Source organism: Clostridium sp. KNHs205, from assembly GCF_000702945.1.
Classification (GTDB): domain Bacteria; phylum Bacillota; class Clostridia; order Lachnospirales; family Lachnospiraceae; genus Anaerocolumna.
Map to the genome: position 1 here is coordinate 2707645 of NZ_JNLE01000003.1, position 922746 is coordinate 3630390.

Here is a 922746-nt window from a genome sequence, read left to right on the forward strand (position 1 = left end):
TCAGCAATATGGTATTACTGTAATGATCGGCCAGTATTTCATAGGGGATTTTACAGGGTTTGGTTTGGGAGCATTGATAAAAGATTTCTCGTGTACTGGTATTCATATACATACGGAAATGATTATACATAATACCTTCTTTTGTGTTATATTTGAGAATTTTTATTAAGCCTGTAATATGTTCAAGACAGAAATCGTAGATTCTATCAAACAGTCCGAATAAATTCTCTTCAGGGTTATGGCATTCATGGTCTTTTATAAAAATCTTTTCTACGAGACAATACCAGCAGTAACCCAATAAATCATACTTATCCTCGAAATAGTTATAGAAGGTTGCTCTTGGGTAACTGCTTTTTTCGCATAATTCATTGACTGTAATTTCTTCAAAAGCTTTGTTACTAAGTAACCCTAACAGAGTTGCCGAAAATGCAGCCAGGGTTCGCTGGGAGCCACGGGTTAATCTTTTATTTATGTCGATTTTCATAATTTATACCCTTACATATCGCAGGCCTGCCTGCGATACTGCCACAAATAAAAAAGATTGAAAGAATCTCCACGTGGCATCCTTTCGATTTATTATTTTCTTTCACTTTTACTCCTTGCAGATATTCAAATTTGTCTAAGTTTAGACAGTATGTGAAATATGAAACTTGATATAACTTAATTCACAATATATCATAATAAATGAATATAAACAAGTGTCTAAATTTATGCGCTTGTCCTATTTCGAGGAGAGGAGAATAACTATGATATTTTACTTTTCAGCAACGGGTAATTGTAAATACGTAGCCCAGAAGCTGGCAGAGGCAACAAATGACAGAATTATCTCTATTACAGAATGTTCAAAAGAAAATAAGTATCGCTTTGAATTGCAGAGCCGGGAGAAAATAGGGTTTGTTACTCCGGTTTATTTCTGGGGGCTTCCTACAGTGGTACTGGATTTCCTGGAGAGGTTAGAGCTGCAGCAGACAGACAAACATTATGTGTATCATATTGTAACCTTTGGCACTCTTAATGGAAAAGCACAGATCATGATGAAGGAAGCCTTAATGAAAAAAGGAATTACCTTAAACGGTAAATTTATGGTTCAGATGGTTGATACCTGGACACCGGTCTTTGATTTGTCGGACAGTGAAAAAAACCGTAAGGACACTCAGGCAGCAGATATTATGATTGCTGAAGCAATTCAAAAAATAAAGGGAGAAATTACAGGAGATTTCAATAAGAAAAAGGGACCGCCCATTGGAGGGGTTTTTTATAAACTGTATGGAACAGCCAGAAGGACTAAGAAATTCAAAGTGGAGGATTCCTGCATAGGATGTGGTCTGTGCGCTAAGAACTGTCCGGTAGATGCAATAGAGCTGCAGGGTAAGAAACCGGTGTGGGTGAAGGAACGCTGTGCACTCTGCCTGGCATGCCTGCACCGATGTCCGAAATTTGCAATCCAGTATGGTAAGAATACAAAGAAACATGGGCAATTCGTAAATCCTTATGTTAAGCTCTAATATGAGAAACAGTAATACCGGGTTATCAATTTTTCTTATGATTAAATAATAAGTGTACGTATTTTGAAAGGCTTTTGGAAGCTTTCTCTGATAATAAAATATGAGCAGTTATTCCGGCAGTTACCGGTATAATTATGGTAACACCAAGACCACTACATAATATGGAGATGATCTCAGCACAAAAGACCTTTGAATTCATAATGGTGCCAAAGGAATAATCCAGATCTTTCATCCATAAGATCAAAGCCATAAAGCCGCCCACAAATGCGAAATATAAGGTATTAGTCGTAGTTCCAAGAATGTCTCTTGAGATGTTTAGCCCGGATAGAAATAGATTCCTTCGGGTGATAGTAGGATTATGAAGAAATATTTCGTTCATGGATGATGAGATGGAGATGGCAGTGTCATTAATTGCACCAATTAACCCCATAATTATGGTACTGACAGCAATCTTATTAAAATCAATACCTATGGTAAGTGTGTACAGACTGATTTCCTCGAATTCTTCTTCGCTGAAACCTTGTATTCTGGTTATACTGCCCATAATATAAATTAACAGGAACATTCCTGCCAGTGTAAGGAGAACCGAGAGGAAAGCAGCAACGGTCTTACGACTTATTCCATTAATATAAAAAAGAGTAAAAGAGCTTACCAAGATACAGGCTAATATAGTTACAAGGATTGCATTGAGATTATGAGCAATCAGTAGGATGCTAATAAAAAGGATTGAAAAATTTATAATTAGTGATAGAAAAGACCTGCTGCCTTTTTCTTTTCCGATTAATTTCATTAAGATAAAAAGAATAGCAGCTAAAATAATAATAACATTCATAATACTTAATCAAGCTGTTAGGATGGCTGGTAAGAAGTGTCTAATACACTTTATTTACCCTAACCCTGGCAGTGGTTCCTTTCTCGTTTTATGTTAATGCTAAAACAATGCGATAAGCTGGGGGCTGTCTTTTTTAAGCTTAGCAGTCCGATTGTTTTTATAATGAAGCTTTTATGAACCTTTGTCGTATAAACAAAGATAGGTATAAAGATATGGGTATAGTAAGAACGATTCCGATGCCTCCTGTCAGTGCCCGTATCAGTTCTAGGGAAAGATTAATACTAAAGGTATAACCGACTTGATAACTGTTTCTTAGGTAAACAAGCAGTATTGGTATTGTGCCGCTTACATAGGCAAAAAATAATACATTTGCCATAGTTCCCATAATATCTTTTCCGATTTCCATTCCGGACTCTTTGAGGGCTTTTGTGGATATGTCAGGACTTTTCTCACAAAGTTCGTGGATGGAGGAAGAAATTGTAATGGCAACATCCATAACTGCCCCCAGGCAGCCTACCAGTATCTCGGCCATAAATATTTCATGGGGAGGCCTTGTAAGAAACTGCATCTCTTCATATCTTACTCCCTTTTCATTTGTCAGCTTCATTACGGTATATGCTATGAGTAGGGTAATGAAGGTTCCGAGCAAGGTGGATAGAATAGCTGTAAATGTCTTTCTGTTATAACCACTGACAAGCAGCAGGGACAAAACAGTAAAAATAATCACTACGACACTGCAGATAAACAGCAGATTGATACCTTTCCTATACAAATCCATGACAAAAGAGAAGAGAACGATATTAAATAATAAAGTCAGTAAAGAGTACAGACCTTTTCTTTTGCCGACTGCTATGATAAATACGATAAATAATACGGCCATTAATACGAGATAATAATCTCGTTTCAGGCCTTTAATAGTCCCTGTCAATTGTGCTTTGTCTTTGTTATCCAGAGAGATAAAGAGTTTATCTCCAACTTTATATTTATTGTCAGCAGCACCGGAATAGGTATATTGGTTTTTTAGCTTCACTTCTTTGCCGATAAAATCGCCGTTTACGATTTTGCCAGTTAAGAGTTGGATATACGTAATATCTTTATTTCCGTAATAATCGGTTGTCTTTTCTTCTTCCAGTAATTGAACTTTTGTTACTTTAACAAGAGTCTCTTTGTAATAAGCATAATTATTATTAACAAACAGGATGGAAAAGAGGCAGAATAATCCTAGGAGTAGATAAAGTATGAGTTGTTTTTTATATTTAACCTGTTTCATAAGCGCACCGTTATATGTATTACCCTAAATTAATAATGTGTAAATTTCTTCAAACATAGTATCACATTATACTGGGAATGTAAATGTTATAAAACCTTAACCCAAGTGTAATAATTATGGTTAGAATAAAGACTGTCATTATTGAGCTTTAAATTTGTTTAGAGTGTAAAAAAAGACAGCCGAAGCTGTCTCAGTAAATCATTATAGACCAGGTTTTTAGAGGTATTCATAGGTTCACCTCAAGATTCACACCGCGGTATTTTTCTCGTAATTTGCCCGGTGATATGCCCACATACTTATGAAAAACTTTATTGTAGTAATTAGCACTTGTATAACCTACCAGATGAGATATTTCTTCTAAATTATAGTCTGTGGTTACCAGCAGTTTGATCGAATGTTCTATTCTGAGTTTCGTAAGATAGTTCCAGGGAGTAATGCCTATAGCTTTCATAAAGGTATGATTGAAATGATACTTAGACATCTGTATGTTATCTGCAATATCATCGAGACAGATATCCCTGTGAAAATTATTTAGCATAAACCGGATGGAGGCATCTATTTGGTTATTGCTGGTCAAATCCTTCGCAGCAGGGTGGTTTAAAGTTCTATTTAATTTCATGATAAATTCATACCCAATGGAGGAAGTGTCATAGCCATCTTTGATTTCATTGTTAACAGCCTTCCAATAGGTTTCAAAAAGAAATTTTATCACTTCGTCGTCTTTATGAAAGGGAATTACACAACCATGTGTCTCCTGCAACTTCGTCCATTCCATAAGCGGAAGTGAGCCGTATAAGGTTATAAAGACAAACTCCCACTGTTTGGAAGTTTCGGGCAGATAATATTGATGGTCACTGGGTATGGCAGCGATGAAAGCTGTGCCTTCCTGCAAATTGTGTGTTTGTCCATCCACCTGAATAATACCGTTTCCCGACAGGGTGTATTGAAAGATGCAATTACCTGCTTCGTCAGGTCTTTTCCTGCCATCAAAGAAATAAGAAGGAGAGGACTGTATCTGCCAGCCGAAAGAGTGAAGCTGTACAGGTGGTGTTTGTGGCCCTATTAAATAACGATACCCAAAAGACTTGTGCATGAAATCTTTATCTATATTCAACAATATATTACCCTCCTGACACATTATATTACCGTTGTTTTAGTGTAAATGCGATGATAATATATATTATATAGCATAAAAACAAGGTATTCCAGATGTTTAATTCCAAAGGTTATATAAATTATTTGGCGCAATATATGGAGTTATATAGAAATTGAGTTACATGTATTTAAAACTTTAGGTAGTAAATTTCCATATAGATACAAACTCAAAAATGTTAAAAAGGAAGACTATATTGCAAAGGAAGACTATATTGCAAAGGAAGACTATATTGCAAAGGAAGACTATATTGCAAAAGAAGACTATATTGCAAAGAAGACTATATTGCAAAGAGGACTATATTGCAAAGGGGACTATATTGCAAAGGGGACTATATTGCAAAGGAGGCTATATTGCAAAGGGGACTATATTGCAAAAGAGACTTTATTAAAAAGGAGACTGTATTATGTACAACGTTAACTTAGAAATATTAGAAAACGAATATTGGTGGGGTGGAATCGTGCAGGATGGTATATTCATGCCTGTGAAAGACACGGAATTCAGCAGAGATTTATCTATGGAGCAGAAAGCAAACCAAAGCACTCCTCTGCTTATATCCTCAAAAGGACGCTATGTTTGGAGTGAGGAGCCTTATACTTACAGTTTTGATAAGAAGAAGCTTGTTGTATCAGGAAAAGAAAGAGCAATAGAGGTCAGTGAAGGACATGAAAACCTTAGAGGAGCTTTTCTTCATGCTTCTAAAAATTACTTTCCCGCAGATGGAACATATCCGGCTCCGCTGATGTTTACCGCACCTCAATACAATACCTGGATTGAGATGATGTATGAACCAACCCAGCAGAAAGTATTAGACTATGCCAAATCCGTATTAGATAATGGGATGCCATCGGGTGTATTGATTATTGATGACAACTGGCAGGAGGATTATGGAGTTTGGAACTTTCACCCCGGTCGTTTTCCGGACCCTAAGGTTATGATTGACAGCCTGCATAAGATGGGGTTTCAGGTTATGCTGTGGGTATGCAATCTTGTAAGTGCAGACAGCCTTACCTCAAGATACCTTGAAAAACAAGGCTATTTGGTGAAAAATACAGAAGGTTTGCCTGCAATTGCCCGTTGGTGGAACGGATACAGTGCAATGATAGACTTTACCAATGAGCAGGCAGTTGGCTGGTTCAATGATAAACTGAAGCAGCTGATGGAAGACTATGGAGTAGACGGCTATAAGTTCGATGCCGGTGATCTGGATCAGTTTCAGGAGAATTTCGTATGTTATAAACCCATTAATGGTTTGGAATATTCCCAGATTTGGGCACAGGTAGGCTGTAACTATTCTCTTAATGAATACCGTGCCTGCTGGAAGATGGGAGGAAAAGGCCTGGCTCAGAGACTTAGCGATAAGAATCACAGCTGGAAGCCGGAGGGAGGCCTTGGAAGCCTTATTCCCAATGGGTTAATACAGGGTATTCTCGGTTATGCCTTTACCTGTCCTGATATGATTGGCGGAGGAGAATATATGAATTTTCTCGAAAACAGCCAAAATCTGGACAGAGAGCTTATTGTCCGTAACGCCCAATGTGCCGCATTGTTTCCTATGATGCAGTTCTCTGTTGCACCCTGGAGAGTGCTGGATGAAATGCACCTTACTATATGTGTGGAGATGGCTAAGCTTCATGAGAGATTTGGTGAAAGAATCCTTAAGCTGGCAGAAGCAGCAGCAGTTACCGGAGAGCCTATTATCAGACACCTGGAATATGTATTTCCTGGCAATGGTTATGAGACAATCAATGATCAGTTTATGTTAGGGGATAATATCCTGGTAGCGCCAGTTCTGGAAAAAGGAGCCACCACAAAAAGAGTCATCTTCCCCGAAGGAAAATGGATAGGCGATGACCAGAGCGAAGTATATGGCCCTTGTGTTCAAATAGTTGAAGCGCCATTGGAAAGATTGCCCTGGTATGAGAAGCAGTAGGCTTACACTATCCTTTTAGTTAGTATCTCACCAATAAGTACATACTTGTATTCATGGACACATAAGGTTATCATATAGGAAATAATCTTTCTAGGAGGCTGTACGATGAAAAAGGAAATACAGGTATTAGACTACGCAAATGATATTATGAAGGCAGTGCAAAGTGGTGTGTTACTGACAACAAAAGCAGAGGAGAAAGTAAATTCCATGACTATATCCTGGGGTACCCTGGGAATTGAATGGGGAAAATTAATATTTACTGTATTTGTCAGAGAAAACAGATTTACCAAACAACAACTGGATAAGAATCCTGAATTTACGATTAATGTTCCTTTTGGTGATTTCGATAAAAAGATTCTGGGTGTATGCGGCACAAAGTCAGGTCATACAGTTGATAAAGCGAAAGAACTTAATTTGACACTGGAGGAACCGGCTGTTATTTCTGTTCCTGCCATCAAGGAACTTCCTTTGACATTAGAGTGCAAGATTGTATACAGACAGAAACAGGAGGCGAAGGAAATAACGGAAGAAAATAATAAAAGATTTTATCCTCAGGATGTTGACAGTACCTTCCACGGTGCTAATAGAGATTATCATACGGCATATTACGGTGAGATTGTGAGCGCTTATATTATTGAGTAATCTATTTGTCATATGTTATAATTATAATAATAGAGGGTGTTGTATTAGTAAGTTCAATTAAACAGGAGATTACGGATATTATAATACAGGGATTTTAACTTGGATATCCGGCATATCTTCCAGAGATTGAAGAACTAATATAACACTTTCTTTTTGTGCTGAGACAAAATAGTTCAACCTGAATTAAGTACAATCAAATAGTATAAAATATTTTGCTTGATTATATTCTGATTTGGTTTATACTTACTATAAGAAATATTAATGAGAAGCATTTTCAAATACAAGCTAACTAAGGTTCGTTAGCTGTCGAGCTTTCAGAAAGGAAATAACATATGGTTAAATACAAGGTTAAGATTACAGATATCATAGAGGAAGCGCACGGAACCAAAACTTTTATACTTGATAAACCAGAAGACTTTACATGGTTGGAAGGTGCCCATACACATATTGGTATGCTGGGATTTGATGAAGGAGAGACACCGAACAAAGCCTGGGTCCGCCATATGTCAATTATAACCTTGCCGGAAGATAACAAAATAGGCTTTACGACCAGAGTATATCCCCCATTCTCAGAGTTTAAAGACAAATTATCGGGACTGCAGGCAGGGGATGAAGTGGTTCTCTTTAAGATCGGTTCAAGAATGTATCTAAGAAGAGAGGAAAAAACAGTAGTATTAGTCTCAATGGGAGTTGGAATTGCAACCATGAGACCCTTGATAAAAAGTTTTATTAAGGACCAGACAGGTATCAGGGAACTGATCAGCCTTAATATTGATTCCTCCGGAGATTTTATATATAAAGCTGAACTGGATCAGCTGCATAACCCAAAGCTGAAAAAATACTTTGCAGAAAACAGAAATGAATTTTATGAAATTCTGAATGTGATTTCGGAGAATAAAGATGCTTACTATTATCTGGTTGGTAGCGATAATTTTCTAAGAGATATTATTAAATATCTCAAGAATAAAAATATCCCTGAGAAAAGTATACTTCTTGATAAAAAGGAGGAGTTGTTAGCTGATTATTTCAGTTAAAAGTCCAGGGAGTATAAATAAGATAATAAAAGAAATAATAGACAAAAGATAAAAACAGGAGGGTACGTAATGGAAGCTTTTGCGGAGTTTATATCAAAAATTGATAATCCGGAGCAAAAAGCCCGGGTAGTAGAAATTCTTCAATGGGTAAGTGGGAAATATCCAACCCTGGAAACCAAAGTTGCATGGAATCAGCCCATGTTCACTGACCATGGAACATTTATTATAGGCTTTAGTGTGGCTAAAAAGCACATGGCAGTTGCTCCTGAGGAGCCTGCAATAACCAAGTTTACAGCTGAAATTGAGAAGGCTGGTTATAGCTATACCAACGGACTTATACGAATAACCTGGGATAATGAAGTGGATTATGGATTGCTTGAGAAAATAATAGAATTTAATATACAGGATAAAGCTGATTGTACCACATTTTGGAGAAAATGAAATACTAGAATATTTACAAAAGAGATTCTGAAAATAAAATGGAGAGGCGGTTGCATCATAGCCTGTGTTTTAGGAAGAAGCCCTTTGCCATTCCCGCACGCCGGTTGAAAGACATACTACCGATTTTGTAAGCAGTAATCGTAAAAATATACGATACTGAACAAAATTGTGGCACATGTCTTTTAAGCAGTGTACAGGAAGGTCACAGAGCTTCTTCCTGTTTTTGTGCTATTATGCAACAGCCATTCTTCCTATAGCTTACGAGAGGAAGCTAAATATTAAGGTAAGTTCATGATGGTCGTAGATGCTTATTATGTGAAAGAAAATGAAGAGATAAATTAATTACTTTTTGCTATAATTAGTAAAATAACTTATTACTGCACATTAGTGTAGTGAATATAGAAAAATTATATATAAGGAAATGAATACTATAGATAATTGAAGGAAGGAGAGTATGGCCGTAGTTACCAAGGATATTGCTGTACAGAAAAAATATGTTTGCTATAAAAGAAGCCACAGGATGTCCCTTTGACAGGAATTATCTGAAGAAGGAAGAACGTGAATTTGATATCTGCGCCTATGGTGCAGGTACAGATATGCCCCCTGTAACCAACACCATTGCCATAAATGCAGCAATAAGGGAGGCCTCCATAGAAGGAGGGACTGTAATTGTTCCCAAAGGGGATTACAGAGTCTATACCATCGTTCTTATGAGCGGTGTGAATATCTATTTAAGTGAAGGAAGTATTTTACATGCTGCCAAGACAGAAATAAAGAATTCCTATGAACTACAGGAAGGGGAAGGCGGCAATTATGGTGAGCCGGAAATTAATCTTTATGCAGGACTGCAGGATCATGGACATTCCTATTTTCGGAATAGCCTTATTTATGGCAGTGATCTTCAGGATGTCATGATTTATGGACCAGGGCTAATTGATGGCAGCTTTCTAAATGACAAGGGGGAACTTGAGCATGTGCTGATGGGAGGAGATCCACCGGAACCGGGGAAGCGTACAGAGGCCGGACACCGCGGTGAATGGTTCGGGAATAAGGCAATTGCCCTTTGCCGGTGCAAGAATGTGGTGCTTCGTGATTTCTCTCTTCTGGCAGGTGGACATTTTGCCATAATAGCAACCTGTGTAACCAACCTCTTGATTGAACAGGTTTTAGTAGATACCAACCGAGATGCCCTGGATGTGGATTGCTGCCAGAATGTAACCATTCGGAATTCTGCCTTCAACTCCCTGACAGATGATGCCATTGTATTAAAGGCTTCCTATGGTGGAGGTATTTTCCTGCGTCTGGAAAATGTCTTAGTTGAGGATTGTACGGTCAGCGGTTATGATATGGGTTCCGTTTATGACAGAACCTTTACTAAAGATAAGCTGGTAGCTACGGATCGATGCGGCCCCACAGCAAGAGTCAAGCTAGGAACGGAATCTACCTGCGGCTATGATTGTGTAACGGTACGGCGGGTACAGTTTAAACGCTCCCGGGGTTTTGCGCTGGAAGCAGTGGACGGGTCTGATCTGAGCAATATTCTTTTTGAGGATTCCACCATGGAAGATGTAAGCAGTTCACCGATTTTTATCAGGGCAGGTGACAGGGGGCGTTATCCGGTTACGGGTAACTCGTCAGAGGAAGAGCTTATCACAGCAGCAGATTCCAAGCCAAATGTACGACTGAATAACACCAGCTGGATTCTTCCGGCGAAGGACAATTACTCCGTATATCCGGCAAGAAGATATCTGCCTGCATATAATAGAACCCATAGTGTCACCGCAGATGGCTGTTCCTTCTTTGAAATCGTAGACCAGGGTGAACCCTGCCTGTTAAATACAGCAAATTATCATGAAGAAGAGGGAAGATTCTTTGCCCTTAAGTATGATCTGGATACCTTGCAATACATATCTGACTATGACCGTGAATTAGCGTCAGGTGAACTGCCCCTTTATGCCAATGCCTGCGGAAGCAGGGGAATCGCATCGGTGCATGATATTGTTATCCGAGGTATCTCAGTGAAAAATGCTGATCCAAGATATCCCATTGAACTGATGGGAGTGGTAGGCAGCAGACTTCGTAACATTGCTCTTGAGAATATTACAGTTGAATACAGGGGAGGCTTCACTCTTCGTGAGGCTGTGGAACAACGTCAGGTAAATACCAATTGGGAATATTCATACAACAAAGGAAAGAGAAGCATTCAATCTCTGCCGTGGCTAATAAATACTTTTTTCTTAAAAAACGAAGGACTGCTGCCAAGAGCAGAATGGGATCCGGAAGAGAAATCCTGGAAGGAGGCGCCTTTTAATGTGCCGGAACTGCCGGAGGTTTATCCGGAGCCCAGCAATTGGGGGATTCTGCCTGCTTATGGCCTTTATGCCCGCCATGTTGAGAATCTGCATATGTCTAAGCTTACTCTGCATTATCTCGTGGAAGACAGCAGATATCCTATCGTACTGGATGATGTTGTCGGGGGTTCCGCCTTTAATATTCGTGGGGACCATAGGGAGGATAAAGAAGAAGTCGTATGTGTTACAAACAATTATAAACGTCCTGCAGGGCTTGAATATGTGCCGGATTATCCCTATCACATAACCACTGTTGAGGAAGTGGAAATCGACAGCACTCTGTCTGTTAAGCAGGTTCAGGTTACTGCTCCGGCGCCGGGTACGCCAAAAGACAGTCTGTACAACTATGAAACAGCGGCAAGCACAGAGAATGGCTATAACTATGATTCTAAAACTGCCAACTATCCATTGCCCCAAACCGTATACCGTCCGTTTTTTCTGCCGGTACCGGAACAAACTATTCAAGTAGGGCAGGAGCTTGTGTTTGAGGTCATAGCCAGACAGCCGGCTTACGAGGTCTCTCTTTTGGAGACCGACGGAAAGATATACAATGAATCCCGTGCTGTGAAAGACTATAGTGTCAAAGGTATCTCAACACCCATGACCTTGCAGGTAAGTAATTTACCGGAAGGGGCAGCTTTTGATTCAGCCTCCTTTGTGCCGGGTAAGCCATGTGTTTTTAGATGGACACCAACAGAAGCAGCATTGAAAAAAGAGCCGTATTATCTGACCTTTACAGCGGATGATGGGATTATACCTGTAAAAATGGAGGTTTTGATAACGATAGTAGTCTAGAAAAAGCGGAGCTGATTGAAGCAAACGATATCAGAAGAATTGTGAAATCTGATTTTGTAAAAGATGTTATGGTAAAAGAGCGTAAGGTTGGTGCAGAAAGATATACTTTCGTTATGAATTTTTCCACTGAACCCAGAGAAATTGAGAATCTGACATTGGATAAATATGATTTTGCAGTAAAGAAGTTTGAATTGGATGAAAGATAGAAACTGAAGTCTGTAAATAATAGTTGAAGGATGATTACGCATTTATGCGATAATCATCCTTTTTATTTGGATAGAATTTTCTGCTGGCCTTTTTGCTTAAGGATAATTCATGGTTTAACTTATATCAGCTTATAAGTAAAAGCATAACGGAGAAAGAAATAGTGAATTATTCGTAAGTAAAATTACACAAAAATACTGGACCCTGGCAAGGGGAAAATGCTGAAAATAAATTGCGTATTCAAAAATTTACTGACATTAAGAGAAATTTTGTGTTAAAATAGATTAATGTAAAACAATTAATGATTTATGATTTCCCTAGGAACAGGAGGTATTAATGTTTGAAATAGGAGACATGAAATCAGAAGTAAATAAAGGAAAAGTCACAGTGCGATTAAAGGCTTTATCTCAACCATAGAACTATTATTTAAACAGGAGAAAGGGGAGGTATAAATGTTTCAGAGCGATCAATATATTGTCTACGGGCTGACCGGAATATGCAAAGTTAAGAGCGTGGGATATCTTAAGGGAGATGGTTTTGACAGAGATAAGGTATATTATACCCTGGAGCCTTTACATTCTAAGGGCAGTGCTATCTATACACCAGTGGAAAATAATAAGGTGAGGATGCGGGAGGTAATTTCAAAGGAAGAAGCCATGAATTTTATACATGATATTCCCGAGTTGGATACTATTGATATATACGATGACAAGAGAAGTGAGCCAATATACAGAGAAGCCTTAAAGTTGAATAATTTTTTTGAATTATTGCAGATATTAAAAGCTCTTAAACTGAGAGAAATTGAAAAAAATACAGGCAATAGAAAGATGTCTGCACTAGATAAGAAATATTTAGACCTTATCAGGAATACTCTGACGGATGAGATATCGCTGGCTCTTGAGATGCCCCGTGAGAAGGCGGAAGTTGAAATAATGGAGAAGTTGGGAGCTGGAGCCTTGGATTGCTGATAGAATCATAATTAAAGGTACAGACTGGTGAGTCTTTCTGCTTACCGGAGAGCAAATCCGGCAGATTGACGCCAGGGTAATCATTGTATTTCTATTTGTAAATTAACCCCTGTACCTTGTCGGTGTAATACCCATCTGCTGCTTAAAGATGCGGCTGAAATAATTGCTGTTATTAAAGCCGCATCTTAGAGCTATCTCACTAATGGAAAGGCTGCTGTCCTTTAATTGGAGGCATGCATTGCGTATTCTTAAGGAAATAATGTAATTCATTGGTGTTGTATGATATGTATCCCGGAAAACCCTTATAAAGTGCCGCTCTGAATAATGTGAGAGACCAGCCAGCATCTGGATGGAGATATCTTCGTTATAATGATTTTCGATGTAGGATATGGCTTTGGCAATATTGATAATATCCATTTTATGAAAGTCGTCCTTAAAGTCGTAGGATCTGGACAGTATTACAACCAGTGTCATAAAGCTGGATTGGAGAAAGGTGCGCCAGCCTTCTTGCTTATTCTGATATTCTGAATTCATCATATCAACCATTTTACATACTCTGTCAAAATCCTTTTGCATCAGCTTAAGTCTGCTGGAGAATTTATACTCTTTTGAAACATAGGGTTCCAATAGGAACAGAGCATGAAAACCTGCCGATCGGGTAATATCATAATTACCGGGAAACAAACTGTCCAGACGAAACATAATATTACAGATACGGAAATTGTCAGTATCCTGATAACCATGGGCAGTATTATTTCCAATAACAAAAACATCTCCTTTACTGATATGGAATTTCTCTTCGTCTACAATATGTGAAGCACTCCCGTTCAGTACGATCACCAGTTCAAAGAAATCCTCATGTGTATGAATGAACAGATCCTCGTCATGATATCCGTATTGTATGAAAAATGGAAAACTCTCATCATCAGTAAAATAACCTAATTTCATGTATGGCATAAAACCTCCGGGCGTTGGCTGAAATGTGCTATTAAATGGGAAATTATTACTGTGTAGTATGTCCTTTGATAAATATTACTGTTATAGTATAGTAAAAAAATAATTGCATTACAAGATATTTATAAGGAGAAAATATATGCCGGTTTAAGTTTTTCACCGCTGATCAAATACGGGAACACTTAAAGTTTAAGCCTATTTAATACTGAGAAGTAAAAGGTTGGGAGATATATAAATTCCACTTATAAGTGAAGGAAAATATATGTGGGTAAAAAATTCCTGAAAACGAAATTCAGACCTTTTATTAAAAGTGCAACCTAATACATGTTTGTAAAGGGAATGTCACTTATGTGCTAATTCATGGCGTAATAATGATAGAATTGCAGAGTTGTCTATGCTAGGATGAAGAGGAAGAATAAAATTATGACTTACTAGGAGGCATTTATGGCAAATCCCTTTCTTCCCCTGTGGGAGTATATCCCCGACGGTGAACCCAGAGTATTCGGAGACCGTGTATATGTATATGGTTCTCACGATAATGCAGGCTCTGACCACTTTTGTGATTATAAACTGAAGGTATGGTCTGCACCGCTAAATGACTTAAACAAATGGGAGTGTCACGGTGACAGCTTTCATACACGCAAAGACAGAGACCACGAGTCAGATACCCACTGGACAGAGAATGATCTCTTTGCACCGGATGTAGTTGAAAAGGACGGTAAATATTATCTCTATGCATATATAATCGGAGCAGTTGGCTGTGTGGCAGTCAGTGACAGGCCGGAAGGTCCCTTTAAACTGCTATCCAGATATCAGTACAGGATACCGGAAGGAAAAGGCGAAGATTGTTTTGGCAGCGGCTGGTTCATAGATCCGGGCGTTTTAGTGGATGATGACGGAAAGGTATACATATACTGCGGTTATGAGCGTTCTTTTATTGCAGAAATCAACCCGGAGAACATGTATGAAATTATTGATGGAACCTATCAGGATGATATTATCCCGGTAGAAGAGCCCTTTACCTTCTTTGAAGCCTGTTCACCCAGAAAAGTGGGGGATACCTATTACCTAATTTATTCTCCCAGAAAAGGCAACAGACTTGTATATGCCACTTCCAAATCTCCAAAGGGACCCTTTGAATATCGAGGGATTATAGTGGATAACGGGCAGGACTATCCTGCGGGGAATAATCATGGTTCTATCTGTTGCATCAATGGACAATGGTATATTTTTTATCATCGCATGACAAACAATACCATTATGTCAAGACGGGCCTGTGTTGAAAAGATAAACATACTGCCAGACGGCAGCATACCTCAGGTGGAGATGACCTCTTTGGGATTTGAGGAAGCTTTATCACCATATAAAATAACACTGGCAGAAACCGCTTGTGTTTTAAAAGGCGGAGCCTTTATTACTGAAAAGAATATATTTGAAAGACCTGTAACTGCCATTACCAGCGGTTGTATTATCGGCTATAAATATTTTGATTTTGGGGAAGATTACTCCAGTCTTACAATGGACTTAGTCGTAAAAGTCAGTGGGACAGGCTGCAAATCAAAAATCAGGATATTACTCGATGATTATGAGAATGGTGAAGAAATCGGAGTATGTGATATCGGCGCTGACAGCGGCAGCTATCAGACAGCGGTGAAGGTGGTTACAGGCAGGCATGGGGTTTTTTTCCAGGTGCAGGATTGCGTTACAGGCTGGACAGCGGATATGTTTAAAGGAAGGCATTTATTTGAGTTGGAATCTTTTGTATTTATAAAATAACAGCAATCAGAAGTAACTAACATGAAAGTAAAACTTAGCCAATGAATATATATCATTACATTTTATTGGAAAAGAAGAAAAAATAGGAGGTGGTAAAGAGATACAAAAGAAATATTAAGTACTCAAACTTCGCACATGGATTTTAGCTATGCACCTTGAAAATTCAATACCTGGCAGTAATTAAGTTGTCAATGTTCAGCTCGTTTTACGCTGCTAGTAAGCGTTCCTTTAGTACCGATGGAATCGCACTCATGAATGCATCCGTGAGTTCACAGATTTTTTCGTCTGATAGCTCACAATCATTTACAAGCAGTGCTCTGAACATTTGAAGCATCACTTGAAAGGCCTGAATCCATGTGATATCAGACAATTCGTCAGAAAAGTATAAGAATAACTCACCTAGAGAACGTTCATCCTTTGTTTCCCGATTCTCAACGGATAACATCATATATCTGGTGAAAACAACCGCTACATGGGCAGTCATTGCGTCATAAGAAAGTGAATGACATTCTTTGCTGAGTCTAAGATAACTTTTACAAATTTTAAAGAATACTTCGATATCCCATCGTTTTCCGTAAATGCGGATGATTTCATCCTCATCAATCGTTATGTCGGTGGAGATTATGCAGAGATATTCCTTACGATTGTTTTTATTCCGGACATAAATTACTTTAGCAGGTACGGTTTCTCCGTCTTTGATAACATCTACCATAACAGACAATAGGAATCGCGATTTACCACGACGCTTCTTATTCTGATTATAGATTTTCGGCAAGGATATATCTGTACCATTATAGCGGAAGAACATTTTTGGTGTCCTCTTAACCATAGCCACAACATCATAACCGATTTCCTTCACGGCATGTATTGTGCTAGGGGATGTAAACCAACTATCAAACAGGACATATTTTGCTGGAATGGATGCTATTTTGGCAGATTCCAACAGCTTCAACATGGCTTTCGTACCCTTGGTCATAGAAAGTTTACGACGTTTATATCCCGCTGTTCTTTTATCCAGTATTGCTGCTTCATTGATACGTTTTTTCTGTTTCTCGGAAGTCAGAAGAATGCTGTTAATTGGCAGAAATGTGCTTCCATCTGACCACCCGAGTGTCAGCATACGAAATCCGTAACGGTACGCATGTTTCGCATGGTCATATACTTTAGCAAGAAGTTCTACCTTCTTTGAACGGCTTCGCTCAAACATCGAGTCATCAATAATCAGGACATTTACCCTGTTCTCATCATTCAGAGGAAGAATGGCATCCCTGATGATTCTGGAACAAAGCACCGATGTGAAGCGAATCCAGTTGATATGAATCATCTTCATAAAACGATAGACAGTATCCTTGGCAAAGGTCGGAGTATTTCGTCCTGTCAACATGTTCATATACATGCTTCTATTTGAAAAAATCAAAAGAAATAGATACTGATAAATCTCGGTTACAGGAAATCCTTTCGTTTTATATGCGTTAGCAGCCTTGAGAGCCGATGAAAGATGAAATCTTGTAAAAAACTTTCTGATTGATGCAGAAATCTGGTTATCATTCTGGTTGTTTTGTGTTATACTTTTTGTCATAGCATGAACCTCCGATTGTTTGATTTTGTGTGGTAACTTAATTATAACAAAACCAGCGGTTTCATGCTATTTTTATGCCAGTTATTATTGAATTTTCAAGGTGCATAGGCACTTATTCAAGTGCGAAGTTTGAGTTAAGTACTTAAAATACCAGGGGAGTACTTATATTGGGTTCTTTTTGCTCCAATTAACACAGTTTAATATCCACATATCTTAGCTCATGCATCTTACAAACAGAATTACATATCTGTATGCAGAATAAATAGGTGTTCGTTAGAACCAGGGGCATTCCAGACTCAATATAAGGCATAAAGTATCTTAATTTAAGAATTTCTTTGTAAAACGGATAATGATTTATTAATAAGGAGGTATTTATATGGTTAAACGTAAGTCTATCAGAAGCTATATACTGGCATTGGGGTTGCTGGTTGCTATGCTTGCTTCAGCTTTTTATTCCATGATGCCTGTTATGGCGGAACAGACCACCAATTTTGATCAGTTAAACCAGCAGCAGCTTGTAGCTGCCATGGGCACGGGCTGGAATCTGGGGAACACCATGGAGGCCTTTAGTGACTATGGGCCTAATGAAGAAATGTGGGGAAATCCGAAAGTTACCAGTCAACTTTTTACAGCAGTAAAGAATGCCGGGTTTAACACCGTCCGGATACCGGTTACTTTATTAAAAGCAATCGGGCCTGCACCTGATTATACCATTGATTCGGCTTGGTTAGCCAGAGTTAAGGAAGTGGTTGATTATGCCTATAGCCAGGGGCTTTATGTAATTCTTGACGGTGTACACGGTGACGGATACCATACCATAAATGGTGCATGGCTTTTAGTAACAGAAAGTGACCAGACAGCAGTCAGAGACAAGTATAAGAAAATCTGGCAGCAATATGCGAATACATTTAAAGACTACGATGAACATTTAATCTTTGAATCCATGAATGAAGTGTTTGACGGTAATTATTATGATCCTGACCCGGTATTATATCAGAATCTCAATGCTTATAATCAGATATTTGTCGATACTATAAGACAATCCGGCGGAAATAATGCTTCACGCTGGTTATTGGTTCCTGGCTGGAATACCAATATCGACCATATGACACAGGATTTTGGATTTGTAATTCCAACTGATAGTTACCGCTCAGCTGCCATACCCTCTAATGAGAAGAGAATTATGATCTCAGCTCATTATTATTCACCCTATGAATTCACCCTTGATAACAGCAGTTCCATTACCCAATGGGGTTCCATAGCCACCGATCCCTCTAAAAAATCCAACTGGGGACAGGAAGATTATATGGATTCACAGCTGTCACAAATGTATCAGACCTTTGTAAGAAACGGTTATCCGGTTGTAATAGGTGAATACTGTGCAACGGATAAAACCGATAAAGATGCAAGTAATAACACCTATCGTGCTTATTTCAATAAAATATTGAATACTGTCTGCAAGAAATATGGAGCCGTACCGGTGTACTGGGATATCGGAGCTTATGGTCCCGGCGGCTCCGGAATCATTGACAGAAGGACTTATGCGATAGTACAGCCGGCAATACTTGAAGGAATTATGAGCGGAATAAATTCAACAGTTACTCCTACTCCCACCCCGACGCCAACTCCTACTCCGGGAGGCAGCGGACCTAAAATTTCAGTACTGTACAAATGCGGGGATACCAGCGCTTCCTCAAGAGGGATTCGTTTTAGTTTACAGGTTAGGAATGACGATAACACAGCGGTTTCTCTTTCTGATGTAAAGGTCCGTTACTGGTATACAAGAGATGATGGGAAATGGCAGTCCTTTAACTGCTATTATGCCGTAGTCGGTTCCGGTAATGTATATGGAAATATGGTTAGAATACCCCTTTCTTCAGCTTACAGTACAGCCGATTTTTATTCGGAAGTGGGCTTTACAAGCAGTGCGGGAGTCCTGAATCCCGGAGCCGGCAGCGGTGAGCTGCAGATTACCTTAACGAAATATGACAATTCCAAATATAATCAAGCCAATGATTACTCTTTTGATTCCGGTAAAGTAGATTATGGGCAGAATCTGAAAATAACTGCCTATGTAAAGGGGGTTCTGGTATATGGCACCGAACCGGGTGGCACCACTCCGGTAACACCTACCCCTTCCGTAACGGTAACACCAACAGTAACCCCCACAGTGACTGTGACACCTACAGTGACTGTGACACCTACAGTGACGGTAACCCCGACTCCCACAGTAACCCCCACACCTACTATAACTCCAATACCTGGCGGAAACATTAAGCTACAATTCTTTAATGGCAACACAACAGCTTCCACCAATACTTTGTATCCAAACTTTAAAATTGTTAATACCGGTACAACAAGTATTAACCTTTCTGATGTGAAGTTAAGATATTACTTTACAAAAGATGGTGCCAATGCTGCCAGTTATGCTTGCGACTGGGCATCGGCAGGCAGCGGGAAGATCACCGGTACTTTTGCAAGTTTATCGAAGACAAATGCTGACGCTTATCTGGAAATAAGCTTTAATAGTTCAGCCGGAACCCTTGCAGCAGGAGCAGAGACTGAGATAAAGGGAAGAGTATGGAAGTCAGACTGGTCAAATTTTACACAGTCAAATGATTATTCCTTTAATGCCACAGCAACAAATTATATGGATTGGAATAATGTTACCGGCTATATTGCCGGTACACTGAAATGGGGAACAGAACCTTAAGTTCGTATCTGAAATAATTATACTATTAGAAAGAACCTGCAACAGGTAATTACTGTTGCAGGTTCTTTCTCCTTTAAAGCGAACAGAACAAAAGGTATATCAATAGATGTCCTTTGATTTCATCAGGTAAGGTTTAAATTCATCAGTGGTAAGATTTTCTTGTTAAAATTCATGAGTCTGATATAATAATAAGTCATAGATGCATTTAATTATAATGTTATAATAGAATCCATTATATTGGTACAATATATTTTATAAAACCTTTAGTAACTTTTATTAATAATTGCAAGTAATGCATTAATCGTAATAAACTTTAAAGAGTTGAGTATCATAAGGCCGGTGTTTCACAAGGGGATTGCGAACCATTTAATGGCTAAGCCCAGCAAATAGTAAACCCTGTAAGTAGCTAAGCCTAGCAAATAGTAAACCCAGTAAACAGCTAAGTCCAGTACACAGCTAAACCCAGTAAACAGCTAAGCCCAGTAAACAGCTAAACCCAGTAAACAGCTAAGCCCAGCAAATAGTTAAGCCCGGTAAATAGCTAAGCCCAGTAATAGCTAAACTCAATAAATGGCTAAACCCGGTAAATAGCTAAATCTGATAACCAACTAAGAGCAAAAAATAAGCCAAGCCCTACTAACTACGAAAAGGAAATCCGAGAATGAAAAAGAAATTTATATTTACAATAGTTTTAATAATAGTTTTGTTTGCTGCAATTATCTATTGCATCCGTCCGGTTGAGAAATTTAATGATACTTCCACAGAGCAAGTCTCCCTGAAAGAAATCATGAAAGAGAAAATGCTGGATTCCATTACAGGGATGTTAAACAATTCCTCTAAAGAGTTTCAGTTTGAATTATCGGAAAAAGATATGAACAATATTATTTATATGAATATGGATAAGTTAAAAAGCAAGAAAATAGACAGTGTTCATTGCACCATACATAATGGTGAAGTTTACTTTTATGCAGATACAAAGTTATTTTCTTTATTTCCTGCACAGTTAATCTTAAAGACTGATCTCACAGTAACTGATAATGCTCTGCAGGTAAAAATAAACAAAGCATATATCGGAAGAATACCGGTAATAAAAAGTTTAATAACAGATAATCTGAAAAATAAAATTGATAAAGTGAATATTGATGAAGAAACCTCAGTTATTTCAATACCTATAACTATGCCGGAAGCAGTCACAATAGAAGATTTTCAGACTACAGACAGGATTAATTTTAAGGTAGCAATCTCAATAAAATCCTTAAGTGATGTAATTGAAATAGTTGAATATTTTGGTGGTAAATTAATGAAATAAAAAAATAATAGTACGTTTAATGAAATAGAATAATTATATTTTTATTAACCAGTGTAACGGAAAACTTACTTTCCCTACACTGGTTTTTTGTTGTCTGTGCAGGTTCATCTGACCCGTCGTATAAGGATTTTGTCAGGAAATATCACTATTCTGCGGTCTTGTCCCTGCTGTATGTCCTTTGAAAATATTCCATGCTATAATAAGCCCACAAACAAAGGAAAAGAGAGGAGCTGAGCTTATATATAAAGCAGTGATATTTGATTTGGATGGTGTTATTGTATCGACAGATGAGTATCATTATCTGGCGTGGAAAACCATTGCTGAGAATGAAGAAATCTACTTTGACAGGAAGATCAATGAAGGGCTTCGGGGTGTTAGTCGTATGGAAAGCCTGGAAATTATGTTGAGAAAAGCAGACCGGGAATATACAGCACAGGAAAAAGAGGTACTGGCCTATGAGAAAAATGAAATCTATAAAAAGCTGCTTGAACAGGTGACACCGGAGGATATCTTACCCGGTGTAAGAGATATCCTGACACTTCTGAAACAGAAGCAGATAAAGACCGCAATAGGTTCTTCCAGTAAAAATGCTGTATTTATTCTTAACAGAATCGGACTGAGGGAATCCTTTGATGCAATAGCTGACGGAAATGATATTAAAAAAAGTAAACCAGACCCCGAGGTATTTCTTACAGCTGCCAGAAAGCTGGGGGTAATACCTCATGAATGCCTGGTGGTGGAAGATGCCTGGGCAGGGATTGATGGGGCTGTCGCAGCAGGAATGGGAGCTCTTGGAGTAGGGTATGCTGCATTTTACCATAAGGCGCAGTTTAAAGGCAAAGCTTTAACCGATGTTAACCTGGAGGAAATCATTAAATAACAGAAAGGGAGAGAAGAATGATCAATCTAAAAGAAAAGCCTTATTATCTTAAGGACGAGGAGATTAACTGGGTACAGGCCACTCTTAAGAGCATGAGCGAGGAGGAAAAGCTCGGACAGTTATTCTGTCTTATTACCTATTCAGATCAGCAGGATTTAAGGCAGCTGGCCAATAAGTATAAACCGGGAGGATTAATGTGCAGACCTATGCCTGCCGAACAAGTGGTCAATGCAGTGAAAATTCTTCAGGAGAATTCCAGGATTCCAATGCTGATATCAGCAAATCTGGAAAAGGGGGGTACCGGTATTGCAGAGGAAGGAACCTTTATGGGGTCTCAGATGCAGGTGGCTGCTACAGATGAGGATGAGATGGCTTACAAACTTGGAACTGTTTGCGGGACAGAAGGGTCTGCAGTAGGAGCTAATTGGGCTTTTGCTCCTATTATAGATATTGATTATAATTTCAGAAATCCCATTACCAATACACGTACTCTGGGTTCTGATCCGGACAGAGTCAGAAGAATGGGGGTACAGTACGTGAAAGGAGTGCAGGAACAGGGGGTAGCAGCCTCCATCAAGCATTTTCCCGGTGATGGAATGGATGAAAGGGACCAGCATTTAGTAGCGTCCATTAACTCCATGTCTTGTGAAGAATGGGATAATACCTATGGAGCAGCCTATAAAGCTTGTATAGAAGCAGGAGCTTTAACTGTAATGGCAGGGCATATCCTGCAGCCTTCCTATACCAGAAAATATAATCCTGAAATAAAAGACAGTGATATACTGCCTGCCTCTTTGTCCCAGGAGCTGATTACAAAGCTTTTGAAGGAACAACTGGGTTTTCAGGGGCTGGTTGTTACCGATGCCTCCACCATGGCAGGAATGACGATTCCTATGAGCCGGGAGAAGGCAGTGCCTCAGGCTATCGCTGCCGGCTGTGATATGTTCCTCTTTACCAAGAATCTGGAGGAAGATTATGAATATATGCGTAAAGGAATTGAAACGGGTATTATTACAAAGGAACGTCTGGAGGATGCACTGACCAGAATTCTCGGAGTAAAAGCAGCTTTGAAACTGCCTGGGAAACAGGCGCAGGGAGAATTATCTCCTGACTATGAAACTGCCCTAAGAAATATCGGAACGAAACAGCATAAAGCCTGGGCCAGAGAATGTGCTGATAAAGCAATTACTATTGTAAAAGAAGAAATGGGTGTATTACCGGTTACACCTTCCAGATATAAAAAAGTATTGTTTTATGATATTGAAAGCCAGCAGGGAGTGGCCTATTCCGTAAGAGCCGGAGTGGCAGAAAAGTTTAAAGAACTCCTTGAAAAGGAAGGCTTTGATATTGATGTATTTAAACCCGCATCAGGCTTTGAAGGGTTGTTTAACAGGTATGAAGATATACCGAATAAATACGACCTGATTATATATCTTGCCAATATGGCAACAAAGAGCAATCAGACGACGGTCAGAATTGAGTGGGCGCAGCCTATGGGTGCAAATGTACCGGTATATATGGAAGTTGTCCCTACCATCTTTATTTCGGTAGAAAATCCCTACCATCTTATTGATGTACCAAGGGTAAAGACATACATAAATACCTACAGCTCAAGTGATGAGGTTCTGGAGGCACTGGTAGAAAAGCTATCCGGAAGATCTGAATTTAAAGGAAAAAGTCCGGTGGATGTTTTCTGCGGTATGTGGGATACCAGGCTGTGAGAGGAAACATGGTCTGCAAAGCCTGCAAAAATCTTTTTATTTCTGACAGGGTATTTTATAAAAAAGTACTATTATAGGCTTGATTACAGCCTTCGTTATACAATTGCTGGCACCACTCATTATAAATATGTATAATATCAGTCCGGAAACGAGAGAAATAGCTTATGAGCTGATGAATGCACTTTCTTTTACGGTCATCTTTCAGACTGTCAGTACGGTTATGACAAAGGGAGTGCTTCGTGGAGGCGGAGATACGAAATTTCTGATGATAGCGGATATCTTATTTCTATGGGTGGCATCTGTGCCTCTGGGAATTCTATGTGCTTATGTATTTGAGATGTCCCCATTTGTTATATATATCACTCTAAGAATCGATCATATATTAAAGACCATATGGTGTATACAACGGTTGAACAGCAAGAAATGGATAAAGTCGATTGAGAAAAAATCGGTGAACATTTCACTGGAAATCGAAGGGTAAGAAAGTGAAGAGTTAAGAAAGGTTGAGTGATACTGCCGATTATGAGAGGTAACCGTCCAAGCTTCGTAAGGATTATTCCAATCACAATCGGCATTTTTTTATGCCAGAGATAATGGGGAGAAAACATAGGGTTATTTTTTTCTATATTCCTGAGGTGTTTTTCCTGTAACGCACTTAAACTGCCTGGAGAAATAAGAAATATTGGGGAAACCGCTTGTCAGGGCAATATCCCGTATACTTTTTTGGCTTAACAGCAGTAACTCCTTGGCTCTTTTAATCCGTTCGTTTAATATAAAGGCAGTCAGAGATTCACCTGTTCGTTCACTGAATACATGGGAGAGATAATCAGGGCTTAAGTATACCAAAGAGGCAAGTTTCTTCCTGTTTAAATCTTCGTCTAAATGTTCCCGGATGTACTTCCTGATCAGCTCGATAGAAGAATCGGACTGACTTATAGCTGACAGGCAGGCATCAAATACATCGATTACATGACATACCCATATTTTCATGGTTTCAACAGAATTACAGGCTTGTTCAAAGCTCTGCTCCGAGGTACTGTCATCGAAGAGCCGGTGGGCTGATTCTCCGTTCTTTTCTAAAATTGTATAGATAATCTGCATAAAATCATGGTTAAACCGTACCAGATCGCTTCTTTTCGCCATGGAAGACTGTTTCAGCTCGGATAAAAACTGCAGAGCCTGTTCTTTAACCTCATTTTTTTTATGCTGCATTAACAAACTGGACCACTCGTTCAGACTGGTAAGGTTTTTGTTGCATTTTTCGGCAGCAGGCAAAGTTGTATCAATCAGCTTACATTCCTCACTGATATTATTATAAGCTGCATCGTATAACTTTCTGAAATTCCTTCCGGCGTATAACAGAGAAGTATCAGTACTGATGTATAATTGAAAGATACCCGGCAGGGAATGCTTAAGAGTCTTGATAATCCGTCTGTATATATCCAGATAGAAGGAACGTTCCACTGAATCATTTTTTGTTAAGCACAGAACATACTGTTTTTCATTGATTCTTGCCAGCACCGGCTGTAGATGCCAGGGCTCCAGTAATTCATTGATGATATTTTTTATTGCAAATTCATAGAGGTTGGTTTCCCAGGTATCTTTTTCCCTTTTTATACCGGTATGCAATAAAGCCAGGTAAAATCTGCCGGATAATAATTTCTGCGGTAAATGGTACTGACTCACTTCATTTGCAATTTGCCTGGCATCACCGGGGATAATTTCCATGCATAGGGCATTCCAGAATTGTTCTTCTAATTTTCTCTTATTATTATCCCAGAACTTTGACTTTTGCTTATATAGCTCTTCATTCTCCTGCTGCCGTACTTTATTAATGGCTGCCAGAACACATTCCGTCAGCTGGTCGCTGTCCACAGGTTTCAGCAGGTAGTCAGTGCTTTGCAGCTTCAGGGCATTACTGGCATAGTTAAAATTAGCAAAGGAAGTTAAAAAAATAGTAACGGTATTATAATTCTCCCCACGTACCCACTTTAATAAATCCAGGCCGCTGCCCTTAGGCATCTCGATATCACTTATCATAATATCTATCTTCTGATTTAAGTAGAAATCCTGTGCCTGCTGCATATTGTAAGCACAGAAAATATCCGTGATTCCAAAGGAGAACCAGTCAATAGAAGCACGCAGTCCCTCAATACAGTAATATTCATCGTCCACTAACAATAGATTCAAGGTATGTCCTCCTTTGAGATAATTGGTATAAAAGGTATTTCAATATCAATCTGTGCCCCTGCCCCAGGACGGTTTGAGAAGCGAAAGGCAATGACCTCGGAACCAAATACCAGTGCGGTGCGCTGGAGTACATTGCTGATACCGATGTGCTGAGTCTGAGTATCCTTTATATATTGATTGATATCCTGAAGCCGTTTCAGTATTTTTTCATGAAAACCGGAGCCGGTATCCCAGATGGTAATCTTTATATATTTATCCGAATCCTTTAGGATGACCTCCGAACTGATATGAATGGCTATGACCTTACCAAGGACAGCTTCATATTTTATGGTGTTTTCGATAAAGCTCTGAAGCAGCAGGGGAATTACGGTTGCCTTATGGGTCCCGGGATTAATATCTGTATAGAAATCAATACTGCCCGGATACCTGATCTTTGATAATTCAATATAATTTTCTACATGCATCAGTTCCTGCTTCAGAGATACCGTCTGGCCGGAGGACAGGGTGTAGCGCAAATACTGGCTTAAATATTTCAGCATGGGCTTTAACAGATCCGAGCGATTTAGTTCCGCCAGCTGATAAGCCATATTCAGGCAGTTAATTAAAAAGTGAGGTGTAATCTGCAGGGACAAATACTGGGTGTAGATCTGCTGTCTGGATAATTTTTCTTCATAAACACCGATTTTCAGGGTTTTGATTTCCTGCACCATTTCATTAAAAGCGCTGTTCACCTCTTCAAATTCCGTACAGGCTGCATTTACCGGCATAGTTGCATTAAGATCGCCGTTTTTTAAAGAAGAGATGGCTTTATTCAGCTCCGTAAGGGGGCGGATGACCAAACGGCTGATTATAATTGCTGCCAGTATCAGGAGCCCGAGCATAATAAAAAATATCTTGATCAGGAAGGGGATATATTTATTAATATCCACAAAAAACTGATTTTCCGGGATAAGGGATACTAAATAAAGGTCACCGAAATCCATTTCACAGGATACGATTAATTGCTCTGAATCCATAATGGTTATTGAATGATAACTGCTGTAATCTGTTATGGAGTACACCGGTAATTGTTCTATGGGAGGATTATTGCTGGTTACCACACCCTTATCTGTAACAAGAAACACTTCCTGTGTAAGTTCCTTGCCGACCAGGGGATTCAGGGCTTGTCCGGTACTGATCCAACAGCCAATATAGCTGTTATGTACCTTGATGACACGAAATAAATAATACTTGCCCTTAATTTCCAACGGAAACCACTTGTCCTTTTTATCATTTGTAAGTAATTGCTCTTCCTCTATTAAACGGGTTAATTCACTTTTTATGTTTTTGGAAATATTAGAGGTGGAATTAGCCTGGGTTTCTGCAAAGAAAGTACTACTGGTCAGCGAATACAGAAAGAAACCATCCATATCATAAATAGTAACCGCGGACCGGAAACTTTTCTGTACATGGTAAACAGAGGAAAACCATTGTTCCGAGGACAGATCATGTTTATCTATAATTCGTATATCACCGTCTTCATAAGCAAAATTCTTCAGATAATTAACGGTGGTATCGAAGCTCTCTGTTAATCGGTTCTGATAAATAGTAAGGGTCTCTTTCATGGTTTCATAGATTTTATTCTTGATTTCCTTGTAAGCTATAAGATTATTTACTGCCACAAGTATGATGAGAAGTGAAAAAATCAAGATAATAAATGCTGACAGCCGGAAACGTAAAGAGCGAAAGCGGATCGGTTCCAAGTTGTGCCCCCTTTGCAAGAATTTATTATTGACATTGTTAATAATGATGATATCATATTGAAATACATTATACAATAACTAACAACATAACCAAAGAAAATTAATATTATACAGCATAATTGTGCAAATGAACAGGATATAACTTTTGAGCTTATAGCATCATTGTGCAAATACGTAACAGCATAATTCTTTCATCATCGGTCGGCCTTACGCTATAATGACACTGTCAAAGCGTACTAGTACGGCTTTTGAAACAAAGAGAAGGAGAGGGTTTATTATGAGAAAAGGACTGGCATTATTATTAGCACTTCTTATGGTTTTCAGTTTGTCTGCCTGCGGTAAAGGCGGAAACGATTCAGGAAATGCAAAAACCGGCAGCGGGACAGGAACTTCCGCAGAAAACCAGGAGGACACTGATTCAGGTGAAAAGGCTTCAGGGGAAATTACACATCTGGTCATGAGTTTTATGACCTGGACGGGAGCTCCTAATGACACGGACAAAATTCAGGAAGCAATCAATGAGATTACCAGAGAACGTTACGGAATTGAAGTTGAACTGCAGATATCAGACAGCAGTTCCTACAAACAGAATATGACACTGGCGCTATCCGGCGGAGAGCAGATAGATATTATCAGTACCATTTTAAGCAATTATAATTCCATGGTACAACAAGGTTATCTGTTAGATCTAGAAGAAAATGACCTGATTAAAAATTATGGTGCCGGAATTGCTGAGACCGTTGGCGCAGAGTATGTAGATGCCTGTCGTGTGAATGGCAAATTATACGGTGTACCCAATAACCGTGACATGGCACAGGGACGAGGCTGTGCAGCCATTGCCAACAAATACCTGGAGGGGATTGGCTATACCGTTGATAACAGCAAAGAAATTATCCAGATTACCCAGGCAGAACTGGATGATATCTATGCAAGACTCCATGAAAAATATCCGGATACAGAGGTATACAGACCTACCACTCTCTCCATGAGCCAGTTCTCCAATGTGGATTTACTCGGCGGTAATGCATTTGGTGTCCTGCTTGATTATGGCAAGGAGCTTAAAGTGGAGAATCTTTTTACCAGCGATTTCTATAAAGAGTACTGCAGCCGTATCTACGATTATAACCAGAAGGGTTATATCAGCAAGGACTCTGTTACCGATACTACCGCTGTTACAGAGCTTGTTAAAGCAGGTACCTTAATCGGGTACACCACCGCAGGAAAACCTGGAATCAAGCAGCAGGAGACCAATATGTGCGGTCAGCCAATGACGATCTTCCAGACCCTGGATGATTATATAAGCTCCTCTGCCGTTGCTTCCTTCCCTTGGGCAATCTCCATTAATACAATTAATGCCGAGGCTTCCATGCGGTTATTAAATGCCTTCTATACCGATGCAGACCTTGCCAATCTTCTTAGCTGGGGTATTGAAGGGGTACATTACAAAGTACAGGACAATGGTCTGATCACCTTTGCAGATGGCGTGGACGCGACGAATTCCGGCTGGAATCACTCCATTGGCTGGGAGCTGCCCAACCAGTTTATCACCTATGTATGGGAAGGCAATGATCCGGCTTTATGGACCAATATTGATAATTTTAACAAAAATGCGAAAAAATCAGCTGCCAGCGGTTTTACCTTTGATGCGACCAATGTTGCTACGGAACTTACCAGTGTGCAGAATGTTTATGATGAATTCCAGAAGAGTATCGAGTATGGCTTTGTGGAACCCACAGCAGGCATTGAGGAAATGAATACCAAGATGCAAAAGGCGGGGCTGGAAAGAATGATTGCTGAAAAGCAGACACAGCTGGATGCCTGGGCTGCAGCAAATAAATAAGAAACCGACCGCTGTTTGGTACGGCTTTGAGACTGAAGGAGATGATGGCTTAATGGAGGCTGGAAGAAAGATACGTTCTGACCGGAAAGAGAATTTTCCGAAGAAATGGGCTAAACTGAAACGCTTTATCCCTATATATATCATGATGCTGCCGGGGCTGATATACCTGTTTATCAATAATTACATGCCCCTTCCCGGTTTGGTTATTGCATTTAAACAGTATAATGCCAGACTTGGTATTTATGGTAGCAAGTGGATTGGTTTTAAGAATTTTGAGTATTTATTTAAAACCAGTGATGCCTGGGTTATTACCCGTAATACGATTTTATACAATGTTGCTTTTATTATCATAAATACGGTTATGGCCATTTTAGTTGCCGTTATATTAAGTGAACTGAACGGAAGAAGGAAAAAAGTTTACCAAAGCGTTATCCTTCTGCCCAATCTTATATCAACGGTTATTATAGGGTATCTTGTATTCTCCTTCTTCAGTGTCGAAAACGGATTCTTTAACAATTCAATTCTGCCTGTTTTTGGACATGAACCCATTGACTGGTATAGTAAACCGAAATACTGGCCTTTTATTATCATCTTTGTAAGTGCCTGGAAAAGTGTTGGATATAACTGTATCGTTTATCTGGCGACTATATTAGGGTTTGACAGGGCTTATTACGAGTCAGCCCTGGTAGACGGTGCTACCAGAGGAAAGCAGTTCCGATATATCACCCTGCCCCTGTTAAAACCCACTATTATCATGCTGACCCTTATGGCTGTAGGGCGAATCTTCTATTCTGATTTCGGATTGTTTTACCAGGTGCCTTTAAATCAAGGTGCGCTGTATTCAGTTACGAATACAATTGATACCTATGTGTACCGCGGTTTATTACAGCTTGGAAATATATCGATGTCTGCAGCAGCCGGATTATATCAATCAATTGTCGGTTTTATATTAGTCTTAGGTGCTAATACACTGGTGCGCAGGGTTGATAAAGACAGTGCCTTGATATAGGGAGGGAATGGAAGATGAAGACAAAAGAAGCAAAAATTTATGATATGATCGGGCATGTGATCATGACAATCCTGACCCTGTTAGCCATAATACCGATTATACTGATGGTGGTATCTTCTGTGACCGATAATGCCGCACTTTTACAGAACGGTTATTCCTTTTTTCCGGAAAAGTGGAGCCTTTATGCTTATGAGTGGATTTTTAAGTCTAACAGTAATATCGTTATGCGGGCTTATGGAATATCCTTTCTGCTGACAGGACTTGGAGTAACCATAAGTTTGATGATAACCACTTTATTAGCCTATGGCCTTTCCAAAAGGGGATTGCCTTTTCGAGGGCTGCTTACCTTTCTGGTGTTTTTCACCATGCTGTTTAATGGAGGACTGGTTTCAACCTACATAAATTATACCAATGTGTTTCACGTAAAAGATACTTTTGCAGGCTTACTGGTCCCGGGACTTTTAATGAATGCCTTTAATATCCTGCTTATGAAAAGTTATTTTGTAACCAGTATACCCGATGAAATCCTGGAGGCGGCTTATATTGACGGTGCAGGGGAGTTCAAGACCATGTATGCAGTAGCTCTTCCCATGGCAAAGCCTATTATTGCAACAATAGGAATGTTCGTAGGTATTGCATACTGGAATGACTGGAATAACGGATATATCTATCTGGTAAAGAACACGGATTTATACAGTATACAGAACCTTTTAAACAGGCTGATGCAAAACATACAGGCACTGTCCCAGAATGCGGCGAATCTATCAAATGCAAACCAGGGCCTGGCTCAAATCCCTACGGCGACCGTCCGTATGGCACTGGCAACTTTGGGTATTCTGCCAGTGGTAGTAATCTACCCTTTTATTCAGAAAAACTTCGTAAAAGGAATAACCCTTGGAGGGGTAAAAGGATAGGTTACAACAACGCAGGAAGGAGGATATATGAAATACAACACCAGCAGATAAGCACACAGTGGCAACATTTAAACGACTGGTTCAGGCGGAAGCTCCTGAGGTACACTTCTCCTGCTATCAATCTGTTACGGACAATACAGGAAAGTACTATAATCCAGACAATACCCCCTATGAATATAATGGACATTTTAGCTGGATTCCGGCACTGAATAACGAATGCGTAATGGAAACAGATAGCAGCGTGACTCTGTTTGAATGGCTGGCCAAACAAAAAATGAAAGGTTGTTAAGCTCCAAGAAATTGTCAGTTAGATGTATCAGGTTATTTATAAAAACTCTGTTTTATAAAATATAGTAATAGATTATAAAAAAGGAATTGTTATGGCGGATACCCATCCCAAAGTTAGTAGTATGGCTCTAACCTTTGGCGAGTATTTTCATGGCAGTTCCTTTCTTGTTATAATGATATATGTTCAGTGTTTTTAGGTATTTTAAATAGCAGCGGGAGACTTTCTGAAAGAACAGCATATCAGTTGAAAATTAAACAGAATATGGTAGAATGAAAGACAAGCCAGCATCCAAATCAGCGTATAAAATAGAGCAAAAGCGAACAGGATATGTTATTACTATAAATTAGCAGATGGAAGTTGTTCAAAGCCTGCAATGCAATTTAGAAAAGGCAGATAGAAGTGATGCTGAATCGGACAGAAGAAACAGACGGAGGTATCTATGGAAGAATACGGAACACAGGAAAAATCATATATGAAAGTCATAAATTACATAAAAAAACAAATACGCAGTGGTGAATTGAGTATAGGAGGAAAGCTGCCGGCGGAAAGAGAACTGTCAGAGATACTGGGTATCAGCCGTAACTCTGTAAGAGAGGCCATCCGGACGCTGGATAATATGGGATTAATATCAAGCCAGCAGGGAGCAGGTAATTTTCTGACAGGTAACTTTGAGAACAATCTGGTTGAATCCCTGTCCATGATGTTTCTGTTGAATCAGATAGATTACAGACAGGTCAGTGAACTTAGAAGAGCCTTGGAAATGGAAGCACTGATGCTGGCAATTGACAATATTACAGATGAAGAAATCCAGACCCTGGTAAAGATCATAGCTCAGCTGGAGACAGATACAGAAGCTAACAATGTGGTATTGGATAAGAAAATGCATTATAACATAGCACTGGCCTCCAAGAATACGCTGATTATCAATATTCTTCAGGCTCTTTCAGAGGTCCTGGATAAATTCATAGTAGACTTAAGAAGAGAAATCTTAAGCCAGGAGGACAGCAGAAAAATTCTGATGGAAGCCCACAATGGAATGATAGAAAGTTTAATTACCAGGGATAAAAATCTGGCTTATGAATCTATTAACAAACATTTTGGTATAATTGACGAAAAACTGAAAGAAAATGACCTAAAAATGATATAAAAGTACCTTGTGAGGTAAAAATAAACAAAGTACTTGTTAAAAAAATGACGTTTGTTGACATATAGGATATGCGCATTTATAATTAAATTACAAAGTGGTACTACCAATTCGACAGGGTTGGCAGCAAATAGGTGTAGTAAAACAAAACTGTTTTGCAACACCATTTTTTTTCAGTGCAAATTGGTAGTACCAATTGGAAAAATTTATTTCAGGAGTATAAAGGAATCTGGAGAAATTCCTGTTGGCTCCTCAAATACCACAGAATGGAGAAGGTATGGAGATGATTTTCGAATTTGTTATGGCATTGTTACCGATTATCTGGCTAATCATTGCTCTGACAGCTTTAAAAATCCCGGGGTTTAAAGCATGTACCATCGCTTTGGCAATTGCATATGTACTTGCCGTTTTTGTATGGAAGATGCCTTTTATTGACAGCCTGGGTGCAGTTGCGGAAGGGGCCGCACTTGCTTTATGGCCAATTATTATTGTTATAATTGCTGCTATATTTACTTACAACGTCTGCGTTGCTACCGGCAAAATGGAAATAATCAAAAAAATGCTGGCAAACGTCACGAAGGACAAAAGAGTATTAGTACTTATAATTGCCTGGGGCTTTGGTGGTTTTATGGAAGGTATGGCAGGCTTTGGCACGGCTGTTGCCATTCCCGCAAGTATGCTGGTTGGTCTTGGCTTTCCTTCGGTATTCGCAGCAATCGTCTGTCTGATTGCAAATGCCACACCGACAGCTTTTGGTTCCATCGGTATTCCCACAACCACCCTGGCGAAAATCACCGGTATTAATGTAATCGATCTGTCTACCAATACGGTAATTTTATTAGCCTTGCTTATTATCCTAACACCTTTTGTATTGGTATTCCTCACTGGAAAATCAAAGAATTCTTTAAAGGGAATTACTCTTATTACTTTAATTTCCGGTTTTTCCTTCTTGCTTCCGGAGTATTTGGTAGCAAGATATCTGGGAGCGGAGCTGCCGGTAGTAATCGGAGCGGTCTGCTCTATGGCTGCCACGGTTTTAGCCGCAAGGTTATTTGGTAAAGGCAAGGTGGAGGAAAAGTATATTCTGGAGGGCAGACAGGAAGTGAAGGTAACTGTGAAAGAAGCTCTGGTTGCCTGGAGTCCCTTCATCCTGATTTTTATATTCCTCTTAATTACTTCTAAAATGGCAGGACCCTTTAACGAACTGCTGGCATCTGTTAAAACTACGGTAAGCATCTATCAGGGTAAAGGAAGCTCACCATATACCTTTTCCTGGCTTGCAACGCCTGGTTTGTGGATTCTTTTATCCGCCTTTATCGGAGGAAAGATTCAGGGACTGGGGATAAAGGAAATGTTTGTAATTCTTAAGAAGACGATCCTTCAGATGATGAAGACTGTCATAACCATTATTGCCATTATGGCAACAGCAAAACTTATGGGATACAGCGGTATGATTGCTTCCATCTCACTTGTATTTGTGACCTATACCGGTTCTTTTTATCCCTTTTTCGCACCCTTCCTTGGTGCAATCGGAACCTTTGTGACCGGAAGCGGAACCTCTGCCAGTGTATTATTTGGCGGCTTGCAGGCGGAAACCTCTGCAGCACTTGGACTTAATCAGGCATGGATTACAGCCTCTAATACAGCCGGTGCGGTTATGGCTAAGATGATTTCACCTCAGAGCATAGCAGTTGCGGTAGCAGCTGTAAGTCTGGAGGGTAAGGAAAATATGCTGTTAAAGGGAACCATTAAATATTTTGTACTTTTTGTAATCATAGTTGGGGTTATTACTTTTGTCGGTGCAAGATTGCTGGCATAGCTTATAGTGTATGAAAGCTGGCAGTTAGACTGGGTATGAGATTTGTGAGAACTAAATGTAATTATATTTTGTTTATGATTTATGCTGCAGGTTATGACTTTAACGATCACTGCCCTGCAGTAAGCCTGAAAAGGGAAGGAAAGGAGTTTCAGATGAATATTTTAGTATGCATTAAACAGGTACCAGACAGCAATAAGGTGGAAGTGGATCCGGTTACCGGTGTATTAAAGCGAAACGGGGTGGAATCCAAGATGAACCCTTATGATTTATATGCGTTAGAGACTGCACTGCGTATCAGAGAGAAAACCGGTGGAAGTATTACAGCTATTACAATGGGACCGGGGCAGGCAGCTGGAATCATAAGAGAAGCTTTTGCCATGGGAGTAGATAAGGGAGTGCTGATATCTGACCGTAAGTTTGGCGGAGCAGATGTACTGGCAACCAGCTATACCCTTTCACAGGGTATCAGACAGAGCGGAGAATTTGACCTGATTCTCTGCGGAAAACAGACCACTGACGGAGATACGGCTCAGGTAGGACCAGAAGTAGCAGAATGGCTGAGTATTCCAAGCCTGTCCAATGTATCCAGGATAGTTGAGCAAAAAGAGAGCTCCTTAGTTGTGGAAATGGATATGACTCATGATATAGAAATAGCAGAAATTCAATATCCCTGTCTGTTGGCGGTGGATAAAGACATATTTATTCCAAGGCTTCCCTCCTATGTGAAGAAACAGGAAACGAAGGACAGAGAAATCAAAGTGATTTCCCTTGCAGACCTGGAGGATAAAGATGAGAAAAATTACGGCTTAAACGGCTCCCCTACACAAGTTCAAAGAATCTTTCCGCCCCAGGTCAATAACCATAGAGAGGTGTGGAATGGAGAGGGGAAAGAATTGGCGGAGCAGTTATTTCATAAATTAAAAGAATTAAAATTTGCCTGAGGAGGAAGATGGGTATGGCTAAGTTAATCGTAAACCAGGAAAAGGTAGGAAATAGACAGGAACTAATCAGTATCTGTCCCTTTGGCGCTATTGAAGAGAAAGATAATTTGATTCAGATAAATGCTGCCTGTAAAATGTGTAAGCTCTGTGTGAAAAAAGGACCTGCAGGTGCAATTGAATATGTGGAGGAAGCCGTTGAGGCCATAGACAAGGAGCAGTGGAGCGGTATTGCAGTATATGTAGATCATATTGACGGGGTAATTCACCCGGTAACCTATGAATTAATCGGAAAAGCAAAGGAACTGGCAACCAAGATCAATCACCCGGTATATGCAGTAATGATGGGACATCATATACAGGCCCAATGTGAAGAACTGCTGCATTATGAAGTGGATAAGGTATTTGTGTATGATAAGGAAGAGCTGAATCGCTTTAAGATGGAGCCATATACCAATGCCTTTGAGGATTTCGTTGAGCATATTAAACCTACGGCTGTCTTAATGGGAGCAACTCCGGTTGGCAGACAGCTGGCACCAAGACTGGCAGCCAGATTAAAGACCGGATTAACTGCTGACTGTACAATCCTGGATATAAATGAAAATACGGATCTGGTACAGATAAGGCCTGCATTTGGCGGAAATATCATGGCTCAGATATTAACTCCCAATCACAGGCCTCAGATGGCTACTGTGCGCTATAAGGTTATGGATGCACCGGAGAGAAAAGCTGAGGTGTCCGGTGAAATCATTAACTGCGTCATTGATGCAAAGGAACTGGGCAGTAAGGTCTCGGTATTAGATATCATTGCAAAAGAGAAAGAACAGTTTATAGAAGCCTCCGATGTACTGGTAGTTGCCGGCAGAGGTGTCAAAAAAGAAGAGGATCTTGAACTGCTAAGAGAACTTGCTGATTTACTGGGCGGTCAGCTTGCCTGCACTCGTCCGGTGATGGAAGCAGGATGGCTGGCAGCCAAATGTCAGGTGGGCTTAAGCGGCCGTACGGTAAGACCGAAGCTGATCATAACCTGCGGCGTATCCGGCTCTGTCCAGTTTACTGCAGGTATGAATAACGCTGAGCAGATAATTGCCATTAACAAAGATGAAAATGCACCAATTTTCAAGACTGCTCATTATTGCCTGGTTGGGGATCTGTATGAAATCCTGCCGGATATCATCAGCCGGATCAAAGCCGGTAAACCTATTAGTGCCTGAGTGTGTTTATAGCTATCGCACCACAGGTAATTCTAATAATGAGCTATAGATAGCGAAATTCTAGTCAGAGATGAGATTAATGGATGAATGGGTTACTTTACTAACTGCTAAAAAAGATATAATGAAATTTTTCTTGGAAGCTTCAACAATTAAAATTCAACATAAATTTAAGGATTTAGAGTTAAATGCAAGGAAGTTAGAGTGAAAGCAACCTTATACCAAAATTTGTACCTGTGGCTTAAGATATACAGGCTGTGAGAAAGGCAGGGTTATTAAAATGAATTATAAAAAGCTGGAATTGGATGATATTAATTATATACGAAGTATTATAAAAGAGGATGAGAGAATTCTTTGCGGTGAAGATATCAATGAAGAATACAGTCATGATGAGTTAAGCGATACGGTCAGTTATCCGGATGTGGTGGTAAAGGTTAAATCCACCGGGGAAGTTTCTTCCATTATGAAATATGCCTATGAGAATACAATCCCTGTTACCCCCAGAGGTTCAGGCACAGGTCTGGTAGGAGCTTCCGTTGCCATCGAACATGGCATTATGCTGGATACCAGCCTTATGAACCGATTTCTGGAACTGGATGAGGATAATCTTACCATTACGGTAGAGCCGGGAGTATTGCTTATGGAACTGGCTGCTTATGTACAGGAGAGAGATTTATTTTACCCGCCGGATCCAGGCGAGAAATCCGCTACTATCGGTGGAAATATCAGTACCAATGCCGGTGGTATGAGAGCGGTTAAATACGGTGTGACCAGAGATTATGTAAGAGGACTGGAGGTTGTGCTGCCCGATGGCAAGGTGGTGGAATTTGGCGGTAAGGTAGTAAAGAACAGTACCGGCTATGCCATGAAGGATTTGATGGTGGGTTCGGAAGGAACTCTGGGCATCATTACCAAAGCAACCTTAAAAATTCTTCCTTTGCCGAAGAAAGCAATCAGCCTGCTGATACCCTTTCCGTCTCTTGAAAAGGCAATTGGTACCGTACCTCTGATCATTAAATCCAAAGCCATCCCCACTGCGATTGAATTCATGCAGAGGGAAGTAATAATCGATGCAGAGAAGTACCTGGGCAAAAAGTTTCCTGATAACAGTGCAGATGCCTATCTGCTGCTTAAATTTGATGGTAACTCTACGGAAGAAATCGAAAAAGACTATGAGAATGTAGCAAAAATCTGTCTGGAGCAGGGAGCCATTGATATCTTGATCTCCGATACCACGGAAAGAGAAGATTCCATCTGGAAAGCCAGAGGAGCATTTCTGGAAGCCATCAAAGGTTCCACCTCCTTTATGGATGAAGTGGATGTGGTAGTTCCGAGAAGCTCCGTGAATGAAATGGTGGAGTATATCCACGGCTTATATAAAGAAGTTAATATCCGTATCAAAAGCTTTGGCCATGCGGGAGATGGAAATCTCCATGCCTATATCTTAAAGGATGAACTAAGTGAAGAAGAATGGGAGGAGAAGATGAAGGCTGCCATGGATAAGATCTATGGTAAAGCCAGAGAGCTGAGTGGTCAGGTATCCGGAGAACACGGTATAGGTTATGCGAAGAAGTCCTATCTTATGGAAGCCATGGATCCGGCTACCGTTGAAATCATGAGAGGTATCAAGAAGGCTTTTGATCCAAAGAATATCTTAAATCCTCATAAGGTATGTCAGATATAGAATATATGAGGATATATTGCATTAAGAGGTGCTGCGGGAATGTGAATGCAAAGCATTAAGAAGCCTTTTAGATTTCCTGGAATGCACCAACTGAAAGACACATCACCGATTTTGTGTGCTTATAACGAACAATGATAGCACACAAAATGGGTGATGTGTCTTTCAGTTGGTGTGTGAAGGAAAGCAAGAGGCTTTCTATCATATAATTGCTAAAATGCAATTCCTTTTTTGCAGGGCTGTCTTTATTAACCTATAGGATCCAAGCAGGGCAGCTGTTGCTTTTTCTTCAAGCAAAACTAAGAATCGGTTACTGGCTTTATTATGTATACTTTCAAATAATAATCAGTCACTTAGCGAGAGCGGTTCAGCTTGCCCTCTATGGCTTTCAGCGAGTTCTTTACAAAACTTATATCTTCGTCATTTCCAGAGCCGCTGATTTTTCGGATAACAGGTATGTTGTATTCCTTGTTAATTTTATCAGCAGCTTTACAATAAAAGGGACCGAACTTTTTACTGCCATTAACAACAACGCCTTTTACAAATTCTTTGTATTGTTCTAAAAACTGTGAGGTAGTATCTGTGATTTTACCCAAACCAATATTTCGGGTTACCAGAATACAGGGTTCATTAACACTGATTTCTACGGACTGTGTTGGATAACCGAGACTTTCTGCAAATTTCTTACCTAATCCGGTATAGCTATCATAAACGATTAACATAGAATCTCCTTGATATATGTTTTACTTAATATTTCATAGAAGTTAGATATGACTAACTCTACATGGAGTATTATATATAAAAAGCAGAAGAAAAACAACCTGGATAACATCAATTTATTTATCATTATACAATCCCAATAATATTATCCGTTAATCAAATATACTTTTTTCTTGACAAATATATCACTCTGATATAGCATGGATATATCAGAGTGATATATGGAGGTTGAAGTATGGCAAATATTTTATTCGTAAATGCTAATTTATATGGACACATTAACCCAACTCTTCCCTTGGTAAGGGAATTGGTTAAACGGGGTAATAAAGTGGATTATTTTTGTTCCAAGCAATTTGAGGAAAAGGTAATAGCAGAAGGCGCAGTATTTCTGAATTATTCAGCGGAACTGGATGATTTTCTGGCAGCCTATCGCCCGACGGACAGGCATCCTTTCTTTATGCTAATGGAATATATTCTTCTCTATGCTGAGGTAATGCTGCCTGGAGTGTTAGAACTGATTAAAAGTAAAGAGTATGATATGGTAGTCTGTGATTCATTATTTGGAGCACCATATTTTTTAAATCAATTAATTCAGAAACCCGTAGTAAGCTCGCATTCAAGTTTTGCCATGAGCCATGCACCTGTTCCGGCTTCTATGCTGGAGCCGGGCACACATCCGCAGTTGGATCATTGTTACGAGATTCTTCTAAATATTTCTTTACAGGTGCGATTGTCAAAAATGAAACAGCCGAAGATTTTGATGACATACCTCAAAGGGATTCCAGGCCGTTGATTTATATCTCCCTTGGCAGTGTTAATACAGATTTTATCGATTTTTATAAAATGTGTTTGGAAGCATTTAAGACCTTAGATGTTTTTGTTATGATGTCAATCGGGAAGAAATGCAAGATAGAGCAGTTGGGGGATATCCCTTCGAATTTCTATATTGGAAATTTCTTACCCCAATTAGCAATCCTAAAGCAAGCAGATGTTTTTATAACACATGCCGGGTTTAACAGTGTTAATGAGGCGCTAAGTTACGGCGTACCAATGTATGCTTTCCCTATGGTTAACGATCAGCATATGGTTGCAAAGAGAATAAAAGACCTGAAACTTGGAATAGTCGGTCAATTTAAAGAGATATCACCGCAAGCCTTAAGAGATGGGACAGAAGAACTGTTAAGAGAGAAAGAGTTCAAGGAAAATTGTATCAGTATATCAAAACAGCTGAAGGGAACGGAAGGTCTTACGTCAGTGGCAGAAAAGCTTGAAGAAATCTGTCTTTAAAGAAAAACTTTGGAACCTTTATCTTAAACTTTGGACATATTCGGGACAAATAAATATGTTAGGCTATTCAATATTAAATAAACAGGTGGCACATAATGAATAAGTCGCTAGTAATAAGCTCCTTTAATAAAAACGGATATTAAAAAGTTTTTGATGAAATAGTATTAATAACCAATAATATTTCTTACTTGAAAGTACATTATAAGACAGGTAAACTATAGTAAGATAAATTCTAAACGACTACAGAACTTTAAGCTTTAATACCTTCTCTCATAGGCACAAACTATGAAAAGCTAGAACTAAGATTCTGTAATTAAGGCGTGTCTGAAAATTATTGCACAGTTCCGGAACACATTTAGCAGCATTCTGAGGTGTAATTTGAAAGCACCACCACGTTTCCACCAGAATCTGATTTGGACGTATCCTGTAAATCAGCTGACTAAAGTGGAACGTCCGGCCCGGCACAAGTAGTTTTCAGACACAGTGTGCCAGAAAGCGGGGATGAAATGTTTTCTATATTGGTTGTGGAAGATGATGAAACCTTAAATAAAATGATCTGCGGTAAATTAAAGCAGGAGCATTTCAAAGCCTTTTCAGCCTTTGACGGAGAAGAAGCCTTACAGGTTATGGACAAGGAGTATATTGATCTGATTATCTGCGATATTATGATGCCGAAAATGGATGGATATGAGCTGACCAAAGTACTAAGAGATACTTCCTATAAGCTCCCCATTCTTATGATAACAGCCAAAGACCAGATAGAAGATCTGGAAAAAGGCTTTAAAGCAGGGACAGATGATTATATGATTAAGCCCATTCGTATGAAAGAAATGATACTGCGTGTAGATGCCCTGCTCAGGCGTGCACAGATTACCAATGACAGGAAAATGACGGTAGGGAATGCAGTTCTTGATTACGATGCATTAACAGTTAAGATTGGGGAGGATTATTATGAGATGCCGCCCAAAGAATTCTTTCTGCTTTTCAAGCTCTTAAGCAACCCGAATAAAATTTTTACCAGACTTGAGCTGATGGATGAAATCTGGGGAATGGATGCCGAAGCGGATGAACGGGCAGTAGATTCCCATATTAAGAAACTCAGACGTAAATTTGAAGGTTATCCGGATTTTGAAATTATAACAGTCAGAGGGCTGGGATATAAGGCTAAGTTCTAATCTGGAATTCGTATTTATTACGTCTTAATTTGAACAGGCAGCTGGAGTTACACAGATACACCAGGGTCTATGAACAAGCAGCTGGCATTACACAAGTACACCAGGGTCTATGAACAGGCAGCTGGCATTACACAAGTACACCAGGGTCTATGAACAGGCAGCTGGCATTACACAAGTACACCAGGGTCTATGAACAGGCAGCTGGCGTTACACAAGTACACCAAGGTTTATAAACGAGTACTCTTAAAAAGTTTTTCACAACTTAACATCAATATTTAATATTTGCTGTACCAGAAGCCGGTAATATCAAATCGATAAATTGATACTCATGAAAGAGGGAAAATAAAAGAAATGGAAAGAAAAGAGAAGAAAAGAAGAGTAAGGGTATCACTCCGGCTTTATTTTTCCATGGTATCCATTACAACTTTATGTTCTGCATGTATCGTCTCCTTGGTTTTGGTCCTGGGAGGAATGAAACTGTTCTTCCGCGGGGACATCACACTGCCGGTGGTGATAATTGTTGCACTTCTTGTCTGCGGACTGACGATACTCCTTGGCGGTACCATGCTGTGGTTTGGCTCCATCCATTTAACAAAACCCCTTGAAGAAATTAGCCGGGCAGTTAAGAAAGTTGCAGAAGGTGACTTCACGGCTCATATTGACAGAAATGAAAGCAATCGTGGGGAATATGAATATGCCAATGAAATTGATGAACTTGCTGTGAATTTCAATACCATGGCTGCAGAATTAAACGGAATGGATTATATGCGTAAAGATTTTATGAGTAATGTATCCCATGAAGTAAAGACACCTGTGGCTGCCATTACCGGGCTGTCAGAAATACTTCTGGAGGGAGGATTAACAACGGAAGAACAGAAAGAGTATCTTCAACTTATCAATAAAGAGTCACTCAGATTATCCCGCCTGTGTGAGAATATGCTTCGTATGTCCAGGCTGGATCATCAGCAGATAGTTGTAAAGACAGACAGTATTCGGGTTGATGAACAAATACGAAAAAGTATTATCATGTTATCCGAAAAATGGCCTGATAAAGCTAGAAACTATGAAATAGACTGCGATAATCTGGTAATACAGAGTAATGCGGATTTATTAATGCAGGTTTGGGCAAATCTCCTTGATAATGCCATCAAATATACCCCTGAAGACAGCAGCATTTATATAACAGGAAGAATCCATAACAACAATTATCTGCTGGTAGCCATACGGGATGAAGGTGATGGCATCAGTGTTGAAAAACAGGCTAAGATATTCGAGAAGTTCTATCAGTGTGAAGAATCCCACAAGAAACTGGGTAATGGTCTTGGACTTTCCATTGTAAAGAGAATCCTGGAGCTCCTTGGCGGAACAATTAATTGCTCCAGCGAAGAAGGCAAGGGAACCGTGATGGAAGTAAAAGTCCCTTTAAAATAGAAAGGTATAGCGAAATAAACAGATCATCTAATCTTTTGTATGATATTAGATGATCTGTTTTAGCTTTTAGATAAGCGAACGACTCAATATATAATTTTATGATAAGGAATTCCTCCTGAATTCGCTGGGAGTTATAGACAAAGCCTCCTTAAATACCTTACAGAAATACATAGAGGAGTGAAAGCCGCAGGCAGTACTTATTTTGGATACCGACTGCTTGGTACCGGCAAGCATATTGCAGGCATTCTGTATCCTGATCTTATTCAGGTATTGTATGAGAGTAATTCCGGTTGCTTTTTTAAAGGCGTGGCACAAATGGAATTTCGATATAAAAAATGCATCGGATATTTCATCAATGGTTGTTATGCTGCTGTAATTTCGGTTGATATAAGACAGGATAGGCGATAAATTTGTAATAGCAGACGGAAAAGGCTCTGAACGCGGTGAATCTTCATTGTCATTCAGGATGCTTAAGATATCTGCCAGATAAATAAATATCCGGTTATCCGGTTCATGAACAGATTCCTTCTCCAGTAAAAGCATTAATTTTTTTATCCTTGGAAATATTTCTTTATTCAGAGAAATCAATTCTATCTCAAAACAATGCAGCAAGGTCTTGATTGCATTTTCCGTAAAATATAACTGTAAAAAACGTTCTGAGAAATAAATGCAGGTTCTGGCACAACCCTGCCTCTTCATGCTTTTGTGGAAGGTATTGGGTTTATATAAGACCACGTCATACTTGGCTACATCAAGAAGGATATCATGTACTAAAAGATTCTGATAGCCCTGTTCCAGAATATATAATTCGTATCCGTTGTGATAGTGGTAACCGGTCATTTCCTGATCTGATTCATGAACCACAAAATCAATGGAAAACAGCGGATGAATATTGGTGAGATCTGCTTTCATATCGTAACCTCCGTAACAGCAATATTGTATAATAAATTAATAGAAATAACAATATAATAAAAGATTATTGTTACAGAAATCAGCTATAATTGGGTTTGTATTGAATAACGAATATTTGAATTTTAATCTAAAGAATTAGAGTAATGTAATAATAGTAAAGGAACTAGAGAGTCAAAAGTTCTTGTTGACTTTTCTATTTCATACTATTTCAGGAAAATTGCAAAAAAACAGAAGAACGAATGCGCCTATGGAAAGGTATTAGAAGTCCTTTTTTCTGGATATTTTGTGCTATCTTATCAAACAGATTGTTTGAGCGAAGCGAGTTGTCTGTTTGATAAGATGTCCAGCATGAAATATTCAGAAAATTAGGAATTCTTATACCTTGGAATGAAGCATGAGTGCTTCTGCTTTTTTGCAATTTTCCGTCCGTATGATGAGAAAAGAGAACTTTTGACTCTCCAGTAAAGGAAGTAAAAGCTGCGTAGAGTTGGAGTTAAATGTAAAGGTAATATTCTTTCACTTTTAACACCCCCCTGCTTTAGCACGGGTACAAAAGCACGAAGAGAGGAGCAAATATGAAAACAGAAAAGACACTGGAGCTATTTCATAAAAAAAATACTGTACATATCTATGTATCTAAGAAAGAAAATAGCGGAGTTTTGCTGGCTGCCGATAATTTTATCAGAGACCTTCAGCTTGTATTCGGCTGTGAGGCTGTAATAACAGGCCAGATAAATAACAGCCAGATTATTATCGGTACAGTCGGAGTTTGTAAGGAGCTGTCTGAACATATAAGTGAGAAAAAACTGTCCGTAGATAACATAAAGGCAACAGATGGCACCTATCGACAGGAGGCCTATCTCCAGGAAGTTAGAGAGGATACTTTCTATATTATCGGAGCTGACAGGCGTGGTACCATCTTCGGTATCTATGATATATGTGAGCAGATCGGCGTGTCTCCCTGGTACTATTGGGCGGATATTCCGGTGAAAAGAAAAGACTCCTTTCACCTTCCTGCGGAATATATAAAAGCGGACTGGCCTTCAGTAAAGTACAGAGGAATCTTTATCAATGACGAGGAAGAGTTAAATGACTGGTCAAAGCTTCATACACCTGACGGGACAATTGGTCCTGTTACTTATGGCAGGCTGTTTGAACTGCTGCTTCGTTTGAAGGCAAATTATATCTGGCCTGCCATGCATGTAAATTACTTTAATGAGAATAAAGAGAATGGAGCGCTGGCAGAACGTATGGGTGTCGTAGTGGGAACCTCACACTGCGATATGCTCCTTCGCAGCAATCAGAATGAGTGGCAGCCCTGGATTACAAAAAAGGGTTATACAGATGCTGTATATGATTATTCCATTGAAGGCAGGAACCGGGAAATCCTTAAAGAATATTGGAGGGAAAGTGTTGAACAGAACAAGGATTATGAAGTAAGCTTTACCATGGGAATGAGAGGAATCCATGACTCCGGATTCCATACCAAAGCAATAGATGAAGATCAGAACTTAACACCGGAAGAGAAAAAAGCTGCCAAAGTCGCTCTCTTAGGCCGGGTTATAAAAGACCAGAGACAGATCTTAAAAGAGGTACTGGGGGAAGAGAAAGGAGAAAAAGCTTTACAGACCTTTGTACCCTATAAGGAGGTTTTAGACCTTTACAATCAGGGACTAGAGGTACCAGAGGATTTAACCCTCATTTGGGCAAATGATAATTTCGGTCATATGAGACGTTATCCAAACGAAGCAGAGAAGCAGAGAAAAGGCGGCAACGGGTTGTATTTTCACAGCTCCTATTGGGCAGCTCCCGGTACGGCTATGAGTTATCTCTTTATTAATTCCATTCCGCTGGCTCAGACCGGAAATGAACTTAGAAAAGCCTACGAGACCGGAATAAGAAACATATGGGTACTCAATGTAGGCGGCTTAAAACCTGTGGAACAGGATATGGAGTTCTTTTTAAGATATGGCTGGGAAGCCGGCAAGGATAGTAAGATATTAAGAGATGCTGGTAAATTTACAGAGGAATGGATCAATCGAAACTTCTCAGGTAATCATGGCGCAGAAGCAGCAAAGCTATACACTACCTTTGCCCAGGTAACCAATGTAAGAAAAATAGAACATATGAAATCCGGGATATTTTCACAAACCGGTTACGGAGATGAAGCAGGCCGCAGATTACAGGAACTGGAGGATATCTTCAGACGGGGAAATGCAATTCTTAACAGCCTGCCGGAAGAAGAGAAAGCGGGATTCTTCCAGTTATTCTTAATGAAGATTCATGCCTCCTACTATACCAATCATGAGTATTATTATGGAGACAGAAGTGCCCTCTCTTACGATAGGGGAAATATGCAGGCAGCAGACAGATATACGGCACTTTCCGCCAGGATGACAGAGCTTAAGCGCCAGATGCTGTATTTCTATGATAAGAAGATGAGTGAGGGGAAATGGGAAGGAATACTTACCCCTGAGAGCTTCCCGCCTCCGGCTGTCGCAATGTATCCTGCAAGAAAACCTGCGCTTAAGATAGAAGGCAGCAGTCTGCGGGTGGATCTGTGGAATGATGAGGAAGCTTTGAGCTTCTCGCCCCATGGACAGAACCAGAAATGGATTGAACTTGGGAATCAGGGCGAGGGTAAAATCCCTTATGTTATCAGAGCAGAAGAAAACATGAATTGGATAAGCTTATCAGAAACAGAGGGAATCCTTCAAATCGAGAAAAGAATACTGATAGCCGTAACAGAACCTGACAAATATGCTGGCATGCAAGGCAGAATCATCGTTGAAGACCTAAGAAATGGTAAGGAAATACCCATAACAGTGCAGATAGAGGATAAACTTCAGCTGCCAGAGAACTTCACCGGTTATATTGAGGCTGATGGTTATTTGTCCATCCCGGCAGAGGGCTATCAGAAAAGTGTAAAAGATAAGAGTAAGGACACGAATAGTCCTGAAAGCAGCTGGGTAGCAGTTCCGGGAATGGGTAGATATGAAGGTGCTGCTATGATGGCATGGACGAAAGCTTCTGAAGCTTCCGATGTAACGGCTTACGCAGTGAAACAGTCAGAAAAGAACCCCTCACAGGAAGACAAACCCTCATTGAAAGGCAATTATTCACAGGAAGACAATTGCTCATTGAAAGGCAATCCCCCGCAGGAAAACAATCCCTCACTGAAAGATAATCCCCGACTGGAATACAATATCTATTTAAAAACCAGTGGTGCTCATGTTCTGGAAATATATCGCTTCCTAACTCTTGATTCCTTGGGGCAGATTCGTTTTTGTGTTGGTTTGGATGATGAAGAGCCAATCCTGGTAGAGACAGAAACTCGTGATGAATGGACAGGAATTTGGCAGGAAAGTGTTTTTAATAACGGAGAGAAACTCTATGTAAATCTTCCATATCTGACAGCCGGAGCACATACCTTAAAGCTTTATATGCTAGATAATTTTGTTACGGTTTCAAAGCTTGTGCTCTATACCGGAAACAGAAAAAGTACCAACCTTGGACCGAAAATCAGCGGTGTTTCCGGAACTTTCTCAGCAGAGAGCGGCATGGAAGCACCAAGGGTTGACTGGAATCAACTGGACGAAATCAGCAGGGAGTTTTACCATACCGCAGCAGAGGAAGTTCCGCCTTTAAATGTGCTCTATGCAACAAGAGACTTCTTTGAGAACTATGTTGATCAGATATTCATTAAATATCTGGATCGTCCCCAGACTGTCTTAGGGGCAAAACGATATGAACAGCTTGGAAAAGATTGCGGCAGGAAAGATATGATAGCTGCATTTGGAACCGGACGCTTCCTTGAGGAGAAAGGCATTATAGCAATTGAGGCAGAATATGCCCTGGAGAATTCCGAAAATGCTTATCTTACCGCCGGTAAAGAGGACAAACAGCTGTTATGGAGTCATTTGCAGGCAGAAACCAATGGCAGAACCGGTCTTGCAATGCAGGTAGCAGCTCCTGGTCTGTTTTGGGAAGAAGCTGAGACTGCGCCGGGAATGCATTTCAAGATTCAGATCAATACCCCGGGTGTTTACCAAATCTGGTTGTTGCTGAGACATTATAACGATAAGTCAGATTCCTGCTATTTCTCACTGGATGGTAAGGTACAACCGGTATCGGAACAGTATTCGAAAGGAAAACTGCACACCTACAATACCTCACAGGTATATTACTGGTGCAGTATATCCCATTTGGATTTCAGTGAGGGAGAGCATATATTCGGAATTCTGGCAAGAAAGTCGGAGCTAAGGATAGATAGGATTTATATTAGTTCAGGTCAGGAACTTCCGCCTTTGGATGCTGATTGGATAGATTCGAAAAGAGGATAAAGCATTTCTTCCACTTCCGGATCTTACTGCGGAAAGATTTGAAAGGTGCTACGGTATTAATATGCACCCACTTCCAGACCGGCCAGTTAGAGGGGGTTGAGGCTGCCCACCTCCTGCCTCCGGGATTAAATAATTCTTCCTTGCTAAAACCATCAATCCATAGGGTAAGTTCATCCACCGTTGAAGCAAATAATGCTATTAGCTGGGACAGGGATTGGTCCTGATACTGGTCATAAAAGCTTTGGTACAATCCTCCCAGCTGATTCCATTTATATCCGGCGGAAGGGGTTATAACCTCTTTGCCGTCCAGCTCGTCCCGGTCCCAATTGAGGAGCAAATTCATCCAACCAAGCTGATAGGCAATTAACTCCTGAGGTGTCCGGTCGACTTCTTCTAATCGTATAGACCTGTCTGCTTCGGAAATTCCGTCAAACTCTGCTATAAACAATGAGGCTGTTCTCTTAATTTCAGAGATTAAAGCAGCTTTATCCGCGTACTCCTGCATATTTATATCCCTCCAACTTAATTTTGTTCTTTAGGCCATTATCATATATGGTCTATATTATAACATATTAAAGTTGACATCAGCAGGTCATGTTTAAAATTAATCCGATCAGGTCAGTACCATTTATACAGAAGCTTAAGCTGTTGTATATTTTCCATATACTGTTTACGAAGGATTGAATCAATTACCTGCAGGAGATTGCAAATGCCTTAAAAGTTTAGTGTATGAATGGATGAAATCGCAAGCTTTATTAATTCAAGCTTTGTTTTGAAACTTAAGCTGGGAAAGTTGAGTTATTAATTTTCAAATGCTAATAAAAGCAGAAAAGGTTAGTAAATAATATAATTAGTCATTTAAAATAAACCCAGAAAGCTATACAATGGAAGAAATACAGCCTTTTTTAGGTTCATTGGCAGTTACAGCGTATACCAGATAAAGCAGCTATTGATGGACAGGCAGTACTAAACTGATATGAGAAGGGAAGGGTAAGCAGATGGTATTTCAGCCAAAAACATTAGATTTTACGCTAAGCCCCTTTACAGGGCTTACGAGAGAAAGCTGGATAGAAGCCGGGGAGTATCTTTTAACCGGAATATTTAAGAATTTAAAATCAATTCATGATCCTATTGTTATGCCAAGAAAAGAGACAGAAGTTACTTATCCGCATAAGAATGCATCAGAGGCTCAATTAAAGGTGGAACGAAAAGCAGAGATATTTGAAGGTCTGGCAAGATCTTTTTTCCTGGCAGCGCCTTTAATTCACGATAATCCGGAGCTTACAATCTGTAATTATAAAATAAGGGATTATTATAAGGAACAGGTATTGCGTGCCTGTACCAAAGGAGACAGCAATTCTGTAGGAAGTTATGAGGAACAGCTGGAATTGGCAGAGAGCAAGGATCCGTTCCGAACTTTTCAGCAGACAGTAGAGACCTGTGCTTTGGTCGTGTGCCTGTGGAGCAGTAAAGCAGAAATCTGGGATACCTATACAAAGGAAGAGAAGGATATCATTGCAGGATTTTTGACCAGTTATGCTCATGCCAGTACAGTTCCCCAGAACTGGCGCCTTTTTAACATGCTGGATATGGCTTTTCTATATAGCGAAGGCTACCCCATAGATGAAGATATTATGAGAGATCATGGGCAGGCAATTTTAAACTTTTATGCCGGTGACGGCTGGTATCGTGACGGGCATTCCTTTGATTATTATTCCTGCTGGGCATTTAATGTTTATACACCCATCTGGAATCTCTGGTATGGTTATGAAAAAGAGCCGTACCTGGCTAAAAAGTTCGAAGAGAACTCCAATAAACTGATGGAAACCTATGGGGATTTCTTTGACCGTGACGGCTTTACCAATATGTGGGGAAGAAGCAATATTTATCGAAATGCTGCTACCAGTGCTTTTGACGGAAATATGTTGCTGAAAGGCTCCACAGCGGATCCCGGACGGGCAAGACGTATTGCATCCGGTTCCCTGCTGCAGTTTTTAACCAGGGAGGATTTTCTGTTCGAAGGAATTCCTACACTGGGCTTCTACGGACAGTTCACGCCTTTAGTACAGGGATATTCCTGCGCTGAATCACCCTTCTGGCTGGGGAAAGCTTTCCTTTGCCTCCATCTGCCTGCCGGCCATCCCTTTTGGACCGCGAAAGAAAATAACGGAACCTGGGATAAGCTAAAGGAGAGGGAAATCAAAGAGACGGTATTAAATGGCCCGGCATTATACTTTACAAATCATGAAGCCAACGGTGAGACCATTCTCAGAACCGGAAAGGTAGTAAGAAACTGCGGAGACGAACATGGCATGTGGAATTATTCCAAGCTGTGTTTTAATACGAAATATCCATGGGAATCAGCACCTTCTAAAGCTGTAGAGGCACAACAGTATGTACTGGAGGATATAACAACCGGTGTTTATCAAAAAGCAAATGTTACCTTCTGGCATGGAGAAAAAGAAGGAATTCTTTACCGCAGACAGTATTTTAATTATGAAATATCCAAAGAATGTACCTGGATTCAGGCGGTAAATCTTGCGGACTTTCCCGTTGCTCACGGAATTGTGAGAGCAGATAAGTTAAAGCTTCATCGAAGACCTGTTTCCATGACTTTGGGAGCCTACGGTTTTCCGGATAACGGAACCGAAATTATACAGTTAGAAAAGGGAAATGCAAAAGCGATTATCTTAAAAGGTCATGATTTTACCGGCAGAGAGAAACAGCTTGCCATGACCCTTTATGACGGTTGGGACGAAATTGGACTCCTGCACAGCGAAGGAACCAATCCGGATTCTGAGAAATCCATTGTGGTATATGGAAAGCTTACCAGCAGGAAACAGTATGGTTATGAACCTTATATTATGATTTCTCAGGTAATTACCAAAGAAAGCCTGGAGGATTTTACCGATGACGAATTATTCCCAATTGCTTCAGTTGAATATACAGACAAAGAAAAATGCGGTGGATATGGACCGGTCACGCTGCTTATGAAGGACGGAAGTCATAAAGTGATTGAATTTGAGGGAATAGAAGGGAATCTGCAGCTGTAGCTGCAGATTGCAGATGTCATAGTAAATCTCTCATAAATTATCATTTGTCATAGTAATTCGTCTGGTAAATGAATATTACTGTATAGAGATATCCTATGATTTTAACGAATCAAAAGGTTACCCAACAGGATTACCCAACGAGATACAGGGAGGTTAAAGGGAAATTTCAACCAAACCTGGATTAAAAATAATAATCCGTTTATTTCACGGGAGATATTAACACAATAGTAAAATTATAATGGCATAAAATGATTATTTTAATTTATAACCTTCATAAAACCGTTTATATGACGGGGTTATGAAGGTTTTTTTATGCTTAAGAACAGGTTAGAAAATGATAATTGTAATACTGCAGTAATTGAACATACAATATGCTTGAATAAATATATAAAAGGTTATACCTGATTGAGCAGATTTACTTATATGAAATTACACATTCTCAGATAATTATTTTGCGGCTATTAATTCTGCACAGTTTAATGAGAATATGAGAGCTCTTATGAGGTGAAAGTGTATAAGAAATTTGATTCACAAGTTTTACTGTTCACTATATGCCTGTTAATAAACTGTTTTTGACAGGATATTTAATTGGTTATTTGATTTAATAGAAGAAGTTAAATGTAATTATTTGTTAAATGAAAATAGAAGTCAGAAAGATAAGGTGAGAAAAGAATGATAACATCTAACGGTGATTTATATATGGGAAAGGAAAAGCTGCTGTATCAGAATTCCCTGGAGAAGGCAGAGGATATCAGAAATTTTATTCTGGAAGGCCAAGCTGACACCAGCTTTGAGAAGGGTAGTATGTGTCTTAAAAATTCTTTGGACAATAATCTAGGGCAGAAAGCAAATTATGTACTCTGGTGCCCGGAAACCTTTCCGGAAAATATCAGGATTACCTGGGAATTCAGACCCCTCACAGAAATTGGCTTGTGTATCCTGTTTTTTGCAGCAAAAGGAAGGAACGGAGAGGATCTCTTTGACCCTGTCCTTGCCAGACGAACCGGTGAGTATCCACAGTACCACAGCGGAGATATCAATGCTTTTCATATATCCTATTACCGGAGAAAGGAACCGGAGGAAAGAGCCTTTCATACCTGTAATCTACGCAAAAGCTATGGCTTTCATCTGACAGCCCAGGGAGCAGACCCACTGCCGGTGCCTGGGGATGCAGTGGATTTCTATCGATTAACTGTAATTAAGTTTCAGAATAATATTCAGTTTAAAATTAATGAGCTTTGTATTTTTACTTTCAGGGATGATGGTTTCACTTATGGTCCTCTCTTAGGCAAAGGAAAAATAGGTTTCCGTCAGCTTGCTCCGCTAGTGGCTGAATACAGAAACTTAAAGGTTTATGAATTACTGACTTAGGCGGATTGTTGCTCTTTTGCTCAGCTAAAAATGTATAGTGAAGAAAAGGATCAGAATTATGAATGTCAAAAAAATATTAGATTCTCTTACCTATGAAAAACAGATGTTTGTTAAGCTGCTGGTACTGGTGACTATACCGTTGATTATATTGGGGATTGTTTCCTGCAATATTTATATCCGGTCAGAAACGGCGAAAAGACGCCTGACCCTGACCTCTTACAGTGATGAGATCTCCCGAGAATACGAAAATATACTTTCTTCCCTGAAAGAGTATTACATAGATGCGGCAAATGGAGACACCTTCCGGTGGCTGGCAGGACAGAAGGAAATACCATATTCCCAGTTCAGCAATCTGAAGCAGGCACAACGAATCCTGGAAGGCAATTATTTTATGGAGAAATACATCAGTAATTATGAGTATATTAATGTTCTTTCAGGCTGGGTGTTAAATGACTATGGACTGTTTCCTTATGAAGAGGCATGGAATCGGCAGGAAGTGGATGAATTCCTCATGGAACAGGAAGAAGCCCAGTTATCCGTTTACTGGCTGAACAGAGAGGAGGCCAGTCCTCCTTTGGCAGGTAATTACCGGCCAAGTGCTGCTGTTGATCTTTCAGGGCTGTTTCTGGTAGTGAAGAAGGAAAATGGAATTAATGGCATCGCCTGGACAGCGTTGATTCAAGTAAATGAGATAGTACTCAGAGAATTGGCAGAAGGGTACAAAAAAATGGGATATGATGTTACCATACTTGCCAATGATAAGGTACTATTGGATACCAATACAGAGATGACAGCAAATTATCTGAAACAGGGAATTGAGGAGTCGGGAATTTATCGTCTAGCCGGCGGTGATAAGTATAAAATCACTGTGAGAAAGGAGAGCACCAGAGGTTTGACCTTTGTAGTGGGATATGATACCTCAAGAGTGAAGAAGGATGCTACCGTATTCGTGCTGGCTTCTTTTGCCGTACTGGCAGCCTTTTTACTTCTCCTTACGAGTATCCGTCTGGCAGCAATTGCTTTCTCCAAACCCCTTTTGCTGCTGCAGAAATTTGTGGATGATCAGAATTCACAGATGAAAGAGCTTTTGATGCTAAGCCTTTTAAAAGGTGAAATGAGTGAAGAAAAAACAGAGACGGCCTTTAAGAAATTTGACATAACCCCTTTTACAGCTTACAGAATGCTTGCCCTTACCTGTAAAAGAGAAGAGAGCAGGCTCAGTGAGAAATACAATGAGCTGCTGAACGGACTTACCGAAGAACTGCATAATCAGATATTTATCCTGCCTGTATATTATGAGGAGAAACTTATATTTCTTACCGGAGCAGAAAAGGACACGGAGATGGACGGAAAAACAGCTGCTTTCTATAAAGAAATCAAGGATTATATAACGGTACATTTTGGACTGGTTACAGCCTCTGGGATCAGCAGGACTTTCCATAAGTTGCAGCATATCCAGAGGGCTTATGGAGAATGTGTGAAAGCTCTGTATAATAAAGCCAATACGGAAGATGTGGAGAACTCTTCCCTGGTGCTCTTTGAGGATTATCTGGTTAGCAATTCAGTGGGAAATGTTTACGATATAATTATGGAAAATGAGCTGATACAGGCTATCAGCAGTTGCAATGAGGAAGAAGCAGGGCGTCTTCTGGAACTGACCATAGAACGTATGGAAATGAAGAGTGTTGTTGGTATTGAGCGCAATTTTTATCTGACCAGACTGCTGACGGCCCTGTTAAATATACCGGTTTCAGCAGGTGTTACATTATCGGATATCTTTGACAGTGAGCAGTATAATATCTTGAACCGTATAACGCAGATATATGGAAAGAAAGAAGCGGTAAGGGCAATCTGTCAGGAAATCATTCATCCTATTGTCTGCAAAATGAAAGAGAAACGGCAGGAGGGAGAAGAATCAGAAATCTTAAAGCAGGTAATGAAACTTATGAAAGACAGCAAAGGCAGTATAAATCTAAACGAATGTGCCGATCAGTTATGTTACCATCCAAATTATCTGAGTAAAGCCTTAAAACGGGAAAAAGGAATCACCTTTACTGATATGGTAAACGATGAAAAGCTGAAACAGGCTAAATACATGCTGCTGACGACGGAATTTTCCGTTGCGGAGATATCAGAGAAGCTACAATATAATAATGCACAAAATTTTATCAGGTTTTTTAAAAATCATGTAGGATTTACTCCGGCTGCATTTCGTAAAGAGCATCGTTAGTCTTGGAAGAAGATGATAATCAGAAAGGAAAAACCTCTGTAATCCGCTTGATTTCAGGTGATTACAGAGGTTTTTTATATAGAAAACAGGTTAGAAAATGATTATTTACAATAGCTTACAGCTCGATATACAATGTGCATGCAAAGAGGGGAGCAAAAGACTGGAAAACAGGCAGAATCAACAAAAGGTTCTGTGACAGAGGATTACCGGATTAAACCCTCAAATATCATAAAGGAGAATCGGAAACAGAATGGAAAAGATTCAAAGCAAAGCAAAAGCACGAACCGGTACCCTAAGACATGCGCTGGTTTCTCATAAGTGGCTTTATCTGATGATTATACCAGGTGTACTCTATATGCTCATTTTTAATTATCTGCCGATGGGAGGTCTGGTAATGGCCTTTCAGGATTTCAGCCCTTACAACGGAGACACCATGCTTGGAGCCTTCACTCACAGTCCTTTTGTGGGAATGGATATCTTCCGAAAGTTTTTTACGGGACCTGACTTTTTCAGGCTTTTGAAAAACACCTTATCCATATCCCTTGCAAGCCTGGTTTTTTATTTCCCGGCACCAATAATACTGGCACTTTTATTTAATGAGATCCGAAGCGTACTCTTTAAGCGTGTTTCCCAGACTATGGTATACATACCCCATTTCATATCTATGGTTATTGTGGCAGCTCTCACAGCCCAATTGTTCAGTACAACGGACGGCCTGGTTTATCATGTATTTGAACTTATCTTTGGAAGAAAGAATGCACCGGATATTATGTCAGACCCCAACCTGTTTGTTACCATGCTGATTGGACAGAGCATGTGGAAGGAAACCGGTTACGGCACTATTATCTTTCTGGCAGCCCTGTCCGGTGTGGATGTCCAGCTCTATGAAGCGGCAGAGGTAGACGGTGCCGGCAGGTGGAGAAGAATGTGGCATATTACACTTCCGGCTATCCGTTCAACCATTGTAATCATGCTGATCTTAAGAGTAGGTGCAATACTGAATACCGGTTATGAGCAGATCTTCCTCATGCAGAACTCTATGAATCGAATAGTTTCCGATGTATTTGATACCTATATCTATACAAAAGGTGTAGTAAACGGAGATTACTCACTGGCAACGGCAGCAGGTATGTTTAAATCCGTTGTCAGCATGATAATGGTTATGGGTGCTAACCGGCTGGCGAAAGTCTTCGGTGAGTCCGGATTTTATTAGAAGGAGTAACTAAGAATGGCTAAAAATAAGATAAAATCGACAAAAATAAGAAGAAGTCCGGGTGACCAGTTCGTACAAGTGCTGATCTACCTTTTTGTAGGGGGCTTTGCTCTGGTTACCTTGCTGCCCTTTGTCTATGTGGTAGCCGGTTCCTTCGCTACGGAACGGGAATTAACGGAACGGGCATTTTTCCTGATTCCCCAAACCATATCCTTTAATGCCTACCAGTATATTCTAAAGACCGGAGATACTTTCAGAGGACTTAGGAATTCCATCCTGGTTGCAGGAATAGGTACCCTGATAAATATGGCAGTTTCCTCTACCCTGGCTTATCCCTTATCAAGGCAGTATTTCAAGGGCAGGACCTTCTTTACCAATATGGTCATAATAACCATGTTATTTGGTGGAGGAATGGTACCCTCATATATGCTGGTGTCCAATATCCTGCATTTAAAAAACACCTTCTGGGCATTATGGCTTCCGGCAGCGGTGAACCCTTTTAATATGATTATTATTAAGAATTATTTCCAGGGGATACCCGTAGAACTTGAGGAGGCCTCCAGAATAGATGGCTGCAACGACGGGCAGATATTTATTAAAATTATTCTGCCCTTATCCAAGCCGGTACTGGCAAGCGTATCCCTGTTTTATGCAGTAACCCATTGGAATTCCTACTTCAATGCCATGATGTATATTTCAGACAGAAATAAAGAAGTAATACAGATTGTATTGCGCAGAATCATTTTCCTGACTTCTGCAGTGGCAACGGAAAGCGGACTGGATTGGGGGGCCTTTGGCATGCCGCCGGAGAAAGCCGTTAAGATGGCAACCACAGTGGTTGCAACTGTACCTATGTTGTTGGTTTATCCCTTTATACAGAAATATTTTACCCAGGGAGTTATGGTGGGCTCTGTTAAGGGTTAAATATAAATTTTTATGAAAAAAGGAGAAGTGTGTATGACTGGAAGGTCAAAGAAATGGAAAAGAGTTCTGGCAGCAGCCTTGGCAGGAGTTATGGTTTTATCACTGGCAGCATGCGGGGGAAAGAACAGCAGTACTACAGGAGCAAATACCGGTTCAGGAGAGAAAGGGGAAGAGACGGGGAAGGCAACAATTACCTTTATGTTACCTTCTTTTTATGGAACAGATTTAAAAAACGAGAATTCCGACCAGGTTATTGCTAAGTATGAGGAATACACAGGGACTCATGTAGATTGGCAGTGGGAATCCAATGATACTTATGGTGATAAGATTGGTCTTACCCTGATGGATAAGAATAATATGCCCATGGTGCTGACAGCCAGCGGTAATCTTACAGCAAATGTGGTGGATGCTGCCAAGAAAGGAGCTTTCTGGGATCTTGCGCCTTACCTGGAGGATTCGGCAAGCTATCCCAATCTGTCTCAGGCTAATAAAAATGTACTAAAGGCACTGACAGTAGACGGTAAGATAATCGGTATCTACCGTGCCAGAGAAATCGGCCGTTACGGCTTCTCATACCGTACAGACTGGGCAGAAGCCGTTGGCATAACCGACGCTCCGAAAACCCTTGAAGAGGTTTACAATATGCTGTATAAATTTACCTATGAAGATCCTGATGGTAACGGGAAAGATGACACCTACGGGATGGAGATGACCAAATATACGGGACCCATTGACATTATCCAGACCTGGTTCGGCGCAGGCAACGAATGGGTGGAAAAGGACGGGAAGCTGGTACCGGTCCATCAGACAGCCGAATACAAGGAAGCTTTAAAGTGGCTAAAGAAGATTTATGATGAAGGACTGGTGCGCAAAGACTGGGCAACTGTTGACTCCGGAACCTGGAGTGAGGGCTGTAAGAAAGGTGAAGCCGGTGTATTCATTGATGTTATGGACAGCGGAAAGAGAATATGGGAATATTTCAAGGAAAACGATGTAAAATCTGTTACCAACCCTTCAGAAACCGCTACCATGACCCTTGTTGGACCAATCAATAACAAGACCCTTGCTACCAGTGGTTTTAACGGTTATTTCCTTATAACCAAATCCGGTGCGAAAACAGAAGAAGATGTTAAGAACTGCCTGCATTTCCTGGATAAGATGAATGACAATGAAATGCTTATCTTAGCGGATTATGGTCTGGAGGGTATTACTTATGATCTGGATGCAGACGGAAATGTAGTACAAAGAGGCAAACTGGAACCTCAATATACTCCTTCAGCAGGTTTAAACCAGTGTCTGTCCTATATACCTAACGCCTCCAGCACTTCACCTGCCCTGGTTAAAACAGAACCCATCCTGGCTCAGGAAGCAGCTTACGCTGCCAACAAACAGGTAGCTGTCTTTAATCCTGCCCTTGGTTATCTGGCAAACTCTGAAGTTAATGCAGAAGTCGGTTCGGATATCGAACAGATTATTGAAGATGCAAGAACTCAGTATATCTGCGGTCAGATTGATGAAGCAGGGCTTGATGCCGCAGCGAAACAATGGCTGGATCGTGGCGGTGACAGATTGGTTACTGAAATCAACGAACTGTATCGGAAGGATGCAACAAAATAATAAGCTGAAAGGGCTTCACAGGTGTAAACCGAAGGGAGCCTTTTCTTTCATGTGATATTCTAATTATAGGCTTAGCAGCATGAATAAATCTTTAACTATAGTCCGGCAGCAGTTTCATTGTTTATCAGAGGATTAGAATGATAGAAGTCTGGAGATGTTCTCCTCATACAGGGGAAACAGAGAAAGGTGTAGAATTAATTCATGTTTTTCATTACAATCAGAGTAACGGTACTAAGTTATGTGAAAGAAAATATATTATGGAAGGGTATTTTTATGATCTTGCATCAATTGGGAAACAGAGCAAAATCCGGTTATACCACATGGGGCTGTATGTGGGAAAAGGGAGAATGTACCGGAGAAACAGAATATTATATAAAATGTAAAGCAGGAGAAGAGCTTCCCATGCAGTCACGGATTACAGCTTACTGGCCGGACGGCTCCGTGAAATGGACAGCCCACACGGCAGAAGCTGCTCTTCTGGAACAAGAGATAGAGGTAATCCCAAAAGACCGGAGGCATTTACAAGATTCAGACCAAAGCGAAAAGCTTGTGGTTGAAAGGGGTAAAGAAAGTATAAAGCTTGTGGTAGAAAAGGATAAAGAAAGAATAAAACTTTTAGCAGGTAGTCTGGAGATAGATATCCCTCAGGATGGAACAAGCTTATTTCACCGTATCACATACAAAGGAAAAGTACTTCTTACAGATGCCAGATCTGTCCTGCTTCTTGAGGAGCCGGCTGTATGGGAAGGAAAAAACATAAAGCTTGAGAAAGAATATAGTCCGAAGATTACGGAAATTGCTGTTGAAGAGGAAGGAGAACTCAGAGTTATAATTAAATATACCGGGCACCATGAGCTTGCCGGGGAGAAAAAAATTCCCTTTATTATTCGTATGCTGGTCGGGCTTAACAGCAGTCAGCTTGACTTTGTACATACTTTTTTATATGACGGTGACGAAGACAAGGATTTCCTGAAAGGTCTTGGTATCCGCTTTTCCGCACCTGTAACAGGAAAAATATATAACCGTCATGTGAAATTCATGGGAGATCACGGTATATTTCATGAAAGTCTGGCACAATTACTTTCCTGGAGACCAAGAGTGCCTCAGGAGGTCTATGCAGCACAAGCAAGAGGAGAAGTGCTGGAGCCACAGGGCGAAGAAAAGGAAATTATTGAAAAAGTAATAAAAGATATGCCTTTTTGGAGTGAGTATGATATTTGTCAGGACAGCGCAAGTCATTATTCAATCCGGAAGAAGATCAAAGATAAGAACTGCTGTTATCTGGATTGCCTTCAGGGTAATCGTACAGAAGGAGGGGCAGCTTTCGGTTCTGAGCAGGGTTCTCTGTTGTTCTCCCTTCGTGATTTCTGGGAGAAGTATCCCTCCGGTTATACCTTTCATAATCTGGATGGAGACCTGGCAGAGGCAACCGTGTGGCTGTGGTCTCCGAAAGCTGCTGCCATGGATTTTCGCCATTATGCCAATAGAGGATATAATCAGGTGTATTATGAGGGGTATGACTATAAAGGTGCAACTCCCTACGGAATTGCCTGCACCAGTGAACTTTCACTACGGCTTTCCGGGAAAATAATACCTTCAGATGAGGAAATCAGGGAATTCACAGAAGGGGTGAAATATCCGGTACGGTATGTTGGAATACCGGAGTATTATCATAAATTAAAGGCTTTTGGTTACTGGTCATTGCCTGAGCACAGAAATGAAACGGAAAACTGGCTGGAGATGCAGTTAAACCGTGCTGTTGACTTCTACCTGGCGGAGGTGGAGCAGAGAAATTGGTACGGGATGTTCAACTATGGTGATTTCATGCATAGCTATGACAAAGAGCGCCATCAGTGGAGGTATGATATGGGAGGGTATGCCTGGGACAATACGGAGCTGGTACCGACCCTTTGGCTGTGGTATGCTTTTATGAGAACGGGCAGAGAAGATGTGTTTCATCTGGCAGAAAAGCTGCTAAGGCATACCTCCGAGGTTGATGTGTATCACATGGGCAAATACAAAGGTCTTGGTTCCAGGCATAACGTGAGACACTGGGGGTGCCCCTGTAAGGAAGCCCGTATTGCAATGGCAGCTCATCACAGGTTCTACTACTATCTAACAGGGGACAGAAGGCTGGAGGATATCTTTTGGGAGCTTAAGGATAATGAATTGAGTTTTCTGGAAAAAGACCCTCTTGGGGATTTCTATGAGAAAGAGAAAATGGTCTATCCCAGTCATGCCAGAAGCGGTCCGGACTGGTCATCTCTCTGTGCAAACTGGATGACCCAGTGGGAAAGGTTTCAGGATACGAAATACAGGGATAAGATCACTGTTGGGATTGAGGACATCAAAAAAGCTCCGCTGAAGCTGATTTCCGGTCCGGATTTTGAATTTGATCCCTTAACGGTTCATTTGAGATATATCGGAGAACGAGCAGCAGGAGGAACCCATCTTCAGATCTGTATGGGTGCCCCTCAGGTATGGATGGAGCTGTCAGACCTTCTGGAAGATGAGGAATGGAAGCAGATGATGGCAGATTACGGAAGATTTTATTATCTTCCAAGGGAAGAACAGCTGAAGGAATCAGAAGGGATCATAGGGGAGAGGGAATTCAGTCTGCCCTTTATGGCAGCAGCAATGGGAGCTTACGGAGCCTGGTATTTCAAAGACGAAATTCTGGCAGAGCGCACCTGGCGTCATCTACTACATTCGTTGATAAGTGAGGGGAATCATGATGGTTTTCAGACTGAAATTGCAGCCGGTAAAGGGAATAGAAAAAAGTTGGTGGAAATACCCTGGGTTTCAACTAATTTTGTTGCCCAATGGTGCTTGAATGTTATTGTGGTACTGGAGTTTATCAGGGAGAATCTTCCTGAGGACTTGGCTGCTGTTGATATATTGGTTGAGGAAATGGTGGTTGAAGGGTTTAGAAAGGCTTAGTTCTTTGGGGGTGGACGGCGAATTGCGCCAAACAGATAGAACTCATGCTTCGATTTCAAGGTATAAGAAGTCCTAATTCTCTGAATATTTTGTGCTTGTCATATGATAGAACAGATAACTCGCTGCGCTCAAACAATCTGTTCTATCATATAGCACAAAATTTTCAGAGAAAAGGACTTCTCTAATACCTTTCCATAGGCGCATTCGTTCTATCTGTTTGGTGCAATTCGCCTGAAATCCTATGTGAGAATTAGTTTTTTTGATGTTCGTGGTCAGATAAAATATAAGATGAATTAGTTACAGGAAAGAGAGTGTGGCAAAATGGTTTGGGAACAATCACTGCATGGTATATGGAATTTCTGTTTTGGAGAGGAGAGCGAAACAGAGAAGGCTTATATTACGGGGGAATTTGAGAATAAGATTAATATTCCAGGTATCCTGCAGGCGCAGGGCTACGGTAAAGAAATTACGAAAACCACTCCGTGGGTTTCTGGTCTTCATGACAAGCTCTGGTTTCAACGGGAGGAGTATAAGACAGAGGGAGCTGAAATAAATGTTCCTTTCTTAAGTCAGCCTCCCAGGCATTATCTCGGAAAAGCCTGGTATGAGAAAAGCTTTCAGGTACCGGAAGACCTTGAGGATTGTGTTTTTTATTTTGTTATGGAATGCGTAAAGTGGAAAACGAAGCTTTGGCTGGATTCAAAATATATAGGAACAGAAATGTCTCTGTGTACTCCTCATATTTATTGTCTTGGCAATTTAAAGGGAGGAGTTCATTGCATCAGATTGTGTGTCGACAATGGGTTTCAAGCTCCTTACAGGCCCGACGGTCATATGGTATCGGATGCTTTAGGTGCCTCCTGGAACGGTTTAACCGGAAGGGTTTCCATTTATGCAGTTCCAGGTGTACATATGGAAAATATAAAGGTGTCTGCAGAGCCTGCTTCCGGAAAGGTAGTGGCAGCAGTTACCCTTAAGAATCTTACCGGCAGGGAACAGAAGGGCCTGCTTCAAATAAGAGAAAAACAGGTGGATTTCACAATTAAGGATCAGTTTAAGACGGTTATAATTGAATTGTCCTATCAGAAGGAAATGGATGTGTGGGATGAGTTTACTCCGAATTTGCATCAGTTAAAAGTGATTCTTTCCTGTCTTGAAAGACAGGAAACGAAGGAGATAACTTTTGGATTTCGCAAGATTGAGGTAAAGGACGGACTTTTTCTTGTTAACAACCGGCCTGCTTTTTTCAGAGGCACCCATTCCGGCGGAGATTTTCCCTTAACCGGTTACCCGCCTTCAGAGGTTTCATATTGGCGAAAGCTAATGGAAACCTGTAAGAACTGGGGACTTAATTTTATACGGTTTCACTCCTTTTGCCCGCCGGAGGCTGCTTTTGTTGCTGCTGATGAAGTAGGGCTGTATCTTCAGATAGAATGTGGGATGTGGAATAAGTTCCAGGATAACTGTAAGATGAATGATATCTTGTGGGAAGAAACCAGGCGAATACTGGATACCTTCGGTAACCATCCCTCCTTTGTAATGCTTTCACCCAGTAACGAACCCGGGGGAGACTGGTATAAACCACTGACAGCCTGGGTGAGCAAATGCAGGGCAAAAGATAAAAGACGCCTTTATACCACCCAGTCCGGCTGGCCTTATCCCGTGGAACCGGCTGCCATAAATGGTACGGATTATGTGTATTTCCACCGCTCCGGATATGGTCTGCAGCCCGGCGGTACAATCCGTAACAGTCAGGGTTGGCACGGCAAGGACTATGGTCTGTCTCTGGAGGGCATAAAGTATCCTGTAATATCACATGAATTAGGACAATGGTGTTCCTATCCGGACTTTACTGTTATGGATAAGTTTACGGGATATCTTAAACCTGGCAATTACAGAGCACTGAAGGAAAATGCTGAAAGGAACGGGGTTCTGAATCAGAATAAAGAATTTGCTTACCTATCCGGTAAGCTTAAAGTACAGTTATACAAAGAAGAAATTGAAGCAACTTTTCGAACACCCCATATCTATGGATTTGAGCTTCTGGATCTCCACGATTACCTGGGACAGGGAACTGCCTGTGTAGGACTTTTAGATCCTTTCTGGGAGGAAAAAGGCTTTGTAACACCGGAGGAATTTAAGAGCTTCTGCCGGGAAACCGTTCTTCTTATACGTCTGTCCAAAAGGGTATACACCACAGGGGACGTACTGGAGTGTCCTGTGGAAATCTGTCATTTTGGCCGAGAGGAGATTAGTAAGGCAGGCATTTATTGGAGTATAACTAATCGGAAAAAAGAAACGGTGTTAAGGGGAGAATTTCCTTCAATAGATCTGCCAGTTAAGAAAAACATAGAAGTGGGTACACTGAAAGTCGATCTTAAGGCGCTTTCAGCACCGGAAGTCTATGAAATTCAAGTTGGTATCGTGGAAACGGATCTGAATAATAGTTGGAATTTCTGGCTTTATGAGGAATTAGAGGATTCTTTTGAAGATATTTCTGAATTAAAGGTATTGTATACTCATTCTTTGGAGCAGGCTATTGAGGCGCTCAGTTTAGGACAGAGAGTTATCTTTTCTCCTTTACCGGATCATTATGGACTGGATTCCCCCAGCCTTTCCATAAGACCATCTTTCTGGAATTCTCAGATGGGGCCGACTTACAGCAGGGGGATGGGGCTGGTAATCAGAGAGAATCATCCTGCACTTGCTTGTTTTCCAACACGGTCTTACCAGGAATGGCAGTGGGAGGAGATTCTCAATGGTGCATACGGACTAAATCTGAAAGAGTTTCCTGCTGAACTGATACCGATTGTCCAGCCTATTGATGATTATAACCGTAATTATCGGCAGGGCATGATACTGGAGTGCAGGGTGTCAGAGGGCTCCCTTCTGATAGTAACTGCTGATCTGGATACAGATATAGAGCACCGGCCTGCAGCTTTATTATTAAAAAAATCCCTCTTAAACTATGCCTCATCAAGTGATTTTGTGCCACAGACTGTGGTCAGCAAAGAGGTGCTTTCAAACGCCCTCTTCCCAAGAAGGATTATGCTTGACTGCCAGGTTAAGGCAAAATTGCTAACGGAGGATAAGGTGGAAAGCAAATCAGAAGGCATGGAATTGTCCATACCAAGTAACAACTCTGATTATTCCTTTCTTTTGGATGGAGATCCCAATACCTTTTGTACCGGTGAGCAGTTTAAATATCCCTTTACGCTGGAATTGGAATCAGAGCGGGACATGGAGGTAAAAGGACTTCTATACATGCCAAGACAGAATGAAAGAGAACATAAAGGTGATATTAAGGGATGTTTGGTTCAGGCATATGATAATGGGAGATGGAAGACTGTTTTTGAAGGAGAGCTTTCATCATCTTATGGGCCGAAGGAAATTATTTTCAGAGAGAAAATAACCTTACGTAAGATTCGGTTTACAGCACTCTATGGGTTTTCTGCCAAAAAACTGTCTTACTATAAGGAAACACCGGAAGGCTGGCGGTCCTTTACAGAAGACTATAAAGATACAACTGCTGCAATTGCTGAACTTTTATTTATTCCCGCCGGGGATATGATTAGTTATACCAGAAATACAAGGAAAGAAAATACTGGCGGAGATAAATATCCAAAGAAAACTGTTATTGAGAAAAGTGCCACTAAAGAGATAGAATATTAGAGAAGCAGAATTTAGACATGGCACTGAAAAAGTATGCTGTAAAACATATAAATTATTATAGATATCTATAAATCACTAATTTACAGCTGGACTTATAAGGTATAAAATCCATGAAACACCTGGCTGGCAATTTAGCCTTCAATGTGTTCATGGATTTTATATTATAATTATTACATAGGCAAATCTTATTAATTTATATTTTATTAGCAAATATAGGCCAACGCGTAAAACTAATCTATTTGAATATTACCCTCCAGGTAAATAGCCGCATATCCTGAGATTTTTACTCTGTCATCATAATTTTTGCAGAATAATTTCCCGCCTCTTTTGGATAATTGACAAGCTGTTAAATCAGTTTTTCCAAGTCTGGCTGACCAAAAGGGAATCAAGGTTGAATGTGACGAACCTGTTACGGGATCTTCCGGAATTCCTGCATTTGGAGCAAAAAAACGTGAAACAAAGTCAATATCTTCACCTTTTGCTGTCACAACTACAGCAAAACAATCAGGGATTGCTTTTATTAATTCGAAATCGGGTTTTAAATTTCTCACTGCTTCTTCGGTTTCAACAAGCAATAACAAATCTCTTGAAAGGTGAGCTTCCAATACTTTTGTACCAATAGCTTCTTCCATTAAAGATGAAACCTCAACTTGTTTTGGTTTTCGGGAGGGGAAATCCATTTCGTACAGATCACCTTTTTTTATAACCGTTAATAAACCGCTTACCGTATTGAAATAGAACTTTTCACAAGCTTGATCAACATAATTTGCTAATACATATGCACTTGCCAAAGTTGCATGTCCACATAAGTCAATTTCAACTTCCGGAGAAAACCAACGCAAATCATAACTTTCCTCCTTTTTAACAATAAATGCTGTTTCAGCTAAGTTATTTTCCATTGCAATATTTTGCATTATGGAGTCATCGAGCCATTTATCGAGCAAACAGACACCAGCCTGATTTCCCCGAAATAATTCTTCTGTAAATGCATCAACTATAAAGTATCTCATTTCACATCTCTCCTTTTTTACTCGGTAATCATACTACTGCAAACAATCCATAGTATCCGGCAGTAATTTTTATGGGTATTGCGCCCCTTAGAACAGGGGTGATAAAACTCTTAAAATAGAATTAAATAAGCTTGCAAAGAAACCTTCCTTGCAATCCGAGAGCTGAACTTCCCTGCTTTTTTCGATGGTATCCAGAGCATCTTTTTTCAGGTCCGATATACAACTGTTTCGGTACAGAAAGGTTCCGCATTCAAAATGCAGATACAGACTGCGATAATCCATATTGATGGTACCGACAACAGCCATTTCATCGTCACAGACATAACTTTTCGCATGCAGAAAGCCTGGTGTATATTCGTAGATACGAACACCGGCTTTGATCAGAGGCTCATAATATGAACGGGTTAACCGGTATACTAATTTTTTATCAGGAATTCCAGGAGTAACGATTCTGACATCGATACCTCGTTTGGCTGCCATCGTTAATGCATATTTCATCTCATCGTCTATGATAAGATAGGGAGTGAAGATATAAACATAGTTCCTGGCTTGTGATAAGAGTTCAATATATACATTTTCACTGGTGGTTTCGCCATCAAAGGGACTATCGGAAAAGGGTTGTACATAACCGGTGCCAGCCTCAGTGCCGGATACTATCTCAGATAAAGAAGCAGTAATACTATAGTCCTCATAGGAATCTTTGGTTTTATGAAATGCATTCCACATCTCAAGAAACATAAGGGAAAAACCTTGAACAGCATCACCCTGTAATTTTAGGCCTGTATCCTTCCAGTGTCCAAGCCTGTTCTTTTTATTGATATATTCATCGGCGATATTAATTCCGCCATTGAAGGCGGTAATCCCGTCTATTACCAGAATCTTTCTATGGTCTCTATTGTTCATGACCAGGGAGAGAATCGGCCGGAATCTGTTAAAGGCAATGCATTTTATACCTCGCTGCTGCATCAGCTTTACGAAGTTGGCGGGCAATAGAAACAGTGAGCCGAAATCATCGTAGATTAATCTTACATCAACACCCTGAGCTGCTTTTTCTGTAAGAATATCAAGAATTCCTTCCCACATTAATCCGTTTTCTATAATAAAATATTCCAGAAAGATATACTTTTCAGCTTTTTTCAGTTCTGTCAGCATATCCTGGTACATCAATTCACCTAAAGGATAGTAGACAACAGAAGTGTTAGAATACAAGATATTTCTGTTTTTTTCCTGCAGATATCTGCAGGTACTCATAACCCGGCTGTTATCCCGTCCTATTCTGTCAAGGAGTAAAGGTTCTGGTTTTATTATATCATCAACTCTGGACTGTTCTTTTAAAAGCAGTGATTGCATGTATTTAGAGGTGCCTTTATTACCGAAGAATAAGTAGAACAACCCGCCAAATAAAGGCAGGGACATAATAAGTACAATCCAGCCGATTTTGTAAGCTGCATTTTCCTCCTTTCGAATGATAAAGAGAATAATCAGAATGCTCAACAGTGTAAAACCCGTGCTTATCCAGGCGGAATTATTGGTTAGCCTGATAAGAAACAATACAAACCAGGTTAGCTGTATCAGCAAGAGCAGGGTAGTAATCAGTATCCTGTTACTGAATAATTTTAAAGGTTTCATAATAGAGTCCTCATACAATAATAAAAAATTTTTATAACCTTATAGGTTTCAGGTGTTAATTGGTATTATATTTATTGTATATAGTATTGTATATAGTAAAGGCTGGAATAGCAATACCAAAAAAGAGCAAGCTTGCGATATACATGGGAATTCGATATAATATAGGTAAGATATAGGTGGAAAAGCCTTAATTTTTTATATATCTTCCCATGCCATAAATGGATAATATAATCTATATAGAGTAAGCTAAAGAGAAGGAGTGTGATGATATGACTGCGAATGAAATACTTGCTATACTTCGTGAAACCGGTAATGATAAACGGAAGCAAATGTATATTAAAAATGGTGCCGGTGAGAATACTTATGGTGTTCTGCTGGGAGAACTTCGTAAATTAGCCAAGCAGACAGGAAAGAATCATGAACTGGCGGTTGAACTTTGGCACACCGGCAACACAGAAGCCAGGTGGCTTGCATGTATGATTTTTGATGCTCAGAAACTGAGCCTTTTAGAAGTGCGGGAAATGACAGAGGAGCTGACGTATCCTGATCTGATAGATAAATTTATCGGAGAAGTTATCTGTTATCATAAAGAGTCAGAGGTCCTTGAAAAAGAATGGACAATTTCCCCTAAGGACAACCTTGGAAGGGCTGGCTGGAATCTGGTTGTACACAGAGTATCGGAAGGTAATCTGGCTGATGAGGAACTTAACAAGCTGCTTGCAACAGTGGAGGCAGAACTTCAAACGGCATCTGTCGGAAAACAGTGGGCTATGAATCATGCCCTGTGCGAAATAGGTATATGTTACCCTGGTTATACAGAACAATGTATGTTAATGGGAGAAAGATTAGGGGTATATCGGGATTTGAAAGTACCAAAGGGCTGTACCTCTGCATATGCACCTAACTGGATAACTGCGGTTGTAAATAAAAAAAGAAAATAAAGCATTAGAAGGAGGGAAAACCAATAAGAGACTATAAGAAGAACATTAAATTTATACTTTTAACCTTGTTCAGCATCTTAATACTGACAGCCTGCACCTCTGATAGTCCCAATGAACCTTCCTCTGAGCTGTCAGAGAAAACAAAGACGGAAGATAAAGCGGACAACCCGGAGAAACCACCGGTAACCATGACGCCTGAAGCCGAACCCACGGAAGCTGTCGCTGCTGTTACAGTACCTACAGAAGCTTTAGCAACACAAGCACCCACGGAAGCCATAATAGTTACGGAGGGGACGACTATCCTTGAAAGATTTAATGTACCTGATGGATATAAGAGAGTGGAACAGGAGGAGGGTTCTTTTGGTTTCTATCTTCAGAATCTACCCTTGAAACCTGATGGTACGAAAGTGAAATATTATGACGGAAGAGAAAAACTCAAAGAGGTTTATTTAGCTGTGGCAGATTTTACCTTAGGTGACCGGGACTTACAGCAATGCGCCGATGGGGTTATACGCTTAAGGGCGGAATACCTTTACGAAAAAGAGGAATTCGATAAAATTCATTTTAATTTTGTAAGTGGTTTTAATGCTGAATTCTCAAAATGGGCTGAAGGAAAGGGGATATCCGTAAAGGATAATAATGTATCCTGGTATTCCAACAGTAAAAATAACCGTTCCTATGAGAGCTGGGTACGTTCGGCAACCTGCTTAATTGAATATTCCATGTTATCCTCCCATGCAATTTACTTGACCTAAAGATAAATTATTTTATATTTCTTCTTGACTTAAACTTAAGTTTAACAATTATAATGAACAGTGTCAAATATAATATGCCGCTGTAAACGGCAGATTGAGAGGTTATTATGGAATACAGGAATTTGGGTAAATGGGGTCTAAAGGTTAGTGAAATCTCAATAGGAAGCTGGATGACAGATTTAAAAGGCAGTAATGCTTCCGAGATAGCAAGAGATACCATAAGACTTGCCTTTGAGAAAGGGGTTAATTTCTTCGATTGTGCGGATGCATACAGCGGAGGAGAGGCAGAACGTTTCTTAGGCCAGGTATTAAAGGAATATCCCAGAAGTTCTTATGTGGTATCCAGTAAGGTATATTTTGGGGTGGGACCAGGACCAAATGACAGAGGTCTTTCCAGAAAACATATTTTTGAACAGATCGATAAGAGCCTTAAAAATATGCAGGTAGACTATCTGGATATGTATTTCTGCCACAGGTTTGATACGACCACTCCAATGGAAGAAACACTCCAGGCGCTAAGTGATCTGGTTGTACAGGGCAAAGTCCTTTATTACGGTGTGAGTGAAGAATGGGGTGCTGCACGAATCAATAAAGCTCTTGGTATCATTAAAGAATTAGGGTTAAGACCCCTTAATGTAATACAGCCACAATATAATATGGTAGACAGATATATTGAAGATGAGATAATGGAAGTCTGTGAGGACAATGGTATAGGAATCGTTCCTTTCTCACCCTTATCACAAGGTCTTCTTACCGGCAAATATAAGAAAAACCAGCCACTGCCGGAAGGTTCCAGAGCAACCCATCAGGCAGATAAACAGATAAACAACCTGTTGACAGAGGAAAATCTAGATAAGGTGGAGAAATTGTCCGCCCTTGCAGAGGAGCTAGGGACTAATATGTCCGTGCTTGCATTAGCCTGGATTCTAAGGAAGCAGATAATTAGCAGTGTAATTACCGGAGCAACCAAACCGGAACAGCTCATAAATAATATAGCTGCCAGCGGCTTTAAGATTCCGGCAGCTGCCATGGAGGAGATTGAAAAAATTCTGGATTATAAACCTTTTGTACGAAGAGTCGGATAGTTTTGCCAATCAAAAAAAGAAGGATTTTCCTTCTTTTTTTATATCCTTATTTCTGATAGGAATTCTATAAAATTTACATAAAAGAGCTGAGTAAATATTGTAATAGCAAAAAATAAATGATAAAATATAACCTCGAAAGTATATAAAAATACATAGGATTGCTCTGAGGATATTGACGTGAAGAAATTACATCACCGAAAGCTGTTTTTATTTCTGGCTATACTCATACTGTTATTAACCACCGGTTTTGCACTTTCTGACAGACCGGAGAAAGAGATGCCGCAAGGAAAGGCAGGACTTCTTGATTTAGAAAACTGGGACTTTCAGAAGGAAGGAAATGTGAAGCTTGATGGTTATTGGGAGTTTTATTCTAATATTCTGCTGACACCAAAAGACCTGGAAAGAGAAGCACCTCTGTCCTTTAGTTACCTCCAGGTTCCTGGCCGATGGACAAAGGGCAAAGAAAATGACAAGCAGAAAGACGACGGTATAGGCACATACCGTCTGAAAATTAAAGTCAATAAGGCTATTGATATCTTGGGTCTGAGAATCAAAAATATCAGGGTATCCTATAAAATATTTGTTAATGGAGAAGAAATTGCTGCCAGCGGAAATCCGGCCGCCGATACAGAGAGCGGTTATGTTCCATATAATGTGCCTATGACGGTAATCTTTCCCTTAAAGGGAGAGGCAGACAGTAGCAAAACTATAGATTTGATAATACAGGCTGCCAATATAAACTACTATAACGGCGGTTTAATTCAAAGTATCTATCTTGGGTCCGAAAAAGATATCACCTGGGATTACATTAAGGAGATTATTCTGGATGTTATCGTCGTATCCTTTCTAATTTTAACCTGCACCTATTACCTGGTAATTTATTTCAGAAGAAGAGAAGATAAGAAGTTTTTATACATGTCAGCCTTTTGCATTAGTCTGGCATTTTTGATTTCCACGGGAAATGCCAAGATTTTCTATATGCTTGTGGATCAGATTCCTTATTTATTGGTTATTAAGTTTCGCACTGCTACGGTAGCTGTCAGTATTATGCTGGTTTGCTTATTTATAAGAGAAATGAGTAAAGAGCTGATAGCAGCTGTGCCTATGAAAATAATACTGATAATAATGTTCCTCTCTATGGCTGCAACTGTTGCCATCCCTGACAGGTATATGGTAATTACGGAAAAAGCAGTTACCACCATATATCTGTTAACGTACTTACTGGTAGCACTGAGGCTGGTTTATTGCATTTTCTTTAACCGGCATAAAGGTACTGGAAAGAGAGTAGTTGTCTTTTTGCTTTTCCTGGATCTTCAGTTTATTAATGAGTATATCTCTACCATACTTTATTATTACTCTGTAGCAAAGAGCTTTCTGGTTTCCAACCTGACCTTTGTACTTTTGCTGCTTGGTCTCTGCTATATGTTTGTCGATGAATATCTGAGAGCTTATAATAATATAAAAGAGATGAATGAAAATCTGGTTGCCGCGGATAAGATTAAAGAAGAATTCTTGGCATATGCATCAAATGAGTTTAAATCACCCTTGCAGGCAATTTCAAATATTACAAAAGAATTATTAAATGAGCCGAAGGAATTATCCTCAGAAAGCCAAAAAGAGAATTTACTCTACATACTAAGTATTTCAGCTAAAATGTCAGATACGGTAAATGATATCATAGACTACCAGAATCTTAAAAATCATAAGCTGAGATTAGTAAAAAAAGATTTCGATATTTATGGTATGGTAAATGCAGTTTTGGAAACCGTAGGTTATATGAACACAGGACAAGGGGTTACCTTACTGAATTCCATAGAGGAAAAACGATATTTTATTTCAGCAGATGAAAACCGCTTGGAACAGATACTCTATAATCTGATAGTTTATTCTATTAAAATTTCAATAAACGGTGATATCAGGCTCAGCGGGGAAGAAATAAGGGATGAAATCTATATCCGTATTTCTTATACCGGAAAAGAGTCAGAGGATTCTATTCAGACCGAGCTTTTAAAAGCCTACAAAATGGAGTCTGGAAAAGAAGCAAAAGGCAGTCTGCCAAAAGATATGGGGATATATGTTTCACGGCTTCTTGCAGTAAATATGGGTGGTGATGTATACTTTGAATCAGGAGAGAAAGAGACTTCGGCGTTTGTTCTGGCATTGCCTAAAGCAAATCTGATCACGAAAACCTTGCGGCACCAAAACCTTGCTGCCTTCCGGAAGCGAAACAATACTAACAGCACAGTTCATCTGGAGATACCTAAAGCAGAAGTAGAATTCGTAAAAGAAAACAAGCCTAAAATTCTTCTGGTGGATGATGATACTGTCAGTCTTAAGCTCCTATTCGATATTTGCAAAGAAGAATTTGAACCACTTACTGCTTGTAATGGTACACAAGCCCTGGAACTGATAGAGAGGGACAGGAGCATAAAAATTGCCCTGGTAGATACGGTAATGCCAGGGATTTCAGGCTATGAAGTTTGCAGACAGATAAGAACCAGGTACTCCATATTTGAACTTCCGGTATTGCTCTTAAGCCTGCGGAATGCAACAGAGGATATTGAAACCGGTCTGGAAGCGGGAGCAAATGACTTTCTTATTAAACCTTTTCATGCGAAAGAATTAATAAACAGAGTAAAGACTCTGAGAAAAATGCAGGAAGCTTTACAAGATGCTGTTAAAATAGAAACAGTATTTTTACAGTCTCAGATAAAACAGCATTTTTTATATAATTCATTAAACAGTATTGTTTCCTTATGTTACAGTGAACCGGAACGTGCCGCTAATCTCCTGAGTGAACTGAGTCATTACCTGCGCAGTATCTTAGAGATAGATCCCCACCATTCTATTATTGAATTACATAAGGAAATCACTTTGGTTAACTCATACATTGAACTTGAGAAAGCACGTTTTGGTAAAAGGCTGCAGGTGCAGCTGGATTATGATGAAGGGATACTAGGGTTTCAAATACCGGCTTTTTTGATTCAGCCGGTAGTGGAAAATGCCATCCGCCATGGAGTCATGGCGAGGACAACGGGAGGAACGGTAGCAGTATCCATAAGAAAACAGCAAGGGGCAATCTTAATAACCATTAAGGATGATGGTGTTGGTATAAGCGAAGATGTATTGGAGCTGTTAATGAAAGATACATTAGATGGAAGTATCGGTTTGAAAAATGTCAACAAGCGGCTGGATAATGAATACGGAGAAAAACTGAAGATACAGAGTGAAAAGGATGTGGGCACCTGTGTAACCATGATGCTTCCATTATAAGTTGTAAATTATGCGGATAAGTGGCATGTTAATTAATAAAAGCCTGACAAGAGAAAAGGAAGTCGTGTTTATGGTGGCAATAGTCGTTGATGATGAAGAGCTTGCAGCAGAGCATATCAGCAGAATATTAAGAAAAGCAGGTTTCGCGGTTTACAGCTTTACTAACCCCTATCTGGTATTGGAACAGGATATTATCAGAACAGCAGATATATTCTATCTGGATATTGAAATGCCGGAAATAAGCGGTCTTAAGCTGGCAGAAAAAATAAAACGGGTTAATGCAGAGTGTGAGGTGGTATTCAGCACCGGGCATAATCAATATGCAATTGAAGCCTTTGACGTTGAAGCCCTGGACTATATTTTAAAGCCGGTTACGCCAAGGCAGGTTGAACGATCCATTCAGCGTATTATAAAGCGTAAAGGGAAACAGGTATCTGAATACAATGTCAGAGAAATGAAAAGGAATCCCCTGAATATATGTCTATTTGGCAAAATATCCATAACATCAATTGATGGAAGTAAAAACCTGAAATTTTCCTCTGTAAAAGGAGCGGAGATCTTTTGTTTCATGCTACTGCAAAGGGATACGGCAGAAATTTCCAAATGGAAATTAATTGATGAATTATGGCCGGATAAGGATATTAGTAAAGGGGATATAAATCTACGAAGTACCATTAGTAAATTAAATAAGAATTTTAGAGAAAAAGAAATTGATATTTCCATAAAATCAACAAGAAATGGCTATCAGCTTATGTTATCAGAGGATATCGAAGTGGATGCCTTTATGTTAGAAAGCATTGCTGATAAGAACTTCATAATAACAGAAAATAATCTTCTTTCATTTGAAAGTACCCTCCTAAAATACAACGATATGCTGTTTGAGGATTTTGACAGTGAATGGTGCAATCTATACAGAACACTTTATAACAGATATTTCAAGATTGCCTTACAAAAATTAACCAATTATTATAAACTGGTGAAACAGGATCCGATACGTATTTTAAGTATAATGGAACGGCTTATTGTTTTTGAACCCTACGATGAAGAGGTCAGAGAGCTGTGCTTAAGGTTATATGCTTTTATTTATGGGAAGTACGAGGCAAAGAAATATTATGAAGAATACTGTGAGCTTCTATTTACTGATTTAGGAATGAAACCGGGTGAAAAACTCAGGAATTCTTATAATATACTGATACAGGATATATAGAGAAAGAACATGGGATTAAAAGTAACAGCGGCAGCTGCTTTTAAATCCCATGTTTTTTTACAATTTATTATAGGAACCTGTACTGACCTTATGCGACATAATAACTTACATTGCAACAATTTTGCAACAAGCTATCTGCTAAAATTTTCAATAGAGCTGGTTTTTAACCACCAGATAAAAAATGAAAAACTAAAGGAGGAACCATGAAGATTATATTGAAAAAAACTATGTCAATTTTTCTGTCTTTGACCTTAATACTTGGACTTGCAAATGTTAATACCTTGGTTGCCCAAGCAGATACTTTTGAGGGAGGAATAACAACTTTTGATAATATTACGAATCAATGGGATTATTACCTGACTGACCAAAATGGAAAATCGGCAAAGAATGGATTAAGTGCTTTAAATGTAAATGGCTATGATTTTACCGTTACTTCTAACAGCAATGAGGCGGATACATATCTCTCCGTTTCGAAATTACAGGTAGGAAGCGGGGTTGCTTATTATCTGTCAGCATTTATACGGAATAACCCTGTTATACCCGGTATGCCTGGTATGGAATCTAATAAATATCTGGAAAAATTATCAGCCTCCTGGAACAATAAAAGCAGTTTTGATCTCGATTCTATTGAAGTAGCAGCCGGTAATAAAGATTCTTCGTTTTTTGAATTGACACTGACAGGATGTAAAGGCGGTAATCCTGTGCCAGGTGCCGTACTAAAGAAAGAGGTACAATCCAGGGCGTATTTAAATGGTAATAATGTCGTATTTGATGTATCAGATAATAGTGCTTTCGATGGTATAGATTCTTTTCAGATAACTGCTGAGCAGTCTGCAAAAATGAATTTTGGAGTTGCTATAAAAAGCATTACAGCCTATAAACATCAGGAAAGTACTTCTGATGATGAGTTGTCTGTTGCCAAGTCAGTAATAGAAGCTTATCAGGGTACAAGTGGTAATCTAACCGCAGAGGTGGATGAGGAAAGCGGAATAATAACAGTAACCGGTGATGTGAAAGGTGCTGATAAGATTCTAACGCTGAATATTCCAAAAGACGTAAAAATAATCTGGAAAGCAGCCGTAGAAAGTTCACCTGATTATACAGGTGATTTAATAAACCTTGAGGGCGAAGGAAAATTTGAAGTAGCTCAGGGCGGAAAATTAACGATGAACGGCGGAGGAAATGTAATAAACTCCGGAGAAAGTATAGCAGAAGTACGCATTAATGGCGGTAACATATATACAGCGGCTGGATATGCTATAAAAGCCATTGGTGAAAATACATATGTAACAATTAATTCCGGTTCTGTAAGCTGCTATGACGGAACTGCTATAACAACAACTGGTGCAAATTCAGTTGTAACTATTTATAACGGAGTTGTGAATGTTGAGAAAGGAACAGCAATCTCTACGAAACGCAATGTTATTATGTATGACGGATTAGTAAATGCAACCACAGGAACAGCAATATCTACAGTTAGTGGTGTTTATGCCTATAACGGAACAATCAGCAGCAGAGTAGGAGATACTATTATTGCTGAAAGGGATTTATATATTCAGGGAAAAGCAAAGGTTATAGCTGCGTCAGGTTCTGCAGTTAATGTAAAAGGCAGCAGTTCAAAAATCAATTTAAGCGGCGGACTGTTATTCTCCTACTATAATCCTGCTTTAGATATAAGTGCATATAAAACACCTGATAATCCCGAAGGTCTGTTAAATACCAATGGTGTAATAATAGAATGGGATCAGAGCGCAGGAACACGTACCTATGCGGCGGGTACATCTGATGATATCCGTTTTATGCCGGATAACGCAACAGCAAACTGGGATATTGTAGATGGTATATCAGGTATCACAGCAGTGTATAAGGGGAATTTATACTTTATACCCGTAGGTGATGTAACGGTTGTAACTGAACCGGATAATTCTGTTTCGGTTAATTCCGTAACAATAAAAAATCCTCCGGTTAAAACCTCATATGGCGTTGGTGATATACTTGATCTTACCGGCCTTGTGGTTACATTAAATAAAAGTGACGGTTTAAGTGAGGATATACCCTTTGATGAGTTTTCAGCCAGGGGAATCACAACAAATCCGGTGAATGGATATACGCTGACGAAAGAAACCTCAGTGGTTGTGATCACTTATACCAAAGATAATAAATCAGCATATCAAAATCTCACAATTAGTAATCCTGGCATACCGACAACAACACCTGAACCAACAGCAACGCCTGAACCAACAGCAACGCCGGAACCGACAGCAACGCCTGAACCAACAGCAACACCGGAACCAACAGCAACACCGGAACCAACAGCAACGCCGGAACCAACAGCAACCCCGGAACCGACAGTAACCCCGGAACCGACAACAACACCAGCACCGACTGCAACACCAGAAAACCCAGCCACAGGTACAGAGCAGATTATAGTTGATGTGAAAAAAGGCGATACCGAGGCAGCAGCAACTCAAATTACAATTGACAGAACAACAAATGCAAACGGAGAGAAGTCTGATAAGGTAAACTATCAGAAGGAGAAAGCTGCTGAGACAGTACAGAAACTCAAAGCGGAGGGTAAGGATACCGCAAGAATAGTTATTCCGGATGAGAAGGATGAGGTATCTGAAACCACTGTCAATATACCTGTAGCTGCAGTAAAAACATTAGCGGAGGGTAAGATTAATCTGCAGATTGACACGGAAGAAGCAAAGATCAGTCTTTCTAAAGACAGTATTGCAGATATTAATAACAAATTATCGGAGGATTTGTATTTCCATCTGGTTCCGGTAAAGAAGGAAGAGGAAAAGAAGGCTGTTATAAGTCAGGCAAAGCAGGAAGCTGCATTAGTTAGCAGGAATGCAAACAGCACGGTATCTATTATTGGAAATCCTGTTACTATAGAAACTAACATGCCCTCTGCCAGTACAGACATCATCCTGCCCTTAACCGGTGTAGAAATTCCTGTCAAAACTGCAGAAAGACAGGCCTTGTTAAAGCAGCTGGCAGTATATATCGTGCATTCTGACGGTGATAAGGAACTGGTACAGGGAGAACTTGTTGAATATAAAGAAGGGGTTTACGGAATACGCTTCCGAATTAACAAATTTAGTACCTTTTCTGTAGTTAAAACAGATGCTTTTATAAAATCATCAGAAAAAGATATTATAAGCTTAACAACTCCTTCAAAGGCAGTAATCAACGAAAATACAATTACAGCAACAGTTTCAAATGAAGTAAGCAGCCTTAAGGTAAAAGCTGCTGTAAGCGACAAAGCAGAATGGAAACTGTATCTGGATAAAGACTTAAAGAAAGAAGCTGCTGACAGCAAATTAAAGCTCACTACCGGTGTAAACACAAGTTATATTAAGGTAACTGCTGAAGATAAAACTACAAAAATCTATAAATTAGAAATTGTAAGAAATAAATCTGCCAAAGCCGATATAACTCAGCTTAAAGTACCGGAGAAGGCTAAGATAAAAGGGCAGACCATCACTGCTTCGGTAGCATACCAAAAGTCTACTCTGACGGTAAAAGCTGCCGTAAGCAGCAAAGCTGCCTTAAAGTTCTACAGCGATAAGAGCTTAAAGAAAGAAATCTCAAAGAATAAGATTAAGCTGCAAGTAGGCGTAAATACAGTATATCTTAAAGTAACAGCTGAGGACGGAAAAACCGTCAAAGTATATACCCTTAAGATAACCCGTAAAGGACAGGATTATAACAGCCATATAAGACTGGGCGTAATCGGAAGCGAAACATATGCAAAGAAAGTTGCTGAGATATTTGAGCAGGATTATGACAGTGCTAATGCAGAGGTTAGGAAAGCAGGGAAATATTATCTTGTAACCATGGATTTTAAGAACAATGCAGAAGCAAAAAGAGCCTGCGAGGATATGATTCGCCGTCAGTATATAATCAACTATTATTTTGATTAAGAGCAACAGTAAGAGGTTATTGAGTATTGTGTAGCCTTAATGAAATTATGATTAGAGGACAAAACTTGGACTGTACCCCATACATTAGACGAAAAATCTAATGTATGGGGGCAGTTCAAGCTTTGTCCTTATTTTATTTTTTGTTGGAGAATTTGGTGTGAACTATTCGAAAAAGAGGTAATTAAGACAATGCTGTATCTTAATAATTTTTGTGTATAGTGTACAATTTTCACAAAAATTATGCTGCAGTTCCGTGGGCTGATTCAACAAAATTAACAAATTGAGTGAAAATTTACTTGCCAATAATATAGTATACTGTTACACTGTTCTCAGTAAGTTCGGCCGGACTTCTCATAAAGTTGAATACTGTTTCTTGCATTTCGGATTTAAGACAGTGGAGCAGGTAAATAATAAAGTATTAAGAAAACTTAACCCATAATTAGCCGAAATCGTAAATTTTTGAATAGAAGGAGATTAGTATGGAATATGAATATATTGAGATAGTTGGTGCGCGGGCAAATAATTTAAAAAATATAAGTCTGAAGATACCGAAGAAGAAAATAACGATCTTTACCGGGGTATCAGGTTCGGGCAAATCTTCAATCGTATTTGAAACTATTGCCCAGGAAGCGGGCAGACAATTAAATGAGACCTTCAGTAAATTCGTACAAGGCTTTTTGCCTAAATATGGACATCCGGAGGTTGATGCAATTGAAAATCTCTCCCTTGCAATTATTGTAGATCAAAAGAGGATTGGCGGGAACTCACGATCAACGTTGGGTACCATAACAGATATAAATCCCCTGTTAAGACTGTTATTTTCAAGAATCGGTAAGCCGCATATCGGTCCTTCCTCTTATTTTTCCTTTAATGACCCTAACGGAATGTGCAAGACCTGTGAAGGTATTGGAAGGATAGTCACACTGGATATGGATAAAGCTTTGGACAAAGAAAAGTCCTTAAATGAAGGTGCTATTTTGCTGCCGGGATATAAACCAGGCTCCTGGCAATGGAAGGGTTATGCAGCAACAGGATTTTTTGACTGTGATAAGAAAATAAAGGATTACACAGAAAAAGAATATGATAAACTCGTTTATTGCAAACCGATTAAGCTCAATTCCACTGTTATGGAGGGGATAAATACCACTTATGCAGGCCTTGCCGAGAAATTCATTATGCAGTATGTCAAAACCGAATATGAGAAATCCGAGGCTTCTCAGAAGAAAATATCAGGTTTCACCATGGAACAGCAGTGTCCTGATTGCGGAGGAAAACGTTACAACGAAAATGTTCTGTCTGCGAAGATTCAGGGATATTCTATTGCAGAGCTGACAGCTCTTCAGGTAGATGAGCTTCTTAAGGTGATTCAACAGATAAAAGAGGAAAGTGTTAAGCCGATTATTGTTAATTTAACGGAGCGTTTAAATGATCTGATACAAATCGGTCTTGATTATGTAAGTCTGGACAGGGAGACTTCCACCCTTTCCGGAGGTGAATCACAAAGAGTTAAAATGGTTAAACACCTGACAAGCAGCCTGACAGATGTAATGTATATTTTTGATGAACCAAGTATCGGACTGCACCCAAGAGATGTGCACAGATTGAACGAACTGCTGGTAAAGTTAAGGGATAAAGGAAATACCGTGATTGTTGTAGAGCATGATCCCGATGTAATAAAAGTTGCCGACTATATTGTTGATGTGGGACCAAAAGCCGGTACGAAAGGCGGAAATATAACCTTTGAAGGCAGCTATGAGAACCTGTTGAAATCAGACACCCTTACCGGAGAATATATAGGAAGAAGCCTGCCAATTAAGAGTAGTCCAAGGCTCAGCAAAGAATTTCTGGAAACGAAAAAGAGCAGCTTGCACAATCTGAAGAATGTAAGTTTGAAAATACCAAAAGGAATATTCACCGTTGTAACCGGGGTTGCAGGCTCTGGTAAGTCCACTCTTGTAAATGGGGTCTTTGCCAAAGAATATAAAGATGCTGTTATAATCGATCAATCCGCTGTCAGTGCGAATCTGCGCTCCAATCCGGCTACTTTTACAGGTATCATGGATCATATCAGAAAATTATTTGCTGATGAAAACAAAGTAAGTGCCGGATTATTCAGTTATAATTCTGAAGGTGCCTGTGAAGCTTGTAAAGGGAGAGGTTTTATTGAAACCGATCTTTCCTTTATGGATTCTGTTGAGACTACTTGTGAGGAATGCGGCGGAAAACGGTTTAAACAGGAGGTACTTGAATATAAGTACAATGGTAAGTCCATTGTTGGAGTACTTGATATGACCATTGCAGACGCTGTGGAATTCTTCAGCCAAAAGGAAATCCGGAACAAGTTAAAGTATATTGTAGAGGTAGGCTTACATTACATGACCCTGGGTCAGCCGTTGGATACTCTTTCCGGCGGTGAATGCCAGCGTCTTAAACTTGCAAAGGAATTAAGCCAGAAGGGTAATATCTATATTATGGACGAGCCGACAACGGGTCTGCATATGTCTGATATAACCAGTATTCTTAATATCATCAATCGTCTTGTAGAGAAAGGGAACACGGTCATTGTTATTGAACATAACCTGGATGTCATTAGAAATGCTGACTGGATTATTGATGTAGGAGTTGAAGGCGGAAGTAAAGGCGGACAGATTCTTTTTGAAGGGACAGCAAAGGATTTAAAAGGCTGCAAAGAGTCAATAACAGCTAAATACCTGTAACTGACAGTCTAATTTAATCTTGTAAGAAAAAAAGAGAGGGCCAAGCTTAGAGAAATAAGCGTATCGTTCACAATGATCGATACGCTTATTTATACTCCCTGTCGCAATGGACAGGGAGTGATAAATAAGAAAACACCTGACGCAACAAAGCAGATAACCAACAGACAAAAATGTATAGAATTTGTGGGAAGGCCCTTGACTCTAGCATGATGTTATAGTTTACAATAGTTAAATACAGTTAGCTTTTTCTCAAGGAGGTGAGAATATGCTCAAAATCGGAGATTTTTCTGCATTATCAAAGATTAGTATTTTTATGCTTCGGAACTACAATGAAATTGGATTGCTTATTCCAGCACATATTGACGAAGCTACAGGCTACCGCTATTACAGTGAAGAACAGCTTCCTATCGCTAATCGTATACAAGCTCTAAAAAGCATGGGGCTTGGGTTGTCCATTATTAAGGACATCTTATCAGAGTATAATAATGAAGATAGCCTGAAACGATACCTGACCCTACAAGCGGCTCAAAAGCAGGAAGAGATTGAAACAATGCAAAAGCAATTGCTGTTGCTTCAAACCACCATAAAGGGTCTTGACAACAGTTCCTCTATTTCCAGATTTAACATTGCTATTAAGGAACTTCCCAAAAGAAATGTGATAAGCTACCGCAGTACAATTGCCGCTTATAATCAGGAGGGTATTTTATGGAGGAAATTATCAAAGGAAATTAGGGAGCATAATATTCAGTTTGCTAATCCAAGTTACAACATTGCAATCTTCCATAATGAAGGATTTGTTGAGCACGGAATTGATGTGGAAGTTCAGAGAGCCGTTGTGGGCAAATATAAAAGTACGGATATAGTAAAATTCAAAAGTGTCCCCGCTATCACCGCCGCAACATTGACATATAAGGGTGGTTATATTCAACTTAGCGAAGCAAATCAAGCAATTGCAAAATGGATTTCCGAAAACGGTTACGAGTTTGATGGTTCGATATTCAATATTTATCATGTTTCCCCTGAGACCGAACCCAATCCAGAAAATCTAATTACAGAAGTATGCTTTCCTATCAGAAACAAGTAATTTAATCCCTTTTATCGCTGCTGAAAAGGCAGCGATTTTTTGTTGAAAAAATCTACTTGTACCTATTGACTCTAGCACTGTATGATACTGTACGCTTAGATCAAAGCGAAAAGGAGGTATAGATTTGGAAGCAATTTCAGTTAGCAACCTATCAAAAGAATATGTAAGCGGTAAAAAGGCGCTTGACAATGTAAGCATTTCAGTTTCAGCAGGAGAAATATTTTCATTGTTGGGGCCAAACGGAGCGGGTAAATCAACATTAATTAATATCCTGACTACGTTCCTAAAACCCACAAGTGGGCAGGTATCAGTTCTAGGTCATGATGTTCAAACAGAACAAAATGCTGTTCGTGCCGATATTGCCTGCGTTGCTCAAAAGGTATCCATTGACGATCATTTGTCCCTGCGGGAAAATATGCTATTTCAGAGCCGACTTTACAAATTGGACAGAATGACCGCTACCAAACGTATGGAGACTCTCATTGCTGCATTTGCCCTGAAAGAATACGAGAAGTACAAGGTGACAGCATACTCCGGAGGAGTAAAAAGGCGTCTGGATATTGCCATGAGTATGATGTCATATCCCAAAATTCTATTTTTGGACGAGCCAACTGTTGGAATGGATATTGAATCACGAAAGGCCATGTGGGAAGTCGTTAAAACAATTAAATCTGAGTTTGGTACGACCGTTTTTTTGACAACGCACTATTTGGAAGAAGCTGACATGCTTAGCGATTCAGTATGTATAATAAATAACGGACGTGAACTGGTACAGGATACACCGGAAGGCTTGCGTGAACATACCCACAGAAATATGATTCGTATTGACTTGGATAATCCATCAAAGCTGCCGGAGTTAGAAGCGGTGATTTTAACTTTGCCGTTTATTAGGGGGATAAGACACGAGCAAAATACAATTTATGCATGTACTCACGATGCAAAAAAGGATTTTCACGATCTGAATCAATTCTTGTCAGACAAACAAATTCCTTACTCATCAATTGGAGTTGTAACGCCCAGTCTTGATGACATTTTCCTGTCACTTATACAACAAAATGAGGAGGGCGTTCGTTATGCAAACTTATAACCTTTTTTGGAGAAGCGTGAAGTGGCGATTTCAAAATCCGGTAACAATTATTATGACATTAGTGCAGCCGCTTATATGGCTTCTGCTCTTCAGCACTATATTTAGTGGCAGTAAGTCCGAAGAAAATTACACAGCATTTATCTTGCCCGGTATCTTAGTTATGGGAGTTCTGTCTAGCTCCGGTGTAAGTGGAATTGCCAACTATTCATTAAAAACAGGGGGAAGCTTTTACCGAATTATGATTTCCCCGGTGAAAAGAAGCTCGATTATACTGGCTCATATTTTAGATGCTGCTGTCCTGTCATTTATCCAAATCACAATTTTAATGGGTATCGCTTTTCTCATGTCTGTACGAATTGCATTGGGGATAAGTGGAGTGCTGCTTATGGCTATAGTATTGTTCCTGACGGTAGCATTTGTGGCGGCAGTGTCTTATAGCATCAGCCTTACGCTGCCAGATGAAAATTCCTTTATAGCCTTTATAAACACTTTCACTTTACCATTGTTCTTTGTCAGTTCAGCATTAATGCCTTTTGAACAGCTTCATGGTGGGTTCCGAATTGCAGCAATTATTAATCCATTTACACATGTTATAAATAGCCTTAGAATGTTAGCACAAGAGGCAATAATTGATTGGCATCAGTTGTTTTCTACAGGAGGACTTCTCCTTGTCTTAGGTGCAATCAGCTTTGTTATAGCTGTCAATTCTTTAAGCAAAGAAAGTCATTGATTATTCACTGCCAATGTTCTAGCTGAACGATTTGGTGGGTAACTAAATGCGCGCTTTTAATGGCCTTCCAGTGGCAGTAATGCGATTGGAGGGCCATTTAGCACCAATAGGGAGGGGTCGCCATGTAAAAACAACGTTAAAAAGAAAATTTATTAAATCATGAAGAAAAGTAATTGTTTAAATTCAACAAAAAACCTCCTTTTTATTGGCAAAAAATAGTATTGACATACAAAAAAATGCATAGTAAAATTTGCTTAACCAGTTAAGCAAAAACAAAAATTAATAAAAGGCGTCTTTCCACAAAGGCGCCCTTTCTTTTAATCGGTTGCTTAAACGGTTAATCATATTGGAGGTAAATTTTATGGGCAAAAGCAAAACAAGAATTGTCTTCTTACTAACCCTTCTTTCCAGTATTTTCTTAATGACTGCCTGCAGCAGCCAGGAGTCTGCAGGAGATACCAAAGAAACAGGCAGTCCGGAAAGCAATGTACAGGAGACAGAGTACACGGTTACTTTTTATGACATGGATGGAACTACTGAACTTTCAACAGAGAAAGTAAAGGCAGGTGAACCGGTTAAAGAGTATACCCCGGAGAAGTCTGGATATGTATTTATGGGATGGTATGCAACTCCATCTTTATCCCACAAATTTGACTTTATTGTACCGATTGCTGAGGATACAAAGATTTTTGCCGGCTTTTTAGAGGAAAAGGAGGATACCAGAAACTTTGCTATTGTGGGAAGCGGTAAAAGCCCTTTACTTGCGGCATCAAGCTGGGGAAAGGTCATAAAGGAAGAACATCTGCTTACCAGGGAAACAGATAAAAATGTTTATACCATAAACCTGGATATATACGAAGGAGATGAATTCCAGCTGGCAATGGATACCTCCGGTGAAAGCGGCTGGTATAACCAGAGAGGAGCAGGTTATCTAACTACAACAGCACAGGACGGTGTAGAATATTTATCTGGTTCAGGAGGGAATTATCAATCAGATGATGCTAAGAAAATGAATATTAAGTGCCTTATAGCCGGTAATTATACAATTACATTAACCACTTATCCCGGAGCCGATTACTATGATACGGCAGACAGTAATTATACGGAGGAAGGCAAGGAAAAATTCAATTATAATCCTTATGACACCATCACCTGGGTGTTTAACGGAGAAACAAAAGAACCTGTTGCGGATATCGTCACTACATATTATATCAAAAGCTCTGTTGCTACCGGTTGGAACGATATCTATGAGGATCAGTATAAATTTATGGAAACAGACGGAGGTTTGGCATTAACCATCGAATTGGCAGATAAAGAAGAATTCTTATTTACCTCCAGGGTCAAGGCCGGAGATACAGAAAGTGTAGGGAATGAGTACGTAAGATTCAGTAATATCAAAGACAGTAATTCATTGGAATATGTAGAAGGCAGCGCCAGTGATAATATTATAGCAAAAGCTGCCGGAATCTATACCTTTACGTATGATAAAGAAACAACAGAGCTAACCGTAGCTTATGAAGCAAAATAGGAATGCATAAACAACAGGCTGCCGAGTATTTCGGGGGCAGCCTGTCAGACATCCATATTAAATAAATTGCATATGTTCCGCAGTAGGAACCCGGTTAATTGCTAATTCGATACAGCTATATACTTTCATCATTTTTGTACGGAGATCAGTTGAGATATAGAGTGTGTTCTCTTTTCCCTCCAGCAGATAATTCAGAGCTTTCTGGCTGTAGACATAATTCTTTCCGGAAACCTCCGAAAAATCTTTTAAATCCTGTACAAAACTTACATCATTGAAGGTATCTCTTATCAAAGATTTCAAAAGTTCATTGTTGGGTGTCAAACATACATAGGTATAATCTGATATTCCAAAATGCTTCTCTGCATTTTCCCTGAGATTATTGTAATCGGTGCAGACCTGGAAAAACCAGGGGATATCAATGAGACAGTCAACAGCAATAACAGGAATAAAGTTTTTATCACCTATGCTGTGAAAAAAATCATATGTAGCATCAAAGCACAGGATAGCATCTACATAATTCAGCTTGCTAATATCCTTATTATCCTGAAGAATCAAATGATAGCCATATACAGTCAATACTTCAGATAAAACCTCAGTCAGCAACAACTGTTCTGAACGTTTCAACAGAGAAGTCTCAGACATCATATAAAGTGCTATGCAGTTGGTCTTACTTGTAGAAAGAGATTTCGCTGAGGAATTGGGTTTGTAATCCATTAAATTAATAATCTGGAGAACCTTTTTCCAGGTTTCCTCACTGATCCGCTGATCTGTCCTGTTGTTGAGCACATAGGAAACGGTAGCCACAGAGACACCGGCCTGTCTGGCTATGTCTTTAATTGTAATTTTTTTATCCATGACTTAGTTATATACTCTATTGGCAATTTTGTCAATATAAACTGCTGCCAGCAGACGAACCGAAAGAAATGACCTTCAAAATAACAGGAAGAATAAAATTAAAGGACTAAATACTATGAATAAACAAGCAATTTTACATATACCGCAATCAAAATACTGCTACCCCATAAATCAGAATTCCGTTGTACTGCGTTTGCGGATGGATAAGAACGATGCCCCAGACAGGGTGGAGGTGGTATACGGCTGTAAATATACCTTTTATCTGGAGCAGAAAACAGCTGAGATGGAAGCAAAGTACCGGGATGATTTATATATATATTATGAAATTCAGCTTACTCTGGAGGATGTGAGACTGACTTATGTGTTCCGTATCTGGAATGAGCAGAAATCTTGCTATTTTTCAGAGGACGGAATCACGAAAGAGTACAATTTTAAATTATGCTATTACAACTCTTTCCAGATGCCCTACATTAACAAAAGAGATATTCATGAAGTTGTTGACTGGATGAGAGGAGCAGTGTTTTATGAAATCTTTATTGACCGTTTTTACCAGGGAAAGAAAGAAAAAGATACTGCATATATCAATCTGGGCTGGGGAGAGATACCAAATCCCAAGAGCTTTACCGGGGGCGATATTCCTGGAATTACGAAGAAGCTGGACTATATAAAAGGACTTGGAGTAAATGGAATCTATCTGACACCGGTATTTTGTTCAATTTCCAACCACAAATATGATATATCCGATTACACACGTATAGATGAGCAGTTTGGAACAAACGAGGATTTTGCAGAACTGGTGAAAGAGGCACATAAAAGAGACATGAAAATTGTTCTGGACGCTGTATTCAATCACTGCAGCATGTTACTGCCGCAATTTCAGGATGTAATTTCAAAAGGAATTGAATCGGCGTATTTCGACTGGTTTATGATTGACGGTGACCGGGTGGATACAGAGAACCTCAATTATGAGGTATTCGGCTTCAGCAGCTATATGCCAAAGTTTAATACCAGCAACAAAGAGGTACAGGAATTTTTACTGGACATAGCGGCTTTCTGGGTAAAGGAATATGATATCGACGGCTGGAGGCTGGATGTATCCGACGAGGTATCCCATGATTTCTGGCGGAAATTCAGAACAAGAATCAAGGAGCTTAAACCGGATTGTGTGCTGATCGGCGAAAACTGGCATGATGCCTATGCCTATCTGCAGGGAGACCAGTATGACAGCATAATGAATTATGCCTTTACAAAAGCCTGCCTGGATTATTATGCCTTTGATGCCTTTGATGCAAAAGGTTTTGCGCAAAAACTCAACCATCTGTTAATGCGAAACAACGGACAGGTCAATGCCATGATGTTCAACTTACTGGATTCACATGATACGGACCGTTTCTATACCAGTATAAATAAGAATAAGGACAAAATGCTTTCTGCCCTTGCCGTTATGAATATGTATATAGGTGTCCCCTGTATTTATTATGGAACAGAAATCTGCCTGGAGGGTGGTTATGATCCGGATAACCGCAGATGCTTCGACTGGGAGGAAGCCCACTGGGATATTTCCTATATGGAAATCCTTAAGAAACTGTTTGCCTTAAAACAAAAGCCTGTCCTGCAACGTGGAGACATACATATCACCTATGACGACCGGTTATGTTACATAAGCAGAACCTATGAAAACAGCGAAATCCTCCTGATAGTTAATCAATCAGGTGAAGCTGTAGAGCTTAACAGGAAAGAAAGTGTACTGGCAGCCAATAAATTATCAGCTGGCTGCTTGCACAACGATGGCTTTGCTATTTATGAAATCTAGAGAGGAGAGGGTATTTCTATGAAAAGAATTCTATGTCTTTTGCTTTCCGCACTTTTAATTATAGGTCAGTTAACTGCCTGCAGCTTAAAGAAGGAGGAGGCAGAAACCGGTAAGACATCGTCAGATTCCTCTGTAAGTGCATTAACCTCTATTTACAGCGGGGAACTGGAGAGAAATGTTACATTGCGTGTACTTGAAAATGATACGGCAATCGAGCAGGGGTATTTTAATGAATTGATAACAGCTTTTAATGAAAAGTATAAGGAATACGGTATTGTTGCCGTTGATGCCAACATGGATCAGCGCAGCAATCTGGCCGATGACGGTCCTTATGGATATGGGCCGGACGTATTATACCAGGCAAATGATTCCCTTATGAAATATGTAGAGGGAAAGCATATCTATCCGATACCAGCAGAGAACCTGGACTGCTTTTCCCAGGTACCGGAAAATGCCTGGGCAGCCTATAAATCTGAAGTGGACGGCAATTCCTATTATATGGGGGTTCCTGTAAATGTCCAGTCCTCCATGCTGTTCTACCGAAAGGATATGCTTCCTTCGGACTGGGAAACAAGCTGGGATGATAACAACAACAAAGTACCGGATATGGTAGAGAATTGGAATGATCTGTATCAATATTCGAAAGCCATTGTAGCTTCGGGAGAGGGAAAATACGGCTATATGAGATCCCTGTTTGATGTATATTTCTCCTCCGGTTTCCTTTTCTCCTACGGAGGTTATATCTTTGGGGACAATAACACTAACCCTGAAGAATTGGGCTTGTCTGCCGGAAAGTCGGAAGTCGGTGCGGATGTATTGCAAAAGCTTGCTGCGGTGATGAATGAAGAGTGTATAGATGATTCTATCACTGTAAACGCATACAGTAAGCTTGCCGACGGCTCCTATTTCGCTACCATGACAACGCCGGATGTATATACCTTATTTATCAAGGAACTGGCATTGGAGTATGAAAAGCAGGGAATGGACCGGGAAGCAGCTCAGACACTGGCAGAGGAGAACCTGATGGTTACCGGGGTGCCAATGCTGCCGGCAAGCGGAGATTTAACGGAACAGAATCCGGAACTGATACCCTTTAAGGCTATGGGCGGAATCAATGGATATGCCATCAGTGCATACACCAAAGCGCCTAACGCCAGCCTGGCCTTTGTGGATTTTGCCACAAGCTATGAAATGATTACAAAGAGAAATGAGCTGCTGGGAGTCATACCTGCCCGTGCTGATGCAGCCAAGGAGGCAGGAGGGGCTGCAGAGGTTGTATTTAACAGCCTGAACGAAGGAAATATTGTTATTATGCCCTCCATCACAGAGATGGTTCAGGTATGGGCTCCGGCAGAGACCTTCTTTACTGATCTGGCAAAAGATGCCTTTCGTACCGCAGATAAGAAATATACCTCCTATGATACCTTAAAAAGCGCTTTAAAGGCCGTAGATCAGCAAATACATGATGCAATTTACACCCTTTCAGAATAGAGGAATTGAAATGAAAAAGTTGACTTTTCTTAGATATGCAGACAGAAATGTAAAAGCCAGTATATGTCTGATGGGACTTGGCCAGCTGATGTACGGACAAATCGGAAAAGGGATGGCTTACCTTGTGGTATTTGCCTGCGGAATCCTTTATTTCCTTAAGAGAGGAGCCTCGGACCTGGCAGGATTCTTTACCTTGGGGACGAAGGAAGCGGATGCCTGGTTTGGAATTGAAGGTGATAACTCTGTTATTATGCTGCTTATGGGGATTCTGTCCCTGGCAGCGATCCTACTTTTAATCGGCTGTTATTTCTCCAATATCAGAGATGCTTATGAAACCCAGTTACTGGTGCAAAAGGGAGGAAAACCCCTGTCCTTTCAGGGAGACTTAAAAAAACTGCTGGACAGAAAATTCTATAAGACAGCCCTGTTTCTGCCGATTATTGGTGTATTTATCTTCAATATACTGCCAATTATCTTTATGATAGCCGTTGCTTTTACCAATTATGGGGGGAGCATTGTACCGCCAAAGCTGGTAAATTGGGTGGGATTTGACAATTTCGTACAGATAGTGACCCTGAAGAAATTTGCACCGACCTTTGGAAGGATACTCAGCTGGAATCTGCTTTGGGCGGTATCCTCCACTTTACTGAATTATTTCGCGGGGCTTGGCCTGGCATTACTGCTGAATAAGAAATGCGTAAAAGGAAAAATAATTTGGAGGGCCTTTCCGGTGATGGCTTATGCGGTTCCCGGGTTTATTATACTCCTGGGTTTCCGGTTTATGTTCTCTTATGGCGGACCCATCAATCAGATTATAACGGACATGGGCTACAAGGCTGTTGGATTTCTCGATATCGATGCAAAATGGATGGCAAGGCTCATCGGTCTTCTGATAAATGCCTGGCTTAGCATACCCTCTATTATGCTTCTGACTACGGGAATACTCGCAAACATTGACGGAAACCAGATGGAGGCAGCAAAGATAGACGGTGCCAAAAGGTGGAAGCAATTTACCAAAATTATTTTGCCCTTTGTCTTGTTTTCCACCACACCTGTATTGATTTCACAGTTTATCGGTAATTTTAATAATTTCGGTGTCTTTTTCTTCTTAAGAGGAGGATTATATCTGGATGGATATTTCCTGGCCAGTGATACGGATCTGCTGATAAACTGGCTGTACAATTTATCCATCAGCAACAACTATTATAACATAGGTGCAACCATCAGTCTGATTATATTCCTTATTACCTCAGCGCTGTCGCTGCTTGTATATGTAAAATCACCGTCTTACAAAGAGGAGGATGCTTTCCGATGATAAAATTAAAATTTCTGCGCTGGGCAGACACCTTTGTCACTTATCTGATACTGATTATTGTTGGACTGGTGTTTTTATTTCCCTGTTTGTGGCTGATTCTGGCATCCTTTAGTAAATCCGGCTCCATTTATTCCTATGAAGGTTTTTTTCCAAGGGAATACAGTCTTGACACGTTTAAGACCTTATTTACGGATACTGCCATGTATAATTATCCCCAGTGGTTTATGAATACTTTGGTTATAGCGGTTTTTAGCAGTATCATAGGTACCTTTCTTGTAATACTGACAGCCTATACCATGTCCCGGTTCCAGTTTCGGAGCAGGAAAACAATAATGAAGACCACCCTGATACTTGGGATGTTTCCTTCCTTTATGAGTATGATTGCTGTGTACATAATAATGACCCAGTTCGGGCTGATCAATAAAATCTGGGGAGTAATACTGATTTACAGTTCCTGTGCCCCAATGGGGTATTTGACCCAGAAAGGTTTTTTTGATACCATGCCCTGTTCCATAGATGAAGCAGCGAAAATAGACGGAGCAACAAATCTGCAGATATTTCTTAAAATAAATCTGCCTTTGTCAAAACCTATGATCGTCTATACTGCACTTACCAGCTTTACCTTTCCCTGGAGTGATTTTATCCTGCCAAAGCTGTTATTGAAGGAAAAAGATCTCTATACCGTAGCGGTAGGACTTATGAGCCTTGGGGAAACAGAATTCTCGAGATTTGCTGCAGGGTCTGTATTTATAGCCGTACCAATAGTTATTCTTTATTTTATACTGATTCGGTATATGATCAGCGGAATGACTTCCGGTGCGGTGAAAGGGTAAGTCCTCAGCTTATGCTTTGTAAAGGATAACTTCCATGTTTTATGGTTTTTAACTTTATAGAAATATGTGCTTTAAGAGTCGGTAGGAAGAGTAGGTAAATACCTGCTTGTACCATAAATGACTAAAATAACGAGCATACAAAGTATTTTATATACCCCTCGTATAAGATACAGAACCGGTTATCCGTTACCAGGTGCTGCTTATTTTAAGACCGGGCTGTTAAGGATAACTAAAAATTTACACATTCAAAAGAGAAAGGAGGTTCTGTTTTAAGTTGTAGGAGTGACACAGCATTCAGGATATTTACCATTGATCTTCCTAGGTAACCAAAGATTAATTAATTTCAGAGAGGAGTAAAATTATGAAACGAGAGTTATATAATTCTAAGAGAAGATTTACACGGAAAGCGGCGGCTCTTATGGCTGCATTGCTATTTGCCGTTGCTGCCGTATTATATGGTACCTTTAATTACTCAATTGTTTCCTCGGCAACTTCCGCACAGGATACGGATGTTACCAATAAGGCAAGTTTCTCTACCGATGTAATCTATCAGATTGTTACGGACCGTTTTTATGACGGGGACGCTTCCAATAACCCCACCGGTGCTGTTTTTGATACCGGGGATTTAACCAAGTATCATGGAGGAGACTGGCAAGGTATTATTGATAAGATTGAAGATGGTTATCTGACCGGACTTGGTGTAACAGCCCTCTGGATATCCTCTCCGGTGCAGAATATCACAGTCATCGATGGCTCAAATGATAATGCTTCCTATCACGGATACTGGGGTAAGGATTATTTTAAGACCAATGCTGCCTTTGGCTCCTTAAGTGATTTCACAGAACTGGTATCAGTGGCTCATGCAAATGGAATTAAGATTGTCATTGATTTTGTGCCAAATCATACCTCCACTGGTGTATATAGCGAAGACGGTGCTTTATACCGGAATGGCAGTTTGATAAGTACATATTCTAATGATACACAGGGAATATTTAACCATGAAAAGGAATGGTCCGATTTCAGCACTATTGAAAACGGTATCTATCACAGCATTTATGGACTTTCTGACCTAAACCAGCAGAATAGTACGGTTGACTCTTATATGAAGGATGCTATAAATCTATGGCTCGATCTTGGGATTGACGGTATCCGTGTAGATGCAGTAAAGCATATGTCCTTTGGCTGGCAGAAGAACTGGCTCAGCAGTATCTATTCCAAGTCAGGTATATTTACCTTTGGTGAATGGTATTACGGTGGAACGACAAATGATAAGGACTTTTCTAATTTTGCAAATAATTCAGGTATGAGCCTGCTGGATTTCAGATTTGCCAACGCACTGCGTAATGCCTTGGGCAGTAAGACCGGTTCTATGCTTGACATCAGCAAGGTGGTTACAGATACCAGTACGGATTATAAAGAGGTCAATGATCAGGTGACTTTTATGGACAGCCATGACATGAGCCGCTTTATGACCTTATCGGGCAGTAATGCAAGAGCAGTGGAGAATGCTTATGTCCTGCTTCTGACTTCTCGTGGTGTACCAAATATTTATTATGGAACGGAACAGTACCTGACCGGTGCGGAAGATCCATATAACCGCGGAGATATGACTTCCTTCAGTACCTCTTCCACGGCTTATCAGGTTATCAGCAGAATTGCGCCCTTGCGTAAATCCAATCCGGCGATTGCATATGGCGCGACACAGGAGCGTTGGACTAATAGCGATGTATTTATTTATGAGAGGCAATTCGGAAACAGTGTAGTACTGACCGCAGTTAATCGCTCCAGTACCACCGGTTATGATATAACAGGTTTATATACCAATCTTCCAGTTGGTACATATGGTGATGTTATGCAGGGATTGTTGGGAGGCAATAGTATAACCGTTGCAGGTAACAAGTCCGTAGGAGCCTTTAACCTGGCACCAGGTGAATCCGCAGTATGGCAGTATACGGCAGCGAGTGAATCCACACCGATTATAGGCAATGTGGATCCCAATATGGGAAAAGCAGGTAATGTTATAACGATTACCGGGGAAGGATTTGGAGCTGTGGAGGGTTCCGTTAAGTTTGGCACCGCTGCGGCAGTTGTGAATTCCTGGTCGGATACGCATATTAAAGTAACTGTTCCTAATGTAACTGCTGGAAATTACAATATTTTAGTAACTACTTCCACAGGACTTGCAACTATCCCCTATGATGGTTTTGAGGTGTTGACCGGAGATCAGGTTTCTGTAAGGTTTAAGGTTAATAATGTGACTACTTCCTGGGGCACGGGAGTATATCTTGTGGGAAGCTGCTATGAACTTGGTAACTGGGATCCGGCCAAGGCTGTCGGTCCCATCTACAATGCAACCACAACCATAGGAGTATATCCTACCTGGTTCATGGATGTAAATGTTCCTGCCGGAAAAACCATAGAGTATAAGTTTATTAAGAAGGATAGCAGCGGAAATGTAACCTGGGAAAGCGGAAGCAATCATTCTGTTACGACACCTGCTTCCGGTACCGCCACGGTAACGGTTAACTGGCAATAAGTTATGTGATAAACTGCTATTCATTCCGGCTATTATATAGTATACTTTAGGCAAAGCTGTGATTTAACAGTAGGAGTGAAGATAAAAGAGAAGCCTGAGATACGGATTAAATACCAATAGTGCAGAGGATATAAGGTTATTGCTTATATTCCTGAAAAAATGGAGATAAGCAGGAATGAAGGAGTTTATATTAGAAGTATGTGCAGATTCTGTGGAATCTGTGCTGGCAGGTGAGCAAGGCGGGGCCACAAGAGTTGAATTATGCGGAAATCTAATAATTGGAGGAACAACACCAAGCCCCAAATTATTTGAAGAGATTCGAAGGCGCAGTGCCATACCGATTCATGTACTGATACGGCCCAGGTTTGGAGATTTCTGCTATACTGAATACGAATATTCCATAATGAAAGAAGAGGTCAGGATGTTTCGGGAGTTGGGAGCCGAAGGAATAGTAATCGGTGTACTAAAGGCTGAGGGAACTTTGAATATGGAAGCAATGTATGGACTGTTGTCTGAGGCAGAAGGGATGTCTGCTACACTGCACCGGGCATTTGATATGTGTGCAGATCCCTTGAAAGAGCTGGAACAGGCTATTAGCCTGGAAATGGATACCCTTCTTACCTCAGGACAGAAAAATCTATGTATACAAGGAGCAGCTCTTTTAAAAGAATTGAAGGTAAAGAGTCTGGAAAGAATCTGTATTCAGGCAGGAGGAGGCGTCAATGCCGGTGTAATTCCCTCCCTTTACCGGGTATCCGGTGTAAAGGCCTATCATATGTCCGGTAAGGCTCTATTGGACAGTGCCATGAGTTACCGGAAAGCAGAAGTGAATATGGGGCTTCCTTCTTTCAGTGAATATACGGTTTATCGTACCAGTGAGGAAGAAATCAGAAAAGCCAGACAGGTACTTGAGAACTTACAGGAGGATACACAGACGTAATATTCACAGAAGTAAGATATGATTCCGCCCATCTGTGGACAAAAAGTAAAGTGTGGGAATAAGATAAAAGCTGAAGCAGAATGAACTGGCCCCCATATGTTAGACCTAAAATTCTAACATATGGGAGGCCAGTTTTTTGTTTTAATTCTGTATTACCAGGTTTCAGAGGGAGTGTTTTCGAAATCTCCGGTAGAACGCCGGAAGATAACCTTGGAGGTTATATAAATGATCTCATGGGGGACGTCTGGGTATTTAATCCGGTATAAAATCTGCAGAGCCAGTCGAAAGCCAATATTCTGATTAAATACCTGTACCGTGGTCAGATTTTCTGCCAGAGGATTTTCTGTATTTGCATCAAAACCGGAGAGAGCAATGTCTTCTGGTATGCGGATTCCACGCTTTAGAAGCAGCTGCATCAGTATACATGCCACATAGTCATTGGCACAGATGAAAGCCTCCGGCAAATGAGGAAGGCTATCGAGAAAGGCTCCGATCTCTTCTTTGTAGGTATCGATACCTATTGCACCTGTAAGGCTTAGTTTCGGGTTAAAGGAAAGACCATGGCGAAGTAAGGTATTCTGAAAACCCTCGAAGCGTTCATAATTTGAGTGGGCATAGTTGATATCACCAATAAAAGCAAAAGATTTACGTCCCTTTTGTATCAGATGCTCCGTTATGGCAGAAATTCCAGTACGGTTTTCAGTTAATATCAGGTCTCCATTCAACTCCGCGGGGGGAACCAAAGTGGAGGTATCCAGAAATACCTTGGGAACAGGGGTGGCTGCAAGTAATCGAAGCAACTGAGTATCATACACATTCATAATAATAATTCCGTGGGTGCTGCCATTTGTGAGAGATGCAGGAAGTGTATAATTACTGTTGACAGTGGAAGGCAGATAGGTATAGACCAGGTTGACACCTTGCTGGGAAAGTTCCTTGGCGATTTGGTGTATAATAGTCATCCAAAAGATGGAGGTCTCCGGACGGCATACGGCAACAGCAATATTTGCTGCAGGTTCCTCTAAAGAGACCGAAACGGCAGGAGAAGCCTCCATAACAGGAGAAGTATCAAAGTTTACCGGAAAAATATAGTTCAGCTCCTGTGCTTTGTTAATAATTCTGTTTCTAAGCTCAGCAGAGACGCCTTCCTGTCCGCTAAATACTTTCCATACCGTAGTACGGGAAACACCAAGGGAATTTGCAATTTTTTGCAGGGTTATCTTTTTCATCGTTTTTTCCCGAGAATACCGCAGGATGCCTGCGGTACTGCCACAAATATAGATTAAAAAAATGTATTGTGGCGTCCTTTCTATTATCTTAATCTTTTTATCGCTGCACCAATGCTGCACTCTGAGCTTCCGATAAGAAAGGAAGCATTGTTGCTGTTATTATACCAGTAATTTTGATACTTTTCAAATGCCATCATGAACAAATTGAACATTTTTATTTAACGTATTTCAGTTTTTCCGTTGGAGTAAATTATGATTGTTTTATCAGGGAGAGAGGAGGGGCAGGAAATCTCAAAGGTATGCGAGGTGATTTCTATTTGGTAAGGAAAGGCTTTTACACAACGGTTAATATGATTGGGAGAATAGCTTCCAAGAATTGAAGTAAGCTCCTTCAGTTCCGAAGTATAACAGCCATTTAAATCCAGAAAAATATTCTGGGCATAATAGAGCTTCCTTAATTCCCATTTTCGGTATTCGTCTTCCGGAATGTTACAGACGGTTTCATCTTCCTCTGTTTCTGTAAAAAAAACATAAGCCCATAATTCGGGGTAATGTATGTTGATAACTCCTGTGGGGGCTAAGACCCAGTTATCCTCCGGCAGGAATTTTCCGGTTGCGGGATCCGTACACTTTTGGTAGCTGCCCTCTATGACATCGGTTTTCCATTGCACACGGGAAAAGTTAAGGCGGTAGTATTCACCGTTTTGCGGAGCCCGTTTATGAGGCAGGCATTCATTGATAGATGCGAAAGGGATAACAATTTCCGCAGACCAGCTTTTATTAGCGGCAGACGGATCATTTAAGCGGCCGTCAAGGTATACGGCGGTTCGTAAACCCTGGATATCATAACCGTTGAGAGCATTGCCATTATCTCTGTAAGCAGCAGGGAGAAAGAGATCCCATACGGTATTCAAGGCGTTCATCTCAAATTCATAATACTGCTGGGTGTCGGAATCCGGATCGATAAAGATCTCAAAATCATTGTCCTGAAAGATTACAGCATCTCTCTCTTTTACAGTGCCCCATATCTCATTTCCTTCAAGCCTGGCACCTATGTACAGGTTCTTGTCATCCCACAGCATTTTGACCTGGGTCCGGAATCTTGGAGCAGGCTTATGTTCTCCTTCAACATCGGTAAAAGGAGCAGTAAAGGGAGCAGTATCCCAAAAAGGTTTATCAAGTCTTCCGTCCAGGGTAAAAGGTTCTGCAGCTCTGCGGCAATGGTAAATTGGAGGATTAAAACCCACTGCCGGTATTGGAATTCTTACAGGTTTCATAAATACCTCTTTTCTGATTTTTGATTATCATCAAATATAAACGGCTTATTTGTGATTGCCGGATATCATCCGATTATAACATTCAGTGAACATATTTACAATAAATATTTAACAAAATGAACAAAAATAACAGAGAAACCTCATTGACTATTACCGTACAAAATTTTCGAACCTATAGAAGGTTTAAATTAAAATTCTTAAAATACAGTGGATAAGCATGTTGTGGGCTTCTTTTCTATATGGAGTCAACTGCTAGGCTTTTTTGTCAGGTAGGTAAAAAAAACTTACAAAAGTAAAAAAATTAAGCAAAATTTTGTAGAATGTTAAGAAGTTAGAACATTTTTACAAAACATATTGACATAAAAGTGAACAGATGTTAAAATCAAACCAACAAAATAACTACGAAACACCAAAATAGGAAAGTTAAATTATATAAAATCCACAAATAAAATATTAGGAATGAAATAATGTTAAAAATGTTCAATTGCAACACTATAAGCATTTTGAGAGTGGAAGAAAATTTAAATGAAAGGATGCCACAATAGCCATTCTTTCGCTCTTTCTTGTTTTATCAATAGAATGCAGGTTAGTTTTGCATTTATTGTGTGGCTAAATAAAGAAAATGATTTCAAAAAGAGAAAAGAAGAAGGGTCATACTCTCAGGATATTTAAAAGAGATCTCTCGCTCTGGATGTTCTGTCTTCCGGGTATTGTATTGACCTTTATCTTCAGCTACATTCCTATGTACGGAATACAGCTTGCATTCCGGAGGTATAACGGAAGAGAAGGAATATGGGGCAGTCCCTGGGTGGGGCTGTATTATTTTAAGAGATTCTTTGAATCCCCGTATTTTGATTCAACCATTAGAAATACTCTGGTGTTGAGTCTCTACGGACTCCTCCTATCCTTTCCCATTCCGATTATCCTGGCACTGATGCTGAATTCCTTTCGGCATAAAAAGTACCGAAAAGTAATTCAGACAGTTACCTATGCACCGAACTTTATTTCAACAGTTGTTATGTGCGGTATGATCATATTATTTCTTTCGCCTTCCGTGGGGGTGATCAACCACATAATGGAGTTTCTGGGGCTTGATACATTTAATTTTATGGCGAAGAAAGAATATTGGAGACACATATATGTCTGGACAGGAGTATGGCAGAGTACAGGCTGGAGTTCGGTCATCTATTTTGCAGCCTTGTCAGGTATAAGTCCGGAGCTCCATGAAGCCGGCCGTTGTGATGGAGCTACCAAACTTCAGCTGATACGTTACATAGATTTACCCTCCATACTGCCTACTGCGACCATCCTGTTGATCATGAGCTGCGGAAGCATTCTTTCTGTGGGCTTTGAAAAAGCCTATCTGCTTCAGAACAATCTGAATCTGACAGTATCAGAGATTATATCTACCTATGTCTATAAGGTGGGTCTGATTAACAATGACATATCTTATTCAACAGCCATCGGCCTGTTTAATACGTTGATTAACCTGGTCATGCTCATAATCGTTAACAAAGCAGCTGATAAGCTCTCAGGCAACAGTTTGTGGTAGGAGGAAGAAGAAGAATGGATAAGAGGAAAAAGAAATCGAAACGCTGCAGAGAGGATGTAATATTTGACGCTGTAACATTTCTTGTTCTGTCGTTAATTTTAATTATTGTAGCTTATCCCCTGTACTGGGTGGTAATTTCATCCATCAGCAGCCCCAGTGCCGTATCAAGCGGTGAGGTTCTATGGAAGCCCATGGGATTCACCTTAAAGGGCTATAAAGAGGTCTTTCGTAACAGCTCCGTAATGAGAGGTTTCGTGAATTCAGTTTTTTATACAGTCTGCGGAGTTTTGGTCAACCTGGCTGTTACCCTTCCGACAGCTTATGCACTATCCAGAAATGCCTTCGGCGGAAAAAAAACCATAACCATATTTTATATGATAACCATGTTCTTTGGCGGCGGTCTGATTCCTACATATTTAGTAGTAAAGAACCTGCACTTGCTTAATACCATGTGGGCGCTTATCCTTCCGGGATGTCTTAGCGTCTATAATATGATCGTAGCCAGAACCTTTTTTAAGTCGAATATCTCAGAAGAATTGTATGAAGCGGCTGAGATAGATGGATGTTCCCAGGGTAAATTTTTCTTTCGGATTGCGCTTCCGCTGTCAAAAGCCATTATAGCCATTTTGGTACTCTATTATGGCGTAGGGCATTGGAATTCTTACTTCTCGGCTTTGGTTTATATCTCTGACAAAGATTATTATCCGTTGCAGCTGGTGCTTAGGAATATCCTCATTACAAATGAGACAGCACTGTCCCAGACAGCAACCACCCAGGCTGCCAGAGATGCCCTTCGTGAGAAGCAGCAGATAATTGATGTTATGAAATACTCTCTTATTATAATCAGCAGTATTCCGGTGCTGGTAATGTACCCCTTTATTCAGAAGCATTTTGTTAAGGGTGTGATGATTGGTTCGGTAAAGGGCTAAGTGTATCTGAAAACTGTCTGGGGCAGTTAACTGGAGGAACAAGGGGTTTAAGCATACCCTGAGATGGAAAGCTTATTTGCCGGTGCTTCATAATGCTCCGGTGCAAATAAAAAAATAAAAGAGGAGGTATTATTATGAAAAGGAAAGCAATAGCACTCTTATTGGCTCTGGCAATGTGCACAACAGTTTTTTGGGGTTGCGGCAAAGGAAGCAATGGAGAAGGCAACAGTAAGACAGCAGGGGCAGGTGCTTCTGCGGATATTACGGATGAGAATGGTAAGATCAACGGGCTCATGAACAAAGAGGGACTTCCGCTGGTCGAGGAAGGTACCTACGGTTTCTCGATTTTCGTGGATGACTCCAGTGAATCAGGAGAATTCTACATGATAGATGAGTTCAAGAAACAGACCAATGTAGATGTTACACTAAAGCTTTTTCCATACGAAACTGCCACAGAGAGACTTAACCTGGATCTGAATTCCGGTGATTACGCTGATGTTATCGGCGGCTGGACTTTAAATGACAGTATGATCCTGACTTATGGAGTAAAGCAGGGGATCTTCATTCCGCTGGAGGATTATTTTGAGAAATATTGCCCTAACATCTCAGCTATCCTGGACTTACCGGGTGTAAGAGAGAAGATGACAGCACCGGATGGACACATATATACCATTCCTTATGTAACCGGCGATACGACGGTAAGCTATTCCCCTTATATCAACAGCAGATGGCTGAAAAATGTAGGCATGGAAATGCCGTCCTCTACAGAGGAATTTGCAGAAGTACTGCGGGCCTTTAAAGAAAAAGATGCCAATGGAAATGGAGACGCTGACGATGAGATTCCTTTTTCTGCAGATCCTAATAATAAACATATAGAAGCCATGACCGGCTGGTTTGGATTGCCCATGGATAAATATGGTGTTGCCATTCAGGAGGATAAGGTTGTTTACGGCGGTGTCAGCAAGCAATACAGAGAATTCCTAAGCTGGTTCAACGGTCTTTATAAAGAAGGACTGATAGATATGGAACTCTTTACACAGGACTCTTCCACCTGGGAAGGAAAAGGGAATAAAGATCTTTACGGTGTATCCATTGCTTATGGCAGCAATGAATTTTCAGGTATTGTGCAGACTACCGAAAAAAGCGAATTTGATGTGCTTCCAGTACTTAATACCGACAAAGGAGGCATCTGGTTAAAAGATACCAACGGCTTTAGCGTATTCAGAACCCAGGCAGTAATTACCGATAAAGCACAAAATCCAGAAATTATCTGTAGGTGGTTTGATAATGCTTTTGCTCTGGAAAATGGGATTGGCTGCAGCAGAGGTCCTGTAGGTGTTGTCACAATGAAGGAAGGTAACGGTTATCGGGCAATTGATACTTCAACACTTCCGGAGGATCAGCAGGAAAAGGTCAGCTGGAGCAACTTATGGCCCCAGGCTCTGCCCAAATATCTTCCTGCAGGCTTTAAGTTCGTCGAAGACAGTCCTCTTTATGATGAGAAAAAGGCTATGGAAAATACCTATGAGCCTAATCTGACAAAAGAGGTCATTCCCTCCAACTGGATAGCTCTTGACGATATTGACAGATATTCTGATATCAGTACTGCCCTTACAGATTACTTCAATCAGCAGCAGGCTCTGTTCGTTACCGGAGAGTTGGATGTAAATGATGACGCCCAATGGAAAGCCTATACAGACGGTCTTAATGCCCTTGGGTTGGAGGATTGGGTCAAAATGCGGGGGATTGAAGGAATAGCAGAATAACAAACAACAGAGGTTGAGTTGAGGATACCGGTGAAAAGCATATTACTGTATCGTCGGTAATATGCTTTTCTTTCCATCCGGCAGGGGGTACCGGCTGGTAATTCCTAAGGAGATTTACAGGAATATCCTAAGGATATGTTTCTATAACAGGATGGATAATTTGCTTAAAGGTGGAAGGGATCAGGTGACACAGATGGAAAATAAATCAGAGGAAAAGCTGGTGACGGACAGCCAGAGGTTAAAGTCAGGAGAGCCAGAGAATCAGGAGAAGGAAAAAGCAGCTGTGGAGGAAAGAATAGAACAGGGTGTCCACAATTACAGTGCTGCAGAAGAATATGTCTGGCCAGAGGATGATAAGGTCCGGCAGAAGCTGGAGTGGTTTCAGGATCAGAAACTGGCGCTGATGATGCATTGGGGACCCTATTCCCAGCTTGGAATCGTTGAATCCTGGGCACTTTCCGATGCGGATGCGGAATGGTCCAGAACAGGAATTGATTGGGAAGTAAGCGGTGAAGAATTCAAGAAGCAGTATTTCGATCTGAACAAAACCTTTCATCCAATCCGGTTCGAACCGGAAAAATGGGCAGATATTGCGGCAGAGGCGGGGATGCGCTATCTGATATTTACCACAAAACACCATGATGGTTTCTGTATGTGGGATACCCGTTATTCGGATTATAAGATAACGGGAACAGACTGCCCATATCATAACCATAAATATGCAGATATATGCGGGCATTTGTTTGAAGCCTTTCGTAAGAAAGGAATCGGTATAGCAGCTTATTTTTCCAAAGCGGATTGGCATATAGAGAGTTACTGGGCAAAAAATTATCCGCGGGGTGAGTATATGTGGAGGGGACCCTCCTATGACCCCTTAAAGCAGCCTGAGGAGTGGGAGAGATTTGCTGAATTTACGCGGAATCAGGTGAAGGAACTGGCAACCCGGTATGGGAAATTGGATATCATGTGGTTTGATGCCGGCTGGGTGTGCAAGGAAAACGGCCAGGATATCCGCCTTGGTGAGACGATAGAGGAGATCAGGACCTGGCAGCCTGGAATGCTGTGTGCCGACAGAACGGTTGGCGGTGCTTACGAAAATTACATTACTCCGGAGCAGTGTGTACCGGAAGAACCGCTTACCGTGCCTTGGGAGAGCTGTATTACCCTGGGAACCTCTTTTTCATTTGCCTATGAAGATGTCTATAAATCACCAAGGGAAGTAATCCATCTGCTGACGGACATTGTTGCAAAGGGAGGTAATCTGGCAATCAATGTGGGGCCGCAGCCGGACGGGCGGCTTCCTAAGGGTGCGATTGCTTCTTTAAAAGGCATAGGAGCATGGCTTAAGCTCTTTGGGGAAGCCATTTACGGCACCAGAATCTGTGCGCCATACAAGGTGGATAATATTGCTTTTACCAGAAAAGGTGAGGTGGTATATGCCCTGGAGCTGTTTGCGGAAGGCGACGAAGTTCCGGATAGGGTGTTTCTTCCCTTTGGTGGAAGGGTTAAGCGGGTGACAAGGGTTGGTACTGGTGAGAACATACTTTTTGAAAATATAACAGGAGGTCTTCAGGTAATGGTACCCTGGGCGAAGGGAAAAGAGGCTCCTGTTGCCAGAGTGTATAAACTGGAGCCTGAAGCAGCTTTCGGAAGCTGATGGAAAATAAGCTTGCATAGGTTTAGTTTAAACATCCAGTGCTTTAAACATGAATGATATACGTCATGAAAATAAGATTGCATAGTTTAGTTACAAACAGCGCAGTTTGAAGTAATAAATGCAACAGCAGGCCATTGACAAATAAATCGTATGATAGGAAGGTGGGAGAAAGAATGTTTACGGTACAGCTGCAGAAGTACGCTTCAGATAAATATGAAGAACGAAAAAAATATTACGGCTGTCTTTTAGCTGATATCGAGGAAGGGTTAAAGGGCTGCCAGGAAGAGGAAGCCGTGCTGATGCGTTTTCTTTACGGTACTATGCCCTTACGTGATGCCGGAGAATATGAATTTCACATATTTTTAAGCTTTGTACAGCATGCTCTTTGGCTTCGGAGGGAGAGGGAATGGTGCCGCAAGCTGCCGGAAGAGATTTTTATCCACTATGTGCTTTATTATCGCATTAATTCCGAAAGCATCAGCGATTGCAGAAATTTCTTCTATAAGCAGCTAAAAGATAGAATTGAGGGTTTGGACCTGAAGGCTGCCATACTTGAAATCAATTACTGGTGTGCGGAAAATGCTGCTTATGAGGCCACGGATGAAAGAACAGTCTCGCCTATGACCATGTTCCGGTGTAAAAGGGGGCGCTGCGGAGAAGAATCTACCTTTGCAGTTACAGCTTACCGAAGTATGGGGATTCCTGCCAGGCAGATCTATACGCCAAGGTGGGCCCACTGTGATGATAACCATGCCTGGGTGGAGGTTTATGTGGAGGGAAGCTGGTATTTCCTGGGAGCCTGTGAACCGGAGGAAGCTTTGAACAGGGGCTGGTTTACCCAAGCTGCCAACCGCGCTATATTGATTCACAGCCGCAGGTTTTCTGATTTCCCGGCTGCTTCTATGGAAGAAACGCTGGGACAGGAAGGTGTGCTGACCTATTGCAGCCATACTTCTTATTATACCAGGACAGAGGAAGTGGCAGTGCTTGTGAAGGATGCCCGTGGAAATCCGGTGGAAGGGGCTCAGGTTATCCTGGAGATTCTTAACATGGCGGAGTATTTTCCGTCAGCAGTTCTTATAACAGACAGGAATGGAGAAGTGCGAATAAAAGCCGGACTTGGAGATATCAGAGTCAGAGCGGTTAAAGGGGAGACCTTCGGGGAGAGAAAGCTTACCGTAGGCAAGGGGGTAAAAGAAGAACTTTTATTACATACCCGGAACGATAACATCTTCAGCGATAGATGGGAACAGGATGAATACCTCTCACCGGCTGAACATCCGCTGCACTCTGCCTATGAAAGCAAAGAGCAAAAAGAGAAAAATGCAGAACGCTTGAAAGCTGCCAGAGAAATCAGGGAAAAAAGCCTTGCTGCTTGCTATGATGAAGAGATTGAGAAGCTATACCAAGAGGATCGTGAAGCCATCCGCAGAGCGGGAGCAAATGCAGAAGAAATAAAAGCTTTTCTGACCAGAGATGAGAATCCCCTCAGAAAACAACTGCTGCTAAGTCTGTCGGAAAAGGACTTTAAGGATCTGAAGGCCGAAATCCTGGAAGATCATCTGGAGCCATATAGTGAATCATATGGATTCTCCAGGGATATCTATTGCAGATATGTACTGTGTCCAAGGATTTTCAGAGAGGAGCTGACACCTTATAAGAGCTTTATCCGCAACTATTTCAGTAAGGAGGAGAAGGAAGGTTTTGCAGGAGAGCCTGACCTTATCTGGAAATATATCAAAGCGGTCATAGGGTATATTCCGGAAGAAGAGTATGACACCCTCTGTGCTACTCCTGTCGGCAGTCTGCGGCTGGGGTTAGGAAGCCCTTTGGCAAAAAGCATCCTGTTTGCAGCTATTTGCAGGAGTCTTCATATTCCTGCCAGGTTAAATCCGGTAACCCATGCACCGGAATATTTAAGAGACGGAGTGTTTGTTTCACCGGAGGCAGATACATTATTAAATACCGCAACCCTGGTACTGAAAAAGAAAAAAGACAGCAGATGGAGCTATTATCAGAATTGGACCATCGGTAAGCTGAAAGGAGTGCAGTTTGAGACATTGGTCTACGAGGGTAAGGTCTTTTGGGAGAAGGAACTTAAGCTGGAATTGGAGGAGGGAATATATAGGATCATAGCTACCAGGCGTATGCCGGAAGGTCATCAGAAAGTCTATGAGAGAGTTTTCCGGCTGGTGGGGAGAGAACGTAAAGTCATTGAAATGGCAGAGTGGGACACAGATAGGTTAATACCTGAGAAAAGTGTGAAGCTGGAGAATTTTCTGTTTTACAATAGCAGGGGAAAGGAAAGCAATCTGTTAAAACTGGTTAAGCAGAAACCTGTTATTCTTGCTTTTTTGGGAACAGGTGAAGAACCCACCGAGCATGTATTGAATGAATTGCTGGATATTGCTGATACCTGGAACAGCAGCGGAGGCAGAATGCTTGTGGTACTGCGGGAACAGCTTGAAATGGAGAATATTACCCTGGGGAAAGTCCTTGCGAAATTATCAGGTATCGAAATATATTTTGACAATTCAGGCAGCTGCAGCAGAGCGGCGGCGAAGCTTCGGCTTAATGAAGATAAACTGCCGGTTCTTATCCTGGCGGACAGCAGAGGAAACAGTGTGTATGCCTGTGGGGGCTATCATGTAGGCAGTGTGGAATTTATGCTGAAACTACTGGAGGAGCAAAAACTGTAAGGAGTACAAAGTGTGAAAGAAAATAATAAATTGAAAGGATGCCACGTGAAGATTCTTTCACCCTTTTATTTGTGGCAGCATCGCAGGCAGGCCTGCGATATGCAATGGGTATAAATAATGAGTAGAGTAACAGGGAGTTCCCTGCCAGACATTCCCTGGCAGGATAAACCGGAGGGGTACAGTAAACCGGTCTGGCGATATAATAGCAATCCTATTATAAAAAGAGATGCAATACCAACTTCCAACAGCATCTTTAACAGTGCAGTAATTCCTTTTAAGGATGGATTTGCAGGAGTATTCCGTTGTGACAGTATTGCGGTTAGTATGGATATCTTTCCGGGCTTTAGTGAAGATGGTATCCATTGGAAGATTGAGGAAGAGCCTATTGTTTTTCAGGGGGAGGACATGGAAATCCTGAAAAGGGAATACCGTTACGACCCCAGAGTGTGCTATCTGGAAGACAGATATTATATAACCTGGTGCAACGGCTATCATGGGCCTACTATTGGTATCGGGTATACTTTTGATTTTAAGACCTTTTACCAGCTGGAAAATGCTTTTCTGCCCTATAACCGGAATGGCGTACTGTTTCCCAGAAAAATAAACGGCAGATATGCCATGCTAAGCAGACCAAGTGATACAGGGCATACGCCATTTGGAGATATCTTCTATAGTCAGAGCAGGGATTTGGAATATTGGGGACACCACAGGCATGTTATGTCTCCTGTAAAAGGCGACGAATCTGCCTGGCAGGGAACCAAGATCGGCCCCGGCCCCATCCCTATTGAGACGGAGGAGGGCTGGCTGCTGCTCTATCATGGAGTCATACATACCTGCAATGGTTTTGTGTACCGAGTGGGCACTGCCATTTTAGATCTTGATGAACCCTGGAAAGTAAAATACCGTTCCAGATATTATGTCTTAGGACCGGAGGAATATTATGAGCGTGTAGGGGATGTTCCCAATGTGGTATTCCCCTGTGCGGCTCTTACTGATAAGGCTACAGGGCGGATTGCTCTATATTATGGCTGTGCGGATACGGTAACCGGTCTGGCCTTTACTACGGTGGAAGAGCTGATAGGGTTTACCAAAGCTCATGCCTTAACTTAATAAAAGAAAACGGAGGAAAAGAACACGGATAATGGGGAAATTAATCGGATATGTCAGCACCGGTGATCTAGGTGAGGTGACTGCAGAGGATAGTAAGAGTCTGGATGTGATCAATATAGCTTTCGGGCATATAAACCAGGGGTTAGCGGAATGGAACCATCCTGAATGCAAAGCAGTATTGTCACGGATAAAATCCCTGAATCCGGATATAAAGCTTATATTATCCCTGGGAGGCTGGGGTGCTGCCGGATTCTCAGAGGCTGCCATGACCAGGGAGAACAGAACACGTTTTGCTGCTTCTGCAGTAGAGCTCATAAGAGAATATGATATGGATGGTATAGATATAGACTGGGAATACCCATGTTACCGCGTGGCTGGTATTGATGGAAGCGAATTAGACAGAGAGAATTTTACCTTATTACTGGAAGCCTTCAGAATAGCACTTGACAGGGCTGCTGAAAAGGATTACCTGTTGACCATTGCAGCAGGTGGAGGTGAATATTTTACAGCCTGTACCGATATGAAGAACGCACAGCAGTATCTGGATTACGTACAGCTGATGACCTATGACTTAAAGGGAGGTTTTCAGAATTTTACAGGTCATCATACCAGCCTGTATTCCAATAAAAGGGATTTGTTTCCCGCCAGTACGGACCGTGGGGTGGAATGCTTTATAAAGGCAGGAGTACCAAAGGAAAAGCTGGTAATCGGTGCAGCCTTCTACTCCAGACTATGGAAGGGTGTTCCGGATATTGAGCATGGTCTGCATCAGATGGCAGCAACCACCGGAGGATACGGACCTGCCTACCACAGTCTCCTTCAGAATTTTATTAACAGGAATGGATATGTCCGTTATTGGGATGAGGAAGCAAAAGCCCCTTATCTGTTCAATGGAGATACCTTTATAAGCTATGATGACAGAGAGTCACTGAAAAGAAAAGCAGAGTATGCCAAGGAGAAAGGTCTCCTTGGGCTGATGTATTGGGAATACGGCTGTGACAATACCCATACCTTAACCGGATGGTTAAGGGAACAGATTGAGAGAACGCCCTGGATCAACGGGAATTCCTAAGCTTATTTTAACAGAAAATGCCATGACAGATGGAGGCATAGTCCAATAAGTAATGTCAGAAAGAAATTAATCCCGAAGCCAGACGCAATGGTGTCTGGTTAATATATTACATTAAGTAATGTCAGAAAGAAGTCCCGATGGCCTTCCTTCACACAATGGTTCTGGTAGGCCGTTGTGTGGAGGAAGGTCATTGTTTTTTTTGTGAAAAAGGTCATATTTTTAGAGAAAAATACTTTAATAATTACACTTTTTATTAAAAGAATTTTGTCATATAATAAATTGTATTAATACTTGTATAAATACTAAAACATACTTCTGGCAGTTAATATGAATTATTGATAATTACAAAGCGTACCATAATTTTAGGCACTGCTACATCTGCAGGCAGGAGCGGCATTTAGTGGGAGCTGATGCTGCCTTTAGTGAAGGATTACAGGTTATGGGAAAAGGAATGGTTATGGGAAAGGTTTGGTTATTATATGGTTAAGAAACATAAGCTTTTGGGCATTCTCTTATGTTTGGTGCTGGCTGTTACTATGACAGGGGGCTGTGCTTCTAATACTCGTAACCCAGAGATTTTGGGGAATGCAGACTCTGCTGGTAATAAAAACTCTGGAAAAGAAGGAAAAGCGAAATACAAAGAATTTATTACCGTGGATGTTTTCGATTCCCAATCCAATTATCAGGGAATACAGTCAGGCTGGTTTGCCAAAATTATAAAAGATAAATTTAATATGGAACTTAACATAATTGCACCAAATGTGGCAGGTGGAGGTGAAACCCTGCTTCAGACCCGCAGTGCAGCCGGGAATCTGGGAGATCTTATCCTTACTTCTGCAGCCGGCGGAAAGCTTCAGGATCTCGTTACGGCGGGACTGATAATTGATATGACGGAGTTTATGGAAGGAAAGAAGAATCTGTCCAAATACCAGGCAGCGATTGAGTATACCAATAAAACACTTGCAAAAGAGGAGGGTATTTGGGCAATCCCGTCGGAAATATCAGAAAGACCTGCAGATACGAATCTGGGAGGTACGGTTTTAAACTTTGGAACCTATATCAGATGGGATCTGTATAAACAGCTGGGTTATCCGAAAATGAAAACGCTGGAGGATCTGCTGCCGGTGATGAAAGAGATGCAGGACATTGCAGGTGTCAGTGATTCCGGTAAAAAAATCTATGCATTCTCCCTGTTTAAGGATTGGGACAGTGAATACCTGGGAGCTGCCAATCAGATACCTTACATGTATGGTTATGCACCGATTGGTTATGCCTATGCAAAAGCAGATGATTCCGAGGAACCTCAAAGTGCTTTGGCAGAGGATTCTCTGTATATCAGGGGGCTTAAATTCTTTTTTCAGGCAAATCAGATGGGACTGCTGGATCCGGAATCAACTACTCAGAATTTTGATGCATTATCAAAGAAATATAAGGATGGTGCTGTATTGTGGTCACCCTGGCCCTGGCAGTCCTCCGGATACAATACAGCAGACCACACCTCCTCCGGTAAGGCTTTTAATACGGCTGCCGTTGAGGATTTCCAGCTGTACGACTGGGGTTGCTATACCAAAGGAAATCCCTATAATTCCATTATGATCGGCAGCAAGGCGAAAGACCCGGAACGGTTAATGGATTTTATCGACTGGCTGTATTCACCGGAAGGACTGACAGTAGCTTATTCGGGCAGTTTATCCGGTATCAAGGGACTTATGTGGGATGTAGAAGACGGAAAACCGGTTCTTACAGACTTTGGCTATAAATGCCTGACCAATGGTGATAAGACCCTGATGCCGGAGGAATATGGAGGGGGAACCTATCTTGACGGTATTGAAAGACTGAATTTTAAAGCCGTATCAGATGGTGAGATTAATCCTGAAACCGGTTATCCTTACAACTATCTGATGTGGGATGACTATTTATCCTTAACCCTTACGGATATGGAAAGGGACTGGCAGACTCATATGAAGGCTAAGAATGCTGCCGAATATTTCTATAAAAATAATCAGGCGGTAATATCTGTTGGAAGCGGTTATGCCGTGTCGGCAGAAGATCCGGATATCACTACTATCCGGGCCCAGATACGTTCAACTATTGTAGAATATTCCTGGAAGTCAGTCTTTGCGAAAGATGAAGGGGAATTTACCCGGCTGATACAGGAAATGACGGACATTGCCATGGGATTGGGGTATGAAAAGGTCTTAAATATTGATCTGCAGAATGCAGAACAGCAGAAGCAGGCAAGAGCAGCTATTGATAAATAAAGGTATGCTTGAATTTATGGGGGTGTTTTATGTATTCAGTTCTGATAGCAGATGATGAAGCAATCATCAGGCGTGGATTAAAGAAAGTAGTCAACTGGGAACAGCTTGGCTACAATATTATTGGAGAAGCTTCCGATGGAGAAGAAGCGCTGTCCTGCTTGCTGAGCCAGAATCCGGACGTTGTAATGATGGATATAAGGATGCCGCTTATGGACGGGCTGGAGGTTATTCAAAAGGCCAGAGCGGGCAATTATAAAGGAAAGATAATTATCTTAAGCGGGTTTTCTGATTTCGCATACGCCCAGGAAGCTATACGTTATGATGTTAAATTTTATCTGAACAAGCCACTTAATGAGCTGGAGCTGGAAGCAGCCTTGAATTCCATATCTCATGAACTGCAGGAAGAAGCGAGGGAGAAGAGGACCGTAAGCCATTACCGTGAAAAAGCAAAGATTTCCATCTTAAGGGATATTATTAACGGTGAGGCGGATATTTCCAGGATTAATTTAGCGGATTTGCATATGACAGATAATATCTTTCAGGTGCTGATCTATGAGAAGTACAGTCACAACATAGCGGATATTTCCTATAATTTCTCTGAGATATTAAGAGTCACCAATCAGGACAGTAATTCACTTGAAAGTGTGACGATTAAGGAGAATCAGGTTATTATTCTGAAAGGAGAATTTGCCATCGGTCAATTCAAACGGTTTATTGAGAAATTTGAATATGATCTCAAACCGCAGAAAGGTTCACCTTTAGATACCTTGTTTATTTCTTATGGAAGAACTGTCTCGGAAGTCACGGATATACGCACCTCCTATCTGGATGCCTTATTCTTAATGCAGAGGCGTTTTTTCTGTGCTCAGGACCAGCATACCATAGGATATCTTGATACAGAGGAGCATAAGAGTGCAAAACTTCCTTTCGACCACGAAATGATAAACAGTTTTTACAATCTGCTGGTAAATTATATACAGACCCACAACCGGAATCTGTTGGTGGAAACACTGCATGAGCTGGAAAAGAAGCTGAATAGGTGTGAAATAAATATACCTGATATCAAACTGTCTTTATCGGACCTTTTTCTGCAGATTAAGGATAAAATCAATAATCTGTATGCAGGCAGTAAGATTCCTTTTCCTACCAATACTCAGATTATCAACTTTATAACCACCAGGAATTATCTTTATGAAATCCTTGCTTTTTTTACCGAAGAGTTTGAAATTATCATGAATACAGTGGGGGTTTCCGGCAATGACAGTGTGATTGACAGTGTAATCTATTATATTGAGCACAACTACAAGGAAAATATCAAGCTGGAAAGTATAGCCTGTCTCTTCGGGTATAACAGCTGTTATCTGGGGAAACTGTTTCATGAAAAAACCGGTAAAAGCTTTAATTATTATGTAGATTATGTCCGGGTGCAGAATTCCATAAAACTGTTAAAGCAGAATAACATGAAGGTTTATGACATTGCGGAGAAGGTCGGGTACCGTAATGTGGACTATTTTTATACAAAATTTAGGAAGTATACAAATCTCACTCCCACTGAATACCGTAAGCAGATGCAGCAGGGATGAGGACAGGGAGAAGGGCTTTGCAAACAAAATCGAAAATCAAAATAAAGACACAAATGTATATTATATTTATTCCTTTTCTTGTGATACCGGTTGCTTTCATCGGATTATTTCTGACTCTTTATTTTGCCAAAGCACTATACCAGCAGACCTATTCTCAACTGGAATCCGATAATCTCAGGGTTAAATCCATTTTGCTGGACTGTACCCTGAATATCTTTAATATGTCCGAAGATTTTATAAATGATAAAGTACTGCTCTCGATGCTCACGGAAAAAGCCCCGGAGGAAACGGAATTCAGCAGCCGGATCAATGCATACGACCGTTTTGATACCTATATGAAAAACAATACAGCCCTGGCGGCCATTACCGTATATACGACCAATACCTCATTGCCAGAGAGCATATACATTAAACATGCCACTCCTGCAGTGAAGGAGGAATGGTTTTCCAAAGTCTCCATACCCTCCAGCAGTGCCTGGGTCAATTACACTCCGGAGAACAAGGAAAAGAGCTTGCTGCAGCTTACCTTTATTCGTTCCTTTCCTATTGTGGATTCAGCTGAACCTACCAATGACGGAGCTATCCTGGTGGTTACGATCAGTACGAATTATTTAAAGAACCGTATACAGAACAATAAACTTTTTACAGCCGTATCACTGAACAAAGACGAAATCTTCTTCAGTACGACAAGATCCGTGCAGGGAGAAAAACAGCAGGTTCCCATAGATTTTGAGGAAAAATATTTTACCAGTAAAGGGTCTTTGAAATATCAGGGAAATAAGGTACTGGGATATATATCTTCATTGCCTGCCTATCGGTCTAAGGACATCTATTATATTACCACCCTGGATCTGGAGGCGTATAATAGTATCTTTAAGATTGTGGTCATGTGTGTGGTCATAACACTTGTATCCATTGTCATACCACTGGTAGGAATCCTGTTTTATACAAAGAAATTCAGTTACAGGGTAATCGCTCTGCGAAAGGCCATGAGCAGTGCCAGCATAGGGGAATATGATATTATTGATACCTTGCGGGGAGACGATGAACTGACGGAAACCTTTTTTGATCTGAAATATATGATCCAGGAGATAAAGAAGAAGGAATCCCAGGTTTATGAAGCTCTTATCAAGCAGAAGGAATTGATCAACCAGCAGCAGAAGATGGAGTTTAAGCTGCTTGCCAGCCAGATTAATCCTCATTTTATTTATAATACACTGGAAACCATCCGCATGCTGGCAATTGAGAACGACGATCATAATGTGTCCACTGCTATCAAGCTATTGGGGCAAGCGATCCATTATGTATTGGAAAATACAGAAACCTTCTCAACTACCCTGGAAAAAGAGCTGAATTATATTGATGTCTATCTTCAGATTCAGAAATTGAGATTTGAGGACAGAATCAGCTACTGTATAACGGTTCAGGAGGATATCAGGAGCAGGGAATATCAGATCCTGCCGTTGTTGTTACAGCCTATCGTAGAAAATGCAGTGACCCATGGGCTTAAAAACGTTAAGAAAAATGGGTGGATCAGGGTGGAGGTGACCTCGGATAATAAGTCTGCCCTGTTTATTACAATTGAAGATAATGGCATTGGTATGGATACCAGAGAACTGAACAGGCTGGATACGAAAATAAAGGAAAAATCAGATAATACAAGAATTGGAATCGGGCTGAACAATATAAATCAGAGGATTAGATTATTCTATGGAGAAGAGTATTACATGAAACTTGAAAGTACACCTGAAAACGGAACAAAAGTAAGGCTGATGCTGCCTCTGATACCTGTGTAATCAGTGTGTTCCTGCATAAGAATTTCAACTGCCAAAAGGAATTAAAACAGCAATTTGACTCCACTTCCACAACGGATAATGTTGTTCCGGTGTTAAACACAATAGGTCAGGAAATCTTAGGATTTGAGTGCTATAAACGAACTAGGTTCGAATAAGCACACAAATCCTTTCTTTTAGATTGATTAGCTATGAGCCACAATCCTGTGGGGGACATAGGGTTCTTCCATATAAGCGGTTTCTTCCGGTGAAAGTCTGACTTCCAGGGACGGTACCGCTGCTTCCAGATGTGAAATCTTTGTGGCACCGATTATGGGAATTGTAACCGGCTGTTTTTGGATCAGCCAAGCCAGGGCTATCTGGGTACGGGGAACTCCGTGCTTTTCTGCGACTTCTGCCAGTCTTTCCACCACCAGTCTGTCGGCGTCAATGGTAGAATCATACTTATCTCTTTGCACCCGGTCGGTTTCATAGCGTTTAGTGGTCTCTGACCAGTCTCTGGTCAGTCTTCCGGAAGCCAGGGGGCTATAAGGCGTCAGAGCTATTTTTTCCTCTTTGCATAAGGGTATCATTTCTCTTTCTTCTTCCCTGTAAATAAGGTTTAAATGATTCTGCATGGATACAAAACGTGTCCAGCCGTTTTTCTCTGCTGTATAAAGGGCTTTCTGAAATTGCCAGGCATACATGGAGGAGGCGCCGATATATCTTGCCTTACCTGCCTTTACTATGTCATGCAGTGCCGACATGGTTTCTTCAATAGGAGTATTATAATCCCATCTATGGATGATGTAGAGGTCTACATAATCCGTCCCAAGGCGTTTCAGACTCTTATCGATCTCACTCATAATAGCTTTTCTGGAAAGACCGGCTCCGTTGGGACCTTCCTGCATCTTATTGTATACTTTTGTTGCAATAACGATCTCATCACGGTTTGCATAATCCTTTAAGGCTCGTCCGAGGATTTCTTCGCTTCTGCCTAAAGAATATACATTCGCGGTATCAAAGAAATTAATACCTAAATCCAGGGCTTTTTTAATGACAGGACGGCTTTCCTCGTCTGTTAATGCCCATTTATGGACCCAGCCTTCCGGATCTCCAAAACTCATGCAGCCAAGACAAAGACGTGATACCTCTAAACCGGTATTTCCAAGTTTTACATATTCCATATGCTTATCCTCACTTTCCTGTTAGTATGGTATAAGTCTACAATATAGAGTTCACTGCATGTCAAGTGTTTTTTTGCAAAATGGTAATAATTTTCAAATAACATTATTGTTTAACGTGTTTTCCTATGCAATTTAACCCTGAGACCTGCAGTAATCCTACATAAATCTGTTTAAATTCTATACAAAAATCCATGTAGATATCCGTATCATTATTAAAATAGTAGTATTTATATTGGTTAAAATTCTACGGTTATGTTAAATATCTATGATTGTTAGTGAATTGTTGAAGAGATATAATAAAACTTAGTAAGAGTGATAAAAACTATGCAATATAACGAAAGGGTACTGGTGTTTATGTCGAATTCAAAAAGGGAACAAGTAAATTTAACAATAAAAAAGAAGAGCAAATGGGGAGTGTTTAGAGATAATTTTGAGCTGTCAATGATGTTGGTGCCCGGCATTATCTTCTTTCTGGTTTTCAGTTATATACCAATGCTTGGCGTAATTATTGCATTTAAGGACTATCGAAACAACTTGGGTATCTTCGGCAGTGAATGGGTAGGACTTCGCAATTTCAAATTCTTCTTTACTTCACAGGATGCATTTAGGATAGCAAGAAATACCGTGGGTTACGGTCTGGTATTCATAATACTTGGTATTGTCTGCTCAGTAGCTATTGCCATACTGCTCTATGAGGTAAAGAACAGACTGTTCCTGAAGTTTTACCAGACTACTATGATATTACCCCATTTCCTGTCCTGGGTCATTGTAGGTTATATTACTTATATCTTACTGGAACCCAATATGGGTATACTGAACCAGATTATCAAGTTCTTTGGCATGGAAGGTATCAACTGGTATCTGGAACCGAAATACTGGGTGGCCATATTACCGGTGGTTCATGTATGGAAAAGCGTGGGACTCAGCTGTATTATGTATTATGCCGCATTAATGGGAATTGATGAACAGCTTTTTGAAGCAGCTTCCATTGACGGAGCAAGCAAATGGAAACAGATTTGTTATATTACCCTTCCATCTCTGGTTCCTCTTATGACAGTGCTTACAATCTTAAATGTTGGCGGCATTATCAAAGGTGATTTTGGTCTCTTTTATAATATACCCCGTAATGTGGGATTATTATATCCTACCACCGATATTATTGATACTTATATTTACCGCGGGTTACAGACCGGTGATGATATCGGAATTACAACAGCAGTAGGCTTGTTCCAATCCTTTGTGGGTTTTGTAATGGTAGTAGCTACCAACAAAATAGTCAAGAAGATATCACCTGAAAATTCATTGTTCTAGAGGAGGCAAACGTGAAAAGCAAGAGAGCGAATTTACCGGTAAATATATTTTTTATTATATTTTCACTGGGTTTTATAATACCGTTTATATTAATCATTTCATCATCCATAACGGATGAACAGACACTTATAACCGAAGGGTATAAATTGATTCCCCATAAGTTTTCGCTGGAAGCTTATAAGTATGTAATGAAAAGCCCGGGACAGTTGTTAAATTCCTACAAGGTAACAATTTTTTATTCCCTGGTTGCCACAGCTTTAAGTATGGTTGTTATGACCTTAATGGCTTATCCGTTATCCAGAGCCAGTTATAAGTACAAGAAGCCTGTAACATTCTTTATTATTTTTACAATGTTGTTTTCTGGAGGATTGATTCCTACTTATATATTAATGACTAAATATCTGCATCTGCAGGATAATATCTGGGTATACATCTTACCAAACCTTGCAAATGCATTTCACATTATCGTAATCAGGTCTTTCTTCCAGGGACTGCCGCCTTCACTAGTTGAGTCTGCCAAGATTGACGGTGCAAGAGAACTGCAGGTGTTTTATAAAATTGTACTGCCTTTGTCAAAACCGGTTATTGCCACAGTTTCATTGTTGAATCTACTGGCCAGGTGGAATGACTGGAATACTGCTTTGATTTATATCAGAAGCAAGGAGTTATTTTCCTTACAGTATCTGCTGCAGCAGATATTAAGAGAAGTACAGTTTATCAAAGACATGGCAGAGAGTTCACCGGTAGCAGGAATCAGTATCAATCTGACGCAGCTTCCTTCTGAGACCATAAGATTTGCATTGTGTATTGTTGCAGCTGGACCAATGCTTATCATCTTCCCGTTCTTTCAGAAGTATTTTGCAAAAGGTTTAACAGTAGGTGCGGTAAAAGAGTAGAGGTTTACATATTAAAAGGAGGGTATTTTATGTTAAAAAGAATGAGAGTTTTGGTTGTAATCTGTCTTATGTTTTCCATTATCCTGACAGGTTGCAAGGGCAGCAGCAATACGCCGGATAATAACAACGGAACAAAAGAAACAAATGCAGAGCAGAATGAACCCACAGGCACAAAAGAGCCAGAAAAAGAAGCAGAGCCGGTAACCCTAAAATGGGTATTCTTAAGTCCTGGCGAGCAGAAAGATGCCCAGGAGGTTTGGAATAAATTCAACGAAGAACTTCAGAAATATCTGCCCGGTACTACCGTTAAGTTTGAGGGTATCACCTCAGCAGATTATGCTGAGAAATGGAAATTGATCAGTGCCTCCCAGGAGAATGTTGATATCGTATGGCATGGCTGGATGGTTCCTTATGTAACGGAAGTAAGAAAAGGTTCCTATATGGAGCTTGACAAACTGATTGAAGAGTATGCACCTGACCTGCTAAAGGAAATTCCTGAGAACATCCTGGATAAATCAAGAGTGGATGGAAAGCTATACAGCATACCAAACATGCAGCAGATGGTTTCTTATGTATCCACTTTACAGTTTCCTATAAAAATTTATGAGAAATACAAAGATCAGATCAACGTGGAACAATTAGCAGAATTATTTGGTTCCCATCAGAAGATGGACCAGGAACTATGGGATGAACTTGAGAAATATATCGTGATGATTAAAGACGGCGGTGATTTACAAAAAGGTGTCTTCGGCTTTGCAGATCACGTGGAAAAAGGCTATGAGTGGATCTTAAACCCTTATAAAATTGATATTTACAGCGATGATTACACACCTGTTAATCTTTACAGAACACCTGAATATGAGACTTTTGTGAAGGAATATTCCGATTGGTACCAGAAAGGTTATATCAGAAAGGATATCTTAACAGCTGATAATGTATCCCAGGAAATTTATGAAGTACGCGGCGGCGGTAACTACCTGGTAGGCCAGGGGTATTATCCTACAGAATCTGAAATTGCAACAAGTGAAGCCGCAGGTTCTACCGCTTATGTAAAGATTCCCTTTGATAATTCACACTATATCCCTTATGCAGCTGCAGCTACCAACATGGCTATTTCCTCTAATTCCAAGAATCCGGAAAGAGCTATGCAGTTAATCGAGTTAATGAACACAGAAAAAGGGAAAGACCTCTATAATTTAATGGTATATGGTATCGAAGGAAAGCACTACAACAAGATTAACGACAAAGAAATCCAGCCCATCGGTTATACCTCACAGCCTACCGCTGACAGCCCTTACGGTCAGTATAACTGGGCTATCGGTAACATCTTTAACGGTTATGAGATCTACATGGAGAACAAACCTCTTACCTTACAGAGCGATTTCATCAGTCAGGTAAATGCTGATGCAGCTCCATCAAAGCTGAAAGGCTTTACACTGGATACCGATCCAATTAAAACAGAACTTGCACAGGTAAATGCAGTAATTGGTGAATATAAGACTACCTTAAACTCCGGTGCAGCACCAGATGCAGATGCTTTATACAAAGATTTTGTTAATAAGCTGATTAAAGCTGGAGATGATGTGGTTACAAAAGAGATTCAGCGTCAGATTGATGAATGGAGAGCCTCTAAAGAAAATCAATAGAAAATCTGACAGTTTCAATATTCAACTGCAAATATATTAAAATAGCAACCTTCTTCCGTGTATAGATATTCTAAGACATGGAAGAAGGATTGTTAATGAGGAGAGTGGTTACTCTGTCCGGTAAGACAGTATAGATATAATTCACAAGACCGGAGCAGAAGTGGAGGGTATCATGAAAAAAATGCATTTTGATATAACCGTTGCAGGGGGAGGAATTGCAGGAATTTGTGCGGCAGTTACTGCAGCCAGGCAAGGACAAAAGGTATTGCTGGTCAATGACCGTCCGGTTCTTGGCGGAAATGCCTCCAGTGAAATTGGGATCACCATATCAGGAGCCAGCCATCATGGCTTAAATCCTGCCATCTATGCGAAAGAAGGAGGTTTGGCAGAAGAAATCAGACTTCGGATGTCAAAATACGCAATGGGTGGAGGTTATGATAAATACGCCTTACTGGATGCTGTATTATTTGACTTGTGCTATGAAAATACGAATCTTTCTTTACTGCTGAATACTTCTGTGTATTCCTGTGAAGTAAAGAATAAGAAAATAACCAGTTTATTAGCAAGACATCATATCAGCAATGAAGTATATGATATCGAAAGCAATATCTACATTGATGCTACGGGAAACGGAACCCTTGCTTATGAAGCCGGCTGCAGCTTCCGTATGGGCAGAGAAGGCAAAGAGCAGCATGGTGAATTCTGGGCACCGGACAATGCAGACAGATATACAATGGGAAATACCTTTTATTTTGAGACCTATGATTGCGGGCATGAAGTTACCTATGTACCACCCGGCTTTGCTCATAAGGTTGATGCTATGGATTTTATCAAAGACATACATAATCCAAAGAAATACCGCAGTATCACTGTAAAGGGTGCTCACTGGTCCTTTGAATACGGCGGACAGGTAGATGTGATTTACCAGAGCGAAGAGATTGATCTGGAGCTTCGCAAGCTGATTTTTGGAATCTGGGATTATATCAAGAACAGCGGTAAGTATCCGGAAGCGAAAAATTACGTCTTAAAAAGAATTTATACAAAATCAGGTGCCAGAGAATCCAGAAGGTTTCTGGGGGACTATATTTTAACAGAAAATGATATTGAAAATAAGATCGGCTTCGAAGATGCAGTTTGCATCGGCGGCTGGCCTATGGATATCCATGCGCCTTTGGGAATCTATGATTCGTTACCTGCTACGAATTTCGTACCGGTAACCGGCATCTATAATATTCCTATGAGATCACTCTATACAAAAGATATTGACAATCTGATGTTAGCCGGCAGAGATATCAGTGCAACTCATATTGCTCTTGGCTCCACCAGAGTAATGGCTACTTGCGGGGTTATGGGGCAGGCAGTTGCCACTGCTGCAAAATTATGTATAGAGAAAGAACTCTCCCCCAGAGAAGTAACGGCTGATTATGGGCGGGAGCTGCAAAAGATACTGGCCGGTGAGGATCAGACCATTATCGGTGTTCCAAATATAAGCCCTGTTATGGCGAATTTTGCTGTAACCGCAACCAGTGAAAAAAGCTATGAAAATGTAAATGGTGTTGATTATATGCTACTTGACAGGGATTACGCCATAGCGTGGATGCTGGAGACGGAACAGCTTATAAGCGTGAGCATTAAAATCAGGAACAGTTCAAAGGAAGCAAAGATCTTAACATATAAAATATTGACAGGTGTTCATAAAGAAACCTTTATACCGGAGGAAGTTGTAAAAGAAGAGAGAATTATTATACCCGAAAATCATGAAGGCTGGCTGGAAATACCCATTAATTCAAACAGGGGGAAGGATGGCAAGCTCTATCTCAGTTTTATAAAGAACGAGGCTCTTTCTTTGGGGATAGCAGAGGACGGACCAATAGGTGCCATTACTCTACGAATGTACTCCCAGGATAACACCGAAGAATGCAATCATGACAGTGTCCCTTTGAAAGCAGCTACCGGTTATTGCTTTCTGGATCACCGTTATGAAAAGAACAGAAATATATTATTTAAGGATATGGTCCCGGAGCAAAGGCTTTTTGCACCTGCTATGGCTGTATCGCCTTATACACGGCCTTATGGTGTTCCGAATCTGTGGATTGGAGAAGGAGACTTTCCGCATACCCTTACACTGACAGCAAAAGAGCCTGTGAATGCAGATAAACTTGTGCTGACCTTTGACAGCTATCTCGAAAATGACAATACGGATAAGCTGCCGGGCTGTCTGGTAAGAGATTACGAATTAAAGATTTATTGCAGGAATGGAGTAATAACTAAGAATATAAAGGATAACTGGAAGAGGTATGCAGTTCATGAAATCAATGCTGCAGGCATTGAGAAAATTGAAATTAAGCTTAACAGCAGCTGGGGAGCTGAAGCAGGTATCTACGGGGTGGATTTAATATAGAAGTCGTCAATCGGCGTAGGAACCGCTACGCTTCATTCCTCCGCCTTGCCTCAGCGCAAATATCAGGCGCTGATATTAAGCGAAATTTTCGCAAGGCAGTACTAGCTGCAGTAATCAGAATATGAGGTGAAATGAATATGAAATACAGGCAAGTGCATCTGGACTTTCACACCAGTGAAAAGATAGAAGGAATCGGAGAAAAGTTCAGCAAAGCTCAGTTTCAGAAAGCCTTGCAAAAAGGCTGTGTCAACTCTATAACACTGTTTTCGAAATGCCATCACGGCTGGGCATATCACCCTTCAAAGGCCAACGAAATGCATCCAAATCTTCACTTTGACCTTTTGAGAGAACAAATAGAAGCGGCACATGAGTTAGGGGTAAAGACACCAGTATACCTGTCCGCTGGCTTTGATGAAAAAATTGCCCGCAGGCATCCTGAGTGGATAGTCAGAATGAAAGACGATTCCATGTTGTGGACCAAAAGCTTTCTGGAGCCGGGTTATCATAAATTATGCATCAATACGCCATATCTGGATTATTTGCTGGAACAGATAAAAGAGGTATGTGAGAATTACGAAGCCGATGGCATCTTCTTAGATATTATAGGAGTCCAGCCCTGCTACTGCAAGCATTGCAGAGAGACTATGGAACAGGAGGGGATGGACCCCTTTAAGGAAGAAGCTGTTATGGCTTTGGCAGAAAGAGTCTATGCCAATTATGCAAAAAGGGTAAGAGAGACCATTGACAGTGTGAAACCGGGGCTGCCGGTGTTTCACAACGGAGGACATATAAGACGGGGCAGAAGGGATCTGGCTTATAAGAACAGTCATCTGGAACTGGAAAGCCTGCCTACCGGCGGCTGGGGATATGATCATTTTCCGCTGTCCGCAGCTTATGCCAGGATTCTCGGTATGGAGTATCTGGGCATGACAGGGAAATTCCATCAGTCCTGGGGAGAGTTCGGGGGCTTTAAGCATCCCAATGCCCTCCGTTATGAAGCTTCTCTGTCTGTTGCTAACGGGGCAGGAGTCTCTATCGGGGACCAGCTGCATCCGTCGGGAGAGATGGATATGGCAACTTATTCTTTAATCGGTAAAGCCTATGAGGAATTAAGCCTTAAGGAGCCTTGGCTTTCGGAGGCAGAAAATATTGCGGATATTGGAGTGCTGTCTGCTGAGGCGGTTTTAGAAAAAAGCAGCGGTTTAAATGAGAAAATTACCTTAGCAGAAGCCGCTAAACTGGCAGATATCGGAGCTGCCAGAATTCTTCTGGAGGGACATTATCTGTTCAATGTTATTGATGAAGAAGAGGATTTCAGCAGATATTCTTTAATAGTATTACCAGATATCATTTTACTGGATAAGGAACTGAAGAATAAGCTGGAGCAATATGTAGAACAGGGTGGTAAACTTCTGTCCACCGGCAGCTCAGGATTAGATAGTGACAAGACCGGTTTTCAATTGGACTTTGGTATTCGTTATCTGGGTGAAAATAAATTCCGCCCGGACTATTTCCGCCCTGTATTCACAATATCGGATCTTGATAATGCAGCCTTTGTTATGTATTCCCAGGGGTATGCTATTGAAAATGTTTCGGGAGAAGAACTTGGCAGCAGGGAGAATCCCTATTTTAACAGAACAGCCGCTGGGTTTTGTTCTCACCTTCATTCTCCAAGCAGGAATGAAAAGGCCGGACCCGGAATGGTAAGCGGAAAGGATGGCATCTATATTTCCTGGGAGGTATTCAGGGATTATGCGACTACAGGAAGTCTTATTTTAAAACGGATGGTTCAATACGCTCTTGACCAGCTGCTCAAAGACAAGGCAACTGTCAGAACTTCTCTCCCTGCACAAGGAATCGTTACCCTGGCAAAGCAAGAGAATCGTTATATAGTTCATCTGCTGTATGGAGTTCCGGTTAAACGCGGAAAGAACACAGAGGTAATAGAAGATATACAGCCTCTTTATGAGCTTGAGGTACAGTTAAACAGCAGGGAAAAGATTAAGAGGATATATCTTGCTCCCGGAGAGTTTGAGCTGGATTATACACAGGAGAAGGGAAACGTAGGATTTAAGGTACCAAAGCTTGAGCTGCATCAGATGATTGTGGCTGAGTATTAAGATAACTGGTCTAAATTGCTTAAGAATACCTGTAAGGAAGGACTTATAAATGAATTACACCGTCTTTGTGAATAATGAAAATATAGAAATCAAAACAACACATATATTTCCCACACCCTATAACGAAGTACAGGTTAGCGAATATACACAATTTACAATGAAGGAACCTGTAGATTTACGGATTCAATCTGAAACGCCTCTCCAAAGCGTTATCATAAGGCCCCTTAGCCTGGGCTTGGATTATAGTTTCAACGAGCATGAGATTTTTCTTCATCTGGAAGAACCTAAAAAGTTCTCTGTTGAGATAAACGGAAGCTTTCATAACAACCTCATTGTCTTTGCGGAAGCCATAAAGTATGAAGACTTTAACAAATATGCGGATAATGTTATTTATTACGAGCCGGGAATCCATACAGTGGATGTCTTGAAATTTGAAAAGGACAATACCATTATTTATCTGGAGGAAGGAGCCTTCCTAAACGGCAAGATGGAATTTAACCAGTGCAGCCACCTTACAATCTGCGGTTACGGTACTATCAGTATGGAAAAATATCCACTTGAAATGAGAAATGTCTATCAGCGCTGCATCGATGTCCTCCATTGCAAAGCAGTAAGCATCAGGGATATCACCATCACCGACAGCAATGACTGGAGTCTTAGGATTTTTGGCTGTGATAATGTAACCATTGATAATGTTAAGATTTTTGGCTGCCGTGGTAATTCTGACGGAATAGATATCTGTGGTTCCAGAAATGTATTGGTGCAGAATATTTTTACCAGGGTATGGGATGACTCCTTTGTAGTAAAGGCTTTTAATACAGGTGATGTGGATAATGTAACGTTTAAGGACTCTGTTCTCTGGAATGACTTTGCAAGACCTCTGGAGGTAGGCGTAGAACTCCGGGCTGAAAAAATTCATAACGTCCGTTTTGAGAACATTGATATTATTCATTCTCCTACGGGATATCCCTTAATGGGAATTCATCATGGAGACAGAGCGGAGGTTTCTGATATCTGCTTTGAAAACATTAGAATAGAGAATGCACCGGGGGCACAGCTTTTCGATATCCGTATCAGGGATTCGGTTTGGAACAGAGACAAGGAAAAGGGAAGTATCAAAGATATTACATTTAAAGATATTTACTACATAGGAAATCCCGGCATCGACTGGCTCCTATCCAAGTCCAGATTGCAGGGCTTTAACGAGGAGACCCGTATCAGCAATATCACCTTTGATAATATCAATATTCTTGGAAAAGTTGCCACCAATGAAAAGGAATGCGGGCTGTTAACTATGGAGTACGTGGATAATGTAATTTTTAAATACCCGGAAGACACTCCTAAAATACAGGCCATTGATTCTAAACTTACGATTACGGAAAATTTTCACTTAACAGGTAAGGGCTGTTATCAGGGAAAATTAAAGGTAGAGCTTAAGAATACAGGAGAGAAACCACAAAAAAACAGCTTCTGGCTGCAGATATCTCCTGCCCATACCGGAGAATATAACAGAGAACCTCAGGCCTTTGTATTGGAGGCCGGAGAGAATATAAGCTATGAGTATCAGGTAGAACTTCCGCCGGGTAAATATGTTCTTGCAGTACAGGCAGAAGATGTGGATGTAAGCTTTGACTGGCAGTTCCTTAATCTTGACTGGATGCTTTCTGAAACAGAGAAAGTGGAGGAAACCCCTGAGCTTGAGTTTATAAATTATTACAATATCAGAACCAGGGGGCTGAAGGCTTCTACCTTTAAGGGGAAACTGTTACTGCAATCAGATATCTTAAAAGATAGTGACAACAGTCTTGTAATATATACAGCTCTCCCGGTTCCCAAAAGGGAAGAAGAGGTATTATTCTCCGTAGAAGAAACGGATTTTGGAGTGGTTCCCGCAGTACTGAACGGCAAGCAGGGATTAGAGCTTGCGCCCCAGCTGCGTTGTCCCCTTGAAATTACGCTGGTATTTAAAAATGAACCAAAGGTAAAGGAAATAAAAAGAATCCAGATACCAGGAGGGGGAGATGGCTTTGCATCCATTTCTTTTGAAGAGCTTGGGCTGGAAGCAGGTACAAACAACTTCTGGCTGGAAATCGAAGCACAGACCACCCAGGTAGAGAAGTATAGATATCCCTATACCTTATTTCATTCCGTAACACCTCTTACAAGTGCCCATATGTTTGCGAATGTTGTAGTAAAATATTAATAATTAATGATATTGATGAGGATTCAGCAGCTAAAAGTTAAGTCACTATATTACTTAAGTAAAAAATAAAAGAATTAGAAAGTACGTACGGTTATAAGAGCTGGAGCACACAGAAAGGAGTTTTATATGAAAACAATATTATTCCAGGGAGATTCCATTACAGATGCAAATAGAGACAGAGAAGGAAAAGATAAGAACAGGATTCTGGGAGACGGTTATGTTAATTTCCTGGGAGCCAGCTTAATGTGCGACTATCCGGGAATTCAGATTAAGAATACTGCCATTGCAGGTAACAGAATCTCTGATCTTTACGGCAGATGGATAGAGGATACTCTAAACATTGATTTTGATATGATAAGCATCTTATGCGGAGTAAATGATATCGGATATTCCTTAAGACTGAATATGGGAGCAGATGCAGAGAAATTTGAATTTGTCTTCGACAGGATGCTGCAGGAAGTAAAACAGGCAAAGCCACAGGCAAAGATTGTTCTTTGTGAACCTTTCCTATTAAAACTCGATATAAATGAAGCAGGGAATGCAGCAGATATCGTTGAAAACTGGGAGATATGGAATAAGCATATGCTGGAGAGAAGAGCAATCGTAAAAGCTTTGTCAGAGAAATACAAGACTATCTTTGTGCCCTTTGGCAGTATGTTCGAGGAAGCACTTAAGAAAGCACCGGCGATACACTGGTCACCGGACGGAATCCATCTAACCATGGCCGGTAATGAATTAATGGCCAGAGAATGGTTAAGATGTGTTGAAGGAGAATTGAATGTATCAATTTCATAATGAGAAAAAAGAGATAACTTTTGATAAATACAACACTCCAACACCTTGGATGAACTATTTATCCAACGGGACCTTTCATACTATGATATCTCAGGCAGGTGGCGGTGTAGCCTTTTACAAATCCCCTCAGATATTTCGGATCAACCACTACCGTTTCTTTCATCTGCCTACGGACAGAAGCGGTTTCTACACTTATATAAATGACGGTCAGGAGATCTGGTGCCCCACCAGTGAACCCTGTAAAAATAAGCCCGACTGGTGGCAGTCCACACATGGTATGGGGTATACCAGATTCCAGGCAAGAAAGAATCATCTGGAGGTAACCGCTACTTATCTGGTTGGAAAATATGAAAATGCACTGATCTGGAATCTGAGATTAAAATCTGCTGAAGATAAGAAAATAACAATATATCCCTATGTGGAATTAGGCATGATGGAATTTATGAGAGAACTGCAATGGCAATGCTACAATAAGCACCAGCTATCAGTTTATAACCGGGAAGATATCCTGATATACCATTATGGTGTTGAGGAACAGCCAAAACCGGATGAAACGCCATTGGTATACTTTGCCAGTGATGCTTCTGTCAGCGGCTTTGATTGTGACAGGGATGAATTCATCGGCAGCTACAGAAGTGAGGAAAATCCCTGCTGTGTAGAAAAGAATGCATGTTCCGGTTCCACCTTATATGGCGGAGATCCCTGTTTTGCCTTACAGCTGGAGGTGGAGCTAAAGGCAGGGGAAGAGAAAGAGATAAATATTTTCCTTGGTACAGCCATGACAGAAGAAGAGGTTATAAAATCTGTACAAAGATGCAGAGAGAAGGGGTTTGTAAAAAAATCCATTGAAGCTCTTTCTGAGGACTGGGAAGCCTTCTTTGAGAAATTTAAATGTGAAATTCCTGATAAAGAGGCAGAAACCATGATTAATATATGGAATCCTTATCAGATGGAGAGAAATTTTCAGTTTTCAAGAAATATCAGTTATTATGCAACGGGAACCTTCAGAGGAGTCGGTGTCAGAGATACGGCACAGGATATTCTGGCAATGATCCCTTTTGATCTTAACCGGGCGAAGGAAAAGCTGAATTCTCTCTTCACCCAGCAGTACAAAGATGGGCACTGCAATCATTATTTCTATCCCAATGAAGGCTGGGAGCCGATTAAGCGGATTCACTCCGATAATCATCTATGGCTGGTTATGGACGTGTACCATATCGTTATGGAGGAAGGAAAGCTTGACTACCTGTTAACGGAAGTTCCTTTTTATGACGGCGGGGCAGCTACAGTCTGGGATCATATCAAAAAGTCCATTGATTTTACCAGACAGAATCTTGGAGAACGGGGTTTTCCGCTTATGCTTTCCTCTGACTGGAACGATATGCTCTATAAAGTATGCAGGCAAGGAAAAGGCGAAAGCATCTGGACCAGCATGCAGTTTGGAACGGTGCTGCAGATGATGGCTCAGCTGTCACAGCTTATGGAGGAAGACGGCAAAGCATATCTGAAAATATACGAAGAACAGAAGCAACTTATAAATTCCACTGCCTGGGATGGTGAGTGGTTCAGACGCTGTATTACCGATGAGGGAACTTTTATAGGTTCAGAAGCGGAAGCCCAGGCTAAAATCTGGCTGAATACCCAAAGCTGGGCAGTAATCAGCGGAATGGGCGACCCCCAAAAACAGCTTCAGGCTATGGACAGTGTAAAAAAACATCTGGATACAGACTACGGAATCAAGAAGATACATCCTTCAATGAAGGATTATCCTACAAAAGAAGACCCCCTTACCCACTACAACAAAGGCTGCGGAGAGAATGGAAGTATTTTTTGCCATGCCAATACCTGGGCTATTATAGCTGAGTGTATGTTAGGAAGAAGTGAACGGGCATATAAATACTATCAGCAGCTCCTGCCTATGGTGGTACAGGATAAGGCCGGTGAATACCGTTATAAAGCAGAACCCTATGTCTATGCCTCTAATATCTTCGGGCCGGAAAGTGATAAATTCGGACTGGCAAATGTTTCCTGGCTAACCGGTACGGCAGCCTGGATGTACCTGGCAGCGACACAGTATATTCTGGGAATCAAAGCAAAGTGGGAAGGTCTTGAGATAGCCCCCTGTATTCCGGAGGAATGGACGGAAGTCAGGATAGACAGGGAGTTCAGAGGCTGTAAATACCACATTACCATTAAGAATAAAGGTAAGAAAGTCTTTTTAGAGCATGTAGAAGGACGTAAGGAATTCTCAGTAGAGCTATAAGCAAAGTTTTAGTGGGTATATCCAAAGTTATTCTACATGTATTTGCAGTAACAGTTCAGCCTTGTATATAAAGTTAATATACAGATGGTTTTTGATTTTGTTTTTGTATTTTAGTGGAATTTGAACAGGAGCCAGCAACTAAGAAAATGAGTGAACGGTATCAAAAACCATCAAATATTTCCATAAACCTGAATGTAAATTAAGCTGAACTGTAACTTTGCAATACACAGCAAAATTCATAAGGTTTACTTGTATTTTTCATTGTGCTATAGTTAACTATATAAGTTGGATTTTGATTTATAATCACATAATAATCTGTTAAATATCAGCAAATTCAACGAGGAGATGAAGTATGTATCAGGTAATCACAGTAGATGACGAACTCGTAATCCGTAGTGGAATAACGAATTTCATCAATTCCGAAATTGAAGACTTTGAGGTATTGCATAGCTTCAGTGATGGAGCAGAAGCTATCGAATTTATAAAAACAAATGATATAGATCTAATTATTTCTGATATCAAGATGAACCGTGTATCAGGAATAGAGCTTGCAAAATACATTTATGAAAATAAACCTTATATTAAAGTAATTTTGCTCAGTGGCTACAGAGAATTCGAGTATGCCAGATCTGCCATACAGTACGGAGTGAAGAATTATATCCTAAAGCCCACTAACTTTGCAGAATTTAAAGAAGTATTATCCCAGACGAAGCTGGAAATGGATCAGGACAGAGCCAAAAAAGACCAGGTGCAGTTTATGGATAAACTCAAGTTATTCTATTCCAATATATTATCTGGTAAGAGAAAGGAAGCGATGGACACCTTACTTTCTGTGTTTGAGGATGTTAAGGAAAATACACCGGCTAATATCGGACAGTATGTCTATGATTTGTATGAGATAATTATAGATAAGCTTAACCTCTACCTAAAGCTTCAGCTCAGTGCAGATAAATTTAATTTAAAGCAATTACTGTCCCAGCATAGTGTTCAGGAGCTAAAAGCTACTGCCTTTGATATACTGGAGCGGATTTCAGGAATGTTATTAAATGAAGAAGAAGCCTCCAATGAATTTCTTCTTCAGGATATCAAGGAATATATGAATGAGCATCTCCATGAGGATATTTCCCTGCAGGATGTTGCTGATAGGATGTTCTTTAGCACCGTATATTTCAGCCGTTTCTTTAAAAAGCAGACAGGTGAGACCTTCAGTAATTACCTGCTTCGCATTCGAATGGAGCAGGCAGTTAAGCTTCTGGAGAAAAATCTTAAGGTTACAGAGATCAGTGAAGCCTGCGGATACCATGATCCCAGTTATTTTACCAGGATCTTCAAGGAATACTATAAATACACTCCCAAAGATTATGCAAGAAGGTTCATGAGCTGTAAATAGGAGATCAGGGGGACATAAATTGAAGAAAAAGAACAACACGTGGTCCTATATAAAAAGCTATAAATTCAACAGCATGTTTATCCGTACATTCCTGCTGGTTTTTGTTATGTTCTCCATTCCTTTTTTTCTGCTCAATGATTTATATTACAGAAATGTAGAGCGTATCGCGAAAGACGAGATTATTATGGAAAATAACTCATTGCTCTATGGCGTAAGGGATATTTCAGATACCTTATTAAGCGACTGCGATATGCTCTGCACTTATATTTCCTACAATGACAATGTACAGATGTTTATGGTGAATGATTGGTTTACAGATCTTAACAGCAAATCCATGAAGGAATTTACCCAGTTGGTTAAAGCGATTCCATTGATCTATAAGTACATAGACTCTATCTATGTCTACTCAGAGTATAATAATTCCGTATATATTGGTGAAAGAAAGAGCCCATTAAAAGAGCTTAAGGACATTTCCTGGCTTGAGGAATACAACAAGCTGGAGGATGTTTCCGGACGAACGATATCAAGGCTTAAGAATAATAACTACCCCAAAATAATTTCCATTATTAAACCGATTATCATAGATCATGAGAAAAAGGGTGCGGTTATATTAAACATTAACAGTGAAAAACTCCATAATATCATTACTACAGAAAAATATCAGAATCAAAGTAAAATCTATCTCTACAATGACAGCGGTAATATCATAATGTCCAGCGAGGAAGAGCAGTTTGGTAACGAGATCAAGGATATCTCTTACTTAAAGGACATCGTAGAGAGCGGCAGTGAGACTTCCATAATAAAAAATATTGAGGGAATGGATTCCATTATTTCCATAACACCCTCTGCCAAGTTTGGTTTTACCTATATAAGCATTACCTCTATGTTTCATTACCAAAATAAATTAAATCAGTTAAAGTCACAAATAGTGCTGCTTATTATTTTATTAGTTGTTCTAAGCATAGTATTTGCTTATTTTGCTGCAATCAGAAGCTACAAGCCCGTAGCTGAAATTATTACGGTTTTGGAAGAACCTCAGAAGTTTAATGATTACAGTGATCCTGCGAAAGCCAGACTGAATGAACTCAGATATATCATAAGTACCATACTAAAGCAGATTCAGGCAAATGAGATTATGAAGGATGAACTGGAAAGCAAGTTAAAACTGTTGGATCAGTCACAGTTTGCAATGCTGCAGTCCCAGATTAATCCTCATTTTCTCTATAATACGCTGGAAACCATCAATTGGATGGCTTTTGACTTAACAAAAGGAGATAATAATGTATCAAGAGCTGTCAACAGCCTTGCCCAGCTCTTTCGGAATAATGTGTATCTGGGAGATTACATTATTCCCATAAGGCAGGAAATTGATAATACACAGAATTATCTGAATATCCTGGAACTAAGATATGGAGACGTCTTTAAAGTAGAGTGGGAAATCGATGAAAGAATAAAAGAGTATTCCATTATCAAAATCTGCCTTCAGCCAATTATTGAAAATGCTGTATACCATGGTTTAAAACCCAGAGGCAGAGAAGGTTTATTAAAAATCCGAGGTGAAATATCCGTTAATGAAACGATTCATTTTCATGTATGTGATAATGGAATTGGAATGAATCCCTTCCGTTTGGCTGATATTAACCGGAAATTAAACGACAGAGAAAACCAGATGGAGGACCATATCGGTATTTATAATGTGAATCAGAGAATTAAGATTGTTTTCGGTATGGATTATGGAATTAACATAGAATCGGAAGAAAACCATGGAACAGAGGTAGTGATTAAAATTCCAATGGTTAAATTGCATTGATAGGAGTTCTTTACCTGTCACAGTTTTAAAATTAGAAAGGTGGTTGAGGCCAATGAAAATACTTGGGTGGGAGAACAGTGAGGTTACTCTGAATTTAAGAAGGCAGATTGATGACCTCGTACTGGAAGCAATGGATGGAAGTATCCCTCAGCTGCTCTTTTCCGGATATATGGCCTTTGTTGAAAAGGGGAGCAGAAGAGAGTCGGAATCAGCTTATTTCGAGAGAAGAAAGCAATTAGCAGCTTTCTGCCTTTATCTTCAGTATCATCAGAGCACGGAAAGTAATTATAAAAGGGCTTTAACTTATTTTGAAGAACTTCTATGGGCGGTTATCAATGAATTTACCTGGTGCGTGATGGCGCACCTACCCCAGGATAAGAATAAGTTTTTGGAAAAACCGGAAACACAGATTGATCTGTTTGCCGCAGAAACCGGAGAGACACTGGCTGAAATTCTAAAGCTTCATAGCAATATTCTGCCGCCTTTTCTTGTAAATACAATTAGGCAGCGGATTACAGAGCGGATATTTGAGCCCTTTCTTGGAAGAAGCTGGTGGTGGGAAACAGTTCAAAGCAATTGGTGTTCCGTCTGCTGCGGTTCTGTTGGTATGGCTGCCTTGCTGCTGACAGAAGGTGAATTACAGAACAAGCTGCTGCATAAGGTTGACAGGGGGCTTGAGAATTACATAAATAGCTTTGGGCCGGATGGCGCCTGTGAGGAAGGCATCGGATATTGGGTTTATGGTTTTGGGTATTATATCTATTATATAGCTCTTCGCAAGGAAATAGATCCAAAATATCGTCAACAGGAAGAGAAAATTAATAAAATAAAGAAAATATCGGAGTTTCCGAGGCTTGTTCAGATGAGCGAGAAGTCCTTTATCCCTTTTTCCGATGTGGCAGCAAAAAGCTTTCTGCCTACAGGATTACTATCCTGTCTGAGACAGGAATATGGCGTGGAAACACCTGCCTGCTCACATATAACACCATTTGATTTTGATAACGGTTACCGGTTTGCCCATATCAGCCGAAATCTCTGGTGGACGGATAAGGAGATATTTACTACAAGGCTTTTGGAGGAAGCAACTTATTTGCCTGACAGGCAGTGGCTGCTGCAAAGAAGCAAAGGTATTTTTTTGGGCGTTAAAGGTGGAAATAACAGAGAGCAGCATAATCATAACGATGTAGGAAGTTTTGTACTGGCCATAAATGGTGAGCAGTACCTTGCTGATTTTGGAGCGGGCTGCTATACGGCGGATTACTTCGGGGAGAAACGCTATGAATTTATTCAGACCAGATCTCGCTACCATAATCTGCCTGTAGTAAATGGATGGGAGCAATCAGCAGGTATGGGAGAATGCAGGGTTGAGCAGGTATCTGCAAGTACTGCTTTTTCTGAAATTAGCATGGAACTTGGAACCTTGTATGGACTTCCTGAGGTAAAGAGTTTTAAACGCAGACTTACCTCGGATCTGACAAAGCATTGTATAGTATTACAGGATACCGTAAGTGCCGCCGAAGAGATTGTGATAGAAGAAGGTTTTGTGAGTTTCCTGGAGCCGAAATTACTAAGAGAAGGAGAGATTATCTTAGAGGGCAGAGAATCTGTCGTAACATTGACCTATGAAAATACCTTATTGGATTACAGCCTTGAAAAACTGTCCTTTGAGAATCATTTTGGTGAGCTGATTACAGCTTACCGTATCGGTTTGAAGCAAAAGGTGAAGAAAAGAGAGACTGATATAAGTCTGTTGTTTCGTTTTTAAGGAGAGTTTCTGGTATCACAATTGAGAGTATAGTTAGGGTATATAAAAGATTTTTTAGTTCTTGCTCTGGATTTAAAGTATTATATTCAAGCTTTTTTATCCTTGTATCCCCTAGAACAAAAACGAAAACTTAGCTTATATGGATATAAACAGTAAGAAGGATACCAGGCTTAATAATATCAGCATGGATATCCTTCTTACTATATTTTATATTGAAACAGCTGTTGCAGGAACTGTCTTCATTGCTCGCATGGCATTTAGTACAGCTATGAGTGTCACGCCAACATCACCGAAAACGGCTTCCCACATGGTGGCGATACCAAAGGTAGCCAGAACAAGAAATAACAGCTTTACACCCATGGCAAACAGGATGTTCTGCCATACGATTACTCGTGTTTTCCTTGCAACCTTGATAGCAGAAACTATTTTTGAAGGTTCATCTGTCATTAGAACAACATCTGCTGCTTCGATGGCAGCATCTGAACCCAAAGCTCCCATGGCAATTCCAATATCGGCTCTTGCCAGTACAGGTGCATCATTAATACCATCACCAACGAAGACCAGTTTCCCTTTTGTTTTTCTCTGCTTATCTAATTTCTCCAGCTGTTCGACTTTCTCATGAGGCAGGAGTTCAGAGTATACAGTGTCAAGACCGATTTCTTTTGCTATGGTTTCTCCGGCAATCTTATTGTCACCGGTTAACATGGCAGTATGATTAACTCCTAAGTCTTTTAATTGTTTTATGGTTTTTTTACTGTCAGATTTGATTTCATCGGAAATAACTATGTAACCTGCATAAGTACCATCCACTGCCAGATAAACAATGCTGCCCGGTTCTTCAACCGGCTTCCAGTCAATCTGCTGAGTATCCATTAATTTCCCGTTACCGGCAAGCACTGTTCTTCCGTCAATCTTAACGCGGATTCCGTGTCCGGGTATTTCTTCCTGTTCTGTAAGCCGCTGCTCCTCAAGGGGCTGGTTATACGCCTTTCTTATGGATATAGCGATCGGGTGGTTGGAGAAGCTTTCTGCATGAGCTCCAAAGGCGAGCAGGTCAGACTCTGTCCAACCGTTAATACCTACACATTTGGTCACTTTAAAGGTCCCTTTTGTTAACGTCCCGGTCTTATCAAATACGATAGTATCTATGTTACTCAGGGCTTCAAGATAGTTACTGCCCTTTATTAAGATACCGTTTTTCGATGCACCACCGATACCGCCAAAGAAACTTAAGGGTATGGAAATAACAAGGGCACAAGGACAGGATACTACCAGGAAGGCAAGAGCCCTGTAAAGCCAATCTTTAAATTCGGCATTTGGAAGAATAAGCGGTGGAATAATGGCAAGAGCCAAAGCTGCAAAGGTAACGGCAGGGGTATAATACCTTGCAAACTTTGTGATAAAATTCTCAGTAGGTGCTTTCTTGCTGCTGGCATTCTGTACCAGGTCAAGGATTTTTGAAATGGTGGATTCTCCGAATTCTTTCGATACTTCAATGGTTAATACTCCATTTTTATTAATGGAACCGGATAATACCTCGTCACCGGCTTCTACATCCCTGGGAAGGGATTCGCCTGTAAGTGCGGAGGTATCCAAAGCAGAAGAACCTTCTGTAATCCGTCCATCCAGAGGAATCTTCTCTCCCGGCCTGACTATAATCATATCACCGATACCAACCTCCTCCGGTGAGACCTTTCGGATTTCATCACCAACTTTTAAATTGGCGTAATCAGGGCGGATATCCATAAGTGCAGAAATGGATTTGCGGGAGCGGTTGACTGCAAGACGCTGAAAAGCTTCGCCGACCTGATAGAATAACATAACAGCAACACCCTCCGGATAGTTACCAATAGCAAATGCCCCTATGGTAGCTACGCTCATTAAAAAGTTTTCATCGAAAACCTGGCCTTTTAATATATTCTTTCCTGCTCTAAGAACTACTTCACCACCGATTAAAAGATAACTTAAGAGAAAAATGGTCATCTCAGCAGGTGCTGGTAAGTCCGTTAATAAACCAACAGCAAAAAGCAGCCCACCTGTAAACATACTTAAGCGGTAAGCCCATTTTTTAATTGATTGGGTACCCTTCTCCGCTGGTTTCTTGTCCGTGTAGGAAATCTGGATAACAGGTTCAATTTCCACGGCAATCTGTGATGCCTGACGAATAATAGCCGGAAGCTTCTTTCTGTCTGTGGCTTCTATCGTCAGCCGCTGGGATACAAAGTCAAGAGCTGCTGTTTTTACACCTTCTATTTTGCTTACCTGAGTCTCAATCTTTCGTGCACAGTCAGCACAACATAATCCCAGTAAATATAAAGTCTTAATGCCTGGTTGGGAGACTTCTTTCTCAACCATTACAATTGCAGAATCATGACTTTTAATAATTGTATCTGTCTGTGCCAACAGGCTTTTTGATTGAGATTCATCTGTAATTTCCATGGTTAGTCTCTTTGATACAAAATCAAGTGCAGCCTCCGTCACACCATCCAGTTTTTTTACTTCCCTTTCGATTTTCGCTGCACAGTTACTGCAGCAGAGTCCTTCCAGGACGAATTCCTTCCTTATTGCTCCTTCCATGTTTCTATCGTTCCTTCCTTTGATATTATTTAGTAAATATTATTTTTCATATTTTAATTTAAATGGTTGTTTGATTTTGTAAGTAATTCCAGGTTGTTTGGTTGAATGATTGAACCAGTGTTCAACTATATAAGTATAATTCATTATTATTTAAGTGTAAATAATAAATTGATAATATGGTGAAATATAGTTTGGCAAAAAGGACAAGGATGCTGTTAATAAAAGGTGATGGGGGTTATTCACTTACATGTATCATGGCTTGATCAAAGATTGTTTTAACATGATCATCTGCCAGGGAATAATAAACGACCTTTCCTTCTTTACGGTAATTTACCAGTTTAACCTGTTTGAGTAATCTTAGCTGATGGGAGATAGAGGATTTTGTCATGCCTAACAGTACTGCAATATCGCAGACGCACATTTCCGCACGGAATAAAGCACAAAGAATCTTTACACGTGTTAAATCTCCGAATATTTTAAACAAATCAGCCAGCTCCATTAAGTTATTTTCCTCAGGCATATGCTCTCTAACATCATTTACCACAGATTCATGTATTATATTACAGTCGCATCTATCAATATCTGTTGTATATCTGCTCATGGAATGACCTCCTTGTAAAAGTAGTTGAAATAATATTAAAGTATTATTATATTAATTTACCAGAATTATGTCAATGTAAACCTAACTTGAGTTTCCGTAGTTTTATTCACAGAGCCTTTGTTTCACAGCCATTGTAATAAACAACTTAAAAAATTTGCTAAAAATATAAGGAATCTCCTTCTTTTTTGATGTAAAATTAAATCACCACAAAATAACCTACTAAACAAAAAAGAGGAGAATTCCATATGGCTAATTTTATATCAAATACCTACACTTTGAAACGAGAAATTTTATCTTTTTCAAACAAAATATCCCGTAAACTTTCTAAACCGGATAGAAAGTGGACAAGTAGTTTTTAACTGGCTTCTCAAATGGCTGAGCATCTCCGCCATATCAATGAGTATTCTAGGGGAATCCGTTGGAACCTATATCCTTACTTATATCATTTTGGTGAAGTTATCTCATTGCGGCAGGGGGTTGGTATCATTAGCTGGTCTCGCCTTGTTTTTATTTCATACGAAGAACGCTCGGACGGAAGATTAACTTTGGAATAAGAATACATAATCTCTTTTTGGACATTAAATTGTCCATTGATTTCAATAAGCATTAAACGAACTGATTTATGTTCAATAAATGAATATTTCGTTTCTTACGTCACATTATAAATGAAAAACTGGAGGTATTTATCATGGAAAAAATTAATGTTAAAGAAAAACTGAACCTTTTTAATGAATATTGGAATCCCAAGATTATAGGTGAACTCAACGAATCTTACGTAAAATTAGTGAAACTGAAAGGTGATTTTATATGGCATTCTCACGAAAACGAGGATGAAATGTTCTATGTACTAAAAGGCTTACTGACCATTAAGTTTAGAGATAATGATGTCCACCTGAACGAAGGTGAATTTATCGTAATTCCCAGAGGAATCGAACACATGCCTGTTGCTGAGGAAGAAGTTCACGTAATGCTCATTGAATCAAAAACCACATTAAATACAGGTAATGTTGTAAATGAAAGAACCGTAGAAGACTTAAAGAAAATCTAAACGGCATTATGCTTGGTACTGGCATTATAGAACGAATCTCATTCGAATTAGCATCATTGATACTAGTATCATGGATCAGTATTATGGCACAGTATCCAAAACGCTAGTATCATGGGCCTAGTACCATGACACGGTATCTTGCAATAAGACCGACCGGTTTTCATATTGCTTTACAAAAAGGGTCCCGTATAAAAAAGGATTCTCCATAATCATACATCTCTTTCTGTAAGTGACCGACCCAATGAGTTTGGTGCTTACCATTTACTGGTGTGAATCTGGCTCATTTAAAAGAACCATATGAATATGATCCTCCCACTTACCGTTTATATTTAAATATTTGCGAGAAAGTCCTTCGTTATAAAATCCTGCTTTTTCAGCAACTCTTAACGATCGTATGTTTTTCGGCATAATATTTGCCTCAATCCGGTGAAGTCCGAAATCCTGAAACATAATTTCAGTTCCCTTTTTAAGAGCTTCTGTCATATATCCCTGGTTTATTTCCTGTCCATCTAGCTTATAGCCAAGAAAGCAGGACAAGAATGCCCCTCTCATAATATTCGTAAAGCCAAGGCAGCCAATAATTTTTTCTTCGTTTCCTTTTTTAAATATCCAAAGTCTGAAGGAATCATTGTTTTCCATATCATTGCATAGCAGCTTTTTCTGATATTTGCTGGTATAGAATTCCTCTTCCCTCACCGGCTCCCATTCTGCTAAAAAGGATCGATTTCTGATACAATAATCTGCTACCATCTCTGCAAACGAGTCATTGGACGGCTTTAATAAGAGATGTTCGGTTTCGTAAACTGCTTTCATTTGATTCCTCCATTTATTCAAATTTATTAAAGAATCGAAAGAAAAATATTATATAATCTTTCCTCATGCATGTCAACAAAATAAATACTTGAGTTTCCGTAGTTTTATCCACAGAGCCTTTGTTTCACAGCCATTGTAATAAACAACTTAATAAATTTGCTAAAAATATAAGGAATCTCCTTCTTTTTTGATGTAAAATTAAATCACCACAAAATAACCTACTAAACAAAAAAGAGGAGAAATCCATATGGCTAATTTTACATCAAATACCTTTACTTTGAAACGAGAAATTTTATCTTTTTCAAACAATATATCCCGTAAACTTTCTAAACCGGATAGAAGTTTACTGCGGACATGACTAGTTTACGGAAACTCAAGAAACCTAAGATAGTCAGTTTAAAGCAAAATAAAATATCTTGCAGTTTTTTGTTTATAGTTATTGTAATCCGATCCAAAAGCGGTAATTAGAAATTTCTCTTCTTCAAGAATCTGTAAATGCAGAATTATTATACAGCACAGGAAGAAGATTAGTTGAAATATATTAAAGAATAATAAGGTGAAGCCTAAATAAAATAAATCAAATCCAAGAAAAGCAGGATTGCGGCTGAATCTGTAAATGCCGTGTGTAATCAGGGTAGTTTTTGCCAAGGGGTCTACACCAGCCCGCCAATTATTTTGCATTGTGACCATAGCTGTTATGAAAATGAATATACCAGCAAAACCAATTGCTGCACCAATACAACGAATCATTGCAGATGGAATAAGAAGAGGGAGATAGTCATAGGCAGCAATACTTATTATCTGAATCAATGCCATTGAGTAAGTAGTTATTTTTAAAAGAATTTCGATATTTCTGGTACGTCTGGGTTTGGAACCACGTCCCAATCTATCGGTTTTAATCCCCTGACGTCTTTGTAGTATCATTTTAATAAAATAACTGGAGTAGAACATAAGAAAAATTATCATACCTAAGAGTTTGAATAGATTCATATGCTGGTATCCTTTCTTGATACAGAATTTCATAATAATAGACATTATAATAGTTGTTTATATGTTCAACTAATATTATAAAAGAAATTATTTAGGTAGTCAATCAGAATTTTCAATAGGCTTTTCTGCTGTATTCTTCTGGAGTACATCCATACAATTTTTTAAATTGTCTTGTGAAATGTCTTACATTAGCAAAGCCGCACAAATCAGCAACTTGCTGAACCAGAAGAACCTCATTGGATAGCAGGACGGTTGCTTTTTCCCTACGGGCTTTTAAAAGGTCGGTTTTAGGTGGGTTTATTATAAGCGGAAAAAATGTCAAGAAGATAGCATTATTATGTAATTATTTCTTTGGGATTTATTGAATTATAATTTAGTAATTATTTTGCGAGATTCATAAGTTTTTTCGAATCAATACGTGCTAAGAGTTTGATTTGAAAGAAAGGTTCAAATATTTCGTCTATAAGTTGTTTGTTAAGGAATATTAATTAACGGAAAAAATATCAAGAAAATCGGAAGATTATATCTATTAATCTCCGACGTTCATGATATGATGAAGAAATACAATACAAAGTATCCGATAGACCCATTTACTGGCAGGCTTATACGGAACTACAAAAACTACAGCTATAATTAATATCTAAATTGGGAGTAAACAATATGCAGGCATATTTATTTGTACATTTCAAGGAAAAGAGAACACCGGACGGAGAGCAGGTATACTTCGGAGTCAGTAAGGACGGCTTTCACTGGGAGGAAGTGAATGATGGCAATCCGGTTTTATGGAGTTACTACGGAGACAAGGGCGTAAGGGATTTTACCATTATCAGAACCAAAACAGGTAAATTCGTTATTATGGCCACTGACTTAAGCTTATCCTACGGAATGCTGAACCAGTATAATAATTCCTGGGCAGAAATCGGCAGAAACGGAAGCAAAAGTCTGGTACTTTGGGAGTCAGAAGATCTCATACACTGGTCAGAGCAGAGAATGATTAAACTTGGTGATGAAGATTTCGGATGCATTTGGGCACCGGATATTATATATGATAAGAAGAATGATGATTATATCGTACACTGGTCATCTCCTCACAGCTCTAATAATTACGGTGAAAAGGGAATCTATTATTCCCGGACAAAGGACTTTGTTGATTTCACAAAAGCACAATTGCTGTATCAGAAAGAAGACAGCGGTGTCATTGATTCTGCCATGTATGAAGAAGATGATAAGTATTATCTGTTCTTAAAGAGCGAGCGGAATCCGGAAAAGATTATCCTGATGGTATCTGAAAATGTAACCGGTCCTTTTGAAAGAATCGAAGAGTTTGATAAGAGTATGGAAGCAGTTGAAGAAGGTTTGTATGAAGCACCTACAGCAGTAAAGCTGGGGGACGGAAGATGGAGTCTGTTCCTTGATTTTTATGGTTGTTCCGCGGAAGAACAGGGATATGTTCCCTTCCTTGCGGATAAATTATCAACAGGCAAATTTGTTCGTTCAGATCAATCTTTTCAGTTCCCTTATGGATATAAACATGGAACTATTCTGACGATTACTACAGATGAATATGAGAGATTAAAGGCCTTTAAAAAGAAACCTTCAGAATATTAAATTACAAGAGAAAGTGTTAAGAGGTTGTAAGTTGTTCGTAGTTGTATTAACAGGTAATTAAATACCTTTAAGCGTAAACACTCAACTGACCACCAAAAGTTAGACTTAAAAATATTTTAAGTAGAAAGATAATATGCCTATGTTAATCTTAATGTCAATAATTTTCATAGTAATTGGTACTACAATGGTTATAAAACCAATAATCATTTATAATATAACTGAAAGATGGAAAACAATAAGAAATGCAGAACCATCGAAACACTATATATATTCAACACGGTTTGGTGGAATAATTTTTATTCTTATTGCTATAATGTCATTTGTCGTATATTTCATAGAGTAATTATAGACAAATCTTATAAACAGATGACAATCATTAACACAAACAGGATGCAGCTATCCCGGGAAATACGAGATATTCTGCATCCTGTCTTAAAATGTATTAAATGTCATAAGTAACATAATATTACGCAATCAAAACAAGCTCGCCATAAGATATTCTGATGGCTTATGATAGATAATCCATGGACAAAACCTGTCCATTACGAAGATCCTGACGTGCAGTTTGTATTAATACATCCAGCTTCTCCAGCTCGCCTAACAGGGATTTTTCTTCCTTGCTGGTATAGATAACTTTGCTGATACCGCCGTTTTTTATGATAATTCTTTTATCTGCCATAAGTGCCAGTAAGGGATCATGGGTAGCCATTAACACAATCTTATCGGAGGAAACCAATAACTGCAGAGCCTTCTTCCTGTCAATTCCCGCATTTTCAATTTCGTCTATAAGAACGATGGGAGAAGAACTTAAAATTGCAGTATCTGCAATCATCAAAGCTCTGGATTGTCCGCCGCTTAAGCTGGTTACGGGAGTATTTAAATCGAACTTTTCACCGGCCAGGTTGTTGGCAGCCTGAATAATACGCTCTATAACCTCCTGGGGTTCTTCTACCATTCGGCTTATGGCATGCATATTCAGAAATTCCTGTACCGTAAGGTCCATTACAAAGTTCATATTCTGGGAGAGCTGTGCCACCAACCTGTTATTGGAGGAAAAACGCCATTTATTATCCGGAACTTTACCGTTGATAAGAATACTGCGTCCGGTAGGAGTGTCATTCTGTGCAGCCCATTCAATATCAGCCAGCAGGCGGCTCTTACCGGAGCCCGTAGGACCAACGATTGAGATAATCTGTGAGGTTTCTACTGTAAGCTCAGAAAAGCCTTCTGTTACGCCGGATTTATCATGTCCAGGAAGAATAGTCAGGGAATGTACCTGGTTATCTTTTGAAAGTCCTAAAAAGGCGCTCATTTGTTCAATAAAGACAGGAAGATCTTCTATAAGCTTAAGCTTATCAATTGCTCCATCCTCCAACTCTTCATCAGTAAAATGGTCTAAATATTCTTTAAAGGTTTTGTCACCATAATCCGTAATATCCAGTTTATTCTGCTCGAAATAAGATAGGGCAAAGGGATATTCCGACAACAGTTTATTCAAACTTAGTTCTAACATTTTCTTCTCCATTCCTGCGCATATTTTCTGCATATCCGTTGTTTCGTACCGGGATGACGCAGCTGTAAGAGTTATAAGGTTGAAAGCGTATTCCTTACAATCAGTTATTTTTCAAGATCTATCTTCTTGATATTACCCATCTGGTAGGCTTCGCCGATTCTTGTTTCTCCCAGGCAGTAAGAGCAGAGCGCAGCGGGCATGGGAAAACGCAGCTGCATACCCTGTACGGTCTGTATATTCTGGGTTTCATCATAGAGAAGGCTTCCAAGTTCATAGGCACCCTGTCCGGTCAACCCGTTAACATGCATGGTTACGGCTCGGGGATTTACAGAGCTGACACAGGAAGCAAATACCTCCCTTTCAGCCTGGGATACAATATCTCCCTTGGTGATAACTACATAATCGGCGGCTTTTAACATAGGGCCGATTTTCTTAGGAGTATTTATACCGGAAAGGTTATCGATAACGCAGACTCCTTTGATTTCCTTTAGGTAAGGAGAGCATCGGTTGCATAAGCCGGCGGATTCCGTAATAAGCAGATCAAGCTCCTCTTTATTCCCCCAGTTAACCACCTCTTCAATATTGGAGGCAAAGAAGTGATCGGGGCAAAGAGCACCGGACAGGCCTTTTTTTACAGGAATACCTGCTTTTTCATAAGCTATATCATCATCTGTGTATAAACAGTCAAATTTAATAACTCCTACCTTTATGTTTCGATTCTGAAAAGAGGCTATGGTTTTCAAGATAACTGAGGTTTTACCGGAGGAGGGAGGTCCGGAAAATATAATCAGATTCATAAGGACTCCTTTCCTGAGGCATCGTAAAACAGCTTTTCTGTATAGGTAATCAATTCACCGATGTCATTGTTGTGGATAAAGTCCCAGCCAACCCACATAAACTTCTGATCGGGTGATAAATGATTGTCTACCAAAGGATTGGTGGAAGGGAATTTACCATTTGAAGATAATATTTCACCGATTTCTTTTGAGTAAAGAAAGTCTACAAAAGGCTTCAGCTTATCTTTATTTTTTGCTTTGGAAAGCAGGAAGATAGGGCTTATGATTGCGCCGTCCTTCGGCCAAACAGGGCGAAGAGGGCCTTTCTTATCCACCATGCTGGCGAAGAAATAGGGGGTTACTGTGACAGCAGGGACAGGGTTGCCGCCTTTTGGTATATGTGCTTTTACCATCTGGGCCGGGTGCATGTTCTGTAAGAGAGCCTTGCCCATCTTCTTAACACCATCTTCTCCGTAATGACGGTAGATATGGAGCAGAAAGGCATTGAACATATCCAGATCCCTCATGGGTAAGCTGATGCTGTTCTCAAATTCCGGCTTCATTAAGTCCTCCCAGCTTTCCGGCATCTTGCGGTCACCCAATACATTTGTATTTACCATAAAGATAGCAGATACAACACCAATAATGGCGTATTGACCTTTCGGGTCTCTTAAGGAAATATCTTCATTATCAAAATCAGGATTCATTTGGCTTACACCGGAAATGTCTTCAAATACACCGGCTTCTCTGTATTGACCCATGAGCTTCTTATCAAAGAATAAATCAAAACCGGCAGACAGGTAAAGGTCGGAAAGTCCGTCTGAATCGCCATTTGCTGAAACTATACGTTCTTTCACGTCGTCCAGTCCAAGATTGGCAGACTTCAGATTATAATCCACCTGATAATCCAGTGTATCCTTTACTGAATCAAACCAGCCGGTGAATTTTTCTAAGAGCGGCAGGCGGATGGGGCAGGGGAGTACACCTTCAATACGGATATCACCGCCAGTTTCTTTTTTTGCAGCATACAGACCGGTTGAAAGGTCCGGATTGCTTCCTTCAATAGCTTCTTCAAGCTTCTGTATAAATACTTCCTGGTTCACTTTGCGCAATGACAGTGCCATCTCCAGTGTAACAGTTTTACCCATAGTGCTTCGCATAACAGGATTGTTCAGATGCTCAAAACCGCTGGCAACAAATATACTAATGGTATCGGGATATTTTTCGGTTATATCATAAATGGTATCGGTAATGTTAAAGTAGCGTGACATATCTAGTTTCCTTTCTTAACTCATAAGTTGTGAAAAGTCCTGTTCAAGTAATAAGTACATTATAACATAATTTTATTGTTATGTTTGTTGTAAAAACAACAAATGTATATAGAATATTGATACAATTTATCATGAATGCGCTTTTTTATAGAGAAAATTACCTGATTTTATCGAATTAAGCATCTGCTCTATCGTAGTAAACGTCTGATTTTATTGTAGTAAGCATCTGATTCTATGTTGTAAGCTCTGATTTTATTGTAGTAAGTATTTGATACTATCGGTATTGACTGCTTAACGATTGTTAAGTATAATATTACTTAACAGTTGTTAAGTGGGAGGTAAAAAGTGTCTGAAGAAAAGAATGGAAAGATAAATAACAAAGAAAATATTGAAATGACAGCACTTGAATTGTTTTCAAAACATGGCTTTCAGGCAGTTTCTGTAAGAGATATCTGTAAGCCATTAGGATTACGGGAAAGTGCTATTTATTATCACTTTACAAATAAGCAGGGGATATTGGATTCTCTGTTATTAAGAGTTGATAAGCTTATACAGCAGATGAAAACCGAATTTGGAGCTGCGTTTTCAGAAGCTGTTGAAGTAAGCGATGAAGCAATGTGTGCTGTGGCAATGGGAATGCTGCAGGGTTATTTACTTGATCCGGTGGTCTATAAGATGATAGCAATGCTGACAATTGAGCGGATTTCCGCTCAAAATGCTCAGGATACCTATCAAAAGCTTGTATTTGATTTACCCCTAAAACAAATGGAAATGGTATTTTCTCAAATGATTGACAAAGGATTTATTGCCCGAAATGCTCCCGAGGTGTTGGCACAGGAATACTATGGGGTTATATATTTAGCTTTTCAAAAAAATTGTATCGGACCGGAACTGACAGAGGAAAAGATAGCTCTCGCGAAGCAGGAAATTAATAAGAATATGAAAGATCTCTATAACAAAATGAAGTAAAGGTTATGATGGATTCTTTCAATTTTTCTATTTGTAGAGGTTTGACAGTTATGCCTGAAAATATATAAAGGAAAGCATCAAAAAATGAGGGCATCTCAGTAAGACGGGCGTGTCTTAAGCTTCTTTTACATATTTGTACAGCCAAGCGGCGAAATGGAGGAACAAATGAAAGTCTATAAAAGCAATAAAGCAAAAGCGAATATCTTTAGATCCTATGACCAGTTAATGGATATGTGGGAGATTGCCTATGAAGATATCTGGATTGAAAATCACTATGGCAGGACGCACATTATTACCTGTGGCAATCAATCAGGAGAACCGCTTGTATTATTTCACGGAGTAGGTGATGATTCTGCCTTGATGTGGATTTACAATGCAAAGGTACTTGGGCAGCATTACAGACTCTATGCAATTGATACAATCGGAGGTCCTGGAAAAAGTGTACCAGGTAAAGCCTATAATAAAAGCTTTGATGACGTTGATTGGATTGATTCTATTCTTAACGGACTAGGACTTGATAAGGTACATATGGCAGGAACCTCCCATGGCGGTTATCTGGTTATGTATTACCTGTTAAAGAGACCGGAGCGGGTCATGAAAGCAATTGGCATGGCATCAGCCATCTCAGATGATAATAGAAATCCTATGTATACAATGATGAAGATATTTCTGCCGGAAGCCCTGCTACCAACGAAAAGAAATGTTTTGAAACTGATTAAGAAATTATCAGGCGAACATCATCAGGTCTTTACGGAAAACCCTGTAATTATGGAGCATTACGGAAGTCTATTAAAAGGCTTTAACAATATGGCAATGGGATATCATAAAGTCATGCCCTTTACAGAGAAGGAGATAGATATAATAAGTAAAAACATTTATTTATTGTTAGGAAGCAGAGACCCCTTTGAAAAACTTGGAGGGGAAGCAGCAGTGAAGAGAAGAAGACTGAATGCCATGTTTTTTGAAGAAGCAGGCCATGGTATTAATCATGAGGAAGCTTCTGAAGTCAATCGGATGATAATAAGGATTCTCAAAGGGGAAATAGAAGATATACGCAACTATAATACATAGACTTAGTATTCATATTGTTATAATAGTATAAATTGATGTTATCAGAGGGTTTGTTTTAACATTTTTAGTAAATAAATCAGACAAATTTCTCCATAATCATAAAAAGTACTGACTAAGTGCCAAAAACCATGGATTTTTGCTGAAAAAACAAGTATAATATAGTCCTTGTTACCCAGCCTGAAGGGATGTAAAATACCGCACAAAGAGTTGACAGTAAGGGGTAGACAGCAGACAGAAGGGAAAGACACGGATGATATTATCGAAACAGGACAAACAACGATTAGCAAAATTAGAACAGGACTATGATAATAGCCTTTATATAATAGAGGAACTGAGCAATAACTATGATAAGAGCAAGGCACAATTAGAAAAAAAAGAACAGGAAGCCAGACAACTCCAGCAGAAAATATCCTTCTACCAGGGTGAAATTGCAAAATATAATGAGATTACTGACCAGGTAGAAGAGTATGTTAAAGAAAGAGAAAGCCAGATTACACGTTTAAACAGTGACGTGGCAGATCATAAAGCGAAAATTTCATCTCTGTATGTTGAGAAGGATAGCCTGTCAAATATCATAAAAGAGCAGCAGACAAATTTCACGGAACTGGAAGAGCAAAAAAAATTATGTGAAGAAGAGCTTGGTATCCAAAAAGCAAAAGCAGAAGCCAGGGACAGCCAGATAAAAGAGTATGCAGAGTTACTGGAAGAAGCGGAAGTGAAATTTGCTGAAAAAGAAAGTCTCATAGCAAGCCTTACGGAGCAGTCAAAGGTATTAGAAACAGAACTTGAGGCAAAGAATACCAGCCTTACCAATAACCTTACCCAGCTGAAAGAATTAGAGGAAGCTGCAAACAAGCAAAAGGATGAGCTGCTTCAATTAACAACCAAGCATGCTACGTTGAAAAAAGAATCTGAAGAAGCAAAGAAAAACCTTGAGCAGATGTCTTTACAGTTAAAGAATAAAACAAAAGACTTGGAGGAACGGGCAAAAGAGCTTCTTACCACGAAAAATCAACTAAAGAATAATGAAATACAACAAAACAAATTAACTGAGCAAATTAATAAATTTGAAACTGAATTAAGTCAGGTTAGAGCTGCTTGCATAAAATCTGAGGAAGAATTAAGGTTAAAGACTGAAAAAATTGAGGCATTAGAAGCAGAAAAAGCTGTACTTGAAAAAGAACACAGTGATGTCATTGCAAGTTTAGCCCAAGAACAGACCTACAATCAGGAATTAATCAATTCCCTTCAGGAATTGAAAGCTGAATTGGAACAGTCAAAGCTGGGACTGAAAAATGCAGTGACTGATATTCAATCAAAAAACAATGAAATTGAAACCTTGTCTGATTTGTTGAAGGCAGCTGATGCTGAGAAAGAAAAGCTTAATACACAGCTTGAGAGTATAAATAATAAAGCAGAAGAATTAACAGCTAAGATTACTGAACTGGAAGAACTTATAGAAATATCAGGAGAAGAATCAAAGAATGTTATCCTGGAGCTGAACAAAGCCAAAGAAGAGAATAAAAGATTACAGGCTGAAAAGGAAGAACTGAAAGAGCAGGCAAGCCTGAATATAAAAGAGTTAAGTCAACAGTTTGAAATTCAGAAATCTGAACAGCAATCCAAATTTGATGAAGAAATTACTCGTGTTATCGACGAATTAAGTAAAGAAAATGAAGCTACGAAAGCATTTGCTGCAAAGGAATTAAATGAATGTAAGGAACAAGCAGAACAGGATATAAACAATATCATAAATCGAACTACCCAGGAACTGGAGGCTTATAAGCAGCAGGCAGAGCAAGAAAAAAACAGCATTAAAATCCTTGCCGAGGAAGAAATGGAAGCTGTTAAAACCCTGTCATCACAAGAGTTAGAGCAATACAAGAAGCAAATGGGTCAGGAAATAGAAGAGATTAGAGAATTAGCGGTTCTTGAACAGGAAGAATTAATAGAAAATGCAAGAAATGAAAAGAAGCATCTGGAAGAGCAGCTGGGAGAAGCTATCTATGAAAATGAACAATTACATAATCAAATTAATACTGTAACAGAAGAAAAAAACCACATCTCGGACAAACTTAAGCTTAACGAGGCTGAAAACCAGGAATTGTATATTGATATCCAGGGATTACAGGTTAAAAACCAACAATTACATAGTGAGAAACAGGAATTACAAGCTGAAAATCAAGAATTATATAGTGAAAAACAGGAATTACAAGCTGAAAATCAAGAATTATATAATGAAAAACAGGAATTAGAGGATAAAAACCAAGAATTATGTATCGAGAACCAGGAATTAGAGGTTAAAAACCAAGAATTATGCATTGATATACAGGAATTTCAGGTTAAACACCAAGAGCTATATAGTGAGAACCAGGAATTACAGTCTAAAAACCAAAAATTACATAGTGAAAATCAAGGATTAGTAGCAGAGCACAATTCATTACAGAATCAGAATATAGAATTACAAACTAAAAACCAAGAATTGCAAGCTGAAAACCAAGAATTGCAAGCTGAAAACCAAGAATTACAAGCTCAGAAAGAAGAGCTTAGAATTCAGACAGGTCAAGAAATTAAGAGTCTGAATGAACTGTTCGAAAAAGAAAAAACAGAACTGCAAGTAAGATATGAAGATAAGATATCACAGATTAAAATTCAATTACAAAAAGAAAACGAAGAGAAAGCAATACTTGCAGACCAGGCTTTTGAAGATTACAAGCTGCTTGCAGAGCAGCAAATGGAGGATTATAGGCATTTAGCTGAAATTAGTGAATCAGAGCTAGAGAATCTAAAACAGCAGACAAAGCAAGAAATAATAAGCATAAAAGCACAGTCTGAGAAAGAATTAGAAGAATACAAGGAGCTGGCTTATCTTGAAACCGAGCAGATAAAAGAGGAAGTCCGGAAAGAGAAGAATCTTCTGGAAGAGCAGCTGGAGCAGAGAAAACAGCAGGTATACCGTTTAGAGCAAAAATTGCATAAGCTTCATCAGGAAGATGTCAATAAAGCAGATGAAATCAATGAAAAGCTTTCTCAGTTAAGTCAGTTGTCAAGAGCTAACGAGATGTTAACAGAAGAAATCAAGCAGTCTGCGGATTCTATAGAATTGCTGAAATTAAAGCTTAAAGATACTGAAACAGAGAAAGAAATGTTATTGAGCAGTATGAAACAACAAGAAGAGAATATCAAATCAGTTACTCAAACCCTGGAAATACAAAAGGATGCTAGTTTTGAGCAATATAAGGCTTTAGCAAAGCAAAATGAAAAGATAGATGAACAGGTGAAAGCAATACAGCAGCTGGTTGACAAAAACAAGGAATTACAGCAAAGCTATAACTCCTTAAATGCCAACTTTATGGAATTGAAGCATAAAAAGGATAATAATGCAGAAACTGTGCGGTTAACAGAATTAATAGAAGAAAAGAATAAACATATTGATAACCTGGAAACCCAAATATTAGAACTGATGATTGAGATTGAAAAAAGCTAGAAGTGCAGATACCCACAGCAGTAATATGGAGCAAAATGTAAAATAATATCATATTGTGAAAAATTGTGTATACGGTTTTATTTTTATTTGATATAATTACAATTGTATAATATTTAACAAAGCGTGGGAGGAAGTTATATGTTTGAGAAGTTATCAAAAGTTGGAGCTTTCCTATTTCTTATAGGAATAATCTCATTGGGATTATCATTTATAGGGCTGCAGTTTAAATTCTTATTTTTTCTGGGAGAATACAGACGAACAGTTGAAATTGCCAGTATTGTTATCGGTGTGATTCTTTTATTAGTAGCCAAAGCATTTGGTAGTAACAATAATAATGAAAATGAATAATTAAAGAGTATAATTATAGTTATACATAGAAAGTCTTTGCACTCTGCTTTCGGGCAATCTGCAAAGACTTTTTATTTATTGTCGATTCAATAATACATAGGCAATTCAACGATAAAGGAGGTGCCGATATCGTTGCTTTTTACTGTTATACTGCCTTCATGCAGTTCGACGATTCGTTTGGCTATTGTTAAGCCGATACCGTTTCCTTTCGTTGCATGGGAAGTATCCCCCTGATAGAATTTATCAAATATACGATCGGCAGCCCCCTGACTAATGCCAATTCCCTGATCGGTGAAAGTAATTGTTATCTTTTCGGGTTTTTGACTAATATTAATTGTAATCGTTGAATTTTCTGGAGAAAACTTAATGGCATTATCGAGAAGATTAGTCCATAACTGATTCAGCAGCTCCTCATTTCCGCAGACATTAATCTCATCGTAATCAAAAAGAATCTCAATATTTTTCTCTGCCCACTTATTCTCAAGTATGGCAATTATCCGTCTTATCTGCTCGCTGCCGTTATAACAGGTTTTGTCCTTTAATATCATCTGATTTTCAACCTTGGAGAGATTAAGCACATTGGTCGCAAGCTCAGCAAGACGTTCCGATTCATAAATAATAATATCCAGATATTCGTCCCGTTCTTCTTTGGTCAGATCTTCATATTTAAGGATTTTGGCAAAACCTCTTACTGATACAATAGGGGTTTTGAATTCATGTGAGAAATTATTTACAAAGTCCGACCGAAGCATCTCTATACTACCCAGCTCTTCAGCCATATGATTAAAGCTGCTGTTTAAATTCTGTAATTCCTCCGGACCTCTTAAATTAATCCGCACATCAAAATCACCTTCTGCTAATCTGTCAGAGGCAGAAATAATTTCTCGCAGAGGAGACAGCGGAAAACGGCTGAATACCATGGCAACAATTGTTCCTACTATAATACTAAAGATTGCAAACATAAAAAACGGTGTAATGGTAGGATTGGGTTTAACAATTCCAAGCTGACTCAAAACAAATATTCCAACCAGCATGAGAAGCATGGTAAATAACAAAAGGATAAAGATGATTACAGCAAAGAGCATAGCCATCTGAAATTTCTTTAATCTGTTATGAAGTCTACTCACACTTTTTCACCGCCTTATAGCCGATTCCACGAATAGCGACAATCTCAAATTCCGGATAAGTTTCAAAACGCTTACGAAGCCGGTTGATATGAACATTTACTGTAGTATCAACTGTCTCAGACTCCATACCCCATATCTCATCCATTAACTGGATACGGGTAAAGATTTTATCAGGATAGGCTAAGAGCTTATAGAGCAGATAGAATTCTTTCTGAGGCAGGGTCTGCTTGTCCCCTTCCCGTTCTACTGTAAGAGCGTCATAATCAAGAGTTACCTTCCCGATATGCAGCTTGTGCTCATTTACGATCCTGGCGCGGCGTAAAAGTGCCTTGATACGTAAGAGCATCTCTTCTTCATTCACGGGTTTTACCATGTAATCATCTGTACCCGAAATGAACCCCTTGCATTTATCCTCCGGCAGCTGTTTCGCCGTTACCATAAGGATAGGGGTATTATTGTGACAGCTGCGCAGCTGTTCCGTAAATTCATAGCCATCCATTTTCGGCATCATAATATCTAAAATAACCAGATCTATATGCTGGGTATCCATTATATCCAAGGCATCCTCTCCATTTTCTGCCAGAAAAACTTCATAACCGGCATGTTTTAAGACTGCTTTCATAAGCCTGGCGGTATTCTTATCATCTTCTGTAACCAAAATATGAAACATGAAATCGGCACCTCCCTTTCTACTATATAAGTTGATATCCAAGCATAACCCTCCGGTTATATCTCTGAATTAATATTATACCATAAACGTTAACTCAAAATAAACTTAAGTCCATTTTAACCCGCGATATGGACTGTTTTTATCTGCCAATATCAGAAGTACAGCTTTAGCCTGACCTTTCAAAATAATTTCTTATTTTTCTCTTTCGTTAATTTTCAGTTTTTCTTTCCCGTATATAATCAGCTTCGTTGAAAGGCCTACTAAAAAAATTAATGCTTAAAGGAGAAAATGCCTATGCTTCAAATCAAAAATATATGCAAGAAATATGTTACCGGCGGTCTGACCCAGCAGGCGCTGAATAATGTTACCTTTAATCTTCGTGACAGTGAATTTGTTGCTATCTTAGGACAGAGCGGTTCCGGAAAGACAACACTATTAAATATTATCGGCGGTCTTGACCGATATGATTCGGGTGATATCGTAATTAACAGTGTTTCTACCAAAAAATATTCCAACAGAGACTGGGATTCCTATCGTAATCATACCATTGGCTTTGTATTCCAGAGCTATAACCTGATTCCTCATCAGTCCATTCTGGCAAATGTAGAATTGGCCCTTACCATTTCCGGTATCTCAAAAAGCGAACGAAGAAAGCGTGCAAAAGAAGCTCTTGAAAAGATGGGGCTTGGCAGTCATCTTCACAAACGACCCAATCAGATGTCAGGAGGACAGATGCAGCGTGTTGCTATTGCAAGGGCTTTGGTAAATGACCCGGATATTCTTCTTGCCGATGAACCCACCGGTGCGCTGGATTCTGAAACCAGTGTTCAGGTAATGGAGCTTTTAAAGGGAGTTGCCAAAGACCGTCTGGTAGTGATGGTTACTCATAACCCGGAACTGGCAGAAGAGTATGCCAGCCGTATTATTAAGCTTCACGATGGAAGAATTGTATCCGACACCAATCCCTATGAGGTTGATGAGACGAGACTGGAATCCCCTAAACATAAGAATATGGGAAAGGCCTCCATGTCAATTACAACAGCCTTATCCTTAAGCTTTAACAACCTGAAAACGAAGAAGGGGCGTACCCTTTTAACCTCCTTTGCAGGCTCCATCGGCATCATCGGTATTGCACTGATATTATCCTTATCTAATGGAATCAATGCCTATATCGATGACATACAAAAGGACACCATGTCCTCTTATCCCATTGCCATTGAAGCACAGTCTCTGGACTTGAGCAGCTTACTTGCTGCCGGAAGGCAGTCCGGAATTTCCGACGATGCAGAGCATGAACTGGACGGTGTATATTCCAATTCCTCCGATATGGAACTCGCCAAAAGTGCAACTACCAGTATCAAGGAGAATAACCTCACAGAATTCAAAAAATATCTGGATGAACAAGACAGCGAAATCCATCAGTATGTAGGGGAGAACGGTATAATTTATTCCTATGATGTAAAGTTCGATGCATTTGCCTATGATCCGGAAGGAGAACTTATTAATACGGATGGCAGTGAATTTACCAGCGGGAATTCCTCCCCCATGGCGGGCGGTATGGCCATGGGCGGCTTTTCCTTAGGAGGTATGCCCATGGGGAATCTGACCTCTTCCAGTAAGTTCGAGGAACTTCTGCCGGGAACACAAGGCAACCTCATCAGCCCAGCGGTAACCGATAATTACGAGGTACTCTATGGTAACTGGCCGAAAGCCTATAACGAAGTAGTTCTGATACTGGATGAAAACAATGAGGTATCTACCTCCGTGCTATATGAACTTGGTATACTGCCCTCTGCAGAGTATAAGGAAATTCTTGAAAAGATAGGTAATGGGGAAGAAATCTCCTTTGAAAATCACAAGTGGAACTATGAAGAAATCAGTAATCAGACCTTTTATATACTCCCAGAAAGTGATTATTATGTAGAGCGGGAAAATGGAATATTTGACTATACTGCAGAAGATAAGGATACACTGGAAACCTTATTAAAGGACAGCATCGAACTTAAGGTTTCAGGAGTGGTAAAACCGGAGGAGGATGCATCCTATACAGCAATTTCAGGAAGCATCGGTTACACAAAAGCGCTGACAGATGCCCTTATTGAACGAACAAATAACAGCCCGGTAGTAAAAGCCCAGGAAGCAGCACCGGAAACCAATGTAACTAATGGTATGTCCTTTACACCTAAAAAAGATGAAGTAAAAATAGAAGAGACGATTAAATATCTCTCAGGACTTAACCTCTCAGATAAAGCAGCCGTTGCAGCTTCGATACTCACCTCTTCACCCGCAAATACCCAGAATAACAGCGGAGAAACACAGAATGCAGGTGAGATACCTTCCCAGGGTCAAGCAGGCTCTGCCGGTGCAGGTATGTCTTCAGAAATGAGTGAGGAGAATCTTGCAGCAATGTTAGATGCTTATTTACTGGAGCCGGATAATGAAACTTTGCTAAAGCTCTATGATACCTATATCCAGGCTGGAAGTTATGATGACAATATGAGTTCTTTTGGAGTAGTAAGCCTGGATGCACCAGCCTCCATCAGTATTTACGCGGACAGCTTCGAAGACAAGGACGGAATCTCTGCCTCAATTGAAGACTATAACAAAACAGCAGGAAAAGAAAATCAAATAACTTATACGGATTTTGTAGGACTGCTCATGTCCTCCATTACCACTATTATTAATGTAATTTCCTATGTACTTATTGCCTTCGTTGCAGTATCACTGATCGTTTCTTCCATTATGATCGGAATCATAACCTTTATTTCCGTACTGGAACGAACCAAAGAAATTGGAGTCCTTCGTGCTATTGGTGCTTCCAAGAGGAATATAACCCAGGTATTCAATGCAGAGACCTTTATTGTAGGTTCCATATCCGGTCTGTTAGGCGTCGGTTTAACCTGTCTGCTACTCATACCTATAAATTCAGTGATTCATGCAGTATTAGACACTAATGCTGTTAATGCGGCACTACCGGTAACCAGCGGATTAATTCTCATAGTTTTAAGTATGGCATTGACCTTAATCGCAGGACTTATACCAGCAAAGAAAGCAGCAGGCAAAGATCCGGTAATAGCGCTGCGCAGTGAGTAAGGCAGAAAGGAAAGGTTATGATAAAAATATTAAAGTATTTTAAAAAGACAGAATGGCTTCAAGTCGCCCTCTGCCTGGTATTTGTAATAGGTCAGGTCTGGCTTGACTTAAAACTGCCCGACTATATGTCTGAAATCACCATGCTGGTACAGACAGAGGGAAGTGCCATGTCGGATATCTGGAGTGCCGGAGGGTATATGCTGCTCTGTGCCCTGGGTAGTTTAGTCGCTTCCATCATAATCGGTTATTTTGCCGCTCGTCTTGCAGCAACTCTCTCCTATAGGCTGAGAATGGGACTGTACAACAAGGTTGAAGCCTTCTCCATGGAGGAAATCGGACGGTTTTCCACATCAAGTTTGATTACCCGCTCCACAAATGATATCACCCAGGTACAGACTCTTATAGCAATGGGGCTCCAGGTAATGATAAAAGCTCCAATCCTGGCAGTATGGGCAATCGTAAAGATATCGGGTAAAAGCTGGCAATGGTCACTTTCAACGGGGGGAGCTGTTTTTGCATTAGTTATATTAGTAACTGTACTGGTTGTATTTGCACTTCCAAAATTCAAGATTGTTCAGCAGTTAACGGATAATCTTAATCGTGTGACCAGAGAAAACCTTACAGGTGTCAGGGTTGTTCGTGCCTATAATGCAGAAGATTATCAGGAAACGAAATTTAATAAAGCCAATGATGAAATGACGAAGACCAATCTGTTTACGAACCGCATTATGGCAATTATGATGCCTGGAATGTCTCTTATCATGAATGGACTTACTCTGGCAATTTACTGGATTGGAGCATATTTAATTAACGGTGCCGATATACCGGACAGATTGTCCTTGTTTTCCGATATGGTAGTGTATTCGTCTTATGCCATGCAGGTTGTTATGGCGTTTATGATGCTTGTAATGATATTTATCATGCTGCCACGTTCAGCAGTTTCTGCCAAGCGTATCAACGAAGTTCTGGATACACAGCCAAAAATCACAGACGGAGATATGGACAGTAAACCCTGGGGAATGGGAGAAGTTGAATTTAAGAATGTAAGCTTTCAATATCCGGGAGCTGCGGAATATGTGCTTAAAGATGTCTCGTTTAAAGCGAAGTCCGGAGAGACAGTTGCTTTTATCGGCTCTACCGGAAGCGGAAAGAGTACACTGATTAATCTTATACCTCGGTTTTACGATGCCACAGAAGGGCAGGTACTCATTGATGGAGTCGATATTAAGAAATACAAACAGAAAGACCTTCATAATAAGATTGGTTATGTACCACAGAGAGCAGTTATCTTCTCAGGAGATATTGCTGGGAATGTAGCATTTGGTAATAACGGAAGGAAAAAAGCCAATAACGAAGATATTGAAAATGCAGCGACAGTAGCCCAAGCAAAGGATTTTATAGAAAATCTTCCGGAAAGATACCAGGCACCCCTATCCCAGGGAGGTTCAAACCTCTCCGGCGGACAAAAGCAGCGTCTGGCTATTGCTAGAGCAATCTGCAGGCAGCCGGAAATCTTTATATTCGATGATTCCTTTTCCGCTTTGGATTATAAGACAGATAAGGTACTGCGTACACAGTTGGCTGCCCAGACCCTTGGTGCTACCACGTTTATTGTAGCACAACGTATCGGTACTATTCGGAACGCAGACCGTATAGTAGTGCTGGAGGAAGGAAATGTTGTGGGAATCGGCAAACATGAAGAGCTGCTTAAGACCTGTAAGGTTTACCGTGAGATTGCCTATTCACAATTATCAAAGGAGGAACTTGGAGATGAGTAAAGGACCAAACTTCCGTAATCCACCGGGAAGCGGAATCGTCATTGAAGGTGAAAAACATGAATTCTCAGCTGCCTGGGGTAAATTAATAAACTATTGTAAGCCTTATTTTCCTGCAATAATCCTTGCACTAACCTGCGCAGTGGGCGGAACTGTTTTTACTCTGGTAGGCCCGGATATGCTTAGTGAAATGACCGATGCTATCACACAGGGAATAATGGGAAGCATTGATATGAAACTGGTTGGTAACATTGCTTTATGGCTGTCAGCTTTTTATGGTGCCAGCGTGGTACTTTCCTATTTACAGGGTTTTGTAATGGCAACAGTTACACAAAAAGTATCCAAAAGCATGCGTACCGATATTTCAGTTAAGATAAATAAGCTGCCGCTTAAATATTTTGATAAGACCAGTTATGGTGATATCCTCTCACGCGTTACAAATGATGTGGATACCATTGGACAGACCCTGAATCAAAGTATCGGAAACCTTGTATCTGCAGTAACGCTGCTTGTAGGTTCTGTTATTATGATGTTTGTCACCAACTGGATTATGGCATTGGTTGCAATTGGCTCCTCATTGCTTGGATTTGTAATTATGATATTAATAATTTCACGTTCACAAAAATATTTTACCCAGCAGCAGGAACTTTTAGGTGACATTAACGGACATGTGGAAGAAGTCTATGCCGGACATAATGTAGTAAAGGCTTATAATGCTGAAGAAGAATTAAGCAGTGAATTTACACAGATCAACAAGGAGCTGTTCTCCTGTAACTGGAAGTCACAGTTTATGTCAGGACTTATGATGCCCCTTATGAGCTTTATCGGAAATCTGGGTTATGTGGCAGTCTGTGTTGCAGGAGCAGCCCTTGCTATGAATGGCTCCATTACCTTTGGTGTTATTGTTGCTTTTATGGTTTATGTCCGTCTCTTTACACAGCCTCTTAGCCAGATTGCTCAGGCAGCCACAAGCTTACAGTCTACCGGAGCCGCAAGTTATCGTGTATTTGAGTTCTTAGGTGAAGCGGAATTAGAAGACGAAAGCGGAAAACATGCAGTTATGAAAACTGCAAAAGGAGATATTGAATTTAAGAATGTTAAGTTTGGATATTCTGAGAATAAGATAATCGTAAAGGATTTCTCCGCAAAGGTAAAAGCCGGGCAAAAGGTAGCAATCGTTGGACCCACCGGTGCAGGAAAGACTACCATGGTAAATCTTCTGATGAGGTTTTATGAACTTAACAGCGGTGAAATCTTAATAGATAATATACCATTAAGATCCCTGACAAGAGAAAATGTCCATCAATTATTCTGTATGGTATTACAGGATACCTGGCTCTTTGAAGGTACAATTCGTGAAAATATAGTTTATAATAAAGAAGGGGTGTTGGATGAGGAAGTAGTGGCAGCCTGCAAAGCAGCAGGGGTTCATCACTTTATCAAAACACTTCCTGAAGGATATAACACGATTCTAAATGAGGAAGCCAGCCTTTCAGCAGGGCAGAAGCAGCTGATTACCATTGCAAGAGCCATGATCGAAAATGCACCTATGCTGATTCTTGATGAAGCTACAAGTTCCGTTGATACACGTACGGAAGTCCTGATACAGGAAGCTATGGATAAGCTTATGGAGGGAAGAACGTCTATCGTTATTGCTCATAGGTTGTCTACAATTAAAAATGCAGACCTGATACTGGTTATGAAGGAGGGAGATATTATTGAAAGCGGAAATCATGAACAGTTATTAAAAGAAAAAGGCTTCTATGCAGAACTTTACAACAGCCAGTTTGATGAGGCTTCTTAAGAAAACAGGTTATAAATAATGAAAACCTGCCATTAGCAGTATAAAATAGTTCAAAAAGAGACAATTGATATAAAAAATATTAATCAGCTCAGAGCAAACCCATAAATACAGAGGACAGATCTTCTGTTTTATGGGTTTTTTCGTTTTCATCAATTATTCTTTATGAAAAGTAATATTTTGTCTATCTAATTTGAAGAATTATAAAGCACTCTTTTTATTTTTTGACGAATGGCAAGCTATGAAAACGATTATTAAACATAAATTTTGCCTGTATTTAAATAAGATATATACTTGAATTTAATACGAATGTATTATATAATACGTATGTATTAAATAAGAAAGGAATATTCTATGCCAAAATTAATAGATAGCAAACTGCAGAAAGCGCGGATCGCAAAAGCTGCCTGGAGAGTAATTCAAAGTGAAGGGATTGAGAATGCCTCAGTACGCAAGATTGCAAATGAAGCAGGAATTTCACCAGGGACCTTACAGCATAATTTTAAAACCCAGAGCCAGTTGTTAAAATTTGCCATGGAGCAGGTGGTTGAGCATATAAACCAACGTGTGACGGAGTTTAATCAGATAATGCCTGAATTAAATATACAGAATGCAAAGTTATTGTTGTTGAATCTGGTACCAATGAATGGAGAACAGGAGTTGGAAGCAGAGGTCTGGCTGGCACTGACCTTAAAATCCCTTCATGAACCTGAGCTGATGAAAATCAAAACAGAGACATATCAAGCCATGCAGCAGCTCTTGGTGGCTTTGCTTGGACAATTATATGCTGCTGGTTTTTTGAAGGAGAGTATACAGCTTGAAAAGGAGGCTGTGAAGCTTCAATTATTACTTGATGCCTTAGCCCTCCATAGGATGCTTAGCCCAGAGAACATGACACCTGAGGTAATGAAGGATTTGATTAGTCAGCATATGGATGAGTTATCAGTTAAAAAGGAGAACATAAAGTGATGAAAGAAAAGCATAGGATAAAAGACAAACCTTCAAGGGCTTTTATATGGATAAGAAGAGGTATTTTTCTGTTACTTGTATTGACTGTGTTTATTGTAGCAGGCTTTGTTTATGAAGGGATAGCTTCATGGACTAATAAGAAAAATTATCCGATGCCAGGTGAGCTGGTAGATGCAGGTGGCTATCGCCTGCATATCCAAACTGTAGGAAATCAGCCTGTAACCATTGTTCTGGAAGCCGGCAGCGGTGAAACAAGTTTATCCTGGGGAGACATTCCTAAAGAATTGTCTGAGGATTTTACGGTTGTCAGTTATGATCGTGGCGGATATGGCTGGAGTGAAAAGGCAAACAGTGAAAGAAGCGGTGAGAATATTGTAAAGGAGCTGCATAATGCACTACAGGAGGCAGGGCTTCCTGGCCCCTATGTGCTGGTCGGTCATTCTTTGGGTGGAATGTACACCCGTCTGTTTGCCAATACCTATTCAGATGAAGTAATTGGGCTAGTGCTGGTGGATGCAAGACCGGAGGATGATGAGAAGCGTACCGCATCTATTTATGCAAAAGAGAAGTTTCAGAGCAAACCTTCTGCTGATGTTTTAGCCCTGTTGAAAAGCTCCGGTGTACTTCGTCTGTTTCAGGATGTGCTTTTGGAGGGGATGATTGAGAAGGAGGAACGGGGCAGGTTCATTAATGTTACGGCATCACCGGATTATTTCCATGCAGTTGAAGAGGAAGGAAAATATTCAACAGCGTTGGAAGATATCCTGCGTGGACAAGATTTGGGCGATTTGCCAGTACGGGTCATTGCGAGAGGGCTTGCACCGGACTATGCAGCAGCTGGGATAACGGATAAAGCAGCAGCTCAAATAGAACAGATCTGGCGCGAGGGACAGGAAGCGATGCTGTTGCTGTCCAGTAATTCCAAGTTGGTCATTGCTGAACAAAGCGGACATATGGTCATGAAGGATCAACCCGAGCTTGTTAAGGAGGTAATCAGGGAATTGATAGATGACATTAAAAGTAAATAATTTCTTCATTAAATATCTCTTATGGAGCAGGTAAAGGTATTATCAGAAATTTTTAGAGGAAAAACGGAGTTCTCCTTGAAGCATATCGAGATCGTGAAGGATATCATGTTTATAAAGAAACAGGTAAAGCCAGTATTTATAGAAAAACAGGGTCAGGAAAAAGTCAGGAGTAAAAGCAAAGGAAATCGCATTGGATATCATTGAAAAGAACTATATTTATTAATTTATATCGTGGCTGCATACTTGTATTTTGAAAAATATGAATATATAATTAAGGATAGCGATTAACGGATTATTTTTAACAAAGCGGGTTAAAGATTATTAAAATCGTACATAAAGATTCGGGAAAGTTGAAATAAGACTTTGATTATATATTCTAAAGAAATTTCTACATGTTTATAAATAAAATTAAAATACAAGGAGTAATTAATTATGCCATTGATTGACATGTCTTTAGAAGAGTTAAAGAAGTATAACGGAAGCAGTCCCTGCCCTTCTGATATCGATGAATATTGGGAAAGAGCTCTAGCAGAAATGAAAGCAACTGATTCCAAAGTAGAATTGATACCGGCTGAATTTCAGGTTCCTTTTGCTGAGTGTTTTGATCTGTTTTTTACAGGAGTAAAGGGAGCGAGAGTACATGCTAAATATTTGCGTCCCAAGCACATTGAAGAAAAACATCCTGCCATCCTGCAATTTCATGGTTACTCTGGGAATAGCGGAGATTGGAATGACAAACTTAATTATGTGGCTTTGGGGTATTCTGTTGCTGCCTTGGATTGCAGAGGGCAAGGCGGTAAATCCGAGGATGTGGGAGGGGTAAAAGGTAATACTTTTAACGGACATATTATCAGAGGTTTGGACCAGTCGGCAGATGATTTACTGTTTCGCCAAATCTTTTTGGATACAGCGCAGCTGGCCCGAATTGTGATGGACATGCCGGAGGTTGACGAAACACGGGTAGGCGCAATGGGAGGTTCTCAAGGCGGAGCCCTGACTCTTGCCTGTGCTGCACTGGAACCGGGCGTTAAAAAGCTTGCACCTGTCTATCCCTTTCTTTGTGATTACAAAAGAGTCTGGGATATGGACTTGGCAAAGGAGGCTTATGCAGAGCTTAAGAATTATTTCAGGCAATTTGATCCCAGACACGAAAGGGAAGAGGAGATCTTTAGGAAACTGGGATATATTGATCTGCAGAATCTTGTTAAAAGGATTCAGGGCGAAGTATTTATGAATGTCGGACTAATGGATTCTGTCTGCCCGCCTTCAACCCAGTTTGCAGCATATAATAAAATTAATGCCAAGAAGAAAATGGATATTTATCCGGACTTCGGACATGAGAATATACCGCAAATGATGGATAGAGTGTATACCTTTATGATGAGTCTGTAATCTTTCCTCCATGCACCAGCTGAAAGGCATCTTACCAATTTTGCGAGCTATTACCGTAAAAATTGTTCGTTTTTAGCCACAAACAGGCAATATGTCTTTCAGGCAGTGCATTACAGATACAGGAAAGGAAGGCGGTTTCTTACTGCTCTACATTGATTCTGTCATTGCCTCTTCTGGGAACATTATCGAATATATGGTATTGTAATCTCTTTAGCGGCTGGCAGGGTTGTATGCCTTCCAATTGAATTTAGTATATTGTATTTCTTTTCAACTATCTGGTTACAAATCTTTGATTTTCATACGGTCAAGTTCGTCTTGCTGTTGATTCCTTTTCTTACGCTTTTGAGTATTTGAGTAAATTAAATATATAACGAAGAATACAACTCCAACAATTATTAAGAAAGTAAACAGAAGCAGCAAGAGTACAAAAATAGGCATCAGGTATCCTCCTTCTGGGCTTTTTTATATTCAGTAATCAAAATCTTTGCAGTATCGAAATCAATTTTTTCATTAAGAGCCAATCTCTTGATTAGTGAAATAAAAGGGTCATTTGCAGTATCCTCACTTATTGTTATTTTCTGAATAAGTCTGTCTAATCGCAATCGAACAGTCGGATAAGTTACACCATATAACTTTGCTACTTCTTTGAGAGAACCGGATGTCATAAGAAAATTTTTCATAAAGGCAGCATCCTCATCATCAAGCCTGTATCGTCCTTATTAGATTTACCATCTCAATTGCACTGGCTGCACAGTCAAAGCCTTTGTTGCCTGCTTTGGTACCGGCCCTTTCGATAGCCTGTTCAATAGTTTCTGTTGTCAGCACGCCAAACATTACCGGAATACCACTAGTCAGGGATACCTGGGCAATTCCTTTGGAAACTTCACTGCACACATAGTCATAGTGTGAAGTGCTTCCGCGAATAACCGCACCAAGGCATATCACCGCATCATATTTGCCTGAGGCAGCCATTTTGGAGGTGATAAGGGGAATTTCAAAAGCCCCGGGAACCCATGCTATTTCAATATCCGTTTCCTCAACTTCATGACGCTTTAAGCAGTCCAGAGCACCACTTAATAGTTTGGCAGTAATAAATTCATTAAACCGTGCGGCTACAATTCCAATTTTAATCTGTTTGGGTACAAGATTTCCTTCAAATACTTTCATATTCTATTCTCCTTCATTATCATAATGCAAAATGTGACCCATTTTTTCCTGTTTGGTTTTTAAGTAAAAAGAATCGTATGGATTAGCAGACATTTGTATTGGAACTCTCTCGATTATATCCATGCCAAAGCCGGAGAGTCCGTATACCTTTTCTGGATTATTTGTCAATAGGCGAAGGGTTCTTACACCCAGATTTCGTAAAATCTGTGCACCAATATAATACTCCCTCAAATCACCGTCAAAACCCAGAGCGAGGTTGGCTTCCAGGGTATCAAGTCCCTGGTCTTGCAAGGCATATGCCCGCAGTTTATTTACAAGGCCAATACCTCTGCCCTCCTGGCGCATGTAGAGCAGGATACCTCTGCCTTCCTGTTCAATCTGTGAAAGGGCAGCAGCCAGCTGTTGACCGCAGTCACACCGCATGGAACCAAAGGCATCCCCGGTAAGACACTCAGAATGAACACGGCAAAGAAGATTTTCTCCTGTACCAATATCGCCCTTTACAAGAGCAACATGGTGTTCACCGTTTAACTTATTCACATAACAATATGCTTTAAAATTACCGTATTTGGTGGGCATTTCACTAATAGAGGTCTGTGCAACCAGTTCGTCATGCTTCTTTCGGTATTCCTGTAAGGCAGCTATGGTTATGAATTTCATATCCCATTTCTCTGCAAGGGTTATCAGGTCAGGGGTGCGCATCATAGTACCGTCCTCCTGCATGATCTCACAGCACAAACCGCATTCTTTTAATCCTGCCAGGCGCATCAGATCCACTGTTGCTTCTGTGTGACCGCCTCGTTCCAATACACCGTTGCGCTTAGCGAGTAAAGGAAACATATGTCCGGGTCTGCGGAAATCTTCAGGCTTTGCATTTTCCTCTATACACTTCATAGCAGTGAGGGAACGTTCCACTGCGGAAATTCCCGTAAGGGTGTTAACATAATCCACTGATACAGTAAAGGCAGTACTATGATTGTCGTTATTATCTTCAACCATCTGCGGGAATTCTAATTTCTTGCACAATTCTTCACTCATGGGCATGCAGATAAGCCCTTTTCCGTAGGTAGCCATAAAATTAATATTTTCTGGTGTAGCAAATTCGGCGGAACAGATAAAGTCTCCTTCATTTTCCCGGTCTTCCTTGTCGGTAACAAGAATTATTTTACCTTTGCGAAGAGCTTTAAGAGCTTCTTCAATCGTGTTATACTGAAACATATTTACCTCCATTTCATATTGCTGATATACAATGATAAGCCATAAAATAAGCTACCTTTTAAAAGCCATATTTGCTTAAAAAATCCCTTGTGATACTACTTTGATTATCCTGGGGAGGAGAGTTTAACAATAGCTTTTCAAGGTATTTTCCAACGAGGTCGTTTTCCAGATTCACAGTATCACCGATCCTTTTGTGAGAAAGAATGGTAGAGCTTGCCGTGTGAGGTATGACAGACAGTTGAAATTCCGCTGGGTTAACCGTCACTACCGTTAAGCTGATGCCATCCACTGCGATAGAGCCCTTTTCAACGATGTACCGTAAAAGTTGAGGTTGGGTAGAAATAGTATACCAAAGAGCATTTTTGTCTTTTCTTATTGCTTTAATGATTCCCATACCATCAATATGCCCGGAGACCATATGCCCTCCAAAACGTCCCTTTGCAGGCATTGCCCGTTCCAGGTTTACCATAGCTCCTGGCTTCAAACTTCCAAGAGTAGAACAATGGATAGTTTCAGGCATCACATCTGCCTTAAAAGTATTTTTATCGATGGCCGAAGCTGTAAGACATACACCGTTTACGGAAATACTGTCTCCGATGTGAAGGTCTTCAAAGATTATTTTACCCTCTATAAAGAGAATAAAAGACTCAGAACTTTGCCGCAGTTCCTTAAGCATACCAATTTCTTCAATGATTCCGGTAAACATATTGAACCTCACTTTCAATGAGAATATCCTCTTCAAGGAAGGTAATAGAAGGGTTCGTTAAAGAATAAGCCTCTGAGGGGCTAGCCATACCGATTCCTGAAACGGGTGATTTTCCCTTCGTACCTCCTAAGAGTTTCGGAGCAATATAAGTCTGTACCTTGTTGACGATGTTACTCTGTAAGGCTGACCAGTTAAGGAGGCCGCCGCCTTCCAGCAAAATACTGTCAATCTCTCTCTCGCCTAGTTGTTCCATAAGTTCGTTTAGATCCAAATGTCCTTGTTTTCTGGAAACTGTAAGGAGGTTGCAGCCAGCATCGGTATAAGCTTTCTGTTTTTCCATATCTGAACAGGAGGTAGCAAAGAGGGTAGGGACTTCTTTTGCAGTTTTTACAATTTGTGACTGAAGGGGTGTTCTTAAATTGGTATCACAGATGATTCTTATAGGATTTCTGCCCTTGGCTAAGCGGCAGGTAAGCAAAGGGTCATCTGCTATAACCGTACCCACACCTGCCATAACAGCCTGGTAACGGTGGCGGTCCTCGTGTACCCTAAGACGTGCAGCTTCCCCTGTAATCCACTTGGATTTTCCCGTATAGGCGGCGGTTTTGCCATCCATGGTCATTGCATATTTCATTACCACATATGGTGTTTTTGTGCGTATGTAATGAAAGAAAACTTCATTAAGCCGATCACACTCAGTTTGTAAAATACCCTCCAGACACTCGACACCCTGGCTGCGAAGCAGTTCAATTCCTTTCCCAGAAACCAAGGGATTGGGATCTTTGCTGCCAATCACCACTTTTTTGATACCACTTTGTAAGATGGCATCCGTACAGGGAGGTGTCTTACCATAATGGCAGCAAGGCTCCAGGGTTACATACAGCGTAGAGCCAACCGGTGACTGGGTACAGCTTGCAAGTGCATTTCGTTCTCCATGGAGACCACCGTATATTTCGTGATAGCCCTGTCCGATAATCTGCCCCTCCTTAACGATAACAGCACCGACCATGGGGTTTGGATTTACGAAACCTTTGCCTTTTTCTGCAAGCTGTAATGCATAAAGCATATATTCTCTGTCATCCATAGAATACCTCCAAATAAGAAAATGCCTTGAACACAAAATTCAAGGCATTTTTCAGCAGGCTTCTTTCCTGACCTTGCCATTATTACAATAAAAAAGCTCTGAAATGAGAATTCATTTCAGAGCGGCAATGTCAACTTAGCACAATATACTGTGCAGATACTGCTACATCTTCTTTCATCCAGACTTTACTGTCGGCTTCGGAATTACACCGAATCATGCCTTGCGGCTCGTGGGCTTTACCACCGGTAGGGAATTACACCCTGCCCTGAAGATTATATTCAATTGCATTTATATTAATACGAAAATAAATAATTGTCAATAGGCTGCTTTAAGGAAGTTCCTATTTCACGCTAAATAAATTAGAATTTTTTGTTACATAATTCCCCTTCTTATCTGTGAATCTTACATAGACTCTGCCATTAAATCCCTTCTTGATTGTAACCGAATTCCCATTAATCCATTTTCCTTTTTGCCCGTTATCCTCTAGCATGTACTGAATGGATGCTATACCGCTGGCTCCAAAATCAGCAGTAAAATTAAGGAGCACGGGGGACTTTACGGTAGTATTTTCACTCTTAGAACCCCAATTTACAAATTTGATGTCTTTTGCTTTGGAGGTGATCATTGTATTAATGGGCTGCTTTGAAACATAACTGAAACCGGTGGTTTTCTTGGTTGTTACATTACCGGCACCATCAGTAAATCTTACATATACACTTCCTATGAAATCCTTCTTGATTGTTACAGCATTTCCATTTGTCCAGGATTGTTCCGGGTCAAATTCCTTTCCCCTTGGGACCAGCATATATTCTGTCTTACCATAGTCACTGATACCGAAATCTGCATTAAATTCCAGTGTTACGGGACCGGAAGCTTTTTTAGAATAAGTATCCTGCGCATATGTATCCAAAAGATTGATTCCTGTAACATTAGATACTACGTTACAGTTCTCAGGAGGTGTTGCATCCAGGGTAAATCCCTGAGTTTTACGAATCATTGTATTACCAAGCTTATTCACAAATTTTACATAGATACAACCCATAAAATCTTCATCTAGAATCAGCTCATTATTATTTAATTGAGCCCATTCTACATTGTCCACATTATTAAAAAGATCAGCTGGTGCTAAAGCATACTCAATCTTTTCTAAAGAGCTTACTCCATAATCTGCATTGAATACGATTGGTAACGTTCCACCTAACAGTAACTCATAATCTTCATCATCATATTCATTTTGCATTGTGAGGCTGTTCCCTGGAATTTCAGCACTTGGATTAGATAAGTTCTTTGTCTCTGAGGTGTTACTTCTGATACTTTTTCCGGTTAATATATCGATGGTATCCCCTGCATAGGAATATGGTGTTTTATCTACTGTTATCTCTTTTCCGTCACTTACCATAGTAATGGTGCCTGAGACATCCGTGCGGTAGATATCGGTATTCTCTAATTTCTTTAAAGTGGTAATCCTTGGAAATCTTGCTGGTGCATTTTCATCACAGGATATTACGGAAATAGAAGGATCTACTGCATTTAAGAATTCCTGAGTGGTTGAAGTCAACGCACTGTGATGTGCCACCTTTAATACATCTGATTTTAAATCATATCCTTTATCAAGCATTTCTTTTTCTGATACACTTTCTGCATCGCCGGTAAACAGGAAGGAGTTCTCACCATTTACCACCTTAACGACAATGGAATTGTCATTGTAGCTTGCGTAATCACTTCCATTGGGAGCCATAAAGGTTACAGTAGCTGACCCAAGCATAAAAGATTTTCCCATAACAGGTGTAATCGTCTTAAGATTCTTGTTCCTTACAGCATTAATAAAATTATTGTAAGAAGGGTCTGGGTAAGAGGTATTTGTCATAATTAAATTACCTACCTCAAAATTCCTGATTACATCAATCAGTCCGCCAATATGGTCTTCATGTTGATGGGTAGCTAATATATAGTCAATCTTTTTAATATTCTTGGATTTAAGAAAATTAGTTACTGTAGATCCCGCCATTATAGGGCCACCATCAATTAACATGTACTTTCCGTTGCTTTCAAGTAATGCTCCGTCACCCTGTCCGACATTGATAAAAGATACTGTAAGATTATCATTTTCCATAGCACTTACTGTTATGTTTTTAAGCATAGAAAACATAAGTATAAGGCATAGGAAAAGGTAACTGAATAGCTTAAAGGAGTTTAACTTTTGTTTGTACTTCTGTCTTTTTTGTATCATACTTCTACCTTTCTCTGACTGTATTAACCTGTATCCTTTTAAAGCACAAAAATGTGTACCTCTTTATGCCTTAAAATATAATAATAATAGATATACTATTGAATGTAAAGTGCAGAAGGATACATTGTCGAAACTTAGAGGTGATTGCCTCCCACAAAGTGGAACCTTCAACCCGGCACAAGCAGTTTTCAGACACGCCCATGGAATTTATGGATTACATAGAAGCATCTTTGATTTATTTATTAATTTCAAAGGTTGTTTGTTTTTTGTCAAGTTCAATAACACGCATTTTAATGAGGGCAGTATCATATAAATAGTCTTACATCTTACCTTTTCTATACTGTATAGATAAAATATTAATATTTTTTATAAAAAACAGTCATAAATAAGAAATCCGCCGAATAAATATAAAGTTAAATAATACCAAAGCTTGTCTTATGAATTACAACAGAGATTTTTGTGTCATATTTGAGGGGTCTTAAAGACAGCTGCCAGGTAGTAGAAAGGGGGGGCACAAGGTCAGCAGCAGCTATTTTTAAAGATAAAGATGAGTAAAAGGAGGTAGTAATAATGATTAAGGGAAAAGCAAGAAAGGTCGTTACCATGTTATTATTTTTTATCATGACCTTTAATTCGGTAACAGCTCTTGCAGAAAGTAAATATTCTCTTCCGGTAGCTTCCTTAAAGAAGGAACTGCATACCCAGTCTATGGATAAGATAGAGTCTGGATTCATTGACTCTGCATCGGATGAGGAACTTGTAGAAGCAATCATATACCTGAGCAGTCAGGTAGACAGTATGGGGGTAGCAAAGGACGCTGAGGGAAAACTGTCATCAGCCTTAACACCGTATAATACAAAACTTGAAGTAAGAAAAGAAGTAATCGGTGCTTTAAAGGATAATGCAGAGGATACACAGCAGAAATTGTTAAAATACATAACCCAGGAAGAAAAGAAGAAGACTGTCGCAGAGTATAAGCCTTATTACATTGTAAATGCAGTTTATGTAAAGGCTACCAAAAAAGTAATTGAAAACATTTCGTATATGAGTGAAGTTGAGAAAATATACGAAAATAAAATCGTTAAATTAGATGAGCCGCAGGTAACAGCTGGCGAAATTCAGGCCAATGCTGACGGCGTAGAATGGAATATCGAGCGAATCAGGGCAGATGAAGTTTGGGGTCTTGGAGTAGATGGAACCGGCGTTGTTGTTGGAACCATTGACACAGGAGCTACCTGGACTCATCCTGCCCTGAAATTAAAATGGAGAGGATATAATCCCAGTGATCCCGCAAACCCAACTTCAGCAGGAAACTGGTATGACCCGGTTAATGGAAGCACTTTGCCGGTAGATGAAGCCAGCATACCCCATGGTACCCATGTACTTGGTACAATCCTTGGACAGGAACCCGATGGAAGCAATAAGATTGGTGCGGCACCCGGTGCCACCTGGATTACTGCTAAGGCTTTTACCCCGGATGGCGGATATGATGATGATATCCTCTCAGCAGCAGAGTGGATGCTGGCTCCGGGAGGAGACCCTGCAGCAGCTCCGGATATCATCAATAATTCCTGGGGCGGAGCCTCCGGTTTAGATGAGTGGTTCAGACCTATGGTAACTGCCTGGAGGGCAGCTGGAATCCTTCCGGTATTTTCTTCCGGTAATGAGAGAAATGCAGCAGCACCGCCGTCTTCTGTCAGTGCACCTGCTAATTACCCGGAGAGTTTTGCAGTTGGAGCTTTGGATATCAATAACGTAAGAGGAGATTTCTCAAGAAGAGGCCCTGGTCCATATAACAATGTAAAACCGGACGTAATCGCTCCCGGTGTTAATATACGTTCCTCTGTACCGGGCGGTTACGAAGGCGGCTGGGATGGAACCAGTATGTCAGCTCCGGCAGTATCTGGAACAGCAGCTTTAATCCTTTCAGCAAATAGCTCTCTTTCCATTGAAGACGTGGAAGAATTGTTAAAGGATACGGCAATTCCCATAGAAGATGCCAATGACGCCGGAGATCCCAATTATGGCTACGGCTATGGTTTAATTGATGCCTTTGAAGCCGTATCAAGAATCGCAGGCGGTACAGGTACTATTGAAGGAAAAGTAACAGTTGAAGGAGAAGACCTTGAAAATCCTGTAATCCTTCACAACCAGGTAATCACAGAGACCTATTCCGGTGCCGGTATCCAGATACAGGCTGATATTTCAGATGATGTATCTGTTATCGACACAGAACTTCTGGTAAAACAAAGCGGAAAATCCTACTGGATTACCCTGCCCCTTACCAGGACCTCAGGAAATTATAAATCCGGAGTATATACCGGTACTATCCCGGATGACCTGGTAGCACAGCCGGGGTTTGTCTATAAGCTAAAGGCCAGGGATTATGACGGAAATACAGTGGCAACAGGTGAATATTCAGTTGAGGTCAAATTCGGTGCAGTTCCTGACAGCTACAGTACGGATTTTGAAAATTATCCTTCCGGCTGGCTCTTTGAAGGTGACTGGCAATGGGGCGAACCGGCAGCAGGAGTTGGACCGACAGCTTTAAGCGGTACGAAACTCATAGGAACGAACCTAAAAGGCAATTATTCCAACAGCGGAGACAGTGTATTAGTGTCCGTACCCCTGGATCTTAGGGATACTACCCTTAAATTTGCTCAGTTTGAAGTAAATCAATGGTATGATATTGAAAATAATTATGATAAGGGTTTTGTATATGTATCCGCTGACCTTGGGGAGACCTGGAATCAGGTAGGACCTGTTATAACAGGCACAAAGACCAGCTGGAGCAAGCTGACCATAAACTTAAGCGAATATATAGGTTCTTCTGTTCCCGTATACATTGCTTTCCGTCTGGTTTCAGATACAAGTGTTTCAAAGGTCGGCTGGTATCTGGAGGATGCAAAGTTTGTCGCTACGGACAGCACCGCGCCTTCAGTACCTGCAAATTTAACCGGCAGTGTAATCCTTAATACCGCCGCCATAAACTGGTCTGCCGTGTCAGATACTGATACAGCTGGTTACCGTGTCTACCGTTCGGATTCCCTTGACGGAGCATATGCACTATTGGCAGAAACTGCTGCAAATTCCTATGGAGACAACAGCATCGAGGCTCACAGAACCTATTATTACAAAGTTTCTGCTTTTGACTTTGCTGGGAATGAAAGTGGGTTGTCACTGCCCTTGACCCTTGAAGTAGAATCGCTGGGCGACTATGTTTATTATGAGGACTTCGAAAACAATAACGGAGGTTTCTTAACCGGCGGTACCAATAATTCCTGGGAATGGGGTGTACCGGCTTCTGGTCCGGGAACCGGATTTTATGGTGCCAAGGTTTGGGCTACCGGACTTGCAGCCAATTATTTAAACAGCAGTAATTCCTGGATAGAAACTCCTGAAATCCAGTTGCCTGAGGATAAGATCAGCACCTTAAAGATTGGCCAGTGGTATGAATTTGAGAACAAATACGACAAGGGATATATCCAGATTTCTAAAAAAGAAGGTGACAATTGGTCGGCTTGGACGGATTTGGCTCCGGGAGGTTATTATACCGGCGATGGAAAAGCCTGGACGAATACCGAGCTTCTGCTGGGTTCCTCCTATACAGGAAAAACCGTAAAGATAAGATTCCTGCTGACTTCGGACTCCTCTCTTAATAAAGCCGGCTGGTATATTGATTACATTTTGGTAAATGCAGCAAATGCAGCAGCCTCCAGTATAAAATTACCGGAATACAAGGAGCCGGATAACAGCTTAAGTCTTCTGAAGAAAGAAATAGAAGTAAAACCTATCAAATTAAATCTGAAAGAGAAGAACACAACGGTTACCAAGAAATATGAAACGGTAAGTGACGCTTCAGTTCAGTCCATAGCTTCTGTAACCGCAGGCCTGCCTGCCGATGCGGTAGTAACCATACTGGAAACTGGAAGAAGCGCTAAAACCAATCCCGCTGATGGCAGATATACCCTAAAGCATGCGGTAAACGAAGGAGAAGACACCTGGACTTTACGAGCAGAAGCCTACGGATATTACCCGGCAGAAGCACAGGTACATTTAACAGAGGACCAAACCGTTAAGAAGAATTTTGTGCTTACCGAAAAGCCGAAAGGAATCATAAAGGGTAAGGTTACGGACAGATATTCAGGAGAACCGGCAGCAAATGCAGTTATAAGGGTAAAAGAGGATTCAAAGCTTCCAGTTGTAACAGCAGATGCAAATGGTGAATTTATTATTCCCGATATTTACGAAGGTACTTATACCTTAAAGGTAATCGCAGATGGTTTTGAACCCGGAGAGGTCAGCGCTGTGGTAACCGGTAATGAAATCGCAGAAGTTACAATACCTCTTAAACGCTTTGTTGGTTATGAGGAAGAAATCGTTTATGACGACGGAACAGGTGAAAATGCACTGGTGCTGAATGCAACAGGTAACGGATTGGCTGTCAGAGTGACACCTGCACAGTATGGTAAAGTTAAAGGTGCCAATATCTTTTTCTGGGGGACTGATTGGCCGTCGCCGGGAGGCAATCAGATCGGAATTACCATTTATGATACAGATACCAGTGGTAATCCGGTGAAATTAAATACTTCACCCAAGGTAGTAAATGTTGTAAGAGGAGAGTGGAATTACATTGATTTATCAGAATTTGGCTTCTCCACCAACAGAGATTTCTTTATAGCAACTTCACAGACTGCTGTTGGAACTGCTTCACCTGGTACCGGTATTGACGAAGACAGCCCTTATGCTGACCGTTCTTATCTGTATTCCGGTGATACCTTTACACCTATTGCAGAAGAGGACGTAGACGGTGGTTTAATGATTCGTGCAAGAATGGAATACTCCGTGGATACACCGGTTATCACCAACTTAGAGGATGTCAGCTATACCAACCAGGATTCCATTCTGGTAGAAGGAACGGTGACAGCTGATGGTAAAGTCAATCTTTATGTGAATGGCAGTAAGACAGAACAGGTAACATCGGTAAACAAATCCTTCCAAAAGGTAATTCCGCTGACCGAAGAAGAAAGTATCATTACAGCAACTTCTGAGTTAAACGGAAAAGAAACGGAACCCTCAGCAGCTAAGAAGGTAATCAAGGATAAGCTGGCACCGGAGCTCCTTGTTACTGCACCGGCAGATGGATTGGTAACAAATGAGAGAGTAGTAGATATAACCGGAACGGTCTATGACCAGCATTTCAGCAAACTTGAGATTAACAATGAGATTGCTGTGGTACAGGATGGAGCTTTCCATGTCGAAAAGATTGTATATGCAGGAGAGAATATATTCACCTTAAAGGCATACGATCAGGTGGGAAATGTCACCGAGAAACAGCTTAAGGTTGTTGTGAAGAAAGATGTACCGGTTATATCCGGACTGGAGCCTGCAAGTGATGTAAACCTTACACCCGGACAGACGCTGACCGTTAGCTTTCACAGCGAGCCAGGGGGCAGCGGGGCTTTCAGAGTTGTGCTTCCTACCAGCCTTGCAACACAGTCCGGCAGCCAGGTTGCCATGCAGGAAGTCAGCGAAGGCTTTTATGTAGGAACCTGGACTGCTCCTCAGGCAAATATTAGCGGACTTATAGTTGAAGCTGAATTTGTGGATAGTGCAGGAAATAAGGTCACAGCTACAGCAGCCGGAAAAGTTAACATTGTTAAAGAACAGGGTATAATTGACCTTACACCTTCTTCCAATGTAACCCTAAAGAGCGGTGAAGTATTGACGGTAAGCTTTAAGAGTCTGGCAGGAGGAACAGCTTCTTTTAGAATAATTGCTCAGGATCAGAGTGCCCTCAAACCTATGACCTTTACCATGAGAGAGGTTTCTTCCGGCTACTATACAGGTACCTGGATAGCACCTAACTATACCAAAGCAACAGGATTACTGGTGGAGGTTACCTATACGGATATTTATGGAAAAACTTTAACTGCAACTGCTGCAGGTACCATCAATCTGGTACTGCCAAACAGCGGAGGATTGTTAATGCCGGAAGTACCTGTTATACCTGAGTCTCCTGAGAATCCCATCTATCCGGTTCCTGTTGGACCAGGTGATGAATATTAATAAGATGGATACAATGTAAGAATTTATTTAACAGGGTGTATTGGGGCAAAGGTTACAATTGACATTTACTCAATACACCCTGTTTAAACGAACCAGAATTATTGCTGAACTGAACATTATCTTGATGTAATCTCATTTTGACAGTTAGAAATATAGAGCAGTAAACCTGATTGAATAAGGGGATTATCTGCTCCTTTAAACTTACTTTTAGACAAAACACAGCTCAGCTATTTGGGGTAATGGGAATTAGAATACGAAAGGTTGTACCGGTTACTGGATTCTTTTCTGCTATAATGTGACCCTGGTGGGCTTTCACGATGTTTTTAACGATACTAAGACCCAGACCTTTCTTTTTATAGACAGAGCTGTTATTCAGAAAACCTTCCACGCCATTAAATCTTTCGATTGTCTCAGGTGTTAAACCGGCACCGTTATCAGAAATCTCAATTACAGCATGAATCTCCGCAGATATAAAAACTTTTATTTCAATACTTGTACCTTCTGCATTATGATGGATAGAATTCATAAGCAGATTTTGAATGGCACGTTGTAATAGCTTTGAATCTGCATAGATGGGTAAAGAATCTACAGCTGTATGAAGAGCAAAATGATACCTGGCTCCGGTGGGACCATTCATAACCTCAGCAACCAGTCCCTGGAGAAAAGGAATCAGATCGAAATTTTCCAAGCTTATTGGCAGTTCTGCCTGCTGGCCTTCCAGGTTGTATACAAGGTTCATATCGTCTGCTAATTGTTCAAGATATTTCCCCTTGTTATAGATTTCATCTAAGAAATTATCAGTTTCTTCCTTATCCCAGCTATAGCCTTCAGCTTTAAGCAGTGAGGAATATCCGATTATATAAGATAAGGGTGTCTTTAAGTCATGGGATATACCATTAACCCAGTTCTTTTTAGAGATCTCCAGTTGTCTCCGTTCTTCCTTCACAGACTCTAATACTTCTGCCAGATGAGAAAGGTCTTCCAGCACTTCTTTATAGAGAAAATATCTTTTCTTCAATTTCCCCCGTTTATAGATAACCTTATTTAATATTGCGGCATCATAATTACCTTTTGATAGCTGTCTTACGAAGGATAGGATAAAAAGCAGCGGTTTTACAAAGTACCGGCTTAATATTAGACCTCCGCTGACAAAAGCAAATACAAAAGTAAATAGGTAAAGCAAGGATTCCTTCTTCTCGGTAAATGTCAATAAGAACAATGCCTGACTACCGGTATCCGGTTTTGTAAACAACGGTATTATATGTTCAAAGACAAAGGCCGTCAAGCCCCCCATGTATAAGAGGAATAGGAACAAGCCTCCGGTAAAAAACAGGATAAAACGTAGTCTCAGTTTCATTTTATAAACATGCCTCTTTCAATCAAAAATTTCTGTCATAGAAGTAATTTCGTCTCTAATGACTCTTATTTTACACAGCACCAATATAATATTTATGTTTTGGCAGGTGGAATGAATTTATAACCAATTCCCCTTAGAGTAATTAATAATTCTGGGTTCTTTGCATCGTCCCCAAGCTTTTTACGAAGCTTTGAGATATGCATAGTAACAGTCTTCTCATCACCCAACCCCATACTGTCCCAAACAGCTTCATAGATTTGAGAAGCCGTAAACACATGATTTGGATTTTTGCAGAAAAAACGAAGTAATTCAAATTCTTTCGCAGTACATTCCACTTCTTCTGAATCCACCATAAGCGTTGCGGTAGCAGTATTTAATTTAATAGGACCATAATCATATATTGTGTTGTCAGAAAGCTTAAGGTTTTCTTTTTCGGTCTCTTGATAATGCTTCTGTCTTCGAAGGATAGCCTTGATACGGGCAATTACTTCTAAAGGATTAAAAGGTTTGGTTATATAATCATCGCCGCCAAGGGTTAAGCCCGTAAGCTTATCAAAATCGCCGGCGCAGGCTGTTAAAAAGATAATTGGTGTAAAGGTTAATTTACGTATTTCTGTACAAAGGTCAAAACCCGATAAATCAGGAAGCATGACATCCAGAAGTATCAGATCATAGGTATTATGATTTATATATTCCATAGCCTGAGTAGCCGTAAGGGCACAGGTTATATTATTATAACGTTCTTTTTGCAGTGTTATCTTTAATAGATTTAAAAGTCCCGCTTCATCATCTACGATCAGAAGCTTTTCTTCATTATACATATGGTCCTCCGATAATGGTAAGCTTTCCTAAGCTCTTACAATCAATAGTATCATACTAATGTAGAGCCAACAAGAAAATTGTAGATTTTATATTCTGTTGGTGATGCGTTTACTTCTATTTGGTTTTAAGGAATTATACTTATAATTATAAACTAATACAAATAGAAAGGATACCACGATTGCAATTAATAGCCCCCTTATTAATTGATGGTAAAAGAAAATGAGAACTAAAAATAAAAACAGAATAAAAATTAATAGAATTAAAGGAAAAGTAAATATAATCATTCTGGCAACCCTGATACTTGTTAGTATCGGAGGTTTGTCTGCTATAATCTTTGGAATTAGTCAAAGTAAGAAACCTTCCTCGGTCCTGGAATTTATTCAGAATAATCCTGAAAAGGTATCCCTTTCAATTCTTAACAATGATAATTCATTGATACAATACCAGGCGGACCGTAAAATGCCCTTAGCAAGTGTTGCAAAAATAATTATTGCAATTGAATATGCCAGACAGGCAGCTGATAAGAAGATCGATCCTGACAGCCGTATTTCTCTTGAGGAGATCAACCGTTATTACATTCCAAAGCTTGACGGAGATGCCCAGCCACAATGGGAAGAATATTTAGAACAGAATAAAAAAACAGAAGCAGGGACAGTAGCTTTAAGAGAAGTGGCAAAAGGAATGATAGACTTTAGCAGCAATGCAAATATGGAATACCTGATAGAACTATTGGGATTGGATCAGATTAATAAGAGTCTGACAGAGCTGCAGTTAACAACCCACGAAGCCATATACCCCTTTTATGCCGGTCTTTTGATACCGGGCAGTTTAATGGAGGAGTACAATGGATTATCGCAGGCAGACAGAGTAGAAAAAGTTAAGGTACTTTTAAGCAACATGCCACAGGAGGAATTTGCAGAACTGGCAGTCCTTGAACACAACAGGCTTAAAGCTGATAAGGATGGAAGCTATCAGAAATCCAGGCATCTTGAGGAATGGTATGATCTGGAATTTGACAAAATGAATTCTGACAGGATGGTTGCAGCAACTTCAAGAGAATACGGTGAGCTGTTAGGGAAAATTAATAGTGACAGCTACTTTTCTGATGAAATGAACATCTGCTTAAGGGAAGTAATGGAAGGACCTATGGAAAGTGAAGGAAACCAGGAACTTTTTAAGCATCTGGGATTTAAAGGCGGTTCAACGAACTATATCTTAAATACAGCCATGTACGCCAGGGATAAGGAAGAACAGACGGTGGAAATTGCATTCTTTACAAATAATCTTACAGAGAAAGAATTCAAAAGGTTATCACAAAATATGAATGATTTCTTGTATCAGATACTTACAGATGAAGCCTTTCGTTTAAAAGTAAGAGATACCTTAGAGTAAGAGATACCTTAGAGTAACAGACAGGAGCAGTTATGAAAAACAGACTTAAAAACTTTGGGTATTTGAATTTGATAGTTTTACTTATTCTTTCCATTATGTGGATAGCAGTATTTTTTGTAAAAGGCTTACCGGGAGCAGTTTCCTGGGGTGTGCTTAAATTGATAATTCCCTTTGCAGGGCTTCCTGCAATTCTTATTAATATATTATTAATAGTAATAAATCTCATCAGAAACCAAAGCATCAGCCGTAGAATAGCAGGTTTGTTAGTCAGCGGAATCGCTATATTTCCAATCCTGCTGACTATGAATGTCCTTCAATTTGCTTATCCAGCAGATATAAATAAAGTAACACCTGCAGTAACCGTAGCCTGGCCTTTTAAGGAAGAGGCTGTAATAGGATTCGGCGGTAACCGCGAAGAGGATAATTTACCCCATGCCGTCTGGGCTTCGGAGCGCTGGGCATATGATATTGTAATGAAACCCTATACCACTGGCAGTAAAGATCCAGACAGTTACGGAATTTGGGATAAGGAAGTGTATTCTCCTGTTTCAGGAGTAGTAGTGGAAGCCTATGATGAGGAAGAGGATATACTGGCAAATACAGAAGAGTTCATATCCTCAGAAGGCAATCATGTCTATATCAGGATAAACACAACTGGTACATACCTCCTTCTGAACCATCTGAAAAAAAACAGTTTGGTAGTAAAGACAGGGGATGAGGTAAAGACAGGTGATTACATTGGCCGTGTGGGAAACAGCGGCTCTACCTCAGAACCTCATCTGCATATTCACCACCAGCGGCAGAATCCAACCAAGATGCTGTTACCGGTTTTTGCAGAAGGGCTGCCTCTATATTTTAAAGGAATAAAAGAGCCAATGTCGATTAAAGGAAGTGTAATTAAGCCTTAATATATATTAACCCCATTCAATATTCGTATTCAGTTCATTATAGCGGTCCACTAAAAAAGATAATCGAAGAAGGAATAAAGTATTAATATCTGTAAGGTCAATCCCGCAGATTTCCGTGATGCGGTCTAAGCGGTACACCAGGGAATTACGATGTATAAACAGGCTTTCAGAGGTCAGCTTGATGTTACAGCCCTTTTCAATATAGACACACAAAGTTTTATACAGCTGTGAATTATTGGCATGGTCATATTGTCTCAGAGCTGCCAGGGAGGGATGACAGAAGCTCCCCAGCTTATCAGGAGATTTTGTTTCTGACAGCAGATGAAAAAACTGATAATCCTGATAAAAACAAACAGGTTCCTCGCTTTTTAACTTCTGTCCAAGCTCCAGAGCAACGAAAGCCTGATCAAAATGGCTAACAAAATTCTCGATATTTGTAAAGGGATAGCTTACTCCGATACGAACATATTCTTTCTTTGCAAGGTCTCTTAATAATTCAGGCAGTTTATTGAACAGGTCAGACTCCTCCACTAAAGGAATGACTGCAGCTATGCCATTTTTATGATAGGTTACATGAGTGTCGGCAATTCTGTGTTTTAGTGCTTTAGAGGTATAATTCTTAAGATACTGCTGTCCTAAATATCTGGCAGGGCGAAGATACAGAGCCAGCATTCTGCCAGGAAACTTAAGGCCTGAAAGACGGGTGGCAATGTCCTTGGCAGGAGCTCCTATCAGCATGCTGTATAGTAATTCATGATAACGGCTGTTGCCTTCAAATAAATCAGGTGTATAGTAAGCTATGGTATAGCTGACAGCATGGCTTATGGTACTAAGCATCTCAAAATGAGAGGGAAGAAAGGGATTGTCTCCTTCGATCATTAACAGAAATCCAATCTGGGTTTTATTATGAAAGACTTTGCAGCAGATTTTACGGTTGGAGGATTGACTGCATACGACTTCAAAGGCAGAAGTTGTCATGGAAGCGTTTTTAATTGCTGTTAAATCCTTAACAGCATTAATGAATTCATAACTACAATAACCCTGGACAGTATTTTCTATCCATAAGGGATCAAGGACCGGTATGGAGACAGATTTGGCAATAATCTTAAAGTTCATATCACAGAATACCAGAAAGTTGCCAAGCCTTACAGAGGCTGCATCAATTACTGCTTCAATACTGCGGGAGCTGTCTGCCAGGGCAGTAAGTTCCTCGAAAATTCCCTTGCTGCGGGTAGTTTCAATCAGATTCTTAACCGTATTAAACAGGGAGAAGAGCTCCTCCTCCGCCACCATAGCAGCATTACAGCCAGTGGTAAGGGGAAGGGGAGCAAGGCCTGTACTGGCAAAAATACAATGGGCGGGAGACACCGGCTTGTTAATTTGTTTATCATAACCAAAATATAAGGTGTTCTTCCGGGTATTGAGATCTTTGCCGTCTATCAATGCAATATCCTGTAACTCCGTATCTTCACCTTCACTTACTATATCTATGCTGTATTCCTCGGATATTCTTTCGATTAGCTTTTTAAAAGTCATAATAACCCCCAATTGTTTCTATAAATATTATCTCCTGATTATTTTAGTGCATGGTAACCAAATTGTCAAAGTTTTATCATTCATCATACACGTTGTGAATTTAACTGTAATCCTGTATTCTTATGTTATCAACAATGTTATAAATTTAACAAAATCGTTGGAGGTACAGAATGTATAACAGATTATTTGAAGCGGGAAACATTGGCAAGGTAACCCTTAAAAACCGCTTAGTCATGTCTCCCATGGGCTGCGGCCTGGCTAACCTGGATGGAACGCCCTCAGAGGATATGATAGCGTTTTATGAGGCGAGAGCAATTGGAGGAGCGGGATTGATTATTCCTGAGATTACCCGTATAAATGATATAAACGGAGCTGGTCTTATGAGACAGTTATCCGTTACCAAAGACAGACATATAGAACCGCTTTCAAGGCTGGCAGAAGCAGTACATAAGCATGGCAGCAAAATATTTATTCAGCTCCATCATCCGGGACGTGAAACCGTATCCGCCCTCCTTGGGGGACAGCCGGTAGTGGCACCTTCAGCCATACCCTGTAAACTATTAAATCAGGAAACCCGCGCATTGACCACAGAAGAGGTAAAGCAGTTGGTGAAGCAGTTTGCAGCCGGTGCCGGAAGAGTGCAAAAGGCCGGCTGTGACGGTGTGGAATTACATGCTGCCCATGGATACCTGCTGCATCAGTTCCTATCACCCTACACCAATAAAAGAGAGGATGAATACGGCGGAAGCTTCGAGAACCGTTTGAGGATTATCATTGAAATCATCGAAGGAATCCGTAAAGAGTGCGGACCTGATTTTCCCGTTGGTGTACGTCTAAGTATTGAAGAATTCCTTGATAAGACTGGGGTAACGGAAGAGTATATTCATGTGCAGGATGGCGTTAAGATTGCCATGGCACTGGAACAGGCAGGAATTGATTTTATTGATCCAAGCTGTGGACTGTATGAAACCGGAATGACCTGCATAGAGCCAATTTCCTTCCCTCAGGGTTGGAGACGTGATTTCCTTAAGGCTGTAAAAAGCCATGTGAAAATTCCGGTAATTGGTGTTTCTGTTATCAGGGAACCTGCTGCAGCTGAGAAGTTTTTAGAAGACGGTGTGGTTGATTTTGTCTCTATGGGCCGTTCCTGGAATGCAGATGAAGAATGGGGTAAAAAAGTTCAGGAGGGAAGAGAAAAGGAGCTGCGTAAATGTATTTCCTGTCTGCGCTGCTTCGAAAGCTTAAACGAATATAATGCTGCAGGCTTACCACCTGAATGTGCCTTAAATCCCAGATATGCAAGAGAGAGAAAGTACGGAAACCTGGTTCGTGACACCAAAGGCCACCGGGTTGTAGTAGTCGGTGCAGGCCCTGCCGGTATGACAGCAGCACAGACACTTGCACTAAGAGGAATGAAAGTAACTTTAATGGATCGCCAGGCAGAGCTTGGAGGAACCGTTAATCTGGCGAAAAAACCTCCACTTAAGGAGCGTATGCAGTGGATTGCTGACTATTACGGCAATGAATTTGAGAAGCTTGGAGTGGAAGTCTTACTGAATACGGAAGCAGATGCAGAAAGCATTATGGCCTGTAAACCGGATGCGGTTCTGCTGGCTTCCGGTTCCACTTCCATCATTCCTGGCAAAATACCAGGCATCAATGGTAAAAACGTGTATACCGTAGAAGACATCCTATCCGGGAAGGAAGTCCTTAAAGGCAGGAAAGTTGTAGTAATCGGTGCAGGACTCACCGGCCTTGAAACCGCAGAATACCTCTGTGAAACAGAAAATCAGGTGACGATTATTGATATGCTTAATACGCCTGCACCAAATGCCAACCATACCAACGTTGCCGATGTGTGCGGACGTCTGGCAAAAGCAGGGGCACAGTACCTGTTAGGACATTCCTTAAAAGAAATTAAGGAAGACAGTGTTATTCTGGAAAAGCTGGATAACAAAGAAGAAGTAAAAGCTGCTGCAGAAGCAGTCGTTCTCTCTCTTGGCTTCCGTCCCGACAGAACACTGGTATCTGAACTGGAATCCGGAGGAACTACGGTGAAGCTTATAGGAAGTGCTATAAAAGACGGCAGTATCGCACCGGCAACCCGTACAGCTTATGATACAGCCGCAAGCTTGTTTACCTCAGAAGAGAAGTTACCCAGTTTTAAGGTATCAAAGGAAGAACTTCCAAACTTCGGTAAGGTTTCTCTGATGGACAATCAGGAGGGAATCTATATCAGTTACCTGACAGACCCTGCAGCCATAGAGAGAATTCTTCCCCCGCCGTTAAAACCTTTCTCTATGCCGGTGGTTACCTTATCAGTCTGCCATGTAAATAATCCGACCTTTGCAGATGATTACTATGAGGCAATACTGGGTGTTTATGCAACCTACGGAAAAACCTTGGGCCTGTATACCATGGGTCTTGTACTGGGAGGCCCCGGAGCAGAGATGGCTGTTCAGTGCGGCAGGGATAACGGAAGTATTCCCAAGAAGCTGGGCGGAGAATTTGTAATCAGGCGAAACGGTGACACCGTAACAGCAGGAGTTACCAGAAGAGGAACACAGCTGGTTGATATAAAGATGAATATAGGCGAGTATAACAGTCCTATGACCGCAGCTTTATACCAATTCCCGGCAGCAGGCAAGCAGACCTTTGGAGGCGGCTTCTATTTCCACTTTGACAGACAGCCTGATGAAAATGGTGCAGCTCACTTTATGAACGGTGCTCTGCTCATGAATCAATGCGAATATAATTATAAATCCTGGGAACCCGGTACTGTAGCAATGAATTTAAAATCCAGTATTGATGATCCTTGGGCAGAACTTCCCATTAATACCATAATTGGCGGGGCTTATTCCAAGAACAGCCTGTTGGTACATAAGCTGAATCTGGTAGAGAAATTAGAGGCAGAGGAAGTAATTCCCTACCTGCTGACCGGACGTTATGACCGTACAGCGTTTATGGAAACCGGACGAATTTAGTTACTGGTGATATGGATAATTGAAAGTATAGAAGCAAAAATCGAAAAGTCAGCAGCATAAGTAGATGCTTCAATAATATAAATGAAAGGAATTAAAAACATGGAGAATTTATTTGATTTAACGGGAAAAGTAGCAGTAGTAACAGGAGCAAGTTCCGGACTGGGAGCAGATGCAGCACTTGCTTATGCCAAAGCCGGTGCAGATGTAGCCCTATTGGCAAGACGTTACGATAAGCTTCAGGAATTAAAAGCAGTAATCGAGAGTACAGGACGAAAAGCCCTTGCAGTAGCTTGCGACGTTACCAAAGAAGAGAGTGTGAAAGAAGCTATGGAAACAGTGTTCAATACCTTTGGACACGTGGACATCTTATTAAACAATGCCGGTATTGCAGTACGGGGCGGTGTTGACAGCATGACAGAAGAGGAATGGGATACAGCTTTTGATACCAATGTAAAAAGCATATTCTTAACCAGTAAATACGTAATACCAAAAATGAAAGAAAAAGGCTACGGAAAAGTGGTAAACATAGCTTCCGTAAATGCAGTGGTAGCTGATAAAAATGATATGTTTATCAGACATTCCTACAACTCCTCTAAATCTGCCGTACTTGGTATGACGAAAGGAATGGCAGCTTCCTATGCAAGATATGGCATAACAGTAAATGCTGTTGGACCTGCACTTTTTGAATCCGAAATGACTGCCGGAACACTGTTTAAATCAGAGCAATTTCTGGCTGCCTATAATGCAGCAAATCCTGCAGGCCGTCCAGGCAGAAAAGGTGAATTAAACGGAACGATATTGTATCTTTCCAGTGATGCTTCCAGCTATGTACAGGGACAGTTTATCATTGTAGACGGCGGCGGTTCAATTGTTTAGGAGTATCAATCTGAGATTTTATGTTGAGCTAATAAGCCGAAAATCAGGGTTCGTTTAAATATAGTTTACACAAAATGAATTACAGAGCTCTGTGTTCATTCAGATAATTGAATTAAAATACACAAAACACATTCAATCATAGTTGCACATTGATTGAATGTGTTTTTTATGCTGTCTTGTTTCATTATATTGCTGCATATTTCTTAAATTTACAGAATTAAGATATCAGTTACCCACACGAATCCTTTTTTTAAACAATAAACTATAGGCCTGGTAAATTACACCAGAAAATATTGTAACCTTTTTGTAACACATTTTTAGTTTATATACTGTATAGTGTAGATATTCCGGAAGTGTTAAAAAGAATAATCAGGAATATCAAATTGAAAGTTTGATATTCACGAAAGGAGATAATATGCGTAAAAGATATCCTGCGATTCTTTTAAGCATCGCATTAATAGGAAGCCTGGCATCGGGCTGCGGTAAGACAAATGACGTAACCAGTCTTTTAGAGACACCGACAGTTTATGGTGAAGAACAAAATAGAGTAGAAACTGTTATAAAGGAGTATCTTCCGGTGGAGGCTCAGTATGTAACCGCAAGAGATGACCTGCAAAAGCAAAGTATTTTTACAGAAGATATTAATCAGGACGGAACGGCTGAAATATTTGTATTGTACCGGGACTTAAAGGACAATCAGCAGATAAGGCTGCTGATGTTACAGGAAACAGAGGGAAATTATCAGAAGAGTTTTGATGAGGGACTATCCATTAATTCACTTCTTACCTTTCGAATTTCAGATCTTACCGGAAGCGGAAATAAGGAAATTCTTATAGGAGGAACAAATTCAGAAAATGATACATTAAATCAGTTGTTTATCTATGAATATGACGGCAGTAAGCTTAAGAAGAAAATTGACCGAAACTATGAGGGGATGGATATTTGGGATTATAATAGAGATAAAAGCCCTGAGGTTCTGTTACTTGACGGTGAAGCCGGAAAGGAACAGCGGGCAGAGTTGTTAAAGTATCAGAAGGGACAATTAGAAGTCATCTCAACGTTTACCCTAAATCCAGACGTTTCCTTTGAAAATATCGTTCCCGGTAATTTATCTGGAGGAGAAAGAGCTTTATTTGCTGACGGAGGAATAGGTGCTCATTCCATGCTTACACAGATTATTACATATGAAGACGGAAAACTTGTCAAAATCGGGGATGACCAGGACAAAACATTATTTAAAGCATACCCTGCCTATAGCCGGGATATCAATCAGGACGGTGTTATAGAAGTGGCCGGAATGTATATTCCAAAAGGTTATGAAGATGCAGCATTTGCAGAAATACCTTTTATCTACACCTATGTGGATTATGATATGGATGGAACCACAAAGCTGATTGAGGAACGGTACGAGGACCATGGACAGCAATTTTTTATTAAGATTCCGAAAGAATGGAACGAAAAAGTTACTGTAAAAAAATCAGAGAATGGGGTTTCCTTGCTTAGCACAGAAGATGACAGCCTGTTATTTGAGGTCAGCTGGACTGCAAAAGCTGCGGAATTTGATGGAGTCAAACTTGCAGAAACAGAAAATACCATCTTTTATACAAAAGAGAAAGTCAACCTGCCCATTCCAAAGGATGCTTTTCAATTATTTACAGAAGAATTAGATTGATTAATAAAAGTACAATTTACACTCAAGCTAGCGGCAGAGGCGCATCTGCTAACTGATACTTGCAGGAATGGGTGTTAAAGTGAGGTAGCATGAAAACAATACTTATTGTCGAAGATGAACTGTCCATCCGAAGTTTTATCAGGCTTAACCTAAGGAAGAAAGGGTATGAACTCTTTGAAGCAAGTTCGGGTGAAGAGGCTCTTGTTTTATTTAAGAGCAATAAAATAGATATTCTTCTATTGGACTTAATGCTTCCTGGAATGGACGGGTACCAGGTGTGCGATAAGATACGAAGCACCAGTCAATCTGTGGGTATTATTATACTTACTGCCAGAACCCAGGATGAAGATAAGGTAAAAGGTTTGATTCAGGGGGCCGATGATTATCTGACGAAACCCTTCAGCATGGCGGAATTAGAGGCAAGAATCATATCATTGCTGCGTCGGTTGGATTATAAAGAAAATCCAATGAAAGAGGAGTATATTACTTCCGGTCCTTTCCTTCTGGATACAGCTAACAGAAAGCTTTCCAGAGAGGGGAAGGAGATTAAAGTAACTCCAACAGAATTCTCACTACTTTATTTTCTGGTAAGCCATAAGAATAAGGTGTTTGATCGTGATGAAATATTGAATGAAATATGGGGTATTGATTATATCGGTGACGGTAAAGTAGTTGATGTTAACGTAAGACGTCTTCGACGTAAAATAGAAAAGGATCCCTCTAACCCTGGATACTTGTGTACAGAATGGGGTTTGGGCTATCTATGGAGGGAACAGGGAAATGAAGCGTAAAATCAGTCTTTATTTCATGCTCATCATCTTACTTACACTTGGGCTTGTTATACTGGGTTTCTGGATGGGTATCAGGTATTATTTTTACAATGGAATAGTAAATACCTTTCAAAATAAAGTTCAGACTGTTGAATATCTTTGGCCTGATCAAAGTAATATAATTGGTGGTTCCTTCTTAAAGGATAGTGATAATATCCTAAAAAGCTATCAGGTAAGAGGTACTAAGCTGGAGCTGTTATCAAAAAGCGGAAAGCTTCTCCAGTCCTCTGACGGTTTCTACAGTGAAATTACCTATCAGATAAATCCAAAAGTTATTCATGCTGAAATCATATATAAAATAGAGCAGCAAAGCAACCATGAAAAAATAATGACGGTTTATGCGCCTCTCCTATACGGGGGGCAGGTTGTATATATCCTACGTTATTCAACATCCCTAAGCAAAACAGAAGATATAATCAATCATCTAATGCTGTATGCCCTTAGTATAAGTGCAGTCATTGCAGGAATTGTATTTCTTGTAAGTCTGCAGCTTGGCTCCTCTTTTGTCAGACCCTTAAATGATATTATAAGCCTGACGAACAGAATGGCAGAAGGAAAATACAAGGATAAAATAGATAAAATATACCCCAATGAGCCAGGTGATATCGTAAGAATATTAAATTACATGGGAGATGAGATTCAAAAAACAGATCAGCTGAAAAATGAATTTATCTCATCAATCTCTCATGAACTGAGAACTCCTTTAACCGGAATCAAAGGCTGGGTGGAGACTATGAAGGAGCCGGACAGCTTAACTAAGGAGGAACTTGTCTTCGGGATGGAAATAATCAGTGAGGAAACGGAACGTTTGATTGGACTTGTTGAGAATCTGTTGGATTTTTCCAGATATCAGTCGGAACGATTTCAACTGATAAAAGAGGAAGTGAGCTTAGATAAACTAATAGACGACGCTGCATTTCAATTAAGAAAGAAAGCGGAGAGCAGGAATATTGACTTAAAGGTTACAACATGCCCGGTCAGTATTCTAGCCGACGGTGACAAACTAAAGCAGGTAGTATTGAATGTATTGGACAATGCAATTAAATTCTCGCATCAAAATAGTTCCATTCGAATTGAACAATCTGTAGAAGAAGAGCTGGTAGCAATAAAAATAAGTGATACCGGGATTGGCATCAAGGCAGAGTATATTGCTGATATTACAGAATCTTTCTACAAGGTAAATCCTAAAATTTTGGGAGAGGGCCTAGGGCTTGCCATATCAAAGAAAATCGTAATGTTACATGGAGGTACACTTCAGATAGAAAGCAAATACGAAATAGGAACATCAGTAAATATTACTTTACCAAGAATTAATGATGAAAAGCAACTACAATAAAACACTAAATCAACGATATGTAATATTAGTAAAAGAGCAGCTGTATTTGAAGCAGCATTCATATCTGTTAACAGAGGATTATGAAGTTGCATAAAGGCTGTAACAATTATAAAATAAGAACCCCGGACCTTCTAAGAAGATCCGGGGTTCTTATTGGTATAACGAAATGAAACTTAAGCTATTTCTACATTAACAGCCTGTAAACCACGAGGTCCGTTAGTAATTTCAAAAGTTACATTCTGGTTTTCTTCTAAAGTCTTAAAACCATTAGAAACGATTCCGCTGAAATGTACGAATACATCTTCACCGTTCTCACTGTTTGTGATAAATCCAAAACCTTTTTGTGCGTTAAACCATTTTACTGTACCTTTGTTCATGAAAGATACCTCCTAATAATATTAAATTGTGAATATTTTGGGTGAAAATAAAAAATCACATATTTGTGCAAACCATTAAATGTTTAATGACTTACAAAAATATGTGAATCAAATTTGCATCTAAAATAACATAGATATAATATCATGAATATTATCAGGTGTCAATACTTTATCTTAAAAAAATTATTGTAAATTTCTTGATATAGAAATTATAATAATTTATCAGCGTTTAGACGAATAAAGTTCTTACCTGCTGATAACTGTCAGACAGTACTGCCTTGCTATATGTTTACTTACTGCATCATGCAATTACACCGATACTGGGCGTTGGTGTAATTGCATGATGTTGCTTTGTTGCAGCAGGTATAAAAACATATTTACTGCTGACACCTAAAGCCGTTACACCTCAATCCTTCGTCTTCCTATTGTGTAAATCTCAGGTACAGTGATGAAGCAAGAAAATTATGCAAAGCAGTACTGGTAACAGTTAAAGGAAAATCTGTTAGAAAAGCCTGTAGTAATCTATAAGCCATTATCTCTTATTCTTCAATTCCAAGTTTAGCTTGTTCAATTTTTTTAATATCCAGTTTTCGCATTTTTAAGAAAGCTTTGGTTATCTGGTCAGCCTCTTCTTTTGTACTGTTTCTCAATATTTCATTCATGATAGTGGGAACGATCTGCCAGGAAACTCCGTATTTATCCTTTACCCAGCCGCAGGCTTCAGCTTCAGGAACCTGGGATAGTTTCTCCCAGTAATAATCGATTTCTTCCTGCGTATCACAGCTGATCATAAAGGAAAAGGCTTCATTAAAGTTTTCCACACCGCCGGAACCATGATCCATCAGAATAAATTGAAGGCCGGGTAAGTTTAATTCACCGTAGTTGATTTGAGGTCTTGGGTCCTCCATCTCACCTTTACCATAACGGTTTATATAACCAGCAGAAGAACCGGGGAAGATGGTAAGATATTCGTTAAGTGCTGTTTCAGCTTTACCGCATACATCCGAAGCGAACAGCAGACAGGGACGAAGCCGCTGATGCTCTGTAATATCTTCTACCAGGAATAGCTGCCAGTTAACGCCGTATTTATCTTCCAGCCATACATAGTGTTTACTGAAAGGATATTCTCCTAAAGGCATAAGTTCAGAGGCACCCTCCGATAAATGGGAATAGAGCCTGTCCACTTCTGCAGCCGTTTCACAGGCTACTATCAGGGAAATAGAAGGATTAAGTGAAAAGTAAGGACCTGCACTGATAGCAGAGAAGGTAACATCAGCCAGTTTAAAATCCACAGTTTCCACATCCCCGGAAGGTGTATCATGAAGTTCTCCGATATGAATAATCTCAGAATTTTCAAACAAACTTACATACCATTTTGCTGCTGTAACAGCATCCTTGTCAAACCATAAATGCGGAACGATTTTTTGCATATAAATGTCTCCTTTTTTAAGAATTCTGAGGTTTTATAACAAATTTATTTTTTATAAGATAAATGTTAACGTTTATCTTACTGATAAAAAGAATCTGCATACAACCGTTTTTAATATCTGAAAGCAACGTAGATCTATTTATATATTAACACAGCCTTATTTAAAAATATAGACAAATGGATTTAACTTTATACTATTGATTAGCTGATAATATTCAGTTAATAAATATCTATTGACTTTGACGCGACGTTAAAGCTTATGATTTTTCATGTAGACCAATGAAAGCTTTAATAGAAGCTTATTGAGTATACGCACATTATATCATGGGAGGAATACATAGTATGACAGAGAATATTACCTTTGAACCAATGGGAAGCCAGGATATTGAAGCATTAACAAAAATTGCAAAACGAGCTTTTGATGAAGACAGCAGGATGCATACAAACAAAGCAGAAGGTGGCCCGGAAGGGTATGATGATGGCAGTTTCTTAAGAAAATGGGGGTTGCACCCTGATTCTACAGCCTTTAAAATCTTTAAAGATAAAGAGCTGATAGGAGGAATCATACTATGGATTAATGAAAATAAGCATAATTACCTTGGAACAATTTTTCTGGATCCAACGGAAGAAAATAAAGGGATCGGAACAAGGGTATGGAAGCTGGTGGAAGAAAGATATCCGGATACATTGAGCTGGAGCACGGATACTCCTATTTTCAGCAAGAGGAATCATAATTTCTATATCAATAAATGCGGTTTTCATTGTGTAAAAATCGAGAAACCTATGGATTTAGAAGAAGGCTCCTATTGCTTAAAGAAAGAAATGAAGTTGTAAGATAAGACAATAGTAATGATAACCAGGTTGCCGCGCAAACCACCTTTATAAGAGTTGCCGTAAGCATTTATTTAAGGTACAATAGTATCGTAATGAAAAAACTATTGACAATAAATGAATGATCGTTTATTATAAAACCATGTTGAGGTGATATCATGAGAAAAAAAGACGATGAGAAAGAGAGAAGCATAAAAGATGCAGTTATTAAACTGATCCTTCAAGAAGGCTTTCATGGTGCTTCCATCTCAAAAATCGCGAAATTGGCGGGGGTTTCGCCGGCAACAGTTTATATATATTTTGATAATAAAGAAAATATGCTGCAGGACATTTATACGGAATACTCGGAAGAAATCTTTGATTATCTCCTAGACAGAGTAGACATCAAAATGACCGGACAGCAGTTGCTGGAAGTGCTTATCAGAAGTTACTATAATTATATTTTGGAGAATAGAGAGATTTACAGCTTTGTGGAGCAGTTCTCCAACTGTCCCTCCCTGGCCAATGGCTGTTCCGGGAGAAAGAAAATCTGCAACATTCACAGTCTTATGAAGGAAATGAAGCAGAAGCAGGTTATAAAAAATTACAGTGATGATAATTTGCTTGCGATAATTTTCTATCCTGTCAAAGCAATAGCAGCGGATAATCATAAAAGTGAAGCTGAAAGAGCAGATTTGCTAAAGGAGATGATACTAATCATACAGGAAGCTATATTGATACAATAAATTCCAGCGAGATAATTTTGTTGATTTGACAAAGAGATCTCGCAATTATTTAACAGTATAAATAAATGAATATTCATTTATACCAAGGGAAAGGATGATAGTATGTCAGATAATTATAATAATAGCCAGGGAGTTGTCTTTCCTGTTTCCAATTCAGTCTTATTACCGGGAGTTGTAACAAAGGTTAATATAAAAACACCCGATGAGCTGCAATTAAGATATCTGAATAATGAAGATATCACAAAAATAATCCTGCCGCTAAAGCAGAATTTTGGACAAAAAGGATTAAAAGAAGAGGATTTTTATCGAACCGGATTAACCTTTCAGGTGAATGAACTGGAGAAAACAGAAAGAGGTCTTTTGCTCACTGTTAAGATAGAAGACAGGGTGGAGATCAAGGAACTGCATTTTCTGAATGGCCTGATTCATGGAGAGTACGAACTCAGTCCTGAAATTACAGATCTGGATGATAAGAGCAAAGAGGAAATGCTTGATTATCTGAAGAAGGTAATCCGGGAAATCAGCGCTAAGTTCCAGGGTGGTGAACAATACAGCCGAATTGTGGATGAGTTTAAGGACTTAAATACCCTTATGGTATATCTTAGCCAATATATGTCTATCTCAAATGATGAGAAGTATGAATTACTGGAAATAGAATCATTAAAGGCCAGAAGCTTAAGGTATATGGACCACCTGTTAAAACAGAAGGAAGCCATTGAACTTCAGCTTCAGATCTCTGAGAAGTTCTCAGAGAAGGCCAATAAATATTACCGGGAGTCCGTGCTCAGAGAACAGCTTAAAGTGATCCAGGATGAGCTAAATGAAGGGAAAGACAGAGGCAGCCAGAAAGATAAGGATTTCCTTGCAAGAATCAAAGAGGCAGCCATGCCGGCGGACATTGAAAATACAGCCTTAGAAGAATTGGACAAGTTAGAAGCCCAAGGACCTAACAGTTCAGAATATAACGTAATCCGTAACTATCTGGAGCTTCTGATCTCACTCCCCTGGAGAAAGGCGGAGGCAAAGCCCATTAACCTTGAGAGAGCCAGACAGATACTGGACGAGCAGCATTACGGGCTTAATAAGGTAAAAGACAGAATTATCCAGCACTTGGCAGTTATGAAGCTGAAAAATGATAAACGTGGCTCCATACTACTCCTTGTAGGACCACCCGGAACGGGTAAGACAAGTCTCGGTAAGAGTATTGCAGAAGCACTTGACAGAAAGTATATCCGCTTAAGTCTGGGCGGTATCAGAGATGAAGCTGAAATCAGAGGCCACCGCAGAACTTATGTTGGTGCAATGCCCGGAAGAATCATTCAAAGCATAAGAAAAGAAGGCTCTAACAATCCGGTCATGGTTCTTGATGAAGTAGATAAGCTGGTGGCCGGCGGTTATAGCGGAGATCCTGCCAGTGCCTTGCTGGAGGTTCTTGACCCTGAACAGAACAATACATTTACCGACCATTATATGGACCTTCCATATGATTTGTCCGATGTATTCTTTATAGCAACCGCCAATACCCTGGAAAGCATTCCGGGTCCTTTGCTGGACAGAATGGAAGTAATTCAAGTATCCAGCTACACCATGGAGGAGAAGTTCCATATTGCTAAGAATTATTTACTTCCCGCTGTATTAGAGGAACATGGTTTGACGGAAGAGCATCTGGTAATGGAAGATGAAGTTCTTCAGAAGATTATTAATGATTATACACTGGAAGCCGGTGTCAGAGGTCTGAAGAAGCAGCTGGCAGCACTTGCAAGGATAACTTCTGAGAAAATCGTATCCAACAAAGTGGAAATCCCGTATCAGATAAAAGCAGCTGCATTGGAGGAGTTACTTGGAAGACAGGTATCAAGGCATGACAGAGCACAGCAGGACAATCCTCCGGGAGTTGTAACCGGACTTGCCTGGACACCAGTAGGCGGTGAGATTCTCTTTATCGAAGCCACGGACATGCCGGGAGGCGGAGCTGTGATGTTAACCGGAAAACTTGGTGATGTTATGAAAGAATCTGCACGAATTTCCTTAAGTTTATTAAAATCCAGGCTGCCCCTTAATTCCGTTAACTTTAAAGAAAGGGATCTGCATATTCATGTTCCCTCCGGAGCAGTGCCAAAAGACGGACCATCAGCAGGTATAGCCTTGTTTACCGCATTAGCTTCCCTGGTTACCGGTAAAAAAGTAGATTCAAAGATTGCCATGACCGGTGAGATCACCTTAAGAGGAGCAGTACTTCCCATTGGCGGACTGAAGGAAAAATTGCTTGGCGCTCAGAGAGCCGGTATCAATAAAGTTCTCATTCCAAAAGATAATGTGATTGATTTAAAGGATGTTCCAGAGGAAGTAAAGCAGCAGCTCACAGTAATTCCGGTAGAGACCATTGAAGATGTATTAAGAGAAACCTTGGAAATCTCACTGCCCAGGATTGAACATGTCTTCAGTCAGCAGGTTATGGGCGGATTAGCGATAGAAGTTTAATTAATTGCTTTCAAACATTTCACACTCTTTTTTGCAGAACCGCAAAAAGCTTGAAGGTATGTGGAGATAGTGAAATCAATAAAAACATGTGCAAAGGCACAAGATAGGAGTTAATATGAAATTACAGGTAACAAAGGATACCTTAATAGGTGAAGTTCTAAATGCAGATAATACCACTGCTCCTTATTTTTTCGAAATGGGTATGCATTGTCTGGGCTGTCCCGCTTCTTCTGCTGAAAGTCTGGAGGATGCTTGCGCCGTACATGGTGTTGAGGTAGAGGAACTGGTAAATCAGTTAAATGATCATATAAATAAGTAATTAGTAGCAATTCTGTTTTTAACAGATTTATGACAGATTAGTGTAACCATAACAGAGGATGTCCCCAGAAGTTTTCTTAAGCAGGTATTAGATTCAGTATATCGAATTCAATGATTCCTTATTCCGTATCTGAAAACTGATTTTAAGTAAAGATAACTGGTGCCATCCTCTTTTTTCAATAAGAATCATATTGTATATTATATTTCTTGAATTTTATCATTTACTTTAGGTGGTTAAATAGCAGAAAAAGTATCAGAAATGCCGACAGAAGTATGGAATATTCTCATAGCTTTGAATACGTAATAGTTTAGGCTTGCTTCCCAATGGTACTTTAGTCTATAATAGAGTACATAATATCAATAGAAATAAATAAAAAGAAAAGCATCTGTATGTCTGAGAAGAGGGTACATGGTTATTGGTGACCTCTTTTTTGACTGTAAAGACATATAATTGGAGGCGTGTATTATCAAACGTAAATATACTTTATTTACTTTAGCTATTTTAAGTATTCTTTGCGGTGTTCTGATAGGGTTTTATCTGTTCTCGTTGGATAAAATCAGCAATATCTATATCAGCAAGACCCAGGAAACTGTTTATAATATGAAAAAAGATATTCTTAAAGACACCGTTAACAACATTATCTCGGAAATTGAAGTCAGAAGGAAAACAAAAGTAAATTATCTGGAAAAGTTCATGACCAGAACAGCGGCAGTACTCAAGCTGAAGACGGAGCTTTCTGAAGCTGAATTCAATAATTTCATTATTACTTTTTTTAAGGGAAATCCGGACTATGATTTCGTACAGGTAGTTCTATGGGATACCAGGGAGAATAAAGCTATTTATGATCCTTTGAACCTGTCAAAGGGCAATTGGGAGGATACACTAAAGGAGGTAGTACCTGAAATGGCTACCTATCGTTTAGTGACTCATGGTAAAAAAATTATCTTCCTTGGTATAAGCAAAGAATATTCTAATCAGCTGGTAAAAGCTGAGGTTTCTGATATTATAAGAAGTACCAGATTCGGTGATAATTCTTATGTATGGGTTCATAAGATAATTAATTATACCGGTGGTGATAATTATGCAATACGGATTGTTCATCCGAATCTTCCGGAAACAGAAGGAACATATCTTTCTACTAACACAAAAGATATCAATGGGAATTTGCCTTATCAGACAGAGCTGCAGGGTATCAATAAAAATGGAGAGCTGTTCTTTACTTATTACTTCAAGGAACTGGAAAGTGACAGAATATCTGAGAAACTGACCTATGCCAAGTTATACAAAGATTATGACTGGGTTATTGCAATGGGGATGTATCTGGATGATATTCAGGAGGACATTGATCTGATGAACCAGCAGAGCAAAACGCTTGTATCCCGGCTGATGCTGGTATTGCTGCTGGTCTTTGTCATTATACTGCTTATTAGTTATTGTATCATAACCCTAATAGAAAAAATACGTTACCATAATACCAGTAAGCTAATGGAATCGGAGATGAATCAGGACATTCTTACCAGGGCAGGTAATCGCAGAAGCGGTACAATTGATATCAATAAAGCCTTTAAATCGTATCAGAAAAGTGATGCAGACCCTGTCATTATGATGTTTGATATAGATCATTTTAAAGGGATCAATGACGAACACGGACATGCAACAGGGGACCTGGTGCTGGTGGAAATCGTGAATGCCACCAGCGGTATTGTAAGAAGCTCAGACAAAATTATTCGCTGGGGCGGAGATGAGTTTATCATAATATTTAATGGCCTGCAAAAGAAAAATGCCCTGGCTTTTGCCCAGAGTATTTTATCTGTTATATCAGCGTTAGAGATATCTGTCGGAGAAACGGTTATAAAACCAACCATATCAATCGGTATTTCCTTCTTCCAAAAGACAGATACAGAATCCATGGATATTTTAAAGAGAGCTGACCGTGCACTGTATTTATCGAAAGAAAAAGGTCGAAATCAGGCTAACCTTCTATAAGCATATAATGCAATTAAGTTCCTTTGGGTTCATAGCCCATCTGTTTTTTAATTGTAATGCCAAAAACATGCAGATAAGTCAGGTATCCTCAAAAAGTCCATGCGGGAGTAGTTTACTAAATCCATATAGTATCATAAATAGAAAGATACTGCCGGATTTATTCATTAAGTAAATAAGCTTATGTGCTGAAGTTAATTCTATATATTTCTGGAATTAAACAACTTATTTACTACATGAAATAAATCCGGCATTATATGATTGATATTAAATCCTATGGTTCAAGACCTGAAGTTAAAATACCTTCTACATAAGTTGTTACTTTTTCCCAAGACACATAACTGTCAGCACTTTCAAGAAAAGAGTAGTCATTGGTCTGGGTATAATTAGACCAGTCTGCTTTTGCAACACGTATCTGTATCTCAATACTTTGATTTACAGCCAGACTTCCGGCGGCAGAAGTGAATCCGATTTCCAGATAATTATCAGCTCCTGTCTTAGGGGCAGTCAGTGCTATAAAATTACCGGTTACGTTGCTGCTTCCCACATGAGACCAGTCACACCAGAAGGATTGGGACTGGCTGCCGTCCTTTGTATAGTAATAATGCAGACTGACATCGGATAGACGAATTGCTTCGTTACCTGTATTGGTTAATTTTAGACGCAGGGAAAGGGTATTGGACTGTGCTGTTTTGGTGCCGTTGTAAAAGGTCAGTGAAAGGCCGGAAGCTGCTGAAGTGCCTGTAATTACAAGTTCTGCATCCTTTCCTGCACTAAAATCAATTAGTAAACGTATCGTTCCTTCTGAAAGAGTGGAGAGATATTCCTTCTTTAGGATAACTGCAGTACCTGACAAGGTATAATCACTTCCGGATATCAAAAGGGCTGCTCCGTTATAGATACCAAGAAGCGAATTGCCGTTAAGGGTCAGAGCTATGGGGATATCAGCAGGCGATTCTTTGTCAAACACCGCTCTGTCCGGTGTTATAACCGAATTCGGTACGGTATCTGTTACTGACAGGGTAAGGAGCTGTGATGCGCCGGCACTAAAGACGAAGGATAGGGTCGTTGTTCCTGTGGGCAGAGTACTAAGATATTCCTTTTTAAGGGTTATGGTATTACCGGTGAGGATATAGTCGGTTCCGGCAGCCAGTACAGCTTCGTTCTTTAAAATGGAGGTAAGGGTATTGCCATTTAGCGTCATATTGATGGTGATATCAGCTGGTAAGCGTTTTTCAAAGACAGCTGTAACAGGTGATATGACAGAGCTTGGCGAGGTATCGCTTATATTTACCTTCAATACGGGATTGTATTTGGCATTATAATCAAAAGTCAATCGGGTGATACCAAGACTTTGACGGTTTAAGTACTCTTTCTTTATGGTTACCTGATTACCGGAAAGACTATAATCAGTTCCTGCTGTTAAAAGGCTTGTACCGTTTTTAATACTGTTTAAGGAGCCTGCAGCAGAGAGGGTAATCACAATATCTGACTGGCTGCCGGTGGTCTTGTTATAATCGGCTCTACCCGGTCTGATATAAGGACTTGTAGTAGTATCACCAACGGCTATGGCAAGAACAGGGTCAACACCACCGTTATAATCCAGAGTCAAACGGTATATACCAACCGGCTGTGCAGCCAGATATTCTTTTTTTATGTGCAAAGCTGTTCCTGCCAGCACATAATCAATACCGGCTTGTAAGCTGCTTCCGTTATTTTTTACTGCTGTTAAAGTATTGGCTTTGGAATTAAGAGTTATTGCAACATCTGCCTGTTTCCCAGGATTCTTATCGAATATGGCAGCTGCAGGACTTATGGAAGCACTTAAAGCGGATTCTGCTCCGTAGATACCTACTTCATAAATGGAGTAAGGCCAGCTGTTATTATATCGCTGTGTACCATAGATTCTTACATAACGTCCTGTGGCAGTCAGGCTGATATCCTCTGTACGTCCTTTTCCGCCATATTGGGTGTAGACGTCGGTCCAGGTGGTGCCATCTGCAGAGACCTGTATTTTATACTGGGTTGCATAAGCAGCCTCCCAATAAATAAGAACTCGGTTTATGTCCTTTATAGAGCCCAGATCAATGGACACCCAGTTGGGATCTGAGAGTCCGGAAGCCCATCTGGTATCAAGACTGCCGTCTGTAATATTATTACCGGGATAGAGACTGCTCTCTGAAGAAGATACAGTAACAGTTCTGCCAAGAGCCAGATTGCCGGCAGGAAGGGACTCTGCAGGTAAAAGAGCCGGAAGGTTGGAGAGCATGGATACAGGTCTTTCAGCGATATTTTGAATGCTGTAGGGACTTGTTACTGCCACTTCCAGACCCCAGCCGTGAAGTGTATCAAAAGTACCGTCTGTTGACATATCTAAAAAGGTCTGGGGGTTATTTCCCGGTCCGAATTCCCAGGGAAGATAGCCTATCTGATACTTGTAGCAATACTCAATAATAGTCTGATATGGAATCTTTCCGGATTCTGTTTCATCCCAGATATGACCGAATTCGCCTACTATGAGAGGGAGGTTTAAGGCTACGGATTCCTCAAGCTCATCGATTACTCGCTGGTCAGTATATCCCCAGGCTTTCGGCCACCACATATGGACAGAAAACATAAGGTTATGATCCGGATCTTCCGTTAACAGGTAGGGGCCGCAGCTTTGCAGAATGTTAATATCCTGTCCGTAGCTGCTGGCATCAATAACCAGAGGAATGTGGATACCAGCGGTACGCATTCTGTTAACAGCTGTTTTATAACCGGCTTTAAAGTCAGCTTCTGATACCTGCTGGCCCACTTCGTTTCCGATATTGACCAGTAGATACTCCTGATGCTTCTGTATTACAGCTACAATATCCGGTCTTGTCCAGTAATCCACCAGGGCAGAAAGTTTTGACCAGTCACCGGTTGCATCGTGGAGCTCCACAATAGGAATCATATTTTCAGTACGGCAATTGCGGATTGCAATGTCCAGCTCTTCCGCAGTTCCTTCCAGAGACCAGACGATTCGAACACTGTTTGCTCCTGTCTTTGCTATTTCGGAATAGGAGGGAATACCATCCTTATCCGTCCAGACAATCATCTTGTTAATACCATACAAGATTACTTTTTCACCCTGGTTGTCATAGAGAAAACGGCCCTCTACGCGAAAACCGGGATATTGTGAATCTGCCGCTGAAACTGCTTGGCCTGAAGACAGCAGCAGAAACATAAATGCAATAAGCGTACATAAAAATAAAAGACGTTTTTTCATTATTTATACCTTCCCTTCTTATATAATAAAATTGCAGAAAGATAAGCAAAACGTATGCTCCAGCCCATAACATACAGCCTTCCCTCGCTGTTCAGGCCGCCGGTAAAACCCCGATTACAGGATGTCTGAACAAATCAGTCTGTTTAGAAACCTCCTTTCTTCCTGGGATGAAAACATGCAGGCTGGTAAAGTTGGTGTATTATGAAATGAAATTGAGTCCAATTAGAGTTAAATAAATGTATATTTTATTCCCTAAAGAAGATAATTCAAAATTTAGCTAATACAGCAGGGATGGAATAGTTGAGTATTGAGAATTAGTGTTTCGATTTATGTAGTCAGATTTAAATGAGTGTCCAGAGTCAAGATTAGCTTGAAGATATAATAAAACCGGTCAGTTTATAACAAGTAGAAAATAATCAGTAACAAAATAATTAGCAGCAACTCCATCTTTTGCATTTATAGTTTGGTCATTTTAAACTTTTAAAAAAGTTGGTTCTTTTTCTGGAATTACTAACTGAAAGAACAACCTGTACAAAAAATTTCACTAGGGGTTATGTAATATAAAGGAAAACATGATAATAAAATTCTAGTTACTAAAGCTTAAAATAATGGAATGTAAATATATGGATTGTATTTCATATTATAACATGATAGTTGAGAGAATTCCAGAATTAATTTTATGAACAAGTAATCTGCAAAATTTGGACAAGCAACCTGCAAAATTTGAACAAGTAATCTGCAAAATTTGGACAGCAACCTGCAAAATTTCATGACAAGTAACCTTGATATTTTTAACTGATTCAACATTAATAAAATAGCACCCTTACACCGTAAAATCAAGGTGTAAGAGTGCTGATAAGTATTAAATACCAAAAGAATAAAAGCTCAGCATTTACTTATATAATAAAAATGCTTTTAGTACAATTAGTTGGTCTTGTGTTTCGAAATCAGGTAGTAAGGTAAAGCTACAAGAAGTATACCACCTACCATATTACCAAGGGTTACATAAAGAAGATTATGAGCATATCCGCCAAGGGACAGAGCGCTTCCGGTATCAGCAAATAAACCGGCTGTTAATAAGGTCATATTGGCTACACTGTGCTCATATCCGGAGGTAATAAAGGCAAAGAGGCACCAGAAAACCATTATAAGTTTCCCGCTTTCGGACTTACAGCGGATACTGCACCAAACTGCCAGGCAAACTAAAGTATTACACAGGATACCCCGGGTAAAGAGAATCCACGGAGAGAGCTCCATCTTAGTTTGTGAAGCTTTAATAATAAATTCTCCAACAGGGCCTTTCGCCAGTCCTGATTGCCAGAACAGAAAAGCTATCAGAATGGCACCAGCCAGATTTCCGATAAAGCATACAAGCCAGAGGAGTAAAGTATCTTTTAATTTGACTTTTTTGTTAAAGAGCCCAAGAGCCATAACCATATTATTTCCGGTAAATAGTTCTGAACCGGCCATAATTACCAGGCTTAAGGCAATACCAAAAGATATCCCCATCAATATCTTAACATAAGGCTGATCTGCCAGCATACCTCCGATGGAAAAAATCAGCAGGATACCAAAGCCTACATAGATACCGGCCAGCATAGAGGAGACAAAATACCCCAACGGATTCCCTGATAAAAATTTGATTTTCCCCTGTGAAGCATTTCCAAAGGCTTCTACTTCTTCATTATACATGTTTTTGGTCCCAATCCCTTCTTTTAATGATTTTCGTTAATAGATATATTCAGCATATTTATTTAAAGCATTTGTCAGCCCTTTTAGGCCTAGATTTGCAATAGGAAGTCTTATATTCATACTGGCTGCAACAGGTACATACCTGTTTTTTGTGAGTATTAGTGAAATGTAAGTCACAGAAAACCGGAAAATAGCAGTACCAAACTGAAGGCTTGAAAGCTTGTGTGTCTTAATAGACAATACCCTTCCAATAGATATTCTGGCTGACACACGCCTGTTCCGGCAAATGCACCTCTTTTAAAGCCCACTTTTTAAATTCATCAAAGCCTGTTCGATCAACAATATAACCAATATGTTCTTTTCTTCCCGGAGCCTCCTTATCAATGTATTCTTCCACATAAGCATAGGTATTCAGAATAATCTTGATAATACTTTCTTCATCCGCCCATTTGATGAAATCCTCCCCTAACCTGGGATTCTTCTTACCGGTTCTGCCCAGTAAGGTCAGACGGTAATATTTTTCCTGACTTCTGGTCCAGGCTCTGGTGGGGCATTGAATAACACATTCTCCGCAGCCAATACATTTCTCATGATTTCTTTCTACTTTATAATTAACGAAGGAGAGCGCGCCTACGGATTTTTTCTTGCAGGCTTTCACACAGGCCCCGCAGCTGATACAACGGTCTTTATTGTACTGAGGCTCAGTCATTCCAAGAATACCAAAATCATGCATACGTACCTTGGCACAATCATTAGGACAGCCTGTAAGAGCAATTTTAAAGTGCAGATCATGAGGAAATACAGCCTGTTCAATCTTCAGGGCAAATGCTGAGGTATCATAACAGGCATATGGACAGACTCTGTTTCCAACGCAGGCGACAATATTTCTGGTACCGGATGCCTCGTAACCTTTTCCTTTTTCTCCCTGGTTGATTAGAAGTCCTTCGATCAAGGGCTGTAAAAGCGTATTGACCTCCGGCATATCTTCGTATTTAATACCCGGTATTTCAAAACCCTGTCTGACCGTAATATGAAGAGTGCCATTTCCGTATTCCTCTGCAATCTTTTGGATAACCGCTAAATATTTTGCATCCATATGTCCTCCGGGGACACGGATTCTGGAGGCGGTAATTCCTCTTTCCTTGGTGACACGGAAAGCATTTTTCTTTAAATTCTTGGTATTGATATCCATTCATTACCTCCTAATCCACCAGAAGACGTCCTTTGGTATAGGGAAATACCGGGCCGTCCAGGCACACATAAACATCATCTATTTTACAGTGACCGCATTTACCGATTCCACAGCACATTTTTCTCTCATGGGAAATCCAGATATTTTCTTCCGGATAACCTTCCTTTAACAGACCCTGCACAGTAAAATGCATCATCATGGGAGGTCCCACTACAATGATTGCAGTATCTTTCTTTGAATTCACCTTAATAGCAGGAATATACTCAGTAACCAGTCCAACCTGATAGGTAGGTAAGTCCAGTGTATTCTCACTGACGTCAGGAGTCGTGTCATCTTCTTTATCTACTGTCAGAATAAGCTTCATAGTATCTTTCCAGTTTTTAAGCTCCTCCTTAAACAGTACAAAAGAAGGTGATTTAAATCCGGTTATAACAGTCATATCCTTGACCTGAGCGCGGTTCCTGTGAAAGTATTCAATTACGCCACGTACCGGAGAAACCCCTGTACCGCCTGCAATAATAATCAATTCCTTATCCTTATAATTCTCCACATCAAAGCCATTACCATAAGGGCCTCTCATAAATAGGGTATTACCTTTATATAATTCAAAGATTTCATTGGTTACCTTACCCACCTTACGGATAGTAAGCTCCACATATCCGTCACCGATACCGCTGACAGAGATAGGTGCTTCCCCGAACTTTGGAAGGGAAACTTCAAAAAACTGTCCGGGACGTACTTCTCCATTAAAGGACAGACGAAAAGTATATTCAAGTTCCGTATGTTTCTTAACCTCCAGGATTTCCGATAGAAAAGGAGTATATTCATTCTTACTCATTGCCCGTTACCTCCTTCATGGCATCCCCCAGGCGGTTCACACAATGGGAGAATGAGATGTATTCAGGACAGACATCATCGCATCTGCCGCAGCCAACACACATGTGATATCCGTTTCTTTTTTTGAAGTCATAAACCTTATGCATTACCTTAAAGCGCATCCTGTCTCCATTTTTCTTACGGTAAGAACCGCCGCCGGCCATATCCGTATAGCCATCAACCATACAGGAAGCGTGTACCCGCCTGCGTTCGCCTGCTTTCCCGTTATCCGTATAGAATATATCCTGCATCGTAAAGCAGGTACAGGTAGGACAGACAAAATTACATCTGCCGCAGTTAATGCAGCGGCTGTCATATTCCTTCCAAAGACTGGCACCATTTACTGCTATACTTAAATTTTCAGGTATTTTTACGCTTATCTCGTTACTGGTTACAAAAGGTATTACAACTTCCTCTTCTTTTTGTGAGCAGCGGGAGAACAGCGGATTCATTTCCTCCCAATGGCTGTCGATATGATAGACACCATCTTTTATTGTCAGACCGGCATCATAGGAAGCAATCTGATTTGTCCCCATACTAACACAGAAGCAGTTATCATAAGTAGCACTACACCCTATTACAAAAAATCGTACATTGTCTCTAAGTCTCTGATAATAGTAATCTTCGTAGCCATTCCTTAAATAAATCTCATCCAGGCGCTTCACTGCATGAAGATCACAGCTTCGAAGGAAGATGACAGCTCCCATTTTACGATTTGCCTCTGCTTCTTTTACTGTTCCCTCCGTGTAATAAAATAAAGTTTCAGATAAAGGAAGAAGTACTTCCTTAAAAGAAAAATCAGATTTCTTTTCCCATTCGATTTCACTGATATTATCAATAGCAGCATAACGTGTAATATTTGTATCTGAATACATACCTTCACCGGGCATTTTCTTCGGTGCAAAAATCAGATAATCTTTCTGCCATTCCTTTATCACTTCGTTAAAATTATTTTCGTTAAGCAGATATCCCATGATTCACCTTCCTTTTTATATTGTTAAATATATCACAGGCATAGAAAAAACACCGTGATATAAATCACGGTGTTTTAAAATATTCGCTTAACTTTTTTTGATTAGGTATCAGAAATCCGGTTTTATTTGTTACAACCAGTCCCATCTCTACCAGTCTTTTCATTTGTCTGGATACAGTTTCACGTTTGGAGCCTAACATTTCCGCCAGGAAGGTAATTGTTAAATTCATATCGATTCTTATGCCGTCAGCCTCTTTTATACCGCAATCCTTTGAGAGCTTATAGAGTTTGGCAGCAAGGCGCTTTTCTCCTGACAGATCGTTGGTGGTATTTTTTAACTGCCGGTACAGCCTTCTTATTTTGAGGGACATAGAATCAAAGACTGCTTTTAAAAGTGCCGGATCCTTCTCCATAACGTGGAAGAACTTCTGAATGGGGATGGACAGAACCTGTGAATTTTCTAACAGTTCGCAGTTAATAGAAGCCGGCAGGTCTTGCAGAATAACCTCATTTAACATACTTCCCGCTCCATAGACAAAGATTACCTTCTTTTCGCCCAGGCTGTTCAGCTTATATAATGAAGCCCTTCCCTGGATTAGGATATACAGATTCTTAACCTCTTCCTTGTCTCGAAAAAGATGTTTGCCTTTATCTGCTCTTATAATAGAAGAGAAGGCTGCAATGGCTGTTAAACTGGCCTTGGAAGCTGGCTTTAGCACTTCAGCTGTATTCAGAGCTTCCTGAATGGAAGTCAAATACTCACCTCCTTAGATTATAGAAAAAAATCCTTAAAGTCCGGGTAAAGTATATCCTGATTAGTAATATAGCTGTCATGTCCGTGACCTTTCATGACCTTTAAGGTGGCATTGGGCATGGCATCCTTGAGAAGCCTGAAAGACTCAGCTTTAAAGAGATCCTGTTCACCGGCTAGTAACAGGGTGGGAACAGCTACAGTCTTAACCTCCTCAAGCTCAATATTTGGCTGTTCGAACATCATTTTACACAAGGGATCGTTTGTATTTTCGTAAGCTTCCTTCAGATTCTGATAATTTTCCTCCGTAAAATCCTCAGGTTTCAGATTAACACCCAGAAGCGCCATTTTGTTAATTACTTCACTGTGTTTAATGGATAATATCAGACTGATAATAGCACCATCGCTGAAACCGATGATATTTGCTTTCTTAAGGGACAAAGCTTTTATAAAATGATAAATATCCTCAGCCATGGTTTCATAGGTATAATCCTCTGTCTTAGCACTCTGACCATGATTACGGCTGTCTATGCCATAGACGGTAAAATGTTCTTTTAATTTACCCGTCAGACTGTCAAACATAAAGTGGTCACCGCCATTACCATGGAGCAGCAGCAGAGGAGCGCCGGCACCGGTTTTTTCATAAAATAACGTTGTATTATTGATATCGAGCAGCATATGTTTCTCCTTTTGTCGTTTATATATCTGGCTTTGCATATCAGGTTGATATTTCTAATTGTTAAAAGAACAAACTTACAGGGTAATAATTGATATAGGATTAGAAGAATACCAGATTAATTTACCTTTCGTTTGTTTGATTTTTATTTTAATATAACATACCGTATTAGAGAAGGCAACAAGTAGCAGAAGCAGTGGAAATTAATACGAATAAAAGAAAGTAATAACATATCATATTTTAGCTGGCAGAACCGGCAGCAAACTGACTGTTATACAAGTTTGCATAGAAGGTATCTGCGGCTAATAATTCTTTATGGGTACCATGTTCAATTATGGTACCGTTCTTCATTACCAGAATCATGTCTGCGGAACGGATAGTAGATAACCTGTGAGCTATTACAAAGCTGGTTTTTCCTTTCATGATCTGGTGCATGGCTTTCTGGATTTCAACTTCGGTTCTGGTATCTACGCTTGAGGTGGCTTCATCCAGAATCATAAGGGCAGGATTAGCAAGCATTGCCCTTGCAATGGTTAAGAGCTGCATCTGCCCTTGAGAGATATTGCCATCCTCGCTGGAGATGACGGTATCGTAACCCTTTTCTAAAGTACGGATGAACTGGTCACATCTGGCAGCTTTGGCAGCCTGTATGATTTCCTCTCGGGTGGCATCCATCTTACCATAAGCTATATTATCTGCAATTGTTCCCTGAAACAGCCAGGTATCCTGCAGAACCATACCGACGGTTTTTCTAAGTTCACTTTTGGGAAGGTCTTTGATATCAATACCGTCTATTAAGATTCTACCGCCATTCAATTCATAGAATCGCATAAGCAGATTGATCAGTGTTGTCTTTCCAGCACCGGTAGGGCCGACAATAGCCACCATCTCATTGGGACGTACTGTCAGATTGATATCCTCCATCAGTACAGCATCCGGCCGGTAACCAAAGCGTACATGCTCAAAGCTTACGGCTCCTTTTGGCTCAGCTATATGCTTCGGTGCATGGGTATCAGGAGCTTCCTCTTCTTCATCAAGAAATTCAAAGACACGCTCTGCCGATGCCAGTGCTGCCTGCAATGAATTAAGGAAATAAGAGGATTGAGCTATAGGGTCAGATATCTGATTTACATACTGAAGGAAGGCCTGTATGGTACCAATGGTAATACTTCCGGCAGCAGCAAAAATACCGCCTACTATGGCTGTGACTACGAAACCAAGCTGTGTCAGAAAACGTATAGCGGGATAAATAGCAAACATAACGAACTGCGCTTTTTTGTTGGCAGCATACTGTCTTTCACTGATTTCCCGGACAGTATTGATTACCTCCTTCTGCTGATTGAAGCTCTTTATTATCAGGTTTCCGGTATAGAATTCCTCGATGCTTCCGTTTAAGATACCTAAAATATTCTGGTTCTCAGCAGCGACCTCAAAGTTCTTCTTAGATATCCATTTGGTAGCAAATACACTTATGGACATGGCTGCCATAATGATTACCGTAAGTAAAGGGCTTTGTGTCAGCATTACCACAATACTGATGGAAATATTAAAGATCGCATTGATAAACTGCAGGGAGCCGGTTTTTAAAACTTCGGCAACTCTGTCCAGATCATTGGTTACCCGGCTTAACAGATTTCCTGTCTGATGGGTATCATAATAATTAAGAGGAAGCCTGGTGATTTTATCACTCATTTTCTTTCGCAGGGCTAATACCAGTTTTTCACCGACACCTGCCATGGTGTATTCCTGAAAAAAGGCAAAGAGGGAGCTGGTAAGATAGGATACAAGGAATAATACTATAGGACCCCTGATAATACCGTAAAGCACGTGAAAGCTTCCGCCGAAGCCTTTTTCGTTTATTCCCCGAATCAACTGATCGATAGCCTTACCCAGAATCAGCGGTGTTGCGGCATATAAACCAATACTCATAATAGTTGAAAAAATAATAATTATTAAAGCGGCTTTTTGTTCCAATAATAATCCAAACAGCCGTTTAATGGCAGCTGTTGTGTCTTTTGGCATATCCTCATTTTCGTAGCCTGTTTTTATATTTTCTTTATTCTGTGTTTTATTTTTTTTCATTAATATTACATCTCCTTTTCAGTAAGCTGGGAGTCAGCGATTTCCTTGTAAACACTGCAGGTTGCCAGTAACTCTTCATGTCTGCCCATACCTGCGATTCTACCGTCATCCAGTACAATAATCTGGTCTGCGTCCATTATAGTGCTGATTCGCTGGGCGATAATAACTACGGCGGCCTCCTTCATTTCCTGCTTTAAGGCAGCCCTGAGAGCTGCATCTGTTTTAAAATCCAAAGCAGAGAAGCTGTCGTCAAAGATATAGACAGGTGATTTTTTAACCAAAGCTCTTGCAATACATAAACGCTGCTTCTGTCCGCCGGAAAAATTCGTACCTGCCTGGGCTACCGGACTGTCATAACCTGCTTCAAGAGATTCAATAAATGCGTCCGCCTGGGCTATCTCTGCAGCAGATTTAAGCTCTGCAGCAGTAGCTTCTTTATGCCCCATACGCAGATTATCAGCAATGGTGCCGCTGAATAAAAATGCCTTTTGCGGAACATAGCTTAAACGATTCCTAAGATGCTCCTGGGACATTGTACGGATATCCTTTCCTTCCATAAGTATCTGTCCGGACTGGATGTCATATAAACGCAGCATCAGTCCTGCAATGGTACTTTTACCGGAGCCGGTTCCTCCGATAATTGCAGTTGTCTTTCCACTTTCACAGCTGAAGCTTAGACCTTCCAGTACCGGTCTTTCAGCTCCTTTGTAAGAAAAGCTGACATTTTTAAATACGATTTTTTCTGTATTTTCTGTCTCGGAGCTTGTAAGTTTGCCTTGCGGGTCGGTTATCTCAGGGACAATATCAAGGATTTCCTTTATACGATCCATACAAGCCATCATTCGAGGAACCATAACCAGAACCATAGCTGACATCATTAGATATATCAGCATCAGAATAGTATATTCGGTTACTGCTGAGATACTTCCGATGAGTATCTTCTGCTGAAGTACCTGGTAACCTCCAAACCAAACCACCGCTGCCATGGTCAGGCCCATAATGGTCCATACTACCGGATTAAAGGCTGCAAAAATTCTGTTAAGTTTTATAACATTGTCAGCATATTCCGTAAAAGCATTGTCTGACCTGCCGCGTTCATAGCTGGAATTGTCAAATGCCCTTATTACCCTGATACCTACTATGGATTCACGCACAAGCCGGTTAACCGTATCCACTCTCTCCTGGATTGTTTTGGAGACAGGATTTGCCTTCCAGAACAATAAACCGATAACAAGAAAAAATAGTAGCATTGCGGCTAAGGGTATGAATACCAGTGAAGGACTTATGACAGCGGTCATAATTACCGCAGCAACCGCAATAAGGGGAGTAGGCAGTATCATCTGGGTAATCATAATAATAGTCTGCTGTATGATTGTTACATCGCTGGTGGTTCTTGTAATTAAGGAAGCCGTACTAAAATGGTTAAACTCTTTAACAGAGAGAAGCTGTGTCTTAGAAAACAGCATTTCCCTTAAATGTTTTCCTGCCAAGGCTGCAAGATCTGCACACAGATAACTGCCCCACAGAGAGACCAGAGCCGTAAGACCTGCCGCTGCAAGCATCTGCAGACCAATGGTAATAATAGCCGGCACATTCTTTTCAACGATACCTTTATCTATAACATTTGCCGCAAAATAAGGAACCATAAGGGTTCCGAATGCCTGCAGCAGAGAAGAGAAGATGATTAAGAAAAGCATCTTTTTATTATCTTTTAGAAACTGCAATAAATATTTCATGAATAACTATCCTCCTTGAGAAATCCCCTATTACATTTGAACAATAGCAGTTAACTTCTAACAACTACATTATACCTGCACAACCATCACGGTATATTTCTGTATACAGCAGTGATTATAAACGATCTGAATTCTTTATAATCGGTGCAGAAGAAGTCTCTTTAAAAGTCTGCATAATCTTCTTTAATTGTGCAAGAAAAGCCTGTTCACCCCTGACCATTGCCTCTCTGTCCTCGGCAGCCATACTTGTAAAAGCACCTTCCTCCAGCTGAAACATATCTGACATAATATGATCAGCGTATTTTTTTCCGGCTTCCGTAAATAATATGTTTTTGTTTCGTTTGTCCAGTTTTGATACTTCTTTCCGTATATATCCCTTTCTTTCAAAGGAATCTAAAATGGTATTAACCGTTTGTTTGGGATAGAGAAGCTTTTCGCATATAAAATGCTGTGTACATTCCTCCGGATAATCGTATATCATCTGGAGAATAAAAAGGGTAGTAGAAGTAAGTCCGTGCATTTTCGCCAATTCTTCATATACATAACCGGTTTCGAAGTACATCTCATAATAACTTTTTATAGCCTTCTTGATATCATCCTGCATAGGCCGATGCCTCCTTAAAAATATTAGTCCGATTACGGACTAATTAACAATCTAACACATTTAAAAGATTTTGTCACGCAGGAAAATATAAATTCTTTATTAATTTTGTTACATCATAATGAAAGAGTCAGTGTCTTGGCTACAAAGAAGACACTGACTCTTTTGGACAATTATACCAATTATTTTAAGATTATTATAAGTAATACCCCTTTCTATACTGGCTCGGTGTAACGTGGTATATTTCTTTAAACGCTTTGGTAAACATTCCCGGACTTTTATAACCGCATTTTAATGCTATGCTGCTTATATCCAATTCGTCATCAGCCAGTAATAGCATTGCCTTTTTCATTTTTTCCATATGAATATATTCCTTTACGCTAAGGCCGAATTCCGATTTAAAACATCTATGTAATTTGCTTTCGCTTAAGGCAGTCACTTTAGCTAGTTCATCTATACCAGGAGGTGACAGTATATTATCATGTATCAACTCCACCGCAGCAAGAATCTTCTTTTTCACATCCCAGGATACATGGTATGCCCTCTTTTGAATAATCCGCGAATGCCGCGAAACATTATGTTCAATTAATGAGAACAATTCTAAGACCTTATAGACATAATACTTCAATTCGATATCAGAATACCGCACCTCCCATTTCAGCTGTTCCATTACCAGAGTTATGTCCGGTGTATTATAATCCTTATCTTCCCACTTTTTTATTATTCCAAGAGATAGAGGGCTGCTCATGAAACCTCTTTTGTACATATCTTTCAGGAAACTCTCGGAAATCTGCAAACAGGTACAACATACATGCTCCTCCTTTTCAAAGAGGAACTTAACTGGCATGGCAGGATTTATGTAAATGTGGTTCCTGGAGGTTAAAACTTTTGTTTTCGTGCCGTTTTGCACGATTTTAATACTTCCGCAGTCAAAGCTTAGGAAAAGCATACTGGGTTCTTTACAATCCATTACATATGTCAAAGTGGAGGATAAGGTAAACCACCAACTTGAAACAAACAAGCCCTGTGCAGGATTTGTTTCATAAATCCAGCCATTTCCTATTAGAATGGGAAAGTAATAAGCTTTACCATTGCCGTATTCTTTTATCTCCAAACCTAACTGTTCTGCCAGGTTCTCCAGTACAGAGAATTTATTCATTGTATCACCCCTGCGTATATTATTATTATTATTATTATTAGGATAAGTTACTTAATACACCTGTCAGTGTATAATAATTCAGTCTAAACTATAACATTTGTGATAGTGAGAATCAATACCACAATCGCTCTTTTTAGGATATTGCTCGCTTGTTTTTAACAGCTGACTGATATATGGATTTAAAGTATATTCAGTAATCACAAGGAACCGCGTGCTTTATAGTATTCGTGACACCTTTTAGAGTATCCTTTTCATGAATTGACTGACAGTAAAACAGATGCTATAATTTGAAAAGTTAGTTTCTTCTAACTTAATCGGAAAATAGCAAGGAGATAAAATTATGAAAAATATTATTAAAAAAGTTATTATTTCAATAACTGTTTTGACCATGATTTTTGGTCTTACCGCCTGCGGTTCTAGAGGAGCTTCCTCAGAAACTTCCTCAAAAAATACCCTGGCAGACTCCCAGGCTGGCAATGATCAGGCTGCAACTTCTGAATCTCCGGATAAAGAAAGCGAAGCAGCTGGTGCTACTGAGGCTGTTCAGACGATAACAACTCTCAAAGGAGATGTCACGATACCTGTTGAACCTAAACGTATTGTGGTAGCTTTCTTTCAGGGAGATTTCCTTGCGCTGGGGATAAAACCTGTGGGTACGACCTTTAATGATGATGCTATTTTTCAGGAGGAGTTAGGTGATGTAACGGTTATTGATGCCTGGGGGCTGGATCCGGAACTTGTAATGTCCTTAAAACCGGACTTAATCATCTGGAATAATCCGGACGAATACGAAACCTTAAGTAAGATCGCACCTACCCTTATTATGGATTACTATTCAATGGACTACACCCAAAGGCTTACTTTCTTCGGACAAATCACCGGAAAAGAGGAGAAGGCACAAGAATTGATTAATGCATTTACCGAAAAAGTTGCAGAAAGTAAGAAAAAGCTTTCGGAGGCTGGAAAACTGGACCAGACTGTTATTCTTCTGGAAAATCAGCAGGCTGGCAGCTTGAGGGCTTTCGGAAATGATTACGGAAGAGGTGGAGAGTTAATTTATAACGAACTTGGGTTTAATGCGCCTGAGCGAATTATAACAGAAGTCATAAATGCTGAGGGAGTAAGTTTTATTGATATTTCCTACGAGGTATTAGGAGAATACTCCGCTGATTATATATTCTCCGATGAAAATATTAAAGAATTAGCAGATAACCAGGTGTTTAATTCTCTTTCTGCCGTAAGGGAAGGCAGATTAATTGAAACCAACAGCGGTATGTTCTGGTTCTCAGACATTACTTCTATGAATGCTCAATTGGAATTTATCGTTGATAACATATTAAACCATTAATTTCTTTTCTATTATACATAAGGCAAGGCAAGAAGGTATTGATAAGCTCTTGCATTTTGTCTCAGAAAGCGTTGAGTGAGAATTTGTTACTAAAGGAAAGGTCGGGCATATGTTATTATGAAAAATTAAAGGAGGGATAAAATAGGGGCTGTTACAAAAGCCCCTATTTGTATTGAATTGAGTCTAATGATTATTTATTAGAGATGTTACATATCTGAAGCCTCTTGGATTTCCTGTTTGAACTTCTGGTATATCTTTAACTTTCTTTTCTGAGATGCTTGAGGGCAGGCAATTGCTGTCTCTGACCGGCTGCAATCCCTGCGGATAGGAAAAAATATTGAAAGGGTCGTATTTTAACTTGATTTCCTCCAGTTCCTTAACATGCCCGCCATAGTATTCCTTTAAATAGCGGTTGATTCCGTAATAAGGAAAATTAATATAAGAGCCGGTGGTCAGTGCTTCGAATTCCGGATATCTGCAGGCAATCCAGTTTCGTCCTGCACTTGCATATTGATTCTCTTCCCAAACGGTTTCCAGCCAGAGGATATAATGGGCTTCTCTATAAAAGAAAGCCGTCTCCTGAACGTTTGTTTCTCTTACTCTGCCGCCCAGCGCATATAAGGATAAACCTCTAAAAACAGAACCCTCAGCAGGCTCACTTATTAAGTCAGCTAATTCTGAAAGCTCACAATTAGAGTATTTACAAAAAGCAAAACCGCTGACCGCCTGGAATTTCTCGAAAGGAGGATAGGCACTGCCAAGGATTGTTACAGCTTCTAAAAAGGACATGGCTTCAATATTATATACAGCCTTAGGCAGGATAAGAAAAGGCTCAAGGAGTTCTTTGGCTTTCTCAGGTGTTCCATAGAAAATACCTCTAATCAGCATGGACTGTCCATCTGTTTTTGAATAATATATTCTGGCAATCAGAGTCATCCGAATATCTGCGTAAGGAATCCAGTCCTGCCAGACTTTAAGAAAATCTTCCTGAGTCTGTGTATCTACTCTAAGATAATCAATTTCAATTAAGGTAACATTGCCGGTCTTAGGAGGCAATTGGAAGGTCATTGAAGTAATAACTCCGAAATTACCTCCTCCGGCACCACGGCACGCCCAAAAGAGATCAGCATTGCTGGAAGCATTTGCTCTTACGACATTTCCCTGATAATCCACTAACTCTAACTCCGTAAGGCTGTCACATCCTAATCCAAAGTACCTGCAAGACAGCCCCCAGCCGCCCCCTGTGGCATATCCGCTTAAGCCCACAGTGGGACACGTGCCGCCTGGAAAGGGGTAACCATGTTCTCCAAGGTAATTATATAACTGGCTGTTTGTTACTCCGCCTTGTACCTGAACAACATTTCTTTCATCTTCTAGAGAGATACTATTCATCTCACTTACATCAATCACTAATACACAATTACCATTTGAATAACCTTCATAATTATGACCGCCGCTTCGTATACGAGGAGGAATGCAGTGGCAGACAGACCATTTGACAGCATTACTTACATCCTCCACACAACAGCAATAATTTATAATTAGCGGATAGTTCTGTACTCCATGATTAAAGCCTTGTCTGGCTTCATCGTAATCAGGATCTGTGGGCAGTACAATTCGCCCGGTTAGTCCGTCCAGAAAGTGTTCTTCCATTTATATTCCTTCTTTCCTATATTATCTGCTCCAATGGTCTAGAGCAGATACAGTTTTTCTACATCATATGCTATAAATTGCAGAAAGTACGCTGTAAGAAGGAAAGAGAATGCAAAGTTGTTAATATACACTAAATATGGTAAAATATATTAAATTAAAAAAATATAGGGCTGTAAAATAGTCAATGTATAAATTAATAAATCCTGCAAATATGAAATTTCTAATATGGAGATTTGTAGCTGAATGAAAAATAAAACATAATTTCCGAATTACTAATGAATCAATAAATCAGACGAAAAAGGGGAAAATGAACATGGGTTTATTTGATAAGTTTAAGAAAAAAGAAAATGGACCATTAGAATTAAATTTAGAAGGAAATGAAATCTTAGAAGGAAATGAAATCGAGCTTAATACTAGTGGCTGGGATGCTATTACCAAAGTCTTTGAGAAGATCTATCCCGGACAGAAGGACCCAATGCATTATGGAACTTTGATATCCTGGCAATTGGGAGGAAACGATCCGCTGGATGGAATAAGCATCTATGATGGAGGAGATTACTGGCATTTTGTTACCTACGGACTATCAGAAATATATGAGAAAGAATTTGAAGATAAAGAGTACAGTGGTTACGGTATGGAATTAACCTTAAAGCTTAAGAAGTTAAATAATGAGAAGGAAGATGCAGAAATTAAGGGCATATGCGGAATTCTTCAGTCAATTGCCAGGATAACCTTTACGGAGGGAGAATTATTCTATCCAAATGAGTATATCTATACCGGGCAGACAATGGGAATGGATGTGGAGCAGCTCTCTAAAATTACAGGATTTATAACAGCAGAAGATGAACAGGCAGGAAGCATTGATACACCAAATGGTAAGGTAACCTTTATTGAATTAATTGGTGCTACTGATAAGGAACTGAAAATGATTATGGGGAAAGAACTAAAAGTAGCGGAGTTATACAGTAAGATTTCAGATTCGATAACAGATTATAACAGAGATGACTGTATATAAATAATTACCAGGTAACCTTTGCTATAGAAGAAGGCATCTAGTAAAATTTTTTAGATAGGGTACTATTTAACCCTTTAGATCCAATAAGTAAATTAAAAAAAACAAATAGATACCAATGAATGGCTGTTTCGGAGTTCCTGCTCTGAAGCAGCTTTTTAATTATGAACAATGATGTATATTTATGCATTGATTGCAAATTAATATATTTTGACAAAAAATACGCTTCGTGCTAGAATATCAAGGTGTTTCTGGGGTTTGCTGAAACAAGAAATGGGAAAAAATAGTTTATTTTCATCATTTATTATTTATACTTATAATATTTATAAGTAATTATACATAACTTAAATATTATCAACAATCCTGGCTGAAAGAACAACGGAGGACAAAGATGCTAACAATTAGTCAATATGTAAGAGCTGAGAGCATACAGCAGGCATATGAACTGAATCAGAAGAGAAGCAATGCAGTTCTGGGAGGAATGCATTGGCTGAAGCTTCAGAAACGTAACGTGGGAACGGCAATTGATTTATCTGATTTGGGCTTGGACACCATTGAGGAAACGGAGGACAGCTTTATTATTGGGGCTATGGTTACCCTTCGACAGCTGGAATTGCACAGAGAATTAAATTGTTTCAGCAACAATGCACTGGCGGAATCAGTCAGGCAGATTGTTGGTGTTCAGTTTCGTAACATGGCAACAGTAGGTGGAAGCATATTTGGCAGATATGGCTTTTCTGATGTACTCACTGTATTTCTTGCCATGGATGCCCAGGTGGAATTATATAACAGAGGAATCCTCAGCCTTGAGGAATTTTCTGAGCTGCCGTATGACAGAGATTTGCTTATAAGACTGATCGTAAAGAAAGAGAAGAGAAAGACAGTATATCTATCGCAGCGGAATACGAAAACAGATTTCCCGGTATTAACCTGTGCAGTCAGTGAAACAGATGGAGCTTACCGTTTTGTAATAGGGGCAAGACCCAAACGTGCTGTCTGTTTTTATGACAAGCTGGGTATTTTAGCGAAGGGAATTACAGAGGCAGGTGCATCAGAACTTGGGAATTATATCTGCAGTCAGGTTGAGACAGGCAGTAATATGCGCGGCAGTGAAGAATATCGACGGATATTAGCGGGGGTATTAACAAAAAGAGCTCTGTTACAGATGAAGGAGATGTGAGGTGCGGCATGCAGATAAAATTATGGATAAACAATAAAATGGTCATAAAAGAAGCAGAAGCTGATCTTCTGTTAATAGATTTACTTAGAAATAACGGCTGTTATAGTGTGAAGAGAGGCTGTGAAACCGGAAATTGCGGTTTGTGTACGGTCTTTGTGGATGAGAAACCGGTGTTATCCTGCAGTACACTGGTAGCCAGAGTTAATGGCAAAAAGGTTACCACCTTGGAGGGCTTGCAGGGAGAAGCAGAAGATTTCGGTACTTACATAGCAGAACAGGGTGCAGAGCAATGCGGTTTCTGTAATCCGGGTTTTATCATGAATGCCATTGCAATGTTTCGTGAGAATCAGAATCCCTCTGATGAAGAAATCAAGGAATATCTCGCAGGAAATCTATGCAGATGTTCCGGTTATGAGGGACAGTTAAGAGGGATAAGGGCATATATGGACTATCGGCAGTCCATAGCAGCAAAAGAAGCAGAGCTTGCAGCTCAGAATATATCGGAGGTGCTTTAATGGCTGATTTTAAGGTAATAAACAAACCCATCCGAAAAAAAGATGCCATGTCACTGGTTACCGGTAAACCGGTATACACCGATGATATTGCACCATCAGACTGTCTGATAGTAAAAGTACTTAGAAGCCCCCATGCCCATGCTGTCATTGAAACCATTAATACAGACATTGCGTTAAAAGTACCGGGGATAGAAGCCATCTATACCTATAAAGATGTACCTGCGAAGCGCTTTACCCTGGCAGGGCAGACCTATCCTGAACCAAGTCCTTACGACCGTCTGATACTGGATAGCAGGCTGCGTTACGTGGGAGATGCAGTTGCCATTGTAGCCGGTGATAACCATAAAGCAGTTGATAAAGCCCTGAAACTTATCAAGGTAAAATATACGGTATTAGAACCGGTGCTTAATCTTAGGACTGCCAAAGATAACGGAATACTGATACATCCGGAAGAAGACTGGCAGGCATTATGTCCTGTTGGAGCGGACAACAAGCGAAATCTATGTGCTGCGGATAAAAGCGAATACGGAGAGGTTGACAGAGTAATGTCTGAATGTGATGTGATTATCGAGAATACCTATCATACCAAAGCTAATCAGCAGGCAATGATGGAAACCTTCCGTACCTATACCACTATTGACCCTTACGGAAGACTTCATGTGATCAGTTCTACTCAGATAGTCTTTCATTTAAGAAGAATATTAGCAAATGCCCTGGACATTCCGAAATCAAAGATTCGTGTTTCAAAACCCCGTATCGGCGGAGGTTTTGGTGCAAAGCAAACCAGTGTTGCAGAAATCTACCCGGCTTTTGTTACCTTAAAAACCGGCAAGCCGGCGAAGATGATATATACCAGAGAAGAAAGCCAGACGGCTTCCACACCCCGTCATGAAATGGAACTGACTGTCAGAGTAGGTGCCATGAAGGACGGTACTATTCGCGCTCTGGACTTATACACTTTGTCCAATACCGGAGCCTATGGCGAACATGGTCCTACCACAGTTGGACTGTCGGGACATAAATCCATCTCATTATACAATAACAATCTGGAAGCTTACCGTTTTCATTATGACGTAGTGTACACCAATATACAATCTGCGGGAGCTTACCGGGGCTACGGGGCAACCCAGGGTATCTTTGCCATGGAGTCTGCAATCAGTGAGCTTGCCTCTAAGCTGAATATGGATGCAGTTGCCATCAGAGAGAAAAACATGGTAAGGGAAGGCCAGGTCATGCCGGCTTATTATAATGAATACAACACCTCCTGCGCACTTGACAGCTGTATGAAAAAAGCCAGTGAAATGTTTGACTGGGACAAGAAGCCCTATGCCCTGGATATGGGCAACGGCAAAATTCGAAGCAAAGGTGTTGCCATGGCTATGCAAAGCTCCGGAATCTCAAATGTTGACGTGGGCTCTGCTACGATTAAATTAAACGATGAAGGCTTTTATGCCCTATCCATTGCAGCAGCGGATATGGGAACCGGCTGCGATACCATTCTGGCACAGATTGCAGCAGAATGCCTGGAATGTGAAGTAGAGGATATTATTATTTTCGGCGCGGATACGGACAGTTCACCCTATGATTCCGGCTCCTATGCCTCCAGTACCACTTATATCACCGGTAAAGCGGTGGAGAAAGCCTGTATGGAATTAAAGGAGAAGATGTGCAGGATAGCTGCGGTACTCCTTGGCTGCCAGGCGGAAGAACTCATATTTACAGGAAAGAAGATCAGGAAAGCGGATGGCAGTATTGAGGTATCTCTTACGGACATTGCCTCCAAATCCATGAGCGGAAATTCAGAAGCTACACAGGTAACCGTAACAAATTCCTCACCGGTATCACCGCCTCCTCATATGGTAGGTATGGTGGAAATCGAAGTGGATAAGGAAACCGGCTCCATCGAGCTTCTGGATTATGTGGCAGTTGTTGACTGCGGTACGGTTATCAATACCAATCTTGCCAGAGTTCAGACAGAAGGCGGACTGGCACAGGGAATTGGTATGGCCTTGTATGAGGATGTAACCTATAGTAAGAAAGGGCAGATCAGAGAGAATTCTTTTATGCAGTATAAGATACCAACCCGCATGGATATGTGCAGCCTTCGGGTAGAGTTTGAAAGCAGTTATGAGCAAAGCGGACCTTTTGGAGCCAAGTCCATCGGAGAGGTGGTTATCAATACACCTCCGCCTGCCATAGCTCATGCGGTCTATAATGCCACAGGAGTCTGGCACAGAGAATTGCCCATAACTCCGGAAAAAGTATTAATGGGAATATTGACAAAGAATCAACCAGGAATATTCCCGGAAGGTTAAGAATGAATCAGAATAACCAGCCATTTGCATAGAATCAAGAGAGTATAAAATACCCTTACAATGGAAACGAAAAATGTGATGGGGAAATACTATATGCAAAATTGGATGCATAAATACATAAACAAAAACAGGTAAAATATAGATATAATTTATGTTATACATGTGTAATATTGCTTGTAGATTCCTTTGTATTATGCTATTAATAGAATATATACATAATACAACCAAATAAGGAGAACGTAATGAAATTAAACTACCGAAGAACTTTGTTAATCAGTTTGGCTTTTATGTCAATTTGTGCTTTTTGGCAGTTATATGATACGATTATTCCCTTGATCTTACAGAATACCTTTCATCTTGGTGAAACGGTAACTGGAACTGTAATGGCACTGGATAATGTTCTGGCTGTATTTTTGCTTCCCGTCTTTGGCGCATTCTCAGATAAGGCGGATACAAGGATCGGCAAACGGATCCCTTTTATTCTGTTTGGAACCATCGGAGCCGTTATATTAATGATGATACTTCCTATAGCAGATGCGAGGGAAAACCTGGTTTTGTTTGTGACTGTACTTTTAATACTGCTCATAACGATGGGATCATACCGTTCTCCTGCTGTAGCTTTAATGCCTGATGTAACACCAAAACCACTAAGAAGCAAGGCTAATGCTTTGATTAATCTCATGGGAGCGGCAGGTGGTGTTTATTCTCTGTTCATGATTAAGAAACTGATAAAACAGGTTGAGAAACCTGATTATACACTGGTGTTTCTTGCCGTTGCCATACTGATGCTGATTGCCGTAGCAATTCTTGTCAGTACCATCAGAGAAAAGAAAATTACAATAACCACAGCACCACAGGATGAAGAGGAAATATTAGAAGCAGGAACGAGCAAACTGACAAAAGAGGTACAGCAAAGCCTGATATTTCTGCTGGCTTCGATTTTCTTATGGTTTATGGCTTATAATGCCGTAACCACAGCCTTTTCCAGGTATGCCATTAAGGTATGGGGTTTAAAAGGCGGAGAATTTGCAGATTGTCTGATGGTTGCTACGGTAGCTGCTATCTTAAGTTATATACCCATAGGATTTCTTTCCGGTAAATTCGGCAGAAAGAAAATGATTATGGCAGGAGTTATCCTTCTGGCTGCTTCGTATTTTGCGGGAATGCTTTTTACAGAGTTTTCTTCCTGGATTAATGTGGTATTTGCAATTACCGGTATTGCCTGGGCCGCTATTAATGTAAATTCATATCCCATGGTGGTACAGATGAGCAGGGGTTCGGATGTGGGAAAATATACAGGACTATATTATACCTTTTCCATGTCAGCTCAGGTGATTACTCCAATTGCTTCCGGTTTCCTATTGGAACATGTATCCTATCAGAGTTTGTTTCCTTATGCCGTAATCTTTTCCCTGCTTTCCTTGTGCACGATGATATTTGTAAAGCATGGGGATGTAAGACCGGATAAGAAAGATAGTATACTGGAGAATTTTGATTCTTGATAAATTGACATATCGATGAGCTGTAGGAATAAATCATGGACTAAGACACACTGTGAAAATTTCAGGTGTATCGTAAGTTCTCATAGCAATTTATAAGGTACCGGATATTTGGCGGTGTGTTTTGCCTGAATATCCGGTATCTGCTGCGTTGGCTCTCTGTCAAGTAATGGAGTGGGATTCAGAATCCCACTCCATTACTATTTTTAAAAACATTTTAATGTTTGGCTCTATTATTCCGTAATATACCTATCTACTTTTGTATATGCCAGACACCGACTGGATGAATTACCCAGAAGGAATGGATAACTTAATGTCTTGGTCAAAAGCCGTACAAGCAGAATGTGGAAAACACTAAAGGAGTGCAATTATAATTCAGCTTTTCGTGGAGCGCATTATCAAGCAGCAAGCTGATATGGCGTACAGCCATTTAGGCTGTCCCTTGCTGTTCCATTGATGTGATTCATCATAAGCGTGATATCCTCTTGCATATATCCTTCAAATGAATGCCCTTTGGGCACAATATAAAGTATCTATTCATGATTCTTCTCTATCATTCCCTTTTGCCAGGACTTGTATTATAGGGGAAAAGGGGGATGTGTGTTGGAGTAACTTCCAGTACATCCATAACCGGAAGTAAGTCATGCAAACTGGCAGTTAAAAATTCATTCTGCATAGCAGTAAATGGCCCTTAAATGAAGTTGAAAGCTCTATTTTCAGGTATTTCGGGAATTTAGTCCTTCAAAAAGATGGAACTTAGTCTTGCACAAAAGGTATAATGGAGTATGATCTTCTGCCTGTCCAGGAGGTACTTTATGACCAATGATAACAGATATCAGAAACATCTTACCCTACAGGATCGATTTGACATTGAAGATGGATTGAACCACGGTTACACATTGAAAAAGATAGCCGACAAGGTAGGTAAAGACAACTCTACAATTGCAAAGGAAATCAGAAAACACCGAATCGGAGATGAAGGATATAATACTCACAGCAATGACTGTATGTACCGTTTTTACTGCCAGAAGCAGTCTACGTGTCCTGACTGCGATAGGATGAAAAGATGCTGTACTTGTAAGAAAAATGATTGCAGGACATTCTGTCAGGATTATCATTCGGATATGTGCAGGAACATATCCCGTGCACCTTATGTATGTAATGGTTGCCAAAGTATCTATGACTGTCGCAAACCTCATTTTTTTTACCGGGCAAATGTGGCTTATGATACCTATAAATCCCTACTAAAGGATAGTAGAGAAGGAATAGCTCTGTCGCGTCAACAGCTTTATGAACTGGATTGCTTAATAACCCCGCTTATTAAACGTGGGCAGTCAATAGCGCACATTTATACAGGCCACAAGGATGAAATCCCATGCTCCATGAAGTCATTGTATAATTATATCGATCAGGGGATATTTACTGCTAGGAACATTGATCTTCCTAAGAAGGTAAAATATAAGGCTCGTAAAAAGAAGAGGAAAGAACCAGTAACTGATTATGCTTACAGGGAAGGTAGGACTTATAAGGATTTTCTGTCATTCATACAGGAGCACCCTGAAACAAATGTGGTTGAGCTGGATACGGTACATGGTAGCAATAAAACCGGAAATGTAATGCTCACCATGCTGTTCCGCAACTGTAGCCTGATGCTTATTATACTTATGACGGATTGCACTAAGGAATGTGTTAAGAAAGTTTTCGATGGTTTTGAAGCAGCTCTCGGATTTGAAACTTTCACCAATACATTCCCGATTATTCTAACGGACAATGGCCCTGAATTCAAAGGTCCGGCAGATGTTGAGAAAAGCTTAAGCGGAGGAGAAAGAACTAAAGTATTTTTTTGTGATCCACTGGCATCCTGGCAGAAAGCTAAGCTTGAAAAGAATCATGGATATATTCGGAAGGTAATACCAAAAGGTATACCTATAACCGGTCTTACACAGGAAGACTTGACATTGTTGGCAAATCACATTAACTGTACAGCAAGAGCCAGTTTAAATGGCCGCAATCCATTAGAACTGGCTCAGTTATTGCTTGATAAAAAGCTGATTCATGCTGCTGGCCTTAAACCAGTACCCGCGGATGATATCATGCTAAAGAAATCCTTATTGAAACACTAATTATCAGCTAAAAATATGATACAGGCAGAGGTCAGTCCATGAAAATGTAAATTCATCGTGTGGAATTTACTTTTAAACGGTATTTTCCAGACGTCTGCTTTTTGTACGCAAAAAACAGCTAAAAACAGTGTCCACAGTTCTATTATAGCTATATTAATTTAAAAGTAAACGTAATATTAACTAATAAAATCAATAAAGTAGAGGTTGTGATTACAAAAAACTTCGTTGTAGTCTAGAGGAATTTCGATTTACATTCAAGGAGCAGTAAATGGCTATTAGATGGCAATATATGAATGGAATAATATAGTTTATAATGCTAAAATATGTATAGATAATGCTGACATATTGATATGTTATAGGGTAATATTTATGAAACAGAAGGAAAAACATTTAAAATATAAAGAATATTGCACTAAAATGACATTATGGTATATTGAAACGGGCTTTAATGCATCAGGGTGATCTAATAATGGTGACCCAACATGGCCTGTAAAGTAGATACCCTGGTGAATGATCTTAAGAAGGACTTAAATTTGGGAGATATTCCCGTTCTTGTTGGTGAACTTCTTTATACAGGGGGGATGTGCAGGACATAATGTGCTCGTGAACCAGTTAACAGGTATTATAAACAACTGCCACTTGATCACCACCGAGGACCTTGTGGTAGAACCGAGTGATATGGAGTGGGACCTGCATTTTAGTCATGATTCCGAAGTGACTCTTGGTAAAAGATATGCAGAAAAAATGATTGAGGTACTGAGCTTGTAATAAGTTTTACTCTATATGTACAAAAGTCCAATATTTGGATGATGTAAGTATATTATGATTAATTATAAGGAGAGGTTTTATGGGATTGATGGAAAGGCCATCTGTCAGTACATTGGCTGACGGGGGAAAATATTGGGAGCATGAGTACGAGAAATTCTTTCTTAAGACGTACATACCTGCAAATGATATTGATGGACAGACGAATAATTATAGCTTTCGGGCTCCATTACTGCTGGTCTTTGAAGAAAACAGGCAGAGCAGGGATGAGGCAATTGATTTTGCCAATAAGAGCGGACTTAGCAGTATTGCGGCCGCAGTAGATTCAAGTGTCCTTTTTATTTATCCGACGGATGAATGTGGGTGGAAGAATGCAACCGAGGAGTTATATGCGTCCGTTATAGCTGAAGTTAAAATGGATCCCCGCTATTCGGATGGAATTGTTGAAATACATAATTTCTTTACACAGGAGTTCAAGGGCTATTTTGTAAGAGGTGCGATATTCAGAGCGGATATTTATAGTTTTGGCGAGTCGGCAGATTATGTTGCCAAGAATCTGCTGAAAACAATAAATGGTGAGTATCTCTGGGGCCCAGGGGAGATTACCCCTGCTATGTGTTCTATGGAGAATCTGAGTGTTATTCCTGCACCGAAGCGTAAGGATATAGCTATATTGAGCGTTGGCAATTCGAAGGAAATAAATGAAGCCTTTAAGGATTGTACGAATCTGCTAATTAAGTCGGAGCCTGACTACAGGGCTGATTTTAGTTCTTTTGTCCGCAAGTTTAAAATGTGGTGTGGCAATATGGAGATTGAGCCTGATTTTGAATCAATGAACATGACAGAGGAAGCAGGTAGCGTACTTGTAAAGACCTCACCGGACAACAGAGGTACATGGGGGGATACAGCAGAGCATAAAGTTGGATATTTTGCCTATTACAATAATGATATATTTGATAAAGGACCGGTCCCACTGCTTATGGGATTTCATGGTGGTGGCGATTCTTCAATGTTCCTGACATTTGTTTCAGGATGGTATGAAATCGCGCACAGATATGGCTTCTTGTATGTTTCACTTGAGAATCATCAGAATGTTACAGCGACTGAAATTGTAGAAGTAATTGAGAATCTTAAGAAACACTACAATATAGACGAGCATCGCATTTATGCAACTGGATTTTCGATGGGCAGTGGAAAAACATGGGATATGTATCAAGAGTATCCTAGCGTTTTTGCAGGTCTTGCTCCTGCAAGTGCACTGTTCCCAGTGAAGAATAATCCATTTGGTCAGCCACTCGGTGACAGACTAAATACGACTGTTTCTGTTCCGATGTTCTATTCCGGTGGCGAAAATTCACATCTGCCTGAATTACCTTTCCAAGCTGATTCTGGTCTGGAGAGAATACAGTATGCTGCAGAGGTCAATAAATGCAAGATTAAATTTGACCTGAGCTACGACGATAAGGACAATTGGGCGGATCCTATATGGGGTGTTTCTGGTGATCGTGTCGAGAAGCTTTACGATGAGGCCAGAGGAAGCTATCTGACCATTCAATACTTTGACAGTGAAGATGGTGTTTGTCGAACCGCATTTGCCAGTGTCAGTGGACAGGGACATGAGTACAGACATCATACTTGCGAGAATGCATGGAAGTTTATATCGCAGTTTACCAGGTAACAGGTCTACGCAAACTTGAAGCTAAAGCTATTTGGGAACGCACCTGCATAGCAGTTGGTTTATTTTTATTTGTATACAATAAAAAAACAGCCGAAAACACTGGATTTTCGGCTGTTTAACACTACTTTAATTATGAAATTAATTTCCCATCGTAAGCGCACCATAACAGAGTGCCTTTAATTCTTATTATCATCCATGAGATAATAACTCTAAATCTCAAACTAAATTAATTAGAGTTTTTCAAGTTTTTCAACTTGAACTCAACTCGGCAAGGAGTTCGGTTTTTATGGATGAAGTTACTTTTGTTAAAACACAGTTCTGTAAGGAACAGTGGAAAAAGCTAATTCTTGAATGTCAAAGCAGTGGCATGAAAGTTGAAGATTGGTGTGCAAGTCATGATGTTACAAAACATGCCTACTATTACTGACTTCACAAGATCCGTGAAGAAGCCTGCGAAAACCTGCCGGCTAAACAGGAGCAGGCCAAGTCTTTCAAAAAATATCAAAGCACTTCTTTCAAAAATACTGGATACAGAGATGGGCGAATCACCCTATGATGTTTTTTAGAATAAATCAATATAGGAGGTATCACAATGAATTTTCCAGTAGGCTATCATGATTTCCATAAGGATACGGTTATTAATTTTCAGCTGAACAGATTTTATTCATTCGGTTGCCTGAGTTATGACACGGTTGCTGAGATAGGCAAGGAGTCAACAGATTTTGAAAGCTGGTCCAAGTCGTTTCTTGGCAGGGCCGAGTCATTTCACAAGAATGGAGACTTGGTCGCCTCGGGCACATGTTTACGTGCGGCCATGTTTTTTATGTTTGACGATGAGGGTGAGGCGAACACTCAACTGCAACAGATCTATGAGCAATGTATGAACGAATACCAGGAAGCTTATAAAGATGCCAGGCTGATATATACCCGTGTTCCTTTTGAAACCGGTTATTTCCCCGTCATATATAAGTGCCATGTCGATGGAAGCAAAGGTGATATTGTCATACATGGAGGATATGATTCCTTTCTTCAGGAATTTATACCGCTTATGAAGTACATATATTCTTCCGGATACAATGTATACATGTTTGAGGGATTTGGGCAAGGTGAGGTTTTAAACAGATGCGAAATGAAGATGAAGCCGGATTGGGAAATCTGCACGAAAATAATTTTAGATTATTTTCAATTAGAAGAGGTAACTTTAATCGGCATATCTTTAGGAGGATATCTGGCTGCGCGTGCGGCATCTTATGAGGATCGTATCAAGCGGGTTGTGTTGTATGATTTAATCTATGATTTTTATGGAGCGTTATTAAACAAAGTGCCGGATGATCTTAAGAAATTAATAAACGGGTTAATGAAAGTTCCGGATAGCCCAAAATGGAAGAGTTTAGAGGAATTAATGAGAGCTAATCCATTTTCACTTTGGCTGTTTCAACAAGGCCGACATGTTTTTGGTAATATAACAACCCTTTATGATTATTACAAATGCATTATGAATTACAACACAATAGCTCTCTCTCCATTGATTCGGCAAGATGTGTTAGTTCTTGCAGGTGAGGAGGATATCTATACCGTTTATTTTGAAAAGCAAATGAAGGCTCTGACAAACGCAAGATCAGTAAGCGGACGAATATTCAATAAAGAAGAAAATGCGTCACATCACTGTCAAGTTGGTAATGTGCAGTTGGTTTTGGATTATATTCTTGCCTGGGTAGATTCGAAGCTTTGAACATTTCGATAAGTTAAGGTAGCGAGTTTTGTTACATAAAAGCATTAACTGCCAAGTATCAGAAAGATAAACTTTTATTTTTTTCATTTTAACCTGAGTTGTGCTAACAGGAAGGTCTCTTTTTGTTTTTTTTCAGCAAATTTATTTTTAAAAGATGTGGTTAAGGAATTGAGTTTGGATAAAATGAGATTGGACAGGTTACATTAAAAGACTCACTTTGGAAGAGAAGTGAAGACATTAGCAGTAAATTTTTATTGACAAGAAGGTTGGATATGCATTATACTTGTTCACAAGTAAATTGTTCATAAATGAACTGTTCATAATTAAACAGTTCGTAAACAAACAGTTTATATCCGGTCAGAAAGAGCAAGGATAAAGGAATTAGAATTACAGGCACTATAAATTATATAATTATTATAAGGGGTAAATTATGTTTAACGCATTTGATATATTGATAAATGGACATCAATTCAAAAAGTTATACGAAAAGGAATATGAAGATGTTATGAAGAAGTATGATCTTAAAAAAATTGAAATAGAGATCTTATATTTTATATCTCAATGCGGGGAACACAATACAGCCAAAGATATTGCCAAGATTCAATATATATCCAAAGCTCATATTTCTAATTCTATCGATGATCTATCCCACAAGAAATATATAACAGTACTTGGAGATAATGCAGACCGCAGATGTATACATCTAAGTATTACTGATTCAGCCCAGGCTGTAATTGATGATATTGAAATGGTCAGAGACCATTTATTTGGTATACTTTTTCGTGGTATAACGGAAACAGAGCGAGAATTAATGCATAAAATCTCACAAAGAATAGTAGATAATATAAGTGATGAATTAAAATAAATTTTTATAGTAAACACTTACATTTTTATACTCATATAGTTCATTAATGAACAATTTACAAGTGAACTATATAGAAGGGAGGTAAATATGAAAAATAACTTTTTCTGTGTTGATAAAGAGGGTATTGGGATACTGAATACTCCTAAACTTAAGAAAACTTCAGTAAAAAAGTCAGGAGTACCTTTTCTGAAGAGTAATTTGTACGAAGAACAGATTCTGTCATACGGTCACTGTTAACAAGAGTGAAAGAATCTATATATGACATCCGTTCTTTTGTTAATTTTCTTTCGCTCTTATGCCCATGCATATCGCAGTTCCCCTGCGGTATTGCTTCAAAAAGAAGTGTGAAATGCAGTTTGTTTTACACTAACCTATGAAAGGTGGGAAAAGTATGAAGAACTGGTACAATTTAAGCAAGCAGGAAATATTAAGTATGCTCGGTGCAGATAAAGTGAAAGGACTATCATCTGATGAAGCCGCTAAAAAACAGCAAACCTACGGAAAAAATGAGTTTGACAAACCAAAAAAAGAATCAATAGGTAAGAAAATACTGCATCAATTTAAAGATATTTCAACCATTATCCTGTTAGTTGCCATTGTGTTATCATTTGCCCTGGCAATAAGAGAAGGACATGGATTTTTAGAACCTATCGTAATTTTAAGTATAGTAATATTAAATGTTATTCTGGCTATAACCCAGGAAAACAGTGCGGAGAAATCCCTGGATGCATTGATTAACATGAATGCACCTTCCTGTACGGTAATTCGGGACGGAATCCAGAAAAAAATCAGCAGTACGGAACTGGTACCGGGAGATATCGTAGTCCTGCGAGCCGGTGATCTGATACCTGCTGACGGACGTTTACTGGAAGCAGTGGATTTACAGGTGGAAGAAGCCTCCTTAACCGGAGAAAGTGAAGCCTCTGAAAAAAATTCTGAGATAATAGAAGATACAAAAGTAGCCTTAGGCGATCAAAAGAATATGGTTTTCTCCGGTTGTCATATAACCGCAGGTAATGGAATCTGTGTCATAACAGAAACCGGAATGAAGACCCAGATGGGTAAAATAGCAGGATATCTCAATAATACCCAGAAAATGATGACACCTCTTCAGATTCGTCTGAACAAGTTAGGGAAGATGATTAGCTTTGCGGCAATTCTTTCAGCAGTAATTCTGGTAGTAGTCGGTCTCTTAAGAGGAGACAGTATCTGGCATCTTGTCTTACTGGCAGTTTCCCTGGCAGTAGCAGCCGTCCCTGAAACCCTGGCCTTAATCGTAACCCTGTCCCTATCAAACGGTGTTAAGAAGATGGTTCATAAGAAGGCAATAATAAGAAAATTATCAGCAGTAGAAACCCTGGGAAGTACTTCTGTTATCTGCTCCGATAAAACCGGAACACTGACACAGAACCGTATGACCATTAAGAAACTGTGGGTCAAATCAGAAGAACCCATAGCAGAAACAGAAGAGTTTACAGCAAAGCAGCAAAGGCTTCTTGAACAACTGGCCCTTGCAAGTAATGCGGTGATAGAAACCGATGAAAACGGAAATAAGCATATCATGGGCGATGCAACAGAATCTGCCATTATGAAACTGCTTGATGATAAAGGTAAAAAGAAAGAAGATATCGTCTCTGAATGGCCAAGAGTAAAAGAAATTCCCTTTTCCTCTTCCCGTAAGAGAATGACAGCGATACACGAAGATCCAAAAGGTGGTTATCTGGTGTTATCAAAGGGTGCTTTTGACTGGATGCCGGTCAGAGAAAGTGCCAATGAAAAAGAAGAAGTAAGGAAAGTCCATGACGCCTTTGCTAAAGATGCTTTGCGTGTAATCGCACTGGCCAGCAAACATATCGAACAGCTTCCTGCGGAGGAAGACCTGGAGCAGGTAGAAAAGGATCTGGAGCTCCTGGGGCTTATCGGTATTATCGATCCGCCTAGACCGGAGAGTAAAGCAGCCATAGCAGCCGCAAAAAAAGCAGGAATACGAACCATTATGATTACCGGTGACCATGTTGCCACGGCAAGTGCCATAGCAAGAGAAATCGGAATCTTAAGTGATGGTGAGAAAGTAATGACAGGGCAGCAGCTTTCAGAAATGAGCGATGAAGAACTCTGCAGTTCCATCAGAGAGTATTCTGTATATGCCCGTGTTACACCAGAAGATAAAATCCGTATAGTAGAAGCCTGGCAGGAAAATGATGAAGTTGTTATCATGACAGGAGACGGAGTTAATGATGCCCCGGCTTTAAAAGCTGCCGATGTAGGTGTGGCAATGGGCAAGAATGGAACAGAAGTAGCAAAAAGCGCTGCGGATATGGTCTTGGCAGATGATAATTTTGCTACCATCGTAGATGCGGTTCATGAAGGCCGTAATGTATTTTCCAACATTCGAAAAACCATATATTTCTTAATAGTCTGCAACATTTCGGAGATTATTATTATGCTGGGAGCACAGCTGATTGGATGGCAGTTCCCGGTAACAGCAGTAATGCTTCTGCTGATCAATGTTTTAGGTGATGGTATTCCAGGTATCTGCTTAGCCAAGGAAGTATCCGATCCACGTATTATGGAACGTAAACCCATAGGCCGTGAAGAAAGCTTCTTCAACAGTAACCTGATTCATGTTATTGTAAGGCAAACAATTATCTGCTCTGTTATTGTATGGATAGGTTATTATCTGGGAACCAACCAATTGGTATCCGAAGGGTTTACACCGTCCCATGCAATTGGCCAGAGCATGTCCTTCTTAATTCTCGGCTGGTCCTCCATATTACATGTATTTACCGTACGCAGCCGCAAATCAATATTAAAAGTACCTTTAAGTTCCAACATGCCCATGGTTTACAGTGCCGCCGCAATGATAATTGTATTTGCACTGATCGTATTAATACCGGGCTTTGGTAATATCTTTGGAATTACAGCTATTGGACTGAATCACTGGCTTATTGCTATCGGTTTATCCGTTATTCCTCTGATCGTAGCAGAGGTCGGAAAATACGCAGATAACCTGGGAATCAGACAAAAGTATAGAAATAGATTGATTCAACATAGGGAATATGATATGTAATAATATAGAGAATTACAAATTAAACCATGTTATGGTATTCAGAGAAAGTAATTCTATAGAATGGTAGAAATTAGTTTTTTGAATAAGCCAGAAGAAATGGCTGCTGCAGAATTAATTTGAGGTAGAGAAAATGCTAAAACACCGAATATATTTCCGGTGTGAATTAAGCAAATTCATCTAAAATTAATTAGTCTGCAGCAGCTAAATTTTATGAATTTCTTAAAATATTGATTTAGTCATTCCATAAATTACGTTCATGTGATATAAGTATATAGGAGTCTAATTTACCGGAAATTTTATACATTCTTAAGAGGCTTTCGTCAGCCGGATGTTTATGGTAAGTGCGAAAATGAATTAAAATATCAGTAAAACGCAAACGTTTACAGGTAAACTTTACGAGAAGTATCCCTGTAGGGTAATATTAGAATAAGAAAAGATACAATATTTACAGGAGTCAGTTATGAACGATTTAAAAAGATATTCAACCCCGCTAAAGATAATAATAATACTATTGCTTGTAAACATAATAATAGGAGGAAGCTTCGTTTTTGCAGTTTTTACATATATATTTGTATGTTTCCTAATGATTGTCCGTACTTTGATAGTTCCTTCGGAAAGCAGAGCGAAAGTCTATCTGACCTTTATTTATCTCTTGATCATGGCTTTTCAGATAACCTATATTTCACTGGTATCCTTTCAACCAGGGCAGACGGAGGTACATCAGTTCATAGGAAGGGTATTCGGTGCAGCAGTAGTCTGGTTTCCTTTTCTGGTGGAACGGTTTGTTACCATTAATAAGTATACCAGTTTTTATCTGCCTACTGCCAGTGATGTGGCAAGTATCAGCTTTACCGATATCAAGGCCGGGCGTGATAAAATTGTTTCAACCATGGAAATACTTGAAAAAGCAGGACAAGCCTTTGCAGTTGAAAATCTTTTGGAGCTTAAGGATGACTTATACCGCCACAATTCCTTTGAATACATCAATCAGGGAGTGCTTACGCAGGAATACTTTACGGAAGCGGAGAAGTGGCTCATGGATGAAAATATCTATATTATTTTATCCAATACCGGAAGTCCGGCCAGTGAGATCATATCTACCTTCACCCAGAAGCAGTATAACCACGCATCTCTATCCTTTGACCCTGATCTGAAAACGATTATTAGCTATAACGGAGGAGAACGGGTCTATCCGCCGGGTTTGAATTATGAAATGCTGGACTTCTTTAATAAGAAAGAAGATGCCTCCATTATGGTATATAAGCTTGCCTGTACAACAGAGCAGAAATTAAAGATACTGAACAAAGTCAAGGAAATCAATGAGGATGGCAGTGCCTACAATCTGATGGGGCTTGTACTGAAGTATTCCCATAAACCCAATATTATGTTCTGTTCCCAGTTTGTTCAGAAAATGCTCACCTACGGAGGAATCGCCTACTTTGATAAAAAGGATGGAGAAGTCAAACCTACGGATTTAATCGAAATGGATTATTACCGTAAATTGCAGTTTATGTACGAAATGAAGTTAAATGAGAAATAAATGTATTGCCGGATTGTATATCATGAAAGATAGAATATTCATGTAACTGCAACTCCGGCAATTTGTATAGGAAGAACAAAACTGTGCAGAAAAGGTTGCGAAGTTATTCCTTAAATAAGTTATGATACATACAGCAGTCAGAAGCTATAGTGCTGAAAGGAGAAGCAATGGACTGGTTGGCTAAAATGAATGGAGCTATAGGTTATATAGAAGAGAATCTATGCAGCGACATAGATTATGAAGAGGTAGCCAAAAGGGCTTGCTGTTCTTCCTACAATTTTCAGCGTTTGTTTTCTTTCATATCCGATGTATCCCTGGCTGAATATATAAGGAGAAGAAGGTTAACTCTGGCAGCCTTTGATCTTGCCTATGAGGGAAGCTCTGTACTTGAGGTAGCTCTTAAGTACAGATACGATTCGCCGGTATCCTTTGCAAGAGCTTTTCAGAATCTCCACGGTATTACGCCGAAAGAAGCAAGAGCAGAAGGCGCCAAGCTAAAAAATTATCCCAAGATCTCCTTTCAGATTGCTATTAAAGGAGTAGAAGAGATGAAATACCGTATTGAAACCTCCAGGAGCCTTCATCTGGTTGGAGTTAAGAAAGAGATTACAACAAAAGACGGGCAGAATTTTATTATGATACCAAAGTTCTGGGATGATATTTGGGCAGACGGTACCGGAATTTTGCTGGAGGATGCCAGAACAGAGAAAGCATGGTATGGCGTATGCTGTAACTTCAGGGAAACGGAATTTGACTATATAGTTGCGGTCAAATCAGATCAGCCCCTGAAACCTGGTTTTACAGAAATAGAAATACCGGCCTGCCAGTGGGTCAAGTTTGAATGCAGGGGGCCGCTGCCTGATTCACAGCAGAAGGTCTGGAAGAGAATCTATTCGGAGTGGTTTCCCTCCTCCGGTTATGAACACACAGGTGGCCCTGAAATAGAATGGTATTCCGAAGAAAATATGGATAGTGAGGAATACTATAGTGAGATCTGGCTGCCGGTTCGAAGAATCACAACATGAGAATATAAGTATCAGGGAGGAAGGTTATAATGGAGAAATTAAATTACTATAAAATGGTTTATGAAGGAAGTCATTATGAGATTGGTAAGAAAAAAGGTGAATTTCTAAAGTCCGTCCCAATTCTAAAAGAAATCTATACCTCTGTACCGGAAGGAGGTACTCCTTTATCAGCAGAAGAAGCATATAATAATCTTGAATATTTTGATCAGTACTGCAAAGGCTTAAAGGATGAGCTGCAGGGGGTGGCAGACGGTATGGAAGTAGAACTAAAGGACTTATTTTATTGTTTGTTTCGTGATACAAAAGCCCAAGCCTGCTCCCAGGTATCGGTGCTGCCGGCTATAACTGCTGACGGGCATCATTACATTGGGAGAAGTTACGAGTATAACCTGGAAGATGAATTTATGTTTAACATCACAAGAGCAGATGGCTGTTATGCCCATATGGGCTTCTCTTTATCTTTAGGCGGAAGATTTGATGGTATGAATGAAAAGGGGCTGTGTATAACCATGTCTTCCTGTGAATGTGTGGCCTCCTCCTGTGGACAGGCAGAAGGCCTGCCCTTCAAATATGTAATAAGGGCTATTCTTGACCGCTGCAGTACTGTTAAGGAAGCAGTGGAACTATTAGAAGCAACGCCTATGTGCTTTAATATGAACTTTATGATTGCAGATACCTTGGGAGAGTGTATTGTAGCAGAGATTCTCACAACCGGTGGCAAGGCAAAGATAGCATATAGAAATGAGAGTCCATATATGTATGCTCTGAATCATTATCAAAGTGAAGAGCATCTGAAAGAATATTCCGCAAGAAAGAATTTTTCCAAACTTAGAGGAGATGCTATAGAAACCTTTTTCTCAGAGCATGATAAAGTATCAAAAGATAATCTTATAGCCCTTCTTACGGCTAAGATGCCGGAAGGATTATGCTGCCATGCTTATGAGGACTGGTTTGGTACCTTACGCTCCATGGTATTCGATGTCACCGCTTCCAGGTTATTAATCTGTATGGGTTCACCTCAGAATACCCCGTGGATGGAAGTAACCTTAGGAGAAACAGAAGGTGTTACTGCTTATGAAGTAATATTTGAAGAGGAAGCGGTACCGGTTTCTTTCTGGCAGGAAACAGACGAGAGATAAAAATCTGCCTCTACTCAGTGAGCTATCCATATATGTTGAATTGTAGAAAATTCTGTTGCATTGTAGAATATTCTATCTTGCATTTGACGAAAAAAAGGCTATAATGAAAATTGCTATATTATGGTGTTAATAAATTAACGATTATACGGAGGATGATGACGAAATGAAAAGAATGGTGTCAGCGCTGATCTTATTGGTTATTGGCGGATTTGCGGCCTATTCCTTTTACAAAGGCAATGTGGTAATCGGAATAGTCAGCTTGGTGGTTTTTATTTTAGCAGGATTATATATTCTTGGCAGCTCGGATGATGAGAAGGAAGATGAGAAAAAGAATCTCTCGGTAGATGAAAAGGGAGTAAACACCTATATTAGCGGTGAAGGAAAACCTGATTTTGAACAGGCTAAGAAGATCAGAGAAGAAATGCTTAAGGATTACAAACAAGATGATGTATCTGTTGAAATTAATGCAGCAGCAGGATTAATGCTGGATCAAGATTATGAAGGAAGCAAACGGGCTTATGAAAATATTGTTCTTAAGTATCCTCAAAGCAAAGGTAAATGTCTAGGACAGATTGGTGTTGCAGAGTTTTTCCTGGGAAATTATGAAGCAGCTTTAGAAAATTATATTGAATCGAAGAACAACGGCGAAGACAATGAGATGACAGAGGACAATATCTGGGAAGTGTGTGAAGTTCTCTATAAGAAAAAGGGAAGCAGAAACGCAGTAGAGCATTATCTGAGTCTGTATCCTGCAGGCCGTTATGTAAAAAAAGCAAATAAACTGGTATCATAACCCACATAGAAGTAATGCTTCTCATGAGGCAGCAGGCAAATAGGAAGATTTAGCATGGATTTATTAACTTATGATAAAGAGATACTGATAATCAGGAATTATATGGAGATGGGACGGTACAATCTGGCCATGGGAAGATTGTCGGCAGCGATACAGGAGCGGACAACCGATGCCTATCTTCTATACCTGTTTGCCTTTTGCCTCTATAAAACAGAGGATTATAATAATGCAATTGATTGTTGTAAATCCGCTGTAGACAATGGGTTTGACAGAGCAGAAGGCTATTTTCTGCTTAGTATGGTTTTCCTGCAGAAGGATGAGTATGAGGAATCAGAAAGAATTCTTAAGGCTGCTTTGGAGTTAGACCCCCAGAATCCGGAATACTTAGCTTTTTACGGATATCTGAAGATGATTAACGGTAGTAATAGCGGGGAGGCGCTGCAGCTAATAAACCAGGCGCTGGAACTTGATGCGGTCAATTTACGTGCCCTTCAGTATAAGTTTTATTACTATCTGGACATGGACGATAGCTATGGAATTAAATCAAAAGTTATTGAAGATTACTTTTCTCTTTCTACTGATGAAAGTGATCGATTTTTGAAAGCGGGCTTATTGGAATATCAAAAACAGGATTATAAATCAGCAGAAGAGAACTTCAGGCAGGCCTTTCAGTTGGATCCTACCAATAAGTTTATTCTGAAAATGCTAGATACAATCAACCGGAAACCCAGGTTTATCTTTTACTGGAGAAGGAAAATAAAACGAAGAATCGCTAAGCAGTTCGCCATAATGAAAGTAACTATGAAGGCAAAATGGATAATATTCAGATACTCCGGGATAACAAAGGATACCGAAATATTTGTTGTGGTACCTATAATATTGCTGGCAATTATTGCAGTTATACTAATTGCATTACTATAATGGAGAGTCACTATGGAAAAAATTGAGATTATGCGAAACATGCTTGCTAATAATCCGGAAAATGGACTTGCCTGGTATCTGCTAGGGGTTGAGTATGTGGAAACAGGTAATGAGAGTGAAGCATTATATGCATTTTCCCAGGCATTAAATTATTGTGGGCAGGAGTTTAAGACACAAATATTTGAACAGCTTGCAAGACTTACGGATAAGAAGGATATTTTAAGCAAAGACAGACCGAGTAATGAAAATAATGGTATATCCGCTGGCGTTGAAGAAGTAAATGAAAACCAGGGAGCAGGTAAAGAATTCATATACAAAGAGGAATACGAAGATGTTTCAGCTGATACTTCTGAGGATTCCGGGGATTGGGATGAGGATGAGGAACCGGAGGATAACTACGATATCCGGGAGGATAAGATTATAAGATTAAGTGTGGTTGAAGGCGGTAAAAGCAAAGGAGACTGTTTTGCATCAGAGAAGAGGAATCCTGTCACCTTCGATAACGTGGGTGGTTATGATGAGCTAAAAGACATTATACGGATGAAGATTATCAAACCTTTTAGCAGTCAGGGGCTGTTCAGCAGGTATAAGAAAAAAAGCGGCGGAGGAATCCTTATGTTTGGACCACCGGGATGCGGAAAGACTTATATTGCCAAAGCAACGGCAGGTGAATGCCAGGCCGGTTTTCTGGCTGTTCATATTACGGATATTCTGGATCCTTATCTGGGAGTCAGTTCCCAGAATGTAAAAGATATATTTGCCAAAGCACGAACTATGAGACCTTGTGTTTTGTTCTTTGACGAAATAGATACCATAGGATTTAATCGTTCAAAACTAGCCTCAGAGCATATGCGTCCGATTATAGATCAGTTGCTGACTGAGATTGAAGGAATTGATTCAGATACCCAGAATATGTTGATAATAGGAGCAACCAATATGCCCTGGGATGTGGATCCTGCGTTTAAACGTCCGGGAAGATTTGATAAGGTTATATTTGTTCCACCGCCGGATAAAAAAGCCAGGCTTGCAATTCTGGAACTGAAAATGGCGGACAGACCTCAGGAAAAAAAGATTGATTACATTTCCATTGCGGAGAAAACAGAACTGTATTCAGGTGCTGATCTTGAAAATGTTGTTGAAACAGCCACCGAAAATGTTCTGACAGAAATACTGAAAACTGGGGTTGAAAGACCTGTAGGTACAAAGGATTTATTAAAAGCCGTGGATTCCACCAGACCGTCTACCATAGAATGGCTTAAAACCATTCAAAATTTTGTCAAGTACTCCAACCAAACCGGATTATATGATGAGGTGGAGAAATACCTTTCAAAAAGAAGCCGATATCTGTAAGGTATCGGCCTTCAGATTGTGTGAAGCTTAATTGTATAGCTGTCCTAATTTACTCACTATTTCCCGCATATGTTCATAAAAGCTTTCGGGCCCGACTATATGAACAGCTGTGGGATTTTTTAGTGCAAGTTCCAGAAGGGAATCTTCGTATTCCGTACAGACATCCACCAGTAACATTTCACCTTCCTTAAGAATCTGCCGGTTTGCCATGTAATCATTATGCTTTATGACCTCAAAGAAACTTCGGTTAATCTGCAGCTGATAGTGCCCTGCAGTTAGTTTTGAATTCTCCTTTGACATCCAATCAGCAGGATAACTGCAGGTACTTTCAAGGAGTTCGATACTTTGAATTCTATCTAACCGAAAGGTTCTTTTATCTTCTCTGAGATGACAGTAACCGGTTATGTACCAACCGCCTTCATCAAAGGTAAAACGGCTGGGAGATATGATTCTGTCAGTTATGGTAACTTTAAGGGGAGTGTAATAACTTATTTTTAATTGCTTTTCCTCTTCAAGGCTTTGTATAATGGTTTCCAGGATATTTTCCACATAACCATCCGGATTGATACGGTTAATGCTGACCTTAAATTTATCTAGGAATCTTTTAAGTTTGGGTCTGCTATCCGTTGGAACAGCATTTAGCAGTTTCATACTTAATAAATCGTAATCTTTAAAGAGTTCAGGTACTTTCATTTCCTTGCCGAGTTTTAACAAGAGGGAAAAATACAGTATCTCCTGTTCAGAAAGCCTGATGGAAGGTATGAAATAGGATGGGGCGATTTCATAGCCGCCCTGCTGTCCTTCAAAAGTTATTATTGGTACATTAGTCTGACTTAGGGCATCAATATCTCTGTAAATTGTACGTTCACTTACTTCAAGATGCCTGGCAATATCTTTGGCTGTTAATTTACCGTGTTCATGCAGCAGATATATGATGGCATTCATTCTTTCTAACTTTTTCAAATGCTGTGACCTCTTTGTTTAAAATGGATACGAAGAATCTGTAAGCATCCTGTTTATAATGTTTTCCAGGTTCTCTCTTGTTAATATGGTATTATGTCCTGATATACAGGTGTTATAGTCCAAGGTTAGGTAGCTTTTAAGTGTATCATAATATATTTCTTTATCACATTCAAGGCTTGGAAAAATCTCTTCCATATTGTCGCCTATATTATCTCCGATAATCAATACCTGGTCCTCTTCGTCTAAAATACTGATAGAATCTGAGGTATGGCCGGGGGAATGAAATAATCTGATTCTGTCTTCAGGAAAAAATATTTCCTTCTCAAAAACCAGGTCAGGAAGCCTTAGGGTAACTTCACCCAAACCATAACGCCTGTTTTTCTCAAGCATACCATCCCAATTAGCTGTAATCATGTCATAGCATAACTTGTGTGATATCAGTACACTATCCTTTATGGCAGTATTCCCCCAAATGTGATCCCAATGATAATGTGTATTTATTACAATGGTTTTTATGTCACCAGGATTCAGATAAGCCATAACCGCCTTAATGCAATCATTGCCTAATCCGGTATCTATTATGTAATTATAGCGTCTTCCTTTAATAAGGTAAATATTTAAGTCCCAGTCAGTGGTTTGGAAGGTAAATAGACTTCCTCTGCTGTTTATTGTTCTTATTTTCATATTCAATCTCCTGTTAGTTTTCATTTTTAGATTTTTTGTTCTTCACAAAAACGCAGCATCAGTGTATGCCAACGAGGATTAAAATCCAGTGTCAATTGATTTTTTATGGTTTTATAATCTGCTTTTTTGAAGGATTTCTGCGTTATTTTTAAGTAGGCAATCCTTTCGTTTATTTCCGTTTCCATATTTTTTAGTAAATTCAATTCATTAGAAAAATGAGAGCCAATAATATGCTTACCCAGATGCTTCTTTAATTTTTCCAGGGTATTTATATGTTCCTGGATACTAAAATACGGTAAAGGGAGCATTGATTTATTATTTGTATCAAACATTATGTTATCAGCCACATGGATATAGCTATCGTCAATCAGTGTATGTATACTGCATTGGGAATGCCCAGGTGCTTTCTCAAACCGGATACGATGTCCGCCGAAATAAAAATTATAACCGTCGCTAAATATTGTTGGGTAAATATTTGTGTTATGCAGAAAGTCATCGGAATATTCAAGCTCAAGGGTTCTCTTAAACTCACTTGAGCCAATTATAGTGATAGCATCAGTATTTTCCTGTAAGACTTTCAAACCCATAAAGTGATCATCATGATAATGGCTGATAATAATTTTATCGATGTACATAGACCGATCATAAAAATACGTCATTAGCTGTTTCATCTCATCTTGATAACCGGTATCAATTAATAAGATTCTTTTTCCTTCTGTAATAAAATAGATGACTTGCCTTATATAGTGGGCATTGTTTTCAAAATCCGCTTCATATAAATTTCCGTCTAAATGTCTGATAATCATGTCAGCTCCTCCTTTGTATAACTCATTATAAAGAAAGAAGGCTGACATAAACCTGTCAGTCTTCTTTCCTGGTGAGAGTTTTTTTATGAATACATCAAATCATTGTAGAGGTAAAATAGTATAGAGTAAGTTCGGCTTAAAAAAGAATTATTTAGTCGCGGTTGAGAACAGAATAGAATAGCCTGCCAGTTGACGCACTGTGGATTCTCATATATTATCAGGTAAAATAATACTTACAGGCGATTTCTGAGCAAAGAGTAGTGTGAATTATGGAAATACATATTCACACCTTAACTTGTGGCAGTGCCACATCTGCAAAAACCGTCATGGAATGGAAGCTGGTATCCGGGATATCAATAATAAAAATTAAAAAATTTTTATTATATGAAAAATATTCAAGTACTCATTTGTATTATAAGTGAAAGGAGTTGAAGCGATGGATAATTCATTTGGTACCGATGAATTTATACAGCATGTTTTAGATAAATATTCAAAAATGCTAATCAAGCTTGCCTTTACCTATGTAAAAAACACAGCAGATGCAGAAGACATAGCACAGGATGTCTTTGTGAGCCTTCTTAAGAAAGGAAGCGGCTTCGACAATGAAGAGCATGAGAAAGCCTGGCTTATAAGAGTTACCATAAATAAAAGTAAGAATTACTTAAAATCCTCCTGGAACAGATTAAAGGTTCCCTTGGAAGAAGATATCAGTTATATGCAGGAAGAAGAAAGTGAAGTACTTGTAACTGTGCTGAATTTGCCCCCTAAATACCGAACCGTTATTCATTTATATTATTACGAAGCTTATTCCATAAATGAAATAGCGGAAATCCTTCATAAAAAGCCGGCAACCATTGGAACCTGGCTGGCAAGAGGACGTAACTTATTGAAATCGGAATTAATCGGAGGTTTTGAATATGAATAAAGAAGATTATATAAAAGCAATGAATGAACTTAAAATATCAGAAGACTTTAAGGAGAGAACTGCCATGAAAATAAGGAATTCAAATAAAGGACAGGTTAAAAATACCGTTATTTTTAAAAGGCTTGCAGTATCAGCCGCCGGATTGGTCATATTGGTTGCTGTTGGAGCTACAGCCTTGAATCTGCCGGGCAGCAAAAGCCCGGATAAGGAAAATAATCTAAAAGTTGAAAGTACCCTGAATACTGGAACAAAAGAAGCGCAGGGAATTACTGTTCCTACCGTGGAAATCCCTGAGTCTGATAATACCGGAGTTGCAGCAAAAATGCTTCCCCTCTTTGTATACAAAGGTCATATATATATACAAAGCGCAACCTCCTTTGAAACCACAGACGGTACTTTAAACAAAGAGGAGGTACTGGCTTTAAGAGGTGATTATCTTGGAAAAACCAAAGGCAGCATCAATGAATGGAGCACCCAGGAGGACTATGCAACAGAATTCGCTTCCACAATTGGAGCAGGGGAGGTATATACTGTTAAAGGCTATGACAGCAACCACAGATTAATGGTTTATTATGAATACCAGGATGGTAATTTTGGCTGCGAACTCTATGACAGTTTTGGTGGAATGACCATTAACAGTGGAGCTGATTATTTTACCTTGTTAAACTTACAGGATAATGTTGCAGCTTACCAGTGGCAGAGCTTTACCAGCTGGAATAACGGCCTTAACGAAGTACAGCAGGCAGCAGATATGGATGCTCTGAACTCTTTCTTAGAAAGTCTGAACACAGCAGTTCCTATGGGGAATGATGTTGACCTGCTGTTAGAAAATACTGATTATGACAGTCAGAAATTTGTTGATATTAAGACTAATGATAAACTGGTAACCTCCTTACGTCTTATAAAAGGCGGATATGTTTATGATTCTCAGATTGGATTCTTTAAAGTAGAAGATAAAGCTTTCCAAACCTTCTGGGATACCATGCCGGTAACTGACCCTGCCAAAGACAGTACTGCCAATGAGGATAACGTAGCAAGCGCCTCCGTTGACTTTACCTTACCGGAAACCTCCCTGCCTGTTGGTGCCAAAGAGCTTAAAGCTGTTATAAAGAATACCGGCAGCGAAGATATCTTTTACGGAGCAGATTTCAGCATTGAGAAATTAAACGCAGGCAATTGGGAGACAGTACCTGGTGTAAGTGAGCTTGCTTTTATTGAGATTGCTTATTCAGCAGCACCAGGCGCGGAAGAAGAATTTACTGCAGATTTAAGTCTGTTAAACCCTGCCCTTGATACAGGAGACTACCGTCTGGTTAAAAATATAAACGGACAGACTTTCTCTGCAGAATTTGAACTGAAATAATTAAGTCAAAACATTGAGTAAGTAATAAACAGTAAGTATTAAACAGTAAGTAATAAACATCGAGTAAGTAATGAATAAGTAATAAATATCGATTAAGTAATAAACATTAAGATTAAAAGAGTGATAGAAGCAGACAACTTGCCGGCTTTATAGGTCTCAGAACACCTCAGGTGGGAAGAGACAATAAAGCCGGTAAAGTTGTTTTTTATTTATTTTCATCTTTCTAAAAATAAATATTCCCTGGTTAATTGTCAGAAACCGATTTTATTGGTATCATAAAAGGTATAGTATTAAGACGGTATAGATTTTTGATGCTAGATAAATTAATTGTAATAATCAATGGCAGAAAAATAATTGCCTTTCAATAAACAATGGTTTAACTTTGGAAGAAAGAAAACCATAATGCAATAATAGATAAAATGACTGAGAATCAGAAATATACCACTGACATTAAATGAAGGATTTGATATAGATGAAAAAACTTGTAATAGGAATACTGGCACACGTAGACGCGGGTAAGACTACCTTATCAGAAGGAATGCTCTATCTAAGCGGTAAAATTGGAAAACTGGGAAGAGTGGACAATAAAGATGCATATCTTGACACCAATGAACTTGAAAAAGCCAGAGGAATTACCATTTTCTCAAAACAAGCCCTGTTGGATATTGGGGATATTCAGGTAACTCTCCTTGATACGCCGGGACATGTGGATTTTTCTGCTGAAATGGAGAGAACGCTGCAGGTGTTGGATTATGCAATTCTGGTCGTTAGCGGTGCGGATGGCATACAGGGGCATACGAAAACCTTATGGAGGCTTCTTCAGATGTATCAGATTCCTGTATTTATCTTTGTAAATAAGATGGATCAGGCCGGAACGGACAGAAATAAGCTATTAGCCGAGCTTAAAAATGAACTGGAGGATGGCTGTATTGATTTTGGACAGGCTGGAACAGAAGAATTTTATGACCAGCTGGCTATGTGCCAGGAGAGTATGCTGGAAGCCTTTCTGGAATCCGGTGTTATCAGTAATACGCTGATAAATGAGGCAATACGAATGCGCAAGGTATTTCCCTGTTTCTTTGGTTCAGCGCTTAAATTAGAAGGAGTGGAGCAGTTCATGGAGGGAATCGGGACATATTCTCTTATACCCTCCTACAAGGATGATTTCGGTGCTAAAATATATAAAATAACCAGAGATGAACAGGGAAACAGGCTGACCTGTCTTAAAGTCACCGGAGGCAGATTGAAGATCAGAGATGTTCTTTCCGGCAGCAGGTGGGAAGAGAAGGTAAATCAGATTCGTCTGTATTCAGGATTAAAATATGAAGCAGTTAACGAAATAGAAGCAGGCAGTATCTGTGCTGTGCTAGGGCTTACACAGACCAGACCGGGGGAAGGGCTTGGCATAGAAGAAGCCTCTGATACACCCATATTAGAGCCGGTATTATCCTATCAGATTATTCTGCCGGAAGGCTGTGATCCCAGAATGATGATACCAAAACTGAAACAGCTGGAAGAAGAGGAGCCAGAGCTTCATATCCTTTGGGATGAAACTTTGCAGGAAATCCAGGCACAGATTATGGGAGAGGTGCAGATTGAAATCCTGCAGAGCCTTATTGAGAGCCGTTTTGGTGTTTCAGTTACCTTTGATGCAGGCAGGATTGTATATAAGGAGACGATTGCAAATACAGTAGAGGGAGTAGGACATTTTGAACCTCTGCGGCATTATGCAGAGGTACATTTGTTATTGGAAAGCGGCGAACCGGGAAGCGGACTTGAGTTTGCTGTAAATTGTAGTGAAGATATACTGGGCAAGAGCTGGCAGAGGCTTGTTATGACACATCTGGAGGAAAGAATCCATCCGGGGGTCCTTACTGGTTCTGCTATAACCGACCTAAAGATTACCCTGGTATCCGGACGTGCACACAACAAGCATACGGAGGGCGGAGATTTCAGAGAGGCCACCTACCGTGCGGTAAGACAAGGCTTAAAGGAAGCGGAATCCATATTATTAGAGCCTTATTACGCCTTCCAGCTGGAGCTTCCAGAAAAGATGGTGGGAAGAGCCATGAATGATATCGAGAAGATGCACGGAACCTGTGAAATAACCGAAACCAACGGAGACAGGGCAGTAATAACCGGTAGTGCTCCTGTAGTCACCATGCGTAATTACCAGAGAGAAGTAATCGCTTATACCAAGGGACTGGGCAGATTGTTCTGCAGTCTGAAAGGTTATGAGAGATGTCATAACCAGGAGGAAGTTATTGAAAGTATAGGATATGATTCCGAAAGGGATCTCTACAATCCCACAGGTTCCGTATTCTGTTCCCATGGAGCCGGATTTTTGGTCAGCTGGGACAAAGTGAAGGACTATATGCATCTGGAGGGATATTTCCAGAAGAAAAGTACCTTGCAGGAAGGGAGTGTCCGTAATCAGGAAGAAGTGGCAGATAAGGATTTTATTAGTCTTGAAGAGATTGATAAGATTATTAATTCTACCTTTTACGCTAACCAGGGAAATAAGACGGTATGGAAGAAACGTAAAACTGCAAGGGAAAGCTATTATACACCTCCGGCAGTCAGTAATAACAGTCAGAAGGAAATAAAGGAAGAATTTCTGCTGGTAGATGGCTATAATGTTATCTATGCCTGGACAGAGCTTGCTGAACTGGCAGAGGATAATATGGATGCTGCCAGAATTAAGCTACTGGAGGCCTTGAGTAATTATCAGGCAATACGTAAATGTCAGATTATCGTTGTATTCGATGCCTACCGGGTGTCAGGTCATAAAGAGGAAATCATAGATTATCATAATATTCATATGGTCTATACAGGAGAAGCCCAAACCGCCGATCAGTATATAGAAAAATTTGCACATGACAACAGAAGCAAATATCGGATAACGGTAGCAACCTCTGATGGCCTGCAGCAGATTATAATAAGAGGTGCAGGCAGTGACTTACTATCTGCCAGAGAGCTGAGGGAAGAAATTGTAAGGGCAAATGAAAGAATAATGGCAGCTTATGAAGAAATGCAGCAAAAAGGCCGTAGTTATCTATTAGACAGCCTGTCCCCTGAGATGAAAAAGCGGATGGAAGATTTATTGTCCGAAAATGAAAATAAATAATAACCAGAGGTGTCCTTACAGAGTGGTGAGGACACCTTATTTTTGTTTCCATTCCACAGGATTTATCCGGTTTAATTGTAAAATTTCAGTGGGATACATGTACAATACATGTATATGTTAAAATTTTTGTGCAATATTTACTGATTTTATTCCTCTTAGTAAGGTTTTTTTGTGCATTGACAAAAGAAATCCATGGTGCTAGAATATCCAGTGTTCAATTCATATTAATAAAGTATGAATAGTATGAATAATGTGAAGCTTGAATATTATATTACATACACGAATTAATATGAATAATAGAGGAGGATAAAATCTATGTTTAAAAGAAAATCTAAATTACTCGCAGTACTGCTTACATTCGTAATCGTAGCAGGTGCCCTTTCCGGCTGCAGTTCAAAAAATACAGCCAATACTTCCGGTAATACAGAAACTGCCGGTGATAACGTGGACGGTAATAAAGAGTCCAGTACAGGAGATGCGTCAGCAGAGGATGTCTTAGATGCAGACCAGACCCTGAACCTGAAATTTGATGAACCCCTTACCCTTGATGTTAGTGATGTTCGTAATTCCTCTGAATTCCAGATTCTTTCCCAGGTACAGGAAGGACTGTTCAGAACCTTTACGGATGAAAACGGCAACGATGTAATATCAAATGCCGGTGCGGAATCCTATGAAGTATCTGAGGATGGATTAGTTTATACCTTTAAATTGCGTGATTATAAATGGTCTGATGGTGTTGCGGTTACAGCAGGTCAGTATGTGGATTCCATTCACAGATTATTAGACCCGGAGAAGGCATTTGCTTATTCCTTTATGGCATATGATATATTAAATGCTGAGAAATTTTATAACGGAGAAGCAAAAGCAGAAGATGTTGGTGTAAAAGCGCTGGATGATAAAACACTTGAGATTACCTTAACTTCTCCTACTCCTTATTTCGTTAAGAAGCTCTCAAATGTATGCTTCTATCCTGTTAGACTGGATGTGATCGATAAAGGCAGCGAAACTTATGCAACCAGCATAGCTGAACAGGTATACAGCGGTCCTTTCACCATCAGTGAGTGGGTGAAGGAAAACAGCATGGTATTAGTAAAAAACCCAGATTACTGGGATGCCGAAAATGTAAAACTGCAAAAAGTGGTATTTACAGCTGCAGAAGAACCTTCAACTCAGTCCTTATTGCTTGAGTCCAAACAGTTAGATATAGCGGAAGCTTCCGCAGATTATGTGGATAAGTGGAAACAGTTAGCGGAGGCAGGTCAGTTAACCTATGTATCAGCAACCTATCCCAGTGTAAGCTTTATTGGCTTCAATCAGCATACCGGCGGTAAATCCGGTCTGATGAACAATGCAAAGATACGTCTTGCTTTATCTCTTGCAATTGACAGAGAAGAATACAATGAGTTGATTTTTAACGGAATCAATGTTCCCGCATATGGAATCCTTCCTTTCAGTCTGCAGGTTGGAGATACAGAATTCCGCAGTGTAGTCGAGGAACCTTTAAAGGTACTAACCGAAGAGTATAATAATGATGCTGAAAAGCTTCAGACCTTATTTAAGGAAGGCCTTGCAGAAGAAGGCAAGAGCACAGATTTAAGCCAGATAACCTTAACCTTTATTACTACAGGTGCAACTGTAGAGGAGAAATCCACCCAGGAATATTACAAACAGAAATGGGAAGAAAAACTGGGAATTAAAATTGATATTAATGTTTTAGCCGACAGAAGTACTTTCGTAACAGAACGTGACGGTAATAATTATGACTTATTGGCAAATGGCTGGAATGGTGATTATAACGATCCTATGACTTTTATTGATCTATGGATTACCGGCAGCGGTTATGCTAAATATTTCGGTGGCTATCATAATGATGACTATGACCGGATCTTTGAAAGTCTGGCAACTGAAAGTGATGCAGACAAACGTACCCAGATCTATGCCGAACTGGAGAAGAACCTGGTTGCTGACAATGCCGGTGTACTGCCTCTCTACTATACAAACAAACAGATTTTCATTCAGTCCTATGTTAAGAATCTAAGTACCCCGTTGTTTGGTACGAATTATGAGTTCAGCAGAGCTTATATAGCAGGACGTGATAACTAGTACAACGGCCACTACGGCAGGCAAACCTTCTGGGGCTGGTAACACAGCCCCTTTTGCTTTTGGTTAATATTACAGGAAAGGTGAATGAAGTGTTAAAATATAGTATTAAGCGATTCTTTACAATGTTATTTACCTTATTTATCATTGCTACGGCAACCTTCTTCCTGCTGGCAGCATTGCCGGGCGATGCATTGACAGAGAGGGCAGAGAGACTTCCGGAACAGATAAAAGTAAATCTGTACAAAAAATATGGACTGGATAAACCATTACTGGAACGTTATGTAATAACCATGAAAGGAATGGTGGCAGGTGATTTCGGTGAATCCGTTATATTTCCCGGAGAGACGGTTCCCTCTATAATAAAAGCCAAACTTCCTGCCTCTGCAAGGCTTGGTTTCGGGCAACTGGTACTGGGAGTTGGGCTTGGGCTTATACTTGGTATAATAGCAGCAGTTAAGAAAGGAACCTGGATCGATTATGCGGTAGTTACTTTGTCCATCCTGCTCATATCGGTTCCCCATCTGATACTGGGCTTGCTGCTTCAGAAGGTATTTGCAGGCAGTCTTGGGTGGTTTCCGGTAATAGGCTGGCCAAAAGGCGATGAACAGTGGTTTGGCGGCTGGCAGTACACGATACTTCCTACCGTTACCGGAAGCTTTGCATATATTGCCGTTTATACAAGGCTTCTTAAGACTTCCATGCTGGAGGTACTGAGTCAGGACTATATCCTGACAGCGGAGTCCAAAGGTTTAAGCAGGTGGCAGATAATCAGACGGCACGTTCTAAGAAATTCCTTTCTTCCGGTTATTACTTTTCTGCCAATGTCTATTGCAATGTGTATTACCGGTTCATTTTTTATTGAGAAGATATTCTCCATACCGGGACTTGGGTTATATTATGTAAATGCAGTCTCCGGCAGGGATGTAACGGTGGTAATGGGGCAGACGGTGATTCTGGCTGCCATGTATATTATTGTAATATACTTTACAGACATCCTCTATACGGTAGTAGATCCGAGAATCCGTATATTGGGTGGAAAAAGATAGTGCTTATAAGGGATTCATCCAACATATTTTGCGGTGCCGTAATATTGGCATCATGGAGGTTTTAATGGCAGTTATATCGCAAAACAGTTTTAAGAGAATAGAAAAAGACAGATTCGACAGCGACCTTATTGTACGTCCGACTATAACATATTGGCAGGATGCCTGGCGCAGATTGTGTAAAAATCCAATTGCCCTGGCTTCCCTGGTAGTATTGGTACTCTTTGTGGTCATGGTTATCATAGGACCTTATATCAGAGGTTATGATTATACTACAATAGTAGCAAAGAATAAGAATCTGCCTCCCTCCTCCGCCTACTGGTTCGGTACGGACAATCTGGGAAGAGATTTATTTTCACGAGTGTGGTTAGGTGCAAGAGCTTCCTTGATTGTAGCTATTGTATGTACCCTGATTCAAATAGTAATAGGCTGCGCCTATGGCGGTGTAATGGCTTACTTTGGCGGAGTGACGGACAATGTTATGATGCGTATTATTGAGGTAATTACCTCCTTGCCCTCCCTTTTGATTACCATGCTTGTAATGATGGTACTGGGTAACAGTTTATTTGCCCTTTTAACGGCAATGTGTCTCACTTCCTGGTGCGGAACAGCAAGACAGGTCAGGGGCCAGATTATGCAGCTGAGGGAATCGGAATATATTATGGCAGCCATTACTCTGGGCGCAAGTCCTTTTCGTATTATCACAAAGCACCTGCTGCCCAATACGCTGGGGTTATTGATCTTAAACCTTGCCTCCAGTATTCCGGATTATATCTTTACGGAAGCCGGTTTAAGCTTTCTTGGAATGGGGCTGCAGGCACCAAACACAAGTCTTGGAATTTTGATCTCTCTTGGACAGACAACGATGGATTTTCATCCGAACCAGCTATTTTTCCCGGCAGCAGTGTTATGTGTGATTGTGTTAGCCTTTAATCTTTTTGGTGACGGCTTAAGAGATGCTCTTGACCCGAAGCTTCGTAAGTAGGAGGAAACTATATGGGAAAATTATTAGAAGTTGAGAAGCTGCAGGTTTCTTATCATACCTATGCCGGAGAAGTACAGGCTGTAAGGGATATTTCCTTTGACCTTTTGGAAGGGGAAACCCTTGCTATTGTTGGAGAATCCGGCTGCGGCAAATCCGTTACTGCAAGAACCATACTAGGCTTAAGCAGTACCGGGAATATGGAGATAAAAGCCGGCAGTAAGATATTATATCAGGGCAGGGATGTATTAAAGTTTACAAAGAAAGAGCTGAGTGCTTACCGTGGCGGTGAAAGTGCCATTATCTTTCAGGATGCATTGACTTCCCTTAATCCAACCATGACCGTAGGAAAGCAGATAGCAGAGAACCTGATTATGCACCGCCAGATGAAGAAAAAGGATGCGCTTACAGAAGCTGAAAAAATGCTTCGCCTGGTAGGAATACCGAACCCTGAAAAACGTGTAAAACAGTATCCCCATGAATTTTCCGGTGGTATGCGGCAGAGAGTGATGATTGCCATAGCCTTTGCCTGTAATCCGAAGCTGCTGATTGCTGATGAGCCGACAACTGCCCTGGATGTTACAATTCAGGCACAGATAATGGATCTGATAAAACAGCTTCAGAAGGAAAATAACACAGCCGTAATACTGATTACCCACGATCTTGGCGTGGTAGCAAATACCGCTAAAAGAATAATGGTCATGTACTCCGGTAAAATAGTAGAGTACGGGAACAGCAAGGATATCTTCTATCATTCCAAGCATCCATATACCATGGCTTTATTAAAGGCAGTCCCAAGGCTGGATCTTGAAAATAAACAGGAGCTTGACTCCATACCCGGTGTGCCTCCGGATTTGATCGCACCGCCAAAAGGCTGTCCTTTTGCTTCCCGGTGTAAGTATTGCATGGAAATCTGCTGTGAGGAAACCCCTGAGATGACAAGTTTTCAGGAAGGCCATGCCGCTGCCTGCTGGCTCCATCACCCCGAAGCACCAAAAGCTGATAATCCTTTTGTACAGGATATAATGGAAGAAACGGAGGCGGTTATAGAATGAAAGATAATAAAATAATACTGGATGTAAAAAATCTGGATAAGTATTTCCGCCTGGACAGTGATTCCCTGCTAAAGGCAGTGGATCATGTCAGCTTCCGGATCTGGGAGGGTGAAACCTTAGGTCTGGTAGGGGAATCCGGATGCGGAAAGACTACCTGCGGCCGTACTGCCATAGGTTTATATAATAAAACAGCGGGAAATGTTTACTATAAGGGAGAGGACGTTCACGAGTTAAAAGGAAAGGAAAAGCAGAACTTTAAAAAGAATGTGCAGATGATCTTTCAGGATCCATATGCATCCCTTGATCCAAGAATGACAGTTGCAGATATCGTAGCAGAAGGAATCGATATTCATAAACTGGCTGCAGGCAAAAAAGACAGAGATGAAAAAATCTATTATTATCTCAATCTGGTAGGTCTAAACAGAGAACATGCCGGAAGATTCGTCCATGAGTTCTCAGGAGGCCAGAGACAACGAATCGGCATAGCAAGAGCATTGGCTGTAGAACCGGAATTTCTGGTGCTGGATGAACCGATTTCTGCATTGGATGTTTCCATACAGGCCCAGATAGTAAATTTACTGGTAAGACTCCAAAAAGAAATGAAGCTGACCTATCTCTTTGTAGCTCATGATCTTTCCATGGTCAAACACATTTCAGACAGAGTAGCAGTTATGTATCTGGGTAAAATAGTAGAAATCACAACCTCTGACAAACTGTACCGGAATCCTCTGCATCCATATACCCAGGCCCTGCTGTCTGCAATACCTATACCAGACCCGGAGATTGAAAGCACTCGTGCAATCATCAAACTGGAAGGAGATGTACCAAGCCCCATAAATCCGCCGGCAGGCTGCAGATTCAAAGGAAGATGTAAATATGCAACAGCTGTTTGCGGAGAAATAACCCCTGAGCTGCAAAATATTGGGGACGACCATTATGTGGCATGTCATCTATATAATAAGAACAGTTAGTATTACAGCCAGTCAACTGTCAAAAGGGAGGAACCAGACTTTGAAGTTAAAGAATTACTTAATGGATATTCTAAAAGCAATGGTCATAGGCCTTATAACCAGCGGAATTGTCATAGTACTGATTGGAGTCATAGCACTTATCGTTAACAGCGGATCAATATTACCAAGCCTTACAGTAGTCAGAAGTGCCCTATGTATCATAGGTTCACTGGGACTTATAATATCTGCTGCCATGTTGTTAACTAAAAGGAATGGTGTATCAAAGGACTATGAAAAGGAGTGGCGGGCACATTTTAACCACTTTAATCTGCTTGGTGTCATCCTTACTGTTTCTTCTGTCTTACTTCTTATTGCGGGGGGAATTGACAGCCTGCTGTATGTATTTTAAATAACTGTGAGATTAACCTTAAAACCAATACAAACATTCAGATTGAAGTCTGTATACTAAAACTATCCTACCCCGAACTCACTTTCATAAGGTTTACTCCTTTTATTTTGTGGCTTTAAGTACAAAATCTTTGCTTATCTCTCTTCTTTCTTAATTAAGCTGTAGCAAAGTAATAATTAAAACATAGCTTAAAGCGATATAAAAGAAATAGATAAAGCAATGATTATAACATAACTTAAGCAATAATTAAAGCTGGACTTGTATCTACGTTATTTACACAAGCCCAATTAAAGTGTTTATAAAAACCCTGTTTAAAGTAATAATGAGCCATAATCAAAGGATTTAATCCTTATTCCAACCAATAAACAGGCGATTTGCATAAGACAGAAGGAATGAGTGCGCCTATGTATTAGAAGTCCTTTTCTCTGAAGCTTTTGTGCTATATCCTCAAACGGATAACTCGCTTCGCTCAAACAGATTGTCTGAGCGAAGCGAGTTATCTGTTTGAGAATATGTCAAGCACAGAAGCATCAGAGAAATAGGACTTCTTATAAATTGTAATCGAAGCATGAATCTTTCTGTCTTATGCAAATCGCCGTCCGTCTGTAAATACCAACTAAAATAATATTTGACAATTCATGGCATCAGAGTTAAAATAGCACTGTTATAGATAACGGTGTTATGTTGGGGGATACAGTGAAGAACGAAAAAGATACAAAAGCTAAACTTCTTGCAAGTGCGAAACAGGAGTTTATGGAAAAAGGCTACATGCAGGCATCCCTTCGTAATATCTGTAAAAATGCAGGTGTGACAACAGGAGCGCTGTATTTCTTCTTCAAAGATAAAGAGGATCTATTTGCCTCTTTGGTTGAAGAACCTTTAAATACCCTGAAAGAGATAATGATCAGTCATTATACAGAAGAGATGGAATATGTCACTGCCATACATCAGATGAAGAATGATTTCACAGATGATATGGAGGCGGTGGAAGAACTACTTCACTATATATACCAGTATTACGAGGAGTTTCAGTTGGTTCTGACGAAATCTCAGGGCTCACGATTTGAAAAAAGCGTTGATTTCTTTGTGGCAGTTACCGAAAAACATTACCGGCTGCTGACAGATAAAATATCCGAGATTATAAAAGCACCTGTTTTGAATGATTATATGGTACACTGGATTTCCCATATGCAGATAGATATCTTCGTACACCTTCTGACTCATGAAAGATCGGAAGCAGCTGCAAGAGAGCATATGATACTAACAATGCATTACCTTATGAATGGCTGGAACGGCTTCTTTGTCGTTCCGGATAATAATAAAGAGTAAGCAGCTATACGCTTTTGGCGTATAGCTTATATATTAAGTGCAACATAACGGTGTTATGTTGCTTGAAGAAATAAGTTCAGCTGAAAAAACGAGTCAGCAAAAAACACACCAGCAAAAAAAGCACCCAGCTGAAAAAAGGTGTTCAGCAGAAAAAAGATGTTCAGCAGAAAAAAGATGTTCAGCTAAAAAAAGGTCAGCTGAAACATGATGATCGGTAAAAAAAAGAAACCGGAGGTAAAGTTAAATGTATTTGGAAGTCAAGGACATGAAGAAAAGCTACGGAGAAAACGGCAGTTATATTCAAGTGCTAAAGGGAATAACAACAGGTGTTGAAGAAGGAAAAATGTGTGTAATACAGGGAGCCAGCGGTTCCGGAAAGTCGACTTTTCTAAATTGTATCGGTGGGTTGGATTTACTGGATTCCGGTTCCATAAAAGTAAATGGAAAAGAAATTGCAGGGTTAAAAAATGATGCATTATCCGATTACAGACGGGATAATCTTGGCTTTATCTTTCAATTCTACAATCTGGTACCGAATCTTACCGTGAAGGAAAATATCCAGGTCTGTGGATACCTTTCCGATAATCCATTGCAGCTGGAGGAACTGCTAGAGATTCTGGGACTTACAGAACATCGGAATAAATTTCCGTCCCAGCTTTCCGGGGGACAACAGCAAAGGTGTGCAATAGCAAGGGCACTCATCAAGAATCCCAAACTGCTCCTTTGCGATGAACCTACCGGTGCACTTGACTCAGCGACCTCAAAAGATATCCTGATTCTCCTGGAGGAGATTAATAAGAAATTTGGCACAACGATGCTTATAGTTACACATAATAACGCAATAAGAAATATGGTACATAAAGTGATAGTAATGAAGGATGGACAGATCAGCAGCGAACATAATAACGAAATAAGAATACCCGCAGCGGAACTGGAGGACCTTTAAAATGCAGAAAATATTACGAAAAAGAGTCTTCAGAGAGCTGAAAAGCAATATCTTTAGGTATTTAGCCCTTGGGTCTATGATTGTACTTGGTATGTATCTGGTTGTCAGCCTGGTAGGTGCTGCTGATACGGTTATTACCCAGGTTGATGAAAAGTCAGAAGAAAGCAGGCTGGAAGAGGGTGAATTTTCAGTATTTGTTCCATTGACAAAGGCTCAGGAAAAAACACTGGAGGATAAGGGGATATCCCTTGAGCGGATGTTTTATCAGGATTTTAAACTTGCTGACGGCAGTACTTTAAGAAGTTATGCAAATCGTAAAAATATCAATCTCATTGTCATAGACAAAGGCAGAGCTGCTCAGAAAACCGGTGAGGCAGTAATTGAGAAGAGATATAGTGAAGAACATGGATTACAAGTGGGTGGCAGCCTTACTGTTGGCAGCAGCACATTTACGATAACCGGTATCGGAACAGTACCGGATTATGACGCAGTATTCCAGAACTTTTCCGACAGCAGTGTTGACAGCAAGAGGTTTGGACTTTTCTTTGTGACAGAGGAGGCATATCAGGAACTAAATGCTTCAAAGGAAAGTATTAAGTCCGAAGAATATGTCTATGGCTATCGGTTAAATGGGAAGCTTACTAATGCTGAACTGAAAGCAGTACTGCAGGATTTCGAATTTCTACCGGAAGAGGTGGAGGATGCTTCTTTTCAGGAATATTGGAAAGAGACAGCAGGAAAATTAGAGGAACTGCAAAAAGCAATCCAGGAACTCAACAGCGGAACCGATAAGCTGGCAACAGCACTAAATACACTTAGTAATAATAATCGTATAATGACAGATGGGGCAGAGGGAATATTTGCGGGGTATCTGACCAGTTATTCCAAACAATTAAATAGCTATGGGTTAGCAGTTGAACTTACAAAAGAAAATTATAATGAATTATTAACCATGTTGATTGACCAAACAGATAATGAACAGTTGCAGTCAGAGCTTATGAGAGGCAGAGAGCAATTAAGAAAGCTTGAGGATTTTACAGCCGGTATCGCCTCTTATACGGATGGAGTTAAAGCATCAGCAGAAGGCTCGGCTGATATTAATGCCGGTACAACAGAGCTTAATGAAAGCACGGATACTCTTATAAAAGATTATAAAAATAACAACAGCAGCAATCTGATTCAGTTTATTACGTCCGCAGATAATCCAAGGATTAAAGCATCATCAGGTGACCAGATAATAAATAAGTATGCTGGATTGATAGCAGGTGTTATTGTTATGATACTCTTTACCTTTGTTATTTCTGTATTCGTAAGCCAGGGTATCAAGAAGGAGAACAGTGTTATAGGAGCCTTATATGCCCTGGGAGCCAGGAAAAAGGATTTGATGTTACATTATCTGTCCTTACCCGTAGTGGTGACTTTACTGGCAGGTATTATAGGAACACTCCTTGGTTTTAGTAAATATGGTGTCAATCTTCTGATGTCAGACTGTTACCGGTACTATTCCGTGCCAGAGTTTCCTGTTATTTACCCTCTCTATCTGGTTCTTTACGGAGTCGTAATGCCGCCCTTTGTGGCAGCCCTGGTAAATTGTCTGGTAATCAATAAAAAGTTGTCTGAACCGGCACTAAAGCTGATACGAAATGAACAAAAAAACAGTAAAACCATGGAGATTAATCTTGGAGAAATTGGTTTTATCGGCAGCTTTCGTATCCGTCAGATGTTAAGAGAAGCGAGAACCGGAATTACGGTAATCTTCGGGCTTTTTATTTCCTTGTTAATTGTCATGCTGGGTCTTAACACTTATACGGTTTGCAACAGGCTGAAAGCAGAAAGTAAAGCTGATACAAGATATGAATATATGTATACCTATAAATATCCTGAGGCAGAGATACCATCAGGGGGGGAAGCAGGTTATACAAGGTCCTTTTCAAAAGAAATCTATGGTTATGATCTGGAAGTAACCTTACTGGGGATTGATAAAGCAAACCCTTATTTTGATATTCAGACAGAACCTGGCAAAAATAAAGTAATCATATCCACTGCTATGGCACAAAAGTATCATTTGAAAACCGGTGATAAGCTTATAGTTACCGATAAGGAAGACGATCAGGATTATGCCTTTACTATCACAGGGATTACACAGTATTCCGTGGGATTATATGTTTTTATGGATATAAACAGCATGCGTGAGCTGTTTGGGCAGAAAGAGGATTTTTATAATGTAATCTTTTCTGATAAAGCATTGGATATGGACTCCGGCAGGCTCTATGCAGTAACAACAAAAGAAGACATAATCAAAAGCGCGGAGGTTTTTATTGCAATGATGCTTCCTATGATACAGATGCTGATCGGTGTTTCTGCAATAATTCTTGGCATAGTAATGTATCTTATGCTAAAGGTTATGATTGAGCATTCTGCATACAGTATAGCTTTAATGAAAATATTCGGTTACCGTGGTAATGAAATACGTAAACTTTATCTAAACGGTAATTTCTATACCATTACAGTAGGTGCAGCTTTCTGCATTCCTTTGGCTAAGAAAGTCATGGATGGAGTCTACCCCCTTCTTATCTCCAATGTTGCCTGTGGTGTGGAACTAGGATATACCTGGAGCCTTTACACAGGAATATTCCTTGGGATAATTCTCTTGTATTTCCTTATTAATCAGATGCTGATGAGAAGAGTTAAACAAATGACTCCTGCACTTTTGCTAAAGGAGAGAGAATAATAAAATGTGGCTTGTCGTATTTCAAGATATGGAATTACTTGACTGCTCAACCTATGTAATGATAAAATTATTACAGACTGTATTACAGTTGTTATTATAAGAAATAATAGGAGGATTTTAAGTGATTGAATATATATATGATACTCAGTTATTAATAGAAGGGCAGAATTTATCAGAGGACGAGATTAATGAATATATAACTGCAAATATTGAAGGTGACTGTTTGCTGGCAGTTGGTGATGAGGAAATGATAAAGATTCATTTTCATACCAATACACCTTGGAAAGTTCTTGAATATTGTGCTTCATTAGGGGAAATATATGATGTAGTTATTGAGAATATGAAGAGGCAGGCTGATGGGTTACACGGATAAGGACTGTACAGATAGAGCAATTATTAGATTATTGTGCTTCTGCTAAACTATTTTTTGTATTTATCGAAATATTTAGAAAAATTGCACATTTTGGAATTCTTTGTTGACTAATAACAAAAAATATATTATGATTTATTAGAAAATCAAATAATACTGACGTCAATCGGTTGGACAGGAAACTGTTTTCAAGTCATCGGAGCTAATAGGGGGAGAGGCTCATGATGCTTAGAATGCAGTTTTTTTTTAAACCATAAATAAATAATAAAAGTAAGGAGTGATTCTATGTCAATTGAAACTCTTGCAGCAATCAAAGAAGCGGAAGAGCGGGCACTTGCCATTGCTGAGGAAGCAAAGCAGGAGGCAGCAAGACTGGTAAAGGAAAAGAGAATTTCCGAAAAACAAAAAAATACGCAGTTACTGGAAGCTGCAATGGAAAGGAGAGTGGAGGTACTAAAGAAAGCTGAACAAGCGGCTGAAGCCCAGGGAACTCAATTGGAAGCCGGTAATCAGTCTGTCTATGAAACATTGGACAATCCGCCTAAAGCAAAGGTGGAAGAAGCTGTTAATCAAATAATAACGAGGGTATTAACGTATGGCAGTTGAAAAAATGAAGAAATTGACGATCATCACTTTCAAAGATGTTCGTGAAGTTGTTTTGAAGGAGTTTCAAAAAGCAGGAAATATTCACTTCAAAGAGTTGGAGCTGAGCGGTCTGCCTCCGGAGTATCTTTTTCTGTCAAAAACAGCGCCAGTAGAGGAAAATAATTTGACAGAACATAAGACAATTGTTGAGAATACCTTAAAGGCACTGAATCCATATGTACCGAAAAAGAAGCTTACTGATAAACGGCCCCATATTACTTATGAAGAATGCTGTTCCTATCTTGAGAATACAGAATTAAAAGAACTCCATGAATCAGTAAGGAGTATATTGGAAAGGAAAGACAGCTTATCACAGGAATATACGAAACGAAAGAGTGAAAATGCGCAGTTAGAGCCTTATTCATTTCTGGATTTTCCTGTTTCTGAACTTAAGAGCTTTAATAAGGTATATGCAGTTTTGCTATCTGTTCGTGGAGATAATCAGGATGAAATAGACGGACTGGCAAATGAGTTTCCGGAAGCTTATCTGGAAAAGTTGGGTAGAATAAAACAGGAAGTGGTATATCTTTTTGCTGATCATGCAGGTCAAAGCAATGATGTTCGAGACTATTTAAATCAGCACGCAATAACAATCATAGACCTTGTATATGATAAAACTCCGATAGAATTAATACAATTAAATCAGGAGCGAATGAATGCGATACAGGAAGATATCAAATTATGCAATGAAGAGCTGCAAAAGTTTGGAGCTGACTATGATAAAGTTCTAATTGAGAAGGATGCAATTAATACCTGCCTGAGCCGTAATACAGTAGTAAATAATTTTCTGAACAGCAATTCTATTGTGTATATGGAGGGCTGGATACCTGAAGAAAATTTAGAAACCCTGAAGGATATGCTTGAGACAGTAATTCCAGAGAAGTATTATATGGCTGCTGAGGAAGTAGACAGTGAGGACTTGGAGGTTCCGGTCAAGCTGAAAAATAAAGGATTATTTGCTGCCTTTGAGAGTATCACAGAGATGTTTAGTTTGCCCAGATATAACGAGCTGGATCCAACAGGTGTTCTGGCTGTATTTTATCTTGTGTTTTTCGGAATGATGGTTGGTGATGCAGGTTACGGAATATTGCTTACAGCTGCCTGCTTTTGCATCTTAAAATTTGTGGATATGGATGAAAAGAGAAGAAAATCTATTCAGTTGTTCTTCTACCTGGGTATTGCCGTTATTTTTGGCGGGATTTTATATGGAAGTATGTTTGGTCTAACCTTTTTTGCACCTATTCCGGTGGAAGGCGGAGGCCATAAGGCGATTCTTGATACACAGTCTGATATTGTAATTATGCTGGTATTATCAATGGCTGTTGGCCTGATTCATATTTTCAGCGGTTTGGTCATGAAAGCTCTTAACTGCTATAGACAAAAGGATTATGTCGGTATCATCTGTGATTCCGTTTTATGGATCTTAACACTATCCAGCGGTATTCTCTTATTGTTAAGAGGTGCCGGTATTATGAGCTTTGGAACTTCAAAGCTATATGGTATGGTCTTTGGTGTTTGCATTGTGGGGCTTGCAGCAACACAGGGCAGAAGCAGTAAATCGATTGGAGGCAAGATTGGTGGCGGTCTGTACGGGGTGTACGGTCTTAGCGGATATATCGGAGATATCGTATCCTACACAAGAATTGTAGCTCTTGGTTTATCTGGAGCTTATATTGCTTATTCCTTTAATTTATTATCCGGTCTTATACCAGGCACTATAGGTCGGATACTCTTTGGTACAATTGTAGCAGTGTTCGGGCAGGCTCTGAATTTTGGATTATCCTTATTGGGAGCTTATGTTCATAGCTGCAGACTACAATATGTAGAGTTTTTTGGTAAATTCTATAACGGCGGAGGAAAAGCATACCGTCCGTTTAAAATAGAAAATAAAAATATATCAATTAAAAAATAATTAATCTGGAGGATTAAATAATGACGATGGCGAACTATTTTTTAGAAAACGGTGGATTTATATTTGCTGCTTTAGGAGCGGTATTTGCGGTAGTATTAGCTGGTATTGGTTCCATGAAGGGGTGCGGGCTGGCAGGACAGGCTGCTGCCGGCATCATAACAGAGGAGCCTGAAAAATTCGGACAGGCATTGATTCTGCAGCTGCTTCCAGGTACACAGGGATTATACGGCTTTATTATCGGCTTTCTGGTACTTTTACAGCTTGGTAACGAACCGACCATGGGACAGGGACTCTACTTACTTTTTGCCGGTCTTCCTGTAGGGTTAGCAGGTCTTTTATCCGGAATTGCACAGGGTAAAGTTTCAGCAGCAGGTATGCAGATTCTTGCTAAAAATCCTGAGCATAACACAAAAGGAATTATTCTTGCAGCTATCGTTGAAACATACGCTATTTTAGGTTTTGTTGCTTCTATTATCATGTTATTTGTTACCTATCCGAGATAATGAACCTGCCGTGTGCTGAAAGGGAGTGAAGATTTGGGTAGTTTAGAAGGTTTAACCCGCAAAATAATAGAGGATGCAAAATTACAGGCTGACGAAATCATAAAACAGGCATTGGATAAAATAAGCGTGGAACTTGAGGAAGAGGCTGGAAGAAATACTATTCATTGTGAAAAGATCAAGGAAGATGCTGAAAAAAAAGCAGATGAAATATACCGAAGAGTCATTGCTGAAAAAGAGATGGAAATCAGGGATAAAAACTTGTTCGTTAAGCAGAAACAGTTAGATAAAGTATTTTTTGAAGCATTAGGAAGATTGAAAGATCTAAGTCTGGAGGAGTATTTAAAGTATTTAGAACATACCCTTTCTGGGAAGAATTTGAAAGACTATGAAATCTTCCTTCCGGATAAATATAATACAGAAGAAAATGATAAAGCCATAAAGGAATTACTTGACAAGATCTGTGAAAACAGCGGTGTTCTGTCAAATATCCAATACCAGCCAATTGGGGGCGGATTTATTCTGATGAAAAATGGAGTGGTAGAAAACTATACCTTTGAGACCTGGATAGATATTATAAGGCAGGACGCAGAAGGCGAGGTACTGGAAATTCTATATGGAAAGGGGAAGTGAAGTTGAAGGATACTGATTTTATAACTGCTTCAAGTTATATAAGAACCCTTGAAAATAAACTTTTGAAACGAACCAAACTTGATAATCTAGTGACAATGGACAGCTTTTTAGACGTCCTTAAAGGACTTTCGCAAGGCAATGATTACAGCATGGCTTCAATTGGCAGCCTTGATCAGGCAGAAGATTGCCTGAAGGAAGAGTGGAACAGGGTTATCAATCATATGTATGAGATAAGTCCCCACAGAGAAGTTATTGAGCTGATTGAAGCCCCTTATCAGATTCACACCATTCGTTATGCTCTGAAAACGGGGCAGACACAGTCAGAAAGTTTGAAGAAACTACCTGCTGAACTCAATGAAATAATGAGTAAGGTACTGGAAGCAACGGAGGATAATCAGAAACGGGAGATAATCCTGGAGAAGCATATGTTCGAATACATGAGGCAGCTGGCTCAAAAAATCGGAAGCAGCCTGATTTCGGAACATATAGGTATGCAGATTGATTTTTATAATATCAAAGCGATGTTAAGAGCCAGGGAAATGCATAAGGATATAGCATTCCTGGAGTTCTGTCTGATGGATGGCGGAAATCTTGACAAGGATTTATTTTTACGTTGCTACAGCCTTCCAATGTCAGCGATAACAGCAGCCTTTACCTATAAATACTGCAGTAAGGAAATAAAAAAAGGCTTGGAAAGTTATGAAGAGTATCATAATTTTTCAGAAATAGAAGTATTGCTACAAGGAGCTCTTATTGAACACCTGAAAAAGGCGAAGCTTATAACCTATGGTGCGGAAATTGTTTACGCTTATCTTATGGCAAAAGAAAATGAGCTTCGTCAGATCAGACTGCTTCTGACCTGTAAGGCAAAACAGATTTCCAATACGATACTTATCAGAAAGCTGGGTGAGAGCTATGTATAAGATGGCAGTAGTCGGAGATCGTGAATCAGTATTGATATTTAAAGCTTTCGGAGCGGATGTTTTTGGAGTTGATGTAACAGAAGCCGTGGAAAATCAGAAGCTTATCAATCGTTTGGCAAAAGAAGGTTATGCCGTTATTCTTATCACAGAACAGGCAGCACAATATTTGCTTGAAGCCTTGGAGCACTATCGAAAGGAAGTATTACCAGCTATACTGATTATACCTTCTGGGAATGATGCTCTTGGGATTGCTGAGAAACTTATGAAACAGAATGTAGAACGTGCGGTAGGAGTAGATATACTGCAGCCAGAAAATTAAGTTACAGAGAGGAGCGGTAAAATTTGAGATTAGGCACTGTTACAAGTGTTGCAGGACCCTTGGTTATAGCAAAAGGTATGAATACTGCTAAAATATATGATATGGTAACTGTTTCCGAGAAACATTTGATTGGTGAGATCATTGAAATGCGTGGAGACAGAGCATCCATTCAGGTATATGAAGAGACCTCCATGTTAGGACCGGGAGAGTCAGTGTATGGTGAGGGAGAGCCATTAAGTGTTGAGCTTGGGCCTGGCTTACTGGAATCCATGTTTGACGGGATTCAAAGACCATTGGATAAAATTCTTGAAAAATCCGGAGATTTCATAAATCGAGGGGTACATGTTGATTCATTAAACAAAACAAAGAAATGGAAGTTTGAACCTGTAGCAGCGGTCGGAGATCAGGTGCGCCAAGGAGATATTATAGGTGTGGTACAGGAAAACAATATTATTCAGCATAAGATTATGATACCAAAAGGTGTTGCCGGTATCATAAAGAGTATTACAGCTGGTGAATTTACAATCGAAGAAACGGTTGCAGTGGTTGAAAAGGAAGACAGTTCCGTAATCAATGTCTGCATGCTTCAGAGATGGCCCGTTCGAAGAGGACGTCCGGTTGCACGGAAAATGATGCCAGAGCGGCCTTTGGTAAGCGGCCAGAGAGTAATTGATACTTTCTTTCCGGTAGCAAAAGGAGGAACAGCTTGTGTACCCGGGCCTTTCGGAAGTGGAAAGACGGTAGTTCAGCATCAGATTGCAAAATGGGCAGATGTTGATATTGTAGTATATGTAGGATGCGGTGAGCGCGGTAATGAGATGACAGACGTATTAAATGAGTTTCCTGAGTTGATTGATCCGAAAACCGGTGAATCCTTGATGAAACGTACCGTATTAATTGCAAATACCTCTAATATGCCAGTTGCAGCAAGAGAGGCATCCATCTATACCGGTATAACAATTGCCGAGTATTACAGAGATATGGGATTCTCTGTAGCTTTGATGGCTGACTCTTCATCCAGATGGGCAGAAGCCTTAAGAGAAATGTCCGGACGACTGGAAGAAATGCCAGGTGAGGAGGGGTATCCTGCATATCTTGGTTCCCGTTTGGCGGAGTTCTATGAAAGAGCCGGAGAAGTCATATGTCTGGGACAGGATAAAAGAACCGGTACCTTAACAGTTATTGCAGCGGTTTCCCCTCCCGGCGGCGATCTTTCAGAACCGGTTACCCAGGCCACACTCCGTATTGTTAAGGTATTCTGGGGACTGGATGCATCACTTGCTTATGCGAGACATTTCCCTGCTATTAACTGGCTTTCTTCCTATAGCTTATATACTTCCGGACTCACTGACTGGCTAAATGAAAATGTTGATCCGGACTATTCAAGATGTCAGACAGCAGCACTTGCACTCCTGCAGGAAGAAAGCCGGTTGAATGATATTGTAAGACTGGTCGGATATGATTCTCTTTCTCAGGAAGACCAGTTAAAGTTAGAAGTTGCAAAATCTCTTAGAGAAGATTTTCTTCAACAAAATGCATTTGTTGAAGATGATGCATACACTACTCTTGGCAAGCAGTTTAAGATGCTTCAGACAATCCTGGAATTCTATAAGCTGTCCAAGGAAGCCTTGGCTGCCGGTGTTTATCTGAAAGAAGTATTGAAACTGCCGGTACGAGAGAAAATGGGACGTATGAAGGAAATCCCGGAGAGTAAACCGGAAAGATTTTCGGAACTTAAGAATCAAATCGACTTGGAGATGGATAACCTAATCAATGAAAGAGGTGGCAGGAAATGATAAAAGAATATCGTACCATATCAGAAATTGTTGGGCCTCTTATGGTAGTAGAGAAGGTGGAAAATGTCCGCTATGATGAAATGGTTGAGGTTAGAACCCAAAGCGGAGAAATCAGACAGGGACGTGTTCTGGAAATTAACGAAAAAAGTGCAGTCGTACAGCTCTTTGAAAGAGCTGACGGAATTCTTATGGAAGAAAGCTCCGTACGTTTTCTGGAGAAACCACAGGTGCTTGGCGTGTCCATGGATATGCTTGGACGTATTTATGATGGTATGGGAAGACCGATTGATGATGGACCTAAAATTCATCCCGATAAATACCTGGATATCAATGGAGTTGTAATCAATCCTGTTGCCAGAGACTACCCTTCTGAATTTATTCAGACCGGAATATCCTCCATTGACGGTTTAAATACCATGGTTAGGGGGCAGAAGCTTCCGGTGTTTTCTGCTTCCGGTCTTCCCCACAAGGAATTGGCAGCGCAGATTGCAAGACAGGCGAAGGTAAGAGGAAATGATACGAATTTTGCCGTTGTTTTTGCAGCAATCGGTATAACTTTTGAAGAAGCAGAATATTTTATTCAGGATTTCAAGAATACAGGTGCTCTGCAAAGAACTGTAATGTTCGTAAATCTTGCCGATCATCCGGCTATTGAACGTCTTTCAACGCCACGTATGGCACTTACCATGGCTGAGTATCTGGCTTTTGAGAAAGATATGCATGTATTGGTTATCATGACAGATATCACCAATTACTGTGAAGCTCTTCGAGAGGTAGGTGCTGCACGGAAGGAGGTACCCGGAAGGCGCGGATACCCCGGATATATGTATACGGATCTTGCAAATTTATATGAGCGCGCCGGTAAGATTAAGGGAAGAAAGGGTTCCATCACTCAGATACCGGTATTGACCATGCCGGAAGATGATAAGACTCATCCTATTCCCGACTTAACCGGGTATATCACGGAAGGCCAGATAATACTTAATCGTGAATTGTACCGAAAAAATATTTGGCCGCCGGTAGACGTTCTTCCTTCCCTTTCTCGATTAAAGGATAAAGGAATCGGACCAGATAAAACCCGTGAAGATCATGCAGATACCATGAATCAGTTATTTTCCGCATATGCACAGGGAAAGAAAGCCAGAGAACTTTCAGCAATTCTTGGTGAATCCTCACTTTCCGATACCGATAAGATATATGCTAAATTTGCAGATGCTTTTGAAAGCAAATATGTAGCGCAAGGATTCAGCGTTAACAGGAGCATTGAGGAAACACTTGATATTGGCTGGGAATTGCTATCCATGCTTCCAAAATCTGAACTGAAACGTGTAAAAGAAAAGTTCATTGAGAAATACCTACCCGGAAATTCTCCTGAGGACAAGAGCGGAGAAATCAGATAAGAAAAGAGGTGCAGCAGGCATGGAAAGATTGAATGTGAATCCGAACCGGATGGAGTTAGCTGAACTAAAGTCGAAACTTACAACGGCAAAACAGGGACATGAGCTGCTAAAAGGGAAACAGGATGAACTTGTACACCGTTTTATCGAACTGTTAAATGAGAGCAGAAGACTACGGTTAAAACTCACAAATCAATTTACAGGTTTATATCAGGATTTCTCCCTTGTAGGAGCAGAAATCTCTCCGGATTTCCTGGAAGAGGCTTTAATGGCTTCCGGGAGTACGGCAGCTTTAAAGGCATCTGAAAAATCCATAATGGGTGTTAGAGTTCCTTCTTTTGATTATACCCTGGCAAAGGAAGATATTAATTATCCTTACAGTTTTTCTTATACCAGCAGTGAGCTTGATGTCTCCTTGCGTAAATGTCATTCCATGATGGAAGAAATTATAAAGCTTGCAGAATTGGAAAAAGCATGTGAATTATTGGCAAACGAGATTGAGAAAATTCGAAGAAGGGTAAATGCACTTGAGTTTATGACAATTCCCCAGCTAAAAGAGAGTATCCGTTATATCCAGATGAAACTGGACGAAAATGAACGAGGTAATCTGGTTAGACTTATTAAAGTAAAAAATAAAATAAAAACACAGACAGCCGTAGAATAGCAGAAGGAGATGTTTCAAAACAGGATTCAGGGTTTTGAGACATCTCCTTTTTTGGGGCATAAGTGTAAACATAAGTCTTGATAAAAACCGTTAAATTAAATCTGAACAAAAATCTGAAAGAATTTATAGGAATTTCATGAGGGATTATTGTAGCATATTACATATTTTGTGTTAAAGGAATAACAAGGCTAAAATAGATTTTCATGAAAAAAAGATAGTAATATTTATATGTTTTGGGGTTTTTACATTACTTTTTAAGGTTAGAAAATGAAGTGATTCATAAATATTATTCAATAGTTACCTTATATTTGCTGATAGCGTCAAGGTTTTAAAATTTAAGGCATTTCATATGGGTAATTTGGTATATTTTTATAGAATTTGCTTAAAAAAGCTGTAAAAATTGAACATTTTATGCTATAATTAAAATTGTATGTTAAAAAACAACAACTTCGTTTTTATTTTAACATGATTCAAATCATAATGAGAAAGAGGGAATACTAATATGGGCAAAAAATCATTTTTGGGCGGAATCCATCCCTATGACGGCAAAGCTTTCACAATGGATAAACCCATAACAGTTCTGGCAACCAAAGGGGAGTTGGTGTTTCCCATGGCACAGCATATAGGAGCCCCAGCCAAACCCATAGTGGCTAAGGGGGATAAAGTGCTGGTTGGACAGATTTTAGCTGAAGCTCCAGGATTTGTTTCAGCTAATGTAATCAGCTCGGTTTCAGGTACTGTAAAAGCAATTGAAAAGAGATTAACTTCCGCTGGAAGATTTGATGAAGCTGTTATTGTAGAGGATGATCATACATATACATCTGTCGAAAATTTTGGTGTGGAACAGGATTATGGAAAGCTCTCAAAGGAAGATATCAGAAACCAGATTAAAGCAGCAGGAATAGTCGGTTTGGGAGGAGCAGGTTTTCCGACACATGTAAAATTAAGCGCAGAGGAAGCTAAAATTGATTATCTGATAGTAAACGGTGCGGAATGTGAGCCATATCTGACCTCAGACTACCGTCTGATGTTAGAGGAACCGGAAAAAATAATCAAAGGGCTACAAATACTTCTGAAACTATATGATAAGGCTCAAGGTATCATAGCCATTGAAGACAACAAACCGGAGGCTATCAGAATATTAACGGAGCTGGCTGGGAAGGAAAGTAATATAGAGGTCAGGAGTTTGGCCACAAAATATCCGCAGGGCGGTGAACGTCATTTAATTTACTCAGTAACAGGAAGAAAATTTAATTCAAAAAAGCTTCCAGCTGATGTAGGTTGTATCGTAGATAATGTATATACCATAATATCTGTATATAATGCTGTTGCAATGCAGATACCCCTTATTGAAAAGGTAATAACCGTATCCGGAGATGCAGTGAATGTCCCTGTAAATCTTAGAGTCAGAACGGGAACCAGCTATGTAGAGGTTCTGGAAGCGGCAGGCGGCTTCAGTGCCCAACCGGAAAAGGTTATTCTGGGAGGACCTATGATGGGAGTTCCCCTCTTTAATCTCAATATACCGGTTACAAAAACAACTTCCTCTTTGCTTGGATTTTTAAAAGATGAGGCAGCGGTGGAGGAATCTGCCTGCATCCGTTGCGGTCGTTGTATTACCAAATGTCCCTTGCAGCTGATGCCATATAAAATTGCAGAAGCTGCTATGCGTTCAGATGAAGAGGAATTTGTTAAGTATAACGGATTGGAGTGCTGTGCCTGCGGTTGCTGCTCCTATATATGTCCGGCAAGAAGAGGACTGACCCATGCAATTATACAGACGAAAAAGGAAGTACTGGATAAACGCAGGAGAGCTTAAATTTAGGAGACTCTGAGTGAAAGAAAAAATAGTTACGAAAGGATGCCACGAAAGTATTCTTTCACTTATTAAGGTAGTGGCTGTATCGCAGGAGAACCTGTGATATAAGGATGTAAAATTGAGCGATTTATTTCATGTATCTGCGGCACCTCATACAAGAAGCCCTATTACAACGAAACATATTATGCGGGATGTAGTTATTGCTCTTATGCCTGCTAGTTTATTTGGCATTTATAATTTCGGATTAAACGCATTACTTATTCTTTTAACAACTGTTACAGTCTGTCTACTGACAGAATATATCTACTGTAAAGCTATGAAAAAGCCAGTAACCACTGGTGATTTCAGTGCTGTAGTTACCGGACTGCTGTTAGCCTTTAACCTTCCGGTAGGCCTGCCCCTTTGGATGGCAGCTTTAGGCGGAATATTTGCAATTGTAGTCGTTAAAATGGTATTCGGCGGATTAGGACAGAATTTTATGAACCCTGCTCTTGCAGCCAGAGCTTTTCTGCTAATCAGCTTTTCAGACGATATGGCTGATTTTGCTGTAAAGCAGATAAGCTCCCCGAAAGTTACAGATTACATATTACACGGAGCTATTGTGGCTGATGGAGTTTCAGGGGCAACACCTTTACAGATGTTAAAATCCGGTGAAAGTGTTAATCTATTAGGGAATTTAATTGGTTCGGTAGGCGGAAGCATTGGTGAAACCAGTGCCCTGGCCATTATTCTTGGCGGACTGTATCTCATATTCAGAAAAGTAATTTCATTTAGAATCCCTGTCATCTATATTCTGACGGTGGCTGTCTTTGTTCTGTTATTTTCAGGAGAAGGAGCCAATATGAATTATTTAATGGGGCAAATCCTTGGTGGTGGTCTGTTATTAGGAGCATTCTTTATGGCGACAGATTATGTAACAAGCCCTGCTACACCCAAAGGCCAGATATTATTTGCATTACTGTTAGGTATATTAACAGGAATATTCCGTATCTTCGGAAAAAGCCCGGAAGGTGTCTCTTATGCCATCCTGCTTGGCAACATCCTTGTACCTCTCATAGAGAAGGTTACAATACCAACACCATTTGGAAAGGAGCGTGCCGTTAGTGAAAAATAATAAGCAAAAAAGCCGTTCCTCGCTGCTTAAAGATGCACTTGTATTATTTGCAATTACTCTGATAGCTGGCCTTTCTCTTGCATATACCAACGAGGTGACAAAAGGTCCTATAGCAGCAAAACAGCTTGAGAAAAAACAGGAAGCATATTCCAAGGTTTATACAGCTGCAATGGAAATCATCCCAGACAATGAGCTTACACAAGCTGCAGCAGCAGCGGATTTAAGTCTTATAGATGCTCCCTACCGCAAGGTTAAAATTAATGAAATAGGCATAGCTGCCGATTCGAACGGTAATACCATCGGTTACATCATAGCAGTTACAACGAAGGGTGGTTATAATCCTCCTATTTCAATGGTTATCGGTTATAGTCTTGAAAATGAGATTACAGGCTTTGAGTATCTGACCTTCAATGAATCAAAAAGTGTTGATGTACTGAAAAATGAATACCGGACACAATATATCGGAAAGACAGGAGAACATTTTTCCTTTGATGAAGGTGCTGGCACCAAAGTAGATGCCATATCTGGTGCAACAATATCTTCAAATGGAATTATTGATGCTGTGAATGCCGGAATCGGTTATTTAAATGAGTATGTAATAGGAGGTGCAGGTCAATGAAGCAGAATAGATACACAGAACGATTAATCAACGGTATTATAAAAGAAAATCCTACCTTTATTATGATGCTTGGAATGTGCCCTACGCTTGCAGTAACCACTTCCGGAACAAATGGCATATATATGGGGCTTACAACAACGGTTGTATTAATGTTTTCTAATTTACTTATTTCAGTACTTAGAAAAGTAATACCAGATAAGGTAAGAATACCGGCTTATATTGTAGTTATTGCAACCATGGTGACTATTGTTGAGATGACTCTAAAGGCATATATTCCGGTTTTAAATGATAAACTGGGAATTTATATCCCACTGATTGTGGTAAACTGCATTATTATGGGAAGGGCGGAAGCCTATGCAGGAAAAAATTCAATCGGCTTATCACTTTTTGACGGAATGGGAATGGGGTTTGGATTCACCCTTGCGTTGACAGTGATAGGAAGCATACGTGAATTACTGGGAGCGGGTACATTCTTTGGTTTGCAGATAACTCCCTCTTCTTTTAAACCTATATCCATCTTTGTAATGGCACCGGGGGCTTTCTTTGTTCTGTCTATCCTGACGGCCTTACAGAATAAATTTAAGTTGCCCTCCGCAACAAATGGTTCTGCTTCAAGCTCCACTCTTTCCTGTGGCAACAGTTGTGCAGGCTGCAGTGGAAGCCATTGCTATGCCGGAACTAATAATAGTGACAATGTAAAACAATCTGTTAAAAATACGGATAACAATGGCGGAAAGGAGAATAAGTAATGGTTCAGTTAGTATTAATCTTAATAGCAGCAGCATTTGTAAATAACGTAGTATTAAGCCAATTCCTGGGACTGTGTCCTTTTTTAGGCGTTTCCAAGAAAACCGGGACAGCAGCCGGAATGGGGGCAGCTATTATATTCGTTATCACTTTATCCTCAGCTCTTTGCAGCCTTGTATACGGCTTTATCCTTAAACCTTTAGGACTGGAATACTTAAAAACTATTGTTTTTATCCTGCTTATTGCCTGCCTGGTGCAATTTGTTGAAATGGTATTAAAAAAACACAGTCCCTCTCTTTATAATTCGCTTGGAGTATATCTCCCCCTCATTACCACTAACTGTGCAGTTCTTGGTATAACTTTGATTAATGTACAGGAAGAGTATGATTTTATTACCAGTATTGTCAGTGGATTTGGAACAGCAGTTGGCTTTACAGTGATTATTGTAATGATGGCAGGGGTACGTGAACGAATCGAGCATAACGATATACCCAAAGCATTTCAAGGCTATCCCATTGTTTTGATTGCTGCTGGTCTTATGGCGATTGCATTTCTTGGGTTTGCCGGAATCATATAAAGGAGGGATTTTAAATGTATATACAGGTACTGTTAAGTACAGCCGGAATACTGGCTGTGGATTCCGGGTTAATCGGGACTGCCACGGCAGTTGTAGGCGGAACGGGACTGCTTATCGGGTTGTTTTTAGGTTTTGCGGCGAAAAAATTCGAAGTGGAAGTCGATGAAAAGGAGCTAAAGATCAGAGAACTGCTGCCGGGAGCTAACTGTGGCGGGTGTGGTTATGCAGGCTGTGATGCCTGTGCTAAGGCAATAGCAGAAGGTAACGCCAAAGTTGATGTATGCCCGGTTGCAAACCAGGAGGCTTATAATGCTATTGCAGACGTTATGGGGACAGCCGGTGAGATAAAGGATAAAGAAGTAGCTTTTGTTAAATGTGCCGGTACTTGTGATAAAGTTAAACTCAATTATATTTATTACGGCATCAAGGATTGTAAGAAAGCATCTATGGTACCTGGTAATGCCGATAAGAAGTGCAATTATGGATGTATGGGCTTTGGTTCCTGTGTGAAAGTTTGTCTTTTTGATGCCATGCATATAGTGGATGGTATTGCTGTTGTTGATAAAGAAAAATGCACAGCATGTGGTATGTGCAAGAAGGAATGTCCGAATAATCTTATTGACATCATTCCATATGAGTCAGGTACTCAGGTATCCTGCAGTTCCAGAAATAAAGGAAAAGATGTAAAGGATGCTTGTTCTATTGGGTGTATCGGTTGTAAGATCTGTGAAAAGCAGTGTGAGTTTGATGCTATTCACGTAACAGATAACCTGGCATTAATTGATTACAGTAAATGTACCAATTGCGGAAAATGTGCAGCTGCTTGCCCCGTAAAAGTCATTCATACCCGATAATCACATTCCCAGATAGTTATCATTTTAATCAATTTAAGGGTTGTTGCAAAAAATAAATGTAAAGCGGTAAGCAGCCAAGAGGCTTCTTACCGCAACATTGTTTATAATGCAACAGCCCTTTTACATATGTTATAGCAATAAGTTCTCATAAATTTTTAAAAGGCGGGCTTAATCAATAATCGAAATAACGTCTTGCAGGTAGTGCATCCTTAAACTCCAGATGTTTTTCCATCAAATTGCTGATAACACCAATAAGTTTACCATTTATAAGGGCACAGATTACAGTTCCGGCTTTTACGCCCTCGAACTCAAACAAACCAAAGAACAGAAAGGAAAGTAATATTCCAGCCAGACAGCTGGCGCAGTCATAAATCGTTTTAAAAGTTGACAGCTTTATATGAAATTTTTCTGATACCTTCTTAACAAATAATTCGTATACCTCCGGTGATATATAAGTATGGAACATAAAAGCAACACCAACCGCACAAAGCAGTAAACCAACAAAGAAGAAAACTACCCCCATGGCAGTCGTAAGTGTTTCGACCCGGGCAATTAAATTCATGCTTACATCAAGTACCAGACCATAGTAAATTGCAGTAAGAAATGAAAATAAATATGATATTCGGAACTTCTTTAGTAACAGTACCATAAAAATAAGGAGAATTGCCTGTAACATATATTCAGCCATGCCAAAGGTAAAGAAAGTATAGGTAAGTGATAATTTCTTAAATACTAAATAAGCAGGGGCCACAACCATGGAAACACCGAAGTTTGCTTTCTCCATAATGGCAGTACCAAAAGCAAGCAGTATTATTCCTAATATATAAGATAATTCTGTATAAAAAACTAGTTTCTTCATGAAACCTCTCATTCCTCCGCCAATAGCGGTATTTTCTATATACCCCGAAAAAAAGCATCTCGCCTGTTTAATATAGAAACAGGCAAAGATGCTTTTATAAAGCTTATTATATATGATATTTCAGCAAATTTCAACTTAATTATTCAATAGCCATGGCAGCAAAGAATCCTGTGCGAATGGCAGAACCCACCTTGCTGACCTGACTGCAGTCACCGATTGTACGGGTTTTAGCAGGATATTTTTCTTTGATTTTCTCAGATACCTGTTTTTCGCTTCTCATACCAAAGGCGGATATCACTGTATCTGCAGGCAGCAATGAAACATTACCGTCCTTATCCTCTATCTGAACACCGTCTTTTTCGATGGACAATACCTTGCAGCTTGTTTTTAAGGTGATACCATATTCGTTAATTCTGCTCATAAGGCCGGCAGCAGTAATAAACATCAGCTCGGAAGCAACAGCGTCTTTCATTTCCACTATGGTAACCTTCTTCTTACCCTTGTCCATAGCCAATTCCAATGCGCAATCACAACCGGATAAACCACCACCGCAGATAACGATATTGTCACCTTTAATACTGGTTTCATTCATATGGGCTTCTATTACATTTACTACATTTTCGCTGTCAATACCTTTGACAGGAGGGGTTAATGGTACGGCACCGGTTGCAGTAACGATATAATCGCAATCTGCCAGTACAGGAGAGTCTGCTGTAATTTCAGTACCCAGCTTCATCTGAACACCTAATTTATCCAGCTGCACCTTATACCAATCTACCAAGGAGGAAAGCTGGTATTTAAAGCTTGGAGTTGCAGCAGCAGCTAATTGGCCGCCGATAAACTCATTTTTTTCATAAAGGGTAACCTCGAGACCGCGAAGTGCAGCAGTTCTTGCTGCCTCCAGTCCACCTGGACCTCCGCCCACAACCACGACTTTTTTCTTTGAGGCTGCCGGTTTGAGGGTAAAACGATCTTCTTCACAAGCCTGGGGATTAACGGAGCAGCTAATCTTTGTGGATCTGGTAACAATTCTTCCGATACAATCCTCATTACAACGGATACAGGGTCTTATATCCTCTCTGTTTCCTTTCTGTAATTTCGCAGGCAGGTAAGGGTCAGCAATTAAAGGACGTCCAAACATTACAAGGTCAGCATTTCCGCTTTCTAACAGCCTGGCTGCTGTTTCAGGTGTATGGTTCCCGGAATTTAATAAAGGAACCTTAACAGCTTGTCTGGCTGGGGTACAGACATATTCCATGCAGGCATCGCCTAAATAGCTGGGAGGGAAGATATATTCTATGGTTTCATAGGAACCGGCATCAATATCGAAGGCATCTACTCCTTCTTTCTCTAATATTTTCAGCAATTCCATACTATCCTCCAGAGTTCTGCCGCCTTCAAAGCGGTGATCCAGGGCGATACGGAACAGAATAGGCATATCTTTACCTACGGCTCTTCTGATGGAACGAACGATTTCCACTGCGAAGCGCATCCGGTTCTCCGGACTGCCGCCGTACTCATCCTCTCTGATATTCCAGACAGGGGACATAAACTGGTCAATTAAGTAGCCTGCATGAGCATGTACTTCAATTGCATCATATCCGGCCTTTTTTGCAATAGTTGCAGAGTGAAAGAATTGCTCCATAATCTCTTTGATCTCTTCTGCGGTTAAGGGGTGACAGGTTAAGTCGGGGTTTAAGGTAGCAGGAATTGCAGAAGAGGATACCGGAGGTTCGCCATACATACTGGGAAATGCATTTCTGCCGGTACCGCAGCTGATCTGTGCTGCTATCTTAGCTCCGTATAAGTGCACGGATTCACAAAGTGTGGTTAGTTTAGGGATTACATAATTATTCTTTAATACACCTTCCATAGAACCTTGTGCCAGTTCTTCATTAAGAAATTGGCAGCCCATAATGATAAAACCGGTTCCACCTTTTGCTCTTTCTATAAAATAACTGATTTCATCTTCGGAAATTGTACCGTCGATATTACCGGAATTGGTTCCCATAGGGGAGAGTACAATACGGTTCTTAAGCTCCATGGAACCGATTTTAAAGGGGGTAAATAGTGAATCGTAGCTCATATTCATGCTCCTTTTGTATTAGTTTTTGTTTAAAATGTGCTTTGTTGAATTGTATGTGTGTCAAACATACAGGGGAGTCCTGGTTCTAATAAGTTAAACTTTGATAAAAATTTAACATCCTTACAGTGATATTTTAATGCTTTGTCTATAAAATGTCAATCATGAGTTTATATAAATATGTACCGTGGTACAAATAAATGATATATTATGGAAATGTATTGTGGATTAGACAAATAATATTAATAGTCAGGATAATTGTTCCCAAAGGGCTTTAAAGAGTTATTTGATTTATAAGGGATTATCTGGTATTATAATCACAAAGTTAGTGCCAGTAATTCGGTATAGTATCATGAACAGAGAAATTATTTTTAGGTATTTTATGATAGAAATTGCCGTTGGCGGAATGAGAGGTAATCGTGAAAGAATCCATATCCACCAGGATGCACATATTGGAATGTGCTATTGATTTATTTAAAGAATCCGGTTTTGACAATGTTACCATTAAAAATATATGCGAAAAAGCAGAGGTAGCCAAAAGTACCTTTTATTATCATTATCAGACCAAGGAGGATCTGATTAAGGATTTTTTTAAAACCATAGACATTAATGTGGAGCAGATGATGCAGGTCTTACTGGCAGATGATGACTGTCTGGAACAGATGTGGCAGATTATTGAACTGTATTATAAAAGACTTTTAGATGCCGGAATTGAAATTACCAGGATGGTGTATCTGAAGAATCTGGTACAGGACAAGCACATTTTAGGTGCTGAAAATGCCATGGCTAAGGAGCTGTATCTGACTTTACTGCGACGTGCCAGGGAAAAGAATGTAATTACAAACATTTCAAGCAGCAATGAAGAATTATATTTAAGCCTTGTTTATTCTTTAACAGGAATAGCCTATCTTTGGTGCGTACAAAACGGTGAATTTGATATTCTGGCTGAATGCCGCCGGACCTTTGAAACCGTATTAGGATATGTTCCGAAGATGAAATCTTAAATCCTGCTTGAAGTAAAATAAATAGTGCATCACTGGGCAGGGAATCCCAGTGATGGGTATTCATAAGTATGCTTAATCGCACATGTATTGATTCTAAGACATAATGTCCGCAAATTAGCTCATTATATATAAAAAACCATGTTTTACTTCCAGGACATAAGAAGTGCCGTTAATATTTTATATGCATAACTTTTATCTGCATAACATAATGAACAGAAACTCAACAAAGTTAAATTTCTGTAAAAAATAGCACAAAAATCCGGAGAAAAACTACGAATACCTCTTAATAGAAGTATTTGCTCTAATTACTTTGACAGTAATATTAGCAGGCTCACGTAATGAAAGATTCTGATATAAAAATAATTAATATAATTATAACAATATACATCATAAAGATATCTGTATCCATAGCTTCTGACATTAGTTTATGTTAAGCTGTACAAGTTGTCAGGAGGAGTCATTCATGAAAAAAGATTATACCAAGACGATACGCACCTGTTTTATCGGATATATTGTACAGGCAATCGTTAACAATTTCGTTCCGTTACTGTTTATCACATTACAGCAAAGTTACAGTATACCTTTAAGTAAAATCACCTTGCTGGTTACGATCAACTTTGGCTTACAGCTCCTTGTGGATATGGTTTCTGCAGGTTTTATTGATAAGATAGGCTATAAGGTATCTGCGGTAGCAGCACATGTACTTTCTGCTGCCGGTCTAATAGCACTTACCATATTTCCTGATATTTTTCCGGATCCATTCACAGGACTGCTTGCAGCAGTAGTAATCTATGCTGCCGGCGGCGGTTTACTGGAAGTACTTATCAGTCCTATAGTAGAAGCCTGTCCAACGGATAACAAAGAAAAAGCTATGAGCATGCTGCATTCCTTTTATTGTTGGGGACAGGTAGGAGTGGTGCTAATATCCACCATATATTTCGCTTTATTTGGTCTGGATAACTGGAAGTACCTGGCTGTTTTATGGGCTGTGATACCAATTTACAATGCAATAATGTTTGCCGGGGTGCCCATTGCTGCGCTGGATAACGGAGAGCATGGAGGTTTATCTTTCAAGTCTCTGGTTCAGAATAAATTATTCTGGCTTCTGATGCTCTTTATGGTGTGTGCAGGTGCAAGCGAACAATCCGTCAGCCAGTGGGCATCTGCCTTTGCTGAGCGGGGACTGGGAGTCAGCAAGACAATAGGAGATCTGGCAGGACCTATGATGTTTGCCATTATGATGGGAACCTCAAGATTAATTTATGGAAAGTATGGTGACAGGATCAACCTGAATAAATTTATGCGTTACAGTGTAATCCTTTGTATCGGTTCCTATCTCTTGATTTCCTTATCGACCCTTCCGGTGCTGGGACTGATTGGCTGTGGTATCTGTGGCTTATCTGTTGGAATCCTGTGGCCTGGTACCTTTAGTTTGGCATCTGCCAATATACGGGGTGGTGGTACTGCAATGTTTGCTTTTCTTGCACTTGCAGGAGATTTAGGCTGTTCGGCAGGACCAACTGTGGTTGGTATTGCCTCCTCTTATTTCGATAATAATTTAAAAGTAGGTATATTGTCAGCTACTATATTTCCGGTGATTTTAATAATAGGACTGCTTCGAAGAACTGGTGTGAAGCAATTAACTTAATATTTTTCTCATAAAATAAGATAAGCGCTTAAAAGCAGTAATATCAGAATATTTTTTCTGATATTGCTGCTTTTTCTTGTTTATAGAAAAAAGTCATGACAGCAGATAGGTTGTTTTATAAGTTCGGGTAGCGCGGCTGATTATTGCACTGGCTATTTAAACAATGAAAGAGATGAACGGGATTACCTTAATGTATTTGCAGCGTTTAGAAATCTATGAAAGTGACAGAAGTGTAAGTTTAGAATTAGATATGTAATGTTAATCGATGGAAACAGGAGATGCCTTTCGTTATACTTATTGCATAAGAACAGCCGGTTTTTGAGAATTGCCTGCACCCAGGTGATTCCGCTTTACTATAAACTTTACATTCCTTTAGAAAATATTTAGTAATTTATAAAGTTAATATTTAACTTTATCCTTTATACTGAACCATGTTAGGAGCAATACATTAAAGCTAGCGATTACATAATCTACAGATTGAGACAGTGGGAGACTGCATGAGAAAAAGAAAAATTACGCTTTTGGATTGTATCACAGCCCTGGGGTTGCTGCTGATACTATTGTTTATATATTATGGCTACAAAACAAAGATATTTGTATCAATGGAAGCATTGCACGAATTTCTGGAGCAATTCGGAATCTTTGCAGATCTGATTTTTATCTTTATACAGGCAGTGCAGGTGGTAATCCCAATAATTCCGGGTTCTGTAGGCTGTCTGGCGGGTGTGGTGGTTTTTGGTCCTGTTAAGGGGTTTATCTACAACTATACTGGTATTTGTATGGGCTCAATGGTAGCCTTTCTGCTGGCAAGACGCTATGGAATGGCGATGGTGGAGAAGATGTCTAAGCCTGAGCTGATAAAGAAATATGGTGCCTGGCTGCATAGTGATAAATTTGATAAATGGTTCGCATTGGCTATATTTCTTCCCGTAGCTCCTGATGATTTTCTGTGTTATCTTGCCGGAATAACCAAAATTTCCTTTCGTAAATTCACATTAATTATACTTGCAGGCAAACCACTGGCGATTATAGCTTACTCTTTGGGCTTGAATTTGATATTTACAGCATTTATCCAATATATAGTTCCCTTCTTTAAGTAGCTGCAGCCCCTTTGTATACGTAATGCATCAGCAATTCTTACATGAATATTTATTAAATAAAATATTTTACCCTTAAATTGAACGCGTGTTATAAACGCAGATTGGAGCTAATTATGAAAATATGGTTATATAAAGGCGGATTAAAGTTAATATCCAAAAGCGGTATCGGCAAAGCCTTCGAACATCAAAAGGCCGCCCTTGAGGAAAAGGAAATTGATTATTGTACGAAATTTAATTTTGGATATGACATAGTACAGATTAATACCATCTTTCCAGATTCTCTGATCGTCGCTATAATGGCAAAATTAATGAGAAAGAAAGTAATATATTATGCTCATTCAACCATGGAGGATTTCAGGAATTCCTTTAAGGGTTCCAATTTCTTTGCAGCCTTCTTCAAAAGATGGATTAAATTATGCTACAGTATGGGAGATATAGTTATAACACCTACTGAATATTCGAAAAATCTGTTAGAGGGTTATGGGATTAACAGAAAAATAATAAGTCTTACAAACGGAATTGATTTAAAGTATTATAAAAGAGATGCTGAACTTGGAAAGCAGTTCAGGGATAAATATCATTTTAATGAGAAGGATAAAATTGTTGTTTCTGTTGGGCATTATATTGAAAGAAAAGGAATAGAAGATTTTGCAGCTCTGGCAGAAAGGCTTCCGGAATACCAGTTCCTCTGGTTTGGTTATACAAATTTAAATCTGGTACCATGTCATATCAGAAGTATTATTAATACAAAATTGCCTAATCTGCATTTTCCCGGATACATATCCAGTGAAGAGCTGAAGGCAGCTTACAGCGGCAGTGACCTGTTTTTATTTCTGACTCATGAAGAGACGGAAGGAATTGTATTATTGGAGGCCCTTGCCATGAAGATTCCCATCCTGATTCGTGATATCCCAATCTATGAAAGCTGGTTTCAGAATGGAAAGCAGGTATATAAAGGCAGGGGATTGGCAGAATTTAAAGTATTAACAAAAGATATTCTTGAAGGGAATATTTCTGATTTAACGGAAGAGGGTTATAAAACAGTGCAGGAAAAAAGTCTCTCTAAGGTAGGAGATACCTTGATGGATACTTATACAGAAGTCCTGAACCCCACAGCAGAACCTCAAGAAAATATGGAAAAAGGAATGCCATTTTTTTATTGACTAACCGATAAAAAGATGTATAATGAGTAGTAATAATACAAAGGGGTATTGCATATTATCTCTTTGTATAAGCTCATTAATACGGTATGAGCGTTTCGACCAGGCGACCTTAAATTGCCCTAGGCTACATGAGTAACTGATCGGACTAACTTTTGAATAAACAGTTGGTTCTGGTTTGTGTCTCTTTGGCCTAGGGCTTTTTTATATCCTCAGCCAGGAGAAAAGCTTAGGGTGTGGATGATAATCCTTAAAGTTTAAGCACACCTTTGGGAAGAGATAGAATGTAAAACAATACTGTCAAAAGGAGTAGATCAATATGAAAAAAACAATCAGTTTCTTTCTAAATGGAACCTTAAGAGAAATCCAGGTAAAAGCAGAGACTACAGTATTGGAACTGCTTCGTAATTCCCTGGAACTTAACGGTATTAAGGAAGGCTGCGGGGAAGGAGACTGCGGTGCCTGTACAGTAGTTATTGGTGAGGTAAGGGATGGCAAGGTACATTACAAATCGGCTGCAGGCTGCCTGTACCTGGCGGCAAAGCTTGAAGGAAAACATGTAATTACCATAGAAGGGATGGGAGAGAAAGAGAAACTCCATCCCATACAAGAAGCAATTCTTAAGGCTCATGCAACACAATGCGGGTTCTGTACACCTGGAGTCAGCCTTTCGATTCTGGCATTATATCTTGAAAGAGAGAATCCAACCAAAGAGGAGTTTCGCAGATATCTGGAGGGAAATCTCTGCCGATGCACCGGTTATGTATCTATCCGTAAGGTACCGGAATATCTGGAGGAGCTTATGGTCTGTTCTGAGGATATCAGACTAAAGTACTTAACGGTAACGGAAGAAAAACAAATGAGCTTTATTCAGGAGGACATCTATATAGACGATGGAATTCATGGCTTTTACTCTCCGGTTTCTGAAGCAAATCTTCTTGACTTCCTTCAAAGGCATCCGGAATTTACAGAAGGAAATAACATACGATTCCTGAACGGAGGAAGTGATGTGGTGGTAGGTATAAAGAAACATGGGCAGCATCACAGGCTGTTAGTGGACTTAAGCCGTATAGAAACCCTACAAAAAATTACATTTGATAAAAAGAGCTTAACCCTTGGCGGAGGTGTTTCCTTAGCACGAATGATAGATTCTGTTCAGGATATCTTTCCCGAATTCTCTGATACCGTGCTGAAAATGTGCTCTGAGCAGGTACGCTCCATAGCAACCGTCGCAGGAAATATTGCCAATGCTTCCCCAGTTGCGGATACAGTTCCTCTATTGATGGCTGTTGATGCAATACTTTCCATAAACGGTCCAAGGGGCTTTAGGACTATACCTGTCAGAGAATTCTTCAGGGGTTATAAAAAGCTTGCAAAGCAAGAGGATGAATGGATTAGCACCATAACCATTCCGCTGGGAGAATATAATTTTATCCATTTTGAAAAGGTCAGTAAGAGGAGAGAAGTGGATATCTCCTCAGTTAATTCAGCCATTGCATTGAAGGTGGAAAACGGTATAATTAAAACAGCCCACGTAGCTTCTGGCGGTGTCGGAGCAACTACTTTATATATGGGAAATACCTCTGGCTTTTTAAAGGGCAGGGAGATGAAAGAAAGGACCTTCTTTGAAGCTTATGAAATGATTGCTGCAGAAGCAACGCCTATCGGAGATGTCAGAGGAAGTGCGGAATACAGAAAAGCCGTTTTACAGAATCTCTTAATGAAACATTATCTGGCTTATGAAAGCAGTCAGGAGGTTGATGGTCATGAAGCATGAATGGAATCCCAATAATACCGGGAGGTGCGGAACTTCACCATTGCACATCAGCGGCCGTGACCATGTGACAGGCCGTTCACAGTTCATCGATGATATCCCAAAACCAAGAAATCTGCTCTATGTCAAATTTCTTCCAAGTCCCATAGCACATGGAAAGATTGTGAAACTTAATACAGAGAAAGCAAAGGAACTTTTAGGAGTGCAGGCCGTTCTTACGGCAGAGGATATTCCCGGTGAGAATCAGATTGGAGGAATTATTCAGGATGAGGTCTGCCTGGCACAGGGGTATGTTCATTTCGTAGGAGAACCTGTTGCCATCATTGCAGCAGAAAGTATCATGATAGCAGAAGAGGCACTTAAGTTAATAGAGCTTGAGATAGAAGAGGAAAAACCGGTATTAACAGTAAAGGAAGCCCTGGAAAAGAATCAGTTTATAGGTCCTGTAAGAAAGATAGAGCGGGGGAATGTGAAAGAAGTCTTTGCTGACTGTCCAAATTATCTGGAAGGTGTCATCTGTAATGAAGGACAGGAGCATTTCTATCTGGAGACGCAGAGTGCACTGGTAATACCTGAAGACAATGGCGGGGTTACCGTATATTCCTCTTCCCAGAATCCCAATGAAATACAGAGAATGACTGCTAATGTCCTTGGGATACCCCAGAATATGGTCACTGTAGACATTAAAAGACTTGGAGGCGGGTTCGGAGGCAAAGAGTCACAGGCTACACCATGGGCTTGTATTGCAGCGCTTGCCGCTTATTATACCGGACGCCCGGCAGAATTACGGCTTACCAGAGATGAGGATATGCTATGTACCGGTAAAAGGCATGCTTTTGAAAATTATTACAGAGTTGCCTTTGATGATGAAGGCAAGATATTAGCATATGAGATAGAACTCAATTCCAACTGCGGTGCTGTTGCTGATGTCAGTACCTCTGTTCTGGAACGTGCCATGCTCCATGCTGAGAACAGCTACTGTATTGACAACATCCGAATTATCGGAAGACCCTGCAAAACCAATCTTCATCCCGCAACAGCTTTTCGGGGCTTTGGCGGACCACAGGGTATCTTTGCTATAGAGAGTGTAATACAGAGAATTGCATATGTACTGAAACAGGATCCTTATGATGTCAGGATGAAGAATATATACCGGCAGGGAGATATTGCACCTTACGGTGAAGAAGTTCTTAATGCAGAGCATATTGAAAATGTCTTTGTTAAGTTAAGAAGAGACAGTAAATGGGATGAACGAAGAAGAATCATAAAAGAATACAATGAAAAGAATAAATATCTCAAGAAAGGAATCGGGGTTACTCCTGTAAAATTTGGTATATCCTTTACAGCAGCCCACTTAAATCAAGGAAGTGCCCTGGTGCATATTTATTTTGACGGTTCCATATCTGTAACCCATGGTGCGATTGAAATGGGTCAGGAAGTAAATACAAAAATTGCTCAGATAGCTGCTACGAATTTTGGAGTACCTATACAATATATCCGTATTGAAAGCAACAATACGAAGCGAGTGGCCAACACTTCACCTACGGCAGCTTCTTCCGGCTGTGATTTAAACGGTCATGCAGTAGAGAATGCTTCGCTGGAGATTATGAAGAGGTTAAGGGAATTAGCAGGCAGGCTTTATAAGACAACTGAACTTACTTTTGAGAATGGAAATATATACCCCCTCGTAAATGACCGTACAGACTATAAAAATCCGCTCATTTCTTTTAAGGAACTGATAAAAAAGGCATACTTTGAAAGAATTGATTTGTCCGCCCATGGATTTTATGCAACACCAGGAATCCATTTTGACAGGGAGAAGGGTCAGGGGCATCCCTTTCTGTACTATGTTTTTGGTGCAGCAGTCAGTGAAGTAACGGTAGACTTATTAACGGGACACACAAGCCTTGATTATGCGTATATATTACATGACTGTGGCAGCAGTATCAATCCAAGAGTTGATATTGGCCAGGTACAGGGAGCATTTTTGCAGGGTTTGGGCTGGGCGACTATGGAGGAATTGGTGTATAATGAAAAAGGAAAGCTTTTAAGCAGCTCACCGGCAACCTATAAAATTCCCACAATAGGGGATGTTCCGGAGGAAATTCATGTGGAACTGCTGGAAGGAAGTATAAATGAACAGGGTATCAAACGCTCCAAGGCTATCGGTGAACCACCCTTTGTCTACGGTGAATCAGTGTTTTTTGCAATTGTAGATGCTCTTGGTTCTACCGGCAGATATCCTGTGGATTTAAGTATACCTGCAACTCCGGAAAAGGTGTGGCGGGAAATCAATAGGAAAGCGTGAGGAAAGAGTAACCTCTCACAGAAAAACCCAAAATGAGCACAGAAGGTGCTCCTCATCCTGTATATTTTAAGAGGAAAAAGTGTACGAAGAAATGGAGAAAGAAATGAAAGAAGAAAATAACAAAGTACGATTGACCACCATGTCCACCAAGGCTGGCTGTGCGGCAAAGTTCGGTCCCGGAAATCTGGCAAAGGTCATGGCACATATGAATCTGCAGGAAAGAAAAGATGATCCCAATCTCATTGTTGGTTTTGGTACCTGTGATGATGCGGGGGTTTATAAAATCGCTCCCGATTACGCATTGATTCAGACGGTGGATTTCTTTACACCAATTGTTGATGATCCATACACCTTTGGAGCAATAGCAGCAACCAATGCCTTAAGTGATGTTTATGCAATGGGAGGGACACCTTTAACGGCCTTAAATATCTGCTGTTTTTCCACAGGTCTGGAGCCGGAGGTATATGCAGAAATTCTTCAGGGAGGACTTGATAAAGTAACAGAAGCAGGTGCTGTAGTTCTTGGAGGGCATACCGTTACAGACAATGAAATTAAGTTTGGCGTTTCCGTAACCGGTTATGTGCATCCGGATAAGGTGCTTACCAACGGAGGAGCAAAACCAGGGGATATTCTTATCTTAACGAAACCAATCGGAACGGGAGTTATCAGCACTGCTTTTAAGAATAATATAATTGATGAAGCCCAAATGGCAGAATCCATAACCTCTATGAGTACACTGAACAAAGCTGCATCTGAGGCTGCTCAGAAAATAGGTGTACACGCCTGTACAGACGTAACAGGTTTCGGTTTATCGGGGCATACCTATGAAGTAGCAGCTGCGAGTAATGTAAACATCAGGATTAATCTCTCTGAGCTTCCGGTAATGGAGGGAGTACTGGAACTGATTGAAAAGGATTGTATACCGGGTGGCGGATACAATAACAGAAATCACTATGAAAAATGGGTGGAATTCGAAGGAGATGTCTCTGAAACGAAGAAAGCACTGGTATTTGACCCTCAAACCTCAGGGGGCTTGTTAATATCCGTGCCGAAAGAGAAAGCCGAGGCATTGGTAGAAGAGCTTACCAAAAGGAAAACCTTGAGAAGTCAGATAATCGGTGAAGTCCTTCCAAAAGCTGAAGGAGATAAATATATAACTTATTACGAAGGGAAAGCAGAATAATGATAGAAGCGGAATATTGCTGGCAGCAGTATTGCTGAATGTCAAATGATCTGCAGCGGATGTATAAAGCATGAGAGAATTAATAATTATTAACAGTGAGTTTATGGGGAAAGGGAATGAGGAGCTTGGTAAAACTCTTACAGGAGTTTTCCTGCGAAAGCTATGGGCACAGGAGAAGAAACCGGACGCCATTATATTGTACAACTCTGCTGTAAAATTAATTGCAGAAGGCTCAGAAGTGCTGGATGCCATGGACGGTCTTTACAGCAGCGGAGCAGATATCTTAGCCTGCGGAACCTGTGTGGACTTTTACAATTTAAAAAACAGTATTAAGACCGGAAGAGTCAGCAATATGGAGGAAATCTGTTCTCTGCTGATGCAGGCTGAAAAGGTCATAACCATTTAATTGCCATTAAGACATTTTCTCTTACCGCACGCTAAGTGGAACCTCTGCACGGCTCAGGCAGTTTCGAGACACCATTAAGAAAAGAGTATAGGATGAGACTTACAACAGCATTAGATCTGAAGCAGGAAAATAGAAAAACAAGGATGATAAGTATAGTAGGCGGTGGAGGTAAAACCTCAGCACTTTTTACACTGGCATATGAACTGGCAGGAGAAGGTGAAAAAGTACTGATAACTACTACCACTGCAATGTATAATCCTACAGGAATCAGTAATCCCAATATTTTCGTGTTGGGTGACCACGTTACAGCAGAAGGCAAATTAAAGGGTATCTCAAAAGAGGCTGCAGAAAGAATCCATACGGATAATCAGTATGCATATATACTGGTAGAAGCAGACGGTTCCAAGGGGCGGCCTATTAAGGCACCGGCGGAACATGAACCAGTAATTCCTGATACTACGGATATTTTGATAGGTGTTATTGGTATGGATGCATTTGGTAAGGAGATTACAGAAGTAAATGTACACAGGCCCGAAATACTGAGTGCCCTTACGGATCCGGTCAACGGTATTGTAGATGAGGAAGTTCTCATAAAGCTTGCATGTCATCCCCAGGGATTATTTAAGAATTGCCCTGCTTCTGCCGGAAAAGTCCTACTGTTGAATAAGGTATTCAATGATAGGACAAAAGAAATTGCAATTAAAGTGGGAGATACCATAATTAGAGAAAGCAGGACCATAGACAGGGTAATCATAGGAGCGGTCAGAGAAGAGGAGCCTGTAATAGAGCTTATTAAAGGGAGTATTTTATGATTGCTGTTATATTAGCAGCCGGGTTATCGAAAAGATTCGGCGGGAAGAAGCTTATAGAGAAAATCAATAACAAACCTATGATTCTGCATACAGCAGAGTTGGTAGGAGCATATGAGTTTCAGCAGAAGGTGCTGGTGTACTCTGATGAAGAGGTGAAGAAAACTGTTCAAGCTTCTGACTTGACCACCGATTTCATATTTGTTCATAATATTCATGCAGAAGAAGGTTTAAGCTCCTCCATAAAACTAGCAATAAAGACATTGTTTCAGTTAAATGCAGATGGGGGAAACTGTAATATCAAGACAGAAGACCATGACAATAAAAACCAAAGCAATGAAATCAAAAGTAATAAAAATCATGACAATGAAAACCAAGGCATGGAAAAACAAGTCATGGAAAACCAAGGCATGGAAAACCGAGGTATGGAAAACCAAGGCATTGAAAACCGAGGCATGGAAAACCAAGTCATGGAAAACCGAGGTATGGTAAACCGAGACATGGAAAACCAAGATATAGAAGACCGAGATACAGAAAAACGGAACACAGAAAACTTAAATACGTACCGGGAAACAGAAGAAGGAATCATGTTTTTCGTTGGTGACCAGCCCTTTCTTAATGTAGTCACAGTAAGAAAACTAAACGACGCTTATACTGAAGGAAAGGGTTCCATAATCGTACCTGTGTATGGGGCTGACAGAGGGAATCCGGTCATCTTCTCCTCGAAATGGATGAAAGAATTAATGATGCTGGAAGGTGATGTCGGAGGACGTGTTATAATCCGTCAGAACAGCAGAGAAGTGTGGGAAGTTCCTATAACAGATACGGAAATAGGACGGGATATAGATACAAAAGAAGAATACAATGATGTACAGGCTGAAAGGATACCGGAGTTACATGGAGAGACAGAATAAACTGGTCGTCGTCAGAGGAGGAGGAGATTTGGCCTCGGGAGTGGTACACCGGCTGATAATGAGCGGCTTTCAGGTTATAATACTGGAAATAGAGAAGCCAACGGTAATAAGGCGAACAGTAGCCTATGCAGAAGCAGTATTTGAGGGGTCTTTTACAGTTGAGGGCATCAAGGCAATGAAAGTAAAGGGAGTTTCAGAGGTTTTACAATGCCTTGAGACTGGTATTATACCTATACTGATAGATCCTGATGGAGAATGCCTTCCGGCGTTAAAGCCTAAAATTGTAGTTGATGCCATATTAGCGAAAAGAAATCTTGGTACCCACAGGGATATGGCACCTATTGTGATAGGACTAGGGCCGGGTTTTTGTGCCGGAGAGGATGTGGATGCTGTAATTGAGACCAACAGAGGTCATAACCTCGGCAGAGTGTTTCTTGAAGGCTCTGCAGAACCGGATACCGGTGTTCCGGGTGTTATCGGCGGTTTCGACTACCAGCGTATCTTAAGAGCCCCGGCTGATGGAGTAATTCGTAATGTACGGGAAATCTGCACCAATGTTAAGTGTGGTGATATCATTGCTTATGTTGATGACATGCCGGTTATATCAGGTCTTGATGGTGTATTGCGCGGTTTGATAACGGATGGCTTGCCGGTAAAGAAAAATCTGAAAATTGGAGATGTGGATCCGCGATGTAAAATCGAATACTGCTATTCCATTTCTGATAAGGCCCGTGCCATCGGGGGAGGAGTCTTAGAAGCAATCCTGTACTTTTTAAGTAAAGAAAGTGAGAACGGATATGAGTATAGTAAACATTAACGGACAAGAGTATCACTGGGACACTGATATGGCATTGATGGATTACCTGCGGGATGTACTTGGGATTACCTCTGTAAAGAATGGCTGCAAGGAAGGTGCTTGTGGTACCTGTACGGTAATAATCGACGGCAAGACAGCAAGAGCCTGTATCCAGAAGCTTTCCAGACTGGAAGGGAAAAAGATACAGACCATAGAAGGTTTTACTGAGAGAGAGAAAGAGGTATTTTCCTATGCTTTTGCAGCCTGTGGTGCGGTACAATGCGGTTTCTGCATTCCGGGAATGTTTATAAGCGGTAAGTGCCTGATTGACCAGAATCCAAATCCCACCAGAGAGGAGGTTAAGCTGGCGATTCGCACCAATATCTGCAGATGTACAGGCTATAAGAAGATAGAGGATGGAATCCTGTTAGCAGCTCAGCTGTTAAGAGAGAATTCAGAGGTTCCGAAATTAACCCAGACCGGAAAAGTCGGTGAGAAGACCTGTCGGGTAGATGCAGTTCCTAAGACCCTTGGAACTGCCAGATATGCAGATGATTACAGCTTTGAGGGAATGCTTTACGGAAAGAATGTCTTTAGTAAATATGCGCGGGCAAAAGTACTTTCCATCGACTCTTCAAAGGCCTTGTTAATGCCAGGAGTAATTGCAGTTTATATGGCAAAAGATATTCCCGGAAAACGCTATATCGGACATCTGGCACAGGATTGGCCGGGAATGATTGCAGTGGGAGAAGAAACGAAATGCTGCGGTGATACACTTGCTATGGTAGTTGCTGAGACGAAGGAACAAGCCATAGCGGCTGTAAAGGCAGTGGAAGTTGAGTACGAGGAAAAAATACCGGTCTCCACGGCTGAAAAAGCTAAGATTCCTGGTGCCCACCAGATTCATGGAGAAGGGTTCACTCAGTTTGGCAGGTTCATTATCCCTGAAAACAATTTATTTGACCATGAAGAAGTGAAGAGAGGCGATGCAGAAACTGCCCTTAAGAACTCAAAGTATATTGCAGAAGGAACCTTTACCCTGCCTCCTACCGAGCATGCATTTATGGAACCGGAAACTGCCATTGGTGTTCCAGATGGGGATGGTATCCTTGTTATAACCGGCGGTCAGGGTATCTATGATGAATACCATGAGATAAGTAACTATCTTGGAATCCCCATGGAGAAGCTACGCATACAAAGTGCCGTTGTGGGCGGTGGCTTTGGCGGAAAAGAAGATATGAGTGTGCAGCATCAGGCAGCCCTGTGTGCTTATCTGACAAAACGGCCTGTTAAGGTATTCTTTAGCAGACAGGAAAGTATAAATTATCACCCCAAAAGGCATGCCATGGAAATCTACTGTAAAATAGGCTGTAATGAGGAGGGAATCTTACAGGGAATGCAGGCAAGACTGACCTCTGACACCGGAGCCTATGCTTCTCTTGGAGGTCCGGTACTGCAAAGAGCCTGTACTCATATCGGAGGACCTTATAACTATCAGAATATTGATGTTGAGGGAAATGCCTATTTTACCAATAATCCTCCCGGTGGAGCCTTTCGAGGCTTTGGCGTAACCCAATCCTGTGCAGTAGTCGAATGTCTGATAAATCAGCTGGCAGAAGCAGCCGGGATCACAGGCTGGGAGATTCGTTACCGTAATGCAATTAAACCCGGCCAGTCACTGCCTAACGGGCAGATAGCCGATGAAGGAACAGCTATGGTTGAAACCCTGGAGGCAGTTAAAGAAGAGTTCGATAGATATGAAAATGATCCGGAATACTATGTGGGAATAGCCTCAGCCATGAAAAATGCCGGGGTAGGTGTAGGGGTTCAAGATATCGGGCGCTGTAACCTGAAAATAATTGGTGGCAAAGTACATGCAAGGTCTTCTGCCGGTGCTATCGGACAGGGAATTCAAACAGTACTGCTGCAAATGGTCTGTGAAGCCACCGGATTAAGGCCTTCTCAAATTGTAGTAGAACATCCGGATACCAGATATACACCAGACTCCGGTACCACAACTGCATCCCGCCAGACAGTATTTGCCGGAGAAGCAGCCAGAAGAGCGGCGATCAAATTGAAAATGGATCTGGAAAAAGGTAATAAACTATCAGATCTTGAGGATAAGGAATATATAGGGGAATTTGAATACAAAACTGACCCCATTGGTTCATCTAAAGCAAATCCCGTAAGTCATGTAGCATATGGTTATGCTACACAACTTTTTATCCTTGATAAAGAAGGAAAGGTTGTTAAGGTGGTAGCAGCCCACGACATAGGAAGAGCGATAAATCCTCTGTCGGCGGAAGGACAGGTGGAGGGAGGGGTAGCTATGGGACTTGGTTATGCTCTGACGGAGGATTTTCCATTGAAAAACGGAATCCCGCAAGTCAAGCTTGGTACCCTTGGTTTGTTTAAAGCAAACCAGATGCCTCCTATTGAGACCTATCTTCTAGGAAAGAATAATCCGGACATCGCCTTTGGAGCAAAAGGAATAGGGGAAATCGTATGTGTATTGGGAGCACCTGCCTGTCAGAATGCCTATTATAAGAAAGATGGTATCTTCCGTTATAAATATCCTCTTGAGAATACCTATTACCGAAAACCTAAGAACTGATATAAAAATATATGTTGAATTATAGTTTCTCCTCATCAGGTATATAAAACTTGATTATACGTACCATAATTATAACAAATAGTAGACAGGGCATAACATCAGGTTTAAAATAAAGATACAAATAACATTTTATTGGGGGTGGCAAGCAAATGGAAATGAAATTAATTTTGCGAAACGGTCTTCAACAAGCTTTATCCCATGCAGAGTAAGCATTAGTGAACTATTCTGTATGGGTCATAGGTTACCTTACTTTATAACGTTTAGGCTGGATTATTGATGAAGTTTATTTAGTTGTTAATAGGATAAAGTAAGCTTAACTATAAGCCAACTACTGCTGAACTCTGCACTTTATTTATCAATTATAAATAAGGAGCGGATCACATGAAATATATCAATGCAGCAGAAGTATTACCGGATTATCTGATAACAGAAATCCAGAAACATATCAGCGGAGAGGTTATATATATCCCTGCCGGTGAAGAACGTTCCAAATGGGGCGAAAAAAATGGTTCGAGGCAATATTTTGAAAATAGAAACCATCGGATTAAATTACATTATAAAAAGGGGGATACAATAGAAGAGATAGCAGTGGAATTCGGTCTTGCTTATGAAACTGTTCGTAAAATTGTATATAAACCCTGAAAAAAGGCTGTTGCATTTTAGCAACAGCCTTTTTTCTATCCTTGAAGTGAAGTCTGAGTTTTACTCTCAAGCTTATCATTTACAAATTTTATTACAGCATTTGAGGCTCCATCTTTGCCGTACCAGACATAAGTAGCATTAGTTTTATCTCCGGTTTCTGTGGTATTTTGTAAACTTCCCTCCATGCCTATAAGTTTAACTGCCTCAGCATAACTGATTCCATTATTCAGGGAATTGTATTTGCTTAAGGTTATGTATGAAGCATCGGAATTACCGGTATCGTCAGAATCAGAGGAATCTCCGGGGGTACTGGTGTTATCCTGAAAGATCATTACTGCTTCTGTACTGGCGGTAACTTTTATACTGCATTGATAGGTTTTTTTACCATAGGTGGCTGTTATGACTGCTTTTCCTTTTACTTTCGCAGTGACTTTGCCTTTGCTGGTTACAGTTGCAACTTTTTTATTACTGCTTGTCCACTTTATTTTTCCTGTGACCGGCTCATAATTTTTCAGAATTTCCAAGACAATAGTCTCTTTGGGAAACAGGGTGTAGTTGTCGGAACTTATGGTATAAACAGTTGCGGCATTTACCTTAACAGGTAGTAACAGAACTATAGCAAGCAGTAATATTATGAACTTTTTCAAATAGCTACCTCCTCAATCTTATTAATCTTTCGTTTCGGTTACTGCATTATGCTTTCATTATCTCATGAACTTATAAAGCATTGTTATTTTGGCGCTCCGGTCAGAATTTCGGAGAGGCTTAAAAATTCTCTCGGTGTATTCATTAGTTCATGAACTTAAAAACACGTTCTTGCTCTTGTTTCTCCAGACAGAAATTCCAAGCAAGCCTGCAAGTCCTCATTCTGCTTCTATTATATCATAAAAACACAGCAGATACATAGGTTTAATTTCATTTATTCGTTAATACAACTTGTAAAACGATATTATTATTGTTATGCTATAGGAAGGTAATAAGAAGTACTTTTAGTACTATTATTTCTGGAATTTATTATAATTTGATTAAAATCTTAATAATATTTCAATCATATTTTAAATTGTTAATTCATAGAAAATACGATATAATATGGCTAGTTATATGTTGACGGTAATATAGCGGAGGAATTGTAATGGATAGAAGGAATTTCACTGATTTGGGTGAGGAAATAAGAGATATAGTCCAGAATGCAGTGAATAGTAGGGACTTTCATCAATTAAACAGAGATATAAGCAGTACGGTAAAAGGTGCATTGGACGAAGTAAAAGATGCTCTTAATTCGGGTTATGGCAGTTATAGAAATATTCATTGGAATTCAAATGAGTCCATGAACCGGGACAAGCAGAACCAACATAAAAACGAGAATAAAGAGAACTATAAAGAGCAGAATTATAGAAAAAACAACGAGAATAACACCAGTACGGGGACGGACTACAAAAGAAGACAGCAATACAATGCCTATAAATCTCCCGTGCCTCCGAAACAGCCAAACACCTCAGTTACTAATCAAAAGCAGCAATATCCTCAGATACCGGTAGGAAAAGTTGCAAGTATTCTCTACACGGTATTTGGAAGTATTGGAATGAGCCTCTTTGGTATAGGAGCTTTTGTCCTGGCTTTGATCGGGTATATGAACAGTAAAGTAAATTTATTCACCATAGCACTTTCTTTTATACCTTTCTTTCTTATAAGCTGTACCATGTCTGCCAGGGGTGGTGCTTTAAGGAAAAGACTGAGACGATTCCGGCGATATACGGAGCTATTTAAAGGCCGGCCGTATTACTCTATTAATGACCTCACTTCTGCTTTAGGGCTCAAACGGAAATATGTGATAAAAGACCTGCGGAAGATGATAAATATTGGAATGTTTCCGGAAGGCAGGTTTGATGAGCAGGAGACCTGTATTATGTTAAATCAGGAGAGCTACAAGCAATATCAGGAGCTTCAGAAGAGAGTTCGTATGCAGGAGATGTCTGAGGTTAAGAAAGATAACACGGAGGGACAAGCAGGAGCTTCCGGTACCAATGATTATGAAGTAAGAAAAGCCATTGAAGCCGGCAGATCATGTATACAGCAGATCAGAGAAGCAAATGATGCAATTCCCGGTGAGGAGATATCCAGACGATTAGACCGTCTCGAGGAAGTCATTGGCAAAATCTTTCTATATATTGAACAGCATCCCAGCCAGTTGGCAGATATCCAGAAGTTTATGGATTATTATCTTCCGACTACTTTAAAGCTGGTAAATGCCTATAAGGAATTTGATAGGTTATCTGTTGAAGGTGATAATATATCAACGGCTAAGAATGAGATTGAAGAAACACTCAATACAATAAATCATGCTTTTGAGAATTTACTGGACAGCCTTTATGAAGATGTAACCATGGATGTTTCCAGCGATATATCTGTATTGGAAACCCTCCTGGCACAGGAAGGTCTGACACGTAAGGATTTTATATCGAATAAATAGACTGGAGGATAAATGAATGAATGGAGACACACCTACCTTAACCTTTGACCCTTTTGAGGAGGAAGTAAAAGAACCCTCAATGCTTAAGCTTCAAGAGGAGAAACAACAGGTTCAGCAATTTGATGAAAGTACACTGACAGTAGAAGAAAAGAAAATGGTAGAAGACTTTGCCAGTAAGATAGACCTTACGAAATCCAATCTGGTTCTCCAATATGGTGCAGGTGCCCAGAAGAAGATTGCTGACTTTTCAGAGTCTGCTTTAAATAATGTTAAGACGAAGGATCTGGGGGAGATAGGAAATATGCTCTCAGATGTAGTAATGGAGTTAAAGAGTTTTGAAGCGGATACAGAAGAGAAAGGTATTCTGGGATTTTTCAAGAAAAGTGCGAACAAGCTAAATATAATGAAAGCCAAATATGATAAAGCAGAAGTAAATATCAATAAAATCTGCAAGGTACTAGAAGCTCACCAGATTCAAATGCTTAAGGATATATCCATGCTGGATAAAATGTATGAGCTGAATAAAACCTATTTTAAAGAGCTGTCCATGTACATTTTGGCAGGTAAAAAGAAAATTGCTCAGGTTCAGGAAGAAGAACTGCCTAAGCTGGTGGAGAAATCTAATTTAAGCGGCTTACCCGAGGATGCACAGGCAGTTAATGATCTTGTGGCAGTAATAAACCGCTTTGAGAAAAAGATACATGACCTGGAACTTACAAGAATGATATCCATCCAAATGGCTCCCCAGATTCGATTGGTTCAGGGAAATGATACATTAATGACCGAGAAAATTCAGTCCACTCTCGTTAACACAATACCTCTTTGGAAGGGGCAGATGGTACTTGCTCTTGGGGTAGCTCATTCCACACAGGCTGCCAAAGCCCAGAGAGAAGTAACGGATATGACAAATGAGCTGTTAAGAAAGAATGCAGAAACCCTAAAGATGGCTACTATTGAGACCGCAAAGGAATCCGAGCGGGGTATAGTTGATATCGAAACTCTCCGTACAACCAATCAATCTCTTATTTCTACATTGGACGAGGTTCTTCGTATTCAGACAGAAGGCCGTCAAAAGAGAAAAGAAGCAGAAGTTGAATTGAACCGTATTGAAAATGAATTGAAGAATAAACTGCTCAGTATGAGAGGATAACTAATCCTGCAGGGGATACAGGCAAATTATATTTGCAGACAGATTACATTTACAAACAGATTACATTTGCAAACAGATTATATTTGCAGACGGATTACATTTATAAACAGATTACATTTACAGGCAGCTTATATTTGCAAACAAATTACATCAGTTGAAGAAAGAAGCATGGAGGTTCTGATTATACTCAGAATTTTCCATGCTTCTTTTAATACATTATGCTTTTCTTATTCCGCGAAAGATTAACTTGGAAATCTCAGATATGATAACGACACTAAAGGAAAGTGCAAATATTTTAGCCCACATTGTAATATCCAGAGGGATTGTCCCAAAGAAAGCTCCGGCAAACTGTATAATCAATATCTGAAGAAGGAAGGTAATGGATATTACCAATAACATGATTTTATTCTTTAGAAGGTGCTTGAAGATACTTACGGCATGAAGTTCCCTGCAGTTAAAGGCATTGAACAGCTGAAAGAGTGCGAATAATGTGAAAAGTACAGTTGTCATTTCTTCCTCAGCTGCGCCTAAGAAATTAAAGACATATTGGCACAGGAAGATGATAGAGATATACACACCAGTAAGTCCAATTCTTATCAGCATTCCTTTTGATACAATGTTGTCGCTTCGCTTTGTAGGCGGACGGCTCATTAGATCGTCGTAAATGGGTTCCAGTCCTAAAGTAAGGGCCGGAGGTCCGTCCATAATAATGTTAATCCACAAGAGCTGAAGTGCAGTAAATGGTGCCTTTAAACCTAAAAGGATGGACGTAAATACTACGATAACAGAAGATACGTTAACTGTCAGCTGAAACTGTATAAAACGTTTGAAATTCTCGTATATGCCACGACCCCAGGCAATAGCCTTAACGATGGTGGAGAAGGAATCATTAAGAAGAACGATATCGCTGGCCTCCTTTGAAACCTCCGTTCCTGAGATACCCATAGCAATACCTACATCGGCATTTTTAAGTGCCGGTGCATCATTGATACCGTCACCGGTAACTGCTACTACATTACCCTGTGACTTCAAAAGCTTAACTACACGCATTTTAATGGTAGGTGTACTTCTGGCAATTACACTGATTTTAGGTAATTTATGAAGCAATTCTTCATCTGTCAGGTCAACAATGTCTTTTGCTTCCACAGCAATGTGATCTGAATTAAGCAGATGGAGGTCATTGGCAATAGCTGTTGCAGTTACGATATTGTCACCGGTAAGGATCTTAAGATCTATACCTGCCATACGGCAATTCTTAACTGCTTCGTATACATCTGCACGCAGTGGATCAGAGATAGCCACAAACCCATCAAAGTTCATATTGTTCTCCATTTCGGAATGGTGATCGTCGGCTTCATAATCCATCATGGTATCCAATTCTTTATGGGCGAAAGCGATAACACGCATAGCCTTTTCCTGAGCTTTGGTGATATGACTTTCAATATCCCTGCGTTTTTCATCTGTGATACTGCACATGGAGAATACACATTCAGGGCTTCCTTTTACATAAGAAATGATCTTTCCGTCAACTTTACTGATGGTTGTCATGTGCTTTAACTCAGAGGAAAAAGGAAAGGCATACAATACATCATGATCCTGACGTTCGTCTTTATAGGACTTACCGCTGTCTGCTTTTGCTAATGAACTTTCATAAAAATTCAGCATGGCGCATTCCGTGGGATTACCGATAAAGGTACCATCCATTGAAATGTCAGCGGTAGTGTTAAGACAGACGTTGTGGACAATCCAGTCACAGGAGAGCTCTTTGGTATTGTCATGCCACTTATCATCATAATAAGCAGAAACCGTCATTTTATTCTCCGTCAGAGTTCCGGTCTTATCAGAGCAGATAACATTAATACAACCAACAGTCTCGGAAGCAATCATCTTCTTAACAAGAGCATTCTGATGAGAAAGCTTGATAATATTAATGGAAAGAGATACAGCAACTATTGTAGGAAGCCCCTCAGGTACGGCTGCGACAATTAGGACTATACTGGTTACAAAGGCATCCAGGACATCTTCAAAATTAAGGCCTCCCGATAAAGAAAAGCTTATAAGCTCTGAGACAAATACAATGGCTGCAGCAATTACTCCAAGTATTGTGATTGTCTTGCCAAGTCTTGCAAGTTTTTCCTGGAGAGGGGTGGAGGAGCGGTCTGTCTTTGTAAGTTCGTTTGCTATCTTACCAAATTCTGTGTTATCGCCAACTGCTGTAACGAGCATTTTACCGTAGCCGCTGGTTATGTAATTACCGGAATAAAGCATGTTGCTCCGGTCAGCAAGAGCAGTTTTTTCATCTGCGATAATTAATTCCGCATCTTTTTTAGAAGGAATACTTTCTCCGGTCAAAGCTGACTCATCAGCAGCAAGACCAACGCTTTCAAGAAGCCTTCCATCGGCAGGAATCTTATCGCCGGTTGAGAGCAGTACAATGTCTCCTACTACCAGGTCCTTCTGACCTATCATTAAGGTATCACCCTTTCGAAGAACCTTTATCTGTGTATCATCACTGATTTTAGAAAGGGCTTCAAAGGCTTTGGCACTCTTGCCTTCCATTACAACGGTAATAATAACTGACAGGGAAATAGCTGCAAATATACCCACGCATTCCAGAAAATCAGCCTCACCACCGGTAGTAGCACGGATGATATTAACAACCAGTGCAATAATTCCGGCCATTACCAGCATGAGAATCATAGGTTCGCTGCCAGCAGCCAGTATTCTGCGTATTAAAGATTCCGGCTTTTCTCTGGTCAATGTGTTACTGCCGTATTGTTGGAGGTTTTGATTAATTTGCTCCTCCGGCAGTCCTGTTGTTGAATTTGTGTTAAGCCTTTTTATGAGGCTTTCTCTGTTCTCCATAAATTCTTTCACAACATTTTTCCTCCTAGTATAAAAATATGTCGATTTTTTCACAAAATAAAAGACCCGGTATAGCCCTAAGCTATCACGAGTCATAAAAAAAAGACCTATGTATGGCTATAGCAGCTATACATGAGTCTCGTTAATTAAGGGAAGCCAGACTTTAACAGTCAGTATGTTGACTTACCACGCAGTTTACTGCGCTAACTACTCCCTCACGGGTAATTTAAATTGTCGTCCAATTTTAACACACGAAAATGTAAGTGTCAAGGGTTTAAGTAGGCTAATTAAATCCAACATGAATTAGGCTTAATTAAAACAAACACATTAATTTATTATTACATTCACATATTGATATTGTTTAAAAGTAGGAGTTTTAATCTTTCGGTAAGGCTTTACAAATTCTGGACCCTGTGTTAGAATTGAATTGCTAATTGCTAATTGCTAATTGCTAATTGCTAATTGCTAATTGCTAATTGCTAATTGCTAATTGCTAATTTGGAGGAATTGACCGTGAAACGTTTAATAATAGATGAAATGACAAGGAAAAACAGCTCTGTACAACTGAAGCCGATGAAGCATTGTACGGAGCCGAAACTAAAAGCGTAAAGCTTTCCATTCGTCGGAAAACAGGTATTAAAAGCATAGCCATAGTCATATGCTTTATTTTAGTACCTGTTTTTCGGGAATAGATTCAGCTATCTTTATAGCCGCAGACAATGTTTTGTCTGCGGCCTTTTTCGTGTACCGCTAAGGTGTACAGTCAGCTACTGCATTTACAGGCAGTAACTGAAGTATTGTAAATACCAGAGCAGAAGGCCGCTATATCTAAGCCTTCTGCTTTTTTTGTGCGAATTTAGCAGTTACATTAAGTGGCTCAACTGTTCCCAGCAGCTAATTTAAGAAAGAAACTAATAAACAACTGATAAGCAATTGTAAATGGAGATTATTATGAGCATATTTGAAATAAATGAATTAACCCATACCTATGGAGATAAACTGCTGTACCAAAAGGAATCCCTTGCTTTGTATAAAGGTGAACACATGGGGATTGTTGGACAAAACGGTGCAGGAAAAAGTACTTTGATTAAGATTTTATCAGGGGAGGTGATTCCTGATAATGGGCGGCTTGTATGGCAGCCGGGAATAAGGATAGGGCATCTTGACCAGCATGCGGAAATACCGGGTGAAGATACCATAATAGAATACTTAAGGACAGCATATAAAGATATGTATGACTTGGAAAAAAGAATGAACGCCCTGTATGGAAGGTATACAGAGTACAGTAACGACAAAGACCTCATAAAGGCTGCTGACTGCCAGGTGATTTTAGAGAACGAGGGTTTCTATCTGATTGAACCGCAGATTGATAAAATTATGACTGGACTTGGATTGGAGGCTTTGGGAAAAGAACGAAAGATATCACATTTAAGCGGTGGTCAGAGAGCCAAGATAATTCTTGCAAAGCTTTTGTTAGAGAAACCTGAGGTATTACTTCTTGATGAACCGACTAATTTTCTGGATAAAGAACATGTGCAATGGCTGGCAGAGTATTTAAGGGATTTTCCCAATGCTTTTGCAGTTGTATCACATGACATACAGTTTCTTGAAAAGGTTTGCAGCTGTATCTGTGATATAGATTCAGGAATTATAAAGAAATACAATGGAAAGTATTCAGAGCATCTAAAGCAGAAAAAACATTTGAAAGAAGACCACATAAGAAGATATAATGAACAGCAGCAGATGATAAAGAAGACAGAAGATTTTATCAGAAGAAATATTGCTGGTAATAACAGCAGAATAGCAAGAGGAAAGAGAAAGCAGCTGGAAAGACTGGACCGGATAACTGCACCTGTTAATAGCAGCACTAAGCTGGATTTTGGCTTTGAAGAAAGTACCGGTACAATTCAGGAGGTGCTAAAGATAAGTAACCTGGAAGTGGGATATCACTATCCTTTACTGCCGCCCGTCAATATAACCGTAAGAGGTGGTGAGAAGATTGTATTAACGGGCTTTAATGGAGTCGGAAAGTCTACGCTGCTTCAAACGCTAACGGCAAATATATCTAAGCTATCCGGCAGCTATCAATTTGCTGATTGGGTAAAAATCGGATATTATCGACAGGATTTAATCTGGGATGAACCTTCACTTACACCTTTTGAAATAATATCCCATGCCTATCCTCAATATAATAACAAGGAGGTAAGACGACAGTTAGCCAGATGCGGCATCAGCAATGAACATGCAATCCAGGAGATAGCCTCTTTAAGTGGAGGAGAACAGGCGAAAGTCAAGTTATGTAAGCTTATGCTTTCACCCAGTAACTTTCTGATACTGGATGAACCAACGAATCATTTGGATATCAACGCAAAAGAAGCGCTGTTAAATGCCCTGATAAAATATTCAGGAACATTGCTGTTAGTATCACATGAGGAGTCATTTTACAAGTCATGGGCAACTAAGGTACTTGATATCAGCAGTATAAAATAAAAGGAAACAAAGAATTAGACAGAAGGTTCAATTCACCTTAATCCTCCTTTATTGGAGGAATCCACTAACCATCTTTACCATACCATAGATCGTGTAAGACTAAAATCCTCTAACACGAATTTAACAGGTGAATCACGAATTTACCTTTTCATTTTACAGTTCATATTACAAACCTTAAATGAAGTTGAAAGCTCTATTTTCAGGTATTTCGGGAATTTAGTCCTTCAAAAAGATGGAACTTAGTCTTGCACAAAAGGTATAATGGAGTATGATCTTCTGCCTGTCCAGGAGGTACTTTATGACCAATGATAACAGATATCAGAAACATCTTACCCTACAGGATCGATTTGACATTGAAGATGGATTGAACCACGGTTACACATTGAAAAAGATAGCCGACAAGGTAGGTAAAGACAACTCTACAATTGCAAAGGAAATCAGAAAACACCGAATCGGAGATGAAGGATATAATACTCACAGCAATGACTGTATGTACCGTTTTTACTGCCAGAAGCAGTCTACGTGTCCTGACTGCGATAGGATGAAAAGATGCTGTACTTGTAAGAAAAATGATTGCAGGACATTCTGTCAGGATTATCATTCGGATATGTGCAGGAACATATCCCGTGCACCTTATGTATGTAATGGTTGCCAAAGTATCTATGACTGTCGCAAACCTCATTTTTTTTACCGGGCAAATGTGGCTTATGATACCTATAAATCCCTACTAAAGGATAGTAGAGAAGGAATAGCTCTGTCGCGTCAACAGCTTTATGAACTGGATTGCTTAATAACCCCGCTTATTAAACGTGGGCAGTCAATAGCGCACATTTATACAGGCCACAAGGATGAAATCCCATGCTCCATGAAGTCATTGTATAATTATATCGATCAGGGGATATTTACTGCTAGGAACATTGATCTTCCTAAGAAGGTAAAATATAAGGCTCGTAAAAAGAAGAGGAAAGAACCAGTAACTGATTATGCTTACAGGGAAGGTAGGACTTATAAGGATTTTCTGTCATTCATACAGGAGCACCCTGAAACAAATGTGGTTGAGCTGGATACGGTACATGGTAGCAATAAAACCGGAAATGTAATGCTCACCATGCTGTTCCGCAACTGTAGCCTGATGCTTATTATACTTATGACGGATTGCACTAAGGAATGTGTTAAGAAAGTTTTCGATGGTTTTGAAGCAGCTCTCGGATTTGAAACTTTCACCAATACATTCCCGATTATTCTAACGGACAATGGCCCTGAATTCAAAGGTCCGGCAGATGTTGAGAAAAGCTTAAGCGGAGGAGAAAGAACTAAAGTATTTTTTTGTGATCCACTGGCATCCTGGCAGAAAGCTAAGCTTGAAAAGAATCATGGATATATTCGGAAGGTAATACCAAAAGGTATACCTATAACCGGTCTTACACAGGAAGACTTGACATTGTTGGCAAATCACATTAACTGTACAGCAAGAGCCAGTTTAAATGGCCGCAATCCATTAGAACTGGCTCAGTTACTGCTTGATAAAAAGCTGATTCATGCTGCTGGCCTTAAACCAGTACCCGCGGATGATATCATGCTAAAGAAATCCTTATTGAAACACTAATTATCAGCTAAAAATATGATACAGGCAGAGGTCAGTCCATGAAAATGTAAATTCATCGTGTGGAATTTACTTTTAAACGGTATTTTCCAGACGTCTGCTTTTTGTACGCAAAAAACAGCTAAAAACAGTGTCCACAGTTCTATTATAGCTATATTAATTTAAAAGTAAACGTAATATTAACTAATAAAATCAATAAAGTAGAGGTTGTGATTACAAAAAACTTCGTTGTAGTCTAGAGGAATTTCGATTTACATTCAAGGTTCATATTACAAATTTACTTGACTTGGAGTTAACTCCAGGTGTTAAGCTGTAATTAATGTCTGTATATTAGCTGCTAACAGGCGTAATTATGATTAACGGAGGAAAGTAACATGGCAAAAAAACTTGGTTTTGGATGTATGAGGCTGCCTTTAAATAATGGAGATGATCCAACAAGTATTGACTTTGAACAGTTTAACCGGATGGTAGATACTTTTCTTGAAAGAGGCTTTACTTATTTTGATACTGCTTACATGTATCATAACTATATGAGCGAAACAGCATTAAGAGAGGCGTTAGTGAAAAGGCATCCAAGAGCATCTTACACAATTGCTACAAAGCTGCCAATCGTGTATTTAAAAGAACAGGCAGATATGGAACGGATATTCAACGAACAGCTTGAGAAAACGGGAGTGGATTATTTTGACTATTACCTGCTTCATAACCTGGGGGTTACCCATTATGAGATTGCCAGGAAAATGGATGCCTTCTCATTTATCAGTGAGAAAAAGGAAAAAGGTCTTGTTAAGAGTATCGGTTTTTCCTACCATGACAAGGCAGACTTATTGGATGAAATATTGACCGCGCATCCGGAAGTGGACTTTGTTCAGCTACAGATAAATTACCTGGACTGGGAGAATGAAAGCATACAGTCAGGAAAATGCTATGAGGTAGCAGTAAAACATGGCAAAAAGGTAATCGTAATGGAACCAATAAAAGGAGGTACTTTGGCAGAAGTTCCGGAAGCTGCCAAACAACTCTTTAAAGAGTACCAACCGGAGCTTTCGGTGGCTTCCTGGGCAATCAGGTATGCAGCCAGCCATGAGAATGTTATAATGGTCTTAAGCGGAATGTCCAATATGGAGCAGTTAGAGGATAATACATCTTATATGCAGGACTTTAAGCCTCTTAATCAAGAGGAAAAGCATATTATCCTTAGGGCAGTAGAGATCTTAAATAATGCCATTGCAATTCCCTGTACTGCCTGTCAATATTGTGTGGAAGGATGTCCGAAAAATATTGCCATACCTAATTACTTTGCTTTATACAATGCAGAGCAGCAGGAGATTAAAGGGAAATTTACAATACAGGGAGTCTACTATCGCAACTATACGAAAACCTATGGTAAAGCCTCTGATTGCATCAATTGCAGAAAATGTGAAAGAAATTGCCCGCAGCATATAGAAATCACCAGCTGGTTAAAGGAAGTAGCAGCTGTTTTTGAGGCAGAATAAAGGAGAACTTATGACAATTGCGGAAGTAAGTCAGAAATATCAATTAACAGCAGATACCTTACGTTATTATGAAAGAATAAAACTTATTCCTCCTGTTAACAGAAATTCCAGTGGTATCAGAGATTATACTGAGGAAGACTGCAACTGGGTGAATTTTATCAAGTGCATGAGAGGGGCAGGGCTGTCCATTGAGGTTTTAGCGGAATATGTATCACTTTTTCAGCAGGGAAATCAAAGCATTCCTGCACGGAAAGCACTGCTGTTAGAGCAAAGAAGACAGCTTGCTGACAGAATTACAGAGATGCAGGAGACTCTGAAACGACTGGACTATAAGATTGAAGGCTATGAGGAACGGTTACTTGTGAAAGAGGCAGCATTATCAAATAATGAGCAGGTTGTAGAGTGAGAAAACATAAACTATAATAAGAAGTTCCACTTCTGATTTTAGTGCGCCAGGGAGCGAATGGAGGTAAAAATGAAAATCATTGCGATTAATGGAAGTCCCAGAAAGAATGGTAATACGAGCAAAGCTCTTGAACTTATGGGTGAAGAGCTTGAAAAACAGGGAATCTCAGTAGAAACTATACAAATTGGTCATCTGGATATTCATGGCTGTATCGGCTGCGGTTATTGCAGAACTTCAGAAATGAACCAATGTGTATTCAAAGAAGATCTGGTAAATGAGACAGCAGCAAAAATGCGGGAAGCAGATGGATTCATACTGGCATGTCCAACCTATTATGCAGGGATAGCAGGAACCATGAAAGCTTTCTTAGACCGTGTATTCTATACAAGTTCCAGATATTTTAAATATAAGGTAGCAACCTCTGTTTCTGTAGTAAGAAGAGCAGGTGGTGTGGATACGGTACATCAGCTTAATAATTATCTGAATCTGGCTGAGACGATTCTCCCTCCTTCCCAATACTGGACCATAGCTTATGGCAGGGAAAAGGGTGAGGTTGAAGGTGATGGAGAAGGCTTACAGACCCTTCGTAAAAATGCACGTGCAATGGCATGGCTTCTTCAGGTTGTAGAGGCAGGAAAAGAAACAATTCCTCTTCCTGCCGAAGAAGACCGCGTTATGACTAATTTTATCAGGTAGGCTAGTAGCCTGCTGGAACATTTTTCTCCTTTAGATAGAACAAGCAGATAGCAAAAGACAGACTTCTTAGGTCTGTCTTTTGTCTTTTATATTGCCATAATATATCGTTGTGGAGTAATAAAACCAATATAGTAATACATATGATGAAATATGACAAGTGTATGAAAAAGGGAGCTTACGGTTATGATTTGCCTGAAACTATATCCATAGGAGCGCAGCTATTATTCGCAGGACATCGCTGTATCTTCTCCCTCTTGCAGGCTGAATTTCATTCAGTGTCATTACACCATATACTAGTGTCCCTGAAAACACTGTGGTACGCAATCACATTTGGTTTACAAAAAAGTACTGCTTCATTCAATTTAACGAGCGAATACTCGCTCTAGAGAATATTTCATATTGGGAGGTTCCTATGGATAACAGCTTTTCGATTTCCACGTATCCTGATGCTGCAGAAATAAACAGCCAGCTGGATGCACTGATAGCAAAACCAATCTACTCAGTAAAACCCGGTGCCCTAAAGACCTACGAGGATGAATACTATAACAAAAAGTGTATCAGGTCCAAAAACATGATTGAGGAGGCTTCAAACGTAATTCCCGGAGGTGTACAGCATAATCTGGCCTTTAATTATCCTTTTCCATTAGTATTTACAAAAGCAGAGGGAGCTTATCTTTATGACCTTGATGGGAACAAATACTATGACTTTCTGCAGGCGGGCGGACCGACAGTTTTAGGCAGTAATCCCGTAGAAGTACGCAATAAAGTAATAGAGCTGTTAAATGAATGCGGACCCTCCACCGGGCTTTTTCACGAATATGAATACAAAATTGCCAAAAAGATTATTGACAATTTTAAGACTGTTGAGATGTTTCGAATGCTTGGTTCAGGTACTGAAAGCTGTATGGCCGCTATAAGAGTAGCACGACTTGCTACCAAGAAGAAAAACATTCTTAAAATGGGAGGTGCTTATCACGGATGGAGTGATCAGCTGGCTTACGGTATCCGTATACCGGGCTCTAAATGGACCCAGGCCCATGGGGTGCCACGCTATATCTTCCGGCATACTCAGGAATTTTTCCCCAATGATTTAAATGACCTGGAACGTAAATTAAAACTGAATACCATAAAAGGCGGTACGGCGGCGGTAATGATTGAACCTCTTGGACCTGAAAGCGGAACCACTCCGGTTGACAGGAAGTTTAACAAAGGCGTTGAAGCCCTGTGCCACAAATATGGTGCCCTCCTGATCTTTGATGAAGTAGTTACAGGCTTTAGAGTGGGGATGTCAGGAGCGCAGGGATATTTTGGTGTCAGTCCGGATCTTACCATTTTCGGAAAAGTGGTGGCCGGGGGTTATCCGGGAGCCGGTGGACTTGGAGGTAAGAAGGAGTATATGAAGTATCTGTCGGCAGGAATTGCCGGAGGGCCGAAGGTTAAGAAGGCACTTGTAGGGGGAACCATGGCGGCTAATCCGCTTAGCTGTGTGGCAGGGTATTATACTCTTTGCGAGATAGAGAGAACCCAGGCAGCACAAAAGGCAGGGCTTATGGGTGACCGTTTAACCGAAGGCTTAAAACAACTGATAGCTAAATATAATCTGCCCTTTGTAGCCTTTAACCAAGGGTCGATCTGCCATCTTGAGACGGTAGGAACGACCCATTATGCAATCAACTGGTCAAAACCCTGGACAATACCCAGCGTATTAAACGCAACCTCGGAGCGGAAGAAAGAAATGGAACATGTGGGAGCTGCTTATATGGCTGAGGGGCTTGTAACCTTGGCAGGAAGCCGGCTGTATACCAGTGCTGCATACACCGGGGAAATGATAGCTGACGTATTGATAAGATTTGAGAAGGTGTTTAAAAATATGGCTGTAAAAGGTTAGGGGATGAAGGAGACTGTCATGGAGGAGAAGGAAGCTAAAAGAAGTGTTGTTAACGCAGGGAAAAAGCTGGTGGAATCAGGACTTATAGCCAGAACCTGGGGAAATGTAAGCTGCCGTATCAGTGATACTCAGTTTGTCATAACACCCAGCGGACGAGATTATATGTTGTTGACTCCGGAGGAAATTGTTACGGTAACAATAGAGAATTTAAGTTATAAAGGAAATATAAAACCATCTTCAGAAAAAGGTGTCCATGCGGAGGTTTATAAATTCAATTCAGCATTAAATTTTGTGATACATACCCATCAGGAGAATGCATCAGTAATCAGTACCCTTGGTTTGGAATCAGTAAAACCAGGTGTACAATATGCGCTTCTGGGGAAAGAAATAATCTGCGCGGCTTATGGACTTCCGGGGACTGGCAAGCTGGCCAAAGGAATAGCCCAAGCCTTACGAAAGTCCAGTGGAAATACAGTCATCATGAAGCATCATGGTGCGTTATGCTTTGGAATAAATGAAGAAGAAGCCTTTATGGCAGTCACTCAGTTAGAGGAAGCCTGTGAAGCTGTAATTGCTGCCAGATATCTTCAGATGAAACCGGATATCGTATATGACCCGGCAAAAATGAGAGAGTTTGCTTTAATTAATATGTCCGAAAAAGAAAAGAATTCCAACCTTAACATAAGGCCCCCTTACTGCGGCAGTGAGAGGACAAAGGAAGGTTTCAACCTCCTGCTGCCGGAGGGTAAAAGCCTTTCCATAAGAAATGGAGACTTACCGGATTCATTACCGGAGGATGCTGTTATTCATCAGGAGATATATCAGGGTAATCAAAAGATTAATTACATCCTCCATAGCGATACCCCATATATTCATACGATATCATGTGCTGAAAGGATACTTTACCCGCTGGTGGACGATTTCGCGCAGCTTGTAGGAACCAGTGTAAGAAATATAAACAGGGATTCACCCCTTAAGACCACAGCCCTCAAGAAATCCTCAGCAGTGTTTATTAAAAACAGCGGAGCGTTCTGCTGCGGTAATACAAAAGGAGACGCATTAGCGGTAAGTATGATTCTTGAGAAGAACTGTAAGGCTTATACTGCAGGAATCTTGTTTGGAGGAACGAAACCGCTAAGCCTTCTGGATAGAAATCTAATGCGTTTTGTATATCTTAAGAAATATTCCAGGCAGATGAATAGTGCTGTATAAGGAGGGGTTTTGTGAGTTCGCATGTTATTACCTATGATGTTGGTACTACCGGAATCAAAACCTGTCTGTATGAAATATCAGAAACCATACAGCTTATGGCATCTGCTGTAATGGGCTATAAGCTTTACATAATGGAGAATGGAGGAGCTGAACAGGACTTAAGAGAAATATGGGAAGCTATGTGCAGTACATCGGAGGCGGTGATTAAGAATAGCTGTATTACCTCTGAGTGTATCAAAGGGATTTCTTTCTGCTCACAAATGCAGGGGTTAGTACTGGTGGATAAAAACGGACAGCCGATACGCCCTTCTATGAGTTATATGGATCAAAGAGCAGAAGCAGAGTTAAATAAAGGAATGGGCAGAGGATTGAAAATTTCCGGTGTTAATATAATAAAACTGCTTAAATCTATCCATATTACAGGAGCGGTGGCTGCCAGTGTGAAAGACCCGGTCTGGAAATATAACTGGGTTAAGAAAAATGAACCGGAGAATTTCAACCTTATACATAAGTGGCTGGATGTGAAAGAATATCTCATCTTCCAATGTACTGGAAAATTTGTCATGACCAAAGACAGTGCTTTTGGTACCATGCTTTATGATATCAGAAAGGGTAGAAATTGCTTCAGCGGGAGTATGTGCCGAATGCTTGGTGTTGACATGGAACATCTTCCGCAAATAGTAAGCAGTACGGATATGGTTGGTGTACTTACAGACAAGGCAGCAGCAGAACTTAAACTGAGGGAAGGAATTCCGGTATTTGGCGGCGGTGGTGATGCTTCCTTAATCGGTGTGGGAGCAGGAGCAGTAAAAGCAGGAAGTACGCATATATATTCCGGCACCTCCGGCTGGGTGTCAACGGTCGTAAAACGCAGAATTCTTGATATTCATTCGATGATTGCCTCTGTGGCAGGGGCGGCAGAAGGTACCTTCAATTATTTTGCTGAACTGGAGACGGCAGGTAAATGTCTGGAATGGGTAAAGGAGCATATGGCTCTGGATGAAATAAATATTTATCTGGATAAGCTCTGTGTATCTGAGACCAATGAAAGTATTTATGTTAATTTATATGATTTTATGATGGAGGAGATTAAAGATATACCGGCAGGAAGTCATGGTGTTATATTTACCCCCTGGCTTCATGGGAACAGATGCCCTTTTGAGGATCTAAATGCAAGAGGAATGTTTTTTAATATACGGCTGGAAACCGGTAAAAGGGATATGATTCACGCAGTTATTGAAGGAATCTGTTATCATCTGAGGTGGCAGTTAGAAGCTCAGAGAAAGAAGATAAAGACGTCTAAGATAATCCGCTTTGTGGGCGGAGGAGCATTGTCACCTCTTACCTGCCATACCCTTGCTGATATTCTTGGGTGTGATATTGAAACAATAGAAAGCCCTCAGAATGCAGGGGCGTTAGGTGCAGCAGTAGTAGCTGCAGTAGGACTTGGTATTCTTAATGGATTTGAAGAGGCTGAAAGATTAATAAAAGTCAGGGAAGTATACCACCCTGATTTAAAGAATAGATGTATTCATGACAGGAATTTTCAAGTGTTCAAATCCTTGTATAAGAACAATAGAAAAGCTTTTAAGAGTTTAAATCAAAGGCTCTAAGGTTAACGTTGGAGGGACAAATGACAGAAATCATATTAAAAAGCAATCAGCTCAAATTTCATAAAGAAACCTTTGAAAAGACAACAGAGGACAGAAGGCAGAAAGTTCTGGAAGTCGCTATTGATGCATTTGCCTTAAATGGTTATAATGCAACCAGTATCAATGATATAGCAAAGAATGCCGGAATCAGTATAGGTGCAATGTACAGTTATTTTGCTTCTAAGGAAGATTTATTCCTGACCATAATAAATAACGCTTATTTTCTTATGGAAGAAATCTTAAATGAGGTGAAGGAATCCAGCAGAGATATCTATGACTGTGTGGAGCGAATGCTGTCTGCCTCCAGGGAGTTTTCTTTTCAATATCCAAAATTAAATCAGCTCTATCTGGATCTCACAACACAGGCCTTGGCACCTCTCTCGGTCAGGCTTTCTTCCAAGCTTGAGAGAATTACGCCCCGGATGCTCTGTGATTTTATCAAAGCAGGTGTCGAAGAAGGAATTGTCAATGACAAGGCAGATAAAAGTGTAATGGCATATTGTATTGATAATATATTTATGCTGTATCAATTCTCCTTATCCTCTGACTATTACAAAGAGCGGCTTAAGATTTTCATAGGTGAAGAAAAAGTGTCGGAGGTTAAAGACTTAGAAAAAGGTATAGTAAGTTTTATAAGGGCAGCATTAGAAGTAAAATAAGGGCAGTATTTAAGTAAATTAAGGGTAGCATTAGAATTATGTCATAACAATGCCTTATGCCCTGCAATTGAGCTGTCTTTTATGCAACAATTCTAACATAAATTGTAAAAAAAGTGAATGAAATTAATATTCTGCAATAAAATACTTGTGTATGTCCAAAAGTAAGTGTATTTTATATTATGAGAGCTGTCAGTATTACGTCTTACATAGCTGGGATGAATGCTTAGTTGGTATGTATAAGGAGTGTGTCTATTTATGATTCAGGAGATTCTTAAATTTAATAAAGAATTTGTTAAAAATAACGATTATGAAAAATTCAGAACCAGTAAATACCCCAATAAAAAAATTGCCATTGTTTCCTGTATGGATACAAGACTTACAGAACTACTGCCTTCTGCCCTTGGTCTGAAAAACGGTGATGCCAAGATTATTAAGAATGCAGGAGGGGTTATATCCCATCCTTTCGGAAGTGCTATGCGAAGTTTATTGATTGGAATTTATGAATTAGGTGTAGAAGAAATTCTGGTTATCGGTCATACGGATTGTGGAGCAAGGCATACGGACAGTACAAAGATGATTGAGAAGATGAAGGATAAGAATATCGATCAGAAGCAAATTGATATGCTTAAATACTGTGGTATTGACTTTGAAGCCTGGTTGGGAGGTTTTAAGGATTTGGATGTTTCTGTTAAGAGTTCTGTGGAGTTAATTCGTAACCATCCCCTGGTACCGGAAAGTGTTATGGTTTACGGACTGATTATAGATTCAGTTACCGGTGAACTGAGAGAGGTGACTGAGTGAATAGCTGGTGGTAGTTAATAGTTTATTAACTAATTTTTAGATTATTGGATTTCTTGTCAAAAGGGTAGGTTTTTACAAGGGGACGGCAAAATTGCACCAAACAGAAAGAACTCATGCTTCAATTCCGAGGCATAAGAAGTCCTAATTCTCTGAAGATTTTGTGCTTGTCATAATATGAAACAGATAACTCGCTGCGCTCAAACAATCTGTTTCATATTATAGCACAAAATCTTCAGAGAAAAGGACTTCTAATGCCTCTCCATAGGCACATTCGTTCTTTCTGTTTGGTGCAATTTGCCTGAAACCATATGGAAAAAGGGCTTTTGAGCCTAATTTAAAGTTGTAATTGAAGCAAAAAGAGGTATAAGTGTAAGAATAGAAAAGCCACCTGTTATGAAGAGTTGTTACCAAGTACTACTCTGCATAACAGGTGGCTTTTTTTGGATTAAAAGTAATGAAGCTGTTAAATAACTGTCTCTTTACGGTGTAGTTAGCGACTGCTTCAAGGCTTCCTCCAAAGAGGTGGGTTTTCTGCCTATTAGCTGTTCTAAAGCGGAGGATTCTTTTGAGAACTGCCCTGCTGCTACTGGGAGGTAAAGCCCGTAAATATTAAAAGCGGCAACAGGTTCTATTTCACCTTCTTTTACAAGTCTTGAAACTGCTTCGTCCGGTGAAAGGCTTTCGTGTCTTATGCTCTTACCTGTTAACTGAGACAGGAGGGTAACATAATCCTCAAATGTGTTTAGAGTACTGTTTACAAGCTCGTAGGCCTTATTCTCATGACCGGTTTCTGTAAGTACGGCGGCAGCAGCTAAAGCCAGATCATCACGCAGTGCGAAGTTATACTTACCTTTCTCAGCGGCAGTTACGAGAACACCACTTTTTACAGCAGCAGCCAGAGTATTTCCAAAAATATTCTCCAGATAGAAGCCGTTTCGTAAGAAGGTATAGGGGATATCTGTTGTTTTGATCATGTTTTCTGTAGCAAGATGCACATATTGTAAGCCTGCTATATTCATTGTTTCAGCAAAGGCTATACCAGTATAAACGATATGAGAGATGCCGGCATTTCTTGCAGCCAATACTACGTTAGCATGCTGATTGATACGAAGAGTGTTATCAAAATCAGGAGAGGATACGAACATCAGCTTATCAATTCCTTTAAAGGCCTGTGTTAATACAGAGACATCTTCATAAGAACCGATTCTGGTGCCTATACCTTTATTCTTAAATTTCTCAGCACTCTTCTCCGTGCGAACCAGAGCAGTTATATCTGCTGCTTTTACACCTTTCTCTAAAAGATGGTTTATGATTCCGCTTCCTAAGTGGCCGGTAGCACCTGTTACTAGTATTTTTGACATATAAATACCTCTTTGCTTTCTTAATGGCAAAACAACGTTTTAAAATAATTAGAACTTTATAACCTCTGGTTCACCGGTAAAAGAATAAATGGTAGCAGTTACATCTTTGATATAGAATACTTCCATGATTCCATCATCTGCTGCATACATCTGATTTAAGGAGGGATATTCAGCCAGCATGCTTTCTCTGGCTGCTCTGTTGTCATCATGTACTGCAATACCTTCTACACGGATCCACTTTCCTTTAGCCATACCGGAGAGCTCAAGCTTAGGATTTTCCAGTAGCTGTTTGAATACTTTCTTTTTGTTGTTGGTGACAGAATAAAGTTTTCCGTCATAAATCATTACAGCACCAAAAGGTCTTACTCTTGGCTGATCTCCCTCGCAGGTTGCCAGATAAAAGGTCTTACAATCTTTTAAAAATTCTAAAACGTTATTCATGTTAGTTGCTCCTTAGATTATTTAATGGTATAATAATTATTATAGTTCTATTATATATAGTATGACGATAATTTCAAGTACGATGTTTTGTGATAGTACTATTATATTGATACTGGTATTATTAATGATACTGATATTATTATTGATACTTTAAGATAAGACTCAAACATGGCTGGGTCACTATTTTAAAAATAAGTTGGTATAAACAATTTACACTTTTGATTGGAATACGTGCTAAAGGGTGCATATGATGGCCAGTGTGTATTATGTAATTAATAGTTCACACCTTGCTTTATGACAGTGCCACATCTGTCAGCAGATGCCGTATGAGGACTATTTATCCAACTACGAATTCAGAAATATATCAAATCATAGATCTGATACCACGAAAGGAGTTTTTTTATGACAAAAGAAACTGTAAATAAAGATAACATAAATAAAGTTAATATAAATAAAGACAACAAGAATAAAGATAACATAAACAAAGAGTTATTTGGTATATGTCCTTTTGCAACCACACAGAAGATCCTGACAGGTAAGTGGTCAATCTATATCCTCTATTTACTAAGTGAAGGACCTGTCAGGTTTAATGAATTAAAGAGAAGATTACCGGAAGAAATGACCCATGCCACTTTATCGCGTCAGTTGAAGCAGTTAGAGGAAGAAGGGCTTATAATAAGACACGAATATGTACAGATTCCGCCTAAGGTTGAATATTATATGAGTGATATCGGAGAAAAGTTTCAAATTGTTTTGGATGCATTAGAAATTTGGGGTAAGGAATATATAAATTACATTACACAGAAGGAAAATAAATAGGAAAAAAGTACTAGATAAACTCATTTTACACGTTACAGAGTAAAATGGGTTTTTTCTTTATTTTCCTATGTTTTAGGAATGATTATTACTATTAGAAGTTGGTAAAAAGGTATTGAAATAATTTAATTAATAAACTAAGAATGTAATTTATTAACAAATGGCAATTGACAGAGTTTTGCAAAGATGTTATATTGTTGGTAAATAGTTACATAATATGGTAGAAGAGAATGAATATTCTGGCAATATAACGAAAAGAAGTAGAAAAGAGTATTACAACTGAGCAGACATTGGACAAGCTGGGGAGCGTGTAGTGGCTCAGAATTATAATAAACAGTATAGTAGAAAAATAACAACGGGTATCAGCATAACGACTCACAATTTTTTAGAGGGGCTTTCAGTTATTCTAAAGACGGCATATTTGACTGTAATACAGTAGAGAAAGGAGCATGGTCTGGGAACTACAGCAGTCGGTAATAGTCTGGGGAATAATTGCAAGATAAAAATCGATGAGGAGGTTATAGTATGTTACACAAAAAGTTATTGGAACGTGGTAATCATCAACATTGGCTTGGGAAAAAAGGCAGGAGTTTTTTAAAGGGTGCTATCGTTACTGCAGCCATTCTTGGGATTCTTTCAACCTCTTTTATGCCAAGTAATTACACCAGTGCTTCGCAAATAGCGCCAACAAGTACGGACACCTATCAGGATAGATTCTTAGAGTTATGGGGAGATATTACAGATCCTGATAATGGTTATTTTAGTCCTCAGGGGATTCCTTATCATTCTATTGAGACACTAATTGTGGAAGCACCGGATTACGGTCACGTAACTACCAGTGAAGCAATGAGCTATTATATGTGGCTTGAAGCCATGTATGGCAAATTCACCGGTGATTTTTCCGGCTTCAAGAAAGCCTGGGATGTAGCAGAAACATATATCATTCCCACGGAAGCAGACCAACCTAATTCCAGTATGAGCAAATATAATGCCAGCAAACCGGCAACCTATGCTCCGGAATGGGAATTAACAAGTCTTTATCCCGCACAGTTGGATTTCAATGCGGCAGTTGGAAGTGACCCAATTAACAATGACCTTGTATCTACCTATGGAACAAATACCATTTACGGTATGCACTGGCTCTTGGATGTGGATAACTGGTATGGTTACGGCAGAAGGGGAGACGGCGTATCCACACCATCTTATATCAATACCTTCCAAAGAGGCAGAGAAGAGTCCACTTGGGAAACCATTCCTCAGCCTAGCTGGGATGCTATGAATTTCGGCGGGAAGAATGGTTATCTGGACTTGTTTACCGGAGACAGCAATTATGCATCACAATTCAAATATACCAATGCACCCGATGCAGATGCCCGTGCCGTACAGGCAACTTACTGGGCAGATCAATGGGCAGATGAAGTTGGTGTAAATCTTGGCACCTATAAAGGGAAAGCCAGTAAAATGGGGGATTATTTAAGATATTCAATGTTTGACAAGTACTTTAGAAAGATCGGTTCGCCTACTGTGGCAGGAACTGGCTATGATTCTGCTAGTTATCTGTTATCCTGGTATTATGCATGGGGTGGCGGTATTAGCTCCAATTGGGCCTGGAAGATAGGCAGCAGCCATAATCATTTCGGTTATCAGAATCCTATGGCAGCCTATATTCTTTCAGAAGAAGCTGATTTTAAACCTGCTTCTGCCAATGGTGCTACGGATTGGGGTGTAAGCCTTGACAGACAGCTGGAATTCTATCAGTGGCTGCAGTCCTCAGAAGGTGCCATTGCAGGCGGTGCCAGCAATTCAAACAATGGCCGTTACGAAGCCTGGCCTGCAGGAACAGCAACCTTCTATGGTATGGGGTATGAAGAGAATCCTGTATACGCTGATCCTGGCAGTAATACCTGGTTCGGTTTCCAGGCTTGGTCCATGCAGCGTGTCGCAGAATTGTACTATAAGACCGGTGATACCAGAGCAAAAGCTATTCTGGATAAATGGGTAAGCTGGATTAAAACGGTTGTTCAGTTAAACAGTGACGGTACCTTTGCTATTCCAAGCAATATTGACTGGAGTGGTCAGCCGGATACCTGGAATGGAACCTATACCGGTAATTCTAACCTGCATGTTACTATAACCAGTTATGGTACTGATCTTGGTGTAGCAGGTTCTTTGGCTAATGCCTTATTGTATTACAGTAAAGCCTCCGGCGATGATGAATCAAGAGTCATTGCCAAGGAACTCTTAGATCGTATGTGGACTCTGTACAGAGATGATAAGGGTCTGGCAGCTCCGGAAGCAAGAGCAGATTATAACCGCTTCTTCGACCAGGAAGTATTTGTTCCGGCAGGCTGGACAGGTAAGATGCCCAATGGCGACGTAATCAAGTCCGGTATAAAATTCCTTGATATCCGTTCCCAATATAAAGATGATCCGGATTACCAGAAGGTGCTGGATGCTTATAATAATGGAACAGATCCAGAATTTTATTATCATCGTTTCTGGGCACAGTGTGATATTGCAATTGCAAATGGTATATATTCCATCCTCTTTGGTGAGGGTAGTGAACCGGTTAATAATTCAATAATTACACCAGTAACAGCTGCATTTGATAAGAATACACAGAACCAGGCTGATATTGCTGTTAACCTGAATTTAAATGGAAATACCTTTACTGGTATCAAAGATGGCAGTACTTATCTGACACAGGGAACAGACTATACCCTCACAGGTAATGCAGTAACTCTTAACAAAAATTATCTTGCCGGAAAAGAAATCGGTGAATTAAAGCTGACCTTTGATTTCAGCAAAGGTGTGGACCCTGTCCTTACAGTGACGATACGTGATACCACACCAAGCGGCTCTATTACGCCGACAAGTGCAAGCTTTGATAAGCATCCTGATAAACAGGCGAATGTAACTGTTGCCTTAACGACGGCAAACCATACACTAACGGCTATTAAGATAGGAAGTACGGTGTTAACAAGCGGCACGGACTATACGGTTAGCGGAGGTACTGTTACCCTCCGTAAAGAAGCTTTAGCCACTTTACAGACCGGAGTATACAGCGTTGTCTTTGATCTCAGTGCCGGAACAGATCCTGTTCTTACATTAACGGTTACGGACTCCTCCGTAGCAGCTGGAAATATCAAAGTTCAGATGTTTAACGGAAACACTGCTGCTCAGACAAACGGTATCTCACCTAAAATTAAGCTCTACAATACTGGAAATACAAATGTGAAGCTTTCCGATGTAAAGCTTAGATATTACTATACCATTGATGGAGAAAAGGCTCAGAATTTCTGGTGTGACTGGTCAAGTGCCGGCAGCAGTAATGTAACAGGAACCTTTGTAGCTCTGCCATCCCCTAAGACTGGAGCAGATTATTATCTGGAGATTGGGTTTACCTCCGGTGCAGGTGAACTGGCAGCAGGAGCTTCCATTGAAGTTCAGGCAAGATTTTCAAAGAACGACTGGACAAATTATACCCAGACAGGCGATTATTCTTACAATGGAACCGGTAATAATTATGCAGACTGGTCAAAAGTAACCGGATATATTTCCGGTAGTCTGAAATGGGGAGTAGAACCGTAAAAGTAATTTTAAGGAAAAAAGTAAATTAAGTAAATTTCTTTTAGAATACGTTAATACGTTAATTCTAAGTTGTTCCGGGGTAGCATATTACCCCGGAACAAAAAGCAGATAAAAAGGGTATATCTGCAAATCTGGCTATAAAAGGTTACCATATTCTGCGGATATGCCTCCAAAATAATAAGGGGGTTAAGATATGCGTAAGTTGACTAGTCTCTTACTTATCGTATGCCTGTTAACAGCAGGTTTTGTTACAGCAAAACCCGTTAAAGCGCAAACGAATTATAATTATGGGGAAGCTTTACAAAAAGCAATTATATTCTATGAGTTCCAACGTTCGGGAGATCTGCCTGATACGATCAGAAACAACTGGAGAGGGGATTCCGGACTGACGGATGGAGCAGATGCTGGTCTTGATTTGACAGGTGGCTGGTATGATGCAGGGGATCATGTGAAATTCAATCTTCCTATGGCTTATACCGCTGCCATGCTAGCCTGGAGTGTTTATGAATCAGAGGATGCACTGCGTCAGAGCGGTCAGCTTGATTATCTGTTAGAGGAAATCAAGTGGGCAACAGACTATCTGATAAAATGCCATCCTTCCGCCAATGTTTTCTATTACCAGGTAGGTAACGGCAATACAGATCATTCCTGGTGGGGACCTGCTGAGGTAATGCAGATGGCGCGTCCCTCCTATAAGGTGGATTTAGCGAATCCCGGTTCCTCTGTAGTTGCAGGTTCTGCTGCCGCCTTAGCTGCCGCCGGCGCCATATTTGCAGACAGTAATCCCACCTATGCCGCTGAATGCATCCGTCATGCCAAGGAGCTTTTTGCCTTTGCTGATACTACAAAGAGTGATAAGGGGTACACCGCAGCAGATGGTTTCTACACCTCATATAGTGGTTTCTATGATGAACTTTCCTGGGCAGGAACCTGGATATATCTTGCAACAGGAGATACTGCTTATCTGAATAAAGCAGAATCTTATGTACCCAATTGGGGAACAGAGCCACAGTCCACTACCATAGCTTATAAGTGGGCTCATAGCTGGGATGATGTACATTATGGTACTTCAATCCTTCTTGCAAGAATAACAGACAAGGCTATCTATAAGACAGCATCAGAAATGCATCTGGATTTCTGGACTACCGGTTATAACGGAAATCGAGTATCTTATACACCAAAGGGCCTGGCATGGCTGGATTCCTGGGGAGCACTGCGTTATGCTACTACAACAGCCTTCCTGGCAAGTGTTTACGCAGACTGGTCAGGCTGTACTGCTGCCAAAGTCAGCACCTATAAGACCTTTGCCAAACAGCAGGTAGACTATGCACTGGGAAGTGCAGGACGCAGTTTTGTGGTTGGTTACGGTGAGAATTCACCTACAAGACCTCATCATAGAACCGCTCACAGTTCCTGGGCTGACAGTCAGACCGTTCCTACCTACCACAGACATACGATTTATGGTGCTTTGGTTGGTGGACCCGGAAAAGATGACAGCTATACCGATGATATCGGAAACTATGTAAATAATGAAATTGCCTGCGATTACAATGCAGGATTTGTAGGTGCTCTTGCCAAATTGTATGATGAATATGGCGGAACTCCCATAGCTGGTTTTAACGCTGTTGAAACAGTAACCAACGATGAATTCTTTGTTGAGGCTGGAATCAATGCCTCCAGCAGTAATTTCATTGAAATAAAGGCCCTGCTTAACAACCGTTCTGGTTGGCCAGCCAGAATGGGCGACAAGCTGTCCTTTAAGTATTTTATTGATATCAGCGAAGCTGCAAGTCTTGGATATAAGGCTTCTGATTTCACGGTAACCACCAATTATAATGCTGGTGCGGTAGTATCTAAATTGCAGCCATGGGATGAAGCTGCGAATATTTATTATGTTAATGTTGACTTCACCGGAACAAAGATCTATCCAGGCGGTCAGTCTGCTTATAGAAAAGAAGTACAGTTCAGAATTGCTGCTCCTGCGGCGGTAACCTGGAATAATGCCAACGATTTCTCCTATAGTGATTTAGGTGGTGTTACTTCGGGTAATACGGTTAAGACTTCCTATATACCTGTATATGATGCCGGTGTTAAAGTATTTGGAAATGAACCGGGAAATACAGTGGATAGTTCCACAATTACTCCGGAAACTGCAGCCTTTGACAAATACCTTCCGTCAAATATTAATGTAACTGTAAATTATAAGAACAATACTCTTAATGCTATTAAAAATGGAACTGCAGCACTGGTAAAGGGAACTGATTATACAGTAAGCGGAAATACCGTAACAATAGCTTCTTCTTATCTGTCAACCCTTAATACAGGAACAGCGAAGCTGGTATTTGACTTCAGTGCCGGTTTGGATAGAACACTGAGTATTACAGTTACTGATTCCTCACCTAGTGGAACAATCTCCATAACACAGGCGGAGTTTGATAAGCATACACCTAATCAGCAGGATATAGCCGTGGATATTACTTATAATGGTAATACCTTAAGCGGAATCCGAAATGGCAGTACGCTGCTGACAAGCGGAACGGACTATACACTGTCTGGAAACACGGTTACTCTTTTAAGCTCTTACCTGGCCTCGAAACCACTTGGTAAGCTGGAACTTACTTTTGATTTCAATAAAGGAAATGATCCGGTACTTACGGTTACGATTATTGACAGTTCAATCGTTGTAACAGGAAATGTCAAGGTACAGATGTTTAACGGAAGTAATGCGGCTGTAACCAACGGGATTGCTCCCAGATTCAAGATTGTTAACACCGGAACCGAAAGTATCAATCTCTCCGATGTGAAGTTAAGATATTATTATACCATTGACGGAGAGAAAGCACAGAACTTCTGGTGTGATTGGTCTTCTGCCGGAACTGCCAATGTAACAGGAACCTTTGTTAAGCTGGCGACAGCTAAAACAGGGGCAGATTATTATCTGGAAATTGGATTTGCAAACGCAGCAGGCACACTGGCAGCAGGAGCTTCTGTTGATGTACAGGCGAGATTCTCAAAAAGTGATTGGACCAATTATACTCAGACTGGTGACTATTCCTTCCAGGAATCCGGTTCCAATTATACTGATTGGAATAAGGTAACAGGATATGTTGGCGGCAGTCTGGTTTGGGGAATTGAACCGTAGATTATGGATTTCCTTTTTATGGTTTAATTAAGTGTAATACATTTAAATGTGCATTATACTAAGTAAGGTATTGAAGATACCTGGTATATTGTAAAATTAGACTATATTTATATTGAATAAACCTTTGAACTGGCTTAGCAGTTTGAAGGTTTATTCTTATTTTTGGATTTGGATGATGCCATTTCAAAGATATATAACCGACTGATAGAGAATGGGTTTGTAGTCAGAAAGGAAAAGAATTGAAATGTGAATTAGAGTGATTTATAATCAGAGCATTGATAGGAAGCTATAGGTAATTTTCAATCAGTTAATCATCCTGGTGAATGCTTTTACCTGATATTTTATGCTGTCAAAGCAGCAGATGGAGGACGATATGATTTATACTTTGACAATAAACCCATCCTTGGATTACATAGTGACAGTTCCTGAGTTTAGCCTGGGTATGGTAAATAGAACGACTGATGAAATCCTGTATCCTGGTGGAAAAGGTATCAATGTTTCCCTGGTACTTAAGAACCTGGGGATTGAGAGTACTGCTATTGGATTTACTGCCGGATTTACAGGGGAAGAGCTGACGAAAAGATTAAGAGAATATGGCATTTGTACTGAATTTATACAAGTGATGGAAGGACTTACAAGAATCAATGTAAAAGTAGGAGGTATTAGATTTGATGAAGGATGGTTATTTTGATGAGCAGATCCTTCTCTTAGACAAATAAATTGTAAAAATATCCATATAATGGTATATTGGTATTGTGTACTTTACATAAAAATTGACATTGCCTGGAGGAAGAAAATTTCAATATTCTACTTGAGGCGTTGAGAAAAATAATCTTTCAGAGACTGCAATTTCTCTGGATAAGTCAATTCCCTTAAGTAAAGAAGGAGTATTTTCGTGATAAAATTTAAGGTGACATTTACTGTGCTGTTTATATGCTTTTGTCTGACCAGCTTTTCTGGTCACAATAAGAGGAATGAGACGATAGGAGAGATAAATCGAAATTGCAACGTTCCTTTTGCACTGACATTACCGGAATCGTCGCTGGAGAATATAAAAGAATATTCTATGATTGGTGGATTTGGGTCTTATTTGCTGGAAAATGAAGACGTCTCTGTTACTATAAGCGGTTATCCTGATTGTCTAGATAAATATCATATAACCGGATATCAGATTAAAACACCTAAATACATCTTTATGGGGCTTCAGGTCGGATGTTCCCTTGAGGCTATAGACAAAGTCATGAATCTAAAAGGATTTATGATTTCAACCGAAAGCAGTCGGTGGAGGGAATATATAAAAAATGGTGTAAGAATAGGTATTAGTTTAAAGGATAAAGCTGTTACTATTTTTCATATATCAGTGGATGTAACGAATAAAAAGGATGTTTCCTTTTAAGCTTATCATGGAGAGCTGACTAATTAATATTTCCAGTATAATATGAAGATACAGGCTGACACTGAAATTATGAATAATAAGAAGAAAATAGGATAATAAGTACACATATAGAAAGCACTAAGAAAACGATTAAAAAAGAGGAGCTTATGAAGCAAATTGCAATCATATCTGATACTCATGGTCTGTTGCGTGAGTTTGTTATAAATGAAATTGTGACTGCGGATTGCTCCATTCATGCTGGTGACATCAACACACCATACCTTATGGAGACTATACAGCAGCTTAGAGAGACTTATATGGTACGTGGTAACAATGATAAAGAATGGGCAAAGGACTTGCCTGGAAGTATTACTGTCACTATTGAAGGCGTGAAATTCTTCATTGTTCATAACAAGAAGGACATTCCACCAGTCTTAACAGGTGTAGACGTGGTAGTTTATGGCCATTCCCATAAATATTCTGCCGAAATCATTAATGGCGTATTATTTCTCAATCCCGGCAGCTGTGGGAAACGACGCTTTGATATGGATATCACGATGTGCCGCATGACGGTGGACGCCGGGCATTATCAGTATGAAAAAGTTACGATTCCTCAGGAAATTTCAAGAAATTAAATATTATATTTTGGTGTAATGATGGTATAGTAATAACCAAAGAATATTTTCCAGATATATATGGCGTATTCAGTCCTAAAGGAATTCCGCCAGAAATTCTATTGGAATTGATTGGAGTGTAAAAATAAATGGATATCAAAGAATTTTGGAATGCGGTACTTAAACAAGAGGCAGAAAAGCTGAGATCTTTTTTCAAGGATACGGCTTATGTAAATTGGCAATGTACAAATGAGCATTTTACAGTAGATGAATATATAAGAGCAAATTGTGAATACCCCGGAACTTGGGATGGTACGATTGAAAGAATAGAGACAGCAGGTAATTTGATAATTGCAGCAGTTAAGGTCTTTTCTACTGATAATGAGATATCTTGTCATGTGGTATCTTTTATTGAGTTAGAGGATGATAAGATAATTGTAATGAATGAATATTGGGGGGATGATGGCATCGCACCCCAATGGAGACTAGAAATGAACCTGGGAACAGTGATATGCTAAGACGGTTTATCTGAATTGAAAATACAGTTTTTACTAATTTATGCTCCAACATAATAGAAAGAATAAACCAACATAATAGAAAGGATTTTGCGAAAATGGCAGCAATAACATCGGTACAGGACACGATAAATATATTAAATGCTATATTTGAAAAGCATAACAAGGATAGAATCTGTGTACTGGGAACCACCTGTTGCGGTAAGTCGACACTACATGAACAGATACCGGGAACGGTTGATATGGATAAGGAACTGTGGCCGCAATTATCGAAAGAAGAGGAAGCCTATATCTGTACGAAACCGTGGACAAAAGAAATTGGGGAGTTTACAAAAAGACTGGTGAAAGAAAGAGTAACTGTAAAGGCGGGACATCCTATATTCTCATTAATTCTTTTGGAGTGTGAAGTAATTGTATATCTGGATATAAGCGATGAGCTGCTTGCAGAACATTGCAAAAAAAGAGGAAGTGCTTTTTCGGATGCTAAGAATGTTAAAGATGCAATAGAAAATACATGGAATAATCTACGGAAAAATAAAAATTTGGTGTTTTACCATTTGAACATTACAGAATGATAAAGTGGAACAGATAAAAGTAGAACAGAATGATAAAAGTAGAAATGATAAAGCAGAAAATAATAAAAGTGGAAAATGATAAAATCGAAAATAAAGTACATATGGCTGAACAAATAGAGGCATTTGGAGTGGAGCAGAAGCAACCTGAGCAGTTTAAGTCTCCGATAAAGAAAATCAATGCAAATGTTACAAGCATTGGTGTAGACGGATGCAAAGGGGGATGGATTACGGCGGCTCTGAAGCAGGGAGTAATACTGAGAGTAAGTAAAGTTACCGGAGGAAAATTGACGTGGAAAAAAATGCAGATATACGTAAAGTGCAAATTGGAGATGAAAATACTTTGGCGTATATACAAACAGAATCATGGAAATTAGCATTTCAGCAAATATTATCGAAAGAAGTATTGGAGAAATGCATAAATATTGATAAAGCAAAAGAGATGTACACAAACTTATTAATGAAGAAGCTTGGAAACGGATGGATTTTGTCAGTTAATAATATGCCTCATTGCATTGCATACTGGGATAAAACCAGGGATGAAGGTATGTCTGATTATGCAGAACTTATCTGTATTCACAGTTTACAACGAAACTGGGGAAAAGGATATGGGTCCATGATGCTTGAGCATGTAATAGGTGATATAAAAGCAGCAGAATTTGATAAAGTTATGTTATGGGTTTTCGAAGAAAATACAAGGGCAAGAAAATTCTATGAAAAACATGGATTTATTGCAACAGAAAAGAAAAAGACATATTATGATGCTGTTGAAATTATGTACTGTAAAGAGATATAAGCAATAAGCAATATAAAGACGCTGACTTACAGTTGGGGGTAACTGATATGGAGCAAAATCATTTTAAAATGAATATTAGCTGTAAAGACCTTGAATGGTTGTATGTACCAGACGTTTTATATAAGGAATATGATACCTGCAAACGTTATTTGCAAATGTTTGTACCGTACAGGCATCACTGGAAGGAAAATGAAAAATTCCCGTTAGTTGTATTTATTCCAGGTTCAGCCTGGTACAGGCAGGAAATGTATAACAGTATTCCAAGCTATTCGAAATTGGCGGAGAGAGGAATAGTAACTGCTGTTGTACAGCATAGAGAATCGACGATTGCTCCTTTTCCGGCACAAGTACATGATATAAATTATGCCATAGGGTTTCTGATGGAAAAAGCAGAGGAATTACATATTGATATTAATAATATTTATATTGCAGGTAATTCCTCAGGTGGACATCTGGCACTGATGACTTCCTTGATGAAAGCACATGGAATCATTAACGGTGCCTATGAAATAAAAGGTGTTATTGCAGAATCAGCACCCTCTGATCTTATTCTATGTGCTGCCGAAGGCATACCTGATTGGATGCCGGAAGATTTTCGGCCAACCAGGGATTTGCTGGGAGTAAAACAAATCGATGAGAATCTGGAATTGGCTAAACAGGCATCCTGTGAAATGTATATTACCAGAGATGTTACGATACCGCGCGTATTATTGATTCACGGTACTGATGATTGCCAGGTTAATATACAGCATAGCAGACAATTATTCGAGCAATTAAGAAAAGTTGATAAAGACGTACTTTTTTATGAATTAGAGGGCAGTGACCATGGAGGATCAGAATTCTGGTCGAAGGAAGTTGTGGATATCATTGAGTCATTTGTTCAGCGTTAGCTTTAACAGTGGCAGCTATCATAAGTATAAACAGGGTAGTTTATCTAACTGCCCTGTAGGTTTATAAACAGATATCAAGACTTGGAAAGAAAATGAGCTTAGGAAACATAATCTGTACTTAAATATTCATTCTATAAAACCCGATAAAGTATGGGGTGGTTTTGAAAAATTATATAAATAATGCAAATACCAGTAAAGGTATCAGCAGCAAAACATTCACAGCTGTAAAGACTGCCAGGTAATATAAAGGCCTGGAGGGCTTAAGAGCAGCATAGAACTTAAAGGAAATCAGACTTGCCAAAGACGCAATTATAGTGCCAAGACCGCCAATATTGGTACCAAGCAGAAGCTGGCGGTATTTGTCTGTAAAGCCTGATAACAGTACTGCAGCAGGTACATTGCTGATTACCTGACTGAGAAGAATACCTGATAAGAGCTCTCTTTCCCTGATAAAAGAAGTCAGAACGGCATGAACGGAAGGTATACGCTCAAGGTTTCCAACAAACACAAAAAAACAGACAAAGGTAAGCAGCAATCCATAATCGGCTTTCATAATAAGTTTTTTATCGGTAAATAAAAGTATTATGAGCAGAACCACCAGTGTCAGCCTGTAATCCAATACATGAAAGACTGTAAGAAGACTGAGCAGAAATAGTATTATGTAGATGAGAAGCCTTTTTTTATGCGTGATGACCGGGACCTCTCTCTCAACAGGCATTATAGGCTGTTTCCTGCAAATGAAAGAAAACAGCACTAACAGAATCAGACCAAGGAGGCAGAGGGGAAAGGTAATTTGAAAGAACTCGCCGGGATTAATGCGGTAATAGGAATATAGATAAAGATTCTGCGGATTTCCAAGTGGGGTTAGCATACTTCCAAGATTTGCAGCAGCAGTTTCCAATACAATAGTATATACCAGCCTGTCAGTAAGGTTAGAAGCTGAAAATATTATTATGGTAAAGGGAACAAAGGTTATAAGTGCCACATCATTTGTAATCAGCATAGAGGAGAAGAAGCATAACAACACCAGTATCAGACAAAGGGTCCTGGAATTCTTGAAGCGCGGTATAATGCTCATAGCCAGTCTGTCAAAAAATCCAATGCTTTTTAAGCCGGCCACAGCAGTCATTAAACAGAAAAGCAATGCAAGGGTACGAAAGTCAATATATGATATGTAATCTGTTGAGGGTGGAACAAAAAACATAGTAATCAGGGCAGCAAGGGTAGAAATTAATAGAACAGCTTCAGATTTGATGAAGCCTTTAAGCTTTTTCATAGGTTAATATTCTCCAGTCAGTGAAAGGTATTAGTAATACTATACCGGTTTATAAATTGCCGAAGATTATTATAAGCCCAGCTGTAGAATCTATCAAGAAATATTTATAGCTATAGCAATTCAAACTCATTTTTATGGAATCTTAGTATTCCTTCATCTCTTAATCTGCCAAGTTCACTGGACATGGCACTCCTGTCAATACAAAGATAATCGGCTAATTCCTGCCTGTTGTAAGGAATGATAAATGCCTGATTTTTAGAATTCATTGCCTGTGTAGACAGATAAGAAAGCAATTTTTCTCTAATGGAACGGCTGGATATATGATCGATCTTCTGCATTAGCATTACGTTTTTATTTGCAAGTATTCGCACCATATTACCGGTTAAAACAGAATTATAATCGCAGGGGGAAGTATATGTGTTAAGAATTTGCCGGCAGTCAATAAAGAGTATGCTTGCATTCTCTGCAGCGACTACGCTGACTGGTAGTTTTGTTATTGCAGCAAAAGAGAAGGACTCCGCAAACATATCAGATACTGACATTCTGCCTATTATAGTACGGTTACCCCAATAATCCTCCTTTATAACCGTAACACTGCCTTTTAAAACTATACCGATTTCATGAATAGGATTACCTGCCCTGAGAATATAATCATCTTTTTGATAATCCTTTTCTCTGGCATCCAGACAGGAAAGCATAGAATCAAACTCTTTTTCTTCAATACCTGTGAACAAGGAATTTTGTTTCAGTATTTCAATCTTATTCATACTTTAGACGACCTTTCATAAGTAATTCATTTCTTTGCCTATTGGCTTATAACTCATAATATAAAAATAAATCCATTGTGGATAAATCCATCATGAAAACAAATCGATGATGAAAAAAATAAATCCATCATGAAAAAACAAATCCATCATGAAAAAACAAATTCATCATGAAAAAACAAATTCATCATGAAAAAACAAATTCATCATAAAAAAACAAATCCACCATGAAAAACAAATCCATCATGAAAAACAAATTCATCATGAAAAACAAATCCATCATGAAAAAACAAATCCATCATGAAAAACAAATTCATCATGAAAAACAAATTCATCATGAAAAAACAAATTCATCATGAAAAAACAAATCCATCATGAAAAACAAATTTATCATATAAAATAAATCCATCATGAAAAACAAATCCATCAAAATAATGAATCCATCATGAAATTAACAAATCTATCATGAAAATAAATCCTCATGTAAAAGTATATTAGTAATTAAGATTCATAATGATAGTATTATGTTGTAATTGCAACAGACAGTAGAATAATATTAGTATATCATGGAAATGTAAGTCAAGCATAATTTTCTCATGGATTCCTTGCAAACGGACAAAATCTCAATGCCAGGAAAATAGGTTGATGAACAATACAGTATAAAAAGAAACTTATGAATTAAATTTAGATACAAGTAACATATTATAAAAACTATATAACACAAAAATCTAAAATAAAACAGCAGCTTGAAAATCTGCAAGTTTAACAGTTTTAAGCCGCAGATTGCGGCGGAAGGAGAGATAACTATGTCAGCACAATACTTGAAAAACATTGATTTTGAAAACGTATTAAAACTGGAAGAATTGGTTGCTTACCAGACAGGACAGGTAGTAAGCCGTACGCTGGTACAGAATAAATCTGTAGGCGTTACCTTATTTTCCTTTGATAAAGGAGAACAGATCAGCACCCATGCTTCCACCGGGGATGCAATGGTTAATATCCTCACCGGAGAAGCACTTATAACAATAGGTGAAAAGGAATATAGTCTGTTAGCCGGAGAGACTATTGTTATGCCAAACAATATACCTCATGCCGTATATGCCAAAGAACAGTTTAAGATGCTGCTTACAGTAATTTTCCCATATTAAATTATTAAGATCAGTCAGCTGGGCTTGGTGAAGGAATTCCGTTATTTTGATAGTTTAAACCCCAATCATACATGGATTTTATAATCGGGGTCATGGATAAACCAAGCTCAGTTAATTCATATTCCACCCTTGGCGGAACTTCTGCATAAACCGTTCTCTTTACGATACCGTCTTTCTCTAACTCCCGCAATTGCAGTGTAAGAGTGCGGTGAGTTACATTTGTCATGAGCTTCTGTAGTTCATTGAATCTTTTTTTGCCACCCAGCAAACGGAAAAGAATAATCCCCTTCCATTTACCACTTATAATATTTAAGGTAGTTTCTACAGGGCAGGGTCTATTAGAACATTCCCCGGTTTGGAATTGCAACATAATCATTCCTCTTTTCTTAATTTCTTTTATTCAATAGTATAAAAAGTATACTAAGGATATTCGTTGTATATTATATATCAAAAATGTGCGTACTTCAATATGGTATTTGAATGTGTTATAGTGTCCTCATAAAATAATTTGAAAGAAAGAGGTAATAAAAATGAGTGACAAAAACCAGCAGATACTGGAAGCAATCCAAAACCGATATGCCTGTAAAAAGTTTGATAAAGACAGAATTATTTCAGAGGAAGATTTTAATACCATATTAGAAGCAGGAAGATTATCTCCCAGTTCCTTTGGTTTTGAACCCTGGAAATTCCTTGTAATCCAGAAGGAAGAAATAAGAAACAAATTATTACCTGTTGCCTGGGGAGCACAGAACAGTTTAAATGGCGCCAGCCATTTTGTTATTCTTCTGGCACGTCGTGGAAAAGAAGTGGTTTCTGATTCGGATTATATCTGGAATATAATGACAGGGATACAGGGCTTGCCAGAAAATATAGCATTACAGAAGAAAGAGTTCTTCGGAAATTTTCAGAAAAATGATTTTAAGCTTCTGGAGAATGAGCGCACTGCTTATGACTGGGCTTCCAAACAGACATATATAGCGCTTGCCAATATGCTTACAACAGCAGCATTTTTAGGAATAGATTCCTGTCCTATTGAGGGTTTTAACATTGAAGCAGTAGAAAAGCTTTTGGAAGAAGAGAATATCCTTGATTCAGAACATTTTGGTGTATCTTTGATGGCAGGTTTTGGTTACAGAGCTCAGGAGCCCGGTATTAAGACCAGACGTCCTCAGAATGAAGTGGTTCAATGGGTGTAAAAATCCAAAGATAACCTATAAATAAATGAAATATACATCAGGTTTATCAGAGGTGTGAAACTATTTATGTTCAATTTGAACAGGTTTCTCCTTATTTTCCTTACCATGAGAAAAAGCTACTGTAGCATGTAGCTTTTTTTCATAATCGGATATAGTTCTGCACTCCAAATATATTTATAAAAGATAAGTCACTAAAGCAATTGCTCTAAGGGCTAGTTATTATTCTATGCCTTAGTTCATAATAATCTTGTTAAATTTTAACATGCCTAACAATTACAACTTAATTCATAATAAATATCCATTGACATATCGCGATTATATACTTCGTACATTGTTCCAGTACAGGAAGTTTTCTTCTTATCCATATACTCTTTCAGCCATATATGCGCGTTTCCAGCCTTTGAAAAACCTCCTGTAAAGTTTAAATGAATACACTTTGCCGCTTTTTCCACTCGAATATAGTCAGCAGCATCGTTAGACGCGTCAGTTTGTAAGATTGGCAGGCAGGTAATCATTTTAAAGGCAGAATCATCTGTCAGAAGACCTTCATATTTTACAAAATGTGCTCCGGCAATCTCAAGATTATATTTGGATGCTTTTTCATAAAGCTTTCCCGCGGAAGTCCCAAGCATTTCGAGATCCATATTTTCTTCGATAAATAAGCAGATACATTCTGGAAAATAACTTTCAGAAATTACTTGTCTCGCATCCTGATATTCAATTTTATCAATCTGATCCATACTTCTACGTAATTCCTGCATATCTTTTATATTACGCTCCAACTCAGTCTTCTTCACAGAAAGAATCTCATTTTCTGGTATTCCTTTGCACAAGACCCCTTTGATATCAGCCAGTGAAAAACCAAGCTGTTTATAATGTTTTATTTTCTCAAGCCTTGCTATTTGATTTTCTTCATAATAATGGTATCCGTTCCATGGATCTATCTTTGAAGAAGTTATCATTCCTTCCGCTTCATAAAGTCTTATGGCCTTTCTGCCAACTTTAGCGATTTGTGCAAGCTGCCCTCTGGTATACATTACTTTGCCACCTTCTTTCCTGTTTTTATCCATTTGGTTTTTCTTATAAAGCCAAGATGTAAAAATGGAATTCTATATAAAAAATGATGCATATAGATTTTGTAGTTTTCACGTTTTACAAAACTTTTCACTGCTGCAACAATAAATTCAGCAATATCCTGATTTATAAGTTCGCCTAGCTCTTTATCAGCCACCGCAGGATTACCAAGATGACCATATTCCCCCATAGCAGCTAACTGTTTTTTCTTTGAAATTATATCCCTGTCACTAATGAAAGTCCTCGGAAGTTCCTTATATCCATCTTTTACCAAATTTTTCTTAATTGCTATCAAACTTGATGTCTCAATCCATCCAGCGTGAAAATCATCAGGATATTTTTTTTCCATCTCTAAAATCAACTTTGGTGATTGATGTTTGATTCCCAATTCATTTAATGAGAAAAAAGCTCCAAGTGGCGAAATTGCTCTTATTCCATAATGCTTATTAACTCTCCTGATGGCTTTCTCAATAGCAATATGATGAACAGGGTCTGCATGAGATGCTATTAGGACAATATTCATAAATCCCATATGAACAAGGTTATCAAGCAGTTCTCTGGCTACAACATATGTTGTATTCATAGAAAAATGAATGCATCCATAGAACTCATTAACAGATGCCGCTGCAATTGGAAATGAAGGTAAATAGAAACATTTATATCCCTCCCTCTCTTCCAGCTTTAACATCGCGTCCTTACTCCAATGCTCTCCTTCAATTAAATCTGTTGCTAAAGGGAGGCATAAACCATGTTCTTCAATGGGAGCCATTGTTACAAAAATAATACTGTTTTGTTTATCAATATCTTTTATTTCTTTCCAGGTTATTAAACTTAGATCTTTTATGTTCGTATCCTCACTTTCTTTTTCTTAAAGTAAGAATACACCCGGCCCTAAAGGACCAGGTCAATACCTTATTATACTTAATTTTTAAAGAAAGAAAAGACTTATAAAAGGAAAAAGGATTTAAAAGAAAGGTTACAGTGAAATAAGAAAAAAGGTTACAGTGAAATAAAAGAAAGGTTACAGTGAAATAAAAAAAAGATTACAGTGAAATAAGAAGAAAGGTTACAGTGAAATAAAAAGAAAGATTACAGTGAAATAAAAAGAAAGGCTTCAGTGAAATAAAAAGAAAGTTTAAAGTGAAAAAAGGTTATAGTGAATTAATATGAAGGTTACTGTGTAATAAAAAGAAACAAAAAGAAACAAAAGGCAATAAAGAGAAACAAAGGGAAAAATAAAATTGACAAACAATAAACTATCTGTTATTATAAGGACATATTTACAGTAAAGAAAGGAATATTTCTTTGAAAGATAAGTTTTATACAATATATCAAGTTGCAGATCAATTGGAAATGAGCCATAAAACTATTAGAAATTTTATATCTGATGGCAGACTGAAGGCTTCTAAGGTAGGAAAACAATGGCGAATAGCAGAAGCGGATTTGGAATCTTTCATGAATCAAGGTGAAAGTACAGAAGATAAGCCGGAAGAATCTTTAAATAGTATATCTTTTGAACTACCCTCTGAAGGAACAGAGGATCACATAAAGGTATCGGCAGTACTTGATATCCATCAACAGGATAAAGAGCAGTTCATGCGTTTATCCAATACCCTCCTGGCTAATATGAATGGAGGAGGCTTTAAGGTGAGAGGCTGTACACTGAATGTTAAATACTATGAACAGGACAGAACCGTAAAGATATTTCTCTGGGGGAGTATTAACTTTATTCAAGACATGCTGGAAACAATAAAGACACTAAATGAAACTGTTTAGAAGGAGCAGAATAATGGAGATAACAACAATAAGAAGAAATTCTATACTTATAGCATTAGTGCAGGAAAAGGAGATAGTTATTAAGGATGTCCAGAGTGCATTGGATCTCCTTGCAACTGTTTGGTATGAAACCGGCAGCAATTATCTGATTATAACCAAGGAATCCATAACGGAAGACTTTTTTGTCTTAAGTACCCGGCTTGCAGGCGAAGTTCTTCAGAAATTCATTAATTATAACATTAAGGTAGCTATAACAGGAGATTACTCCGGTTATACAAGTAAACCGTTAAAGGATTTTATTTATGAATGCAATAATGGTAAGGACATTTTCTTCTTATCAACAGTAGAGGAAGCCATTGAAAAATTTACCCAGGCATTTAATCCGGTTAGATTAAACGCTGGAAAATTTCATAGCCTGGGAGACGATACAATAGGCTTTAAGGCACTTAATACAGCGGATGCAGCTGCTATCCATGAATTTGCATCTGATCCGGAGGTTTCACGTTATATTGGCTGGAGATTAATGAAAAATCAGGATGAGACATATCAGCATGTGGAGATCATGATAAAGAGAGAACTGGAATCAATCCAATTGTATGCTTCTGTTTATTTAAGAGAAACAGGTAAGATAATTGGAACTGTAATGCTTTTTAATATTGATCTGGAAGCAGCAAATGCCGAAATAGGATATGTATTCCGAAAGGATGCATGGGGCAAAGGCTATGGAAGCAGAAGTGTTGCCATAATAAGTGATTTTGTATTTAATAATTTGAAATTTCACAGGCTGTATGCCAATGTCGCTGCTGAGAATACAGGTTCCGGTAAGATACTTGTAAATAATGGATTTTTATTAGAGGGCAGGCTTAAAGACCACTATCTGGTGGAAGAAAAATATTGTGACAGGCTAATTTACGGAAAATTAGCGGCTATATAACAACTATATAGTATCTATATAATATTTATCAAATGTATATTATCCTTAAACTCCTGTAAAATTCATGGAATTTTACAGGAGTTTATTGTATAATTGATAATAACAATAATATTGACTTAATACGGCCTTACATAACTACCTTGCATAGATTTCACTAATTCATTATCTGATATTAATCTGATATTAAGTAAAATTTAGGCAAAGCAAGATTACCAATTGGATTGAACCATTTGGAGGGAAAGGAATAATGATGCTGATATTAAGACCTCCCAGATAAGCCTGGGGCTTACCTGCTATACGACCGCCTCCTTAAGCATTCTTCTAGTTTCGGAATGAATTCTTAGGAGGATTATTATGAAGTTAAAGTATAAAAAGAATATAGTATTACTCTATGCCTATACCTTTTTTGACGGGTTTATACTGGCTTATGTAATTGAAAGGCTTTTCTGGGCGGAACGAGGAATGTCAATCACTATGGTGGTTGCTACAGAGATTATTTATGGAATATCTGTAGCTGTATTTGAGTTACCCTCAGGACTCCTTGCCGATAAGTTTGGCAGAAAGAAGCTGCTAATTGTGGCAGGTTTTCTGTCAGTAATTGAAATGATATTAATATATAATGCCCAGGATTTTTGGTGGTTTGCTGCTGCAGTATTTTTAGGGGGAATCAGTACAGCTATGGAGAGTGGAAGTCTTCAGGCTATTATGTATGATTCTCTTTCATCAGTGGGTAAGCATGATAATTATGAAGCCGTTTATGGCAGATTCAGAGCAATTGATACGGCAGGCTCTGTTATGGCAGCCTTTTTTGGAGCTTTCACAGCATATAATATTGGTATGGAACTGAACTATCAGATATCAATAGGCAGCAAGTTTGCAGCTTTTATTCTGCTGTTATTCTTGACAGAAGTACAAACAGGAGCCAGGAAGGATATTAAAGAAGGACTGACTCTCAGGGATTACTATAAGGAAGTAAGAGCTTTTCTCAAGAATAACCGTATGCTGTCCCTTTATTGTATGAATGGCTTAGTCCTTGGTGCCTGCTGGAATTATGTAGATGAATTCTGGCAGCTGTTAATGCAGGAAGTAGATGTGCCGGTTCTTTATTTTGGTGCGATATCGGTCCTCTATAGTATTTTTACAATACCCGGTAATTTATTGGTTCAGCGTCTAAAACGAAAGATAAATTATACTTTATTCTTTTGTCTGATACCTTTCTTATATGGTGGAGGCTTTATTCTGATAAGCCATTTAAGAAGTTATCTGGTATTGCTTCCTTTAATCTTTTTAGGAATTTGGCATGGTTTTGTTGAACCGCTGTTAAGCGGATGTATTCAGCATCGTACCAAGAGTAGTGTAAGGGCTACTATGGAGTCAGTTTTCTCCTTTATGCTAAGAATCGTATCTGTGTTTGTTGGATTGATGTTTAGTCTTTATGCCGATCGCAGTATTTTTAAGGGATACCAGGTATTAGGAGTAATAGCATTAGGTTTTGGTATTTTTAATTGCATTTTAATGGTTATGGGGAAGCAGAAGCTGAGTAGTATCAAGTAAATACGAAGAACAGCTTCGTTGCTTTCTTGACGGGATAAGGGTTCCATGCTATACTTTTAGATACCCCCTATAGGTATCAGAAAAGATAAGGATTATCAATCCAACATAGATTTGATATTCAGAAAAGAGGTTGTTATGAAACAATGCATGGATTCCGAAAATCTGCATAGACGTTTAAATAAGATAATGGGCCAGATAAAAGCAATTGATAAAATGGTAGATGAAGATATACCCTGTGAAGATGTCCTGATACAAATCAATGCTGCCAAAAGTGCTCTGCACAAGGTAGGACAGATTGTATTGGAAGGGCATTTAAATCACTGTGTAAAAGAAGGGATAGAACACGGAGATGCGGATAAAACCATAGCCAACTTCTCAAAGGCTGTGGAGCATTTCTCCAGAATGTCCTGATAAGTATTGCCGTATCTGCTAGGGAAAGCGTCTGCTTCTTCTGCAAATACGGCAATTTTATTTCTTTTTTTTCTTATAAATTATGGATTTATCTTGTTCCTGCACTTATTATTTATTAATGAATCTTGGTTTAGGTTAGATTTCTACAGACTTTCTTATATAAAGAATAAAAAAGGTAATAGCCCTTTCATACAATAATTATAAATATATTATCTTATATCTCAATATCATTGTCTGCAGAGGAATCCTCTACGGCAGCAGTTTCTTTCAGCATTTTCCGATAATGGGTGGGAATCATACCAAAATTGGCTTTAAAGGCAGCTGTAAAGGCTTTAATATTTGGGTAACCGCTCTCTAAAGCTATCTGGGTTATTGTCTTATCTGTGGCGGACAACAGGATTTCCGATTGGTTCAGCCGCTGTCCGTTTATATATTCCTGAAAGGTTATTCCTGCAATATCTTTAAAGAAGTGAGAAAGATAATAATAATTCATATGCATGGCATCAGCAAGTTTTTGCAGTGACAGCTTCTCTGCATAATGTTCATTAATATAATCCAGAATCAGATTAAACCGCTTTAGGTTATCTTCTCCTATAAAGTCATCCTTTTCTTTTGGAACCAGATAGGAGCGGCGTATCATAATAGCAAAACAGGCATTGATGTGGCTCAGTATCATATTTTCATAACCGGGAAGCTTACTTCGGTATTCACGGTAGATTTCTGTCAGGAGATGCTGCAGTTCAGTTAAAGGTACCAGGTTCCTCTGAAAGTTGTCCAGATAAGTTTCAGCATTGAATTTCATATTCTTAAAGTTGTAGAATACACTTTTCTTTGAATCCGTAATATGGATGGTCAGAATAAGATTATCCTCATCCCCCCTGCTGGTGCTGTGAATGACACCGCTGTTGATAAAGCAGATATGTCCCTTATCCAGCTTAAAATTAACCCCATTTGTGGTCATTTGAATAGAGCCATTTAAAGCATATATTATTTCTATGTGATTATGCCAGTGTAATTTATAATGGTTAATCTTCTGAAGAAATATTCTCACCGGAAAATCATTATCCATAAAAGCATACTCAAAATTATTATTCAGAAAAATCACCTTCTTCCTAAAAGGCATATGGTCTCATAAAGGAATATATCACAGGTTCTTTCTAAATGCAATGTACTGATGAAAATAGCAAAAAATACCCCCTATATACCACAAAATCGGAATAGATGTTAACTGACTTACTGTGATATATTAAGTGCACAGCAAGAAAATGCATTGATTTTTATTCTAAGCAATCCTCTTGTTACAAGACAGACTGGAACAAAATACGGGTATTATTGGCAATTATAACGGAACACCAATATAACGTTTTTAAGTGCAAAAATTACTATCATTTAAGTTGCCGGTGTACCGGAGTGTGCATAGAAAAGAGGTAATATGGAAAATCAAAGATCGATGAAGTATCCCAGAACTGACCTTCGTGGTAATCCTTTTTTTCTAAAGGAAGAGGATACTTACTGGGTTTATAAGACCTTGGAAAATATGAGTGAGGAAGAGAAAGCCGGGCAGCTTTTCTGTGTCAATTTCAAAGAGGGACAGGAAGAAGAAATACAATATGTTTATGACATATTAAAGCCGGGAGGCTGTATGTATCGTACAATTCCCCTGAAAAGGGCCATAGAATTTACCAACAAAATCGCAGGAAAAGCAGCTATTCCCATGCTGATTGCAGCCAATCTGGAGAAGGGAGGTAACGGAATTGTCACGGAGGGTACCCTTTTTGGAGCTCCTCTGGAGGTTGCTGCCACCGGCAGCCGGTTAATGGGACAGCGTTTGGCACGGGTTTGTGCAGCAGAAGGAAAGGCAGTGGGGGCCAACTGGGCTTTTGCTCCTATTATTGATATTGACGGGAACTTTCGCAACCCCATTACCAATACCAGAACCTTTGGTTCCGATGCTGAACTTGTGAGGGAGCTGGGAGTAGAATATGTAAAGACGGTGCAGTCTCATGGAATGGCTGCATCTATCAAACATTTTCCCGGGGACGGACAGGATGAACGAGATCAGCATCTGGTAACAAGTATCAATTCCATGTCCTGCAAGGAATGGGATGAATCCTATGGCAGAATCTATTCGTCCTGTATTGAAGCCGGAGCGCTCACTTGTATGGTAGGACATATAATGCAGCCTGCATATACGAAATTTTACTGTCCGGAGATCAGCGACAAGGAGATACTGCCTGCCAGCCTGGCAAAAGAGCTTATGGGGGATTTGTTAAGAGGCAAGCTTGGTTTTAACGGTTTAATTATCACAGATGCTACAACAATGGCCGGATACACCTCGGCTATGTCCAGAAGAGATGCCGTGCCTGCGAGTATTGCAGCCGGTGCGGATATGTTCTTATTTGCCAGGAATCTAAAGGAAGATTATGACTTTATGCTGGCAGGAATAAGAAATGGTGTAATCACCGAAGAAAGGCTCAACGAAGCAGTAACCAGGATACTTGCCCTGAAAGCGGCATTGGGACTGCACAGGAAGCCTGAAGAGGTATCCCTTGAAGAAGCTGTAAAGATAGTGGGCTGTAAAGAACATAAAGCATGGGCCAGACAATGCGCAGATGAAGCCATTACGCTGGTAAAAGAAGAGGACGGGGTACTGCCTTTGTCACCGCAGAAGACGCCAAGAATATTATTCTATCCCATTGAATCTGCAGGGGGCTTTTCAATCTACAGTGTAAAAGCCGGCGTGGGAGAAAAGGTGATGGAGGGATTGCGGGAAAAAGGCTTTTCGGTAGATACGTTCTGTCCGCCGGATGGCAGCGAAGGAAAGACGCCTCCCACCACCGTAGTTACTGAAAATTATGATTTGATAATCTATATAGCCAATCTGGCTACCAAGAGCAATCAGACCTCCGTTCGTATTGAATGGGCGCAACCCATGGGAGCCAACTGCATGCATTATATACATGACGTTCCCACCATTTTCATTTCTCTGGAAAATCCATATCATCTTCTGGATGTCCCTAGAGTACGTACCTATATCAATACCTACAGTTCCAATGACTTTGTGCTGGAGGAGTTGGTAAGAAAATTAACAGGGGAATCTGAATTTAAGGGTAAGAGTCCTGTTGATCCCTTTTGCGGTAAATGGGATACGCATTTGTAACAGGCAGGAAAGAGGTAAGAATGGAATCAAATACTCTAGTTTTAGAGATAAAGGATATTGTAAAGCGGTTTGGTGAAGTTACTGCTTTAAACCAGGTATCCTTACAGGTAAGAGGAGGAGAAATCCAAGGCTTGATTGGAGAGAACGGGTCCGGCAAGTCTACGTTATCCTCTATAATCAGCGGAATTCATCAGGCCTCCTCCGGTGAAATGTACCTGAAAGGGAAGGTATACAGCCCCAAATCTCCTCTGGAAGCCAGGGATAAGCACATATCTATGATTGTACAGGAGAAGGACACCATAGATATGCTGTCTGTTGCTGAGAATATCTTTCTGGGAAAAGAAGGGAGTTTTGGCGGCTTCGGTCTCGTTAATCGAGGGAAAATGATAAAGGAAGCCGAAAAAGCTCTTGCTATGGTGGGGCTTACGGAACTGGATGTAACGGTACCGGCCTTTTCCCTGAACTTTGAGATCAGAAAAATGGTGGAGATTGCCAAAGCACTTTATTATCAGCCGGAAGTGTTAATTGTAGATGAGACCACCACCGCCCTCTCACAGGACGGCAGGGAGAAGATTCATGGAATCATGAGACAGCTGCGAAAAGAGGGAAAAGCTGTGCTGTTCATATCTCATGACCTTCCGGAATTAATGGAGGTATGTGATTGCCTTACAGTTTTAAGGGATGGGAACCTGATAGATACCATCATAAAGGAAAATTTCAACGAAGCTTATATTAAGAAAGCTATGGTAGGAAGAACTCTGGCTGAGCATCTTTACCGAACGGATTATGAGGGCAGACTTAGCAGCAAGTCAGCAGTTAAGGTGGAAAATGTAACAGCTGAGGGAATAGAGGATATATCCTTTACACTGCATGAGGGAGAAATTCTTGGCTTTGGCGGATTATCAGGTTGTGGAATACATGAGTTGGGGCAGATAGTTGCAGGACTTAGAAAGGCACAAAAGGGCAGAGTTCTGGTAGCAGGTGAGACCTTAAGGAGTATTCGCCATGCAAACAGAATGAAGGTTGGATATATATCGAAAAACCGTGATACGGAAACCCTGATAATGAATGAAAGTATACAGGATAACTTAAGCATTTCAGCCTGGAATCTGCTTAAGAAGTTCAAATTTCTTGTTTTTCCCTGGGAAGAAAAGAAATTTGCAGAAGAACAAATCAGATTACTGAGCATTAAATGCACCTCAAGAAAACAGCTGATCCGTGAGCTGTCCGGTGGTAACAAACAGAAGGTATCCTTTGGAAAGCTTATCGGTAACCACAGCAAAATCCTGATTCTGGACAGTCCTACAAGGGGAGTGGATGTTGGGGTAAAGACTACCATGTACAGTCTCATACATGATATGAAGAAGAAGGGTTATGCAGTTCTTATCATCTCGGAGGAATTACCGGAGTTAATCGGTATGTGCGACCGAATCCTTATACTAAAAAATGGCTGTATAACTAAGGAATTTCACCGGTCAGAGTCCTTGAAGGATACGGATGTCATTGAGTATATGATATAGAGACAGGAAGGTTAAGAAAACCATATGATCAAAATATTAAAAACATATCAGGGTGCATTAATCCAGTGGCTGGGCTTGTTACTGGTGTTAACGGTATTCGGTATTTTGTCCGGAGGAAATCTGTTCAGTTCATATAATTTGAACTCTATGCTGGAAACAGCCACTCCGCTGGTACTTATCTGCTGCGGTATGACCTTTATATTTGCCCATGGAGGAATGGATATTTCCTCAGGGGCAGTCGTTGCAATTGCTTCCCTGACGGCGGTACTTGCAATTAATAATACACATTCTCTGGCAGCTGGTGTTGTGGCTTCTGTTGTAACTGCAGTAGTTTGCTATACCGTAAATGCGGTGGTAACGAATAAATTCGGTCTCATGGCTGTTATCACCTCCCTGGCGATCATGTTCTCAGCCAGAGGGTTTGTAGCTTATATCTGTCAGAAGACACCCAATGACAGTATATCTGTGGCTACGGTCAGCTTAAAGCTCTTTAAAAAGGATCATGTCTTTATGGTGGTGATAATGGCAGTATTTCTGATTATCCTATCAGTTGTCTTCTACCTGACAGAACTTGGTAAGGGAGCACGGGCTGTCGGTGACAATGAGGTGGCAGCCAGACAGAACGGTGTAACAGTGGGACTTACAAAGCTGCTCTGTTATGTGATTGCCGGTGTCTGTGTTGGAATCGCAGCAGTCTTTAAGCTGGGAGCAGTAGGAAAGGTACAGTCTTCTACTGGAACTGGCCTTGAGATGGATGTACTGGTAGCGGTTGTTCTTGGAGGAATGTCCATTGCCGGAGGAAGAAATACAAGGTTAAGCTCAGCAATGGTAGGGGTATTCACCTATGTGATTCTGCTTAAGGGGCTTACAATCCTTGGTATGAATCCCAATATGGTAGCCTTATTAAAGGCTTTCGTGTTCCTGGCAGTAATTTTTATTACATCCTCACGTACTAAAACAAAGGTAATGCCCAAGTAATATAATTTGACTGTGTTAATTAAAGCTTTTATATTTCACTAAAAAACTAAAAGGAGATTAGGTATGAAAAAAATAACAGCATTAATAACAGCCTTTTTGTTATTAATAACCATTACTCTAACAGGCTGTTCTTCAGCAAACAGTAATAAAGAAGTGGATAAAGAAGGAACCGGTACAGAAATCGGCAGCCAGGATAAGGTGAAAGACGTTAAGATTGGAATTATTTTGTACAACTATACGGATATTCAGGGAAAAGAATTAAAGAATTACTGTGACAACTATCTTGCCAAAAATTTTCCTGTCAGTTTTGAGTATCAGACGGCAGTTGCCAATGATAATGAAGCACACCTGGCAGCAGTGGATGCGCTTATATCCACCGGCTGTAATGCAATCATGAGCGGATATGACACGGTTATCGGTGAAGCAATGGAAAAATGTGATGCAGCAGGAGTATACTACGGAACTCTTTTTGGGGAAGCGAAAAATGAAGCAAATAAGGACGGAAAATACAATCAATACGGTAACTGGGGCACAGCAGACCAGTCTGACCTGTATTACAGCAAATATTTTCTGGGTGGTATATATCAGTTCGGAGCTGACCATGGATATGAACTGGGAGCTGCTTATGGTAAAGCAGTAGCTGCCTCCGGTGCCAAAAAGGTCGGGGCCATTTCTTTTCCTACCTATGCTTTTTCAGATGCCTTAACCATCTGTCAGGGCTTTACGAAGGAACTCATGGCAGCAGGTGTTGATATCAGCCCTAACGAAGCTACCGGCAGTCTACCGGCAGAAGCAGGATTTGCAACAGTAGGGGAGGATACCAAGGCATATATTACAGGAAACAGTGACATGGATGCAATTTTTGGTATGAGCTCCGGTATGGATATGGTACTGCCGGCGATTAATGAAACTGGAAGACTTTGGAGCAGCAGTAATAACGGAGAAGGCTCCATAAAGCTTGCAGCCCTGGGATATAATGAATCCTCCCGCCAGTATCTTTTAGACGGAACCTTAATAATTGGAGGCACAAATAATTATGTGGAGTCTGTAGCATATATGTTTGGACTGATGTTCGATGCCGTTAACGGACATAACTGGAAGACTGATGCAACTGCAGGCTTTGAAATGAACGGTACCATAAATTATCCGACCTTTACAAATGAAGAAGAACTGAATGATTTCGAGACATATATGCTTACCACTGTAAACAATGATTTCAGCAAAAGCTCCGTGACTGCGGAGGAATTAAAGAGTGTTCTGAAAAGCTATGACGGAACTGGTTCCTATAAAGAGCTTTCAGTACTTATTTCCAGAAGCATAGAGGATATAAAAGCAGCACGCAGGTAGAAAAGAGAGCAGAATGAATAATAAAATGAAAAGACAGGCAATAAGACTTCTTCAGACCTTTATCTTCCCCATAACCTTATGGCTGCTCTTTGCTGTCCTCATAGAGCTTAAGGGTGGAAACAACCTGTTTATAACGGAAGCCAGCTTCAAAGACATCTTTCAGACCTCAGTTCTTTCTGCTATCACAGCAATTGCAGTGGCCCTTCCACTGTCAGGAGGCAGATGGGACTTCGGAGCAGGTTCCATTATGGTACTGACCGGTATTATAGCAGGTAACCTGGCAATAAAATATGGTCTGAACCTTATGGTACTAATCCTCTTATGTATTGTAATTTCAGTGCTTTTGTCATTGTTTGAAGGAGTCCTATATATCAGCTTTCGGGTACCTACCATGATTATTTCCCTAGGAATCGTAATGCTTTATGAGGCTTTGAGCGGGCTGCTGTTTGATGGCAGCGGGGTAAGACTGTTTATGTATCCGAAACTTGCGCTTTTAGGAACCCAGCCATACTGTTATATGGTGCTGGCAATTGTAATGATAATATTCTGGGGGCTAATGAAATATACCAAATATGGATATGATGCAAGAAGCCTTGGAAATAACGCTCTTTTAGCCGTAAATAACGGGGTGAAGGAAAAGAAAAACATACTGATAACCTATCTGATTGTGGGAGTCTTATTAGGGATTGGCGCACTGCTGAATGCATCAAAAGCAGTGGTGGCGCCTGAAGCAAACTTAAGCTCAACCTATCTGATGTTCAGTTCCATGGGAGCAGTGTTGGTCGGTCTTTATCTGTCCAGGTTCTCTAATATGGCACTTGGGATATTTTCAGGAACCATTGCAATGAGTATATTTTCAAAAGGGTTAACGGTATATGGTATGCCCTCCTCCCTAAATAATATTATCCTGGGTATTTTTATAGTAATATTTATGGGTATCACAACCAATATGGAGCAAATTTTTAGATTCCTTAAAAATAATTTGTCAGTACAGACGAAGTAAAATAGGAGATACAGCATGATACATCAAACATACAAAATATCCGATACCTCACAGGCAGTTATGACAAGTTATATTCTGGATGACGGTGAATTTGGAAGAAAAGGCATGAAAAGGCCCGCCGTCGTTATCTGTCCGGGTGGTGGATATACTATGGTATCCCGGAATGAAGGAGAACCGGTTGCTTTATTTTTTAACCGGCACGGATACCATGCATTTGTAGTAGAGTATAGCGTCAAGATAGAAAATCCCTTTCCGACAGCTTTGTGTGAACTGGCCAGAGCTATGAGTATCGTACGGGAAAATGCCGAAGAATGGCTGATAAGTGAAAAGGTGTATGTGACAGGATTTTCTGCCGGTGGAAATCTGGCATTAAGTCTTGGTATATACGCAGAGAATGCAATAATAACAGAGGGGTTGGGGCTGACAGCAGAACAGGTGATGCCAAGCGGTATTATTCTGGGATATCCGGCTGTAACACTACATCCAAAACAAAAAGAAGGTAGTATTCCGCCAGCAGTCATAGAACTTATGGATAAGGGATTAATTCCTGATTTTAGAGGACCAAGTATCAGGGAGATTCTTCTTGGACATGAAAAAGTAACGGAAGAAGAAGCTGAAACCCTGAATCTGTTACAATATTTGCATCCGAAACTGCCGCCGGTATTCATCTGGGGCAGTTACGAAGACAGTATTATACCCGCAACGGATCTGACCCTTCTGGCATCCCGACTTTACGAACTTAAGGTACCCTGCGAGTTACATATGTTCGCCAGAGGCCCTCACGGAATGAGTCTATGTGACCTTACGGTTAAGAATAAAGAAGAAGTGAAAGAGTATAGCATGAATTGCTGGACAAACATGTGTATCAAGTGGCTGGAGCAGTTATAATTGATGTTTGATTTTGTACATGTGCCCAAGCATGCAGATGGGAGACTGAAATGAAAAAAGGCATAATATTTGATCTTGATGGGGTCATAGTAAGTACGGATGAGTACCATTATATGGCATGGAGTAAGCTGGCGGCAGAAGAAGGGATATACTTTGACCGGAAGATAAATGAAAGACTCAGAGGCGTCAGTAGAATGGAGAGTCTGGCTATTGTACTGGAACGGTCAGAAAAGAAATATAAAAAAGAAGAACAACAGGCTATGGCAGAAAGAAAAAACACCTACTACAAGGAACTGTTATCAGAGCTTACTCCCGGTCATATACTGCCGGGGGTAACAAAACTGCTGACGGAATTAAAAATAAGAGGAATAAAGACAGCAATCGGTTCCTCCAGCAGAAATACTCCATTTATCTTAAAACAGATAGGCTTAGCAGACAGATTCGATGGGGTAGCCGATGGTAATTCCATCACGAACAGCAAACCTGACCCAGAGGTCTTTCTTTTAGCTGCCAAATTGTTAAATCTCTCACCGTTTGACTGTGTCATAGTGGAGGATGCCAAAGCTGGCATCGATGCGGCAAAAGCAGCCAGTGCGGTGGCAGTTGCCGTAGGAAGTGCAGCAGGCTATGATAAGGCTGATTACTCTTATACGAGTATGGAGGATTTACAGCTAACAGATATCCTAAAGTAAAAATTAGATAAAATAGTGAAATAAATGCTAAAATATCAATATGAGAAGCCTCCGGTAAATTATTTAATGAGACTATCAAAATTTTGTAGCAACTAAACAATCAAAAATTTATGGAAGTATCAAAACCATGCTTCCATACAAGAACAGGCAACTTGCAGAAGCCAGAAAGAACGAATGCGCCTATGGAAAGGCATTAGAAGTCCTATTCTCTGAAAATTTTGTGCTATATTATACAACAGACTGTTTGAGCGAAGCGAGTTGTCTGTTGTATAATATGTCAAGCACAAAAATTATCAGAGAATTAGGACTTCTTATGCCTTGGAGTCGAAGCATGAGTTCTTTCTGGCTTCTGCAAGTTGCCGTCCCCCTGCCAAATACTAATTTTATTGAACTCTTGTCCCTCTACAAATGTCGAAATATGTAACATACACCCACCCACCTTCATAAATTATTATGAAAGGAGGTGAATGCTGTGAGTGTTGACAACTCAAAGAAAATAAAAGAAGTTGATTATAGTGAGTACACTGAACCAACGGCGTTAATGATAGAAGCATCCAGCCTTTTATACCGTATTCCTGTGTTTTTAAGCCATCCCAGCAGACTGAATTCTGTACAGCAGCTCTTTGTAGACAATATAATCCTGCAAATCAAAGAAGCCATATTGTTTCCCAGAACACTGCCTATTTCAGAGCAGTATCCGGAGACACCGCTTACTAATATCAGGCGTATGATATTATCCAGCTATGGAATGGTATCCTTGAATTTAAGACAACGAAATGTAGATTTTGTAATAAATAACTTAAATCAACCCCTGACAGGAGCTGCCTGGGAGGGCAGTCCTTTCGCCCAGATAGAACCAGCAATGGCTTATCAATATGGATTACCCCTGCTGCTCATTCGTGAGACTGGAGTAGAGCAAAATGGAATCTGGTCATTTGGTATCGGGCCATTTTTAATCCTTGAATGGGATTCCACCGCTTCAGATCCAATAGCAAGTTTCTTTGCCCAGAATGATTGGAAATCAATATTCCAGAACTGGGTTGGACAGGTAAGAAACGGTTTTTATCTACAAACACAACCGCCTTTCCAATATGCCTGTTTGAAAGATTCAATTTAAGTAAGCATAGATAACACACGAACATTATATTATTGCCGGGTTTGTATTATTTCACAACCCGGCAATAAACATTTCAAAGAGACAATTCAATTAATCATTGACAGGGTATACCCCTATGGGTATAATGCTTATATACTTATACCCCCTAAGGGTATATAACAGGAAAGGAGCAAAGCCCTTGTTAAACATATTTAAAGATGGGGAGAAACGAACAGTCTTATTTCTAATGATATCCCTGCCAGCCCTGATTATAAGCTTTTTTGATATTGGTGGCCTCCCAGTTGATGCTGCCTGGATTGCAATTCTTTTATGCGGCATACCTATTGTAAAAGAAGCAGTAACAGGGCTGGTAACAGAATTTGATATCAAAGCCGATGTATTGGTATCTATTGCATTGGTTGCATCTGTTGTAATAGGTGAAACCTTTGCAGCTGGTGAAGTTGCATTTATTATGACTATTGGCGCTTATCTGGAAGAACGTACAGTTGCAAAAGCAAGAGCTGGAATCGAAGGATTAATAAAGATGACTCCTTCAACTGCCAGACTCCTAAAGGACGGTAAGGAATCTGTAGTACCTGCAGCTGAAGTATTGGCCGGTGATATATTAAGGGTTCTTCCTGGGGAAACCATAGCAGTCGATGGTGTAATACTGAAAGGACAAACTTCCATTGACCAGTCAGTAATGACAGGAGAAGCCCTTCCTGTCGATAAGAAGGAAGGCGATAAGGTATCCTCCGGTACCGTCAATCAATTCGGTTCCTTTGACATGAAGGCAGAGAAGGTAGGGGAAGACAGTTCTTTTCAGCGGTTGGTGCGGCTGGTAGAATCTGCAGATGCCGGAAAGGCTAAAATTGTAGGAGTAGCTGACCGTTTTGCTACCTGGATTGTTGTAATTGCATTATTATCAGCAGGTATAACCTGGTTTATAACTGGGGAGATTATTCGTTCTGTAACCGTATTGGTTGTGTTCTGTCCCTGTGCCCTGGTACTTGCTACGCCTACAGCGATTATGGCAGCCATCGGAAATGCCTCAAAGTACGGAATTTTAATCAGGGAAGGAGACGCACTGGAACGACTGTCGAAGGTTAAGTGCATAGCTTTTGATAAGACCGGTACTATAACCTATGGTAAACTCGCTGTAAGTGCAGTTGTGCCAATTGAGGATATTTCGGCTAAGGATTTATTGGAAATGGCAGCAGCAGTGGAACAGCGTTCGGAGCACCCCTTAGGCAAAGCCATTGTTAAACACTACAATAACCTTTCAGAAGCTGCTCCTGCAGAAACAGAAGACTTTAAAATGTATACAGGAATGGGAGTTACGGCTGTCTGTCGAGGAAAACGTGTTTATGCCGGTAATGAGAACCTGTTAAAAGAATATGCTATTATAATGCCGGAGAAGTTAAAGAAAGAAGGTGAAGCTGCCAGGGAGGATGGCGGAACAGTTATATATCTGGCCATAGAAGAGAAAGCAGTGGGGCTAATTGCCCTATCAGACATCCTGAGACCACAGATAGCAGACATTGTAGCTGAAATCCATAAAACAGGGATAGCAACCTTACTGTTAACCGGAGATGAAAAAAAAGCAGGTGTTCATATGGGAACCAGAGCCGGAATTTCCAAAATACATACTAATTGTCTTCCGGAAGATAAATTGTCCTTTATAAAGGATTATGAAAAGAAGGGCGAACCTGTCTGCATGATTGGTGATGGTATCAATGATGCACCGGCATTAAAAACTGCCCATGTAGGAATTGCTATGGGAGGGATTGGAAGTGATGTTGCTATTGAAGCAGCAGATATGGCATTTATCAGTGATGATATAAAGGAACTGCCCCATCTGTTAAAACTCTCAAAGCAGATGATGAAAACAATTAAAATTAATCTGACGGCCTCCATGGCACTTAATTTCCTGGCAATTGCCCTTGCAATTACAGGAATATTGAATCCCGTATTAGGAGCCCTGGTACATAATGTCGGTTCTGTTGCAGTAATTACAAGTTCCTCGCTGCTTCTGAAATGGAGGAGCTGATACAAACAAACTAAACTATCTGTATCTGACAAGCTGATACAATGTTCAGTTTTAAGCAAACTGCCTGTATCTGACAAGCTGTAATATCTTTGTTTGCTGAAGGATTCCGTATGCTCAATGATTATAGGGAGGCTGTTATCTTTATTCGGAAACAGGTAAATAATGCTATCACAAAATAACTGAAATTCCGCTTAGAAGGTTGATTTTATATAGGAGGTTGTAGTACTATATTCTGATAAAAGGAATTATTCACGTTTGTGTGATGTATTAGTTGGAGGAACAAATGAAAAACATTGTTGTTATCGGTGTTGCAGGAGGTTCTGCTTCCGGAAAGACCACCGTTGTTAACCGTTTGCAGAATATTTGTGACAATAGGGTGGTACTTCTCAGCCACGATTATTATTATAAACCATTTTCTGAGCTGTCATCGGAGGAAAGAACGAAGATTAACTATGATCATCCGGATGCTTTTGACACAGATCTTTTAATAGAAGATATTAAGAAACTTAAACAGGGTGAGGGGATTGACAGACCGGTATATTCCTATATTGAGAATACCCGTTTAAAGGAAACAGAGAGAGTTAATCCGGCAAAAGTTATTATACTGGATGGTTTCATGATATTTGAAAATGAGAAATTAAGAGAATTGATGGACATAAAGGTATTTGTGGATACCGATGCAGATGAAAGACTGATTCGAAGAATCAAGCGGGACGTAAATGAGAGAGGAAGAGACCTGGATTCTGTAATAACACAGTATACAGAAACAGTGAAGCCCATGCATGAACTTTTCGTAGAACCTTATAAAAAGTATGCGGATATAATCATCCCCAGAGGCGGTCTTAATGATATAGCAATTGATATGCTGGTACATCGCATAGAAGCAATAGCAATGGAGGATTAATCTAATCCTTATAAAAATAAATATCAGATTTATAAGCTGTGTCCTCTGACAACAAAGGGGTGAGCTTATAAATCCGATATGTTACTATAAATCATAATTAAAAATAGAAAGCTTAGTATTTCTGGTTTCCTTATGTAAATAACTAGTACTGCCTTGTATAAATCCAGCTTAATAACAGCACTTGATATTTTCGCTGAGGCAAGGCGAAGGAATGAAGCGTAGCGGCTCCTGCTCCTATATTGATTGACGACAACGCAGTATCAGCGGAAATAACAGGTGCAGAATTAAGTGATATTTATGCATGTAATACACAAAATTGAATCTAATTGCCTTTCTTTTCTTCTTATTGTTTTATGGTTACATCTTCTAAGCCGTATTTCTTAAGATGCTCTTTTAAATTGGCTTCCATAATCTTTTGTAATTCAGTATTATTGCTATAGTTGTTAATAATCTTGTCGGCTAACCCTGGTATCTCCTTATTGGATTCGGGGGTTGTGCAGAAATCTCTGATGGACGTCTTAAAGTAACTTCCATCTGCAGCTTCACTATAATTTTCCTGATAATAATTGCCATCAGTGTCCTTACGGTAAGTGATTGCAACCGGAATGATACTACTGCCGTTGACAGATAGATTTAAACCATAAAGATTGTAATAGGAATAGTATATGGTTGCAAAAACTTTTATTCTGGTACCTTCGGAATAATAATCCCAAATATATGGAGCAAGGATAAGAAAACCTAACTCCTTGTTTTTATGCATTTCTGTTTCTGATTCGTATACAAGCTTTAGAATTGGATCTTCTCCTTCGTAGGTATAATTTGGAAGTGTGGTTGCAGGTATAATCTTAAGTGTACGGAACCACTCCGTTGGTGTAAGACTGGCAGCAGCGGAATTTGATCTGTCTCCGAGGATTTCGTTGCTTAAGTGCATCATAAGTTCACCTTTTATAGTATCACCCTCACCCTTTTGGAAGCAGGTCAGCATATAAGAAAGAGCTGCGTCGCCGTATTTTAAGATGTTCTCATATTCCAAAGGATATTTATCAATAATCTTTTGCACGACTAAGGCAGTGTTACTATAGGGCAGAGGTGTAGAAAGCATAATTTCTAAATTATCCTCCACCACTTGCGCTGTATTTAAATTTGGCTGCAACAGATAGGAAAGAATCATATAGTCCTTTAGGGTGAGTGGAATCTGATTGCCTGATTTTCCTATTTGTATATAAGCATTGCCTTCCTTTGAAAAAAAATAATAATCCCTAAAAGAATCCTCTGAGGTTGCAGTTATTCGATAATAACGGTCCAATAATTCCGGGTCAGTTCCTGGACTGTAATAGGAACTAGCCGATAGCTGAAAGGTTAGCCTGTTTAAATAATCTATTGTTTCGTCAGAGATTAATACAATTGTAACCTCTACTGGAGGAGCACCTTCTAATCTATTGAAAGAAGTTATTTTATAGGTGGTTCTATTAATGTTGTCCGTAGTAATTGAATCCTGCTTGTTTTCTGAAGGCTGACTAAAATTATTTTCTAGGTTATCAGAATTACTATCAGATACAGGTTCAGCAGTTGCAGCAGTAACCTCAGAGATATCCTGACTATATTCTGATTGTTCTTTTGTGTTTTTATTGATGTCTGTTTTGGTATCATGTTTTGGATCTGTAAGCAGAGTAACAGCAATCAGTAATATAATTGTAACTGAAACGGAAGTAATCCAGAGAACAGGCCGTTTATAAGATAATATATTTTTTACTCTTGTTTTCAAACCGGTCTCACCAAAAGCTAAAGGAGTGATAAAATAAGTCTTAAAGGATTTTTTTCTGCAGCTCATTTGAAAAAGAGATGTTGAATAAGCTGCTTTGATTTCCTCGCCCATTATTTTTATAACCGCTTCATCGCAGCTCATTTCCATATCTCGTTCCATAAGCCGGAAGGAAATCCAGACCAGTGGATTAAACCAATGAAGGCACAAGGTTATATGCCACAGCAGTTTGATAAAATGATCGAATCTCTTAATATGGGTTTGTTCATGAAGAATAATATATTCCTTTTCCGTTTCTGAAAGGTTAGCCGGCAGGTATATTTTAGGTGAAATAATCCCATATACAAAAGGTGAAGTTAAAGCTTCGGCAGTGTAGATATTATCCTTTACGCGGCAGGATGTACGCAGGATTAACTTTAAACGCAGCGCAGAGAAGCTTCCTGTTAGCAGCATCAGAGCCATACCAATACACCAGAGAAGCTCAGTGAGAAACATCAGAAACTGCATGGGATTAATGCTGGCATTTGGTGTGGCTGCTGGCAGGCTCTGGTTCACGGTAGCAGTTACAGGGGGAATATAAAGATTCACCTCAGGGGTTTCCTGATAACCAATGTTATAAGGAACAGGCTCCATAACGGAAGCTGTATTGTTCTCTTTTGCAAAAAGGTTGAAGATGCTAACGGAGCTTTCTATGGTTACCGGACATAAGAGCCGGAATAATACGAAAAACCATAGAGCATAAGAGAACACCTTCGGAAGCTTCTTGAAGAAAATTCGGATAAAAAGGACCGTGAAGATTACCACAGAAGAAGTAATTGACATATTAAGGATAATATGAAACAGAGATTCATTAAAAATTGACATTCAGTTCTTTACCTCCCCTAATTATTTCATCTTATAACGGTCAATGAGTTCTTTGATTTCGTTTGCCTCTTTCTCCGACAGACTGCCATTTCCAAGAAAGGCTGTGATAAACCGGGGCAAGGAGCCGCCAAAGCTCTTCTCCATTACTTCACGGCTTTCATATTGTTCAACTTCTTCCCGCTTGACCAGTGAAGACACAATTGAGCCTTCGTTCTTCAGGATATTGCGGTTACATAATTTCTTTAATACAGTATAGGTTGTTGTACGTTTCCAGCCTAATATCTGTTCTGTTATCTTTGCAAGTTCACCCGATTGAATGGGTTCATGCTCCCATACTATACAGGCGAAACGGTATTCGGCATCATATAACTTCAAGTCTTTTTCCAATTCTTAAACCTCACTTTAATTATTGTCTGTCTATTGCAATAGACTATTTATGAGTAGTCTATCACAATAGACAGTATCGGTCAAGGTAGTTTGTTAAATTAATTTATTTTTAAATGTAGAAGAGTTTATTTATTTTAGAAGGATTTAGTTTCGGGTTGTTTCACTTTTTAAAGTTGTTTGAGAGAGCAAGGCACGAACTTGGAGGTGTCATAATTCCATACTTCTGAGTTGCAAGATAGATTAAGGCAAAGTGGAGCCACAGATTTTCAAACCTGCTTTAGTATATTAATAAGCGAATACACGAAAAATGACCCAGAAGCATTTAACATGCTTTCTGAGCCATTTTTCCGGATGATTTAGGTACCTTGATCTGAAAGAAAGCGACTAAAATATCTTGGGGTATTACCTAAACAGTATTAATAATTATTTGTATTATAAAGTATTGTGGGTCAATACAGAATAAACTTTAGCCACTAAAAGCTTTAAGTAAATGAAGATTTGAGAAAATTATCAGTTATTTGTTTCTTCCCAGTATTTCTTACAGCTGTTGCTGTTCATTACAAAGTGAAGGAATCTGACGGCTGATATTCTCAGGTCTGCAAGGGTAACTCGACCTTCTTTATAACCTTTTAGTACCTGGCTTATAACAGGAGGACCTCCGGGCATAATAATATCATTTCCAGCAGCGATGGCATCCGCACCATCCACAACAATGTCCATATCACCCCAGTCAGTTACGACAATACCTTCGTAACCCCATTCTTCTCTTAAGATACCTTCACAGAGTTCTTTATTACCGGCAGCAAAAACACCATTGATTTTATTAAAGGAGGTCATGATAGTGGAAACCTTGCTGTTCTTTACGACTATTTCAAAAGGCTTTAAATACAGTTCTCTGGCTGCACGTTCCTCTACGATGGAATCAAGGGCATCAAAGGAATTCTTCGTACTGCCTCTTCGGTAAGTTTCCTGTTCATTTAAGGCAAAGTGTTTCGGACAGGTGGTTACGCCTGCTTCTTCAGCTCCCAGAGTAATATAGAGTCCGCAGAAGCCGGTGTGTCTGGGATCTTCGGAATAATATTCAAAGTTACGGCCACCAATGGGATTTCTCTGCAGGTTGATTCCTGGTGCAAGCCAACTGTCAACCTGTAATTCCAAAGCTTCAGTGGCACAGGCAGCGCCAAATTCCTGCAATAGTTCGTTATTAAAGGTGCAGGCCATGGATATGCCTGTTGGCCAGGCAGTCATTTGAACTCCTGCAGGACCATCCTTGTAAAAGACGGAGGGAATTCCATATTTCTCAAGAGCTGGGGAAATATAACCTGGAAAACCTGTTGGATGAGTGGATACTGCGATGTCACTGCCATCTTTATATTGAATGGTAGAGGAATATTTGCCGCCCATCCCGCCAAAAGGCAGCCCGGGTCCATAGCCATTTAACAACACTGCCAGTTCTTCTGCAGATAGAAGGCTAACGAAAGCCTCCAGTGACAGGAGACCATCACTGACATCCTTTAAGGCAGGAAACTTTTTGCCATCCTTTATAAAAGAAGCTCCTTCGGTTGATGAGGAATTCTCAAGGGCGGATATGTCTGAGGAAAAATTCTCTAAGGAGGTTAAACTAGTACCGGCAATTGAAGCAGTTGAAGCAGTTGAAAAACTTGATTTATTTGTGTTACTGCCGTTCTTTTCAGGAAAGGCAGCTATATTTGAATCGAATATAGTTTGGTTAAGGGTAAGCAGGCAGGGAGCCTTTTCTTTTTCATCTGTCTCCCCTTCATAGGAGTAAGGAGTTGCATCTTTGTTGCTTAAGAAGGTAAGTTTATCCTTGTTAACAGGAGCAAGTCCCAGTCTGTTGGTAATATGCTCAGTAACGATTGTTTCTGTTACCTGTATCTTACCGATAATATGTGTGTTACGGGAGGAGTTACCCAGCCGAAGGAAGTAGGAACCTTTCTCAATAATATAGGCTGCAGAAGCTTCATCATAATTTGCCAGTTCCTTTAAGGAGAAGCTTAAGGTAAAATTCCTTGATTCTTTCGGTTTAAGTTCGGCGGTTTTAACATATGCCAATAACTCCTGATAGGGTTTTTCAAGGAGAAGGGCGGGAGCACTTACATAGAGCTGAAGAACCTCTTTGCCGGAATACTTTTCACTTTGGTTGGTCACTTTAGCATTTACCAGAAGATTATTACCTTCCTGACTTACATAAGAATTCTCTATGAGAAAATCCGCATAGGATAATCCGTGTCCGAAGGGATACATAACAGGGATGTTAAAGGTATCAAAGTACCGGTAACCTACATAGATTCCTTCTTTGTAAAGAGCAACCGGGCTCTTTGTAAAGCCGGTACTGTGATTATCAATTGCCGACAGTCCAAAATCTTCATAGGTCAGAATTGTTTCTGCTCTGTCTTTATCAGTGAAGAAAAGCTCCGCTGACGGATAGGCCTCATAGGAATAGGCCATAGTCGAGGGAAGTTTTCCGCTTGGAGTCACTTTACCGGTTACCACCTCTGCCAGCGCAGCAGCTCCCTGTTCACCGGCAGTACCAAGAAAAAGGATGGAGTTAATAGAAGAGTAAGACTGAAGCAGGCTTAAATCAATAAAGCCGTTTATGTTTAAAACCAGTGCTACCTGATTAAAATGAGAAGCAACTTTATGCAGTAATTCTTTTTCCGATGCAGTGAGATAGTAATCTTCATCAATTCTACGGTCACATTCTTCGCCACCGGAACCTCTGCCGAGTATTAAAACGGCAGTGTTGCTGGAGGGGATTTCAGCAATCAGTTCTGAGGGAACAGAGTATTCCTCAGCAGGAGCTTTATATTTTCCGAATATCTCATATATCATACCACTGTTTAAGAGTTCGGTGAACTTTGCCCGTTCTTCTTCGGGAGCAGGGGCTTTCTCCTTTTCTGCCTGCAGGGCACTGCGGTAGAATTCTTCAAGGTTTAAGTCAATTTTAAGTCCAGCCTTTTTGAATTCGTCAAGTATCAGTGTAGTATCCTCTGAGGAAGAGGCACCTGAGCCGCTTCCGCCAATCAGGGTATCCAACTGTGCACGTCCGAATACTGCAACAGGAGTACCGGGTTTTATAGGGAGCAGAGAATTCTCATTTTTTAATAGTACGATTCCTTCGGCAGCCAGCTCTTTTGCAAGAAGCAGTCTGGATTCCTTTGTAGCATAGATTTTCATTGAATTTCCTTTCTATATAAGTTGAATTTTGTAATTGCTCCTTCCAACTGCAAATTACCGGCTTCCATTTAGGCCTATTTGCAGCTGGAAGGATAGAAAGAACTTGCTTCAACTTGTATAAGGTACTTCGGATTTAAGGAAGCCTTACAAAAATATTAATTTCGGAATAATCCTTTTCCAGTGCGTTCTTATCTATTTTAATTCCGCCATTACGGTAAGGATTGGGTATTTCCTCTCCGGCTATAGGGGTTTCATCAGCATATACAGTTAAACGATCAGAATTAGTATCAGCATTTTTATCTGAATTTATATGGTAATGGAAAGTTACCTCCTTGCCAAAGCAATCAAGCTTAAGCTTTAAGCCGTTAAGTGCTGCTGGCAGTACAGGGTCCAGAATCAGGGCATCAGGCAGGAAGCGGATACCTAATATATTGGATACCAGCTGGTTTAAATATATTCCTGGTCCGCTGGAATATAGTCTCCAACCTGCTTTTACCGGGATATCACCGGACTTTAATTTGTCGAAGTTCTCGGCAAAATCGTATCTATCCATAAACATACCGTCGGAGCTGCTGAAATACATATTGCTCTGTCTTAAGCAGGCAGCGGGAACGGATTGCTTAATGAGAACAGGATTAATAGTAAATAAGCTGTCCCAGGCTGTAGTTCCATCGCCAAGCTTTGCGCAGGCCTCCAGGTAACGAATATGAGCATGGGTATATAAAAGGCTGATTTCTCTTCCTACGTTGGCAGCTTGTTCCGCTCTCTTAAAGAGTTTGCTGACACCACCCTTGTAGCTGGCAGGTCGGTTCATTAAGTGAACACCGTCAGGGAATTTCAATTCTCTGCCTATAAGCTCCATATTATGTTTAGCCTGACCTGGTGCAACCAGTTCCGCTATAATACTGCGGGTCATGGGAAGCAGCCGGTATTGTATGCCGGTTTCGTTATCCACAGGATGGAGCATATATTTGATATCTCCCTTATCATAACGTACAAAGCCGGGAATGATTTCATCTTTAATCAACAGGGAATTGAAATCTTTCTCAATCTTATCTGCATTTTCCGTTAGTTCATCAGCAAAATTCTTGTCAGTAGCAGCAAGTGACTTGCCAAGACGTCTCAGTGTCTGGTAGGCAAGTGCCACTGTCCAGGAGCTTACCAGATGCTCACGCATATTGGGATCCACCGGTTGGAGGGTATCATCCCAGTCTCCCCCAGCATAAGTGATAAGGCCGGTATCAGCTATAAAACGTTCCTTAATAGCTTCAAAGGCTTTCTTTATGTGTAAGAGCAGTGATTCCTTCGATGTCTTTTCATCTGCATAAGGAATAGTTTCCTGAAGCAGCTCATAATTACCGGAGGCCTCCAGGTAATCACCTATGCACTTAAGGGGCCAGAATACCACATCACCATGGCATTCTCCGGCATCGATGTTATAGCGGTCGAACATAAACCACTGAGGCCATTCACCGGTAGAAGCATATTGGTGTGAGAAAATGTTTAAAAGTACCTTGCCAGCAAGCTCATAGTTCTGTGTCATAAGGAAATATTCCATTGGACCCTGGCAGACATCCCGGGTTCCCCAGGCTGCACCGCCCGGCTGCTCTAAACCATGGGGAGAAGCAAAATGAATCATGGCATTATGGGTATACCACCAGGCGGTCTGATTCAGTATTTCCACACGGGCAGCAGTTTCTTCGTTACCAGCAGTTAAATGAAAGCTTCTGTTTAAAGAGCTGTAATAAGCTAAAGCAGCAGCCTTTTCCTCTTCAAAAGACAGACCGGGTATTTCCTCTGTAAAGTTACCGTCTGTTATACCTTTTATGATACAATTAAATTCTGAAGTCTCTTTTAAAGTTACGGTCAGGAAGCTCTCATCTCTGGTAAGGCCGTCATCATAGAAAATACGATCATCACTGATTTCCCATCTGGCACCCTGAAAGAGCATATCAAAGTGAAGTTCAGGGTATTCCTTCGATATATCCTTAAAACGTAAACCGTTTTTTAGCTTGTCAAAGGTTACTTCTCTGGAGTATTCATTTTCTCCCAATACCAATTGGTTTGTCAGGATAAAATCATAAGCTTTCTTCTGAAGACTTAAAACCTCAAGAACTACATTAGGGCTATGGGCAGCTGTATAAGAAGTAATTCTTAACATGTCACCCGGCAGAACATAATACCATCTCGCATAATTCATACCCATTTCAAAGAGAGCGGGCAGAGTTAACAATCTATAAGTGCCGGACAGCTTGATATACAAATGTTGACCGCAGTTTTTCTGAATATTCAAAAGTCCTCTTGAGGTAGAGATGAGCTTATGAAAGGATGTATTTCCAAGGATGGTCTGTCCGTTGAATAAACCATACATATAGGCTGTACTGGCCATGTTGTTGTGATTCATTTCAATTTCATTGCTATTATTACTGATTTCCTTTAGCACATCAGGGCAGGTCATAAATATTGTTCCGTGAGGACGCTCTGTACGAAGCTCTTTCTCCTTGGTTACAATATGACTGTGATCTTTTGTGAAGAAGGAAAGGAGGGTGTCTTCTTCATACTCCTCTAATACCCGTTCTGGAAAGAGTAAAGATATCTCTTTTTTTGTGAGGGAAGGAGAGGAATAAGGTGTACCAAACTCAGGTCTGATGGTAACGGCAGGGCAAGGATTTGTTGTCTCAGCTGTAAGGCTGTTATATGCATTTACTATTTCATCTTCGAACTCAACACCTTCAATAGCCTCTGGATGATTTTCTTTTGCAAGTCCGTAAAAAGCAGTTTTAACCGGTGCTGTTAAGGCAAATTTCTCTGTCTGAAGAGCTGTATAGGAGAATTCGAACTGATAGTTAACATCGGGGAGATCTTCAGTTAGCGCCTCCGGTATATCACTGTCTTTGTAGGAAGTCTTAAAGAACTGCATACCATCTGTAGCGTAATGAAGGATTGGAACACCGACGGAACCCTGTCGCAGATAGGGGTACTTGCCACCCTGATCCTGATTCTGTCTGGAGCATACGGTACAACCCTTCTCTGTGTGAAAAATGCTGTGTCCAAGATACTGTGCAGCATAGAGTTCATTGGTCAGAACACCGCCTACAGAAGATACGCCAATGTCCTGGCCGTATAATAAGTCTACAGTCTCTCCGCCACCTTTAAGACTAACTTCCCAGAACCAAACTCCCTCAAGCCCATGGAAAGTTACCTCGTAATGGATTCCTTCCACTGTTCCTGTATGGATAAGGGAGTTTTCTCCTTTTTTCAGAACAGAATTTGAGCGGATTCCTAAAAGAGGGTATGCGCTGACAGTATTATCTTTATAGACTCTCAAATATATGTTGTTTGGTGAGCCGTCTTTCGCATTTCCGCGAAACTCATTTAACATAGTGCCCTGATGGGTGAAATCAAAGATATCACCGGTGGGCAGAAAACGATAGGTTGTTTTACCCTTTTGAAACACATATAGGTTTTCAAATAACTTCATAGAGTCAGGTCCTTTCTACTTAAGCAATTACTGCATTTATTATGATCAATTTCCAGCAAAAACAGCTGTTGTTACTGAAAGTGAAAACGTTACCATAAATAATGGATTGTTGAAAATATTATATCGTTGACATGTATAATTGTCAATGGAAAGTCGATAATTCTATAATTTTATTTGTGCATATTTTTAGACATTATAATGAAGAAACAGGAAAAGTATAAACAATAACTTATAAAAACTAAAATATTTTATAAAAATAATAATGCAAAATATATTGACAAAGACCGAATGTAATATTATAATTTTCACATAAATTACAATTTGACTTGTTAATGGAAACGATTCCATGAAAGAATACCACAAAGAGTGGAGTAATTTTCATTGATTAAATGGTTACAATAGTAAGTATATCTAAAAAATGAATTGAAGGGTGGATTTTATATGGGAAAATTAACAATCCATTTTAAGAACTTCTTTCGCGAATTAAGGCGTAAGCGCATTTTGTTCTTAATGATTTTACCGGTTATTGTGTACTTTATTATTTTTGCCTACATACCTATGCCGGGTGCGTACATCGCATTTGTTGACTACAGTATAGGTAAGGGGATCTTCGGCAGCGATTTTGTCGGGTTAAAGAATTTTGAATTTCTGGCAAAGACAGGTGATTTGTGGCGAATCACAAAAAACACTTTAGTGTATAACCTTGCGTTTCTGGCTTTTTGTAACCTGTTCCAAGTTGCCTTTGCTATTATGATATCTGAGCTTGGAAGCAAATGGTTTAAAAAGATATCACAGTCTGTTATTCTGTTGCCGTATTTTATATCCATGGTTATTGTAGGCTTTTTTGCATATAACTTATTTAATTATGATCATGGTTTTATAAACACATTATTGATGAATATAGGACTTGAGAAACATGATTTTTATTCCGATCAGGGAATCTGGAAATACATTATTGTATTTTTTAAGGTTTGGAATCAAACAGGCTACGGTATGATAATATACCTGGCGACAATTACCGGTATCAGTGCAGATATTTATGAAGCTGCCGCCCTTGATGGTGCTTCTCCTATGCAGAAGATTCGTTATATCACCATACCGTTATTAAAGGCTACAGTTATATTACTCTTCCTATTCGGTTTAGGTGGTATATTAAAGGGTTCCTTTGATTTGTTCTATAACCTGATTGGTAATAATTCAGTATTATTCCCACAAACAGATATTATTGATACATTCGTATTCCGAAGCCTGGTAGGTCAGTTTAATTTCTCCCAGGGTGCAGCAGTTGGTTTCTACCAGTCAATTTTCGGATTGATACTCGTGCTGTTGGTAAATGCTGTCGTTAAGAAAATAGAGCCAGACAGCGCGTTGTTTTAGGAGGTGTCAAATGAGTGATTCGAAAAAGATAACAAATAGAAAACCAATGGGTAGAGACGAAAAAGTAATGAAAGCAGTCTTTTATATATTGGTCACAGTTTTTGCCTTAATATGCCTGTTTCCTTTTCTCTTGCTAATATCCTCATCCTTTATGAGTGAAAAAGAAATACTGACTGAAGGTTACAAATTAATACCAAATAAAATCAGTTTCAGTGCCTACAAATTTTTAGGTGGTAATATAACAAACCTTCTGAATGCGTATAAGACGACTATTACTCTTGCAGTAGTTGGAACATCACTTGGATTATTACTAATGTCCATGGCAGGTTATGTATTATGCAGAAATGATTTTAAATACCGTAATCAGATTTCATTCTTTATTTACTTTACAACACTATTCAGCGGAGGTTTGATCCCAAGTTATATATTGATGGTAAATGGACTTGGATTAAAGGATAATATCTGGTCTATGATATTACCCGGACTTATGGGGCCTTGGTCAATTTTTCTTATGAGAAATTTTATGAAGTCAATTCCGGATTCCCTCTATGAATCAGCAGCCATTGACGGTGCCGGAGATTTCAGGATTTACTGGAAGATATTTATGCCTTTATCAAAACCTTCCCTGGCAACTATCGGATTATTCTTAACACTTGGTTACTGGAATGAATGGTATAATGCCATGCTTTATATACAGTCTACCAATAAGTATCCTTTACAGTATTTCTTACAAAAGATAGTCAGCCAGGCTAATGTTCAGCTCCTTGTTCAGCAGGGATTAAGCATTAACACAGCAGATCTGCCGTCGGAATCTATAAAGATGGCAACAGCAGTAGCGGCAATAGGGCCAATAATTTTGGTATACCCATTTGTCCAAAAATATTTTGTAAGTGGCCTGACCATAGGTGCTGTTAAAGGGTAATTCAAGAAGGATGTACTTTTGATAATATGCTGCTTTGGTAGCTTATTATATATTTAAAAAAATATTAGGAGGAAATAACATGAAGAAAATTATTGCAATGTTATTAGTGGTAGTTTTGTCAATTGGAATGCTTGCAGGTTGCGGTAAGAACAACAATAGCAACAACAACAATTCCGGTACTACAGAAAACAATGGGGCTGAAACAACAGATAACGGAACCGTGGATACCTCAAAAGAAGTGAATCTTGTTCTTTACTTATGGGGCGGCGAAGGTGTTGCTAATAAGGAAATACTTGCTAAGTTAAATGAAAAGTTAAAAGCAAGCATCAATACCACCATTGAAGTTAAGTATATCGACTGGGGCGATATCGCAACGAAATACCCCTTACTGTGGTCTTCAGGAGAGCAGTTTGATATGGCTTATGTATCTTCCACTGCTAACGTTCCTTATTCTACACTTGTTAAGCAGGATGCGCTCTATGATATTACAGACCTGGTTTCTAAATACACACCTGCCTTAAACGAAGAGTTGGCAGATAAATGGAATAATGTAAAAGTTGACGGAAAAATCTATGCCGTACCAAATAATTATTCAGAATATACTGCATATGGTTTTGTAAGTCGTAAAGATTTAATGGATAAGTATGGCGTTACTTCTATCAGCTCCATTGCAGATATGGAGAAATACATGGATGCTGCAGTAGCTGATGGCTGGACTCCTTTAAATGGAAGTTCAAACTTAGCAAATGATCTATACAGAATGTTTATTGCGACTACCGGAGGATGGCTTAATGCACCAGGAATTCCTACCTCGGGATTATACTTAGTAGCTGATAAAGCGGATACCAGTAAGATTATACACCCGGCATTTACAGATGAATTCGAAGCATTTGCAGTTAAGATGAATGAGTGGGCTAAGAAAGGTTACTGGTCAAAGGATATTTTATCCGCATCACAGGATGACAAGGATAACTTCTATAACGGTTTGTCCGCAGGTTACATCAGTCATCAGCCTGACTGGACTGGTAATTACGGAAATCAGTTAAAAAAATTACCAGGTGTTGATTCTGAATTTTACAGCTTCCCCGAAGAAAATGGAAAGATTGTAAAGGCTACCGGTGTTGGTGCTGCTACAGCAATCAGCAAGAACTCCAAGTATCCTGAAAGAGCGTTACTGGTAATTGAAAAATTAATGACAGATAAAGAATGCTATGATTTATTCCAGTATGGTATTGAAGGTAGCCAGTATGTTTTAAAAGATGGTAAGATTACTCAGCCAGAAGGTTTTGATGCTACTAAAAACGGTGGCGGATTTGCTGCATGGGCATTCCGTACAGATGCTTTAAATATTCCTCAGGCTACTGAAGATCCACGTCGTTATACATTAAATGATGAATGGTCAAAAGTTGCTATTGATGATCCGTTTGTAGGATTTAGTTTTGATAGTACACCTATAACAACAGAGTTATCTATTATTTCCACTCTTGATTCTCAACTTGGTATCCAGATTCTTTTAGGCAAGACTTCACAAGACCCTAAAGAAGCAGTTGCTGAGTACAGGAAACAGCTTAAAGCTGCTGGAATTGATACTGTTCTGGATGAAGTAAACAAGCAGTGGTCTGCTTACAATGCATCTAAGTAAGATGTCTTAAGCTTAGTAAAAGTTAATAACTGGAAAAAAGGCAGGGATGCTCTTCCTGCCAATTTTCTGTTATCTAATAAGAAGTTATAGATTCTTTTAATGACAAAGCTTTTAGTATTGTGTATAATTAATAATTATGTAAAAATTTGTGGACATTAGGTTGCTTTAGTTTAGGATTTATAAATAATAAAAAATGGGATGAGGATTATGGAAGTAACGATTAAAGAAATTGCCAAGCTTTCAGGGGTAGGAATAACAACAGTATCAAGGGTTATAAATAATTCAGGACCGGTAAGTCCAAAGACCAGGGAAAAAGTCATGGCAGTAGTTCGGGAGTATAATTATATTCCCAATAACAGTGCAAGAAACTTAAAGTCCAATCAGTCAAAAAGTATTGCTCTTCTGGTAAAATCAATCACCAATCCTTTTTTCCAGAAAATGATCAATGTGATTGAACAGAAAGTTTCCTTACGTGGCTATCAGCTGATCATCCAAAATGTAACAAGACTCCAAAATGAGCTTGATATTGCAATTTCTGAAACAAAAGACAGAAATCTACAGGGTGTAATAATAATGGGAGGGTCCTTCAGTTATACGGAAGCGAAGTTCAAAGCTCTTAAGATTCCCTGTGTTTTTCTGACTGTTTCTGCAGGAGAGGAAATTCCCCTTGAAAGTTATTCCAGTGTTCGTATCAATGATGAACTGGAAGCCTTTAAGGCAGTGGAATACCTTATTTCCTTAGGACACAGGAGAATTGGATTTATCATGAATGCCCCCGGTGATGAAATGACACCGAACTCTTTGCGTTTTAAGGGTTATCTAAGGGCATTGGAACAATATAATATTCCTTTTGACTCCTCCTTGGTGGCATCGGAATTTTCATCCCTTTCAGGTTATGATTTCGGATTTAAAATGATGAAACAGCTCTTGGCACAGAATAAAGATATGACAGCCGTTTTTGCATTTGCTGATATCGTTGCTATCGGTGCTTCTAAAGCAATACTGACCAGCGGGTTAAAGATACCTGAGAACATTTCCATTATTGGTTTTGATGGTATCGAGGAGGCAGAATTCTATCATCCTTCTATCGATACGGTGTCTCAGCCGGCGGAACAGATGGCATTATCCAGTGTTGAGGTGCTTTTTGATATGCTTCAGGGCGGTGAGACAAAGCATATGGTATTTGACTCTTCGTTATTAAAAAGAGGGTCATGTATTGTAGTGCATAAATGATATGGGGTAAGGTGGTTTTTGGCAAGGGGACGGCAAAGTACTCAAAGCAGGAAAACCAATGCTTCAATTCCAAGGTATAAGAAGTCCTAATTCTCTGAATACTTTGCGCTGGGCATATGATAAAACAGATAACTCGCTTCGCTCAGACAATCTGTTTTATCATATAGCGCAAAATATTCAGAGAAAAGGACTTCTAATACCTTTCCATAGGCGCATTTGCTTTCCTGCTTTGTGTACTTTGCCTGACTCTTTATGAAATAATCTTGACATTTAAATCAATATAACAGGAATTCGACAAGATAATAAAAGTAGGTGTGAGAATGCAGATAGTAACATTTAATATACGTTGTGATTATGGTCAGGACGGTGAAAATAATTTTGTGAACCGTAAAGATCTCATAGAGAAGAAAATTAAAGAAGAACAGCCGGACATACTCTGCTTTCAGGAGGTACTTCCTCATGTGGCTGAATGGTTAAAAAGCAATCTGACAGATTATTATGTAATTGGCTGCGGCAGAGACAGTAAGCTTGAAAATGAACAGACCTGTATTGCTTATCATAAGGAGGTGTTTAATATGGTGAAGATGGAAGTCTTCTGGTTATCAGATACACCGGAGGTTCCTGGCAGCCGCTACTTAAACCAGAGTGAGTGTCCAAGAACCTGTACTGTATTATACCTGCAGGAAATCAAAACCTCCAAAGTATTCAGGGTGTATAATACTCACCTGGATCATATTGGCAGTGATGCCAGAAAGCAGGGATTGAGCCTTATTATGGAGAAAATAATCAAAGCAGATTATCTTGGCAATATCCCTTTCATTCTGACCGGAGACTTTAATGCTCTTCCGGATTCAGAAGAGCTGGCTGTGTTAAAGAATTATGACAATCTCTATGATTGTACGGAGAGTCTGGACGGTACTTTTCATGATTATGGCAGAATAAAAGACGAAGAAAAGATAGATTATATTATTGCGGATAAAGCTTTTGGCTGCCAGGAATCAGTCAGATGGACTGACTGTGTGGACGGGGTCTATTTATCGGATCATTATCCGGTAAGTGTAGTACTTCATTAAAATTAAATTTTGACCTTTAGTTAAAAAGGCCAGATATTCCGGCAATTTAATATAATGAAAATCAAAAGTTACTTATAGAGAATTAAGATAACAGATACATGTTTGAATAGGGTGCTCTTTTGCTTTTATAAGAGCGCCCTTCTTTTATGATAAAGGAAAACGACAAAAAGCTGCATTTTAAATTTTATAGTTTCTTATATTGACATTAGTTTGAAAGATAAATTATTATTAACGTTGAGTCTAAAGTTAAGAATACTTTGGATTACTTCATGCAAAAGCTGGTGTGTATTATTGAAAACATAAATTATACCCTGATTTATGGCAAGAAAAATCTGTAAGCAGATGCAGCAGCAAAGTGTGTTAGTGCAGTGGAATCCAAGGTATCTTAAACAGAAAATGCATAAAATGACGATTGTTACTACAGCAGGAGGAATACGAATGAGTCAGAAGAAGACCGGAATCCCTTTGGAAGGATTTGCAGAATTTAGCAGGAAGGCAGCAGGAGCAGGAGCCGTTCTTATAAAGAATGAAGGAAAAGTACTCCCATTAAAGACTGGTGAGAGAGTATCTGTATTCGGAAGAATTCAGAAGAATTATTACAGAAGCGGAACAGGGTCAGGAGGCAGTGTAAATGTAGCTTATACCACCAATCTTCTTGATGGTCTGAGAAGTAAAAAGCATGTCCATATAAATGAAGAACTGGCAGCGGTCTATGAGAACTGGATTGAGAGCAACCCTTTTGATAACGGCGGAGGTGTTTGGGCAGGAGAACCCTGGAATCAGACAGAAATGCCTCTTTCCAGCGAACTGGTGGCTCAAGCGAGAAAAGTATCCGATAAAGCACTTATCGTAATCGGACGTACTGCGGGAGAGGATAAAGATAATGCCGCCGCACCTGGCAGTTATGAGCTGACGGTTGATGAGCTGGCAATGCTAAAGGCTGTAACCGAACATTTTGAAGAGGTTTCCGTAGTTTTAAATGTATCAAATATTATCGACATGAACTGGCTTGACCAGAAGGATTATAAATATCCTATTAAGTCCGTTATCTATTCCTGGCAGGGCGGTATGGAAGGCGGTAACGCAATAGCTGATGTTCTTGCAGGTGATGTAGTTCCCAGCGGTAAGCTGACAGATACGATTGCATACTCCATAGAAGATTATCCCTCTACCACAAATTATGGCGGTGAAATCAGTAATTTGTATCAGGAAGATATTTATATAGGGTATCGTTACTTTGAAACCTTCTGTCCTGAAAAAGTACATTATGAGTTCGGCTACGGGTTATCCTATACTGATTTTTCTATTTCTGACTTGAAAGCTGAAACCAGTAAAATCAATGGCATGGATTATCTTACGATTCAGGCAAAGGTTAAGAATATCGGAGAAGAATATGCGGGACAGGAAGTAGTGCAGGTGTATTACGAAGCTCCCCAGGGAATGCTTGGACGTCCTGTGAGAGCCCTTGGAGCTTTTGCTAAGACCGGTCTGCTAAAGCCCAAGGAAGAGGAAACTGTAACTATTACAATGCCTGTATCTGTTATGGCGGCTTATGATGACAGTGGTGTTACCGGAAATGCTTATTCTTATGTCTTAGAAGCTGGAGAGTACCGTATCTATGCCGGTAACAGCCTTAGAAATACAACCTTGGTTACGGTAGATGGAAATGAGAGCTTTATCCTGCAGGATTTGGTTGTGGTAGAAAGCCTGCAGCAGGCTATGGCACCGGTAGAAGGATTCAAAAGAATCAAACCGGGCAAGAAGAAGGAAAATGGTACTTATGAGATAGCTTATGAGGAGGTACCAACACGTTCATACTCCTTAGAAGAAAGAATCAAGAAGAATCTTCCGAAGGTATTCAGCTATACAGGCAATAAAGGAATAACTTTAAAGGATATAGCAGCCGGAAAGAATACCATGGGCGAATTTCTTGCACAGCTAACCAATGAGGACCTTGCAGCTCTGGTAAGAGGAGAAGGCATGTGCCATCCCCTGGCTACACCGGGAACTGCTTCTGCTTTTGGTGGCGTAACAGACAGCCTGTTAGGATATGGAATTCCTCTTGCCTGCACTTCCGATGGACCCTCCGGTATCCGTATGGACGGCGGCTATTTGGCTACTCAGGTTCCAATCGGTACACTGCTTGCTGCTACCTGGGATACAGCGTTAATTGAAGAGCTGTATGTACTGGAAGGCAAGGAATTGTTAAGCAATTCCATAGATATGCTGTTAGGACCTGGAATGAATATCCGCAGAAGTCCTTTAAACGGACGTAACTTTGAATATTTTTCCGAAGACCCTCTTATTACCGGTAAATTTGCCAGTGCAGTGGTGAAGGGTATTATGAAGGGTGGTTCTAATGCAACCTTAAAGCACTTTGCCTGCAACAACCAGGAGAAATTCCGTGCGAAAGTGGATGCTGTGGTATCTGAGCGTGCTTTAAGGGAAATCTATCTGAAGGGCTTTGAAATAGCAGTGAAAGAAGGCGGAGCCAACGGAGTTATGACTTCTTATAATCCTGTGAACGGACACTGGTCAGCTTCTAATTATGATCTGAACACTACAATCCTAAGAGGTGAATGGGGCTTTGAGGGAATAGTAATGACAGACTGGTGGGCTATCATGAACGATGTGGCAAAGGGAAGACAGGCAGGTACCCCTGCGGACAGAAAGAATACTCATTACATGGTAAGTGCTCAGAACGATCTGTACATGGTTGTTAGTAACTTTGGAGCGGAAGTAAATGCCTACAAAGATCTTACCATGGAAGCACTTGAACAGGGAACCCTGACCAGAGGTGAATTACAGCGTTGTGCAAAAAATATCTGTAAATTCATTATAAAGGCACCTGCATTTAACAAAGAAGAAAGCTTTGATGAAGAGGCAGTGGTAGTTGCAGCGGATTCAACTTTAGCCGATGATAATGCAATTGCTGTTGAAGAGGATACTTTTGTTACAATCCATCCTGATACAAAGGCACTTATAAGAGTAAAGGAAAATGGTACTTACAGGCTTATGGTTAGTGTAAGATCCTTTGGCAGTGAGCTTGCACAGACTTCCTGCAGTCTGTTCTTAAACGGAAGTCAGGCTGCGACTATTCAGACTGGCGGAACAGACGGACAGTGGATGAAACAGAGGCTTGTAAAAGCAGAACTGAGTGAAGGTATGTACAAGCTGGAGCTTCAGGAGCTGAAGCAAGGTATGGATATTGAATGGGTGGAATTTAAGAAGCTATAATTTCATGTAATGGGGTAAGAATGCCGCCTGGTTTCCTTGCGATACATTGTCTGAAAGACATACTTCCAATTCGTGTGCTAAAGGCGAAGGATTTTTACGATTATAGCACACCGAAGGGTAATATGTCTTTCAGCCAGTGGGTAGTGGAAATCCAGACGGCTTCTTACTGCAATATTGATGCTTTTTTTCTTAGATGTCTTATAGGTGTCAGTCTTCAAAATAAAATAAATCTTCAAATTTCTTATCCAGGGCAATACATAATATTAGGGCTAATTTTGCAGTGGGATTAAATTGACCTATTTCAATAGAGCTAATCGTATTGCGTGAAACTCCGACCATTTCTGCTAATTGAGTCTGAGAGAGCTTCAATTCTGCCCGTGCTTCTTTGAGATTGTTTTTTAAAATTAATTCATCATTCATATCATTTACCTAAATATGCTATTATAAAGTTTAACAGGGCAGCCAAAGCAGCAATGAAACCTGAAATCGATATAATAAGATACGTTTTGTTTTTGGTGAATTGGTACTTGGGAAAGGCTTCTGCGGCAACATAAGCCCAGAACATAGCTGTTGGAACATTATTGGGTTGATCCGTAAATAAATTAAATACTGTAATTACGACATAGAAACCGCAAAACACACTTATTCCAAGCTTCCTTCCACGATTTTCTGCAAGTAACATCCCCTCATCATTTTTCTCTTTTCTGCTTTTTTCAAGTATCGTTTCTTTATTCATTAAATACCTCCATATAATAGTGCCAAGTTTTCTTGCCAATCATATGTTAAAAGTACCAAGTTTACTTGGTATTATGTATCAGCATGGTTATAAGATGGATTTATTTTAACTTATTTTGATACATAAATAAGCTCCATTTTATTCTTTCTAGTCCATGACACCTTGAACACTTTCTGATTTTGGTATATTATGCTACTAGGTGTGTATTTTCACAAGGTGACACCGGGAAATATCTAAACGGCATTGCAAGGAACCAGCAATACCACGGAAATATGTAATGAAATGCGAGGACAGGAATGGGAGAGTCAATTTTAATAGTAGATGATGAAAAAGAAATTGCAGATTTGCTGGAGTTCTATCTTCAGAATGAAGGCTTTCATGTATATAAATATTACACCGGGAGAGAAGCACTGGAATGTGTGGCTTCAAATAAGTTAAGTCTTGCAGTGCTGGATGTAATGCTTCCGGATATTGATGGTTTTCGTATCTGCCAGAAGATCCGGGAGAAATATTTCTTCCCTGTAATTATGCTGACGGCAAAAGTGGAAGATATGGATAAGATTATGGGATTAACCCTGGGAGCGGATGATTATATTACCAAACCATTTAACCCACTGGAAGTGGTGGCAAGGGTTAAGACCCAGCTTCGAAGATATATGAGGTATAACAATGCAGAGGAGCAGGAGAGCACTGTTATTGACATAAGAGGGCTTACCATTAATAAAGACAATCATGAGTGTTCGTTGTTTGGCAGGGAGCTTGCCCTGACACCAATCGAATTCTCCATTCTCTGGTATCTGTGTGAACGCAAAGGAAAGGTGGTATCCTCTGAAGAACTCTTTGAAAATGTATGGAAAGAAAAATTCCTGGACAATAATAATACAGTAATGGCTCATATCGGAAGACTCAGGGAAAAGATGCAGGAGAATCCGAAGAATCCAAAGTTTATTAAAACTGTTTGGGGAGTGGGGTATAAGATTGAATAAGAAATTTGATATCAAAAGGAAACTGACTGCTTATATCTTTACCAGATTTATCATATGGCTGATGGTTTATACCTTTTTATTGCTGGGATCCTTTGTGCTTATCGGTGAAATCCTGCGCAGCATGACCTGGTATTCAGGTGACCTGTTGTACCGGTTATTTTCGGCCATTAACAGAAGAGATGTTTTGTTTTTAGGTACTCTCTGGGTTATTGGTGCCATTATAATCTTTCTCTTCTTCTGGTTTAAGACACTGGGATATCTTGAGAAAGTCACAGAAGCTGCCAGTCAGATATACAGTCCTTCTGAGGAACTTATAACCCTTCCGGAGGAATTAAAGGAGCTTGAAAACCGCCTGAACCAGAGTAAGCTTGAGTACAGGAAGAATGAACGTGCAGCAAGAGATGCAGAGCAGAGAAAAAATGATCTGGTAGTATACCTGGCCCATGACCTGAAGACTCCTCTAACATCAGTAATCGGTTATCTTACTCTGCTTAGGGATGAGAAGGAAATATCAGAAGCCCTGAAAGAAAAATATCTTGCCATATCCTTAAGCAAAGCTGAAAGATTGGAAGAGCTTATAAATGAGTTCTTTGATATCACCCGCTTTAATCTGACCAATCTGACACTGGAATTAAGCCGGGTCAATATTACCAGAATGCTGGAGCAAATTGTATTTGAAGCCGGTCCGGCTCTAAGGGAGAAAGCTCTTAACTGCAGATTAAATGCGGAGAGTGACATTTACATCCGGTGTGACGCAGGTAAAATGCAGAGGGTATTTGATAATTTGCTGCGAAATGCCATTAATTACAGTTTTGAAGAAGATACCATAATAGTTGCGGTGAAACAGAAAGGGAACGATATACACTTTATATTCATCAATCATGGAAATACCATACCGGAGGAGAAGCTGAGCCGGATATTTGAGCAATTCTACCGACTGGATACCTCCAGACAATCAAAAACCGGTGGTGCAGGCTTAGGACTGGCCATTGCAAAAGAAATCGTAGAACTGCATCAGGGAAAAATAACTGCCGCCAGTAAAGATGAAGTCATTACTTTTGAAATAACCATGCCGGCAATGCTATAAGAAACAATGTAAGAAAATTGTAAGAAATTCCGTATAAAAAAGTAGGAAAGTTCATATAGAAAACGAAAAAAAGCTGTCCGCTGTTTTGATAAGATGTTATCAGACAAGCGGATAGCTTTTTTTTATTGCGGGTGTCAGAATAAAGCAAAACAGCAATAACCGCTGAAAATAAGGAGAAAAGTGAAAGTAAACACTTTTACTCTCCTGGATTTGTAAGCATGTAAAGGCATGCAGATGGGAGCTAAGGATGAAAAAAATAACAAAATTCAGAAAAAATATAGCAGTTTTATTTGGAGGTAATTCTACCGAATATGAGGTATCACTTCAATCGGCATATTCCATTCTTACGGTATTGGAGAATAGTGATAAATACAATATCATACGTCTTGGGATTACAAGAGAGGGAGAATGGTACCGATATAATGGACCTTTAGAAGATATTCAGACGGATAACTGGAGAAATAATACAGAATTCTTAAGTCCAGCTTTAATATCACCGGATAGAAGAGTAAAAGGAATGATAGAATTCAGCAAAAAAGGTATGAAAACGACCACACTTCACGGAGTCTTTCCAGTGCTTCATGGAAAGAACGGAGAAGACGGCACAGTTCAGGGACTGATTGAACTTGCAGGTATTCCCCTGATCGGCTGCGGCACGGAAGCCTCCGCGCTTTGTATGGATAAGGACAGAGCTCACAAATTAGTCAAAGAAGCAGGCATAACAGTGCCAAAAGCAATACTCCTTACAAAAGCAGAGAAGGAAGAGGATTTATTAAAAGCACTGGGAGAATTAACCTGCCCCCTCTTTGTAAAGCCGGTAAAGGCCGGTTCCTCTTTTGGAATAACCAAAGTAACCAGGAAAGAAGCACTGATGGAAGCTGTTGAAGCAGCATTTCAACACGATTCGGAAGTTCTCATCGAAGAGAATATTGATGGGTTTGAAGTGGGCTGTGCCATTATGGGAAAAGAAGAACTGTTAATTGGTGAAGTAGATGAGATTCAGCTGGCAGACGGTTTCTTTGATTATACAGAAAAATATACCTTAAAAAGCGCTGTAATTCATATGCCTGCCAGAATAAACGATGAGACCAGGGAGAAAATCAGAAAAGCTGCGGCTTTGATTTATAAAACTCTTGGATGCAAGGGCTTTGCCAGAGTTGATATGTTCTTAACAACGGAGGGCAGTATTGTATTCAATGAAGTAAATACCATACCGGGTTTTACCTCACATAGCAGGTATCCGGGTATGATGAAGGGAATCGGTTTATCTTATGAAGAGATTCTTGACCGGCTTATAGGAGAGGAGTTGGGCTTATGAATAATAAAAGGATAACTATGTCTGATACCGAAAAAGGTAGTCTTATTCTCGTCAACAGAGATCATCCCCTAAAAGGTGAAACTTCAGGAAAACTGATAAATGTCGGCGGGATGGGAGTATTACTTGAAAGCAGGACTGCTGCTATGCTTGGTCAGCTGTTAAAGGATATCAAGGGGGAAGAGGATATTACGGCTGTCAGCGGATACCGTAGTTATAAGGAACAAAAGGAAATATTCAATGATTCACTGGCGGAAAACGGAAGAGAGTTTACGGAAAGGTATGTAGCATATCCGGGGTGCAGCGAGCATCAGACCGGATATGCCATTGATCTTGGAAAAACGGCAGAAGAGATAGATTTTCTCTGCCCGGATTTTCCATATGCAGGCACACCTCAGAAATTTCGGGATAAAGCAGCAGATTATGGTTTTATACAGCGATACGAGAAAGAGAAGGAAAGGGTCACAAAGATTGGTCATGAACCCTGGCATTTCCGCTATGTAGGATATCCTCATTCCAGAATAATGAAGGATAACAACTTCTCCCTGGAGGAGTATATGGAATTTATAGAGGAACATCGTTATGGTGTCAATCCCTTTGTCTTTCATGGAAATAAGCAGAGCTTTGAGATTGGCTGCCTCAAACTGGAGGAAAAGGAACAGGAAGTTACTATCAGTGAAGATATCATATATCAGATTTCAGGCAGTAATAGGAAAAGTGTGATCATTACACTCTGGAAGGAGCAGAAAGTGTGAAAAATGGATTAGTAGATACAAAGAAAGCTTATCCGGATATCGATGTCTTCAGGCTGGTGGCAGCAATTCTGGTTGTTGCTATCCATACCTCACCTTTGACCTCCTACAACGGTTATGCTGACTTTCTCCTTACCAGAGTAGTTGGGAGAGTGGCAGTCCCTTTCTTTTTTATGGTTACAGGATTCTTCTTATATAAAGAAGAGATGATACAAAGAAATAAGCTGATATCCTTTCTTAAAAGAACTTCCCTTTATTATATGGGAGCCATGCTTTTATATTTACCCATTAACTGGTATTCCGGTTATTTTAACAGCAAAAATCTTGGAGGTAAAATAATACGTGATGTATTGCTGGATGGAACCATGTATCATCTCTGGTACCTGCCGGCAGCTTTTTTAGGAAGTATTATTGCTTATTACACCCTGAAATACCTGTCCTTGAGAGGATCATTTCTGCTGACCTTCCTTCTCTATCTTCTGGGAGTGCTGGGCGACAGCTACTATGGATTAACCAAATCAATTCCGGTGTTAAATGGATTATACGACAATCTGTTTCAGGTTATGGATTATACCAGAAATGGAATATTTTTTGCCCCGGTGTTTTTTGTACTGGGGGCGATGCTTAAGAAACGGCGATGTGAATTCAGAAAGTCTGTTATCTTTACTGCAGTCTTTTTGGTGCTAATGGCTGCTGAGGCTACAGTCCTGAAAGGTAATAGCTTTATGAGGCATGACAGTATGTATCTGCTGCTGGTACCACTGATGTATTTTCTATTCTCGCTGCTTCTGCAACGGAGAGGAACACAAAAACGAGGATTTCGTCATATCTCCCTGATTATCTACATTATTCATCCCTTAATCATCATCCTCATAAGAGGTGCATCGAAAATAATAGGAATTGAAAGATGGACGGTTCATAACAGTTTGCTTCATTTCCTTTTGACGGCTGTTTTTTCTTTTCTGGCAGGGTTGATCATTACCAATGTATTGAATAGATTTCGCTTAAAATCTCCAACCTGATATAAAACTATGCCAGCGGATATGGTATACCAGCGGATATGGTTTACCATCGGATATTCAGTAACGGAATAACGACAGGGAACGCAATAGTGAATTATAAATCTAAATAGAAAGGATGCCCTGCCACAGGTTAAATCATTCCCAGCCTTAAACTTGCGGCAATATTACAGGGAAACTCGTAGTGGGCAATGAGTGAATATATGAATCTAAGTATAAACAACACAATTTCAGTGATGAAACCGCAGACCTTTGAGAAGAACCGAGCATGGCTTAGCATAGATACCAGCAATCTGCTTCATAATGTAAAGGAACTTCAGGGAATAATGAAAGGTGACTGTAAACTGATGGCAGTTGTGAAAGCCAATGCTTACGGACACGGAAGTGTGGAGACTGCAGCTTCATTAAATAATGCCGGAATCAAAAATTTTGCAGTAGCCACCTTAAACGAAGGCATAGAACTTCGATTAAGCGGTATCCGTGGAGAGATTCTGGTGCTTGGTTACACCGATGTTTCCTATGCCAGAGAGCTTAAGGAATACAGGCTTACCCAGACAGTTGTTGATTACTCCTACGGAATAGAACTGGAAAGTAAGAAGATACCTGTAAATGTTCATATAAAAATAGATACCGGTATGCGCAGGCTTGGAATGGAATCGAAGGATTTGGAAAGAATTAGAGAAATCTTTTCATTTAAGTACCTGAATGTTACTGGCATGTTTACTCACCTTTGCGCAGCTGACAGCAGAAGCTTGGAAGATATTTATTTTACGGAAAAGCAGACAGAGAGCTTTTATCGGCTTGTGGATGAGCTAAAGGCTATAGGAATAAAGGTTCCGGTTCATGTACAAAGCTCCTACGGCTTATTAAACTATAATGAGCTGCCCTGCGATTACGCCAGGATTGGAATTGCGATGTATGGCTGCTTAAGTTCTGCAAAAGACAAGACTGTAATAATGCCGGATCTAAAACCGGTATTGAGCCTGCAGTCCAGACTGGTGCTCATAAGAAATATACCGGCAGGTGAAAGTGTTGGATATGGAAGAGTTTATCAGGCATCGGAGGATAGGACCATTGGAATATTATCAATAGGTTATGGGGATGGTTATCCCAGAGAACTTTCAGAGGGTAAGGGAGAGGTACTTATAAAAGGAGTAAAGGTGCCGGTAATCGGCCGCATCTGTATGGATCAGCTAATGATTGACATAACAGGAATACAGGGTATTAAGAGAGGTGATATAGCAACACTAATGGGAGGCAGTGCAAATGAAATGATTCCGGCTGATGAAGTTGCTGACAGCGCAGGAACCATTGCAAATGAACTTCTTAGCAGACTGGGAAACAGGCTGCCGCGTATATATACCAGGTAACAACTTAAGGTGTGTTTAAAAGCTGCCTATGCCAGGAGCTGTTCCCCTTTCAAATACGCCTTAGGTTATCGCCTGGGCAGAAATATAATATCTGGCAAGAAGCGTATAGGAAAAGGACAGTGCCATGGTCTGTATGGTATCATTTGGTTTGTGGATAATTGTCTCCTCCTTATCCCCAAAGGCCATTGCAATAGCAGCTTCAAGTTCATCACAGAATAAGTTATAGGTTTCTTCATAATTGTCACTATTCTGTAATAATGAAATACTGCGGCTGATATCTGTCAGGGTTAACACCGGCTTTAACAAAAAGAGCACATAAAGATAAGCCAGATGTTCTCTTTGGTATTTTTTATTTTTGGAAGGAACGATAATTTTCTGTTTCACATAGTTGTTTATCATGGTCGATGTAACGGGCTTAACGGAAGAATCTTCATAAAATAAGGAGACATTCTCCTCCAAAAGGCTGATGACCTGATCCATATATAATTCAATGGCAGGCCATTCTTTCCATCTCGGGCAGCGGTAATTCAGAATATCCTTTAAAGTAAACATAATCAAACTCCTTTACAGGCAGGTCTACATGTGATGGATGCCAATATAAAATAAAGATATATAAACATAAATGAAATCTTTAAATATAGCATAATATATAAGTTGAATTATAGTTTTATCTTTTTCCGGTCTGATGGTATATAAAAGTGATGATACCGGAGTAAGAAAAGATACCATAATTCAACTTATTTAAGTTGTGAATATATAGTAATTATGATAATATTATATAGTATTGAATACTATAAGTCAACGAAATAAGACAAAAAAGTCTGACTATTAAGAACATATGGTATAATATTAAAAAACCTATGTACGTCTCTAAAAATTAAATAAATTTGTTAAGAAATATTTAATAATGTTACCTTTCATAAAAGTTGTCAAATGTGCTTTGAAATGGTAAAATAATAAAAACTTATAATTTAATCACAAACAAAGGAATAGGTTGCTTCCTATTAGCAAGCTACAGGTGTAAATAAAATGATAACAGATCCTTATAAATCCTTAGGAGTATCTCCAAATGCATCCAATGATGAAGTAAAAAGAGCTTACAGAGAATTAAGCAGAAAATACCACCCGGATTCTAATGTGGACAATCCATTGTCAGATCTTGCCGCAGAGAAATTCAAGGAAGTGCAGGCTGCTTATGATCAGATCATGAAGGAAAGAGAAGGTGGTTCCAGTAGCAGCAGTTCCGGCTACGGAAGACCAGAAGGAACCTCCGGTGATTCAGCAGAACTTAATACTGTATACAATTATCTGAACGGAAGACGTTACAGAGAGGCACTTAATACCTTAAGCAACATCTATCCAAGAACTGCAAGATGGTATTATTACAGTGCAATTGCCAATGCCCAGACGGGTAATAATTATGTGGCTTTAAATCATGCAAGAGAAGCTGTTAACATGGAACCGAATAATGTTGAATACAGAAACCTGCTGAATCAGATGGACTGGCAGGGCAGACGTTATGACAATACCAGGCAGCAGACCTACGGCGGTTATGGAAGCGGCTGTGGAAGCGGTAATTTTTGCTGTGATTTATGTATTGCGGATTCCTTATGTGAATGTATGGGAGGGGATTTGTGCGGATGTTTCTAAGCACGAGGAAATTGACTTTTCTCGGACTGCTGCTGGCAGTTACCGTATTGCTGATAGTATTAAGCGGTATTTTGGAATTTAATACCCTTTTTCTTCTGGCGGTAGCCTCTTTTGGTGTTGGTATAGCCGTAAGAGAAGCCGGTGTACCAATGGGGGTTGGGTATTTAATCGGTAGTATAGCACTTGGTTTTTTTCTGGCTCCCAATAAATTATATTGCATAACCTATGGAGCTATGGCAATTTACCTGCTTGTGGTAGAGTGTATCTATGATAAGCTTCTTGTGGTTAATAGTGCGGCAGTACGGGGAAAACTACTGTGGGTTCTAAAGTATCTAATATTTAACCTGCTCTTTATACCAATGCTGTTATTGTTTCCAGGTCTTATCTATGCAGGTAAAATAGACACCAGGTTAATGCTTCTGATGTTTGCAGGAGGACAGGTACTGCTGTTTTTATATGATAAAGGATACAGATATTTTCAGGGAGTTATCTGGGAAAGAGTGAGAACAAAGCTGAAGCTGTAAACTGTATATATGAGGTACTTGAGCGACTGTTTGAAAAGGCAGCTCTGCTAAGGTGCCTCTTTTCTATTTTATCTAAAACTGTACTCTCATTAAGCAAAAAGTACCATTATTTAAATGGGGAAATTATATAGTTGAAAATTTATATAGTATTCAAGAAAATTAATCAAGCACATAAGAAACATTTCACACACGTTTTTATCCCTGATATTCGAGGTTTAGGCGTGGTGAGAAAGGCATGGTATTAATATGGAACTATTCTATGGTGTGCTCCTGATGCTTGGAGCAATACTGCTGTCAAATATATTGAATCGAGTTCTTCCTTCTTTTTCTGTTCCGGTTATTCAAATCATACTAGGCATAATAATATCTCTATTTCCTTCAGTGTATCATTTTACTCTTGATCCCGAGCTGTTTTTAATACTGTTTCTGGCACCGTTATTGTTCCATGACGGTATGCATGCAGATAAGAAATCCCTTTGGGAGTTAAGAAAACCTATTATTATGCTGGGCTTAGGTCTTGTATTTTTTACAGTGCTGGCAGCCGGATATCTGATTCATTTTATGATTCCGTCTATTCCGCTGCCGGCAGCCTTTGCACTGGCAGCAGCTTTGGCTCCAACAGATGCAGTAGCTGTCGGTTCTCTTGGCAAGAGAATAAAGATACCGGATTCCATAATGAATCTACTGGAAGGGGAGGCACTTATTAATGATGCTTCTGGTATCGTTAGCTTTCAGTTTGCTGTAGCTGCAATGGTAACCGGTTCTTTCTCACTGCTTCATGCGGGTGCTGAGTTCTTGTATGTAGCACTGGGGGGAGTGCTTATAGGCGCGGTTCTTACTGGTTTTAAATACCTTATTGTGAAATGGGTTCGTTTATTGGGTATGGAGAATGTTACCTTCCATCTTCTGATTGGAATACTTACCCCTTTTCTGATCTTTATGGTTGCTGAGGAACTTCATGTAAGCGGAATCCTTGCAGTTGTAATTTCCGGTGTCATCCATTCTATAGAAAGCAGAAAATTAAATCCTGAACTGGCAACCCTTAAGATTGCTTCCAAAAGTGTATGGTCCACGCTGACCTTTATATTAAACGGACTTGTTTTTGTTATATTAGGAATGCAATTTCCCGAAATCATTAATACCATCTGGTATGATATCTCCTTTGATAATTTGAAGATTATCGGTTATATTCTGGTTATAACTTTAGCGATGATGCTTATTCGTTTCTTATGGTCTTACTTTATCGTAAGTGAAGGTCAGGTGGAAGAGGGGAGAGGTGAGAAGAAATTTGGAAGAATAAAAGAGAGCCTGGTAATCAGTATGTCAGGTGTCAGAGGCAGTGTAACTCTGGCAACTACCCTTTCCTTACCCTTTTTCCTTAACGATGAAAGTAATTTCCCTCAAAGAGATCTTATTATCTTCCTGGCAGCGGGAGTTATCCTTCTTTCACTGCTGATAGCAAATTTCCTCCTGCCGCTTTTCTTCAAAGAAGAAGAAAGCATTGAAGCCGATGAGGAGGAGAGGGAGGCATGTCTTGAGATTATTGAAAGTGTTATTAAGCAGCTTAATAATCTGGTGGATGAAAACAACCGCTTTGAAATGAGTAAAGTAACAAGGAATTATATTCTGAGGGCAGAAGAGTTAAGAAACAGAAATTATTCAAGAAACGCGCTGTTTGAAGAAGAGATGCAGTTAAGAGAACAGGTGCTTAACTGGGAAACAGAGAATACCAATAAGCTACGTCAGAACAAAGTAATAGAAGACAAGACTGCAATTCAATATCTTCAGCTCTTAGGTGAGATAAAAAAGAGAAATACCACAAAGAGAAGAGGCTTTAAGGTAGCATTTCTAAGGCAGTTTATACGTAATTTCAAACGAATGAAAGCCCTGAGTCAGAAAAGGGAAATAATTTATGAGAACCGTCTGCAGATTGCTAAGCTTCGTAAGCTTAACAGTCAATATGTATTGGCAAAGCTATATGAGAAGAAAAAGCAGGAGAAAACCCTGAGCATCAACAAACTCATTGCAGAGTATGAACGTCTGGAAGCTATGATGTTAGAACGAAAAGTATCTTCTAAGGACAAGCTGGAGGTAAAAGGAGAAATAAATAATATCAAAGAACTGCCGGCCTCCGAGGATCAGCATGCTGTTTCGGAGGCGGGGGATATGACAGATCTGGTGTCCTTAGGCTTTCAAATGGAAAGGGATGGTATCCAGGCAATGTTTGAAGCAGGAAGGATATCCAGAGATACAGTAAGAAAACTGCGAAATAATATAGCATTAATGGAATTACAGATTAAAAATCAGGACTTTTAAAGCTTATCTGGATTTTAAAACGATAAGATCGTCCTTTGGCAGCAGGACGGTCTTCGCATCCAGAACTGCCATAACTTCGTTTTCCCTGATAATAGCAATAACATTAATGGATTCCGTCTGCCTGAGCCTCAGCTTATCAAGACTTTTCCCTTCCCATTCAGGGAGTGGTTTCATTTCTATAATATCATATTTGTCTGAACGGTGTATGGAATCCATTAAATCATTGGTAATCAGGCTATAAGCAACTCTTTCACCCATCTCTTTTTCAGGCAGGATAACCCTGTCTACACCAATTGATTCGAAAATCTGCTTTTGTCTGATTCCATTAGCTTTCACTATTATATAGTTTACTTTTAGCTCTTTTAGAATAGTTGCGGTAACCGCGGCAGATTCAAAATCTCTGCCGAAAGCAATAATTACAACATCAAAATTGCTGATACCTATTTTTTCTAAAACCGCTTTATCAGAAGCATCAGCCTGTATGATATGGGTTGCTATATGCAGATTTTCCTGTACGATCTGTTCATCTATATCACAGCATAGTACGTGATAGCCGTTGTCGGTAAGAGCTTGAGTTAGCCCTTTACCAAATTTGCTTAAGCCTAAAACAGCAAATTGCGTATTATGGCTAATTCTGAATTTTTTCATAATAACCTCTTTCTTAAATATCCATTCATAATGAGATATTCGTTAATCCGTCGTTAAAAAAACATTTTAATACATACCAATGTAAATCGCAGCTACCCGATCATAATGTCTTCAGATGGATAGTTTATTCGTCCGTTTATCTCACTATTTCGGTTGGCTATGGATAATAACAGAGCAATAGGACCAAGTCTTCCTATGAACATAAATACAATCAGTATTACCTTTCCCGGAGCCGAGAGATATGGAGTTATTCCCGTTGTTAAACCAACAGTACCAAGCGCGGAGGCTACTTCAAATAATAAATCCATGGGTGTATGGTTAAAATCTGAATATCTTTCTGTGAATGATAACATGACAGTACCGCTTAGCCAAAGAATTGACATGATTACGACTACAGCTATTGCTTTTTGCAATGTAACAACTGGTATTGTACGGTGAAACAATGTAATGTTTTTGCAGCCTGTTATGGTGCTTATGACACTACATATAATAATAGCCACAGTTACCGTCTTTATACCGCCTGCTGTTCCGCCTGGTGATCCTCCGATTAACATAAGTATACAGGAAATCATCTTTGAGGTGTCATTTAATTCATTCTGAGGAATAGAAGCGTAACCTGCAGTCCTTAAAGTAACAGATTGAAAGAAACTTGCCAGTATTCGCTTACCCTGGCTTAAATTACCCAACGTTCCCGGATTTGAATATTCAGAGCAATAGATTAGTAAAGCTCCGGCAATAATCAAAGTAACAGTGCTGATTAAAACCAGTTTTGTATGGAGGGAAAGATATAGCTTTTTTCTGTTATTGCGTGAAAGTACAGATTGAACTTTTAAGTGAATATCCCTCCAGACAGAAAAACCAATTCCACCCAATATAACCAAGAACATTATGATAAGGTTTAAAAGTATACTGTCCACATAAGGTATCAAACTTAACTCTCCGATAATGTCAAATCCGGCATTACAGAAGGCAGAGACAGAATGAAAAATACCAAATGCCAATGCCTGATACCACGCCATTTTCTGCTGCAAGAAAAATATAAATAGAAAAACAGCTCCAATTCCTTCTACTATTAATGTACCCCGGATAACAAGATTGACAAGTTTCACCATACCGCTAAGAGTCTGAATATTAAAAGCTGATTGTACTGCCAATCTATCTTTTAGAGTGACTTTTTTACCTATATGAATAAGGAAAAAAGTGAAAATGGTAATTAAACTAAGCCCGCCTAACTGTATGAGGCACAGTATAACTATTTTACCAAAAATACTCCAGGTAGCTGAGGTGGTAAGAGTTACCAATCCGGTTACGCAAACAGCTGAAGTGGTTGTAAAGAGAGCATCCAGATAAGATACCTCTACACCGTTTTTTCTGGAAATCGGTAGATATAATAATATTGATCCGATCAACAGTAACAGTACAAAGCTGATAACAATAGTTTGTGATGGTGATAATTTGTGGTTAAACCGTAGTACAAGTGTTTTAATTTTCATTAAGTCTCTTCCTATCATTTATCAATTGTCCAATGTTAGATATTATATGTTGTGTGCATATATTTGTCAAATCCATAATATCCTTTTTCTATTACATTATTATTAAAATGAAATTAAAAAATATTAAGATGAGACAAAAAATTAATGTTTCATAAAACGATTCATAAGGGAGGTCATGGGTTTATAAGGGAAGCTCTCCAGAGAAGCAGTAACGGCCTTTAATTCCTTACGTATGGCAATGCTTTGAGGACAGTGTTTTTCACATAATCCGCAGCCCACACATCTGGAGGAATTATGTCCGGCTGTTCGTATAATATAATTGAAGCGGGCAGAGATTTTCCTGGTTACTGCAGTTTCGTTATAGCAGGTAAAGCACATAGGGATATCAACCCCATGGGGACATGGAATACAATAAGCACAACCGGTACAGGGAACCAGAAAAGAGCGGTTCAAGACATCCTTTACTCTTTTGTACAATTCTTTTTCCCTGTCAGTAATGATATCAGCTTGAGCCTGGCTGGCGGAAGCAACATTGGCCTGAAGCATTTCCTGAGAGTTCATACCGGAGAGCACCGTTAAAATCTGGGGATGATTCCATAACCAGCGGAAGGACCATTCAGCCGGTGAATGCTTCACTTCGGATTCGTCAAATACCTGTAAAGCCTCCTTGGGAAGATTGACCAGCTTGCCGCCTCTTAAAGGCTCCATGACCATAACAGGAAGTCCCTTTTCCGCTGCGTAGAGCAGTCCGTTCTTGCTTGCCTGGTTATATTCATCATAATAATTATACTGAAGCATACAGAATTCCCAGGGATATGCATCGACGATTTTAACAAATTCCTCCTGTCCGCCATGATAGGAAAAACCGATATTTCGAATCTGTCCTTTTGCTTTCTTCTCCTCTATCCATTCTTCAATTCCCAGGCTTATCATTCTCTGCCATACATCCAGATTGGGAAGCATATGTATAAGGTAATAGTCAATGTAATCTGTTTTCAGCCTTTCCAGCTGGGTATGAAATATTTTGTCAAAATCCTCTTTTTTCTTTACAAGATAAGGCGGGAGTTTGGTTGCAATTTTTACTTTTTCACGGTAGCCCTTTGATAAGATCCGGCCCAAGGTGGCTTCACTGCCGGGGTATATGTATGCGGTATCAAAGTAATTCACACCCATTTCAATTGCTTTTATTATCTGTTGTTCTGTTTCCTTTTCATCTCGTTTAAAACGCATACAGCCAAATGCCAGGACGGATATTTCATCTCCGTTTTTCGGATTAACACGGTATTCCATGATTACCTCTTTTCCTTGATATCCTTGGATATTCAATGTTTAATTAAAACCAGCTACCCTTTACTCCCAGTAAAGAAAGAACGAAAGCTAAATATATACAGTTATAACTGTATTATAGGTTAATGATAGCTATAGTCAAGAGTAATTTTAAACACATTATTCAGAAGAAGGATTGACATTAACCTTACGGAGGATTAAATTAGTCATAGATTCCCGTGACATATAGAAAAGAGGCGTAAGAAACATGAAAATCAAGAATTTATTGAATACAAAGGGGCATAAGCCTTCCTTTGGATTAAAGGAATTGCTGGGATATATCGGCCCGGGACTATTGGTTACCGTAGGGTTTATCGATCCGGGAAACTGGGCTTCCAATATAGCAGCAGGTTCTGATTATGGATACAAGTTATTATGGATGGTTACCTTATCTACCATAATGCTGATTCTTCTGCAGCATAATGTTGCTCACCTTGGTATTGTTACCGGCGACTGTCTGTCGGAAGCTGCCAACAGGCATTTAAAGCCCTGGTTGTCAAAAACAGTACTTTCCACTGCTTTGGTGGCTGCTATCTCTACGGCCATGGCAGAAATCTTAGGTGGTGCAATTGCACTCAATCTGTTATTTCGTGTTCCGGTTAAAGCAGGAGCGGTAATCATATTAGCAGTAATTCTTCTGCTGTTATATTCCAACTCCTATAAAAAGCTTGAAAAAGTTATAGTAGGTTTTGTATCCATTATCGGTATATCCTTTCTATATGAATTAAATGTGGTACATATCAGCTGGGGAGAAGCTGTCAGGGGATGGACAGTCATACAGTTTCCCCATGGCTCCATGCCTGTTATTATGGCTGTATTAGGTGCAGTTGTCATGCCCCATAATCTATTTCTTCATTCGGAAATCATACAGAGCAGGCAGTGGAACTTAGAGGAAGATGCAGTAATAAAAAGACAGCTGCGTTATGAATTTCTGGATACTTTATTCTCCATGATAATCGGGTGGGCAATTAACAGCGCAATGATTATACTTGCAGCTACTACTTTCTTTTCCCAGAGAATCAAGGTAGATGAGCTTGGTCAGGCACAGCAGATGCTGGTGCCTCTGGTTGGAAGCTTTGCAGCCGTGCTATTTGGTGTGGCCTTATTGTTTGCGGGGATATCTTCTACTATGACAGCCGGAATGGCAGGGGGAACCATATTTGCGGGGATGTTCGGTGAACCGTATGATATCAGGGACAGACACACTAAAATTGGAGTTGCAGGCATACTGGCACTTGCGGCCGTAGTTATATTTCTGATACAGGACCCTTTTAAAGGATTGGTGTACAGTCAGATGCTGTTAAGTGTTCAGCTGCCGATTACTGTAATTACACAGGTTTACCTGACTTCCTCAAAGAAGGTAATGGGGAAATACAAGAATAGTCTTTTGAATAATATTGTATTGTGGTCAATTGCTTTTGTACTGACGGTTTTGAATGTAATGCTGCTGGTAAGTTATTTGTAAAAGGGAAGTTAATGGGAGTATTTTAGGAGTGATATAATAGGGAGGTTATTTAAAGGGGACGGCAATTGTATAAAATAGATAAAATTCATGCGATCATTCCAATGTATAAGAAGTCCTGATTTCTCTGAAGCTTTTGTGCTGGGCATATCCACAAACAGATAACTCGCTTGCGCTCAGACAATCTGTTTGTGGATATAGCACAAAAGCTTCAGAGAAAAGGACTTCTAATACATTTCCATAGGCGCATGAATTTTTTCTATTTTATACAACTGCCTGAAATTTAATTAAAGCAATGTTGTTTGTACTGCTTGATATTTTATTAGAATTCTTATTTATTTATAAATATTTATAAATATATTTGCGATAAATATATTTGCGATAAATATATTTATAAAAAATCCTATTAATAATAAAAAAATCTTATAAACAGGAGATTCGATTATTTACAGGGTGTTAAGTCAGAGTGGTATATAGGGGATGAACTTAATGACCATATCATTTGGATACTTCATTTTACCGGAGATAATATTGTTGCAATAAATAGAAGGCAAAGTTATAATTCTATGTAGTAACAGAAGGGTTTTACAGCTAAATAACAGACTCATTGGTTATTAGTGTAAATCCGAAACAATAGAAGAGAAGAGGATTATGGATTATGTTTGGTGAAACAGAAACCTTACAGGTAAAGAAGGCCATCTTAAAAGCAATCGAAAAGAAGGAAATCGCAGGTGGAAACCTGTTAATTGTAAAAGGTGGTAAGGAGATCTTCTATCATGAAGACGGATTAGCATCCATTGAAGAAAATCGTCCTGTGAAAAGAGACACTATCTTCAGACTGTATTCCATGTCAAAGCCTGTAACGGCTGTGGCAGCAATGATTTTAGTTGAGAGAGGGGAACTTGACCTCTATGAATCCGTGGGTAAGTATCTTGAGGGATTCCGCAATCAGATGGTTGATGACAACGGAACTCTTGTTAAGGCTGAAAGTGAGGTTACGGTTAAGGATTTATTGAATATGACCTCGGGGCTGCTCTACGGGGGAGATAATCTGGCAGGAATAGCTACCAGCAAGGTATTTGCTGAAATTGACGAAAAGTTATTTACCGACAATGCCCTCAGTACCATAGAGATTGCGAATAAACTCGGCAATTGCCCTTTGGCTTATCATCCTGGCTCCTTCTTTAGCTATGGTACCAGTGCAGATGTTTTAGGTGCAGTTATTGAAGTTGTCAGCGGAATGCCTTTTGGTGAATTCCTGGAGAAGGAGATTTTTAGGCCTCTTGGCATGAAGGATACCGGTTTTTATGTACCGGAGGAGAAGAGGAACAGACTGGTATGTACATATGGAACTGATGGAGCGGGTGGATTAACCCTTTATACGGATAATAATCTGGGGATTATTCAGCAGATGGATCGAAAACCTGCTTTTGAATCCGGCGGTGCGGGACTGGTATCAACAATAGATGATTACGCAAAGTTTACAGCAATGTTAATGAAGGGCGGCACCTATGAGGGAGTTCAGATACTCAGAAAAAGAACCGTTGAGTATCTCACCACCAAGACTTTGAATGAAGTGCAGTACGAAGGGCTTGTTTCCTGGGCAACCTTAGAAGGTCACAGTTATGGAAATCTTATGAGGGTAATGACAGATACCACAAAAGCCGGAACCATTGGAAGTCCCGGAGAATATGGCTGGGATGGCTGGCTTGGCTGTTATTTCACCAATTGTCCCGCTGATGATCTTACAATCTTGTTCATGATACAGAAGAAAGACGCCGGAACCATGGAGATTACAAGGAAATTGCGTAATATCATTATCAGCAGCTGTAGTGAATAATTATTATAGAAATTTACTTAAGATAATTTAATCGCAAATTTAATTAGTATATATTTCTTTTTATATAATAATATTGAATCAAATATCAAAACCCTGCTTCCATCCGATTTCAGGCGAATTGTACAAACCAGAAAGAACGAATGCGCCTATGGAAAGGTATTAGAAGTCCTTTTCTCTGAGTATTTTGTGCTATAATGTAAAACAGATTGTTTGAGCGCAGCGAGTTATCTGTTTTGCATTATGACAAGCACAAAATATTCAGAGAATTAGGACTTCTTATACCTTGGAATTGAAGCAGGAGTTCTTTCTGGTTTGTACGATTTGCCGTCCCCTTGCGATAAGCTAACCATATACCCACAAATTAAATGTTGAAATAAAATAAAATCCATGTATAATGAAGTTATAAAAATTATAAAGGGTGATTCCTTTGATCTATTCCATTAGAAAAATTAATAAAGTTGTATTTCATTAAGACGGGCCAAAACAGCCCGTCTTTCTTTTTGGCTTTAACTCGGTAAAGGAGTTAACATTTCACAACCTAATTTGTGCTTGCAGCCCAACATCTGCGGGCTAAAGGAAACATGGTAAAGAGTGAGAGAAAATACAGGATTGAAAGGCTGCCACATTAAGCTTCTTTCACTCTCTTTTATCTGTGGCAGTATCGCTGGTATAACAGGGATATGCAATTGGTGTAAATATGAAGATAGCAGTATTTGAACTTAGACAGGACGAGAAAAAGAAGCTGGAGGATTTAAAGGGGAGGCATGGGCTGGAGCTGGTCACCACTGGGAAAGCCTTAAGCAAACAAACCTTAAAGCTGGCGGCTGGCTGTGAAGGCGTAACAATACTAGGCAGAAGCAAACTGGATAAAGGATTGCTTCTAGGACTGAAAAATCTGGGGGTCAGATATATATCCACAAGAACGGTTGGTTATAATCACATTGACGTGGCATATGGAAAAGAAATCGGACTAAAGATGTGTAATGCCGGTTATCCGCCCAAAGGCGTTGCTGAATTTGCGGTTATGCTCATGCTTCTAACTTTAAGAAACTACAAACCTGCCATGTGGAGGCAAAATGTGAATGACTATTCACTGCAGGGACTTACCGGGCAGGAACTTGGCAACCAGACTGTGGGTATTATCGGAACCGGTTGTATCGGCCTGGAGGTGATTAAACTCCTGTCAGGCTTTGGCTGTAAAATCATAGCCTATAATCGAACTGAAAGAGAAGAACTGAAAAAATACGTAGAATATGTTTCTCTTGAGGAGCTTTACAGGATTTCTGATATTATCTCCCTCCATGTTCCTTTGACAGAGGAAAACAGGTATTTCATTAATAAAAAGGCAATTAGCAGTATGAAGACAGGAGTTATCTTAATCAATACGGCGAGAGGTGAATTGGTGGATATAGAAGCCCTTACCGAAGGTATAGAATCTCAGAAAATCGGAGCACTTGGGCTCGATGTTTTTGAGAAAGAGGAAGGAATCTACCATGCTGACAGAAAAAACGATATATTAAAAAACAGGGATATGGTGTACTTAAGACAATTTCCCAATGTTGTAATGACGCAGCATATGGCTTTCTATACCAGAGCTAATATTGACAGTATGATGACCTGGGGTATTGAAGGAATATTAGAATTACACCGGACCGGCAGCTGCAGCCAGGAAATTGGATAAAATGGTAAATTATAAGAACAGGCTAAGGGATGTGTAATCCATTAGCCTGTTCTTACAGAAGGAAATGCTTTATATGAGTGTTAAGCCAGGTTATTAAGGCAGCTTTATCTTTGTTTAACGGAGATATCTCCGACCACATATTTTGAAAATACATTTCAACGGATTTAACCATTAATGGTTCTGTTACAATTCCTTTAAGGTTGTCCTTGGAACCAGGCATTTCAAAGCATAATGTTCCATTCCCTTTCAGTGAAAAATAGAGGTGCTTTTCATTTACAGACAGGGTATTATCATATAGAACAGCTATTTCATAATTTTCTGATTTTCTTAGAAAGTCTATAAAATTCTCAAAGAATTGGAGAATATCCTGTCTATCCAGTTCTGCTTTCAGTATTCCGATTTCTGTATAAACAGACAGTATCCTGGTGGATATAATATGTAATAACAGCTCAGCTTCAAATATATTACGGTAAATGATATTTGCATTGTTACGCTTTAATTCTTTGAGGTTATTGGTATAGAGTTCCACAATTTGCTTGCTGCTTGCTGGTGGGATGTTATTTATGGTTAGGATTTTCTTTAGTATGGGAAGCGGAACGAACAAACTTAAACCGTAGTTATAATTTAACAGCAGAGTGCTGTATTTATTGACGGCAAATAACTGTTTTATAAACTGAGGAGTTTGAGTGTCATTACAGTAAGTGAACAGCTCTTCCATACGGTTCTCAGCTAGATGATGACTATAATCGGAATAAATCTCAATAGCTGATTTATTAACCAAATAAAAACAAGTCTCCACCAGGGATTCAGATTGAGTTGGAAAGCAGGATAAAGCAGCAACGCCTGTAATAACACACATATCTCTTTCCAAAGAAATCAAATTAACCGGCGAATAAAGGAGGCGAACTCTTCCTGTTGCGATAACAGGAAACAGGAAGAGGATAAAGTCTGTATTTTGTTTCAGATTCAGGCTGAGTTTTAAGGAAATAACAATTTGCCAACCGTTTAAAGCTGCTTTCTTCAGATTTTCTCTCAATTCCAATAATATATCATTATTGGAAACGTCCCTGTTGGAATATAAATTATTTAAAATTGTTATGTATATAATACGTTTCCCGGTTGCTTTCTTTGATCTGCTGGCCTTTTCAAATAGCAGGCTTATGGTTGTGAGTATATTTTCTGTGCCTATTATAATTCTGTCTTCCGGGGAAAAGGAAAGGGAAGGATCTTTTAAGGTATTGCTGTTAAGGGACAGGGGAGACTCTTCCGTTTGTGCTTTCTCTGTCTTATTATTGTTTTTCTTTTTTTCCAGGCTGACACCTTGAGATTCCAGAAGCATTTTTTTTATTTTTTCTTTTACTGATATATCATGAACCAGGTTGAAGGAAAAATGCCGGTATAATTCTTCTATCCGCTCCAGTTGAACTGTGTTCATTGTATATCTGGATAAATATTCTGCAATATTTTCTATATACAAAGTATTATAGGAAGGGACCCTGACCTCATGCACCCAGCGGTTAACAAGGGAACTATCCACGTTCAATGCTTTGGCCAGCCGATTCATACTGATGTCTAACACCGCCAGTAGTGATTTCAGGCATTTGCCAAAAGTCATATCATTCGCCATATAAAAACCTTCCTTCAACAAAAAATCTTAAGTTCTGTTTTAAAAAGTAATGCCATCATAAGAAGGTTGAATAGTCTTCGTTATGGTGGCATATTTTTTGTTCTATTCCTGTGCGATTATCCTTACCTATTCTAGCCTCTGGGGTATTCTTTGTCAAGGGAATAACAGGCATACTATTATCAGTTGGATAAACTGTCAATGCCAGGTCAATGACAAAATGTTATAAATAGTACCAAATATTACAAATTATTAATATAATTATCAAAAATACTTTTAATATGACAAGAAAAATATACATAAAAGGAGGCTAACATATTGAAAAAGCTAGTTATTAAAAGCATCAAGACAAAGTTAATTTTAAACTATACAATCTTAATTATTGTTTCATGTACCACCTTGGGATTCATGGCTGTAAATGTTGCAAAAAGCCTTATTATCAAAGAGGCCGAAAAATCACTGGAAGCGCTTGCTGTTGAAGGAGCCAAGGTAGAAAGCGGCAGATTTGAAAATCTGACCACATCCCTTCAAGCAATGTCCAGGGTTCCTGCCATAAATGGGAACAGTACAGAACAGCAGGAGTATTTGAAAGATGAACAGGAAAATAGTGATTTTATCAGACTTGGTATTATTTGCCCAGAGGGTGTTCTGACCTATGAGGATGGTACTGTTGTTAATCTGGAACCTGACAGTTCCTTCCGTAAGGCTATAACAGCCGGTGAGCTTGAGATTGATTTTAAGGAAGATTCCGTAACCGGAGAGCAGTTGCTGTATGTTATGGTTCCTATTATAAAAGCAGGGAAACCGGAAGGCGGCATTTTAGGTGTTGCTGAAGGTGGCACCTTAAGTACAATGGTTAAGGATATAGCCTATGGAGCGAATGGCTATGCTTACATTATAAACGAAATGGGAACGATTATAGGGCATCCCGATGAAAGCATGGTAAAGGATAAATTTACTCCCGTACTCCAGTCAGAAACAGATAATAGTCTGAAATCGTTGGCCGCCTTCTTCCAGTCAGCTCTCAGCCATAAGACAGGAGTGGATTCCTATGCTTACAATGGAAGAATCATACATAGCGGTTATGCCGCCATTGAGGGTACGGACTGGATCTTTGTTATGGCTTCTCCTCAAAGTGATTTCCTGGCAGAACTACCTTTATTATATAAACTGATGTTTATCATCATCTTAATTATCGTGGCTGTAAGTATGGCAATATCTTATATAATAGGTAAGACAATAACAAAGCCGATAATCACGGCTGTTGAATATTCTTCTAAAATTGCAGAATTGGACCTTACGCAGAACGTACCGGCTGGGTTATTAAGCAAAGAAGACGAGACTGGAAAATTGGCAAGAGCTATGCAAAATATAGGGGAGAGGCTAAGGTACGTCATAAAGGATATCCATCTTGCAGCGCAGGATATGTCCGCTGCCTCTGAGGAATTGATGGCAACCTCAGAAGAGACAGCAGCCTCCTCTCAGCAGATTAACAGGACCATCGAAGGGATATCAGATGAAGCAGCCAATCAGGCAGGTATTACCAAAGAAGGTAATCAGAAGGCAGAATTGTTAAAATCAAGTATCAGTCAGGTAATGACCAGTATTAATAATGTAAATCAAACTTCTGTAAGAATTACCAAAGTGGTCGAGGAAGGTGTCACAGAAATACAGCAGCTGGATGGCATTACTGTTGCTGCAGCAAAAGCCCTTATGGAAATCTATGAGGTAATCATAAAATCCAATGACAGCTCGGTCAAGATAGACAAAGCCAGTAACGTTATCAAGGAAATAGCAGCCCAGACCAGTCTGCTTTCCTTAAATGCTTCCATTGAAGCAGCCAGAGCAGGAGAAGCCGGAAAGGGATTTTCCGTAGTAGCAGAAGAAATAAAGAAGCTTTCTGAAGAATCAGCAGATTCAACAAATCAGATATCTGAAATTGTTCAAGAACTCCAGAACAATACCGATAATGCGGTAAAAACCATGGCAAAAGTCAAAGAGATCTTTGACGAACAGAAAAAGAGTGTGGAAAGCAACCGGCTTAAATACAGCAGCATAGCAGAGGAGATGGAACATTCCAAAACAGCTGTTAAGTATTTAAAGACTTCAGAAGCAGATATGGATATCGCTACAAAGGATATTAGGAGCGTAATACAACAGCTTGAAAGTATTGCACAGGAGAATAAAACTGCTTGTGAACAGGCAGCGGCAGCTATGGAGGAACAGAGTGCTTCGGTGGAAGAAATAGCTGGTGCTGGAAGCAGTTTATCTGATTTGGCGCAGAAGTTAAATGAATTGGTGAATCAATTTAAGGTGTAATAGGGATGGTTGGGGAACGGGGGTTTTTCAAAAGGGGACGGCAAATTGTGCAAAACAGAAGAACTCTTGCTTCGATTTCAAGGTATAAGAAGTCCTAATTCTCTGACTGTTTTATGCTTGGCATATTATAAAACGGATAACTCGCTGCGCTCAAACAATCCGTTTTATAATATAGCATAAAATAGCCAGAGAAAAGGACTTCTAATACCTTTCCATAGGCGCATTCGTTCTCCTGTTTTGCACAATTTGCCTGAACTCGCATTACTTGAACTCATTGCGTGGACTTGTATCGGAACTCACATTACATGAACTTGCATTGCAGAACATGCATTTGTATGAACTTGTATTACCGGATTTCATTTTGCAAGGAAAGAGCTGGAATAATAATGAGAAACGCTACAGCCCAGTATTTATAAAGGGTGTAGCGTTTTGTTTTTGGGAGTGATTCTAGTTTGATTTTAAATTATAAATACTTGATTATTTCACGAGCTTTTTTTCTGGTTATTTCATTTCTTAAATCGCAATCATGCTCCTCGATATGATAACCAAGAAGATGATAAACTTCCTGTTATGAGCAATACATTAGCTAAAACACTTATAAAAATTGTACGAAAAAAAATGTTAAAGGTTTAATTTAAGTATTGGAGAAACCTGGATGTTGATATATAATGTATTATATTATAGTGAGTTTATCTATGCAATATTAACACGGAAGGAAAAATCAGGTGAGAAAACGAAATAACTACTCGGTGCAGTTCTAAAACTGGCAGCAGATTGTATCGAGGTTAATTGCTGGATTTGCTGATGTTGTCAGAACTGCATCATTTAAGAATGTAAAAAGTTATTAAATATTTTTGATAGTGAGGCAGTTAATAATGAATGAATATTTCAAGAATTTAAATAGAATTGAGTTTGTAGTAACAATGGCATGTACAGGCCGTTGTAAGCATTGTTCCCAAGGTGAACATCATTCTTTTAGAGAACATATTAATGGTGATTATGTCTCAAAAACGATAAAAGATATATGTTCCAATTATCAGATACAATCTTTAATGACATTTGGAGGAGAACCATTGTTATATCCAGAGGATGTTTGTAAGATTCATGCAGCTGCAACTGAGGCCGGAATACGCCAAAGGGAAATGATTACGAATGGGTTCTTTAGCAAAAGTAAAGAAAGAATAAAGGAAGTTGCGCACATGTTAGCCGAAAGTGGTTTGAATTATATCATGCTTTCGGTGGATGCATTCCATGAGGAAACAATACCTTTAGAGTTTGTGAGATTCTTTGCTGATTGCGCAAGAGATGAGGGGATATTGATTAAGCTTCATCCCGCATGGCTTGTGAGCAAAGAGGATGATAATCAATATAATAAAAAGACAAGAGAGATTCTTTCAAAATTTACGGAAAAGGGATTTGCGGTGTCATCAGGCAATGTTATTTGGCCTGAAGGAAATGCGAAGAAATATTTAAGTGAGTATTTCGATGAAAATATAGAGTATGTTAATCCGTATGATGATGATTCAAGAGATATCTGGTCACTCTGTTTTAACCCTAACGGAGATGTTCTGAATGGAAACATATATAAAAATTGTATTTTGGATATACTAAAATCATACTCAAGTGAGGTTTGAATACTTATTTTGAGATAATAAGATGACAGGATTCTGTATAAGAACGAGGGTGTGTAATCTACACACCCTTTTTTGCGGTAGCGAGTATAAAAATCGGAAAAATTTAAGTGGAATGAAGATTTTTAGGAAATTTTGAGATATCTAAAAAAGATTCTATTAGAATGCTACCTACTGCTTATTACGAAAGGGCTGTTGAATCAAATCAATTATAGAAACAATTTTACCCATGAAGTAGAGGGAGTATTGTCTTAGAAAATGTGCTCAGATTTACACTACGATTATAATAATATAAATTCTAATAGAAGCTGATTGACAACGGGCTTCTATTTAATTATACTAAGTGTATTAATAGTAATAGTACACTTAGTGTGACTAAGCAGAAAGGAGAGCCTTATGATAATTATTGACTACAAAGATCGCAGGCCAATATATGAGCAGGTGGAAGAACGATTTCAGGACTTAATTTTAAAAGGTGGGTTAAAACCTCAGGAACAGCTTCCTTCCGTTCGCAATCTTGCAATAGAACTGTCAATAAATCCGAATACCATACAGCGAGCCTATATGGAATTGGAACGAAAGGGCTTTATCTATACGGTTAAGGGAAGAGGCAGCTTTATATCAGATACGGAGCATCTGCTGGATGTTAAGAAGAATGAGCTTATAGAGGATTTACATCTTTTTCTAAAGGAAGCTAAGGACTTGGGGATTGGAAAAGAACAAATAATATATAAAATTGAAGAAGTGTATAAGGAGGGATAAAATGATAGAGTCAAATAACTTAACCAAACGGTTTGATACCATAAAAGCTGTAGATAATATAACAGCCGTTATCAAGGAAGGGGAAGTATTTGGGCTGGTAGGAACCAACGGAGCCGGAAAGAGTACCTTTCTTCGAATGGTTGCCGGAGTAATTAAACCTGATGAAGGAACAATTAAAATCGACGGATATCCGGTCTTTGAAAATCTGGAGGCCAAAAGGCTTGTTTTCTACATTTCTGATGACACTTACTTTTTTAGTAACAGCACACCGAAGGACTTAAGAAATTACTATAAGGTTATTTATCCGGCTTTTGATACTGTTCGTTTTGAAGAACTGGTAAATCAATTCGGTTTGGATATGAATAGAAAGATAAATACCTTTTCTAAAGGTATGAAGAAACAGCTTACGGTTTTATGCGGTATCTGCTCCGGTACGAAATACCTTCTCTGCGATGAGACCTTTGACGGCCTTGATCCGGTAATGCGGCAGGCTGTTAAGAGTCTGTTTGCAAGAGAAATCTCCGAAAGGGGGATGACACCGGTTATTGCCTCTCATAATTTAAGGGAACTTGAAGATATCTGTGACCATGTAGGCTTGCTTCACAAAGGCGGTATTCTGTTATCAAAGGATCTCTTTGATATGAAACTCAGCATTCATAAAATTCAATGTGTATTTAAGGAAGAAACACCCATCCATGAAATTCTGACTGACATAGAGATTATCAAAGCTGAGAAGAGAGGATCCCTTCATACGATTACAGCCAGAGGAAACAGAGAAGAAATTATAGCTAAAATCGAGAGAAAGAATCCCGTGTTCTCAGAGGTTCTTCCTTTATCGCTGGAAGAAATATTTATAAGTGAGACGGAGGTGGCAGGTTATGATATCAAGAAACTCATTTTTTAATTTGCAAAAAGAAGATTTTAAGAGAAGATTGTGGTCGGCAGCCTTGTCTTTACTCGTGTTCTTCCTTCTTGGACCGGTATTACTGGCTTTAACCATAGAGGGCTTTTCCGATAGATTAAATGAACAGGTTACCAGGAATTATATTCTGCAGTCTATGGCTCCCGGATATGCCTTACATTTTTTTATTGCTATAATTGGAGCACTTATTTGCGCATATAGCGGATTTTTCTATCTTCATTCCAAAAAGAAGGTTGATTTTTACCACAGTATGCCGGTAAAAAGAGAGAAATTATTTGCGGTTCAATTTGTGGACGGAATTTTATTGTATCTGATTCCATACGTGTTTAATATGCTGTTATGTTATATCGTATTGTTTGCAAGAAGTTATATGGGGATGGATGTTCTTATAAGCAGCCTCCAGGCGCTCGGAATGAATCTGCTTTATTTTATCTTGATATATACGATTACAATTATAGCTGTTATGCTTACTGGTAACGGAGTGGTTAGTATACTTGGCACCTGTGTTTTTCTGGCATACGGACCATTGTTAATGTTGGTTCGGAGTATGTATTACAGCAGTTTTTTTGATACTTTTATAGAAAATAATCTGACAGACAGAAATATATTGGTGTTTTTATCTCCTATCGGTAAATACATTGAGAGGACAATACAGCTTCGCAGAGGAGATACTGATGGTTTTGGCCGAAGTATATTCTTTACAATGGTCGTAATATTGCTGTTAGTTGCTCTGGCTCTGTTCCTTTATAAAAAACGCCCCTCTGAAGCAGCTGGAAAGGCAATGGCCTTTGAACTTGCAAAACCAATTATAAAATTCCTGATGCTGGTACCTGTTTCCCTGGCAGGCGGACTGATCTTTATGCAGGTATCCAGTATGAATACTGACGGCTGGCTGATTTTTGGTCTGATACTTGTCTTCATCGTTTTTGGTGCAATCGTAGAAATTATCTATCAGTTTGACCTGAAGAAGGCCTTTGCACATAAAAAAGGGCTTGCAGCAGCGGCTGGTACTGTTATTCTGATTGTATGTATTTTCCGATTTGATATATTTCACTATGATACCTATATACCTGGTAAAGACAAGGTTGAATCTATGAGCATTTGGATCTCCGGACTTGACAGTGATAAGGGATATGTGCAAATTAGTGAAGACGGTTTAACATATGATTATTACTATAATAATTTTGACTATCAGCAAAAATATATGCGGATAAAATCCTTTGATGCAGCCTATGAAATAGCAAAACTTGGTATTCAAGGCGTAGATAAAGAACTGACAGCAGATACAAAAGGAACCTACAGCGTTCAGGTTGCCTACCAACTGAAAAATGGGAAAAATGTAACTCGTAATTATCAGTTTGTTCAGGATAATAATTTATCACTGCTTTCTGAGCTTTATACAAATAAAGAGTTCAAGACCGGTTATTATCCTATTTATCAATGGAAGAGTTCTTCTATATCCAGAGTTTCCGTGTATACATCTCTGGAGGATAAGCGTCTGACTCTTACGAAGGAGGAAATAGCTAATCTACTGGATATCTATCGAAATGAGCTGACTTCACTCTCTCTTGAAGATATTCAGGTAAATAAACCAGTAGCGACTCTTAGACTGGGTCTTGCGAATGAACGGGAATTTGATTATTTTATACTCCCCAGCTTTACCGAAACACTTAAATTCCTGGAGGAACATGGATTTAAGGCAGACGGAACAATAAAAGCTGAACAGGTTAAGAAAGTAATTGTATCTGACAGAACCAAGGGATATGATTCTGCTATGGAAGTTTATGAGAAAGAACAATTATATAATAGTGATGATAACATTTATGTAGATGAAAACAATTATATATATGAAGAGAAGACAAAAATACAGGAAATATTGGATAAAGCAATACCTTCAAATTATTTGAACAGCTATAGTCTATTGTTTAATCCGGAATATAATCTGGAGGTTAATATTGTATTAGGTGTTGATGAATATGGTAATGAAACCTATGCTTACAGCTATTTTTCCAAAGATAATATACCGGATTTTATTTTAAAAGACACCGGTTATAAGCCAGAGTCAGGAAAAAATTAACATAAAAATTCCTTTAAGTGTTTTAATTTATAAAATATGGTATAATACTAGAGTGGGGAAGAAGCTTCTCCGCTCTGGTTTTATATAACGCATCTTTTAGTGTATGTTTAAGGGAAAGGAAACAGGTGATTTAATATGACGAAAAAGAAAACCTCAATCATTTTCATATTACTGTGTATGGTAGTATTATTATCAGCCTGCAAAGGAAAAGAAGACGAGAATAATAGTCCGGCTCAGGAAGGCAAGGTTACAGAGACAGTAACACCCACAGCCAGCGAGGAAGAGGTATCGGTGACTCCGGAGGTTACGGAAGCAGCACCGGCAACAGAGGCTTCCATAAGTGATTATTTTCCTTTCCGGGAAAACAAACAGTATTTCTACGAAGGAGAAGGAAATGAATATGCCTCTTTCTGGAACTATCCGGATTATCAGGATAAGGACAGCAAAAGACTGCAGCTGCGTACAGACAATGGGGGAACAGAAGTAGTTCAGGTTCTGGAAATTAGTAATGGCACATTGGCTGTTATAACATCAAAGGAAGAGAGTTATTACAGAGACAACCTGCTGCAATACAACAGTGATAAAGATCCGGAAATTTTGTTAAAAGAACCCCTTGTAAAAGGAACTGAATGGACTTTAACCGACGGAAGAAAACGTTATATCTCTGAAACCGGCAAAAATATCAGCACTCCTTATGGGGACTATGACACAATTGAGGTTACAACAGAAGAATCCGAGGGTTCTACAAAAGAATATTATGCAAAGGACATCGGATTATTAAAAAGAGTATATACCAGTGCTGACAGCAGTATGACAGTAACATCGGTACTTAAGGAAATAAAAGAAACACCCCTGATTCAGAAAATTACAGTATACTATCCGGATATTGACAAAGAGCAGATAGAGGAATCCAAATCCATAAGCTATCAGACAAATGATATTACGAGACTTAAGATGCAGGAGCTGTTCAGGGAGAAATATAATGATAATATGGGCTTAATCAGTGAAAATACGAAAATAAACAGCCTGTATAAGGGAGAGGACGGCGTTGTTTATGTGGATTTTTCAGGTGAATTCGTTACGGAAATGAATGCGGGAGTAGCTTTTGAATCCTATATTCTGCGAGCAGTAGCAGATACTCTTGGGACATATTATGACGCAGGTGAAGTATACCTGACTGTGAATCAGAAGCCTTACGAATCCGGGCATGTGCTGATGGAAGAAGGAGAGACCTTAAAGGTTAACCGGTAAATATCAGTAAAGTATAAGAACTGCGATAGATATATTAATACAGAAAGAGGTATATAATGTCTAAAACGGTATTGATAACCGGAGCTTCTAAGGGAATCGGAAGGGAACTGACCATTCTGTTTGCCAGAGAAGGTTATGACCTGGTGCTTGTAGCAAGAAGTAAAGAGCTGCTTATGGACCTGGGAAAGAAACTAACGAAAAAGTATATGACCAATATAACGATACTGGAAAAGGATCTGACCTTAAAAGATGCGGCGGCAGAAATATATAATGAATTAAAGGACAGAAAAATTGATATCCTGGTTAATAATGCAGGTTTTGGCGATTATATGGAGTTCCTTCATTCCGATTGGGACAAGCAAGCTGCTATGATACAGCTTAATGTTACTGCCCTGATGCATATGACCAGATTATTTCTTCCGGATATGCATAAGAGAAAAGAGGGGAGGATCCTAAACCTTGCATCTACCGCAGCGTTTCTGCCGGGACCGAATATGTCTGTTTATTATGCTTCAAAGGCAGCGGTACTGTCCTTCTCCCAGGCTTTATCAAAAGAACTTGAGTCAAGCGGGATAACTGTAACGGCACTTTGTCCGGGTCCTACAGCAACAAATTTTGAAGACGCAGCCGGTCTTATGAACTCCAGGCTCTTTCACTCCCTTAAAGTAGCAGGGGCAAGAGAGGTGGCAGCATATGGATATAAGGCATTGATGAAGGGAAAACCCGTTGCTGTTCAGGGAATTGGAAATAAGCTGCTGGTGTTAGGAATTAAAATTTCACCCAGGGGAATTGCGCTGAATATGATTAATCAGATCCAGTCAAAGCTTAGAAGCGGTAAACCGGCAAAGGAGCAGATTAAGTAAGCAGCAGTCTGCCAAGTATAAATTTTACTGAATTAAACACCAGCTGCTTAAACTGTTTCAGCGTTATCATTATATAATTTATAGAGGTATCAGCAGGACATAAGTCTTGGGATACCTCTTTTTGTAGTGATTAAAAATAAATTTACTATTGACATAGAAATAAAACAGAGTAAAATTAAATTGTGTAAAATATAATATTAAGTGAGTGAGTATATTAAATTGGTATATTAAATTAGAACATTAGATTAGAATATTAAATTAAACATTTATGCTTCAATTTAAATGTATCTGTAAATTAAATACCAAAAATGTGAATCAAAGTAAAACCAATTACAATTTAATGGATAGGAGTTAGTATGAAGGATATACAGTTGATGAAGAGAATAATGAAATTTCAGGCTGATGAAAAAATGGAATACTACGTGTATACCAGAATAGCAGCCTTTGTAAAAGACAAAAAGGACAAACAAACCTTACTTAAAATTGCAGAGGAAGAGATGAAGCATTATGAAATATGGAAGCAATACACGAAACGTGATGTGCAAGCCAATATGTTTCTTGTCAGCTGGTACGTCTTACTTGCCAGATTATTGGGGTATACTTTTGTAATAAAGAAAATGGAAAATGCACTTACGGAATACAAGGGCAGTACCAGAGAGAAACTGGAAAAGGATCTGACAGAGCTGATTCCGGATATTAAAATACTGATGGAGGATGAAATAGAACATGAGACAGAGCTGATTTCCATGATTGATGAAGATAAGCTTAAATATGCCGGGTCTATGGTGTTAGGACTTAATGATGCATTGGTTGAATTTACGGGAAGTCTGGCAGGATGGACTTTTGCAATGCAGAGTAATCGTCTTATAACTTTGGCTGGACTTATTACAGGAATTTCTGCAACTCTATCTATGGCTTCCTCCGAATATCTATCCGTTAAGAATGAAGAGGGGGAAAGTCCGTTGAAATCCTCCTTGTATACGGGAGCTGCATATTTCATTACTGTGGTTATGCTTTTGCTTCCTTATCTGCTGCTGCCGGATAATAAATATGTTGCTGCCTTGTTTATTATGCTGGCGGTAGTAATAATTATAATTGCAGCATTTAATTACTATATTTCAGTAGCAAAAACAATTTCCTTCAGAAAGAAATTTACAGAGATGAGTCTCATAAGTTTGTCCGTAGCGGCAGCCTCTTTCATTATCGGACTGCTGGTCAAGAGATTTATTGGAATTGATATTTAGCAACCTGGTCATATTGAGGCCACAAAGATGAAATATGATATCAGTGTATTAAAAGAAAACGAAAACGCAACATAAAGAGAAGGAGAGCCTAATGTTTCTGGCATGGAAAGAATTAAAACACAATAAGGTGCGGTATGCACTTATTATGGTATTGCTGACATTGATGATATTCCTGGTATTGTTTCTATCCGGTCTGGCAAAGGGATTGTCTGCAGCAACAAGTTCTGCAATAGATAATGCTTCTGCTGATTATTATATCCTGGAGGATTCAGCTGATAATCTGATACCCAGATCATCCTTAACAGCAGAAGAATTTAATAGAATTAAAGAATTTGTCAGCAATGCAACACCAATTAATATAAACCGCTCAGCAGCTACAAGAAACGAAACGACAACGAAACTTGATATTACCTATATGGGTATTGATACAGAGGACTTTTTGATGCCTAAGGTTATTGAGGGAAGTAAAATAACAGGAGCAGGTCAGATTGTACTGAATAATTCTTTTTTGGAGGAAGGTTTTCAAATAGGGGATCTGCTGAAGGATGCACAAACAGGCTATGAAATGGAGGTTGTTGGTTTTACAAAGAATCAGATGTATGGTCATTCTTCCATTGGTGTTGTTTCATTAGAGACCTATGAAGAAATACAAAAGCTCTATACCGGCAGAGATACCATATCATATCAGGCGGCTGCCATTAAGCCTGGCAGTTCAGAAATAAATTATACCGAATTAAAGAATTTCGTAGAAAATAATCTGAAAGAGACAATTGTATTAACAAAAAGTGAAGTTATAAGCCATATCCCCGGACATTCACAGGAGCAATCCACCATATTAATGATGCTTGTATTCCTGTTACTGATATCCTCTTTTATTGTTGGAGTATTTTTCTATGTTACAACCATGCAGAAGATTCCTCAATTTGGAGTGTTAAAAGCGGTTGGTGCCAAGATGAGTACCCTGGTATGGTCATTAACGGCACAGGTGTTGTTATTATCCGGTATCAGTATGATAATCGGCAACCTTCTTACCTTTGCAATGGCAAGTGCACTTCCGCCTACAATGCCTTTTGTTCTGGCACCGGCAAATGCAGCCCTTGTATCGGTCCTGTTTATAGTAATATCCCTGCTTACCAGCCTGTTTTCTATGGCAAAAGTTGCAAGGGTAGATGCACTTACTGCAATAGGAGGGAATGAATAATGGGAAATAATGCTTTAGAATTAAATAATATTAAGAAGAGTTATCATGACGGTGAAGAAGAAAATATCGTATTAAATAATGTTTCCCTTTCCATAGAATATGGTGAATTTGCTGCTATCGTCGGACCCTCAGGTTCAGGTAAGAGTACCTTGTTATCTATAGCGGGAGCCTTGTTAAGTCCAACCTCAGGAGAGGTAAGAATCGGTAAGACTTTATTATCTGACAGGAATAAAAAGCATTGGGATAAGGTAAGAAGAGAACAGATCGGTTTTGTATTTCAATCCCATCAGTTACTTCCTTACTTAAAAGTAATGGACCAGTTAAAATTAATTACCTGGCTTTCCTCCCGTAAGGACAAAAAAGAGCAGGAGGAACATGCTGCAAAGCTATTGGAGGACTTTGGTCTTAATAACAGAGCATCCTATTATCCTGACAAGCTTTCAGGAGGTGAAAAACAAAGAGTTGCCATTGCAAGGGCTCTTATGAATCACCCGGACGTACTGCTGGCTGACGAACCAACCGCCAGTCTTGATAAAGACAGGGGCAGGCAGGTAGTGGAAATGATCAGGAAAGAAACAAAAAAATATAAAAAGGCTGCTCTTATGGTGACCCATGATGAAAGGATTCTCGATCTTGTGGATTCGGTATATCGGATTGAGAACGGCATTATTACAAAAGAGAAGTAACAAACACAAAAGGGACTGTTGCATATTAGTTGCGTATTAGCAATGTTGCGGTAAGAACCTCTTGGCTTTCCAACACATATCGGTTGAAAGACACCTACCGATTTTGTAGGCTAAAATCGTACAAAAATTGTTCGTCTTTAGCCACTAAATCGGCAACATGTAAATTGGAAACATGTCTTTCACCCAGTGTCTTACAGGAAAGCCAAGAGACTTCTTACCACATAGATTCAATTTGCAGAAGCCTCTTTAGCAAATGGCAATTAACTAACAGTCCTCACCTATAGGATTCTCAATTAAGGTAGCCACTCTGAATTTATGCCTGTGGCCATCATTTACAGTTGTTACGGATTCAAGGAAATGAACATGTCTTCCTCCGCCAACGCATATAGCGCCTGAGGTTCTTCCGCAGAATTCGTGAAAATGATCTTCATAAAAATCTGTTCTGAATGCAACCTCATGATAATGATCGCCAGCACCATAAGGAATTGCTTCGCCGGATACTGTTGCAAATCTGTGATTGTGTGGTTCTTCGCGGGGTTCTGCTATTTCAACACTTCCCTGGATTTCATGAACATGTCGCTGTCTTCTGTAATCATCATCATTATTATAACTCACGAGTATTACCCCCTGAATAAGATTTAGAATTTCTCAATTCTTATATATAAATATGACTAAGTGCTTGTCTGTGTTACAAAATCAGACATATAAAGACATATGAAATTATTCTTCATGAGCCCTTATTACCGTACTGATAAATTTACATTAATGTAAGGTTAGCTTGACAATCAGCAACAGAAATGATAAGGTTAATGATGTAAGGTTAGCATTACATTGAGCTGAATTCGTAATTATTAATATTTTCTATCCCAATAATGCATAAGTAGAAGGAACATTTATGAAGAACAGAATAAAACAGTTAAGAGAAATCTTTGGAATGACACAGGAGCAGCTTGGCGAATTGGTAGGTACTTCAAGGCAGGCAATAAATGCAATAGAAACAGAAAAAAACGAACCTTCTATCTGGCTTGCCTATGATATTGCAAAAGTTTTTCATGAGCCAATTGAAAATGTATTTTTATTTGAAGAAAGTGAGCGAAAATCAAGAGCAGATATAAGCAGGGGGCATGCATATGGCGCTAAGGGAAATTAGAATGTTTGAGGATGGCATTCTGCGTAAAGTCAGTAAGCCAGTGATAGAAGTAAATGACCATATCAGAGAGATTCTTTATGATATGGCAGAAACCATGTATCATACTCCTAACGGAGGCGGATTGGCAGCCTGTCAGATCGGTATTTTGCGAAGGCTGGTGGTTGCAGATATGGGAGAAGGGCTATTAAAACTGGTTAATCCGGTAATTACTGAGAAAAAGGGGGAGCAGCTTGTGATTGAAGGCTGCTTAAGCTTTCCGGGGATATGGGGTAAGCTCAAAAGACCGGAGACAGTAATAGTACACGCTTTGAATGAGTATGGGGAAGAAATAGAAATTAAAGCCAGGGGTGAACTGGCTAAATGTCTGTGCCATGAGCTGGATCATCTGGACGGTGTTGTTTTTCAGGATAAGGTAATAGAATATGTCACATTATAAGATATGAAGCAAAGGTAGAAGAAGGAATATGTCCGACAGGAGTATCCTTCTTTTTTTCTTTTATACACTGGACAATTATAAACAAATATTCGCACTCCTGACAATACCGATTCCGACAGCCTTGCAATATAATGGTAGGTAATAAAATCAGGAGGTATGGTTTTTATGAGGTATGGCTATTTTGATAATGCTAAAAGGGAGTATGTAATAGAGCGTGTGGATTTGCCCACATCCTGGACAAATTACCTGGGGGTAAAGGATTTGTGCGCGGTGGTAAATCACACAGCAGGCGGATATATGTTCTACAAGACACCGGAATATCACAGAATTACACGCTTTCGTGCCAACAGTATACCAATGGACAGACCGGGACATTATGTATATGTCAGAGATGATAAAACCGGAGATTATTTCAGCATCTCCTGGCAGCCGGTGGGTAAATCCTTAGAGGAAGCTACTTACATCTGCCGCCATGGTTTGTCCTACACGAAATACCAGTGTGAGTACAAGGGTATCAAAGCAGAGCAAAAGCTGTTCATCCCTTTGGAAGACAGTGTTGAACTGTGGGATGTAACCATAGAAAATACCGGAACAGAAGCACGGGAATTAAGTGTATTTTCCTATTTGGAATTCTCCTACCACCACATTGATATGGACAATCGGAACTACCAGATGAGTAATTATGCCGCTGGTTCCTCTTATGAGGACGGAATCATAGAACATGACCTGTTCTATGAAGAATATGGGTATCAGTATTTTACAGGAAACTTTGAACCTGACGGATTTGACTGTTTAAGAGATAAATTCATCGGGCTATACCGTACAGAAACAAATCCGCTGGCAGTAGAAAATGGCAGATGCCAGGGAAGCTTTGAAAAGGGCGGAAATCATTGCGGTTCCTTACATAAAAAGGTTAGCTTACAACCCGGAGAATCCAAAAGACTGATATTTATGTTAGGAGAAGGTGACAGGGAAGCCGGAAGGAGTATGAGAAAGAAATACTCGGACCTGGCAGAGGTTGATAAGGCTTTTGATGAACTTGCTGCCTTCTGGGAGAAAAAACGGGAGAAACTCCAAATTGAAACACCCAATGAGGGGATGAATACACTGATTAATATCTGGAACCTGTATCAGGCGGAAATTAACGTAATGTTCTCAAGATTTGCCTCCTTTATAGAAGTAGGAGGAAGAACCGGCTTAGGTTACAGAGATACAGCCCAGGATGCTATGACCGTTCCTCATTCAAATCCTGCTAAATGCCGGCAAAGGCTGGTGGAACTTTTAAGAGGTCTGGTATCCACAGGCTACGGGCTGCATCTGTTCCAACCGGAGTGGTTTGACCCGAATACGGCTGCTAAGCCTTTTAAATCACCCACAGTAGTACCGACACCGGATAAGAACAGTATCGTACATGGTATAAAAGATGCCTGCTCCGATGATGCCCTCTGGCTTGTTAGTTCTATCGTTGAATATGTCAAAGAAACAGGTGAATATACCTTCTTTTCAGAAGAATTAAGCTATGCAGACGGTGGCAGCGGAACCGTTTATGAGCATATGACCCGAATACTTGATTTCTCTCATGAGCAGATAGGGGCTTCCGGAATTTGCAAGGGATTAAGAGCAGACTGGAACGATTGCCTGAATTTAGGCGGCGGAGAAAGTGCAATGGTATCATTTCTGCATTACTGGGCTTTGGGTAATTTTCTGGAAGCGGCAGCTTATCTTGGGAATACGAAAGATGTTCAGAAATATTCGGAGATGAGAGAGCAGGTCAAAAAAGCCTGTGATGAAGTATTGTGGGATAAAGAATGGTATATCAGAGGAATAACGAGCAAAGGCAGAAAGATTGGTACCTCAGAGGACAAAGAAGGAAAAATCCATCTGGAATCCAATGCCTGGGCAGTATTATCCGGAGCAGCCGATGGGGAAAAGGGAAGAAGAGCCATGGATTCCGTGGATAAATACCTGTATACACCTTATGGCATAATGCTTAATGGTCCCTCCTATACTGTACCCGATGAGGATATCGGCTTTATCACCAGAGTGTACCCGGGAGTAAAAGAGAACGGTGCGATCTTTTCTCATCCCAATCCCTGGGCCTGGGCAGCTGAGTGCCGTCTTGGAAGAGGTGACAGGGCAATGAAATTCTATGATGCCTTATCTCCCTATAATCAGAATGATATGATAGAAGTCAGAGAGGCAGAGCCTTATTCCTATTGTCAATTTATTATGGGCAAGGAACATACTGCCTTTGGAAGGGCAAGACATCCCTTTATGACTGGTACCGGAGGTTGGGCATATTTTTCTGCCACCAGATATATGCTGGGAATCAGACCGGGCTTTCGTGGCTTAGTAGTCGATCCCTGTATTCCGGCAGATTGGAAGGAATTTAAGCTGACCCGTGAATGGAGAGGAGCCGTTTATCATATTACGGTTAAGAACCCTGAAGGAGTTATGAAGGGAGTTAAGGAAATACAGATTAATGATGTTACCATAAGGCGTCAGAAAGAAGAAATAGAGCATAATAAGCCTGAAAAAACACCATTACAGACTGCTGCTTACGCTGAGCAGCAAAGCAATCAGGATATGGAAATACCCCTACAGGAAAAGGGCAGTATAAATTATGTCACGGTAGTGATGGGATAAGAAATATATTGCCGCTGTAAGCGGTGGAATGTGAGGAGAAAATGATAAAGTTTGGTACAGGGGGCTGGAGAGCTGTTATAGGGGAAGATTTTACAAAAGCTAATATACAGATTCTGGCCCATGCAATGGCAGATAAAATGAAAGCAGAAGGAGTTGCCTCAGAGGGTATCGTATTAGGCTATGACAGGAGGTTTCTTTCAAAAGAAGCAATGAAATGGGCAGCAGAAGTCTTAACGGCAGAAGGTATTAAAACCATTCTCATAAACAGATCCTCACCGACACCTTTGATTATGTATTATTGCATGAAGCATGAATATCATTATGGAATGATGGTCACAGCCAGTCACAATCCGGCTATCTATAACGGCATCAAGGTCTTTACCTATGGGGGCAGGGATGCAGATGAGGTGCAGACGGCCGATATTGAAAAATACATAAAGAGTATCGAAGGTGCTGCAGGAAATAGTCTTAAAGCCTTGGAATATGACAATGCTTTATCACAGGGAATGGCAGTGGAAATTAATCCTTTAAATGAATATCTGGATAATATCATTAATACGGTGAATATGGCAGCTATCAGAGAGAGAGGCTTACGAGTGGTGCTGGATCCTATGTACGGGGTAAGTGAGACCTCTTTAAAGACCATATTGCTTACAGCAAGATGTGATGTAAGTACCATACATGAGAGGCATGATACCCTCTTTGGAGGAAAGCTGCCGTCTCCTACCGCCATGACTTTAAGGAGCCTTCAAAATACAGTACTGGATAAGGGGGCGGATATCGGAATTGCAACAGATGGGGATGCAGACAGAATCGGTGTAATAGATGATACGGGGAAATTCCTCCATCCAAATGATATTCTGGTATTGCTGTATTATTACCTTGTCAGGTATAAAGGCTGGAAAGGACCGGCAGTCAGAAACCTTGCGACTACTCATATGCTGGACCGTGTTGCTGAGAGTTTTGGAGAACAGTGTTATGAAGTACCTGTAGGGTTTAAATATATCTCAGCCAAAATGAATGAAGCCAGTGCTATCATTGGAGGTGAATCCTCCGGGGGGCTTACTGTAGCCGGTCATATAAACGGAAAAGACGGAATCTATGCGGCAGCTTTACTGGTTGAAATGATCTGTGTAACGGGAAAGAAGCTCTCAGAAATTGCAAAAGAAATTGAGGATGAATACGGGATTTACTATCTGGAAGAGAAGGATTATAAATTCAGTCAGGAGAGAAAAGAAGAAATTTATCAAACCCTTATGGTGGAGAGAAGTTTACCTCCTATGCCCTTTGACATAGAAAAGGTATCTTACCTGGATGGTTGTAAGGTGTACTTTACTAACGGTGGGTGGATTATCATTCGATTCTCCGGCACGGAACCCTTGCTGCGTATATTCTGTGAAATGCCAAAGACAGGGCAGGCAAGGTTAGTCTGTGAAGTAATAGAAGAATATCTGAGTCTCTAACAGATGCAATAAGGCTGAATTACATCTGTCAGTTCAAGGATAAAATGCTGTGGCATATACACTGATACTGCCTTGTTTAATTTCACTGAATTAATCTCCTCTTTATTTCGCTGATACTGCATTAGCGTTGGTAAGGTGTAGCATACCTGCTACTGGAAATGCTGCATCTTATTCCGCTGCTTTGCCTCAGCACATAAATCAGGCATAATTTAGCCAAATATATACATGGCAGTACGGGAGTATATCGTTTGAAATGCTCTGGAATAGTCAAAATGCTTTGGAATAATCATAAAAATGATACAGTATTATTTAACTTCTTTCGCCGGTTTTCTGTCTAACAGCAGATTATAGGTGAACCCGCATACTACGAAAAGACTACCGATAAGTTTATACACAGAAAATTCCTTTGCTACCAGCCAGTCAATCAGAATACCCAAAGCAAGCTGTCCTAAGAACACTAACAGGGTAAGATAGAAGGCGGGAACCCTGGGAGTAGTGTAATTGGAAACCATTATTATGACAACCCCCAATATACCCCCCAGATATGCCCAGATAGGAATATGAATGGTGGGAGCAGATATGGAGATTCCTTTCTCCAGGAACAAAAAGATAAGAATGGAGAAAAAGATACCCACAACATAATTAATAACAGTTGCCTGTACTGTACCGATTTGTTCTGCCAGCTTGGCGTTCAGGATTCTGCCAAGAACAACGGAAACACCTGCCAGTACAGAAATTACTAAATAGATGATAAACATAATTTTTTCCTCCTGTTTACTGTAATGCCATAATAAAAATACCGATTCCGATAATCCCAAGGCCGATGAGTTTCTTGGGATTTACTTTTACAACCTTCATACCCAGAAAACCGAAATGATCCGTCAAAAGGGAGAAGATAGTCTGCCCCAGTAACCCTAAGGCAAGGGGAAGAGATACACCAAGCTTCATATAGCTTATATTAGTAAGCATTACGGTTCCAATACCTACAAGACCTGCACTGTATAGATACAAAGGAAGACCTTTCTTAAGCTTCATTTTGGAACGGGTCAGAATGGAAACCAGTATAATAGCAATTAGTCCTACCAGATGGATAAGAATAGTAGACAGGGTATTGCCATACCCTTCTGATAAACTGCCATTAAAGAATATCATGATGGAAGTCAGGGCCCCCACAATAAGTGAAATAATATAATTCATATATCCTCCTTGTAACATCTTACTCATAACTCACTCGTCATGCATGATGATTTTTTGAGTACTTTATTTCGCTTCCTGATAAATGTACCATATATTAATTGCAATATACTATGACATATGTCATAATAATTTAATTATATAAAATTAATCAAAAATTGCAATAATATCCATATTCAGTTAGTATTAATTTAGATATTGAGTATAAAGTGATTATACCGACGCCTTCGAAAAGGAGTAAAAATGGTAAGGATAAATGATGAAGAACGCCTGAAAGAATATATCAGGCAGTATGATATAAAGAGTATATTTACAGCAGATATGACAATGCACATGGAACTGCTATTCTTTAAGAAAAACGAATATATGGCAAAAGAGGGGGAGGAGATATCCTATCTGTTATTCCTGACAGAAGGGAAAGCGAAGGTATTTACTTCACTAAGTAACGGGAAATCTCTGCTCCTTTGTTTTTATCAGGGATTTAAGGTACTGGGAGATCTGGAAGCGGTGGATTCTGTCAAAGCTGTGACCAATGTTCAGGCGATTGCAGATACATACTGTGTGGGAATACCCTATCGTGCCGTCAGAAGGTATCTGTTAGAGGACGCAAAATTCCTGCGATATATCTGTACTTCTCTGGGAGGAAAGCTTAACCGCTGTTCAAAGAACAGTTCCATTAATCTGCTATATCCTCTTGAGAATCGTCTGGCAAGTTATATCTATACAACGGGAGAAAGAGTACAGAAATCAGAAACCAGGAAAAAGGATAGAAGCGAAAACACAAATCACCGAAAGAGTGGCAATTCTATAGAATATAACAGCAGTAGCAAGGGGAATGCCGAAAGCAAAGAAGTCCTCTGCTTTCACGAAAATCTCACAGAAATTGCAGAGCTGCTGGGAACCAGCTACAGACATTTGTTGCGTACACTTTCAGAATTATGCGATAAAGGCATTCTGAAAAAGGAAGGCAGCTCCTATATTGTCACTGACGAAAGGACCTTAATGGAGCTGTCTGCCGATTTATACAAGTAATGCACTCATTACCTCACCCAGAGGCAGAGAAAGCAGCAAATCTGCTTTGGAATCCAGCGGTGTTGCAGATTTATTAATGAGGACCAGTTTATTCCCTTTGTAATAATCTATAAAACCAGCAGCTGGATAAACACTGAGGGAAGTACCGCCGATAAGAAGTAAATCCGCTTCAGAAATTGCCTTAATGGCAGCCTGTATATTCCGGTCCTTCAGCGGTTCTTCATACAGAACGACTTCGGGTTTTATAATACCTTCGCAAGCACAGCGGGGAAGGGGAGCTTTCATTAAGACCTCATCCAAAGTATAGAAGGTTCCGCAGCTGGTGCAATGATTCTTATGGATACTTCCGTGAAGTTCTATAACATTCTTACTGCCGGCTGACTGATGGAGCCCATCGATGTTTTGTGTAATCACAGCCTTTAATTTACCGGCAGCTTCTAATTCTGCCAGCCTTTTATGGGTTATATTGGGAGCAGCATTCTGATAGATCATCTTATCATAATAAAAACGATAGAATTCCTCAGGCTTCTTCTGAAAAAAGCTGCGGCTTAAGATCTGTTCCGGCGGATAATCATACTTTAAGTGATAGAGACCGTCAACACTGCGAAAGTCCGGAATACCGCTTTCGGTAGACACACCTGCACCGCCGAAAAAAACGATGTTATTACTGCCATTTATAAGTACATTCAATTTTTCAATCAGATTCATTGGTAATATACCTCAGTTTCATAAATTTGTAGGTTACAGGATTTATTAAACCCCAGTTTCCATATGATTTCAAGTACTTTTAACCTAAAAATAAAAGGCTATATCACAACAAATAGTTGATAAATGAGATTTTTTGTAGGAGAGCCTTAAAACTCTCCTACAAACTGGAAGTTGTTATTCTAATTGTTATGACCAATTATTTTCTTAGCTTAGGTACAATGAGATACAGAAGACTCATAATTACAAAATATGCGATAGAAGATACAACGATTTCAGCAACATCTACAGTTCTATCAAATAGATATGAAATCAAAGCATAACAAGCTCCAAAAGTAACTGCTGAAACACCATTTCTAATTAAATTTTTTTTATTCATTTTTCCTCCCTTAATTCTATCGAACTACTTAACTCAGTAAATTCCGAATTGTATAGTTCTTATGCGGCCAGTGGAACTTCTGGTCTGTTTGATAAATTTATACAAGTGTTCAAAATCCTTGTTTCCACATGATTACAGGTGAATTGTATATAACAGATAGAAGGAATGCGCCTATGGAAAGGTATTAGAAGTCCTTTTCTCTGAATATTTTGTGCTATAATGTAAAACAGATTGTTTGAGCGCAGCGAGTTATCTGTTTTACATTATGACAAGCACAAAAATATTCAGAGAATTAGGACTTCTTATACCTTGGAATTGAAGCATGAGTTCTATCTGTTATATACAATTCGCCGTCCCCTTGAGAAAAACCACCCCTTTGCCACAAAATCAAACTTATTACGTCTTATTTACGTCTTATTACATTAAATTATAACACTTATATCAGAAAAGTCCACAAACATGACTTATCACATAAAATATATGACATTTGTAACTTGTAAAATTATACTATCTTCCTGTAAGCTAATAGCATATGTTTAACTCCTGTATCTGAAATAAACTGGCAAGTCCCATAAACAGTCCCAGAGTAAAGGTAATAACTATGGTCAAACAGCTGGAACCGGATACAGGTCTTTAAAAGAAGAAAAAAGGAGTGTCTAATAGTGGAGATTGTGTTAAAAACAGTTCAGGCCGAAAGAGCCTATGGAAAGGGTGAGCTGCTGACAAAAGCTTTAATGCCCACAGATCTGGAAATTGAGAAGGGTATTTTCCATGCAATCATCGGAAAGAGCGGTTCGGGGAAATCTACTCTTTTACATATCCTTGGAGGATTGGACAAACCAACAGGCGGAAAAGTCTATTTGGAAGGTCAGAGTATGTTTGATCTAAAAGAGAAGGAGCTGGCGGTACTTCGCAGAAGAAGGATCGGCTTTGTATTCCAGTCCTTTAATTTATTATCTGAGCACACGGTCTATGAAAATATACTTATGCCCGTACATCTGGACAATCGGAAAGAAGACCGGGAGTATCTGGACAAGGTACTTAGAACTCTGGATATTACAGCGAAGCTTCCCTATTATCCTGATGAACTCTCAGGAGGAGAAAGACAGAGAGTTGCAATAGCCAGGGCTCTGGCTACAAAGCCTGCCATATTACTGGCAGATGAACCAACAGGCAACCTGGACGAAAAAACTGGAAAAGAAGTTATACAGCTGCTAAAGCAATCTGCGAAGGAATTTGGACAGACAGTGGTATTGGTAACCCATGACATGGATATTGCAGCTAATGCAGAGCGTGTAATTACAATCAGCAACGGCAGAATCACCTCCATAGCATCGGGAGGACAGCAGATATGACCTTACGGAAAATAGCAAAAAGCGGCATGAAAGGAAGAAGGAAGGATTCCTGGCTGTTAAAGCTTGTGGTATCCTTATCCTTTGCTTTTATTACAGCTGCCCTGGTATTCCAAGCCAGTATGGAGCAGACTGATATTAATCAGAAGAAGGAACTCTATGGAAGCTGGCAGGCTGCTTATCTGGGCGGAAATGAAAATACACTGAACCGTCTCAAAGGGGAGAAAGAGGTTAAGGATATCGCTTACAGTACCAGTCTGGGAACTGCCAGCAAGCTTGGAAGCGTTGGAACTTTAAGCCAGGAACTGAAAGAAGTGGGTAATTTTACACTGTATAAAGGTGAGTTTCCGAAAGCAGATAATGAGATTGCAGTTGAGTTGAATCAGTTAAGCAATGCGGGAATGGAGTTGGAGGTCGGACAGAAGTTATTGGTGGATTTTGTTACTACAATTGTAGACATTAATATTGACCAACAAGCCTATGAATTAGAATTACAGGCAATGAAAGAAGGATATACTTTAAACCGATACGGATACCATGACAATCCGAATAAACGGATTGGAGACATCAATGTCATTGTATCTACAGACTATGTATATTACTTTAAGCCTGGTGAGCCCTCTGATGAGCAAACTATTAAGACAAAAGGTTTTATGACTCATCGGGAAGTCGTAATGCAAAAGGAATTTGTAATCACAGGTATATTAAATACCTATTCTGATAAATGGGACCTGGGCGGGCATGCCGTTCCCAATGCTTTTGTTACAGTAGAAGCCGGAAAGAAACTAAGCGATGCCTTCTACAACAACAGCTATGTGGATGTCAGCTCCTACAAGCCTTCCATGAATATCTTCTTAAACCTTCACAATCTGAACACTGCTGTCATAGATAAGCTGGAAGAAAGTTATCCTGATATGAAACCGGAAGAAAATGAACAGGAGTACATAAACAGTATCTGGAGACAGCTGGCAGGACGTTTATCAAGTTCAGAGTTTGAGAAGGTGAATGACTTTTATAATGCAGGAAATGCGGAGAGCTCCGCAAGGGAGGTTTCCGCCGAAGATTCCGGACTTTTGAAATCGGAGCTTTCAAAAGCCGAAGGGTCCACTTCCAGTTTCCGAAGAAACAGCTTTACCTATCCTGATACCAGTAACTCGGTAGCACATATTATAACCTATGCAATACTAGGAATTATATTTGTTACAACGGTTTGTGCGGTATTTCAGATATTTTTAACCCAGATAAAGCGCAGAGGCAGAAAGCTTGTGCTCCTAAAATCGATTGGAGCTACGAAACTGCAGCTGACCGGAATACTTGCCTGGGAAGCTTTATTTCTGTGGTTTACTGGGTTAATCTATGGAGGACTCTCAGGGACCGGATTATCTGTACTTATTCTTACTATTATGAGACTTACCGGTAATGGCAGTATTGCTATTGCTATTCCTGGAAAGTTACTGTTAATAGGAATTGCTGTTGGCACGGTGTCTTTATTTGCCGGCGTTTTATTTCCAGCAGTAAGTGCCGTTAATATACCGCTGACGGGTACTATGGCAGAGAAGCAAAAGCATTCAGGGAAGGTCTGGAAAGCTAAGGGCAGCAAGAATGCAAAACCTGTAAAGCAGAACTTCTTACATATTACCTTGCGTTATCTTAAAAATAACAGAGGAAAAAATCTCCTTTCCTTTGCAATATCCCTGTTTATCATCAGTATATTATCGGCAACTTTGTACCTGTCTTATAATGCCTGGCAAAGATATAATAATTCTGTTATAGAGACAGGCAGGCCTGACTATACATTAAAAGCGATTTACGGAGAAAATCAGAATAAACTGCCGGAAATAGAACAGGAACTTAAGTCCATAAAAGGTGTTAAGGCAGTGGAAAGCTATAAATACGGCAAAAACCTCTTATTCTGGTATGAAGGTATAGAGAAGGATCCGCTGCTTACGGCCTTTGAGGAATTACTTCCTGATAAATTAAAGCAGGAGCATTTTTCCAGATATGTAAACGGAAGGTCAGGTCAGCCGGAGTACATAAGCAGCGCCTATTATAGTTACTATTACGGCATTGATACAAAAGCTGAATATGCACAGTCAATCTTCCATGCTGTGCAAGAGGGTACCATAGATATGGAGAAATTCAAGTCGGGAGAAGAGGTAATTCTCCTGCTGCCACTTGTAAAGGAGGGAGAAGTACAGGTTACTGAAGATACAGGTGCAGATTCCGGAATGGCAGGATATAACAGGATAAAGGCTGCAGTGGGTGTAGACAAGCGTTTTCAGTGGGTACTTGAGGAAAATAATGCTTATTATATTTCAACGGACAGAAAATATAAGCAGCTATATGATAAGGCAGCTTCTCTGAAAGCCGGAGATAAAATATATCTTTCAACGGATAAGGAGATAATTGATGAAGCCGGCAGAGTAACCGGATTTCGTACTACTGAGGTTACAATAGGCGGAATTATATACTATTTCCCTGAGAAGGGAATATGGCCTTTCTCTAACCTTAATGGAAGCTATACGGTTATCGGCTCCATGGATGGAATGGAAACCTTATATCCGAATTCCAAAATGGGACTCTTTCGAATCGGTATCGAGCAAATGACGGAAATGGTTAAGGTATTGTATCCTTCAAGCTATGGCAGGACTTTATGGAACATTACTGCTTCAGATAAAGACAATCAGGAAGTATTGGATGCTGCCCTGCTTACCTTTGCAAATAAATATGGCTTTACCCTTTATAATTATAAAGAAAGCAGCGAGAGGATGTTAGCGGAGGCACTTAACAACATATTAATTATTGCTCTACTGGGAGGGATAACCTCTGTTATAGCACTCATTGCTTTTTATAATACGGCAGTATCCAAAATGGAGCAGGAGAAGAATCGTATCGGAATACTGCAAGCCCTTGGAGTGACCAGGCATCAGTTTACCTGTCAATACCTGCTGCAGGGCCTGGTACAGGGGGTGACAGCTGCTGCCCTTGCAAATGCGGGAGTTCTGCTGGTACTGCTTTTGGTTACCGTAGGCACACTTAAGCTTTCTATTGGCAGTTTTTCTGTACTGATGGAAGCATTGATGGCAGACAAATTGTGGTTGTTTCCTTGGTTAATCCATCTTTGTATTAATCTTGTGTTTGTGGCAGTTACAGCAATACTGCAAGCAATACCGGCCATACGAATAGCCAGACAGTACCCCGTTGAGAATATACGAAGTCTTGGAAGATAGGTCAGGTAGTGATAAATAAATAAGCCAATACAGGTAAAACAGCCAGAATAGTGTAAGTGCTAATCTGGCTGTTTTTTATTGTGGTTACTCTGGAATTATTAGAGATTGATTAAAAATTAACATTTTGTTTTATAAAACTTGATAAATAGACCATAAATATGTAAACTAGTACATGTGTTAAATTCTTACTTTTAACCCATGTATTTACATTTTGAATTCTGATCAAACAAAAGGAGTGTTAAACAGTGGAGAGAGTATTAAAAACAGTACAGGCCGAAAGATCCTATGGTAAAGGAGAGCTTGAAACGAAAGCCTTAAAGGCCACGGATTTAGAAATTGAAAAAGGCGTCTTTCATGCAATTATAGGAAAAAGTGGTTCCGGTAAATCCACTCTTTTACATATCCTGGGGGGATTGGACAAACCGACAGGCGGAAAAGTATATCTGGAAGGGCAGAGCATGTTCGATTTAAAAGAAAAGGAACTTGCAGTCCTTAGAAGAAGGAGAATAGGATTTGTCTTTCAGTCTTTTAATCTGCTGTCTGAACATACGGTACTTGAAAATATACTGATGCCGGTTCACCTGGATAACCGGATAGAAGACACAGAGTATCTCAATAAAGTATTGGAAACTCTGGATATAACAGGAAAACTGCCCTACTATCCCGATGAACTCTCAGGCGGTGAGCGCCAAAGAGTTGCAATAGCAAGGGCACTTGCTACAAAGCCTGCCATATTACTGGCAGATGAACCAACAGGCAACCTGGATGAAAATACCGGAAAAGAAGTGATTCGCCTGTTAAAACAATCTGCGAAAGAATTTGGTCAGACAGTGGTACTTGTAACCCATGATATGGAAATAGCCGCCAATGCAGAACGTGTTATTACAATCAGTAACGGCAGTATTACCTCAATTGAATAGGAGGTATTGCTATGAATTTAAGAGAGATTGCAAGAAATGGTATGAAAGGAAGAAAGAAGGATTCTCTGCTATTAAAGCTGGTGGTATCCTTGTCCTTTGCATTTATAACAGCAGGTCTGATATTTCAGGCCAGCATGGAAGCAACAAAAACAGAACAGAAGAAGCAGTTGTATGGCAGCTGGCAGGCTGCATATCTGGATGGTGATGAAGCTACTTATAAAAAGCTTAGAAAAGATAAGGAAGTCAGGGACCTCACCTTTACCAGTGAGATAGGAAGAACCACCAAACTTGGTACTGTCGGAACAATGAGCAGGGAGTTTCTCCAGATGGGAGGCTTCTCTCTTTATAAAGGAGAGCTTCCGAAAGCAGATAATGAAATAGCAGTAGAATTAAACCAGTTAAGCAGTGCGGGACTGGAACTTGAGGTTGGGCAGAAGTTGCTGCTGGACATTGCGGTAGTAACAGTAGATAAGAATATAAACGAGGAAATCAACAAGAATTTACAAACAGAGTATTATAATTCATACTTTGAACCGGATGCCCTAATACGATATGGCTATCATGATAATCCGAGCAGGAGGATAGGGGACACTAATGTAATAGTTTCAACCGATTATGTATTTTACTTTCGAAAAGGTGAACCTTCTGATGAAAAGACCATAAAAGAGAAAGGACTTATTATCCATCAGGAGGTAGTGCTTCAGAAGGAATTTACGATAACAGGTATTATAAACACCTATTCAGATAAGTGGGATCTGGGAGGACACAGTGTTCCCAGCGCTTTTGTCACAGAAGCCGCCGGGGACAGATTGTTAGAGGATTTTAGAAATAATAGCTTTATTGATGTAAGCGCATATAAGATTCCCCTGGACCTGTTTTTTAACCTGAAACATCTTACTGCTGATACTGTCAGTAAGATGGCTGAAAAGTATCCCAGCCCAGAAGTAGAAAGCGAGGATATGACAGCCTTATACAACAGGGTGTGGTTAAATATCAAGAAAGCTATTACGCCGGAGGACAGGGATAAGATTAAAGAATACTATAGTAATATACAGGTGGAGCCTTCCAAGGAGGATACCGGTCTTACCAAAGATTCAGTGAGTGAAGATTCTACCTCTAATTTCAGAAGAAACAGCTTTACTTATCCGGATACCAGTAATTCAGTAGAACACCTGATTACCTTTGCTGTTCTTGGTATTATCTTTGTCACAACTGTATGTGCTGTATTCCAGATCTTTTTAACCCAGATAAGAAGAAGGAGCCGAAAATTGGTTTTGCTAAAATCAATTGGTGCCACAAAAGGACAGCTGTTACGAATCCTATTCTGGGAAGCAGTATATCTTTGGAGAACAGGACTTCTGATGGGGGTACTGGGAGGTTCCCTGCTGTCAATCCTTATATTGTGCGGAATGAAACTGTTTGGCAACGGGAAGCTTGTAATTGATATCCCTTCAGAGCTTCTCCTACTGGGGATATTAGTCGGAAGCATATCATTATTTGCCGGTGTTTTACTGCCTGCAGTCAGTGCCGTTAACGTACCGTTAACTGGAACACTGGTAAAGAAGCAAAAGCATAGCAAAGCCGTATACCATGGGAAGCAGAGAAGAAGAAAACCGGAGAAACAGAATTTCTTTCATATAACACTTCGTTATTTAAAGAACAACAGGGGAAGAGGATTACTGGCTTTTGCAATTTCTGTGTTTATCATAAGTATCCTAACTGCCTCTCTCTATCTTTCTTATAATTCCTTTTCCAGGTACAGGGATAGTGTCCAGGAAAACGGAAGACCCGATTATACCATGAGAGCGGTGTACGGTGAGAATCAGAATAAATTACCGGATATAAAAGCTGAACTTATGCAGATAAAGGGTGTAAAAGCAGTTGAGAACTTCAAGTTTGGCAAGAAATTGTTATTCTGGTATGAGGGTTATAAAGAGGATACTATATTAAAGGCTTTCGAAGATCAACTTCCAAATGAGCTGAAACAGGAGCATTTTAGTAAATATGTTTCCGGAACGGCTGATCAGCCGGAGTATATCAGCGATGCTTACTACTCTTATTATTATGGAATAGATACAGAGTCTGAAAGCGGAAAGAAGCTGCTTGCTGCTGTTACAGAAGGTACTGTTGACAGGGAGAAGTTTAAGACAGGGGAAGAAGTGATTCTTATGGTTCCTCTGTCAAAGGAAGGAAAGTTAGAGGCTTCTGCTGACAGTCTTACGGAATATGAGAAGGTAAAAGCAGCGGTTGGGTTGGACAAACGAATGTCCTGGCTGCTTAAGAAGAACAAAATATATTATACTTCCCTGGACAGGAGATACAAAGAACTATACCAATCAGAAAGCCAATTAAAACCCGGTGATACCCTGTACTTATCCACTGATCGGGAAAAGATAGGGGAGGAGGAAAGAATTATCGGCTTTAATACAGCGAAGGTTAAAGTAGGCGGTATCATTCACTATTTCCCAGAGGGCGGCAGCTGGCCTTTCTCTGATTTAGTCCCTTACTACACAGTAATTGGTTCTATGGATGGTATGGAGGTTATGTATCCTAATTCCAAGATGGGATTGTTCCGGGTGAATCTGGAGCAGATGACGGAAATGATTAAGATTCTGTATCCTACGGCTTACGGAAGAACCTTATGGAATATAACCGCGGAGGATAAAGAGAATCCGGAGGTATTGGATGCTGCATTGCTGGCATTTGCCAATAATAAAGGCTTAACCTTGTATAATTACAGGGAGAGCAGTGAAAGAATGCTGGGAGAAGCACTTAATAATACCATGATAATAAGCTTACTGGGATTGATATCATCAGTTATAGCATTAATTGCCTTTTATAATACTTCTGTATCAAAAATGGAACAGGAGAGAAACCGTATTGGTATCTTACAATCCATGGGAGTTACCAAAGGCCAGTTTGCAAGACAATATCTCTTACAGGGTATTATTCAGGGGGCAGCTGCCGTAATAGTCGCCAGTGCCGCCATGCTGCTGTTATTAGGTACAGTTACTGCGGTGACATCAGATGTTCCGCTGAGTAATCTAAAGGAACTTGTAAATCAGGTAATAGCAGACAGGTTATGGTTATATCCTTGGAAACTCCATGGGGCAGTAGGTCTGATTTTTATTGCTTTGGTAACGATACTTCAACTGATTCCTGCTATGGCAATTGCTAGGCAGTATCCGGTTGATAATATCAGAAGTCTGGGAAGATAATATTTTTATTTGGATTTAGTAGAAAAGTGCGTAACTGAATGTTGATTTGTAAAATTGTAAGAAAATCAATAAATATCGCAAGGGCACACAGGACAGCCCGCAAAATATGGAGGTATTATGAAGAATTATATAGTTTATATGTTGGAAGCCTGGGGCTTTTGTGTTATGGTGTATATATTTGATAAATTAAATCTGAATGTTTTCAATACCAAAGGTCTACTCCTAATGGTTTGTGTATGGGCCATAGGACATGTAAGTGTAAAATATGTGGTTGAGAAAATAATGAAAGAGCGCAATAACAATAAACAGAACTAATAAACAGCTCTTTATTTCTTGATATATAAGTCTTGATATATAAGCTTGATATATAAGTCTTGATATATTAAGTCTTTATATATTAAGTACTGATATATTGAGTCTTGTTATATTAAGTTAATAAATGATATAAGGAGAGCATTATGCTGCAATCATTAATACATGTTGCAATAGTTGTAAGGGATTACGATGAGGCTATTGAGTTCTATACAAAGAAACTGCATTTTACCTTAATTGAAGACACCTATCAGCCTGAACAGGATAAACGCTGGGTGGTGATATCACCTCCCGGTTCTACTGGTTGTACGCTGTTATTAGCCAAAGCCTCCAAACCAGAACAGGAACCGTTTATCGGAAATCAGGCTGGCGGGCGAATTTATTTGTTTCTTGGTACCGATGACTTTTGGCGTGATTATGAGGAAATGAGTTCAAAGGGGATTGTGTTTGTAAGAGAACCCAAGGAACAGCCCTATGGTATTGTTGCAGTGTTCAAAGACTTGTATGGTAATCTATGGGATTTGGTACAATTCAAAGAAGGACATCCTATGTACAGCAGAGTTCTATGAAAAATTATATTTGGTTAAAGTAGTACAGTAATAAATAAAACAAAGAAATGAGGCAATATATTATGAAATTTATTATTGAACAATTAAATGGGGAACAGCTTGAAATTATAGAAAATAACCTTGAAGCTTATGATAAAAATTACATAACCTATAAAATTGATGGTGATATTCACCTGGGGGCTTTTTCTGAAGGTGAATTAGTAGGCGGAATTGATGCCTGTATGACAGCATTTCATATCCTGTATGTATCCACTTTGTTTGTAGAGGAAGCCCATAGGGGAAAAGGTATAGGAAAGGCGCTGCTTCAGGAAACCGAGAAGCAGGCGAAAGCACTTGGAGCGAATATGATTCGTCTCGATACCTTTGACTGGCAGGGCAGGGATTTCTACCTTGCTTTAGGGTATGAACAGGTGGGAAGCTATACCAACGATATCGATGGATTTTCAGAGTATTTTTTTCTTAAGAGAATTTAATTTAAAGAATTAATCAATTAAATTAACAAAATTTAATTTTAGAACCAGAATTATTAGATTTTGGGAGCGAATCAATTGGCAGCAACCATATTAATAGCATATTCCAATACATTACAGGAAATACTAGGAGGAAAATAGTATTTTAGTAAGGAGTATCAATATGGATAATTCGATGTTTTGTTATCAGTGTGAACAGACCTTTGGTGGGAAAGGATGTACAAAAGGAGGTGTCTGCGGAAAGACACCGGAGATAGCTAATCTTCAGGATCTGCTGATCTATCAGTTAAAGGGAATTTCCTGTTATGCCAGGCCATTAATTGAAGAAGGCAAAAAGATTGACAAAGGGATTGTAAAGTTTGTGGAAAACTCTTTGTTTACCACCTTAACGAATGTGAACTTTGATGTGCAGTCACATGTGGAACTCCTTAAGGAATCACAGCAGATAAAGGAAGCTATCAGGGAGCAGGCACCTCAGGGTCAGTATCATGATTCAGCTACCTATAATCTTAGCGGCTCCAAGGAAGATATGCTAAAGGATTCTGTAAAGGCCGGAATTATGTATGACCAGGACCTGGATGAAGATATCCGTTCCTTGCGCTCAACTATTCTATACGGTTTAAAAGGTATCAGTGCGTATGGACACCAGGCGAGATTTATCGGGCATCAAAATGACCAGGTAGACCACATCTATTTTTTAGGTCTGGAAGCAACGACGAACAGCAAATTGACAGTTGAGGAACTTATCCGTATGACAATGCGTATTGGAGAAATGAGTGTACAGGTTATGAATGTTTTAGATGAGGCCAACACCTCAAGATTTCAGAATCCTTCCGCTCATAAGGTCAATGTAAATGTTAAAAAAGGACCTTTTATCATTGTATCCGGGCATGATCTTCATGATCTTGAAATGCTTCTGGAGCAGACTAAGGGCAAAGGAATCAATATCTATACCCATGGTGAAATGCTGCCTTCCCATGGATATCCGGAACTCAAGAAATATAAACATCTGGTTGGAAATTATGGATCCGCCTGGCAGAATCAGCAGAAGGAATTTGATGCAATACCAGGTTGCATCTTAATGACCACCAATTGCTTAATGAAACCCAGAGACAGCTATAAAGACAGAATTTATTCTACAAATGTAGTTGGATGGGACGGAGTAGAACACATTGATGAGAAAGAAGATGGAACCAAGGATTTCAGCCAGATTATTGAGAAAGCTTTGGAACTGGGAGGTTTTAAAGAGGATGAAAAGAAACATGAAATCCTGGTTGGTTTCGGACATCATGAGACCTTATCCCATGCTCCTGAAATTGTGAAGGCAGTAAAAGATGGGGTAATCAGGCATTTCTTTGTTATTGGCGGATGTGACGGTGCAAAACCCGGAAGGAGCTATTACACAGAACTGGCTCAAAAGGTACCGAATGATTGTGTTATCCTCACCCTGGCCTGCGGCAAATACCGTTTTAATAAACTGGATTTCGGAACAGTTGCCGGCTTGCCCAGACTGCTGGATGTAGGGCAGTGCAACGATACCTTTTCGGCTATCAGAATTGCCACGGCATTGGCAGACGCTTTTGAAACAGATGTAAATGCATTACCTTTATCCATTTTACTTTCCTGGTATGAGCAAAAAGCCTTAGCAGATTTGCTGGCACTCTTATCATTAGGAGTCAAAGATATATTTTTAGGACCAAGCCTGCCGGCCTTTTTATCACCAAATGTATTTCAGTATTTGAATGATACATTTAATATAAGACCTATCAGTACACCTGAGGATGATTTGAAATTTGCTTTAAAGCAGGCTGTTTTATAATAGAAAAGAGATTAGTGAGTATATAGTAAGGCTTTTAAACAGAAGTGTGTTTCTAAAAATAATTATGTTAGATTATCTCTGGTAAAAAGTATTATAACTATATCATATTTTTTCAATAAGTGTGGTTTGTAAAATTCGGATTTTTATACAATAATATAAGAAAGCAAAAAACCTGGTCACATCAATATTATGCTGCCAGGTTTTTTAGCATATATTTGTAAAACTGTAAAAGCTACGAAGCCATAGTAGTTGATGTGAGGCAATTGTTCAATACTTGAAAATTGGCTCTCATGTATAGTGAATAATTGGTGAAGAGGATGGCAATATCCTTTCAGTTATTGTATAATTAATATAAGCTTTTAATTCAACTCTTTTATTTAGTATGGAGGCATATGGAAGGAAAGCTATTATGGTTTTATTTTAACTGATCAGACATGGACTAAAAATGGAGAGATAATTGAATGCCAGTATGAAATCGGACAACCGGATTGTGAATATTCATTTTCGTAAAGTTGTTACAGTATAGTGTGACGTTAATAAGAAGATTTCGAACACGCAGAATTGTGCCTGCTACCCATAATTTGCAGGCTATAAGAAAGGCATGGTTATTAAATGACATTATATCTAATCAGACATGGTCAGACAGACTGGAATGTTGCCGGAAGAATACAGGGCAGCCATGACAGTGAATTGAATGAAAATGGAAGAAAGCAGGCCAGAAAACTTGGAGAAACTATTCTGGAGTCTCAAATCGAATTATCCGCTATTTATACTAGTCCACAGAAAAGAGCGCATAAAACAGCGGAGTTGATTGGCAGTATTACAGATAAGCCGGTAATACCCTTAAAGGGGCTGGAGGAGATTAATCTTGGTTTATGGGAAGGATTGACCTGGAAAGAAGTGGAGCATAACTATCCCGAGGAATATGGTCAATGGTTTGAAAACCGCAGATATGCCAAAGCACCTGGAGGAGAGTCCTATGATGAGATGCTTAAGAGAGTTCTTTCAGCTCTGCGTACCATTACCTCTGCTCATAATGATAAAGCTGCAGTGGTAACCCATGGAGGTGTAATTATGTGCCTGCAATGTTATCTAACAGATACACCATTCCATGAAATGAGGAAATTTAAAGCTAAGAATACCTGCATTCTTGAAATTGACAGCAGCCAGCTTGAGAAATGATGAAAAAATCAGTGTTAGAATGAAAAAATGATAGTATTATAAAATTATGATAAATAAACAAATGAGTCTCAATCAATGATTAAAATCTCAAAGGAATTCCTAGAAAAGTGTTGTTATCATGTAACTTCCTATAGTGCTTTTAAATTTATGAAATACCAGTTAGTTGTATTTTATACAATCTAAAAGTAAAGCACCAGAGATAGGTTAAGTCTCATTCAGTATCAACGTTTTAATATGAATTCCTTTGTTATGTTATTAAGTGTATTTTTATTATATTTTAATTTACTCACCAGTCAGCAGATAAGTCCTTATTTTCCAGGTATTAATTACTCACTGACCAGTATATAAGGTGATATCTTTCGAATACGTAAAGCAATAACCAAAGAGATAAAATACGAGAAGATAATGATGCTAATACCCAGCAAGGTGGTGAAGAGATAGGAAGGCGGCATGGAAGCTGTCATAATACCCATGCTTTGCACCAAAGCTACAAACAGTGAATTAAAGCCCAGATTGCCCAAGGTACAGCCTATAACAACACCGGAAATAATAGCAGGAGTGAAACTTATTGCAATTTGGTTCATTAACTGAAAGGATGTAAAGCCGACAGCTTTTTGGATACCAAATTCCTGCCGCCTGCGAAGTATGGAGGTCTTTAACACCAGGTACAATACCAGCACTACAACCAGGAAAGTTATGATGGTTATAACCACCGAAATAGAGGCTAACACAGAGCCATAGACTCCCAGCTGTACTTCGATGAGCTTTGCCATATCAAGAATATTGGAAAAAAGTGCACCGTCTTTTGCTTTGAATTCGTCTATAAGCTTAGCAGTATCCTCGGTATTTTTGAGATAGACATAGATACGGTCGGGAACAAATTCGGGATACAGCTTTTTCATGCCTTTTGTTGTCATTGCCAAACCATAACCATTATCATTCAGACTCTGTATCAAACCTGTGACCAGATATTCCCGCTTCTGCCCGTTATAGGTCACGGAAACCTTATCCCCAATGTTTTTACCGGACTGCAGGGAGGAGGCTCCGCTTAAAGCAATCTCATTATCATGTCTCGGGAAACGTCCTTTGTATAACATCTTACCTTCTGTCAGAGAAAAATCCTCACTAATGTAATTTTGTGCATTGTATCCGTCAATTAGAACAGAACGTGAGGAATAGAAGATGGCTTTTCTGACCCTGTCGGAGTTTTTTAAGTCTGAAAGAACCTTTGCAGAGTCTTCGGGGTTCTTCATGACAAAAGTTGCATCCGGCACTTCACCGGCAATCAGACCTGCAAAAGCTCCGGGGTGGAGTCCTACATTAAAATAGATGGAGAGTACAGAAGCTGCAGCAAAAGTAATACCTGTAATAACAGCAGCAACCATTATCATTTGCTTAAGGTTATGATAAATATTCTTAATTGCAAGCAGAAGGGTTATCTTACCAGGTGAGCGGTCAAGCGGCAGGGGATTACGCTTAAAGTTATGAGTGGAAATACCGCCTCTTAGTGCTGTCAAGGGATGCATCTTTCTTATTCTTATGGAGGTTAAAGCCGTATCAAAAAGTATTGCACATACAATGATTAACACGGTAATTCCGCTGGCTCTCAGATCAAAGCCCTGGTTCCAGACAAAAGCGGTCTGAGGTTCTAAGAGGTTTGATATTAAAGGCAGGACAGAGTACGAGGTACTGACACCAAGAAGAACACCAACAGCGGCTATACTCCCAAATTGCAGAATCATGGAGAGAATTATCTGCCTGCTTAAATAACCCATAGCTTTTAATACGCCAATATTTACAATGCTTTCTTCAATACTGCTGTGTATTCGAAAGCGAATTACTATAAGGCTGACAAGAAGAATAACGGCTGCAAGTGCCACCAGGATCATAGAGGTTATATTTGAGAGAAAGGTTCTGCTGTTCTTTACTGCTTCATAGGAGATATTGTTATTAAAGATATCATTATTACCACTTTTTTCATAATAAAATTTGTTGGTATAATCCTTTATGAGAATGCCGGATAATTTCGGCTCCTCCATACGAACGGTATGCAGAACAGATACGGACAAAGGTATCAGCTGCTTTAAGTTCTCATAACCCTCGTCCGACAGATAAAAGCGGTACCACTGAATCGTACTTGAACCGAAATAGGCTTCTTCGGTAAAACCTGCAACCTTGTAATGATACTCGTTTCCCTGCACAGTAACATAAAAATCATCTCCCAGATTAATTTGTCCACCTGTTTTCATAATGTATGGGAGATAAATAGAGGACTCGTTAAGAGGTAAGGATTCGCCTATTAATTTAAGAGGATTCATTATCTGCGGCTCACTGGCCTTTACCATCATGAACAGCCCTGGTATAACATCTCCGTTAAATTTGATGTCTGCATTTGCTGCCAGCAGCTCATGGCTTTCGGTGGCAGTAACACCGGGATAGTTCTTCAGATAACCGAGTTCTTCCTCTATATAAGGATTGGGGACTTCTAAAAAAGCAGCATGAGGAGCGTAGAGTTCTTCACTTTTTTCATCAAATAGCTTGCTGAAGTTAAGCAGCAGCAGAAGTCCTGCGTTGAGAAGAAAACCTGCCAGAAATACAACCAAGAGAAGGCTTACCGCCTGACTTTTGTTCTTTCTGATATGAGAAAATGCGAGCATTAAGACTTTGTTCATCCTACCACCCCATTTCCTTTAAGAAGGAGAGTAAGGCTGTATTCCGGTTTTCATCTTCTCCCCTGTAGGTACCAAGATTACATTCACCGCAGACAGAACCGTCTTTCAGATAAATGATACGGCTTCCGCGTAATGCTGATTTCAGGTCATGGGTAACCATTATAATACTTTGACCTTTTTCGTTTACTTCCGTTAGTACATTAAGAACGGCAATGCCGGATGAGGAATTTAAAGCACCGGTGGGTTCATCGGCAAAAAGTATCCCTGGATTATTGATCAAAGCCCTTACGATACCACATCTTTGTGCTTCACCGCCTGAAAGCTGGGAGGGAAACTTATGCCATACATTTTCATTCAGACCTACTGCTGACAACAGTTTCCTGGCTCTTTCCGCAATTTCCTTTTTATTGCCTGACAGCAGCAGACCACAGGCAATGATATTATCCATAACACTCATATTATCCAGCAGGTAGATCTGCTGAAAGACAAAACCACAGTTTTTACGCCTGAAGATTGCCAGCTTGTCATTGCTTAAGCCGGTAATCTCCTGGTTACCAAAATATATCTCTCCAAGCGTCGGTTTATCCATGCCGGAAAGAGCATATAGAAGAGTAGATTTTCCGGCACCTGAGGAACCCATTATAACCGTAAAATCTCCGTTATATATTTCTAAATCCAGATTTTTAAGAATGTGTTGCTGCATTCCTCCGTTGGAAAAGGTCTTACTAAGTTTGCTGGTTTTCAAAACAGCCCGTTGCATATTTTATCCTCCTGTTAATTTCTTCTCTTATGATAGCACATGGACTTTTAACCAGTCTTTATCCAATCCTTAACCAGTTCTTAAATATCTGGTACGAGTATTGTTTATTTCTTAATAATAGTGTCTTTTTTGGTATATGCATAAATTTCACTTAATCCAGTGCTGGAAACTGCGAGTCATTTTTACAGGAGAAAATTCTGCAGATAAATATACGCAAGGTGCATTTACTTATCTTAAAAGCGGCATGGAGCCTGTAAGCTTGTTTACTTTTTTCTTATTTCCGTAGATTGCAACTCCAAAGTAATTGTGATTTTCTTCTTCGGTGACAGCTGCTTTTGAAACATATTCACTGTAAATATTGCAGCTTTGTGCAACATCGGAAAAGTCTACTACTAAAAGGTCGTTAAATTCTGAGTCATATAACCTTTTTCTTAAACTTTTCAATATTACATTATCGCCACGCAGCATACTGACAGGAATAGTGGTTATACCTAAATGTACCTGGCTTGAACCGTCAACAACATCTTCCCCTACCAGTTCCGGAAACTGTTTCCCCAGTGTTATCCCTAGAATAGAAGCTGTATTTGCCATAATTCCCGTAGGAAGTTCAGAATCTATAACCATAACACATTTCATATTAGAATCAATCATTTCAAATCTCCTTAAAAATATTCATGTATTGCTTCGGGGTCAGACCTATAAATTTTTTAAAGAAGTTTGAAAAATGGCTTTGGTCGGTAAAACCCGTCTGCAGCGCAACCTCAATCGGCAGTATACCTTGTTCTAATAGTTTTCTGGCTTTACCGATGCGTATGGTTTCCAGATAACTATAAGGAGAAATCCCTTTCTGCCTGGTGAAGGAACGCAGTAAATAGTATTTACTGAACCCGGTTAAAGAACAGAGGTCTTCTAAATTGATGCTGTCTGCAAAATGCTTTTCCAGGTAGTCGCAGACTGCCTTTATTTCTGCACTTGGTTCTGCAGCAGGTTTTGTTACGTCCTGTTCTGTATATTCTTCCAATAACTGCTCCAGCAGAAAGAGGAAAAGCTCCTCTTTTCTAAAATCCGTTTCCTCCTGCATAATCATCTGGTGCAGTTCCGTTAATAATGGAACCAGTTCACTATGAAAAATAACATGGGAGGTAAAATAAGGCATAATCTCGCTGCCGGTAATTTCATATACTGCTTTACTCATAACTTCCGGCTGGATATTGATGCAGCGGTAATCGAGTGTTTTTCCATCGATTTGCTCACAGGTATGGTTATCAAGAGGATTAAATATTACAAAATCTCCAGGCTCGACGGTATATTCCCTATTTTTACAGAGGAGATAACGTTTGCCTTTTTCTATAAAACCAATTACATAGTATTCATGAAAATGATTTGGGAATTTCTGCATGATTCCTTGAAAATGATAGGCTTCCACTTTTAGCCTGGAATCATATTTTACAGTTCTTGTTTCCTGCTTCATTACTTGCGTCTCCTTTCCTGAATCTGAAAGTTAGTTTATCACAAGCCCTAATGGCATTCTTGTACGATATTGCCCTGATAATTGTTATATTGCTTCATCTTACGGATTATGCAAGCTTTATTATAAGCCTTGCCGTAAAGCCTTCTTTGCTGTTGGAAAATTCAAGTGAACCGCCCATCCTGTCCATAAAGTACGCAGATATATAAAGACCAATCCCTGTACCTTGTTCGGTCTTACTGTTAGTGCCACGGAAATACTTCTGAGTCAGGAGGGGTAATTCTTCTGGAAGTACACCCGGTCCGTAATCGGTTATATCAATTAATAGAGCAGAAGCCAGGTGAAAGGTTATACATATCCTGGTTCCGGCATATTTATAGGAGTTACTGATGATATTATCAAGAACCTGTGACAACCTGAGAGGGTCTGCCAGAATCAGGCATTCCGGAATCGGGCCAATATCAGCTGCTTTCTGATAATCTGCATGAAGGAGCATATCTGAAATCAGCTGACTGGAGATGGTTGAATTTGTAACTTTAAGTTCTTCTAATTCTTCTAAGGTAGCATGAAACATATTGCTTATCAACAGATTTATCTGATCGGCTTTGGCATTGATTGTCTCCAGCTGTTTCTTCGTTTTGCTATCAGTGACGGTGACAGACATTAGTTCTGAAATTGCTTTTATAGATGCCACCGGAGTCTTAATATCATGGCTTAAGGATGCCACCAGTTCTTTTTTGCTGGTGTTTGCCTTGTATTCATTTTCTTTGGCTGTAATAAGCTCTGTTCTCATCAAATCGAAACTTTCAGTAAAAGCTCCGAAAGCATTCTCTTTATCCATAGGAAGTGGAATATCAAGATTACCGGCTGCAATATTTTTTGCAAAACTGTTCAAGGTTTGAAAGGGGTTTAATATTTTCTTTTGTATAATAAGAAGAAAGACTGTTAAAGCTGATGCAAACAGGAGGCACATAAGAAGATAATCTGTTAAAAGCCGGTTTCTGAAATTTTTCCAGTGTTTATTGGAATCATTGTAGATGATAAGCTTTCCAAGGTAAATGCCATCGGGTTCATATATTGATATAATAGTATCTCTATGCCTGACAGCTGAATTTTCATCTTCTGTAATACCTGGTTTGGTAGTTCTAAGAAGACTGCCTTCTGTATCAAGAATGGTATAATCAATTCCATATAAAATACCAGGCAGGGGAGAATCCAGGTTTTTCATTGAATTCCAGTTTTCTTTTAAATTATATACAATATCATTAACAGCTACCGTGTCCAGCTGGTCGTCCGGTGCTTGTGCTGATATAATTACAGCACCCGAGATACCCAGAAATAATATCACTGTAAGGATAAGGCAGAAGTTTTTTATCTTCATTTGATCCTCATTTCTTCAATAAAGTTGACTATGGTTTTCCTTTAATCCTCAAAGATATAGCCTGTTCCCCAGATGGTACGAATATATTTGGGATTATTGGGATCATCTTCAATCTTTTCCCGTAGTCTTCGAATATGAACATTAAGGGTACCGTCACCGGTGATGGAATCACCCCAGACTCTGTCAAAGAGCTCTTCCTTTGAAATGATTCTGCTGCTGTTCCGGACAAGATAGGAGAGAAGTCTGTATTCCATGGCTTTAAAACCTAAATCCTTTCCGTCACAGAAAACTCGTTCCAAATGAAAGTTTATCGTAAACCGGCCAAAGGTCACCTCTTCTGTTTCTTTATTCTGATAGCGTTTTAAAACTGCCTTAACCTTCGCCAGAAGTACATTCAGGGAATAAGGTTTGCTAATGTAGTCATCACCGCCTATGCCAAGAGCCAGCAGGATATCATCATCACTGTTTCTGGCGCTGATAAACAGAATGGGAACATTTATATTCTCTCTTATTTTCTTACACAGGGAGAAACCGGAATCTGTTCCGAGATTTATATCAAGAAGGATTAAATCCGTCTGATTTTCTTGAAAAAACTCCAGGCAGGCAGCTGCATCTGCTACCCAGGTAGTCTTTATATCGAACATATTGAAGTATTCGCTGGTACTTTCAGATAAGGGAATTTCATCGTCGACTATGAGACAGTCGTATTTCATATTGCACCTCCGCAGGTTAAATGGATTTAGACTTTATTCTAACACAAAAAGTATAAGAAAGCATAGTGAATTATCGATGCTATGATAATACCTTACTTTAAACTCGATGATACAGATGAAAGATTTAGCTAAATTAAAACCAGCTTTTTTAATCTGGTTAATTACGATAATTAATACAACAATTTTAAAATTGCACTTGAAATATCTTTATTTATACCTATAATAGTACATAAATATGCAATTAAATGATTAAAAGGGTGGAGGTATTACATGCACTATATACCGGAGGGTTATACAAGCAAGACAACCTTAAGAGAAACGGAAACAGCTATCAAGCTGATAAAAGATTATTTTGAAAAAAAACTGGCGGAAAAACTTAATCTGACCAGAGTTTCAGCACCATTATTCGTGCTGCCGGAAACTGGACTGAATGACAATCTGAATGGAGTAGAACAACCGGTTTCTTTCGCCGGAATCGGAACTCAGAACAGAAAATGTGAGGTGGTTCAGTCCCTTGCCAAATGGAAAAGGATGGCCTTAAAGAGATACCAGTTTGACGTAGGTGAAGGTCTGTATACGGATATGAATGCAATCAGATGTGACGAGACTCTTGACAATATTCATTCCATCTATGTAGATCAGTGGGATTGGGAAAAGGTAATACGAAGAGAAGACAGGAGTATCGACACTTTAAAAAGTGCAGTCAGCAAAATTTATGAGGTGTTTTTAGAAACAGAGGAATTCGTCAGAAGCAGATTTACAAAGTTTGAAGCAAAATTACCGAAGGAAATAACCTTTATAACCAGTCAGGAGCTTGCGGACAGGTATCCGGACTTATCAGGCAAGGACAGAGAGGCAGCCCTTGTAAGAGAAAAAGGAGCCATATTTATTATGGAGATAGGCGGTAAGTTAAGAAGCGGAGAAAAACATGACGGGCGATCACCAGATTATGATGATTGGAATTTAAACGGTGACCTTATCCTTTATCACCAACTGCTGGATATTGCTTTTGAAGTATCCTCAATGGGTATCAGGGTGGATGCCGGGGCCATGGATAAGCAGCTGACCGAAGCAGCTGCGGAGGAGAGAAGAAAATTACCCTATCATCAGGATATTTTAAATGACCGTCTGCCCTTTACAATAGGAGGCGGAATCGGTCAGTCCAGAATCTGCATGTATTTTATGGATAAAGTACATATAGGTGAGGTTCAGGCATCGGTATGGGAAGATGAGATGTTAGAATATATGGCTGAAAAAGGTGTTGAAATATTATAATCAAATGTCTATGTTACATAGTTTAGGATAGTGAAAGTGCAAGGGTAATTCTTAAGGGAAGCCATTTTGCTGATTTCCCTGATTGATATTTTCACCCTGGCTGTGTCTTAAGGAGAAAACCATAATTGGCTGGTTCCCTGCATATCTAATTCCAATATTGCTCAAAAAATAAAAGACCAGGGCTGTAAATTAACTGCATAAGCCCTGGTCTTCCTTCTGTTATTTATCGTTTATTTCTGAAAACTGAAACCACTTAAAATTAAAGTTAGAACCCGGAAGGAATACAAAGGTCACTTTTTTCTTGCCGGTTACCGGTTTTATTACATATTCTCTCTCACAGTAATCCTCGGAGTAGGAGAATTCAACAAGCTCCGTATAGTCACCCTCATCATCGGTAAAATGAATGTGGAGGGTGTTCATATCCAGAGGAGAGTGTCCGCAGATTGTAAGGCTACTGCTGCCGGTTTCACCGAAATCCATATCCAGAAACTCGATGGATACGTTATTTCCGATACTTTCAATGGCCTCATTGCCAAGGATAAAGGAATCACCATAGATAGAATCACGGTTCAGTAACTCCAATCTGTCAAATGCTTTTCTGGCTTCTGTAAAGGTAAAGCCCTTAAGGTGAAGCGGATGCTTAAAGGAAAAACTTATTGTCTGTATTCCTCTTAAAAGTTCCGGTAAGATATAGGTCTTCTCCTGAAATAAGCCCCAGATCTGCGGAAGGTCATAGGTAACGGTGGTAATGAGCCTTGCATTGCTTTCACCTGGAATCCCTGACCAGATACTGATATCAAAGACACCTTGATCGGTAGCGAATATGGGGAGAGTTAGCTCTCTGGAACCATATGCACCAAAATCCAGTCTATCAAAAGTAATAATACTGGTCTCTTCTCTGGTGGTTGCAACACCGCGTTCATTTCCGTTTGTCAGGTTACTGCTGCCGGAGGAATAATTGCTGCCTGCTACAAAGCTGTAAGGATTGACATTTGCAATACCCACTCCATCTATGTTAAATTCCAGCTGAGAATAGAGATTAACTTTGGAGCCGCCGTTCATGGCCTGACATCTGATATATCCAAAGCCATCACCCAATGCAGTTAGCAGTACTGACTCAGGACGTGCATTATCCGGAATCACAATAGAGGCGATGCTGGTATCAGAACCTGTAACAGTGGTTAAACGCCAGGAGATATCCTTAAATGTAGCATTTTCAGGATGTATTTTAAGCTCCAGGGGAATCGTAGAACACTCTGCATTTAAGCAGGTACCCTTTGGTGCAAGGATTTCTAATTTTCGAATTGGAATCTCTTTAAACTTATCTTCTTCCTGGTTCTTTATAAGGGAAAGCGGTTCGCTTACTCCTTCTAAGGATTTCTTATCTGAAACGGGAAGAGAAGTAAAGGTTATGGTTTTAGCAGGAAGACCTTCTGATGCTATTGTTACGTTTATAGTACCTTCTTTAAAGGTACTCTGTATTACAGCCAGAAGTTTGCCGCCAAAGAGCCTTCTGCTGGTCCCCTTATACTGGTCGTAATCGGTGCTGTCACCATTGTCAAGACCTGCAAGAACACCGGCACCTTCTACGGTTACCTGAACACGGTTCCTGGCATTATATACGAAATTTCCGTCTATATCAACCGCTGAGATTTCTAAGAAAATTAAATCCGCAGCATCAGCGGTAACCTCACTTTTGTCCCAGTCTAGCTGAAGGGAAGCCGCATCGGTAAAGGAGATTTTCTTATCCTCTGCTATAATGGTCCCTTTTTCATCATAAGCAACTGCTCTTAACTCGCCTTTTGTATAGGGAAGCTTAAAATGCCCCAGAAGCTCTTTGCCTTTTATGTGGTCAATGTGGTATATCCCCTGTGAAACATCGTTTAAGAACAGCTCAATAGAGGGAGCATTGGAGCATACCCTGACATCAATCAATTGTCCTTCAGAAAAATCCCAATAAGGGAAAATATGCACCATGGGGTTTGTTCTGTAATCTGTCCATTCTGCCTGATAGATATAGAAGGTATCTTTTTTAAAGCCAGCAGTATCTATCTGTCCGAAATAGGAATTCTTTGTGGAGTAAGGCGTAGGTTCTCCGATGTAATCAAAACCGGTCCAGATAAACTGTCCCATGGAAAATTCAGCATCTCTGTCAGCTGTTATTGCATATTCGGTGTTTTTTGCACCCCAGCTGGTAGTACTGTTGCCAAGACAGGAGCATTGTTCGTCATCATCATTTAAAATGGCCTGGGATAGAGGGAAGTGGTAAATACTTCTGCTCTGTACGGTTGAGGAGGTTTCACTGCCGTAGATGAACCAGTCCGGGTGTTCCCTGTGGTGCTCTTCATAATATTTTTCAGCATAGTTATAACCTGCGTATTTTAAGATGTCAGCGCATTTTCTTGCATTTTCCCAGGGCATGTAATTAGAACCGATGGTAGCAGGAGCATTACCTCTGTAATCGTGTTTCTCTACCTGTTCTTTTAGATATCTGGTCACTTCCTGGCCCCTGGCATCGGCATGAGTATCAGGGATTTCGTTACCGATACTCCACATAAGAAGGCTTGGGTGGTTTCTGTCCCTGCGCACCCAGCTGGCAACATCTCTCTGTGACCATTCCGGGAAGAACCTGGCGTAGTCATAAGTAGTCTTTGAGCGCTCCCACATATCGAAACCTTCGGATACGATTAACATACCCATCTCATCAGCCAGCTCCATCAGTTCCACCGCCGGCATATTGTGAGAGGTTCGGATACCGTTAACCCCCATTTCTTTTAGAAGCAGGATTTTTCTGCGCAGTGCAGCTTTGTTGACAGCGGCGCCCAGACAGCCAAGGTCATGATGCTCACATACGCCATTGATTTTTAAGTGTCTGCCGTTTAAGAAGAAGCCTTTTTCCGTATCAAATTTCTTTGTTGAGAAACCAAAGGTCAGAGTTTCCGCGTCTGTTACGGTATTGTCTGAGAGGAGTTCAGTCCTTAAGGAATAGAGGTTCGGAGAGTTAAGGTCCCAAATCTCAGGCTCACTTACAATCAGAGCAGCGGTACTTTTGCAGAAGGAGCCATCTGGTGCTGCAGTAAGGCTAATCTGCTGTTCAGAAGCAATATTACCCTTAGCATCTATAATACTGTGGCGAAGTGCACATTTATCTGGTTCAGTATTAGAGGATAAGTTAACTTCTGTATCTATGATTACTTCCCAGTCCCTGCCCAGCTGCCTGGTGGACAGATAGATACCGTCGGTTATAAGATGACTGTCAGTGGAAGCCTTAAGCCATACATTTCTGTAGATGCCTGCGCCGGAGTACCAGCGGGAGTTGGGAGCCTCGTAGCATACCTGAACCAGGATTTCATTTTCGCCTGGTTTAATAAATGGTGTTATATCAAATTCAAAGGAGGAGTAACCATATTTCCAATTGCCAGCAAAAATGCCGTTTACATAGACTGTAGAATCCATATATACCCCTTCAAAATAAAGGGAGAATTTTGTGCCCGGCTTGTACAGGTAGCGGGATTGTAAATTTCTTTCTGTTGTTTTGCGGTTTATCAGTTCCTTTATTTCCTGACTCTCTTCCAGAAACAAACTTTTCTTATACCAGCCGTCACCGGTTTCGTAGAGATCATTGGTATTGTAGATCAACCAGTCATGAGGCAGACTGACAGGTGAAAAATTTGCCTCGCTTTTAAGAAGTTCCTCTAAGGAGGAATGCACGGGCATTTTAATGAATTGCCAGTTATCGTTAAATAGTGCTTTTTGGCTCATTGATGAAATCCTTTCTGCTGTTATTTCAATGATATTTCTTAGGTTCGTACGACCTTAAGGTAGTAAGGGCTTATGTAAGTTTAAACACTAAACTATAAGTATAATAACTGATTTCAAATGGATATTCCAGTAGAAGCTTAAGGGTATATACGAAAGTCCATGAAAGGGATAGTATTTTACATGTTAATCTATGTAAGGGGCATTTTTGGGCATTGTTTTAAAGGCTTTTTTAAAAGCCCTTGAAAAGGTTGAATAATTCTTAAAACCACTCATATAGCAGGCCTGGGTTGAGGTGTAGCCGCCTTGAACAAAATGTCTGGCCAGCAGCAGCCGCTTCTCTGTGATATAATTGCCTACGGTATAACCGGTATGCTCCTTAAAAAAGTGCATGAGATAGTACCTGCTTAGAAAAAAGGTATTTGCCAGTGTATCGATTGTTATATCCTCGGTGAGATGAGTATTGATATAGTCAAGGATCGCGAGGAGCTTATCATTTGCCATATCACTGTCCAGATAGTTTACGTGATTGGAGATAACTGTACGGTTTAACTGTATCATAAACTCTAGGAATAAAATTTTCTGGTACAGCTCTCTTGCAAAGTCATTGTCTTTAAAGGATAATTCCAGTTCTTTGCAGACATGATAGAGCTTGCTCTTATCCAGTGAGGGAATCCGCAGAACATTGGAATGCTCTTTTTTCGCTTTGTCAAAGCAGTGCATCAGGTAATACTCTTCACTGCTGTAGGAGGATAAAAATTTCGTGGATACATATACGATAATTCTGTCATAAACGGAATTATCAAGACAGACGGGGCGGTGTACCTCACCGGCGTTTACCAGGAGGATATCATAGGGATTTAAGTGGTAGTTTCTGCCTTCGATGGAATAATTAAGGTTTCCGGAGAGGAAGATCATTATTTTGTTAAAGTCATGGTAGTGAAAATTAAATTCTTTTTTTTCATTGTCCATCAGGTGGAAGATCCGAAAATCATCGTTTAGGTATCCAAGCTTTTCGAAGGTGCCCATGTTTGTACTCCTTTATAGGGGGGGATATGTAGTGGTGAAGGGTGGGGTGGGGTGGGGGAACGGACGGACGGTAATTTGTGCAAAACAGAAAGGATTCATGCTTCATTCCAATGTATAAGAAGTCCTAATTCTCGGAATCGATTGCGCTGGGCATATAATCAAACAGATAACTCGCTGCGCTCAAACAATCTGCTTGATTATATAGCGCAATCGATTCCGAGAAAAGGACTTCTAATACATTTCCATAGGCGCATTCATCCTTTCTGTTTTACACAAATTGCCTGAAATCGGTAGTGTAACTTTGCTTTTTTGATTATATCAATTGTTATTTTATGTATATTATTAGCTTATGGGTGTTAATCCTTGATTTTGTGATGAGCTTTAATTGCGTAAAAAATTATTTTATATAAAGATTTAGGTTTGGTTTCATGGTTTTGGTTTCCATATACTCACAAGGTTTTAGCTTTTATATAAAGGTTTTGATTTAGCCATAAGTCTTTCGAGTCTTTCAGTTTGGTCGTCATAAAATTTAGCTTATAATAAAGTTCGGATTTTAGCCATAAAATTTAACTTTTTAGTAAGTTCGAATTTTGGTCATAAAATTTAGTTTTTATTAAAGTTCGGGTTTTAGTCATAAAATTTAGCTTTTTAGTAAGTTCGAATTTTGGTCATAAAATTTAGTTTTTATTATAGTTCGGTTTGGCCACAAGATTTAGCTTCTATAACATGGTTTTATTTTTGTATTTATAGACTGGGTTTTTGTAAAATTGTTGCATCTTTTATGAAGGATTAGCTGTTGGAGCTGTATTATCATTCATCAGAAACCTAAGTACTATAGTTACACTTACTATGTATATATCATAAAATACAGGTGCTATGTTAACTGAAATCAGCAGCATAATCCGAGTGTATGATTTTTTTATAGTATACAGCACTATCTGCAATATTGAAAGCATTATAATAATATTTTCATAAAATAATGTTTTGTATAATGTATAAAAAGGTGAATAAATGACCTGTTTTAAGTAACACATAGTGAAAATTTCGATAGAATAAACATATAGGTTGAAATAAGATTTTATTTCTTTTCATGAAAATTATTGATTTAGGGATTAGGCAATCGGAAAGAGATAATAGCAATTCAACTGAAATAACTCAAAGATATTCAAAATCAGGAGGTATAATTATGTCACTTAACGGTGTATGGCTGCCCATTATAACACCCTTTTCTGAAGGGAAGATAGACTATAAATCCTATGAAAGGCTCATCAATCATTATGCAGAAACCGGAATCTCCGGCTTTATCCCCTTTGGGACTACCGGCGAGATACCAACGATCAGCGAATATGAATTTGAGGAAATGATGGATAAGACTCTGGAATATAACAGAGGGCGCCTGCCAATCTACGCCGGTATAGGAGGTAACTGCACAGCTAACGTGGCGAAAAGAGCTAAACTGGCTGAGAAATATAAGATTGAAGGTATTCTGTCCGTCTGTCCTTATTATAACAAGCCGAACCAGAATGGAATTTATGCTCATTTTAAAAGCCTTGCAGAGGAAACTTCTTTAAATATTATCATTTATAATATCCCATACCGTACAGGTGTTAATATTACCAATGATACGCTCTACAAACTGGCTGAATTTAAGAATATCGTTGGCTTGAAAGATTCCTGCGGAGACATTAAGCAGACGATGAATCTTTTACTGAATCCACCAGAGAATTTCTCCATACTGACAGGAGAGGACCTGCTGTTTTATCTTACCCTAACCCTTGGTGGTGCAGGTGGTATTATGGCTTCAGCTCATACAAACACAGAAAAGTTTGTAAAAATATTCAAGGATATCAAAGCAAACAATGCAGAAGAAGCGCTTGTTACCTGGAAGGAAATCTATCCTTTAATTCCACTGCTTTTTGAAGAGCCTAATCCTGCTCCTATTAAATATTGCTTAAATCAAATCGGTCTGATTGATTCCCCTGAACTTAGACTTCCCCTAACAGAAATCTCTGATGATTTAAAGGTTAAGATTGACAAGGTGTTTAAAAAAGAAAGTTCCATAAAAATAGCTTAATAAAATAGAACCGCAAACAACCAGTAAGTGAAGTTAACTCCTTTTTAATAGACTCATTTTGTCTGACACAAGAAAGTTAATCTTATGGATAGGCTGTTTGCGGTTTTTTTATGCAGTTCTATAGGTTATCACTCTTCGTATTTAAAAGTCTGACAATAGCTGATGCAGCCAGTCTTTTTCAAGTTTCGATACATCTGTTTCACTTGAATTGTTATCGTATAATCTTCTTGCAGCAACCAGAGGCAGGCACTTTAGGACTTGCGTGCTATTGATGCCTGATAGTTGACAATAATGAGATAAATACTCCTCTACAAACAGGGTAAATAGTTCAGAAGCTTCTTTTCCCAGCAGATGCTTGACCACAGGAGAATTAAGAGTCAGGTATGTCCAGGCAACATCCAGTACAGGATTCCCGGAACAGGCACCATTCCAGTCTATGACGGTATAGTCACCAGCTTCACCGATGATATTCAGTGGTTGATAATCACCATGGCAAAGCTTGGTCTCAGTAGGAATGCTATCCAGCAGCTCCAATAAAGTATCTGATTTAGCTCCTAAAATGCTACTTAATCCTGTAATACGGTTATAAAAGAATTCATATTGTTTGGGCAGTTCGATTATGGTTTCCATATGTATATCATAATGCATCTTAGCAAATTTCTGTGCTAATTCTTTCTCATAAATTCCTCTTAACAGCGGTTCGGCTAGTATATTGCCTGGTTTACGCTCATATATTAATGCACTTTTACCGTCTATAGTTATTGAATCAATGAGTTTGGGTATATTTAAGAAAGTTTTATTTAATAATTTTCCTATATACTCCTCATGGTTTATAGTACCATCGGATATATGAGGTTTATAAATCTTTATCACCTCATTATCACCCCATTCATGTACATCTGACGTACCGCCGCTTCCTATCAGTTTCCCAATCTGTTTTTCCATAAACACCTCAACAAGTTATATTTTTTGATAATACAGTTTAAAAATTCCTTCCATATTCAATATTAAATTAAAACATAGAACTACGCCATATTTATTTTCTGTAAAATTAAGGAAGACAGGACAACCGGCTTGCAGGCTTTTAGGTCTATAGTAGTGTTTGCCTTTTACTGTAAATACAAAAAAGTATCAGGGTATTTAAAAAAGTTATTCTACTTAATATTGGTAGTCATTGACTTGTTTCTTACTCCTAAGGTAGTATATAGATAAATATTTAAAGGAGCTATTATGAACGATATAATACTTAAATTGACACAGTTTGGATTTTCTACTTATGAAGCAAAAGCCTATCTTGCACTTCTCCAAAAAAATCCGGCTATCGGCTATGAAGTGAGCAAAATTGCGAAAATCCCTGATGCAATGTGCCAGAGGAATGAAATTATATCCTATTTAATACAAGCTCGATGAAAGGAGTTGTGGATTTTGTTAAGTAATGATTGGATTATACTGAATAATCTAAAAATCGGAATTGTAGGATGCGGTCATTTGGGACAAGCAATTGCGAACTCACTGATTGACAGGGGGCTCGAGAGAAAGAATCTGTTAATTTCCTACAGAGATAATCCCCGCACTTATGAAATGCTTAATGCCCAGGGATTAACCCCATGTCTTTCAACAAACCAGGAAATATTCCAGGAAGCGGGGATTATTTTAATCACCATAAAGCCTCAGGATATTACTGGATTGATAAATATCCCCATATCGGAAAAAGCACTTGTTGTTTCCTGTATGGCGGGTGTATCCGCAGAATTGCTGTATCAAATATTAGACATAAATGTATACCGTATGATGTTTAGTGGTCCAGATACTGTAGTGTCTGAAAAAGGTGTAGCGGCCATGTTTCCAGAGCATGAACATTTGAAGATGTTGCTGCGATGCATGAATTTAACGCATATTAAAACAATAACAGAAGATAATTTAGATGTCTTTACTGCTGGTGTCTGTATGCCCGCGGCAATTTTAACAACAAAAAACCCAGGGCAGCAACAAGAAGCTATTGATAAAATCGGGAAAGAATATCCCCTGCTTTCTGAACTTTATCTATGGGCTATAAAGATTCTGCCTTGTTTTCAGAATAATATCGAGAAAGAAGGTTATGTCGCCAGGATGATTACGAAAGGGGGGATAACAGAGGCAATTACCAATAGCCTGATGGCGGGAGAACCGCTTGATATTGCATTGCGAAAAGGGATAAATCAGACGCAGGAGATTTCAAAAGGTATCCAACAGTCCCTCACCAATCATTTACATGGAATGTCTGGAATCAAAACAATTTAGCCGGCAGGGATGTTCCTTTGAGAATTTTGCCGATTTTGTGTGCTAAAAGCAAACTATTTTTGTGCGGTTATAGCACACAAATTGGCAATGTGTTTTTGAAGCTTATTACAGCAACATTGTTTAAATACAACGTCAGGTTTTTTAATCTTCAAGTTGTACTATTTAACAGCATCTCAACAGCCTTTTTCCAGCCCTGATATTTTAAGCTTCTTTCTGCTTCCTCCATTTTCGGCAGGTAATACACGCCGTTGCTCTTTTCTTCAAGGTCCTTCAAATCATAGAAGCCGTATGAACTTCCAGCCATATAAGCAGCTCCGGCTGCTGATAATTCCTCGGTATCCGATACACGGACAGGAAGGTTGGCGATATCACTTTGAAACTGCATTAGAGAAGAATTTCTGGTGGGACCGCCGTCCACCTTTAGTTCTCTGAGCTCTATTGAGGATTCCTCCAGTATGACTTTTACAACATCCGTAATCTGATAAGCAATGGAATCCAAAGCAGCTTTTACCAGCTCAGCTTTACCGGTGGTGCGGGTCATACCATAGAATATGGCGGATACATCGTTTTTCATATAGGGGGCACCAAGTCCTGAGAAAGCAGGAACAAGAACGGTTTGGTCGGCAGGATTGGCGAGGACTGCAAGGGATTCTGCTTCGGAAGTCTCCTGTATCAGCTTCAAATCATTCTTTAACCAGGCTATTACAGCACCAGTGTAATTGATATTTCCTTCCAGTACATATTCAGCCTTACCGTTTCTTTTCCAGGCCAGGGAAGTTGCAATCCCCTTTTGACTGAAGACTGGTTCTGTCCCTATGTTCATCATAATAGAAGAACCGGTGCCATAGGTGGCTTTTGCCATGCCTTTATGATGGCAGAACTGACTGAACAGAGCACTGTGGGAATCCCCCATTACACTATGAATAGGAATCGGTGTATCCAGATAACCTGAGAAATCAGTTTCTCCGTATAAGGCATCAGAGTCGCAGACTTCTGCCAGACACTTGCTGTTTAAACCAAACAATCCGCAGATTTCTTCATCCCAGCTTAAGGTGCTGACATTAAAAAGCTGGGTCCTGGAGGCGTTTGAATAGTCTGTTTTAAAATTGCGGGTTTTTGTAAGATTGTATATCAGCCAGCTATCCATATTTCCGTAGCAGAGGGTACCGGCTTCGGATTTTTCTTTGGCATCTTTTACATTCTGAAGTATCCAGGCTATTTTGGCTGCGGAATAGTAGGGGGAGAGGGGCAAACCTGTACGGCTTTGTATGAACGCTCTCCGGGAATTCAATGCCTCGCAGATTCCAGCGCCTCTGGCGCACTGCCAGACAATGGCATTGCAGACCGGTTTTCCGGTTTCTCTATCCCAGGCAACGGCTGTTTCCCGTTGATTGGTGATGCCGATACATAAAATATCGGATTTGCTGATACCGGTTTTTTCAACAACAGCTTTGACGGCAGAGAGGGTATTGTTATAGATCTGAACGGGATCATGCTCCACCCATCCAAAGCTGTTGATCAGCTGGTCATGAGAAAAATCGCTTCTTCCCAGTACCTTTCCGTCTTTGTCAAAAAGCAAGGCTTTGGTTCCCTGGGTACTCTGGTCTATACTTAATATATATTTATCTGACATCATTCATTAGCTCCATTGCAGTTTTTATGATACCTTCTTTGTTAAGTCCATAGTAGTCAAATACTTCAGGGGATTTACCTGAGACAGCAGGTTCATCGGGAAGTGCCAGGTTTATAACCTTTTTAGGGCAGTTAGCGGAAATGAGCTGACTAACCAGTGAGCCCAGCCCTCCATAGATTGAATGTTCCTCTATGGTGATTACGGCTTTTGCATTGGCTGCTGCTTTTAACAGTGCATCTTTGTCAAGAGGTTTTATGCAGTACATGTCAAGAAGTGTTGCTGATATGCCCTGTTCTTTTAAGGTCTTAACGGCGTCAAAGGCAATACTCACCATTTCGCCGCAGGCGATAATTGCAAGATCTGTTCCTTCTGACAGTACAGTCGCTTTATCTAATGTAAAAGGTGTCTCTTCTTCGGAATAAATGTCTGCAACAGGATTTCTGCCAACTCGTACATATGCAGGTTTGTTATCTTCCAATAATGCCTTTATCAGGCATTTGGTCTGATGTCTGTCACTGGGCAGATAGACTCTCATGTTGGGAATGGTACCCATGGAAGCAATATCCTGGTTGGAATGGTGGGTCATACCAAGGGAGCCGTAGCTGATGCCTCCGCTGATGCCGATAAGGGTTACATTTGTATTGGAATAGCCAACATCAACCTTTGCCTGTTCCATGCTTCTTGTTGAGAGGAAGCAGGCCGGAGAAGCTGCAAATACTTTCTTGCCAGTTTTTGCAAGGCCTGCGCTGATACTGACAAGATTCTGTTCTGCAATACCGACCTCAATGAATTGCTCCGGATAGGTATTGGCATATTCGGCCAGAGAAGCTGAACCTCTGGAGTCGCTGCACAGTACGAAGATATCCTTGTCCGCAGCAGCTTTCTCTACTAAAACGTCACAGATTGCCTGTCTATTGGGAATCTTATTCATTTGCTTCTGCCTCCTTTGCTGCTAATTCTGCCACTGCTTTTTCGTACTCTTCGGCGGTGGGAACCTTATGATGCCAGGCGGGATTGCTCTCCATAAAAGATACGCCGTAGCCTTTAATGGTATCTGCGATAATTACCGTAGGTTTCCCTTTTGTATTTCTGGCTGCTTCAAAGGCCCTGTCAAGAGCTGTAATATCGTTGCCTGTTGCATGGATCACATGCCAGCCAAAGCTTTCCCATCTTAAATCCTGGGAATCCTGGGACATAACCTTTTCGGTACTTCCGGAGATCTGCAGGCGGTTACGGTCAACTACTGCACAAAGGTTATCCAATTTGTAATGACCGGCTGCCATAGCACCTTCCCAAACGGAACCTTCTGCCAGCTCTCCGTCACCCATTACTGTATATACCCGGTTGCTGCCGCCGGATTTCTGCACACCTAAGGCGATACCGACACAGACGGAAAGACCGTGGCCCAAGGAGCCGGAATTCATCTCGATTCCATTGATCTTGTTATTGGGATGACCTATGTATTTGCTGCCAAACTGGGAATAGGAGAGCAGGTCTGCTTTCGGAAAGAAACCTCTGTCGGCAAGTACCGCATAGAGGGCCTCTACAGAGTGGCCTTTGCTCAGGATAAAATAATCTCTTAAAGGGTCCTTTGTCAGCTCGGGGGATATATTCATCTGCTTATAATAAAGGGTTACAAGGATATCCATTACTGAAAAGTCCCCGCCCATATGTCCGGTTCCAGCTCGGTAAATCATATCCAGTACGTCTTTTCTAAGCTGAAAGGATTTCTGTGTTAAATTCATTTTGTACCTCACAATCCGCCGTTCTATCGGCCTTAATCCGATAGAAGTTAAAAGGAGAAAGCGGCTATTTAACTTCTATCGAAGTGAAAATGTTCTGTCATTGTTCGTAATATTTCTGTGAGAAGGGGGAATTCTTATAGACTACCTGATTTCTCCACGGATGCTTGCTTTAACTTCTTCTTCAATGGGGTCATAAAGATCCGGTTTGACATTGATATATTTACAGGCTTCATAAAGCACGGGAACAACATCCTTATGTATGCCTACACAGTGATGAATGTAAGGTCCGTAAACCAGCTTCTCCTCCAGGCGGTTCATGTTCTCAACTTCCACCCATACATAGGTTCCTTTTGTATAAGGTCCTTCAATGCCTTTTGCATGACCAAGGAGCAGGGAATACTCACCATTGTCACCGTCAAAGCGGCACAGGGTCATATTTCCGTGTTTCGCCTCAGCTTCTACCGCGCCTGGATGCTTAAAGGCAAGAGGATAACCGATGGTGGGTTTTTCTTTTGAAACTGAGAGGGGCCAGGGGCCGCAATGCTGTAATAATTCACCGTTCTCGTTATCCGGATGCCTTACTGTCCAGTCTGCAAAGAAGCTTCTGGTATCATCAAGGGTGGACGCTTCTACCAGCAGAGAGGTGATTGCACCGTGAATATCTGTCTCACAGACTACCGGAATACCTTCCTGGTTAAGGAGAGAGTTGGCGGCACAGGGCATAATTCCGATTTCGGTCTGAAGGGCATTCCAGCACTGAATGGCAATGGCATTGCAGCCATAGCTGTCAGCCAGTTTCTTCATGGCAACCTTTAAAGCAGCAACACTTTCCAGTTCCTCGTCTTTAATCTTTATGTTCATATTTTCCCTGCAGTATTCCACTACAGCGGCTACATCCACTTTCTCTTCTTTTGCTTTTCTGACTGCTGCAGTCAGCTCAGGCATGGGAATAGGAGAGAGCTGTATGTTGAAACGCTCCAGCAACTCACCCTCGTTACACATCGTGGACCAGAAATCAAAAGGTCTGGGAGCAATCTGTAAAATTCTTGTATGACGGAAGGTCTTAACCACATTACATACTGCAAGGAAATTATTGATTCCTTTTTTAAATTCAGCATCTTCTAACCGGCAGTTGGTCAGATAGGTGAAGGGAACCTGAAATCTTCTTAACACTTTACCCGTTGCAAATAAGCCACATTGGCTGTCTCTTAAACGGATACCCTTCTCATCGGGTCTTTCGTCTCTGGGACCCCACAGCAGCACAGGAACATTTAATTCTTTTGCCAGCCTTGCCACAACGTATTCCGTACCGAAATTACAGTGCGGAAAGAAAAGACCGTCAATTTTCTCCTGTCTGAATTTCTCTGCTATTTTCTCTCTGTCCAGTTCGTCATAAAAAAGCCCCTCTTCATTGATATCAGTAATATCAACAAATTCTACCCCCAGTGCTGTTAATCTTTCTCTTGTTAAATTGGCATACTTTATTGCATCCGGTGCGCTGAAGATACTTCTTCTGGTCGGAGCAAAGCCTAATCTTACTTTCTTCATACCTGACCTCCATCTGCCGCTTGGCGGCATATAAATAGTGATTGAAAACACTCTCTGTGCTTACCGATACGAAGCTGCACTTGCGGCTTCGTAAATAATTCAAAAAGCCTGGAATTTGAAGAAGCTCGAAATGAGTATGCTGTACTCATTTCAAAGTTCTTCTGTGTGATGAAATTTCTGTGCAGAAATCTCCTGTGTTGTGGTACCTTTTTGTATTTGTGATTTGGATTTAAAAATTATAATAAAATATTTACATCTATATTATAAATATTTTATATGAAATTACAAGTGTATTTTATATAAAAATATAAATTATTCACATATTATATAAAAAATAATCAAAAATATAAGCTGAAAGTCTGAGAGGAAATTTGAATTTTATATTGATTTCTAAAGTATAATCAGTTAATATTAAAAAAGCAGGACTCCTGTATGCCTAAGAAAGCTGACATATAAAGAATTATGGGACATCCAGTGTTGCCAACGGGTTCACTGTGATGAAAAAGGCTGTGTCAGAAAGAGGAGGAGGGGCCTTCCGGCAATAAAATCATTGAATTTGAACTAAAAATACATAATAAAAAATTTATGTAATTTTTTATATAAAAATTTTAGAATAAGTTAGAATGGATGTGACAGATTGAAACCGGGAATAAAACAGATTTGTGAAATAACAGGGTTTTCACCCGCCACTGTTTCCAATGCGCTGAATCAGAAAAAAGGTGTGAATCAGAAGACTGCGGATGAGATATTCCGCGTTGCCAGAGAAATAGGATATTTGGGTTCAGAGGAAATTACTAAGATTAAATTACTTATTTATAAGAAAAACGGACTGATAATTGATGATACTCCTTTCTTTACACTGCTGATAAATGGTATTGAACAGGAGTGCCGTGAAGCAGGCTTTGAGATGGCTATAGGCAATGTTGATGCCAGACAGCCGGATTATGAAGAACAGGCCAGACAGATGGTCAACGAGCCGGGAACGGCAATCATACTGCTGGGAACGGAACTGGAAGCAGAAGATCTGGAATTATACCGTAATACTGTCAGCCCTGTTCTGTTACTGGATTATTGGAGTTTTGACATGGATTTCAACGCCGTCATGATTAACAATGCGGATTCCGCCAGAATGGCAGTTAATTATCTCTATAATAAAGGACATAAGCAGATTGGATACTTAAAGGGGAGATTTCGGATATTGGGATTTCGTCAGAGACAGTCAGGTTATCATTCGGCGCTGGTTGAAAATGGACTGGAAGATAATAAGGAATTCTGTGTAGAGCTTGATACTACTATGAACGGGGCTTACCGCGATATGCTAAAATATCTGGAGGGTAAACCACATTTGCCGACTGCTTATTTTGCGGACAATGATATGATTGCACTGGGTGCCATGAAAGCATTACAGGAGAAGGGGTATAAAATTCCGGAGGATGTTTCTGTCATCGGTTTTGATGATCTTCCCTTTAGTGGGATTTCCACCCCGGGGCTTACGAGTCTTCGCGTTCCCAAGCAGGAAATGGGCAGGATGGCAGTAAGAAAAGTAATTGAAATGATGAAGGGCGATGATGGTGTACGTACCAAATTACAGGTATGTACTGCTTTTGTTGAGAGAAACAGCGTGAAATAATTACCACTTATAAATTTATTATGCCATATATAAATTGTATGCTTCACGATTTATATATGGCATCTCTTTTGAAATTAGACAAGAAATATCAAAAAGTTACATTTATCTGTAAAAAAACACATAATCTGTTGACACTTATGCATAAATGTAATACTATCACAACTGAATGGGGTTTAAATAGTTGCTAAAATAAAAGGTAATTAATAAGGCGGACATAATACAAATGACAACAGATCAGCAAGCTGGATAAGAGTAAAATACGACTAAAAGAAACTAGGTTAACAGGGGTCAAAGCTATGATAGGGTTTAAGGGGAAGGTCAGAAGACTTATGAGGTTTATAAAACAGCTGAAAATAAAGGATCAGATTCTATTTGCCATGCTTCTGGGTTCTATGCTTTCTGCGGCAATTCTTGGAGTTACCGTCTACAATGTGTCAAGGGTAACCATACAGAACAATTACAGATACGCGCATACTTATAACCTGCAGGTTTCCAGTAATATCATCGATATTCAGCTTAGCAGCATTATCGAGCAGGGACGAAGCCTCCTGGTGAATCATAACTTTATCAAAGCCATAGCAGATAATGAAAACAACAAGAGCGGGAGATATTTCTCCAGTATTAACAGCCTTACCATTAATCGTGCAATCGGTGACTTTGCCTCCCATGATCCTCTCATAGAAGGCGTAACCATAGTAAATGAAAAAGGCAATATATTATTCTATTCTAAGGGTGGAATCCCATCTGATTACTATAAGAAGTACTATTCCAATGACAATATCCTGGAAGAGGAATGGGTGTCTCAGACCAGAAAAGCGAAAGGAAAGGAAGTTTTCTATGGCTATAATGTGCTGATTCCTGACATGGAAGGGGATACTATATCCTATGTAAAAAATCTTATCAATACCAAAAACAGTAAATCCATGGGTTTCATGATAGTTAATATTGATAAAAAGCTGTTAGACAGGGCTTTTGGAACCCTGAAAGAGGGTTATTCCACCAACCGCTATATGATAATCGATGAGGACAGTATCTATCCGGGTGTTTATTTTAATGGGGATATGGCGGCTAAAGCTGCAATTCTAAAGGACTATATCAACGGTAATCATAAAGGGAAATATCTGTTCAGCAGTTATTTAAATGAATCCACCGGCTGGATGGCGGTAAATGTCATCGAGCAGAAGGAGCTCCGCAGTGATAGTTTGTATATCGGACAGATCATCCTGCTGGTATTTTTTATTTTGATTCTTTTCAGTGTTTATTTCTCAAGATTATTTTCCAACAGAATCAGCAAACCCCTTAATAAGCTGGAGAAGACCATTAAGGAAGTAGGGGAAGGGAACCGGCATATAGAAGAAGAGTTTGATAACAGCGAAATAGGTGAAATCGGAAACAAATTTAAAGAGATGGTAAATAACAATCTGGAGCTGAGAGAACGTTTATTATCGGCGGAACTGAATGAAAAAGAAGCGGAGCTGCTTCTTTTGCAGGCTCAGATTAATCCTCATTTTCTCTATAATACCTTGGATTCCTTATATTTTATGGCTATTATAAAGCAGGAGGATGATATTGCCAGGATGGTAGCAGCCTTATCCAATACCTTTAAATTAAGCTTAAACAAGGGTGATAATACCATAACCATACGGGATGAAGCGAAAAGAATACAGGAATATATGCTCATACAGAATATGCGTTACAATGACCGTTTTGAGCTTAAACTGGATTTTGAAGGGGTAGAGGATTTAAAGATAATTACTTTTATTATTCAGCCCTTTGTGGAGAATGCAATGTATCATGGACTTGAAGCAAAGATCGGAAAAGGTACGATTGCAATAAAAGGCAAACGAATGGAGGACAGGCTATACTTTACCATTAGCGATAATGGAGTAGGAATAGAAGAGCTATCAGTATTGGAAAAAGGCTATGGAGTCAGCAATGTGAAGGAACGAATCAGGCTGTTTTACGGAGAAGAATATGGGGTATCCTTTGAGAGTAAGCCTGGTGTTGGAACAAGGGTAACAATTGTTGTTCCTGTTTTAAGCAAAGGAGGTAATATCAGTGTATAGTATGGTGGTGATTGACGATGAGTTTATTGTTGTTGAGGGTATTAAAGCAATGATAAGCCGCGAGAAACTGAATTATGAAATTGTGGGATTTGCATATGACGGTATTAAGGCATTGGAAGTGATACAACAGACGAAACCAGATGTGGTGATTACAGATATTCGTATACCGGGACTTGACGGACTATCCCTGATTGAGGAGGCAAAAGAATTTACACCAAAGACCTCCTTTATCGTTATCAGCGGATACAGCGAATTTGAATATGCAAAGAGGGCGCTTTCCCTGGGCGTAAAAGGCTATCTGGATAAACCCATAACCATTGAAAAGATTACAGAGGTATTAAACCGGATTGAAAAGGAATTGCAAACAAAAGAAGAGGAAGCCTCAGAGAGAAAAGAAGGCTATCAGAACGAGGGAATGCAGCAATTCAATGGGTTCGTGGACAGGCTGATCAAAGGTATTATGAATGAATCGGCAGGTGAAATCAAGATTCAGACAGAAAAAATCTTAGAGGTATTGGCAGCTCAGTCTTATACACTTGCTGTATATAAGCAGGAATGTTATAAATTCCTCTGTGTAGCAAATGGAATATTTCTGGAACAGAAAAGGCAGTATGAATTAGAGGATATGGCATCCTACAAGGAAGTGGAAATACTTTCTTCTTACGCAGAAGTAGATGAGTATGTAAGGGATATTACCGGTAAGATAACGGAAAAGATGGAAGCGGTCAAATCCGGCAGTAATCACAGAATCATATTAAAGCTCCTGGCCATTATTCAGGAAAAGTACAATGAGAATATCGGGCTGAATGAATTAGCGGATATGGTTAATATGAATCCCGCTTATCTTAGCATTCTCTTCAAAGAAGAGGTCGGCATGACCTATATCAAATATCTGACCCAGTTACGTATAAATCATGCCAGAGAATTATTGGCAGAAGGGTATAAGGTTACCCAGGTCAGTGAAATGGTTGGTTACAATGACTACCATTATTTTTGCAGTATTTTTAAGAAACATACCGGCAAAAAGCCTAACGAATTAAAAGGCTCCATTCGCAAGAAATAGTTAAAATATTATACTGAAATTATAGAAATATAAAAAAAGTATACATTTTATAAGAAATATGTGACTAGAAAAGAATCTGGTTTGTGATATTGTATACATATAGAGTGAATTCCGGAAAATTCTATAAGAATTAAACAAAACTCAAGAAGGATTTTGATTACAGGGGGTCTAACGACATGAAAAGACGTTTATTAGCTGTAATATTGGCAGCAGTAATGGTTATGGCAATGGTATCTGGATGTGGCAGCAAAGCGGAAAACGCTGGTTCAAACAGCGGAAATAAGACGGAGGATACAAGCAAAGATACAGATACAGCAAATACCGGAGATTCTGAGACCGGTGATGCACAGCCTGCTAAAACCATTAAGATTTTATCTATTTGGGCGGAAGATAAAGATAACGGTAAATTAATAACTGATTTGACAAAGAAATATATTGCTGAGGTTAATCCAAACTTCAAATATGAATTTGAACTTGTTTCCTCTGATAATTTAAAGCAAAAAATTGCTACACTGGTGGCTTCCGATGATTTACCCGATGTATTCGTTTATGAATCCGGTAAACCCATTGTGGATCTCATTGAAAATGATAAGCTTGTAAACATCAGTAAAGCTTTAGAAGAGCTTGGTGTTTCCGATATGATGGATGAAGGTGCAGTTTCTCTCTTAAAGACCTTATCCGGAACAGATGATTTGTATGATCTTCCTCTTGGTATGAACGTTGAAGGCTTCTGGTATAACAAAGCTCTCTTTGAGCAGGCCGGTGTAGAAGTGCCTGCCACATGGGAAGACTTTGAAGCTGTATGTGCAAAGTTACAGGAAGCTGGTATTCAGCCTCTGACTGCAGGTGGTGCTGACAAATGGCCTCTTACACGTTTAGTCAATTCTTATGTTGTACGAAGCATGGGCGGCGATGCAATGCAGAAAGCTGCCGATGGCACAGCAAAATACACAGATGACGGTTATGTAGCAGCAGCACAGAAGCTGCAGGATCTTGCGGCAAAGGGTTATTTTGGTGAAGGTATCACAACTGTTGACCAGAATACAGCAGGTAACATGCTCTTATCCGGCAAAGCGGCTATCTTCTATAATGGCAGCTGGTTTACAGAAGCTCTTACAGCTGATACTAACCCTGCAGGTGAAGACGGTATCGGATTCTTTAATATTCCTGTAGTTGTTGAGTCCATCAGTCCAATTACAGAATATTCCATGAACTGCGGAAATATCCTTGCTCTTTCACAGGATAAGTACGATGAAGGAACTGCTGGCTGGCTGAAATATATGGTACAGAATCTTGGTAACGAAGCTATGACACAGTTTGGTGCTGTTAAAGGTTATAAATACGATGTAGCCGGAGATTTAAGCTCCTATTCAAAAATTGTAGCGGATGAATTAGGTAAGGTTACAAAAGCAACAACCTGGTATGAAGCCGGTATGAACAGCGAGACATCAACAGTTGCACAGGATTATGTTCAGACATTGATTAACGGTGATATGACAGCAAAGGAATACATGCAATTTATTCAGGATGCTTACGACGGAAGCCAGTATTAATCGGCTTTAACCTATAAGATTCATATGGAGCAATAGTTAAGTGCATTTCTATTGCTCCATATTTTTCGAAAAAAATAACTGACAAATCAATATAAAATGATGCGATAACAGTAAATATAAAATTATTATACAAAATAATAGAAATATATACATTGTTGAAAATTATAACTATACAATTTGATTTATCTGAGTTAAGAATAAATGAACATGTCACCGTAGTCGTGGTAGACATGAGATATAAGATGACTTACGCATATTCAATTGCAGATCGGAGTAAAAATGAAAAACGTACTTGGAAATAAAAAAGCAATAGCTTTATTTGTACTACCAGGGCTGCTGCTTTACACAATTATTGTTATGCTTCCGGTAATATGGTCGGTGTATTATTCCGTCTATGAAGGAACACCCGGATTGAAATGGAATTTCGTAGGACTTGCGAATTATGAAAGACTGTTTCACGATAAAAATTTTCATAATGCTTTGATTGTGAATTTAAAATATATAGCTATTGTAATGATAGGGCAGGTAGGCCTGGGTCTTTTATTGGCACTGTTCTTCCGCTTTTGGCTTACCAGATTTAAAAATGTAGTAAGAACCTTAGTGTTTTTCCCTGTAGTATTGCCCACAGTAGCGGTTGGTCAGCTGTTTGTAAAGATCTATGAGATTCAGCCTAACTATGGTTTGTTAAACAGCATTCTTTCCAATATCGGATTACAGAACCTGGTACAGCCTTGGATAGGTCAATCCTCCACAGCACTGGGAGCACTTTCTGCCATGGATATCTGGGTTGCCATGGGCTTCTATTCCGTAATCTTTTATGGTGCATTATTAGACATACCGGGTGAGATTATTGAAGCAGCAAAAATTGACGGCTGTAATGCCATTAATTTATTCCGAAGAGTGCTTTCACCTCTCTTAAAACCCATTACCATAACCTGTATGATCTTTAGCTTTACCGGAACTGTTAAGATGTTTGAATCTGCTCTTGCATTAACAAAAGGAGGTCCGGGAAGCGCAACCAAATCCCTGTCCATGTTCATGTACAGTGTTTCCTTTACATACGGTAAGGTAGGCTACGGAAGCGTTATCGCAGTATTTATTTTCTTGTTATGTGTGGTAGGTTCCAGATTAATTAACCTCTTTGACAGAAAGGAAAAAGCATAAAGGACATGAAAAAAATAAAAATAAAACCACTTATTATTTCACTGTTGACAGCCGGTCTTGTTATTTTAGAGGTTTATCCATTGTTCTGGATGCTTACGGCGTCCTTTAAAAAACCGGCAGAGTTCGTAAGCAAACCGGCATATGCATTAAATGACGGTTTTTACATTCAGAATTATATTGATGCCTGGACCAGGGGAAACATGGCAACCTTCTTTAAGAACAGCTTGATAAACACACTGGCAGCATTGGTATTTATCGTATTTTTCTCTGTAACCATCGGCTTTGCCTTGACCAAAATGGAATGGAAATTTAAAGATAAGGTGGCTTCCTTTTTTGGAATCGGTATCATGGTTCCGGTAGCAACTGCATTAATTCCCCTCTTTCAGATATACAATGGAATGAACCTGATAAATACAAGAACCAGTCTTATCATTACCTATATTGCATTTGGTTTATCCCTATCCATCTATCTGGTCACAGGTTTCTTAAAATCTCTGCCGGATGAAATCCTGGAAGCTGCCGTTGTAGATGGCTGCGGAATCTATAAGCTTATGTGGACCATTGTAGTGCCCTTAATGAAAAATGCCATTGTAACCGTACTGGTATTGCAGTTCTTTTTTAAATGGAATGATTTGTTGTTCTCCATGACTTTTATAAATGATACGAAGTTAAAAACGATACAGACGGGACTATTGTATTTCCAGGATGAGTTCGGTGCCAAGAACTGGGGAGCGATCTTTGCTTCTGTATCCATGAGTGTAATGCCTATGCTGGTTGTTTATATGATACTGAACAAAGCGGTTATTGAAGGTATGACAGCTGGTGCTGTTAAAGGATGATTCACTTTTATTTCTCTGTTCCTGTGCTGGTCTCTTTTAAAATCAGGAACTGAAATTAATGAAATTGATGTAAGCAGTAATAAAAAGATTAATATTAGGTTGAGATGCAGCATGTGATGAGAGCACCTGTTGAAAATGAAAGACAATCTTCACGTAAATTTGTGTCTGCAACCAAATGTTTGCAGGTATTGAGAAAGGTATGGTTGTTAATATGGCAGATTACGAAAAAAAAATCAGGGACTTTATAACTGAGAATATACCCGGTGTGTTAAAAAGTCCGGTGAGCTTTATAAAATATCCCTTTATAGATCCCGGATCAGTTTATGATGGAAATGTTTGGGATTGGGATACCTACTGGTCCGTTTATGGACTCTTGAACCTCTTTGAGAAGGAAGAAGACAGCAGTACAAAGGATAAGATTGTAGAGCATGCCAAAGGAAATATCTATAACTTTCTGGATCATCAGCTGGAGGACGGATATATTCCAATGATGATTGAAGTAGGTAAATGGTCAGAGCCTTACCTGAATCTAAAGCATAAGGAAGGTGTTATGATGAATATGCATAAACCTTTTTTATGCAGCCAGATATGCCTGATCAGTGACTATATCAAAGATTACAGCTGGATTTTGCCTTATGTAGAACAGCTGGATAAATATTTTATGTGTTACTACAAAAATTACTTTTTTGAAATTCCCGGACTGTTTGTCTGGTGTGATGACATCATGATAGGAATGGATAATGACCCCGCTACCTTTGGCCGTCCTAAGTTCTCTACTGCAAATATCTTCTTAAACAGCTTTATGGTTTCTGAACTGCAGGCAGCAGCAAAGATTTTAAGAGAACTTGGCTTGGAAGAGGAAAGAGCAGCCTGGTACCAGCAGAAATCAGAGCAGCTTATCGCTTCTATACAAAGAGAGTGCTATGATAACAGAGACGGATTCTTTTATTCCGCAGATGTGGATATAAAGACCAGAAAATTCGATTGGTTCCATCAGGGGTTAGGAGTATTCTGGAATACCCTGCCTATTAAAATCCGTGTCTGGTCCGGTTTCCTACCTATGTGGGCAGGCTTTGCCACAAAGGAACAGGCAGAAAGCCTGGTGAAGCATATGTTCGATAAAGATACCTTCTATAGTGATTTTGGAATCACTACTCTTGCAAAAGATGAGAAGATGTTTGATTTATCGGTTACCAATAATCCCTCCAACTGGCTTGGACCTATCTGGCTGGTTGCAAACTATATTGTATTCAGAGGACTTTTAAATTACGGATATGTGAAAGAAGCCCAAAGCATGTATGACAGAACCCTCAGATTACTTGGAGAGGATATTACGAAAACCGGAAGCCTTCATGAATATTACAATCCCTTTGACGGAGAGCCGATCATGAATGGTGGATTTATCAACTGGAACATACTGGTGTTAAATATGGCGGACGAGTTACGGGGAAAAGCACCTATGAGGAATTATGAATGTTTCTTTCAGGGGGAAGAGAGGCAGCCATGAGGGAGGAAATAAGAAAGACAGAAAAATGGGAAGTCTTTGAACTGGTACTGGAAGGAAACGGGGATGGGAATCCCTATACAGACTATGAAATTTACGGATATTTTAGCGGTGAGCATGAGAATAAGAAGGTGAGTGGTTTCTATGACGGAGACCGCCGATATGTTATCAGATTCATGCCCTCCTTTGAAGGTATCTATACATATAGAGTGGAAGGAAGCTTTACAGAAGCTGTCTATGAAGGACAATTTGAAGTTACGGCAGCCACAGGCAATAATCATGGGCCGGTGAGGGTATGTGATACCTATCATTTTGCATACGAGGACGGAACACCTTATTATTCCATCGGTACGACCTGTTATGCATGGACTCACCAGCCTGAAGCCATGCAGCTGGAAACCCTTGATACTTTAAGAAAAAGCCCCTTCAACAAAATAAGATTTTGCATTTTTCCAAAGCATTATGATTATAACCTGTATGAGCCCATTTCCTATCCTTACGAAGGTAAGCCCTGTGATATCAGCGGAATCACAAAGGATAATTTTATGGAATATTTACCGTCAAATCCAGATAACAACTGGAATTACAGACGGTTTAACCCGGAACATTTTCGAATTATCGAGAAGAGGATTCAGGACTTAATGGAAATGGGGGTCGAGGCAGATCTGATTCTGATGCATCCCTATGACAGATGGGGCTTTTCAGAGATGGATAGTGAAAGCAGTGCGTTGTATATTAATTATATTACCGCCAGATTCGCAGCTTACCGTAATGTATGGTGGTCACTTGCCAATGAATTTGATCTGTGTGAGAAAAAGGGCTTAAAAGACTGGGAGGAATATGCGAATATCCTGGTAAAGAAAGATCCTTACCGAAGGCTTCGTTCCATTCACAACTGCAAGCTCCTGTATGACTATACAAGACCCTGGGTTACTCACTGCAGTGTACAGCGTACAGAAATCTATCTGTCCGCAGCAGGTACAAAAGCATTAAGAGAACAATACGGTAAGCCGGTTGTTTTTGATGAGGTAGGTTACGAAGGAAATATTAATTTTTCCTGGGGGAACCTTACTGCCGAGGAAATGGTAAGATTATTTTGGACAACAACTGTACGTGGAGGTTACTGCGGACACGGAGAAACCTATATGCATGAAAAGGATAAACTCTGGTGGTCCCATGGCGGTGTACTCTACGGTGAATCTGCTGACCGACTGAAGTTTCTCTATGAGCTGTTGTTACAAACACCTGGACATGGGCTGAAACCGGCAGAAATCAAAAAATGGGAGGATAATTGTGCTACTGCTTCCCACCCCGGCTATAGCGGTAAATACTATCTCTTTTATACTGGTCACACCAGGCCTGCCTTCAAGGAATTTGAATTCCAGCCTGAAAAGAGATATGTTGTACAGGTAATTGATACCTGGGATATGACAATCGAAGACAGAGGTGTATATAGTAATAAATTTAGAATAGAGCTCCCCTCAAAGGAATATATGGCATTGAGAATTTGGGAAGAAGGGTTAAAAGGCTATTTACAATAATACGAAATTTACATTAGGAAGTATTATTTTGAATGATCCAAAAGTATAATTCACACTTTGATTTATGGCAGTGGTACAACAGTCTGTAGATGTGGTATGCAAGGGTACTAGTGTGAAAAACACTCAGCCTGACATAAAATAAAAAGCACAAGCCAGTACAATGTTCTGCAAATACCTATGCATTATCCTGTTCTGAATCACTAATAGGTTATTATTCAGGTTTTGACGTAAGCCCCCCAAAAGCATTTCCTGAATATACAACTAAGTGAATTCAACTGCAGAAGGATGCACAGGTATTTAGAGAACATTGTACTAAGAGGCTGGATGAATAATAAAGTAACTGCAGCTCCTATTGCAGGTTATAAGAAAGGCATGGTTGTCAAGATGAAAGAGTTTAAAAATCCTTCCAATAAATTCAGGCCGATACCTTTTTGGTCCTGGAATGATCAATTGGAGAAAGATGAAATACAGAATCAGATAGTGGAAATGAAACAGGCAGGCGTGGGAGGTGCTTTCTTCCATGCCAGATCCGGTTTAAAGGTGGATTATCTGGGAGATGAATGGTTTGAATGCATCAAAGCCGGAATAGACAAAGGAAAAGAGGTCGGTCTGGATGTCTGGCTCTATGATGAAGAAGGCTGGCCCAGCGGGTTTGCTGGAGGAATCGTTCCGGCACTTTCGGCAGATTATCATGCCAAGTTCATGACCCTTGAAAGATATACCTCCTTAAAGGATATTGATAAAGCGGCCATGTTAGCTGTATACCTATATGATAAGGAAAGGGAGTTCTATGTTAAGATTGACTGGGACTATAATACACTGTTAAATGAGGGACAGGAATTTCTTGCGATTAGAAGACATACCAATCCTTATTATATTGATACAATGAATAAGAGGGCAGTGGAAGCATTCTTACAATGCACCCATGAGGTTTACTTTGAAAAATACGGGGAAGATTTCGGAACCTTTATAAAAGGATTCTTTACGGATGAACCAAGACTTACCTGCAATCATTTCGGGGAGCTGCCTTGGTCTGATGAGCTGACAGAGAATTTTAAGCACCGTTATGGCTATGAGCTTTCTGACTGTCTGCCAGCTTTGTTTATCAAATCCGGTAATTATGAGAAATTCCGCTATGATTTCTGGAAGCTGGTGAACGATTTATTTGTAAAGAGCTATATGAAGACCATATATGACTGGTGTGAAGCACATGGCTGTAAATCTACCGGACATATTATGATGGAGGAAAGCATTTTCAGTCAGATGACCAGTACCGGTGGAGTTATGCCTTTTTATGAATACATGCATATTCCGGGGATTGATTGGCTAAGGCGTCCCATTTCCACTCCTGTTATCGGGAAACAGGTTGGCTCTGCTGCCTGCCAGCTGGGAAAAGACAAAGTAATAACAGAATCTTTTGCACTCTGCGGCTGGAATGTATCCTTTGAAGAATTAAAATGGATTGCTGAGTGGCAGTTTGTGAACGGTGTTAACATGATCTGTCAGCATTTACAGGCATATACAATAAGAGGCTCCAGAAAGAGGGATTATCCGCCTTCCTTGTTCCATCAGCAGACCTGGTGGAAGGATTATAAGAAATTCAATGATTATCTGGGACGCTTATGTGTGGCACTGTCAGAAGGAAATCAGTCAGCAGACGTACTTCTGCTGCATCCAATGAGAAGCGGTTATGTAACCTATGATGGTACCAGAACAGAGGATATCAGAGTCTTAGACGATGAATTTAGCAAAATCTCTGTAAGTCTTTCCGGAAATCATATAAGCTATCATTATGGAGATGAGACAATTATTGAAAATCATGGACAAATAGAGGAAGGACAATTCCTGCTTGGTAAAATTGCTTACAAAACCGTAATACTTCCTCATATGCATTCCATTGATAATATTACTGTGAAACTATTATTGGAGTTTCTGAAAAAAGGAGGTGTTGTACTAAGCACAGGAAGATTCCCTACTTTTACCAATGGCAGCGAAGAAGAACTTGCTCAATTAAAAGCTGGCTGTGTAGCTATTAAGGCGGAAGAAATCAGAGACTATCTCAAAAAGGTAAAGCTGGTGTCTCTGAGTATAGCAGAAAAGAAGAAAGAGATTAGCAGCATCTCTTATCAGCAAAGGCAAACCAGGGAAGGAACCCTGCTCTTCCTTGTTAATCATGACCAGAAGGAAACCTATCAGGCAGAGGTCACAGTACTTAATGGCAGTTATCAGGTAAAACGACTGGTGGCTGAGACTGGAGAAGAAGAGGTAATAGGTTTTTCGGCAGAGAAGGATAAGACCGTCTTTACACTGGAATTTAAACCGATGCAATCCTATATCCTTATGCTGGAACAGACAGAGGCATCTCAGACAATTTCTGTACCTGTTGCAGAATACGAAAATATAACCTTGCAAAAGGACTGGAAAATTGAAAAGCTTGGTTTGAATTCACTTACTCTTGATACCTGTATGTACCGTATTGACGGAGGAGAAGTTATGGGACCGATACCGGTTATCAAACTTCAGGATATTCTTATGGAACTTAGAAAGCCCTGTGAAGTTACAATGAATTTTTCTTTCGAGGCTGACCTTGATCTGAAAGCTAATAAAGAGTTCTATCTGGTGGTTGAAGAGGCGAAAATATTTAACATTACAGTGAATGGAACACCTATTTCCTACAATGAAGAAGCTGGCTACTGGAAAGATAAGACATTTAAAAAAGTAGACATTAAACCTACAGTCATAAACGGCAGAAATGAAGTAACTTTACATACCACCTTCCGCCAGAGCCAGAAGGTATATGAGGTACTATACGGTGAAAATGTTTACGAGACGGAAAAGAATAAAATCACCTACGAGGTGGAATTAGAGAGTATTTACCTCTTAGGTGATTTCGGGATTGTTTCTAAAACTCCTTTCAGAAATGTTGAAAGGGATGCTATGTTTAGTGACGGACCTTTTCTGGTAGTGGATAAACCGGTTGCTTTTTATGGAAATGAATTTACAAAACAGGGGCTTCTGTTTTTTGCAGAGGATATGGTAATCAGCCAGAATATTGAAATTACTGATAAGAATAAAAAGTATCTACTGGATTTCGGAAAACAGAATGCACCGCTGATTAAGATCTTCGTAAACGGGTATCAGGTTAAGGCTTCTTTATGGGCTCCTTACACTGCTGATATCAGTGACTATGTCAAGGAAGGTATTAACGAGATCAAGCTATGGATCTATGCCTCAAATCGTAACCTTCTGGGACCGCATCATCATATTGACGGGGAATGCTATAATGTTGGTCCTGATAGCTTCACCGGGAAATGGAGCTGGGTGGAGCGTAAGTCAGAAGCAGATGCTACAGACATAGCAGACAGAACGAAAAACTATTGGACAGATTCATATAGTTTTGTAAAATTTGGATTAAAGGAATAGTTTTGTTTATATTGAAGCTGCCATTTGGCATTGGAACAAGGTCAATATATTTATGAAAGAGAGGAAATTGTATGAATAAGGTAATCCTATCCCTCGCCCCTGTAAATGCAGCAACAGGACCCTTTTCTATACAGGAAACAGCAGAAGATATCGTAAAGAGCATAGACGCAGGAGCTTCCATGTGCCATCTTCACAGCAGAGACAGGGAGGGGAAACTTACACCTGATATATCTGTTATGTGTGAGATATTTGATGAAGTGCTGCGGCAGAGAGATGTGGTGGTACAAACCTCGACTGGCGGAGTTTCTGATATGAACATCCGGGAAAGGTGCAAGCCTTTAGAGTATCCTGAAGCAGAAACCGCGTCTCTAAACGGTGGCTCCACCAATCTGGGAGAAGCCGTTTATAGAAATTCTATGGAGGATATCAGATATTGCTCAAAGGTCTGCTATGAGAAAAAGGTATTGCCGGAGATAGAAGTCTTTGATATTGGAATGATTGATAATATCAATAAGCTAAGAGAAGAGCAGCCTTTTCTTGAACCGGTCTTCTTTAATCTGGTATTTGGCCACAGAGGGGGGATGCAGCCTACAGTAGAAGCTCTTTATGCGTTCAAGTCCTTCGTCCCAAAAGACTGTTTATGGGGTGTCACTCATTATGGCAGGGATAACTGGACTTTTCTCGCTGCTGCAATTGCCATAGGTGCCGCAGAAGTACGTATTGGCTTCGAGGACAGTGCTTATCTGGCGCCTGGTAAAAGTGCAGTAAAAAATTATGAATTGGTAGAAAGACTGGCAGGGTTGGTACAGGCTATGGGACTTAAAGTTGCAACCGTGGCAGAGGCCAGAGAAATATTAAAACTGTCCAAATAGCAATTTTTATAGGTTGGTTAAATAAGTGTTTTATCTCTCGCAAATTTAAGACACTAAAATAATCATAAAATAACATGTCAAAAAACTATAATACAACTGTTATTAAAACCATTTGAACGTTGTGGTAAAACCATTCGAACGTCATGGTAAACCCAGGTGAAGTGTCACATAGTTCTTGACGCTTTGATCTATGTGGCAGAATACTTACTGTAATAACGATAATTTATTTGATAGACAATCCAAGGAATTAAATACAGAGTAAAAATATAAGTTGAATTAAGTTTTTCAGTAACCCTATATAAAAATATCGTTTATTCGAACTTTTTATATAGGGAAGCAGAAAATCTTATATTCAACTTATATTGCTTATATTGCTTCTGAGAAGCATAATAACTTTAATATTGTTACATAAGATAGAGGCACAGTAAATATTACCTGCTTTCTATTGAAGGTTCTTAATAGTTTAATACCTAGAGAGCCGCTTATAGTTCTTTGAAGTGAAGCGGCTGTTGATATCACACCGAAAGGAATTTATTATCCTTTATACAATGCTGTAAGGCTGGCTGCTGCTGGGACTCCAGTAGAAAAAAGATGTACTGAACTTAAACAACTGTGTTGTTTTGATTGAGGCAATGACCTGATAAAAAAGTTTATATTTTATACTTGACATTGAATATTATTAGTGTTATATAATATATATAACATCAATAACATATATAATATTCAAGGAGGTATAATCTATGTTTCTGGCAAACAGAGTGAATAATTTATTTGATGAAATGTTTAAAGAGTCTTTCTTTGAATCACCGGCATGGTTTAATCAATCTCAGATGATGAAAACAGATGTGCAGGAAAAAGAAGGTAATTACCTCATAGATATGGAATTACCCGGATTTTCAAAAGAAGACCTGCAAGCCGAATTAAGAGATGGTTATTTGACCATTACCGCTAACAGGAATGAGAATAAAGAGGAAAAGGATAAGGATGGGAATTATATCAGACGGGAACGGTTTACAGGAAGCAGCAAGAGAAGCTTCTATGTCGGAGATAAGGTGAAACAGGAAGATATTAAGGCTTCTTTTAAAGATGGTATACTTCGCCTTACGGTTCCGAAAATATCCGAAGGCATTGAAGAAAAGAAGGGCTATATTGCAATCGAATCCGAAATTTGACGTCTGGTTAGTGTGTATAATAGAGAAGCTGGTTAAAACTGTTTACAATTTCATTCATAAAAATTAAATAAATAAATTAAAAATCTAGTACGGCCTTGCATAAATTCACTTAACGCTGCAAGGCTGTACTAGATTTTTTTGTATAAATAAAAAATTTCACGTTTCAAAGTATAAGTATTTGGTGTAAAATGATTAAAATTTATTAAAAATATGGAATGAGGTATTGTAATGCTGACAGAAAAACGGTTTGAAGAAATATTAAGGCTGGTGGATGAGAAGGGAATGGTGACATTACAGGAGCTAAAAAATATATTTGCTGCATCTGAGTCCACTCTTCGCAGAGATTTAACGACTCTTCATAACAGCGGTAAACTGGTTAAGGTTTTTGGAGGGGCAATGTCTTTGGATGCTCATTACCGGACCAAGGATATTGAGGTACCTACCCGCAGGGAGGTGAACAGAGAGGAAAAATTGCGTATTGCTGAATACGGAGCTTCCCTAATCGGACCGGATGATTTTGTATATCTGGATGCAGGTACCACTACCGGTTATATGATAGATTTTATCCAAACCAAACAGGCTACTTTTGTTACCAACGGTGTTAACCATGCACAGCGTTTGGCAGCAGCCGGGCTTCATGTCATTCTTATCGGTGGAGAGCTAAAGGCTTCTACGGAAGCTGTGGTAGGGAGTGAAGCAACGATTCAGCTTCAAAAATATCATTTTACGTTGGGCTTTCTTGGGGCAAACGGTATACATCAACACAGCGGTTTTTCCACTCCGGATAACAATGAAGCAATGATAAAGCAGATTGCCTTGAAACAGATTCGCCGTCCTTATATTTTGTGTGACCATTCCAAATTCGGTCAGATTAGTCCGGTAACTTTTGGGGATTTAGACCATGCTGTTATTATTACAGACCGAGTGGATAAGCCGGAATATAAAAAACTTGAGAATATTATTATATTGAATGAAGCATAATAGAAAAAATAACTGGCCTGATATGCTTTTGTATGACTGAAAATGAATGGAATTGAATGAGATTTGGCAGTTGTGCACAATTTTAGTACTTAAACACTAGGAATAAAGTCGATTGGAAATGAGCGAATATGATTGTAAAATAAATAAGAAGCATATAAATCATTCAAAAATATTCATTATCAGTAATTTGTGCTGCAGGAGGCTAGACAATGATCTATACTATTACCTTTAATCCGGCTTTGGATTATATCGTGTCGGTGGAAGATTTTCAACTGGGTAAAACAAACCGAACCACGGAAGAAGCCATACTGGCGGGAGGAAAAGGAATTAATGTTTCTATTGTTTTGAAAAATCTTGGTTATGAAAGCACTGCGCTGGGATTTGTCGCAGGATTTACCGGAGAAGAGATCAGAAAAAGGATAGAAAAGACGGGATGTCTTGCAGAATTTATAACCATTAACCAAGGGATGAGCCGCATTAATTTTAAACTGAAATCTGTAGACGGAACGGAAGTTAACGGCAGGGGACCGGATATTGATGCAGAGAGCCTTCAGAAACTTTTGATTCGGTTGGATTCTTTAAAACCAGGAGATATTCTGGTAATGGCAGGTAGTATTCCAGCCAGCATTCCCGATTCTATTTACAAAGATATAATGGTTAGACTTTCAGGAAAAAACATATCTGTGGTGGTGGATGCCACAAAAGATTTACTGGTTAATGTACTGGAGAATAGACCATTTCTGATTAAACCCAATAATCATGAACTGGGAGAGATTTTTGGTGTGATCTTAAAAACACGCAGGGAAGTTATACCTTATGCTCAGAAATTACAGAAGCAGGGAGCTTGTAACGTACTTGTATCCATGGCGGGGGAAGGTGCCGTATTAGTAGCTGAGAACGGCGGGATTTATGAAAGTCCGGCACCAAAAGGCCGGCTTGTCAACGCAGTTGGTGCAGGAGACTCTATGGTAGCAGGTTTTTTAGCAGGCTGGTTAAGCACAGACGATTATAGTCAGGCTTTCCGTATGGGACTTGCAGCGGGAAGTGCCAGTGCCTTTTCAGAGCTGTTAGCTTCAAAAGAGCAGGTGGAGGCGTTGTTAAAGCAGATGTGACGGAAAGGTAACCAGGGAAAGGGTCAAACAGGAAGAAGAGAGGTGTAGGTATGAGGATTACTGAATTGTTAAGCAAGGAGAGTATTGTACTAAAGGCAGCTCCGGCCGGTAAGAAGGAAGCACTGGAACAGGCAATAGAAATAATGGTAAAGAGTGGGAAGATCAGTGACCGGGCGGAATATACCCGGCAGGTGTTTGCAAGAGAAAAGGAAGGTACAACCGGAATCGGTGAAGGGATTGCTATTCCTCATGGCAAATGTAAGGGAGTGAAGGCTCCGGGGCTGGCTGCCATGGTAATTCCGGAGGGAGTGGAATTTGAGGCTCTGGATGGGGAACCTGTATATTTACTATTTCTGATAGCAGCACCCGACACGAAAGATAATGTACATCTTGATGTGTTAAGTAAGCTGTCTGTGCTGTTGATGAATGAGGAATTTGCAGAAAAGTTAAAAAATGCAGCTGACGTAGAGGAATTTCTTCAAATAATAGATGAGGCAGATGAGAGTATTCCGGAAATGAAAGCCCAAAATGCAGAGGTAGGGGACGTAGAGGAAACCTTCTACAGGAATATAGCAGCAGTTACTTCCTGCCCTACAGGTATTGCTCATACTTATATGGCGGCAGAGGGTCTGGCAAAGGCAGCAAAAGCAAATAATTGCGCTATAAGAATAGAGACCAGAGGGTCAGGTGGGGCTAAGAATGTACTGACAGAAGCAGAGATTGCAGCGGCAGACTGTATCATAGTAGCTGCAGATACCAAGGTTCCTATGGAACGCTTTGCTGGCAAAAAAGTAATTGAGTGCCAGGTATCTGACGGCATCAGTAAGGCAGACCAACTGATAAAGCGTGCTGTAAAGGGAGAGGTACCCGTATATAGGGCTGTACAGGGAGAAGAAGCAGGGACAGCTGCTGCCGGGAATAATTCTCTGACCCACAAAATATATATGCATCTTATGAGCGGTGTATCTCATATGCTTCCTTTTGTAGTGGGGGCGGTATACTGATTGCTATTGCATTCCTGATAGATTCCTTGTCTATTGATATGACAGCGGTATCCGAAGAGGTTCGTGCTAATTTTGGGTCCATCACACCGACAGCGGCATTATTTAAGTCAATTGGCGGAGCCGCCTTCGGTTTTATGCTTCCTATACTGGCCGGTTATATCGCAATGAGTATTGCTGACCGACCGGGACTGGCAGTAGGTATTATTGGCGGGTACATTGCAGCAAACGGAAAATCTGGCTTTCTTGGTGCATTGGTGGCAGGGTTTCTGGCAGGCTATATTATAGTGCTTTTACGTAAGGTTTTTAACAAACTGCCTGTAACTATTGAGAAACTGGCACCGGTATTGCTCTATCCCCTTTTGGGTATCCTATGTATTGGACTGCTTATGACCTTTGTAATAGAACCTCCTATAGGTTTTTTAAACACAGCCTTAAACAATGCATTAACAGGTATGGGTACAACCAGCAAGATATTATTGGGAATCATTGTAGCTGGTATGATGGCTATAGATATGGGCGGACCTTTTAACAAGGCTGCTTATGTATTTGGAACCGCATCTATAGTAGCTGGTAATTATGATATCATGGCGGCGGTTATGATTGGAGGCATGGTGCCTCCCTGTGCCATTGCTTTGGCAACGCTGATATTTCGTAATAAATTTACTAAAGCCGAGAGAGAAACTGCTCCTGCCAACTTTATCATGGGTCTGGCTTTTATAACAGAGGGTGCCATTCCCTTTGCGGCAGCCGATCCTTTAAGAGTACTGCCAGCGTGTATTCTCGGCTCGGCGGTAGCGGGAGCTATGTCAATGGCTTTTGGTTCCAGCTTGATGGCTCCTCACGGCGGGATATTTGTTTTTCCGGTGGTAGAGCATCCAATCATGTATCTGCTGGCATTGGTGGCAGGTACTTTGGTGGCGGCAGGCATGCTGGGAATATTGAAAAAGAACATAACAGAAAGGAACTAATAAAAAATGAAAGAAATTAAATATATTATAACAGACCCGGAAGGAATTCATGCCAGACCGGCAGGAGAGATGGTAAAGCTGTTAAAGGAATTTAAATCTACCGTAACAATAAGCAAGGACGGAAAAAGTACGGATGCCAAAAGGATTTTTGGTGTCATGGGGCTTGGTGCAAAGCAAGGACAGGAAATACAGCTGATTGTTGAAGGAGAGGATGAGGCTAAAGCAATTGCTGCATTGGATGAGTTTCTAAAAAAGCAACTGTAGGAAGCTGTTTTTATTATAAGCCTCCTCTCAGAGAAGTAAGAATCTGAGGAGGAGAAGAGATGCTCATAAGGGAAGGTAGACATCGGAAAAAGGAGGATGACTATGCAGACATTTCAGGGGAAAAGTGTTTTTGGGGGTATTGCCATGGGCAGGATAATGGTTTACCAAAAGCATGAGCAGCAGGTAAAAAGGAGCAGAGTTTCCGATACCGATGCGGAGGTATTGCGCTTTCGGGAAGCCAGAGACACAAGCATCGTGCAGTTAAAGCACCTTTATGAAACCTCTGTAAATAAAATAGGTGAATCTGAGGCGGCTATATTTGAGGTACACCAGATGATGCTGGAGGATATGGATTATAATGAATCTGTTGAAAGTATAATCTGCAGCCAGAAGGTCAATGCGGAGTATGCAGTTGCAACTACAGCAGATAATTTTGCAAGTATGTTTTCTGCTATGGAGGATGAATATATGAGAGGCAGGGCAGCTGATGTAAGGGATATATCCGAACGGCTGCTGGGAAGCCTTATGGGAAAGGGCGGAGAAGGTATTCTAATAGAGGAGCCGGTCATTCTTGTAGCGGAGGATTTGGCTCCCAGTGAAACAGTGCAGCTGGATAAGGATAAGGTACTTGCCTTTGTAACGGTCAAGGGTTCAGTCAACTCCCATACTGCTATCCTTGCCAGAAACATGAACATTCCTGCGCTGGTTGGAACCAGCCTCACAAAAAAGGTCATGGAGGAGATTAACGGAAAAGAAGGGGTTGTTGATGGCTTTGAGGGCAGCTTTCTGATAGAGCCGGAGGAGTCTGTCAAAAGCCGGATGCAGGAAAGGCAGAAGGCCGAAGCAGAGAAAAAGCTGCTTCTACAGACCTTAAAAGGAAAGGCAAATGTAACCCTGGATGGAAAGGAAATCAAACTTTATGCCAATATAGGCAATAGCAGCGATCTGGCTACGGTATTACAGAATGATGCGGGGGGAATCGGACTCTTCCGCAGTGAATTTATCTATTTGGAGAGAGAGACTTATCCTACAGAGGAAGAGCAGTTCAATATATATAAAACCGTGGCGGAGACGATGGCCGGCAGAAAGGTAATAATCCGTACGTTGGATATAGGTGCGGATAAGCAGGCAGAATATTTTAAGCTGCCTTATGAAGAAAATCCTGCTATGGGCTATCGTGCAATACGCATCTGCCTTACCAGGCCTGAAATCTTCAAAACACAACTGCGTGCCCTGTTCCGTGCCAGTGCTTATGGTAATATTGCAATTATGTATCCAATGATTATATCCATTAAAGAGGTACAAAGAATACGCAAAATAGCAGATGAGGTTAAGACAGAGCTTAAGGATAAGGGAATCGCTTTCGGACAAGTAGAGCAGGGAATAATGATTGAAACGCCAGCCGCAGTTATGATAAGTGAAGAGCTGGCAAAGGAAGTGGATTTCTTCAGCATAGGAACCAATGACCTTACCCAGTATACTCTTGCAATTGACAGACAGAATTCCCAACTGGACGAATTTTATGATGCTCATCATCCTGCTATATTACGTATGATTCAGATGGTAATTGAAAATGCTCACAAGGCAGGTATCTGGGCAGGCATCTGCGGTGAGCTGGGAGCAGATATGGAACTGACACGTATATTTTTGAAAATGGGAGTGGATGAACTGTCTGTTTCCCCCGGAGCCATTCTCCCCATACGTAAAATCATCCGGGAAAGCAATATCAGCAAATTGTAAATAAACAGGACTGTTTCCTTACAAAATAGTAGGGAAACAGTCCTTTTATTGGTGTAAAAATTATTATTTTACAAATTTCAACTGAAATACAGAACCGGCATCACCCGTAAATACAATATAACCTTTCTTAGGAAGGGTTATTGTCTTGTTTTTGTTAAGGTAGTAATTGGTTATACAAACATCTTTTTCGTTATAAACTGCGAAAGAAGCATTGGCAGGCACCGTAACGGTAATTTTCTTTGAAGCAGTATTACTGGATAATTTATACCAGGAGGCATATCCCTTTTCTCCGATAGCATATTTTGCAGTTTTTGCCGGAAGTGACTTAACGTTGTCAGAAGAGAGAAAAATGTTTCCTTTTGCATCCAGGTATTCTATGCCATTTTCCCGGAAGAAACGATAGTCTGTCAGGTCCCGTCCATAACTCCCAGGAATCTGGATAGGATTTTTAGCATTATCTTTATCAATGATTGCCGTATTTATCCAGTAACCTTTAATGCCCTCAGTCATTGGAATAACAGAGTAGGGTGATGAAAGAACATATATCTGGGAGGAGTATTTCTCTGACAACAGGAAATAGGTTTTGCCAGAACGCGCTTTCCAGATTTTTTCAACCTCAGCAGTAAGAGGGTTTTCAGTTAGTTTCTGTGCCAGATAACTGGAGGAAAAACTCTGTCCCAGGCCTGGAAGTTTGGTGAAACCTGAAAAATAAATATAGGTATTTCCATTTGTGTTCTTTTCAAAGGATAAATAATAGGTGCCATCGGTATAGTAATATTTACCGTTACCAGTGTAATAAAATATTTGAGGTGAGGCATCCGGAGCTAGCATACTGGTGAGTGTCAGGGTTCCGGTATCTTTCATTGTAACCTTTAACATATTGGTGAAGTTGCCGTAATAACCTTCATATTGTTTCTGATCGGCTGGTATGGCAGTTTTTTTCGGTAGGGAGAAAGTCTCGTCAGGTTTGATTTCTGTTATACGTCCTTTATCCTTTAAGGCTTTCAGCATAATTTCCTGTGCGAAAATCTGATTGTAAAGACTGCTGCCACCGGAGGACATAACTGCAATAGCCATATTTTCCTCTGGCAAGACAGTCAGGCTGCTGTGGTAGGTTAAGGTATCACCACCCTTTACAAGGGCTTTGATTCCGTAGGATTCATAAGGATAAGTAGTTACACTGTCCCACCCCAGTCCATATGTCAGCGAGCTTCCCTGAGCGGGATTAAGTCCTTTGGCATATTCAGGATTCTCCATGGAATCCGAAGCTTGGGCAGACAATACATTTACATAAGAACCAACAGCCATAAATAACTGGGAAAACCGGCAAAGTTCTTCAGCTGAGGAATAGATTCCCCCTGCACCTATTGCATGAAAGGACTCGGCAGGAAGTGGAGCTTTTAATAATTTTGCATAGGTACCGGATAAAAGACCGGCAGGTATACTGTCGACAGGTGTCAGAGTTTTCTTTAAACCTAAGGGAGTTGTTATATAATCTTTTATGTATTGACTGAAACTTATTCCTGAAACTTTTTCGACCAATATTTCAGCCAGGGTAAAGCCATCGTTGCAATAGACTGAATAGGAACCCGGTGCAGCTTTCAGGCGCTGGCTCTTTAAACTTTCCAGAAAGGTATCATGAGCGACGGTATCTTTATCCTGAAAGAGTATGGAATTGTTCAGGGTACTTCCCATAAGTCCGGAAGAATGATTTAGAAGCATTCTGACAGTTATATCCTTGTACCTGTCATCGGCCATGGTAAACTCCGGCAGATAGGTTACAACAGGTGTATCAAGGGAAAGTTTACCCTGCCCGGATAATTGAAGGACTGCAACAGTAGTAAATATCTTACTGATTGAGCCTATGCCATATACATCCGATGCTTTTGTTTCGTATTTCTTTGTCTGGGAATAGTACTTTTGGGAAAGAATAATATTTCCGTTGTCAATAAGTGCATAGGATACACTGTCTAATCCATACAGTGAGGTAAGGGTTTTAGCTTTCTCCTCCGCGAAAGCCTTTAAGTCAACAGAGGCTGTCTGGCCGGCGGTCTGAGAAACATTAAGTACAGCACTGTCAGCTGCTTTAACATTTATCGCAGTTAAAGGGGTGGCGGTAAGAAGGAGAAGGATTATTACTGCCGATAAGAATTTTTTTAGCTGTAGTTTTTTCGTAATTTGCATATAAACCTCTTTTCTTAACAATTTTAGATATCTGCTTTTCATGAAAACTGCAGTGATTCTTGGGAGGCTGCTTAAAAGACAGATCCCAATACATATCTTAAAAGCTTGCTTGCGATACTGTCAGAATGAAAGAAAAAATGCAAAGCATTTTCAATCAAGACTCATACATAATATAAGCTTGCTTTCAATTCTGTTTCATCAAAGCTCCTTTAATGAAAAGTATCTCTAGTATACCATATTAAGAATATTTTACCATATTTAACTGGAAAGTTTTTGCTGAAAAGGATATAATAGGTTAGCATGTACAACAAATTATAGGAGGTCATATATGAAACAATTTAAAAAATTCGGAAGAATGCTGGCTATTGTTATGATTCTTTCACTGACATTTCAGGCAGCACTACCAGCCAATTATCTTCAGAAAGCAGAAGCTGCACAAACAGCCATAAGTCAGAAAAAGTTAACCCTGGAGGCTGGTAAATCGAAAGTGCTTAAAATCACAGGCACCAAATCAAAGGTTACCTGGAAATCCAGTAAGACAACAGTAGCTACAGTAAGTAAGACCGGAAAGGTTACAGCAAAAAAAGCCGGCAAAGCTACCATAACCGCTACAGTTGATAAAAAGAAATATACCTGTACTGTAACTGTAAAAGCAGCAGTGGCTGCCAATCCTTTAGTTGATGGAGCACCCTTTAAGGCTCAGGCAGCAACTTCCGGGAATGTAACTTATATCTATCCAAGCAACTGGGTAAAAACAGAAGCAGAGGCTACCGGTTACAGACAAGTAGTTCTTGTGCCTGGGGTTGATGATAAAACGGATGCTGTTTCAAGTATTTCATTATTGATTATTGATTCAGAGGGTATTCCGGAAGCTTCCGTTTTTGATGCAGCTTATAGTGAAATAACGGCTGATTCACTGGTATCTCAATATGCACAGCAGGGTATGGAAGTAACTGTAGATGGTGTAACAGTAAATAAATTTGATACAGCTCTTGGTGTAGGTTATATAACTGACTTTAACATAACTTATAATGGAGTTACCATGAAGCAGACAATCTATGACGTTTATACTGAGAAAAATCTGACGAAAATAACAGTAACAGATATTTCTGATAACTTTTCTCCGGATGTTAAACAAGTAGCCAAATATCTTATTGATACCTTACAGGTTACTAAATAATATAACAACATAAAAAACTCCTGTATTATAGCCAGGCTTGACTGCCTGGTGATAATACAGGAGTTTTTTTGTTAAGCTAGTTTAAATATTCTAAAATCTTTCGAATTTCTTTCGTTTTATCTGCAGGTGTCTTTAATAATCATTCTATATAATAGCTGATATCCAAGACAAAACTAAACGGAGGTATGAAATGTTACTGGAGAACAAAGAAGTAAATACGAAAAAAATCCCAATTAAATGCTATAGAAAATCTATTCTGACACGAAGGTCTTTCCGTATGTCCCTCAAATGTTGTATAATAAACCTGATTGAAAAGAAAAAGAAGAACAGACTCAGGGGAAAAATTCATTCTATCGGATATATATCCTGAGCTGTCCGGAAAAGAATGAAAAGCATTTAAGCTCTTTATACTGAGAAAGTGCAGTATAGAGAGAAAATGCGTAAATCTGGGAGGAAATATGGAAGCTTATCGTATATTAGTGGTGGAAGATGACAGGGAGATATTAGAGGGTATCGGTATCTATCTTAAGAATCAGGGATATGAAGTACTAAAGGCAGAAAATGGAAGAGAAGGTCTTGCCCTTGCAGAAAAAGAGAAAATCCATCTTGCAGTTGTAGATGTTATGATGCCGGGGATGGATGGTATTACCATGACCATGAAAATCAGAGAAAAATACGATTTTCCTATAATAATGCTCACTGCCAAATCGGAAGAACTGGATAAGCTGACGGGATTTCAGTGCGGTGCCGATGATTACGTAACCAAACCCTTTGCCCCTCTGGAATTATTAGCCAGGGTTAATTCGCATCTTCGCAGGTATAAAAAGTATCTGGATATCTTAAGTGATAAAGAAAAGGAAGAGGAAGAGGAGAATGTCTACACAGTAGGGGGACTGGAGCTTAATGAAAATACAGTTACCCTTAGTGTGGATGGAAACCCTGTAAAAGTGACACCATTAGAATTTAAGATACTGACTCTTTTGATGAAGAACCCCGGCAGAGTATTTTCTGCTGAGGAGATATATGAAAAAGTATGGAATGAACGCGCGGTAAATACAGATACCATTATGGTACATATCCGCAATCTTCGGGAGAAAATAGAATATAACCCGAAGGAACCAAAATATTTGAAGGTGGTGTGGGGCGTTGGATATAAAATTGAAAAACAGCAGCGATAGAAAGGGAGCAGGCTTATATGTAAGTGTCGTACTCCTCTCAATTATGGCTGCATTCATTGTATTGTTATATAAGCCGATAGCAGAAAATGCAAAGGTGTTTATTGAGAAAGAAAAAGTACAAAAAGAGGAACAGCTCAATGAATTTTCGGATTCTGAAAAGAAAGCGTTCTTAAAAAAGATTTATCAGGGTACTTATGTATTAAAATGGGATCTTGACAGACAAAAAAATAATAAAAAGCTTGATGCAAGCGGCGTATTCCTTGAGAATAACGATACGGTAAACAGTGATACGGAAATATATGATGCCACTGAAGATGATACGAATACAAATGCCAGTGAAGATTTAACGGATTATTCAGAAGAAGAATATGAAGATTCCTTGAATATGGAATCCTTTAAACAAGATTTTGCAAATCTTATGGATGACTGGAGTTATGAATTTTATTATAATACGCTCTCTTCCTATGCATTAGAATATTATGGAGTCGATAATCAAAGCGGCCAGATAATAACCAATACAGGTACAAAGCTTAATGCATTTTTGGATTCTGAAAATATGGCAGAGGAAATTAAGAAAATCCAGGAGGATTATTATTTTTATGCCGTCATTAAGTTTGATAAAGATGGTAATGTAACAGTACCATACTTTCATGGAATTATGGACAATAATGCAAATGCTTATCTGGCTCAGAATCTGACCCAACAGATGGTTGAGAGAAATTGGGGAAATCCGGCGTGGTATGCAAGCCGAGTAAAAAAACCCTCTGATATGTCAGTAATATATGCTGTCCGGTCAGAAGAAGCTCTTTCAAACGTAAACACCTGGCAATACAGCTATCTAATGGAACAGCTTAATAACAATGCCTATGGGAAAGCTGGCGGAGCTTATTTATTTGCAGCAGCTATGATGATAGTAGTACTGCTGGGCTTCCTACTTCCTATGATTAAACCTCTCCGAATAGGAAAAGGAATTGAAGCCTGTGTTCCGGTAGAAATATCTTTGATTGGATTTTCAGTAACCGTTGCATTTTACAGTGAGATTTTCCTGCCATTGATAAATGAAACGGTATGGGGCGATTTGTTTGATTTAAACGCGAATAATATCTTAGGGACAAATGCCGCCAGAGGTGTTTCCTATGTCTTTAATATTCTCATATGGGCAGTGATTCTGTTAGTATGGTTTACAGGTGTCCTGTCTGTCAGAGAATTGTTTATAAAGGGGCCGGTCAGATACGTGAAAGAGAATTCCTTAATTGGAAGGTTTATGAACTGGATGATAAGAGAGGTCAAAAAATTATTCCGTTATGCAACCTCCTTTGATATGAGTAAAAAGGATAATAAGAAACTGCTGCTCCTCCTGGGCTGCAATATGCTTCTTTTGATTGTTTTTTGTATGTTCTGGTTCGTGGGAATATTTGCTGTTATCATTTATACTGGTGTACTTCTCTATCAGATAAAGAAACACAAAGACAAACTAGCCTCAGATTATCAGGTAATCTTAGCAGCTGCCAGCAGCATTTCAGAGGGAGAACTGGATATATCTATTGAGAAGGATTTGGGAGTATTCAATTCCTTAAGAGATGAGCTCATGGAGGTTCAGACAGGATTCCGAAGAGCTGTGCTGGAAGAAACCAAGAGTCAGAAAATGAAAACAGAACTGATAACAAATGTTTCTCATGATTTAAAAACACCTTTAACTGCTATTATTACTTACATCGATCTGTTAAAGGATAAGAATATTTCAGAAGAGCAAAAAGAATCCTATGTGGAAACCCTGGACAGAAAGGCGCTTCGCTTAAAACTTCTTATAGAAGATCTCTTTGAGATGAGCAAGGCAGCCAGCAATACCATAACCATACATCCGGTAGAAATGGATCTTACGGCCTTAATAAAACAGGTACATTTCGAAATGAGTGACAGAATCGCTGCAGCTGAGATTGATTTCAGAGTCAGGATGCCGGAGGATAAAGTTATTGTTAAGCTGGACAGCGATAAATCTTACAGGATATTTGAAAATCTGCTGAATAACATGTGTAAATACGCCCAACGTGGTTCCAGAGCCTATATGGATTTGGAGATTCAAGATAAACATACGGTTATCACTTTACGAAATATATCCAGCGAGGAACTGAATTTTACCGGAGAGGAAATTGTTGAACGCTTTGTAAGAGGAGATAAGGCCAGAAATTCGGAAGGCTCGGGACTGGGGCTTGCCATTGCCAAGAGTTTTACCGGATTACAGAATGGAACTTTTACAGTTACGACTGATGGAGATTTATTCAAGGTTGTTATCGTATTTCCCCTTGTCAAAAATATTAGTGGTACAGTTACTGAAGCAGAATAAATACCTTCCTATAATTAAAAAACGGGGTGCGGTAGCCAATTCATGGCCACCGCGCCTCGTTCGTTCTGCGGGTGTGTTTATACATTTGTGACGTTGTGGAACAGTCTAAGAGAACGGCTGTTAAAAACCGCCCTCCCTATCATTCTAAGATTTCTACTTTTAACCGTTACTGGTTTAGCAGGAATATTCCAATATTTAAGTAATATGCCACTAACAGCCATAGGTAATAGGGTAACAGCAATAATGCTGCCAATCTGTTGAGGTCGAAAAAATAGATCATAGTAAAGGTAACTAACACCAGTAAAAAAGCCAACACCAGTACAGACAGCCCATAAGCCTGGAAGCGGAAGAAGACAATACTCCAGGTAAAATTTACAAAAAGTTGGGCTCCATAATAGAACAAACTTACCTGTTTATCTGCCGGTGATGCAGGTGTAATGTAGATAAGATAAGCAGCTATTCCCATCAATATGTACAAAATAGGCCATACTACGCCAAATAACCAGGGAGGCGGTGCAAAGGGTGGCAGTATCAACTGCCCATACACTTGTTGCTGGCCACCGGATAACAGGCTGGAGAGCATGCCGGTTAATAAGGCTATACCTGCGCTTATTACAGCACCCTGAACAGAAAAATTTTTCATGGTTAATACCTGTTTTTAATATAATCTATGCAGGAGTTGCAATATTATCACCTGGTTGTTTTCAAGAATTATCTTGTGAAACCAATGTTATCAAGCTTTATTTTTCCGGTTTTCAGTTTATTAAAGAGAAAGCGGATATCCGTAATATCAGAGGTATCAATATTATTGTTATTGATTTGAAAGGCTTCAAGAGGCAGCCTCACAGTCTGAAAATAATGTTTAAATACCGGTGTGTTATTAAAGAACTGAAGTTTTGTAGTCATTACAGGCAATGAAGGATAGATATCTGCATAGTCCGATAAGGTTACTAATGCTGTTTCTCCTTTAGAGTCAGTAAGTTTGACTGTAAAATCCAGCGGGTCTATTGTTTTCTCTTTGATCGTGAATTCCCTATCATCCATCACATTAAATTGCAGATACTGCATCGGCTCAGAATAAGGTGTATCAAAAGCAATATCGTAATAGGAGGATAAAGATTCCTTCCAGGAATAGATTAAGGCATAATTATCACGGTCAGGACCGTTTAATTCATAATATACCTGGGTTTCATACCAATAAGAGGAGCTGGCAGAGGATAATCTGACATTCTCTTTGGTTGCAGTTGTAATATCCGTATCTTCTTCATAATTGCAGATAGTATCAAAACTGCTGTCTTCATAACCGTTGAGATAGAGATTAACCGGTAGTTCGGAACGCAATGTTTTACTGTCACGGAAGAAATCTCTGGCATTAACATCATTTTTTATTGTGGCATCCAGAAACTGTTTCATGGTTATCTTTAGGATATCCTGCTGTATTGACGGGTTTATAAGATTCCTGGTATTTAGCATCATATTGAAAGGAGCGCTGATATCAAACCTTCCCCATTTGGTATTGAACTGTCCATGGTTTGCATCTGCTATGTACAGGTAGGATTTGAAATAGTCATTCTCCCCGGTAAAGGTAGTATTGTTATACTGCTTTTCACCCATCATGTAGGAAACATCCTGGTCATTTGCTCCGTGAATTAATAGATAATTCACATCGGTCAGCGTTACATCCCTGTTAGAAGGGCGATACTGATCGGCACAGGGGGCAATGGCTATTATGGATCTGATGTCAAAATCATAGGAAAGACTTATGTTACCGTTATCCGGAAGGCGCTTTAATGAGTTATAAAGAGCAGCTACGGTTACGGCCTCACCGCCTCTGGAATGACCAGCCAGAGACAGGTTGTTAAAATCCATTTTTCCATATAGCGGATTTCCTTCTTCTTTATTCTTTCGTTTCATTTCTTCCATGTTCTTCAATAAAAGGATTGCTCTTGCATCATTCTCCCCGGATAAACCATTGTTAATATATCCGTTTAGAAAGCTTTCATCTACGGAAACCACTACATAGCCGTAACTTGCAAGATATTCAGCCAGGTAGCCATAGCCTTTGTAGGAAGCTGCTGTCATCATATGGTTACCGTGGACTATAAATAATACCGGATAATTATTACCGTCAGCAGGGTACCATACCCTGCCTTTTAAAGGAACTTTATCAATGCTGTAACCCCAGTAAAAATCTCTTAGTTTCTTTGTGAAGCCTTCATACACAACATAATTTGACAGGTTGGCAGTTCTTGATTTTATTGCTTCATTATTCATACCATAATCTATAACCGAAGTTTCAAGATTACCTTTTTTCATTTTGCCAGAGTAGGAGGAATCAACTTCTTCTTTGTGCATAGCCAGATAGTTATCAACGTAATTATAAGAAAAACCTGTGCCAATACATAAGTACCCCCCTGCCCCTGTCAGGATCAGAGTAATAATTAAAATAACAATTAAGGAAGGGCTCTTCCTTCGAAGTCTGAAAATTGCATAACAACAGCGCAGCATAATAAGAAATGCTCCTGCAAGAGTTACGGCTCCTATTCTGGAAATCAGATAGGTATCCTCACCGCCGCTGTTTAAGGAAAAATCCCAAAGGTAAGCAAAAACAATAAATAATTGAAGAAAAAGATAGATGTCTCTGGGGGATATTTTTAAGAACACTTTTAACAAAGGCAATATGATCAGCCGCAGCAGGTTCAACAGAAGAAAGAATACCACAAATGCCAGCAGAAAGCTTACAGCTTCCGGAAGACCCGAATCTAACAGCATCAAAGCCAGCAGTATACTTGTTAAAATATCAGTAAGAAGCGACAGAGGTTTACCAGTGTCCTTAAAATTACGATTAGCCCAATTTTTACATTTTGTTATTATCAACTGAAAGAAATTTTTAACTTTTATTTGTACTGCCTTTAAGGCAGTCTTTATTTTCCTAGGTGTCTTCATTTGCCAGTTCCTTTCCAATATTATTCAATTATATATTATTCGGTAATAGAACTCAATAACTACTTCAATAATTAGATTAATTATTGACAAACGATAATTATGAGAATATAATTATCGTAAAACAATAATGGTATTTTATGGGAGGATATTATGGCTTTTGTTAAAGATATTAGGCTGACCTTATTATTTACTGCCTTCTTATCCGTTGTGGCAGCAGTGCTTACGCATCTGTATTTAGGCATAATTAACGGATTTCAACTTATGTATATACCTTTTGACCTCTTGGGAAAGGGCTTGCGCTTACTGTCCCTTTCCTCCGCTTTCGGAAACGGGGTGGCTATTGCAGTTTATCTGTGCCTGGCCTTTGTTCCCCTAGTATATTGGCTCATAAAAAGAAAGAGGGGTAACAGACATAGAGCAGGGTTCCTGCTGCCGATTATATCTATCTACAGCCTTTTTCTAATTTACTTCTTTATTAATAAGGGAATTATGGTACAAAGGTTTTTTCCCGATTATGGCTCTGAGGTAATGGTCATAAGTATCAAGGCAATTCTGGCATTCCTCTTCTGGGGGATGTGGCTTGGCTATTTTCTGCTAAAGAGCGCAGATAATGTCCTGGCACCTGCCAGTTATCATAAGGGTATTCCAATGATCAGACAACTGAAGTTGTTATTGAAATTTGGAGCTTATCTTTATACGGTAATATACAGCTTTTTTATGATAATTCCGGTAATAACGGAAGCAGCAGGGATTATGCGGACGGAAGGTGCAGCAGAAAATACCGGTTATATTAAGATAAGTGTACTCTTTCTCATATATGTCATTAACAGTATACCTGTTGTTTTAACAATATGGATTATGGTAAAAGGTATTCATCTTTTAGTGGCTATGACTGATAAACATTTAAAGGAAGAAGAACAGACAGCTGCAATTGCACTTGGAAGGGTTAGTAAAATTTGTATCTATGGGGGTGTTATCTGCGGACTTGTTTCGAACGCGATTAAGGTGATAATGTGCGGATATTTAAAGGATATAACTGTTAATATTTATCTGCCGCTGTTTCCGCTCATAACAGCTTTTGTAGCTATGATTCTGTCCGGTTATTTTAAGGAAGCGGGAAATCTTAAGGATAACGATGAATTATATATTTAAGAAATTACTGGAACTGCAGCGGATAAAGTTCAATTAATAGCAGTGCCTGATATTTACCTTGAGGCAGGGAGGAAGTAGCAGTTCCGGTAGCAAGTAAGCTGGACCGATTGATGACAACCCAGCAGCAGTGTAATGGCAGGTGCTGAATTAAGCGAAATTAAAGAAATGCAGTACTAGGTTAAGAGTCAATAAGTTGATCTATAGTTATCTTATATAAACTTATAGTTAACTTATATAAAGAGAGGAAAATATGGCTATCAGTATTCATCTGGATGAAATTCTTAAAGAACGGCACATGACTTCCAAGGAATTATGCGGCTTAATTGGCATTACGGAAGCAAATCTTTCTGTACTTAGAAGCGGTAAGGCAAAAGGTGTTCGTTTTGTAACTTTAAATAAAATATGTCATTATCTTAATTGTAATGTTGGGGATATACTGGATTGTGACGGTGTGTTAGAGGAGGATGAAAATGAGGAGGAAGAATAGACGTTATTTTAAGGCCATAGACAAATTATCAGCAAGGAGAGGCGGTGTGATAATTTGTCTCCTGCTGCTTTTGGTTCAATTAATGGGCTGTAGTCTTGCTCTACCGGAGCAGAAATCAGGTGGAGATGAATTTTGCGGTGCTTATCTGGTATTTCCAGGTGATGGGAGTTCTTATAACGAGTTGAGTTCCTTGGATTTTACTGTAAATAGTAAGGGTGAAATCATACAGAAAAAGGACAAGACATTAGAAGGTAGCTATGATAATGATACAGTGAACTTTGAAGGCATTGATGGTTACTTTATCGGGTTTTTAAAGGAGGAGAACAAAGATGACAAGGGCATTGGGTTAATTGCCGATGATGGATTTATAGATGTATCAGCCCAGGTCAAAGTATTAGACAGCGGGAACGAAGACATAGGGGAGGGAACTTTCCTGATTCCTGCAGACACTATGAGTTCGTTTAGAGCTTATCCGGTGTATCGAAGAGCAGACGGAAGCTTTTATCTGATAAATAGTACGCAAGGTGTTCATATTGGAGATGGCACAGCGGATTCGGAGTATTCTATGACCATTGGAACTTCACTTTTGGAGACCATGGATAAACAGACTACGAATGCACAGAAAACCAGCATTAAAATAACAGTAAGGCTTGTGGATCCGGTTAAGAAACTGGTACTAAAGGAAATGAACGAACAGGATGAAGTTATAGTAACAACAGAAATCAAGAACAACAAGGAAAAGAAAATTCCTTACAAAGTAATGGCTAAGACCAGTTATGTATTGGTAGAGGAAACACTCTCAAATAAGGAAAAAGGTGATTATATAAAAAGGAGCGTATTCAGTTTCGGTAAAGAAAACAATTACACCCATCAGTGCAACTTTCCGGGAGAGAAAGCGGATATAGGTGTCCTGACCCTGGAATTTTCAAAATAGCAGCAGATGTAAACAAACCGATACACAACTGTGACAGAACTGTAACATGGACTTCCGATGTATAGGAGGTAATACAGAATACTGAAAGGAGTAATGTTATGATTCATTCAATCAGTTCCAATTCTGTAAACTGGTATCAGCAGACTAAAAACTACCAAAATGGAACCACGAAGGCAGTTACAGATGTTAGTACGGATACCCTTACAGAGGAAGAGGAGAAGGCTGTTAGAAGCAATCTGTCTCTGATAGATGTTATGGGATTAATGCAGAAAACAGGCAGTGTAAAAGAAGCGGAGACAAATGAAGAGGTCAAGGATGACAATAGCAGCGCGTTGGATTTGGATGGGGATGGAACGTTATCTTCAGACGAGTATGAAAACCTAGTAGAGCAGCTGGGATTAAAGAATGCCCTTAGCTCAGAGGATTTCTTTACAAAGTATGATACGGATGAAGACGGAGAAATCACAGCAGAAGAACTTAGAGCGGTTAACGGTGAGAAGAGAATGCCGCCTCCACCCCCGCCTGTATTGGAGGAAGATGAATCAGATAAAGGTTTCTCCACTGCGGTAGATACGGATGGAGACGGTTATATATCTACGGAGGAATATGAAGCCTTTGTATCTGGGCTGGACACTGAGGAGTCCTTAAGTTCTGAAGATTTTTTCGCACTGTATGATACGGATAATGACGGAAAGATCAGTGCAGAGGAAGTAAGAAGCGGCATAGAAAAGGCAAAGGGTACACCACCAGAACCCCCTGTACAGGGACTTCCTTATGATATAGATCTGGATGAAGATGGTTCTCTTTCAACCGATGAATATGAGAATCTGGTATCTCTTCTTGGTACAGAAAATGCACTGTCTTCAGAAGAATTCTTTAGCAAGTATGATACAGATGGCGATGGTGAGGTAAGTGCGGAAGAAATAAAAGCAGCCATGGAAGCAGCGGGACAGAGACAGCAGGTTGTTAAGGCGTATGAAAACAGTTACCGCTATACAGAGGATGAGATAAGTACAGGATTAGACAGTATAGCTTAATTGAGAGAAAGATAAGTACAGGATTAGACAGTATAGCTTAATTGAGAACGATACGTACCGGTTAAGACAATATAGCTTAATTGAGAGAAAAAATATACCAGTTTAAACTGTATAGTTTCATGGCTAATTATAGTGCACTTGGTAGGGAGTGTTACTGGTTACTTGGGATAATTTTATTAAAAGATCGGCTTAGGAAGAGAGGAGGAAGTTCTTACGATACAGTAAGAGCTTCCTCCTTTACCTTTCCTGAGGTTTATATTCCTCCGTCACTTTTTGTCCACAAATTCCTGTTATATTGGTTAATAAGTTTTGTAGAAGGAGTAAAAAGTTTCATATAAATAATTGTATACTTACGGCAGGGCAGATTACAGGTTATATACCAGACATATAAGTTTCTGATAAGAGATATTACTAATACAAGAAAAGGCGGTTAAGAAATGCTTGCGGATAAGACCATATTGCTGGTGGACGACGAAACTAAAATCAGAATCCTCCTGAAAGATTTTCTGGAGAAGGAAGGTTATCATATTATAGAGGCAAAGGATGGAAGAGAGGCAATGGATATTTTCTATTGCAGAATGCAGGAAATCAATATGATACTTCTTGATGTCATGATACCGGAATTCGACGGATGGACAGTATGTAGAGAAATCAGAAAGAAATCTCAGGTTCCTATTATTATGTTGACAGCCAGAGGAGAGGACTTTGATGAAGTTCACGGCTTGGAAATCGGGGCCGATGATTATATCAGAAAACCGGTCAAACCAACAGTGCTGGTAGCAAGATTAAATGCTTTCTTTCGCAGGCTGGATAAAAACGGTAAGGATAATGTATATCGGTCTGGAGAACTGCTTATTGACACCGGCAGCCATCAGGTGATGTTAGGGGAAGAAGAAATCAGTCTAAGCCCGACGGAATACAGCATCCTTATAACCCTCATTGAATACGGAAAAAATATCGTTTCCAGAGAGCAATTATTACAAAGAGTCTGGGGTTATGATTATTATGGAGGATTAAGAACAGTTGATACCCATATAAACAGGTTAAGAATAAAATTAAAAGAAAAAGGTGACTGCATAACCACTATCCGGGGTTTCGGATACCGGTTCGAAGGATAGCTGATAGAAATCAGCGTTGTTTATAAGGGGAGATAAATGCGTAAATCAATCAGAATTAAACTATTTTCATATATGCTGGCAGTAATAATCGTTTTTGCCCTTTTGCTATTTACCTTTAATACTTTCTTTGCTGAGAAATATTATATCTATCATAAAAAGAATGCGCTTCTGGCTGCCGGAAATGAGCTGGAGCTTTATTTAAGTCAAAATATTGCTGCGGCTGGGACGACAGATTATAAAACAGTCTTGCAGGAGGAGGAACTTGTTAAAAAGATAAACGGAATTGAAAAGGAATTGGGTGGCACCATTGTTATCGGCAAGGAAAAAGAGGACATCTATTACCCGGTTACCAATGGTCCTAAAGGTATGCCCGCAGGACTTATCCATAGTGAAAGCAGAAAGCCGCCTGAAGGGAAGCCGGGTGGCAGCAAAGAAAAGAGCATTTCTTCACCATTTATCATTACAAAAGACCCGGACTACGATATAAACACTTTAAGATACCAGCTTCAGAAGGAAGACGGGCTGGTCATCGTTATTTGGGTTCCTATGGCTGAGATATCAGAAAATGCAGCTTTATCCAATCGTTTTACCATGTTGATTGGGCTTCTGACAATTCTGTTAACTCTTTGTTTTACTTTGTTAATATCTGATAAGTTTACAAAGCCAATAAAAGAGATGAATAAAATAACTGCAAGAATGTCAAAACTGGATTTCTCGGATAGACTTAAGATTCATTCCAAAGATGAGCTGGGTGAACTTTCAAACAGTATTAATGAGCTCTCCTGCAGCTTAAATACAGCGATTGACAGACTAAATCAAATGAATTTGAAACTGGCACAGGATATTGATTATGAAAGACAGTTCATTGCCAATGTATCCCACGAACTAAAGACACCGGTGTTTCTGATACAGGGTTATGCAGAAGGACTTAAGGAGGATATTACCAAGAATCAGCAGAAACGGGACTTTTACTGTGACGTTATTATGGAGGAAGCAGAGAAGATGGATGCCTTGATAATGGAATTATTAGACTTATCGAGACTTAAGCAGGGAGGATTTGCTATTGAGAAAGAAAAGTTTAATCTTTCCCGGCTGTTGTACTCACTTTTGGATAAATATAATGAAATTTTTAAGGAAAAGGACTTTCTGCTTGAAACAGACGTACCAGAGAATATTATTGTTTATGCAGACAAAATCCGAACAGAACAGGTTATGACAAATTATATTATTAATTCCGTTCGTCATGGGGAAGCAGGAAAAAGAATATCCATCTCTTTAAGTAATCAGGATAATAAAGCTGTCTTTTCCATCTACAACAGCAGTCAGCCGATACCGGAGGAGGAACTTGATAAACTGTGGCAGAGTTTTTATAAACGGAACCGTGCCAGAACCAGGGAAGATAACGGGACTGGCCTGGGCCTTTCAATCGTACGTGCCATACAGGAGGCACAGGGTTTCTCCTATGGCGTGCAGAATCAAGAGGAGGGTGTAGTATTTTGGTGTGATTTTCATAAGTGAAATTTATGCAATGCGGTGCCGGAGCTTGTTAGCCTTACATGGATTTTACAAAAACTTGAGTTATACTCTTTTCTGCCAAAGCATATAAAATTAATAAGTCTGACAACCTTTACAGGAGAAAAAGACTGCAGACTATTAATAGGAGGGGTTAGGGTGAAAGAAAAGCACTTTTACACCCCCAGATATGGTACGCATGCAAAAAGCATGCAGATGGGAGTATAAAATGAAGAGAGTCAAACGATTATCAGCCTTATTGCTTACAGGTGTACTGTTATTTAGTATGAGCACTTTTGTTTATGCAAAAAGCATAAACTCCGAGGCGGTAGTATCAGAAGAAAAGCTACAAAAAGCATATGAAAATGTAATCAATTATGCTTATGCAAGCGCAATACCCTTAGATTTAAGCCTTGATACATTTGCTGAGGAATTCAAGGCTTCACACTCTACTGACATAACGGAATATGAAAATACCTACTATCGTATTCTTACAGCCCGACAAACTGCAATTCTTCCTAATTCCAGCGGTGGCAGTAAATGGTATTACAATACCGGAACGGCCCTGCCCCGCAGTGCCAGTTACTCTAAGTACAAACTGTTAGATTCTGTGAAAAAAGGTGATATTATCTATGAATCCAAAGGAGGATTTGGGATTACTGGACATACAGCAATCGTGGAAGGAAAATACTACAGCAGTACCTATCAGCAGTACTATATCAGGGTAGTTGAAGCAATCACTGATGGGGTAGTAAGAAGTGTACTGGACGATACCCGGGTAGATGAAAAGGATACGGTATTATTACGGGTAAAAGGGGCAACTGATTCCATAATAGCAAATGCAGTAAATTTCTGTATCGGACAATTAGGCAAGGGGTATATGATTGATTTTCAAAAGGATACAAGTGCCAGTGAGCCTGACTGGTACTGCTCTGAACTAAATTGGGCAGGATACTATAATCAGGGCATCGATATTGAAACTACTGGCTTATATAATGAACCGGGAATTACACCAAGGGATATTAATAACAGTTCTAAAGTTACAAGTGTTGCATTTAAATAATGAGAAAGGCCATTCCTGTTTGTTGTTTACGCAAATTCATTGGTGATTATGTTATTAATTAAAAGTTATCGCCCATTTGTGTATATGCTACGCTGCAAATCAGGAATCCACTCATTCCAATAATAGTATTTTACATGGAAGGCTGCAATCCGTATATCAAGGATAGCAGCCCTTTCTTTATGAAAATCTTTTTGGTTGTTTGAATTAATTTTTTATACCAATACTCTAAAATAAATGTAATTACCCTGGCCCTGGATGGGATTGTAATTTTTGGTAAGAAGACATATAATGTAGCTGTCAGCATCAAAGTACTGAAATGATATGACTAATATTGAAAAGAGGGATTTATACGTCGAGTGAAACATTAGACTCACAGGAAAAGAAAGGTAATCTATCGAAACTGTCCGTTGAGGAAGTTTATAACCAGCTTGGCTCAAGTGCAGCAGGCCTGACAGGCGGGCAGGCGATAGATTATCAGAAGAAACAGGGTAAGAATCTCATTGAAGAGAAGAAGAAAAAATCGGTTATATTAATCTTCTTAGAGAACTTTACCCATTTAATGGCAATTTTGCTGTGGATAGGCGGAGCGGTAGCTTTATTTGCCGGAATGCCTCAGCTTGCCATTGCTATCTGGCTGGTTAATGTGATTAACGGTGTGTTCAGTTTTATGCAGGAGCACCGTGCGGGAAAGGCCACAGAAGCACTTAAGAACATGCTCCCTTCCTATGCAAGGGTAATCAGAGACGGACAGGAAATTAAGATACTGGCAGAAGATCTGGTTATCGGAGACATTATCCTACTGGAAGAAGGAGATAAGATTTCTGCGGATGCCAGGCTGATTGCCTGCAGTGATCTTCAGGTGAACCAATCCACCTTAACGGGAGAATCCAATCCCGTCAGAAAAACCGCTGACCCAATCTTTCGGGATGACCTGACGAAAGCAGAAATACCAAATCTGATTTTTGCAGGCACCAATGTTTCAGAGGGTAACGGAAAAGCAATCGTAACAGAAATCGGCATGAAGACGGAGTTTGGTAAGATAGCGCATCTTACGCAAAGTATGGAGGCAGATGAAAGCCCTTTGCAGAAAGAGCTTAACAGACTCACCAGACAGATATCCGTAATCGCCATCAGTTTCGGAGTTTTCTTTTTTGTAGCCGCTATCTTTTTTGTAAAAGAAAAGGTTGCAGCCTCCTTTATTTTTGCCCTTGGTATGATAGTTGCCTTTATTCCGGAAGGACTTCTGCCTACCGTAACCCTGGCACTGGCTATGGCGGTTCAAAGAATGTCCAAGCGGAATGCCCTGGTAAAGAAGCTGTCTTCTGTGGAAACCCTGGGAAGTACCTCTGTTATCTGTACGGATAAGACAGGAACCCTGACACAGAATGAAATGACAGTAAGCCATTTATGGCTGGCAGAAAAAGAATATCAGGTAACAGGTGTCGGCTATGAAGCCAACGGTGAAGTACTTGAGGATAACAAAAAGATAACAGTAGATAAGAATGAAGACATCAGGCTTCTTTTGACAGCAGCAGCCCTTTGCAGCAATGCGAGACTTCTTCCGCCAAATGAAGAAAATCCAAGGTATACGGTCTTAGGTGATCCAACCGAAGCCTGCCTTGGTGTTGTAGCAAAAAAAGCAGGAATCAATATAGAAACAGTCAGTACAAAAACGCCAAGGTTAAGGGAACTTCCTTTTGAATCCAGGCGTAAGAGAATGACCACTATTCATCAATTGGATAAACCCGTTGAAGGTACTGTAAGGATAGCCTATACCAAAGGTGCTCCCAAGGAAGTCATGAAGTTAAGCCAGTGGATACGTATAGGTGGTGAGGCAAAGCCCATGACAGAAGAAATGCGTACCCGTATCATGGAAGCCAATGATAAATATGCAAGAGATGGACTGAGAGTACTTGCCGTGGCTTACAGACTTCTTCATAAGGACGATAATATTCCAAAGGCAATGAGTGCTTACACACCAGAAATTATTGAACAGGAGCTTGTCTTTATAGGCCTCGTGGTAATGGCAGACCCGCCAAGGCCTGAGGTAGCCTCTGCCGTAGAGGAATGCCGCAGGGCAGGTATCCGTATTATCATGATTACCGGTGACTACGGTCTCACTGCTGAAAGTATTGCTAAACGCATCGGCATTGTTACCAGCGCAAGTCCCCGGGTTATATCAGGACTTGAACTTGAGGCCTTATCCGATGAAACCTTAAAAGAATACTTAAAAGATGAGATTATCTTTGCCAGAGTTGCTCCGGAGCAGAAGTTGAGAGTAGTAACCAACCTGCAGGAAATGGGTGAAATCGTAGCAGTTACCGGCGATGGTGTAAATGATTCACCGGCGCTGAAGAAAGCTGATATCGGAGTAGCTATGGGTATCGCAGGTACCGATGTTGCCAAGGAAGCTGCGGATATGATACTTACAGATGATAACTTTGCTTCTATTGTTCATGCCATAGAAGAAGGAAGAGCAGTGTACAGTAACATCAGAAAATTCCTGCTCTATATCTTGAATTCAAATATGCCGGAGGCTGTACCTTCTGCACTGTTTTTGTTTTCCAGAGGTGCAATACCGCTTCCTCTTACGGTTATGCAGATCCTTACCATCGATTTGGGAACAGATATGCTGCCGGCGCTGGGACTGGGAACAGAGAGTCCGGAGCAGGGGATAATGGATCAACCGCCAAGGAATTTAAAAGAGCCGCTGTTAAACCGCAAACTGATAATGAAGGGTTTTCTATGGTACGGATTACTGGCTTCCTTAGCCTCCCTGGCTTCCTACCTGTTTGTTAATATACAAAATGGCTGGCCAGGTGTAACATTAGCCGGCGGTGACAGTGAGGTCTATATTAAAGCAACAACTATGACCCTGGCTGCCATAGTATTCTGCCAGATTGGAGCAGTATTTAACTGCCGGACTGAGAAACAGTCGGTATTTAAAATAGGTATTCTCAGCAATAAACGGATTAATTTCGGTATAGTAGTAGAATTATTATTGATAATTCTGCTGGTATATCTGCCGCCCTTGCAAAAGGTATTCCATACGGCACCTTTAAATGCAGCGGATTGGTTATTCCTGTGTATATGGCCGCCAGTAATATTATTATTGGAGGAGTTAAGGAAGGTATTTCTTAGAAAAAGATAATTTACTGAAGTAAATATTATTTTTTAAAGAGAGGTGAAGGGCATGAAAGTTATTGTAGTGGGACTTGGACGAATGGGCACGGGACTGACTCTGAATCTGGTGAAAAAGGGCCACACAGTTACCGTAATTGATTCAAATCCGGAAGCATTCGAAGGTTTGGGGCCGCATTTTAAAGGATCGAAAGTAGTAGGTATCGGATTTGATAAGGAGGTACTTGATAAAGCGAAAATCGATAAAGTAGATGCCGTGGTATCCTGCACTGCCAGTGATGAGGCCAATGCGGTAATAGCCAGGATTGCAAGAAACATCTATCAGGTACCCAGAGTAGTAGCAAGGCTTTATGATGCAAGAAAAGCAGAAATTTATCATAGAATCGGTATCCAGACAATCTCAACCACCACCTGGGGAATTGAACGTGCTACGGAATTTATAACACATAATCATCTGGACAGTGTATATGAGATGGGTAACGGAAGTGTTAATATGCTGCGTATTGAAGTACCGGCATTGCTGGTAGGACATCAGGTAAAAGAAATTTCAGCTCTTGGAGAAATACAGGTTACTTCTATCAGCCGCGGCACCAGGACCTTTATCCCGACCCTGGGAACGGTAATGGAATCGGAAGATATCCTGTATCTTACCGTAATGGGCTCCGCTACCGGTAAATTAAAGTCAATGCTTGGACTGAACTGAAAGGAGAGGGATGTATGAAGATTGTAGTAATCGGAGGAGGGCAGGTAGGCTCTTATCTTGCCAATCTTTTGCTGTCCAATGGCCATGATGTGAAAGTCATTGAACATAGGGAGAAAGTCTTTGCCAAATTGGAGGAGGAACTTCCGAAAGAAATTCTTCTCTTTGGTAACGGCTCAGACCCAGTGATTCTGGAACAAGCAGGTATTGATGAAGCTCAGGTAGTAGCAGCCGTAACGGGTGCTGATGAAGTAAATCTGGTGGTTTCCACCCTTGCCAAAATGGAATTTGCTGTGCCAAGGGTTGTGGCAAGAGTTAATAACCCTAAGAATAAATGGTTATTTAATGCTACAATGGGTGTTGATGTAGGTGTTAACCAGGCAGATCTGATGGGACATTTCGTGGTAGAAGAAATGGACCTTAAGAGTATGTTCACCCTCTTTAAATTAAACCGTGGGGATTACTCCATTGTTCAGATAAAGGTAGCAGATAAAGCACCGGCAGCAGATAAACTGGTCAAAGACTTATCAATTCCCAAGAAAGCAGTATTAATTGCCATAAACAGGGCAGAAAAAACCATTATTCCAAAAGGTGATACAAAAATTGTGGCAGAGGATGAGATACTTTTTCTAACCGACGAACATAGCAGGAAGGTCTTAAATGATATATTTGGTTAACAACCCTTGCTATAATGATATTACCCATAAAATAAAAAAGCGGCACAGTGGCTCATACTACTGTGCCACTTTGTGCATTGACAAACCAAATATCTGGTAGTAAAATAATTTTAATAATTCTATAGTAAACATATATGAATACATGAATAAACTAATGCTATAGAGTCATAAAGCTATAGAGTCATAAAGCTATGGTATACCGTAACAAGCGCATCCACCTGGAGTACCAAAAGGGGAAAGGTGGTATTTGGGATGCCAGTCAAGCGGTATGGCCATAGGATGGGTGTAAGAAAATACAGTAAAGGAAAGGTGCCACAAGGATATTCTTTCACTCTTAATAGTTTTTTAGTGGCAGTATTACAGGTAAACTGTAGTATGCAAGGGTATAAAATATGAGAAAAAAATTACATGCAAGAGTAACAGCCATGGTACTAAGTGTATTGCTGGCCGTTTCGTTAACTGCCTGCGGCGGCAGCAAAGACAGCAGTCAGGGAGGAAAGGATAACGCACCAGGGATTAACACCTCAGACGTGGCAAAAGAAAAAATTGTTAATATTGGTATGACGGATACCTTAACCAGTGTAAATCCACTTTTAATGGATGCCACAGAGATTTTAAAATATAGTGTTTCCATGGAGTTCCTTCCTTTGGTGGAGCTAAACAGCAAGCTGGAATTTCAGGGAATGCTCGCTTCTTCTATTACCACGGAAGACAACAGGAATTTCATTGTTAATGTAGATAAGAATGCAGTCTGGTCTGACGGAACACCGGTAACCGCAGAAGATGTAGTATTTACCGTATTAAAACTTGCAAGTCCCAAACTTGCCAATGCCAGCATGGCACTGTATGCTTTTGAAGGTGTAGGTGAGGATGGTTTTGTGGAAGAAGGGGCTACGGAAATCTCCGGTGTGAAAGCGCTGGATGAAAAAACAGTTCAGTTTACCACCAAATACGATATGGCGCTGACGACTTTTGAGAATACTTATGGAAGATATATTCTGACAGTTCCTAAACACATATTAAAGGATGTACCGGAGGATCAGCTGGCGGCATATTCCTGGTTCAATGCTCCTACAGTAGTTAACGGGCCTTATAAAATTACCGATGTAGATTTACAGCATTATGTTTCCTATGAAGCAAATGATAAATATTTTAAAGGTGCTCCTAAAATCAATAAGCTGAATATTAAGATTGTTACAGCAGCACAGCTCTTAACCGGTCTTCAATCCGGAGAAATTGATTTTGTTCAGCAGACAACAGGTGGTATTCTGCAGGAGGATTATACGAGTGTAGAAGGGCTTACCAATGTAAATGTTAATTATGGTGCACCGGTTACAAACCAGTCCATTTTCTTTAATACCACAACAGTTACTGATGCGCGGATACGTCAGGCTATTTTATATGGCATTGACAGAGAAAAGCTGGTCAGCGGACTCTTAAATGGAAAAGGTGAAGTAATAGACGGATTTTTATCCAGTGCCGGACCTTTTTATGATTCCTCTCTGACACCCACGGCCTTTAATGTGGATAAAGCCAGGGAACTGGTAAAAGCGGCAGAAGCCGATGGCTGGGATTCCTCAAAAGTATTACAGTTCTATGTAAACAGTGGAGATACCACTTTTACACAGGCTGCAGATTTTATAACTGCAAGTCTTGCAGAAGTCGGTATTAAACTTCAGGTTAACACTGTGGATCTTGCAACACTTATGTCAAAGGCAGGCAACAAGGAATTTGATCTTATGGCAGTACAATACACCTATGCACCGGTTGACCCATATCCAGATGTAAACTGGCTTTTGTCAGCTGATGGTTGGACCGGATATGCCAACACTACTATTACCGATGCACTGAATGCTACCCAGACAACCAGTGATGTAAATGACATAAAGAAGGAATACCTGACTATAGATACTCTGGTACAGCAGGATGTCCCCATGCTCTCAGCTTATGTTATCAGTGCCATTGGTGTTGCTAATAAGCGGCTGGTCAATGCAACTCCTGATGTATACGGAGCCTTTATCAATATCAATGAGTGGGATGTGACAGAATGACACGTTTACTGGAAGTAAAAGATCTTAAGGTCAGCTTTCAGAATGGTAAAAATATATTTACCGGTATTTCAGGGGTTGATTTTCATGTAAATACCGGTGAAATCTTAAGTATCGTAGGGGAGTCAGGGTCTGGAAAGAGTATTACCACCCTGTCCCTTATGGGGCTGCTGGGAAAGACCGGTAAGGCGGATGCAGAAAGTATTCGTTTTGATAATGAAGAGCTTAAGGGAAAATCGGAAAAAGAGTTAGATAAAATAAGAGGCAGTAAGATGACCATGATATTTCAGGATGCCCTTACCAGTCTAAATCCCGTATTTACAATCGGAAATCAAATGACAGAAGCAATCCTGAGCCATACCAATCTGAATAGAAAGGAAGCTTCTGAAAGAGCGGCAAACCTGCTTACAAAAGTGGGACTTTCAGACGCTGTGGCGTTGCTTAAGAAATATCCCCACACTCTTTCGGGAGGAATGCGGCAGAGAGTTATGATTGCAATGGCACTTGCCTGCAATCCGAAACTCTTAATTGCCGACGAACCTACGACAGCCCTTGATGTAACCATACAGGCACAGATTATGGATTTGTTAAAAAGTATAAATAAGGAATTTGATATGTCCATAATATTAATAACCCATGACATGGGAGTGGTAGCGGAAACTGCCGACAGAGTGTTGGTAATGTATGCAGGAGAGGTAGTGGAGGAGGCTTTTGTGAAAGACCTTTTTTCGCATCCCGGACATCCCTATACCCGTGCTCTCTTGCGCTCTATTCCAGGTGCCGGTGGTCAGGAGGAGCTTTTGATTCCTATCGAAGGCAGTGTTCCGGAGAATTATGATAAGCTGACAGGCTGCAGGTTTTTAAATCGATGTCCCCATGCAGGTGAGGAATGTAGAACGAAGCAGGAACTAAGTGAAATTGCTGAGGGACATTCAGTAAGATGTATTAAATACAATGAATTGAACCAGGTAATAGATAGAGTAGATGCATAAAGGATGACTTTGGAAATATCCCATGAGATTGGTTAACATTTTAACTGAATGTAGCCAATCTCATCCGTGTTTATTTACAAGTAGAGCTTCATGCAGAAGCCCCATTCCATTTATAACGAAAATTCTGAATTAATTTGTAATTAAGACTGGATTTTTTCTTCTTATTGAGTTATTTTATTCTATAAATGAACAGATAAGTATCTTAAAGTTGAATTAAGTTATTGCTTCTTCCAGTTATAGCACAAAATAACCAAAGGTTTATTGTTTCTTCCGGTTATAGCACACTATAACCAAAGGTTTTATTGCTCCTTTAAGAGGCAAAATTACAATCAATAAATTTAAAACAAGAAGAGAACCCTTGGAATGTTGCGGTTGATATTAAATAAATCATGAAAGTTCACCATATTGTTAGGAGCAGTATAATGGAAAAGAAAGAGCAGCCCCTGTTAAAAGTATCAGATTTAAAAAAATATTATCCTGTAAGGGGTGGTATCATACCGCATACCATCAGCTTTATAAAAGCAGTGGATGGGGTAGATTTTGAAATAAATGAAGGTGAGACCCTTGGACTGGTAGGTGAATCCGGCTGCGGTAAATCTACTGTTGGAAGGCAGCTGGCGGCTTTGGAAAAGCCTACAGCTGGTGAGATAATTTATGGGGATATTAATCTGGGAGCGAACATAGGGAAATTAGAGAAGAACATAAGGAGAGAGGTTCAGATGGTCTTTCAGGATCCCTACTCCTCTTTAAACCCACGAAAAACTGTAAGGGATATTCTCACAGCTCCTATGCTTTATCACGGTATATGCAAAAAGCTGCAACTGGAGGAGAGACTGAAGGAACTTCTTGATTTTGTTGGCCTTCCTGCAAATACATTGCTGAAATATCCTTTTGAATTCTCCGGCGGTCAGAGGCAGCGAATAGCCATAGCAAGAGCACTCTCATTAAATCCCAGGCTTATAATTTGTGATGAACCGGTAAGTGCGCTGGATGTATCCATTCAGGCGCAGGTACTAAATCTCCTAAAAGAGCTGCAAAAAGAGTTGAAGCTTACTTATCTCTTTATCGGTCACGGACTTGAAGCAGTAAAATATGTCAGCAACCGCATTGCTGTAATGTATCTTGGTAAGATTGTAGAAGTGGCGGATTCAAAAGAACTCTTTAATAATCCATTGCATCCATACACAAAAGCCCTTGTCAGTGCAGCGCCAATACCTGATCCTGAACTCAGGGACAGAGAGAAATTTCTGTTAAAAGGAGAAATTCCTTCTTCCAACCGCATTCCCTCCGGCTGCAGATTCCATCCCAGGTGCCCTTATGCCATTGAAGAATGCAGCACTTTCGTTCCTGAACTGCAAACTACCGGTTCTGATAAAGGTCATATGGCAGCCTGCCCGGTTATCTTAAAGGAACTAAGAGAGGAGGACAAGGATGTTTAAGTATATTATTAAACGTATTCTCATTGCCCTGCCAGTGTTACTTGGCATTACAGTCATTGACTTTTTTCTCATGAGCCTGGCAGGTAATCCACTGGAAATGCTTCAGGGAGCCAGAATATCCCAAGAAGCAATTGAAGTGAAAAGAGTTGCTTTAGGACTTGATAAACCTGTATATATACAGTATTTTATGTGGCTTAGACAATTATTTGAAGGAAACCTCGGAGTATCGGTAAAGACATACCAACCGGTGGCTGGCATGATTAAGACTTATATCGGTCCTACCTTGCTGCTGATGGGTACTTCATTGATTGCCAGTATGCTTATAGCGATTCCGGCAGGTATCTATAGTGCGGTCAGGCAATATTCACTGGGGGATTATACCGTTGTTACCCTTTCTTTTCTGGGAACCAGCATACCTGGATTTTTTCTGAGTCTTATACTGATCTATATCTTTACCATAAAGCTTGGTGTTCTGCCCTCCAGCGGTATGAAAACCCTTGGAACGGAAAGCGGAGCACTGGATGTAATAAAACATATGATAATGCCGGTTATTGTCCTGGCAGTATCTATGGCCGGTAACAATATTCGTTATATCAGAAGCTCAATGCTAGAGATACTGAATAAAGATTATCTGAGAACAGCAAAAGCAAAGGGTATCGGAAAGTTTAAAGTCATTAATAAGCATGGACTCAGAAATGCATTACTGCCGGTTATTACGGTATTTGGTATGCAAATCCCAATCCTTTTTGGCGGGGCTATAATAGTTGAACAGGTATTTAGCTGGCCGGGACTAGGACTAATGACAATGAGCGCCATCATAAACAGAGATTATCCTGTTATTATGGGGGTATGTCTTATTACTGCGCTGGTAGTAATGGCAGCCAACCTGCTGACAGACATACTATATGCTGTTGCAGATCCGACTATACAGTATTAAGCTTGATATAACGGGATATGATACACCAAAAAAAGTTTTATTTAAACTTGTTACTATAGTAAAGTAATTACAATAAGCAAAGGGGATTGAGTTTAAGCAAAGTGGATTGAGTTTAAGCAAAGGGGATTGAGTTTAAGCAAAGTGGATTGAGTTTAAGCAAAGGGGATTGAGTTTAAGCAAAGGGGATTAAGGTTAAACAAAGGGGATTAGGATGAAGAAAAGGGGATTAGGATGAAAAAGAGGAATCAGGATAATAGTATGAAGCAGTCCCTAAAAGATAATATAATCAGGCGTTTCCTGAAACACAGGCTGGCAGCAGCTGGTTTACTATTTATTATAATTGCTGTATTTTGTGCTTTGTTCGCTCCCCTAATAGCTCCGTATGATCCGAATAAAGTGGTGGGGGATTTCAGCGGGCCTCCATCAAAAATGTTTCTTCTGGGTACGGATCAGGTGGGCAGGGATGTATTGAGCAGACTGCTGTACGGCATGAGGATTTCACTTTATGTAGGGTTAGCCGCAACAGCTGTATCCACTATAATCGGTGTCGTGCTGGGGCTTCTGGCTGGATATTTTGGCGGAGTGCTTGATATGTTTATTATGAGATTTACGGATATGGTCATGTCCTTTCCATATATTCTGCTGGTTTTGGTTGCAGCGGCAATTTTTAAACCGGGACTTAATACAATAATATTAATACTGGGTTTCGTTGACTGGCCCGGTATTGCAAGGCTTGTAAGAGGTAATGTACTTTCCTTAAGGGAAAAACCTTTTATTCAGGCAGATATCGTAGCAGGAATGCCAAAAAGGTTTATCCTTTTTTCTGAGATACTGCCAAATACCATAGCACCAATTCTGGTTTATGCCACTTCCGTTGTAGCTATCTCAATGCTTGATGAAGCTGCTCTGAGCTTTCTAGGCATGGGAATCCAGCCGCCACAGGCGAGTCTGGGTAATATGCTCAACGGCGCACAGTCTTTATCTATTCTGACCTCAAAACCTTGGTTATGGCTGCCACCGGGAATAGTGATAATCCTTTTGGTAATCAGTATAAACTTCGTCGGTGATGCTCTTAGAGATGCCTTTGATCCGACGGAGAGATAGAATAAAAAAAGACAATAAGTGTTTTCGAAGACTATTGTGGAAAGAGGTTGACATGAAGAATTTATTAAGTTATCAGGCATCAGAGTATGACTGCGGTCCCACAACACTTCTTAATGCGATGAGATATTTGTTTGAAAGAGAAGAAATAGTTCCGGATATATTAAAAGCGATTTCACTTTATACCTTAGATGAGTTCGATAATTCGGGTGAATCCGGTAAAAGCGGCACATCCACAATGGCAATGATGTATCTGTCCAAATGGTTCAATCAATTCGGAGAGAAGAAACATTTTCCTATTGTTACGGAAATGCTGATAGGAGAACAGGTATGGATCAGACAGAACAGCAGGATTATCGGATGCCTTCAGCAGGGAGGAGCTGTTATCGTAAGATTATGGCTAGATACCTATGAGCATTATGTTCTGCTTACCGATATTGAAGGAGATTATATCTGCCTTTTTGACCCCTATGACTACGAAGGACCGGTAGATGGTGTTGATATAATCAAGGTAGAAGACCAGCCAAAGAAAATGAATCGAAAAGTACGAAAAGAAATCTTTAATGAAGATAGGGTGAGAAGCTATGCTTTCGGAACTTCTGAAGGCAGGGAAGCAATGCTTCTATATAACTGCAACAATCGGAAAACCCCGGAAAAATCCATTGAATATTTTATTTAGAAGAAGCTGCAGCGTCACTGGGCAACTGATGTGACCCCTAAAAGTTAGACTTTATTGCGAAGTGGATTTTCCACTTCGCATTTTTCTTTTATGCTGCCAAGAGGCTGAGTCTGTATTCAACAGGACTCATCCATCCTAGTTTCTCTTTTATTCGTTGCTTGTTGTAATACTCTATATAGTTATCTATCGCTCCTTTAAGCTCGTCATAATTGTAATAAACTACTCCATAATACATTTCCTGTTTCATTATTCCAAAGAAGTTTTCCATAACTGAATTATCATGGCAATTTCCTTTTCTGGACATACTTTGAAAGATTCGATGTTCTTGTAATGTGTTAACATATACCTTCATCTGATAACCCCAGCCTTGATCTGAATGAAATGTTCTACGATATGGACAATCCGATGTGATTTCTATCGCAGCATTCATAGCATCCATTATATTTTTAGCAGATGGTGTTGGAGATACACCATAGCTTATAATTTCTCTATTACACAAATCCATAAATGGATCTAAATACAACTTTTTGATAATCATACGACCTTTAGAATCCACATCATAATATTTGAACTCAGTAGTGTCTGTTGTGATTTTTTGATGTGGGATTTTTGTATCAAAGCGTCTGCGCAATCGATTCGGAGCCATCTTACCTACTTTACCTTTATAGGAACTATACTTGCGGCTTTTTCTGGTAAAAGATGTAACTTGTAAGGATAGTTTCTGCATAATCCGTTGAACACGCTTCTTGTTCACAGAGTATCCTTGTCTGCGAAGCTCCCCTAGCATACGTCTGTAACCAAAGTCTTTATGAAACGAATGGATTTCCATGATTTTTTCTTCAAGTTCTTTACTAGGATTAACTTTGTCAAATCTTCTTTTTTGCCAGTACATGTAAGTTGCTTTTGAAAATCCAACAACTTCGAGAATATCTTTTAATTTGAAATCTCCTCGGAGGCTGTGGATGATTCTCGCTGTTTTTTCTGAAGAGCTTCCTCCTCTAAACGCAGCCTCCTCAATTCTTTTAAATAGGCATTCTCTATTCGTAATTTTAATAATTCATCTTCAAGCTGTTTTACATGCTCAGCGCTTGTATCTACAGGGGGAATGTCTGGTACAGACTGTACTTGTTTTTTCTTATTATTTGAATCCAACGATTTCTTACGACCTTTCTTCTTAGGTCTCAGAGCATCAGGTCCAGCAATTCTGAAATCATTTACCCATTTGGCAGGAAGTGCTGGATTATTAATTCCTTGTGATAAGGTTAACTCCTGAAAAGAGACTTCACTTGATAAATACAACTCTACCACATGAAGTTTAAATTCAAAAGAATATGTTTGATTTTTTCTGGAGCGCATTAATCCTTCATCACCGTATTCATGATATGCGCTAATCCACTTACGTAGCTGTGTGTTGGATCCTAGCCCATATTTGTTTGAAAGATAAGGGGTACCTCCATTTCCTTCCAAATACTCCGTTACAATTTTTTTCTTGAATTCAAAGCTATGTTTTGCCATGAAAAAACCGACCTCCCAATCGTTTGATTTTTGGTCTAACTTTTGGGGGTCGGTTCAAACCTTGTGAGGCTGCAGCCTTTTTATTTTAAATTCTTTATGATTAGAACTTGCAAGAATCAGTATATTGGATTACAATAGTTTAGTTAGTAAATAATATCATTAATTTTTAGCTTACATAATGTGAATTATAGAAGAATAATTCGCATACTGATTTGTGGCAGAGCATAACTGCAAGCAGATGCGGCAGGCAATGGGAATAGGTGTGATATAAAAGAAATTTCACACTTCTTATTTGGGAGAGTACGCAATCAGGCAGGTGGTATGCGAAGGTGTTAATATATTAGAAAGTATATTTAACATCTTATTTTGCAGTGCCGCACTTACAATGGGAGCTAGTATGAAAAGGAGCAGCATATGAAGAATATACCCGAATTGAAATTAGGTATCGTAGCAGTGAGCAGAGATTGCTTTCCCATGGATTTATCCGTATCCAGGAGAAAAGCTGTTGTAGCAGAGTTTGTTAAGAAATACGGAGAGATCTATGAATGTCCCACCTGTGTGGAAAATGAAATCCACATGAGAAAAGCTCTGGAGGAGGTTAAAGCAGCAGGCTGCAACGCGCTGGTAGTATATCTTGGCAACTTTGGTCCTGAAACAGCAGAGACATTACTTGCCAAAGAGTTCGGCGGACCTATTATGTTTGTGGCAGCAGCCGAGGAGACCGGCAGCAATCTGATAGGGGGCAGAGGAGATGCATATTGCGGTATGTTAAATGCCAGCTATAACTTAAAGCTTCGTAATATCAAAGCTTACATACCCGAGTATCCCGTAGGTACAGCAGCTGAATGTGCAGATATGATAGGGGAATTCCTGCCTATAGCAAGAGCAGTAAACGGACTTAATAACTTAAAAATCATATCATTTGGCCCTCGTCCCCAGGATTTTCTTGCCTGCAATGCTCCAATCAAGCAGTTATATAATCTGGGTGTAGAAATTGAGGAGAACTCAGAGCTTGATTTGTTTGAGGCTTTTCACAAACATGCCGGTGATTCCAGAATTCCTGAAGTAGTTAAGAGCATGGAAGAAGAACTGGGTGCCGGAAATATGAAACCTGAGATTCTACCAAAGCTTGCACAATATGAACTTACGCTTTTAGACTGGGTGGAGGCTCATAAAGGTTCCAGAGAATATGTTGCTATAGCAGGTAAATGCTGGCCGGCTTTCCAGACACAGTTTGGTTTTGTGCCCTGTTATGTAAACAGCAGACTTACAGGAATGGGTATACCGGTATCCTGTGAAGTGGACATTTTCGGAACTCTCAGTGAGTTTATCGGAACAGTAATCAGTGAGGACGCTGTAACTTTACTGGATATTAATAACAGTGTACCGGCAGATCTTTATGAAGAAGATATCAAGGGCAAACACTCCTATAGCCTAAAAGATACATTCATGGGCTTTCATTGCGGAAATACCACTTCCGGCAAATTAGCTTTCTGTTCCATGAAATATCAGATGATTATGGCGAGAAACCTTCCGGAAGAAGTAACACAGGGTACCTTAGAAGGAGATATTGCACCTGGAGATATTACTTTCTTCCGTTTACAGGGCACCGCTGATGGAGGTTTAAGAGGATATATTGCACAGGGTGAAGTATTACCTGTAGCTACCCGTTCTTTTGGTGGTATCGGTATATTTGCAATTCCTGAAATGGGAAGGTTCTACCGTCATGTCCTGATTGAGAAGAACTATCCTCATCATGGAGCAGTTGCTTTCGGTCATTATGGTAAGGCTATTTATGAAGTGTTTAAGTACATTGGGGTAGATGTAAAAGAAATAGGGTATAATCAACCGAAGGGAGTTCTTTATCCTACGGAAAATCCTTTTGTAGGTTAAAGTAATAGGAAGTGATTTGAGTGGCAAAGAGCCAGATTTGAGTGGCAAAGAGCCAGTTTTATAGATGGGGACGGTGAATTGCACAAAACAGAAAGAACTCATGCTTCAATTCCAAGGTATAAGAAGTCCTAATTCCAGGAATATTTTGTGCTTGCCATAATGCAAAACAGATAACTCGCTACGCTCAGACAATCTGTTTTACATTATAGCACAAAATATTCCTGGAAAAGGACTTCTAATACCTTTCCATAGGCGCATTCGTTCTTTCCGTTTTGCACAATTCACCTGAAATCATATAAGAGAGAGGCTTATGACACTTGATTCATGAATTTATTTAAAGGATTATATTTAATAGTTTATTATTAAAAGGTTGCCCATGTAAAAGGAATCCATGTAAAGGAAACCCTCTTAATTCGTATTTTACCAAAATTTGGGCTGGGTTCATTGACTTTGCTGTTCATATTGTGCTAACCATTTGCTGAATACATCCATAGCTTTGTGAATAAAAATTAGATTAACCACCATAATTATAAAGGATACAATAGAGTACAAGACAACAGTATCTAACGGAAACAATTTTACAATATGCTTAATAATATAAATGCATATAGGCAAGCAAATAACGCTTGTAATAATAGCAGGTACATATTTTCTTACTATCAATGTTTGAAAACAATGTATTACTAGATGCAAAGTAAATGCGATAAACAATCCTGCCCATAGGATATACCAATTCGTCACATAAGAAACAACTGTAATTATACTAATCAAAATAAATTCTTCTGCTACGCCAAATGCAAAAGATGATGTTGTAATATTATCAAAATGAGGTAATAACCTTTTTGATAATGTAGGAAATCTTTCACCTAAATAGCGTTTATTCTTTCTTACCCACAATTGCATGAAAATTATTTCTTCAAAATCGTGAAAAATAAAAAGTATAGGAAACAGCCATACCATTACTTTTATTTCATCCATCCTCATACCCCCTATAAGCTTATTTTATAAGTCTGAACTGCTAATCTATGAATTTGGATTAATTATAGATAACCCTAAAACATAGCAAATTTCAATATTGATTTAAAATATAGCCCCAAATTTTAAGAATTAAAAGTACCATCATTAAAAAATAATATTAGACTGTTATTAAAGTATTTTCCTGCAAAATCAAGCGGTCTTTTCAGGAATATATTTGGAAACAGGCTCTTTCTTCATATTATCTCTTATCATCTCTATAGATAGTTTTTATGCGGATTGCCTGGTTATGATCACCAAAATCTTCACCGAACAGGGTAAGACCTCCACAGTTTGCTGCTTCTTTGGGGACTTCAAAGCGGAAGGTGATAGGAGAAGTATAATCTATGGAAAGATCATCAATGGTAGCATTTGATATTTGATTGCTCCCATCTATAAAGGTACCGTCTGTGTTAACAATCAGTGTTTTCAGCAGTCCGTATTGATTCAGGGAATCCGGCCACCAGGAAGGAGAGAGATACCCCTTACGATCGCCAAAGTCACCGGGACTTACCCAATAACCAAGGGATACACCATTAATATTAAAATAAATATCTGAAGGGAAATCTGCTTTAAATTTCGGATATTCAGAACTGATTTCAAAGGAAATCTGTAATTCTTCTATGATTTGTCCTGGCTTTAGATGATTTGGTATATTATATTCTATAAAACCGCTGCCAAACCAGAGAACTCCGGCATCAAACCTCTCAGGAAAGTTAAAATAACGTGGATCATCATATTCACCTATTATGTTCTTAACAGATGCCAGACCACAGGTAGGTGATACCTTTGAGGCAGTAAAATAACCTATTCTTATGTCATCCTGATAGTATTTTCTGGATTCAGTCGAAGCTGCAAAGTCTATCATCAAACGGTCATGCTGAGGACGGACAATCTTCATAGTACCTCTTTTACCGGGTTTGGTACGAATTTTAACTAGCCCGGCTTTTTCTAATTTACTTACATGCATAGAGATAGCACTGTTGGTAAGTTCCAGTGCTTCTGCAAGATCATTCATACTTAACTGGTCATCTGCATAAATCATTTCCATAATCTTCATTCTTACTGGTGTACTTAAAGCTCTCAAAACCTCCTCTGCCTCTTGAATGGATTTAAAATACAACATAATAGGGTTCCTTTCGTAGAATTTAAAGGAAGGAGATATACCTTCAAACACTAATTATAATCTGAGTATACTATTGATTATAGAATTGCCATCTATTAAAGTCAACGATTTCATATGCAGCGTGATTAGATAGAGGAGATAAACATCTAATAAAAAATAAAAATGTTATAAAATGAGAAAAATTAATTTTTTCTCTTGCATTTTTTTATTTAGTATGGTATTATCTGGTTATAACTTAGTTATATAAATTTGCATCCCCAGAGCCGATCCTTAAACGTTTTCGTTTATGATTATCGGCTCTTTTTTTCATATAATACGAATGTTATTAATACATAATATGAACACTAATAAAAATACTAATAAAAACACTAATAAAAATACTAAAAAAAATACTAATAAAATCACTAATAAGAACACTAATAAAAATACTGATATAAGATAAATGAAAATAACAAAGTATTACAGAAAAAAATTAGGGTTTGTATGTTAACTGCTTATGCAGGAGGTTGGACATAGCACTTTGTGGAAGACAATTTGCATAAAACATTATGTTTAGTAACAAGAGGTTGCTTTAATGTTTTATATGCTATTTTTCAGAATATCCAACGTTGACTACTGAAAAATCAGGTATCCAATATGAATAACTGAGTTTTTATACACGCATTGAGCTAGTAAATAAGCAGGTAAAATAAAGAACAGAAAATTGCATCTGTAGACGGTGTTTTTTTAAAAGAAAGAGGTCAAAATGAATATTACAGTGATTGGCTGCGGAAGGTGGGGCTCCTTTATTGCCTGGTATTTAGATAAGATAGGTCATCAGGTAACACTCTATGGCAGAAGTACCTCCAAACATATGAAGGAATTTGCGGAGACCAGGAGCAATGGACTTTTAAAGCTTAAGGAAAGCGTTAAGTTATCTGTGGATTTATCAGATTTGGATTCTGCTGAGATTATTGTAATTTCGGTTAATTCTCAGGGATTAGAAAGGCTTATGGATGAGATAGGGCAGCGGAGCCTGACAAATAAGACTTTCGTGTTATGTATGAAAGGTATTGAGATTGGAACCGGCAGAAGATTAACGGAAATTGCTGCACAAGGACTGGATGTTAGCAATCATATTGCCGTTTGGCTGGGACCGGGACATGTGCAGGAATACTTAAGAGATATACCGAATTGTATGGTAATAGACAGCAAAGAAGATCAGGTCAAGGAACAGCTTATCAGTGAATTCTCCGGTGATTTGATACGATTTTATTATGGACAGGATTTGATTGGAAATGAAATAGGTGCAGCTGCCAAGAACGTCATTGGTATAGCAGCCGGTATGTTAGATGGTCTTAATCTTACCACATTAAAAGGTGCCTTAATGTCCAGGGGAACCAGGGAAATAGCAAGATTGATCAAAGCTATGGGCGGCAATGAACTTTCTGCCTATGGTTTATGTCATCTGGGAGATTACCAGGCTACGGTATTTTCAGAGTTCAGTCATAACAGAGGGTTTGGCGAAAGTTTTGTAAAAGGAGAAGTATTTACAGATCTGGCAGAAGGCTATTATACCGTAAAAGCATTGATAGAATTAGGAGAGAAATATCAGGTAGACCTGCCAATCTGCAAAGCTGTATTTGCTGTATTATATGAGAAGAAAGCTCCGAAGACTATCCTGGAGCAACTATTTGCCCGAGATTTAAAAAATGAATTTTAATAGTTATTCTTAATGTTGATTTTATTTTCCAAAATATACGATACAAAGGCTGTTGCTGAAAAAAACGGAAATGTAAAAGAATCAAATAGTTTCTTCGTGTATCAGCTCTTGTAAAAGGTTATAAATTAACCGGACATAAAACTTGTTTGATTTTTCATATAAAACTTTCAATAATTCTTGCTGAAACATCTGTACCAGAATTTTTAATATCGCCTGTGAAAGCCCAACCTTAGTCTTCTGTCCGGTTTTATAAATTTGTATTATAGAGGTATTGCTATTTGTACTGTTATTTATTTAAACATTAAAATGACTGATTTCTTTCTTTAATACCAGGCAGCTCTCATCAGCAGATGCTATCAGGCTTACTACCTGTTCGGATTTAACATTGACATCCCCTACTTTTACGGCAATATCACTGGTACCGGAGGCACCTTCTGAGGCTGCCAGGGAAACCTGATTTACTGCCAGTAAGATACTCTGGATAGAAGCCAGCAGCTGTTGTGCTGTTGCGCTGAAATCTGTAACCAGATTGTCTACATAAAGAGAATCTTCTTTGTAATCCTTTGCAATTCCTATAAAGCTTTCAATACTTTCATTAACATCAGTTGTTACAAAATCTAACAGGCTGTTTGCGCTTTGAGACAGATCCTCAACAGCTTCCGTTACTTTAACAGTAACACCTTGTATCTGCTGAACCATAGATTTGGATTGTTCGGCAAGATTTCTGATTTCATCAGCTACAACAGAGAAACCTTTACCGGCCTCCCCGGCTCTGGCTGCTTCAATGGCTGCATTTAATGCCAGCAGATTTGTCTGTGCAGTTATATTCATGATGGAATGGGATAATACATCTATCTGCTCCACGATTTTAGCCTGTTCAACTGCTTCTTTCAAATGTGTACTGATTTCGCTGCTAATCCGCTGTATCTTGTTTTGGGATATTTCCGCAGTTTCTTTTGTGCTGGCAGCACGTTTGCTGATTTCAATAACCTTTAAGCTTCCATCCTGTGATTTTTCAGCGATGCTTCTTGAGGCTGATTCAATTTCTAGAGAGGTTGAATTCAATTCCTGAGAAGAGGCAGCAGTTTCTTCCATACCTGCAGCCAATTCCTCCGTTGTCGCAGATACTTCTAACAGATTATTGTTTAAGGATAACATATTATCCTTTGCATTTGAAACTGCCTGAACAATCTTATCTGCTTCAGCTTTTGTATTACCGATGAGATTGCCTACAGAACTTTTCATATGTTCCAAATCCTTCGCCAGTAGACCAAAGTCATCCTTTCGATTCTTAAAGATATCTGGAAGAGTTGTCCTGAAATCGCCTTTCGCCAGCTGCTCCAGATACTTGCTGATTGCCTTGAAGCTGTTATTCAGACGTAAGATTATAATAACTGACAGAAGGATTGAAACAACAACAGTAACCAATATGATAATAATGTTATTTATTATAACTGCCTCTACCTTTTTCTCCTGGTCCTGTGTTGTTTGTTTAACGATATCGTCTATATAATCTGTATAATTTCCTGTTCCGATAACCCAGGAGAAGGGTTCAAAAGCCTGGCTGTAACTTCTTTTTGGGCTGGCTTCTGTTTCATTGGCCTTGGGAAACCAATAGTCGGTAAAACCGCCGCCATTCTTTCCAGCTTCAATTATTGCCTGAATAAAAGCAAACTGATTTACATCTTTTTGATCAAAACGATTAGTTCCTTCTGTTTCAGTGCCTAACATTACAACATTGGTGCCGTCGTATGTATCTGCCCAGAAATAACCATTGTCCCCATAGGTAAGATTACGTAACAGGTCCGCACCGGTTACCTTGGCTTCTTCCATCGTGTATTCACCGGACTGGTATTTCTCATAAACCGTGTTCAGCAAAGAGATTGCTGTTTGTACTTGTGTCTTTACATTGTTGTCATAATCTGACCGGATGCTGGTCTCCAGTACGTGCAGGTTGCTCTTTAGGCTATTTTGCTGTGAAATAAGGGATATAATTCCAATTAATACAGTAGCAGTAACCAGAACAGTAGCAAGTAGTATAATTTGTGTACGTACCTTTAAATTCTTGAGCTTCATAAAGTACCCTCCCTAAATAATAGTAACAATAAAAGTTGATCGGATGTTTTAGTGGCCAAATATAAAATTGCTTTAAATGCAGTATTTTTATCTTTGGAAAGGTATAAAACATAAGTTCAACTTGTATATAAAACATTCTACAATAATTCTTAAAAATAGACAATAAAGGTATTGTTTGTCGAAACAATCTGGCACTATCCATAATAATAAAACTGGATGTTGTATATATACCAGTTTTGCTATATCATATCTGTAATCCTAGAGGAAAATATAGGTATACTAAAAAAAGAACCCCCAATCTTTCCGTCTAAAGCAGCATACCAATGTAAATATTGCAAAAGTCCGATAAATAAACCACCATATGCAAGCTTTTATTGCTATGGTTACTTTATCGGATATAGTAAATAAAAAAATAAGCGGAATTTGGAATTACCAGTCTTTTACTGGAGTGAGTTTGAAAAGTACAGTGAGCTATTGAGCAACTGGGTAATAGTAATATATAGGAGGAAATTTTACACATGCAGAAAAGAGTTGCAGCCATACATGATATATCCTGCTTCGGCAGATGTTCCCTGACCGTAGCATTACCAATCCTGTCGGCAGGAGGTTATGAAACAAGTATAATTCCAACAGCGGTACTGTCAACTCATACAGGCGGTTTTGAAGGCTTCACCTTCAGAGATCTGACGGAGGATATCCTTCCTATTGCAGAACACTGGAAAACTCTAGATATTTCCTTTGATGCAATTTATACAGGATATCTGGGGTCCTTTGCGCAGTTGGATATGATCTCAAGGATATTTGATATGTATAAGAAAAAGGAAACTCTGATTGTTGTTGACCCGGTTATGGGAGACAACGGCAGATTATATACTTCTTTTAAAGAGGATTTTCCCAGAGGAATGGCAGGACTTTGTGAAAAGGCAGATATTATTGTTCCTAATATCACAGAAGCAGCGCTTTTAGTACAGGAACAGTACCTGGAAGGTCCTTATACACCGGAATATATAGAAAGATTACTTAAAAAGATGGCTGAGTTTGGAGCAAAAAAAGTTGTACTTACAGGAGTTTATTTCGAGGAAGGCCAGATTGGTGCAGCAGCTTATGACAGCACTTGCAGGCAGACAGTTTATTCTCTCGGAGAGAAAGTACCCGGAATGTACCATGGAACGGGTGATGTGTTCTCAAGTGTTCTATTAACCGGGCTGTTAAGCGGATTTTCCATGGAGGAGGCTTTAAAGCTGGCTGTTGATTTTACAGCCGGGGCAATAAACAGAACCTACAAAGCCGGAACAGATAATCGCTTTGGCGTGAATTTTGAAGAAGGCCTTTATGAGCTGGCAAAAGTATGTTCAGAGAACAGGAAAATCTAAAAAACGTGTATGGATACACAACCTCTTTCATAGATTGTAAAAAGCAAGCAAAGGAAAAGAGGGAGTGTTTTGAAGCAGGAAGGTTATGTACTTCTTATAAATCAAACAGATTACGATTGGATTCTGATTAGAAATCTTAAAGTAAACATGAAGAATTTCTGCTTTCCCGGGCGAATTAAAAGGCAGACAGAGGCAGTTGCCTATGTGGAATGGGAGGAGACAGCTGCTGTAGGCTCACAAAATCTTGCAGCAGCTGTTTGCTATCAATTGGAGCATACGGACAGTTCCTTTATTGTTCTGGCCTATGAGGACCATGAAAGCAAAGATTTAAGGGTTTACTTCGAAAATATGGCATCAAAGAATATCACAGAAAGGGAGACAAAATCCTTAGGTTGGATAAATGGAGGCACCTTGCGTCTGATTCTGTCAGAGCCTGGTGAAGGTGAGCTTCATCGCCTTGATATCTCTTCTGATTATGGGGAAGTTGCAAAAGCAAAGAATTACATCAAGGGATTTGAACAGGCAGAAAGGGTTAATAACATTATAACTCCTGAAGCAGTGGAACAGACTTCCGTCAACTGGTTTGGGAAATTTAAAGGTATCGGGACACTTGATAATCTTTATCTCAGGGCAAGCTGCTTCTGGGAAGAATGTGTTATTACCTTACAGGGAGCCAAAGACTGTAATCTGATATTTACACTCACCCTGATTGTCGGCGGAGAACTTGTTAAGGACAGTTTGCTTAAGGACATCTATCTTTATAGTGATCAGATAAAAATTCTCAGGATACCTGTAGGTAAAATGACCACTGTTGTGCTTGCCGGTACTGTTAAAAGCAATACCACAAATGAAGTGTCAGTTGATGTGACGCTAACTGGTGTCTGCAAAAAAAACATGTAAATTACCCATAAATTTTAATCATTCTATTGAAGAAGTATCACAAGCAGTCTTGGGATACATGGGGAGCAGGTTATAATTTATCGATCGTTGATAGAGAAATGGTGGTGACTATGTTTGACAGTAAGGATTCCATGGCTATGTTAGCAGCTTCTATGATGGCATATACTATTAAGGGAGGAAAGCTGCCGGTTTATTATCGTATCAGGATTGATGAGTGGCTGAATGGAAGACCGGTTAACTGGTATAAGAGGGCTGGGTTCACAGATAAAATCTATACCTTTTCTGCGGGTCTTAATAATATACATGCCGGATTAATGGGAATAGCGGGAAATAGGCTTATAATTGCATTAAGAGGAACAGACGGGGATGGTACTTTGGAGGGAAGTATCCTGGATTGGCTGAATAATTTTATTGCTTTACCTGTGCCTTTTACTCCGTATAGCAGGGGTTTCGTCCACGCAGGATTTTTAAGTGCTGCAGAAAGCCTCAAGACGGATATGTTAACACAGGCAGTAATACTTTATGATAAACTGAAAGTCAGTGGCCTGGAGCCGGAAATCATAGTTACCGGCCATAGCAAAGGCGGAGCCGTTGCCTGCTTAATGGCAGAGATGCTGGCAGAAATAAACAAAGAAGAATATAAGAGCAGGATATCTGTATATACCTTTGGTGCTCCAAGAGTTGGAGACAGGATATTTGCTGAAAATTACAAGCTGAAACACTATCGTTACGAGGCTTTTTTAGATATTGTCTGCCATCTGCCTTTAACTGAACAGGAAATGACCTTATTAAAGCGACTTGGACCTGTTCAGGAATTATTTGCCGAATGTTTTAAGCTGCCCGCTTATAAATCTGTAGGAGAGGAAATCTGTGTGTATCATGAAGCGGATAATTTTGGAGCATACCCGGCAGATACAATAAATATCTCAGGGGAGACCCTTAATTCTTTTTGTGCAATAGAACAGGTAATACGTTACGGAGCATTGCAAATACTGTCAAACAGTCATGGAAAAGACTACTATCTGCTTGACAAATACACTGTGTTACATTAAAGTATTCTTAAGAATATACTTAGTTTTATTTATTCGCGGATTTTATTTTTCGGTATTCTTTACACACTTAATACAATACAGTTCCTGTTAACAAAGAAGGCGGATGTATAAGAAACCGAAATTTATATCGTGTGATAAAGGGCAGCATTCCATGCTGCCAAATTCTGTTATTAGGGTACGTTTGTAATTTGCTTGCGCTGGGTTATGTTCTGTTTGCGGGAGCAAATTTGCTAAAGTAGTCAATTGTATGAGATGTTTATAAGAGACATTTAATAAGAGATGATATGCAATAGACAGTAATTAAGGTGCTGTTTTGGAGACGAAAAGGCCATTTGTCCGGAAATGAAAGCAGTGATGTGAATGGCGCGGACAGAATAGCAAATTGGATTTTTTATATTCACCTGTAATAATAATTTTTGAAAGAAGGAAGAACAGCTATGAAAATTTCTACCGTAAAAGGAACCAATGATTATTTACCGAAAGAAGCAGCCCTTAGGGACTATTTAATGGATCAGATATTAAAAACCTACCAATCCTGCGGTTTTCAGAGAATTATGACACCGGTCATTGAGGATATTGAGAATTTGGATAAAAGTGAAGGCGGCGAGAATCTGAACCTTATCTTTAAGATATTAAAAAGAGGGGATAAATTAGAGAAAGCACTAGAGGCAAAAGATGAAAAAGAACTCAGTGATATGGGCCTTCGCTATGATCTTACCTTACCCCTCAGCAGATATTATGCCAGCAACAGGGACAAGCTGCTTGCACCCTTTAAATGCATTCAGATAGACAGAGTCTACCGCGCGGAACGTCCTCAGAAAGGCCGTTTAAGAGAGTTCTATCAATGTGATATTGACATCATTGGAACCACCTCACTGACAGCAGAGGTTGAACTTATTATAACAACCGCTCAGGCACTTAAGAATATCGGAATCGGTGAATTCAAGGTAAAGATCAACAATAGAAAGCTTCTAAAAGCCATTCTGACTACTGCTGGCTTTGGAGCAGAAGAGCTTGACAGTGTCTGCATATCGATTGATAAGCTGGATAAGATCGGACTTGACGGGGTCAAGAACGAACTTGCAGTTAAAGGATATGCTACTGCCAGTATTGAAAAGCTTGCAGAGATACTCTCCACAAAACCTTTTACCTTAAGTAAAGCAGCTGAAATTTGCCCGGAAGAAGAGAGCTTAAAGGAAATTCAGTTTATCCTGGACTCTGTAAAAGCTGTAAACAGTGAATTAGAGATTGATTATGATATTACCCTTATCAGAGGACAGGGTTACTATACCGGTACTGTCTTTGAAGTAGAAAGTACCAAATTCAGAGGTGCAATAGCAGGTGGCGGAAGATACGATAACCTAATCGGTAAATTCTTAAATGACAGTGTACCTGCGGTTGGATTCTCTATCGGCTTTGAAAGGATTTTCGGAATCTTAACGGATATCGGCTATCAGATACCGGACAGAAAGAAGCAGCTTGCAGTTATTTATGATGAGAAGGATTTTCTTGCAGCTATGGAGACTGCTAAGAATTTCCGTGAGACCTACAACGTTGCACTGTATGTGAAACCTAAAAAGACCGGTAAATTTATTGACAGACTGGAAGAGCAGGGCTATGATGGTTTCTTTATCTACGGACAGTCAGAAGAAGTACAATTGATAGGGAATAAATAGTTCCCCAAAATGCCTTTTAGTAAATTTCGTTAAGTTATAATAGCGGCTTGTCAAATGACAGTTTTTATATGTCATTTGACAAGTTTTATTTTTGGCTGAGCTGTTATAATAAAATTTTAACAATTATTTAAGAGTATTTTTTTTGATTTTGGTACCTCCATTATGTATAATGACAGGAACGTGGCAAAATACTTAAGACATAAGGAGGAAAAAAAGTTTGCTGGAATTAAAGAATATAAAGAGATCGTATAATGTCGGGGGCATAGAGACCAAGGCTCTTGACGGAATCAGTGTTGCCTTCAGGCAAAAGGAATTTGTAGCAATACTTGGAACAAGCGGTTCTGGAAAGACTACCTGTTTGAATATCATCGGAGGACTGGACAGGTATGATTCCGGAGATCTTGTAATCAAGGGTAAGAAAACAGCGGATTTTACCGATAGGGATTGGGATGCCTATCGAAACAATTCCATAGGGTTTGTATTTCAGAGCTATAATCTTATCATGCATCTTAGTATTGTAGCAAATGTGGAGCTTGGAATGACCTTAAGTGGCGTGTCAGCGGAAGAAAAGCACAGAAGAGCTATCGAAGTACTGGAAAAAGTAGGACTGAAAGAACATCTGCATAAGAAACCCAATCAGCTCTCCGGCGGACAGATGCAGCGTGTGGCCATAGCCAGAGCATTGGCAAATGATCCGGAGATTCTTTTGTGTGATGAACCCACCGGCGCCCTGGACAGCAATACCAGTATTCAGATTATGGAATTAATCAAAGAAGTTGCCAAAGAACGACTGGTAATCATGGTGACTCACAATCCGGAACTGGCTGAAAGTTATGCTGACCGTATTATAAGGTTTCAGGATGGTAAGATCATATCCGATACCCATCCTCATATGGAAAGGCCAAAAGGTGATGAGTTTAAGCTTAAAAAGACCAGTATGAGTTTTCTTACAGCCTTAAGGCTTTCCTTTAACAATATCCGTACAAAGAAGGGCAGGACCATATTAACTGCTTTTGCTTCCAGTATCGGTATTATCGGAATTGCAGTTATATTAAGTTTATCAACCGGTTTTCAGACTCAGATTGATGACTTCCAAAGAGATGCCATGGCGGAGTTCCCTATTATTATTTCCCAGTCAGCTACTACCGTTGATGCGGAGAGCCTGGAGAAAATGCGGGAAGAGAGAAACAGTGAGGAAGCAGAATCCTTCAAAGAAACAGATAAAGTTACTCTTTATGATCCTGCTGATACGCAAATTTCCCACAGAAATATCTTTACGCAGGATTATTTGGATTACTTAAATAAGATTGATCCTGAAATCTGCAGCAGCATCGGGTATTCCAGATTGGTATCCATGAATATGGTCCGTAAGGTAGATGACAACGTAATACCTGTCTCCTTAAGCTCCCAGAGCCAGAGTTCCGGTAACGGCAGTTCAGGAGCCGCACTTACAGGTTCTATGGGGTTATCCTCTTACCCTAAGCAATTAAAAGCAGAGGAAGAGTCTTATCTTACAAAGAACTATGATCTGTTATCCGGGGATTATCCCACAAAAGAAACAGACCTGGTACTGGTAATCGATACCAGAAACCGTGTGGATTATAATATCCTTAAAGGCCTTGGTTTTGAGACAGATGGAAAAGACAGTATTAATTTTAATGACATAGTGGGAACAGAATTTAAAATTGTACCAAATGATGTATACTATGTACCCACGGAAGCAGGAAGTTATTTGCCGGGCAATGATTATCAGGCTATGTTTGATTCAGCAGATTCCATTACTGTCAGGATAGCTGGTGTGGTGCGCCAGAAGGAAGAGGTTACCATGGGGCTCCTGCTTCCGGGTATCGCCTACAGCGATGAATTATCGGAACTTGTAATAGACAGTGCCAAAGATTCCGCAATTGTAAAAGCCCAGGAAAACAGTGACAGGAACGTGATTACCATGGAAGAATTAACGGAGGACACCAAAGACGTATTTTTATCCTACCTTGGAGGAAATGCAACTCCATATGTAATCATGGTTTATCCCGATAATTTTGAAGATAAGGATGCTGTAACAGCTTATCTGGACCAGTATAATACTGGTAAAGATTCAAAAGACCAGATAGTTTATACAGATCTGGCAGCAACCATGTCCAGTCTGACCAGCGGCATTATGGATGGTATTACCATCGTTCTCGTAGCCTTTGCGGCAATATCACTGGTAGTAAGCCTTATTATGATATCCATTATAACCTATACCTCTGTATTGGAACGCACAAAGGAAATCGGTATATTAAGGGCATTGGGAGCCAGAAAGAAAGATATTACCCGTGTATTTGACGCAGAAACAACCATCCTTGGAATCTTTTCCGGTTTACTTGGTGTTGTACTGGCATGGGCTTTGACCTTTCCCATCAATGCAATCTTATTTAATATTACGGAACTGGAAGGTGTAGCTTCACTTAAGATTGAACATGCGGTATTTCTGGTTGCCATCAGTACCATTCTTACTGTATTAGGCGGTCATATTCCAGCAAAAATGGCCTCCAGAAAGAATGCCATTGAAGCTTTGAGGTCAGAATAGTAAGTAACCAGTTACTAAGGTTATTGAATTGTGCTGCAGCACAATGTATTGTGTCGAAAATATATGAAAATATACATGGAATAAACGTTTTATCGAAATAATTATTATAATATGTGCTAAAACACATAAATTTTTTGAAAAAACACTTGCTTCTTTTAGAAATACGTGTATAATGAATCACATGATTCGTAGGGCAATGGCGCAGGAAAAGGCGCTGTTGCCCTTTTGCTTTGGTATAGAGCGAAAGGAGCCTTTCATGGAAAACACTAATATCGAGATAAAATTGAATAATGTCAGTATGATTTATCAGGCAGACAACAATGAGGTTACCGCATTAACCGGTGTCAGCCTGGACATACAGAAAGGTGAATTTATCTCCCTCCTTGGGCCTTCCGGCTGCGGAAAGACAACACTGCTTCGAATAGTGGCTGACCTGTTAAAGCCCACAGGCGGAGAAGTCCTTATAGAGGGAAGTTCAACGGAATCAGCGAGACTTAACCGTAAATATGGAATGGTATTTCAGAGTCCGGTACTTTATGAATGGCGGACAGTAAGAAAGAACATTGAAATGCCGCTGGAACTGATGAAGGTTAAGAAAGAAGACAGAAAAGCCAGAGCTGAAAAGATGCTCGACTTAGTAGGACTCACAACCTTTGCAGAGCATTATCCCCATCAGCTAAGCGGTGGTATGCAGCAAAGGGTAGGTATAGCAAGAGCCTTGGCCTTAAGACCGGAAATCCTATTAATGGATGAACCTTTCTCTGCTTTGGATGAATTCACAAGAGAGAAGCTTCATGAAGATTTGCTTCGAATCTGGAGTAAAACCAATAAGACGGTTATCTTTGTAACACACAATATAGCAGAAGCTGTGTTCCTATCTGACAGAGTCTGTGTCCTCTCACCTCATCCCGGAAGACTTTCGGCAGTAGTAGATATTGATCTGCCAAGACCCAGAAGCAAAGAAATAAAGGATACCTTTGAATTTACTACTTTGGTAGCGAAAGTAAGAAACAGCTTTGAAGGAGTATAGCAGAGGATTATAGCTGGGAAGGAGAGAAAACCTTGAAGATCTTAAAAAGAATCGGAGACACCAAAGGAGCAGTAACCCTGGTGTGGGCTCTTGGAATTATGATTGTCTGGGAAATCGGAGCTTTTTATGTTCAGGGAACTAAGAGGACACCTGAAAATGTATTACCGCATATTTACCAGATAATAGGTTCGGTATTCAGTAACAAACCAGTAAGCAGCGGGCAGACAGCCCTTCAGATAGTAATCACCAACGCCGGTGCCACTCTTTTAAGAGCAGGAGCCGGTTTTTTTATTGGTATGCTAAGTGGCTTTATTCTGGCATTACTTATGAATCTGTCCGGCGTAATTGAAAAAATAGCCTTTCCATATCTCATGATAATCCAGATGATACCAATACTTGGAATGGCTCCCATCGTTCTTGCAATTACAAGAGATATCGGCATCAGCCGAATCGTAATTGCAGCAATCCTGACTTTCTATCCCGTAGCGGCTAATACCCTGGCCGGTTTTAAGTCCGTAGAACGGGAAAAGCATGATCTGATGTATATATGTGCAGCCAATAAATGGCAGGTGTATACAAAGACCTTAATACCTTCGGCTATTCCTTACTTTTTCACCGGACTAAAAATATCGGCACCTATGGCTATCACCGCTTCTATACTGGTAGATACCCTGCAGGGAGACGGTGGCCTTGGCTGCATGTTATCACAATCTTTGAAACATGCCATGTCTATTATGGTATTCTGGCAGATAGTACTGTTAAGTGCTATCATCGGTATATTAAGTTTCTACTTGATGGGTGTAATAGAGAAACTGTTTATGCCTCATAAGAGGAAGAGGGTTTCAGGAGGGAGAAGGACTTATGAAGACAAAGAATAAAAAAGCTGCCGTAACTTCCTTTTTATATCCCTTAAGCTTTGGAGGGCTTATATTTGCTTTGTGGCAGACCGGAATTCTGCATAAAATACTTGGAACCGATGAATTTACCTTACCTTTGCCATCACGTATCGGAAATATCATTCTGGATAATCTTCCAAAGATAGGGGGGAATATTCAGTCCACCGTAATCGTGGCAGTACTCGGTCTCCTGGCAGGTTCTCTGCTGGGGTATGCAGTTGCAATCCTTGCAACCATATTTCCCAGATGGGGAGGAGGGGGGCTTAATGTAGTATCTGCCTTTAACGCAGTGCCTATTGTTGCTTTAGCTCCGGTTATCACTAACTGGACAAAGGATGTGAGCAAGGATGCCAGTGTACGAAGTATGGTTGCAAAAATTCTGGTGGTAATGGTAATCTGCACAGCAGCTATGAGCATTAACGCCTACAGGGGTCTGACAGAAGTAAAACCCTTCAGTGAAGATTTAATGAAGACTTATGCAGCTGATAAGTTTACCACTTTTGTTAAGCTAAGGCTGCCAAACAGTATCCCCTACATATTTATTGCCTTGAGAGTGAGTGTACCGGCCTGTGTTATCAGTGCACTGGTCAGTGAATATTTCGCTGAATATATAACAGGGGTGGGAAGGCAGATAAGAGAGAATATTGTATTGGCTCAATATTCCACAGCCTGGGCTTATATTACTGTAGCCTGTCTGATTGGAATTTTAATGTATATGATTCTTATGGTTTTTGAAGGTATTTTGCTGAAGCATCGCAGAAAGTAATACAAGGCGGACTTTGGCTTAAATAAAAAGAATAAGGAAGCAAAATAAGGAGGAAACATCATGAAAAAAAGGTTATTAACAGCAGCTCTTTCTCTGGTAATGGTATTCAGTCTTACAGCCTGCGGCTCAAAAGGAGCTTCAGAAAGCTCATCAGCAGGTGCCTATTTCAACAAAGAAGCCAGCGCAAAGGACATCGTAGTAAAGGCAGCTACAGAAGGCAAGGTGGGAAACTGGGGTATTGGCAACGAATATGAAATTCAGGCATTACTTACAAAATACGAACAGCCTACTACATATCTAAGCCAGGCGTTTGATATGGATGGTTTTGACGATGATTCCATCCTGCTGGCATCAGCCATGACCTATAACGAATTGGGCCTTGTCAAGAACTCTTATGAAGGCGGCTATAAATACGGTGATTCCGTAGGTTATATCGATATGAATGATGAAGGCGTTGCTATGCTGGAGGATAATATATTTACCACCAGAGCTTTTGCAGAGGCGAATCCCAATACGGTAAAAGCCTTCTTATATGCCTCCTTAAAAGGCTGGGAATATGCCTGTGCCAATCCGGAAGAGGCAGCAGAAATCGTATTTAAATACGGTTCCAGTGTATCCAGCGAGCATCAGTCCTATATGGCAGAAGAGGTTAAAAAGCTCGTCGAAACAGATACAAAAGGAGCAAGTGTAAAGGATTACGGAAAGATGGATGATACAGCAATGCAGCAGACCCTGGACCTTGCAAAAAAATATATCAAATTAGATGACTCTGCAGCAGCAGATAAATTACAGACCATAACACTTGATAACATCAGAGATACTTCCTACTGGGAGGCAGCCAATGCTTCCGGAGACGGAAAGTTCGGAACACCTGAAAAATCAAGCGTATCCATACAGTTAAAATGGCTTCCTCAGGCACAGTTCATGGGCTATTATGTGGCACTGGATAAAGGGTATTACAGTGAAGCCGGCCTTGAGGTGAACATAGTACCCGGTGGCGGTGATATCGGAGAAACTACAGCTGTCAATAACGGAACCGTTGATTTTGGCGTAACCTGGGTATCTAACCTGATTGCAGCAAATGCCGGTGGAATGGACCTGGTTGAAGTATCTCAGATCTATCAGAGATCGGGTCTTGTACTGGTATATAAGTACAACAAGTAATTATGGGGCAGATAATATTTTAAACAGCAAAGGCAATCACGGTATTACCTGGCTGTGATTGCCTTTTGCTACTTTCGTCAATTTTGTGCCGATACGTTCGGCGGAATGAGAGGTAAGTTAAATGAGTTACATAATAAAAAATGGTACCATTGTTAATTCAAAAGAAACCTATCAAGGTGACATTCTGATAAAAGACGGAAAAATTGCTGCTATTGGAAAGAATCTTCCGGTGGAGGCAGGTACTGAGATAATAGATGCCGCGGGTAAACTTGTATTGCCGGGAGCTATTGATGTACATACTCATCTTGCCATGCCTTTTGGCGGCACTCTTTCGGCAGACGGCTATTTTGCCGGTACCAGAGCGGCAGCCTGCGGCGGAACGACGACGGTTTTTGATTTCGCGCTTCAGGATTTTAAGGAAAATATGGTTGATACCGTTAAAAGAAGAGATGCTCTTTGTGCACCAGAGGCAGCTGTTGATTATGCCTTTCATGTCGGAGTAAAGGATGTTAGCGGCGACCTGCTTGATTCCATGGAAGAAGCAGTGAAATTCGGGGTTCCAAGCTTTAAAGTATTTATGGTATATGATTTCGGTGTCAGTGACGGAGTGTTCTATCAGGTGCTGGAAAAGGCAAAAGCCTGCGGGGGGATGATCAGTGTTCATGCAGAGAATAAAGAAATTTCCAATATGCTTATTCAGAGGTTCTTATCGGAAGGGAAAACCGGTCCCTGGTATCATTACCTGTCAAGACCTGAATTTGTAGAAGCAGAAGCAGATTCCCGGGCAATTGAATGGGCGAAATCCTTAAATGCACCTTTGTACATCGTGCATCTTGCCAACAAAGACGGAGTAGCTGCCGTTACCAAAGCAAAAGAAGAAGGCTATCAGATCTATGCAGAAACCTGTCCCCACTATCTGCATTTTACCAAGGAAGTCTATAAAAGAGAGGACGGCAGAAACTTTGTATGTTCTCCGCCTATCAAAGGACAGGAAAGCCAGGAGGCTCTCTGGGAGGCCATTAAACGAGGAGATATTGATACCATAGCTACCGATCACTGCCCCTTCCAAAGCTATGAAAAGGACTGGGGAAAAGATGACTTTACCAAGATACCCAATGGATGTGCGGCAATAGAAAATATGTATCCTTATATGCTATCGGCTGCCAATACAGGTAAGATTACCTTTCAAAAGGCAGTGGAACTCTGCTGCGAGAATCCGGCGAAGCTATTTGGCTGCAGGGAGAAAGGCTTCCTGTTACCGGGAAAAGACGCAGATATCGTTATCTATGATCCAGAGAAGAACTTTACAATAACCTGTGAGAATATGCACTCTGATTACGATCATACCATTTGGGAAGGGGTTGAGCTGAAAGGTTATCCCATCAAGACCTTCTCCAGAGGAAGAATTGTATTTGACAATGGAGAATTTGTAGGTGAAGCCGGATGGGGTAAATTTATCAAACGCAGCTTAAAATAAAGCAGTATGGTAAACGGGTCTGCGATGTGAATGATATATGTTTGAAAGGTGGTGCGGATATGTCTGCTGACAATAAATATGCAGGGCTTTTTCTGGCTCAGGAAGCTGCTAAGTGCCTTTTATGCCATGAGGCACCCTGTACCGATGCCTGCAAGGAAGGTTTGAGGCCTTCTGATTTTATAAGATCGGTCAGGTTCGAAAATCTCAGTGCAGGGATAAAGGCAGTGCAAGCAGAAACCTGCCGTTCCTGTGAAGCTGCCTGTGAAAAGGCCTGTATCCATTATGATGTACCGGTTAAGATTCAAAAAATGGTCCTGGTTACAGAAGCTGAAACAGAAATAGACAATACTGGGATTGGTGATCTATCTATTGAATTCTGCGGAGTTCAGTGCGAAAATCCTTTTTTTCTGTCCTCCTCTGTAGTTGCAAGTAATTACGAAATGTGTGCAAATGCATTAAGAGCCGGATGGGGAGGAATTGTATTCAAGACCATAGGATTTCTTCAACCGGAGGAGGTATCTCCGCGTTTTGATGCTACAAGAAAAGAGGGTACCCCCTTTATTGGTTTTCGTAATCTGGAGCAGATTGCAGAGCACAGCCTGGAGGAGAACCTGGAGTATCTAAGAAGACTAAAGGAGGATTTTCCCAAGAAAATAATCGTTGCTTCTATTATGGGGCAGACAGAGGAGGAATGGACAGAGCTTGCCAGAGCAGTTACAGAGGTTGGTGTCGATATTATCGAATGTAATTTTTCCTGTCCCCATATGTCTGCACAGGGGCTGGGTTCTGACGTAGGACAGAATACAGATTTGGTAAAGAGGTATACGGAATATACCAGAAAAGGTACCCATCTGCCTATTCTTGCCAAGATGACCCCTAATCTGGGAAATATGGAACTGCCTGCCCTTGCTGCCCTGGAGGGAGGGGCGGACGGAATTGCAGCTATCAATACTTTAAAGAGCATCAGCGGCATCCAGTTGGACAATATGGCACCTCCGCCTCATATTAACGGCAAATCAGCTATATCCGGTTATTCCGGTAAAGCTGTAAAACCTATAGCTCTTCGTTTTATTCATGACCTTGCAGGTCATGAGCAGTTAAAGGGGGTACCCATCAGCGGAATGGGCGGAATCGAGACCTGGCAGGATGCCGCTGAGTTTATTGCTTTGGGCTGCGGAAATATTCAGGTAACGACTGCTGTTATGCAATATGGCTATCGAATCATTGATGATCTGATTTCAGGTTTAACGGGTTTCTTAAAGAAGAAAGGTTACAGTTCACTGACGGAACTCTGCGGCAGTGCACTGGAAAGCTTTGTCAACCCAGACAGCCTTGACAGAAAGACCATGGAATATCCCGTATTTAACAAAGACAGATGTGTAGGCTGCGGCAGATGTTACATTTCCTGTCAGGATGCAGGACATCAGGCAATAAGCTTTGATAAGACAGAGAGAAAACCCCTGCTGGCTGCAAAAAACTGTGTTGGTTGCCATCTTTGCCTTCTGGTATGCCCCTGCAGCGCTATTGAAAGGTCAAGGCGAGTAAATAAACCTAAGAATATAAGGGAAATTCAAAATGACGAGAATGTGGGTGCATAACATCAGACAGCCGGAGAGTCAGTGCAGTTTGAGATATTTAATTCAGTAGCAGTTAAATAAAGGAAAGTTGTGGTGATATCATGGCAGTTACACTTGCTAGGCTTTTTGCCAATACAGAAAAAAATTATAAAATCAGGCTGCTGGCAGGTCAAAAAGGTATGAAAAGCCTGGTGCGTTGGGTTCATATGGTAGAAGATAGTGAAGTCCCTGGGTTTCTCCACGGTAATGAATTAATAATGACCACGGGGATTGCTCATGGGGGCAGCGGGTGGCTTGTAGAATTTGTGAAGAGCCTGAGAAAACATGGTGCCATTGGTCTGATACTGAATGTGGGACCTTATATTAAAGAAATACCTGCATCAGTCACCCAATACTGCGATGATAATGGTTTCCCGTTATTTACAGTACCCTGGGAAATTCATCTGATTGATGTTACCTTTGATTTTTGTCACCGCATCATAGAAAATGAAGAACATGAAACGGATACGGCCTCTGCATTTCGTAACCTGATCTTTACCCCTGGTAACAAGAATGCTTATGTACAGCCTTTAGGTAAAGGTGGTTTCCATAACAGAGGAGAATACACGCTTATGCTGATACAGGCGGTAAAAAATGAAAAGCTGATATTAGGAGATGAGTGGAATAACCTGAAATTCGGATTGCAAAGTGTGTTACGGTATGTGGATAAACCAATCTGTATTTTTGACCAGGAAAACTATCTGGTTATCATTGCCTCCGGAATACACTGGTCTCAAATGGAGGGATACGGAAAACTGATTGAAAAAGAATTGTTTCCGGAAGAAGAAGTACAGCTGTTTATCGGAATCTCTGATACGGTTATGGGCTATAATGAGCTGCATTTTTGCTACCGGCAGGCAGTAACCTCTGTTTCAACTGCGAAGCTGCTTCGGAAAGAAACGGTTAAATACCAGGACACCGGAATCTACAAGCTGTTATATGCAGTAGAAGAAACTGGTGTGTTAAAGCGTTATCTGTCAGATACCTTATGGGATATCAGAGAATATGATTCGCTGCATAATACGGATTTTGAAAATACCTTAAAAGTATATCTGGAGAATAACGGAAGTATTCAAAAGGTATCGGTGATAATGAATGTCCATCGAAATACTGTTAACTACAAAATGAAATCTATCAGAGAAATTTTTGGGCTAAAAATGGATTATGATGATATAGCCAGACTATGGCTGGCTTTTAATATTAAGAAAATAACCTCAGAATAACATAAGGATTGGAGGGGTCAGCATGACTTCACAGGAAATCAAAGAACAGCAAACCGGGTATGTATTGCAATCCTGGTCAAAACAAAAGGGTTTAAAGCCCATACCCATTGAAAAGGGTGAAGGAATCTATATGTGGGATTATGAGGGGAAGCGCTATACGGATATGTCCTCCCAGCTGGTTAATCTCAATGTAGGCCATGGTAACCGTTATATTGTGGAAGCTATAAAAGCTCAGGCAGAAAAATATTGCTACATATCCCCCAGTTACGCCAGTGAACCCAGGGCTGAACTGGCTAAGATGTTAATTGAGAGACTGCCGGATAATATGGGAAAGATCTTCTTTACCAACGGTGGGGCAGATGCCAATGAAAATGCCGTAAAAATAGCAAGACAATATACCGGCAGGCATAAGGTTTTCTCCAGATACAGAAGTTATCACGGTTCCACCTTTGGTGCAGGCAACCTTACCGGTGAACCAAGAAGATATCCCTTAGAACCTGGAATCCCAGGTTTTGTGAAATTCTTTGACCCCTACCTGTATCGCGAAAGGATTAATTTTACCACCGAAGAAGAGGCCTCTGAGTATTATGTTGCCAAACTGCGGGAGCAGATTCAATATGAAGGAGAAAACAGTGTTGCCGCAATTGTACTGGAAACCATAACCGGCTCCAACGGAATCATCATACCTCCAAAAGGCTACTTACAGGGAATCAGGCAGATTTGTGATGATTATGGTATTCTCTTAATCTGTGATGAAGTAATGGCCGGCTTTGGCAGAACAGGAAAGATGTTCGGCTTTGAGAATTGGGGCATCAAACCGGACCTTGTGACCTTTGCAAAAGGTGTGACCTGCGGATATATACAGCTTGGAGGTGTTGCCGTCAGTAAGAAGATAGCGGAACATTTTGAGGATAACTTTCTTTCCTGCGGTCTTACTTACAGTGGTCATCCTCTTGCCTGTGCAGCAGGTATTGCCTGCCTTAAGTTCTATGACGATGCAGCTATCCTTGAAAATGTAAATAGAACCGGTAAGATACTTGCTTCTGAGTTAGAGAAGTTAAAGGAGAAACATACCTGCGTCGGGGATGTGAGATATATCGGATTATTTTCTGCTGTGGAACTGGTAAAGGATAAAAAGACGAAAGAGCCACTGGTGCCTTATGGCAGGGATACTGCAGGAGTTATGAAAGGAATTATAGGCAGGCTTTCAGCAAAGGGATTTATGACTTACTCTCATGAAAATATGATACTGATTACTCCACCTCTGATTATTACCGGGGAGCAAATTATTGAAGAATTGGTCAAATTAGGTGAGGTGCTTTCGGAAGTAGATACAGAAATTTAGAAATGGGGTGATTGAGTGACAAATGAACGCTTTCATAAAAGGGAAATCGAGCTGTTAAAGATAATACCGCCAACTCATTTTCGGACTGTGGAATCTTTTAATATGAAAAAGGCCACTTCAGAAATTGGCGTCGAAATTGACCTTAAAGATACCTTTTTACAAAAGCTTTCCTTTAAGGCACCCTGGGACGGCAAAATGTATGCATATGCAAGAATCACGAAAGAATTTGAAAAGCTATGCAGTGAAATCAATATCGCCGCAAAAGAAATCAAATTAATGTACCTGGAGGATTGGGACACTAAATTCTCGCTTATTATCGAAGGAGAAGATAATAATAGAGAGTTGTCCTTTTATGTATCTTCCTATGATGTATTAGAGCTTTTAAAGAATTGCTGCCGTATTCCGGAGCAGAAAGTAAGTGCTCCATAGGGCACGGATAGGAGATTATATGGTAAGTTGCAGTTTGGAAAGATTAGAGGATAAAATAAAGACTTTTTCCGGTTTTGGTGATACGGGGAGAGGAGGTATTACCAGATTTTCTCTATCTCCGGAGGCGTTGGCTGCCAGAGAGGAATTCGTGAAAAGATGTAAGGCACTTGGTATGGAAGTGGTTACGGATGATATGGCAAATGTTTATGCCACTTTACCCGGAGAAGAAGGGCTGCCGGCTATTATGTCTGGTTCTCATGCAGATTCAGTAAGACAGGGTGGCAATTATGATGGTATTCTGGGAGTACTTACAGCTTTGGAAGCAGTGGAAACCATTGTGGCAAAGAAAATTCCTCATCGCCATCCTATAACAGTTGTTATCTGGACAAATGAGGAAGGTGCACGTTTTGAACCTGCCATGATGTCCTCCGGTGTTATAACCGGTAAATTTGATAAGGAAAAAATGCTTGCATCAAAAGATACAGAAGGAATAACTTTTAAAGAAGCATTGGAGGCAAGCGGTTATAAAGGACAGGAGAGTAATCGTATTGACCCGGCGAAATGTATTGCACTACTGGAGCTTCATATAGAACAGGGACCGGTGCTGGAAGCGGAGGGGATTGATATTGGCGTGGTAGAAGGTGTATGCGGAATGATTAATTATGAATTTACCTTTACCGGTCAGGCCGGGCATGCCGGAACCACTCCGATGCCTTATCGAAAGGATGCTCTTTATGCAGCGGTAAAGACCATTCAGTATCTTCATGAGGAATTGGATAAGCTGGATTCTAAGCTGGTCTATACAACCGGAAAGATATCTGCACATCCTAATATACATACGATTATACCGGATATTGTTAAGTTTACCCTGGATGCAAGACATCAGGATCCGGAAGTAATCAAACAGGTACTGATGATTATTGAAGCTATTCCCGCAGAAGTTGAAAAGTGTCAGACTGGATATGCAAAAGCCTGGGCGAGAGATACGGTATCCTTCTATACCGAATATGTTGATCTGGTGGAAAAGAATGCAAAGGAACTGAATTACAGTACGAAACGCATGTATAGCGGACCCGGTCATGATGCGCAGTTTCTAATGGAAATCCTTCCGACTACTATGATATTTGTACCCAGTATAGGCGGACACAGCCATTGTGAAGAAGAATTCACTCCTGGGGAGGCTTGTTTAAAGGGCGCTAATGTCCTGCTTCATACAATTCTTGCCATAGATCATAATAAATAGTAATAAATGTATGATTGAAATTCAGCAGAGCAGATAGAAATAAGACCTTAAAGAAAATATTAATCGTAGTTTAGTTATTAAATGAATTACTGGTGAATGTAAAATAATTTTAAATGATACAGCACATAAAAAGCAGTTGCATCTATTATAACGATGCAACTGCTTTTATGCCAGGGGTTGTCTGAAACTGTTTCGTGTTACATTTCCAAATTACAACGCAGAATACCGCAATGCGGTTTTCAGATTAATTACTAAGCATTTGCCAGTTTCTTTGGATCTTTCTTCTCTTTACGTTTCTGCCACATTACCCAGAGAGGACCTGCAATACAGATTGTGGAATAGCAGCCGCTTACAGCACCGATAGCCATAGGAAGGGCAAAGCTCTGAATGGAGTCAATGCTGTTGACCTTAGCCATAATAAATACAAGGCTTACACTTAAGAATACAGCGATGTTGGTATTCAGTGATCTGGTTATGGACTGTGAAATAGACAGATCAGTAAGGGTTTCAACAGGCAATTTAGGATGTAAGTCATGATTTTCGCGGATACGGTCATAGATAACGATGGTATCATTTACGGAGTATCCGATAATACTTAAAGTCACGGCAACAAAGGAATCGCCGATGGGTATCTTAAATATAACGCAGGTGAAGAATACGACTAATACATCGTGAAGCAGCGCAACCAGTGCCATAACACCTGCGGATAAGCCGCCGATTTTACTAAAACGGATCCATACATAAACCATAACAAGGCTGAAGGAAAGAGCAATTGCAATAATACCATTTGTGAGGAACTTACGGCCGAAAAAGGGTTCAACCATTTGTGACTCACTTAAATTAAGCTTGTTATCAGTAAACTTTTCTTTCAAGGCGCTATCAAAATTTACCTGTTCACTGGCATCTACACCATAGTTCCCGGCAATGTTTAAGATAAGACGTTTTTCATTGGAAGCCAGATCCTCTGTGATCTGAGCAGATACAGGCCTTCCCAGTATTTCTGTTGCTACATCGCCAGCATCATCTGCATTCAGTTCTCCGGTATAAGTGTATTTTAAGAGGGCACCACCCTTGAATTGGATATCTAACTGAACTCCGCTGATTGCCAGATTAATCAATCCAACAATCATAATTAATATGGAAATGCTAAAAAAGATAAATCTTTTATTGAAAAAATGTAATATACCGCTACCGGAGGGAGTTAATGCTACCGGTGCATTGGATTGATTATCTCTACTCATAGTGTTCTCCTTTTTGAAAAGCATGTATAAAGCGAGGGTTTTCTAAGTGCATCGAAATCGCTTAAGGAGCGAATCATCAGTCTGGAAGCAGTTACACCTGCAACGAAGTTGAAGAAAATACCTGTAAGCAGGGAGTAAGCAAAGGATAATAATGCTCCTGAACCAAAGATCATAAGTATTACACCAACAATCAATACGGTGATATTACCATCGAATACCGATGAGAAGGCACCTTTAAAACCGGAAGAAATTGCTGAACGAACTGTCTTACCGGATTTGATTTCTTCACTGATACGTTCGGAAATAATAACGTTGGCGTCGACACCCATACCAATGGAGAGGATAACTCCTGCAATTCCAGGGAGGGTTAAGGTCATCTGTGGTATGGAAAGTGCCAGTATCTGTCCTGTTGTCTGGATTAAAAGAGAGATACAAGCTACTGTACCAGGAACTCTGTAATATATTATTAAAAGGGCACAGATAATAGCGAAAGCTATAAGTCCTGCATCAAGCATTACATCTAACGCACCGGAACCCAGTGTAGGACTGATGGTACTGTGGTTCTTTGTAATTAAAGAAAAAGGCAGGGAACCGGAATTAATCTTATCCGCAAGTTCTTTTGCTGTGTCATAAGTAAAGTTGTTGCCGGATATTTCTGCTTTACCGTTGGGAATTACTTCATTAACCACTGCAGTCTGAATCAGAGTATCATCCATATAAATACTGATGTTTTTATTGAGTAAATCTTTTGTAGCTTTTGCAAAAAGCTGAGTGCCTTTTTCATCAAAGGTCAGGCTGACAGAATATTTATTTGTCTGACGATTTAATTGCGGTGCACTGTTGCTTACATGTGAACCTTCCAGTAATACATTGCCGGCATCATCTTTAAAGGTCAAAAGAGCTGTTTCTCCAAGTTCTGCAATGGCATCTGCGGGATCAAAATTCTTCTCGCCAGATTTCCAGGGGAAACGAACTATGATATAGCCGTTATCTTTGTCAATGGTAACGTCACGGTCAAGGATATTCTTGTTATCAAGACGGGTTTCAATAATGGTTCGTGCGGACTCAAGTTCATTTGCGGTCGGTTTACGGTCCAAATTTGCCGCCTGGAAGGCTGCATCCACGCCGCCTCTGATATCAATACCAAAACGGATATCCGGAGCACCCTTAATTTTAAAAGAGCCTATTTCTACACCAAATGCAGCGGTGTAAGCCATAAGTAAGGCTACTAATAAAACAATAAAAAATACTGGTTTCTTACTTTTCATTTTATAATCCTTTCTTCTTGTATAATTTTTCGATTTATATATTGTTTATTCACAAATTTGTGATAGACTAAATATAGGACTATTAAAAGGTGGGCTGTGGCCTCTTGGTGTCAGCATGAAATAAGGTCGTGGCTTGTCCAGCTTTCGAAGCTTTATTGTCTGGGAAGACAGTAGTATTAAAAGTGCAGTCACATCAAAAAGTGATGCATGAAATATGTTCAGATTATTGCCCTGACGGACAAACATAAACCGGTAGGTGATTTTCTGAAGAAGGCCACCGAAATCCTCATCTTGGGGTAAAGAAGGCAGATAATAATAAATAAATGGATTTTTATGAGGTATTTTATTTGTATTAATATCCAGATTAGTCTGATCTGTAGAACTATTCGAGGTGTTAAAACAATCAGAAAAGGAAGAGTAGGTAATTATTAGGATGGCAACTAAAGCAGCCTGATGGAAACTGTGCAGTTTGCTTTTCATAAAATAATCCCCTTTATCTCCGTTAAAATTTGTGACTAGAAAAATATTACAACTGCAATTAAGTCACTATTATAAAATATCACAATTTGAAGCTTTTGTATATCAAATTTTGTAGGATTGCATGAAAATTAGAACAAAGTGAAAACGAAACCAAACACATAAAACAACATAGAGGTTTATATGGAAAGAGGTAATTATGGGAGATTTGGCATTTGATACGGAAGATCTGATACGAGGAAAATTAATGTGGCTTATCCGTGTCGGAGATTATCAAAAGTTGGATGATATTATACAGCACAATAAAACCAGTTGTTTCTGGCACAGTATAGCTGTTGCATACTATAGTCTTCAGGTTGCCAAAGCACTAAGAATAAAGTGTGATTATGAATGCCTGGTAGTAGGAGCACTGCTCCATGATTATGTATTCTATGATTGGCATATAAAGGAGAAAGGGCACAGGCTCCATGGTTTTACCCATCCTAAGAAAGCATGGCATAACGCACTTAAAATAAAGAACCTTCATAAGATTGAAGATGATATTATCAGAAAACATATGTTTCCCCTTACACCATTTCCGCCTGTTTACAGGGAAAGTGTCCTGGTATGCGTGGTAGACAAATTCTGCTCCCTTTATGAAATATTTCATAAAGATGCATACCAAAAACTAACAAGTAAGAACCTTGTCAGTTTGAAAGCTTCCTGATAATATTTGAAGACTTCCTGATAATATAAGAAGGGTATGTTATAAGATTAAAATCTTTTCAGAGCTTAGTTAATAAATCGCATAGTATTTTCTAAAATCACATCAAATATTACTTTCTATAAATGAACCTATAAAAGCTGCAGATAATCGTAATGAAATTCTGCAGCTTTTATCTCTTAGGCTGAAGGATATTTATAGGAGATATTATATTTATCAATAGAGATTCCCTTAATTACCTGGTATAAAATTAATAATGATACTTGAATCATAAAATTTTTAGGCTTATGCATTGTGCATAAAATGAGTAAGCCATTTTAATTTGCTTTTAAAATCAATTATTCACTAATTGTAGAATTTGCATTAATATATTGTATATTCATTGAATAAAGATAACGTTATAACTAGAAATATGAAAAATAAAAACGTATTTTATTATAGCTTTAACTTCTTGAATTGTAAAATTTACTATTAGACCCTGTTATCACGTGGCTTGACTGTTCTGAGGCTTAAAATAATACAATATTATAGTTCATAATGACTCTTAAAATAGTATTATCAGTGAGAAAATATGTGAAAAATATACTATAAAAATGTTTTTATGTATTGTAAATTATACGTAGCTATATTATAATCGGGTTGTAGTTAAAAAGTCTGTTTGCAAATAGTATGCAAGGGAGTTTCGATGAAAAATAAAAAGCTAACAAGGATGTCAGTTTTTGCAATTCTTCTAATCGGTACGGTGGGCTTTTGTATACAAAGCAACCGGCAGACGAATTCCAAAACGATAGACGAAGAAGAAGCCGGAAAGGCTTATCAGCTCTTAAGTGATTCCTTATCAAATAAGTCAATAATGTATACAGACTTATTAGATGAAGACCGTGTAACCGGACAAGGTGAGAGCAGCGCCTATCCAATTGGAAGTGTTGACATGGAAGATTACGAGGGTTTAAGTGTATCCTTAAAAACCAAAGAAACCGCCTGTTATGAAGTTGAAGTCAATTACCCGGGGATATATTATGTTTATGTGGATTATAAGCCTTCCAATGGAGCATTTTCAGATTATGTCCTAGCCATGAAAGTGAATGGAGAGCAGCAATTTTCTGAAATGAACAGTATTGTACTCCCGCTATATTGGAAAGATAGTACGAAGCTCTATCCGGAAGATCAGTATGGAAATCAAACTTCTCCTGAGCTTAATATTATAAGAGACTGGAGAAATCTCCCTTTATATGACAGTAACTATGTATCTGCCAGGCCTTTAGAGATTCAGTTGAAGAAAGGCATGAATATCATAACTTTACAAAACCTATCCTTAGACAGCTTATGTTTAGGGCAGTTAGAAGCAGCTGCTGAAATTGATGTTATCTCTTATGAAGAGTATAAGGGGAAGCATAAAGGGAGCCTGGCAGAGGAAATCTATATGGTCAATTCCAATGATTACTTATATAAGAACTCGCTTCAGGCCTGCTATTATGCGGTTAATAATACAGCGCTGACCCCTCATGTCAGTAATAAAAAATTAATCAATGTTGTATCCTGGAATAAACCCGGAACAGAGATTACCTATAAAATAATTACTCCCAAAGACGGATTATACCAGATGGCTTTTCACTACCAGAATAATGATAAGGAAATGTCAGTTTTTGAATCAATTCGGATAGATGGCAAAATTCCTTTTGAAGAACTGATAAATTATTCCTTTCCTTCGACCTCGGATAAATGGGGGAATGAGGTATTGTCTGATGAAGATGGTAATCCATATCTGATTTATCTTTCAAAAGGCCAGCACACGATAACCCTGCGCTCAGAAATCGAACCAATTGCGAAAGTAATTAGATACACTAATCTTATATCTGAACATATAACACAATTTGAAGCAGATATTATTAAGATAACTGATGAAGCCAAAACCTCTGATCGTTCCATTAATATGAATGAGTACATACCTGAGACGACAGATTTTCTTAAGGCGTATGAGACACTGATTCGTTATATTCAGTATAAGCTGGTAAATTATACTAATAAGGGAAACAAAGCAAAGATTGTTTCAGAACTTAATAAGGCACTCAATTCAATAAATAAATTGCAGAAACATCCGGGAGAAATAGCTTTCTATAAAGTATATCTTACCGGTAAGAATAACTCTCTGCAAAAAATTACCGAAAACCTTACAGACATGCTGGAAGAACAGAATTTTTCACTGGATATGATATATTTATATGGAAAAAACAATTTACCAAAAGCAAATCCTACAATTATTAGTTCTATTAAAAATCAAATTCTGACACAGATGAATAATGTTACATCTGATAAACATATCAAGGAAGGGGAACAGCCAGTGAGCGGTACTGTATTAAAGGAGGATGAGAATTCTATGATGGCAAAAGGATATTATTACGAAGAAGAAAAAATAACATATAAGCTTGTATGGAATGATGAGTTTGAATATGATGGTGTTCCTGATTCAGATAAGTGGGGGTACGATGTAGGCGGCAACGGTTGGGGGAACAATGAATTGCAGTATTATACACCAGGCGATAACGCCTGGGTAGAAGACGGAAAACTCATCCTGGAGGCCAGAAAAGAGGACAAAGAGGGGAAGGAATACACCTCTGCAAGGTTGATTACCAAAGGGAAAGGTGACTGGCTCTATGGGAGAATTGATGTAAGGGCGAAACTTCCAAAGGGACTTGGTACCTGGCCGGCAATCTGGATGCTGTCGTCAGGGCAGGAATACGGCAATTGGCCGGCTTCCGGAGAAATTGACATTATGGAACATGTAGGTTATAATCAGGATACAATTCATGCATCCATACATACGCAGGCATATTATCATTCCATTAATACACAGAAGACAGCTACTAAATATGTGAAGGGTGTAAGTGAGGATTTCCATCTTTATTCCCTTATCTGGCTGCCGGACTTAATAAAGATATTAATTGACGGTGAAGTTTATTTTACTTTTAAACCTACCGATTATGAAGAAAATCCCTCTTATAAGGAGTGGCCTTTTAATAAGAGAATGTATCTTCTTCTAAACCTGGCTGTCGGTGGAAACTGGGGTGGTGCAAAAGGTGTCGATGCTTCTGTTTATCCTCAAAGAATGGAAGTTGATTATGTCAGAGTATATCAAAGCGAGGAAATCATAAATTTAAAAGCAAACACGGATTAAGGTGTGTCTAAAAACTCAAGGTAACCTTCTGACCGCCTGCTGGTAGTTTACAGTAACAATTTAGACACCCCATGTTGTACATAAATAATAAGTGTGACAGCCAGATTCAGAAAGGCTCGTTAAGAATATAACGGTGAGACGAATGGAGAAACCATTATGGTAACAATAAAAGATGTGGCCAAAGAAGCAGGAGTAGCAATTTCTACGGTATCTAATGTTTTGAATAATGTAGATGTTGTAAGTGAAGAAACCCGCAGAAAAGTACTGGAGGCAGCAGAAAAGCTTCATTATGTCCCAAACATGAATGCCAAGTTCTTAAAATCAAATAAAAAAAATACAATAGGATTATTTCTGTCGAGTATTCAAGGGGATTTCTATAAAGATCTGATGCAGGCTGTGCATCTTCAATGTAAGATAAAAGGCTACCAATTGAATATTTACATCAGTAATGAGAATACCAGCGAAGAAATTTACAGTATGATTATATCCTCCGGTGTAGAAGGTGCTATCGTACTTAACGAACATTTATCCTATGAATATATAGACAGACTTTCTTTAACACATATGCCCATTGTATTTATTGACCGGGAATACAGCGGAGAGCAGATGTCCAGTGTAATCATTGACAGTACGGAAGGTGCTGCTCTTGCTATGGAATACCTGATAAAACAAGGTCATAGACGTATCGGTTATTTTCATGGTATCTACAATTACGATGATGAATGCAGATATAAAGCATATGAAAACGTATTGCGCAAATATAATCTTCCTTTAGACGAATCTATTGTTTTACGAGCATATTTTGAAGAGACCTTAGCTTATAGTGAAATGAGAGTACTGCTGCTTAAAGGGACAAAACTACCGGAAGCATTTTTCTGCGCAAACGATGAAATGGCCTGGGGATGTATTAGAGCACTTACTGAGGCAGGTCTAAGAGTTCCTGATGATATCAGTATAGTTGGATTTGATGATAATGCGGTTGCGAAATATAATTCTCCGTCCATAACAACAGTGCATAGTCCAGTGGCTGAGCTTGGAACTTATTCCACTACAGAACTTCTTCGGTTGATACAGAGTGAGGAAGTTGTGCAGGGAGGAGTCTTCAGACTTTCACCAACACTTGTTATCAGAGATTCCTGTAAACTAAGAATAGGCTGAGAGAGCAGTAAAAAGCTGAAAAGGCAAGGCAAGAGGATTCCGCTGACTTGCCTTAGCCCAAATATCAGGCAATGGCAGTAAGCGGAAAATTCACACAATACTAAGGTTTGTCTGAAAACTCATTGCATCGTTTTGAACGACCCACCAGACCCAAGCAGTTTTCAGACCACACAAGTAGTTTTCAAACCACCTAACTATTCTCAATAAAATTCTTTAATTGTTCTTCAGTTCTTATCAGATTACTTTCGGCTGTTTTTCTTAAAGCATTGAGTTTATCCATGACTCTGTCTATATTAGAATGGAGTGAAGCTATATCTTCAATAGAAGAGTTGATTCTTGACTGTACTGCCCAATCTGAGAAAATTCCGTCAAAGAAGAAATCTGCAAATTTAGTAAATCCATCAATTTGAACACTTAAATTCTCATCCAGTTTAATATCAGCAAGTTCTGTGTGAAAATGATGAAGAAGAGTTTGGATGCTATTGACTGCTGCCTGGGCGTCATCGAGGTATGAATGCTTCATAACATCACTGATCAAACCTCCTCCAAGAATATCCCAGGTACCCCAGCCATGTGCACTATCAAGCTTTTCTTCTGCAATCTCAATTTTAGCGAGGACTGCTCTGCCAGCAGCTTCTGCTTCCTTGATCTCAGTTAGATTACCTTTAAGTGATTGGATCTGCTCTTCAAAGGAATGAATCTTCTCAGCACTTTCTGCATTATTCTCAGATAACTGTCGGTATTTCAAACGGGATAGTTCTTCGTATTCTCTTTCACAGCCATAAAGTGAAGCACGTTCCTCCTCCAACTGATGAATTGAGGACTTAAGATTAATAAGTTGATTTTCTGTTTCCTCCAGTTTAAGCTTGACAGCAATGACATCCTGATATTCTTTCTGTTCTCTGGCTTCCATTTTACCAAGCATCTCAAGAAAAAGATTATTCAGGCTTTTCTTAAGCAGATTATCATAATCCCGTTCTTCTTTCTTAAGTTCTGTCTGAAGATTTGTTTTTTTATCCTCCAGTTCCTTTAACTGTTTGTGATAGTCGGTAAGTTTGCTTCCAAGTCTTTGATATTTACCGATATTTTGTCTGCTTTGTTCCAGTTTGCTGTTTAATTCCTCGAACATAAGTATACTCCCTTTTTATTATTGTTTTAATTAAGCTGTTCCAGTATAAGCTAAATAACTTGATATGAAAATTATATTTGACAAAGTAGGTGTGCCTATGTAAATTCCCTTAAGCAACTTCCAGCACGTAGCAAGCAGTTACTAGTAGTTACTTCTATATATTATATATAAAGTTTTTTATTATATATAATGTTCTTTGTCTATAATGTTCTTTGTCTATAATCTTCTTTATCATATAATGTTCTTTATCAGCATAACATGCATCTATTAATAAAGCATTAAAAAAGCGCCTGAAAAGATTAAAAATTTCCAAACAATGTATTAATATAAAACATAATATAAAACGTAATATAAAAAACACTTGACAAAGAAGTAAAATATATCTATACTTACAGTAAACATATTAATCATATAAGAATACTATGATATAAATAGTGTTTTTATAGGTATAACAAAATATCCATTCAACCATCGCAAGTTGACTAGACAACTAGAGACTTCGGAAAACAGCAGCATGTTTTCTGAGGTCTTTTTCTGTATAGGGAAGTTATATTAAAGAATCTCTCTAATTATATAAATCAATTTTTTATTTCCTATGCAGGCTAATTAGGAAAGGTTTGAAAATTTATATTTCTGACCATTGTCTAAGTACACAAAATCATTGTAAGGAGCAGAAATTATGGCAAAGAAAGCAAAACAGATAGCAATTTACGGAAAGGGCGGAATCGGTAAGTCTACAACTACCTCAAATATTTCAGCAGCCCTGTCAGAGATGGGATATAAGGTCATGCAGTTTGGCTGTGACCCAAAGAGTGATTCCACCAATACTTTAAGAAACGGAAAGTACATACCGACTGTGTTAGATACCTTAAGAGAAAGAAGTACAGTAAAAGCACAGGATGTTATATATGAAGGCTTTAACGGGATTTATTGTGTGGAGGCAGGCGGACCTGCGCCTGGAGTTGGTTGTGCAGGCAGAGGTATTATTACGGCTGTTGAGCTGTTCAAACAGCAGAAAACCTTTGAGGAACTGGATCTTGACTATGTTATATATGACGTGTTAGGTGATGTTGTCTGCGGAGGTTTTGCCGTTCCTATCAGAGAAGGTATTGCAGAGCATGTTTTCACTGTTTCTTCTGCTGATTTCATGTCGGTGTATGCTTCCAACAACCTGTTTAAAGGTATCCATAAATATTCCAATTCTGCAGGTGCTTTACTTGGAGGTGTTATTGCTAACTCCATCAATGCACCTTATGCCAAAGAAATAATTGATGATTTCGTAAAACAGACTCATACACAAGTAGTAGAATATGTACCCCGTTCCGTTACGGTAACCCAGAGTGAGCTTCAGGGTAAAACTACCATTGAAGCAGCACCTGCATCTGCACAGGCAGACGTTTACCGTTCTCTGGCAAAGAAAATTGCTTCTCATACCGAATCCAAAGTACCCTCTCCTCTTGCAACAAATGAACTGAGAGAATGGGCAGCCAAATGGGGAGATTATCTCCTTGCATTGGAAACCGGAACCATAAGAACGGAAAATGCTGTAAACATCTAAAATACCTGCAGGTGCTAAAGCAAAAGCGGCTGCAGAGCATTGTTTAAAAAGGGGGAAATGTATGAGCAATTACGAAAACTTAAAGAATTCCCACCCTTGTTTCGGCGGGCATAAAACCAATAAGGGACGTATTCATTTGCCGGTAAGTCCCGGTTGTAATATAGAATGTAAGTTCTGTGACAGAAAGATTAATCAGACAGAACAAAGACCCGGTGTTTCTTCCGGTATATTAAAGGAATCGGAAGCCCTGGAGGTTATCAGAAGATCCCTTGAACTCTGTCCGGAAATTACCGTAGCCGGTATAGCAGGACCTGGTGATACCTTGGCTTCGCCTTATGCTTTAAATACATTCAAGCTGATAAAAGAGGAGTTTCCAGATTTATTAAAATGTATGAGTACCAATGGTCTGTTATTGTATGAAAAAGCAGATGAAGTGATAGAAGCAGGAATTGACAGTCTTACCGTAACAGTAAATGCGGTTGCACCTTCCATACAAGCAAAGATTTGCACGGGTATATATTATCACGGTAAGAGGTATGAGGGGGAAGAAGGGGCAAGGATTCTGATTGAAAATCAGCTTAGGGGTATAAAGAAGGTAGCTGACGCAGGTATAACCATAAAAGTTAATACAGTGCTGATTCCTGGAATAAATGAAGACCACATTGAAGAGATTGCAAGGATAGTCAGTGAAGCAGGAGCTACTATCTATAATATTATACCGTTAATACCTCAGCATGAATTAAAAGAGGTAAAGGCGCCGGGGTGTTTGGAGATAGACAGTGCAAGGCTGAAGGCCGGTAAATATATTGACGTATTCAGACATTGTCAGAGATGCCGTGCAGATGCAGTCGGAATACCGGGGGAGAAGGAATTTGCTGATCAGATATACTTTGGAAGATTGTCCATGAAAGAAACATTTTCTCACGGTTAATGAACATACAGTTAGTAATCATAACCAGACGTTGGAAGGAGAGATAACATGGCTTACAAGATAGCGATTGCAACCACGGACGGAAAGGTGATAAATCAGCATTTTGGAAGAGCAGAATATTTCTACATAGGCGAAGTAAATGACATGGAGGAGTTTCGGTACCTGGAGGAAAGAAAGCTTACACCTGTCTGTCAGGGGAAGGAACATGAAGCTGAGGCACTGTATAACGTTGCAGAAAAGTTATCGGATTGCCGTTATGTCCTTGTAAGCCAGATTGGTCCTTCCGCTGAGTATGTGCTTAATGAGAAAGGAATATCTGTATTGACCATAAGACATTACATTGACAGTGCTGTAAAAAAACTTATGGAATATGACAGGAGGATTAACATTATTTATCAGCAAAAATAAAGAATCTAACTGAGAGGGGCTATTCCATAATGAATGAAAGCTGTTACAGACCAGTAATCTTCTGGCAGGTAACAGCTTTTTATTAGTTTAGTGAAAATGGTTTGGCTTAGAGATATCCCGTAAGCTGTCTTCAGCTCTGTCTGACAGAGCAGGCTCAAGGGCGATATCACCTAAAGCAACAATTCCTACAAGACTGTTATTGTCTACTATGGGCAAACGCCTGATCTGCTGGCGGCTCATAATCTCTGCAGCATCTTTTACGTTCATATCCGGACTTCCAAGGGAAGGATTCTTTGTCATGACATCGGAAACCTTCTGTGTCTTCCAATCCTGTCCTTCTGCAATACTGCGTAAAGCTAAATCACGGTCGGTTACAATGCCGACAACTCTATCATTATCGCAAACAGGGAGAGAACCGATATCATGCTGTTTCATTAACTGGGCACATTTTTCAATAGAATCTTCACAGCATACACTTTCTATATCTGTTGACATAATGTCTTTTACTTTCATAAAATCACCTCCGAAATTAGAATACCCATATTACTGTTTATTTATAAATGAAACTTTATGAGTTTAATGGTTAAATATACATGATTTTTATTACTGCTTAATGCTATAATTAAAAAAAAGAAAGTACTTTTGTTGTGGTGAAATTTTACAGTATAAAATAATAATAGCTTTATCAGCTATAGCAGTTTTTTTAATTGGATATTCAATAAAGATGTGCTATAATACCTGCTATAGATTAAACAGTCAAACAATTAATCCTGTAAGGAGGTGTCCTAAACTGCTGAAAGAGGTTAATTTTGAAATTGAAAATGAAAAGTTTACTGTAAAGGTTGTTTATTCAGCCAGAAAAACCATAAGTCTTGAGCTGAAAGCCGATGGAACTATTACAGCAAGAGTTCCTAACCGCGTTCCGGACTACGAAGTCAAGCAGCTGATTAATGAGAATAAATACAAATTATATAATAAATATAAAGAATTCTGCAATTACAAAGAGAAGGAAGGCGGGTTAACCGCTACGGCAGGGTATGATGAAATATATCAGGACGGAGCCACACTTCCTTTTGTACTGGGTGAGCTGACCTTGCAGATTATTAACAGAGGCGGAAGAGATTTTATTAATCTTCGCTATCATAAACTTCCTGATGGTAAGCGTATACTGACACTTGAAACCCAGACAGAAGATAAAGCTGTCATTAGAGAACATATTGCTGACTGGTACAGACGTTATGCAAAAGACACCCTGGAAATGAAGGCTTCTTATTATGCCAAACAAATGGATACCGATTATGGAAGAATCACTGTCCGAGAGCAAAAGACCAGATGGGGCAGCTGCAGCAGCAAAGGAAACCTGAATTTTAACTGGAAGCTGATGATGATGCCGGAACCAATAATCGATTATGTGGTAATACATGAACTGGCACACAGAAAACACATGGATCATTCTAAAAACTTCTGGTTTGAGGTTGAGAAAGTATTGCCGGATTACAGGATAAAACGTGACTGGCTTAGAAAGAACGGCAGGCTTTATACCTGCTATTAATAGAAATAATAATGACAAAGGAGAAAGACAAATGCTATTTTTATGGTATCCCAAATGTACAACTTGTCAGAAAGCCAAAAAGTGGCTGGATGACAATCATATAAGTTATGAAGCCAGAGATATCAAAGCGGACAATCCCACACCGGAGGAAATAAAAGACTGGCACAAACTAAGCGGATTTCCTTTAAAGAAATTTTTTAATACAAGTGGTTTGGTCTATAAGGAACTGGAATTAAAGGATAAACTGCCCTCAATTTCAGAAGAGGAGCAATACCGTTTATTGGGAAGTGACGGTATGCTGGTGAAACGTCCTATTATAATTAATAAGGATAATGTACTGATTGGTTTTAAAGAAAAGGATTGGTCAGAATTCTATGGAAAATAAACTGAGTCATTTTGATGGAGAAGGAAATGCCCATATGGTGGATGTCTCCGGTAAGCAAATAACACAAAGAACAGCAACGGCCAGAGGGAAAATAATTGTAAGCAGTAAAATCCTTGAAGCGATTACGAACAAGGAAATCGAAAAAGGTGATGTACTGTCCGTAGCCAGATTAGCCGGGATAATGGCTGTAAAGCGGACCTGGGAGTTCATTCCCCTGTGTCATCCTCTTATGATTCAGAAGTGCTCACTGGATTTTGAGATTGAGACAGAGACATCTGCTATAACTGCGGTCTGCCAGGTGATAACAGAAGGAAAGACAGGAGTTGAAATGGAGGCTCTTACCGGTGTTCAGATAGCACTGCTTACCATTTATGATATGTGTAAAGCACTGGACAAGTCAATGGTAATGACAGATATCAGATTGGAAGAAAAGACAGGCGGAAAAAGCGGTGTATTCCTTAACCGTGATGCTTCTGGCGGCTTAATGGATGCATAAAGCAATTCGATTTATGAAATGAGGCGGTTTTATGATAGATAAATACAACAGGCAAATAGACTATGTGCGCATATCCGTAACTGACCGCTGTAATTTAAGATGTGTATACTGTATGCCAAAGGAGGGTGTTAACTTCCTTCCCCACAGCGCTATAATGACCTATGAGGAAATTGTTACCATGGCAGAATGCTTTGGCGAACTGGGAATTCGAAAGATTAAGCTGACAGGCGGAGAACCGCTGGTACGAAAAGACATCACCAGTCTGGTCGCGAAACTGAAACAGGTTAATGGAATTGAGAAAGTAACCCTTACCACCAATGGAATTTATCTTGGAGAGCAGCTGGAAGCATTGATAAAGGCAGGAATTGATGGCATCAATATCAGCCTGGATACTTTAGACCGGTGCAAGTTCACAGAGTTAACAGGATTTGATGGATTATTAAAGGTAAGGGAAAGTATAAATAAAGCTCTTGCATATCAGAACATACCGATTAAGATAAACTGTGTACCTTTAAGGCAGTATAATGATAAGGATAGTTTATTATCTCTAGCTGCCCTTGCAAAGGACGCAAAGCTCCATGTTCGTTTTATAGAAATTATGCCCTTAGGTTATGGTAAACATATGGAGGGGTACTCTGAACAAGAGATTATAGATATTCTCAGAAGCTCTTACAGAGAATTAGAGCCTTATACCGAAAGTCTGGGAAATGGCCCTGGTAAGTATTATAATATACCGGGTTTTCAAGGTAAAATAGGTTTCATCAGTGCAGTAAGTCATGAATTCTGTTCCTCCTGTAACAGGGTAAGACTGACTTCCACCGGAATACTTAAGACCTGTCTTCAATATAGCAGTGGTACGGATTTAAAAGCAGCGCTTAGGGAGGAAAGGTCTAAGGAAGAATTAAAGGATATTATTAAGAAAGCTATTGACAGAAAACCGGAAAGTCATGTTTTTACAAAAGACAACCCAGCTATCTCTGAAACTCTGGAGGAGAATGGGATGTCACAGATTGGCGGTTAAGAAAGGGGCAGCTCATATGGGTAAAATAGTAGCTCTTTGCATCAGTGAAAAAAGGGGTACTCAGAAAATAAGTGTTGATAAAGCCAGATTTATTGAGAATTTTGGAATAGAAGGAGATGCCCATGCCGGAAACTGGCACAGACAGGTAAGCCTCATATCCCAGGAAAAAATAGATGAATTTAATCAGAAAGGTGCCGAAGTCGATAAAGGTGCCTTTGGTGAGAATGTAATTGTAGAAGGCTATGACTTAAGAAACCTGCCTATTGGTACCAGGCTGGAATCAGGGGAGGTCTTGTTTGAAATAACCCAGATCGGCAAAGAGTGCCATAGCCATTGTGAAATCTTTTATAAGGTTGGAGACTGTATAATGCCCAGAGAGGGAGTATTTGCAGTGGTGTTAAGCGGTGGTATTATTGCAGTGGGTGATGAAATCAATATATTAACCTGATTATCATTTGTAACGATGTTTTTTCGTAAAGTTTTCTTTAATTATATATATATACGTAGTATGTACTTAATTTTCTACCTGAGTTTTTAGGGATCACAGGTTGTGAAGGAGAAATGTTATGATAAGAGTAGGCATCATTACTGCCAGTGATAAAGGAAGCAGAGGAGAAAGAACGGATACCAGTGGTATGGTTATTAAAGAATTAGCCAGTGAGCAGGGGTTTCAGGTTATAGAATACATCCTGTTGCCAGATGAGCAAAAACAGCTGGAGGATATCATGATAAGCTGGTGCGATTCCGGAAAAGTGGATCTGATTCTTACCACCGGTGGAACAGGATTTTCTGTAAGGGACGTGACTCCGGAGGCTACTAAAAATATTGGAGAGAGAGAAGTGCCGGGTATTGCAGAAGCAATGCGTTATAACAGTCTTCAGATAACCAAAAGGGCGATGCTTAGCAGAGGTACAGCAGTTATAAGAAAAAAAACACTGGTTATTAATCTTCCGGGGAGCCCTAAGGCAGTAAGGGAAAACTTAAGTTATATTATTGATACTTTAGAGCACGGTCTCGCAATCTTAAAAGGAGAAGACGGTGAATGCGGAAGTCTTTCATAAGAATTATAAAAACCATGGGACCATTGTAAGCGGTGATACTGCTCACTATGGTCCCATGGTTTTTTCATTTATATATTGAGAAAGAATTTCAATAAATTATATTGACAAAAAGACTTATAGTGCATATACTATGATTAAACAATTAAATAATTGTTTAATTGATAAAAGGTTCACCTAATATAGAATCAAGCAACAAAAAAAATAATGAGATCAGAAAAGTCTGAAAGGGGATATTATTATGAGAAAATCAATTAAATTACAGGATCTTGATTGCGCAAACTGCGCTGCTAAAATTGAAAATGCCATTAAGAAAGTGGAGGGAGTTACAGGGGTAAAGGTTAACTTTCTCAGCCAGAAGATGGAACTGGAAGCTCCTGATGACAAGTACGATGAAGTTTTAAATGAAGCAAAAAGACTAATTAAAAAAATTGAGCCGGATGTAATTGTAAAGGCATAAAGATATTGAGCTGCTGCAGGATTCTCTGTATATAATAATTGCTACAGGAGAAGATATTTATAGTTTTGCAGCAGCTCTTTTTATGAGAGACGGAAGGGTTTTTACAAGGGGAGGATAAATTATGCTAGACGGATGGAAAGTTATGCTAGGCGGACGGAAAGTGATGTAAGGCGGACGGAAAGTTATGTAAGGCGGACAGAAAGTTATGTAAGACGGACGGAAAGTTATGTAAGACGGACGGAAAGTTATGTAAGACGGACGGCAAATTGCGCAGAACAGAAAAAAACTCATGCTTCAATTCCAAGGTATAAGAATTCCTAATTCTCTGGATGTTTTGTGCTTTACATATTATAAAACTGATAACTCGCTGCGCTCAGACAATCAGTTTTATAATATAGCACAAAATATCCAGAGAAAAGGAATTCTAATACCTTTCCATAGGCGCATTCGTTCTTTTCTGTTCTGCACAATTAGCCTGCATATGGAAGCAAAACATTTGAGACGTTGGATTAAAACCAAAATCTTAAATCAAAACCTTAAATCAAAAGCTTAAACTAAAACCTTAAGTTAAACCTTAAGCTAAAACCTTTCGCCAAATAATAAAGCAAAATCCTAAGCTAAAACCTTACGCCAGATAATAAGCCAAAACCCTAAGCTAAAACCTTACGCCAGATAATAAGCCAAAACCCTAAGCTAAAACCTTACGCCAGATAATAAGCCAAAACCCTAAGCTAAAACCTTACGCCAGATAATAAGCCAAAACCCTAAGCTAAAACCTTACGCCAGATAATAAGCCAAAACCCTAAGCTAAAACCTTACGCCAGATAATAAGCCAAAGCCTTAAGCTAAATCCTTACGCCAAAATAATAAGTCAAAATAACAAGCCAATAATAACAAAAATAAAAAGCAAAATAATTAATTAAATAGTAAACCTAAATATAAACCAAAAATTACAGACCTATATAACAACAAAATATTAATAATAAAGATACTAATAAAAAACCAAAGTTAAACCCCAAAATTAGATCTAAAATGAAGCCCAAGTTATTAAACCAAATATTAAACCTTATTTTAAAACAAAGGTTAATTCAAAATTAAAACCCAAAAATTAACCCCAAAATACAAAATATTAAACTTAACTTATAATCTCTTCAATGAGTTGGATTGGAGGTAAATATGTCTAAAAGAGAGAAGAAACAATTGTTACGTATACTGCTGACAGCAGTACTTTATGCCATAGCTATTCTGCTTCCTTTTGAAGGAATCCCAAGATTAGCAGTCTTTTTGGTTGTATACCTGGTTATTGGAGGTGATATTCTTTTAAAAGCTGGAAGAAATATCCTGCATGGACAGGTTTTTGATGAAAACTTTTTAATGGCTGTTGCAACAGTAGGAGCCTTCTTTTTAGGGGAGTATCCGGAAGGTGTTGCAGTTATGTTGTTTTACCAGGTGGGGGAATGGTTTCAGTCCTATGCTGTTTCCAAGTCCAGACGTTCCATTTCTGAGCTTATGGATATAAGACCCGACTATGCGAATGTTTTAAGGGAAGGGCAGCTGGTGCAGGTGGACCCGGAAGAAGTACAGGTAGGTGATACAGTGGTTGTCAAGCCCGGGGAAAGAATACCTCTTGATGGTATAGTTTTAGAAGGCATTTCTGCTGTAGATACCTCCGCGCTGACCGGAGAGTCTGTGCCCAGAGATGTACAGCCGGGGCAGGATATAATAAGCGGTTGTATTAATCAGACCGGAGTTTTGAATATTAAAGTAACAAAAGAGTTCGGGCAGTCTACAGTTGCCAAGATTCTGGAGCTGGTGGAGAATGCCAGTGATAAGAAAAGTAAAAGTGAGAATTTTATAACAAAGTTTGCAAGGTATTATACTCCTATTGTTGTTATTGCAGCAGTATTGCTTGCGGTACTGCCACCACTGCTTTTGGGTCAGGAATTTAATATCTGGATAGCCAGAGCGTTAACCTTCTTAGTTATATCCTGTCCCTGTGCACTTGTTATCTCCATTCCATTAAGTTTCTTTGGCGGTATCGGAGGTGCTTCAAAATCCGGCGTTCTTGTTAAGGGAAGTAATTACCTGGAGGCTTTGGCAGATACTGAAATCGTGGTATTTGACAAGACAGGTACACTTACCAAAGGGTCCTTTGCAGTCAGCAAGATAATACCGGAAGAATTTTCAGCAGATGAACTGTTAGAAACAGCAGCTTATGCAGAGGATTATTCTAATCATCCTATCGCTCTCTCCATAAAAAAAGCTTTTGGAAAAGAGATAGAAACCTCCCGTATTGGTGAGATTGAAGAAATTCCAGGTCATGGTGTTAAAGCGGTTATTGATGGCAAAGAGGTTCTGGCAGGTAATATTAAGCTGATGAAGAAGGAGAATATAGCCTGTAAAGAGGAACAGCAGGCGGGTACAGTGGTTCACCTGTCAATTGATGGTAGATATGCAGGTTATATTTGCATAGAAGATGAAATTAAAGAAGATTCACCTCGTGCAATTCAGGATTTAAAAGCAGCAGGTATCCGTAAAACGGTGATGTTAACAGGAGATTCGGATGCTGTAGGTCAGAAGGTGGCAAAGGAGTTAAAGCTTACGAAAGCTTATACAGAACTGCTTCCGGCAGATAAAGTTGACCGTATGGAAGAATTAATGCAGGAGAAGAGTCCGAAAGGAAAATTGGCCTTTGTAGGCGATGGTATTAATGATGCCCCGGTCCTTGCAAGAGCAGATATCGGTATAGCAATGGGTGGCTTAGGTTCAGATGCAGCCATTGAAGCGGCAGATGTAGTCATTATGACTGACGAACCTTCTAAGATTGCCCAGGTTATGAAGATTTCCAAAAAGACACTTCGTATTGTAAGACAGAATATTGTACTTGCTTTAGGTGTTAAAGGTGTAGTTTTAATACTGGGTGCTCTTGGTTTAGCTTCTATGTGGGCAGCTGTATTCTCAGATGTTGGTGTGTCAGTGCTGGCTATTTTAAATGCGATGCGAGCTTTAAATATTAAAAAGATATAATGTTATATTAAAAAAACTATTTTGTACCTTAATTTCGAAGAAATTATATGGTCCAAAATAGTTTTTTTATCTAGTGGTTATGATTCGTTGGACAATTTAATTGAAAGTAATCATCGATCATTTGATGCACCAAATGTGCTTTTTTGTTATCAGCCAATGTATAATAAACTTCTTTTCCGTCGCGCCGGCTGGTTATAAGATTATTTAACTTCAGTGTTTTCAGATGATGGGAAACGGCTGCACCGCTCATATTAACAGCGGCGGCTATATTGGAAACACATTCTTCTGAGTGGCATAACAGCCACAATATACGCAGACGTGAACCGTCACAAAGCTGTTGAAAGGTGATGGCAGCTTCTAAAAACATAGAGGCCTCCGGCATTTTTTCCAGTACTTTATCAATATTCTGTCCATGATCATGGGGCATGGTAATGTTTTTCATATTGTAGCTCCTTTGAATCGGTTTTCCTGAATTATGAAAATCCTTATGCTTAATATAGTATCCTTTCTGAGAATACATGTCAAATGTTAAGTATGAAAGTAACAGATGATATGTAAGAAACATATTATAAAAACTATTTTATATTATGTTTTAGAGCTATTTATTTTGTATAGCCATTTATTATCTATGTATGTATTAGAGTATTTATTTTGCATATTTATTCTACACAGCCATTCTATATCATCATATTAGAGTTATTACAATTCTACATATATTTTTATAGGAAAATATATAAACAGAAAGACTATAATGCGAGTTATTTAAGGGATAGTTTCACTTTTGGTTATAAAAGAAAGATTCTAAGAAATCATTAACGCTATTTCTTAGAATCCTGTATTACCTTATAAAGTCTCGTTCATACTGCCTGTACGGTAACCTTTTAAATCCAGTGCTGTATAAGAAAAACCGAACTTCTTAAAATTCTCCTGTACTTCCTTCATCAGATCAACATTAAAGAATTTTTCCATTTCAGGCTGTCCCACTTCAATTCGAGCTATTTCTCCGTGATGTCTTACACGAACCTGTCTGAATCCGTGGTCTAATAAGAATTGCTCGGCTTTATCTACCATTTCAAGTTTTTCTCTTGTTATTTTCTGTCCATAAGGAAATCTTGAGGAGAGACAGGCAAAAGCTGGTTTGTTCCAGGTAGGAAGATCCATTTCTTTTGATAGTGCTCTGATTTCATCTTTGGTAAGCTCGGCAGCTCGCAAAGGACTTAATACCTTATGCTCAGATACTGCCTGAAGACCAGGACGGTAGTCTCCTAAATCATCCATATTAGAGCCTTCTGCAATGCTTGTGATACCTTTAGCAACTGCAATATCTATGATTTTATCAAACAGTTCGTTTTTGCACAAATAACAGCGGTTAACGGGATTATCTGAGAAACCGTCTACATCCAGTTCCTCTGAATAAATTACCTCATGTGGTATGCCGTATTTCTGAGTAAAGGCAACGGCCTCTTTAAACTCTCTTTCTGGATAAGTAGATGAGCGTGCAGTGATTGCCAGCACTTTATCGCCTAATACATCAAAGGCAGCTTTTAATAAAAAGGTAGAATCTACACCACCGGAGAAAGCAATACAAAGGCTGTCAAGGGATGAGAGATTCTTTTTTAATACCTCAAATTTTTCATGTAGTTCCATATGTTCCTCTTTTCCTGCAAATACTATTATTTAACTATGAATTGTTAACAATCTAATAGTATAACAAGCCGGCTGTCCTGTCAACAGGATGCCTTCATGTGTACAGGATACTACATTACTACATCTTTTTTTAATCCGAAGTTTAAAAATAGCTTCATATTCTTAATTTAATCTTTTAGTGATGAATCCATCTTTTAAAATAACATATGTTTTTTTAAACTAACCTTTTAGTGATGAATCCATGTTTTAACTAACCTTATATTTTTCAATCTAAGCTTTTAATGATGAATCCATGTTTTAACTAACCTTATATTTTTCAATCTAAGCTTTTAATGATGAATCCATGGTTTAAAATAGCTTTATATTTTTAATCTAATCTTTTAGTGATGGATCCATGGTTTAAATAGCCTTATATTTTTCAATCTAACCTTATACTGATGAATCTATGGTTTGAATATAGATTTATTTTTTTATCTATCTTTTTAGTGTGTAACATAAAACCGTTTATTTGATACTTTTAAATGGGTAGTTGAGATATACTTTTTTAATTTTACCGAACCTTTGACGTAATATCTTCCATTTAATATTCCTGCTTTGTAATTGAAAAAATATTAATTAATCACTGTGTTTTCGCTTAACCCTCATTAAAATATTTGCTTAAGCAAGGGAAATTGTCCATTTTATATTTGCAAATTTTTTCGGGACCTCGAACTACGGTACGAACAATATTTAAGGTACCATTGTCATCTGCTTTTATTCTCCATTCTACCATTAGAATTGTATCATTAATAATTTCTATCCCGGTAAGGCCTTTGGAATGTATGCAGCAGCCGGTATTATAGTAAGGGAGTTCACTGGTTTTTGGAAAATGAGGTCTGTGGGTATGACCGCAGATAAGCATTCTCTTGTTCTTTATGATCCATACCTTATAATTCTTTTCAATCTTATGTCGTTTATAGAGATTTTTGGCGGGACTGGCAGGACTGTGTAAACCTACTACATGCAGAAAACGCCAGATATATCGAAGCATGAGCATGGAAATGTACCAGAGCTGATCATTCATAAGGTCACCTTGATGACCATGGACCACAAGTATTTCCTGGCCGGTTTCCCGGTGTTTGAGTACAATGGCTTCATGTGGGATTAGATTGGTAAAAAGACTCTGTTTTTTTTGGTTGTATTCATCATAATAACTAAAGTAGTTCTTTTTTACGAACCTATTTTTCTTTAGATAAATATTGTGATTTCCGAAGAGGAAGATAAGACGGTTGTCATTACTGAATTTCTTCATTCCAAGAAATACATCGGTATGAGCAAGTCTTATATGATTAAAGTCGGTATACTCCCAGAGTTCATCTCCGTCACCAACCTCTACATACTTATACCCTTCATTATAATAATAATCCAGTGCATGCAGGAAAACATGCTGATTTTTGGCGAATTCGTCAGAGGCACTATCATCTCCTCTATGGCAGTCACTGAAAAATATATATCTGGAATCTTTATCAAAGTATTCTACTTTAGCATTCTTATATGCTTGTGAAAGACGTTTTTGTGTAAACATCCATAACCTCCTGAAATATTCAGCTTGTAAAAACTGATAATATTTGATAATCTTAATTTTGTGCATTCCTCGAAGGTTTATACAGAAATTAATGCGTAAAAGGCTGCCGCAAGATGCTTCGGCCTCTTATTTGTGAAAATAACATAGGAGGTAAGAGATATATGTGTATGGTCGAAGGAAATATATTTTCAACCAATAGATTACACCAGGGAAATCCTCGGCTCAAATTTCGGGGCACAAATTGTATTTGCAGTATTGGAGAATAAAATGAAACGGTTTAAAAAAATATATATTGAGATAACGAACCTGTGTAATCTGTCCTGTAGTTTCTGCCCTAAAACAAAGCGGAAGAGTACTTATATGTCTCAGGAGCATTTTGAAAGAATAATCGGTGAAATAACCCCGTTTACAGATTATGTCTATCTTCATGTGAAAGGAGAACCCCTGCTGCATCCGATGCTGGGCAGTTTTCTTTCCATATGCAGCAAACATGGATTAAAGGTTAACATTACAACTAATGGGACGCTTATAAAAAAGGCGCTCCCTGAATTAAGGGCTAAGGAAGCCTTAAGGCAGATAAATTTTTCTTTGCATAGTTTTGGAGGAGGTTATGAGGAAGAGGAAGCTTACAGTCCTAAAGAAGCTGGCAGTTCTAAAGAAGCTTGCAGTTCTAAAGAAGCTTGCAGTTCTAAAGAAGCTTGCAGTTCTAAAGAAGCTTGCAGTCCTAAAGACACTGGCAGTTCTAAAGAAGCTTGCAGTTCTAGAGAAGCTGGCAGTCCTAAAGATACTTGCAGTCCTAGAGAAGCTGGCAGTCCTAAAGAAGCTTGCAGTTCTAAAGAAGCTTGCAGTCCTAAAGATACTTGCAGTCCTAGAGAAGCTGGCAGTCCTAGAGAAACTGGCAGTCATAAAGATACTTACAGTTTTAAAGAATCTGGCAGGAGAGACAGATACCTGGAGGATATCCTTGAAGGAGCAGATGAATTGCTGTGTTCAACAGCAACCAATATATCGTACCGTTTCTGGAACATGGATAAAATAGAGGATACCCATAGGACACCACATAAGATTAATGCTACCGGTAAATACCTAAACAGCCTGGAAAAGGCTTACGGTTATAAGGGCAGCCTGAAAGAAGATGTGAAGCCTGGAAGGGGTATAAAGCTTTCAGAAAGAGTATATATCAGCAGAGATTATGAGTTTACCTGGCCTGCACTAACAGAAGAAGAGGACGATGGCTGTGGTTTCTGTTATGGATTAAGAACTCATGTGGGAATACTCTCAGACGGTACGGTTATCCCCTGTTGTCTTGACGGTGAAGGAGTAATAAGCCTGGGAAATATAATAACGACGCCCTTTACAGAGATTATTGACAGTCCAAGGGCAAAAGCTATCTATGACGGTTTTTCCGGCAGAAGAGCAGTAGAAGAACTATGCAGAAAATGTGGTTATCGTAAGAAATTCGGAAGTTTAAAATAGGTGAAAAGCAGCTGTCTCTTTGTTGAATTGAAACAGCTGCTTTTTATAATAGAGTTATTTTATTGGATTAAGAGCTTTATAAAAGTCCCCATCAAAGTTGAGAATATCTCGGATACTATCAAAGGGAATCTTAAATTCGGGGAAACCTGCTGCATATGGTGCAATATCATAGGGATAGAAATAGAGGTATAAATTCTTATCATCCAGATAGAAATATTGGTCGGCAGCAATAGCAGGATCTGCATCCTTAAAATAAATGGATTCTTCTTTTGCCGAATCTTCTTTTACTTTTTCGGCTACAATGTCACTTAGAACATCAGCATAGCTGCTGTCTGATTTAAATAAATCTGAAAGCTCATAGATCTTACCAGTGGTAAGGTCAATCGGGTAGTAATTTCTTATAGGCATTCCATGAGCAGCACCCATAGGATAGTCATAGCCGGTCTGATATATCAATAATATATTGTTGATAAGGCTGCCTTCGAAATTATCGTCTACAGTAAGATTATCCGCTTTGGTTAAATCCTTTCTGCCATCTACAAAAATCTTATAGAGCTCTTCATTGATTTGCTTCTCAACCTGGCTGTTAGTAAGACCTGTAAGGATGGGGTAATGTACAACTACATATTTATTTGATTTAAACTTCTCGGATTTTAAGGTTAGTGTATCATTTAATATAATATCATCTACTGTTTCATATAGGACCTTGCCTGCGGCAGTTTCATAACTAAAATCATTATCTATTTCAGCTTTTATTATATCGTCCTTAAGGGTCAGAGTACCTCTGCCTTGGAATTTAGGGAGAGTGGTAACAACCTTGCCATTGGTATCAATAAAATAAGTATAGTCGTCATCTGTTGCAGAAGCCACTCCATCACTGAAATTACTCAGGTCATAGTAGATATAATCCGTAAGCTGTTTTCCCTTGGCATCAAAAAGTGCATAGGGAGTTGTATAAGAGGAGGAATAATCTTCTATATCTGTTTTCTGCATCACAGCAAAGATATTTTCGCCCAGATAGAACAGATTTGAGTAGCCGGTGTAATTTTCTGAGACATTAACCGGAAGAGGAATCTTTTCACCCCTATAATTCATAGCTTCCATAATATTGCTTCCGGTGGTGTTATAAACGATGTAACCATCCCGGAAATCGGAGATATAGATATCATTTTCTTTTAATGTATAACTGTTTAGAACATTTCCTTCTGTATCAATCTGCTGAATCTGATTATCTGTATATACATAAGCTTTCCCATCTTCAAAGGGGGAGGCAGCATTGTAAACGGCAGGGAGTATTATTGTTCCAGTGGTATCAATATAACCCTCCAGTGATTTGTTGTCCTTATAGACTTCAAAAACCGCATATCCTTCCTGAAAAGCACCGATGGTATTGGTGGTTCTATAAATTACATTGCCCTGCCTGTCTATAATAATGTATTCATTGGTTTGGGAGTCATGGACTACAGCAACTCCATCACTAAAATCAGTGGCTTGGTCATACACAGGTTCAATGACGAATTTTCCGGTAGAGTCGATATAACCAAAGAGCTTATCATCATCTTTAAGTATATACGCGGGATAGAGAGTATCTATATTTTCATCAGCGGCGGCTTCCGTTGTCATATCTTTGGTCGCAATTTCTGTCTCTATGGTACTGTTACCGGTATTAACAGTAACCTGTTCGTTTGTCTGTTGTCTGCTGCAACCTCCGGCTGCCAGAACGATTAGCAGCAGAATTAAATAATTGGATTTTTTCATACAGCTTCTCCTTGTTGTCTCAATAAAACATTTGTTACAGAGCAAATCCTCCGTTGATGCACAGAGGACCCTCCCAGCTTAGTTATCTTATTTTATTATAACAGCACAGTACCAAGGTTTCAAATTAAGTTTCTGTGACGAAATCATTACATATTTGTCTTATATTATTACATTCCTGATTTGCGGTATTCACCAGGTGTACAGCCAAAAGTCCTGGAAAATGCCCTGTAAAAGGTCCTGGTACTGTCGAAACCGCAGCTAAGACCAATTTCAGTTACAGTAGTATCACTTTCCTGCAGAAACTTAAGTGCATGTCTGCTTCTCAATCCGTTAATATAATCCACCAGAGTACAGTCAAAATATTCATTGAAAATATGGGAAAACCGGCTTTTGCTGTAACCGAAATGAAGTGCAGTGTCTTTTAAGTTAACAGGTTTCAGATAATTCTCCTGAAGATAAATAAGAATTTCCTGAGCTAAAGAGATGGTTCTGTTGTTGGTTACCTCAGTTAATCCGCTTTCTTGAATCAGGAGTCCCATCAAAGCGTAGGAATACCCTTTACGAATAGAGGCGGTTATGGGGTCACCGTTGTCGGTATTATATTGACAGAGGCATTCAAATAAGTGCAGGAGTTCAGTTTTACCAGTAGAATTGCTGATAAGCGGGTTAATAAAAGTTTTACGTGAAAGCAGAGTTTTATAAGAGGGAATAGAATCCAGCGGAATAATAGCAATATATGCTTTTGAATACTCATCTGTGTCATAACTATGGATGTAATAACTGGGTACAATAAGAACATTATCCTTGTAAACGCTGTAAAGCTGGCCATTTAAGGTTACCTTCAATTCTCCTTCTGTGACATAAATAAGCTCTATACTGCTGTGAAAATGAGGCCAGAATTTGTTATTCACCGCTTCCCAACAGTTAAAGGCCTGTTTGCTGTCACGCATATATTCATAGGAGATACCATTACGATACCTATTGTTATCTGGTTGTTTTTTTACGACCATAGAAGCTCCTTTGCAGCATTATTTGACACAATGATACCATCATGTGACACGACATCTAACTAATAGCTTATTATAATGTATATGTACTGGAAAAACAAATAAAATATAAACAGCATTATCTGACATAACTTAAATTATAAGTAACTAGGAGGATTTGTTCTATGAAAAAGGGTTTACAGCTGTATACCATACGTGATTCCTACTCAAATGGAGAGGAATTAAAAGAAATATTGAAGAAGGTTAAAGAGCTTGGGTTTGAAGAACTGGAATTTGCAGGTTTTGCAGATCTTGAGGCAGAAGAGTTAAGAGATTATCTGAAGGAGATAGGATTAACTCCCATATCCAGTCACCAGAGCCTTGAAAACTTAAGTGTTAATCTGGAGGAAACCGTACGTTATCATAAAATCCTTGGAGTACCTTATATTGCATGCGCAATTGCCCCTACTTCTACAGCGGAGGAGATGGAAAATCTTCTTAAGATTCTTACAACTGCAAGAGAGGTAGTCAAAGAAAACGGCATGGAATTGCTTTACCATAATCATGCCCATGAATTTGTGAAGCTGCCGGATGGCAGGCTGCCCATCGAGCTGATAAGAGAAACCATCAGACTGGAACTGGACACTTTCTGGGTATTTCATGCCGGAACAGAACCCTGTGCATATATAAAAGAGCATGCCGGTGATATTGCTCTGATACATCTTAAAGATGGTGATTTTGAAGGGCATCCCCTTGCTTTAGGTGAAGGGTATAATAATATTAAAGGGATTGCTGCCATGGCCTCCGCTATAGGCTTAAATCAACTAATAATTGAAAATGATAATCCAAGTCCCGATGGACTCTCTGATATTGGAAGAAGTATTAACTATCTTAATAAGCTGTTAAATAATGAATTAAATAAAACAATAAAGAACGCAATAAATAAAGAAAGCAATATATAAAAGAAAACAATAAGTAATACAAAACAATATGTAAGACATCAACAATTGCATATTGAACTAACCAAGATATGGCTGCATTTGACCCGTAAATTTATAGTGGTAAGTGCAGTCATATTTTTCAGTCATCATAAACCCTGGTGATATATATGAAACACAAGTAAATAATTGACATTTGCTGGTAAATGCCATACAATTATAACAGATGATTCTTTTTATGATTTAGCTGGCAAAGGAGGTGATACAGATGGGAGATAAGAATCCAAAGAAGGCACCTAAGAAAAAGCAGTCTGCTGAGAAATCAGCTCCGCAGGCTACGTCATCAGCCGCTTCATCAAAAAAATCAAAGTAAGTATATTGGCTGCAGTTAACAAAAAAATACCGTCTTCTATTAAGAGTTCGTTTAATAGGGGACGGTATTTTTTGATAAGTATAAGAAAAGAAAGTGCTTATGTTAAGATCCAGATCAGTGTAAAGGAAATTAGAATCTGTATGATGGCAAACTTAAATACTACCTGTGTGTTTGACCAGCCAAGATTTTTTCTTACATGATCGTGAATAGGTGTAAGGGTGTTCTTTAAAATACGAACTTTAAGAAAGCGGATCAGGGATACCTTTATAAGACCAAGGCCGCCATCCAGTATCAGCATAAAAGCAGCAGGGATATAAAGGAGAGGGCTTCCGGTCTTTAAAGCAGCAACAGCTATGAAAAAGCCGAGGGCCCTGGAACCAGCATCACCCATCATCATAAGGCTTGGGGTAGCATTAAACCATAAATAGCTCATAATACAGGATACCATAATTAACAGCATATAAGTATCACCGGGATCCATTCCCATGATTCTGCCCAACCCATAAATGGTTAACAAGGTAATGACAGATAAAGTACCGGAAAGGCCGTCAACACCATCGGAGCAGTTTGTAACATTAATAGAAACAAAGATTAGGATGGTTGCCAGGATAACAAAGAGAACCGGATGTATGGTTACAGGGTTGTTTACAAAAGGTATTTCAAAGGTTGAGGAATTAAAATTAACATAGGTAATTGCAGTTGTAACGGCAATAGCCATATCCAGCAGACCTTTCTTTAATTCTCCCCAGGGATTTTTGGAGCAATCGTCCAGAAAACCGGTTAACATAGCTGCCAGTATCATGATAACATAGATAAGTTCTTCATTTGATATGGGAAGAAACAGGAGAGTCGAAATGGCAAATACCAGTATAAAAAGGAAGCCGGCACCTCTTGGCTTACCCTGTGAGAGTTTGCCGTCATGAGCGAAATCCCTGCCACCGTCTCTTGGCAGTATTCCGGTTCCGAATTTTAAGAGTATAAAGGTTGCAGCATAGGTAAATAGTATGCCGATTAATGCTATCATTCTATGGTCTAAGTTGGTATTTAATAGAGTAATCATTATGTTCTCCTATCATTTATTTTTTTGAAGGCGGTGTAGCTGAGGTTTTAATGTAATTTCTGTCATCACCAGTCCTTCTCTGCCTGTTATCATTAATTCCACAGCGTCTGCTACCTCTTCCGGTAAGAGGTAAGAATCCGTTGTATCCCCTTCCCTAAAGTTTGCATTACGGTAGAAGTTGCTTTTGGTCATATCCGGGTGAATGGTGCATACCTTTACACCATATTTTCTCACTTCATCAAAAAGGCTTCCGGAAAAGCTTGTTAAAGCCGCTTTGGTAGCACCGTAAGCACAGCCGTAAGTATTGCTGCCTCTGGCGGTTACAGAGGATATGTTAATAATAAAGCCTTTATGTTTTTTAAGGTCCCTCAGTAAGAGCTGGCTTAATAAAAGGGGGACTTCTACATTCACAGTTACCATTTCGTGAATCTTTTTAGGATTCAATTCCTCGTGGGGGCCAAAATAACCTACACCCGCATTGTTAACAAGCAGGCTTATCTCTTCCTCCTTTTTAATGGCAGTTATATGTTCTGTAAGAAGGGAAGTATTGGTAATATCACAGTTTACAGGAATAAAACTGCTGCCTTCAGGAGAGTCATTTTTAAATTCTCTGCCAAAGGCATATACTTTATACTCCTTCTCAAGAAGCATCCTGGATATGGCAAGGCCTATTCCTGAAGATGCACCGGTTACAATGGCTGTTTTCATGTGTTACTCCTTCCAGACATAAATATTATCTTCCTTTATCCATTTCGTCAATAAAAATAAGCAATAGGATAATATTTCCTCCGATTCCTCTGTTCTGTAGCTTAAGATTCCTTTCTCACTGGCATAAGGAAAATTCAGGATCAGAGACTCCTTATTCTGCTTTCTCATTACTTTCATAAAATCTGAGGGAACACGAAAACAGCCAAGGCTTACATCCAGGATATGCGCAGCAGGTATCCGCCGAAAAATCTCAGAAAACATTTCTTCGTATTCCTTTTGCCAGCCCGGTATCCGAAGCAGGGGATCAAAGCACAGCCGTACGGTGAAACCAAGTGAGATGGCTTTTTCAATAGCTGTCAGGCGGTTTGAAAAAGAAGGTGTGTTGTGCTCATAAGCCTTCTGAACGGCAGGCGGGGAAAGTGTCCAGGCAAGTATAAAATTATTCGATGGTATTAAGGTTTCAAGCTGGTTAACAGAAGCACTTTTGGTTCTGCATTCAATTGTAAGCTCTTTATTTGATACTGCAAACTCATTCCAGCACTTTACATAACCAAGCCAGGGCTCAAGGGCTAAGAGGTCAGTATCATAAGAAATGCACAGGTAGACCTTCTGTTTCTTTAGGAGTTTTCGTATTTCCTGAAAGGAATCCTTCAGATTAACGAACACTACCATATTGGCACTGGGGTACATGCCCTGCAGATAACAGTATTCGCAATCGTAAATACAGTTCATTACACCGGAGGTATAATAAAAGTTGTCATTTCCAAAATCCTGGCAGGCAGTAGAACCTTCATAGATACCGGTAGTGGGATTCACCGCCAGAATCAGGGAAGGTGTATTTTTCTGTTCTCTGTAGTTTTGCTGCCGCCGGTTAAATATATCTTTGTAATGGTCAATCATTACAATAGAAGCCTTTGGATAATGAGCAAGTATGGTTTCAGTAATTGGATAATTTAAAGCTTCTTTTTCTATATATATGTGAGAAAAAAACGAATTATAAAAGGTTTTTCTTAAAGTAGTCAAGGTATTTCTTCCCTTCTGCTTTACTTTTTACAGAACGAGGGATATTCTCCCTTAATATTTCTGTAAATGGGATGAATTCTCCCTTTAAAAGCTTATAATACCGAAGGTATTGTTTTAGTTCGTTGGTCATGGTAACGGACAATTTAAAGTCTGCTGACACAGCTGTAAGGTATTGCAGCTCATCTTCTGTGAATTCCGCAGGTCTGGCAGGCGTATTTTCCATAAGATGCTGTAACCAGTTTAATATGGTGCCTGCCTGTTCTTTGATTAAATGGCTTATGTCTTCAGAGGATATCAGCGGCAGCGCTGTCGATGCAGGACTTATATAGTCTGATACAAGTTTTAAAAAGAACATCCGGTTAAGTTTGAAAAAACAGGATACTGCCTGATAAAGAGCAGCGGATTCCATATCTGCAAAGCACATACTGCTTAAGCCGGTATTCATTAACGGTGGTGAAATGTCCTTAAAATAAGTATTTCCCTTTTCCCAGTTCATTATCTGATAGGAGCTGATAACCGTCCCTTCGGGAAAGGGATGGGGATAGAGAATATCAGGATAATAGGTATTACCGGAGGCGTGTTCAATTATTTTATTACACAAGACAGGTGTACCTAAGGGAATACGGTTCCTGTCTTTTCCTGTAACAGCTCCGCAGACACCGATATTTAAGAAATAATCCGCATCAGTAACAGGTTCTGTTGCAAGAAAAGCAGCAGATTTAATCGCAGCATTCATGGGACCGGTTCCGGTTATATATAATGCAGTGTCCTTGTTTCGAAAGACCTGGCAGTGGTTATAGGAAGTATCCTTCTTAAGTTCAAGATAATCTATAAATGGTTTTGCTTCACAATAAAGTGCAGCAGCAATAATAAGCATAGCAGTAAGGGCTATTTTGCAACATTTGCTGCAGTAACCCACTCCTTCCAAAATAATATTCAAATTATCTCTATTATGGGAAACTTTTACCTGCCTGTCAATGTATATTCTAATTTTTAAGAAAAAATATTGTAAGAATGAAGATTAATAGATATAATAAGGAAATATAAAAAAAATACGAAGGAATGAAGAATATGAGCTATGTTATGCCCGGTGAATGGAAAGAGCATGAGCGGACATTTATTGAATGGCCTGTTAAATCCTCTCTGGTGCACCCTGAGAATTATGAAGAGGTTGCAGGAGGCTACAGAGACGTTATAAAAGCAATCAGTGAGTTTGAACCGGTTACGGTTATTATAAATCCAGGAGAGAAGCATTCTTTTCTCAGTGAAATATCAGAATACGCAGAGCTGCTGGAAATTCCCCATAATGATGCCTGGTGCAGGGATAATGGACCGACTTTTGTATACAAAGACAGTAAGGTTCTGACTGCCATGAGCTGGAAGTTTAATGCCTGGGGAGAAAAGTATGGTTCCTATGACTTGGATGATAAAGTTGCAAGCCTTACTGCAAAGGCCTACGAGGTGCCAGTAGAAGAGGTGGAGCTGGTGCTGGAGGGTGGTTCTATCCATACGGATGGAGAAGGAACCCTTTTGACCACAGAGGAATGCCTCCTGAATAAAAACAGGAACCCTCATTTAACAAGAGCAGAAATTGAGGCAATTATTAAGCCAAGACTTGGAATCGAGAAAATAATATGGCTGAAAAACGGGTTATTCGGTGATGAAACGGACGGTCATGTAGATAATGCTGCCTGCTTTGCTAATCCTGGTACGGTTGTATTACAGATATGCGAAGATATGGAAGACCCTAATTATCAGATAACACAGGACAATCAAAAGACCCTGGAGGCAGAAGTGGATGCCAGGGGCAGAAAGCTTAAGCTGGTTACACTCCCACAACCTCCGGCAAGATATTATGAAGAGGAAAGGCTTACCTTAAGTTATATCAATTACTACATGGTAAACGGCGGTATTATATTACCTGTTTTTGGTGAGGATGCAGCAGATACTGATATGGAAGCAGAGAGAATATTAAAGGAGACCTTCCCGGATAGAATCATCCGGAAAGTGAATGGTATCCCATTGATTAAAGAAGGCGGTAATGTTCATTGCATTACCCAGCAGATGCCGGCTAGGTCTTAATGGGAGGCTGATAACTCATTCTTATTGTTCAATCGTCCAGACCAGCACAAGCAGTTATCAGATACACTTAAGGTAATGAAAAGAAGGAAAAGAGGTTTTTATGCGTAAAGTAACAGTTGCAGCTACCCAGATGAGCTGTACGGATAATATTGATATAAATATTGAGAAAGCAGACAGGCTTGTCAGAGAGGCAAAAGCAAAAGGAGCAGATATTATACTTCTTCAGGAGCTTTTCGAGACTCCCTATTTCTGTCAGAAAGAGAAACCGGAATACTATGAGTATGCCTTGGACTTAGATGCTAACAAAGCAGTAGAGCATTTTAGCCGTCTGGCAGCAGAACTGAAGGTAGTATTACCAATTAGTTTTTATGAAAAGAGCAACTATGCCAGATACAATTCTCTCGCTATGATTGATGCAGACGGTACAGTTCTTGGTGTATACCGAAAGAGCCATATTCCGGACGGACCGGGATACGAAGAAAAATATTATTTTAATCCTGGGGATACAGGTTTTCAGGTGTTTAATACGAAATATGGCAAGCTGGGAGCAGGCATCTGCTGGGATCAGTGGTTTCCGGAGGCCGCCAGATGTATGGTTTTAATGGGAGCAGAGATTCTTTTCTATCCCACAGCAATTGGTTCTGAACCGGAAAACAGAGACATTGATTCGAAGGGACACTGGCAGCGATGTATGATTGGTCATTCTGCCTGTAACCTGGTTCCGGTTATTGCTTCTAACCGTATCGGAGCAGAGAAAGCAGAGGATTCGGAAATCAACTTCTATGGGTCCTCCTTTATTACTAACGGTACAGGCGAGGTAATAGCAGAAGCTTCCAGAGATAAAGAAGAGATTCTGACAGCGGAGCTTGATTTGGAGGAAATGGAAAAGGCAAGAGTAGAATGGGGAATCTTTAGAGACAGAAGACCTGAATTATATAAAGCAATCCTTACCTATGACGGTAAAGTGAAATAGGCAACACATGGTTTAGATAGAAAGAGAAAAGAGGTGCGGTTATGCTTGTATCTGTTAAAAAACAAGAACTGCTTACAATAACAAGTGCCTTGGAGAATACATCTTATTTTGGTGGAGACCAGGAATGGTATGAAAAAAACTGGAACAGGGAAGCAGGCTGCGGACCTACCAGCGCAGCTAATATAACTGCTTATCTTGCAGCAGTTAATGAAAGTAGGAAAGACCTTTATCCTTATGACACCATGGAAAAGACGAATTTTGCAAAGCACATGGAAGAGATGTTTCAGTATGTGACCCCGGGAGTGATGGGAGTCAATCATGTAAATAAATTTACCGATGGTTTAGACCGTTATCTGAAAGAAAGGAAGATAAACTTAACGCCTAAGGTTTTTGAAGCTGATAAGAAGCCGAAAAAATTAAGAGAGGTTAAGGATATCATTGATTTTGTAAAGGAAGGCCTGGAGGCAGATTGTCCCCTGGCATTCTTAAATCTTTCAAGAGGTCAGGAAAAGAGTATCCAGGGATGGCATTGGATTACTATAACTGCGGCAGATATTACAGAAAACGGAATCAGGGCAACAGCCTCTGATGAAGGTAAAAAAATAGATTTCGATTTGGGACTGTGGTATCTTACCACCAAAATGCACGGTGGATTAATCTATTATAGTTAAAATCAAGGTATAAATAATATTGAAGGGACCTAAGCTTATGATATAAGCAGCGGTCTCTTTTTTTATGAAAGATTTATTGGATAATAGCTCTTACAGGTTTATATAATAATCCCTTAGCAAGGGTATTGACAAATGAAGGAGAAAGAGATATATTAAATATATTGAATACAATTAAATTAAACAAAATAAATATTCTTCAGGAGGTTAAGATGGGATTTTATGATTATTCTGCCGTTAAAATGGACGGTAAAGAGTATTCCATGGACGAATACAAAGGAAAGGTGGCTATTGTTGTAAATACTGCCAGTAAATGTGGCTTTACTCCACAGTTTAAGGATCTGGAGGAGCTGTATGAGAAGTATAAGGATGATGGGCTTGTTATACTAGGATTTCCCTGTAACCAGTTTGCCGGACAGGACCCGGGGAATAATGATCAGATCAATTCATTCTGTCAATTAAATTATGGTGTTTCATTTGATATGTATGAAAAAATAGATGTAAACGGAAGCAATACCCATCCTATCTATAAGTATTTGAAAAATGAAGCCAAAGGTACATTAGGCAACAATATAAAATGGAACTTTACAAAATTCCTTATTGACCAGGAGGGCCATGTGGTTGAAAGATATGCACCCACTGTAAATCCTGCCAAAATGGAAGAGAAGATAAAAGAACTGTTAAAGAAATAATTGATAGCAGTCCAACCGTCCCCTTAGTAACCAGCAGACAAGATTTAAAAAAGACTGTTTCACAGATTTAGAAACATCAAATCAATGATTTTATAATCAAGAAAGGAGCTATTATGGTACATGTATTAAATAATGAGAATTTTGAAAAGGAAGTTTTAAAGGATGATAAAGTTGTTCTGGTAGATCTCTATGCTGACTGGTGTGGACCATGTAAGATGTTAAGTCCTACAGTAGAAGCTATTGCTGAAGAGGAGAAGGAAGTAAAGGTAGGAAAGCTCAATGTTGATGAAAATTCCGATATTGCAGCAGAATACGGAGTCCGCTCCATTCCTACATTACTTATTTTTAAAAATGGTGAACTGAAGGAAAAATCCGTTGGAGTTCAGACTAAGGCACAAATTATAGAACTTCTAAAGAAAGCCGGCGAATAATTATAAGCGAAGAACAAATGCTGCTGTGGTGTTAAACTGCAGCAGCATTTTTAGGTTAAGAGGATATCTATTCTATTGTATAATAAATTCATATAGGGCAATTACGGGAAATGAAGGATAACGGTTGCAGCAGGGGGAGCTGATTATGTCAGAGTAGGTTAAGAGGTGGCTGTCAAATACTTTGGAAACTTCATTCTATTGCACTGGAAGAGATAAATATAATAGCATGAATAGTGCACAAAAAGGCGGCTGACATTTTGAATATGCAGCCGCCTTTATATTGTAAGCCTTTATAGTGTATAAAATAAAGATTAAGAAAGAGTCTGTGGTAGATTTCTATGCGCAGATCCGGTCAATATCATCCCCATTTAAAGATTCCTTATCCAGTAGTTCATTGGTTATGCTTTCTAAAACTGAAAGGTTGGCGGTTAATAATCCAAGAGCTTCGTTATATAATTGTTTCATCTGAAGACGGCATTTTTCCAGGAGTCCCTTATCAAGGGTATCGGCGAGGGCTGCCTGACTGAACATTCCCATATCTTCATCCATTCCGTAACGGCTCATATAATCATAAAGCAAAGAGGAGGCTTTTTCAATATCGTTACTGGCTCCGGTGGTAATTTCTTCTCTACCAAATATGATCTCTTCGGCTGCACGTCCTCCTAACAGGACCTTAATTTCTGCAAGTATCCCCTGCTTGGACTTAAATAAGGTATCTTTGGGTATGGACAGATTAAAGCCTCCGGCACCTTTTACACTTGGAATAATGGTTACTTTGGAGATATATTGGTCCGGCTTGATCAATTTCGTTACCAGTGCATGTCCCGCTTCATGGTAGGCAGTAATTTTCTTATCCTTTTCGGAAATATAACTTCTATCCATAATGGGCGCACCTGCAATAACAGTATAGAAAGCCCTGTCTATATGATCTCTGTTTATTACCTTCTGTTTTTCATTGGCTGCATTTATGGCTGCCTCGTTTAACAGATTTTCTAACATAGCGCCGCTAAAGTAAACTGTTGATTTCGCCAGGCCTTCCAGATCCACATCATCGGATATGGGCTTTTTACCGGCATACAGACTTAGAATTTTCTTTCTGGCATTAACATCCGGCAGACCGATTTCTATCTGCCTGTCAAAACGTCCTGGCCTAAGCAGGGCATCATCCAGGGTATCAAGTCTGTTGGTAGCACCTATGACTACAATTCCGCTGTTATCGTGAAAACCTGACATTTCTGTAAGCAGGGCATTTAAGGTCTGATCTCTCTCGTCATTGCTTGCAGAGAGGCTTCTGGCTCTTTTCTTTCCGATTGCATCAATTTCGTCAATAAAGATAACAGCTCTTTCACTTTTCTTTGCTTTGTTAAATAAGGAACGTACACGGCTGGCTCCAACACCTACATACATCTGTACGAAGTCAGAACCGCTCATGGCATAAAAGGGTACCCCGGCTTCTCCTGCAATAGCTTTAGCCATAAGAGTCTTACCGGTTCCGGGAGGTCCATACAAGAGGATACCTCTGGGCATACGGGCACCAACTTCATTATATTTATCTGGCTCTTTAATAAATGAAATAACATCCTCAACCATTAGTTTTGCTTCAGTATTTCCGGCAATCTGACTGAAAGTGACTTTAGGTGTATTTGCAGACTTTTTGGTGGCATCGGATATCAGCGGTTTATTATTGGTATTCTTTCGTATAGAAAAGAATATTACGCTTCCGACTGCAAGAAGAAATAAAACCTGAAGTGCTTTCACATAAATATTATCCTGTGTATAGTTTAACTTAACGTTATGCAGCAGGAGATATTCCGTAAAGTCTTCTGTCTTGGGATTGGGAACGGTATATCTTTCGAATTTGCTGTCCTTTAAAAATGCATGAAAATTGGGATTTTCCGTCGTTATTGTTACAGAAGCTACCTGTTCGTTCTCCACAGCCTCCAAAAAAGAGGGGTAGGACATATCTGTATTGCGGTAGCGTAAATTTGAGATTCCCAATGCACCTATACAGACCAGGATCAGTGCACCAAGGATGTACCAGTATATTTTCTTCATGAAATATCCTCCCTGAGATTTACGTTATTATTATAATAGACCTATCAAATTTGCAGAATTCAATAGTTTTATTATAAAGCAATATATACCATAAATCTACAAAATATTACTGGTAATTATGCAGGAATCTGGTAAATAGCTTCAGCTGCAAGGGAGAATAGCAGATTTAGGGCCTAATAGTGTATTTAAGGAATCAGAGGCATTATATTAGCATATTGATCAATCAGGCTGACCTCCACTAACATCAGCTTATCGGTCCTGTCATCAAAGCTTAAAGGCTCACCGTTAAGCAGCTTATAGGCCGTTTCGGTGCCTAATGCTCCCATTTCATAGGGTCTTTGAGCAATAGTACCTTGCATAAGCCCATCTTTTATGGCTGCTATGGCAGCTGTATCTCCGTCAAATCCAATTAAAATGATATCGCCAGTCTTACCGGCTTCTTTGATTGCATTAGCTGCTCCAATAGCCATTCGATCATTTTCGCTGAATACTACCGCCAGGTCGTCACCGTATTTGGCAAGGAGCTCTTTCATTGCATAATATCCCAGGTCTTCTCGGGAATCACCCCTTGGTTCGCCTACAACTGTGTAACCGCTGTCAGTTATAACTCTTTTAAAGGCATCACCTCTTAGATTAGCATACTCTGCTGTAGCCTCTGTTTTAATGATTGCTGCATTCTTACTGGCGTTGTTCTTATCCTGTAACAGTTTTAGAGCATACTCGGCAGCCAGGACCCCTCCGCCGTAGGAATCGGATACAATGAAAGCATCATAGGAGGCGTCATCTGTTCCGATATCAACGATTATTACAGGGATTCCTGCATTATTTGCCATTGCAGAAATAACAGGCATGGCATTGGGGTTAAAGGGTGAGATCACCAGGGCATCAATGCCTTGTGCTATCAGATCGGAGACACCGGATATCATTTCAGAGGTACTGCTATTCTGATTGTGAGTTATTACTTTTATTCCAAGTTCCTTTGCCTTTGCCAATACACCGTCTTCCATGGTCTGAAAGAACTCGTAGTCACTGTTATAAACAGACCAACCTATTGTGTAAGGAGAATCGGAGGCAGCTGTATTATGAGCAGGAGCCAGTGCCAACTGTTTTTCCAGATTAAAATGTTCATAGAGAACAAGGAACAGAAGAGTTGCTATAACAAGTAAGAGACCGTGAAGTATTTTTTTGACTGGATTCATGTTATCAAACCTTTTGCTGGTATATTATTTAATATATGCATCGGAAGCATGGGGCATTCGGCTAACCCCCATCTGGACTTAAAAAATAGTTTTGAAGGATTGACAAGCTTAAACTTGTGTTGTAAGATTAAAAACATAAATTGAATAAAACCTCACTATGGCAGTGAGGTAGAGGCGCGGACTTTAACAGTCTTAATCAGAGCAGAGGAGCTATGAGGATTAGGAGAAGGAAAGACCGCCGAAGCAGATATGTATCCTCAATGCATACTGCTGGGGCTGCAGTGAATAGCTGCAGGACTGTCTTATCGGCTACCCGGCTGATAAGTTGTGCTATCTCATTTGGGATTGTGGGGCTGTATTTAGAAGTCCTATTATATTTGTTTAGGACTTTTTTTAATGCATAGATTCTATGAATTCTATGAATTAAAGATTACGATATAAGTTAAACTAAAGATTTTGTTCGTGGTTTGGGTAGAATCATAAGGCAGTATTTTAACACACTCTGAGACATCAAAAATCGGTTTGAACTTATAAATACCCCGGAAAAGGGATAATAAAAGGAGAGATGGTTATGAGAAAGAGATGGATGGCTATGCTTGCTGTAACTTTGTCCGTTGTGACACTTTTCACAGCATGTGGAACCAAAAACAGTGGGGGAAGCGATTTGGCAGACGGCGAAGAGGTATTTCGTGTTGGTATGGAATGTGCATATGCACCTTTTAACTGGACACAATTAGATTCTTCAAACGGTGGTGTTGCAATTGATGGAGTCTCTGAATTTGCAGGTGGCTACGATGTTGAGATTGCAAAAAAGATTGCAGATGGCCTGGGCAAGAAACTCGTTATTGTAAAAACAGAATGGGATGGGCTTTTACCCGCTCTGACTTCCGGTAAGATCGATGCTATTATTGCCGGTATGTCACCTATTGCGGAGAGAAAAGAAGCAATTGATTTTACAGATAATTATTATAAATCCAATCTGGTTATGGTAGTTAAAAAAGGAAGTGCTTATGAAAATGCAACTTCCATCAAAGATTTTTCAGGAGCAAAAGTGACTGCTCAGTTAGGTACTTTCCACTACAATGTAATTGATCAGATTGAAGGTGTTAAAAAGGAAACTGCCATGGATAACTTCCCTTCCATGAGAGTTGCATTAGAATCTGGTATTATTGATGGTTATGTATCTGAGCGCCCGGAAGGTGTTAGTGCTTCCTCCGCTAATGAGAATTTTGTAATGGTGGAATTCACAGATGGTTTTGTCACCTCGGATGATGATACTGCAATTGCTGTTGGTGTAAAGAAAGGCAGTGATTTAACTACTAAAATAAATGAGATTCTTTCAGGAATTTCAGAAGAAGATCGAACAAGCATTATGGATAACGCTATAAAGAATCAGCCTGCTGCTAATTAATTACGGTCAGACTGTATATTTATCAGAGAAAAACCGGGTGTGATGTCTGCAGCCGGTTTTTCTTAAGCCTTAAGAGGAAGATGGTTGAAGGAAAATATAAGTTTAGAAAGGATGCCACATCAGGCTTCTTTCAACCTGTATTATTTGTGGCAGTATCGCAGTCAGTCTGCGATATGCGATGGGTATAAAAATGAATTTAGAACGTATATTAGATATTTTTATGAGTTATTGGCCAATGTTCCTGCGAGGAGCATGGGCTACCTTATATATATCCATTATAGGAACTGTTATAGGAACTGTTATCGGACTTTTAATAGGAGTTATACGTACCATCCCAGTTCCGGAGAGAGGAATCAAAAAGATTGTTCTGAAAATAGTGAATATTATTCTTTCAGCATATATTGCCATATTCAGAGGAACTCCCATGATCGTGCAGGCAGTGTTGATATTTTATGGTTCTGCGGAAGCTTTGAATATTAACATGAACAAGACCATAGCAGCTATTTTTATCGTTTCCATTAACACTGGTGCGTATATGTCTGAAATTGTCCGCGGCGGTATTATTTCCATTGATAAAGGACAATTTGAAGCAGCACAGGCGATTGGTATGAACCACATTAAGACCATGCGCTATATTGTCCTGCCTCAGGTTATCCGCAATATTCTGCCTGCTACCGGAAATGAGTTCGTTATTAATATAAAGGATACCTCTGTACTCAATGTTATCTCTGTAACCGAACTTTTCTTCATGTCAAAATCTGTTGTTAGCAATACCTTCCGTTATTATGATACCTTTTTTATTACCTGTATTATTTATTTTGTTATGACCTATTCCATTACAAAGCTCTTGCGCTTTGCTGAGAAAAAGCTGGATGGGCCGGACAATTATATACTGCTTGGAAATCAGATGCAGGTGGAAAAACCTGAAGACAAAGCTAAAAGAGCTGGAAGGTGACCTGATAGCTTGTTAGCAGCAATAGATAGACAGCTGCATATTAAATGATATCATTTGGCTGAAAACATTTGGTTATGTGAAAATCATAAGTTAAATTATTAAAGCATAAGAAGAAAGGAAGTATAGGTAATTCAATGGAGAATTTAATAGAAATCCAGCATTTAAGTAAATCCTTTGGTGAACATAAAGTCTTAAAAGACATTGATTTTACAGTAAATAAAGGAGAAGTTATCTGCATTATCGGTTCATCAGGATCTGGCAAATCAACACTTCTTCGATGTGTAAATCTTTTAGAGAAACCATCCGGCGGACAGATCATATATAACGGTGAAAATATATTAGATGACAAGCATGACCTGTTTAAATATCGTACAAAACTTGGTATGGTATTTCAGCAGTTCAATCTGTTTGATAATTATAATATATTGGACAACTGCATGGTTGGTCAGTTAAAGGTCTTAAAACGGCCAAAAGATGAAGCAAAGGAAGTTGCTTTAAAATATCTGAAGACCGTAGGAATGGATCAATATATCAATGCAAAACCAAGACAGCTGTCAGGCGGTCAGAAGCAAAGGGTTGCAATAGCCAGAGCATTGTCTATGGAACCGGACGTTATGCTTTTTGACGAACCAACCTCCGCTCTGGATCCTGAGATGGTTGGCGAAGTGCTTAAAGTCATGAAAGAGCTGGCAGGTATGGGACTCACCATGTTAATTGTGACTCATGAAATGGGTTTTGCGAAAGATGTTGCAGACAGAGTAGTATTCATGGACCAGGGAGTAATTGCTGAAGAAGGAAAACCTGAAGATATCTTTAACAATCCCAAGCATGAAAGAACCAGAGAGTTCTTAGGCAGAGTTCTGGAGAACTAATACTTAAACCTTCAAATAAATAATATTTGAAGTTATACCACCCGGGAATATGCCGTTATTTGACTGTTGAAATAAAGCGGTCGCATTTAACAGCCAATTACCCGGGTTATTTGCAGTCAGCTCAATTTCTGAGCGAAATCCCGAGCTAAATTCTATGGTATCATTCATCTGGTTATATCTTGAAAACCCATTAATGGTAATTACCTGGAAGGGATGCCCCTCCAAGTGAATCCAGCCAATTTCACCGACTTTAGAAATAAAACGCATTCTGATTTTATCACCTTTGTTAAAGTAAATAGGGGCAGTATTGGGGTAGCATTTACCATTTAAGGTAAAAAAGTTAGGATTTCTCCGATACTTATTGGGTTTGTATTTGCCTGGAGCGATATTGCCCAAAGACAGTTCCGATATTTCCCATTGCTGCATTAATAATATAAAATCTTTATCAGGAATATTATCCGGATCGATATTTTCCTCGGCAGGAAGAACAACCAAAGCACCAGTAAGGCCTAGTGATGACTGAAAATCATGGGAGGAACGGTATAGGAAAGTTCCGGGTTTGTCGCAAAGAAGCTTGTAGGTATAAGAATCTCCAGGCTCAATACTGGGACCATACTGTTCAAAATCCGTGATATTTTTTAATGCCCCGGCTTTTGCGTATCCTTGTATCATTATTCCCGTAGCTTCCTCTAAATGATTTTCAAGAGTCAGAAAGAGCCATTCTCCTTGTACAATTATAATAGCCGGTCCCGGAGTTTTGCCATTATAACCTAATGTGTCCAAAGTAACCTCAGAAAGGATTTGGTGTTCAATTGGTTCCGCTCTTAGGCAGAAGGACCTTGCTTTATAAGAACTCTTATAATGGGCTATGGACATATCCGGAGCCATAATGTGGGATTCCCATATATATGCAGGTCCATGGGATTCTATTGATTGATGAACATTACTATTCATTATATAACTCCTGAAAATCTGACTTTTTAAAGAACCTTTGCTACTTCAAATAAATTATTAACCACTAGCCAGGCTCCTGGGAAAAAGTTCATAATCTGCCAAACACCTGAACCGTTCAATCCAAACTCCGGAATAAGGCGATACTTAGCATTCATACTTCTGGCATCATCAAACCATACAGCATGTTCTATACCATCTTCGGCTGTATAATAGTAAAATGGTGCCTGTGATGCTTCGTCAAATTGAATTGTTACATTATGCTGTACGCCACGGTCAATAGCCTCTACATTACTGATGGTTTCTGCCTTGGTTTCACCTCTGACAAAAGGGAGCGGCCAATCATAAGCGTAATTAGGCATACCCATTAAGATTTTGTCAGGATCAATAACGGAAACACCATAAGCAAGTACACGCCTGACACTATTTAAGGGAGCAGTCGCCATTGGAATACTGTAAGTATAGTCCCGTCCGGGATATAGGTGAATAAAAGAATGCAGTATGATAGATGAACTGACCACTATGCCGGGCAATAAGTGCATTTTACAGCTTTGCGGACTGCATCCGTTCCTATCTCCAAAGTACGATTTGAAGCAGCACCCCAATTACAGGTATACCGCCGAAGCTGATAAACGGAACACTATTGACGCTTCAAAGCTGGTAAACCACCGCATGAAAAAGCTCAATCCCAATAAGCAGTATACCGTGTATGAAGTAAGTGCCGACGAGGAAACCGCCGCCATAGACGAGAATGAGGACATTCTCATCTATGATGATGTGGACGACCCGAACGCATTTGCATAAATCTAGTTGGCGGGACAGTTTACTTATTTTGATTCTTTGCTCCCCATTCGCAAAGTCCTTCCAAAACAGGTAAGAGCGTTTCTGCCTTAGCTGTCAGACGGTACTCAACTTTAGGAGGGATTTGAGGATACTCTTTTCGGTCTATTAAACCATCTGATTCGAGTTCTTTCAGCTGTGAACTCAATATTTTAAATGTAATTGAGCCAATTTGTCTTTTCAGGTCATTAAAACGGACTGGCTGGTTTTCTGCTAAAAGGTATATGATAACCATTTTCCATTTTCCACCAATTAGTGACAAAGTATATCCAAAAGGTGTATCCTGAATGTTTTTCACTTGTCCCTTATATTCAGTCATTCCCATAAGTAATACTATCCTTTCTAACAGTACCTATCAATAAAGTGCGTACTATATTTTTATTCGCAGCCTTGTTATACTAAATTTACTTTAAAGTAGAGGAGAGAAAAAATGGCTATTATTAAAACTTATAATCACAATCTTTGGGACCATGGCATTTCCCAAGCCTACAGCGTAAACGGCACTATTTATGTTTCTGGGCAATTTTCCCATGATTCGGAAGGCGAATTTATAGGCGAAGGTGATATTGAAGCTCAAACTCGCCAGACACTAAAAAACCTTGACCGTGTGTTAGCGGAGTTTGGTATCACGAAATCCAATCTTGCTTATGTAGAGATTTATTTGGCAGATGCCGGGAAACATTCGGATTCCGTTATCGAACTGTTCAAAGAATACTTGGGACAGCACCGTCCGGCGGGCACACTTGTAGGCGTTTCGTATTTTGCTTTTCCGGCACAATTAGTTGAAATAAGTGCTGTTGCATATACGGACTAATGTATCATAATCTATATCTGGCGGTCAGATTACGATTGCTTCTTATGAAAATTATACTCTAAAATAGTTTAAGAAACAAGAATCATAAACCGGAACTTCACAAAAGGTAGAAGGAGTGAGCAGATAAAAAGATTATTGTTAAGACAACTTCACTTACCATTCAAGCTCCGAAACAGCAGAACAGCACCGTTTCGGAGCTTTTAATATAGATTGCTTGCCGTTTTAATCGGTCTCGCACGATACTAGTATTGTAATTACCTGTGTATTATGCTGTTTTTGCTTTTTTGATCGCTTCTAAAAATCGCTTTACACCTTCAGAAGGATTTAAAGGATACATGATTCCATACGGAATCGTACAATCACATTCTGTTGGAATCGTGACTAATGCGGGATGGATATTCTTCCAGTTATCTATCGTTAAAAGCACGGCTCCACTTTGTTCACAGCGATTAAACACCTCAATATCATAAGAATATGGGGTATCCTCAATCTCAATCGCCGGGTGCTCATTTTCGATATAGTCACGAATTCCATCAATTACCGGACTGTTGCCGCGCTTTATCATCATAAGCCGTTCACCATACAAATCAGGGAGAGACAACTCCTTTTTAGATGCTAACCGATGGTTTCTGGATACGGCAAAAAAGAAGTGATACCTTCCCAATTCATATACGTTGGAATAATCCTTCCAAGCCACTTTGTCATATAGCCCAATAATAAAATCGAAATCTTTCCCAACTGTATGGTTTGTCATTGCAGGAGTAGCAAAGTCATCATTGAACGGGACAATCTTCAGCTTGAACTGAGGGTTGATATCATTCACTTTATTCCATAAATCCATCAGAATATTAGATGGAATTAACAAAGAAGTTCCAACACGGATGACATACTGATTTGTCAGAATGGTCTGACGAGCCCGTTGTACCGCTTCCTCTGAATACTGCATTAAAAACCGTGCATCTTTATAAAGAGATCTCCCCGCATCTGTGAGTTGGATACCGTGATTGGTTCGAATCAGAAGTGGAACACCAACACAAGCTTCTAAAAAATTCATCTGCTTCATGATCGCAGTAGCGGAAATATATAGTTTTTCTGCTGCCTTTGAAAAGCTTCCACAATCTGCTACCTGTATCAATATACTCAATTGCGTACTGTTCATATTGAAAGCTCCTTTGCATCAACTTATAGTTGATGCTATTATAACTTTTATGAACTTCCATGTCAAAGGTTCCAATAGTAAAATTAAATCTATAGGAATGATATTAAATTATAAAATATAATTCGTTAGGTAATAAGGGGCTTGCTGCATCTAACTTGTGTTTGGAAACTTATTGCTTACCTATTATTCCCTAATACAAAAAAAGCTGAGAGGACTTGATTAAAATGACCTTAATAACAATAAATAAGGAAAAATGTATAAAATGCGAACGATGCATTAAAGAATGTCCCGTATCTTATTTGAAAATCGGGAAGAATGGTCCGGAAGAAAGAGTAGGAGCTACATGCACTGCTTGTGGACACTGTGTTGCTATATGTCCAAATTCTGCTATAGACAACAAAAGTACGCCTTTGGCTGAGCAAGTTGAAATAAAAAACAATTTAAAGATAGATGAACAGCAAGCAGAACAGTTTTTAAGATCGCGTCGTTCAATAAGAAATTATAAAGATAAATCGGTATCAAAAGAGAAGTTGACTAAATTGATTGACCTTGCACGATTTGCACCAACCTCTAGAAATAGTCAAGGAATATCCTTCGTAGTTGTTCAAAATAGAAAACTGCTTGAAAGAGCAACTGAAATCTCTATTCAAATGCTGGAGGTTTCGCCATTAAGATATTTAGTTGAGGAAGCCATTACAGATTACAGGAAAGATGGCGTTGATTCAGTATTCCGCGGTGCTCCTAATTTGATTATTGCAATATCTGATAATAATTTTCTCGAAGCCAGAGATAATGCTACTTCTTATTTAACCTACCTAGAGTTGTATGCCCCTTGGTTAGGACTGGGTTCTTGTCGGGTTGGAATATTTGAACATTGCGCATCAATTGAGAATTCACCCCTTTTAGATTTATTTAGCATTCCCAAAGAGAAAAAGATAGTAGCGGCGGTAATTGTTGGGTATCCAAAGTATGAGTATAAAAGATTAGTCAATAGAAATACGTTAGATGCAATATTCATTGAATAGCAACACTTTTGGGGCAAATAATTTAATGCAAGACATTGATAAAAAATCAGGGGTGCTAATAACATAGGATTGATTATAAAGCAGATAGCACTCAAAAGCATTTTTGCATTATGCTTTGTGTCTTGAGCAAAGTGAAAGGAATAGATAAAAATGGAATGTCAAAAGAAAGATACATAATCCTCACGCCGCTCGGCGAAGAGTTTGTATTTCGTGGTGTTATTGCCAATACGCTGAACCGTTACGGAGCTTGGGCAGGCGTGGTCGGTAGTGCTGCGGTCTTCGGCATCGTTCATGGATTCAATGTCATCCTGTTCGACGCATTCATGGTCGGTATCCTGACAGGAATACTATTCCTTAAGACGAATTCCATTTGGCCCGGGGTCGTGGTGCATATAATGTATAACGCCCTCAATCTTCTCTACTATTCAACGCTATAGATTAATTTTCATGAAACATAATGGTTTTAAAACATTAATCCTAGTCAAAGTGAGGTTTCGAAAATAAAGTTAGAGCCGCTGCTTTTTATAAAAAGGACAAACTGGATTGCAATGTGATTTAGATATAAATAAAACAAAAATTATAATTAGATATATATAAAAATAATATTGACATAATCTATCCCCTTGAATATAATAAAAACAATTAGATGCGCATCTAATCATTAAAATCCTTATGAATCTAATTAAGGAATATTGTAAATAGAGGGAGAAAGACATGGAAAGAAGAACAATTGAAAAAATAGTAAAAGCAAGTGGTGTTGAGAAAGGAGAACTTATTCTTGTTCATTACTGGGGAGAAGATAATAACCTGCAGCTTATGCATGACTTTTGTACAGCTGTTGCAAGTGCAGGAGCCTTTACCTTACCGCTGCAGCAAGCAAGAACAAAGAACAGGGACATCTTCGGTATATTGCAGCGGGGAAGTATACCTGAAAAATATTATTCTATCTTTGATCAGGTAGATGCGGTGCTTGATATCTTTGCTTATCGTCCTGTAGTATTGAATTATGATATTGGTGAAGAACAAATGACCACCTACAGGCAGCATATGAGCAGTATATTTAAGGCACTAAGTAATAAGAAACGATTTGCACAGATTCGTATTCCAACTGTTGAAAATGCAGAAGAAACGGATATGGCTCCGGAGGATTTTATACAGCGAATGGAAAGAGCATTTGATATCGATTACGATAAATTACGTATTGTGTGCAGCAATAAGATTGCAGAATATGAAAAAGCCAGCCGTATCACACTGCATACCGGTAAGGATTGCTCCCTGACTTTGGTCACTGAAGGAAGAGAATGGATAGCTGATTGCGGAGATGGTGACTGGCCTTGCGGTGAAGTAGCTATTGCACCAATTGAAGAACTAAGCGAAGGAACGGTCTGGTTTGAGAAGTTCTGGTTAAGTGGTGTTGGGATATTTCAGGATGTGGTACTTACGGTAGAAAAAGGACAGGTGATAACCAGCAACAAGGAAGAAATCAATTTATTCCTGTCTGAACTTCCCGATAACGGAAGAGTAGTTTGTGAACTGGGCTTCGGCTGTAATGAGAATATTACGGATTTATGCGGCTACACCGTATTAGACGAGAAAATGTGCGATACATTTCATATAGCCATCGGAGACAACACGATGTTTGGCGGCAATAACAGTGCGAGGCTGCATATGGACTTTGTGGGTACTGCTACGGTGGAATGTCACATACTTTTTTAGGGATTCATTTGCAGATTTTATAGATAATATTTATATACCTGTTGTAATTAGTCTTTCTGGGGCATTGGGGGGCAAGACGGAAGGTAAAGGAATAATTCTACATTAAAAAGGCTGTTCCTTCACAGATAATATGATGTGACCCCTAAAAGTTAGACTTTATTGCGAAGTGGATTTTCCACTTCGCATTTTTCTTTTATGCTGCCAAGAGGCTGAGTCTGTATTCAACAGGACTCATCCATCCTAGTTTCTCTTTTATTCGTTGCTTGTTGTAATACTCTATATAGTTATCTATCGCTCCTTTAAGCTCGTCATAATTGTAATAAACTACTCCATAATACATTTCCTGTTTCATTATTCCAAAGAAGTTTTCCATAACTGAATTATCATGGCAATTTCCTTTTCTGGACATACTTTGAAAGATTCGATGTTCTTGTAATGTGTTAACATATACCTTCATCTGATAACCCCAGCCTTGATCTGAATGAAATGTTCTACGATATGGACAATCCGATGTGATTTCTATCGCAGCATTCATAGCATCCATTATATTTTTAGCAGATGGTGTTGGAGATACACCATAGCTTATAATTTCTCTATTACACAAATCCATAAATGGATCTAAATACAACTTTTTGATAATCATACGACCTTTAGAATCCACATCATAATATTTGAACTCAGTAGTGTCTGTTGTGATTTTTTGATGTGGGATTTTTGTATCAAAGCGTCTGCGCAATCGATTCGGAGCCATCTTACCTACTTTACCTTTATAGGAACTATACTTGCGGCTTTTTCTGGTAAAAGATGTAACTTGTAAGGATAGTTTCTGCATAATCCGTTGAACACGCTTCTTGTTCACAGAGTATCCTTGTCTGCGAAGCTCCCCTAGCATACGTCTGTAACCAAAGTCTTTATGAAACGAATGGATTTCCATGATTTTTTCTTCAAGTTCTTTACTAGGATTAACTTTGTCAAATCTTCTTTTTTGCCAGTACATGTAAGTTGCTTTTGAAAATCCAACAACTTCGAGAATATCTTTTAATTTGAAATCTCCTCGGAGGCTGTGGATGATTCTCGCTGTTTTTTCTGAAGAGCTTCCTCCTCTAAACGCAGCCTCCTCAATTCTTTTAAATAGGCATTCTCTATTCGTAATTTTAATAATTCATCTTCAAGCTGTTTTACATGCTCAGCGCTTGTATCTACAGGGGGAATGTCTGGTACAGACTGTACTTGTTTTTTCTTATTATTTGAATCCAACGATTTCTTACGACCTTTCTTCTTAGGTCTCAGAGCATCAGGTCCAGCAATTCTGAAATCATTTACCCATTTGGCAGGAAGTGCTGGATTATTAATTCCTTGTGATAAGGTTAACTCCTGAAAAGAGACTTCACTTGATAAATACAACTCTACCACATGAAGTTTAAATTCAAAAGAATATGTTTGATTTTTTCTGGAGCGCATTAATCCTTCATCACCGTATTCATGATATGCGCTAATCCACTTACGTAGCTGTGTGTTGGATCCTAGCCCATATTTGTTTGAAAGATAAGGGGTACCTCCATTTCCTTCCAAATACTCCGTTACAATTTTTTTCTTGAATTCAAAGCTATGTTTTGCCATGAAAAAACCGACCTCCCAATCGTTTGATTTTTGGTCTAACTTTTGGGGGTCGGTTCAATAGGAATAGCCTTTTTTAACACATTGTTATTACACGATGTAAAATTTATTAAGTAATTTGCGGTAAAGATAGCTAAATCAGAATTTTAGGATATAATTCAATGGTAAAATTTGCATTATTTCTCTGTCCCCTTTTATTAGGTTCAAGTTTCAAATACGTAACCTTCTCCAGAATATTCTTAAGCAGTTCATTTCTTTCAGACATAACATCAATATCGTAATAAACTTCGATTACATGCTCTATTCTTGGTATAAGGCCATTGCATAGTATTTGCCTCTGGTTCATTCCGTTAAGCTCTTTGGATAAGTTAATCTTACATTCTTCCAGAGTGTTTATCTGTTCCGTTAATTTCTGTCTGCGTTGGTGAAATACTTCAATGGTATAAACACCTTGTTCCAGAAATTCAAAGGTCATATCAAGCTGGCTATTTAATTTCGTTATCTGATTAGATAATTCTTTTAGGATAGCTTCTTTATCTGCAACAGATTTCTCGTAAGGCTCACCTAGTTCGTAATTCTCCATTTGAAATTTGTATCTCTTCAGCCACACCTCTAAGGATTCAAGGATAACTTCCTCCACCAGATCAAGGGGGGAGGAGATATTATCACAATATGGTGTGGTACATTTAAGAGAAGAGTAAATATTGTGTTTATTAGGACCAAGACGAGTCATAAGACCGCCGCATTTTGAGCAATGTACGATACCTGTAAGAGGATTCTTAAGCGTTGCATCACCTTTTAAGGGTGGCTTGAAACGACCGGTCATTATCTGCTGTGCTTTGTTCCAGGTATGTTTGTCAATAATTGCTTCGTGTAAACCTTCAACTAAAATGGGGTTATTATCCCGGTATTCCTTAATTTTAACTGTGTTATCTACTATTTGCTTAACCTGCTTACGGTAGGACCACCGAATGAGACCGGCATAAGCAGGATTCTTTAAGATATCTTGAATAGAAGTCTTAGCCCAGTGCTGCTGATTGAAAGGCTTTAACCCCATGGCGTCCAGCTTCTTTGCTATTCTGGTACACCCAAGTTTGACACTCTTTCCATCAGGTAGCTCTTCACCGTGAACGTACAAATTGTAGATTAAGCGGACTACCCTTGCCTGTTCTTCGTTAACCGTCAGACTGTAACCCTTATCATTATGCAGTTTGGTTCTGTTATAGCCGTAAGGTGCAGTTGCACCAAGAAATTTACCTTCCTTGGCAGAGGCTACTCGACCTCTCTGGATACGGCGGTTGATGGTCTTGAACTCTCTTCGGGACATGAAAAGTCCGAATTCGAAGTATTCCTCATCAAATTCATTGCCAGGATCATAGAGCTTCATGGGAGTAATGATTTTGGTGTTGGAGTATTTAAAGGCCTGGGCTACGATACCCTGGTCAATGGTATCACCTCTTGCCAGACGTTCCACCTCCATTACAAGAACACCTGACCATTTGCCCTGCTCGACTTCCTGCAGAAGTTGTTGCATCTTAGGTCTTGCTGCAATGGTTTCTCCGGATACGATTTCACGGTAGATTGTAGTCAGCTGTATATTTTTCTTTCTGGCCAGCTCGAGAAGAGTCTTTTCATGGCGAAGGAGGGTATCGCCTTCACCATGTGCTTCTGCTTCCAGATCCGCTCGTGACTTTCTTAAGTAGGCTGCGTATTCTTCCATAAGCACTCCTTAATTATGGCAACTGTACACTGGCAATCAAGGCTTTCTTTCAATCTCAAGCGCTTTCCAAAGCCTATGTATTTCTGCCTGACACATTAAGAGTTGCAATAAAAATATACTGGGATATTACGTATTATATAAAGTATTGTGTCAGACTATGCTCATTAAAATAATACTGCCTTTAGAGGACAATATTATTTTAGCTAAACAGTTTAATTGTTTCTATCAAGTATTTTTTATTTCATTAAATATAAGATTCTATATTTGTTATACTTTAAGAAAAAATCTTTGTAGATTGTTTATTGCAGGAATGAAGAAAAATGGAATATACACAAGAATTTAGTACAAAGGATACAGCATACCATATACCAGACAGACATAGGAGATCAGGGATGGCAGTAGTTAAAGAACTAAATATAAGAGGTGCTAAAGTTCTTATCCATGATGATTACATAAGAAGTCCGGAAGAGAGTAGCAAAATAATGAAGGAGTTCAATGTGAAAGCATCCAGATTCCTGGCTGCAAAGTATAGAAGACTTGCGATGGAAGCTGAGAACGCTAATGAACCAGAAGTTAAGGATTTTACCACAGTCACAACATTCAATCCAAAAAATTGATCGTCCATGTTGGTACGGAGGAACAGGACCTTTAGGATAGTAAAATGGAATTATATGAGACTCAAAAAAGGCTGCCAAAAGGCAGCCTTTTTTGAGTATATGAATTTCTAAAATAGTTATTTCTGATTTCTTCGAATGAAATATTGAAGGAATAATACAAAAATGATTACAATAAAAATGCATATCAGCCAAATCTCAAAACCATAATGGTGCTGTAATCGATACTTTTCTTCACCTGTCATACTCTCAGTAACAGTTTTAACATTTTCGGAACGAATAAAATCGCCAAGAAATTGCCCAATAATAATACCAATAATATTTCCGAGAGATATAGCTGCAGCCATCAAATATTTCTTAAGAAATACAAATAAAAATACCAACAACCAGATAAATAAATATCCATGACTGGCAGTCCAATCAAAAAGATAATAATCTTTAAGAAAGCCCTGGGAAATAACATATAAGACTATAAAAGGAAGTATTAAGATTCCGCCTATTAATATTTGTTTAACTAAATTATTTTCTACTTTCATTTATCAACCTATCCAATACTCTGTTGCAGATATCCAAAGTGCGCTGTCATTAATCAAATAGAAATTATTTGCATAATCAGACCAACCATCTACTATTCTAATATATTTTCCGCCAGTTGTATACTCCCTCCATCCGGTAGATACAATCCAATGCCAGTCAACAATTCCATTTGCTAATAAGATACCACAGGGACGATTATTTGAAGTAGCACTCTTGATACCGGAGAAGGTACCTACACTGCTGTATTTAAGAGTATAGCCTCTGCTGCTGAAATAATCCTTTGTCCCTCCGGCAATCATCATAACAGGTCCATCACCTATAATATCATGAACTGCTACAAATGTATCACGTTTGCTGTTATTCTTCTTAAGATTAGTATACCCTCTGTTAGCATAATATAAGGCAATATTAGTTGCAGCAGTTGCACCGCAGTGATTATTAGCAATATCTGAATTTTCACCTGTAGTACACCAACTGGTTCCTCCAAATGGTATATAACCTGAAGTATAAGAACCGGATGGCATGCTATCCCAGTCAATAAAACCATAGCTTCCGCCAAATATAGTTACTTTTTCATTTGATACAGTTATTTGCTTCAGTATAGTCTCTCTTTGCTTTTCATGCAGTGCCTTTACGGATTCATTGGCAGCATTTAGTTCCGGATAGTTTGTGTAAAGATCATCGACATCTTCAACAGAATTAATTCTGTATGCAGAAGCTGTATAAACGTCAACAGGGCTGTTATAGATTATACGGGAAGTAGGAGAGGTATTAAGAATTTCGCGAATGAACTGGTTATCTCCATCACCGAATTCGATTGCTGTAGGGTTCTCGGGATTGTTATTTATAACGGAATATCCCTTAGGTGAAAAGGAGGTATAGAATGCTACAATTTCACCTTGTGTATTATACAATTCAACGATTTCCTTAAGCGTAGATGATTTATCCAGAATACAGTCTTCCAGATAAGGGGATCTTAGAGCTGAGTTTGCAGAAATCATGATATCCAGTTCATCAAGTCCTGAAACTGCAGATATCATTTCTTCAGCACGTGCTGTTGTTCCTGGAATAAATAAAGCCGTCATCAGAGCGACAATTAATAAACTTGATAATAATCTTTTGAACTTCATTGGAACCTCCTTATTTTACACTTGTTATTGTTTTTCAGCAGTTATAGCTGATGTTACGAATAATGTGAATTCCAGCAGGCTGTCGTTTAAAAAATGAACTTCTCCGGAGAAGCACAATACAATTATATTATAGAACGACTATTGAAATAGTAAATAGACATTTGTGTCCATATTATATATTTATAAGCTGTCGTTTTCTTCTTTTGGGAAAATCAAAACCATCATACGTAATGTAATGGATTTTATTTCACAATCTGTCATATATTTAATAGAAATGAATGTTTGAGGTTTCTATGGAAATACATGTTGTACAGCAGGGTGAAACTTTACAGATGATAGCTGATAGTTATGGTATAACAGAAGATATGCTAATCAGAGATAATGGTTTAGAAAATACCTATAACCTTGTTATAGGTCAAGCACTTGTTATAGCTGTTCCTGAAGTCGTTTATACAGTTAAAGAAGGAGATAGTTTAGTCAGTATTGCGGATTCATTTAATGTAACTATCATGCAATTACTAATGAATAACCCCTTCCTTTCCGATAGAGAATACATTTATCCAGGCGAGGTTTTAATTATTAGTTATAATAGAAAAGGAGATATCACGATTCATGGCAATACCAATCCCAATATTGACAGGAATATATTGAGAAAGACTCTGCCATACCTTACCTATCTCTCAATTGTTAATTATACTGCGACAAACGAAGGTGAAATAATATCTTATTATGATGATTCACAGATCATTGAAATTACAAAAGCATATGGAGTTATTCCGCTTTTATTATTAACCACATTAACCATTGTCGGCAAGGCAAATATAACAATTGAATATGAATTATTATTAAACATAAATTTTCAAACAGAGTATATTCAGAATCTATTAAGGATTATAAAAGAAAAAGGTTATAAAGGAGTCAATATATCCTTTCAATATATCAATGTAACGAATATAATTTATTATAATTCCTTTTTTACACTTATTACTGAACGTTTGAATAGTGAGGGGTTTCTGGTATTTGTAACAATTGACCCTAATCTTAGTAATACAGGTGAAAATGTTAATTTTGAAAGAGTAGATTATTCTTTATTAGATCAACTTTCACAGAACATTATTTTTATGAATTATCAATGGGCGACAAATGTAAATCCACCAGCACCAATTAGTTCGATACAAAATCTAGATGTATTTTTAAATTATGTCAATGCTTTTATACCACCTGATAAAATAATTATTGGCATCCCCACTATTGGTTACGATTGGGAATTACCTTTTTTGCCAGGGTTATCAAATGTAAATGTTCTTTCCTATGACGGAGCTATAAATTTGGCTGACATATATGGTGCAATAATTGAGTTCGATGAGACATCTCAAACCCCCTTTTACAGATACAGTAGAGATAATGTACAACACATCGTCTGGTTTATAGATGCCAGAAGTGTAAATGCACTACTTGATTTAGTAGTCAAATATAGTCTCCAAGGTGCAGGTATTTGGAATATAACTATTTATAATCCTCAGCTATGGTTAGTCATAAATTCACAATTTAATATACTTAAATTTCAATTGGATTAATGTTTATCCGGCTGATTAATAATCTGTTAAATGAATTTTAGCTCAGATATCATTTAATCAGCGTAGATAAGCGGGACAAGTTAACAAAAGAAACTGTCATGATGATTAGTGGAATCTACATATGACTTGGATGGAATTATGTATAGCCCCATTCATAAGTCATTAATAATACCTTATCCGCAATTGCGCCAATACGGGGATAATCATGAGCCTGATATAACAAACCGGGCTGATCTCCGGAAGTCTTAGGTGCTAAGGCAACTGTTACAATATAACCTAAAGGTTCTAATTTTGCATGTACAGCAGCAATAAAATTAATAAATCCTTCTTTATCTTCAGGCTGTATAAATTCAAAATCGATATCTAACCCACTGTAGTTTTTCTCTTGAATAGTGGCAAGTATATTATCAATAAGTCTGGCCTGACCTTCTGGATTAATGAACATATTGTGTGCAATTTCAGTATTGAAATTACCGGTTTCATCCATGGGGGCTAATACCATAAGGGGTGCGACATTATAATCCCTGGCTATTTGTATGAGTTCACTGTCATCAATGGGAATTAATTCTCCTTCGGGAGTGAAGCCGTAGTTGAATAGAGAAAGGTAAGTGAGAAAGGGGAGAGTTTTGCGTAAGACTGTCCGATCGATAAAAGGATAAGCGTAGCCATTTATTACAATATCCCCGAAGTTCTCGTCACGGCGGAATGCGATAACAATTGTCGTCCCTGGGATGAGAGACTCTGTATCGGCAATCCAGGGATTGTTCTGCAGGATTCTGGTAGGCGTTACATCATATTGTTGTGCTATACCAAAGAGAGTATCACCTTCCACAACTGTATGAGTCACTTCGGTAAACTGGATAACCAGACTCTGGCCAACAAGTAAATTATTGGCATTGGTAAGTTGATTATCTGTTATAATCCTTGTCGGTGTAACATCGAACTGTGCAGCTATGGAAGAAATGGTATCACCCGATTTAACGACATAAATTGTCATAAGACAGGGGCTCCTGTAATTCGATTTTATAATCAGTTTATGCAGGTATTACGGGTGTGTGAATAAAATGGTATATTTCACCTGCTTTCAATAAAAAAGTGGCTAAGCGGCTAGTTTATGAAAGCTCTGAAGGTGTTTTGTAAACTAAACGGCTGCATCATTCGTTTGTTTATAATCAATGCTAAAAACCCGGTCATTAAGTACTATTGTTTAAGAAACAACATTAGTACTTAAATGACCGGGTTTTTATATTTCTTAATTCAATCATATCTAATTGTAAAAATAGATTTACAATCCTTCTTCTTCCTGTGTCAGCAATTCCATAATTCCATGTAAACTGCCAAGTGTATTTGTAATAGTATCCATATCAAATTTAACAGAGCAGATAAGATCATGAGGTACCTGTATAGCCTGAGATTTTAAGTTCTGTCCCTTATCTGTCAATGTAATTACAACATTACGTTCGTCATTGGAACTTCTGATTCTGGTGATATAATCCTGTGCCTCCAGCTTTTTAAGCAAAGGTGTAAGGGTTCCTGAATCCAGATATAATTTATTGCCCAGTTCTTTTACGGTCAGACCATCCTCTTCCCAGAGAGCCAGCATGGTTATATATCCGGTATAAGTCAGCCCAAGCGGTTCCAGAATAGGTTTGTATTTTTTTATAATTTCCTTGGAGCAGACATACAGGGCAAAACAAAGCTGGTTGTCAAGCCGTAGCATCTCTTCTCCCGGTAGAAGTTCTTTGCCCTGGGACTGGGTACCCATATCATTTTGATTGTTCATGGCTTTTCCTTTCTTTCTTTACAGCTGAGTGATGCGGTGCATAACTGCTGTCAGTTACAAGTAAAGTTAATTTTGTGCAATTTAATAGTAATAAAAATCGTATAAAATGTCAATAGTAAGTATTGACAAAGACATATATATTTTGTACAATTAAATAGAGATAAATGAAATGTAACAGTTTAATTTACTAATAAAGGAGGAAAATTTTATGGCTGTATATGATTTTAAGGTAAACAATTACAAGGACGAAGAAGTAGGACTGGATGAATACAAAGGAAAGGTGCTGCTGATTGTAAATACAGCAACCAAATGTGGTTTTACACCCCAGTATGATGAATTACAGGATTTGTATGAGAAATACAAAAATCAGGGATTTGAAATACTTGATTTTCCATGTAATCAGTTTGGTGCACAGGCACCTGGTTCCAATGAAGAAATTCATAGTTTCTGTGATGCAAAGTTTGGAATAACATTTCCGATGTTTTCTAAAGTTGAGGTAAATGGTGAAAATGCTCATCCTCTCTATAAATACCTGGTTGAGCAGAAAGGGTTTAATGGCTTTGATGAAGGTCATGAGCTTACCTCTGTTTTGAATGAGATGTTAGGAAAAGCAGATTCTGATTTTGCTAAAAAGCCAAGCATTAAGTGGAACTTTACTAAATTCCTGGTTGACCGGGAGGGTAAAGTGGTTGCCAGATTTGAGCCTACGGATAATCTTGGAATCGTAGATGAAAAGGTTCGTGAGTTGCTCTAATTACGGATTATAATAGTGTAAAAGAAGAAATAAAAATTTTCAAAGAAAATATTGACATTGGTATATGTTTTTAATATACTTTATTAATATAAATAAGCAAAGGTGCTGCAGATGAATATCTGCAGCCTTTTTATTTTAGTCGAAGGGAGTGAATATTGCTCGCATTAGAAGGAATAAAACAGTTATAGTAGCCAAACAAATATTTTTGCAGAGACGCAGATTAAGTAATACTTAATTGGCGTTTTTTTTATTAAGGAGGGAATTATGGAAGGTTTATATTCATCATCCAATACAATCTGGGTATTGGTAGCTGCTGCTTTGGTGTTCTTTATGCAAGCAGGTTTTGCAATGGTAGAAACAGGATTTACAAGAGCAAAAAATGCAGGTAATATCATAATGAAGAACTTGATGGACTTTAGTCTTGGTACTCCAATTTACTGGCTGCTTGGATTTGGTATCATGTTTGGCGGCTCTGGGTTATTTGTCGGTGGTTTTGACCCAATGGTTAAGGGGGATTATAGTTCAATTTTACCCAGTGGTGTTCCTTTAATGGCATTTCTAATTTTTCAAACAGTTTTTTGTGCAACAGCGGCAACAATTGTATCAGGTGCAATGGCAGAGCGAACGAAATTCTCTTCCTATTGCATATACAGTATGGTTATCAGTGCTTTTGTATATCCTGTTTCAGGACACTGGATTTGGGGTGGCGGCTGGCTGGCTCAACAAGGATTTCATGATTTTGCAGGTTCCACTGCTGTTCATATGGTTGGTGGTGTTGCAGCTTTAGTCGGAGCTAAAATATTAGGACCTAGAATCGGTAAATATGATAAGAATGGAAAACCTAAAGCTATACCAGGACACAGCTTAACTTTAGGTGCATTAGGAGTTTTTATCCTCTGGTTCTGTTGGTTTGGGTTTAACGGCGGATCAACAGTGTCTGCAACTGGGGACGATGCAATCTTAGCAATGGGAAGTATATTTGTAACAACAAATATGGCTGCGGCTGTTGCGACTGTCACAGTAATGTGTATTACCTGGATTCGTTATAAGAAACCGGATGTTTCTATGACCTTGAATGGTTCTTTAGCGGGACTTGTGGCTATTACAGCTGGATGTGACCTGGTGACACCTTTGGGAGCAGCTGTAATTGGTATTCTTGCAGGATTTGTTGTGGTGTTCGGTATTGAATTTATTGATAAAGTTCTAAAGATTGATGATCCTGTCGGTGCGATAGGTGTTCATGGTTTATGCGGTGCTTTCGGTACCATTGCTGTTGGCCTTTTTGCTCAGGAAGATGGCCTCTTTTATGGTGGTGGAGTGAAATTGTTATTAACACAGTTTATCGGTGTTGTTTCAGTGGCTGCATGGGTTACTGTTACAATGGTTATTACTTTTTATTTAATAAAAACAATTGTAGGACTTAGAGTTTCAAAAGAAGAAGAGATTCTGGGACTTGATATCAAGGAACATGGTTTAACCAGCGCATATGCAGACTTTATGCCTTCTCCTGATGTTTTTACAGGTAGCGGTGAAGTTATAGCACCTTTAGGAACAGTGCCAATAACACAGGCCGTTAAGGTATCTACTACCGGTTATACTGTATCAGAAGATAAACGAAAACTTACTCAAATCATAATAATAGCAAAACAAAGTAAGTTTGAAGATTTAAAGAAAGCTATGAATGCAATTGAAGTAACAGGTATGACTGTCACCAATGTTCTTGGATGTGGCATTCAGAAAGGTTCAACAGAATTTTATCGTGGAGTTCCAATGGATATGAACTTACTTCCAAAGATTAAGGTGGAAATAGTTGTAAGTAAGGTGCCAGTAGAAACTGTAGTTAATGAAGCAAGAAAAGCTCTTTATACCGGAAATATCGGTGATGGTAAGATATTCGTTTATGATGTTGAAGATGTCATAAAGGTAAGAACAGGTGAGACTGGATTTGCTGCGTTACAGGATGAAGATTAGAAGTTGAAGATTAGAATTAGTAAGGAGCTGCAGTTGCGTCTGCAGCTCCTTACTAATTTAAAGTGAAATACACAATAACTTTGTGTATATTGATGTACATGGGACTCTATTAACCATGGATGAATACCAAGATGAAAATGATGTCCAGTCAGCCTTATGAAAACGGTTTGAATTAGCTGAACCAGTTTTGATAAATCAGACCGGTAAAAGCAAAAAAATTGGTTATTATATGTGCTGCAGTTACAACTTTAATAGATTTTGTTTTATAAGCAACCCATCCCCATAATAATCCCATGAAAATAGAACCACCAACTAATGAAGCAAATCCACCTTGATATATTATTCCCTGTGCCAGGTACAATGCTATATGCCAAATTCCAAAAAATAATGCTGGAAATATGTAGGCTAAAAAAATGTTATTATTAAAAATCTTATTATAAATTCCACGCCAAAACATTTCTTCAAAAGTTCCATTGATTAATGCAAATACCAATGCAATAAATAAAACTTTAAAGCCCGCTATTGGAGCCACCTTTTTAAATACTGCAAAAAAGGTGGCAATGCATGGCATAAATGCTAAAAAATATAATATATATCTAATTACAGCTGTTATATTTGATTTTTGAGTATAGATTTCTTTTAACTTGCCTAATCCATTAGAACAATATAAAGAGAGGGGAAGGCAAAAGATAAACCAATAAATACAAAATCCTATAATAAATCCGGTTGTCTTGCCAATTCTAACGGTTAGAAGCGGCATTAATATCAGCATTGCAATACAAAGAATCGGAGCGGCACTAATTAAAATATATTCATTCTTATTTTTATTTAACATAGATCTCCTTTATAATGCTTTAGTGAATTGGTTCGTGCTAAAAAATGACTGAAATTATTTTATATGTCATAAAGCCAAGGTACGTAATAAAAAGCAGTATGCCATCAAACCTATTTATTTTTTTTCGAATAACGGATACGACAAAAATATAAAGGGTCAATAATATGGTAATAATCAAATCAATCCATAAGGATTTTTCAATTGAAATTGGTGATATTGTGGTAGATACACCAAGTACAAAAAGTATATTAAATAGGTTGCTGCCGATGCAGTTTCCTATAACGATATCTGGTTCTTTTTTGATCACAGCCATAATACTGGTTACTAACTCGGGCATGGTTGTAGCCAGTGATACAATGGTTATACCGATCAGGGTCTGGCTTAATCCGAATCTGGCTGCTATCAGTGTACTGCTGTCTACTGTAAGTTTACCACCTATAATTAAACCTCCAAGTGAAAGGAAGGTTAATACATATAGCAGAAATAAACTTTTCTCTTTCTTATGTGTTATTTGATTGTTAAGACCATTGCCATCATTATCTGTATCCAAATCTCCTTCGACGTCAAATGTAGCAGGAATGGATTTTTTTGCATCTAGAATAACATATAACATAAACATTATAAATCCACATAACAAAAGGATACCATAAAATCTTTTCATAGTATTGCTACTTAGCATCATAACCAAAAGAACAATCTCAGTTAGAAGTAGCATGGGAAGTTCCTTCTTTACCAGAGAATCCTTTATTATAAGTGCCAGAATCATTGAGGACAGACCAGCAATCAAAGCAAGATTAGATAATGAACTCCCTATGACATTGCCAAGTGTCAATTGGTTTGTACCACGTATACCTGAGAGAATTCCAACAACAAGTTCTGGTGCACTGGTTCCAAAAGCAACTACCGTAATACCGATAATAAAAGAAGAAATTCCGTATTTACGTGCTATTTTTGCAGAAGAGTCGATAAGAATATCTGCACTTTTAAGAATTAATACCAAACCTATGATAAGTAAAATAAATTGCATAAAAACCACCCTTTTCTTTATTATATTTGCTGAGATGTACTTGAAAATTTACTGCTCTAACGTATAATATAAATTAAAATACATAAAAAGGGTGGAAAGCTAATACAAGCTCTCCACCCTAAAGCTCAAAACCTTAAGCAAATAATGCTCAACCGGAAAATCATGATTATTATATTCAATAGTTTTGTAAATGTCAAGAATAAAATGAATTCCTACTGCATTATCACTAATTTCCGCTGTAGTAATAATTTATTTTATAAGTTTTGAAAATTGCTAGTTGAAACTGTGCAAAAAAAATAGTATTATGTTAGAAATGATTGACAAATCGGTGCATTGAAAACCTACCGGTTTAAATGATAAAATCACCTCAATAGAAATTGCATGCACTCTATCAGACAGAGACGTCATTACGAAAGTAATGGCGTCTTTTACTATTGACAGTAATTTTCTTTAAGGAGGATTTAAGTATGAGACAGGTCGCAATTTACGGTAAAGGCGGAATCGGTAAGTCAACAACAACCCAGAACTTAACAGCCGGTTTAGGAGAAATGGGAAAGAAGATCATGATAGTAGGCTGTGATCCAAAAGCTGATTCAACAAGATTGGTCCTTGGCGGATTGGCACAAAAAACAGTACTCGATACGTTGAGAGAAGAAGGAGAAGACATCGATCTTGACTATATTCTAAAAAAAGGTTTTGCAGGTATCAAAGGTGTTGAATCCGGCGGTCCGGAACCCGGAGTTGGCTGTGCCGGACGTGGTATCATTACTTCTATTAATCTGCTGGAACAGCTGGGAGCTTATACCGATGACCTGGACTATGTATTCTACGATGTATTAGGAGACGTTGTATGCGGTGGTTTTGCAATGCCGATTCGTGAAGGAAAAGCACAGGAAATTTATATCGTATGTTCCGGTGAAATGATGGCTTTATACGCAGCCAACAATATTTCAAAAGGTATCATGAAATATGCGAATACCGGTGGTGTTCGTTTAGGCGGATTAATCTGCAATTCCAGAAAAGTAGACGGAGAGGCAGAGCTGGTATCTGCAATAGCAAAAGAACTTGGAACTCAGATGATTCATTTCGTACCTCGTGACAATGCGGTACAAAGAGCTGAAATTAATAAAAAGACAGTAATTGATTATAGTCCTGAAGTACCTCAGGCAGATGAATACAGAGAACTGGCTCGTAAAATAGATGGAAATGATATGTTTGTTATACCCAAACCCCTGTCAATAGACAGGTTGGAGGAACTCTTAATGGAGCATGGATTAATGGATGTATAAGACTAGGAGGTGGCGTGATGTTATTAGTAAGAGCTATTATCAGACCTGAGAAAGTTGGGGTTGTATTATCTGAATTGTTATCAGCCGGTTATCCCGCTGTAACAAAAATGGACGTATATGGCAGAGGAAAACAAAAGGGTGTTAAAGTCGGTGAAATCTTCTACGATGAAATACCAAAAGAAATGCTGTTGATTGTAGTGGAAGATGCAGATAAGGATGATGTAGTAAAGATTATCATGAAATATGCCAGAACCGGAGAAACCGGACATTTTGGTGATGGCAGGATATTTATCAGTCCGGTAGAAGAGGCATATACCATCAGTACCAAGAAAAAAGGTCTGTAGGATAAGAAAGAGGCAGTGTGCCAAAGGCGCACAGATGGGAGTTGTGATGAAGGAAGTAATGGCGATTGTCAGACAGAACAAGGTCAATTTGACAAAGGAAGCGTTGGCTACGGCCGGAATACCTGCTTTCACCTGCAGAAAGGTATTGGGTAGAGGAAAAAAGCTAATTGACATGAATCTTCTAACTACGATTGTAGAAAATGGTGAACTTCCCCTTGATCCTTCCGGAGAGCATTTAACCGAAGCTACAAGGCTGATACCTAAAAGAGTATTTACCATCGTAGTTGAGGATGGGGATGTAAGCAAAGTGGTAGAGGCTATTATGGAAGTGAATTCCAGCGGACATCCGGGTGACGGCAAGATATTTGTATTACCCATACATGAGAATTATCAGGTTCGTAATGGGGAATCAACAACAGAAGCTTATTAAAGGAGGTGGCCTTAAGTGAGTGCATTGGAAAAAGTATTGGATCAGTATAATTCACGTGTTTACAAGAATCGTAAAGAACATATGGTAGACATAGGAAACAATGAAAATGATAATCAGATTGCAGCGAATGTTCGTACCATACCAGGAATTATCACTCAACGCGGCTGCTGTTATGCGGGCTGTAAAGGTGTAGTTTTAGGCCCTATCAAGGACGCTCTTCAGATAGTACACGGGCCTATCGGCTGTTCCTATTATGCATGGGGTACAAGGCGTCATAAAGGAAAGAAAGAAGAAGGCATCGATAATTTTCTGCAGTACAGCTTTTCAACTGATATGCAGGAACCGGATATCGTATTCGGCGGTGAAAAGAAGTTGAAACAGTCAATTACAGAAGCGGTGGATCTGTTTCATCCTTCCACTATATTTATCTGTTCAACCTGCCCCGTAGGTCTTATTGGTGATGATATCCATGCAGTTGCAAGATGGGCGGAGACGGAATACGGTATCAAGTGTATTGCCTACAGTTGTGAAGGTTATAAAGGCGTCAGCCAGTCAGCAGGCCATCATATTGCAAACAATCAGATCATGCGTTTTGTAATTGGCGAAGGTGACAGACAGATCAAGAATAAATTCTCGGTTAATCTCTTAGGCGAATACAACATTGGTGGTGACGGTTGGGAGACAGAGAGAATCCTTAAGAGAATCGGTTATGAAATAGTCTCCACCTTTACCGGTGACAGCAGTATGGAGGATTTAAAGAATGCACATCTTGCAAATTTAAGTCTGGTGCAGTGCCACCGTTCCATTAACTATATTGCAGAAATGATTGAAGAGAAATATGGTACACCCTGGATGAAGGTAAATTTCATAGGGGTAAAGGGAACCATGGAAACCCTGAGGAATATTGCAAAATACTTCAATGATGCGGAACTTACCAAAAAGACAGAAGAAGTAATTGCTGATGAAATCGGACTTATTCATGATGATATGGCATATTACAAGAGCAAGTTAAAGGGCAAGACGGCGGCGATCTATGTAGGCGGTTCCAGATCTCATCATTATCAATTCCTCCTTCATGATCTTGGTGTGAATACTGTCCTTGCAGGTTATGAGTTCGGGCACAGGGATGAATACGAAGGAAGAGAAGTCCTTCCCTTTATTAAACCCGATGCAGACAGCAAGAACATTGAATCCATAACCGTTGAACCGGATAAGGAGAAATATCATCTATATCTTTCAGAAGAAGAAATAGGTAAACTGAAAGAAGAAAAGCTCATAGACTACTATGGCGGGCTTGTAAAGGATATGCCCGATGGAACCTATATGGTGGATGACCTGAATCATTATGAGACAGAAGAATTCTTGAAAGTATTGAAACCGGACATTTTTTTCTCCGGTATCAAAGATAAATTTATAGCACAAAAAAACGGTATCCTCTCAAGACAGCTGCATTCCTACGATTATAGCGGTCCCTATGCAGGTTTTCGAGGAGCTGTGAACTTTGCCAGAGACGTAACTATGGGGATTTATACCCCGGCCTGGAGTTTTGTAAAGGCTCCCTGGAAAACTGCTCCCATCCTGGAAGGAACCTTAGGAGGTGAATAAAAATGCTTGATTACACAAAGAAAGAACCCTATGAAAGAACCGCCTTAAGAGTGAATCCTGCTAAGACCTGTCAGCCGGTAGGTGCAATGTATGCGGCACTTGGTGTCCATGAATGTCTCCCTCACAGTCATGGTTCCCAGGGATGCTGTGCCTTCCACCGAATGTTCTTAACAAGACATTTTAAGGACCCTGCAATGGCAGCCTCCAGTTCCTTTACGGAAGGAGCCTCCGTATTCGGCGGCGGCAGTAACTTAAGAACCGCGGCAAAGAACATATTTGAAATTTATAATCCGAAAATAATCGCAGTGCATACCACCTGTTTATCTGAGACTATTGGTGATGACTTAAATGAAATCATTAAAAGCATTGATATTCCGGAAGGAAAGTTCATTGTCCACACCAACACCCCCAGTTATAAAGGTTCCCATGTAACAGGATTCTCCAACATGGTAGGAAGCTTCATCAGCTATTTATCGGTTAAAACCGGTAAAAGCAACGGCAAGACAGCACTTATTCCCGGTTTTGTAAATCCTGGTGATATGAGAGAGATGAAAAAGCTTGCAAAGCAGATGAAAGTACCCTTTACGATGCTGCCGGATACCAGTGGCGTAATGGACAGTCCTATGACCGGTAAGTTTGAAATGTATCCCAAAGGCGGAACTACGGTAGAGGAGATTATTGAACTGGGTGATTGTGACCAGACTCTGGCCATCGGTAAATTTTCCAGTGAATGGGGTGGTCAGACATTGCAGAAGAAGTGTGACGTTCCTTATAAATTACTCTCCATGCCTATTGGAATTACACAGACCGACAACTTTGTAATGGCTCTTCAGTCCATTTCAAAAGCAGAAGTGCCCTATGAACTGGAAGAAGAGAGAGGCCAGCTGGTTGATATCTTAATTGATATCCATCCCTACACCTATAATAAGAAGGTTGCCATCTACGGCGATCCGGATACGGTTATAGGACTTACAGAATTTGTTCTGGAAATGGGTATGATACCAAAATACGTACTGACCGGTACACCTGGTGAAGCTTTTGAAAACGAAGTGAAAAGCCTGTTTGAAAAATACGGCATGAAGGATTGTCAGGCTAAAGCTTATGGAGACTTATATGAGCTGCACCAGTGGATCAAAAATGAAGGTGTGGATCTGCTCATAGGAGGCACCCACGGAAAACATATTGCCAGAGCAGAGGATATTCCTTTTATAAGAGCGGGTTTTCCGATTATTGACAGATATGTGCATTCTTATATGCCTTTGGTAGGTTATAAGGGAGGTATGAGACTGGCAGAACTGATAACCAATGCTCTTATGGACAGACAGGATAGAGACAGCCTGGAAGAAGATTTTGAAATGGTTATGTAATTTAGATCAGTTTCTATTTTCTAAGAATAGGGCATATCTGAAAACTATTGTACCTTCTGACTGTTTAATGATGCCAGATAATACCAGATAGGTTACAAACACATTCTACTATCAAATTATAGTTATATGAAACTCCCGTAATTGTGACACAGCTGTCATTATACGGGAGCTTTGTTTATTTATAGAAATTGTATAGAAAGGAGCGGGTCTATGGAGAATGCCAATGTTTTAGATGACAGAAAAGATTTTATCTATGAGAAGAAGGATGGCTGCGGTGGAAATGGCATGAAATGTGATGCCAACAGTGTGTCCGGCTCCGTCAGCCAGAGAGCCTGTGTCTATTGCGGTGCAAGAGTCGTATTAAACCCCATAACAGATGCTTTTCATATCGTCCATGGCCCTATCGGCTGCGCCAGCTATACCTGGGATATCAGAGGAAGTTTATCCAGTGGTGAGGAACTCTACCGTAACAGTTTTTCTACAGATTTAAGAGAACCGGATATTATTTTCGGCGGTGAGAAAAGACTTACTCTGGCAATTGAGGAAATAGCAGAAAAGCATCATCCAAAACTGATATTTGTATATGCTACCTGTATTGTAGGTGTAATCGGCGATGACGTGAATGCAGTATGTAAGGCCATGTCAGAAAAATATGATATGCGGGTAATACCGGTGAAATCTCCTGGTTTTTCCGGAAATAAATCTGTGGGTTATAAAATGGCCTGTAATGCAATTATGGAGCTGATATCCTGTCATAACCCCAAGAAAAGAAAAGGTGTCAATATCCTGGGGGATTTCAACCTGGCTGGTGAAATGTGGATAATCAAGGATTATCTAAATAAAATCGGGATTCCTGTGGTATCGACCTTTACCGGTGATTCAAGCTACGAAACACTTATTGAAGCACCGGCTGCCCAGTTAAATATCGTACAGTGTGCCGGTTCCAGTACCTATCTGGCAAACCGTATGGAAGAAGAAATGAATATCCCTTATATCAAGGTGAGTTTCTTTGGTATTGAAGATACGACCAGTTCTCTCATACGAATAGCTGAAGCACTCGGGGATAGTGAGGCCAGGCAGAAGGCAATTGACTTTACACAGGCTGAAACGGAGAAATTACAGGGTTTCCTGAAACAGTACCGAAAGAATCTTGAAGGCAAAAAAGCTGCTATTTATGTAGGGGGTGGTTTTAAGGCTATTTCCTTGATCCGGCAATTTCAATCCATGGGAATGGAGAGTGTAGTAGTGGGTACTCAGACCGGCAAGAAGGATGATTATGAAGTGATTGAGAGCCTGGTAGGAGAGAATACGGTTATTCTTGATGATGCAACACCGGCAGAACTTGAGAAATTCATGAAGGAAAAAGGAGCAGATATTCTGGTAGGAGGAGTAAAAGAGCGCCCCCTGGCCTATAAGCTTGGGATTGCTTTCTGCGACCATAACCATGAACGGAAACATCCATTATGCGGATTTGACGGAGTTATTAATTTTACTAAAGAAATAAACAGCAGTATGAATAATCCGGTTTGGAAATATATACAGGCTGAAATATAAAATTCCTTGAAGACAAATTACAGAGTGAAGGGAATTTGCTCTAAAGGGAGCATTTGCTCAGAAAGGAGCAAGGAAATGAGAGGAAATCTAGTTAATCTAAATGTAAACCCATGTAAGATGTGTATGCCCATGGGAGCTGTTACTGCCTGTTACGGTATAAAAAAATGCATGTCCATCCTTCATGGCTCACAGGGCTGCAGTACTTATATCAGAAGACATATGGCAACCCATTATAATGAACCGGTAGATATTGCTTCCTCTTCTTTAACAGAGGAAGGAACTGTATACGGCGGAGAACAGAACTTGTTAAAGGGACTGAAAAACCTTATTACTATTTACAAACCCGAGGTGATTGCAGTAGAAACTACCTGTCTGGCAGAAACAATAGGAGAGGATATTGACCGTATTATTGATAAGTTCTACAGAGAGAACCCGGAAGCAAAGGAGGTGGAGATTATCTCCATACCTTCAGCCGGTTATGCCGGAACACAATTTGAAGGTTATATGAAAGCCCTGTACAGTATTGTAAGCCAGGTTCAGATGGATGAAAACAAAAATAATAAGATCAATGTTATAACTGCTCCCTTATCTCCGGGAGACACCAGATATCTGAAAGAACTTTTGGAGAGCTTTTCCCTGGAATATATACTGTTACCGGATTTATCCGAGAATCTGGACGGAGTATATCAGCCGGAATATGAAAAGCTGCCTTCTAAAGGAACAGATATAAGAGATATACGGAAAATGGGAGGTGCAGTCTTTACCATAGAGATCTCCTCCTTTACGGAAGAGAATCCCTCTGTTGCCGAATACCTGTTTGAGAAGTATCAGGTACCCTATGAGAAATGCAATATGCCTGTCAGTTTAAGAGATAACGATACCCTTATTCGCTTATTGTCAAAACTGTCAGGAAAGGAGATTCCTGAAAAGATAAAAAAAGAAAGAGGCAGATTCCTGGATGCCATGATTGATGCCCATAAATATAACGGGGAAGCCAGAGCAGCTGTTTATGGTGAACCTGATTTTGTGTACTCTGCCGTAAGGCTTTGTGTTGAAAACGGAATTTTACCTATTCTGGTTGCTACCGGCTCCAAATGTCCTTCTATAATACCTAAGCTTACGGAAGAAATTAAAGAGGTTGCTGATCGTTATTTTGTTGAGGATTTTGAAATTCTCAGTGATACGGATTTTAAGACCATCGAGGAGAAGGCGCGGGAATTGAAGGTAAATGTCCTGATTGGTAATTCAGATGGCAGAAGGATTTCTGAAAATCTAAAGATTGATCTTGTCAGAAGAAGCTTTCCGATTCATGACAGAGTGGGCGGTCAAAGACTAAGGACTATAGGCTATAATGGTGCGCTTACCTTTCTTGATGACATATCCAACGTAATATTAGCAGGTAAGGAAACCGGATTTCGTAAAGAACTCTATGTAAAATATTTCAAAGAGGGTTTACAGAATGGGGTGGAGATGGAAGATAAAAAGAACCAGTCTGAGAAGCTGCAGAATGAGAATCAGAATGTCTGGACAAAAGCAGCAAATATAAACGAAAAAATAAAAGTTGCGGCAGAAGCAACAGAACGAACACCCGAAGAGAAGAGTAAGACACATCCTTGTTTTAATTGCGGAGCTCATGATTATGCCAGAATGCATCTTCCTATTGCTCCGAAATGTAATATCAGCTGCAACTATTGTGTAAGGAAGTATGACTGTCCCAATGAAAGCAGGCCGGGGGTTACAACACAGGTACTAAACCCGGAAGAAGCCTATGAGAAATACCTGTATGTTAAGAAAAAGGTTCCAAAGCTCTCGGTAATCGGTATTGCAGGTCCGGGTGATGCTCTGGCTAATTTTGAGGAAACAAAGCGTACACTGACATTAATCAGACAGGAAGATAAAGCCGTTACTTTCTGTCTTTCCACCAATGGACTCATGTTACCTCAATATGCAGAAGAATTAATTGCTTTGGGGGTATCCCATATTACCGTAACGATGAATGCCGTGGACCCAAAGATTGGTGCTAAAATCTACCGCCATGTGAACTATATGGGAAATTCTTATTTCGGGGAAACCGCAGCAGCTATTCTGATGTCCAACCAGATGGCAGGGATTAAGATGCTGGCTTCAAGGGGAATTGTCTGTAAGGTTAATATTGTTATGATAAAGGGAGTAAATGATGAACATATACCGGAAGTGGTGCGTAAGGTAAAAGACCTTGGAGCAACAATCACAAATATTATGCAGCTGATTCCGGTAGAAGGAAGTGTTTTCGAGAAATTACCGTTAGTAAACAATCAGGAAATCATGGCAATGAGAAAGAAATGCGGTGAGACCATGAAGCAGATGTATCATTGCAAACAATGCAGGGCAGATGCAATCGGTGCTTTGGGGGAAGACCGTTCCATTGAGTTTAATGCCTGTCATGGGAAGGGAGCACCGGAGGAAAAAGAAGAAACACACAAGCAGCAGGGAGTACGCAAGCAACCGAAATTATCCGAACAGCAGGAAATCCAAGTACTATATAAAATCCAGGAACAGGTTGACCGGCAGGAACTACTCGAAGGACAGGAACTACCTGACCGGCAGGAACTATACGACCATCAAGAAACGCTAAAACAAGAGAAAACACACGAACAGACCGAAGAACAACAGGAAAGAAACAAGCACATCTATGTTGCAGTAGCAACAAAAAGTGGTGTTCTGGTTGACCAGCATTTCGGTCAGGTATCGGAATTCTATATCTTTGAATATAAAAATGGTATTGCTCAGTTTAAAGAAAGACGGGTAGTGGAGAAATATTGTAATGGTGCGCTGGATTGCGATGAGAAGGAGGATAAGATTACCTCTATCTTAAAGACTATTTCCGACTGTATAGCAGTTGTAGCCATGCGTATAGGTGAATCACCCAAATCAAAATTAAAGGAAAAAGGTATTCATGTACTTACTACCTATGACAGAATTGAAGATTCTGTTATAAAGGCAGTTATTGAATGTAAATTATCAGTATAACCGAACCGGAAAGTATAACTTGCAAAGAAAGCCTGGCTGCCGGTAGCTGATAGTATATAAATTAAATGTATAATAATAAGAAAAGGAGAGTATTGTTATGGTAAGTCCTAAATATCATATTTTTGTCTGTACCAGCTGTAGAATCAATGGGGTGCAAAAGGGGTTTTGCTTTTCAAAGGATTCTGTCGATATCGTTCAGAAATTTATGGAGGGTGTGGATGAAAGAGATTTATCCAGTGATGTAATGATAACCAATACCGGATGTTTTGGAATTTGTGAAAAAGGACCGGTTGCGGTGGTTTATCCGGAAGGTATATGGTACGGCAACTTAACAGAGGAGGATGTTGATACTATTATAGAACAACATTTTGAAAACGGAAAGCCTGTAAAAGAGCTGATGATATAGAATGATAAACCTTGTTAACGGATAAGAACACGAATAGTCAGGAGGGGTACATGATGCTTCGTATAACAGATAATACCTTAACCGGATTTGACAAATGCCTGCCTTCAAAGGAAGAACTTCATTTATTTTGCAGATTGCTAAGAGATATCGGTGTTGATGTAATTGAAATATCACTTGCTGTTTATGAGAAAATGGAGTACCTGCCGGATGACGGTAAATATATCCTTCAGGTTGACTATGCAGAAGATATAGTCAGGTATACAGGTTTTTACCGGTATACCTGTCATTTTCATGAGAATCTGGAGAATCTGATGCCGGAAATTCAGATTAATGACATAAGAGAGATTATCAAACTCCGTGCAATCTCCCACTGCAGGGAACTACGGATTGCAGGTCTTGACGATTTAATGTGTAACGGTTATGATAAAGCTATGGAAGAAATTAAGAAAAACCTTCCAAATACGAAAGTGAATCTGAATCCGGAAAATACATATCATTGTGCCAGCGCTTTGGCCATTCAGTGGCTGTTAAGCTATGGCTCCGATGTTACGGTAAGCTTTGCAGGTCATAAGAATAACGGTGCGACAGAAGAAGTACTTATGGCACTCCGTCTTGCGGTCAGGCATAAACCGAACAAAGATCTTACAGTATTGCCGGCACTTACTAAACTCTATGAGAAAATCACCGGAACAAATATAAGTAATAAAAAACCTGTAATAGGCAAATGTATCTTCAAGGTGGAATCGGGTATTCATGCCGATGCGATGAGCAAGAACCCAGCCATCTATGAAGCCTATGAACCGGCTTGCGTAGGAGGAAAGTCAGAGCTTGTCATTGGGAAGCATTCTGGTACCAAGGCGGTTAAGATGAAGCTGGAAGAACTTTTTCTGCCGGTACCGGAGGAAACAGTAATACTAAAAATGCTTGACAAGATTAAAGAAGTCTGTTCGGATAGCCGAAGCAGTCTTTGTGATGAAGAGTTCGCACAAATTGCAGCAAAGGTGGGTGCTAATGAAGGAATTAAAATACATCGTTGATACAACCTTAAGAGACGGGGAACAAAGCCCCGGAATTGCTCTTCGCAGAGAAGATAAGCTTAAAATTGCAAGACTTCTTGACAATATCGGTGTATATGAAATAGAAGCCGGAATACCCTGTCTCGGACAATCAGAAAGTGATTGTATAGGAGAGATTGTTTCCTGTGCCAGAAATTCAAAGATATCCGTATGGAGCCGCATGAATGTTGAAGATGTAAAAAGGTCCTTGGTCTGCAAACCCCATATACTTCATATCGGAACTCCTGTATCTTATATACAGATTTATAGTAAACTTAAGAAAAATAAAGCCTGGGTTCAAAAAAATATTCTGGATTGTGTGGATATATCCTTAAGTCAGGGAATAGATGTGACGGTTGGGCTGGAGGATGCGTCCAGATCGGATATCGGTTTTATACTAAGCCTTATTAAAGAACTAAAAAAATCCGGTGTTAAGGTTATACGGCTGGCAGATACCGTAGGCGTCTTAACACCGGGCAGGACGAAAGAAATTGTTGAAACTATCAAAGCGCATACAGATATTGAAGTTGAAATGCATGTGCACAATGACTTGGGTATGGCAGTTGCCAATTCAATTATCGGTGCCAAAGCAGGAGCAGCTTATATAGACTGTACCCTTTTTGGTATCGGTGAAAGAACAGGCAACTGTAATTTCTATGATTTTATCCATGCCAGTGAAGATATCTTTCAGTTTGCAATGACAAAGAAGCAAGTCAGGGAACTGGAAGCAGAATGTTATGAACTCTTAAAGGGAGCAATGTAGCGGGAAGACAATCCCTTGTCATACTTTATTCTGTCCTGAAACCGGCAATCAATGCCTTTAATTCTTCCGCACGGCTGTTGACATTACTGCTGACTTCGGCAATCGATAACATGGAAGCTAAGATTTCCTCTGATCCTGCAGAAGTTTCTTCTGTAGTTGATGCATTTTCCTCTGCGCTGGCAGACAGACTGCTGATATGTGATACCACGTTATTACAGCTACGGCTCATTTCCTGACTGATGGAGTCCAGGGTTTCTATCTGCGAATTGATTACTTTCAGGCTGTCAGTAATGGAAATGTATTTATCTTTTGTTTCAGTTACACTGTTTGTCTGGGTTACAACAGTTTCTTTCACCAGATTGCTCTGCTGGTTGGCAAGCTGTGCGTTATACTGCAGATCTTTTAGCATCTCATTTATGATATCTACGGAATGAGAAGACTGTTCTGCAAGCTTTCTGATTTCATCTGCTACGACTGCAAAGCCTTTACCGGCTTCTCCGGCTCTGGCAGCTTCAATGCTGGCATTTAAGGAGAGCAGATTGGTCTGTTCAGCAATTTCAGAGATTAAGGTACTGGCTTCTCCGATTCTTACAGCGCTGGCATCTATTTTCTCAATAACTTCAAGAATCTGATAGAAAGCCTCCTGACTGCTTTTGTTAACCTCTGATAGGGTGGTAACCAGTGTAAGTCCTTCACGCCCGGCCTCATTGATCTGTTTTGCTGCCTGTGTTAAGACAACTGTACTCTGGGTGTTGCCTATAATAATTTGTTCAAGTTTTTCTAGTTCCATAACGGACTGTTCGGTATCGGAAGCCTGAGAAGTAGCTGTAGAAGCAATTTCTCCGATGGCTTTTGCGATTTCTCCCGTAGCAGTGCTTACTTCTTCTGCATTCCTGGTCATCAGATCAGCAGAGTCGCTTACCTCCCTGGAGGTTCTGTTTATTTGTCCTACAATTTCTTTTAAGGAAGATAATACAGTATTAAAGGAGGTGGATAATATACCCAGCTCGTCTTTGCCATCCAATTTCAAGGGTTGTAATGCAAGATTCTGTTTTGCCAATTCATTCATATTAGCAGTGATAGTCCGAAGGTGCTTTCTTAAATAGGTTATCATCACAAAGGAAAGCAGTAATATCAGCGTAATGATTAATATTGTAAAGGCCACAACCTGAAGTATTTTAGCTGCAATATTCTCTTGCAGCTGCTGGGAGGAATAATCTCCGTATAGCACCAGCAGATCCTGCATATTATCAAGTGAGCCTCTGGCAGCATTAAAAGCTGTTTCCATACTGTGGAAATCCCCATCCCCTGTCTCAGGATTATAGGAAGCTTTCCAGATATCAAAATTACTATTAAACTCTTCCAGTAACATTTTTAAGGTCTTGTCTTTTTCCAGATAACCATTAGGGTCATCTTTCGATTCTGTGCCATTTAGCAAGATAAATAAACTATGTGGAGTATAGGAATCAAGGATCTTTTGATTATTCTTTAGTATTTCCGTGATTTTATTGGCGTTATCACTTGCCTGCTGTGCATTTTGTGAATAAACAGCATTTAAATCTATCAATAATTGTTCATCAGAAGTATCGGCTGAGTTAATCAGCAGCTGGAGCTGCCGTACAGCCTGATCGGCTTGATAAAAGTCTCTGTCACTGCTTAAGAGACTGGTATGAACAAGATATAAATCGTTGTAGAATATTTCCTTACTCTTATTAAAGGTGGAATTGTTATCTGCAGCGTATACATAAAGCAGCAGAACTAATTCCAGTATAGCAGGAATTATCATAAGCAGCAGCTTATTTCTTAAGGATAAATTTTTTAACATTGAGTTCCTCCTCACCCTTTGAAAGGTATCGTATAGTACTTAAATTACAAGATATAGATTGAACTCTCCAATATCTTAGGATGATTATAGCAAAGAAGTTTTAGAATATCTACATATATTTTTAAAATATAACAATATACGACAAAATAAGCAGCTGCACCCTGCAATGGCTGCAACTGCTTATTTTGTTACATAAATCCTGTGAAAGTATATAATACTTATGTTGCTTTAATATTTCTTGCATATTCCGGTCTATCTAACATGGGACACAAGTATATAATACTTATGTTGTTTTAATATGCCATGGTTATAATTCACCATTTGAATCAATAAAAGTTGTATTTTTTAACCACCTGCTTGTGAGAAAAGCTTGAATATATGGCGCCTTTAAACCAGAGGCAGGTTAATAAACGTAATTCAACCAAGGTTTTTATTTACTGATAATCTTTCATGTAATCACCATGGGCTTCAATTAATTCATCGCACATATTTCTGATATCCTCTGGATTTAATTCAGCAGCAGTGTGAGGGTCTAACATAGCTGCCTGGTATATATAGCTGCGGTCTTTGGTTACAGCAGCTTCTATGGTCAGAAGCTGAGTATTGATATTTGTCATATTCATTGCTGCACATTGTACCGGAAGACGTCCTACATGACATGGGTTGATACCCCTGTTATCTACTAAGCAGGGAACCTCGACACAGGCATCGGCAGGAAGATTCTCGATGAGACCTTTATTCAGTACATTGCCGCCGATTTTATAGGGCTTACCGGTGACTACTGCTTCCATTATATAAGAAGCGTATTCGTGGGAACGGGTATGAGTTATATTTCCGTTATCCAGAATTCGTTCCTTTTCAGATTCCCAGTCAGCAATCTGATTGATGCACCTGCGGGGATATTCATCAAGTGGAATGTTGAATTTATCAATCATTTCAGGGTAGCGGGATTTAATGTAGAGAGGATTGTATTCTGCGTTATGCTCACTTGACTCGGTGCAATAATAACCAAAATTACGGATATAATCAAACCTTACCATATCATCATGTTTCTCTTCGGCATTTTTCTTTGCAGCCCTTTTTTTGATTTCCGGATACAGGTCATTGCCGTCCCGGTCTTTCAGTTCCAGAAGCCAGCCCATATGGTTAATACCGGCTATCAGCTCTTTGCGGCCCTCTAATTTTTCCTCCATCCCCAGCTTCTTTAAAAGACCTTCAGAGCAGACCTGAACACTGTGGCATAAACCGACGGTCTGAATAGTTGAATAACGCTGTATATAACCTGTAAGCATTGCCATTGGGTTGGTATAGTTAAGAAATAATGCTTCGGGGCATACTTCTTCCATATCTCTTGCGAAACCTTCCATAACAGGAATTGTACGAAGCGCCCGCATAATACCTCCAATACCCAGGGTATCAGCGATTGTCTGTCTTAGACCGTATTTCTTAGGAATTTCAAAATCAGTTATGGTACAGGGATCATAACCTCCGACTTGTATGGCATTAACTACAAAGTCAGCATCCTTTAATGCAGCCTTTCTGTTTTCGATTCCCAGATAGGTACTGATTGTTGCACGGCCATTATTTATGTTTTTGTTGATTGCATCAAGAATTATCTGGGATTCTGCAAGTCTTTTGGCGTCAATGTCATAAAGAGCCAATTCACTTTCCTGTAATGCCGGTGTACACATACAATCACCTAATACATTTCTTGCAAATACAGTACTCCCCGCACCCATAAATACAATTTTTATCAATTTTTCCTTCCTCCTGTTTCTTAATGATTTGCTATATTGATTTTACAATTTTAAGGAAGGAATGTCTTTCTATTTTGTTTCTAAAAACTTGTCATTATGTTGCAACTCAATGCGATTTACGGTATTTAAGCGGTGAAAGACCGTAATTGTCTTTAAAATAATTAGAGAAGTAGTGTTCATCGTGAAAGTTCAAATCCAGGGAAATTTCTTTTATGGTCATATTTGTATTAAGGAGCAGCAGTTTAGCCAGCTCCATTTTTTGCTTCATTAAGTATTTATAAGGTGTAATACCAAAGGCTTGCCGAAATATTCGAATTGTTTGTGAAGGTGAGCGATAAATTAACTTACTAAGCTCGTCAATTGTAACCTGTTCTTTATTATGCTTGTCCAGATAGGCCTTTAACAACACTGCTTCTTCAGATTTGACAGCTGCAGTTAAATGCTGCTCTTTTAAATAAAGTATCATTTCGAAGAAAATAAGAGCGGCAGCCCTTTCAAAATCCCTGCTGTTATCTGCGCTCTTAGCCGTTTCCAATATGCGAAAAAAGAAGGAGCTCAGTGGTACGTCTTTCAGATGCATCAGATGATTCAGGCTATAAAGTGAAAGTAGCATTTCAATTAGAGAGCCTTTGGCATTAAACCATATCTTGGTCCAGGGATTGTCCTTGTGTGAAAAATATTCATGGTTGCTTTTTCTCTTTAAGATATAAACATCCCCTTTTACCGCTGTAAATACTTTTCCATCACAGATAACAGTGCCTTCCCCTTCTAAAATATATTCGAAAATATAAATATCACTTGTCTTTCTGGATATACGATAGGATTCATCACAATAGGAAATACCTGTCATTTCTATATAAAATTCAGCCTCATCCAAGTCGCCCTGAAGGAAACTGTAAATATCTTCATGCATGCGTATAATCCTCACTTTATTTATCATTAAATCTATTTTTAATACCGAAATATAGCATTATAATACAATTACCTTCAAAGAAAGTAAAGAGAATCAGGTAACAAAATTTAGATGCATAAAAATATACTGGAATCAGAAACCAGGAATTCTACAGGAGGAAGCTAAATGAGTAATTTTACAAGGAATCTTACAGGGGAAGAACAGAAAGCCAGAGCGGAATATCCAAGACCTCAATTTGTCAGAGAGGAATGGATGAACCTGAATGGGGAGTGGGAATTTGAATTTGATTACGGAAAGAGCGGCATTGACAGAAAGTTGTTTGAGGGCGGTGCCTTCTCAAGGAAAATACAGGTTCCATTTTGCCCGGAAAGCAGCCTGTCCGGAATCGGCTGCAAAGACTTTATGAACATGGTCTGGTATAGAAGAAAGGTTTCATTAACACCGGAAGCGGGTAAGAGGGTTTTACTACACTTTCAAGGAGTAGATTACCATGCCATAGTATGGATCAATGGCAGGAAAGCCGGAGAACATAAGGGAGGTTATACACCTTTTACAATTGACATTACAGCTTACCTGACAACAGGCGATAATACAATAACCCTATGTGCAGAGGATGAGGTCAGATCAGCTGAGCAGGCAAGAGGAAAGCAATGTGAACAATATTATTCTTCTGGTTGTGATTATACAAGGACAACCGGTATATGGCAGACAGTTTGGCTGGAATTTGTTCCGGAGAGTTATCTGGATAAGTTTAAGTTCTATCCTAACGCATCAGCCGGACTTCTTAATCTGCAATGTAGCTTAAAAGGAGCAGCAGAAGGGCTGATAATAAAGGCAGAAGCTTATTTTAATGGTAAGTTTATGGGGGAAACGGAGTCTCTTGTCTTAAGTAATGAGGCAGAACTTAGCCTTTCCTTAATGGAGAAATACCTTTGGATGCCGGGAGAACCAAAGCTCTATGACCTTAATATCTCTTTATGGAAGGATGAGACTAAGGTTGATGAGGTAGCCAGTTACTTTGGACTTAGGGATATTTATTATGATAAAGAGGGTGTACGCATCAACGGCAGAAAAATATTTCAACGGCTTGTACTGGATCAGGGCTTTTATCCGGAGGGTATCTATACGGCTCCATCAGACGAAGCACTAAAACAGGATATTCTGTTGTCTATGGAAATGGGATTTAATGGCGCCAGGCTCCACGAGAAGGTATTTGAACCACGTTTTCTGTATTGGGCTGACCACTTGGGCTATCTTGTATGGGGTGAATATGGTAATTGGGGACTTGATATAACCAAGAGTACCGCATTAACTGTATTTCTTCCCGAATGGTTGGAAGCGGTTGAAAGGGATTTTAACAGTACCGCTTTAGTAGGCTGGTGCCCTTTTAACGAGACTTGGGATCAGAACTTTACAAGACAGGAGGACTCGGTACTACGTATTGTCTATGAAGTCACAAAAGCTATTGACGGTACAAGACCTGTTATTGATACCAGCGGTAATTTCCACGTTGTGACAGATATCTTTGATATACATGATTATGAACAGGAGGAAGAGCTGTTTGCCGGAAAGTTTAAAGCCATGGGGGAAGGCGGGGATACTTATGTCACCTTTCCTGACAGGCAAAGTTATAATGGTCAGGCATATTTTGTGTCGGAATACGGCGGCATCTGGTGGAGTGAAACCGATAGTGAAGGCTGGGGTTACGGTGAAAGACCCGGAAGCCGGGAGGAGTTTCTAAAACGCTACAGGAGTTTAACTACTACTTTGTTAAGAAATAAGAGAATAAGCGGCTTCTGCTATACACAGTTATATGATGTGGAGCAGGAGGTTAATGGACTTTATACGTATAAAAGAGAAGCTAAATTCGATCCTGCTCTTATTCGTGAAATAAATATACAAAAAGCTGCTATTGAAGAATAAATGGGTATGTGCGATAATACATTAAGATTAATATGATAGTTGTACAGCCCTGCCTGATTCCTAAATCCCTGTAATAGCAAAGGAAGCTGTATAAAGTATCTTGATTGCTAAATTTACATTTGATATTACCATGTTATAGTGAATGTGACGAATTTTTATTATGCAAATGACTCACAGAAGGTGTAAAGGGTTAGGAGAAATATGAACAACAAATCAGATATAAATATATATTATTGTGGTAAAGAAGCCTGTAGTCCCGGTCATTATTTCGGTCCGGCCATCAGACCCCATTATCTGCTGCATTTTATTTTAAACGGCAAAGGAATCTATGAATCCAGAGGAAGCAAATATAATGTGGGGAAAGGTGAAGCTTTCCTCATACGTCCTCAGGAGATTACCTATTATGAAGCAGACAGGGAAGAACCCTGGGAATATGCCTGGGTTGCCTTTGATGGTGAGAAGACGGAAGAAATGCTTAAAAAAGCAGGCTTTACCCAGGAGTATCCGATCTGTGATATCCTAAGGGTAGAAGACTGCGGCAATTATCTTGACCGGTTGGTTGCTAAATTCGACAGGGCTGACAGTAATGAATACGAACTTATCGGTTTGTTTTATCTTATATTCTCAACTGCTGCAAGAGTGTATCAGAAGGAAGAAGAGGCGGCAGAGCAAGGTTATTATGTGAAGGCACTTACCTTTATCCGGCATAATTACGGGTACGATATCCGTGTTTCGGATATTGCAAGGTATGTCGGAATTGACAGAACCTATCTCTTTAAGATATTTAAGCACTTTCTGGGTAAATCCGTAAAAGAGTATCTGACAGAATACCGGATTCTGACTGCCAAATATATGCTACAGAGGACAACTTACAATATGACGGAAGTTGCTTTATCCTGCGGATTTTACGATTTATCAGCCTTCTCCAGGAACTTTAAGAAAATGGAGGGTGTAACTCCCATGCAATATAGGAGTGCTTTGAATAAAGGTGTAAAAGACAGGTCAGACGAGGAATAGTAGGAGAGGTTGAGTGGCGAAGGTAAGGTTGTGGCAGGGGACGGAAATGTGCACAAAATAGTAAGATTCATGCTTCATGGAAATGTATAAGAAGTCCTAATTCTCTGTGTATTCTGTGCTTGGCATATCATCAAACAGATAACTCGCTACGCATGAGTACACTATGTGTACTCAGACAATCTGTTTGATGATATAGCACACAATCCTCAGAGAAAAGGACTTCTAATACATTTCCATAGGCGCATTCATCTTACTATTTAGTGCACATTTCCTGTATCTTGTAACAGGACTTTTGATATTTATATTTGTTTTGGTGTATTTGATTATTGGCCATTTTAAATTCGGTTTTGCAGAGTGGATAGAAAGAAGGGAATTACGTTATGACACTGGATCAATTAAAGATTGGGAAAAAAGGTCGAATAACTGTTGTAACCGGAAGAGGCGCATTGCGAGACCGTTTACTGGATTTAGGGTTAACCCCGGGAACTGTAGTTTTGGTACGGAGAACGGCGCCTTTTGGGGATCCCATTGAAATCAGTCTTCGTGGATATGAACTGACACTTCGCCGTCAGGATGCCAAAAATATTGAGGTTGTTGAGGATAAGCTATGATTACGTTTGCACTGATTGGTAATCAGAATTGCGGTAAGACCATGCTTTTTAATCAGCTGACGGGCGGGAATCAGCATGTTGGTAATTTCCCGGGAGTAACGGTTGAGAGAAAAGAAGGGTTGATTCGTAAACAGAAGGATATTGTGGTCGTTGATCTTCCTGGGATATATTCATTATCGCCCTATACCAAAGAAGAAATAGTAACAAGAGATTTTATTATAAAGGAACATCCTGAGGGTATCATAAACATTGTAGATGCCACCAATATTGAGAGAAACCTTTATCTGAGCCTGCAGTTAATCCAGTTCGATATCCCTATGGTAATTGCCTTGAATATGATGGATGAGGTCAGTGCCAATGGCGGAACTATTGACATCAGGAAAATGCAGGATAGTTTGGGGGTTCCGGTAATTCCTATATCAGCAGTCAAGAATCAGGGTATCCAGAAGTTAATCAGTACAGCCCTTGAAACTGTAGCAAATCGTAATACGCCAAAGCAGCAAAATTTTTATACCGGTCTCTGTGCCCAGACCTTTATGGAAATTACAAATATTCTTATAAAAGCTGACAGAAAGGATACGAAGGCTGCTTTTCATGCCATAAAGCTGTTGGAAAATGACAGCAGAGTGAAAGAAGAGCTTAATATTAAAAAAGACCTGGGAGAAGCCATTGAAAAAAGGATTCGTACCATGGAGAACACACTCCAGACAGACAGAAAAGCGGCAGTAGCTGATATGAGATACCGCTTCCTTGACAGTCTGTGCAGCGAGGCAGTGGTCAGACCCAGGGAAAGTATACATAAGACAAGAAGTCTCAGGATTGATAATATACTTGCAAACAGATATATAGGAATTCCGGTATTTATCCTTATAATGTTATGTGTATTCTGGCTGACTTTTGGAGTTATCGGGAGTTTCTTAAGTAATTTGTTAGGCGGAGGGATACAGGTATTAACAGATTTTTTAAGAAATTTTTTGGTTAGAGCCGGAACCAATGATGTACTGGTATCGCTGGTTGCAGATGGTATACTGGCCGGGGTTGGCAGTGTCGTATCTTTTGTACCGACTATAGTTATCCTTTTCTTTTTCCTGTCCTTATTGGAAGACAGCGGATATATGGCAAGAGTCGCTTTTATTATGGATAAGCTTCTGGGGAATATCGGACTTTCAGGACGGAGCTTTGTTCCTATGATAATCGGTTTTGGCTGCAGTGTACCGGCTGTTATGGCAACCCGGACCCTGCCCAGTGACAGGGACCGGAAAATGACAATTTTTCTGATACCTTTTATGAGCTGCAGTGCGAAGCTTCCGATATACGGAGTGTTTACTATGGCTTTCTTCCCTGACCATCGTGCTCTTGTTATGATATCTCTCTATATGTTCGGGCTGTTAATGGGAATTGTAAGTACATTATTTTTAAAGAAATACATATTTAAAGGTGAAGCAGAGCGTTTTGTAATGGAACTGCCCAATTACCGAATTCCCGGGGCTAAAAGTGTGCTTCTTATGTTATGGGATAAGACCAAAGATTTTATGACACGGGCTTTTTCTGTTATATTTCTGGCTTCAATCCTGATATGGTTCTTACAGAAATTCACTTGGAAACTGGAACCGGCAGCAATAAGTTCACAGAGTATGCTGGCTGATATCGGACAGCTTCTGGCTCCCCTGTTTAAACCCCTGGGGTTTGAAGATTGGAGGATATCTACGGCTCTTCTTACCGGGTTTATGGCAAAGGAAGCGGTTATCAGTACCTTGGGGGTTCTTACCGGAGAAGGAGTTACACGACTGCCGGCTGCGCTTAATGAGCTTTTGTCACCAGTTTCTGCCTATTCCTTTCTGATCTTTACACTGATTTATTCGCCTTGTGTGGCTGCTGTCAGCATAATCAGAAGAGAGCTTAATACCATTTCTGCAATATGGATAGTGCTGTATCAGACTATCTTTGCCTGGTTATGTGCATGGACGGTATATGGAGCTATCAGGTTATTAATATCCTAACTCTTCATTTATGAGAATTACTTTTATCCGGTCAGCTGTAAACTGCCCGGATATCAGTACAAAGTCATTGCAGATTCTCTCCTTATGATTGCAGTCGATACAACGGTTTAAAGAAGTACAGGGGGTGGATTTTCCCAAACGCCTGGCATCTAAAGGAGCGGCTGTCTGCCTTGCTCTGGTTATTGCATCTTCAAGGGTGTCGGTAAGTTTATTGATTCCGGCAATAACAATTACTTGATTTGGCCCATAAAGCATAGGGGCAACCCTGCTGCCGTTACCATCGATATTAAATAGTCTCCCGTCGGTTGTTATTGCATTAACACCAGTGAGAAATGTATCGGAGGCAAAGTTCTGTAGATAAATCCTGCGTTTTTCGTCTTTGGACAAGCCGGGCATAAACTTGTCCAGGAAGTGGTAATTGCCCTGCCTCATGTAGTCAAATACTCCGGTTTCTTCTAAAGTGACTGAGTCACCGCATCCAACAGTTGAGCCGGGAGTAATCAGCTCCTTAAGCAAGCTCAATAAACTATCTTTATGTTCTAAGTAATATCCGGACATGTTATGTCTTTTTAAATTTTTGATAGTTTTTTCAATTCGTATATCCATCTTAATCCTCACTTCTTTTTATATTAATTTATTGGTCGTACTAAAATCTCATATTTAATCCAGACAAGAAAATATAGCGGCAAGGTAGTACCAGTATAACAATAAATACATCTTGTTGCAAATAGCTGTAACTGTAATAAAATACCATAAAAAAACAGGGAACCTCTTTAAGGTACCCATCGTCTAATTGTCATAAAGGGAAAGGAAAGGAGGAACCTACAGCTTTTGTCCTGTTCATGAACATCTAAAATTATATAAAAAATAAGCTAAATAATGAATGTTACTTTGTTGCTTTTTCAATTATAAGAAACTTTGTGTTTATAAATAGTCTAAGGACCGCTGTGAGCGGCAGAATGGAGAAAATATGAGAAAAATGAATTTATTAAAGGTTGCAATGCTTGCAATGACAATTACACTGCTTTATGGAGGAACTGCGAAAGCTGCAGAAACGGAAGCTCCTGATACTACCGCATCTTCTGAAATATTATACACAACCAGTGTAAGTGCAGATAATCCACAGGTTAAGGAAATGATGCAAAAACAGTTAGAGGTTGATAAAACCCTGTTTGAAGATAAGGTAAAAGACCTTGAGGACAAGGGAATAACCGTTACTTACACTGCTCCCCTTGAAACAGCCGTAGAGGTAGCAATTATACCCTTTAATACAGAAAATGAAAATTATGTATATGATTTACTTGGTAAAGATAATGTATCAGTAGTAGAAGGTGTTGCTCCGGAATTAATCTATGCTTCAGGTGCAGCAACTGGAGAAGAACCGGTTTATAAAGGGGAAGAGGCACAAGAACCCACCGAAAATCTTGTGGATGATGGTATTATGACTATTCAGGGAGATTCTGAAACTGCAAATGATGATCAGACAGCAGGTACAGGAGAAGAAACAAACGAAGTAGAACTTACATCTGCTACAGTTGATTCCAGTAAAGCTGCTGAATCAGGGATAGCAAAAGCTGCACCGGTGAGTGCTGAAATCAATACCGCTGCTCAGCGTTCACCCGTTGTTATTGGTGCTGTTATAACCTTTATCCTGTTGCTAAGCGGAATTGTTTATTTCGTTCAGAGAAAGAAAGAAACAAAATAATATACAGTAGAAAAGAGGCCTTGTTGATGGTAAGCCGTCAGCAGGGCTTCTTTTTATGTCCATAGTTCCTCGCTGCATTTTAGTCTGATTGTTTGCTTTGATATGAGCAGGTATTAATACAATCATAATTTCCTTTTATGATAAAAAATGGCAATCAATACGACATAATGGTACATATTTCGTCATTTCACAATATATTAGTATAGACAGTCTGAGTAATTATTGAAAGAACTGTAGTTATCAGATTGTCACTGGCCTTCCGGGGTTATATACCGGAAGAGCATTAGAAAGAGAGGAAAATGTGCCTTGAAGTTATTTCATAATTTTCTCATGGAATTAAGCAGGAAAAGGGTTAAGTTAATCCCTTTTGATGTACAGCAAATTCATGAAAGTGCCAGTGAAATACCGGAAGGTATTCAGATGATAAATGCACCTCATCTTTGGGACGCAGGAAAAAAAGGAGAAGGAGTGGTCGTTGCAATTATTGATACAGGCTGTCAGACGGATCATCCGGATTTGGCAGGAAGAATAATTGGCGGCAGGAACTTTACCTGTGATTATGCTATGAATCCGGATAAATATGAGGATAACAACGGTCATGGAACTCATGTGGCAGGAACAATTGCAGCAATTGAGAATGACGCAGGTGTTGTAGGAGTAGCACCCCTTGTTAAATTATTAATCGTTAAGGTATTGGATAAAAACGGAGGTGGAAGTTATCAGAGCATAATAGAAGGTATTAATTATGCGGTATCCTGGAGAGGCGAAAACGGAGAAAGAGTCAGAGTTATATCCATGTCCCTTGGTGGTCCAAGTGATGTAACAAAGCTCCATAAAGCTGTTCAGGATGCAGTTGCTGCTAATATACTGGTTGTTTGTGCAGCTGGTAATGAGGGCGATAATAATAGCAATACCAATGAACTTAGCTACCCGGCAGCCTATGATGAAGCAATTGCAGTAGGTGCTGTTGATTTTAATAAAAAGATTGCAAAATTCAGTAATAGTAACGATAATGTGGATCTTGTAGCACCCGGTGTGGGAATTCTCTCAACCTATATCGGCGGCAAATATGCTACCTTAAACGGAACCTCTATGGCAACACCTCACGTATCAGGAGCTCTTGCCCTGATAATAAATGAGAGTGAAGCAAATTTTGGAAGAACTTTAACGGAAGCAGAACTTTACGCACAGCTGGTTAAGAAAACTGTTTCCATAGGAATAGATAAGAGAAGTCAAGGAAATGGACTTATAGATTTGTCGAAAGAATAAAAATTTATAGCGAAAGAATAATTAGATGATACAAATATAAGGCAGGAAGTATTAGTTCCTGCCTTATATCAATTTGTCTCTTTCAATATTCAGTTTTTAGCAAACTACTTGGATCCGAATAACTTTTATGACATAAGCCAGTCCAACTTAACCATCTCCTCAAATTTGCTGTGTGAATAAGTTTTTTTGCAGTTCGAGACTTACTGCTTATTTTTATCTTAGTTAAAGGAATACAGGCGGCATTTGATTTTTGAGCACATGTGTTTAACAAGGGCTTTAAAACCATTTGCTTTGTATCCATTCCTTATTATACGCAGATAACTGATATCTATCCGCATAAGCCAAGGTAATTAATGGAATAGAGTAGTAGAATACAAAAAAAGAAGCCTAACATAACATTTTAGTTAGAAAGGCTTCTATGATTAACCCATTTTTATTTTGTATACAGAATGGGATAAAACTGTACTTTCAATTTTATATGAAAGGATAACTGCACAAAGCCTTTTGTTCCTTTAAGACATTACTCATTAACAAACTGTACTTGTATTTTTTGATAGAAGCTATCTGCGTCAGGTTCATGTTCTTAAAGGAAGGTTATTGATTTGCTATCCACTCTTTATTATGTATGATTTTCTAAATAATATACATACTCTTAATAAAGTATATTGATTCATTAAACAGAGGACATTGCTGGCATTTGATTGTCGTAAATACACTATTTTTGACTTATTTCAAAAGTGGGTTGTAATCCTGTCTGTCTTACAATATAATGGATTGGTATCTACATACTGGAAATTTATCTAAGAAAGAGGTTATATGAAAGATTGGATTATTGAATTTATGAATCAATTCGGATATCTGGGAATTACTTTTCTCATTGCGTTGGAGAATGTATTTCCGCCTATACCTTCTGAGATTATCTTAACCTTTGGCGGATTTATGACCACCTATACAAGTCTGACTGCCCAAGGAGTTATCTTATTCTCAACTATTGGTTCATTACTGGGTGCGGCAATTCTGTATGGAGCAGGCAATCTATTGACAATGGATAGACTTGGCAGGATATTGGATGGTCGTATTGGTAAAATTCTGCGTCTAAAAAGAGAAGATGTCAGTAAGGCTTATGACTGGTTCAACTCCAAAGGAAAAGTAACGGTTTTAATCTGCAGATGTATACCTGTAATCCGAAGCTTGATATCCATACCGGCTGGTATGGCAAATATGAATATTTGGATATTCTTTCTTCTGACAACCATAGGTTCCCTGGTGTGGAATACGGTATTAGTGCTTCTGGGAAAGGCTGCCAGCAATTCCTGGGAAAGTATTGTCGACAAGACAGACACATTTACTCATATTACCGTAATAGTACTAGGTGTATTGTTTATCCTGTGTGCTGCCTTTTATTTTTACAAAAAGAGCAAGAAGAAAGAAAAAGAGTAGTAGTATTTATTTCTATTTCCTGAAATGAATTCAAAGTAAAAAAAAATAAAAAGCATATAAGAAGACCACTGCCAGTTTTATTAGTCCGGCAGTGGTCTTTTTGTTGTTATACAGTATTTGGGTTATTAAAAATTAATAAGTCTTATCTTCTTTTACTTTAAAAGATTCACAATCTGTACCTTCAACTTTAGAGGTATAAGAATCTGATTTTCCTACCATAATCTTATCAAGTGTACAATACTGTTTCTCGCCTGCATGATATTGACATTCTGTTACACTGCATCCGATGCTTGAATTAATTTCCATTTTAGTAACTCCTTTCTAATAAGCACAATGGCTTTTAGCAATAGATTTTAATTTTCATTGCACTAATTAGAATGGTTTTTTTCAAGTTTTTTATTCAGTTACATATTGTTAAAGCAGTAAATTGTTTTATATGTAAATTAAAAAATCCGGATTCCGTTAGAATAAACTCGTTCAATCTGATAATTTTTATCCATAATTATGAAATCAGCTTTTTTTCCGATTTCTATTGAACCGGTTAATTTATCCGCACCTATTGCTCTTGCGGGATACAGGGTAGCACTTAAAATCGCCTGTTCTAATGGTATACCTATTTCCAGTACTTTTAGGAAAGCTTTATAAATAGTTGTTGTTGAGCCGGCAATGGTACCGTCGTCCAAGGTTGCTTTTCCGTCTTCTACAGTTACCTTCTGGCCGCCTAATTCATAGATACCATCCTCCAGACCGGCAGCACTCATGGAATCAGAGATTAGGATCAGCTTCTCTGGAACTGCCTTAAACATAAGACGGATCACCGAGGGGTGGATATGAATTCCGTCACATATGATTTCAGCATTTACCTCATAGTCTGAGACTGCACCGATTATACCTGGAGCCCGGTGATGAAGTCCATTCATTGCATTGAACAGATGGGTTACATGGCCGGCACCAGCTTTAATCGCTTTTACGGCGGTATCGTAATCACAGGAGGTATGGGCCAGAGAAATTACTTTATTTTTACTGTATTTTTCTATAAAGGGTATTGCCCCCGGAAGATCGGGATCCAGATCAATGATCCTGATTCTGTCACCAGAAAGTGCATTGAGTTCTTCGTATTTTTCTTCGTTAACGGATAAAAGATAGCGGGTATCATGAGCGCCTTTTTTGGAAGCTCCTAAAAAAGGGCCTTCCATATTAATACCTATAATACGGCTGCCTCCGGTTCCTTCTTCACAAACTTTTTTAATGTTTAGCATAGCTCTTTTGTATGTATCGTAGCCAATTGTCATAGTGGTAGCAAGGAGGGAAGTAATGCCGTTAGCTGCATAGAAGGTACACATTTTCTTAAGTTCTTCCGGTGAAGAAGTGGTAAAATCATAACCGATACAACCGTGGGAGTGAAGCTCGATAAAACCCGGAATAATAAGTTTATCAGTACAGTCTATTGCAGTATCCGTTGACTCACTGTTCTTATTGTTTATAATCTCTGATAAATTACCGTCTAAGATCTTAAGATCTGCTCTTTGGAAGCTGTCATTAATAAAGACAGATGCATTTTGAAATAACATATTAATAACCATGCCTTTCTCATAGCCTGCAAGCCTTGAGCCACAGGAACAAATTTGCGTGTGAAATGTAGTTAGAGAGATTTCATAGCATTATTCAAAGGAACAAACAACAGTCAGGTCAGGATGGAATTGCAGGATGGAAGCAGGAACATCGGGAGTTACCGGTCCGAATATGGCCTTGTGAATTATTTCTTCTTTGTCTGGGCCGTTTGCAATCAAAAGAATTTTTCTTGACTGCATAATGGATTTAATACCCATAGTGATAGCTTTCTTTGGAACTTCATCAATATTCTTAAAGAAACGTGCATTAGCCTGAAGGGTAGTTTCGTTCAGTTCAACGATGTGAGTAGCTTTTTCAAATGAATTACCCGGTTCATTAAAACCGATATGTCCGTTATGCCCGATACCTAATACCTGAAGGTCGATTCCGCCTAAGTCAGCTATGAGATTTTCGTAACGAATACATTCTGCTTCTAAGTCTTGCGCCAGTCCATTAGGAACATGGGTATTTTCTGGTTTGATATTTATATGAGAAAAGAAATGATCGTTCATAAAATATCGGTAGCTCTGAGGATCTTCAGGTGGTAAACCGCAATACTCATCCAAATTTACAGAAAGAGCGCGGGAAAAATCAAGATCTCCTTTCTTATACCATTCAATAAGCTGTTCGTAGGTCCCAACAGGTGTTGAGCCTGTAGCAAGCCCTAAGACGCTGGAAGGCTTAAGGATAACCTGGGCAGAGACCACATTAGCCGCTTTTCTACTTAGATCTTTATAACCGTTGGCTTTAATCAGATTCATGATAAGTACCTCACAAGGATTTTTTGTAATGAAAGAATTAAGCTCCTGATTGACATTCTTTCATAGTATATCTGATTCTATAGTATCCTATGAAATTCTAAAAATCAAGGAAAATAAAAAATATTTTCACTATAAAAAGAAAATTATATTTATTTAAAGAGACAAATTGATATAAGAAAAAGCTAGGATTTGGGTAATGAGGGTAGATTTTATTGACAGATGAAATATACAAGGATACAATTCTAATATGAAAATATTTTTTACTAAAGTAAGACCCAGAGTTTAGTAGGTTAATGTGAAAAATAGAATAAGAAAAAAACGCCATATAGAAAAAAGCCATCTGGAAAAAACTAAGCAGTATAAAAAGCGGGTTTATGTGCCAGGCAGAGTGTTGTAGTAAGAACAGATGATGTTTTTCATATTTATTTGTATGTGTATATGTACCGGGGGACATGTGTACCAAGGCACATGTGTACCTTGGTACACAGATGGGAGTTAATTGTGAAGAAAGAGGAAGTTTTTAAGAAAATCAAAGGTGGATTGATTGTATCCTGCCAGGCATTGCCTGAAGAACCGCTGCATGGTTCTTATATTATGGCGCGGATGGCTCTGGCAGCAAAAGAAGGCGGGGCCTGCGGTATCAGAGCAAATACACCTGAGGATATTAAATATATCAAAGAAACCATAGACTTACCCGTTATTGGTCTTACCAAAAGCATCTATATTGACAGTGAGGTATATATTACACCAACCTTAGAAGAAGTAAAAGAGCTTATGAAGGCTCGTCCGGATATTATTGCATTGGATGCTACAAATCGATTAAGACCTGGGGGTATTTGCCTGAAAGAGTTTTTTTTAAAAATCAAAGAAGAATTTCCGGATATGTTGTTTATGGCCGATTGTGCCACCTTTGATGACGCTTTGGAAGCATATGGATTAGGCTTTGATATTGTTGGGACCACGCTCTGCGGGTATACGAATGAAACCAGAAATGAGAAACTCCCGGCGATTTCACTTATGAAGGAGATGGCTGAAAAACTTCCGGTTCCAGTTATTGCTGAAGGAGGTATCAGTTCGCCGGAGGAGTTAAAAGAAGCACTTGATACCGGTGTATTTGCAGCGGTAGTGGGTTCTGCCATAACAAGACCCTCTGAAATAACAAAAAGATTTACGAAGGCAATTAGAGACAAAGATAGTATTTAGAAAAGAATGGGAGGTTGACATGGCAGGAATACTGGACAGAATAAAAGAGAACTACGCTGGATTTACGAAAGCCGAAAAAAAGGTGGCAGATTATATATTTGAGAATCCCAGAAAGGTGCTGTATACATCAATCACTGACCTGGCCCAGTATTGTAAGGTGGGAGATACCACAGTATTTCGATTCTGTAAAGAATTAAAATTAAACGGATACCAGGATTTTAAAATGCTTCTGGCTCAGGATATTACAAAAATGGGAGAGATAAAGGAACAGGTTGCAGGTATCATTGAAAGTGGTGATGATACCAGGACAATATGTGAAAAGACTCTGTCTGCACATATGGACGGACTCAAGGAGACTTATCAGCTGCTGGATTATGAGCAGGTTGCAAAAGCAGCAGATCTTATGTCAGCTGCCAGACGTATTCATTTCTTCGGAGTAGGCTCTTCGGGAACTATAGCATTAGAAGCTAAGCAGAAGTTTATGAGAATTATACCCAACGTAGAATTTACAGGAGACGGGCATATGCAGCATATTGCCGCCTCGCTTATGGACTCCAGGGATTTGGCGATTATTTTTTCCTATTCCGGTTCAACAAAAGATATGATTGAAGTTCATAAGCTTTTAAAGCAAAATGGCTGTCCAACCGTAATCATAACCCATTTTGCCAAAACCGCTCTCACCTCCCAGGCTGATGCTATTCTTTTATGCGGTTCGAATGAAGGACCTCTGGATGGTGGTGCATCAACCACATCCATTGTACAGCTTTATATATTAGAAATCTTATATCTTCAGTATTTTGTAAAGCATTATAACCAGTGTACAGAAAACAAGGCAAGGACAACAGAGTCAATTTCCGGAAAACTGTTATAGGTAGTAAAACTTTAAATATTGCACTAATATACAGGAAAAATATTACATGTACATAGTCAATATAATACAAAAATATCTGGACAAACAACTTTATATTGAACATAATCTCCATAAATGCTATGATAAAATTGCATAATAATAGATTGGAGATGGAAAATATGGATATCAGTGTAGAGATTTTTCAAGCAGCATCCATTATTGTTTCAATCCTTGCCTTTATTGCAGCCTTCTGGCTGTATCGCTGGGTAAACAAGAGGCCTTCTTCCAATGAGCGGATTGCTCAGGTAGGAAAGCTGATACGTAATGGTGCAAACACATTTTTAGCGAAGGAATTCAAAGTTTTATCCCGTTTCTGCGGAGTGATCGCAGTTGTTATCTTTCTGTTTTTGCCTGATCCGGTTTGGGAAGGCAGTCTTTTAGACAATGCACTAATGGCATTGTCCTACATCTTTGGTACTTGTTTTTCTGGAATAGCGGGAAAGGTCGGTATCAGCATTGCCACTATTGCAAACATAAAAGCAGCGGAATCTTCTGTCAAAGGTATCAGACCTTCCTTTATGGCAGGTTTTCGCGGTGGAGCAGTAATGGGAATGGCGGTGGTAGGTTCCAGCCTTCTTGGCGTCACCCTGGTACTACTGCTTACCAATAATACAACAGCCCTTCTTGGCTTCAGTTTCGGTGCCAGCTCAATGGCGCTATTTGCCAAAGCAGGCGGTGGTATTTTTACTAAGACTGCCGATATCAGCGCTGATCTGGTAGGGAAAGTGGAGCTTGGAATTCCGGAAGATGATCCGAGAAATCCGGCAGTTATAGCTGATAATGTAGGGGATAATGTGGGTGATGTGGCAGGTATGGGTGCGGATTTATTTGATTCCAACGTAGCCTCCATGGCAGCGGCGCTGGTTATGGCAAGCGCTCTGGACAAAAGCAGCGGAGGAAGCAGCAATGCCAGTATGGTTTTCTGTTACAGTGCCTTGGGTCTTCTTGCCTCTATTACAGGCGTACTGACAGCAAGGATGAAAGAAGACGGCAATCCCGGCAGGGCGTTAAACAGTAATACTTATGTAACGACTGCACTATATGGCGTACTGACAGCACTTGCTACATATGTATTTAACTTTGAATGGCGTATCTGGTTTGCCAGTGCCATTGGTCTGGCAGTTGGAGTTGTTATTGGTCTTGCCAGTGATTATTTTACCGATGATTCCAGAAAACCTGTCCATATGGTTGCTAAAGCCTCAGAAGCAGGACCTGCCTTTACCATTTTATCGGGTATATCTTATGGACTTATGAGTATTCTGCCTTCCATGATAGGAATTGGTATATCTGCATTGGCAGCTTATAAAATATGCGAACCCTTAGGGGCTGGATATCCCATGTTTGGTATAGCTATGGCTGCTGTAGGAATGCTGTCCATCGTTGGTATGATTATCTCCAATGATGCCTATGGACCCATTGTTGATAATGCCAGAGGACTTGTTGAAATGGGAGGGCTGGGTGAGAAAGCCCTGGAAATAACCGATACCCTGGACAGTGCGGGAAATACCGTAAAAGCCGTTACAAAAGGTTTCTCCATAGGAGCTGCAGGACTTACGGTTATTGCCTTGTTAGGCGCTTTTATCAGTGAAGTGAATACAGCTGCAGTTGAACTTGGCAAACCACTTATAACGGGTTTTGATATTCTAAATCCAACTGTTTTTTTCGGACTGTTATTCGGAGCAGCAATACCCCCTTTGTTTTCTGCCATGCTGATGTTAGGTGTGGACAGAAACGCACAGAGAATGGTTGATGAGATACACAGGCAGTTCAGGGAAATCAAAGGTCTGAAAGAAGGGGAAGACGGTGTTATACCGGAGTATGACAAGTGCATTGAAATAGCTACCCATGGAGCGCTGAAGGAACTGGTACCGGCCGGCTTAATGACTATTATCGCAACACTTTTAGTTGGATTTATTGGTGGTGTATCAGCTGTAGGCGGATTCATTACGGGAAATATAATAAGCGGCTTGATTTTTGCCTTATTTATGTCCAACTCAGGCGGCTTATGGGATAATACAAAGAAGTATGTGGAATCAGGGCATCATGGGGGTAAGAATTCTGCTGCTCATAAATCAGCAGTAGTTGGAGATACAGTGGGAGATCCATTTAAGGACACAGCCGGACCATCTCTGAATACTCAGATAACCGTGGTATCCCTCATTGCTTCCCTTACTGCTACGGTCTTCCTGACTATCTCCTTGTTTGGCTGAGGCATGAGAAAATCTAGCGGTAATTGTTGTTTTAAGTTTGGATTGAACTCATGAAATAAGAAAGAAGGGCTTTTTGCTCCGCAGCGGGTAAGTCATTACCAGACTACAGGAGCATAAGCCCTTCTTTTTATCGCATTCTATTATGCTATAAGTATTTACTTTAATTAAGATGCAGTTCCGATATAAAGCTTAATCTTATCGATTCTCTTTTGTTTAACGGAGATAATCTTAAATACTAAGTTATCAATTTCTATAGTACGGTCTTCATCATCGCTGGGAATAGCACCCATAGTATCAATGAGGAAACCGGATATGGTATCATAATTTTCAGAAGCAATGCCTAAATCTAATTCTTCGTTGAGCTCGTCTATTGTAAGCAAGCCATCCAATAAGTAAGTGGAATTGTCGAGCATTTTAATTTTGGGAACATAAATATCGTATTCATCCTCAATATCACCCATAACTTCTTCCACCAGATCCTCCATGGTAACAATTCCGGAAAATCCGCCATATTCATCTATCAATACAGCAATATGGTTTTTAGAGACCTGAAGCTCTTTGAAAAGCTCATAAATATTCTTGCTGTCAGGTACTAAATAAGGCTTAATCAGAATAGAACGCATATTGACATTGCTGTAGCCTACCTTGATAGCTTCCTTCATATAATCCTTAAAATATAAAATACCGATAACGTTATCAATATCATCCTCATATACCGGGATTCGGGAATATTTTGTGTCCATCAACTTATCTACATAGCTTTCTATGGGATCAAGAATATTGATAGCAAAAACATTAACCTTGGGAGTCATGATTTCTTTGGCAAGAGTATCATCAAATTCTATAATGGAATTGATCATTTCCCTTTCATTTTCATTTAGTACACCATGTACTTGTCCCTCATCAATTAAAGACTTAATCTCTTCTCTTGATAATATATCCTCCTGAACATTTACCTTGGAACCAAATAATTTCATAACCAAATTGGTTGAGAAAGAAAGTAATTTGATAAAAGGTGATGCTACTTTGGATAAAAGGTTAACAGGGCCAATTACAAACATACTGATTTCTTCTGTTTTCGAAAGAGCAATTCTTTTGGGAACTAATTCACCGAAAACCAATGTAAAGAAAGCAAGTATTATTGTTACAAGGAAAAAGGAAATTTCATCTCCATATGGAATATGAATTGTTAAAAGAAATTCTCCCAAAGGTCCGGAGAGTCCGGTAGCTGCAGATCCTGCTGAGAAGAAACCGGCTAAGGTTATGGCAACCTGTATGGTTGATAAGAACTTTGTGGGTTCCTCCATGATCTTCTGCACCAGCTCGGCTTTTTTGTTACCGCCATCAGCGAGCCTCTTGATTTTGTTTTTGTTTGATGATACCATGGCCATTTCGGCACAGGAAAAAAATGCATTGATAAGTGTTATAACGATTAGTATTAGTATTTGTAAAAAAATACTATCCCCGTCAGGGTCAGGATCCATTATGATTATTCCTCCTAAAAAATTTTGTATCTATTATAGCATAGATTAGACAAAATAGCAAGTTTTTAGTACTAGTTTCTAAAAAAGACCTGAAAACATAGTAAATACAAGGGGAGTAAATGGAAAAAACTTCTTACTCCTATGCAGAATTTTCACAAGTAAGTGTTTCTTATTCAGTACTTAAGAAAATCCGCATAAAATATACTGTAATACTTAAACGATGGCAGACTTCGGATAAGATAGAGGAATTTAGAGATAATAGAGGTTGTGGTGGTGTATTAATGAATGATAAAAGTGGAATATGGTAATTTATTATGCAAAGCTCCTTATAAAAATAAATGTATTTGTACTTTTATAAACAGGAAAAATTTTAAGAAGTCCTAATTCTAAATTATTGATAAACACTCTTAAATTTATAGATTGTTTTGTTGTATACAATTATGCGAAGTCTTGAAAAGCCTGTATTTTCAAGACTTTCCTTATGTCAAGATAACATTTTGTCTTAAAAAGGCAGGTTGACAGTACCCACAAAATGGGTTATAATCGGAGAGAAAGTAAGCGTTTACAAAAATGGCTGATTTAAGCGGTTTTTCAGGAAAAATGCATACTTCTTATTGAATTGAAAACTGGTGAATAAAGACGGCAGACAGGTTAATTACATGTTGACAAGTACAGCAGACAGCAAGAAGCAGCTTTATGGTAAGTTGTAGGAAGCCGGTGTCCATAAGTACATAGGAGATCGGGTTTAATAAATGTTGGAAGGTACTATGCTAGACGGCTCTGGGATACTGCATATGTCAATTCAGGAAACGCTTCGGGCGTGAATGCTGTATAAATTGACACAACAGATAAAGGAACAGGCTGAGATAGCAGATAGCCAGAAATGGCATATAGCTAGAAAGGATGATTAGGTGAAAGAATTGTTACAGAAATTTAATTTTTCTAAAGAATTACAAGCAATACTGGACAGTTGTAAGAGCGTAGTAATCCCTGCTACAAAAGAGGAATTGCTGGCTCTTTCCTTTGGCCCTGAAGGCGGAAACGATTTCGAAGTAAGATATGACGTGGAAGGTAAAGGCTCTGTTCTGGAAGCTACCGTAACCAGATGCAGAAACGGTGTTATCGGTAACTATCCGGAAGATTATATGAGAAGAAGAGACCCGGACTGTAATCTGGTATCTGATGATAAAGAGTCAGATAAACCAAGATATCAGGACCTTTACAAAAAGGATTTCAGTGAATTAAGAGATGCGACTTTTGAATGGCTTAAGAAACAGGAACTTTTTATCGTTCCCTTTATGGCCGGAGGAAGAGAATACGGATATCCCGCTATTCTTTTAGCACCTGTTAATGCAGGTTTTTTTGGTGCTGCTTTAGCTGATTTACAGGAATTTGTAAGCGTTAATGATATCGAAGGCGGCTTTGAACCCAAAGCGGTGGTTTATCTTGCGCCTCCGTTCCGTCATACTCATTTTGATGGAAAACAGGTGGTAGTCCATAATCGTCTGGATGATGTACATGAGGTATTCTCTTATAATCTCTATCCAGGTCCCAGTGCCAAAAAAGGTATCTACAGTGTGCTTTTAAATATAGGTGAAAATGAAGGCTGGACTACATGTCATGCTTCCACTGTTAAAGTTATCACTCCATATGACAATGAAATTGTTATTATGCATGAAGGTGCATCCGGCGGTGGTAAGAGTGAAATGACAGAAAACATTCACAGAGAATTAGATGGTAAAGTTGTTCTTGGTGTGAACACCCTTACCAAAGAAAAGACATATATCGAACTGGTAGATGCCTGTGAGCTTCGTCCTATTACCGATGATATGGCTCTTTGTCATACAGATATGCAGAATGAAAGCCATAAACTGGTTGTTAAGGATGCAGAAGACGGCTGGTTCTTACGTCTTGATAACATAAAGAAATACGGGGATTCTCCTCAGCTGGAGAGTATACTTATTCAGCCGCCCAGACCCTTGGTTTATATTAATATGCAGGCTATTGAGAAGGCAACCTGCCTTCCCTGGGAGCATATTATTGATTCCGATGGCAAACCCTGCCCCAATCCCAGAGTTATTCTGCCCAGAGAATATGTGCAGAATGTAGTAAGCGAACTTGCAGAGGTTGATATCAGAAGCTTTGGTGTCAGAACGCCGCCTTGCACAAAAGAAAATCCCAGCTACGGTGTAATTGGTTTGTTCCACGTACTACCACCGGCACTTGCATGGCTATGGAGACTTGTAGCACCCAGAGGTTACAATAATCCCAGTATCAATTCTACCAATAAGATGACCAGTGAAGGTGTTGGTTCCTATTGGCCTTTTGCTACCGGAAAGATGGTAACACAGGCTAACCTGCTGTTGAATCAGGTGAAGCATTCCACTCATACAAGATATGTACTGATTCCTAATCAGCATATCGGTGTATATGAAGTTGGCTTCATGCCCCAGTGGGTAGCCAGAGAATATATTGCAAGAAGAGGCGGAGCAAAGTTCAAGCCTGAGCAGTTAGTGGAAGCACGCTGCAATATCCTTGGTTATTGTCAGGAATCTATCCGTATTGACGGACGTTACATCAGACAGGATTTCCTTCGTCCGGAACTTCAAGCTGAAGTAGGTATTGAAGGTTATGATAAGGGAGCCAAGTTATTGGTAGATTTCTTTAAGGAAGAGCTGGTTAAGTTTAAGACCGATGAGCTTGATCCTTTAGGAAGAGAGATTATTGACTGCTTCTTTAATAATGGATCTTTAGAGGATTATGGAAATATCCTTCCTATGAGATATTAATTATATAAATCTTAGTCAATATAATATACTGCCGTTATCGGCAGAGCGAATGATAACAAAAAGAGTATGAGAGGAATCGTAAAGAGTCTTCTCATACTCTTTTTGTTGTTTCTATGGATACCTTTGATATTAATTTGAATTTAACATCATATATATAACCAAAACGGTTTTCAAGCAGGGTGTATGACGCAGGAAGAGCAGAATAAAATAATTAGTAATGACTATATAGATGTACTAATCGAGTATGATGCGGATCTTACGCGTATTAAAGATGTTTATGGTGAGACCATGCAGATTTTAGATGATACTTATGCGGTGGCATATATACCTGTCAGTAAAACAGAGGAAAGACTGGTAGGGGACATAGGCTATACCGCTATACCTAAATTATTTGGATTGTTGGAATCACCGACAATTGAAGCTGTTGGACTTAACAGATTGTCAAGGCTACCCGGACTTAATCTGAAGGGAGAAGGAGTTATTCTTGGGTTTGTTGATACAGGAATCGATTATACCCTGCCTGTATTCAAAAATAGTGACAATACTACCAGAATTATATCAATCTGGGATCAAACCATAATTAATCCGGAAGCAACACCGGAAACTTATAATTATGGTAAAATATATACAGAAGATAATATAAATGAAGCTCTTAGAAGTGAAGCACCTTTATCCGTTGTACCCAGTGTGGATGAACTGGGGCATGGAACGGCTTTGGCGGGTTTGGCAGGCGGAGGTGAAGTGCAGGCGGAAAATTTTACAGGAATTGCAACTTTATCAGAGCTGGCAATGGTTAAGTTAAAACTGGCAAAAGACAATCTCAAGGAATACATGTTTGTTCCCGAAGAAACTGTCGCATATCAGGAGAATGATATTATGGCAGGGGTATTGTATCTTGTAAATCTGGCAAGACAACGGAATAAACCAATTGTTATCTGCATAGGCCTGGGGTCCAATATGGGAGGGCATGATGGCAGGGAACCCATAAGTCTCATGCTTTCAAGGCTGGGAGAAAGAAATGGAGTAGTTATTGTTTTGCCTGCTGGAAATGAAGGTGCTGCCGGACATCATTATTTTGGAACTGTTGAAGATTCGATTAACAGTAATTTGGTAGAAGTAAATGTTGCTGAAGATGAAAATGGTTTCACCATGGAATTATGGGGGCAGGCACCGGGGGTATATTCCATTGACATTACTTCACCTTCGGGAGAATATATACCCAGAATACCGGCCAGGCTTGGGGAAAGCAGAACCATCCGTTTTTTATTTGAAAGTACCATATTATATATAAGTTATCTGATAGCGGAAGCACAGACCGGAGATCAGCTCATCTTTCTGCGGTTTGTGAGGCCTGCACCGGGGATATGGCGTTTCAGAGTATATGGAATTAAGGATATAACCACAGGTTTTCATATCTGGCTTCCTATGACCGGCTTTGTAAGAGAAGCCACCAGATTTGTAAAACCCAATCCGGAAACTACAATTACAACGCCTGGAAATGCAGGTATCCCAATAACTGTAACTGCCTATGACTACAGAAATCAAAGTATTTATTTAAATGCCGGCAGAGGATATACGAGACTGAACAACATAAAGCCGGAACTTGCTGCACCCGGAGTTGAACTTCTATGTCCAAGCTCTGAAGGTTTTGTACCAAAAACTGGCACCAGTATGGCTGCAGCTGTAACTGCAGGAATTGGTGCATTGCTTTTGGAATGGGGACTTGTGCGCGGTAAATTAATTTATATGGATTCAACAGCCGTAAAGCAATTCCTGATTCGTGGTGTTAAACGAAGTACCAATGAAGCCTACCCCAATAAAGTATGGGGCTTTGGTATGATTGATATTTACAGGACTTTTGACAGCTTAAGAGGAGAGTCCGCATTATAATTATAAAATTTTAAATGAATAAGATTTAACAGTAGAAGCATACTTATCCTGCAATAATTTTTATGGAGGTTTTTGTTGTTAACCTTCAGATTTTATTAACTACGGATTTCAGGGTTATCAAATCATGGATTTGATATTCACGAAAGGAGTTACTATGCCAAAAGACAGTCAGCCTGATAATAAAAAGGCACGAATGGAAAAAGCAAATTACCAGACACCTATAACCAGAGAAAATCAGAACCAAAACAGAAATGCCAAGAAAAAATCAGCAGAGCATAATGATGTGTAAGTATTTGCTGTTATAAGAAGCAAAGGAGGATTTGACATGGCAAAAGCCGGAATGAGGCGCCCGGACCCGAAAGAACCCCATGGAACAATGGAGCATATAGGATATAAGGGCAAGAAAAATGATGAGAAGCCTGTACCTGAGATTCAAGGTAAAGCGAAAAGCGGTCATGAAAAGGCCAATCCCATAAAATTCGACGGAAAATGGTAGCTAAGAACCTGTAAAAAGAGAAAGTCCTATGGTATTTCCTCTTTATGCTTTGAGAGATAATAACTTTCAAAGTGTAAAGATATGAATATCATAGGGCTTTTTCTGTTCTGTAAAGGTTGAAAAAATGTGTGTTATTGGCAGAGAAATGCAATTGAGGATGATTTAGGGCTTGCAAAGATTATACCCGAGTATTATAATAGGGATTAAATTAGTAGGAATTGAAACAGTAGGAATTAAAAGCTGCTAAAATTATGTAGAAAGGTCAGTGATGTATACATGTCAGAGAAATTACTCGAAATCAAAGGGCTCAGAGTGAGTGTAGAAAATAAGGATATTTTAAATGGATTGAACCTTACGGTGAACAAAGGAGAAGTTCATGTGATTATGGGACCAAACGGTGCAGGTAAGTCTACCCTTGGTTATTCTATCATGGGACATTCAAAATATATAGTCGAAGAAGGAGAAATCCTTTTTGAAGGCGAGGATATCACAAATGAAAAAACGGATGTCAGAGCAAAGAAAGGGTTATTTCTTTCTTTTCAGAATCCGGAGGAATTAACCGGAGTAAGCCTGGAAAGCTTCCTGAGATCCTCCAAAACAGCTATTGAAGGCAAACTGCCTAAAGTAATGGCATATCGGAAAGAGCTGGGTAAGACAATGGAAAACCTGGGTATGGACAGGGAATATGCAGACAGGTACTTAAATGTCGGCTTTTCCGGAGGTGAGAAGAAAAAATCTGAAATCCTTCAGATGCTTACGTTAAATCCCAAACTCGCCATACTGGATGAGACAGATTCCGGGCTTGATGTAGATGCGGTCAAAATTGTCTCCAAGGGAGTTAAAGCCTTTAAGAATAAGGAGAATGCACTTCTTATCATAACGCATAATACTAAGATTCTGGAATATCTGGACGTTGATTATGTTCATATACTTTCCGAAGGTAAACTGACCATGACCGGTGGACCGGAGCTCATTGAGGCAGTCAACAGGAAGGGCTTTAAGGCGCTGCATAAATGACGTAAAGTTATATGGTCAGATAGATAAGCCGTGTGAACGGCGGGAATGAGAGGTAATTATGGAAACAGTGAAGAATAAGACTTATGTTGAAGATGTTAACCGAAGTATATATGACATCAAAGATAAGGTTAATGCCTCCTACAAAGCATCCAGAGGCTTGACATCCGGAATCGTTAATTCCATATCACTTGAGAAGAATGATCCGGCTTGGATGAGAGAGTTCAGGCAGAAATCTTTAAAAATATACAATGAACTGGATATACCTGTATGGGGACCGAGTATTGAAGGACTTCATATGGAGGATATCGTTACTTATGTCAGACCGAATACGCAGATGCAGCTGAAATGGGAGGAAGTACCGGAGGATATCAAAAACACCTTTGAGCGTTTGGGAATACCTCAGGCTGAGCGTACCTCTCTGGCAGGTGTGGGAGCTCAGTACGACTCAGAGGTAGTGTATCATAATGTAAGAGAAGAGGTTAAAAACCTCGGTGTTATCTATACGGATATGGAAAGTGCCTTAAGAGAGCATGAGGAGCTGGTAAAAGAGCATTTTATGAAGCTGGTAACCCCCAGAGATCATAAGTTTGCTGCTCTTCACGGAGCAGTATGGAGCGGCGGTTCCTTTGTGTATGTACCGCCCGGTGTATCCGTTGAGATTCCTCTTCAATCCTATTTCCGACTGAACGCTCCCGGAGCAGGACAGTTTGAGCATACGCTCATTATAGTGGATAAAGGAGCTAACCTGCATTTTATAGAAGGATGTTCTGCACCTAAATATAATGTAGCCAATCTTCACGCAGGTTGTGTGGAATTGTTTGTCAGAGAAGGAGCAAGGCTTCGTTATTCAACCATTGAAAACTGGTCTAAGAATATGTTTAATCTCAATACAAAGCGTGCCTCGGTGGCAAAAGACGCAACCATGGAATGGGTATCCGGCTCCTTTGGTTCCAGAGTATCCTATCTGTATCCCATGAGTATCTTAAAGGGTGAGAATGCTAAGATGGAATATACCGGTATAACCTTTGCAGGTAATGGTCAGAACCTGGATACAGGAGTTAAGGTGGTTCATGCAGCCCCTAACACTTCTTCCCATATGAGTTCAAAGTCAATATCCAAGGATGGCGGAACAAGTACTTTTAGAAGTGCTGTTGTAATGGGCACCGAAGCAGATGGTGCCAAGTGTGCAGTATCCTGCGAATCCTTAATGTTGGATTCCAAGTCACGTTCTGATACCATACCGGTTATGGATATTCGTAATGATAATGTTGATATCGGACATGAGGCCAAAATAGGCAGGATCAGCGATGATACGATTTTTTATCTTATGAGCAGAGGCTTAAGTGAAGCGGATGCCAGAGCCATGATTGTAAGCGGCTTCGCTGAACCTATAGCCAAAGAGCTTCCTTTGGAATATGCACTGGAAATGAATCAGCTGATACGTCTTGAAATGGAAGGCAGTATAGGATAGATAAAAGTTTGTGTCTGCGCTGGACACATAAACTATCGGGATGAAAAAGCAGCGCGGAAATGGGGAAAACGATGATACTGGAATTAAAAGATACCAATAAACTGCCAATGAAGACTTTTCGTTGGCTGGGTGTAAATGAATTAAATATCAAGCAGGAAATTCCGGATATTAAACCTGTAAAGACCTCTGAGCTGACAGGAGAGAACCTTGATCAGCTTGTAATAACAAAAGATAATACTTATTCAATTCAGAAAATTCCTCAGACCGGAATGGGTGAAAATGCAGAAGAATTTATAAGAAATAACCGGAATAGAAAGCTAACCTTAACCTGCCCAAAGGGTAAGAAATTATCAAAGCCTCTGTATCTAAATAATTTGCTGGACAAAGAGAACGCCGCTCTGGCAGAAGAGATATTCATTATGGCAGAAGAGGGAAGTGAAATAACCCTGGTGCTTACTTATGAAGGAAGAGAAGAAGAGCCGTTATTTCATGGCGGTTTATTATATCTTATGGCCGGCAGGAATGCCTTGATAAACCTTATACAGATACAGCTGCTGCCGGATTCCGGCATACATCTGAGCAATATCGGAGCAGAATGCAAGGACGGCGGAAAGGTAAGAATTACCCAGTGCGAATTAGGTGCTGGTTATCTGGCCAGCGGTATTCAGGCGGATCTAAAGGGTGATGACAGCGAGTTCCAGGTAGATACCATTTATTTTGGTGATAAGAACCGTTCCCTGGATTTTAATTATGTGGTCAATCATTATGGCAAAAATTCCAAGAGTGAGATGAATATTAACGGAGCATTACTGGATAGCAGCAGGAAAATATTCAGAGGTACAATTGACTTTAAAAGAGGAGCTGCCGGAGCGGAAGGTGCAGAAGGTGAATATACTCTGCTCTTTGATAAAACCATTAAGAATGTATCTGTGCCTTTGATTTTATGCGGAGAGGAAAATGTATCCGGAAAGCATGCGGCGAACAGCGGAAAAATAGATGAGGATAAGCTCTTTTATATGATGTCCAGAGGCTTAAGTGAAACCGAAGCGAAAAAGCTGATGCTGGAAGCCTGGTTTCATCCGGCTCTTAAAAACATCCCTACAGAAGAATTAAAGGAAAAAGTTAAAAATTATGTGAAGGAGAGGATGAGCCATGTCAGCAGCCTGCAGTAATGTGTATATCAATGACTTCCCATTATTAAAAGGCAAGGGTGAAAAACCGCTGGTTTATCTTGATAATGCGGCTACTACCCAGAAGCCGGAGCCTGTCTTAAAAGCCGTGGAAGAATATTATAAAGAATACAATGCCAATCCCTATAGAGGTCTGTACGATATCAGTGAGAAAGCGACATTTGAGTATGAAGAGGCAAGAAAAGCAGTTGCAGATTTTATAAAAGCAAAAGATTCTGCGGAAATCATATTTACACGAAACGCAACGGAAAGCCTAAACCTTATAGCCTACAGTTATGGCAAAAGCAATATTAAGGAAGGGGATGAAATTCTTATTCCCATCTCCGAACATCACAGCAATTTGATTCCCTGGCAGCAGCTTGCAAAAGAAAAAAATGCAGTATTAAAGTATCTCTATACAGATGAACAGGGGCGTCTAAAGGATGAGGAGATTGAAGAAAAGATAACAGCTAAAACCAAAATCGTAGCTTTTGCCTATGTGTCAAATGTAACCGGTGCGGTTTATCCTGTTAAAAAAATAATTGAAAAAGCACATAGTGTAGGTGCTGTAACCGTTATTGACTGTGCCCAGAGCATTCCTCATTATCCACTGGATGTAACTGAACTTAATGCAGATTTTGCAGTCTTTTCCGGACATAAGATGCTTGGTCCCATGGGAATAGGAGTACTCTACGGAAAAAAAGCACTTCTGGAGGAAATGCCTCCTTTTCTTACCGGAGGGGAGATGATTGATTTCGTATCAGAACAGGAGTCGACCTTTGCACCTTTACCTCAGAAATTTGAAGCGGGAACGCCAAATGTGGGAGGAGCCATAGGTCTTAGAGCAGCAATCGGATATCTCAAAGAGACAGGATACGATAAAATACGAGAAATAGAAGAAGCTCTTACCTCTTATGCTCTTGACAGATTGAGGGAATTACCTTATGTTACTATATATGGCGAAAAATATACAGCAGTCGACAGAAGCGGTGTAATATCATTTAATGTTCAAGAGGTGCATCCTCACGATGTTTCATCCTTATTAAATGCAGATGGTGTCTGTATTCGGGCAGGTCATCACTGTGCTCAGCCTTTCATGAGGTATTTGGGTGCGGCAGCTACCTGCAGGGTATCTTTCTATTTTTACAATACCAAAGAAGATATTGATTTGTTTATAACGAGCTTAAAGAAAGTCAGGGGGTGGCTTGGCCTTGGGAATTGAAAATGTATATTCGGAAATTTTAAGGGAACATGCGAATTCCAATCATAACAAGCATCATCTTGAACATCCTGACAGGACCAAACGGGGCATCAACCCAAGCTGTGGTGATGAGATTGAGCTGGAATTAAAAATTAAAGACGGTATCATAGAAGATGCCTCCTTTGTAGGCAGTGGATGTGCTATATCCCAGGCCTCTGCATCAATTATGATAGACTTGATTAAAGGTAAAAGTCTTAAAGAAGCGGATTTACTTTCGCAGACCTTTACCGGTATGATAAAAAATGAAATTAAAAATGAGGAGGAGCTTGAGATACTGGAGGATGCCATTGCACTTAAGGACATATCCCACATGCCTGCCAGAGTCAAATGTGCAGTATTGGGCTGGCACACTCTGTCAGAGACGATAAATAAGGACAATGAATAAGCTTTCACTGACTGAATGGTCGCTATAACATAACTTGATAATAATATAATTAGTAGGATAATGCCATAGAAGCATGCAATTTGCATCTTTTTATGGCATTTTGGTTATTCTACAAGTTTTTGGCAAAAATAATGACTATGAAAAGTGAGGTGTTCTATGACTAGATTTGATGATATGTATCGTAAGCTAACGAAGGAATATGTTGATGGTAAGGAAAAAGATATAAATTTTGATGAGTATGATCCCCATCAATTGGATTGCCTGTTAAATCCAAAGAAATATCCTCCTATATTGCATTTTGGTGAATGTTCCTGTCCTCCGGATAAGCCTTCCGCCTGCGTAGACAGTTGTATATTTGAAGCAATCAAAAAAGATGAGAACGGAAAACTGATAATTGATAAAGAGCTATGTGCCGGCTGCTGTGCCTGTGTTGATGCCTGTAAGGCTGATAAGCTGACTGCCAGCAAGGATGTACTTCCTGCCCTGACGGCGATCCATGAGGCAAAAGGCCCTGTGTATGCCTTGATAGCACCTGCATTTTTAGGCCAGTTTAACGAAGAGGTAACACCCGGTAAACTTAGAAATGCTTTTAAGTATTTAGGGTTTGAGGGAATGATAGAAGTGGCTTTATTTGCTGATATACTAACCTTAAAAGAAGCATTGGAATTCGATAAAAATATTCTGTCTGAAAAGGATTATCAGCTGACCAGCTGCTGCTGTCCTATGTGGATAGGCATGATTAGAAGAGTCTATAAAGATCTTATGCCCCATGTACCGGGAGCAGTTTCTCCCATGGTAGCCTGCGGACGAACCATTAAAGTACTGCATCCGGAGGCAATCACTATATTTATCGGACCTTGTATTGCCAAGAAGGCAGAAGCAAGAGAAAAGGATATCAGTGATGCGGTTGATTTTGTCCTTACCTTTCAGGAGGTTCAGGATATTTTTGAGTATGCAGGTATTGACCCAGGTAAAATGGAAGAGAGTGAGAAGGATCATTCCTCAAGAGCGGGCAGAATCTATGCCAGAACCGGCGGGGTTAGTGAGGCGGTAAAGGGTACAGTAGAGCGTCTGAATCCGGATAGGAAAATTCACGTGAAAACCAGGCAGGCAGACGGGGTACCGTCCTGTAAGCAGATGATCAATGAGCTGCTGGAGGGAAATGGAAATGCGAATTTTTTTGAAGGAATGGGTTGTGTAGGCGGCTGTGTAGGCGGCCCTAAGGTTATGATTGACAGGGAAGAGGGACGAAAACATGTTAATGAGTATGGAGACAGTGCGGCTTACCCCACTCCCATTGATAATCCTTATGTAATTGAACTGCTGCATCGTTTAGGCTTTGATACGGTAGAGAGTCTTCTGGAGCACAGCGATATATTTACGAGAGAATTTTAAGTTATATAAGCTGATTGATTTATTGTTTTACTCATCAGAAATAAACAGTTATCAGGAGGTACTATCTGGAGGTATTTAACAAAATACAGGTGAGTTTTTAAAATGTCCTGCATGGATAGTTAAAAATATAACAAACATACTAATTATGGGGAAAATATACCATTGTATGAAATGTTAGGAAAGAGTAAGAAGTCAGTAAATTCTTTGTAGATTTCTTGTATAGACAAAAAGACTTATGTAAAATACTCTATTAATTAAGATAATATATAAATTTTCTGTAGATTTATTATGGAAAATGGTGTATTATTATTCCCGTGGGTTAAGGGACGCAGGGATTTTATAAGAAGAATTTTATGATAACCTCATTTTCAACGTTAATATGCCATAGAGATTTCATGTGTGGTACAGGAAGATGATAAAATTAAGATTCCGCTTATGCAGAATATTTTCAACAGAAAAAATTAGGTGATTTCGTGGAAATGTAATCTGTATCCAGGGTGATTTGAAATAATTAAAAAATTCACAAGGAGGATTAAGGTATGAGAAAGACCAAAATAATCTGTACATTAGGCCCATCAACGGATAAGGGTGATGTAATGAGAGAATTGGCTCTTGCTGGTATGGACTGTGCAAGATTTAACTTCTCACATGCTGACCATGAGGAGCATTATGGCCGTTTGGTTCGATTAAGACAAATCAGGGAGGAATTGGATATTCCCATAGCGGCTCTGCTGGATACAAAAGGACCTGAGATTCGTATCGGAAAATTTGCAGATAAAAAGGTAAGCCTGGTAAAGGGACAAACATTCACTTTGACAACCAGACAAATAGAAGGAACACAGGATATTGTTTATATAAATTATGAGCATCTGGTAAAAGACATAAGTGTAGGAGCTACCATTCTGATTGATGACGGTCTGGTAGGTATGACAGTTGAAAGCCTTACTGAGACAGATATCATCTGTACAGTTCAAAATGACGGTTCAATTTCTGACAATAAGGGAGTTAACGTTCCCGGCACAAAGCTTACAATGCCCTTTATCAGCCCTAAGGATAGAGATGATATCATATTTGCTATTGAAAAAGGATATGATTTTATTGCAGCTTCTTTTACAAGAAGTGCAGCAGATATTATGGAGATTCGTAAGATTTTTGCAGAGTACAAACATACAGGAACTAACATTATTGCCAAAATCGAAAATATGGAAGGCGTTGAAAACATCGATGAGATAATTGAAGCTGCCGACGGTATTATGATTGCCAGAGGAGATATGGGTGTTGAGATACCTTTAGAGGATGTTCCTGTTATTCAGAAGATGATTATCAAGAAGGTATACAACGCCGGTAAACAGGTAATTACAGCAACTCAGATGCTTGATTCCATGATGAAGAATCCAAGACCTACCAGAGCAGAATCTACTGACGTTGCCAATGCTATTTATGATGGCACCAGCGCCATTATGTTGTCCGGTGAGACTGCAGCAGGATTATATCCTGTGGATTCCCTTAAGACAATGGTACGTATTGCTATTCGTACCGAGCAGGATATCGATTATAAGAAACGTTTCCGTTTACTGGAGACAGAAGAGAATCCAAGTATTACAGATGCCATATCTCATGCAACCTGTACTACAGCTCATGATTTGAATGCAGCAATGATTATAACAGTTACCCAATCCGGACAGACTGCCAGAATGATCTCCAAATACCGTCCGGCATGCACTATTATCGGATGTACTACTGAAAATCATGTTTGCAGACAGCTTAATTTGTCCTGGGGCGTTAAACCTCTCTTGATCAAAGAAGAGCAGGATACCTTTGTTTTATTTGAGCATGCTGTAGCTACTGTAGAAGAAAAAGGCTATTTAAAACATGGTGAGTTAACAGTTATTACAGCAGGTGTTCCTCTTAGAACTTCCGGTACGACGAATATTATTAAAGTTCATATTGCGGGAAACCATTATTAATAAAGGCGGGAGTATATGTCGATTATTACACTTCACACTTTGAATGAAAAGCAAAGGGAAGATATCAATCAACTGATTACTGCCTGCAATGATTATGACAAACTTAAGCGGCTGCCGGTTTTGGAGGAGGGTGACAATTATTATCCCGAACTTAAGAGTTACTATTGCTTCTATCAGAAGGAAGTACTCATAAGTGCCCTGATTCTATATCAACCTTTTCCGGATGAAGCCGAGATATCAGCCTATACCCTGCCTTCCCACAGAAGGCAGGGTTATTTTAAATCTCTTTATGGCAAGGCTGTTAAGGAGCTTAAGAAATTTCATATTTCCATTGCAGTATTAGTCGTTGAAAATAAGAGTATTACCGGTAAGGCTTGTGCAGAAGCATTCAGAGCAAAGGCAGGCAGATCGGACTATTTGATGTCATATGCTATAAAATCTGACAGGGACTATAAAGAGGGGCTTCCGGAGAACTTCACGGTAGAACAGCTAACTGGGAATAACCTTATGGAGGGAATAGAAGTATTCAGGGAAATATTTAAGTGGGAGCAGGATACTGTACAGGAAATGCTGGAACTCTCACTTAAAGCTTCAGATACACTGACCTTTCTTCTGTGTTTAAAAGGAACAGCTATTGGAACTATAAGTCTTCATCTTGGAAGCAAGGATGCCTCCGTCTATGGTTTTGGTATCAGAGAACGGTACCGGGGAGAAGGTTATGGTAAAGTCTTTCTTGTATGGGCTATATCAGCACTAAAGGCTATGGGAAGAGAAAGGGTGGTTCTGCAGGTTGAAAGTGAAAGTGGGGAAGCCTTGCAGCTGTATAAAACTTTCGGATTTGTCATTGCAGAACAATATGATTATCATTATAAGAAGATATAAGAACGCAGCACCGGCAAATGTTGGTGCTGCGTTGCTGTTGTGCGCCTGGCGGCGCACGTTTCTAATGGGTGAAAGTCCCTAGTCTGCCCTAGTAGTGGGAAAGACACAGCCAAGACCAAGGGTGTCGTGGGTGACTGCGAATCTGAAGGAAGGTGGAGGCAAATCTCTGGTCTGACGAACAGAAATCACATCAGGCTACAGTTAAGGATAAGACTGCAATACAAGTTAAAGTCCAATAACTACTCGGAATTAACTGTAGTAAATGTGGCAGATGGATGGAGAGAAAGAAACGTGTGGTACCCAGGGAGATCTCGTCAGCAAGTGAAAACAGAGTATGAAACTTGTAGTAACAACGAATGACGAGAAGTCAGCCGAGGTCATAGTACCATTTCAGTTGCAAATGATATGGGAAGGACTGAACTTTAGGAGGTACAAGCAATGAAAGTAACTGATAGTAGATTTAAGAACAGACAACTTCATATGGAAGACTATCTGCAAATGGTATCTGCGGAACAGAAAGAGGATGCAGAAGTGTTCGACTACGGGAAGATTACTGAAAAGAGCGGTATCATCACAAACTATTGGATGAATAATCTCTTGGAATTGATTTTGCGAAAAGATAACCTCAACAAGGCATATAAGCGAGTGAAATCAAATAAAGGAGCAGGTGGAACGGATGGAATGCAGGTGGATGAACTTCTGCCCTACTTAAAGGAAAACCAAGACACCTTAATTCAAGAGATAAAGGGAGGCAGATTTAAGCCAAACCCAGTTCGAAGGGTAGAAATACCAAAAGAAACAAAAGGTGAGTTCAGAAAGCTTGGAGTTCCAACCGTGGTTGACCGAGTTATCCAACAAGCAATCATACAAGAACTAACGCCTATCTACGAGGAGCAGTTCTCAGAAAACAGTTTTGGTTTTCAGCCGAAAAAAGGTGCACATGATGCACTGAAACAATGCCAAAAGAATGTAAACGAAGGCTACGTATATGTGGTTGATATGGATTTGGAAAAGTTCTTTGATACCGTATGCCAGAGTAAGCTGATTGAGGTATTGGGAAGAACCATCAAAGATGGCAGAGTTATCTCTTTGATACATAAATACCTCAATGCTGGAGTGATAACAAAAGGGGTGTTTAAGAAAACAGAGGTCGGCATGCCACAAGGTGGACCATTAAGTCCATTGCTAAGTAATATCATGCTAAATGAGTTGGACAAGGAACTTGAAAGCAGAGGACATAGGTTTGTCCGATACGCAGATGATTGCATGATTTTCTGTAAAAGCAAAAAGAGTGCAGAAAGAACCTTGGAAAACATCATACCATTCATTGAGAAAAGGCTATTTCTGAAAGTGAATAGGAAGAAAACGCAAGTCGCGCACATCAGTAAAGTTAAATATCTTGGATATACATTCTATAGATATAGAGGTAAATGCAGATTTAGAGTACATCCGAAATCCGTAACAAAGATGAAAGACGCAATACGAAATCTGACAGACCGAAACAATGGCATGAGCAACACAGCGAGAGAAGATAAATACCAACAGTTTGTGAGAGGATGGATAGAGTACTTTAAACTCGCAGATATGAAGAATCTTCTAAAAGGCATAGATGAATGGGCTAGACGCAGAATACGAGCGGTCTATTGGAAACAGTGGAAGAAAATCAAGACAAAGTACAGAATGCTTAGAGCCATAGGATGTGAGCATTGGAGAGCCAAAGAACTTGCCTGTAGTAGAAAAGGGTACTGGCGCATGGCGCAAGTGCTGAACCAGATATTTTCTAATAAAATAATAGCCAAGCTAGGATATACATCCATGCTTGACTATTATCTGATAGTTTATGAAAACTAAAGAACCGCCGTATACGGAACCGTACGTACGGTGGTGTGGGAGGTCGGTAGATAAAATAATTATCTACCTCCTACCCGATTGGAGAAAATTACTGATTGGCAGGTTCCTTTATAAAAGGAAAAAAATATAAAAAGAGTATTACGATCTAACTTCCTGATTTCCGTAAGAGTAACAAGGGACTTGGCAGTGGCATATGATAGGTTAAAAGAATACTTTGAGGCTATCTATGGCTAGTCGAATAATTTTGGATGCCGGACATGGCGGATATGACAACGGGGCAGTATATTTTGGGCGTATGGAAAAACACGATAACCTTGACCTGACACTGGAAATAGGTGAAATACTTAATAACAACGGAGTGGACGTACTGTATACCAGAGTAGAGGATGTCTATGTATCACCCTTGGAAAGAGCATATATGGCTAATCAGGAAGGTGCAGATTATTTCGTTTCTATTCACAGAAATTCAAGCCCTACACCCAATACTTACAGCGGGGTGCAATCGCTTGTATATGATATGGAGGATCCTTCGGCTGTGCTTGCGGCAAATATCAATCAGGAACTGGAGGAGGTTGGGTTTTCAGACCTTGGTATAACAGTTAGAACAGATCTGGCAGTTCTGCGAAGAACAGATATGCCGGCTGTATTAGTTGAAGTGGGATTTATTAATACAGATTCAGATAATGCTCTGTTTGATGAAAGATTTGATGAGATTGCGTATGCAATAGCAGCAGCGATTATGGATACTCTTGATGGGAATGCGGACGTTGATGAAGGGTATTCAGAGGATGACACTTATAGCGATGAGGATATGTATAACGGAAATACCCAGAATGGTAATTATCAGAATGAAAATTACCAGAACGATACTGGCAGAAATAACAGCAGTTCACAGAACGGAAATTATCAGAACAATAATGGCAGAAATGGCAGTTCACAGAACAGAAATTATCAAAATGAAGAGAACGGGAATGGGAATACCCGGAATGGAAGAGGTCAGGAACGTAACAACCAGGATAATAGCGGTATGAATGAAGAATCTGAAACAGATACAGAATACAGAGAAGGTGAAAATGGTGAACAAGCGATTTATCACATTCAGCTTGGTTTGTTCAATGATATTAATAATGCCAACAACTTGATCAGAAATTTGATGGAGAACGATATACCGGCTGATATCATAAGACAGGGTGAGGTTTATGCTGTAATCACGGGCAGGTTTAGTGATCTGGATGAAGCTGCCAGGGAAGAGGAAGTCTTAAGACAGATGGGTTATAGCACTTTAATTGTAAGAGATGGCAGACGTTAAGTTAAGCTGCCTTTAAAAGTTTTGCCGGTTCTGCCTGCGTAACTCTGGGTTTCTCTGATAGCGTATTGTTCTCAAAACCGGCAAATTTCTTAAAAAGTCAGTTTTAACGAAACATATACAGAACACCAACATAAGTTAGTAGTAATTATTGCATAATTCTAAGCTGTTAAGAATTAAGCCATGCCAAGGAGCCGGTATGATATGAATGAGTGGGAAAGACATACGATAATAAGTGAGGCATTTGCTGATTTGGTTGTGGAATACAATAATAATCTGCAGTTTTTTGAACGCTATCATGAGTATACTTATAATCTGATAAATGAGAATTACGCAGTGGTGCACATACCGGTTAAGGATTTTAATGAAAATGCAGTTCAGGAATTCGGTTATCATATCTTGCCCAAATGTTTCGGTCTTACCGCTTTTCTTACGGGCAGAGCAGAAGGAGTCAGTGCACATAGCGTAAATACCAGTGAAAATTCAGGTGCTGGAATTGTAATTGGGATTATAGATACGGGTATAGACTACCGGAATCAGATCTTTATAAGAGAGGATAATACAACGAAAATTGAACTGATCTGGGATCAGACAATTGTAAGTAATAATTATCCCAAAGATTTTTATTACGGTACTGAATATACAGCAGCCGAGATCAATAGGGCTTTGGCTTCCAATAATCCATTGGATATTGTTCCGTCTATTGATTTGGTTGGGGAAGGCACTGCGATGGCAGGAGTTGCTACAGGGTTATCGGATAATATTATTGATGTTTTGGGAGTAGTGCCGGGAGCCAGTCTTGCTGTTGTGAAATTGAAACAAGCAAAAAGTTATTTGATGGATTTCTACGGAATTCCAAAAGATGAGGTTTGCTTTCAGCAAAATGATCTAATGATGGGGATTGAATATCTGATCAGAGCATCAGAAAGACTGCAAAAACCCGTTGTTATCTGTTTGGGGTTAAGTTCTTCCCAAGGTTCTCATAAAGGGGAAGATATCATATGTAACTACATTAATGAAAACACCAATAAACCTGGAATCTGTATCCTGCTGGCGTCAGGCAATGAAGGGGATCAAAGCCATCATTATTTCAGGTTGCTGACCCCGCCTTTCAACTCCGATACGGTATACTTAAATGTCGGGAAAGAAGATAAAAATTTCACGGCAGAAATGTGGGGAGTTCTTCCGAGTCTGCTCAATGTAAGGCTTATAGCACCAAACGGTGAAATTATATATGACCTGAAGTCTGATTTTGCTTCTCAAAGAAATATAAGTATCATGTATCATGATATGGTGGTTTTTATAGATAGTTATAATAGTGAGGCATACTCAGAACAGCAGCTTATCATGTTCCGGTTTCGTAATATGACAGATGGTGTCTGGCAGTTTATCGTATCCGGTACAGATAATCTGGAAACAGAATTTCATATGTGGCTGCCTATAAGAAACTTTATTTCAGAAGAGACATTTTTTTATAATGCCGACCCCTATACAACCATCTCCGGCCCTGGGAACGCCGATTTTCCCATAACAATCAGTGCCTATGAGCCGGTTAATATTACTCTTGCCCCATTTACCGGCAGAGGTTTTACTTCCATGAATCTGCCGAAGCCCACGATTACGGCACCTGGTATAAATCTTCTTGCCCCGACCCTTCATAATACCATAATACCGATTTCAGGAACCTGTCTGGCAGTTGCATATGCAGCGGGAATCTGTGCGGGACTGCTGCAAGAAGGATTAAGCCAAAATGACAGCCGGTTTGTGACTACAGCTGCCATTAAAAATAGTTTGATGATCAATGCTGTCAGAAGGCGGGATATGAAATACCCCAACAGAGATTGGGGTTATGGGTATATACAATAAATAAATTACCAGCTTTTTGTTCCTGTTACGACTTGCATTTATATTACACATAATTCAGAACCAGCATTTTGAAGGAAAGCCGATAAATTTTTGCTAGCCGTGAGTATAATAATACTACCGGCTTTTTTTTGATTCTATAGAAAGGCAGTGTTAAAGCCTATTGGAGAGAATAAAAGAAAAGTTTAATAAATTTTTTTGTTAAAATGTTGCAAACTAGTTCTAAATACTTTTATTTTTCATTAAACTATGATATTATATTTATAACAGAAAAACAAGTTTATATCAAAAATCGTGATATAAAAGGAGCAGTGATATTGAGTAAAATTATCAGGCTTGATTTAGATGATACAGAAAAAATGGCACTTACTGCCAAGGCCTTGTCAGCAGAAATAAGGCTGGAAATATTAAAGCTTTTGTGCAGAGGTAATTATAACATCAATGAAATAGCAGAGCAGCTAAATCTTCCTCAGTCTTCTGCTGCAACACATGTTAAGCTGTTGGAAGAGGCTGGACTCATAGCAACGGAACTGGTTCCGGCAGTAAGAGGTTCTATGAAAATATGCAAAAGAGAATTAAGATCTCTGGAACTGAACATGGAAACTAACCGGGAAGAGGATTCGGAAGTTATAAATATGCCCATAGGCAATTTTGTTGACTATTATGTGGAGCCAACCTGTGGCATTGTAAATGAGAAGAACCATATCGATGAGGAGGATGAACCCAGGTGTTTCTATAATCCGGGTCGAACCGGTGCCAAACTTTTATGGTTTGGTAAAGGATATGTGGAGTATCGTTTCCCTAATTATCTGCTGACCAGCAGACAGATTAAACGTATGGAGATATCCATGGAATTGTGTTCCGAAGATCATGAGTTTAATCTAAACTATCCTTCTGATATTACACTGTGGATTAACGGTATTGAAGCAGGTACCTGGACTTGTCCGGGAGATTTTGGGGGAAGAAGAGGTAAATACAACCCTGCCTGGTGGCCTGATAAAAATTCCCAGTTTGGAGTTTTAAAGACCTGGAAATTATCAGAGGAGGGAACCTTTATTGATGATATGCCGGTTAATAATAGAACAATCGACACATATGAACTGGCTGCCAACGCTTATATATCCGTAAGACTTGGTATTAAAGAAGATGCGGTCCATGTAGGCGGTGTTAATTTATTTGGAAATGGCTTTGGAGATTATCAGCAGGATATTAGAATGAAACTGGTTTTTTGATATTAAGTGCAAGTCTTGCAGATTGTTTTAAGCAGGAAAAAAGCAGAAGGGCATTATAAAACAATTTGATATTAATAAATAACAGGAGATAAGAGCCTGATTTTAAGTGTGCTGGAGCATACAGATAGGAGTTTACAATGAAGAAGGAATTATTATCAAGTTTTCAGGAAGTATTTGGAGGCAGTGAACCGGAACTGTTTTTTGCTCCGGGTAGAGTTAATTTAATTGGAGAGCATACAGATTATAACGGCGGACATGTGTTTCCCTGTGCACTGACCATAGGTACTTACGGAGCAGCAAGAAAAAACGGAGAGAAGGTACTAAGATTCTATTCCCTGAACTTTAAAGAGCTTGGAGTAATCAGCGTATCACTTGAAGGCCTTACCTACGATAAGAAAGATGACTGGGCTAATTACCCTAAGGGAGTTATTAAGACTCTGCAGGAAAGAGGATTCGTAATAGATGAAGGTATGGATCTCTTATATTTCGGTAATATACCAAATGCCTCCGGATTATCCTCCTCTGCGTCTGTGGAAGTGCTTACAGGTTTTATTGCAAAAGAGCTTTTCGGACTGGATATCAGCCTGATAGATATCGCTTTGGTAAGCCAGTATGCCGAAAACAACTTTATTGGTGTTAATTGCGGTATCATGGATCAGTTTGCCATTGCAATGGGCAAAAAAGATCATGCCATATTCCTGGATACCAGCGATCTGGCTTATGAGTATGCACCGATCAAACTTGAGAATGCAAAGATTGTTATCGCCTGCAGCAACAAGAAAAGAGGACTTGGCGATTCCAAATACAACGAGAGAAGACAGGAATGTGAAGATGCTCTTGCAGCTCTGCAGACCAAGCTGGACATTAAATCTCTTGGTGAACTTACAGAAGAAGAATTTGAAAAGAACAAAGATTTAATCGGTGATCCCATCCGTACACAGCGTGCAAAACATGCAGTGTATGAAAATCAAAGAACTGTCAAGGCAGTAAAAGCCTTGGAAGCTGGAAATATATCCTTGTTTGGAGAACTGATGAATGCTTCTCATGTATCTTTAAGAGATGACTACGAAGTTACAGGTATAGAGCTTGATACACTTGTAGAAGCTTCCTGGGCACAGGAAGGAGTAATCGGAGCTCGTATGACAGGAGCTGGTTTTGGGGGATGTACGGTAAGTATCGTAGAAAACGCATATGTTGATGCCTTTATCGAAAATGTCGGTAAAATCTATGAAGATAAAATCGGTTATAAGGCTGATTTCTATGTAGTTGAAGTGGGAGATGGCCCTGTAAGGTTATAAGGAATAGAATAAAATTGATCTCGTTTAAAAGCGTATGCCGCATAAGGGCGGAGGAATGTGAGGTAAAGTATGACAGTTTTAGTATTAGGTGGAGCCGGCTATATTGGTTCCCACACAGTGTATGAATTAATTGACAAAGGCGAAGATGTGGTAATCGTAGATAATCTGGAAACCGGCTATAAAGAAGCTGTTCATCCGAAAGCCAGATTCTATCAGGGGGATATCCGTAACAGAGAATTCGTTGACAAGGTATTTGAGAAGGAGAAAATTGATGCGGTAATTCATTTTGCTGCCAACTCACTGGTTGGAGAGAGCATGACCAATCCTCTTAAATACTACGATAATAACCTGAACGGCACGAAGGTACTCTTAGAATCCATGATAGCGCATGATGTGAAGAAGATTGTATTTTCTTCAACTGCTGCAACCTACGGAGAGCCTGAAAAAGTTCCCATTCTGGAAACTGATAAGACAGAGCCTACCAATTGCTATGGCGAGACCAAGCTTTCCATGGAGAAGATGTTCAAATGGACGGATAAAGCCCATGGACTAAAATATGTATCACTTCGTTACTTTAATGCCTGCGGTGCACATAAGAGCGGTGAAATCGGTGAGGCTCACAATCCGGAAACTCATTTAATTCCTCTTGTTCTTCAGGTTCCCAATAAGAAAAGAGAAGCCATAAATATCTATGGTGATGATTATGATACAAAAGATGGTACCTGTGTAAGAGATTATATTCATGTAACGGACTTAGCACAGGCTCATATCCTGGCTGTAGATTATCTGGTAAAGGGTGGAGAAAGTGATATCTTTAACCTGGGTAACGGCGTTGGTTTTACCGTTAAGGAAATCGTTGAAGCTGCAGAAGAAGTAACAGACTCTAATATACCAGCTGTTATAACCCCCAGAAGAGCAGGAGATCCTGCCAAACTAATTGCCTCCAGTGAAAAAGCGAAAAAAATCCTTGGCTGGAAACCTGAATTTGAAGATGTTAAGGAAATCATTGCAACTGCCTGGAAGTGGCACCTGAGTCATCCAGAGGGTTATAAGACAAAATAAACAGTTATGTTTATAGTGCATATTAGGGTATCTGAAGATTGCTTGTGCTGTGCTGAGTGTTCAGAACGTGCAATGGGTTTTCAGACGTACCCTAAGTAAGAACGAAAGAAAATTAGAAAATGAAAGGTTGCCGGAAAATTCTTTTGTTCGTTTTATTTATGGCAGTATCGCAGGTTTCTCTGTGATATGCAATGGGTGTAAAATATGATTAATGAATATATAAAAGCATTGACTGAGTATGCATTGGCTGCAGGTTTAATTGAGAAGCAGGATAAGTACTATACCATAAATAAGCTTTTGGAGGTCCTGGAGCTTGAGGAGTATGAAGAGCCTGATAAGGATACCACTGATATGGATCTAGAAGAGATATTAGAGGGAATTCTTAATTTCGCCGTTGAAAAAGGTTTATTAAAAAGCGACAGTATCGTTTACAGAGATTTGTTCGATACAAAGGTAATGGGACTTCTGGTTCCTTCACCCTCCCAAGTAATTAATACATTTAACAGTCTTTACAGGGAAGACCCTAAAAAAGCTACGGACTATTACTACAAACTCAGCCAGGACTCCGATTATATCAGAAGATACCGGATTATTAAGGATATCAAATGGGTAACGGAAACCGAATACGGCGATATGGATATAACCATTAATCTGTCTAAACCTGAGAAAGATCCAAAGGCCATAGCAGAAGCCAAGTTAAAGAAACAGAGCGGATACCCTAAGTGTCTCCTCTGTGTGGAAAACGAAGGTTATGCCGGAAGAGTAGATCATCCTGCCAGACAGAATCATAGAATAATACCCATTACTATTAATAAGCAGGGCTTTGGTTTTCAGTATTCACCCTATGTGTATTACAACGAACACTGTATTGTATTAAATAGTGAACATACCCCTATGAAGGTCGATAAACTGGCTTTTCAGAAACTCTTTGATTTTGTAAAATTATTTCCTCATTACTTTGTTGGATCTAATGCAGATCTTCCAATTGTAGGCGGCTCCATTCTTACCCATGACCATTTCCAGGGCGGTAATTATGAATTTGCAATGGCTAAGGCACCCGTTGAGAAAGAATTTAAAATAAAAGGATATGAGAAGGTTCAGGCAGGGATTGTTAAGTGGCCTATGTCTGTTATCAGGCTTCGCGGTGAAGAACCTGAGGAACTAGTGGAATTGGGTGACCATATCTTAAAGGCCTGGAGAAGTTATACTGATGAAAGCGCTTTCGTATATGCCTTCTCAGATTTAGAGGGAAAACTTCTAACTGCAGCAGAAGCGGAAGGACTGATGAAAGCTGGTAAGGAATTAGAACCTCATAACACAATTACACCAATAGCCAGAAAGAAAAATGGATTATATGAATTTGACCTGGTGCTTCGAAATAATGTAACAACAGAGGAGCATCCTCTTGGGGTCTACCACCCTCATGGTGAGCTGCATCACATTAAGAAAGAGAATATCGGACTTATAGAAGTAATGGGTCTTGCTGTACTTCCGGCACGCTTGAAGGATGAGATGGAAGAGCTTCGTGAAGCAATCCTGTCCGGAAGAGCTATCTTAGAGGAGGAGGCTATCTATAAGCATAAGATATGGATGGAAGAATTCCTGCCCAAGTACCCTTCGGTTACTGCTGATAATATAGAAGAAATCCTTCGACAGGAAATCGGTATAGTATTTATGAAGGTGTTAGAGCATGCGGGAGTCTATAAACGAAATGCTGAAGGCCAGAAAGCTTTTGAAGGATTTATCCATTATATTAATAAGTAAGAGATAATTTGAAGGCCAGAAGGTTAGTATTTCATAAGGGACTGGAAGCTGCAAAATAAATAGTAAACCCCATACTGTTATTTCGTGAATTAGTAATCCTTGATATAATACCAATAGAGGCTTTAACATAAAAGACATATCTCACTGCCACATCAGGGGTAAAATAGATATGTCTTTTATTATTAAAGGTTTAAAAACTTAAACTAACTAATATTGGTTTACATGGTGAAGCTTTTTTATTCTTTTGTTTCTCAACTATTACAATTGGTATCTGGCGCCTATTGCAAGATATATTTGCTGACTTTTATTTTGCTATTATAGGGACAAAGGTATCTGTAAGATGATAGCCCATTCTTTTCTTAAAGATTCGAGGTGTTACAATATGTGACATGGTATACCTTGTTATTTTGTCATTGCAGGGAGTAGAAAGTTCGAAACATTTACTGTCATTAATCCATTTACTGATTTCTTCTTTTGCTGATTTACAGTCCTCTTCTGTATCTTTTGAGGTTACAGCAGCATAAAGACCGCCGGGGAATTCGGTAAGAGCATAGTCGCCAAAATCGTAACAATCCTTTGGTACTGCAAAGATCCATTCCATATAATTTTCTTGTTCGTTGTACAGCATAAAGTCCCGGGGAGTTATGTAATCCTTGGAGTCAATCGCCGACCACCAGCGATCAAATTTATCAAACTCCTCCATTGTGGTGATAGGACCTGAACTCACCACCTTTAATCTGGGAAAATCAATAACACGTACATACTGCATAAACAATCTCCTTTCAGTAAATTCATTCTTTATAAGATCATCCTTGTATTAATGATATTTCCTGCTCTGCTATGGCCTTCGGCCATCGAATTATCCCGGTATCTTTCATATTGTATAGCACTAATTAGAACACCGGTGTTAGACTTATTCCAGTTATTTAAGTTTTTATACTTTAAATATTTTATATGTATAGTATAATTATATAGCATTTATTAACAATTATCTATAGAATATTTACAAATTTGGGAAATCATATTAGAAACATAACTTTCCTTTGGAATTCAGGCTTAAGGTAGCTGACAACCATGTAATTACATAGAAACATTGACATATTTTATAGTTAGATTTACAATTTGGTATAATATTTTAAGCCCTAATACTGCCTGTTCTCAGTACAAGCATCGGGAAGGCACTAATAGTCAGCTTGTCATTTACGAAAGGAGTTATATGAAAATTACGGAATTTCCATCCCCCTTATTCAGAGATCCAATTTACGATGGTGCAACTGATCCGGTAGTAATCTGGAACAGAGAAGAGGAATGTTATTATATGTTCTATACCCAGAGAAGGTCTGCTTCTGTACAAATAGGTGTATCCAGCATTCATGGCTCCAAGATAGGAGTTGCTTCCTCAAAGGATTTAATGAAATGGCTGTATAGAGGAACATTGCCGGGACTTGATATTGAACCTGGGCACAATACCTTCTGGGCACCGGAAATCATTTATGCGTTGGGTGAGTATCATATGTATGTATCCTATATAGCCGGTATACCAACAGACTGGAATTATGAAAGAAGAATGCTGCATTATACGGCAGGTAATCTATGGGAGTGGAAATATGCTGGTGAAATAGAGCTTTCTTCCAAGAGGGTAATTGATGCCTGTGTCTATGAAGTAGAAGATGGCCTGTTTAAATTATGGTACAAGGATGAAAATCATGACAGTCATACCTATGCTGCCATAAGCAGGGATCTGTATCACTGGGAAGTGACAGGAGAAGAAATAAGTGACTGTTCCCATGAAGGTGCCAATGTCTTTGAGTTTGGCGGTGTGAAATGGATGATTACGGATTTCTGGAAAGGCTTGGGGGTATACCGGTCAGAAGATTTTACCCGTTGGAATCGCTGTAAGGCTGATATCTTAGAGAAACCAGGCGTGAAACTAATGGATACCGGAATCGGTCATCATGGGGATGTACTGGTAATTGGTGATGAAGCATATCTGTTTTACTTCTGTCATCCCTTTGAAAAAGAGGAAAGTGACAGCAGAAAGGCAATTACAGCAGTACAGGCAGTGAGACTGACAACAGACGGTAATAATTTATATTGTGAAAGAGATGAAGGATAGGACATGTATAACATTCTGATAGTGGAAGATGATATGACCATAGCTTCCTTGTTGCGGGAGAATCTGGTTAAATGGGGTTTTCAGGCGGTGTGTGTTTCAGACTTTAATAAAGTGGCTGAGACGGTTTTAGAGCTGTCTCCCCATTTAATTCTTCTGGATATTTCCCTGCCCTTTTATAACGGCTTTTACTGGTGCAGTGAGATCAGGAAGAAATCAAAGGTGCCAATCATATTCTTAACCTCACATACAGAGAATCTGGATTTGGTAATGGCTATGAATCTGGGTGGGGATGATTATATCACCAAACCCTTTTCCATGGATGTGGTGGTGGTTAAGATACAGGCACTTCTAAGAAGAACCTATGATTATTACGTGGAGAGTAAAACACTGGATATAAAAGGGGTATCACTTAATTTAGCAGATACCTGTCTGGAAACAGCCGGACGGGTTATAGAGCTTACCAGAAATGAATTTAAGATAATGAAACTTCTAATGGAGAATAAGAATCGGGTGGTATTGCGGGAAGAAATTATGGAGTGCCTGTGGAACAGCGATTGTTTTGTAGATGACAATACCCTGACTGTGAATGTAAACCGTTTACGAAAGAAACTGGAGGATATGGATTTAACAGATTTTGTACAGACCAAGAAAGGTATGGGGTATATGATTCATGATTAAGGATTATCTTAAGTACCGCATTAATCTTATATTGCTGTTGCTGATATTATGGATTATATTTCCCTTGGTCAGCTTTCTTTATGATCATGAACTGATATCCATCCTTTATGCATTGATGCTCTTTTCCTTTATTGTACTGATTTATTTTGGAATTGATATTTATTTCTATCAGAAGAGATGGAGAAGGTTAAAGGTTATAATAGAGAATAAAAAGCTGGAACCTATGGAGCTGCCCCTTTCTTCTAATGCGCTGGAATTAAGCTATCAGGACATAATTACGAACCTTTATAATGATATGAAAACGAACCTGCTGGCCATGGAGAAGGATTACCGCGAGCAGATGGAGTATTATACTATGTGGATGCATCAGATCAAGACTCCTATAGCAGCTATGGAACTAACAATAAAAAACAGCCGGAGTTCTCTGGATAACAGGATTATAGAAGGAGAGTTGTTTAAGATAGAACAATATGTTGAAATGGCACTGCAATATGTAAAGATTAAGAATCTGGCTTCCGACCTTGTAATCCGAGAATATGAACTTATAGAAATAGTAAGGACAAGTATAAAAAAGTATGCCTCACTTTTTATTAATAAGAAATTAAGCGTAACCATTGAACCTTCCAGCTTTTTTGCATTAACAGACAGTAAGTGGATTTCTTTTATAATCGAACAGCTATTGTCAAATGCAATCAAATATACGAATAAAGGTGGAATAGCAATCTATACGGATGCAAACAAACTGGTAATAGAAGATACGGGTATTGGTATCAGACCGGAGGACCTTGAGAGGATATTTGAGAAAGGCTACACCGGTTATAATGGCAGGCTGGATAAAAAAGCCAGTGGTATCGGCCTGTATTTATCAAAGAAGGTTGCGGATGCCATTTCAATCCGTATTGTAATCAAATCAAAGCTTGGGTTAGGTACAAAAGCTATTCTTGAATTTCCCGAAAACCCCGTTGAAATATTTGATTAAGGTGTGTCCGAAACTTATAAATGTGACAAGATTGTAAGTTTAAATTTATATATGTAATGTTAATCGATGGAAACAGGAGAAGCCTTTCGTTATAATTAATGCATAAGAACAGCTAAATTCTGGATTGTGAATTTAACGAAATAAAAACAGCAGTAAAATGAAAGGCAGGATCAACATGGAATTATTACAGGTTCAAAATCTTAAAAAAGTATACAGCACCAGATTAGGCGGACAGAAAGTCAATGCCTTGAATGATGTCAGCTTTGACATAGCAAAAGGTGAGTTCATTGCTATTATGGGAGCTTCCGGTTCCGGTAAGACTACCTTGCTCAATATTATAGCATCTTTGGATAAACCTACTTCCGGAGAGGTCTATCTGGAGGGGAAGGGACTTTCTGTAATAAAGGACAGAGAATTGTCAGCCTTTCGAAGAACAAATCTGGGGTTTGTATTTCAGGATTTTAATCTATTAGATAATTTCTCGGTTAAAGACAATATCCTTCTTCCATTGGTACTTTCGGGAGAAACAGTAGAGTCAATGGAAGAAAGGCTTCTGCCTCTTGTAAAGCGGCTTGGGATAGAGAAACTCCTGGAGAAATTCCCTTATGAAGTATCTGGTGGAGAGAAGCAAAGAACGGCTATGGCCAGAGCAGTTATAACCAACCCCAAATTGATACTGGCAGATGAACCTACCGGTGCTTTGGACTCGAAAGCTTCTACACTGGTACTTTCTCTCTTCGAAGAACTGAACAAGAATGGCCAGACAATTCTTATGGTAACCCATAGTGCCATGGCAGCAAGCTATGCAGGAAGAGTTCTGTTCATTAAAGACGGGGAGCTTTTTAGTCAGGTATATAAAGGTACGGATAGCAAGAAAGAATTCTTTGATAAAATAGTCTCTAACCTGTCAGTGCTGTCAGAGGGAGGTGCTGACATTGGCTAAGAACTTTTACTTACGAATGGCAGCTGCTAACTTAAGAAGAGACAAAGGGATGTATGTTCCTTATGCCGTATCCTATATTATCTTTTCCGCCATTTATTTTATGGTAGTCACCCTTATGACAACTGACGGGTTAAAAAATGTTCCGGAAAAAGACAATATAAAGACAATGTTTGCCTTAGGTATGATCATAATGAGTATAACCACGATCATATTCATGTTATATATCAACAGTTTCCTGATAAAAAGAAGAAAGAAAGAATTCGGACTTTATGGAATACTGGGTCTTGAGAAAAGACATATAAGCCGTATTATTATCTTTGAGAACTTTATATTAAGCTTTATATCCCTGGTACTTGGTATTGTATCCAGTTGTGTGTTCGGAAATCTGATATTTTTATTGCTGCTGAAAACTTTAAAGGTGTCTCCTGACAGCCATTTTTCCTTAAACTGGCAACCTTTTTCAATAACTACAGTGTTGTTTGCGATTATATTCGTCTTAACCACAGCATTTAATTTCATACAAGTAAGGACTGCTAACCCCATTGATTTGTTAAAAGGAGGGCAGGTTGGTGAAAAGAAAGTGCGATTTGTCCTGTTAAAGACCATGATAGGAACAGCTTTATTGATTGCAGCTTATTATATGGCGAATACCGTAAAAAATGGCGGTGCAGCTCTTAATCAATTTTTTGTTGCTGTTATTATGGTTATAGTGGCTACGAACTTACTGTTCCAGGCCGGAAGCCAGTTTGTTTTAAAGAGGTTAAAGAACAGGAAGAAATTCTACTATAAAGCAAATAATTTTATTGCAATCTCCGGATTATTCCACCGTATGAAGCAGAATGCTGCAGGTTTGGCTAATATCTGTATTCTTTCAACCATGGTTCTCGTTACAATTTCCACCTGTGTTGCTCTTTATCTGGGACAGGAGGATATGTTAAAGTACAATAATCCAAATGACCTTGAGATTATGGTACACGACCAGCTATCAGAGGAGAAGATAAACAGCATAAATGATATTATTGAAAAGGAAGCCAGTGAAAAAGGAATAAAGATTCGTGATTTATATAAGTACTATAGGGCTACTTCTTCTGTGTTTTTGCTTAATGGTAGGATATTACCCTACAATAGTCCTGAAATTGACAGGAATATCCCCATGTATGAACTATGGTCACACATTCGTGGACTGCAAGTGGTTCCTTTAGCAGAATACATCGCTGTAACCGGTGATAACCGGGAACTTGCAGATAATGAGGTATTATTAGTAACGGATAAAGAGAATCTTGAAGTAATAGATACGAAAACCTTCGGTAAGGATTATGTTATAAAGGATACTTTAAGTGATACAGTCTTTAACATAGGAAAAAATACTCCCGTTACAGATATATTCCTTGTTACAGCTGATGAACAAAGTGCTGAAAAGCTCCTTGAGAATATTTATCAGCAAAAGTGGGATGATACTAAGAGCTATAAGTTCGTTCTGAATATGGAAGGAAATGGAAAAGATCTGCTGGACTTTACCTACAGTCTTAAAGAGAAAATAGTAAGTGCTGCAGAAGACAAAACAATTTCAATATCTTCCATTGACTTAAGACGTCAGGAGGATTACAGCCTTTTCGGAGGATTACTCTTTCTTGGGATTTTCTTTACTATCATGTTCTTATGTGCAACCGTTCTGATTATTTATTTTAAGCAGGTTTCAGAAGGTTATGACGATAGAGAAAGATATGAAATACTTCAGAAAGTAGGGATGGATGATAAGGAAGTGAAAAAAACCATAAGCAGGCAGATCCTGCTGGTATTCTTCCTTCCTCTTGCAGCAGCAGTGCTTCATCTTAGCGCTGCCAGACATATGATACTAAAAATGCTTGAATCCTTCTACTTGTTTGATACAATGCTTTCAACTGTCTGCATCATTGGTTCAGGTGTGATATTTGCTGTAATTTATGTATGTGTTTATAAGTTTACCGCAAGGACATATTACCGAATTATTAAATTTTAATAATTAAATCCCAAAGTTTAATGCATCACAAATGTTATCTCGTTGTATAGAGATACCCCTGAAGTTTTCGGTTAATGAAAATGAAGGGGTATTTTTTCGTGTATGCTTTATAAATCAAATGAATAAGACTGAAATTATACCGTGCAGTTGAATAAATAAAAACCCATTATAAAATGCTCAGACTATAATTTTTTAACCAGGTAGATTTACAGCCACTTAAGTGCCATGAAGGACTTTTCAATAAATAACTCATGATTACAAACCAAGCTTACCTGGTATTTTCAAGCAATTACATCCTGTATTAGCTGTGATTATCGTTAGGTATGCTGTATTAATTTCTGGCATTTTGTGCTATACTTAAATTATTATTGCAGAAATCAAACAGATAGCTTATTTAACGGCTTGAATATGAAAGGTGTTCATATGTATTCATCGAAAGAAATCAGTGTATTTGATATAATCGGCCCAAATATGATAGGGCCTTCAAGTTCCCACACTGCGGGAGCCCTAAGAATAGCAAGACTTGCTGCTAATATGGTGAAAAATCCTATTAAACAGGTAGTCTTTACGCTGTATGGATCCTTTGCCATGACATATAGAGGGCATGGTACGGACAGAGCTTTGGTAGCAGGAATTTTGGGATATGATACAGAGGATGGAAGGATTAAAGAATCTTTTCATTATGCAGAGGTTGCCGGATTATCCTATGATTTCATCATAAACAAGGAAGAGAAGGATCTTCATCCTAATACGGTTGACATTCTTATAATTGATGAAAAGGGAGAAGAAACCTCCGTTACCGGTATCTCCGTTGGTGGCGGAAGAGCAGAACTTAAGAAAATCAACGGTGTGGAGATAGATCTGTCCGGTGATTATTATACGCTTGTGATCAAGCACAGAGATTTACCGGGTGTGGTGGCAGCAGTTACTCATATTCTGGGGCAATTTTCAATTAATATTGCATTTATGAAGTTATACAGGGAAAACAAAGGTGCTATTGCTTATTCCATAATTGAAGCAGATGATATTATTGAAGAAGCAGTAATAGATGAAATAGAAGAATTACCCAATATATATCAAGCCTTTCTCATTGAAAAGCTATAAAGAGTAGGAGACTAACAGAAGATGGAATTTAAAACAGGAAAAGTGCTGCTTCAATTGTGCAAGGAGAATCAAATTCCCATTTCTGAAGTTATGCTTCTAAGAGAAATGGAGATTAGTCAGACTGACAGGGACACGGTATTTTTAAGAATGGAACATTCCTGGAATATTATGAAGGCAGCTGCCAAAGATGCACTTACCAGAAAGCTTAAATCCATGGGAGGCTTAATTGGCGGTGAAGCTTTAAAACTGACACAAAGAAGAATGTCCGGTGATCCTTCAGCTTGCGGAGGACTTATGTCAAAGGCAATATCCTATGCTATGGGTGTTCTTGAAGTCAACAGTTCCATGGGACTGATTGTTGCTGCACCAACGGCAGGCGCTTCCGGAGTAATACCTGGTACCTTTCTTGCAATGCAGGAGGAGTATGGCTTTTCGGATAAACAAATGATCATGGCCCTGTTCCATGCAGGTGCTATCGGATATCTGATAACCTATAATGCAACCATTGCCGGAGCAGAAGGTGGTTGTCAGGCAGAGGTTGGCAGTGCATCTGCCATGGCAGCATCAGCGGTTACAGAGCTGCTGGGGGGAAGCCCTGAGAGCAGTCTTCATGCTGCTACCAGTGCAATCTCTAATCTTCTGGGCCTGGTTTGTGACCCAATCGGTGGTCTGGTGGAGGCACCTTGCCAGCAGAGAAATGCAATAGGGGTATCTAATGCTTTAATATCAGCAGAGCTGGCTTTGAGCGGAATTCGTAATGTAGTGCCCTTTGACGAAGCGGTTAATGTTATGTACCGTGTTGGGAAGGGGCTTCCGGGTGAGCTTAGGGAGACTGCTCTTGGAGGAATGGCAGCGGCACCAAGTGCTTGTGCTTTGTGTGGGCTTTGTAATTGAAAGATGGTTTTTCGCAGGGGGACGGTAAATTGTACAAACCAGAAAAAACTCATGCTTCGATTCCAAGGTATAAGAAGTCCTAATTCTCTGGATATTTTGTGCTTGACATATAATAAAACAGAAACTCGCTGCGCTCAGACAATCTGTTTTATTATATAGCACAAAATATCCAGAGAAAAGGACTTCTGTTATGTAGTGACTTTTGTCAAGTGTAAATTTTGAAGAAATCACTTTTGGGTTTTCCAATGTCTGAGAGCATATGGAAAAAGCCTTAGACGTAACAGCTTCCGGCTTTGACCACTCTGTTATACGTGGATTGGTTACCACAGGTCAATGGTCCGCCGTGAGTTCTACTGTCTAATGGCGTGAATCAAAGTATTTTATTACAATGTCACATAGAAGTCCCGTAGATAACTCGAACCATAAATGTTTTCTAAAGCTTCTTCCATATGTCCTCAGTCGTTGGTTGGGCAGATGGAAAGCTGACATAGTCTGCCTTACATCTGCTTAACTACCCTGCATGTTATCCGGCGGCTCCTGTCAAGGTCTCTTGCCGCTTTAGCGGTGCGAAGCAGCCTTGACCGGAGTTGCCAGATAACATATCTCTTTTTATGCCATGTGATCTGTCATCAGACCCCATATGAAACAAGCTAATTCTCTAGCGACTGCTGTTGCTGCTACATTTCGATTCGTGTTATTTTTTAATGTCATCCTGTAAAACTTCCTTCGGAGTCTTTCGTTCGCTTTATCTGCATAGGCTATTACTTGTGCAGAATTTCCCTTCTGTCTTCTCTTTAGATCTAACGACTTATGTCCGATGGCACCTCTTGTATAACTTTGTGCCGATTCTACTAAAAGCTTTCTGATATGAGAATTTCCAGCTTTGGTAATACCTATTCGTTTCTGCTTTTCTCCACTGGAATCTTCCCCGGGTACAAGTCCCAGGTAGGCAGCATATTTTTCTGCTTTGGCGAATCGCACAAAATCGCCTGTCTCAACTACAACAGATAATGCCGTATGTGTTTTTACACCTATAAAACAACGAAGCTTCTTCACTTTTTCCTGATACCTCTCACCGCAAGCCAGTTCCTCTATTCTTTGGTCAAACCTTGCAATTTTATCGGTAAGATATTCGTAGGTAATAAAATATTCCTCCAGACTTTCTTGTATAAGGCCACCCAGATTTAAAGATTTTAACCAATCTATATGCTTAAGGGTCCAGTAGTTTTTACCCTCTGTAAAATGAAACCCTTGCCGGAGAACCAACGCCAGAATCTGTTGTTTTACGATTTTTAATGCTTTCTTGTTATCGTCACGCATACGGAGATATTCCTTTACCGCTTCGTCCTCTTCCGTTGGTATATGCACCGCACTATAGGTGTGAAATGCGAGGCATCTGGCTATATTACCTGCATCCTTTTTATCTGTTTTAACCCGGTTTGTATTAGTTATTCCCATGGTTGTCGGTGCTAGTATGATACATTTAACACCATGGTCTGTCAGCTGATGATATAACGTATAGCCAAGACATCCTGCTTCATATCCACAAACAAAGGTTACATCGTCTGTAAAACGAGCCCTTACCTGCTCCAGATATTTTAGAACCTGCCTATAATCAGGAGCTATCTTTTGGTGGTACTGAAGTTTATCCTCCTCAAATCTGTAGCAGCAAAGGTTGTAACTTTCCTTATGGACATCCATTCCGATATAAACTATACTATTCATTGTAGTGGCCTCCTTTTGTATGCGGTAATTCCTATCACCATTATTCTTAACAAGTAATAGTATATAGGTAAATCCACGATGGTGCAAATGTGTGGTCACTACATATTGTCTAATACCTTTCCATAGGCGCATTCGTTCTTTCTGGTTTTTACAATTTACCTGAAATCCAATGGAAAATAGGCCTTGAATTTTTAATTCATGGTTGTAAATTAATGTAATAAGAAGTGCGGCAGTATAGCTGTTGTGCTTCTTTTTTTGTACAAAACCTGCTGTATAGTTACTATTATTATAAGGCTTTTATTAAAATAACATTAGAACACAAATTTTTCTTGACAATTCCTTTGTGATTGTTTATATTTTATTTATCAAACAATATTATACGACATATAATATAGCGGATTGGATAATATAATATATTCAGTATTATATAAATTGATATATTATGAGTATTTAATGAATGGTTATTTTTGAATTCTGTCAGAAAGGAAGAAGTTATCATGGTATTTAATACAGGAGCAGCTTTACTGGATGCCATTGTTCTTGGTATAGTATCCAAAGATCAGGAAGGTACCTATGGCTATAAAATAACCCAGGATATCCGCCAGGTTATTGAAATATCGGAGTCCACCCTGTACCCGGTACTCAGACGACTTCAGAAAGAGGATTGTCTGGAGGTCTATGATCAGGCATTTGACGGCCGGAACAGAAGATATTACAAGATTACGGATAAAGGGAAAGCCCAATTAAAACTTTATATAAAGGAATGGAAGATTTACGCGGCTAAGATTAATAACATTTTTGTGGGGGTGGAAGTCTCATGACAAAGAATGAGTTTATACAAGAGCTGGGATATCTGCTGGTGGATATTCCGGAAGAGGAAAGAAATGAAGCTCTTGAGTTCTATCGAAATTATTTTGACGAAGCAGGACTGGAAGAGGAAGAAACTGTTATCAGGGAATTAGGGTCTCCGAAGGAAGTAGCAGACAGTATCAAAAAATCCCTTGAGTATGGAAGTACGGAGGAAGGATACTTTTCTGAAAACGGTTACCATAATGCTTATCAGGAAAAGCCCAATTTACCGGTTTTCAGCAGATATATAAGAAACGATAAAGATACCGGCACTAATAGCAGTGATAGAAGCACTACGGCAGGCAATAGTGATTCTAACAAAAATAATAAGAGTAACTACAAAAATAGCAGCGCAAAAGACTTTAAGAACAAGCATAGTACCGGAAATACCATACTTTTAATTATTCTCTTATTCTTTGCTATTCCAATGGCAATTCCGGTAGCAGCAACAATATTTGGATTATTTGTTGCAGCAGTTGCTGCGATTTTCAGTATCTGGATAGCATTTTTTGCCGTATCTGTTGCACTACTGATTACTGGTATTGTTCTTGCTATATCAGGAGTATTGCAATTATCCATCTCACCAGCTCTGGGCTTAAGCTTAACTGGGGGCGGATTTATAGTTCTTGGTGTGGGAATACTCTTTGCTATTGCCACTATCTGGATAGCAGGGAAAGCAATACCTGCTGTATTTAATTGGATTAAGATGATTTGGAACAAGATTTTCCAAAAAAGGAGGGTATACTCATGAAGGTATTTTTGAAAAATCTATTCCGAATTGCCGGAGGAGCTATAGCAATAGGCCTCATTTTGGGAGTGGTAGCCTTTAGCATGGATAATCAGGTATATGCCAAGTGGAATAAGGTTAATTTTAATCTGGTAAATGGTTGGTTTCATTGGGTAGATGAAGATTATTACAATGATAATAGTAAAGATTTTGATGATGATTATGAGGATAGCAGTGGTAGATCAGATTATAAAGGTGATGCAGAATCAAAAGAGTATCTCAAAGAAGCTGCTTCCATTGACAATAAGGAGACAGCATCGGGATATCCCATTACTTACGAAGGTATAAGTGAACTTGAAATAAATATGCTGGCTGGAAAGCTCCGGATAAGAGAAGGGGATACCTTTTCTATTGATGTAAGTGATAATGGTGAGAACAGGATAGTCAGTGAAGTAAAGGATGGTAAATGGATTATCAGGGAGAGGAGCAGTTCCTCCGGGGATGCCGGGACCTTAAGTGTATTTGGAGTTGACATTGATCTTGATGATATGGAAAGGAGAACCGATGCGGTTGAAGTCAATATCACCTTGCCGGAAGATTTTATTGCAAAGGAAATTGATCTAACCGTTGAAGCAGGTCTTATCAACGCAGATAGGCTCTCTGCTAATATTGGTAAGTTATCCGTAGGTGCCGGTTCCATTATCATAGACGAATTGCATATTGATACGAAATCTACTTATGAAGTTGCCGCAGGTAATCTTAAAATAAGTGAAGCAGTTATCCATAATGCCAAAATCGAATGTACTGTAGGCAGTGTAGATATTGACGGAGTCATAACAGGTGAGAGTAAAATTAGTTCCTCTATGGGTTACATTGATTTAGATCTTGAAGGTGATAAAGAAGACTATGATTACTCCATTAATTGTAAACTTGGCTCTCTTTCATTAAACGGTGATAGATACAGCGGTATCAATACCCAGATAACACAAAAGAGCAAAGCAGCAAACAATATGATTTTATCCTGTGATTTAGGCGGCATAGATATGGATATAGACTGATGTTCAAAAAATTTATAACTGTTAGAGCAATTTGAATCTAGGTGCATTATCTAAAGAAATATATGGTATAATAAAGCTAATAAATTAAAAGCATGGTGCTGTCAATACTATATTGCTGCAGCAGATTTTATACAATATAAAATTTATATAATAATATAAAATAAGAAAGGAAATGCCGCAGTCTCCCAGCAGCCGGAATACGAAAGGCAAAAGACTGGCAATAAATATGCGGCAGGGTACAGAATATGGAGGATAAGAGATTATACCGTTCCAGAAGTAACAGAATGATTGCGGGAGTATGCGGCGGAGCAGCTGATTATTTGAAGGTGGATCCCACAATAGTCAGACTGGTTTTTGTATTGCTTGCATTTTTCGGTGCCTCAGCAGGTATCTGGATTTATTTGATTGCAGCAATTATAGTTCCCAATGAACCGTAAAAGCTGATATGAATTTAGAATATAGCAAGACAAAAATAAGCCGGCAGCATATGCAGATACGGCTTGTTTTTGTTATTTTATGAATAGTTATTTACAGGAACAAGTAATTATGATAAAGTATTTTTTAATGACCATGAATAGAAATATCTATTCTGGAATCTATGTAATGCTTTAACGGAGGACAAAAAATGCAAAAATTAATTGATATCATAGGGAAGGAAGTTATGGAGGCATTTGAAAGCTGTGGTTATGAGAATAAGTACGGCTTTGTTACACTTTCTAACAGACCTGATTTATGTCAATATCAATGCAACGGTGCACTGGCAGCAGCTAAAGTCTACAAGAAAGCACCTCTTGCAATAGCAGGAGAAGTAGTAGAAGTACTGTCAAAAAGCAATTCCTATGAGAAGATAGAGGCAGTGGCACCCGGCTTTATTAATATTGTTTTAACCAGTGAGTTCATAACCGGTTATTTAAAACAGCTGTCCAGGGAGAATCAGTATGGCTGTGAGAAAACCGATAAACCGAAAACTATCGTTATAGATTACGGCGGTGCCAATGTCGCCAAACCTCTTCATGTAGGCCACTTACGTCCGGCAATTATCGGAGAAAGCATTAAACGTATTGACCGCTTTTTAGGCCATAATGTTATTGGAGATGTGCATCTGGGTGACTGGGGACTGCAGATTGGTCTTATAATGATGAAGATTAAGCTGGATCAGCCGGAATTAGTATATTTTAAAAAGGATTACGAAGGTGAATATCCGAAAGAAGCACCTTTTACAATCAGTGAGCTGGAGCAGATATATCCGGCAGCAAGCGCTTATTCCAAGGAAAATGATGAGTTCAGAGAAGCAGCGAAAGCAGCTACGGTAGAACTTCAAAACGGAAATCCAGGGTATCTTGCCCTATGGCAGCACATCCTGAATGTATCCATAGAGGATCTGAAAAAGAATTATGATAACCTGCTGGTGGATTTCGACCTCTGGAAGAAGGAAAGTGATGCGCAGAGTTATATACCGGGCATGGTGGAATATCTGAAAGAGCATAATTATGCAAGAATCAGTGAGGGCGCTTTGGTTGTCGATGTAAAAGAAGAGTCAGATACCAAAGAAATGCCTCCTTGTATGATACTGAAATCTGACGGTGGTACTCTTTACAATACAACTGATCTTGCTACTATGGTGGAAAGAATGGAATTATTTGCTCCTGATGAAATCCTTTATGTAGTAGATAAGAGACAGGAACTATATTTTGAGACGGTTTTCCGTTGCGCTAAGAAAACCAAACTGGTTGAGGAAGAAACAAAACTTACTTTCCTTGGATTTGGTACAATGAACGGAAAAGACGGTAAACCTTTTAAGACTCGTGATGGCGGTGTTATGCGTCTTGAGAATCTTATCAGCAATATCAGCAATGCAGTTCTTGAAAAAATGCTTGAAAACAGAGAGATGGACAGGCAGGAAGCAGAAGCTATTTCAAAGATTGTTGGACTGGCAGCATTAAAATATGGAGATCTTTCAAACCAGGCTTCCAAGGACTATATCTTTGATCTGGAGCGTTTTATTTCCTTTGAAGGAAATACTGGCCCTTACTTACTCTATACAATTGTGCGTATCAAATCCATTATTCAGAAATACGGTAATGACAGTGTAACAACAGAGGCACTTATCCCCGGCAAAACTCTTTCTGAGATAAATCTGATGTTAGAGGCTTCAAGATTTAATGATGTAGTAGAAACAGCCGGTAATGAGTATGCACCTCATAAGATTTGTCAGTATCTCTATGGAGTAGCTAACGCATTTAACAGCTTCTATCATGAGAACAAGATTCTTGCTGAAGAGGATAAGGAGAAGCAAAAATCCTGGATAGCTTTAATAACTTTGATAAAAGGTATACTTGAAACCGGTATCGATTTATTAGGTTTTGAGTCTCCGGAAAGAATGTAGAAATAAGTAGTATTTTGTCTGTCATTTTTGGAGATTTTAACTTGCATTTCATAAAAAATTGATGTAAAATTTGGTGTGTCGATGAGGCCACTCTTATTGAGTAGCCTGTCGACACTTTTTTATAATAAAGCTATAAAGCGTTAATCTGTGGAAGAATGGAAGACTTGGCAGTTGGCTCAGGTTGTAAAAGCTGGTTTTCATTATATTGATCTGAATGTGTGAGAAGGCGCACTGATGGGAATCAGGTTGAAAAAAGTATGTTTTTTCATCAACGAATTCAGGAATATCAAATTTTCAGTTTGATATTCACGAAAGGGGTTATTATGAAACGAAGTCAACATATCAAAGGCAAGAAAAAAGAGAGCAGTAAGAGGATAAGTGTTAAGGAAAACAAAAAGTTAATGGGGATACGCTTTAAGTTGATTATAGGATTTGCAATTCCAATCTTTTTCATAATAGGACTTGGATTATTATCATATTGGAAAGCCTCGGACGGATTGGTAAGCAATTATGAGAAATCCACAGAAAATACAATGAAGATGGCTGCTAAATATCTGGATTATGGTTTTAAAGGGGTAGAATCTATAGCCTCATTGTATACAAAAGATACTGGAATCTATTATTATATTCAGAATCAGAATTTTACCGATGATTTTAACAAGAAAGCATATATACAGAGTCTAAGTACAGATCTGGTCAAGAAAGCCGACTCTGAATCAATGATTGAAGACATACATATTATTCCCAAAGCTCATAGTCAGGTTGCCACCAGCTCTAACCGTTCTGCGGAAGGATTTTATAATGAGCTTAAAAATGATCCCATTTTTGCAAAGATATCTGATACAAAAATTGATCATTTCTGGATAGGAAGTCATCCTATAATAGACGAAAAATTAGGCACCAAAACAGAGGATTACGCTTTTGCACTGGTTCAGAAATTTCAAATTGATGAAGGCGTTATTATAATAGACATAAAGAAAAGAGAGATTAACAGCTTCCTGAAAGATCTGGATTTTGGAAAGGACAGTATAGTAGGGGTTGTTACAGCCGATGGTAATGAAATGCTGATTAAAGCAGGCGCAGATAAGAAAAATGAAACATCTGCGATATCCTTAGGTAGCAGCAAAGAAGAGTTTCATTTTACTACAGAGAAATATTATCAGACTGCAGTTTCAGGAGCTGCGGCTAAAGGACAGAATTATGTTACTTATGATGGGAAGGAGTATCTTTTCTTATATAATAAAATAGCAGGAACGGGAGTAGTTTTGTGTGCTTTAATTCCAAAAGCCAGCTTTATGGAACAGGCAGACAGCATTAAGTCCTTTACCACGATAATTGTAGCGGCAGCAGCTGTAATTGCTGTCCTTATTGCAGCATTTCTCTCACAAGGAATCGCCTTAAGCCTTAAACATATTAATCGAAGCCTTAAACAACTGGCAGAAGGAGATTTTACTGTATCCATGGAGCATAAACACAGGGATGAGTTTATCATTCTGGCGGGAAATACAAAAGACATGATAAATAATATGAGAAAACTCATATTAAAAGTTACTAATGTGAGCAGGCTGGTGTCCGAATCAGCAGACAATGTCTTAAAAGCTTCAGAGAACATAGCCGCTGCCAGCAGTGAAATCTCAATATCGATTAATGAGATTGGACATGGTATATCGGGGCAGGCACAGGATTCTCAAAACTGCCTTGTACAAATGGATGAGCTGTCTGAGAAAATCAAGACTGTTAATACCAGTATCGAAGAAATCGAGATTATTGCCGAAAACTCTAATGATATGATAATTAAGGGTATCGGCACCATGGAAGAGCTATCAAAACAGTCAGAAGCCACCAATGATATTACCAGATTTGTTATGAATAATATCACTGCGTTAGAGCAGAAATCACATTCCATTGAAAGAATCATACAGGTTATCAATGAAATAGCAGATCAGACCAATCTCCTGGCACTTAATGCCTCCATTGAAGCTGCAAGAGCAGGAGAAGCAGGGAGAGGCTTTGCAGTAGTAGCCGATGAGATAAGAAAGCTTGCAGAGCAATCCATAAAAGCTGCTGGTGAAATAAACAGTGTTATCAATGATATAATCCAACAGACTACAGATACTGTAAGTATTGCAAAGGATGCGGAGCAGATTGTCAGCAAACAGAACGGCATTGTTGAGAATACTATTACAACCTTTAGGAACATTGGAGATGGAATCCAGAAGCTGGCAAACAGCCTGGAGGTTATTGGACAGAATGTATCTAACATGGAATCAGCAAGAGGCGGAACACTCAATGCTGTTGAAAGTATTTCAGCAATCTCACAGCAGACCCTGGCAGCTTCTGAGATGGTTGAAGATACGGTACATGTACAGAATGCCTCGGTGAAAGCACTGGAGGAAGCATCCTTAGTATTGGCGGAGAATTCAAAGGATTTAAATGAAGCTATAAACATGTTTCGGATTTGATGTGGTATAATAACTAATTATTAAAGTAAGCAGAGCTGTACCGGAACAGAAGGATTCGGCAGGATATGCTCTAAAAAGAGGGTATAAATACTTATACAGGAGGTAAGATGATGTATCAATTTACGGCTAAACTCATTATCTACAGGCATGCAAAAGAGAATACGATTCTCTTTACATTGGCTGATATAATAAAAAGACTGGATGATGAATTTCCGGCAACGGTTTCGCCTGAAGCAAAAGAAAAGTTTATCAGTGAGATTTATGAGCAGATTAACCAGCTGCTGGTTCTGGCTACCGATTATGGTTTTGATAAGAACCTGTGGCAGAATTACCTGGCTTATTTACTGGCAGTCAGTGAGAATCCCTTTAGCATCAGCTGTGAGAAGAAAGGTACCCTGGAAGGTTCCGTTAATGTATTTGCTGTTTCGGATCTTATGATATTTAAACAGCTGTCCGAGTATGATTTTAACTCAGTGGAAGAACGTCTTGAGATTAACTGCTTCACGACTATTACCAACTACCAGGCAATTGTGAAAAACGAGAGGCGTTATAATAAAAGTGTAAGTGACAAAATAAAATTGCTTTCAGAAGCGATTGCAGAGGCTTCCGGTGAACAAGAGCTCCTGCATGTGGTTACTAACTTTTATAAAGATTATGGTGTTGGAAAATTCGGACTGAATAAGGCGTTTCGCATACAGGAAAAGCAGAATGAGCCGAATATTATTCCTATCTTTAATACCGATGAATCACATCTTAATGATTTGATTGGCTATGAACTGCAAAAGAAGAAACTTATTGAGAATACAAAAGCCTTTGTACAAGGAAGAAAGGCAAATAACTGCCTGCTTTACGGAGACAGTGGTACAGGCAAATCCTCCAGCATTAAAGCTATCCTGAATGAATACTACAATCAGGGGCTTCGAATTATAGAAATATATAAACATCAGTTTCAATACCTGTCTTCAGTTATAGCGGAAATCAAAAACAGAAACTATAAGTTCATTATCTATATGGATGATTTATCTTTCGAGGAATTTGAAATCGAATACAAATATCTAAAAGCAGTCATTGAAGGCGGACTGGAGATAAAACCCGATAATGTACTGATTTATGCAACCTCTAACAGAAGACATTTAATACGTGAGACCTGGAGTGACAGGTCTGATATGTCAAAGGATGAGCTTCACAGAAGTGATACCATGCAGGAGAAGCTATCTTTGGTTGCGCGCTTTGGTATTACAATTAATTATTCCAAACCTGACCAGAGAGGATTTTTTGATATAGTAAAAGGCCTGGCTGAGAAGCATCCGCAGATACAGCTAAATGAAGAGGAGCTTACCCTGGAAGCCAGCAGATGGGAAATGAATCATGGAGGACGTTCCGGAAGAACAGCGCAGCAATTTATTAATTATCTGTTAGGTAAATTGAATTAATACGATAATCATTTGATAAGATCTTGTTATTTGTTTATACAGTCTGAGCTTTTGGCTAAATAACATGAAGCATATATCACATAATCTGCGAATAAAGGAGAAACGGCAAGTATTCTATAATCTTGTAACCTCAGAAAAGAGGAGTTTCTTCTTTATTATTATGTGGATGAAAAGTAATAATTGTAACTGTTAGATTATTATCAGTTGAAAATACTACTAAAAATGATATTTATTTTCAATTGAATACAATATGTCGTTGACAAGCAAAATCAATGAGCATATAATATTATACAAATGATAATGGCTTTCATAATGGATAAAGAAGTGTGGTAGTATGTCACTAGCATTTGCTGGAATTGGAGAGACAAAGGTTATAGTGGACTTTACAGGCAAGGACGATATCAAGCGCCATTTGCAGGATTTGGGTTTTGTTAAAGGTGAAAGTGTTAAATTGTTATCAGAAAATGACAGCGGTTTTATCATTATGGTAAAAGGTGTCAGGGTAGCAATTAATAAAAATCTGGCAACCAAAATCATGGTAGCTTAGGAGGAAAAGGAAATGACTTTGAGGGATTTAAAGCCCGGCGAGACGGGAACAGTATTAAGTATAGGTGAGAAAGGACCACTGAAGCGCCGAATCATGGATATGGGTATTACCCGTGGTGTAGATGTTAAGGTAGTTAAGATAGCACCTTTAGGGGATCCTATAGAGATTAATATCAGAGGTTATGAATTAAGTCTTAGAAAAGATGAGGCTGCACAGATTGAAGTCAGCAAGTAATAGGATAAGAGCTTTATTACGGGAGGAAATTGAAAATGACAGTCAAAATTGCTTTAGCAGGTAATCCCAACTGTGGTAAAACTACCATGTTCAATGATTTGACAGGTAGTTCACAGTATGTCGGAAACTGGCCGGGCGTAACGGTAGAAAAAAAGGAAGGTACTCTAAGAGGACAGAAAGATGTTGTTATCCAGGACTTACCTGGTATTTATTCCCTATCTCCATACACTCTTGAAGAAGTTGTTTCCAGAAACTATCTTATTAATGATAAGCCGGATGCCATAATTAATATAATTGATGCATCTAACATAGAACGTAACCTTTATCTAAGCACACAGCTACTTGAGATTGGTATTCCGGTTGTAATGGCTCTTAATATGATCGATGTTGTCCGTAAGAACGGAGATACCATTGACCTTAAGAAACTGGAAGAAATGTTAGGCTGTACTGTTGTTGAGACTTCTGCCCTGAAAGGAATCGGGTCCAAAGAGGTTGCTCAGAAAGCAGTAGAGCTTGCAAAAGCAAAGGCAGCTGCAACACCAAAGCACAGTTTTTCAAAAGAGGTAGAGGATGCACTTGCTAAGATAGAAGAAATTATTAAAGGAAAAGTGGATAGTACCAATGAACGCTGGCTTGCTGTCAAACTTTTTGAACAGGATGAGAAAGTATTAGAATCCTTAGCTTTAGATGACCGTACCTTAAAAGCTGTTATGGAAATTGTACAGGATTGCGAGAACAAGCTTAAAGATGACGGTGAAAGTATCATAACCAATGAACGCTATTCCTACATAGGTAAAGTTGTTAAACAAGCAGTTCATAAAAAGAATACCTCAAAAAAGAGTGCAACTGATAAAATAGATGAAATTGTGACCAATAGATGGCTTGCACTTCCTATTTTTGCAGTTGTTATGTTTTTAGTATATTTTATTTCTATTAATACAATCGGCGGTATGGCAACAGATTGGGTAAATGACACCTTGTTCGGTGATTGGATACCTACAGCTATCAATAATCTTCTTGAGACTCTTGGTACTGCTGATTGGCTGAATTCCCTGATCCTAGATGGTATTGTTGCCGGTGTTGGTGCTGTCCTTGGTTTCCTGCCTCAGATGATGGTTTTATTCCTGTGTCTGGCATTCTTAGAAGACTGCGGATATATGTCAAGAATTGCCTTCATAATGGATCGTATATTCCGTAAATTCGGTTTATCCGGTAAATCTTTCATACCTATGCTTATTGGTACAGGTTGTGGTGTTCCCGGTATTATGGCTACACGTACTATTGAAAATGAACATGACCGCAGAATGACAATTATTACTACAACATTTATCCCCTGCAGTGCCAAGCTTCCGATTATAGCACTTATTGCAGGTGCATTATTCCCTGAATCCTCCTGGGTTGCTCCTTCTGCCTATTTCGTAGGAATGGCTGCTATTGTTTTTTCCGGTATTGTATTAAAGAAAACCAGAATATTTTCAGGAGATCCGGCACCTTTTATTATGGAACTTCCTGCATACCATCTTCCTGGTATTAAAGGTATATTAATTCATGTTTGGGATAGAACCAAGCATTTCGTTAAAAAAGCTACTACAGTAATTCTGCTGGCTACTGTTTTAGTTTGGTTCTTAAGTACTTTCAACTGGAAGTTCCAGATGGTTGATATTGAAGATTCCATTCTTGCAGGTATCGGAAGGGTAATTGCTCCTATTTTCATTCCGCTTGGATGGGGTGAATGGAAAGCAGCAGTTGCATCTGTAACAGGACTTATTGCAAAAGAAAATGTTGTTGGTACTTTTGGTATTTTATACGGTTTTGCAGAAGTTGCTGAAGATGGCGGAGAGTTCTGGAAGAATATGCAGAGTGAATTTACACAGTTATCTGCATACAGCTTTTTAATATTCAATCTCTTATGTGCACCTTGTTTTGCAGCAATTGGAGCTAACCGAAGCGAGATGGGTTCAAACAGATGGACATTATTTGCTGTAGGCTATCAGACAGTTCTTGCATATATTGTATCAACTATAGTGTTCCAGATCGGAAATTTCGTTTCCGGAAATGGTTTTAATATTGGAACCGCTGTTGGATTACTTTTAGCTATTATATTAATTTATTTACTGGTTCGCAAACCCTCTGTAAGTAAAGACAAGAAGGCAAAGAAAACAGTAAATGCATAAAAATATTTTCCTACACTGTTAATTTTGTTTATATAGGATAAACAATAACTGTTTATCCGGAAAAGAGGTTCATATGGGAACTATAATTGCAAACATCGTAGTTGGAGCTATTGTTTTTGGCGGCATTGGATTTGCCGGGTTTAAAACACTGAAATCCAAAAAAGAAGGTGCTGGCTGCGGATGCGGCTGTTCCGGCTGCAGTAAAGCAACTGATTCTTGCAATAAATAAGGTATCAACTGAAACAATAGACGTAGGAATATTGGCAATAGGCCTTTTATCAAGCAAGCGCAGATAAAAGGCCCTTTGCTCTAAACCACTTGTAAAGGGGGATATCAGTCATGAATGCAGCAATCGAATCAGAAACTATCTTAGCCAAGATTCATAAAAGAGAAATTATTATAAACGAATTGAGAAAAAAGAAATTTCGTATTACAGAACAGAGAAGATTATTAATTGATGTAATTTTGGAGGATGAATGCTCCAGTTGTAAAGAGATTTATTATAAAGCAGTAAAAAAGGATTCTACAGTAGGTATTGCAACGGTTTACCGTATGGTTAAAACCCTCGAAGATCTGGGTGTTATAAACAGAAAGAACTTATATCAAATTGACTATAAAAATCTGAACTTAAAAGAAGAACAGACACTTTATATAGATGAAAACAACAATAAAACCCTAAAAGTACAAAAAGGGTTATGGTTTACAGAACTGCAGAAAATGTTAGCAGCTCAAGGCGTTGAGGATGTTGAAAATATAACAGTATTGATCAAAAGCCAGAATGATGAAAGTGATTACTGTGAAGAGGAAGTATACAGCAGCTGCAGTTGTCCCAACACAGCTTGTAAATATCATTGTAATAAGCGAAATATTTCTTAATTTCAGCATTAAAGTAGCTTTTATCCTTGCTGTGGAAGTTAAATTGTAAGGTAACTCTTAAGAAGATGCGACAATAATTTAACAAAGGATACATAGAGATAAAGATAATCAGGATATAGATAATAAGAATAAAAAATTAAGCTGTTTAATGAGCTTTCTGCAACTATGATATGACAACTAAGTCATATCTATTAGCTGTCAGGAAGAATATTAGACAGCTTTTTTGTAGTATAAAACATTATCACTGATAAAAATTAATAAAAATTATTCAGGTTATAAAACTTGAGAAAAAATAAACTTAAATACTATTGACAGAAATATAATACTAGTGTACTATAAAGATAGTTCACTAGTAACACAAATTATTAAGAGGGCGGGTGCTATCATTTATTTATAATGGAATCAACATTATTATGGTTGAAGAAAAGAGGTAAATATGGAATTTGATAATAATATCCCAATATATATTCAGGTTATTCAGGATATTAAGAAAGACATCGTTACAGGAGTACTTAAACCTGGTGATAAATTGCAATCAGGCAGAGATATGGCATTAAAGTATAAGATAAACCCTAATACAGCCAGTCGTATTTACCGCGAACTGGAGCTACAGGAAATCTGCTTTACAAAGAGAGGACTTGGTACCTTTGTAACAGAGGAGAAGGAGAAAATTATAAGCATCAGGAAAGATATGGCGAATGAATTATTGGAACAGTTCATCAGCGGAATGAAGATATTGGGAATTCAGAAACAGGAAATAATGAGTCTCTTGGATGAACGGTATACCAACTAATATGAAATAAAAGATACCACGGGCTTTAATACAAGGAATAAGTTATTTAATCTTAATGAAATAATAGGAGGAATTCATATGTTTTTGCAATGCAGTAATTTAAGAAAGAAATACATGTCAAAGGTCGCAGTAGATAATTTAAATCTTGATATAGAGAGAGGTAAGATATACGCACTTCTAGGACCTAATGGCAGCGGAAAAACCACATTTATGAAAATGGCAGCCGGTCTTGTAAAACCCACCAGCGGAAGTATCACCTTTATGGGGAATCCAATCGGAGTAGAATCAAAAAAGAAGGTAGCATATATGTCAACTGAACCATTTTTCTATAATTATATGACCATAGATGATGTAGGTAAATACTATCAGGATTTCTTTGAAGACTTTGATATGAAGAGGTATGAGGAGCTACTGGTTAGAATGGATTTAAATAAGAAGGACCATGCAAAGTCACTATCCTCCGGTCTGGCAGCCAAGTTAAAGCTTGCCGCAACTCTTGCCCGTAAATCAGACCTTTATATGCTGGATGAACCGCTTAACGGTATTGATATTATATCAAGGGAAAAGATTATGACAACAATACTGGAAGCTATGAGTGATAACAATACCATTCTAATCTCGACACATCTGGTTGATGAGTTAGAATCTGTTGTAGATAATGCAGTCTTTATAAAGAATGGAACGGTAGTCCTGGAAGGCGATGCAGAGGAGTTAAGGGAGACACATAAGAAGTCTATCGTAGAATTATACAAAGAGATTTACGCTTAATTAAGTGTTAAAGAAAGAAAATGCAGTACTTAAATATAGATAGCCATAGAATTGGCATATAAAGCGTATAGGTACGCAAGGATGGAGGAAATTATGTTAAAGTTAATGAAATATGAATTGAGAAAGCAGGCATTTTCCAAGATAATAATTTTAGCAATAGCATTACTTGGTGAAATCATGTTTTTTACAGGATTTTTTATGGATAAAGGTGAAACTATAGGACTCGCTCTTGGATTACTTAGTATGTTTACAATAGGAGCTTTATTTTTTATAGCTTTTGAGTCTATTATGACCTTTCAGAGCGATCTTAAGCAAAAACACAGTTACATGCTCTTTCTTACACCCAATACCACTTATTCGATTATTGGTGCAAAGGTGGTAAGTTCGGCTCTGCAAATAATGTTATCCGGTCTCGCCTTCGCCTTATTGTTTCTAATAGATGGTGTAGTCTTACTGGGAAAATATTCATCTTTAAATGAAATCAATAGAGCGTTCAAGGAATTTGTTAATTTGCAGTTTAATATTCATCTGGATTATAAATATTTGATTCTGGTTATTTTAGTGGTCCTGATTACATGGATAACAATAATTACACTTTCTTATCTTTCCATTACTTTGAGCAGTACCTTCCTGGCAGATAAGAAAGGAAAAAGCTTAATTAGTTTTGCAATCTTTTTCATAATGATTATTGCCATAGGTAAGTTTGAAGACTTTTTAATGTATGCTTTAGGTATCAATTCAAATAACGAAACTTTTTTGGTGGCAGGAATACTGTTTCATGCAGTTGTAACAATCATTGCCTATATCACAACAGCATGGATGTTAGATAAGAAAGTCAGTGTATAATTTCTTTACTATTCAGGCAGTAGAGCAGGCATAACTGTGACACTGCCTGAAAAGCCGCATGAATATATGGAAGTATAAATATAATGATTTATGGCTGAGAACTATCTGCAGGCGGATAGTAAGCTACGGGAGTTTGGGAGGTATAATGTTTAAGAACTTGGAAACGGATAGACTGCTTTTAAGAAACGTAGAAACGGAAGACAGGGATTTTATATTCCATCAATTTTCAAATGATATAGTTAATAGATACCTGTTTGATGCAGAGCCTTTGACAAAGCCTGAGCAGGCTGATGAAATCATAGATTTCTATATCCACCCTGAACCGCGATTACAGCATCGCTGGATTATAATCCGTACAACTGATAACTCAAAAATGGGAACCTGCGGATTTCATTGCTGGAATAAGAATGCAGGAATAATCGATATTGGATATGATCTGAGAGAAGAGTACTGGGGAAAGGGTTATATGCAAGAAGCCTTAAAAGAAATAATTGCATATGCTGATGAAATTATGAGAGTTAAAGAAATACGTGCTATAATTTCCGTTGATAATACGAAAGCTATACGGCTGGCAGAAAGTTTGGGCTTTAAGGTAACAGGCTCTGAGTATATATTATTTCGTAACGAGAAGTATCTTCACAATATTTACAGTCTGTATCTAACTGAAGGTAATAAAAAAAGCCTAATGAAGGCTTTCAGATAGAAAATACCAGATACAAAAAAGATAGAATAGTATATAAAAATGCGCCTGTATACAGGGCGCATTTTACTTGCTATGCAAGAGCTGTTTCAACAACAGTTAACTTACTGATTTCTTCTCTTATGAGTTCGGCAATAGCATGAGCATAATCCTTAACTTCCAATTGTTTTCTCTTTATATCAAAATAAATGATTTCAAATGGAACACTACCTAATAGTTCACCCTCTATTAATAAAAGAACTTCTCTGTTTTTATAATCAAGAGTAACGGGCTTATCAACGGAAGTGAAGGGAATATCACCGATACATAACCTAAAAATAGTTTCCTTAATATGCTCGAATTCATTATTATGATGCTCGGATGCGCCACTAATATGAGTAAAATTCATTTTATTCACCCTTTCTTCTTTTTTCTTCATAATATACTATGCTTTTGAAGATAATGCAATAGATTTATAAAAATTTTGTAAATTTTGATAAACAAACCATGAAATATAATGTTCTTATGAATATAATGTCATTAATTGAACTAAGTTTTTATTGGATGCTTGTGCGTATTTGCAGAACATTTGTTTGAAAGTACTGAATGATTGATTAATTGGTTTATACCAATAAGAGATTTATCTCCATTGGGATTGACAAAACTCATTAGTAAAAGTATGATAAATCTCGTATGTTGTCAGTTAGTCATAACAAAGATAACATAGTAGGATTATTTATACTTAGACTATTATTTGAATGCGTAAGAATATATTTTGATAGAAGAAAAGAGGTTACAATGATATATTTAGATTATGCAGCCCATACCCCCCTTGATGCAGAAGTTTTGAAAGCATTTGGGGATGCAGCACTTCAGTATCCGGGGAATCCCAACTCACCCCATGCACTTGGTCTTGAGGCAAAGAAGAGAATGGAGGAAGCTACAGCTCATATTGCCAGTATGCTGTCTGCTAGACCGGAAGAATTAATATATACCTCAGGGGCCAGTGAATCCAATAATCATGCGATTAAAGGTGTTGCAAAAAGTTATCAGAGATATGGTAAACATATCATAACTTCCTTTTTAGAGCATGCCTCCGTAACAGGACCGGCAGCAGCGCTACAAAATGAAGGCTTTGAAATAGATTTTGTTAATGTCACCAAAACCGGTGAAATTGATTTAGAGCATCTAAGAGAACTTTTAAGAGAGGATACCATCTTAGTATCATTGGCTATTGTAGACAGTGAGATAGGTGTTATTCAGCCTATTGATAAGATATATGAAATAGTCAAGCAAAAACCACACTGTTTCCTTCATGTTGATGCAACCCAGGCAGTGGGGAAAATTCCGGTAGCTTTTGAGCACATGGATTTGCTTACCTGTTCCGGTCATAAAATCTACGGATTGACAGGGATTGGATTATTACTCAAAAAAGAGAATGTGATGCTGGAGCCACTGATACATGGTGGATTAAGTACTACGAGCTTTCGAAGCGGAACACCGGCTCTTGCTCTGGCAGTTTCTTTAGAAAAGGCAATAGAATTAACTACAGGAAACATTGACCAATACAGAGACAGTGTTGTATATCTGAATAGAAAACTCCGTAAGGCCTTTGAAGGTAATAAGAACATTGTTATTAACACTCCTGAGAATAGTTCCCCCTATATATTAAATATCAGTATGAAAAACATAAACACCAATATGCTTCAGTCAGCACTTAATGAAAAGGATATCTTCGTTGCGACCAAATCAGCCTGCTGTGCTGTTAATACCGTATCCAAACCCGTGTATGCCATGACAAAGGACAAGAAGCTCTCCCTTGCCACTCTGCGTGTCAGTTTAAGCCATTTGACAACAGAGGAGGAGATTGATACATTCCTTGAGGTGTTTGAAGCTGCATTAAAAAATTAGGATAACTACCAGCAATGAAGTTAATAAATAAGAAACAACAAATAATAAGAAACAGCAATAAATAACTGGAGAGTCAAAAGTTCTCTTTTCTCATCATACGGACGGAAAATTGCAAAAAAACAGAAGCACTCATGCTTCATTCCAAGGTATAAGAATTCCTAATTTTCTGAATATTTTATGCTGGACATCTTATCAAACAGATAACTCGCTTCACTCAAACAATCTGTTTGATAAGATAGCACAAAATATTCAGAAAAAGGACTTCTAATACCTTTCCATAGGCGTATTCGTTCTTCTGTTTTTTTGCAATTTTCCTGAAATAGTATGAAACAGAAAAGTCAACCAGAACTTTTGACTCTCCAGTAAATAAGATACACAAAAATAAAAGACACAAAAATAGGAGACAACAAAAATAGGAGACAACAAAAATGGGAGACAACAAAAATAAGGGGCAACAAAAATAAGAGGCAACAAAAGCAAGAGGCAAAAAAATAAGAGACAACAAAAAAGAAGAATCAATAACAACAAAAGAGGCAATTAATAAGAGTTTAAAATATAGGTACTGAAGAATTGGACCTAATGAATAGAGTAAATGGCAAGTTAGAAAAGAGGAATAATGGATAAATATATAGATATTGAGAGAAGTATTATAAAAAGATTCCGCAAGGAAATCTGGAGAAAATTTATTACTGCGGTAAATGATTATCAGTTGATCAGTGAAGGGGACAAGATTGCAGTATGTATATCCGGCGGTAAGGATTCCATGCTTCTTGCAAAATGTATGCAGGAGCTTAAGAAACATGGCAAAGTCCACTTTGACCTTGTATTTATGGTAATGGATCCGGGGTACAATCCTTATAATAGACAGATAATACTGGATAATGCGGAATATCTGAATATCCCGATTACTGTATTTAACAGTAATATCTTTGAGGTTGTTGCTTCAGTTCCGGATTCACCCTGTTATCTGTGTGCTAAAATGAGAAGGGGATATCTCTACAAGCATGCGAAGGAATTAGGCTGCAATAAGATAGCCTTAGGACATCATTTTGATGATGTTATCGAAACCGTATTAATGAGCATGCTCTACAGCGGACAGATGAAAGGTATGATGCCTAAGCTTCATAGCACAAACTATGAAGGAATGGAGTTAATACGTCCTCTATATATGGTGAAAGAAGCCGATATCCTGGCTTGGAAGAAATACAATAATCTTAATTTCATACAGTGTGCCTGCAGGCTGACAGAAAACTGTATGCTTGGAGACAATGGTATGGGCTCCAAACGCCAGGAAATGAAAGAACTGGTAAAGAAATTCAGACAGACAAGCAGTGTTATTGATATGAATATATTCAGGAGTATCCATAATGTCAATCTGGACACTATGATCGGTTATCAGAAGCATCAGGTTCCTCACAGCTTTTTAGATGACTATGACAGAACAGAAATTACAGAAGAGGATTAACTAACAGGTTAAGCAGATTACAGAAAGGATGCCGTAAAAGTCTTAATCCATTGAAATAATTGTGGTATGAGGCAGGCGTAAACATGAAGACACAGGATTTCAATTATGATTTACCGGAAGAACTTATTGCACAGGACCCCCTTGAAGATCGTTCTGGTTCAAGACTGATGGTGCTGAATAAGAATACAGGTGAGATTGAACATAAAATCTTTAAACAGATTACAGATTATTTGAGAGAGGGAGACTGCCTGGTAATTAATAATACCAAGGTTATTCCTGCAAGACTGTTGGGTGAGAAAATCCATGAAGGAGAAAGCAGCGAATCCAAAATACCTGGTGCCAGAATAGAACTCCTCCTGTTAAAACGCAGAGAAAATGATATTTGGGAGACTCTTGTCAAACCCGGTAAAAAAGCAAGGACAGGTACAAAGATAAGCTTTGGGAACGGTATTTTAACCGGAGAGATTATTGATCAGCTGGAGGACGGCAATCGCTTGGTTCAGTTTCAGTATGATGGAATATTTGAAGAGATACTGGATAAGCTTGGTGAAATGCCCCTTCCCCCTTATATTACCCATCAATTAGAGGATAAGAACCGTTATCAGACAGTTTATGCCAAAGAAGAAGGCTCTGCTGCCGCACCAACCGCAGGACTGCACTTTACAAAAGAACTATTAGAGCAGATTGAACAGATGGGTATATCAGTAGCCAATGTTACTCTTCATGTGGGGCTTGGTACTTTTCGTCCGGTCAAAGTTGATAATGTACTGGAACATCATATGCATTCAGAGTTCTATCAGGTTACAGAGGAAGCAGCAGCAATTATAAATGAGACGAAAAAGAAAGGCGGCAGAATTATATGTGTGGGTACAACAAGTTGCCGTACCGTAGAATCTGCATCGGATGAGAATGGTATCCTTCATCCAGGTAGCGGAGACACAACAATCTTTATTTATCCCGGTTACCGTTTTAAGGTTCTGGATGGTTTGATTACAAACTTTCATCTTCCGGAGTCTACCTTGATGATGTTAGTTTCTGCATTAGCCGGAAGAGATAATATAATGACAGCTTATGAAAAAGCAGTAAAGGAACGATATCGATTTTTTAGCTTTGGAGATGCTATGTTTATAGCTTAGCTCTTATTATTTGGAGATGCCAAGTTTATCGCTTAGCTCTGTACTATTTAGATACGCCAAGCTTATTTCTTAGGTGCTACTGTTTTTCATGTATAATAAAGCTGCCGGATATTCCAACAATATTTAATTGGAATGTCCGGCAGTTATAGTATGCTGGTTCTATATTAGATATTTACTTATGTAAATCATACCTGCAACATTAATCATAGAACCTATGTAAATTAAAAAGAGTATGTTATAGATATTCTCATTCTGCTAATTTCTTCAGATCATCATAAAAGCCGGGATATGAGATATTCACGCAGTCAGCATTCAGAATACTGGTTTCCCCTTCAGCCAATAAGCCTGCAATGGCAAAGGACATGGCAATTCGATGGTCGTCCATACTATCTATGGTATTTCCTTTTAAGGGGGTTCCTCCAGTTATTATCATACCATCCTCCGTTGCCTGTACCTTAGCACCTAAGAGAGACAGATTCTTGACCATAACATCAATTCGGTTGGATTCTTTTACTTTCAGCTCGGCAGCATCCCGAATTATTGTGGTACCTTCAGCAAAACAAGCCATAACTGCTATAACGGGAATCTCATCGATCAGAGTTGGAATAATATCTCCGCCAATTTCTGTTGCTTTTAAGTTACTATGGCGTACAAGTATATCGGCAGCAGCTTCTGAATCTGTATTACGGATGTCAAGAATCTCAAAATCAGCTCCCATAGCTTTCATCACCCGTATAATTCCATCCCTGGTAGGATTAATGCCTATATTCTTAATGAGAATTTCAGAGCCGGGTACTAAAAGGCCTGCAGCAATAAAATAAGCGGCAGAAGAAATATCTCCAGGTACCTCAATACGGTTTCCTGTAAGCTCTGTACCAGGCTGTAATGTAACAGTGGTAGCGTTAGAAATAATAGCTGCACCCATGCTTTTTAACATAATTTCAGTATGATTTCTTGAAACATAGGGTTCAGTTACGGAAGTGGGACCTTCAGCGTAAAGTCCTGCCAGTAGAATAGAAGATTTCACCTGTGCAGATGCAACCTTCGAAACGTAGCTGATACCTCGCAGTCCACTGCTGACCGGTGTTATTAACAGAGGAGCAAGACCGTTTCCGGATAAACTGCTGATATTTGCACCCATTAGAGACAAGGGTTCTATAACTCTGCCCATAGGACGTTTCTGTATAGAGGCATCTCCGGTTATGGTTGTTTCAAAAGGCTGGCCGGATAAGATTCCGGACATAAGGCGCATGGTAGTTCCGCTGTTACCAACATCCAGCATACCCTCAGGTGCCTTTAGCCCTCTTAATCCTTTACCTCGTACAAGAACAGAAGTATTTCCTTTGGTATGTTCAATATGTATACCCATTCTGCGAAAACAGCTTATAGTGGACAGACAGTCCGCACCTTCTAAAAAATTCGTCACCTCTGTTGTACCGTTTGCAAGAGCACCGAACATAACGCTGCGGTGAGAGATGGATTTATCGCCGGGAACCTGTATACTGCCTTTTAAACTTTTAGAACGTGTTATTATCATATTGACCTCCGGTTGCAATAATTGTTATGTTTAATATCCTGATTATTAATTATATATAATCTCATCAAAGAAGAAAAGTACTGATTCATATTGTCACGAAAATTACTTTACCGACTTTTAACGCTCATACACAATATAGTTATGTCTGCGAAGCAGTACAGAAGCCACATCGCAGGAATTCTGACTATAGAATTCTATTCGCAGAACACCTTGCTCAAATTCCCGATTATGAATAATCCCGATATTCTTAAGACTGATCTGATTGGTTGCCAGTAAAGTTGCAATGGTAGCGATAGCACCTGTCTCATCCATAATATCCAGGTACAATTCATAGACTTTGTTAAGCAGTCCATGGGAAGTGGCCGGAATGGAATCTCTGTAGTCACCGGCTTCCTTAAAGAAATCAAAAATAGCAGCTTCCTTTTGTTCCAGGAGAGCAGTTCTAATATCTTCTAAATTTGTGATGTAAGATTCCAGAAAATGCAGAATACTGTCTGTGTTCGTGAGACAGATATTCTGCCACATAACGGGAGATGAGGAGGCGATTCTGGTAATATCCTTAAAGCCGCCTGCAGCAAGTAATTTCATTTTATCCTCTTTGTCAGCCGTTTTTACCGTATTGACCAGACCGGAAGCGATAATGTGGGGTACATGACTGATTGCAGCTGTTATATCATCGTGTTCATCGGGTTTAAGGAACAACGGAATAGAACCAAGGGATTTTATCAGCTCAAAAAGCTGTGTTTTAATCGATTCACAAGTATCTGCAGTAGGCGTTAAGATATAATAGGCATTTTCTAATAACAGGCTGCTGGAATTAGCATAGCCGGTTTTCTCAGAGCCTGCCATTGGATGACCGCCTATAAACTGATGTCCTATATTAAGTCTTACTGCTTCAGCGCAGATATTTCCTTTTACACTGCCTACATCAGTTATGATACATTCAGGTTTCACAATATTTTTGATAGAGGCAAGATAAGCAATATTTGATAATACAGGGGCGCACAAAAAGAGAAGATCACAGTCCTTTAATTCTTCCAAGTCATAGACTACATCACTAAGTACACCTTCTGAGAGAGCTGCCGACAGACCGGTATTAAGTTTTTCTTTATTATAATGATAGGCTATTAATTTCTGCTTTGGATTCTGCTCTCTTAAGGCATGTGCCAGAGAGCCACCTATCAATCCAAAGCCGATAAAGCCAACGATAGAGTCGTTCATAGGATTCTCCGTATTTAGAATTTTTTGCCCATTAAGGCCGCAAGGGGACGGAGCTCTTCACAAAGTTTATCAAATTGAGGGAATGTGAGAGACTGAGGACCGTCAGATAAAGCGATTGCAGGGTTTGGATGGGTTTCCACCATAAGACCGTCTGCCCCTACCGCAACAGCACTCATGGAAAGTGGTTTCACATAGCTTCTTACTCCGCAGGCATGACTTGGATCTACGATAATAGGAAGATGGCTTTTGGCCTTTATAACCGGTACGGCGCTGATATCAAGAGTATTACGGGTAGCAGTTTCAAAAGTTCTGATACCTCTTTCACATAATACCACATTTGGATTTCCCTCTGCAATAATATATTCTGCAGCATTAAGCCACTCATCAATGGTAGCAGATAAGCCTCGTTTTAATAATACCGGAAGTCCGGTTTTACCTGCTTCCTTCAGCAGATAGAAGTTCTGCATGTTTCTGGCACCGATCTGGAGCATATCTACGTATTTTACAGCAGCTTCAATGGCAGCAAGACTGGTAACTTCGCACACAACAGCAAGTCCGGTTTCTTCCCTGGCTTCTTTCATGAACTTAAGACCTTCCTCCTCCAGTCCCTGGAATGCATACGGTGAAGTTCGGGGTTTGTAAGCGCCGCCCCTAAGAATCTGAGCACCTGCCTTTTTGATTGCGTGAGCAGTTTCAAAGAGCTGTTCCCTGCTCTCTACGGCACAGGGACCGGACATTATCACCAGCTCATCGCCACCGATTGTAGCATTACCTACTCTTACGACACTGGGTTCGGGATGGAATTTTTTGTTAGCAAGTTTATAGCTTTCAGTTACAGGTACTACACGGTCAACATCCTCAGCAATTTCCAGGTTCTGGTCCTGCAATCTGGATTTGTCTCCTACAACACCTATAATAGTAACTTCATTGCCTGCTGACAAATGGGGTGTGAGCCCCTTCTCCTCAATTATTCTGATAATATTATCAATGGACTCCTGTTTTGCATTTGGTTTCATAACGATAATCATATACTGCCTCCGTTTAAATGTTTTATCCTTCTGTTCATCAGCTCTGCGGGCAGGATACTTGCTCTGTGTTAGCAAAGCTTAATTATACTGTCTTGAGCAATGAACAGTTATAGTTATTCGTTCCTGCCTATTGTACTCCTAACCACCTTCTATGTCAATACTGCAAAACATTAAAGTGTAACAGTTTAAAGCGTAACGGATTAAAGTGTAAATAAGGTGGAAAAGCAAGGTATATATGTGATTTCTATACATATAGTAGAAGAAGAGCTTGATTTCGTTTACAAATTTGTAGAATAAAAGAAAAAATAGCTGTAAAAAGACGTTTTGATATTGAATGTGCTGATAAAAAATATATAACAATTCAATAATAATGTCAATTACATATAAAGTAGTTGTAAAATCAGACTAATTTTAGTAAAATATAGCTATAATACAATGTAAGCTGAATGAAGTTTTTTTGCTTGAATAAAAAGTGTTTCAGGTAAATGTTACATATACCTGAAAAGACTGAGTTCATCTTATATATATTTATAAAAAAATAGCAATGGAGGAAAAAAGAATGAATGTTTACACTTCGGAAAAAATTCGTAACGTTGTTTTGTTAGGCCATGGTGGCTGCGGTAAGACTACTTTGGCAGAAGCTATGGCTTTTTCAGCAGGAATCACAAAGCGTCAGGGAAAAGTAGAAGAAGGTAATACCATTAGCGATTATGATAAGGAAGAGATCAAAAGACTTTTTTCTATCAGCACTTCTGTTATCCCCATTGTCTATGAGGATACAAAGATTAATATATTGGATACCCCCGGTTATTTTGACTTTGCGGGAGAAACAGAAGAAGGACTCCTTGCTGCTGATGCTGCAGTTATTGTGATATCGGCCAAAGCAGGTGTGGAAGTAGGTACCGTAAAAGCGTGGGAATATTGTGAGAAGTATAACCTTTCCAGGATGTTTTTTGTTACAGATATGGATGATGACAATGCCAGTTACAGACAGGTAGTTGAGGAGCTTACCAACCGTTACGGCAAAAGGATAGCGCCCTTTCATATACCCATCAGGGAAAATGAAAAATTTGTTGGTTTTGTTAATGTTGTTAAAATGGCAGGAAGAAGATTCACCTCTATGGGCAAATACGAGGAGTGTGACATCCCCGATTATTCCATAGAGAATTTAAATAAATTCAGAGAAACCTTATTAGATTCTGTTGCAGAAACCAGTGAAGAGCTGATGGAGAAATATTTTTCCGGAGAAGAATTCACTGCAGAAGAAATATCCTCCGCCTTAAGAGATAATGTAATAGGTGGAAATGTGGTTCCAGTGTTAATGGGTTCCGGTATCAATGCCCAGGGACCTGCCATGTTATTACAGGCAATAGAAAAGTATTTCCCGGCACCGGTAAAAAGAGAGTGTAAAGGAACAGCAGTAAAAACCGGTGCCCCCTTTCAGGCAGATTATAAAGAAGAACTGCCTATGTCAGCCAAGGTATTTAAGACCATTGCCGATCCTTTTATCGGCAAATTCTCACTGATAAAAATCTGTTCCGGTGTTCTGAAATCGGATTCGTCTATTTTCAATGCAGAAAGAGAAGCAGAGGAGAAAATATCCCGTCTGTATATCCTGAGAGGAAAAGAGCAAATTGAAGTGAATGAACTTCATGCCGGAGATATCGGTGCTATCGGTAAACTAAGCAATACCGTAACCGGAGATACTCTTTCAACCAAAGCTTTCCCTGTATTATTTGATAAACCGGTGATGCCGGTTCCTTATACCTCCCAAAGATTCAAAACGAAAAATAAAGGGGATGACGATAAAGTGTCACAAGCCCTTGCAAAACTTATGGATGAAGACCTTACCTTAAAAGTGGTTAATGATAAGGAGAACAGACAGACGCTGCTCTATGGTATCGGGGATCAGCAGCTTGAGATTGCAGTAACAAAGTTATTTAATAAATACAAAGTTGAAATAGAAATTATGAAACCCAAGGTTCCTTACCGTGAAACTCTGCGTAAGAAAATCAGAGTACAGGGTAAATATAAGAAACAATCAGGGGGACATGGGCAATACGGAGATGTGCATATTGAATTCGAGCCTTCCGGTAATACAGAAGAACCCTATGTATTCGAGGAGAAGATTTTTGGCGGCTCAGTTCCAAGAAATTACTTTCCGGCAGTAGAAAAAGGTATTGCAGAATGCGTTTTAAAAGGTCCTTTGGCAGGGTATCCGGTAGTAGGGTTAAAGGCTACTTTAGTTGACGGCTCCTATCATCCCGTAGATTCTTCTGAAATGGCTTTTAAAATGGCGACGATTCAGGCTTTTAAACAGGGTTTTCTCTCGGCTTCACCCATTCTTTTAGAGCCTATTGCAACACTTAAGGTGCTGGTACCTGATAAATATACCGGTGATATTATGGGGGACTTGAATAAGCGAAGAGGAAGAGTACTTGGTATGAATCCTGAAGCCTTAGGAAAACAGGAAATAACAGCCGACATTCCTCTGTCAGAGCTTTATGGATATTCCACAGACTTAAGATCCATGACCGGTGGTGCAGGTGACTTTTCCTATGAATTCAACCGTTATGAGCAGGCGCCGGGAGATATTCAGCAAAAGGTAATTGATGAAAATGAGAAAGAATTGATGGCTGCCGGTGAATAGAAGCTGATTTTCATATACGCCCTAGCTCCGTTACTTTCCGTGAAAGAAACAGGAAAGTACGGAGCTTTTATTTTGTAAATTTAAGTGTCCTCTTCTTTTGATTGACCGGCAATGGGCTGATAGGCAATTAAAACCACGGGACTTTCCGTTTTCCTACTAAGCTCGTTTTCTAAGGTTGTAATTGCCTGTACATCTTCACTGGATATGGATGCAATTGAATAATTCTCATAATAGTTCTTATCCATAATTATTACTCCTTTTTTATTTTAGTATTACCAGATGAAGTCTAATTATTGCGTTATTCAGTAATTATATAAATACTTATTCAGAAATAACAAAATACAATGGCAGTCTTTTTGCTGACAGATTATTGATATTCGGACAAATACTGCGATTTACCGGCGAATTCATAAATAAAGTTGTCGACGAACGCTTAAAAGTGGGGTATACTTAGTAGGCGTCATATAAAACATGAAAGCTGATGAAATACCCGATAATAAGCGAGGATATAGATGATAAAAGATTTTTTACCTATTTGCAGAGAAGACATGGATAAAAGAGGCTGGGAACAGTGTGATTTCGTATACATTACAGGGGATGCCTACGTTGACCATCACTCCTTTGGACCGGCTATTATAAGCAGGGTTCTGGAGAGTAATGGATTTAAGGTAGGCATCATTGCGCAGCCTGACTGGAAAAATGAAAAGAGTATACAGATTCTAGGAGAGCCAAGACTTGGCTTTTTGGTAAGCGGTGGCAATATGGATACCATGGTTAACCATTACACCGTTGCTAAAAAGAAGAGAAATATGGATTACTATACTCCCGGAGGCGTTATGGGAAAACGCCCCGACAGAGCTACCATATGCTACAGTAATCTCATACGTAAGGTTTATAAGAATGCGCCTATTATCATAGGCGGAATAGAAGCCAGCTTAAGAAGGCTGGGACATTATGATTACTGGAGTGATACAGTAAAACGTTCTATTCTGCTGGATTCCCAGGCGGATTTATTGTCCTACGGTATGGGAGAACGATCCATTGTAGAAATAGCAGAAGCCTTAGACAGTGGACTGGCTGTTTCTGATATTACCTTTATAAATGGTACAGTCTATAAAGCCAGAAGCCTTGATTCTGTCTATGATGCAGAGAATCTCCCGGATTATGCGGAGATTGTGAAAAGTAAATTGGAGTTTGCAAAAAGTTTTAATATACAATACTGCAATACGGATCCCTATTCCGGTAAAAGGCTGGTGGAGAAATATAAAGAGACAGAGTATGTAGTTCAGAATCCTCCGGCAAAGCCACTGACCCAGGCAGAAATGGACCGTGTATATTCTCTTCCCTATATGAGAGATTACCATCCTTCCTATATTCCTTTAGGCGGAATTCCAGCAATTGAGGAATTGAAATTCTCCTTAGTCAGCAACAGGGGATGTTTTGGCGGCTGCAGTTTCTGTGCCCTTACCTTTCATCAGGGAAGGATTATTCAAACCAGAAGTCATGAATCCATTATGGCTGAGGCGAACCATCTTATATGGGACAAGGATTTTAAGGGTTATATTAATGATATCGGCGGACCTACAGCTAATTTCCGGCATACTGCCTGTGAAAAGCAGAACACCAAAGGTGCCTGTGTGAATAAGCAGTGCCTTTTCCCCACACCCTGTAAGAACTTGAAGGTAGATCATAAGGATTATCTTTCATTGTTGAAGAAGCTTAGAGAACTCCCGGGGGTTAAGAAAGTATTTATCCGTTCCGGTATACGATTTGATTATCTTATAGCGGATAAGGATGAGACCTTTATGAAAGAGCTTTGTGAGCATCATATAAGCGGACAGCTTAAAGTTGCTCCGGAACATATTAGTGACAGCGTACTTGATCTGATGGGTAAACCGAAAAATGCGGTGTACGAGGATTTCAAAAAGAAGTATAAGAAGACAAATGAAGAACTGGGTAAGAAGCAGTTCGTAGTACCTTATCTCATGTCCTCACACCCTGGTTCCACTATAAAAGAGGCAATTGCTCTGGCTGAGTATTTAAGAGATTTAGGATATATGCCGGAGCAGGTACAGGATTTCTATCCTACACCCTCCACCATATCCACCTGTATGTACTATACCGGCCTGGATCCCAGAAACTTAAAGCAGGTCTATGTACCAAAGACACCTCATGAGAAAGCTATGCAGAGAGCATTGATTCAATATCGTAATCCCAAGAACTATGATCTTGTGGAGGAAGCACTGACTTTGGCTGGAAGGCGGGATTTAATCGGCTTTGATAAAAATTGCCTTATCAAACCCCGAGGTAATGCCTATTCAGGAGCTAGAAAAGAGAAAGGCTCTGACAAACAAGGGCAGTCCAGAGGAAGAAGCACAGAAAACAGGCAGCAGACAGGCAGCAGAGCCTCAAAGAATCAGCAAACAAAGAACCAGTCAGGTAAAAATCAACAGGAGAAGAACCAAGCTGCAAAGTATCAGCAGGAGAAGATTCAACCTGCAAGGAACCAACAGAGCAAGAACCAGCAGAGCAAGAATCAACCGAGCAAGAATCAAGGGGTTAAAAATCAATCTGCTAAGCAGCACACTGTTAATAATCAGACGGTTAAGAACAGGGGAACGCAAAAGTCCGGTATGACAAACAACCGATCTGTCTTAATGAAGGACAGTAACAAGGGAAATAAGAAACAGGGCCAGAAGTTTGCTAAGAAAAGATAAGAAGCAGAGAGCAAGCTGTTGGTATGCTTAATAATTAATAGAAAACTGAATAAAGAAAGACATATAACCGAATGCCTCAGAGAAACCAGGGGAGGTAAAAGTAGTAAGGCAATATGTCTTTCTTTACAAATCTTTTTTTTAGCTTATCTTACATAAGTTTATCTTGTATAAGTCTATTTTACATAGGACTATTTTACATAGGCCTATTTTACATAAGTTTATCTTATATAAGTCTATTTTACATAAGCCTATCTTGAATAAGCCTATCTAAAATAAGCCTAATAATGTAAATAAAAGCAATAATCACAATGTATGTACGTTATTTGGACAATTATTACATAGTTTTTTGAAGACTTCTTCTTTATACTTAAACAAGATAATTCAAGAAGTTTTTTATGAGTTCCTTCAAAATATTGAAAGTCTGAAATACTTATACGGACGGACAGCATAGCTCGTGACACCGGAAAAAAGCTGTAACCGGTGAAGGAAGAGGAGGATTTAAGGAATGAAGTACTTTTTGGGAATCGATTTGGGAGGGACTAATCTGGTTGTAGGACTGGTGGATGAAGAATACAAATTACTGGATAAGGATAGTATTCCTACAAGAGCAGGAGGTACCTCTGAGGAACTAATCACAGATATGCGTTCCCTTGCTGATCAAATTCTATTAAGAAATAAATTGAAACTTTCAGATATAGAATCGGTTGGTGTAGGTGTTCCGGGCACAGCAAACTGGGATACCGGTATGATTGAGTTTGCTAACAACCTTGCCTTTAGTGATGAACCCTTCTTACCGGTTATTACTGCTGCATTTGAGGGTACGAAAGTATTCTTTGACAATGATGCCAATGCAGCTGCCTGGGGTGAATATCTTGCAGGCTCAGCCAGGGGTTCTGATTCCATGGTTATGATTACTCTTGGAACTGGTGTAGGGGGTGGTATCATCCTGAATGGGAAAATCTTTGAAGGTATCAATTATGCAGCTGGTGAGCTGGGACATATGGTTATCAAAGCAGACGGGAAATACTGTAACTGCGGCCGCAGAGGATGTTTTGAAGTTTATGCATCCGCAACTGCACTTGTGGAACAGACCAGGGAAGCTATGAGTGAAAATAAGGCATCTGTACTTTGGGAACTTTGCCAGGGAGAATTAAGTAAGGTTGAAGGTAAGACATTGTTCCAGGGTGTTTCACAAGGTGATAAAACAGCAGAGAAGGTACTTGAGAACTTTATTATCTATCTTGGAGCCGGTGTTATAAATATTATTAATATTTTTCAGCCGGATATCATCTGCATCGGCGGCGGAATCAGTAATGCGGGAGATGCACTTGTTGGACCGCTTAAGGAGATTATTAAGAAAGAAAGTTATTCCAGGACCTCCAAAAAGCAGCCGGAAATTGTTATAGCAACTCTTAATAATGATGCCGGACTCATTGGAGCAGCAATGCTACATCTTAGTAACGATAATTAAGTCAATAAAGGTATATAATAAATGTTTAAAGCTGATGTAAACACTCTTCATTAAATACAATAGATCCAGACAGATTCATAGAAGTAACCTTGTAAGATACATTTAAACATTCACTGGCATAAGCTAAAAAGATATGAAAAGATAGAGATTTCTGCAATTGCAGATTAAAAATTTATTTAATTTATATATAAAACGGTTGAGATAAAATAATGAGTATTAGCAGCAGCTCCTCGCTATTCCATTATTTTATTTCAATCGTTTTTTTTGATGTACAAAATATATAAAAATATTTTAAATAGTGAATATAATAGCAACAATATAAACATATAAAACGCAATAAATGCAATATAAAGCTGAAATAAAAGCAATTAAAGCATAGATATGGATACTCCGGCTTGTTATAATCAAACTGTAAATGAACAAGAAGCAGGAGGCAATAATATGAAGGGCAAGTCCGTATTCAAAAGTAAAGTGAAGAAAAGAAGAACTGTATCTGTCATAAATTATTTGAGAAATAATTATCAGCTTTATCTGATGTTGGTTTTGCCATTGATATATTTGGCACTTTTTAAATATAGGCCTATGTTTGGAACCATAGTTGCTTTTAAGAAGTTTAATGTATTTAAAGGAATAATGGACAGTCCCTGGATTGGCTTCAGCCATTTTGAAGAGACATTTTCATCCATGGATTTCTGGCTTGCACTTAAGAATACCCTAATATTGAATTTTGGCGATATTATAATCGGATTTCCCATACCGATTATCCTGGCTTTATTTCTATATGAGCTGAACAGTAAGGTTATCAAGAAGTCAACCCAGTTAATCCTATACCTGCCTAATTTTTTTTCCTGGGTTATTATATCCGGTATTGTTGCACAGTTGTGTTCAGGCAGCGGATTGATTAACAGCGTTATAACTTCTCTAGGCGGAAATACCATAGAATTTCTTACAGTACCCTGGATATGGCGGATCGTATACTGGATTTCGGGTGTCTGGCACGGAGCCGGCTACGGTCTGATTATCTATCTTGCTGCACTTACAAGTACCGACCCAAGTTTAAGCGAAGCTGCTTATATTGATGGTGCGGGCAGATTAAAAAGAATCTGGTCAGTAACTATACCTCAAATTAAAGGAACCATATCCGTAATGCTGATCATGAGCTTGGGACAGGTAGTGTCAATCGGTTTTGACAGACCTTTTATGATGTCCAATACAATGGTTAAGGATGCAGCCAATGTAATCAGTACCTATGTATATTCTGTGGGCTTACAGTCTGCTCGTTTTGATTTTGCTACTGCAGTGGGATTATTTCAGTCAGTAGTTGGCGTAAGTTTGATTCTGGCCGTAAATACAATTGCTAAGAAAATCGGAGAGGAAGGAGTTATATAATGAGCGAGGTTAAGAGTAAATCATCTATGGTATTTCAAGCTGTTGCAGGAGCCCTGTTTGTCATAATAACAATTATAACTTTAATTCCTATCCTGCGTGTACTTGCAGTTTCTCTAAGTTCCAAAGGAGCGATTCTCTCCGGTAAAGTGCTGGTCTATCCTGTTCAGCTCACCTTTGAAGCTTACCAGAAGGTGTTTGGAAACAGTAACTTTGTAAACTCATTTCTATTTACTATATTATTGACTGCCGGATATACCGCAGTGTGCATGACCATGACAATTTTAGCTGCTTATCCTTTATCTAAGAAGGGCTTAAGAGGCGGTGGATTTATTATGACATTGTTTGTTCTGACGATGTATTTTGATCCCGGTACCATACCAAATTACTTGAATGTAAAAAGCCTGGGGCTGATTGATACTGTCTGGGCATTGATAATACCGGGTGCTTTAAGTGCTTATAACCTGATAATAATGAGAAGTTTCTTCCGGGGAATTGACAGCTCGCTGTATGAATCCGCTTATATTGACGGCTGCTCCCAGTGGAAATCCCTGTTTAAGATAGCCATACCTTTAGCGGTTCCGGCAGTAGCCACCTTAAGTCTTTTTTATGCAGTAAGCCGCTGGAACGGTATCAGCGATGTATTGTATTACATAAATAATTCAGAACTTTATACCGTTCAGATGAAACTAAAACAAATGATAGATTCTGTTAAGATATCCCTGGAAGAAGGAAAGACCTCTCAGCTGATTGCCGACAACATCAAATCTGCCAGTATCGTTATATCCATGACCCCCATGATGATTGCATATCCCTTTATTCAGAAGTATTTTACCAAGGGAATCATGTTAGGAGCTGTAAAAGGCTAGCGCGCAGAGGAGTATTTTAACCGTATCATAAGCGGTTAATATAAATTTAGCAAAAACAATATGTAAATGGAGGAAAAGTATGTTTAATAAGAGTTTTATGAAATTTACTGGCTTACTCTTAATTGCAGCAATGCTTACCGGTTGTGGTTCAAAATCAAATAACAATTCAACCCCCACCGACGCTGCTGCTAAAAATGAAAGTACCGAAGCCAAAGGGGATGGCAAAACGGAAGAAATTAAAGTTATGATATGGGACCGCGGAACAGCAGCACCGGGAACAACAAATGAAGAAAATGCGTTGACAAAATGGATACAGGAGCAGGTACTGGCAGAATGCAATGTCAAAGTGACCTATATGGCTGTCCCCAGATCAGGTTCTGATGATAAGTTAAATGTTATGATGGCAGGCGGGAATGCTCCTGATATCGTATTCACTTATGACCAGAGTATTTTCGGTAATTATGCATCAAACGGAGGACTTGCTGACTTAACAGAGGCTTTGGCCAGTAACGGTGGAACCATTAACGAGACTATTGGAAACATTCAGTACATGGGACAGCTCGATGGGAAGCAGTATGCAATTATGAAAAGAAGAGGATTACAGGTTCCAAGACATGTGGGATATATCAGAAAGGATTGGCTGGATGCTCTTGGCATGAAGGTTCCCACCAACAAAGAAGAACTATTTCAGGCACTAAAAGCATTTAAAGAGAAGAATCCCGGCAATGTAAGTAAAGTAATTCCCTGGGCAATGGGCGGCACATCGGATACGGAAATGTTCTATCTGAATTTTATCGGCTCCTATGTACCTGCTTTATCAGAGGAAGATGCTTATGTATATTCTGAGAATTTTAAGATATTTGCAGACGGTGCTGTTAATGGGATCAGACAGATGAATGCCCTGTATAATGAAGGGCTGATAACTCCTGACTTTGCAACAGATACCAGCAATGATATCTTTGTTCAGGACGTTACAGCAGGAAATGCGGGTTTCATTCTGGTAGACAGTACCAATCCTTTCGGATGGATTCCGGTATTAAAATCCAATGTTGAAAATGCAGAACTGGTTCCCTTGAACTGCTTTGACACACCGGAAGGAAATTACCTGAATCCTACAGAACCCTTATATGGTATGTATATTATGGTACCTGAAACCAGTTCGGCCAAAGCAGGTGCCTGCGTGAAATACCTAAACTGGCTGGCTGATCCTGTAAATGCAGAAAATGTAGCTTATTCGCCCGATCACACAAGAGATGAAGCCGGAGTTCCTCTGTATTTAAAAGAGGAGGAACTGAATGAAGCCGGATATCCCGGAAATCTGGGAGATTATAACATTGTGAATGACCATCTTGAGTATGTAAATAACAAAGAAGGCGTAGTTGCTGCCTGGTCTACAGGAAGTGATTGGGCTACAACGGACTGGTACAATAATCTTTACGATGTTATGAATACGGATATGTATCTGTATCCTACTTATCCGGTTGTGCTGGAATCAGAGGCAACTTATATTTCTAACCTGAAAACCATGTCCATCGAATATGTTTATAAATTAATCAGCTGCCCTGCCAGTGAATTTGATTCACTTCAGGTATCAGAATATGATAGACTTGTAAAAGCCGGACTTGAAAAGGTATTTGATGACCGGCGAACCTATTATCAGGAAAATGTCGCAGGTAAGTAATAAATGGAATAACAATGAGGCGGCAGATGCTGTCTCATTGTTTTGCAGAAAAGAGGTACATCATGTCAAAGGAATCTAAATTCTTATCAATCTTAGCTGATATGGCCTGGGGAACTGCCGATAATCAGGATTTTCAGGCTAAGGAGATGAATAGCAGTAAACTTACGGAATTAATATTATGGTTGGAAGGGCTTGCTGTATATAATAGATTTAATTATGAGGAAAAGCTCAGAAATAAAGGGAAAGGAAGCCTAAAGCTAAAAACAGTAGGGGAACAAGGAGAAGGGCTCCTTTGTCAGGTTAAGTTATTTCCTTCAATTGGTGAAGGAAAAATTACTGATAATTATCTGGATAATGGGGAATTGCGCATGTACAGGGAGATGACCAATGAGCAGGGGATATTAGAGAAGAGCTACCCAGCCGGACTATACCACCTGGAAATCACAAAAGGTTCTGAATATCCAGTCTATTACCAGAAACTTGTCATAGAAACGGATAGAACCACTACAGTATTACGAAAGCTGGCACCTATTGTTAACCTGAGGGAAAAGGGCTGGTATAGCGGTGATCTGCACCATCACAGCATATACAGCAGCCCGGTTTACGGCGGAACAGATCCTGTAGTGGAAAGTCCCAGGGAGGTGTCACAGTCAATGAGGGCATCAGGACTGACCTTTGGGGCTTTAAGCGACCATCATAACACCTTAAATCATGCAGATTGGGAGCAAACCGGAACTGAAGAGTTCACTCCGCTGGTATCAAAGGAAATATCAACTTCAAATGGTCATGTAATGTCTTTGGGCGTTAAAGAAGATATTATTTATCAAATACCAGATGATAAACATAGAAACGATAAATATCTGAGAGAAGAATTTATCCGGATAACAGATTGTATCAGAGAAGCAGGAGGTTTATCGCAGATTAATCATCCAAGAGACCACAGCAGAGCCATTAGCTGGAATCCTGCTTTTAATGATATTATTTCCATTTTTGATACGATGGAAATCTGGAACGGCTCCAATCCAATGTATCCAGGAACGACCAATCATAAGGCTTTTCACTTCTGGCTGGATTTATTGGAGCGGGGAATCTATCTGCCGGCTACAGCAGGCAGCGATACTCACAATATTTTAGCCAATGATTACATACTACTATACGGTAAAATAAGATGGTTGGAAAACCTTATAAGAGATTGCAGACTTGAACTGCCGGAGGGTATACGTCCCCTGTCAGAAAGTTTTCTCAGTCTTTGCAAGAAAGAATTGACAGTATTCGAAAAATGGGCTAAAAGTAATCTTGGCAGCGGAGGCGTCAGGACTTATGTTTATCTGGCTGGAGAGAAGACAGAACTTAACCTACTTGACAGTCTTAGAAAAGGGAGGAGTTATCTAACCAACGGACCTGTCCTGATACCGGATATTGAGGGAACGTATCCTGGCAGTACTTATAAATTGCATAAAAAAACAGCAGATATTAACTTAAAGCTTCTGTCAAACCGTCCTTTAGAACGGGTTAATCTCTATAGAAACGGTAATATGAAAGAGCTTATATCCTTGAAAGAAACCAGCGACATAAATGGCTGCTTTGATTACAGCTTTACACTTTCTGAGTATTCCCTGGAGGAGGTCTGCTGGATATTCTTTCAGGCAGAAAGTGATTGCACGAACATGGCAATAACAAACCCTATTTTCATTGAGCGGGTGGAGGAGTTATAATGGACACATTGGTAAAAGGCTTTATCCGGGAGAAATATGGATTTATACCCACCCTGGAGTTTGAGGATAGGAATATAAAAGATGACCTTCTGATGCCTTGGCAGCAGTTATCTGATTCCATCCCGGGGAGAATTAATAAGCAGATAGAAAGAATACGAAGATACGCAGATATAGGAGAGTGATAAAAATGGAAAGATATAAGATGCATATTGTCCGGTCAGCGGATAAAAGAGTATCAGAGTTTCTGAGGAATCAGGTGAAGGTTTCAGGAAGACCTGATTTTGGGGGGCTTAAAGGAGATATTATAGAGGCAAAGCCGACGATATATGTACTGACCACTGCGGTATCGGTATATTTTAATCAAGACAGTAAGTATTATCACAATGAAGAATTATTAGCCGCTGTAAATCTGGCAATGGATTTCGTCATAAACTGCCAGAGAGAAGATGGGGGATTTGATTACCCCTCCTGTAATTTCAAATCTGCTGCAGATACGGCCTTTTGCTTTAAACGGCTTATTGCTGCATATCGAATTCTATTAAAATATGACAGGAATAACAGCACAGAGACCATAAAGGATAAATACCTCAGTGTAATAACGAAAGCGTTAGAAACCATAGTCTCAGGAGGTTTTCATACGCCAAATCACAGGTGGGCAATATGTGCAGCTTTGCTTCAGGGAGCCGGGCTGACAGAGGAACCTTTAAAGGCAGAACTGTATAGAACCAGAGCCGGTGAGTACCTTGCAGAAGGAATTGATGGTAACGAGGACGGCGAATATGCAGAACGTTCTACGGGTAATTACAATGCAGTAGTTAATAATGCCATGATAGCTATGTATGAAGAAACCAGAGAAGAAAAATATCTGGGGTATGCCATAAGAAATCTTCATATGATGTTAACCTTTATAGACCCGGATGATACTATCTTTACACAGAATTCAACCAGACAGGATCAGGGAAAGTCTGATTATGCGGATAAATATTTTTACCAGTACCTTTATATGACCAGCCTTACTTACAACCAAAGCTTTGACGGAGCTGCCCATAAGCTGATCAGGGACAATCTGGAACGGGGAGGACTCGCCCCTGATTGCCTTCATATCTTAATGCTTCATGATGAGATGATGAATTATCAGTTTAAAGACTATGGTTTTCTCAAAGAATATCGTAAATTCTACCGGGAAGCAGGTGTTATGAGGGTAAAGACAGAAAAGTTCGCTTATACCATAATCAACAATAAGAGTGCATTTTTATTTCTGAAAGCAGGAGATACACAAATTTATATTAAAATCGGAGAAAGTTACGGCTCTGTCAGAAACTTTATACCCCAGAACCTGACGGTAAAGGATAAGGAATTTATTCTTACAGCTGTGGCTGAAGGTTGGTATTACCAACCTTTTAAGAATTATACCGGTACCAGTGACTGGTGGAAAATGGACCACACAAAAAGAGAGATATTAAAAAATAGTGAAATCAATATGACAGTAACCATAAGAGAATTATCAGATGGCCTGGAGATGGGGATGCGTGCAGAAGGATTGGAGGGGCTGCCTTTAAGACTGGAGGTCTGCATACCTTCAGGTGCCATATTGGAAAACGAAGCAATATATATGAAAGCAGAAAAGGGTGCCGATATGATATTGAAGTCAGGTTATCTGGAGATAGAGCATAAGGGAAGACAGTTTATACTTGGACCTGGTTTTGGCAGCCATAGTTTTAAAGGACATTACTCAGGGGAAGAAGAAAATACAGAAGGCTTTACCATATTTCTGAATGAGTATACACCCTGCGAGAAAACCATCACTCTTAAGTTGAAAGGTTAGGGGGGATAGAATTGGATCCTTTGGACAGCCAGATATCAGATCAAATGAAACGAATTTGTAATGCCTTGGAGCTGTTAAAGCAGAAACGTCATTCTAAGGTGACTCCTGTTAAGGAGTTTAAGATGAAGCAGGTAGAATATTATGATCGACAGGCAGTGGTTGAAGATACCAGTGAGTGGAGCGATTTTTACGGCGGAAGCTATTGGGGTGGTAAAGATCTCCACTGCTGTTTTCAGGCAGAGCTTAATCTGCCTAAGGACTTTCAGGGGAAGAGTATAGCTTTAAGCCTTCGAACTGGTGCTGATAACATCTGGGATACAGACAATCCTCAATTTCTGGTGTATATAAATGGTGAACTGAAATGTGCCATGGATATGAATCACCAGGAGGTAATATTGACGGAAAGTGCACTTGAAGGTCAGCATTTCAATTTGGGGTTCTATGGGTATTCCAACAGTGATAAACCCTCTATGTATTTTGAAGTGTCTTATTATATCAGAAATAAAGAAGTTGAAGAATTATACTATGACATGAAGGTACCTTATAATACAGCAGTGTGCCTGAGAGCGGATAGTCTGGAGCGGATCAAAACGGTTCAGCTATTGTCTGAGACAGTAAATCTGCTGGATTTACGAAGAGACAGTGAGGATTTCTTTCGTTCTGTTACCAATGCGTTAAATTACATACACAGGAACTATTATGAGAAGCTTTGTAGTAAAAAGGCAGTAACAGTACACAGTATCGGTCATACTCACATTGATGTGGCTTGGAAATGGCAGCTAAAGCAGACCAGAGAAAAAGCCCTTCGCAGCTTTAAGACAGTACTATATCTGATGGAACGTTACCCTGAATATAAGTTTATGTCCAGCCAGCCCCAGCTTTATGAATTTGTAAAAGAAGACTGTCCCCAGGTATATGAAGAAATCAAGAACCGGGTAAAAGAAGGACGCTGGGAAACGGAAGGAGCAATGTGGCTGGAAGCAGACTGCAATTTGATTTCCGGTGAATCCTTTGTACGCCAGATACTTTATGGAAAGAAGTTCTTTAAAGAGGAGTTTGGAAAAGCAGAGAATGTTGTATTATGGCTGCCGGATGTATTTGGTTACAGCGCTGCCTTGCCGCAGATTATGAAAAAATCAGGAATTCGTTATTTTATGACCACAAAAATAGCCTGGAACGAATACAATCGAATTCCCAATGATGTTATGCTGTGGAAAGGTATTGACGGATCAGAAGTGTTGACTTATTTTATAACCACCAGGGATTATGATACCTATCCGGAACTGAATAAAAAGCCTGATATCAGCACTACCTACAACGGACGTCAGAATGCAAGTCAGGTTATGGGAACCTGGCAGCGGTTCGGCAATAAGAATCTGGTACAGGAGGTACTGACCTGTTACGGGTATGGTGACGGAGGAGGCGGACCAACTTCAGAGATGCTGGAGGAATCAAGGCGTATGGAGAGAGGTCTTCCTGGCTGCCCGGTGACAAAGCAAACCTTTGTACGAGAGTACTTCGAACTGCTTGAAAGTGAACTTAGAGGAAAAAATATTCCGAAATGGAGTGGTGAACTCTACCTTGAAACCCATCGGGGTACCTATACCTCCATGGCAAGAAATAAGCGTTATAACAGACTTTGTGAATTCAAAATTCAGGATGCGGAGCTTCTTAATGTGATTGCACTAGTAATCAAGGGCAGTAATCCCTATCCGGCAGAGGAACTTGAAAAAGCCTGGAAGCTAATACTGCTGAATCAGTTTCATGATATCCTTCCAGGCTCATCAATAAAGGAAGTCTATGAGGATTCACAAGAGCAGTACCAGGAAGTTCTAAGTATAACGGAAGGATTGATTAACCGTGGATTACAATGTATAACCCATTGGCTGGAAACTGATGCTGAAGGGAGCGGAGCGGATATTCAGACAGATATTACACCAGATATTATACCAAATATTACCCCAGATTCTCACGACAAACAAAATCAAAAACATGTTATACAAGATATAGACAATCTAAATAAAAAAATAAACGGTAGTGAAAAGTTATTAAAACATGTTGCCCGGCCATTAGCCGGACAGCTGGAGGAAAACAGATATTCAAATAGATATTCAGATAACCAATCTCTTCTTGTATTTAACCAATTAGGCTTTAAGAGAGATAATATCATAAATTTACCTGACCCAGTATCACAAACATATAGTGCTTACCCGTTTAGAATATTTGCTTATGGTGAAAGTCTGACGGTGCAGAAGACAGAGGAGGGCAGTTTTATATGCCGTGTGAAGAACTTACCGGCAAAGGGTTTTCTGGTATTGGATAAAGTCCCCTCTATAGATAATCACATAAAGAATCAGGAGGATATAATCACTCCAATCACTATCCAGGGGAAAGCAATACATACACCTTTCTATCAGATTCAGCTTAATGACCAAGGGGAGATTATATCCCTCTATGATAAAGAAGCAGGCAGGGAATTGGTTCCAAAAGGAAAGAAAGCAAATGAGCTCCGGGTATTTGATGACCGACCCTCAGAGTATGATGCCTGGAATATCGATTCAACCTATAGAGAAAAATTCTGGACCATGGATGAGAAAACAAGTGTTACTGTTACAGAAAACGGAAATGTGCGAACCTGTATTAAGATAATAAGAAACTACCAAAACTCAGTCATCAGTCAGAGAATGATCTTGTATCCAGACGCGAGAAGAATAGATTTTGAAACTATAGCAGACTGGAAAGAATCCCAGCAGTTGTTAAAAGCAGTATTTCCAATGGATATTATGACTGACAAAGCAACTTATGAAATACAATACGGAAATGTAGAACGTCCAACTCACACGAATACCAGCTGGGAAGAAGCAAAATTTGAAGTGTGCGCACATAAATGGGCGGATGTCTCCGAAGCGGATTATGGTGTAGCTGTTCTAAATGATTGTAAATACGGCTATGACATCCATGAGTCTGTAATCGGAATAACCCTGATTAAATCCGGTATATATCCATATCCCGAGGCCGATCAGGAGGTTCACAGATTTACCTATTCCCTATTACCGCATCAGGGTGATTATAGAAAAGGAAGAGTACTTCAGAATGCCTATGCATTGAACTGCCCGCCCTATACGAGAGAAATCAGACATTTGAAAGCAGGCAGCAGGAAAGCCTGGTCATTATTTTCTACAGCTTCTGATAATGTAATCCTTGATACGGTGAAAAAGGCAGAGGTATCAGAAGATATAATTCTAAGAATATATGAGGCCTACGGCAAACGGAGTAACACCAGTATACAATCTCCACTCTTTAGTTCCTGGCAGATAACTGAATGCAATCTCATGGAAGAAGATATGATTTCATGTGACATAAATTCTGCAGAACCAGCAAGTATTACTGAATTCTTTAATTCCGAAGAATCCTTCAGTTCAGTTGAACGGCTAGATAATACAAAACCATTAAACACTGTCGGAACGATAAATACCAAATCCATAAATAAAGCTGATTATATAAGCGCTTTCGAGTCCATAAGAAAAGCTGAGCCTATAAATACTACTGAATTAATAAATACTAAAGAATTAAGTTCTAATGAGCAAAAAGTTAAAATAGAGGAAAAGGATAATACCTTTACCTTTACCCTTAAACCCTTCGAAATAAAAACCTTCCGTTTAAAAAGGAAAAAACTGATTAAATAATAAAAACTAAAAACCCCAATACTAAAAATTGTTCAAAAAACCTGTTACCACCAATAAACAGGCGATTTGCAGCAGGCAGAAAGAATGAATGCGCCTATTGAAAGGTATTAGAAGTCCTTTTCTCTGAAGTTTCTGTGCTATATCATCAAACAGATTGTTTGAGCATAGCGAGTTATCTGTTTGATGATATGTCAGGCACAGAAGCTTCAGAGAATTAGGACTTCTTATACCTTGAAATCGAAGCATGAATCTTTCTGTCTGCTGCAAATCACCGTCCCCTTGTGACCAACCTGTCTTTTGCCTCCAATCAACCAGCTTCATTCTGTAATACGAAAAGAAACCATAGCCTTTGCATCCTTGTCCGTCCGGTATCTTGATGGCGAAAGTCCACAGTATTTCCGAAAAGTACGGTTGAACTGCGAGAAACTTGCAAACCCGCAGGACTCTGAGATATCCGTTATCCTGGTATCGGTAGACAGCAGCAGCTGTTGGGCGTTTCTTATTCTGGTCATCTGAATATAGCTGTTTAAGGTGAAGCCGGTAATCTTTTTAAATTGGTGTGACAAGTAATAACTGCTTATATAGAACCGGGAAGACAAGAAATCAAGTGACAAAGATTCTCCGTAATGTTCATGGATATAGGAGGTAATGGAATATATCTTGTTGGTCAGATTATCTGCAGAGGAATGTACAACATAGATATTCTGATCCTGATAGAGATAGAGCTTTGTCAGGAATTCCATGAACTTGGTATGAATCAGCAGATTGTTAATGGGGGTCTTTTTCTTTGATAGTATGAAGATATCATTAAGGGTTTTGAAGAGGTCTTCTTTATAGGAGCCTTCGAACCGATAGATAGGAACGTTTCTTTCGAAAATGGAAAATAAAGCAGTAAGATCCTTTGCAATACCCTCCAGTTCCATAGGCAGATTGAAATTAATAATAAGACGTTTCTTTGGTGTACCATGAGGATATTGGGTCTTATGTAACAGGGAAGGTTTTAAGGCTACAATATCACCAAATTGCAGGTCATAAATATCACCCTCTATGATATGGTCAGCAGATTGGTCAAGAAAGATACAAAGCTCATAAAACCTGTGAAAATGCTGAAATTCCATATTAATGCTATAGGAACGGTCATCATAATCAAAGAAATAAAAAAATGGGTCCTCCGGATGGTTTATTTCTACCAAATGACATTTTTCATAAAGAATCAGATTTTCTAACAGCATTATTTCAGTTCCTTTCAAATAAGATTCTAAGGTACATTATAATTTCTTATAAAAAGTATATTGCATAAAAGCAATAAATGCAATATAAATGGTAAAATACGCAAAAGAAGCATAGTTTTAGGTGCAATTAATTGTTATACTAATCTTAACAAGCCAGGTATATAAAATTAGGAGACAGATGAAAGGATATATTCAATGCTTAAGGAAGAAACATTAATACAAACAAAATTAAATGTGCTGATAGAGAGCTTTCAAAAAGTGCTATATGAGGATGATACGGATTTTCTGTCAAATATGAAATCCAGGAATCTTGCCGGGGACGATATTACAAGGTACCGGTACTGGGAATGGACACAGGGGATTGGACTTTTTGGATTTTGGAAGTTGTTTGAAAAGACCAAAGAAGAGGAGTATCTGGAGTTGATTTTGAAATATTATAACGAGCGGATTGATAGCGGACTTCCTTCTAAGAATATTAATACCTGCGCTCCGATGCTGACTTTATCTTATGCAGCCGAGTACACAGGAAACCCTGTGTTCCATACAGTCTGTGCTGAATGGGCAGAGTGGATAATGAATGAGCTGCCAAAAACCAAAGAAGGAGGTTTTCAGCACATTACTTCTGATACCTTAAATGATCAGGAACTCTGGGATGATACCCTGGTTATGACAGTGCTTTTTCTTGCCAATTATGGAAGAATCTCAAATAAACCTGAATATATAGAAGAAGCCAAATATCAGTTTTTATTACATATAAAGTATCTGGCCGATAAAAAGACCGGTTTATGGTATCATGGCTGGACCTTTCATGGAAACCATAATTTTGTGGAAGCCTTGTGGGGCAGGGGGAATTGCTGGGTGACAATTGCAATTCCGGAATTTTTACATATGGTGGATTGTGAAGGCAGTATACAGCGATTTCTTCTGGAGGCATTAAAAGCACAGGTGGAAGCCTTGGCAAAATACCAGGGAACAAGCGGTATGTGGCATACTTTAATAGATGATAATACCTCGTATACAGAAACCAGTGCTACCTGTGGTTTTGCTTATGGAATCTTAAAGTCAGTACACCTTGGACTTATTGACGATAGTTATAAAAAATGTGCATACAAAGCCTTGGAATCCATTCTTCTAAATATCACCGATGAGGGTGTCGTGAAACAAGTCTCCTACGGAACTGCCATGGGAAGAGTAAACAAGCAGTTCTATAAAGAAATAGCAATCCGTTCCATGCCCTACGGACAGGCACTGGCAATCCTTTTTCTGTTGGAAATAACAGAAGATATGGAAAAAGATAGGGTTATGAAGCTATGAGAAAAAAAGCGGTCGTATTTATAAGTTTTATGATAATTATGATTGTAATGGGGGCAAGTGACAGCCTGCGAGGAATCTTTGCTGTAATGTTTCGTGAACATTTTGAGCTGTCGGCCTTTCAGATTTCATTGATAATTACCGTAAGTTACCTGGGTAATCTTATATTTCTGTTTTTTGGAGGGGCTTTTGTTGACAGGTATCACAAGAAAAAGGCTCTGCTGGCTATAGTAAGCATTTGGCTGTGCGGAGCGGCTCTATTTATCTTTACAGATGATTATGTTCTGTTGTTGCTTGGTATGTTTTTCTGTATGGGAGCCTCTACGCTTATTAATACTACTATTAATATCCTGGTACCTGCTGTTTTTGCGGCTTCGCCGGGGATGATAGTGAATATTCTTTTCTTCGTTCAGGGGATTGGGACCAGTACCAGCCAGAATTTTGGCGGAAAGCTTACAGGGAACTACTCTTCCTGGCAGGGAATCAATCTGTTTCTTGCTGTACTTGCAGTGGTTGGGGCAGTTTTCCTGCTGACAGCGGATATTCCGGAGGTCAGGCAGGAAGGCAGAAAGAAAATATCATATAAGGGAATATTGAAAGCACCGATTTTTTGGAGCCTAACCTTAATCTTTGGCTTTTATTTTATTGCAGAGCATGGAATACTTAACTGGCTGCTTCTTTACGGAATAAATGAGCTTGGGTTATCCTCCGGGCACGCTTCTGCGTATCTGTCTTTGTTTTTTGGCGGGATTACCCTTGGAAGGCTTTTATTTGCACCGGTTGTACAAAAATTAGGAGTGAAGAAGAGCATTACACTTTTTGGAGGAGTAGGTACCGTAGGTTATATAACAGGGATTCTGTCAGGTAAGACGGGAATTATGCTGTTAAGCTTGTCAGGCCTTGGGATATCAATACTTTATCCTACTCTGGTACTTATGATACGTCTGTTTTATGAGGAAGACAGGATAGCTACAGCAACAGGTGCAGTTATCAGCCTTGCCACCATATTTGACATTGTCTTTAATATGGCATTTGGCAAATTGGTGGATAGTTATGGACTAAGGATATCTATTATGATACTACCCTTTAGTATGGCAGCATTTTATATCAGTTATTTGATTTTTGTTGGGAGCAGAAAAAAAGAAAGTGTGCAGTGAATGAAGTGCTTACAGATTCTACGGAGAGAATTTGGATATTCTGCAATTACTGTTAACATGCCGAGTATTATGAAAGCAAAATTATATAATTCATTTTTTTCAGCTGTATAGAAGAACGTCAGGCTAGGAGGCTTCTGTGTCTTAATCTGTTTTTAATAGGCAGGCGTAGCATTCTTGTTACTGGAACCGCTACGCCTTCTTCTCTTTCCCTTTTTGAGTACTGATATCAGATACTGATAATAAAAGAAATTTACCTAATGCAGTACAGTTATTCTTGCATAAATAATTACCGGCTGGCATCTACAAAAGCTGTAAACAGCTTCTTTGCACCTTCATTTACACGGAAGAGATGCTCCGGATGCCATTGGACGGCAAGAAAGAAAGGGTGGTCTCTTAAATATACAGCTTCTACCAGTCCATCCCTCGACCTTGCAGCTACATTCAACTCAGGAGCCACATCTTTGATTCCCTGATGATGAAAGCTGTTTACCATTAAGGTATCTTCCTGAAGAATATCATAAAGGAGAGAATCCCTTTCGATTGTTACAGTATGTGAAAGTACTGTGCGACCGGATTTCTGAGAATGGCATAGATTTAACTCCCTTTGGAATTGAGCAGCAATATCCTGAAATAAGGTGCCTCCAAAGAATACATTAAGTACTTGTATTCCGCGGCAGATACCAAATACAGGCTTGCCGGTACTAATTACAAGATTAAAAATAGTTTCTTCCATCTGATCTCTGTCAGGGTACACTACATCACATTCCTCAAGGGTTTCCTCACCGAAGCGGAAGGGATCGATATCCGGGCCGCCTGTAAAAAGGAAACCATCACAAACCGAAACTGCTGTCTTTAGTGCTTCTTCATTTGCTTTCAGGGGAAGCAGGAGAGGAACACCACCTGCATCCAAAATAGCTTCCAAATACATGGAAGCTATGCAAAGCTTATTATTATCAGGTTCGTAGTGGGGGGTAACTCCTATAACAGGGATTCTCATTTTAACTCCTTTCGTGAACATCAAATCTTGGGATTTGATATTCCTGAATACGTAGTTGAAAAACAGTCTTTTGATTTTACACCGAACTCCCAGCTTATGATTTGGAGACACACTGATTTTACTTTGGATATTCGCTGATAATAATCGCTGGTATCTATTTACCCGATTGTTATAGTATATGACGCGTTAAAGCTTTTGCTAACTTCTAATTTATTACCCCATTTACGTTCTTCCAAGGAGCCATTGAAATTATCTGAATCACATCTGCCGTACCAGGGTTCAATACATACAAAAGGTGCATTTTTACCGGCAGGTGACCAGAGACCGAACAAAGGAGCATCAAAGGCAACAGTAATATAGGGGGTCTTATCGGGTTTTAAAAGAGATACTCTATGGCACTGGTTTTTTTCAATTATAAGAGCATCATTATCAAAAAGATGTGAACTGATAGGCAGAATTCCCTGATCTGTAGAGAGTAAGCCAGGTTCTTCTGTTGTTACGGCCAGTCCATGTTCGTTGATTTTGGTTATAATTAAAGGAGCTTTATGATCGAAGGCAAAATAGTAGTCTTCCTGGCGGCCTTCTTTGTTTAAAGGACAAAAAAAGGCAGGATGGGCACCAATTGAGAAATACATGGTATCATTCCCGTTATTGATGACCTCCCAGGCAACTTCGATTTCTCTGGCTGTCAAGGTGTAGCTTATGTTAAGGATAAAAGGGAAGGGATATTCTTTCAGGGTGGCTTCTGTAGCTTCCAGGGTAAAAGTGATAGAATTCTCATTTTTATCAGATATACGAAAATCCATGTCTCTGGCAAAACCATGTTGTGACATAGGATAATCAATGCCATTATAGTTATAGCTCTTATCCTTTAGGCTTCCTACAAAAGGGAAAAGAACAGGAGAAGAACGCTTCCAAAAGGCAGGATCTGCATTCCATAAATAATCCTTTCCGTTTTTTCTATCGGATATTGCAGTCAACTCTGCTCCTGCTTCATGAATTTTTAAAGTTAATTCATCATTTTCTAATACATGTAATTTCATAGTAACCTCCGGTTCAATTTTATTATCAATGCCTTCTATCTATAAGACAGAGATGTTATAAATCAACAAATAAATTTAGCTTTTATTTTAACATGGAAAGACTATTTATACCATACATTACATAAAAATCCATGTTTTCTGGCAGAGAGAGACTGAAACTACTTGTGTCGGGCCTGGAAAGTAAAATATACAATAAAATTAAATAATAAGCTCAAAGAGAGTAGTTATTGATACTGATGTGTCAGGATATTTTGAAATAAGTTGTGTGAAATGTATACAAAAATTCAAGATTATTTTTATGAGAAGTGTCAATGGTAAAAGTTTAATAATTCTATTATAATAACTTTACATTCAAAGTTTGTTACTGTTCAATCAGGCAAGACTTACATCTATAGGTGTATTTCTTGTCTTTTTTTATTTACTAAGTTTAGGAAGAGAGTGTGTATTAGCTGGAACAGTTTTAATCTGATTACAACCCCAGACTTCTTAAGGAGGAATGAACGGAATTCCCTGATATAGTTGGACAGAAAGTAGGCAGTTATGAAGATCGTACGTATATTAAATAATAATTCAATTGTGGCAAGGAATGAGAAACAGCAGGAATATGTGCTGCTGGGATCAGGTTTGGGATTTCAAAAAGCCAGAGGTGATACAGTTGATGAATCGAAAATAGAAAAGAAATTTGCTCCCACAGACGATAAGGTAATCAGCCAGTTTGTAGAGCTGGTAAATAATATCTCTATGGAATGCATTTTGTATTCCCAGCAGATAATTGAAGATGCCAAAGTAAAATATGGTAAAAAACTGGTTGATACCATTTACATCTCCTTACCGGACCATATATCCAATGCAATTGAGAATGCCAGAAGCGGTATCTATGTCAGGAACCCGCTCCTTCATGATATCAAACGCTTCTACAAGGATGAATTCTCCATTGGAACATCTGCCTTAGAACTTATTAAAGAGAATACAGGGATTCAATTACCTGAAGATGAAGCTGCTCATATAGCCTTACATTTTGTAAATGCAGAAATAGGTGAAGGCAAGGCTACAGCCATAAAGTTAACGGAAATAATGCAGGAAATCTCAAATATTGTGAAAGATTATTTCAAGATAGAATACGATGAAAATTCCTTAAATTATTATCGATATATAACTCATTTAAAATTCTTTGCACAGAGAATCTTAAATAATACAAATTATCCGGAAGGGGATAAGGATGTTCTGGAGCTGGTGATTAATAAGTACAAGAAGGAATATGAATGTGTGCTGGAGGTTGGCAGGTTTATAAAGGATAAATTCGGATATGTGTTAAGTTCAGATGAGTTGTTATATCTGACAATTCATATTTCAAGAGTAGTAAATAAAGTGGATTAGATTTTTGAGCGTGATATTACGAATATATAGATAGGTAAGTAAAGCGTAAAGCACAATGGTTATGGTTATAGGGATTGTTATGATTAGGTTCAGCAAGACCCGGAGATAGCAGCAGGGTAAGTTTAAGAATTTACTGTAAACGCTGTTTTCCTCCGGGTCTTTTTATATAGATTTATAAATTAAAGAATAATCAATCATAGATTGGACATTCAAAAAAGAGGATAGTAAAAAAATAAAGACTGTTTTTTACTGCATATTCAGGAATATTAAATCCCAAGATTTGATGTTCACGAAAGGGGATATTATGAACTATACCAACTTAGCAGCCGAAATTCTTAAATATGTCGGCGGACAGGAAAATGTAATAAGTGTTACAAATTGTATGACACGGCTTCGTTTCCAGTTAAAAGATTCCAAGAAAGCAAATGTAGAAGCTATTAAAAATCTGAAAGGTGTACAGGGTGCCGTTACTAAAAACGGACAGTTTCAGATAATCATTGGCACAGACGTAAGCCATGTCTGCGAGGAGATTAAGAAGCTCGGACATTTTGATGATAATGCTGAAACCAGTGGAGAAGCCGAAAAGACTGGAATAATCAACAGCTTTTTTGGAACATTAACCGCAATCTTTACACCGGTTATTCCTGCCTTAGCCGGTTCCGGTATGATCAAAGCTTTATTGGCATTATGCGTGGCGTTGGGAGTAATTACAAATGACAGTAATACTTATAAAGTATTTTTTGCCTTTGCTGATGCGCTCTTTTCCTTTATGCCCTTTATTCTGGCAATTTCAGCAGCCAAGCGCTTCAAGTGTTCACCATATATTGCAGCTGTATTAGCCGGCGTATTGCTTCATTCCAGCTTTACGGGTATAGAAGCGCAGGAATTGATTATTAACATATTTAATGGGAATACCATTAGCTTAAAGTATTTTACCATATTTGGCTTTTTACCGATTTTAGCAATCTCTTATGGCGGAAGTGTAATTCCTATCCTTTTGATCGTATGGGTGCAATCAAAGATAGAGCCTGTTGCTAATAAATATTCCTTTCCAGCTGTGAAGGTGTTCTTAGCACCTCTGATTACCATTATCCTTACCGGTTTAATCGCGTTATTTATCGCAGGACCTATCGGTAACCTGATCGGACAGATTTTAGCAGTCGGCTTTAACTTCTTAAATGACTATGCTGGTTGGGTAATTCCTCTCATTATGGGTACCTTATGTCCTTTCTTTGTTATGACAGGAATGCATTACTGCTTTGCTCCCATTCAGTCAATTCAGTATGCAACATTGGGTTATGGAACAATCTTAGGACCTGGTATGTTAGCCTCAAATATTGCACAGGGAACTTCCTCTATTGTCGTGGGTTTAAAATCTAAGAACAAAGAACTTAAACAGTTAGGTCTTTCTGCTGGGTTTACTGGATTAATGGGTATTACAGAACCAGCCCTTTATGGTGTCAACTTAAAGTATAAGAAGCCATTATATGCTGCAATGATTGGTGGTGGTTGTGCAGGCCTTTATGCAGGCATAACCGGTATTCATACCTTTTCTTCCACAACTGCAGGCCTTCTGGCACTTCCGGTTTATATCGGCGGTGAGGGTTTTATGAATCTTATTAATGCTTGTATTACAATACTGATTTCCATGGCAGTAACAGTTATCGCAACTCTGATACTGGGATTTAAGGACCCTGTTGAAATGAAAACAGGGGAAGTGAATGCAGAGGAAGTGAATGCAGTAAATAAAAAGGAAGTAAAACCTCTTATAAAAGAGAAATTAATACTTGCTGCACCCTTAAGCGGTCAGACGATTAGTCTGTCTGAGGTTTCTGATGAAGCCTTCTCTCAGGGCATTTTAGGAAAAGGTGCTGCAATACTTCCTGTGGAAGGTAAGGTTTATGCACCTGTTAACGGCAGAGTAGAGACAGTATTTGAAACAAAACATGCTATTGGACTTGTTAGTGATGAAGGTGTTGAAATACTGATTCATGTAGGTATCGATACTGTTGAGCTTGGCGGAAAATTCTATGAAGCTAAAGTGAAACAGGGAGAAAGAATTGCCAAAGGACAGCTGCTGCTGGAATTTGATATGGACGGTATCAAAAAAGCGGGTTATGATATAACGACTCCGATAATTGTTAGTAATACAGAGGATTATCTGGAGGTGCTGGCAACGGTTAAGGAAACTGTCAGAGCAAAGGAGGATTTTCTAACTATTTTACCTTAATGAAAAGGAAGTTTATAGCCTTTCCAAGCAATAAACAAGTTATTTATACTTTATTGCTTGGAAAGGTTTAACTTAGATACAGAAAGGAGGCAGCTTTACAATGAGTTTTCCGAAGAAATTTTTATGGGGAGGAGCCATTGCTGCAAATCAATGCGAAGGTGCTTACGCAGAAGGCGGAAAAGGTTTATCCATACAGGATGTTATGCCTAAGGGGGTTATGGGTCCAATCACAGAAGAACCTACAGCCGATAATCTGAAGCTGACAGGTATTGATTTTTACCACAGGTATCCGGAGGATATCAGACTTTTTGCTGAGATGGGTTTTAAAGTATTAAGAATGTCTATCGCCTGGAGCCGTATTTTTCCTCAAGGGGATGAGGAGCAGCCAAATGAAGAAGGACTTGCTTTCTATGACAAGGTTTTTGATACCTGTCTTTCCTATGGAATAGAGCCTATGGTAACGCTTTCTCATTATGAAACACCATTACATCTGGCAAAAAAATATAACGGCTGGAGAAACAGAAAATTAATTATATTTTTTGAAAGATATTGCAGAACAGTGTTTCAGAGGTACAGGGATAAAGTGAAATATTGGATGACCTTTAATGAGATAAATTCAGTCAGGCATTTTCCATTTATGGGGGCGGGAGTTCTAACACCGAAAGAAAAATATACAGAACAGGATATGTATCAGACCGCTCATCACGAATTTGTTGCCAGTGCCTTGGGAGTTAAGCTGCTTCGTGAGATAATACCGGATGCCAAGATGGGATGCATGGTGCTTGGTGCTTTGAATTATCCCATGACACCCCTGCCAATGGATATGATTGCAATGATGACGGGGGACAGGGATTGCATGTTCTTTGCGGATGTCCAGGCAAGAGGTTCTTATCCTTCCTATATTAAGAAGTTATGGGAAAGAAAGAATATTAAGCTTGAAATGGAACCGGGAGATGAGGATATCCTCACCAATACCGTTGACTTTATATCTTTTAGCTACTACATGAGTAAATGTACTGCTGCTGATATTTCACAGTACAAAAAAGGAAAAGGGAATCTGACCTCAGGGGTCAGTAATCCTTATCTGCAGGAAAGCGAATGGGGGTGGCAGATTGATCCGGTAGGATTACGATATACCCTTAATTATTTTTATGACAGATATCAGAAGCCCTTGTTTATTGCAGAAAACGGGCTGGGTGCAACGGATGAATTAATTAAGCTTGAACATGGTGTTTGTAAAATAGAAGATGATTACCGGATAGCATATCTGAGAGATCATTTGAAGGAAGTTGAAAAAGCACTGCAGGATGGTGTTGATGTTATGGGGTATGTTTCCTGGGGGTGCATTGATGTAGTCAGTGCCTCAACGGCTCAAATGAAAAAAAGATATGGTTTCATCTATGTGGACCGTAACGAAGACGGTACAGGTACTTTGAATAGGTATAAAAAGAAAAGTTTTGATTGGTATAAGGAAGTGATTGAGACGAACGGCAGTAATTTAGCTGAAGACTGACTAAAAATTTTATTGACAATAAGAAAGGCCGCATAGTAAGCGGGCATAGTAAATACTATGTTAGGAATTTATCATGAAAAAATTCGATTATGTAATAACAGACTCAATAGGTATCCATGCAAGACCTGCCGGTCAGCTTGTTAAGCTTGTTAAAGACCTTGAGGCAGCAGTAACAATTGAAGCAGAAGGAAAAACCGCAGACTTAAAAAAATTGATGGCAGTTATGTCACTGGGAGTAAAAAATGCTGCCACCGTAACAATTACTGCTGAAGGAACAGATGAAGAATTGGCAATAGAGAGACTGGAAGAATATTTTAAAGCAAATTTATAAGATATCTGCAGATTGCAGCAAATACGGATTATGAAAGGCAGATAGATGAAGAGTTATAATGGAAAGTCAATTTATAATGGTATTGCCATTGGAAAAATATTCTATTATGAAAAAGAAGCACATGTAATTAAAAAAGAACAGATTGAGGATGAGAATAAGGAACTCATACGCTTTAGACAAGCTAAAGAGCAGGCAGTAGAGGAACTTCAGGTGCTTTATCAAAAAGCTTTAAAAGAAGCCGGTGAAGAGAGTGCAGCTATTTTTGAAGTGCATGCTATGATGTTGGAAGATGAGGATTATATCGGCTCTGTGTTAAATTTGATATCTCAGGAAAAAGTGAATGCTGAATATGCAGTTGATCGAACAGGCGATAACTTCTCAAAGATGTTTGCCGAAATGGAAGATGAATATTTTAAAGCGAGAGCTATTGATATAAAGGATATTTCTGAAAGAATAATTTCCTGCTTATTAAACAAACAAGCCAATAAAGATACCTGGAAAGAACCTGCTATTATTCTGGCAAAAGACTTGTCCCCCAGCGAAACAGTACAAATGGATAAATCCAGGATACTCGGATTTCTTACAGAACTGGGGTCTGTTAATTCCCACACCGCGATTTTAGCAAGGACAATGAATATTCCTGCTCTGACAGGTATCCCTGCTGTCTTAGAATTAAACGGTAAAATGGCTGTTCTGGACGGTTATTCAGGTACGCTGATTATAGAGCCCAATGATGAAATACTGTCAGAGATGAGAAAGAAACAACAGGAGGATATAGAGAGCAGCAGGAGTCTGCAGAAGCTTAAAGGCCAGGAGACAAAGACTTTAGACGGAAGAAAGATAAAGCTCTATGCCAACATCGGAAGTGTAGAGGATGTATCCGCTGTCCTTGAAAATGATGCAGAAGGAATCGGTCTGTTTCGAAGTGAATTCCTATATCTTGAGAAAAATACTTATCCCACAGAAGAAGAGCAGTTCAATGCCTATCGCAGCGTTCTTGAAAAAATGGGAGGTAAGAAGGTTATTATCCGTACATTGGATATCGGAGCAGATAAGCAGATCGCTTATTTCAATCTGGAAAAAGAAGAAAATCCAGCCATGGGTTACAGAGCCATCAGAATATGCCTTGACAGAACGGATATCTTCAAAACCCAGTTAAGAGCTTTGCTCAGAGCAAGTATATATGGCAATTTAGCAGTGATGTATCCCATGATAATATCTGTAGAGGAAGTAAAGCAGATCAAAGCCATTGTAAGTGAGGTGCAGAAGGAGCTGACGGAACAGGGAATCGCTTATGGTGAAATAGAACAGGGGATTATGATAGAGACTCCTGCGGCAGTTATGGAAAGTGATGTTCTGGCGAAAGAAGTGAGTTTCTTCAGTATCGGTACAAATGACCTGACACAATATACATTGGCTCTTGACCGCCAGAACCCTAAACTGGATGCCCTCTATGACGCCTGCCATCCGGCAGTTCTTAAAATGATTCAAATGGTAATCAACAATGGACACAAAGAAGGCTGCTGGGTAGGCATCTGCGGAGAACTAGGTGCTGAGCTTACGATGACGGAAACATTTATTGATATGGGAATAGATGAACTATCTGTTTCCTCACCACTCATATTACCAGTTCGAAACGTAGTTAATAATATTCGTAAGCAGATGTAACAAGAAGTGAATATAACAAGAAGTGAATATAACAAGAAGTGAATATAACAAGAAGCGAATATAACAAGAAGTGAATATAGCAAGAAGTGAATATAACAAGAAGCGAATATAACAAGAAGTAGATATAACAGGAAGTAGACGTAATAAGAAGCAGATAAAACAAGTATTGATATCAGAAGAACCAGATGTAACAAGAATTTATTATAATAAGGCATTTAAAAATGGACGAATTGAATTCCAGCCAGGAATCATTCGTCCGTTTTTATGGTTGTAAATGAATATTATTTACAATAGCTTCACAACCTGAATATAACGTAATAGGAGTCTTGCCAACAACTATTCATATCTGATATAATTGTGAGAAAAGCAATGGAAAAACCAATTGCTGAAATCGGAAAGAGAGGATAACATGATTCATATTTTTTACCCGGATGAATCTGCGGATTCCGCTTATGCAATAGATTACGCTGACCTATATAAGAAAGGGTACAGGGGGATTCTATTCGATATAGACAATACACTTGTTGAACATGGTAAAGATGCGGATGATAAAGCTAAGCAACTGATAAAAGAGTTGGTGGAGTTAGGCTTTAAAGTCTGTTTTATATCCAATAACAGTGAAGAAAGAGTAAAGCGATTTAATAAAGATCTCCATCAAAGTTACGTATTTAAAGCAAATAAACCTGCCAGAACCGGATATTTAAAAGGTGTTAAAGTTCTGGGAACTAATCTGAAGAATACTGTATTTGTGGGAGATCAATTATTCACGGATGTGTATGGAGCAAGAAGGGTTGGCCTTAAGAGTTATTTTGTCAAGCCTGTTGGGGAGGACATAGAGATTCAGATAATTCTTAAGCGTTATCTGGAGAAAGTCGTATTATTTTTTTATAAAAACTTTCACAAAAAGAGAAAATATATTCATAAAAAATGAAATATGTATGATTTGGACTAGTATAGTAATTTCTTTCCAGCATAAAAATAATAAATTTATTAAGGCTTATTTATACTGAAGAGAAGAGAATTGTTAGTCAAATATATAGAAAGAGAACATATGAATAACATAATACTGATAGGGTTTATGGGCTGCGGTAAAACAACAGCTGGACAACAGCTTGCGAAGAGACTTGGGTATGATTTTCTGGATACGGACAAGTACATTGAACAGAAGCAAGGGCAACCGGTCAGCAGGATATTTGAAACCCAGGGAGAAGAAGTGTTTCGGCGAATGGAGACAGAAACTGTCAGAGATTTCGTGGGTATATTACAGAGAACAGTTTTATCCGTGGGTGGAGGTTTGCCAATAACACCTGGAAATGCCGATTTGTTAAAAGAGCTTGGGACGGTCATCTACCTGGAGGCATCCAAGGAAGTACTGGCAGCAAGGCTAAAGAGCGATACTACAAGACCCTTGCTGGTGGATAAGGAGGGCTCCAATCGAATGGAAGCCTTGTATGACTACCGCCTGCCCCGTTACGAAGAAGCAGCACATATAAAGATAGTAACAGAGGGTAAAAATCTGCTGGAAGTAGTTAACAGCATTCTGGAAAGTATTTAATGGACAGAGCAAACAGGAGGAACAGTTACAATGAAACTGCTGGTTATTAACGGTCCCAATCTGAACTTTTTGGGTATTCGGGAGAAAACCGTATATGGAGCTGAGGATTACAGTTATTTAAAGTCCCTTATACAGGAAAAAGCTATAAGCGAGAACATAACTGTTGATATCTTTCAGAGCAATACGGAAGGAAATATTATTGACCGCATCCAGGAAGCATATTTTGACGGGACACAGGGTATAATTATTAACCCCGGTGCGTATACTCATTACAGTTATGCTATTAGAGATGCACTGGCTTCTATTACTGTGCCAATTATTGAGGTACATATATCTAACGTACACAAACGGGAAGAATTCAGGCATATATCTGTAACGGCTCCAGTGTGTACCGGTCAGATAGTGGGGCTTGGACTGAAAGGTTATCTGTTAGCGATTGATGCAATATTATCTTTGGTAAAATAGCTAATATACGAAATCGTTCTAATTGTACGTTTTTTTACGCTTTTATAAAAAATAGTTGAAAAAAATTGATTAATAAGATAAACTATAGTGTAGTTAATTTAAGGAGGAAAATATCATTTATGGTATCAGCAGGCGATTTTAGAAATGGCTTAACTATCGAATTAGATAATAATGTTTACCAGGTAATTGAATTTCAGCACGTAAAACCCGGAAAGGGAGCTGCTTTCGTTCGTACAAAGCTTAGAAATATTAAGAGTGGTGGTGTTATAGAGAGAACTTTCAGACCTACTGAGAAGTGTCCTCAGGCTCACATTGAACGTTCTGATATGCAGTACTTATACAATGACGGAGAGCTTTATAACTTTATGGATGTAAACACATTTGACCAGTTTGCTCTTAACGAAGAATCTGTTGGAGATTCTTTAAAATTTGTAAAAGAGAACGATATGGTTAAGATGCTTTCCCATAACGGACAAGTATTTGCAATCGAGCCTCAGTTATTCGTAGAGCTTGTTATTACAAGCACTGAACCAGGTTTTAAAGGAGACACTGCTCAGGGTGCTACAAAGCCTGCCGTAGTTGAAACCGGAGCAACTGTTTATGTTCCTTTATTCGTTGAAGAAGGCGACAAGATCAGTATTGATACAAGAACTGGTGAATACTTAAAGAGAGTATAATTGAATATTTAAGAATAATATGAGCGTAATCCAAGAAAATCAAGGTTTTCTGTGGATTACGCAATTTTTATACTTAATTGAAATAATTAATTGAAAAGCCGATATTCTCCTTTATATTTTATAAATTCATTGTGAGTTTTGTTAAGATAGTTTTTTTCGATTTATAGCATATGCTAAATATGTTATGTATAATGAGAGAGGGAATGGATATGTTTAGAAAAAGGGTACTTTTAATAATTATTACATTATTTACATTATATTGCTTAAATGATAAGATTGTGTCAGCTGAAAGTAAAACAAGTAAACCAACAGATATTCAAATACAAGCTTCCGGAAATAAATTGGATGATTTTATTCCGAAAGATTGGAAGTTAGTCAGTAAGGTTAAGGGAGATTTAAATAAAGACAAATTAAAAGATATTGCAGCAGTAATTGAATATACAGGGGATTATACTGATAATGAGGAAGAGGAAGGGATAGGCAAGCCAAGAGTCTTATTTATTATATTACAAAAAAAAGATGGTTCTTTTAAACTGGCCGTTCAGTCAGCCAATCTGATAATGAGAGAAGGAGAGGGAGGCGTATTAGGAGATCCCTTTGACGGAATAGAGTATAATAGAGGTTCTGTGGTTATTTCTTTTTATGGAGGAAGCGCCTGGAGATGGGGTTATACCTATCGATTTCGTTATCAAAACAAAGATTGGTATCTAATCGGTAAAACAGAACTGTCTGAAAATGTGAACACAGGAGAATGTAAAATCATTGATACTAATTGCATTACCGGGCATCAGATTATCACTTCTGTTGATCCAAAAGGCAAAAAGAAGGTAATAACCCATAATATTGGGAAAAAGCAATTAAAAAAACTAATAGATTTTTAAGCTGGTGGAATATACCAATACTATCTTGCTTATTTGTGGAATTTTATTGATGCCTGTTCTTATTCTGGCATTATACTTCTCCATAATACAAAGAAAATAATATTATACTATATATCTGATTTATAATATAAATGGAATATAAATTAAGATCCCTGCAAACATTGAAATCATTGAAATCATCATATATGATATGAATAATACTTAAAATCGCAAAAGAACAGCGTAAACTAAGGAGATAAAAATGAGTATTGTAATGGCTGTAGCAAACATGAATAGAGTAGTTGTAAAGTGTGATGGAACTGCGCTTGATTTTGAAACCAGTGAAATAACATCTGAAGATTATGAGAAAATAATATATCTTAATGACGATTGTATCGTAGGATATATTGGAATGATAGAGGACTGCGAGTTTATCCTGAATGAATATCGTAGATTAGCAGAAGAGTCAAATGTTGATATTAATACATTAAAGCCTACAACAGTTATCTATGACCTGTGTGAACTTGCAAAAGGAATTGAGGATAGTAAGGTATCCTTTCTGGTTGCGGGAAGGGAAAATGGCAGAATTCTTCTCTTTGGTTTTACATCTGCAGATCAATATGAGATAAATAATTTCTCGCCGGTAGATGATGAAGAAATAAAATATATAACTCTTGGCAGTGATATTCAGAAAAATGCCGTACAATACCCGGTGTATTATAGGGCTGAAAAAGCTATAGAAACTACAATGAATGATTATATACGTTATATTGCGACCATTGATGCAGGGGTAAATAGCAATATATTCACTAAGAAATTAAAGATTAATGATTGACTTTGAAAAAATAAATATATATATATTATCTAAAAAAAGGCGTGATTAAGGGATAATCCTAAAATTACGCTTTTTAACTTATACATATTGTTCTATATTTTACTATGAACTATAATACAAAGAAAGTAACACGATCTATCCAATAAATTATTGTAAAAATAATTATTATGTAAGTGCTGTTGTATAACAGTCCCTAAAGTTACTAACAGAAATAATTATCATATTTGTGAACAAAAGATAGTAAGGATACTTCAAGTATGGAAAGGAATATTATGAAAATTATTAAATTGCTTATGCCTTTAGGCATGATAAGTGCTTTCTTTTATTTTCTGCATGTATTTTTAGGACAAATGTTATGGAAAGAATATAATCCAATAACAACAGATATTAGTTCTCTGACTGCAGATGGTGCACCCAATGCAGATTTATTGAGAGTATTCACATTGATTTATGGAGTGTGTTTTCTGGTATTTACTTTAGGAATGATTCTGCGAACCTGGAAAGAAAATCATATAGTTACCCGGATAGGTTATATCCTGTTTTTTGTTATGGCAGTCACGACAGTTGTTGGTTACAACCTATTCCCTCTAACAGGCAATAAAAATGAAATGAACTTTCAGAATATGATGCATATTATCGTTACGGTAATAGTGGTATTTACAACGATTCTCTCGATTTTTATAATTGCCTTCGGCTACCTGAAAAAAGACAAGCTAAAAATTCTGGGACGAATCTGCCTCTTAACAGCATTCCTTATAACTATATTTGGGGCAACCAATCCCATAGGTATGGGATTGCAGCTTAATATACTGGGACTGTCCGAGAGGCTGGTTATTTATACCCTCCAGTTGTTTGTGTTCTTTCTATCCTTCCTCTATTCCTTTGATATTAAGCTGATAATTAAACGTGCGGATACATAACTATTTCTAAATTATAGATAATATTTTTCAAGATATTTTCGAACACCGATTAACAATATCCCCTTTGTTATGCTTTTTACCGGTGGAAATACCTTTAAATAAGCTGTATTGGCAGAGATTTCTTTCAGATTATATCCGTTCTTTAAGACAATAAATTTACCGATTCCCGGAACAATAGAGTTATGGGGACAACCATAAATACAACGCATACAAAGGACGCATTTATCATGAAATACTGGTTTATTCTTGGAAATACTGATATTTCCTGTTGGACATTGTTTGCTGCACCAGGAACAACCAGTACAACCATCAGTTGTCTTAAGATTTTTACCAAAGATTTTACCAGAAAATAATCTCTCCATTAGCCCTAAACGAGAAAATAAACGATCAATTACCAGTGGATTCTTTCGGTATAATTTACCAGAGAGTATTTCGTTGGCTATTTCGTTAACTTTTAATGGTAGTGCCCTTAATAACATAGCAGAAACCACCTCATCATAAGCGACTGCAAAATTGCTGGGCATAACGACCATAGATTCGTAACGAACCACATAATTTTTCTGCTCTAACAATCTGATTACCCTTCTACGGCAGGAAGTATTAGGAGATATTTCACCGCCACCGGATACGGAAATGACAGCAGCATGAGAGCTTTTATGTACCTGAGATATACGTTCCAGCCATTTCTCAATAGGCTTGGGAGCGTTAAAGGCATATACAGGATAGATAATTATTAGAAAATCATCTTTCACCTCTTTGAATTTATTTTTGCTTATATCTGTTGTTGTGACTTTCTGCCCTTTGTTAAGTAGTGTATTTTTTAATGCTTCAACCACCAGTGCGGTACCGCCGGTCCCACTGAAGTAAGCAATATGAATTGGTTTTGTAATATCCATAAGATTCCTCCATAACAGATTTTTAAATTTATTCCAAATCAGATTTTTTATGTTTTTTTAACTGTAGTTCAGTAAAAATAATGGATCCTGAAACACCTAAAATAAAAACTATAAGATTAATATAAAAACTCTGGATTCCGTTATCTATCAGTTTCTGTGGAATAAGTACTTTATATGTCAGAATTACAGCCACCAGGTTTAAGAAGGCGACAATTAATGAGCAGTAACCAAAGGTTCTATTAGCCATATTCCAGTTATTTCGGGATTTCATAGAAGCTGTCGTTCTATAGCCTGCACTTTTATTACGGTTATCTCTTATTGAACTGGTCATAGATATGCATACTAATGCCATTAACAGAGGAAGAGCAATAAAAATCCAAATGCTTAAAAAGATAAATAACATAACAGAGCCTCCTTTAAATAATGATATCTAATATGTTAAATAAAGCAGTATACATTATTATACTATATATTACAATAATTTAACATAGGTACTAAAAATAAAAAATTACTCAAAGAATGGTTGAGCCGGTTCAATTATTACTTTATAGAAGTATTGCGTAGTGGTAATTATAATTAATATGATTTCAGTGTGAAATAAAACTTGATTTTAAATAATTGCTACAGGAATATTAAGACGAAAATTTGGATATACAAGGGAGGAAAAAGATGAAATTAGAATCAGCTATTGTAAAAGCATATATAGACAGGAAATCAGTTGATATATTTTCAGAAAACTGGTACTTTTTAAAAGAAGGCTATTGTTATCAGGAGCCATCCTACGACAAGGACCATATTGAAGCTGTGAGTAGAATCTATTCGCAAATCAGAGAAATCATAGAGAATTTTATTCCTTGTAATCTAAATATATGGGAAGCGATTTTTCCGGAATGGAAGCGTATAATCGGTGAGGTAACAATTAATCTTATAGTAGGGTTTCCTGAGCCTAATGATGCTACTGTGCTAAAAGCTCCAGATGGGTGTAATCATGTCATTCTGGACCTTGGTTTATGGGTTAAATATGAGGGGAAATGTAATATGAGGTCGGTTATACATAATTTATTAACCCATGAACTGTGTCATATCTGTATAGGTGAGACAGTTACTGGTATTGATGAGGATACAAAAAGTGAATGTTACCTTACTAATCTTGATGCCAACACTTTTCATGAAGGTTTTGCTCATTTGGTTTCTTTTGAAGATAAAGACATCGATTCCATTGACTGGAAAGAGGAGCGATGGAATAAAGTAAAAGAAGCCACCGGACGAAAGATGCAAGAAGCACTTAAAGCAACAGATAAACAAGAACAGGAAAAATATCTGTATGATGCTGTTTATGGCAATTACTTTGATAAATTTGCCTGTATGAGCGGAATGCTTTACTTAGTGGAATGCTGGCAAAAGAATGGCATACAGGGGTTAAGGACAGTATTTGAAGAAGGCTATGCCGGCTTCTCGGCAAAAGCAGTAAAATATAACGATTAGCAATTAGTTAGGGAGAAGGAGGTTTGTATGGAACTAATAAAAATAGATAAAGGCATACGTAAAGCTGTAACAGCTGCGATAATTGAAAATTGGGGCAGTTCTATCATTGTAACCAGAGGTATGATTTACAATACAGAAGAGCTGGACGGTTATGCTGCCATGGAAAATGATTCTCTTATTGGTATAATAACATATTTTATTCAAGGTTTGGAATGTGAAGTTATATCCCTTGACAGCTTCAAAGAAAATAGAGGGGTTGGCACTTCTTTACTTAATGCTGTTATAAGTCATGCCAAAGTTAACAGTTGCAGGAGGATCTTTTTGATAACAACAAATGATAATACGTCTGCCATGCGGTTTTATCAAAAGCGAGGATTTGATTTTACTGCCTTGTATCATAATGCAATTGAAAAATCAAGAGAAATCAAACCTCAGATTCCTCAATTTGGCTTTGAGGGAATTCCAATAAAGCATGAAATTGAGTTTGAGATGGAGTTAAAATGAATTTAATTGGGATTTAATTAATTGAGACGGAACAAAGTTTTGTACCAATTTATTACATACAAAATAATACTTGAGAATTTTAACTCTTTTGTATACAATAGAACAGAGAAAGGAGATAGTAAAATGTGGATTTTTTACGCATTATTGTCAGCTTTTTTTGCAGCATTAACCTCAATCCTTGCGAAAACCGGTATGAAGAACGTGAATTCCAATGTAGGCACTGCTGTTAGAACCATTGTAGTACTAATTATGGCTTGGCTTATAGTTTTCCTGACAGGTAAATATAAAGAAATACCTGATATAACACAAAAGAGTTGGATATTTCTTATTTTATCCGGTATAGCAACGGGGCTTTCTTGGTTATGCTATTTCAAAGCACTGCAAATAGGAGAGGCTTCCAAAGTTGTTCCTGTTGACAAATTCAGCGTTGTCATAACTATGATTCTTGCATTTTTATTTCTCGGTGAACCTCTCAATGCCAAAACCATTTTAGGTGGTGTAATAATTACAATCGGAATGCTTGTATTAGTTTTATGACATGTACAGGTAAAATATTATATCAACTATTGAATTCTGTCCTCACAGACAGATGCATATCAGCGACAAATCGTATCAGAATCAAAAGCTTTTATGTAAAAATAATAGAAGAAAGGTTGCCGCTTACAGATGAACCACTCTGTATAAATAAGTTCTGCGGCAGTATCACAGTCTGACTGTGATATACAAAGGTGTAAATTATGAAAAATGTAATTGACAGATTTTTAGAATATGTAAAAGTTGATACCCAATCCCAGGATGATGTAGAGGCCGTACCCAGCACAGAGAAACAAAGAAATCTGGCGAAGCTCCTCGTAAAGGAATTAAAGGAAATCGGAGCTTCCAATGTAAGACTGTCCGATAATTGCTATGTATATGCCACCATACCGGCTAATACTGACAAAAAGCTTCCTGTAATTGGTTTTGTATCTCATATGGATACATCCAATGCAATCAGCGGAGCAAATGTTAAACCGCAGATTATCAAGAATTATGACGGCGGTGAAATTGTACTGAACAAAGACCTGAATATAAAAATGAACCCTATTGACTATCCCAGCTTAACTTTTTCCAAGGGAAAAGACTTAATCGTAACAGACGGAACCACTCTCTTAGGCGCAGATGACAAAGCCGGTGTTGCTGAAATTATGACTCTTGCGGAAACACTTCTGACACATCCCGAAATAGAGCATGGAACCATTCAGATTGGCTTTACTCCGGATGAAGAAGTAGGAAGAGGTGTAGACTTCTTTGACGTGGAAGGTTTTGGCGCAGATTTTGCCTATACTGTTGACGGCGGCGAATTAGGTGAGATTGAATATGAGAACTTCAATGCAGCCTCCGGAAAATTACAAATTCAAGGCAGGAGTATTCATCCCGGTTCCGCCAAAAATAAGATGGTGAATGCCCTGCTCCTTGCCATGGAATTTCAGAATATGCTTCCTGCTCATGAAGACCCGATGCATACAGAGAATTATGAGGGCTTTTATATGTTAAATGCACTTGAGGGAACCGTAGACTCTGCAAGGGCTGTATATATTATCCGTGATCATGATAAAGCACAGTTCGAAGCCAAGAAAGCAAGATTCTTAAAAATCGGCGAATACCTTAATGAGAAATACGGGGATGGAACCTTTACAGTTGAAGTCAAGGATTCCTATTATAATATGAAAGAAAAGGTTGAACCTCATATGCACTTAATTGATAATGCAAGACGTGCTATGGAGGAATTAGGGGTTACACCTATTGTTGTTCCCATCCGCGGAGGTACGGATGGTGCCAGATTATCCTATATGGGTCTGCCTTGCCCCAATATCTGCACCGGCGGCAGCAACTTTCACGGCAGGTATGAATATATACCCGTACAATCCATGGAGAAAGTTGTTGAAATTTTATTAAAAATTGTGGAAATATATGCAACACAGGAAAATTCAAAATAATTGAATTAACTCAAACATTACGAAGTATTTACCAAGGGTGGCTACAATACCTTTTGGCAGATACTTCTTTTTTGTGCTTATATGTAAGGGAATATGCAGACTCCAGAAGTTTTGAAACGAAGGGGCAGATAATAATATTAACTGAGCCCCTTCCTAAAGTTGTCTTAATAAAGATTTTTGTATTGATTTTTTATTTAAATTAAGTTATTATATACGGAAACACCGTAATTTTATACATTACAGCGTCAAATTAGAGAAAAGGTGGTATTGCTATGAACAGTGACTCAGTGAAAACAGGAATACAACAAGCACCCCATAGATCGCTTTTTAATGCCTTAGGCATTACCAAGGAAGAACTAAGCAGGCCTCTTATTGGTATCGTCAGCTCTTACAATGAGATTGTACCGGGTCATATGAATCTGGACAAGATTGTGGATGCAGTTAAGATGGGAGTTGCAATGGCAGGCGGTACCCCTATCGTGTTTCCGGCAATTGCTGTATGCGACGGAATATCCATGGGACATACAGGAATGAGATATTCCCTTGTTACCAGAGATTTAATAGCTGACTCCACCGAAGCCATGGCAATGGCACATGCTTTCGATGCTCTTGTAATGGTACCAAACTGTGATAAGAATGTACCGGGACTTTTAATGGCAGCTGCCAGAGTCAATATCCCAACTATCTTTGTAAGCGGTGGGCCTATGCTTGCTGGAAGAGTCAAGGGTGAGAAGACAAGTCTCTCCAGTATGTTTGAAGCGGTTGGAGCTTACAGCGCAGGAAAGATGTCAGAAGAGGATGTAGAGGAATATGCCTGTAAGGTGTGTCCTACAGCAGGTTCCTGTTCCGGTATGTATACGGCAAACAGTATGAATTGCCTTACAGAAGTACTTGGAATGGGGTTAAAAGGTAACGGTACAATACCAGCAGTATATTCCGAAAGAATCCGCCTTGCGAAGCAGGCAGGCATGAAGATCATGGAACTACTTGAGAAGAATATCAGACCCAAAGACATTATGGTGAAGGAAGCATTCCTAAACGCTCTGACAGTGGATATGGCACTTGGCTGTTCTACCAACAGTATGCTTCATTTACCTGCCATAGCACATGAGGCAGGAGTGGACTTAAATCTTGAGCTTGCCAATGAAATCAGTGCAAAGACACCGAATCTATGCCATCTGGCACCGGCAGGCCACATATATATGGAAGATCTGAATGAAGCCGGCGGTGTATACGCTGTAATGAATGAATTAAACAAGAAAGACCTGCTGTATACCGATCTGATTACAGTAACCGGCAAAACAGTGGGAGAAAATATAGAACACTGTATAAACCTGGATACAGAGGTTATAAGAAGCATAGATAATCCATATAGTGAAACAGGTGGAATTGCTGTCCTAAAAGGTAACCTGGCTACAGATTCCGCTGTAGTAAAACGTTCCGCTGTAGCTCCTGAGATGCTTAAGCATGAAGGACCAGCAAGAGTATTTGATTGTGAAGACGATGCCATCGTTGCAATTAAAGGCGGCAAGATCAATCCCGGGGATGTTGTAGTTATTCGTTATGAAGGTCCAAAAGGCGGCCCTGGTATGAGAGAGATGCTTAATCCAACCTCTGCAATTATGGGCATGGGGCTTGGCTCCAGCGTAGCTCTGATAACTGATGGAAGATTTTCCGGTGCTTCCAGAGGAGCAAGTATCGGACATGTATGCCCCGAAGCAGCAGTAGGCGGAAATATTGCCCTAATCGAAGAAGGCGATATTATTCAGATAGATATTACAGCCAATGTTTTAAATGTTGCAGTTTCTGAAGAAGAACTTAATAAACGAAGAGAAAAATGGCAGCCAAAACAACCCAAAGTAACCTCAGGTTACCTGGCAAGATATACTGCTATGGTAACTTCAGCCAGCAGAGGCGCTATATTAGAGGTACCGGGTAAATTCTAAGTAAGAAAAAGAACAAGCACCATTTACTTGGAAAATCACGATTAGGCTAAATAGAGAGGTGTAGAATGCAGTTAACAGGATCACAGATATTAGTAGAATGTTTAAAGGAGCAGGGAGTGGATACCATATTCGGGTACCCCGGAGGAGCTGTTTTAAATATCTACGATGAATTATACAGACATCAGGATGAAATACGGCATATATTAACCTCCCATGAGCAGGGAGCCTCCCACGCAGCAGACGGTTATGCAAGATCCACCGGAAAAGTAGGTGTATGCTTAGCTACCAGCGGACCGGGCGCAACGAATCTGGTTACCGGTATTGCAACAGCATATATGGATTCAGTACCTATGGTTGCAATCACAGGAAATGTAGCAGTTAATCTTCTTGGCAAGGATAGTTTTCAGGAAGTTGATATTGCAGGTATTACCATGCCTGTAACCAAACATAACTTTATCGTAAAGGATGTAACCCAGCTTGCAGATACCTTAAGGAAAGCATTTTTAATTGCGCAGACTGGAAGACCGGGACCTGTGCTGGTAGACATCGCAAAGGATGTTACTGCTAACAAGGCAGAATATTTAAGAGTAGAACCACCGGTAATAGAACGAATAAATAATACCTTTACTACCGAAGATATTGAAGGTGCTTTAGAGCTTATCGAAAATTCTAAGCGACCTGTAGTCTTTGTAGGCGGTGGAGCTGTAATATCCGACGCTTATGAAGAAGTAAGGGAGTTCGTAAGAAAGACGGATGCTCCGGTTACGGATACATTAATGGGTAAAGGTGCCTTCAGCGGAGATGACCCTTATTATACCGGAATGCTTGGCATGCATGGAACAAAGACTGCTAATTTAAGTGTTACGGAATGTGATCTCTTAATAACTATCGGCTCCAGATTCAGTGACAGAGTAACCGGTAATACAGCACGTTTTGCGAGAAATGCCAAAATACTTCAAATAGATATCGATGCGGCAGAAATTAATAAGAATGTACTTGTTCATCATGCGCTGATAGGTGATATCAAAGAAGTATTAAAGGCTCTCAATGAGAAACTTTCTGATCAGAAGCATGAAGAGTGGATTGATCATGTACTTGCCATGAAGGAAAAGTATCCCTTGAAATACCGTGAAAGCGGACTTACCGGACCCTATATTCTGGAGAAATTATATGAGATAACAGGCGGAGATGCAATCATAACTACAGAAGTAGGCCAGCATCAGATGTGGTCGGCCCAGTATTTTAAATATAAAAATCCCAGAACCTTTATAACCTCAGGCGGCCTTGGAACCATGGGCTACGGACTCGGTGCCTGTATCGGAGCCAAAGTAGCCAACCCTGATAAAGTAGTAATAAATATTGCCGGTGACGGATGTTTCCGTATGAACATGAACGAAATTGCTACGGCCACCAGATACAATATTCCTGTTATTCAGGTTATATTTAATAATCATGTACTGGGAATGGTCAGACAATGGCAGTCGCTGTTCTACGGGGAAAGATATTCCTACACAACGTTATCTGATAGCGTGGACTTTGTGAAACTGGCTGAGGCTATGGGAGCAAAGGCTTATCGGGTTACTAAAAAAGAAGAAATAGAAGGAGTTATGAGGGAAGCAATTTCTCTGAATATTCCCGTTGTAATAGACTGTATTATTGAAAGTGATGACAAAGTGTGGCCCATGGTTGCACCAGGAGCAGCAATAGAAGAAGTCTTTACTGAAGAAGACCTAAAAGCAAATAATAAATAAGCAAAAACAGATATTTCCGAAGATTAAATCATTCAACTTATATGTAATTCATATGTTGTAACAATATTTGGAAATATCTGTTTTTTAATAATATATTGACTATATTTTAACTAAGTTTTATAATGTAATGGATTAAAGTGGTCAAGCGTAAATCTGGCAGAGCAAAGGAGCTCAATTTCCGTGCTCTGACTGAATATATAAGGAGGATATTTAAGTGGCAAGAGTTTATAATTTTTCAGCAGGCCCGGCGGTGTTACCGGAGGAAGTACTAAGAGAAGCAGCAGAAGAGATGTTAGACTACAGAGGAACCGGAATGTCGGTTATGGAGATGAGTCATAGATCCAAACCCTATGAGACAATAATACATGAGGCAGAAGCAGACCTTAGGGAGCTTATGAACATCCCTGATAATTATAAGGTGCTTTTCTTACAGGGTGGTGCTTCACAGCAGTTTGCAATGATTCCCATGAACTTAATGAAGAACAAAGTTGCAGACTACATTGTTACCGGTCAGTGGGCTAAGAAAGCCTTCCAGGAGGCTAAGATTTACGGAACTGCGAACAAGATAGCATCCTCTGAGGATAAGACTTTCTCTTATATTCCTGACTGCTCAGATCTACCTGTCAGTGAAGATGCAGACTATGTTTACATATGTGAGAATAATACTATTTACGGAACCAAGTTCAAGACTCTTCCGAATACCAAAGGAAAACCTCTGGTTGCTGACGTATCCTCCTGTTTTCTGTCAGAGCCTGTGGATGTTTCGAAATACGGACTTATTTACGGCGGCGTACAGAAGAACGTAGGACCTGCCGGTGTTGTTATCGTTATTATCAGAGAAGATCTAATTACAGAGGATACCCTTCCTGGAACACCTACTATGTTAAAATATAAGATTCATGCAGACAATGAATCTCTGTATAATACACCTCCTGCTTATGGAATCTATATCTGCGGTAAAGTCTTCAAATGGCTTAAGAAGCTTGGTGGCCTGGAGGCAATGAAAGAACTGAATGAAAAGAAAGCAGCAGTGCTTTATGATTACCTGGATGAGAGTAAACTCTTTAAGGGTACCGTTGTAAAAGAAGACCGCTCTCTTATGAATGTTCCTTTCGTTACCGGGGATGAAGAACTGGATGCCAAATTCGTGAAAGAAGCGAAGGCAGCTGGCTTTGAGAACTTAAAAGGGCACAGAAGCGTAGGCGGCATGCGTGCAAGTATCTATAATGCAATGCCTATTGAAGGTGTTCAGAAACTGGTTGAATTCATGAAGGATTTTGAAGCGAGAAATTTTAAATAAAAAAGGAGTGCTTATGTCAAAATTTAAATATAATTGCCTCAACCCCATAGCTGCAATAGGACTTAACCTTTTTACAGAGGATTATAAGAAAGAAGACAGCCTGGACGCGGCAGATGCTGTTCTTGTTAGAAGCGCTTCCATGCATGAGCTGGAACTTCCTGAAGGTATCAAAGCCATCGCCAGAGCAGGGGCAGGAGTTAATAATATTCCTCTTGATAAATGTGCTGCTGACGGTATTGTAGTTTTTAATACACCTGGAGCAAATGCCAACGGTGTTAAGGAACTTGTAATAGCGGGACTTATGCTGGCTTCCAGAAATATCGTGGGTGGTATCAACTGGGTTCAGACCATCAAAGAGGAGCAGGAAGTTGCTAAACTGGTGGAGAAAGGCAAAGCAAAGTTTGCCGGGAAAGAAATCCAGGGCAAGAAGCTTGGTGTTATCGGACTTGGAGCTATCGGAGTCCTGGTTGCTAATGCAGCGAATCGTTTAGGGATGCAGGTATATGGATGTGACCCTTATATATCAGTTGAACATGCCTGGAATTTATCCAGGGATATCATCGCTGTAAAATCCAAAGAAGATATTTATAGAGAATGCGATTATATTACACTTCATGTACCTTTAATAGAGGATACAAAGAAAATGATTAACAAGGAAACTCTGTCAAAATGCAAGGATGGCGTTGTAATACTAAACTTTGCAAGAGATCTGCTGGTGAATGATGAGGATATGGAAGAAGCCTTAAAATCCGGCAAGGTATCCTCCTATGTAACGGATTTCCCCAATGAGAAGACAGCTGGAATGGAAGGAGTAATTGCTATTCCCCATCTGGGTGCTTCCACGGAAGAGTCAGAGGATAACTGTGCGGTAATGGCTGTTAAACAGATTAAGGATTATATGGAACATGGAATTATAAAAAATTCCGTAAATTATCCGGATTGTGATGCCGGAACCTTTACCGGAGGGACCAGGGTTACAATTAATCACAAGAATATTCCCAATATGCTCTCACAGTTTACAGGAGTATTTTCAGCTGAAAATATCAATATCTCCAACCTTATCAACAAAAGTAAAGGCGATTATGCCTATACAGTTATTGATATTGAAGGCACCATTGAAAATGGATTTGCAGATAAACTTCAAAGTATTGACGGAGTACTAAAGGTAAGGACCTTGTCATAATACTCTGAATAATAGTTGACAGACAGGTTAATGCCAGAGGATATCAAGATACTTCTGGTATTAGCCTTTTTTGAACAGGATTAAACGTTCCGGGCTATTAAAAACAGGCATTTTATCTGAAAAATAAACATAAAAAATATTTATTACCAGGAGGTAAAATCTATGGCAAGGATAAAACCATTTAAAGCAATAAGACCTGAGAAAGACCTGGCTGAAAAAATAGCTGCGCTGCCTTATGATGTTTATAACCGTGAGGAGGCTAAAGCGGAAATAGCAAAAGAACCTCATTCTTTTCTTAGGATAGACAGGGCAGAAACGAATTTTCCGGATCATGTTTCCACCTATGATACTGCTGTATATGAGAAAGCAAAGGATTTACTGGAAGAAATGCTAAAAAACGGTGAATTTGTTACAGAGGAAAAAGAATGTTTCTATATCTATGAGCTTATAATGGAGGGAAGAAGCCAGACTGGCCTTGTAGCTTGTGCTTCTGTTGATGATTATGTGAGCGGTGTAATAAAACGTCATGAGAATACCAGAACAGACAAGGAACTTGACAGAATAAATCATATTGACAGGTGCAATGCTCAAACCGGCCCAATTTTTCTGACTTACCGGAACTCTGACAGAGTGAAAGAGCTTATTGACAGCAAAAAGCTGGAAGAAAAGCTCTATGGCTTTACTTCAGCAGATGGTATTAGCCATAATATCTGGAAACTGGATCAAGAAGAAGTTGTAAACAACATGAAAGAAGAATTTGAACAGATACCTGCTGTTTATATTGCAGATGGTCATCATAGAGCAGCATCTGCTGTAAAAGTAGGCTTAAAAAGAAGAGAGGAACAACCGGAATATAACGGTAAAGAAGAGTTTAATTTCTTTTTGTCTGTACTTTTTCCGGCAGAAGAACTTCTCATTATGCCATATAACAGGGTGGTAAAGGATTTAAATGGTTATACGGAAGAGGAATTTCTTAAAAAGACAACCGAGTATTTTACCCTCGAGGAGCTGGGCAGTAAAGCATATGCACCAAAAGAAAAAGGTGAATATGGAATGTATCTGGAAAATAAATGGTATAAGCTGGTCATTAAAAATGATTATCGAAAAGATGATGATCCGGTTGCAGGTTTAGACGTATCCTTGCTGCAGGATAACCTGCTTGAAAATATACTGGGTATAAAAGATCCCCGAAGTGATAAAAGGATAGATTTCGTAGGAGGAATAAGAGGACTTGCTGAGTTGGAGAGAAGAGTTTCAGAGGATATGAAGGTTGCTTTTTCTCTGTACCCTACTGGAATCAAAGAGTTAATGGCCGTATCCGATGCAGGAGAGCTAATGCCTCCAAAGTCTACCTGGTTTGAACCAAAGCTTAGAAGCGGTTTATTTATTCACAAGATATAAGTACAATGTGACTTTATATGGTATCAATTACTCCTAAAACTCTAAGATTTAATCATAAAAATAAATTTTTTCATTATTTAGAAAAATAATGGAACCATACCATTATTTGCATCGTCTAATGGTTGAACAAGGAAATTGAAAGAGATTATAGTAAAGGAGGAATTTTTATGATATCAAAGAAAATAGGGACTGTAATCTTAACAAGTGCCCTTATCGTTAGTACACTTCCGGCACCCTTTTTAAAGGCAGATGCCAGCACATTAGCTTCTAATAATACAATTCAAACTATAGCCACTAAGGCAGCAGGTGTTGATTCAGAAGCAACTGCATCTTCTGCAGAACTAGAGAAGATAATAACAGCTGTAAAAAGTAAAATAACCGTTCCTTCAGAGTTATCAAAGTTTTCCTATAATTATTACTCAGGAAGCGGGAATTCATATGTTTGGAATCTGTCCTGGTCCAATAAGGACGGCAGCAAAACCATCTATGTAAACAGTGATTCAAAAGGACGTATTTCTAATTATTCTTATAATACGGATAAATCCTATAAACCGGTTTATCTTCAGGATGAATTAAAGTCCAAAGCAGATACTTTTATCAAGTCCATTGCCTCCGATATAGCAGGTAAGCTTCAATATACGGAAACCTCATCAGCTTCCTCTTACAATGGCACTTATACCTATCAGTATCAAAGAGTTGAGAATGGCATTCCTATGCCGGATAACACAGTTAGCGTAGCCGTTAACTATCAGACAGGTGAAGTAACGAATTATTCTGCTAACTGGCTGTATGATGTGTCTATTCCCGGATCGACAGTTAAGATCACAAAGGATGATGCAGCAGCAAAAATCGGTAAGAATATAAAAATGACTTTATCCTATCAGAGTGCTTATGTAAAGAGTGCAGACGGTAAAAGCAGCAGCGTTAAAGCCTTTTTGGTATATAGCCCCGATAATTCTTATATCGCAGTAGATGCAGTATCCGGCAAGGTCTATACTACGCAGAATCAATGGCTGACTGACAGTTCAAATCAAGCCACAGCAGAAAGTTCTGCAAAAGATGCAGGTGCAGGTTTCACTCCTGAGGAAATAAATGAAATTGACAGTATCAAAGGACTTATCACCAAAACAAATGCAATTAAAGCTATTAAGAATAATACTAAGCTGCTTTTCGATAAGAATATGACATCAGTTACCGCTAATCTTTATAAGAGTAATAGTGATAGCAGCGATGCCGCTTATGTATGGAATATTAATTTCACAGATCCCAGAGAAGCTAAAGAGGGTTCAAATGATACTTACCGGGCATATGCCTATGCTGTTGTAGATGCAAAAACCGGTAAAATCATTTCCTATCATTCCAGTACGAAAAACTATTACGACACCACAAAAGAACAATGGGATAGCGTTAAAGTAAAATATACACAGAAACAAGGTAAGACTGCTCTTGAGAGCTTTATAAAAGAGCAGGTTCCGGACTACTTTAAGAACACAGAATATACCGGAAGTTTCGATGATTATGTAATAGCATACAAAGATACCAAACCTGTATATGGCGGCTACAGCTATAACTATCAGAGAGTAAATGAAGGAATTGCTTATGCTGCAAACAATATAAACGGAGCAGTTGACGGTGTTACTGGAAAAGTATATTCCTTTGGATATAACTGGGATAAGAATATTACCTTTGAAGCACCTAATAATATCATCTCAGCTGATAAGGCTTTTACCAACTATATTGCCAATGAAGGTTACAGACTGATTTATGAAGTGTATTATGAGAATAGCATCACCTCTGCTAAAAATACAGCTGCTTCCGATGCTGTTTATACTCAGACTCCTTCTGTAAGACTTGTATACCGTACAGATATTGCTCCTGAATATTTCTCACCTTTTACAGGAAAACAGCTTGACTATGAAGGAAAGGAATATGTGAAACCTACAGGACTTTACACTTATACCGATATAGATGGCAATTCTTCTGCCAGAAATATTAAAATTCTTGCAAATATGGGAATTGGGTTTGACGGCGGACTTTATAAACCTACCCAGGCAATTACAGCTGAGGAGTTGTTAAACTTTATAGAGAAAGCTAATTTCTACTATAATTCTTCAAAATATAAACTTACCGGAAGTACAGTCAGCAGGTTGAATGCAGCTAAATTTGCAGTACAGCTTCTTGGTCTGGAAAAAGCAGCAGCCATTTCCGGTATTTATTCTGTTAATATTTCCGATCAGGCTTCTATCAGCCAGTCTGATATGGGTTATGCAGCAATAGCTTACGGATTAAAGATCTTACTGCCCGGTTCTGATAACAAGCTTCGCCCCAGCGACTCACTTACACGTCAGGATGCAGCTGATCTGATAGTAGCAATGTTAAACTCTATAGAATAAAATAATTGCCGGATTTATACGAAAACCCCAGGGGTCAGCAGTATAAATCCGGCTTAATTTTTGGCTCTTTGTTATATTTATTATAGAACCTAATTTTTTACTCAATAAGACGAAGGTCCTTCCTTTTTACGATGAAGTTCTTCTGCTTCCTGCTTGGTAATAAGGGAAGCTTTTTTCTTTCTTCGGTCATAGCTGATAAGAACCTGTTCACCTCTCTGAGGCGGCTCAAGGATGGAAACAAGCATTTTCACTTCCCTTTCAATTATTTGACCGTTATCTTCGAAACGTACAGTGAGGCGTACCAACGGCTGTTCGTTTATATATGTGCCGGTTTCCGACAGTTCTATAATTTCAGCGGTAGCTAATATACCGCTAAGAAGACGTTTCATACGCAGTTTGGATAAAGAAGGAGCAATCAGTAGGAATAAAAATGCCACAAGGAAAAGCATGAGCCATATAGCCAGATTAACAGCAAGCGCAACATTCTCTGTCAGGTACCTCCATATTCCTGTTAAAGAGGGTTTAAACATCCAGTCATTTAACTGTGAGGAGGAAAGGAGTTCAACCTTGTTGTTTGAGACATCTAACCAGCCAGCCCTGTCAGTGCTATGTGAAAAATATAAGATTTTACTGCCGGTTTCTTTATAAAACCCTGTATCTGGGTCGGTTATTTCTTCATAACTCAACTGACTGAGCATGGAAGAGACAGCTGTAAAATCTCCTTTTTCTTCGTTATACAGATAACCGTTCACTTTGCCGTCCAGCTCATCTGGGGTGGTAGAACCTGCTATCAGCGTTTCATTCTCGTTTAATGGGAATACCCGGGCTTGATACACTGTATTTGGAGTTGCCAGGGTTTTGCCATTTTCTTGTGTAACAGCATCATAAAAATAGGCTTCTCCCGGATATTCAGATTGTTCGTGAATCAGTTGGGTTTTATATGGCTCACTATTGCTGATAAACTGTAAGGCGGCTTCGTCTCTGGCGCTAAAGGTACCTTCAGCTGTATCTGCAACCCGTATTTGTGGAAGTATTTCCTGCTGCAGAAACCCCTCCATATGGGCAATTCGTCCGTCCTTTAAGTTAACTTCAAGGAGAGGAAAGGGATATTCATTTCTAAGGTCTGTTACAAAGTTAATCGCTGTTGGCCGTGACGGAAACAAATCAGAAGCTGTCAGATCCAGTTTCAGAAATTTACCCTTATAGGCCTGAGCAAAATATTGTTCAGGGCCTCCGGTATCTCCGGCTATAAGCAGCCGGTTGCGCCAGACTTCTAAGCCGCCTGTCAGATAATCCTGGACCAGAAGACCTCCTTCTGTCAATTCCTTAATTTCATCCTCTGAAACCAGGTTTAATTGTAAGCCTGAATCATTGTTATAAGTCGGAAGTAAAAGCGAATCGTTATGATAGGTTAAATGGGGCAATAATCCAAAAACATTTGCTTTTATGTTTTTCTCCCAAAGCAGTTTACCGGAAGAAGCATCCAATAAGCTAACTGATAAATGTTCAAAACTATTTGTTTCTGTAATAACAATAAGGTTACTGCCTCCAGCTGTATAATATATTCCCTTTATATATGAGGAGCCAGGTTTGCCATGCTCCTTTAGTTCATTCGTATAGCCTTTCCAGGTTATAATAAAAAGAATGATAATAGGTAGAAAAAATATGATGCAAGATAAATTTATTTTTGTCTCTTCATGGTTACCTCTCTTTCTGTAAACACCCGAAACAATCTAATAAAAAGTTATCCATTTTCTGCTAACACTCTCCCTGTTAATATAATACAATAGATACTTTCTCAAAGCAAGTAAGAAGGGTATACTATTAAATGCAGGTATATAAGATATTTTCTCACCCTTAATTAAGGCTGAATCTCGGTTAAGCTGGCAATATGTATGGATTTGTGTGCAAGAATCAATATTTTTAGAGAATTTTCACTTTTTTAAGCTCCGTATTTGTGGTAATATAAACATAGGCTTATACTTATTTTTAGGAGGCAGTTATGAAAGATATACTATTTTTAGAACCGGTATTTAAAGAAATGATATGGGGAGGGAACAGACTCAGGACAGATTTTCATTATGAAATCCCCAGTGACAATACAGGTGAGTGCTGGGCAGTCAGCGCCCATACAAACGGCGATTGTACTGTAAAGACAGGAGAGTATAAAGGCATGACCTTGAGCAGCCTGTGGGAACAGCACCGTGAGCTTTTCGGTAATGTATCCGGAGAGGTATTTCCGCTTCTGGTAAAGATTATTGATGCTAAGCAGGATTTGAGCATTCAGGTACATCCGGATGATATTTATGCTAAAGAGTTTGAAAATGGATCTTTAGGTAAGACCGAATGCTGGTATATTCTTAATTGCGAAGAAGATGGACAAATTGTTATCGGGCATAATGCAGAGAACAAGGACGAACTGACTGAGATGATCAGAGATAACCGTTGGGAGGAGCTTATCAGGGTCATTCCCATTAAAAAAGGTGATTTCTTTCAGATTGAGCCGGGAACCGTACACGCCATAAAAGCAGGAACAGTGATTCTTGAAACCCAGCAGAACAGTGACATTACCTACAGACTGTATGATTACGGCAGATTACAGAATGGAAAACCCAGAGAACTTCATATTGACAAGAGTATTGATGTTATAACCTGCCCTCAGCAGTTAAAGGATACGGAAAGAAAGAAAACCGTGGTTTCTGATGGTGAAATCGAAGAGCTGGTTCGTTGTGATTACTATACTGTGGATAGGATTAAAGTTAATGGCAGTACAAGCTTTACCCAGTCAGAGCCTTTTACAATACTCAGTGTAATAGAAGGTGAAGGTAAAATAGACGGAAAAGAAATAAAAAAAGGAGACCATTTTATCCTGCCTTTTGGTTATGGTGAATATTCAATCCAGGGAAATATTGAGCTAATTACTTCCCATATGTAAGCAGTTATTTTAAATAGTCGGGTATAAATGGCTTAATCAGAACAAGAATTTGTTCAATAATAAATAGCTTAATCAGAACAAGAATTTGTTCAATAATAAATAGCTTAATCAGAACAAAAATTTGTTCAATAATAAATAGCTTAATCAGAACAAAAATTTGTTCAATAATAATGGCTTAATCAGAACAAAAATTTGTTTAATAATAATGGCTTAATCAGAACAAAAATTTGTTCAATAATAATGGCTTAATAAGAACAAAAATTTGTTCAATAATAAATACTTAATCAGAACAATAACTTGTTCAACAATATATGTTTTATAAGAAAAATAATTTGTTAACAATAAATGGTTTAATCAGAATAATAAATTGCATGGCAATAAGCAGCTATAACGTGCTGCACAAAAATGAAATACAGATTTAGTAGTGAAAAATCAGTCTTACAAAAGAAAAAATCCAGTTTTTACGTAATAAGATCATCTTTTAATAAAAACAAATAGGCGAGTATAAGGAGATAACTGATGAGCAGTATTTTTAATGTTGATAATCCTATTTTTACCGGATTGAACAAGATCGTAGATGCAATTTTTTTAAGTATTATATTTCTGGTAACCTGTATTCCGTTATTTACGATCGGACCGGCGCTGACCGCACTTTATTATGCCACTGCCAAGTCCTTAAGAAGAGACAGAGGCTATATAGCACGAGAGTATTTTAAAGCCTTTAAGGCAAATTTCAAGCAGGGCTTAATAAGCGGACTGATAATAACAGCTGCGGCATTAATTCTGGCATTTGACTGGAATTATGCAAAAGTACAGCAATCAACAGCAGGTGCAATATTGTTCAGTATATTTACGGGTATGTTTTTTATACTCTTAAGCATAAGTATATATGTGTTCCCGGTATTGTCCAGGTTTAAGACAAGTGTAAAGCAATTATTCAAAACATCTTTCTTTATGGCAATCAGACATCTGCCGAGTACGATACTTATGATTATTATTGTGTTGTTTTTTGCACTGTTGGTGTATCTATTTGCTTTTACTGTTGTATTTGTACCGGCAGTATGTGCATTGCTCATATCCTTCCTGATGGAAAGAGTATTTAAAAAATATATGCCTAAGAAAGAGGACGAGGAAGAAAATACCGGAGTAGATGAATGGTATCTGGAATAAGAAAATAAAGGGTACGGAGGGTTTTTACTTATGGAGGATGTGCTTTATGATTTAATGGATTGGGCGGGGATTGAAGCAATCGTTTATTCGGAGGAGGACCAGCCCCAGAATATTCTTGGCCCCCATATTACAGACAGGGGACTTCTTATACAAGCCTATTTACCTACCGCAAAATTAGTTAAAGTCAAGCTTAAAAAAAACGGCAAGGAATATACCATGACAATGGAAGAGGATGGTTTTTATGCTGTTTTGATTCCAAATTTGAAAAAAACAGCTTCATATACTCTTCTTGTGACTTATGATAACGATACAGTAATGGAGTTATATGATCCTTATTCTTTTGGTCAGGTACTTACGGAAGCGGATTTAAGCAGCTTTACAAAGGGCATACATTATACCATATACGATAAACTTGGTGCTCATCCAAAGGATATTGACGGCGTTTCAGGCGTGCATTTTGCAGTTTGGGCACCAAATGCCGTCAGAGTAAGTGTTGTCGGGGACTTTAATGCATGGGATGGAAGAAGACATCCCATGAAGCGGTTAAAGGACTCCGGTATTTTTGAACTATTTATTCCCGGTTTAACAACGGGAGAACTCTATAAATATGAAATAAAAGTCAAAGGCGGAATGGTAGTTATGAAGGCCGACCCTTACGCCTCAAGAGCCCAGCTAAGGCCAGATACTGCCTCCATTGTTTATGATCTGAATCAGTTTACATGGTCTGATGAGAACTGGCTGGAAACCCGTAAACGATCAGATTACCGTAAAAGTCCCATTAACATCTACGAACTGCATCTGGGTTCTTTTAAAAAGCCTGATGCCGGTAATGGAGATAACAGAGAATTTTATAATTACCGGGAACTGGCACCAATCATTTCAGATTATGTAAAAGAGATGGGGTATACCCATGTGGAATTGATGCCGGTAATGGAGCATCCTTTTGATGGCTCCTGGGGGTATCAGGTCACAGGGTACTATGCACCTACTTCCCGGTATGGTACGCCGGAGGATTTCATGTATTTCATGGACTATCTTCACAATCAGGGGATTGGTGTGATTCTGGACTGGGTACCGGCTCATTTTCCAAGGGACAGCTTTGGTCTGGCTAATTTTGACGGTACCTGCCTTTATGAGCACTTGGATCCCAGACAGGGAAGCCATCCTCACTGGGGGACTCTGATTTACAATTACGGAAGACCGCAGGTTTCTTTATTCCTTATTGCCAATGCCCTTTTCTGGATAGAGAAATACCATGTTGACGGAATTCGTATGGATGCGGTTGCCTCCATGCTATATCTGGATTATGGGAAAAACCATGGAGAATGGGTTGCTAATAAATATGGCGGCAATGAGAACCTGGAAGCAATGGAAATGTTAAAGCATCTAAATTCTATAGTCAAGAAGAGAAAAGACGGCAGTTTATTAATTGCCGAAGAATCAACCGCCTGGCCTAAAGTAACAGGAGATTTAAAAGAGGATGGACTGGGATTCCATATGAAATGGAATCTGGGCTGGATGAATGATTTTACCGGTTATATGAAAAGCGATCCATTATTCCGGAAAGGCAGACATGGCGAGCTTACCTTTAGCCTGGTTTATGCTTTCAGTGAGAAATTCATACTGGTGCTGTCCCATGATGAAGTAGTTCATGGCAAAGGCTCCATGATAAACAAAATGCCAGGTACAATTGAACATAAATTTGCAAATCTCAGAGTCACTTATGGATTTATGATGTGCCATCCCGGTAAAAAGCTGCTGTTTATGGGACAGGAGTTTGCCCAATTTAGCGAATGGGACGAAAAGAAAGAAATCGATTGGGAACTTTTAAAGGAAGAGCGGAATGCTTCCCTTAACTTATATGTCAAGGAACTAAATCGTTTGTATAAAAAGTATCCGGCACTTTATGCTTTTGATTTTGAGGACAGAGGCTTTGAGTGGATCAGTTGTCTGGATGCTGATCACAGTATTATAGCGTTTATAAGAAAGACAGATAAGAGCAGCGATACCCTGCTGATAATTTGTAATTTTACACCGGTTGTGTATGAGCATTTTCTTATTGGAGTGCCTATCCAGGGGAAATACAAAGAGATCTTTAACAGTGATTATGTCCGGTTTGGCGGACAGGGTAATGTTAACAAGAGAGTAAAACAGTCCAGGCATACCGGTGCTGACGGAAGAAAGGATTCCCTTTCTGTTGTGGTACCGCCTTTGGGGATCAGTATTTTTACCTGTGAAGAGACAGAAGCAGCAGTTAAGAAGAAAAAGATGAAATAAGCAATATATTATATACAAAACAGATTATTGAAAATACGCAGAAAGGATTGATTTGAATGGAAAAAATCCTGACAACGATGAAACAAGATGTAGTAACTACCTTAGATAATATCTGGAAGAGTCTTATCAGCAGCGGCTTCGAATTTGTTATTAATATTCTGATTGCTTTAATCGTTATTTTTATTGGGAAGAAAGTTATTAAAGTGTTACTTGGAATGTTTGAAAAGGCATTTATAAGAGGAAAGATGGAAGCAGGAGTGAAAGGCTTTCTGCTGGCCTTTATCCGGGCAATCCTTTATATAATACTTACCTGGATCATTCTGGTTCAGATCTTTGGAGTAAAAGATGCCAGCCTGGTTGCAGTATTAGGATCAGCAGGGTTAAGTATCGGTCTGGCTTTACAGGGCGGACTTTCAAACTTTGCTGGCGGTGTGATTATCCTGCTGCTTCGCCCTTTCAAAGTTGGTGATAACATAACTCATCTGGGGAATGAAGGAAAAGTCATTTCCATAGATATCTTTTATACAAAAATGCTGACAGCGGATAACAGGCTCGTTGTTATGCCAAATGGTGCTTTATCCAATGCTAATATCGTAAATTCCACCAACGAAGTGAAACGCAGACTTGATATTACGGTAGCTGTGGACCGCACAGAAGAGGTAGAACGGATCAGGATTATATTGGAGGATATTTTAGAGAAGAATAAATATGTAATAAAAGACGCCTCTAATTTAGTATTTATAAATAGTTTTGATGCCGGCAGCATCAGTATGGGAATCAGGGCATGGGTTAAATCGGAAGATTATTTCACCTGTAAATGCGAACTTCTAGAGACCATAAAGAAGGAATTCGATGAAAAACAGGTTAAGATGGTATAGAGATTTTGCCAGTATTTTAAGCACTTTTTAAACTTATTCATAAAAAACTAAAAAAAATTCAAAAAAGGGCTTTTCTTTTTTATGAAAAAGTGGTATTTTATCTATAGGCAAAATTTATGCCGGAGCAAAGACGTTCCCAGCTTTTTTGGGGACGCTTTTTTTATACAAGTACTGGTGTGGATTACATAATTTTTTTAACGTATATGTACTGGTCTACTGTATTTGTATCCATAATAAATATGTTAAAGAACAAAAATATAAATGTATGGAAGGAGATTTTTATGGCAGAGAAATTGACTGAAATCTTTGGCGTTGATGTTTTTAATGAGGCAACCATGATAGAACGTTTACCCAAGAAAGTTTACGCCGCTTTAAAGAAAACAATCAAGAATGGAGAGGAACTGGATCCTGCAGTAGCTGATGTTGTTGCTAATGCTATGAAGGACTGGGCAATCGAAAGAGGTGCAACCCATTATACCCATTGGTTCCAGCCTATGACAGGTATCACTGCTGAAAAACATGATTCCTTTATCAGCCCTACTTCCGATGGTAAAATCATACTTGAATTTTCCGGCAAAGAATTAATCAAAGGTGAGCCCGATGCATCCTCATTCCCCTCCGGCGGATTAAGAGCAACCTTTGAAGCAAGAGGATATACCGCTTGGGATTGTACTTCTCCCGCTTTCTTAAGAGAAGATGCTTCCGGTGTTACCCTTTGCATCCCTACCGCATTCTGTTCCTATACCGGCGAAGCTCTTGATAAGAAGACACCTCTTCTTCGCTCCATGGAAGCAGTAAGCGATCAGGCAGTACGTTTACTTAAATTATTCGGACATGATGAAGTTAAATCCGTATCTTGCTCCGTAGGTCCCGAGCAGGAATATTTTATTGTAGATAAAGCAAAATACTTAAAGAGACCCGACCTTATCTTCTCCGGAAGAACCTTATTCGGAGCTCAGCCTCCTAAGGGTCAGGAAATGGAAGATCACTACTTCGGAAGCTTAAAGGAAAGAATTGCTGCATTCATGAAGGAAGTTAATGAAGAATGCTGGAAGCTTGGTATCTTAGCTAAGACACAGCATAACGAAGTTGCTCCTGCACAGCATGAATTAGCACCTATTTATTCCACTGCTAATATTGCTACTGATCACAATCAGTTAGTAATGGAGACAATGAAGAAGGTTGCTAACCGTCACGGTCTTGTTTGCCTGCTTCACGAGAAGCCTTTTGCAGGTGTTAACGGTTCCGGTAAACATGACAACTGGTCTATCGTTACAGATACCGGAAAGAATCTCTTAGATCCCGGAAAGACACCTCATGAGAACATTCAGTTCCTGTTATTCCTTTCCGCTATCATCAAAGCTGTTGATGAGAATGCAGATTTACTTCGTCTTTCTGCTTCTAATGTAGGAAATGATCACAGATTAGGTGCTAACGAAGCTCCTCCGGCTATTATCTCTATCTTCCTTGGAGAGCAGTTGGAAGACGTTGTTAAACAGCTTGTTGAGACTGGTGATGCTAAGACCAGCAAACAGGGCGGTAAGTTAAATACTGGCGTTCATACACTTCCTGAATTAAAGAAGGATGCAACTGATAGAAACCGTACATCACCTTTTGCTTTCACCGGTAATAAATTTGAGTTCAGAATGGTTGGTTCCTCCATGTCCATCGCTGGTCCTAACACAACCTTAAATGCTATTGTAGCAGATGTATTAGGAAGATTTGCAGATGAGCTTGCTGGCGCAGCTGATTTCGATATTGCCGTGCATGACTTAATCAAGAAGACTTTAACAGAGCATCAGAGAATCATCTTCAATGGTAACGGTTACTCAGATGAGTGGGTGGCTGAAGCTGAAAGAAGAGGACTTCCTAATTTAAAATCCTTCGTTGAAGCAATTCCTGCTATGACTACTGAGAAAGCTATCAAGGTATTTGGTAAATATAACATTTTATCAGAAGTTGAACTTCATTCTCGTGCAGAAATTGAATTTGAAGCTTATTCAAAAACTATCAACATTGAAGCAAAGACTATGATTGAAATGGCAAGCAAGCTTTTCCTTCCGGCTGCTATCAAATATGCTACAGGCCTTGCAGGCTCCATTAATTCCATTAAGGCTGCAGTTCCCGATGCAGACGTATCCGTTCAGGAGAGTTTGTTAAAAGACACTTCTACACTTTTGGCTTCTGCAAAAGCTGCACTTGGTAAATTACAGGAAGTAGTAACAGAAGCTGCAGAAAAAGAAGGTCAGGATCAGGCTGTATACTTTAAAAACGTTGTATTCCCTGCTATGAGTACTTTAAGAACTCCTATTGATGAGCTGGAATTAATCGTTGATAAAGAGCTTTGGCCGGTACCTACTTACGGAGATTTATTATTTGAAGTATAATTACACCAGCTAGAATATATATTCATCCAATATGGGACTGCCGCTAAGTACATAAGTGCTTAGAGGGCAGTCCCTTTAAATGTGTTATCTCCGGTCAAACGAAGGGGCATGATATATGGATTGCAAATTATTTTTTAGTGGTACTTGCATCAGGAGCAAATGTGATATATGATTTAGGTGTGCTATTCGTAGTTGCGAAGGAGGAAACTGGGGATTGAGGGTAATAATCGTTGATGATGAGAAACATTCCATTGATTTACTTTGCTATTTTCTGAAAAAACATGAGGTGGAAATAGCGGCTGCCTATACCAATCCGCTACTGGCTTTAAATAATATAGAAATAGACAAACCCGATATCTTGTTTGTCGATATTGAGATGCCGGAACTAAATGGACTAAAACTGGCACAAAGTATAAAAAGCCGTTTACCCGATGTTATAATTGTATTTATAACTGCATTTTCTGAGTATGCAATTGAAAGTTTTCAGGTTCATCCAATGGATTACCTGCTAAAACCTGTTACAGACAGACAAATTACAAGGATGATGGACAGCATTAAGAGACAATATATGCTTTTGACTTTGGAAAGGGAAAAGTGCAGCAGTAACCAGATATTTCAGATGAAGTGTTTTGGCAAATTCGAAGTAACCTGCAGTGGAAAAGAAGCAATGAAGTTTCCTACGACTAAGACAAAAGAATTATTGACTTATCTTATATGTAAGGCTAATAAAGCCATTTACCGGGATGAATTAATGTCATTATTATTCACGGGAAAAGAGGGATTGGACCGGAATAATTTTTATGTGACAGTTTCCAGGCTGAAAGCTGCCTTGTGCAGTTATGGTATTGATGAAACTTATTTTAAGTTTAATAAGGATTTTGAAGTATTTATAAAAAGAGGTATTTGTGATTTATATGACTTGAATGTTTTCGTAAGAAGCAACGGCATAATAACAGAGGAGAACCTACAGGAGGCAGAACGGCTTACCGGAATGTACCATGGTGAGGTCTTTACCAATATGGATACAGACTGGACAAATGAAATCAGCGAATGGGTCGAAATTCAGATGGAAGAGATAATGCTCTCAATGGCCGAATACTATAAAAATGTATCTGCTGATAAATACGAGAGCATATTGAAAAAGCTGATAAGTATTAACTCTTTGTCTAGCCGTGGTTATGAAGAATTACTGGGTTTCTACATAGAATTAGAAAAGAAAGAAAAATATAAATCACTTTTTCATAAATATGCCAAGATTATGAAAAATGATTTGAACCTGGATATAGATAAGCGTTTTGTTAAATATATGGATTTACAGATACAGGGGGAATTAATTGGCTGATTTTTGGAACCATCAAAGCGTTAGATTTTAAGGTTAATGTATCATGAGAGATATAGTTTAGGGTATTTTTAAGTCCGTTAGGGATAGTTTGAAGCTATCCTTAACGGATTTTTTTGGGCTTATAGGCTATATGGCCTATGTAAGATTTTTGTAAGATATAATTGGTATAATATGTCGAAGCCTGTAGTATATATTATTTTTCTGTTGAATTGGCGGAATATATTTGTATGGGTTATCAGGAGAAAAGAAAGGAGAATGTGAATGAAGAAAAGAAGAATTGCTATTTGCCTGATTATTGCCCTGCTGGTTGGATTAATCTCAAATAGTCATGTTACTGTAAGTGCACAAACTGATACAAATCCGGCAGTTACTGTGACAGTCAACAAGAAAATCGATGTAGCCCTGGCTGTAGGAACTACAAATGTTGACTACTCCGGTTTTTCAAAAGATTTAAAAGCAAAATTATTAGAACTGGGGCAGATCCCTGCGGAGGATATTAATATATCTGAGTTGGAATCACAATCCGTAAGTACCAGCAACAGTAGCTTTAACTGGTGGGTTTATGATCATACTTTTGGATCACCGGTCATTAGCGATGCAGACCACAATTATACAGAACAGACAGAAAGTAATAATGAACAGGGGAGTCACCCCTACTATAAAAATCTCAGTCATTTAGAAGCTACGAACAAGGGAGCAGATTTGTTCTTTACAGGATATGGCTCATCAGCATACAAAGATTTTATGTATCTGGAGAACAGTGACCCTACTACGAAAACATTTCAGTTTGATATTGTAGAAAATGAAGCTTACGATGCCTTGGATGGTGTGGGATTTTTGTTCAATACGACTATGACAGGTAATTACTCAGATAATACACAAAAGATGTCAGGTTATCTGTTATTCCTGCAGTATGGCCAGGATGGCAGAGGTCAGGAGATTGCCCTGTATAAATTTGATGATTTAAGTACGAAAGGCTTACATCATTTAAATAATCCAGGAATAATAGATTCAGCTGGTTTTAAGAAACTGGCATCTTCTTCAGTTTATTCATCAAATGTTAAATACCGTAAAATTAAAATTGAAGCACAGCCTTCTAATGTTAAAGTATGGTATAAAGGAAGTACAGCTGAAATTAAAGATGACTTAGATGATTCGAATATTGTAAGTTGGACCCAGAACGGAAACAATAATGGGGCTACTATGGTTGGTTTTGAAAAGGCTTCTTCTTTCGGATTTGGGCCTTTATCCAGTTACCGGGCACATGGTTGCAGTTTGCCCACCAGTCTGGCTTTAAAGAATCTTACAATGTCAACAGAAAAAGCAAAAACATTAAAGGAAGTTATCACAGAGCCTGAGTGGAATCCTAAAACTTCAAGATATATTGTTAATCTGAATGAGGAAGTTATCGAAGATCTTAATGATATTCAGACAGAGTACGAAATCATCAACCGTTTAAACAATGATGATGTTACATACATTGGCTGGGGTAGTGATACCAATGAGAAGCAGACAGAGGACTTTATTGGATTAAATGATTCAAGAGGCGGCTTTGTAAATGTAAATAATGTGGATACAGATACCTATGATAAGCAGATTACTGCCATTGCAGAAAAAATTCTGCAGGATAATCAGCCAAGACTGGTGTCAGATGAAGCAGGAGCAGCTTATGTACTAACTTCAGAAAGTGTACGGATTAATGTTAATGGGGCGTCAGCTACAGATACAGCCGATGAAAATTGGCCTGAAGGAAGATGGAAAATAGTTCATAGCATAGATGGCTTTAGTAATCCGGAAGGTATCTACAGTAAGAGCAATATTTCAATGTCAGACCTGAAGTGTGATTTTAGTCTGCCGGGTAAATATGAAATCTATTATGAAGGTGTGTTACTGCGTACCATAATAGCTCACAGACAGCCCGTTGCTTACTTTACAGCTACTGTCAGCGGTCCTGCAATAACCGGTACTGCAGTAGAAGAACCGGGAGAGGAAGGTACTTCACAGGAAGCAGGAACTGCACCGGACATGGTTACCGTTGAGACAGTTGGAGATGTGACGGTTGCAACAGGTGCTGCTGTAACTTACAATGATTTATCATATGATCCAGATGGATTCGGTCTGGATACCACTAAGACAGTCTGGAAGTACATTGATTTATCTGCTGAGAACCCTGCCTGGGTGATTTCAGCTTCACCGATTACAGTTATTGAACCTGATCATCGTTATTTGGTATCACTGATTGTAACGGACTTAAATGGAGCTGTCAGCAGTCCTTATACCAGACAGATAAGTTACAGTTATAAATATTATGATGAAGAAAAAGATTCATTGATTAAGCTCAGGCCATTTGCAGATTTCGAATTATCAGAAGCAACGCTGATAAAAGGAATTAAGAACACCCTTGTCTTAACAGAGAAAAGTTATGATATTTATGGTGAAGAGGTCACTGGTACCTATACAGTGACAAGAAATGGTGTGCCTTTTGAAAAGGAAATTTATGCAGGAACTGTAACAGGAAGTGCAATAACCAGCCAGGTTATTGACTTTAGCAGCGATCCGGCAGGAACTTACAAGATTAGTCTTAAGGTTACCAGTGTAAATGGTACTTCAGAAGTCTTTGCAAGAACTGTTGAAGTAATCGATGATAAGACTGCACCTGTAGCAGTAGCTAATGTTGCGGACAACGCAACGATAGGAGATAATAAAGTAGTACTTACCTTTAAGGATGCAGGTGGCAGTGGATTAAAGTCCCAGATGGTCAGTGTTGATACAAGCTCTGAGATATCCGAAGAAACTGTCTGGCTGGCACCGGGCAGTGATCTTACACGTACCGTATTATTACCAGGAGTAGGAATATACTATATTCATTATGAAGCAATTGATAATGCTGGCAATATTGGTCAGGGTACTTTAGGACCTATTACTTATAAGGATTCTACCGGCCCGGCTGTAAGCAGCAATATACCTGCCGGCTCAACCATTGAGGTAGGAAAAGTAGTATTAACCTTTACAGACAGCAGCGGAATTAAAAAGCAGAAGGTATATATCAGTACAAGTGCTGAGCCTGTAGTAACGGACGCAGAAGGTTGGTCTGAGTACAGCGAAGCGGTGCAAAGAGAAGTGAAGTTTAAAGAGAACGGTACTTACTATATCCATTATTATGCACAGGATAATGAAAAGAATACCACTACAGGAATTATCGGGCCTTTCACCTATGCAGATATAACTGGACCTTCTGTTACCGCTAGTATCAGTAACGATGTAACCACCGGTGACAAAGAAATAGTTATAAGCTTTCATGACGAAGGAAGCAATGAACCAATTGCTTATAAAGTGATTATCACAAAATCCACAGAAACTCCTTCTGATACAGAAAAGTGGATTGAAGGCACAGCACCTGATGTTAAATTCACCTTCCCGGAAGACGGGACTTATTATATCCATTATAAAGCAGTAGATGCAGCAGGCAACGAAAGCAGCGGATATTTAGGACCCTTTACTTATGTTGGTACAATACCTTATATTGCAGATATCATATCACCTGTTAACGGCGAAGTAAATGCTTCTGTTAATACCCTTGTAAGCTTTAAAGCAAGTGAGAATGTTGTGAAAGGAAATGGATATCTAACAGTTTATAATTCCAACACCGGAAAGAAATATACAGATATCCACAGCAGTAACAATAAAGTTAAGGTTAATGGTAACAAAGTAACTGTTGAACTTCCAAAGACTTTAGACTATGAAACCGGTTATTATATTAAACTTGACACAAACTTTATTAAGAGTGTAACAAATAATGCAATGGCTGAATTCGGTTCTAAGAGTACCTGGTCTTTTACAACTGCTAAAAAAGATAATACAACAACAGAGGATGATGTTAAGATTCTAAGATGTGAGGCTTATCAGATTATTGATAATGTAACCAGCTATCCTCAGGTAATACCTGATTCAGAAGAAGAGAAGACCTTTACTGTTTATTCAGAAGACGGTGTACTTTATATATTACCCGTATTGAATGCTGCAGCAGAAAACATCGATGTATCAGGCACAGATTGTGAAGTTGAACTTTTAAATAATCCGCTAAGGATTAAAGTTACATACGACAGTACGAAAGCAAACCCTTCCGTAACGGTTAAATTTAGTGATAACAACAGCTATACCTTAAAGATTAAGAAGCTGGATAAAGATTTAAAGGCAGAGATTAAGGTTGATACTACAGCAGTAACTGCATCTGTTGGAAACAGTAATCTTCTGAATACAGTTGATATCTCGGCTGATGTTGCAGATGGAAACGTTTCTTCCATCAAGGTTCTGCTGTTAATCCGTGAACCCCAGAAAACAGAAGAAAAAGATGCATTGAAAGCATATGTAGATGGGTTATTTGGAAATAGTACAAGCTTTTTCTTTGATGCAACTCTGATAAAAACTGTTACTTATGATGGATTTGAGAATGATTCGGAAATATCCAATACCCAGGAACCGGTAACTATCATGATAGACATACCTGCTTCTTATAGGATGGGTTATAACTATCAGGTTGTCAGATACCATGCAGGTGTAAGCGAGAATATGCCTACAACTGTTATTAATAACGGTACTCAGTTACAATTTGAGACGGATAGATTTTCCACTTATGGTGTTGTATACACTACTGCAGCAACAGAAGGACAGACGGATACCGGAAACAGCAGTACTCCAAGCATTCCCAAAGAAATCAGTGTTCCGGAGACAATAACAGCCACAGCTGGACAGATAACTTCTGTTGAGATTAAAAATCTTCCGGAAGGTGCTTCTGTTGAATATCATGTGTCCACACCTACCTATATCAGCGTAGATGCAAATGGTATTATTTTTGCCAAGAAAACAGGAAAAGCTGTTCTTATGGCTGCAGTAAGAAATAAAGCAACAACAAAAGTATATACAATCCGGGTTAATGTCCAGTCGGCTGTTAAACCTACAAAAGTTGGTTTCATTCAGTATTATAACAGCCTTGTAAATGTCGATAATATCAATTACCGTATTACAAAGGATGCCAGTGAGACTGCTAACGGTACAGTGGCAGTAGCAAATAACCAGGTAAATGAGAAACTGCCTGTAAAGGTTACCATACCTGCAGTAGTTACAATCAACGGTAAGAAATATAATGTTACTTCCGTTGACGAAAGTGCTTTTTATATGGTATCAAGATTGGTATCTGTATCATTACCAAGCACAGTCACCGATATTTCTTCAACTGCCTTTACCGGCAGTAAAAACCTTGTAGCCTTTAAGGTAGATGCTAAGAATCCTAATTTCTCAGCAAGAAATTCCATGCTGCTTGATAAGGCGGGAACCACCCTGTTATCTTATCCATCTGCTACAGGTAAGATTACAGTAGACAGTAAGATCAAGGTCATAGGAGCATATGCCTTTAGTGTAAACAAAGGATTAAAAGAGGTAATTATACCTGCTACTGTAAAAGAAATCCGCGGCTGCGCTTTTGCTCACTCGGGACTTGTAAAAGCAACCTTTAAGAGCAATACAGCGCCGGTTATGCCATACCCTTGTGTGTTTGAAGATATCAATGCAAAAGGTGTTATCTATGTACCGAAGAAAGTATTAAAAAGCTATAGAAGTTTATTTACAGATTTTAGCATGCCTTCGGGGGTTACAGTAAAGGCGAAATAAATGCAACATAGATTGATGCAAAATGAATGAAAGGCTGGCTGAGGCTTGCTAACCGTCTATTCTTGTACTGTCTGAAAGATACTTGCCGATTTTGTGTACAGAAGCGTACAATATATGTACGATTGCTGTAGGCTTAATCGGCAATATCTTTATATTCTCTATTTACTTTTACCTATAATTATATAATAATGTAAGATAGAATGAAATCCGGCATTACCGGAGCATATATGAGAAAAGAGAGGAATATTTTTTGATGCGCAATATTAAACTGGTACTGGAGTATGATGGTTCGAGGTATGACGGCTGGCAGAAGCAGCCTGGAAATAATAAAAGTATAACGATTCAGGACAAGCTGGAAAGTATACTTAGTAAAATGGAAAATGAAAAGGTCGAGGTAATTGGTGCAGCAAGAACGGAAGCAGGTGTTCATGCCTATGGACAGATAGCCAATTTTAAGACTAATTCAGATATGAAGTTATATGAGATCAAGCATTATTTGAACCGTTATCTGCCAAGAGATATTGCTGTATTGGAGGTATTTGAGGTACCGGACCGATTCCACAGCAGTTTTAATGCAAAGGCGTTTCAATATGTTTATAAAATAACGATGGGTGAAGTACCTTCTGTTTTCGATCGAAAATACAACTATTATTGTTTTCATAAGCTGGATGTATCACTTATGAGAAAAGCTGCAGAAAAGCTGGTGGGAGAGCATGATTTTAAAGCATTCTCTGATAATAGACGAATGAAGAAGTCAACGGTCAGAGTAATGAAGAATATTCAGATTAAATCAGATATCAATTCAGTGGACATTATTATGGAAGCAGATGACTTCTGGCCTAATATGGCAAGAATCATAGCCGGAACCTTAATGGAAATCGGTGAAGGTAAGATTGTACCTGAGTATCTGGATGAAATCCTGTTAAGCGGCGAGAGAAATAAAGCCGGCGAAACTGCTGAAGCCAGGGGACTTTTTCTCCAGGATGTAAAATACGAATAAATAGTTTCTGGATGTTGTCTGATTAGTTCAATAAAAAAGTATAATTAATATAGTTACTTAAAATTAGTTAATGTTAACAAAATATTAGCTAAATTTAGTATGTTTTCACATTGATTATCCTTCGAAAAAACGCTATAATTTATATCAGGATGCGGATAATAAAACGGAGGGTTATATGAAGAACGTAACTATGAAGGATATTGCTCAAAGATTGAATATTAGTACTGTTACGGTCTCAAAAGCACTATCAGATAAAGATGGAGTGAGCGAAGAGTTAAAGGATAAAATCAAAAAGCTCTCGGAGGAAATGGGATACCGTTATAATACACTTGCTAAAAACATGAAAGAAGGCAAGAGCTATAATGTTGGTATAATCGTAGCGGACAGGTTTATCCGGGACGATGGTGATGCATTCTATCTTAAGATGTACCAGAGTGTTATCAAAGCTCTGTCAAAGGTAGGCTACTATGGAATCATGGAAATTATAACCCGTGATACAGAGAAAAAGCTGCTGTTGCCTAATGTTATCCAGAATAATAAGGTTGACGGTGTAATAGTACTTGGACAGATGAGCTTTGAGTATGTAAGTCTTATAAACAGTATGGCTATACCATTGGTATTCCTGGATTTCTATGATGAACTGCTTGAAATCGATTCTGTGGTCAGTGACAGTTTTTATGGATCTTTTATTATGACGAATCATCTGATAGCGCAGGGACATAAAGACATTGCATTTGTGGGCAATATCTTATCCACCAGCAGTATTCTCGACAGATATCTTGGTTATTACAAATCCCTGCTTTCCAATGGAATCAAATTAAGGGAAGAGTGGGTGTTGGCAGACCGCAGTGATGAAGGTTCCTATATAAATATAGAGTTTCCGGAAAAGATGCCAACAGCATTTGTCTGTAATAATGATGGTGTTGCTTATCTGTTAATTAATAAATTAAAGAAAAAGGGTTATAAGGTTCCAGAAGATATATCTGTTGTAGGTTTTGACAATTACATCTATGCAACGCTTTCAAGTCCGAAGCTGACAACGGTTGAGGTTGATATCCAAGCGATGTCAGAGCAGGCAGTTGAGGCAATTATCAGCAAAATAGAGAGAGATAATTACAGAATAGGAAGAGTGGTAATAAATGGAAAGCTTATTATCAGGGATTCTGTTAAAAAAATAAATAGCTAATAAGTACATGGTGAATTTTGCTTATTGTAAAGCTTCATTATTTTATATCATACGTATAATCATAAAAGAGAGCCTTGGCTCTCTTTTATGATTATACGTATATTTTTTTATTTTGATTAGATAGTAATTAAGAAAAAATTCCTACTGCTTATGGTGTTTAAAATTTACAGTATATGTATATTTGAAAAAAAATAAGCCAAAATATAGGAGAGAATCTTTATATAAGAATATTTGTATTTAGATTACTATAAGTTATCGATAACTTAAAATTACCTAACCAAGGGAGGTTACATCGTAATGAAGAAAATTTTCTTGAAACAATTTGTTTGTGTAATGTTAGTTGCCGTAATGGTGTTTTCACTTGCAGCCTGTGGTAATAAAAACCAGGGAAACAACAATAACACTACTCCGACTCCTACAAGTACAACAGGTAATAACAACAATACAGGCAATGGAATACCAACAATTGATGCTGTTAAGCTGGGAGAAGATTATAAAGATCTATCCGCTACTATCAAAGTATTAACTCACAGAACCGATATCGTAGATACCAAGTTCAAAGATTATATTACTGAATTTCAAAAACTCTATCCAAACATAAAGATAGAATATGAAGCAGTTACTAACTATGCAGATGATGTTACCATAAGACTTACCACCGGTAACTGGGGTGATATCATGATGATTCCCACCACAGTAGATAAGAAAGAATTACCGAATCTTTTCCAGTCCTTTGGTACTACAGATAAAATAGGTGCGAATTATGAATTTATCAATAATTTTGCCTTAGATGGTCAGGTATATGGTATTGCTTCCACCGGTAATGCCCAAGGTGTAGTTTATAATAAAAAAGTATTTTCTGATGCAGGTATAAAAGACCTTCCAAAGACACCTGACGAATTCCTGGACGCTCTTAAGAAAATCAAAGATAAAACAAAAGCGATTCCTTTATATACGAATTTTGCTGCCGGCTGGACTATGGGTGCCTGGGATGCATATATTGGCGGTTCAGCAACAGGCGATCCTGATTTTATGAATAATAAATTGGTCCATGGAAATAACCCTTTCACTGACAGAGGTGACCAGACAGGACCTTATGCAGTATATTACACACTGTATGAAGCTGTAAAAAGAGGTCTGGTTGAAGAAGATCCCACGACGACAGACTGGGAAGGCAGTAAAGGTATGATTAACAGAGGTGAAATCGGAACCATGGTGCTCGGCTCCTGGGCAGTGGTTCAGATGCAGCAGGCAGGCGATAATGCTGAAGATATCGGTTATATGCCCTTCCCCATCTCAGTAAATGGAAAGCAATACGCATCTGCAGGACCTGATTATTGCTACGGAATCAATGCGAAATCTTCTGATGACAATAAAATCGCTTCCTTGCTCTATGTTAAATGGTTAACTGAAAAATCTAATTTTGCTTATGATGAGGGTGGTATTCCTATTGTAAAGGGGGCTGAGTATCCTGCAGTGCTTGATGCCTTTAAGGATGTAGAATTAGTAGTTGATAATCCGGCTCCTGCTGGTGAAGAGACACTTTTTAATGATCTCAATACAAAATCAGAGGTTGGTTTAAATGCTGATAATACCCATGTTCAGGCAGTTGTTGAAGCTGCGCTTAGCGGTACGCCTCTGAAAGATATTATTGATGAATGGAATACAAAATGGACAGATACTCAGAAGGAACTGGATATCAAAGTTAACGAATAATTCTTAAAAATTTCATAAAGAAAGTGCTTTTGCAAAAGGCGGCTAAGTCCGTACTTTTGCAAAAGTTTTCTGTTGACAGGAGGGTATCAATGAGTGATGCAGGGTCTCTAACACCAAAAGAACCATTTAGCCTGAAAAAATGGCTGGGCAGAAGAAAAGTACAGAGAATGATTATTATAATAAGCTTTATGTTCATACCGGTGCTTTTGCTGTTTACCTTTACTTATCTGCCGTTTTTTAATATGATACGGTTTAGTTTATATGATATGAAATATATTGGAAGCAGAACGTTTGTGGGATTAGATAATTATATGGAGGTATTGACGAGAAAGGATATACTTCAGACCTTTAAGCTAAGTTTGTATTATATGGGAGCATCCATAATACAGTTAGCTCTTGCACTTTATTTTGCCACCTTATTAAGCTTTAAGACCAAGGCCGGAGGCTTTTTTAAAGGTGCAATCTTTTTCCCCTATCTGGTATGCGGAATTGCAGTAGGATTTATTTTTAAGTTCTTTTATACCAGAGGCTTTGTTCTTGATACGGTTCTGTCCTGGATTGGTTTCTCCACAGACAGTCTGCCTTATTGGCTGAAAGATACGAAAATCAATAACTACTCTCTGGCAGCTACGTCAATCTGGCGTTATATGGGGCAGAATATGGTGTTATTCATTGGAGCTATCATGTCCGTGGATAATGATTTGTATGAAGCCTCCGGACTTGACGGAGCAAATAGATGGCAGCAGTTTCGATATATCATCATGCCCAGTATTCAAACAATAATCATGCTTAATCTGATACTATCCATTACTGGTTCATTAAGTGCCTTCGAACCTCCTTTTGTTATTACGGGAGGAACTTTTGGTACCTCCACCTATTTCCTGATGATGCACAACATCGCCCATAGGTATCAGAAGGTAGGTCTTGCTTCGGCTATGGCTGTATTTCTAATGATAATTATTGTTATTGTAACGATATTACAGAGAGTCGGATTTTCACTTGCCGGTGATAATGACAGTGATGTATCTAAAAAAACAGCAAGAAAATTGGGTAAAAAGGAGGGTTCAAAATGACCTTCGTTCAGAGATTTGGATATTTCCTGCGAGTTCTGATAAAATACGCCTCTCTTATCCTTATGGCTTTTATATCGATACTTCCTATAGTAGTCTGTGTTATTACAGCGTTTAAAACTGACAGCGAATATAGATCCACCAATGTAATGACTTTGCCGGAGAGTTGGGGGTACTTTGATAATTTTCAGATTGCCTGGCAGAAAGCCAATATGAATGTTGCTTTTTTTAATTCAGCTCTTGTACTGGTCGTTGTACTGGCAGGTTCCATTATGTTTGGAACCATGCTGGCTTATATACTTAACCGGTTTTCGTTTCCGGGCAACAACCTGCTGCGTAATCTGTTCCTTTTTGCAACATTGATTCCGGGAATTGCAACCCAGGTAACAGTTTATCAGATAATGTATAAGTTAAATCTCATTAATTCACTGCCGGGTTATATGATACTGTTAATGGGAGCGGATGTTATCGGAATCTATATCTTCATTCAGTTTTTTGAGAATATACCCCTTTCGCTGGATGAATCAGCTATCATGGATGGAGCCACCTATTTTGGTGTATTCTTTAAAATATTACTGCCCTTATTAAAACCTGCTATTATTACGGTAATGATCTTAAAAGGGGTTGGTACCTATAATGAATATTATATGTCTAACCTCTACCTGCAGACGAAAACAACACTTGTTACCGTATCAACTTCCCTTTTTACTTTTACGGGACCCTTAGGCAGCCAGTATAATTATATCTGTGCCGGTGTATTGATTACTATGATACCTGCACTTATTATTTTTATATTAGCCCAGAAGCAGATTTACAGCGGATTAACAAATGGAGCTGTAAAGGGATAGCTAAATAGCCGGTTAACACATCAGTTGAAGTACGAACCCATATAAAATATTGACTAAAAGCCATAATTGTACAGCCGTGTATATCACTGCAGTACATTTATGGCTTTAATCTTTTGAGCTTCCTGTGAACTTTTATTTATTTATCATATAGCAGTCTCTTGGAATATGCATTTCTATATTCAGTGGGAGTAAATCCGGCTATTTTCTTGAAAGCCTTCATAAAGTTATGGTTATCTGTAAAACTTAAAGAGGCAGCAATCTGATTAATGGTATCATTGGTATCTGTCAGCATATATTTCGCCTGATCCATTTTCTCCTTTAGGATATATTGCTTTAATGGCAGACCTTCTATGGTACTGAATAGATGGGAGAGATACTTCTCATTGTAACCAAAATGCTCTGCAATATCAGATACTTTAATATTTCTATAGATGGTAAGCCTGATATAATCAATGATATCATTATAAATCTGACGGTTGGAATCAGATATATATGCGGTTTTCTTAGGGAAAAACTGATTATAAATCTCACATAAAATAATAGTCGTCGTATAGTTGATAAAGTTCGGTTCATAGTTTGAGCGAATGGAATCCTGCAGCTGCTTCATCAGTATAATAACCTTCTCAGCAGCAGGTAAAATACCCTGAAGAGGTATATATATTTTTTGAGGGTCGTGCTGAAAGTCTTTATCATTTTCTCTCTTTATTATCCCATGAGGAGCCCGGAAGTGAAGCCAGTAAAAACTGCAGTCCGAGGGCTGAAACCCTGTACGCATATTATTCTGTGTTGGTGTAAGTAATAAATGCTCCCCTTTTTTGACGGTATAACGCCCATTATTGTCAGCGATATAGAGACAACCTTCTGTAATAACAAATAATTCATATTCATTTAGGGGAATGACATTGTGTTTCCACTCAGGAGATGGGGCTTTAAACTTTCCCGTATAGTGATAAGCTAAAGGTTCTCTGACATCAAATTCAAAAATCTCCATAGTAACCTCTTTTCTGAATATAGCTCTTAGATACAACATTTCATAGGAATAAAATTCAACATTCCAGGCTTAATTTTATTCAAAACCCAATATCCTTCTGCAACCTAACGAAATTACACCAAACCTAACTTTCTTTATAAAGCATAATAAATGACAGAAAGATATGTATAGTAAAATTATATAGGAATATAGCTGAAAAGTAAATAATATATGTAGAAACGGCTATTATATTGGACCGGTTATATTAAATACAAATAAGTTAATTGCAACATATCTATACTATATATAACGAAATGACACCTAATCGAGTATTCTGCCATTTTCTCCAGGATTCATAGTTGTTATAATGAGAGTACTTAGATATTGAATTCTTACGGAGGAGACAGATACATGAACATGGCTGACAGAAAACGAACACCTGAAATTAAGGCTTTTAAACTGGATAAGATAAAGCTAACCGATACCTATAGTAATAACGCTTTGAAGAAAGAGCTGGAATACCTTAATGCACTGGAACCGGATAAGCTGCTTGCCGGCTTCTATGAAAGACAAGGGAAAAAAGGAAAAGCGGAGAGATATCCTGGCTGGGAAAGTACGGAGATACAGGGACATACCCTGGGACATTATCTTACTGCACTTGCTCAAGCTTATGAAAACACAGGTTCTGAGGAAATAAAGGATAAACTGGCTTATCTGGTTTCTGAGTTAAAAAACTGCCAGACAGAGGACGGTTTTTTATTTGCTTCTTCCGAAGAACTGTTTGACCGGGTGGAAAACCGAAAACCTGCCTGGGTACCCTGGTATACCATGCATAAGATTCTGGCAGGAATTATCTCTGTTTATAATACAACAGAATCCAAAGAGGCTTTTGAGACAGCCTCTGCATTAGGCGACTGGATCTATAAGAGAACCTCCGCCTGGTCAGAAGAATTACAACAGAGAGTATTATCCGTGGAATATGGCGGTATGAATGATGCCCTGTATGAACTGTATAAGGTAACAGGGAAAGCAGAACATCTGGCTGCTGCTCATAGCTTTGACGAGCTTCCTTTGTTTGAGGCAATGGCTGAGGGCAGGGATATATTAAATAATAAACATGCCAATACCACGATACCGAAAATAATCGGTGCTTTAAATCGATATATGGTTCTTGGGGAAGGAGAGGAATTCTACCTGAAAGCAGCACAAAGCTTTTGGGATATGGTAACAGAGCATCATACTTATATCACCGGAGGCAACAGCGAGTGGGAACATTTTGGTCTTCCGGATATCCTTGATAAAGAGAGAACCAACTGTAATTGTGAGACCTGTAATTCCTATAACATGCTGAAGCTGTCAAAGCTGCTGTTTCAGGCAACGGGAGAAAGAAAATATGCTGACTTCTATGAAAGAACACATATAAACTCTATACTGTCCTCACAGAACCCGGAAACCGGAATGACCACCTACTTCCAGCCCATGGCCACTGGCTTTTTTAAAGTATACGGAACCCCCTTTGATAAATTCTGGTGCTGTACGGGAACGGGAATGGAGAATTTCACGAAATTAAATGATGGAATTTATTATTACAAGGAAAACAGCCTTTATATTAACCGATTTGTGAACTCTGAAATCAGCTGGGAGGAGAAAGGTATCAGACTAATCCAATGTGCTAACCTTCCGGAAAGCAATGAAGTTAATATAAAGATAGTATCCACAGGGGAGGAAAACAACCGATTTGCCCTTAAAATACGAATCCCTGAATGGGTAAGAGGGGAAATTAGGGGCAGTGTAAACGGAACCCCTTTCTTTACATCACAAGAGAATAAGTATATTGTTCTTGAGGAAGCTTGGAAATCAGAGGATACGATTTCCCTCGAGTTTCCTATAGCAGTAAGAGCAGTCTCCTTGCCTGATAACCCCAATGTATATGCCTTTGCTTATGGACCGGTTGTATTAAGTGCTGCACTTGGAAAAGCAGAAATGAAGATCAGGCAGACAGGCGTAGCAGTTGATATTCCATTAAAAGAATTTGAGATTAAGGACTACATCGTTATTAAGGGTGAACTTAAAGAATGGCTTGATCATCTCACTGAAAATCTGCTAAAAGAAGATGGTAAGATGGTATTTAAGCTGAAAGGTACCGATGAGGATGATAAATTAATATTCACACCTCATTATAAGCAATATGAAGAAAGATACGGAATCTACTGGAAGCTTTATGGTGAAAATTCTTCGGAAATGGCAGCACAGATCAATGCTGAGAAAGAGAAGGAGAGGTTTGAACAAGCTGTAGTAGACAGAGTACCTGTCAGCAATGATCAGTATGAACTTTCCCATAATATTGAAAGTGAATTTACACACAATGGAGAGCGGTTGGGATTTGTCGGACGTGTGATCAAAGCCAAAGGCTGGCTCAGTTACCGAATGGAGGTAGATCCCGAAGCGGTAAATATATTGGCCGCAGGTTTTCACAAATGGGATTCCGGAAGAACAGTCCTTATAACTATTGATGGCGAGCTTTTAGCTAAGTATGTTATAGGTAATGAAGAGGAAGAACGATTGGTTCGTAAAAGCTTTAAGATTCCTGAGAATTTAATAGCTGGTAAGAAACAGGTAACTATAAGGCTGCAGGCAGAGAAAGACAACGAAGAATTTAGTATCTGGGATTATCTGACTATACACAGAGAGGTGTAGAAAGCTATAAAAGGTGTTTTTTTAGAGAAAAATCTTCATACCTGAAATAGAAAAGGGTACTGCTAAATGATTAGTTTTGGACATTTAGCAGTACCCTCTTTCATAGTGGCTGTTTTTTATTATGAAAATAGAGAAATTTTATAATAATAACTAGACAATCATTAACAGCAAAGCAGCAGCACCAACGACTCCATACAATCCATTTATTATAAGACAAATTTTCATAATGAAATTCTGGATTTCATTTTTCATATAATTAAAAGTAGTAAAGATTCCGGAAAAAACCATAAAAGCGGAATAACTGCCTATCATGATTTCCGCTGTAGGTGATTTCAGTGCCCATTCATTGCTCCTTAGAGCAATCAAAGTCCAGGGTATAAACAGCATCAGGGTACATAATCCAGTAATTATCTTTTTCTTATTCATAGCGCCTCTTTTCTGATTCAATCAATAAAATTTTGAATAAATACATAAATTTATTTGAGAAATACTACTGGTTCTCTCTTCTTCCAAATAAAAGACAGGAAATACCCGTACTTATAACCAGCAGAGCAATAGCTACAGGAATCCAGGGAAATAAAGTCAAAGAAAAGGTATCAAAGTTACTTGCCAGTTTTCCGTATTCAGTGGTTATTACATAGAAGGGGTAACACATAGGGTAGATAAACCATACCTTACTATTTATCAAAATAATAGAAGGTACAATAGAAGCCAATCCGGTTCCGATTGCAAACACAGGAGTACGTATACACACAGCAAACAACCAGAAAACAGCTGCCATTGGTAAGGAAGCTATAAAAAGTAGTCCAGCCTCCTTCCATACCAACAGCGGGGAGAGAAGGAAGTTATAATCCTGAATATGTGAAGCCAGCAAAGCACTTGGAAAATACAATAATGTCGCAATAGAAATCTGTGCAGCTGCCAGTATCAACAGAAGGATAAATTTGGCAAGGCATAACTGCCTTCTGTTTATGGGCAATGACAGCATCTTAACAATACCTCTGTTGCCTCTTTCTGTCTGAGTTAAAAGAACGGTATTAATTACCATGCCGGCCGGATACATAAACCAGGCAAAACCCAGAAGAGTCTGTATAAGAAAAGAGTTTTCCGGAGAGATTCCTTCTTTTTGATAATGAAAATTAAGACCTGCATTGGCTATTGCCGGTATCCAAAGAATAATAGCAGGCAGTATGAGTATCAATAATATTTTGGAGCGTTTGATTTTTTGTAATTCAATTCCGATTAATTCAATAAATGTCACTGCAGCCTCCTCCTTATTCTGTTATAAAGAACCCCTGAAAGTATAAAAACAACTGTTTCCGCAAGGCTGATACACAGGTATCCGCTGATTTCCGCAGCTTTTGTCAGATAGACCTGACGAAAAGGAAGGGAAAATGGAAATATAGAAAGCGGATAACCGGAAGAAGGTATAACATTAGCAGTAAACAGGAGAATTACTCCAATGCCTAAGGAAACCCACATATTCCTGCAGGCAGATGAAATAACAGTCATGAGAGCCGCTGAAGGCATTGCAAGAATTATTAAAAAGCCGAGGTTACTAAGCAGTTCAGGATAAAATTCTTCATTTATAGTAAACCATTTTGCGGTGCAGATTATAAGAGCTGCCGCTTCCATTAGCAGAAGAATTGTATAGGACAAGCCTAACAGGATGAATTTATGTATAAAAGCATAACCCTGTCCCATTGGTAAAGTTTCCATCTTATCCCTGCCATTGTCCGCGTATTCGATCTGGTACAGGATGCAGGCAGCCGCTATCATAAGTAACTGATTCAATAATGCTACAGGATTCCAATTAGCTGATAAAAGTATCTGTAAGGGTGCTTCTGAACGTTCCAGATATATATTGGAGCGAAAGAACATATTTGCCAATGGAATAGCAGAAGCTAAGATTCCTCCTATAAGAACAGCGGGTATAAAGCCTGTTCGTTTCAGTTTTTTGAATTCAATGAGGAGACTCATAAAATGTTACTCCTTTTCCTGTTATCCTCGTCTATTATAGCAAGGAAGGTGTCTTCCAGATTCTCAGTGGGAAAACCTTTTGACCTGGCATCTGTTTTCAATTCTTCCAGGGTTCCTTCAAAAAGAACATTACCGTGATTAAGTATACCAATATCATCAGCAATTTGTTCAATTTCAAAGAGCAGATGGGAAGAAACTAAGACAGTACAATCAAATTTCTGAGGCAGGCTGCGGATAAGGGTTCTTATCTCGTGTATACCTACAGGGTCTAACCCGTTGGTTGGTTCATCCAATATAAGAATGGGCGGTCTTCCAATTAATGCACTTGCAAGGCCAAGCCGTTGCTTCATTCCTAAGGAATATTTTCTTGCAAGTCTGTTACGGTATTTCGTAAGTCCTGTTAGTTCCAAAGCTTCTTCTACACTACTCTTTGGAAGGCCCAATATTTTTTGCAGGATATATAAATTTTCTTCACCGGTAAGATTGCCGTAGAAGGCGGGAGCTTCAATAAAGGAACCTATTTGCTTCAGGATTTTGAGACGGTCATTGGAGTAGTTCATGCCGTCAATGGAAAAAGACCCGCTTGTGGGTTTTATAAGTCCCAGCAACATTTTCATTGTAGTAGATTTGCCTGCACCGTTGGGACCCAGGAAACCATAAATGGAACCTTTTTTGATGTGAAGGTTTACCTTTGAAACGGCTGTAAAACCGGTATAACTCTTGGTAAGATTATTTGTTTCAATAATATTCATAAATTGACTCCTTTCTGATTACATCTTAAGTCTATAACATCAACCTTGTAGCAACCTTCTCATATCCTTACAATTACCTTACAATTTTGTTTTAAAGATAAATTATCCATAATCTGTGGTATAATTAAATGGGAGCTTAAAAAAGCTGAAATTTGTACATCATTATTTTATAATTAAAGTATAAATACTGAAGGAGAACTGATGGAATACGAATTCCTTAAACAAAAACGTATCCTGTTAGTCGATGATGAACAGGAACTTATATATATGCTAGTGTCCATTTTACAAGAGGAGGGCTATCAAAATATTCACACTGCAAACAGTGTAAAGGAAGCAGTGCAGACAGCCGCCAAGGTACAGCCTGAATTGGCAGTACTTGACGTTATGCTGGCTGATGGAGATGGTTTTGAACTGCTGCAGCAATTAAAGAAATCCGGGGATTATCCGGTCCTTTTCTTAACAGCAAGAGGAGAAGAAGAGGATCGTTTCAGAGGGTTTGGGCTCGGCGCCGATGATTATGTGGTGAAACCTTTTCTTCCCAAGGAACTTTTATTTAGAATAAATGCAATACTTCGCAGGAGTTATAAGTATGAGAAACCACTGATTAAGCTGTCTGGCAGTGAAATTGATTTTGAAAGAGCCGTTGTTAGAAAGAAGGAGGAATCTATTCCATTAACAGCAAAGGAATATGAATTACTTCAGGTCCTGTACCGTAATACAGGAAGAATTGTGACCATTGATGCTCTTTGTGAAGCTGCCTGGGGAGAAAATCCTTTCGGTTATGAAAATTCCTTAATGGCACATATAAGAAGAATCCGGGAAAAGATAGAAGAGAACCCTTCGAAACCGCAGTCTCTTATAACTATAAAGGGGCTTGGATATAAATTGCTTACAGAGGGGAGATGAGAATAAAGGGTGATGAAAAGTATACCCAAACTTATCAGGCGTTTCCTTGGACTATTGGTATTAACCAGTTTTCTGCTCCTGGTATTTAATATACTGGTGCTTGTAATAATTGGGATACAGCAGAATAAAGGTGATTCGCCCTGGCTGGTGGCAAGTCAGACCGCTAAGGCAATTACGCTGCGGAAATCAGGTGACTATACCCTATCCTCTGAGATGGCGGAAAAGCTTGTGAAGAACAGAGCATGGGCAATTCTTATTGATGACAATTCACATAAAATAATCTGGCACACAGATAACTTACCGGAAGAGGTCCCAAAGGAATTTACCCTCTCAGATATCGCGTCCTTAACCAGAGGTTATTTAAAGGATTATCCAACCTTTACGGGAAAAGGAACGGAAGGTCTTACCGTTGTTGGTTTTCCAAAAACAAGCTATTGGAAACATATGTACAACAGCTGGGATTATGATTTTATTGCACATCTGCCCCAGATATTTCTGTGTGTTTTGGCAGGAAATATCATGATTATATTCCTGATTTATTTCTTTGCTAATACAAAACTGATTAAATCCTTAAATCCCCTTTTGACAGGAATTCAAGATTTGCCTGAAGAAAAGGGAGTGTATTTACCTGAAAAAGGGGTAATGTCTGAAGTTGCAGCAAATATCAACCGTACTTCGGAGGTGCTAAAGGTCAAAAACAATCAGCTGAAAAAGAAAGATACCGCACGTGCTAATTGGATTGCAGGAGTATCCCATGATATCAGAACACCCCTCTCCATGGTGATGGGATATGCAGGACAGTTGGAGGAGGATATAAAACTTCCGTTAGAGACAAGGAAGAAGGCTGCTGTTATAAGACACCAAAGTGAGCGGATGAAGAATCTGATACAGGATCTGAATCTGGCCTCAAAGCTTGAATATAATATGCAGCCGGTAAATCTCGAGAATATCAATGCAGTAGCAATAGTCCGTCAGGCGGTTGTGGACTTTATGAATCTGGAATTAGCAGAGTATCCTGTTATTTGGACTACAGAAGAGGATTTAAACATCTGTATGATAGAAGGTGACAAGGCGTTGTTTAAAAGAGCAATTGCTAATCTGATTCAGAACTCTATAAATCACAATGAAGAGGGCTGCAGTATCTATGTCTCAGTAGAAGAGAGGCAGGGACATTGTCTGATCAAAGTAGAAGATGACGGAAAAGGAGCAGATAAGAATACACTTATTAGCTTAAATAATGCACCACATTATATGGTCTGTGATGACAATACAACTGAACAGAGACATGGCTTGGGATTGCTGATTGTAAAACAGATTATTGCTGCCCATCATGGCAGAGTAAATATTGGAAACAGTCCCTATGGTGGTTTTTCTGTCGAAATAGAACTAAATCGAATACTGAGTTCCCAGGCTGTCTGATTCATATAAACGAAAGACTAAGCAAAACAGAGTAAGGAAATGAAATGTAAAATGAAAATTTAATTAAACCATTAATGAAAGGAACTAATAACGCTCATTTAGTATGATGTAATCTGTGATGTTTTATGTAATTGACACCACAGCAATAACTAAGATAAAGGGGAGTAAGATGAAGAATACTATCAGCAAATTGAGTATACTGGGATTATTGACATTGATTCTGCTGTTCATACCTATTACAGAGGTTTCGGCAGCATCCCAGTTAAACGTATATTTTTACAATACCAAAAAGACTCTTAAATATACAGGCAAACAGGTTAAATACAGCTTTGACGGAAACAACATTGATATGAAGGGAATCCCCGGAGTTATTATAGACGGAACATCCATAGCCTCCTATCTTGAGGTGTTTGTAAAGTCACCTATTGGATTGACGGCTTCCTATAGTGATAAAAAAGGTGTACTGACCCTGTCATCAGGCAAGACGAAACTTGTTCTTACAGCTGGCAGCAAAACAGCATTATTAAACAGTAAGAAAGTGACGATGCCCCAAGCGGCAGTAAAAGTTAAGTTTAAGGAATCGGGTAAGATAAAGTTTCTGGTGCCTGTTGAATTTGTTGCCAACAGTTTTGGTTATGTGTATACCTGGAGTAACAGTACCGTAACCGGATGCATAACGAATCCTTTACATATTTCATACAACGGAAAAGAAGTGAACTACACAGGAACCAGAGGACTTGTGAGTGTTGATGGGGAAGATATTGATGTTAGTGACATGCCGGGAATAATCATGAATAATACGACTCTGGTCCAAGGGGTTAAAGTGTTTTCAGAATCCTTAGTTGGTGCAGAATATCAATATGATAAAGTATCCGGTGTTTTAACCCTTACAAAAGACAGTACAGAAGTGGTGCTGACCATGGGACAGAAAACTGCTATTGTTAACGGAAGAGAAAGAACCATGGATACAGCACCGCTGCTTATAACCAATCTGGATAATAGTACAGATTATATTATGGTTCCAGGAAGCTTTGTTGCAGCCAGCCTGGGCTACGACTATAAATGGAATGCCACCTCTAAAACCTCAGTATTGACAAAGAGTGAGATTATTCCAATTCCTGATACGGATACTACAGGGGGAACTGGTTCACCGGAAACACCTGTACCCGACAGTATTGCTTTTCATTGGGATTTATCAGCAGCACTTACTGAGGAATATAACAAGTTAAATGCATTGACTGAAACAGCAGAAGTATCGCAGGATAAAAGTGCAGCTTCTTATATTACAGCAATTACAAAATCAGACAGTACTGCAAACAGTGAGACCTATGCTATATATGGAAACCTGCCTTTTAGTAAAGCGGCTCTGACAAATAATAACGGATTACTCAATCTGCATATTAACAATGCTTCCACAAATTATCAGACCTTTTACGCAAACGGATTACTTGCTCAAAGTGTAACAGCCAATATGGATACTACGGCAGCTACGGCAGTTAATATTGGTTTTAGCCTTTCAGAAACTGGCTTAAAGTATGAATTATCTCAGTCTGCCGATGGCTGTATCTTATATGTAAAGCTTTACAGAAATATATTAAGCCGGATAGAAGCCGGAGTTTCACAGGGGAATGAATACCTTAAGATAACCGGATTAAAGGGTCTTAAGGCTCAGGTTAACGAGACGGGAGATACAGTAACCTTGCAATTTTCCTCCACTGTTAACGGTACAGGAGATAATAGTATCCAGACCTCATTATCTGCTATAAAATCTGTTACGACCTCTGCTCTTGGGAATAACACAGTAATTAACTTTGTTAAGAATTCCAAGTCAAAATACCGTGTAGAACAAAACGGCAATACCTGTATGGTAGTGTTTTACAAAGAGAGTAGTGGTATTGGCGGTGAATATTCCCTGCGTTTTAATCTTCCGGATGGAGTGTCTTACAGTGAACTTACCACAGAAGATCAGTATCTGAAAAATCGTATTATTATTAAGATTCCAGGTGAGTGGGCTTCTTATTACAATCAGTATCCCGTTAGTTGGTCTGATGATGTAATCAACACGGCAGGTCTTTTGGAAATTGGAGGGGAGACTCAGATCATAATCGATACAGCTGCTTTGCAGGGGTTCCGGCTGGAGGATCAGGGAAATGGAGTAGTTACCGTTACACTTGGTAACCCCAGGGATATCTATCAGAATATTGTTGTACTGGATCCCGGTCATGGGGGTTCAGCACCTGGTGCAGCCCGCTCCATTAATGGTAAGACGGTTTATGAGAAAGATTTAAACCTTAAGATTCTTTATGAACTTGCTGAAAAATACTTTAACAGCCCGGATTCACCGGTTAAAGTATATTATACCAGAACAGATGACTCCTCCCTGGGGCTTTATGAGAGGCCTGCAATTGCTGATCTGGTAAATGCGGATATTTTCGTAAGTCTGCATATGAACGCAAATACAAAAAGTGAACCGAAAGGAACCGAAATATACTATACCAGTACCAATACCAACCGTACGGCCTCAGGCTTGGACAGTAAAATACTGGCCAATTTTATACTTGATAATCTGACAGAGCAGTTAGGGACAAATAAACGTTATATTTCCAGCAAGAAATTAGTTGTAACCAGAGCAGCGAAAGTTCCTGCAGTTCTTATAGAGCTTGGATATATGTCTAATAAGAGCGAACTGTCACAGCTGACAGATGAAGTTTTTCAGGAAAATGCAGCATATGCTATCTATAATACCATTTGTCAGCTGTTCGAAGTCTATCCAACTTACAGGTAATATAGGTATTCTAGGCGATGTACGAAAGCTATGAATATGTTGAGCTTGTATAATCATTTAAATAAGTAACAATTTCGAACAATCAGTTCAGCTTAAGGTTTGTACCAGAAATAGGAAAAATGAATTAACTGATAGTGCATCATCATGAATTAGAATACTCAGATAAAAAAACCGATACAATTAGGAGATAAGAATTCCTGTCTATTTGACAAGAAGCACTTAAATCTAATTGAATCGGTTTTTTATTGAATATAAATGAAAGCGAATACCTGGTGTTTATTTTACATTAATTGTTTTATTCCACAGTTACAGATTTAGCAAGGTTTCTGGGCTGATCTACATTTAAGCCTCTGTGCAAAGAGGTATAGTAAGCCAGAAGCTGTAATACTATTGCTGCCAGGAAAGGAGCGTAAGTATCCTTGACCTCCGGTAAGGTAATGTGATAATCATAAATGGAAGGTTCTGCTTCCTGCCCCTTCATCGTGATTAATACTACAAATGCATTTCTTGCCTTAACCTCCCGAATGTTAGAGATCATTTTGGAGTAAACCTTTTGCTGGGTTGCAAGTGCTACTACAGGAATACCTTCTGTAACCAGGGAAAGTGTGCCGTGCTTTAGCTCACCTGCAGCATATGCCTCTGAATGGATGTAGCTTATTTCTTTTAACTTAATGGAGCCTTCACAGGAGAGAGCATAATCAAGACCTCTGCCGATAAAGAATAAATCTTCCTTCTCAATTAACTGTTTGCTGATTTCTTCGATAGTCTTATCCTGAGAAATAGTCTCCTCCAGTGCAGGTATTATATTCAAGAGTTCATGCATTTCTTCGATGCAGGCTTCTTTTTCGAGCTTACCGGTTGCATAAGCAAAGCGAAAGGCTAGCAGATAAAGGCAAGATACCTGAGCGGTATAGGCTTTTGTACTGGCTACAGCTATTTCAGGGCCTGCATGGGTATAGAGTACATAATCGCTTTCTCTTGCAATAGAAGAACCTTTCACATTTACAATTGAAAGAGTGGAAGCACCATATTCTTTCGCAAGTTTTAAAGCTGCCAGGGTATCAGCTGTTTCACCGGATTGTGAAATGGTGATAACCAGGGTGGATTTATCAATGATAGGGTCCTGATAACGGAACTCTGAGGCGATTTCTACTGTAACCGGGAATCTAAGCAGTCTCTCAAGTATTACCTTACCGATAAGACCTGCATGCATAGCAGTTCCGCAGGCTGTTATAATAATTCTTGAGATACCTTCAAAGAGGGAATCCGGAATATTGTCAGCTGTAAAATCCGGAAGTTTATTCTGAATTCTTGGAAGGATAGTATTACGAAGAGAATCCGGCTGTTCATGAATTTCTTTTAGCATAAAATGAGGATAACCGCCTTTTTTGGCAGCAGTCATATCCCAGTTCACATGCAGCATACGAGGGCTAACTTCATTACCCTCCAAATCAGTTAATGAAATACTGTCCCTTTTAAGAATCACCACATGCATTTCCGGTACTACAAAATAGTCCTTTGAATAGTCAATAAGTGCAACCATGTCAGAAGCTATTATAGAACCTTCTTTGGTGTGGCAGGCTACTAACGGACTGCTGTTTCTAAGGCTGTAGATAACATCCGGCTGGTCTGCAAACATAATACAGAAAGCATATGCACCTTCAAGTAATTCGACTGCATTTTTAATCGTCTTTATTGCATCACCGTCATAAAGGCTGTCAATAAGAAGAGCAGCAATTTCTGTATCTGTCTGAGATACGGGAATTCTGCCGGTTTCTTTTAAACGGAGCTCCAGTTCACGATAGTTTTCAATAATACCGTTGTGAATAAGCGTAACTTTTCCGGAAGTATGAGGATGTGCGTTGGTATCAGTTACACCTCCATGAGTTGCCCATCTGGTGTGACCGATACCACAGGTACTTTCTGATGCTTTCGTTTCTCTTTCCTTCGCTACCTTGTCTGCCAGAACAGATACTTTCCCGATGGTTTTAAGGGTTTTGATACCATTTTCTTCAAAGAAAGCAATTCCGGCACTGTCATAACCTCTGTATTCCAAAGCAGTAAGACCGTCAATCATAACCTTTTTTGCATCAGCGTAACCGGTAAATCCAATAATTCCACACATATTAATTCTCCTTTATTCTGTTTTCAAAGTTCGGATATTTATGAATTCGCAGAAAGAGCAAGCCGGTATTATCTTAAAGTTAAAGATGTATAACTATAAGATTACCAGATTTCTATTTCCTAATTCAATTATCTTGGTATTGCCGCTGTTGTTTTCCGGTTACCCGGAGGTTTTTTCAGCAATTCACACAGCCAAGCCTATGAGAGAGCATCCGCCGAAGATTTCGCTGACTCCCTACCTCGTTAACCTCTGAATAATTACCCAAAGAGGTACATGGCGCTAATTTTAAACATTTCTGTTGTAAGAACCCTGGGTTGGTTCGGTTAATGGTTACCATATGTAAGTATTATATGCGTTTCACTCCTTTCTGTGCGATAAATATTATATCAAAAAGAACTGAAAGTTACTACGCTATATTATCATTTTATAGAGGATAAGTCAATGAGACAAATAATTAAAGCTGCAATCAATCTGCATAATTCCATGAATTCTGGATAATAGAAGTGGTTTGAATTATTAAAAGCATTGCATATATTAGTAAAAGGAACGACCATATAATACATGTATTTCAAGGCGGGGAAACGCTTTCAACTATAGCGGAGTAAAATAATATCTCACTTTTAAGACTAATTATAGACAATAATCTGACGCCGAATATTACAATAGGGCAGGCTATTATAATTGTACCGCCCAGTAGAACGTATATAGCTAAAGAGGGAGAAACTATCCCAGGTATTACAGAAAATAATGGATCTAGTGTACTGCAATTGCGGCGCCTAACCCCAAGCATTACAGATAAAAATACTTTAACCGTAGGAGAGGAACTGGTAATTACAGGGTAGCATGGGGTCCCGACCCCATGCCACCCGTCGGGTGCTCGGTGCGAAAAACTTTCAAACTGTCAGTTTTAGACTGGAATTAATTTCTGGTAAAGAAAGCAATACCGCAGGCTCCTGGGCCGGCATGAGTACCTACAACAGAGCCGATAGGACTTTCAAAGAAGCTCTGAATACCAAGGTCATGTTGAGAATGCTCCAGAAAACCGTTCATTGTATCCTTACCGGCAGAATATCCTATACAGATTTCACGATTTAAATCTATTTCATTTAAGGTTATGAGTTCTGCAAGCTTCTTATATGCACCGGTCAGACCCCTTGCTTTACCTGCAACACCTACCAAACCATCCTTGACTTCGATGATTGGTTTAATATTTAACAGCCCGCCTGCAAAGGCACTTACACTGGATAAGCGGCCGCCTTTTTTCAAATATTCAAGACTTTCTACTAAAGCCAACAGACGGATGTTCTTCTTTACAGCTTCCAGCTCTTTGGCAATAGCATCACCGGACAATCCTCTTTCTCGCAGAGCTAACGCTTCGCGGACTAATAGCTGAAGTCCAAGAGTAACAGTCTCGCTGTCAATAATATGAATGTCTGTGTAATCAACGATATCCTTAGCTATCTGGGCACTTTGGTAAGTACCGCTTAACTTTGAGGCGACGGTAATTACAATCAAGGTGTCACCATTATCCCGTGCTGCTTCATAATAGGGCAGGAACTGTTCAGGTGTGGGCTGGCTGGTTGTAGGAAGTACTTTCGCTTTCACTAATCTTTCGTAAAATTGATCAATGGTTATATCTACCCCATCCAGATAATCCTCATTTTCAAAAATAACCCGAAGCGGTACAAGGGTTATATCCAGCTCTTTTGCAAGTTCTTTACTAATATCGGAAGTTGAATCAGTTAATATTTTTATACTCATTGGTCCTCCTTTGGACTTTGAAAGAATTGATGGAGTGTAGAGAGAGCAGTAGTAAGTGTTCTAAGCTCATCCTCCTTTAATTTTTCAGCAACCCCGTCTACAAGGCGTTGGTGAAAATCCTTATGGCAGCTGTAGGCTTTCAGGCCTAAATCCGTTGGACAGACCTTTACAAACCTTTTATCGCTGAGCTGCTTTTCGCGTTTTAAATAGCCTTTCTGTTCTAAGGTTTTAACAGAGGTAGTGAGAGTACTGGCTGTTACCATCAGCCTTGCAGCTATGTCGCTCATGGAATAAAGGCCTTCTTTGTTGCCGTCATATACTGCCTCTATGACATGCATTTCATGTACTGAGAGGTTTTTAAAGTCGTCTTTTGCAAGTGCAGTTTCTTCCAGGCGAAGAATATCATGAAAAATTTCTACCAGAAAGGTATTTAACTCTTCTTTGTATTGATTCATATGACTCCTTTACATAAAGGTATATCCTGAGTATTTGCAATTTCAGTATATTCTAATACTTTGAATATCAAAGTAATGATATTTTAGCAGAGCATAAGCTTTCTGTCAATAATAATTTGATATTCAAAGTATTTCTTTATAAGCTGCAAATAAGGACGTAAAATTTTTTGAATCACGTCCTTATCAGATGGCGGGAATCAAGTTATAATTACAGTATAAATACAACATATTTCACACCCATAATTATTCCTGCAACGAAAAGGAGCAGGTTATGAGAAAGGCATGGTTACAGTAATGCAAAACTATTATTTGGCGGTTGATATCGGTGCTTCCGGAGGCAGACATATTCTGGGTTCATTGGACAATGGAAAGCTTCAATTGGAAGAAATCTACCGATTTGAGAATGGACTTATTGAAAAAGACGGGTATTTATGCTGGGATCTGAACCGGTTGTTTCAGGAAATCCTTAACGGTCTGAAGAAGTGCAAAACAGCAGGTAAAATACCGGTAAGTATGGGCGTTGACACCTGGGGAGTGGATTTTGTTCTTTTGGATTCCGAAGACAAAGTTCTCGGACCTACCGTTGGATACCGTGACAAAAGAACAGCAGGTATGGATGAGGAAGTGTATAAGGTAATTAAGGAGGAGGAGCTATATCACAGAACTGGTATTCAGAAACAGATTTTTAACACAATATATCAGTTAACAGCAGTAAAGACCCAAAGACCTGAAATACTCCAAAAGGCAGAAGCTTTGTTAATGATTCCGGATTATTTTCATTTTCTGCTTACAGGTAAGAAAGCGCAGGAATATACCAACGCAACTACCGGTCAGTTGGTAAATCCTGTTACAAAGGACTGGGATTATGCCCTGCTTGACAAATTAGGCATTAAAAAAGAAATCTTTCAGAAGATTTCCTTACCGAAAACCTCTCTTGGCAATCTTCGCAGGGAGATACAGGAAGAGGTTGGCTTTGACTGTGAGATAGTACTGCCTGCTACTCATGATACGGGTTCTGCAGTTCTGGCAGTGCCGGCTTCCGATGATGATTACCTGTATATCAGCTCCGGTACCTGGTCCTTAATTGGCATCGAGAGGATGGAAGCTGACTGCAGAGAAGAAAGCAGAATTGCAAATTTTACCAACGAAGGTGGTTATGATTACCGATTCCGCTATCTGAAAAATATTATGGGCTTATGGATGATTCAGTCAGTAAGACATGAGCTGGAGGATAAGTACTCCTTTGCAGAGCTGTGTGCTATGGCTGAAAAAAGCAGTTCCTTCCCTTCCATCGTTGATGTAAATGCTCAGGAATTCCTGGCACCGGCCAATATGACCCAGGCTATCAAAGACTACTTAAAAGAATCCGGGCAGAAAGTACCGGAGACAGTTGGAGAGCTGGCTGCCTGCATCTATAACAGTCTTGCTGCCAGCTATAGCAGTGCTGTTAAGGAAATAGAAGCACTAACCGGAAGAAGCTTCAAGCGCATACATATAGTAGGCGGCGGTTCCAATGCAGATTATCTGAATCAGCTGACAGCTGATTATACAAGCAAAGACGTTTGTGCAGGACCTTCTGAGGCGACGGCGCTGGGCAATATATTAGCACAGATGTTAAAGGCTGAGGTATTTGAAGATATTATAGAAGCAAGAAAATGTGTTTATGATTCCTTTGGTGTTCGAGTTTTCAATTCAAGTATTTAATGATAAGCAATGATTGACAAGTAATATTATTGCTTATGAAAGCAACGCTAAGAGAATTTTACAACTAAGGTTATTCAATATTTAATATAATAATCAATTAATATTTTATTTCTTATTATAAGGAGAAAAGCTATGACTACAAAACAGAGATATGAATCTGCAAGAGAAATTTATAAAAGATTAGGTGTAGATACAGATGAAGCGATTAAGAAAGTGCTTGGAACTTCAATTTCCATGCACTGCTGGCAGGGAGATGATGTTAACGGCTTTGAAGGGGCTACTCAGTTATCCGGAGGTATTCAGGCAACTGGTAATTATCCTGGTAAAGCTAGAACACCAGAGGAATTAATGGCTGATATCGACAAGACCTTAAGCCTGATTCCTGGAAAACACCGTATTAATCTACATGCCAACTATGCTATTTTTGAACCCGGTGAAGAAGTCGACAGAGATAAGCTTGAGCCAAAGCACTTCGCTAAATGGGTGGAATTTGCTAAGAAAAGAGGTCTTGGCCTTGACTTCAATCCTACTTACTTTGCTCATCCTAAGGCAGATGGACTTACCTTATCCAGCGAGAAGGAGGATATCAGAAAGTTCTGGATCAATCATGGGATTGCCTGCATTAAGATAGCAGAATATTTTGCAACAGAGCTTAACACACACTGTTTATTAAATATCTGGATTCCCGATGGTTTTAAGGATATTCCTGCTGACAGATTAAGCCCCAGAGCAAGACTGAAGGATTCCCTGGATCAGATAATCGCAACACCTTACGATAAATCCAAAGTATATGTAGCAGTTGAATCCAAAGTATTTGGTATTGGACTTGAGGCGTGTACAGTAGGTTCCCATGAGTTTTATATGAGTTATGCAGCAAAAAATGACATACTCTGCCTGTTGGACAATGGTCATTATCATCCTACTGAGGTTGTATCCGATAAAATACCTTCCATGCTGTTATTCTCTGATAAATTAGCTCTTCATGTAACCAGACCAATCAGATGGGACAGCGATCATGTGGTACTCTTTGATGATGAAACCAAGGAAATTGCAAAAGAAATTGTACGCTGCGATGCACTGGACAGAGTATTGATCGGATTGGATTTCTTTGATGCCAGTATCAACCGTGTTTCTGCCTGGGTAGTTGGTATGAGAAATATGTTGAAATCACTGCTTTATGCTACCTTGCTGCCTAATGAAAAGCTGGCATCCCTTCAGAATGAAAATAAGTTTACAGAGCTTATGATGTTACAGGAAGAATTAAAATTCTATCCTTTCGGTGATGTTTGGAACTATTTCTGTGAGACTAACGGAGTACCTGAAAGAGAAGACTGGTTTGCTGAAGTTACGGCATATGAAGCAGAAATTTTATCCAAGAGAAATTAATAATTTATTATTTAAGAGATTTATAGCTCTGCTGTTTATCAATAAAAAATTGGTAAACAGCAGAGCTTTTTTATTTATAATTTAATTTTAATATGAAATACTAATTATTGACAAATGTTAATATATGGGATAATATGTTATAATATACTATTTAAAGGAGGATTTATATATTGAAAAGAAAAATAATGGTTATTTTGCTTTTAGTTGTCGTTTTTTTATTTTTGGCATCTAAAAACCCGAAAATTACTGCATCTATAGCAGCGAATTCTTCAGAAGCTTATAATGACGCTACATCAGTAGTACATATGGATAAAAAAATATCAGATGAAAATCTGACAAAAATGAATAATAATACGAAAGTGAATACGGATAATTCAATAGTGGCAACTATGTCGATAGGTGTTAGTGGAGGTAATATAACAGAATGGAATACTTTAACTAAGTTTCCATTTACCAGTGATGAATATAATGCATCAGCAACTATGCAGGGGTTAATTTATGTAGTGAATGGGACAGAACTTTATCAATACAATCCTAATACTAATATATGGACAAAGAAAGCAAGTCTGGTGCAATCAAAATCACCTGTGGCACTGGCTGTAGTGAATGACAGATTGTATGCTCTTGGTGGACTAACAAAAGATGAAGTTGTTGCTATAGAAGAGTATAACCCTGTAACTGACACATGGATCTATAAAACGGGGTTCTATTTGTCTGTAAAGTATGATTTTTGCATAGAAGTAATAGACGGTTTAATTTATATAATCGGAGGGAATGAAGGAGTACCTGTAGATGTAATGGATGTGTATAATCCAGTAAGCAATAAATTTGAAGGTAGAAAAAGTATGCTAACTACAAGAGCTGATAAATTTGGTTCGGCAGTTTTGAATGGTAAGATTTATGTTGCGGGAGGTAAAGATGATAATACGATGGAGATGTATGACCCTTTAACAGGAGAATGGGAAAATGTGGCATCCATGACCGCACCAAGAAGCTATTTAGACCTTATTGCATATAACGGTAAGATATATGCAATTGGTGGATTTGATGGTATTGATGCATTGGATTCTATAGAAGAATATAATCCGGATACGAATAGCTGGAGGATTTGCTCTGACATATTGTCTACTCCACAATATTTGTTTAATGCCTTTGTGTTAGATGAGAAAATACTTATGATTGGTGGAGAAATAGGAAGGGAGAAGTTCATACATTCATTTATCATACAAAGTAATGATCAAAGTAATGAAGCAATGGATATTACGTATGAATATGATTCTAAGGGTAGACTTATATGTATTCTTAATAATGGAGTTATAAAGGCATATTTAGAGTATGATAAAAACGGTAACCTCACACGTATAAGACCTGCAAATTGAAATTTATTATTGTAAGATTTCAGATAACTAATGAGCTAATGGAGGATAAAATGAGAAATAAAAAAATAATAGCATTCACCTTATGTATAGGAATACTTGCATCCAGTTTTGGCAGTTATATAACTGGTTATTCGCAAATAAATACAAATAAGTTCACTGAGAAAAAATATGATACCAGCCTTGATAATAGTGGTATTAATACATTACCATCCTTGAACTTGGCTGAAATCGAGCCGGAGGTTAATAACAGAAAAAATATATATTCTGATAATAGTTTGATAACATCAGATAATAACGAAGAGATATTATATAAGGGTACAAAAAGTACCTTAAATCCCGGAACACCGGATATATATAACATCAGTGAGGATGAAGTGAAATCAATGCTGCTGGAGGGGTATACGGTAGAGGATATTTTTGAGGCAGACAAAATTGGAAATGAAACAGGTATTGAGCCGAAGACTCTTCTGGAGAAAAAAGAATCCACAGGAAAGTCCCTTAATCAGATAAAAAATGAGATACTGGAAACCAACCGGAAGAAGGTGGTGGAGGAATTTAAGAAAACGTACCCGAAAGAGTATGAGAAACTAAAAAGTAAAAAAGTAAAAGAATCAGATATTACCAATCTTATAGTCTATGCTGAGATAAACAATAGAAAGATAACGGATGATTTGGTTACTGCTTATCTAAAAAGTGGTAGTAAATTATTTGAAAAACCTATTGTGACAGCAAATGAAAATCAGATATCTCAGGATGATAAAAAGAAATATCAACTATCGGATTTAGAAACGGAAAGTATACCTGCTGAATTAATTCCAAAATTTGAAGAATTAGCTAAAAAAACCGGAAAGCCTGTAAAAGAATTGATGAAAGGATACCTTAAGGGCAACAGCAGTGGAGAATAGAGAGGTGATAAGAGCATGAAAAGAAAATTGAAGAATTTACTCTGTACCATATTTTTAATGGGAGTCATGTTATTAGCAACTGGAAATACTTGTTATGCAGAAGTTGATATTAATGCTCTTGAAGGGTATTTAAATGGGGTAGTAACACAGCAGAGCATAAATCAAATTAATAATCCCAAGTATGCCAATAGAAGCAATACTGTTGAAACCATTGATCCCATTACAGGAAATTTACTTATACAGGAAACAGACCTTTCATTACCCGGCAAAGATGGCTTGGATTTATCTATTGGAAGAGTATACAATTCCGCTCAGGATGAATTTGAGAAAAAGGTTTCTGTTACCTCTTCATCAAGTTCTTATACACAAACATATACGGGATATGTAGTGCTGGTATTGTTTTTTAATGAAAGTAACGGAACAACTTATACCAATACAATAGGGACCTTCACGAACTATGATGATGCAGCGGATGTGTATATATATTATAGGGATAATGTAGTTAATTGTATACCTGTAAGAATTTATGAGCAGACAAGCATAACCTATTATACGGACTATACAATAACAACGAAAAATTATCCTGATAAATACAGTTATTACAAAACAAGGTATAATTTGGGAGCAGGCTGGTCCCTTTCTTTTCCATCCGTCCAGTTAGAGGATTACAACGGACAAAAATATATGTACTACCATGATGAAACCGGAGCGGTATATAAAGTAATCGGAACCAATGATACTAGCGGTACAAATCTTGATGGATACGAAGGTAAGGATGTTAAGTTTGTAGAAGATAATGGCTCTTATATCAACGGAGACAACGTATCCTCCAAATACAAATTTATTCGTTCCGATAAAACGGTTGAATATTTTGCTGCAGATGGAAGAATATTAGGGATTAAAGATAGGTTCGGTAATCAGATTAAGTTTAAACATGTAAATATGCAGGTTTATGACAAAACATATCCTTTTATCAGCCAAATTGAGGATAGTACAGGTAGAATCATTAACTTTAATTATGCGGGTAACAATATCATATTAACTGTAACTGCACCGGGAGAGACAGAGCAAATAAATATTACCTATGAACGTTATTTTCTGACAAAAGAAGCTACTGATAATGGAGTTGTTATTGATACTTATACATATCCTATTCTGTTTAAGGTTATTGATCCTATAGGCAGAATAACCTACTATGAAGATTACTATAATTATAATAATAACAGTCATCCCAATGAACGGTATTCTTATAGTACAAAAGCGTTAACCGATTCCTCAGCATCGGCTGATCGATATTTATTGGGGAGTATAATTTATGCAGGAACCAAAACTCGTTATGAATATGAAAAGGTATTGAGGAATCTTGGCACAGAAGGTTTAACGGATGCCTATAGAATAAAAGCAAGGTATGATCAGTTTCAAAAACTGGATGCCGGTAGTCAGACACCTCTTGATTGGAACGGTAATTATAATAGAATAGATTATACTTATTCGGGTGATTATACCGGATATCCTGCTTATTCAGGCGAAGAAGTTACGCCGGAAACCTATGAGTTCTGGACTGAATCAACTGCATTAAATGGCTTAAAAACAAAATATACTTTTAATGGGGTTAAACAACAAATACAAAAGGAAAGTTCTGTGTCTAACAATGAGAAGAAAGTTGTTAAGAATCTTGAGTTTGACAGTAATTATAAGTTTAAACCTACTAAAACTGAACTAACAGAATATGCCGGTGACGGGACCCTGGCATCAACGCTTTATATGGGAATGGCATATACGGAATGGGGCGGTTTAAGTTCGTCCACATTACCTCTGACTGCTGTACAATATAATGATGCAAATACGAAGATAAAATATACAACTACATATTATTATGAGAACTCTTTATTTCCGTATTTTGTAACAAAAAAACAGTCGTTTCAGAATGACACAAAACTCTTAACTGAGAGTTACAACTATGATTCCTCGGGAAGATTACAAAGTCAGATAAATGCAAAAGGGGAAATAACTAATTATCACTACTATACTGACGCATTTGGTAACCAGATAGAAGAATTTACAAAACCCCTTGAAGCGGGGAAAGAGGCTAAAACGAAATACATATATGGCAGTGAAACGGGCTATGCCTACCCAAAAGAAATAATCAGCTATTATACGGATGAATGGGGAAATGCTACCCAGACCAGAACGGGTAAGACCTATGATATGCTGTTAGGGCTTGTACGGACAGAGACAGATAATGATTATAAAACCACTTCCTATATTTATGATAAACTTGGCAGGCTGGTTTCCAAACAATTACCGGGGTTTAGTAATAATTACGGAGAATATTATACGGTTACGGAAGAGTATTCCTATACCAATGCGTTTAATCTGGATTATCTGGATGGAAACGGTTATTTATATGGAACTACCGTAGAATCTTATACACGTTACAGCAATATTGACGGCTCCCAGTCCTTTTACAATATTAAAAACGAACTGTACGATGTCTATGGGAATCTGAGAAACAGTCAGTCTTTTCGTGACTCCAGATGGGTAAATACGGCAAGCTATAACTATGACTCTATGATGCGAGTCATAGCTTCCGTGGATGCAGAAGGGAATATGGTAACGGCTTTTTATAATCCGTGGGGCGAGAACAATGAAAATATTGATGCTTTGGGTAACTTATATGTATCGGATTATGAAATAAAAAGCAATCAAATAAAGAGTTATTTTGTAGCGAAAGATAATATAGCAGCTTACCGTACAAATCCTGGAATTAATACTTATAAAGAAAATTATCTGGCGGTATCACTCGACCAGTTTGGAAGGATTGTCTCAAGAACGGTATATGAAAATTGGCCGGTATTAACCGGAGAGCTGTCAGAATTATACCAATATGATATTGCAGGTAATCTTATTGCGTATACCGACCCAAAGCGGAATGTGAATGAAGACGGGTATACCAAGAGCTATCAATATGACGAGCTGAATCAGATAATAAGGGTAAAGGATGCGATTAACCAGATTACTGCTGTAAACTATAATGCATTAGGAGAAATAGCAGTTGTAACATTGAAAGATAATGAAAGCAGCATAATGCCTGTAACCATATATGAAAAGACCTATGATGAGCTTGGAAATATGACAGGCAAGGCCGATACTTCAGGAGAGTCAGCTACTAACTTCTACAATGAGCTGGGGCTGAATACACGTTCCACAGACAGAAACGGTAATATAAATATTTTATCATACGATGAGCTGAATCAATTAAATTCGTCTTTACAGATTGGGGCGGATTATACTTCCACTCGTGAATACAGGTATACCTACCGCAATCCTTTTGGATATTTTGATGAACTGAAATATGAGAATGGCACGCCTAGTGCCCAAAGTCACTATTTCTATGACCAGAGCGGACAAGTTATTCAAAAGAATGTGTACACGGGGAACATTACCTCTAGCCTGAAACTGCAATACGATGATACAGGGAACATAAAAAGTCTGGGAATAGGAGTATTTGACAGCAATTATTTCTATACTAATTACGGATATATAAGTGGAAGGCTTACCCAGGTGCAGACCAACGGCTTGACTGCCTTAAGCTCGTTGGATTCTGAAAATGCCACTTATGAGTACTATCCTGATGGAAAATTAAAAAAGTTAACCTATCCGAAGCTGAATGACGGTTCTCTGCTAACAACGGAATATGCCTACAATGCTATCGGCAGGCTTGTTTCCGTTACAAATAAAAAGAACAGTATGGTATTATCCGATTATTCCTATACCTATGATGCCAACGGTAATATCATAACAGTTCAGGAAGATTCTACGGTAAAGACCTATGTATATGACAAACTAAACCGGTTAATTGAAATACAACCAGAAGCCGGAAATAGCACTAACACCATATATACCTATGATCTGCGGGGGAATCGGTTAACCTTAAGCAGTGCATGGTTTGACCTTAATCTTGCGGAAACAGAATATACCTATGATATGCAGAATAATTTAAAATCTGTCACAAAAGGTAATGCAATAGCGCTTGCTGGGAATACGGCAGATGGATTAACGACAGAAGAGAATACTATAACGGGTTCTGCGGTGACGGTATCAGGAGGAGCTATCAGCTCCATAGTGGGATATGAAAAGGATGAGAAGCAAAAGATAAATATAGTAACAGGGACTGCAATCCATAAGTTACAGGAGACGGTAATAACAACGATGGATTATTATGCGGACGGACTAAGGGCAGGGAAGTATACAGCTGCGGGTTCCGAGTTGTATATTTATGATCTGTCAGGAAGACTTGTAGCGGAAGCTGAAAATTCGTCAGTCATAACGGCAAACTATATATGGGGGGCGGATAGGGTTCTTGCCAAAAAAGAGACAGCTGGTGGAGAATATTATTATCTGTATAACGGTCATGGAGATGTTGTCCAGATAGTTGACAGAAACGGAAATGTGGTTAATAATTATAAGTATGACGAGTGGGGGAATACACTGGAAAATTCTGAAATTATAAGTAATCCGTTTAAGTATGCGGGAGAGGTGTATGACGAAGAAACAGGTTTGTACTACCTTAAAGCAAGGTATTATGATCCGGCTTTGGGACGGTTTATCAATGAGGACAGCTATGAAGGGCAGGTTAACAATCCACTTTCTCTGAATGTTTATGCCTACGGCTATAATAACCCTATAGGATATATTGACAGCAGCGGTAATATTCCGGTAGAAACTATAGCGGATATCTTTAGTATTGCATGGAGTCTAAATGATTTTGTTAAAAATCCAAGCTGGTCTAACTTTGGATACCTGGCATGGGATGTAGCGGCAACTATTGTACCCTATGTACCAGGTTCGTATACCGCCAAGGGCTTGAAGGCTGGTGCCAAGATTTTGGCAAAAGCTGACGATTTTGAAAAAACCGGTGTATGGGCGATGAAGGCGTTTGACAGAGGTTATGCTATCGAAAAAATGTTAGGTGGCTGGGGGACTAACTTTCCGGTAATTGATAAAGCGGTAAAAGGGGTAAAGCGTTATGCTGAATCAATAACTAGTATTAAGTCCATGGATATTACGGCCAAGACCTATAATAAAGGGAATAGAATGTATTCTACATTAAAAGGGTATATTGATTCTTTATCAAGTTTTACTACTAAAACTTGGGCAAAGGAAACAATATCTGCAGGGACTGGTACCAAGAGATATCTAGAATTAGCAATTCCAGCTGTTGAGATGACAAAGAGTCAATTTACACAGTTGCAGCAGGCTATAAAGTATGCTTCAAGCTTGGAAAATCCAGTGGAAATTATTCTTAGAATTATAAAATAGAAAGGAATATATAATATGGAATATCTATATCGCTATGTATCTATATACGCTGACCCACAGAATAATTTAATAATTATTCCAACGGGGTGCTCGCCAACTAGAGGTACAACTGTTGATCTTGATTTGGCAGTTCAGCTTTTGCAACCTTATACAGATCAAGAATTAGAACGAATGATTTACCAAATAATGGATGAGTGCTTTAGCGTTATACCAGATGATGAAGATAAAGTAACTCCTATTGAAAAATTATTAAAGATAAAAGGATATTCTAGAGCGGTAAAGGAAAGAAGATTTATTTCTTTTCTTTGGGATATTGATGAAGGCTATATAATAACACCAACAAAAAAAGTACCAAGGCAAGGGTATTGTCATATGGTGGATAAATCATTTCGTTTAGGGATGAATCCAAAAGAAGGTGAAATTGCAAAGGCAATAAGAGAAGCTATGAAATTGTCGACACCTTAGTCAGACAAATATTAGGAAATAATAAGAAGAGAGAGTTAGCTATACCTGCGGTTGAAATGACAAAAAGCCAATTTACTCAATTGCAGCAGGCAATAAAGTATGCTTCCAGCTTGGATAATCCAGTGGAAATTATACTTAGAATTATAAAATAGGAGAGATATATCATGGAATACCTTTATAGGAATTTATCAATTTATGCAGATCCTAACGATAATTTAATTATTTTTCCAACAGGTGAATCACCAAAAAGAGAAGGTGCAACAGTAATTCTGAATTTACCGATACAACTTTTATATCCTTATACAGACGAAGAATTGGAAAAGAGTATCTATAAAGCAATGGACCTCTGCTTTAGTATAATACCAGATGATGAAGATAAAACAACGCCAATTGAAAAGTTTCTAAATATAAAAGGATATTCCAGGGCAGTAAAAGAAAGAAGGCTTATTTTTTTCTTTTGGAATGTTGATGAAGGATATATTATAACACCTTCCCAAAAAATACCACGTCAGGGATATAGTTCAATAGATGAGAAGGAATTTCGCTTAGGGATGAATCCGAAAGAAGAGGAAATTGCAAAAGCAATACGGGAAGCAATGAAGTTATCAACACCCTAATCAAGCGAATGTATGCAAAATAATTTGAAAAGAGGGTATTCATTCTACCCTCTTTTCTTAGATAAAGGTAAACCCATAATTAAACACCTATGGGATAGAAAAGAATTATGATCTGGCTTAGGGACAGTTTATTAATGAGGACAGCTACGAAGTAACTCCACCCATATTTTCTGAACCGGCGTATGGGCGATGAAGGCGTTTGACAGAGGTTATGCTATCGAAAAAATGTTAGGTGGCTGGGGGACTAACTTTCCGGTAATTGATAAAGCAGTAAAAGGCATAAAGGGTTATGCCGAATCAATAACCAGTATTAAATCAATGGATATTACGGCTAAGACCTATAATAAGGGGAATAGAATGTATTCTACATTGAAAGGGTATATTGATTCGTTGTCAGGATTTGTAGAGAAAGATTGGGGAGGTAAAAGTATAGTTACCGGTGCTGATACCAAAAGATATCTGGAATTAGCTATACCTGCGGTTGAAATGACGAAAAGCCAGTTTACTCAGTTGCAGAAAGCTATAAAGTATGCTTCTGATTTAGAAAATCCAGTCGAAATTATACTGAGAATTATTAAATAGGAGACATAAATATGGAATATCTATATCGCTATGTAACAATCTATGCAGACCTTAACGATAATTTGATTATTTTTCCAACGGGTAATTCACCAACAAGAGGGACAACGGTTGACCTTGACATACCTGTTCAGCTTTTTAATCCCTATACAGATGAAGAATTGGAAAAGGTGATTTTCCAGGCAATGGATCTTTGCTTTAGCATTATACCTGATGACAATGATAAAGTAACCCCTATAGAGAAATTATTAAAGATAAAAGGATATGCAAAAACAGTAAAAGAAAGAAGATTTATATCCTTTTTCTGGAATGTTGATGAAGGATATAGAATAACACCTACGAAAAAAGAATCTCGGCAAGGTTATTGTTCTATGGTGGATAAAGCAATTCGATTGGGATTGAATCCAAGAGAAGGAGAAATTGCAAAAGCAATAAGGGAAGCAATGAAGTTATCAACACTTTAATACTGAATAGACATGTAGGATAATCTGAAAAGAGGGTATTCATTCCACCCTCTTTTCAGAGCTGATTGTAAGTCTGTTATTATAATGACCAGAAGGGATAAATTGATGAAAAGACGGATATGTAATATATCTGTACTATCTGAGGGCAAAAAAGGTATCGTAATCCGTTTTTGGGAAGGTTTATTAATGAGGACAGCTATGAGGGACAGGTAAATAATCCACTTTCTTTGAATGTCTATTCCTAAGGCTATAATAACGCCATAGGATAGATTGACAGCAGCGGCAAAATCCGGGTAGAAACCATAGCAGATATCTTCAGTATTGCAGAGTATATTGATTCTTTAGCTGGATTTATAGAGAAAAGATGGAGAGATACAAAAGTAATAACAGCTTATACCAAAAGATATCTGGAATTAGCCATACCAGCGGTTGAAATGACAAAAAGTCAGTTTACTCAATTGCAGCAGACAATCAAGTATGCTTCCAGCCTGGATAGTCCAGTGGACATTATACTAGAATTATTAAATAGGAGTGGTATAGCATGGAATATCTTTATAGAAAATTGTCGATTTATGCAGACCCTGATGATAATTTAATTATTTTTCCAACAGGTCTTTCATTAAAATGGGAAGTAACAGTTATTTTGGATTTGCCGGTTCAACTATTAAATCCATATACGGATGAAGAATTAGAAAAAGCAATCTATCAATCAATGGATCAGTGTTTTAGCATCGTGCCAGATGATGAAAATAAAACAACTCCAATTGAAAAGTTTTTAAATATAAAAGGATATTCCAGGGCAGTAAAAGAAAGGAGGCTTATTTTTTTCTTTTGGAATGTTGATGAAGGATATAGAATAACACCTACGAAAAAAGAATCTCGACAAGGATATTGTTCTATGGTGGATAAAGCAATCCGATTGGGATTGAATCCAAAAGAAGGAGAAATTGCAAAAGCAATAAGGGAAGCAATGAAGTTATCAACACTTTAATACTGAATAGACATGTAGGATAATCTGAAAAGAGGGTATTCATTCTACCCTCTTTTCAGAGATGATTGTAAGCCCGTTATTATAATTACCAGAAGGGATAAATTGATGAAAAGTCGGATCTATACTATATCTGTACTATCTGAGGGCAAAAAAGGTATCGTAATCCGTTTTTGGAAAGGTTTATTAACGAGGACAGCTATGAGGGACAGGTAAATAATCCACTTTCTTTGAATGTCTATTCCTAAGGCTATAATAACGCCATAGGATAGATTGACAGCAGCGGCAATATCTGGGTAGAAACCATAGCAGATATCTTCAGTATTGCATGGAGCTTCAGTGATTTTGAACGCGTTTGACAGAGGTTATGCTATCGAAAAAATAAGTAGCCTAAAGGCACGTTTATTTTAGCAGAAGGGATATTGCATGAAATACAAGAAATAATCCAATAGCACCGACAACAGTTGGAGCCAAAATATTGGAGCATTTAGTTATCTGCTTTTTGATAAGAGTATAAAGTAAGTCAAACTTATCCTGTGCTTTTACATATACAAAATATAAGGCCATTAACGGAGACATATAAATTAAATTATATACAACCAGTAAGATGGTTACTTCCAGGAGAGATACCGGGTTACTGAACAAAATAGCCAGAAAAGCAAAATAAGGCAGAGCAGTTGTTAATTCTGATATTGTAGCTCCAACACCTAAAGCAATCAGAGCGAGAGGAGACACGGATTTAATTTTACTTGCGGCTTCCTCTTCGTCGTGGTCAGTTGCTTCACCTGATTGTATCAATCTGATTTGCTTTTTTAAAGAATCGATCTTTGCATTTTGAAGGATATAGCAAACACCAATAAGAAAAGCAATCCCAAGAAGCAGTTCCAGAGTAAATACGGTTCTTCCGTGTCTGTCAATCAGTTTATTAAAATAATCGCCTATTAATGAGATAAATCCATAATAAGCAAGATAGCCGCTGGCAAGGTTTACTACACCCGTTGGTATAATGAAATACCAGATGTGTTTTGGTTTTTTAACCATACCCTGAAGCACAAATTGCTGGGTTATGGCAATGGGATTCAGACTGTCTACTGCACTTGTAATAATCGTTGAAATTAATAATCCCCACATTATGTTTTCCTCCTTCTTTGAGACAAAAAAATAGCCTGAGAGTATTTTATAACTCCCAGGCTTTTATCCTTCCGTGTACACAAATAATATTTTGTGCGTTTTCTCTTGGACCAGACTAATAATGAATTATTACGGAACCCTAGAAAACAATTTAATATTTATTCAAATGTTCGACACTATGTTATCAAAAAGTATAAGTAATGTCAATGAAAATCAAGAATAATATATGGAAGAAAGTAAACAGCTATTGAACAACCTATTTATTCATGAAAGAGTCGTAGGTTATTAGCTTATTAAATGATAAAAAAGAAGTTTTGTTGTCTCTGATTAATTGCATACAAATAACCTATAGTTTAAAGGATGGGGTATTAAGCTTTGTGTTTAAAACACTCTGAAATAATCTATTTATTCAGCGTTACTGTATGAATACCAAGGAGCTTACCAATTTTATCGAATAAACTGCCGTTATGACCTATACTCATTGCAAAATGGTGGGTTGGAGCTTCTAAAAACCATTCTTCCATATAAGCATCCGGATCTTTTTTGAACTTCACCGGAGTCTGTGTATTGCCAATGGTCATAATTTTACCATTTACGCTTTCTGCTTCTGTAATAATAAATTTTAATTTTCCGTCTATGGTCTGAGTACAGGCAAGATTGGTTATTTCACCGGTCTTAACTTTTGCTTCAACGGATACACCGGTGCCTTGCTTGCCGTGATAAACACCTAAACCACGAAGAAGAGGTTTACCTTCGGCAATTGCCAGATGAAAGGGTCCGTCATGGCCTAAGAGAATGGTTCCCTCTTCGTAGTCTGTTACGACAATTTCACAAAAGCTGCCGCCTTTTCCTGCCATATCGCATATTTTCATGGCAATACAGGTCTTAAGATCACCTTCACCTGCACAAGGGATTCCTTTGGCAGTTAATAAAGAATGACCAACAATAAATCCTCCCTGCAAAGCTTCATAATCATTACCCGGGGCGCCATGGTAATAATAGGCAAGACCATCCAGGTTATGTTTCTTTATCAGCCGTTCCTGAGCGGCTGCAACTTTTGCAGACCAGAAAAGCTGTTCTTTTGTGGGTTTCTTTGCCATAGGATCTGCTGATATATCATCAGTGATAATAAAAAAATCCGCTATCTCTCTTTCTTTTTGCAGAATTTCCTCCTGGGTCACCTGGTCTGACATTTCTTTTAAATCACACATTTCCAGAAGTTCAATATGTATGCCGGTCTGACTCTGCAGCATGGTAAAATCACTGTATAAGTCTAACATACCGCTGTAGTTATTTCCGAGAAAACCAAAACGGGAGTAGGAGAGACCGCTTTTCACACCAGCTGCACATACCCATTCTTCTATTTCCTTCCAGGCTTTAACAGCCTCTGGTCTTTGGATGGTTACTTCATTCGTCAGCGAGATTTTCGGTGTCTCAGTAAGACCCAGCAAACCGTTTATAATGCTGAATCTGATATCAGAGCGGTGAAAGGCATTGGACAATTCCGGTACCGGGCAGGCACCGCAAAAGGCTAGCCACTCCCCGGTGGTAGTCTTTTCATAGTTGATTTGAGCTGCAGGCTGAAGATTTAGAATTATTGTTAATGCCTTACATATCCTGTGAACTGGAAGTACAGAGGCACTGGTTACATAGGTCCCGGAATGAGCAAAGATCAGATCCACCTGATGGCTGTTAAAATATTCACCGGCTTTTACCCCTTCTTCCTCACAATCTACCAAACCATAGAAGAAAACTTCAGCATTCATAGCTTTAATTTTCTCGGAAATAAATTCACCGTATCCTGTAATTCTTTCTCTTAGACCTTCAAACTGAGCCCAGTAGGTTTTTAATCCCATAGTGTAGATACCTATACGGGGTTTTTTTGTCTCTTTTATTTTTCTCATTAAAAATCTCCTTTCACTTTTTGTTTGCAGCGACAGCATTTGCAGCGATAGCATTTGCTGTGATATCATTTGCTGTGATAGCATTTGCTGCGATTACATTTGCTGTGGTTACATTTGCTGTGATAACATTTTACTGTGATAATAATTGCGGTATATTGTATATGGGTAATAGCTTTACAATGTGATTATATATCGATATAATGATAATAACATTAGAATATATTGTTCAATAATAGCATTATCTTGGTGTTTTGAAATCTTCTGGATTTTAATACACTGCAAGCAGGCATTTCACATGCATTAAATTTTTATTATTTCATAAAAATCAGAAAGAGTTCAGAAAATGAAAATATCAAAATATCATGAAAGTTTAAATATGACCTGGTCTGCTGATTCTGTGAGGCTTATTCTAACACCTGGCCAGACAGCGAAATCAATCTACTACTATGTGCAGGAAACGGGATATTTTAAGACTACACACCCTTATTTTACAGAGCGGGCCAACTTAAATTCCTTTCTGATTATCTATACCATATCTGGAAAGGGGCTGTTAAAATACGAAAATGCTGCTTACAGCCTGACAGAAGGTAGCTGCATGTTTATTAATTGCATGAATCCCCATAGCTATGAAGCGGTAAGAGAGGGGGAATGGGAATTTTTATGGCTGCATTTTAATGGCAACAATGCTTTGGGATATTATGAAGAATATGTAAAAGAGAATTTCACTATTTTAGAGATACAGGATAAATTTTTAGTTGAAAGTACTATTAGAAGAATAATAGCTGTTAATCAGAAGAAGCTTCCATCAGCAGAAATCCTGACTTCGAACTTAATTGTTAACCTCCTTACCGAAATACTGATCCAGAAGAACAGCCACAATGCGGTTTCCATTCTGGTTCCTGACCATGTAAAAGAGACTATGAAATATATCGATAAGAATTTCACGGAAAATCTGTCTCTTGAGAAACTTGCCGCAAAAGTTAATATCAGCAAGTTCTATCTTGCAAAGGAGTTCAAGTACCATACGGGAATAACAGTAAATGAATACCTTATTTCTGCCAGATTAACCTATGCGAAGGAATTGTTGAAATACTCAGATTATACGATTAATGAAATAACTTATATAACCGGAATGAATCATGTAAGCCATTTCATTCATTTGTTTAAAGACCGTGAAAATATGACACCCCTTCAATTCCGAAAGGAGTGGAAGGGGTGAAAGGGGAATCCCAGTTCTTTGATAATACCTGTGATATTTAGACTTAAATTTATTAGCTCTCCTTTCTGATAGCAGGTATGCGGATTTCTATTTCTGTATATTCACCTAGTCTGCTTCGATAGGATAAACCGAAATTCGTATCATAGAACAACTGAAGCCGATTATGCGTATTGACAATTCCCACACCACTGCCGGAAGAACTCTTGATTTTACCGGCTAATAGGTCTTGTATCTTGTCTTCCGAGATACCAATACCATCATCAGAGATGAGAAATACCAGGATATCCGCCTCCAGCCATCCGGTTATGACAATATTTCCTTCTTTGGACTCTTTGCCGAAAATACCATGTTGAATGGCATTTTCCACCACCGGCTGAAAGATAATCTTAGGTATGGTGTAATCCAGAATGTTATCCGGAATGTCAGCGGTATAATGAATTTTATTGTTATACCGCATATTTTGAAGCTTGATGTAAAGAGAAACATGCTCCAGCTCCTCTTCAATTGTAACAACAATATTACCTTTGCTTAAAGTCATTTTATAGAACTTGGAAAGTGCAAGGATAGCAGCAGATACTTCTTCGTTCTCCCCTTTTTTAGATAACCAGTTTATCATATCCAGAGTATTGTATAAGAAATGGGGATTAATTTGTGCCTGCAATGCTTTGAATTCCGCAGTTCTTAATTCACTGGCAGTTCTTACTTGTTCTTCGGACAGATGGGTTATTTCTGTGACCATATAATTATAGGTTTCTATTAAATCTCCGATTTCATCATGTTCCGTAGGGCTGTCTAAGGGAGTGGGTTTGCCTGTTTTTACAGATCTCATCTTATCAATGACAGATGAAATACGGCCCACAATGGAGTTGGACAGGGAGAGTGAAACAATACAGGCAAATACCAATATAGCTACATAAGCGGTTAGAAACTCCAAAATCAGAAGCTTATTCTCTGACCAGATACTGTTTATTGGTATTACGGACAGCATATACCAGCCGGCTCCGCTAATCTCTCTATAGGAAATATAACATCGCTCCGAGGAAAAATACTTGGTTACAAATTTATTGGTATCCGGTACTAAAGGGGGGATATCTTCGTAATATACCAGATATTTTCCCACAAGATTAACATCGGAAGAGGCTACCAGTGCATCCCGTTCGTTTACGATATACTTTGCGCTTTCTGAAAGAGTGGTATATTCCTTTAACATAGAATTTATATAGGATTTGTTTAAATAAACACTGACGTAGGCAGCCTCCTGCTGTTCGTTATTTACCAATTTACGGACTAAGGAAATTTGCCCTGATTTTGCTTCTTCTTCGCTGGTTAGATAGAGGGAAGGGCAGAAGAGGAGCCGCTTACTGGTACTGGCAAAGATTCCGTGCCAGTAGGAATTTTGAATTTTGCTTATGGGTTTTATAATATCCCCGCTAAGTTTAGGATTATCATAAATATCTTCATAAGGGGTACTGAGATATATTTTGATATCAGTTACCTTAATTCCATCTATCAGGGAATTTACATACTGGGTAAAGGAGAGGATTTCGTTATAATATTTCGAATTATCTTTCAGATTAACGTCCTCCCTGTTATAGGTCAACAGTTTTGTAAAGGTATCATTGCTTACGATCTCATTGGAAACATTCCTCACATCTTCAATGGTGTTTTCGATATTATTAGCAGTTTCTCTGGCAAGACTTAATTCTGTATCTTTGGTATTTGCCACGATAATCGAAAAAAGCTGACTGTAAAACAGCGCAGAAATAATTAATATAGGAGCCAGTATTAAAATAAGGTGGGAAATCAAAAGCTTATGGTTTAATTTCATATCGGTGGAATAATAACGAAGTACTTTCTTAAGACCTTTTATCATCTTCCAAACCGCTCCCTGTATTCTGATGGAGATAGCTCCACGATTTTCTTGAATGTCTTACTGAAATAATTCCCGTCACTGTATCCAGTCTTTATTGATATGTCGGATATTTTATATTTGGGATCTCTTAACATATCTTTTGCTTTTTCTATTCTGAATTCTGTAAGGTACTGGTTTAATGTCTTGCCGGTTTCGTTTTTGAACAAAGTACATACATAGGTGGAGGACAGATAGACGTGTTCGCTGATATCTTTTACGGACAGATTTTCATTATTATAATGTTTACTGATAAATTCTTTTATGGTATGAACAGTGGGATTTTCCTCCTGACTGCTATCTGCCGCTGCAAAAAGAAGATGTATTTTATCAGTGAGTAATTCATGAAGTTCGATTAAGTTCTTGTCTCTGGATATAAAGTCCAGAACAGCAACACTGTCGCTTTCATAGAAATCAGGAATATGGAGCTTGGAGGCAGTTTGTATCAGAGTGGCAAAGAGCTTATAGTACATGTCCTTTGCAATACCAGGCAGGATATGCTGACTGTTCCTGTATTGGCGGTAAATACCTTCTACAGCCTGTATGGCGCTTTCTTCCTTTAACTGCTGCAAGGCTTCACAGAATTTGGTATAAAGAGACTGATCCAAAGCTCTCTGTGCAGTATTTATCTCTTGTCCTATAATGCTGTTATATTCATAGAAGAAAGAACTCTGCAGCAGAGCAACAGCCTGGTTGTATGACTCATATACGTTTTTAAGTCCCCTTACCGTTTTGCCGACAGCAATATAGAAATGAAAATCTTTTTTGAGGTATCCTGCTAAATGGCTGCAAATATATGAGATGGAAGCTTCTATGGATTTATTTGCAAAAAAATGAACAATAATATACTCATCATTTTTAATGGCAGGAATGTGGTTTAACTTATAAAAGTCAGATAATTCCTTTAGTTTGGCGTAAAGATCGTTGGCCTGCTGGTCGGAGATATTTGAAACAGGTGACTTTAAAGTAATGATTAAAGTGGTAAATTCAACACCTGGCTTTATTTCGTAACCTAACTCCTCAAACTGTTTTGTATATTCCGGCAGGTTTTCTTTTGAAACCGGGTAGATAATCTTAAGACCTAATTTACCTTTGAAATATTTACTGTGATAATCTGCACGTATCAGATTGTTGTATGTAACAGCCTGTTCCTCAAGAGCGCTTTGAATAGAACTTTCTATTTCTGAAGCATCGATAGGTTTTTCTACATAACTTACAGCTTTTAGCTTAATTGCCTCTTTTAAGTACTCCTTATCAGAGTAACCGCTCATAAAGATAATACTGGAGGCCGGCAGAAGCTTATGCAGCTCCCGTGCCATATCTATACCGTTCATCCGCGGCATCCTGACATCACTTAAGATGATATCGGGATTATAAAGCCTGGCCATTTCTAAACCGTGGTAGCCGTCATCTGCCTCATAAATCTCATCTATACCTAATCTGTCCCAATCGATGTTAGAAATAATACCTTCCCTGGTAAGAACCTCATCGTCCACGATCAGTATTTTCATGTAAACCAGCCTTTCTGTTGATTACCCCATAGAAACATATATTATATTTTTTAATTAACACTAGCTCTCACTGCATGCCAGCAACTTTATATCAGCACACTGGACTATAGTTGAATTGTAACAAAATTAATGGCATATTGCAATAAAACAGACCTGGAAAAAGTTGTTTTGTGTTGTATGTGTAGAAAGAAATAAGAACAATGAAAGTAAAATACCACAAATATGTTCATAAAACCATAAAAAATTTGAAAGACAGTAAGATAATACCCAAATCAAAATATTTTACCATAGGCTTTAGGACTATTGGAGGATATGATGAATGTATAGAAGTTAAGTATCAGCTAAATATGACGGTAACAGAGTTTGTGTTATGAAATCACAGACGGAGCATTCTGTCATAGGGGAAGGAGAAATGAACATGTCTGATTATGTTCTTGAACTGAGAGGAATAACAAAAATATTTCCGGGCATAAAAGCCTTAGATGATGTGCACTTTCAGCTGAAAAAAGGTGAAATCCATGCACTGATGGGAGAGAACGGAGCGGGTAAATCTACTTTTATCAAAGTGATTACAGGGGTACATAAAGCGGAAAAGGGCAGCATGTTTTTAGACGGCAGGGAAGTAAACTTTAAAAATCCCAAGGAAGCTCAGGCAGCAGGAATTGCGGCAATCTATCAGCATGTTACAGCCTATCCTCATTTATCTGTAACCGAAAATATCTTTATGGGCCATGAGAAAGTACAGAAGGGAACCGGAAGAATTCTATGGAAACAGATGCATAGAGAAGCAAATGCCCTGTTAAAAGAATTGTGTGCAGATTTTGATGCCACTGCGGAAATGGGGAGTCTGAGTGTTGCCCAGCAGCAGATGGTGGAAATCGCAAAAGCACTTTCCATGAATGCCAAGATTATTATTATGGATGAACCTACCGCAGCCCTTACCAAAAGGGAAAGCGAAGAATTGTATAAAATAGCAGAGAAGTTAAGGGATGAAGGAGCCTCCATCATCTTCATCTCTCACAGATTTGAGGATATGTACAGACTGGCTACCAGAGTTACCGTTTTCCGGGATTCCAAATATATCGGCTCATACAATGTGGATGAGATCAGCAACGAGGATCTGATCATAGCCATGGTAGGAAGAGAAATCAACCAGCTGTTTCCCAAGCCTGAAATAACTCCCGGTGAGGTAGTCTTGCAGGTGAATAACATCAGCCGTACAGGATTTTTTAAAGACGTTTCCTTTCAGGTAAGAAAAGGAGAAATTCTTGGATTTACAGGACTTGTGGGAGCCGGACGTACAGAAGTCTGTGAATCCATCTTTGGAGTGGAAGCAATTGATGAAGGCAGCATTTTTCTCAATGGTAAAGAAATCCATACGAAAAACCCGCTGGAGGCTATGAAACTGGGTATCGGATATCTTCCGGAAGACAGGCAGCGGCAAGGGCTTATTCTGGATTGGGGAATCGGACAGAATATTACGCTGCCGGTTATTAACAGCCTGACCAGAAAAGGAATCTTAAATGATAAGAAAGAACGTGAGCTTGGAAAGAAGCTGGCAGAGAAGGTAGACACAAAGGCTGTGACCATATTTGACAAGGCCAGCTCCCTTTCCGGTGGTAATCAGCAGAAAGTAGTAGTGGCAAAATTGCTGGCATCTGATCTGAAGGTTCTGATTCTGGATGAACCCACAAAAGGTGTGGATGTAGGAGCAAAAGCCGCTATCTATGAGATTATGGGAGAACTGGCTTCTCAGGGTTACGCTATCATTATGGTATCATCAGAAATGCCTGAGATACTTGGTATGTCAGACCGAATTGTGGTTATGTGTGACGGCAGGGTAACAGGAGAATTCAAACGCGGTGAAGCGACCCAGGAAAGTATTCTGGAAAAAGGCATGGCAAAAGTCTGCCATTGTGATTAACGGGAAAGGTGACAGGCAATGGAAAAAAATAAATGGAATCTAAAGAAATTAACCAGTACAAGAGAAATGAGTCTGGTTATCATACTAATTGTTCTTGCCGTATTTATCCAGGCAAGAAACCACAGCTTCTTATCCTTGACCAATTTAAATGATATGATTACCAATGCAACAATGATGGGTATCCTGGCAATCGGTATGATGTGTGTTCTCTTAATTGGAGGAATCGATATCTCCATTGGGTCTACCATCGCATTTTCAGGAATGGCAGTAGCCTTACTTTTAAGAGCCCATCCGGAAATCCCGACACCAGTATCCTTTTTATTGGGAGTATTCGTAGGCTGTGCCTGCGGAATGTTAATTGGTGTTATTGTTGCAAAGGGCAAGGTAATTCCCATTATTGCCACCATGGGTCTAATGAATGCTTACAGAGGGGCTACATATCTTATTGCTGACAATCAATGGGTTGCCGCTTACCAGCTGCCAAACGGTCTGAAAGCTTTTGCAACGGGAAAGTTTCTGGGAATCAACAATATGATCGTAGTGGCTGTTGTAATCTACATAATATTTGCTTATTTTATTAAATTTACCAGAACCGGAAGAATGATTTATGCTGTTGGAAGCAATGTGGAAGCTGCAAAGGTCAGCGGTATTAATATTGAGAAAATCAATATATTGGTATATTCCCTGATGGGTGCCTTGTCCGGACTGGTAGGTGTTATGTGGATTTCCAAATATGCCTCTGCTCAGGGAGATGCAGCAACTGGATTTGAAATTGACATTATTGCTGCCTGTGTTATCGGTGGTGTAAGCTTAAACGGCGGTAAAGGAACCGTATTTGGTGTAATATTAGGAACGGTAACACTGGGTATTTTGAATAATGCGCTGCCTTTGATCAATATCTCACCCTTCTGGCAGGATGCTATAAAGGGACTGGTAATTATCGTGGCTATAATCATAAACACTATATCACAGAGATCCATCGATAAGAAAAATCTGAAGAGGAGGGAACTTTAATCATGGGTAAATCAAACAGAGTTATTAGCGGAGAGCAGAAGTTTTCTTTTAAGAAGTTTTTCTTGCAGTGGGAGTGGTTTCTGGTAGTATTGTTTATTGGTATCAATATTATGAATGCCAATTTATCCCCTTATTATATGAATGGTGACGGCTTGCTGAATGCAACTTCCTCCTTTTTGGAGAAAGCCTTTCTGGCGCTGCCTATGGTATTTATACTGGTGCTTGGAGAGATTGACATTTCAGTAGGCGCTACCGTAGCTTTATCTTCCGTAGTAATGGGAGTAACCTATAACAGTCTTGGAGTGCCTATGCACCTTGCTGTTATCATTTGTCTCTTAACAGGAACACTTTGCGGATTTATTAATGGTTTTATACTGACACGCTTTAAAGAACTGGCGCCGATGATCGTAACCCTTGGTACACAGATTCTCTATAGGGGTATCGCTACCATGATCTTAAAGGATCAGGCTGCCGGTAATTTTCCCGGCTGGTTCAGTGAAATCTACTGGGGTTCTATTGGAAGCATACCCTATATGCTGATAGTATTTGTGGTATTAGCTGTGGTATTCGGGGTTGTACTACATAAAACTACTTTTGGAAGACGTGTGTTTGCAATCGGCAGCAACAGAGTAGCCAGCAGATATACTGGAATTCAGGTAGATAAAACCCGCTTGATCATCTACACCGTTACAGGTACAATGGCAGCGGTAACAGCAATCTTTCTGACTTCCCGTATGGGCAGCACAAGACCTAATATTGCTATGGCATATGAGCTGGATGCAATTGCCATGGTAGTACTTGGAGGAGTTTCTACCAGTGGTGGAAAAGGAAGATTTATCGGAGCGGTTATTTCTATTTTCATAATTGGTTTCTTAAGATACGGATTGGGGTTAATTAATGTAAGTTCTCAGGTGATGTTAATTATCATTGGTACTCTTTTGATTGGTGCGGTTATGATTCCAAAATTAAATTTAGGCAGATTCTTTCAAAAGAAAACAAACGGAGAAGTATAAAAAAGTTATCTTTATAACATTCCTTTGTTACAGGAATATTCTTTCTTATTCTGTTACATATAGCAGCTGCTTTTTGGCAAAAGCTATTAATGTATAAAAAATTATTGGAGGTTTAGGTATGAAAAAAATGAAGAAGGTATTGTCACTGGTTCTGACTCTTGCCCTGACAGCAACTGTATTTACAGCCTGCGGAAATAAAGAAACCGGTACATCCGCTGGGGACCCGAATACACCTGCTGATTCAGTTGCAGGTAAAAACTTTGCAATTCTGGTTAAAAGCGCCGGAAATCCTTACAACGAAAAAGAAAGTGCTGGATTTAAAGAAGTAATCGAAGCAGCCGGAGCAAAAGCCATAATCAAAGCTCCCGAATCAGCAACAGCTGAAGCACAGATTACCATGATTAATGAGTTGATTTCACAGAAGGTTGATGCTATTGCGATTGCAGGAAATGACTTTGACGCCTTAGAACCGGCTCTGAAAAAAGCCATGAAGGAAGGAATCAAAGTATTATCTCTGGATGCAGCAGTTAACTCCAACAGCCGTATGGTTCACATTAACCAGGCGGATAGTGAGAAAATAGGACGTACCCTGATTCAGGCAACCAAAGAAATGGTAGGCGGAAGCGGACAGATTGCTATCCTCAGTGCCACAAGCCAGGCTGCAAATCAGAATACCTGGATTGAATGGATGAAGAAAGAGCTGGAAGAAGGGGATTACTCTGGTCTTGATCTTGTAAAGATTGCTTATGGTGATGATGAATTCCAGAAATCAGTGGATGAAACAGAAGCTTTACTTAAGAATTATCCTGACTTAAAAGCTATTATCGCACCTACAACAGTAGGTATTATGGCTGCGGCCAAAGTAGTGACTGACAAAGGTTTAATTGGTAAAGTATCCGTAACCGGACTGGGTCTTCCCAGTGAAATGGCAGAATACATTGCAAATGGTTCCTGTCCCTGGATGTATTTATGGAATCCTATCGATGTAGGCGGACTTGCTGCTTATGCTTCAATCGCACTGGTAAAAGGTGATATCACCGGAGCACAGGGGGATAAATTCGAAGCCGGAACTTTAGGTTCCTATGAAGTTATTTCTGCTCAGGATGGTGGTACAGAAGTACTTCTTGGCGCACCCTTTAAATTTGAGCCTGCTAATATTGATGAATGGAAATCAGTATATTAATAAAAAAGTAAATACAATATAAGTTAAAATGTTTTTTGATTACTTTATATTTGAATTTCACAGAAATCAGTTTGCCCACACTTTTTAATGTAAACCCAATATTTATGATAGGCTGTTTTGATTAACTTGTTTGCGTTATGTAAGGTTAGATATTACCTTTCGGTATATGATGCCATAGTACGCGCATGTTAACTGAGCAGCCTTTTTGATTTAGCTCCAGAAAGGTAGATTTCATTAATGCAGCAATTTAAATAGATAAAGCATCAAATATAATTACGAAAAACCACGTAATGGAGTTGAAACCAGTGTGTTTTTTTGTTTGAAAATTGTGGTTTTAAGTTGCGTAATAGTGATTTGGTAAATAGTCACTTACTTTAATTGTAAAAACCTTGTATTATGGATGCTAAAAACAAATAAAAACAACATAATATTGCTAAAAACCAATATATTAATATTGACTTGCTGGTTTTGCAGTGATACAATACAGGTAAATGCACATAAAACAAATAAATACCACATAATTAAAGGAGATTGCACTATGATGTCAGAGTACGAAATCAAAAAGGAAATTTGCGAAATAGGTAAAAGAATCTATAACAGAGGAATGGTTGCAGCCAATGACGGCAACATATCTGTTAAGATAAGTGACAACGAATTCTTATGTACACCTACCGGTGTAAGTAAGGGCTTTATGACACCGGAATACATATGTAAGGTTGATAAAGAAGGAAAAGTGATTCAGGCAAATGGTAATTTCAAGCCTTCATCTGAAATCAAGATGCACATGCGTGTATATAAAGAAAGACCCGATGTTACCTCTGTTGTTCATGCACATCCTATGTATGCTACAGGTTTTGCAATAGCAGGAATTCCTTTAACTCAGCCTATTATGCCTGAAGCTGTTATAACCTTAGGCTGCGTACCTATCGCAGAGTATGGTACTCCTTCAACAGAAGAAATTCCTGATGCAGTATCTAAATACCTCCCTTATTATGATGCGGTATTGTTAGAGAATCATGGAGCTTTAACTTTCGGAGATTCCTTACTGAATGCTTACCATAAGATGGAATCCGTTGAGTTCTATGCGAAACTTCTTTATATCTCCAAGCAGCTTGGAGGACCAAAAGAGTTATCCGATTCCCAGGTACAGAGATTATACGAGATCCGCAGACAGTTCGGAATGACCGGCAAACATCCTGCAAACCTTTGCCAGAATAATAAAGACGGCAAGGCAAACTGCCATGGTAACTGCGGAAATCACGGAACAGCAGAAGTGGATTCCAGCCAGCTTGTAGCTGATATTACAAAGAAAGTTATGGAACAGTTAGGACTGAAATAATACTCAATTTGAAAAGCACTGCAAGTAAGCTTGCGGTAAGCATGGGTGTTAGTATGGAAGATAAAGTAATTAACAAAAACCGCAATATAAATACCAACGGGCAGGACAGCACACAACTTGGCAGGACATATAAAGAGCTTAATTTTCTAAAAGAAAGAATCACGAATGTAATGGAGTACTGCGGGAACGAAGCAGTGAATACTTTCCTTGCAGGAGCTTTGCAAGAGGTGGGTAATGCCAGAGCCCATATGGTAGAAACAGCCGTTATGGATGCCGTAAGAAAAGCCGTTGATGAAGCAGGACTTTCCATACAACCAATAAGGGAAAAGCAGATTTCAAAGACTATTTCAAAGGCAGTTCTAAAGGACCCGGCAGGTACTGGTAAGATTCCGGAGAGGATTTCCTTATCCCATGCCAAGTTTCTCATTGAAGAAATAGAAAGAGAAGCGGAAAGAATTGGAGTCGCAGCAGTTATCGCTGTGGCAGATAAGGGGGCCAGAACAATCGCGGTTCATGCCATGAATGATTCCTATATTGCAAGTTTTGATATTGCCTTAAACAAAGCCTACACCAGCGCAGCCCTTAAAATGTCTACGATGCAGTTGAAGACGTTAAGTCAGCCGGGCGGTGAGCTTTATGGAATACAGCATACAAATGAAGGCAGGATAGTTATTTTCGGAGGAGGAGAACCATTGGTTATTAAGGAGAACCTTCTTGGCGGCCTGGGTGTCAGCGGAGGGACGGAAAGTCAGGATGCGGCTCTTGCTGCTTACGGAAAAGAAAAATTTAAGGAGGCTTTTTCGTGAATTTAAAGGAAGCACAAGTGAAGGACATTGTAAGAAAAGTCCTTCTGCAGATGGAAGCCAGTAACAAAGAAGAGCAGAAGCTGTCGGGAATATTTACAGAAATGAACGATGCTATCGGAGCGTCAATCAAAGCTCAAAAGGTTATGCAGCAGCTTTCCATGGATTCCAGAGAGAAAATCATTTCTAATATTCGTAAAAAAACCCTGGAAAATGCTGAGCTCTTTGCCCGCATGGGTGTGGAAGAAACCGGAATGGGAAATGTAGGACATAAGATTTTAAAACATCAGTTGTTAGCAGAAAAGACTCCGGGTACAGAGGATATTTCAACAGTAGCCTGGTCCGGAGACAGAGGACTTACACTTGTAGAGATGGGACCCTTTGGTGTAATCGGAGCCATTACTCCCTGTACCAATCCAAGTGAGACCATTCTCTGCAACAGTATCGGGATGATAGCGGGAGGAAATACCGTGGTATTCAACCCCCATCCGGCGGCAATCGGCGTATCAAACCTGGCAGTACATATGGTAAATGAAGCCTCCAGGGAAGCCGGCGGTCCGGATAACATAGCGGTATCTGTTGTAAAACCTACCTTAGCTTCCGGAGATATCATGATGAAGCATCAGAATATCCCTCTGATAGTAGCTACCGGCGGTCCGGGGGTTGTTACGACAGTGCTTTCCTCCGGAAAAAGGGGAATAGGCGCAGGAGCAGGTAATCCGCCTGTTCTGGTAGACGAAACAGCTGATATCAGAAAAGCTGCAATGGACATTGTTAACGGATGTACTTTTGATAACAATCTTCCCTGTATTGCTGAGAAAGAGGTCGTTGCAGTTGGTAAGATTATGGATGAATTATTGCATTATCTCATTGAAAACGGCTGCTATGTAATCTCCAAAGAAGAACAGGAAAAATTAACTGCAGTGGTACTTAAGGATAACAGACTGAATCGTAAATGCGTAGGTAAGGATGCCAGAACAATACTTTCCATGATTGGTATTGAAACACCTGAGAATATCCGCTGTATCATCTTTGAAGGTGAGAAAGAACATCCTTTAATTGCAGAAGAGCTGATGATGCCTATACTGGGTATCGTAAGAGCAAAGGATATTGATGATGCCATTGAAAAAGCTGTGTGGCTGGAGCATGGCAATCGTCATTCCGCACATATGCATTCTAAGAATGTAGACAATCTGACAAGGTTCGGAAAAGCAGTAGATACGGCTATCTTTGTAAAAAATGCACCTTCTTACGCAGCTCTTGGCTTCGGCGGAGAAGGCTTCTGCACCTTTACCATAGCCAGCAGAACAGGAGAAGGACTTACCTCCGCCCGTACCTTTACCAAACAAAGACGTTGTGTTATGGCAGACAGCCTTTGTATCCGTTAATGGATTTGTATATTGAAAGCAGGAGGAGATACAATGGAGAATTTGAACATTGAAGACATTGTAAGACAGGTACTGGCAGAGATGACCAGCGATAAGAAAGCGGACAGTAAGGCAGGAGTTCCTGCTAAGGCTGGCAGTATTCCTAAGACTGCTAAAGTTGCAGTACTTACAAAACTGGAAAATATAGAACTGAAAGAATATCCTATTCCTGAGCTGGGAGATGATGACATCCTGGTAAAGGTTGAGGGCTGCGGTATCTGCGGAACGGACGCCCATGAATATAAGAGAGATCCTTTCGCCTTAATTCCTGTTGTATTAGGACATGAAGGCACCGGTGAAATCGTAAAAATCGGAAAAAATGTTAAGAAAGACAGTGCGGGCAAATCTCTTAAGGTTGGTGATAAGGTAGTAACCTGTATGATCTTTAAAGATAATCCGGATATCACCATGTTCGATTTGAACAAACAGAATGTAGGCGGAGCGGATGTTTATGGTCTTCTGCCCGATGACGACATACATTTAAACGGATGGTTTTCTGATTACATCATTATAAGAGGCGGTTCTACCGTATTTAACGTAAGCGATCTGGATCTGGAATCCAGAATTCTCATTGAGCCTTGTGCTGTATTGATTCATGCAGTAGAAAGAGCCAAGACCACAGGCATATTAAGATTTAACAGCCGTGTTGTGGTTCAGGGCTGCGGACCTATCGGTTTAATATGTATCGCTGTTCTTCGTACAATGGGTATCGAGAATATCGTTGCAGTAGACGGAGAGGATAAGCGACTTGCTTTTGCAAAAGAAATGGGAGCAGAAAGTAGTGTAAACTTTAAGAATTACAAAGGCGCAGAAGAGCTGGCTGAGGGAGTAAAAGAGGCTTTTGGCGGGTATCTGGCAGATTTCGCATTCCAGTGCACAGGCTCTCCGGCAGGACATTCTAATATATACAAATTTATCCGTAATGGCGGCGGTCTTTGTGAACTTGGTTTCTTCATCAACGGCGGTGACGCTACGATAAATCCTCACTTTGATATCTGTGCGAAGGAAATCACTACCGTTGGCTCCTGGGTGTATACCTTAAGAGATTATGCTACAACTTTTGATTTCATCAAGAGAGCAAAAGGAATCGGTATTCCTCTTAACAAGCTGATTACCCACAAATATCCACTGGATCAGATTAACGAAGGTTTTATCACTAATCTGAAAATGGAAGGCTTAAAAATAGCCGTGATCAATGAGGCATAAGAAAGGGTGGTAGCAAAATGGCGATGGCCGTAGGCATGATAGAGGTGTACGGATTGGTTGCTGCTTTTGTAGCAGGCGATGCCGGCTGTAAAGCTGCTAATGTTATTCTGGAGACCTTTGACCGTAATAAGCCGGCTAATGCAGATAATCTCCCGGTGCCCTTAATTGTTATGGTGAAATTCCGCGGTAAGGTGGAGGATGTCAGAGCAGCAGTGGAAGCTGCTGAAGCTGCCGCTAATGCAGTATCCGGTGTAATTACAAAACATGTGATCGCAAACCCGGAAGACGGAACTGAGAAAATGCTCTCATTAAATGGCTTGGATAAAAGCTAAAATGTAAAAGGGTCGTGAAAATTATTGAGTTTATAATTTATACCCTGATTTGTGACAGTGAGTGCCACATCTGAAAGCAGTTGCGGCATGGAATGGGAGCAAAGAACATTATAGCATTTTAATTAATATGTAAAATCTAATTCAAATATAAAATAATTGATAGTTGAAATGAAACTTATAAAACAGGAGGATATCAAAATGGCTCAGGAAGCATTAGGAATGGTTGAAACAAGAGGACTTACAGCAGCGATTGAAGCAGCAGATGCAATGGTTAAGGCAGCAGAGGTTGTACTGGTTGGAACAGAGAAGATCGGCTCAGGTCTTGTAACTGTATTGGTTAGAGGTGATGTAGGAGCAGTTAAGGCAGCTACTGAAGTTGGTGCAAATGCAGCAGCAAGATTAGGTGAACTGGTAGCAGTTCATGTAATTCCCAGACCTCATACAGATGTTGAGAAAATACTTCCTAAAATCTGATAAGATTTTATAATCTGAAAGATTTTATAATCTGATAGGATTTTATGATCTGATAAGATTTAATAATCTGATCAGAGATTTAGTGAAAGAGGTAAGGGTGAAAGAAAATCACTTTTCACTCCCCCAGATTTTGAACGCGTGTCAAGGCACGCAGATGGGAGCCAATGATGCGATCATTAGGATTTATTGAAATTCCCAGCGTAACAGCTGCTATAGAGGCGTTGGATGTGATGCTTAAGACTGCCGATGTGGAATTCGTAACATGGGAGAGGAAGCTTGGAGGGCGATTGGTAACCATAATCGTGCAGGGAGATGTATCAGCAGTATCCCATGCCGTGGAAACTGCCGCAAAGACAGCTATGAAACCTTGCGTGCATGCCGTTATTCCTAATCCCCATGAAGAAACCATTCGAATGGTTAACATCAGTGCAGCCAGACTGAACAAACAGTAAAGATAAGGGGTAGTCATGGCAGAAACAAACAGACCAGAAGAAAATGATATCAGCTCAGAAAAGACCAAATCCAGAAGCCGTAAGTCTGGAAAAACAGCTGATAAAAAAACGGCTGCCGAAACTGGTAAAACTACTGAAGCCGGAAAAACGGTTGAGGTAGTAATGACAGCTGATGCGAAAGCAACAGATGCAACAGATAAAGCGGTGACAACAGAGAGCAATATCTTAGAAAGCAATACCGCAGAAACAAAAGAAGCAGAAAAAGCAGAAAAAGCTAGTGCAATAAAGGAAACAGAAAAAATAAAAATTAATGATACAGCGGAAACCGCTGTAAGGGAGGTCAAAATGGCACAGGAAGCATTAGGAATGGTAGAAACAAGAGGTTTAGTAGCAGCAATTGAAGCAGCTGATGCAATGTTAAAAGCAGCTAATGTTACATTGGTTGGAACTGAGAAAATCGGTTCCGGATTAGTAAGTGTTATGGTAAGAGGAGATGTAGGTGCAGTTAAGGCAGCAGTTGAGTCTGGTGCAAGCAGTGCTTCCAAACTTGGTGAGCTGGTAGCTACACACGTAATTCCCAGACCTCATACAGATGTTGAGAAAATTCTTCCTGCATTAAAGTAATCGGAAACAAACCATTACTTAAAAGGAAACGGCAGCAGTAAGGTATACGAGAAAATGCAGGGTAAGCAGGAGCAGATGTCATAAAGAACATCGGCTCCTGTCCTTAACACGAATCATTAAAAGAGCAGGTGGATCCTTTGGAAGAAAAAGACGTAGAATTAATAACCGCTATGGTATTAAAAGCAATGAAGGAAAATGATTCCGAGACCGATTATTCCGTACCTATAGGTGTTTCTGCAAGGCATGTACATCTGACCCAGGAGCATGTGGAGGTACTCTTTGGAAAAGGCTATGAGCTGACAAAGAAAAAGGAACTTATGGGAGGCCAATACGCCTCAAATGAGCTGGTTACTATTGTGGGTTACAAACTGAGAGCAATGGAAAATGTAAGGATATTAGGACCTGTCAGGAAAATCTCCCAGGTTGAAATATCAAAAACCGATGCCATCAAACTTGGAATCAAAGCACCGATTAAAGAATCCGGTGATATAAAAGGTTCTGCACCGATTTCCATTGTAGGACCAAAAGGTGCTGTTTATCTGGAGGAAGGCTGTATTGTTGCCAAACGCCACATCCATATGGCTCCGGCAGATGCAAAAGCAGCAGGAGTTGTAAATGGTCAGGTGGTGTCAGTTAAAGCGGATAATGAAAGAGGAACAACCTTTAACCATGTGACAATCCGGGTAGATGCAAGTTATACACTGGAAATGCATATAGACACAGATGAAGCAAATGCAGCAGGCATCGCAACAGGCGATTCCGCAATTATAATAAAGTAAGACAGTCAGGAATATCAAATCAGGCTGGGGATAGCAAAAGCAATTTAAATACACCCTAAAATCCTGGAAAGTGGTTGCATCCTGATTTGTACGTGTGTGAAAGCACGCAGATGGGAGTTTGTATGATAGTCGGCAAAGTAGTTGGTTCCCTGGTAGCAACCAGAAAAAATGAGAACCTCATAGGCTGTAAGTTCCTTATTGTGGAACCCTTTGACAAAATGGAGGAAAGCGGAAGGTTCGTGGCCATTGATAATGTAGGAGCAGGTATTGGGGAAGTTGTTCTGGTGGTAAAGGGCAGCGGTGCCCGCATCGGATGCCGTATGGAAAGTGCACCGGTGGATGCAGCTATAGTAGGTATTGTAGACGACGGAATTGGATTGGAGTAATTTCAGCATGGAAATACAGGAACTTATCGGTATTGTAAAAGAGCATGGAGTGGCAGGTGCAGGTGGCGCAGGTTTTCCCACCTATGCCAAACTTGATAAACGGGCAGAAGCAATCCTTTTAAACTGTGCAGAATGTGAGCCTTTGCTAAAGGTCCACAGACAGCTCCTTGAAAAATATGCTTATGAAATCATGGAAACCTTTGCTTTGATTGGCGAAGTTTTAGAGGCGAAGAGAACAGTAATTGCCGTGAAGGAAGCTTACAAAGGGACAGTTGAGGCTTTGCAGGCTAACAGGCCTTCTTATCCGAAGATTGAAGTGAAACTTCTTCCGGAAGTTTATCCCATGGGAGATGAAGTAGTCCTGATACATGAAACCCTTGGTATAACAATTCCGCCTGGTGGCCTACCTATTCAGAAAGGTGTTGCTGTATTTAATGTTGAAACGATTTTCAATATTCATAAGGCTTTAAAAAATAAAGGACCTGTGAATACAAAATACCTTACAATAGCCGGAGAAGTTACTGCTCCTAAAACAGTTTTAGCACCTATCGGTATGGAAGTAAGAGAAGTCCTTAAGGCAGCAGGAGAGATAACGGTAAAATCTCCGGTCTTTGTTATGGGAGGGCCCATGACTGGCAGCGTGGTTTCTTCTTATGGCTGTGTTACCAAGACGACCAATGCCATCCTTGTGCTGGACAGAAATCACAAACTGGTTCAAAGAATGCTCTCCGATGTTTCTATTGATATGAAGAGGGCGATGTCTGTATGCTGTCAATGTGAAATGTGCACAGATTTATGTCCCAGGAATCTCCTTGGTCACCCCATAACACCTCATCTGTTTATGCGGTCAGCCACCAGCGGTGCCGGTGCTGCGCTAAAGGACCTGAGTCCATTTCTTCATACTTTTTATTGCTGTTCCTGCGGTATCTGTGAGCTATATGCCTGTCCACAGGAGCTGTCTCCCAGAAGGCTGATAACCCAGTATAAGAATGGTTTAAGGGGCAAAGGTGTTACACCGGATAAAGAAGTAAAATACAAAGAACCCTTATCATTGAGAGAATACCGTAAAATACCTATGGAGAGGCTTACAGCAAGAATCGGGTTAACGGAGTATAATCTAGAAGCACCTTTAGTGGATACCTTACTTCAGGCAGAACTCGTTAAGATAAAAATGGCTCAGCATATTGGTGTAAAAGCGGTACCGAAGGTAAAGAAAGGGGATACTGTAAAATACGGCAGTAAGATTGCTGATGCAGTAGAAGATAAGCTTTCCCTGCCGGTCCATTCTTCCGTAGATGGTGAGGTAATCGAAGTAACAGAGGATTACATAATAATACGAAACAGTAATGAGAGGATGTAAACGTTATGAGCAAGGCAATCGGAATGGTAGAATACAAGACAGTATCCACGGGACTTCTTGCCGCAGATACCATGTTAAAAACAGCACAGGTAGAAATCCTGGAAGCTCAGACGGTATGTCCCGGTAAATATATAATCCTGTTAAAAGGCGAGCTGTCTGCGGTTAAAGCTTCTATTGAAGCCGCCAGGCTTAAATACAGGGAACACTTAATTGACAGTTTCGTACTTGGAAATCCTCATGATTCCATATTTGCTGCCATCTATGGAGCAGCCTCAGTTGAAAATATAAAGGCACTTGGGATTCTTGAGACTTTTTCCGCCGCTTCTATTATAGTAGCAGCAGATGAAGCAGCTAAATCCGCAGAGGTTACACTGATTGAACTAAGAATTGCCAGGGGGATGTGCGGAAAATCCTACATGCTGTTAACTGGTGAGATAGCAGCAGTAGAAGCTGCCATTGAAAAAGCAAAAGCGGCTGTCAGTGAATCAGCCATGCTGCTTGATTCCGCAATTATTGCAAATCCTGACAGGAAGCTGTGTGAGAGTATCATATAGCTATAATTCAAAAGAAACAACAGAACAGTTACTTTACAACTTCTTATGAACTTGTTTATAATAGAACTTATCTAAAATTTCTATTAAAATACCAATAAAAAGGCAGCGTGTTAAAGTACACAGATGTGCTAATTATAAAAGAGAGTAGGTAGAAGACAATGCTTGCAATAGAAAGAAGAAATCAGATATTAGAAATATTGCAGAGGGATAAGAGAGTTGTAGTAAGTGATTTGAGTTCAGCTTTTGAAGTGACAGAGGAAACCATCAGAAGGGATCTGGAGAAGCTTGAAAAAGAAGGCTTTGCCAGAAAAACTTATGGCGGAGCAATACTGAATGAAAGTTTTAATGTAGATTTACCTTTTACCGTAAGAAAGAAAGCCAATGTATCCAATAAGGAATATATTGCAGATATTATATGTTCTATGATCGAGGACGGGGATCACATTATGATGGATGCCAGTTCTACTGCTGTCTATGCGGCGAAACATCTTAAAAACAAAAAGAATATTACCTTGATTACCAATTCCATTGAAATTCTTCTTGAATTATCCGAAGTAGCAGGCTGGAAAGTGCTGTCTACCGGTGGGATGCTGAAGGAAGGTTCACTTTCGCTGGTGGGTTATCAGGCAGAAAAAATGCTGGAGAATTACCATGTGGATAAAGCGGTTATTTCCTGCAAAGGTCTTGATATGGAACGGGGTATAACCGATTCAAATGAGATGGAAGCCCAGATTAAGAAGCTTATGCTGGAATCAGCCAGTACCAGGATACTTGCTGCTGACTCCTCGAAATTTGACAAGATATCCTTTACCCGTATTGGCGGGCTGGATAATCTGGACTATGTTATTACAGACAAAGAACCTGCTGATACCTGGAAACAGGTATTTCAGTCAACTAAAATTTCACTTAAATATGAATAAAAACACTGTAATTTTTCTTTCAAAGTATTATCTGTTTCTACTATATAAGTTTTGAATTACAGTTTTCTAATAGAAGGCAATAAAAACAGTGAAGAGATTTAATAAGAATCACGATCCTGCAATGAGGTTATAAAAATACTGGCAGGATGTTATAAGAATACTGTCAGGAAGTAAGAAGGTATTATATAAACAATATAGAAAGGATAGGTTGCTTGCTATGTCTGCCTTTAAGGCAGTAAGCAATGGGTATTGGCATGAATAATGTAAAGGATAGAGAAGGCTTTCATCCTTCAAAAGAAATTGTAAAAAGCCCACGTATTTCAATGCTTATAGAGAATTTGTATGCCTCAATGCCGGAAATTGAAGCTGACAGGGCAGTTCTTCTTACTGAAAGCTATAAAAGTACCGAAGGGGAACCGATTATCAGAAGAAGAGCAAAAGCATTTTATCATATATTAAAGAACATTCCTATTACCATACGTCCTTTAGAGCTGATAGCAGGTAGTGCTACCAAAGCACCAAGGGGCTGTCAGGTATTTCCTGAGTTCTCCTATCAGTGGCTGCTGGAGGAATTTGATACCATTGAAAAGAGAAGCGCAGATCCTTTTTATATAGCAGAGGATACAAAAGAGACCTTAAGAAATGTTTATACATACTGGGAAGGTAAAACAACCAGTGAACTGGCAACCTCCTATATGGCACCGGAAACAAAGCTTGCCATGGAACATAATGTATTTACCCCCGGAAACTATTTCTATAATGGTGTAGGTCACGTTACAGTAGCCTATGAAAAAGTATTGGAAAAAGGTTATGAAGGTATTAAAGGAGAAGCGGTAAAAGCATTAGCAGAACTGAAGGTATCCGATATGGATTATGGAAAACGCAGTGAATTTCTAAAAGCTGTTATTCTAAGCTGTGAAGCAGCCTGTCTCTATGCCGAACGTTATGCTGTACTGGCAAAAGAAGAAGCAGCGGCCTGCCAGGATATAAAGCGAAGAGAAGAATTGCTTCAGATAGCTAAAAACTGCAGCAGAGTTCCGAGATACAGTGCTACTTCCTTTTATGAAGCCTGCCAGTCCTTCTGGTTTGTTCAGATGCTTTTGCAGGTGGAATCAAGCGGACATTCCATATCCCCCGGAAGATTTGATCAATATATGTATCCGTATTATGAGAAGGATCTGAAAGAAGGAAAAATAAACATAGAATTTGCCCAGGAACTGATGGATTGCATCTGGGTCAAGTTAAATGATCTGAATAAAGTTAGAGATGCAGCTTCTGCGGAAGGATTTGCAGGCTATAGTCTGTTCCAGAATCTGATAGCAGGTGGTCAGAACAGAGAAGGTATTGATGTTACAAATGATCTTTCCTATATGAGCATAGAAGCCTCCATGCATGTAATGCTCCCTCAGCCGTCATTGTCCGTCAGAGTATGGAATAAGACACCTCATGAATTTCTGGTAAAAGCTGCGAAGCTTACCAGAACAGGTATCGGGCTTCCGGCTTACTATAATGATGAGGTAGTGATACCCTCCCTGGTAAACAGAGGGCTGAGCCTAGCAGATGCCAGAGAGTACAATATCATTGGCTGTGTGGAACCCCAAAAAGCCGGTAAGACTGACGGCTGGCATGATGCTGCTTTCTTTAATATGCTACGTCCTTTGGAATTTGCCTTCCATAATGGCAGAGACAATGGCGTATTGGTTGGTGTACCTACCGGTGAAGTAGAAGAGATGAACTCTTTTGAGGAACTCTTTGAGGCTTATAAACAGCAAATGAATTATATGATAGAGCTATTGGTGAATGCAGATAACTCCATTGATCTTGCACATAGTGAAAGATGCCCACTGCCTTATCTTTCTTCCATGGTGGAGGATTGCATCGGAAGAGGAAAAAGCGTACAGGAAGGCGGAGCCATCTATAACTTTACCGGACCGCAGGGTTTTGGTATTGCAAATATGACGGATTCTCTTTATGCCATTAAGAAACTGGTATTTGAGCAAAAGAAATATACCCTTGCTGATTTTAAAAATGCCATGGATAGTAATTTTGGACATGAAACATCCTCCTCTGAAGCAGTAAAAATATCCGCTTCAGAAGCAGAAGAAACAACAAAAGCTGTTGTAAAAAAACTGCTGGAGCAGGGAGTTAAGGTCGGAGAAAAAGAGATAAAAGAAATCCTTGCAGTTACTTTAAAAGACGGAGCTTCAGAAGTGCAGGGAAACAGATGGGAGCAACTGTTAAGTGATATAAACCAGCTGCCCAAGTTCGGTAATGACATAGAAGATGTCGATCTCTTTGCCAGGGAGATAGCCTATACCTATACGAAACCTATGGAGAATTTTAAGAATCCAAGAGGTGGTTCTTATCAGGCCGGACTATACCCCGTATCAGCCAATGTTCCTTTAGGGGCTCAGACCGGAGCTACCCCTGATGGAAGATTAAGCTGTACTCCAATTGCTGATGGTGTATCTCCGGCTTCCGGAAGAGATACCCACGGACCTACTGCGGCAGCTAACTCCGTTGCTAAATTAGATCATTTTATTGCCTCTAACGGTACTTTATTCAATCAGAAGTTCCATCCCTCTGCTCTCAGCGGTGTCAGAGGAATCGATAACTTTATTTCACTGATAAGAGCATATTTTGATCAGAAGGGAAGTCACATGCAATTTAACGTAGTTAGCCGTGATACCCTGATGGATGCACAGAAGAATCCTGAGAACTATAAAAATCTGGTAGTCAGAGTTGCTGGTTACAGTGCGTTGTTTACGACATTGTCCAGATCGCTGCAGGATGATATTATCGCCAGAACAGAACAGGGATTTCCGGGATAAAGAAATTGTAAGAAGATGCTCTCTAACAGATAAAAGCACCAGAGCATACCGGAAAAGGGGATTTGGTTGGATTCAGGAATATCAAATCAAAGTTTGATATTCACGAAAGGAAATATAATGACGGGAAGAATATTCGATATACAGAGATTTTCCATTCATGACGGACCCGGCATACGTACCATTGTGTTTCTGAAGGGATGTTATTTAAGATGCAGATGGTGCTGTAATCCGGAATCTCAGGAATATGGGATTGAGACCATGATGGTGGACGGAAAGCCAAAGGTTATTGGAAAAGATGTAACCGTAGAAGAAGTAATGGAAGAGGTTATGAAGGACCTTCCTTATTACAGAAGATCCGGTGGAGGGCTTACCCTTTCCGGAGGCGAAGCTCTCTGTCAGCCGGACTTTGCGGTGGAATTGCTGAAAACGGCAAGGGAATATGGTATAAATACAGCTATGGAAAGTACAGGTTATTCCGAGTTCTCTGTAATCGAGAGATACCTGCCCTGGCTGGATGTCTATCTGATGGACATAAAACATATGGATTCGGTTAAACATGAAGAATATACCGGAAGACCCAATGATCTGATACTTGAAAATGCCAGAAAGCTAGCGGAAAAGAGTAAAGCTAGAGAAGGGACCCGCCTGGTTATCCGTATACCGGTAATCCCGGAATTTAATGCGACAGTCAAGGAAATAAGTGAAATAGCAGAGTTTGCAAAATCACTTCCGGGAGTTACTGATTTACACCTGCTGCCCTATCATAGATTAGGTCAGGATAAGTATACCGGACTTGGCAGGGTATATAAGATGCAGCATGCTGAGCCTTTAAGTAACGAAACCATGGAGGAACTGCTCCAGGCTGCATTAAAAACAGGTCTTAATTGTCAGATTGGCGGATAAGGGAGGAGAAGCAGATGAATTTTCAGGATATGATATCCAATGACAATAAAATGAGAATCATTCAGGAAATCGTTCCCGGCAAACAGATTACACTGGCGCATATTATTGCAGGACCGGATCAGGTTCTGTACAAAAAGCTGGGTCTGAATCCTGAAATAGATTATCAGAAAGCAGCTATAGGTATTCTTACTGTATCTCCCAGTGAAACAGCTATAATAGCAGGAGATATTGCGATTAAGACCTCTGGTGTGGAGCTGGGGTTTGTTGATCGTTTCAGCGGTACTCTGATTGTGACTGGAAGTGTTTCGGAAGTAGAGGCTTCTCTGAAAGCGATACTGGATTATGCGGTGGAGAAATTAAATTTTTCCGTATGTGAGCTTACCAGAACATGAAAAAGCTGATATTGATCGGAAGAAGCGAAAGTGGTAAAACAACTCTTACCCAGGCGTTAAAGGGTGAGAAGCTTCAATATGCCAAAACTCAGGCAACAGATTATATGGATATGCTGATTGATACACCCGGTGAATATGCTCAGACAAAATCTCTTGCAAGTGCACTGGCGCTCTACGCTTATGAAGCAGACGTAGTCGGGCTGCTGCTCGGTGCTACTGAGGATTATTCCCTGTTCAGTCCCAACATAACCAGCCTTGTTAACAGAGAAGTAATAGGTATCGTGACTCAAATAGACAAATGGGAGGCTAACTGTGCCAGAGCGGGAGAATGGTTAAAACTGGCAGGCTGTCAACGGATTTTCTATGTAAGCGCAGTTACCGGTGAAGGACTTGCGGAACTAAGGCAATATCTTATGCAATAGGATTTTAATATTTTTGAGAAATGCAGGAAACTCCGGGGTATAGATAAAAACCCAGGAGTTTTTTTAAGAATGTTTGCGCTTTTTCCCTTTATTTACTATAATAGAAGATGAGTAATTTTTTTAATATGATTTGTAATAAAAAATTTAATTCAATTCATGAGGTAGATTTATATGTACTTGAGTAATATTACTGATATCGACCACAGCTTTCTGAATGAAATGCTGAAGCTCAGTTACAGCCATAATAATCTGGGATTTGGCTTTCCCCGCGGAGATCTAAAGGATGTGGAAAATGAAATGAATGAAAACAATCAAAAGATAAATGATTGTTTTTATTTGATAAAAGACAGGGATGAGAATCTAGGTATTATCGGATTTATGGAAATTGATGTACAAAGAGGAATAATCATTGGCCCTGTTATGAAAAACAAGTATTATACATATGAAAATATACTCGAGAGTATAAACCAGCTTAGATATATGTATAAATATAAAGAGAAACTTATCTCCTTTGATGTATTAAAGGAAAATACACTGCTCTGTAAGGTATTAGAAGAAAATGGTTTCAAACTATCTTCCTCTCATATATCCATGAAGATGAAGCTGTATCAAAATAAGCCTTATACTATGAAACTGGATAAAGTTATTTGTTCTGCATCAAGAGAAGCTACAGATATACTTCTTCAAATTGACAAACTCTTTAAAGAAACACTGGTGGATTGGGTGGAAGAAGATGTTGATAGTTTGTATGAATATCTTGAACAGGGATATGATATGGCTTATTTATTGCATGATGATAATGTAGCTGGCGCTATAATATGGATATGGTTTGAGGAACTTGGATATGGGCGAATTGAGTATATCGCGGTAGCGAAATCAGAGCAAAAGAAAGGTTATGGAAGTGAACTCCTGGATTTTATACTTTCCAAACTATCAAGAACTTTGAAAAGGGAGCACTTGAATTACTTTTATCTGGATTTGGATGCAAGAAATGAAAAGGCATATAATTTATATCGAAAAAAAGGTTTTGAATTTGATTATTCAGACAATGTCTACCGGTCTTATTAAATAAAGAGGTCATATTTAAGAAATCTATTATAAAGAAGTGAAAGAAATGCATATGTTAAGATTTTTATTTTAGAAAGGTGATTTATTATGAATACTATTTCATTGGGAATTTTAATTCCTTTTATAGGAACAACTCTGGGTTCAGCCTTTGTGTTCCTGCTTAAGAATCGAATCAATCCATTGGTTCAAAAAATACTCCTGGGATTTGCTTCAGGTGTAATGGTGGCTGCTTCTGTTTGGTCGCTGCTAATTCCGGCAATTGACATGTCAGAGGATATGGGAAAACTATCATTTGTGCCGGCAATAACAGGATTTGGATTAGGTATTGCCTTTTTACTGATATTAGATAAAATTGTTCCCCATTTGCACCTTGACAGGGAAGAGCCAGAGGGAATCAGTACAACCTTTAAGAAAACCACTATGCTGGTGCTGGCTGTAACCCTTCATAATATTCCGGAGGGAATGGCAGTAGGTGTGGTATTTGCGGGATTGATGCAGGGAAATACTGACATTACCTTTGCCGGAGCTATGGCATTGGCAATCGGTATCGCTATTCAGAATGTTCCGGAAGGAGCGATCATTTCCCTTCCGCTTAAGAGTGAAGGAACCAGCAGGGGAAAAGCATTCCTATATGGTATGTCCTCTGGTATTGTAGAACCTATTGCTGCCTTGATAACAATTCTCCTGACGGGTCTGGTAGTTCCTGTGCTGCCTTATTTACTATCCTTTGCAGCAGGGGCAATGATTTATGTGGTGGTTGAAGAATTGATACCGGAAGCTTCGGAAGGAGAGCATTCCAATATCGGTACCATTGGTTTTGCTATAGGGTTTATGATCATGATGACCTTAGATGTTGCTTTAGGTTAATATTTTTTGGGAAGGAAGTGGGCATCATTCACCAGGAACTGTTAGATAAATTAAAAGAAATAACAGAAGAAGAACAGAATATCTTATCCGGAAACAGTACGGTAGCTAGAGATCTGTATACCAGTGAAAAGGATTTTGTCATTGACAGTAAGAAGATGCTTGCCAAAGGCAAACTCATCGATGTCAGGACACATACCCGGTTTGTACATTTTCCGAAGCATAAACATAATTATATCGAAATTATCTATATGGTAAGCGGCAGTACTACCCACATTATCAATGACAACAGTAAGGTGGTTCTAAATCAGGGAGATATGCTGTTTCTGAATCAGAATGCATACCAGGAAATACTCCCTGCAGGTTTAGAGGATATTGCCATTAACTTCATAGTTCTCACAGAATTCTTTGATGTAGCTTTTCAGATGCTGGATGGAGAGAATCTGCTGAAGAATTTTCTGGTGGACTCTCTGAGACAGGACAATAAAACCGCAGGTTATATGTACTTTAAGGTAGCAGATGTCCTGCCGGTTCAGAATCTTATTGAAAATATGATATGGTCTATATTAAATGAGCAGGTCAACAAGAGAAAGATTAATCAGACTACCATGGGGTTATTATTCCTTCAGCTCTTAAATTACACGGATAAAATTGAGCAGGTGGAGGATGATCCATATGATAATTATCTTACATTATCAGTATTACGCCATATAGAAGAAAATTATCGGGACAGCAATCTGACAGTACTGGCAAAGGACTTAAATCAACCGATATATCTGCTTAGCAGACTTGTCAAACGGAGTACAGGTTATACCTATAAAGAACTTTTGCAGCGTAAACGTTTTCAGAAAGCAGTAGAGTTGCTTGGAAACACGACGCTTTCGGTTAATGATATCATATCAGCAGTTGGATATGACAATACCAGCTATTTTCATAAGATATTCAGAGAAAAATATAATATGTCACCCAGGCAATACCGAACTATGAAGCAGCAGGAACAGTGATGCAGCAGGAATCATGAAGTGGCAGGAATCATGAAACGACAGGAATCATGAACAGCGGAAAAAAGAATATAAGAAAGATTGGGGAAAGAAAAAGTGGACAGTCAGGTACTTAAAAATATCTATATTTGTTACCCGAAAGGAAAACATAAAGTTTTAACCATGAGTTATGATGACGGAAAATTAGAGGACCGAAAGCTTATATCAATATTTAACCGTTATGGTATCAAAGGTTCTTTTCATTTGAATTCAGGACTGGATGGAGAACAATACATTCCTTCATCAGAGTACATAGAACTTTACCGAGGTCACGAGGTATCAGCACATACCAGTACTCATCCGACCATTTCCCGTTCTCCAATAGAGCAGGTTGCCTTACAGGTACTAAAGGACAGGAAGGAATTAGAGGAAATAATGGGCTATCCGGTCAGAGGATTATCATATCCCAATGGCTCCTATTCAGAACCAATAAAAAAGCTTCTGCCTTCAATGGGAATTCGTTACGCTAGAATTGTCGGAAATTCAGATGGTTTTGCACTACCTTCTGATTACTACGAGTGGAAAGCTACCTGTCACCATAATCATAATCTGCTTCAGCTTGGTAAGGAATTCTGTGGTCTCTTTAAGACACAATACCTTTATATGATGTATGTATGGGGGCACAGTTATGAGTTTACAATTGATAACAACTGGGAACTGATGGAAGAATTCTGCGAACTGGTGGGGGGCAGAGAGGATATATGGTATGCTACCAATATAGAAATAGTGGATTACATGGAGGCAGCTGACAGGCTTCGTTTTACAGTAGGCGGAGATAAGGTATATAATCCTTCCTATGATTCTGTCTGGATTAGTGTAAACGGCAAAGTACTGGAAATTAAAGGTGGTACAAGTGTGACACTAGACATCTAGTTAAACGAGTAAAAAGAAGACTGGATCTACAGGAGAAGCTTTTGTGATTTTGGTATTATTGATTTCCTGATATACTGTTATGTGAAAAAACAGACAAGTGTTGAATTGTCTGTTTTTTTATTGTGCGCCTGGCGGCGCACGTTTCTAATGGGTGAAAGTCCCTAGTCTGCCCTAGTAGTGGGAAAGACACAGCCAAGACCAAGGGTGTCGTGGGTGACTGCGAATCTGAAGGAAGGTGGAGGCAAATCTCTGGTCTGACGAACAGAAATCACATCAGGCTACAGTTAAGGATAAGACTGCAATACAAGTTAAAGTCCAATAACTACTCGGAATTAACTGTAGTAAATGTGGCAGATGGATGGAGAGAAAGAAACGTGTGGTACCCAGGGAGATCTCGTCAGCAAGTGAAAACAGAGTATGAAACTTGTAGTAACAACGAATGACGAGAAGTCAGCCGAGGTCATAGTACCATTTCAGTTGCAAATGATATGGGAAGGACTGAACTTTAGGAGGTACAAGCAATGAAAGTAACTGATAGTAGATTTAAGAACAGACAACTTCATATGGAAGACTATCTGCAAATGGTATCTGCGGAACAGAAAGAGGATGCAGAAGTGTTCGACTACGGGAAGATTACTGAAAAGAGCGGTATCATCACAAACTATTGGATGAATAATCTCTTGGAATTGATTTTGCGAAAAGATAACCTCAACAAGGCATATAAGCGAGTGAAATCAAATAAAGGAGCAGGTGGAACGGATGGAATGCAGGTGGATGAACTTCTGCCCTACTTAAAGGAAAACCAAGACACCTTAATTCAAGAGATAAAGGGAGGCAGATTTAAGCCAAACCCAGTTCGAAGGGTAGAAATACCAAAAGAAACAAAAGGCGAGTTCAGAAAGCTTGGAGTTCCAACCGTGGTTGACCGAGTTATCCAACAAGCAATCATACAAGAACTAACGCCTATCTACGAGGAGCAGTTCTCAGAAAACAGTTTTGGTTTTCAGCCGAAAAAAGGTGCACATGATGCACTGAAACAATGCCAAAAGAATGTAAACGAAGGCTACGTATATGTGGTTGATATGGATTTGGAAAAGTTCTTTGATACCGTATGCCAGAGTAAGCTGATTGAGGTATTGGGAAGAACCATCAAAGATGGCAGAGTTATCTCTTTGATACATAAATACCTCAATGCTGGAGTGATAACAAAAGGGGTGTTTGAGAAAACAGAGGTCGGCATGCCACAAGGTGGACCATTAAGTCCATTGCTAAGTAATATCATGCTAAATGAGTTGGACAAGGAACTTGAAAGCAGAGGACATAGGTTTGTCCGATACGCAGATGATTGCATGATTTTCTGTAAAAGCAAAAAGAGTGCAGAAAGAACCTTGGAAAACATCATACCATTCATTGAGAAAAGGCTATTTCTGAAAGTGAATAGGAAGAAAACGCAAGTCGCGCACATCAGTAAAGTTAAATATCTTGGATATACATTCTATAGATATAGAGGTAAATGCAGATTTAGAGTACATCCGAAATCCGTAACAAAGATGAAAGACGCAATACGAAATCTGACAGACCGAAACAATGGCATGAGCAACACAGCGAGAGAAGATAAATACCAACAGTTTGTGAGAGGATGGATAGAGTACTTTAAACTCGCAGATATGAAGAATCTTCTAAAAGGCATAGATGAATGGGCTAGACGCAGAATACGAGCGGTCTATTGGAAACAGTGGAAGAAAATCAAGACAAAGTACAGAATGCTTAGAGCCATAGGATGTGAGCATTGGAGAGCCAAAGAACTTGCCTGTAGTAGAAAAGGGTACTGGCGCATGGCGCAAGTGCTGAACCAGATATTTTCTAATAAAATAATAGCCAAGCTAGGATATACATCCATGCTTGACTATTATCTGATAGTTTATGAAAACTAAAGAACCGCCGTATACGGAACCGTACGTACGGTGGTGTGGGAGGTCGGTAGATAAAATAATTATCTACCTCCTACCCGATTACAAGAATAGGATAAGTCACTGGGGTAACTTTATAAATTAGCTAAGTCAGAAAAATCATTTAACGAGTCTATGGGTAATAAGAAATTTATTAAATACATTCGGCTAATATGGACAAGCTAAAAGAAAGTAAAAAAATAAAGTAAATGGCTAAAAAAGTAAATTAGGATTTTTAACCATTTAATAAACAGATGAAAAACGAGAAAAAACGACATATTAAATACTTTGAAATGATTTACGTAAGTCATTATGCACAATGAAACAGAGGGATATTTAGCCAAACTGACAAAATGTATAATATGTATTGAAGTAATAAGGATTATATAGTAATATTAACATATAAGTTAGAAAATAATTATTCAGGGTAAATGAAAGTAAAAAAAGATTAAATAACTTAAATTAATATAATTAATAGATAAAATTTAACTATAAAAAATGAGGTATGCTAAAGAAAAAAAGTAAAAACATAATACTAATTTCAAAAATTAACTAGATAAATTCTAATGACAGGAAATTGAAATCGATAATAAGGACTAGAATTAAGAGACACAATTCTACCAACAAAAATTAAATGGCACATTTCTAAAGACAAAAATCAAGGACATAAATTTAAGTCAAATCAAGGACATAAATCAAGGACATAAATCAAACGACAAAATCAAGGACAAAATCTAAGGACAAAATCAAGAGTAAAATAAACAACAAAATCAATAGACATTTCTAAGACAAAAATCAAGGACAAAAATCTAAGGGCAAAATCAAGAGCATAAATCAAACTGCAAAATCAAGAGACACAATTCTAAGACAAAAATCAAGGGCATAATTCTACCTGCAAAATCAAACGACGTAATTCTAAGACAAAAATCAAGGACAAAAATCTAAGGACAAAATCAAGAGCATAAATCAAATTGCAAAATCAAGAGACACAATTCTAGGACAAAAATCAAGGGCATAATTCTAAGACAAAATCAAGAGCATAATTCTACCGACCAAAAATTAAGAGACTCAATTTTAACTAAAAAGCAAGAACATAATTGTAATAAAAATCGACTGGCACAATCCTATGACAAAATTATAGCAACAACTCCATCAATGAAAATTCATACAATAAAAATCAAAGTTTGAACCTTAAAAGGTAAGACTAAGACAAACCAGCAAAATGCCTTTAAAATGATATGTTAGTTTTAGGCTTGAGGAGTGAATTATGAAAAAGAGAAAGAAGGCTGTATTTTTAATCACCGCAGCTGTTTTGGCCGTTATGGCCACAGGGTGCACTGCTGATAGTAGTAATACTGCCGGAAAGAATGCGGAACAGAGAGATAAGGGGGAAACTGTTAGTACCTTTGTTCAGGAAACAGTGGGAGTTTACGAAGCAGAAGAGGCTGCCTGGAGCGGTAATGTTAAGGTGGTTTCCAATCCGATAATGGAGGGGTATTCGGGAAACGGATACATAGAGGGGTTTGAAGAGGATGCAGATACCTGTACCTTTACAGTTACCATCCAGAAAGATGGTTTTTATGATTTGAATTTCAGAAGTGCAAGTAAAGGCGGAGAAAAGCACAATTATGTTAGTGTAGATGGTGAACGGCTGGGAACAGTGTTTGTTGAAGCGGAAGATTTTACAGATGCTTATTTAACAAGGGTATATCTGGCGGCAGGAGAACATAGAATCAGTCTTTCAAAATATTGGGGTTATATATGGCTGGATTCTCTTGAAATTCTCACTGCAGAACCAATAGATTCCTCAATTTATAAGGTTAAGGCAGAACTGTCTGATAAGAATGCTTCAGAGGAAACTAAGAGGTTATATAGTTATTTATGTGATATTTATGGTAAAAAATTTCTCTCCGGACAGTTTTGTGATACAGGGCAGTTTGGAAAAGAATTTCAGATTATAAAAAAGGTTACCGGTAAGACACCGGCAGTACTGGGACTGGATTTTATTGAATATACACCTTCCAGAGCAGAAAATGGAAGCAAGGGTTATGCTACAGATTATGCAATGGATTTTTGGGAGACCGGAGGTATCGTTACTTTCTGCTGGCACTGGAACGCACCCTCAAAATATCTGACAGGAGAATGGTACCGGGGATTTTATGCGGATTCCACTGATATTAATCTGGAAAAGATTATGAATGGAGAGGATACCCAGGGATATGAACTGCTGATGAAGGACATTGATGCTATTGCTGAACAGCTTTTAATATTAAAAGAAGCAGGAGTTCCGATTCTCTGGAGACCTCTCCATGAAGCGAGTGGTGGCTGGTTCTGGTGGGGAGCATCCGGACCGGAAGCTTATAAGAAGCTATACATTCTGCTTTACGAAAGACTTACAGGAGAATATGGACTGAATAATCTTATTTGGGTGTGGAACGGACAGGATGCAGAGTGGTATCCAGGGGATGAATATGTAGATATAATCGGTGAGGATATCTACCCTGGAGAGAAAGTCTATACCTCACAGATATCTTCCTATCTGAATGCAGTGAAGAATTATAGCAAGGAGAGGAAGATGGTATATCTTACGGAAAATGGATGTCTTTTTGATCCGGATCTTGCAAGGCGGGATGGAGCAATGTGGGGCATGTGGTGTACCTGGCAAGGCGAATTTGTTGCAAAAAATACTGCGATTTTCACCTTAAGCGAGCAGTATACAGAGGAGTCAATAATTAAAAAGGTATATGAAGATAAAGATGTTCTGTCCAAAGATGATCTGCCTGACTTAAGTACATATGAAATCCGCAGTAGCGACAGTGGTAAAGGGGAAAAATAACAGCCGGGGGCGGCGGAAGGAGTAGTAAATATGATATCCAGGGCAACCTGTAAAAGAATCATGGCACTATTTTTAACAGTTGTAGTCTTACTGCCTCTGTTTCTAATAGGAGAAGTAAAGAGCTTTGCAAAGACAGAGATGACAATGGACGAATTTGATGATGTTATCAGTACCTATAATATTGATACTTCCATACCCTCCTATAAGGTCTATATGGAGGAGCATGAAGAGGCTCATAGACCTGACCGGACAATCGAGGTTATGGCAGAAAATTATGTAAGATATGAAGAGAACAATAAAATTGCTGAACCTGAAATACACAAGAATTATGAAGGCATGGAAGGTGCCAGTGTTCTTACGGGGGAGGATTCCCTTATAGAGTTTGAGGCAGAGGTAGCGGAAACCGGATTATATAATCTCTCTGTAGTTTATTACCCGGTAGAGGGCAAGAACTCAGACATAGAACGCAGCATATTTATCGACGGAAAGCTTCCCTTTGAGGAAATGGCCTTACTTTCCTTCCCCAGAGTATGGAGCACCTATGTAAAAGATTCTTCTATAAATGAAGCTGGTGTTACTATAAAAAATTGGGAGAAGGATAATCAGGGGAATGATGTAAAACCACAAAGTATTGAGGTACCGGAATGGCAGAGCAGATATTTGTATGACAGTAACGGCTATATAACAGAAGCCTTATCCATTTACCTTGAAAAGGGCAGTCATACAATTTCTGTGATTTCTTTAAAGGAGCCTATGTTAATCCGTAAATTGGTACTTAATAATGAAGGTATCACAAAATCCTATGAGGATATAAAAGCTGAATGGGATTCTAAGGGCGGTAAGGATACAAGTGATACCAATATACGGATAGAAGCTGAATATGCCACAAAGACATCATCACAGATGCTCTACCCAAAACAGGATCAGTCATCCCCTGCGGTTTCTCCCTCCAGTTCCAAAGAACTGCTTAACAATACCATTGGCGGGAATTCCTGGAGGCTAGTGGGGCAATGGATTGAATGGGAGTTTACAGTTCCGAAGAGCGGGTATTATTACATATCCCTGTATGATAAACAGAGTCTTTCCAGAGGTGTTCATGTTTCCAGGCGTATTACCATAGATGGAGCTGTTCCCTTTCAGGAAATGTCCGCTTATGCTTTTGATTACAGCCAGGATTGGAGAGAAGATGTGCTGTCTGATAAAGAGAATAAGGCTTATCGCTTCTATCTGTCAGAAGGACAGCATAGTCTTCGGATGGAAGTCGTATTGGGTGAATTTTCGGAGGTCGTGGGTCTTGTCAGGGATTCTGTACAGCAGCTTAACAGCATATACAGACAGGTGATAAAGGTAATTGGTGTTAAACCGGATACCTATCGTGATTATCAGCTGTCAGCAGTTCTGCCGGAGTTGAAGGGCAAGCTTACAGCGGCAAGGGATACGCTGAACCAGGCAATTGACGAGCTTTCAAAAGTAGCAGGAAAAAATACGGATAAGAAAGCCGTACTTTTGACCATGCGGGACCAGCTGGATAAGCTCATTGAAGACGAAGAATATTTTGTAAGAGTTATTACAGCTTATAAGATAAATGTAAGAGCCTTGGGCAATTGGATAACTCAGGCGATTAATCAGCCCCTGCAGGTAGACCGTATCAATATCTATTCACCAGATCAAAAAAATACCTACCACGGGGATTCCTTCCTTGATAAGGCTGCATTTGAAATAAAGCGGTTATTTTATTCCTTTATAGTTGATTACAACTCCATAGGAAGCGTAACTGATGATAAGGTGCAGGGAACCCAGTCCATTACCTTATGGATTGGTTCAGGACGTGATCAGGCCAATGTTATAAAGTCATTGATTGATGAAAGCTTTACCAATGAGTCGGGAATCAGTGTGAATGTACAGCTGGTGGATATGTCGACTCTGCTAAAGGCGACGCTGGTGGGAGAGGGGCCGGATGTAGCTATCCAGGTAGCAAATACCAACGGTGCTGCAGGAGCTGTGCTGAACACCGGAAATGATACACCGGTCAACTACGGAATCCGTAATGCAGTACTTGATCTTAAGCAGTTTAAGGATGCTGATGAAATCCTTTCAAGGTTCTTAGCTGCGGCAACTACTCAGTTTACTTATGAAGATGGTGTTTATGCTTTACCGGAGACCATCACTTATCCGGTTATGTTCTACCGGAAGGATATTTTGGCCGAGATTGGAATGAAAGTTCCTTCTACCTGGGAAGAGGTAAAGGTTGCAATGGCTGTCCTTGCCAAGAATCAGATGGAATTTGGTATGCTGCCTACGGAACAGATATTTGCATCAATGCTCTATCAGAATGGCGGGGCCTATTACACAGAGAATGGAGCGGCATCTGCGCTGGATTCTGACACAGCAGTAAATACCTTTAAGGATTTCTGCGAATATTATACGGATTATAAACTGGATAAGGAAACCAGCGTGGAAGAACGTTTCCGTACCGGTGAGTGTCCGATTATGATAGCGGATTACACCACCTACAATAATTTTGCAGTATCGGCGCCGGATATAGCAGGGCTCTGGAGCTTTACCCAGATACCCGGAACTGTAAAAGCGGATGGTACAGTGGATCATTCCGTAGCAAGCACTGGCCTTGCCAGTATGATTATGGCAGATACCGTAAATCCAGAGGCTAGCTGGGAATTCTTGAAATGGTGGACCAGTGAGGATACACAGACTCAGTATGGCCGTGAAATGGAGGGGCTGATGGGTTCTGCAGCGAGAGTTCCGACAGCCAATTATGAAGCCTTTTTAAATATGCCCTGGCCTGTGGATGATTTCGAGGCTTTACAGGAATCCATGAAATGGGTGAAAGGTATTCCCCAGGTACCTGGTGGTTATTATTCCTGGCGAAATGTTTACAATGCATTTTTTAAGGTGGTAACCAATACGGATACAGCTTTGCCAAGAGAAGAACTGATGGATAAGATCATCTATGTAAATGCGGAGATTACATACAAACGGGAAGAGCTTGAACTGGATGGCAAGAGAAAATAACGGAGGGAAAGAGATGACTGAACATAATAATAATTCCCAGGTAAATGTATCCCAGAAGGCTCTGGAAATAGCAAGAAAACAAGGAACTTTGAGATACCGGATTAAAAAGAGCAAAGCTTCTTATCTGATGCTGGCTCCCTACTTTATATTATTTTTCTTCTTTACTGTGCTTCCGGTGGTTATGAGTATTGCCTTTAGCTTTACATATTATAATATGCTGGAGCTGCCGGAATTCATAGGCTGGAAGAATTACATAAAGCTTTTCCTTGAGGATGATATATTCTTAAAATCCTTAAAGAATACACTAATACTGGCTGTAATCACCGGTCCAGTAAGTTATTTTCTTTGTCTTTTATTTGCATGGATAATTAATGAGTTCAAAGGCTGGCTGCGTGCTTTTCTGACCTTAATCTTTTATGCACCAAGTATCTGCGGTAATGCCTATGTGGTGTGGGCCTTGATTCTGTCAGGAGACCGGTACGGATATTTAAACGGTCTGCTTATGGATCTTGGTATTTTGGATCAGGCAATCGTATGGATGAAGACAGAAAAATATGTGCTTCCTTTCCTGATCGTGGTACAGCTTTGGTTAAGTCTTGGAACGGGCTTCCTGGCTTTTATAGCAGGTCTTCAGACCGTAGATAAATCTCTTTATGAAGCAGCAGCACTGGATGGGGTTAAAAATCGCTGGCAGGAGCTGTGGTATGTGACATTACCTGCCATGAAGCCTCAGCTTATGTTCGGTGCGGTAATGCAGATCACACAATCCTTTGCCATAGCAGACGTCTCCATACAGCTGGCAGGTAATCCTTCCGTTAACTACTCCGGAACTACAGTAGTTACCCATTTGCTTGATTATGGTACGGTACGTTTTGAGATGGGGTATGCCTCTGCAATTGCAACGGTACTGTTTCTTTTGATGATAGGTACGAACTTGCTGGTACAGAAGGGATTAAGGAGGGTAGGAGAATGATGAAGAAGCTGAAATTACGTTTATTCAGGCCAAGAGAAAAGCGGTTGAATCGCTCCATGGCAGGTAATTCCTTATTATTTTTCATTATGGCTGTCTGTGGTGTGGCAATGATGCTGCCGCTTATCATGGTAATCAACAATTTCTTAAAACCCTTGGATGAGTTATATCAATTTCCACCAAAAATATTTGTGAGGAACCCAACCCTGGTAAATATTTCTGACTTATTTACCTTAATGAATGATTCCTGGGTTCCATTCTCAAGATACATATTAAATACGGTTATTATCACAGGCGGAGGAATGCTTGGGCATGTAATTATTGCATCCCTGGCAGCCTATCCTCTTGCTAAGCATGATTTTCCGGGAAAGAATTTACTATTTCATCTGGTAGTGCTGTCTATGATGTTTTCCTGGACAGTAACCCAGACACCTCAGTATATGATCATTTCCTGGCTCCATATCAATAACAGCTACTGGGCATTGATTCTGCCTGCCTGTTCTTTCGGTATGGGCCTTTACCTGATGAAGCAGTTTATGGAACAGCTTCCGGATTCTCTTATGGAATCCGCCAGACTTGATGGTGCAAGCGAATGGCAGATTTATTGGAGGATCGTAATGCCGAATGTGAAGCCTGCCTGGCTTACGCTAGCTATCTTTCAGTTTCAGCAGATGTGGGGAAATACCGGCAGTACTTTCCTTCGAGATGAGAGTCTTAAGCCTCTGCAATTTGCCTTACAGCAGATTTCTGCAGGCGGAATGGCAAGAGCAGGAGCCGCGGCTGCAGTAACCTTTATAATTGCCGCAGTTCCCATAACATTTTTCCTTATATGTCAGAAGAATATCCTGGAAACTATGACATCATCCGGAATGAAAGATTAATAGGGGGTGTAAAGGATGAAACATATTAGAATATCACACAAGATCATATCCCTATGTCTGACTGTGCTCCTGCTTACGGTTTTTGCAGGAGAAGAAGTTAAGGCTTCCAAACTTCCCTATGATACCTATAATTACGATTACCGCGAATATGTCCATTTTACTCCGGCAGCCTTTGTTCCGGCTGGAACCATACGCGGGGAGCAGCTGACTTATCAGGGAGTGGCTGTGGGAAAGTTTCTAACACCCCAGGATATCTGCCAGACAAGCGATGGCAGGGTCTATGTGGCTGATACGGGGAATAACCGGATTGTTGTGTTGGATAAGGATATGAAAAAAGCTGTAAATGTTATAACGTCCTTTAATAACGGCGGAAAAGAGGATACCTTTAATCAACCCTATGGTGTCAGTGTTTCCGAAAAAGGACAGATATACATAGCAGATTCCCAAAACCGCCGGATCGTTGTGCTGAACCAGGATGGTACTTTGGTTAAGATTGTAGAGAATCCTCAGTCAGAGAGCTTAGAAGAAGGTTATGTCTTTATACCGCTAAAAATAACGGTTGATTATGCAGACAGAATCTATGTTATTGCTCAAAATATGTTCGAGGGCATTATGGTATTTGAAGCAGACGGTAATTTTTCAAGCTTCTTTGGTACCATAAAGGTTGAAATAAGTCTCTGGGAGAAATTCTGGAAGAGAATTGCAACAAAAGAAGAGCGTTCCAAGCAGCAGTTATATATACCCACAGAGTTTACCGGCATTGACATCGATCCGGAGGGGTTTGTATACGCATCCAATATCGACTCTACAGGTGTGCAGGGGGTTAGAAGATTAAATCCCAAAGGTGAAGATGTCATAAAAAAAGGTGCCAATAAAAATGTGGGAGGTGATCTTTGGATTGCCGGTTCTACAGATTATTCAGGACCTTCTCAGTTTACAGATGTAGTTTACAGGGATAATGGCATATATTCCTGCCTGGACCGTAAGAGAGGACGTATTATTACCTATGACCATGAAGGAAATCTGCTTTATATTTTTGGCGGCCTGGGCACTCAGGAAGGCACATTCTCCATGCCTGTGGCTGTGGAGGACATTGGAGGGAATCTTGCAGTCCTTGATGCCAATAGAGGAGAAATTATATGCTTTTCAGTAACGGAATACGGAAGGCTCATCGATGAAGCAGTAGCACTTCGTTTTGACGGCAACGAAGCAGAGGCTGTGGCTTTATGGCGCAGAGTGCTGGAACTTGATGAGAATAATGAACTTGCCAATACAGGTATCGGAAAAGCTTATCTTACGGCAGGGGATTATGACCTGGCAATGAAATATCTAAGACTTGGTATGAACCGTGACTACTATTCCATAGCCTATAAGCGATTTCGTAATAGTGTTCTGATAGATAATGCAAGTTATTTTCTTACTGGCATTGCAGTACTCATCGTTGGTTTAAAAGGCTTTAAATATGTAAGGAATAGAAAGAAGGGGGTTAACATAAATGGGTAAATATTTTTCAAAAGAAAAATGGAATTATATGTTTTACACCATTTCTCATCCCATGGACGGCTACTATTGGATTCGCCATGAAAATAGAGGAAGTGTTCCCCTTGCAATACTTATGGTAATCCTGTTTTCCGCTTGTTTTAGTGCAAACCGTTTACTTGCCAGTTTTGTGGTAAGTGATATAGATCCCAGATCCGTGGATAGTTATTACGAATTTTTAGGTGTCCTTGCCTTTTATGCCTTGATATGTGTCAGCAACTGGTCTGTGACATGTCTGATGAACGGTGAGGGCAGAATGAAGGATATAGCTATAGCAGTCGGCTACAGTACGGTACCCATGAGCACGGTGCTGGCTGCCGGTACCTTAATCAGCTGGTTCATTGCTGATGATGAACAGCCTTTCTATGTATTGCTCCTGGGGGGAGGAATTGCATTCGGTATCCTTTTAATGCTGATTGGTATTATGCAGGTACATAACTATTCTTTGGGAAAAACCTTAGGTACCTTATTTATCACCTTTTTAGCTATGCTGGTAATCATCTTTCTGCTGTTGCTGTTATCAAATCTTCTGGGCATGGTAGTGACATTTATTCGGAGTATCTACACAGAGATAATATTTAGAACTTAGGAGGCGTAAGCATGAAGACTTTAATAAAGAAGCAAAACCGTCGGCCCTTCAGCCTGATAAAGAAAATCGTGCTTTGTATCTTGAGTACTGTACTGGTAGTTGGAATAATCTATCTGATCTATTATGCCATTCATTACCTGGCTTACGACAAGTACAGGGATTATCTGACAAGTTACGATTATGAAACCGGAGAAGAGTACCAACCGGTGAAAGAAAATAAAACAGACGTACCAGGAATGGAACTGGTATGTGAAAATGAATATTTAAAGCTGTATACGGATACTGCCACCGCTGCCGTTGCAATCTATGATAAGAGAAATGGAGAAATAAGTTACTCCAATCCGACCGATGCGGAGGAGGATGGTATCGCTAATGATGCCAATATGAATTATCTGAAATCCCAATTAATCGTAAATTATTATAATCCGGAAGTGAAATCCGGTACCTATGATTCCTACAGCATGGCGGTAGAAAAAGGACAGATAACCGTTGAAAGCCTTAAAAATGGTCTTCGTTACATCTATCGTCTGGGGGATTTCAATAGCAGCAAAACCGGTATCATCCCAATATATATTACCCGGGAAAAGTTGGAGGAAATCAGAGGAAAGCTTTCTGAGAAGGATTCTGTTTCCTTAGAAAGATATTACATAGAAAGTACTGCTACAAAGGGTATGCTTGAACTTAACGGAGTTGTTAAGAAGAATCCGAAAACTATCAAAAAAATTCAGGAATGGCTTGCTAATATTGGCTGGACGAATGAGGATTATGAAGAACAGATGGAACTTGCAGGGGTTGAAACCATTCTTCCGATTTCCTTTCAGATTCCTTTGGAATACAGGCTTACGGAAGATGGCTTAAAGGTATCCATTCCAGTGTCTGCAATTGAGGAATATGGCGGCGGTTCTATATACCGGATTCAGTTACTGCGTTATATGGCAGCTGCGAATACAACAGAAAATGGTTATATGGTTGTACCAAATGGTTCCGGTTCTTTGATTGATTTTAATAACGGCAAGATTGCAGCAGCCTCTTATTCGCAATATGTCTATGACATTGATCCGTTGGCTGCAAATTATACGACTACAGAGAACAGTATAAGTGCTAAACTACCGTTGTTTGGAATTTGCAGAGAGAAGTCCTCTGTCCTTGCAACCATTGAAAGCGGAGCAAGTCTTTCAGTGATAACAGCCGGAATTTCCGGTGTATATAACGAATATAACTATGCATATCCAACCTTTGTGCTTCGTACAGCCGATAATCTCAGGATGTTTGGAAATACCAGCCAGGACGTATTAGTACTGGAGCCAGAACTATATGATGCCAATCTGGAAGTAATGTATACCTTCCTGACAGAAGAATATAAGGGTTATGCAGGCCTTGCAGGTTATTACAGAGAAAAGCTGATAGCTGAAGGAGTACTTACTCCGGGCTCTCAAACGGGAGATATTCCTTTTTATTATGATGTTATCAGCGGTGTAAAGGAAACGGCTCATTTTCTTGGAAAACAGTATCTGCATACCTTTTCCATGACTACTTTTGATCAGGCTGCCAGGATATCTGAGGAACTTTCAGCTCAGGGAATAAACAACCAGGTGATGAATCTGCAAGGTTGGTTTAACGGCGGGTATTATCATAATACAGCTGACAAGATAAAGATTCCAGGGAAACTTGGAGGGAAATCAGAGTTAGAAAACCTGAGCAAAACCCTGAAAAAAAATGGCGGAAGGTTATACGCCGATGTTGCCTTACAACAGATAACCTATGCAGATAAGGATTTTAACTATAATGCAGAGGCTTCTAAGTATTACGGAGCAGGATATGTGGTAGCCTTAGGGCAGGTAAATCCTGCAACCTTAAGAAGCACTTCAAGTCTTGGATATATGGAGACAGTATACAATTTGCTCTCTCCCAGATATCTGCCCAGATACGTGAGCAAATTTGCTGAAGAAATGAATGCTTATGATATAGAGGGTATCTCCTTAAGAGATCTTGGAAATATAGTTTATTCAGACAAAAAACGTAGGAATATAATCGACAGGGAAGAAGCCCTAAAAGTGGTGTTGGGACAGCTTGACCTATTAAAAGGTACGGGTAAGAAGCTCATGACCAATAGTGCCAATGATTATAGCTTTGGGTATAGTTCAGATATTATTAATGTACCCATTGAACAGAATAATTTCCTCATTGTAGATGAACGGATTCCTCTTTATGAAATGATTCTGCACGGTAGTATTCCCTATTCTACAGAGCTGTTAAATTATGAGGACAAGGAAGGTATGAAGGAAACCGTACTTAAAATGATTGAAAGTGGTGCTGCGCCTCATTATATTTTCACCTGGGAAGAGTCAAACAAGATGAAGAATACCGGTTTAAACAGGTATTATGCGACTACTTTCGGAGTTTGGAAGGCAGATGCAATTGCAATATACAAGCAGGTAAACGAACCATTAAGCCAGGTAAGGGGTTCTGTGATGCAGAATCATGAAATTCTCTCAAACGGTGTAAGAAAGGTTACTTATGACAATGGCACCGTAATCTATATCAACTACAGTGATGAAGTACAGCTGACAGATGGGTATGAGATACCGGCAAAAGGCTATAGATTGGAGGGGACGAAATGAATGGAAAAAAAAGAATGACGCTTCTCCAAAAACGAAAGATGACAGGACTTTTATTTATTCTGCCCTGGTTTGTGGGATTTCTGGTCTTTTATGTGAGATCCATACTTCTGGCAGGACAGTTTGCCTTTTCTGAACTAAATATGGATGCGGTGAATGGCGGTTACAGTCTTACAAATGTCGGCTGGGAGAACTTCCGCTATGCCTTCCGTGTCCACGGCACTTTTAAACAGATACTTACGACTTCAGTACTGGATATGCTGGTGGATGTTCCATTAATTACTTTTTTCAGCTTATTTATGGCAATACTGCTCAACAAAAAATTTAAGGGAAGAACCATTGTAAGAGCGATTTTCTTTCTGCCAATTATCCTGAACTCCGGAGCAATTACCGCAGCCATGGAATTATCTGCTCAGATGATGCAAGGGGGAATTTCGTCCCAGGCAGCAGAGATGTTATCGTCATCTGCCTCAGCCGGCTCTACCCTTGCTCTGGATATGGACTTTTTTATCGATATGTTCATGAATCTGGGTCTTCCGGTGACGTTAATCGGTTATATTATAACTGCTGTTGCCCGTATCAATGATATCATTGCAGCTTCCGGTGTGCAGATAATAATCTTTATTGCTGCATTGCAGTCCATACCGGGTTCTATGTACGAGGTGGCAAAGATTGAAGGGGCTACCGGATATGAAACCTTTTGGAAGATTACTTTTCCTATGGTAATGCCACATATCATAACCAACGTGGTATACACCATAGTAGACAGCTTCACGGAAAGCGGAGTGGTTGATCTGGCCTATAAAACAGCATTTAACGAATTTAACTATGGACTGAGCAGTGTCTTCAGTCTGGTATCAACCATAATCACCTGTATTATTCTGGTAACAGTCTGCGGGCTGATACAGAAGCGTACTTTCTACTACAATTGAGGAAAGGAGAAGCATATCATGATAAAAAATTCTGCCTTAACAGATGGTTTCCTTAGGCTTAAAGCTATAGCAAGTGACAAAGATCAGGGTAAAAGCCTTCTTAGTAATGTAAAGAAGTTCCTGATCAGTGTATCAAGAATTGCCATATTGATTGGAGTTGGATATGTAATCCTGTCGCCAGTCATCGGCATGATAGTAAACTCCATTTCCTCAGATCGGGATGCTTACAATCCAATGGTATTTGTATTACCGCAATTTCCAACGCTGGAAAGGTACCGGCTTGTTTATGAGTCCCTTGATTATCTGCCTACCATGGCAAGGGATCTCCTTTACACCTTATCCCTGATGCTGCTGCAAATTCTTGTATGCTCTATGGTGGGATATGGTTTTGCAAGATTTGATTTTCCTTTTAAGAAGCTTTTGTTTGGCTGTGTGGTGGTGATGATCGTTATCCCTGTACACACAATTATGTTGCCGTTATACATAACCTTCCGACAGTTTGATCCATTTGGCATTGCCACTGCACTAACAGGTTCGTCGATTAACCTCATGGGTACCCCGGTCCCTATGTATATTATGACAGCTCTGGGGTGCGGGTTGAGGTCAGGTTTATATATTTATATCTTCAATCAATTTTTCAGAGGGCTTCCCAAGGAAATAGAGGAGGCAGCATTTGTAGATGGTGCAGGCGTTTGGTATACCTATTTTAAGATTATGCTGGTAAACGCTACACCGGCTGTCATAACCGTAGCAGTGTTCTCAATGGTATGGCAGTTCAATGATACTTTTTTTGCGAAGTTATTTTTGATTAGTGAGGATGTGGTAATCAGTAAAAAGATCTCTATTTTGCAGGCAACCATAGCAAACGATTATAAGATCCTGGATACAGCCATACAGGAATTATATCTGAATGCCGGCATTATATTAGTTATCTTGCCTATATTGATTATCTATCTGTTACTACAGAGATACTTTATAGAGGGTGTGGAGAGAAGCGGTATTGTGGGGTAGTTTTCTCTTGCCTGGAAGCTATTAACTTTTATCTTAAAAGGAGGAGTGAAAAAGGTGAAGAACAAAAAAATTTTAGCCTGCCTGCTGGTGGGCACCATGGCTTTGGCTTTGGTGGGCTGTAAAGGTGACGGTACGAAGAAAACGGATGCAGATGTAAAGAACGAGATTGTTCAGGAAGTGACCTCTACACCGGAACCGGAGACAGAGCCTGTTCAGGAAACGGTAACGGCAAGCCTGGATTTTGAAGACGGTAATATGGGGTTTGTTTCTTTGTATACCCAGTCTGCTGATGCAGATAATTCGGAACTGTCAATTGTAGATTACAACGGAAGTAAAGCTCTGCAGGTAAAGAATATGGAGGGAAAGGTTCCTTATGTTGGATTTGATGCTACCAGCCTGCTGGGAGCTGATGTTACGAAAGTGGCTGCTTTGGAGATGACTATCGGAACAGCATATGGTAACGGCAGTTTCAGTGCTTCTTCCGGAAATATTCTTACCTGGACCGGTGAAAAGCTTGAAGAGACCAAATATGACTGGTCTGTATATCTGGATACCAAAAATCCAAACAAAGCAGTTGCGAAGCTGGATACCGGAAAAGAGTTCATAGCAGATGCCGGCAATATCTTTATTATATGCCTTAAGACAGATAATGGCGTAACAGAAGGAAATGGAAATGCTACCATGTATATCGATGATATCCGTTTCCTGGATGCTTCCGGTAATGTATTGACAGCAAACAGCTCAGTTGCTTTTGCTCCGCCCAAAGGCTTTGAAAGTACAGGTATCGATCTGTCCAATCTGGCAGCAGTTACAAATGCCGTGAACTTTGAAGGATTTGCTTGTACGGGAGCCGGCTGGGCACAGAACGGTTTTGAAATGCCGAAGGAAATAATCGATGCTTTGGTACCCGGTTCTGTAGTGGAAATTGAGTATACCAGTGAAAATGGTGATATGTGGCTGGTTATTCCCGGAGCAGCTGCAGGTTGGATGAGAGTCGGAGATGGTACCAATAGTAAAGCTTATATTAACAACTCTAAAAACGTTGCGCAGATTACCTATGAGCAGATAGCTGAGTTCTGCGGAGAAGACAAAGCTGCCTGGGGTACTACCATGCAATGTGAGGCTTCCGGTGCCTGGGAAGTTTACAGTGTGAAGGTTGGCACAAAATCAACGGTATATGGTTTATCCAATCCGGTGGAATTCAAAGATTTCGCCTGCAAAGCAGATGCCTGGGCACAGAGTGGTTTTGACATGCCCCAGGAAATTGTAGATGCCCTGGTACCTGGTTCCGTTGTTGAAGTAAGTTATACCAGTGAATCCGGCAAGCTGTGGTTAGTAATACCCGGAGCAGCCGCTGGCTGGATGAGAGTTGGTGATGGTACCAATGGTTCAGCTGTAAGTTATAATGGCAAGAGTTACATTACCTACGAACAGATTGCAGAATTCTGCGGTGAGGATAAGTCTGCCTGGGGTCTTACAATGCAGTGCGAATCCGATACGCCCTGGGAAGTATATGGTGTAAGGGTAGGAACAGCTTCTGCCATGAACATGCTGAACAATGTGGTGGAATTTAAAGATTTCGCCTGCAAAGCAGATGCCTGGGCTCAAAATGGCTTTGATATGCCTCAGGAAATCCTGGATGCCTTAGTACCAGGTTCAGTAGTTTCTGTTAAATACACCAGTGAATCAGGAAAACTGTGGCTGGTAATGCCGGGAGCGGCGGCAGGCTGGATGAGAGTTGGTGATGGTACCAATGGGCAGGCAGCAAACAGTGATGGAATTGCTCAAATAACCTATGAACAGATTGCAAAGTTCTGCGGAGAAGACAAATCCACCTGGGGAACTGTGATGCAATGTGAATCGGATACGCCCTGGGAAGTATACAGCGTAAGCGTAGGCCAGGCCGCTAAATAATGGCAAGACAAGGGGACATTGAAGGAGGATATGGAATAATGAAAAATTTGAAAAAAGTAATAGCTCTTTGCTTATCTGTTATGATGGTCGTATCAATGTTTGGATGCAGTAAAAAGACTGAGAAAGACACTCCCTCCAGCAGCGAAGTCACAGAAAGTGCCACAGAAGTACCTACAACAGAACCTGTGAACAATACTGGTGAAAAAAGAACAATCAATATTGGTACCTGGTGGATACAATACTATGACAGTTCCCATAAGTCCGTAGAGGATGATCCCTCGTATTCAGGTTTGGATGTAGCACATTTGAAATTTGATAATGTAAAAAAGATTCATGATAAATACAATGTAGATTTCTTCTGGAAAAACCTGACTTATGCAGGAGTTCAGGAATCTATTAATAATTCCATTCTTGCAGGTACACCTGATTGTGATATTTACCTGGTAGAGCTGGCGTTTGGTATACCGGCAGCACTTAACGGTCTGGCTACTGATATGAAAACTGTTCTTCCGGCGGATAACGATCTCTTTACCACACAAAAGAATATAACTTACCTGGATCTGGGTGACGGTAAAGCGACACTGCTAAAGAGGGTAGAAGCAGCTTCTACGATAGAAGCAACCTATCCCTTAGGCTTTAATATACAGATGCTGGAAGATAATAACCTGGAAGATCCCAGAAAATTATATGAGCGAGGAGAGTGGACCTGGGATAAATTCATCGAATATTGTAAGGTACTGACAAAGGATTCGGATGGAGACGGTCAGACAGATCAATATGGCTATTGCGGTTTCCAAAATGAGACCTTCGAGCAGCTGCTTATGAGTAACGGTGCACATGTTGCGGCAACCAAAAAAGAGGAGCTTTCTTCTGCGGCAACGGGTGAAGCTCTGCAGATGATGTCAGATATGTACAATGTATATAATGTTGCCTATCCTTATGATTTTGAAAGCGGCGACGACGCTACCACCATGAGGGGACAGTACCGTGAAGGAAATATCGGTTTCTTTCCTATTGCAGCATGGATTGCAGCAGATAAGGCAGATTATGACTACTCAGGTGCAAACGGCTCTACCCTTGCATTTGATACGGCCTATGTTCAGTGGCCGGTAGGTCCTTCCGGTAATAAGGATACCAATGCCGGTAAAGTATCAGCAGGTGAATACTATATTATACCTGCAGGGGTAAAAGATCCGGAAACAGTTTACAACGTGCTTTATGATATGTGGAACTGGTATGACGGAGATACTTCTGTTCGAGATGATGAAGAGACTCTGTATTGGTGGTATGCAGTTACTGCTTCTGATGAAACCTTACAGAATGAGAATTTCTCCATTATGGAAGATGTCGGCAGAAGAGAAACCTTTGAGCTTTGGAATCAGCTGGGTATCTCTTACGATCTTCACTCTCTGATCAAAGGGGAGACCACACCTGCACAGTTCCAGGAAACCTATAAACAGCAGGTACAGGATGCACTTGATGCCTATTTTAAGTAAGTAATTTATTATATCGGAAACAGTAGTTAAATTTCTGATAAAGCAGCGGCTGCGCTGCCGTATACAAATAGAAATTACAGGGCGGGGTGCCGCCCTGTAAAAAGGTAGAATGGAGGAATTTATGAGCGATTTAAAAATGATAGCTCCTGCGGTGCCAAATGTTCCCTGGCAGGAACGTCCGGCAGGGTTAAAGGATGCCCCGGTTTGGAGATATACAGAAAATCCAATCATTGGACGTAATCCCGTAAAAGGCGTTGCCAGAATATTTAACAGTGCGGTCATGCCTTATGGGGATGAATTTATTGGTGTTTTCCGCGGTGAGCAGACGAACGGTATTCCTTATATCTACCTGGGTAGAAGTAAGGATGCCATTCACTGGGATTTTGATGAGAATAAAATACCTTTTGTGGATAGTGAGGGTAAATCCTTTATGCCGCTATATGCCTATGACCCAAGACTGGTAAAGGTAGAGGATACCTATTACATCATTTGGTGTCAGGATTTTTACGGTGCGGCAATCGGTATGGCTAAAACAAAGGATTTTGAAAGCTTTGAAAGAGTGGAAAATCCATTTCTGCCTTATAATCGAAATGCAGTGCTGTTTCCCCGGAAAATCAACGGAAATTTTGTTATGTTAAGCAGACCCTCTGACAGCGGGCATACACCTTTTGGTGATATCTTTGTTAGTGAAAGTCCGGATCTCACTTTTTGGGGTAAACACAGACATGTTATGGGAAGAGGCAGTAACTGGTGGGAATCCTTAAAAATTGGCAGCGGTGCAACTCCTATTGAGACCAGTGAAGGTTGGCTTTTGTTCTACCATGGGGTAAGCGGTACCTGTAATGGCTATGTATACAGCATTGGCGGAGCAATTCTGGATCTTGAGAATCCCTCCATCGTAAAGTATCGTTGTGAGACCTTCCTGCTTACGCCGGAGGAGTGGTATGAAGAGAGAGGATTTGTTCCCAATGTAATTTTTCCTTGTGCTACCATTCATGATTCAGAGTCTGGAAAGATTGCCATTTACTATGGTTCAGCAGATAGTTATGTCGGTCTGGCCTTCACCAAATTTGATGAAATCATAGCCTATATCAAGGAACATAGCAATGTATCCGCAAGTGATACGGAAGTTGGTAACAGATAGAAGCGTAGTGTAATAGAGAGGCTAGTGTAATTGAGAAGCTAGTGTAATAATAATTAGTTCTAAAATAATAGTAAGGGGTTTTGCAAAATAGATCAGGTGTCTATGGAGCAAAATCCTTTTTCTGTATATGCTCAACTTTCTTTTTATTAATTTGCTTTTCCTTGCGATAGCATTAATCTATATAGGTGTATTCGTTCTTTGTGTTTTGTGGAATATACCTGCACTCATAGAGAAACAAGCCTTATAACTTTGAATTATGATTTATGAATATTATGATTTATGAATGTTTCAATAAATGTATATGGAAGAAGTGAATACTAATTTTCATTCGTTATTTGATTAGATGTTTATAAAAATATATTGACTTATTGTAATTGCGTGATTATAATGACAGTAATTTCTCAATTACTTTAAAAATCAATTAAGGAGTGTTGTTAACCTTGCTGGGTGGCATGGGGTTCCCGACCCCATGCCACCCGTCGGGTGCTCGGTGCGAATGGTCAAGTGCATATTTATTAGGTATTTATGGCCGTAGATATTAATAGCACCCTAAAATTTAAATACAAATTATAAAAAAGTTGGAACGGAGGCAACATGGAGGTATTGAAAAGTACAGAAATCACAAAGTACCGCAAAGTGATGGAAGAAGAAAAAGAGAGAATCATATCCAATGTTAATTATTTGCAGAAAGATAACCGGGAGGATGAGGCGGTTTTTGAAAAAATCAGACTGAATGTCTATAACATCTTTCTCTCCTGTTTACAGGCCAGCATTAATAAATTGGATAAGGAAAGAGATTTTTATGATTCAAATTATATGACAGGACTAAAGACCGAGTATCTTGCCTGTATTGAGAGGATAAGTATGCCATGGAAAGAAAAACTTTCCTTCGCAGAAAATCATGACATTACAGAAGACAGATTAATTGAAACGATTAAACTTGAAACAGCTGCCGCTATTAAGTCTCTGTTTCTACAAAGTTTAGAAGGAGCAGAGTTATGACAGAAGAGCAGGTTATCAAGTTATTAAAATGTCTCTCTGATAAATCCAGGCTTCAGATTGTAAAAAACCTGGTCAAGGAACCCATGTATGTAGAACTTCTGGCAGAAAGGCTTGATCTGACACCTCCAACAGTATCTTTTCATTTAAAGAAATTAATGGACAGCGGGCTGGTGACTTCTGAGAAAGAGCAATACTATATGATATACCACGTGAATAGGGAGGTGTTTGGTAATACACTGGAGGAACTGATATTAAGTAAAGCTACTGAAAATGAAGCTGAAATGGAGAGGGAGCTGAAATATCGGAACAAAATTATCAACAGCTTCTTTGAGAGAGGGAAACTTAAAAGCATACCGGTGCAAAAGGAGAAACGTAAGATAATTCTAAATAAGCTGGCAGATAGATTTGAATATAAAAGAGAATATAAAGAGAAAGAAGTCAATCTTATATTGGCGGATTTTCATGATGACTTTTGTACCTTGCGTAAATATATGGTAGAAGAAGGTTTATTTGAACGGGTAAATAACAGCTATAAACGAAAAGAAAAGTAAGAAAGACAATTTTTGAACTGCTGATTAAGAAATTACTGTGAATTCCAAACATTGTTAATTCATTGCCATTCTGTTATACTTTATGTTAAAAGATAACAATACTATAAGCAAAGGAGTGACTTAAATGTCTGGAATCATTTTAGAAGGCGGAACCTTCCGCCCTATATTCAGTGCCGGTATTATGGATGCTTTATTAGAACATGAAATTTTGTTTCCCTACTGCATCGGTGTTTCAGCTGGCATAAGCTTTGGGTATTCCTATGTGTCTAAACAAAAAGGCAGGAACCTGGATATACTTCTTAACTTCAGAAAAGACAAGCGATATATAGGTACAAGAAATTTAATTAAATACAAAAGTCTCTTTGGACTGGACTTCGTTTACGATGAAATACCTAATAAGCTACATCCTTTTGATTGGGATACCTTTAACCAATACGACGGAAAAGTGGTGGTGGGTGTAACCAATGCCAATACCGGAAAAGTCGAATATTTGGATGGTAAAGATACGGATAAGAAATGTACTGTATTACAGGCCACCTGTGCTATGCCAATGTTCTTTCCAGCGATTAATTGGAAAGAAAATCTGTATTATGATGGTGGACTCACTGATTCCATACCTATTAGAAAAGCTATTGCTGACGGCAATGAGAAAAATCTTATTATATTGACAAGACCAAAGGGTTATCAAAGAATACTGGGAAACGACAGTAAGATTGCTATGAGGATGCTGCGTAATAAATATCCTGCAATGGTAGAGGTATTAAGAGACAGGCCCAAAATGTATAATGAAACCGTTGCATTTTGTGAAGAGCTCGAAAAGCAAGGAAAAGCTGTAATATTAAGACCTGAATACCCAATTGAAAGCCTGGAAAAAGATTTGGATACCCTGGAAAAGAATTACCGCCATGGTTATGATATGGCTGTAAGTAAGATAAAAGAAATTGAGAAGCTTCTGTAAGATTATACAGTGAAGTTTTTATAATTAAACAGTAGCCTCTTTAAATTGTGTGGTGATGGCTCTTAAAATTGTACTGTGAAGCTTCTTTAATATATCAATTGTATTAAATAATAATACTTTGAAATTATATTCTCAAAAGTGAACTTATACATTTTTGTTATTTAGAAAAATCCATGTATCAACGTTTAGACTGGTTATTTAGCCATAACGTGATCCATGGATTTTATAGGTTGAACATTCAACAAAGAGCTGTCTTAAGCTCCTTTTGAAATTTCAGCCAGACGGTCAATAATGGGTAAGTGCTGGGTACATAACTTTTCACATTTTCCGCATTTAATACATTCAGCTGCCATTTCTACAGGTATATGCCAATGATAGTTAATTCTGTCGTACATATTATTTCCGAGAAGTTTTTCATTATAGGCATCCATGAATTTAGGAATATCTATATCTTTTGGACAGTGTTTGCAATAAGCACAGCCGGTGCAAAGGTTATTTAAGGCAACGCCTTTATTTTCATATTCCTCAAAGATTTCCTTTGCAGGCCTTTCCTTCAGATTTTCTACTGCCTTACAGGCATCATCCACATGTTCTTTGGTAGTACATCCGGAAAGGGTTATGGTGATTTCCTTATGGGATGCCACAAAGTTAAGGGCAGCCTGTGCAACCGTCAGATCAGTCCCCTCGGCAAGGTATTCGAAGGTTTTGGGATTATTAGGAATTAAACCGCCGCCTAAGGGGTTCATTACAACTACACCCATACCTTTTTCATGAGCAGCTGTAATACCGGTTTGACGAAAACGATAGTTTAAAGCGTTATACCCAATTAACATTCCCCTGAATTTATCAGCGGCAACAGCATCCTCAAGTTCATTCCCCTGCATATGAGAAGAAAAAACAATGTTTCGAATAAGTCCTTCACTTTTTGCCTCTTCAAAGAAACCATAAAGAGACTCACACTGGCTTTCAAAAGAGTTCAGATTCAGAACACACCACAGATGATAAAAGTCAAGATAATCCACTTTTAATCTGCTTAAGGTAGTTTCAAGCCTGCTGCGAAAAGCATCTCTGGTACTTTTTCCTCCTATGGTACCCAGATTGGTCTTGGAAGATATGTAGTAGCTGTCTCTGGGCAGTTGGGATAGTGCAAGTCCTGTTATCATTTCACTTTTATCATTACAATAAAAAGGTGCAGTATCAAAATAGTTTATGCCTTTTTCATGGGCATATAAAACAACTTCTGAACATTTTTCGTAGAGTTCTTCTTTTACATCCTCATCGTCATAGCGCATACAACCCATGCCTATGGCAGATACTTTCATATCAGTATTACCGTATTGCTTGTAGTACATTTTCTACCTCCGTCTGATTAGGACATGTCTGAAAATTCATAGTACTGAACTGAATAACTCACTTTGCGGTATTCTTGGCAGTAATTCAGGGAACATAGCACAATACATCATCTCGCGATTTGCTGCATTGTACGAATTTATCCCACGAAATGGAGCCTCCAGCACAGTAAAAGTAGTTCTCAGACACACCTTAGATTTCCTGATCAACAAATTTGCATAAGAATCTTTCATTCTATAAGTTGAATTTCAGTTTGCCTCTTCCGTTTATAAAAAGGCCTGGTTATTAATGCTATATAGGGCAACTTATAGTATCAATAATAGTATAACATATAAATAAAAAAAATCTCAATGGAGAATATGATACTAAAAGCCACTTCAGACGGTAAGTAAAGGACTTTCTCTTTTACCAGAATAGTAGTATAATGAAGAAAAAGTACAAGCAGTATTATTGTGAAGGAAATTAAGAGAGGGAATGAACGGAAATGATAAAAAAGAAAACGAATAAAACAGAAGCCTTACGAGAATCAAACAACGAAAAAAAAGTAGAATATAGCACAAAAAAAGCTGGCATAAGCAAAACGAATACTACCGGTAATAAATTATCAAAAAGCAATAGTAATAAAAAAAGCAGCAACTCTGCAGCTATAACCGATTGGTTTTTTATGAGTAAACAGGAAGTAACAGCAAAAGATATAGCGCAGCATTTACAGCCCCTAAACCTTGGAGAATTGGATTTGTGGGAGGAACTGAATATACTTGCTCTGGAAATGGGAGATAAAAACAGTATTGATTTTGAAGGTTTGGCAGGTGGGTTCAAAAGTAAAGAGGATATTGCATTTATGAATCAACATGGGTTTGTAACTGTATTTACAGTAACCGTTAGTGAGGACAGTACATTAATACGTGGGGTTTTTGATGAAATTCTTAAGCAATTCTCCGGTGCCTTCTGTGTGGATACGGAGGATTTCAAGCCATACATTATGAGCAGGGAGTAATGACAGACAGCTTGAGAGAAGGAAGGGCTCGCTGTAGATTCAGATAGAAGGAAGGGCGCAAAAGTGAAAATGTTACGGGGAATATTTGGCTTATTGTTTGGCATGCTCCTGTTTCTTCTGGTTATGTTTGGGCAGCTTTTATTCAGAGACGATAAGAGTAACGATGCAATCAGCAATAAAAATGATGCCAGGTTTCATATACAGATACTTGTTCAGAATACGGACGAATACTTTTGGACTAATTTCAAAGACGGTGCAAAGGATGCTTCGGAAGAAATGAAAGTTCATACTGAATTTGTACCTATCACCGGTAAAGACGGTGAAGTGATACAGGACGCTGTTGAGAAGGGTATCTATGCAGGGGTTGACGGAATTGCCTTAAAACCCGCTGATGCTATCGGAACCGGTGAGATTGCAGAGGAAGCAAGAGTAAAAGGTATTCCTCTGGTGGTATATGAGAATGACAGTTATAACATATCAGGGGTACCAACAGTAGCCTCAAACAGTTATACTATCGGTTCAATGGCTGGTAAGATGGCAGCGGAGGCAGTGGGTAAAGGTGCGAAAGCAGTAGTTATAATGAATGAAGCCGGAGAAGAAGGAGATGTACTGTACAGAAATTTAAGTATACAGGGGATTACAGAGGCTTTTTCTGTAAATGATGTACAGCTGGAAGAAATCTATACCTTAAAGCAAAATATGTTTGATGCAGAGAAAGTGACTTACTCGATTATTTCAAAACATAAGGATGCAGATGTCATTATATGCCTTGACGAAAAAAGCACACCCGGTGTTGCACAGGTATTGGTAGATAACAATCTGGTAGGAGATATTAAGCTTGTAGGTTACGGCAGTATGCCTCTAACCCTTGATTATGTTGAAAGAGGGGTTGTCTATGGAACAGTATGCCCCAATGCTTATGAGATTGGGTATTATACAGTGAAACAGCTGGCGCAGGTATTAAACGGTGTGCAGATCAGTGACTATAAGAGTACACCGCTTTATACCATAGATGCCTCTAATGTGGCTGATTATAATAATCAGATTACAGGACAGGCAGGTGAGGAATGAAAGAAAGAGGTAAAGCAGACAGAAAAGGAAGTAATAAAATATACCGTAAATTAAGCATTAAAGTCAGCGGCAAGGAAAGAATAGATCTGTCCTACCGCACCAAACTTACCAGTTTCTTTCTGCTGGCGACCGCTATTACCATATTGGTGGGCTTGTATAATTACATCTCCTCCCAAATGTTGATGCAGGATATGACTGATCTGCTGAATAAGAGCCAGGAGCTAACTGCTTTGTACAAGGAAGTGGATGAGATACAAAGTGATCTTGAGGTCTATTTATCCACCAGAAGTTCAGACAGTCTTCAGTCCTTTTATAATCACAGCAATTCTATCAGTTACAATAACAGTATTTTAAAAGCGGATACCGACTATACAGACCGTGGTGTAAGGATAACAAATCTTACAGGTATGATCGATCATTATCTTAAAATACTGGATGAAACCATTGTTGACAAAAGAAACCGTAAAATAAGTGATTACACTGCCGGTTATCAGCAGGCAGTAAAAGAATATAATTACATCGGCAGTTATATCAAGGAAATTATGAGTACTGATTTAAGCGACAGTGCTGAAAAATATATTGATATACGAAGAGAAGCTGATAAAAGTTCAATTCTAAGTTATGCCATGTTTGGCATAAGTTTTGCACTGATTCTTGTGCTAATCGTTCTGTTCAGTTATGAGATCACAAGACCGATCACAAAATTGTCAGCTTATGCCAAGGAAGTATCCTCCGGTAATTTTGAAGTGGATATATCGGAGGAAGGCACCAGCAGTGAGATAAGGGTACTATACAGGGCTTTTGGTAAAATGACCAGAAGTATTAAGAAATATATCAATGAGCTGAAGGAAAAAGAAAGACTTGAAAGAGTACTAATCCAGGAGAAATATGATAATCTCAAGATGAAAAATGCCCTGCATGAAGCGGAGCTGCTGGCACTGCAGTCTCAGGTCAATCCACATTTCATCTTCAATTCTATCAATATTGGAGCAAAGGTAGCCATGCTTCAGGGAGACAGTGTGACTTGTGAATACCTTGAAAATTTCGCGGATATTTTTCGGTATAACTTAAAGGGTCTGGACTATAATGCGACTTTATCCGATGAAGTGAACAATGTTATGGCATATATGAGCTTATTAACTACCAGGTTTGGTGATTTCATCGAATTTCGCACGGACATTCCGGAGGATCCGGAGATAAAGGATTTTATAATCCCAAGAATGACTCTTCAGCCACTGACAGAAAATGCCTATATCCATGGAATCAGCAAACTGGAAGAGGGAGGAATCATTGAATTAAGCGTTCGAAAAGAAAAGGAGAGAGTAATAATTATAGTCTCCAATTCCGGTGATCATTTCCCCGAGGAAGCAATTCAGCTGATTCTGAACCGTAAATGGAAACATGAGAAAAACGAAAAGCAAAAAGGTCATACCACCGGTATCGGAATGGATAATGTGTTAAAAAGACTGAGGCTGTTTTACGATGATTATAATGTTATGAATATCATTAGTAAAGACGGGGTAACCAAAGTTATTTTGTCACTGCCTTTTGTAAATCGCAGAGAGGAAGAAATGTAGCCGTTGGTAATTAAACGGTAAACTGCATGTAGCTGTTTTGGAAATCAGAAATAATTTCTGCTCACATTTCTTTTTGAGCTTTATCTAAAGATAACAGTGGCAGGTATAAGTTTAGGTTGAAAAAAGAAAAAGCGTTTTCAACTACAGATTCAGGAATGTCAGATCAAAGATTTGATATTCACGAAAGAGGTTAACAGGATGTATAAAGTATTAGTAGTTGATGATGAACCCATAGCAGCAGAGTCTGTTATATATATGCTAAACAGGAATTTTGAAGAAATAGAAATCGTAGGCAGTGCACGCTCGGGAAAAGATGCAATTGAAAAGGCTTACAATCTCCATCCGGATATTATTATAATGGATATAAATATGCCCGGTATCAACGGCTTAGAGGCAATAAAGCAAATAAAAGCCTCTAATTCCAATGTGAGTTTTATTGTCATTTCTGCCTTTGATTATTTTGATTATGCTGTGGAAGCAGTAGCACTGGGCGTTGTGGAGTATCTGCTAAAACCTGTTAAGGAAGCAAAGCTAAAGGAGACCATGGCAATTACTCTGGAGCAGATTCGTGTCCGCAAGCAGAATATTCAGAAGAATCTGGAACAGCAGGAAAGAATGGAGATGATAATTCCTGTTCTGGAGAACGGCTTTATGAATTCATTGTGTCTTTATAACGGCGGAGCGGAGGAACTTAAGAACTACTGCCAGCTCTTTGGCATACCAAAAGGCAGCGGTTATGTAATGGCAATTGAATTAGGTCAGAAAAAGAGCAGAAAGATAGAGAACAAAATCGGTGCCGGTGTATACGGCGATAAAATGTACGGCGAATATAAGAAAATCATACAGTCAAGGCTTAAAGCCATTGTTGGACCAATTATGCTTAACCGTATTATTGTATATGTTTTTGAGGAGAATGACGCTGAAGAATATGAGCTTAAGAAGCATTCCGTTGAGGAAGCAGGAAGAATACTCGAGAGAGCAATAAGAATCTATCCGGATATCTATATTGGTATCGGCCGGTATTACAGCTCTATTGAAGAAGCCAGGAAATCCTATCAGGAATCCCTGTTTGCTCTGGGGGTATTAACCGGTGAAAAAGAAAGTAAAGAAGCGCAGATTCTCCATGTTGATGATATACTGGACAGGGTTGAGTACTCAGAAAGTGATTATGAAGAACAGTTGGAAGAGATCTATCTTCATGCAGCAGAGCAGGAAGAAGAGGGAGTACTGGTGACCTTTGAAGAGGTATTTAACCGGATGACCAGAGATAATTCCATGAGCTTTGAAAGTATCAAAAACAGCATGATTGGGCTGGTAACAGGCTTTGCTGCCCGCTGGAAAAATGCAGCAGGTAATTATTATGATGTATTAAAGGATATTATCGGGACGGAACAAAAGGAAGTACTTTACGCAATCAGCAGGAGTTTCCTGGAACGAACAGTTAAGCGTCTGGCAGAAGGAAGACAGCTTAAGGCAAATACTATAATTGAAAAAGCGAACCGTTATATGGAGATGAATTTCGCCAGAGAAATTTCTTTAGAGGAGGTAGCCAGAGAAGTAAATTTAAGTCCTTATTATTTCAGCAGGTTCTATAAAGAAGAGGCAGGTATTAATTTCAGCGACAGACTGACAGAAATTCGTATGGATAAGGCAAAGGAACTGCTGCGAAAGGATGAATATTCCATTAAGGATGTCTGTTATATGACAGGCTATATGGAACCGAACTATTTTTCAAAGATATTTAAAAAGGTAACCGGTGTCACTCCCACAGAATATAAAAAACTGTTTGGGAATTAAGGAGGAGGTATAAGGATGAAGAAGCACTTATGGGGAAGAGCTTTGAGTTTTATCCTTGTTTTAACGTTATTGATGTCAGGAACGGGATGTGAAAAACGAACAGAGAAGGATATACGGCCTGAAAAGGATGATAAGATTGTGGTTGGGTTTTCTCTTGGGACACTGATGGAAGACAGATGGATCAGGGACAGGGATATCTTCATTTCGAAAGCGGAGCAGGAAGGTATCGAAGTAATCGTAAATAATGCCAACAAGGATTCTGATTTACAATATGAACAGGTTAAAACCATGCTGAGCCAGGGAATTGATGTGCTTGTAATAGCACCAAATGACAGTGTATCAGAAGCAAAATGTGTAAAAGCGGCCAAAGAAGAGAAGGTACCGGTCATCTCTTATGACAGACTGGTGTCAAATAGCAATGTAGATGTCTATATATCCTTTGATAATCACCAGGTGGGGCAGATTATGGCTGAATATCTGACGGAAAATGTTCCCCGGGGCGGGTATATTATACTTGGCGGTTCTGAAAACGACAGCAACAGCAAGATGCTTTATGAGGGGGCAATGTCTGTATTGCAGCCCTTTATAGACAAAGGCGATATTGAAATTCTGGATCAGACCTGGATTGATGGCTGGATCAGAGAAAGTGCTTATGATTTTATGAGAGAAGAGCTGAAAAGCTATAAAGATAAAGTAAAGGCAGTAATCTGCGGTAATGATTCCCTGGCCTGGGGAGCAATTGATGCTCTGTCTGAGGCGCAGATAGCAGAGCAGGTACAGGTTACCGGCCAGGATGCAGATCTGGTTGCCTGCCAGAGAATCGTTACAGGGAAACAGGCACTTACTGTTTATAAGCCCATAAAGGATCTGGTGGAAAAAACTGTTGAGGTCTGCATTGCTTTAAAGAATGGAGATGAGATTCAGAGTGACGGTTATATTGATGATGGAAATTATAAGGTACCGTATATTTATATAGGGGTTCAGGCTGTGACAAAGGATAATATTGATGAAACGGTTATCAAAGATGGATTTCATTTGTATGAGGATGTTTATCAGACAGAATAAAGAATGGGAATTGAACTTTTTGTGAAATGATATAGGTTGTGGCAGCGGACGATGATTTAAAGCTCTGTTTATTCATTTTGTTATTCGAGAACCCATATTCCACTAAAGCGGCAGAAGCTGTTCATAGCAGGTACAACAGTGCCAAACTCGCTGCTGCTTTGTGGTCGTGAAAGGTTTTTGAGCTCAGACAGTGGCACTGTTGCACCTTTTCACAGTTTCTGCAGCTTAAGTGTCATATGGAACCTCTCAATACAAAATTCTTAAACAGAGCTTTAAATCATCTGGTTATTTGCTATATGAAAGTCTGTATGGATTGAGGTTGATCAACTGTATTCAACTTGTATATAATTGCAATTGATGCGAAATAAATATATTTGGGATGAAAAAATAATGAATTTTTAGTAAACCAGAAGGGGATATGGCTATAAATATTGTTTTAAATGTACTTGGTGTTTATAAGGAAAAAGATAAAGAGGAATATGATAGTATTCATTTATATAAGTTTGGAAGGATGGATTAGTCAGAAATTCTATGATTTATGAATTTACAGAGGATTTCATGAACTATTTATCATTTGTTTATTGGTAATTTGGGAGGATACATAGATGGCACATATTTTAGTGGTTGAAGACGATGCGGATATTAACAGGATTTTATGCAGATATCTTGAGAAAGAGAATTATGAGACGACAGCTGCTTTTTCGGGATCGGAGGCGAAGCTTCTGCTGTCGGTGAAGTCCTTTGACTTAATTCTGCTGGATTTGATGCTTCCCGGTATAAATGGGGAGGAGCTGGTCGCTGATATCAGAAAATCTTCTTTTGTTCCTATTATGATTATTTCGGCTAAGAGTGCCTTGGAAGATAGAGTGAAGCTGTTAAAATCGGGTGCGGATGATTATCTTGTAAAACCTTTTGAGAGAGAGGAGGTTCTTGCCAGGGTGGATGCTCTTCTTAGGAGGAGCAGGGATTTTGCAGTTAAGATTCCTGATAAGAATGAGATTTCGTTTAAGCAATTGACGATGAGACCTGTTTCCAGGGAAGTCTTTGTAAAAGGAAATCTTATCGGACTTACTTCTCATGAATACGAAATTCTAAACCTGCTATTAAAGTATCCGGAACGGGTTTTTACAAAAGAACAGCTTTATCAGGATATCTGGAAGAGTGGATATTATGGTGAGGATAATACGATTAATGTCCATATCAGTAATATACGTAAGAAAATTAAAGACTTTGATGAGGATTCTTATATTAAAACCGTTTGGGGTATTGGATTTAAGCTGGATACTGCTTTATAAGGAAAGCTTAGCACTATTTTGCATCTTTATACTTTCTTTAAACTTTTTTAAGTACTTGTTTAAATCAGATAAGTATACTGATTACTGTAAACAAGACAGTTTCCAATGGAAGAATCAAGAGAGAAAGAATAGAGAGGAGCAATAAAGTGCAGGAAGTAATATTAGCTACAAGAAATCTTACGAAAAAATATAATAATATAGCTGCAGTGAGTGATATCAATCTGGAAGTTAAGCAGGGGCAGATTTATGGAATTGTAGGAAAGAACGGTGCGGGTAAGACTACCTTACTCCGTATGATTACAGGGCAGTCTTATGCAACAGAAGGTGGGATGGTACTGTTTGGTGCAAGTACAGAAGCAGATTTATGCAAGGAGAGGAAAAGAATCGGTGCGATTATTGAAACCCCTAGTTTCTATTCCTATATGTCAGGTAAAGACAATCTGGAATATTACCGTATACAAAGAGGTATTCCCGGCAAGCAATGTGTTGCGGAGGCTTTGGAGGAAGTCGGTCTTACAGAGGCCGCCAATAAAAAATATAAGAGTTATTCCTTAGGTATGAAACAGAGACTGGGACTTGCCCTGGCACTTATGAACAGACCGGAGTTACTCTTACTGGATGAGCCGATTAATGGTCTTGACCCTTTCGGTATCGTTGAAATCCGTAATCTTCTTTTTAAACTCAATCAGGAAAAGAACATTACAATAGTAATATCCAGTCATATATTAAGTGAACTTTCAAATCTTGTTAATTATTATGGTTTTATTGATAACGGTAAATTAATAAAGCAGCTCTCGGCAGAAGACTTATCCAAGGAATGCAATAAATATATTGAACTTAAAGTAGACAATGTAGAGCGAATGACCGCTCTTTTAGAAACGAAATTAAATTGCCACTCCTACAAGTTAACACCGGATTATGCTATTCATATTTATGAGTATCTCGATCAACCGAAAAAGATTAGTGAACTGGCTGTTACAAACGGCATAGGCCTTCTGTCCCTGATGGTGAAGGAGATTAATCTTGAGAATTATTTTATACAGCTGGTGGGAGGAGAAAGTAATGATTAGTTATATTAAAAGTGAATATTTCCGCATTTTTCGCAATAAATGGACCTATCTTTTTATTTTGCTGTGTTCAGGTTTATTAGTCAGTTCCAATGTAGTCCTGACAATGGTAAAGGCTTCCGAGAAAAACTTTCCTTATGCAACGACAAAGTTTGCCTTAAGTATGTTCTACAGTAATTTTCCTATAGTGTTTATCTTATGTATAGCAATAACAGCCATGGTTTTTGGAAATGAGCATACAAATCATACCATGAAGAACAGTGTATCCTACGGTATTTCCAGAGGTGATATATTTTTTGGCAAGTTAATAGTTGAAGTTGTATATTCCATCCTGGCTTTTGTAATTATTGGAGCCTTAGATATCGGCTTTGCTTACCTGCTCCTTGACAATTCCGGTGTGGACTATATGTTGCTTCTGCTAAAAGCTTGTGCGGCAGCGTTTCCATTATTCTTAGTTGCTATAGCAATTACCAACAGTTTTTTATTTACTATTGAGAGTACAGGGGCAAGTAATGCAGCTTCCGTGGGATTACTCCTGGCATTCCCTTTAGTATGCAATATGTTAGGTATGAAATTTACATTTTTTATGGAACTGGCAAAGCTTCTTCCATGGAATATGATTTATTATCTTGGATTTGATATGGAAAAGTTTCAGCCCATACTTTTATGGGGAGGAAGAAACGGGTATGGGTACTACTGGCTAATAGCTTGCGTTGAGATAATTATTGTTTCTGTAATAGGTTTTGTATTGTTTAAAAAGAAAGAAATTAAGTAACAGAACGGAGGTAAGCAAATTGAATTATATTTTAATGGTTTTAGTATTTATCATAATTTTTCTTATTGCTTACCTTTTCTTACTGTTTAAGGCCTTATCCGAAGCGGCAAATCAAATGGATGAGATAGAGAAGAACCCTGAGAGAAACAGACAATTAAAAGGAATACCAACGATTCCAAGACTTGAAAAGCTTTTCTTTAAAATCAATACCATATATACAGCAAGGCAGAAGGAAAGAATAGTTTACCAGCTTAACGAGACGAAAATACGGCAGGAGATTGAGAACATCTCCCATGACTTAAGAACACCACTTACTTCAATACTGGGTTATCTGGATTTAGTCCAGGACAGTGCTTCCCTAAAGGAGCAGGAAGAGTATCTTGGAATTATCAGAAACAGAGCACGGCTGTTACAGGGATTTATTGAGAATTTTTATGAAATTTCCCGTTTGGAAGCCAATGATTATCCAATGGAACCGGAGGTTATAAAAGTCAAAGGAATGCTTACGGATACCCTAGTAGCCTATTATCATGAGTTTGATAAAAAACACATGGAGGTATCTGTCGAGCTTGGGGAGATGGACACTTATATTATTGCTGACAGGATTCAGTTTGGAAGAGTGTTAAATAATCTTATACAGAACGCGCTAAAATATGGGGATGAGAAGTTCATACTGAAACAGTTTATCAGAGAGAACCAGTGTGTCATCAAGTTTATAAATGATAAGAACAAACTGACAGAAAATGAGCTGAGGAATATATTTGAACGTTTTTATACGGGAGATCAGTCACGGAGTAATCATAGCACTGGCTTGGGACTGACCATAACTAAGCTTTTGGTTGAGAAGATGAAAGGGTCCATCGAAGCCAGGTTTGAAGGAGAGTATTTTGTTGTGGAACTTAGCTGGTTTATAAAATGACAAATTACTAATGGTAAAACAAAACTGTCGTTGTAGTGACGGCAGTATTCTATATCTAAAATGTACCCCGAAATAAAAGGCTCATTTTGAATGTTTATAAATAAAACCAGAGCATGATGAAAATAAATGCATGAACAACTCTTTTCTTACTTTTTAGTTGAAGGAGTTGTTTTTTTTAATTACTTCTGAAATTTTTACAATTCTATATGACTCTAATATTATATTTTATAATTCTTGCTAGTTCCAGCGCTTACTTTTGTTTATTATCTAATTTTGAAAAAGGGTAATAGTAAAATTTTGCTCAATAAAAAATAGGAAAGCAAAATAATATCATTCATCCTTTTAAAACAAAACAATACCGCAATATAGTAATAATATACAACAATACAGTTCATTGTTAAAAATATTTGTATATTGTAACATATAGGTGTAACGAAACGGCAGAGCACACCGCAAAAAGTGAGTGCGGGATGCAATTGCTAAAACTATATAATATTAGAAGGGCGGATTGTATTTATGAAAAAAATGTTGGCAGTACTTCTTTGTATGGTGATGGTATTTTCACTGGCAGGATGCAGCGGGGGCAGCACAAGTACAAGCGGTAAAGGAAAAGTAGACGTAGGAATCGTTCTTCCTACCAAGGATGAACCAAGATGGCTTCAGGATAAGGAGAAATTCGAGTCTGTTATCAAAGATACAAACTATTCAGTAGAAGTATTATTCAGCCAGGGATCTTCAGCAAATGAGAAAACAAATGTTGAAACCTTAATAGCTAAAGGAATCAAAGTATTGATCATCTGTGCACATGACGGTGCAGCAGCTGCTGCCAGTGTAGAAGCAGCAAAAGCAGCAGGCGTAACTGTAATCGCATATGACAGATTAATTACAGGAACAGATGCAGTTGATTATTATGTAACCTTTGACAGTGTTGCAGTAGGTGAAGCAATGGGTAAGTATTTAGCTGATAATGCTACCGGTCAGGGTAACCCCCTTTACCTGTATGCAGGAGCAGCTACAGATAACAACGCATTCCTTTTCTTCCAGGGTGCATGGAACATTTTACAGCCTAAGATCGCTGACGGAACCTTCGTTATAAAGAATTCCGCTGAAGCAACCGGAGTTCAGGGCAGCAAAGAACTTACCCGTGATCAGCTGGCTGCTATTATCGGACAGGTAACCACGAACTGGGATTTCAATGAAGCAAAATCCAAGGCTGAAGCACATTTAACAGCAGTAAGTGCAGCAGATAAAGGAAAATGTTACGTTTTAGCTCCTAATGACGGTACAGCACGTTCCATCGCAGATGTTTTCGCAGCTGATTCCGATGTTTCTGAATATTTCATTACAGGTCAGGATAGTGAAAAAGCATCCGTACAGTATGTAATCGATGGAAAGCAGTCCATGACAGTATTTAAAGATACACGTACACTTGCCAGTGATGCTATGGGTATGGCAATCACAGTTATGGAAGGTAAAGAGCCTCAGACAGATTCAACTTATAACAATGAGAAAGTTGATGTAAAAGCAAAACAGACACCTATCATCGTTGTTACAAAGGATAATGTAAAAGAAGCATTAATCGATTCCGGATATTATAAAGAGTCTGATTTTACAGGATTAAAATAATCTGATTTAACCGGTAAAAGGCATGGCAGTATAAAAAGACCTTAATGTAAATTATACACCCTTCCTTTTACCGGTATTTTATTGACTGAGTTTATTACTGGTCAAGTGATACGGCGTTAATACAAAGGCAAATCACTATTTTCAACCAGTCCAACATAAATTTGTAGCATAAATAAGGAATTAAAAGAAGATATAGAAGAAGCAACAACCAGAACGAAAATCAGAACAGAAAGATGGGTGAAAAAATGAGTGACTATATTTTAGAAATGCGGAATATTGTCAAGGAGTTTCCCGGTGTGAAAGCTTTGAGCAATGTGAATTTCAAAGTGCAGCGCGGTGAGATTCATTGCCTTGTCGGTGAAAACGGAGCCGGCAAGTCCACCCTCATGAAGGTATTATCAGGGGTATACCCTTACGGCACCTATGGCGGTGATATAGTTTATAACAATGAAACAGTGCAGTTTAAATCAATAGCAGACAGTGAAAGTGCAGGAATAGCCATTATTTATCAGGAATTGGCGTTGATTCCTGAACTTAGTGTGTACGAGAACATTTATTTTGGTCACGAAATAATGGAAGGTAAGGTCATTAATTGGAACCAGACCATCGTTGAAGCAGCAAAAATGCTGAAGAAAGTAAGACTGAATATCAATCCTTCCACAAAAATCAAGGATCTGGGCGTAGGTAACAGGCAATTGGTGGAGATCGCCAAAGCCTTGAGTAAAAATGTAAAGCTTCTAATTCTGGATGAACCTACAGCTGCTTTAAATGAGGATGACAGTGCCAACCTGCTGGATCTTTTAAGAGAATTAAAAGAGCAGGGGGTAACAAGCATTATGATATCCCACAAATTAAAAGAGATTGTTTCCATAGCCGACACGGTTACTGTTTTAAGAGATGGCTCCACTATCTGTTCCATGGATGCGAAAGAACAGAAGATTACAGAACAGGAAATCATCAAGTATATGGTGGGAAGAGAAATCGAAAATATCTATCCGAAAAGGGAAAAGTACCAGGACGGTGAGGTATGCCTGGAGGTAAAGAACTGGACGGTATATGATCCGGAATCAGACAGGGAAATTCTCCATGATGTTAATATAAATGTTCGTAAGGGTGAAATTGTAGGTATTGCAGGCCTTATGGGTGCAGGAAGAACGGAGTTCGCCTTAAGTGTCTTTGGTAATACACCAGGTTATAAGATAACAAATGGTCAAATTAAAATAAACGGAGCCGAGAAGCGTTTAAACCACCCCAAAGCTGCCATGGATGCAGGAATTGCCTATGTTACAGAGGACAGAAAAGGCAACGGTCTTGTACTGATCCAGGACATTAAATACAACACCACCATAGCCAACCTCGGAAAGCTGACAGAGGGTCTGGTTATTAACGAAAACGAAGAAATCAACGTTGCAAATGATTTTAAGAAATCCATTGGTATAAAGGCTCCATCAATCAAACAGATTGTAGGAAATCTAAGCGGTGGAAATCAACAGAAAGTATCCCTGGCAAAATGGCTTTTTGTCGGTCCTAAAGTATTGATACTGGATGAGCCTACCAGAGGAATTGACGTAGGTGCAAAATTTGAGATTTATTCCTTAATGAATCGACTGGTAGAACAGGGTATGAGTATTATCATGATTTCTTCTGAGCTTCTTGAGGTACTCGGTATGAGTGACAGAATCTATGTTATGTCTGAAGGAACCATAACAGGGGAAGTCACTGCAGAAGAAGCAACTGAGCAAAAAGTCATGGCAATGGCCACAAGAGTATAAAGAGGGGTAAAGGAGGTATACGTATGAAAGAAAACACAAAGACAAAGATATCCCTGGGCAGTGAGATAGGAACCATGCTCAAAAGCAATGTAAGAGATTATGCAATGTATATTGCTTTGGTGGTAATCTTCATCTTTTTTGGATTCAGGACGAATGGTTTGTTCCTGTCCTCCAGAAATTTAACGGATCTTATTAATCAGACGGGTTATGTGGCAGTGCTTGCTATTGGTATGACTATTATTCTTATTATTAAGCATATAGATTTGTCAGTAGGTTATGTTGCCGGATTTTTGGGAGCAGTTGCTGCAATTCTAATGAAGAGCGGATTAAACGTCTGGGTAGTAATACCAATCATCCTATGTCTTGGTATTGCAGTCGGCATCTACCAGGGCTTTCTGGTTGCAAAAATTGGTGTTCCAGCTTTCGTAACTACTTTAGCAGGTATGTTCATCTTTAGAGGACTTCTGTCATTAGTAACCCAAGGCACAGGAACCATTATTGTTGATGATCCGACCTTTAAGGCTTTATCAAACGGTTTCATTCCGGACATTATATCTGGTGGAAGTATTCATATCCTAACCATTATAATCGGTATTGCTGCTGTTGTGCTTATGACCTACAGCCAGATTAAAGCCAGAAACAATATGCAGAAATACAATTTTGAAGTAAGCTCCACTCCAATATTTTTATCAAAGATCGTGTTTATTTCAATTATCATTATTGTTATAGTTACCATGTTAGCAGGCTATAAAGGTATTCCCTGGACCGCTGTAATCGTTGGAATTGTTCTGGTTATCTATAACTTTATGTTAAATAAGACGAAACTCGGCAGATATATTTATGGAATCGGCGGTAATGCTGAAGCGGCAGAGCTTTCAGGTGTAAATGTTAAGAAGATTACTTTCTTTGCCTTTGCTTCCATGAGTATGCTTGCAGCACTTGCAGGAATCCTGTATACTTCAAGGCTTTCCTCCGCTTCTCCTCAGGCGGGACTAGGCTTCGAGCTGGATGCCATTGCATCTTCCTACATCGGCGGTGTTTCTGTAAACGGAGGTATCGGAAGAGTTACCAATACAATAATCGGTGCACTTGTAATCATGTCCCTGACCAACGGTATGAACCTTATGGGTGTGGATGTATCGTTCCAGTATATTGTTAAAGGTGTCATCTTTATCATTGCGGTAGCTTTTGATGTAAGAACAAGAGGTAAAAGAAAATAAGTTTTAATGGACGAAACGAATAAGTTCCTGGCTTGTGGCATGCCTAATTGTAGAATTGCCACAAGCAGGAACTTATATTTAATTTCTTAAGTATTGATATAAAAGTATATATTTCAATATAAAAAGTCGTATCAATATAAAATTGGAGTTGAATTATTACGAAAAGCATGGTAATATATGTTTATTAATTCTGTTTTTCAGAAACGAAAGGAGTTTATTAAATGAAAAAGAATACTTTATCTGAGGTATCTGTAATATAAAACTGAATATGGGCGCAGCGCTGATTGCATAGGGAATGTACCCTTTTTTTCAGTGTGCCAAAAAGTAACCTTTCGTGAACACTGAAGCTTTTGTTTCGCAATATATGCAATGATGTCAGCACACTTTAGGGTGTGTTATTTTTATGCAATTTTGCCAGATCAACCGCAGTATCAGCCATGAACGGCTGCTTGCTGCGGTATTTTTGCGCCTTTTTTTAACAGAAAGGAGTGATAGTTACGATTACTTTAACAACGAAACAAACAGTACAAACCATTATCGGAGGAAATATGAAGTTAACAGACTACGGCTTTATGCCGGAATATTATTTAGCGAACTCACAGGGGATTTATGCAAGAGTTACTGCTGTGCATAAAGAAAGTTATACCCTTATTACGGAGCAGGGCGAATGCTTTGCAAAACTAAAAGCCAGTGTCTATTACAATAATTGCACGGAGGAATTCCCTACCACAGGTGATTTTGTAGAGATTCAGTACAATAAGCTGGGAGACAGTCTTATCTTAAAGACCTTAAAACGCATTTCAAAGTTTTCCAGAAATGATTTCTCTGGGCATGCTGCAGGATATGTAAAAACCATTAAAGAGCAGACGGTAGCTGCTAATTTTGACTATGTATTTATCATGCAATCTCTTAACCACGATCTGAATCCTAAACGATTGGAGAGATATTTAACCCAGGCATGGCAGTCAGGGGCAAAGCCTGTTGTAGTTCTGACAAAGGCAGATCTGGCAGAAGACTTTTCAGATTACCTAGCTTTAGCCAGAAAAACTGCTCCAAGGGTAGAGGTTCACGCAGTCAGTGCCAAAACTGGATACGGAATAGAGGGACTTACAGATTATCTTGAGAAAGGTAAGACCATTGTATTTCTAGGATCTTCCGGTGTTGGAAAATCAAGTCTTGTCAATGTGTTAGCGGGCAAAGAGGTGATGTCCGTTAATGAAATTCGTGAAGATGACAGCAAAGGAAGACACACAACTACCCACCGTCAGTTGATCAGATTGGACAGCGGCGTGATTATTATTGATACTCCCGGTATGCGTGAACTTGGTATGTGGAATGTTTCCGAAGGGTTAAGCGAAAGCTTTTCGGATGTAGAACAATACGTAGGACAATGCAGATTTTCAGATTGTAAGCATCAAAGTGAACCTGGTTGCGCGATAAAAGCAGCAATGAAGAACGGAGCTCTGACCAAGGAGCGTTGGGCAAGCTATCAGTCCTTAACAAAAGAAACTGCCTTTGTTGATAATAAAGCAGCCTATTTGCGAAAGAAAGATCAGCAGCATGTAGCTATTAAGATAAGAGAACGGCAGAAGAAAAAAGGGGGAGTGTGAAAATAAGGCAATTTATTTTTTTGATTGGAGCGCTAAACCGCTTATGGAGGTTATTACAAAATGATTCTTACAAATTTTACAAATAAGTATTTAGAACAGGCAATGAGCCTGGTAAAACAGAATTACAAAGAGGAAAGGCAATTCGTTTTAAGTCTTCCGGAGAATACTATTATTCCGGACTTGTCAGATTTGGCAGACAATAACCTGGGTGTGGCAGCTTTAGAAGGTGAGCGTCTGCTTGGATTTCTTTGCTGTTATGAGCCTTGGGAGAATGCTTTTGGAACAAAAGCAAGGGGAATCTTTTCACCTCTCCATGGCCATGGTGCATTGGGAGGTGATAAAGAACTGATTTACCGTTTGCTATATCAAAAGGCAGCAGAAAATTGGATAAAGCAGGATATTACTTATCATACAATTTCACTTTATGCTCATGATGAGCAGGTAAAAAAAGCATTTTTCACCTATGGTTTTGGTTTAAGATGCATAGATGCAATCAGAAATATGGAAAAAATAGCAGACATTCAAAGTACCAAAATAACAATTAAGCGGTTAGAACAAGGAGACATTCCTAAAATCAGACCTTTACGGGAACAACTGTCTATTCATTTAAGTGAAAGTCCCTGCTTCCTTTATTCATCAGAGCAAGAATTTCAAAGTTGGCTTTCAAGAGCTGAAATGAGAAATTCGATAATATATGCTGGGTTTGAGGAAGAGGAAATCATTGCATATATTGAAGTGATGCATGGGGGAGAGAATTTTGTTACTGAGAATACTGATATGATGAGTATTTGCGGTGCATATTGTCTGCCGAAAAGACGAGGTGAGGGAATTATTCAGAACTTGTTAAATGCCGTGATGGAGGAGTTTGCCAGGGAAGGTTATCAGCAGCTTGGAGTGGATTATGAAAGTTTTAATCCCACTGCTTACAGGTTTTGGAACAAGTACTTTAAACCCTATACCAACAGCGTTACACGAAGGATTGATGAGAAAATATTAACTAAGAGAAAAGAGGGATATTATGACCTATAATGAAGTTATTAGAACCTACGCTGCTGATTTGCTTCCCTTAATAATTGAGAGATATGGTTTGGAGGGATATGAAATTACACATATTAAAGCACATGTTGGAGGCAGAAATATCGCATACAACTGTGAGATCGAAGCTGGAGAGGCTAAAATTATCAGAATCATATATTTAAAGGACAGAAGCCTTAAGGATATATTAGGGGAAACAGAATATATCAGATATCTATTTGAAAATGGGGGCAGTGTCTCGAATGTACTTAGTTCAGAAAAAGGGAATCTTGTGGAAGAGATTACTGTCAAGGGTCATACCTTTTATGTAAGCCTGTTTGCTAAAGCAAAGGGAATGCAGCTGGCAGACAATAATTATCAGTACAGAGAAGGGGTTCCTCTAAGTGAATATTTTTACAACTGCGGTAAGGTGCTTGGAAAGCTGCATCAATTATCAATGGATTATACTCCTGTTCATAGACGGTATAGCTTCTTCGATAAATACAATGCTGATTATATCAATAAACTCATACCCGACTCTTATACTTTGCTAAAAGAGAAGATGACGGGATATCTGAAGACTTTGGAAGAATTGGACCAGAGCCATGAGACTTTTGGTATGGTACATTTTGACTACAGTGATGGTAATTTTATGATAGATTACAATACGGGGAATATAACTGTTTATGATTTTGATAATTCCTGTTACTGCTGGTATATGTACGAACTTGCTAATCTCTGGGTACATGGAGTAGGTTGGGTGCAATTTGAACCGGAGGTAAGTAAGCGCAAGAAATTTATGGCCGAATATTTTGAAACAGTTCTCAGAGGCTATCGTTCAGAGATGCAAATAGAAGATTCTATGTTGGATAAATTGCCTTTGTTTATACAGGTTACACTTATCGAAGGTATAATTGATACTTTTGAGGTGCTGCTGTACCAGGAGGAAGAGTTAAAAATTGATGAATTGTTGGCTTATGATATCAAATGCATGGAAGAAGATATTCTCTACCGGGGATTTTTCGATGAAATTTATTCCTGTGAAGAACCCTTTGAGTATGAGGAAGGAATAAATGGCATTAAGAATAAATAGAATACAAACAAATAGCTTAACGAATAAATAGCGTAACGAATAAATAGCATAAAAAGCATAACTAATAAATAGTTTAAGATGAAAAAGCATAAAAGAATAATTGCAAAGAAAATGAAACTAATCGAAAAATTACATTAATGAAATGGTAAAAGGTGGAATTTGATTTTGTTATTCCACCTTTTATTACTACAAAGTGTATTCTGCTATTTTTGCTATTTTTGTCTGTTATTTTTGAATAAGTTCTTTCTGAGGATTAGCTCTAATGAAAGTTATTAATAAGGAAATTCTGATGTTACTTTTTCTAATACATCTGCTAATATAATTAATATGGAATATCTCATGTGATATAGCTGAGGATTTCTGCGTTTGCTTATCTTTAAGTGTTTTGCTATTCTTTAAATGTCTTGCTTATCTTTAAGTGCTTTGCTACTCTTTAAGTGTTTTGCTACTCTTTAAATGTCTTGCTTATCTTTAAGTATTTTACTATTCTTTAAGTATTTTACTATTCTTTAAGTGTTTTACTATTCTTTAAGTGTTTTGCTATTCTTTAAGTGTTTTGATCTTGAAGTTACTTTCTGTTATGTTTATTCCAGACCACTCATTAAGGCTTCAACAATTTCGGGATAATGGAAGCTATGTGTTCTTCTATTGAGCAACCCAAACAGCTCACCGCTGCCGCTTACGGCACCGTTATCCCACCAGATACAGGGAATACCCTTTTCATTCGCTGACTTTACATAGAAGTTTGCCCAGGCTGTACGTTGCTCCAGATTGTCTTTGTTAACAGCGCCGAATTCTCCGAGTATGACAGGGTATCCTTTAGAGAGAAAATAGCGGTCTATGTTGTCCATTAAGCTTGTAATCGCACCAGTATCCGATTTGTTATTAAGACTCCACTTAGAAGTTCCGGCAGTATTTAAGGCAAAATCATAAGGTGTATAAGCATGAATGGACACTATGATTTTATCGTCCTTTGGTAAATTAAAGTTATCCCAGGCAGAGGTAGAAGAGGTGGCTGCATATGGGGGGATCATTAGATGTCTTAAGGGATTGTTGCCTCCTGAACTGCGGATGGTGTTAACAAATGCTTCATTGAAATGATTTACGACTTCCTGGCCTTCTTTATCTCCGCCATTCCACTCATTGGCTGTACCTTTTTGACGTGGCTCATTTAATCCCTCAAAAATTAAATGCTCATCATAGTTCTGGAAACGGCCTGCAATCTGCTTCCAGACCTTTGTCAAAATATCTATTGCTGCAGCTTCATTGTCATAAGAAGGGAAAAGCCATTCTTCATGATGAAGGTTCAAAATAACAAACATGCCATTTTCAATGCCATAATCGACAATCTCCTGAACTCTGTCAAGCCAGGCATTATCAATGACATAATCCGGTGCTGCTCCAAGATGTTTTTCCCAGGTAGTCGGGATCCTAAGAGTGTTAAAGCCTCCTTGTTTAATCGCATCAATCATGGCTTTGTCTGTCTTAGGATTACCCCAGGAAGTCTCAGAGGAAAGTCCGGATCCGCCGGTGGCATCCATTGTATTTCCCAGATTCCAGCCAATTTTTATTTCTTTCACCAGCTTGATGGAAGGAATATCACGTATTGGAGAAGGACTTCCGGTTACTTGAGTTTCTCCTTCTTTTGTTGGTGCTGCCTCTGCTGTAATACTGGGCGTAGCTTCAGTTGAAGGCTCTGCTGCGGGCTCAGTAACTGTATTGGTTGCAGGAGAATTCTTAGAGTTGCCATTGCTTGTAGAAATAACCTCTTCATTTGTATTTGCATTATTTTTACCGCAAGCAGATAACACCAACAAGACTAGCAGTATAATGCTAAGTAACTTTAGTTTCCCTTTATTCATTTACTATATAACCTCCCATTGAATTTAGTATTACAAATAGGATACCACGTTAAATAATTATTTACAATATATACCACGTGGAGAAATATATGGTTGAGTATAAGTATGATGGTATCGTTTTTTAAAACTTTGTGGTATAATAAAGTAACTAAATTATTTGAATATACAGGAGGTACGAAATGATAATCTCAATTAGTTGTTGGTTTCTTGGCTTAATATTTGTAGTATTAGGTATTATTGCTGGAAAGAGTAAGAAACCCGCAGGCATCTATTCAAATATTAAAGCCCCTGGTAAAGAGGAAATAAATGACTTAAAAGCATACAATAAAGCTGTAGGAAGATTGATAATGGGGTACGGCATTCTTCAGATTATGATGGGAGTGTTATTAATAAAAACCGGAGAAAAAAGTGCTGGTCTGGTCATGACTTTCTCTTTCTTTTTCGGCGGGATTGTTATGATGATTATTTATGAGATAGCAATAGGAAATAAATATATTAATAGAAAAACTGGGAGGCATAATTGAGAACAAGAGAAGAAGTAATCAAATATTGCAAATCATTGGAAGAGGTATATGAGGATTACCCTTTTCATGATTCTAACTGGACAGTGATGAGGTGCAAAGGGAATAAAAAGATGTTTGCCTGTATATATGAAAGGTATGAAAACATATGGGTAAATGTAAAAGTTGATACAGAATGGATAGAATTTTGGCGCAATGCCTGGCCGTCAGTGGTTCCGGCTTATCATATGAACAAGGATCACTGGAATTCCCTGATTCTGGATGGTGTAATTCCGGAGGAAGATATTAAGCGTATGATTTTAGAAAGTTATGATTTGGTAAAACCAAAAAGTAAAAAGCAAAAGACTAAATCATAAGTAAATGAATGTAGATTTATCAGGTTGTTTTTTATCATTATTTTGTATAAAAATTATATTGACAAATAGATACAAATTGAATATACTTAAGAAAATTAAACGAATAAACCGATGAACAAGAGAAGTAAGTAAAGAAATGCCTTACAGAGAGTCGCTTAATGGTGGAAGAGCGGCAGAGCAGAGATTACTGAATGGACTTGTGAGGGTGGCTCGAAAGCAGTGAATATATTTGCAAGTAGACGTCAACGGGAACCTCAACCGTTATCAACGAGGTGTATATGATAGTATACAAACAGAGTGGATGCAACAGCATCAATTTGGGTGGTACCGCAGAGCGTAGTCTTTGTCCCTTTTAGAGTAGGGATGAGGGCTTTTTTTATTGCTTTTTTCCTGAAATCACATGGTTTGTATCTGGCAGTAATTGGGAACCTTATTTTAAAATACCGGACTTATCGGTATAGGAACCTGTTAATAATCAGGAACCTTATGAAGGAGGAGTTTATGAAAACTGTTTATGAAGAACTGGAGCAATATGAGAAGGATTACAGCATTATACCTGTTTGCAGGGAAACACTCTCGGATATGATTACACCTATTATTCTTCTGCAAAAACTGGCACAGGCAGGCGATAATTACTTTCTGTTAGAGAGTGTGGAAGGTGGAGAACACTTCGGAAGATATTCCTTTCTGGGACAGAATCCATCTATACGTCTTTCTTGTAAGAACAATATTGTTACGAAGAAAACCGGCAATATTGCTGAAGCTTTGAAAGAAACGCCATTTGATGCACTCAGGAAGCTGCTTATGGAGTATAAAGCACCAAGAATTGAAGGGTTACCCACCTTTACCGGGGGATTGGTCGGCTATTTCTCTTATGAGATGATTGGTTATACAGAACCAAAACTGAACTTAAAGAAAAGTGATTTTAATGATTATGATCTTTCACTCTTTGATAAGGTAATTGTTTTTGATCATTTAAAACAAAAGATTTTACTAATTGCCAATTATCGCAGTGCTGAAGGAAAAAATGGCTACGAAAAAGCCCTTGCTGATATCGAGGATATGAGAGAAAAGATTTTTGCACCGGTAAAGCTTTCTAAGCTAAAACCGGCAAGCATTGGTGAATTCAAGTGTAATACCTCAAAAGAGAGATATCTTGAAATGGTTGAAAGAACAAGGCAGTATATCAGAGAAGGAGATATTTTTCAGGGTGTTATATCAAGAAGGTTTGAAGCGGAATATAAAGGAAGCCTCTTGAATGCTTACAGAGTCCTTCGTACAACAAACCCATCACCCTATATGTATTTTATCCAGAGTGAGGATTTACAGATTGCAGGTGTCTCACCGGAAACTATGATCAAATTGGAGAATGGAAAGCTTACCACCTTTCCGGTAGCAGGTACCAGGCCAAGGGGTAAAACAAAAGAAGAGGATGACAGGCTGGAGAGAGAACTGCTGGCAGATGAAAAAGAATTATCCGAACACAATATGTTAGTAGATCTGGCAAGGAATGATGTAGGGCGAATAGCTGAATACGGCAGCGTTAAAGTTGAGAATTATATGCAGATACACAGGTTTTCAAAGGTAATGCATATAGCCTCTGTAGTGACCGGTACCCTGAGACAGGAGAAAGATAGCTGTGATACCATCAGTGCTCTGTTACCGGCAGGAACCCTGTCCGGTGCGCCTAAGTTCAGAGCCTGTGAGATTATAGATGAACTGGAAGCTGAGGCCAGAGGTGTATATGGCGGAGCCATTGGTTATCTTGATTTTTCGGGTAATCTGGATGTATGTATTGCTATCCGTACAGCCGTTAAAAAAGGCGATATGGTATATGTCCAGGCGGGAGCAGGAGTGGTTGCTGACAGTGTACCAGAGCTGGAATATGAAGAATGTGCCAATAAAGCAGGAGCAGTAATAGAGGCCATCAAACAAGCAGGGGAGGTGCAGGAACTATGATACTATTGATTGATAATTACGACAGTTTTTCTTATAATCTGGTTCAATTGATCGGAGCTATTTTAAAGGAAAGAGACCTTCAATTGAACCAAATGAACCATCTGGGTGTTATAAAGGGTCAGGAGGCAGAAGAAATTAAAGTAGTGCGTAATGATGAACTGACCATAGAGGATATTAAAGAACTTCATCCAAGCCACATCATATTATCTCCCGGTCCCGGAAGACCCATGGAGGCAGGAATCTGTGAGGAAGCAGTCAGAGCTCTCAAGGGAATTTATCCGATTCTCGGTGTATGCTTAGGTCATCAGGGAATTTGTGAAGCTTTTGGGGGTACCATTACTTATGCTGATACCCTGATGCATGGCAAGCAGAGCAAGGTTAGGCTTGATACAAAAAGTGCCTTATTCCAAGGACTGGAGGAGGAAGTGCTGGTGGGACGGTATCATTCTCTGGCAGCAGAGCAGCGGACTTTGCCAGAAGAACTGCAAGTAATTGCAAATGCAGCTGATGGTGACATTATGGCAGTAAAACACAGGGATTATGAAATATACGGAGTACAGTTTCATCCGGAATCAGTTTTGACACCAAAGGGAAGAATAATGATGGAAAATTTTCTGAATATATAATGAACCCCTTACGTCGTTGACGAATACGCAACCATTAGTGAAAACAGCGGATGTAGAAAAATTAAGTTTATATAAGGTACAGGAACAAAAGGCTAATGCAAATGTAGGAACAGACCATTAAGGAGGAGAAAGGATGATCAAGGAAGCAATCTATAAGTTAACCTGTAAGGAAGACCTGCCCTATGAAACTGCGGAGAGTGTTATGGATGAAATCATGAGCGGTGAAGCATCGGATATCCACATCGGAGCTTATCTGACAGCTCTTCGTATGAAAGGGGAAACCATTGAAGAAATTACTGCAAGTGCAGCCGGGATGAGAAAACACTGTGTCAGGCTTCTTCACAATATGGATGTATTGGAGATTGTAGGAACCGGAGGAGATGAAGCCTTTACCTTTAATATCTCCACCACTTCAGCCCTTGTAGTATCAGCGGCAGGAATACCGGTCGCTAAACACGGAAACCGTAGTGTTTCCAGTAAATGCGGTGCGGCAGATGTTTTAGAAGCCCTGGGGGTCAACATTATGATAAGCCCTGCAAAAAACGCAGAAATTCTCTCGGAGATCGGAATCTGTTTTATGTTTGCGCAGACCTATCATACTGCTATGAAATATGTGGCCCCTGTCAGAAGGGAGCTGGGAATACGCACAATTTTTAATATTCTAGGACCGCTTTCCAATCCTGCAGGTGCGAATATGCAGCTTCTTGGAGTCTTTGATGAGAAGCTGGTAGAACCTCTTGCACAGGTATTAAATAAGCTTGGTGTGAAACGGGCGATGGTAGTACATGGCAGAGATGGAATAGATGAGATATCCTTAAGTGCACCGACCTATTGCTGTGAAATCAGGGATGGAAAGCTTACCACCTATGTATTGGAACCGGAGCAGTTCGGACTAAATAAATGTAAAAAAGAGGACCTGGTAGGCGGAGGTCCGTCAGAAAATGCAGAAATTGCAAAGGCAATTCTGGCAGGTGAAAAGGGACCGAAGCGAGATGCAGTAGTCTTAAATACTGCCGCATGTATCTATATTGTAAAGGATAATATCAGCTTTAAGGAAGCGGTGAAGCTGGCGGAAGATACCATTGACAGCGGTAAGGCAATGAGGCAGCTGGAGGAATTTATAAGCCTCTCAAACAATTAGACAGAGGAGACAGGAATATGATTCTGGACAACATTGTAGCAGCAACAAAAATAAGGGTAGAAAAGGATAAGGAAAGAGTCTCTTTTGAAGTGATGCAAAAGGAGGCACTTAAGCTGCCTGTAGATACCGGTTTTCCATTTGAAGCAGCATTAAGAACAGAGGATATAACATTTATTTGTGAAGTGAAAAAAGCCTCCCCTTCTAAAGGTGTCATGGCAGAAGATTTCCCTTATGCAGACATTGCAAAAGAATATGAAAAAGCTGGTGCAGGCTGTATATCAGTATTAACGGAACCGGATTTTTTTCTTGGCAGTGATAATTACTTAACTGAAATAAGAAAAGTGGTATCCATACCCCTTTTAAGAAAAGATTTTATTGTGGATGCCTACCAGATATATCAGGCGAAAACCCTTGGTGCAGATGCAATCCTGTTGATATGTGCCATTTTAAGTCAGAAAGAACTGGAAGAATATCTTAACCTAAGCCGTGAACTGGGGCTTTCTGCGCTGGTGGAAGCACACGATGAAGCAGAGGTTTTTATGGCGGTAAAGGCACGAGCTGCTATTATTGGCGTTAACAACAGAGATTTAAAGACCTTTGAGGTAGATATCAGAACCAGTGAAAAACTAAGAAAACTAGTGCCTGAGAATATCCTTTTTGTTGCAGAAAGCGGAATTAAGACCGCTGATGATATGAAAGTATTAAAGGAAGCTGGTGTAAATGGTGTTCTTATTGGCGAGACTTTTATGAAAAGCTGCGATAAAAAAGCTGCGCTGGCTGAACTTAGAGGGGATATCTAATGACAAAGGTTAAGATCTGCGGTTTGCGGAGAGAGGAAGACATTCAGATAGTAAATAAATATCTTCCGGATTACATCGGATTTGTATTCGCTGACAGTAAACGGAAAATCACAAGGGAAGAAGCTCATAGGTTGAAAAGTAAGTTGGATGAGAGAATTCTTTCTGTTGGAGTATTTGTCAATGCTCCTATTGAGGAAATTGCAGCTTTGGTTAAAGCTGAGATAATCAATGGCATTCAACTTCATGGAGATGAGGATGAGAATTACATGAATACTCTGCGAAGTAGGATAAAGGAAGCTGTACCAATTATAAAAGCACTTAGAGCGACTAAGGAAGAGGATATTAACAATGGCCGAAAGTTACCGGCAGATTATTTTCTTCTTGATACTTATTCTGCTGAACATTACGGCGGTATAGGAAAAACCTTTGACTGGAATATAGTACCGGAGGATTTTGGGAGATTTTATCTGGCTGGTGGATTGAATAGCTGTAATGTAACCAAGGCTATTGAAATGCTGCATCCCTATTGTGTGGATATTAGCAGCGGAGTGGAAACAAAAGGTTATAAAAATGAAAAAAAGGTAATGGAATTTATTGCAGCAGTACGGGCAAGCAGGTAGAACTGAAAATTAAAGAAATAACCGGGCTATAGAATTGTATTTAGAGGCAGTATAATTAGAGATATAATATAGCAGTGGAACATAATTGCTTACAAAAAATAAAAACAGAAAATAGAAACTGTATTAAAGTATATAAGATATATTTAAGAAAAAGCAGGTGTATCTGATGTTTGTATATATAAAGTTGCAAACTCATTATATACAAATTGCTTAGTTGAAAGAATTGTAGTTGAAAGAATTGTAATAGAATGAAATATAAAAGAAAGAAAATATAAGAAAATATAACAGAAAGAAAATAAAATAGAAAGGATACCGCAATTTAGTTTACAGCTTTAAAAAGCGGCAGATGCGTCCTTAGTTTTGTTACAACGAACGGTTAAAGGCGTATCAGGGTAGAACAATGAAAAAAGGCAGATTTGGTGAGTTCGGAGGTCAGTATGTTCCGGAAACTCTTATGAATGCAGTAGCAGAGGTGGAAAAAGCCTATGAATATTATAAAAATGATCCGGGTTATGTGTCAGAGCTGGAGACATTATACCGTGAATATGCAGGAAGGCCGTCAAGGCTATATTATGCAGAAAAGATGACAAAAGATCTGGGTGGTGCAAAGATATATCTGAAAAGAGAGGATTTGAATCATACCGGTTCCCATAAGATCAATAATGTATTAGGGCAGGTGCTTCTTGCAAAAAAAATGGGTAAGACCAGGGTTATTGCAGAAACAGGAGCCGGGCAGCATGGTGTGGCAACAGCAACGGCAGCAGCACTTATGGGACTTGAATGTGATATTTTTATGGGCAAGGAAGACACGGACAGACAGGTATTGAATGTATACCGAATGGAACTCTTAGGAGCCAGGGTACATCCTGTGACCAGCGGTACCCAGACCTTAAAGGATGCTGTAAATGAGACCATGAGGGAATGGACCAGAAGGGTAGACGACACTCTGTATGTTCTTGGCTCAGTAATGGGTCCTCATCCCTTTCCTACAATAGTAAGGGACTTTCAGAAAATCATAGGCAGGGAGATCAAGAGCCAGCTCAAGGAAAAGGAGGGCAGGCTTCCGTATGCGGTAATCGCCTGTGTTGGCGGCGGCAGCAATGCTATGGGTGCCTTCTATGAATTCATAGAAGATTCTGAAGTTCAGCTCATTGGATGTGAGGCTGCCGGTCTTGGTGTTGACAACCCTAAGAATGCGGCGACGATTGCAAACGGTACGGAAGGGATCTTCCATGGCATGAAGTCTATCTTTTGTCAGGATGAAGACGGACAGATAGCGCCGGTTTACTCCATATCCGCCGGCCTTGACTATCCTGGAATCGGTCCGGAGCATGCCATGCTTTATAAGACAGGAAGAGCCTCCTATGTACCTGTTACAGATGAAGAGGCGGTTAAAGCTTTTGAATATCTGTCACGGACAGAAGGAATTATTCCTGCCATTGAAAGTGCACATGCTGTTGCCTATGCAAGAAAATTAGCACCGAAAATGGACAAGGAGAAAATAATAGTAATCAATATATCCGGACGTGGTGATAAGGATGTAGCTGCAATCGCAAGATACAGGGGGGTAAATATTCATGAGTAGAATTCAGAATGCATTTAAGCAGGGAAAAGCATTTATCAGTTTTGTAACAGGAGGAGATCCTGACCTGGAAACCACAGAAAAATTAATTGTTGCAATGGAAGCAGCAGGAGCAGACCTTATAGAAATTGGAATTCCTTTCTCTGATCCAATTGCGGAAGGCGCAGTTATTCAGGAAGCAAACGAAAGAGCATTATCTGCAGGTTGTACCACGGATAAGCTCTTTGATATGGTAAAAGGAGTAAGAGGAAAGGTAAGTGTACCGCTGGTTTATCTGACTTATATCAATCCAATTTATACCTATGGTAAGGACAGATTCTTTAAAAGGTGTGTGGAATGCGGTATAGATGGAATTATTGTTCCGGATCTGCCCTTTGAAGAGAAGGAAGAGCTGGAAGTGGATTGTTTAAAATATGGAGTGGATTTGATTTCCCTGATTGCCCCCACCTCTAATGACCGAATCCGTATGATAGCAGAACAGGCAACAGGCTTCATTTACTGTGTTTCTTCTATGGGGGTAACAGGTGTAAGGTCGGAAATCAAGACTGATATCAGCTCCATGATTTCCATGGTACGCGAGGTAACCTCTACACCCTGCGCCGTAGGCTTTGGAATCTCAACACCTGACCAGGCAAGGGAATTTGCAGCTGTCTCTGATGGAGCTATTGTTGGCAGTGCAATTGTGAAAATCATTTCACAATATGGTAAGGACAGCATAAAACCTGTAGCTGATTATGTCAGGGAGATGAAAGAAGCAGTGAGGAAAGCTTAAAATACATGGCTTTACGATTACAGGTAACTGTAATTTTTATGAACATATAACGAATGATTGGTAACATATTTTTAAAAGTATAATGCGAGGAAATTGCTAAAAGGAGGGAAAACAAGTCCCTCTTTTTTTTGCTACCACTTATAAAATAAAAGTGGTTGGGTAATATGAAAATACTAAATTCTTAAATAAGGGTTTGGTTTTGAAAAAAGGTTTTAGGCAATAAAGCCTGTTGAATTTTGTTTTTGCGTATAAGCATATGGCAAATATTATAAATAATCAGAAGGAAAAACAAAGAAAAGCAACGTTATGAACATAATTTTCGGTAATCTGTATGGATTTCTCTACATTTTTATTGAAGAATGCCTAAAAGTGTTATAAGGTAATAATGGAGACTGGTATTAGAAATATTACAACGGGGAAAGATTTTGGAGGTTTATTATGTTTGAAGTATTACTGGTGGATGATGAGGCTTTGGTTCGTGACGCCATAAGTACCAACATGAAATGGGAAGAGCTTGGGTATCATTTGGCTGGAACCTGTAAGAATGGCAAGGAAGCAATGGAATTTCTAGCAATACATAAGGTTGAATTGGTAATAACGGATATCTGCATGCCTTTTGTTGACGGACTGGAGCTTGCCAGATATATCTACGAAAAGCATACAGATACCAGGACGATTATATTAAGCGGATATAATGAATTTGAATATGCAAAGACGGCGGTTAAGTACCAGGTGGTAGAATATGTACTTAAGCCTGTTACGGTAGCTGAGTTAAATGAGATTCTCTTAAGAGTAAAAGAAACAATCAGTGAAGAACGAAAGAAGAAAGAGAGTCTTCACAAACTTACGGATTCTTATCAGAAGAATCTTCCAATATTACGTTCCAGATATTTAAACCAACTGGTCAAGGGGATGCATAAACAACAGCCGGAGGAGAAACTCCATGAGAAGCTAAGGGAGCTGCACCGGGATATCAGCGGTGAATGCTATATGATTGCCCTTATGGTAGCAGAGCATACGGAAGACTTTCTTAACTCTATGCCGGAAGCTGCCGGGGATCTGCCGGAATTTATTCTTTTCAATATATTGGAAGAGATGACTTCTGCAGACGATAAACTACTGGTATTTCAGGATTTGCAGAACAATACGACCCTTCTTATGTCAGGCATTTCAGAAGTATTCCTATTGGAGAAGCTGCAAAAAGTATATGATGACAGTAAAGGGATGATGAAGGAGTATTTTGGGTTAGGGGTAACACTGGGAATCGGTAGTCCCGTCAATCTGCTTTATAAGGTACATAAATCCTACGAAGGAGCAGTGAATGCACTGGAATATCGATTTCTATATGGGCAGGACAGAGTACTTTTTATCAAAGATTTTGTAGAAATGGATCAGGTCAGAAATATTGAAATTAGTGATGATATCAGAAAACTTACTCTGGCAGTTAAGCTGAACAGTAAAGCTGAAATTGCTGAAAGCCTGAAAGAGATTGTATCCAGATTGCGAAAACTGGTTCTGTCTTCTGCCAGGATATATATCTGCGTGCAGAACATTATGGTGGCTCTGAATAATCTGGTGGACAGTTTGAATCTTACCGACGAGGAAATTACCGAACGGCAGAATAATCTTTTAAGACTTTTGTACACCATGAAAACCCTTGAGGAGGTGGAGAAGCTCCTTTGTGAGTATTGTTATTATATCGGAGAGATTTTAGCAGAACAAAGGGATAGCTTCAGCAAGAAGCAGGCGATTATTGCGGTAGAATATATTGAAGAACATTATATGGATGAAGACTTAACCCTGCAGTCCATGTGCAGTGATCTTGCAATCAGCATGAGTTATTTCAGTACCATTTTTAAACGCTACACCGGTGAAACGTTTATCGAAGCCTTAACCAAGCGGAGAATGAAAGCTGCCAGGGAGCTCCTTTCCAATACTACACTGAAGGTATATGAAATTGCAGAGAAGGCAGGTTATGCAGATCCCCATTACTTTGCCATAACCTTTAAAAAGATTACCGGCCTGACACCGAAGGAGTACGCAAGAAAGGAAGGAAGACTACATGTTTAAGCCTGACACAGAAGCACTGCTTGGGAAAAGGTTTGGCAGATTGCTGCAGCCCTTTAAGAGTATCCGGATGAATATGATATTCTTATTTTCCCTGCTGATTCTGTGTGCGGTGTTTTTGTTTCTTGGAATCTCTTTGAATGTTACCAGAAAGGCAGTTATTGAGAATTCCACAGAATATACAAAACAAGTAATCGGACAGGTGAATGCAGATATTGATGCCTATATCAGCTACATGGAAAATATCTCAACCTTGCTGGTGACTAATATGGATGTAAGGGAGTATCTGTCGACAGCACCCTATAGTGAAAAGGATACAGAATTATATTCCAGGATGCTGTCACAATTTGAAACGATCCTTAGTATGAGAGAAGATATTTATAACATTGTTGTCTACGGTGAAAATGATAAATTTGCCTTAAATCATGGTACCCAAATGCTCAACCGCAATGTGGACATCAAGGAAATGACCTGGTATAAGAAAGCCATAGAAGGCAATGGCAGACGTGTATTATCCTCTTCCCATGTTCAAAATGTTATTTCTGATGATTACAAATGGGTTGTAACCTTAAGTAAAGCAATCCGCACAAAAGAAACCGGAAAGATTCTCGGTGCACTGCTGGTAGATCTGAATTACAGTTCTATTACAAAGCTTTGCCAGAATATTAAAATGGGAAACAAAGGATATATCTTCCTTATTGACAGTCAGGGAGAGATTATCTATCATCCGAAGCAGCAGCTTATTTATACCGGGCTTAGAAAAGAAAAAATCGGAGAAATCCTCACCTGCAAAAAAGATCACTTCATAACAACTGTAGAAGGTGAAGAAAAGCTCTATACCATGTCTACTTCTGAAAAGACCGGGTGGACTGTAGTGGGAGTGGCAAATATTAATGAATTGTTTCCAGGCAGACAGGCCACCCAGAGTATTTATCTGGAAAGCGCTCTGATGTTACTATTGGGAGCTCTTATAATAGCAGTACTTTTCTCAAATAAGCTGACAAGACCAATCACGGATTTAAGGAATTCCATGAAGGAAGTAGAAAAAGGAAGCTTTGATAAAGTGCCTCGAAAGGATTGGGGGGACGGAGAGATTGGAATGCTTCATAAGTCCTTCTATGCCATGACCGATGAGCTCCAGAACCTTATGAAGGATAAGAGCAGAAGCCAGAAGGAAAAGTATAAGCTGGAGCTCAGAGCCTTACAGGCCCAGATAAATCCTCACTTCCTATATAATACCCTGGATTCTATCGTATGGATGGGGGAGGGAGGAAATAATAAAGAAGTGGTAATAATGACGGCAACCCTTGCTAAGCTGCTGCGGCAGAGTATCAGTAATGAAGTGGAATTTGTCACCATAGAGAATGAAGTGGATTATGCCAGAAGTTATCTTATCATCCAGAAAATGCGTTACAGAGATCAACTATCCTTTGAAATCGAGGTTGATCCGATGATATACTCCTGCCGCATGGTAAAGTTAATTCTTCAGCCCCTGGTGGAGAATGCCATTTATCATGGCATTAAATACAGGGAAACAAAAGGAACGGTAATAATACGTGGAGAAGAAACCATGGATGGTATCCTTTTACAGGTTATTGATAATGGAATCGGTATGGAGGAAGATACCTTAAAGCACATATTTGATAAAAAGGATAAGTCCGGTAAGAGTAACGGAGTAGCCGTGGAAAATGTTAATCGCAGGTTGAAGCTTTATTATGGTGAGAAATACGGCTTACAGTATGAAAGTACTCCCGGTATCGGTACTACTGTAAGCATTTATCTGCCGAAAGTGGAGGGGGGTGTACCGGATGAAGAGTTTTGAAATAACGAATAAGAAGAAAAAGTTCTTTCAATACCCTCGGATAATTGCTTTGATAATACTGTTTCTGTGTAGCGGAATCTTTCTTTACAAGATAATGCTGCACAAAGAAAAGCCGATGGAAATTATCTGTATTGTTAAGAGTCTTGATGAGAATAATGGTTTCTGGCAGTCTGTTATGGAGGGGGCTAACTTAGCTGCAATGGAATACAATGCGCAGATTGTTATCTGGGGAGCTGAGAAGGAGGATGATTACAGCACCCAGAACCAATTAATCGAAGAAGCGATTAATAGAAAACCCGGAGCCATTGTCCTGGCTGCAGCCGATTATATCAAAACCGTTGATTCTGCCAAAGCAGTGATTGCTAACAATATAAGGCTTGTGCTCATAGACTCAACTGTCCAGGGGGATTTTGCTGACGCAGTGATAGCAACGGATAATTATAAAGCTGGAATCCGTATGGGTGCCCTGATGAAGCGGCTGTTAAAAGATGGTAAGGAAATAGGGATTATCAGTCATGTAAAAGGAACCTCCACAGCCATTGACCGTGAAAACGGCATAAGAATGGGACTTACAGATGACAAAGATAAGATTGCAGAGATAACTTACTGCGATTCCGACACGGAAAAGGCCAAGGAACTAACAAAGGAAATGGTTAAGAAGCATCCTGATATATCAGTAATTGCTGGTTTGAACCAGTATGCATCAGTCGGAGCCGGAGCAGCTATTAAAGAAATGGGACTGGAGAAATCAATCAAAGTCATTGGTTTTGATAATGCTACCGAACAGATAAAATATCTGGAGGAAGGAATATATGAAGCGATTGTAATTCAGAAATCCTTCAATATGGGATACCTTGGTGTGGAAAGTGCGATTAAGCTTATAAAAGGTGAAAAGACAGACAGGGTTATAGATTCCGGTTCCACTTTAATCACAAAAGATAATATGTATACCAGCTTAAATCAAAAGCTGTTATTCCCTTTTGATTAATTACTCATAATTCTCTCTTTAGGACGCAGAGTTATTTCGTACAGTTTCTAAAAAAATGAATAATATCAATAGTATAAAAAGGTTAAAATCTTAGGAAAGTAAGATTTTAACCTTTTTATATAGAATTCTCTATTAAAATGTTCCCGGAAAGAAAATATAATGTGCTTACAGAAGCAAAAACAAAAGAACAGAAAGCATATTGGAAGGTGAATGTATGGAGAAAGTATTAATTTCCATGGAAAGAATCGATAAAGCCTTTTCCGGCGTCAGCGCTTTAAGAGGAGCGAACCTCGAAGTCCGGGCAGGAGAGGTTCATGCACTTATGGGTGAGAATGGCGCTGGGAAATCAACCCTGATGAAGATTCTGACAGGAATCCACGCAAAGGATGCTGGAATTGTCAGGTTCGAGGGCAGGGAGATAGAATTTAAGAATCCGAAAGAAGCACAGGATGCTGGTATTGTAATCGTTCATCAGGAGCTTAATATGATGAACCATCTTACCGTTGCTCAGAACCTGTTCATTGGCAAAGAAAATACCAAAGGCAGATTTATTGATGATAAAGAAAATAACAGACAGGCGCAGATACTTTTTGAGAAATTAAATATTTCCATTAATCCCAAGGAGACTATGGGGAATCTCACCGTAGGAAAACAGCAGATGGTAGAAATAGCAAAAGCGATTTCAGCAGAGTCCAAAGTCATTGTCTTTGATGAGCCTACAGCCGCCCTGACAGATACAGAGATAACAGAACTCTTTAAGATCATCAGGGAATTAAGGGAAAAAGGTCTTGGGATTGTATATATATCACATCGAATGGATGAAATCAAGCAAATAACCGACCGGGTAACCATTATGAGAGATGGTGAGTATGTAGACACCCTGATTTCAGATAAGTGTACGAAAGATGATATCATAAGCCGGATGGTAGGCAGGGTTATCTATGAAGACCCCAAAGAAACCAGCAATGTAGCTAATGATGCACCTGTGGTACTTAAGGTGAAGAACCTGAATGCCGGTAAAATGGTACGGGACGTAAGCTTTTCGTTAAGAAAAGGTGAAATACTTGGTATTGCCGGTCTTATGGGCTCAGGAAGAACGGAAACCGCAAGGGCATTATTTGGAGCAGACCCAATAGACAGCGGAGAAATCTACATAAAGGGACAGAAAGTTACTATTAATAATCCCTGTGATGCAGTAAAAGCCGGAATCGGATATTTATCAGAGGACCGTAAACGATACGGAATTATTGTAGAAAAGACGGTTGCAGATAATTCTGTTATGGCAGCACTGGAGAAATACTGTTCCGGACAGTTTATTCATGACAGAAGAATCCGAAAGGATGCTCAAAAGTATGTAGAAATGCTTAAGACGAAAACACCTTCCGTGGAACAGCTGGTAGTTAATCTTTCAGGGGGTAACCAGCAAAAGGTGGTAATAGCCAAATGGCTGCTAAAAGACAGTGAAATACTTATCTTTGATGAACCGACCAGAGGAATTGATGTAGGAGCCAAAAGCGAAATCTATGCGCTCATGAACAATCTGGTAAATCAGGGTAAATCCATTATAATGATCTCCTCTGAATTACCTGAAATCCTCCGTATGAGCGATCGTATACTGGTTATGTGTGAAGGAAGAATAGCCGGAGAGTTCATGATAGAAGAGGCCAGCCAGGAGAAAATTATGCATGCTGCAACTTTAAGAAAAGAAAGGAATCAGTAAATTATGAAACCAACAGAGAAAAAAGAAATCAATTCCTTTAAATCTATCATTAAACATATAGGAACACAGAAATTAATTGCAGTACTTGCTTTAATAGTAATATATATCTTTTTCGCCATATTCAGCCAGCCCTTTCGAAGCTCCAATACATTGATCAGTATCTTCGATTCTTCATATTATATAGGTTTTCTGGCAATCGGTGTTACATTTGTCATCATAACCGGTGGTATTGATCTGTCCATCGGTACGGTAATGGTATGTTCAGCCTTAATGGGAGGAGTTCTTTATGAGCTTGGCCTGCCTCTTCCTTTGGCCTTAATCGCCATTGTATTAATTGGAGCAGCTTTCGGATTGGTTAACGGTCTCATGGTATCTGTCTTAAAGCTTCCGGCTTTTATTGCAACCCTTGGTACCATGATGGTAACCAGAGGCCTTGGCTCTATCATAACAGGTACAAAGAGTATTACCTTTCCGCTAAGAACCAATGAAGACGGCTGGTATAAATCCTTATTCCGTACCGGACCCATAGGAGGTCTTGAAACTGGATTCCCTTCAGGTTTTCTGTTACTTATAGGAGCAGCTGTAATCATGGCTGTAATACTTACGAAAACAAAAACAGGTCGATACATACTGGCTCTGGGCAGTAACAAAGAAGCTACCAGATTATCCGGTGTAAACATCATGAAGTGGGAGACCATTGCCTATGTAATCAGTGGTACCTTTGCGGGAATTGCAGCAGTATCTTATGTAGCTATTTATTCAACCGTACAGCCGGGAACAGGTAATGGCTTTGAACTGGATGCCATTGCAGGTGTTGTAATCGGCGGAACCTCACTGGCAGGTGGTGTTGGTTCTGTTGCAGGAACATTGATCGGTGTATTTATTATGAGCGTGCTCAAGGTTGGACTTCCCTTTATCGGATTACAGCCTCACTATCAGCTGTTTATAACCGGTATCGTATTAATAATAGCTGTATATGCAGATGTTCGCAACCGAATAAAGAAAAAGACCAGATAGTGTTATTCATACTATAGTCCGCCTCTGACGGTGTGAAAAGCAGGCTAAAACCAAAAGATAGAAAACTATGACTTACATGAATTGCAGAGTATTAAGAGCAGAAGCAAGGATAAAAGAGTATCAGGATTACTTACCTCCTGGGAAAGTGCTATTAGGAGCATACATACCCGGAGATAATAATAAATAGCCACATATAAGGAGGATATTTTATGTACTTAAAAAGGGTAGCAGCAATGGGGATTGCAGCAGTGTTTCTAATGGGTACCTTATTAACGGGATGCAGTAAAGAAAACACTTCCCAGACCAGCGGAGGAACAGAAGCTTCCGGCGGAAAAATGACAGTAGAAATTGTTGCAAAGGGTTTCCAGCATGATTTCTGGCAGGCAGTATTAAAAGGAACGGAAAAAGCAGCCGCAGAATTCGGTGTTACAACAAACTTTGTAGGACCTGAAGGAGAAGGAGCTATTGCAGCACAGGTTGAACAGCTGAACAATGCCATAAACAAAAATCCCAGCGCAATATGTCTGGCAGCACTTGATACCAGCGCAGCAATTGATTCCATAGCAAATGCACAATCCAAAAAGATACCTATCATCGGATTTGATTCCGGTGTTCCCGGTGCTCCGGAAGGCGCAGTTGCTGCTAATGCTGCAACGGATAACTATAAGGCAGGAGAACTTGCTGCCGAAAAAATGTATGAAGCCATTAAGGATAAAGTAACAGACCCGGCAGAAACAGTACGCATCGGTGTAGTAGCTCAGGAAGCTAATTCCGAGTCTATAACACAAAGAACTGCAGGTTTTGCAGAAAAAATGTCTGCCCTCATTGGTGAAGATAAATCCTCTGTTGAAGGTCATGACAAATACAGCCGTAAAGTTGAAGGAGCAAAGGTTGTTATTGAAATTAGAATACCTACTGAAGTTACTGACAATGCTGGTAAGACAGAAGCCCTAACACTTCTGAATAAAGAGGATTTAATCGGTATCTATGGCTCCAATGAGTTTGCAGCGAAATGTATTATTAATGCCAATGAAGGCATGAACAAGCTGGGAGCAGATAAAGTGATTGCCGTTGGTTTTGACTCCGGTGCTTTGCAGCTGGATGCCGTAAAGTCTGGTGTGTTTTATGGTTCTGTAACACAGGATCCCGTATCCATCGGTTACAATGCCGTGAAACTTGCAGTAGCAGCAGCCAAAGGTGAGAAGGTAGAAGATGTGGATACCGGATGCCAGTGGTATAATGCTGAAAACATGGACAGCGCAGAGATTGCACCCTGTCTGTATGAATAACATAGGATTAGCATAGAGGGCTTTGGTCCTCTATGTTTTTTGCTGCTTACAACTAAGTGTAGCAATTGATTCCTGAAATATTGGATAATGGAATAAATACATAAACAGGGAATTGAGTAGGCAGTTGAGTGATATATAAAAACCCTGACATGCCAAAAATACTTGCCCCTGTAAGAAAGAAGTAAAATTGACGAGGCCCCTGGTAATAAGGAGAAGATGGTATCAAACTGATAATGGACCAGTGCTCCAGTAAGCAATTAGCGGAGGGCGAAGGTGTGTCAGGGGCATTGTCCGAATTTACCGTTGGAGCAGGCGGTGGCTGCGGTATTAACTGACCGGAAGGGATTACAGATAACAAAGCACCGTATTGATATACAATCTGCTGTATTTCAAGCAGATTGTATGCCTGACCAATCTCATTCGTTGATTCACTTAGATTGCCGGGAGGATAAGCGCCGATAGGGCAGAGAGCCTCCAATTGATTAGAATGTAACATCCGGGACCTCGATACTGGTTTGTTACAATATATTACGGAAAGTACTTGTTTGTTACAGCAATAGAAGCATATTAAAACAGGTTTGAGTTTACAATTAATAATTAATTTATTGGTAGGAATTATAAGCCAGGCAATTTGCAGCAAACATTCCGCTGTAGAGTGCACCCTGCATCCAGCCGTGTTTGGAAGAGGTGTGCTCACCGGCAAAGAATACACGGTTGTTATATTCCGGTAACAGCATATCATAACCGAAATTAAGCAGTTGGCCTGGGAGATTGGTAGCAAAAGCACCTTTGGCAAAAGGCTCTTCATTCCAATTAACCGTTTTGTGTCCCGTAATCAATCTGTTTAAATAATCTTCCGGGAGACCATGAACTTCTTCTACATTTCTCTTAATATAGGAAAACCGCTGCTCTTCAGGGAAAGCACCAACTCGAACAGCATCCAGTCCTATGTTATACGAAGCAGTAAATACTCCCGGTTCGTTTGGTGTACAGCCCCATTCCTCTAAACAGGCAAGATGGTCCGTAGGGTAAAAGATAGTTCGGATGGGCAGATCAGTAGCAGAAAAACCTCCGTTCATTCTTCCGTAATCAGTATCTTCTTCCCAAAAACGTCTTTTGCTTAAAAAAGAGGCTTTTAAGGAATTATAATAGTTCAATTCTCTGATAGCCTGCATCTTCTGATTGGTAAAGAAGGGTTTTATATCAAAGGTTCTAAGCAGAGAAAAAGGGATGGCGCAAATGATGTAATCAAATTCTTCGGTCTGATTTCTTAAACCTGGGGTATTGTATCTCAGTAAAACCTTATTGTCTTCCAGCTGATATATTCCATTAACGTAATACCCCATATTAACCTGGCAGTTTCCAAGATCCTCTTTACTAATGGTATACTCATCAGGAGTGAGATTCGTTAAAGAGTTATAAAAAGCATAGGGGAGATATTCCATTCCTCCGGAGATACGATAGACGTTGGCATAATCCATGGAATATTCTTCACTGAGCGTTTCGAAATAGTTTGCCGCAAGAGTGTCACCTGTCAGTGAATTTACACTGGCAAGAAGGGTTATTGCATCCTGACTCAAACCGAGATCCTCAAGAATCTGCCGGACACTTTGATTGATATAGGGAAGAATTTGAGGAGAATAGTACGGTAATATCTGAAGAAGTTCTTTTCTGGTATCGGGAGAGAGTTCCTTTAACAGACTGGAAAATGCGTAATCATTCAACTGATTCCAGGGAGTATTTCTTTCGGCAGGTGTAAGATTATACAGAGGATAAAGATACTCCATAATATTTGCCCCCTCGGGATCTTTGCGGGTTCTGGTATTATGGACATAAATGAAATTATTAGGCATTCCCTGGGAGGAGGGAACTGTCATTAGATTAAAGAGGTTAATATAATGCCAGGTAGTACCATGAGAGACTGGTATTCGCATAGCACCGAACTCTCCATAATAGTTTCTGCTTCTGTCAAAATAATAGGTATAGACTCTGCCGCCTATACGTTCTTCATTAGCTTCAAAAACCGTAATGTCTGCTCCGGTCTTACGAAGCTCAAAGGCAGCTGCCAGACCAGCAAGTCCTGCACCAATTATACCTATCCTGACTTTCTTTAACCCACCGGGTTCTATGTAGGTATTAATGTCAGGCGGTGGATTTAACAGTTCAATTATATTGTACAGATCTTCGGATCTCCCTGCCCCTTTCAAGGAATTTGATAGCATCTGATACCTCTGGGTGTCGGTAGGGTTCATAAAAGTATGAATGTTTGTCATCTTTTTACACCTGTATAAATTATGTTACTTTAATGTATTGCCTATAGGATGGAAATATTCTGGATATTCGTTCTGTTATGGCTGCTTATTTCATAAAATAGAGGTTATTATTGAAATACCTTATTTTGGTAAGGGAATAACGCTATAGAGCTGATCCGAAGCAAGCCACACCGGTATGTACCTTTTGGCAGGGAATCCATGGGAATTATCTAAGTAGAGGTACACAAATTGAAATGTAATTAAATAACAATATATTTTACAGAAGGATTTATAAGCGTAAATTATTACTGTAATAGCATAGGTGTAAAAAAATTATAAAATACCTGAAAAATAATTGTAATCCCTTTTACAATCCTGTATAATTATTAAAAAGCGCTTTCAAGAGCAAAAAAACACGGGATGAAATAGAAAGGCAAAAGAAAATGAAATTATTACAGGACAGAATTATATCAGACGGCAACGTAAAGAGCGGAAATGTACTTAAAGTGGATAATTTTTTGAATCATCAGATGGATATTGAGCTATTCAATGAAATCGGAAAAGAGTTTAAACGAATCTTCTCAGAATACTCCATAAATAAAATACTTACCATAGAGGCATCCGGTATCGGTATTGCCTGTATAACCGCACAATATTTCAACGCACCTGTAGTATTTGCAAAGAAAGCCCAGAGCATAAATATCGATGGTGATGTATATTCAACGAAAATCGAATCTTTTACTCATAAGAAAACCTACGATGTTATTGTTTCTAAAAAATTCATAAGTCCCGAAGACAGAGTTCTAATTATTGATGATTTCCTGGCTAACGGTTGTGCACTTGCAGGGTTGATAGATATTGTACGCAGTGCAGGAGCAACGGTAGAAGGCATCGGAATAGTAATAGAAAAGGGCTTCCAAAATGGTGGAGATATGATTCGTAGTATGGGTGTAAGACTTGAATCTTTGGCTATCATTGAAAGTATGGATGCAGAAAACGGCACAATAGAATTTCGTTAATTACTTAAAGGATACATATAATCCGCTTTGAAAAGGGGCGGATTTTTTGTGCGCCTTTCTAGTCCAGGAGCAAAATAGTGGTGGACAGTTCACACTTCTTATTTGGGAAGTACCGTACCTTCAATTGCGATAAGCATTGATATTAGTGCGGAAAGAAGAAAGCAATCCACTTTTTATTTGAACACGCCAGGGCGTGAAGGGTAGTTAACCTGATCACGAAAGGGGGATAGTATGAAGCATATCATTACATATTTAAAACCTTATGGGCTGCGAATGCTTATGGGGTTTATCATAAAAGTTGCAGGTACTTTTATGGATTTGGGACTTCCCTGGGTGCTGGCCTATATTATTGATGAGGTCATTCCTTTAAAAGAAGTAAAATATATTCTGCTATGGGGCGTCTTAATGCTTCTCCTGTCGGTAGGTGCAAGACAATTTAATATAACAGCTAATCGTATGGCGTCCAGAGTTGCCGGAGATACCGTAAAGAAATTAAGACATGATTTGTTCCTTAAAATACAGCAGCTTTCCGGTTCACAGGTGGATTATTTATCGATTCCGTCCCTGGTATCCAGAATGACTTCAGATACCTACAATATTCATCAGATGGTCGGTATGATGCAAAGGCTAGGTGTCAGAGCACCGATTATCCTTGTGGGAGGTATGATTCTGACCTTTACATTGGAACCGGTACTAACGCTGATACTTGTAGGAATTCTACCTTTGCTGGCCTTCTGTGTATATGTGGTTTCCAAAAAGGGAATCCCTCTTTATTCCAAAAGCCAGAGTGCAGCGGATAGAATGGTGCGGGTAGTAAGAGAGAATGTTAACGGAATACGTGTTATCAAAGCACTTTCCAAATCAGGATATGAAAAAGAGAGATTTCACAGGGCAAATGACCAGGTAGCTGCCAATGAATTTAAGGCAGGAGCAACGATGGCAGTGATTAATCCCGTTATGAACCTGCTGCTTAATGGTGGTCTGACCCTCGTTATAATAGCAGGTGCTTACAGGGTAAACAGCGGTGCCTCTGAGGTTGGTAAGATTGTAGCTTTTCTGTCCTACTTCACAATGATTCTGAATGCAATGCTTATGATTACCAGAATTTTTGTAGGCATTTCAAAGGCAAATGCTTCTGCTGACAGAATATTTGAAGTTTTAAATGCTAGAGAAGAACTGAAGCCTGAAGAAGCGCTGACAGAAAAAGAAGCATATGGGACTTCAGAAGCTGAAAATATACATGTTTCCTTCAGGGGAGTTACCTTTACCTATCCTCAAAGAAGAGAGGAAGAGGCAGAAGATGACGATTCTATTAATGTAGAAAACATTGATTTCAGTATTAAGACAGGTGAATCTCTGGGTATTATTGGAGCAACTGGTTCCGGTAAAACAACCTTGATAAATTTATTGTTACGCTTTTATGATACAGATAAAGGTGGTATCTACATAAAGGGTAAAAATGTTAAAAGCTATTCCCTGCAGGACTTGAGAAGCAAATTTGGTGTGGTATTTCAAAATGATATGATATTTGCTGATACCATTGGAGGAAATATTGACTTTAACCGCGGTATATCTGTTGGCAGATTAAAGGAAGCCGCAGAAGATGCACAGGCAGCGGAATTTATTAACCAGCTGGTAAGTGGCGAGAAGAAAGGTTTTGATTACGAAGCGGCAGTAAAAGGTGCTAACCTGAGCGGCGGTCAGAAACAAAGACTGCTCATTGCAAGAGCGCTTGCTGCCAGTCCGGAAATTCTGGTGCTTGATGATTCCTCCAGTGCCTTAGACTATAAAACCGATGCGGCACTCAGAACTGCGCTGCGAGAGAATTATCAGAACACCACAACTATTATGATAGCCCAGAGAATCAGTTCTATTATGAATATGGACCATATAATTGTTATGGAAGAGGGCAGAATGATTGGTTATGGAAACCATGAAGAACTTCTGTTGAATTGCCCTGTATACAATGAGATATATCAGTCACAAATGGGAGAATGATGCCAAATCTGTCGGAGCTTTATAAGCCTGGGAGTATTTTAAGCTTCTTTCATAGTTTTTAAGCTGCAATAAACTGCAGCGGAATGCGAGGAAATATGTCTGTGAAGAAAAACAAAGAGGATGATTCTCCCAGTTCAAGAAGGAACTTGAAGTGGAAGAAAGGGAAGCCGGAAGTGGAAGGAAAGCTGGAAGCAAAAGGAATACTGGAAGCAGAAGGAAAACCAGAAGCAGAAGGAAAGCTGGATGCAGAAGGTAAATTAAATAAATTAACAGAATCCGGTGAAACCGATTCTAAAAATAACTTAAAGTTACAAAATGATACAGAAAGATCCTATAAGCAAAATGAAAAAGACCAGGAAAATAAAGCGAAACCAAGAGATGCAAAGAAAGTAGTAAAACGACTCAGCAAATATCTGATACAGGAAAAGCGGCGGATAGTACTGGCATTGCTTCTGACTATCACAGGAAATATACTGGCACTTATCGGACCGATGCTTTCTGGTTATGCAATTGATGCAATTGAACCCGGAAAAGGAAAAGTAATCTTTGAGAAGGTGTTCTACTATTGTAGTTTAATGATGCTGCTCTATATCATCTCAGTCTTTTTCTCTTATCTTTTAAGTATTCTAATGCTGCGTATCAGCCAAAAGGTTACGAAAAGAATGAGAGACGATGTTTTTGCCAAGCTGACAGAACTTCCTGTTAATTATTATGATACCAAGCAGGCAGGAGATATTATCAGCCGTATATCCTATGATATAGATGTCATTAGTACGTCTCTATCTACAGATGTAGTACAGATAATGGCCAGTGTAATAACTGTAATCGGTTCTCTTATTATGATGATTATGATATCTCCTGTTATGGTACTTGTTATGTTGGTGACCATTCCTTTATCTATTTGGTATACCCGTTACATGTCAGGAAAAGTTCGGCCTCTGTACAGCACCCGTTCAGAGAAACTTGGAAACCTGAACGGTTTTGTAGAAGAGATGGTATCCGGACAGAAGACAATAAGAGCATATGCCAGAGAAGAAGTAGTACAGGATAAATTTGACCACATCAATGATGAAGCTGTTGAGGCATATTTTAATGCGGACTACTACAGTAGCATAGTTGGTCCCACCGTAAATTTTATTAATAATTTATCCTTATCTCTTGTAACGGTTTTTGGAGCAGTGTTATTCTTACTGGGACATTTAAGTCTGGGAAGTATATCCTCTTTCATTCTGTATTCAAGAAAGTTCTCAGGTCCTATTAATGAAGCTGCTAATATTGTCAGTGAACTTCAATCTGCTGCCGCTGCAGCAGAAAGAGTCTTTAAAATTCTTGACGAAGAATCAGAAAAAGCGGACAGATTGGGAGCAAGTGAACTGAATGTAGAGAAGGGTAAAGTCATCCTAAAAGATGTTACCTTTGGTTACATGAAAGACAGGATTATATTAAAGAAACTGAATATGGAGGCGAAGGAAGGTAATCTCATAGCAATTGTTGGACCAACCGGCGCGGGAAAAACAACAATAATAAACCTCTTAATGCGGTTTTATGATATTAACAGCGGTGATATAACCATAGACGGACAAAATATCAGAGACGTATCCAGGCAGAGCCTGCGTAAAGCTTATTCCATGGTATTGCAGGATACCTGGGTATTCCATGGTACCGTATTTGAGAATATAGCTTATGGTAAAGAAAATGCCACAAGGGAAGAAGTAATAGAAGCGGCCAAAGCAGCAAAGATACACTCTTATATAAAGAAACTGCCGGCTGGGTATGATACAATTCTGGACGAAGATGGAATTAATATGTCCAAAGGGCAAAAACAGCTCCTAACCATTGCCAGAGCCATGCTGATGGATTCAAAGATACTAATTCTGGATGAAGCTACTTCAAACGTAGATACCAGAACGGAGATTCAGATACAGGCAGCCATGCGAAAGCTTATGGAGGATAAAACCTGCTTTGTCATAGCCCATAGACTGTCCACGATTAAAAATGCTGATCTGATATTAGTCGTCAATGATGGAAATGTGGTAGAACAGGGAAAACACGGTGAATTAATGGAGACCAGAGGCTATTATTATCAGATGTATTCTTCCCAGTTTGTCTAATGGAAGATATTAAGCGATTCAATTTTTCAACCTATTGGTTAAATGAAAAACTTGTGTGCTATGGAGTATAGTTCCGGATGCTTGGTACTATTAAGTGGAACACTCTGTAGAAAGGATTATAAAATTTATATTATTTACCACAAACAATAAAATAGTTCTTGCCAATAACGGCAATTCTTAGTAAAATATATTAGGTTGTCAATAACCAAAACATGAAGCAGTTTTATGACAGATGGATACCCAGATGTCAGCAAACTACTTAAATTGTTATTTTAACAGGCAGTCATTTCTTTCTACATGAGTAGTGCTTGAATTGGGTTGCGAAAAGCATAGGTGCAATATGAAGAATATTAAAGAACATATCAGACTTTCACAATTTAAACCGGTTTATCTCTTATACGGTACGGAGAATTATCTGAAGCGCCTCTATAAGGATAAGTTGAAAACAGCAATATTACCTGGCGAGGATGATATGAACTACTCATATTTTGAAGGAAAAGGAGTAGATACGGTGAAAGTGAAGGAGGCAGCAGAGACTCTTCCTTTTTTCAATGATAAACGTCTGATAATAATTGAAAACAGTGGTTTATTTAAAAGTCAGAATGATTTGGCGGATTATATAAAGCAAATACCTGAAACCACACACATTATATTTGTAGAAGCAGAGGTTGACAAAAGAAATCGTTTGTATAAAGCAGTAAAAGATAACGGAACCATTTCAGAAATGAATGCCATGGATGAAGCCAATCTTAAGCTGTGGATTGCTTCTTTGCTTAAGCAGGATCAAAAGAAGATTACAGAAGAGAGCATATTATATCTTCTAAGTAAGACCGGTACAGACATGGACAACATCAGCAATGAGATAGAAAAACTTGTCTGTTATTCCGGTGAGAGAGAGATTATAACCATTCAGGATATCGAAGAGGTATGCACCGCACAAATATCCGGAAAGATCTTTCAGATGGTCGAGGCAATTGGTAATAAGAAGCAGAAACAGGCACTGGAGCTTTATTATGATCTGTTGGCACTAAAAGAAAAACCAATGTCCATCATGTATCTTATATCCAGGCAGTTCAATATACTGTTACAGGTCAAGAGCTTATTGGCTCTAGGCTTTCAGAATAACAGGATTGCAGAAAAGACAGGATTAATGCCTTTTACAATCACGAAATATGTAAGTCAATGCCGTAATTATACAGAGAAGACTCTTAAAGAGGCTTTAACCTCCTGTATTGATACAGAAGAACAGGTGAAAACCGGAAGAATGCAAGATACCATCGCTGTAGAATTGATTATTGTTAAATTCAGTGCTGCATAATTATTAAATGCATTGAAAGATTTATGCTTAATCATTTTTTTAAAAACTTAATTTATTAATCATTTTTTTAAAAACTTAATTTATAGTTGTTCCGTCCTGCTGTTCCGTCCATTTTCCGTGGCTTGACAAATCAAGAAAAATGAATAGAATAGTAGTATGAAATATATGGAGAGTTGTCCGAGTGGTTGAAGGTGTGGCTCTCGAAAAGCCATAGACCTTAAAAGGTCTCTAGGGTTCGAACCCCTAACTCTCCGTTAGTTAAAAGCTGTCAATTATACGTTGACAGCTTTTAACATTTCCTGACCTGATAAAACGGGCATTCCAATGATTGGCTGCATACCATTCATTTGTAATTGAAGCTGTAGGCGTTGAATCTGTTGTTGCAATTGAACGATTTGTTCTTCCTGAGAAGACTCAGGTGAAACTGGCTGCTGTATAATTTGCGGCTGAAAGGTCTGAACCAAAGATTTGGCTGAGGATAGCTTTGAAGTAAACTCCAGATGGAGATAGAAGTCCGAAGTAATTTTAATATCGCTATGTCCAAGCCAAGCCATGATGTCTTCAATTCTAACTCCGCTTGCAGCCAATAGTGCTGCGCAGGTATGACGTAAATCATGAAAACGGATATGTCTTAAGTTGTTCTGCTTCAGGATTTTCGGAAATGTAGTTGAAATATAGTTTGGTTTTATAAGGTCTCCCATACTGTCTACACATAAATACTCTATGTATTTCTTGTTGTAGGAACGTCCACATAACTTACGATTCTGTTCTTGTTCCGCTTTTTTTTCTAACAACCATTGTTTCATAAAGGGCATGTACTCCTTTCGTTTCCAACCATTTTGCTATCCGAATTCCTTCTTCCATTCCACGGTAGCCGTATTCTACAGGAAGAAAATGGCATGGTGTGTATTTTACAATTAAAGGAAAGCTCTTACCTAATTCTGATTGTATTCCGTCAATGATTTCATTTAGGAAATGCTTTCTGTTTTCAAAGCTTCCACCATATTCATCTTTTCGGATATTTCATCTGGAAGACATGAATTTGTCGTTAAATAGCCGCCATAGGCGTGAACCTCCACCGCATTTAATAAAACCGGAAATATGATAGCAGTATTAAGTATAAGAATGGCAAACACTAAAATGAATAAATTTCACATTGAACAAGTAATTGGAGACATAACCTCAATTTCAGCTATTTTAACAGAACATTGCCGGAAAATATAAAAGAATTACCAGATAACTTGATAGATATGCTATTTACTTCTGGAATATCGTCTGTTATATAAAACTGTTAGACGACCTTTGCAGCAGGATTGTAGGAGCAAAATCTATCGCGGCCATGTATTAGAACTATTAGAACCTAAAAATAGGTATACAAATTCCAAAAGCTAGAAAACAGTTGATATCTGTAAAACATACTATGGCATTAAAGTAAAGAGAGACAGATGCCGATATATAATATATGGATGAATAGAGAAGCTATGGACAGCGAACTTTTTTAAATTAGTTTTCTGTCCATTTTATTTTTATGCATTTTGAGGAGGTGATGCGTATGCGTTAGATAGTTTGATATATATATTCAGAAAAGAAAAAATATGACCGCTTGGACCTTTTCTGGAAAGCGGGCAGTTCTGACTGACAGAAGAACTGCGGAAAGGAGTAATGAGTTATGGCTATTGCAGGAGTAGAAACAGGCTATTCATATCAGAGTAGCTTCTATCAGAAAACAAGACAAACAACCGTAGATAATTTTTATGGAAATATTTCTTCGGCATCCGAATTGACCGAAGAAAATAATGATAGCAAAATATTAGGTCTTACTATGATACCGGAGGAAGGCTACAATATTACATATGGAATGCGTGCACAGTATGCGGCAGAATCTACAGAGGACGACCCGATTGTACAGGTGACATCCAATTATGGAGGAAAAATAGTTTCTTATAATGTCCATATTAATGATGTTGACCCAAGAAATGCATCTCAGCTTGAGATGTTTGCATTGTGCAGCTATGCGGATGATAAAGGAATCAGTGACGGTGGAACCTTTGGCTCCTATCAAAAACTAAAATATTTTAGCCTGAATGCACAGGATAATGGATATTGCAGTGGACTTAATGGAACAGATTCATTTGTTAATACAAAGTTTAACTGGGAAGGTATTGTGACTAAAATGATGGATAATTACCTTTCTGCCGGAGCTTATAATCAGTATCAGGATGGAAATAAATTGCTTGCCATGTTCCATCAATTTAAAACGACAGTAGATATAGCGGACAGTGAAAATTCTACCATTACAGATTCAACGGAAGAGGACTCATCTGATAATAAGCCGCTTACAAGAGAAGAAATGATGCAAAAACTCCATGTTAAAATCAATGAGATATATATAAAAATTCAAAATGGTGATACAGAGCCGACTTATCAGATTGGTGGACAGACCTATACGGAGAAAGAATGGGATAAGCTTTTGGAGAAATTTGATTCCATTCAAGAGGCAATTCGTTCTGTGATTGAGAAAGAAAACGAGGCAAAGAAAGAGTTGGCAGAGAGTAAGTCGGATATAAGTACGATAGCAGATATCAAAAGTGTAACGGATACGGATAAAACAGATGAAGTATCAGAATCTGCCATAGAGTATCTGGTATCAGAAACCAGTAAATGCACGTATCCTACCGAAAATAAAAATGAAGAGAAAACCTGGTACATAACCTGCTATACCGAGGAAGGAATCTTTTGCAGAAAATACGGTCCGAATGGAGAAGAAGATAATATGTGGGAAATCAAATTCACAGATGCATCGCAGTATCAGGAGGTAATGGGTTTTCTGAATAGATTTGACAAAGATGAGAATCTTACCTTTGCCAGCCATAAAAATTTCTGGAATGATTTCCTTGCAGGAGAGATGGATGAGAATGACTTCGAGAAATTCTTTAAAGAAACCAAAGATGGTATTCCTGATTATACTATGACTATTGGTGATTCCATGTATATTGATAAAGAAAAAGTTAAGTATGCAAAGTACATGAATCCATCCATTTGGAAACCAAATAATGACAAGAGAGGAAATGTTGGCATTTATTAAATACTAAGTATAAAATAAAATAGTGTTATAACCTCATATCCCATCTAAGTCTGGTGGACAATGTGGAGATGGGTATGACCCTTAGTGGTGTATCCCCTGCCGAAAAACATGAGTACTTTATCTGTCTAGTTTACTGAGGTTTGGGGGTGTAGCCACTAGAACGTTCTATTACTTTTTCTAAAAGTCTCTGTTATGAAACCTTTTAAAAAGGTCTGAATTGTATATTTGATGGCTTAAAACTTTATTAATCTGACAAAGGATTAAATACAATATTTCTTCAAAAAAATTTGCGAAAAAAATTTCTTCGCAAATTCTTGCAAAATCAATAGATTAGAGTTATTATGAACATAGTTCATAAAGGGAGATAACATGCCAAAGATATACGATGATTTAAAAGAAACAATCCTAAAAGAAGCAAAAGTAATTATTCTCTCAAAAGGCTATAGAAAGTTAAGCATGCGGGAAGTAGCAAAAGCGTCTGGGATTGCAGTCGGTACAATCTATAATTATTTTCCCACGAAAGATACTCTAATGTCCGAATTGATGTACCAATACTGGTTAGAATTTGTTGCTGCAATCCAGCAGGTAGAGCAGGAGGACTGTGAGTTATTTGCAAAGTTTAAGAAAATTTATACCATTTTAGAGTCTTTTATTGATATCTTTAAAGATACCTGGCTCAAATTAAACAGCAATGAAAAGGGAATGACGAAAGAACATCATAAGCAAAAACAGGAAGTTGTTGATTTGTTTGTTGATATCCTGGAGAAAGCCATAATTAGCCATAAGGAAAAGAAAGGAAGTGCAGATAATCAGGAAATCAATGACAGAGAGCTCGCTAGTTTTATTGTCCAGAATTTTATGTTGATTGCACAAATGAAACAATTTAAATATGAAACTTTTGAATTGATTTTAAAAAGTTATCTCCTATAGAGCGCTTACTATAGGAGAAACTTAATTTTTTTAGTATTTAAATGAACAATGTTCAGAAAGGGTCATAGTATGGTGCAGAAAAAACATACCACATTGATTTTAATTTTATTTTTATTGGGAATTTTCATGGGGGCAATTGATAATGGGATTGTATCCCCGGCAAGAGAAATCATTCAGAACAGTTTTTCCGTATCAAAAGGTGTAGGAGCCTGGATGATTACAATTTACACTCTGGTTTATGCGGTTTCCATGCCTATTAGTTCCAAGTTATCAGATATTATCGGCAGAAAAAAGATGTATATTTTCGGTATTGCTGTCTTTGGTATTGGTTCTGCTCTTTGCGGGTTTAGTAACTTCTATGGTGATTTTACTTTTTTGCTTTTAGCCAGAGTAATTCAGGCTATTGGAGCAGGCGGTATTCTGCCTATTGCAACAACGGTAATCGGTCAGTCTTTTCCGCCTGAAAAAAGAGGCACTGCCTTAGGGTTGGTTGGTGCGGTTTATGGCGTGGCCACAATTGTGGGACCAACTCTTGGCAGTACAATTATTGATATCGCCGGACAGGACCACTGGGGTTTTATTTTCTTTATTAACGTTCCCATCTGTATTTTAACACTGTTTTTATCAAGTGCCATGGAGGAATCTAAGATGGCGGTCAAAAATAAACTGGATATTCTTGGCGCACTCCTGTTAGCTGCCCTTGTTGCCAGTTTGTTATATGCCTTGACTAATATTGATTTTTTTGCAGTTGGTGATAGTTTACAGCAAAAAAATGTATTTCCGTTCCTAATAGCTTTTATTCTATTGATCCCTGTTTTTATTCTGGTGGAAAAAAGGGCAGCCGACCCTGTTTTGTCCATCAAATACTTTAAGAACCGTGAGATAGTAACTATTTTTATTATTGCCTTTGTTGTGGGAATTGGTATGATGGGAATGGTTTATATGCCGCAGTTTGCAGAAAACACCTTGAAATTAAAAACGGGTTCCGGTGGTTATCTGGTAACCTTGCTGGCGGTATTTTCCGGTGTGGCATCTCCTCTAAGCGGTAAACTCCTGGATAAAAAGGGTGCTAAGCTTGTACTCATTCTGGGCTTTGCCTGTACAGTAGCAGGGACTTTGATCTTAGGCTTGCTTGCGGCAAAGACCTTAACATTTATTACAGTATTAATTGGTATCGCGTTTATGGGATTTGGAGTCGGATTTATCATGGGACCTCCTCTGAATTATCTGATTTTAGGTGCGGTAAAGGAAGAAGAGGGAGCAACAGCTCTTGCAACCATGTCCCTGATTCGTTCCATCGGAGTAACAATTTCGCCAGGTTTTATGATTGGGTTTATCATAAATGCCAGTAAAAATATTCAAACTGAACTGATGCAGACCTTAAAGGACGGTTTTGTGAAAGCTGGCGGTGCAGATATGATTCCTGCTATGAGTACCAGCGGAGGAAGCAGCAATGGAAAACTTTTTGCATCTCTTCAAAATGCTGATGTAACAACAATCGTCAGCCAATTAACGGATATTTTCAAGCAGTTTCTTCCGGAGAAAGCACAGACATATGTATTACCTGTAATTAGTGAGATGTCTTCTGAGCTTGAAAAGACTTTTCAAAGTGTTTTGAATCAGGGATATACCCATATGTTTATTGCATCTGCCATTATTGCTGCTGTTGGGATTGGGATATCACTTACACTTAAAAATAAGAAAAAGACTATTTAAAGGACAAAGGAAACTGCCAGCATTGATATTAGTAAAAACAGCCTTTTCTATGACTGCATAGAAAGGCTGTTTTTCTCTTTTATTCCTGGCAAGGCTGTTGAAACTTTCCGTCAATCTCTCTAGTTTTCAGGTGTTGCCTGTTCCAGGTGTTGACTGTTATAACTTTAAGCTTTGGTAAATCCTCTTTTTTACATCGCGAATGAGTAATTGATTCAATCCTCCTGTAAGTGGAGAGTCAATATTTTTTATATTTCAATTTACGCTGTGATATAAGAGAACAGATTTAGAAATTAACGCTTCCCTGCTGCTCGATTAATGATAAATTACCATTTTAATGTCTATAGTCGCATTTTCTGTGAAATATTTGCGTATAGGCTTTTTTTATGTAAAACTAAATCTTTGTAAAGAAATTTAGAAATTACACTAAATAAATAATAAATTATTAAGTTTGGGTATAAATAAAAAGTCACTTTAAATGTGATAAATGTATAATTAAATTAGAATATGTGGAATAAAATAAGCAATATGTATAGAAATATTGACATGTTTTATAGCCTGCATTATAATACAAATAAATATCAACTAAATGATATTTAGATTAATTTAGTAAAACTAAATAATGGAGGAGTTTATGAAACGAAAAGTATTATCTTTACTTCTGGCTACCGCATTAGTAGCTTCTGTGTTTACAGGATGCAGCACGAAAAACAATGAGGTAAATAAGCCGGTTGACACTAAGACAGAAGATGCAGCAACAGATGCTCCTAAAACAGAAGATCCAACAGATTCTCCTGCAGCCGAACCAGTAGAAATAACCGTATGGGGATGGGATGTTAATTTTAATGGTGCAGCTTTACAGGCAGCAGACGAATTATATGAAGGTGCAACTGTAAATTTTGTTGAGATGGCAAAAGCTGATGCTCTTCAGAAGATACATACGGTATTAGCCTCAGGAGTAAAAGAAGACCTTCCTGATGTGGTCATCATTAGTGATCTTGCAGCCCAGGGGTATCTGATGTCTTATCCCGGAGCTTTCAAGGCAATGGATGATGTAATAAATTACAATGATTTTGCCAGCTATAAGAAATCAGCTGTATCTTATGACGGCGTTGGTTATGGTGTGCCTTTTGATACCGGTGTTGCCGGATTATTCTACCGTACCGATTATATTCAGGAAGCCGGATACACTGACGAGGATATGCAGGATTTAACCTGGGCTGAATATATCGAGCTTGGTAAGAAATTGAAAGAGAAAGGTCATTTACTTCAGACCTATAATCCCAATGATATCTCAGAGTTCCAGATTATGCTACAGTCAGCAGGTACCTGGTATACCGACGATGCAGGTAAGGCAAACTTTGTTAATAACACTGCTTTAAAGGAATGTATCGATATTTTCAAACAGTTTAATGCCAGTGATTTTGTTAAAGTAGCCAGTGACTGGACCGGTTTTGCAGGTGCTATTAACGGTGGTGAAGTGGCCTGCGTTATCCGTGGTTCCTGGATTGCCTCCACAATTAAGGCAGCAGCAGATCAGAGTGGTTTATGGAAGGTAGCTCCTGTTCCTAAGTTAAGCATTGATGGTGCAACCAATAAATCCAATCAGGGTGGTTCCAGCTGGTATATATTAGCAGATGGAAAGAATGCTGATGTTGCGGCAGATTTCTTTGCTAAGACATTTGGCGGCAGTACAGAGCTTTACAATACTTTAGTTGAGCAGAAGAATATCATGGCAACTTATTTACCCGCTTCTACCGTAGCGGCTTATGATAAAGAAGATCCTTTCTTCTCAAATACAAAGATCAACCAGATTCTTGCCAGCTGGATTGCAGAAATTCCCGCAGTTAACAACGGAGCATACTCCGCAGAAGCTCAGGGAGCATTACTTGCTGTAATGCCTGACATCTTAGACGGTAAGGATATTGATTCCAGCTTAAAACAAGCAGAAGAACAGTTTAACCAGACAGTACAGGAATAGAACAGGAGGGTTGAATGAAACATTACCTCTTCCAAATATAAAAAGCCATTTAATAAAGTCTTTTTATTCTCTTTAAAGTATAAAAAGATATTTTATAAAGCCTTTTATACTTGGAAGAGGATAAAACTAATATTCGGCTGATATAGGAGGATTTAATGAACAAGAAAAAAAGAATTACTATCGTTGCCTGGTCAATGATTTTTCTGGCAGCATTTTTCATACTGATATTTAGCTATATTCCTATGCTTCAAGCATTCTTCCTATCTCTTAAAACAGGAAAAGGTGCTAATCTTACCTTTAATGGATTGGCAAACTATGAAAGAATGTTTCGCGATTCAACCTTTTGGACTGTAGTTGGCAATACCTTGTTGTATGCGGTTATACAAATACCAATAATGCTGTTGCTGTCATTGATATTTGCAGTGCTGCTGAATGACCCTCGGCTGAAAGGGAGAGGTATATACAGGACCTGTATTTTCCTTCCTTGTGTAACCTCCATGGTATCCTATTCCATTTTGTTCAAGAATATTTTCTCTGTTGATGGTTTTGTCAATAATATGCTGGTAAAGTTAAATCTCATTGATGCACCTATAGCCTTTGTCCTGGATGCCTCGTGGGCTAAAGCGGTAATCATCATAGCACTGATCTGGCGGTATACAGGCTACTACATGATTTTTTATCTATCAGCTCTGCAAAACATTGAAGGCTCCATCTATGAGGCAGCACAAATTGATGGCTGTAACTCTTTCCATTCCTTTACGAAAATTACTGTACCACTTTTAAAGCCTATTGTTTTCCTGACTAGTATCATGGCGCTTAATTCAACTCTGCAATTATTTGATGAAGTTGTAAACCTTACCAATGGTGGACCGGGTAATGCGACTCGTACCATCTCCGAGTACATATATGATTTATCCTTTAACTTTGTTCCCAGTTATGGATATGCAGCAGCAGTTTCCTACGCAGTATTTATTATAGTCGGCGTTATTACTGTTGTCCAGAAAGGAGTGTTAAGGGAAAAATGAAAAAATTAACTTATTTGTTTAAGCATATTATTTTAATCATCGTATCATTTGTTTCCATCTCTCCGTTTCTCTGGATGATAATAAGTATAACAAATGAATCAAAGGATATTACCATGGGTAAGCTTTCCTTTGGCGCTGCTTTGTTTCATAATATTGAAAAGGCCTTTGCAGCGGCAGATATCGGCAGAGCCTTTCTGAATTCCCTGCACCTGGCAGTTGTTGTTACCATAGCTTCCATTATTATATGTTCCCTGGCCGGTTATGCATTTGTTATGTTTCCCTCCAAGGCAAGAGAGATATTGTTTATGGTGCTGATTGCATCTATGATGGTTCCTTTTGCAGCCAGAATTATTCCCATGTTTCGTATGTTTGCTCAGATTGGGCTGCTGAATAGTTATTTATGTATTATACTGCCGGCTCTGGGTGCTCCGTTTTTAGTTTTCTTCTTTAAACAAAACACACATGCTTTTCCTTTTGAGACCATACAGGCTGCAAGAGTGGATGGCTGTAAGGAATTTCAGATTTTCTTCAGAATCTTTGTTCCGATGATGAAATCAACCTATGCAGCTGCGGCTATCTTTGCTTTTATGGCTAGCTGGAATAACTATATGTGGCCGTTGATTGCATTACAAAGTAATTCCAAATTCACATTACCGCTAACAGTTGCGAATCTTGCTGCCGGTTTTACTCCTGATTATGGAGTTATCATGGTGGGAATTGTAATCTCAACGTTACCGACAATACTGGTATTTTTCCTGCTCCAGAAGCAATTTGTTGAAGGAATACTTGGTTCTGTAAAATAATTTGCTAATTTTAAATCGGGTTTCAGTAGACAGGGTCTAAATTAAATGCTAAAATTATTTAAAATATTTAGTTGAATTTAGGAGATGAAATATGGCTGTAAAATCAAAGGAATTAGCAAAGTTGCTGGGAATTTCACCTGCTAGTGTTTCACTGGTTTTAAATAATAAACCCGGTGTCAGTGAAGCTACCAGAAATAAAGTATTTAGTGCGTTAAAAGAGTTCGGTTATGAAGATTTATTACCGGATACTGTTGAAGAGAAAAAGATACTTTTCCTTGTATACCGGAAAAATGGTACAAAGGCAGAAGCATCTCCTTATTTTTCTCAGATTTTTACCGGTATTATAGAAGGTGTAGAGTATCAGGTAAAGAACTGTGGTTACAAGCTGATGATTACCTACTCAGACAGCAAGTCCATCGCTTCGGATGTTGAAAAAATCAAAGAAGAGCAGATTGAAGGACTTCTATTGCTGGCAACAGAGATGGTAGAAGAACAGATGAAACTTTTTACCGATATGCATGTACCTACTGTTATTATTGATAATTACATGGGAAGTGAAGATCTGGACAGTGTGGCGATCAACAATGAACAGGGAGTTGACCTGGCTGTATCACATCTCGTTTCCAGGGGACATAGAGAGATAGGTTATTTACATGTAGAAGGTAATGCGAATAATTTCGTAGAGCGCTATTATGGTTTCCTTCGTTCGAGCAGAGAGAATCATCTTAAGATAAACGAAGACAACATAGTGGAATTCACCTCTGCCGGTGGTGATGCAGCTTATCTGGAGCTTAAAGAGCATCTCGGTGCCATGAAGAATATGCCCACTGCTTTTTTTGCAGATAATGATATTATAGCTATTTGGGCAATTCGTGTTCTTCGTGAAAATGGATATCGGATTCCGGAGGACATTTCCATTGTTGGATTTGATGATATATCCATATCAAGTATGATGGACCCTCCCCTGACAACAATACAGACACCTAAATATGCAATCGGCTGTGTTGCTGTTAATTCTCTGGTAAGTAAAATAGAGGGCAAATCGGAAGGTATCCAGAAAATAGAGATGAAAACGGCTTTGGTAGAACGACAGAGTGTGAAAGGCCATTCCATGTAATAACCTTTTATATAAGATATAAGAGGAGTAAATAATGGATAATATAAAGAATTCTTTTGTCCTGTTCGGGGGTGACTATAATCCGGATCAATGGGATGAAGCAACAATAGACAGAGATATGGAGCTGTTCTCTAAAGCAGGGGTTAATACTGTAACACTACCGGTGTTTTCCTGGGCAAAGCTTGAACCGGAAGAAGGAGTTTATCAGTTTGAGTGGCTGGATAAGATATTAGATAAACTATGGAACAATAGAATTCGTGTGATTATGGCGACACCGACCTGTGCGCAGCCGGCCTGGATGTCCAGGAAATATCCGGAGGTTCTGCCGGTGGATATTGCCGGACGTAAGAGAACCCATGGCATGAGAGTATTTTTCTGTGTGAACAGTGAGAAATACAGAGAGAGAGCTGCTGCTATTGCAACAATTATGGCAGAACGTTATAAGAATTACCAGGGACTTCTTGGCTGGCATGTTGCAAATGAGTATGGAACCTATTGCTATTGTGATAACTGCCAGAAGAAATTCCGCAGCTGGTTAAAGGAACGGTATCAGACAATTGAGAATCTCAATGATAAGTGGACGACTTCCTTTTGGGGAAGAACCCTGACCTCCTTTGAGGAAATAATGCTGCCCACAGAATTAAATGACGACTATCGTTTTAATCCTGCTATTCAACTGGATTATATGAGGTTTGTTACAGCCTCTACCATAGATTGTTATAACAATGAAGCAAAGATATTAAAAAAAGCAACCCCACATTTACCTGTTTTTTCAAACATATCAGGTTATATCAAAAAATTAAACCAATTCGAAATGGTCCCTCAGATGGACTATGCAGGCTGGGATAACTATCCTGCACCTACGGATGAACGAAGTTTTCCTGCCTTGAAGCATAACATTATGCGTGCCACCAAGGATGGTAAATCCTTTTTGGTAGTGGAGCAATCACCCAATCAACAGAATTGGCAGCCTTATAACAAATTGAAGCGTCCCGGTGAAATTCGAAAAATTGCATATCAGGGTCTGGCTCATGGCTCAGACAGTTGTCTTTATTTTCAGCTTCGGCAATCTGTTGGCGGACAGGAGAAATTCCATGGAGCTTTTGTTTCACATAATGGAAGTGAAGATACCAGGATATTCAGGGAATGTGCAGAGATTGGCCAGGAACTTAAAAAACTTGACAATACCTTTGTGAATGCCAGAACACAATCCCAGACAGGTATTATTTTTGATTGGGATAACTGGTGGTCCTTAGAACTTACCAGCGGACCGACAAAGGATATGAACTATCTGGAGCAGGTTCATTACTATTATAAACCTTTCTATTATCAGAATGTACCGGTAGATATTATCAAACAAAGCACCGATTTCTCAAATTATAAGGTAATTATAGCTCCTTTACTCTATATGACCAAAGAAGGGGTGGCTGAAAGGCTGGAACAGTTTGTAAAAGCCGGGGGTACTTTAATTGCCACCTATATGTCAGGGTATGTGGACGAGAATGACCGCTGTATCTTCGGGGCGTATCCCGGACAGCTTCGTGAGGTCCTGGGGGTATGGGTCGAGGAAGTGGATGCCCTGTATCCGACAGAGAAGAATACAATAAAAATGACTGGAATTAATACAGGCAGCCAGGAATATATGTGCAGCTTCCTATGTGATGTATTACATACTGACAGTGCAGAGGTGCTGGCAGCTTATAGCAGTGATTTTTATACAGGAATGCCGGCTGTTACTGTAAATCAATACGGTAAAGGTAAAGCTTATTATCTGGGAACTCAGGTAGAAGAAGCTTATTTAAACGGTTTGGTTGAGGAGATATGTGAAAATGCAAAGCTGTCCTCTGTATTTGAATTTGAAGGAGATATAGAGATTACCACCAGAACAAATGAAAACGGTAAATTTATATTTATTATCAATCATGGCACAAACACAGGAGTGATTGATCTTAAAACAGCAACATATAAGAATCTGCTGGATGATAAGTTTTATAGCGGAAAAGTTCAAATTTTCCCTTCCGATGTATTGATTTTAGCTTAGCGGCTTGTTCAGGCCGAAAGCTATACAGAAGAAACGTTCATTTAGAGCTTTTATATCAATATCACCAGTAAAACATAATTGCAGAGACTGCGATTTACAAGACATTTAGTGAGAATAACAGGGAGGTAGTTATGAAGATTGGATTAGTTTATACAAGTACAACTCCTGAACTGATTGACATGGTAGAGCAGGAAGTGAAAAAAAATATCGGTGAAGGCGTTGAGTTATTAAGCTACAAGGATCCTTCTATATTAGCAGAAACCAGAGAAGCAGGATATGTGACCGCAACGGCAGCTGGTAAGCTGGTTACCCTGTATATGAATGCAGTAGCTGACGGAGCGGAGGCAATTCTTAATCTTTGCTCCTCTGTAGGTGAAGTGGCTGATGCAAGCCAGGACCTGGCAAAATATATGGGCATTCCCATTGTCAGAATTGACGAAGAAATGTGTAAGGATGCTGTCAGAATAGCAGCGAAGAAAGCCGGCCGCATCGGTATACTGGCAACCCTTCCGACAACCCTTGAGCCTACAAAGAACACTGTGAAGCGTGTAGCAAGAGAATTAGGACAACAAGTCACACTGGTGGATGGATTAATCGATGCTTTTGGAGCGAATCAGGAGGAATTCAAAAGCCTTATGTTAAGCAAAGCTTCTGAAATTATGAAGGAAACCGATGTTATTCTGTTATGTCAGGGTTCCATGGCATATTGTGAGGAATTGCTTGCAAAGACCTGCAATATGCCGGTTGTTTCCAGTCCCCGTTACGGTGCAATAGCATTAAAGGAAGCATTAATACAAAAGGGACTTTTGTAAAAAACTTGAGACAAAACAAAGCTAATATTTAAATTCGATTTGAAAGAAATAATTTCTGAAGAATGAAAGTTTGCTTTGTTATTGAGACAACAGTATACTTTTGACCTGAATCATATAAACTGCCTAAGGCAGAATGGAGGTATCTATGTTAACAAATACAAAAAAATCACCCTACGCGAAAGTATCATCCCTGCCTTTTGATGCTGTTGAATGGACCGGAGGTTTATGGTCAGAAAGCTTTAAAATCTGTGCAGAGGCTACTGTACCACAGCTAAAGCATATGTTTGATTCCAAGGATATCAGCCACGTAGTTGAAAACTTTAAGATTTGCGCGGGAGATGCACAGGGAGAACATAGTGGTACTGTCTTTGGAGACGGTGATTTCTATAAATGGATGGAGGCAGCTTTATACACAGCCACTAAAAATAATAACCAGAAACTCTTAAATGAGATTGAGGAATATATTGATTTAATCAGTCGTGCCCAGCAGCCTGACGGTTACCTGTCCACCAAACAGATTATCGGTGAAATGAACAGTAACGGAATATCCCGTATGGGTGACATCAATGATTTTGAAGTATATAATTTCGGTCATTTATTCACTTGTGCATGTCTTCATTATAGAATTACCGGCAAGGATAATTTTATGAAGATAGCGAAGAAGACCGCAGATTATCTCTATGAGCTGTATCAGGAAGCTGCCAGAACCGGTGAAGTACAGACGGCAGTATGCCCCTCCCACTATATGGGACTGATTGAGATGTACCGTACAACAGAAGACAATAAGTATCTGGAACTTGCGAAGCTGGCTATTGAGCTTAGAGATTCCGTAAAAGACGGTACGGATGATAACCAGGACAGAATACCCCTAAAGCAGCATGAAAAAATTGTTGGACATGCCGTACGCTCCAATTACCTCTACAGCGGTGTAGCAGATCTGTACGTAGAGCTTGGAGATGAAGACTATAAGGATATGCTGCACAGAGTATGGGAGGATTTATTAAAGCACAAACTGTATCTTACCAACGGATGTGGTGCATTGTATAACGGCGTATCCCCCTATGGTAATTTCTTTAAGGACCAGAAAACCCATCAGTCCTTTGGCTATGAGTATCAGCTGCCCAACATCACTGCTTATAATGAGACCTGTGCTAACATTGGTCTGGTTATGTGGGCTTATCGTATGTTTAATATAGAACAAAAGGCTGAGTATTTGGATATCATTGAAAGAACCATGCTTAATGTAAATCTGGCCGCTGTCAGTCTGGACGGGAAACGTTATTTTTACGAGAATATGTTAAGAAGAGCAAAGAAGCTGGAATTTGAAATGGTATGGTCTCTGGAAAGAACGGAATACATAACCAGCTATTGCTGTCCTCCGAACCTGGCACGTAATCTGGCACAGAGCTATGAATATGCTTATTCCGTATCTGAGGATTCGATATATCTTGGCATGTATGGAGCTAATAAAGCGCATATCAGACTGGATAACGGTACGGATTTTGAGTTTTTACAGGAAACCAATTACCCTTATGAAGGTGCAATCAAATTTAAAATCACTAAGGTTAATAAGGATGGCAGAGCTATTATTAACATCCGTATTCCCAGTTGGGCAGAAAACGGATTCATTACTCTTTCTGACGGAGCGAAGCGAAGCTTATCAAAGAAAGATGCCAATACCTTTATCCCGGTAGAGCTTAATCAGCTTGAGGGTGCAGAAATCGAAGTATATTTTGAGATGGCAGCTCGCCTGACTGTTTCCCATCCTTTAGTGGAAGAAAACAGTAATCAGGTGGCAGTTGAGAAAGGTCCCTTAGTATATTGCGTGGAATCCAATGACGCAGATATAGAGACGCTGGATGACCTGTTGATTACTCCTGATACCAGATTTGAAGAGAAATCCTTTGAAATTGCAGGAAGGGAAATTCAGGTTTTAGAAGGCGAGTTGTATGCACATAACAGGGTAGATTATAATCGCAATGCATTATATCAAACGCTACATTATGAAGGAATCCGTAAATTGCCGGTTCGCTTGATTCCATATTTTGCCTGGGACAACAGGGGATATGGTGAAATGAGAATATGGCTTCCCGTAGCTTATCCTGTGAAATAATGAATCCTTAAATTATCGTTTGGTTATTAAGTTAGGAGGCTTCCTTGGAACGTTTGATATTGGCAGAAGTTGAAAAGAAATACCAGCATAGTGAATATAAGAATAGTAAAGTAGCTGATTTACTAACAAAGGAAATCGAGAGTAATAAGCTAAAAATTATAGTATTGGATGATGATCCCACCGGTGTTCAGGCAGTTCATGATGTTTTTGTTTACACGGATTGGAATTATGAAAGTATTCTTGAGGGATTTTTAAGCGAAGACAGAGTTTTTTATATTCTGACCAACTCACGGGCTATGACAGAGCAGCAGACCACACTGGTACATATTGAAATTGCGCAAAACATTATGAAAGCATCCCAGGAAACAGGAATGAGTTTTCAGATTATCAGCCGGGGAGACTCTACCTTAAGAGGGCATTATCCCCTTGAAACCTGTCTTCTGAAAGAAGAGCTGGAAAAAGGACTGGATATTAAGGTAGACGGAGAAATCTTGATTCCCTTTTTTAAAGCTGGTGGAAGGTATACCATTGACAATGTACATTATGTCAAATATGAAGATGAGCTTATACCTGCAGCTGATACAGAATTTGCCAGAGATAAAACCTTTGGTTATACCCGCTCCAATCTTTGTGAATATATCGAAGAAAAAACAGGTGGTGCTTACCTTGCAGAGGAAGTGAAATCTGTCAGCTTAGACCAACTTCAAGGTGTCAATCTGGAGGCAATAGAGGAGACGCTGCTTGGTGTAAAAGGTTTTGGGAAGGTCATAGTTAATGCCATAGATTCAGGTTGCCTGGAAACTTTCTGCGTTGCCCTGTACCGTGCAATTAAGGAGGGAAGGCATTATCTGTTCCGAACTGCCGCTGATTTTGTAAAGGTTATAGGCGGAATATCTGATCAGCCTTTACTCCGAAAAGGGGATATGATTACTGCACCTTTAAAAAGAGGCGGTATTGTGGTTATAGGCTCCCATACAAAGAAGACAACCGCACAGCTGGAAGCTTTAAAGGATATGCAGGAGCTGGAATTTCTGGAATTTAATTCGGATCTGGTACTGGAGAACAGGTTGGAGGAAGAGGTAAAACGGGTTACAGCACTTAGTAAAGCATTGATAGAGGAAGGTAAAACAGTTGTTACCTATACGAAACGCAAATTACTGACCCTTGAAAAGGATACGAAAGAAAATGCACTTATGAGATCTGTAAAGATTTCTGAATCGGTACTTAAGCTGGTATCTGAACTGGGTACAGTTCCGGAATTTGTTATTGCAAAGGGTGGAATTACCTCCAGTGACATCGGGGTGAAAGCACTAAAGGTTCGCAAGGCATATGTGTTAGGTCAGATTCAGCCGGGAATTCCTGTTTGGAAAACAGATGAAAATAGCCGATTTCCGGGAATACCCTATATAATCTTCCCCGGAAATGTTGGTAAGAGTCAGACGCTAAAGAAAATCTTACAAGAATTAATTTAAGCGAAAAAGCTGCCTTATAAAGTACAGCAATTACTGTCAGCCTATGATCATTTTAAAAAATTGCTCTTTAAGGTTACTTTATAATCAAAAGCTTGGTTCAGTATATATAATCAGATAAAGGTAGGAGAATATGATTGAAATTTTTGCTGTAAATTTAAAACACCAATTACCGCAGGATGTATATCAGCTGCTTTTAAGTAATGTATCCGGGGAGAAGCGGGATAGAATCGGAAGATTTCACAGAATCCAGGATGCCCAGCGTTCCTTAATCAGTGATGTCTTGGTCAGACGGATAATAACTGACAAATTAGGACGAAAAAATGAAGATATTGAATTTGAATACAATGAGTATGGTAAACCCGCTTTAAAACTGCAGCAGGATTTCTGCTTTAATACCTCTCATGCAGGAGATTGGATTGTATGTGCTGTCCATAGGTTACCTGTCGGTATTGATGTTGAACAAGTTCAACCAATAGAGCTTGATATTGCAAAGCGTTTCTTTAGCCAGGAGGAATATCAGGAGCTGATGCAAAGGGAGGCTTCAGAACGTTTATCTTATTTTTATGAATTATGGACCTTGAAAGAGGCTTATATTAAGGCAGTGGGAAAAGGGCTTTCGATTCCGCTTAACTCCTTTTCCTTTCGTATTCATTCAGGGGATATAATCTTTAAATCCAAAGAGGATCCAAGGAATTATAGCTTTAAACAATATAAGCTTGATCCGGATTATAAAATGGCAGTATGCGGAAGGGATAACAGTTTTTCTGATGTGATAAAACTCCTAAAGGCTGAAGAATTAATTATTCAGTAGTAGTGACAGGGGATATTTACGATATTTAGACAGGATAATTCAAATTGCTTTTAGGTCCTTTCAAAAAAACTTCTAAAAGTCAAAAAAATGAGTTAGTGAAAGGAAGCAAGAGTTACAGTCAAGTTTACGGTCACATTTATACGGGGAAGGGATTCGTATGGAAGGAAGGTATTAACCTGATAATTCCTGACCAGGAAAACGCTTAATGAAAATCAGATTGAAATATGGAATAAAATGGTGTACTATGGGAAGGTATTTGTAATTGATTACTAAAAGATGGCATACAGAGTTAATGGTAATAAGATAGCTTATAGTATAAGCAGCATTAGAAAGGAGTAACTATGTTAAACGGAATACGTCTGGGAAATATAATGGTGGATTGTGACGATGAACAGAGTCTGTGTGAATTTTATCATAAATTACTTGGCTGGGAAAAAAGCATAATGTTTGGACGTCCTGCATTGAGTAAAGATGGAATCGTATTTTTATTCATTCAAGAGGAGGATTATGTCCCACCTACCTGGCCTGAGGAAGAGGGAAAACAGCAAAAACAAATGCATTTCGACTTTCAGGTTCCAAATGTTTCTGATGCAGTAGAATATGCTCAAGCTTTAGGAGCCAGGAAAACAGAATCAGAATTTGGCGGAAATGAATGGGTCACTATGATAGATCCAGCCGGACATCCTTTCTGCCTCTGTGCCCAAGATAATAAAGCATGATACTTGTAAAATTATAACTATTATATCTGTAGCTATAATATAAATACATGAATCTGCAGGAGAACATCCTATGAGATATCTTACAAAAGAATGGTATAAATTATGTCAACGGACAGGCTTGGTCAGTTATGTCCTCGTGTTAAAAGGAAAGCCAATTTAACCAAAATGAGGTGATTTAATGGAAGTAAAATTCTATGGAATTGAAGAAATTGAGGATTCTTTGTTATTCGCTGCTGTAATTGTATCCAAGTTCAAAGGCAAATGGGTATTATGCAGGCATAAGGATAGGGATACATGGGAGGTACCAGGAGGACATAGAGAAGAAAATGAGTCGATTTTTGATACGGCGAAAAGAGAATTATTTGAAGAAACAGGAGCAAAGAGCTTTGATATTATACCAATATGTACATATTCATTATCAAGGTATGCGATGCTTTTTTACGCTGAAATAAAAGAGTTTGATGAATTACCTGATTCAGAAATTGAAAGAATAGAATTTTTTTCTGAGATACCAAGTAATCTTACCTATCCATTGCTTCACTTAGAACTTGTGAACAAGGTTATTAGTACCTTAGCAGTTAATAACTAATGCAGTTAATTAGGACTCCAATGTAAATTTGGCTTACTTAATTCTTTAAGGTTTAATTTGAACAGAGGGATTAATTAATAAGCTAGTTTATAAATTCGTTCTGCTGTTTCTCTTGGTAGCTAAATGTGTACATAAGGTTTAATTAATTCTTTACAGTTCAACATAAATTTACAAATTTATTAATTAAGATAAGTGTAAAAAACCATACTTCAAAAGGATTTCAGGGGAATTGCAGTAAACAGGAAGAACGAATGTGCCTATGGAAAGGTATTAGAAGTCCTTTTCTCTGAAGACTTTGTGCTATACTGTAAAACAGATTGTCTGAGCGTAGCGAGTTATCTGTTTTACAGTATGCCCAGCACAAAGTCTTCAGAGAATTAGGACTTCTTATACCTTGAAATTGAAGCATGAGTTCTTCCTGTTTACTGCAATTCCCCGTCCCCTTTGTGAAAAACATTCCTTTCGAGCTAATGCATAATTAAAATTATTTACCAAGTACAATTACATGAAAACTCTTATCCCCTAATACAGCTTCCAGAATCCCATTATCAATTTTAGCACTGTCTGATCTGACAGGAGCCACATTATCCGGAAATTCTTCTGTATTGATTGCCTTTAAATCAGGATGGCTTAAGGCCCAATGCTCTTTGATCTTGTAGTCTTTAAACTGGCGTAAATCACAGGTTACTTCCATCGGTGAATCAAGGTCTTTGTTCAATGCAAAGAATGTAAGGGTTTCATTATCTTCATTCATAATGCTTAAACAATCCAGATAAGGCGCATCACCGTGAACGCTCTCGTACACAGGGGTATCTATAACCGTATTTAACACTGTTCCGGTACCGTGATTACTGATTAGAGCAAAAGGATAGAAGATGGTTTGCTTCCAGGCACCGGTATCGGAGGTCATAATAGGGGCAATAACATTAACAAGCTGTGCCAGGCAGGCTATTTTGACACGGTCTGCATGGCGCAGCATGGTAATCATCATACCCGCTACCAAAAGTGCATCTTCAAAATTATAGATGTCTTCCAGCTGATGAGGAGCCTTGCACCATCGCTCCAATTTTTCATCCTGTTTCCTGGAATGATACCATACATTCCATTCGTCGAAAGAAAGGTTGATGGTCTTGCTTCTGCGTTTTTTAGCTTTTACAGCATCGCAGATGGAGATTACTGAACTGATAAAATTCTCCATTGCAACAGTGTTTGCAAGAAATGCAGGTGTATCCTCGGCTTCATTTCCGTAATATTGATGCAAAGAAAGATAATCCACCTGATCATAGCATTCAGTAAGTACGGTATCTTCCCAGGTACCGAAGGTTTCCATATTAAGAGAGGAGCTTCCGCAGGCAACCAGTTCTATGGAAGGATCCACCATTTTCATGATACGGCCTGCCTCTGAAGCAATTCTTCCATATTCCATTGCAGTCTTATGTCCCATCTGCCAGGGACCATCCATTTCATTTCCCAGACACCAGAGCTTTATATCATGGGGCTGCTCGTATCCGTGTTTTCTTCTTAAATCACTGTAATAGCTGCCGCCTTTTAAATTACAGTATTCAACTATGTTCTTTGCGTCATCCACCCCACGGGTTCCAAGGTTGACAGCCATCATCGGGGTTGTGCCTGCTTTGCCAGCCCAATCCATAAACTCATTAAGGCCAAATTGATTTGTTTCAATTACGTTCCAGGCAAGATCTATCTTCTCGGGGCGTTCGCTTTTAGGTCCCACACCATCCTCCCAATGATAACCTGATACGAAATTTCCGCCGGGATAACGAACAATGGGAACATTCAGCTGTTGTATTAGGTTAATAACATCCTTTCTAAGACCCTGTTCGTCAGCAAAGGGACTTCCTGGCTGATAAATTCCTTCATACACAGCACGTCCCAGATGTTCAATAAAAGAACCATAGATACGTTTATCAATATCCCCTACAATAAAATGTTTGTCGATACTTACTTTCGATTTTCTCATTTTAATAACTCCTTTTTTAATCATATATTTTATCTAAATTATAACAGGCTATGATAAAAAGAAATTAACCTAATTTCTTAATGTATTGACTTTTCTTCCGATAATAAATATGCTTTACTTATAGTTTCATAGGATTTTCCAAAGTTAAAGAGGAGAGAAACGATGATAACAATTGATTATTGTGGATATCACACACATAACCCGGACAAAGATATAATTTTGCGGCCTGCTGGTACTGCCAGCTACCTTTTTCTATTAACTTTATCACCGATGACCTTCTATTTTCAGAATCATGGACAGGTAAAGGTGAAATCCGGAGCCTGTATTTTATACACACCCGGCATCTATCAGCATTATCAGGCAGATAATGAATTCTTTAATAGTTATATGCATTTCTTCTGCAAGGAAGAGGAGATTAAGAAATATGAAATACTACAAAATAGAATTTTTTATCCGGACAATACAGATGAGCTTAACTGGCTGCTTAAAAAGATTTACCAGGAATTTATAAATAAGCTGTCACAATCAGAGGAAATGATTGATTTATATATACATCAGCTGATGATACTTTTGCACCGGGGTAAACTGCGGGAGGCTATCCCGGTTGAACATAAAGAAAATATATATCCTGAACTACTTAGTCTCAGACAACAGGTGTTAGCAAATTGTGAGGAGCCCTGGGACATAGAAAAAATGTGTGGAATGCTCAATATTGGGAAAAGTCAGTTATACAAATATTATGAACTGTTCTTTCATAGCACTCCGAAAAAGGAGCTGATTCAGGCAAGGCTGCAAAAAGCACAGTACCTTATGAAGAATGATACTGTTACTATCAACCAGGCAGCATTTGATTCCGGTTTTCAGAATATCTGCCACTTCAACAGGATATTTAAAGCTCATTGCGGATGTACGCCCAGTGAGTTTAGGGGTAAATAAGGCAGAGAAATACAATGCTTAAGCTTCAGGAAATTCAAATTAAAAAATATAGGAATTAGCTTATTAACAGGCATTAAGAAAGCTTATGAACCAATAAGAAGAAGAGCCATGCGGTATATATCACTAACAGCCTGTAACCTGGAAATGAAAGGTTGCAGGCTGTAAATATTGCCAGAAAAGTCTGTTAGATTAATTATTTAACACAGGCAGCTTATAAAATTAATCACCAACTCACATTATTAATTACCAATCCACAAATTAATCACCAACTCACATAATTAATTACCTGCTTAGTGGTAAGTAGAATTTTAGGATGAATGTAAGCTGGGTTACCCCTATTTCTGCAAACTGTTAATTATAGCAGATAGAAGTACTAGTTTATTCTGTCAAACAATTTGCCACCATTACCCGTACCGGTACAGTTATCCATAACTAAAGTTGCAGGATTTCCGTTTCCGGTATATCCGTGTTTCGCATTGTAATTGGCTTTGCAGTTTCTTAGCACATGTGGAACAGAAGCGGTGTCATCCCCAAGTTTAAAGCCGTTTCCGTCTCCACCGGTAAGGGAACCATCTGTAAATTTACCATTATAGGAGGCTTCGCAATTAACCATAGTTACAACACCTATCGGGCCAGTGTCGGATTTGGTATATAAATCCCATCCGTCATCACAATTATAAATAGCTGTACAATTCTCAAATCTGTTTCCTTGACCACAGGTTAACTTAGCTGCAAATCCGTCTGCATCTTCACGGCCTGAATCAACATTTTCTGTAGACAGGCAGCCAATAATCAGATTATTGCTGGGCCATTGGCTAATTGAATTATAAGAGGTATTATATCTTGATAGTTGTAGTCCGGTATCATGATTTTCTCTGAAAGTACAATTCTCAATTGTATTATTGTGTCCTGCCAGAAGCATTCCATTGTCACCGGCTCCTTTGATTGTGATACCTTTGATATGCCAGTAATTTGCTGCTAATACAATTCCTCTGTTAGAAGAATTCTCGGACATAGCAGAGAAATCCACTGTAGGAACGCCATCTCCGTAAGCGTATATTTTTTTCATTGCGCTTGAAGTACCGTTATTCCCTTCAGCAATAACAATTGTACTGGAATATGTATATGATCCAGCTTTCAGATAAATTGCTTTTCCTGGTTGAACGGTATTGATTGCCTGCTGCAAGGTCATGGAACCGCTGGGAGTAAGAATGATATCTCCGGATGCGGGAGGCGTAGTAGGAGTGGGTGTTACCGTAGGGGTTACGGTTGGAGTTGGCGTAACTGTAGGTGTAGTTCCTCCATCTGTTGTCAGTTCAATATAATACAGATTTGCAACATCGGTCTTTGCAATGGTATGAGAGCCTGCTCCCAGAGATACACTGACAATACCGTTTGTCATGGCATAGTTTGTTCCGTCAACCTTAATTCTTGTATTATTTTCATTATTAAATACTAATTTTAAGGTTGAGGATCCGGTGGTGTTAAAGGTGATGTTTGTTGATGATTCAATTTTCAGGCATTGGGTAAGAGTCAGGCCATTGTAAGTGACTGTGCCTTTTGAGGTGGACAGGTTACCGGTAATCGAAAAGAAAGAACTGCTTGTCCCGCTGGTAGTGAAATTGTGAACTACTGTGGTTGCGGCATCTACGGGGACCATCGGTGTTAGTACATAAAGCAAAGAAAACCCCAGAGCCAAACAAAGTATAATACTTTTAATACGTTTGATACACTTCATAATTATTTACCTCCTTTTATTTTCTTTAAAACATATGATTTTGGTATTATTAAAAAAGAGCCTCCTTTCTTTACCAGTTTAGACATATGTTCTATAGACGCTAAATACCTCCTCAATAATTTTCTTCTGCGCCTCCTTTCATAAATAAAATAAATTCCGCAGGTTCCTTCATCCTCATAATCATGTATATATCATTTAAGCTGAAAGTCAGATAATACTATCCTTAGAAATAAATCAATTATTTAAAAGTTCTTCACATCCTTGAAAGCCAATTGTAAATATGTGTAGAAAAGTTCTATAAAAATATTCCAAGCATAGATTGAAAGAGCTTACATATAAAGAGATATAATAATCACATAAGATATTTGATAAATATAGGTATTGGATTGCCTTTTATAAGACAAATTTAACAAATATACTTCCTGATAATAAATAAATATGTAAGAGCTTACATTTCAAATACAGGATAACATTTATTTCCAAAATAAGCAATATAAAATTTAAAAAGTATGTGATAATTACCATTAATTTCATAAAGTAGTTGAAAAGTTCGTATTTTCTGCTTAAAAATAGTTGGTTTATTAGTCGTAATAAGGTAAACATCACTAAATATCAGCCTTTATTTGGACGAATCAGACCCCATTAATTTACATAAAACAAAAATAAGCAAATAATCACAAGATTATACATTTACATATTCTTCTAAATCACCGAAATTATAGTTGTAGGTGTGACTTTTGTATATTTTTAACAAAAGTTAATGAGGGGAGGAGTGAACAGAAATAATAAAAAACCAAAACATTTGATGTTGCTTGAAGTCAGTATAAGAAGTCATATCAATAAGAAAGGAAAGGGAAGCTATGACAAAGAAATTGCTTAAATGCGGCTTAGTTTTGGTATTGATGTTTTCGATGCTGCTCTCAATGAAAGTCTCAGCAGCAGACTTTACGCAGGGAGTAGATGTTTCCGGCAGCAATGCGGTAATTTGGTTTAAGTCAACCGTAAATACAACCTGGGTGGATATTCATTACAAAGTGAACTCAGGTGATCAGCAGAACCTGAGAATGTCCTATAATTCAGGGGCAGCAAGGTATGAGCAGAGCGTTCAATGGACTACAGGCTCTGTTATTGAATATTTCTTTACCTATAACAATGGCACCCCAGCTTATGACACTTCAACTTATACCTACTCAGGACAAGCAGCCGGACTAAAAAACGGGGGGATTTATAGGATAACCAGCAAAGTCAGCGGGAAAGTTCTTGATATTACGGATAAGTCAACCGCTGCCGGAGCTAAAGTACAACAATGGAGTAATAGTAATACAACGAATCAACAGTTTAAGTTAGAGAAACAATCCGATGGATACTATAAAATAACCGCAGTACACAGCGGACTGGTTCTGGATGTACCGAGCAGTTCTCTGAGTAACAGTGTGCAATTGCAGCAATGGACGGATAACGGCACCAGTGCTCAGCGCTTTAGCATAATAGATACTGGAGGAGGATATTACAAAGTAATCTCTAAAGTCAGCGGACTGGCCATGGATGTGCGAAGCTCACAGACCACAGATGGTGCTGTAGTACAACAGTATACAGACAACGGAACCGATGCACAGAGATGGTCCTTTACTTTGGTAGGGGATTCCAGTGGAGGAACGGGTAATTCCATTTATTCAATAGCTGCGTCCTCCATACCAAATCCTTCTGGAGGCGGAGTCAGTGTGAAGGTTATGAATGGTACCGGAGGTGCTTATTCAGACAGTCAAATATACTGGGGTGTAATCGGAAAAAATCCGGCTACCGGTGCATGGTGCTATCTGGATCTTTCCGGTAATCTTATTCCAATTTCTGCAGCACTTAATGATGCGGCGGGACATCTGACCAAAAACGGAATAAATTATGCTAATATCTATCACAAAGTAAGTGAAACCTCCTGGGTGAATCTTCCGAAAATAACCTCCGGAAGGATGTTCCTCAGTGTAGGCTCACCTTGCTATATTAAAACATACAATGATGGTTTTGCCGGCCCGGATATCAATAATCCCACGGACCCTAACCGTAACATTTATTTTGATTTTGTAGAATTTACGGTAGATGATGCCGGATATCACGGTAATACCACAAGAGTGGATCAGTTTGGGTTCCCGGTTCAGCACAGGCTTGTAAATAAAGCTGGTAATTATGACCGGACAGTAGGAGAACTGGAATCTGAAACCAGAGCAGGCCTGTTTACCAAGTATCAGAATGAAGTTCCTGCAGAATTCAAGTCTTTGGGAACCCTGCAGGCTCCTTATCGAATCGTTTGCCCTATCAGCGGACCATTTAATACAGGCGGAACCTATGCGAATTATTTCGCGGGGTATTCAAGCATACCAACCAGAGATATTTTACTCGGGATCGGTGAGGCCAGTAATGCTGAAGTTTGCGCTGCTCTTAACAGACATGTGTATGGAAATACCGCGGACTGGAACAATCCTTCCAAGTACTATAAAGCTGCTCCTGCCAATTATTACGCAAAATTCTGGCACGATCACAGTATCGACGGACTGGCATATGGTTTCTGCTACGATGATGTAAACGGACAGGCCTCTTATCTGGAGGTAGGAGATCCAAAGGGTCTGATAATCAGAGTTGGCTGGTAAAAATGAATTAAAATAAGAAGGGGGAATTATATGATTAAAAAAAGTAGGAAGCTCCTGGGTGTGGTTATATTAACACTTGCAGCGCTTTTCATAACAACTGTTCTGCCCGGAACAAATGGTATCCTGCCGGGAGGTATCGGCTCTTTTTCCGTATCTGCCAGTACCTTTCAAGCTTGGGACAGTGCCAAGGTTTATGTAGCCGGTGACATGGTTTCTTATAACGGAGCTGATTATAAGGCGAAATGGTGGACACAGGGAGAAACACCCGGAGTGGCATCTGTTTGGGAACTGGTGTCTGCCAACGGCGGTAATTATGAAACCTGGAATGCAGGTAAAGCATATACCGGCGGAAGTTATGTAACCTATAATGGAGCTGTGTATAAAGCAAAATGGTGGACACAGGGAGAAACACCCGGAGTAGCAGCTGTTTGGGAACTGGTATCCGGAAATCCTGAAACACCTGGAATTGCTGACGGAACCTATCGTATATCAAGTAAGATCAGCGGTAAGCTACTGGATATCGCTGATAAATCAACGGCAGATGGAGCAAAGCTTCAAATCTGGACAGATTCATCCGTTACAAATCAGCAATTTAAAGTAGAAAAACAGGCAGACGGCTATTATAAGATAACAGCGGTACATAGCGGTAAAGTTCTGGATATTCCCAATAGCTCTGTAACCAGCGGTGTACAGCTCCAGCAATGGAATGACAACGGAACAGATGCTCAGAGATGGCAGATTAAAAGCACCGGAGACGGTTATTACAAGGTAACTTCCAAAGTGAGCGGACTTGTTATGGATGTTAAAGGTTCAGCAACAGCAGATGGAACCGCTGTTCAGCAGTATACGGATAACGGAACTGATGCTCAGAAGTGGTCCTTTCTTACCGGAACAACGGACCCAGGCGGCCCTGGAGAGCCTGTTACAGGATTTAAGGTAGTTGGCTATTATCCAAGCTGGCAGCCCGATAAGATTAACACAATACAGTATAATAACCTTACACATATAAATTACGCTTTTGCCATTCCAACCAGCGATGGAGCTTTGCTGCCACTGGAGAATTCTTCAGCTGCCGTACAGATCATCAGCCAGGCACACCAGAAGGGTGTTAAAGTCCTCCTTGCCATTGGTGGCTGGTCCTACAACGGAACTCCATTGGAAGCTACCTTTATGTCAGCTACCAGTACACCTGAAAAAATTAAGAAGTTCGGTGATGCCATCGTTGCTATGGCAAAGCAATATGGTTTTGATGGTGTGGATATGGACTGGGAGCATCCAAGAGCAGATGGCACAAGTAAAAACCAGTATGAGGCTTTGATGGTTTATTTAAGAAGTGAGCTTAATAAGAATAACATGCTGTTAACTGCTGCCGTGTTAAGCGGTGTAACACCGGAAGGTGTAATTTATTGGGATTCTGCCGGACAAACTGATAAGGTAATCAGCGTAGTAGACTGGTTTAACGTTATGGCTTATGACGGCGGAGACGGAGACAGGCATTCCACTTATGAGTTTGCTGTTAAGTCAGCTGAATATTGGAAGAATACCAGACATATGCCTGCTGAGAAGGTAGTTCTTGGCGTTCCTTTCTACGGCAGACCCTCTTGGGCTTCTTACGCCGAAATACTTGCAGTTAATCCTCAGGCTTACAATACAGATACTTCTATGATAAATGGTATGGAAGCATACTATAACGGTATACCTACCATAAAGAAGAAGACTCAATGGGCATGCGATAATGTAGGCGGTATTATGATCTGGGAATTAAGCCAGGATACAACGGATAAAACTAAGAGTCTCTTAAATGCAATCGGCGACACAGTAAGAGCAAATTTTAGTGAATAAAGTATTAGTCCTATAAACAATTAATCTGGAAAAGCCTCTGGCTTTTTGTAATAATCATGTAAAAAGCCTGCTTCTTTTTTGATAAGGGCAATAACTTACAGATTAATACGAAAGCAGAGGCTTTTCTATTTCATATTAGTTATCTTATTAATAAGATATTCCTATAATTTTAATGTATTCGATGTCTCAAGCTGAGTCAGCAGCAGGTACAATTAGAATCCAATAAATTTGTAATTAATTACAAAGTATTTGTAAAAATGTTAAAACTTTGAATTTATCATGCATAAAATAGTTGTAATACAGCTAAATTAATACCGTAGAATTTCTTCTAAAAATATATACATATAAAAAGAAGGAGGGTAGAGAGTATGTATGATGAAGATGAAATAGATGATTTATCAGATGAAGATTTTGTTGATATAGAGGAGGATTATTCTTATCTAAATGAATGGAGAGACGACGAAGATTTTGATGACTTCGATGAGGACGACGATTCAGATTTTGAAGATGAGGAAGATGATATGTGAAGTTAAACTTAATTAAGGGATTGTATGTTTGAGGCGAAAAACCATATTCCTGTTGATTGTGTTCGTTGGAGATACTGCCTTTATAAGAGTATCTCCACTAACACTTATTCATAGTATGCCTGATAATCTTTGGCTATCCAGCTATCTTACTTTTCTTTGTTATTATGATCAGCTTCTTTCTGATATTGTTCATTTCATTTTCTTTTCAAAATGAAAAAAGTACTCGCCTCCTGCTACCTCCTTGCTTGGTTTATGAGGCATAGGATGAAATGGATTATAGAATTCCACAATATGAAATCCGCATTTATTTACATAAAAATGAATATTCCTCTTTTCAAAATAAGGAGTATGTGTTTCCCATACTTCGGTTTCAGGATGCAGCTGTTCAATGGCTTTCCAATGACATATTACTACTGCCGATTATTTTCTTGTTGATAAGATTAAAATTACGTGCTAATCTGGTTATGATAACTACATAACACAACTTTAGTACTAATACCGGTTATATCTGGCAATAATGAATGTTGTAACTATGTATTCTCTATTATCGGGAAGGAGTTTTATATGGAGAAGATTGCATTAATTACAGATTCTGCCTGTGATATAGACGAGGAGACCATTAAGAAATACCAGATACATGTCCTTCCTTTTAAGATACTATATAAGGAACGAGAATTTACCGACGGTATCGATATTACACCAGTAGAAGTCTATGTCAATATGAAGACAGAAATTCCGAAATCCTCCCAGCCATCCATGGAGGACATTGAGAACCTATATAAAAAACTGGAAAAGGAAAATTATACCCATGTTATATCCATCAATATTTCCAGCGGTATATCAGGAACAGTAAATGCAGTAGATTTAATAAGTAAAGAATTCAAAAACATCAAGACCTTTATGTACGACACCAAATCCACTTCTGTAATACAGGGTATTATTCTTAAAAAATGTGGCGAATTAATCAGAGCGGGTAAGGAATTTGATGAAATCGTAAAGCAGATTCCCGACATGAAAAAGAAACTGCGCTTGTATTTTGTATTCGGAACCTTGGAATATGCCATAAAAGGCGGGAGAATCGGCAAAATTCCCGGTACAATAGGAGATATCCTGAATATAAAACCTATTGTAAGCTTTGATGATGAATTCGGGCAATGTTATACCTGTGAAAAAATAAGGGGAAGAGTGAAATCCATTAACCGGTTAATAGAAT

717 protein-coding genes, 1 tRNA gene, 7 pseudogenes, 4 riboswitches and 1 other annotated feature (2 of these 730 cut by a window edge) are annotated in these 922746 nt (G+C 39.3%); of the genes and pseudogenes, 556 read left to right on the forward strand and 169 right to left on the reverse strand.

Features of this window, described 5'->3' with window-relative positions; genetic code table 11:
- Window positions 1-484, reverse strand: the 5' portion of a protein-coding gene (locus BR73_RS0111315) for a TetR/AcrR family transcriptional regulator (protein ID WP_033165614.1). 86 nt of this gene lie to the left of the window's left edge; only the first 484 of its 570 coding nucleotides appear in the window; its start codon is at window positions 482-484; the stop codon falls past the left edge of the window.
- A 262-nt stretch (window positions 485-746) separates the two neighbouring features.
- Here BR73_RS0111315 and BR73_RS0111320 point away from each other — a divergent pair, with 262 nt between their 5' ends.
- A complete protein-coding gene (locus tag BR73_RS0111320) occupies window positions 747-1505 on the forward strand; it encodes an EFR1 family ferrodoxin (RefSeq protein ID WP_033165615.1) in 759 nt (252 codons plus the stop codon).
- Between the two features lie 25 nt (window positions 1506-1530).
- On the opposite strand, the gene BR73_RS0111325 is transcribed toward BR73_RS0111320, so the two are convergent.
- From BR73_RS0111325 to BR73_RS0111335, 3 genes are all read right to left on the reverse strand, one after another.
- A complete protein-coding gene (locus BR73_RS0111325; RefSeq protein ID WP_051685146.1) occupies window positions 1531-2337 on the reverse strand; it encodes a YibE/F family protein in 807 nt (268 codons plus the stop codon).
- Window positions 2338-2494: 157 nt separating this feature from the next.
- On the reverse strand, window positions 2495-3607 hold the full coding sequence (locus BR73_RS0111330; RefSeq protein WP_033165616.1) for a YibE/F family protein: 1113 nt from the start codon (window positions 3605-3607) through the stop codon (window positions 2495-2497).
- Between the two features lie 226 nt (window positions 3608-3833).
- On the reverse strand, window positions 3834-4724 hold the full coding sequence (locus BR73_RS0111335; RefSeq protein WP_033165617.1) for an AraC family transcriptional regulator: 891 nt from the start codon (window positions 4722-4724) through the stop codon (window positions 3834-3836).
- 442 nt (window positions 4725-5166) lie between these two features.
- Here BR73_RS0111335 and BR73_RS0111345 point away from each other — a divergent pair, with 442 nt between their 5' ends.
- The 7 genes from BR73_RS0111345 to BR73_RS0111370 all read left to right on the forward strand — a co-directional run bounded on the left by BR73_RS0111345 (window position 5167) and on the right by BR73_RS0111370 (window position 13128).
- The gene (locus BR73_RS0111345) at window positions 5167-6693 is read left to right on the forward strand and encodes a glycoside hydrolase family 31 protein (protein ID WP_033165619.1); all 1527 of its coding nucleotides are present in this window, start codon (window positions 5167-5169) and stop codon (window positions 6691-6693) included.
- 105 nt (window positions 6694-6798) lie between these two features.
- Window positions 6799-7335 (forward strand): flavin reductase family protein, encoded by a 537-nt coding sequence (locus BR73_RS0111350; RefSeq protein WP_033165620.1) that lies wholly within the window; start codon window positions 6799-6801, stop codon window positions 7333-7335.
- A 332-nt stretch (window positions 7336-7667) separates the two neighbouring features.
- Window positions 7668-8369 (forward strand): FAD-dependent oxidoreductase, encoded by a 702-nt coding sequence (locus BR73_RS0111355; RefSeq protein WP_033165621.1) that lies wholly within the window; start codon window positions 7668-7670, stop codon window positions 8367-8369.
- A gap of 69 nt (window positions 8370-8438) precedes the next feature.
- Entirely contained in the window at window positions 8439-8810 is a 372-nt protein-coding gene (locus BR73_RS0111360) for an iron chaperone (protein WP_033165622.1), read from the forward strand.
- Between the two features lie 494 nt (window positions 8811-9304).
- Window positions 9305-11956, forward strand: a complete 2652-nt coding sequence (locus tag BR73_RS27400; protein WP_156034698.1) for a hypothetical protein — start codon at window positions 9305-9307, stop codon at window positions 11954-11956.
- 41 nt (window positions 11957-11997) lie between these two features.
- Window positions 11998-12162 (forward strand): Beta-galactosidase C-terminal domain, encoded by a 165-nt coding sequence (locus tag BR73_RS28740; protein ID WP_156034699.1) that lies wholly within the window; start codon window positions 11998-12000, stop codon window positions 12160-12162.
- Window positions 12163-12612: 450 nt separating this feature from the next.
- Window positions 12613-13128: a CarD family transcriptional regulator gene (locus BR73_RS0111370; RefSeq protein WP_051685148.1), complete on the forward strand. Its 516-nt coding sequence runs from the start codon at window positions 12613-12615 to the stop codon at window positions 13126-13128.
- 102 nt (window positions 13129-13230) lie between these two features.
- Here the strand turns inward: BR73_RS0111370 and BR73_RS0111375 are convergent, their stop codons facing one another.
- Window positions 13231-14085: an AraC family transcriptional regulator gene (locus tag BR73_RS0111375; RefSeq protein WP_033165623.1), complete on the reverse strand. Its 855-nt coding sequence runs from the start codon at window positions 14083-14085 to the stop codon at window positions 13231-13233.
- A gap of 441 nt (window positions 14086-14526) precedes the next feature.
- Here BR73_RS0111375 and BR73_RS0111380 point away from each other — a divergent pair, with 441 nt between their 5' ends.
- Entirely contained in the window at window positions 14527-15858 is a 1332-nt protein-coding gene (locus BR73_RS0111380) for a family 43 glycosylhydrolase (protein WP_033165624.1), read from the forward strand.
- 205 nt (window positions 15859-16063) lie between these two features.
- Here the strand turns inward: BR73_RS0111380 and BR73_RS0111385 are convergent, their stop codons facing one another.
- A complete protein-coding gene (locus BR73_RS0111385) occupies window positions 16064-17437 on the reverse strand; it encodes a transposase (protein ID WP_033165108.1) in 1374 nt (457 codons plus the stop codon).
- A gap of 376 nt (window positions 17438-17813) precedes the next feature.
- Here BR73_RS0111385 and BR73_RS28300 point away from each other — a divergent pair, with 376 nt between their 5' ends.
- The 5 genes from BR73_RS28300 to BR73_RS0111410 all read left to right on the forward strand — a co-directional run bounded on the left by BR73_RS28300 (window position 17814) and on the right by BR73_RS0111410 (window position 24541).
- Entirely contained in the window at window positions 17814-20150 is a 2337-nt protein-coding gene (locus tag BR73_RS28300; protein ID WP_081848627.1) for a cellulase family glycosylhydrolase, read from the forward strand.
- Window positions 20151-20811: 661 nt separating this feature from the next.
- Entirely contained in the window at window positions 20812-21459 is a 648-nt protein-coding gene (locus tag BR73_RS0111395) for a hypothetical protein (protein ID WP_033165625.1), read from the forward strand.
- 250 nt (window positions 21460-21709) lie between these two features.
- Window positions 21710-22339 (forward strand): beta-phosphoglucomutase, encoded by a 630-nt coding sequence (gene pgmB, locus BR73_RS0111400; protein WP_347463464.1) that lies wholly within the window; start codon window positions 21710-21712, stop codon window positions 22337-22339.
- Window positions 22340-22356: 17 nt separating this feature from the next.
- Window positions 22357-24060: a glycoside hydrolase family 3 N-terminal domain-containing protein gene (locus BR73_RS0111405; RefSeq protein ID WP_033165626.1), complete on the forward strand. Its 1704-nt coding sequence runs from the start codon at window positions 22357-22359 to the stop codon at window positions 24058-24060.
- Window positions 24061-24139: 79 nt separating this feature from the next.
- Complete coding sequence (locus BR73_RS0111410) at window positions 24140-24541, forward strand: MATE family efflux transporter (protein ID WP_033165627.1); 402 nt, start codon at window positions 24140-24142, stop codon at window positions 24539-24541.
- 131 nt (window positions 24542-24672) lie between these two features.
- Here BR73_RS0111410 and BR73_RS0111415 read toward each other — a convergent pair whose 3' ends face one another.
- Together BR73_RS0111415 and BR73_RS0111420 are read right to left on the reverse strand one after the other, a co-directional pair.
- Window positions 24673-26250, reverse strand: a complete 1578-nt coding sequence (locus tag BR73_RS0111415; RefSeq protein WP_033165628.1) for a helix-turn-helix domain-containing protein — start codon at window positions 26248-26250, stop codon at window positions 24673-24675.
- Window positions 26247-27992 carry a histidine kinase gene (locus tag BR73_RS0111420; RefSeq protein ID WP_033165629.1) on the reverse strand — a complete coding sequence of 582 codons (1746 nt, stop codon included), beginning with the start codon at window positions 27990-27992 and terminating at the stop codon, window positions 26247-26249. The genes BR73_RS0111415 and BR73_RS0111420 overlap by 4 nt, the downstream gene beginning before the upstream one ends.
- Window positions 27993-28269: 277 nt before the next feature.
- Between BR73_RS0111420 and BR73_RS0111425 the strand changes: the two genes are divergently transcribed.
- From BR73_RS0111425 to BR73_RS0111465, 9 genes are all read left to right on the forward strand, one after another.
- Window positions 28270-29832 carry an ABC transporter substrate-binding protein gene (locus BR73_RS0111425; RefSeq protein ID WP_033165630.1) on the forward strand — a complete coding sequence of 521 codons (1563 nt, stop codon included), beginning with the start codon at window positions 28270-28272 and terminating at the stop codon, window positions 29830-29832.
- A gap of 52 nt (window positions 29833-29884) precedes the next feature.
- Window positions 29885-30841 carry an ABC transporter permease subunit gene (locus BR73_RS0111430; RefSeq protein ID WP_242860663.1) on the forward strand — a complete coding sequence of 319 codons (957 nt, stop codon included), beginning with the start codon at window positions 29885-29887 and terminating at the stop codon, window positions 30839-30841.
- Between the two features lie 14 nt (window positions 30842-30855).
- The gene (locus BR73_RS0111435) at window positions 30856-31755 is read left to right on the forward strand and encodes a carbohydrate ABC transporter permease (RefSeq protein WP_033165631.1); all 900 of its coding nucleotides are present in this window, start codon (window positions 30856-30858) and stop codon (window positions 31753-31755) included.
- 58 nt (window positions 31756-31813) lie between these two features.
- Complete coding sequence (locus tag BR73_RS0111440) at window positions 31814-32044, forward strand: hypothetical protein (RefSeq protein WP_033165632.1); 231 nt, start codon at window positions 31814-31816, stop codon at window positions 32042-32044.
- A gap of 439 nt (window positions 32045-32483) precedes the next feature.
- Window positions 32484-33191, forward strand: coding sequence for a FadR/GntR family transcriptional regulator (locus BR73_RS0111445; RefSeq protein WP_033165633.1), 708 nt, complete (start codon window positions 32484-32486; stop codon window positions 33189-33191).
- 274 nt (window positions 33192-33465) lie between these two features.
- A complete protein-coding gene (locus BR73_RS0111450; RefSeq protein WP_347463429.1) occupies window positions 33466-35007 on the forward strand; it encodes a lactate permease LctP family transporter in 1542 nt (513 codons plus the stop codon).
- 152 nt (window positions 35008-35159) lie between these two features.
- Window positions 35160-35948: an electron transfer flavoprotein subunit beta/FixA family protein gene (locus tag BR73_RS0111455; protein ID WP_033167346.1), complete on the forward strand. Its 789-nt coding sequence runs from the start codon at window positions 35160-35162 to the stop codon at window positions 35946-35948.
- A 14-nt stretch (window positions 35949-35962) separates the two neighbouring features.
- Entirely contained in the window at window positions 35963-37159 is a 1197-nt protein-coding gene (locus BR73_RS0111460; RefSeq protein ID WP_033167347.1) for an electron transfer flavoprotein subunit alpha, read from the forward strand.
- A gap of 277 nt (window positions 37160-37436) precedes the next feature.
- Window positions 37437-38840 carry an FAD-binding oxidoreductase gene (locus tag BR73_RS0111465; RefSeq protein ID WP_033165635.1) on the forward strand — a complete coding sequence of 468 codons (1404 nt, stop codon included), beginning with the start codon at window positions 37437-37439 and terminating at the stop codon, window positions 38838-38840.
- 350 nt (window positions 38841-39190) lie between these two features.
- On the opposite strand, the gene BR73_RS0111470 is transcribed toward BR73_RS0111465, so the two are convergent.
- Complete coding sequence (locus BR73_RS0111470; RefSeq protein ID WP_033165636.1) at window positions 39191-39559, reverse strand: class Ib ribonucleoside-diphosphate reductase assembly flavoprotein NrdI; 369 nt, start codon at window positions 39557-39559, stop codon at window positions 39191-39193.
- A gap of 233 nt (window positions 39560-39792) precedes the next feature.
- Here BR73_RS0111470 and BR73_RS29120 point away from each other — a divergent pair, with 233 nt between their 5' ends.
- From BR73_RS29120 to BR73_RS0111490, 4 genes are all read left to right on the forward strand, one after another.
- Window positions 39793-40350, forward strand: a complete 558-nt coding sequence (locus BR73_RS29120) for a hypothetical protein (RefSeq protein ID WP_033165637.1) — start codon at window positions 39793-39795, stop codon at window positions 40348-40350.
- A complete protein-coding gene (locus BR73_RS0111480; protein ID WP_051685149.1) occupies window positions 40347-40844 on the forward strand; it encodes a nucleotide disphospho-sugar-binding domain-containing protein in 498 nt (165 codons plus the stop codon). Before BR73_RS29120 ends, BR73_RS0111480 begins: the two co-directional genes overlap by 4 nt.
- A 506-nt stretch (window positions 40845-41350) precedes the next feature.
- Entirely contained in the window at window positions 41351-42019 is a 669-nt protein-coding gene (locus BR73_RS0111485) for a response regulator transcription factor (protein ID WP_033165638.1), read from the forward strand.
- A gap of 351 nt (window positions 42020-42370) precedes the next feature.
- Window positions 42371-43450: a HAMP domain-containing sensor histidine kinase gene (locus BR73_RS0111490; protein WP_033165639.1), complete on the forward strand. Its 1080-nt coding sequence runs from the start codon at window positions 42371-42373 to the stop codon at window positions 43448-43450.
- 96 nt (window positions 43451-43546) lie between these two features.
- Here BR73_RS0111490 and BR73_RS0111495 read toward each other — a convergent pair whose 3' ends face one another.
- A complete protein-coding gene (locus tag BR73_RS0111495; protein ID WP_033165640.1) occupies window positions 43547-44362 on the reverse strand; it encodes a helix-turn-helix domain-containing protein in 816 nt (271 codons plus the stop codon).
- Window positions 44363-44937: 575 nt separating this feature from the next.
- On the opposite strand from BR73_RS0111495, the gene BR73_RS0111500 reads away from it, so the two are divergent.
- Window positions 44938-48705: a glycosyl hydrolase 115 family protein gene (locus BR73_RS0111500; protein WP_033165641.1), complete on the forward strand. Its 3768-nt coding sequence runs from the start codon at window positions 44938-44940 to the stop codon at window positions 48703-48705.
- Here BR73_RS0111500 and BR73_RS0111505 read toward each other — a convergent pair.
- The gene (locus tag BR73_RS0111505; RefSeq protein WP_051685150.1) at window positions 48644-49210 is read right to left on the reverse strand and encodes a ClbS/DfsB family four-helix bundle protein; all 567 of its coding nucleotides are present in this window, start codon (window positions 49208-49210) and stop codon (window positions 48644-48646) included. The two genes, BR73_RS0111500 and BR73_RS0111505, sit on opposite strands and share 62 nt — an antisense overlap.
- A gap of 493 nt (window positions 49211-49703) precedes the next feature.
- On the opposite strand from BR73_RS0111505, the gene BR73_RS0111510 reads away from it, so the two are divergent.
- The 8 genes from BR73_RS0111510 to BR73_RS0111545 all read left to right on the forward strand — a co-directional run bounded on the left by BR73_RS0111510 (window position 49704) and on the right by BR73_RS0111545 (window position 65725).
- Entirely contained in the window at window positions 49704-51758 is a 2055-nt protein-coding gene (locus BR73_RS0111510; protein WP_033165642.1) for a DUF2264 domain-containing protein, read from the forward strand.
- A 672-nt stretch (window positions 51759-52430) separates the two neighbouring features.
- A complete protein-coding gene (locus BR73_RS0111515; RefSeq protein WP_033165643.1) occupies window positions 52431-53129 on the forward strand; it encodes a DUF1961 family protein in 699 nt (232 codons plus the stop codon).
- A 58-nt stretch (window positions 53130-53187) separates the two neighbouring features.
- Complete coding sequence (locus BR73_RS0111520; protein WP_033165644.1) at window positions 53188-55359, forward strand: helix-turn-helix transcriptional regulator; 2172 nt, start codon at window positions 53188-53190, stop codon at window positions 55357-55359.
- 250 nt (window positions 55360-55609) lie between these two features.
- Window positions 55610-56572: an ABC transporter permease subunit gene (locus tag BR73_RS0111525; RefSeq protein WP_033165645.1), complete on the forward strand. Its 963-nt coding sequence runs from the start codon at window positions 55610-55612 to the stop codon at window positions 56570-56572.
- 15 nt (window positions 56573-56587) lie between these two features.
- A complete protein-coding gene (locus tag BR73_RS0111530) occupies window positions 56588-57496 on the forward strand; it encodes a carbohydrate ABC transporter permease (RefSeq protein WP_033165646.1) in 909 nt (302 codons plus the stop codon).
- A gap of 33 nt (window positions 57497-57529) precedes the next feature.
- Window positions 57530-59113, forward strand: a complete 1584-nt coding sequence (locus tag BR73_RS0111535) for an extracellular solute-binding protein (protein WP_033165647.1) — start codon at window positions 57530-57532, stop codon at window positions 59111-59113.
- A 273-nt stretch (window positions 59114-59386) separates the two neighbouring features.
- Window positions 59387-62053 (forward strand): hypothetical protein, encoded by a 2667-nt coding sequence (locus tag BR73_RS0111540; protein ID WP_033167350.1) that lies wholly within the window; start codon window positions 59387-59389, stop codon window positions 62051-62053.
- A gap of 321 nt (window positions 62054-62374) precedes the next feature.
- A complete protein-coding gene (locus tag BR73_RS0111545; RefSeq protein ID WP_033165648.1) occupies window positions 62375-65725 on the forward strand; it encodes a discoidin domain-containing protein in 3351 nt (1116 codons plus the stop codon).
- 230 nt (window positions 65726-65955) lie between these two features.
- On the opposite strand, the gene BR73_RS0111550 is transcribed toward BR73_RS0111545, so the two are convergent.
- Together BR73_RS0111550 and cls are read right to left on the reverse strand one after the other, a co-directional pair.
- Complete coding sequence (locus BR73_RS0111550) at window positions 65956-66735, reverse strand: PhzF family phenazine biosynthesis protein (protein WP_033165649.1); 780 nt, start codon at window positions 66733-66735, stop codon at window positions 65956-65958.
- An 87-nt stretch (window positions 66736-66822) separates the two neighbouring features.
- Window positions 66823-68364 carry a cardiolipin synthase gene (cls, locus tag BR73_RS0111555; protein WP_051685151.1) on the reverse strand — a complete coding sequence of 514 codons (1542 nt, stop codon included), beginning with the start codon at window positions 68362-68364 and terminating at the stop codon, window positions 66823-66825.
- Window positions 68365-68633: 269 nt separating this feature from the next.
- Between cls and BR73_RS0111560 the strand changes: the two genes are divergently transcribed.
- The 11 genes from BR73_RS0111560 to BR73_RS0111615 all read left to right on the forward strand — a co-directional run bounded on the left by BR73_RS0111560 (window position 68634) and on the right by BR73_RS0111615 (window position 86703).
- Window positions 68634-69305: a DNA alkylation repair protein gene (locus BR73_RS0111560; RefSeq protein ID WP_033165650.1), complete on the forward strand. Its 672-nt coding sequence runs from the start codon at window positions 68634-68636 to the stop codon at window positions 69303-69305.
- A gap of 65 nt (window positions 69306-69370) precedes the next feature.
- On the forward strand, window positions 69371-70060 hold the full coding sequence (locus BR73_RS0111565; RefSeq protein WP_051685152.1) for a DUF4846 domain-containing protein: 690 nt from the start codon (window positions 69371-69373) through the stop codon (window positions 70058-70060).
- 107 nt (window positions 70061-70167) lie between these two features.
- The gene (locus tag BR73_RS0111570; RefSeq protein WP_033165651.1) at window positions 70168-71145 is read left to right on the forward strand and encodes an aldo/keto reductase family protein; all 978 of its coding nucleotides are present in this window, start codon (window positions 70168-70170) and stop codon (window positions 71143-71145) included.
- 177 nt (window positions 71146-71322) lie between these two features.
- Complete coding sequence (locus BR73_RS0111575; protein ID WP_033165652.1) at window positions 71323-74418, forward strand: ATP-binding protein; 3096 nt, start codon at window positions 71323-71325, stop codon at window positions 74416-74418.
- A 25-nt stretch (window positions 74419-74443) separates the two neighbouring features.
- The gene (locus BR73_RS0111580; RefSeq protein WP_197032655.1) at window positions 74444-75625 is read left to right on the forward strand and encodes a response regulator; all 1182 of its coding nucleotides are present in this window, start codon (window positions 74444-74446) and stop codon (window positions 75623-75625) included.
- A gap of 203 nt (window positions 75626-75828) precedes the next feature.
- Complete coding sequence (locus BR73_RS0111590) at window positions 75829-79557, forward strand: cadherin-like beta sandwich domain-containing protein (protein WP_033165655.1); 3729 nt, start codon at window positions 75829-75831, stop codon at window positions 79555-79557.
- 479 nt (window positions 79558-80036) lie between these two features.
- Window positions 80037-82274, forward strand: coding sequence for an excinuclease ABC subunit UvrA (locus BR73_RS0111595; protein ID WP_033165656.1), 2238 nt, complete (start codon window positions 80037-80039; stop codon window positions 82272-82274).
- Between the two features lie 265 nt (window positions 82275-82539).
- The gene (locus tag BR73_RS0111600; RefSeq protein WP_033165657.1) at window positions 82540-83358 is read left to right on the forward strand and encodes a MerR family transcriptional regulator; all 819 of its coding nucleotides are present in this window, start codon (window positions 82540-82542) and stop codon (window positions 83356-83358) included.
- A 124-nt stretch (window positions 83359-83482) separates the two neighbouring features.
- Entirely contained in the window at window positions 83483-84445 is a 963-nt protein-coding gene (locus tag BR73_RS0111605; RefSeq protein ID WP_033165658.1) for an ABC transporter ATP-binding protein, read from the forward strand.
- Complete coding sequence (locus BR73_RS0111610) at window positions 84432-85175, forward strand: ABC transporter permease (protein ID WP_033165659.1); 744 nt, start codon at window positions 84432-84434, stop codon at window positions 85173-85175. The genes BR73_RS0111605 and BR73_RS0111610 overlap by 14 nt, the downstream gene beginning before the upstream one ends.
- Before the next feature lie 361 nt (window positions 85176-85536).
- Entirely contained in the window at window positions 85537-86703 is a 1167-nt protein-coding gene (locus BR73_RS0111615) for an InlB B-repeat-containing protein (protein ID WP_051685153.1), read from the forward strand.
- A gap of 57 nt (window positions 86704-86760) precedes the next feature.
- Here the strand turns inward: BR73_RS0111615 and BR73_RS0111620 are convergent, their stop codons facing one another.
- Window positions 86761-87558 carry a LacI family DNA-binding transcriptional regulator gene (locus BR73_RS0111620; protein ID WP_051685154.1) on the reverse strand — a complete coding sequence of 266 codons (798 nt, stop codon included), beginning with the start codon at window positions 87556-87558 and terminating at the stop codon, window positions 86761-86763.
- A gap of 115 nt (window positions 87559-87673) precedes the next feature.
- Between BR73_RS0111620 and BR73_RS0111625 the strand changes: the two genes are divergently transcribed.
- The 6 genes from BR73_RS0111625 to BR73_RS0111650 all read left to right on the forward strand — a co-directional run bounded on the left by BR73_RS0111625 (window position 87674) and on the right by BR73_RS0111650 (window position 96486).
- Window positions 87674-89371 carry a glycoside hydrolase family 13 protein gene (locus BR73_RS0111625; protein ID WP_033165660.1) on the forward strand — a complete coding sequence of 566 codons (1698 nt, stop codon included), beginning with the start codon at window positions 87674-87676 and terminating at the stop codon, window positions 89369-89371.
- A gap of 18 nt (window positions 89372-89389) precedes the next feature.
- Entirely contained in the window at window positions 89390-90862 is a 1473-nt protein-coding gene (locus BR73_RS0111630) for an extracellular solute-binding protein (RefSeq protein WP_033165661.1), read from the forward strand.
- A gap of 10 nt (window positions 90863-90872) precedes the next feature.
- Window positions 90873-92177, forward strand: a complete 1305-nt coding sequence (locus BR73_RS0111635; protein ID WP_051685155.1) for a sugar ABC transporter permease — start codon at window positions 90873-90875, stop codon at window positions 92175-92177.
- Window positions 92174-93010 carry a sugar ABC transporter permease gene (locus BR73_RS0111640; RefSeq protein ID WP_033165662.1) on the forward strand — a complete coding sequence of 279 codons (837 nt, stop codon included), beginning with the start codon at window positions 92174-92176 and terminating at the stop codon, window positions 93008-93010. Before BR73_RS0111635 ends, BR73_RS0111640 begins: the two co-directional genes overlap by 4 nt.
- A 361-nt stretch (window positions 93011-93371) precedes the next feature.
- Window positions 93372-95546 carry an alpha-amylase family glycosyl hydrolase gene (locus BR73_RS0111645; RefSeq protein WP_033165663.1) on the forward strand — a complete coding sequence of 725 codons (2175 nt, stop codon included), beginning with the start codon at window positions 93372-93374 and terminating at the stop codon, window positions 95544-95546.
- 175 nt (window positions 95547-95721) lie between these two features.
- The gene (locus BR73_RS0111650; protein ID WP_033165664.1) at window positions 95722-96486 is read left to right on the forward strand and encodes a copper homeostasis protein CutC; all 765 of its coding nucleotides are present in this window, start codon (window positions 95722-95724) and stop codon (window positions 96484-96486) included.
- Window positions 96487-96638: 152 nt separating this feature from the next.
- Here the strand turns inward: BR73_RS0111650 and BR73_RS0111655 are convergent, their stop codons facing one another.
- Complete coding sequence (locus BR73_RS0111655; protein WP_051685156.1) at window positions 96639-97715, reverse strand: LacI family DNA-binding transcriptional regulator; 1077 nt, start codon at window positions 97713-97715, stop codon at window positions 96639-96641.
- A gap of 218 nt (window positions 97716-97933) precedes the next feature.
- Window positions 97934-98992, reverse strand: coding sequence for a carbohydrate-binding family 9-like protein (locus BR73_RS0111660; protein ID WP_033165665.1), 1059 nt, complete (start codon window positions 98990-98992; stop codon window positions 97934-97936).
- 691 nt (window positions 98993-99683) lie between these two features.
- Here BR73_RS0111660 and BR73_RS0111665 point away from each other — a divergent pair.
- The 10 genes from BR73_RS0111665 to BR73_RS0111710 all read left to right on the forward strand — a co-directional run bounded on the left by BR73_RS0111665 (window position 99684) and on the right by BR73_RS0111710 (window position 115417).
- Entirely contained in the window at window positions 99684-100544 is an 861-nt protein-coding gene (locus BR73_RS0111665; RefSeq protein ID WP_347463430.1) for an ABC transporter permease subunit, read from the forward strand.
- A gap of 14 nt (window positions 100545-100558) precedes the next feature.
- Entirely contained in the window at window positions 100559-101473 is a 915-nt protein-coding gene (locus BR73_RS0111670) for a carbohydrate ABC transporter permease (RefSeq protein ID WP_033165667.1), read from the forward strand.
- Window positions 101474-101607: 134 nt separating this feature from the next.
- Entirely contained in the window at window positions 101608-103239 is a 1632-nt protein-coding gene (locus BR73_RS0111675) for an extracellular solute-binding protein (protein ID WP_033165668.1), read from the forward strand.
- 193 nt (window positions 103240-103432) lie between these two features.
- A complete protein-coding gene (locus tag BR73_RS0111680) occupies window positions 103433-104896 on the forward strand; it encodes an alpha-L-fucosidase (RefSeq protein ID WP_081848771.1) in 1464 nt (487 codons plus the stop codon).
- Between the two features lie 173 nt (window positions 104897-105069).
- A complete protein-coding gene (locus tag BR73_RS0111685) occupies window positions 105070-107595 on the forward strand; it encodes a transglutaminase domain-containing protein (protein ID WP_033165669.1) in 2526 nt (841 codons plus the stop codon).
- Window positions 107596-107712: 117 nt separating this feature from the next.
- A complete protein-coding gene (locus BR73_RS0111690; protein ID WP_033165670.1) occupies window positions 107713-108705 on the forward strand; it encodes a glycoside hydrolase family 130 protein in 993 nt (330 codons plus the stop codon).
- Between the two features lie 31 nt (window positions 108706-108736).
- Window positions 108737-109777 carry a glycoside hydrolase family 18 protein gene (locus BR73_RS0111695; RefSeq protein WP_033165671.1) on the forward strand — a complete coding sequence of 347 codons (1041 nt, stop codon included), beginning with the start codon at window positions 108737-108739 and terminating at the stop codon, window positions 109775-109777.
- A 410-nt stretch (window positions 109778-110187) separates the two neighbouring features.
- Window positions 110188-112038, forward strand: coding sequence for an ABC transporter substrate-binding protein (locus tag BR73_RS0111700; protein ID WP_242860664.1), 1851 nt, complete (start codon window positions 110188-110190; stop codon window positions 112036-112038).
- Window positions 112039-112067: 29 nt separating this feature from the next.
- Window positions 112068-113621: a response regulator gene (locus BR73_RS0111705; RefSeq protein ID WP_033165672.1), complete on the forward strand. Its 1554-nt coding sequence runs from the start codon at window positions 112068-112070 to the stop codon at window positions 113619-113621.
- A 17-nt stretch (window positions 113622-113638) separates the two neighbouring features.
- Window positions 113639-115417, forward strand: coding sequence for a sensor histidine kinase (locus BR73_RS0111710; protein ID WP_033167359.1), 1779 nt, complete (start codon window positions 113639-113641; stop codon window positions 115415-115417).
- 182 nt (window positions 115418-115599) lie between these two features.
- Here BR73_RS0111710 and BR73_RS0111715 read toward each other — a convergent pair whose 3' ends face one another.
- Window positions 115600-116580: an aldo/keto reductase gene (locus BR73_RS0111715; RefSeq protein WP_033165673.1), complete on the reverse strand. Its 981-nt coding sequence runs from the start codon at window positions 116578-116580 to the stop codon at window positions 115600-115602.
- 324 nt (window positions 116581-116904) lie between these two features.
- Here BR73_RS0111715 and BR73_RS0111720 point away from each other — a divergent pair, with 324 nt between their 5' ends.
- The 11 genes from BR73_RS0111720 (at window position 116905) to BR73_RS0111770 (ending at window position 135180) form a co-directional block, all read left to right on the forward strand.
- Complete coding sequence (locus BR73_RS0111720; protein WP_242860665.1) at window positions 116905-117891, forward strand: ABC transporter permease subunit; 987 nt, start codon at window positions 116905-116907, stop codon at window positions 117889-117891.
- Window positions 117892-117902: 11 nt separating this feature from the next.
- The gene (locus BR73_RS0111725) at window positions 117903-118787 is read left to right on the forward strand and encodes a carbohydrate ABC transporter permease (protein ID WP_033165674.1); all 885 of its coding nucleotides are present in this window, start codon (window positions 117903-117905) and stop codon (window positions 118785-118787) included.
- Window positions 118788-118816: 29 nt separating this feature from the next.
- Window positions 118817-120433 carry an ABC transporter substrate-binding protein gene (locus BR73_RS0111730; protein ID WP_033165675.1) on the forward strand — a complete coding sequence of 539 codons (1617 nt, stop codon included), beginning with the start codon at window positions 118817-118819 and terminating at the stop codon, window positions 120431-120433.
- Window positions 120434-120605: 172 nt separating this feature from the next.
- A complete protein-coding gene (locus tag BR73_RS27405; protein WP_051685158.1) occupies window positions 120606-122834 on the forward strand; it encodes an FAD-dependent oxidoreductase in 2229 nt (742 codons plus the stop codon).
- A gap of 137 nt (window positions 122835-122971) precedes the next feature.
- Window positions 122972-124954, forward strand: coding sequence for a beta-galactosidase trimerization domain-containing protein (locus BR73_RS0111740; RefSeq protein ID WP_033167362.1), 1983 nt, complete (start codon window positions 122972-122974; stop codon window positions 124952-124954).
- A 49-nt stretch (window positions 124955-125003) separates the two neighbouring features.
- Window positions 125004-127157 (forward strand): glycosyl hydrolase family 28 protein, encoded by a 2154-nt coding sequence (locus tag BR73_RS0111745; protein ID WP_033165676.1) that lies wholly within the window; start codon window positions 125004-125006, stop codon window positions 127155-127157.
- A gap of 126 nt (window positions 127158-127283) precedes the next feature.
- Window positions 127284-127952 (forward strand): SGNH/GDSL hydrolase family protein, encoded by a 669-nt coding sequence (locus tag BR73_RS0111750; RefSeq protein ID WP_033165677.1) that lies wholly within the window; start codon window positions 127284-127286, stop codon window positions 127950-127952.
- Complete coding sequence (locus BR73_RS0111755; RefSeq protein WP_033165678.1) at window positions 127936-130215, forward strand: glycosyl hydrolase family 65 protein; 2280 nt, start codon at window positions 127936-127938, stop codon at window positions 130213-130215. The genes BR73_RS0111750 and BR73_RS0111755 overlap by 17 nt, the downstream gene beginning before the upstream one ends.
- Before the next feature lie 352 nt (window positions 130216-130567).
- Window positions 130568-131605 carry a response regulator gene (locus tag BR73_RS0111760; RefSeq protein ID WP_033165679.1) on the forward strand — a complete coding sequence of 346 codons (1038 nt, stop codon included), beginning with the start codon at window positions 130568-130570 and terminating at the stop codon, window positions 131603-131605.
- Window positions 131606-131624: 19 nt separating this feature from the next.
- Window positions 131625-133415 (forward strand): sensor histidine kinase, encoded by a 1791-nt coding sequence (locus BR73_RS0111765; RefSeq protein WP_033165680.1) that lies wholly within the window; start codon window positions 131625-131627, stop codon window positions 133413-133415.
- A gap of 52 nt (window positions 133416-133467) precedes the next feature.
- Window positions 133468-135180, forward strand: coding sequence for a heparinase II/III family protein (locus BR73_RS0111770; RefSeq protein WP_051685159.1), 1713 nt, complete (start codon window positions 133468-133470; stop codon window positions 135178-135180).
- A gap of 207 nt (window positions 135181-135387) precedes the next feature.
- On the opposite strand, the gene BR73_RS0111775 is transcribed toward BR73_RS0111770, so the two are convergent.
- Together BR73_RS0111775 and BR73_RS0111780 are read right to left on the reverse strand one after the other, a co-directional pair.
- A complete protein-coding gene (locus BR73_RS0111775) occupies window positions 135388-137757 on the reverse strand; it encodes a heavy metal translocating P-type ATPase (RefSeq protein WP_033165681.1) in 2370 nt (789 codons plus the stop codon).
- A gap of 235 nt (window positions 137758-137992) precedes the next feature.
- A complete protein-coding gene (locus BR73_RS0111780; protein WP_033165682.1) occupies window positions 137993-138358 on the reverse strand; it encodes a metalloregulator ArsR/SmtB family transcription factor in 366 nt (121 codons plus the stop codon).
- 688 nt (window positions 138359-139046) lie between these two features.
- Here BR73_RS0111780 and BR73_RS0111785 point away from each other — a divergent pair.
- Window positions 139047-139406, forward strand: coding sequence for a cupin domain-containing protein (locus tag BR73_RS0111785; RefSeq protein WP_033165683.1), 360 nt, complete (start codon window positions 139047-139049; stop codon window positions 139404-139406).
- A 261-nt stretch (window positions 139407-139667) separates the two neighbouring features.
- On the opposite strand, the gene BR73_RS0111790 is transcribed toward BR73_RS0111785, so the two are convergent.
- The gene (locus tag BR73_RS0111790) at window positions 139668-140219 is read right to left on the reverse strand and encodes a GNAT family N-acetyltransferase (RefSeq protein WP_033165684.1); all 552 of its coding nucleotides are present in this window, start codon (window positions 140217-140219) and stop codon (window positions 139668-139670) included.
- Window positions 140220-140615: 396 nt separating this feature from the next.
- Window positions 140616-141209: an isoprenylcysteine carboxylmethyltransferase family protein gene (locus BR73_RS0111795; RefSeq protein WP_033165685.1), complete on the reverse strand. Its 594-nt coding sequence runs from the start codon at window positions 141207-141209 to the stop codon at window positions 140616-140618.
- 660 nt (window positions 141210-141869) lie between these two features.
- On the opposite strand from BR73_RS0111795, the gene BR73_RS0111800 reads away from it, so the two are divergent.
- Window positions 141870-142817 carry a glycoside hydrolase family 43 protein gene (locus BR73_RS0111800; RefSeq protein WP_033165686.1) on the forward strand — a complete coding sequence of 316 codons (948 nt, stop codon included), beginning with the start codon at window positions 141870-141872 and terminating at the stop codon, window positions 142815-142817.
- A 508-nt stretch (window positions 142818-143325) separates the two neighbouring features.
- On the opposite strand, the gene BR73_RS0111805 is transcribed toward BR73_RS0111800, so the two are convergent.
- The 3 genes from BR73_RS0111805 to BR73_RS0111815 all read right to left on the reverse strand — a co-directional run bounded on the left by BR73_RS0111805 (window position 143326) and on the right by BR73_RS0111815 (window position 146377).
- Window positions 143326-144330, reverse strand: a complete 1005-nt coding sequence (locus tag BR73_RS0111805; protein WP_081848634.1) for an ATP-binding cassette domain-containing protein — start codon at window positions 144328-144330, stop codon at window positions 143326-143328.
- Between the two features lie 104 nt (window positions 144331-144434).
- Complete coding sequence (locus BR73_RS0111810; protein ID WP_033165688.1) at window positions 144435-145127, reverse strand: GTP-binding protein; 693 nt, start codon at window positions 145125-145127, stop codon at window positions 144435-144437.
- Entirely contained in the window at window positions 145124-146377 is a 1254-nt protein-coding gene (locus BR73_RS0111815) for an ABC transporter substrate-binding protein (RefSeq protein ID WP_033165689.1), read from the reverse strand. The genes BR73_RS0111810 and BR73_RS0111815 overlap by 4 nt, the downstream gene beginning before the upstream one ends.
- A 345-nt stretch (window positions 146378-146722) precedes the next feature.
- Here BR73_RS0111815 and BR73_RS0111820 point away from each other — a divergent pair, with 345 nt between their 5' ends.
- The 4 genes from BR73_RS0111820 to BR73_RS0111835 all read left to right on the forward strand — a co-directional run bounded on the left by BR73_RS0111820 (window position 146723) and on the right by BR73_RS0111835 (window position 152252).
- The gene (locus BR73_RS0111820; protein WP_033165690.1) at window positions 146723-147346 is read left to right on the forward strand and encodes a TetR/AcrR family transcriptional regulator; all 624 of its coding nucleotides are present in this window, start codon (window positions 146723-146725) and stop codon (window positions 147344-147346) included.
- A 165-nt stretch (window positions 147347-147511) separates the two neighbouring features.
- Window positions 147512-148417: an alpha/beta fold hydrolase gene (locus BR73_RS0111825; protein WP_051685160.1), complete on the forward strand. Its 906-nt coding sequence runs from the start codon at window positions 147512-147514 to the stop codon at window positions 148415-148417.
- A gap of 250 nt (window positions 148418-148667) precedes the next feature.
- Entirely contained in the window at window positions 148668-151904 is a 3237-nt protein-coding gene (locus tag BR73_RS0111830) for a hypothetical protein (protein ID WP_033165691.1), read from the forward strand.
- A 138-nt stretch (window positions 151905-152042) separates the two neighbouring features.
- Window positions 152043-152252 carry a hypothetical protein gene (locus BR73_RS0111835; RefSeq protein ID WP_033165692.1) on the forward strand — a complete coding sequence of 70 codons (210 nt, stop codon included), beginning with the start codon at window positions 152043-152045 and terminating at the stop codon, window positions 152250-152252.
- 86 nt (window positions 152253-152338) lie between these two features.
- On the opposite strand, the gene BR73_RS0111840 is transcribed toward BR73_RS0111835, so the two are convergent.
- Window positions 152339-153379, reverse strand: coding sequence for a HAMP domain-containing sensor histidine kinase (locus BR73_RS0111840; protein WP_242860667.1), 1041 nt, complete (start codon window positions 153377-153379; stop codon window positions 152339-152341).
- Window positions 153372-154049, reverse strand: a complete 678-nt coding sequence (locus BR73_RS0111845) for a response regulator transcription factor (protein WP_033165693.1) — start codon at window positions 154047-154049, stop codon at window positions 153372-153374. The genes BR73_RS0111840 and BR73_RS0111845 overlap by 8 nt, the downstream gene beginning before the upstream one ends.
- Window positions 154050-154343: 294 nt before the next feature.
- On the opposite strand from BR73_RS0111845, the gene BR73_RS0111850 reads away from it, so the two are divergent.
- From BR73_RS0111850 to BR73_RS0111880, 6 genes are all read left to right on the forward strand, one after another.
- Window positions 154344-157142, forward strand: coding sequence for an ABC transporter ATP-binding protein/permease (locus tag BR73_RS0111850; protein ID WP_033165694.1), 2799 nt, complete (start codon window positions 154344-154346; stop codon window positions 157140-157142).
- A 17-nt stretch (window positions 157143-157159) separates the two neighbouring features.
- Window positions 157160-158920, forward strand: coding sequence for an ABC transporter ATP-binding protein (locus BR73_RS0111855; protein WP_033165695.1), 1761 nt, complete (start codon window positions 157160-157162; stop codon window positions 158918-158920).
- On the forward strand, window positions 158913-160721 hold the full coding sequence (locus BR73_RS0111860; RefSeq protein ID WP_033165696.1) for an ABC transporter ATP-binding protein: 1809 nt from the start codon (window positions 158913-158915) through the stop codon (window positions 160719-160721). Before BR73_RS0111855 ends, BR73_RS0111860 begins: the two co-directional genes overlap by 8 nt.
- Window positions 160722-161072: 351 nt before the next feature.
- Window positions 161073-161687: a TetR/AcrR family transcriptional regulator gene (locus BR73_RS0111865; RefSeq protein WP_033165697.1), complete on the forward strand. Its 615-nt coding sequence runs from the start codon at window positions 161073-161075 to the stop codon at window positions 161685-161687.
- Window positions 161687-162715 (forward strand): alpha/beta hydrolase, encoded by a 1029-nt coding sequence (locus BR73_RS0111870; protein ID WP_081848636.1) that lies wholly within the window; start codon window positions 161687-161689, stop codon window positions 162713-162715. Before BR73_RS0111865 ends, BR73_RS0111870 begins: the two co-directional genes overlap by 1 nt.
- Window positions 162716-163147: 432 nt before the next feature.
- Window positions 163148-164107 (forward strand): acetylxylan esterase, encoded by a 960-nt coding sequence (locus tag BR73_RS0111880; RefSeq protein WP_033165699.1) that lies wholly within the window; start codon window positions 163148-163150, stop codon window positions 164105-164107.
- A 437-nt stretch (window positions 164108-164544) separates the two neighbouring features.
- On the opposite strand, the gene BR73_RS0111885 is transcribed toward BR73_RS0111880, so the two are convergent.
- The 6 genes from BR73_RS0111885 to BR73_RS27410 form a co-directional block, all read right to left on the reverse strand.
- Window positions 164545-164787: a DUF2089 family protein gene (locus BR73_RS0111885; RefSeq protein WP_051685161.1), complete on the reverse strand. Its 243-nt coding sequence runs from the start codon at window positions 164785-164787 to the stop codon at window positions 164545-164547.
- 19 nt (window positions 164788-164806) lie between these two features.
- Window positions 164807-165274 carry a 6,7-dimethyl-8-ribityllumazine synthase gene (ribE, locus tag BR73_RS0111890; RefSeq protein ID WP_033165700.1) on the reverse strand — a complete coding sequence of 156 codons (468 nt, stop codon included), beginning with the start codon at window positions 165272-165274 and terminating at the stop codon, window positions 164807-164809.
- Between the two features lie 3 nt (window positions 165275-165277).
- On the reverse strand, window positions 165278-166492 hold the full coding sequence (locus tag BR73_RS0111895) for a bifunctional 3,4-dihydroxy-2-butanone-4-phosphate synthase/GTP cyclohydrolase II (protein ID WP_033165701.1): 1215 nt from the start codon (window positions 166490-166492) through the stop codon (window positions 165278-165280).
- A 58-nt stretch (window positions 166493-166550) separates the two neighbouring features.
- Complete coding sequence (gene ribE / locus BR73_RS0111900) at window positions 166551-167198, reverse strand: riboflavin synthase (RefSeq protein ID WP_033165702.1); 648 nt, start codon at window positions 167196-167198, stop codon at window positions 166551-166553.
- Window positions 167179-168282, reverse strand: a complete 1104-nt coding sequence (gene ribD, locus BR73_RS0111905; protein WP_033165703.1) for a bifunctional diaminohydroxyphosphoribosylaminopyrimidine deaminase/5-amino-6-(5-phosphoribosylamino)uracil reductase RibD — start codon at window positions 168280-168282, stop codon at window positions 167179-167181. The genes ribE (BR73_RS0111900) and ribD overlap by 20 nt, the downstream gene beginning before the upstream one ends.
- 162 nt (window positions 168283-168444) lie before the next feature.
- Window positions 168445-168559, reverse strand: a riboswitch (FMN riboswitch).
- A gap of 63 nt (window positions 168560-168622) precedes the next feature.
- Window positions 168623-170395, reverse strand: a complete 1773-nt coding sequence (locus BR73_RS27410; RefSeq protein WP_197032656.1) for an MBL fold metallo-hydrolase — start codon at window positions 170393-170395, stop codon at window positions 168623-168625.
- Window positions 170396-171082: 687 nt separating this feature from the next.
- Here BR73_RS27410 and BR73_RS0111915 point away from each other — a divergent pair.
- Entirely contained in the window at window positions 171083-176581 is a 5499-nt protein-coding gene (locus BR73_RS0111915) for a S8 family serine peptidase (protein WP_033165704.1), read from the forward strand.
- A gap of 223 nt (window positions 176582-176804) precedes the next feature.
- Here the strand turns inward: BR73_RS0111915 and BR73_RS0111920 are convergent, their stop codons facing one another.
- Window positions 176805-177938 (reverse strand): HAMP domain-containing sensor histidine kinase, encoded by a 1134-nt coding sequence (locus BR73_RS0111920; protein WP_051685163.1) that lies wholly within the window; start codon window positions 177936-177938, stop codon window positions 176805-176807.
- Between the two features lie 92 nt (window positions 177939-178030).
- Window positions 178031-178759 (reverse strand): response regulator transcription factor, encoded by a 729-nt coding sequence (locus BR73_RS0111925; RefSeq protein WP_033165705.1) that lies wholly within the window; start codon window positions 178757-178759, stop codon window positions 178031-178033.
- 220 nt (window positions 178760-178979) lie between these two features.
- On the opposite strand from BR73_RS0111925, the gene BR73_RS0111930 reads away from it, so the two are divergent.
- Window positions 178980-180152, forward strand: coding sequence for a serine hydrolase (locus tag BR73_RS0111930; protein ID WP_051685164.1), 1173 nt, complete (start codon window positions 178980-178982; stop codon window positions 180150-180152).
- Between the two features lie 32 nt (window positions 180153-180184).
- On the forward strand, window positions 180185-181060 hold the full coding sequence (locus BR73_RS0111935) for a M23 family metallopeptidase (RefSeq protein WP_197032657.1): 876 nt from the start codon (window positions 180185-180187) through the stop codon (window positions 181058-181060).
- 6 nt (window positions 181061-181066) lie between these two features.
- Here BR73_RS0111935 and BR73_RS0111940 read toward each other — a convergent pair whose 3' ends face one another.
- Complete coding sequence (locus BR73_RS0111940) at window positions 181067-182596, reverse strand: helix-turn-helix domain-containing protein (RefSeq protein WP_033165706.1); 1530 nt, start codon at window positions 182594-182596, stop codon at window positions 181067-181069.
- 170 nt (window positions 182597-182766) lie between these two features.
- On the opposite strand from BR73_RS0111940, the gene BR73_RS0111945 reads away from it, so the two are divergent.
- From BR73_RS0111945 to BR73_RS0111965, 5 genes are all read left to right on the forward strand, one after another.
- Window positions 182767-185580: an acetoacetate decarboxylase family protein gene (locus BR73_RS0111945; RefSeq protein WP_033165707.1), complete on the forward strand. Its 2814-nt coding sequence runs from the start codon at window positions 182767-182769 to the stop codon at window positions 185578-185580.
- Between the two features lie 99 nt (window positions 185581-185679).
- On the forward strand, window positions 185680-186456 hold the full coding sequence (locus BR73_RS0111950) for an SDR family oxidoreductase (RefSeq protein WP_033165708.1): 777 nt from the start codon (window positions 185680-185682) through the stop codon (window positions 186454-186456).
- Between the two features lie 415 nt (window positions 186457-186871).
- Complete coding sequence (locus tag BR73_RS0111955) at window positions 186872-188128, forward strand: hypothetical protein (RefSeq protein ID WP_033165709.1); 1257 nt, start codon at window positions 186872-186874, stop codon at window positions 188126-188128.
- An 89-nt stretch (window positions 188129-188217) separates the two neighbouring features.
- Window positions 188218-188919, forward strand: a complete 702-nt coding sequence (locus BR73_RS0111960) for a response regulator transcription factor (protein WP_033165710.1) — start codon at window positions 188218-188220, stop codon at window positions 188917-188919.
- A complete protein-coding gene (locus BR73_RS0111965) occupies window positions 188909-190294 on the forward strand; it encodes a HAMP domain-containing sensor histidine kinase (RefSeq protein WP_033165711.1) in 1386 nt (461 codons plus the stop codon). The genes BR73_RS0111960 and BR73_RS0111965 overlap by 11 nt, the downstream gene beginning before the upstream one ends.
- Before the next feature lie 173 nt (window positions 190295-190467).
- Here the strand turns inward: BR73_RS0111965 and BR73_RS0111970 are convergent, their stop codons facing one another.
- Complete coding sequence (locus tag BR73_RS0111970; protein ID WP_033165712.1) at window positions 190468-190671, reverse strand: cold-shock protein; 204 nt, start codon at window positions 190669-190671, stop codon at window positions 190468-190470.
- A 539-nt stretch (window positions 190672-191210) separates the two neighbouring features.
- Window positions 191211-192101 carry a VOC family protein gene (locus BR73_RS0111975; RefSeq protein ID WP_033165713.1) on the reverse strand — a complete coding sequence of 297 codons (891 nt, stop codon included), beginning with the start codon at window positions 192099-192101 and terminating at the stop codon, window positions 191211-191213.
- A 341-nt stretch (window positions 192102-192442) separates the two neighbouring features.
- On the opposite strand from BR73_RS0111975, the gene BR73_RS0111980 reads away from it, so the two are divergent.
- The 5 genes from BR73_RS0111980 (at window position 192443) to BR73_RS0112000 (ending at window position 198442) form a co-directional block, all read left to right on the forward strand.
- Window positions 192443-192934, forward strand: a complete 492-nt coding sequence (locus tag BR73_RS0111980) for a GNAT family N-acetyltransferase (RefSeq protein ID WP_156034701.1) — start codon at window positions 192443-192445, stop codon at window positions 192932-192934.
- A 155-nt stretch (window positions 192935-193089) separates the two neighbouring features.
- Complete coding sequence (locus BR73_RS0111985; protein ID WP_033165715.1) at window positions 193090-193656, forward strand: TetR/AcrR family transcriptional regulator; 567 nt, start codon at window positions 193090-193092, stop codon at window positions 193654-193656.
- Between the two features lie 102 nt (window positions 193657-193758).
- Window positions 193759-196137 (forward strand): endopeptidase La, encoded by a 2379-nt coding sequence (lon, locus tag BR73_RS0111990; protein WP_033165716.1) that lies wholly within the window; start codon window positions 193759-193761, stop codon window positions 196135-196137.
- 115 nt (window positions 196138-196252) lie between these two features.
- A complete protein-coding gene (locus BR73_RS0111995) occupies window positions 196253-196456 on the forward strand; it encodes a DUF1858 domain-containing protein (RefSeq protein WP_033165717.1) in 204 nt (67 codons plus the stop codon).
- A 450-nt stretch (window positions 196457-196906) separates the two neighbouring features.
- Window positions 196907-198442 carry a diguanylate cyclase gene (locus BR73_RS0112000; protein WP_033165718.1) on the forward strand — a complete coding sequence of 512 codons (1536 nt, stop codon included), beginning with the start codon at window positions 196907-196909 and terminating at the stop codon, window positions 198440-198442.
- Between the two features lie 271 nt (window positions 198443-198713).
- Here the strand turns inward: BR73_RS0112000 and BR73_RS27415 are convergent, their stop codons facing one another.
- The 11 genes from BR73_RS27415 to BR73_RS27420 form a co-directional block, all read right to left on the reverse strand.
- Window positions 198714-201692, reverse strand: a complete 2979-nt coding sequence (locus BR73_RS27415; RefSeq protein WP_051685165.1) for a X2-like carbohydrate binding domain-containing protein — start codon at window positions 201690-201692, stop codon at window positions 198714-198716.
- Between the two features lie 924 nt (window positions 201693-202616).
- A complete protein-coding gene (locus BR73_RS0112015) occupies window positions 202617-203384 on the reverse strand; it encodes a formate/nitrite transporter family protein (protein WP_033165719.1) in 768 nt (255 codons plus the stop codon).
- A 229-nt stretch (window positions 203385-203613) separates the two neighbouring features.
- Window positions 203614-204576, reverse strand: a complete 963-nt coding sequence (asrC, locus tag BR73_RS0112025) for a sulfite reductase subunit C (RefSeq protein WP_033165721.1) — start codon at window positions 204574-204576, stop codon at window positions 203614-203616.
- A 10-nt stretch (window positions 204577-204586) separates the two neighbouring features.
- Window positions 204587-205414, reverse strand: coding sequence for an anaerobic sulfite reductase subunit AsrB (gene asrB, locus BR73_RS0112030; protein ID WP_033165722.1), 828 nt, complete (start codon window positions 205412-205414; stop codon window positions 204587-204589).
- Window positions 205407-206426, reverse strand: coding sequence for an anaerobic sulfite reductase subunit AsrA (gene asrA, locus BR73_RS0112035; protein WP_033165723.1), 1020 nt, complete (start codon window positions 206424-206426; stop codon window positions 205407-205409). Before asrA ends, asrB begins: the two co-directional genes overlap by 8 nt.
- Window positions 206427-206490: 64 nt before the next feature.
- Window positions 206491-207180: a Crp/Fnr family transcriptional regulator gene (locus BR73_RS0112040; protein WP_033165724.1), complete on the reverse strand. Its 690-nt coding sequence runs from the start codon at window positions 207178-207180 to the stop codon at window positions 206491-206493.
- A gap of 17 nt (window positions 207181-207197) precedes the next feature.
- The gene (locus BR73_RS0112045; protein WP_033165725.1) at window positions 207198-207854 is read right to left on the reverse strand and encodes an alpha/beta hydrolase; all 657 of its coding nucleotides are present in this window, start codon (window positions 207852-207854) and stop codon (window positions 207198-207200) included.
- Between the two features lie 238 nt (window positions 207855-208092).
- Window positions 208093-209934: an ABC transporter ATP-binding protein gene (locus BR73_RS0112050; protein WP_033165726.1), complete on the reverse strand. Its 1842-nt coding sequence runs from the start codon at window positions 209932-209934 to the stop codon at window positions 208093-208095.
- A 5-nt stretch (window positions 209935-209939) separates the two neighbouring features.
- Window positions 209940-211670: an ABC transporter ATP-binding protein gene (locus BR73_RS0112055; protein WP_033165727.1), complete on the reverse strand. Its 1731-nt coding sequence runs from the start codon at window positions 211668-211670 to the stop codon at window positions 209940-209942.
- A 115-nt stretch (window positions 211671-211785) separates the two neighbouring features.
- Window positions 211786-212274 (reverse strand): helix-turn-helix domain-containing protein, encoded by a 489-nt coding sequence (locus BR73_RS0112060; protein ID WP_051685166.1) that lies wholly within the window; start codon window positions 212272-212274, stop codon window positions 211786-211788.
- Window positions 212275-212467: 193 nt separating this feature from the next.
- Window positions 212468-213430, reverse strand: a complete 963-nt coding sequence (locus BR73_RS27420) for an AraC family transcriptional regulator (RefSeq protein ID WP_051685167.1) — start codon at window positions 213428-213430, stop codon at window positions 212468-212470.
- Between the two features lie 340 nt (window positions 213431-213770).
- Here BR73_RS27420 and BR73_RS0112070 point away from each other — a divergent pair, with 340 nt between their 5' ends.
- Complete coding sequence (locus tag BR73_RS0112070) at window positions 213771-214778, forward strand: ABC transporter substrate-binding protein (protein WP_051685168.1); 1008 nt, start codon at window positions 213771-213773, stop codon at window positions 214776-214778.
- 183 nt (window positions 214779-214961) lie between these two features.
- On the opposite strand, the gene BR73_RS0112075 is transcribed toward BR73_RS0112070, so the two are convergent.
- Window positions 214962-216431, reverse strand: coding sequence for an FAD-binding oxidoreductase (locus tag BR73_RS0112075; RefSeq protein ID WP_051685169.1), 1470 nt, complete (start codon window positions 216429-216431; stop codon window positions 214962-214964).
- Between the two features lie 400 nt (window positions 216432-216831).
- Here BR73_RS0112075 and BR73_RS0112080 point away from each other — a divergent pair, with 400 nt between their 5' ends.
- The 19 genes from BR73_RS0112080 to BR73_RS0112165 all read left to right on the forward strand — a co-directional run bounded on the left by BR73_RS0112080 (window position 216832) and on the right by BR73_RS0112165 (window position 239953).
- On the forward strand, window positions 216832-217446 hold the full coding sequence (locus BR73_RS0112080; protein ID WP_347463465.1) for a suppressor of fused domain protein: 615 nt from the start codon (window positions 216832-216834) through the stop codon (window positions 217444-217446).
- A gap of 388 nt (window positions 217447-217834) precedes the next feature.
- Complete coding sequence (locus tag BR73_RS0112085; protein WP_033165728.1) at window positions 217835-218623, forward strand: FAD binding domain-containing protein; 789 nt, start codon at window positions 217835-217837, stop codon at window positions 218621-218623.
- A gap of 8 nt (window positions 218624-218631) precedes the next feature.
- Entirely contained in the window at window positions 218632-219138 is a 507-nt protein-coding gene (locus BR73_RS0112090) for a (2Fe-2S)-binding protein (protein ID WP_033165729.1), read from the forward strand.
- A complete protein-coding gene (locus BR73_RS0112095; RefSeq protein WP_033165730.1) occupies window positions 219138-221453 on the forward strand; it encodes a molybdopterin cofactor-binding domain-containing protein in 2316 nt (771 codons plus the stop codon). The genes BR73_RS0112090 and BR73_RS0112095 overlap by 1 nt, the downstream gene beginning before the upstream one ends.
- A 242-nt stretch (window positions 221454-221695) precedes the next feature.
- Window positions 221696-222955 carry an MFS transporter gene (locus BR73_RS0112100; RefSeq protein WP_033165731.1) on the forward strand — a complete coding sequence of 420 codons (1260 nt, stop codon included), beginning with the start codon at window positions 221696-221698 and terminating at the stop codon, window positions 222953-222955.
- A gap of 812 nt (window positions 222956-223767) precedes the next feature.
- Window positions 223768-225075 (forward strand): IS30 family transposase, encoded by a 1308-nt coding sequence (locus BR73_RS0112105; protein ID WP_033165732.1) that lies wholly within the window; start codon window positions 223768-223770, stop codon window positions 225073-225075.
- 603 nt (window positions 225076-225678) lie between these two features.
- Window positions 225679-225843 (forward strand): sialate O-acetylesterase, encoded by a 165-nt coding sequence (locus BR73_RS29385; RefSeq protein WP_242860723.1) that lies wholly within the window; start codon window positions 225679-225681, stop codon window positions 225841-225843.
- 79 nt (window positions 225844-225922) lie between these two features.
- The gene (locus BR73_RS0112115; RefSeq protein ID WP_033165734.1) at window positions 225923-227518 is read left to right on the forward strand and encodes a hypothetical protein; all 1596 of its coding nucleotides are present in this window, start codon (window positions 225923-225925) and stop codon (window positions 227516-227518) included.
- Between the two features lie 395 nt (window positions 227519-227913).
- Window positions 227914-228084 (forward strand): hypothetical protein, encoded by a 171-nt coding sequence (locus BR73_RS28755; RefSeq protein ID WP_156034703.1) that lies wholly within the window; start codon window positions 227914-227916, stop codon window positions 228082-228084.
- 26 nt (window positions 228085-228110) lie between these two features.
- Entirely contained in the window at window positions 228111-229250 is a 1140-nt protein-coding gene (locus BR73_RS0112125; RefSeq protein WP_051685170.1) for an alpha/beta fold hydrolase, read from the forward strand.
- Window positions 229251-229680: 430 nt separating this feature from the next.
- Window positions 229681-230115, forward strand: coding sequence for a MarR family winged helix-turn-helix transcriptional regulator (locus BR73_RS0112130; RefSeq protein WP_033165735.1), 435 nt, complete (start codon window positions 229681-229683; stop codon window positions 230113-230115).
- A gap of 87 nt (window positions 230116-230202) precedes the next feature.
- Complete coding sequence (locus tag BR73_RS28760; RefSeq protein ID WP_156034705.1) at window positions 230203-230352, forward strand: hypothetical protein; 150 nt, start codon at window positions 230203-230205, stop codon at window positions 230350-230352.
- Between the two features lie 154 nt (window positions 230353-230506).
- On the forward strand, window positions 230507-233185 hold the full coding sequence (locus BR73_RS0112135) for a cation-translocating P-type ATPase (protein ID WP_033165736.1): 2679 nt from the start codon (window positions 230507-230509) through the stop codon (window positions 233183-233185).
- A 460-nt stretch (window positions 233186-233645) separates the two neighbouring features.
- Window positions 233646-234725, forward strand: coding sequence for a hypothetical protein (locus BR73_RS0112140; protein ID WP_033165737.1), 1080 nt, complete (start codon window positions 233646-233648; stop codon window positions 234723-234725).
- A 167-nt stretch (window positions 234726-234892) separates the two neighbouring features.
- The gene (locus BR73_RS0112145) at window positions 234893-235750 is read left to right on the forward strand and encodes an AraC family transcriptional regulator (protein WP_033167380.1); all 858 of its coding nucleotides are present in this window, start codon (window positions 234893-234895) and stop codon (window positions 235748-235750) included.
- A gap of 29 nt (window positions 235751-235779) precedes the next feature.
- Window positions 235780-236889 carry a C45 family peptidase gene (locus tag BR73_RS0112150; RefSeq protein ID WP_033165738.1) on the forward strand — a complete coding sequence of 370 codons (1110 nt, stop codon included), beginning with the start codon at window positions 235780-235782 and terminating at the stop codon, window positions 236887-236889.
- A 163-nt stretch (window positions 236890-237052) separates the two neighbouring features.
- Window positions 237053-237682, forward strand: a complete 630-nt coding sequence (locus tag BR73_RS0112155; protein WP_033165739.1) for a TM2 domain-containing protein — start codon at window positions 237053-237055, stop codon at window positions 237680-237682.
- A gap of 54 nt (window positions 237683-237736) precedes the next feature.
- The gene (locus tag BR73_RS0112160; protein ID WP_033165740.1) at window positions 237737-238603 is read left to right on the forward strand and encodes a tetratricopeptide repeat protein; all 867 of its coding nucleotides are present in this window, start codon (window positions 237737-237739) and stop codon (window positions 238601-238603) included.
- A gap of 12 nt (window positions 238604-238615) precedes the next feature.
- Window positions 238616-239953 (forward strand): ATP-binding protein, encoded by a 1338-nt coding sequence (locus BR73_RS0112165; RefSeq protein ID WP_033165741.1) that lies wholly within the window; start codon window positions 238616-238618, stop codon window positions 239951-239953.
- 27 nt (window positions 239954-239980) lie between these two features.
- On the opposite strand, the gene BR73_RS0112170 is transcribed toward BR73_RS0112165, so the two are convergent.
- From BR73_RS0112170 to BR73_RS0112180, 3 genes are read right to left on the reverse strand one after another with little or no spacing between them, the layout of a single operon-like run.
- Window positions 239981-240916 (reverse strand): YafY family protein, encoded by a 936-nt coding sequence (locus BR73_RS0112170; RefSeq protein WP_033165742.1) that lies wholly within the window; start codon window positions 240914-240916, stop codon window positions 239981-239983.
- A gap of 18 nt (window positions 240917-240934) precedes the next feature.
- The gene (locus BR73_RS0112175) at window positions 240935-241600 is read right to left on the reverse strand and encodes an MBL fold metallo-hydrolase (protein ID WP_051685172.1); all 666 of its coding nucleotides are present in this window, start codon (window positions 241598-241600) and stop codon (window positions 240935-240937) included.
- 26 nt (window positions 241601-241626) lie between these two features.
- Window positions 241627-242406, reverse strand: a complete 780-nt coding sequence (locus BR73_RS0112180; protein ID WP_033165744.1) for an MBL fold metallo-hydrolase — start codon at window positions 242404-242406, stop codon at window positions 241627-241629.
- Window positions 242407-242842: 436 nt separating this feature from the next.
- On the opposite strand from BR73_RS0112180, the gene BR73_RS0112185 reads away from it, so the two are divergent.
- The 28 genes from BR73_RS0112185 to BR73_RS0112320 all read left to right on the forward strand — a co-directional run bounded on the left by BR73_RS0112185 (window position 242843) and on the right by BR73_RS0112320 (window position 274258).
- The gene (locus tag BR73_RS0112185) at window positions 242843-243331 is read left to right on the forward strand and encodes a sigma-70 family RNA polymerase sigma factor (RefSeq protein ID WP_033165745.1); all 489 of its coding nucleotides are present in this window, start codon (window positions 242843-242845) and stop codon (window positions 243329-243331) included.
- Window positions 243324-244694, forward strand: a complete 1371-nt coding sequence (locus BR73_RS27425) for an immunoglobulin-like domain-containing protein (RefSeq protein WP_051685173.1) — start codon at window positions 243324-243326, stop codon at window positions 244692-244694. Before BR73_RS0112185 ends, BR73_RS27425 begins: the two co-directional genes overlap by 8 nt.
- A 472-nt stretch (window positions 244695-245166) precedes the next feature.
- Window positions 245167-247821, forward strand: coding sequence for a TetM/TetW/TetO/TetS family tetracycline resistance ribosomal protection protein (locus BR73_RS0112195; RefSeq protein WP_033165746.1), 2655 nt, complete (start codon window positions 245167-245169; stop codon window positions 247819-247821).
- Between the two features lie 315 nt (window positions 247822-248136).
- Window positions 248137-249924 carry a peptide ABC transporter substrate-binding protein gene (locus BR73_RS0112200; RefSeq protein ID WP_033165747.1) on the forward strand — a complete coding sequence of 596 codons (1788 nt, stop codon included), beginning with the start codon at window positions 248137-248139 and terminating at the stop codon, window positions 249922-249924.
- A gap of 89 nt (window positions 249925-250013) precedes the next feature.
- Entirely contained in the window at window positions 250014-250970 is a 957-nt protein-coding gene (locus BR73_RS0112205; protein ID WP_033167382.1) for an ABC transporter permease, read from the forward strand.
- Window positions 250971-251034: 64 nt separating this feature from the next.
- Window positions 251035-251952 carry an ABC transporter permease gene (locus tag BR73_RS0112210; RefSeq protein WP_033165748.1) on the forward strand — a complete coding sequence of 306 codons (918 nt, stop codon included), beginning with the start codon at window positions 251035-251037 and terminating at the stop codon, window positions 251950-251952.
- A gap of 11 nt (window positions 251953-251963) precedes the next feature.
- Window positions 251964-253004 carry an ABC transporter ATP-binding protein gene (locus BR73_RS0112215; protein WP_033165749.1) on the forward strand — a complete coding sequence of 347 codons (1041 nt, stop codon included), beginning with the start codon at window positions 251964-251966 and terminating at the stop codon, window positions 253002-253004.
- Entirely contained in the window at window positions 253001-253975 is a 975-nt protein-coding gene (locus BR73_RS0112220) for an oligopeptide/dipeptide ABC transporter ATP-binding protein (RefSeq protein WP_033165750.1), read from the forward strand. Before BR73_RS0112215 ends, BR73_RS0112220 begins: the two co-directional genes overlap by 4 nt.
- 40 nt (window positions 253976-254015) lie before the next feature.
- Window positions 254016-254363 carry a hypothetical protein gene (locus tag BR73_RS0112225; protein WP_033165751.1) on the forward strand — a complete coding sequence of 116 codons (348 nt, stop codon included), beginning with the start codon at window positions 254016-254018 and terminating at the stop codon, window positions 254361-254363.
- A gap of 696 nt (window positions 254364-255059) precedes the next feature.
- Complete coding sequence (locus BR73_RS0112230; protein ID WP_051685174.1) at window positions 255060-255692, forward strand: TetR/AcrR family transcriptional regulator; 633 nt, start codon at window positions 255060-255062, stop codon at window positions 255690-255692.
- Between the two features lie 244 nt (window positions 255693-255936).
- Window positions 255937-256638, forward strand: a complete 702-nt coding sequence (locus BR73_RS0112235) for an ABC transporter ATP-binding protein (protein ID WP_033165752.1) — start codon at window positions 255937-255939, stop codon at window positions 256636-256638.
- A 1-nt stretch (window position 256639) separates the two neighbouring features.
- Window positions 256640-259369: an FtsX-like permease family protein gene (locus tag BR73_RS0112240; protein WP_033165753.1), complete on the forward strand. Its 2730-nt coding sequence runs from the start codon at window positions 256640-256642 to the stop codon at window positions 259367-259369.
- A 121-nt stretch (window positions 259370-259490) separates the two neighbouring features.
- Entirely contained in the window at window positions 259491-259742 is a 252-nt protein-coding gene (locus BR73_RS0112245) for a dihydroxyacetone kinase (RefSeq protein WP_033165754.1), read from the forward strand.
- A gap of 282 nt (window positions 259743-260024) precedes the next feature.
- Window positions 260025-260345, forward strand: coding sequence for a hypothetical protein (locus tag BR73_RS0112250; protein WP_033165755.1), 321 nt, complete (start codon window positions 260025-260027; stop codon window positions 260343-260345).
- Window positions 260335-262296 (forward strand): V-type ATP synthase subunit I, encoded by a 1962-nt coding sequence (locus tag BR73_RS0112255; RefSeq protein WP_033165756.1) that lies wholly within the window; start codon window positions 260335-260337, stop codon window positions 262294-262296. The genes BR73_RS0112250 and BR73_RS0112255 overlap by 11 nt, the downstream gene beginning before the upstream one ends.
- Before the next feature lie 20 nt (window positions 262297-262316).
- Window positions 262317-262799 carry a V-type ATP synthase subunit K gene (locus tag BR73_RS0112260; protein WP_033165757.1) on the forward strand — a complete coding sequence of 161 codons (483 nt, stop codon included), beginning with the start codon at window positions 262317-262319 and terminating at the stop codon, window positions 262797-262799.
- Window positions 262800-262832: 33 nt separating this feature from the next.
- Window positions 262833-263429 carry a V-type ATP synthase subunit E gene (locus BR73_RS0112265; RefSeq protein ID WP_033165758.1) on the forward strand — a complete coding sequence of 199 codons (597 nt, stop codon included), beginning with the start codon at window positions 262833-262835 and terminating at the stop codon, window positions 263427-263429.
- Window positions 263430-263431: 2 nt separating this feature from the next.
- Complete coding sequence (locus tag BR73_RS0112270; protein ID WP_033165759.1) at window positions 263432-264352, forward strand: V-type ATPase subunit; 921 nt, start codon at window positions 263432-263434, stop codon at window positions 264350-264352.
- Window positions 264345-264671, forward strand: a complete 327-nt coding sequence (locus tag BR73_RS0112275) for a V-type ATP synthase subunit F (protein ID WP_033165760.1) — start codon at window positions 264345-264347, stop codon at window positions 264669-264671. Before BR73_RS0112270 ends, BR73_RS0112275 begins: the two co-directional genes overlap by 8 nt.
- Window positions 264672-264694: 23 nt before the next feature.
- Window positions 264695-266467: a V-type ATP synthase subunit A gene (locus BR73_RS0112280; protein ID WP_033165761.1), complete on the forward strand. Its 1773-nt coding sequence runs from the start codon at window positions 264695-264697 to the stop codon at window positions 266465-266467.
- Complete coding sequence (locus BR73_RS0112285; protein ID WP_033165762.1) at window positions 266464-267867, forward strand: V-type ATP synthase subunit B; 1404 nt, start codon at window positions 266464-266466, stop codon at window positions 267865-267867. Before BR73_RS0112280 ends, BR73_RS0112285 begins: the two co-directional genes overlap by 4 nt.
- A gap of 19 nt (window positions 267868-267886) precedes the next feature.
- Window positions 267887-268528 carry a V-type ATP synthase subunit D gene (locus tag BR73_RS0112290; protein WP_033167384.1) on the forward strand — a complete coding sequence of 214 codons (642 nt, stop codon included), beginning with the start codon at window positions 267887-267889 and terminating at the stop codon, window positions 268526-268528.
- A 502-nt stretch (window positions 268529-269030) separates the two neighbouring features.
- Window positions 269031-270347, forward strand: coding sequence for an electron transport complex subunit RsxC (rsxC, locus tag BR73_RS0112295; RefSeq protein ID WP_033165763.1), 1317 nt, complete (start codon window positions 269031-269033; stop codon window positions 270345-270347).
- A gap of 118 nt (window positions 270348-270465) precedes the next feature.
- Window positions 270466-271461: an RnfABCDGE type electron transport complex subunit D gene (locus BR73_RS0112300; RefSeq protein ID WP_033165764.1), complete on the forward strand. Its 996-nt coding sequence runs from the start codon at window positions 270466-270468 to the stop codon at window positions 271459-271461.
- Window positions 271451-272080: an FMN-binding protein gene (locus BR73_RS0112305; RefSeq protein ID WP_033165765.1), complete on the forward strand. Its 630-nt coding sequence runs from the start codon at window positions 271451-271453 to the stop codon at window positions 272078-272080. Before BR73_RS0112300 ends, BR73_RS0112305 begins: the two co-directional genes overlap by 11 nt.
- Entirely contained in the window at window positions 272077-272829 is a 753-nt protein-coding gene (locus BR73_RS0112310) for an electron transport complex subunit E (protein WP_081848640.1), read from the forward strand. The genes BR73_RS0112305 and BR73_RS0112310 overlap by 4 nt, the downstream gene beginning before the upstream one ends.
- The gene (rsxA, locus tag BR73_RS0112315) at window positions 272829-273404 is read left to right on the forward strand and encodes an electron transport complex subunit RsxA (protein WP_033165766.1); all 576 of its coding nucleotides are present in this window, start codon (window positions 272829-272831) and stop codon (window positions 273402-273404) included. The genes BR73_RS0112310 and rsxA overlap by 1 nt, the downstream gene beginning before the upstream one ends.
- Before the next feature lie 56 nt (window positions 273405-273460).
- Complete coding sequence (locus BR73_RS0112320; protein ID WP_033167386.1) at window positions 273461-274258, forward strand: RnfABCDGE type electron transport complex subunit B; 798 nt, start codon at window positions 273461-273463, stop codon at window positions 274256-274258.
- 172 nt (window positions 274259-274430) lie between these two features.
- Here BR73_RS0112320 and BR73_RS0112325 read toward each other — a convergent pair whose 3' ends face one another.
- The gene (locus BR73_RS0112325; protein ID WP_033165767.1) at window positions 274431-275117 is read right to left on the reverse strand and encodes a DUF6198 family protein; all 687 of its coding nucleotides are present in this window, start codon (window positions 275115-275117) and stop codon (window positions 274431-274433) included.
- Between the two features lie 139 nt (window positions 275118-275256).
- On the reverse strand, window positions 275257-277203 hold the full coding sequence (locus BR73_RS0112330; RefSeq protein WP_033165768.1) for an FAD-dependent oxidoreductase: 1947 nt from the start codon (window positions 277201-277203) through the stop codon (window positions 275257-275259).
- A 416-nt stretch (window positions 277204-277619) separates the two neighbouring features.
- Here BR73_RS0112330 and BR73_RS0112335 point away from each other — a divergent pair, with 416 nt between their 5' ends.
- From BR73_RS0112335 to BR73_RS0112395, 13 genes are all read left to right on the forward strand, one after another.
- On the forward strand, window positions 277620-278204 hold the full coding sequence (locus tag BR73_RS0112335; RefSeq protein WP_033165769.1) for a TetR/AcrR family transcriptional regulator: 585 nt from the start codon (window positions 277620-277622) through the stop codon (window positions 278202-278204).
- A 463-nt stretch (window positions 278205-278667) separates the two neighbouring features.
- Window positions 278668-279852, forward strand: a complete 1185-nt coding sequence (locus tag BR73_RS0112340) for an MFS transporter (protein ID WP_033165770.1) — start codon at window positions 278668-278670, stop codon at window positions 279850-279852.
- A gap of 497 nt (window positions 279853-280349) precedes the next feature.
- Window positions 280350-280952: a TVP38/TMEM64 family protein gene (locus BR73_RS0112345; protein ID WP_033165771.1), complete on the forward strand. Its 603-nt coding sequence runs from the start codon at window positions 280350-280352 to the stop codon at window positions 280950-280952.
- Between the two features lie 113 nt (window positions 280953-281065).
- Window positions 281066-282115: a glycosyltransferase gene (locus tag BR73_RS0112350; protein ID WP_051685175.1), complete on the forward strand. Its 1050-nt coding sequence runs from the start codon at window positions 281066-281068 to the stop codon at window positions 282113-282115.
- Window positions 282116-282158: 43 nt separating this feature from the next.
- Window positions 282159-282262, forward strand: a riboswitch (purine riboswitch).
- Between the two features lie 169 nt (window positions 282263-282431).
- Window positions 282432-283889: an FAD binding domain-containing protein gene (locus BR73_RS0112355; protein ID WP_033165772.1), complete on the forward strand. Its 1458-nt coding sequence runs from the start codon at window positions 282432-282434 to the stop codon at window positions 283887-283889.
- Complete coding sequence (xdhB, locus tag BR73_RS0112360) at window positions 283879-286194, forward strand: xanthine dehydrogenase molybdopterin binding subunit (protein ID WP_197032658.1); 2316 nt, start codon at window positions 283879-283881, stop codon at window positions 286192-286194. Before BR73_RS0112355 ends, xdhB begins: the two co-directional genes overlap by 11 nt.
- A gap of 103 nt (window positions 286195-286297) precedes the next feature.
- Window positions 286298-287377: a selenide, water dikinase SelD gene (gene selD, locus BR73_RS0112365; protein WP_051685390.1), complete on the forward strand. Its 1080-nt coding sequence runs from the start codon at window positions 286298-286300 to the stop codon at window positions 287375-287377.
- Between the two features lie 70 nt (window positions 287378-287447).
- The gene (yedF, locus tag BR73_RS0112370) at window positions 287448-287783 is read left to right on the forward strand and encodes a sulfurtransferase-like selenium metabolism protein YedF (RefSeq protein ID WP_033165773.1); all 336 of its coding nucleotides are present in this window, start codon (window positions 287448-287450) and stop codon (window positions 287781-287783) included.
- A gap of 92 nt (window positions 287784-287875) precedes the next feature.
- Window positions 287876-288595, forward strand: a complete 720-nt coding sequence (yqeC, locus tag BR73_RS0112375) for a selenium cofactor biosynthesis protein YqeC (protein ID WP_033165774.1) — start codon at window positions 287876-287878, stop codon at window positions 288593-288595.
- The gene (locus tag BR73_RS27430; protein WP_051685177.1) at window positions 288592-289506 is read left to right on the forward strand and encodes a nucleotidyltransferase family protein; all 915 of its coding nucleotides are present in this window, start codon (window positions 288592-288594) and stop codon (window positions 289504-289506) included. Before yqeC ends, BR73_RS27430 begins: the two co-directional genes overlap by 4 nt.
- A complete protein-coding gene (gene yqeB / locus BR73_RS0112385) occupies window positions 289490-290323 on the forward strand; it encodes a selenium-dependent molybdenum cofactor biosynthesis protein YqeB (protein WP_033165775.1) in 834 nt (277 codons plus the stop codon). The genes BR73_RS27430 and yqeB overlap by 17 nt, the downstream gene beginning before the upstream one ends.
- On the forward strand, window positions 290304-292916 hold the full coding sequence (gene xdh, locus BR73_RS0112390) for a selenium-dependent xanthine dehydrogenase (RefSeq protein WP_033165776.1): 2613 nt from the start codon (window positions 290304-290306) through the stop codon (window positions 292914-292916). The genes yqeB and xdh overlap by 20 nt, the downstream gene beginning before the upstream one ends.
- A gap of 381 nt (window positions 292917-293297) precedes the next feature.
- A complete protein-coding gene (locus BR73_RS0112395) occupies window positions 293298-293558 on the forward strand; it encodes a CD3324 family protein (protein ID WP_033165777.1) in 261 nt (86 codons plus the stop codon).
- A 35-nt stretch (window positions 293559-293593) separates the two neighbouring features.
- Here BR73_RS0112395 and BR73_RS0112400 read toward each other — a convergent pair whose 3' ends face one another.
- Window positions 293594-294205, reverse strand: coding sequence for an Ig-like domain-containing protein (locus BR73_RS0112400; RefSeq protein WP_033165778.1), 612 nt, complete (start codon window positions 294203-294205; stop codon window positions 293594-293596).
- 485 nt (window positions 294206-294690) lie between these two features.
- Here BR73_RS0112400 and BR73_RS0112405 point away from each other — a divergent pair, with 485 nt between their 5' ends.
- A complete protein-coding gene (locus BR73_RS0112405) occupies window positions 294691-296028 on the forward strand; it encodes a 5-bromo-4-chloroindolyl phosphate hydrolysis family protein (RefSeq protein WP_033165779.1) in 1338 nt (445 codons plus the stop codon).
- 16 nt (window positions 296029-296044) lie between these two features.
- Window positions 296045-297178, forward strand: a complete 1134-nt coding sequence (locus BR73_RS0112410; RefSeq protein ID WP_033165780.1) for a toxic anion resistance protein — start codon at window positions 296045-296047, stop codon at window positions 297176-297178.
- Window positions 297179-297394: 216 nt separating this feature from the next.
- Here BR73_RS0112410 and BR73_RS0112415 read toward each other — a convergent pair whose 3' ends face one another.
- The gene (locus BR73_RS0112415; RefSeq protein WP_156034712.1) at window positions 297395-300055 is read right to left on the reverse strand and encodes a calcium-translocating P-type ATPase, PMCA-type; all 2661 of its coding nucleotides are present in this window, start codon (window positions 300053-300055) and stop codon (window positions 297395-297397) included.
- Window positions 300056-300994: 939 nt separating this feature from the next.
- On the opposite strand from BR73_RS0112415, the gene BR73_RS0112420 reads away from it, so the two are divergent.
- From BR73_RS0112420 to BR73_RS0112465, 10 genes are all read left to right on the forward strand, one after another.
- Entirely contained in the window at window positions 300995-302533 is a 1539-nt protein-coding gene (locus tag BR73_RS0112420) for an ABC-F family ATP-binding cassette domain-containing protein (protein ID WP_033165781.1), read from the forward strand.
- Between the two features lie 298 nt (window positions 302534-302831).
- Window positions 302832-304139 carry an IS30 family transposase gene (locus BR73_RS0112425; RefSeq protein WP_033165732.1) on the forward strand — a complete coding sequence of 436 codons (1308 nt, stop codon included), beginning with the start codon at window positions 302832-302834 and terminating at the stop codon, window positions 304137-304139.
- Between the two features lie 371 nt (window positions 304140-304510).
- A complete protein-coding gene (locus BR73_RS0112430; RefSeq protein ID WP_033165782.1) occupies window positions 304511-305632 on the forward strand; it encodes an aldo/keto reductase in 1122 nt (373 codons plus the stop codon).
- 10 nt (window positions 305633-305642) lie between these two features.
- Window positions 305643-306038 (forward strand): MerR family transcriptional regulator, encoded by a 396-nt coding sequence (locus tag BR73_RS0112435; protein ID WP_033165783.1) that lies wholly within the window; start codon window positions 305643-305645, stop codon window positions 306036-306038.
- A 69-nt stretch (window positions 306039-306107) separates the two neighbouring features.
- Entirely contained in the window at window positions 306108-306734 is a 627-nt protein-coding gene (locus tag BR73_RS0112440) for a flavodoxin family protein (protein WP_033165784.1), read from the forward strand.
- A 412-nt stretch (window positions 306735-307146) separates the two neighbouring features.
- On the forward strand, window positions 307147-308622 hold the full coding sequence (locus BR73_RS0112445; RefSeq protein WP_051685178.1) for an aminotransferase class III-fold pyridoxal phosphate-dependent enzyme: 1476 nt from the start codon (window positions 307147-307149) through the stop codon (window positions 308620-308622).
- Window positions 308623-308640: 18 nt separating this feature from the next.
- Window positions 308641-309834 (forward strand): class II aldolase/adducin family protein, encoded by a 1194-nt coding sequence (locus BR73_RS27435; RefSeq protein WP_197032659.1) that lies wholly within the window; start codon window positions 308641-308643, stop codon window positions 309832-309834.
- Between the two features lie 11 nt (window positions 309835-309845).
- Window positions 309846-311447: an FGGY-family carbohydrate kinase gene (locus tag BR73_RS0112455; protein ID WP_033165785.1), complete on the forward strand. Its 1602-nt coding sequence runs from the start codon at window positions 309846-309848 to the stop codon at window positions 311445-311447.
- A 20-nt stretch (window positions 311448-311467) separates the two neighbouring features.
- Window positions 311468-312145 (forward strand): TetR/AcrR family transcriptional regulator, encoded by a 678-nt coding sequence (locus tag BR73_RS0112460; protein WP_033165786.1) that lies wholly within the window; start codon window positions 311468-311470, stop codon window positions 312143-312145.
- A 255-nt stretch (window positions 312146-312400) separates the two neighbouring features.
- Window positions 312401-312946 (forward strand): carbonic anhydrase, encoded by a 546-nt coding sequence (locus BR73_RS0112465; RefSeq protein ID WP_033165787.1) that lies wholly within the window; start codon window positions 312401-312403, stop codon window positions 312944-312946.
- A gap of 479 nt (window positions 312947-313425) precedes the next feature.
- Here BR73_RS0112465 and BR73_RS0112470 read toward each other — a convergent pair whose 3' ends face one another.
- Window positions 313426-314307, reverse strand: a complete 882-nt coding sequence (locus BR73_RS0112470) for an SDR family oxidoreductase (RefSeq protein WP_033165788.1) — start codon at window positions 314305-314307, stop codon at window positions 313426-313428.
- A 48-nt stretch (window positions 314308-314355) separates the two neighbouring features.
- Window positions 314356-314748, reverse strand: a complete 393-nt coding sequence (locus BR73_RS0112475) for a pyridoxamine 5'-phosphate oxidase family protein (protein ID WP_033165789.1) — start codon at window positions 314746-314748, stop codon at window positions 314356-314358.
- Window positions 314749-315225: 477 nt separating this feature from the next.
- Here BR73_RS0112475 and BR73_RS0112480 point away from each other — a divergent pair, with 477 nt between their 5' ends.
- From BR73_RS0112480 to BR73_RS0112530, 13 genes and pseudogenes are all read left to right on the forward strand, one after another.
- On the forward strand, window positions 315226-315567 hold the full coding sequence (locus BR73_RS0112480) for a helix-turn-helix domain-containing protein (RefSeq protein WP_033167394.1): 342 nt from the start codon (window positions 315226-315228) through the stop codon (window positions 315565-315567).
- Window positions 315568-316212: 645 nt separating this feature from the next.
- Window positions 316213-318384 (forward strand): annotated as a pseudogene (locus BR73_RS28310) (glycoside hydrolase family 48 protein); the annotation flags it as partial.
- A 9-nt stretch (window positions 318385-318393) separates the two neighbouring features.
- On the forward strand, window positions 318394-319155 hold the full coding sequence (locus BR73_RS29770; protein ID WP_347463466.1) for a cellulose binding domain-containing protein: 762 nt from the start codon (window positions 318394-318396) through the stop codon (window positions 319153-319155).
- A 193-nt stretch (window positions 319156-319348) separates the two neighbouring features.
- A pseudogene (locus BR73_RS0112490) lies at window positions 319349-321523 on the forward strand (glycoside hydrolase family 9 protein); the annotation flags it as partial.
- Between the two features lie 54 nt (window positions 321524-321577).
- Window positions 321578-322297, forward strand: a pseudogene (locus BR73_RS29390) (cellulose binding domain-containing protein); the annotation flags it as partial.
- A gap of 373 nt (window positions 322298-322670) precedes the next feature.
- Window positions 322671-322988: a PfkB family carbohydrate kinase gene (locus tag BR73_RS0112495; RefSeq protein WP_051685180.1), complete on the forward strand. Its 318-nt coding sequence runs from the start codon at window positions 322671-322673 to the stop codon at window positions 322986-322988.
- 204 nt (window positions 322989-323192) lie between these two features.
- A complete protein-coding gene (locus tag BR73_RS0112500; RefSeq protein WP_033165791.1) occupies window positions 323193-323693 on the forward strand; it encodes a hypothetical protein in 501 nt (166 codons plus the stop codon).
- Between the two features lie 146 nt (window positions 323694-323839).
- Window positions 323840-324307: a metallophosphoesterase family protein gene (locus tag BR73_RS0112505; protein ID WP_033165792.1), complete on the forward strand. Its 468-nt coding sequence runs from the start codon at window positions 323840-323842 to the stop codon at window positions 324305-324307.
- 128 nt (window positions 324308-324435) lie between these two features.
- On the forward strand, window positions 324436-324804 hold the full coding sequence (locus BR73_RS0112510; protein WP_033165793.1) for a hypothetical protein: 369 nt from the start codon (window positions 324436-324438) through the stop codon (window positions 324802-324804).
- Window positions 324805-324899: 95 nt separating this feature from the next.
- Window positions 324900-325376: a hypothetical protein gene (locus BR73_RS0112515; protein WP_033165794.1), complete on the forward strand. Its 477-nt coding sequence runs from the start codon at window positions 324900-324902 to the stop codon at window positions 325374-325376.
- A gap of 29 nt (window positions 325377-325405) precedes the next feature.
- The gene (locus BR73_RS0112520) at window positions 325406-325750 is read left to right on the forward strand and encodes a hypothetical protein (RefSeq protein WP_033165795.1); all 345 of its coding nucleotides are present in this window, start codon (window positions 325406-325408) and stop codon (window positions 325748-325750) included.
- Window positions 325666-326169: a GNAT family N-acetyltransferase gene (locus tag BR73_RS0112525; protein ID WP_242860668.1), complete on the forward strand. Its 504-nt coding sequence runs from the start codon at window positions 325666-325668 to the stop codon at window positions 326167-326169. The genes BR73_RS0112520 and BR73_RS0112525 overlap by 85 nt, the downstream gene beginning before the upstream one ends.
- Window positions 326170-326216: 47 nt before the next feature.
- Window positions 326217-327059, forward strand: a complete 843-nt coding sequence (locus BR73_RS0112530; RefSeq protein WP_033165796.1) for an alpha/beta hydrolase — start codon at window positions 326217-326219, stop codon at window positions 327057-327059.
- A 169-nt stretch (window positions 327060-327228) separates the two neighbouring features.
- Here the strand turns inward: BR73_RS0112530 and BR73_RS0112535 are convergent, their stop codons facing one another.
- Together BR73_RS0112535 and BR73_RS0112540 are read right to left on the reverse strand one after the other, a co-directional pair.
- A complete protein-coding gene (locus tag BR73_RS0112535; RefSeq protein WP_033165797.1) occupies window positions 327229-328335 on the reverse strand; it encodes an SLC13 family permease in 1107 nt (368 codons plus the stop codon).
- 110 nt (window positions 328336-328445) lie between these two features.
- The gene (locus tag BR73_RS0112540; protein ID WP_033165798.1) at window positions 328446-329102 is read right to left on the reverse strand and encodes a Crp/Fnr family transcriptional regulator; all 657 of its coding nucleotides are present in this window, start codon (window positions 329100-329102) and stop codon (window positions 328446-328448) included.
- 803 nt (window positions 329103-329905) lie between these two features.
- On the opposite strand from BR73_RS0112540, the gene BR73_RS0112545 reads away from it, so the two are divergent.
- Window positions 329906-330247: a cupin domain-containing protein gene (locus BR73_RS0112545; RefSeq protein ID WP_033165799.1), complete on the forward strand. Its 342-nt coding sequence runs from the start codon at window positions 329906-329908 to the stop codon at window positions 330245-330247.
- 10 nt (window positions 330248-330257) lie between these two features.
- Here BR73_RS0112545 and BR73_RS0112550 read toward each other — a convergent pair whose 3' ends face one another.
- A complete protein-coding gene (locus tag BR73_RS0112550; protein WP_033165800.1) occupies window positions 330258-330617 on the reverse strand; it encodes a helix-turn-helix domain-containing protein in 360 nt (119 codons plus the stop codon).
- 160 nt (window positions 330618-330777) lie between these two features.
- Here BR73_RS0112550 and BR73_RS0112555 point away from each other — a divergent pair, with 160 nt between their 5' ends.
- Window positions 330778-331443 carry an NAD(P)H-dependent oxidoreductase gene (locus tag BR73_RS0112555; protein ID WP_033165801.1) on the forward strand — a complete coding sequence of 222 codons (666 nt, stop codon included), beginning with the start codon at window positions 330778-330780 and terminating at the stop codon, window positions 331441-331443.
- Window positions 331444-331709: 266 nt separating this feature from the next.
- On the opposite strand, the gene BR73_RS0112560 is transcribed toward BR73_RS0112555, so the two are convergent.
- Both BR73_RS0112560 and BR73_RS0112565 read right to left on the reverse strand, forming a co-directional pair.
- Complete coding sequence (locus BR73_RS0112560; RefSeq protein ID WP_081848644.1) at window positions 331710-332513, reverse strand: MerR family transcriptional regulator; 804 nt, start codon at window positions 332511-332513, stop codon at window positions 331710-331712.
- Window positions 332480-333361 carry a creatininase family protein gene (locus tag BR73_RS0112565; RefSeq protein ID WP_081848645.1) on the reverse strand — a complete coding sequence of 294 codons (882 nt, stop codon included), beginning with the start codon at window positions 333359-333361 and terminating at the stop codon, window positions 332480-332482. Before BR73_RS0112565 ends, BR73_RS0112560 begins: the two co-directional genes overlap by 34 nt.
- 461 nt (window positions 333362-333822) lie before the next feature.
- Between BR73_RS0112565 and BR73_RS0112570 the strand changes: the two genes are divergently transcribed.
- The 4 genes from BR73_RS0112570 (at window position 333823) to BR73_RS0112590 (ending at window position 337192) form a co-directional block, all read left to right on the forward strand.
- On the forward strand, window positions 333823-334293 hold the full coding sequence (locus BR73_RS0112570; RefSeq protein ID WP_033165804.1) for a helix-turn-helix domain-containing protein: 471 nt from the start codon (window positions 333823-333825) through the stop codon (window positions 334291-334293).
- Window positions 334294-334306: 13 nt separating this feature from the next.
- Complete coding sequence (locus BR73_RS29775) at window positions 334307-335227, forward strand: GNAT family N-acetyltransferase (RefSeq protein WP_347463431.1); 921 nt, start codon at window positions 334307-334309, stop codon at window positions 335225-335227.
- A gap of 354 nt (window positions 335228-335581) precedes the next feature.
- On the forward strand, window positions 335582-336781 hold the full coding sequence (locus BR73_RS28315; RefSeq protein WP_081848646.1) for an MFS transporter: 1200 nt from the start codon (window positions 335582-335584) through the stop codon (window positions 336779-336781).
- 135 nt (window positions 336782-336916) lie between these two features.
- Window positions 336917-337192, forward strand: coding sequence for a metal-sensing transcriptional repressor (locus BR73_RS0112590; RefSeq protein WP_033165805.1), 276 nt, complete (start codon window positions 336917-336919; stop codon window positions 337190-337192).
- Between the two features lie 214 nt (window positions 337193-337406).
- Here the strand turns inward: BR73_RS0112590 and BR73_RS0112595 are convergent, their stop codons facing one another.
- A complete protein-coding gene (locus BR73_RS0112595; protein ID WP_197032660.1) occupies window positions 337407-338261 on the reverse strand; it encodes an AraC family transcriptional regulator in 855 nt (284 codons plus the stop codon).
- A gap of 363 nt (window positions 338262-338624) precedes the next feature.
- Between BR73_RS0112595 and BR73_RS0112600 the strand changes: the two genes are divergently transcribed.
- From BR73_RS0112600 to udk, 10 genes are all read left to right on the forward strand, one after another.
- Window positions 338625-340352, forward strand: coding sequence for a glycoside hydrolase family 3 protein (locus tag BR73_RS0112600; RefSeq protein ID WP_197032661.1), 1728 nt, complete (start codon window positions 338625-338627; stop codon window positions 340350-340352).
- A 20-nt stretch (window positions 340353-340372) separates the two neighbouring features.
- Window positions 340373-341872, forward strand: a complete 1500-nt coding sequence (locus BR73_RS0112605) for a sugar ABC transporter ATP-binding protein (protein ID WP_033165807.1) — start codon at window positions 340373-340375, stop codon at window positions 341870-341872.
- Window positions 341873-341896: 24 nt separating this feature from the next.
- Entirely contained in the window at window positions 341897-342850 is a 954-nt protein-coding gene (locus tag BR73_RS0112610) for an ABC transporter permease (protein WP_033165808.1), read from the forward strand.
- 63 nt (window positions 342851-342913) lie between these two features.
- Entirely contained in the window at window positions 342914-344197 is a 1284-nt protein-coding gene (locus tag BR73_RS0112615; RefSeq protein ID WP_033165809.1) for a hypothetical protein, read from the forward strand.
- Window positions 344198-344210: 13 nt separating this feature from the next.
- Window positions 344211-345200 (forward strand): hypothetical protein, encoded by a 990-nt coding sequence (locus BR73_RS0112620; RefSeq protein ID WP_033165810.1) that lies wholly within the window; start codon window positions 344211-344213, stop codon window positions 345198-345200.
- A 15-nt stretch (window positions 345201-345215) separates the two neighbouring features.
- A complete protein-coding gene (locus BR73_RS0112625) occupies window positions 345216-346088 on the forward strand; it encodes an alpha/beta hydrolase (RefSeq protein ID WP_033165811.1) in 873 nt (290 codons plus the stop codon).
- Between the two features lie 50 nt (window positions 346089-346138).
- Window positions 346139-346780 carry a beta-phosphoglucomutase gene (gene pgmB, locus BR73_RS0112630; protein ID WP_033165812.1) on the forward strand — a complete coding sequence of 214 codons (642 nt, stop codon included), beginning with the start codon at window positions 346139-346141 and terminating at the stop codon, window positions 346778-346780.
- Between the two features lie 541 nt (window positions 346781-347321).
- Window positions 347322-347897: a hypothetical protein gene (locus tag BR73_RS0112640; RefSeq protein WP_156034830.1), complete on the forward strand. Its 576-nt coding sequence runs from the start codon at window positions 347322-347324 to the stop codon at window positions 347895-347897.
- A 178-nt stretch (window positions 347898-348075) separates the two neighbouring features.
- Entirely contained in the window at window positions 348076-349926 is a 1851-nt protein-coding gene (locus tag BR73_RS0112645; RefSeq protein WP_033167402.1) for a cation-translocating P-type ATPase, read from the forward strand.
- Between the two features lie 283 nt (window positions 349927-350209).
- Window positions 350210-350830: a uridine kinase gene (gene udk / locus BR73_RS0112650; RefSeq protein WP_033165815.1), complete on the forward strand. Its 621-nt coding sequence runs from the start codon at window positions 350210-350212 to the stop codon at window positions 350828-350830.
- A gap of 343 nt (window positions 350831-351173) precedes the next feature.
- Here the strand turns inward: udk and BR73_RS27440 are convergent, their stop codons facing one another.
- The 4 genes from BR73_RS27440 to BR73_RS0112675 form a co-directional block, all read right to left on the reverse strand.
- The gene (locus BR73_RS27440; protein ID WP_051685181.1) at window positions 351174-353456 is read right to left on the reverse strand and encodes a M56 family metallopeptidase; all 2283 of its coding nucleotides are present in this window, start codon (window positions 353454-353456) and stop codon (window positions 351174-351176) included.
- A gap of 21 nt (window positions 353457-353477) precedes the next feature.
- Window positions 353478-353843 carry a BlaI/MecI/CopY family transcriptional regulator gene (locus BR73_RS0112665; RefSeq protein ID WP_033165816.1) on the reverse strand — a complete coding sequence of 122 codons (366 nt, stop codon included), beginning with the start codon at window positions 353841-353843 and terminating at the stop codon, window positions 353478-353480.
- A gap of 510 nt (window positions 353844-354353) precedes the next feature.
- Window positions 354354-357041 carry a glycoside hydrolase family 3 N-terminal domain-containing protein gene (locus BR73_RS26785; protein WP_051685182.1) on the reverse strand — a complete coding sequence of 896 codons (2688 nt, stop codon included), beginning with the start codon at window positions 357039-357041 and terminating at the stop codon, window positions 354354-354356.
- A 133-nt stretch (window positions 357042-357174) separates the two neighbouring features.
- The gene (locus tag BR73_RS0112675; protein ID WP_033165817.1) at window positions 357175-360522 is read right to left on the reverse strand and encodes a hypothetical protein; all 3348 of its coding nucleotides are present in this window, start codon (window positions 360520-360522) and stop codon (window positions 357175-357177) included.
- A gap of 441 nt (window positions 360523-360963) precedes the next feature.
- Between BR73_RS0112675 and BR73_RS0112680 the strand changes: the two genes are divergently transcribed.
- The 6 genes from BR73_RS0112680 (at window position 360964) to BR73_RS0112705 (ending at window position 370006) form a co-directional block, all read left to right on the forward strand.
- Window positions 360964-361899, forward strand: coding sequence for an ABC transporter permease subunit (locus BR73_RS0112680; RefSeq protein ID WP_033165818.1), 936 nt, complete (start codon window positions 360964-360966; stop codon window positions 361897-361899).
- Between the two features lie 10 nt (window positions 361900-361909).
- Window positions 361910-362821 (forward strand): carbohydrate ABC transporter permease, encoded by a 912-nt coding sequence (locus BR73_RS0112685; protein ID WP_081848647.1) that lies wholly within the window; start codon window positions 361910-361912, stop codon window positions 362819-362821.
- 79 nt (window positions 362822-362900) lie between these two features.
- Window positions 362901-364463 carry a DUF3502 domain-containing protein gene (locus tag BR73_RS0112690; RefSeq protein ID WP_033165819.1) on the forward strand — a complete coding sequence of 521 codons (1563 nt, stop codon included), beginning with the start codon at window positions 362901-362903 and terminating at the stop codon, window positions 364461-364463.
- Between the two features lie 207 nt (window positions 364464-364670).
- On the forward strand, window positions 364671-365696 hold the full coding sequence (locus BR73_RS0112695; protein ID WP_033165820.1) for a LacI family DNA-binding transcriptional regulator: 1026 nt from the start codon (window positions 364671-364673) through the stop codon (window positions 365694-365696).
- 320 nt (window positions 365697-366016) lie between these two features.
- The gene (locus BR73_RS0112700) at window positions 366017-366769 is read left to right on the forward strand and encodes an endonuclease/exonuclease/phosphatase family protein (protein WP_033165821.1); all 753 of its coding nucleotides are present in this window, start codon (window positions 366017-366019) and stop codon (window positions 366767-366769) included.
- Window positions 366770-367207: 438 nt separating this feature from the next.
- Entirely contained in the window at window positions 367208-370006 is a 2799-nt protein-coding gene (locus tag BR73_RS0112705; protein ID WP_033165822.1) for a glycoside hydrolase family 3 protein, read from the forward strand.
- 207 nt (window positions 370007-370213) lie between these two features.
- Here BR73_RS0112705 and BR73_RS28320 read toward each other — a convergent pair whose 3' ends face one another.
- Entirely contained in the window at window positions 370214-370426 is a 213-nt protein-coding gene (locus BR73_RS28320) for a helix-turn-helix transcriptional regulator (RefSeq protein ID WP_033165823.1), read from the reverse strand.
- Between the two features lies 1 nt (window position 370427).
- Window positions 370428-370742, reverse strand: a complete 315-nt coding sequence (locus BR73_RS0112715) for a DUF6442 family protein (protein ID WP_033165824.1) — start codon at window positions 370740-370742, stop codon at window positions 370428-370430.
- Window positions 370743-371038: 296 nt separating this feature from the next.
- Here BR73_RS0112715 and vanR point away from each other — a divergent pair, with 296 nt between their 5' ends.
- The 6 genes from vanR (at window position 371039) to vanT (ending at window position 377271) form a co-directional block, all read left to right on the forward strand.
- Window positions 371039-371728 carry a VanR-ABDEGLN family response regulator transcription factor gene (gene vanR / locus BR73_RS0112720; RefSeq protein WP_033165825.1) on the forward strand — a complete coding sequence of 230 codons (690 nt, stop codon included), beginning with the start codon at window positions 371039-371041 and terminating at the stop codon, window positions 371726-371728.
- The gene (locus BR73_RS29780) at window positions 371721-372815 is read left to right on the forward strand and encodes a HAMP domain-containing sensor histidine kinase (RefSeq protein WP_347463432.1); all 1095 of its coding nucleotides are present in this window, start codon (window positions 371721-371723) and stop codon (window positions 372813-372815) included. Before vanR ends, BR73_RS29780 begins: the two co-directional genes overlap by 8 nt.
- 247 nt (window positions 372816-373062) lie before the next feature.
- Window positions 373063-374133: a D-alanine--D-serine ligase VanG gene (vanG, locus tag BR73_RS0112730; protein ID WP_033165827.1), complete on the forward strand. Its 1071-nt coding sequence runs from the start codon at window positions 373063-373065 to the stop codon at window positions 374131-374133.
- On the forward strand, window positions 374130-374885 hold the full coding sequence (locus BR73_RS0112735) for a D-alanyl-D-alanine carboxypeptidase family protein (protein ID WP_051685184.1): 756 nt from the start codon (window positions 374130-374132) through the stop codon (window positions 374883-374885). Before vanG ends, BR73_RS0112735 begins: the two co-directional genes overlap by 4 nt.
- Window positions 374882-375904 (forward strand): acyltransferase, encoded by a 1023-nt coding sequence (locus BR73_RS0112740; RefSeq protein ID WP_051685185.1) that lies wholly within the window; start codon window positions 374882-374884, stop codon window positions 375902-375904. Before BR73_RS0112735 ends, BR73_RS0112740 begins: the two co-directional genes overlap by 4 nt.
- A 200-nt stretch (window positions 375905-376104) precedes the next feature.
- Window positions 376105-377271, forward strand: coding sequence for a serine racemase VanT catalytic subunit (gene vanT / locus BR73_RS0112745; protein ID WP_197032663.1), 1167 nt, complete (start codon window positions 376105-376107; stop codon window positions 377269-377271).
- A gap of 60 nt (window positions 377272-377331) precedes the next feature.
- On the opposite strand, the gene BR73_RS0112750 is transcribed toward vanT, so the two are convergent.
- Window positions 377332-377823 (reverse strand): DUF1836 domain-containing protein, encoded by a 492-nt coding sequence (locus tag BR73_RS0112750; protein ID WP_051685186.1) that lies wholly within the window; start codon window positions 377821-377823, stop codon window positions 377332-377334.
- Between the two features lie 477 nt (window positions 377824-378300).
- On the opposite strand from BR73_RS0112750, the gene BR73_RS0112755 reads away from it, so the two are divergent.
- From BR73_RS0112755 to BR73_RS0112765, 3 genes are all read left to right on the forward strand, one after another.
- Window positions 378301-378921, forward strand: a complete 621-nt coding sequence (locus tag BR73_RS0112755; protein WP_033165828.1) for a J domain-containing protein — start codon at window positions 378301-378303, stop codon at window positions 378919-378921.
- Window positions 378912-379445 carry a hypothetical protein gene (locus tag BR73_RS0112760; RefSeq protein WP_033165829.1) on the forward strand — a complete coding sequence of 178 codons (534 nt, stop codon included), beginning with the start codon at window positions 378912-378914 and terminating at the stop codon, window positions 379443-379445. Before BR73_RS0112755 ends, BR73_RS0112760 begins: the two co-directional genes overlap by 10 nt.
- A gap of 246 nt (window positions 379446-379691) precedes the next feature.
- The gene (locus BR73_RS0112765; protein ID WP_033165830.1) at window positions 379692-381761 is read left to right on the forward strand and encodes a Na+/H+ antiporter; all 2070 of its coding nucleotides are present in this window, start codon (window positions 379692-379694) and stop codon (window positions 381759-381761) included.
- A 3-nt stretch (window positions 381762-381764) separates the two neighbouring features.
- Here BR73_RS0112765 and BR73_RS0112770 read toward each other — a convergent pair whose 3' ends face one another.
- The 3 genes from BR73_RS0112770 to BR73_RS0112780 all read right to left on the reverse strand — a co-directional run bounded on the left by BR73_RS0112770 (window position 381765) and on the right by BR73_RS0112780 (window position 385192).
- A complete protein-coding gene (locus BR73_RS0112770; RefSeq protein ID WP_033165831.1) occupies window positions 381765-382409 on the reverse strand; it encodes a TrkA family potassium uptake protein in 645 nt (214 codons plus the stop codon).
- Window positions 382410-382501: 92 nt separating this feature from the next.
- On the reverse strand, window positions 382502-383902 hold the full coding sequence (locus tag BR73_RS0112775) for a potassium transporter TrkG (protein WP_051685187.1): 1401 nt from the start codon (window positions 383900-383902) through the stop codon (window positions 382502-382504).
- 141 nt (window positions 383903-384043) lie between these two features.
- On the reverse strand, window positions 384044-385192 hold the full coding sequence (locus tag BR73_RS0112780) for an aldo/keto reductase (protein ID WP_033165832.1): 1149 nt from the start codon (window positions 385190-385192) through the stop codon (window positions 384044-384046).
- A 244-nt stretch (window positions 385193-385436) separates the two neighbouring features.
- Here BR73_RS0112780 and BR73_RS0112785 point away from each other — a divergent pair, with 244 nt between their 5' ends.
- From BR73_RS0112785 to BR73_RS0112795, 3 genes are all read left to right on the forward strand, one after another.
- On the forward strand, window positions 385437-386693 hold the full coding sequence (locus tag BR73_RS0112785) for an Nramp family divalent metal transporter (RefSeq protein ID WP_033165833.1): 1257 nt from the start codon (window positions 385437-385439) through the stop codon (window positions 386691-386693).
- Window positions 386694-387348: 655 nt separating this feature from the next.
- Window positions 387349-388530, forward strand: a complete 1182-nt coding sequence (locus BR73_RS0112790; RefSeq protein ID WP_033165834.1) for a serine hydrolase domain-containing protein — start codon at window positions 387349-387351, stop codon at window positions 388528-388530.
- A gap of 697 nt (window positions 388531-389227) precedes the next feature.
- Window positions 389228-390211, forward strand: coding sequence for a D-isomer specific 2-hydroxyacid dehydrogenase family protein (locus BR73_RS0112795; protein WP_033165835.1), 984 nt, complete (start codon window positions 389228-389230; stop codon window positions 390209-390211).
- A 52-nt stretch (window positions 390212-390263) separates the two neighbouring features.
- On the opposite strand, the gene BR73_RS0112800 is transcribed toward BR73_RS0112795, so the two are convergent.
- On the reverse strand, window positions 390264-391838 hold the full coding sequence (locus BR73_RS0112800) for a helix-turn-helix transcriptional regulator (RefSeq protein WP_033165836.1): 1575 nt from the start codon (window positions 391836-391838) through the stop codon (window positions 390264-390266).
- A 315-nt stretch (window positions 391839-392153) separates the two neighbouring features.
- Between BR73_RS0112800 and BR73_RS0112805 the strand changes: the two genes are divergently transcribed.
- From BR73_RS0112805 to BR73_RS0112850, 10 genes are all read left to right on the forward strand, one after another.
- Window positions 392154-394154, forward strand: coding sequence for a methyl-accepting chemotaxis protein (locus BR73_RS0112805; RefSeq protein ID WP_051685188.1), 2001 nt, complete (start codon window positions 392154-392156; stop codon window positions 394152-394154).
- Between the two features lie 875 nt (window positions 394155-395029).
- The gene (locus BR73_RS0112810) at window positions 395030-395788 is read left to right on the forward strand and encodes a radical SAM protein (protein ID WP_033165837.1); all 759 of its coding nucleotides are present in this window, start codon (window positions 395030-395032) and stop codon (window positions 395786-395788) included.
- Between the two features lie 393 nt (window positions 395789-396181).
- Window positions 396182-396547: a GntR family transcriptional regulator gene (locus BR73_RS0112815; RefSeq protein WP_033165838.1), complete on the forward strand. Its 366-nt coding sequence runs from the start codon at window positions 396182-396184 to the stop codon at window positions 396545-396547.
- 1 nt (window position 396548) lies between these two features.
- Window positions 396549-397451, forward strand: coding sequence for an ABC transporter ATP-binding protein (locus tag BR73_RS0112820; RefSeq protein WP_033165839.1), 903 nt, complete (start codon window positions 396549-396551; stop codon window positions 397449-397451).
- Entirely contained in the window at window positions 397426-399546 is a 2121-nt protein-coding gene (locus tag BR73_RS0112825; protein WP_033165840.1) for a DUF6449 domain-containing protein, read from the forward strand. Before BR73_RS0112820 ends, BR73_RS0112825 begins: the two co-directional genes overlap by 26 nt.
- A gap of 135 nt (window positions 399547-399681) precedes the next feature.
- Window positions 399682-400797, forward strand: a complete 1116-nt coding sequence (locus BR73_RS0112830; protein WP_033165841.1) for a GerMN domain-containing protein — start codon at window positions 399682-399684, stop codon at window positions 400795-400797.
- A gap of 56 nt (window positions 400798-400853) precedes the next feature.
- The gene (locus BR73_RS0112835) at window positions 400854-401660 is read left to right on the forward strand and encodes an SDR family oxidoreductase (protein ID WP_033165842.1); all 807 of its coding nucleotides are present in this window, start codon (window positions 400854-400856) and stop codon (window positions 401658-401660) included.
- 356 nt (window positions 401661-402016) lie between these two features.
- Window positions 402017-402904 (forward strand): VIT1/CCC1 transporter family protein, encoded by an 888-nt coding sequence (locus BR73_RS0112840; RefSeq protein WP_033165843.1) that lies wholly within the window; start codon window positions 402017-402019, stop codon window positions 402902-402904.
- A 91-nt stretch (window positions 402905-402995) separates the two neighbouring features.
- Window positions 402996-404105: an ABC transporter permease gene (locus BR73_RS0112845; protein WP_033165844.1), complete on the forward strand. Its 1110-nt coding sequence runs from the start codon at window positions 402996-402998 to the stop codon at window positions 404103-404105.
- Window positions 404105-404791, forward strand: coding sequence for an ABC transporter ATP-binding protein (locus tag BR73_RS0112850; RefSeq protein WP_033165845.1), 687 nt, complete (start codon window positions 404105-404107; stop codon window positions 404789-404791). Before BR73_RS0112845 ends, BR73_RS0112850 begins: the two co-directional genes overlap by 1 nt.
- 264 nt (window positions 404792-405055) lie before the next feature.
- On the opposite strand, the gene BR73_RS0112855 is transcribed toward BR73_RS0112850, so the two are convergent.
- Window positions 405056-405406: a YmaF family protein gene (locus BR73_RS0112855; RefSeq protein ID WP_033165846.1), complete on the reverse strand. Its 351-nt coding sequence runs from the start codon at window positions 405404-405406 to the stop codon at window positions 405056-405058.
- Between the two features lie 280 nt (window positions 405407-405686).
- Between BR73_RS0112855 and BR73_RS0112860 the strand changes: the two genes are divergently transcribed.
- The 4 genes from BR73_RS0112860 to BR73_RS0112875 all read left to right on the forward strand — a co-directional run bounded on the left by BR73_RS0112860 (window position 405687) and on the right by BR73_RS0112875 (window position 410486).
- Complete coding sequence (locus BR73_RS0112860; RefSeq protein WP_033165847.1) at window positions 405687-405941, forward strand: helix-turn-helix transcriptional regulator; 255 nt, start codon at window positions 405687-405689, stop codon at window positions 405939-405941.
- Complete coding sequence (gene def / locus BR73_RS0112865) at window positions 405922-406377, forward strand: peptide deformylase (RefSeq protein WP_033165848.1); 456 nt, start codon at window positions 405922-405924, stop codon at window positions 406375-406377. Before BR73_RS0112860 ends, def begins: the two co-directional genes overlap by 20 nt.
- 165 nt (window positions 406378-406542) lie before the next feature.
- Window positions 406543-409023, forward strand: coding sequence for a N,N'-diacetylchitobiose phosphorylase (locus BR73_RS0112870; protein ID WP_081848650.1), 2481 nt, complete (start codon window positions 406543-406545; stop codon window positions 409021-409023).
- Between the two features lie 41 nt (window positions 409024-409064).
- The gene (locus BR73_RS0112875; RefSeq protein ID WP_033165849.1) at window positions 409065-410486 is read left to right on the forward strand and encodes a phosphoglucomutase/phosphomannomutase family protein; all 1422 of its coding nucleotides are present in this window, start codon (window positions 409065-409067) and stop codon (window positions 410484-410486) included.
- A 305-nt stretch (window positions 410487-410791) separates the two neighbouring features.
- Here BR73_RS0112875 and BR73_RS0112880 read toward each other — a convergent pair whose 3' ends face one another.
- The gene (locus tag BR73_RS0112880; protein ID WP_242860669.1) at window positions 410792-411244 is read right to left on the reverse strand and encodes a DMT family transporter; all 453 of its coding nucleotides are present in this window, start codon (window positions 411242-411244) and stop codon (window positions 410792-410794) included.
- 16 nt (window positions 411245-411260) lie between these two features.
- The gene (locus tag BR73_RS0112885) at window positions 411261-411683 is read right to left on the reverse strand and encodes a DMT family transporter (protein ID WP_033165850.1); all 423 of its coding nucleotides are present in this window, start codon (window positions 411681-411683) and stop codon (window positions 411261-411263) included.
- A gap of 240 nt (window positions 411684-411923) precedes the next feature.
- Here BR73_RS0112885 and BR73_RS0112890 point away from each other — a divergent pair, with 240 nt between their 5' ends.
- Window positions 411924-412712 (forward strand): cyclic nucleotide-binding domain-containing protein, encoded by a 789-nt coding sequence (locus BR73_RS0112890; protein WP_033165851.1) that lies wholly within the window; start codon window positions 411924-411926, stop codon window positions 412710-412712.
- Here BR73_RS0112890 and BR73_RS0112895 read toward each other — a convergent pair.
- Both BR73_RS0112895 and BR73_RS0112900 read right to left on the reverse strand, forming a co-directional pair.
- Complete coding sequence (locus tag BR73_RS0112895; protein ID WP_033165852.1) at window positions 412701-413420, reverse strand: NAD-dependent protein deacylase; 720 nt, start codon at window positions 413418-413420, stop codon at window positions 412701-412703. The two genes, BR73_RS0112890 and BR73_RS0112895, sit on opposite strands and share 12 nt — an antisense overlap.
- A 196-nt stretch (window positions 413421-413616) precedes the next feature.
- Complete coding sequence (locus BR73_RS0112900) at window positions 413617-413796, reverse strand: hypothetical protein (RefSeq protein WP_033165853.1); 180 nt, start codon at window positions 413794-413796, stop codon at window positions 413617-413619.
- Window positions 413797-414458: 662 nt separating this feature from the next.
- On the opposite strand from BR73_RS0112900, the gene BR73_RS0112905 reads away from it, so the two are divergent.
- The 9 genes from BR73_RS0112905 to BR73_RS0112945 all read left to right on the forward strand — a co-directional run bounded on the left by BR73_RS0112905 (window position 414459) and on the right by BR73_RS0112945 (window position 426868).
- A complete protein-coding gene (locus tag BR73_RS0112905) occupies window positions 414459-415151 on the forward strand; it encodes an ABC transporter ATP-binding protein (RefSeq protein ID WP_033165854.1) in 693 nt (230 codons plus the stop codon).
- A complete protein-coding gene (locus BR73_RS0112910) occupies window positions 415148-418378 on the forward strand; it encodes an ABC transporter permease (protein WP_033165855.1) in 3231 nt (1076 codons plus the stop codon). Before BR73_RS0112905 ends, BR73_RS0112910 begins: the two co-directional genes overlap by 4 nt.
- Before the next feature lie 245 nt (window positions 418379-418623).
- A complete protein-coding gene (locus tag BR73_RS0112915; RefSeq protein WP_033165856.1) occupies window positions 418624-419298 on the forward strand; it encodes an ABC transporter ATP-binding protein in 675 nt (224 codons plus the stop codon).
- A gap of 11 nt (window positions 419299-419309) precedes the next feature.
- Window positions 419310-422516, forward strand: coding sequence for an FtsX-like permease family protein (locus tag BR73_RS0112920; protein WP_033165857.1), 3207 nt, complete (start codon window positions 419310-419312; stop codon window positions 422514-422516).
- Between the two features lie 117 nt (window positions 422517-422633).
- Window positions 422634-422831 carry a hypothetical protein gene (locus BR73_RS0112925; RefSeq protein ID WP_033165858.1) on the forward strand — a complete coding sequence of 66 codons (198 nt, stop codon included), beginning with the start codon at window positions 422634-422636 and terminating at the stop codon, window positions 422829-422831.
- Between the two features lie 143 nt (window positions 422832-422974).
- Window positions 422975-423397 carry a VOC family protein gene (locus BR73_RS0112930; RefSeq protein ID WP_033165859.1) on the forward strand — a complete coding sequence of 141 codons (423 nt, stop codon included), beginning with the start codon at window positions 422975-422977 and terminating at the stop codon, window positions 423395-423397.
- Window positions 423398-423459: 62 nt separating this feature from the next.
- On the forward strand, window positions 423460-423870 hold the full coding sequence (locus tag BR73_RS0112935) for a GNAT family N-acetyltransferase (protein ID WP_033165860.1): 411 nt from the start codon (window positions 423460-423462) through the stop codon (window positions 423868-423870).
- Window positions 423871-424030: 160 nt separating this feature from the next.
- Window positions 424031-425686: a hydroxylamine reductase gene (gene hcp / locus BR73_RS0112940; RefSeq protein WP_033165861.1), complete on the forward strand. Its 1656-nt coding sequence runs from the start codon at window positions 424031-424033 to the stop codon at window positions 425684-425686.
- A gap of 612 nt (window positions 425687-426298) precedes the next feature.
- Window positions 426299-426868, forward strand: a complete 570-nt coding sequence (locus BR73_RS0112945; RefSeq protein WP_033165862.1) for a histidine phosphatase family protein — start codon at window positions 426299-426301, stop codon at window positions 426866-426868.
- A gap of 326 nt (window positions 426869-427194) precedes the next feature.
- Here BR73_RS0112945 and BR73_RS0112950 read toward each other — a convergent pair whose 3' ends face one another.
- From BR73_RS0112950 to BR73_RS0112975, 6 genes are all read right to left on the reverse strand, one after another.
- Entirely contained in the window at window positions 427195-429540 is a 2346-nt protein-coding gene (locus tag BR73_RS0112950; RefSeq protein WP_033165863.1) for an ABC transporter permease, read from the reverse strand.
- A gap of 1 nt (window position 429541) precedes the next feature.
- The gene (locus BR73_RS0112955) at window positions 429542-430300 is read right to left on the reverse strand and encodes an ABC transporter ATP-binding protein (protein WP_033165864.1); all 759 of its coding nucleotides are present in this window, start codon (window positions 430298-430300) and stop codon (window positions 429542-429544) included.
- 228 nt (window positions 430301-430528) lie between these two features.
- A complete protein-coding gene (locus BR73_RS0112960) occupies window positions 430529-430951 on the reverse strand; it encodes a DUF2000 domain-containing protein (RefSeq protein ID WP_033165865.1) in 423 nt (140 codons plus the stop codon).
- A 1-nt stretch (window position 430952) separates the two neighbouring features.
- Window positions 430953-431771, reverse strand: a complete 819-nt coding sequence (locus BR73_RS0112965; RefSeq protein ID WP_033165866.1) for an AraC family transcriptional regulator — start codon at window positions 431769-431771, stop codon at window positions 430953-430955.
- A 106-nt stretch (window positions 431772-431877) separates the two neighbouring features.
- The gene (locus BR73_RS0112970; RefSeq protein WP_033165867.1) at window positions 431878-433149 is read right to left on the reverse strand and encodes a HAMP domain-containing sensor histidine kinase; all 1272 of its coding nucleotides are present in this window, start codon (window positions 433147-433149) and stop codon (window positions 431878-431880) included.
- Window positions 433150-433190: 41 nt separating this feature from the next.
- Entirely contained in the window at window positions 433191-433862 is a 672-nt protein-coding gene (locus BR73_RS0112975; RefSeq protein WP_033165868.1) for a response regulator transcription factor, read from the reverse strand.
- A gap of 270 nt (window positions 433863-434132) precedes the next feature.
- On the opposite strand from BR73_RS0112975, the gene asnA reads away from it, so the two are divergent.
- On the forward strand, window positions 434133-435137 hold the full coding sequence (asnA, locus tag BR73_RS0112980) for an aspartate--ammonia ligase (RefSeq protein WP_033165869.1): 1005 nt from the start codon (window positions 434133-434135) through the stop codon (window positions 435135-435137).
- Between the two features lie 219 nt (window positions 435138-435356).
- Here asnA and BR73_RS0112985 read toward each other — a convergent pair whose 3' ends face one another.
- Window positions 435357-438899, reverse strand: a complete 3543-nt coding sequence (locus BR73_RS0112985) for a glycoside hydrolase family 2 TIM barrel-domain containing protein (RefSeq protein WP_033165870.1) — start codon at window positions 438897-438899, stop codon at window positions 435357-435359.
- A gap of 183 nt (window positions 438900-439082) precedes the next feature.
- Window positions 439083-439925 carry an AraC family transcriptional regulator gene (locus BR73_RS0112990; RefSeq protein WP_033165871.1) on the reverse strand — a complete coding sequence of 281 codons (843 nt, stop codon included), beginning with the start codon at window positions 439923-439925 and terminating at the stop codon, window positions 439083-439085.
- A gap of 1186 nt (window positions 439926-441111) precedes the next feature.
- Between BR73_RS0112990 and dapA the strand changes: the two genes are divergently transcribed.
- The gene (dapA, locus tag BR73_RS0112995) at window positions 441112-441999 is read left to right on the forward strand and encodes a 4-hydroxy-tetrahydrodipicolinate synthase (protein ID WP_033165872.1); all 888 of its coding nucleotides are present in this window, start codon (window positions 441112-441114) and stop codon (window positions 441997-441999) included.
- A gap of 141 nt (window positions 442000-442140) precedes the next feature.
- On the opposite strand, the gene BR73_RS0113000 is transcribed toward dapA, so the two are convergent.
- On the reverse strand, window positions 442141-442944 hold the full coding sequence (locus BR73_RS0113000; protein ID WP_033165873.1) for an aminoglycoside phosphotransferase family protein: 804 nt from the start codon (window positions 442942-442944) through the stop codon (window positions 442141-442143).
- Between the two features lie 285 nt (window positions 442945-443229).
- Here BR73_RS0113000 and BR73_RS0113005 point away from each other — a divergent pair, with 285 nt between their 5' ends.
- Both BR73_RS0113005 and BR73_RS0113010 read left to right on the forward strand, forming a co-directional pair.
- Window positions 443230-443409, forward strand: coding sequence for a helix-turn-helix domain-containing protein (locus BR73_RS0113005; protein ID WP_033165874.1), 180 nt, complete (start codon window positions 443230-443232; stop codon window positions 443407-443409).
- 15 nt (window positions 443410-443424) lie between these two features.
- On the forward strand, window positions 443425-444279 hold the full coding sequence (locus tag BR73_RS0113010; RefSeq protein WP_033165875.1) for an NAD(P)-binding domain-containing protein: 855 nt from the start codon (window positions 443425-443427) through the stop codon (window positions 444277-444279).
- A gap of 148 nt (window positions 444280-444427) precedes the next feature.
- Here BR73_RS0113010 and BR73_RS0113015 read toward each other — a convergent pair whose 3' ends face one another.
- The 4 genes from BR73_RS0113015 to BR73_RS0113030 form a co-directional block, all read right to left on the reverse strand.
- Window positions 444428-445915 (reverse strand): glycerol kinase, encoded by a 1488-nt coding sequence (locus BR73_RS0113015; RefSeq protein WP_033165876.1) that lies wholly within the window; start codon window positions 445913-445915, stop codon window positions 444428-444430.
- A complete protein-coding gene (locus BR73_RS0113020) occupies window positions 445902-446843 on the reverse strand; it encodes a transketolase C-terminal domain-containing protein (protein WP_033165877.1) in 942 nt (313 codons plus the stop codon). Before BR73_RS0113020 ends, BR73_RS0113015 begins: the two co-directional genes overlap by 14 nt.
- A complete protein-coding gene (locus BR73_RS0113025; RefSeq protein WP_033165878.1) occupies window positions 446836-447657 on the reverse strand; it encodes a transketolase in 822 nt (273 codons plus the stop codon). Before BR73_RS0113025 ends, BR73_RS0113020 begins: the two co-directional genes overlap by 8 nt.
- Before the next feature lie 141 nt (window positions 447658-447798).
- Window positions 447799-449205 (reverse strand): L-fucose/L-arabinose isomerase family protein, encoded by a 1407-nt coding sequence (locus BR73_RS0113030; RefSeq protein ID WP_033165879.1) that lies wholly within the window; start codon window positions 449203-449205, stop codon window positions 447799-447801.
- Between the two features lie 637 nt (window positions 449206-449842).
- Between BR73_RS0113030 and BR73_RS0113035 the strand changes: the two genes are divergently transcribed.
- The 16 genes and pseudogenes from BR73_RS0113035 to ptsP (BR73_RS0113110) all read left to right on the forward strand — a co-directional run bounded on the left by BR73_RS0113035 (window position 449843) and on the right by ptsP (BR73_RS0113110) (window position 472101).
- Window positions 449843-450835 (forward strand): LacI family DNA-binding transcriptional regulator, encoded by a 993-nt coding sequence (locus tag BR73_RS0113035; RefSeq protein ID WP_033165880.1) that lies wholly within the window; start codon window positions 449843-449845, stop codon window positions 450833-450835.
- A 296-nt stretch (window positions 450836-451131) separates the two neighbouring features.
- Window positions 451132-452901 carry a sensor histidine kinase gene (locus tag BR73_RS0113040; protein WP_081848652.1) on the forward strand — a complete coding sequence of 590 codons (1770 nt, stop codon included), beginning with the start codon at window positions 451132-451134 and terminating at the stop codon, window positions 452899-452901.
- 1 nt (window position 452902) lies between these two features.
- Complete coding sequence (locus BR73_RS0113045) at window positions 452903-453964, forward strand: response regulator (protein WP_033165882.1); 1062 nt, start codon at window positions 452903-452905, stop codon at window positions 453962-453964.
- A gap of 176 nt (window positions 453965-454140) precedes the next feature.
- A complete protein-coding gene (locus BR73_RS0113050) occupies window positions 454141-455517 on the forward strand; it encodes an extracellular solute-binding protein (protein WP_033165883.1) in 1377 nt (458 codons plus the stop codon).
- Between the two features lie 279 nt (window positions 455518-455796).
- A complete protein-coding gene (locus BR73_RS0113055; protein WP_033165884.1) occupies window positions 455797-456681 on the forward strand; it encodes a sugar ABC transporter permease in 885 nt (294 codons plus the stop codon).
- Between the two features lie 5 nt (window positions 456682-456686).
- Window positions 456687-457520, forward strand: coding sequence for a carbohydrate ABC transporter permease (locus tag BR73_RS0113060; RefSeq protein ID WP_051685191.1), 834 nt, complete (start codon window positions 456687-456689; stop codon window positions 457518-457520).
- 199 nt (window positions 457521-457719) lie between these two features.
- Window positions 457720-459027 carry a trehalase family glycosidase gene (locus BR73_RS0113065; RefSeq protein WP_051685395.1) on the forward strand — a complete coding sequence of 436 codons (1308 nt, stop codon included), beginning with the start codon at window positions 457720-457722 and terminating at the stop codon, window positions 459025-459027.
- Window positions 458994-460565: a DUF5605 domain-containing protein gene (locus BR73_RS0113070; RefSeq protein WP_242860670.1), complete on the forward strand. Its 1572-nt coding sequence runs from the start codon at window positions 458994-458996 to the stop codon at window positions 460563-460565. Before BR73_RS0113065 ends, BR73_RS0113070 begins: the two co-directional genes overlap by 34 nt.
- A 324-nt stretch (window positions 460566-460889) precedes the next feature.
- On the forward strand, window positions 460890-463988 hold the full coding sequence (locus BR73_RS0113075; protein WP_033165887.1) for a glycosyl hydrolase: 3099 nt from the start codon (window positions 460890-460892) through the stop codon (window positions 463986-463988).
- 71 nt (window positions 463989-464059) lie between these two features.
- Window positions 464060-464860, forward strand: a complete 801-nt coding sequence (locus BR73_RS0113080; protein WP_033165888.1) for a 3-keto-5-aminohexanoate cleavage protein — start codon at window positions 464060-464062, stop codon at window positions 464858-464860.
- A gap of 740 nt (window positions 464861-465600) precedes the next feature.
- Window positions 465601-466032, forward strand: coding sequence for an Hsp20/alpha crystallin family protein (locus tag BR73_RS0113085; RefSeq protein ID WP_033165889.1), 432 nt, complete (start codon window positions 465601-465603; stop codon window positions 466030-466032).
- A 228-nt stretch (window positions 466033-466260) separates the two neighbouring features.
- Window positions 466261-467013, forward strand: coding sequence for a DeoR/GlpR family DNA-binding transcription regulator (locus tag BR73_RS0113090; protein ID WP_033165890.1), 753 nt, complete (start codon window positions 466261-466263; stop codon window positions 467011-467013).
- 209 nt (window positions 467014-467222) lie between these two features.
- Window positions 467223-468125, forward strand: a complete 903-nt coding sequence (gene pfkB, locus BR73_RS0113095) for a 1-phosphofructokinase (RefSeq protein WP_033165891.1) — start codon at window positions 467223-467225, stop codon at window positions 468123-468125.
- A gap of 50 nt (window positions 468126-468175) precedes the next feature.
- Window positions 468176-470097 (forward strand): annotated as a pseudogene (locus BR73_RS26790) (fructose-specific PTS transporter subunit EIIC).
- A gap of 6 nt (window positions 470098-470103) precedes the next feature.
- Entirely contained in the window at window positions 470104-470361 is a 258-nt protein-coding gene (locus BR73_RS0113105; protein ID WP_033165892.1) for an HPr family phosphocarrier protein, read from the forward strand.
- Window positions 470362-470463: 102 nt separating this feature from the next.
- Window positions 470464-472101 carry a phosphoenolpyruvate--protein phosphotransferase gene (ptsP, locus tag BR73_RS0113110; RefSeq protein ID WP_033165893.1) on the forward strand — a complete coding sequence of 546 codons (1638 nt, stop codon included), beginning with the start codon at window positions 470464-470466 and terminating at the stop codon, window positions 472099-472101.
- Window positions 472102-472164: 63 nt separating this feature from the next.
- Here the strand turns inward: ptsP (BR73_RS0113110) and BR73_RS0113115 are convergent, their stop codons facing one another.
- On the reverse strand, window positions 472165-474285 hold the full coding sequence (locus tag BR73_RS0113115; RefSeq protein WP_033165894.1) for a serine hydrolase domain-containing protein: 2121 nt from the start codon (window positions 474283-474285) through the stop codon (window positions 472165-472167).
- Between the two features lie 328 nt (window positions 474286-474613).
- Here BR73_RS0113115 and BR73_RS27450 point away from each other — a divergent pair, with 328 nt between their 5' ends.
- From BR73_RS27450 to BR73_RS0113135, 3 genes are all read left to right on the forward strand, one after another.
- The gene (locus BR73_RS27450; RefSeq protein ID WP_051685192.1) at window positions 474614-475465 is read left to right on the forward strand and encodes an Ig-like domain-containing protein; all 852 of its coding nucleotides are present in this window, start codon (window positions 474614-474616) and stop codon (window positions 475463-475465) included.
- 458 nt (window positions 475466-475923) lie between these two features.
- The gene (locus BR73_RS0113130) at window positions 475924-476643 is read left to right on the forward strand and encodes a response regulator transcription factor (RefSeq protein ID WP_033165896.1); all 720 of its coding nucleotides are present in this window, start codon (window positions 475924-475926) and stop codon (window positions 476641-476643) included.
- Window positions 476612-478987: a HAMP domain-containing sensor histidine kinase gene (locus BR73_RS0113135; RefSeq protein WP_033165897.1), complete on the forward strand. Its 2376-nt coding sequence runs from the start codon at window positions 476612-476614 to the stop codon at window positions 478985-478987. Before BR73_RS0113130 ends, BR73_RS0113135 begins: the two co-directional genes overlap by 32 nt.
- 166 nt (window positions 478988-479153) lie before the next feature.
- Here the strand turns inward: BR73_RS0113135 and BR73_RS0113140 are convergent, their stop codons facing one another.
- A complete protein-coding gene (locus BR73_RS0113140) occupies window positions 479154-479630 on the reverse strand; it encodes a TspO/MBR family protein (protein WP_033165898.1) in 477 nt (158 codons plus the stop codon).
- Window positions 479631-479698: 68 nt separating this feature from the next.
- The gene (locus BR73_RS0113145) at window positions 479699-481933 is read right to left on the reverse strand and encodes an alpha/beta hydrolase (protein WP_033165899.1); all 2235 of its coding nucleotides are present in this window, start codon (window positions 481931-481933) and stop codon (window positions 479699-479701) included.
- 150 nt (window positions 481934-482083) lie between these two features.
- On the opposite strand from BR73_RS0113145, the gene BR73_RS0113150 reads away from it, so the two are divergent.
- From BR73_RS0113150 to BR73_RS0113225, 16 genes are all read left to right on the forward strand, one after another.
- Window positions 482084-483085 (forward strand): hypothetical protein, encoded by a 1002-nt coding sequence (locus BR73_RS0113150; protein ID WP_033165900.1) that lies wholly within the window; start codon window positions 482084-482086, stop codon window positions 483083-483085.
- Between the two features lie 250 nt (window positions 483086-483335).
- The gene (locus BR73_RS0113155) at window positions 483336-483572 is read left to right on the forward strand and encodes a helix-turn-helix transcriptional regulator (RefSeq protein ID WP_033165901.1); all 237 of its coding nucleotides are present in this window, start codon (window positions 483336-483338) and stop codon (window positions 483570-483572) included.
- Window positions 483556-484506 (forward strand): hypothetical protein, encoded by a 951-nt coding sequence (locus tag BR73_RS0113160; RefSeq protein ID WP_033165902.1) that lies wholly within the window; start codon window positions 483556-483558, stop codon window positions 484504-484506. The genes BR73_RS0113155 and BR73_RS0113160 overlap by 17 nt, the downstream gene beginning before the upstream one ends.
- Before the next feature lie 98 nt (window positions 484507-484604).
- On the forward strand, window positions 484605-485543 hold the full coding sequence (locus BR73_RS0113165) for an EF-hand domain-containing protein (protein WP_033165903.1): 939 nt from the start codon (window positions 484605-484607) through the stop codon (window positions 485541-485543).
- A gap of 437 nt (window positions 485544-485980) precedes the next feature.
- Window positions 485981-486661: a response regulator transcription factor gene (locus BR73_RS0113170; protein ID WP_033165904.1), complete on the forward strand. Its 681-nt coding sequence runs from the start codon at window positions 485981-485983 to the stop codon at window positions 486659-486661.
- 36 nt (window positions 486662-486697) lie between these two features.
- Window positions 486698-488179 (forward strand): histidine kinase dimerization/phospho-acceptor domain-containing protein, encoded by a 1482-nt coding sequence (locus BR73_RS0113175; RefSeq protein ID WP_033165905.1) that lies wholly within the window; start codon window positions 486698-486700, stop codon window positions 488177-488179.
- 223 nt (window positions 488180-488402) lie between these two features.
- Complete coding sequence (locus BR73_RS0113180) at window positions 488403-489236, forward strand: YiiX/YebB-like N1pC/P60 family cysteine hydrolase (RefSeq protein ID WP_033165906.1); 834 nt, start codon at window positions 488403-488405, stop codon at window positions 489234-489236.
- A 331-nt stretch (window positions 489237-489567) separates the two neighbouring features.
- The gene (locus BR73_RS0113185) at window positions 489568-492387 is read left to right on the forward strand and encodes a cation-transporting P-type ATPase (protein ID WP_242860671.1); all 2820 of its coding nucleotides are present in this window, start codon (window positions 489568-489570) and stop codon (window positions 492385-492387) included.
- A gap of 42 nt (window positions 492388-492429) precedes the next feature.
- Window positions 492430-493080: a TrkA family potassium uptake protein gene (locus BR73_RS0113190; RefSeq protein WP_033165907.1), complete on the forward strand. Its 651-nt coding sequence runs from the start codon at window positions 492430-492432 to the stop codon at window positions 493078-493080.
- 14 nt (window positions 493081-493094) lie between these two features.
- Window positions 493095-493754, forward strand: a complete 660-nt coding sequence (locus BR73_RS0113195) for a TrkA family potassium uptake protein (RefSeq protein WP_033165908.1) — start codon at window positions 493095-493097, stop codon at window positions 493752-493754.
- A 392-nt stretch (window positions 493755-494146) separates the two neighbouring features.
- Window positions 494147-495805 carry an ABC transporter substrate-binding protein gene (locus BR73_RS0113200; protein WP_033165909.1) on the forward strand — a complete coding sequence of 553 codons (1659 nt, stop codon included), beginning with the start codon at window positions 494147-494149 and terminating at the stop codon, window positions 495803-495805.
- Window positions 495802-496794: an ABC transporter ATP-binding protein gene (locus BR73_RS0113205; RefSeq protein ID WP_033165910.1), complete on the forward strand. Its 993-nt coding sequence runs from the start codon at window positions 495802-495804 to the stop codon at window positions 496792-496794. Before BR73_RS0113200 ends, BR73_RS0113205 begins: the two co-directional genes overlap by 4 nt.
- Window positions 496795-497216: 422 nt before the next feature.
- Window positions 497217-498233 (forward strand): oligopeptide/dipeptide ABC transporter ATP-binding protein, encoded by a 1017-nt coding sequence (locus BR73_RS0113210; RefSeq protein WP_033165911.1) that lies wholly within the window; start codon window positions 497217-497219, stop codon window positions 498231-498233.
- On the forward strand, window positions 498226-499170 hold the full coding sequence (locus tag BR73_RS0113215) for an ABC transporter permease (RefSeq protein ID WP_033165912.1): 945 nt from the start codon (window positions 498226-498228) through the stop codon (window positions 499168-499170). The genes BR73_RS0113210 and BR73_RS0113215 overlap by 8 nt, the downstream gene beginning before the upstream one ends.
- 231 nt (window positions 499171-499401) lie before the next feature.
- Entirely contained in the window at window positions 499402-500274 is an 873-nt protein-coding gene (locus BR73_RS0113220) for an ABC transporter permease (RefSeq protein WP_033165913.1), read from the forward strand.
- A gap of 52 nt (window positions 500275-500326) precedes the next feature.
- Window positions 500327-500950 (forward strand): hypothetical protein, encoded by a 624-nt coding sequence (locus BR73_RS0113225; RefSeq protein WP_033165914.1) that lies wholly within the window; start codon window positions 500327-500329, stop codon window positions 500948-500950.
- 88 nt (window positions 500951-501038) lie between these two features.
- On the opposite strand, the gene BR73_RS28325 is transcribed toward BR73_RS0113225, so the two are convergent.
- A protein-coding gene (locus BR73_RS28325; protein WP_242860624.1) for an IS3 family transposase occupies window positions 501039-502465 on the reverse strand; the annotation gives its coding sequence in 2 pieces (ribosomal slippage) (window positions 501039-501940 and window positions 501940-502465; 1428 coding nt in all).
- Between the two features lie 414 nt (window positions 502466-502879).
- Between BR73_RS28325 and BR73_RS0113240 the strand changes: the two genes are divergently transcribed.
- Window positions 502880-504358, forward strand: coding sequence for an L-fucose/L-arabinose isomerase family protein (locus BR73_RS0113240; protein WP_033165915.1), 1479 nt, complete (start codon window positions 502880-502882; stop codon window positions 504356-504358).
- Window positions 504359-504799: 441 nt separating this feature from the next.
- Here the strand turns inward: BR73_RS0113240 and BR73_RS0113245 are convergent, their stop codons facing one another.
- Window positions 504800-505336 carry an HXXEE domain-containing protein gene (locus BR73_RS0113245; RefSeq protein WP_033165916.1) on the reverse strand — a complete coding sequence of 179 codons (537 nt, stop codon included), beginning with the start codon at window positions 505334-505336 and terminating at the stop codon, window positions 504800-504802.
- Between the two features lie 238 nt (window positions 505337-505574).
- Entirely contained in the window at window positions 505575-506498 is a 924-nt protein-coding gene (locus BR73_RS0113250; protein ID WP_033165917.1) for a winged helix-turn-helix transcriptional regulator, read from the reverse strand.
- Between the two features lie 745 nt (window positions 506499-507243).
- Here BR73_RS0113250 and BR73_RS0113255 point away from each other — a divergent pair.
- Window positions 507244-508200: an NAD(P)H-dependent glycerol-3-phosphate dehydrogenase gene (locus BR73_RS0113255; protein WP_033165918.1), complete on the forward strand. Its 957-nt coding sequence runs from the start codon at window positions 507244-507246 to the stop codon at window positions 508198-508200.
- A gap of 294 nt (window positions 508201-508494) precedes the next feature.
- Here BR73_RS0113255 and BR73_RS0113260 read toward each other — a convergent pair whose 3' ends face one another.
- Window positions 508495-510276 (reverse strand): methyl-accepting chemotaxis protein, encoded by a 1782-nt coding sequence (locus BR73_RS0113260; protein WP_033165919.1) that lies wholly within the window; start codon window positions 510274-510276, stop codon window positions 508495-508497.
- Window positions 510277-510794: 518 nt separating this feature from the next.
- Here BR73_RS0113260 and BR73_RS0113265 point away from each other — a divergent pair.
- The 15 genes from BR73_RS0113265 to BR73_RS0113335 all read left to right on the forward strand — a co-directional run bounded on the left by BR73_RS0113265 (window position 510795) and on the right by BR73_RS0113335 (window position 529035).
- Complete coding sequence (locus tag BR73_RS0113265; RefSeq protein WP_033165920.1) at window positions 510795-511649, forward strand: pyridoxamine kinase; 855 nt, start codon at window positions 510795-510797, stop codon at window positions 511647-511649.
- A gap of 69 nt (window positions 511650-511718) precedes the next feature.
- Window positions 511719-512549 (forward strand): hypothetical protein, encoded by an 831-nt coding sequence (locus BR73_RS0113270; RefSeq protein WP_033165921.1) that lies wholly within the window; start codon window positions 511719-511721, stop codon window positions 512547-512549.
- 110 nt (window positions 512550-512659) lie between these two features.
- A complete protein-coding gene (locus BR73_RS27455) occupies window positions 512660-513601 on the forward strand; it encodes a lipase family protein (RefSeq protein WP_051685193.1) in 942 nt (313 codons plus the stop codon).
- A gap of 437 nt (window positions 513602-514038) precedes the next feature.
- Entirely contained in the window at window positions 514039-515277 is a 1239-nt protein-coding gene (gene hisS / locus BR73_RS0113280) for a histidine--tRNA ligase (RefSeq protein ID WP_033165922.1), read from the forward strand.
- A gap of 217 nt (window positions 515278-515494) precedes the next feature.
- Window positions 515495-517846 (forward strand): ABC transporter ATP-binding protein/permease, encoded by a 2352-nt coding sequence (locus BR73_RS0113285; RefSeq protein ID WP_033165923.1) that lies wholly within the window; start codon window positions 515495-515497, stop codon window positions 517844-517846.
- Window positions 517847-518102: 256 nt separating this feature from the next.
- Window positions 518103-518876, forward strand: a complete 774-nt coding sequence (locus BR73_RS0113290; protein ID WP_033165924.1) for an ABC transporter ATP-binding protein — start codon at window positions 518103-518105, stop codon at window positions 518874-518876.
- 32 nt (window positions 518877-518908) lie between these two features.
- Entirely contained in the window at window positions 518909-519754 is an 846-nt protein-coding gene (locus tag BR73_RS0113295; protein WP_242860672.1) for an ABC transporter permease subunit, read from the forward strand.
- Entirely contained in the window at window positions 519738-520538 is an 801-nt protein-coding gene (locus BR73_RS0113300; protein WP_033165925.1) for an ABC transporter permease subunit, read from the forward strand. The genes BR73_RS0113295 and BR73_RS0113300 overlap by 17 nt, the downstream gene beginning before the upstream one ends.
- A gap of 60 nt (window positions 520539-520598) precedes the next feature.
- Window positions 520599-521702, forward strand: coding sequence for an ABC transporter substrate-binding protein (locus tag BR73_RS0113305; protein WP_033165926.1), 1104 nt, complete (start codon window positions 520599-520601; stop codon window positions 521700-521702).
- A 121-nt stretch (window positions 521703-521823) separates the two neighbouring features.
- The gene (gene hydA / locus BR73_RS0113310; RefSeq protein ID WP_033165927.1) at window positions 521824-523179 is read left to right on the forward strand and encodes a dihydropyrimidinase; all 1356 of its coding nucleotides are present in this window, start codon (window positions 521824-521826) and stop codon (window positions 523177-523179) included.
- A 59-nt stretch (window positions 523180-523238) separates the two neighbouring features.
- The gene (preA, locus tag BR73_RS0113315; RefSeq protein ID WP_051685194.1) at window positions 523239-524777 is read left to right on the forward strand and encodes an NAD-dependent dihydropyrimidine dehydrogenase subunit PreA; all 1539 of its coding nucleotides are present in this window, start codon (window positions 523239-523241) and stop codon (window positions 524775-524777) included.
- Window positions 524778-524857: 80 nt separating this feature from the next.
- The gene (locus BR73_RS0113320; RefSeq protein WP_051685195.1) at window positions 524858-526018 is read left to right on the forward strand and encodes a PucR family transcriptional regulator; all 1161 of its coding nucleotides are present in this window, start codon (window positions 524858-524860) and stop codon (window positions 526016-526018) included.
- 22 nt (window positions 526019-526040) lie between these two features.
- Complete coding sequence (locus BR73_RS0113325; protein ID WP_033165928.1) at window positions 526041-527363, forward strand: aminotransferase class III-fold pyridoxal phosphate-dependent enzyme; 1323 nt, start codon at window positions 526041-526043, stop codon at window positions 527361-527363.
- Between the two features lie 15 nt (window positions 527364-527378).
- Window positions 527379-527792: a hypothetical protein gene (locus BR73_RS0113330; RefSeq protein WP_033165929.1), complete on the forward strand. Its 414-nt coding sequence runs from the start codon at window positions 527379-527381 to the stop codon at window positions 527790-527792.
- Window positions 527793-527811: 19 nt separating this feature from the next.
- A complete protein-coding gene (locus BR73_RS0113335) occupies window positions 527812-529035 on the forward strand; it encodes a Zn-dependent hydrolase (RefSeq protein WP_033165930.1) in 1224 nt (407 codons plus the stop codon).
- 251 nt (window positions 529036-529286) lie between these two features.
- Here BR73_RS0113335 and secF read toward each other — a convergent pair whose 3' ends face one another.
- Genes secF through BR73_RS0113350 form a run of 3 tightly spaced genes read right to left on the reverse strand, consistent with a single transcriptional unit; the run spans window position 529287 to window position 532024 of the window.
- Window positions 529287-530276 carry a protein translocase subunit SecF gene (gene secF / locus BR73_RS29395; RefSeq protein WP_242860673.1) on the reverse strand — a complete coding sequence of 330 codons (990 nt, stop codon included), beginning with the start codon at window positions 530274-530276 and terminating at the stop codon, window positions 529287-529289.
- A complete protein-coding gene (gene secD / locus BR73_RS29400) occupies window positions 530273-531544 on the reverse strand; it encodes a protein translocase subunit SecD (protein WP_033165931.1) in 1272 nt (423 codons plus the stop codon). The genes secF and secD overlap by 4 nt, the downstream gene beginning before the upstream one ends.
- A gap of 45 nt (window positions 531545-531589) precedes the next feature.
- Window positions 531590-532024 carry a hypothetical protein gene (locus tag BR73_RS0113350; RefSeq protein ID WP_033165932.1) on the reverse strand — a complete coding sequence of 145 codons (435 nt, stop codon included), beginning with the start codon at window positions 532022-532024 and terminating at the stop codon, window positions 531590-531592.
- Window positions 532025-532220: 196 nt separating this feature from the next.
- Here BR73_RS0113350 and BR73_RS0113355 point away from each other — a divergent pair, with 196 nt between their 5' ends.
- The 3 genes from BR73_RS0113355 to BR73_RS0113365 all read left to right on the forward strand — a co-directional run bounded on the left by BR73_RS0113355 (window position 532221) and on the right by BR73_RS0113365 (window position 537057).
- Window positions 532221-532727: an HD domain-containing protein gene (locus tag BR73_RS0113355; protein WP_033165933.1), complete on the forward strand. Its 507-nt coding sequence runs from the start codon at window positions 532221-532223 to the stop codon at window positions 532725-532727.
- A gap of 682 nt (window positions 532728-533409) precedes the next feature.
- Window positions 533410-535899, forward strand: coding sequence for a family 16 glycosylhydrolase (locus tag BR73_RS29130; protein WP_197032664.1), 2490 nt, complete (start codon window positions 533410-533412; stop codon window positions 535897-535899).
- Window positions 535900-536055: 156 nt separating this feature from the next.
- Window positions 536056-537057, forward strand: a complete 1002-nt coding sequence (locus tag BR73_RS0113365) for a LacI family DNA-binding transcriptional regulator (protein ID WP_033165934.1) — start codon at window positions 536056-536058, stop codon at window positions 537055-537057.
- Between the two features lie 190 nt (window positions 537058-537247).
- Here the strand turns inward: BR73_RS0113365 and BR73_RS0113370 are convergent, their stop codons facing one another.
- Window positions 537248-538186 carry a hypothetical protein gene (locus BR73_RS0113370; RefSeq protein ID WP_033165935.1) on the reverse strand — a complete coding sequence of 313 codons (939 nt, stop codon included), beginning with the start codon at window positions 538184-538186 and terminating at the stop codon, window positions 537248-537250.
- Window positions 538187-538865: 679 nt separating this feature from the next.
- Between BR73_RS0113370 and nifH (BR73_RS0113375) the strand changes: the two genes are divergently transcribed.
- The 3 genes from nifH (BR73_RS0113375) (at window position 538866) to BR73_RS0113385 (ending at window position 541083) form a co-directional block, all read left to right on the forward strand.
- Window positions 538866-539744 carry a nitrogenase iron protein gene (gene nifH / locus BR73_RS0113375; RefSeq protein ID WP_033165936.1) on the forward strand — a complete coding sequence of 293 codons (879 nt, stop codon included), beginning with the start codon at window positions 538866-538868 and terminating at the stop codon, window positions 539742-539744.
- A gap of 61 nt (window positions 539745-539805) precedes the next feature.
- Window positions 539806-540675 (forward strand): radical SAM protein, encoded by an 870-nt coding sequence (locus BR73_RS0113380; RefSeq protein WP_033165937.1) that lies wholly within the window; start codon window positions 539806-539808, stop codon window positions 540673-540675.
- Window positions 540676-540723: 48 nt separating this feature from the next.
- Window positions 540724-541083 carry a NifB/NifX family molybdenum-iron cluster-binding protein gene (locus BR73_RS0113385; protein WP_033165938.1) on the forward strand — a complete coding sequence of 120 codons (360 nt, stop codon included), beginning with the start codon at window positions 540724-540726 and terminating at the stop codon, window positions 541081-541083.
- A gap of 87 nt (window positions 541084-541170) precedes the next feature.
- On the opposite strand, the gene BR73_RS0113390 is transcribed toward BR73_RS0113385, so the two are convergent.
- Complete coding sequence (locus BR73_RS0113390) at window positions 541171-541596, reverse strand: CBS domain-containing protein (protein ID WP_033165939.1); 426 nt, start codon at window positions 541594-541596, stop codon at window positions 541171-541173.
- 211 nt (window positions 541597-541807) lie between these two features.
- Here BR73_RS0113390 and BR73_RS0113395 point away from each other — a divergent pair, with 211 nt between their 5' ends.
- From BR73_RS0113395 to BR73_RS0113435, 8 genes are all read left to right on the forward strand, one after another.
- Window positions 541808-542635: a SprT family zinc-dependent metalloprotease gene (locus BR73_RS0113395; RefSeq protein ID WP_051685196.1), complete on the forward strand. Its 828-nt coding sequence runs from the start codon at window positions 541808-541810 to the stop codon at window positions 542633-542635.
- A gap of 31 nt (window positions 542636-542666) precedes the next feature.
- Window positions 542667-543020: an arsenate reductase family protein gene (locus BR73_RS0113400; RefSeq protein WP_033165940.1), complete on the forward strand. Its 354-nt coding sequence runs from the start codon at window positions 542667-542669 to the stop codon at window positions 543018-543020.
- Complete coding sequence (gene moaC / locus BR73_RS0113405; protein ID WP_033165941.1) at window positions 543010-543516, forward strand: cyclic pyranopterin monophosphate synthase MoaC; 507 nt, start codon at window positions 543010-543012, stop codon at window positions 543514-543516. The genes BR73_RS0113400 and moaC overlap by 11 nt, the downstream gene beginning before the upstream one ends.
- 31 nt (window positions 543517-543547) lie before the next feature.
- A complete protein-coding gene (gene moaA / locus BR73_RS0113410; protein WP_033165942.1) occupies window positions 543548-544537 on the forward strand; it encodes a GTP 3',8-cyclase MoaA in 990 nt (329 codons plus the stop codon).
- 16 nt (window positions 544538-544553) lie between these two features.
- The gene (locus BR73_RS0113415; RefSeq protein WP_033167425.1) at window positions 544554-544985 is read left to right on the forward strand and encodes an MOSC domain-containing protein; all 432 of its coding nucleotides are present in this window, start codon (window positions 544554-544556) and stop codon (window positions 544983-544985) included.
- Window positions 544986-545103: 118 nt separating this feature from the next.
- Entirely contained in the window at window positions 545104-545598 is a 495-nt protein-coding gene (locus BR73_RS0113420; RefSeq protein ID WP_033165943.1) for a MogA/MoaB family molybdenum cofactor biosynthesis protein, read from the forward strand.
- A 238-nt stretch (window positions 545599-545836) separates the two neighbouring features.
- Window positions 545837-546055 carry a cation transporter gene (locus BR73_RS0113425; RefSeq protein WP_033165944.1) on the forward strand — a complete coding sequence of 73 codons (219 nt, stop codon included), beginning with the start codon at window positions 545837-545839 and terminating at the stop codon, window positions 546053-546055.
- 1176 nt (window positions 546056-547231) lie between these two features.
- The gene (locus BR73_RS0113435; protein ID WP_033165946.1) at window positions 547232-549082 is read left to right on the forward strand and encodes a heavy metal translocating P-type ATPase; all 1851 of its coding nucleotides are present in this window, start codon (window positions 547232-547234) and stop codon (window positions 549080-549082) included.
- Between the two features lie 70 nt (window positions 549083-549152).
- Here BR73_RS0113435 and BR73_RS0113440 read toward each other — a convergent pair whose 3' ends face one another.
- The 3 genes from BR73_RS0113440 to BR73_RS0113450 all read right to left on the reverse strand — a co-directional run bounded on the left by BR73_RS0113440 (window position 549153) and on the right by BR73_RS0113450 (window position 552293).
- The gene (locus BR73_RS0113440) at window positions 549153-549524 is read right to left on the reverse strand and encodes a metalloregulator ArsR/SmtB family transcription factor (protein WP_033165947.1); all 372 of its coding nucleotides are present in this window, start codon (window positions 549522-549524) and stop codon (window positions 549153-549155) included.
- Between the two features lie 401 nt (window positions 549525-549925).
- Window positions 549926-550729: an ATP-dependent sacrificial sulfur transferase LarE gene (larE, locus tag BR73_RS0113445; protein WP_033165948.1), complete on the reverse strand. Its 804-nt coding sequence runs from the start codon at window positions 550727-550729 to the stop codon at window positions 549926-549928.
- 634 nt (window positions 550730-551363) lie between these two features.
- On the reverse strand, window positions 551364-552293 hold the full coding sequence (locus BR73_RS0113450; protein ID WP_033165949.1) for a serine/threonine protein phosphatase: 930 nt from the start codon (window positions 552291-552293) through the stop codon (window positions 551364-551366).
- 267 nt (window positions 552294-552560) lie between these two features.
- Between BR73_RS0113450 and BR73_RS28780 the strand changes: the two are divergent.
- The 3 genes and pseudogenes from BR73_RS28780 to BR73_RS28785 all read left to right on the forward strand — a co-directional run.
- Window positions 552561-552899 (forward strand): annotated as a pseudogene (locus BR73_RS28780) (radical SAM protein); the annotation flags it as partial.
- 4 nt (window positions 552900-552903) lie between these two features.
- Entirely contained in the window at window positions 552904-553332 is a 429-nt protein-coding gene (locus BR73_RS29135; protein ID WP_197032704.1) for a hypothetical protein, read from the forward strand.
- Window positions 553275-553769, forward strand: coding sequence for an SPASM domain-containing protein (locus BR73_RS28785; protein ID WP_242860726.1), 495 nt, complete (start codon window positions 553275-553277; stop codon window positions 553767-553769). The genes BR73_RS29135 and BR73_RS28785 overlap by 58 nt, the downstream gene beginning before the upstream one ends.
- Window positions 553770-553823: 54 nt before the next feature.
- Here BR73_RS28785 and BR73_RS0113465 read toward each other — a convergent pair whose 3' ends face one another.
- Both BR73_RS0113465 and BR73_RS0113470 read right to left on the reverse strand, forming a co-directional pair.
- A complete protein-coding gene (locus BR73_RS0113465; RefSeq protein WP_033165950.1) occupies window positions 553824-555527 on the reverse strand; it encodes a WG repeat-containing protein in 1704 nt (567 codons plus the stop codon).
- Window positions 555528-555694: 167 nt separating this feature from the next.
- Window positions 555695-556537 carry an AraC family transcriptional regulator gene (locus tag BR73_RS0113470; RefSeq protein WP_033165951.1) on the reverse strand — a complete coding sequence of 281 codons (843 nt, stop codon included), beginning with the start codon at window positions 556535-556537 and terminating at the stop codon, window positions 555695-555697.
- A gap of 161 nt (window positions 556538-556698) precedes the next feature.
- Between BR73_RS0113470 and BR73_RS0113475 the strand changes: the two genes are divergently transcribed.
- Entirely contained in the window at window positions 556699-557475 is a 777-nt protein-coding gene (locus tag BR73_RS0113475; protein WP_033165952.1) for a sugar phosphate isomerase/epimerase, read from the forward strand.
- A 446-nt stretch (window positions 557476-557921) separates the two neighbouring features.
- Here the strand turns inward: BR73_RS0113475 and BR73_RS0113480 are convergent, their stop codons facing one another.
- From BR73_RS0113480 to BR73_RS0113495, 4 genes are read right to left on the reverse strand one after another with little or no spacing between them, the layout of a single operon-like run.
- The gene (locus BR73_RS0113480) at window positions 557922-558884 is read right to left on the reverse strand and encodes a phospho-N-acetylmuramoyl-pentapeptide-transferase (RefSeq protein ID WP_033165953.1); all 963 of its coding nucleotides are present in this window, start codon (window positions 558882-558884) and stop codon (window positions 557922-557924) included.
- A gap of 12 nt (window positions 558885-558896) precedes the next feature.
- A complete protein-coding gene (locus BR73_RS0113485) occupies window positions 558897-559592 on the reverse strand; it encodes an SDR family oxidoreductase (RefSeq protein ID WP_033165954.1) in 696 nt (231 codons plus the stop codon).
- A 3-nt stretch (window positions 559593-559595) separates the two neighbouring features.
- On the reverse strand, window positions 559596-560615 hold the full coding sequence (locus tag BR73_RS0113490; RefSeq protein WP_033165955.1) for a spore photoproduct lyase family protein: 1020 nt from the start codon (window positions 560613-560615) through the stop codon (window positions 559596-559598).
- A complete protein-coding gene (locus BR73_RS0113495) occupies window positions 560587-561555 on the reverse strand; it encodes a hypothetical protein (protein WP_033165956.1) in 969 nt (322 codons plus the stop codon). Before BR73_RS0113495 ends, BR73_RS0113490 begins: the two co-directional genes overlap by 29 nt.
- Window positions 561556-561686: 131 nt before the next feature.
- Here BR73_RS0113495 and BR73_RS0113500 point away from each other — a divergent pair, with 131 nt between their 5' ends.
- From BR73_RS0113500 to trxA, 5 genes are all read left to right on the forward strand, one after another.
- Window positions 561687-562697 carry an agmatine deiminase family protein gene (locus BR73_RS0113500; RefSeq protein ID WP_347463433.1) on the forward strand — a complete coding sequence of 337 codons (1011 nt, stop codon included), beginning with the start codon at window positions 561687-561689 and terminating at the stop codon, window positions 562695-562697.
- A 100-nt stretch (window positions 562698-562797) separates the two neighbouring features.
- Window positions 562798-563670: an N-carbamoylputrescine amidase gene (gene aguB, locus BR73_RS0113505; RefSeq protein ID WP_033165958.1), complete on the forward strand. Its 873-nt coding sequence runs from the start codon at window positions 562798-562800 to the stop codon at window positions 563668-563670.
- 41 nt (window positions 563671-563711) lie between these two features.
- Window positions 563712-564341 (forward strand): hypothetical protein, encoded by a 630-nt coding sequence (locus BR73_RS0113510; protein ID WP_033165959.1) that lies wholly within the window; start codon window positions 563712-563714, stop codon window positions 564339-564341.
- A gap of 209 nt (window positions 564342-564550) precedes the next feature.
- Complete coding sequence (locus BR73_RS0113515; protein ID WP_033165960.1) at window positions 564551-565030, forward strand: glutathione peroxidase; 480 nt, start codon at window positions 564551-564553, stop codon at window positions 565028-565030.
- A 113-nt stretch (window positions 565031-565143) separates the two neighbouring features.
- Complete coding sequence (gene trxA, locus BR73_RS0113520) at window positions 565144-565461, forward strand: thioredoxin (RefSeq protein WP_033165961.1); 318 nt, start codon at window positions 565144-565146, stop codon at window positions 565459-565461.
- Window positions 565462-565797: 336 nt separating this feature from the next.
- Here the strand turns inward: trxA and BR73_RS0113525 are convergent, their stop codons facing one another.
- Both BR73_RS0113525 and BR73_RS0113530 read right to left on the reverse strand, forming a co-directional pair.
- On the reverse strand, window positions 565798-567516 hold the full coding sequence (locus BR73_RS0113525; RefSeq protein ID WP_033165962.1) for an FtsH/Yme1/Tma family ATP-dependent metallopeptidase: 1719 nt from the start codon (window positions 567514-567516) through the stop codon (window positions 565798-565800).
- Between the two features lie 185 nt (window positions 567517-567701).
- On the reverse strand, window positions 567702-568715 hold the full coding sequence (locus BR73_RS0113530) for a substrate-binding domain-containing protein (RefSeq protein ID WP_033165963.1): 1014 nt from the start codon (window positions 568713-568715) through the stop codon (window positions 567702-567704).
- Window positions 568716-568876: 161 nt separating this feature from the next.
- Window positions 568877-569056: riboswitch (Lysine riboswitch) on the forward strand.
- A 230-nt stretch (window positions 569057-569286) separates the two neighbouring features.
- Between BR73_RS0113530 and BR73_RS0113535 the strand changes: the two genes are divergently transcribed.
- From BR73_RS0113535 to BR73_RS0113545, 3 genes are all read left to right on the forward strand, one after another.
- Window positions 569287-570126: a transporter substrate-binding domain-containing protein gene (locus BR73_RS0113535; protein ID WP_033165964.1), complete on the forward strand. Its 840-nt coding sequence runs from the start codon at window positions 569287-569289 to the stop codon at window positions 570124-570126.
- Window positions 570127-570316: 190 nt separating this feature from the next.
- Complete coding sequence (locus BR73_RS0113540) at window positions 570317-571081, forward strand: amino acid ABC transporter permease (protein ID WP_033165965.1); 765 nt, start codon at window positions 570317-570319, stop codon at window positions 571079-571081.
- A 134-nt stretch (window positions 571082-571215) separates the two neighbouring features.
- Complete coding sequence (locus BR73_RS0113545; RefSeq protein ID WP_033165966.1) at window positions 571216-571953, forward strand: amino acid ABC transporter ATP-binding protein; 738 nt, start codon at window positions 571216-571218, stop codon at window positions 571951-571953.
- A 3-nt stretch (window positions 571954-571956) separates the two neighbouring features.
- Here BR73_RS0113545 and BR73_RS0113550 read toward each other — a convergent pair whose 3' ends face one another.
- The gene (locus BR73_RS0113550) at window positions 571957-572907 is read right to left on the reverse strand and encodes a multicopper oxidase domain-containing protein (protein WP_033165967.1); all 951 of its coding nucleotides are present in this window, start codon (window positions 572905-572907) and stop codon (window positions 571957-571959) included.
- 26 nt (window positions 572908-572933) lie between these two features.
- Window positions 572934-573350 (reverse strand): glycosyl hydrolase family 18 protein, encoded by a 417-nt coding sequence (locus BR73_RS0113555; RefSeq protein ID WP_051685198.1) that lies wholly within the window; start codon window positions 573348-573350, stop codon window positions 572934-572936.
- A gap of 58 nt (window positions 573351-573408) precedes the next feature.
- On the opposite strand from BR73_RS0113555, the pseudogene BR73_RS0113560 reads away from it, so the two are divergent.
- Window positions 573409-573708: pseudogene (locus BR73_RS0113560) on the forward strand (type IV secretory system conjugative DNA transfer family protein); the annotation flags it as partial.
- 19 nt (window positions 573709-573727) lie between these two features.
- On the opposite strand, the gene BR73_RS0113565 reads toward BR73_RS0113560, so the two are convergent.
- Complete coding sequence (locus BR73_RS0113565) at window positions 573728-574069, reverse strand: helix-turn-helix domain-containing protein (RefSeq protein ID WP_033165969.1); 342 nt, start codon at window positions 574067-574069, stop codon at window positions 573728-573730.
- 105 nt (window positions 574070-574174) lie between these two features.
- Between BR73_RS0113565 and BR73_RS0113570 the strand changes: the two genes are divergently transcribed.
- Entirely contained in the window at window positions 574175-574558 is a 384-nt protein-coding gene (locus BR73_RS0113570) for a RidA family protein (protein WP_033165970.1), read from the forward strand.
- 265 nt (window positions 574559-574823) lie between these two features.
- On the opposite strand, the gene BR73_RS0113575 is transcribed toward BR73_RS0113570, so the two are convergent.
- Window positions 574824-575717, reverse strand: coding sequence for a LysR family transcriptional regulator (locus BR73_RS0113575; protein WP_033165971.1), 894 nt, complete (start codon window positions 575715-575717; stop codon window positions 574824-574826).
- A gap of 224 nt (window positions 575718-575941) precedes the next feature.
- Between BR73_RS0113575 and BR73_RS0113580 the strand changes: the two genes are divergently transcribed.
- The 3 genes from BR73_RS0113580 to BR73_RS0113590 all read left to right on the forward strand — a co-directional run bounded on the left by BR73_RS0113580 (window position 575942) and on the right by BR73_RS0113590 (window position 578458).
- Window positions 575942-576742 (forward strand): nitroreductase family protein, encoded by an 801-nt coding sequence (locus tag BR73_RS0113580; RefSeq protein ID WP_033165972.1) that lies wholly within the window; start codon window positions 575942-575944, stop codon window positions 576740-576742.
- A 155-nt stretch (window positions 576743-576897) separates the two neighbouring features.
- Window positions 576898-577179 carry a CPBP family intramembrane glutamic endopeptidase gene (locus BR73_RS0113585; RefSeq protein ID WP_197032665.1) on the forward strand — a complete coding sequence of 94 codons (282 nt, stop codon included), beginning with the start codon at window positions 576898-576900 and terminating at the stop codon, window positions 577177-577179.
- Window positions 577180-577456: 277 nt separating this feature from the next.
- On the forward strand, window positions 577457-578458 hold the full coding sequence (locus BR73_RS0113590) for an aminopeptidase (protein ID WP_033165973.1): 1002 nt from the start codon (window positions 577457-577459) through the stop codon (window positions 578456-578458).
- A 193-nt stretch (window positions 578459-578651) separates the two neighbouring features.
- Here the strand turns inward: BR73_RS0113590 and BR73_RS28335 are convergent.
- Window positions 578652-580078 (reverse strand): IS3 family transposase gene (locus BR73_RS28335; RefSeq protein WP_242860624.1). Its coding sequence is split into 2 segments (ribosomal slippage): window positions 578652-579553 and window positions 579553-580078, totalling 1428 coding nucleotides; the frame shifts between segments, so codons are not numbered across the junction.
- A 130-nt stretch (window positions 580079-580208) separates the two neighbouring features.
- Window positions 580209-581795 carry a recombinase family protein gene (locus BR73_RS0113605; protein WP_033165974.1) on the reverse strand — a complete coding sequence of 529 codons (1587 nt, stop codon included), beginning with the start codon at window positions 581793-581795 and terminating at the stop codon, window positions 580209-580211.
- A gap of 392 nt (window positions 581796-582187) precedes the next feature.
- Between BR73_RS0113605 and BR73_RS0113610 the strand changes: the two genes are divergently transcribed.
- The gene (locus BR73_RS0113610) at window positions 582188-582412 is read left to right on the forward strand and encodes a hypothetical protein (RefSeq protein ID WP_033165975.1); all 225 of its coding nucleotides are present in this window, start codon (window positions 582188-582190) and stop codon (window positions 582410-582412) included.
- 116 nt (window positions 582413-582528) lie between these two features.
- Here the strand turns inward: BR73_RS0113610 and BR73_RS0113615 are convergent, their stop codons facing one another.
- Complete coding sequence (locus BR73_RS0113615) at window positions 582529-582945, reverse strand: hypothetical protein (protein ID WP_033165976.1); 417 nt, start codon at window positions 582943-582945, stop codon at window positions 582529-582531.
- A 3-nt stretch (window positions 582946-582948) separates the two neighbouring features.
- Window positions 582949-584076 (reverse strand): hypothetical protein, encoded by a 1128-nt coding sequence (locus BR73_RS0113620; RefSeq protein WP_033165977.1) that lies wholly within the window; start codon window positions 584074-584076, stop codon window positions 582949-582951.
- 293 nt (window positions 584077-584369) lie between these two features.
- Here BR73_RS0113620 and BR73_RS0113625 point away from each other — a divergent pair, with 293 nt between their 5' ends.
- Window positions 584370-585653 (forward strand): LysM peptidoglycan-binding domain-containing protein, encoded by a 1284-nt coding sequence (locus tag BR73_RS0113625; protein WP_033165978.1) that lies wholly within the window; start codon window positions 584370-584372, stop codon window positions 585651-585653.
- A gap of 136 nt (window positions 585654-585789) precedes the next feature.
- Here BR73_RS0113625 and BR73_RS0113630 read toward each other — a convergent pair whose 3' ends face one another.
- Together BR73_RS0113630 and BR73_RS0113635 are read right to left on the reverse strand one after the other, a co-directional pair.
- Entirely contained in the window at window positions 585790-586650 is an 861-nt protein-coding gene (locus BR73_RS0113630; protein ID WP_033167430.1) for a LysM peptidoglycan-binding domain-containing protein, read from the reverse strand.
- A 288-nt stretch (window positions 586651-586938) separates the two neighbouring features.
- Window positions 586939-587373, reverse strand: coding sequence for a MarR family transcriptional regulator (locus BR73_RS0113635; protein ID WP_347463467.1), 435 nt, complete (start codon window positions 587371-587373; stop codon window positions 586939-586941).
- A 271-nt stretch (window positions 587374-587644) separates the two neighbouring features.
- Between BR73_RS0113635 and BR73_RS0113640 the strand changes: the two genes are divergently transcribed.
- Together BR73_RS0113640 and BR73_RS0113645 are read left to right on the forward strand one after the other, a co-directional pair.
- Entirely contained in the window at window positions 587645-588190 is a 546-nt protein-coding gene (locus tag BR73_RS0113640; protein WP_033165979.1) for a glutathione peroxidase, read from the forward strand.
- Window positions 588191-588454: 264 nt separating this feature from the next.
- Window positions 588455-590161, forward strand: coding sequence for an ammonium transporter (locus BR73_RS0113645; RefSeq protein WP_033165980.1), 1707 nt, complete (start codon window positions 588455-588457; stop codon window positions 590159-590161).
- A gap of 172 nt (window positions 590162-590333) precedes the next feature.
- On the opposite strand, the gene BR73_RS0113650 is transcribed toward BR73_RS0113645, so the two are convergent.
- Together BR73_RS0113650 and BR73_RS0113655 are read right to left on the reverse strand one after the other, a co-directional pair.
- Window positions 590334-590996, reverse strand: coding sequence for a CPBP family intramembrane glutamic endopeptidase (locus tag BR73_RS0113650; RefSeq protein ID WP_033165981.1), 663 nt, complete (start codon window positions 590994-590996; stop codon window positions 590334-590336).
- 37 nt (window positions 590997-591033) lie between these two features.
- Window positions 591034-592023 (reverse strand): calcium/sodium antiporter, encoded by a 990-nt coding sequence (locus BR73_RS0113655; RefSeq protein ID WP_033165982.1) that lies wholly within the window; start codon window positions 592021-592023, stop codon window positions 591034-591036.
- Window positions 592024-592490: 467 nt separating this feature from the next.
- Between BR73_RS0113655 and nifH (BR73_RS0113660) the strand changes: the two genes are divergently transcribed.
- The 10 genes from nifH (BR73_RS0113660) (at window position 592491) to BR73_RS0113705 (ending at window position 603845) form a co-directional block, all read left to right on the forward strand.
- Complete coding sequence (gene nifH, locus BR73_RS0113660) at window positions 592491-593312, forward strand: nitrogenase iron protein (RefSeq protein WP_033165983.1); 822 nt, start codon at window positions 592491-592493, stop codon at window positions 593310-593312.
- Window positions 593313-593329: 17 nt separating this feature from the next.
- Window positions 593330-593656: a P-II family nitrogen regulator gene (locus tag BR73_RS0113665; protein ID WP_033165984.1), complete on the forward strand. Its 327-nt coding sequence runs from the start codon at window positions 593330-593332 to the stop codon at window positions 593654-593656.
- Between the two features lie 46 nt (window positions 593657-593702).
- Window positions 593703-594086: a P-II family nitrogen regulator gene (locus tag BR73_RS0113670; protein ID WP_033167432.1), complete on the forward strand. Its 384-nt coding sequence runs from the start codon at window positions 593703-593705 to the stop codon at window positions 594084-594086.
- A 15-nt stretch (window positions 594087-594101) separates the two neighbouring features.
- Window positions 594102-595691 carry a nitrogenase molybdenum-iron protein alpha chain gene (nifD, locus tag BR73_RS0113675; RefSeq protein ID WP_197032666.1) on the forward strand — a complete coding sequence of 530 codons (1590 nt, stop codon included), beginning with the start codon at window positions 594102-594104 and terminating at the stop codon, window positions 595689-595691.
- Between the two features lie 2 nt (window positions 595692-595693).
- Window positions 595694-597058, forward strand: a complete 1365-nt coding sequence (locus BR73_RS0113680) for a nitrogenase component 1 (RefSeq protein WP_033165985.1) — start codon at window positions 595694-595696, stop codon at window positions 597056-597058.
- Window positions 597059-597268: 210 nt separating this feature from the next.
- Entirely contained in the window at window positions 597269-598612 is a 1344-nt protein-coding gene (gene nifE, locus BR73_RS0113685; protein ID WP_033165986.1) for a nitrogenase iron-molybdenum cofactor biosynthesis protein NifE, read from the forward strand.
- A 75-nt stretch (window positions 598613-598687) separates the two neighbouring features.
- Window positions 598688-601621, forward strand: a complete 2934-nt coding sequence (gene nifB / locus BR73_RS26795) for a nitrogenase cofactor biosynthesis protein NifB (RefSeq protein WP_035297512.1) — start codon at window positions 598688-598690, stop codon at window positions 601619-601621.
- Window positions 601622-601718: 97 nt separating this feature from the next.
- On the forward strand, window positions 601719-602027 hold the full coding sequence (locus BR73_RS0113695; RefSeq protein ID WP_033165987.1) for a 2Fe-2S ferredoxin: 309 nt from the start codon (window positions 601719-601721) through the stop codon (window positions 602025-602027).
- 50 nt (window positions 602028-602077) lie between these two features.
- On the forward strand, window positions 602078-603064 hold the full coding sequence (locus BR73_RS0113700; protein WP_051685199.1) for a hypothetical protein: 987 nt from the start codon (window positions 602078-602080) through the stop codon (window positions 603062-603064).
- Window positions 603039-603845 (forward strand): homocitrate synthase, encoded by an 807-nt coding sequence (locus BR73_RS0113705; protein WP_033165988.1) that lies wholly within the window; start codon window positions 603039-603041, stop codon window positions 603843-603845. Before BR73_RS0113700 ends, BR73_RS0113705 begins: the two co-directional genes overlap by 26 nt.
- Before the next feature lie 25 nt (window positions 603846-603870).
- On the opposite strand, the gene BR73_RS0113710 is transcribed toward BR73_RS0113705, so the two are convergent.
- The 3 genes from BR73_RS0113710 to BR73_RS0113720 all read right to left on the reverse strand — a co-directional run bounded on the left by BR73_RS0113710 (window position 603871) and on the right by BR73_RS0113720 (window position 608340).
- Window positions 603871-605670, reverse strand: a complete 1800-nt coding sequence (locus tag BR73_RS0113710) for a HAMP domain-containing methyl-accepting chemotaxis protein (protein ID WP_033165989.1) — start codon at window positions 605668-605670, stop codon at window positions 603871-603873.
- A 434-nt stretch (window positions 605671-606104) separates the two neighbouring features.
- Window positions 606105-607427: an alpha-glucosidase/alpha-galactosidase gene (locus tag BR73_RS0113715; RefSeq protein WP_033165990.1), complete on the reverse strand. Its 1323-nt coding sequence runs from the start codon at window positions 607425-607427 to the stop codon at window positions 606105-606107.
- Window positions 607428-607533: 106 nt separating this feature from the next.
- Window positions 607534-608340 carry an AraC family transcriptional regulator gene (locus BR73_RS0113720; protein WP_033165991.1) on the reverse strand — a complete coding sequence of 269 codons (807 nt, stop codon included), beginning with the start codon at window positions 608338-608340 and terminating at the stop codon, window positions 607534-607536.
- 165 nt (window positions 608341-608505) lie between these two features.
- Between BR73_RS0113720 and BR73_RS0113725 the strand changes: the two genes are divergently transcribed.
- The 4 genes from BR73_RS0113725 to feoB (BR73_RS0113740) all read left to right on the forward strand — a co-directional run bounded on the left by BR73_RS0113725 (window position 608506) and on the right by feoB (BR73_RS0113740) (window position 613891).
- The gene (locus BR73_RS0113725; RefSeq protein ID WP_051685200.1) at window positions 608506-610263 is read left to right on the forward strand and encodes a sugar-binding domain-containing protein; all 1758 of its coding nucleotides are present in this window, start codon (window positions 608506-608508) and stop codon (window positions 610261-610263) included.
- Between the two features lie 201 nt (window positions 610264-610464).
- Complete coding sequence (locus BR73_RS0113730) at window positions 610465-611280, forward strand: AraC family transcriptional regulator (RefSeq protein ID WP_033165992.1); 816 nt, start codon at window positions 610465-610467, stop codon at window positions 611278-611280.
- Between the two features lie 380 nt (window positions 611281-611660).
- Window positions 611661-611891, forward strand: a complete 231-nt coding sequence (locus BR73_RS0113735; protein WP_033165993.1) for a FeoA domain-containing protein — start codon at window positions 611661-611663, stop codon at window positions 611889-611891.
- Complete coding sequence (gene feoB / locus BR73_RS0113740; RefSeq protein WP_242860674.1) at window positions 611888-613891, forward strand: ferrous iron transport protein B; 2004 nt, start codon at window positions 611888-611890, stop codon at window positions 613889-613891. Before BR73_RS0113735 ends, feoB (BR73_RS0113740) begins: the two co-directional genes overlap by 4 nt.
- Here feoB (BR73_RS0113740) and BR73_RS0113745 read toward each other — a convergent pair.
- On the reverse strand, window positions 613880-614497 hold the full coding sequence (locus BR73_RS0113745) for a lactate utilization protein (protein WP_033165994.1): 618 nt from the start codon (window positions 614495-614497) through the stop codon (window positions 613880-613882). The two genes, feoB (BR73_RS0113740) and BR73_RS0113745, sit on opposite strands and share 12 nt — an antisense overlap.
- A gap of 364 nt (window positions 614498-614861) precedes the next feature.
- Between BR73_RS0113745 and BR73_RS0113750 the strand changes: the two genes are divergently transcribed.
- From BR73_RS0113750 to BR73_RS0113760, 3 genes are all read left to right on the forward strand, one after another.
- Complete coding sequence (locus tag BR73_RS0113750; protein ID WP_033165995.1) at window positions 614862-615596, forward strand: hypothetical protein; 735 nt, start codon at window positions 614862-614864, stop codon at window positions 615594-615596.
- A 306-nt stretch (window positions 615597-615902) separates the two neighbouring features.
- A complete protein-coding gene (locus BR73_RS0113755; RefSeq protein WP_347463434.1) occupies window positions 615903-616865 on the forward strand; it encodes a S8 family peptidase in 963 nt (320 codons plus the stop codon).
- 816 nt (window positions 616866-617681) lie between these two features.
- Window positions 617682-618305 carry a DedA family protein gene (locus BR73_RS0113760; RefSeq protein WP_033165996.1) on the forward strand — a complete coding sequence of 208 codons (624 nt, stop codon included), beginning with the start codon at window positions 617682-617684 and terminating at the stop codon, window positions 618303-618305.
- A gap of 132 nt (window positions 618306-618437) precedes the next feature.
- On the opposite strand, the gene BR73_RS28340 is transcribed toward BR73_RS0113760, so the two are convergent.
- From BR73_RS28340 to nagB, 3 genes are all read right to left on the reverse strand, one after another.
- Window positions 618438-618611 (reverse strand): DUF1540 domain-containing protein, encoded by a 174-nt coding sequence (locus BR73_RS28340; RefSeq protein WP_081848660.1) that lies wholly within the window; start codon window positions 618609-618611, stop codon window positions 618438-618440.
- Window positions 618612-618748: 137 nt separating this feature from the next.
- The gene (gene nagA, locus BR73_RS0113765; protein ID WP_051685201.1) at window positions 618749-619888 is read right to left on the reverse strand and encodes an N-acetylglucosamine-6-phosphate deacetylase; all 1140 of its coding nucleotides are present in this window, start codon (window positions 619886-619888) and stop codon (window positions 618749-618751) included.
- Between the two features lie 78 nt (window positions 619889-619966).
- Window positions 619967-620677: a glucosamine-6-phosphate deaminase gene (gene nagB, locus BR73_RS0113770; RefSeq protein WP_033165997.1), complete on the reverse strand. Its 711-nt coding sequence runs from the start codon at window positions 620675-620677 to the stop codon at window positions 619967-619969.
- 501 nt (window positions 620678-621178) lie between these two features.
- Here nagB and BR73_RS0113775 point away from each other — a divergent pair.
- The 3 genes from BR73_RS0113775 (at window position 621179) to BR73_RS0113785 (ending at window position 625000) form a co-directional block, all read left to right on the forward strand.
- On the forward strand, window positions 621179-621880 hold the full coding sequence (locus BR73_RS0113775) for an N-acetylmannosamine-6-phosphate 2-epimerase (protein WP_347463435.1): 702 nt from the start codon (window positions 621179-621181) through the stop codon (window positions 621878-621880).
- Between the two features lie 19 nt (window positions 621881-621899).
- The gene (locus BR73_RS0113780; RefSeq protein WP_033165998.1) at window positions 621900-622751 is read left to right on the forward strand and encodes a MurR/RpiR family transcriptional regulator; all 852 of its coding nucleotides are present in this window, start codon (window positions 621900-621902) and stop codon (window positions 622749-622751) included.
- A gap of 158 nt (window positions 622752-622909) precedes the next feature.
- Window positions 622910-625000, forward strand: coding sequence for a sodium-translocating pyrophosphatase (locus BR73_RS0113785; RefSeq protein WP_033165999.1), 2091 nt, complete (start codon window positions 622910-622912; stop codon window positions 624998-625000).
- A 164-nt stretch (window positions 625001-625164) separates the two neighbouring features.
- Here BR73_RS0113785 and BR73_RS0113790 read toward each other — a convergent pair whose 3' ends face one another.
- Window positions 625165-626484 carry a hemolysin family protein gene (locus BR73_RS0113790; RefSeq protein ID WP_033166000.1) on the reverse strand — a complete coding sequence of 440 codons (1320 nt, stop codon included), beginning with the start codon at window positions 626482-626484 and terminating at the stop codon, window positions 625165-625167.
- A gap of 119 nt (window positions 626485-626603) precedes the next feature.
- On the opposite strand from BR73_RS0113790, the gene BR73_RS0113795 reads away from it, so the two are divergent.
- The 20 genes from BR73_RS0113795 to galT all read left to right on the forward strand — a co-directional run bounded on the left by BR73_RS0113795 (window position 626604) and on the right by galT (window position 651582).
- On the forward strand, window positions 626604-626792 hold the full coding sequence (locus tag BR73_RS0113795) for a hypothetical protein (protein ID WP_033166001.1): 189 nt from the start codon (window positions 626604-626606) through the stop codon (window positions 626790-626792).
- A 603-nt stretch (window positions 626793-627395) separates the two neighbouring features.
- Entirely contained in the window at window positions 627396-629273 is a 1878-nt protein-coding gene (locus BR73_RS0113800) for a DUF4914 family protein (protein ID WP_051685203.1), read from the forward strand.
- A 183-nt stretch (window positions 629274-629456) separates the two neighbouring features.
- On the forward strand, window positions 629457-631163 hold the full coding sequence (locus BR73_RS0113805) for a S8 family peptidase (RefSeq protein WP_033166002.1): 1707 nt from the start codon (window positions 629457-629459) through the stop codon (window positions 631161-631163).
- A gap of 154 nt (window positions 631164-631317) precedes the next feature.
- The gene (locus BR73_RS29640; protein WP_278248529.1) at window positions 631318-631452 is read left to right on the forward strand and encodes a hypothetical protein; all 135 of its coding nucleotides are present in this window, start codon (window positions 631318-631320) and stop codon (window positions 631450-631452) included.
- A 36-nt stretch (window positions 631453-631488) separates the two neighbouring features.
- On the forward strand, window positions 631489-631659 hold the full coding sequence (locus BR73_RS29140; RefSeq protein WP_197032667.1) for a hypothetical protein: 171 nt from the start codon (window positions 631489-631491) through the stop codon (window positions 631657-631659).
- A 276-nt stretch (window positions 631660-631935) separates the two neighbouring features.
- A complete protein-coding gene (sufC, locus tag BR73_RS0113810; protein ID WP_033166003.1) occupies window positions 631936-632676 on the forward strand; it encodes a Fe-S cluster assembly ATPase SufC in 741 nt (246 codons plus the stop codon).
- Window positions 632677-632743: 67 nt separating this feature from the next.
- A complete protein-coding gene (gene sufB / locus BR73_RS0113815) occupies window positions 632744-634147 on the forward strand; it encodes a Fe-S cluster assembly protein SufB (RefSeq protein WP_033167442.1) in 1404 nt (467 codons plus the stop codon).
- A gap of 59 nt (window positions 634148-634206) precedes the next feature.
- Entirely contained in the window at window positions 634207-635319 is a 1113-nt protein-coding gene (locus BR73_RS0113820) for a SufD family Fe-S cluster assembly protein (RefSeq protein ID WP_051685204.1), read from the forward strand.
- Window positions 635300-636538 (forward strand): cysteine desulfurase, encoded by a 1239-nt coding sequence (locus BR73_RS0113825; RefSeq protein ID WP_033166004.1) that lies wholly within the window; start codon window positions 635300-635302, stop codon window positions 636536-636538. The genes BR73_RS0113820 and BR73_RS0113825 overlap by 20 nt, the downstream gene beginning before the upstream one ends.
- A complete protein-coding gene (gene sufU / locus BR73_RS0113830; protein ID WP_033166005.1) occupies window positions 636528-636962 on the forward strand; it encodes a Fe-S cluster assembly sulfur transfer protein SufU in 435 nt (144 codons plus the stop codon). The genes BR73_RS0113825 and sufU overlap by 11 nt, the downstream gene beginning before the upstream one ends.
- A 156-nt stretch (window positions 636963-637118) precedes the next feature.
- The gene (locus tag BR73_RS0113835; protein ID WP_033166006.1) at window positions 637119-638357 is read left to right on the forward strand and encodes a [Fe-Fe] hydrogenase large subunit C-terminal domain-containing protein; all 1239 of its coding nucleotides are present in this window, start codon (window positions 637119-637121) and stop codon (window positions 638355-638357) included.
- A 539-nt stretch (window positions 638358-638896) separates the two neighbouring features.
- Complete coding sequence (gene pyk / locus BR73_RS0113840; protein ID WP_033166007.1) at window positions 638897-640324, forward strand: pyruvate kinase; 1428 nt, start codon at window positions 638897-638899, stop codon at window positions 640322-640324.
- A gap of 15 nt (window positions 640325-640339) precedes the next feature.
- Entirely contained in the window at window positions 640340-641206 is an 867-nt protein-coding gene (locus tag BR73_RS0113845) for a GNAT family N-acetyltransferase (RefSeq protein WP_033166008.1), read from the forward strand.
- 438 nt (window positions 641207-641644) lie between these two features.
- Window positions 641645-643057, forward strand: coding sequence for a group II intron reverse transcriptase/maturase (ltrA, locus tag BR73_RS0113850; RefSeq protein ID WP_033164476.1), 1413 nt, complete (start codon window positions 641645-641647; stop codon window positions 643055-643057).
- A gap of 226 nt (window positions 643058-643283) precedes the next feature.
- Window positions 643284-644366 (forward strand): N-acetylmuramoyl-L-alanine amidase, encoded by a 1083-nt coding sequence (locus tag BR73_RS29785; protein ID WP_051685205.1) that lies wholly within the window; start codon window positions 643284-643286, stop codon window positions 644364-644366.
- 201 nt (window positions 644367-644567) lie between these two features.
- On the forward strand, window positions 644568-646229 hold the full coding sequence (locus BR73_RS0113860; protein WP_033166009.1) for a S8 family peptidase: 1662 nt from the start codon (window positions 644568-644570) through the stop codon (window positions 646227-646229).
- 308 nt (window positions 646230-646537) lie between these two features.
- A complete protein-coding gene (locus BR73_RS0113865) occupies window positions 646538-647458 on the forward strand; it encodes an ArsR family transcriptional regulator (protein ID WP_242860675.1) in 921 nt (306 codons plus the stop codon).
- Between the two features lie 137 nt (window positions 647459-647595).
- Window positions 647596-648756 (forward strand): galactokinase, encoded by a 1161-nt coding sequence (locus BR73_RS0113870; protein WP_033166011.1) that lies wholly within the window; start codon window positions 647596-647598, stop codon window positions 648754-648756.
- A gap of 69 nt (window positions 648757-648825) precedes the next feature.
- Window positions 648826-649818: a UDP-glucose 4-epimerase GalE gene (gene galE / locus BR73_RS0113875; protein WP_033166012.1), complete on the forward strand. Its 993-nt coding sequence runs from the start codon at window positions 648826-648828 to the stop codon at window positions 649816-649818.
- 204 nt (window positions 649819-650022) lie between these two features.
- Window positions 650023-651582, forward strand: a complete 1560-nt coding sequence (gene galT, locus BR73_RS0113880) for a UDP-glucose--hexose-1-phosphate uridylyltransferase (protein ID WP_033166013.1) — start codon at window positions 650023-650025, stop codon at window positions 651580-651582.
- Between the two features lie 304 nt (window positions 651583-651886).
- Here the strand turns inward: galT and BR73_RS0113885 are convergent, their stop codons facing one another.
- Complete coding sequence (locus BR73_RS0113885) at window positions 651887-652351, reverse strand: hypothetical protein (RefSeq protein WP_033166014.1); 465 nt, start codon at window positions 652349-652351, stop codon at window positions 651887-651889.
- A gap of 447 nt (window positions 652352-652798) precedes the next feature.
- On the opposite strand from BR73_RS0113885, the gene BR73_RS0113890 reads away from it, so the two are divergent.
- From BR73_RS0113890 to sdaAA, 7 genes are all read left to right on the forward strand, one after another.
- The gene (locus BR73_RS0113890; RefSeq protein ID WP_033166015.1) at window positions 652799-653698 is read left to right on the forward strand and encodes a family 43 glycosylhydrolase; all 900 of its coding nucleotides are present in this window, start codon (window positions 652799-652801) and stop codon (window positions 653696-653698) included.
- Between the two features lie 3 nt (window positions 653699-653701).
- Window positions 653702-654376 carry a response regulator transcription factor gene (locus BR73_RS0113895; protein ID WP_033166016.1) on the forward strand — a complete coding sequence of 225 codons (675 nt, stop codon included), beginning with the start codon at window positions 653702-653704 and terminating at the stop codon, window positions 654374-654376.
- Window positions 654369-655355: a sensor histidine kinase gene (locus BR73_RS0113900; RefSeq protein WP_033166017.1), complete on the forward strand. Its 987-nt coding sequence runs from the start codon at window positions 654369-654371 to the stop codon at window positions 655353-655355. The genes BR73_RS0113895 and BR73_RS0113900 overlap by 8 nt, the downstream gene beginning before the upstream one ends.
- A 175-nt stretch (window positions 655356-655530) precedes the next feature.
- Window positions 655531-656298: an ABC transporter ATP-binding protein gene (locus BR73_RS0113905; protein ID WP_033166018.1), complete on the forward strand. Its 768-nt coding sequence runs from the start codon at window positions 655531-655533 to the stop codon at window positions 656296-656298.
- Window positions 656291-658297, forward strand: a complete 2007-nt coding sequence (locus tag BR73_RS0113910) for an ABC transporter permease (RefSeq protein WP_033166019.1) — start codon at window positions 656291-656293, stop codon at window positions 658295-658297. Before BR73_RS0113905 ends, BR73_RS0113910 begins: the two co-directional genes overlap by 8 nt.
- 423 nt (window positions 658298-658720) lie before the next feature.
- The gene (gene sdaAB / locus BR73_RS0113915) at window positions 658721-659401 is read left to right on the forward strand and encodes an L-serine ammonia-lyase, iron-sulfur-dependent subunit beta (protein ID WP_033166020.1); all 681 of its coding nucleotides are present in this window, start codon (window positions 658721-658723) and stop codon (window positions 659399-659401) included.
- 21 nt (window positions 659402-659422) lie between these two features.
- A complete protein-coding gene (sdaAA, locus tag BR73_RS0113920) occupies window positions 659423-660295 on the forward strand; it encodes an L-serine ammonia-lyase, iron-sulfur-dependent, subunit alpha (protein ID WP_033166021.1) in 873 nt (290 codons plus the stop codon).
- 609 nt (window positions 660296-660904) lie between these two features.
- On the opposite strand, the gene BR73_RS0113925 is transcribed toward sdaAA, so the two are convergent.
- Entirely contained in the window at window positions 660905-662020 is a 1116-nt protein-coding gene (locus tag BR73_RS0113925; protein WP_033164370.1) for an IS110 family transposase, read from the reverse strand.
- Window positions 662021-662517: 497 nt separating this feature from the next.
- On the opposite strand from BR73_RS0113925, the gene BR73_RS0113930 reads away from it, so the two are divergent.
- The 16 genes from BR73_RS0113930 to BR73_RS0114000 all read left to right on the forward strand — a co-directional run bounded on the left by BR73_RS0113930 (window position 662518) and on the right by BR73_RS0114000 (window position 677876).
- A complete protein-coding gene (locus BR73_RS0113930; RefSeq protein ID WP_033166022.1) occupies window positions 662518-662841 on the forward strand; it encodes a PadR family transcriptional regulator in 324 nt (107 codons plus the stop codon).
- Window positions 662838-663620, forward strand: coding sequence for a DUF1700 domain-containing protein (locus BR73_RS27470; RefSeq protein ID WP_051685206.1), 783 nt, complete (start codon window positions 662838-662840; stop codon window positions 663618-663620). The genes BR73_RS0113930 and BR73_RS27470 overlap by 4 nt, the downstream gene beginning before the upstream one ends.
- A complete protein-coding gene (locus BR73_RS0113940) occupies window positions 663617-664654 on the forward strand; it encodes a DUF4097 family beta strand repeat-containing protein (RefSeq protein WP_033166023.1) in 1038 nt (345 codons plus the stop codon). The genes BR73_RS27470 and BR73_RS0113940 overlap by 4 nt, the downstream gene beginning before the upstream one ends.
- Before the next feature lie 245 nt (window positions 664655-664899).
- Entirely contained in the window at window positions 664900-665091 is a 192-nt protein-coding gene (locus BR73_RS0113945) for a PspC domain-containing protein (protein WP_033166024.1), read from the forward strand.
- Window positions 665092-665279: 188 nt separating this feature from the next.
- Window positions 665280-667040, forward strand: coding sequence for an arginine--tRNA ligase (gene argS, locus BR73_RS0113950; protein WP_033166025.1), 1761 nt, complete (start codon window positions 665280-665282; stop codon window positions 667038-667040).
- 323 nt (window positions 667041-667363) lie between these two features.
- On the forward strand, window positions 667364-669502 hold the full coding sequence (locus BR73_RS0113955) for a methyl-accepting chemotaxis protein (protein ID WP_033166026.1): 2139 nt from the start codon (window positions 667364-667366) through the stop codon (window positions 669500-669502).
- A gap of 107 nt (window positions 669503-669609) precedes the next feature.
- Window positions 669610-670935 carry an ATP-binding protein gene (locus tag BR73_RS0113960; RefSeq protein ID WP_347463436.1) on the forward strand — a complete coding sequence of 442 codons (1326 nt, stop codon included), beginning with the start codon at window positions 669610-669612 and terminating at the stop codon, window positions 670933-670935.
- A 334-nt stretch (window positions 670936-671269) separates the two neighbouring features.
- Window positions 671270-671482, forward strand: a complete 213-nt coding sequence (locus BR73_RS0113965) for a FeoA family protein (RefSeq protein WP_033166028.1) — start codon at window positions 671270-671272, stop codon at window positions 671480-671482.
- 12 nt (window positions 671483-671494) lie between these two features.
- Complete coding sequence (locus BR73_RS0113970) at window positions 671495-671716, forward strand: FeoA family protein (protein WP_033166029.1); 222 nt, start codon at window positions 671495-671497, stop codon at window positions 671714-671716.
- Between the two features lie 35 nt (window positions 671717-671751).
- Entirely contained in the window at window positions 671752-673890 is a 2139-nt protein-coding gene (gene feoB, locus BR73_RS0113975) for a ferrous iron transport protein B (protein ID WP_033166030.1), read from the forward strand.
- 73 nt (window positions 673891-673963) lie between these two features.
- Window positions 673964-674119 carry a FeoB-associated Cys-rich membrane protein gene (locus BR73_RS28355; protein WP_242860676.1) on the forward strand — a complete coding sequence of 52 codons (156 nt, stop codon included), beginning with the start codon at window positions 673964-673966 and terminating at the stop codon, window positions 674117-674119.
- Between the two features lie 110 nt (window positions 674120-674229).
- A complete protein-coding gene (locus BR73_RS28360) occupies window positions 674230-674766 on the forward strand; it encodes a transcriptional repressor (RefSeq protein ID WP_081848663.1) in 537 nt (178 codons plus the stop codon).
- Window positions 674767-675202: 436 nt separating this feature from the next.
- Window positions 675203-675559, forward strand: a complete 357-nt coding sequence (locus BR73_RS0113985) for a GntR family transcriptional regulator (RefSeq protein ID WP_033166031.1) — start codon at window positions 675203-675205, stop codon at window positions 675557-675559.
- 78 nt (window positions 675560-675637) lie between these two features.
- The gene (locus BR73_RS0113990; RefSeq protein ID WP_033166032.1) at window positions 675638-676327 is read left to right on the forward strand and encodes an ABC transporter ATP-binding protein; all 690 of its coding nucleotides are present in this window, start codon (window positions 675638-675640) and stop codon (window positions 676325-676327) included.
- 93 nt (window positions 676328-676420) lie between these two features.
- The gene (locus BR73_RS0113995; protein WP_033166033.1) at window positions 676421-677173 is read left to right on the forward strand and encodes a hypothetical protein; all 753 of its coding nucleotides are present in this window, start codon (window positions 676421-676423) and stop codon (window positions 677171-677173) included.
- 145 nt (window positions 677174-677318) lie between these two features.
- Entirely contained in the window at window positions 677319-677876 is a 558-nt protein-coding gene (locus BR73_RS0114000) for a GNAT family N-acetyltransferase (RefSeq protein WP_242860677.1), read from the forward strand.
- A gap of 70 nt (window positions 677877-677946) precedes the next feature.
- Here the strand turns inward: BR73_RS0114000 and BR73_RS0114005 are convergent, their stop codons facing one another.
- Window positions 677947-678291 (reverse strand): hypothetical protein, encoded by a 345-nt coding sequence (locus tag BR73_RS0114005; protein WP_033166034.1) that lies wholly within the window; start codon window positions 678289-678291, stop codon window positions 677947-677949.
- Window positions 678292-678650: 359 nt separating this feature from the next.
- Between BR73_RS0114005 and BR73_RS0114010 the strand changes: the two genes are divergently transcribed.
- From BR73_RS0114010 to queA, 3 genes are all read left to right on the forward strand, one after another.
- Window positions 678651-679763, forward strand: a complete 1113-nt coding sequence (locus BR73_RS0114010; RefSeq protein ID WP_033166035.1) for a cysteine desulfurase family protein — start codon at window positions 678651-678653, stop codon at window positions 679761-679763.
- A 616-nt stretch (window positions 679764-680379) separates the two neighbouring features.
- Window positions 680380-681228 (forward strand): ATP-binding protein, encoded by an 849-nt coding sequence (locus tag BR73_RS0114015; protein ID WP_033166036.1) that lies wholly within the window; start codon window positions 680380-680382, stop codon window positions 681226-681228.
- Window positions 681229-681311: 83 nt separating this feature from the next.
- A complete protein-coding gene (gene queA, locus BR73_RS0114020; protein WP_033166037.1) occupies window positions 681312-682364 on the forward strand; it encodes a tRNA preQ1(34) S-adenosylmethionine ribosyltransferase-isomerase QueA in 1053 nt (350 codons plus the stop codon).
- A 247-nt stretch (window positions 682365-682611) separates the two neighbouring features.
- Here queA and aroA read toward each other — a convergent pair whose 3' ends face one another.
- The 3 genes from aroA to aroF form a co-directional block, all read right to left on the reverse strand.
- A complete protein-coding gene (gene aroA / locus BR73_RS0114025) occupies window positions 682612-683901 on the reverse strand; it encodes a 3-phosphoshikimate 1-carboxyvinyltransferase (RefSeq protein WP_033166038.1) in 1290 nt (429 codons plus the stop codon).
- Between the two features lie 117 nt (window positions 683902-684018).
- Window positions 684019-685122, reverse strand: coding sequence for a prephenate dehydrogenase (locus BR73_RS0114030; protein WP_033166039.1), 1104 nt, complete (start codon window positions 685120-685122; stop codon window positions 684019-684021).
- Window positions 685123-685136: 14 nt separating this feature from the next.
- Window positions 685137-686150, reverse strand: coding sequence for a 3-deoxy-7-phosphoheptulonate synthase (aroF, locus tag BR73_RS0114035; protein WP_033166040.1), 1014 nt, complete (start codon window positions 686148-686150; stop codon window positions 685137-685139).
- A 559-nt stretch (window positions 686151-686709) separates the two neighbouring features.
- On the opposite strand from aroF, the gene BR73_RS0114040 reads away from it, so the two are divergent.
- A complete protein-coding gene (locus tag BR73_RS0114040; protein ID WP_033166041.1) occupies window positions 686710-688800 on the forward strand; it encodes an elongation factor G in 2091 nt (696 codons plus the stop codon).
- A gap of 80 nt (window positions 688801-688880) precedes the next feature.
- Here the strand turns inward: BR73_RS0114040 and BR73_RS28790 are convergent, their stop codons facing one another.
- Complete coding sequence (locus BR73_RS28790; protein WP_156034718.1) at window positions 688881-689045, reverse strand: hypothetical protein; 165 nt, start codon at window positions 689043-689045, stop codon at window positions 688881-688883.
- Window positions 689046-689312: 267 nt separating this feature from the next.
- Between BR73_RS28790 and BR73_RS0114045 the strand changes: the two genes are divergently transcribed.
- From BR73_RS0114045 to BR73_RS27475, 9 genes are all read left to right on the forward strand, one after another.
- Window positions 689313-691517, forward strand: a complete 2205-nt coding sequence (locus tag BR73_RS0114045; protein ID WP_081848664.1) for a YgiQ family radical SAM protein — start codon at window positions 689313-689315, stop codon at window positions 691515-691517.
- A 505-nt stretch (window positions 691518-692022) separates the two neighbouring features.
- Entirely contained in the window at window positions 692023-692988 is a 966-nt protein-coding gene (locus BR73_RS0114050; RefSeq protein WP_033166042.1) for an ROK family protein, read from the forward strand.
- A gap of 441 nt (window positions 692989-693429) precedes the next feature.
- Window positions 693430-694377 (forward strand): ABC transporter permease subunit, encoded by a 948-nt coding sequence (locus tag BR73_RS0114055; protein ID WP_033166043.1) that lies wholly within the window; start codon window positions 693430-693432, stop codon window positions 694375-694377.
- Window positions 694377-695243 carry a carbohydrate ABC transporter permease gene (locus BR73_RS0114060; RefSeq protein ID WP_051685207.1) on the forward strand — a complete coding sequence of 289 codons (867 nt, stop codon included), beginning with the start codon at window positions 694377-694379 and terminating at the stop codon, window positions 695241-695243. The genes BR73_RS0114055 and BR73_RS0114060 overlap by 1 nt, the downstream gene beginning before the upstream one ends.
- Window positions 695244-695322: 79 nt before the next feature.
- Window positions 695323-696924, forward strand: a complete 1602-nt coding sequence (locus tag BR73_RS0114065) for an extracellular solute-binding protein (protein WP_033166044.1) — start codon at window positions 695323-695325, stop codon at window positions 696922-696924.
- A 62-nt stretch (window positions 696925-696986) separates the two neighbouring features.
- Window positions 696987-698639, forward strand: coding sequence for a CehA/McbA family metallohydrolase (locus tag BR73_RS0114070; protein WP_033166045.1), 1653 nt, complete (start codon window positions 696987-696989; stop codon window positions 698637-698639).
- Window positions 698639-698821: a hypothetical protein gene (locus BR73_RS0114075; RefSeq protein WP_033166046.1), complete on the forward strand. Its 183-nt coding sequence runs from the start codon at window positions 698639-698641 to the stop codon at window positions 698819-698821. Before BR73_RS0114070 ends, BR73_RS0114075 begins: the two co-directional genes overlap by 1 nt.
- Before the next feature lie 5 nt (window positions 698822-698826).
- On the forward strand, window positions 698827-700464 hold the full coding sequence (locus BR73_RS0114080) for a hypothetical protein (protein WP_033166047.1): 1638 nt from the start codon (window positions 698827-698829) through the stop codon (window positions 700462-700464).
- Window positions 700465-700475: 11 nt separating this feature from the next.
- Window positions 700476-704150, forward strand: a complete 3675-nt coding sequence (locus BR73_RS27475; protein ID WP_051685208.1) for a glycoside hydrolase family 38 C-terminal domain-containing protein — start codon at window positions 700476-700478, stop codon at window positions 704148-704150.
- Window positions 704151-704467: 317 nt separating this feature from the next.
- Here the strand turns inward: BR73_RS27475 and BR73_RS0114095 are convergent, their stop codons facing one another.
- Window positions 704468-705382: an AraC family transcriptional regulator gene (locus BR73_RS0114095; protein WP_033166049.1), complete on the reverse strand. Its 915-nt coding sequence runs from the start codon at window positions 705380-705382 to the stop codon at window positions 704468-704470.
- A 195-nt stretch (window positions 705383-705577) separates the two neighbouring features.
- Between BR73_RS0114095 and BR73_RS0114100 the strand changes: the two genes are divergently transcribed.
- Together BR73_RS0114100 and BR73_RS0114105 are read left to right on the forward strand one after the other, a co-directional pair.
- Window positions 705578-706696, forward strand: a complete 1119-nt coding sequence (locus BR73_RS0114100) for a glycoside hydrolase family 88 protein (RefSeq protein WP_051685209.1) — start codon at window positions 705578-705580, stop codon at window positions 706694-706696.
- Window positions 706693-707850 (forward strand): MFS transporter, encoded by a 1158-nt coding sequence (locus BR73_RS0114105; RefSeq protein WP_033166051.1) that lies wholly within the window; start codon window positions 706693-706695, stop codon window positions 707848-707850. The genes BR73_RS0114100 and BR73_RS0114105 overlap by 4 nt, the downstream gene beginning before the upstream one ends.
- 286 nt (window positions 707851-708136) lie before the next feature.
- Here the strand turns inward: BR73_RS0114105 and BR73_RS0114110 are convergent, their stop codons facing one another.
- Together BR73_RS0114110 and BR73_RS0114115 are read right to left on the reverse strand one after the other, a co-directional pair.
- A complete protein-coding gene (locus BR73_RS0114110; RefSeq protein WP_033166052.1) occupies window positions 708137-708847 on the reverse strand; it encodes a gamma-glutamyl-gamma-aminobutyrate hydrolase family protein in 711 nt (236 codons plus the stop codon).
- Between the two features lie 158 nt (window positions 708848-709005).
- On the reverse strand, window positions 709006-709890 hold the full coding sequence (locus BR73_RS0114115) for an aldose 1-epimerase family protein (protein ID WP_033166053.1): 885 nt from the start codon (window positions 709888-709890) through the stop codon (window positions 709006-709008).
- Window positions 709891-710430: 540 nt separating this feature from the next.
- Between BR73_RS0114115 and BR73_RS0114120 the strand changes: the two genes are divergently transcribed.
- The 12 genes from BR73_RS0114120 to BR73_RS0114175 all read left to right on the forward strand — a co-directional run bounded on the left by BR73_RS0114120 (window position 710431) and on the right by BR73_RS0114175 (window position 722321).
- Entirely contained in the window at window positions 710431-711267 is an 837-nt protein-coding gene (locus tag BR73_RS0114120) for a PRD domain-containing protein (RefSeq protein WP_033166054.1), read from the forward strand.
- 304 nt (window positions 711268-711571) lie between these two features.
- Window positions 711572-713497 (forward strand): beta-glucoside-specific PTS transporter subunit IIABC, encoded by a 1926-nt coding sequence (locus tag BR73_RS0114125; protein WP_033166055.1) that lies wholly within the window; start codon window positions 711572-711574, stop codon window positions 713495-713497.
- Between the two features lie 100 nt (window positions 713498-713597).
- Window positions 713598-715010 carry a 6-phospho-beta-glucosidase gene (gene ascB, locus BR73_RS0114130; protein WP_033166056.1) on the forward strand — a complete coding sequence of 471 codons (1413 nt, stop codon included), beginning with the start codon at window positions 713598-713600 and terminating at the stop codon, window positions 715008-715010.
- A gap of 73 nt (window positions 715011-715083) precedes the next feature.
- A complete protein-coding gene (locus BR73_RS0114135) occupies window positions 715084-715341 on the forward strand; it encodes an HPr family phosphocarrier protein (RefSeq protein ID WP_033166057.1) in 258 nt (85 codons plus the stop codon).
- 45 nt (window positions 715342-715386) lie between these two features.
- Window positions 715387-717009: a phosphoenolpyruvate--protein phosphotransferase gene (gene ptsP, locus BR73_RS0114140; RefSeq protein ID WP_033166058.1), complete on the forward strand. Its 1623-nt coding sequence runs from the start codon at window positions 715387-715389 to the stop codon at window positions 717007-717009.
- Between the two features lie 409 nt (window positions 717010-717418).
- On the forward strand, window positions 717419-717940 hold the full coding sequence (locus BR73_RS0114145) for an HAD-IIIA family hydrolase (RefSeq protein ID WP_033166059.1): 522 nt from the start codon (window positions 717419-717421) through the stop codon (window positions 717938-717940).
- 120 nt (window positions 717941-718060) lie between these two features.
- Complete coding sequence (locus BR73_RS0114150; protein WP_033166060.1) at window positions 718061-718564, forward strand: shikimate kinase; 504 nt, start codon at window positions 718061-718063, stop codon at window positions 718562-718564.
- A 30-nt stretch (window positions 718565-718594) separates the two neighbouring features.
- Window positions 718595-719029 (forward strand): type II 3-dehydroquinate dehydratase, encoded by a 435-nt coding sequence (aroQ, locus tag BR73_RS0114155; RefSeq protein ID WP_033166061.1) that lies wholly within the window; start codon window positions 718595-718597, stop codon window positions 719027-719029.
- 119 nt (window positions 719030-719148) lie between these two features.
- Window positions 719149-719706 (forward strand): elongation factor P, encoded by a 558-nt coding sequence (efp, locus tag BR73_RS0114160; RefSeq protein ID WP_033166062.1) that lies wholly within the window; start codon window positions 719149-719151, stop codon window positions 719704-719706.
- A 209-nt stretch (window positions 719707-719915) separates the two neighbouring features.
- A complete protein-coding gene (locus BR73_RS27480; RefSeq protein ID WP_051685210.1) occupies window positions 719916-720587 on the forward strand; it encodes a hypothetical protein in 672 nt (223 codons plus the stop codon).
- Between the two features lie 241 nt (window positions 720588-720828).
- Window positions 720829-721401 (forward strand): hypothetical protein, encoded by a 573-nt coding sequence (locus BR73_RS0114170; protein ID WP_033166063.1) that lies wholly within the window; start codon window positions 720829-720831, stop codon window positions 721399-721401.
- A 272-nt stretch (window positions 721402-721673) separates the two neighbouring features.
- Window positions 721674-722321, forward strand: coding sequence for a DUF998 domain-containing protein (locus tag BR73_RS0114175; protein ID WP_033166064.1), 648 nt, complete (start codon window positions 721674-721676; stop codon window positions 722319-722321).
- A gap of 11 nt (window positions 722322-722332) precedes the next feature.
- On the opposite strand, the gene BR73_RS0114180 is transcribed toward BR73_RS0114175, so the two are convergent.
- Complete coding sequence (locus tag BR73_RS0114180; RefSeq protein ID WP_033166065.1) at window positions 722333-723217, reverse strand: EFR1 family ferrodoxin; 885 nt, start codon at window positions 723215-723217, stop codon at window positions 722333-722335.
- Between the two features lie 28 nt (window positions 723218-723245).
- Window positions 723246-723620, reverse strand: a complete 375-nt coding sequence (locus BR73_RS0114185) for an SdpI family protein (protein WP_033166066.1) — start codon at window positions 723618-723620, stop codon at window positions 723246-723248.
- 266 nt (window positions 723621-723886) lie between these two features.
- On the opposite strand from BR73_RS0114185, the gene BR73_RS0114190 reads away from it, so the two are divergent.
- The 10 genes from BR73_RS0114190 to BR73_RS0114235 all read left to right on the forward strand — a co-directional run bounded on the left by BR73_RS0114190 (window position 723887) and on the right by BR73_RS0114235 (window position 737156).
- The gene (locus BR73_RS0114190) at window positions 723887-724702 is read left to right on the forward strand and encodes a DUF5700 domain-containing putative Zn-dependent protease (RefSeq protein WP_033166067.1); all 816 of its coding nucleotides are present in this window, start codon (window positions 723887-723889) and stop codon (window positions 724700-724702) included.
- A 27-nt stretch (window positions 724703-724729) separates the two neighbouring features.
- Window positions 724730-725206, forward strand: coding sequence for a GNAT family N-acetyltransferase (locus tag BR73_RS0114195; protein WP_033166068.1), 477 nt, complete (start codon window positions 724730-724732; stop codon window positions 725204-725206).
- 123 nt (window positions 725207-725329) lie between these two features.
- Complete coding sequence (locus BR73_RS0114200; RefSeq protein ID WP_033166069.1) at window positions 725330-725743, forward strand: EamA family transporter; 414 nt, start codon at window positions 725330-725332, stop codon at window positions 725741-725743.
- Between the two features lie 200 nt (window positions 725744-725943).
- Window positions 725944-727182, forward strand: a complete 1239-nt coding sequence (gene pepT, locus BR73_RS0114205; protein WP_033166070.1) for a peptidase T — start codon at window positions 725944-725946, stop codon at window positions 727180-727182.
- Window positions 727183-727454: 272 nt separating this feature from the next.
- Entirely contained in the window at window positions 727455-729128 is a 1674-nt protein-coding gene (gene ilvD / locus BR73_RS0114210) for a dihydroxy-acid dehydratase (RefSeq protein WP_033166071.1), read from the forward strand.
- A 65-nt stretch (window positions 729129-729193) separates the two neighbouring features.
- A complete protein-coding gene (ilvB, locus tag BR73_RS0114215; protein ID WP_033166072.1) occupies window positions 729194-730879 on the forward strand; it encodes a biosynthetic-type acetolactate synthase large subunit in 1686 nt (561 codons plus the stop codon).
- Between the two features lie 214 nt (window positions 730880-731093).
- Window positions 731094-732179 carry a 3-phosphoserine/phosphohydroxythreonine transaminase gene (gene serC, locus BR73_RS0114220; RefSeq protein ID WP_033166073.1) on the forward strand — a complete coding sequence of 362 codons (1086 nt, stop codon included), beginning with the start codon at window positions 731094-731096 and terminating at the stop codon, window positions 732177-732179.
- Between the two features lie 13 nt (window positions 732180-732192).
- On the forward strand, window positions 732193-733362 hold the full coding sequence (locus tag BR73_RS0114225; RefSeq protein ID WP_033166074.1) for a phosphoglycerate dehydrogenase: 1170 nt from the start codon (window positions 732193-732195) through the stop codon (window positions 733360-733362).
- A gap of 162 nt (window positions 733363-733524) precedes the next feature.
- Window positions 733525-734763 (forward strand): DUF1015 family protein, encoded by a 1239-nt coding sequence (locus BR73_RS0114230; protein ID WP_033166075.1) that lies wholly within the window; start codon window positions 733525-733527, stop codon window positions 734761-734763.
- Between the two features lie 167 nt (window positions 734764-734930).
- Window positions 734931-737156 carry a YcdB/YcdC domain-containing protein gene (locus BR73_RS0114235; RefSeq protein WP_033166076.1) on the forward strand — a complete coding sequence of 742 codons (2226 nt, stop codon included), beginning with the start codon at window positions 734931-734933 and terminating at the stop codon, window positions 737154-737156.
- A gap of 101 nt (window positions 737157-737257) precedes the next feature.
- Here the strand turns inward: BR73_RS0114235 and BR73_RS0114240 are convergent, their stop codons facing one another.
- Window positions 737258-738643: a hypothetical protein gene (locus BR73_RS0114240; RefSeq protein ID WP_033166077.1), complete on the reverse strand. Its 1386-nt coding sequence runs from the start codon at window positions 738641-738643 to the stop codon at window positions 737258-737260.
- Between the two features lie 515 nt (window positions 738644-739158).
- On the opposite strand from BR73_RS0114240, the gene manA reads away from it, so the two are divergent.
- The 12 genes from manA (at window position 739159) to BR73_RS0114300 (ending at window position 759632) form a co-directional block, all read left to right on the forward strand.
- Window positions 739159-740091, forward strand: coding sequence for a mannose-6-phosphate isomerase, class I (gene manA, locus BR73_RS0114245; protein ID WP_033166078.1), 933 nt, complete (start codon window positions 739159-739161; stop codon window positions 740089-740091).
- Between the two features lie 519 nt (window positions 740092-740610).
- Entirely contained in the window at window positions 740611-741261 is a 651-nt protein-coding gene (locus BR73_RS0114250) for a DUF624 domain-containing protein (protein WP_033166079.1), read from the forward strand.
- Between the two features lie 30 nt (window positions 741262-741291).
- Window positions 741292-743538 carry a 1,4-alpha-glucan branching protein GlgB gene (gene glgB, locus BR73_RS0114255; RefSeq protein ID WP_051685211.1) on the forward strand — a complete coding sequence of 749 codons (2247 nt, stop codon included), beginning with the start codon at window positions 741292-741294 and terminating at the stop codon, window positions 743536-743538.
- A gap of 56 nt (window positions 743539-743594) precedes the next feature.
- On the forward strand, window positions 743595-744416 hold the full coding sequence (locus tag BR73_RS0114260; RefSeq protein ID WP_051685212.1) for a mechanosensitive ion channel domain-containing protein: 822 nt from the start codon (window positions 743595-743597) through the stop codon (window positions 744414-744416).
- Between the two features lie 281 nt (window positions 744417-744697).
- Window positions 744698-746803 carry a glutamine synthetase III gene (locus tag BR73_RS0114265; protein WP_033167454.1) on the forward strand — a complete coding sequence of 702 codons (2106 nt, stop codon included), beginning with the start codon at window positions 744698-744700 and terminating at the stop codon, window positions 746801-746803.
- A 214-nt stretch (window positions 746804-747017) separates the two neighbouring features.
- Window positions 747018-748145, forward strand: coding sequence for a response regulator (locus BR73_RS0114270; RefSeq protein ID WP_033166080.1), 1128 nt, complete (start codon window positions 747018-747020; stop codon window positions 748143-748145).
- A 261-nt stretch (window positions 748146-748406) separates the two neighbouring features.
- Window positions 748407-753812, forward strand: a complete 5406-nt coding sequence (locus tag BR73_RS0114275; protein ID WP_033166081.1) for a leucine-rich repeat protein — start codon at window positions 748407-748409, stop codon at window positions 753810-753812.
- 253 nt (window positions 753813-754065) lie between these two features.
- Window positions 754066-754812: a tRNA pseudouridine(38-40) synthase TruA gene (gene truA, locus BR73_RS0114280; protein WP_033166082.1), complete on the forward strand. Its 747-nt coding sequence runs from the start codon at window positions 754066-754068 to the stop codon at window positions 754810-754812.
- A gap of 175 nt (window positions 754813-754987) precedes the next feature.
- Complete coding sequence (locus BR73_RS0114285) at window positions 754988-755998, forward strand: substrate-binding domain-containing protein (protein WP_033166083.1); 1011 nt, start codon at window positions 754988-754990, stop codon at window positions 755996-755998.
- 297 nt (window positions 755999-756295) lie between these two features.
- Complete coding sequence (locus BR73_RS0114290) at window positions 756296-757714, forward strand: extracellular solute-binding protein (RefSeq protein WP_081848666.1); 1419 nt, start codon at window positions 756296-756298, stop codon at window positions 757712-757714.
- 89 nt (window positions 757715-757803) lie between these two features.
- Window positions 757804-758787 (forward strand): sugar ABC transporter permease, encoded by a 984-nt coding sequence (locus BR73_RS0114295; protein WP_033166084.1) that lies wholly within the window; start codon window positions 757804-757806, stop codon window positions 758785-758787.
- Window positions 758784-759632: a carbohydrate ABC transporter permease gene (locus tag BR73_RS0114300; RefSeq protein ID WP_033166085.1), complete on the forward strand. Its 849-nt coding sequence runs from the start codon at window positions 758784-758786 to the stop codon at window positions 759630-759632. Before BR73_RS0114295 ends, BR73_RS0114300 begins: the two co-directional genes overlap by 4 nt.
- A gap of 136 nt (window positions 759633-759768) precedes the next feature.
- Here BR73_RS0114300 and BR73_RS0114305 read toward each other — a convergent pair whose 3' ends face one another.
- A complete protein-coding gene (locus tag BR73_RS0114305; RefSeq protein ID WP_033166086.1) occupies window positions 759769-760623 on the reverse strand; it encodes an AraC family transcriptional regulator in 855 nt (284 codons plus the stop codon).
- Between the two features lie 390 nt (window positions 760624-761013).
- Between BR73_RS0114305 and BR73_RS0114310 the strand changes: the two genes are divergently transcribed.
- Entirely contained in the window at window positions 761014-763299 is a 2286-nt protein-coding gene (locus BR73_RS0114310; protein ID WP_242860678.1) for a beta-L-arabinofuranosidase domain-containing protein, read from the forward strand.
- Window positions 763300-763449: 150 nt separating this feature from the next.
- On the opposite strand, the gene BR73_RS0114315 is transcribed toward BR73_RS0114310, so the two are convergent.
- The 4 genes from BR73_RS0114315 to BR73_RS0114330 all read right to left on the reverse strand — a co-directional run bounded on the left by BR73_RS0114315 (window position 763450) and on the right by BR73_RS0114330 (window position 766031).
- Window positions 763450-763725, reverse strand: a complete 276-nt coding sequence (locus BR73_RS0114315) for a hypothetical protein (RefSeq protein WP_033166087.1) — start codon at window positions 763723-763725, stop codon at window positions 763450-763452.
- A 64-nt stretch (window positions 763726-763789) separates the two neighbouring features.
- Window positions 763790-764560: an ABC transporter permease gene (locus BR73_RS0114320; RefSeq protein WP_033166088.1), complete on the reverse strand. Its 771-nt coding sequence runs from the start codon at window positions 764558-764560 to the stop codon at window positions 763790-763792.
- Entirely contained in the window at window positions 764557-765279 is a 723-nt protein-coding gene (locus BR73_RS0114325) for an ABC transporter permease (RefSeq protein WP_033166089.1), read from the reverse strand. Before BR73_RS0114325 ends, BR73_RS0114320 begins: the two co-directional genes overlap by 4 nt.
- Window positions 765276-766031, reverse strand: a complete 756-nt coding sequence (locus BR73_RS0114330; protein WP_033166090.1) for an ABC transporter ATP-binding protein — start codon at window positions 766029-766031, stop codon at window positions 765276-765278. Before BR73_RS0114330 ends, BR73_RS0114325 begins: the two co-directional genes overlap by 4 nt.
- A gap of 201 nt (window positions 766032-766232) precedes the next feature.
- On the opposite strand from BR73_RS0114330, the gene BR73_RS0114335 reads away from it, so the two are divergent.
- The 3 genes from BR73_RS0114335 (at window position 766233) to BR73_RS0114345 (ending at window position 771141) form a co-directional block, all read left to right on the forward strand.
- Window positions 766233-766937, forward strand: a complete 705-nt coding sequence (locus tag BR73_RS0114335; protein ID WP_033166091.1) for a response regulator transcription factor — start codon at window positions 766233-766235, stop codon at window positions 766935-766937.
- Window positions 766938-766949: 12 nt separating this feature from the next.
- Window positions 766950-768356, forward strand: a complete 1407-nt coding sequence (locus tag BR73_RS0114340; protein ID WP_033166092.1) for a HAMP domain-containing sensor histidine kinase — start codon at window positions 766950-766952, stop codon at window positions 768354-768356.
- A gap of 169 nt (window positions 768357-768525) precedes the next feature.
- Entirely contained in the window at window positions 768526-771141 is a 2616-nt protein-coding gene (locus tag BR73_RS0114345; RefSeq protein ID WP_033166093.1) for an N-acetylmuramoyl-L-alanine amidase, read from the forward strand.
- A gap of 295 nt (window positions 771142-771436) precedes the next feature.
- Here the strand turns inward: BR73_RS0114345 and glmS are convergent, their stop codons facing one another.
- The 3 genes from glmS to BR73_RS0114365 all read right to left on the reverse strand — a co-directional run bounded on the left by glmS (window position 771437) and on the right by BR73_RS0114365 (window position 775482).
- On the reverse strand, window positions 771437-773266 hold the full coding sequence (gene glmS, locus BR73_RS0114350) for a glutamine--fructose-6-phosphate transaminase (isomerizing) (RefSeq protein ID WP_033166094.1): 1830 nt from the start codon (window positions 773264-773266) through the stop codon (window positions 771437-771439).
- Between the two features lie 918 nt (window positions 773267-774184).
- Window positions 774185-775027: a DegV family protein gene (locus BR73_RS0114360; RefSeq protein WP_033166096.1), complete on the reverse strand. Its 843-nt coding sequence runs from the start codon at window positions 775025-775027 to the stop codon at window positions 774185-774187.
- Complete coding sequence (locus tag BR73_RS0114365; protein WP_033166097.1) at window positions 775024-775482, reverse strand: MarR family winged helix-turn-helix transcriptional regulator; 459 nt, start codon at window positions 775480-775482, stop codon at window positions 775024-775026. Before BR73_RS0114365 ends, BR73_RS0114360 begins: the two co-directional genes overlap by 4 nt.
- Window positions 775483-775764: 282 nt before the next feature.
- Between BR73_RS0114365 and rhaB the strand changes: the two genes are divergently transcribed.
- From rhaB to BR73_RS0114415, 10 genes are all read left to right on the forward strand, one after another.
- Window positions 775765-777186 (forward strand): rhamnulokinase, encoded by a 1422-nt coding sequence (gene rhaB / locus BR73_RS0114370; RefSeq protein ID WP_347463437.1) that lies wholly within the window; start codon window positions 775765-775767, stop codon window positions 777184-777186.
- 132 nt (window positions 777187-777318) lie between these two features.
- The gene (locus BR73_RS0114375) at window positions 777319-778572 is read left to right on the forward strand and encodes an L-rhamnose isomerase (RefSeq protein WP_033166098.1); all 1254 of its coding nucleotides are present in this window, start codon (window positions 777319-777321) and stop codon (window positions 778570-778572) included.
- 170 nt (window positions 778573-778742) lie between these two features.
- Window positions 778743-779951, forward strand: a complete 1209-nt coding sequence (locus BR73_RS0114380; protein WP_033166099.1) for a kelch repeat-containing protein — start codon at window positions 778743-778745, stop codon at window positions 779949-779951.
- Between the two features lie 50 nt (window positions 779952-780001).
- The gene (locus tag BR73_RS0114385; protein WP_033166100.1) at window positions 780002-780856 is read left to right on the forward strand and encodes a hypothetical protein; all 855 of its coding nucleotides are present in this window, start codon (window positions 780002-780004) and stop codon (window positions 780854-780856) included.
- Between the two features lie 15 nt (window positions 780857-780871).
- On the forward strand, window positions 780872-786178 hold the full coding sequence (locus tag BR73_RS0114390; protein ID WP_033166101.1) for an RHS repeat-associated core domain-containing protein: 5307 nt from the start codon (window positions 780872-780874) through the stop codon (window positions 786176-786178).
- A 15-nt stretch (window positions 786179-786193) separates the two neighbouring features.
- The gene (locus BR73_RS0114395) at window positions 786194-786643 is read left to right on the forward strand and encodes a hypothetical protein (protein WP_033166102.1); all 450 of its coding nucleotides are present in this window, start codon (window positions 786194-786196) and stop codon (window positions 786641-786643) included.
- Between the two features lie 164 nt (window positions 786644-786807).
- The gene (locus BR73_RS0114400; RefSeq protein ID WP_033166103.1) at window positions 786808-787260 is read left to right on the forward strand and encodes a hypothetical protein; all 453 of its coding nucleotides are present in this window, start codon (window positions 786808-786810) and stop codon (window positions 787258-787260) included.
- Window positions 787261-787449: 189 nt separating this feature from the next.
- The gene (locus BR73_RS0114405) at window positions 787450-787842 is read left to right on the forward strand and encodes a hypothetical protein (RefSeq protein WP_156034724.1); all 393 of its coding nucleotides are present in this window, start codon (window positions 787450-787452) and stop codon (window positions 787840-787842) included.
- Between the two features lie 11 nt (window positions 787843-787853).
- Window positions 787854-788303 (forward strand): hypothetical protein, encoded by a 450-nt coding sequence (locus tag BR73_RS0114410; protein ID WP_033166104.1) that lies wholly within the window; start codon window positions 787854-787856, stop codon window positions 788301-788303.
- Between the two features lie 541 nt (window positions 788304-788844).
- On the forward strand, window positions 788845-789294 hold the full coding sequence (locus BR73_RS0114415; RefSeq protein WP_033166105.1) for a hypothetical protein: 450 nt from the start codon (window positions 788845-788847) through the stop codon (window positions 789292-789294).
- A 399-nt stretch (window positions 789295-789693) separates the two neighbouring features.
- On the opposite strand, the gene BR73_RS0114420 is transcribed toward BR73_RS0114415, so the two are convergent.
- Together BR73_RS0114420 and BR73_RS0114425 are read right to left on the reverse strand one after the other, a co-directional pair.
- A complete protein-coding gene (locus tag BR73_RS0114420; protein ID WP_033166106.1) occupies window positions 789694-790422 on the reverse strand; it encodes a GAP family protein in 729 nt (242 codons plus the stop codon).
- Between the two features lie 50 nt (window positions 790423-790472).
- Window positions 790473-790576, reverse strand: a riboswitch (guanidine-I (ykkC/yxkD leader).
- 247 nt (window positions 790577-790823) lie between these two features.
- Window positions 790824-792326 (reverse strand): L-fucose/L-arabinose isomerase family protein, encoded by a 1503-nt coding sequence (locus BR73_RS0114425; protein WP_033166107.1) that lies wholly within the window; start codon window positions 792324-792326, stop codon window positions 790824-790826.
- Window positions 792327-792669: 343 nt separating this feature from the next.
- Here BR73_RS0114425 and BR73_RS0114430 point away from each other — a divergent pair, with 343 nt between their 5' ends.
- On the forward strand, window positions 792670-793545 hold the full coding sequence (locus BR73_RS0114430) for a helix-turn-helix domain-containing protein (RefSeq protein ID WP_033166108.1): 876 nt from the start codon (window positions 792670-792672) through the stop codon (window positions 793543-793545).
- A gap of 52 nt (window positions 793546-793597) precedes the next feature.
- Here BR73_RS0114430 and BR73_RS0114435 read toward each other — a convergent pair whose 3' ends face one another.
- On the reverse strand, window positions 793598-795418 hold the full coding sequence (locus BR73_RS0114435; protein WP_033166109.1) for a sensor histidine kinase: 1821 nt from the start codon (window positions 795416-795418) through the stop codon (window positions 793598-793600).
- Complete coding sequence (locus BR73_RS0114440) at window positions 795415-796965, reverse strand: response regulator (protein ID WP_033166110.1); 1551 nt, start codon at window positions 796963-796965, stop codon at window positions 795415-795417. The genes BR73_RS0114435 and BR73_RS0114440 overlap by 4 nt, the downstream gene beginning before the upstream one ends.
- Before the next feature lie 370 nt (window positions 796966-797335).
- On the opposite strand from BR73_RS0114440, the gene BR73_RS0114445 reads away from it, so the two are divergent.
- From BR73_RS0114445 to BR73_RS0114645, 41 genes are all read left to right on the forward strand, one after another.
- Complete coding sequence (locus BR73_RS0114445; protein WP_347463438.1) at window positions 797336-798889, forward strand: sugar ABC transporter ATP-binding protein; 1554 nt, start codon at window positions 797336-797338, stop codon at window positions 798887-798889.
- 18 nt (window positions 798890-798907) lie between these two features.
- Window positions 798908-799903 (forward strand): ABC transporter permease, encoded by a 996-nt coding sequence (locus tag BR73_RS0114450; RefSeq protein WP_033166111.1) that lies wholly within the window; start codon window positions 798908-798910, stop codon window positions 799901-799903.
- A gap of 2 nt (window positions 799904-799905) precedes the next feature.
- Window positions 799906-800916: an ABC transporter permease gene (locus BR73_RS0114455; RefSeq protein ID WP_033166112.1), complete on the forward strand. Its 1011-nt coding sequence runs from the start codon at window positions 799906-799908 to the stop codon at window positions 800914-800916.
- Between the two features lie 118 nt (window positions 800917-801034).
- Window positions 801035-802099 (forward strand): rhamnose ABC transporter substrate-binding protein, encoded by a 1065-nt coding sequence (gene rhaS, locus BR73_RS0114460; RefSeq protein ID WP_347463439.1) that lies wholly within the window; start codon window positions 801035-801037, stop codon window positions 802097-802099.
- A gap of 538 nt (window positions 802100-802637) precedes the next feature.
- Window positions 802638-803438, forward strand: a complete 801-nt coding sequence (locus BR73_RS0114465) for a class II aldolase/adducin family protein (RefSeq protein ID WP_033166113.1) — start codon at window positions 802638-802640, stop codon at window positions 803436-803438.
- A 53-nt stretch (window positions 803439-803491) separates the two neighbouring features.
- The gene (locus BR73_RS29790) at window positions 803492-804244 is read left to right on the forward strand and encodes a heme-binding protein (RefSeq protein WP_347463440.1); all 753 of its coding nucleotides are present in this window, start codon (window positions 803492-803494) and stop codon (window positions 804242-804244) included.
- The gene (locus tag BR73_RS0114475) at window positions 804241-805629 is read left to right on the forward strand and encodes an aldehyde dehydrogenase family protein (protein WP_033166114.1); all 1389 of its coding nucleotides are present in this window, start codon (window positions 804241-804243) and stop codon (window positions 805627-805629) included. Before BR73_RS29790 ends, BR73_RS0114475 begins: the two co-directional genes overlap by 4 nt.
- A gap of 33 nt (window positions 805630-805662) precedes the next feature.
- A complete protein-coding gene (locus tag BR73_RS0114480; RefSeq protein WP_033166115.1) occupies window positions 805663-806874 on the forward strand; it encodes a zinc-binding dehydrogenase in 1212 nt (403 codons plus the stop codon).
- 17 nt (window positions 806875-806891) lie between these two features.
- Window positions 806892-807206 carry a BMC domain-containing protein gene (locus tag BR73_RS0114485; protein ID WP_033166116.1) on the forward strand — a complete coding sequence of 105 codons (315 nt, stop codon included), beginning with the start codon at window positions 806892-806894 and terminating at the stop codon, window positions 807204-807206.
- A gap of 198 nt (window positions 807207-807404) precedes the next feature.
- Entirely contained in the window at window positions 807405-807680 is a 276-nt protein-coding gene (gene pduA, locus BR73_RS0114490) for a propanediol utilization microcompartment protein PduA (protein WP_033166117.1), read from the forward strand.
- A 164-nt stretch (window positions 807681-807844) separates the two neighbouring features.
- Window positions 807845-808132, forward strand: a complete 288-nt coding sequence (locus BR73_RS0114495) for a BMC domain-containing protein (protein ID WP_033166118.1) — start codon at window positions 807845-807847, stop codon at window positions 808130-808132.
- Between the two features lie 345 nt (window positions 808133-808477).
- Window positions 808478-808756 (forward strand): BMC domain-containing protein, encoded by a 279-nt coding sequence (locus BR73_RS0114500; RefSeq protein WP_033167462.1) that lies wholly within the window; start codon window positions 808478-808480, stop codon window positions 808754-808756.
- A gap of 137 nt (window positions 808757-808893) precedes the next feature.
- The gene (locus tag BR73_RS0114505; RefSeq protein ID WP_033166119.1) at window positions 808894-809535 is read left to right on the forward strand and encodes a phosphate propanoyltransferase; all 642 of its coding nucleotides are present in this window, start codon (window positions 808894-808896) and stop codon (window positions 809533-809535) included.
- A gap of 122 nt (window positions 809536-809657) precedes the next feature.
- Window positions 809658-809921 (forward strand): EutN/CcmL family microcompartment protein, encoded by a 264-nt coding sequence (locus BR73_RS0114510; RefSeq protein ID WP_033166120.1) that lies wholly within the window; start codon window positions 809658-809660, stop codon window positions 809919-809921.
- Window positions 809922-809928: 7 nt separating this feature from the next.
- Window positions 809929-811281, forward strand: a complete 1353-nt coding sequence (locus BR73_RS0114515) for a 4Fe-4S dicluster domain-containing protein (RefSeq protein ID WP_033166121.1) — start codon at window positions 809929-809931, stop codon at window positions 811279-811281.
- 5 nt (window positions 811282-811286) lie between these two features.
- Window positions 811287-811835, forward strand: a complete 549-nt coding sequence (locus BR73_RS0114520) for a BMC domain-containing protein (protein WP_033166122.1) — start codon at window positions 811287-811289, stop codon at window positions 811833-811835.
- Between the two features lie 158 nt (window positions 811836-811993).
- Window positions 811994-812755 carry a DeoR/GlpR family DNA-binding transcription regulator gene (locus BR73_RS0114525; protein WP_033166123.1) on the forward strand — a complete coding sequence of 254 codons (762 nt, stop codon included), beginning with the start codon at window positions 811994-811996 and terminating at the stop codon, window positions 812753-812755.
- A gap of 242 nt (window positions 812756-812997) precedes the next feature.
- A complete protein-coding gene (locus tag BR73_RS0114530) occupies window positions 812998-815586 on the forward strand; it encodes a glycyl radical protein (RefSeq protein WP_242860679.1) in 2589 nt (862 codons plus the stop codon).
- A gap of 117 nt (window positions 815587-815703) precedes the next feature.
- Window positions 815704-816489 carry a glycyl-radical enzyme activating protein gene (locus BR73_RS0114535; protein ID WP_033166124.1) on the forward strand — a complete coding sequence of 262 codons (786 nt, stop codon included), beginning with the start codon at window positions 815704-815706 and terminating at the stop codon, window positions 816487-816489.
- Window positions 816490-816503: 14 nt separating this feature from the next.
- Window positions 816504-816881 (forward strand): BMC domain-containing protein, encoded by a 378-nt coding sequence (locus tag BR73_RS0114540; protein WP_033166125.1) that lies wholly within the window; start codon window positions 816504-816506, stop codon window positions 816879-816881.
- Window positions 816878-817303 carry a EutP/PduV family microcompartment system protein gene (gene eutP, locus BR73_RS0114545; RefSeq protein WP_033166126.1) on the forward strand — a complete coding sequence of 142 codons (426 nt, stop codon included), beginning with the start codon at window positions 816878-816880 and terminating at the stop codon, window positions 817301-817303. The genes BR73_RS0114540 and eutP overlap by 4 nt, the downstream gene beginning before the upstream one ends.
- 171 nt (window positions 817304-817474) lie before the next feature.
- Entirely contained in the window at window positions 817475-818371 is an 897-nt protein-coding gene (locus tag BR73_RS0114550) for a GNAT family N-acetyltransferase (RefSeq protein ID WP_033166127.1), read from the forward strand.
- 87 nt (window positions 818372-818458) lie between these two features.
- On the forward strand, window positions 818459-819238 hold the full coding sequence (locus tag BR73_RS0114555) for a ZIP family metal transporter (RefSeq protein WP_033166128.1): 780 nt from the start codon (window positions 818459-818461) through the stop codon (window positions 819236-819238).
- A gap of 17 nt (window positions 819239-819255) precedes the next feature.
- A complete protein-coding gene (locus BR73_RS0114560; protein ID WP_347463441.1) occupies window positions 819256-820239 on the forward strand; it encodes an AraC family transcriptional regulator in 984 nt (327 codons plus the stop codon).
- Window positions 820240-820317: 78 nt separating this feature from the next.
- The gene (locus BR73_RS0114565) at window positions 820318-821148 is read left to right on the forward strand and encodes a polysaccharide deacetylase family protein (RefSeq protein ID WP_278248530.1); all 831 of its coding nucleotides are present in this window, start codon (window positions 820318-820320) and stop codon (window positions 821146-821148) included.
- Between the two features lie 521 nt (window positions 821149-821669).
- Window positions 821670-823082, forward strand: coding sequence for a group II intron reverse transcriptase/maturase (ltrA, locus tag BR73_RS0114570; protein WP_033164413.1), 1413 nt, complete (start codon window positions 821670-821672; stop codon window positions 823080-823082).
- Window positions 823083-824364: 1282 nt separating this feature from the next.
- On the forward strand, window positions 824365-825933 hold the full coding sequence (locus BR73_RS0114575; RefSeq protein ID WP_051685214.1) for a glycosyl hydrolase: 1569 nt from the start codon (window positions 824365-824367) through the stop codon (window positions 825931-825933).
- Window positions 825934-825963: 30 nt separating this feature from the next.
- Window positions 825964-828963, forward strand: a complete 3000-nt coding sequence (locus BR73_RS0114580) for an extracellular solute-binding protein (RefSeq protein ID WP_033166129.1) — start codon at window positions 825964-825966, stop codon at window positions 828961-828963.
- A 13-nt stretch (window positions 828964-828976) separates the two neighbouring features.
- Window positions 828977-829936, forward strand: a complete 960-nt coding sequence (locus tag BR73_RS0114585) for a sugar ABC transporter permease (protein ID WP_033167467.1) — start codon at window positions 828977-828979, stop codon at window positions 829934-829936.
- Window positions 829933-830814 (forward strand): carbohydrate ABC transporter permease, encoded by an 882-nt coding sequence (locus tag BR73_RS0114590; RefSeq protein ID WP_033166130.1) that lies wholly within the window; start codon window positions 829933-829935, stop codon window positions 830812-830814. Before BR73_RS0114585 ends, BR73_RS0114590 begins: the two co-directional genes overlap by 4 nt.
- 15 nt (window positions 830815-830829) lie before the next feature.
- Window positions 830830-832317 carry a gluconolactonase gene (locus BR73_RS0114595; protein WP_033166131.1) on the forward strand — a complete coding sequence of 496 codons (1488 nt, stop codon included), beginning with the start codon at window positions 830830-830832 and terminating at the stop codon, window positions 832315-832317.
- Window positions 832310-832942 (forward strand): YIP1 family protein, encoded by a 633-nt coding sequence (locus tag BR73_RS0114600; RefSeq protein ID WP_033166132.1) that lies wholly within the window; start codon window positions 832310-832312, stop codon window positions 832940-832942. The genes BR73_RS0114595 and BR73_RS0114600 overlap by 8 nt, the downstream gene beginning before the upstream one ends.
- A gap of 11 nt (window positions 832943-832953) precedes the next feature.
- Complete coding sequence (locus tag BR73_RS0114605; protein WP_033166133.1) at window positions 832954-835563, forward strand: DUF5696 domain-containing protein; 2610 nt, start codon at window positions 832954-832956, stop codon at window positions 835561-835563.
- Window positions 835560-836492, forward strand: coding sequence for a sugar ABC transporter permease (locus BR73_RS0114610; RefSeq protein WP_033166134.1), 933 nt, complete (start codon window positions 835560-835562; stop codon window positions 836490-836492). Before BR73_RS0114605 ends, BR73_RS0114610 begins: the two co-directional genes overlap by 4 nt.
- Window positions 836493-836510: 18 nt before the next feature.
- Complete coding sequence (locus BR73_RS0114615; protein ID WP_033166135.1) at window positions 836511-837503, forward strand: carbohydrate ABC transporter permease; 993 nt, start codon at window positions 836511-836513, stop codon at window positions 837501-837503.
- Between the two features lie 54 nt (window positions 837504-837557).
- On the forward strand, window positions 837558-839417 hold the full coding sequence (locus BR73_RS0114620; protein WP_033166136.1) for a hypothetical protein: 1860 nt from the start codon (window positions 837558-837560) through the stop codon (window positions 839415-839417).
- Between the two features lie 38 nt (window positions 839418-839455).
- On the forward strand, window positions 839456-840913 hold the full coding sequence (locus BR73_RS0114625) for a hypothetical protein (RefSeq protein ID WP_033166137.1): 1458 nt from the start codon (window positions 839456-839458) through the stop codon (window positions 840911-840913).
- A gap of 121 nt (window positions 840914-841034) precedes the next feature.
- A complete protein-coding gene (locus tag BR73_RS0114630) occupies window positions 841035-842057 on the forward strand; it encodes a glycoside hydrolase family 130 protein (protein WP_033167468.1) in 1023 nt (340 codons plus the stop codon).
- 594 nt (window positions 842058-842651) lie between these two features.
- Window positions 842652-843059 carry a hypothetical protein gene (locus BR73_RS0114635; RefSeq protein WP_033166138.1) on the forward strand — a complete coding sequence of 136 codons (408 nt, stop codon included), beginning with the start codon at window positions 842652-842654 and terminating at the stop codon, window positions 843057-843059.
- The gene (locus tag BR73_RS0114640; RefSeq protein ID WP_033166139.1) at window positions 843056-843610 is read left to right on the forward strand and encodes a metalloregulator ArsR/SmtB family transcription factor; all 555 of its coding nucleotides are present in this window, start codon (window positions 843056-843058) and stop codon (window positions 843608-843610) included. Before BR73_RS0114635 ends, BR73_RS0114640 begins: the two co-directional genes overlap by 4 nt.
- Before the next feature lie 124 nt (window positions 843611-843734).
- The gene (locus tag BR73_RS0114645; RefSeq protein WP_033166140.1) at window positions 843735-844568 is read left to right on the forward strand and encodes a patatin family protein; all 834 of its coding nucleotides are present in this window, start codon (window positions 843735-843737) and stop codon (window positions 844566-844568) included.
- Window positions 844569-844822: 254 nt separating this feature from the next.
- Here BR73_RS0114645 and BR73_RS0114650 read toward each other — a convergent pair whose 3' ends face one another.
- Window positions 844823-845920 carry an aldo/keto reductase gene (locus BR73_RS0114650; protein ID WP_033166141.1) on the reverse strand — a complete coding sequence of 366 codons (1098 nt, stop codon included), beginning with the start codon at window positions 845918-845920 and terminating at the stop codon, window positions 844823-844825.
- A gap of 482 nt (window positions 845921-846402) precedes the next feature.
- Here BR73_RS0114650 and BR73_RS0114655 point away from each other — a divergent pair, with 482 nt between their 5' ends.
- The 15 genes from BR73_RS0114655 (at window position 846403) to BR73_RS0114725 (ending at window position 864816) form a co-directional block, all read left to right on the forward strand.
- A complete protein-coding gene (locus tag BR73_RS0114655; RefSeq protein WP_033166142.1) occupies window positions 846403-846915 on the forward strand; it encodes a hypothetical protein in 513 nt (170 codons plus the stop codon).
- A 69-nt stretch (window positions 846916-846984) separates the two neighbouring features.
- Window positions 846985-847986, forward strand: coding sequence for a sugar ABC transporter substrate-binding protein (locus tag BR73_RS0114660; RefSeq protein ID WP_242860728.1), 1002 nt, complete (start codon window positions 846985-846987; stop codon window positions 847984-847986).
- Complete coding sequence (locus tag BR73_RS0114665; RefSeq protein WP_033166144.1) at window positions 847983-849563, forward strand: histidine kinase; 1581 nt, start codon at window positions 847983-847985, stop codon at window positions 849561-849563. The genes BR73_RS0114660 and BR73_RS0114665 overlap by 4 nt, the downstream gene beginning before the upstream one ends.
- A gap of 198 nt (window positions 849564-849761) precedes the next feature.
- Window positions 849762-851360 carry a response regulator gene (locus tag BR73_RS0114670; protein ID WP_033166145.1) on the forward strand — a complete coding sequence of 533 codons (1599 nt, stop codon included), beginning with the start codon at window positions 849762-849764 and terminating at the stop codon, window positions 851358-851360.
- 15 nt (window positions 851361-851375) lie between these two features.
- A complete protein-coding gene (locus BR73_RS0114675) occupies window positions 851376-852425 on the forward strand; it encodes a substrate-binding domain-containing protein (RefSeq protein WP_033166146.1) in 1050 nt (349 codons plus the stop codon).
- A gap of 605 nt (window positions 852426-853030) precedes the next feature.
- Window positions 853031-853720: a response regulator transcription factor gene (locus BR73_RS0114680; RefSeq protein WP_033166147.1), complete on the forward strand. Its 690-nt coding sequence runs from the start codon at window positions 853031-853033 to the stop codon at window positions 853718-853720.
- Window positions 853721-853866: 146 nt separating this feature from the next.
- Entirely contained in the window at window positions 853867-854790 is a 924-nt protein-coding gene (locus BR73_RS0114685) for an ABC transporter ATP-binding protein (protein ID WP_033166148.1), read from the forward strand.
- A complete protein-coding gene (locus tag BR73_RS0114690) occupies window positions 854783-855562 on the forward strand; it encodes an ABC transporter permease subunit (protein ID WP_033166149.1) in 780 nt (259 codons plus the stop codon). Before BR73_RS0114685 ends, BR73_RS0114690 begins: the two co-directional genes overlap by 8 nt.
- Before the next feature lie 19 nt (window positions 855563-855581).
- On the forward strand, window positions 855582-856481 hold the full coding sequence (locus BR73_RS0114695; protein WP_033166150.1) for a HAMP domain-containing sensor histidine kinase: 900 nt from the start codon (window positions 855582-855584) through the stop codon (window positions 856479-856481).
- Between the two features lie 516 nt (window positions 856482-856997).
- The gene (locus BR73_RS0114700; RefSeq protein ID WP_033166151.1) at window positions 856998-858107 is read left to right on the forward strand and encodes a sugar-binding protein; all 1110 of its coding nucleotides are present in this window, start codon (window positions 856998-857000) and stop codon (window positions 858105-858107) included.
- Between the two features lie 245 nt (window positions 858108-858352).
- Window positions 858353-859879 (forward strand): ATP-binding cassette domain-containing protein, encoded by a 1527-nt coding sequence (locus BR73_RS0114705; protein ID WP_033167469.1) that lies wholly within the window; start codon window positions 858353-858355, stop codon window positions 859877-859879.
- Between the two features lie 23 nt (window positions 859880-859902).
- Window positions 859903-861099: a sugar ABC transporter permease gene (locus tag BR73_RS0114710; protein WP_081848668.1), complete on the forward strand. Its 1197-nt coding sequence runs from the start codon at window positions 859903-859905 to the stop codon at window positions 861097-861099.
- 548 nt (window positions 861100-861647) lie between these two features.
- Window positions 861648-862709, forward strand: a complete 1062-nt coding sequence (gene rsgA / locus BR73_RS0114715) for a ribosome small subunit-dependent GTPase A (RefSeq protein WP_033166152.1) — start codon at window positions 861648-861650, stop codon at window positions 862707-862709.
- A 60-nt stretch (window positions 862710-862769) separates the two neighbouring features.
- Window positions 862770-863738, forward strand: coding sequence for a GNAT family N-acetyltransferase (locus tag BR73_RS0114720; RefSeq protein ID WP_033166153.1), 969 nt, complete (start codon window positions 862770-862772; stop codon window positions 863736-863738).
- Window positions 863728-864816, forward strand: a complete 1089-nt coding sequence (locus BR73_RS0114725) for a phosphotransferase (protein ID WP_242860680.1) — start codon at window positions 863728-863730, stop codon at window positions 864814-864816. Before BR73_RS0114720 ends, BR73_RS0114725 begins: the two co-directional genes overlap by 11 nt.
- Before the next feature lie 584 nt (window positions 864817-865400).
- On the opposite strand, the gene BR73_RS0114730 is transcribed toward BR73_RS0114725, so the two are convergent.
- Window positions 865401-866678, reverse strand: coding sequence for a glycoside hydrolase family 5 protein (locus BR73_RS0114730; protein WP_033166154.1), 1278 nt, complete (start codon window positions 866676-866678; stop codon window positions 865401-865403).
- Window positions 866679-866857: 179 nt separating this feature from the next.
- On the opposite strand from BR73_RS0114730, the gene BR73_RS0114735 reads away from it, so the two are divergent.
- The 15 genes from BR73_RS0114735 (at window position 866858) to BR73_RS0114805 (ending at window position 883958) form a co-directional block, all read left to right on the forward strand.
- Entirely contained in the window at window positions 866858-867202 is a 345-nt protein-coding gene (locus tag BR73_RS0114735) for a hypothetical protein (RefSeq protein ID WP_033166155.1), read from the forward strand.
- Entirely contained in the window at window positions 867199-867555 is a 357-nt protein-coding gene (locus BR73_RS0114740) for an MmcQ/YjbR family DNA-binding protein (protein WP_033166156.1), read from the forward strand. The genes BR73_RS0114735 and BR73_RS0114740 overlap by 4 nt, the downstream gene beginning before the upstream one ends.
- A gap of 102 nt (window positions 867556-867657) precedes the next feature.
- Window positions 867658-867909: a binding site (T-box leader), on the forward strand.
- A 147-nt stretch (window positions 867910-868056) separates the two neighbouring features.
- Complete coding sequence (gene trpE, locus BR73_RS0114745; protein WP_033167472.1) at window positions 868057-869514, forward strand: anthranilate synthase component I; 1458 nt, start codon at window positions 868057-868059, stop codon at window positions 869512-869514.
- On the forward strand, window positions 869511-870140 hold the full coding sequence (locus BR73_RS0114750) for an aminodeoxychorismate/anthranilate synthase component II (RefSeq protein WP_033166157.1): 630 nt from the start codon (window positions 869511-869513) through the stop codon (window positions 870138-870140). The genes trpE and BR73_RS0114750 overlap by 4 nt, the downstream gene beginning before the upstream one ends.
- Window positions 870141-870273: 133 nt before the next feature.
- Window positions 870274-871281, forward strand: coding sequence for an anthranilate phosphoribosyltransferase (trpD, locus tag BR73_RS0114755; protein WP_033166158.1), 1008 nt, complete (start codon window positions 870274-870276; stop codon window positions 871279-871281).
- A gap of 17 nt (window positions 871282-871298) precedes the next feature.
- Window positions 871299-872081, forward strand: coding sequence for an indole-3-glycerol phosphate synthase TrpC (gene trpC, locus BR73_RS29150; RefSeq protein WP_033166159.1), 783 nt, complete (start codon window positions 871299-871301; stop codon window positions 872079-872081).
- Window positions 872081-872701: a phosphoribosylanthranilate isomerase gene (locus tag BR73_RS29155; RefSeq protein ID WP_033166160.1), complete on the forward strand. Its 621-nt coding sequence runs from the start codon at window positions 872081-872083 to the stop codon at window positions 872699-872701. Before trpC ends, BR73_RS29155 begins: the two co-directional genes overlap by 1 nt.
- 400 nt (window positions 872702-873101) lie before the next feature.
- Window positions 873102-874286 (forward strand): tryptophan synthase subunit beta, encoded by a 1185-nt coding sequence (gene trpB / locus BR73_RS0114770; protein WP_033166161.1) that lies wholly within the window; start codon window positions 873102-873104, stop codon window positions 874284-874286.
- A complete protein-coding gene (gene trpA, locus BR73_RS0114775; protein ID WP_033166162.1) occupies window positions 874279-875055 on the forward strand; it encodes a tryptophan synthase subunit alpha in 777 nt (258 codons plus the stop codon). The genes trpB and trpA overlap by 8 nt, the downstream gene beginning before the upstream one ends.
- A gap of 438 nt (window positions 875056-875493) precedes the next feature.
- Window positions 875494-877125 (forward strand): response regulator, encoded by a 1632-nt coding sequence (locus BR73_RS0114780; RefSeq protein ID WP_033166163.1) that lies wholly within the window; start codon window positions 875494-875496, stop codon window positions 877123-877125.
- Entirely contained in the window at window positions 877118-878944 is a 1827-nt protein-coding gene (locus BR73_RS0114785) for a sensor histidine kinase (protein WP_081848669.1), read from the forward strand. The genes BR73_RS0114780 and BR73_RS0114785 overlap by 8 nt, the downstream gene beginning before the upstream one ends.
- The gene (locus BR73_RS0114790) at window positions 878931-879932 is read left to right on the forward strand and encodes a substrate-binding domain-containing protein (protein ID WP_033166164.1); all 1002 of its coding nucleotides are present in this window, start codon (window positions 878931-878933) and stop codon (window positions 879930-879932) included. The genes BR73_RS0114785 and BR73_RS0114790 overlap by 14 nt, the downstream gene beginning before the upstream one ends.
- 214 nt (window positions 879933-880146) lie before the next feature.
- Window positions 880147-881652, forward strand: coding sequence for a sugar ABC transporter ATP-binding protein (locus tag BR73_RS0114795; protein ID WP_033166165.1), 1506 nt, complete (start codon window positions 880147-880149; stop codon window positions 881650-881652).
- A gap of 3 nt (window positions 881653-881655) precedes the next feature.
- Window positions 881656-882669, forward strand: a complete 1014-nt coding sequence (locus BR73_RS0114800; RefSeq protein WP_081848670.1) for an ABC transporter permease — start codon at window positions 881656-881658, stop codon at window positions 882667-882669.
- Between the two features lie 209 nt (window positions 882670-882878).
- A complete protein-coding gene (locus BR73_RS0114805; protein WP_051685215.1) occupies window positions 882879-883958 on the forward strand; it encodes an ABC transporter substrate-binding protein in 1080 nt (359 codons plus the stop codon).
- A 52-nt stretch (window positions 883959-884010) separates the two neighbouring features.
- On the opposite strand, the gene BR73_RS28800 is transcribed toward BR73_RS0114805, so the two are convergent.
- Both BR73_RS28800 and BR73_RS0114810 read right to left on the reverse strand, forming a co-directional pair.
- The gene (locus tag BR73_RS28800) at window positions 884011-884454 is read right to left on the reverse strand and encodes a hypothetical protein (RefSeq protein WP_156034725.1); all 444 of its coding nucleotides are present in this window, start codon (window positions 884452-884454) and stop codon (window positions 884011-884013) included.
- 106 nt (window positions 884455-884560) lie between these two features.
- Window positions 884561-886231, reverse strand: a complete 1671-nt coding sequence (locus BR73_RS0114810; RefSeq protein WP_033166166.1) for an NAD(P)/FAD-dependent oxidoreductase — start codon at window positions 886229-886231, stop codon at window positions 884561-884563.
- Between the two features lie 422 nt (window positions 886232-886653).
- Between BR73_RS0114810 and BR73_RS0114815 the strand changes: the two genes are divergently transcribed.
- The 5 genes from BR73_RS0114815 (at window position 886654) to BR73_RS28805 (ending at window position 892910) form a co-directional block, all read left to right on the forward strand.
- Window positions 886654-887229: a xanthine phosphoribosyltransferase gene (locus BR73_RS0114815; protein WP_033166167.1), complete on the forward strand. Its 576-nt coding sequence runs from the start codon at window positions 886654-886656 to the stop codon at window positions 887227-887229.
- Between the two features lie 231 nt (window positions 887230-887460).
- Window positions 887461-889227, forward strand: a complete 1767-nt coding sequence (locus tag BR73_RS0114820; protein ID WP_033166168.1) for an ABC transporter ATP-binding protein — start codon at window positions 887461-887463, stop codon at window positions 889225-889227.
- A gap of 95 nt (window positions 889228-889322) precedes the next feature.
- On the forward strand, window positions 889323-891338 hold the full coding sequence (locus BR73_RS0114825) for an ABC transporter ATP-binding protein (RefSeq protein ID WP_081848671.1): 2016 nt from the start codon (window positions 889323-889325) through the stop codon (window positions 891336-891338).
- Window positions 891339-891678: 340 nt separating this feature from the next.
- Window positions 891679-892656: a DNA polymerase III subunit delta gene (gene holA / locus BR73_RS0114830; protein WP_033166169.1), complete on the forward strand. Its 978-nt coding sequence runs from the start codon at window positions 891679-891681 to the stop codon at window positions 892654-892656.
- A 167-nt stretch (window positions 892657-892823) separates the two neighbouring features.
- A tRNA-Ser gene (locus BR73_RS28805) sits at window positions 892824-892910 on the forward strand.
- Between the two features lie 18 nt (window positions 892911-892928).
- Here the strand turns inward: BR73_RS28805 and BR73_RS0114835 are convergent.
- Window positions 892929-893462, reverse strand: a complete 534-nt coding sequence (locus BR73_RS0114835) for a tyrosine-type recombinase/integrase (protein ID WP_242860681.1) — start codon at window positions 893460-893462, stop codon at window positions 892929-892931.
- Between the two features lie 863 nt (window positions 893463-894325).
- Between BR73_RS0114835 and BR73_RS27485 the strand changes: the two genes are divergently transcribed.
- The 14 genes from BR73_RS27485 to BR73_RS0114905 all read left to right on the forward strand — a co-directional run bounded on the left by BR73_RS27485 (window position 894326) and on the right by BR73_RS0114905 (window position 911867).
- Window positions 894326-895741, forward strand: a complete 1416-nt coding sequence (locus tag BR73_RS27485; RefSeq protein ID WP_051685216.1) for a hypothetical protein — start codon at window positions 894326-894328, stop codon at window positions 895739-895741.
- 369 nt (window positions 895742-896110) lie between these two features.
- Entirely contained in the window at window positions 896111-896671 is a 561-nt protein-coding gene (locus tag BR73_RS0114845) for a TetR/AcrR family transcriptional regulator (protein ID WP_033166171.1), read from the forward strand.
- 69 nt (window positions 896672-896740) lie between these two features.
- Window positions 896741-898387, forward strand: coding sequence for an MFS transporter (locus BR73_RS0114850; protein ID WP_033166172.1), 1647 nt, complete (start codon window positions 896741-896743; stop codon window positions 898385-898387).
- A 631-nt stretch (window positions 898388-899018) separates the two neighbouring features.
- Window positions 899019-900365: an extracellular solute-binding protein gene (locus BR73_RS0114855; protein ID WP_033166173.1), complete on the forward strand. Its 1347-nt coding sequence runs from the start codon at window positions 899019-899021 to the stop codon at window positions 900363-900365.
- Between the two features lie 155 nt (window positions 900366-900520).
- Window positions 900521-901390: a sugar ABC transporter permease gene (locus tag BR73_RS0114860; RefSeq protein ID WP_033166174.1), complete on the forward strand. Its 870-nt coding sequence runs from the start codon at window positions 900521-900523 to the stop codon at window positions 901388-901390.
- Window positions 901387-902193, forward strand: a complete 807-nt coding sequence (locus BR73_RS0114865; protein ID WP_033166175.1) for a carbohydrate ABC transporter permease — start codon at window positions 901387-901389, stop codon at window positions 902191-902193. The genes BR73_RS0114860 and BR73_RS0114865 overlap by 4 nt, the downstream gene beginning before the upstream one ends.
- 91 nt (window positions 902194-902284) lie before the next feature.
- The gene (locus tag BR73_RS0114870) at window positions 902285-903310 is read left to right on the forward strand and encodes a LacI family DNA-binding transcriptional regulator (RefSeq protein ID WP_033166176.1); all 1026 of its coding nucleotides are present in this window, start codon (window positions 902285-902287) and stop codon (window positions 903308-903310) included.
- A 34-nt stretch (window positions 903311-903344) separates the two neighbouring features.
- Window positions 903345-905351, forward strand: coding sequence for a beta-galactosidase (locus tag BR73_RS0114875; RefSeq protein ID WP_033166177.1), 2007 nt, complete (start codon window positions 903345-903347; stop codon window positions 905349-905351).
- A gap of 131 nt (window positions 905352-905482) precedes the next feature.
- A complete protein-coding gene (locus BR73_RS0114880; RefSeq protein ID WP_033166178.1) occupies window positions 905483-906163 on the forward strand; it encodes an aspartate/glutamate racemase family protein in 681 nt (226 codons plus the stop codon).
- 145 nt (window positions 906164-906308) lie between these two features.
- The gene (locus tag BR73_RS0114885) at window positions 906309-908276 is read left to right on the forward strand and encodes a beta-L-arabinofuranosidase domain-containing protein (protein ID WP_033166179.1); all 1968 of its coding nucleotides are present in this window, start codon (window positions 906309-906311) and stop codon (window positions 908274-908276) included.
- Window positions 908277-908320: 44 nt separating this feature from the next.
- Window positions 908321-909748, forward strand: a complete 1428-nt coding sequence (locus BR73_RS0114890; protein WP_347463442.1) for a four-carbon acid sugar kinase family protein — start codon at window positions 908321-908323, stop codon at window positions 909746-909748.
- Between the two features lie 130 nt (window positions 909749-909878).
- Window positions 909879-910559, forward strand: a complete 681-nt coding sequence (locus BR73_RS0114895; RefSeq protein ID WP_033166180.1) for a 4'-phosphopantetheinyl transferase superfamily protein — start codon at window positions 909879-909881, stop codon at window positions 910557-910559.
- A 341-nt stretch (window positions 910560-910900) separates the two neighbouring features.
- A complete protein-coding gene (locus BR73_RS0114900) occupies window positions 910901-911278 on the forward strand; it encodes a VOC family protein (protein WP_033166181.1) in 378 nt (125 codons plus the stop codon).
- Between the two features lie 178 nt (window positions 911279-911456).
- Window positions 911457-911867 (forward strand): NUDIX domain-containing protein, encoded by a 411-nt coding sequence (locus BR73_RS0114905; protein ID WP_033166182.1) that lies wholly within the window; start codon window positions 911457-911459, stop codon window positions 911865-911867.
- Window positions 911868-912351: 484 nt separating this feature from the next.
- On the opposite strand, the gene BR73_RS0114910 is transcribed toward BR73_RS0114905, so the two are convergent.
- Window positions 912352-913848: an alpha-N-arabinofuranosidase gene (locus BR73_RS0114910; protein WP_033166183.1), complete on the reverse strand. Its 1497-nt coding sequence runs from the start codon at window positions 913846-913848 to the stop codon at window positions 912352-912354.
- Window positions 913849-914010: 162 nt separating this feature from the next.
- Between BR73_RS0114910 and BR73_RS0114915 the strand changes: the two genes are divergently transcribed.
- Window positions 914011-914784: an AraC family transcriptional regulator gene (locus BR73_RS0114915; protein ID WP_051685217.1), complete on the forward strand. Its 774-nt coding sequence runs from the start codon at window positions 914011-914013 to the stop codon at window positions 914782-914784.
- Window positions 914785-915157: 373 nt separating this feature from the next.
- Here BR73_RS0114915 and BR73_RS0114920 read toward each other — a convergent pair whose 3' ends face one another.
- On the reverse strand, window positions 915158-916522 hold the full coding sequence (locus BR73_RS0114920) for a right-handed parallel beta-helix repeat-containing protein (RefSeq protein WP_033166184.1): 1365 nt from the start codon (window positions 916520-916522) through the stop codon (window positions 915158-915160).
- 860 nt (window positions 916523-917382) lie between these two features.
- Here BR73_RS0114920 and BR73_RS0114925 point away from each other — a divergent pair.
- From BR73_RS0114925 to BR73_RS28815, 3 genes are all read left to right on the forward strand, one after another.
- Window positions 917383-919164 carry a beta-1,3-glucanase family protein gene (locus tag BR73_RS0114925; RefSeq protein ID WP_197032669.1) on the forward strand — a complete coding sequence of 594 codons (1782 nt, stop codon included), beginning with the start codon at window positions 917383-917385 and terminating at the stop codon, window positions 919162-919164.
- Between the two features lie 30 nt (window positions 919165-919194).
- Window positions 919195-921006 carry an RICIN domain-containing protein gene (locus BR73_RS29415; protein ID WP_081848673.1) on the forward strand — a complete coding sequence of 604 codons (1812 nt, stop codon included), beginning with the start codon at window positions 919195-919197 and terminating at the stop codon, window positions 921004-921006.
- Window positions 921007-921374: 368 nt separating this feature from the next.
- Window positions 921375-921533, forward strand: a complete 159-nt coding sequence (locus BR73_RS28815; RefSeq protein WP_156034727.1) for a hypothetical protein — start codon at window positions 921375-921377, stop codon at window positions 921531-921533.
- Window positions 921534-921722: 189 nt separating this feature from the next.
- Here the strand turns inward: BR73_RS28815 and BR73_RS29420 are convergent.
- A pseudogene (locus BR73_RS29420) lies at window positions 921723-921932 on the reverse strand (GNAT family N-acetyltransferase); the annotation flags it as partial.
- 165 nt (window positions 921933-922097) lie between these two features.
- Between BR73_RS29420 and BR73_RS0114940 the strand changes: the two are divergent.
- Window positions 922098-922746 carry the 5' portion of a DegV family protein gene (locus tag BR73_RS0114940; RefSeq protein WP_033166186.1) on the forward strand. 200 nt of this gene lie beyond the right edge of the window, so 649 of the gene's 849 nt are visible here — the first part of the coding sequence; its start codon is at window positions 922098-922100; its stop codon lies off the right edge, out of view.

Bases quoted from the DNA above. Each gene is read 5' to 3' on its own strand.
- BR73_RS0111320 (WP_033165615.1), top strand. From the start codon at position 747: ATGATATTTTACTTTTCAGCAACGGGTAATTGTAAATACGTAGCCCAG.
- BR73_RS0111325 (WP_051685146.1), bottom strand. From the start codon at position 2,337: ATGAATGTTATTATTATTTTAGCTGCTATTCTTTTTATCTTAATGAAA.
- BR73_RS0111330 (WP_033165616.1), bottom strand. From the start codon at position 3,607: ATGAAACAGGTTAAATATAAAAAACAACTCATACTTTATCTACTCCTA.
- BR73_RS0111345 (WP_033165619.1), top strand. From the start codon at position 5,167: ATGTACAACGTTAACTTAGAAATATTAGAAAACGAATATTGGTGGGGT.
- BR73_RS0111350 (WP_033165620.1), top strand. From the start codon at position 6,799: ATGAAAAAGGAAATACAGGTATTAGACTACGCAAATGATATTATGAAG.
- BR73_RS0111355 (WP_033165621.1), top strand. From the start codon at position 7,668: ATGGTTAAATACAAGGTTAAGATTACAGATATCATAGAGGAAGCGCAC.
- BR73_RS0111360 (WP_033165622.1), top strand. From the start codon at position 8,439: ATGGAAGCTTTTGCGGAGTTTATATCAAAAATTGATAATCCGGAGCAA.
- BR73_RS27400 (WP_156034698.1), top strand. From the start codon at position 9,305: ATGTTTGCTATAAAAGAAGCCACAGGATGTCCCTTTGACAGGAATTAT.
- BR73_RS0111370 (WP_051685148.1), top strand. From the start codon at position 12,613: ATGTTTCAGAGCGATCAATATATTGTCTACGGGCTGACCGGAATATGC.
- BR73_RS0111375 (WP_033165623.1), bottom strand. From the start codon at position 14,085: ATGCCATACATGAAATTAGGTTATTTTACTGATGATGAGAGTTTTCCA.
- BR73_RS0111380 (WP_033165624.1), top strand. From the start codon at position 14,527: ATGGCAAATCCCTTTCTTCCCCTGTGGGAGTATATCCCCGACGGTGAA.
- BR73_RS0111385 (WP_033165108.1), bottom strand. From the start codon at position 17,437: ATGACAAAAAGTATAACACAAAACAACCAGAATGATAACCAGATTTCT.
- BR73_RS28300 (WP_081848627.1), top strand. From the start codon at position 17,814: ATGGTTAAACGTAAGTCTATCAGAAGCTATATACTGGCATTGGGGTTG.
- BR73_RS0111395 (WP_033165625.1), top strand. From the start codon at position 20,812: ATGAAAAAGAAATTTATATTTACAATAGTTTTAATAATAGTTTTGTTT.
- BR73_RS0111405 (WP_033165626.1), top strand. From the start codon at position 22,357: ATGATCAATCTAAAAGAAAAGCCTTATTATCTTAAGGACGAGGAGATT.
- BR73_RS0111425 (WP_033165630.1), top strand. From the start codon at position 28,270: ATGAGAAAAGGACTGGCATTATTATTAGCACTTCTTATGGTTTTCAGT.
- BR73_RS0111430 (WP_242860663.1), top strand. From the start codon at position 29,885: ATGGAGGCTGGAAGAAAGATACGTTCTGACCGGAAAGAGAATTTTCCG.
- BR73_RS0111435 (WP_033165631.1), top strand. From the start codon at position 30,856: ATGAAGACAAAAGAAGCAAAAATTTATGATATGATCGGGCATGTGATC.
- BR73_RS0111445 (WP_033165633.1), top strand. From the start codon at position 32,484: ATGGAAGAATACGGAACACAGGAAAAATCATATATGAAAGTCATAAAT.
- BR73_RS0111450 (WP_347463429.1), top strand. From the start codon at position 33,466: ATGGAGATGATTTTCGAATTTGTTATGGCATTGTTACCGATTATCTGG.
- BR73_RS0111455 (WP_033167346.1), top strand. From the start codon at position 35,160: ATGAATATTTTAGTATGCATTAAACAGGTACCAGACAGCAATAAGGTG.
- BR73_RS0111460 (WP_033167347.1), top strand. From the start codon at position 35,963: ATGGCTAAGTTAATCGTAAACCAGGAAAAGGTAGGAAATAGACAGGAA.
- BR73_RS0111465 (WP_033165635.1), top strand. From the start codon at position 37,437: ATGAATTATAAAAAGCTGGAATTGGATGATATTAATTATATACGAAGT.
- BR73_RS0111470 (WP_033165636.1), bottom strand. From the start codon at position 39,559: ATGTTAATCGTTTATGATAGCTATACCGGATTAGGTAAGAAATTTGCA.
- BR73_RS29120 (WP_033165637.1), top strand. From the start codon at position 39,793: ATGGCAAATATTTTATTCGTAAATGCTAATTTATATGGACACATTAAC.
- BR73_RS0111485 (WP_033165638.1), top strand. From the start codon at position 41,351: ATGTTTTCTATATTGGTTGTGGAAGATGATGAAACCTTAAATAAAATG.
- BR73_RS0111490 (WP_033165639.1), top strand. From the start codon at position 42,371: ATGGAAAGAAAAGAGAAGAAAAGAAGAGTAAGGGTATCACTCCGGCTT.
- BR73_RS0111495 (WP_033165640.1), bottom strand. From the start codon at position 44,362: ATGAAAGCAGATCTCACCAATATTCATCCGCTGTTTTCCATTGATTTT.
- BR73_RS0111500 (WP_033165641.1), top strand. From the start codon at position 44,938: ATGAAAACAGAAAAGACACTGGAGCTATTTCATAAAAAAAATACTGTA.
- BR73_RS0111505 (WP_051685150.1), bottom strand. From the start codon at position 49,210: ATGCAGGAGTACGCGGATAAAGCTGCTTTAATCTCTGAAATTAAGAGA.
- BR73_RS0111510 (WP_033165642.1), top strand. From the start codon at position 49,704: ATGGTATTTCAGCCAAAAACATTAGATTTTACGCTAAGCCCCTTTACA.
- BR73_RS0111515 (WP_033165643.1), top strand. From the start codon at position 52,431: ATGATAACATCTAACGGTGATTTATATATGGGAAAGGAAAAGCTGCTG.
- BR73_RS0111520 (WP_033165644.1), top strand. From the start codon at position 53,188: ATGAATGTCAAAAAAATATTAGATTCTCTTACCTATGAAAAACAGATG.
- BR73_RS0111525 (WP_033165645.1), top strand. From the start codon at position 55,610: ATGGAAAAGATTCAAAGCAAAGCAAAAGCACGAACCGGTACCCTAAGA.
- BR73_RS0111530 (WP_033165646.1), top strand. From the start codon at position 56,588: ATGGCTAAAAATAAGATAAAATCGACAAAAATAAGAAGAAGTCCGGGT.
- BR73_RS0111535 (WP_033165647.1), top strand. From the start codon at position 57,530: ATGACTGGAAGGTCAAAGAAATGGAAAAGAGTTCTGGCAGCAGCCTTG.
- BR73_RS0111540 (WP_033167350.1), top strand. From the start codon at position 59,387: ATGATCTTGCATCAATTGGGAAACAGAGCAAAATCCGGTTATACCACA.
- BR73_RS0111545 (WP_033165648.1), top strand. From the start codon at position 62,375: ATGGTTTGGGAACAATCACTGCATGGTATATGGAATTTCTGTTTTGGA.
- BR73_RS0111550 (WP_033165649.1), bottom strand. From the start codon at position 66,735: ATGAGATACTTTATAGTTGATGCATTTACAGAAGAATTATTTCGGGGA.
- cls (WP_051685151.1), bottom strand. From the start codon at position 68,364: ATGAAACCTTTAAAATTATTCAGTAACAGGATACTGATTACTACCCTG.
- BR73_RS0111560 (WP_033165650.1), top strand. From the start codon at position 68,634: ATGACTGCGAATGAAATACTTGCTATACTTCGTGAAACCGGTAATGAT.
- BR73_RS0111570 (WP_033165651.1), top strand. From the start codon at position 70,168: ATGGAATACAGGAATTTGGGTAAATGGGGTCTAAAGGTTAGTGAAATC.
- BR73_RS0111580 (WP_197032655.1), top strand. From the start codon at position 74,444: ATGTTAATTAATAAAAGCCTGACAAGAGAAAAGGAAGTCGTGTTTATG.
- BR73_RS0111590 (WP_033165655.1), top strand. From the start codon at position 75,829: ATGAAGATTATATTGAAAAAAACTATGTCAATTTTTCTGTCTTTGACC.
- BR73_RS0111595 (WP_033165656.1), top strand. From the start codon at position 80,037: ATGGAATATGAATATATTGAGATAGTTGGTGCGCGGGCAAATAATTTA.
- BR73_RS0111600 (WP_033165657.1), top strand. From the start codon at position 82,540: ATGCTCAAAATCGGAGATTTTTCTGCATTATCAAAGATTAGTATTTTT.
- BR73_RS0111610 (WP_033165659.1), top strand. From the start codon at position 84,432: ATGCAAACTTATAACCTTTTTTGGAGAAGCGTGAAGTGGCGATTTCAA.
- BR73_RS0111615 (WP_051685153.1), top strand. From the start codon at position 85,537: ATGGGCAAAAGCAAAACAAGAATTGTCTTCTTACTAACCCTTCTTTCC.
- BR73_RS0111620 (WP_051685154.1), bottom strand. From the start codon at position 87,558: ATGGATAAAAAAATTACAATTAAAGACATAGCCAGACAGGCCGGTGTC.
- BR73_RS0111625 (WP_033165660.1), top strand. From the start codon at position 87,674: ATGAATAAACAAGCAATTTTACATATACCGCAATCAAAATACTGCTAC.
- BR73_RS0111630 (WP_033165661.1), top strand. From the start codon at position 89,390: ATGAAAAGAATTCTATGTCTTTTGCTTTCCGCACTTTTAATTATAGGT.
- BR73_RS0111635 (WP_051685155.1), top strand. From the start codon at position 90,873: ATGAAAAAGTTGACTTTTCTTAGATATGCAGACAGAAATGTAAAAGCC.
- BR73_RS0111640 (WP_033165662.1), top strand. From the start codon at position 92,174: ATGATAAAATTAAAATTTCTGCGCTGGGCAGACACCTTTGTCACTTAT.
- BR73_RS0111645 (WP_033165663.1), top strand. From the start codon at position 93,372: ATGAAACGAGAGTTATATAATTCTAAGAGAAGATTTACACGGAAAGCG.
- BR73_RS0111650 (WP_033165664.1), top strand. From the start codon at position 95,722: ATGAAGGAGTTTATATTAGAAGTATGTGCAGATTCTGTGGAATCTGTG.
- BR73_RS0111655 (WP_051685156.1), bottom strand. From the start codon at position 97,715: ATGAAAAAGATAACCCTGCAAAAAATTGCAAATTCCCTTGGTGTTTCC.
- BR73_RS0111660 (WP_033165665.1), bottom strand. From the start codon at position 98,992: ATGAAACCTGTAAGAATTCCAATACCGGCAGTGGGTTTTAATCCTCCA.
- BR73_RS0111665 (WP_347463430.1), top strand. From the start codon at position 99,684: ATGTTCTGTCTTCCGGGTATTGTATTGACCTTTATCTTCAGCTACATT.
- BR73_RS0111670 (WP_033165667.1), top strand. From the start codon at position 100,559: ATGGATAAGAGGAAAAAGAAATCGAAACGCTGCAGAGAGGATGTAATA.
- BR73_RS0111675 (WP_033165668.1), top strand. From the start codon at position 101,608: ATGAAAAGGAAAGCAATAGCACTCTTATTGGCTCTGGCAATGTGCACA.
- BR73_RS0111680 (WP_081848771.1), top strand. From the start codon at position 103,433: ATGGAAAATAAATCAGAGGAAAAGCTGGTGACGGACAGCCAGAGGTTA.
- BR73_RS0111685 (WP_033165669.1), top strand. From the start codon at position 105,070: ATGTTTACGGTACAGCTGCAGAAGTACGCTTCAGATAAATATGAAGAA.
- BR73_RS0111690 (WP_033165670.1), top strand. From the start codon at position 107,713: ATGAGTAGAGTAACAGGGAGTTCCCTGCCAGACATTCCCTGGCAGGAT.
- BR73_RS0111695 (WP_033165671.1), top strand. From the start codon at position 108,737: ATGGGGAAATTAATCGGATATGTCAGCACCGGTGATCTAGGTGAGGTG.
- BR73_RS0111700 (WP_242860664.1), top strand. From the start codon at position 110,188: ATGCTGCCTTTAGTGAAGGATTACAGGTTATGGGAAAAGGAATGGTTA.
- BR73_RS0111705 (WP_033165672.1), top strand. From the start codon at position 112,068: ATGTATTCAGTTCTGATAGCAGATGATGAAGCAATCATCAGGCGTGGA.
- BR73_RS0111715 (WP_033165673.1), bottom strand. From the start codon at position 116,580: ATGGAATATGTAAAACTTGGAAATACCGGTTTAGAGGTATCACGTCTT.
- BR73_RS0111720 (WP_242860665.1), top strand. From the start codon at position 116,905: ATGCAATATAACGAAAGGGTACTGGTGTTTATGTCGAATTCAAAAAGG.
- BR73_RS0111730 (WP_033165675.1), top strand. From the start codon at position 118,817: ATGTTAAAAAGAATGAGAGTTTTGGTTGTAATCTGTCTTATGTTTTCC.
- BR73_RS27405 (WP_051685158.1), top strand. From the start codon at position 120,606: ATGAAAAAAATGCATTTTGATATAACCGTTGCAGGGGGAGGAATTGCA.
- BR73_RS0111740 (WP_033167362.1), top strand. From the start codon at position 122,972: ATGAAATACAGGCAAGTGCATCTGGACTTTCACACCAGTGAAAAGATA.
- BR73_RS0111745 (WP_033165676.1), top strand. From the start codon at position 125,004: ATGAATTACACCGTCTTTGTGAATAATGAAAATATAGAAATCAAAACA.
- BR73_RS0111750 (WP_033165677.1), top strand. From the start codon at position 127,284: ATGAAAACAATATTATTCCAGGGAGATTCCATTACAGATGCAAATAGA.
- BR73_RS0111755 (WP_033165678.1), top strand. From the start codon at position 127,936: ATGTATCAATTTCATAATGAGAAAAAAGAGATAACTTTTGATAAATAC.
- BR73_RS0111760 (WP_033165679.1), top strand. From the start codon at position 130,568: ATGTATCAGGTAATCACAGTAGATGACGAACTCGTAATCCGTAGTGGA.
- BR73_RS0111770 (WP_051685159.1), top strand. From the start codon at position 133,468: ATGAAAATACTTGGGTGGGAGAACAGTGAGGTTACTCTGAATTTAAGA.
- BR73_RS0111775 (WP_033165681.1), bottom strand. From the start codon at position 137,757: ATGGAAGGAGCAATAAGGAAGGAATTCGTCCTGGAAGGACTCTGCTGC.
- BR73_RS0111780 (WP_033165682.1), bottom strand. From the start codon at position 138,358: ATGAGCAGATATACAACAGATATTGATAGATGCGACTGTAATATAATA.
- BR73_RS0111785 (WP_033165683.1), top strand. From the start codon at position 139,047: ATGGAAAAAATTAATGTTAAAGAAAAACTGAACCTTTTTAATGAATAT.
- BR73_RS0111790 (WP_033165684.1), bottom strand. From the start codon at position 140,219: ATGAAAGCAGTTTACGAAACCGAACATCTCTTATTAAAGCCGTCCAAT.
- BR73_RS0111795 (WP_033165685.1), bottom strand. From the start codon at position 141,209: ATGAATCTATTCAAACTCTTAGGTATGATAATTTTTCTTATGTTCTAC.
- BR73_RS0111800 (WP_033165686.1), top strand. From the start codon at position 141,870: ATGCAGGCATATTTATTTGTACATTTCAAGGAAAAGAGAACACCGGAC.
- BR73_RS0111805 (WP_081848634.1), bottom strand. From the start codon at position 144,330: ATGTTAGAACTAAGTTTGAATAAACTGTTGTCGGAATATCCCTTTGCC.
- BR73_RS0111810 (WP_033165688.1), bottom strand. From the start codon at position 145,127: ATGAATCTGATTATATTTTCCGGACCTCCCTCCTCCGGTAAAACCTCA.
- BR73_RS0111815 (WP_033165689.1), bottom strand. From the start codon at position 146,377: ATGTCACGCTACTTTAACATTACCGATACCATTTATGATATAACCGAA.
- BR73_RS0111825 (WP_051685160.1), top strand. From the start codon at position 147,512: ATGAAAGTCTATAAAAGCAATAAAGCAAAAGCGAATATCTTTAGATCC.
- BR73_RS0111830 (WP_033165691.1), top strand. From the start codon at position 148,668: ATGATATTATCGAAACAGGACAAACAACGATTAGCAAAATTAGAACAG.
- BR73_RS0111835 (WP_033165692.1), top strand. From the start codon at position 152,043: ATGTTTGAGAAGTTATCAAAAGTTGGAGCTTTCCTATTTCTTATAGGA.
- BR73_RS0111845 (WP_033165693.1), bottom strand. From the start codon at position 154,049: ATGTTTCATATTTTGGTTACAGAAGATGATAAGAATACCGCCAGGCTT.
- BR73_RS0111850 (WP_033165694.1), top strand. From the start codon at position 154,344: ATGCTTCAAATCAAAAATATATGCAAGAAATATGTTACCGGCGGTCTG.
- BR73_RS0111855 (WP_033165695.1), top strand. From the start codon at position 157,160: ATGATAAAAATATTAAAGTATTTTAAAAAGACAGAATGGCTTCAAGTC.
- BR73_RS0111860 (WP_033165696.1), top strand. From the start codon at position 158,913: ATGAGTAAAGGACCAAACTTCCGTAATCCACCGGGAAGCGGAATCGTC.
- BR73_RS0111865 (WP_033165697.1), top strand. From the start codon at position 161,073: ATGCCAAAATTAATAGATAGCAAACTGCAGAAAGCGCGGATCGCAAAA.
- BR73_RS0111870 (WP_081848636.1), top strand. From the start codon at position 161,687: ATGAAAGAAAAGCATAGGATAAAAGACAAACCTTCAAGGGCTTTTATA.
- BR73_RS0111880 (WP_033165699.1), top strand. From the start codon at position 163,148: ATGCCATTGATTGACATGTCTTTAGAAGAGTTAAAGAAGTATAACGGA.
- BR73_RS0111885 (WP_051685161.1), bottom strand. From the start codon at position 164,787: ATGAAAAATTTTCTTATGACATCCGGTTCTCTCAAAGAAGTAGCAAAG.
- ribE (WP_033165700.1), bottom strand. From the start codon at position 165,274: ATGAAAGTATTTGAAGGAAATCTTGTACCCAAACAGATTAAAATTGGA.
- BR73_RS0111895 (WP_033165701.1), bottom strand. From the start codon at position 166,492: ATGTTTCAGTATAACACGATTGAAGAAGCTCTTAAAGCTCTTCGCAAA.
- ribE (WP_033165702.1), bottom strand. From the start codon at position 167,198: ATGTTTACCGGAATCATTGAAGAAATTGGTATGCTTAAGGAACTGCGG.
- ribD (WP_033165703.1), bottom strand. From the start codon at position 168,282: ATGGATGACAGAGAATATATGCTTTATGCATTACAGCTTGCAGAAAAA.
- BR73_RS27410 (WP_197032656.1), bottom strand. From the start codon at position 170,395: ATGGAAAATGATAATCTTACAGTATCTTTTATCAATGTCGGACAGGGT.
- BR73_RS0111915 (WP_033165704.1), top strand. From the start codon at position 171,083: ATGATTAAGGGAAAAGCAAGAAAGGTCGTTACCATGTTATTATTTTTT.
- BR73_RS0111920 (WP_051685163.1), bottom strand. From the start codon at position 177,938: ATGAAACTGAGACTACGTTTTATCCTGTTTTTTACCGGAGGCTTGTTC.
- BR73_RS0111925 (WP_033165705.1), bottom strand. From the start codon at position 178,759: ATGTATAATGAAGAAAAGCTTCTGATCGTAGATGATGAAGCGGGACTT.
- BR73_RS0111930 (WP_051685164.1), top strand. From the start codon at position 178,980: ATGAGAACTAAAAATAAAAACAGAATAAAAATTAATAGAATTAAAGGA.
- BR73_RS0111935 (WP_197032657.1), top strand. From the start codon at position 180,185: ATGAAAAACAGACTTAAAAACTTTGGGTATTTGAATTTGATAGTTTTA.
- BR73_RS0111940 (WP_033165706.1), bottom strand. From the start codon at position 182,596: ATGACTTTTAAAAAGCTAATCGAAAGAATATCCGAGGAATACAGCATA.
- BR73_RS0111945 (WP_033165707.1), top strand. From the start codon at position 182,767: ATGTATAACAGATTATTTGAAGCGGGAAACATTGGCAAGGTAACCCTT.
- BR73_RS0111950 (WP_033165708.1), top strand. From the start codon at position 185,680: ATGGAGAATTTATTTGATTTAACGGGAAAAGTAGCAGTAGTAACAGGA.
- BR73_RS0111955 (WP_033165709.1), top strand. From the start codon at position 186,872: ATGCGTAAAAGATATCCTGCGATTCTTTTAAGCATCGCATTAATAGGA.
- BR73_RS0111960 (WP_033165710.1), top strand. From the start codon at position 188,218: ATGAAAACAATACTTATTGTCGAAGATGAACTGTCCATCCGAAGTTTT.
- BR73_RS0111965 (WP_033165711.1), top strand. From the start codon at position 188,909: ATGAAGCGTAAAATCAGTCTTTATTTCATGCTCATCATCTTACTTACA.
- BR73_RS0111970 (WP_033165712.1), bottom strand. From the start codon at position 190,671: ATGAACAAAGGTACAGTAAAATGGTTTAACGCACAAAAAGGTTTTGGA.
- BR73_RS0111975 (WP_033165713.1), bottom strand. From the start codon at position 192,101: ATGCAAAAAATCGTTCCGCATTTATGGTTTGACAAGGATGCTGTTACA.
- BR73_RS0111980 (WP_156034701.1), top strand. From the start codon at position 192,443: ATGACAGAGAATATTACCTTTGAACCAATGGGAAGCCAGGATATTGAA.
- BR73_RS0111985 (WP_033165715.1), top strand. From the start codon at position 193,090: ATGAGAAAAAAAGACGATGAGAAAGAGAGAAGCATAAAAGATGCAGTT.
- lon (WP_033165716.1), top strand. From the start codon at position 193,759: ATGTCAGATAATTATAATAATAGCCAGGGAGTTGTCTTTCCTGTTTCC.
- BR73_RS0111995 (WP_033165717.1), top strand. From the start codon at position 196,253: ATGAAATTACAGGTAACAAAGGATACCTTAATAGGTGAAGTTCTAAAT.
- BR73_RS27415 (WP_051685165.1), bottom strand. From the start codon at position 201,692: ATGAAAAAACGTCTTTTATTTTTATGTACGCTTATTGCATTTATGTTT.
- BR73_RS0112015 (WP_033165719.1), bottom strand. From the start codon at position 203,384: ATGTATAATGAAGAAGTAGAAGCCTTTGGAAATGCTTCACAGGGGAAA.
- asrC (WP_033165721.1), bottom strand. From the start codon at position 204,576: ATGGATATCAATACCAAGAATTTAAAGAAAAATGCTTTCCGTGTCACC.
- asrB (WP_033165722.1), bottom strand. From the start codon at position 205,414: ATGAGTAAGAATGAATATACTCCTTTTCTATCGGAAATCCTGGAGGTT.
- asrA (WP_033165723.1), bottom strand. From the start codon at position 206,426: ATGGGATATCTGCTTAACGAAAATAATTTTAACGAAGTGATAAAGGAA.
- BR73_RS0112045 (WP_033165725.1), bottom strand. From the start codon at position 207,854: ATGCTGCTCGATATCAATAATACAACGTTATTTTATGAAAAAACCGGT.
- BR73_RS0112050 (WP_033165726.1), bottom strand. From the start codon at position 209,934: ATGAAAAAAAATAAAACACAGAATAAAGAAAATATAAAAACAGGCTAC.
- BR73_RS0112055 (WP_033165727.1), bottom strand. From the start codon at position 211,670: ATGAAATATTTATTGCAGTTTCTAAAAGATAATAAAAAGATGCTTTTC.
- BR73_RS0112060 (WP_051685166.1), bottom strand. From the start codon at position 212,274: ATGCAGGATGATATCAAGAAGGCTATAAAAAGTTATTATGAGATGTAC.
- BR73_RS27420 (WP_051685167.1), bottom strand. From the start codon at position 213,430: ATGAATAAATTCTCTGTACTGGAGAACCTGGCAGAACAGTTAGGTTTG.
- BR73_RS0112070 (WP_051685168.1), top strand. From the start codon at position 213,771: ATGAAAAATATTATTAAAAAAGTTATTATTTCAATAACTGTTTTGACC.
- BR73_RS0112075 (WP_051685169.1), bottom strand. From the start codon at position 216,431: ATGGAAGAACACTTTCTGGACGGACTAACCGGGCGAATTGTACTGCCC.
- BR73_RS0112085 (WP_033165728.1), top strand. From the start codon at position 217,835: ATGCTAACAATTAGTCAATATGTAAGAGCTGAGAGCATACAGCAGGCA.
- BR73_RS0112090 (WP_033165729.1), top strand. From the start codon at position 218,632: ATGCAGATAAAATTATGGATAAACAATAAAATGGTCATAAAAGAAGCA.
- BR73_RS0112095 (WP_033165730.1), top strand. From the start codon at position 219,138: ATGGCTGATTTTAAGGTAATAAACAAACCCATCCGAAAAAAAGATGCC.
- BR73_RS0112100 (WP_033165731.1), top strand. From the start codon at position 221,696: ATGAAATTAAACTACCGAAGAACTTTGTTAATCAGTTTGGCTTTTATG.
- BR73_RS0112105 (WP_033165732.1), top strand. From the start codon at position 223,768: ATGACCAATGATAACAGATATCAGAAACATCTTACCCTACAGGATCGA.
- BR73_RS0112115 (WP_033165734.1), top strand. From the start codon at position 225,923: ATGGGATTGATGGAAAGGCCATCTGTCAGTACATTGGCTGACGGGGGA.
- BR73_RS28755 (WP_156034703.1), top strand. From the start codon at position 227,914: ATGATGTTACAAAACATGCCTACTATTACTGACTTCACAAGATCCGTG.
- BR73_RS0112125 (WP_051685170.1), top strand. From the start codon at position 228,111: ATGAATTTTCCAGTAGGCTATCATGATTTCCATAAGGATACGGTTATT.
- BR73_RS0112130 (WP_033165735.1), top strand. From the start codon at position 229,681: ATGTTTAACGCATTTGATATATTGATAAATGGACATCAATTCAAAAAG.
- BR73_RS28760 (WP_156034705.1), top strand. From the start codon at position 230,203: ATGAAAAATAACTTTTTCTGTGTTGATAAAGAGGGTATTGGGATACTG.
- BR73_RS0112135 (WP_033165736.1), top strand. From the start codon at position 230,507: ATGAAGAACTGGTACAATTTAAGCAAGCAGGAAATATTAAGTATGCTC.
- BR73_RS0112140 (WP_033165737.1), top strand. From the start codon at position 233,646: ATGAACGATTTAAAAAGATATTCAACCCCGCTAAAGATAATAATAATA.
- BR73_RS0112145 (WP_033167380.1), top strand. From the start codon at position 234,893: ATGGACTGGTTGGCTAAAATGAATGGAGCTATAGGTTATATAGAAGAG.
- BR73_RS0112150 (WP_033165738.1), top strand. From the start codon at position 235,780: ATGGAGAAATTAAATTACTATAAAATGGTTTATGAAGGAAGTCATTAT.
- BR73_RS0112155 (WP_033165739.1), top strand. From the start codon at position 237,053: ATGAAAAGAATGGTGTCAGCGCTGATCTTATTGGTTATTGGCGGATTT.
- BR73_RS0112160 (WP_033165740.1), top strand. From the start codon at position 237,737: ATGGATTTATTAACTTATGATAAAGAGATACTGATAATCAGGAATTAT.
- BR73_RS0112165 (WP_033165741.1), top strand. From the start codon at position 238,616: ATGGAAAAAATTGAGATTATGCGAAACATGCTTGCTAATAATCCGGAA.
- BR73_RS0112175 (WP_051685172.1), bottom strand. From the start codon at position 241,600: ATGAAAATAAGAACAATAAACAGCAGAGGAAGTCTATTTACCTTCCAA.
- BR73_RS0112180 (WP_033165744.1), bottom strand. From the start codon at position 242,406: ATGATTATCAGACATTTAGACGGAAATTTATATGAAGCGGATTTTGAA.
- BR73_RS0112185 (WP_033165745.1), top strand. From the start codon at position 242,843: ATGGATAATTCATTTGGTACCGATGAATTTATACAGCATGTTTTAGAT.
- BR73_RS27425 (WP_051685173.1), top strand. From the start codon at position 243,324: ATGAATAAAGAAGATTATATAAAAGCAATGAATGAACTTAAAATATCA.
- BR73_RS0112195 (WP_033165746.1), top strand. From the start codon at position 245,167: ATGAAAAAACTTGTAATAGGAATACTGGCACACGTAGACGCGGGTAAG.
- BR73_RS0112200 (WP_033165747.1), top strand. From the start codon at position 248,137: ATGTTTAAAAGAAAATCTAAATTACTCGCAGTACTGCTTACATTCGTA.
- BR73_RS0112210 (WP_033165748.1), top strand. From the start codon at position 251,035: ATGGCAGTTATATCGCAAAACAGTTTTAAGAGAATAGAAAAAGACAGA.
- BR73_RS0112215 (WP_033165749.1), top strand. From the start codon at position 251,964: ATGGGAAAATTATTAGAAGTTGAGAAGCTGCAGGTTTCTTATCATACC.
- BR73_RS0112220 (WP_033165750.1), top strand. From the start codon at position 253,001: ATGAAAGATAATAAAATAATACTGGATGTAAAAAATCTGGATAAGTAT.
- BR73_RS0112235 (WP_033165752.1), top strand. From the start codon at position 255,937: ATGTATTTGGAAGTCAAGGACATGAAGAAAAGCTACGGAGAAAACGGC.
- BR73_RS0112240 (WP_033165753.1), top strand. From the start codon at position 256,640: ATGCAGAAAATATTACGAAAAAGAGTCTTCAGAGAGCTGAAAAGCAAT.
- BR73_RS0112250 (WP_033165755.1), top strand. From the start codon at position 260,025: ATGTCAATTGAAACTCTTGCAGCAATCAAAGAAGCGGAAGAGCGGGCA.
- BR73_RS0112255 (WP_033165756.1), top strand. From the start codon at position 260,335: ATGGCAGTTGAAAAAATGAAGAAATTGACGATCATCACTTTCAAAGAT.
- BR73_RS0112260 (WP_033165757.1), top strand. From the start codon at position 262,317: ATGACGATGGCGAACTATTTTTTAGAAAACGGTGGATTTATATTTGCT.
- BR73_RS0112275 (WP_033165760.1), top strand. From the start codon at position 264,345: ATGTATAAGATGGCAGTAGTCGGAGATCGTGAATCAGTATTGATATTT.
- BR73_RS0112285 (WP_033165762.1), top strand. From the start codon at position 266,464: ATGATAAAAGAATATCGTACCATATCAGAAATTGTTGGGCCTCTTATG.
- BR73_RS0112290 (WP_033167384.1), top strand. From the start codon at position 267,887: ATGGAAAGATTGAATGTGAATCCGAACCGGATGGAGTTAGCTGAACTA.
- rsxC (WP_033165763.1), top strand. From the start codon at position 269,031: ATGGGCAAAAAATCATTTTTGGGCGGAATCCATCCCTATGACGGCAAA.
- BR73_RS0112310 (WP_081848640.1), top strand. From the start codon at position 272,077: ATGAAGCAGAATAGATACACAGAACGATTAATCAACGGTATTATAAAA.
- rsxA (WP_033165766.1), top strand. From the start codon at position 272,829: ATGGTTCAGTTAGTATTAATCTTAATAGCAGCAGCATTTGTAAATAAC.
- BR73_RS0112325 (WP_033165767.1), bottom strand. From the start codon at position 275,117: ATGAAGAAACTAGTTTTTTATACAGAATTATCTTATATATTAGGAATA.
- BR73_RS0112330 (WP_033165768.1), bottom strand. From the start codon at position 277,203: ATGAGCTACGATTCACTATTTACCCCCTTTAAAATCGGTTCCATGGAG.
- BR73_RS0112340 (WP_033165770.1), top strand. From the start codon at position 278,668: ATGAAAAAAGATTATACCAAGACGATACGCACCTGTTTTATCGGATAT.
- BR73_RS0112345 (WP_033165771.1), top strand. From the start codon at position 280,350: ATGAGAAAAAGAAAAATTACGCTTTTGGATTGTATCACAGCCCTGGGG.
- BR73_RS0112350 (WP_051685175.1), top strand. From the start codon at position 281,066: ATGAAAATATGGTTATATAAAGGCGGATTAAAGTTAATATCCAAAAGC.
- BR73_RS0112355 (WP_033165772.1), top strand. From the start codon at position 282,432: ATGAAAAAAACAATCAGTTTCTTTCTAAATGGAACCTTAAGAGAAATC.
- xdhB (WP_197032658.1), top strand. From the start codon at position 283,879: ATGAAGCATGAATGGAATCCCAATAATACCGGGAGGTGCGGAACTTCA.
- selD (WP_051685390.1), top strand. From the start codon at position 286,298: ATGAAAGAAGAAAATAACAAAGTACGATTGACCACCATGTCCACCAAG.
- yedF (WP_033165773.1), top strand. From the start codon at position 287,448: ATGAGAGAATTAATAATTATTAACAGTGAGTTTATGGGGAAAGGGAAT.
- yqeC (WP_033165774.1), top strand. From the start codon at position 287,876: ATGAGACTTACAACAGCATTAGATCTGAAGCAGGAAAATAGAAAAACA.
- BR73_RS27430 (WP_051685177.1), top strand. From the start codon at position 288,592: ATGATTGCTGTTATATTAGCAGCCGGGTTATCGAAAAGATTCGGCGGG.
- yqeB (WP_033165775.1), top strand. From the start codon at position 289,490: ATGGAGAGACAGAATAAACTGGTCGTCGTCAGAGGAGGAGGAGATTTG.
- xdh (WP_033165776.1), top strand. From the start codon at position 290,304: ATGAGTATAGTAAACATTAACGGACAAGAGTATCACTGGGACACTGAT.
- BR73_RS0112395 (WP_033165777.1), top strand. From the start codon at position 293,298: ATGAAATATATCAATGCAGCAGAAGTATTACCGGATTATCTGATAACA.
- BR73_RS0112405 (WP_033165779.1), top strand. From the start codon at position 294,691: ATGGATAGAAGGAATTTCACTGATTTGGGTGAGGAAATAAGAGATATA.
- BR73_RS0112410 (WP_033165780.1), top strand. From the start codon at position 296,045: ATGAATGGAGACACACCTACCTTAACCTTTGACCCTTTTGAGGAGGAA.
- BR73_RS0112420 (WP_033165781.1), top strand. From the start codon at position 300,995: ATGAGCATATTTGAAATAAATGAATTAACCCATACCTATGGAGATAAA.
- BR73_RS0112425 (WP_033165732.1), top strand. From the start codon at position 302,832: ATGACCAATGATAACAGATATCAGAAACATCTTACCCTACAGGATCGA.
- BR73_RS0112430 (WP_033165782.1), top strand. From the start codon at position 304,511: ATGGCAAAAAAACTTGGTTTTGGATGTATGAGGCTGCCTTTAAATAAT.
- BR73_RS0112435 (WP_033165783.1), top strand. From the start codon at position 305,643: ATGACAATTGCGGAAGTAAGTCAGAAATATCAATTAACAGCAGATACC.
- BR73_RS0112440 (WP_033165784.1), top strand. From the start codon at position 306,108: ATGAAAATCATTGCGATTAATGGAAGTCCCAGAAAGAATGGTAATACG.
- BR73_RS0112445 (WP_051685178.1), top strand. From the start codon at position 307,147: ATGGATAACAGCTTTTCGATTTCCACGTATCCTGATGCTGCAGAAATA.
- BR73_RS27435 (WP_197032659.1), top strand. From the start codon at position 308,641: ATGGAGGAGAAGGAAGCTAAAAGAAGTGTTGTTAACGCAGGGAAAAAG.
- BR73_RS0112460 (WP_033165786.1), top strand. From the start codon at position 311,468: ATGACAGAAATCATATTAAAAAGCAATCAGCTCAAATTTCATAAAGAA.
- BR73_RS0112465 (WP_033165787.1), top strand. From the start codon at position 312,401: ATGATTCAGGAGATTCTTAAATTTAATAAAGAATTTGTTAAAAATAAC.
- BR73_RS0112470 (WP_033165788.1), bottom strand. From the start codon at position 314,307: ATGTCAAAAATACTAGTAACAGGTGCTACCGGCCACTTAGGAAGCGGA.
- BR73_RS0112475 (WP_033165789.1), bottom strand. From the start codon at position 314,748: ATGAATAACGTTTTAGAATTTTTAAAAGATTGTAAGACCTTTTATCTG.
- BR73_RS0112495 (WP_051685180.1), top strand. From the start codon at position 322,671: ATGATTTATACTTTGACAATAAACCCATCCTTGGATTACATAGTGACA.
- BR73_RS0112505 (WP_033165792.1), top strand. From the start codon at position 323,840: ATGAAGCAAATTGCAATCATATCTGATACTCATGGTCTGTTGCGTGAG.
- BR73_RS0112510 (WP_033165793.1), top strand. From the start codon at position 324,436: ATGGATATCAAAGAATTTTGGAATGCGGTACTTAAACAAGAGGCAGAA.
- BR73_RS0112515 (WP_033165794.1), top strand. From the start codon at position 324,900: ATGGCAGCAATAACATCGGTACAGGACACGATAAATATATTAAATGCT.
- BR73_RS0112520 (WP_033165795.1), top strand. From the start codon at position 325,406: ATGATAAAAGTAGAAATGATAAAGCAGAAAATAATAAAAGTGGAAAAT.
- BR73_RS0112530 (WP_033165796.1), top strand. From the start codon at position 326,217: ATGGAGCAAAATCATTTTAAAATGAATATTAGCTGTAAAGACCTTGAA.
- BR73_RS0112535 (WP_033165797.1), bottom strand. From the start codon at position 328,335: ATGAAAAAGCTTAAAGGCTTCATCAAATCTGAAGCTGTTCTATTAATT.
- BR73_RS0112540 (WP_033165798.1), bottom strand. From the start codon at position 329,102: ATGAATAAGATTGAAATACTGAAACAAAATTCCTTGTTCACAGGTATT.
- BR73_RS0112545 (WP_033165799.1), top strand. From the start codon at position 329,906: ATGTCAGCACAATACTTGAAAAACATTGATTTTGAAAACGTATTAAAA.
- BR73_RS0112550 (WP_033165800.1), bottom strand. From the start codon at position 330,617: ATGTTGCAATTCCAAACCGGGGAATGTTCTAATAGACCCTGCCCTGTA.
- BR73_RS0112555 (WP_033165801.1), top strand. From the start codon at position 330,778: ATGAGTGACAAAAACCAGCAGATACTGGAAGCAATCCAAAACCGATAT.
- BR73_RS0112560 (WP_081848644.1), bottom strand. From the start codon at position 332,513: ATGGATAAAAACAGGAAAGAAGGTGGCAAAGTAATGTATACCAGAGGG.
- BR73_RS29775 (WP_347463431.1), top strand. From the start codon at position 334,307: ATGGAGATAACAACAATAAGAAGAAATTCTATACTTATAGCATTAGTG.
- BR73_RS28315 (WP_081848646.1), top strand. From the start codon at position 335,582: ATGAAGTTAAAGTATAAAAAGAATATAGTATTACTCTATGCCTATACC.
- BR73_RS0112590 (WP_033165805.1), top strand. From the start codon at position 336,917: ATGAAACAATGCATGGATTCCGAAAATCTGCATAGACGTTTAAATAAG.
- BR73_RS0112595 (WP_197032660.1), bottom strand. From the start codon at position 338,261: ATGGATAATGATTTTCCGGTGAGAATATTTCTTCAGAAGATTAACCAT.
- BR73_RS0112600 (WP_197032661.1), top strand. From the start codon at position 338,625: ATGGAAAATCAAAGATCGATGAAGTATCCCAGAACTGACCTTCGTGGT.
- BR73_RS0112605 (WP_033165807.1), top strand. From the start codon at position 340,373: ATGGAATCAAATACTCTAGTTTTAGAGATAAAGGATATTGTAAAGCGG.
- BR73_RS0112610 (WP_033165808.1), top strand. From the start codon at position 341,897: ATGATCAAAATATTAAAAACATATCAGGGTGCATTAATCCAGTGGCTG.
- BR73_RS0112615 (WP_033165809.1), top strand. From the start codon at position 342,914: ATGAAAAAAATAACAGCATTAATAACAGCCTTTTTGTTATTAATAACC.
- BR73_RS0112620 (WP_033165810.1), top strand. From the start codon at position 344,211: ATGAATAATAAAATGAAAAGACAGGCAATAAGACTTCTTCAGACCTTT.
- BR73_RS0112625 (WP_033165811.1), top strand. From the start codon at position 345,216: ATGATACATCAAACATACAAAATATCCGATACCTCACAGGCAGTTATG.
- pgmB (WP_033165812.1), top strand. From the start codon at position 346,139: ATGAAAAAAGGCATAATATTTGATCTTGATGGGGTCATAGTAAGTACG.
- BR73_RS0112640 (WP_156034830.1), top strand. From the start codon at position 347,322: ATGATAGAAGCATCCAGCCTTTTATACCGTATTCCTGTGTTTTTAAGC.
- udk (WP_033165815.1), top strand. From the start codon at position 350,210: ATGAAAAACATTGTTGTTATCGGTGTTGCAGGAGGTTCTGCTTCCGGA.
- BR73_RS27440 (WP_051685181.1), bottom strand. From the start codon at position 353,456: ATGTCAATTTTTAATGAATCTCTGTTTCATATTATCCTTAATATGTCA.
- BR73_RS26785 (WP_051685182.1), bottom strand. From the start codon at position 357,041: ATGAAAATCTATGCTACAAAGGAATCCAGACTGCTTCTTGCAAAAGAG.
- BR73_RS0112675 (WP_033165817.1), bottom strand. From the start codon at position 360,522: ATGAAGTTATTTGAAAACCTATATGTGTTTCAAAAGGGTAAAACAACC.
- BR73_RS0112680 (WP_033165818.1), top strand. From the start codon at position 360,964: ATGGGAAAATTAACAATCCATTTTAAGAACTTCTTTCGCGAATTAAGG.
- BR73_RS0112685 (WP_081848647.1), top strand. From the start codon at position 361,910: ATGAGTGATTCGAAAAAGATAACAAATAGAAAACCAATGGGTAGAGAC.
- BR73_RS0112690 (WP_033165819.1), top strand. From the start codon at position 362,901: ATGAAGAAAATTATTGCAATGTTATTAGTGGTAGTTTTGTCAATTGGA.
- BR73_RS0112695 (WP_033165820.1), top strand. From the start codon at position 364,671: ATGGAAGTAACGATTAAAGAAATTGCCAAGCTTTCAGGGGTAGGAATA.
- BR73_RS0112700 (WP_033165821.1), top strand. From the start codon at position 366,017: ATGCAGATAGTAACATTTAATATACGTTGTGATTATGGTCAGGACGGT.
- BR73_RS0112705 (WP_033165822.1), top strand. From the start codon at position 367,208: ATGAGTCAGAAGAAGACCGGAATCCCTTTGGAAGGATTTGCAGAATTT.
- BR73_RS28320 (WP_033165823.1), bottom strand. From the start codon at position 370,426: ATGAATGATGAATTAATTTTAAAAAACAATCTCAAAGAAGCACGGGCA.
- BR73_RS0112715 (WP_033165824.1), bottom strand. From the start codon at position 370,742: ATGAATAAAGAAACGATACTTGAAAAAAGCAGAAAAGAGAAAAATGAT.
- vanR (WP_033165825.1), top strand. From the start codon at position 371,039: ATGGGAGAGTCAATTTTAATAGTAGATGATGAAAAAGAAATTGCAGAT.
- vanG (WP_033165827.1), top strand. From the start codon at position 373,063: ATGAAAAAAATAACAAAATTCAGAAAAAATATAGCAGTTTTATTTGGA.
- BR73_RS0112735 (WP_051685184.1), top strand. From the start codon at position 374,130: ATGAATAATAAAAGGATAACTATGTCTGATACCGAAAAAGGTAGTCTT.
- vanT (WP_197032663.1), top strand. From the start codon at position 376,105: ATGAATCTAAGTATAAACAACACAATTTCAGTGATGAAACCGCAGACC.
- BR73_RS0112750 (WP_051685186.1), bottom strand. From the start codon at position 377,823: ATGTTTACTTTAAAGGATATTCTGAATTACCGCTGCCCGAGATGGAAA.
- BR73_RS0112755 (WP_033165828.1), top strand. From the start codon at position 378,301: ATGATAACAGATCCTTATAAATCCTTAGGAGTATCTCCAAATGCATCC.
- BR73_RS0112760 (WP_033165829.1), top strand. From the start codon at position 378,912: ATGTTTCTAAGCACGAGGAAATTGACTTTTCTCGGACTGCTGCTGGCA.
- BR73_RS0112765 (WP_033165830.1), top strand. From the start codon at position 379,692: ATGGAACTATTCTATGGTGTGCTCCTGATGCTTGGAGCAATACTGCTG.
- BR73_RS0112770 (WP_033165831.1), bottom strand. From the start codon at position 382,409: ATGAAAAAATTCAGAATTAGCCATAATACGCAATTTGCTGTTTTAGGC.
- BR73_RS0112775 (WP_051685187.1), bottom strand. From the start codon at position 383,902: ATGAAAATTAAAACACTTGTACTACGGTTTAACCACAAATTATCACCA.
- BR73_RS0112780 (WP_033165832.1), bottom strand. From the start codon at position 385,192: ATGGAATACCGTGTTAATCCGAAAAACGGAGATGAAATATCCGTCCTG.
- BR73_RS0112785 (WP_033165833.1), top strand. From the start codon at position 385,437: ATGAAAATCAAGAATTTATTGAATACAAAGGGGCATAAGCCTTCCTTT.
- BR73_RS0112790 (WP_033165834.1), top strand. From the start codon at position 387,349: ATGTTTGGTGAAACAGAAACCTTACAGGTAAAGAAGGCCATCTTAAAA.
- BR73_RS0112795 (WP_033165835.1), top strand. From the start codon at position 389,228: ATGAAGATAGCAGTATTTGAACTTAGACAGGACGAGAAAAAGAAGCTG.
- BR73_RS0112800 (WP_033165836.1), bottom strand. From the start codon at position 391,838: ATGGCGAATGATATGACTTTTGGCAAATGCCTGAAATCACTACTGGCG.
- BR73_RS0112810 (WP_033165837.1), top strand. From the start codon at position 395,030: ATGAATGAATATTTCAAGAATTTAAATAGAATTGAGTTTGTAGTAACA.
- BR73_RS0112815 (WP_033165838.1), top strand. From the start codon at position 396,182: ATGATAATTATTGACTACAAAGATCGCAGGCCAATATATGAGCAGGTG.
- BR73_RS0112820 (WP_033165839.1), top strand. From the start codon at position 396,549: ATGATAGAGTCAAATAACTTAACCAAACGGTTTGATACCATAAAAGCT.
- BR73_RS0112825 (WP_033165840.1), top strand. From the start codon at position 397,426: ATGATATCAAGAAACTCATTTTTTAATTTGCAAAAAGAAGATTTTAAG.
- BR73_RS0112830 (WP_033165841.1), top strand. From the start codon at position 399,682: ATGACGAAAAAGAAAACCTCAATCATTTTCATATTACTGTGTATGGTA.
- BR73_RS0112835 (WP_033165842.1), top strand. From the start codon at position 400,854: ATGTCTAAAACGGTATTGATAACCGGAGCTTCTAAGGGAATCGGAAGG.
- BR73_RS0112840 (WP_033165843.1), top strand. From the start codon at position 402,017: ATGAAGGATATACAGTTGATGAAGAGAATAATGAAATTTCAGGCTGAT.
- BR73_RS0112845 (WP_033165844.1), top strand. From the start codon at position 402,996: ATGTTTCTGGCATGGAAAGAATTAAAACACAATAAGGTGCGGTATGCA.
- BR73_RS0112850 (WP_033165845.1), top strand. From the start codon at position 404,105: ATGGGAAATAATGCTTTAGAATTAAATAATATTAAGAAGAGTTATCAT.
- BR73_RS0112860 (WP_033165847.1), top strand. From the start codon at position 405,687: ATGAAGAACAGAATAAAACAGTTAAGAGAAATCTTTGGAATGACACAG.
- def (WP_033165848.1), top strand. From the start codon at position 405,922: ATGGCGCTAAGGGAAATTAGAATGTTTGAGGATGGCATTCTGCGTAAA.
- BR73_RS0112870 (WP_081848650.1), top strand. From the start codon at position 406,543: ATGAGGTATGGCTATTTTGATAATGCTAAAAGGGAGTATGTAATAGAG.
- BR73_RS0112875 (WP_033165849.1), top strand. From the start codon at position 409,065: ATGATAAAGTTTGGTACAGGGGGCTGGAGAGCTGTTATAGGGGAAGAT.
- BR73_RS0112880 (WP_242860669.1), bottom strand. From the start codon at position 411,244: ATGTTTATCATCTATTTAGTAATTTCTGTACTGGCAGGTGTTTCCGTT.
- BR73_RS0112885 (WP_033165850.1), bottom strand. From the start codon at position 411,683: ATGAATTATATTATTTCACTTATTGTGGGGGCCCTGACTTCCATCATG.
- BR73_RS0112890 (WP_033165851.1), top strand. From the start codon at position 411,924: ATGGTAAGGATAAATGATGAAGAACGCCTGAAAGAATATATCAGGCAG.
- BR73_RS0112895 (WP_033165852.1), bottom strand. From the start codon at position 413,420: ATGAATCTGATTGAAAAATTGAATGTACTTATAAATGGCAGTAATAAC.
- BR73_RS0112900 (WP_033165853.1), bottom strand. From the start codon at position 413,796: ATGAATAAAAAAAATTTAATTAGAAATGGTGTTTCAGCAGTTACTTTT.
- BR73_RS0112910 (WP_033165855.1), top strand. From the start codon at position 415,148: ATGACCTTACGGAAAATAGCAAAAAGCGGCATGAAAGGAAGAAGGAAG.
- BR73_RS0112920 (WP_033165857.1), top strand. From the start codon at position 419,310: ATGAATTTAAGAGAGATTGCAAGAAATGGTATGAAAGGAAGAAAGAAG.
- BR73_RS0112925 (WP_033165858.1), top strand. From the start codon at position 422,634: ATGAAGAATTATATAGTTTATATGTTGGAAGCCTGGGGCTTTTGTGTT.
- BR73_RS0112930 (WP_033165859.1), top strand. From the start codon at position 422,975: ATGCTGCAATCATTAATACATGTTGCAATAGTTGTAAGGGATTACGAT.
- BR73_RS0112935 (WP_033165860.1), top strand. From the start codon at position 423,460: ATGAAATTTATTATTGAACAATTAAATGGGGAACAGCTTGAAATTATA.
- hcp (WP_033165861.1), top strand. From the start codon at position 424,031: ATGGATAATTCGATGTTTTGTTATCAGTGTGAACAGACCTTTGGTGGG.
- BR73_RS0112945 (WP_033165862.1), top strand. From the start codon at position 426,299: ATGACATTATATCTAATCAGACATGGTCAGACAGACTGGAATGTTGCC.
- BR73_RS0112950 (WP_033165863.1), bottom strand. From the start codon at position 429,540: ATGAACAAAGTCTTAATGCTCGCATTTTCTCATATCAGAAAGAACAAA.
- BR73_RS0112955 (WP_033165864.1), bottom strand. From the start codon at position 430,300: ATGCAACGGGCTGTTTTGAAAACCAGCAAACTTAGTAAGACCTTTTCC.
- BR73_RS0112960 (WP_033165865.1), bottom strand. From the start codon at position 430,951: ATGATTGATTCTAATATGAAATGTGTTATGGTTATAGATTCTGAACTT.
- BR73_RS0112965 (WP_033165866.1), bottom strand. From the start codon at position 431,771: ATGAAGCAGGAAACAAGAACTGTAAAATATGATTCCAGGCTAAAAGTG.
- BR73_RS0112970 (WP_033165867.1), bottom strand. From the start codon at position 433,149: ATGAAGATAAAAAACTTCTGCCTTATCCTTACAGTGATATTATTTCTG.
- BR73_RS0112975 (WP_033165868.1), bottom strand. From the start codon at position 433,862: ATGAAATACGACTGTCTCATAGTCGACGATGAAATTCCCTTATCTGAA.
- asnA (WP_033165869.1), top strand. From the start codon at position 434,133: ATGCACTATATACCGGAGGGTTATACAAGCAAGACAACCTTAAGAGAA.
- BR73_RS0112985 (WP_033165870.1), bottom strand. From the start codon at position 438,899: ATGAGCCAAAAAGCACTATTTAACGATAACTGGCAATTCATTAAAATG.
- BR73_RS0112990 (WP_033165871.1), bottom strand. From the start codon at position 439,925: ATGGGCACCTTCGAAAAGCTTGGATACCTAAACGATGATTTTCGGATC.
- dapA (WP_033165872.1), top strand. From the start codon at position 441,112: ATGTCACTTAACGGTGTATGGCTGCCCATTATAACACCCTTTTCTGAA.
- BR73_RS0113000 (WP_033165873.1), bottom strand. From the start codon at position 442,944: ATGGAAAAACAGATTGGGAAACTGATAGGAAGCGGCGGTACGTCAGAT.
- BR73_RS0113005 (WP_033165874.1), top strand. From the start codon at position 443,230: ATGAACGATATAATACTTAAATTGACACAGTTTGGATTTTCTACTTAT.
- BR73_RS0113015 (WP_033165876.1), bottom strand. From the start codon at position 445,915: ATGATGTCAGATAAATATATATTAAGTATAGACCAGAGTACCCAGGGA.
- BR73_RS0113020 (WP_033165877.1), bottom strand. From the start codon at position 446,843: ATGAATAAGATTCCCAATAGACAGGCAATCTGTGACGTTTTAGTAGAG.
- BR73_RS0113025 (WP_033165878.1), bottom strand. From the start codon at position 447,657: ATGAATTTAACACAGAAATCCTTTCAGCTTAGAAAAGACGTACTGGAT.
- BR73_RS0113030 (WP_033165879.1), bottom strand. From the start codon at position 449,205: ATGAAGAAAGTAAGATTAGGCTTTGCTCCGACCAGAAGAAGTATCTTC.
- BR73_RS0113040 (WP_081848652.1), top strand. From the start codon at position 451,132: ATGATAGGGTTTAAGGGGAAGGTCAGAAGACTTATGAGGTTTATAAAA.
- BR73_RS0113045 (WP_033165882.1), top strand. From the start codon at position 452,903: ATGGTGGTGATTGACGATGAGTTTATTGTTGTTGAGGGTATTAAAGCA.
- BR73_RS0113050 (WP_033165883.1), top strand. From the start codon at position 454,141: ATGAAAAGACGTTTATTAGCTGTAATATTGGCAGCAGTAATGGTTATG.
- BR73_RS0113055 (WP_033165884.1), top strand. From the start codon at position 455,797: ATGAAAAACGTACTTGGAAATAAAAAAGCAATAGCTTTATTTGTACTA.
- BR73_RS0113060 (WP_051685191.1), top strand. From the start codon at position 456,687: ATGAAAAAAATAAAAATAAAACCACTTATTATTTCACTGTTGACAGCC.
- BR73_RS0113065 (WP_051685395.1), top strand. From the start codon at position 457,720: ATGGTTGTTAATATGGCAGATTACGAAAAAAAAATCAGGGACTTTATA.
- BR73_RS0113070 (WP_242860670.1), top strand. From the start codon at position 458,994: ATGTTTCTTTCAGGGGGAAGAGAGGCAGCCATGAGGGAGGAAATAAGA.
- BR73_RS0113075 (WP_033165887.1), top strand. From the start codon at position 460,890: ATGAATAATAAAGTAACTGCAGCTCCTATTGCAGGTTATAAGAAAGGC.
- BR73_RS0113080 (WP_033165888.1), top strand. From the start codon at position 464,060: ATGAATAAGGTAATCCTATCCCTCGCCCCTGTAAATGCAGCAACAGGA.
- BR73_RS0113085 (WP_033165889.1), top strand. From the start codon at position 465,601: ATGTTTCTGGCAAACAGAGTGAATAATTTATTTGATGAAATGTTTAAA.
- BR73_RS0113090 (WP_033165890.1), top strand. From the start codon at position 466,261: ATGCTGACAGAAAAACGGTTTGAAGAAATATTAAGGCTGGTGGATGAG.
- pfkB (WP_033165891.1), top strand. From the start codon at position 467,223: ATGATCTATACTATTACCTTTAATCCGGCTTTGGATTATATCGTGTCG.
- BR73_RS0113105 (WP_033165892.1), top strand. From the start codon at position 470,104: ATGAAAGAAATTAAATATATTATAACAGACCCGGAAGGAATTCATGCC.
- ptsP (WP_033165893.1), top strand. From the start codon at position 470,464: ATGCAGACATTTCAGGGGAAAAGTGTTTTTGGGGGTATTGCCATGGGC.
- BR73_RS0113115 (WP_033165894.1), bottom strand. From the start codon at position 474,285: ATGCAAATTACGAAAAAACTACAGCTAAAAAAATTCTTATCGGCAGTA.
- BR73_RS27450 (WP_051685192.1), top strand. From the start codon at position 474,614: ATGAAACAATTTAAAAAATTCGGAAGAATGCTGGCTATTGTTATGATT.
- BR73_RS0113130 (WP_033165896.1), top strand. From the start codon at position 475,924: ATGGAAGCTTATCGTATATTAGTGGTGGAAGATGACAGGGAGATATTA.
- BR73_RS0113140 (WP_033165898.1), bottom strand. From the start codon at position 479,630: ATGAAAAATTTTTCTGTTCAGGGTGCTGTAATAAGCGCAGGTATAGCC.
- BR73_RS0113145 (WP_033165899.1), bottom strand. From the start codon at position 481,933: ATGAAGACACCTAGGAAAATAAAGACTGCCTTAAAGGCAGTACAAATA.
- BR73_RS0113150 (WP_033165900.1), top strand. From the start codon at position 482,084: ATGGCTTTTGTTAAAGATATTAGGCTGACCTTATTATTTACTGCCTTC.
- BR73_RS0113155 (WP_033165901.1), top strand. From the start codon at position 483,336: ATGGCTATCAGTATTCATCTGGATGAAATTCTTAAAGAACGGCACATG.
- BR73_RS0113160 (WP_033165902.1), top strand. From the start codon at position 483,556: ATGAGGAGGAAGAATAGACGTTATTTTAAGGCCATAGACAAATTATCA.
- BR73_RS0113165 (WP_033165903.1), top strand. From the start codon at position 484,605: ATGATTCATTCAATCAGTTCCAATTCTGTAAACTGGTATCAGCAGACT.
- BR73_RS0113170 (WP_033165904.1), top strand. From the start codon at position 485,981: ATGCTTGCGGATAAGACCATATTGCTGGTGGACGACGAAACTAAAATC.
- BR73_RS0113175 (WP_033165905.1), top strand. From the start codon at position 486,698: ATGCGTAAATCAATCAGAATTAAACTATTTTCATATATGCTGGCAGTA.
- BR73_RS0113180 (WP_033165906.1), top strand. From the start codon at position 488,403: ATGAAGAGAGTCAAACGATTATCAGCCTTATTGCTTACAGGTGTACTG.
- BR73_RS0113190 (WP_033165907.1), top strand. From the start codon at position 492,430: ATGAAAGTTATTGTAGTGGGACTTGGACGAATGGGCACGGGACTGACT.
- BR73_RS0113195 (WP_033165908.1), top strand. From the start codon at position 493,095: ATGAAGATTGTAGTAATCGGAGGAGGGCAGGTAGGCTCTTATCTTGCC.
- BR73_RS0113200 (WP_033165909.1), top strand. From the start codon at position 494,147: ATGAGAAAAAAATTACATGCAAGAGTAACAGCCATGGTACTAAGTGTA.
- BR73_RS0113205 (WP_033165910.1), top strand. From the start codon at position 495,802: ATGACACGTTTACTGGAAGTAAAAGATCTTAAGGTCAGCTTTCAGAAT.
- BR73_RS0113210 (WP_033165911.1), top strand. From the start codon at position 497,217: ATGGAAAAGAAAGAGCAGCCCCTGTTAAAAGTATCAGATTTAAAAAAA.
- BR73_RS0113215 (WP_033165912.1), top strand. From the start codon at position 498,226: ATGTTTAAGTATATTATTAAACGTATTCTCATTGCCCTGCCAGTGTTA.
- BR73_RS0113220 (WP_033165913.1), top strand. From the start codon at position 499,402: ATGAAAAAGAGGAATCAGGATAATAGTATGAAGCAGTCCCTAAAAGAT.
- BR73_RS0113225 (WP_033165914.1), top strand. From the start codon at position 500,327: ATGAAGAATTTATTAAGTTATCAGGCATCAGAGTATGACTGCGGTCCC.
- BR73_RS0113240 (WP_033165915.1), top strand. From the start codon at position 502,880: ATGAAGAATATACCCGAATTGAAATTAGGTATCGTAGCAGTGAGCAGA.
- BR73_RS0113245 (WP_033165916.1), bottom strand. From the start codon at position 505,336: ATGGATGAAATAAAAGTAATGGTATGGCTGTTTCCTATACTTTTTATT.
- BR73_RS0113250 (WP_033165917.1), bottom strand. From the start codon at position 506,498: ATGTTGTATTTTAAATCCATTCAAGAGGCAGAGGAGGTTTTGAGAGCT.
- BR73_RS0113255 (WP_033165918.1), top strand. From the start codon at position 507,244: ATGAATATTACAGTGATTGGCTGCGGAAGGTGGGGCTCCTTTATTGCC.
- BR73_RS0113260 (WP_033165919.1), bottom strand. From the start codon at position 510,276: ATGAAGCTCAAGAATTTAAAGGTACGTACACAAATTATACTACTTGCT.
- BR73_RS0113265 (WP_033165920.1), top strand. From the start codon at position 510,795: ATGCAGAAAAGAGTTGCAGCCATACATGATATATCCTGCTTCGGCAGA.
- BR73_RS27455 (WP_051685193.1), top strand. From the start codon at position 512,660: ATGTTTGACAGTAAGGATTCCATGGCTATGTTAGCAGCTTCTATGATG.
- hisS (WP_033165922.1), top strand. From the start codon at position 514,039: ATGAAAATTTCTACCGTAAAAGGAACCAATGATTATTTACCGAAAGAA.
- BR73_RS0113290 (WP_033165924.1), top strand. From the start codon at position 518,103: ATGGAAAACACTAATATCGAGATAAAATTGAATAATGTCAGTATGATT.
- BR73_RS0113300 (WP_033165925.1), top strand. From the start codon at position 519,738: ATGAAGACAAAGAATAAAAAAGCTGCCGTAACTTCCTTTTTATATCCC.
- BR73_RS0113305 (WP_033165926.1), top strand. From the start codon at position 520,599: ATGAAAAAAAGGTTATTAACAGCAGCTCTTTCTCTGGTAATGGTATTC.
- hydA (WP_033165927.1), top strand. From the start codon at position 521,824: ATGAGTTACATAATAAAAAATGGTACCATTGTTAATTCAAAAGAAACC.
- preA (WP_051685194.1), top strand. From the start codon at position 523,239: ATGTCTGCTGACAATAAATATGCAGGGCTTTTTCTGGCTCAGGAAGCT.
- BR73_RS0113320 (WP_051685195.1), top strand. From the start codon at position 524,858: ATGGCAGTTACACTTGCTAGGCTTTTTGCCAATACAGAAAAAAATTAT.
- BR73_RS0113325 (WP_033165928.1), top strand. From the start codon at position 526,041: ATGACTTCACAGGAAATCAAAGAACAGCAAACCGGGTATGTATTGCAA.
- BR73_RS0113335 (WP_033165930.1), top strand. From the start codon at position 527,812: ATGGTAAGTTGCAGTTTGGAAAGATTAGAGGATAAAATAAAGACTTTT.
- secF (WP_242860673.1), bottom strand. From the start codon at position 530,276: ATGAGTAGAGATAATCAATCCAATGCACCGGTAGCATTAACTCCCTCC.
- secD (WP_033165931.1), bottom strand. From the start codon at position 531,544: ATGAAAAGTAAGAAACCAGTATTTTTTATTGTTTTATTAGTAGCCTTA.
- BR73_RS0113350 (WP_033165932.1), bottom strand. From the start codon at position 532,024: ATGAAAAGCAAACTGCACAGTTTCCATCAGGCTGCTTTAGTTGCCATC.
- BR73_RS0113355 (WP_033165933.1), top strand. From the start codon at position 532,221: ATGGGAGATTTGGCATTTGATACGGAAGATCTGATACGAGGAAAATTA.
- BR73_RS29130 (WP_197032664.1), top strand. From the start codon at position 533,410: ATGAAAAATAAAAAGCTAACAAGGATGTCAGTTTTTGCAATTCTTCTA.
- BR73_RS0113365 (WP_033165934.1), top strand. From the start codon at position 536,056: ATGGTAACAATAAAAGATGTGGCCAAAGAAGCAGGAGTAGCAATTTCT.
- BR73_RS0113370 (WP_033165935.1), bottom strand. From the start codon at position 538,186: ATGTTCGAGGAATTAAACAGCAAACTGGAACAAAGCAGACAAAATATC.
- nifH (WP_033165936.1), top strand. From the start codon at position 538,866: ATGGCAAAGAAAGCAAAACAGATAGCAATTTACGGAAAGGGCGGAATC.
- BR73_RS0113380 (WP_033165937.1), top strand. From the start codon at position 539,806: ATGAGCAATTACGAAAACTTAAAGAATTCCCACCCTTGTTTCGGCGGG.
- BR73_RS0113385 (WP_033165938.1), top strand. From the start codon at position 540,724: ATGGCTTACAAGATAGCGATTGCAACCACGGACGGAAAGGTGATAAAT.
- BR73_RS0113390 (WP_033165939.1), bottom strand. From the start codon at position 541,596: ATGAAAGTAAAAGACATTATGTCAACAGATATAGAAAGTGTATGCTGT.
- BR73_RS0113395 (WP_051685196.1), top strand. From the start codon at position 541,808: ATGTGCTATAATACCTGCTATAGATTAAACAGTCAAACAATTAATCCT.
- BR73_RS0113400 (WP_033165940.1), top strand. From the start codon at position 542,667: ATGCTATTTTTATGGTATCCCAAATGTACAACTTGTCAGAAAGCCAAA.
- moaC (WP_033165941.1), top strand. From the start codon at position 543,010: ATGGAAAATAAACTGAGTCATTTTGATGGAGAAGGAAATGCCCATATG.
- moaA (WP_033165942.1), top strand. From the start codon at position 543,548: ATGATAGATAAATACAACAGGCAAATAGACTATGTGCGCATATCCGTA.
- BR73_RS0113415 (WP_033167425.1), top strand. From the start codon at position 544,554: ATGGGTAAAATAGTAGCTCTTTGCATCAGTGAAAAAAGGGGTACTCAG.
- BR73_RS0113420 (WP_033165943.1), top strand. From the start codon at position 545,104: ATGATAAGAGTAGGCATCATTACTGCCAGTGATAAAGGAAGCAGAGGA.
- BR73_RS0113425 (WP_033165944.1), top strand. From the start codon at position 545,837: ATGAGAAAATCAATTAAATTACAGGATCTTGATTGCGCAAACTGCGCT.
- BR73_RS0113435 (WP_033165946.1), top strand. From the start codon at position 547,232: ATGTCTAAAAGAGAGAAGAAACAATTGTTACGTATACTGCTGACAGCA.
- BR73_RS0113440 (WP_033165947.1), bottom strand. From the start codon at position 549,524: ATGAAAAACATTACCATGCCCCATGATCATGGACAGAATATTGATAAA.
- larE (WP_033165948.1), bottom strand. From the start codon at position 550,729: ATGGAACTACATGAAAAATTTGAGGTATTAAAAAAGAATCTCTCATCC.
- BR73_RS0113450 (WP_033165949.1), bottom strand. From the start codon at position 552,293: ATGTTTACACAAAAACGTCTTTCACAAGCATATAAGAATGCTAAAGTA.
- BR73_RS29135 (WP_197032704.1), top strand. From the start codon at position 552,904: ATGAGGAAGAGGAAGCTTACAGTCCTAAAGAAGCTGGCAGTTCTAAAG.
- BR73_RS0113465 (WP_033165950.1), bottom strand. From the start codon at position 555,527: ATGAAAAAATCCAATTATTTAATTCTGCTGCTAATCGTTCTGGCAGCC.
- BR73_RS0113470 (WP_033165951.1), bottom strand. From the start codon at position 556,537: ATGGTCGTAAAAAAACAACCAGATAACAATAGGTATCGTAATGGTATC.
- BR73_RS0113475 (WP_033165952.1), top strand. From the start codon at position 556,699: ATGAAAAAGGGTTTACAGCTGTATACCATACGTGATTCCTACTCAAAT.
- BR73_RS0113480 (WP_033165953.1), bottom strand. From the start codon at position 558,884: ATGATTACTCTATTAAATACCAACTTAGACCATAGAATGATAGCATTA.
- BR73_RS0113485 (WP_033165954.1), bottom strand. From the start codon at position 559,592: ATGAAAACAGCCATTGTAACCGGTGCATCTTCAGGAATAGGCCTTGCC.
- BR73_RS0113500 (WP_347463433.1), top strand. From the start codon at position 561,687: ATGAGCTATGTTATGCCCGGTGAATGGAAAGAGCATGAGCGGACATTT.
- aguB (WP_033165958.1), top strand. From the start codon at position 562,798: ATGCGTAAAGTAACAGTTGCAGCTACCCAGATGAGCTGTACGGATAAT.
- BR73_RS0113510 (WP_033165959.1), top strand. From the start codon at position 563,712: ATGCTTGTATCTGTTAAAAAACAAGAACTGCTTACAATAACAAGTGCC.
- BR73_RS0113515 (WP_033165960.1), top strand. From the start codon at position 564,551: ATGGGATTTTATGATTATTCTGCCGTTAAAATGGACGGTAAAGAGTAT.
- trxA (WP_033165961.1), top strand. From the start codon at position 565,144: ATGGTACATGTATTAAATAATGAGAATTTTGAAAAGGAAGTTTTAAAG.
- BR73_RS0113525 (WP_033165962.1), bottom strand. From the start codon at position 567,516: ATGAAGAAAATATACTGGTACATCCTTGGTGCACTGATCCTGGTCTGT.
- BR73_RS0113530 (WP_033165963.1), bottom strand. From the start codon at position 568,715: ATGAATCCAGTCAAAAAAATACTTCACGGTCTCTTACTTGTTATAGCA.
- BR73_RS0113535 (WP_033165964.1), top strand. From the start codon at position 569,287: ATGAGAAAGAGATGGATGGCTATGCTTGCTGTAACTTTGTCCGTTGTG.
- BR73_RS0113540 (WP_033165965.1), top strand. From the start codon at position 570,317: ATGAATTTAGAACGTATATTAGATATTTTTATGAGTTATTGGCCAATG.
- BR73_RS0113545 (WP_033165966.1), top strand. From the start codon at position 571,216: ATGGAGAATTTAATAGAAATCCAGCATTTAAGTAAATCCTTTGGTGAA.
- BR73_RS0113550 (WP_033165967.1), bottom strand. From the start codon at position 572,907: ATGAATAGTAATGTTCATCAATCAATAGAATCCCATGGACCTGCATAT.
- BR73_RS0113555 (WP_051685198.1), bottom strand. From the start codon at position 573,350: ATGGCGACTGCTCCCTTAAATAGTGTCAGGCGTGTACTTGCTTATGGT.
- BR73_RS0113565 (WP_033165969.1), bottom strand. From the start codon at position 574,069: ATGGGAATGACTGAATATAAGGGACAAGTGAAAAACATTCAGGATACA.
- BR73_RS0113570 (WP_033165970.1), top strand. From the start codon at position 574,175: ATGGCTATTATTAAAACTTATAATCACAATCTTTGGGACCATGGCATT.
- BR73_RS0113575 (WP_033165971.1), bottom strand. From the start codon at position 575,717: ATGAACAGTACGCAATTGAGTATATTGATACAGGTAGCAGATTGTGGA.
- BR73_RS0113580 (WP_033165972.1), top strand. From the start codon at position 575,942: ATGACCTTAATAACAATAAATAAGGAAAAATGTATAAAATGCGAACGA.
- BR73_RS0113585 (WP_197032665.1), top strand. From the start codon at position 576,898: ATGTCAAAAGAAAGATACATAATCCTCACGCCGCTCGGCGAAGAGTTT.
- BR73_RS0113590 (WP_033165973.1), top strand. From the start codon at position 577,457: ATGGAAAGAAGAACAATTGAAAAAATAGTAAAAGCAAGTGGTGTTGAG.
- BR73_RS0113605 (WP_033165974.1), bottom strand. From the start codon at position 581,795: ATGGAAGAATACGCAGCCTACTTAAGAAAGTCACGAGCGGATCTGGAA.
- BR73_RS0113610 (WP_033165975.1), top strand. From the start codon at position 582,188: ATGGCAGTAGTTAAAGAACTAAATATAAGAGGTGCTAAAGTTCTTATC.
- BR73_RS0113615 (WP_033165976.1), bottom strand. From the start codon at position 582,945: ATGAAAGTAGAAAATAATTTAGTTAAACAAATATTAATAGGCGGAATC.
- BR73_RS0113620 (WP_033165977.1), bottom strand. From the start codon at position 584,076: ATGAAGTTCAAAAGATTATTATCAAGTTTATTAATTGTCGCTCTGATG.
- BR73_RS0113625 (WP_033165978.1), top strand. From the start codon at position 584,370: ATGGAAATACATGTTGTACAGCAGGGTGAAACTTTACAGATGATAGCT.
- BR73_RS0113630 (WP_033167430.1), bottom strand. From the start codon at position 586,650: ATGACAATTTATGTCGTTAAATCGGGTGATACCATTTCTTCCATAGCT.
- BR73_RS0113635 (WP_347463467.1), bottom strand. From the start codon at position 587,373: ATGCTACGGCTTGACAACCAGCTTTGTTTTGCCCTGTATGTCTGCTCC.
- BR73_RS0113640 (WP_033165979.1), top strand. From the start codon at position 587,645: ATGGCTGTATATGATTTTAAGGTAAACAATTACAAGGACGAAGAAGTA.
- BR73_RS0113645 (WP_033165980.1), top strand. From the start codon at position 588,455: ATGGAAGGTTTATATTCATCATCCAATACAATCTGGGTATTGGTAGCT.
- BR73_RS0113650 (WP_033165981.1), bottom strand. From the start codon at position 590,996: ATGTTAAATAAAAATAAGAATGAATATATTTTAATTAGTGCCGCTCCG.
- BR73_RS0113655 (WP_033165982.1), bottom strand. From the start codon at position 592,023: ATGCAATTTATTTTACTTATCATAGGTTTGGTATTAATTCTTAAAAGT.
- nifH (WP_033165983.1), top strand. From the start codon at position 592,491: ATGAGACAGGTCGCAATTTACGGTAAAGGCGGAATCGGTAAGTCAACA.
- BR73_RS0113665 (WP_033165984.1), top strand. From the start codon at position 593,330: ATGTTATTAGTAAGAGCTATTATCAGACCTGAGAAAGTTGGGGTTGTA.
- BR73_RS0113670 (WP_033167432.1), top strand. From the start codon at position 593,703: ATGAAGGAAGTAATGGCGATTGTCAGACAGAACAAGGTCAATTTGACA.
- BR73_RS0113680 (WP_033165985.1), top strand. From the start codon at position 595,694: ATGCTTGATTACACAAAGAAAGAACCCTATGAAAGAACCGCCTTAAGA.
- nifE (WP_033165986.1), top strand. From the start codon at position 597,269: ATGGAGAATGCCAATGTTTTAGATGACAGAAAAGATTTTATCTATGAG.
- nifB (WP_035297512.1), top strand. From the start codon at position 598,688: ATGAGAGGAAATCTAGTTAATCTAAATGTAAACCCATGTAAGATGTGT.
- BR73_RS0113695 (WP_033165987.1), top strand. From the start codon at position 601,719: ATGGTAAGTCCTAAATATCATATTTTTGTCTGTACCAGCTGTAGAATC.
- BR73_RS0113700 (WP_051685199.1), top strand. From the start codon at position 602,078: ATGATGCTTCGTATAACAGATAATACCTTAACCGGATTTGACAAATGC.
- BR73_RS0113705 (WP_033165988.1), top strand. From the start codon at position 603,039: ATGAAGGAATTAAAATACATCGTTGATACAACCTTAAGAGACGGGGAA.
- BR73_RS0113710 (WP_033165989.1), bottom strand. From the start codon at position 605,670: ATGTTAAAAAATTTATCCTTAAGAAATAAGCTGCTGCTTATGATAATT.
- BR73_RS0113720 (WP_033165991.1), bottom strand. From the start codon at position 608,340: ATGCATGAAGATATTTACAGTTTCCTTCAGGGCGACTTGGATGAGGCT.
- BR73_RS0113725 (WP_051685200.1), top strand. From the start codon at position 608,506: ATGAGTAATTTTACAAGGAATCTTACAGGGGAAGAACAGAAAGCCAGA.
- BR73_RS0113730 (WP_033165992.1), top strand. From the start codon at position 610,465: ATGAACAACAAATCAGATATAAATATATATTATTGTGGTAAAGAAGCC.
- BR73_RS0113735 (WP_033165993.1), top strand. From the start codon at position 611,661: ATGACACTGGATCAATTAAAGATTGGGAAAAAAGGTCGAATAACTGTT.
- feoB (WP_242860674.1), top strand. From the start codon at position 611,888: ATGATTACGTTTGCACTGATTGGTAATCAGAATTGCGGTAAGACCATG.
- BR73_RS0113745 (WP_033165994.1), bottom strand. From the start codon at position 614,497: ATGGATATACGAATTGAAAAAACTATCAAAAATTTAAAAAGACATAAC.
- BR73_RS0113750 (WP_033165995.1), top strand. From the start codon at position 614,862: ATGAGAAAAATGAATTTATTAAAGGTTGCAATGCTTGCAATGACAATT.
- BR73_RS0113760 (WP_033165996.1), top strand. From the start codon at position 617,682: ATGAAAGATTGGATTATTGAATTTATGAATCAATTCGGATATCTGGGA.
- BR73_RS28340 (WP_081848660.1), bottom strand. From the start codon at position 618,611: ATGGAAATTAATTCAAGCATCGGATGCAGTGTAACAGAATGTCAATAT.
- nagA (WP_051685201.1), bottom strand. From the start codon at position 619,888: ATGGTTATTAATATGTTATTTCAAAATGCATCTGTCTTTATTAATGAC.
- nagB (WP_033165997.1), bottom strand. From the start codon at position 620,677: ATGAATCTGATTAAAGCCAACGGTTATAAAGATCTAAGTAGAAAAGCG.
- BR73_RS0113780 (WP_033165998.1), top strand. From the start codon at position 621,900: ATGGCAGGAATACTGGACAGAATAAAAGAGAACTACGCTGGATTTACG.
- BR73_RS0113785 (WP_033165999.1), top strand. From the start codon at position 622,910: ATGGATATCAGTGTAGAGATTTTTCAAGCAGCATCCATTATTGTTTCA.
- BR73_RS0113790 (WP_033166000.1), bottom strand. From the start codon at position 626,484: ATGGATCCTGACCCTGACGGGGATAGTATTTTTTTACAAATACTAATA.
- BR73_RS0113795 (WP_033166001.1), top strand. From the start codon at position 626,604: ATGGAAAAAACTTCTTACTCCTATGCAGAATTTTCACAAGTAAGTGTT.
- BR73_RS0113805 (WP_033166002.1), top strand. From the start codon at position 629,457: ATGACGCAGGAAGAGCAGAATAAAATAATTAGTAATGACTATATAGAT.
- BR73_RS29640 (WP_278248529.1), top strand. From the start codon at position 631,318: ATGCCAAAAGACAGTCAGCCTGATAATAAAAAGGCACGAATGGAAAAA.
- BR73_RS29140 (WP_197032667.1), top strand. From the start codon at position 631,489: ATGGCAAAAGCCGGAATGAGGCGCCCGGACCCGAAAGAACCCCATGGA.
- sufC (WP_033166003.1), top strand. From the start codon at position 631,936: ATGTCAGAGAAATTACTCGAAATCAAAGGGCTCAGAGTGAGTGTAGAA.
- BR73_RS0113820 (WP_051685204.1), top strand. From the start codon at position 634,207: ATGGGGAAAACGATGATACTGGAATTAAAAGATACCAATAAACTGCCA.
- BR73_RS0113825 (WP_033166004.1), top strand. From the start codon at position 635,300: ATGTCAGCAGCCTGCAGTAATGTGTATATCAATGACTTCCCATTATTA.
- BR73_RS0113835 (WP_033166006.1), top strand. From the start codon at position 637,119: ATGACTAGATTTGATGATATGTATCGTAAGCTAACGAAGGAATATGTT.
- pyk (WP_033166007.1), top strand. From the start codon at position 638,897: ATGAGAAAGACCAAAATAATCTGTACATTAGGCCCATCAACGGATAAG.
- BR73_RS0113845 (WP_033166008.1), top strand. From the start codon at position 640,340: ATGTCGATTATTACACTTCACACTTTGAATGAAAAGCAAAGGGAAGAT.
- ltrA (WP_033164476.1), top strand. From the start codon at position 641,645: ATGAAAGTAACTGATAGTAGATTTAAGAACAGACAACTTCATATGGAA.
- BR73_RS29785 (WP_051685205.1), top strand. From the start codon at position 643,284: ATGGCTAGTCGAATAATTTTGGATGCCGGACATGGCGGATATGACAAC.
- BR73_RS0113860 (WP_033166009.1), top strand. From the start codon at position 644,568: ATGAATGAGTGGGAAAGACATACGATAATAAGTGAGGCATTTGCTGAT.
- BR73_RS0113870 (WP_033166011.1), top strand. From the start codon at position 647,596: ATGAAGAAGGAATTATTATCAAGTTTTCAGGAAGTATTTGGAGGCAGT.
- galE (WP_033166012.1), top strand. From the start codon at position 648,826: ATGACAGTTTTAGTATTAGGTGGAGCCGGCTATATTGGTTCCCACACA.
- galT (WP_033166013.1), top strand. From the start codon at position 650,023: ATGATTAATGAATATATAAAAGCATTGACTGAGTATGCATTGGCTGCA.
- BR73_RS0113885 (WP_033166014.1), bottom strand. From the start codon at position 652,351: ATGCAGTATGTACGTGTTATTGATTTTCCCAGATTAAAGGTGGTGAGT.
- BR73_RS0113890 (WP_033166015.1), top strand. From the start codon at position 652,799: ATGAAAATTACGGAATTTCCATCCCCCTTATTCAGAGATCCAATTTAC.
- BR73_RS0113895 (WP_033166016.1), top strand. From the start codon at position 653,702: ATGTATAACATTCTGATAGTGGAAGATGATATGACCATAGCTTCCTTG.
- BR73_RS0113900 (WP_033166017.1), top strand. From the start codon at position 654,369: ATGATTAAGGATTATCTTAAGTACCGCATTAATCTTATATTGCTGTTG.
- BR73_RS0113905 (WP_033166018.1), top strand. From the start codon at position 655,531: ATGGAATTATTACAGGTTCAAAATCTTAAAAAAGTATACAGCACCAGA.
- sdaAB (WP_033166020.1), top strand. From the start codon at position 658,721: ATGTATTCATCGAAAGAAATCAGTGTATTTGATATAATCGGCCCAAAT.
- sdaAA (WP_033166021.1), top strand. From the start codon at position 659,423: ATGGAATTTAAAACAGGAAAAGTGCTGCTTCAATTGTGCAAGGAGAAT.
- BR73_RS0113925 (WP_033164370.1), bottom strand. From the start codon at position 662,020: ATGAATAGTATAGTTTATATCGGAATGGATGTCCATAAGGAAAGTTAC.
- BR73_RS0113930 (WP_033166022.1), top strand. From the start codon at position 662,518: ATGGTATTTAATACAGGAGCAGCTTTACTGGATGCCATTGTTCTTGGT.
- BR73_RS27470 (WP_051685206.1), top strand. From the start codon at position 662,838: ATGACAAAGAATGAGTTTATACAAGAGCTGGGATATCTGCTGGTGGAT.
- BR73_RS0113940 (WP_033166023.1), top strand. From the start codon at position 663,617: ATGAAGGTATTTTTGAAAAATCTATTCCGAATTGCCGGAGGAGCTATA.
- BR73_RS0113945 (WP_033166024.1), top strand. From the start codon at position 664,900: ATGGAGGATAAGAGATTATACCGTTCCAGAAGTAACAGAATGATTGCG.
- argS (WP_033166025.1), top strand. From the start codon at position 665,280: ATGCAAAAATTAATTGATATCATAGGGAAGGAAGTTATGGAGGCATTT.
- BR73_RS0113955 (WP_033166026.1), top strand. From the start codon at position 667,364: ATGAAACGAAGTCAACATATCAAAGGCAAGAAAAAAGAGAGCAGTAAG.
- BR73_RS0113960 (WP_347463436.1), top strand. From the start codon at position 669,610: ATGATGTATCAATTTACGGCTAAACTCATTATCTACAGGCATGCAAAA.
- BR73_RS0113965 (WP_033166028.1), top strand. From the start codon at position 671,270: ATGTCACTAGCATTTGCTGGAATTGGAGAGACAAAGGTTATAGTGGAC.
- BR73_RS0113970 (WP_033166029.1), top strand. From the start codon at position 671,495: ATGACTTTGAGGGATTTAAAGCCCGGCGAGACGGGAACAGTATTAAGT.
- feoB (WP_033166030.1), top strand. From the start codon at position 671,752: ATGACAGTCAAAATTGCTTTAGCAGGTAATCCCAACTGTGGTAAAACT.
- BR73_RS28355 (WP_242860676.1), top strand. From the start codon at position 673,964: ATGGGAACTATAATTGCAAACATCGTAGTTGGAGCTATTGTTTTTGGC.
- BR73_RS28360 (WP_081848663.1), top strand. From the start codon at position 674,230: ATGAATGCAGCAATCGAATCAGAAACTATCTTAGCCAAGATTCATAAA.
- BR73_RS0113985 (WP_033166031.1), top strand. From the start codon at position 675,203: ATGGAATTTGATAATAATATCCCAATATATATTCAGGTTATTCAGGAT.
- BR73_RS0113990 (WP_033166032.1), top strand. From the start codon at position 675,638: ATGTTTTTGCAATGCAGTAATTTAAGAAAGAAATACATGTCAAAGGTC.
- BR73_RS0113995 (WP_033166033.1), top strand. From the start codon at position 676,421: ATGTTAAAGTTAATGAAATATGAATTGAGAAAGCAGGCATTTTCCAAG.
- BR73_RS0114000 (WP_242860677.1), top strand. From the start codon at position 677,319: ATGTTTAAGAACTTGGAAACGGATAGACTGCTTTTAAGAAACGTAGAA.
- BR73_RS0114005 (WP_033166034.1), bottom strand. From the start codon at position 678,291: ATGAAGAAAAAAGAAGAAAGGGTGAATAAAATGAATTTTACTCATATT.
- BR73_RS0114010 (WP_033166035.1), top strand. From the start codon at position 678,651: ATGATATATTTAGATTATGCAGCCCATACCCCCCTTGATGCAGAAGTT.
- BR73_RS0114015 (WP_033166036.1), top strand. From the start codon at position 680,380: ATGGATAAATATATAGATATTGAGAGAAGTATTATAAAAAGATTCCGC.
- queA (WP_033166037.1), top strand. From the start codon at position 681,312: ATGAAGACACAGGATTTCAATTATGATTTACCGGAAGAACTTATTGCA.
- aroA (WP_033166038.1), bottom strand. From the start codon at position 683,901: ATGATAATAACACGTTCTAAAAGTTTAAAAGGCAGTATACAGGTTCCC.
- BR73_RS0114030 (WP_033166039.1), bottom strand. From the start codon at position 685,122: ATGAACGACTCTATCGTTGGCTTTATCGGCTTTGGATTGATAGGTGGC.
- aroF (WP_033166040.1), bottom strand. From the start codon at position 686,150: ATGATTATCGTTATGAAACCAAATGCAAAACAGGAGTCCATTGATAAT.
- BR73_RS0114040 (WP_033166041.1), top strand. From the start codon at position 686,710: ATGAATGTTTACACTTCGGAAAAAATTCGTAACGTTGTTTTGTTAGGC.
- BR73_RS28790 (WP_156034718.1), bottom strand. From the start codon at position 689,045: ATGGATAAGAACTATTATGAGAATTATTCAATTGCATCCATATCCAGT.
- BR73_RS0114045 (WP_081848664.1), top strand. From the start codon at position 689,313: ATGATAAAAGATTTTTTACCTATTTGCAGAGAAGACATGGATAAAAGA.
- BR73_RS0114050 (WP_033166042.1), top strand. From the start codon at position 692,023: ATGAAGTACTTTTTGGGAATCGATTTGGGAGGGACTAATCTGGTTGTA.
- BR73_RS0114055 (WP_033166043.1), top strand. From the start codon at position 693,430: ATGAAGGGCAAGTCCGTATTCAAAAGTAAAGTGAAGAAAAGAAGAACT.
- BR73_RS0114060 (WP_051685207.1), top strand. From the start codon at position 694,377: ATGAGCGAGGTTAAGAGTAAATCATCTATGGTATTTCAAGCTGTTGCA.
- BR73_RS0114065 (WP_033166044.1), top strand. From the start codon at position 695,323: ATGTTTAATAAGAGTTTTATGAAATTTACTGGCTTACTCTTAATTGCA.
- BR73_RS0114070 (WP_033166045.1), top strand. From the start codon at position 696,987: ATGTCAAAGGAATCTAAATTCTTATCAATCTTAGCTGATATGGCCTGG.
- BR73_RS0114075 (WP_033166046.1), top strand. From the start codon at position 698,639: ATGGACACATTGGTAAAAGGCTTTATCCGGGAGAAATATGGATTTATA.
- BR73_RS0114080 (WP_033166047.1), top strand. From the start codon at position 698,827: ATGGAAAGATATAAGATGCATATTGTCCGGTCAGCGGATAAAAGAGTA.
- BR73_RS0114095 (WP_033166049.1), bottom strand. From the start codon at position 705,382: ATGCTGTTAGAAAATCTGATTCTTTATGAAAAATGTCATTTGGTAGAA.
- BR73_RS0114100 (WP_051685209.1), top strand. From the start codon at position 705,578: ATGCTTAAGGAAGAAACATTAATACAAACAAAATTAAATGTGCTGATA.
- BR73_RS0114105 (WP_033166051.1), top strand. From the start codon at position 706,693: ATGAGAAAAAAAGCGGTCGTATTTATAAGTTTTATGATAATTATGATT.
- BR73_RS0114110 (WP_033166052.1), bottom strand. From the start codon at position 708,847: ATGAGAATCCCTGTTATAGGAGTTACCCCCCACTACGAACCTGATAAT.
- BR73_RS0114115 (WP_033166053.1), bottom strand. From the start codon at position 709,890: ATGAAATTACATGTATTAGAAAATGATGAATTAACTTTAAAAATTCAT.
- BR73_RS0114120 (WP_033166054.1), top strand. From the start codon at position 710,431: ATGAAGATCGTACGTATATTAAATAATAATTCAATTGTGGCAAGGAAT.
- BR73_RS0114125 (WP_033166055.1), top strand. From the start codon at position 711,572: ATGAACTATACCAACTTAGCAGCCGAAATTCTTAAATATGTCGGCGGA.
- ascB (WP_033166056.1), top strand. From the start codon at position 713,598: ATGAGTTTTCCGAAGAAATTTTTATGGGGAGGAGCCATTGCTGCAAAT.
- BR73_RS0114135 (WP_033166057.1), top strand. From the start codon at position 715,084: ATGAAAAAATTCGATTATGTAATAACAGACTCAATAGGTATCCATGCA.
- ptsP (WP_033166058.1), top strand. From the start codon at position 715,387: ATGAAGAGTTATAATGGAAAGTCAATTTATAATGGTATTGCCATTGGA.
- BR73_RS0114145 (WP_033166059.1), top strand. From the start codon at position 717,419: ATGATTCATATTTTTTACCCGGATGAATCTGCGGATTCCGCTTATGCA.
- BR73_RS0114150 (WP_033166060.1), top strand. From the start codon at position 718,061: ATGAATAACATAATACTGATAGGGTTTATGGGCTGCGGTAAAACAACA.
- aroQ (WP_033166061.1), top strand. From the start codon at position 718,595: ATGAAACTGCTGGTTATTAACGGTCCCAATCTGAACTTTTTGGGTATT.
- efp (WP_033166062.1), top strand. From the start codon at position 719,149: ATGGTATCAGCAGGCGATTTTAGAAATGGCTTAACTATCGAATTAGAT.
- BR73_RS27480 (WP_051685210.1), top strand. From the start codon at position 719,916: ATGTTTAGAAAAAGGGTACTTTTAATAATTATTACATTATTTACATTA.
- BR73_RS0114170 (WP_033166063.1), top strand. From the start codon at position 720,829: ATGAGTATTGTAATGGCTGTAGCAAACATGAATAGAGTAGTTGTAAAG.
- BR73_RS0114175 (WP_033166064.1), top strand. From the start codon at position 721,674: ATGAAAATTATTAAATTGCTTATGCCTTTAGGCATGATAAGTGCTTTC.
- BR73_RS0114180 (WP_033166065.1), bottom strand. From the start codon at position 723,217: ATGGATATTACAAAACCAATTCATATTGCTTACTTCAGTGGGACCGGC.
- BR73_RS0114185 (WP_033166066.1), bottom strand. From the start codon at position 723,620: ATGTTATTTATCTTTTTAAGCATTTGGATTTTTATTGCTCTTCCTCTG.
- BR73_RS0114190 (WP_033166067.1), top strand. From the start codon at position 723,887: ATGAAATTAGAATCAGCTATTGTAAAAGCATATATAGACAGGAAATCA.
- BR73_RS0114195 (WP_033166068.1), top strand. From the start codon at position 724,730: ATGGAACTAATAAAAATAGATAAAGGCATACGTAAAGCTGTAACAGCT.
- BR73_RS0114200 (WP_033166069.1), top strand. From the start codon at position 725,330: ATGTGGATTTTTTACGCATTATTGTCAGCTTTTTTTGCAGCATTAACC.
- pepT (WP_033166070.1), top strand. From the start codon at position 725,944: ATGAAAAATGTAATTGACAGATTTTTAGAATATGTAAAAGTTGATACC.
- ilvD (WP_033166071.1), top strand. From the start codon at position 727,455: ATGAACAGTGACTCAGTGAAAACAGGAATACAACAAGCACCCCATAGA.
- ilvB (WP_033166072.1), top strand. From the start codon at position 729,194: ATGCAGTTAACAGGATCACAGATATTAGTAGAATGTTTAAAGGAGCAG.
- BR73_RS0114225 (WP_033166074.1), top strand. From the start codon at position 732,193: ATGTCAAAATTTAAATATAATTGCCTCAACCCCATAGCTGCAATAGGA.
- BR73_RS0114230 (WP_033166075.1), top strand. From the start codon at position 733,525: ATGGCAAGGATAAAACCATTTAAAGCAATAAGACCTGAGAAAGACCTG.
- BR73_RS0114235 (WP_033166076.1), top strand. From the start codon at position 734,931: ATGATATCAAAGAAAATAGGGACTGTAATCTTAACAAGTGCCCTTATC.
- manA (WP_033166078.1), top strand. From the start codon at position 739,159: ATGAAAGATATACTATTTTTAGAACCGGTATTTAAAGAAATGATATGG.
- BR73_RS0114250 (WP_033166079.1), top strand. From the start codon at position 740,611: ATGAGCAGTATTTTTAATGTTGATAATCCTATTTTTACCGGATTGAAC.
- glgB (WP_051685211.1), top strand. From the start codon at position 741,292: ATGGAGGATGTGCTTTATGATTTAATGGATTGGGCGGGGATTGAAGCA.
- BR73_RS0114260 (WP_051685212.1), top strand. From the start codon at position 743,595: ATGGAAAAAATCCTGACAACGATGAAACAAGATGTAGTAACTACCTTA.
- BR73_RS0114265 (WP_033167454.1), top strand. From the start codon at position 744,698: ATGGCAGAGAAATTGACTGAAATCTTTGGCGTTGATGTTTTTAATGAG.
- BR73_RS0114275 (WP_033166081.1), top strand. From the start codon at position 748,407: ATGAAGAAAAGAAGAATTGCTATTTGCCTGATTATTGCCCTGCTGGTT.
- truA (WP_033166082.1), top strand. From the start codon at position 754,066: ATGCGCAATATTAAACTGGTACTGGAGTATGATGGTTCGAGGTATGAC.
- BR73_RS0114285 (WP_033166083.1), top strand. From the start codon at position 754,988: ATGAAGAACGTAACTATGAAGGATATTGCTCAAAGATTGAATATTAGT.
- BR73_RS0114290 (WP_081848666.1), top strand. From the start codon at position 756,296: ATGAAGAAAATTTTCTTGAAACAATTTGTTTGTGTAATGTTAGTTGCC.
- BR73_RS0114295 (WP_033166084.1), top strand. From the start codon at position 757,804: ATGAGTGATGCAGGGTCTCTAACACCAAAAGAACCATTTAGCCTGAAA.
- BR73_RS0114300 (WP_033166085.1), top strand. From the start codon at position 758,784: ATGACCTTCGTTCAGAGATTTGGATATTTCCTGCGAGTTCTGATAAAA.
- BR73_RS0114305 (WP_033166086.1), bottom strand. From the start codon at position 760,623: ATGGAGATTTTTGAATTTGATGTCAGAGAACCTTTAGCTTATCACTAT.
- BR73_RS0114310 (WP_242860678.1), top strand. From the start codon at position 761,014: ATGAACATGGCTGACAGAAAACGAACACCTGAAATTAAGGCTTTTAAA.
- BR73_RS0114315 (WP_033166087.1), bottom strand. From the start codon at position 763,725: ATGAATAAGAAAAAGATAATTACTGGATTATGTACCCTGATGCTGTTT.
- BR73_RS0114325 (WP_033166089.1), bottom strand. From the start codon at position 765,279: ATGAGTCTCCTCATTGAATTCAAAAAACTGAAACGAACAGGCTTTATA.
- BR73_RS0114330 (WP_033166090.1), bottom strand. From the start codon at position 766,031: ATGAATATTATTGAAACAAATAATCTTACCAAGAGTTATACCGGTTTT.
- BR73_RS0114335 (WP_033166091.1), top strand. From the start codon at position 766,233: ATGGAATACGAATTCCTTAAACAAAAACGTATCCTGTTAGTCGATGAT.
- BR73_RS0114340 (WP_033166092.1), top strand. From the start codon at position 766,950: ATGAAAAGTATACCCAAACTTATCAGGCGTTTCCTTGGACTATTGGTA.
- BR73_RS0114345 (WP_033166093.1), top strand. From the start codon at position 768,526: ATGAAGAATACTATCAGCAAATTGAGTATACTGGGATTATTGACATTG.
- glmS (WP_033166094.1), bottom strand. From the start codon at position 773,266: ATGTGTGGAATTATTGGATTTACCGGTTACGCTGATGCAAAAAAGGTT.
- BR73_RS0114360 (WP_033166096.1), bottom strand. From the start codon at position 775,027: ATGAGTATAAAAATATTAACTGATTCAACTTCCGATATTAGTAAAGAA.
- BR73_RS0114365 (WP_033166097.1), bottom strand. From the start codon at position 775,482: ATGAATCAATACAAAGAAGAGTTAAATACCTTTCTGGTAGAAATTTTT.
- rhaB (WP_347463437.1), top strand. From the start codon at position 775,765: ATGGTTACAGTAATGCAAAACTATTATTTGGCGGTTGATATCGGTGCT.
- BR73_RS0114375 (WP_033166098.1), top strand. From the start codon at position 777,319: ATGACTACAAAACAGAGATATGAATCTGCAAGAGAAATTTATAAAAGA.
- BR73_RS0114385 (WP_033166100.1), top strand. From the start codon at position 780,002: ATGAGAAATAAAAAAATAATAGCATTCACCTTATGTATAGGAATACTT.
- BR73_RS0114390 (WP_033166101.1), top strand. From the start codon at position 780,872: ATGAAAAGAAAATTGAAGAATTTACTCTGTACCATATTTTTAATGGGA.
- BR73_RS0114395 (WP_033166102.1), top strand. From the start codon at position 786,194: ATGGAATATCTATATCGCTATGTATCTATATACGCTGACCCACAGAAT.
- BR73_RS0114400 (WP_033166103.1), top strand. From the start codon at position 786,808: ATGGAATACCTTTATAGGAATTTATCAATTTATGCAGATCCTAACGAT.
- BR73_RS0114405 (WP_156034724.1), top strand. From the start codon at position 787,450: ATGAAGGCGTTTGACAGAGGTTATGCTATCGAAAAAATGTTAGGTGGC.
- BR73_RS0114410 (WP_033166104.1), top strand. From the start codon at position 787,854: ATGGAATATCTATATCGCTATGTAACAATCTATGCAGACCTTAACGAT.
- BR73_RS0114415 (WP_033166105.1), top strand. From the start codon at position 788,845: ATGGAATATCTTTATAGAAAATTGTCGATTTATGCAGACCCTGATGAT.
- BR73_RS0114420 (WP_033166106.1), bottom strand. From the start codon at position 790,422: ATGTGGGGATTATTAATTTCAACGATTATTACAAGTGCAGTAGACAGT.
- BR73_RS0114425 (WP_033166107.1), bottom strand. From the start codon at position 792,326: ATGAGAAAAATAAAAGAGACAAAAAAACCCCGTATAGGTATCTACACT.
- BR73_RS0114430 (WP_033166108.1), top strand. From the start codon at position 792,670: ATGAAAATATCAAAATATCATGAAAGTTTAAATATGACCTGGTCTGCT.
- BR73_RS0114435 (WP_033166109.1), bottom strand. From the start codon at position 795,418: ATGATAAAAGGTCTTAAGAAAGTACTTCGTTATTATTCCACCGATATG.
- BR73_RS0114440 (WP_033166110.1), bottom strand. From the start codon at position 796,965: ATGAAAATACTGATCGTGGACGATGAGGTTCTTACCAGGGAAGGTATT.
- BR73_RS0114445 (WP_347463438.1), top strand. From the start codon at position 797,336: ATGAAATCACAGACGGAGCATTCTGTCATAGGGGAAGGAGAAATGAAC.
- BR73_RS0114450 (WP_033166111.1), top strand. From the start codon at position 798,908: ATGGAAAAAAATAAATGGAATCTAAAGAAATTAACCAGTACAAGAGAA.
- BR73_RS0114455 (WP_033166112.1), top strand. From the start codon at position 799,906: ATGGGTAAATCAAACAGAGTTATTAGCGGAGAGCAGAAGTTTTCTTTT.
- rhaS (WP_347463439.1), top strand. From the start codon at position 801,035: ATGAAAAAAATGAAGAAGGTATTGTCACTGGTTCTGACTCTTGCCCTG.
- BR73_RS0114465 (WP_033166113.1), top strand. From the start codon at position 802,638: ATGATGTCAGAGTACGAAATCAAAAAGGAAATTTGCGAAATAGGTAAA.
- BR73_RS29790 (WP_347463440.1), top strand. From the start codon at position 803,492: ATGGAAGATAAAGTAATTAACAAAAACCGCAATATAAATACCAACGGG.
- BR73_RS0114480 (WP_033166115.1), top strand. From the start codon at position 805,663: ATGGAGAATTTGAACATTGAAGACATTGTAAGACAGGTACTGGCAGAG.
- BR73_RS0114485 (WP_033166116.1), top strand. From the start codon at position 806,892: ATGGCGATGGCCGTAGGCATGATAGAGGTGTACGGATTGGTTGCTGCT.
- pduA (WP_033166117.1), top strand. From the start codon at position 807,405: ATGGCTCAGGAAGCATTAGGAATGGTTGAAACAAGAGGACTTACAGCA.
- BR73_RS0114495 (WP_033166118.1), top strand. From the start codon at position 807,845: ATGATGCGATCATTAGGATTTATTGAAATTCCCAGCGTAACAGCTGCT.
- BR73_RS0114500 (WP_033167462.1), top strand. From the start codon at position 808,478: ATGGCACAGGAAGCATTAGGAATGGTAGAAACAAGAGGTTTAGTAGCA.
- BR73_RS0114510 (WP_033166120.1), top strand. From the start codon at position 809,658: ATGATAGTCGGCAAAGTAGTTGGTTCCCTGGTAGCAACCAGAAAAAAT.
- BR73_RS0114515 (WP_033166121.1), top strand. From the start codon at position 809,929: ATGGAAATACAGGAACTTATCGGTATTGTAAAAGAGCATGGAGTGGCA.
- BR73_RS0114520 (WP_033166122.1), top strand. From the start codon at position 811,287: ATGAGCAAGGCAATCGGAATGGTAGAATACAAGACAGTATCCACGGGA.
- BR73_RS0114525 (WP_033166123.1), top strand. From the start codon at position 811,994: ATGCTTGCAATAGAAAGAAGAAATCAGATATTAGAAATATTGCAGAGG.
- BR73_RS0114530 (WP_242860679.1), top strand. From the start codon at position 812,998: ATGGGTATTGGCATGAATAATGTAAAGGATAGAGAAGGCTTTCATCCT.
- BR73_RS0114535 (WP_033166124.1), top strand. From the start codon at position 815,704: ATGACGGGAAGAATATTCGATATACAGAGATTTTCCATTCATGACGGA.
- BR73_RS0114540 (WP_033166125.1), top strand. From the start codon at position 816,504: ATGAATTTTCAGGATATGATATCCAATGACAATAAAATGAGAATCATT.
- eutP (WP_033166126.1), top strand. From the start codon at position 816,878: ATGAAAAAGCTGATATTGATCGGAAGAAGCGAAAGTGGTAAAACAACT.
- BR73_RS0114550 (WP_033166127.1), top strand. From the start codon at position 817,475: ATGTACTTGAGTAATATTACTGATATCGACCACAGCTTTCTGAATGAA.
- BR73_RS0114555 (WP_033166128.1), top strand. From the start codon at position 818,459: ATGAATACTATTTCATTGGGAATTTTAATTCCTTTTATAGGAACAACT.
- ltrA (WP_033164413.1), top strand. From the start codon at position 821,670: ATGAAAGTAACTGATAGTAGATTTAAGAACAGACAACTTCATATGGAA.
- BR73_RS0114575 (WP_051685214.1), top strand. From the start codon at position 824,365: ATGAAAAAGAGAAAGAAGGCTGTATTTTTAATCACCGCAGCTGTTTTG.
- BR73_RS0114580 (WP_033166129.1), top strand. From the start codon at position 825,964: ATGATATCCAGGGCAACCTGTAAAAGAATCATGGCACTATTTTTAACA.
- BR73_RS0114585 (WP_033167467.1), top strand. From the start codon at position 828,977: ATGACTGAACATAATAATAATTCCCAGGTAAATGTATCCCAGAAGGCT.
- BR73_RS0114590 (WP_033166130.1), top strand. From the start codon at position 829,933: ATGATGAAGAAGCTGAAATTACGTTTATTCAGGCCAAGAGAAAAGCGG.
- BR73_RS0114595 (WP_033166131.1), top strand. From the start codon at position 830,830: ATGAAACATATTAGAATATCACACAAGATCATATCCCTATGTCTGACT.
- BR73_RS0114600 (WP_033166132.1), top strand. From the start codon at position 832,310: ATGGGTAAATATTTTTCAAAAGAAAAATGGAATTATATGTTTTACACC.
- BR73_RS0114605 (WP_033166133.1), top strand. From the start codon at position 832,954: ATGAAGACTTTAATAAAGAAGCAAAACCGTCGGCCCTTCAGCCTGATA.
- BR73_RS0114610 (WP_033166134.1), top strand. From the start codon at position 835,560: ATGAATGGAAAAAAAAGAATGACGCTTCTCCAAAAACGAAAGATGACA.
- BR73_RS0114615 (WP_033166135.1), top strand. From the start codon at position 836,511: ATGATAAAAAATTCTGCCTTAACAGATGGTTTCCTTAGGCTTAAAGCT.
- BR73_RS0114625 (WP_033166137.1), top strand. From the start codon at position 839,456: ATGAAAAATTTGAAAAAAGTAATAGCTCTTTGCTTATCTGTTATGATG.
- BR73_RS0114630 (WP_033167468.1), top strand. From the start codon at position 841,035: ATGAGCGATTTAAAAATGATAGCTCCTGCGGTGCCAAATGTTCCCTGG.
- BR73_RS0114635 (WP_033166138.1), top strand. From the start codon at position 842,652: ATGGAGGTATTGAAAAGTACAGAAATCACAAAGTACCGCAAAGTGATG.
- BR73_RS0114640 (WP_033166139.1), top strand. From the start codon at position 843,056: ATGACAGAAGAGCAGGTTATCAAGTTATTAAAATGTCTCTCTGATAAA.
- BR73_RS0114645 (WP_033166140.1), top strand. From the start codon at position 843,735: ATGTCTGGAATCATTTTAGAAGGCGGAACCTTCCGCCCTATATTCAGT.
- BR73_RS0114650 (WP_033166141.1), bottom strand. From the start codon at position 845,920: ATGTACTACAAGCAATACGGTAATACTGATATGAAAGTATCTGCCATA.
- BR73_RS0114655 (WP_033166142.1), top strand. From the start codon at position 846,403: ATGATAAAAAAGAAAACGAATAAAACAGAAGCCTTACGAGAATCAAAC.
- BR73_RS0114660 (WP_242860728.1), top strand. From the start codon at position 846,985: ATGTTACGGGGAATATTTGGCTTATTGTTTGGCATGCTCCTGTTTCTT.
- BR73_RS0114665 (WP_033166144.1), top strand. From the start codon at position 847,983: ATGAAAGAAAGAGGTAAAGCAGACAGAAAAGGAAGTAATAAAATATAC.
- BR73_RS0114670 (WP_033166145.1), top strand. From the start codon at position 849,762: ATGTATAAAGTATTAGTAGTTGATGATGAACCCATAGCAGCAGAGTCT.
- BR73_RS0114675 (WP_033166146.1), top strand. From the start codon at position 851,376: ATGAAGAAGCACTTATGGGGAAGAGCTTTGAGTTTTATCCTTGTTTTA.
- BR73_RS0114680 (WP_033166147.1), top strand. From the start codon at position 853,031: ATGGCACATATTTTAGTGGTTGAAGACGATGCGGATATTAACAGGATT.
- BR73_RS0114690 (WP_033166149.1), top strand. From the start codon at position 854,783: ATGATTAGTTATATTAAAAGTGAATATTTCCGCATTTTTCGCAATAAA.
- BR73_RS0114700 (WP_033166151.1), top strand. From the start codon at position 856,998: ATGAAAAAAATGTTGGCAGTACTTCTTTGTATGGTGATGGTATTTTCA.
- BR73_RS0114705 (WP_033167469.1), top strand. From the start codon at position 858,353: ATGAGTGACTATATTTTAGAAATGCGGAATATTGTCAAGGAGTTTCCC.
- BR73_RS0114710 (WP_081848668.1), top strand. From the start codon at position 859,903: ATGAAAGAAAACACAAAGACAAAGATATCCCTGGGCAGTGAGATAGGA.
- rsgA (WP_033166152.1), top strand. From the start codon at position 861,648: ATGAAGTTAACAGACTACGGCTTTATGCCGGAATATTATTTAGCGAAC.
- BR73_RS0114720 (WP_033166153.1), top strand. From the start codon at position 862,770: ATGATTCTTACAAATTTTACAAATAAGTATTTAGAACAGGCAATGAGC.
- BR73_RS0114725 (WP_242860680.1), top strand. From the start codon at position 863,728: ATGACCTATAATGAAGTTATTAGAACCTACGCTGCTGATTTGCTTCCC.
- BR73_RS0114730 (WP_033166154.1), bottom strand. From the start codon at position 866,678: ATGAATAAAGGGAAACTAAAGTTACTTAGCATTATACTGCTAGTCTTG.
- BR73_RS0114735 (WP_033166155.1), top strand. From the start codon at position 866,858: ATGATAATCTCAATTAGTTGTTGGTTTCTTGGCTTAATATTTGTAGTA.
- trpE (WP_033167472.1), top strand. From the start codon at position 868,057: ATGAAAACTGTTTATGAAGAACTGGAGCAATATGAGAAGGATTACAGC.
- BR73_RS0114750 (WP_033166157.1), top strand. From the start codon at position 869,511: ATGATACTATTGATTGATAATTACGACAGTTTTTCTTATAATCTGGTT.
- trpD (WP_033166158.1), top strand. From the start codon at position 870,274: ATGATCAAGGAAGCAATCTATAAGTTAACCTGTAAGGAAGACCTGCCC.
- trpC (WP_033166159.1), top strand. From the start codon at position 871,299: ATGATTCTGGACAACATTGTAGCAGCAACAAAAATAAGGGTAGAAAAG.
- BR73_RS29155 (WP_033166160.1), top strand. From the start codon at position 872,081: ATGACAAAGGTTAAGATCTGCGGTTTGCGGAGAGAGGAAGACATTCAG.
- trpB (WP_033166161.1), top strand. From the start codon at position 873,102: ATGAAAAAAGGCAGATTTGGTGAGTTCGGAGGTCAGTATGTTCCGGAA.
- trpA (WP_033166162.1), top strand. From the start codon at position 874,279: ATGAGTAGAATTCAGAATGCATTTAAGCAGGGAAAAGCATTTATCAGT.
- BR73_RS0114780 (WP_033166163.1), top strand. From the start codon at position 875,494: ATGTTTGAAGTATTACTGGTGGATGATGAGGCTTTGGTTCGTGACGCC.
- BR73_RS0114785 (WP_081848669.1), top strand. From the start codon at position 877,118: ATGTTTAAGCCTGACACAGAAGCACTGCTTGGGAAAAGGTTTGGCAGA.
- BR73_RS0114790 (WP_033166164.1), top strand. From the start codon at position 878,931: ATGAAGAGTTTTGAAATAACGAATAAGAAGAAAAAGTTCTTTCAATAC.
- BR73_RS0114795 (WP_033166165.1), top strand. From the start codon at position 880,147: ATGGAGAAAGTATTAATTTCCATGGAAAGAATCGATAAAGCCTTTTCC.
- BR73_RS0114800 (WP_081848670.1), top strand. From the start codon at position 881,656: ATGAAACCAACAGAGAAAAAAGAAATCAATTCCTTTAAATCTATCATT.
- BR73_RS0114805 (WP_051685215.1), top strand. From the start codon at position 882,879: ATGTACTTAAAAAGGGTAGCAGCAATGGGGATTGCAGCAGTGTTTCTA.
- BR73_RS28800 (WP_156034725.1), bottom strand. From the start codon at position 884,454: ATGTTACATTCTAATCAATTGGAGGCTCTCTGCCCTATCGGCGCTTAT.
- BR73_RS0114810 (WP_033166166.1), bottom strand. From the start codon at position 886,231: ATGACAAACATTCATACTTTTATGAACCCTACCGACACCCAGAGGTAT.
- BR73_RS0114815 (WP_033166167.1), top strand. From the start codon at position 886,654: ATGAAATTATTACAGGACAGAATTATATCAGACGGCAACGTAAAGAGC.
- BR73_RS0114820 (WP_033166168.1), top strand. From the start codon at position 887,461: ATGAAGCATATCATTACATATTTAAAACCTTATGGGCTGCGAATGCTT.
- BR73_RS0114825 (WP_081848671.1), top strand. From the start codon at position 889,323: ATGTCTGTGAAGAAAAACAAAGAGGATGATTCTCCCAGTTCAAGAAGG.
- holA (WP_033166169.1), top strand. From the start codon at position 891,679: ATGAAGAATATTAAAGAACATATCAGACTTTCACAATTTAAACCGGTT.
- BR73_RS0114835 (WP_242860681.1), bottom strand. From the start codon at position 893,462: ATGAAACAATGGTTGTTAGAAAAAAAAGCGGAACAAGAACAGAATCGT.
- BR73_RS27485 (WP_051685216.1), top strand. From the start codon at position 894,326: ATGGCTATTGCAGGAGTAGAAACAGGCTATTCATATCAGAGTAGCTTC.
- BR73_RS0114845 (WP_033166171.1), top strand. From the start codon at position 896,111: ATGCCAAAGATATACGATGATTTAAAAGAAACAATCCTAAAAGAAGCA.
- BR73_RS0114850 (WP_033166172.1), top strand. From the start codon at position 896,741: ATGGTGCAGAAAAAACATACCACATTGATTTTAATTTTATTTTTATTG.
- BR73_RS0114855 (WP_033166173.1), top strand. From the start codon at position 899,019: ATGAAACGAAAAGTATTATCTTTACTTCTGGCTACCGCATTAGTAGCT.
- BR73_RS0114860 (WP_033166174.1), top strand. From the start codon at position 900,521: ATGAACAAGAAAAAAAGAATTACTATCGTTGCCTGGTCAATGATTTTT.
- BR73_RS0114865 (WP_033166175.1), top strand. From the start codon at position 901,387: ATGAAAAAATTAACTTATTTGTTTAAGCATATTATTTTAATCATCGTA.
- BR73_RS0114870 (WP_033166176.1), top strand. From the start codon at position 902,285: ATGGCTGTAAAATCAAAGGAATTAGCAAAGTTGCTGGGAATTTCACCT.
- BR73_RS0114875 (WP_033166177.1), top strand. From the start codon at position 903,345: ATGGATAATATAAAGAATTCTTTTGTCCTGTTCGGGGGTGACTATAAT.
- BR73_RS0114880 (WP_033166178.1), top strand. From the start codon at position 905,483: ATGAAGATTGGATTAGTTTATACAAGTACAACTCCTGAACTGATTGAC.
- BR73_RS0114885 (WP_033166179.1), top strand. From the start codon at position 906,309: ATGTTAACAAATACAAAAAAATCACCCTACGCGAAAGTATCATCCCTG.
- BR73_RS0114895 (WP_033166180.1), top strand. From the start codon at position 909,879: ATGATTGAAATTTTTGCTGTAAATTTAAAACACCAATTACCGCAGGAT.
- BR73_RS0114900 (WP_033166181.1), top strand. From the start codon at position 910,901: ATGTTAAACGGAATACGTCTGGGAAATATAATGGTGGATTGTGACGAT.
- BR73_RS0114905 (WP_033166182.1), top strand. From the start codon at position 911,457: ATGGAAGTAAAATTCTATGGAATTGAAGAAATTGAGGATTCTTTGTTA.
- BR73_RS0114910 (WP_033166183.1), bottom strand. From the start codon at position 913,848: ATGAGAAAATCGAAAGTAAGTATCGACAAACATTTTATTGTAGGGGAT.
- BR73_RS0114915 (WP_051685217.1), top strand. From the start codon at position 914,011: ATGATAACAATTGATTATTGTGGATATCACACACATAACCCGGACAAA.
- BR73_RS0114920 (WP_033166184.1), bottom strand. From the start codon at position 916,522: ATGAAGTGTATCAAACGTATTAAAAGTATTATACTTTGTTTGGCTCTG.
- BR73_RS0114925 (WP_197032669.1), top strand. From the start codon at position 917,383: ATGACAAAGAAATTGCTTAAATGCGGCTTAGTTTTGGTATTGATGTTT.
- BR73_RS29415 (WP_081848673.1), top strand. From the start codon at position 919,195: ATGATTAAAAAAAGTAGGAAGCTCCTGGGTGTGGTTATATTAACACTT.
- BR73_RS28815 (WP_156034727.1), top strand. From the start codon at position 921,375: ATGTATGATGAAGATGAAATAGATGATTTATCAGATGAAGATTTTGTT.